This is a genomic window from Yersinia intermedia, assembly GCF_900635455.1.
Taxonomy (GTDB): domain Bacteria; phylum Pseudomonadota; class Gammaproteobacteria; order Enterobacterales; family Enterobacteriaceae; genus Yersinia; species Yersinia intermedia.
On the sequence record NZ_LR134116.1, the window covers coordinates 3633173 to 4555918 of the forward strand.

A 922746-nucleotide genomic window follows, 5' to 3' on the forward strand; every position below is an offset into this window, starting at 1 on the left:
TGCTGCAATTCACGTTCTAGCATTTTGCTGCGATCTAACACGGCGCGGACTTTATCTGCCAAGTTATGGCTATCACCCTTCACCAGATGGGCGACATCTGCAAGCAAGTCAGTTTGCTGGTGTAGCAGTGCAATTGCACCTTCTCCGGTCACTGCTTCGATACGACGGATACCTGCCGCAGTGCCTGATTCAGACAATATGCGGAACAAGCCAATATCACCAGTACGGCTGGCGTGAATACCGCCACACAGTTCAGTTGAGAAATCGCCCATGGTTAGAACTCGCACCTGGTCGTCATATTTCTCACCAAACAGGGCCATCGCCCCTTTTTCTTTTGCCGTATCCAATTCCATTACTTCCGTCTGGACTGGCAAGTTACGGCGAATTTGCTCGTTGACCAGATCTTCTACCTGACGAATTTGTTCTGGTTTCATGGCTTCAAAATGAGAGAAGTCAAAACGCAGATACTTGTCATTGACTAGCGAGCCTTTCTGAGCAACGTGCTCACCCAGTGTTTTACGCAATGCAGCATGCAGTAAATGGGTTGCTGAGTGGTTTAAACGAATACGGTTACGACGTGCGACGTCAACCTGGGCGTCAATACTGTGGTTCACTCGCAGAGTGCCTTGAGTCAATTGCCCCAAGTGACCTATAGCCTGGCCATATTTCTGAGTGTCCGCTACCGCGAAGGTTGCAGTCGCATTTTTAAGTTCGCCTTTGTCGCCAACCTGGCCACCAGACTCACCGTAAAACGGCGTTTGATTCAGTACAACAACCGCCTCTTCACCAGCATTAATTTCATCAACGGCTTCTCCGTTGCGGAACAATGCGGTGACGGTAGCTTGTTGATGAACATGGTCATAACCGGAGAACTGGCTGGCGCTATCAACACGGATCATGTTGTTATAATCGGCACCAAAGCCACTGGATTCACGGGCACGACGACGCTGAGCTTCCATCGCTTGCTCAAAACCAGCTTCATCCACTTTCAGATTACGCTCACGGCAAACATCAGCAGTTAAATCAACCGGGAAGCCGTAAGTATCATATAAGCGGAAAGCCGTCTCACCATCAAGGGTATCACCGGTCAATTTACTGAGTTCTTCATCCAGTAGGGCTAAACCACGCTCTAAGGTACGCGCAAACTGCTCTTCTTCTGTTTTCAGAACGTGTTCAACCATCGCCTGCTGTTGTTTCAATTCATCAGCAGCAGATCCCATCACGGCAATCAATGGAGCAACTAATTTATAGAAGAACGTCTCTTTAGCACCCAGAATATTGCCATGGCGAATAGCGCGGCGAATGATACGGCGCAAAACATAACCACGGTTTTCATTCGACGGGATAACCCCATCAGAAATCAGGAAGGCACAAGAGCGAATATGGTCAGCGATAACACGCAGCGATTTACTAGAAAGATCGGTGGCACCGGTGGCTTGCGCCACGGCCTTAATCAAATCGCGGAACAGGTCAATCTCATAGTTAGAATTAACATGCTGTAATACCGCTGCAATACGCTCAAGCCCCATACCAGTATCAACCGAAGGCTTAGGCAGTGGCAGCATAGTGCCATCTGACTGGCGGTTAAACTGCATGAAGACGAGGTTCCAGATCTCAATATAGCGATCGCCATCTTCTTCTGCCGATCCAGGAGGACCGCCCCAGATATGGTCACCATGGTCAAAGAAAATCTCAGTGCAAGGACCGCATGGCCCGGTATCACCCATTTGCCAGAAGTTATCAGATGCAAAGGCACCGCCTTTGTTATCACCAATACGGATGATACGTTCACGTGGAACGCCGACTTCGTTGGCCCAGATTTCATAAGCCTCGTCATCAGTTTCGTAAACGGTTACCCAAAGTTTCTCTTTCGGTAAGTTAAACCATTGTTCGCCAGTTAATAATTCCCAAGCGAAATTGATGGCATCATGCTTAAAGTAATCGCCAAAACTGAAGTTACCCAACATTTCGAAGAACGTATGATGACGTGCGGTATAACCTACGTTTTCAAGGTCATTATGCTTACCACCCGCTCGCACACAGCGCTGAGAGGTCGTCGCACGGGAGTAGGCCCGTTTATCCAAACCTAAGAAAACATCCTTAAACTGGTTCATCCCGGCATTGGTAAACAGCAGCGTTGGGTCATTATTAGGGACCAAAGAGCTGCTTGATACAACCTGATGTCCCTTGCTATGGAAGAAATCGAGAAACGCTTGACGAATCTCAGCGGTGCTCTTGCTCATAATTGTCCCGGAAACAAGCTAAAAGAATAGCCCGTGAGCTAATCGTGTACCAATAACCGGCAACACAATGAGTCAACTCACGAACCAAAAGTGGGAATAAGATAAATTTTCTTCGAAGGGAAGTAAAATCCCGCGTGCATTCAATCGACAAAATCATTGTAAATAGACTGAATTTCTTCTTGGAAGAAGCCACGATAGAGGAGATAACGCTGAACTTTTGCCTTTTCTTTCCATTCTACAGGCAAAGTTTCACTAAATTTACGCTGTGCAAGCTCTTTTGCAAGTAAACACCAGTCGATTTCACTGATTTCAAAAGCGGCTTGAATTCGTTCTTTATCGACCCCTTTTTGCATCAATTCTGAACGGATACGTTGTGCACCATAGCCTTTGCGGCTACGGCTATTAATGTAACTGGTGGCAAAGCGGGAATCGTCTAACCAATCGTGTTGGTAGCAATAGGCAATAACTTGTTCGATAGCTTGAGGATCAATATCTTCGACGGGTTTGTCATTTTCATTGTTGGCACGCCGGCCCCAATTCCCTTTTGCCGAAAAAGGTTGGGCTGCCAGCTTACGGCGCAGCTCCGATTCACTATGATCACGCTGAGAGAGTAGTCTCATGGCACGGCTTAACAGGTCATTCATATACCCTTCTTACTTGACGTTACTGCTGTGTTGGCGGCTCTCACTCACCCGAATCACTGACAAGGGTCAGCTCATCGGGACTCATTCGTTGGCTGCCTTGCTGTAACCCCAATTACTTTGGGTATTACCCTTCTCACTTGACGTTACTGCTGTGTTAGCGGCTCTCACTCACCCGAATCACTGACAAGGGTCAGCTCATCGGGACTCATTCGTTGGCTGCCTTGCTGTAACCCCAATTACTTTGGGTATTACCCTTCTCACTTGACGTTACTGCTGTGTTGGCGGCTCTCACTCACCCGAGTCACTGACAAAGGTCAGCTCATCGGGACTCATTCGTTGGCTGCCTTGCTGTAACCCCAATTACTTTAGGTATTACCCTTATAACTTGGCGTTACTGCTGTGTTGGCGGCTCTCACTTGAGGTTCTAGCGATGTTAGCAGCTTCAATTGCGGTAGGTAATACCCTTCCTATTTCCGGTGTTACAGGCAGGTACGGATTCTGATTACTTTGGGGATGAGCAGGAGTGGAGGGCTGAATACAAATCGCTATTGGCTCAAGCGACCCAATTGATGGGCCGCTTGTTAACTACTTAATCTGCTAATACTAATGCGCTGTTTTAACCTTATTAATTAAAACTCTTCGCTAGTTTCATCAGTTTCATCGGCAAATGCTGCTGTTGCTACAGGTTGTTCGCCATTCCCACCGTTAAGTAGCATTTCACGCAGTTTTTTATCCAACTCTGCCGCAACCGCTGGGTTTTCTTTTAAATAGTTGCTGGCATTCGCTTTACCTTGACCAATTTTGTCACCGTTGTAGCTATACCATGCACCGGCTTTCTCAATCAGTTTGTGTTTAACACCTAAATCAACGAGCTCGCCGTTAATGTTAATGCCTTCACCGTACAGAATCTGGAATTCAGCTTGTTTAAATGGCGCTGCAATTTTGTTTTTCACCACTTTGACGCGAGTTTCGCTACCAACAACCACATCGCCGTCTTTTACTGCACCAATACGACGGATATCTAAACGTACAGACGCGTAAAATTTAAGTGCGTTACCACCGGTGGTAGTTTCAGGGTTACCAAACATAACGCCGATCTTCATACGGATCTGGTTAATAAAGATCAGTAAGGTATTAGCATTCTTCAAGTTACCGGCTAGCTTACGCATAGCCTGGCTCATCATACGTGCCGCAAGGCCCATGTGAGAGTCGCCGATTTCACCTTCAATCTCGGCTTTAGGTGTCAATGCAGCAACGGAGTCAACGATGATAACGTCAACCGCGCCAGAACGAGTCAAGGCATCACAAATTTCCAATGCTTGCTCACCGGTATCTGGCTGAGAACACAGCAGATTATCAATATCTACACCTAATTTTTTGGCATAAATTGGGTCAAGAGCATGCTCGGCATCGATAAATGCACAAGTCTTACCTTCACGCTGTGCGGAGGCAATAACCTGCAACGTCAGCGTTGTTTTACCTGATGATTCAGGGCCATAAATCTCAACAATACGCCCCATTGGTAAGCCACCGGCTCCCAATGCGATATCAAGAGAAAGAGAACCGGTAGAGATGGTTTCAACATCCATTGAGCGGTCTTCGCCAAGGCGCATGATAGAGCCTTTACCGAATTGTTTTTCAATTTGGCCCAGTGCTGCTGCTAACGCCTTTTGTTTATTCTCATCAATAGCCATTTTTACTCCCTCTCTGGTATGCCGGGGTTACCCCTACCATTACCACTGAATGTTGTTTTGTGCAGGAAATTACCGCTAATTATACTGTACAATCATACAGTATCAAGCCTATTTTTACAGAAAATCATCGAATAGTGTTTGTAGTGCGAAAACAGCCGCTTGCAGCCTTACTGCATCACGATCACCGGGGAAAATCTGTTTGCATGCTAAAATCCGCCCTTCACGTGCAGCGAAAGCAAACCATACCGTACCAACCGGTTTATCCGCACTGCCGCCATCAGGCCCAGCAATGCCACTAATAGACACCGCGAAGTCAGCATTCGCTTCTCTCAATGCACCGAGCGCCATCTCCCGCACCACTGCTTCACTCACAGCACCATAATTTGCCAACGTGGTTTCGCTCACGCCCAGCAGATCGTGTTTGGCCGCATTACTGTATGTCACGAAACCACGGTCAAAGTACGCTGAACTCCCCGCAATATCAGTTAATGCTTTAGCCACCCAGCCACCCGTACAGGATTCAGCACAGGTCACCCAGGCACCACGGGCCTTTAGCTTATCGCCAATTGCAATACTGAGCTGGCGTAATTGTTTCTCGCTCATTGTTGCCCCCTACTCTAATAAAATCTCCCGCCGCCGATAGTAGCACTTCTTTAGCCCGTAACGGCAACCACTGTCAGTTATGCGAAACGTCTCGCAAGGAGGAATGAAAAAAAGCGCTTTCCCGTACAAAGCTTTACCTCGCAGGCTCAAATGTTAGTATCAAAGGGGCTATTCGAATTTTTCGGCAACGTAGGATGCGGCGAGTTGCATCAGTGGTACTGGATATTTATCCGGGATGATGAACTAAGGACGAGATAGTGAAAAAAACGCTTAACGCCTTCTTCCCCCTTTATAGTGCAACCGTTTTGATGTTGCTGGGTTCAGGCTTATTGACAACCTATATTTCGCTAAGGTTGACCGCCATCCATGTCTCAGGCGCATTAATTGGGGCAATTATTGCCGCAAATTATATTGGTCTGGTGATCGGTGGCAAGGTCGGCCATTTTCTGATAGCCCGTGTAGGCCATATTCGCGCTTATGTCGCCTGTGCCGGTATTATCACAGCGGCAGTGTTAAGCCATGGACTTACTGAATACATCCCCGCATGGGTAGTTCTGCGCTTGATTATTGGCCTTTGTATGATGTGCCAGTTTATGGTGCTGGAAAGTTGGCTCAATGATCAGGCCGCCTCTAATCAGCGCGGTATCGTGTTTGGTGTTTATATGGCTGCAACCTATGCCGGTATGGCATTGGGCCAGGTGGTATTAATGCTCCAACCTGAGTTGGGTTTGAGCACCCTGATGATTATTGCGCTATTTTTTGCCCTTTGCCTGGTGCCTGTAGCCCTGACAACGCGCAGTAATGCCCAACAAATGTCCCCAGCCCCCATGGAGCTGAAATTCTTTATCAGTTCAATTCCCAAAATACTGGCATCAACGTTGGTAATTGGCATGATTGTCGGCTCCTTCTATGGGCTGGCACCGGTCTATGCCAGCCTGCAATCGCTATCAACGCAGGAGACCGGCCTGTTTATGGCATTATCTATCTTTGCCGGTTTAGTGGCCCAGTTTCCTCTTAGTTGGTTGTCTGATCGCTATAACCGCACGCTATTGATCCGCATTAACGCATTATTACTGGCATTAACTGCACTGCCGCTGGCTTTGGTGCCCCATATCTCGTTCCATTTCTTACTGGGTCTGGGGTTTGTCGTCAGCATGTTGCAATTCACCCTCTACCCATTGGTGGTCGCTCTGGCTAATGACCTGATTGCACCAGAGCGGCGAGTGTCGCTGGCGGCATGTTTACTGATGTCATTTGGCGTTGGTGCCAGTATCGGGCCGCTCGCTGTAGGTGCCCTGATTCAGCCCCTGGGTGGCAATATTCTGTATGCATTCTTCGCACTGTGCGGTGTGGGCCTGATAACACTGAGCAGAACGGTGAAACAGGATCAGGACGAATTTGTTAACGATGCGCCGGTGCCACATATGGCAATACCGGACAGTCTGGTCAGTTCCCCGCTGTCGCCAGCGCTGAACCCTAGCTTTGACGAGCAAATGATCCAGGATGTTATGCCGCCGCCTGATCAACAAGAAGAAGCAGAGAAAACAGAGGAATCGCCATCAACCGGCACACCTAATGCCCCGTAACTCGGAGGTGATAGGGAGATCTGTTTGTTTGTACAAGCTCCCTAACGTTAAAATTCGGTTCGGCTTGTTATTTATTCAGCTTTGAATAAAAATACCAGCATCAGGTATTTAGCGGGGCGGAACCATGTCGAGACAAGATGAACAACGGTTGCTGGTGAAAATCGCCACGCTGTATTACACCGAAGGTATGAAGCAATCTGAAATTGCTGACAGCCTGCATTTATCTCAGTCTTTTGTCTCCCGAGCGATAACCCGGTGCGTTAAAGAAGGGGTGGTAAAAATCAGCGTGATTCAACCTGCCAATATGTTTATTGGTATCGAATCACGGATTCAAAAACACTATGGAATCGATCAGGCCATTGTGGTGGATATTGCTGATGACGCCAACCCAGCCCAGATAAAGCAAGCTATTGGTTCTGCTGCTGCCCACTATATGCAAACCAGTATTCGCCCAAACGATATGGTGGGGATCTCGTCATGGAGTAGCACTATCCGGGCAATGGTTGATAACCTTCACCCGCTCAATATCAAAACCAGCGGAGTTATCCAATTACTAGGTGGAGTTGGCCCCAATGGTAATGTGCAAGCCACGCTGTTAACTCAAGCATTAGCCACTATTTTAAATTGCCCGGCTTACTTGCTGCCCGCTCAAAGCATTGAGCGTTCCACTGAAGATCGCGCACGCCTGATATCCAGTGGTGAAGTTGCTGATGTGGTAAATAAATTTGCCGAAGTTGATCTGGCATTGGTGGGAATTGGCGATCTGGAGCCATCACAACTATTGAGGAACTCCGGTAACTATTATCACGGAGAAATGCTCCAGTTGCTGGCAGAACGAGGGGCGGTGGGTGATTTATGTCTGCATTATTTTGATGCTGCTGGCAATGCGGTACTCAGTGATGAAGAAGATCCGGTGATTGGTATGTCGCTACCACAACTGCGCGCCTGCCCCCGGGTGGTAGCGCTGGCCGGAGGGGTAGAGAAAAGTGCCGCCATTCGTGGCGCACTGACGGGTAACTATATTGATGTATTGATTACCGATAGGTTAACCGCCGAAACCTTACTTTAGAGCGGCGGAGCTTAGCTAGTCGCCGCCATGATGACTTGCCGTACCCTCCCTGGTGCGGCATTTGATAACGTCATTGAAGCTAAAGCGGCGACTTCCCATGCCAGTAACAATCAACACCCAGATACTTACTGAATGCTTCTTGCAATACCTGAGCTGTCGCTGAATGGTTCATCGCCACATGGTGTTCAAAACCGTTATTACAGATATGCGTAAGTAAACTTTCCAGTTGTGGCACTTCCACCACCGCACGGCAACCCACGGTATCTAACTCGTCACTGACAGAACGCCCTTCACCGACATAGGCCCGAACCTGGCCGGTAAAATCATCAGAAGAGAGGCGGAAATAGGTTAATGGCCCGGACTTCATGCGGCCATGGACAGCACCGCATGTATTTTCACAACCCACCGTTGTTCCGATAATATCAGCGGTACCCATGGTGGAGCTTTCCAGACTTTCACTGGCAAAGTTGCCACAGTGGAATAACACGCATTTATCGCGCTCTGCGCCAAAGTTATTATTCCAGTCAGCAATTGAGGCCGGCGCCAGTGAGCAACTCGCCAATGCATACATCGATAGCGCCCCCATCACATCCACTTCGCAGGCACTTGGCATCAGTTGCCCAGACATCACGCTCATAATGGAACAAACGTTGATACCTAAATTCTGTTGCAGCGAGGTCCAGCACTGCATGGCGGTGGTATCGATATCGTTGGCGATAATCCATTCACTGATAACCACAAACAGTTTCGCCATTTTGTGTAACTTATCTTGTGGGATGGCACTGGTGTCACCATTGGCTTTTAACAACACCAGTTTTTCACCAACACGAATATCGTTATCACTGAGATTAGCGACGCGGAAGAACACTTCGGATAAATCGAGAGTTTCAACCGTAATGCCCAAATTCTCCAATAACTTCTCGCTGTAACGCACAGTATTAAAGTTAGTTGGACGAGCACCAATAGCCCCGACACGCACCCGCTTCATGGCATGTACCACACGGCACAGTTGTACAAATTGCTCCACGTCGTGGCTAAATATTTCGCTGTTTAAGCTACAAACATGCTGCTTGGTCAATGTGAATGGAATGCCATATTGGCGCAGGTTATTACATAGTGATATTTTACCGCAGAAGCTGTCGCGACGTGTCGCCAGCCCCATTTTATCCAGCGCATCTTCTTCAGCCTGTACTAATACCGGTACTTTAAGGCCTGAGAGGCGAATAGCATCTGAGACACTTTTTTCATCACCAAAGTTGGGCAGAATCACGACTACACCATGGATCTCTTCGCTGTGCTTACGGAATAACTCGGCACACACGTTGGCATCACGCCAGTTTTCTACTCCCCCCAAGGGGGTTTGCTCTTCATTGAGCATAATGATGTTGATGCCCAGCCTATCGAATAGCGCCTGAGCATCACGGCGCGCGTCAGCCACCAGATAGCTTGGGAAAAACCCCCGGTTGCCGATAATCACCGCGAAAGTTAACTTACGAGGTATTGCTGACATATGCTTACTCCTAGTGTGGGTTATTTCGGCTGAAAACGCGCGCGCGCGATGGCCGTTTGCCAGAGGCTATAGTTATCTTGCATCTCCGCACTTTGAGCGCGCGGTTCGATGTATTCCACTTCACGGGGAAGTGCAGCTAATTGCTGGTTATCCTGCCACCAACCCAAGGTTTTCCCGCCTAAATATGCCGCCCCCAGAGCCGAGACTTCGGCGGTATGGTTGCGTATCAAGGTGCGCTGTAACAGGTCGGCTTGAAATTGCATCAGCCAGCGGTTGCTGGTCGCCCCACCATCTACCCGCAGCCGTTCAAGACGATGGTTACCGGCCAGCTCCATGGCAAAAAAGACGTCGGCTATTTGGTAGGCGACCGACTCTAACCCAGCGCGAGCTAACACCGCAGGGGTAGTGGCGTCGGTCAGGCCACAGAACAGGCCGCGAGCCTGGCTATCCCAATAAGGTGCCCCCAATCCCGAGAGGGCTGGAACAAAATAAACCCCCTGATTACCTGACTGACTTTGCGCCATCTCAGTCAAATGCGCTAAATCCGTGATACCTAGCATGCGTGAAACCCACGCCACACCCGAACCGGTATGCGTGATATTGCCTTCGAGGGCATAACGTAATTCCCCGTTATGCCAGGCGATGGTGGTACTCAGACCGTGACTCTGTGTCACCGCCTGCTTCACGGTGGTCATCAAGGAAGAGCCGGTGCCATAGGTCGCTTTGATTTCGCCCGCCCGGTCTCCCCCCTGCCCATAGAGTGCGGCGTGGGAGTCGCCGATTTGTGCCACAATCGGTACCCCTGGTGGCAAGCCAGTAATACCGGTATTACCGGTGTGTCCATGGATAGCCGCCGAGGGTAATACCGCAGGCAGACAGAGACTGGGAATACCAAATAGCGCCAGCAGGTCAGGGTCCCATTGGCCGGAATGAATATTAAACAGTTGGGTACGGGCTGCATTGGAGAAATCGGTCGAGAAACTTTGGCCGCCACTGAGCTGCCAGGTTAGCCAGCAGTCGATAGTCCCGACGCACAGTTCACCGTAAGCCGCTCGCTCCACACCACGCGGGATTTCTGCCAGCATGCCGTGAACCTTGGCTGCCGGAAACAGCGGATCAATTTGCAATCCAGTGCGTTCGGCAATCATTGCCGCTTCCGGTAACTGGCTTAGCGTTTGACAGAAAAGCTCCGAGCGCCGACATTGCCAACTCACCACTGGCGTCAGTGGTGTGCCGGTTTCCCGCTCCCAAATCAGCACCGACTCACGCTGGTTACTGATGGCAACACCGGCCACCCGCGCACCGGCCAACTGATTCAGACAGCCTTCAATTGCCAAAGATACCGCCTGCCAGATAGCCAGCGGGTCCTGCTCTGCCCAGCCGGGCCTTGGGTGATTCAGCACAAGAGGCACTGAAGCCTTCGCCAGAATCTGCCCGGCCGTGTCCACCGCAATGGCTTTGGCATTGGTGGTGCCTTCATCAATAGCCAGAATAATCGGCGTTGACATGATTACTCTCCTCGGCAAAACCGCAGCGCACGAGCGACAATGCCTGCCGCATCAAAACCATGCCAGGCGCGCATATCTGCCCTGTCGGCAGCAATCGCATAGCCGCCATCAGGAATACCTAATCTCACCAATGGGATCCCGCTGCCCGCTTCGGCCAACACTTCAGCCACCAAACTGCCCACACCACCATTAATGTTATGCTCTTCGATGGTAATCACCCGCTGACTCTTCTGGAGAATGGCTAACAGTTGCTGAGTATCACACGGGCGAATAGAAGAAACGTTGACCACCGCAGCAGAAACGTTGTTATCCGCCAGTATTGCAGCCGCACTAACAGCCTCATGCACTGTAGAACCCATCGCAACCAGAGCAATATCCTGACCATCCTGCAAGACATCAATCTGCCCCGGAGCAAAGCGGTAGTGTTCATCATGGAGTTGTGGCAAGGATTTGCCGTCCAGACGAATATAGACCGGTCCCTGATGTGCAATAGCATAATCAATTATTTGACGGCACTCTTGCGGGTCAGAGGGAGCATAAATTTCGATATTGCCAAAACCACGTAAGATAGAAATATCATCGATACAGTGATGGGTACTGGCCAACGGCCCGTAACTGGCACCGGAATTGAGGCCGAACAATTTGACATTGCTGTTGTTGTAGCAAACATCGATTTTCAGTTGTTCATTGGAACGTGAAATCAGGAATGGCGCAGCATTACAGGTTACTGCAACTTTCCCGCCCATAGATAAGCCCACGGCTGTGCCGACCATCGCTTGTTCGGCAATACCTACGTTAACCACGCGATCAGGGAAGCGGGCAGTAAACGGCCCGATTTTCGCCGTCGAGGTGGAATCAGCCACCACCGGAACCAGATCAACACCGTTATCCACGGCTTTGATAAACTGTTCAACCATTACTGAGGCCAAATGTTCTGCATTACTCATCGCTCAATTCCTCCAGTGCCAGATCAATTTCAGCACCTTTCGGCACCCGGTGGTGCCACTCCACGCGCCCTTGAATAAAGGAGATACCGGCACCTTTTTCGGTGTTGGCAATCACCACATTGGGTTTACCCTTGGGTTGTAATGCCTCCAATGTTTCCACCACCGATTGCATGTTATTACCCTGGCATTCCGTTACTTCTAAACCAAATGCACGCCATTTATCCGCCAACGGGTCGGTATTCATAATTGACTTGGTGGTGCCCGCCAGTTGGAGTTTATTTTTATCGTTAATGATTATCAGATTGTCTAATTGATAGTGAGCAGCCACTAATGCGGCTTCCCAATTACTGCCTTCGGCTAACTCACCGTCGCCGGTCAGAACAAACACTCGGCGTTTGCTGTTGGCGCGTTTTGCCGCCAATGCGATCCCGACCGCGACCGGCAAGCCATGTCCTAGCGCGCCGGTATTTAATTCGATCCCCGGCGTTTTATGTTTTACCGGATGGCCCGGCAGATGGGAGTTAGCGTGTTGATAAGTCGCCAACCATTCCTCTGGGAAATAACCCGCTTCCGCCAGACAGCAGTAATAACCACCAACGGCATGGCCCTTAGATTGCACATAGATATCGCGCTCAGGATCAGTTAACCGGTCAGGTGCGCAATTAAGGATGCGGAAATAGAGTGCGGTCAGAATCTCTACCTGCGAAAGATCAGCACCGGTATGCCCCCCTGCGGGGCTGTTCGCATTAAGCAGGACGATCCGGCGGCGGATAGCCCGCGCCTTTCTCACCAGCTCATCGATTGACAGTGAATACGGATTCATGACATTACCTCTCTTATATTTTCCTTCGCCATTGAATTTTTACTCATTGACGAATATTTATTCCTGATGGTGCTAAAAAATAGCTTTCATCAAGCCTGACCGGAAATCCTCCTCCGGCGTTACCTCTTCAGTGTTCTGCGGCTCAGGGCAAGGTGTTACCCCATCAGCCCATTAGCCGTTATGGTTCTTTATGCCTGCTCGCTTTTGCCCACTTGCGCGACTACGCTGGCTTTTTGCGACACAATTGCTGCTTTGTGCTGCATACGGTTTTGCATTTGATCGATAATCACAGCCACAATAATCACGATACCTTTGATAACCATTTGCCAGAATTCGCTGACCCCCATCATCACCAGCCCGTCAGCCAAAATACCGATAACAAATGCGCCGATCAGTGTACCGAGGATGGTGCCACGGCCACCTGCCAGAGACGTCCCCCCCAACACCACAGCCGCAATGGCATTCATCTCAAAGCCGCTACCGTTCGCAGGGTGGCTGGCCACCAGTTGAGCGGAAACAATGATCCCGGCAATTGCCGCACAGAAACCGGAAATGGTGTAAACCCAAACTTTAACCTGCCGGACTTTAACGCCTGACAGTTCGGCAGCTCTCTCGTTATCACCGATAGCGTAGACATGGCGACCAAAAGGTAGGCGACGCGCTACATAGGCAATCACCAGAGCCAAAATGAACATGATCCAGATAGCGATCGGCAAACCCAGTAACGTGCCGGACCCGAGCAGATCAAAACCGGTGTTTCCAAGTTGTGGATTGCCCTGTAAGCCTGGGAAGGTTTCACCGCCAGAAATCAGCATCGCCGCACCACGAACCACATACATGGTGCCGAGGGTGCAGATAAACGGCGCGACGTTATAGCGGGTTATGATCCAACCATTGACCGCGCCAATAAGTGCACCGATGACCAATACCACCGGAACCACCACCCAAACACTGGGGAAAATGGCAATACCAAACATCGGTAATACAATACCTTGGGTGATCATCCAGCCCGCAATCATGCCGCACAACCCCAAGGTTGCCCCGATAGAGAGGTCAATCCCTGCGGTGATAATGACAAACGTGATGCCCAGTGCGAGGAAGGCATTGATCGCGATATGCTTCACCATAATGATCAGGCTGCCCGTCGCCAGAAAGCCCGGAACCATCACAGAGAAGAAACCAAGAATCAAAAACAGGGCAATAAAGGTGCGCATCTTGAGCAGAAGCAGCAGCATATTTTCCCGTGACCACGACGCGCCACCGGGCCGGTGACTCGCCAACGCAGTGCCAGTTGTTGCTTTCATCATTCGAACCCTTGTGCGCTTGCCGTAACCAATGCCGATTCACTGGCCGACTGACGGGATAAGTTCGCGGTCAGCTTGCCATTCGACATCACCAGTATGCGGTCAGATACCGCCATGATCTCTTTCAGATCAGAGGTTGAGAACAAAATACCAATCCCTTGTTCAGAGAGTTTCACCATCATTTCAAACACATCAGCTTTCGCCCCGACATCAATACCTCGCGTTGGCTCATCCAACAGCAGAATGTTTGGGCTGGTCAGTAATGAGCGACCAATGACGACTTTTTGCTGATTGCCACCACTGAGCGCCTGAATTTCCACTTCCGGTGAAGAGACTTTGATAGACAGGTCGCCAATCACCGAGGCAACCACCTGTGATTCACTCTCCTGCCAGATGGCAAAGCGGTGTTTCAACCGACGCCATAAGCTGGAAATGGTCAGGTTATTCGCCACCGATGACACGGGGAAAATACCGGTTTTTTTACGGTCTTCCGGTACCAGGCTCATTCCCAGACGGATACGCTCTGCCGTTGAGGTTTTGGCATTAATCGACGTACCATTGAGCCGGATAGTGCCAAGATAGTTCTGTTGCGTACCCAGCAGGCATTCAAACAATTCGGTACGCCCCGCCCCCATCAACCCATAGATGCCGACAATTTCACCCGCCCGCACTTGCAATGAGACCTGATTCACTACCGTGTTGCCGGATTCATTGATTAACGTGACGTTATCAACCTCCATCATCGGCGCACCGAATGTACGGTCCGGGTGAAGAAAACTGGAAACCGGATCACTACCCAGCATTTCACGCACAATCCACGGCACATCAATATCTTTTACCGCAGCTTCGGCCTGAAAACGGCCATCACGTAAAATAGTGATGTAGTCACCAATCGCCATTAACTCTTCCAAACGATGTGAAATATAGACGATGGAAACACCCTGTCGCGTCAGTTCGCGAATAACCCGAAACAGGATATCAACTTCGGTTTTACTCAACGCCGACGTCGGCTCATCCAGAATGAGAATATCCGCCTGTTCTGCCAGCGCCTTGGCGATTTCAATCAATTGCTGTTGGCCTACTTTCAGGTTTGATACCATCTCTTTTGGCGAAATGACTTGATCAAGACGCGCCATTAACTGTTCAGCAATCAGCTCCTGCGCCGCCTGGTTAATGGGTTTCAAACCTTGTTGAATCTCACGCCCCAGAAAGATGTTTTCCGCAACATTGAGGTTTTCCGACAGGTTCAGCTCCTGATGAACCATGCCAATACCCAGTGCCGCTGCCTCACGAGTATTAGCAATACTCACCGCGTTACCATTCAGGTAAATTTGGCCGGATGTTTGTTGCTGTACCCCAGCCAAGATCTTCATTAAGGTAGATTTCCCGGCACCATTTTCGCCGATAATCACATTAACTTTGCCGCGATAAACGTTATAACTGACAGCATCTAGCGCCAATGTGCCAGGAAAACGCATTGAAATGTCTTCAGCATGCATGACGATGTCAGGTCTGTGGTCCATTAGTGGCTCTCCTTATTCACACTGAGCGGCACACCGTTGCTCAGGCCGGTAGGGGTGAGTGTCACCGCGGCCAATACCTCGACTTGCTGCCCGACCCAACTGGCATCGGGTTTTGCCACATCCTGCAAAGCACGCTTGCTTAATGCTTTAGAGAGCTGGGCGTATTGCACCTGATTTTTAAAATCTTCGAAGCGGATAAACGTTGATGCATCACGAATGGCATTACCTTTGACGATTGGCCCCACTTGCAGCACTTGCTCGTCACCGTCAATAGCCAAACGAATCAACCCTTCCCGCCCTTCTGTGTCTACCGCCACCACTTTGCCGTTAAAACGAACAAAACGACTTTGGCTATTTTTCCCTGCTGCTGGCTGACTTTGTTGCTGCTTTACCTGCTGCCAACTGAGTGCATTGCTATTGGCAAACGGCATAATTTTACTCACCCAAATGGTGGAAGCGACTTTGTCCGGTGGCTGGTTATAGTCACTGACCACCGCGTTAGGATCGACTGGCAGAATCGGTTTACCGTTTTCATCCAAATCAACCACGGTACAAGCCACCAGCACAGTGCTGATAACCAACAAACCGCCTGCTTTCGATAAGGCACTGAACCACATACTGCCTCCTGTCAGGAGGGGCGATTACGCCCCTCATTCTTAAACCATGGTTTTAATAACCGGTGATTATAAGATGGGTGTTTCAGTCGCGATTATTGTTTCAGTGCAAAGACATTCAGATTCTTGGCATTGTTTTCATCAATCAATACGCAATCCATCAGTTGCTTTTCTTCCAACCCGGTTTTGCCAGTTTTCAGATATTTATCAGCCTGCACCACCGCCATCTGAGCTTGTGCCCAACCCGGCTGTAATACAGTGGCTTTGATATTGCCTTTGTTAATGATGGAGTCGCGAACATAGTCACTGCCGTCAAAGCCGACGACGATGACATCATTACGGCCCGCTGCTTTTAATGCAGCTTCTGCACCGAGTGCCATAGTGTCGTTACCGGAAATTACCCCAGTGATATCTGGGTTAGCCTGCAAAATGGACTCCATACGGTTGAACGCTTCAGTCTGGCTCCAGTTTGCAGTCTGTTGGGCAACCATCTTCATGTCGCTATGTTCGTCGATCACGTCGTGATAACCCTGTGAACGAACATGAGCGTTGGTATCGGACTCACGGCCGAGCAATTCAACATATTTGCCTTTGCCACCCATCAACGTAACGAATTTCTCAGCGCCGAGTTGTGCGCCTTGATAATTGTTCGACACGATTTGTGATACTGCGATTCCAGTTTCATTGATTTCACGGTCAATCAGGAAAGTCGGAATACCGGCCGCTTTGGCTTTTTTCAATGGCCCGATAGTGGCATCTGATCCGGCGTTATCCAGAATGATCGCTTTAGCCTTACGAGCGATGGCAGTTTCCAGTAGTTGGTTTTGTTTGTTCACATCATCATCATGGGAAGCCACCAGTACGGTGTATCCCAGTTCCGTGGCTTTGGCTTTAGCGCCTTCCGCCTCCGCTTTAAAGAACGGATTATCGTGGGAGGGGGTGATAATGGCGATCAGGCCGTTACTGGCGGCACCAGCAACACTCGCCATTGAGATCAATGCTGCGGTAAGACAGGATTTCAGTAGGGTATTTTTCATTATTTTTCTCCGCATTGAATATATATTCACTATTAAATTTATATTCAACGTAATAATACAAACGCCTCGCAGCTTGTCCAATGTGAGTGCAAGGAAAGTAGAAGCCGGTCACAAATTAGTCGACACGGATAGAGAGATAGCTCGGATAAAAGCCGCTTAGATAAGAATGTAACAGTACAAAAAACGGATTGATTATTTCACTCGAATGTATAAAATTTTATACATACATCAAGGAGTGATGAATGATTGGAAAAATAATCGATTGGCGTGGTAGTTCACTTGAGGATCTGAAGGCTTTCCCAGAAAGTGCTTGTGCGGTAGCGGGGAAGCAACTACGCAATATCCAGCATGGTATCTAACCTAATGATTTCAAACCAATAAATGACTGGGGAGCGGGGATTATTGAAATACGGTTAGATGATAATTCCAAAGCTTATCGTGTTGTTTATATTGCTAAATTCGAAGAGAAAATTTACGTATTACACAGTTTCCAAAAAAAATCGCAAAGAACCAGTCAGAAAGACGTCAATATTATTAAGGTTCGTTATAAAGAAGTTATTCATGAGCGGAGAACAAAAAATGATAGATAAAATTGACACAGCATCACGTCACATCACTACCGCTGGAGACAATATTTTTACTGACTTAGGCTTTGCTGATGACAAAGCAACTCAATTGTTAGCGGAGTCAAATGCAGAAATTGAACAGGCTTTAGCAATGAAAAAAGCGCTCATGACATCTATTGCCAATTGGATTAAATCAGAAGGAATACGGCAAGTGGACGCAGCCACATTATTACATGTGTCGCGTCCGAGAGTTTCCGATGTTGTTAATCAAAAAACTGAAAAATTCACTCTTGATTCTCTGATTAGTATGGCTGGCAATATTGGCAAAAAAGTGACACTCGTTATTGAATAAATAAATTCTGAGTCAGCGATATAACTCAATCACCGCAGGCGTCACCTGTAATTCGTGTTGCCAATGGGTCAATGTCAGGGTCGTTAACTCAGCCAACCCCTGATAAAACGGGTGCCCGGCATCAGATTGCAGTAATGCGAGATAACGATACCCCCACGGTAACAGGTGCTCTGCCAGTAAGACCGGTAAATCCGCCGGTTGATGTTCTGCCAGCCAGGCCGCCATCATCAGCAATAAGCCGAAATGATCCTCTGGCTCTTGCTGCTCCAGTGTCACCTCCACTTGCTGCTGCGCCATCCAATCACGCAGTTTGAGCGTCGAGTCGCCAAACAGGACATTTTCTTTATCCAGATAAACCGATCCCCAAGGGGGAGCGGGCAGCGCATATGGGCCAATAAACAGCCGCTGCCAAGCCTCTTCCAGAGTCTCATCTGATTTGTCTTGCGCCAATAAAGCGGCAATGGGCATCAGCTGAGTTTCCAGGCCATAAGGCCACTGGGCTACCCACTCACCACTGCTGAGTTGCGCCACAATATCACTGCACGCCGGACTGTCCGGTTCACAATAAAACAGCGCACCCAATACGTGACCGGTCAGCGCAATTTGTTGATAAGTCATATTGTTTTCAACCATTTTGTTACCTCAAGAGCGTGATCAATTCGCTATCAAACGGGTGAAGCATTGCGAGCAAAGCCACATTGGGCGTAAACCCAACATGAGCTTTGCTCAGTAGCCATCAGGCTATATTTAACCGCCGATTGCCATTCCGACCGTCATATGCAACCCGTAAAACACGCCACGGCCAATTAGCTCACCCGCAAAGATAAGCAGCATAGCGAAGATCATGCCAAGCGTCATCGGTGTGCGACCTCTGATTAACGGACAGATCCAGCAGCCAAGCCCCAGAACCAGCAACACCAAACGCCACACCATCAGTGTGCCGTAGTGGGGAATAAGCTCAGAAGCTTGCTGTACCGAGCTGTAAATCATCGACAAACTGGCCGCCTGCATAATGACACTGGCAATACTGATAATCAGTGCCAATACACTGATCATCGGTAGTTGCAGCATCATTCGCCCATTAATCCCGGCCAGTTGTAACAACAGATAACCCAACATCGGGCCGCCAATCAAGGTGGTAAGAACAAAGCCTAGCGGGGTATAGAGGTTGTCCCAAGTGGGAACAGTATTAATGGAATAGACTCGACACATGGCATAGACAAATACCACGCCCAGCACCATAGCGATCACTAGCCAGATCTTGCCGAGTACCGCAGGCATTTTACCCAATACAGTCAACAACCAGTAAAAACCCGCCACCGCAAAGAACAGTGAACCGGCGGCTATTTCATTACTGAGCGCCGACTCGCCAATGCGGTTCAATGAATTGAATGCTCGCATTGGCGAACCTAAATGCAGTGTCGAGGCGATAAAAGCCAGTGCCATCAGCACCCACAGTACCAACATGCTGCGGTGAATTCGCTGTTGCTGCCCGTGACTCAAACCACCGAATATCAGCGCCAGCCCCAGCACTATAAAGCCGCCGACCACGCACTGCCCCAGTACCGTAAAGACCATTAGTGGCCATTCATGCCATCCCATGCCCATATTATACCTCCTTCGGATTTGCCAGATGACCGGTGGTATCTCTGACCGGACGGCTGTTGGCATTAGGTTTCACTACGATATTCGGCAGCGTGAAATGGGCTGCTGGCAATGGTGCGACTTCGGCCAAATCACCGTATTTCTCGCGTAATTCATCGATAGGGGCCATATCCAACGCCCGCAGCGGGCAGGAATCGACACAAATCGGTTTCTTACCGGCAGCAACTCTTTCATAGCAGCCGTCACACTTGGTCATATGCCCTTTGGCTTCGTCATATTGCGGCGCACCGTATGGGCATGCCATATGGCAATAGCGACACCCAATGCAAATGTCTTCGTTTACCACAACGAAACCATCATCACGCTTATGCATTGCGCCACTCGGACATACCTTGGTACAGGCGGGATCACTACAGTGATTACAGGCGATAGAGAGATAGTAAGCGAACACATTTTGGTGCCATGCACCATTATCTTGCTGCCAATCCCCACCGGCATATTCGTAGATACGCCGGAAGCTGACATCGGTAGATAAGTTTTTGAAATCCTTACAGGCCAACTCGCAAGTTTTGCACCCAGTGCAACGGCTGGAGTCGATGTAAAAACCATATTGCGTCGTCATCAGTCAGCTCCTTATGCCTTGGTAACTTGAACGAGGTTGGTATGGGATGGATTCCCTTTCGCCAACGGAGAAGGCCGCTGAGTGGTCAATACGTTAATACTGCCCGCGCGATCAATGCGTTTCTCATCCGGGCTATACCACGCCCCCTCACCCAGTGCCACAACCCCTGGCATCATGCGCGGTGTAACTTTGGCGTTAATCTGAACTTCACCTCGGCCATTGAAAATACGCACCATATCGCCATTTTTGATATCACGCTCGCGGGCATCCATAGGGTTAATCCACATTTCCTGACGGCAGGACGCTTTTAAAACATCGACGTTGCCGTAGGTGGAGTGGGTTCTGGCTTTGTAGTGAAAACCCGTTAACTGCAATGGATACTGCTGATTGAGCGGGTCATCGTAGCTTTCAAAACCGGCGGCATAGACCGGCAGCGGATCGATAACATCGTCTTTTTGCAGTTCCCACGTGGCGGCAATCTGTGCCAGTTCGGCAGAATAAATCTCAATTTTGCCTGATGGCGTGGTTAACGGATTGGCAATAGGGTCTGCGCGGAACGCTTTGTAGGCGACATGATGCCCCGCCGGATCACGTTTTTTAAAGATACCTTGTTCACGGAACGCCTCAAAAGAAGGCAGTTCAGGAATGGCCTGTTGCGATTGTTGGTAAAGATGGCGTAACCACTCTTCTTGCGTGCGCCCTTCGGTAAATTGCTGCTCCACCCCCATGCGTTTTGCCAGTTCGGTGGTCATTTCATAGATGTTTTTACATTCAAAACGCGGTTTGATGACTTGATCGGCAAAAATCACATACGCCATATTGCCGCTGGAAGCGTCAAGGCAGAAGTCCATCTGCTCAGAGGCGGTGCAGTCAGGCAGGATGATATCGGCGTATTTAGCTGACGAGGTCATGTGATTATCAATAACCACCACCATTTCACATTTTTTATCATCTTGCAGAATGTCGTGGGTACGGTTGATTTCTGAGTGCTGGTTAATCAAACAGTTACTGGCGTAGTTCCAGATAAACTTGATGGGAACATCCAGTTTATCTTTACCGCGCACACCATCACGGGTAGCGGTCATTTCTGGCCCGCGTTCAATCGCGTCAGTCCACAGGAACATCGAAATACTGGTTTTAACCGGGTTTTCCAGTGTTGGCATGCGGACAAACGGCAAACCGTAAGAACCTTCGCGGGCACCAGAATTACCACCATTAATGCCAACGTTACCGGTCAGGATCGCCAGCATGGCAATGGCTCGACTGGTATTTTCACCGTTGGAATGGCGCTGCGGCCCCCACCCTTGTGCAATATAAGCCGGTTTCACCGAACCTATCTCGCGCCCCAGTTTAATGATTCTTGCGGCTGGGATACCGGTGATGGCTTGCGCCCATTGTGGTGTCTTGGCGGTTTCATCTGCGCCCTGCCCTAAAATATAGGCTTTGTAGTGGCTATTTTTTGGCGCACCTGCTGGCAGGGTTTTCTCATCGTAACCAACACAATATTTATCGAGGAACGGCTGATCCACCAGATTCTCGCTGATCATCACATAGGCCAAGGCCGATGCCAGTGCCGCATCGGTACCGGGCCGCAACGGGATCCATTCATCTTCTCGACCTGCTGCGGTATCGGTATAGCGTGGATCAATCACAATCATCTTGGCATCGGATTTCTCCCGCGCCTGCTCCAGATAGTAGGTGACCCCACCGCCACTCATGCGCGTTTCAGCCGGATTGTTACCAAACAGCACCACCAGCTTACTGTTTTCGATATCGGACGGACTGTTACCGTCAGCCCAGCCACCGTAGGTGTAATTCAGGCCAGCAGCGATTTGCGCGGTACTGTAGTCACCATAATGATTAAGGTAGCCACCACAGCAATTCATCAGCCGCGCCAATAGCGTCGATCCCGGTGGCCATGAACGGGTCATGGTGCCACCTAAGGTACCGGTGCCATAATTCAGATAGATAGCTTCGTTACCATATTCCTTAATGATGCTTTGCATGCTGCCCGCAAGGGTGTCGAACGCCTCTTCCCATGAGATGCGCTTGAATTTGCCTTCCCCGCGCGCGCCAATACGCTTCATCGGGTATTTCAGGCGGTCAGGGTTATATACCCGGCGGCGCATAGAGCGGCCACGCAAACAGGCGCGCACCTGATGCAAGCCATCAAAATCATCATCGCCAGTGTTGTCGGTTTCGACATACTTGATTTCGCCATCAACGACATGCATACGTAGCGGGCAGCGGCTACCGCAGTTGACGGTACAGGCACTCCAGATCACTTTGCCATCATTGGCTGGATTTATTGCCGATTGCACAGCACGGGCGGTGCGGGAGAACGGGAGCGAAAAGGCCCCTGTTGCCATGGCAAGACTGCCGATAAGCGTAGTTTGGACCAGTTTTCGGCGTGTAACTTCTGCCGTTAATAGCCGGGATTCGTTGGTCTCTTTCATAAGATTCCCACTTGGTTGCATTCCAGAAAATGAACAACATCCGTGATGGATGAAATCCGATTAATTCAAAAAAATGAGTAATTCTGCGGGGGGAAGTTGTGTCATGAATGAGAGCGCAGTGGCCCAGCTACAGCAATTATTATAGTTAGGATGATGGATAGTTCTTCCCGCCATAATAACCTTACCGCTTATGGGGGGAACAAGAATTGTCTGGTATCAATAAAGCAGTGAGGATTACCCTACTCTCACTGCTTTATGATGAATCTGTGACAAATAGCCGTTCGGTTTAACAAGCCTGATGATACAGCGCCATAATTTCATCAATCGACGCTTCACGCGGGTTACCGCCGGTACATACATCCGCGAAGGCTGCCGCAGCCAGCGCCGGAATATCATCGGCCAGCAGACCCACCGCGCTCAGGGATGACGGAATACCAATATCACGGTTCAATTCAATTACTGCCTGAATGGTTTGCTCACGAACCTGTGCCAATGGCCCACTCAGGGCATTGTCGAGGCCCATCGCCATCGCGATTTGACGGAAGCGTTCACCGGTATAAGCGGCGTTATAACGCATGATATAAGGCAGTAAAATAGCATTGGCGACACCGTGCGGCATGTTGTAAAACGCCCCCAGAGGGTGTGCCATACCATGAACCAACCCCAGCCCTACATTTGAGAATCCCATTCCGGCGATATACTGCCCAAGAGCCATATCTTCAGTGGCGGCGGCATCACCCTGCACGGAAGCCCGTAGTGAACGGCTGATGACTTCAATGGCTTTAAGATGCAAAGCATCCGTCAATTCCCACGCACCTTTGGTCAGATAACCTTCGATGGCGTGAGTTAAAGCATCAACCCCGGTCGCAGCTTTCAGTGCCGCTGGCATACTGTCCATCATGTCCGCATCAATAAATGCCACTGCCGGAATAGCATGAGGGTCGACGCAAACAAATTTGCGCCGCCGCTCTTCATCGGTAATCACATAGTTAATGGTCACTTCTGCCGCAGTACCGGCGGTGGTTGGAATAGCCAGAATCGGTACGCAAGCGTTGCGGGTGTCAGCCACCCCTTCTAAACTGCGCACATCGGCAAATTCAGGATTATTGATAATAATGCCGATGGCCTTGCTGGTATCTTGTGGCGAACCACCGCCCAGCGCGATGAGATAATCAGCCTCGCTTTGGCGAAAAACAGCCACACCTTGTTGTACAATGGCGATTGTCGGGTTGGGCGTTACCGCATCAAAGACGGCAAAATCCAGGCCGGCCTGTTCCAAGCGTCTGATTAGGCAAGCCGCGACACCGCACTCCATCAGTATTTTGTCGGTAACCACCAACGCTTTTTTATATCCCCGCCGTATAACTTCATCGGTAAGCGCATCCAGTGAACCGCGCCCAAACCACGCCATTTCGTTTAAAATCATTCTGTTCATGACTGATTCCTCTCGGTATTTTAACCCACACGCTAATCTTCAACCCGTAAACCGTAGGTTTTGAATTTCTCCAGTACCACGCTGATCTCTTCTTTGGATAACACCGGCACCTCATCGACAATCGGCAAGATAGCCAGCAGCAGTGTTGCCAACACCTCGACTTCATGGGCAAGCCACAACGCTTTGGCTAAATTCTCCTCACATGCAATCAGGCCATGGTGCTGCAACAGCGTGGCCTTGCGGTGCTTCATCGCCACGGCGACATGTTCAGACAGCGCTTTAGTACCAAAAGTGGCGTAGGGCGCGCAGGGGATATCATCGCCACCGGCAGCAGCAATCATGTAATGAATCGCAGGGATCGGGCGGTTAAGAATTGATACTGCGGTGCAATGAACCGAGTGGTTGTGTACCACCGCATTGGCGTCTGCCCGGGTATGATAAACCGCCTGATGAAAACGCCACTCACTGGAAGGGACTTTGCCAGGCTCATGGTGACCGCTGGCATCGATATAAACAATATGCGACTCCGTAAGCTTGTCGTAGGCAATACCGGAAGGCGTAATTAAAAACCCATCCTGATAGCGCACACTAACATTGCCAGCCGTCCCTTGATTCAACCCTAAGCGGGTCATTTCCAGGCAAGTATTGATAATATCGCGCGCCAGTGCTTCTCTCTTCATTTGTTCCTCTCTTAAGATGCAAATACCTAAATATAAAAATGCATTGAATAATGGATGTAGACGAATAAACCTTAATAACTGTGGATATATCTTTCGCTCATTTAGTTAAACTGAAAAATAAAGCACACCAAAATGTGAGCCATGTCATGACTATTCATGACTTCATCGTGATTTAGATCTTATTTGTTTACATGAAATGTCCGTTTGAAAAAACAATATAGGCAAACGGTCAAGTGACGCCGAATGATTAAATACCGGGCTATTTCTCGATAACTGACCGTTTGTGACAGAAATAGAACAATCGGTCATTAGCTATGTGTGTTTGAAACACAATTCATTTCAAACGGTCATGAAATGTTTTTATTTAAAGTGACTGTCATCACAAAATATCAGCATTGAGTTACCAATGTGATTCAGCTCATATTTTTTAGCGATTTTTACCTTATAAAGAACGGGACTTATCGCAATGAGGGTATTTAAATTTGTCACTCAGGCAATTATGGCTCGCCAGAGAAAGTATCACTCATTAAACAAAGAATAACTCCGTCGAACATTACAAACTTTCGGACTATTGAAGTATCTGACGAGGGCATTATGGGAAATATTTTAATACAAACAGATAGCACTAAAATTTCCGCCTCGGTAAGTGACGAGTCGGCAAATAAAAAAAGATATCTGATTCCTTTCGCATTACTGTGCTCACTGTTCTTCCTTTGGGCAGTAGCAAACAACCTAAATGATATTTTGTTGCCTCAGTTTCAGCAGGCGTTCACCCTGACCAACTTCCAAGCTGGGCTGATTCAATCCTCCTTCTATTTTGGCTACTTCTTGATCCCAATACCTGCCGGGATCCTGATGAAAAGGTTTAGCTATAAGGCGGGGATCATTACCGGATTACTGTTCTATGCCTTCGGGGCGGCGTTGTTCTGGCCGGCTGCCGAGACGATGAATTACACCTTGTTTTTAATTGGTTTATTTATTATTGCTGCCGGTTTAGGTTGCCTGGAAACGGCCGCCAATCCTTTTGTTACCGTATTGGGGCCAGAAAAAACCGGCCACTTTCGTATTAACCTAGCACAGACCTTTAACTCTTTCGGTGCCATTATTGCAGTGGTGTTCGGCCAAAGCTTAATACTCTCCAATGTGCCCCACCAAACACAAGAAGTGCTGGATAAATTGTCTGCTGCGGATTTGAATAGTTATCATCATAGTTTAGTAAAAGCTGTTCAATTACCCTATCTGATTATTGTTGCGGTGGTGATTTTTGTTGCGTTATTAATTTTGATTACCCGTTTCCCAGCAATAAAAAGTGAATCGGATGATACGCATAACGGTTCTTTCTTTGCATCACTACCACGGTTATTAAAGATAACACATTGGCGCTGGGCAGTATTAGCACAGTTCTGTTATGTCGGCGCACAAACCGCATGTTGGAGTTATTTAATTCGCTATGCCATTGAAGAGTTACCTAATATTACACCGGGATATGCAGCTAATTATTTAACGGCCACCATGGTATGTTTCTTTATCGGCCGATTCAGTGGTACCTGGTTAATTACTCGCTTCGCTCCAGAGAAGGTTTTAGCCGCTTATGCATTTATCTCTATGTTGTTATGTATTATCTCTGCAGCTTTCGGCGGACACATTGGGTTATTAGCACTCACCTTGTGCAGTATGTTTATGTCAATCCAATACCCAACCATATTTTCATTAGGCATTAAGAATCTAAATCAAGACACTAAATATGGTGCATCTATTATTGTTATGACTATTGTCGGGGGTGGCATCGTCACCCCAATTATGGGATTAGTTAGCGATGCAGCAGGGAACATACCTACGGCTGAAATTATCCCTGCTTTATGCTTTGCCATTATCTTTATTTTCGCCAAGTACAAAACGGTTCCCGTTAATTAATAATACGGGTAACGGATAAATTAACATTAAATTCTTGCTACTGAACACAAGGACCAATAATGAAACAGACAATTCAATTACCTAAAATTGGCATTCGCCCGGTCATTGATGGACGCAGAATGGGCGTACGTGAATCGCTGGAAGAGCAAACCATGAAAATGGCCCGTGCCACCGCAGAGTTTCTGCAAGAAGTGGTACGTCATCCTTGCGGCACGCCCGTTGAATGTGTCATTGCTGATACCTGCATTGCCGGAATGGCAGAATCCGCCGCCTGCGACGATAAATTCAGCGCACAGAATATTGGGCTGACCATCACGGTGACACCTTGTTGGTGCTACGGCAGCGAAACCATTGATATGGACCCGTTCCGCCCGAAAGCTATTTGGGGCTTTAATGGTACCGAACGCCCTGGCGCGGTCTATCTGGCAGCAGCACTGGCGGCGCACAATCAAAAAGGATTGCCAGCCTTCTCCATTTACGGCCATGACGTGCAGGATGCTAATGACACGCGTATTCCTGCTGATGTGCAGGAAAAACTGCTGCGCTTCACTCGTGCAGGTTTAGCGGTTGCCAGCTTAAAGGGCAAAAGTTACCTCTCCCTCGGTGGCGTATCCATGGGGATTGCCGGCTCCATTGTTGACCATAACTTCTTTGAATCCTGGTTAGGAATGAAAGTGCAAGCGGTCGATATGACAGAATTGCGCCGCCGCATTGATCAGAAAATCTATGACGAGCAAGAGCTAGAACTGGCGTTGTCATGGGCGGATAAAAACTTCAAATACGGGCCGGATAAGAACGCAGAACAATACCGCCGTTCACCGGAAAGCAGCCGCGCGGTACTGCGTGAAAGCCTGCAAATGGCGCTCTGTATCCGCGACATGATGCAAGGTAATCCAACGCTGGCAACGAAAGGTTTTGGTGAGGAAGCCTTGGGCTATAACGCCATTGCTGCCGGTTTCCAGGGGCAGCGCCACTGGACAGATCAATATCCAAATGGCGATACCGCTGAAGCCTTGCTGAATAGCTCGTTCGACTGGAACGGCGTGCGTGAACCGATGGTTGTCGCCACCGAAAACGACAGTTTGAACGGCGTGGCAATGCTATTTGGCCATACTCTGACCGGCACCGCGCAGATCTTTGCCGATGTCCGTACCTACTGGTCACCGGAAGCAGTACAACGGGTCACCGGCCATCAACTGGAAGGGGCTGCCGAACACGGCATTATCCATCTGATTAACTCTGGTTCTGCCGCGTTGGACGGCACTTGCCGCCAAAACGATGCGCAGGGTAAACCTACCATCAAACCACACTGGCAAGTGAGCCAACAAGAAGCCGATGCTTGTCTGGCAGCAACCGAATGGTGCCCAGCTATCCATGAATACTTCCGTGGCGGCGGTTTCTCTTCGCGCTTCCTGACCCGTGGCGGTGTGCCATTCACCATGAGCCGTATCAATCTGATTAAAGGTGTCGGGCCGGTATTGCAAATTGCCGAAGGCTGGAGTGTCGAATTACCGAAATCCGTTCACGACACGCTGGACAAACGTACCGATTCAAGTTGGCCAACCACCTGGTTTGCTCCACGCCTGACCGGCAAAGGGCCATTCAGTGATGTTTATTCGGTAATGGCGAACTGGGGAGCTAACCATGGCGTGCTGACCATCGGCCATGTCGGGGCAGACCTGATTACACTCGCCTCAATGTTACGCATCCCGGTATGCATGCATAACGTCGAAGAAGAGAGTGTTTACCGGCCAACTGCGTGGGGCGCGCACGGTATGGATATCGAAGGGCAGGATTACCGTGCCTGCCAAAATTACGGCCCACTATACAAAAGATAATGTGATGTTTGAGCAGGCTCGTAAGTGTGGAGCACTTCTCACCTAAGTCATAAAACAACCCTTGCTGTCAGCAAGGTGAATGAAGGGTTTATTGTGCCCAAGGGTTTTAGCGGTTTACGCCGTTATCGCCCGGCGGCACACATCCCCTTCGTTGCGCGTTATCCGCCCCCGTGGCAAGACATTTTCTGCCTGACAGCAGTAACAGGAGCACTTATGAAGCGCGATGTGGTCATCGTTCTAGATTGCGGCGCAACCAATATCCGGGCGATCGCAGTCGATCCTCAAGGCGTGGTGGTAGCAAAAGCGGTAATGCCCAACCACAGCCAACCCGATCCGGCTAATCCACAATGGCAGTTGTGGCCGCTCGATGGGATCTTGCACAGTTTCGCTCAGTGTTGCCGCCAATTAATGCCACAGATTCATCAGGATAAGATCCATGGCATGACTGTCACTACCTTCGGTGTAGACGGTGCATTGGTAGATGCCAACGGCAAAATGCTGTACCCCATTATCAGTTGGAAATGCCCGCGTACCGTGGCGGTGATGGAGAGTATCTCCCGCTATATGTCTGCTGAAAAGTTACAGCAAATATCCGGTATCGGTCAGTTCAGTTTTAACACCTTATACAAGTTGATTTGGTTACAGGAAAATCGCCCCGATTTAGTTGAACAAGCCCATGCCTGGCTGTTTATTTCATCTTTAATCAACCATCGCCTCACCGGGGAATTTACCACCGACCGCACCATGGCTGGCACCAGCCAACTGTTGGATGTCAAACGTGAGCAATTCAGCAGCACGATTTTACAAAAGATAGGTATTCACGCTGATTTATTCCCACCGATGGTGGCCGCCGGTGAAATCATTGGTCAACTATTGCCAGATATCGCCGCTGAGTTAGGGTTACCCGCGGGTTTGCCGGTGATATCAGCCGGTCACGATACCCAGTTTGCACTATTTGGTTCGGGTGCCGATTTGGATCAACCGGTGCTGTCATCCGGTACTTGGGAAATCCTGATGGTTCGGACTCCAAAAGTGAATACGACGCTATTGCCACAATTTGCCGGTTCCACTTGTGAACTTGATAGCTGCCCAACGTTGTTTAACCCTGGTTTGCAATGGCTGGCTTCAGGGGTATTAGAATGGGTGCGGCAGTTGTACTGGCATGATGAAGCCAGTGCCGAGGTCTACCAGCAAATGATTAGCGAGGCCGGGGCTATCGTGCCTGGGGCAAATGGCGTACGCATGAATTGCAACCTGCTGGGCAGTGCTCAGCATCACCAATCGGGCGGCTGGCAAGGAGTCTCGCTGGCGGCGCGCCGCGGGCACTTTTACCGTTCTGCGTTGGAAAGCCTTGCCTGGCAGTTAAAAAGCAATTTGTCATTACTCGAAGAAATTGGTGAATTCCGTACCCGCGAACTGCTGCTGGTTGGCGGCGGTAGCCGTAATACCTTGTGGAACCAGATCAAAGCCGATGTGCTCAATCTGCCCATCAAAGTGATCGATGAAGCTGAAACCACGGTTTTGGGGGCGGCGTTGTTTGTTTGGAGTGCCACTGGCTATTACCGCAGTGCTGAACAAGCGCGGGAGCAGGTCAATTACCGCTATCAATACTATCAGCCTGGCGAGCAACAACCGCTTTATCAGGCACTGAGCGACAGCCCATATCCCATTATTGAAGGAGCCATTCATGCTTAAAACCATCTCGCCATTACTGTCACCACAACTGCTAAAAACACTGGCGGAAATGGGGCACGGTGATGAAATAATCTTTTCGGATGCCCATTTCCCGGCGCACGCGATTGGAAAAAACGGTGGCCCATTGGTGATTCATGCCGATGGCTTATCTGTTAGTGCATTGCTAGCAGCCACCATTCCGCTATTTGAACTGGACAGCTACGCACCACCATTGGTGATGATGGCAGCGGTGGCAGGCGACACCCTTGATGCCTCAGTTGAAAAACGCTATTTACACGCCTTGTTTGGTAGCCAGGAAGCGTTGCCAGTAGAGCGCATTGATCGTTTTGCGTTTTACCAGCGCGCTCAGCAAGCCTATGCCATCGTCATCACCGGAGAGACCGCCAAGTACGGCAATATTCTGTTAAAGAAAGGGGTGACGCCTGTTTTTTAAACCCGAGATCACGTAACCTCACCCCTTTAGCCATGTACTCTTTGTTGGTATTAACTGATGTGTTGGTATTAACCAATATATTAATATCAACCAATGTATACATGGCTTTGCTGACGGAGAGGATCATGAAAGCGTCTCGTCACCAGAAAATCCTGCAACATATCAAACAACATGAAACGCTGACAACCGCCGATCTGGCTCAGTTACTTGAAGTCAGCCAAGAGACCATTCGCCGTGACTTGAACGAGTTACAGGCGCAAGGGCTGATCATCCGCCAGCACGGGCGCGCCAAAAGCATTAAGCGTGCCACCAAAGACAGCGGCGATCCTTTTACCACCCGCCTAAAAAGTCACCTGTCCAGCAAAGCCAGCATTGCTGACCATGCCCTGTCACTGATTGACAGTGGAATGGTGATCGCATTGGATGCTAGTTCCACCTGCTGGTATTTAGCCAAAAAGCTGCCCGATATCGATATAACGGTGTTTACCAATAGTGTACGGATTTGCCAGGAATTGGTGAAACACCAAAATATTGAGTTGATCAGTGCCGGTGGCCGCTTACAGCGTAAATATGCCTGCTACGTTAATCCCGCACTCTTTTCACTGCTAAAAACCATCGAAATTGATCTGTTTATTTTCTCGTGCGAAGGTATTGATGCCGATGGCATCTTATGGGATTCAAACCCGTTTAATGCCGAATTTAAGACCATGCTGTTAAAGCGTGCCACCCAATCCATTTTACTGATCGACAAAAGTAAAATGTGCCGAACGGGAGAGGTAAAAATCGGAACGCTGGATGATGTAGAACAGGTCATCTCCAATGTAGATGCAGAGTAACTGATGGCGCAGACTCGCACTACGCCACTAAGTTGCCATTCACCTTACTGACCGTAATAGGCTTTTGCACCATGCTTGCGCAGATAGTGTTTATCCAACAATGTTTGCTGCATGTTAGCTACTGCTGGCTGAAGCTGATGGGTAAACAGGTTCATATAAGCAATCTCTTCCAGCACTACCGCGTTATGCACGGCACTGGCCGCATTGCTACCCCAGGCAAACGGGCCATGACCATTAACCAGAACCGCCGGAATTTCCCCCGCACTTAACGCCTGATGGGCAAAGGTTTCGACAATGACATTGCCGGTTTCATATTCATAGTCACCGGCAATTTCGGCATCAGTCATAAGGCGGGTGCATGGGATGGGACCATAGAAATAATCAGCATGGGTTGTGCCTAATGCTGAGAGCGACATTCCCGCCTGCGCCCAAATGGTGGCATGGCGAGAATGGGTGTGGACAATACCACCTATTTCGGGAAAGGCCCGATATAGCACCAGATGAGTATCGGTATCAGAAGAAGGTTTTTTATTTCCCTCCACCACCTCACCGGTTGCCAAATCCACCACCACCATGTCATTCACACTCATGGTATCGTATTCAACACCGGAAGGTTTAATCACCACCAACCCGCGCTCGCGATCAATACCACTAACATTCCCCCAAGTAAACGTGACTAATTTATATTTCGGTAACGCTAAATTAGCCTCAAAAACCTGCTGTTTTAATTGTTCTAACATAATGCCACCTCATGAAATAGTATTAAGTACGGTAATTAATAATCAGAAAAATGCATACAGCTTCGTCAGGTTATTTAATCACTGTTTGTGAACATACAAATGCCATCTGTGGTGTCATTGGCAATTGAACCGATTACCGCGAGAACACATTAATTAAAAATAATAATTAACTGACAGTAGTGAATTAAAAACCATTATTTAGCGCAGGATTGACCATGCAAAAAAACAACACCCGTCTGCAAACTAACCTAACCCTATTTATGACTAAATTAAAGGGGATAGAGTACCGCCCCGCTCCAAAACAGAAGCAAACAATCAGACTCGGTCATAATCGGTCATTAAATCAATGCCCGAATCTGTGTTTTCATTACCAAAATTGACTATCAGTAAGACAAAGAAGCCCTTTATATGAGATTTGAATCACATCACCAATAGGAAACAAGGCAACAAAAAAACAAAATATGCGAAATTTGTCACATAAAGTCAGGGGAAAACACCGCTTAAAGCAATACTTGAATTCAGTCACTGTATAAACAGCAGATAAATACCAATATATCACCATCGTATTTGAAGCCGCAGACGTGCTACCTGCAATACCAACGACTTCAGGTATAGCAACATGAATGTTATGGGTGCTTTTTAGCATTAAGCGCTAAGACAATTTTTGAGGTAAATATGTTACAAGCCGAACGCTATAAAATCATCTGTAGCCATGTGCAGCAGCAAGGCTCAGCGCTGGTAACTGAGTTATCTGTCTTATGCCAGGTCTCGCAAGAAACTATTCGCCGTGACCTGACGGTGCTGGAAAAAAAGCAAAAACTGATCCGTAGCTTTGGTGGTGCGGTGGCACTGGATGGCCCAGACCTATCAGTCATTGATATTAAAGAGACCCACTACAGCCTTAATGCTATTGATCGGGCCGAATCTTTCCGTAAGCGTACGGAGGAACACCCTGATACTAAAATGAAAATTGCTAAAGCAGCGTTACAATTTATTCATCCGGGCGATTGTATTTTACTGGATAACAGTAGCTCTTGTTGGTTTCTGGCACGGCAAATCCCGGACATTGAGATTACTGTCGTCACCAACTCGGTGAAGATTATCCAGGCACTGGCCTGCCGTGACAAAGTACGCATTATTGGTATTGGCGGTGAGTATTCTGCCCGCCATGATGATTTCCATGGCCCGGTGGCGGAGAATGCCATACGCAATTTCCAGATCAATACCTTTTTCTTCTCTTGCCAAGGGATTAATCAGGAAAGTGGGGTGCGTGATGGTAATGACATTAACGCCAAGTTAAAACAAGTTATGCTACAAGTCTCGGGGCAAAAAATATTATTAGCCGACTCCAGTAAATTTGACCAGTACGCATTTTGTAAAATATGTATGCTGGATGAAGTCGATATTCTTATTACGAATAGATTAAGTTCACAAAATTATCGCAGTGATAATCCAAAATTAAATATTATTGAATCAGATAAGTAACAAATTATTCATCGGAATAATGCGTCAACACCAGTGAAATTGTCACACAATAAAAAATAAGCCAAGTTGCCTTATATCAATATAAGGTCGGATGTCTTGATGCTTTCTAAAATGGTTCTTTCAGAGGATTTAATAATGAAAAAGTTAATCTTACCCTGCTTAATAACCGCATTAATTTCTTCCCATGCTGCCTGGGCGGATGACAGTAAAGTCCCACAAAAAGCCAATAAGCCATTCACTATGGGCGTAGTAGTAAAAGTGGGGGGTATTCCTTGGTTCAATGTGATGGAACAGGGCATTAAAGAAGAAGGTAAAGCTCTGGGTGTTAATGCCTGGCAAGTCGGGCCAACCACCGCAGACCCCGCCGAGCAAGTCCGTGCTATTGAAGACTTGATTGCCAAGAAAGTCGATGTGATTGGTGTGGTGCCAAATGATGCCAAAGTACTGGAACCAGTACTGAAACGGGCGCAGGAAGCAGGCATTAAAGTCATTACTCACGAATCACCAGGCCAAACCAATGCTGACTGGGACTTTGAGCTGTTAGACACCCAAAGCATGGGCGCTAACCATATGAAAGATATGGCGCAATGCATGGGTGAGGAAGGCAAATATGCCATGTTTGTCGGTAGTTTGACTGTGCCACTGGTGAATGAGTGGGCCGATGCTGCCATTGCTTATCAAAAAGCACATTACCCAAAAATGGTCCTGGTTGAAGACCGCTTCGGCGTCGCAGAATCGGTGGATGACTCCATGCGTACCGCCAATGACTTACTTTCTAAACATAAAGATCTGAAAGGCATTATGTCCTTCGGTTCACAAGGCCCGATTGGAGCTGGCCGCGCAATTGATAAACGTAAGAAAAACGACACTACCTGCGTATTCGGTACCTTCACACCGGGTCAAGGCATCAAGCTGTTAGAGAAAGGCGCTATTGATGGCGGCTATATTTCCAATCCAATGGTGGCCGGTAAAGTATTCGTGCAAGTCGCAACCGCCATGATGAACGGCGAGCCAATTAAAGACGGCGTCAAACTGGGCGATATGGGTGAAATCAAAACCAAGGGGAATACCATCCTCAGTGATAACCCGGAAAAACTGGATGTAGAAAATACCAAGCGTCTGGTCAAGCTTGGCCTGTAAGCACAACCCAAGCTAAAAAAACATCGCTGGGCACTGCCCAGCGCTTATTTCGGTCCGCAGTGTTGAGGCCGTTTTCCGGGGAACTGCACTATGACTAATATTTCTGATGCTGATAAAGGAGTGCCACTTATCACGCTAAAAGAGCTATCAAAAAGCTTTGGCGGACATCAGGCACTCAAAAATATCACTCTGACGTTGAATAAAGGTGAAGTGCACTGTTTAGCCGGGGCCAATGGCTGCGGCAAAAGTACGCTGATAAAAACCATCAGTGGTGTGTATGCCCCTGATGACGGTAGTGAAATTATTATCGACGATAAATCATACCCACGTTTAACCCCTGATCGCGCTCGTGATTTGGGGGTGCAGGTTATCTATCAAGACTTGTCGCTGTTCCCTAACCTGACAGTGGCAGAAAACATTGCTTTCGAATACAACCTAAAGGGCTACTTCGGTTGGTTTAGCAAAACCAAAATCAAACAGAAAGCCTGCCAGATTTTACAAGAATTGGCCTTTACCATCGACCCCGATGCGTTGGTACAAAACTTACCTATTGCTCAACGTCAGCAGGTTGCTATTTGTCGCGCACTGGTTGCTGATGCCCGCTTGGTGATTATGGATGAGCCAACCGCGTCTCTCACCCGAACAGAAGTGAATCAGTTGCTGCGCACGGTGAATTACCTGCGCGACAAGAACATCACCGTGGTGTTTGTCAGCCACCGGTTGGATGAAGTGAAAGAGATTTCGGACCGAATTACCGTCATTCGCGATGGCGAGAAAGTGGGAACCTGGCCGGCAAGCGATCTTTCCGTGGGGCAGATTACCGAGCTGATGACCGGTTTAACCATTACCCATGAGCAGAAATTACCGAATGCTGAACTGGGCAAAGTAGTATTGCAGTTAGATAATCTCAGCCGCAAAGGGCAGTTTGAGAATATTTCCTTTAGTCTGCATCGCGGTGAGGTATTAGGGCTTTGTGGCTTGCTCGGTTCCGGGCGCACTGAACTGGCGTTGAGTCTGTTTGGCATCACTCACCCTGATAGCGGCGAGATTGCTATTGATGGCAACCCGGTTCACATCAAAGACAATACCCGCGCCATCGAGCTGGGGATTGGTTACGTCTCTGAAGACCGCCTGACACTCGGTGCGGTACTGCCGCAATCGGTCGCCGACAACATGATGCTGTCGATCTTGCAACGTATCCGCACCCCGCTCTACCTGATTGATGAAACGAAAAAAGCGGATCTGGTGCAAGAATGGGTAAAAGATTTAGACATTAAAGTCACCAACCCCGATAACCCACTGTCCACCTTATCCGGCGGTAATCAGCAAAAAGTGGTGCTGGCCAAATGGATTCTCACCAAACCGAAAGTACTGATTCTTGACTCCCCTACCGTGGGCGTCGATATCGGTGCGAAAGACAGTATTTACAAACTGATCCACCGCCTGTCAGGTGTCGGTATTTCGGTGCTGCTTATCTCCGACGAAGTGCCAGAAGCCTATTACAACTGTGATCGCATCCTGCACATGAAACAGGGGCGCATCGTCAATGAATTGATCCCGAATCAAATTACTGAACAACAGCTTGCGGAGGCCATCAATGCCTAATATCAGCAGACTCAAACCGCAATCCGTTGAAGGGTGGCTGGCCTGGGTTATCGTCATTATGCTGGCCCTGTTCTCCCTGCTTAGCAGTGAGTTTCTGTCTATTCAAAACCTGCTGGATCTGACGGAAAGCTATGCCGTCACCGGCGTCTTTGCCCTCGGGCTTTTTGTGGTGCTAGTGACCGGTGGTATTGATATTTCCTTTGCCGCCGTGGCTTCTGTAGTGCAATACGTGGTGGCATCACTGCTGCTCAATGACGTGATTGCCAGCCCGGTATTGTGCCTGGTTATCGCCGTTTCCATCGGCGTGTTGCTCGGTTTCGTTAATGCGATACTGATTTACTATCTAAATATCGTTTCCATCATTATCACCATCAGTATGCAATCGGTGCTGTTTGGCATGCTGATGTGGATAACCAACGGTCACAGTATTTATGACTTGCCGGACTGGTGGATAACCCAGCGATCCATTCTGCCCTTTACCGTTGATGGCGAGAGTTACCAGATTGGCTTGCCGCTGGTCATTATGCTCGTTATTGCCCTAATTACCTGGCTGCTACTGAATAAAACCCATATTGGCCGTCAATTATATGCCGTCGGCGGTAGCCCTGAATCCGCACGCCGCATCGGTATTCGCGTGTCACTGCTTTATCTGTTCGCCTATGGCTATTTAGGGGCAACGGCAGCAATCGGTGGCATGTTGCAAACCTACCGCATGAGTGAAGTGGTGCCGAGTGCGCTGGTGGGTGGCGAGTTGGATGTTCTGGCTGCAGCCGTGCTCGGCGGTGCCAGTTTGTCCGGCGGACGCGGCTCGGTCGTTGGCACACTGATGGGCGTCTTCCTCATTGGTATTCTGAAAAATGGCCTCAACCTGATCGGCGTTTCCAGTTACTTCGTCAACATTGTGATTGGCGTGGTGATCGTCGCCGCCATTTGCGTCACCCATTACAAGAAACGCAAAGAAACTGATGTTGGCTTTGTCTGACAGGGGCTTTTTATGAAAAAGAACACGTTTTTCCATATCGACGGCACCATCTCCGGCTTACTGAGTATTTGCTGTCTGGCAACACTGGCTTTCAGTCTGGCTATGCCCGGTCACTTCTTTACCGAGAACACCTTTTTGAGCATCGCTTTCCAATTGCCGGAGTTGGGGCTGCTGACCTTTGCCATGTTTGTGCCGATGCTCAGCGGTGGGCTAAATCTGTCCATCATCGGCACAGCTAACCTCACCGGCCTGTTTATGGCCTGGTTGCTGATTCAATATGTTCCGGCTGATGCCAGCACCGCGACACAACTGATGTGGCTGGTGATTGCCTTGCTGGGGGCGGCGCTGATTGCCGTCATTATCGGCACGCTAACCGGGCTGATGATCGCTCGCATTGGCGCGCACCCGATTCTGGTGACATTGGGCAGCATGACCATTATCAGCGGGATCGGGGTTTATCTGACCAAAGGGGCAGCACTCAGTGGTATGCCGCCCATTGTGCGCAACATGGGATCAGAGGTAGTGATGGGCATCCCTATCCCGATGATTATTTTTGTCGTCGCCTCACTGCTGTTGGCACTGATATTAGGTAAAACACGGCTGGGTAAAACCATCTATATGTGCGGCAGCAATATCAACGCCACCTGGTTCAGTGGTATCCGTACTGACCGCGTGATGATTGCCATCTACTCCATTTCAAGCCTGTTATGTGTGTTGGCGGGCCTGATTATGATGTCGCGTTTTAACTCCGCACGTATGGGATATGGCGACTCTTATTTGTTACTGACCGTGCTGGCTATCGTGCTGGGGGGGACTAATCCGTTCGGCGGAGTAGGGAAAGTCAGCCATGTGTTTTGTGCGCTATTGGTGTTGCAGGTCATCGCCACCGGCCTGAGCCTACTGGGTGTCAGCCTGCACTTCAATCTGGCGGTTTGGGGGATCACACTTATTTTCGCACTGGCCTTTAAGTTCTTCAAAGAGAAATGGAAAGCCAAACGTGCCATGAAAAATAACCGATTGAAACACTTCAGTAAGATGGCAATAGGGAAAACAGAATAATGCGAATTCACCCATTAGGAATCTATGAAAAAGCACTGCCTGTGGGCACCAGTTGGGTTGAAAAGCTGGCGGTAGCAAAGTCCTGCGGTTTCGATTTTGTCGAGATGTCGGTTGATGAAAGCGACGAGCGGTTGGCCCGGTTAAATTGGAGCCGCGAGGAACGCATGGCAGTTATTAGCGCTATCCAACAAACCGGGGTGAGAATTCCAACACTGTGCCTATCGGCACATCGCCGCTATCCCTTTGGCAGCCGTGATGCTGCTACCCGTGAGCAAGCACACACTATCATGTTGCAAGCCATCCGGCTGGCACAAGATCTGGGTATTCGCACTATTCAACTAGCGGGTTATGACGTTTATTACGAGCCACAAGACAGCGAAACTATCCGCCGTTTTGAACAAGGTATGGCATGGGCAGCACAGCAGGCAGCGGCGGCACAAGTGATGTGTGCGGTAGAGATCATGGACACACAGTTTATGAATTCCATCAGCAAGTGGAAGGCGTTGGACCGCAAAATTGGCTCGCCATGGTTTACCGTGTATCCCGACATTGGCAACCTCACCGCGTGGGGCAATGAAGTGGATTCTGAACTGGCAAGTGGCATTGACCGAATTGCGGCTATCCATCTGAAAGATACTTTTGCTGTCACCACAGATTGCCCTGGTCAATTTCGTGATGTGCCCTTCGGTGAAGGCTGTGTCGACTTTGTTAGTCTGTTTAAAACACTGCGGCGTCTGAACTATCGCGGCACCTTTCTGATTGAAATGTGGACCGAGAAATCTGCCGAACCGTTACTAGACATCATCCATGCCCGCCACTGGATTGAAGACAAAATGCGGCTGGCTGGTTGGGGTAATGATACCTTACCGGCTGCATGCTAAGGAGCCATAATGAGCCACTATTTTCTCGGCATTGACCTTGGCGGCACAGTAACCAAAGCCGGGATTTATACCGCCGAAGGGGGCGAGATTGCGGTTACAGAGCAGGCTCTGCCGGTGCTAAGCCCACAGGCAGGGTTTTGTGAGCGTAATATGGAGGCGTTATGGGCGGCAACTTGCCAGGTTATCCGCCAGACCCTCAATAATGCACAGGCGGTAGCAGGTGTATCGGCTGAGCAGATTCACGGCATCAGTTTCTCTGCTCACGGCAAAGGGCTGTATTTGGTGGATAAACAAGGCCAACCGGTGCGCCATGGCATTGTTTCTTCCGATTCCCGCGCACAGGCGTTGGTTAACCGCTGGCAAAAAGAAGGCAAAGCAAACCAAGCTTATGCACTCAGCCTACAACAACTGTGGCCATCCCATCCGGCGGCCCTGCTGCGTTGGCTTAAAGAGAACGAACCGGAAAACTATCACCGCAGCGGTTATGTGTTAATGGCGCATGACTATATCCGCTATCGCCTGACGGGCGAGTTCACCATTGAAGAAACTAATATCTCTGGCAGTAATCTTTATAACCAGTACAGCGGCAATTTTGATCCGCAACTGATGAAAATATTCGCCATTGAGGAAGTCGCCGAGAAAACCGCACCGATTATTGGCTCTGCGGATCGGGCAGGCTATGTCAGTCAACAGGCGGCACAGGCCTGCGGCTTAAGACCCGGCACTGCGGTATTCGGTGGTATGTTTGATGTAGTCGGTGCGGCGTTAACTTCCGGCTTGCATGACAGCCACCAGCTCAGTGCCGTGGCGGGAACCTGGTCAATTGCGACTCGTGTATTCGAAGGCGTACAGCCATCCGACTACCCTTATGTGTGGGGGAAGTATTGCATCCCCGGCACTTACTTTGTTCACGAAGGCAGCCCAACCTCCGCCAGTAATCTGGCGTGGTTTGTACAGCAATTCCTACCAGATTTGCCCGACAGCTATCAAACACTCAATCAATGGGCTGAGTTGGGTTATGCGAAGTCGGAAGATTTGCTGTTTTTCCCGTGGCTATACGGCTCTAATTACAGTGCCAATCTTAGCGGTGGTCTGTTGGGGCTGAGCGGGCACCATACTCGCCAGGATATTGTTTACGCTATTTATCAGGGGATTGTTTTTTCGCATCTGTTGCATCAAGACAAGATTCTGGCGCTGGGTGATAACACCGACTGCATCCGTTTCAGCGGCGGCCCCACTCACTCGGCCATCTGGATGCAAATGTTTTGTGATGCCAGTAATTTGCCATTAGAAATTGTCGATATTCAGCAATCCGGTTGCCGGGCTGCGGCCCTGTGTGCGGCAGTGGGAAGCGGCTATTATCGCGGTTTTGAGGACGCCATCACTGCCAGCCCGCCGCCGATCACCCGCCTGCTACCCAATGCTGAAAAACACCGGATATTGAGAGCGCGTTTTGACAAGTTTAAGTGCATTGCCGAGGCGTTAAGCAGAGTCATGTAGCCGCATCACAGGCAGAATTTAGCGATAAAATACACGCTTATCACAGTGGTATATGCTAAGGGTCTGACAGTGTCCCACCATCATCCTGCCAGAACCATCGATAAGTGCGGAAAATGAGATCCACCCTTTATAAAGAGGGTGGAGCCGTCGCCTCGCACTGACAATCTATAGTAAGATCATCGCCAAAGTCATGTCCCCAAAGAGATTAGAGTGGCAGGTAGGCGGCAAATGAGCGCCGCTAACAATCTTGCTATTTCAAGTTCGAAGGGGAAAGTAAAAATATATCGGCTTGGTTTACTAACGCTTGTTTCTGTTATCGAACGCTTTCGCTAACTGATGTTGAATGTGAGAAAAATATGTCAAACAAACCGTTCCACTATCAGGATCCCTTCCCGTTAAAGGAAGATGATACTGAGTATTACCTTGTCAGTAATAATCACGTCTCGGTTACCCAGTTTGAAGGCCACGACATGCTAAAAGTCGAGCCAGAAGCCCTGACCCTCCTCGCCCAACACGCTTTCCACGACGCCTCATTCCTGCTACGCCCCGCTCACCAAAAGCAAGTTGCCGCTATTTTGGATGACCCAGAAGCGAGCGAAAATGATAAATATGTTGCCCTGCAATTCCTGCGTAATTCGGAAATTTCCGCCAAAGGGATTTTACCGACCTGTCAGGATACCGGCACCGCAATTATCGTCGGTAAAAAAGGCCAACGTGTTTGGACTGGTGGCAATGACGCGCAAGCCCTGTCACGCGGCGTGTATAACACCTTTATTGAAGATAACCTGCGCTACTCGCAAAATGCGGCGCTGGATATGTACCAAGAAGTGAACACCGGCACCAACCTGCCAGCACAAATCGACCTGTACAGCACTGAAGGCGAGGATTACAAATTCCTGTTCGTTACCAAAGGTGGCGGTTCAGCCAACAAGACCTATCTGTATCAGGAAACCAAGGCGCTGCTGTCCCCAGGCAAGTTGAAAGAGTATCTGGTAGAGAAAATGCGCACCTTGGGTACCGCGGCCTGCCCGCCATACCATATCGCCTTTGTGATTGGCGGGACGTCGGCTGAAAGCACTCTCAAGACCGTCAAGTTAGCCTCAACCAAATATTATGACGGCCTGCCGACTGAAGGGAATGAGCACGGGCAAGCTTTCCGTGATACCGCGCTGGAACAAGAGCTACTGGAAGCGGCACAGGACTTAGGTTTAGGCGCACAGTTCGGCGGCAAATACTTTGCTCATGATGTGCGGGTGGTGCGTTTGCCGCGTCATGGCGCATCCTGCCCTGTCGGGATGGGGGTCTCCTGCTCTGCCGACCGTAATATTAAAGGCAAGATTAACCGCAAAGGGATTTGGCTGGAAAGGCTAGAGCAAAACCCAGGGCAATATATCCCTGAGCATTTGCGCCAGAGTACCGAAGGCAAAGTGGTTAAAATCGACCTTAACCGCCCAATGGCTGATATCTTAAAAGAACTGTCCCAGTATCCGGTATCAACCCGCCTGTCACTGAGTGGGACGATTATTGTTGGCCGTGATATTGCCCATGCCAAATTAAAAGAACGGTTGGATAACGGCGAAGGTTTGCCGCAATACATTAAAGATCATCCAATCTACTACGCCGGGCCGGCCAAAACACCGGAAGGTTATGCATCAGGTTCCCTCGGGCCAACCACAGCGGGCCGCATGGATTCCTACGTGGATCTACTGCAATCCCACGGCGGCAGCATGATCATGCTGGCAAAAGGCAACCGTAGCCAGCAAGTGACCGATGCCTGTCACAAGCACGGCGGCTTCTATTTGGGCAGTATCGGTGGCCCAGCCGCGGTATTGGCACAAAACAGCATTAAGAGTCTGGAGTGTGTGGAATATCCTGAACTGGGTATGGAAGCTATCTGGAAAATTGAAGTGGAAGACTTCCCAGCCTTTATCTTGGTAGATGATAAAGGTAATGATTTCTTCCAACAGATCCAGGCATCAAGATGTAACCGCTGCGGTTAACAGTAAAATCTAACCTCGGTGGTTTCACCGAGGTTGGGTTTATTACACATAAAAAGTTTACAGATAAAAAGCAGATAAAATTTCGAATAGTTTTTAAGCACCCCACTGGTGCAATTTATTAACCGCCATCACTCTCTTCACGATGCTCTGCATGGATAATCTCGCCACTTTGCTTTTCATTATCCACAGTTAGCGCCGACAGCCTGCCCCAAACGAATGAACCATTTCCGTGCAACGTAAAGCCCTGATTTAGTGCAACGAATTTCAATTTTACTATTTGATTTTTATTGAAAATTCTTCGTTGACAATAACTCTGATTACTTTTTATAGTGACCCTGACTTCTCCGCAAGAACGCCAACGTTGTCGGCTTGTGGTTATGGCAATAGAGCCCTCGCAATGTCATCTGACTTTGCCGGGCTTTTTTTTTGGCTTTTTTTCAGACCCACTTTTTTAACCAATATCAGGGGTACTTATGTCCAGAATAAAACGGTCAAGAATAAAATGTCATTACGCTGCACTCTCAATCGCGCTGGCAACTGCATTTGCCGTGACCTATTCAGGTATGACGATAGCGGCAGAAAAACCGGTGAAAATTGGTTTATTGGAAGATGCTTCCGGTAATTTCGCTTTACCGGTTATCCCCAAAATTCATGCCACAGAACTGGCAGTAGAAGAAATTAATGCCAAAGGCGGCATACTCGGACGCCCAATCGAGTTGGTCAAATACGATACGCAATCCGATAACACCCGCTTTCAACAAATGGCTCGTCGCTTAATTAAAAATGACAAAGTGGATGTGATATTCGGGGCGTTTTCCAGTGCCTCACGCGAAGCTATCCGCCCGATCATGGATCGCGAAAAACAGCTCTATTGGTATAACAATCAGTATGAAGGCGGCGTGTGTGACTCCAATGTTTTTGTCACCGGTGCCGTGCCTGAACAACAGTTCTCAACTTTGATCCCGTGGATGATGGAGAAGTACGGCAAAAAAGTTTACACCATTGCTGCCGACTATAACTTTGGGCAAATCTCGGCTGAATGGGTGCGTAAAATTGTGGAAGAGAATGGCGGCACCATGGTGGGTGAGGAGTTTATCCCGCTGAGTGTTTCGCAATTTGGTCAAACCATTCAGAACATCCAGAAAGCCAAACCTGATTTCGTGATGACCTTACTGGTCGGGGCGAACCAATCCTCTTATTACGAACAACAAGCCGCTGCAAAATTGAACTTGCCGATGGGTAGCTCGGTTAACGTCGGCCAGGCTTATGAGCACAAACGCTTTAAAGCGCCGGCACTGAAAGATATGTATATCACGGCTAACTACATTGAAGAGGTGGATAGCCCCGCCAGTAATGATTTCAAACAGCGTTTCCACGCCAAATTCCCGAATGAACCGTACATCAATCAGGAAGCGGCCAATGCCTACGACGCAGTTTATCTCTACAAAGCAGCCGTGGAGAAAGCGGGCAGTACCGATCGAGATGCCGTACGTAAATCACTGGAAAGTGGTGATATCTGTACCGACGGCCCTTCAGGGAAAGTTTGTATCGATCCGAAAAGCCATCATTTGAGCCACACCATCTATTTGGCTCATGTCAAAGATGACCACTCAATCGAGATCCCTAAAGTGTGGGCGGATATCAAACCTTATTGGTTAGGTGAAGCCGGTTGTAATTTACCGGTGAAACCCGATAACAGCCAATACACCCCATCATCTCCACCGAAAAAAGCCTGATTTATTCGGCCGATAACAAAGTTGATAAGCAGGGAGATGTGCCGAATGGGTCCCTCTTAGTTTCAAATACAAGTGCGTGCGCCGCCGGAGCGCCCATCGGTGCAGTCGCCCCGCCAGTCTGCGGACTTTATCCGCTACAGCAGGCGATTTTGTAGGGAAGTGACCGCCTCGTGCGGGCTTCCCTGTGTTATCCATTTTCAATTGTGTCAATCAGGACACCAGGGATTGCCAAACGATGTTAACGCTATCCTTTCTCTATTCGGTGATTTATCAGTTTGGCGATAACTTCGCCTATCTGGTGCTGGCAGCACTGGGGCTGGCGGTTATTTTTGGCATGATGGGCGTGATAAATCTGGCGCACGGCGAATTCATTATGTGTGGTGCTTATGTCACCATCCTGATGAACAAAGCTGGCTTGCCACTGCCCTTCGCCATGCTCGCCGGTACCTTAGCGGCGGCGTTCTTCGGCGGGGTGGTCGAGCGCCTTGTGGTGCGCCATCTCTATGGCCGCTTGTATGATTCGGTGGTAGCGACGTGGGCTATCAGCCTGATTGTGCAGCAAAGTATGTTGCTGATCGCCGGCCCATCACTGGAGGGGCTGTCTACGCCTTTCGGCTCCTTTACCCTTGGCGAATACTCGTTTGCCACTTACCGCGCATTACTGCCCTTTTTCGCCATTGCCATATTAATGGTGCTCTATTGGCTGTTCTTCCACACCAATTACGGCGTTTGTGCCAGAGCTACCATTCAAAACGCCCGCATGGCCTCCTGTCTGGGGTTAGAAACTGATCGTATTTATACCCTGACATTCGCGCTGGGCGCAGGGCTGGCGGGGCTGGCAGGGGCGATTTATGCCCCGACGCTAACCGCCGTGCCCACCATGGGCAGCAGTTTTATTGTTCAAGCCTTTGTTTCGGTGGTGGTCGGTGGTGCCAATGTACTTGTTGGCACCATTCCTGCAGCGATTGCCTTAGGTGCGATACAAACCGGGCTGAACTCTTGGTATGGGCAACTGGCGGGGCAAATTGGCTTACTGGTCACCGCTGTCTTGGTTATCCGCTTACTGCCTAACGGTATTGGCAGCCTGTTTACCCGTAACCGCTAGGAGCCTAATGTGACAATGACCTCTGTTAATTTATCGACGGTGAAGCAACGCACGCCGTCCACCACCCGGCTGGCGGCACTGTTAATTCTGGCCGGTGCACTCGCACTGCCGTTAGTGGTCGATAGCGCCATGATAGGCGACTTCTCCTACTTCCTACTCTGGACCTTCTGTGCCATCGGATTGGCAGCAATGTGGGGGCATGGCGGCATTTTATCTTTCGGGCAGACCGCCTTCTTTGGCCTTGCCGGTTACACCTATGGCGTGATGACGCTGAATTTTGGCGATGGGGTACTCTCCACCTGGTCAGGTCTGGTCATGGCATTGCTGGTGGCTGCTGCCGTAGCGGCGGCACTGGGTTATCTGATGTTTTACGGCGGGGTGACCGGTATTTTTATCGGTATTGTGACGCTCTCCTTCACGCTGGTATTGGAAACCTTTATGTCCCAGACCGCTGGCCCGCAATGGGCTATCGGCAGCGCACGACTGAATGGGTTTAATGGTATGTCAGGTATGCCGCCACTCTCCCTACCGTGGTTTGGCGGCGAATTACTGACACTGGAAGGCAATGCGTTCTACTACCTGATTATTGTGCTACTCGCGGGGGTTTACTGGGCTGTTCGGCGCTTATTACGCTCTGATTTTGGCCTGACACTGGCCTCTATCCGTGAGAACCCACGTCGGGCAGAAATGCTCGGTATTGATATCCGCCGCTACCAATTACTGGTGTTCGTGCTGGGTGGCGTGCTCTCTGGGTTATCCGGTGCACTTTATACCCTGTGGGGTTCTTACATTACTCCCTCTTCCATGGGGCTAACCGCCGCCGCGATGCCGGTTATCTGGGTAGCGACCGCTGGGCGTAAAAACATTTTCGGCACGGTCGTCATCACTGCCCTGCTGGTGTGGTTATCCCAATGGTTGGCTATCTATGGCAGCGAATACGCCATGATCCTGCTGGGTGCCATTCTGCTGTTTGTCGTGCTGGCCGCCCCTAATGGCCTATTACCTTGGCTGGCAGAGAAAATCACCCGCTTGTCTGCTGCACGTCAAAAGAAAGGGGAATCGCTATGAATCAGGCATCGCAGGATCTGATCCTCGAAACCCGTGGGCTGAGTAAGCGCTTCGGTGGCATTCAGGTTATCAATAAGGTCGATTTGCAAATACGTCGCGGTGAAGTGCGCTGTGTCATTGGCCCGAATGGTGCTGGTAAAAGTACCTTTTTCAAATTACTGACTGGCGAACATACGCCAAGTGATGGGGATATCCGTTTCTTCAATCGTCGGCTGAATACTTTAGCGCCGTTTCAGCGCATCAGGATGGGCATGAGCATTAAGTTTCAGATCCCCGGTATTTTCCCTGAATTGACCGTTGAGCAACATTTGCAATTGTCGCTCAGCCACTTACGCCCAGAGGTTCGCTCACAAGCGGTCAGTGTTGATGAACTACTCGAACGCTTTAAGCTCAGCGCTGAATACCATCAGTTGGCCGGTAACTTGTCTCACGGCAAAAAGCAGTGGCTGGAAATTGCGATGGCCGTGTCGCTGCAACCGACGTTGCTAATGCTTGATGAGCCGGTGGCGGGCTTATCTATTGATGAAACCTATCTCACTGGCGAGCTGATTAAGCAAATGCAGAGTGATGGTCTGACGCTGATGGTCGTGGAACACGACATGACATTCGTGCGCCAGATTGCCTCACAAGTCACGGTCCTCCATGGCGGGCAGGTTTTTGCTGACGGCAATGCCACCGACGTGCTGGCCCGTGAGGATGTGGCGGATATCTATTTGGGGAAAGCGGTATGAATAACGTGGTGTTGCAAATAGAAGGGCTGACCGGCGGTTATGGCGGTGGGCAAGTGCTTAATGGCGTAACACTGCAACTGCACGCCGCAGAAGTCTTAGGTTTGATTGGCCGCAATGGGGTGGGGAAAACCACACTGATGCGCACCTTAATTGGTGCGGTACCGACGAAACAAGGCAGCATTTTATTGGGCGAGACTGATATCACCCTAGCCTCACCGCAGCGCCGTGCTCGCTTGGGGATCGGTTACGTCCCGCAAGGGCGTGAAGTGTTTGCGGGCCTGACGGTGGCGGAGAACCTGCAAGTCGGCATGCAGTTTGTGCGAGAACACCGTGAGTTTGCTAAAGACGTGCGGGAACGGGTGCTGGATTACTTCCCCATCTTGCGCCAAAGACTCAAACAAAAAGCCGGCACCATGAGTGGCGGCGAGCAACAACAATTGGCTATCGCCAGAGCCTTGGTCGGCTCACCCAAAGTGTTACTGCTGGATGAACCCTCAGAAGGTGTTCAACCCTCTATCGTCCATATCATTGCCGATACACTGGTGCGCATTGCCCGCGAACTGCATGTGGCAGTGATTCTGGTTGAGCAGGATATCGCCATGATCCAACGGGCCGCACAACGGTGCGCGGTGATGGACAAAGGCCAAATAGTAGAAAACCTGACCCAACAACAACTTTCTGATGATCTTTTAATGCGCCGTCATCTGGCTTTGTAACCGGATGCCTCTATACCCTAAATAATTTGAGTTACAGGAAGGCGGCAACAAAATGAATCCAATAATTTTAAGTAATTCAATAAATTGGGTGAGTGATGGCAGCCAATGCACATGCGGCTTGAAGTATGACGAGTATATTACGTGGAGAATTGCTAATGAAATGGCTCGAAGAATCAATCATGGTCAAACGCGGTGTTGGTGCTGGGCGTAAACCAGTGACCCATCATCTGACCGAAGAGATGCAAAAAGAGTTTCACTATACTATCGGCCCCTACTCAACACCGGTGCTGACCATTGAACCCGGTGATCGGGTGATTGTTGATACCCGCGATGCCTTTGAAGGTGCCATTAGCTCAGAGCAAGATATTCCGAGCCAACTGCTCAAAATGCCCTTTCTCAACCCACAAAATGGCCCGATCATGGTCAATGGTGCCGAGAAGGGGGATGTGATTGCGGTTTATATCGAATCCATGTTGCCGCGTGGCGTTAATCCGCACGGTATCTGCGCCATGATCCCCCATTTTGGCGGGCTGACCGGAACAGACCTAACCGCCATGCTCAATGACCCGCTGCCAGAAAAAGTGCGCATGATTAAGCTCGACAGCGAAAAGGTCTACTGGAGCGAGCGCCACACCCTGCCCTATAAACCTCACATTGGCACCCTGAGTGTGTCGCCAGAAATTGACTCCATCAATTCACTCACGCCGGATAATCATGGCGGGAATATGGATGTCCCGGATATCGGGCCGGGAAGTATTACTTATCTGCCAGTGCGCGCCCCCGGAGGCCGCCTGTTTATTGGTGATGCTCATGCCTGTCAGGGTGATGGTGAGATTTGCGGCACCGCAGTGGAATTCGCCTCAATTACCACCATCAAAGTGGATTTGATTAAGAACTGGCAACTCTCCTGGCCACGAATGGAGAACGCCGAAACCATCATGAGTATCGGCAGTGCGCGCCCGTTAGAGGATGCCACCCGCATTGCTTATCGTGACCTGATTTACTGGCTGGTGGCCGATTTTGGTTTCGAACAATGGGATGCCTACATGCTACTGAGCCAATGCGGCAAAGTGCGGCTGGGCAACATGGTCGACCCGAAATACACCGTCGGCGCCATGCTGAATAAAGCGCTATTAGCGTAATAGAGGCTATTAGCCCCCTAAAAAGCGTTTATACCCAAGTGACATCGAGATGCAGGCAGCCAACCTCCCTGCATCTTGCATGGGTAACGGGTATATCGCCATTTTCAACAGTATAAGCAGGTGCATATGGGTTCAGATACACCGGTCAACATTGGCTTACTGTACTCCTTCAGCGGTGTGACGGCGGCACAAGAGTTGTCGCAATGGCGGGGAGCAACACAGGCTATTGCCGAAATTAACCAAAATGGCGGCATCAACGGCAGGCCACTGAATGCGATTCATTTTGACCCACAATCTGACGATACGCAGTTCCGTGCCTTGGCCGAACAATTGATCGTTGAACATGAGGTCAATGTGATTTTTGGCGGCTACACCTCCAGTAGTCGCAAAGCCATGTCACCCGTCGTCGAAAAGTACCGTCGGCTGCTGTTTTACTCGCAACTGTATGAAGGCTTTGAGTTTTCGGAGAATATTTTCTACGGCGGCGCAGCACCTAATCAAAACTGTGTACAACTGGCAGACTATCTCACCGGGCAGTTCGGTGCGCGGGTTTATTTGATTGGTTCCCGCTATATTTACCCTTACGAATGTAATCGCAACATGCAGGAGTTAATTCTGCAACGCCACGATGGCGCGGTCATTGGCGAGCGCTATTTAGATCTGAATGCACCTTATGAGGCGTTTTTGCCCATCATCGAGGAGATCACCAAAAAGCAGCCCGACTTCATCTTCAGTACCGTGGTTGGTCAAACAGTCCCCTTCTTGTATCAGGCTTATCAGGCTGCGGGGCTGGATCCTGACCGCATGCCAATTGGCAGTCTGAATACATCAGAAACCGAGATTGCCATTATGGGGGCGCAAGTGGCACAGGGCCATTTCAGTTCAGCCCCCTATTTCCAAAGCATTAGTACCAAAGCAAATCAATCAGCACTTAAACAATTCCATCAACAATTCGGGCCGGAACTCACCACCGACATGAATTGGGAAGCCACTTACAGCCAGGTGCATCTGTTTGCCAAAGCCATGGCAGAATGCGGCAGCGACCATATTTTCCCACTTTCTGCTGCACTGCGTGGGAGCCAATTTGATGCCCCTCAAGGCCGCATTCGTATTGACCCACTAAATCAACATACTGGACTGTATCCACGCATTGGTATGGCGAATGAGCATGGGCAATTTACCATCGTGCAGGAATCTCGCCGTATCGTCGAACCCGATCCCTATATGACTAATCAGATTCAGGGCGATTGGGTCACGAAGTTAACGACAGTGGGGTATCCACATGCGACCTAGCGATAGCAGAATCAGTGCGACCGCCCTATTACTCAGCCGTGGGATCCGTTGTGTGGTGTTACATCCCGATGATGAAGACGGCGCAACCCTCACTAATCATTTACGCCGAATGGGGTTTAAGGTTCAGGCTTTCTGGCCTATCCCTGAGCAACTCCCCGCCGATACGGATCTGATTTTTTATGCATTACAGTCAGATAACCCGGAACCGGATGTGTCATGGCTCAACCCTAACAAACATGCCCTGATAGCAGTTATTACCTATGAAAATCCGACGTTTATTGATCAAGCACTCAATATGGGCGCGGGCACCACGATAACCACTCCCATTCGTGCCTCAGGCTTATTGTCGGCCATGGTGTTTGCTTTACACCATGCCCAGCAGCAGCGGCAGATGAGTGATCGAATAGAACGGCTGGAGAAAAAAGTGTTGGGGGTTCGCCAGGTCAGTGAGGCCAAAGCCATCCTGATGCGGATGCACAGCATTGGTGAAGAGCAGGCTTACGAGATCCTGCGCCATCAGGCCATGGATAAGCGCATTACCGTCGAAGAGATCTCGTGCGCATTGATTCAAGCCAACGATATTTTCTCTTGGACCACTCCCAGTGCAATCCATAGCCGGAAGAATTGAGTTTAATTGCCGCTATGTGCCAAACCTAAAACTTATTATTTATGAGGATAATCATGTCGATAACGCCTTTTCTTGCAGCCGCAATTCAATTTGAACCCTTAATGTTTGCCAAAGAAGCGAATTTGCGTCAGTTACTGGCATTGGTAGAACAGGCGGCACAGAAAGGTGCACGTCTGATTACCACGCCAGAAATGGCGACCACCGGTTACTGTTGGTTTGATCGACAGGAGATTGCGCCGATGGTCGAAACTGTCCCCGGTGAAAGCACCGCCCGCTTCGCGCAACTGGCACAGCGTTATCAATGCTATATCGTCTTAGGGATGCCAGAAGTGGATCCGCAAACAGCGCTGTATTACAACAGTGCGGTACTCATCGGGCCGCAAGGGGTGATTGGCTGCCATCGCAAAAGCCACCCCTATATTTCAGAACCTAAATGGGCGGCTGCGGGTGATGTCGGGCATCAAGTGTTTGATACACCGCTGGGGCGTATTGGCATGCTGGTCTGTATGGATATTCATTTTCCCGAAACTGCCCGTCTACTGGCACTGGATGGTGTTGATGTCATTTGCCATATCAGCAACTGGCTGGCAGAGCGCACTCCGGCCCCTTACTGGATCAGTCGGGCAATGGAAAATGGCTGCTATCTGTTGGAAAGCAACCGCTGGGGATTAGAGCGCGGCGTGCAATTTAGCGGTGGCAGTTGCATCATTGAACCTGATGGCAACATTGCGGCGGTGGTGGATGGCGGCGATGGAGTTGCTTATGCCGAAATTGACATCAAGCGTAGCCGTCAGCGCCAAGTGTTAGGCGAATTGGTGTTTGAGCAACGCCGCCCTGACTATTATCACGCGCTATTAAGTGACAGTTTTTTATGGAACCCTCAGGATTTCTTTGGGCTTTACGGGCAACGGCCGTTGCCGCCCGGTAAACAGAGCCGTATCACGGTAGCGCAGTTCTCCCCAACAGAACGGGTGGAAGACAATTTGGCAGCAATTACCGCCCTGACAGAAGAGGCAGTGTTACAGCAAGGCAGTGAACTTATCGTGTTCCCGGAGTCAGCCCTGACCGGTTATCTCGCAGGTGCGGCTCAGGCCCAAACACCAGAAAGTCCCGCAGTGCAGGCGTTGGCTCGTCTGGCCATAAAGTTACGGGTATATCTGGTAGTAGGAATGGCCGAAAAACAACAGGATAAGTGTTACAACACCCAGATTCTGTTGGGGCCGGAGGGGGTCATTGGCACCTATCGGCAAATACATTTGTCTCGGGCACATCAAGCTTGGGCTAGCGCTGGGGAGCACTGGCGCGTATTTGATACTGCGCTCGGTAGAGTTGGATTGCTGCTGGGCCATGATGCACTGTTACCCGAATCCGCACGTATTTTGGCCCTGATGGGATGCGACATTATCTCCTGTTCCGCCGCACTTCCTGCGGGGTTCACTGCTGCGCATGCGGGTAGTGCCGTGGTGCAAAATTATCCGATCTCAATGGGAGCCGACCCGCTACACTGGCACTTATTCAGAACCCGCGCGGGGGAAAATAACCTTTATCTGGCCTTTGCTAATGCTGTCGATGATCTCAATGAGCGAGGAGGATATAGCGGAATATTCGGGCCGGAAACCTTCACTTTCCCACGCCTTGAGCGGCTGCTTTGGCAAGAAACGCAAGCTGTAACACAAACCATTAATACCGCGTCTCTCGCCGGCAGCCCCTACCCAACCAATGTGGTGCGCCGTAAAGATCTGGTCACCATGCGCCAGCCCCATCACTACAAACCGTTACTGAATTAGTCCCTTTCCCTGACTAACCCCGGTTAAGTATTGCCGGGGTTGGTGCTATAACCGCGCTATTTTGCACATATGTGCAAAACCCACCACATCACGCAAAATAAAAATGTGATCACAAGCCAAATTTTGTCGTCAAGATCGTTGATGCACACAAAAACCCTATTTCAATTTATTTAATATAAATCAATTCATTAAGCATGAGTGCACATTTGTGCGATAACTAAAGTGGATAATAACGTTTGAATTGATTTTTTATGGAAGATATTGAGAGGTATTCGTTATTTTGTGCTTTTGACTTCAAAAATGGAAAGTGATTATATCAAGCCATAGATAACTTAATGATATTTGCACAAATGTGCAAGAGGTTGAGAATGGAAAAGAGCGACGATCTGCGCCTGATGGTGAAAATTGCACAAATGTATTACGAGCAAAACTTCACACAAGCGGAGATAGCACGCGCGCTCGGTATTTATCGCACCAGTATCAGCCGAATGCTAAAAAAAGTACGCGAGCAGGGCATTGTTACGATTTCAATCAATTATAACTATAACGAGAATTTGTTACTGGAACAGCAGTTGAAATCGCGCTTTAAATTACGGGAGGCGATAGTCGTCTCTTCAGAGCACGATCAATCGCCAGAACACCAGTTGATATTAATGGCAAAACAGTGTGCCGCCTTGCTGAACCGAATTATTGAGAATGGCGATATCCTCGGCTTCTCTTGGGGCAGTGCGATTGCCACCCTGGTTGAGCAAATGGATACATCACCGGTATCGCGTCAGTTAACCTGTATCCCGATGGTGGGTGGCCCCTCAGGTAAACTGGAAAGCCGTTATCATGTGAATACACTGGTTTATAGCGCCGCAATGAAATTAAAAGGCGAGTCATTGTTGATCGATTTCCCGGCAATTTTGGAAAAAAGTGTTATCCGTGATGGCATTGTGCAATCTCAGCATTATCAGGCTATCGCTGACTACTGGCAGCGGCTGGATATCGCTATATTCGGTATTGGTTCACCCAATATCTCGGGTAATTCCACCTGGCGTGCTTTTTATGGCAGTGATGTTATTGATCACTTTAATGACCGACAAGTTGCTGGTGATATTTGTTCGCGCTTTTACGATTTACAGGGCAATCCGGTGGAAACCTATATTAGCGATAAGACAATTACCATCGACTTAGAGAAAATTAAAAAAGCCCGTTACTCCATCGGTATTGCACATTCTCATGAAAAAATCAGCGGGATCATCGGAGCAATTAAAGGGAAATATATTAATAGTTTGGTGACTACCAAAGAAACCGCTGAGGAGATACTCAGACTGACGGCATAAAATTCAGCTAAAGAAATACAATGAGGGAAGGTTTACTGTCAGTCATGATTAACTTTTCCTCTTTATACAAAAAAATCAATTAATCGCACTTTAGGGTGTGTGGTTAAGTATTAGCAAAATTCAGAACGGCAGGAATATCCGATGGGTGATTGGTTTACATTTAAACATAGCGTGATAAGAGGTGACTATTATGGTTAGTGTCATTTTTTGTGCTCACGGTGATTTAGCGGTTTCAATGCTTAATTCCGTCAATATGGTGTATGGCGCAACACAAAATATTACCCCGCTGTTATTTAACCGTGGTGAAAATGCCGAAGATTTAGTGACAAAAATGCAAGATGTGATGGCACATAGTGACGGTTACTCTTGGCTAATTGCAGTTGATTTGCAGGGCGGCAGCCCGTACAACGCGGCCACCCGGCTGGCATTCAACAATCACAACATTCAAGTTATCAGTGGGTTATCACTACCATTGGCGCTGGAGATTGCTGATAACCAGCACTCGATGGCAGCAAGAGAACTGGCTGATTACTTACTGGAAATTGGCGCGCAATGTGTGCAGTCATTCCACCACTTACAGAATGTCGAAGAAGAAGAGGCCGACTTTATATGAAAATCAATCTGGCAAGAATTGACGACCGACTGATTCACGGTCAGGTCACCACGGTATGGGCGAAAGAGGCCAAAGCCGGGCGGATTATTATCTGTAGCGACGAAGTCTATAACGATGATATCCGTAAAACGTTATTAAAACAGGCAGCACCGCCGGGAATAAAAGTAAACGTGGTTAACATCGAAAAGGCCGTCGCGGTTTACCACAATCCTAAATACATTAACGATACGGTTTTTTATTTATTTACCAATCCGACCGATGTTTTACGGCTGGTGGATCAAGACGTAAAAATTGAAGTTATTAATATTGGTGGCATGGCATTTAAACAAGGTAAAAGGCAATTAACTAAAGCAGTATCAGTTGATCAGGAGGATATTAAAGCCTTTTATGCCTTAGCTGAACGTGGCGTACATTTGGATTTACGGGTAGTCACTTCCGACCCGCAGGTTGATGTGATTAAAAAGATACGTGAACTGGAGTCTAAATAACAATATTTAGCACAACCGACAAATAATAACGCAGGTTTTATTAAACATTTAAATCCGCTTACTCAACCTGGGCAATGAAACTATTTAATGATAATCCAAGGCGATAGTAGCCAAGGTTAATAGGAATATATTGCCGAAAGGGGTCCACCATGGAAATAAGTTTAGTACAGATAATCTTAATCTTTATTTTCTCATGCATCGCCGGTATGGGCAGTGTGCTGGATGAATTTCAAACTCATCGGCCATTAATCGCCTGTACCATTACTGGCCTGATTCTCGGTGATATGACCACCGGCGTTATTCTCGGCGGTACCTTGGAATTGATCGCCCTTGGGTGGATGAACGTCGGTGCGGCGCAATCTCCCGATTCCGCCCTCGCCAGTATCATTTCAACCATTCTGGTCATTGTCGGCCATCAAAACATTGCCACCGGGATTGCTATCGCCCTACCCGTGGCGGCAGCCGGTCAGGTGCTGACAGTCTTCGCCCGTACCATTACCGTGGTTTTCCAGCACGCAGCAGATAGGGCCGCAGAAAAAGCCAACTTTGCCATGATCGACTTAATGCACGTCTCAGCCTTACTGGTTCAGGCTCTGCGTGTAGCGATACCGGTTTTGATCGTATCCATCTTTGTCAGTGCCGATACCGTCAGTCACATGCTCAGCGCGATCCCAACCGTGGTCACCCATGGGTTACAAATCTCAGGCGGATTTATTGTGGTAGTCGGTTACGCCATGGTGCTCAACATGATGGGCGTGAAATACCTTATGCCCTTCTTCTTCCTCGGTTTTATTGTCGGTGGCTACCTTGGTTTCAGCCTGCTCGCCTTTGGTGGCATCGGCCTGATTATTGCCTTGCTATATATCCAGTTAAATCCTTTGTATCAGAAACCGGCGGCCTCTGCGACGTCAGCCAGCCACGCCAAACTTGATGAATTAGAAGATTAGGAGACGCTGAAATGAGCACACCTCACAAACAATTAACTCGCTCTGATCTGTTTAAAATGTTCTTACGCAGTAACTTACAACAAGCCTCTTTTAACTATGAACGTATCCACGGCTTAGGTTTTTGCTATGACATGGTGCCCGCAATCAAGCGTTTGTACCCATTGAAAGCAGATCAGGTTGCTGCCTTAAAACGTCATTTGGTGTTCTTCAACACTACTCCCGCAGTCTGTGGCCCGGTCATTGGGGTGACGGCGGCGATGGAAGAAGCGCGAGCCAATGGGGCCGACATTGATGAAGGGGCAATTAATAGTCTGAAAGTCGGGCTAATGGGGCCATTAGCCGGGGTCGGTGACCCATTAATCTGGGGAACGTTACGCCCAATCACCGCAGCCTTGGGGGCTTCGCTGGCGCTAAATGGCAACGTGCTAGGCCCGATCTTGTTCTTCTTATCCTTCAACTCTGTTCGTCTGGCATTGAAATGGTTCGGCCTGCAATACGGCTTTTCCAAAGGGGTCAATATCGTCAAAGACCTTGGCGGCAATCTGCTACAAAAGCTGACGGAAGGCGCGTCCATTCTGGGCCTGTTTATCATGGGAGTTTTGGTCACTAAATGGACCAGCATCAATGTGCCACTGGTCATTTCGAAAACACCGGCACAGGACGGCAGCACAGTAACCATGACGGTGCAAAACATTCTGGATCAGCTCTGTCCCGGCCTGTTAGCACTGGCACTAACCCTGTTAATGATGCGTTTACTCAAACGTAAAATTAACCCTATCTGGCTTATCTTCTCCTTGTTTGGCCTTGGAATTTTAGGCTCATGGCTTGGCATTCTTTCCTGATTCATGCCAAGGAGATTTTTTTATTCGATTTGCTGTTTTTTTATCTTTAAAAATGATTGAGGTGGTTCCAAATGAAAACCAAAGCATTGCGTTTATATGGTAAGAATGACCTACGACTGGAAAGCTTCACCTTACCGGAAATAAATGATGATGAAATTCTGGCAACGGTAGTGACCGACAGTATTTGTCTTTCTTCGTGGAAAGAAGCCAATCTGGGGGCTGAGCATAAAAAGGTGCCGGATAATGTGGCAGAAAATCCGATTATTATCGGCCATGAATTTTGCGGCGATATTTTACAAGTAGGTAAAAAATGGCAGCATAAATTTAAACCCGGCAGCCGTTATGTGATTCAAGCCAACTTGCAATTACCCGATCGCCCTGACTGCCCAGGCTATTCATTCCCTTACGTCGGCGGCGAAGCCACCCATGTGGTTATCCCTAATGAGGTGATGGAACAAGACTGCCTGCTACCTTATCAAGGTGAAAGCTACTTCGAAGGTTCCTTGGTAGAACCGCTTTCTTGTGTTATCGGCGCATTTAACGCCAATTACCATCTTATTCCCGGCACTTACCAGCATAAAATGGGCATAAAAGCCGGTGGGAATGTGTTAATTCTCGGCGGTACCGGCCCGATGGGATTATTGGCCATTGATTACGCACTGCACGGGCCAGTCAATCCACAATTACTGGTGATAACTGACCGTCACCAGCAAAAACTGGATTATGCCGCCCGCCTGTATCCGAGCGAATCATCAACAGCAGTACATTATCTCAATACCAAACAAACAGAGGATCAGTTTGAGCGTTTAATGGCACTAACTGGCGGCAAAGGCTATGACGATATATTTGTCTTCGTACCTTCCGCAGAATTAGTCACCCTGGCTTCAAGCTTATTGGCACCGGACGGCTGCTTTAATTTCTTTGCCGGCCCGCAGGATAAGAATTTTATGGCATCGATTAATTTCTACGATATCCATTATTCATTTACCCATTATGTCGGTACCTCTGGCGGTAATACTGATGATATGCGCGAAGCAGTAAAATTAATTGAAGCGAAGAAGGTGAATGCCGGCAAAGTGGTCTCCCATATTCTGGGTTTAAATGACGCGGCAGAGACCACCTTAAATCTACCGCAGATTATTGGCGGTAAGAAATTGGTCTATACCGGTAAAAATATCCCGCTGACGTCATTGAGTGAGTTGATGAGCCAATCACAAAAGCTGCCGTTATTACAGGAACTCCAGGCTATTTTGCGTAAAACCGACGGTTTGTGGTCGAAAGAAGCAGAAGATTTTGTTTTGGTGCACGCCCAAGAGATTTAACCTTTTGACTGGGGCGGCAAATAGCCACTGTCGCCCTCAACTCACTCCGGCAGATGCTTCGCCGTTGATTCATCGGTGGTTGCATCATTCTCCACCGCGCTCAACAACACATCCAATAAACCGGGGAAACGGGCATCGATATCATCGCGTCGCAGTGATAGCAAACTCTCGCGCCCGCAAGGCCGCTGCCAGATAACACCGCTTTCCCGCAATACGCGCCAATGATGGGTCAGGGTGGATTTAGACAACCCTTGCACTAACGTACCACATGCATGCTCCCCACCAGCCGCCAACCTACGTACTACCGCTAACCGCAGCGGATTACCTAAAGCCGTCAGCACATTTTCCAGCCGGATCTGCTCACGCTCAGGGTGATTTGCAATCATAGTATTCCTATAGATAAGTGACAGGCCAGCGCCTGATTTAGCCACTGCTACGCACCTTAGCGCGGCAATATAGCCTATACGCCATCTCGACCCTACAATTAATTCTCATGCAATGCTGAAAGCTACCCAGCCGTTGTACGCCGTCAGTATTGCATATTTTAAGAACAAATGATTAAATTGTACGTGTATATTCGTACAATTGGACTATACTGCTTTCGACTGATTGATCAACCAAGATCATAACTTAACAACTTCCCGGCAGAGCAGCAAACCGCCCGCCCCGAAATTGCCATTATCTTTTAAGGACTTAATATGGCACGTAAAACTCCTATCGAGCGCTATCGCAACATCGGTATCTCCGCCCACATCGACGCCGGTAAAACAACCACCACTGAGCGTATTCTGTTCTACACCGGCGTCAGTCATAAGCTGGGTGAAGTGCATGATGGTGGCGCGACAACTGACTGGATGGCTCAGGAGCAGGAACGTGGCATTACCATTACATCGGCTGCCGTGACCTGCTTCTGGAAAGGTATGGACCGTACCTTACCGGAACACCGTATTAATATTATCGACACCCCTGGGCACGTGGATTTCACCATTGAGGTGGAACGCTCCATGCGGGTACTCGACGGTGCAGTCATGGTGTATGACGCGGTCGGTGGCGTACAGCCACAATCAGAAACGGTTTGGCGTCAGGCTAACAAGTACCGTGTGCCACGATTGGCTTTCGTCAATAAGATGGACCGCCCAGGTGCTGATTTCTTCCGCGTCAGGCAGATGATGATTGACCGCCTGAAGGCCAATCCAGTGCCGATTGTGATCCCGATCGGCAGTGAAGAACACTTTATCGGTGTGGTGGATCTCCGTTTGATGCGAGCCATTATCTGGGATGAAGCGTCTCAGGGTATGACATTCAGTTACGCTCCGATCCCGGAAAACTTGCTGGCAACCGCCAATGAGTGGCGCGAGAAGATGGTCGCTGAAGCGGCTGAAGCCTCAGAGGCACTCATGACCGAGTATCTGGAGACCGGTGACCTGACGCTGGAAGAGGTCACCCTGGGTCTGCGTATCCGCACCATTGCCGGCGAAATACAGCCCATGATGTGCGGCAGTGCCTTTAAAAACAAAGGTGTGCAACGGATGCTGGATGCAGTGGTTGAATTGATGCCGTCACCGGTTGATATCCCGCCGGTCAGTGGCACCGATGAAGATGGCAATGAAGTCAGTCGCCGCGCCGATGATAATGAAAAATTCTCGGCACTGGCATTTAAACTGATGACTGACCCCTACGTCGGCCAGTTAACATTCGTGCGGGTTTACTCTGGTGTGTTGCGTAAAGGTGATAGCGTTTATAACCCGATTCGCGGCAAAAAAGAGCGCATTGGCCGTATTGTTCAGATGCATGCCAATAACCGCATTGAAGTTGATGAAATCTGCGCCGGCGATATTGCAGCCTGTGTCGGTTTAAAAGATGTCACCACTGGCGAGACGTTGTGTGACCCGGATGCCGTGATTACCTTAGTACGGATGGAGTTCCCCGAACCGGTGATTTCGCAAGCGATTGAACCGAAGACCAAAGTCGATCAGGAGAAAATGGGGATCGCATTACAACGGTTGGCATCAGAGGATCCGTCGTTCCGTATCCGTACTGACGAAGAATCAGGCCAAACCATTATTTCCGGTATGGGCGAGTTACATCTGGAGATAATTGTCGATCGGATGAAACGTGAGTTCGGTGTGGAAGCCAATATCGGTAAACCACAGGTGACCTACCGAGAAACCGTGCGTAAAACCGTGACTGACGTCGAAGGCAAATTTGTGCGGCAGTCTGGTGGTAAGGGGCAATATGGCCATGTAGTCTTTACCCTCGAACCCCAGGAAGCGGGCAGTGGCTTTGCGTTTGTTGATGCAACTAAAGGCGGTGTGGTCCCGCGTGAATATATTGGTGCGGTAGAGAAAGGGGTACTCGAAGCCACCAATACAGGCGTATTGGCCGGTTATCCGGTAGTGGATGTGAAAGTAACACTGACTTTCGGTTCCTATCACGAAGTGGATTCATCGGAACTGGCGTTTAAAATGGCCGCCATCTTTGGTTTCAAAGAAGCGGTCAAACAGGCGTCACCGGTGATTCTGGAACCCGTGATGAGTGTGGAAGTAGAAACACCGGAAGAGTACGCCGGTAACGTGATGGGCGACCTTTCTTCTCGCCGTGGCTTGGTTCAAGGCATGGAAGAGATGATTGGCGGCGGGAAGATTATTCGTGCAGAAGTGCCGTTATCCGAAATGTTCGGTTACTCCACCGTGCTGCGTTCCATGTCGCAAGGCCGTGCCACCTATACCATGGAGTTCAAGCACTATGCTGAAGCACCACGTAATGTCGCCGATACGATTATTGCCGCACGGGGCAGTAAGGGCTAAACGTTAAACCGCAGTAACATACTCAGCCGCCAGTGGGAAATTTTACGCTGGCGGCCTTTAATTGGCTAGATAGCAACCCGCCGGCTAATCTCTACCACTTGATCGCTGGGTAAATGATAGTAATCAGTCACATGAGTGCAATTTCTGACCATAAAAGCAAAGCTGCTCCGTTGCCATGCCGGTAATCCCCTGCCATCTTCACGGCCCACAATGGTTTCATGGCCTAAATAATAGGTCACATCATCCAGCTCAAACTGACAATCCATATCGGCAATACGTTGTAATAATGCTGGTATATGCGGCCGCTCCATAAAACCGTATTGTGCCGTTCCGCGCCAATAATCTGGCGCTTGCTCGGTCATCACCAGCCGTTCTGCCGCATCCGCCCGTGGAACATTCAAAATAGTGATCGTCAGTGATAACACTTTCTGTTGTAGGGCGCGATTACGGGCCACATGCCAGCGCATGACTGGGGGAATATCATTCTGAGTGCGGGTCAAAAACACCGCAGAACCCGATACTCGAGGGATATTTTTATCGCGAATTTTAGTAAAGAATTCATCGCTTCCCACCACTTTCTCGCTGATAGCGAGTGAGGTTGCTTTAACCCCTCGGTGCCATACCAACATCACAGTACAGACCACAGCCGCCAGCAGCAGCGGGATATAACCGCCATCCAACACTTTGATGAGATTAGAGATTAAAAAGCTGGTATCGATAATCAGAAATCCCCCCGCCACTAACATGCTGGTTGCTAAATTCCAACGCCATATCTTGCGCATAGCGACAAATAACAAACCAGACGTCATCAACATCGTTAACGACACTGCAATACCGTAAGCTGCGGCCAGGTTTTCAGAGGATTTAAAGAATACAGCCAGAAATATAGTCACTATCATTAATAGCCAATTGATCGTGCCAATATAAATTTGCCCGTAGCTCTCTGCTGCTGTCTGCTTAATCCGCAAACGAGGTAGCCACCCTAATTGAATCGCCTGGCGGGTCATGGAAAACGCGCCGGTAATAATCGCCTGACTGGCAATAATGGTCGCGAGTGTTGCCAGAATCACCAACGGAAGTTGCATTACCGGCGGGCACAAACGGAAGAAAATATTATGTGAAATATCAGCACCGGCTAAAATCAGCGCCGACTGACCGGCATAATTAAGTAACAGACTGGGAAAAACCAAACCGAACCACGCCATCCAGATAGGTTTTTTACCAAAATGCCCCATGTCCGCATATAAGGCTTCCGCCCCGGTGACACACAGAAAAATACCGCCTAATACCAGAAAGCTGGCAAGGCCATTGGAGAACAAGAACTTGATGCCATAGTATGGATTAATAGCCAGCAACACTGCTGGGTGTTGAACTATCCCCCATATTCCCAGCCCCGCAATAGCGAAAAACCACAGTGCCATGATTGGGCCAAAAACTTTGCCTATTTTCGCGGTACCAAAAGGCTGAAGAGCAAATAACGCAACCAAAATAATTACTGTCGCAGGCAAAATATAGGGCTGAGCGTCTGGAAGAACAATTTTTAGACCTTCAAGGGCTGAGAGCACAGATATCGCTGGCGTAATGGCACCATCACCGTAAATTAATGCCGCACCGAGTAAGGCAGAAAAAATAACCCACTTGTTCCCCTTCCCCTTACGTACCAACAGCGACATTAAGGCCATAATGCCCCCTTCACCATTGTTATCAATACGCATGGCGAAAACGGCATACTTTACTGAGGTAACCAGAATCAGGGTCCAGATAATCAGTGATAACAAACCCATTATCACCGCAGGTGTCGGGTTATTTCCTGACAGCAACAGGACGGTTTTCAGTGTGTAGAGAGGACTGGTACCGATATCACCGAAAACCACGCCGAGCGCGCCGCCCGCGAGCACGATCCCGCGAGGTGACTTTTGAGTGGCTACGCGATTGGCAGCCAGTGCCATATTGTCCATTACAACATCCCTTTATTTGTTTACTCCACTATAGCGCAAGGAGTTATTTAAATTCCTCTATGAACAATATAGACACAAAAAAAGTCAGCCACACAACTCGCGGGGCTGAGACTAAATGGCAATAAACCGGAACTGACGGCACGTTATCGGTATATTTTTCAGTAAAAACAAACGAGGCAATACTGTGCCCCGTTTGTTTAACTTCATAATGCGGCCAACAAGGTCAAATATTCGCCGCCGCGAGATACTTTTTCATCTCTTCGGCAGGTACCATCCCACCGCCGGTGGCCCAAACCAGATGGGTCGCATTCTGCATTTTCTCAGCACTAAAGTGGTTATTGCTTAAATAGTCAGAACACTGACTTACCCGCGCCGCACCTGGCATTCCAGCCAGTGCCGAAGGCTCCAACTGAATACCTTCATCACGATTTAGCAACCCGAGCAGATCGTACATCTCAGCATCACTTAAGGTATAAAAACCATCCAGTAAATGCTCCATAGCGCGGCCAACAAACCCTGATGCCCGCCCTACCGCCAAACCATCTGCGGCGGTGATGTTATCGATACCAATATCCTGTACGGAGATACCATCATGCAGGCCAGTATAGACACCTAATAACATGCACGGCGAATGACTCGGTTCGGCAAAAATGCAATGCACATGGTCACCAAACGCTAGCTTCAGGCCGAAAGCAACCCCGCCAGGGCCACCACCCACACCACAAGGCAGATAAACGAACAGCGGATGGTTTTCATCAACCACAATCTGCTGCTCGGCAAACTGTTTTTTCAGCCGGCTGCCTGCCACCGAGTAGCCCAAAAAGAGTGTTGGCGAGTTCTCATCGTCGATAAAGAAGCAATTCGGATCAGATTCTGCCTCTTTGCGCCCTTGTGCCACCGCCACGCCATAGTCCTGTGCATACTCAACTACATTTACGCCGTGTTCACGCAGTTTGCATTTTTTCCATTCACGCGCATCGGCAGACATATGTACACTGACACTGAACCCCAGCTTGGCACTCATGATGCCAATCGACATCCCCAGATTACCGGTAGACCCCACCGCGATGCTGTACTGGCTGAAAAATTGGCGGAAATCATCTGAGAACAGTTTGCTGTAATCATCGGTTTCGGCCAATAACCCAGCCTGTAGCGCCAACTTTTCAGCATGGGTTAACACTTCATAAATGCCGCCACGCGCTTTAATCGAACCAGAAATCGGCAGGTGGCTATCTTTTTTTAATAGCAGTCGACCGCTAATTTCAACGCCGTATCGCTGTTGCAACGTCTCTTTCATGGTGGGAATCGCCACGATATCAGATTCAATAATACCGTGGGTCTTTTGTGTTTCAGGGAATGCCTGACACAGATAGGGCGCAAAGCGTTGCAGCCGTGCCTCGGCATCCGCCACATCCCACTGCGTTAATCCAACATATGGCAATCCCTCTGCCAATGTGGTTGATAACGGGTTAAACCAAGTGACCTCCTCTAAATTGATAAGCTTTTTGACCAAAGGAAAGTCGGTAATTAATTTATCAATTTCAGTGTGTTTCATAGCATGTCTCTTTTCGGTCATATGATGTAAGAAAGTAGGAAGGTCGTACCTAATGCGATCACCGAGGCGATGAAAGTCGCGGTGGTGTAATATTTAAATGTCTCATTAAGGGTGGCACCGCAGTATTGCTTTACCAACCAGAATAGCGAGTCAGTGACGATGGTGAAACCAATGGCACCGGAGCCAATCGCCAAGGTGATAATTTCTGGGCTGACATTGGGATACATCGGTAATATCGGTGCCACTATCGCCGTCGCCCCCATCATTGCTACCGTAGCCGAGCCAACCGCCGCATGCAGAATCAAGGCCACCAACCAGGCCAGTAGAATCGGGTGCATATCCAGATTGGATAAAATCACTGCCAGCGTATCTGCCAAACCACTGGCTTTTAATATGCCGTTAAAAGCCCCACCGGCACCGATAATCAACAGGATATTAGCAATCGAGGAGAAACCATCTTCGGTTTTAGCCAGCAGCGCACTCATACCCATATTTTGGCGGATGCCCAGCATGTAGTAGGCCACAAACGCGGCAATAAACATGGCGGTAATGGGGTTACCGATAAACGATAATACTGAATATAACGGAGTGCCTTTTTCCATATTCAGTTCTGCGGCGGTTTTCGCCAACATCAGAATAATGGGCAGTAATACGGTAAATAGAGTTGCCCCCAAAGAGGGCAATTCATCTTCGTTGCGCACTTTAATTTCAGAGAACGCTTGCGGTACCGCTTTAAAGGGCAGTCGATTACCCACTAACCGTAAGAATAACGGCCCACCAATTAATGATGCTGACAGCCCAACCACCAGCCCGTAGACAATCACAGTGCCAATGTCAGCCCCTAAGGCATTGGTGACATACATGGCTGCCGGATGCGGTGGCACCACACAGTGAACGGCCATTAGCGCCGTACACAACGGGATTGCCAGTTTTAATAGCGAGGTATTGGTCTTTCTTGCGATGGAAAAAGCCAGTGGAATCAATAACACCACACCCACTTCAACAAATAGCGTAATGCCACAGATCAACCCAACTAACACCATCGTGACATCAGGTGATAGCCAGCGGCAACGTTGTAAGGTGATACCGATGCGCTCTGCCGCACCCGATATCTCCATCATTTTGCCTAAAATGGTGCCCAGCCCGATCACTGCGGCTAAAAAGCCCAGCGTCCCGCCAATCCCACTTTCAATGGAATTAACCATCTCAATGGGATTCATGCCCATTAATAGCCCGACATAAAAACTGGCTAATAATAGCGCCAGAAAAGGATGTATTTTCAGTTTTACAATGGTGAAGATGATAATAATGATACTTGATAATAACGTACCCACTACCCATATTTGTGAGTCCATAGCCAACCTCATCTAATAATAAGTTCTATCACTATTGAATAAGAATTAGCCGGGGCTGACAAATGATGAAAATCCAGCTTCAGATGAGCTAGATTGACCCAAATAGGTAATATCAGTCAAAGTTTTATGATTTATTCAGGTTTGCATCACATTAGATAACCCTAAATATCTGCGCCAGCAATAAATACGGTATGCTATTGAGTCAAAAATGATTGTCTGAGCCGCCGCCATGTACCCGGAAAAAAGCTATATCACCCGTAATAAGCTGCTTAATGGTTATCAGCTGTCCAAACTCTATACCTTTGAAATTGCCGCGCGGCACAGCTCATTTGCGCTGGCGGCTGATGAGTTATCCATCAGCCCCAGTGCTGTTAGCCACCGGATCAATAGTTTGGAAGAGGAGTTGGGGTTCAAACTGTTCCAGCGTTTTCATCGTAAAGTGGAACTCACCAGCGAGGGGGAACGCGTCTTTTGGGTACTTAAATCGTCGCTGGAGTACTTGAATCAGGAAATTTTGGAGATAAAAAATCAGGAGTTGTCCGGTACATTAACCGTCTATTCCCGGCCATCCATCGCCCAATGTTGGCTGGTACCAAAATTGGCGGACTTTGCCCATCGCTATCCGGCCATTAGCCTGAATATTCTGACCGGCAATGAGAATGTTAACTTTCAGGGCGGCGGTATTGATTTAGCGATTTATTTCGATGATAAAACGCCGGAGAAACTGTCATATCAACACTTGATGGATGAATCGATGGTCCCCGTATGCAGCCCGGAATATGCGGACAAACATCAGTTACACGGCAATCTGATCAATCTGCGGCAGTGCACCTTGCTGCACGATCGGCAAGCCTGGAGCTATGACTCCGATCGTAGTGAGTGGAATAGCTGGAGCCAGCAAATCGGTTTTGATCTTGATCCCACCCAGCGCAGCATGGGGTTTGATCGCTCCGATTTGGCGATTATCGCCGCCATAAATCATGTTGGGGTGGCGATGGGCCGTAAAAAGCTGGTCAACAAACGGTTGGAAAACCAAGAGTTGATTATGCCGTTCCCCGACATGGAAGTCAGATGTGAACAACGCTATTACATTTCAACATTATCCGACCGGCAATGGCCGAAGATTAACGCCTTTATTCAGTGGCTTAAGAAGATGGCTGATGAGTCCTGAGGCGCAGGCGCTCCCTCGCAGAAGCACCTGACGCGATTACGACATCTCGGCAGCTTTTTGCGCCAAATCACGGCTATAGTGGCGGCTGGCATCTACCAGCATATGGGTATAAGCGGTTTTTTCGCAATCAGTGGTCAAATCCTCAGTGTTCAGTGTTTCCAGAATCCGGCCATGTTGCATCACCGCAACCCGATGACAAAGGTGAGCAATAACCCCCAGATCATGAGTCACCATCAGATAGGTTAGCTTCTCCCGCTGTTGCAACTCAGCCAGTAGATTGAGGATCTCAGCCTGCACTGACACATCCAGAGCGGAGGTTGGTTCATCCAGCAGCAATACGCGCGGCTCAAGAATCAACGCCCGCGCAATGGCGACGCGCTGGCGCTGCCCACCCGATAGCTGGTGGGGATAGCGCTGGCGAAACTGCCGGTTGAGGCCCACTTTATCCAAAATAGTGTCGATCCGTTGGTCGCGATCACCAATGCTATGGATAATCAGTGGCTCCGACAAAATATACTCGATGGTATGGCGCGGATGCAGCGAGCCATAGGGATCTTGAAACACCATCTGAACATGGCGGCAGCGATCACGCTCAATGCGGTGTGCCAAAGGGATCTGATTTAAGGTTAGCTGACCGCTCCAATGGTTAAACAGCCCCGCCAGGCATTTCAGCACGGTGGTTTTACCCGAACCGGACTCCCCAACCAAGCCAAAAATCTCACCATTATTCACCGTCAAATTAACATCAAACAGCACCTGATTCTGCTGGCTGCCTTCACCAAAAATAAGATTAAGGTTATTGATTTCAATCATCGCATTTGCAGACATAACAGGCTCCTTAACCATTCATCCAGGCCGGATCACGCACCATAACCGGCAAGCGTTCACGGCGGTTACCAATATCTGGTAATGCATTTAGCAAACCACGGGTATAGGGATGTTGCGCCTGATCAAGATCACAGGCCGCGATCGACTCCACGACCCGCCCGGCATACATCACCAGCACCCGATCGCAGAAACTGCGCACCAGATTGATATCATGACTAATAAAGATCAGCCCCAAGCCACGCTCTTGCACCAAATCATCCAGCATCGCCAATACCTGCAAGCGCACCGAGACATCCAGTGCCGACGTTGGCTCATCAGCAATCACCATTTCCGGCCCGGTTATCAGCATCATCGCTATCATGATGCGCTGCCCCTGCCCGCCGGATACCTCGTGTGGATAAAGGTGATACACCCTTTGTGGCTGGCGGATACGCACCACATCAAACATCGCCAATACGCGCTCGCGCGCTTCCTGCCGCGAGACTTTATGGTGCGCCAGATAGGCCTCTGCCACCTGATCACCCACGCACACCACCGGATTGAGCGAATATTTTGGATCCTGCATAATCATCGACATACGCTTACCGCGCACTTCACGCATATGGGCTTCGCTGGCTTTCAGCAAATCCACTTCGGCAAAGCGCAACCTATTGGCGTGGATCTGTGCACTGGCCGGATGCAGCTTGAGCAGCGCCCGCCCAACCGTAGATTTACCCGAGCCGGACTCACCGACAATCGCCAGTTTCTCCTTACCAAGGGAAAACGAAACACCGCGCACCGCATCGGTCACCTGTTTGCCATTGACGAAGCTAACCCGCAGGTCATCCACTTCCAGCAAAGGCACTGATTTATTCTGTTCTGGGGTCAAGAATGTCACGTAGGCCATCTCCTAGGAAGTTAAATGCCAGGCTGTTCAGCAGAATCGCCAAACCAGGAATTGTCACCAGCCACCAGCACTCCATCATGTAACGGCGGCCACTGGAGATCATCGCTCCCCACTCAGGGTCCGGTGGCTGAGCGCCCAAGCCGAGAAAGCCCAGACCAGCGGCAGTCAGAATGATACCGGCCATATTCATGGTGATACGGATGATTACCGACGGCAGGCACAGCGGCACAATGTGACGCAGCAAGATCCGCAGCGGTGATGCGCCCTGTAATTTCACCGCAGAAACAAAGTCTGCATTGCGCAAAGAGAGGGTTTCCGCCCTTGCCAGACGGGCAATCGGCGGCCATGCCGTCAGGGTAATAGCAATAACCACATGCTCCAAACCGGGGCCTAATGCAGCGACAAAAGCCAGCGCCAGCACCAGGCTCGGGAATGAGATGAAAATATCGGTAATACGCATCAGGATACTGTCGACTTTACCGCCGAAGTAACCCGCTACCACCCCCAGTAACAGGCCGATTGGCCCAACAGTCACTGACACTAGCGCCACGATATACAGCGTGGTACGGGCACCATAAATCAACCGGCTATACTGATCACGGCCAAACTCATCGGTGCCAAACCAGTGTTGGCTACCGGGTGCCTGTAGTGAGTTATTGAGATCTTGCGCCAATGGATCATGGGTCGCCAGCCACGGAGCCAAGAATGCCACCACTAACAGCAAACCGATGATAGCGACACCAATAGCCGTCAGCGGGTTACCCATTAACAAACGGAAGAAATTAACTACCCGCCGTAGCCCGCGCTTCCATCCCTGAGGTTTCATCTCAGGGCGCGCTACGACATTATCGGGTTCAGAGGAAAGCATCATTGATTCGTCCTCGGGTCGAAGATCTGATACAGCATGTCAGACAGTAAATTCAGTGAAACAAAGATCAAGCCCACCAGTAATACACAGCCCATCACCGCATTCATGTCACCCAATAACAGACTGCCCGTCAGATAAGAGCCAAAACCGGGCCATGAAAAGACGGTTTCGATTAAGACTGCACCTTCCAGTAATGAGCCGTAGGCCAGTGCCACCACAGTCAGCAATTGCACCAGAATATTGCGGAATGCATGGCCCCACAGCACCTGAAACTCCGACAATCCTTTCACTTTGGCGGTAATAATGTATTCCTGTGACAACTGCGCCAGCATAAAACTGCGGGTCATACGGCTGATATAGGCCAGCGAGTGGAAACCGAGAATAGTGGCGGGCAGCACCAGATGGTTTACCGCGCTGCGAAACACCTCCCACTCCCCCGCCAGCGCCGAATCAATCAACAATAAGCCGGTGCGGCGATCAACTAAACCGTCGTAGGCCATATCTACCCGCCCCGCGCCACCCACCCAGTTTAGCCAGGCGTAGAACACCAACAGGCCCATCATGCCCACCCAGAAAATCGGAGTTGAGTAGCCCGCCAGACTAATAAACCGCACCACATAGTCGGCAAACTTGCCGCGACGTGCTGCCGCCATAACCCCCAACGGGATACCGAGACCAGCCCCGACCAGAATCGCCATGGTTGCCAGCTCAATGGTGGCTGGGAAGACTCGGATAATGTCATCTACTACCGGGCGACCAGTGAGTAAGGCATTGCCCAAATCACCGTGGATCAGTGAGTTAAAATAGATAAAGAACTGTGACCATAGCGGTTTATCCAGCCCCAATTGCAGGTAGACCTGCTGATAGGTACTTTGATCCGCATCCTGACCCACAATCGCCAGTACCGGATCAATCGGCATCACTCGACCAATAATAAAAGTAAGAATCAATAAACCGAATAAGGTCACGGCCACTTGCAAAAAGCGCTTCGATAAACGCCGCACGATCCCGTGCGGAGCTATCCAATCTGAAACATTCATGCTATCTCCCCCAACATACAGCGGCTTAACGCTGCTTATACACCTGTAACAGGCGGGTTGTGGTCGACGGATGTGGCACATAATCCATCACGTCTTTACGCACGACGACCGAATCAACCATTTGGGAAATTGGCAAAATGGCTGGGAACAGCGCGTCATAACGCTGCTGAACTTCAATGTACATCTGCTTCTGTTTAGCCGGATCTTTTTCGATTAACGCGTTGTCGATCAGCGAGTTGAGTTGTTGATCATAGAATGAAGTGCGCCAGCCCTGGAAGTTGGTCAGTTTGGCGGCATCGCTGTTATCGGGGTTATAAGCAATGGAACGCAGGCTGGAATGCGGATGCGGATCAACACCGCCACCACCACGGCCCACCAGCATATCGAACTGACGATCACGCATTGCGCCATATACTTGATTACCGGTGCCCGTCAGAATTTTGGCCTGAATCCCTGCCTGTGCCAGTGTCGATTGAACCGAAGTAGCAACATTAATAAACGGCGGATCAGACAATACCCGCAGGGTGGTGGTGAAACCGTCTGGGTAGCCAGCTTCCGCTAACAATGCTTTAGCTTTCGCCACATCCAACTTGTAGCCGGGATCCGGTAGCGTGACATCCATACCCTTCTGGATTGGCCGCTGATGGAAGATGCCATACCCCGGCATAATAGTTTTATTAATACCATCATAATCAACCAGGTAGCGCACCGCTTCCCGTACTTTTGGGTTGGCGAAGTGCGGCTCTTTCAGGCTCATCGCGACATAATAAATAGTACCGCGCTGGACTTCATCGACCTGGATTTGCGGATTACTTTTCAGCGCATTGATATCCGGTACCGACATCCCGCTGGCGATATCGATATCGCCCTTTTCAATCATTAAGCGCAGCGCCTGTGACTCAGTCATGTGGCGGAATATCACCCGCTTCATTTTGGCGTCACCTTGCCAGTAATTATCTACCCGACTGATACGTAACACATCTTTTGCCTGCCAAACATCCAGTTTGAATGGGCCAGAACCCGCTTCATTGGTGGTCAGCCAACCATTACCCCAGTCACCGTTTTTCTCATGCTGCATGACGGTGGCGCGATCAAGGATCGACCCACTGCCTAAAGTACCCAATGAATAGATCACCAGCTTGGGATCGGTGGGTTTCGGTAACTCAACTTCGACCGTCAGTGGATCTTTGGCGCGGATCAGTTGCTCCACGTTATCGGCGGTAAAACCGTAGGATTTCCAGGTGGTGGCCTGTGCCAAATTCAGATGCATCAAGCGGTTCATCGACCAGGCAAAATCTGCCGCCGTCACGGGATTGCCGGAGTGAAACTTCATGCCATCACGCAACGTAAAGGTGATCAACTTACCGTCATCACTGATTTTCCACTCGGTGGCAGCACCGGGCAGCACCTTACTGGGAGTGTGTGGATCCAGTTCCACCAAAGAGTCGTACAGGTTAACAATGATAGCGACAGCATCATTGCCGGTCATGGCTGCCGGATCGAGCGACAGCAGGTTATTCATATTCATACCAACAATCAGTTGGTCATCGGGGGTTTTAGCTACACTGACGCCGGTCGACGTCAGTGTGATCAGTAGGGTAAGGAGGAGTGTTCTTACTATTATTATCGCGTTCATGGACCATCTCCGGTAAGAAAAGGCTAGATCTGAAGGCTTGTTTTTATAGGTCGAGACAACATTTATTGAGATAACGGCTTATAGCGATAATGGCGCGGTTAAGCATCATTCAGCGCTCAACGTGTTAGCTGCGATATAGTCAAAATTGATATCCTCTCCCAAACCGGAGCGGGTCGGCAGAGAGACATAGCCATCACTGTCCATCGGGTCAATGATGCTATTGAGATACGCAGCAGGCTCGTCATAATCCAGGAATGGATGCAGCAACCCACGTTCATACCAGCGACAGTTACGGATTGCACCCACGACCGCCAGATTCGGCGCGCCATTACCGTGGATTTCACAATCCATGCCGAACGATTCCGCCAGATGAGCCACTTTCAGGCAAGGCGTAATACCGCCCACGCCTTGGACACCAGCGCGTAAAATATCGCAGGCACCGGCCTTCACCCAATCAGCACGGCTAAAGTATTTACCGGCCAGGCTTTCAGGTCCGATAATGTCAATTTGCAGGTTTTCCCGCAGCCAGCAGTAAGAGGCCATGCTCTGCTCTTCCATCGGCTCTTCAAACCAACTGAAATTAAGTTTTTGCAGTTCGCGACCAATATAGAGGGCGTCACTGCGGCTGTACCAATGGTAGCCATCCAACATCAGAGCAATATCCGGGCCGACGGCTTCACGTACCGCCGCACAAGCACGAACATCCATCTGCGGACTTGGCGCAAAAGAGACTGGCGGCATCCAGGTATGCAGCTTAATACCCTTATAGCCACGGGCGACCAGTTGCTCGGCAAAGCGCGCATACTCATCCGGGGTCGACAATCCACCCGCTAACTCATCACCACACATGGTGCTACCGTAAGCCAATACTTTGTCGCGATATCCGCCCAGCAGTTTATAGACCGGCTGACCCAATTTGCGCCCCAACAAATCCCAAATGGCCTGCTCGGCAATAGCCAGCGCCCGGTCGGTTAACTGATTGGCACTGCCGCGCTGCCAATGCACCAAATCATTCCATAACCGTTCGCGGTCAAACGGGTTTTGCCCAATCAGAACTTTTTTAAAGAAGCTATTGATGATGTGCGGGCGAATCACTTCCGGTGGTGCAAATGCATAACCGCAATCACCTTCGTCAGTGGTCAGCGTCAGCATCGCCATTTTGGCTAAGGACTCTGCGCCTGGATGCGAGTGCCCTGCGGTATCAGAAACACGCCGGGTCGGATAAGAAAAAACGGTTACATCTACTGATATTATTTTCACCTGATTACCTGCCTTTAGAATTCATTGAGTTTCTGGTCTGTTAACGCAGTAAACCCATATTTTTTATAATGATTTAACTCACCTTAAATAGTAAAACACCAGATCTATTTAAATGGAATGTCATTTCACCTTACCAGTATTGAAGATAAGCCTTCATTAGTCATTAGGAGATTGGCTGCAAAATTGGCAATAAAGGCGTGTTTTTTTAGGCAACTGCACAAATTATTGTGAGCAGCATCACGGTGACAGGAGGAAAAGGCCGGTGGAGGGATATATTCCGCGTCAATGACGAGGATGACTCCCCGCAATACCGGTTATTATTTGATGTCCTCGCTATAAATAGCCAAGCAGTAAAGGGAGGGGGAGGTCTCCTCCCTGATTATTCGATAAACACGTTGATAACAAAGCTAAGAAAAGCGGGGGGTTGCCCGCCATCCCTGCGTAATTCAGGATGGCTAAGGCCAAGTGCATTTGAGCAGGCTACCTGAATTAGGCCGTCAATCCACCGTCCAATACCAGTGTTTGCCCAGTCATATAGCGGCTGTCATTGCCTATCATAAAAGCACTGACACGGGCGACTTCTTGCGCATCACCTAAACGCCGCAGTGGTATCTGTTTGCGTAAGCCTTTTAAGGCATCGGCAGGCATCGCACGCGTCATATCGCTGTCGATTATCCCCGGCAGCAGGCAATTAACCCGAATACCAAAGCGCCCCATCTCCAGTGCCAATGAGCGACCAAGGCCAATCATTGCGGCTTTACTGGCACCGTATGCACTCTGCCCAACATTGCCTTTAATAGCGGTTACCGACGACATTAGCAACACTGCGCCCTCGCCCTGCATGATCATCGGTGGCAATAGGTGCTTATTCCAGTAGAAAATGGCGTTCAAATTGGTGTTCATCACATTGCGCCAGTTATCACCATTTTGCTGAATATGCAGACCATCACCGGTCATACCTGCATTATGGATTACCGCGCCGGGCGCACCATACTTCGCCAGCAGTTGTGGCGCGAGGTGGTCAACATCCGCTTCGTCGCTACCATCACAACGATAGTGAGTTACCCCGCCGGGCAACCCCGCACAGCTTTCTATCACATCGTGACTCTGTTGCTCACCACTGCGCCAGGTAAAGACCACATTCCACTCTTTGGCCAGTTCTTCAACCAAAGCACGGCCAATACCACGGCTGCCACCGGTAATTAATACCCATTGCCTACTCATAATATTATTTCTTCTGTTCTGCTAACTTTTGGCAAAGCTCGCCTAAAGTCATATCTGGATTTTCCATAAACATTTCCGCATTCAGCGTCGCCCCGAATTCGCGCTTTGCCAGCACCATCAGTTCGACATAATCGAGGCTGTCGAGTTTTAGCTGATGCAGCGGCATATCCGGTGACAACGCTGACATGTCCAGATCTTTGGCGTCAGACAACATTTCACAAACGGTGTCATAGACGTGTTGAAACTTTTCCATGGTTTTATCCTTATTTAGTGCGCGGTTAATGACCGCGTTTTTAATGTTACAGCGGTGGTAATTAATGCCCCGGCATCTAAGCGAGCCTGAATAGCGGCGCGCAATACCCAACCCTCATCGGCATTACCGACGATAAGTGTTGGCTCGATGCTGTAGCGCAATGCGCCACGGACAAATAAATTCGGGTTATTGATGCCCATAAACTCAGTACTGAAATGCACATCATGGTGAGTCTGGATGACAGGCACATGCTTAAAGACATCAATCAAGGTACTCGCCTGAATGCCCGGTAACACCTGCCTGGCGGTGGCCAGTGTTTGTGGGGCGGCGACCAATAATTTAAATAGCAATGCATCGAAAAACCCCCAGCATTCAGCAGGTTGCGTGGCATCCCCTGGATACTGTTGGCTTAACTGATAAAGGTTATCCGCCGAGAGGACCGACCAATGCTCGCTTTCTGCCCATACCAACGCCGGTGCGCTGCGCAATTTGCTGTTAAAACAGTTTTCTCCAGTGGCAATATCCACCAGATTGCCACTGGCTTGCCCTGCCCCTTGCTCAAGTTGCAGGGCGTAGGGGGTATTGCACAGAACCGGCTGACGTAAACGGGTGTTAAAACGCAGAAAATCCGTTGCAGGCAAGCAGGGTAATAACCCAGCACTGAGCTGATATTTGATATCTAACATCGCACGCATCCCGTGGACGGTAAGTGCCTGTTGGCCGAACCGTTGTGCATGTTGCAGATCAAAATGGATCGGGTTGTAATCACCGGAAAACGCAGCCCAACGCTGCGCATCACTGAGGGTGTAGTTGAATATCATGCTTAATCCAGCCCAATAACCAAGGCAGCATTGGCACCACCAAAACCGAAACTCAAGTTTAGGGTATTGCGCAATGCTTTAAGCCGATGCCCCTCGCTGATGTAATCAAGGTCGCACTGCGGATCAGCATTTTTCAAATTACAGGTTGCGGGCATTATCTGGTGTTGAAGCGCTTGCAGGCAGATTATCGATTCAAAGCTACCCGCCGCGGCAATCAGGTGGCCGGAATAAGATTTGGTACTGGACAATGGCGTAGTATAGGCCGCCTCACCAAAGGCTTGCTTAATGGCTTGGGTCTCATTGAGATCGTTAAGCTGGGTAGAGGTACCGTGCAAGTTCACGTAGTCAATTTCATCAGCACTCAAACCGGCCTGTTGCAAGGCGTGACGGATAGTCTTCACCCGCGCCACCCGATCTTCCGCCGGTGCGGTGAAATCAAATGCATCAGAGTAGTTACCGTAACCTTTGATCTCACCGAGGATGGTGGCACCGCGTGCAATTGCGCCGTCTCGTTCTTCCAGACACAGTACCGCCGCACCTTCAGACAGCACAAAGCCGTTGCGATCCATACTAAACGGGCAACTGGCTTTGGTGATATCGTCTTGCTCGCGCGCCAGTGCACCCAGAATATCGATATTCCATACTGCGGCATCGCTGCGCAATGATTCACCCGCCCCTGCCAGCATCATCGATGCCCGACCGCTACGGATAATTTCAAATGCATCACCGATGGCAATGGTACCGGTAGCGCAGGCGGCTATCGGTGAGTTTTGGTAGCCGCGTAACCCCCAATACAGGCTGCACGCCGCAGTGCCCGCATTGGGCATTGAGAGGAAGCAGCCAAAAGGCGTACCCAGCCCGGTTGCCAGGTAGCCTTCATAGTTGTCATGTGTCTCATCCTGCCCCGCCCAACCGCTGCCAATGATGGTTCCGCAGTCTAGCAAGTCATAATAAGCCTCAGGTGATTGCTCGGCGAAGGCCATCCCCATCGCTTCTTTCGCTGCCGCCAGTACCAGGCGAGCATAACGCGGTAGGCGGCGGCGAATAGCCGCAGGCACTGATTTCAGATTCGGCTCAGCATCAAGCAAACCAAAAAAGCGCGACTTGATACCCTGCTCAGATTTATCGTAATAACGATAACCCAATTGATAGTCCATAATCGCCGCCCAGCTCTGCTGTGCCGTCATCCCCATGGGAGTCACGCTGCCATAGCCGGTTACCACCACGCGGCGCTGTTTATTGGTATTTGTCATGATTTAATTCCTTTACTTTCCCTGCTGTTATCAACACCGCCCCCTAGCGCTAACCACAGTTTCATGGTGGCATTCAGGTAGTTATATTGAAGTTCGAGCAAACTGGTTTCACTGGTCAGCAGAGCATCCTGCGCATCCAGTAAGGTCTGAAATGAAACGGCACCTGCTTGATATTGGCTGTTGGTCAGAATTAGCCGACGTTGGCTGAGTTGCAGGTTTTGCCACTGATTCTGTTTTTGTTGCTGATAGCTCAGCCGTGCTGTCATCGCGTCATCGACATCTTTCAAGGCGCTATATACCTTGCTGCGAAACTCGACGGCCGCCAATTTCACTTCCAGCTTTGACTGGTCGATGGTGAGCTGCACAGTGTTCCATTGGAGGAAAGGCAGTGCGCTGTTGACACTGAGTGTCCGGCTCGGGTTGCTAAACCATTGTGAAAACACCGCGCTACCGGCATCTAAACTGGCTCCTAGCGAAAGGGTCGGGTAGAAATTCAGCTTGGCAACATCAGATCCGGCTAAGGCTGCACGCAAGCGCCACTCCGCCGCCTGCACATCAGGCCGTTGAGCAATCACCTGTAACGGTAAACTTTCCGCTATTGCAACTTGCTGCTGTAGATCCAATGACTTGCGTTCAACATGACGATAATCAGGTGCGCGGTTAAACAGCAGTGCCATGGCATTACGTGCGGCTTCCCGTAGTTGTTCGAGATTTTGATACTGATTTTGTCTATCCAACAGGGCTTGTTGCGCCTGTAACAGTTCAATTTCACTGGCATCCCCCGCCGCCAGACGCGAGCGCACTATGTTGAGCGTATCTTGCGCAATAGCCAACGCCGCCTGTTGATAGCCCAACTGCTGGTTAAATTTAGCAATCTGCCAATAGAGATCCGCAGTGGTCCCAATCAGTGACAGTGCAGTTTCCTGCCGCTCCTGTTCGGTCGCATTGACCAGCCAGGCGGACTGCTCACGGGCGCGGGCCAGTTTGCCCCACAAATCCAGCTCATAGCTCAGACCAAGCGAGGTGCTATAACTCTCTCGCGGCTGGGTATTTTCATTCAGCGAACGGGTATTACTGCCCGCACCGGTCAAGGTGATATCTGGCGTCAAATTGGTATTAGTCAGCCCTGCCGTCAGCCGCGCTTGTTGTAATTTCAAACCTGCGGCGGCCAGATCGTTGTTGCTGACCAACATGCGGCTGATGCTGTCAGACAGTTGTGGATCGTCGAAATTTTCCCACCAATGCACACTGTGATGCAGGTAACCCCCGCCAGTATCTTTAACCCGCCACTCCTCAGGAACCGACAGCATGGGGCGCTGATAATCGCTTTTCAGTAATGAACCGCAGCCGGTTAACAGCAGCATGATAAGTCCTACATTAATCAGTCTGCTCATTCTCGTGCCAGTGCCTCGGTCGGGTGCAAACGGGCGGCATTGCGCGCCGGGAAAAAGCCAAATCCTAGCCCGATAAGCGCAGAGAAACTGCACGCCAGCACTAACGGCGGCCAGGTAAAAATCATAGTGAATTCTTGGGTAACCCACGAGAAAATCACCCCCGCCAGCGCTGAACCGATAATCCCAATCAGGCCACCGAGAGTACAGATAACCACCGCTTCAATCAGAAACTGGATCATGATGTCGCTGGGGCGAGCGCCAACTGATAAGCGAATACCAATTTCATGGGTCCGCTCAGTCACCGACACCAGCATGATATTCATTACCCCCACCCCACCCACCAACAGTGAAATGGCGGCAATGGAGGTGATCAGCAATGTCATCGAATCAGAGGTTTTCTGAATCGCTTTGCTCATCTGGTCATTGCTCAGAATGAAAAAGTCCCGCTGGCCGTGGGCCATCTCCAGCACCGTCTCGACCTCGCGCTGCACCTCATTCAGGTTGTAACCCTCACGTACCCGCACGGTGATTGATTCCAGTGGAATATCACCTGAAATACGCTCGGTAAGTGAGGTATAAGGCATCCAGGCGGCCAATAATCCGCCAAATGACGAACCATTACGCTTGGCGACCCCGATCACCCGCAGAGGAATACCATCGAGTTGAACAATTTCGCCAATTGGATTTTCCCCGACAGCAAATAGGGTGTCGCTGAGTTCAGGTTGCAAGATAACCACCGGCTCACGCGCATTGACGTGGCGCGGGGTAAAACCATCGCCCACAGTAAAACTCAGCCCTTTTACTTGAAAGAAACCGTTACTGACCCCAGAGAGCGAAACCATCACTTGTTTGTCGCCACGCACCGCGGCAACCATCTTGCTCACCACCGGTGACAAGCTATCGACATAGGGTTGCTGGCTAAGTAATGCCACATCTGCCTGCGTGAGTGCGCGCTCAAAATCAGGGCGCGGTTTATCCCAGCCCAATCCGGGGCGAATATCCAGATTACTGGTACCCAGTTGACTGATTTCACTTAGAATTTCCTGACGTGCACCTTCACCCACCGCCATGGAAGAGACCACCGACGAGATGCCGATAATAATGCCCAACATCGATAAGAAAGCACGGATGCGATGCCCAAGCAGTGAGCGCCAGGCCATTTTGATAGCTTCCCTGACACTCAACCACCAGTGTGGCCGGCCCGTTGCCAGCGTGGCGGGCAACGCGGCGTGAACAGCCTGCGTCTCAGACGCCTCATTATGGCGATCAGCAATGATTTCACCGTCGCTTATCTCGATAATGCGCTGAGCCTGATTAGCGATATTACGATCATGGGTCACGATAATAATGGTGTGGCCGGACTGATGCAGACCATGCAATATTCCCATCAACTCTTGCCCACTGGCTCTGTCGAGCGCACCGGTCGGCTCATCGGCCAAAATAATACCGGCACCATTCATCAGGGCGCGGGCAATACTGACACGCTGCTGTTGCCCGCCCGAGAGCTGTGCTGGTTTGTGTAACAGGTGCTGACCAAGACCTAAGCGGCGCAATAAATAGGTCGCACGAGCCTGACGCTCAGTAGACGGCATCGCGGTGTAAAGTGCCGGAATGACCACATTCTCCGTTGCCGTTAAATACGGCATCAGGTGGTAGCGCTGAAAAATAAAACCGATGTACTGGCTTCTTAATTGCGCCAATTGCTCACTGCTGGCCTGCCGGGTAGCGATGTCATGAATCGACATCTCCCCCTGCGTTGGCTTATCAAGACAACCAATGATATTCATCAGCGTCGACTTACCCGACCCGGAAGCGCCGATGATCGCCACCATTTCGCCGCGACCAATAGATAGCGAGATATCTTTAAGCACCGCGACCGATTGGCTACCCGACGCAAAATGGCGATAAATGCCATTAAGCTCGATCAACGGACGCCGGGAATCAACGGTATTAGCGCGCATTGATGACTCCTGAAGGTGCACCCATTAGCACCACCTGATCACCCTGCTGCAATCCTTCTTTTACTTCGGCATATTGATCATTACGCAGACCGAGCAATACCTCACGAACCACCGTTTGTTTGCCTTGGATGACTTGAACCCGATAGCGCTTATCTGACTGTTGACTCCCCAGCGCGGACAGCGGTACTCGCAACACATTTTTCGCCTGCGCGGTGATAATGAATACCTGCGCCGTCATTGATGTGCGCAATAGTCGCTCACGGTTGGCAATGCTGAATATGCCATTGTAATAAACGGCAGAAGGTTGCTGACTGTTAGATGCGCCGGCACTCTCTTCGCGCAAGCTTTCTGCCGACGCTTCCTGAATAGCATCCATCCGGCTCTCATAACGGCGCTCAGGGTCAGCAACCACATAGAACCATAGCGGCTGCCCAACGTTGACTTTGAGAATATCGGTTTCTGAAATACGGGTGTGAACCGTCATGGTATCGACATTCGCCAGAACCAAAATTGTCGGCACGGTTTGTGAGGAAACAATGGTTTGCCCCTCTTTAGTGACAATCCCCAGTACTTCACCGTCAATTGGTGCCATGATGCGGGTAAAACCCAGATTGGCTTTGGCGGTTTCCAGTGACATTTGGCTTTGCACAATTTGCGCTTCGTTAACGTGCAATTGTGCTAACTGGCTGTCGTATTGCGCCTGCGCTTTTTCGAGCGCACTTTTCACACCAGAACCTTCTGTTGCCAGGGTCTGTTGACGGCGGAATTCAAGCAGATATTGGCGTAACAATGCCTGGCTCGCCTGCTTCTGTGCCTGCGCGCTCTGTAATTCAGCTTCCGATTTACGTAACTCGTTTTGCTGTAAGGTTGGGTCTATTTCAGCTAACAATTGGCCACGAGTGACGCGATCGCCCTGTTTAACATAGAGTTTGGTTAGCTGCCCGTTGACCTGCGCGCCGACATTCACCTGCAATGAGGGTTTTAAGCTGCCGGTTGCCATGACGTTTCGTTCGATATCACCGCGACCAATAGTTTCGGTTAATTGCGTTACATCCGGCTCGCTATTAGCTAACCACAGCACTCCCCCACCGCCGATAACTAACAGCAGGGTAATAAGCAGGATCAGGAGTAATCGTGGTTTGTTGTTCGCTATGTTTATACGCATGATTAACCCGCAACCGGTGTCAGGCGGCTTAACGCCGCAGATTGCGCAAAACGCGCCAACTGGCCGTCATTCAAGCGGAATACACGGTCAAACATGGGTAAGACACGTTCACTGTGTGTCACAGTGATCAGTGTTTTCTGATATTCCCGGCAATGTGCTAATAAGGTCTGCATCACCTGATGGGCGGTGTTTTCATCCAGATTGGCAGTAGGTTCATCTAGCACCAATACCGGGCAATCGCTGTACATCGCTCTGGCTAGCAATAGCCGCTGACGCTGGCCTAAAGAGAGCGCGGCATGGCTTTCACGTACCAAGGCGCTAAGGCCACCGGGCAACTTATCGATAACCGAGGTGAGTTGCAGCCCTTGGAGTGAACGCTCAATACGTTGGCGCTTTTCAGCATCGACATGCCCATCAAACAAAGTGATGTTTTGTAATACCGAGGCATTAAACAGGATATCTTCCTGGCTTTGCAGGAAGAACAAGGCATGGGCCTGCTGAAAATCTACCGGTTCCCCATCCACCAATACCTGCCCTTGCTGTGGTGGCATCAAGCCCGCCATCACTTTCAACAAGGTACTTTTGCCCGCACCGGATTCCCCGATGATCGCCACACTTTGCCCGCGAGTCAGTGACAGCGACAAATTGCGCAATACCGGCTGACTGGCGTCATAGGCAAAACGGATATTCTGATAGACCAATTGGCGGGTAAACGCCGGGGTAGCCGGTGGGATCGGTGAATCGCTGGTTAGCGCGGTTGCCTGCCCGGCAGGGAACAGATCACGGGCTCGGATATCAATGACATGCAGTTGGTTTTTCTGCAAAATGGCATAGAAGATCTTGGTGATATACGAGGTAAAGATCTCACGGACAAAGCTATAGGCAAAGAACTCCCCCAAACTCAGCGTCCCCTGCTTCAACAACGGCAGCGCCAGCAGCATAAAGAACACCATTTCCAGGCTGCCGATCAGTTGATACAGACTATTTTTGACCTGATCGTAAATTTTCTTTTTCTGTAACGCACTGAATAATGAAAGCGCCAGACTGGCAAACACCCCTTGGCGTTGACTGGACAAACCGGCTGATTTAATAGTGGAAAAGCCCTGAATGGTTTCCAGAATAAAATCACTTTGCTCAGCACCTTTTACTTGTAACTGTTGGGTGTAGTAACGGTCACGGTAGATGGCCCAAATACTGATAAGCCCCATCAGCATCACGCCGACGGCGGAAACCATCGCCAGCACCGGGCTCATATAGCACATCACCGCCAGCGCAATAGCACCGATTATCCAATCGGTACGCAGGCCGTTATCCAGTTCGATTTTTTGCGTAGCCGCCATTTGCCAATTAGAGAAGCGGCTGAAAATATCACCCGGTGCGCGTTTATCAAAAAAGTTAAGTGAATGACTGAGCAAACGAGAGAAGCCAGCGACACTATTTAGCACCACAAAGTGTTTGATATAACGCTCGGTGATGTATCGCACGCAAAAAGCGAGTGATGTTGAGACCACAAAAGCCAATAGGAAATAGAAATAAGGGAAGTCTTTATCACCCGCGGAAGAAAACACGTCATTAATGACGCTGCTGACCATGGTCGGCATGATAAATAGCGTCAGTGAGATCAAAAATGCCAGCGTCATCAGCCAGTAGATACCACGAATATTCGCGGTCTCTTGCAAGCTCATGCAGTCCAGCGCGCTCAACCGCTTACTGTGCTCAATCTTCTTCAACGCCTCTGGGTCTGCGGGCGTTTCTGGATCCAACACCAAGGCATAACCGCTAATTTCCGCTTTCAAAGCATCCATTGGCAACAACTGCTGACCGATTGCCGGATTCATCACACAGACATAGTTACCTTTACGGTAAGCAAGTAACACGTAGTGGTTCGCGCCATAATGCAAAATGGCGGGCAGCGGTAAGGCGGACAACTCCTGATGCTCAAACACCACCGGGTAAGCAGGTATCGCCAATTCAGATAAAATAGTACAAAGCGTAGCTAATGACGTGCCGTGCGCCGAGGCAGGATAACGCTCCCGTAAGCTTTCCAACGGCGCATTGATGCCTTGCGTCTGTGCCAGCATCGCAATACAGGCTAAACCGCATTCATTGGTTTCGCTTTGAAAAACCTGGGTCGGGATTATCTTTTCCATTTTCTACTATTCTTTATGAGTGCCATTATTCATTAATAAAAAATAACGAATGTGAGTGCCATAACAGCCAATCTTGCGGATGCTGCGTCATTGATGTTTCAATCAATTCGGGTAATTTACTTTTCACTTCTCGCGCGCTAAGCGCAGGATATATATTTATTTTTATTTCTTTGTCGTAATACAAATAATAAAAAACCACCTGAGCGGAAAGCGCTCTGGCGATACGAATAATGCCACTGTGTAAATTGGCTGGGCGGTTGAATAATTGGCAGGATATTTTTGCCGTTTCAGCCATCTGGTTATTGACGGTGTAATCCGGCGTAATATCCGGGAAAATCATAATATTGCGCTTATGCTCGGCCGCTTCCATGATGGCGTCCATCAGGTTACCGGCGATTGCGCGGCTGTCAGCATGGATGGAACAATAAGAAATATTCACCCCGCCCATCTGCCGTGCCTGCTCTTCATATGCCTCGGCGCTGGCTGAAACCACCACCGTCGCCTGACCGGGATAAGCATTAGCCCCCACCATGCCAGCGAGCACATCAGAAACCATATGCAGCGGCGCTAAAATAACCGGTGAGCCAGCCTCATGCAGCACCCGAACCTGGCTATCTAACTGCTGAGTACATGCCGCTAACTGAGCTAAAACCCGCCGATTTTGACCATAAGTCGCCGCCAACTCCAATACCTGACGGCGCTGGGCAGTACGCATAAAACGTTGTGCTGATGGACTATTGCCGCCATTCAATAAGCACAGGCTGTTCGCCGCCGCCACGCGCGCCAGATTCTTCTGTCGCTTTGGCATCAAACCTAAAGCCCGGCGCAAAGCACCGAGCATCAGTAAGAAACGATAATCACCGTGCCGTAACAGCCAGCAAGCTAGCTTGGCTTGCGCACGGGCGAGTAACCGCCCACTCAACGCCAGCTTGTCGAACTGGTTTCTCCAGGCAAAGTAACCCCATACAGCTAACAGCCTCATTATTTCTCCAGCGCCTTATCGTGCTCGAGTAATGACAAGAGATGATCCGAGAACGCAGGGAATTCTCTGTCCTGCAACGCTATCCATTTTTTGCCGACAATAAAGCTCGGAGTGGCATCTATCTTGTAATGCGCGGTCACTGCCGCCATATAGGCGAGCAACGCTTTCACTTCAGCGGATTGACTGACTTGCTGATATTTGGCGACATCAATGTCATTGGCTTTTAGCCAAGTTTCGAGCTGGCTGTTATCACTCAGGTCAATGTTGTCTTCCAGTACCGCTTTGTATGCGCTTTGGCGGTGCTGCGGTTCAATACCCATGACGGATAAGGTGGCAAAAATAGGTGCGAAACGCCCCAAGCCAGTGGTTTTATCACTGCTGATATGCAGGCGAATAAAACGTGTCCCTGCTGGCATGCGGTTTTCTAATTGGGTGACATTATCTTCATTGATGGCGCAGTAATGGCAGCCATAAGAGAAAATCTCGATAATGCTTTTATCGTCTTTGATTGGGCTGTTTTCAATGTCGCTGTTGCTGACAGCAAACAAGCTTTCCTGCGCATCCTGATTGAGGACGAAATAGTGGAAATAGGCGGTTGTTATCAATGAAGAAATAAGGATAACCAACAGTGTGTAGCCTATAAAGAATCCCTTACTCCTAAACATATTTTTTTCAGTAGACATAATTAGTTCTATTCACAATCAGAGTTCAGGTAAGACATAAATAGAGTCAAATGACATTTATGTCCGAGAAACAAATTTTCTAATATTTAGTTAATACGAAAATTCTTGAATTTAAGTATCGACAGTGATTTTAAAAAAATCAGGCAAGTACAGAAATCCCTCCCACACTTGCCTGGGATACGATTAAATATCGATAAAAATTAACGAATACTTAATTAACGGCAGTTAGCAATATTGCTAGGTGCAGAAGTAGTGCTTAATACTTTACCGTGTTTATCAGTACAAGTAGTCACTGCCATACAAGTTGCAGTTGTACCGCTGGTCTGCCACTGGAAAGTATCTTTACAAGTTTGACCAGTACCGCCAACGATTGTATTTGCAACTGCCATGTTAATTTTTTTCATGAGAAAACCCTTAAAAGAAAAATTTATAGCCTATTTATTTAATAGCCCATTGAAGTATGCGTTTCATTTTAGATTATAGACTAACACCTAACTAATCTAACGCAACAGCGTTATACTATATTAACGCAACATATTACAACTTAAAAATAGCATTTATTTAATCTTGGATGAGATATAAATAAATGCCATGGGATATTCCTGCCATATAAAAAATAACAGTAAAACAACCCAATTTATGAATATAAAAACAGCCAAGTCAAAGCACTATTTAATATTCATAAGCATCATGCACTCAGGTAATGAATGCATATAATTCTACATTTAGAAGTAAGACATAATAACGACTCCACTACCGCTAAATGTACCTGCGTCAGGCAATGCTGGCGCATGAAGTGTTGATTCTATCGGGAAAGGGGTATTACCTATAGCTGCCGTTACCGTCACGCCATTGGATAGGTCTTGCCCTGACACTTTTAAGGTTGAAGTTAGATTGCCATTTTGCCCAAGATTAATACTTTTCCCGCCGACCAGCGTTAATTTCACCGATGTTCTGGCAGTACAGTTGATAATGAGCGGTTCACTTTTTATCGCACCATCAACATTTTGCTGATTAAGTGAACCGTGATTGATATAGACATCATTGGTAACTTCGCAGGTTTCTGGCGTTGGAGGAACCGCACCACAATAAGAGCCGGGGATCTGATTACCGGTAAAGTTTAAATCACCAGTCCCTTGCCAATAGAGAATACCAAAACAGGTGTTTGATGAACTCAATACAGGAGTCGTGGTGCTCCAACTTCCAGAAGCACCATTGCGACTGACAAACGCATCTCGCATGGTCTTCGCCGTTGCTCCTTGAGAAACAATGACTCGCGTTGATGCCCCGCTCGGGTTAACACACCGTTCAGCTTCAAGAGTGGAGTAGTGACATATCGCCACAGAACAAGATGAGGAGGTACAAAGTACGTTACTCAATTCCTCAGTCGGCCAGGAGAATGTTCCAGTATATTGACCACCTGTTCGCGTTTGTGTCGAAACCCAGGCACTCGCTTGGCTATAAAGCGGAAATAAAAACAGCACGCAAGCGATTAGCCAGCAATATTGATGACTTAATCGCATATTAGGCTTTGTCATTCGTTTAAGTTCCATGGTTTCTATCAGCACTTAAGCTGTTGATAATAAATTCCAGCATCAACATATTGGTATTGAAATAAAATCGGGGGGAACTCACCACTCAATAATATTCCAGACTAAAGGTTGCTACCGCATTAAATTCGCCACGCTGAATGGTTCGTTGAGCAATAGCATCTGGTTCACCCTGAACATAAGCTTTCAAAGTGATAACATTCCCCCCAGCACTCAATAAAATCTCATCACTGCTTTGATTCAACGGCAAAGGTTTACCTGTTGGCGTTTCAAGGCCAATGGCTACGCCCATATTATTGCTACTGCCGTTAACAGCTAATAACCCCGGTAAATTAACGCTATCATTGCCAGTAAACATGATTTTCGCAGTCGTACCCAGAGTAATATCGCAATCAACCAAATGTATTTGAAACTGCTTACCCAAGGTTCGTTGATTCGAATAGAGATATTTATCGACAACAGTACCAAAGCCCAACGTAATAGTTTCATCTCCTGGGCGTATAGTGCATGGCTCGGCAACTAAGGCACCATGAAAACGCATATTATCGACCGCCCAAGTCGGTAGCACCCAAGTGATATTCAGAATCAGAATAGCCAGAATATATCGCCAGCGACGCATCGGCAGATTTCCATTATCCATCAGTTGATCCTATTGATAATCCACTAATAATGTAGCGGTTGCCTCAAAGGCACCTTCACTTAATGTTGCACCCGATGCTTTAACTGGTACCACCTGAAATACTGGCGGGTTGTTATTGTCATAAACAACACGTGTATTAAGTGTAAAAGGCACACCGTTTTTCAGCAGACGAATACCCAAATTAGGGATATTGGTTTGTAGCGCCGCAGCATCAAATGTGGTGACTGATGCACTGATAATCGTCAAGCCCAAATCCATGCCGGGAATTGCCGCACCACAGGTAACACTGTAAGGCACAGCCTTGGTGTAGTTGGTGCCATCAATCTTGTTCACGCCCAGATTTTCCCCAAAAGGCACATCTATCGTATTGCCCCCATTAATCACACAAGGGGCGGGGTTAATTAATGTCCCCGTGAACAACATGTCATCCGCATACGCCAGCGTGCTACTCAGTGTCAGTACCACCGCAATGGAACAACGCGATATCAGTGATCCGTTTTTCATTACTGATACTCCACAACCATGGTTGCTGTACCGTAAAAATTGCCCGCACTCAACGTTGCACCAGGTTGTTTGACCGGCACGGCCTTCAACACCGGGATAGTTGGATAGGAAAAGTTGAAAGTACTATTCAGTGACAATGCTTGATCATTACGTAGCAATTTGATCCCCAGTGCCGAATTATTCGTACTCAAGACACTGGAATCAAAACCCGCCCCATTGCCTTTAATCGTCATTTTCAGCGCATTGGATACTGCCCCAATACAATTCAATGTATAGGTCACCGGCTTCATATACTGAACACCATCAACTTGTGAAGTCAGAATATCGTCGCCAAAACCGACGAGAATGGTGCCGGTATTGTTAATCACACAGGGCGGAGGATTAATTAATGTGCCGGAGAACAACATGTTGTCCGCATAAGCCACCGTATTGCCAAGAGCTAGCACCGCTGCAAAGGAACAACGTGAAATCAGTGAGTTAATTTTCATTACTGGTACTCCACAACCAGGGTCGCTGTGCCGGAAAAATAGCCCGTGCTCAACGTTGCATTTGTTTGTTTAACCGGTACCGCCTGCAATACAGGAATATTCGGATAGGTAAAGTTAGATGCCGTATTCAGTGGGAATGACTGCCCATTACGTATCAACTTGATCCCCAGACCTGAATTGCTCGTCTTCAAGACAGTGGTATCAAAATTTTCCCCATTACCATTAATGCTTAATTTCAGTGCATTAGAGGCGGCCGAAGTACAGTTCAATGTGTAATTCACCGGCTGCATGTAGTTAGCACCATCAATATTTGATGTCAGGATGGTATCGCCAAAATTAACGTTGATAGTGTTGTTACCGTTAATCACGCAAGGTGGCGCGGCAAAAATGGAGACCGAAACATTGACTGTCGCGGACTTATTTAATGCCCATGCTGAGCTACTTAACAACATTGTCATTACAGCGGCCGTTGCCCCTACGATGGCTGTCATCCCAAAGATGGACGTCATGGCCCGCCGGGTAACTATTCCCCTACAAACAACAGTCATCCCATATTCCTTATTCATCGTTCAGCCTGACATCCGCCCAGTCTTCTTATGCGCTGTACCGCAATACACTGTTATTTGATACGTTCCACAACAGAACACGTGCTACCTGTACAACCAAATATCAGTTTTGGTCGGCCGCCAAAGTCATTGACGTAAGTCAGTACCGGTTTACTGCCTAACGCGCCTGCGCTAACGTCCAGCATGGCCTGCGCTTTTGGTGCGATCATCAGCGGCTTAAAGCCGTCTGCCGTTTTCCCAGCTTTGCTGTCACTGGCATCGACCAACGTGATGTAATACGGTGTCGGGTTATTAACCTGAAAACGATCGCCCTGACGCGTTAGCTGTAACTTCTCTTGCCAAGGTGTCGACATATCGGCCTTTTGTGGCACGATGCTAACTGGGCGGTAGAAAAGTTTGATGCGCGTTTGCAAGGCAATCTGTAACGTGTTGGGCTTTTCCGTCCGGGGTGGAATTTCACGCAGGTTAAAATAGAACAAGGTTTCCCGGTCTTGCGCCAACTGGCTCACCGCAGGCAAGGTTTGTACTTTTAGCTGACTAAGAGCACCCGCTTCTACTCGTTGAACCGGAGGAACAACCGTCAATGGCGTATTGATTTTGTTACCCTGCTCATCCTCGATCCAACCCTGCGCCAGATAAGGCAACTGCTTATTCTGGTTGCTGATATTCAGACTGATCGATTTATCGCTGCCATTAAGGATCACACGGGTTCTATCCAGCGCAATCGCAGCTGTCGCTTGCTGAGCCATAAGTGCCGTCACCAGAATCGCCGTGATATGCAGTTTATTATTCAATTTCATTACTTTTCCCTTCAATTAATCCTGTCAGAACCTGGCGGCACCGAGATATAGCGGTTACCTGAACCGGCTTTAGCCATCTGGCCTATTTATGAAACTTATTATTGTGCTACTGGGGGTTTATCCCCCGGTACTATCGGATGGCAAGGCAGTAGCAGATTCACCAGCACTTGCGGTGAAATCACCGTCGGCAGTGTGATGTTGCATTGCGCTTGTCCATTCCAGTGTACTGACATGGTTTCACCGGCTTTGATACCACTGAGATAGGTAGAACCATCGTCGTTAACAATGCCGGTTTCTTGCTGGTTTTCATTTAATACGGTGGCCCCAAATGGTGGTGAGGTACCATCAGCCATACGTAACATAGCCATCGCTTTTTCACCGGAAATCACATTAAAGCGACGATAACCAATCGCCCCTTCAGTCAGAGTCATCTGTGCTACTGATCCGGTGACCTCAACGTTGTCGTTCAAGTTGTCAATATCAACGCTAGCCCGGTTGCGGTAATAACTATTCACATCACTGACCACAGCTTTACCAAAGTGGTTGGTTTTCACCGTTGAGCCATATCCCTGAACCGGCACATCAGCAACACCTTGGGTATCGAGCAACAAACGCGTACCACCAATAGTATTGGCTCGATGTAATGCGGCACCTTCAGCCGTCAGCGTTGCCCCCCCTTGAATACCCACACCGACAGAAGAGTATTGCCCTTCCTGATAACTGGCGTTGGCATTGATATCCGCGCTATTACCCATGTGGTTATAGTTACCACTCACCAATACTCCGCTACGTGCTACACCGGTATTAAGCTGGTAACTGTTATGGTCATCCAGACGATCGGCATATCCCACCCGTTGAGTGTTTTCGCGCCCGCTGACCGTGGCGCTGTAGCTCACCGTCGCACTGTTACCGAACGGCATAGACAAGGACAAATACACCCCGTCATCATTGCTGTTGTTATACCGGTTACGGTATGCCGACAATGACATACTGATGTTCTTCACTTTGCCAATGTCGAAATAGCGCGCTAACGACAAGTTATAGCGGTCATTCGCTGAGCGTTCCCAATAGGTCTGATGGCTGTAATTCAGATAGGCACTTAGCCCTAAATCACTAAACTGTTGGTTGAAACTGATGGTATACATCTCTTTATTCCCACCAATGCTTCCCCCGCGATAACGCGCATTCAGATAGTCAGTCATGCTCATAAAGTTGCGCTCAGAGAAGCGATAACCCGCAAAAGTGACCTGACTGCCCGTCTCCTGGAAGTTTTTCGAATAGTTGACTCGGTAAGAACCACCACTCAAGGTGCCTTGATCGGGTAAAGTAGCCCACGATTGAGTCATATCAACCGACAGCGCACCAAACTCCATCAAATCACGCCCAACCCCCATGGATGCAGCTTGATATTCGTTTTCGCCACCAATTCCGCCGCCGTACAATGACCAGCCATTGTTGACCCCCCAGGAGAATTCCCCAGTGGCAAATGCCGGTCCTTCAGCACTATGGCTAATATCCGACGGCTTACCGGCAGCTACGCGATAGCGCACCATACCGGGGCGGGTCAGATAGGGAATACTGGCTGTATTCACTTGGAATTGCTGTACTTGTCCGTCAAGCTCTTCGACTCGCACATCCAAGGTGCCGGACACAAAACTGTTCAGGTTCTGAATACGGAATGGGCCCGCAGCCACCAGAGTTTCACTCAATACACGGCCCTGCTGGCTAACGATTACCCGCGCATTGGTACGGGCAACCCCGCTAATCTCCGGTGCATAGCCACGCATATTTGGCGGTAACATATTGTCATCGGTCGCTAAACTCGCCCCGCTAAAGCGGAAGTTGTCAAAAATCGCTGAGTTTAGAAAATCTTCACCCAACGTGAGCTTGGCGCCCAGGCTCGGTATTGCGCGATAGGCGTAATAACGGCTCCAGTCCCATTGGCGTTCAGTCTGAGTACCGGAAGCCTGATCAATACGCGACTGCCAGTCAGCACGAAACCGCCAGGCACCTAAGTTAGCCCCGGTGGTTCCGTTACCACTTAAGGTATTGTTACTACTATTGCTTACTTCCTGGCGATTCAGTTGCCCTAGCAGGTTGTAGTCAAAAATAACCCCAGAGATCCCCTCTTCCCAGCGAGAAGGCGGATCCCAATCGGGGGCACTGTATTCCAACCAAGCTTGAGGTACGCTCAGATAAAGTGATGATGTCGCCAAATCGCCTTCCACAGTCATACCGGGTAAGCTTTTGATATCCAAACATTCACCATTACGCCACCAGGTCAGTCGCCGGGCACTATCTTCTTTCAATGCCAGCAGCTCAACCAACTGCGGTGATAAACAGGCCTCACTTTTTTTAGGATCTTGTTCCGATGCATAAAACACCACCGGCTGCTCATTGATTTCCTGTTTATTCATATGAACCAATAAGTTATAATTCCCCGGCATGATAAAACCGCGCTGGGAGAACTGGCTCAGATCGATATTGGCGCGATCCTTGGTATCCAATACATCAGTATTAAACTGAATATCATCACTGGTTTGCGCCCCATAAGCATTGCCACTTAATGCAACGGCAATCAAAATGCGCAATAAATCACGACGGGCAGCACCGTTGGTGATGGAAGGAGCGGATACCATGGAATATGTCACCTTACTCATTGAAATCAGTAATAATCTAATTTGAAACGAACACTGGAATAATAAGCTCCAGCACGCAGGACCTTGCCATTGCCCACTAAACGCAGGGCATAATTGAGTTTCATATCGGTAGGGATAATATTTATCTCAGGTGACGGTACGCCAGGCGTAGTGGTATTGCCTTTGTCATCAACAATTTGTATTGCAATCCCTTCAGCATCACCGTAAACAGCAAAATTATTGCCGTCCGCAGCACCGTCAAATGACACCGCGAAATGCTGGCGATTAGACTTCTCAGGATCCGCATTAGCCAACCGACAATCCAGTAGGCGAATCTCAAATGGATGCTCATTGCCCACGCCGTTTTCAACCAATTGACTTATGGGTAAGATCGCCATATCAATGGTCTGTTCCAGGCTTCCGGGGTCTATCGCACAGGCAGTGTCAGTAATACTTCCTTCCATACTCACGCGGCCCCAATCTGTTTTCATGGGATCAGCCAATACCGATAGACTCACCAAAGACACCATCAGTAAGGAAGGAGGCACTAGCAAAAAAAATGACCTGGACATAAATCACCTAGCTCATCCAACACATATCTCTTTCAAGAGGAAAAGACATGCGGAAGAATCCGCATGTCCAATTAAAAAAGGGGGTGCTTATTGATAAGCCAGCGTGAAGTCTGCAACGCTGTAGAAGTTACCTGGTTTGATCGCGTCAGAAGCAGTGCTGCCCTGCAGGTAAGCAGAGAAAACCAGAGTGTTGTTTTCGCCGACCAGAGTCTGACCAGCAGTTGGTTGACCCAGAGAAACAACAGAACCAGAACCATCAGTGATGGCAATACCAGCACCTTCAGCTTCGCCAGTGAAGCCCAGCAGGCCAGTTACGGCTGTTGATTCCATGCCGCTGAAAGTAGTAGTAACAGTGTCCAGAGTCGTAATGTCACAGTTTTCCAGTTTGATCTGGAAGTTACGTGGCGTTGATTTGCCACCATTCTGCAAAGCAACATTAGAGATCTGACCCAGGTTTACAGTCTGGTCAATTGACTCAGGCGCGATTGAGCAAGGTGCATCAATAATTGAACCAGTAAAAGTCACAGTACCGTGACCCTGATCAGCGGCGTTAGCCATAGAAGCAAAACCTAATACCAAACCTGCTGCCAAGATCGTTTTATTCAGTTTCATTACGTGATTCCTTTATACACAATTAAAATTTAATACGCTGATTTGCCTTGATAAAGCCAAGACAAATACTGCATAAAAGTTGTTTTAAAATACAAATGCATGTTGCTTCTTGCCGTTAAAATACCAAATGACAAGCTGAGAACTGCATAGAGCCATAAAGTCAACATGTGGGAATTAGTAACCAGCCACACATTAAAAAAATGCAAATAACGTTTAAAGCTCTTTTTTGTTCGAGGCAGATAATACAAATATAGACTTCCAGTTGATAGATATTTAATTCAAATAGATAAAATTCAGAGTGTTTAACTTAATTAATTACAGTAATGAAACAAAATCGATAAGATTGATCGATAAACATTATACCCTCGACACATAAAACTCCCAAAATAAGCATGTCGACACATTTGATCGCTAAAGAACGATTTGCCAAAATTAATGATTGCTTATTTCACACCCCAATTTATAATCGACATTAAATTCTTAACACTTTATACCAGAGAGCATAAAAACCTTGGCAATAGCCTAATATATCCGTATTGACACATTGATAAACGCATAGTGTAACTGAGTATTTTTGTATATAAACGCTTAACCAACCCAAAAACAAAGACACCAAGCAATTGATTTCAATGAAATTTACTGAAAAAAGCCAAAAGCACCACTTATTTATCCAGGAGGATCAAAAACCCTATTTATTTTATGGAGTAAAAAAATAAAAAGAAGTTAAATTTAATGTCTATGATACGTGTAAAAAACACAGAATATAAAAAAACAAAAAAATAAATAAGAACTCAGCCGCTTTAATGTAAGAACAGTCACCAAGCTCGTAGGAAATGTCTTTATAAAATGTAGGATGCACTATTTGCAAATGCAGAATATAGGTAAATTAAAGTCGCACATTCTTAATATATAAATCAAATGGAGTAAAAATAATGAAACCGAAGAGTCAGAGAAAAGAAGAAGTAATGGGTATCTTGGAAGATCACTGTAACTCTTTAAAAGAGCAGTTTACTGATTCTCCTCCTCCGGTTATTAATTGGCCGAAAACCAGAGAGCTTGCGGATAAAGCACAATTAGATATTTATACCGCAAGGTTAGTGTTAATGAAGCTAGTGGATGAGGACAGGGCCAGAATGTCAGAAACCAAGGTGATGAACTCATTACGCTGGTTTGTTGCGCACCCTGAAAAAAAATAAAACAGCCATCAACTTAGGGTAAACATACTGTTTTTCAGCAGGATATCGGCTCAAAAGTGATAATGAGTCACGGTTGATTGCTGCCAGACACTCCCCCGTTGAGCCGTTATAACCCCAATATTGGACAATGAGTTAACCCGTTGCCGTAAGACACTGCGTTAGCTATATAAGTTACTTGTTGATAGAAAAATGAAACTTTGTTTACCCCCATCTATAAGACCCACACTCTCAGAACAAGGGCTCAACCTTGTTGTTATGGTGCTGATGGCCATTACCTTTGCCACCATGATGCACTATGAAATCAACCGAGGAGGGGCTGGGCTTCATCTTCCTGCCAATATAGTCATCTGGGCCATGATGGCGCTGCTGACGATAACACTCTATTTACCCCATACTAAAGCCATTCAGCTTGTGAACCCTCCCGGCCGTTTGTGGCTGCTGTTTGGTGCCTTGATGATAAGCCTGCCGGGGCTATTTCCTGCCTCACTACAACATATCGCTGCCTGGTTACCGCGGATTTTAGGCCTGTGGGGCGGGATAATACTGCTACTGGGGCTGTTCCGCCTGAAACTGAATGTAGTCCTGCGACAGAGATGGCTGGTGCTCATACTCTTATCAGCCTGGGGGCAAGCAGTACTGACTCTGCTGCAATTTTTTGTTTTTACATCCGATAATTGGATGGAATTTGATAGTGCGCAGCGCCCTTATGGCATATTCCAGCAAACCAATGTGCTGGCCAGTTATCTGGCAACGGGTTATAGCATTGCAATCTATCTGTTTATGCTAACGGGCAATCGGGCAGTCCGGGGTATCAGCATACTTACCCTGCTGGTATTCCCAGGCTTATTGGTGCTGTTGCAATCGAGGATCGGTTGGGTTGGCGGGATAGCAACCTTGCTATTGCTGTCGCTATATTACTGGCGTCAGCGACAAATAGCCTGGGTGTGGCTAAGTAGCCTGCTGAGTTTACTGACCGCCGTTTATCTGTTGGAACAGATGAATATCGGTATGCATGTATCCAAAGATGCCAGCAACACCGAGCGCTGGCTGATACTGCAATATACCTGGCAGATGATACAACAGCACCCATGGCAGGGCTGGGGATACGGTAGTTTCGAGTCAGGCTTTGCCCATGAATTGGCGAAGAACGGGCAGGTTCCTGGTTACTTAACTTATCCTTCCCACCCTCATAATGAAGTGTTTTACGGTTGGGTTGAGGGAGGCATTGCCGCGCTGATCGGGATGTTGCTATTGGCAATCGGTTATGTGAAACCGCTCTTAATGCAACCAAAAACCGTTCTCCCTTTGTGGATTCTCACCTTGCCGATTGCGTTGCATTTGATGACCGAGTTCCCCCTTTATCAATCAGCAGCCCATTGGTTAGTGCTTATTTTGCTTGGCCGCCTGATGGTAACGGAAGATATGCTGCAATCCACCACATGGGTGCCAACCCGCTGGCAACAGTGGCTACACACTGCCGTTATTTTATCGGCCTTATGCACTCTAGTATTTATGGTGACAGGCTTTAAAACCGGCCGGGTGCTCACACTGACCGAAAGAAGCGGCTTGGTTGACATGCAGCCTTTAGATAGCCTGACCAATCCCTATATCCAATGGGAAAGGTATCAATACATAAGACATATTAATCTATTATTGCAATTTAACCAGCACCCTGACCCGCTGTTATTGAGTCAATTTAGGATATGGGCAGAGCAGTACATTCAACTGCACAATGATCCTAATGTTTATCAAAGTCTGATCATGATTGCTCGGTATCAGAAGGAAACAGCACAAGCCGATCAGTGGTATCAAACTGCTCACGCTTTATTCCCCGCCAATCCTGCCTTTCAATAACGCCTACCTTATCAGCCATCAGAATATTACCTGGCCCCTAAATCAAGGGGCTTATCTGCGCCGTTTGCGAGCAGCCTCGAGTTTTTACCTATGTCAGTTTTAGGGCTGCTGGGCTAGTATATCGGCTGGAAAAAGGACTTGATGAACGGTTGCAATTACACCCCCTTCTGTTTCAAGCTCATAGCTTATTTTTATCGGCTGTTGTGCCGGCATTGATAGCGAGATTTCCGTGTTAACCGTAAAATCATGTGATAGCTAACGATAATAATAAAAATCACAATTAACTTTAAATTCAATGGACTATAAATCATAACCACATGAATAATACCGATAAACTCGATTCTCACACCCCAATGATGCATTGGTGTGTTTATGCTGATAATTAACGATTATTTATAGAAAGTTAACAAAACCTACGCTTTAACCTATAGTCACATAACCAATTGATTTATCTTTTGTTACTACCCTGCTGTACTTTGATAGATTTAGTGCGCATGGTTTAAAAACCACCCTATAGTGTTACTAAAGGTAAATGTATAGGTGAATTTCTAAACTATACGATCTACTCGGCATGGCCCACCCTCGCTGTCATATAACTGTGAATGGCTGGCGCTGACCTGACCCATTCGCCAGAACCGTAGCAAAGACAATTTGCTCTTAAGTAAATGATTTTTTTTAAATTGACACAGCTACCGTAAAGAGAGTTAGCCATGCCGAAATCAGTATTTTGACTGGATCAACATTTGGGAAGAGAATTAGTCAAGCAAGTATCTAAAAACATAGATAAATGTTTCATATTAAGATAAAATCAAGTAGTCCTTTAGCGTATAGGCGATCATCGTCTTGTCGGGCGTTTAGCCAGACACTAAGTTATTGGAAGGTTTATGAGGTTGCGGTAGGTATAATCCTCCGCCGCTCCATGCCTTGCATCTCGCGGCGGAGGATTATACCCACCGCATCCTTAAGTAAAGGGCATAGACAGACTGGCAGTTGGTGCCAGTCTGTCTTTTCTAAGCTAGCATGGAGAGAGCTCTGAATAAGGGATAGACATGAAGCTACATTTGTATGCAGAATTAACAAAAAAACTAAACCGATCCAGGAACAGTGTTGAGCGTTTTATTTCAAATGCACCAATGAAATATAAAGTATATACCATCCCTAAAAGAACCTCCGGCCAACGAGTCATTGCCCATCCAGCCAAAAAACTAAAAGTGTTACAGCGAGCTTTAGTTGCTGTCTTACAACCACATTTTAGTATTCATGATAAAGCTATGGCTTACAGGAAAGGTTTGGGAATAAAGCAAAATGCTACCTTGCATCAAAAAAATGATTATCTTTTAAAACTGGACTTCAATGATTTCTTTAACAGTATCACTCCGGAAATATTTATTAAATATTGCACGCAAAAAGAAATAGAACTTAGTGATGCTGAAAAAAAACTTTTAATAAAAACTTTTTTTTGGAATAAAACAAAAAAAACAGATGGAAAGCTTGTTCTTAGTGTTGGAGCACCTAGCTCCCCTTTTCTTTCAAATGTATTGATGTTTGGTTTTGACGAATTCATTGAAAACTATTGTAGTCAAAAAAATATATCCTACTCCAGATATGCAGATGATTTAACCTTTTCAACATCTGATAAAAACGTATTATTTCATATCCCGAAATTAGTTAAAACTCAACTTGGGCTTATGTTTTTCAATCAGATTACTATTAATGAGTTTAAAACCGTTTTTTCATCTAAAGCACATAATAGACATGTTACAGGTGTGACTTTAAATAATAATGGGGAATTATCAATTGGTAGAGGAAGAAAAAGATTAATTTCTTCGTTAATTCATAAATTCATGCATGGAGAATTAGACATTGAGCTTACCAGACATCTACAAGGGTTGTTATCTTTTGCTTCAGATATAGAACCAATCTTTAAATCCAGAATGGAGATAAAATACTCTCATAAGCTTATCGAAAGCATTGTTAAATTTAGAGGTGAGCATGAACAAGAGAATCAATAGTACAATAGCAAAGCTTGAAAATAAAGCAAAAAAAAACTCATGGGAAGCAGCTTATCAATTATATGAATATTATTTAGAAGGTAAATATGTAGACCAGAATTATGACCTAGCTCAATTTTATATTAACCTTGCGGCAAAGCATGTTGAAAGCGATTTCGTTTATATGGAAGAGCTGTCCATATCTAATTTTAGAGCATTAGATGAATTAACATTGAATTTTTCTGAAAAAAATTTAATAGTACTTGCAGGTGAGAATGGTGTAGGTAAATCATCTATATTAGATGGATTATCATACTCACTTAGCTGGTTGGTTAATAGAATTTTATATAAAGGTGGAAAAGGTAAGGAAATTGAAAGGTTGGATATCAGAGAGGATTCAGATAAGGGTTATTCGTCTGTCATCACAAAATTGAATATTAATCGACATACGACAATTCACTTTGAACTCTGTGAGCTACATATAGGTAGCTCAACTAATAAAAAAAGTTACCTAAATGAAGTAACAAAACTCGGAGCGCTTTATAAATTTGCTGGTGAGAATAGCTCATCATTCACTTTGCCTATTTTTGCATATTACGGCGTATCAAGAACTATAGATATAAGTACGAAAGACATAAATGTGATTGATGATATTAATTCCTCACAAAATAATAATCGATTTGAAGCATATACTAATGCTTTTTCTGGAAAGGCTGACATTAAGTCTTTCTTAAAATGGTTTAAACGACTAGACGACATTGAAAAACACAGAGCCACTTCTTCAGATAGTTTTTCTGCAGATGATGATCTTATTAATAAATTAGCAATTCTAGCGCCAAGCGATTTAAACGCCAGAAAGCTATTAGAATCACTTAAACAGAAAAATCAGAAAAAGGAAGATGATAATTATCTATGGGAAATAAGTAAAATAAAAAAAAACCTAAACCAGACTGTTAATTTTTTTATGGATGGCTATACAGACTTATCAATTGAAGTAGAACCAGTTGTAAGATTAACAATTAATAAAAATGGACATAAACTAAACATACTTCAATTATCACAAGGCGAAAAAAGCTTACTTGCTTTGTTATTAGATATTTCAAGGAGGATGATTATTTTAAATCCGCAACTAGACAACCCTCTAAAATCACCTGGAATAATTATCATTGATGAATTAGATTTACATTTACATCCTCGATGGCAACGAAACATTGTTACCTATTTCAACTTAATATTCCCAAACTGTCAGTTGATAGTCTCAACTCATTCTCCGCAAGTCATTAGCGAGGTAAGGCGTGAGCAAGTTATTATTTTAGATAAAAACAATGATGACATTGTTTATGGATATACACCAAATCAATCTTATGGTCTAACATCTAATGAAATACTGAATGAATTAATGAGTGATAATGAAAGACAACTTATCAGAACGAATGAAGTTGAATACCAAATTAGTAATATCTTTGAATTGATCAATGACGGAGAAATCAAGGATGCAAAAGAGGAAATTTTAAGATTAGAAGAAGAGTTAAACGGAGATATTCCAGAACTGTTAAGAGCCAAAATGGAAATAGAACTCTATGGATGGGATAAAGAATGAGACAGATTGTAAAGAATAAAGAACCACATGAACTATCAGTATACAAGAAAGAAAAAGACGCCGCTTATGACGGGCCAAACTTTACTATTGTAAAAGATAAAATACGCCTAAGCTTACTCTTAGAACAGGGTTTTCTATGCGCATATTGCATGGAAAGAATAGATCTACACTCAATGAAAATAGAACATTGGGCTTGCCAACACTCTAATAAAAATTTGCAGCTAGATTACAAAAACTTATTAGCATGCTGTAAAGGAAATGAAGGATCCCCCCCTAAAGAACAGACATGTGACACACGTAAAGGCGGAAATGAGATCAAATTTTCTCCAGCAAACACGGTACATAGAATGAATGAAATCATAAAATATGATCTGCAAGGGAATATAACATCTACTGATTTTGAGTTTAATGAACAAATTGACAAATACCTCAACTTAAACAGACACCGGCTAAAATTGAATAGAGCCACCGTAATTAAGACAATACAAAAAATACTTCATCAAAAAATAGGGGAAAGGAAAAACCCTGAAATAATGAAACTAATTAACTTTTACAATCAGAAAAATGATACAGGCAAGTTCGCAGAATACTACGGTACAATTGTTTACTATCTTCAAAGAAAACTTTAAAGTTGAGGGTAAGTGTGAAAATATAGTAAGTTTAAAAATGGGTGTAAATGTGATTAATATAGATTTATCTTAGCACCATATTATACCCTATTTCAATCATTATAAAATTTAGGTTTTCAGAAAAATCTATTTATCCTCTCATATTAAGTAACTGCCCTTAATTGCTCTACACATTACATGAAACCTTACTGATTTTTAATTTTTTCTTTTGTCGGTAAGAAATCCAACCAGCATACAGGCTATCACCGATAGTTGAGTGGAAATCACCCAAAAATAGGAGCGGTATTCGGAAAAACTATTTAGTATTCATGTTCTACGAGGTTTTGTTGAATAATAGGGAATCATGCTGTTTTGATATGCCTATTTTGGAAAAATGCTTGTCACTCCCACATGCATTACTTGATTCAGGTTGTAACCTACTGATTTTAGGTTGAGGGAGTCCACCGTTTTCATGGACTCGCAACATAATCTCTATTTATTCAACAACGCCGCTCTACGATTACATTTCTTTCTGCTCTGACTAACAATCTGGATTATCTAATGCTTCAGCATAACCTTCAAATATGAATGATCCCAATCATCTACTATGCCATAAGAAACAAACCCGTCGTGTTCTAACGCACAAATCCCCTTATGCGTGGCAACGTAATCATAGACGGCCTTGCTTTCCAACCCTTGCAACATATGGGACAGCAGCTTGCGGCGCATTACGTCAGATCGCCATCTTTTACCATTAGCCACATCCTGATAGGTGATGTTGAATGTCTGACCAACAGCATTTGTCACACATGTCCCATGGCGGTTTGTCTTGCCCAAATTGATATAATGGTCAAGTAGCGAAGCTAGATCTTCACGCAGTGGCTCCAGGTGCTTACGCCAGCGTTGAAGAACCCGCACAGCCTCCCCCTTCCCCAACTCTCGATTCAATAAGCGAACAGTCTTTGATTTGAATGAAAGGCTTACGTACCCAGCATTGAACACACTCGAAAACCTGAATTGCTTCACCAAATCTTCCGACACCTTCAACACCCGGCAGATATAAGCAGTATCCAGCACCTTAAGGCTTTTGTCGGATATACCAATGTTCAACATCTCATGACGAAGGATCTCCAGCTGGCATCCCTTTATATCGTAGTTATAACCTTTACCAAGACACGACCATTTCATCTCTGAGGGTAGACTCTGGAAGCCTGCCCCAATTTCGAAGGAACGCCCACCAATCTTGGCGGCTTTGTATGACTGCCTATAGGAAACAATCAGCGGTGAATCTTTTACCTTAGTAACGCCAGTTTCTGCCAAATGAGAGAGGAAATTGAAAATGAATAACTTACACTTCACTGTTGGCTTAGCACGATAGTAGTCCAGTAACGCCGTTAGATTGATGTGCAGTGGTTCAAGGTTGCCCCATACCTCACTAACGCGCTTTCTGAATGGCTCGTTTGGAATATCACGCTTGGAAAGTTGATGTTTTACCTTTTGCCCCCGATTAATCGCATCCCCGATCAGCTCATCAAATGTATAGCTTTTCCTTTTATTGAAGATGTCTGTCAGGTAATGATAGCGATCATCCCTGCTGAGATAAGCTTCGCGATCGTTACCAAATAACTTGCAGAGGAAAGGTTTGGATATAGAGAACTCTCTGCATTTACGCTTTGAATACGCTGCTACCTTAATAATCTTGGCTGCTACCAGCAGCTCTTGTGCGCGAGTAAACGGCAGTTCACTTTTTTTCTTAAAAGCAGCAGGAAGTTTATCCCTACCAAGTTCAAACGGCAAAGGAACAGAATATGACCATTTTTTCCCTTCCTTAATAGCTGCCTTTCTTTTGTTTTTCTTGCTACAGGTAGCAACACAAATTATGTGTTGAAGAAACTTTGCAATATCACCGTAAAATGGACGCCTTAAATTCTTCGGCCCATCATAAGGAATGCTAAATACAACCCTTTTGAAAAATTTCAGATTCGAGTCTGTCACAAGAATATTGTTATTCGTGATGTACGGTTTCATAATTCACCTGTAGATAATTGCTGGGCACCATGCCCTAGCCCCATTTATTTACAACTGAATTACAATAAATAACATTGACCCCGTAACGAGGCCCAAGATGGTTATCATGATATATATAATAATATAACGTTATGATGATAGAGGCTGGAGCCTCATGATAGCTAATACTGGATAATGGCTATAGTATGGGGAAGCCATATATAATATATATAGAGACACAGTACCTATAGAGCCTAATGGATACAGTTATATACCCAGCAGATGGAAATAGAGAATATATTTCAGCCCAACCAGAATGGGACTAGCGAATACATAAAACCTTACCGGTTATTAAGCGGTGTAATGATGGTCTGGTGATGTTGTATACCGTTTGTAGACGCATATTATTTTCTTGATTTCGTACTTTTGAAACCGTTATTTGGCTCAACACCGCCGATCCTTGCAACCTTCAGAATCTCGGAAAAGACTCGCCGGTTTCCCCTACCATTGTACGAGGTGCAGATCTGACGCCCAACAGCATCGGTAGTTAGCCGGTCTACCGCACCAAAATCTGGCAACGCTGGGCGGTTTAAAGCGATGCTTTTTTCTTATTACGCTTTTTTTTCTGCCAGTTAGCCGACCTATAGGAAATGAATTCTGCTTGTGAATCTGCCGAACTATTCGATGTGCAACATGCTGGGGATATAGGCTCCAGAAGCAGATACCACACAGTAGACGTATGACCGAATATTGAGAGAGAACGGCCTAAGACTCTGTAACTTCCGGCGGAATCTAACAGCCAGATAGAGACCGTAAACCTCAAATTCGCAATCACTAAATCACTCAATCACTTTTTCAAAGTGGCAAATGCTTTCGTAATGACCGATCAGACAGTACTGAGTAGTGTTGATAGTACAATCTCAGCAACTATACGAGTTAACGCATCTGCATACTCTCCCGATACCCTCTTTGAACGATTTCATCTAAAACCTCGTTGATAAACCTTATTGCGATCATGGGCATTTATCGACAGAATAGCCATCCCAATCTATTCGCATTTCAACAGATTGCGATCACTTACAACGTAAGGTTAAGAGGCTTATGAATACCGATTTGATGCCCAATTTCTGGAAGCTGTCACATGGCTGGAAGGAATTCTCATTCCTGGATATGGTCGAATGCATTGATGAAAAGCTCGTCTACATTCACCGCACGACCGCTGGTAAAGGCGTGTCTTCTGTCAGCCAAGCAGAGGAGTTTGTAAACGCTCCGATTGGCGATTACTTCTACCTGACTCACGGTAATCAGGGTGTATACCTGCTTGGTCAGTTCACTGGTCCGGTTAACTATTTCACAAAGCATAGTGATGGTTGGATGGACAGACCATTCCGGCTAATCCACAAAGCTAATGCCAGAGAGGCGTATTATGGTGTCGAGAAATGGTGGACACCTAATCACAATTCTACCTTTGTTAAGGTTCCGCACCACGAATATGACTTATTTGAAGAGCTGATATTAGCGCCCTATTTCGATATCAACCTGAAAGATTTTTAAGAAAGGGAGTGGTTAATTAACCACTCCTTTATACCATTCCGATAAATAATTATTTTAAGATACTACTTAAGCGGTTACGAACAAAGCAATAACGACGTTCAGAAATACCGCTGCTATGATGAAGTTGCACCGTGCTATATTCTTTTTGGGAATCAACCAATAACACGCCCATTTTAGTTAGTTTGGATAGAACATTTTTACGTGATTTAATATTCAAATAGTCATGAATGAATTTTTTGTCTATTGCAATAACCTCTACCCCTTTAGCCATGCAGATAATTGCAATGTCATTTTTTATATCACGCCCAGAGTAATCCTCATGTTCGATTAGATTAACAATTTGAACTGATTTCAATACATCTTTAATGGACTGAGGCAACATTTCGCTGATAGTAGGTTCTTTCGAACACGGTGTGTTGATTGAATCTTGATAACACTTGGATATTCCATTCATGATTGCTTTTGCTTTAAACGGCAATATCCCATATTTGCTAGCAAGAAAACCAGCCGCGTAAGTAAGAGCAAAACGTTTTGCGATGCGCACTTGAATGCCTGAATTGCGGTCAACATTGTTTTTATCAAGAAAATAATCCATTTCAGATTCAAGCATATCTTTTAGTTCTAAGCTATCTGACTGTATTGAGGCAATAAGTTTATTCAGAAATGCGAGCTTAGCAGTTCCATAATAACTTGATGTAGCTTTCTGAATGCTATGAGCCAGCTCGTTACTAGAAGCAACTTTTTCTGGCAATGATTCAAAAATCCCCATTTCAAAACCAGCATCGGCTGGCACATCAATCACGCGTACATTTTCCCCGTCGAGACGTTCAATTTTCCCCACCTCTGCATGTTGAGCGAGACTAAGCTCCCCAGTACTAAATACAACCAGACGCCATTCAGCTACCTTGTTTTCAAAAAGTGCCGCACGCACCTTCCCTTTACCACCGGTTATCGTGTAGACGCGATTTTGGATAGTTTTTGCTGCTAATATAGGGTCTTTATCTAATAATTTACTTTCATCAAGAATTAGTGTTGCATCGTTATGTACAACTGCTATTTCTTCTAATGCTTTATCGGTATTACTCCATAAGATGATAATTGAATTAGGTTCACCAGCTATTGAAGCAAGAATATAACCACATGAGCTTTTGCCCATACTACTCTTACCCCACAGGTGAAACCCTCCGCCCTCAATGCCTAGCGAATCGAGTAAAAAGCCAGAGAATCCACTGCAAAGTGCAAGCATAATTCGTGAGCTATATAATGCGTTTATCGCAACATTTTCTTTCCACTCCTTTAATGTTCCTTTCTCCTCTTCAACTGGTAAGTGTTTTTTTGCATTAGGATGCAATACAGGCACATCACCTTTTATATCACCAATCACTTTATCATTAATTCGTAAATATACATCACCATAAAAACCAGGCTTATAACGTAAAAGTACTTTATTGTCAGTTTGCTTTGTGATCTCTGCATAAGCAAGATCCCAGTAACAACTTGGCATATCTGAACGATGACCAGCCTTTAATAAGGCCTTTTTAACCTCATACTTGCTTACAAAGGTTGTCGAAGGTATGAGTATAAGAATTGATTTATTACTATTTTCACTGAATACCTTAATCTGGCGGTACGCAACATCTTCAGGAGAAAGCATCTTAGTATTAGCCATCAACTCCACAAATAGTTTTTGTTCACTTTCTGTCAACTTCTTTTCTAACTTTTTCATAATCAGTTCCTTAAATATGTATTTTTCGCTCACTGAATAATTTTCAGTATGAATAGCATGCAAGAGATGCCCTAATCAGTTGTACTGAGTAGTACTCAATTCATAATTAAATATATGACTCTAACAATTTAAGTGACGGTCAAGGCTGGCTTCAAATAGATCAGAATAATTAACTCGTTATTAAATGATCACCATACTTCCTTACCTTATACATAAAGGTTAACCCTGAGATCCCAATAAAATCTAGCAAAACTAGGGAATCAGCATGTTGCTTACTCAATAGCCGATATTTCTTAGTCCACCGCTTCCTTTTTCTTTCTTTGTCACCTTGCATATAAAATTCATCATATTGGATTGATTCAACCCGCCACCAAATGGCTTTAAATCGATAACTGACTTGCTGCATTGGAGATTTTAATTTACTAACGAGTATTGGTCGATTTATTACACCTTTTCTCGTATTCATGTTCCTCTTGTTCTTCATCTTAATACGCAGATTATTAATAGACTTTTTATCATTTGGGATGATGAGATGAAAATGAGGCATCCACTTCTTAACATCTATGTGGTAGTCCATTTCAAACCCACCAATCACCATTGCAGAGAAGCCACATTCTTTTAACCAACGGCGGAGTCGTGCCATTAATGTATCGGGCCGCCATTGAATTAGTTGGTCATCACTAAATGCATCTTGATAGAAGATTATGGTTAAACTTCGCCACATCTTCCGTTTCTTACATAAATTTATAACTTCCCCAATCATTTCCAGTCTGTGCTTTCTAAAACATTCGGGACATGCAGCACTCCCGCAAGGATAACTTGGATGGCAATACTTAAGTTTATTAAAAAGATCTTGGTAAATTTTCTCCTGACGTTTCTGCAACGCCCTCTCTCTTATGAGCCTCTCAGCACGTACCTGCTCTGCTGTTTCAAATCTTGGTAGTGCTTGGGCTAGATCTTCATATTTATCACTCAATTTTTGCAATGGTATTTTGGGATTGACGCTCATTATTGTCCTTATTGACCTATGGTTGGGCGTTCCTCAATCCAGTGCTGAATATCCTCCTCTCGCCATGCTACGGCGCGGTTTCCAGTTACCGAAACTTGGTTTGGAAAATTTTTATTGGCAATCAAGCGATATAACGTTGCCCGGCTGACGGCACAACGCTTCAATACCTCTTGAATCTTAATTAATTTGCTCTCTTTCATGTTTGTCTCCTCGTTAGCTGATGGAGCCATTCTAGCAAACTCGGAATAGCTGACTTACAGGAGAAGCGGCTCTCATAAATGAACAAACTTTTGGATTTCTCGGTCTAAAACAACGATAGTGAAAATTGGAGAGCCGCTTCTCATCGTTGAGGAAGCCATAGCTCTGAAATGTTCAATTAATAATCTATTTTTTTGTAAAAAAGTCATGCATAGGGAGGCCAATGATGGCAAATGAGAATGATAAATTCGCTTTTAAAGTAGATGACACTGTTCATATTGATATTGGCGATATTAAACGCCAAAGGGATGCCGCCAATAAGGCTCGGAAAGAGAAAAAGTACGTTGATTCAGGTTTTTCAAGAACAAAGATATACTTAGGTAAAGACACATATGAAAAACTGGCTGCGATATTCGAAGATCAGCGGGGAAGCGTTCTCAATATTGAAGGGCGTAAAGACATTGATTCACTTAGCAGAGTTATCAGCTACTGCATCAATAAAGTTTATAAAGAAGTTCATATCAAAAAGAAAGACGGTCAGTTAGCTGATGTTACCCCCGCTTTTAAAGCTAAGAGTCAGGAGTTATATGATCTCTACCAAGCTGCCAGCTTCATGCAAAGTAAAGGGCTTAGCATTGGGAAAATCATGAGGAAAATGAATGCTGATGGATATCCTGCGCCAAATACAATCACACTGAATGGTTCACGAAATCGTTTATCGGCATGGACAGAGCAGCAAGTAAGAGATTTATTGGATTTAGATACCCTCAATAAAGACCTTAATGACCTCCATTAGCACCCAGCTTCGACTGTCACAAGTTACCAACACTTCAACCGCTGAGCAGCCATGACTTTCGCCTCATCGCCACGATGGTCGTAACGAGCAGTCGTTGATATGTCGCTATGACCCGCTAACTGGCGCACAGTGTTAATGTCGGCCCCCTGCTCTAGCAATTGAGTAATGAAAGTTCTGCGCAGGTCGTGGGGCGTGAACTCAGCTACGCTGGCGGTGATACGCAATTGCTCAAGGATTGCCGTCACCCCAGCGGTTGTCAGTGCTGTAGACGCTGGTAAACCGGAACGATAGATCTTGGTAAACAGCGCATCCCCTTCCCTACTCATTGCCAACCACGCGGTCAATGCCTTATCTACAGCCGGTGCCACGTGAATTTCGCGATACTTACGCCCTTTCCCCTGCCTGACCACTAAAACACCTTCGGCATAATCATCCTGTTGGAGTTTGACTAACTCCCCAACTCGCAAGCCAGCCCCACACAAAGTCAGCAATATGGCTGCATCCCTGCATCGGCGAGCAGGCTCTTGATGACTTTTAGCGACTTTCAGCAACTGGCGGATTTCCTGCCGAGTTAGCGCCCTTCCTTTACGGGTTGTGTCGCCTTTCACACGCACGACAGCGTTGATGCGTAAAAGCACGTCCACATTCATCTGGTCAAAATTAAAAGCGGTTTTGGCAATCGCCCGTAGTGCGGATAACGCCATATTCACGGTAGAAACGGCATATCCTTCATCCAGCATGGTCATGCGTATTTTTGCCACTTTCCCAAAGTCCAACAGCTCCCAGGGGTAGGTCTGTGCTGTAGAACGTTTGCTGAGTATGCGGGCGCAGTGATTCAGTAAGCTGGTGATACCGCCACGCCCCGACACGGCAAGACTATTGATATAGGCGTCAAACACAGTGGTTGTTTGTGATGATACCGCCAACTTAAGCTTCGACATTGTTCAACCCGCTTTAATGCACATTAAACCAAGTAACCTGAGCGTCAAACTAATCCACGCTCAGCCAGAGAGACCACCTGTGTACCGGCAACAATGAGGTGGTCAAGAACCTGCACATCGAGTAGCCCTAACACCGATTTCAGTTTGTTGGTGATCTCTTTGTCTGCGTGGCTTGGTTCAGGCTCGCCGCTGGGATGGTTGTGGACCAGAATTATTGCTCCAGCGTTGTACCGCAGACTGAGTTTCACAATTTCGCGGGGGTAGATGCTGACCGCATTAAGCGTGCCCCGAAACAATTCCTCATAGGCTAAGATGCGATGTTGGTTATCCAGCAGTAAGACCGAGAAAACTTCATGCTCAAGCGGTGCCAGCTTAAACTTCAGGTATTCACGTACCGCCTCGGTCGAAAACATCTTATCGCCCCGAATGTAGCGGTTTTCGATAATGGACTGTGCCTGTTGCAGTATCAGATCTTCGTGGCAAGAAAGTGTCAGGTTCAGCATGTCAAAACTCCCTTACAACAAAGTAAATGGCACCGGGATAAAGTTGGTAACTGCTGGCTCCTTCCCGTAAGGAATAGGCGGTTCTGAGCGATCTCTTTCGACCGTTGCTATCAAAGAAGTAGAGGTATTGGTTGTCCATGCGGGTGACCACCGACCAGTGATATTGGTCGCTAATCAGGATAACGCGGGAGAAATCGGAGTGATTAAGGTAGTGGGCCATACCGTCGAGGATTTGCTTTGACGTCAGGCGGCGGGTTTCTTTGAAGGGCTGGGTAATTTTGGTCGGGAAATGTTTGTAGTAGTAGCCGTTCTGTAATATCCGGTCTATCAGGTAATCCATGCGGTCTTCATCAATGCCGTAGTTCAGCCAATCGTTGAGCACCCATTCAGCACCGTATTCCCTTAGTAAAGCACGCATCAACGGTCTTCTCTTTACCCTGCCGTCAAACAGATAACTCATCATGTTGACCAGGCCGTAAGCCCCACAAAGACAGTCCAGATCGCCCTGTCTGGACGCACTGATCCCTCTATCCTTAGTCACAATAGATTTCTCCCACATGAAAATATTTATTTAATTAGATGGTTGACCAGCCTGATTAACTTAGCTTTCCCAAAGAATTTGCGGGGTATACACGCCCATCAGCCAATAGTTGATAAAGTTGGATTGCCACAGCGTGAATAGTTCACAGCCGTCTCGATGGGTCAAATCACCAACGCCTGCATAGAAGGCGTAATGTTGTGACCAACTGAAATCTATTTCCTTTTCCAGCTCAGGGTACACATGTCCCATATAAGCGAGATCTGTGATGTAATCAAAATAGAACTGGTCATTATCATGGGTAAGCCTGATTTCTACCGGATGATAACCTCCGTTATCAGGGCTGTAGTGAATATCCCGAAAGACAAACGATACAGCCAATAACTTTGACTTCATGGGGGGTGGTGTACCCATTTATTTAAACAATAAATCAATCAGTGCTTGTTTAACCGGAAGAGAATATCCTTCCTGATGGATTATATTCACTTTAACCTCATAGCTTTATTTAATAGAAGATTCATCTTTTTCATTCAAAGGGCTATCACTTGAATCAAGTCTACACAGATCATACTTAGAAGCCCACTCGTTGACTGCCTGATAAGGGCGGATACAATCATCCCAGTAATGCCTTGCATAATTTATTTCAGAAAATGCCGTATCATTGATATCTATTCCATAATGTTTATGGAGTAGTTTATTCAAAACCCGTTGCCATTGTAATAGTGAATACATAGTGTACCTTTATTGAAAATTCATTTTGGCGATCGTTAAATACAGTTCAGCCTCCGGTGAAGGATTAATAAAAAATGAAAATTTAATTAAATGATGACTTGAATGACTGGACGCTAGTAGTTAGCACTTTCCAATAATGACATTATACCAAATATGGCATGTGGTGAGCAAATAGTTTCACAAGGAAACTATTATTAGCTGAATTAACAAAGCGGGGATTAACGTAGGATAAATAATAACTTCACGCGCGTTATTGCTTAGAAATAGCCTCCAGCAATTGTTTGCGTTGCTCTTCCGAAAACGCAAATAACTGATGGGCCAATGAAATCACTTCTGTTGGCAAAGCGGGCTGGTTCAAAGCAAGATCGTCAGCCACTTGTTCAAGCGCCTGCTTCAATAATCTGTCACGGGAATGGGGCTTCATCGTTTTGAACAGTTGCACCCAGAGATTGAGTTGTTCGTCAGTGCCGTATGGAGAGACGGTGGATTGGGTTGCTTGCTCTGCCCGCTCACTTTTCAGCGACATTCCCGCAGCGCGGATATGGTACTCAAAGCCCTTATGCCCTGTTCTCTTTCTCCTGATTTCTGGATGCATAACCGACAGCTTTTCCAGACGCAAGCGGCAACCCTTTGCAGTCCCCGGCATCCCCGGTTTACCTGCAAAATCCTGTGCTGTTAGCCACTGTTCATCATCATGAACGCTATCATTTTGGTTCTCTTGATGAGAAGCAACATCCAAAATATTTTTCATAAACTTAATCCAGAATATCAATACGTTAAAAAAGAACTCAAATAAAGACCACAAAGAGAACTTGATAAGTTCCTTTTATTCGCATTTAATATCCCTGTACTGATACAGAGGAGTTAACACTGTGAATAACCACGTAGCATCGCAAAAAAAGCGAACTAAAGGAAGGGCTAAGGACTGGCACAGGGCTGACATTGTGGCTGCGTTGCACAAACGTGGATTGAGTTTGGCCCAGCTATCTCGCGATCAAGGGTTGGGCTCCCGCACACTGAATAATGCCTTCAGTCAGCACTATCCGAAGGCAGAACGCCTGATAGCGGCGGCGCTGGGCATGATGCCCGAGCAGATATGGCCCAGCCGATATTTTAACAAAATACCTTCAATACAATCCGGCAAGGAATAGCCATGGCAACCACCATCACCTCGGTAATGGAAAGTTTTGAATATTTCTTTCATTCCCTTTACCGCACTGAGTTTGTAAAAACATTACGATTGAATGAGTGTAGTGAAAGGGAACTCCTCCCGCTGGTACGTTGCTACCTTTTAGGGTGTTTCTCCGATGATGTTTCGCCGGAGGTGAAAGGGAAGCTCCCAGGATCTATTACGGGGAACGGCTATATCGATTTTGTAATTGATGATGTGGCGGTGGAATTCGCCGTCCGTAAGCCCACCGCAGCCAAATCAACGGTATCAGCAACGGTTAATAGCACGGAAATGAAGAAGTTGATGAAGTTCGACGGCAAGGCGTTGCTGGTACTGTTCGACTTCTCCACCACACCTTATTCAGAAGCCCAAATAGAGGCTTTCCGCGACTGGCCTTCGCTGGGGAAAGGTAATCACAAAAAGTCTGCATTCAACGTCGCCTATTTCTATGTTGAAAAACGCAGGCCGCTGACATTCGGGAAAATCACTAAAAATATTCGTATTAACTGACAAGGAATAAATAATGAAAAGAGTCATTTTAGCCACCCTACTATTGAGCACATCAACACTAGTAACAGCCGCAGAGTACGTCAAACAAAACGGATCACTATCATTGGCAGCAGGCGGCAATAGTGTTGAATTCAGTATTAACGCAGCGAGTAAAGATGCTTCAGGCATCTGCAATATGGAAGGCTCAGCCCAATCGATTGATGCTGGGGAAAATCAGAAACATCGATGGGTTTATAATGATACGTCAAGCCAATGTGTGGCGGTAATCAGCGAACAGAACAGCGGTAAGGTGACGGTAATGACCAAGGGGTGTGAAGGTTATTGCGGCATGACAGCCGTTGGAGCAATGGATGGGATTTACCGGAAGAAATAGCGAGGAAATGCAGGAAAAAGGACTGTGAGTGAGCAAGAGCAGGATGATCTCAACCATAAAATGGATGCAAAACTTTACGATAAAACACGTCGACTGATTATTCAGGAAGGGTTAACGGAAATTAAAGTCAAAGCTGTACAACTTCATTTTCGAGTGGGCTATGACCGCGCAGCCCGGATAGTTGAACGTCTACGTCTGGAAAAGAACATTAAATAATAATATTAACAAGGACTGATAAAATGAAATTTAAATTGGCTTTATTATGTATATCTGCAAGCCTGCTAGTTGGTTGCGGAGATAGCACGCCAAAATGTAATAGCGACGATGCTAAAAGCCTTGTGGTTGATATTTCTCAAAAGAAAATTAAGAAACAATTTGACCAACTCAGGAACTCACAGATGTCAGGAATGGTTCCGAAGGATGCAGATAATATTCAATTAGCGATTATTAATGTCAGAACTATAAAGCATGACTCCTCACTAGATGCCTACTCATGCTCTGCCGATTTGAAAATGACTTTACCCGAGAAAACAAATGAACTACCGATAACATATAACATTCAGAAAACGGATGACAGTAACGGGCAGTTTTACATAAACGTATTTGGCTTGTAAGACGCTGAGGCAACATCAGGGATTCTTTGGGTTAAAGTAATTGACATTTTAACCCAAAAAAAACTCATGAAAAAAACCTTCATATTTACCATTATCACTATGACCTCAATTTGTTGGTTCATGATATATAAGGCATCTGAACCTGAAAAAGATCTCCCTATTAATACTCCCCTCATCATTAAATCTCACTTACCAGGTGCATGCAGGGCCACAGTTTTTGAAACTGCTGGCGATACTAAACGAAATGCTTCTGTTGTCGCCTGCTGGGTGCAGTTTTAAACACGTTACTAATCTAAGCATACTTGGTGAACATTTTAAGTAATTGTGATGAAAATAACTTAAATAATTCATAGCGTTACCAGAAATCCCCCACCGTACTCAACAACGCAGCTTTTGTACTTAGAATTTTTCACTAACACTATTCACCATCTTCATGTTAGTTTTAAACAATAGAGATCAGAGGAGTGAGCGGGGCGTTTTACCTAGTGTCAGTGTATCAATAAACATAAACATTGATGTGAAAGTTCAACGTTACGAGGGTTCAAATCCCTCTGGCAAAACGAAGATGTATAAATCAAAAGCAAATACTAAAAAAGGGGGCCGTCACCATGCAAAAATTTGTCGCTAAAGTGAAAGTCAAGCTTGTAGTTTTAGGGGGCGCTGGGTTTATCGCTTTGCTACTGGGTGCGTCTGGTGTACATCACGCTCAACCCTGTGATCTTTGATTTATTAATGGCAGATCTCTGTTTTATATAGGTTCTGGTTAAATTTTTTATATCAATTTGCAGCTTCGCATAGCTAAGTCTAAATATTTCGCCAGAAAATATACTGTATTTACTTTTATACCTACCTGCATACAGTGTGTAGGTTTGTTGTAAAGTCAGGTTGCGATACATTTACGATCAACGATCTATTTAACTGCTTCGTTGCATAAAATTTCAGGTTGTTGCACACAAACTATTTTCTATCTTTAACTATTTTCAATTCTGAACAACTTTTCTTGTTGAGAGAGTTTCACAATGAAATTTCTCTCATCATTGAGTTCTAATGGAAGCTTATCTTTCAATATTGATACGATATATTGAACTTGAGACTTATGCCTTTCAACAAGATTGGCAATTTTTACTAGCTGATTCCCATGCATTAATTCTTTTTTGTCATTCAATAGAAAGTGTAGGCATGGAATATTCTCTTCATCTGCAAATAAGAGGTAGGCAATATCGAAGCAAACTATCTCACCTTGTTTTTTCCCTGAGCTAAAGTTGGTATTGAAAGAACTAAACTTGTATATTTTCTGCCCCGTTTTATTTGTAACCTTATCAAACTTAAGAGCATATTGTTCATCATACAACTCTTGAGATATAGATGAAAAATACTTATTAAACTTGTTTATCTGTGTCTGAACTTCAGTTTCAAACTCATTTGAGAATAGTTTATCATTAATAGCAGTGATTTTTTTATTAAGATTTTCAATGCTTTTTTCACTTTGCTCAATTTGATTTATTATTGTCTCAAACTCACCTTTTTTTCTATGCTTTATATTTAATTCATTAACTAATCCTTCTAGCTCATCGAGAGAACCACTTTTATTAATATTAGCAACTAATTCTTTTTCTTTTAAAATAAGATCAGACAATTTATTTTTCTCCACTTGAATTCCTGATAATAACTCAGGTAATTCTTTGGAAATATATCTAACTTTTTCCTCAACCATTTTATTGTGAAATTCAAGCAAGGACTCAAAACTTTTATGAATATTTGTTATTTTAGTGTTTACTTCGTGATACAAACCTTTTAACTGATTTGTATCAATATCCATTCTACCACTTTGAATATCCTCAACCGCATCCATTATAAGTTCTTTTCTTAACTTAAGTTTACTTATTTTAGAGCCAGTGAGACTTATATGATATTTTATACTATCAAGAGCATTAAGATCATTTTCAAAATTCGGATTTATGTAAAATGTAGATTTTTTAAAATCTAGATATTCGATTTCACTAAGTAGTAAAGCTAGCGATGCTTCATATGCCGTACGAGTCTGCTTTGATTCCAGCCTATTTTTAAAAGTAGTCTCCATGCGTATACTAGCAAGTAAATTTTGTTTAGTAGCTCCTTTCTCAAAATCACATCCCAGAAGAAAAAGATGCAGAGTTTCATACTCATCATCACGAGTAAATGAATTAAGTGTCCGCAAGGTATTTGTAATACTTAATTCTTTATATCTTATATTATTTGATATGATTTGTGAAAATGTTGGCTTATTTCCATAATGGTTAGGAATTAACATATTTGTCAATGTTTCTTCAAATTCGTCAGCCGTTTTTTGCTTACCATTTATCTGCCTAATCGATTTTTTACGCTGTAGAAAGTTCCTATCAATTACGACAGTTCTGGATAATGGATCACGAAGATCATCAACAAGAGTCAACGTAATTACAACTTCTTTATCCATTAAAAAATCTTTAACTAGGGTATACTCTCCTTTCTTTGTTTCAGGATCCGTATATATAGCCTTAGCATCTGCACCCAAGCAAAAATCGACTAACATCAATACAGTTGTTTTGCCAACATTGTTACCTGTGACTTTAGTTGGTTCTATTGGTGTTTCATCAACAATTAAATTCAAACCAGAACGAAATGATATTAATCTAACTACACCATCTTTGTTAGTTATCCGGAGAGATTTTATGAACATACTCTAAATTCCCGTTTGAATTTAACTCAACTATACCTATAAGAAATAACCAATCTAATGATAAAATAAAAATAGATATTGACATTTCTGTTGTCTTTACTGTTTCACAAAATAATTCAATTAACTCTATCTCACCGAAACTTTTAAGCACATCAATAATAAAACCACCGTTATAATAGAGGCAATCTTTAGGATGAATGTCTTTCGGTAGTAACATCATTCACTCCATTTGGATCTTTGAAAATTCGACAGCGTATAAACGCATCCACTGCTAATATGCTAACACAAAGTTCTAATTCTTCTAAGGGAATATGTGAGAAATTCGCACTTTTTTTAACAATTTCAATCGAACTCTCAATTACTTTAAAGAAAAGTTCATCTCCCGAGTAGTTCATACTTAACTTACTAAAACAACTACGGAATGAAGCTAGAACTGATACGCTAACATTTTTTCCCATTTGGTCAAATTCTGAGTATATATGGGAAACCTTGCTATGATGAATTTTGTAGTCTTCAATAATGTATTCAGCAGCATTTAGATTATTGAACACAATTTTCTTCTCCACATCAAATGCTTTAGGGTGATCTACACTATCGACAATAGTAAAATCCTCCTTCGCAAGGGCATTTATTATTGCGGCGATATTAGTTTCACTAAGGCTATTACTAGATTCATCTTCTAACTCCCTTCGTAAAAACCCATAAACCTCTTTTTGTTTAGAAATATCCAAATGCAAAATGAAATTCAACAAAGTCTTGACATCGTGAATATCATCAATTGGTGCAAAAACCAAAGCATGTGGGTTTTTATATATTTTACTTCTTAACTCACTGGCATCTTTAGCTATCGAGATAAATTTAAACTGATGACCTTTATACACACTTAGATTTTTTGTTAAGGCTGAGTCTATCTTAGCTTTTGTAGCTGTTGCGGATACCTGTAAAACTATCTTATTATTCTGGTCAATTAAATCAATTCCTTCGAAATTATTACTTTGTTGATTAGTGTTTTCTAAATTATATCCAAACAATAAATTAAAGAAGTAAACATAAAAATCCTCACAATGAAGGTTGAAATTAAGTATATTCAGTTTACCTCTAATCTCAACACTATAGCATAATAAAGACAACCGTCTTTCACACAAGTCAAAATAAACAGATCTATTCATTTACATTATCCTTAATAAATATACTTTATGATTCTTCATAAATACAAATGTAGAAAAATTATAAATACCATAATAGCTTTTAAGCATTTAGGGTATAATTCTTTGTAAGCTATTTATATAATCAGCCCACAACTGCAACCATTTTCTGCATTCAGCATCATACTTATACAGGTTGTAGATCCCCTCAACACCTCCACGTGTATGCCCCAGCACAGCCTCTGCAACCTCATTAGGACATTGCAAACGAGATAGCCCTGTACGCACTGTACGACGCAGATCGTGAGGCGTCCAATGAGGTATATCAAGCATTTGACCGCTTTCACGTAAACGCCATGAATTTTCGGTCAGGTACTTCTGTTGAATTGGTTTTTTGGTAGCTTGGGAAGGGAACAAATATTTATCGGAGTTGAGGCGCAGAATTTTAAGAAAGTCGATAGCCTGATCGGATAACTGAACGTAGCGCTCTACCCCTGTCTTGGTTTCTCGTAGATGAATAGTGCCCTTATTTAGATCAACATCCTCCCAAGCCATATTGCAGACCTCACCTGTTCTACACCCAGTCCAGAGCGTCAGCCGAAGCACGTTTTTGATCGTTGGCGTATAAGCTGAGCCAGGAAGCCAATGGAGGAATTTAGCTAATTCCTTCTCACTCAGTATTCGAGTGCCGCGTTCACAGGTCAGTTTGATGTTGGTCTGGCGTAGACTGGATTTAGCTAACAGTGCCGGGTTAGCAAAGTTGTCATCGAAGCGGCCTAAGCCAATTGCAAATTCATAGGCAGAGGATAGTTCACGCAACAGATTTCCTGCTTGAACTTTGGCACCTCGTTCAATCACTCCATTAACCAGTTCGACGATATCTTTACGGGTGATTTCTGCTGCAACACGCGCACCTAGTTTGGCAACTGCATCATTTTCCAATGTACGCCGCACCTCCTTTTGTCCTTTCTTTTTGCGCGCTCCTGGAATGATTTTTCCGTCATTACTTTTACGGTCTTCTATCCGTTCAGTCAGGTACAGCTCAACCAACCCTTCAACTGTCAGCACTGCCGCTTTCGGTTTTTGACTCTCTTCTAATAATCGTTGCTTCTCATCTTTCAGCTCAGACGCCGGACAGCGCCCTTCACTTCTGATTAGTTTGAGTTCTTGCAACTTCATGCGGGCCATTGCGAGCGAGGTTTGCGGGAAGCTTCCAATTTTTACCTGTGACAGCTTATTGGTCACTGGGCTAGTATAGCGGTAGAAAAAGGTCTTGATACCAGAAGCGCCGCAAGTCACACGCAAGCCCCGGTTTTCACCCGTGTCAGCTTTGTTTTTGTCCGTGGGCTTCATCATTTCGATAGCTTTGGATGACAAAGGTTTGCCTGCTGGTTTATCCGTCATATAAGATCCATTTTATGGCTAAGCACTTGACTTAATTAGGCTAAAATCCAGCCTTTCTTACCAAGTGTAGGTTGTGCGTTTATTGATTACAATTATACCATAACCTACATAACAACCTACACTTTGACCTACACTTACAAGCGAGTTTTGGTGATTTTTTATGAGACAACGTGATACTTAATGATAATAACTAAAATCACAATTTACTTTAAATTCAATGGAATAAACAAATTATGTCTATGATTGACAATAAGAATTTAGATTCACACACACCCATGATGCAGCAGTATCTTCGGCTCAAGGCCCAGCATCCTGAAATCCTATTGTTCTACCGGATGGGGGATTTTTACGAACTATTCTACAGTGATGCCAAGCGAGCTTCACAGCTACTGGATATCTCACTCACTAAACGGGGAGCCTCCGCAGGTGAGCCGATTCCGATGGCTGGGGTACCTTATCATTCGATAGAAAACTATCTGGCGAAGCTGGTTCAGTTAGGTGAGTCCGCTGCAATTTGCGAGCAAATCGGTGATCCGGCCACCAGTAAAGGCCCGGTTGAGCGCAAAGTAGTGCGTATCGTGACACCAGGAACGGTCAGTGATGAAGCTCTGTTACAAGAACGCCAGGATAATCTGCTGGCGGCCATCTGGCAGGATGCGCGCGGCTTTGGCTATGCAACGTTAGATATCAGTTCCGGTCGCTTTAGGGTTGCGGAACCCGCTGATCTTGAAACTATGGCAGCCGAGTTGCAACGAACTCATCCCGCAGAATTACTTTACCCAGAAAATTTTGAGCAGATGTCGTTGATAGAACATCGACATGGCTTACGCCGCCGCCCATTATGGGAGTTTGAGCTAGAAACCGCCCGTCAGCAGCTTAATCTGCAATTCGGCACCCGTGATTTAATCGGGTTTGGTGTAGAGCAGGCCCACCAGGCACTGCGTGCCGCGGGCTGCCTACTGCAATATGTCAAAGATACCCAACGCACCTCCCTGCCCCATATCCGTGGTTTAACCATGGAGCGCCAGCAAGATGGCATTGTGATGGATGCCGCGACCCGTCGTAATCTTGAACTGACTCAGAACCTGTCTGGTGGGTCTGAAAATACGTTAGCTGCTATTCTCGATTGCAGTGTGACCGCAATGGGCAGCCGCATGTTGAAACGCTGGCTGCATATGCCGGTGCGCGATATCAAGGTATTAAGCGATCGCCAACAAGCAATCGGTGGCTTGCAAGATATCACTGCCGAACTGCAAACGCCGTTGCGTCAGGTAGGCGACTTAGAACGTATTTTGGCGCGTTTGGCGCTGCGCACTGCGCGCCCAAGAGATTTAGCGCGGATGCGCCATGCTTTCCAGCAATTGCCGGAGATTCACCGTCTACTGCAATCGGTGGATGTTCCCCACGTGCAAAACTTGTTGTCACAAGTCGGTCAGTTTGATGAATTACAGGATCTGTTGGTGCGGGCAATTGTAGAAGCGCCGCCAGTGTTAGTACGTGATGGGGGTGTCATTGCGCCGGGTTATAATGCTGAACTCGATGAGTGGCGGGCTCTGGCCGATGGTGCTACCGATTATCTGGATCGGCTGGAGATCCGTGAGCGTGAAAAGCTGGGCCTGGATACACTGAAGGTCGGTTTTAATGGTGTCCATGGCTATTACATTCAGGTAAGCCGTGGCCAGAGCCACTTGGTTCCGATTCATTATGTGCGTAGACAAACCCTGAAGAATGCTGAGCGCTATATCATTCCAGAACTGAAAGAGTATGAAGATAAGGTTCTGACCTCTAAAGGCAAAGCGCTGGCGATTGAAAAAGGGTTATATGAAGAGATTTTTGATCTTCTGTTGCCACATCTGCCTGAATTGCAAATCAGTGCCAATGCGTTAGCAGAACTGGATGTACTGGCGAATCTGGCTGAAAGAGCAGAAACACTCAACTACAACTGCCCAACTCTGAGTGATAAACCGGGGATTAAAATTACCGGTGGCCGCCATCCGGTCGTCGAGCAGGTTCTCAGTGAGCCCTTTATTTCTAACCCGTTGACGTTATCACCTCAGCGACGGATGCTAATCATTACCGGCCCGAATATGGGGGGTAAAAGTACCTATATGCGCCAAACAGCCTTAATAGTCTTGCTGGCACACATGGGGAGTTATGTTCCAGCGGAAAGCGCTATCATTGGTCCGGTTGATCGCATATTTACCCGCGTAGGTGCCGCTGACGATCTGGCTTCAGGCCGTTCCACCTTCATGGTCGAAATGACAGAAACGGCCAATATCCTGCATAACGCCACGGAGCAAAGTCTGGTGCTGATGGATGAGATTGGTCGTGGGACATCCACTTATGATGGTCTTTCTCTGGCTTGGGCTTGTGCTGAAAATCTGGCGAGCCGTATTAAAGCGATGACGCTGTTCGCCACTCATTACTTTGAGTTAACGACTCTGCCGGAAAAAATGGAAGGTGTGGTAAACGTCCATCTTGATGCGATGGAACACGGCGAAACCATCGCCTTCATGCACAGTGTGCAGGATGGGGCTGCCAGTAAAAGTTATGGTCTGGCGGTCGCAGCGCTAGCCGGAGTGCCGCGTGATGTCATTAAGCGGGCACGGCAAAAACTGAAAGAGCTGGAGTCATTGTCTAATAATGCAGCAGCCAGCAAGATTGATGGCTCACAACTGACATTGTTAAATGAAGAGACACCACCTGCCGTTGAAGCACTAGAGGCTCTGGATCCAGACTCACTGTCACCACGCCAGGCATTGGAATGGATTTATCGCCTGAAGAGTATGGTGTAAACAGGCATAAAAAAACGGTGAACATCTGTTCACCGTTTTTGTGTTTCATAAGAATAACTCTCTATACCCTAACTAATTCGTATTGCAGAAAGGCGGGTACATTTATTTATTCGCGGAACAACGCCTCGATACTCAAGCCTTGCGTTTGCAGAATTTCACGCAAACGACGTAAGCCTTCAACCTGAATCTGGCGGACACGTTCGCGCGTCAAACCAATTTCACGGCCAACATCTTCCAGTGTTGCTGCTTCATATCCTAAAAGACCAAAACGACGGGCCAGCACTTCGCGCTGTTTAGCATTCAATTCAAACAGCCATTTAACGATACTTTGCTTCATATCGTCATCTTGCGTTGTATCTTCTGGACCATTTTCATTTTCGTCAGACAGAATATCTAACAAGGCTTTCTCTGAGTCGCCACCTAACGGTGTATCAACAGAAGTGATACGCTCGTTCAGGCGTAACATACGGCTCACGTCATCAACCGGTTTGTCGAGTTGCTCGGCAATCTCTTCAGCGCTCGGTTCATGATCCAATTTATGAGAGAGTTCTCGTGCAGTACGCAAATAAACGTTTAATTCTTTAACAATATGGATAGGTAAACGGATAGTCCGGGTTTGGTTCATTATCGCCCGTTCAATCGTTTGACGAATCCACCAAGTGGCATAAGTGGAGAAACGGAAACCGCGTTCAGGGTCAAACTTTTCCACCGCACGGATAAGACCAAGGTTACCCTCTTCAATCAAATCCAGCAGCGCTAAACCGCGATTACTGTAACGGCGGGCGATCTTCACCACCAACCGCAAGTTACTTTCAATCATACGCCGACGTGAAGGCACATCTCCGCGCAATGCACGCCGGGCAAAATAAACCTCTTCTTCTGCGGTTAACAGCGGCGAATAACCAATCTCACCAAGATAGAGCTGCGTCGCGTCCAGCACTCGCTGGGTAACACCTTGCGCCAACAGCTCATCATCTGCTAACTCGCTTTCAGTAGGTTCATCTTCTACTAATGCTTTTTCATCGAAAATTTCAGTTTCCGTACTGTTTTCATCAAAATCAGCATCTTCATGCAACTCGTTAACTTTCAGCGTATTTTGGCTCATATGCTGCTCCTACCCGTGAATCCGGCGAGCAGAATACAGCGTATTCTGCCCAATCTATCGCTGCGGAAGGTAACGCAGCGGGTTTACGGATTTCCCCTTGTAACGAATTTCAAAATGCAATCTAACTGAACTGGTTCCGGTGCTACCCATGGTTGCTATTTTTTGACCCGCCTTCACTTCTTCTTGTTCCCGGACCAGCATTGTATCGTTGTGAGCGTAGGCGCTCAGGTAATCATCATTGTGTTTGATGATAATAAGATTACCGTAACCACGCAGTGCGTTCCCAGCATACACAACTCGCCCGTTTGCTGTAGCGAAGATGGGTTGCCCACGAGAACCGGCGATATCTATCCCTTTATTGCCCCCTTCGGAAGCAGAGAAGCTATCGATCGTTTTACCCTCAGTCGGCCATTTCCAGCTACTAACTGGACCACCATTACTGGTTGGATCGCTGATGGTACTGCTTGGCGCGGTAACAGGTGCGGTTGTAGCGACAACTGCCCCTGACGCTGGTAACATTTTACCAACATTCTGTTTACCCGAGTTTCCAGAATACGCGCTAGTTGATTGAGAATCAACCGTTGTAGTTGTGTTCTGAATATTTGCTGGCGGTTTTGTCATTCCGCCTGATGTGGCATCGGTCGCGGCCAACATTCCACCACCAGACCCATTGCCTAACTGAATAGATTGGCCAACATTCAGACTGTATGGCTCAGCAATATTGTTTTTTGCTGCCAGATCACGGAAGTCATTCCCGGTTATCCAGGCAATATAAAACAGCGTGTCACCACGCTTAACGGTATAGGTATTACCGTTGTAACTTCCTTTGGGGATACTGTTGTAACTACGGTTATAAACGATGCGACTACCGGAGCTATTCGTATCCGAGCCACTTAGCATGGTCCCTGAACGCTCACCGCCAACACTGCTGATTGGCGCAGATGTTGAGGAGTCATTAGTACAACCTACCAACCATAAACTCATAACCGTACATGCCGCAACCCGGCGTAATGTAATCATTGGGCTTCCCGTGCTCATGCTTCCCCCATGACAGCAATAATAAGCGATATATCCAAAATACCTTTTACACTGTAGTTAAAGTGGTCAGTTAACGACAGTTAAAACACCATGCCGAATACGACTATTCCACTCATTTTTGAGTATTAAAAGGTTCCACAGCGCAGGCCAAGACACATGCTGACTCGCACTGAAGAAACAAGATACAGAAGCGCGCATGCTATCAATACCGCGCCTGCCATACCATAAAATTTATGTTACTGATTTTCGGCCAATCTTTAGCACAAAAAAACTGCACTTCGACTTTAGTTAAAGATTAAGACTGAAATATACCCTAAATAATTCAAGTTGCAGGGAGGCGGCAATTAAGCGCAGCCAACACACATGCGGTTTGAAGTACGAAGGTATAAAGACATTTATTCAGGCCAATTCACCTTTAACTAAAGGCACAAAGCGCACTGCCTCTACCGTCTCAATTTGGAATTCATTGTTCCGCCGTTGCACACATTTCAAGGTTTGAGCCTGCTCCCCAACGGGAAGAACCAATATCCCACCGTCATCCAATTGCTCAAGTAGGGCACTTGGAATCTCTGGCGGAGCGGCTGTGACAATGATCGCATCAAATGGCCCGCGTGATGCCCAGCCTAGCCAGCCATCACCATGGCGAGTAGAGACATTATGCAGATCCAGTTGCTTCAGGCGACGTTTTGCCTGCCACTGTAGCCCTTTGATTCGTTCGACTGAACAGACGTGTTCGACTAAATGCGCCAAAATTGCGGTCTGATAGCCAGAACCGGTCCCTATTTCTAATACCCGAGAAGTCGGCGTCAATTGCAACAACTCTGTCATCCGCGCCACCATATAAGGCTGGGAAATAGTTTGCCCTGAACCTATAGGCAGGGCTGTATTCTCATACGCCTTATGGGACAACGCCTCATCAACAAAACGCTCGCGCGGCACCGCTTCGATCGCCTGTAACAAGCGCTCGTCGTGAATACCTTGCTGACGTAACAGCATCAACAATGTCTGCATGCGTTTATTTACCATTCCCCATCACCCTAGGTGTTTGCTAACCAGTAATATTGGCTAACCAGTTTTCAACTACGTCTTGCGCCGCATAGGCGGTTAAATCAACTTGAAGTGGGGTTATAGAAACATAACCTTCTTCAATCGCAGCAAAATCAGTGTCCGATGCCACATCAAATTTCTCACCCGGTGGCCCAATCCAATAGAGGTCTTGCCCCCGAGGGTCTTGTTGACAAAATACCTGCTCTGCCGGATGGCGGCTACCACATCGTGTGACTCGAATACCTTTAATTTCAGATAAGGGTAAGTCAGGTACATTAATATTAAGTATCTTACCGGTGCGCAACGGCTTTTGTTGTAAAGCACGCAATAAACGGCAAGTCACTGCCGCTGCGGTAGCATAATGCTGATGACCATTGAGTGATACGGCCAGAGCAGGAAACCCTAAATGCCGCCCTTCCATCGCGGCGGCCACCGTACCTGAATAGATAACATCATCACCCAGGTTCGGGCCAGCATTGATACCGGAAACCACGATATCGGGCCGCGGGCGCATTAACGCATTTACCCCCAGATAGACACAATCAGTTGGAGTGCCTTGCTGCACGGCGATATCACCGTTGGATAATGTGGTAATGCGCAATGCACTATCCAGAGTCAGTGCATTGGAAGAGCCACTGCGATTGCGATCTGGGGCAACGATTTGTACCTGCGCGAACTCGCGCAATGCAGAGGCGAGTGCTTGTATCCCTGGCGCAGAAATACCGTCGTCGTTACTCAGCAATATCCGCAGCATCGGCATTATCCTGATTCATTATTTCTCTTACCACACTGGTGGCAAAACTGCCTGCGGGTAACCAGAAACTAAGTTCAAGGGTTACGTCATCCCACCAGTTCCACACCATATTCTGTGGTTTTAGTAGTACCGCCCGGCGGGCACCTTCAACACGCTCACGCTTAATCAACGCCAGTAATTCGCTTTGATCCACCAGACATGACTGCTCGAAAGCCAATGCTTCGCCCTGCGTTCCCAGTTCACCGTCGCCCGGTAGTGGCGCTGTCACATTCAATTCACCCGCATCAACGCGCTGCTGTAACGCTGCTAATTCATCAGCGCCGGCCACAAACCAACTGCCGCGACCGGATAACTGTAAGGCGTCACCTGCCAGCACCGTAGTTGCTTGCTGTTGTGACAAACGGCAACTGCTAATCAGGTTGAACATTGCACTACGGCTGGCGGACAAGTAAAAACTGCGTTTACTGCGCTCTTTAACCCGAATTTCATTATTCGCCCACAGGCGAGCCTGCACCAGATTGTTACCCCCACGGCCAAAGCGCTGGCTGCCGAAATAATTGGGAACGCCCTGTGCGGCTATCTGTTGCAAACGTTGTTCTACATCCTGACGATCAGTGATATGGCGCAATACCAGGGTAAAAGCATTGCCTTTCAGTGACCCAATGCGCAGCTTACGTTTCTGCCGCACTGCTTCCAGCACTTCACACCCTTCCAGCTCGAACGTAGCGAGATCCGGTGCTTCTTTGCCCGGTAGGTGCAAACAGAACCACTGCTCTGTGACGGCGTGGCGATCTTTCAACCCCGCATAGCTCACCAAACGCGGATGAAGCTTGGCAAAACGCGCCAGATAATCAGCAACAAATTGCGTATTACAGCCATTTTTGCGAATACGGATCAGCAAATGCTCGCCTTCACCATCCGGTTCAAAGCCTAAATCCTCGACCACCACAAAATCTTCGGGATTGGCTTTTAAAATGCCACTCGCTTTAGGTTTGCCGTGCAGCCAGGTTAGATTTTCCATGTCCATCGTTATGCCTTAACCCTGTTATGCTTTAACCAAAAGCGCCACTGCTTCACATGCAATACCCTCACCACGGCCAGTAAAACCAAGTTGTTCCGTGGTGGTAGCTTTTACGTTGATATCATCCATATGACATTGTAGGTCTTCCGCCAAATGCACGCGCATTTGCGGGATATGGGGTGCCATTTTAGGCGCTTGGGCAATAATGGTAATATCCAGATTACCCAGCCGGTAGCCTTTTGCCAGAATACGGCGATAAGCTTCACGCAACAAAGCACGGCTATCCGCACCTTTAAATGCCGGATCGGTATCAGGGAACAATTTGCCGATATCACCTAACGCAGCCGCGCCCAATAGTGCATCGGTAGCAGCATGTAATGCGACATCACCGTCGGAATGCGCCAAGAGGCCCATCTCATATGGGATACGCACACCGCCGATAATCAGTGGGCCAGCTCCGCCAAATTTATGAACATCGAAACCATGACCAATTCGCATTAATTGCACTCCTTATAATGCCTTTGTTACTTGAGGTTGCAGTAGCATTAGCAGCGCTCACTCACCAGAATCACAATGACCGGGCCAAACCTGCTGGAATTTACTGGCTGCAACACCCATTATTTGGGCTATTGCCGTTGGGTTAAATAAAACTCAGCCAGCGCCAAATCTTCAGGACGTGTCACTTTGATATTATCCGAACGACCAGACACTAATATCGGATGATAGCCGCAATGTTCTAATGCAGAAGCTTCATCAGTGACCACTGCCCCTTCTCGCAGGGCGCGGGACAAACATATTTTTAATAACTCAAGCGGGAAAAGTTGAGGTGTAAGGGCATGCCACAGCGCTTGGCGATCTACAGTATGGGCAATGGCCGGATGAGCGCCAATTTGAACAACAGCCTCACTGCGCTTCATGGTGTCACGTACCGGTGCGGCCAGAATGCCCCCGACATGGCTATGGCCGATAATCGACAGCAGCCTTTCAAGATCATCAAGATGCAAACAAGGGCGAGCTGCATCATGAACCAGTACCCATTCAGCAAGCCCCGCACATTGTAAACCAGCCATTACGGAATCAGCCCGTTGCTCACCACCATGAACAAGCGTGATACGCGGATCTTGCGCGATAGGTAGCGTTGAAAACTGCGTGTCCTGCGGATGTATCACCACGATAATGCGCTGGACGCGAGGATGACAAAGCAAAGAAAAAATAGCGTGTTCAATGATTGTCTTGCCAGCCACAGTTAAATACTGTTTAGGGCAGTCAGTCTGCATACGGCTGCCAATACCCGCAGCCGGTAATACCGCAATGACGTCAGGAAGGGAAACTGCAAAATTACTCATTATTTATTATTGCGCGTTATTTGGCGTCGAAGGGATACCCGCATTACGTCTGGCTTGGTCAGGAACCAGACGATAGAAACTTTCGCCGGGCTTGATCATACCCAGTTCGTTACGTGCGCGCTCTTCGATAGCCTCTTGACCACCATTTAAATCATCAATTTCAGCAAATAGCTGATCATTCCGGGCTTTAAGTTTGCCGTTATTGGCCTCTTGCAGCGCCACGTCATCCTTAACCCGTACAAAATCATGAACACCATTCTTGCCCAACCACAGTGAATACTGTAACCAGCCAAGTAAAATCAGCAATAGTAGTGTAAGTTTCCCCATTCCCGCCCCCTGAAAAACTGCCTAATCATCCCACAACTTTTCGTCGGACTCCACTCTGTGACGGAAATAGGTCATAAAGCTCAGATTAAGGACGACTTCCAGCAAAAATACCATGCAAATCTACAAAATGTCATTAATTGCTGGTTTTGAGCGCACGAGTGTCCTGCTGTTATTGCTACTTATCGCCCCCAACAAATCATGCAGAGATAAACACTGCAAAAACTGTTTTTGGCATTAGCTTATGCCAACCCGCAAGTTATAATTGCATATTTAATCTCGCTAAAAACAAATAACCCCTATTACAGTTGAGTTTACATGTATAAAAGTATATTTTTATGCACTCAAACTGCATAAATAAAAATCACACTTTCACTCGTTGCTACTTTTTACCGGGAGATTCACATGTTTAAACGTTTAATGCTGGTCGGGACTTGTCTGGCAGCCGTATTGTCGGCGGGCAGTGCTATGGCAGTTGAGCCGACTTATGTTGTCGGTTCCGGTGGTACCTACCGCCCATTTGAGTATGAAAATAGCCAAAAACAACTGGAAGGTTTTGATATAGATATCATCAAAGCCATCGGCAAAGCTGAAGGTTTTCAGGTCAAATTGGTGAATACGCCGTGGGAAGGAATTTTTGCCACGTTAGGCTCCGGTGATCGCGACATTATCATTTCCGGTATTACGATTACCGATAAACGTAAGCAAATGGTTGATTTCTCAGATCCTTACTTCCCAGCAGAACAAACTATCGTCGTGGCTAAAGGCTCTAAAGTTAATTCCATTGCGGCACTGAAAGATCTGAATGTTGGTGTGGTGAACTCAAGCACCGGCGACATCGTGGTATCCGATGTTTTGGGTAAAAACAGCACTGCGATCAAACGCTTCGATAACACGCCACTGATGCTGCAAGAACTCTACGAAGATGGCATCGCTGCCGCCGTAGGTGATGTAGGTGTTGCCAAGTTCTACCTGAAAACCCACCCGGAAAAAGCATTTGAACTGGTTTCCGATACCAAGTTTGAGCGCCAATATTTCGGTATTGCGGTGGCGAAAGGTAATGAAGAATTGCGCACCAAAATCAACAGTGGTTTGCAGAAAATCATTGCTGACGGCACTTACGCCAAAATCTATGAAAAATGGTTTGATGCACAGGTACCAACACTGCCAGCGGCAACCCAACCAGCAAAATAACCCTTTCTTATATATGCCACCGTTGCGTGAATGCGCGGTGGCTTGATTGACCGGATCACCCTATGTCAGGATTTCGTTGGGAAATCATTCAGGAATACGCCCCACTGTTTATGGACGGTGCCTGGATGACGATTAAGTGCACCATTATCTGTGTGATTCTTGGCACAACCTGGGGGTTAACCCTCGGTCTGGGCCGTCTGGCGCAAGCGCCTCACGGTATCTGGAAGCCGGTATTGTATTATTTCGTTCAATGGCCAGTGCGCATCTATATCAGTGCTATTCGTGGCACACCCTTATTTGTGCAGATAATGGTGGTGCATTTCGCGCTAGTGCCACTGTTTATTAACCCACGGGATGGCATTCTGGTTACTAATGGCATTATGTCTTCTGATTTTGCCAGAATGCTGCGCTCAGATTACGGTGCTTTTTTATCTTGCGTCGTGGCTATCACGCTAAACGCCGGTGCTTATGTTTCTGAGATCTTCCGCGCGGGCATTCAGTCAATTGATCGCGGCCAGATGGAAGCCTCGCGCTCATTGGGAATGAGTTACGGCAAAACGATGCGTAAGGTTATTCTGCCTCAGGCTTTCCGCCGGATGTTACCGCCACTGGGTAACAATGCCATCGCTATCGTAAAAGATTCATCGCTGGCGTCCGCGATTGGCCTGGCTGACTTAGCCTATGCCGCTCGCACCGTCTCCGGTGCTTATGCGACTTATTGGGAGCCATACCTAACCATTTCGCTGGTTTATTGGGTTATCACATTCTTACTTTCGCTGTTAGTGCGGCATATGGAAAAGAGGTTCGGTAAAAGTGATTCACGTACATAACCTACAGAAACAATTTGGTGAAACCCATGTGTTGCGCGGTATCTCTTGCGAAATTCAGCCAAAAGAAGTGGTTTGCATCATTGGCCCATCGGGTTCCGGTAAAAGCACGTTTTTGCGCTGTATTAATGCGTTAGAAACGTTATCCGGGGGGGAAATAACCGTTAATGGCTTTGAGATCCATAACCCGAAAACCGATCTCAACCGTATGCGCGAAAGCGTTGGTATGGTATTCCAGCGTTTTAATCTCTTCCCTCATATGACGGTGTTGGAAAACCTGATCATGGCACCTATGGATGTTAAAAAGCTGCCACGAGCGCAAGCCATAGAACGGGCCGAATTGTTGCTACGTAAGGTGGGATTACTCGATAAGATTGATGCCTATCCCAGCAGCCTGTCTGGCGGGCAACAGCAACGCGTCGCCATTGCCAGAGCCTTGGCAATGGAACCTAAAATCATGTTGTTTGACGAACCAACTTCAGCGCTAGACCCGGAGTTAGTCGGTGAAGTGCTGGCGGTGATGAAAGCATTAGCACTGGAAGGGATGACCATGGTAGTAGTGACACATGAAATGGGCTTTGCCAGAGATGTCGCCGACCGGGTACTGTTTATTGATCAAGGGGTGATACAAGAAGAGGGGCAACCGGAAAAAATCTTTACCGCCCCCACTAACCCGCGCACTCAGGCATTCCTCAGTAAGGTGCTTTCAGCGCAAGGGTAAATTGTTGCTGCGTGAACCTGTTACAAATTGAACCTGTTACAAATTGAAGCGGGCTATTATCGGATGAAACGAATAGCCCGCCGATTTACTCACCATCCGGTAAGAAATGAAAACAGCATCCAGAATAAACACAAGACTGCAATACCACTCCCACCAATGGTAAATAAGAGATTACCGCGCAATAACACACTCAAAACAATACCGATCAGCACTGAAACTGGCATCAGCGCCAGAAAGAACGGCCAAGTGTACAGCAGGAAGAAGACGGTATTGGGGCCATAAACAAAAAAAGGTATCGCAAACGCCAACCAATAGAAAACAAAACCTGTAACGCCACCGAGAAAGGAGTATGGCGGTTCCTCCCTTTCGCGCTGTTCGTCGATAGTAATTTGGGTGATATTCTGCATAGCAATCCTGTGGGCACAGTTTACCGGCACACTCTAAGGGCGTTTTGCCGGTAGCCATAAGTATAGATACCCAATGTAATTAGCATAACAGGCAGGTAGCAAGCCAATACATCCCGATTCGCTTACACAGTCAAGTGATTCAGGTGAGTGCGTGCAACTAACAACCCTGTAAGCTTCAAGCACGAAGGGTAACATTTAGGATTTGATAATAGCTCGACCACGCAGTACGTCTAACAATTGTTCAATCAAATTTGTTACTAATTGTTCACCCGGCAAATGAATATCAGCGTGTCCAGGTGCTTCATAAATAGAGTCAATGCCGGTAAAATTTTTCAGTTCACCAGCACGGGCTTTTTTGTACAAACCTTTTGGGTCGCGGGCCTCACAAATAGCCAACGGCGTATCCACAAATACCTCAATAAACTGGCCTGATGCCAACATATCGCGCACCATTTCCCGTTCGGCCCGATGAGGGGAAATAAACGCCGTCAACACGACCAGACCGGCATCTACCATCAGTTTGGCGACTTCCCCGACGCGACGAATATTCTCGCGCCGGTCAGTATCAGAGAAACCCAAATCACGGCATAAGCCATGGCGCACATTGTCGCCATCCAGTAAGTAAGTGCTAACACCACGAGCAAACAGTGCCTGTTCCAATGCACCGGCAAGGGTGGATTTCCCTGAGCCAGATAAACCGGTAAACCACAACACCACCCCTTGATGCCCATGCTGTTGCTCCCGATCCTCTCGGGTTACCGCATGGGGGTGCCAGACGATATTCTCATCGGCCGGCAGAGCGCCCTGCTCATTAGCACCATACGTTTTCAACTGATCGGCGTGCACGTTATTTACCTCCTAACAGATCGCGTGCGCCCCAATGTGGGAAGTGGCGGCGAACCAAAGCATTCAGCTCTAACTCAAATGTACTGAATTCAGTCGTTTCCTGGTAAACCGATGCCAACGTTTCACGGATTAGCCCCGCGCCAACCGTGACATTAGTCAGCCGATCAATAAAGATCATGCCACCGGTATCCCGATTGCGTTGATAACTGTCGAGCACCAGCGGTTCATCGAATGCCAGTTCAACCAAACCAATGCCATTAAGTGGTAGGCTTTCGACTACCCGCTGGGTCAATGAGTTTATTTCCACCTGATATTGAATATTTTCCACCCGCGCACGGGTCTTTTTCCCCGCCACTTTGATGTCATAACTTTGGCCCGCGACCAAAGGCTGCTCCGCCATCCACACCACATCCACCAGCGCATTTTGCGCCGCTGTTAAGGTCTCACTGGCATCAACCAATAAATCGCCACGGCTGATATCCACTTCATCAGTCAATACCAAGGTTATGGCTTCGCCGGGGATGGCTTGCTCCAAGTCACCATCAAAAGTAACAATGCGTGCCACATTTGACTCCACGCCGGACGGCAGTACTTTTACTCTTTGCCCAACGCGCACCACGCCAGCAGACAGCGTGCCAGAATAACCACGAAAATCCAGGTTTGGCCGGTTGACGTACTGCACCGGGAAGCGCAGCGGCTGCTGACGGCTGGCATTGACCACATCAACACTTTCCAGCACTTCCAATAGTGTCGGGCCGGAATACCAATTCATTTTCTCGCTCGGCGATGCCACATTATCGCCATCCAGCGCAGATAGAGGGACAAATTTGATATCGAGATCCGTCGGTAACTGCTCGGCAAAACTCAGGTAATCTTCTTTAAATTGTTCGAAGACACTTTCCTGATAGCCCACCAGATCCATCTTATTCACCGCCACCACCAAATGGCGGATCCCCAGCAACGTAGCGATAAAGCTGTGACGGCGAGTTTGATCCAACACCCCTTTGCGGGCATCGATCAACAAAATCGCCAGATCGCAGGTAGAAGCCCCGGTCGCCATATTGCGGGTGTATTGTTCATGCCCTGGCGTATCTGCGATGATAAATTTACGTTTCTCGGTTGAGAAATAGCGATAAGCCACATCAATAGTGATGCCCTGCTCACGCTCGGCCTGCAAGCCATCAACCAACAGCGCCAGATCCAGTTTTTCACCCTGAGTGCCAATACGCTTACTGTCGGTGTGCAACGTTGATAACTGGTCTTCGTAGATTTGGCGGGTATCATGCAGTAAACGCCCAATCAGGGTGCTCTTACCGTCATCCACACTGCCGCAGGTCAGAAAACGCAACATCGTTTTATGCTGTTGGGCATGCAGGTACGCTTCTACTCCCCCCTCGTTGGCAATCTGCTGGGCGATAGAAGTATTTTGTAAAATCATCGATTTGTTCTCTGAAACTGGCTGCTCATCGACAACGGACTGGTTTTGTAATTTCGTGCTCATTGGGCGCTCCTCAGAAGTATCCCTGACGCTTTTTAAGCTCCATCGAGCCGGATTGGTCACGGTCGATCATTCGCCCCTGACGCTCACTGGTGGTAGAGATAAGCATCTCTTCAATGATGGCAGGTAAGGTTTCAGCCTCGGACTCTACCGCGCCAGTCAATGGCCAGCAGCCCAAGGTGCGAAAACGCACCATCTTCTGAGTAATGACCTCACCCGGTTGTAAATCAATCCGGTCATCATCCACCATCAGTAACATGCCATCACGCTCAACCACCGGACGAGGCTTTGCCAGATACAGTGGAACAATGTCGATTTTTTCCAAGAAGATATATTGCCAAATATCCAGCTCAGTCCAGTTGGACAGCGGGAACACGCGGATACTTTCACCTTTGTTAATTTGGCCGTTGTAGTTGTGCCACAGTTCCGGGCGCTGATTTTTTGGATCCCAGCGATGGAAGCGGTCACGGAACGAATAAATACGCTCTTTGGCGCGGGATTTCTCTTCGTCACGCCGTGCGCCACCAAATGCAGCATCAAAACCGTATTTGTTCAGTGCTTGCTTCAAGCCTTCGGTTTTCATGATATCGGTGTGTTTGGCACTGCCGTGAACAAACGGATTAATGCCCATCGCCACCCCTTCCGGGTTGCGGTGAACCAGTAACTCGCAGCCAAATGCTTTAGCGGTACGGTCGCGGAATTCATACATCTCGCGAAATTTCCAACCGGTATCTACATGCAATAACGGGAATGGCAAATTACCGGGGAAGAAGGCCTTGCGCGCCAAATGCAGCATCACAGAGGAATCCTTACCGATAGAATAAAGCATCACCGGATTACCGAATTCAGCGGCCACTTCACGGATGATATGGATACTCTCCGCCTCCAATTGCCGCAAATGAGTGAGTCGTTTTTCGTCCATAACAGATCCTTTATGCCAAATTCACGACTGACGGGCTGATAGCCTGTTCAGTCTGCGGTTGTTGCCCGAACCAGGCTATTTGGTGATGTAAATTCACCACTTCACCGATAACCAGCAGTGCTGGGGTCGGTGCCTGATGTGCTAATGATTCAAGTTGTGCCAGAGTGCCCGTCAGAACCTGTTGGTCTGCACAAGTGCCCCGGCCAATAACGGCTACGGGGGTAGTACTTGCCCGACCATGGGTTATGAGCTGACGGCTAATCTCAGCGGCTTTCACCGTTCCCATATATATCGCTAAAGTCTGGCGGCCTCTGGCCAGTGCCTGCCAATCCAAATCATCGCCATCGGCGCGGCAATGCCCGGTAATAAAAGTTACGCTCTGAGCATGGTCACGGTGTGTCAGGGGGATACCCGCATAAGCTGTCGCCCCGCTCGCTGCCGTCACTCCCGGCACCACCTGAAACGCGATACCCGCACGCGCCACCATTTGCAGTTCTTCACCGCCACGGCCAAAGATAAACGGATCCCCCCCTTTCAGCCGCACTACCCGTTTCCCCTGCTGCGCCAGCGAGACAATTAATTGATTGGTTTCTTCTTGGGCTACCGAGTGTGCTCCCGCCCGTTTGCCAACACAGATACGTTCAGCATCACGCCGCACCAGATCCAACACTTCCGGGCTAACTAAATGGTCATACAACACCACATCAGCCTGCTGAATCACTTGCAGGCCACGTAATGTCAGCAAACCTGGATCACCAGGTCCTGCCCCCACCAAGGCAACCTCGCCTTGAGTACTGCGCTGCCCTTCCAGTTCCCGTTGTAATTCATCTTCGGCTTGGGCTAACTGACCACGACTGATCAGACTCGCAAAGCGGCCACTAAAGGCATTTTCCCAAAAGCGACGGCGCGCGCCCATCGAGGCGATATGCTGTTTAACCCGCCCACGCCAGCGCCCGGCAACAGCAGCCATATCACTCAGACTGGCAGGTAGCAGGGCCTCTAACTTCTCACGCAGTATCCGCGCCAGCACCGGCGCTTGACCGGCAGAGGAGATAGCCACCACGAGAGGGGAGCGATCGACAATCGACGGGAAGATAAACGAGCAGCGGGGTTGATCATCAACCACGTTAGCCAAAAGATGTCGTTGATCAGCGGCGGTAAAAACAGCGGCATTCAGCACGGTATCGTTCGTGGCAGCAATCACCAAAAAAACGTCATCCAACTGTTCCGGCAAAAAAACCTTTGCCAGCCAGTTAATCCGGCCATCCTGAGACTGTTGTTCAAGTTCAGATGAAAGAGCCTGTGCCACTACCCTCACCTGTGCACCCGCGCGGTGGAGTAAATCAATTTTTCGCGCAGCGACTTCGCCGCCGCCAACAACCAATACTGGGCGCTGTTTCAAGTCGGCAAATAGAGGTAGATAGTCCACAACGTCCTTCAATTACATGATAAAGCGTAGGGTGACTATAGGGGGGGGGCATGGCCTTATGAAATGACGAAAAGTAATTACAAGTTCCATAATGATATATAGGCGTAACAGCATGGCTTGCAGCTAAGTTAGCCAATATGCACTCAGGGCGATTTTCTTACTTGCTGACATAAAATTTCTACACTTTAGGAAGTATACAAATTGTCTATTGGTGTAGACAGTTTCATACTAAGCACCGGAAAGAGCTGTATTGTCCATGCTGCGAGGCATGGCCCAGACTATAACAAGGATATTTCGGTATGTTTTCCCGCCGTCGCCTAAAGTGGGCACTATTCACCCTGTGTTTCAGTACCGTCTTACCGTTGCATGCCGCTACGACTCAGCCCGTTGGTCGAATCGCTGAACAACACATCCGCCATATCAGCACCTACTTTCCCGGCCGTATGGCGGGTAGCCCGGCAGAATTACTGGCTGGTGAGTATATCAACCACCGTTTTCAGCAGATGGGTTATCAAAGTAACCTGCGGGGTTTTAATACCCGTTATCTGTATACCAGTAAAAATGGCAAACAAAGCTGGCGAACACTGAGTGCTACCTCGGTGATTGCCGCTCGCAACATAACAACACTCGGTAAAAAACTGGCGACTGGCAATGCGGATGACCAGAAACAGATAATTATCATGGCGCACTTTGATACCTACACACCGCAAAGTGATAAAGATTTAGATAAAAATCTGGGTGGGCTGACGCTACAAGGTGTTGATGACAATGCCGCCGGTGTCGGCGTTATGCTGGAACTGGCTGAACAACTGAAAAACACACCGCTACGCTATGATTTGCGTTTTGTGGCACTCAGCGCCGAGGAGATAGGTGCACAAGGTGCCGAGAACTATCTACAACGAATGAGTAAAACGGAGAAAGCCAACACACTGCTGGTGATCAACTTAGATAGCCTGATTACCGGTGACCGGCTCTATTTTAATGCCAGTAACCAGCCTTCAGCCATTGCAGCAAGAGATCAGGCACTCACACTGGCACGTCGGTATGGTATCACCGCCACCACAGTAAAAAACCAAATTACCTCTCCCTGTAGGGCGGATAAAAATATCTTTTATAGCGCCGGATTACCGGTGTTATCTGTTGAAGCAAGCAACTATAGCTTGGGTAACAAAGATGGTTGTCAGCAACGGGCCATCAGTAGCCACTTTCCTCAAGGTATCACCCGACATCAAAGCCAGCTAGATAACCTAAATTATCTGGATAAGTACTTACCGGGTCGTATTAGTAAACGTTCACACGATAGTGTGAAAATATTGTTGCCCCTGATACAAGCGCTCGCTGCCGATAAAAAATAATATGGGCTTTGCGTAACTTCGCGCAAAACACCGATAAAAACCAATAAATTCAACGTCAGGGTGATCATTATGATCGCCCTTTTTCGTGCTTTTCACGTATAACTCTTGGTGGGTATGGTACCCATAATTAATTGACTCAATCTCGCTGGTAGGTATGATACCCACCAGCGACTCACCAGGAGGTCACATGGAGAGTGGCGAATTAATAAAGCGATTGCAGGATACGGGCTGGCAAATCAGGGGTTGTAAAAAAACCAATGGCGGTAGCCATGTCACGATGTGCAAACCGGGTGTACGCAAGATCATTACGCTGCCCCATCCGCGCAAGGATACATCCAAAGGTGTTCTGCGGCAGGCTCAGCAGATTGCCGGAATTAAATTGATTTAAACAAAGCCGCATACCCTAAATCATTCAAGTTGCTGGAAGGTGTGAAGTCACCAGGGCGATAAATCGCTGGGAGCCGCCTCCACACATATGGTTTGAATCATGGCGGGTATAAACGCTTAGGGAGTTAACCATGATCTACCCTATTTTTATTTTCAGTACCACTGAAGGATTCGATGGATATTTTCCCGATCTTGACGGTTGTTTCTTTGCTGGCAATACCTTTGCCGATATCAGTAAAAATGCCGAAGAAGCCTTTGCTGTTCATATTGAAGCACTGATGGATGAAGGTTTTCCATTACCCACGCCTCCGAAAGATCCACAACGTTACATTGGGGATCCCCGGTTAAAAGAAGAAGGGGGGATTTTGGGGTTTGTTGAGATTGATCCGGCCAAATATGAAAGTAAGGCAGTCAAATTCAATCTGACTATGTCGCAAAATCTGCTGACCGCCATTGATAAGTTTATCGCCACACACCGGGGTTATAAGAACCGTAGCCAATTTCTGGCTGAATTAGCGCGTGAGAGAATCATCAGCTAATAGATAATAAAAATGAGGGCGCAGGTAGCGCCCTCTGACCACTGATAAAATCAAATGAAGGGGGAGCGTGCTGTTGCGCGCAGGCGTTACGCATCAATCGCCGGAGCGCCCATCGGGGGCGGTCTACTTTTCACTCACTGAGCTGTAACACTCACAGGGCTATAAATAGCGTTGATATTAGCCTCAGCCTTCATGCAGGCCGCATTCGCGTTTCAAACCAAAGAAGCGAGTTTCCTCTTCGCTCATTCCCGGTTCCCATTTACGGGTGGTATGAGTATCCCCAACCGATAAGTAACCCTGTTCCCAAAGAGGGTGATAGCTCAGGCCATTTTGGGTCAGATATTGGTAAATCTGCCGATTGTCCCAATCGATAATCGGTAGCAACTTGAAGACACCGCGCTGAATGGCTAACACCGGTAGCTGCGCCCGGCTGCCTGATTGTTCACGGCGAAGACCAGCAAACCACGTTTGAGCGCCCAGAGTCTCCAGTGCCCGATTCATGGGTTCCACTTTGTTCAGATCATTGTAACGTTCAATACCCTCGACGCCCTGCTCCCACAGTTTGCCGTAACGGGCTTCCTGCCAAGCCGGGCTATGTGGGGCACGAAATACCTGCAAGTTAAGCTGAAGCTTCTCGGTCAAGTCATCAATAAACTGATAGGTTTCTGGGAATAAGTAACCGGTATCAGTGAGAATGACCGGAATATCAGGGCGTTGCCGTGTAACAAGATGCAAACAAACGGCGGCCTGAATACCAAAGCTGGAAGAAAGCACAAATTCGGCCGGTAGATTTTCCAATGCCCAGCTCACCCGCTCTTGCGCGGTAAAATGCTCAAGTTGACCGTTAACCAATGCCAGTGCCGCCGCTTGTTCCGCTTTCGGCAGGGCATTAAGTTCACTCAAGTTAAATTGGCTCACACCGCCTCCTGTACGTCATAAAAATCACGGGCTGAATCAATCACTGGGGCAATCACACCAACGCGAATCACAAAGTCACCGAAACCTTCATCAGCATGGCGCTCTTTTGCCCAGCGCCCAACCAACAGATCAGTAATCGATAAAATCTCATCTTCGGTGATATTTTCACGATACATCCGCGGTATCCGCGTGCCTTCCCGGTTGCCCCCCAGATGCAGGTTATAACGACCAACGGCTTTACCCACCAGCCCTACTTCTGCCAGTAAAGCACGGCCACAACCGTTCGGGCAGCCAGTCACTCGCAGAACGATATGTTCATCAGCAATACCGTGGCGCTGCAAAATATCCTCAACTCGGGTCACAAACTCCGGCAGGAAGCGTTCCGCTTCTGCCATTGCCAGCGGACAGGTTGGGAATGAAACACACGCCATGGAGTTCTCACGCTGCGGGCTGACACTGTCATCCATCAAGCCATGCTCACGGGCCAACGCTTCAATACGGGCTTTATCTTTTTCCGGCACCCCTGCCACAATCAGGTTCTGATTCGCAGTTAAGCGGAAATCACCCTGATGGATTTTAGCAATTTCTGCCACACCGGTTTTCAGGCTACGGCCGGGATAATCTAGCAAACGACCATTTTCGATAAACAGGGTTAGATGCCATTTCTTATCAATGCCTTTCACCCAGCCGACGCGATCACCACGACCGGTAAATTGATAAGGCTTAATAGCACTGAAACTGACGCCTGCGCGCTTTTCAACTTCCGCTTTGAAGGTTTCTACCCCTACTCGCTCCAGCGTATATTTGGTTTTAGCATTTTTGCGATCGGTACGATTGCCCCAATCACGTTGAGTGGTAACAACCGCTTCAGCGATAGCCAGCGTGTGCTGTAGCGGAATGTAGCCAAATTCACTCGCTTTACGGGGATAGGTATTCTTATCACCATGAGCAATAGATAGCCCACCGCCGACCAACACGTTAAAGCCAATCAGTTTGCCTTTATCAGCAACAGCCACAAAGTTGAGGTCATTGGCGTGTAGATCCACATCATTTTGCGGCGGAATAACAACTGTGGTTTTAAATTTACGCGGTAAATAGGTTGCTCCGAGAATCGGCTCTTCATCGGTGGTCGCCACTTTTTCCGCATCCAACCAAATTTCGGCATAAGCACGAGTACGCGGCAGCAAATGCTCAGAAATCTTTTTCGCCCATTCGTAGGCTTCCTGATGTAACACTGACTCCACGGGGTTCGACGTACACAGTACATTACGGTTTACATCGTTTGCCGTCGCCAACGCATCCAGCCCCAATTGATTAAGCAACTGATGAGCCGGTTTAACATTGCCTTTCAAAATGCCATGGAACTGGAATGTCTGGCGGTTGGTGATACGGATGCTGCCGTATAAGGTGTTATCCGCCGCAAACTTATCAATTCCCAACCATTGCTGTGGGGTAATAATCCCCCCCGGCAAGCGGCAACGTAGCATCATGGCATGACGCGGTTCCAGCTTCTGTTCGGCGCGTTCAGCACGAATATCGCGGTCATCCTGCTGGTACATGCCGTGGAAGCGGATCAACAGGAAGTTGTCGCCATTGAAACCACCCGTTAGACCGTCATTCAAGTCTTTGGCAATGGTCCCACGCAGGAAATTACTTTCCGACTTCATACGCTCGCCATCCGAGAGTTTTCCGGCAACGACTAATGGCCCTGGGTGTTTTTCATTCATCAGTACACATCCCGCTGATAACGGCGCGCCAGGCGCAGCTCACTTAAATATTCATCAGCCTGCTCGGTATCCATTGCACCGTGCTCAGCCACCACGTCCAGTAAAACTTGCTCAACGTCTTTGGCCATGCGGTTAGCATCGCCACAGACGTAAATGTGGGCACCTTGTTGTATCCAGTTCCACAGTTCTGCGCCCTGTGCACGCAGTTTGTCTTGTACGTATATTTTATGGGCCTGATCGCGCGACCAAGCCAGATCAATGCGGGTCAGCAAGCCTTCTTTAACATAGCGCTGCCATTCAACCTGATAGAGAAAATCCTCGGTGAAATGGGGGTTACCAAAGAACAACCAATTCTTGCCACTGGCACCATCAGCCTCACGCTGTTGCATAAAGGCGCGGAAAGGCGCAATACCGGTACCGGGACCAATCATGATCACTGGCGTTTCCGGGTTAGCAGGCAAGCGGAAGTTATCGTTATGTTCGATAAAGACACGAATATCACCCTCCACTTCCAGCCGATCAGCCAAATACCCTGATGCCCCTCCGGTACGCGGTCGCCCATCAATGTCATAGCGCACCACACCCACGGTGATATGTACTTCATTTTCAGTCTCAGCCTGTGAGGACGCAATGGAGTACAGGCGCGGCGTCAGTGGCCGTAACAGCGCAATCAATTGATCAGCATTGAGATCAGATGGAGCCTGTCTGACCATATCAACGATCGGGGTATTTTTGGCATATTGTTGCAGCGCCGGTTTATCTGCCAGCAACGCAATCAGCTTCTCATCACGGGAAAGTGCCGCATACTTATCAACGATCAGCGTGGTGTTTTGCGTCAGTTCAAAATGGCTGCGCAATGCCTGTGCCAGTGGCAGATTCTGCCCGTCGACACTGACTTGTTCATCGCCTTTAAGCCACAACAGGGCAAGCAACTCGTCTACCAGTGCCGGGTCGTTATCAAACCAGACCCCCAGAGCATCACCGGGTTGGTAACGCAGACCTGAATCAGCTAAATCTATTTCAATGTGGCGAACATCTTTTTCGGAGTTACGGCCTGTCACTTTTTGCTGCACCGATAATTGTGCAGTCAGTGGTGCCGTTTTGCTGTATGGGCTGGACGTTATTTCATCCACGGCACCACTTTGTGTTACTGCCGCCGCAGTTGCCGATTGTGCAGGCACCCGTGCCTGTAACGCTGCAACGATTTGCTGACGCCACTGTTGTGCAGATTCCTGATATTCCACATCCGCATCGACACGAGCCAATAACCGCTGAGCACCAAGTTCCGCCAATTTGCTGTCGAAATCTTTACCCGCTTGGCAAAAATGTTCGTAAGACGTATCCCCTAGCCCAAACACAGCAAAGGCGGTTTCCGGCAATTTAGGGGCTTTTTTTGAGAATAGAAATTTGTGTAATGCAACCGCTTCTTCCGCAGGTTCACCTTCGCCCTGAGTGGAGGCAACTACAATTAACAGGCGTTCTTGTGCAATTTGCTTAAACTTATAATCACCTGCATTGACTAAATTGACATTAAGTTTAGCCGCCAGAAGGTCATCGCGTAGCTGTTCCGCCAAGCGGCGTGCATTCCCTGTTTGAGAGGCAGATATCAGAGTTATCGTCAGCGCTGGCGAAAGCGCCGCCGCTGGGGTTGCAGCCGCACCTGGCTGTTGATTAACCATGCCCCAGAAATAACCGGACAACCATGCCATTTGGGTTGGGGAAAATTCACCAACCGCCGCCTGTAAGCGGGCTAACTGCTCCGGCGATAGCGGAAGTAAAGAAGTAGGAGGAACCTGAGTCGTCATTGCAGTACGCATTCCCTTTAGCTTTAGCCAGTGTCAGCCGATCTATTTTCAGCACAGATTTCTTAATGTTTGTAAGGTTAACCATCCCGATAATAACAATTAAAGAAGCGATGGAAATAATAAATAACCAAAACGACTAAGCGGTTTTTCAGGTAATGGATATGAGTTAAAGTGTTCAACTTATTAAGAAAATTTTCATCCGCCCAGGCCAAACCGTTAATTTACTACGTCTGCATATAAATCAGTAAGCTACGAGTAAGAAGCTGGGTTGGCAGGGGCCAATAAGCGCTCCCCTTGATGCGCTTTCATAGCCAGTAGCGGTGCTTTCCGGTACTATGCGGCGGTTTTTTGAGTCAATAAGGTCAGGACTATGAGCACCACTCTATTTAAAGATTTTCAATTTGAAGCCGCTCACCGGCTGCCCCATGTTGCGGAAGGCCATAAATGTGGCCGTTTGCACGGTCATTCATTTATGGTCCGTATCGAGGTTACCGGTGAAGTGGATGCTCACTCCGGCTGGGTGATGGATTTTGCTGATCTGAAAGCAGCATTTAAACCTATTTGGGAACGACTGGATCACTACTATCTGAATGATATTCCTGGCTTGGAAAACCCGACCAGTGAAGTGCTGGCCAGTTGGATTTGGCAACAGCTTAAACCGCAGCTACCAGAACTGAGCGCAGTGATGGTGAAAGAGACCTGTTCTGCGGGCTGCGTTTATCGCGGCGAATAAATCGCGACTAACAAATCGCTCCGCAAAGTCATTGATCTTGCAGCAAGGCAGCATGCGCTGGCCCGCAGAGTGAGGCCCATGGACGGGCCGAGTAATGAACGCCGCAGCACGGCTGCGGCGGCAAGGACGAAGGGGATTAAGCGATATTTAAATACTTATGCGTCTGCATCGACAGCCGCCAATTCTTGGCAATGCAGGTTTCTATACAGAGCTTGGTGGCGTCGTCTTTCTGGCTGATGGGTTGTAGCGCAATAATCCGCTTTTTGTCGTCATCTAGCGTGGCAAGTAGCACCTCTAATGCCTCGATATCCCGCATGCGGCCAACCGGATGTTTAATCTCATCGGCGCGTTGCAATGCTTGAGGCAATACTTTCAGACCACCACGCATATTCACTTTTGGCGAAACCGTCACCCACGTCGTCGCTGAACACCGGACATCATGCGTGCCGCTGGTTTCAATCTGGCAGCTATAACCGGCCTGCTCCAACAATGAGGTTAAGGGGAACAAGTCGTAAATAGCGGGTTCTCCACCAGTGATGACAACGTGGCGTGCGGTATATCCCTGCTGAGAGAAAATATCTAATAGCTGCTGTGCGCTGGCCTCCCCCCAGGCATCACTTTCTGCGGTTTTAACCATAATGCGCTGCATATCGACTTCCCGATCGGCTTCCTTTTCCCAAGTGTGTTTGGTATCACACCAGCTACAACCTACCGGGCAGCCCTGCAAGCGCACAAAGATCGCCGGTACACCGGTGAAGTAACCCTCGCCTTGCAAGGTTTGGAACATCTCATTAATCGGGTACCGCATCTGTATCTCATCGTCATTAAGGTCAATGAGCGATTATCGCAGATTCTCTGGCTGTGACCAAACTGGCAAGGCAATTGCCCGAAAAAGGGGCTGCCAGTTTGGCTGGTATCAGAGTGTTACTCAATCACGCCACAAGCCATGCGCGCACCGCCACCGCCTAGCGGCATTGGATGATCGGCATAGTTATCACCACCGGCATGAATCATCAAGGCATGCTGTTTCAGTTCAGAGAGTGATTTCAGGCGTGGAGCTAATACCTGATAAGTCGCGCTGCCATCAGCATTCACAACCAGCCCCGGCAAATCCCCCAGATGCCCTTTATCATTATAAGGCCCAAGGTGTACGGCCGTTTTTTGTGGATCAAAATGGCCGCCGGCAGCAAGTGCTGGCACGGGTTTACCGTCTTTCTGCCCTGGAGCACAACTTGGGTTTTCATGCAGATGGAACCCATGTATCCCCGCCACCAACCCGGTCAAATGAGGCGTGAACAGTAAACCATAAGGCGTTTCAGTCACTGTCACCGTGCCCAGAGCCTTGCCATTACCTTCAGGGAGTGCTTCGTTCATGGTCACCGTAACGCCCGCAGCCAGCACACTGCTGGTAAAAAGCATCGCTGGCAACGTTAAATATTTCAGTTTCATCCGTTATCTTCCTTTATGCATTATTGCCGAATCATTCGGGTACACATTAATGATAACGGGTGATGAATTATCTGCACGGCAGCAGTGTAAGAGATGTGAAGCCGATGTGTGGGGTTGGTGAGATTCAGATTAACCCGCAAAGGTAAGCAATTGGTAACAAGAGGCTAATTTACAAAAGTAACAGATCAACTCGCTTAAAAACTAAAAAACCTCAACTCACGGCCAGCATATTACCGAGGCTTAACCGCCCTATGCCATAAAAAAACCCGCCTATTAAGGCGGGTTTTATCAACAAACTGTTTTACGAAAGGTAAAGCACAGTAATTACTGGCCTTTCACTTCTTTCAGACCGTTGAATGGTGCGCGGTCGCCCAGCGCTTCTTCGATACGGATCAGTTGGTTGTATTTAGCAACGCGGTCAGAACGGCTCATTGAACCCGTTTTGATTTGGCCTGCTGCGGTACCTACTGCCAGATCGGCAATAGTAGCATCTTCGGTTTCGCCAGAACGGTGAGAGATAACCGCGGTGTAACCTGCATCTTTCGCCATCTTGATAGCAGCCAGAGTTTCGGTCAGAGAACCGATCTGGTTGAATTTGATCAAGATAGAGTTAGCAACACCTTTCTCGATGCCTTCTTTCAGGATCTTGGTGTTGGTTACAAACAGGTCGTCACCAACCAGTTGGATTTTGTCACCCAGAACTTCGGTCTGGTATTTGAAGCCAGCCCAGTCAGATTCGTCCAAGCCATCTTCGATGGAAACGATTGGGTACTGTTTGGTCAGGTCTTCCAGGAAGTGAGTGAACTCTTCAGAAGTGAACGCTTTGTTGCCTTCGCCAGCCAGAACATATTTGCCATCTTTGTAGAACTCAGATGCCGCACAGTCCATAGCCAGAGTAACGTCTTTACCCAACACGTAGCCTGCTTGTTTTACCGCTTCAGCGATAACAGCCAGTGCTTCGGCGTTAGAACCCAGGTTTGGTGCATAACCGCCTTCGTCGCCTACCGCTGTGTTCATGCCTTTAGACTTCAGAACTTTAGCCAAGGTATGGAACACTTCTGAACCGATGCGAACCGCTTCTTTCAGAGTTTTAGCGCCTACTGGCTGAATCATAAACTCTTGAATATCAACGTTGTTATCAGCATGTTCGCCGCCGTTGATGATGTTCATCATCGGCAGTGGCATAGAGAATTTGCCTGGGGTGCCGTTCAGTTCAGCAATGTGCTCGTACAAAGGCATGCCTTTAGACGCTGCTGCTGCTTTCGCTGCTGCCAGAGAAACAGCCAGAATGGCGTTAGCACCAAACTGGGATTTGTTCTCAGTACCGTCCAGATCGATCATGATTTTATCGATGTTGGCCTGGTCTTTAGCATCTTTACCCATAACTGCCTGAGCAATTGGGCCATTTACTGCGGCAACGGCTTTCAGAACGCCTTTGCCCAGGAAACGGGATTTGTCACCGTCACGCAGTTCCAGTGCTTCACGGGAACCGGTAGAAGCACCTGATGGTGCAGCAGCCAAACCAACAAAACCGCCTTCCAGATGAACTTCAGCTTCTACAGTTGGGTTACCACGGGAGTCGATGATTTCGCGACCGATGACTTTAACGATTTTGGACATTAGATTTTCCTCAGTACAAGTTAAACTAAAACTCCAGACAGAGGGGGCGACATCGCTGCCGCCCCTTCTATCAAATATTTTATTTCACCTGGCGCTTCTGATAATCACCAGCCGCTTTAACAAAGCCGGCGAACAACGGGTGACCATCACGTGGCGTCGAAGTAAATTCTGGATGGAACTGACAAGCCACAAACCACGGGTGGTTTGGTAACTCGATAATTTCCACCAGTTTGTTATCCGCAGAACGCCCTGCTACACGCAACCCGGCGGCTTCAATCTGCTTCAACAACATGTTGTTTACTTCATAGCGATGACGATGGCGCTCAACGATGGTAGGTTCGCCATACATCTGACGTACCAGACTACCTTCGATCAGGTGACATTGCTGCCCACCCACCCGCATGGTACCGCCCAAATCGCTATCTTCCGTACGTACTTCAACGTTGCCGTCTTCATCACGCCATTCGGTGATTAATGCAACCACCGGATACTTACAGTCTGGCACAAATTCTGTGGAGTTTGCGTTTTCCATCCCCGCTACGTTGCGGGCAAACTCCATCAGTGCAACTTGCATACCCAGGCAAATGCCCAGATAAGGAATATTGTGTTCACGGGCATAACGCGCCGCCAGAACCTTGCCTTCCACACCACGGTAGCCAAAGCCACCTGGGATTAGAATAGCATCCAGCCCTTTCAGCATCTCTTCGCCGCGCGTTTCTACATCTTGCGAATCGATTAGCTTGATGTTCACCGTTAGGCGATTTTTCAGCCCACCGTGTTTGAGCGCTTCAATCACAGATTTATAGGCATCCGGCAATTCTACGTATTTGCCAATCATCCCAATGGTCACTTCGCCACCTGGATTCGACTCTTCGTATAATACCTGTTCCCATTCTGCGAGATTTGCTTCAGGACAAGTTAAGCTGAATCGTTTACAAATATAATCGTCAAGGCCCTGTGATTTCAATAGCCCTGGGATTTTATAAATAGAATCAACATCTTTTAGCGAGATAACCGCTTTTTCTGGCACATTGCAGAACAAGGCAATTTTAGCGCGTTCATTAGCAGGAACTACGCGATCAGAACGGCAAATCAGCACATCGGGCTGAATACCAATGGACAGCAGCTCTTTTACCGAATGTTGTGTTGGCTTGGTTTTCACTTCACCAGCCGCCGCCAGATAAGGAACCAGCGTCAGGTGCATGTAAAGGCTGTGTTCGCGGCCCACTTCCCACGCCATTTGACGAATGGCTTCGAGGAATGGCAGGGATTCGATATCACCTACGGTACCGCCGATTTCAACCAATACCACATCATAGCCTTCGCCACCTTCAACGATGCGCTCTTTGATAGCATTGGTGATATGAGGAATAACCTGAATGGTTGCACCTAAGTAGTCGCCACGGCGTTCTTTGCGTAGAACATCGGAATAGATACGACCAGCGGTGAAGTTGTTGCGACGGGTCATTTTAGTGCGAATGAAGCGCTCATAGTGACCTAAATCCAGATCGGTTTCAGCACCATCATCGGTGACATAAACTTCCCCGTGTTGAGTCGGGCTCATGGTGCCTGGATCCATGTTAATATATGGGTCCAGTTTCATCATAGTAACCTTGAGGCCACGGGCTTCAAGTATAGCCGCCAGAGAGGCTGCGGCAATGCCTTTACCCAGAGAGGATACGACCCCGCCGGTCACAAAAATATAATTAGTTGTCATGCTGAACCTGAGAGTTTAGGTTTAAAGACGATGGAAGAACCAAGACGGGAAAGTAGTATACTCGAACCTTGGTTTCGCTACAAACTATCTCCGCGCCAGTGGCCGTTTTCGCGCCCAAAACCGCGCGGAACATCGTCTCGCTATCCGTTATAATTCAATATATTAACGCAATTAAAATTCAACAACCATCGGTCAAATGAATTAAAACACCTTAAATTTCAGTTTCTTGCTTTTTAACTTGCTGCCAGGCCGCTTCCATTTCTTCCAGCGTGGCGCTCTCCATGGTCCGACCTGATTGTATAACTATTTGTTCTACCTGGCGAAAACGCCGTTCAAACTTGCGGTTAGCAGCTTGTAAGGCATTTTCAGCTTTATGGCCTAAATGACGCGATAAGTTAACCGTAGCAAACAGCAAATCGCCAATTTCTTCACCCAGTTTATCTTGGTCCACCACCGCTTGCCGCGCTTCGAACATCACTTCGTCGATCTCTTCGTAGACTTTGTCCAGCACCGGGCCAAGAGTGTCCCAATCAAAACCAACCGCCGCGCAGCGCTTTTGGATTTTATGGGCTTTCATCAATGCCGGCAGTGCATCGGGAATATCATCCAGTGCCGAATACAGAGCTTTCTCCGCCCTTTCCTCGGCTTTACGCGATTCCCAGCCCGCTAGCGCAGCCTCACTGCTAATCGCTACGTCAGTGGCGTTTAGCGCCGCATTAGGGAATACATGCGGGTGACGACGCTCCAGTTTATCGCTGATGGCATGACAAACATCATCAAACGCAAACAATCCCTGTTCCTGCCCCATTTGAGCATAAAACACTACCTGGAACAGCAAGTCGCCTAACTCATCACGTAAATCGTCAAAATCCTTACGCGCAATCGCGTCAAGCACCTCGTAAGTTTCTTCTAATGTATAGGGCGCGATAGTGTCAAAAGTCTGCTTACGATCCCACGGACAGCCGTGCTCCGGGTCACGTAAGGTACGCATAATGTCCAACAGACGTTGCAGGGCTAAGGCGGTGGAGTCAGAGGTAGTTACTGGCTGGGTCATCTCAATTTATTCACTTTTTTGCTTTTTAAAATTCGAGGCGTAGCGAGCGCAGGCAGATTGATTGCAGCCAGCGCACAGCCCCCGGAGCGTACACGCAGTACGTGAGGAGGGCGAGCACTGCCCAATATCAATATGCCAAAGCGCAGTAGCCGTTCAGATCAAAAAAATTAATTGCCGTGTAGCCGACGGGCATCTATCACATCCGGCAACTGATTCAGCTTGGCTAATACCCTACCCAGCACCTGCAAGTTGTAGATCTCGATATCCATATCGATGGTAGCTACCATCTTTTTGGTATCGCTGCGGCTGGCAACACCCAGTACATTAACTTTTTCGTTCGCCAGGATGGTGGTGATATCACGTAGCAAACCGCTGCGATCATTGGCGGTCACTCGCACCACTAATGAATAGCCACTGGAGTAACTCTCGCCCCAAACCGCATCAACAATCCGCTCTGGCGCATGAGACTGCAATTCAGCCAGTTGTTCACAATCAGCACGATGAATGGATATCCCCCGCCCTTGGGTGATAAAGCCAATAATCTCATCACCGGGGATAGGCTGGCAGCAGCGGGCGATATGGTGCATCAGATTGCCAACGCCTTCGACCACAATGCGCCCGCTGTCTTTGCTGGCGTTACGTGGTGGCGGCTGATGCTTATTATTCAGATGACGTAATGCTTCTAAATCAGCCTCTTCCGCTGTGGGCTTATTCAGTTTGCCTTGCAGGAAGTTAACCATCTGGTTTAGGCGGATATCACCGCCGCCAATGGCCGCCAACACTTCATCCATCGAATTCATGTTATAGCGCGGAACCAGTAGCTTCTCAGCCTCTTTCAAGCTGATATCCATATGCTCTAGTTCGTCGTCCAGCATCTGCCGACCAGCAAGAATATTCTTGTCTCTATCTTGTTTTCTAAACCAGTTATGGATCTTAGATCGCCCACGACTGGTAGTGACGTAACCGAGGTTAGGATTCAGCCAGTCACGGCTTGGATTGGGTTGCTTCTGAGTGATAATTTCAATCTGATCACCCATCTGCAATTGATAGGTAAACGGCACAATTCGGCCACTGATTTTAGCACCAATGCAGCGGTGCCCCACATCACTGTGAATATGGTAAGCAAAGTCGAGTGGGGTCGAACCGGCAGGTAAATCAATAACATCGCCTTTCGGGGTAAACACATAGACCCGGTCGTCAAATACCTGGCTGCGCACTTCATCCAGCATCTCGCCGGAATCTGCCATCTCTTCCTGCCAGGCAATCAGCTTACGTAACCAGGCAATACGCCCTTCATAGCCAGAACGACCTGCCGCCACGGCACCTTCTTTGTACTTCCAGTGAGCAGCAACCCCCAGTTCAGCATCTTCATGCATCTGGCGGGTACGAATCTGAATTTCCAGCGTTTTCCCACGCGGCCCGAGGACTACAGTATGAATTGACTGGTAGCCATTGGGTTTAGGGTTAGCGACGTAATCATCAAACTCATCAGGCAAATGACGGAAATGGGTATGTACAATCCCCAATGCGGCATAGCAGTCTTGCAAACGCTCTACCACCACTCGCACGGCGCGCACATCGAATAACTCATCGAAGGCCAACGATTTTTTCTGCATCTTGCGCCAAATGCTGTAGATATGCTTGGGGCGGCCATAAATATCAGCTTTGATACCTTCATCAGCCATTGCTTTGCGCAATGAAGCCACGAAGTCATCAATAAATTGTTCACGATCGATACGGCGTTCGTGAAGCAATTTGGCAATTTGTTTATATTCATCTGGATGTAGGTAGCGAAAGCAGAAGTCTTCCAACTCCCACTTAATCTGGCCGATACCCAAGCGGTTAGCCAACGGGGCATAAATATTGGAACACTCTTTAGCCGCCAGCACCCGTTCATCTTCCGGCGCATCTTTTACTTCACGCAGATGGGCAATACGCTCAGCCAGCTTAATGACCACACAGCGAAAATCCTCCACCATCGCCAGCAGCATACGACGCACATTATCCACTTGCTCAGAACTCATGGAGTCGTTGTGAGTGGCTTTTAACTGGCGGATAGCGTCCATATCACGCACGCCATGCACCAGATAGGTGATACCCTTGCCAAATTGCTCAGTCAGGGTGGTTTCATCCACCACATTGGCATCCACCAGTGGGAACAGTAGCGCCGCGCGCATACTGTCGTTGTCCATGCTCAGAGTGGAAAGAATTTCAACCATTTCAAGGCCGCGCCACAACAATAACGAGGCATCAGGATGGTTTTGCGTCTGTTGCTCACAGTAACGCCAGGTTTCGGCCAATCGCTCACCTGACTGCGGATTAGGAAGCCCCAAGCTGGCGATCCAATCGTCGAGAGCAAACTCACCCGCCGGATTCAAATGTGCACTTCGTACCGCAACCATAACTTCTCCCTACTTTGCGACCCCTGGCTCCTGCATGAACAGCGCCATAGATTCAAGATGCCCGGTGTGGGGAAACATATCCAACATTCGCACCTGAGCAAGACGGTAACCGGCGGCTAACAACACCTGACTATCCCGTGCCAGCGTAGTGGGATTACACGAAACATACACCACCCGCTTTGGCGCCAGTTTGACTATATGTGACATCACCCCGGCAGCACCTGCGCGAGCGGGGTCTAATAATACTTTATCGAATCCTTGTGTCGCCCACGGCTGGCGGCTGATGTCGGATTCAAGATTTTCATGGAAAAATGACACGTTGGCTAATGCATTGCTCTGCGCATTATACTGCCCATTCGCCACCAGCTCCGCAACTCCTTCCACCCCGACAACCTCACGCGCACGCTTTGCCAACGGCAACGTGAAATTACCCATACCGCAGAAGAGATCCAGTACCCGCTCGTCAGGTTGTACATCAAGCCATGCCAGAGCCTGGGCCACCATTTGTTGGTTGACCGTATCATTAACCTGAATAAAATCCCGTGGATGAAATGCTAAGCGTAGACCGTCTATTTGGTAATAGGGATCCTCACCAATGAGTTTTTCCAGATTCTCGCTGTCAGCGGCCAGATAGACGGCAACCCGTTCCCGCTGGGCAAAATCAGTTAGCGCTGCGCGATCTACGTCATTAAGGGTATCAAGGTGACGTAAAACCAGCAACGGCCCATTATCAGCCAGCACCAGTTCCACATGCCCTAACCGGCGCACAGCCTGCAAGGCAGATAAGCACTGATAAAGCGGCTGTAGCAGTCGTTCCAATTCAGGCCGTAAGACAGGGCAGTGCTTTACACTAACCAAGTCGTGAGATTCGGTTTGATGGAAACCCATTTGCAATCGCTGCTGTTTGGGTTGATAGAGTAAACCCAACCTCGCTCGCCGCCGATAACCATACTCTGGCCCACAGATAACCGGGCCTAATGCAGGGCAAGCCCCCGTCGCGTTAACAAGCAGCCGCCTGAGCGAATCTGCTTTGCTATCTTGCTGTAGCTGGCTACAAGCGTGCTGCTGCTGACAGCCTCCACAAATTCCAAAGTGAGGGCAAGGAGGAGTCACTCTTTCACTGCATTGGTTCAACAAATGTTTAAGTTTACCGCGACTATACTGGCGTTTTTGCTCGATCAGCTCAATTTCAGCTTGCTCCCCCGGTAGAACCCCAGGGATAAAAATAGCTTTGCCTTTCTCGCGTGCAACCCCCTGACCAAAGGGATCAAGAGAATTTACTGTCACAGTTATCGTTTGTCGGGTCGTCACACGTCGGTTTGGAGAGTAGAATTGCGCCATATTGATTGATCAAGCATCGGTTTTGTAAGCTGCTAATTCTCCCACATTGGAATACCATGACCAAATACAGTCTTCGCGCGCGCATGATGATTTTAATCCTGGCCCCCACGCTGCTTCTTGGGCTGTTACTCAGTACTTCCTTTATGGTTAACCGTTACAATGAACTTCAAAAACAAATAGTTAATGCTGGTTCTAATATTATTGAACCGCTGGCGGTTGCCAGTGAATATGGAATGACCTTCCGCAACCGCGATACCGTCCGTCAGTTGATTAATCTACTTCATCGCCGTCACTCGAACATTGTTCGGTCAATATCCGTTTTCGACGCAGATAACAACCTTTTTGTCACATCTAACTATAATTACAATTCCTCACAATTAAGGTTACCCAAAGGCGATTCTATCCCTGATTCGCTGATGCTCTCTTATCGTGGCGACTCGCTGATTATGCGGATGCCTATTGTCTCGGAGTCCAACTTATCCAGTGATAGAGCCTCGGATGCGGATATAACCCATCGGCCGCTCGGCTATATCGCCATAGATTTAGATTTACAATCGGTGCGTTTGCAGCAATACAAAGAGATCTTTATCTCAACCCTGCTGCTGCTGTTTTGCATGTGTGTGGCCATTTTGTTTGCTTATCGCCTGATGCGGGATGTGACTGGCCCAATCCGTAACATGGTGAATGCTGTTGACCGTATCCGCCGTGGGCAATTGGATAGCCGGGTCGAAGGGCATATGCTCGGTGAGCTGAACATTCTGAAAAATGGTATCAATTCGATGGCGATGTCGTTGGCGGCCTATCACGAAGAGATGCAACAAAATATCGATCAGGCCACGTCAGATTTACGCGAAACATTGGAACAGATGGAGATACAAAACGTCGAGCTGGGGCTGGCAAAAAAACGTGCACAGGAAGCCGCACGTATTAAGTCTGAGTTTCTGGCTAACATGTCCCACGAACTGCGAACTCCACTAAATGGCGTTATTGGCTTTACACGTCAAACGTTGAAAACCTCGCTAACGCCAACGCAAACAGACTATTTGCAGACTATCCAACGCTCAGCTAACAACCTGTTATGCATCATTAACGATGTTTTGGACTTTTCCAAACTGGAAGCCGAAAAACTCATTCTTGAGCACATCCCCTTCCCTCTGCGTGGTGCACTGGATGAAGTCATTATCTTGCTGGCACACACCGCACATGAGAAAGGGCTAGAACTGACACTGCATGTAAATAATGATGTCCCCGAACAGCTCGTCGGGGATGCAATGCGTTTGCAGCAAATTGTCACGAACTTGCTTGGTAATGCGATTAAATTCACCGAACAGGGCAATATTGATATTCTGCTTGCCGTGCAGGCTAAAACGGATCAGCAAGTCACACTGGTAGTAGAAATTCACGATACGGGCATTGGTATTTCCGAGTCACAGCAGGCCCAGCTATTCCAAGCTTTTCGTCAAGCGGATGCCAGTATCTCCCGCCGACACGGAGGAACCGGCCTTGGGTTGGTCATTACCGAAAGATTGGTCAAAGAGATGGGGGGCGATATCAGCTTCTACAGTCAGGTGGATCGCGGCTCAACCTTTAGGTTCCATCTCACATTGGATCTTAACGAAACAGTCTCTTATCGCCATCCTGATATGTCGTACTTAGAGGGGAAAACGCTAGCCTATATTGAGCGCAATACTTGTGCAGCAAGGGCCGCGTTAGATATTCTGAGTGTCACGCCCTTGCAGGTCACTCATAGCCCGACATTAGCGCAATTACCGCGCCAACATTATGATTTCCTGCTGGTTGGGGTACCCATTCCGTTCCGTAATAATATGGCGGTTCATCAAGATAAACTGGTCGCGGCACTGAAAATTTCCGAACATGTGATTCTGGCCCTGCCCAGTCAGTCACAGGTTGAGGCCGAGCAACTTAAACAGATGGGTGCCAAAGCTTGTCTGGTCAAACCCTTGTCATCAAATAGATTAATTCCATTGCTGTTGTCTGAAGAACCCCATGCTGAATCCCCCGTAGTGGAACAAACGGATAAACCGGCTAAATTACCGTTTAAGGTGATGGCAGTTGACGACAATCCAGCTAACCTAAAACTCATTGGCACCCTGCTTGAAGAACAGGTCGAAGAGACCGTGTTGTGTGACAGTGGCGCGAAAGCCATTGCCTATGCCAGAGAAAATACGCTGGATATCATTTTAATGGATATTCAAATGCCTGAAATTGATGGTATCCGTGCCAGCGAAGTCATTCATCAGATGTCCCATCATCTGGATACCCCCATTATTGCCGTCACCGCCCACGCCGTAAGAGGCCAGCAAGAACAGTTGTTAAAACTGGGGATGGCAGACTATCTGGCAAAACCGATTGATGAAACCCGATTGATACAGGCACTTTCCCGCTTTCAGCACGATAGTTCATCCCCCCTTCCAGCAGAGGCAGATCACCTGTTGGCACTTCAATCTGAATGTGAGGGAGCAATAGATTGGTCACTGGCAGTCAGGCAAGCTGCCAATAAAGAGGCTCTCGCCAGAGACCTTTTAATGATGTTATTAGAATTTATGCCACAAGTGGTAGGTAGCGTGCAGGCTATATTGGCAGGCAATCATGACAACGACATTCTGAACCTAATTCATAAATTCCATGGCAGTTGTGCGTGTAGCGGAGTGCCACGGCTGAAGCAATTGTGCATGACAATTGAGCAGCAATTGCGTCAACAAACTGATTTACAAGACTTACAACCTGAATGGCTGGAATTATTAGATGAGATAGAGAATGTTCGCTATGCGGCCAAAAGCTATTTAGGTACTGCTTAGCACACCTCCGCTTCAGCATAAAAAAGGGCACAGTCATAATGAACTGCGCCCTTTTGGCGTTATTAATGCCGATTACTGCATTAATAAATAGAGTGAAGTATCACCACGCTGAATATTCAGCGCCAGTACTGATGGTTTGGTATCAAGGATCTTCCGCAGCTCACCCAGATTTTGAACTGGCTGCTGGTTAATCCCGATGATGATATCGCCTTTTTTCAGGCCAATACGTGCAGCGGCAGTGCCGGCTTTCACGCTATCAACTTTCACACCTTTTTTACCATTAACATCAGAGTTGCTCAGCTCTGCACCTTCAATTCCAGTATAGAGATTACCGGAATCAACCTGAGTTTGGCTGCTCTGCTCTAAGGTCACTTCCACATTGACAGGTTTACCGTCACGTAACAGACCTAAGGTCATTTTACTGCCTACTGGCAGAGTACCAATTTCAGCACGGAAACCTGCGAAGCTATTGATGGCTTTACCATTCATGCTAACAATAACGTCACCAGCTTTTATCCCGGCTTTAGCCGCCGCAGATTTTGGCAAGACCTGACTGATAAAGGCACCTTTCTGCGCATCAACTTTCATGGCTTTGGCCAGCTCAGAGTTCAGCTCAGTGCCCATAATGCCCAGCTCACCACGTTTAACCTGACCGAATTCAACCATTTGAGATGTCAGGTTTTTCACCATGTTACTTGGGATAGCAAAACCAATACCGATGTTACCGCCGTCCGGTGCCAGGATCGCAGTATTGATCCCAATCAATTCACCGTTCAGATTGATCAATGCACCACCGGAGTTCCCACGGTTAATTGCGGCATCAGTCTGGATAAAGTTTTCGTAGTTTTCCACGTTCAGACCACTGCGCCCCAAAGCAGACACGATACCGGATGTTACGGTTTCGCCCAGACCATATGGGTTACCGATAGCGACGGTATAATCACCCACGCGCAATTTATCAGAATCTGCAATTTTAATTGCCGTCAGATTTTTAAAATCTTTTAACTGCAATAACGCGATATCAGTTCGCGGATCTTTACCGATCACTTTTGCTTCATAGCTACGGCCATCACTCAGTTTGACGCTGATTTTAGTTGCATTATCTACCACGTGGTTATTGGTGACGACATAACCCTTGGCGGCATCAATAATGACACCTGAACCGAGTGCCCGGAAATCCTGCTTGCCAGGTGCTCCCCCTTTACCGCCCTGCTCACCCTGACACATCGGGGAGCCTTGGAACGGTGAGCCGTCCTGACAGAACGGAGAGTCATCACCAAAGAATTGCTGGAACTGTGGTGGCACGCCACCTGCACCTGCATTGCTAACCTGGGTGCTCCCCTCCACGTTGATGCTCACAACAGAAGGCATCACTTTCTCTAGCATTGGCGCCAGGCTAGGGAGCTGCTGGCTGCTAGAAGACGCCGTCTCTGCCGAAATAGCAGAAGAAACCGGCCCCATGGCTAAACCGATGCTCAATGCCAATGCACTTAACACTAAAGTTGCTTTTTTCATGTATTCTGGTTCTCGCTGTACAATTAATAATGAGTTAATAAATGGTATATATACCCAAAGAAATTGAAGTTGCAGCTAACAACTCGGCAGCGTCAAGGACGTAAGGGTATAACTGACTTATATCCAAAACCATTGACGTAGCAGCAAGCCAGCGATCGGGTGACCCCCAATGAGTTAACTAATGCTCAATGATAGGGGGGCAAGTAACGAAAGCTGCTCACTACGCGCAATGCCAAGTAAGAAGGATATAGCCGTCATGCATAGTAAGATTAAATATGGGGGATGAAGTTCACGGAACCAATAATTGGAATAGTAAAAAATATTGTCCGTCTTTACAAAACTACAGTTAATTAAACGGGCAATTTACTTTACTTGCATACTATTCCGCAGCCATCAACCGCCGATATTCATCGTAGGCATAAAGGTCTGTCATACCACTGATATAATCCTGAATTAAGCGAGCACGATAATAATATTCATATATCTCATGTTGTTCTGGCGATAAATTCCGTAACCGCTCTGTCGATTCTGCATAAGCCAAACGATGTTTAGTGGACAATTTATGGAACAATCGAGTCTCAATTGGATACTGGCGGTGGCTGTCCTCTGCTACAAGCTGTGTAAAGGCCGCCTGCGGCATAGATAATAGCGGGCTATAAATATCAAGCAACCCACTAATAACTCTATATCCTTGTAATTCAAGCTGTTCTACTTCGGGATGATTAAAAACATGTTTTACTGCCACCTTTTTAAAAATTTGCAGTAATTTACACGCAGGGCTGGAATCTTCTAGCAATGCCTGATTAAACGAGCCAGAAAATACTGTGGGTAAATTTTCAATAAACCGTTGTGCCGCATGAGGAACTAATTTCCCGACAGTATTTACCCGTAAATACATAAAGAATTGATCTTCCGAACTGCGCCGGCCTTGCCCACGACCTAATTGCCGGAATGCGCCACCAACAACTTTATCAAACAAGTCGCCATGGGTAACTTCGCCCCACTCTTGCATCATATGATCATAAAGTTGTTCAACGCTGAAAATACTTTTTTCTACTGCATCCTCTAAGTCAGCAATACAATAAGAAATATCATCCGCAGCTTCCATAATATATGTCAGAGGGAAACGATTGAACTCCCCCATATTGAGTTCGCGACGTAAATCTTTAACATAATCTTCTTCAGCAAGATAAAATCCTGGTTTCTTCATCAAATAGTGATGAGAAGCAGGAATATCATCTGACCAATAAGCCGGTTTAGTATATTTAAGAATGCAGCCCACTTGAGCATAAGTCAGATTCAGTTTTAATAAACTGTAAACCAAACGAATAGCTTGTGCGTTACCTTCAAACTGGCTTAGGTCATGGCGGATTTTACTGCGCAGAGTATTAAGCTCTGTTTCCCCTTCCCGCAGCCTTAGCGCGTTAACCTGACAATGATCCTTACCACGTGGTTCAGCACCACCGCCGTTAGGGTCCATCTGTTTTGTAAACCAGTTATTGATCGCTGACTCACCAAAATGGCCAAAAGGTGGATTACCGATGTCATGCATCAGGCAAGCCATTTCCACTATACTTTCAAAGGGATCAAGCAGCTTATCCAGCCCATAGGCCGTTATTTTTTTATCTTGCTTAAACCGATTAAGGATCTCTTTGGCAATATAGCGCCCCACCTGCTGCACTTCCAACGAATGGGTTAAACGACTGCGAACAGCGGCATTGCGCTCCAGTGGGAAGACCTGCGTTTTTTGCTGTAAACGCCGAATGGCAGCAGAATTAACAATCCGACCGCGATCACTTTCAAATACCCGGGTAATGTCATATTCATCTTCTGCCGAACTGGATTTACCAAACGGCCGCTGAAAACTGATTTTCTGCTTAAAATCGATCCCGGACATGTTATCCCCCTGATCATGTAATACAAACAGTGATACCGGCTCCTGCCAGTAGATGCAATTGATTACGTATGAACTGCGGCACATTACGCATTATCTTTGCTGAGCTACCCGAATATCTCACTTAACTGATAAACTGTGCGCTGATAATTACAGCTTAATCCACTTTTTAAAATCAACGGGTATCCATATGAAAGTAGGCATTATTGGTGCAATGGAGCAAGAAGTTACCTTGCTGCGTGATAAAATTGAAAATCGCCAAACCTTGACACGTGCAGGCTGCGAAATTTACACCGGTAAACTCAATGGCGTGGATGTCGCATTGCTAAAATCCGGCATTGGTAAAGTCTCTGCGGCCATGGGAACGACGTTGCTATTAGAGCATTGCCAGCCAGACGTGGTGATCAATACCGGCTCTGCGGGTGGTTTAGCCTCCAGTTTGAAAGTGGGTGATATTGTCGTTTCTAACGAAGTTCGCTATCACGATGCTGATGTAACCGCATTCGGCTATGAACCAGGCCAAATGGCTGGTTGCCCTCCCGCTTTCATTGCTGATGCTGAGTTGATTGCACTGGCAGAAAGCTGCATTAATCAATTGAACTTACATGCAGTACGCGGACTGATTTGCAGCGGCGATACCTTTATTAATGGTTCCGCCCCTCTGGCCCGTATCCGCGCGGTCTTCCCGTCGGTGGCAGCAGTGGAGATGGAAGCCGCCGCTATCGGCCATGTTTGCTATCTGTTCAAAACACCTTTCGTTGTGGTACGTGCGATTTCTGATGTGGCGGATCAAGAGTCGCACCTGAGTTTTGAAGAGTTCTTAGTGGTCGCCGCTCAGCAGTCGACGCTTATGATCGAAGCCATGTTAACCACACTGGCTAATCGTAATTAATGATGCGCGTCAGTATTTCCTCCCTATCACGAGCAACAATAATTTTGTTGCTCGGCCTGTTTTCACTTGCCCTGTATGCACCATTAGCAGTGGCAGTCGAGCGGATTATCAGCTTATCCCCCAGCACCACCGAGCTGGCTTATGCCGCAGGATTAGGCGATAAACTGGTTGCAGTAAGTGCTTACTCTGATTACCCGGAGGCGGCTAAAAAGCTTGAGCAGGTTGCATCCTGGCAAGGAGTGAATGTCGAACGTATTTTGGAATTAAAGCCAGACTTGATCCTTGCGTGGCGTGGCGGCAATCCACAGCGCCCACTTGATCAACTCACCGCCTTTGGTATTCCAATTTTCTATTCTGATCCGGTAAATATGGATCAAATTGCTGGTGATCTGGATAAATTGGCGCAATACAGTTCGCATCCTGAGCAGGCCCGCCAAGCTGCGGCTCAACTTCGTCAGAAGGTCACTGAATTACGTCGCCACAATACCCGTAACCCGCCTTTGCGTACCTTTTTACAATTTGGCACTCAGCCCCTGTTTACCAGTTCTGGGCATACGCTACAAAGTGAGGTTATTTCCCTGTGTGGCGGAGAAAATATTTTTGCTAGCAGCCGCGTTCCCTGGCCTCAAGTCAGTCGGGAACAAGTCATGACACGCCAACCACAAGTGATTGTGGTCAGTGGTGACCAGCCACAAGCTGATAATGTCAAAGCCTTCTGGCAACCTCAGCTTGCAATTCCTGTTATAACGCTGAATGAGGACTGGTTTAATCGTTCGGGTCCGCGTATCCTGCTGGCCGCTGAACAGTTGTGCCAACAAATGGCCACCCTTCAATCCCCCGTGGCGGAGTCACATTAATGCTGGTTTATTGGCTGGATATTTTAGGTACTGCGGTATTTGCTATCTCTGGTGTGTTGCTGGCAGGGAAGTTGCGAATGGACCCGTTTGGTGTACTGGTTCTAGGGGTGGTGACGGCTGTTGGTGGGGGAACAATCCGCGATATGGCCTTGGCCAATGGCCCGGTTTTTTGGGTGAAAGATCCTACTGACTTGGTGGTTGCAATGGTGACCTGCCTGGCGACCATTTTGTTGGTACGACAACCTCGCCGAACACCGAAATGGATCCTGCCGGTACTTGATGCTATTGGTTTGGCAGTGTTCGTCGGTATCGGCGTCAATAAAGCCTTTGCTGCTGGTGCCAGCCCGTTAGTGGCTATCTGTATGGGTGTTATAACCGGAGTTGGTGGTGGGATTATCCGCGATGTATTAGCCCGTGAGATCCCAATGATCCTGCGCACTGAAATTTATGCTACCGCCTGCATTATTGGTGGCATAGCCCATGCTACGGCGTTCTATACTTTTGGTATGCCATTACAACAGGCGATGATGCTGGGCATGGTAATTACCCTCGGCATCCGGCTTGCAGCCATCCGCTGGCGTTTAAAACTACCCACGTTTGAAATAGAGCACTAACTAATAGAGTGATTGGTTTAATTTGTCTGATCTAAACCTTCAGGTTTTTAAAAAATTAACTGGTATCGCTATCTAAAATAATGGGCGTAACAGTTCAACAGCCAACGAATGACAAATCGGCCAAAAGCGATTTGAACAGCATTTATGCTGGCCCACAGGGTAAGCCCCAAAATGAGGCTTATTAATCCCGATGAGCTAACCCAAGCCAGTGGTTCGGGTAAGTGAATGCAGCTAACGCGGCTGTTGCGCCAAGGACGCAGGATAAATTAAATGCTGAAAGAGGAACCGCAACCACAAGTACTCTTCGCATTCGGGTTCGTCACGATAAAGCGTGAGCCTTCCAACCCTTCAGTGTAATCTACCGCACCGCCGACCAGATATTGTAGGCTCATCGGATCAACCACCAATTCAACACCTTGCTTTTCGATAGTCATATCACCATCGTTGATTTGATCATCGAAAGTAAAACCATATTGAAACCCGCTGCATCCGCCACCGGTAATATAGACCCGCAGCTTCAGATTCGGATTTTCCTCATCAGAAATCAGCAGTTTAACTTTCTTAGCTGCTGCCTCAGTAAACTGTAGGGGCAGTACTGTTTCATCGCTCATACTCATCACTCCCAACCGGTGTTCGAGTTGCAGGTTACTACAATGGCAGCCTGATCTAATCATCAATTATCTAATACCTGAGTAATTCATTCAAGTATTGCTGGCTAATGTTATATATTATCTACCTGTTTGAGTACCACTTTCAACCACCGGTTGCTGTTGTCCACTCGAAGATGCAGCCTGCTCTTGTCTTAGTAATGTGCGGGCTAAAATAGCTGAATACAAGGGTTTACCCCCCATAAACTGTGCTATTAATGTCGCGCCCAAGCAGGTCACTATCATCGGTAAAATAAGCTGATAATTATCGGTCATCTCCAACACCAAGACGATCCCAGTGAGTGGCGCGCGTACCGATGCAGCAAACAGCGCGCCCATCCCAGCAATAGCAAAAGTCCCTGCCTCAATGCCGTATTGGGGGAAAAAGTGCGCGCAAGATAAGCCAAAGGCAGTGCCCAGAATGGTTCCTAAGGCCAGCATTGGAGCAAATATCCCACCAGGTGCACCAGAACCAAAACACAAAAGTGTAGTGATGACTCGAGCAATAAAAATAAATAGCAACATGCCGATACTAAAGTTACCGGCTGCCGCAATTGGGATTAATGCAAAACCGCCCCCCACAGCCTCGCCGTGAATCAATGCCAATAAGCCACACATTCCCCCTAGCAGGCCACCAATCAAAACCAATTTGCGCCAATCGCCACCATGGAAGCGCATGAACATATCTTGAGTACGGAATATCAACGCATTGAACATCACACCGATGGCACCGAAAATAATTCCCAGCACAAGATAAAGCCATAAGGTATCCAGTGGCACTTCGCTCATTTTACCGACATCAATAACCGCATGTTCGCCGTTAAAATAGCGGTAGACGATAGTAGAGGTTATCACCCCAACAAATACGGCTTTGATTGATACCAGACTGTAGCGGAACTGGGAGCGCATCTCTTCAATAACGAACAAAATCCCCGCCAGCGGGGCATTAAAGGCTGCGGACAACCCTGCTGCGGCACCGGTTGCCAGCAATGAGTGACGTGCCTCAGGGCTACGCAAACGGAAAATATCGACAACCATGCGCCCGCTGTTGCCCCCCATCTGCACCATCGGCCCTTCCCGGCCTAACACCATGCCCGCCCCTAATGTACCAAGGCCACCAATAAATTTAACCGGAATAACCCGCCACCAGCGCACTGGCCGCATCTCTTCCATTGCCCCTTCAATTTCAGGAATGCCTGAACCACCAGCCTCAGGAGCAAAACGACGCACTAGAAAATAACCCACCATCGCTAGCAGCGCTGACATAACGAAAGCCAACGGCCATACCAAAATTGCGTAATCTGCGACTTTGGCCAGCGTTGCTAACCTTTGTTGTTGGATCCAATCGACACCGCGGTCAAAAGCCACAGCCAGTAAACCGGTCACAACCCCGACTACACCCGCCATGATAAGAATGAGCAACGGTGTTTTATCACGATTGACTAATGCTCGAATAAAACGACCACGTTTGAGTTCAGTAACACCTTCACCAGGCATCGGTTGTGTTGAATCAGTCATAATTAGTATATTTATCAATTAAATAATAAGTAATACAAATGAAAAGTAGTTCTGAGTTTAGCCTACATCATCATGATGCGCCTGCTTAAACGCCGATGAAACGCGCTACCTCATAACGTAACTTTAGCCACGATAGTTTCAAATATGCGGCACGTCGCGCAAGCTAACAGTTAATTATGCCCAATCATTTGATAACCGCGGCCAGTTCTTTAGAATAAGCACCATTGTCATGGCTGATGTTAACAACGCTAGTATTATCAAAAATAGTTTTTATTAACCTGATGTTATTCAAGCTAATGTTATTAAAACTAATATTATATCAGCCAATATAGCCAAACCCAATTCAGGAGCCAGTTTATGAGTAAGTCCGAAAGTCTGTATGCCCAGGCACAGCAGGTGATCCCAGGTGGGGTTAACTCTCCGGTGCGTGCATTCACCGGTGTCGGTGGCATCCCATTGTTTATTGAGCGTGCTGACGGCGCCTATCTATTTGATGTTGATGGTAAAGCCTACATCGATTATGTCGGTTCCTGGGGCCCAATGGTTCTTGGTCACAATCATCCGGCCATTCGTCAGGCCGTAATTGAAGCTGTCGAGCGCGGTCTCAGCTTTGGCGCACCAACAGAGATGGAAGTCAAAATGGCTGAGTTGGTGACTGAACTGGTGCCAACCATGGATATGGTTCGGATGGTTAACTCCGGTACCGAAGCCACCATGAGCGCCATTCGTCTAGCCCGAGGCTTCACTTCCCGCGATAAAATCATCAAGTTTGAAGGCTGCTATCACGGCCACGCCGACTGCCTATTGGTAAAAGCGGGATCAGGCGCATTGACCCTCGGTCAACCAAACTCTCCGGGGGTACCGGCTGATTTTGCAAAGCACACACTGACCTGTACTTATAACGATCTGGCCTCTGTACGTGAAGCCTTTGAGCAATACCCACAAGATATCGCCTGTATCATTGTTGAACCTGTCGCTGGCAATATGAACTGCATACCACCGCTGCCGGAATTCCTACCGGGGCTGCGCAAGCTGTGTGACGAATTTGGTGCATTGCTGATTATTGATGAGGTCATGACAGGCTTTCGAGTAGCGTTAGCTGGAGCGCAGGATTACTACAATGTCATTCCTGACTTAACCTGTCTGGGGAAAATTATCGGTGGCGGTATGCCGGTGGGTGCTTTCGGTGGTCGCCGCGATGTTATGGAAGCACTGGCACCAACTGGACCGGTTTATCAGGCGGGTACTCTATCCGGGAACCCTATAGCTATGGCTGCTGGCTATGCCTGTCTGACTGAAGTGGCACAAGTAGGTGTTCATGAAACCCTGACCGAGTTAACCGATTTACTGGCAACTGGCCTGCTCGACGCCGCACAAGCAGAGAATATCCCGCTGGTGGTTAACCACGTGGGTGGCATGTTTGGTATCTTCTTTAGCAATGCGCAAACTGTCACCTGCTATCAAGATGTTATGAATTGTGATGTTGAGCACTTTAAGCGTTTCTTCCATTTGATGCTGGAAGAAGGCATCTATCTTGCTCCGTCTGCGTTTGAAGCCGGTTTTATGTCCGTTGCACATAGCAAAGACGATATCCAGAAAACCGTCGATGCTGCCCGCCGGTGTTTTGCCAAGCTTTAATCTCTATAGATACTATAACCACCGCCAAAAAGCTGGAGGTGGTTATAAATTAAAGACCGGAGGCTAAATGTGTTTAATTAATTTAATGCCGATTAACGGTATAAAGTAATTCTGATATTGCCACATGCTGTGGAATATCACCACCACTACTGCCATTCCAACTTGGCCCCATAGGGAGTGTAGGCATTTTAACGTTAACTGGCTGATAATCTATTATATTACGGGTTACTGGTTGAACAGTATCAATGTGCGTCTTCAGAGAAGAAGTTAACACACCGGAAATGAGTAACGCACCAAAAGCCGTCACTATTAGGCCATATATTAATAATATATTAATCAATAACCTATCATCAACACCATACAAGAAAGACCTATTTCTTTGATGAATTAATTCAGTCATCTTATTTCTCTCCAATTTAATTACCACTAAATAATGAGTAGAATAATCAGACAAACTAATAACTTAAAAATAATTTACATTACATTATTTAGCTTGATAATATACAGGTAACTATCAAATTGATAATCACAATTAGCGCCTAAGGAACTCGATGATTTTTCTGCCTGATTTTTTCACACTACCATATAAAAACTCATGAGCAATACTTTATTATTTATTAAATTTAACTGAGTTGAGTTTAAATATAATTAACCATGCATATGATATTTTTTATTTATAATGATTTTAAATATAATAATTATTAAATGATATTACTATAAACCAATCCAATATCCTCCATATCATCGGCTCATAATTAATAGCTCGATGATATGTTTGATAAAAATCTAACTACGGTTCAGAATCCATCTTCAACCGAAGCAGATTATTGACATAATAAACGCTTACCGCCCTTGTTTACGCAATAAATAAACAAAGTAAGGAGCGCCAATAAATGTTGCCAACAACCCGGCGGGGATTTGGTTCGGGAACAACAGCATACGGCCACACCAGTCGGCAAATACCATCAGCAACCCACCTAAAATAGCCGCGATAAACAGTTGTGGAATGACTCGGCGAAAGCCCAGCATACGCGCCATATGTGGTGCCATCAGCCCGACAAAACTTAAAGGCCCAACCGTCAGGGTAGCAGCGGCGGTTAAAATAGCAGCCAATAACAAAATGGCTAACCGGCTAGGTGCAAGCGCCATACCCAGTGCTCTGGCGGTGACACTGCCCAATGGCAAAATCATTAACCATCTGCGGCACAGTGGCGCTAATGCAATCAGCACCAAAGCAACTAAACCGGTTGTTACTGCCTGCGTGCCATTAACCGAGTAGGTAGAGCCAGAAATCCACGCCAGCAAGCCGCGCATACGTGGATCGCCACTGGCCAGTAACATAGTGATTACCGTGGTAAAGGCGGTGCTCAGTGCTATCCCTGCCAAGAGCATTCTGCCTGGAGAAAACCCGCCACGACCAGCAACGACCAGAATCAACAATAACGTAGCCGCAGCCCCTAAGCTCCCGGCGGGCAACAACCATAGCAACGCATTACCTGGCACAATAAACATCATGACTACCACGCCGAAAGAAGCGCCAGAGCTGATACCCAGAACTTCGGGGCTAGCCATTGGGTTGCCCGTCAGTTTTTGGATTAAGGTCCCCGCTACCGCCAGCATCATACCGGCCGATAATGCCGCGAGCACACGTGGCCAGCGCCACTGTAACACTGCCTGAAGTTCATCACCGGTAATCCAATGCCAGCCCTGGCTATCGCGACCCAACATAAGCGCTACCGTCAACCCTGCCAGCAGTAACAGCAAACCACCACTTAGCCATAATCCCAAATGCTGCCGTTCAGCGGGAACATTATCGCCAAAATCCATATTAGGTGCGGTAGCACTATGTAACCGTGGCAGTAGCCACAACAGTAGTGGCGCACCGATCAAGGCGGTCGCCGCACCGGTAGGGATCTCCCGCCAGACTTGCGTCAGCCAGATGATGATCTGATCGGTAACCCAGAGCAGCAACGCCCCGACTATCGGTGCCAGAATCAAGCGCTGAGATAACCGCCGAGCGCCAAAAATTTTCGCCAACAGCGGCGCAAATAGACCGATAAACCCAATGACTCCGACTGCATTAACTAACATCGCACTGAAAATAATTGCTACACCCAGCGCACTCAACCGCGCCAGTGATAACCCCAATCCCAGATTACGAGCAATACCATCATCTAGCCCCAATAGGGTTAATGGACGTATCAGTAAAGCTGCCAATATGCAGGTAATCACCAAGCGTGGCAGAATAAATTGCACCGTACTCCAATCCTGCTGATTCAGTGCGCCACTGCTCCATAAGAACAGCCCCTGCAACTGGTCATAGTTAAATAGTGCCAACAGACCATTAACTGCACCACAGTACAAGCCAAGAACCAGACCGGCCAAAATTAGGGTGACTGGCGAGAGGCGCTTCCCCCAGGCGACACCAAATACCAACGCACCGATGATCATACCACCGGCCATTGCTGCCAGTTGGCGAGTCAATTCGCCACCGGGTAGCATCCATAGTGTCGCGACGGTCAGCCCAAGTTGGGCACCCGCCGCGACACCGAGTGTGGCGGGTTCGGCCAATGGGTTACGCAACACTTGCTGGAATAGAACACCAACTAACCCTAACCCCGCACCGGTGAGCAGTGCGACAACCAACCTCGGTAGCTGGCTGTAATGGAATAACATCTGGCGCACATCATCGTTGTCTGGCCGCCACAACGCTTCGGCCCATAATGAAACGGGCAATAATTGGCGCAGATTATATAGCGTCAGTGCCACAGCAATTATCAATAACAGCCCAAGTAAGCCTGCGGGCAGTAACCCGCTCTTGCGCGGATGGGTTGCCATCATGATGCGTTACCCCATGCCTGCGCCAAAAGACGCACAAAACGCATGGCAGACAACGTGGAGCCGTAGAACCACACCGGCGGCACTATTCGTAATTGGTTTTGACGCACAAACGACATGGATTGCCACAACGGTGTGCGAGCAACCTGTTGTAACATTTCACGATTACCATGATCAAAGCAGATGGCGCGGCCCTGTTTTATGGCCGCTAAACGTTCAATACCCACGACTGAGCTACCCCAGAGATTGGTTTCTCCCTGCCAGGCATTTTCAATATTCAGTTGGTCCAATACATCCTGGAATAGGCTGCCTTTGCCGATAACCAGCGCATGGCGAGTGTCCAGCAGAGTAAACATCAGTAGTGGTGCCTGGCGGGTCTGATACAAACGTTGACGAGCTACCTGCATAAAGTGAGTAAAGTCAGCAATATGCTGCTCCGCAACCGTTTCTAGCCCTAGCCGTTGGCCGAGCGTGCGTAATGAGTTCCGACCAACCACCAGCGGTGAACTGCCCGCTTCATTAAAGGCAAAACTCATCGAGGGAGCGATAGGCGCGAGTTTTTCCGGCGAAGGGCCAAAGCCTTGCGACATCAGGATTAGCGACGGTGCCATTTGCTGTAGCAGTTCCAGATTAGGCTCAGTGCGCTGGCCCACATCAATAACGCTGGCAGGCAATTTAGGATCTTCAACCCATAAGCGGTAATTATGGGTATCAGCCACACCATAAGGCGTAACCCCCAATGCCAACAGTAACTCAGTGGGTAACCACTCTAATGTGACAACTCTATTGACATCAATCTTGCCGCTATTCTGCGCCCAGCCGGGCAATGACAGCAGTAACGGCGATAATGCTAATGCGGTAAGCAGTCTGCGCCGGGAGTGATCTGGCATCGAGCAATGGGATTCAACCATGGATAAATGAGCTGTCATTAGTACACGAAGCTTACCGGCGCACCACCGGCCGGATGCGGTAATATCCCCATTGGGATACCGTAGATTTGCGCCAATACTTCTCCCTGCATCAGGCTGTCAGCCGCCCCTTGTGCAATCATCTCCCCGCCACGCAATGCCACCAAATGGTCGCAATAACGGGCAGCCATATTAATATCATGCAACACGGCAATGACCGTCAGCCCGCGTTCACGGCTGAGACGTTGAATTAACCCTAAGACTTCTACCTGGTGGGCAATATCCAGTGCCGAAGTCGGCTCATCGAGCAACAGGCAGCGGCTATTTTGCGCCACCAGCATGGCTAACCAGGCACGCTGCCGTTCGCCACCGGATAAGCTGTCAACCAATCGACTAGCCAAGGGTTTTAAATCAACCAGCGCAATAGCCTCTTCTACTTGTTGGCGATCTTCCTGACGAAAACGGCCCAACGCGCCATGCCACGGATAGCGGCCTATTGCCACCAATTCGCGCACCGTCATCCCTTCAGCCGCCGGTAGCTGTTGTGGCAAGTAAGCAACCTCGCGGGCAAACGCTTTGCTGTCCCACAGTGCTAGTGGCACATCATTGAGTAAGGCTTCGCCACTTGATGGTGGCTGATGGCGACCCAGCATTTTCAATAGTGTTGATTTACCGGAACCATTATGGCCGATAAGCCCGCAGACTTTACCTTGTGGGAATGTCAGTGACAGTGGCTGTAATAAGGTTCGGCCGGGAACCGAAAAACTCAGCTCACGGAGGATAAAAGTGCTGGATTGGCTTGCCTGTTGGTCCAAGATGGTGCCCTGCGATTAAAAGTTAACGGGTTTAACAATTATTGCGACCCGAACGTTATCGAAAAATAGCGAGAAAGTGAATCGAAACGATAATAATTATCAAAGTGAAATAATTATCAAAGCAGGTAGTTTATGCGTAACCTGCGACGAACTGCAAGCGCTAAGCCAGTCGATTGAGTAGTAAGAAATGAGAGGATAAAGTGCAGAGGCAAAACAGTGGGGTGTGGAGCATGAATAAACTGGCACGGTCGCGATAACCGTGCCAGTGGGTTGAATGTTACTGGCCGAACATATCTTTTATCCAGCCCGCGACGCCATCGCCTTCGGCTTGCGGTTGTGAAGCGGGCTGAGCCGCCTTACACAACCCTTGTGGATTCTCAGTCCAGACAGGAATAGTGCGCATACCACCAGCCTCGCCACAGACAAAGTTACCCGCCGAGTCAATGCTCATTTCGCTAATCCCTTCCGGTGGTTGCAACACCAATGGCAGCGGAGTCTGGTTCTCCAAATAGCGGCGATACAAGGTTAGTGCACCATTGGCACCGGTCAGTTTTGCCGGGCCGTTATTGTCACGCCCAACCCAGGCAATCGCCACTTCCTTGCCATCAATACCGGCAAACCAGCTATCACGCAGGTCGTTGGTGGTACCGGTTTTGGCCGCCAGTGTGTATTTGGAGAATTTCACCGACAGCGAACGAGATGTCCCACGGGCCACCCCTTGTTGCATCGCATAAAGTGTCAAATAGGCCGCCTGAGCAGGTACCATGCGTTCCGCCTGCGGGAAGCTCTGATACAGCACGGTGCCATCTTCGGCAATAACCGAACGCACCGCCGATAACGGTGCACGGTTACCGCCACTGGCGATAGTCTGATACTCCTGTGCCACTTCAACTGGAGTCAGGTCAATCGCCCCCAATAACATGGCTGGAACTGGAGTAATAGCAGCTTTCGGGATCCCTAATCGCTGCAACATGGCGCTGATTTGATCCAGCCCAACTGACATGCCTAAATTGACCGTCGGCACGTTCAGCGAGTTAGCCAGCCCATCAACCAACATCACCTGACCACGGAACTGGCGATCATAGTTTTTTGGCTGCCATGATGAACCGTTCGGTAATTTGATCGACAACGGTTGATCAGATAACCAAGTGTTAAGGCGGTATTTATCTGGCTCACTCAATGCCGTCAGATAAGTGGGTGGCTTGGCAAGAGAACCGACTAAACGACGAGCCTGCATTGCACGGTTAAAGCCTGCATACTGCGGCTGTGCGCCGCCCACCATGGCACGAACTTCACCACTGAAGCGGTCAACAATCACCATCGCCGCTTCCAGATCATCCAAATGACGAGCGGCTTTCAGCGCCGGAATGCCGTCTTCAATGGCTTTTTCTGCTGCATCTTGTGAAACTGGATCCAGTGTGGTGAAGATCTTCACACCAGACAGATCGTTAATCTTGTCCCCCAGTTTCTGTTGCAGCTCCTGGCGAACCATCTGCATAAAGGCTGGCTGAGGAGTAATCACACCGCCTTTGGGCTGTACCCCCAACGGGCGGGCACTGAGCATGGTGTAAAGTTCTGCGTCAATCACACCTTGGTTCTGTAACAGGCGCAACACCAGATTGCGGCGTTCAAGTGCCAGCGTTGGGTTACGCCATGGGTTATACAGCGATGCCCCCTTCACCATGCCCACCAGCATGGCTTGCTGATCAAGACTCAGTTCATTTACCGGGCGACCAAAGTAATACAAGCTCGCCAGCGGGAAACCACGGATCTGATCACTACCACTTTGGCCGAGATACACTTCGTTCAGATACAGTTCCAGAATCCGGTCTTTGCTGTAACGGTAATCCACCAACAGAGCCATATAGGCTTCGTTAAGTTTGCGCCACAGTGAACGCTCGTTGGTCAGGAACAGGTTTTTCACCAATTGCTGCGTCAGGGTACTGCCGCCTTGTACCGCTTTACCGGCAGTCAGGTTGGCGACTACTGCGCGGCCAATGGAGTACGGGCTGATGCCATCGTGCTCATAGAAATGGCGGTCTTCAGTTGCCAGCAAAGTATCGACTAACAAATCAGGGAAACCGGCACGCGGCACGAACAGACGCTGTTCACCGTTAGGTGATTGCAACATGGTGATCAACTTAGGATCAAGGCGCAGGAAGCCGAAATCACGCTGATTATCCAGATTTTGGATTTGGGCCAGACGATCGTTTTTAAACACCAAACGCGCACGGATCTGGCCCTCTTTCGCATCTGGGAAATCAAATGGGCGGCGCAAGATATCAATACTATCGCCCTGAACCGTGAATTCACCTGGGCGGGTCATACGGGTAACCTGCCGGTATTGCATCCCTTCCAGCAAATCGACCATCTCTTTTTTGCTGTAGGACATCCCCGGTTCAAGGTTAACCATGCGGCCATACACGGCGGCTGGCAGTTGCCAAACTTTGCCATCGATACGGCTGCGAATTTGCGAATCGAGGTAAACCCCATAAATAGCCAACACCACGGCACCGACTAAAAACAGTTTGATAAATAAGCCAAGCCAGCGGCGTTTTTTACGGGGCGGACGTGATGCTACCTTTCTTGGCATCGGCTCTTCCTCGTCATCGTAGTCATCATCGTCGTGCTCTTCGTCATCTAAATAGTCTTCTTCTTCGAACTCATCTTCATCACGCCGCCGGCGCAGTGGCCGTTTCGATGCGGCTTTGGGTAAGGCTTTTTTGCCCTTGCGCCCTATTGGCTCGCGGTCATCCCCAGACATGTATTTCTCTCCACGCGCATTGGCGATTATTGCGGCTTAATGTGTTCCCCAATTTATCGAATAGAAAGGGGAAACATCTGAAATTATTGGCTCTGATACTTCTTGGTCCTGCGCGTTGGCCGGGTATTGGCAGGATCATCCGGCCAGACATGTTTGGGATAACGCCCTTTCATCTCTTTTTGCACCTCCCGGTACGCCCCTTGCCAGAAAGCGGCTAGATCACCCGTAATCTGTAATGGCCGATGTGCCGGAGAGAGCAGTTCCAGCACCACCGCCACCCGCCCGCAGGCCAGCATCGGGCTGTGTTGTTCACCAAAGACCTCCTGCAAACGCACCGCCAGTACCGGTGGCCGCTCGATATAATAACGGATTGGCAGGCGGCTCCCCGTGGGCACAGTGTAATGAGTTGGCAGCTCAGTATCCAGCCGTTGACGTAACTGCCAGCTCAATAAGCGGGTTAATGCCTCGCTAATATTCACTTGCCGCAATCCACGTAAAGCCCGCACGCCGGACAGCGACGGCTGTAGCCACAGCTCAAGTTTACTCAGCAAACTGTCATCATCCATCGCGGGCCAAGATTCCTCTGGTAGCCAGCGGGCAGCACATTGTAATCGAACGCGTAACTGCTCGGCATGTTCATCCCAATTGAGCACCTGCAACCCTTGCTCGCGTATCCAGTTAAGTAACGCCGATTGCAATGCCTCATCGCTCGGCTTGGCTAACGGTTGCGCTCGTAAGGTCAAACGCCCGATTTGCCAGCGTCGCCAGGCACGCAGCGTACCCTTTTCTTCATCCCATTCCACCACCGTCCGCTCGTCGACTAACCGGGGTAATTGTTTTACCAGTTGTTCAACATCAATCGGCAATGCCAGCAAAATGCGCGCATCCGGCCCGCTGTTGCTTTGTAATAAGTTGGCAACCACCAGCCAGGGAGTACGTGATAGCGCCTCATCCTGAGCCATTGCAGCGCCCATACCGTTCGCCAACAGGTAGCGCCCATCCAGCCCCCTCTGCTGCGCGATGCGATCAGGGTAAGCCAGTGCCAGCAATTGGCCGGCGATATTACTGTCCACATTACCTGAACGGCAGTTGACTCTTTGCGTTAATTGCCGTGCCCGACGCTGCCAGTGAGATTGCGGCCGACTAAGCCAATCGTGTAAATCAATCTGGTCAGAACGGGGAGGTTCTTCCAAAATGGCAGCCAGCAATGCCGCTGTTGCCAGCGCATCGAGGCTTTGCCCAGCGGCAAAGCACAACATGGCCGCCAAACGCGGTTCACACCCCAAACTCGCCATGGTGCGCCCCGTCGCGCTAAGGTGGCCGTGGGTGTCGATAGCCCCTAACCGCATCAATAAGTCACGCGCGACGATGAGTGCCGCCTGTGGCGGTTGATCCAGCCAGCTCAGTTGCGCCGCATCCTGACAGCCCCAATTCAGCAGTTCCAACCATAAACTGCATAAATCGCTGTTGAGGATTTCCGGTTCACTGTATTGTGCCGCTCGCTCGGCCTGCTCTTTCGCAAACAGATGCCAGCAGATACCCGGTTCCAGCCGCCCGGCACGCCCCGCACGCTGAATCATTGAGGCCTGACTGATACGCTGGGTGACTAATCGGGTCAGGCCATTCTTAACATCAAAACACGCTACCCGCTCCAAACCACTGTCCACGACTAACCGGATGCCTTCGATGGTCAAACTGGTTTCGGCAATATTAGTCGCCAGCACCACTTTGCGCCGCCCGGCAAGAGCCGGTTGAATCGCTTTCTGCTGTTCACTGAGCGGCAGCGCGCCATACAGCGGGCAAAGGTCTGTGTCACTGGCAACTTCACCGTGCAAGCGCTCCATTACGCGATGGATTTCACCGACGCCGGGTAAAAATAGCAACAAAGAACCGGATTGCTCATTTAATAAGCGCTTAACCCGACTGGCAACGCCATCCTCAAACCGTTCATGGCTTGATAGCGGCTGATAGCGGCAATCGACGGGAAAGCTGCGCCCCGCCGAGACAATGGCTGGCGCACAAGGGAGTAACGAGGAAAGACGCTGGTTGTCCAAAGTCGCGGACATGATTAACAGCTTCAGGTCATCGCGCAGCCCTTGCTGCACATCCAGCAATAGCGCCAACGCTAAATCAGCCTGCAAACTGCGTTCGTGGAATTCATCGAGGATCACCAGTGAGACACCCGTTAGCTCAGCATCCTGCTGGAGCATGCGTGTCAGGATGCCTTCGGTCACCACTTCCAAACGCGTATCCGGCCCGCTTTTGCTTTCAGCGCGCATCCGATAGCCTACCGTCTGACCGGGTTGCTCCCCCAGTTGTTGCGCCAGGCGGTAAGCCACATTTTTCGCCGCCAACCGCCGTGGTTCCAGCATGATAATCCGCCCCGGCAACCCACTGTATTGCAGGATTTGCAACGGTAACCAGGTCGATTTCCCCGCGCCGGTCGGGGCATGGAGTAAGACTTGCGATGAGGCTTGCAACGCAGAGAGTATCTCGCTGAGCACTTCACTTACTGGCAAAGCAGTCACTGTCGCATCACGCTCTTTCTGGTTCACCACCACATTTGTCTCCATGCTCTACTTTCATCGTCAGTCATTGTAACATCATGGCCGTAGAGCGTATTTAGCCGAGTGATTATGCCAACCAGATGATAGATACCGTTGATAAAACTAAAACAAGTCTCCGTCGCATGTTCTTTGCCCTGACGCTGCCTGAAGCCATACAGCAAGATATTGTGCAATGGCGGGCGGCTAACTTCCCACCAGAGGCTGGTCGCCCTATCGTGGCCGCTAATATGCACCTGACACTGGCATTCCTTGGCGAGATAAGTGCCGCCAAAGCGCAGGTATTGCAGCAGCAAGCCGGACGTATCAGCCAGGCTGGCTTCAGCGTAACCTTAGATGATGTCGGCCATTGGCCTGGCTCAGGCGTGATATGGCTCGGCTGTAAAAATCCGCCCCGAGGTTTGTTGCAGTTGGCGCAGTTGCTGCGATCTCAGGCAGCACGCAGTGGTTGCGCCCAAACGTCACTGCCATTCCACCCCCATGTGACTTTGTTGCGTGGTGCTACCCGCCCGGTGGTGATACCGGCTAAAACCAATAATCAACGCTTGTGCGTAGACCATTTCTCACTGTACGAGTCAGTATTGGTGCGGGGTCGCACCCGCTATACCAAGGTACAAAGCTGGCCACTGGCCAGCGGCGAAAGGAAACCTGATGACGTCTAACCCTCAGTTGTTATCTTTTAACCCACGGTTACAGCCCGCCACACTTATCCTGCGGTATAAACGCTTTTTAGCTGATATTGTGACACCCGCAGGAGAACGATTGACCATTCATTGCGCTAATACCGGAGCAATGACGGGTTGCGCGACACCCGGAGATACTGTTTGGTATTCAACATCGGATAACCCGAAACGCAAATATCCCCACAGTTGGGAACTAACGCATACTCAAAGTGGTGATTGGATTTGTGTAAATACCTTACGTGCCAATGAGTTAGTCAGCTCTGCGATAGATAAAAACCATATTGTTGAATTATCTGGTTACACTTCTGTCAAAAGAGAGATTAAATATGGAGACGAGAACAGCCGTATAGACTTGTTATTGCAGGCAGAAAATAGGTCTAACTGCTATATTGAAGTCAAGTCGGTTACCTTATTACAGCAACAGTGTGGGTATTTCCCGGATGCCGTCACCCTACGGGGTCAGAAGCATCTCAGGGAGTTACAAAGCATGGTTGCCGGCGGTCACCGGGCGGTACTTTTTTTTGCCGTATTGCATACGGGCATCAGGCAAGTCGCTGCGGCCCGACACATTGACAATCGCTATGCAGAATTGCTGGCCCAGGCTCAGCAAGCAGGAGTGGAGGTTATTTGCTACGGTTTTCAACTATCGCCTGACGGTATTGCGCTGGACGCCCGCTTACCGTTATTACTGGCCGAAACGCTCTCACCAACAAGCGCTGAATAAAGAAGCGATTATTGGAGAAAGTTGTTCGCCAAATACGCCTTCCTTCACACCATTGTCAAGCAGGCGACAGGAATAATTGCTAACCTACCTTCCTTCTGGTATTTATAGCGGCCTGATTTTTCCCCGTCTTGGGGATTTCGATAGTGCGTATGAATGTAGGAGAAGCATCATGCAAGAAGGGCAAAAACGTAAAACCTCGTCCTTGAGCATTCTCGCCATCGCTGGGGTAGAGCCGTACCAAGAGAAGCCAGGCGAAGAGTATATGAATGCCGCCCAGTTGTCGCATTTCAAGCTGATTCTTGAAGCGTGGCGCAACCAGCTCAGGGATGAAGTGGATCGTACTGTATCGCACATGCAAGACGAAGCTGCTAATTTCCCTGATCCGGTAGACCGCGCTGCGCAGGAAGAAGAGTTTAGTCTTGAACTTCGTAACCGCGACCGCGAGCGTAAACTGATTAAAAAGATCGAAAAAACGCTGAAAAAAGTCGAGGATGACGATTTCGGTTTCTGCGAGTCTTGTGGCGTAGAGATTGGTATTCGCCGTCTGGAAGCACGGCCAACTGCAGATTTGTGCATTGACTGTAAAACCTTGGCCGAAATCCGCGAAAAGCAGATGGCAGGCTAACTGCATACCCAATGAAATTGGCGTTGTAGATAAGCAGCAAGCGAACGACAAATTGGTTATCAACCATTTTGAACAGCACTTGTGCTGGCCCGCAAGTTGAGCCTCTGACGAGGCTCATAATCCCGATGAACGAGCGACGGTAAGTTATTCGGGCAAAAGGCGTAGCTAACAGCCCTACAGCACCAAATACGAAGGGTATAACACGGTGCCAGAGTCACCTCCGGCACCGTATCTATTACGCGGAATTCCCTTCCCTTTTTATGTCCGAAGATATCAATACGCAACAGCCCAGTGTTCGGCAACATTATGTTCAGCAACACGGCGTTCAGCAACATAAGTACGTGGGCCGTTTTGCCCCGTCCCCGTCTGGTGATTTACATTTTGGTTCACTGATTGCCGCACTTGGGAGTTACCTGCAAGCCCACGCTCAACGCGGGAGTTGGCTGGTTCGCATTGAAGATATTGACCCCCCTCGAGAAATCCCCGGTGCTGCTTCCCGTATCCTGACGGCATTAGATCACTATGGCCTCCATTGGGATGGTCAGGTTATCTATCAGTCCCAGCGTCATGAAGCCTATCGCGCCACATTAGACTGGTTGCAACAACAAGGCTTGAGTTATTACTGCACATGTACACGCAGCCGCATTCAACAGCTAGGTGGGTTCTACGACGGTTATTGCCGCGATCGTCATTTGCCTGCTGATGGTGCCGCCATTCGTTTGCGACAAACGCAGCCGGTTTATGCCTTTTATGATAAATTACTGGGCGAGTTGCATGCTGAATCTGCGCTAGCGCAAGAGGATTTTATTATCCGCCGCAGAGATGGCTTATTTGCTTATAATTTAGCTGTCGTGGTTGATGATGCGTTTCAAGGCGTGACTGAGATTGTGCGTGGGGCTGATTTGATTGAACCTACCGTGCGCCAAATAGCCCTCTACCAGCAGTTACAACAGCCGGTTCCCGACTATTTGCACTTGCCATTGGCATTGAATCATGACGGTAATAAGTTATCCAAGCAAAACCATGCAACACCCCTACCGGGTGGCGATCCGCGCCCGATTTTGGTTGATGCATTGAAGTTTTTGCATCAACCACTGCCAGAATGCTGGCAAGATCTTGATTTAACGTTATTATTACGTTTTGCAGTCGAAAATTGGACGTTGGCAGCAATTCCGCTTCACGGGGCAATGGCAGTCACTGAAAACACAACGGCATTCTCAAAGGAAGCACGGTGAGCTATGATTAGCCGCTGTTTTTCTGTAGTTCTGTTATTTATTAGCCACTATCGAGGTGTACCATTTTTACCCGAGTAGCCAATTTCTGCCGTAAGGTACTGATTCGCGATGATAAATCAGATCGCGATAACAAAGCTGTCCGTGATGACACGGCCCGTGATGGCAGTGCGCGTAAAGATAAAGTGCCCGGTGAAGATAACGTGGCCCGCAAAGAGAAAAGGCCTGCCAGAACAAATACTGGCCGCAAGAATCATGCGGTGCCTGCTTCACAACAGAGTCTGATGACGATTATTCCGCGAGATCAGCACAATATTTCCCGTAGAGAGATCAGCGATAATGCGCTGAAGGTTCTCTATCGCCTGAATAAGTCAGGCTATGAAGCCTATCTGGTTGGCGGCGGCGTCCGCGACCTGTTACTGGGCAAAAAACCAAAAGATTTTGATATCACTACCAGCGCAACACCAGAACAAGTGCGGAAACTGTTCCGTAACTGCCGCCTGGTTGGCCGCCGTTTCCGCCTGGCCCATGTTATGTTTGGCCCGGAAATCATTGAAGTCGCCACTTTCCGTGGTCACCATGAGCAACAACCGGCAGAAGATAGCGACAAGAATTCTTCTCAGCAGGCGCAAAATGGCATGCTGCTGCGTGACAATATTTTCGGCACAATCGAAGATGATGCTCAACGGCGTGATTTCACCATTAACAGCCTCTACTACGGTATTTCTGATTTTGCCCTGCGTGATTACACCGGCGGTTTGCGTGATCTGAAAGAAGGTATTATCCGGCTGATTGGTGATCCTGAAACCCGTTACCGTGAAGATCCCGTGCGAATGCTGCGTGCTGTGCGCTTTGCCGCCAAATTGGATATGACGATCAGCCCAGAAACCGCTGAACCGATCCCGCGCCTGGCCTCATTACTGCACGAGATCCCGCCAGCGCGCCTGTTTGAAGAATCACTCAAACTGTTGCAATCGGGTTATGGTTATAAAACCTATTTAAAACTGTGTGAATATCAGTTGTTCCAGCCGTTATTCCCGCTGATTGCACGCAACTTTACTGAGTTGCATGACTCGCCGATGGAGCGCATTCTGGTTCAAGTGTTAAAAAACACTGACCACCGTTTGCATAATGATCAACGCGTCAACCCTGCGTTCTTATTTGCAGCTATGCTTTGGTATCCGCTGATTGAACATGCGCAGAAACTGACGCAGGAAAGCGGTTTAGCGTATTACGATGCTTTTGCACTGGCAATGAACGATGTGCTGGATGAAGAATGCCGTTCGTTGGCCGTTCCAAAACGTATTACTTCGTTGGTACGCGATATCTGGTTACTGCAACTGCGCCTGTCTCGCCGTCAGGGTAAACGTGCGCACAAGTTGATGGAGCATCCAAAATTCCGTGCAGCCTATGATCTGTTAGCACTGCGGGCTGAAGTGGAAAATAACCATGAATTGCTGCGTCTGACACAATGGTGGGGGGAATTCCAGGAAGCAACACCGCTACAGCAGAAAACCATGTTGAATACGTTAGGGGCTGATCCGGCACCGAGGCGCTCTCGCCCTCGTCGCCCACGTAAGCCAGCAGCGCCACGCAAAGAAGGGGCATAATTCGTATCATGATCCGGGTCTATATCGCGTTAGGCAGTAATCAGTCCATGCCACTGCAACAGGTTAAAACCGCTCTGGAAGCATTGGATCATCTGCCACGCACTCGGTTAGTTGCATGTTCGCCATTTTATCGCACCAAACCGTTAGGCCCACAAGATCAGCCGGATTTTCTTAATGCCGTGGTAGCGTTAGATACATCACTGCCACCTGAGCAACTGTTAGACCATACCCAAGCCATTGAACGCAATCAGGGCCGGGTAAGAAAAGAACAGCGCTGGGGGCCACGAACGCTGGATCTGGATATTATGCTGTATGGCTCACAGGTGATAACAACGGATCGCTTGATTGTGCCGCACTATGGTCTGAAAGAACGTGAGTTCATGCTCTACCCGCTGTCTGATATCGCACCTGACCTGATTTTCCCCGATGGCGAGGCATTATCAGCTCGCCTTAAATGCGTGGATAAAAATGGTCTGGTGCCTTGGTAAGGCATACTTGCCAAATTCAACACATAATATCCCTATCTGATATCCCCTCCATCTTAACCCCTTGTCTCAGGAGAAAGAGTGATGAAAAGCACCACCATGAGCCACTTGCGTCAATGGAAACAAGAAAAGCGTAAGTTCGCTACATTGACCGCCTATGATGCCAGTTTTGCCCAGTTGTTTGCCGAGCAGGGTATTGAGGTACTGCTGGTGGGGGATTCGCTTGGTATGACGCTACAAGGGTTCGACTCAACGCTGCCGGTAACCACCGCTGATGTGGCTTATCACACCCGTGCAGTGCGTCGTGGCGCGCCTCATTGCCTGTTATTGGCAGACATGCCCTTCATGAGTTATGCCACACCAGAACACACATTCATCAATGCCGCAGAGTTGATGCGCGCCGGTGCTAATATGGTCAAACTGGAGGGGGGGAGTTGGCTGTGTGATACCGTGCGCATGCTGGCTGAGCGTGCCGTACCGGTGTGTGGCCATCTGGGGTTAACCCCACAATCAGTTAATATTTTCGGTGGCTACAAAGTACAAGGCCGCGAAGAAGTTGCCGCTAACCAACTACTGAAAGATGCGCTGGCACTTGAAAATGCGGGAGCGCAATTATTAGTACTGGAATGCGTACCGGTAGAACTGGCAAAACGGGTTAGCGAAGAGTTAGCTATTCCAGTGATTGGTATTGGTGCTGGCAATGTCACTGATGGGCAGATACTGGTTATGCATGATGCGCTGGGCATTACTGGCGGTCATACCCCTAAATTCAGTAAAAATTTCCTGGCACAAAGTGCAGGTGATATTCGCGCCGCCATTAAGCTGTATATTCAAGAAGTTGAAAGTGGTGCCTATCCAGCGGAAGAACATACATTCCAGTAACTTATTGTTGATAAAATATTTAGGGGAACAAGGAATGCTGATTATTGAAACCCTGCCGCTATTGCGCCAGCAAATTCGCCGTTGGCGTCAGGAAGGTAAGCGAGTTGCACTGGTGCCAACCATGGGTAACCTGCATGAAGGGCATATGACATTAGTGGAAGATGCCAAAGCTCGCGCCGATGTGGTAGTAGTGAGTATTTTTGTTAATCCGCTGCAATTTGAACGCCCGGATGATTTAGTCCGCTACCCACGCACATTGCAGGAAGATTGTGAAAAGTTGACCCGTCATGGTGTGGATCTGGTATTCGCTCCTGCGGCAGTTGATGTCTATCCAGCCGGTCTGGAAAGCCAGACCTATGTCGACGTCCCTGCCCTGTCTACTATTTTAGAAGGTGCCAGTCGCCCCGGTCATTTCCGTGGTGTCGCGACTATCGTCAGCAAACTGTTCAATCTGGTGCAACCGGATGTTGCCTGTTTTGGCGAAAAAGATTATCAGCAACTGGCGCTGATCCGTAAAATGGTGGCGGATATGGGCTATGACATCAATATTGTCGGGGTGCCGATTGTGCGGGCGAAAGATGGCCTGGCGCTGAGTTCCCGCAATGGCTATCTGACGGCTGAAGAGCGAAAAATCGCCCCGCAACTCAATAAGATAATGCAAGCGTTGGCCGAGAAACTGACCTTGGGCGAAAGGCTGATTGATGATTTGCTGGCTGATACCGCAGAGCAATTACGCCATGCCGGTTTTACCCCAGATGAGTTGTTTATCCGTGATGCTCATACCTTGCAGCCGTTAACCGTAGACAGTCAACAAGCCGTTATTCTGATGGCCGCCTGGCTGGGTAAAGCGCGCCTGATTGATAACCAACAGGTTGATTTGCTGAGTTAACCGCTAATTGCGGTGAATACCGGTATAGCCCAGTTTTCACCGCATATCCCCCTTCCCTGGTCCTTTTATTCTTCACCACATAAGGTGTTAACCCGAAAGCATTTTCCCTGCCTTTTGTATGTAATACATCGCATAAATAAAAGGGGATTGAAGATGGGAATTAGGGTTGGAAATCATCTGTTTTCCACTGAGATTAGTCACTCAGTCATCGCAAATATAGCGCAAAACACAACATCACCATTGATGAGTCTATGGGAGAGAATAAAGGACTTTTTCTGTTGTACCCATCAGGCTGAAGCATTGGATTGTCTCTATCAACTGTACCATCCTCTGAATAATACCGATGGAATGAACCCTGAGGAAATTCGCAGCAACATAGCAAAAACCTTTAATCAATTAAAACAGTTCGCAGCACCAGGATATAAAGATAGATTTTCTCAGCCTAAGGGGTCTAATAACCAAGAGCAACATTTCGCTATTACTGGTGAGAATAGCGAATTTATATTAAATATAAGCATTAACATTAGCACCAATAGATACTCAATCGCCGCCCATAATTGCACCAAAGCATCCCTATTTTTGCAACCAACACCGGCACAAGCAACCGAGAGACTATGGGATAGTGGGTTTGATAACATAACCCTGTTCAGCTATCCTCAGCCCCGTTTTAAACCCCTGTTTTTATCACTCAATCGCTGAGTCATAGACAAGCGGTATAAAATCAGCAAAACTGGATGCTTCTCCCTAAATCAATCGATGATGGGATAGGATGCCAGACTTATTCTGGGTAATAACCGGGGTCAAAGGTAAGAGTTATGATACGCACTATGTTGCAAGGCAAACTGCATCGGGTCAAAGTCACTCAAGCTGATTTGCACTATGAAGGTTCCTGCGCTATCGATCAGGATTTTCTGGAAGCCGCTGGCATTCTGGAATACGAAGCCATTGATATTTATAACGTTGATAATGGTCAGCGTTTCTCAACTTATGCCATCGCCGCCGAACGTGGTTCACGGATTATCTCGGTGAACGGTGCCGCAGCACGTTGTGCTTGTGTCGGTGATAAGCTGATCATCTGTTCCTACGTACAGATGTCTGATGCTGATGCCCGATTGCACCACCCTAAAGTGGCGTATTTTGAAGGCCAGAATCAACTGCAACGCAAAGCCAAAGCGGTACCGGTTCAAGTCGCTTAGTTGCCCTTCATACGTGTAGTTGCACCATAAAAAAGGCGCTTAAACAAAAGCGCCTTTTTCACACCGTAAAATCATACCAGCCAGCAGCTAATCTGATTCCATCACCGCCGGTGCAGCAGGTATCGATACTTGACCCGGCTCATTGGCAATACGTGCGGCCATGGTCGGTATTGAATCAGTCCGTAAAATATACAATCGCTTAAGAGTATACGGATTATCGCCCGGTTTTACCTTACCTTGCATGGTAGTCACCGCTAAATGGAACCCTGCATTCTTTGCGGCATCAATAGCGGTTTGGTTAAAGCCACCAAAGGGATACGACAGAAAAATTACGTGCGGATTAAATTGAGATAACGCTCTTCGTGAGTGTTCAAAGTCAAAAACAATATTGTGATAAGAACGGCTCAATAAGATAGGGTTACGTTTATTATCAGTCCGGTGTAAAAAATGGGTATGAGACTGAACATCAAATACATCCTGAATCTCTTTCAGTTCAGAAATACTCATAAACTGTAATGAGTCAGGGTTCCATTTTTGTGGGTGGCGCTTAATGCGTGATGAAATAATAAACGCAGTGGCCCGGAAGCCGTTTTCTTTCAAAATCGGATAAGCGTAGCGGTGAACCGATTTAAGGCCATCATCAAATGTCAGGACGACAACTTTCGCGGGCAGATTAATCTTGTTATTGAGATAACCTTCAAGCTGATAGAGCGAAATCGTGTCGTAACCTGTCTGCTTGAGATAGGTCATCTGGTTACTGAATGCCGCATCAGAGGTGGTCGTTGATGTGTTGAGGAAACGTTTATTTTCCTCATTTTTCAACATATGGTGATAGGTCAAGATCGGAATGCCATTATCGATTTCAGCATCGGCACTACTCACATACCCTAAACGATCGCCGATATTCACCTGATACCAAGTATTTCCTAACCGATCTTTCAACTTACCTATAATAGGGTAGCGCAAGTTATCTACCAGCGTAGCAAACTGCTCGCTGCGCACATCCGCCGCCAGATAAACCGGGGTTTCACGCTTGATCAGTATATTTTGATTTGGCAGCGGTTTATTCAAATCGCCCAAGATATCGTTGGTTTTTCGTTCTTTGTTGATATCTTTTAAATCGTCTTTATCAATAAAGCCGATACCATTGCCAAATTTAAATTCATAGTATTCTGCAGCAGCTGGCAAAACCTGGATAAGTTGGTCTTCTTTAATTTCACCGACAGGAATGACCTTCTCACCAACCAGTGAGTATATTTCGCTATCACGCTGTGCAACCATAAATTTCGGCGTAAGAGTTGCTTGATCAGGTAAGAGATCTGCATGGGTTGCCGGTATCATTACCGACATGACAAGACCGAGTAGCATCCCAATAGCTATTCTGTTTTTATGCCACATTATCGTTCTACTTATGCGCATTTGGCGCTGCATTGAAAAGGGGAAAATCCGGTGCGCCAGCATAGCACGAGACGCAGGAAGTTGAGAAAGATGATATTAGATGGAGACATTATTTATTACGATTAAATTCCAGCATTAACAACAATTAACTAACTAATAATTCACGATCAATCTTTGCTAATAACCAAAGCCATTGGCGTTACAGCAAGGCGGCAAGTCAACGCATCCCGATGAGCTTACATAAGTAAGTGATTCGGGTAAGTGAACGTAGCCAACACCGCTGTAACGTCAAGGCCGAAAAGAATACCCAAAGTCATTGGCGTTACAGCAAGGCGGCAAGTCAGCGCATCCCGATGAGCTTACATAAGTAAGTGATTCGGGTAAGTGAACGTAGCCAACACCGCTGTAACGTCAAGGCCGAAAAGAATACCCAAAGCCATTGGCGTTACAGCAAGGCGGCAAGTCAGCGCATCCCGATGAGCTTACATAAGTAAGTGATTCGGGTAAGTGAACGTAGCCAACACCGCTGTAACGTCAAGGTCGAAGGGTATTAGGTACGTAGCCCACGACCACGCTCTATCAAATACCAAGCCCACGCATAAAACACCGCGATGAATACCACCAAAACACCAATGGTCAGTACCAGTGGTACATCTGAGATACCGAGGAACCCATAACGGAAGCCGCTGATCATGTACACAATGGGGTTTAGCTTCGATACCGCCTGCCAGAATGGTGGCAGTAATGATAGTGAGTAAAAGACCCCGCCCAGATACGTCAAGGGGGTTAGCACAAAAGTAGGTACCAGGCTGATATCATCGAACGTCTTGGCAAATACCGCATTCAGTAACCCACCGAGGGAAAACAGAATGGCCGTCAGCATCAATGTCAGAGCAATCATTGACCAAGAGTGGACATGCAACGGTACGAAGAACAGCGAGATAATCGTTACCAGAATACCGACACAGATCCCACGGGCGACCCCACCGCCGACATAACCAATAATCACAATATGTGTGGGGACCGGTGCTACCAGCAACTCTTCGATACTGCGCTGGAATTTAGCACCAAAGAACGATGCCGCGACGTTAGCATATGAGTTGGTGATCACCGCCATCATAATCAGGCCGGGAACGATAAATTGCATATAATCAAAACCGCCCATATCACCAATTCGGGCACCAATCAGGTTACCGAAAATAACGAAATAGAGCGACATGGTTATCACCGGTGGTACCAGTGTTTGAATCCAGATACGTGCAAATCGCGTGATTTCTTTGATCCAAATACTCTGTAATGCTACCCAATAAAGGCGGGTCATGCTTTCTCTCCCCCGTTACCATTAACCAAGGTGACAAATAACTCTTCCAGACGGTTGGCCTTGTTACGCATACTTTGTACCTGAATACCCTGAGCGTTCAGTTGACTGAATAAACCATTCAGACCTTGCTCACGCTTAACATCAACCTCCAACGTTGAGGTGTCCGTCAGGCGATAACTATAACCTTCCAGCTTAGGTAGCGGGCTTTTAATACCTAAATCAAAAATAAAGGTTTCTGACTCAAGTTTGCCAAGCAACTGTTTCATGGTGGTATTTTCCACCAACTCACCATTTTGGATAATGCCAATGTTACGGCACAGCATTTCTGCTTCTTCCAGATAGTGGGTAGTCAGAATGATGGTAGTCCCCTGCGCATTCAGCTCTTTCAGGAACCCCCACATTGAGCGGCGCAACTCGATATCCACCCCAGCAGTAGGTTCATCGAGGATCAGCAACTTTGGCTCATGCATCAGCGCACGGGCAATCATCAAACGGCGCTTCATCCCGCCCGACAGCCGGATAGCCCGCTCATTGCGTTTGCTCCACAAATCCAACTGAGTGAGATATTTCTCCGCACGTTGCAACGCTTCGCGCCGTGTGACACCGTAATACCCAGCTTGGGTAATCACAATTTGCAACACCGTCTCGAATGGGTTGAAGTTAAACTCCTGTGGCACTAACCCAAGTTGGCGTTTGGCATTCACGATATCACTATCAATATCATAACCAAAGACCTGCACCTTACCGGACGTTTTGTTCACTAATGAACTGATAATGCCAATGGTGGTAGATTTACCCGCGCCATTCGGCCCAAGCAAGGCATAAAAGTCACCTGCCTCTACGTGCAGATCAATGCCACGCAGCGCATGAACGCCGCCAGCATAGGTTTTGGTCAGTTGCGTTATTTCCAGTGCATATGTCATAAGTAAAAAAGAACCTTATTCTATGAGTTTCTCAGCGATAACAGCATGTCTATGCCTTGCTTAACCCACCTATCAGGGCAAGTTACGGGGAGCAAAAGGGATCATGTGTAGAGATACCGAGAAGATATTACGCAGACGAAAATTGCGCGATCAACAGGGCCACTGTTCCGATTTCAAAATCGTCATCCTTGCCGTATATTATCTTATCGCAATCCGTTCATTACAGGCTATTTACATTAATGAAAGAAATAGAGAAGCTCCTCGCGAATAATGACATCTGGTCAAACACTATCAGTAAAGATGACCCCGATTTTTTTGAGCACTTGGCGCAAGCCCAGAAACCCCGTTTTCTGTGGATTGGCTGTTCAGACAGCCGCGTCCCCGCAGAGCAGCTAACCGGGCTGAAGGCAGGTGAATTATTTGTTCACCGTAACGTTGCCAATCTGGTTATCCATACGGATCTGAATTGCCTGTCGGTTGTACAGTACGCTATTGATGTTCTACAGGTCGAACACATCATTATCTGTGGTCACCTTGGTTGTGGCGGTGTCGAAGCGGCGATCAAAGGTGAAGAGATGGGCCTTATCGATAACTGGTTACTGCATATTCGTGATCTTTGGTATAAACACAGCTCACTGCTGGGTGAGTTACCACAAGAAGAACGCAGTGATATGTTATGTAAAATCAACGTTGTGGAACAAGTCTATAACCTGGGTCATTCGACTATTGTCCGTTCCGCCTGGAAACGTGGGCAGAAAGCCATGATTCACGGCTGGGTCTATGGTATTGAAGATGGCAAACTGACTGATTTGAAAGTCTCGGCCACCAGCCTCAGTAGCCTTGAAGTCCTTTACCGTGAAGCGATGGCAAAGTTACTGCAACCTAACAGAAAAGACTGAACAGCCGCCAGGGAGGGTGTTCAAGCACACCCTCTCCCATCCCTAAATGCTGCTAAAGACACTCGAACTCAAAATATTGACGTGCAGTGACCAGCGGCAAATAAGGCGTAGCGAGCTAAGTCAGTTTGAGTGCGCCCAGCACGCAAGAACCGGAGCGTACACCATGACTTTATAAATCAAGGCTACGTGAGGATCCTGAGTACTGCGTAATCTCAAAATGGCGACGTACAGTAGCCGCTCCTGATCACTCGTCAAACATCACGACTTTGCCTACATACGGCAAATGCCTGTAGCGCTGGGCATAATCAATACCGTAACCCACAACGAATTCATCAGGAATAGTGAAACCAACCCACTCAACTGGCACCTGCACTTCACGACGCTCTGGTTTATCCAGCAACGTGCAGATAGCTAATGATTTCGGCCCACGCAATTGCAGAATTTCACGCACTTTACTTAATGTATTACCGGAATCGATTATATCTTCAACAATCAGCACATCTTTACCACGAATATCTTCATCCAAATCTTTCAAGATTTTCACATCTCGCGTGGTGCTCATGCCATTGCCGTAGCTGGAGGCCGTCATAAAATCGACTTCATGAGAAACATCAATAGCACGGCATAAGTCAGCCATAAACATAAATGAGCCACGGAGCAACCCTACCAGCACCATTTCACTGCCACTGTCACGGTAGTGTTCGGAGATTTGGCGGCCTAATTCGGCAATTCGGGTTTTGACTTCCTGTTCGGAAATCATGACTTCTACAGTGTGTTTCATAAGTATTCACGTCGCTTTTTTACGTTGCTTGCCGGAAGAAAGCCGCTGAGTTTACCATAGCCTGAGCCATGTTGCGACGGACTCACCCGCCGCAAACATAACCTGTTGATACGCCTTAAGCGCTGACGGTAAAGCCCAGCATCATGCCAGTATCTTCATGTTCCAACATATGGCAGTGGGCCATATAAGGCGTACTGGCAGGAGCAAGGTGACTAAAACGTACCAATATCTCACTGCGCGCACCTTCCACTCGCACAATATCTTTCCAGCCTCGGCGATGCTCTGCTGGTGGTTTACCATTTTCTGTCAAAATACGGAACTGTGTCCCGTGCACATGGAAGGGGTGTAACATCATGTCGCCTTCACCAGAAACGGTCCACTTCTCAAATTTCCCGAGCTTGGCATCAAACGCCGGTTCAGTCATCGAGAATGCTTTACCGTTAATCATATTGGCGTGGCTGAAATCAAAAGCCGCCTCGCCTTTCATTGCGCCATGATCCATACCTTTCATATTGCCGCTCTCCATACCGGCCATATTGCCGTGACTCATACCATTCATGGCTCCGGTACCCATGTTCATGCCAGCCATGGCTTGCATACCATAACGGCTCATCAGCGCTTGCATCCCTAGCATATCCAATTTTGGATCCATCATCAGTTGCAACCAGCGCTCTTGCAGGCCTGCGGCATCGGCTAATGCCGGTATCACAACCAGCGAATCAGGTAACACCTTGCTACCTGCGGCCAGTGATGGCTGAATACGCAATACTGGTAATGGTTTATCGAACGGTGCCAACGTCATGCCCATCTGTTTCACCGGCAAGGTAACCAGATCAAGCGGCTTGCCATCAGCGGTATCTACCAGCACCTCAAAACGTTCGCCCATCAATATAGGTAACTCACGCACGGCTACCGGTTCGGCCAGTAAGCCACCGTCGCTGGCAATCACATACATCGGGCGGCCATCGCTGAGAGCCAGATTAAGGGAGCGGGCATTACAGCCATTGAGCAGTCTTAGTCGCACCCAACCGCGCGGGGTGATTTGCTGCGGATAGTGTGCCCCGTTGGTAAACATCCGATCGCCAAACCAACCAACAGCCGCAGTCATCACATCTAACTGATAGTCAATCTGCCCATCTTTACCCAGTAATTTATCCTGTAAAATAACGGGGATATCGTCTACACCCCACTGCTTCGGCAGAGGAAGTTTTTCGCTATCACTGTCATCAATCAGTACCAACCCACCTAACCCCATGGCCACCTGATGGCCAGTTTTCCCGTGAGTGTGAGGATGGAACCAGCAGGTAGCCGCGGGTTGATCGACACTAAAAGTAATCTGCCGGGTTGTGCCGGGTTGAATCAGTGCCTGTGGGCCACCGTCCACTTCGCCGGGGATTTCCAGACCGTGCCAATGCACCGTGGTCGCTTCTGGTAGGGAGTTGGTGACATCAATAGTGACCGGTTTGCCTCGTTGCAAACGGATGGCTGGCCCCAATAGATTACCATTATAGCCCCAGGTCTGCGTCGCGGCGGAAGGCAACCAGGCCACCGTACCGGTCTGGATATTCAGGTTAATCTTTCCATGGGCATCGGGCTGGAGCAAAGGTGGAATAGGGAGCGGTGAGAAATCTGCGGCTAAGGCCGCGCGGCTCCATAAAGGTAGTGAAGTGGCGGCTCCAAGAGCTGCCGTTAATTTGATAAAATCACGGCGATGCATGGTCGTCTCCATTCTGTATAATAAGTGGGTGCCTGCAAGACACAAAAACAGCAGTCTGTGAGCTTAAACCCTCCCCTTACTGGAAGGTCAAGATGTAATCAATCACTCGGTGAATCAATCCACGTAAAGTAAGTGATTCGGGTGACAAATCTGCCATCAGTGGATTTAAACGCTGTTTACAGTGCTCTTACCTGGCGCGGATACGAACGTAACTCCCCCTGCGTTCAAGTATAAAGGGCATAATAAAATTTACTCTGGACCATCACAGTGTGATAACGTCTGTTAACAATAAATAAGCCTGTTTCCGCTATGAAAAGAACAACGTTAGTTATGCTGCTGCTTACTCTGTGCGGATTTTCATCCGCCAGTTCTGCATTAAGTGAATCCGAAGCAGAAGATCTTGCGGATCTGACTGCGGTATTTGTCTATCTGAAAAATGATTGTGGTTATAACGAATTACCCAATAACGAAATTAAGCGGGCTATCGTCTATTTTGCTCAACAAAATCGTTGGGATCTGCGTAACTACAATAGCTTTAATATGAAAGCGTTAGGCGAAGATAGCTATCGCGACCTGCGTGGTATCGCTATTCCAGTTCCTACCAAATGCAAGTCTCTGGCCCGTGACTCTTTGAGTTTATTGGCTTACGCAAACTAACGATCCCGCCTTTACCCTTTCAGTCTGTAATTCCACCGTGCAACCTCATCCAGAGTTGGCTATGATGTTGCCCCCATTTTTCATGGCTGTTACTGCGAAGGAGAAGCCCCGAACATGTCACAGAAAGAACTATGGTATGAAACATTACATGCCAATTTCGGCCAGTATTTTTCAGTAGAAAATGTGCTGTACCGCGAGAAAACCGAGCATCAGGATCTGGTGATTTTTGACAATCCCGTGCTGGGCCGTGTCATGGCACTGGATGGCGTGGTTCAAACCACTGAGCGCGATGAGTTTATCTATCACGAAATGATGACTCATGTGCCTTTACTGGCCCACGGTCAGGCGAAAAAGGTGCTTATCATTGGTGGTGGCGATGGTGCGATGCTGCGCGAAGTCAGCCGCCATAAAAATATCGAACAGATTACCATGGTGGAAATTGATGCCGGTGTTGTGGCGTTCTGCCGCCAATATCTGCCAAATCACAGTGCGGGTGCCTATGATGATCCGCGGTTCACATTGGTTATTGATGATGGTGTTAACTTCGTTAACCAGACCACTGAAAAATTCGATGTTATCATCTCCGACTGTACCGACCCCATCGGCCCAGGGGAAAGCCTGTTTACCTCCGCTTTCTACGAGGGATGCGCCCGTAGCCTGAACCAAGGCGGCATTTTTGTGGCACAAAACGGTGTCTGCTTCCTACAACAGGATGAAGCCGTGGATAGCCACAATAAGCTTAGTCACTATTTCAGCGATGTTAGTTTTTATCAGGCAGCAATTCCGACATATTACGGCGGTATCATGACCTTCGCTTGGGCAACTCAGAACCCATCGCTGCGTCTGTTAGATCTGCCCACCCTGCAACAGCGTTTTGCCAATGCGGGCCTGACCTGCCGCTACTATAACCCAGCTATTCATGTCGGCAGCTTTGCCTTGCCACAGTATCTGCTGGATGCCTTAACGGCCAAACGTTGATAATCCGTAAGGAGGTGAACTAAATTGTCCAAGCTTAAACTACACGGCTTCAACAACCTGACCAAGAGCCTGAGTTTTTGTATTTACGATATTTGTTATGCCAAGACCGCAGACGACCGCGATGGCTATATCGCCTACATTGACGAACAGTACAATGCCAACCGCCTGACCGAGATCTTGAGCGAAACCTGCTCGATCATTGGCGCGAATATATTGAATATCGCACGTCAGGATTACGACCCTCAGGGAGCCAGTGTCACCATTCTGGTTAGCGAAGAGCCGGTCGATCCGTGCGATGTTGATACCTCTGAGCACCCCGGCCCGCTACCAAATGCAGTAGTGGCCCATCTGGACAAGAGCCATATCTGTGTCCATACCTATCCAGAAAGCCACCCTGAAGGGGGGTTATGCACTTTCCGCGCAGATATCGAAGTCTCAACCTGTGGCGTAATTTCACCGCTTAAAGCCCTGAATTACCTTATCCACCAGTTAGAGTCCGACATTGTTACGATGGATTATCGTGTGCGGGGTTTTACCCGTGATATCAATGGGGTTAAGCATTTTATCGATCATAAAATCAACTCGATTCAGAACTTTATGTCAGACGATATGAAATCGTTGTATTACATGATGGATGTGAATGTTTATCAAGAAAACATCTTTCATACCAAAATGATGTTGAAAGACTTCGATTTGAAGCATTACCTGTTTAACGCCAAGCCAGAAGAGCTGAACGCAGAAGAACGAGAACGTATTACTCGCCTGTTATACAAAGAAATGCAGGAAATTTACTACGGGCGTAATTTGCCAGAAATGTGATAGATTGCTGATAATCATTTGTATTTATAGGTTATTAATCAATAATAAGTCACAAAGAAACTGATTAACCGGGCATGGTTCTTTTTGCCCGGTTATTCCCTCCACTGCAAGGAATGGCCCCTCGAATGAACCGCCTCCCCACCCTGTATGGCATCATTGCAATCCTGCTTTGGAGCATGAGTGTCGCTTTAACACGCGGCCTATCTGAAACATTGGGTCCGTTTGGCGCGGGGGCGGCAATTTATAGCGTGAGCGGGGTATTGGTGTGGTTGGTGGCGGGTAAACCTACGCTGCGTGGGCAGCATCCAGCTTATCTGTACGGTTGTGGTTTGCTATTTGTGGTGTATATGGTGGCGTTCGCTTTGGCTATTGGTATGGCTAATGACCGTCAGCAGACACTGGAGATTGGCCTGATCAATTACCTGTGGCCAAGTTTAACCCTGCTATTAGCGGTTCCGCTGCTTAAACTGCGCGCCCGTTGGTGGTTATGGCCGGGCGCAGCACTGGCTCTATTCGGTGTAATCTGGGTAGTCAGTGGGGGGGATGGGCTAGATATCGGCGTATTGAGTGCCAATGTCAGCAGTAACCCACTGGCCTACAGCCTGGCACTTATCGCGGCGTTCACCTGGGCGGCTTATTCCAATTTGGTTCGTTTGTACAGTCAGGGGCCAGGGGCGTTGCCGCTGTTTTTACTCGCCTGCGCCCTGTGTTTGTGGGTCATGTTCTTTATGCTGACCCCCGGCAAGTTGCATTTCACCCAGCGCGCCACCTTTGAGCTATTACTGATGGGCGCCAACACTGCGCTGGCCTATCTGTGTTGGGATATTGCCATGAAAAAGGGCAATGCCACATTAGTGGCTGCGTTGTCCTATTTCACACCACTGCTCTCGATATTGATTGCCAGCTTGTGGCTCAATACCCAGCCCTCAGCCGCGTTCTGGCCCGGAGTGGCGATGGTGGTAGTCGGTTCTCTGCTGTGCTGGTCTGCCAGCCGCAATCCCCTTCGGACTTGAAGCCGCAAGTAGGTAGCGACTCCAAGTTTTTTGAGTAAATATTTTATTTAGAAATGATGAAGCTACGATAGCCTTTCAATACCAATAGAAAGTCTTCTAACCCGCACAGGCAGAGGCTTTCTTCATCATAGTAATTCATGCCCTCTTCCATCTCATCACCGTCAAGATCCAGTTGATTGGCACGAACCATCACTTCTTCCCCATCCAGCCACAACGTATATTCATGACCGGTCAACTGCCACTGCCGCTCACTGCCCTTCACTTCCATGGCGGCGGCTTCAATTTGATCCAGTTTCGCCAAATCGCCCTTAATCTCTTCATTGAGCCAATGGCCGATCACTTCATGTCCCATGGAGAATCTGACCAGTACTTGCCCTGTTAGATCACGCAAGAATTCATAGTCCATAGCATGCCCTCCTGATGCTCTTATAATTATTGTAACCGTATTTAGCCCACCCACTTGGCGCAAGCTCGCAAAGCCGGTAAATACCGCTAAGATTTCACTACCAGACGATTTGTTTAAAATAGAAACGGGAGGCCATTGGCCTCCCGTCAGATACGGATTATACATCATACCCAACGTAATTGGTGTTACAGGTAGGCGGTAAGCTAACAACCCTGTAACGCCAAAGACAAAGGGTATCGCTGTTTAGACGGCGGTTTGGAAGATAACACCGTCAGCTTTATCAGTATATTGGCTCAACTGATCGAAGTTCAGGTAGCGATAAGTATCCTCTGCGGTCTTATCAACCTGAGCCATATAAGTTTGATATTCCTCAGGCGTTGGCAAACGCCCCAGCAATGACGCGATCGCCGCCAGTTCTGCCGAAGCCAGATAAACATTCGCACCGGTACCCAAGCGATTCGGGAAGTTACGGGTTGACGTAGAAACAACCGTCGCACCATCCGCAACGCGAGCCTGGTTACCCATACACAGTGAGCAGCCTGGGATCTCAATACGGGCACCACTCTTACCAAAGACGCTGTAGTAGCCCTCTTCGGTCAACTGCGCGGCATCCATTTTGGTCGGCGGTGCAACCCACAAACGTGTTGGCAATTGGCCTTTGTGTTGATCCAGCAACTTACCTGCCGCGCGGAAATGGCCGATGTTGGTCATACAAGAACCGATAAACACTTCATCGATCTTGCTATTCGCCACATCAGACAATAAGCGGGCATCATCTGGATCGTTTGGCGCACACAGAATAGGTTGCGTGATATCAGCCAGATCGATTTCGATCACCGCTGCATATTCCGCATCGGCGTCGCCTTCCAATAGATTTGGATTCGCCAGCCAGCTTTCCATACCATTAACACGGCGCTCCAACGTACGACGGTCACCGTAGCCTTCCGCAATCATCCACTTCAACAAGACGATATTGGATTGCAGGTATTCGATAATCGGCGCTTTATCCAGTTTAATGGTACAACCGGCAGCAGAACGCTCAGCAGAGGCATCAGCCAGTTCGAACGCTTGCTCGACTTTCAGCTCTGGCAAACCTTCAATTTCCAGAATACGGCCAGAGAAGATGTTCTTCTTACCCTGTTTCTCAACCGTCAGTAAGCCTTCCTGGATTGCGTAGTAAGGAATAGCATGCACCAGATCACGCAGAGTGATACCCGGTTGCATTTCACCTTTAAAACGCACCAATACAGATTCAGGCATATCCAGCGGCATTACACCGGTTGCTGCTGCAAAGGCCACCAGACCAGAACCTGCCGGGAAGGAGATCCCAATAGGGAAGCGGGTATGGGAATCACCACCAGTACCCACCGTATCTGGCAACAGCATGCGGTTCAACCACGAGTGGATGATGCCATCACCTGGGCGCAGTGATACACCACCACGGTTCATAATGAAATCAGGCAAAGTATGATGAGTGGTCACATCAACAGGCTTAGGATAAGCGGCAGTATGGCAGAATGACTGCATCACCAAATCGGCAGAGAAGCCCAGACATGCCAAGTCTTTCAGCTCATCACGGGTCATCGGGCCAGTGGTGTCCTGTGAACCGACCGAGGTCATCTTAGGTTCGCAGTATTCACCTGGGCGCACGCCTTCAACGCCACATGCGCGACCAACCATTTTCTGTGCCAGCGAGAAGCCTTTATTGCTTTTGGCAACCGGCTTCGCCACACGGAATACTTCGCTAACTGGCAGACCCAGTGATTCACGAGCTTTGGTGGTCAAGCCACGGCCAACGATCAGTGGAATACGGCCACCAGCGCGTACTTCATCTAGCAATACGTCTGTTTTAAGCTCGAAGGTTGCGAGTATCTCACCGGTATCATGGCGGCGTACTTCGCCCAAATACGGGAAGATATCAATCACGTCGCCCATATTCAGATTGGCAACATCCACTTCAATTGGCAGCGCACCAGCATCTTCCATGGTGTTAAAGAAGATCGGGGCGATTTTGCTGCCTAGCACCACGCCACCGCCGCGTTTGTTTGGCACATGAGGGATGTCATCACCCATAAACCACAACACGGAGTTAGTGGCGGATTTACGGGAAGAGCCAGTGCCGACCACATCGCCGACGTAGGCCAACGGGAAACCGATTTTGTTCAGTTCTTCGATCTGTTTGATCGGGCCTACACTACCCGGTTGATCCGGGTGAATACCTTCACGGGCATTCTTTAGCATCGCCAAGGCATGTAATGGAATATCTGGGCGTGACCAGGCATCTGGTGCCGGAGACAAATCATCGGTGTTGGTCTCACCGGTCACTTTAAATACTGTGACAGTGATCTTATCGGCTAACGCAGGGCGGGAGAGATACCATTCGGCATCAGCCCAGGATTGCATCACCTTCTTGGCGTGTGGATTACCCGCTTTGGCTTTTTCTTCTACATCGTAGAAGTTATCAAACATCAGCAAGGTGTGAGATAACGCTTTGCCCGCAATCGGGGCCAGCTTTTCGTTATCTAACGCATCAATCAGCGGATGAATGTTATAACCACCCTGCATGGTGCCAAGCAGTTCAATCGCTTTTTCAGCGTTAATCAGAGGGGAGCTGGCTTCGCCCTTGGCTATCGCCGCCAGGAAACCGGCTTTAACGTAGGCTGCTTCATCAACACCAGGTGGAACACGGTTGATCAGCAGATCTAACAAGAATTCTTCTTCGCCCGCAGGCGGATTTTTTAATGATTCAACCAGCGCGGCCATTTGTGATGCATCTAATGGTTTGGGGACGATGCCCTCAGCAGCACGCTCAGCTACGTGCTTACGGTATTCTTCTAGCACGACTCTCTCCTCGCTTTTATTGTCATTTATACCCATCATCTTTCAAACCGCAGATGTGTTGGCTGCTCTCGCTCACCCGAATCACTTACTTATGTAAGCTCATCGGGACTCTCTCGTTGGCAGCCTGCCTGCACCTTGAAATCTATTGGGTATATTTCCAGGCTATCAGTAGCCACCAGCCATCATCACTGATGCACCAGGTGTAGGTAAGATGCCCAGTTTCGCTCAGCCAGCATATCAGTATTTGAACTCCGTGTTAATTCGTTCACATAAAAGCAACATTAAATTTTTGCTGAATCGTTGAGCGCAGTGTAATCACCTGAAGTATTGATAGCCGCTCTCAGTTAGCCCCCTACTGCAGGGCAATTCCCGCAAAAAACATCGCTGTAAGATAACCATAGTAAATGAATGGATACCATCTCTCTGTGAGGATCTCGTGCTATCGATATGACTTTTAGGGCGATAAATAACGAAGGGAAAATATTGTGGCGATAAATGAAACAGAAACAGCCGATAATGACTGTTTCTGCTTTGCCAAAAGACGTTATGCTCCTAGTAGGAAGGGCATTTAGAATTGGGTATTCAAGCTAACAAAATATGTCCGGCCCGGTTCATTGTAAGTCGCCGCCCCCGCCCCCGCGATACCGGCTACGTTCTGAGCATTCCCGGCACGGAATTGGCGCTTGTCGAACAGGTTTTCAATCCCGGTGGTGACACTGACATTTTTTGTCACTGTATAGCTAGCACTGAGACCAAAGATGGCATAAGGGCTGACTTCATTACGTGCCGTACCTGTGACCGGCAGACCTTGATAGTCATATTTTTTCGGCTTCTGACGCCCATACCAGGTCACGGTGGATAGCAGTGACAAATCATCAGTTGCCTGCCAGTTCAGTGAACTATTTAAGGTAAACTCCGGCGTAATCGATAAGTAATCGCCGGTGCTTTTGTTCTTCGACTCCAGCATGTAGGTCAGATTACTGCGCCATTCTACCGTCTCGGTGAATGGTACGGTCAGGTTACCTTCCAGCCCTTCCACCAATGCTTTCGGCACGTTACTCCATTTGAAGATATCGGAATTAGCATAAGCACCGGTACCACCACTGGCAGTCCCAAGGGAGACCAAACCCGGCTCAATCTTATTACGATAATCATTACGGAAGTAAGTGATACCAGCAATAATGCCGTCATCGTGGAACTCGAACCCGATCTCTTTGTTTACGCTGGTTTCAGCAGACAGAGAATCATTGCCCATCAAGTAGCAACTGCCGCCACCGCCATAGCAACCTTGACCACGGCTATACAGCAGATAGTTCGGATTGGTTTGATAGAGGTTTGGCGCTTTATAGGAACGGGCGATACCCATTTTCATGGTGAAGTAATCACCCAGTTCCTGTGACAGGTTCAGGCCCGGACTCCAGTTACTTCCCGCCGTGCTGTGATGATCAAAACGCAGTGCTGGGGTGAGCATAGTGGTATCCGTCAACTCGATATTATCCTCAACAAATACCGAGGCTATCTGCGCCGAGCTACGAGTATTGCGCCCAGTCCCTGTCAAGCCGCTGACACTGCCACCCTCACTCGTTGTTTGGGTATTGGAACTGGGGTCGTTCATTTTCTGGTCATTCCATTCCGCCCCCACGGTCAGCACCTGATTAACACCCAATTCAAATGGAAGGTTAATCTCAGAGTGGGCTAAATAGTTGTCCAACTTGATAGTACTGAAATATTTATTTGAGAATATGCCTTCTGTACCCCCCGCCAGCCCCTCATTAATTCGTGAGTTACGCGTATCCTCATACTGAAAATAGGAGGTTGTACTGACGCCGTTATCCCAAAAACCACGGTGTGTTAGCGAGAAATTATCGCGGTACATAACGTTAGTTTCCGCACCATATAAGCTGCGAACAATGGCATTGCTGTTCGTGTTTTGCGTATCGCCGGCATAAATATTCCCCTGACGGCTATAACCTGCCTCGAACTCCAGAGATTGGCCTTGGGCGAATTCCCAACGCAGTAACCCGTTGATGTCTTTATTTCGTACCCCTTCACGGCCAGCAGGCAGTGTCCCGGCCTGGTTACCGGTACGGGCAGATTCATGGCCTGAGTTAATATTCCAATCATCAGCATCGGTTTTATTATAGCCACCGTATAGGCGGAAGCTGACAGTATCGCTTAACGGCCCCATCAGACTGAAGTCGGTACGGCGGGTCGCCCCTTCCTCACTGTGCTGTGGCATATTCATGTAGGCGTTCCAACTACCGTGTAACTCTTTATCCGGTTGTTTGGTGATGATATTCACCACGCCACCTGCGGCACCGTTGCCATAGCGTGCCGCTGACGGGCCGCGTAAGACTTCGATTTTATCAACCATGTTCGCGGGAACCCAGTTGGTGTCACCACGGGTATCACGTTCACCACGCCAGCCATAACGCACCGCATTACGGCTCGAAACCGGTATGCCATCGATCATAATCAATGTATTTTCTGGCCCCATACCACGAATATCAATTTGGCGATTATTGCCGCGTTGACCACTGGCGGAGTTACCGGAAAGGTTAACGCCAGGCATGGTGCGGATAATTTCGGACAGATCATTCGCGGGTGGCCGTTTGCGGATATCGTCTGCGGTGATGGTTGATGCCCCCAGCGCTTGACGAACTTGCTGCTGAGCGGTCACCACCAGCGTATCACCGGTGGTTGCCGCCCCATCTGCCGCGGTAGGTTCTTGCTGCGATGTGGTGACGGTTGTTTGCGCTGTCGTCTGTGTCGCTGCTGTGGACTCAGTTTGATTTGCCGCTTGAGTTTGTGCCCAGAGCGGAGTCGATATGCAGATACCCATCAATGTCGTCAGAGAACGCCGTTGCCATTTTACTTTCATTACATTTTCCCCTGATGCAAAAAAGCCCACAGCAAATATCCGCACAGTAAAATCTCTGGCAATCTATTCATGGGGCAACAAAAACGAACAAGATTGATAATTATTTTCATTATCAATTCATCGCGCTAATTGTTACATTTGCATGTAGGAAAAAGGTTTGTGCAAACAGCAAATCTGTTTGTCATAACGTCAATGTCAGTGGAGAGTTCATCATGTCGACGGTGAAGAAAAACAAATTGCTCAATGTCTCTCCCTCATCCAAACCGATTTATCGTGAACAAATTGTGCAACAATCGAATCTGGTTGCCAGTGATTATCAACTGAGCAGCGTGAAGTCATTGCCCACTGACCCGGTATTGTTTGGCGATTTTCAAGTATTGCGTCTGAACCCACATCTGATTTTACATACCGCGAATGTCACCAACCTCTGTGATATCAAGACACAAAGCCGGCTTAATCCAGCACTGAAGCTGGCTATTGTGGTTAACGGCAGCGCGCATGTCTCATTCGGCGGTCAACAGTTGCATTTGCAGGAAAAAGGCGATGCTTCGTTGGTTTCGTTAACTGAAAACACCCTGTTTACCCGCCACGGTAAAAACAACCGTCACGAGCGCACGCTAACACTGACTTTTGACCGCGAATGGCTGTATGGCGATTTGCTGCCACAAGCTGGCGCATGGGATACGCTGTATAACTTTACCCAACAGCACCTGGCGATTCATTTATGGCGTCCATCGGTTCACTCGCAAGCCATTGCTCAGAAAATAGCGAGCGCCAAACCCTTTTCAACGCCACTGGAGCGACTGCAATGGGAAACACAATGTATTGGGCTGATCATTGAAGCGTTCAGCTCACTAGAGCAGCAAGCTCAGCAGCAAAATAAAATCTCATTACGCGGGTTGAACCGGGTTCAGCAGGTACGTGACTGGCTGGAAAGTGGCGAGGCTGACCACCTATCGATGAGTGAATTAGCCAGTCTGGTGAATATGAGCCAGAGCACGTTGCAGCGACGTTTTCGTGAAAATTACCACATTACGGTATTTGAATATCTGCGCCATTGTCGTTTAAAGCGGGCCATGCTGGCATTACAAAAAGAAGGGATCAGTATCGATCAAGCCGCCGCCATTGCTGGCTATACCAGCCCGGCCAATTTTGCCACCGCACTGCGGCGTACCTTTCATATTTCACCCAGTCAACTACGGGCGGGGCCAATGTTTGATCGATAAGAAAAACAAGTTCAATAAAAATACCTGGGTGATAGAAACCTTTAAACAAAAAAACGGCCCCTGTTAAGGAGCCGCTTCATTATCTTACTGTATCCGCAAAAATTATTTCTTTTTCGCTTTCGGGTTAGGCAAGTCGGTAATGCTACCTTCGTAGATTTCCGCTGCCAGACCGACAGATTCATGCAAGGTAGGGTGAGCATGGATGGTCAATGCGATATCTTCCGCATCACAACCCATCTCGATCGCCAGACCGATTTCACCTAACAGTTCACCACCGTTAGTCCCGACAATGGCACCACCGATAATACGGTGAGTTTCTTTGTCGAAGATAAGTTTAGTCATACCGTCTGCGCAATCTGAAGCGATAGCACGGCCCGATGCCGCCCACGGGAAGGTGGAGGTCTCAAAGCTGATGCCTTTTTCTTTCGCTTCTTTCTCGGTCAGACCCACCCATGCGACTTCAGGTTCAGTGTATGCAATAGATGGAATGACTTTCGGATCGAAGTAATGTTTCAGGCCGGAGATAACTTCAGCAGCAACATGGCCTTCGTGCACACCTTTATGTGCCAGCATTGGCTGACCCACGATGTCACCGATAGCAAAGATATGCGGCACGTTGGTACGCAGTTGTTTATCAACGTGGATAAAGCCACGTTCATCAACTTCTACGCCAGCCTGACCGGCATCCAGCAATTTGCCGTTAGGTACACGGCCAATAGCTACCAGAACGGCATCATAGCGCTGTGGTTCTGCTGGCGCTTTTTTGCCTTCCATCGTGACATAGATACCATCTTCTTTGGCTTCTACCGCCGTCACTTTGGTTTCCAGCATCAGGTTAAACTGCTTGCTGATGCGCTTGGTGAAGACTTTCACCACGTCTTTATCAGCAGCCGGAATAACCTGGTCAGCCATTTCTACCACATCAATTTTCGAGCCTAGCGCATGGTAAACCGTACCCATTTCCAGACCGATGATGCCCCCGCCCATAACCAGCAGACGTTCAGGAACGGTTTTCAGTGCCAGTGCATCAGTTGAGTCCCAAACTCGTGGGTCTTCATGAGGAATAAATGGCAGTTGGATTGGGCGAGAACCGGCGGCGATAATCGCGTTATCGAAGGTAATCGTAGTTGGGCCATTTTCACCTTCAACCACTAAGGTGTTCGCGCCAGTAAATTTACCAAAACCATTAACCACTTTGACTTTACGGCCTTTAGCCATACCTGCCAAACCACCGGTCAACTGATTGATAACTTTCTCTTTCCAGACACGGACTTTATCAATGTCAGTTTTAGGCTCACCAAAAACGATACCGTGTTCAGCCAGCGCCTTAGCTTCTTCGATAACTTTGGCAACGTGCAACAATGCCTTGGAAGGGATACAACCCACATTCAGGCAAACACCACCCAAAGTAGAGTAACGCTCAACCAGAATGGTTTCTAAACCTAAATCCGCGCAACGAAAAGCAGCAGAGTACCCTGCTGGACCTGCCCCAAGTACCACGACCTGAGTTTTAATTTCAGTACTCATCATGACCTCTTAATTGTTTGTCCGGCGGGTCAGACATCATTTTGAAATCTATCGAATATATTAGGCTAATTAATTTCATAACGCCCTTCATCCACCGGGACGCTTGCACCGCGAGCAGTTTACAGAATTGTTAATAATCTGAAAAGCAACATCGAGTGACGAGTGTCTCAACAACCCTAATCTATATAAAAACAAGGCCGGCACGAAGCCGGCCTTGGCGATTACATCACCAAACGGCGAATATCAGCCATAATGGTCGCGATATAGGCTGCGAAGCGAGCACCTGCTGCGCCATCGATCACACGGTGGTCGAAGGACAGAGACAGAGGCAGCATCAGACGTGGCGCAAACTCTTTACCATTCCAGACTGGTTTCATGGATGATTTAGACACACCCAAGATAGCCACTTCTGGCGCATTGACGATTGGCGTAAACGCCGTTCCGCCGATACCGCCCAGGCTGGAGATAGTGAAACAACCGCCTTGCATGTCAGATGCAGTCAATTTACCATCACGCGCTTTCTTGGAAATAACAGATAGCTCGCGAGACAACTCGACAATACCCTTTTTGTTCACATCACGGAACACTGGAACAACCAGACCGTTAGGGGTATCAACCGCCACACCGATATTGATGTATTTCTTCAGTGTCAGTTTCTGACCATCTTCAGAAATAGAGCTGTTGAAACGTGGGAACTCTTCCAACGCCTTGGCAGCCGCCTTCATCAGGAACACCAGTGGGGTGATTTTCAGATCCTGTTTTTTCTTCTCAGCTTCGATGTTCTGTTGCTTACGGAACACTTCAACTTCAGTGATATCCGCTTCATCGAATTGGGTCACATGAGGGATCATGACCCAGTTACGGCTCAGGTTCGCACCAGAGATTTTCTGGATACGGCCTAATTCAACTTCTTCAATCTCACCGAACTTGCTGAAATCAACTTTCGGCCAAGGCAGCATGCCCGGCAGACCGCCGCCAGTGGCAGCAGTTGGTGCTGCTTCAGCACGTTTGACCGCATCTTTCACGTAGGCCTGAACGTCTTCGCGCAGGATACGACCTTTACGGCCGGTACCTTTCACTTTCGCCAGGTTTACGCCAAATTCACGCGCTAAACGGCGGATAACCGGCGTGGCATGCACGTAAGCGTCATTCTCAGCGAACTCGCCTTTGCTCTCAGCTTTCGCGGCGGGAGCGGTGGCCGCTTTAGCCGGTGCCGCAGCAGGAGCCGCTTGCTGGGCAGGCGCGGCAGCAGGGGCTGCGCCTTCCACTTCGAACACCATAATCAGCGAGCCGGTTTTAACTTTGTCGCCAGTGCTGATTTTGATCTCTTTAACTGTACCCGCAAACGGTGCCGGTACTTCCATTGAAGCCTTATCGCCTTCAACGGTGATCAGTGATTGTTCAGCGGCAACTTTATCGCCGACTTTAACCATCACTTCAGTCACTTCAACTTCATCGTCGCCGATGTCTGGCACGTCGACATTTTTAACCGCAGAGGCTGTTGCCGCTGCCGGTGCTGCTGCCGGGGCTGACTCAGTTGCCGCAGCGGGTGCCGCAGCACCTGCCACGTCAAATACCATGATAAGAGAACCAGTGCTGACTTTATCGCCAGTGCTGATTTTGATCTCTTTAACGGTACCGGCGAATGGCGCTGGCACTTCCATAGAGGCTTTATCGCCCTCTACAGTGATCAGTGATTGTTCAGCCGCAACAGTGTCGCCCACTTTGACCATAATTTCGGTGACTTCAACTTCGTCAGAACCGATATCCGGCACCGCAACGTCTTTCGCAGCACTGGTCACAGAAGCCGCTGCCTGAGCAGGGGCTGCCGCTTTCTCTTCCGCTTTCGCAGGTGCCGCAGCGGCACCTGTTGCTTCAAAGATCATCATCAGTTTGCCGGTCGCGACAGTATCGCCAACTGCAATTTTGATTTCTTTAACTACGCCCGCCTGCGGTGATGGGACTTCCATGGAAGCTTTATCACCTTCAACGGTGATAAGTGACTGTTCCGCTTCAACGGTATCGCCTACTTTCACCATAATTTCGGTGACTTCCACTTCATCTGCACCGATGTCTGGTACGTTAATTTCAATAGCCATTTGTTCTTTACCTCTTATGCCAGACGCGGGTTAACTTTATCGGCGTCGATACCAAACTTGGTAATTGCTTGCGCAACTACGCTGGCGTCGATGTCACCGCGTTTAGCCAATTCACCCAGAGCTGCAACCACAACGTAAGAAGCATCAACTTCGAAGTGGTGACGCAGGTTCTCACGGCTGTCAGAGCGGCCGAAACCATCTGTACCCAGAACGCGGAACTCGCTGGCAGGAATGAAGTTACGAATTTGTTCAGCGAACAGCTTCATGTAGTCAGTTGAAGCAACTGCTGGTGCGTCGTTCATGACTTGAGCCACATAAGGAACACGTGGCGTTTCTGTTGGGTGCAGCATGTTCCAACGCTCACAATCCTGACCATCACGAGCCAGTTCAGTGAATGAAGTTACGCTGTACACATCAGAACCAACACCGTAGTCGTTAGCCAGAATCTGAGCCGCTTCGCGAACGTGACGCAGGATTGCACCTGAACTCATCAACTGCACTTTGCCTTTGCTACCTGCAACAGTTTCCAGTTTGTAGATACCTTTACGGATACCTTCTTCTGCGCCCTGTGGCATTGCTGGCATGTGGTAGTTTTCGTTCAGCGTGGTCAGGTAGTAATAGACGTTTTCCTGCGCTTCGCCGTACATACGCTCCAGACCGTCATGCATGATGACAGCAACTTCATAAGCATAAGCTGGATCGTAAGAGATACAGTTCGGGATAGTCAGTGACTGAATGTGGCTATGACCATCTTCATGTTGCAGACCTTCACCATTCAGAGTAGTACGACCTGAAGTACCACCGATCAGGAAGCCACGCGCCTGTTGGTCACCCGCAGCCCAGCACAGGTCACCGATACGCTGGAAACCGAACATGGAGTAGTAGATGTAGAACGGGATCATTGGCAGATCATTGGTGCTGTATGAGGTCGCAGCAGCCAGCCATGAAGAGGCAGCACCCAGTTCGTTGATCCCTTCTTGCAGGATCTGGCCTTTCTCGTCTTCTTTGTAGTAAGCAACCTGTTCACGGTCTTGCGGGGTGTACTGCTGACCATTCGGGCTGTAAATACCAATCTGACGGAACAGACCTTCCATACCGAAAGTACGCGCTTCGTCAGCAATGATTGGAACAATTCTGTCTTTGATAGATTTGTTCTTCAGCATCACGTTCAGCACACGCACGAAAGCGATAGTGGTAGAAATCTCTTTATTCTGCTCTTCCAGCAAGGAGCTGAAATCTGACAGCGCAGGGATTTCCAGCTTCTCAGTGAACTTAGGCATACGGGTTGGCACATAGCCTTCCAGCGCCTGACGACGTTCATGCAGATATTTGTTTTCTTCAGAATCTTTATCAAAGGTGATGTAAGGCAGTTTTTCGATATCAGCATCGGCAACTGACACATTGAAACGATCGCGGAAGTGGTGAACCCCTTCCATGTTCATTTTCTTCACCTGGTGAGCAATATTTTTACCTTCTGCTGTTTCGCCCATGCCGTAACCTTTAATGGTGTGGGCCAGGATAACAGTAGGTTTACCGGTGGTTTCTTGTGCTTTTTTCAGTGCAGCAAAGACTTTCTTCGGATCATGACCGCCACGGTTCAGAGACCAGATCTCATCGTCGCTCATGTCTTTCACTAATGCAGCAGTTTCAGGGAAACGGCCAAAGAAGTGTTCGCGGACATACGCACCGTCTTTGGATTTAAAGGTCTGGTAGTCACCATCCAGTGTTTCGTTCATCAGTTGGATCAGTTTACCGCTGGTATCTTTACGCAGCAGCTCATCCCAACGACTCCCCCAAATCACTTTCAGCACCTGCCAGCCAGCACCACTGAAGATACCTTCCAGCTCATTGATAATTTTGCCGTTACCAGTAACCGGGCCATCAAGGCGCTGCAAGTTACAGTTGATAACGAAGACCAGGTTATCCAGTTTTTCACGGGTCGCGATGGTGATCGCACCTTTGGATTCTGGCTCATCCATCTCGCCGTCGCCCAGGAAGGCGTACACGGTCTGTGCTGCAGTGTCTTTCAGACCACGGTGATGGAGGTATTTCAGGAACTTGGCCTGATAGATTGCACTGATTGGGCCAAGGCCCATCGATACAGTTGGGAACTGCCAGAATTCAGGCATCAGTTTCGGGTGCGGGTAAGAAGATAGCCCCTTACCATCAACTTCCTGACGGAAGTTATCCATTTGCTCTTGAGTCAGGCGGCCTTCAAGGAAAGCACGTGCGTAAACACCTGGAGAGATGTGACCCTGGAAGTAAACCAGATCGCCGCCGTCTTTTTGGTTACGAGCGCGGAAGAAGTGGTTGAAGCAAACCTCGTAGAAGGTAGCGGAAGACTGGAAGGATGCCATGTGGCCGCCCAAGTCCAGATCTTTCTTCGACGCACGCAACACGGTCATCACGGCATTCCAACGGATAGCGCTGCGAATACGACGCTCAAGCTCCAGGTTGCCAGGGTAAGCGGGTTCGTCTTCTACCGGGATGGTGTTGATGTAATCACGGCTGGCAGAACCTGCCGCAACGCTCACACCACCTTTACGGGCTTCGCCCAAAACCTGATCAATCAGATACTGAGCACGCTCAACACCCTCTTCACGGATGACCGATTCGATCGCCTGTAGCCAGTCGCGGGTTTCGATCGGATCCACGTCATTATTTAAACGTTCTGACATGGTGGTATTCCTTATCTGTTTCTAATGGTTTATTTGGAGCCTATCTTCCTGTGCTTTAACCCCAGGCTAAAGCACGTGCCCTGGTGAAAACACCGGAAGATAGGCCCATCAGTTTAGTTGCCGCTAATAATTCTCAAATGAGAATAACTACCCAACGAAATTGGAGTTACGGCAGCGCTGCCAGAGAACGAATCTCGATGAGCTGACCCAAGTCAGTGATTCGGGTGAGTTCACGCAGCTAACAACCCTGTAGCTTCAAGTACGAGGGGTATAAAACGAGTTATTGAGGTCTTGCAGAGGCGCAACCTGAATGATTCGTTTCTAGTCCTTGCGCTGTTGGAGCCGACGCAAAGATCGCTCACGGCGACTGTGCTCCCGACTGAGGTCCAACAGAATCTCCTCAATAAACGCCAAGTGACGGTGTGAAGCTTCGCGGGCTTTCTCTGGCTCGCGTGCCACAATCGCCTCAAAAATCCCGGCGCGGTGACTGCTTACTGTTGCCAGCATTTCGCGGCGCGAGTAAAGCAATTCAAAGTTCTGTCTTACGTTTTGTTCCAGCATCGGCCCCATGCAACGCAGTAAATGCAGCAAAACCACATTATGCGCAGCCTCTGTGACAGCCACTTGATACTGCATAACGGCATCTGCCTCAGCATCTAAATCGCCGTTATCCTGCGCTTGCTGAATAACAGTATGGCATTCACGGATACGTTGCAGATCTTCATCAGTGCCGCGCAATGCTGCATAATAGGCAGCAACACCTTCGAGGGCATGACGGGTTTCTAACAGATCGAATTGTGCTTCTGGATGGTCAGCAAGTAGTTCTGCCAGCGGATCGCTAAAGCTTTGCCACAGATTGGTTTGCACGAAAGTCCCGCCCCCCTGACGACGCAATAGCAGTCCCTTAGCTTCTAAGCGCTGAATTGCTTCTCGCAAAGAAGGTCGGGAAACATCAAATTGCTTCGCCAACTCGCGCTCAGGCAGTAATTTCTCACCAGGGCGTAGCGTCCCTTCCAAGATCAGGTATTCGAGCTGCTGCTCGATGACATCTGATAATTTGGGCTGACGTATTTTGTTGTAGGCCATAATTTGTGTAAGTCGCGCTGTAAGCCGTATTGAGTGAATCGTCTCTGCGAGTAGCGCGGAGTCAATTGGTAATACCAATTTCAAAAACGTGACGATAAAGTAACAAAGTATTCACTAGCTGTCCATACGGACCTTGACCAAAATCATGAAACCCAGCACATTTTAACAACTTCACCGATAAAGCAATGCAAAGTGATAACGTAGCAGTGGTAATACCATTACTTGATATGAGCGAGTTTTAACTTTTATGAAACGGATAATTAGGCAAGCTGAAGCGGTAAAGTGATTTTATTTGTGAATATAAAACCTATAAATTTGAATTTATATTCAAAACAAAATAAGAAAAGTCTGTATCCCTCTGTTTCGCCCCTTAAAACTGGTATGACCATTATAAAAATGGCTCACTGGTGGCTTTTTAACCAAAAAAAGCGCATTCCTACTTTTCCTCAAAACAACAGCTTGATCACGCATCAACATTTTTCTTGCTGTTTTGGCTAAAACTTCGCCGATTAAAATAAAAAGCAGATGCAATAATTCTCGCCTACCACTATTCTCTTTTAAACGGTAGCCTAAAGAGAAAATTCCTAGAAAAGCCACCGTAAACAAAATAATACAAATAATGTAATCAAAACCTTACGCATAGCAAACAGCACCTATTTATACCCAATAGATTTCAAGTGGCGGGAAGGCGGTAATCCCAAGGATGAGCCGAGTAACGAGTACAGCCAATACATTGCAGTTTGAAAGATGACGGGTTTGCCAGCTAAAAGTGACAACGACAGAGGATGCAACAATGAGTGTTCAACAAGAAGGTGCAGAGCTAAAGCGGGGGCTTAAAAACCGCCACATACAGCTTATTGCCTTAGGTGGCGCAATTGGTACCGGATTATTCCTTGGTATCGCGCAAACCATTCAAATGGCGGGGCCTTCAGTGCTACTGGGGTATGCAATCGGCGGCTTTATCGCGTTTCTGATTATGCGCCAGTTAGGAGAAATGGTAGTCGAAGAGCCAGTAGCGGGTTCTTTTAGTCACTTTGCTTACAAATATTGGGGGAACTTTGCCGGTTTCGCTTCCGGTTGGAACTACTGGGTACTGTATGTGTTAGTGGCGATGGCCGAACTGACTGCTGTAGGTATCTATGTACAATATTGGTGGCCGGAGATCCCGACATGGGTGTCAGCGGCGGTCTTCTTCTTAGCCATCAATGCCATCAACCTGGCGAATGTCAAAGTGTATGGTGAAATGGAGTTTTGGTTCGCCATCATTAAAGTGGTCGCTATCATTGCAATGATTCTGTTCGGTGGATGGTTACTACTTAGCGGGCAAGGCGGCCCGGAAGCCACTGTGACTAACTTGTGGGCACAAGGCGGCTTCTTCCCTAACGGGATCATGGGCTTGGTTATGGCCATGGCGGTGATCATGTTCTCCTTCGGTGGCCTTGAGTTAGTTGGGATTACCGCCGCAGAAGCAGAGAACCCTGCTAAAAGCATCCCCAAAGCAACCAATCAGGTTATCTACCGTATCCTGCTGTTCTATATCGGTTCTCTGGCAATCTTATTATCACTCTACCCATGGGGGAAAGTGGTCGAAGGCGGCAGCCCATTTGTACTGATCTTCCATGCATTGAACAGTAATGTGGTTGCAACTGTATTGAATATCGTGGTACTGACAGCGGCATTGTCGGTCTATAACAGTTGTGTTTACTGCAATAGCCGCATGTTGTTTGGTTTAGCCAAACAAGGCAACGGCCCGAAAATGCTGCTGAAAGTCGATGGTCGCGGTGTACCTGTTATTGCGATCGCCGTCTCTGCATTTGCCACCGCTTTCTGTGTATTGATTAACTATCTGATTCCAGGCCGAGCCTTCGAATTACTGATGGCACTGGTGGTATCGGCGTTGGTAATCAACTGGGCGATGATTAGCCTCGCGCACCTTAAATTCCGTGCAGCTAAAAACCGCCAAGGTGTTATTCCACAGTTCAAAGCCTTCTGGTATCCGTTCAGCAACTACCTGTGCTTGCTGTTCCTAACCGGCATTTTGATCATTATGTATCTGACTCCGGGCATCCAGATTTCTGTGTTGTTGATTCCAGCTTGGGTATTGCTACTGGCTGTTGGCTATATCCTGAAAAATCGCAACCAACGCGCGAAATCCTGATAGCAGAAAAGCAGGTTTCTCTGGGGAATTTGACAACATCATAGCTAACGGGTCAGCCACAGCGCTGGCCCGTTTATTTTATTGTTTAACAAAACCATGTTCGACTGACTCGCCATCCTCGCATCAAAACCATCAGTTAGGATAATCAAGGTATGCCGGTTTTCGGCGAACCACCGGCAGACAACCCACGCGTGAAACTGGCCAAATTATCACATTAATAAATGCGGGCTAATTAATCATATTCCGTTGAGATGGCACTGGCCGAGTACAAACTCTCCGGCCAGTGCCGTAAATCAGAAAACTACACCAGTGCACCGTAAATAGTCAGTAAAGCCACCACTACAATCACCGTTAGTGTCACTTTTCGTGCCAACGAGACCGCAGCTCTTGGCGTCTGTACAGGGTCTAAATGAGGCTCACGAGCCAAAGAATACTGCGCCAATTGAGTCAGAACCTGATACTGCTGAGCTCTGAAATCGCCTAGTGAGGCAAACCAGGCTGGTAATGCTCTTTCGCCGTGCCCCAATAAGGCATATGCCACGCCCACCAACCGCACAGGTATCCAGTCCAGCCAATGTAACAGACGATCAATACCAGATTGAGAACGCTGCAAAGGCGTATGGTGCCGGGCTAACCAAGTTTGGTATCCGCGTAACATCGCGTAACCCGCTAGCGCCACAGGGCCATAGTTAACACACACAACGAACCAGAATATAGGGGCTAAATAATACCGGAAGTTTATCCACAACAAGGCATTTTGCAGGGATTGTAAGCGAGCTTTCTCTCCGCTATCCATGGGTAAACCATGGATTAACGCTAACTCCACTGCCATTTTATCGGTGGCATGAGCATCATTTTGGCGTGCAGCTTTAAGGTAGGCTCGATAGTGTTTACGAATGCCCCCCGCACCAATACACAGCAGGCAAATCAGAATCCAAATCAACAACAGGGGGAAACCAAACAAGATATTCTGCACTAACTGCAAAATCAGCCATACCAAGGCCATCCACACAGCGGTCAGCAAAATAGTTTGTGCCAACGAAAAGCGATGTAAACGCGCAAATACGACTTCAAGGCGATGATCTAACTGCCAATGTTCGCCCAGTTTAAACAAGCGCTCCCATGCTAGTACCAGCAGCAGCGTAAACAGTGTCATTAGCTCTTATTCTCCCTTTAGCACTTAACCAGCCCTGAACAGGGCATATGCCTCCCGGCATGCATAAACCAAACGATAAAAACAGGCGACGAGCAGATGATCCCTCGACAACGAACCTGCGGTAAAGACTAAATCGCCCACATTACGATGGCGATGATAACTTCACCAAATTCTGCTGATACAACGCCCAATCAAAAGCGGGACCAGGGTCGGTTTTACGTTGTGGCGCAATGTCACTATGCCCCGCCACCCGATCAATGGTTATCGGATAATTGGCAAACAACAGCGCACTTATCTCATTCAAACTACGATACTGTGCGGACGTAAACGGTAACACATCCGTTCCTTCCAGCTCGATCCCTATCGAAAAATCATTACACCGCTCACGCCCACCAAAGCTCGATACTCCAGCATGCCAGGCGCGGTGATCAAACGGAACATATTGAATAATTTCACCATCACGACGAATCAGACAGTGGGCTGAAACTCGCAAATGAACAATATCAGCAAAATAAGGATGTTCATCAGCATTTAGTGTGCCAGTGAAGAGTTGATCGATGTATGGGCCACCGAACTCGCCAGGGGGCAAACTGATATTATGAATTACCAGCAGCGAAGGTAACTCGCCTTCTGGCCGTTGATCAAAATGGGGGAAACAACCCGTTTAACCCCTGAAATCCAGCCATTCTCTAACTGCATTGCTTATCTAAGCCCCCTAATAGTACACTTCAACTGGCTCTTTTATGGCACTTCAGCCAGCAACAGAGTAGCATGTTTGAACTATTATCTATCCGCCCTTTCGGAGTTTTCTATGCCGACTCGCAGCTATAATGCCGACAGCCGCCGTGCCGAGCTATTGGAACGAATTCAATGTGATATCCCGTCAACTGTTGCCCAAGCGTTGAGCGAAGACCTTGGTGGTGAGGTTAATGCAGACCGCGACCTCACCGCACAATTGCTCCCAGCGGATAAACAAGCCAATGCCACGATTATTACACGCGAAGCTGGTATTTTTTGTGGTCAGCGCTGGTTGAATGAAGTGTTTATTCAACTTGGCGCCCAAGTGGCAGTTGAATGGTTAGTTAAGGATGGCGACAAGTTGACAGCCAATCAGGTACTTTGCCATCTGACTGGCCCTGCCCGTACCCTACTTACGGGTGAACGCACTGCACTTAACTTCTTACAAACCTTATCCGGTGTCGCTACCGAGGTTGGCCGCTATGTAGCGGAGCTTTCTGGGCTACATACACAATTACTCGATACCAGGAAAACCTTGCCAGGGCTACGTACCGCTTTGAAATATGCCGTCCTCTGCGGTGGCGGCAATAATCACCGACTCGGTTTGTCGGATGCTTTCCTTATCAAGGAAAATCACATTATTGCTACTGGCTCTATTAAAGAAGCGGTTGCTAAAGCATTTTGGATTCATGCCGATGTCCCGGTCGAGGTTGAAGTTGAATCCCTTGATGAATTACAGCAAGCATTAACCGCAGGTGCCGATATCATTATGCTGGATAACTTTACTATTCCAATGATGCGTGATGCTGTACTCATGCGTAATGAGCTTGCCAAGACCCAAGAGAGCGCACAACTGGAAGTTTCTGGCAACGTTACGCTAGAAACTCTGCGAAGCTATGCCGAAACAGGTATTGATTTCATCTCGGTCGGCGCACTAACCAAACACGTTACCGCATTAGACCTTTCCATGCGATTTCAATAAGCCTATCAAATTATCTTCGGCCGATGATAGCCATTAGCAGATTCGAATTCTGTTTTTGCGAGCATCGCCGAAGATATCTGTGACCCCACTGTAACAACCTAAATACTCGACAGCCTGCTTCGCAAATCGATGTAATGCCCCTGTTGCTATCAATAAAAAAGCTGCACTCTTGCCTCGTTTTCACACACAAGGAAAGTGGCAAATGAATAAGCAACAGGGTTTTACCTTAATTGAATTAATGGTCGCCATCGCCGTCATTGCAGTGCTCAGCGGTATTGGTATTCCTTCCTACCAGCGCTATATCCAAAAAGCCGCACTCACCGATATGTTACAAGCCATCGTCCCCTACAAAATGGCCGTGGAGCTTTGTGCTCTGGAGCATGCCAAGTTCGATAACTGTAGTGCGGGCAATAACGGCATACCGGCCGGACAATCATCGCGTTATGTCAGTGCAACAACCATTGATAAAGGGGTGATTAGTTTTACCGGTCAACATACCCTTGCCGACCTGACTCTAGCGATGACTCCCACATTCAGTAGTAGTGGAAATATCGTCTGGACCAGAACATGTACCACCGTAGATAACAATCTTGCTGATAGCTGTAAGACCGTGTTCCGCTTCAATGATAAGGTTTAATGAAATGACTGAATTTATGGCACACCAACCCGAGCGAATCAGCACTGAATTGCACAAACTCTGTCGTCGTTATAGGGCAATCGCCTTAAAACTTGATGGCAAAAACCTGTCTATCGCATCATCAAAGCCAGTAAGTGACGAATTATTAACTGCCCTGCGTTTTACTTATGGGCGTAAAATCACCGTAGAATATTGGCCTGAGGCCAAGATTGAACAGTCATTAAACCTTGAGTCATCAGCAAAAGAGCCACTAAACCGGGATGTAAAATCTACCCCAAATAGCCAAGGTGTATCGCGACAAGAGAAAGAACGAGCAAGAGGCGACTTATCTTTACTGCCGCCAAAGGACTTAGATGAAACGTTGCTGGATAATGAAAGTGATACCCCCGTTATTCAATTTATAACTCAAACACTCAGGCTGGCGATTCAGAAACGTGCATCAGATATCCATTTTGAACCTTATCAGCATCATTATCGTATTCGTTTCAGAATTGATGGCGTTCTACACGAATCCCCGGCCCCCACAGCAGAATTAGCCAGCCGCATCAGCAGTTGCCTAAAAGTCATGGCTAAATTGAATATCGCTGAAAAACGGTTGCCGCAAGATGGTCAACTAGCTTTAGTGCTAAATGGCACTCGCTACTCCATAAGAATAGCCACTCTCCCCGTACAGTTCGGTGAAAAAGTGGTGCTACGTATATTGAATATTCATCAACAACCTACACTGGCTAATCTGGGGTTGAATACTATCGCCCACCAACAACTCACACGCGCATTATCTGCTCCGCAAGGCTTAGTTCTGGTTACTGGGCCTACTGGCAGCGGAAAAACAGTGACGCTGTATTGCAGTTTAGACCAACTCAATCAACCGCAAAGAAACATCTGTAGTGTTGAGGATCCTATTGAGATCCAGGCTGATGGCATAAATCAGACTCAAACTAACAATAGGATTGGGTTGGATTTTTCTTGTGTATTACGCGCGATGCTACGGCAGGATCCTGATGTGATTATGCTCGGCGAGATTCGCGATAATGAAACTGCTGAGATAGCAGTTAAGGCCGCTTTAACCGGGCATCTGGTACTTTCAACACTGCATACCAACTCAACGTCTGAAACCCTAATACGCCTGACACAAATGGGAATAGAACGTCACTTAATTGCATCGAGCCTGACATTAGTTATCGCCCAACGACTGGTTCGCAGGCTCTGCCTACACTGTCGTCAGGCCTCTCCTAGCCTTTTTCAGGCTCCGGCAGGCGTTTGGCCGAGTCCATTACAGCATTATCTGGCGGTGGGCTGCGAACACTGCTGTGCAGGTTATTATGGACGCACGGGTATTTACGAAATGCTGAGTGTAACTCCGCAAATTCAACATGCCTTGCTCAGCAATGTCAGCCCGGCAAAACTCACTCAGATTGCGCAAAAGCAGGAACAAGTCACATTGCTTTCTGCTGGTTTGGCATTAGTCGAAAGTGGTGTTACTACACTTAGTGAAATTAATCGTGTTGTAGGAACCCTGAAAGAACCCGAGGCAACATCGTGAGCCACCAGCGTTTATTTTACTGGAAAGCCATTGATAATAAAGGCCAATTACAGACTGGCACGCAATTAGCAACCGAGCGAAATATTGTTTATGAGCAAATGTTCCGCCAAGGGCTACAACCATTAAATGTTAAGGGTGGCAAGCAATTATCAATTAGTTATTGGCGAGGTGAGCGTCTGGTGGCTGTTACTCGCCAATTGGCGACGCTGCTGCAAGCCGGTCTGCCTTTGGTCAATAGCTTGCAACTGCTAGCGAAAGAAATAGATGCGTTACCATGGCGGTGCTTATTGCAGGACATAAGCCAACAGGTTTCGCAGGGGCTATCACTATCTGAAGCGATGGCGCGTTATCCACATACCTTTCCCCGATTATATCCTCCAGTAATTGCGATGGGGGAACTCACGGGTAACCTTGAACAGTGCTGTATTCAGTTGGTACAGCACCAGGAACGGCAGCAAAAACTGCAGAAGAAAGTGATTAAAGCACTCAAATATCCAGTATTTGTCTGCATTATCGCAATGGTTGTTAGCCTGGTTATGCTGGTCATGGTATTGCCTGAATTTGCGCAGATTTATCAATCATTTGATACACCATTACCCACACTGACAGCCACATTGTTGCTGATTTCAGTATTTCTTACTGCTTACGGGCCATATATTGCTGTGTTATTAACATCAATATGTATGGGATACCTTTATGCTCGGCGGCGTCAGGCGCACGTACAACAATGGGAGCAAACGTTGTTATTACGCCTCCCATTCATTTCCACATTAATTCGTGGGGGCTGCCTTAGCCAAATTTTTCAAACATTAGCCATCACGCAACATGCTGGATTACCGCTGACGGCCGGATTGGATGCCGCGCTCCTTTCCATCAATAACTGTGCCTATCAGCAAGCATTAAGGCATATTCAACAACAGATCAATCAAGGCGAGCCGCTGCATACCGCCCTTGCACAACAACATCGTCTATTCCCACCGCTATGCCAACAAATGGTTCGTGTGGGTGAGGAATCTGGCGCATTGGATGTGTTATTAGAAAAATTAGCAAGTTGGCATCAGCAAAAAACACAGGATTTAGCCGATAATCTCACTCAAATGTTAGAGCCACTGTTGATGTTAATTATTGGCAGTATCGTCGGGGTTCTAGTGATTGCGATGTATTTACCGATATTTCAACTAGGGGATGTTATTGGGTAATACAGGTATTGAGGGCAGAATGTGGCGGGAAAAAGGCAATTCGAAACAGGGCGTTAAATAGCGCCCTGTTTACATCAGTAATCAGTTACTGCCGAATACACGGTTTTCTTGCTCCGCAACGCGGATAAAAGTGGTGCGCTTAGTCAGTTCTTTTAAATGCGAAGCACCCACGTAGGTACAAGCAGAACGCAAGCCACCCATAATGTCGCGTACCGTGTTATCAACTGAACCCCGTAACGGCAGTTTAACAGTTTTACCTTCTGCGGCGCGATATTCAGCGACACCACCAACATGGCGTTTCATGGCGGACTCTGAACTCATACCGTAGAACAGCATAAATTTCTCGCCATTCTCTTCAACCACACGGCCTTCACACTCATCATGCCCTGCCAGCATGCCACCGAGCATGACGAAATCAGCACCACCACCGAAAGCTTTAGCCACATCACCCGGTACAGAGCAGCCGCCATCACTGACAATCTGCCCACCTAAACCGTGGGCAGCATCGGCACACTCGATCACAGCAGATAGCTGTGGATAACCAACACCGGTCTTAACTCGCGTGGTACAGACAGAGCCAGGGCCAATTCCCACTTTAACAATATCCGCACCAGAAAGGATAAGCTCTTCTACCATCTCGCCGGTCACTACATTACCGGCACAAATCACTTTGTCCGGGCAGGCTTCGCGCGCTTTTTGCAGGAAGGAAACAAAATGCTCAGAGTAGCCATTAGCCACATCGATACAGATAAATTTCAGAGTCGGAGATAACGCCAGAATTTGCTTCATTTTGTCGAAATCGGCAGAGGAAGTCCCTGTTGACACCATGACATGGCGCAATACAGATTCAGGAGCCCGTTTTACAAACTCAGCCCATTGTTCAACCGTATAGTGTTTATGAACTGCGGTAAGTACATCAAATGATGCCAAAACTTCAGCCATGCGGAAGGTGCCAACAGTATCCATATTAGCAGCGATGATAGGTACACCAGACCAATTCCAACCTGAATGTTTGAAGGTAAACTGGCGTTCCAGTTCTACTTCAGAGCGGCTTTTCAGTGTGGAACGTTTAGGGCGGATTAACACATCTTTAAAACCTAATTTCAAACCTTCTTCAATACGCATGGCTTATTATTTCCTGGTTAGTGGCGATAGATCGCAAAAGTGATCGGGCGTAAATCACGCCATCCCAGTGAAGCTATCATACGCATGAATAATTCTACGGCAAGACTGCGAATCCACCTTTATTTACGCTATAATCCCACAAATTACTTGAAGAGAGGCAACAGCGCTTTTATCTGCGCGCTCACTTCATTTATTTTTCCACGTAGCTCAAACAGAATGCATACCTTACTATCTCTTCCCACCTGCTTTCAGATACAATTCGACCACTCACTGACAGTATACAAGGCTAGGCGATGACCTATATTGTGGCTCTCACTGGCGGGATTGGCAGCGGCAAAAGCACCGTAGCAGATGCATTCGCCAACTTCGGGGTGCCCCTTGTTGATGCTGACATTATCGCTCGCCAGGTTGTTGAACTGGGTATGCCAGCATTAGCGGCTATCGCATCCCGCTATGGCGACACTATTTTGCAAGCAGATGGTTCATTAAACCGGAGTGCATTGCGCACAAAAATTTTCAGTGAGCCGCAGGAAAAAGCATGGTTAAATTCATTGCTGCATCCACTTATTCAGCAAGAAACTGAGCGCCAATTAGCGGATATTGATAAACCATACGCACTTTGGATTGTTCCTTTGTTGCTTGAAAATGGTTTACAGCACCGTGCTAATCGTGTGTTAGTGGTAGATGTAGCGCCTGAAATACAACTCACGCGCACGATGGCAAGAGATGGTATTACTCGCCAACAGGCAGAACATATTTTAGCGTCACAGGTTTCGCGGCAACAACGGCTGGCCTGTGCCGATGACATTATTGACAATAGCGGCGATCCATCCATTATCGCTTCGCAAGTTGCTTCATTACACCAGCAGTATTTAATATTGGCAGCCGTGGCCCAACAGGATTTACACCAATGAGTGACCTCACCTCAACAATACTTTTTGAACATCCGCTAAATGAAAAAATGCGTACCTGGCTAAGAATAGAGTTTTTATTACAACAATTAGAAAGCCACCGTTCATTAGATAATATTGCCACTGCATTAACGTTTTTCCGCGCCGCATGCGATTTGATTGAAGTTTTGGATCGCGGCGAAGTCCGCACTGATTTACTTAAAGAGCTTGAGCGCCAACAACAAAAGTTGCAGCAATGGGCTGATATACCCGGTGTGGATATGTCGCGAGTGGACTCCTTGCGCAGTAAACTAAAAAACCATGCCACAGTATTAATGTCCGCGCCACGTATCGGGCAATCATTAAAAGAAGACCGTTTAATCGCTGTCGTTCGCCAACGTCTTAGTATTCCCGGTGGCTACTGCAGCTTTGATTTACCCACGTTACATACCTGGCTACATCAACCACAGGCGCAGCGTGACCAACATATTGATAAATTGCTGGTAAGCTTAGCGCCACTCAATCAGTCTCTAACCATCATTTTAGATTTAATTCGCCAGTCGGGTCCGTTGCGGGCACAAATCAGCTTGAATGGTTTCTTTCAAGATAATGCCGAAGGTGCTGATCTACTGCGGCTGCGCTTGCCATTAGACCCACAACTATACCCACAAATTTCTGGTCATAAAACACGGTATGCTATTCGCTTTTTACCGCTCGACAGTGAAAATGGTACCGTTCCGGCCCGTTTATCGTTTGAATTAGCCTGCTGCTGATGTGGCAATCAATCAGTTGGTTTTTAAGGAGAGAATATGGACTTAGAAGAAATCGAAGTTAACTGCCCTACCTGTAGGAAAATCGTTATCTGGGGAGAGCAAAGCCCATATCGCCCTTTCTGCTGTAAACGCTGTCAACTGATCGACCTAGGCGAGTGGGCTGACGAAGAAAAGCGTATTTCAAGCCATGGCGAGTTATCTGACAGTGATGAATGGAGTGAGGAAGAACCCCCAACGCATTGATGCGCATATCATTGGGGAGCAACCGTGTTTTGCTCCCTTCCCATTGTATTCATTACAATTTTATTAATAAATAATATGGGGTTATCTGGTGAGTAATGCAATGATTGCGGCATTCGCTGGTGGAAACTCCTCGGCAACCAATTCGGATTGCCTTACCCAACGAATGGGCTGCCCTTCACGGCCAAAAGGTTCACCATCCCACGCTTCAACCATATAGAAACTTAATGTCACGATACGATCGGTAAAAGTATGCTCCAAGACGTTGAGTAAAACAGCCTCTTGTACCACGATCCCTACTTCTTCTGATAGCTCACGTTTTAAAGCAAGCTCAGCTGTTTCACCCTGCTCAACCTTGCCACCGGGAAACTCCCAAAAACCTGCCATATGAGAATCAGCAGCGCGTTGAGTAATAAAAATCTCCTGCTGGGAGTTGCGGATAATCCCTACCGCGATCTGTAAATGTTTCAATTCTCTTTCTCCTGATCAGAGCATAAACAGTAAGTTATGTGGCCTCTTGGTATCTATTCTAAAAAGAACGACAAAAAAACTAAAATAAAGGGCGGTTTTTAAGCCGCCCTCATTTTCAGTATCACCAATGGCCTAAAGTATTACTGTAGGCTGCCATGACACTGTTTATATTTTTTGCCTGAACCACATGGGCACGGATCATTACGACCCACTTTACGCTCAAGGCTAGCGGCAACATTGACTTCATCCTTTGACATCAAAGCACTGTTGTCAGACTGATGGCTTAGTTGCTGCTGTTTCGCCAAACGCTCGGCTTCTTCACGACGTTGTACTTCCAGCGCTTCTACCTCTTCTGGCATCCGCACTTGTACTTTGCTCAGCACACTGATCACTTCATATTTTAGTGATTCCAACATGGCAGCGAACATGGCGAAAGATTCGCGCTTATATTCCTGTTTAGGATCTTTTTGCGCATAGCCACGTAAATGAATCCCCTGACGCAGATAATCCATTGCAGCCAAGTGCTCTTTCCACAAGGAGTCGAGTGTTTGTAGCATCACGCCTTTTTCGAAGTTACGCATCATATCGATGCCAACAACTTCTTCTTTGCGGTGATACACCTCAATCGCTTGTTGAAGAATGCGCTCACGTAACGTTTCTTCATGTAGTTGTGGCTCATCTTGCAACCATTGTGCAATTGGCATATCCAAGTCGAAATCATTTTTCAGGCGCAGTTCAAGGCCTTCAACATCCCACATTTCTTCCAGTGACTGGGTTGGAATGTAGCTGTCGATAACTGTTTTGAATACGTCTTCACGGATACTGTTAATAGTTTCACTAACGTCAGATACATCCAGCAATTCATTACGCTGGCTGTAGATGGCACGACGCTGATCACTGGCGACATCATCATATTCAAGCAGTTGCTTACGAATATCAAAGTTACGGCTTTCAACTTTACGCTGTGCGTTAGCAATGGCCTTCGTCACCCATGGATGTTCAATGGCTTCGCCCGGTTTCATCCCCAATTTACGCATCATGCCAGACACACGGTCAGAGGCAAAAATACGCATCAAGGCATCTTCCATTGACAAGTAGAAGCGTGAAGAACCGGCATCACCCTGACGACCCGCACGACCACGTAACTGGTTATCGATACGACGTGACTCATGACGTTCGGTACCAATAATGTGCAAGCCACCTGATGCCAGCACCGCATCATGGCGAATCTGCCAGGCGGCCTTAATGGCGGCGATTTGATCTTCAGTCGGATCTTCCAGCAAAGCAATCTCACTCTGCCAGCTACCACCCAACACGATATCGGTACCACGACCTGCCATGTTGGTAGCGATAGTTACCGCACCGGGTTGACCCGCCTGGGAGACTATTTCTGCTTCCATGGCATGGAACTTAGCGTTCAGAACTTTGTGCTCAATGCCCGCTTTGGTCAATTCAGCCGATACCACTTCGGACTTCTCAATTGAGATAGTACCAACCAATACTGGCTGACCGTTCGCTGTACGCTCACGGATATCTTCGATAATCGCACCAATCTTTTCCTGCTCGGTCATATAGACCAAATCAGCTAAATCCTTACGAATCATTGGGCGGTTAGTAGGTACAACAATAGTATCAAGCTTGTAGATTGAGCTAAATTCAAATGCTTCGGTATCCGCCGTACCGGTCATACCGGCCAATTTTTCATAAAGGCGGAAATAGTTCTGGAAGGTAATGGAAGCCAGTGTTTGGTTTTCGTTCTGGATTTCCACGCCTTCTTTGGCTTCAACAGCCTGATGCAGGCCATCTGACCAACGACGCCCTTGCATGGTACGGCCGGTGTGTTCGTCGACGATGATAACTTCACCATCTTTCACAATGTAGTCAACATCACGGGCAAACAGCACATGGGCGCGTAACGCGGCCGTGACGTGGTGCATCAGCATAATGTTGGTTGGAGAGTACAGCGACTCACCTTCTTCCATGATGCCCGCTTCCACTAACATTTGCTCAATCAGAATCAGACCACGTTCGGTTAAGTGAACCTGACGTGATTTTTCATCTACCGAGAAGTGACCTTCACCCTGGAAGGTGTCTGAGTCTTCTTTTTCCTGACGAATCAGTTTTGGAATCAGTTTATTAACCCGAATATACATCTCGGAACTGTCTTCCGCCGGGCCAGAGATAATCAGCGGGGTACGAGCCTCATCGATCAAGATGGAGTCAACCTCATCCACCAGTGCATAGTGCAATTTACGCTGCACACGCTCTTCCGGGCTGAATGCCATGTTATCGCGCAGATAGTCAAAACCGTATTCGTTGTTAGTACCGTAAGTGATGTCAGCAGCATAAGCAGCACGCTTAGCGGGTGCAGCCATATTCGGCAGGTTGATACCAACGCTCAGACCGAGGAATTCGAACAATGGACGGTTATTTTCGGCGTCACGTTGAGCCAAATAGTCGTTGACGGTAACTACGTGAACGCCACGGCCACTCAGCGCATTCAGGTAAGCTGGCAGGGTTGCAGTCAGGGTTTTACCTTCACCAGTACGCATTTCTGCGATGCAACGCTCATTCAGTACCATACCGCCCAGCAACTGCACGTCGAAGTGACGCATGCCAAATACGCGTTTACTTGATTCGCGAACTACCGCAAAAGCTTCAGGAATCAAGGTTTCCAGCACAGCGCCTTTTGCCAGACGCTCGCGGAATTCATCTGTTTTGGCACGCAACTCAGCATCGGTCAGTTTTTCAATTTCTGGCTCCATACGGCTGATTTGATCAACCACTTTGCGCATACGGCGTAGAGTACGATCGTTACGGCTGCCAAAGACTTTGGTTAATAATTTGATTAGCATGATTCTTAATATCTCTTACAAGACCACCAAACCGGCGGCCAAAGGTTGTATAAAATTGAGGTAAACCAAGAGAATAATTAGCTTATACCCGTCATACTTCAAGCTGCATGTGCGTTGGCTACATTCAATCACCCGAATCACCTACTTATGTAAGCTCATCGAGATTTTCTCGCTTGCCGCCTTCCTGCAACTCGAATTATTTAAGGTATAGGATAGTAGGCCCGGCCCGAATGCCTTGCACTTGTGCAAGCCAGAGTCCAGGTTTGTGTAACGAAAGAACAGGCCGCTTAACTTGCTCGGTGTAACGAATGATAGCCGGTGGCTTAAACTCGTGTGTTAGCAGTGCATTGAGGGTATCCAACAGTGCAAGTTGCTGAATTTGTGATGGTTCAGCTTGCTCGACTGCGGCAACTTCTTGCACCCGCGCATAAGCGACCTGAGGTGCCAACGCAAATGAGAGGTGACGAATAACCGTGCGCAGTGCATGCTGTTGCCAGTAGTCTACGCTGAATGAAGGACGGCGATGCATATCATGCAACAATGCCAAACTGTTAAAGTTTGTCACACCGTAATTCTGACGGCTTTGGCTTGATGATGTGTTCGGTATTGCAGTTTGATCTGGAACGCCAGACAGGTTTGATGGCACGCCAAGACTCGCCGCTACCATCCCTAACAAGAGATGCGGCCAGAAATAACGTCTGCCAAATTGTCGCCAACGATTTAGAATACCGATCACAAGTTTAAAATCCGCCGGAGCCTTGTCAATGCGTGAAAACCGCCCACAATTATTAGATGTTCTGTTCGACGATGCCATTGCAGCAGAAAACGGACCGCTACATAACGTACAACAACGCGCTACTGCACTGTTAAAACTGAACCGTGCGGTAAAAGGATTGCTCCCTTCACAAATGCAGCCGTGGTGCCGTGTCGCTAACTATCGACAGAGTGTTTTAGTGCTAGAGACCGCGAACGCTAGCTGGTTAATGCGCTTACGTTATGAACAACCCGCGCTGCTCTCTGCACTACGAGCGCAAATTCTACCATCATTGTCTTCAATCGACATCAGGATTAATCCGTCGTTAATGGCCCAAGGCCATAACATTACGCAAGATGCGGCAAAATCAGCGCAAGATCCTGACAAATCGCCGCCATTACGTCATCTAAGTTTGGAAAGTGCTAAGGAATTAAGAGGATTAGCGAGCCGTAGCCCTGAAAAACTTAGAATAATATTGGAACGATTGGCTGCGTTGGCCGGAGAGAGTGCCAACGCAACCAAAAGTGATAAGTAGCTTTACCCTTTGCACTTACAGCGAGGTTAGCTAGCTGTAATGCCAATGACTTTGGGTATAAAAGTACTTAGTAAGCTAATACTGTAGACGGAGCTTTGAATGCCAGTGGCATTTCAGCTTCGTCTTGGAACGTCACAAATTCCCAAGCTTCTTGCTTAGCTAGAACAGCCTGCAACAACTTGTTATTTAAGGCATGGCCCGATTTAAACGCAGTGAATGCGCCAATAATATTATGGCCACACATAAACAGGTCGCCAATCGCGTCCAGCATTTTGTGACGAACAAACTCATCTTCAAAGCGCAAGCCATCTTCATTAAGCACGCGGTAATCATCTACCACAATGGCACAATCGAAACTACCGCCCAGGCACAAACCACGGGACTGTAGATATTCGATATCACGCATGAAACCAAAAGTACGCGCACGGCTGATTTGACGGACGAATGAATCGGCCGAGAAATCCAGACGGTAACGCTGAGTACTTGAGTCAATCGCCGGATGATTAAAATCAATGGTAAAATCTAAACGGAATCCATTGAATGGAGACAATTCAGCCCACTTATCACCGTCTTCAACCCGTACAGTCTCTTTCAGACGCAGGAATTTCTTCGCAGAGTTTAACTCTTCGATACCGGCATCCAGCAGCAAGTACACGAATGGACTGGCACTACCGTCCATAATCGGCACTTCGGGAGCGTTAACTTCAATAATAATGTTATCAATCCCTAACCCTGCCAAAGCAGCGTTGAGATGCTCAACAGTAGAAATACGCACGTCATGCTCATTGACCAGGCAAGTACAGAGCATGGTATCACGCACGGATTTTGCATCTGCCGGAAAATCAACCGGTGGATTCAAGTCAGTGCGACGATAGATGACCCCGGTATTAGCCGGCGCGGGTCGCATTGTCAGCGTGACTTTCTTACCGGTGTGCAAACCGACGCCAGTTGCCTGAACAATACGTTTTAAAGTCCTTTGTTTGATCATCGTTTTATCTCGCAATGTTATCCATCCTACCGACCAAGTTTATAACAAGGTCGGTGGGACAGTTTAGCACAAAGAGCGGAGATTCCAAATATTCGAAAATTAATCGGCTTGCTTGCGCAAAAATGCCGGGATATCCAAATAATCGGGCTCTTTATTGGTTTGAGCAGTAGGGTCATTGACCACTTTAGCCGCAGGTTTAACTTCCTGAGGTAAAGGTGACATGCCATGCTGCTGGTAACGATGGTCCATTACAGGCTGAGTCTGCTTGTTGGTAACCAACGTAATTTCTGGGCGTTTATCCATACCGATACCGGTCGCAACAACAGTTACGCGCAGTTCGTCGTTCATTTCCGGGTCTAACGATGTACCGATAACAACGGTGGCATTGTCGGACGCGAATGCACGGATAGTATTACCCACGGTTTCGAATTCATCCAAACGCAAATCGAAACCAGCAGTGATGTTAACCAACACACCACGGGCACCAGACAGGTCGATATCTTCCAACAACGGGCTGGAGATAGCCATTTCTGCTGCTTCTTCTGCACGGTCTTCACCACAAGCCACACCAGAACCCATCATGGCATAACCCATTTCGGACATCACGGTGCGCACGTCGGCAAAGTCAACGTTCATCAGGCCTGGGCGGGTAATCAGTTCGGCGATCCCCTGAACAGCACCTTTTAACACGTCGTTAGCTGCACCGAATGCATCCAGTAAAGAAATGCCACGACCCAGAACTTTCAATAATTTGTCATTCGGGATAGTGATCAGTGAGTCCACATGCTTGGACAACTCAGCAATACCCTGCTCAGCAAATGCCATGCGCTTCTTGCCTTCGAAGTTGAAAGGCTTGGTAACCACGGCGACTGTCAGAATACCCAGTTCTTTTGCCACTTCGGCAACAACAGGAGCAGCACCAGTACCGGTACCACCACCCATACCTGCGGCGATAAAGACCATGTCCGCGCCTTCAAGAGCCGCACGCAGTGCTTCACGGTCTTCTTCGGCTGAATTACGGCCCACTTCTGGGTTCGCGCCAGCACCCAAACCTTTGGTAATACCGCTACCAATTTGGATGGTTTGGCCAACAGCCGTCTTACGTAGCGCCTGAGCGTCTGTATTAACGGCGAAGAATTCAACACCTTCGATGCGCTCGCGCACCATGTGTTCGACGGCATTACCACCGCCACCACCGACGCCGATGACTTTAATCACCGCGTCATTGGTTAGTTCCATAGGTTCAAACATAGTTTCTCTCCGTTTTGTGCCTGTCGCTTCGAGATCAAAAAATATGTTCAGCATGATCTCTTTGTTGAAACATTAAAACTCTTTTCTCAGCCAGCTATTGATACGTTTAAACCAATTGCCCACTGAGGCACGTTTTTCTACTTCTGACTCACCACTGAGATGAGATTCTTTACCGTAATGCAATAACCCAACAGCAGTGGAGTAATAAGGTTCCTGTGCATAATCCGTCAGCCCGGTGATATTGAGCGGTTGACCGATACGAACCTGGGCATGGAACACCCGTTGTGCGCATTCAGCCAGCCCATCAATTTGTGCAGCACCGCCAGTCAGCACGATACCGGCTGCCAGATGATGCTTCACGCCTTGCTGACGCAACTGCTCCTGCAATTGTAAAATCTCGTCATTAACTAAATTCAGCAACTCGGTGTAGCGTGGTTCTATAACCTCAGCGAGCGTCTGTCTTTGCAGACTACGGGGAGGGCGTCCGCCAACACTTGGCACTTCTACACTTTCGTCCTTGCTGACTATCGACCCGAGCGCACAGCCGTGCCGAACTTTAATCGCTTCCGCATCTGTAGGCGGCGTACCAAAAGCATAAGCTATGTCGCTGGTGACCACATTCCCGGCGTAAGGGATAACTTTGGTGTGCCGTAACGCGCCACCGGTATAAACCGCCATATCCATGGTGCCACCGCCGATGTCAACGACACAGACACCCAGCTCACGCTCATCTTCAGTCAATACTGCATAACTTGCTGCCAAACCGGCGAAAATCAGTTGATCCACTTTCAGACCACAACGCTCCACCGCTTTAACAATATTCTTCGCCATATCGTTATGGCAGGTAATCAGGTGTACTTTAGCCTGCATCCGCACGCCAGACAGACCAACAGGGTTTTTGATGCCTTCCTGATAATCGATGGCATATTCCTGTGGAATAACGTGCAGGATACGATGCTCATCACGCACACGCACCGACTTCGCGGTATGCACTACGTTCTCTACATCTTCCTGAGTTACTTCTTCTTCTGAAATAGGAACCATCCCTATTTCATTCTGACAACTGATATGTTTACCCGATAAAGCCAAATAAACAGATGAAATTTGGCAATCCGCCATTAACTCCGCCTGATCGATAGCGCGCTGCACGCATTTCACTACCGATTCAAGATCATTAACTCCACCCTTATCCATGCCACGGGATGGGCAACTGCCGACCCCAATAATATTGACCATGCCATCGGGCAGAACTTCCCCTACCAATGCGGAGACCTTTGCCGTGCCGATCTCAAGACCTACTACCAGTTTTCTGTCCGTCGACTTGATCATTGTTGTTTTGCCTGTGCCTGATTCTGTTGCGGATTACTGTTCTGCTGGCCATTTATTGGTGGCTCACCACCCTGACTGTCGATAAATACTGGAGCCCAACCTATTGCAGCCCCTGTCTCATATCGCAAATCAACATAACTGACTCGTTTATCTGGCTGCTGTTGCAACATCGGATATAACTCGATGAAACGTTGCAAACGCCCCATCCGGTCATCCCGTCCCAGCTCCAGCCGAACATCATTATCTAAGGCCAACTGCCAAGAATGCCTGGCGCTCATTGCCACCATTTTTAGCTGATATTTATTGGCCGCTAACACCTTATTTATTGCCCGGTAGCCTTCCAGAACATCCTGTTCACTGCCTTCCGGGCCATACAGTAATGGCAATTTCTGTTTGCCGACCCGCTCGGATGGCACACTAAATGACCGCCCTTGCTCATCGACCATATGTAAATCATTCCAGCGGGCAAAAGGCACATACTCCACCAGATGGATTTTCAGCTCATCCGGCCACTGTTTACGCACACTGGCCTGCTGAATCCATGGCAACCTTTCAATCTGCTGTTGGATGATGTTCACATCCTGCGTCATAAAAGTACCCGGTGCACCCAATGCCAGAATTGCCTGGCGGATATCATCGTTAGTGGTGTAATGGCGCTCACCAGTCACCACCAGTTTTGACAGTGGTAATCGGCTGGCATCTTTCATCCACCCCACAACGACCCACCCACCCCAGAGCATGGTACCCAAAACCATCAGCAGGAAAATCAGACCTGCTAATTGGCCTCCGTTACTGCGCCGGGCTACGCTGTTTTCCGCCGCACGTTCGCGCGCATTCAGGGCAGCTTGCGACATATCAGTCAGCCAACGTCAGAATTCGCGCCACTAACTGGGAGAAACTCAACCCAGACTGGCGGGCTGCCATCGGCACTAAACTGTGGCTGGTCATACCCGGTGAAGTGTTCACTTCAAGTAGGTAGAAATTGCCGTCACTGTCTTGCATGACATCAACCCGGCCCCAACCACTGCAACCCAGCGCCTGGTAAGCCTGCAATGACAGTGTTGCTAACTGCTGTTCCAGCTCATCACTTAAGCCACTTGGACAAAAATACTGTGTCTCATCAGAAAGATACTTGGCTTCATAATCATAGAACACACCAGGCGCCTGAATACGGATTGACGGTAAAACGTTGTCTCCGAGGATCGCGACGGTATATTCCGGGCCACTCAACCATTTTTCTATCAGCACATCACTGTCGTGGCGGAAGGCTTCTTCCAAGGCACCGTGCAATTGATCGGCCTGATCAACCTTGCTCATGCCAACACTGGAGCCTTCGTGGCTTGGCTTCACAATTAATGGCAGGCCAAGCTTAGCGACACATGCCATTAATTCCACTGACGAAAGTGTTTCAAACTGTTGACGATTCAACGCGATATACGGTGAAATCGGTAAACCTGAGGCTTGCCACACCAATTTGGTGCGTAATTTGTCCATCGTCAGGGCTGATGCCATCACGCCGCTGCCGGTATAAGGCAGTTGCAGGAACTCCAACACCCCTTGCAGGGTGCCATCTTCCCCACCACGACCGTGTAAGGCGATAAAGACCTTATCAAAGCCCTGTTCTTTAAGCTGAGTCACTGGGAAGTCTTTGGTATCTATCCCATGGGCATCGATACCCGCTTCTCTCAAGCCCGCTAATACCGCCTGACCTGATAGCAATGACACTTCACGTTCAGCGGAGGTACCACCCAGCAGTACTGCGACTTTCTCAGCCATGATGTTCCTCATCTTTTGTCTGTGGCTGCAATTTAATATCAGCCAATTTACGAGCAATTTTACCAATGTTACCTGCGCCCTGAACCAGAATCAGGTCATCGCCGTTCAGCACTTGCGCCAATACTTCCGGTACGGTTTCACTGTCTGAAACCAAAATTGGGTCTAACTTGCCACGATTACGGATGGTACGGCACAACGAGCGGCTATCAGCCCCTGGGATCGGCGGTTCACCGGCAGCGTACACATCCAACATCAGTAGCACATCAACCTGCGATAACACATTGGCGAAGTCGTCGTACAGGTCACGGGTACGGGTATAACGGTGCGGCTGGAAGACCATCACGATGCGCTTATCCGGCCAACCCGCGCGCGCAGCTTTAATGGTGGCATCCACTTCAGTTGGATGATGGCCGTAGTCATCAACCAGCATCGCACTGCCTTCTTTGCCATTGACCGGCATCAGCGGGAAGTTGCCGAGGAAATCAAAGCGGCGGCCAGTCCCCTGGAACCCTACCAACGCACGCAGAATATCCTCGTCTTCGATACCTTCTTCTGTCGCCACGGCAACCGCCGCCGCTGCATTTAGCGCATTGTGACGACCCGGCGCATTCAACGTCACCGTCATCAATGGCTTATCCAAGCGTTTGAGCGTGAAGTGCCCCTGTGGGCCTTCCTGCCGGTAGCTGGCTATCTGCACATCAGCGTCATCACTGAAACCGTAGGTGGTAATGTGGCGGCCTACCCGTGGTAGCAACTCGCGCACCACAGGATCGTCAATACACATCACTGCACGGCCATAGAATGGCAAGTTATGCAAAAAGTTAATAAACGTCTGTTTTAAGTTCTCAAAGTCGCCCTGATAAGTATCCATATGGTCGGCTTCGATATTCGTGACAATCGCCACCATCGGTTGCAGATGCAAAAATGACGCATCACTTTCATCGGCTTCCGCTATCAGGTAACGGCTGGACCCAAGACGAGCATGGGTACCTGCCGCTTTCACCAACCCGCCGTTAACAAAGGTTGGATCCAGACCGGCCTCAGCATAGATACTGGAAACCATTGCCGTGGTGGTAGTTTTGCCGTGGGTGCCCGCAACCGCAATCCCATGACGGAAACGCATCAACTCTGCCAGCATTTCTGCGCGGCGGATCACCGGAATACGCGCCTCGCGAGCTGCAACAATCTCTGGATTATCCGCAGAGATGGCGGTTGAAACCACGACCACACTGGCGTCCAGAACGTTTTCAGGACGGTGATGGAAATAAATCTGTGCGCCCAAAGAAGTCAAATGCTGGGTGACCGGGTTAGGTGCCAAATCTGAACCGCTAATCTGATAACCTTCGTTAGCCAACACTTCAGCGATACCACCCATGCCAGCACCACCGATGCCAACAAAGTGAATGTGCCGGACGCGACGCATCTCGGGCACGATAGTTCGTAGTTTCGCCAGTTGTTGTGTATTCACGTTTCTCTTCACTTTTTTGTCTGTTGCATATTCACAGCCCGCATTAACCTAACTGCCCGCTGTTCATTATCTGTTTTTACTATTACTTACTGGCCGCGACCACTTCGGCGGCTACGCGCTCAGTGGCATCCGGGATAGCCACGGACCTTGCCCGTTCTGCCATGGTCAGTAAGGTTGCTCGATCCCACTGTTCCAATAGGCTGCTGACCGCCTCGGCGCTAAATTGCGGCTGTTCGATAATTTTGGCCGCACCGGCCTTTTCCAGCGGCAATGCATTCCAATATTGCTGCCGATCTTTATGCTGAAACGGCACAAAAATCGCGGGTAAACCTGCGGCGGCAACTTCACTGACCGTCAATGCGCCCGAACGACACACCACGACATCGGCCCAACTATAAGCGGCTGCCATATCGTCGATAAACTCAGTAATTTTATGCTTATCGCCACCCTGCCCTACTTGCTGGTATGCCTGTAATACCTCTGGCAATGCGCCTTTACCTACCTGATGCCACAGCGTGATTTTCTCACCCAACAGTGCGGCAACCTGCGGCATCGTCTGATTTAGCACCCGCGCACCTTGGCTACCACCGATAACCAATACACGAATCGGCCCTTCACGGCCTACCAAACGTTGCGCCGGCAATGGCAGCGCAAGAACATCGGTACGAACCGGATTACCAACAACATCTGCATTTGGGAATGCGCCGGGGAAGGCCTGTAACACCTTTTTAGCAATTCTGGCCAGCCAGCGATTAGTCAGACCCGCAATGCCATTCTGCTCATGCAACACCACTGGAATACCGCACAGCCATGCGGCCAAACCACCGGGCCCGGAAACATAACCGCCCATGCCCAGCACTACATCCGGCTGGTAATCACGCATGATTTTCTTGGCCTGACGCACCGCGCGATAAATCCGCACTGGTGCCATCAGTTGGGCCATCAGCCCCTTGCCGCGTAAACCAGAAATCTGGATGAAATCGATCTCAATGCCATTTTGAGGTACCAATGACGCTTCCATTCGGTCTGCGGTGCCGAGCCAACGCACCTGCCAGCCTTGCGCCATCAGATGATGTGCCACGGCCAATCCGGGGAAGACATGCCCCCCAGTGCCACCCGCCATCACCATTAAACGCTTGGTCTTGCCACTCATCGGGCACTCCTTACAAACGCCTGGGCTTTTGCCAGACGTGTTTCAAAATCAATACGTAACAACAGCACAATTGCCGTTGACATAATAATCAGGCTCGAACCACCGTAACTGATCAGTGGCAATGTCAAACCTTTGGTCGGCAACATCCCGGCAGCAGCCCCAACGTTAACCAGTGCCTGAAAACTAAACCAGACCCCGATTGAGCAAGCCAAAAAGCCAGAAAACCGCTGATCTATCTCTAATGCGCGACGCCCGATGGACATAGCACGAAAAGCGACGAAGAATACCATTAACAGTGCCAGAACCACACCGAAATACCCCAGTTCCTCGCCTAAAATCGAGAAAATAAAGTCAGTGTGCGCTTCCGGCAAATACTCCAGTTTCTGCACTGAGTTCCCTAGGCCTTGCCCCCAGAATTCACCTCGGCCAAAAGCCATCAGTGACTGGGTTAACTGATAGCCACTGCCGAACGGATCAGCCCATGGATTCCAGAAGGATGTCACACGGCGCATACGGTAGGGTTCAGCAACAATCAGCAGACAAACCGCAAACACACCAGAGCCGATAATCGCCAAAAACTGCCACATTTTCGCGCCAGCCAGAAACAGCATCGCCAGGGTAGTAATAAACAGCACTACCACCGTGCCTAGATCGGGCTGTGCCAGCAGTAACACCGCCAGAATGACCATGACCCCCATCGGTTTGCAAAAGCCCCAGAAGTTACTGCGAACCTCTTCAACCTTGCGCACCAGATAGCTGGCCAGATAACAAAACAGTGACAGCTTGGATAATTCCGCAGGCTGAATACGTAGCGGCCCCAGTGAAATCCAGCGTGACGCCCCGTTTACCGAGCTACCCACCACCAATACCACCAGCAGCATCACTATCGAAATCAGCAGCATAATGTTGCTATAGCGCTGCCAAACCGCCATCGGGATACGTAATGTCACCAGCGACAAACCAAATGCCAGCGCCAGATAGAGGGCATCACGCTTGGCAAACAGGAAGGGGTCACTGGCCAGACGCTGACCAATCGGCATTGATGCCGATGTCACCATCACAAAACCGATAATCGCCAAACCAAATGTCAGCCACAGCAAGGTTCTGTCGTAAAGCACCATGCTGGTGGTATCGCTCTCCCGCGATCCCATCACAAAGTGTTTTACGGTATTAAACAGCCCCAGCCCCGGCATGCGCATCAGCCCAACTCCTCTGCCAGGCGAGCAAACTCATCACCACGTTGCTCAAAACTGCGGAATTGGTCCAAACTGGCGCAAGCAGGAGACAGCAGCACCATATCCCCCGGTGCCAAGCTCTTCGCCAGCAGTACCATGGCCTGTTCCATTGTCTCGGTAAGCTGAGAGACTTCGGGCCGCAGTTCAGCCAGTTGCTCACCATCACGACCAAAACAGTAAACTTTGATATGGTCGCCTTGCAGAAAACGCGTCAACCCTGAGAAATCAGCGGATTTACCGTCGCCCCCCAGCAATAAATGCAAGGTGCCTTCAACCTGTATGCCATCCAACGCTGCTTCCGTACTGCCCACATTGGTTGCTTTAGAGTCATTAATCCAACGCACGCCGTTGTGCTCAAACACCAGTTGGAAGCGGTGTGATAAGCCGGTAAATGTGGTCAATGCTTTCAAACTTGACGAACGGGGAATCCCTACGGCATCAGCCAGTGCCAGTGCTGCCAACGCATTGGTATAGTTATGGCGACCGGTCAATTTCATTTCGCGGGTATTCAAGACTTTTTCACCCCGAACCCGCAGCCAGATTTCTCCCTGCTGCTTATTCAGATGGTAATCACCCACATCCACACCAAAGCTAATACAGCGGCTATCAGCGCCACGCACCGGCATGGTAAGCGCGTCATCGGCATTCACAACACAGACTTTAGCGTTTTCATAAACTCGCAGTTTAGCTGCGCGATATTGCTGCAAACCGAACGGATAACGGTCAGTATGATCTTCTGTTACGTTCAAGATGGTGGCCGCACTGGCATGCAAGCTTGAGGTGGTTTCCAACTGGAAGCTCGACAGCTCTAGTACTACCAGTTGGTTTTCTTGTCTCAATAACGTCAGTGCCGGAACACCGATATTGCCACCGACGCCTACCTGCCAGCCCGCCGCTTTAGCCATCTCGCCCACCAGCGTGGTCACCGTGCTTTTACCGTTAGAGCCGGTAATCGCCACTACAGGTGCCTGATTCTCACGGCAGAACAGCTCGATATCGCCGACAATCTCGACACCAGCCTCGGCTGCGTCATTCAAGGCAGGATGTGCCAGCGCAATGCCTGGGCTGGCCACAATCAAATCTGCATCTAATAACCACTGCTGATTAAGATCGCCGACATGGCGCTCAACGCTTTCAGGCAATTTATCCAGGCCTGGCGGATTAATACGGGTATCCATCACACGCGGCGTAACACCACGCGCCATAAAGAAATCAACGCAGGAAAGGCCGGTTAGCCCCAGCCCGATAATGACTACTTTTTTACCCTGATAATCAGCCATAATTACCGCACCTTCAGCGTCGCCAGGCCAATCAGCACCAGCATCAGCGAAATAATCCAGAAACGCACGATAACCCGTGGTTCTGGCCAGCCTTTAAGTTCGTAGTGATGATGAATCGGGGCCATGCGGAAAATACGCTGCCCACGCAACTTAAAGGAACCTACCTGTAGGATTACCGACAGCGTTTCAACCACGAATACCCCGCCCATAATCACTAATAAGAACTCTTGGCGCAGTAATACCGCGATAGTGCCTAACGCACCACCCAAGGCCAACGAGCCGACATCACCCATAAAGACCTGTGCCGGATAGGTGTTAAACCATAAGAAGCCCAACCCAGCACCGACAATCGCGGTACAGACAATCACCAGTTCACCGGCATGGCGCAGATAAGGAATGTGCAAGTATGCGGCGAAGTTCACGTTACCGGTCGCCCAGGCAACCAATGCAAAACCACCGGCGACGAACACGGTCGGCATGATAGCTAAACCATCCAATCCGTCAGTCAGGTTCACCGCGTTACTGGTACCGACAATCACAAAGTAAGCCAGCAAGATATACATCAAACCCAGTTGCGGCATGACGTCTTTGAAAAATGGCACCACCAGCTCGGTAGCCGCGGTGTCTTTACCGATGCTGTACATGGCGAATGCTGCCGCCAGTGCAATCACTGACTGCCAGAAATACTTCCAGCGGGCGATCAAACCTTTGGTGTTCTTACGCACCACTTTGCGGTAATCATCGATAAAACCGACGATGCCATAACCCACAAGAATGAATAGCACACACCAGACATATGGATTGGAAGGGTAAGCCCACATCAGCACCGAAATGGTGATAGAGAACAAAATCATCAGGCCGCCCATGGTTGGCGTGCCGCGTTTACTGAAATGTGACTCTGGCCCATCGTTACGGACTACCTGACCAATCTGCAATTTCTGCAAATAAGCAATCAGGTGCGGCCCCATCCACAAAGAAATAAACAGTGCCGTCAACAGACTGACAATGGCTCGGAACGTCAAATAGGAAAAGACGTTAAAGCCCGAGTAAAATTTTACTAAGTATTCAGCCAACCAAACTAACATGATGCATTCTCCTGTAACGCACGCACGACATTTTCCATGGCGGCGCTACGTGAACCTTTAATTAAAACGGTGATAACCGGATGTTCGAGCAGCAATTCACTCACACGGGCTGCCAATGTGTTCTTATCCTGAAAATGTTCGCCGTTACCGCTCGCATCACTCAGCGTCTGACTCAATGAGCCAACACTCAGCACTTTATCGACACCCGCCTGTCTGGCAGCTTCCCCCACCTGACGATGGCAATCTACGGCGGTATCGCCCAATTCAGCCATATCCCCCACCACCAGCACGCGGTAACCGGGCATTTCTGCCAGCACTTGTGCCGCAGCAGTCATAGAACCGACGTTGGCGTTGTAAGAGTCATCGAGCAGCAATTTACCTGCCGATAATTGAATCGGGAATAAACGGCCCGGTACAGCTTGTAATTGTGCCAGCCCTTGGCGGACGGCAGCTAAATCCGCGCCAACTGACATGGCTAACGCCGTTGCAGCTAAGGCGTTGGCAATGTTGTGCCGCCCCGGCAGGGGTAATTCGATGGCTATGGTGCCAAAGGGCGAATGCAGGGTGAAATGCGTCGCCTGTGGTGTAATACGCACATCACTGGCATAGAAATCGATATCTTCCGCACCGCGAGGTGAAAAATACCAAACGCGCTTGTTGTGCAGCATTTCCTGCCAGTGCGGCCAGTCATTGCTGTCGGCATTAATAATTGCCGTCCCGTTAGCAGGCAACCCGGCAAAAATTTCACCTTTGGCTTTCGCCACTCCCGCCAGTGAACCAAAACCTTCCAGATGAGCGGCAGCTAAATTGTTAACCAAAGCACTCTCAGGGCGGCTTAAATCCGTGGTATAGGCGATTTCGCCAACATGATTCGCCCCCAGTTCAATCACGGCGAAATCATGCTCAGGCGACAAACGCAGTAAAGTCAGTGGCACCCCAATATCATTATTGAAGTTGCCGGCGGTATACAGCACATTGCCGCATTGACGTAAAATGGCAGCCACCATTTCTTTTACCGAGGTTTTACCGGATGAGCCGGTTAAAGCCACCACCCGAGCAGGCACTTGTTCACGCACCCACGCCGCAAATTGCCCCAGCGCCAGACGAGTGTCTTTGACCACTAACTGCGGTGCCCCCACCAGTAAGCGTTTACTTACCAGCAAAGCGCCAGCGCCTGCGGCAACTGCATCTTCTGCAAAATCATGTCCATCAAAACGCTCGCCTTTCAGTGCCACGAATAAACAACCCGCTGTAACCTTACGGGTATCAATGGTCACTTCAGTGATATCGACGTTTTCACTGCCAATATATTCAGCGTTAAGCAGCGTAGACAGGAAATGCAGCGAGACCTTAATCATGCCATCACCCCCAACAAACGGGCGACGGTAACTCTGTCTGAATAATCCAGGCGGCGATTACCCACTAATTGATAATCTTCATGTCCCTTACCTGCCACCAGGACGACATCTTCTTCTTTGGCTTGCATAATGGCGCTGGTCACCGCTTCGGCGCGGCCATGAATTGCCAATGCATGCCCAGCATCCAACAAGCCACTGAGGATATCCGCCACGATAGCCTGCGGCTCTTCACTGCGTGGGTTATCATCGGTGACGACCACCCGATCCGCCAGTTGTTCTGCGATACCGCCCATAAGTGGGCGCTTACCTTTGTCACGATCACCACCGCAACCAAACACACACCACAACTGACCTTTGCAATGTAAGCGGGCCGCAGCCAGGGCTTTTTCCAAAGCATCCGGGGTATGAGCATAATCCACGACCACCGTCGGTTTACCTGGCGCGTTAAACACTTCCATACGCCCACATACCGGTTGCAGGTTTGGTGCGGTTGCTAATAATTGTGCTAGCGGATAACCCAGTGAAAGGAGTGTTGACAGTGCCACCAGCAGATTACTGACGTTAAACGCCCCCATCAAACGGCTTTCTAATTTGCCTTCGCCCCAGCTTGAGTCAAAAGCGATGCTGGCACCGTTATCGTGATAATGAACGTTATTCGCCGATAACCACGGGCCATTCCAGCCCGTAGGAACCTGGCCTTCCATGCTGACAGCGACTGCTTGCGGCAACTGCCCTAACCAGCGGCGACCGACTTCGTCATCAGCATTGATAATTTTGTGTTCGGATTGATGGGTGGAGAACAGCAACCATTTTGCCGCCTCATAACTCGCCATATTGCCGTGATAATCCAGATGATCGCGGCTTAAGTTAGTGAACACGGCGGCAGCAAACGGCAATGCAGCTACGCGGTTTTGAATCAAACCGTGGGAAGAAACTTCCATCGCCGCAAAAGTAGCCCCTTGATCAACCAAATTGCGCAGTAAATGCTGGATATCAACCGCTGAACCGGTGGTATTTTCCGTCGGGATCACTTGCCCTAACAAACCATTGCCAACCGTACCCATTACCGCGCTGGTTTCCCCCAGTGCCTGGCTCCATTGTGCCAACAGTTGGGTGGTGGTGGTTTTGCCGTTGGTCCCCGTCACACCGACCAAACGTAATGCTGCACCCGGCTGGTGGTAGAATTGCCCCGCCAGCTTGGATAAATGTTGATTCAAATTACGCAAATAAATAACAGGAACACCATGCATCTCTACCACACTGGCATCCGGTGCCACGCCATCGGCTTCGGCTATCACGGCTGCAACACCTTGTGCGATAGCTTGCGGGATATAGCGACGCCCGTCCGTCTGGTGGCCGACAATGGCGACAAACAAATCCCCGGCAGCGGCAACACGGCTGTCTAATGTCATTTCCCGTAGCGCACGCTCCGGGACGTCTAGCCCCCAAGGAGCGAGTAAGTCGCGCAAGTTACGATCTGCCACCTGAACCCTCTTTTGTATTAATCACTAATTCGCTTTTATCACCGGTGGGTAACGCATCTGGCTCAATGTTCATGGTACGCAGAACGCCGCCCATGATGGCACCGAACACCGGTGCAGAAACCGCACCACCGTAATATTTCCCTGCCTGCGGGTCATTGATGACCACAACCAGAGCAAATCGAGGGTTACTCGCGGGCGCAACGCCGGCGGTGTAAGCGAGGTATCGGTCCATATACTTGCCATCCGGGCCAACCTTCTTGGCAGTACCGGTTTTAATGGCAATACGGTAGCCTTTAATGGCGGCTTTCGTGCCCCCGCCGCCAGGTAATGCCACACTTTCCATCATATGCACCACGGTACGAACCAGCGGTTCAGGGAAAATGCGTTCACCGGCCACTGGCGGGTCAACTTTGGTGATCGACAGCGGGCGATAAATCCCCATGCTGCCGATGGTTGCATAGACTCGCGCTAGTTGTAACGGTGTTACCATTAGCCCGTAGCCGAAAGAGAAGGTGGCCCTCTCTATGTCAGACCACCGTTGTTTTTTAGGATATAAGCCACTGCTTTCTCCGACCAACCCCAAATTGGTCGCTTTCCCAAACCCAAACCGTGAGTAAGTATCTACTAACGCTGAGGATGGCATCGCTAACGCCAGCTTAGAAACACCGACGTTACTCGACTTCTGCAAGATCCCGGTCACGGACAGCTCTGCGTAACGGGCCACGTCTTTAATCTGGTGCCCATTAACAAAGTACGGCAAGGTATTCAGCACGCTGTTTTCTTTCACAACGCCATGCTGCAATGCCGTCATCACTACCATTGGCTTCACTGTGGAGCCGGGTTCAAAAATATCGGTTATCGCCCGGTTACGCATCGCATCTTTCGGCGTTCCGGTCAGGTTATTCGGGTTATAAGACGGGCTATTCGCCATTGCTAATACTTCGCCGGTACTCACATCTACCAGCACCGCAGTGCCTGATTCTGCTTTGTTGAATGCCACCGCATTGTTCAATTCGCGATACACCAGCGCCTGTAGGCGCTCGTCAACACTCAACACCAGGTTATGTGCGGCCTGACTATCAACAGAAGAGATATCCTCAATGACACGACCATAGCGGTCTTTACGTACCGTACGCTCACCTGGTTGCCCAGTGAGCCAACGGTCAAAACTTTTCTCAACCCCTTCAATGCCTTGGCCATCAATATTGGTGACACCAATAATGTGTGCCATCACCTGACCGGCCGGATAGTAGCGGCGTGATTCCTGCCGCAGATAGATACCGGGGAGTTTCAGTTTATGGATATAGTCGCCAATCGCGGGGTTAACCTGACGCGCCAGATAAACGAAACGCCCTTTAGGATTGGCATTAATACGGGTCGCCAATTGATCCAGTGGGATTTCCAGAGCATCCGATAGCGCTTTCCAGCGAGTATCTAACGTAATACCACCACGCTCGGTCAGCTCTTTCGGATCAGCCCAAACCGCATTGACCGGCACGCTTACCGCCAACGGGCGGCCTGAGCGGTCACTGATCATGCCACGAGCCGTCGGTACTTCCTGCACTCGCAGCGAGCGCATATCACCCTCGCGCACCAGTTTGTCAGGATTAATCACTTGCAGGTACGCGGTACGTAACATCAAACCGACCAATGCCAGCAAAATACAGCCGCACAGCAACGCAAAACGCCAGCTAATAAAGCTGGCTTGTTCTTCCTGGCGCTTTAACTTCCCGGGGCGCGCTGCTTTCATCCGTTACCTTGGCTACTCAACGTCATGGTGGCGACTAATTCCTTTATTTATTGGAAATAACCTATTGTTTAACCACAATATTTTCTTGTGATGGATCAACATGTTGCATTTTCAGTTTGTCAGTCGCGATACTTTCAACACGACTGTGGTCACCCAACGCGTTCTCTTCCAAAATCAGGTTACGCCACTCGATATCCAGCGCATCCCGTTCCAGCACCAACTGCTCACGCTCTGCGGTCAACAAGCGTGTACGGTGAGCGGTGGTTACCACGAAAACAGCAGACACCAACACCGCGATCAGTAAAATTAACGGGATCTTCGCATTGCGGATTAAATCACCGCTGATGACCCCAACTAAACCGTGGCGTTCGTTGCCTATCACTCTTTAATCCTCTCGGCAAAACGCAATACCGAGCTTCGTGCCCGTGGGTTTTCCGCCACCTCAGCATCTGGAGGCATCATTTTGCCAGCCGATTTCAATGTGCGCCCACCCATGCTGCGCAACTGCGCTTCCGTCAATGGCAACCCTGCAGGAACCTGTGGGCCACGGCTATGATGACGAATAAAGTTTTTAACAATGCGATCTTCAAGAGAGTGGAAGCTAATCACTGACAAACGGCCCGCAGGGGCCAGAACTTCAAGTGCGCCATCAAGTGCGCGCTCAATCTCTTCCAATTCACTGTTGATATAGATACGAATAGCCTGGAAGCTACGGGTAGCGGGATGTTTGTGCTTTTCGCGGAATGGGCTGGCGTTGGCAATCAAATCAGCCAGCTCTTTGGTGCGAGTCATCGGTTGAGTAAGGTTGCGCTCAACAATGGCTTTAGCCAGGCGCTTGGCAAAACGCTCTTCACCAAAGGTTTTTAACACCCACGCGATATCGTCGGCGCTGGCTTTCATCAACCACTCAGCAGCAGATAATCCACGGGAGGGGTCCATACGCATATCCAATGGCCCGTCACGCATGAAAGAGAAACCACGTTCAGGGTCATCCAACTGGGGTGATGAAACCCCTAGATCGAGCAATACACCGTCAATGCGACCAACTAAATCCAGTTCTCGCACATAATGCGCTAACTCGGAAAAAGGACCGTGTACGATAGAGAAACGTGGATCAGTAATAGATTTTGCCGCTTCGATAGCTTGTGGGTCACGGTCAATTGCAATCAGACGCCCTTCTGGCCCAAGCTGGGACAGAATCAGACGCGAATGGCCACCACGGCCAAAAGTGCCGTCAATATAGATGCCGTTATCGCGGATGTTCAGGCCATTTACCGCCTCATCCAGCAATACGCTTGTATGCTTGTAGTTGTTATCTACAATTTTGTTGTTATCTACCATGCTTATAGCGATAAGTCCTGTAGCCGCTCAGACAAGGGTTCCTGAGTGGACTGTTCTGCGTCGATGTCATCCTTGACTTGTTGATACCAGGTCTGTTCATCCCACAGTTCAAACTTGTTGAACTGCCCAACCAGCATCACTTCTTTATTCAGCCCGGCATGCTGTCGCAATGTTCCTGCGATCAGTAAGCGCCCGGCACCATCCATCTGACATTCACTGGCGTGCCCTAACAGCAAACGCTGGACCCGACGCTCAGCCGGATTCATGCTCGACAGACGGGATAATTTTTGTTCAATGATTTCCCATTCAGGGAGTGGATAAAGCAACAGGCATGGTTGGTGAAGGTCTATGGTACAGACCATCTGGCCTTGCGACTCCTCGTTCAGTAAATCCCGATAACGGGTAGGTACGGCAAGCCGCCCTTTACTGTCGAGGTTAACCATCGTTGCACCACGAAACATGACTGAGTTACCCCTTCATGACCCAATTCGCCACTTTACCCCACAAATCCCCACATTAAAGAGTTTACGGATGGTATGAAAACCTTGTCAAGCCAGAGCCGATGCGCTTTGACAATATTTATGGGCCATTTTTGAGATATATCTCGTAGAAGGGGCTATTTTAGTGGTTGTAATAGAAATTAACGTCATGATAAACGGGCTATTTTTCCGCCAATAATTCTAGCTACTTAAATAAATAATTAATTGCCGATTAATTGTCTCATTATTTCCTTCTGCAAGGAATGTCTCATTTTTAGTATGAAAATTGTACGGTCTAAAAATAAACAGCCTGAGTACAAAACCCGCTACCGCTGGCGTCTCCTAAGGAAAAACAGCGATAGTCGGCGGCAAAACCCACAGCAGCACAATAATAACCTTGGAAACAACGAGTGTTACTGGCGCGACATTTTACTTCAATTAACCAATGGGGATTAATCTATTTTGAAATAAATTATTGGCGCATATTTCTTAGCATCACTGAAATATGAATGTCTTCAGGCAGATAAATCTTAAATTAGAAATTTAAGTAAATTAGTTTCTGTTTCACACCTTATTTAAAATTTGAGTTACGTTGCCGGCCCTTTCCTCGTCAACATCAAAAAACACAACCACATGTTTTTAAAGAAAAAATAGACATCCCGCCATTTAAAAAACCACCCAAAGCTCAATTCCTCACAGTACAAAGTATAAAAACCAGACAAATGTTAAAAATAAAAATTTTAAGCTGGTTATATTAATAACGATAGCACTGTAAACTATATAAAAAGCAAAATAGCAATATAATCACCTGCAATTTAAATGATAAGCAATGTATAAATCCTGCTAAAAATCTCATCAATTGGTATTTTGGCAGACTTTTCCCCCAAGTAGGGAGTTAATGACAATGTTTTCAACTGGGTCCCGCCTGCGTAGTGCTGCAGCCGATACTTTTGCGCTCGTGGTGTATTGTTTTGTCATCGGTATGATAATTGAAATCGTGATCTCGGGAATGACCTTCCAGCAGTCACTCTCTTCCCGCCTGGTTTCAATACCCGTCAATATCCTTATTGCCTGGCCTTATGGTGTGTATCGGGATGCCTTTATCCGCTTTGCGCGCCATCATGCCGATAAGCATTCTTGGGCGCGGAATCTGGCAGACTTACTGGCCTATGTCAGCTTCCAGTCTCCGGTTTATGCCATAATCTTGTGGTCGGTCGGGGCTGATTTAGAACAAATTACTACGGCGGTTACCAGTAACGCGTTGGTTTCAATGGCGATGGGTGTGGCTTACGGCTACTTTCTGGAATACTGCCGCCGGTTGTTCCGCGTGGCAGGCTATGTTTGAGAATATTCGTCATCTTTCATAATGCAGGTGTGTTGGCGTCACTACTCGGCCCAACAGCGGCCTCACCTCGTTGAGGCCGCTGTTGGCTTCCTACACCATGAAATTTATTGGGTATTAACCGCCCTAACCGGAATATTTATTACTCGGTTACTTGCGGCTCAAACTGCCCCGGCGGAATAAATTGCGGCGAATACGGGTTAACCCCGGTTTCGGTTTATGCGGTTCATCCAGACTGGCTAATACCAGCTCCAGCACGCGCTCGGCAACATCACGGTGGCGCTGTGCCACTGCCAGTACTGGGCACTCAAGGAAGTCCAACAGCTCGTTATCACCAAAAGTAGCAATCGCCAGATTACTGGGTAAACGCCCACTTTGCTTTAAGGTCACATCCATAACGCCCTGTAGTAGCTGGAATGAGGTGGTAAATAGCGCCTGTGGCATTGGGTGGGTCTTAAGCCACTGCGCAAACAGCACGCCAGCAGCTTCGCGCTCGTAGCTATTGGCATACAGGTAATCGACTTTACGTGGATCATCTTTCCACGCCTCACGGAATCCCATCTCACGCAAGAAACTGACCGAGAGTTCCGGCAGCGCGCCTAAATACAATACCGACTCTGCGGGGAAGGCACGTAGTTCTTGTGCCAGCATCAGTGCATCTTCTTGATCCGCGCCGACGACGCTAATGAAATGCTCCCGATCAAGCGCCCGATCCAATGCAATGATTGGCAATGGATCATTAGCCCAGCGCTGGTAAAAAGGGTGCTCAGGGGGCAATGCGGTAGAAACGATAATGGCATCAACCTGGCGCTGTAACAGGTGTTCGATACAACGCATCTCATTATCTGGCTGATCTTCAGAACAGGCGATCAACAGTTGATAACCGCGCTGGCGCGCCTGGCGTTCCAGATAATTTGCAATACGGGTATAGCTGGTATTCTCAAGGTCCGGGATCACCAAACCAATGGAACGGGTTCTGCCCGCGCGCAATCCTGCCGCAACAGCATTTGGGTGATAGTTATGTTCCCTGACAACCGCCATAACTTTGTCTACTGTTTTGTCGCTGACTCGGTACTGTTTCGCTTTGCCATTAATGACATAACTGGCCGTTGTACGCGAAACGCCCGCAAGACGCGCGATTTCATCCAGTTTCACATTAACCCCTTATAAACCCAATAAAGTGATGAAAGGCATGATGTCTGCCAGAGCTAAGTATCCCAGTGATTCTCAAAAACGCCGATAAACTGCGGTGTCACAAGCTAAACCACAAGATTTATAGACATAGTTTAACTACGGATATAGCACACTGTAGATCTAACCGCAGAACTCACTCTTGAGCAACCGCTTTAACCGCCATATAACGCTATCTCGGTTAAAAAATAAGAAAAAAAAGCCCGACACACCTGCCGAGCCTGATTATTGGAGATTAGTCAGTGTTAATAAGTTTCATTAACGCATAATCTTGTCACCGCGTGACACACCGACAATACCTGAGCGGGCAACTTCGACAATTTCTGCCACTTCCCGCACCGCATTGAGGAATGCATCCAGCTTATCACTGGTGCCAGCCAGTTGGACGGTGTAAAGCGTGGCGGTCACATCCACAATTTGCCCACGGAAGATTTCCGCACACCGTTTCACTTCTTCACGCCCGTAACCACTGGCCTGCAACTTCACCAACATGATCTCACGCTCAACATGTGAGCCAGAAACCAACTCACTAACACGCAGTACATCGACCAGTTTATGCAGTTGTTTTTCTATCTGCTCCAGAACCTTAGCATCGCCCACGGTCTGAATCGTCATGCGGGACAGTGTCGGATCGTCGGTCGGCGCGACCGTTAAACTCTCAATGTTGTAACCACGTTGAGAAAACAGGCCCACAACTCTTGAGAGCGCACCTGATTCGTTTTCCAGTAGAACTGATAAAATCCGGCGGCGCATAATTATGTCCTCTCCGTTTTGCTAAGCCACATTTCGTCCATGCCACCACCACGAATCTGCATCGGGTAAACATGCTCCGTTTCATCAACCGTCACATCCACAAATACCAAACGCTTGGTCTCGGATAATTGTGTCAGGGCATCAGCCAGTTTGCTTTCCAACTCATCCGGCGTGCGAATAGAAACGCCAATATGGCCATAGGCTTCAGCCAATTTGACGAAGTCAGGCAGCGAATCCATATAAGACTGTGAGTGTCGGCCAGAGTAGATCATGTCCTGCCACTGTTTCACCATACCGAGATAGCGGTTGTTCAGGTTCAACACCAGCACCGGCAAGTTATATTGCAATGCAGTGGATAATTCCTGAATATTCATCTGGATACTGCCATCACCGGTGACGCAAACTACGGTTTCGTCTGGTAACGCCAGCTTGACGCCAAGTGCTGCGGGCAGGCCAAAGCCCATCGTCCCCAGTCCACCGGAGTTAATCCAACGGCGTGGCTTATCAAACGGATAGTAAAGTGCAGCGAACATCTGGTGTTGACCGACATCAGAGGTGACATAGGCATCACCGCTGGTGAGGCGATGTAAGGTTTCGATCACCGCCTGCGGCTTGATTTTACCGCTGTCTTTGTTGTAACTCAGGCAATTGCGGGCACGCCATTGTTCGATGGATTGCCACCAGTCACGCAAACTATCGCAATCCTGTGTGCAATCAATCTGAGACAACAACTCCAGCATCTGTACCAAGACTTGTTTGGCATCACCAACTATTGGAATATCTGCATTTACGGTTTTCGAAATTGAAGTCGGGTCGATATCGATGTGTACTACCGTGGCATTCGGGCAGTATTTCGCCAGATTGTTGGTGGTACGGTCATCAAAGCGCACGCCAACGGCAAAAATCAGATCCGTATTGTGCATCGCCATATTGGCTTCAAATGTTCCGTGCATCCCCAGCATACCTACGCTTTGGCGATGAGTTCCTGGGAAGCTCCCTAACCCCATCAAAGAGCTGGTCACCGGCAAATTCAGTTTCTCAGCAAGAACGAGCAGCTCTTCGTGACAGGCAGAGTTAATCGCCCCACCGCCGACATACATGATGGGTTTCTTGGCCGCCAGAATAGTTTGCAGCGCGCGTTTAATCTGCCCACGATGGCCTTGTACTGTGGGGTTATAAGAACGCAGGCTAACCTGATCCGGGTAGGCGTAAGGCATTTTTACTGCAGGTCCAACAATATCTTTTGGCAAATCGATAACGACCGGGCCTGGGCGGCCAGTTGATGCCAGATAGAAGGCTTTTTTCAGTACTGTTGGAATATCTTCAGTCCGCTTCACCAGAAAACTGTGTTTCACCACTGGGCGGGAGATCCCCACCATGTCACATTCCTGAAAAGCATCGTAGCCTATCAATGAGCTAGGTACCTGACCGGAAAGCACCACCATCGGTACTGAGTCCATATACGCAGTAGCGATACCGGTAATGGCATTGGTCGCACCTGGGCCTGAAGTAACCAGTACCACGCCAACCTCGCCGGTTGCTCGTGCATAGCCATCGGCCATGTGAACCGCGCCTTGTTCATGGCGCACCAGCACGTGATCGATGCCTCCGACCGTGTGCAGGGCATCGTAGATATCAAGTACGGCCCCGCCGGGATAACCGAATACATGCTTCACGCCCTGATCGATTAACGATCGGACAACCATCTCGGCTCCTGACAACATCTCCATGGGTTTTGCCTCCAGGCTTAGTTTGCTCATTGGATAACGGGAAGTCATTTCCACGGGATCCTGTAGGAAAGGCACTTCGCCCTAATTCCTATATTTATTATTTGTACGTAATAACTTATTAACATAACGTCAGATTTTCTGGCAGGCAAATGGCAATTCGCTGCACTAAAGACAATTTAGTTGGCCGCACTCTGTTTTTGTTCACATTACAAAAACAAAAAACTGCCTGAGAAGGGCTGACCTTAGTTTAAACACCGCCAAGATAATTAATCATAGAACTTAATCAGGCTAAGAATTTTACGCGTTGGTAGAAGAAAAAACGTGGGATGATACCGGGCCAGGTAAGTGAAGGGGCTGAACGTTCAGAAAAACAGCGGCTGCCTGTATCAGAACAGGCAGCAACATGATGACAGTATCGACTAATCGCGGTACATAGAGTCAATTTCATTCTGATAACGCTGGAGAATGATTTTACGGCGCAGCTTCATAGTAGGGGTCAATTCACCCGTTTCCATGGTAAATGCCTGCGGTAACAACGTAAAGCGCTTAACCTGCTCGAACAGCGCCAACTCTTTTTGCATATCTTTCAGCCTTTGTTCAAACAAACTGACAATATGGCTATGGCGTAATAACTCTAACCTGTCGTGGTATTTCAGGTTTATCGAACGGGCATACTCTTCAAGTGACTCAAAACAGGGCACTATCAGCGCGGAGACAAATTTGCGCGTATCAGCAATAATCGCAACCTGTTCAATAAAACGATCCTGACCAAGTGTGCCCTCAATCATTTGCGGCGCAATATATTTCCCGCCGGAGGTTTTCATCAAGTCTTTCAGACGTTCGGTGATAAACAAGTTCCCTTGGGCATCCAACGCCCCGGCATCCCCCGTTTTGAGCCAACCATCTTCGGTGAACGACTCAGCCGTCTCTTGCGGTTTGTTAAAATAGCCGCGCATCACAATGGGACCGCGTACCTGAATTTCATTCTCTGCGCCCAAACGCACATCAATCCCCGGCAGCGGCTTACCGATAGAGCCGAAACGGAAATCTTGCTCTTCCCAACATGAAACGGTGGCACAGGTTTCGGTCATGCCATAGCCGTACTTAATATTGATACCGATTGCCTGGAAAAACAGGATGATATTGTCATCTAACCGAGCACCGGCGGCCGGTAAAAAGCGCACCCGCCCGCCTAATACCCCACGCAATTTACTCAATACCAAGCGATCCGCCAGCTTGTACATCTGCCCGGATAACAATGATAATTTTTGCCCACGTTGCAGGCTTTGGAATTGGCGCTCGCCACACCCTACCGCCCAACGGAACAACATCCGGCGATGCCATTTTGCCAGAGCGACTTTGTCATTGATGGCACTGAACACTTTCTCGTAAAACCGAGGGACAGCACACATCACCGTCGGCTTTACTGCCAGCATCGCTGGTCGCACCCAATCAGTATTGCTGATATACACATTTTGGGCGCCAGTATGCATCACATAGAAGCTCCAGGCCCGCTCAAACACATGGGATAACGGCAGGAAACTAAGAGAGACATCCTCTGCTGTCAGGGTTAAACGCTGATCGTGCAAATAAAGCTGGGCGGCCATATTACGGTAATCCAGCATCACACCTTTCGGTTCACCGGTGGTTCCCGAGGTATAAATCAGTGTGAATAAATCATTTAAGTCGCAGCTATCTATACGTGCAGTGAGTAGATGTTGCTGTACCGCATCAGGCTGCTGCTCAAAATCAGCTAAGTGTTGGGCATATTCACAACCGCGTAAATCAACTGTAGGGTCTAACACAATAATCTGAGCAAGTTGCGGGCACAGCGGCTTTAGCGTTGCGGCTACATCAAATTGCGTTTGTCCGCCGACAAATAAAATACGCACATCGGCATCATTGAGCACATAGGCGGCCTGAGCACTGGTATTGGTGGCATACAATGGAACACTGACACCACGTAACTGCAAAATAGCTAAATCCGCCAACGACCAGGTCATGCTGTTATTGGCAAAAATCCCAATGCGCTCTTGGATGGCAACCCCTAGGGATAACAGAGCGGCTGAAATTTGGGTGACATGGGTATCAACCTGCTGCCAGCTTAATTGCTGTTCGCCCTCTGGCGACCATTCACGCAAGGCTATTTGGTCAGCACGGTGGCTGATTTGTTGGCGCAGTCGGCGCACAAGGTGGTATTGCTCTAATGTGTGGGTCATAACATCGCCGCTCGCTTTGTACTCGCCATCTTTCAAGTTACTGCTGTGAAGCGGCTTGCGCTTATCCAAATCAGGTGACTGGACCAGTTTATCGGGAGCCTTTCGCTTAGCGCCGTCCCGCACCTTGAAATCTATTGGGTATTGATTATCCATTAAAGTGTACTGCAACTTGCAGCTAATTGGCATTCAGCTTACATGTGTTCACTTTTTTTCGCGCAGTCTACCCGCTCTATCGGTTAGAGCAAATAAAATTCAGAGTAGAAGTGTGAGCTGAAATTGACTTTGATGAAAAATAGAGCATTTAGGGCGGCAAGGGGAGTCGGCAGGACAATAGCGTGGCGTTGAACTGAACAATGGCCGACAACAAAAACACACGTTAAGTTAGTTGTTACCTTACCTGCTACTGAGAATAAGATAATTCCAGCAGCAGGGGTTAACAAAAATAATTACGCAGGAATAGTAAGTTGGCTGAGTAGCTCTTTCATCCACTGATGGCCTTTATCTCTATCAGTAGATTCATGCCACGTGAGATAACATGGCCGGTTTGTATTTTTCCAAGGTAAAGAGATAAGTTTCAGATTAAGCGCATCGCTGTATTTTTGAGCAAGCCAACGAGGCGCAATTGCCACAAAGCAAGTTTGAGATACAATATTAAGCACACTATTCATATCAGTACTTTCATATACAATAGTTTGAGCACTGACCTCTGACTCATAATAATGCCCACTGAAAGAACCTACTTTATCCAATGACACTACCGCATGTAGCTCTGAAAGGAGTTGTTCTTGCGTAATTGAATTACCAATACGGGGATGGTCTTTCGAGACTACCAGAACGGATTCATCATTAGAGATTGATAAATAATGAAAGTCCGGGCGCTCAAATTTGGTATAACCTATAACAAATTCGGTCTCTTGATAGCGCAACTGATGCTCAATATTATCATTCAAATAGGATTTGATCATGATCTGAACATTAGGCGCTAATTGCTTAATGCATTGTATTATTTGTGCCGTCAATCTGATATCTAACGGACTACAAACAGATAATTTAAAGATTCGCTTACTCTTTTTGGCTTCAAAGCCGGCACCGGGCAACTCATTTTGAACTAATTGCAGGGCTTGCCTCACCGGCCCAAACAACTGACGAGCCCTGGAGGTAGGCTGAATACCTCGGCCATAACGAACGAACAGCTCGTCATTAAACATCACTTTCAAACGGGCAACGGCATTACTCACTGCTGGCTGGGACATTCCCAGTGACTGGGCTGCACGTGTCACGTTATGCATTTGCATCACGGCATCAAAAACGGTTAATAAATTGAGGTCGACACTTCTTAAGTGAACATCACTACCTTCTTTTTTAGTTACTTGGTCGTCGGCTACTAAGTTGTGTTCAAACATGCTTAACTCCACTAAGCTTTATGCAGATGGCATGATTAATAAAAGAACTTTACTGATATTTATATACACCTCAAAATATCTTTATTCTCTTACTATTAACAATACCAATGTTCTCATCACTACTCTTGTTGAGTAAAATGAGTCTCATCCTTGTATAAATGCAAAAGTATTAATTTACTCCCTATCTTTTAGTCAATAACGCCCATAGATAAATTCGCGAACAAAGTATTCACATAAAATATCTTATATATATTTCCACAGAAATTTACATCAAAAATGCCAACCCGTTTAATCATAAGTACCAATAATAAACTTAACAAGATAATCACATCACAAAATGAGATGATTGACAACTATGTCATTAATAAATAATAAATTCATCAATTCAAACTTATTAATCCTTAGTTATTAGCATCAACATATTAAATAATGAATTTAATCTCGTCATTTAATTATACCCACAGAACAAACTCATAACATTTAAAAATAACAAACGCTATTATTTATAATAGTGATGAATATTTATATTAAAAAATATATATTGTAAAAATAATAAGATTTATTGTGAATTTATCATTGTAATAACTAACAGGCTGCTATTACTTATCTCATTCCCTACCAAGGAGACCTCAATGTGGCATACCAAAACCGACGTTTTCCTCTCTAGGCAGATGATTTATGGCCCAAAATATCAGAGAAGCACAATAATCCATATTATGAAGATTATGCCAAATAAAACAAAATCATCAGTATCTATTTTTAGATTAAAAACCCTATATATTTAATTTTTAGGTTTTTTATGTCGTTATAAGGAATCTATAACCCGCGTAACCAGTTGAACACGCCATTTTAAACAAAAGTTGACATGACCACAAAATTCACGTATCAATTTAGGCAACGCATTATTTTAACCAATGAGAAACTGAAAAATTATGTTCTACTCAACCCGTCTACTAAGCCTACTACTTAACGCATCTCACTTGCGCGGTATGTTGGTGGACGGAAATCAGAACTGATTCAGTCATCAAGATTAACAAGCCCGCGCAAATGCGCGGGTTTTTTTTTACCCGCTAAGCGCAAAAGTAAACACGACAAGGAACAAACCATGAGCCAACAAGTCATTATTTTCGATACAACATTGCGCGACGGTGAACAAGCATTACAAGCCAGCCTGAGTGTTAAAGAGAAGCTGCAAATTGCGCTTGCACTGGAACGAATGGGTGTCGATGTCATGGAAGTCGGTTTCCCGGTTTCCTCCCCTGGTGATTTTGAGTCAGTGCGCACCATCGCTCAGCAAGTCAAAAACAGCCGCGTTTGCGCCTTGGCTCGCTGTGTAGACAAGGATATTGATGTCGCCGCCGAAGCTTTGCGTATTGCTGAAGCCTTCCGTATTCATGTGTTCTTGGCGACATCCACCTTACATATCGAATCTAAATTAAAGCGCTCATTTGATGATGTGTTGGCGATGGCTGTCCACTCGGTGAAACGCGCCCGCAACTATACCAATGACGTAGAGTTCTCTTGTGAAGATGCAGGCCGTACGCCTATTGATAACCTGTGTCGCATCGTAGAAGCCGCGATTAATGCCGGCGCTACTACCATCAATATCCCTGATACTGTCGGTTACACGACCCCTTATCAATTCGGCGGAATTATCACCGACTTGTATGAGCGAGTGCCAAATATTGATAAAGCCATTATCTCGGTCCATTGCCATGACGATTTAGGCATGTCAGTTGCCAACTCCATCACTGCGGTCCAAGCCGGTGCACGTCAGGTAGAAGGTACGATTAATGGTTTAGGCGAACGCGCTGGTAACTGTTCACTGGAAGAAGTGATCATGGCTATTAAAGTGCGTGAAAAGATGTTGGGCGTGCATACCAATATCAATCATCAAGAGATTTACCGCACCAGCCAATTGGTCAGTAAGTTATGCAACATGCCAATACCCGCTAACAAAGCCATTGTCGGCAGTAATGCTTTCGCTCACTCATCCGGTATTCATCAGGATGGCGTGCTGAAAAATCGTGAAAACTACGAAATCATGACACCGCAATCCATCGGCCTGAAAGAAGTGCAGTTGAACCTGACCTCCCGTTCTGGTCGCGCAGCGGTCAAACACCGCATGGAAGAGATGGGTTATCAGGATAAAGATTACAATTTGGACTCCTTGTACGACGCATTCCTGAAGTTGGCGGATAAAAAGGGCCAGGTATTTGATTACGATTTAGAAGCGTTAGCCTTCATTAATAAACAGCAGGAAGAGCCAGAACACTACCGTTTAGACTATTTCAGCGTGCAGTCTGGCTCCAGCGTAATGGCAACGGCATCCGTCAAATTGGTCTGTGGCGAAGACATTAAATCAGAAGCAGCCACAGGTAATGGCCCGGTTGATGCGGTGTATCAGGCCATCAATCGCATTACCGGTTATGAGATTGAACTGGTGAAATATCAACTGTCTGCCAACGGTCAGGGTAAAGATGCATTGGGTCAGGTTGATATCGTGGTTGACCATAAAGGTCGCCGCTTCCACGGCGTGGGTCTGGCAACAGATATTGTCGAGTCATCCGCGAAGGCGTTGGTTCACGTATTAAATAACATCTGGCGCGCTCATCAGGTAGATATTGAGAAGCAGCGCTTGCAACAAAATAATCAGGAAATGGTGTGAACATGACTAAGACTTATCATATTGCCGTTTTGCCCGGAGACGGTATTGGCCCTGAAGTAATGGCTCAGGCAAATAAAGTATTGGATGCGGTGCGTCAGCGTTTCGGCATCAAGATTTCAACCAGCGCTTATGATGTGGGTGGTGCAGCCATCGACCGTCACGGCAGCCCGTTACCCGCAGCGACGGTCAGCGGATGTGAGCAGGCTGACGCTATCTTGTTTGGCTCGGTAGGCGGCCCGAAATGGGAACATTTGCCCCCGGCAGAACAACCAGAGCGTGGTGCGTTGTTGCCATTGCGCAAGCACTTTAAATTATTCAGTAACTTGCGCCCGGCGCGGTTGTATCAAGGGTTAGAAGATTTCTGCCCATTGCGCAGCGATATTGCCGCTAAAGGTTTTGATATTCTGTGTGTGCGTGAATTAACTGGCGGCATCTACTTCGGCCAACCCAAAGGCCGTGAAGGCCAAGGCCAGCACGAGCGCGCTTTTGATACCGAAGTTTATCATCGCTTTGAAATTGAACGTATTGCCCGAATTGCCTTTGAATCTGCGCGTAAACGCCGTGGCAAGGTTACTTCTATTGATAAAGCCAATGTGTTGCAAAGCTCTATTCTGTGGCGTGAAGTGGTAACCGCCATTGCAGCCGATTACCCAGATGTTGCGTTGTCCCATATGTATATCGATAACGCCACCATGCAGTTGATCAAAGACCCTTCCCAGTTTGATGTGTTGCTGTGTTCTAACTTGTTTGGCGATATTTTGTCTGATGAGTGCGCCATGATAACGGGTTCAATGGGGATGTTGCCGTCGGCCAGCTTGAACGAACAAGGTTTCGGTTTATATGAACCCGCAGGTGGCTCCGCACCCGATATCGCGGGCAAAAATATCGCCAACCCGATTGCCCAGATTCTGTCATTAACTCTGCTATTGCGTTTCAGTTTGGGTAAAGACGATGCCGCCGATGCTATTGAGCGCGCGATCAACCAGGCATTAGAACAAGGCTATCGCACGGCTGATTTGGCTGGCGAAGGTAAAGCCATCGGTACCAACGAAATGGGCGATGTTATCGCTAAATTCGTAATGGAGGGAGTATAAAATGGGCAAGACGTCATATCAAAACAAGACCTTATATCAAAAATTGTACGATGCGCACATCGTTTACGAAGCGCCAAATGAAACGCCATTGTTGTACATAGACCGCCATCTGGTACATGAAGTTACCTCGCCGCAAGCCTTTGATGGTTTGCGTGCGATGGGTCGCCCGGTGCGTCAGCCGGGCAAAACCTTTGCCACGATGGACCACAACGTTTCAACCCAAACCAAAGATATCAATGCCAGCGGCGAAATGGCCCGTATCCAGATGCAGGAGCTGATTAAGAACTGTGCTGAGTTTGGTGTCTCTTTATATGACCTGAATCATCCGTTCCAAGGCATCGTCCATGTGATTGGCCCTGAACAAGGTATGACGTTACCGGGCATGACCATCGTCTGTGGTGACTCACACACGGCGACCCATGGCGCATTCGGATCATTGGCCTTCGGTATCGGCACCTCAGAGGTTGAGCATGTGCTGGCAACCCAGACCCTGAAACAGGGCCGAGCCAAAACCATGAAAATCGAAGTTAACGGTACTGTCGGTGCAGGGATTACCGCCAAAGACATCGTATTGGCGATTATCGGCAAAACCGGTAGTGCAGGCGGCACCGGGCATGTGGTGGAGTTCTGTGGCAGCGCCATTGAAGCACTGAGCATGGAAGGCCGGATGACATTATGTAACATGGCAATCGAGATGGGTGCTAAAGCCGGTTTAGTCGCCCCGGATGACACCACTTTCGACTACCTGAAAGGTCGTCAGTTCGCCCCAACCGGCGAGCAGTGGGAACAAGGTGTGGCCTACTGGCGCACGTTGAAATCTGATGCTGATGCCAAATTTGACACTATCGTCACCCTGGATGCCGCAGATATCGCGCCACAAGTCACTTGGGGCACCAACCCAGGCCAGGTCATTGCGGTTAATGACATGATTCCTGCGCCTGAGTCATTCAGTGATCCAGTTGAACGTGCCTCGGCGGAAAAAGCCTTGGCGTATATGGATTTGCGCCCCGGCATTAAGTTGACCGAAGTAGCAATTGATAAAGTCTTTATCGGTTCCTGCACCAACTCACGTATTGAAGATTTGCGTGCCGCTGCCGCCGTGGCACAAGGGCGTAAAGTCGCGACGGGCGTGCAAGCCATTGTGGTACCTGGCTCAGGCCCGGTAAAAGCGCAGGCAGAAGCGGAAGGTCTGGACAAGATCTTTATCGAGGCCGGTTTTGAGTGGCGCTTGCCCGGTTGTTCCATGTGCTTGGCGATGAACAACGACCGCCTGGAACCCGGAGAGCGTTGTGCCTCCACCAGCAACCGTAACTTTGAAGGCCGTCAGGGCCGTGGTGGCCGCACACATTTGGTTAGCCCGGCCATGGCCGCCGCCGCCGCTGTCAGTGGTCATTTTGCTGATGTTCGCGACTTAGAAGCCGCTACCCACTAACCGGAGACACCATTATGGCTAAATTTACTCAACACACGGGTTTGGTCGCTCCGTTGGATGCGGCAAATGTCGATACCGACGCGATTATCCCAAAACAGTTTTTACAAAAAGTGACTCGCACTGGCTTCGGCCAACACTTATTTAACGACTGGCGTTTTCTTGACGATGCAGGCCAGGTGCCAAACCCTGAGTTTGTGCTGAACCAACCCCGCTATCTGGGTGCAACTATTCTGTTGGCGCGTGAGAATTTCGGTTGTGGCTCCTCGCGGGAACATGCGCCATGGGCGCTGACCGATTTCGGTTTCAAAGTGGTTATTGCCCCTAGTTTCGCTGATATATTTTACGGTAACTCGTTTAATAACCAATTATTACCGGTGACCCTAAGCGAAGCGGATATCGATACCTTATTCCAATTGGTTAACGACAATGAAGGCATTGAGTTTATTGTTGATTTGGAAGAGCAAACCGTGAAGGCCGGTGGCAATAGTTATTCTTTTGAAATAGACAGCTTCCGCCGCCATTGTATGATTAATGGCTTGGACAGTATTGGCCTGACGTTGCAACATGAAAGTAATATTTCTGCATATGAAAAACAGCAACCGGCATTTTTACGTTAATTTATTTTAAGTTAATTTTGTGAGTATATTGTTGGTGTCAGGTAAGCCCTGACCCAACAATTCAAAATCTATAAAAATACTAATTAAAAACGCATCCTTTCTTAGTTCATTTTTCACGAAAAAAGCCAAATCCCATATCAATCAACTTGTTATATAACAGTTTCTCAAGTTATTATTTTAACTAAGTATTAATGATTCTGATATTGACTAATTTGATTATATTTTGTGCTGGCGGTCACTTTTTATTTCTTCAACCACGGTATGCTGTCATCCTCCATCCACACCTAGAGGGCGCCTTATGACACGCATTGCATTGCGTTACGAAGCTCGCATCTCCGGCGATAGCCGAGCCTGGTTTAATATAGATTACCGCCTCGCCAACGATTTCCCGCGTTAACACCTCCATTGCTTATTCAGCTTAGGCTGAAAACACTCATTTATTTATTTTATTGCCGTCATTGGTAATGCGAATAACTATTTTCGCTCGCCATACATGACTGCATTTTTAATATTAATATATATGCCCAAAGTAATTGGAGTTGCAGAGCCGTTAGCTGCGACTGCAAGTATCAAGGGTATTTGGAGTCATAAGCCATGAAACGTATCCCAGAACCCTTCCGTATTAAAATGGTTGAAAATATTCGGATGACCAACCGGGAAGATCGTGAGAAAGCATTAATCGAAGCAGGCTATAACCCATTCTTACTGCCGAGTGAAGATGTCTATATTGATTTGCTCACCGACTCTGGCACCGGTGCGATGAGTGACCGCCAATGGGCCGGGTTAATGATGGGCGATGAGGCCTATGCCGGTTCGCGTAACTACTATCACTTGTGTGACCAAGTGAAGAAACTGATTGGCTATCCGTTTACTATCCCAACCCATCAGGGGCGTGGCGCTGAACAGATTCTGTTCCCTTGCCTGATTGCGAAAAAACAAAAGGCCGGTGGGGGTAAGAAGCCAGTCTTTATTTCCAATTTCCACTTTGATACCACGGCGGCTCACGTTGAGATGAACGGTGCGAAGGCAATTAACGTAGTCACACCGAAAGCCTTTGATACCGTTGCATATTATGACTGGAAAGGGGATTTCGATTTAGATCAGTTAAAAGCAACCATTGCCGAACATGGTGCAGAAAACGTGGTTTCTATTATTACCACCGTGACCTGTAATAGCTCCGGCGGTCAGCCTATTTCTATGAGCAATATGCGCGAAGTGTATCGCATCGCTCAGCAGCACAATATTCCAGTGGTGATCGACTCCGCTCGCTTCTGTGAAAATGCCTGGTTTATCAAACAAAGAGAGCCGGGTTACGCGGATAAATCCGTCAAAGAAATCATTTTAGAGATGTACCAATATGGCGATATGTTAACCATGTCTGCCAAAAAAGACCCCATGGTAAATATTGGTGGATTATGTTGTTTCCGTACCGATGAAGACCTATTCAACGATGTTCGCATCCGTTGCGTGCCAATGGAAGGGTTTGTCACCTATGGCGGTTTAGCTGGTCGTGATATGGAAGCACTGGCCATCGGGCTGGAAGAAGGAATGAACGAGGACTTCCTGAAGTACCGTATCGGACAGGTAGAATATTTGGGTGACCGCCTGCGGGCGGGCGGGATCCCAATTCAGTATCCTACCGGCGGCCACGCAGTATTTGTCGATGCCAAGATTCTGCTGCCACATATTCCGGCTGAGCAATTCCCAGCCCAAGCCTTGAATAACGAACTGTATCTGGAGGCAGGTATCCGCAGTGTGGAAATTGGCTCGCTACTGCTGGGGCGAGATCCAGAAACGGGTAAACAAAAACCGTCACCGCTGGAACTGCTGCGCCTGACGATCCCGCGCCGGGTCTACACCAACGACCATATGGATTACATCGCCGACGCACTGATTTCGCTCAAATCACGCGCTCATGATATCAAAGGCTTAACCTTTACTTACGAACCCCCTGTTCTGCGCCACTTTGTTGCCCGGTTAAAACCGGTCGAATAAAGCGCGACGACCACTCTAACAACACGCCCCCTGTTCACTTCAGGCAGGGGGAATATTGCTGCCAAATCGCTACCTCTATAAGTGGTAAAACCACACGAGGACACCCTACTATGGCCCAAACAACACTGGAAGATCAGGTCGCAGCACGTAAAATTAAAAATCCTTCCCTGCTCGGCGGAGCAATGATTATTGCAGGAACCATCGTCGGCGCAGGTATGTTTTCATTACCGGTCGTTATGTCAGGGATCTGGTTTTATTGGTCTATTGCCGTTTTGGTTTTTACCTGGTTTTGTATGCTTCATTCAGGATTAATGATCCTCGAAGCTAACCTCAATTATCATACCGGTGCCAGTTTTGACACCATCACCAAAGACTTACTGGGTAACGGCTGGAATGTAATCAATGGCCTGACTGTCGCCTTTGTGCTCTACATTCTGACTTACGCTTATATCTCTGCCAGCGGTTCGGTTATTCAACACACGTTGCGCGGGATGGGGATCGATTTTCCGGCCCGATTAGGCGGACTGTTCTTTGCTCTGTTCGTCGCCTTTATTGTCTGGCTCAGCACCACAGCCGTCAGCCGGATGACCACCATCGTGCTGGGCGCTAAAATTCTCACCTTCTTTATGACGTTCGGCGGGCTGTTGGGCCATGTCGAACCGGTGAAACTGTTTAACCTGAGCGAAGCCAATCCCAGCTATCTGCCTTACCTGCTGATGACCTTGCCGTTCTGCCTGGCATCATTCGGTTACCACGGCAACGTCCCCAGTTTGATGAAGTATTACGGCAAGAATCCACATCGTATCCGTAACTGCCTGCTGATTGGTACTCTGCTGGCGCTGACCCTCTATATCATCTGGCTGGTCGGCACGATGGGCAATATCCCACGGCCACAATTTCGCGAGATAGCCAGCCAGGGCGGCAATATTGATGTATTGGTCAGTGCGCTTGGTGGGATTTTGCAAAGTTCATCGATGGACCTGCTGCTAACTGTCTTCTCAAACTTCGCGGTCGCCAGCTCATTCCTTGGTGTAACATTGGGACTATTTGATTATCTTGCGGATTTATTTAAGTTTGACGACAGTCGCTTAGGACGTGGGAAGACTGCGGTTATCACCTTCCTGCCGCCAATATTGGGTGGGCTGATATATCCAGATGGTTTCATTTACGCTATCGGCTATGCCGGGCTGGCAGCTACCGTCTGGGCGGCCATCGTACCGGCACTGCTGGCACGCGCTTCACGTAAGCGCTTCGGCAGCCCACTGTATCGTGTGTGGGGCGGTACCCCATTGATTATTGTGATTTTACTGTTTGGGGCGGTTAACGCCATCGCCCATATTTTATCCAGTCTGAACCTGTTACCCATCTATTAAGCTCTTTCGCAAGCGCCCTGCGGGGCGCTATGCCTCTCTCACCCGAGCACAGATGATTAACGCCAGAATCGCTAATCCCATCGCCACCACATATACCGAATTATGGCCCCAGGTTTCGGTCAATACCCCTTGCAGAACCCCAGCCAAAATCACCCCAGTGGAAATACTATTGGTAAACAGCGTGGTTGCTGCTCCGGCCCTGCCAGGCATTAAATCCTGAAAATAGAGCATGCCAATCCCGGCGACAATACCAATAAAAATGGCATTAAAAATCTGCAAAAGCATCAGTGCAGTTTTGAATTTGAATAACACCAATCCGGTATAAAACAGCACACCCGCCAGCACCGCAAACAGCATAATTTTGCGCTTACCAAAACGCCTGACCGAGTAACCCGCCAGCAGCATAATAGGGATTTCCAGTCCGGCAGCGGTCCCCATCAACAGACCAGCCAACCGCTCAGGCAACCCCAAGTTTGCCGTGATATACAGCGGCATATCAATGATGTACATGGTGTTGCAAGTCCACATCAACATTGACGCAATAAACAACAACAAAACGTCTTTATCGGCAAACAAACTGCCCTGCACCACCGCTGACGCATCCACCTCCGGCTCTGCTCGCTGCACCGAAGGCAGAATAAACCACACCACCAGCGCACTGAGGACAAAAATACCGGCGGCGATACTGAACATCAGCGTAAAACCATAATTCAGCGCTAACATAAACGACAGCGGCGGGCCGATAACCCAAGCCAATGAAAGCTGCGCACGCATAATCGAGCTAAACATCACCACTTCCCGCGCCGAGCTATCGGCATATTCTCGCGCTAAGGCGAAAATCTGCGGCATGGCGGTATTGGCCACCGCCGCCAGCAACACACCGGCGGTGATTAGCGTCAGATAGTCACGATTAAAGGCAAATAGCAGGCAGTTCCCCACCGCCATCAAGTAACAAACCATAATTAGCTTACGGCGGTCACCACGTAAATCTGAGCGTTTGGCCAGTACAAAGCTGACGGTAATCCCGGCAATGGCATTGACGGTATAAAACAATCCAACCCACAGTGGGCGTACTTTCACTTCAGTGCTTAAGAACAGGCTTAATGTCGGTGCCTGTAACGCGCCGGCGATACCGGAAAGAAAAGCCACCACAAAGAAAGCAAGAAACACCGGGTTAATACGGCGGGAAAAGGTCAAAGCAGATTTCATTCCAGGCTCCAGCGCCAGAAATAACAATTAAACGCTATGCTACAGAAGCGTGTAGATTTATATAGAGAAAAGTATACCAGCCACATAAATTTCACATCCAAATAATGGATGCGGTCGACCGTGTTTCAACCTCAAGGAGGCAGGATAAAAAAAGCCAGCAGATTGTTGAACCCACTGGCTGGTGAAAAACACCATTACTCAGAAATTTTTGGTACACAGCAAAATAAGACAGGGTTCATTTAACAAATATCAACATCCATTATCATTTACTACAGCTCACAAAGTGTGCTCGGTTCGGGCGATAATATCGTCTTGTGCATCTGGCGATAGCGCGGTAAAGAATGCCGAGTAACCCGCAACCCGCACCACCAGATCACGGTAGCGGTCTGGGTGTTGCTTGGCATCAAGCAATGTCTCACGCGATACAATGTTGTACTGCACATGCCAGCCCAGATACTCCTCAAAGAAGGTACGCAACATCATCATCAGCTTTTCGCGATCACGCGGGTTATCTAAGGTCGACGGATTAAGTTTTTGATTCAGTAGCACCCCACCCAGAATAGAAGCTGTCGGCAGTTTTGACAGTGAGTTAAACACCGCCGTTGGCCCCAAATGGTCAGTACCGGAGGCAGGGCTTGCGCCTTCCGCCAGTGGGCTGTGGGCTTTACGTCCATCCGGCGTTGCCATCGTTGCCGCACCAAACGGCACGTTAGCCGAAATAGACGATGTTCCGGCGTAATAGGTACCGCCGATCGGGCCGCGACCAAAACGGGTATTGTGATATTGCTTCAATTCATCAATATACGTCTGATAAGCGCGCACCAGCAGTTGGTCAACATCATCAATATCATTACCGTATTTCGGTGCTGAATTAACCAGGTGTTGGCGTAATTGCTCACCGTTCAGGCCAGCAAAGTCATTAGCTAATGCCGTTGCCAGTTGCTGTTGGCCGATAAGCTGTTGTTCAAACACCAGTTTGCGCACCGCTGCCAGGCTATTACCCAAATTGGCAATGCCCACCTGCAAGCCAGAAACCCAGTCATAGCGCGCGCCGCCCTGCTTAATACTTTTACCGCGCTCAATACAATCATCCACCAGTGCAGAACAGACAATATCGTGGGCATTCTCTTCCAACACGGTATCTACCACACACTCAATTTCGATGGATTTTCGCGTGTAGTAACGGATCTGCTGATCCCATTGCGCCATCACTTGTGAGAAATCAGTGAAGTTACCTTGTGATAACCCCTGCTCTTGCGGCAAGAATACTTGCCCGGAAGTTGCATCTTTACCTTGCTCCAGCGCCGCTAGCATCACGCGAGCAAAATTAATAAAGCTCATGCCGGTACAGCGATAGCCCCATTTCCCCCCCACCGCAGTTTCAATGCAACCGATGGCTGCGTAATCGTAAGCATCCTGTGGTTCTACGCCCAATTTGATAAATTCAGGAATAACAATTTCGTCATTATTAAATGCCGGCATACCAAAGCCGCAGCGAATGACCTGCACACAAGCATCAAGGAAATCATCACTGATACCGGCATGGTAGCGCACGCTGAGATTCGGCTGAGTCGAACGTAAACGGCCGCAGGACTCCAACACCGCATAAGAGAGCGGGTTAACCGCATCAATCGCTTTACCCTGCACCAGCTTCTGCCCACCAATAGTGACATTCTGATACAGCGGGCTGCCCGCCGAGGCCTTAGAGTGCGAGCCGGAACGGATCTTATTCACTTCCAGCAACTTGAGCCAGCAGCTATGCAGCATCTCAATGGCTTTTTCGCGGCTAAGGGTATTTTCCAGCTCCACGTCACGGCGATACCATGGATAGAGGTATTGGTCGAGGCGGCCAAAAGAAACCGAGTGACCATTAGATTCAATTTGCAGCATCAATTGGATGAAATAGCACAACTGCAAGGCTTGCCAGAAGGTTTGTGGCGGTTGGTGAGCAATCAACTCGCAGTTTGTGGCGATAGTGTGTAGTTCAATGCGCCGCCAATCACGGCTTTCTTCTTCTGCCATTTGCCGCGCAACCGCCGCATAACGTTCGATATGTTCACTCAGCGCCACCAATGAAATATCAATGGCTTTCAGGAATTGCTCTTTATGCAGGTCACTCCAGTCCGTCAGTTGTAACCGTTCGCGGCGACTCGCCACTTTACTGCGCAGGCCATCCAGCCCTTTTTCTAACAATAACGGGAAGTTAACCGCCAAATGCGCATCACCGGAAGTCATATTACCTTCGGCTTTTATAATGCCGGTAGCCAATAACGCTTTTTGCTCATCGGTAAACATGCCGTAGCAGCGGTCCTGCACTGTTTGGCCGCGCCACCACGGGCAAATACTGTGCAATACCGCTTTATCTGCTGCACTGACCGAGAAACCCGCACCGGGGCGATCGGCCAGCTCATCAATTTCGTTTTCAATCCAACTCACGGTGTATTCAGGGAAAATTGGCGCGGCGCGCAGTTGGCTGGCCTGATTACCGATAATCAGCTCGTCATTTTTGATCCAGACGGTGCGAAGCTGTAAGTGATGTGCCAGCGCCAGCGCACGCCTGACGGGGAGAGGTTTGTCCTGATGCTGCTGATAAGCCTCGGTATAATGCTGCGCTCGCTCGGTACAGACCGGCGGTTTCACAATGTGAATCAGTGCGTTTTTATGTTGTTTCGTCCGTTCGCTTAGCGTTACCAAATCAAGAGTGGTCATAGCATTATCCTCGTAAAATTGCGGTCAAGCCTTTATCACGGGCATAGCTTTCCGCGAAGTGAAGCAGTTCAGGAGCGTCCAACGGTGTGCTTGCTGCCCGATACTCTTCACCCAGCAGCGAATATTTGTTGATACCTAGCGTGTGGTAAGGCAAAAAATGAATCTCTTTAACGCCTATCTCATCAGCGGCAAAATCGACGATCCCTTGTATCGAGTGGCGATCCGCATTGAAATCCGGGATCAACGGCACCCGTACCGTAATGTTGGTGCCCGCAGCCGCTAACTGACGAAAGTTGTCCATCACCCGTTTAGCCGAACCACCCGTCCACTGGCGAAAACGGTTTTCATCCGTGTGTTTTAAATCCGCCAGCATCAGATCCAGCCACGGCAAAGAGGGTGCGATGTAATGCCACGGCGTATGCAGACAAGACTCAACCGCTGTGTGGATACCAAGCTGATGACAACGTTGCAATAATTCAGCCGCGACATCGGGTTGCATAAATGGCTCACCACCGGATAGCGTCACACCACCGCCACTGCGCCGGTAAAACGGCATATCCCGCAGTAGCGTTGCCATAGTGGCATCAATATCAATCGGGCTGCCACACACCGTAAGCGCACCCGTCGGGCAACGCACGGTGAGTGCCTGAAGGTCATCCTCTTCCAGCCGCTGGCGCGTGATAACAATGCGATCGTCAATGCGCTCAATGGCCTGCGGGCAGGTTTGTTGGCATAACTCACAACCTGATAAGCACAGGCGAGAATCAAATAACACCTCCGCTTTACGTGACCGGCTTTCCGGGTTTTGGCACCAACGGCAACTCAGCGAACAGCCTTTCAGGAATACCACACTGCGAATACCGGGGCCGTCATGGGTGGAATAACGCTGTAAATTAAAAATCATCTTATTCCTCCCGTTGGCGGCATTGCCACGATAACCCGCTTTCATTGGCAACCAGTATCTGCGTAATATAGGGAAAGAAAAATTGATGAAATTTGCCGTGGAGTTCCTCTTTTATGTCTGCCTCACGTCTACAACAGCAGTTTATTCGCCTCTGGCAACGTTTTAATGGTCAGCCCACAGAAACCACCTTACAAGAGCTGGCGGACGTGCTCAGTTGTTCACGCCGCCATGTGCGATCCTTGCTGGGAAGCATGCAGCAAGAGGGGTGGCTAAGCTGGCAGGCCGAAGCGGGCCGCGGTAAACGCTCACAACTGGCCTTTCTCTACTCCGGGCTGGCACTGCAACAACAGCGGGCCGAAGAACTACTGGAACAGGACCATATCGAGCAGTTAGTGCAGTTGGTGGGGGATAAAAAAGCAGTGCGCCAAATGCTGCTATCCCAGTTGGGGCGCAGTTTCCGCCAAGGGAAACATATCCTACGGGTGCTCTATTATCGCTCGCTACAGAATCTGTTACCCGGTACCGCGCTGCGCCGCTCCGAAACACATATGGTGCGGCAGATTTTTAATGGCCTGACACGAATAAATGAGGAAAATGGGGAACTGGAACCGGATTTATCCCACCACTGGCAAACTATCAGCCCGTTGCATTGGCGCTTTTATTTGCGCCCTGCCATCCATTTTCACCATGGGCGTGAACTGGAAATGGATGATGTTATCAGCAGCCTGACCCGGCTTATTCCGCAGCCCCTGTTCTCACATATCTCCGCCGTGCGCTCACCAACACCCTATGTGATTGATATCCATCTCAGTTGCCCAGATCACTGGTTGCCATGGTTGTTGGGTAGCGTTCACGCCATGATTTTGCCGCAAGAGTGGGAGAATCAACCCGACTTCCGCCGCCACCCTATTGGTACTGGCCCCTACTCGGTGATTAGAAACCATCATAATCAGTTGAAAATACAGGCTTTTGATAACTATTTTGGTTTCCGCGCACTGATTGATGAGGTCAATATCTGGGTACTACCTGAGTTGTCTGAGGAGCTGGTTTATTCCGGGGTGCAATTACAGGCTGACGATACCAGTAAAAATGAGCTGGAAAGTCGGCTGGAGGAAGGCTGCTATTTTTTACTGTTTGATCAACGATCGCCTCAGACCAGTAACCCAGAGATCCGCCGCTGGTTGTGTGAGTTGATAACACCGGTCGCCCTGCTCAGCCATGCAGATCCTTTCTATCAACGCTACTGGTCACCGGCCTATGGCATGCTGCCCCGCTGGCATCACAACCGGCTAACCACCCTTGAGCCAAAGCCCGAAGGGCTGACCGAATTGACGCTGACGTTTTACAGCGAACATTCCGAGTTTGATGCCATCAGCCAAACACTGACCACATTGTTGGCGGCACACGGCGTCACATTGGTGATTCAAGTGTTGGATTATGTCAGTTGGTATCAGGGCGATGCCCACAGTGATATCTGGCTCGGCAGTGCGAACTTCTATCTGCCACTGGAGTTTTCCCTGTTTGCCACCTTGTACGAACTGCCGCTGCTACAACATTGTTTGGATGAAAAACTGCATCAGGATGTTGAATTATGGCGAAATAATACCCTGCCGATGGCGGATTGGAGCCAACGGTTAGTTAGCCAGAATCAATTCCACCCGCTGTTCCATCATTGGTTAGAATTATATGGGCAGCACAGTATGCGCGGGGTGCGTATGAACACGCTCGGCTGGTTTGATTTCAAATCGGCCTGGTTTACGCCACCAGAGGGCTAACCCGCTTTCATCCGCCCAGATTAGTCTCTACAATGGCGTTGTCTCAACGGGGTGCGGAAAAACTGTTGTGGTCGTGTCCAGAATTCATACTGGTTCGTTCCATTAACAATGAAACAAAAACGTCGCGAGGTAGGTTCAGTCGGAGGTGGACAGCACGCAGAAACCGGCGCGTACAAGTAGTACGTGAGGATTTCGAGTACTGCCCAACACCGGATCAACCTAACCGCAGCAAGTTTTTCGCTGAGAGCAAACCCGTCGAACCTGATCCGGCTAACCCCGGCGGAGGGATTTGAGAAAAATAACACCGCATTATCATGCTATCGCTGTTATTTACCGCCTCAGATACCTTTGCCACCTTTATTGTTAAGGAGTGCAAAGTGTTTAAACGCATTATTCCCTGCTTGTTTTTGCTATCTGCTGCTGCGGTGGCCGCCGATAAACCGACACTGACGGTTTACACCTATGACTCCTTTGCTGCCGACTGGGGACCAGGGCCGGCGATTAAAAAAGCCTTTGAAGCCGAGTGTGATTGCCAGCTTAAATTTGTGGCGCTGGAAGACGGTGTTTCATTACTGAACCGCCTGCGGATGGAAGGTAAAAATAGTCAGGCCGACGTGATTTTAGGATTAGATAATAATCTGGTGCAGGCGGCAGAACAAACTGGATTATTCGCACCAAGCCAAGTGGATACTGCGAACCTTACGCTCCCAGAGAAATGGCAGAATAAGACCTTCGTCCCCTACGATTATGGCTATTTCGCCTTTGTGTATAACAAAGACAAACTGAAAAACCCACCGAAGAGCTTGCAAGAATTAGTCGATAGCAAAGAGCCTTGGAAGGTGATTTATCAAGACCCGCGCACCAGCACCCCAGGCCTTGGTCTGATGCTATGGATGCAGAAAGTTTATGGTGATAAAGCGCCACAGGCGTGGCAGCAATTGGCGAAAAAAACCGTCACCGTCACCAAGGGTTGGAGCGAAGCTTATGGCCTGTTCCTGAAAGGTGAAGGGGATTTGGTGCTGAGCTACACCACCTCTCCGGCTTATCATCTGATTGAAGAGAAGAAAAGCAACTATGCAGCGGCTAATTTCAGCGAAGGCCACTATCTGCAAGTTGAAGTCGCAGGCCAGGTTGCCTCAAGCAAACAGCCGCAACTGGCACAGCGCTTTATGCAATTTATTGTGACGCCAGCATTCCAGGACCATATTCCTACCGGTAATTGGATGTATCCGGTGATTAAAATGGATTTACCGGCTGGGTTTGAAGCCCTTACCGTGCCGCAAAAAGCGTTGCAGTTTGATGCTAAAGATGTGGCAGATAATCGCGGCAAATGGATTCAGGCATGGCAATCCGCCGTCAGCCACTGATCCCTTCATGGTTGTGGCCAGGGCTACTGGCTGCCTTACTGATAGTCGGTGTCGCCTTACTGGCGTTCACCGCTATCTGGCGTCACGCGCCTGCGGCAGACTGGCAAAGTATCTGGCATGACCGCTATCTGTGGCATGTGATCCGCTTTACCTTTTGGCAGGCATTCTTATCCGCCCTGCTGTCCGTCATCCCTGCCATTTTCTTAGCGCGAGCCCTGTATCGCCGCCGCTTTCCCGGCCGACAACTGATGTTGCGTTTATGCGCCATGACACTGGTGCTACCCGTGTTAGTGGCGCTGTTTGGTATTCTGACGGTTTATGGTCGTCAGGGTTGGCTGGCGGCTTTGTTTAACTGGCTGGGGGTTGATTACCGCTTCTCACCTTATGGTTTACAGGGCATTTTGCTGGCGCATATCTTCTTCAATATGCCACTGGCGACTCGCTTGCTATTGCAGTCACTGGAAAGCATCGCAGTTGAACAACGCCAGTTAGCCGCACAACTGGGGATGAATGGCTGGCAGCACTTGCGCTGGGTTGAATGGCCCTATCTGCGCCGCCAAATCCTGCCAACCGCAGCACTGATTTTTATGCTCTGTTTTGCCAGTTTTGCCACCGTGCTGTCACTGGGCGGCGGGCCGCAAGCCACTACAATCGAGCTGGCTATTTATCAAGCACTCAGTTATGACTACGATCTGGGGCGTGCGGCCTTACTGGCGCTGATCCAACTGGGGTGCTGTCTGGGTTTGGTGGTGCTAAGCCTGCGGCTGAACACGGTATTGGCGGTAGGTAATACTCACGATCAACTCTGGCGTAGTCAGCAGGATAGTTATTGGTCTCGCATCAGCGACACCCTGCTCATCGGCGCAGCTTTGCTATTGATGGTGCCACCATTACTGGCGGTAGTGATTGATGGCAGTAATCAAACTATGCTGGCGGTGCTACAACAATCTGCACTATGGCAAGCCTTCTTTACCTCATTGACGATTGCTATCGGGGCTGGGTTGCTGTGTGTGACACTCACAATGATGTTGCTATGGAGCAGCCGTGAACTGAAACTGCGCCAGCAGATGGCCGCTGGGCAGGCACTGGAAGTCAGTGGTATGGTGATTCTGGCGATGCCGGGTATTGTCCTGGCGACCGGCTTCTTTTTATTGCTCAACGATACCTTTGGCTTGCCACAATCCCCTTACGGGCTGGTGATCCTCACCAATGCCCTGATGGCTGTACCCTACGCGTTAAAAGTGTTGGATAACCCAATGCGTGATCTGGCTGAACGCTACACGCCGCTGTGTTTATCACTGGATATTCATGGCTGGCATCGTTTGCGCCTGATTGAGTTAAGGGCACTAAAACGCCCGCTGGCTCAAGCACTCGCCTTTGCCAGCGTGCTTTCCATCGGTGATTTTGGTGTAGTGGCACTGTTTGGCAATGAACATTTCCGCACTCTGCCGTTTTATCTTTACCAGCAGATAGGCTCTTATCGCAGCAACGACGGCGCAGTTACCGCCCTACTGTTGTTGTTACTCTGTTTCTTGCTGTTTACTCTTATCGAACGACTGCCGAGCCGCCATGCTAAAGCTTGAGAAAATCACCTATTTGTATGACCACTTACCGATGCGTTTTGATTTGCGTATTCAGCCCGGTGAGCGGGTGGCAATCCTGGGTCCGAGTGGCGCAGGTAAGAGCACACTGCTAAGCCTGATTGCTGGTTTTCTCGCCCCCGCCAGTGGCCGTATGCTACTGAATAATCAGGATCACACGGTAACAGCCCCCGCCGAGCGGCCAGTATCAATGCTGTTTCAGGAAAACAACCTGTTCTCACATTTGACCGTCGCACAGAATATCGGGTTGGGTTTACATCCGGGGTTGAAACTCAGCCATGAGCAAAAGTTACTGTTACGCCAGATTGCCCAGCAGGTTGGACTGGAAGATTGCCTTGCGAGACTACCCGCACAACTTTCCGGCGGCCAACGCCAGCGGGCAGCATTGGCGCGCTGTTTAGTGCGCAGTCAGCCAATCCTGCTACTGGATGAGCCATTTTCCGCGCTCGATCCGGCGTTGCGCAATGAAATGCTGCAATTGGTTGATCAGGTGTGTACCCACCGGCAACTGACATTACTGATGGTGTCACACAATTTGGATGATGCCGCCCGCATCGCCGATCGGACATTGCTCGTTGTCGATGGCCGTATTTACTACGACGGCCCAACCCAGGCGCTGGTTAACGGCACCGCCCCCGAAGCCAGTGTGCTGGGCATTACTACCCGACCATAATAACTTGTATACCCAAGGGGATTACCCAGCGAGAACCTTCCACAACAAATGACGATAAATCGGCATGATGGGCTGCATATGCAACCAGGCAAAGCTGGTAATCGCCGCCACCATAGCCAGCATGGTCACCCAGCGCAGGCGAGCCAGCGGCAACCATTGGCTCAGGCGGTCAGGGCTACGCTTGCCAAACCGCCACCAGCGCCATGATAGCCACAGTGCCAGCCAAATCAGCATCACCACCACAAATAGCAACCACTTAAACATATAGCTATTGGCGCTCGGTGGGATATCAATAGCAACACCTGCCAGTATGCCTGGGAAGAAGTAGAGCGGTGGCCAGGTCAGGCAACCAATCACGTTGGGCAAGGCAAATTTTGCCGGTGGCAGGTTTAGCATACCCGCCACCATCGGGACAATCGGCCGTGCCGGGCCGATAAAGCGCCCCAGTAGGACGGTTGCCATACTGTGGTTATGCAATGCGTGTTCGGTTTTATCCAGCATCGACTTATGCTTTTTCAGGAAGGACCAACGGTGCAGTGGTTCTTTGAAGCGCCGACCGATAAAATACGAGATCCAATCCCCCAATAGGCAGCCGACAGTTGCAGCGGCCCAGGCCGAGTAAAAACCGACTTCGCCACTGCCAATCAACGCCCCCACACTGGTCATCATCACCGTACCGGGAAGTAACATCCCCACCAGCGCTAATGATTCGAGAAAAGTGACAAACATGACGATAAATAGCGTGAAAGCCAGAGATTGCGTCAATAAATGTAATAAATAGGCTTCCATAAAGTTGTCCGTTGGTAACACCCAAGGTTCAGGGCGGAGGATTGTCCGGTGTGTCGTGAAATGAGTCAATCAACAAATTTCCCCTTCGTCCTTGAAGCCGCAGGGTTGTTAGCTGTGCTCACTCACCCAAATCACTTACTGGCCGTTGACCTTAAAATGAATAGACTCATCGGGATTAGACCACTTGCCGCCTACCTGCAACTCCAATGACTTTGGGTATACATGGAGCGAATGGAAATCATCATTAAAATAGACAAACACTGTATAAATAACCATACTAGGATAGCATAAACTCTCAGCCGTTATTGTTGCAGTCAGTTTGGATGCGGACAGCGCGGAGAAACCGGAGCGTACACGTAGTACGTGAGGATATCGAGCACTGTCCAAGTTCAAAATGACAAATAAAATAGCCTGTACATTACCTATAAAGGTTAGCATTGTGGCGCAACACCGTCAGGGCTTCCTGCTTACTCGCCACTGGCGCGACACGCAGGCAGGCACCGAAGTTGAATTCTGGTTAGCCACCGATGAAGGGCCACAGCAGGTCAGGCTGCCCCCTCAACCCTCAGTGGCATTTATCCCGGCCGAACAACGGCAACGGGCTGAAACCGTGCTGCGTGATGAACGCCGCTGGCAGTTGCGCCCACTTGAACTGACTGACTTCCACCAACGCCCGGTGCTGGGCCTGTATTGCAGTCAACATCGTCAATTAATTCGTTTGGAAAAACTGCTGCGAGAAAGTGGTGTGAATGTCTATGAAGGCGATATTCGCCCACCAGAGCGGTTTCTGATGGAACGATTTATTACCGCGCCGGTGTGGTTCAGCGGTGATGACAATAACCATGGCCCGCTGCTTAACACCCAAATGAAACCGGCCGAGGATTATCGTCCGACACTAAAACTGCTGTCGCTGGATATCGAAACCAGCGAACATGGCGAGCTGTACTGTATTGGGCTGGAGGGTTGCGGCCAGCGCCAGGTTTACATGTTGGGGCCACCTAACGGTGATACGGCTGAAAGTGCAGCGCTGGATTTCAATCTGGAATACGTCGCCAGCCGCCCGCAGTTGTTGGAAAAACTAAACCAGTGGCTGGCAGTGCATGATCCCGATGCCATTATCGGCTGGAATCTGGTGCAGTTCGACTTACGTGTTCTGCAAAAACACGCGGACCGTTATCAGATCCCACTGCGCTTTGGCCGTGGTGGTAACCTGCTGGAATGGCGTGAACACGGCTTTAAACAAGGGCATTTTTTTGTCTCGGCAGCCGGTCGGCTGATTATCGACGGCATCGAGGCGCTAAAATCCGCCACCTGAAATTTCCCGTCATTTAGTCTGGAATCTGTTTCACAAACCCTGCTGGGCGAAGGCAAAGCCAGTGACAGCCCTTATCAGCGAATGGATGAAATCAATCAACGTTTCGCCCATGACAAACCGGCGCTAGCGCGCTATAACCTGAAAGATTGTGAGCTGGTGACGCGGATTTTTGCCAAAACCGAGCTGCTCAGCTTCCTGCTGGAACGCGCCACAGTGACGGGGTTAGCCGCGGATCGTAGCGGTGGCTCTGTGGCCGCGTTTACCCATCTTTACCTGCCGCGTATGCACCGCATCGGTTACGTCGCCCCCAATTTAGGTGAATTGCCAGAAGAGCACAGCCCTGGCGGCTTTGTGATGGACTCCCAACCCGGCTTATATGACTCGGTATTGGTACTTGACTATAAAAGCCTGTATCCGTCGATTATTCGCACCTTTTTAATCGATCCGGTCGGTTTAGTGGCAGGTATGGCTCAGCCTGATGAACAGCACTCGGTACCGGGGTTTCGCGGTGCCTGGTTCTCGCGCGAGAAACACTGTTTGCCGGCGATCGTTAACCAAATCTGGCAAGGTCGGGAAGCCGCTAAACGCCACCAAAACAAACCGTTATCACAAGCACTGAAGATTATTATGAACGCCTTTTATGGCGTATTGGGTTCCAGCGGCTGCCGTTTTTTCGATCCCAGACTGGCATCGTCTATCACCTTGCGCGGCCATGACATCATGCGCCAGACCCGCGAACTCATTGAAGCTCAGGGCTATCAGGTGATTTATGGCGATACCGATTCAACCTTCGTCTGGCTGAAAAATGCGCACAGTGAAGAGCAGGCATCACAGATAGGTAAAGAGTTGGTACGCCAGGTCAATCTATGGTGGAAAGAGCATATACAACAAACCTTTAATCTACCCTGCGCCCTGGAACTGGAATTTGAAACTCACTATCGGCGTTTTCTGATGCCAACCATCCGGGGTGCAGAGCAAGGCAGTAAAAAACGCTATGCCGGGTTGATTTCTACCCCTGAGGGTGATCAGATGGTGTACAAAGGGCTGGAAACCGTGCGCACTGACTGGACACCACTGGCCCAGCAATTTCAGCGAGAATTGTACCTGCGCATTTTTCAGCGGCAACCCTATCAGGATTATCTGCGGGACTACGTAGCACGAACCCTTAGCGGCGAATTAGACGAGCAGCTTGTTTACCGCAAACGCCTGCGCCGACGGCTGGATGATTATCAGCGCAATGTGCCACCACACGCCAGAGCGGCACGGTTGGCGGATGAGTTTAACCGCAAGCTCGGCCGCCCGCTGCAATATCAAAATGGGGGCTGGATAAGCTATGTTATGACCACCGCTGGCCCCGAACCCCTTGAGATTCGGCAATCCCCTATCGACTACGATCACTACCTGACACGACAGTTGCAACCGGTAGCAGACGCTATACTTCCCTTCATGCATGATGACTTCACAACACTGATAACTGGTCAGATGGGGCTATTCTGATACCCTAGATAATTCGAGTTGCAGGAAGGCGGCAAGTGAGCAAGTCCCCAAGAGCTTATTAATTTTAAGATCAAGAGCAGTGAGTGACTGGGGTAAACTGCGGCCGCCAACGCACATGCAGCTTGAAGCATGACGGGTATTTTACAGGTGACGAAACGCTCGCCTTCCATTACCATAGCGCCCTTGCCAAAATTCGCATTAATCACATTTACATAACCGCTAGCCGTAATACTCCTTCTTATTGGGTGCTGCCTGTAGATGCTACATTTTCAGACAGACTCTCAGGCCGTATCGCCTGCGCGGAGGGTAGACTATTGCCAGTGGTTTTATGATATTTGGCTGTCACTAATTATTTATAACCAGATAATTTAAAAGCATTTTCTTAACTGTCCAACAAAAAAATCGAGCCGATAATTTATGCCTTTTACACTTGGTCAACGCTGGATCAGCGACACAGAAAGCGAACTTGGATTGGGTACTGTCGTTGCCATCGACGTGCGCATGATTACCTTACTGTTTCCCGCAACCGGTGAAAACCGCCTTTACGCTAGAAATGATTCGCCAATCACCCGCGTCATGTTCAATCCGGGCGATACCATCACCAACCACGAAGGCTGGCAGCTAAAAGTGGAAGAAGTGACTCATGAAAATGGGCTGATTACATATATCGGCACCCGTTTGGATACTGAGGAAACCGGCGTTTCGATGCGTGAAGTGTTGCTCGATAGCAAACTGACGTTTAGCAAACCGCAGGATCGGCTATTTGCCGGTCAGATCGATCGTATGGATCGCTTTGCCCTGCGTTTTCGCGCTCGTAAATATCAAAGTGAGCAGTTCCGTCTGCCATGGAGTGGGTTACGCGGTATCCGTGCCAGCTTGATCCCACACCAATTACATATCGCCTATGAAGTGGGTCAGCGCCATGCACCAAGGGTATTACTGGCCGATGAAGTCGGTTTAGGTAAAACCATCGAAGCCGGGATGATCATTCACCAACAACTGTTGTCAGGCCGTGCTGAACGTATCCTGATTGTGGTGCCGGAAAGCCTGCAACATCAGTGGTTGGTGGAAATGTTGCGCCGCTTCAATCTGCGCTTCTCACTGTTTGATGACAGCCGTTATTCCGAAGCCCTGCTCGACAGTTCTAACCCGTTTGAAACCGAGCAGATGGTTATCTGTTCACTGGATTTTGTGCGCCGCAATAAACAACGCCTGGAACAACTGGCAGATGCGTCTTGGGATCTGTTGGTGGTGGATGAGGCGCACCATCTGGCCTGGAGCGAAGAAGCCCCAAGTCGTGAATATCAAGTCATTGAACAATTGGCTGAGAATATCCCAGGGGTGCTGCTGTTGACCGCAACACCTGAGCAATTGGGCCAGCAGAGCCACTTTGCCCGTCTGCGTTTGCTGGATCCCGATCGCTTCCACGATTACGAAGAGTTCGTCAATGAACAGCAGAAGTATCGCCCAATTGCAGATGCAGTAACACTGCTGCTGGGTGGTGAGCGTTTAACTGACGATAAACTGAATCTGTTGGGCGAACTCATTGATGAGCAGGATATTGAGCCCTTGCTGAAAGCGGCCAACAGCCAAAGTGAAGACAGCGAAGCTGCTCGCCAAGAGTTGGTGACAATGCTGATGGACAGACATGGTACCAGCCGTATCTTGTTCCGTAATACCCGTAATGGGGTGAAAGGCTTCCCGCACCGCGTCCTGCATCAAATCAAACTGCCATTGCCAACCCAATATCAGACGGCGATTAAAGTATCAGGCATCATGAGTGCCAAAAAAACGCTGGAAGCGCGCGCCAAAGATATGCTGTATCCCGAGCAAATCTATCAGGAGTTTGAAGGTGAGAACGCAACCTGGTGGAACTTTGACCCACGGGTAGAGTGGTTACTTAACTATCTGATTGCTAACCGTAATGAGAAAGTGTTGGTTATCTGTGCCCAGGCAGCCACTGCCTTACAACTTGAACAAGTGCTACGTGAACGTGAAGCTATTCGCGCCGCCGTGTTCCATGAAGGTTTATCACTGATAGAGCGTGACCGCGCTGCGGCCTATTTTGCCTCTGAAGAAGATGGCGCTCAGGTATTACTGTGTTCTGAGATAGGTTCAGAAGGCCGTAACTTCCAGTTTGCCTGCCAGTTGGTGATGTTCGACCTGCCGTTTAACCCGGACTTGCTGGAACAACGTATTGGTCGTCTGGACCGTATCGGTCAAAACCGCGAAATCCAGATCATGGTGCCTTATCTGGAACATACCGCGCAGGCGATATTGGTGCGTTGGTATCATGAAGGTTTGGATGCTTTCGAGCACACCTGCCCGACCGGACGCACCATTTATGACAGCGGCTATCAAGAACTGATTGGCTATCTGGCAACGCCAAGTGAACAAGAAGGGTTGGATGAATTTATCCACGCCTGCCGTCTACAGCACGAAGAGTTGAAACTGCAACTGGAACAAGGTCGTGATCGGCTACTGGAGATGCATTCCAACGGCGGCGAGCATGGTCAACAACTGGCGCAGATCATTGCAGATCAAGATAATGACGTTAATTTGGTCAGTTTTGCGCTTAACCTGTTCGATATTGTCGGGATTAACCAAGAAGACCGCAGTGACAACCTGATCGTACTTACCCCCTCTGATCACATGCTAGTACCGGACTTCCCTGGGCTGCCGCAAGACGGCTGTACCGTGACATTCGATCGTGAACAGGCGTTATCGCGGGAAGATGCCCAGTTTGTGAGTTGGGAGCACCCGATCATCCGTAATGGTTTGGATTTGATCTTGTCCGGCGATACCGGAAGCTGTGCAGTTTCTTTATTGAAAAACAAAGCATTACCAGTAGGAACACTGTTGGCTGAATTGGTTTATGTGGTAGAAGCTCAAGCGCCGAAACACCTGCAATTAACCCGCTTCTTGCCACCCACCCCAGTGCGGATGCTGATGGACAGAAATGGCACCAATCTGGCGGCACAGGTTGAATTTGAAACCTTTAACCGTCAGTTGAATGCGGTAAACCGTCATACCTCCAGCAAGCTGGTCAACGCAGTGCAACAAGAAGTCCACGCCATGTTGCAACAAGCAGAGGCACTGGTTGAAGAGCAGGCAAAACTGTTGATTGAATCGGCCAAGCACGAAGCTGATGATAAGCTGAGTACCGAACTGGCACGTTTGGAAGCCCTGAAAGCGGTTAACCCAAATATTCGTGATGACGAAATAGAAGCACTGGAGCATAACCGTAAAATGGTGCTGGAAAACCTTAATCAAGCGGGCTGGCGTTTAGATGCTATCCGCCTGGTGGTGGTCACACATCAGTAATCCTGAGTAATAATCAGTTTCTGCAATATACCCAATAGATTTCAAGATGCAGGCAGGCGGCAAAGGAGAGACAAATCGGTTGGGAACCGATTTGAATAGCATTTATGCTAGCCTCAAGGATGAGGCTCATTAACCCCGATGAGCTTATGCAGTCAAATGATTCGGGTTAACGAGAGCAGCCAACACACCTGCGACTTGAACAATGCAGGGTATAAATGGAGCACTAATGGAACCCTATAATCCCCCACGCGACCCTTGGCTGCACATCCTGTTTCAAGATGAGCACATCATGGTGGTCAATAAACCAAGCGGGCTACTTTCTGTACCCGGTCGCGCGCCGGAGAATAAAGACAGTATCATGACTCGCATTCAGGCTGATTTTCCGGCGGCAGAGTCCGTTCATCGGCTGGATATGGCCACCAGTGGCGTAATTATCGTGGCACTGACCAAAGCGGCTGAGCGCGAGCTTAAGCGCCAATTTCGTGAACGTGAACCGAAAAAGTCTTATATTGCCCGCGTCTGGGGGCATCTGGCCGAAGATGAAGGGTTGATAGACCTGCCGTTAATCTGTGACTGGCCGAACCGGCCAAAGCAGAAAGTCTGTTATGAAACCGGTAAATCGGCACAAACTGAGTATCGGGTGCTTTCACGCGATACTGATGGCAGCACACGAGTGAAGTTATCGCCCATCACCGGGCGCTCACACCAATTACGGGTCCATATGCTGGCGATGGGTCACCCGATCCTTGGTGATGGCTTCTACGCCCATCCAGAGGCCAAAGCGATGGCATCCCGCTTGCAGTTACATGCTCAGGAGCTGTGTATTACTCACCCTGAGTTTGGAACGGCGATGCATTTTACATGTGAGGCAGAGTTTTAATTTTTGTCGTAAGAATATTGGCTCGAAATCCCCCCAGAACGGCGCATTAACGCCGATCTGAGGTGGGCACTCTTGAAACAAAACCTACTTGAATCCCTTCTCGCGCTTAATTAAATCATACGCAGCTTGAATCTCTTGGGCTTTTTGCTTCGCCATCTCCATCATTTCAGGTGGCAGACCTTTTGCCACCAACTTATCTGGATGATGCTCACCCATTAACTTGCGATAAGCACGCTTGATGGTCACGCTGTCGTCGGTACTATTAACGCCGAGCACTTTGCAGGCATCCTCCAATGTCGGGCCATTCGACGCTTGCTGATAGCCCCCGTGAGAGTATCCGCCCTGTTGACCTTGCCAACCGCCATGACCACCAAATTGACGGCCGCCTTCAATCATGCTCAGGAACTGATCGAACTGACCGCGCGAAATTCCTAACTCTTCAGCAATGACATATAACACTTGCCGCTCGTTGGGATGCAAAGAGCCATCGGCAAATGCGGCCTGTAACTGAATTTCCAGAAACATCCGAATTAAATCAAAACGCCCAAAACAGACACCACGTAATTCCTGCAATCTTTCACGCAATGGAAAATTGCTTTCTTTCCCTTCGCGAAACGCTTGCTGTGCGGCTGTTCGAGCGTCACCGTGCAATTGCATCCGATCCATCAACTGACTGGCAAGTTGAATATCAACTTCCGTCACCCGCCCTTTGGCCTTGGTTAAGTGCCCCATGACCTGGAAAGTGGCGCGGAAAAAAATTAATTGTCGTGTTTGTTGATCGGCAAAATAGCCGCGGCGCTTCGTGCTTCGCACCCTGTCTACCATATGGCCGACAAGCAACCCCAGTACCACACCCCAGAAACCAGCACCAGACATTAAGCCCAATACCAGACCGAGCAGTTTTCCCCAATACCGCATATACTCCTCAATTCATCATGCCGTCAGTCAAAATTTGCATTATCATACTCGGCATTCAGCTCAGCGCCTAACAACGAGAGGTGCAAACGGCCGGATTTAACACTAGCGCAACTGTGATGAGTAATATAGTCTCAGACCGTTTGCCGGCATGATGCCCCCCGATGACGGAACACCAAAACCGCGTATGAAAAAAAGATTCCCAACACTGCTGGCCACATTGATATGGACGGCACTATATAGCCAGCAATCGCTGGCCGGACTCGCTGAGCAATGTATGCTTGGTGTACCCACCTATGACCAGCCATTGGTTACCGGTGATCCCAACCAGCTACCGGTCCGTATTAATGCGGATAAAACCGAAGCCAACTATCCCGACAATGCCTTGTTCACTGGCAATGTCATTGTCCAACAAGGCAATAGCACCCTGACCGCTAATCAGGTCGAGCTGACGCAAGTACAGAAACCTGATGCAGCTATCCCGGTGCGTACTGTCACTGCCACTGGCGACGTTAATTATGACGATCCACAAATCAAGCTAAAAGGCCCGAAAGGCTGGTCAAACTTGAACACCAAAGACACTGATATGGATAAAGGCAAATATCAGATGGTCGGCCGTCAAGGGCGTGGTGATGCGGATTTAATGAAGTTACGTGGTCAGAACCGCTATACCATCTTAGAGAATGGGACGTTTACCTCCTGTCTGCCGGGTGATAATAGTTGGAGTGTTGTGGGCTCCGAGGTTATTCATGACCGCGAAGAACAAGTAGCAGAAATCTGGAATGCCCGCTTTAAGATTGGCAAAGTACCGGTGTTCTACAGCCCTTACATGCAGTTGCCGATTGGTGACAAACGCCGCTCAGGGTTCCTGATCCCTAATGCTAAATATACCAGTAATAACGGCATCGAATTTATGCTGCCATACTACTGGAATATTGCCCCCAACTTCGATGCTACGATTACCCCTCACTACATGGAGCGGCGTGGGTTACAGTGGCAGAACGAGTTCCGCTACTTGCTGGCACCGGGCAACGGCACCATGGCATTAGATTGGCTACCGAGTGATCGGTTGTACCATGGCACCGATGGCAACGACAAAGATACTACCCGCTGGTTGTACTACTGGGGCCATTCCGGGGTGATGGATCAAGTCTGGCGTTTCAACGTCAACTATACCCGTGTTAGTGACCCAAATTACTTTACTGATTTAACGTCGCAATACGGCTCTACCACCGACGGCTATGCAACCCAAATATTCAGCGTTGGCTATGCTGAGCAAAATTGGAATGCCACTTTGGCCTCCAAACAGTTCCAGGTCTTTACTGACGCCGGTAATAGCAATGCTTACCGTGCCCAACCTCAGTTGGACATGAACTACTATAAAAATGATATTGGTCCGTTTGATCTGCATGTTTACGGTCAAGCCGCCAAATTCACCAGCGTCAATCCAGAAAACCCAGAGGCCAGCCGCTTCCATATTGAACCGGCAATTAACTTACCACTGGCCAACGGTTGGGGTAGCCTGAATACCGAAGCCAAATTACTGGCAACTCACTATCAACAGGATATTCCGAACGGCTTTGCCCGTAATTACAAAAACCAAAATGGTAATGACGCGACAGTTCCTGATCTGAAAGATTCGGTTAACCGGGTTATGCCGCAATTTAAAGTTGATGGCAAAGTGGTATTTGATCGGCCAATGGATTGGAGTAAAGGCTTCACCCAAACACTCGAACCACGGGTACAATATCTCTACATTCCCTATCGGGATCAGGATGATATCTATATTTACGATACCACGCTGATGCAGTCAGACTACTCTGGCCTGTTTCGTGACCGTACCTATAGTGGCCTCGACCGCATAGCGTCTGCGAATCAGGTATCCACCGGTTTAACTTCACGCATATATGATGATGCGCTGGTTGAACGTTTTAATGCTTCTGTGGGTCAAATCTATTACTTCAGCCGCTCGCGTACCGGTAATAGCGAAACAATTGATAACAGTAATGATACTGGTAGCCTTGTTTGGGCTGGTGATACATTCTGGCGTATCAGTGATCAAGTGGGTCTAAAAGGTGGCGCTCAGTATGATACCCGTCTGGGGAGTTTGACCCTGGGTAATGCGGTACTGGAGTATAGGAAAGATTCTGAGCGTATGATTCAATTGAATTACCGCTATGCTAGCCCGGAATATATTCAGGCAGCAGTACCGAATGTAAAAAGTCCTGGTTATCAGCAAGGTATTTCTCAGATTGGCACTACTGCCAGTTGGCCGATTGCCGATCGTTGGGCACTGGTCGGCGCTTATTACTACGATACCAAAGCTAACCAGCCTGCGAGCCAGTTAGTTGGTTTACAATACAACACCTGCTGTTGGGCGATAAACGTGGGCTATGAACGTAAAATTACCGGCTGGAATTCACAAACTGAAGCCAGTAAGTATGACAACAAGATTGGCTTTAACATTGAATTACGTGGTCTGAGTAGCGACCACAACCTGGGTACTGCACAAATGCTGCGCTCAGGTATTCTGCCTTATCAAAGTGCATTCTGATACTGTGTAACACACTGAATACAGTGAATTTTAACCCGCTAAAGCGGATTACATAAATGGAAAAGGTATGAAGAACTGGAGAACGCTTATTCTCGGATTGGTTGTCTGTGCCAATACCGCGTTCGCAGCACCACAAGAAGTTGATAAAGTTGCCGCAGTGGTTGATAACGGCGTCGTGCTGCAAAGTGACGTTGACGGTCTGTTACAATCAGTAAAACTGAATGCACAGCAGTCTGGGCAACAAGTTCCTGATGATGCGACATTGCGCCATCAGATTCTTGAGCGTCTGATCATGGATAATATCCAGTTACAGATGGCGAAGAAGATGGGCATTACTATCAATGACGAAGCATTAGATAAAGCCATTGCTGATATTGCCGCGCAAAACCGTATGACGACCGCTCAGATGCGCAGCCGTCTGGCCGCTGATGGCTTGAATTACGACACTTACCGCGAGCAGATTCGTAAAGAGATGCTGACTTCTGAAGTGCGTAACAACGAAGTGCGCCGTCGAATCACCATCCTGCCACAGGAAGTTGAATCGCTGGCTAAACAAATTGGTAACCAGACCAGCGGTGATGCTGAACTGAACCTCAGCCATATTCTTATCCCATTGCCAGAAAATCCTTCTCAGCAACAAGTTGATCAGGCTGAAGAGCTGGCGACAAAATTAGTATCCGACATTAAAAGCGGCGCTGATTTTGGTAAGCTGGCTATCGCCAACTCGGCGGACTCTCAGGCGTTGAAAGGCGGCCAGATGGGTTGGGGCAAATTACAAGAGCTGCCTTCTTTGTTTGCTGAAAGATTACAATCTGCCAACAAAGGTGATGTTGTCGGTCCAATCCGCTCTGGTGTTGGCTTCCACATCCTGAAAGTCAATGATATCCGTGGTGCGGATAAGACCATTTCCGTGACTGAAGTTCATGCCCGCCACATTTTATTGAAACCTTCACCGGTAATGACCGACGATCAGGCTCGCACCAAGTTAGCGGCAGCAGCGGCGGATATCAAAAGTGGTAAATCCAGCTTCGCCACTATTGCCAAAGAGATCTCTCAGGATCCCGGTTCTGCCGTGCAAGGGGGTGACCTGGGTTGGGCATCACCTGATATTTATGATCCCGCGTTCCGTGATGCGTTGATGAAACTGCAAAAAGGTGAGATCAGTGCACCGGTTCATTCTTCTTTCGGCTGGCACTTAATTCAGGTTGTCGATACACGTCAGGTAGACAAAACTGATGCAGCACAGAAAGACCGGGCATACCGTATGCTCTTTAGCCGTAAGTTCGCTGAAGAAGCTCAAACCTGGATGCAAGAGCAGCGTGCTGCTGCTTATGTAAAAATTCTTGATGGTAGTAATGCACAACCACAATAATCGTATCGTTATTACCCCCGGTGAGCCAGCCGGGGTCGGGCCGGATTTAGTCGTCGCCCTGGCTCAACAGGATTGGCCTGTTGAGTTAGTGGTGTGCGCTGATCCGGCCCTGCTACTTGCTCGGGCCAGTCAGCTTAACCTGCCATTGCAGTTGCGTGAATATCAGCCGGGTAAACCCGCGTTGGCGCAGCTTGCAGGTACCCTCACAATATTACCGGTGAAAACGGCCACGGCAGTGATTCCTGGTAAGCTTGACGTCCAAAACAGCCACTATGTTGTGGAAACATTGGCCAAGGCTTGTGATGGTGCGATAAGCGGGGAATTCTCCGCATTGGTCACAGGCCCGGTACAAAAAAGTATTATCAATGATGCTGGCATCCCGTTTATCGGGCACACCGAATTTTTCGCGGATCGCAGCCTCTGCCCACGGGTAGTGATGATGCTGGCAACAGAAGAGTTACGTGTAGCATTGGCGACAACTCACTTGCCTTTGCTGGCTGTGCCTGGCGCGATCACTCAGGCTAGCCTGCATGAAGTTATCACGATCCTTGATAATGACCTGAAAACCAAATTTGGTATTAGCCAACCACAGATTTACGTGTGCGGGCTGAATCCCCATGCGGGTGAAGGTGGTCATATGGGCCATGAAGAGATCGATACCATCATTCCTGCGCTGGATGCACTGCGTCAGAAAGGCATAAATCTTATTGGCCCTCTACCGGCAGACACCCTATTTCAGCCTAAATATCTGCAACATGCAGATGCAGTTCTTGCGATGTATCATGATCAAGGATTGCCAGTGCTGAAGTATCAAGGGTTTGGCCGGGCAGTAAATATCACTCTCGGTTTGCCTTTTATCCGCACTTCTGTGGATCACGGTACCGCTTTAGAACTCGCCGCAACCGGTTCTGCCGATGTTGGCAGTTTCATTACGGCATTAAACTTAGCCATTAAAATGATAAATAACAGCAATGAATAATAGAGTCCACCAAGGGCATTTTGCCCGCAAACGCTTTGGACAAAACTTTTTAAACGATCAGTTTGTCATCGACAGTATTGTCTCTGCGATCCACCCAGTTCCTGGTGAAGCCGTGGTTGAAATAGGTCCCGGTTTAGGGGCATTGACTGAACCTGTTGCTGCACGTATGGATCATATGACAGTGATCGAGCTCGATCGCGATTTGGCGGCTCGTTTAGCCAGCCATCCACAACTGAAAGACAAGCTGACCATCCATCAGCAAGATGCGATGAAAGTTAATTTTTCTGAGTTAGCGGAGCTTGCAGGGCAACCATTACGCGTGTTTGGTAACTTGCCATACAACATTTCCACCCCGTTAATGTTCCATCTTTTCAGCTATACTGATGCTATTCGTGACATGCATTTCATGCTGCAAAAAGAAGTAGTCAATCGTCTGGTCGCAGGGCCTAACAGTAAAGCGTATGGTCGGCTGACGGTGATGGCGCAATACTATTGCAATGTTATCCCGGTGCTAGAAGTACCGCCAACGGCGTTTACCCCTGCTCCAAAAGTTGACTCGGCAGTTGTGCGCTTGATTCCACATGTCAACATGCCAAATCCGGTGGGTGACGTGCGTATGCTTAGCCGCGTTACCACGCAAGCATTTAATCAACGCAGAAAAACCGTGCGTAACAGCTTAGGAGACCTATTCACTCCAGAGCAGTTAATCGAATTAGGTATTGACCCAATACTGCGGGCAGAGAATATTTCGGTAGCGCAATACTGTAAGCTGGCTAACTGGCTTTCAGCTCAATCGACACCGCAAGAATAAGCAGGAGCACATTATGATTGAACAGCCCCGCGTTTGTGTACAAGTGCAAAGTATCTATGTGGAAACCCAGTCGATACCCGACGAAGAACGTTTCGTCTTCGCTTATACCGTGACGATACGCAATTTGGGTCGTTCAAATGTGCAACTGATTGGCCGTTATTGGTTAATCACTAATAGTAATGGCCGGCAGACTGAAGTTCAGGGTGAAGGGGTCATCGGTGAGCAACCGTTGATCCTGCCAGGTAACGAGTTTCAATACACCAGCGGTGCCGTTCTGGAAACCCCGCTGGGTACCATGGAAGGGCATTATGAGATGGTCGATCACCTTGGTCAGGCTTTCCGTACTGCGATTCCGGTGTTCCGCTTAGCGATCCCAGCACTGATCCATTAACTCTGACCTTTCAACTATGTCTACTTATCTTATTGGCGATGTTCATGGCTGCCTCGATGAGCTGCTTGCGTTATTAGCGCAGGTGAGCTTTGATCCGCAGCAGGATACATTGTGGTTAACCGGTGACTTAGTTGCCCGTGGCCCAGCTTCACTGGATGTTTTACGCTATGTCCGTTCATTAGGGCCTGCTGTTCGTATGGTTCTGGGCAACCATGACCTACATTTACTGGCCGTTTATGCAGGCATCAGCCGTAATAAACCCAAAGATCGTATTACTCCACTGCTCGAGGCACCTGATGCTGATGAGTTGATTAATTGGCTGCGTCGCCAACCCGTCTTACAGGTTGATGATGAATTAAAATTGATCATGGCTCATGCGGGGATAACACCTCAGTGGGATATTGAAACCGCCCAAATGTGTGCTCGTGAAGTGGAAGCGGTATTAAGCAGTGATAGCTATCCACTCTTCCTCGATGCCATGTACGGTGATATGCCTAACAACTGGTCACCAGAGCTATCCGGGCTAGCACGTTTGCGTTTTAGTACTAATGCCCTGACCCGCATGCGTTTTTGTTTCCCGAACGGCCAGTTGGATATGATCTGTAAAGATACGCCAGAAAATGCCCCTGCTCCGCTCAAGCCTTGGTTCGAGTTGCCAAGGTCGGTGTCCCCTGACTATTCAATTATTTTTGGTCACTGGGCATCGCTGGAAGGAAAAGGTGTTCCTGAAGGTATCTATGGCTTGGATACCGGCTGTTGCTGGGGGGGCGATTTAACGCTGCTCCGCTGGGAAGATAAACGTTATTTCACCCAACATGCATTCAAGGTGGAAGCAGAAATAAGTAGCACGGATGAAATAGCCGCGGCAAAAGATCCCTTTAGTTATCTATAACTCACTGATAACTAAAAATTGAAAAAACAAAGGCGCATAATATGCGCCTTTGTTTTTAGTGAAGATCTTATAATCAGCGGCGCTCAAGGATCTCAAAGCAATAGCTGTGCGAGTTCGCTTCATCTGCGTCATGAAACTCACTGAATGTGCTTTCCCACTCATCCGGTTCATAGTCAGGGAAATGAGTGTCCCCTCCTACTTCCGCATCGATATGGGTAAGATACATACGATTCGCGCGAGCCAAGAATTGCTTATAAACACGCCCGCCCCCCATGACCATAACTTCTTCCACGTCGCCTGCGAAAGAAAGAGCTTCCTCAATTGACGTAGCCCAGGTCACGCGCTCATCAGCACTTGGTTGGCTGCTAATAACGATATTTAGCCGCCCCGGTAAAGGACGACCGATAGATTCGAAGGTCTTACGACCCATAATAACCGGTTTATTTAGCGTGTTACGTTTGAACCACGCTAAATCAGCCGGTAAGTTCCATGGCATGGCGTTTTCCATACCAATAACGCGATCCGCTGCCAACGCAGCGATCAGGCTGATAATCATGTTTAAACCCTGTAGGCTACAAGAGCCAATACCGAAAAATTGCTCACACTATACGTAAAGCCTAATCAAGCGTCGATAGCGATAAGCAGGCTAATCACACATATAAGATTGCTCTTAGCCCGATATATAAACAGAGAAGAAAAAAAACCTTATACACCAGGACGTTTGCGATATAACCACAATCCAGGCAAGGATAAACCAATCGACAACGCGCCAACAATAAATGAGGCTTTCAAGAAATTGGTCATCATCGTGGACATTAACGCCTCGCTATAACCCAAGTGAGAAATCTCAACGACCGATATCATCGCGGTATAAGCGGAAATACCTGGGAACATAGGAATAACGGCCGCGACAGTGAAAACTTTTGGATGTGCCAGCAACCAGCGTGACCAGTTAATCCCGATGACGCCAATCATAATTGAAGCCAATAATGAAGCCAGCTCGATATTCATTCCAAAATGGATCATTAACATACGCGAACCGTGCCCGACAGCGCCCAGCAATGCACAGTAACGCAATGCCCGCACCGGCACATTAAATACCATAGCAAAACCCAATGCCGGGATAGCCGCCAACACCATGTCTTGTAATAATGCCCAGAGTAAATTCATCACCACCCCCGCAATCCCCATAACGCCATCGCAAATATCACCCCAATACAGGTTGATAACGTTAATAAACTTGCCATTGCCCAACGGGCCAAACCAGTATTAACGTGGCCCTTAAACATATCGGCTACTGCATTGATCAACGGGAATCCCGGTACTAACAGCAATACGCTGGCGGCCATCGCCACACTGGACGCCTCTTGGAAAAACGGTAAACGCATTAACAAACCAGATGTTGATGTGGCAACAAAAGCAGTGATACAGAAATTAATCAGCGGATTCATATGATGTGCCGTCAGGCTCTGGCGCACAAACATCGCCAACCCACTGGCTAAAAAGGTGATAGAAAACGCATCCCAACCACCACCGTTTAATTTACTGAAACAACCACAAGAGAGCGCCACCATCACGACGACCAGCCAGCGCGGATAGCGAAGAGGTTTAATATGCTCGAAGCGTTTTTCTACATCTTTTGCATCCAGTATGTGGTGCTCCGCCATAATCACAATATGCTGTACTTCCGTTACCACCTGCATATTGATCCCACGATCGGTATTTTTACGGGTGGATGTCAGGCAATTACCCTGATTTATTGTGGTCAGCACAATTGCGTTAGCCGAGATAGAACTCTCGACACTGTCCATCCCCAGAGCCATGCCAAGCCGTGCAGATAGCTGCTCAACCAACATACTTTCGGCCCCATGCTGCAACAACAATAGGGCACATTTGATGCACAACCGCGTAATTTCTCGCTGCTGTTGATGCAAAACATCACTGCTTATTACATTATCCAGGCTCATATTCGTGCATCACTATCCGTCAAAAGAGTAAAAGACATCTGCGGCAATCCCATTACTACTGATAAGCAAACCACCACAGATAACAAATAAGAATAATGCAGAGGAAGCCAAGTGGCGTTATTATCGCCAGATAGTACCACTCTCATTCGGTAATCCTTATGCTTGAAACCTCTTTATTCGTTGCCACACTTGCTACCTTGGGCATGCTCTCCCCCGGGCCAGATTTCTTTCTGGTAATCAAAAACGCTGCCCGCTATCGCCGCCCCGCAGCCATGATGACAGCCCTCGGCGTAATTTTGGGTGTTGCGACACATATGTCTTATTGCGTGGCTGGCCTGGCAGTCGTTATCGCTACCACGCCATGGCTATTCAATCTGCTGAAATATGCCGGAGCCTGTTATTTGATCTGGATTGGTATCCAGGCCCTGCTGTCACGAGGAAATAGTAAGCTGAGTATCGATAACACTGCACAATATCCCGTCACACTGAAAGCCGCGTTCTTGCAGGGATATCTTTGCAATTTATTAAATCCCAAAGCGACTCTTTTCTTTCTCGCCGTTTTCACACAAATATTACAGATAAACTCCGGCGTGGGTGAGAAACTGTGGTACGCCTCAATCATCTGGCTACTGGCTGTTATCTGGTGGCCCCTACTGGTGATTCTGATTCAAAGTGCACCGGTACGCCGAGGTTTGGCGAAAGTGCAAAAAGTTGTCGATAAATTACTGGGTGGTCTGTTGATCGGCCTGGGTATCAAAGTTGCATTAAGCTAACTGCGCCGATTCTTAACGCCTGGCTATAAGCTACTATTCACAACCCGCACGAACATTGATCTTCACCAATGTTGTTTATGAACAATACTATCGTTTATGAATAATACTTCTGTGCATAAAAAACACTGTTTATGCGGGTAAAAAGCGCGATTTTATATCCAAAGTCATTGGAGTTGCAGGTAGGCACCCCTGTGGCTTCAAGAACGAAGGATATATGAGCATAAAAAAGGGGGCGATGTATCCATCGCCCCCTTTTTTAGCGCCCAAATTAAGCTTTCATATTCTTAATCTTGGCATGCATTTCTTGTACTGAAATCACTTGCTCGGTAGGGTCCGCATTCAAAGCCATTGCTGTTGCGAAGCCACCATTCAAGGTGGTGTCGTAATGCACTTTATATTGCAAAGCACTACGACGAATCAGTTTAGAATCTTCAATCGCCTGACGCCCTGCCGTTGTATTCACAATATAAGTATATTCACCGTTCTTGATACGGTCCTGAATGTGTGGGCGACCTTCATGTACCTTGTTGACTAAACGTGGGTTTATCCCTGCCTCGCCCAGAACCACCGCAGTACCGTGGGTTGCATCCAATTCAAAGCCCTGTTTAAGCAACTTGGCGGCCAAATCAACCACCCGGTGTTTATCTCCCTCACGGACAGATAACAGTGCGCGGCCACTCTTTTTCATACCAGACTGACTGCCCAGCATCGCTTTAGAGAAAGCTTCAGCGAAGGTCCGACCGACCCCCATCACTTCACCGGTAGAGCGCATTTCTGGCCCTAAAATCGGATCCACACCTGGGAACTTGTTAAACGGCAATACCACTTCTTTTACCGAGTAATAAGGGGGAATAATCTCTTCCAGAATACCCTGCTCTGCCAATGACTGCCCCACCATCACGCGTGCGGCGATTTTTGCCAGTGGCATACCGGTGGCTTTAGACACAAATGGTACGGTACGGGCTGCACGAGGGTTAACTTCAATCAGATAAACTTCGTTATTCTTCACGGCAAACTGCACATTCATTAAACCGCGCACGCAAAGCTCAAACGCCAGTTTTTCAACTTGTTGGCGCATTACATCCTGAATTTCTTTACTCAGGGTGTAAGCGGGCAATGAACAGGCTGAGTCACCGGAGTGCACCCCTGCTTGCTCAATGTGCTCCATAATGCCACCGATCAACACGCGCTCACCGTCACAAATGGCATCAACATCCACTTCAACGGCATCATCAAGGAAACGATCCAGCAGCACTGGTGCATCGTTCGAGACACTCACTGCATTTTGGAAGTAGCGGCGCAGGTCAACTTCGTCATAAACGATTTCCATCGCGCGACCACCCAAGACATACGATGGGCGGACCACTAACGGATAACCCAGACCCGTGGCTTTCTCTACGGCTTGTTCGATAGTAGCAACCGTCGCGTTCGCTGGTTGTTTCAAGCCCAGACGATTTACCGCCTGTTGGAAACGCTCACGGTCTTCTGCACGGTCGATTGCATCCGGGCTAGTCCCGATAACAGGGACACCGGCGGCTTCCAGTTCACGCGCTAATTTTAATGGAGTCTGCCCACCGTACTGCACGATAACGCCTTGCGGCTTCTCAATACGCACGATTTCCAGCACATCTTCCAGGGTGACAGATTCGAAATAGAGGCGATCAGAGGTATCGTAGTCGGTCGAAACCGTCTCAGGGTTACAGTTCACCATGATGGTCTCGTAACCGTCTTCACGCAGCGCCAGTGACGCATGTACACAACAGTAGTCGAATTCAATACCCTGGCCGATACGGTTCGGGCCGCCCCCCAGTACCATCACTTTCGGACGATCACTGGTTGGGTTGGATTCACACTCTTCCTCGTAGGTTGAGTACATGTAGGCAGTATCGGTAGAGAATTCAGCCGCGCAGGTATCTACACGCTTGTACACCGGATGCAGGCCCTGTTTATAACGCAGCTTACGCACTTCACTTTCCGCCGCACCGACCAATTTTGCCAGACGGGCATCGGCAAAGCCTTTGCGCTTCAACTGACGCATAAAATCAGCATTCAGACCATTAATACCGCACTCTGCCACGCTCTCTTCCAGACGAACCAACTCTTCAATCTGCACCAGGAACCAGCGGTCAACGTTAGTCAGATTGAAAACACCATCAACCGACATGCCTGCACGGAAGGCATCGGCGATATACCAGATACGATCAGAACCGGCTTCTTTCAATTCACGGCGAATTTTAGTCAGTGCTTCTGGATCATCCAGACTCACTTTCGGGTCAAAACCGGTCGCGCCAACTTCCAGACCGCGCAAGGCTTTTTGCAGCGATTCCTGCAAGGTACGGCCAATCGCCATCACTTCGCCAACCGATTTCATCTGCGTGGTCAGGCGGTCATTCGCACCGGCAAATTTTTCGAAGTTAAAACGTGGGATTTTGGTGACAACATAGTCGATAGATGGCTCAAAGGAGGCCGGCGTGCGGCCACCAGTGATATCATTCATCAACTCATCGAGCGTATAACCTACCGCCAGTTTGGCGGCAATCTTGGCAATCGGGAAGCCGGTTGCTTTAGAGGCCAGAGCGGAGGAACGGGACACTCGCGGGTTCATTTCAATAACGATTAAACGGCCATTTTTCGGGTTAACCGAGAATTGCACGTTGGAGCCACCGGTTTCTACGCCGATTTCACGCAGCACTGCCATCGAGGCATTACGCATGATTTGGTATTCTTTATCAGTCAGAGTCTGAGCTGGTGCAACAGTGATAGAGTCACCGGTGTGGATGCCCATCGCATCGAAGTTTTCGATGGAGCAGACGATGATGCAGTTGTCGTTTTTGTCGCGCACAACTTCCATCTCATACTCTTTCCAACCAATCAGCGATTCATCGATCAACAGCTCTTTGGTTGGCGATAAATCTAACCCGCGCTCACAAATCTCTTCAAACTCTTCACGGTTATACGCGATACCGCCACCGGTGCCACCCATAGTAAAAGAGGGGCGGATAATGCAAGGGAAGCCCACATCAGCCGCTACAGCCAGAGCTTCTTCCATATTGTGCGCAATACCTGAACGCGCAGTATCCAGACCAATTTTCTTCATCGCGATATCAAAGCGACGGCGGTCTTCTGCTTTATCGATAGCATCGGCAGTGGCACCTATCATGGTGACACCGAATTCAGCCAGAACGCCCTTGCGCTCCAGTTCCAGCGCACAGTTCAGTGCGGTTTGACCACCCATGGTGGGCAGCACTGCATCCGGGCGCTCTTTTTCAATAATTTTGCGTACCACTTCCCAGTGGATTGGCTCGATATAAGTGGCATCGGCCATTTCCGGGTCAGTCATGATGGTTGCCGGATTGGAGTTCACCAGAATGACACGGTAGCCTTCTTCACGCAGTGCCTTACAAGCCTGAGCCCCAGAGTAGTCAAACTCACAGGCCTGGCCGATAACGATTGGGCCAGCGCCCAGAATCAGGATGCTTTTTATATCTGTACGTTTTGGCATGGTTTGAGGCTCCTGATTATTTATTGGTATGGCTACTGTTACGGCTTGCAGTTGTTGCGCGGTAAGCTTCAATCAGTTCGATAAAGTGATCAAACAATGGCGCTGCATCATGTGGACCTGGGCTGGCCTCTGGGTGCCCCTGGAAGCTAAATGCGGCTTTATCAGTGCGATGAATCCCTTGCAGAGAACCATCGAATAAAGAAACATGTGTAGTTCGCAGGTTGGATGGCAATGTGGTTTCATCTACCGCAAAACCGTGGTTCTGTGCGGTGATCATCACGCAATCGGCATCTAAATCTTTCACCGGGTGGTTGCCACCGTGGTGACCAAACTTCATTTTCACTGTTTTTGCGCCACTGGCCAGCGCCAGCAATTGGTGGCCTAAGCAGATGCCAAACACCGGAATGTCGGTTTCCAGAAAACGCTTGATAGCCGCGATAGCATAATCACATGGCTCTGGGTCACCTGGGCCGTTGGATAAGAAAATGCCATCTGGGTTCAGTTTTAGCACTTCTTCTGCCGGTGTCTGTGCAGGAACGACCGTCAGGCGACAGCCTCGGTCCACCAGCATGCGCAGGATATTGCGCTTCACGCCGTAGTCGTATGCCACTACATGGAAGGGCAAATCTTCTGGTTGCATTGCCGCAGGTAAGTCACCTTCCAGAGTCCAGCTACCTTGTAACCAGTCATAACGCTCTTTCGTGGTCACTTCTTTTGCCAGATCCATCCCCTTCAGGCCTGGGAATGCTTTCGCCTTTTCGAGTGCTAAAGCGGCATCAGACAAGTCACCCACAATAATGCAGCCATTTTGTGCCCCTTTCTCACGCAGCAAACGTGTCAGCTTACGCGTATCGATATCAGCAATCGCAACAATGTTGTGGCGCTTGAGATATTCAGCTAAGCCTTCTTCATTACGGTAGTTGCTGGCAATCAAAGGCAGGTCGCGAATAACAAGACCTTGGGCGTGTACTGCGGAGGATTCTTCATCGGAGGCATTAGTGCCGACATTGCCGATATGAGGATAAGTAAGAGTAACGATCTGGCGGGAGTAGGAAGGATCAGTGAGGATTTCTTGATAACCGGTCATTGACGTATTGAAGACCACTTCCCCCACTGCCGTACCCTCTGCCCCGATGGCCCGACCGTGAAATTGGGTTCCGTCTTCGAGAACCAATAGCGCTGACTTAATCAAAACATCCTCCAAGGAATAAACAGTCACATTATTTGCATATTAATTCATATCTAGCGATCTAAATCAATGCAAAAACCGCCCTCAAAGCTAATTTTTGGCAAATTGGGCGCATTTTAATGATGAGTGACGCTCTTGTCTAGCCAAAGTGCCATTTTTTCTCTGTTTTTTACCGTTCTCATTAAAATGAGGGGATTATAGCGGTAAAAACACATGCTAACTTAACATAGTAAACGGTTGCGAGGTGTAGTGACTGAGAAATATCGTTCCAGAGCAGTAAAAATCAGGGCCAATGACCAAGGAAGGGATTAAAAGACAAAAAAACAGACAAAAACACAGATAAATAAAGGTTATACAAACAATTAATAATGAAACAATTATTTATTAAAACAAATAAAAAAGGACAATAAAATATTGCCCTGTTATCAAACGATTATGATAAAAACAACCACATCACTGGCTGTGCTTTACACCTTTAAAGTTCATTCAAATTCAGTACATCACGCATATCAAATAAGCCATTACTGCGCGTTGACACCCAAACAGCCGATTTAACCGCGCCATTGGCAAAAGTCATACGACTGGTCGCTTTGTGTGTGATCTCAACACGCTCACCAATATCAGCAAACATAGCCGTATGCTCTCCAACGATATCGCCAGCACGCACAGTTGCGAAACCGATGGTGCCAGGTTTGCGTTCACCGGTATGACCTTCACGGCTATAAACTGCACAATCTTTCAGTGAACGCCCTAGTGAGTCAGCAATTGCTTCCCCCATCGCCAGCGCGGTACCTGAAGGCGCATCAACTTTATGCCGATGATGTGCTTCGATTATTTCGATATCGGTATAGTCGCCCATCACTTTCGCTGCCTTCTCTAGCAGTTTTAGCACCACATTGACCCCAACACTGAAGTTGGCAGCGAACACAATAGCAATGTCCGTTGCCGCAACCCTGATTGCTTCTTTACCTGCATCATCAAAGCCAGTCGTGCCAATTATCATCGCCTTACGATATTGACGACAAATGGCTAAATGCGCCAGCGTGCCTTCAGGCCGGGTAAAATCGATCAACACATCAAAATGATCAACTACGTCAGATAAATCATCACTTACTGTGATGTTTAACAACCCCACTCCGGCCAGTTCGCCGGCATCACTCCCCACTAATGTGGATCCGACACGTTCAACAGCAGCCCCCAGCACCACACCTTCAGTGTGAGTAATTGCCTGGATAAGTTGTCGGCCCATACGGCCACCCGCGCCGACAACAGCGATACGAATTGTTGAATCAGTCATACTTCCTCTCATATTGTGTCATCTACCCTGACCAAGGTTCAGATTAGCCGCCCGCTATGGACTCTGCCAGCCTATTTAATCTGTATTAGAAAAAAATGATATACGCGTGCTTTTATCAGTGAAACCACTTAATTCCTTACATACCCGTCATACTTCAAGCTGCATGTGCGTTGGCTGCGTTCAAATCGGTTCCCGACCAATTTGTATCTCTCTTGCCGCCTTCCTGCAACTCGAATTATTTAGGGTAAAATACTCGGAAACACTTCATCTGGCATAGTGCGGTTATTTCGCATATTCATGCAGTTATGGTGAAATATACCCATAAAAAAGCAGCCACTGAGGGCTGCTTTTTAACGCTGAAGCACGATATCAATCAGTCGATCTGTTTTACATCGACACGTAACTCTTTAGGTACTTCGAAAACGATACTCTCTTCACGGCCACTGAGTTCGATAGATCCACCAGCACCAAGAGCTTGCAAGCGTGCGATGACTTGTTGAACCAGAATATCAGGAGCAGATGCGCCAGCAGTAACACCAATACGTGCCGCACCCTGCAACCATAACTCTTGTATATCCGCTGCTGAATCAATTAGATAAGCAGGTTTACCCATCCGCTGTGCCAACTCAGCCAACCGATTAGAGTTAGAGGAGTTTTTCGAGCCAACCACTAAGACAACATCAGCATCATTAGCCAGATTGCGCACCGCTTCCTGCCGGTTGGTCGTGGCATAGCAGATATCATCTTTGCGTGGACCGACAATCTTCGGGAAACGCTGGTGCAAGGCATCGATAATTGCAGAGGTATCATCAACCGACAAAGTCGTCTGTGTCATAAAGCACAGATTGTTCTCATCTTTAACCTGCAAAGCCCATACATCATCAGGTGATTCAACCAGATACATGCCCCCTTGCGGGTTGCTGTATTGCCCCATGGTACCCTCCACTTCCGGGTGACCAGCGTGCCCTATCAAGATGGCTTCTTTACCCTTGCGGCTAGCGCGTGCGACTTCCATATGAACTTTGGTCACCAATGGGCAGGTTGCGTCAAACAGCATCGTCAGCTTGCGCTCACGAGCTTCTGCTCGCACAGCCTGCGACACGCCATGGGCTGAGAAAATCAGAATAGAGCCATCTGGCACTTCTGCTATCTCCTCAATAAAGATAGCACCGCGCTCACGCAAGCTATCAACCACATAACGGTTGTGTACCACTTCATGGCGCACATAAATTGGCGCGCCATACATTTCGATCGCGCGTTCAACAATACTGATAGCCCGATCAACTCCGGCACAAAAACCGCGTGGATTAGCCAGCAATATCTGCATGCATTGCCTCCTGTTGGGGGTCAATCTCCAGCACTTCAATTTCAAAGCTAATGGAATGCCCTGCCAACGGGTGATTGAAATCAACAGTAATAGACTCTTCCGCCACTTCCCGCACCACGCCTGGCATTTCACTGCCATCGCGGGAGGTAAATAGCATAATAGTACCGGCATCTGGCACACCGGTTTGAGCAAAATCACGCTGGGTAAAATACTGAATCAGATCAGGGCTTTCCAAACCAAACGCATCTTCAGGCTGCAAGGTGAAAGCATGTTTATCACCCACTTTCAAACCTATCAACTGCTGCTCAAGTGCATCAGAAAGGCTGTCATCGCCTAAACGAAACAGCGCAGGTTTGCCGTGAATATGTGTTGATTCCGCCGTTGAACCATCTTCCAGTTTCAGAGTGAAGTGCACCAATACGGCGCTCTTGTCTTGTACAAAATGGTCTTGTACTTGATTACCTGGTACACGCTCAGACATCTCATTCACCTTTATTCATGGCCGTTTTTTCAGCAGGGCTTAAAAAACCCTCAAAGATAACCAACGCAGCACCGATACAGATAGCGGTATCGGCGATGTTAAAGGTTGGGAAATGCCAGTTATTGACGTGGAAATCGATAAAATCGATCACCGCACCGTGCACCATGCGATCAAATAAGTTACCTAATGCCCCACCGATAATCAGAGCATAAGCACAATTGAGCAGGCGTTGTTTGGCAGTAGAGCGATACATCAGCACCATGAGTATCACTGAAATACCAATAGCGATGCCCGCAAAGAACCAACGCTGCCAGCCACTTTTATCGGCAAGGAAGCTAAAAGCTGCGCCAAAATTCTGTGCGTAGGTCAGGTTGAAAAAAGGGATCAGCGGCACTGACTCATACAGGGCAAAGTGGGTCATGACCCACTGTTTGCTGCTGAGATCCAAAATAACCACCAATACCGCCAGCCATAACCAGCGCAATCCGGTCGAACAAATAGGTTTACTCATTAGGCGAACTTACGCTCTTCACCGTCTCCGGCAACGTTAGTGACACAGCGGCCGCACAATTCTGCATGCTCCGCCACCAAACCGACATCTTGAGTGTAATGCCAGCAACGCGGGCACTTCTCACCATCAGCCTTATTAAAGGTGATTTTCAACCCGGCAATCAATTCACTTTGCAGCGCATCATCACCCGCATCGGCATAAGGAGCGACTTTTGCGGCAGAGGTCAACAGCACAAAACGTAATTCATCTTGCAAGCTGTTCAACCGCGTAGCCAGTTCAGGCTCAGCGAACAAGGTGACTGCCGCTTCCAATGAACCACCGATATGCTTATCACTACGGGCTTGCTCTAACACCTTGTTGACTTCGCCACGGACTTTTAACAGCTCGGCCCAGAAAGTATCGTTCATACTTTCATCACCCGCCAACCCGAACAGACCGTCATACCACTCTTCAGTGAAGACATACTGTGGACGACTGCCGGGCAGTTGGTTCCAGATCTCATCTGCGGTAAAGGACATAATAGGTGCCATCCAGCGCACCAATGCTTCTGCGATATGGAACAATGCGGTCTGGCAACTGCGGCGGGCAACACTGTCACCTTTCGCGGTGTACTGGCGGTCTTTAATGATATCCAAATAGAAGGATCCCATCTCAACCGAGCAGAACTGCATCAAGCGCTGCACCACCAAGTGGAAATCGTAATTTTCGTACGCTTCCATGATCTCGGCCTGAGCCGCTTGGGCGCGGCCGACTGCCCAACGATCCACTACTACCATCTCTTCCGGTTTCACCTGATGCAGCGCAGGATCAAACCCATTCAGGTTTGCCAGCAGGAAGCGCGCAGTGTTACGGATACGGCGATAAGAGTCAGCAGAGCGTTTGAGGATTTCGTCAGAAACCGCGATCTCACCGGTGTAATCAGTTGATGCCACCCACAGACGCAGAATATCACCACCCAGTTTGTTCATCACATCTTGCGGGCTGATGGTGTTACCGATGGATTTGGACATTTTACGCCCCTGACCATCAACGGTAAAACCGTGGGTCAGCACTTGGCGATAAGGCGCTTTGCCTTTCATCGCGGTTGCAATCATCAGTGAAGACATAAACCAGCCACGGTGTTGGTCAGAACCTTCCAGATACATATCCGGGCTATGACCACCAAACTCAGGGCGCACGTCAACCACCGACGAGTGGGTTGAACCGGAGTCAAACCATACGTCTAAGGTGTCTGGCACTTTGGTGTAATCGGCAGCATCAGCACCCAGGATGTCCGCAGGATCCAGATCCCACCATGCCTGAATACCGTCTTGCTCAACGCGCTTAGCGACTTCTTCCATCAGCTCGGTACTGCGTGGATGTAGTGCTTCAGTCTCTTTGTGCACAAACAGGGACATCGGCACGCCCCAAGTGCGCTGACGCGAGATACACCAGTCCGGGCGGTTTGCCACCATGGTTTCGATACGCGCCTGACCCCAATCCGGGATCCATTGCACGCCTTTAATCTCTTCCAGCGACTGCTTACGCAGGCCTTTCTGATCCATGCTGATAAACCATTGTGGTGTAGCACGGAAGATAATAGGTGTTTTATGACGCCAACAGCACGGGTAGCTGTGAACCAGTTTTTCAACTTTCAGCAGTGCGCCTTTTTCACGCAGCAACTCAACAATCACATCGTTGGCTTTAAAGACGAACATGCCATCCAGACCAGGATACGTCCCCGCCAAATAGCAGCCATTTGGACCAACCGGATTGGCAACTTCCAAACCGTATTTCTGGCCGATAACAAAGTCATCCGGGCCGTGACCAGGTGCAGTGTGAACCGCACCAGTACCGGCATCCAGTGTGACGTGATCGCCTAAAATTGCCGGCACATCAAAGCCCATAAACGGATGATTGAAACGCAGCAGTTCTAAATCAGAACCTTTGCAGCTCCCCAATACCGTCCATTCAGCAATACCTGCGCGCTTCATGACACTTTCAACCAGGTCTTCTGCCAGAATCAGGCATTCGCCATTGACCTGGACAAGTTGGTAAATGTATTCAGCATTCAGTGAAATCGCACGGTTAGCGGGCAAGGTCCACGGAGTTGTCGTCCAGATAACCAGTGAAATCGGGCCGTTAATCGCCGCAACATTAAATTTGGCGCTCACTGCCGCTACATCGACGGCATTAAAGCGCACATCGATAGAAGGTGAGGTTTTATCGTAATATTCAACTTCTGCTTCAGCCAGTGACGAACCGCAATCGGTACACCAATGCACTGGCTTCGCGCCTTTGTGCAGGTGGCCGTTATCAATGATTTTGCTTAATGAACGAATGATATTGGCTTCAGTTTTGAAATCCATCGTCAGATAAGGATGGTCCCAATCGCCCAATACGCCCAGGCGGATGAAGTCTTTCTTCTGGCCTTCAACCTGTTCAGCAGCATATTTACGGCAGGCAGCACGGAACTCTGCGGCACTGACTTTCTCGCCCGGTTTACCAATTAACTGTTCAACTTTTAACTCGATCGGCAAACCATGGCAGTCCCACCCTGGAATATAAGGAGAGTCGTAACCCGCCATTCCTTTCGATTTAACAATAATGTCTTTGAGAATTTTGTTAACAGAGTGACCAATGTGAATGTTGCCGTTCGCATAAGGAGGGCCGTCGTGCAAAATAAAGGTTTTTTTACCTTTCTTGGCCGTACGAATAATCCCGTACAGATCCTGCTCATACCAACGTTTCAGCATGTCAGGTTCACGCTTAGCCAGATCGCCGCGCATCGGGAACCCTGTTTCAGGCAAGTTCAGGGTATTCTTGTAGTCACTCATTAGATTCTCGGTTCCGTTTCGGCTAGAAATATTAAACCGGTGTCTTTAGCCCGAAAAATGTTCGGGCCGTCACCACATCATGGGCGATTTGCTGCTTCAGGGCATCGAGCGAAGCAAAACGCTGTTCGTTGCGCAATTTCGCGCGGAGCACCACGTCAATATGGCACCCATAAAGATCCATAGTTACATCCAGCAGATGAACCTCTAGCTGCTGGCGAACACCAGCAACGGTAGGCCGGGTGCCAATATTGGCAACACCGGGTAATGGCTCTGGACCCAAGCCATACACATCAACCGCATACACTCCTTTCACCGGAGCGACTAAACGTTTTAACGGCAAATTCGCCGTGGGGAAGCCAATCGTCCGCCCCAGCTCATCACCATGAACCACTCGGCCGGAAATGCTATAGGGGTGGCCAAGCAACGCCTCAGCCAACACCAAATCATCATCAAACAGTGCCTGACGAATAGCGGTGCTGCTAATGCGCAACCCACCATCACAAAAGCTATCTGTGCTGATAACATCGAAACCAAATTCAGCACCGGCTTGTTGTAACAGCTGAAAATCCCCCTGACGCTCTGCGCCAAAGCGGAAATCATCACCAACAGTTAAAAACTTAACACCCAACTTATCTACCAGCAACTGGGCAACGAAAGCTTGCGCAGTATTAGCGGCAAAACGCGGATCAAATTTTACGCACAACAGATAATCAACGCCGGCCTCGGCCAGATATCTGGCTTTATCCCGCAGGCGTGTCAGCCTTGCTGGTGCTTTGTCCGCTGCAAACAATTCCAGAGGTTGCGGTTCAAATATCATAACCATTACGGGCAACCCTAAGCGCCGACCTTCACGCTTTAGCTGCTCCAATAAGGCCTGATGTCCACGATGGACACCATCAAAGTTACCGATAGTTAGCACGCAACCATGGTGGCGTGCCCGGATATTATGTATACCGCGAATTAGCTCCATAGCTGGCTCAAAACAGTGGAAATCGCCGGATTATACCTTGTACAGCCCTTAAGGTTAACCCGCGATTGGTACCTTTAACCGAAAGTCATACCATTTTGCCAATATTGTGCAGGTAAAATCCCTTTTACTCACTTTATCCTGTAGAATGCGCACGGAGTTTGAATACAGAAGCAGGCTGAGATTTTTACAAGAACCACCGTCGAATCCCTTCAAGGCAGTGAACTGTGGATTTTTCTTTCGAAAGACTGTATTCCGCAGTGTGAAGCTGGTAAAATCCCGCTCCATCACAACGTAGCAAGTGCCGCCCGTACAAACGGCGCTTATTTGCACAAATCCATTGACAAACGAAGGCTAAAAGGGCATATTCCTCGGCCTTTGAATTGTCCTCAATAGAATATATTTGGGAGTTGGACCTTGGCTAATATCAAATCAGCTAAGAAACGCGCCGTACAGTCTGAGAAACGCCGCAAGCATAACGCTAGCCGTCGCTCAATGGTGCGTACCTTCATTAAGAAGGTGTATGCGGCAATTGCAGCTGGCGATAAAGACGCAGCGCAAAAAGCATTTAATGAAATGCAACCAATCGTGGATCGTCAGTCCTGTAAAGGTCTGATCCACAAAAACAAAGCAGCGCGCCATAAGTCAAACTTAGTCGCGCAAATCAACGCAATGCAGTAATTGCATTACGTCGATTGCTTAGTAAAAAGACCGGCCTAGGCCGGTTTTTTTATATCCAATGATTGATATTGCTTACAATTTAACCTCTTTACTGTCAGCCCGATCTATACCCTATAGATTTCGAGTTGCAGGTAGGCGGCAACGAAATGAATCCAAGGAGTTGAGATAACTCAATGGATTGGGGGAGTGATGGCAGCCAACACTCCTGCATATTGAAAGATGACGGGGATAGTTAGCCGCTGAAAAGCGCGGAAAAATCTTTGTTACATACTCGTTGTACTGCCGGATGTTGGATCATCCGCTCGGCAAAAATCACGTAATACTCTTCCTGCACACTGTCTAAGCGGCCAATTTCAACAATCTGGTCATCTTTAGCATAGGTATCAGCAGCGTACATTGTCGGTGCGACAAAAATAGCATTGTTATAAATAGCGAAAGCATTCATCAGTGCCGCGTCATCAAACTCCCCCAGAATCTCTACCTGTAGCCCTTTGCTGTTAATCCAATTCAACAATTTGCGCCCAAGCATGGAACGACGGCCCGGTATCAGCAAACGTTTTTGCTGCAAACAAGCAGGGAAAGGTAAATCCGGGATAGGCTGACGACAATAAAAACTCACGCTGCATTCGCCCAACTTAACAGAGAACAACCCTTCTTGTTGGCTGGAATCAACCGGACAATCGGACAGAATCATATCCAGCTTGTGCTGACTTAACTGCTCCAGCAGCATTTCGTGGGTCGATTCAAAACAGCGCAGATGAATTTTTTCATTCTCAACGACGGCCGTTTCCAGTACCTGGCTCACTAAACGCTTGGATAATGCATCGGCCACACCCACATCGAACAACAGATTAGCTTCTTTACGGTAGTTAACGATATCCAGCATTTCATGGCTGAGCATGAACATTTTATCCGCATAACGAAAGACCAACTGCCCCAGTTCTGATGGCACCAAGCCTCGCCCCTGGCGCTTAAATAATTTACCGCCCAGGCGCTCTTCCAACGCTTTAATTTGCCCGGTAATTGTTTGTGGCGTTAGGAATAACGCCTCGGCTGCACCGACAACAGAGCCTTCTCTACAGACCTGCCAAAAGTAATAAAGATGATTGAAATTGATATGTGACATTCGCATGTTGTTATCCCCTTAACATATCGCGGGCAGATACATGGCTCCATCCACGACAAACGGTCCTTGTTCTGAGACCACACTAACTGTGAGTCAGGAATTGCCAAACAAAACCGCCGGTGTCATTACCCTCACACCGGCGGTGATAAAACGCCATCAGTGTAAAAGCCGATTAATTCACCGCTTTTCTTTTCGCCGGCAAGGCCATACGCAACAAGCTGTAACCGACAATAGCGGCGATGGTCGAACCTAACAATATTCCGAGTTTAGAATACGTTGTCAGGGCCTGCTCCGCGCCTTCAAATGCCAATGAAGCAATAAATATCGACATTGTGAAACCAATACCACAGAGCACTGATACAGCAAAAATCTGCTTAAAGTTTATTGCGTCAGGTAGTTTAGCCACCCCAAACTTAACCGCTAGCCAACTAAAGAGGAAAATCCCCAGTGGCTTACCGATAAATAGGCCGCTTGCTATCCCTAACGGCAGCAATGATGTCAGCCCAGAGAGAGAAACCCCTTGCAACGAAACCCCCGCGTTGGCAAATGCAAACAATGGCAGAATTAAGTAGGCAACCCATGGGTGCAAACCATGTTCGAGCGATTCTGACGGCGAACGATTATTTTTCGTATGCAGCGGTATCATAAAGCCGACAATGACACCGGCTAAGGTCGCATGCACACCTGATTTGAGGATGCAGACCCACAATACTAATCCCACCAGTAGGTAGGCTGATGTCTTCCCTACTCCACGCCAGTTCATGTATGCCAGTAGCGCAATAGCCGCGGCAGCAATTGTCAGGGCTTGTAGTGAAACCGCATGGGTATAGAACAACGCAATAATGATGATGACACCCAAGTCATCAATAATGGCCAGTGCCAGTAAAAAGACTTTAAGGCTGGTTGGAACTCGGTTTCCTAACAGGGCCATTACACCTAACGCAAAGGCGATATCAGTAGCCGCCGGAATTGCCCAACCCTGGCGGGTAACCTCATCAGCACCGTTAAATAATAGATAAATCAAAGCCGGTGCCAGCATACCACCTAATGCTGCAATCGCTGGGAATACCGCCTTATCGCGGCCAGCCAACGAGCCTTCGATCAGCTCGCGTTTAACTTCCAGCCCGACAACCAGGAAGAATATCGCCATTAAACCGTCATTAATCCACAGTAATAGTGGCTTACTGATATCCAGCGAGGCTATCTTTACCGATACCGGTACATCAAGAAATGATTGGTAAATGCTAAATAAGGGGCTGTTAGCCATAAATAAGGCGACGGTGGCAGCAAAAATTAGAATCAGCCCACCAGCAGCCTCTTGGCGTAAAAATTGACGGATCATGTTTGTCACAATGAATAACTCCTTACATCGGACAGTGAGCCTGTGCTCGGCGAATCAATGCATCAATTTTAGAATAGTCTTCAACTCGAAAAAAGTCGTTTTTATTGCATTAAATGATCGGGAAAACCGATCTATTAATGATCTGGTTCACACATAATAGTCAGTCGGAGATGAAAAAAATCCCCGAGGTTAATCGAGGATTTTTAGTTTTCTTGCGCTTTACTCGCCGGTTAACAACCCATTGATCAGCGAGTCAGGTCGTCAAAGAATTTCTTAACGCCATCTAAGAAGCTTTTGGAGCGGGGACTATTTTTTTCGCCCGCAGCTCCGACGAAACTCTCTTCCAGTTCGCGCAGTAGCTGTTTCTGTTTTTCGCTCAGATGGACTGGTGTCTCAACCACAACACGGCATAACAGGTCACCCTGGCTTCCGCCACGTACAGATTTAACACCCTTGCCACGCATGCGGAACAGCTTGCCGGTTTGGGTCTCCGCAGGAACTTTCAGCTTAACCCGCCCATCCAGCGTTGGGACTTCAATCTCGCCGCCCAAGGCTGCCATCGCAAAGTTAATTGGCACTTCACAATACAGGTTATTGCCTTCACGTTCGAAGATTGGGTGCGCTTTAACTTGCACCTGAACATATAAATCACCTGCTGGCGCGCCATGTTCGCCTGCTTCACCTTCGCCGCTTAAGCGAATGCGGTCACCGGTATCAACACCTGCGGGGATCTTAACCGACAGTGTTTTTGATTTTTCAACACGGCCATGCCCATGACACTTGTTGCAAGGATCTTTAATGATCTGACCATTGCCGTGACAAGTAGGACACGCCTGCTGGACGGTGAAGAACCCTTGACGCATATGTACCTGACCTGCACCACGGCAAGTCGAACAAGTGACAGGTGAACTCCCCGGCTTAGCGCCACTACCATGGCAAACATCACATTCATTCAGCGTTGGGATGCGGATTTCTTTAGTCACACCGCGCACGGCTTCTTCCAGGGTCAGATCCATGTTGTAGCGTAGATCGGAACCACGGGAAGCACGTTGACGGCGACCACCACCAAAGATATCACCGAAAACATCACCAAAAATGTCGCTAAAATCAGCACCACCGCCACCACCAAAACCGCCGCCGCCCATACCACCTTGTTCAAAGGCTGCATGACCATACTGATCGTATGCTGCACGTTTTTGTGGGTCAGTCAGAATTTCGTAAGCTTCTTTAACTTCTTTGAAATTTTCACCGGTATCGTTCTCGTCCTGATTACGGTCCGGGTGATACTTTACTGCCAGGCGTTTATAGGCCTTTTTGATTTCACGTTCATCAGCGTCTTTTTTAACGCCTAAAACCTCGTAATAATCTCTCTTCGCCATTCTCTTTTTTTCCTACCCTTAACATGCGTGCACGGGCGTAGAGTTTCCTCGACGCCCGTGCTGGTTTCCAGCAACAGTAAGGCCTACCACTGCTGTGCCCGCTTAAGGGCGATTATTTTTTGTCTTTTACTTCTTCGAATTCGGCGTCTACAACGTCGTCTTCTTTCTTAGCACTGGTGTCACCAGCATCACCGCCTGCGGCCGCTTGCTGCTGCTGAGCCATTTCCAGCAATTTGCCAGAAACTTGCACCAGAGCCTGAGTTTTCGCTTCAATTTCAGCTTTGTCTTCGCCTTTCAGAGCAGCTTCCAGCGCTTTCAAAGCATCTTCGATCGCAGTTTTGTCTTCTGCTGGCAGTTTGTCGCCGGCTTCTTCCAACTGTTTACGGGTGCCGTGAATCAGATGGTCAGCCTGGTTGCGGGTCTGAACCAGCTCTTCAAACTTACGGTCTGCTTCTGCGTTAGCTTCAGCATCACGTACCATTTTCTGGATCTCTTCCTCATTCAAACCAGAAGATGCCTTGATGGTGATCTTCTGCTCACGACCGGTATTCTTGTCTTTAGCAGACACATGCAGAATACCATCGGCGTCGATATCGAAGGTCACTTCGATTTGCGCCATACCGCGAGGAGCAGCCTGGATACCGTCCAAATTGAACTGACCCAGAGACTTGTTATCCTGAGCACGTTTACGCTCACCCTGCAGCACATGGATGGTTACCGCAGACTGGTTGTCTTCTGCAGTAGAGAACACCTGGCTGTGCTTAGTTGGGATAGTGGTGTTTTTAGTGATAAGCGGGGTCATCACACCACCCATGGTTTCAATACCCAGTGACAGTGGGGTAACGTCCAATAACAGAACGTCTTTCACTTCACCAGACAGAACACCACCCTGCACTGCTGCACCAATTGCTACAGCTTCATCTGGGTTAACGTCTTTACGTGGTTCTTTACCGAAGAAATCAGCAACTTTCTTCTGAACCATTGGCATACGAGTCTGACCACCTACCAGGATAACGTCCTGGATATCGGAAACAGACAGGCCAGCATCTTGTAAAGCCACTTTCAGTGGTTCAATAGAACGATTAACCAAATCTTCTACCAGTGACTCCAATTTAGCGCGGGTCACTTTGATATTCATGTGTTTTGGACCGCTACCATCAGCCGTGATGTACGGCAGGTTGACATCGGTCTGTTGAGCTGAAGACAGCTCGATTTTTGCTTTTTCAGCGGCTTCTTTCAGGCGCTGCATTGCCAGTGGATCGGTACGCAGATCCATACCTTGGTCTTTCTTGAATTCATCAACCAGGTAGTTGATCAGACGGCTATCAAAGTCTTCACCACCGAGGTGAGTATCACCATTGGTTGCCAGAACTTCGAAGGTTTTTTCACCGTCAACTTCGTCGATTTCGATAATAGAGATATCGAAAGTACCACCACCGAGGTCATAAACCGCGATAGTACGGTTACCAACTTCTTTGTCCAGACCGTAGGCCAGTGCCGCTGCGGTTGGTTCGTTGATAATACGTTTTACTTCCAGCCCTGCGATACGACCAGCATCTTTAGTTGCCTGACGCTGAGCATCGTTGAAGTAAGCCGGTACGGTGATAACAGCTTCAGTTACTGGTTCACCCAGAAAATCTTCCGCTGTTTTCTTCATTTTCTTCAGAACTTCAGCAGAAATTTGTGGTGGTGCAACTTTCTGGCCTTTTACTTCAACCCAAGCATCACCATTGTCGGCTGCCACGATTTTATACGGCATGATATCTTTATCACGCTGTGCTTCTTCATCCTGGAAACGACGGCCAATCAAACGTTTGATGGCAAACAGTGTGTTTTGTGGGTTAGTAATAGCCTGACGTTTAGCCGGTTGACCAACCAGAATCTCACCATCTTGGGTATAAGCGATGATAGAAGGCGTAGTGCGGTCGCCTTCGCTGTTTTCCAGCACACGAGCTTTAGTGCCATCCATAACTGCTACACAAGAGTTGGTAGTACCCAAGTCGATACCAATAATTTTACCCATCTAAAACGCCTCCACTAAAAAGTCATATTCGGTCAAGTTACTAATCTATATGTGGGCGGATTGTTTTTTTTCAACTGCCCGTATTTTGTTAATCAATGTTTTCATGCCCAATATTTTACTGATGCATGTGTCCGCTGATCCACGATTAGTCCCTGCGGTTGGGAATAAGATGGGGCCACGAAACGCAGCATCAAGGGGGCAGATGAAAAAAAATTACTTTTTATCACCCTTGAGATCATTGTTTCCAACCGCCTGGATCATTATGATGCGGCGCGCACTGAAGGAATCGACGACTTTTTGGTCATTCAGGCGCTTGATACTTATTCGGATAATTATCCATTTTTTAGCATTCTGTTAATTGCAGAGGACTTATGAACACCACCAAGTTGGCAAATCCTGGCCCGTTAGGCCTGATGGGTTTTGGGATGACAACCGTCTTGCTCAACCTACACAATGCAGGTTTCTTCCCCCTGACCTCTGTTATTTTGAGTATGGGGATTTTTTACGGCGGTCTGGCACAAATTCTGGCAGGTATGCTGGAGTATAAAAAAGGCAATACCTTCGCCGCAACCGCATTTACCTCCTACGGCGCATTCTGGCTAAGTTTGGTTGGCTTGCTGATGTTGCCTAAAATGGGTCTGGCAGAAGCAACTGATGCACAATTCCTCGGCGTTTATTTAGGTCTTTGGGGCATCTTCACCCTGTTTATGTTCTTCGGCACCTTGCCTGCTAACCGCGCCTTACAATTTGTTTTTGGTAGCTTAACAGTACTGTTTGCTCTACTGGCAGTGGGTAACTTTACTGGTAACCATTCGCTGCTGGTCTTTGCGGGCTTCGAAGGCATTATCTGTGGTGCCAGTGCAATCTATTTGGCAATGGCTGAAGTGTTGAACGAACAATATGGCCGCACCGTGCTGCCAATTGGCGAACCGACTCAAACTTTGACAGCACGACATGTAGTTTAATTACAGTTCACGTAGGAAGTTTAAATTTAACTCCCCCTGACTATTCATGTTCAGGGGTTTTTTATGTTTATTTATCACGTCTAAAAAAATAGATTATTTGATTAAAATTAATATTACAAAATAATTAAATAGAAGAATAAAAATTGATAAAGTAAATAAAAAACAAATCATATAACATCAAGTCGAGGTAAGTAATATTAAATATTCCAATTAATAGACTTAAGGGATAGCCCATGAAAATAGTCACAAAACTATTGATAAGCGCTATATTAATGATATCAGAATCCGTCTATTCAAGTGAGGCGAAAGTCTGTTTTTATGAACTGGCAGATTTTAGTGGGGAATCATTTTGCGCAGCAGAGAATGAATCAATGTCTGCTTATAATGATGAATTCAATAATAAAATAGAATCAATTTCGGTTCCGCTGGGCATGATTGTAACCCTTTATGATGATATTGATCTTTCTGGTAGAAAAATAACATTAAAGAATGATATTAATCTACAGCAACTAAAATCATCAGGGTTTTATAAAAAGATAAACTCATATCAAATAGCACCGGCAATCTGTTTTTATACAGAAGATGAGTTTCAAGGAGACAGTACTTGTTTAGCATCTAATCAACAAATAGATTTTTATCACGATATAGAAGCCATCATTGAGTCTAACAGAGAAGTACTACCTATTCATAATGATAGTATTCAATCCATCACAATACCCAAAGGAATGATAGCAACAATCTACAGGAATGATAATTTCAATGCCCCTTTTTTTAAGTTAACCGAAAGCATTACTGATAATAGCCTAAAAGCACTGGAAATGAGTGATGCAATCACTAGCATCAAGGTGGCAGAAATAAAAGGTCTTAATTGTGATCAGCAATGTGTCATTATAAATAGCCATACCATAAAACTTGCTGATGTATTTAAAGAATACTGGAGTGATGAACGCCTGAAGAATAAGCAAGTTTTATTGGTTTTTAATACTATGAATTTAGGCGAAGGTGATAATTATGTTCTTTCGCTATTTAACGATGCCACTATTAACATTAATAATAGTAGAGTTGAATTCTATAACGAAAAAATGAACACTAAGTTTTATTTTGAACATTATGATCGCAGCGACAACCTATCTTTCATTATACAAATGAAAAAAGATATTGCACAAGTACAGTACATTCAAACATTGAGAAATAACTTAGTAAATATATCCCCAATCATTTTCTTTGATTGGGATAATGGCATTAGTGCAATTCCAGAGATAGTAATAACTAACTACAATAAAGATAAACCTTTAGTTATCGCAAAAACCATACTTACCGCTGATACAGGAGATAAAGATTGGGAAAAAAGAGATTTAGGACAAACAAGTAAGATACTCTGTGCGTTTACTCCTTTTTTAAATATTTATAATTATATTATTCGAGGTAAATGCCAACAATTGAATAGCATTGTATTCAGTGCAGATGATTTTTTTAACCATAATACAAAAGGAAAAACATTACATATTGCCGGAAACAGTTCCCCACTAAAACCAAAGTCCGCCAAAGAAGAAGAGTTACAGATGCCTGATGAGGTCGATAACTACATGACATTAACTTATATAGATAGCAGTCAACGGAAGCAATCTCTCAGTCTCCCGGCGGTAGCTAAAACCTGCATGGTTTCGCTCCACTCTTTATTTAACTCTCGTCCAATACGTCAAATAAGGCCCCATTGTATTGATTGGACATTGGAGATTATGACTGACTTTACCTTGTTATTTGGCAATAGTTTAGAAACCTGGAATACTGCATTTTTTGGTCAATTAGTCGATTCAATAATAAGGACAGGAAGTACCGGCGTTGCCGTAGAAAATCAAGCAGTAGAAAATAGGCTAATCCAAGCTATAAAAGAAAAAGTAACCGATAGAACCACTAATAATGCCTTTGCTGATATTAAAACCGCTTTTGATTATGCTCAGCTTAGTTATATATCTTTCAGCGTTTTTTATTCATCTAATGAATCACCATCACAGGTGGAGCTATTACCATTAGGCATTTATGAGTTGTTATTAGAGACTTTCGTCTTTAGACCGACGACTCCAATAATCATTTCACAAGGTGAACTCGTCGAGCAACCTGAATTGGAATTCGAAATAGAAGTGCTGCCAACACCGACACCAGAGGAAGAAGAAAAACTTTCAAGTGTAGCAGTGAGTAATGCCAAAGCGATGCGGAAAAAACTGAAAGAAACCATTACTCACTGGGAACAGCAGTATGACCGAAGTTACCCCGCTCAAGCCGCCAATGCAGATGCAGCTACAGATGAAATGAATGATGCCCGCATAAAACTGCTGCGCGCTGGAAATATTGTGACGGGTATTATCAATCGAAGACTCTCTCTTCATCGCCCCGGTGAAATATATGTAATTGTTAAACTGCGAGGAAGAGTTATCGCGATAGTACTTGCTGACCGTTTTAATAACCTAGATGAAGTTGAACTGGTCGCATCTGCAACCCTGCCAGACTATGTCTTATTTCCTGACCGAGAAGGAACCGTAAGAGGCGCGGGCACGGCGGCAGTCAGAGAACTGGGCCGATATTTACAACAACAGGGTGCTCGCACATTGTACTCTCAAGTCATTTCTCAACCTTCGGCCCGCGTCAAACAGAAGGTCGGTTTTAATTTTAAGAATGAATTTTAAATTATACCGGGCAAATAATAGCCCATAAAGTTATGGGCTATTTCCTGGCAGGGAGATTTATTTAATCCCCCACGGACTCAGCCAGAGCTTTCTTTGGCAGAGGCACTTTAACATCGCTATTAATATCATTACGCAGATAAATCCCCAACAGCACCCCTACCAGCGATAACAACAGCATGTAATAGGCCGGGGCCATTGGTGTCATCTTCATTAATAGGGTCACCACAATCGGTGTCAGACCACCAAAAATGGCATAGGCCACATTGTAAGAGAAGGATATACCGGTAAAACGAACCTCTGCCGGGAATGCACGTACCATCACATAAGGTACCGCACCGACGATGCCGACACAGAATCCAGCCATCATATAATGCGTAAAGAGCTGGGTTGGATCAGTCAAATTAGTGTGGTAGAACGACCATGTGGATGCCGCCAACATCAGGCTGCCAACGATAAAGGTTTTACTGGCACCAAAGCGGTCAATGACCAGCCCGGCAATCACGCAGCCACACACCAGCGCGACAATCGCCAAACTATTGGCCTGCAATGCCAGCGCGGGCAGTACACCGAACTGCTTTTGTAAATACGTCGGGGTCATCAGGATAACTACTACGATCCCGGCAGAGAGCAACCAGGTCAGCAACATGCAAACAAACACTTCTTTCTTATGGTTAACCACGACAGATTTCAGTGGCAACTCATCGGCTAAAGTTTTACGTGCCTGCATCTCTTTAAAGATAGGTGTTTCTTGCAACCAACGGCGCAGATACATCGCGAACAGACCAAAAATTCCCCCCAGGAAGAATGGCACCCGCCAACCACCGGCTAAGATGGCTTGAGGACTTAAGACAGTATTCATAGCGGTAGCCACCAGCGACCCCAGCAAGATCCCCGCAGTCAAACCGGCCGTTAACGTACCACAGGCAATCCCGATGCGCCGACGCGGTACATGTTCAGCCACGAAAACCCATGCTCCGGGGACTTCACCGCCAATTGCCGCACCTTGTAACACGCGCATCAAGAGCAGCAGTAATGGGGCCGCGATACCAATCGAAGCATAAGTCGGCAACATACCGATCGCCAACGTAGGTAAGGCCATTAACAGAATACTGAGAGTAAACATTTTCTTACGGCCAACCAGGTCGCCAAAATGCGCCATGATGATACCGCCCAATGGGCGAGCCAGATAACCGGCCGCAAAAATGCCGAATGTCTGCACCTGGCGCAGCCACTCAGGCATATCTACCGGGAAGAAAAGATCGCCGATAACCGCAGCAAAGAAGACGAAAATAATGAAATCATAAAATTCCAAAGCGCCCCCTAATGCAGCCAGAGTGAGCGTTTTATAATCTTGCTTATTCAATCGACGGTTAGAATTATGCTCTTGAGCAACATGAGGTTGAGATAAGTCGACTTGAGATGAATTGTGTTCTTGAGACATATGACACCGTAATAAACCAGAGTTGGGGAAGAAAAATATTTTCAGCTTTTTGTAAAGTTAATAGGACTATACCGTACAAAATTCCCCACACGGTTAGAATGGTGCCTTATGTTGTAAAAAATTTTAATTTAGTTTTTTATATCGATAATGGCATTCTTCGGGCGAAAAGCCGCTACCACTTCAGCATTGGTCTCTATATAAGGCCCATCCAGTAGTTGAATGCAATAAGGCACACTGGCAAAGATACCGGCGACGACCACTTTTGATTCAGCATCTTTAACCCCTTCAAGGGTTTCTTTGATAGATTTAGGTTGCCCCGGTAAGTTGATAATCAATGCTTGCTTACGGATAACCCCTACCTGACGGGATAAAATAGCAGTGGGAACGAAATGCAAGCTAATTTGGCGCATTTGTTCGCCAAAACCAGGCATCTGCCGATCCGCGATTGCCAGCGTGGCATCAGGGGTAACATCACGTCTTGCCGGGCCGGTACCGCCAGTGGTCAGCACCAAGTGGCAGCCCATTTCATCGACTAACTCACACAATGTCTGCTCAATCAGAGTTTGCTCATCGGGGATAAGGCGAGTTTCTATTTCAAAAGGGGTGGTTAACGCACTTGCCAGCCACTCTTCCAGTGCCGGAATGCCTTTGTCTTGATATACCCCACTCGATGCCCGATCAGAGACGGAGACTAAACCTATACGTAATGTATTCATACAACTACCTCGACGAAATGCCTGTTATCCAGGGCGAATAATAGCATATCCAACGTAATTAGCGTGGGGGCAGGCGCGCAAACCTGTCTGGTTAACGGGCAATAAAAAAGGCGGCTTACGCCACCTTTTATCTGACACACAACTCGAATTACAGCAGGTCAGAGATCATTTTCTCAAGTTTGCCTTGGTCGATAGCAAACTTACGGATACCGTCAGCCAGTTTATCGATAGCCATAGGGTCCTGATTGTGCTGCCAGTAGAACTCAGCTTCGGTCAGTGGCGCAGGCTTCGCCTGAACTTCACCGGTATAAGCGAGTTTACGCTCGATTGGGCCTTCGCTTTCTGCCAGTTCTTTCAGCAGAGAAGGTGCGATAGTCAGGCGATCACAACCGGCCAGCTCAATGATTTCGCCCAGATTACGGAAACTTGCGCCCATCACCACGGTGCTATAACCGTGTTTTTTGTAATACTGGTAAATCTCGGTAACTGAAACAACACCTGGATCTTCGTGTGGCGCGAACTCTTTTTTATCGCCATTGGCTTTGTACCAGTCAAGAATACGGCCAACAAACGGTGAAATCAGGAACACACCCGCTTCAGCACAAGCACGCGCCTGAGCGAAGGAGAACAACAGAGTCAGGTTACAGTTAATGCCTTCTTTTTCCAGTTGTTCCGCAGCGCGGATACCCTGCCAGGTCGAGGCCAATTTGATCAGAATACGATCATTGCTGATGCCTGCTTCGTTATACAGTTTAATCAGGCGCTTGGCTTTTGCCACACTGGCAACGGTGTCATAGGAAAGACGGGCATCAACTTCGGTAGAAATGCGCCCTGGGATCAGTTTCAGAATTTCCAAACCAATATTTACAGCCAATTTGTCAGTGGCATCAACAATCTGCTGAGCATGGTCACTGCTTTGTTCGCGCGCCCAGGCAATGGCTTCATCGATCAGTTTGCGATATTCAGGAATTTGAGCCGCATTCAGAATAAGTGATGGGTTAGTGGTTGCATCTTGCGGCTGGTACAGCTTCATTGCCGCGATATCCCCGGTATCTGCTACTACAGTGGTAATTTGACGTAGGGAAGTAAGTTTATCGGTCATGTTGTCGTTTCTCGTCGTTTGTGCATGAACTTTTGGCATGTCAAAACTGTTCATTTCCTAAAGAACGCATTTTCTCAAGAATCTGTTTTCTTAAGCTGCTTTCTGCTCTTTCGAAATGTTAGCCATTTCGCAATAGTGGCTATCTGGACGCACTGCCTTGTCTTGATAATAACATGCGTAAGCCTTGGTGCAAGGCAGTTAAACTGATTAAAAAAAGCGCAAACCCACGCTTTTCGCTTAGCAACCGTTTTCGCCGTTCAAAACAGCCAGAAACCGGTTGGTTAATAGCAATTTCGTCCATTCTTATCGTGCTGAGACGATTTAGCTTAGCGCTATCATCTCTGACAACCCTACAACTTTGGGTATGATGGGGATACCTATCTTAGCAATTGCCCAATCTTCTTTTTGCTGACCTCTGCTTTTTGCTACAGTGTCTTATTTAAATATACCCTAAATAATTCGCGTGGCAGCCAACGCACATGCCGCTTGAAGTATGATGGGTATTAACAGGATGTCTCGTTATGCTTATTATTATCTCTCCGGCTAAAACCCTTGATTATCAAAGTCCATTAGCGACCAATAAGTTTACTCAGCCTGAAATGTTGGATAAGTCACAAGCACTTATTGAGATTTGTCGTGAGCTGACGCCAGCCCAAATCAGCAGTCTGATGGGGATTAGCGACAAGTTGGCCGGTTTAAATGCCGCCCGCTTTAGCGACTGGCAGCCTGATTTTACCCCAGACAATGCACGTCAGGCGATTTTGGCTTTTAAAGGTGATGTCTATACCGGTATGCAAGCACAGGATTTCAGCGTCGCCGATTTTGATTTTGCGCAAAAGCATTTGCGCATGCTTTCTGGCTTGTACGGCCTGTTACGCCCGCTGGATTTAATGCAACCTTACCGTCTGGAAATGGGGATTAAGCTGGCTAATCCGCGCGGCAAAGATCTCTATTCGTTTTGGGGTGACCAGATAACTGAAAAACTGAATCAGGCATTGGAGCAACAAGGTGATAATGTACTGATTAATCTGGCCTCTGATGAATATTTTAAAGCGGTTAAACCGGCCAAGCTGGCAGGCTCACTGATTAAACCGGTCTTTTTGGATGAGAAGAACGGCAAATACAAAATCATCAGTTTCTATGCCAAGAAAGCCCGTGGCCTGATGAGCCGCTTTATCATCCAGAATAAGTTAACCAAACCAGAACAACTGGTTGATTTCAATCTGGAAGGTTATGAGTTTGATGCCGGGCTGTCGGCGAAAAATGAACTGGTGTTTAAGCGCGCTGAACAGCACTAATCTTATTGATTACAGCTTCTAACCGGTAAATTTAAAAGGACTACCCACCCTTTTAAATTTGGCGAGCGAAGGGTTTAACGCACCTAGGGGCACTCCGATGGCTTACGCCATTACGACCCCAACGGCACGCTTCCCCTTCGTTCTACTTCTTTACAGATGGTTACCAGTTATTTCGGCAAAGCCATCAAGAAAGCCCGCAATTGCGCAAAATCGGCTGGCAAATCGTGAGACAGCAATGGCAGTTGCGCCCGAACAGCCAGTGGTTTTGGCAACGGGAGTTCCTGGCCGAGGATCTCTTCTACGCTCTCTTTGAATTTCGCCGGATGAGCGGTACCGATGAACAACCCAAACTCGCCGTCCTGCAACTGATCACGCAAGACACGATACGCAATCGCCGCATGAGGTTCAGAAATATAACCCAGCTCTGCCAGCTCACGCATGGTCTCTTTGGTCACTTCATCACTCACCGCACCGTGGCCTAAATCCTTCAACTGCCAGATTTTACGGCGATATAACTCTTCAACGCGTGGCCAGTTGTTCGGCTGGCTGACATCCATTGCATTCGAGAGTGTCGCAACAGTAGGTTTTGGCTGCCACTGGCCGTTAACCAAGAAGCGCGGCACAGTGTCGTTGGCGTTGGTGGCGGCAATAAAGCGCTTAACCGGCAAACCTAATGACTTCGCTAACAGCCCGGCGGTCAAATCACCAAAGTTACCACTGGGCACCGAGATAACCAGTTGATTACGTGCTTCTTGTGGCAACTGGGCTACCGCTTCAAAGTAATAGCAGATTTGTGCCAATAAACGGCTGATGTTGATCGAGTTGGCGGAGTTAAGGCTCAGTTCCTGCTTCAGCTCTTCATCATCAAAGGCCTGTTTCACCAAGGCCTGGCAGGCATCAAAATCGCCCTCAATTGCCACGGTGTGGATATTACCCCCTAACGTGCAGAACAGTTTTTCCTGCAATGGACTGATTTTGCCTCGTGGGTAGAGGATAACCACACGCACGTTTTTCAGACCATAGAATGCATGAGCCACCGCCGCCCCTGTGTCACCGGAAGTCGCCGTTAAGATTGTCACCGGCTGATCACCCGCCACTTCAGCTAACATTTGCGCCATAAAACGCGCGCCGAAATCTTTAAACGCGAGTGTCGGGCCGTGGAACAGCTCCAGTGCAGCGATATCATTCTCAACCTGAGCCACGGGTGCCGGGAACTCAAATGCCGCCTGAACGCGTTTGGTTAAAGTTTCAGGGGCAATTTCACTGCCAATAAAAGCAGACAGGATACGGCTACTGCGCGTCACAAAATCCAGATCCAGCAGTCTATCAATCTCTGTCAGTTCAAATTCTGGTAATTCCAGTGGGAAGAACAACCCCTGATGCTTACCCAGGCCTTGTTTGATCGCTTGCGCGAAGCTGACCTGCTCGTTGTGATCTTTAAGGTTATACAGTTTCATGTGTTATCCCAGTAGTCGTGCGCCTGCGGTATCCAGACGGCAAATATGAACAAAACCTTCGTCGTTTTGCAGGTAATTCTTTTGTAGCCAGCCCGCCATGCGCTGCGCGGTTTCATGGTCATTGCAGACGGCAAACAGCGTCGGGCCAGAACCGGAAATACCACAAGCCAATGCACCAATATCATGTGCGGCTTGGCGGGCGGCGGCAAAGCCTGGCAACAGTTGGGTGCGGTAAGGCTCGGCGATGACATCTTTCATCATCTGAGCGGCCAGACTAGGTTGTTGAGTGTGGCAAGCGTGGATGAATCCAGCCAAATTACGCCCATGAGCGATACAATCCTGACGGCGATATTGCGCCGGTAAAATGGCGCGCGCTTCGGCGGTTGAGACCTTAATGCCCGGATATGCCATCACCCACAGCCAGTCATCAAAGCCGGGGACGTTCTGACTTACATAGCCTTCCTGTTCGAGGATCAACTGCATCCCACCCAGGTAACAAGGTGCAACATTATCATAATGCACACTGCCAGAAACACGCCCTTCCAGCTCACCCATCATGCCCAACAGCCTGACTTTATCCAGTGGGTTGCCGCAGAACGCGTTCATCGCCATCAGACCAGCAACCACCGAACAAGCGCTGGAACCCAGCCCTGAACCAATCGGCATGTTCTTTTCCAGCACCATTGCTACTGGGATCTGTTTGCCCATTTCCTGACAAAAACGCTCCCAGCATTGATAAACAATATTCTCTTTCGGGTCATCAGGCAGTTTGCTAACAAAGCGGCCTTCATTGCGCAGACTGAAACTGTCTGCCGCCGTCACACTGACACAATCGCCAAGCAAGGTGCCATCTACCGGCGAAACCGCTGCGCCCAAGACATCAAACCCAACGCTGACATTGCCAATCGATGCCGGAGCATAGATCTTAACCATATTTAAACTCCCAACTTCCATGATAATGTGCGTAAAAGATCGGCGAATACCCCGGCAGCAGTCACGTCATTACCCGCACCGTATCCGCGCAGCACCAACGGAATAGGTTGATAATAATGGGTATAGAAGGCCAAGGCATTCTCACCATTTTTAACTTTATACAGCGGGTCGTTACCGTCAACAGCATCCATTCTGACGATACAACGCCCTTCTTCGATAACCCCAACATAACGCAGCACTTTGCCCTGCTCTGCCGCATCTGCCACCAAACGGGTAAACTCGGCATCCAGTGACGGCAAACGCGCCAGGAAGGTATCTACATCACCAGAAGCATCAAAACTGGCTGGCAGAACGGATTCAACTTCAATATCCGTCAACTCAAGTTTGTAACCTGCTTCACGGGCCAAGATCAACAATTTACGCGCAACATCCATGCCAGAGAGGTCATCGCGTGGGTCAGGTTCGGTGTATCCCATCTCCCTGGCTTGCAAGGTTGCCTGTGACAATGTCATGCCTTCATCCAGCTTGCCGAAGATAAAGGATAGCGACCCCGAAAGGATGCCAGAGAAACGCATCAATTCGTCACCGGCATTGAGCAAATTCTGTAAGTTTTCGATTACCGGTAAACCCGCCCCCACGTTGGTGTCATACAGGAATTTGCGACAAGATTTCGCCGCTGCTGTACGCATCTGACGGTAGTAATTCATCGATGAGGTGTTGGCTTTCTTGTTTGGTGTCACAACATGGAAACCATCAGCCAGGAAATCAGCATATTGATCGGCAACAGCCTGACTGGAAGTACAATCGACAATCACCGGGTTAAGCAAGTGATACTCTTTTACCAAACGAATCAGGCGGCTTAAGTTAAATGGCTCTTTCACTTCCGCCAGTTCATGACGCCAGTTATCCAACGCAATGCCATGGACATTGGTCAGCATGGCTTTGGAATTAGCGATACCGCACACACGCAGATCGATATGGCGCTGTTTCAACCACGGTTGCTGGCGGTAGATTTGTTCGATTAGTGCCCCGCCGACACCGCCGACGCCTATCACAAACACTTCAATCACTTGGTCAGTGTTAAACAGCATCTGATGGCAGACACGCACACCGGTGGTAACCGCATCATTACTCACCACCACCGAAATAGAGCGCTCAGATGAGCCTTGCGCAATCGCAATGATATTAATATTGGCACGCGCCAACGCCGAGAAGAAGCGAGCGGAGATGCCACGCAATGTGCGCATACCATCACCCACCACGGAGATAATCGCCAGATGCTCCATCACATCGAGTGGTTCCAGGAGGCCATCTTTCAATTCCAGATAGAACTCATCTTCCAATGCTCTACGAGCGCGGTCTAGCTCCCCTTGCGGCACACAAAAGCTAATGCTGTATTCAGAAGAAGACTGGGTGATAAGTACCACTGAAATGCCGCTGCGTGACATCACAGCAAAAACACGGGCAGCCATACCGACCATGCCTTTCATCCCCGGACCTGAGACGTTAATCATCGCCATGTTATTCAGGTTGGTGATACCTTTGACCGGGAAGCCATCATCACTGCTTTCCCCGCCAATCAGGGTGCCCGGTGCCTGTGGATTAGAGGTATTTTTAATCAGGCAAGGGATCTGGAACTGGGCAATGGGGGCGATAGTGCGGGGGTGAAGGACGGAAGCGCCAAAATAGGAAAGCTCCATCGCCTCTTGATATGACATCGATTTCAGTAAACGGGCATCAGGTACAGTACGCGGGTCACAAGTATAAACCCCATCAACATCCGTCCAGATCTCACAACAATCCGCGCGTAAACAAGCAGCCAGCACTGCGGCTGAATAGTCGGAGCCATTACGCCCCAGTACCACTAACTCACCTTTATCGTTACCGGCAGTGAAACCGGCCATCAGGATGATGTGGTTGGCCGGAATGCTGCTCGATCCGATACGGCGAGTAGATTCCGTGATATCTACAGTGGATTCGAGGTAATGGCCTTGAGCCAGCAACTTCTCGACCGGATTAATCACAGTAACCTGATAACCTTTCGCCTGGAATAGCGCTTCCATGATGGCGATGGAGAGTTTTTCGCCACGGCAAATGATTGACGCGTTGATGCTATCCGGGCACTGGCCGAGCAATGAGATGCCATGCAGGACATGTTTGAGTTGCGCAAACTCATGTGCCACCAGTGCTTTCAAGCGCTCATAGTCAAACCCCGGCTGAGTATCAGCCAAACCGCGCAACAGGTCGGAAAAAATCCGCTCCGCGTCGCTGATATTTGGCGAGATGTCTTGCCCGGCGACCATTTTGTCGATCATCGCAACCAGATGATTGGTAATTTTAGCGGGAGCGGATAACACTGTAGCCACTTGTCCCTGACGTGCATTACTTTCGATGATATCGGCAACACGCATAAAGCGTTCTGCATTCGCTACTGATGTCCCGCCAAATTTCAGCACTCGCATTTCTGGTTCTCTCCCGCTTTCGCGCTTTTTTATCGCAAACTTTTTTGCAAAGATTTGATTGAAAAAAAAAGCCCGCACTGTCTAGGTGCGGGCTTTTTTCTGTTGTTTCCTGTACGCGTCAGCCCGCCCCGTAACCTGTGGTTTCGGTGGTGGTAATAATTGTTGTATTCAGGCTGATGTATCGCATGTTGTCTGTCTGTCTCATAAATAATGAAGCTGTCCCTCTATTGGTTAAAGCAATCGCCTCCTCAAGTCAAATTTTTTCATCCAACGGCCTAAAAAAACACGCCTAACGACAATGGGTAATCTACTCATTCAATGGGGGTTATCAGCAGATACCAATAAAAATTCAATCAAGAAACCAGATAATAAATCTGGGATATTCGCTTTAATCAATACTATCTACTTTAAAGTTTTTTTTTAGCTAAATGACTGAAAAGCCACCAGCAGGTAATTGTTTGGATCTCGATAATGAAATCCGCTTGAAGACACTAAATAGCAAATGAAGGGTCATTGATTCGCCCAAATGAGGTAAAAAACAACAAATATGAAAAGTTTCCCCCATTTCTTTACATTTGACTAACATTGACGATAATTCCTCTTATGCTTTTAGCCAAAATACGCCGCTGACAAGAAAAACCATCCACTGACTGTAATGGCGGAAGAATATTGATTTTAAACAATAAAAATCAATAGATTAGAAAAATCTTTTTTTTGTTACGTTTGACATTCAATTTTTAATATTAATAACACTGAATCGATCACATAATTTAACCAACTTTCGCTTAAGCTGGTATTCTTGTAAGTCTTTTTCACAAAAGTGTTAACGTGCTACAATTGAATTTGATATATGTCAACAAAGCGTAGTTTTGTTGGGTGGTAGATTCGGCTCACACTGTTATATTGCTGTTAATAGGGTTAGGATATGCGCCGCTTTTGTCACCTTTGGGGCTGTAGGGAGTACCACCCCGACCAAGCTAATGATGTTGTTGACGTTGATGGAAAGTGCATCAAGAACGCGTTTACGTACTTTAGTCATGTGATGAACGGGATGACGAGTAATAAGTCAATAAAAATCCTAGTATAACAAAGACTTCTGTACTTCCTATTTCTATTTTGTTGGCAATTTTAGGTAGCAAACATGCAGACCCCGCACATTCTGATCGTAGAAGACGAGATAGTTACTCGTAACACCCTGAAGAGCATTTTCGAGGCGGAAGGCTATGTAGTTCATGAGGCCAATGATGGCGCAGAAATGCACCACATTCTGTCTGAGAATGATATCAACTTAGTTATCATGGACATCAATCTGCCGGGCAAGAATGGCCTGCTGCTAGCACGAGAACTTCGTGAACAAGCAAGTGTTGCCCTAATGTTCCTGACAGGTCGTGATAACGAAGTAGATAAGATCCTTGGCTTGGAAATTGGCGCAGATGATTACATCACCAAACCTTTCAACCCGCGTGAATTAACCATTCGGGCACGTAACTTACTGTCACGCACCATGAATTTGGGTAGCGTGGGTGAAGAGCGCCGCTTGGTTGAGAGCTATAAATTTAATGGCTGGGAGCTGGATATCAATAGCCGCTCACTGATAAGCCCTGCTGGCGAGCATTATAAGCTGCCACGTAGTGAGTTCCGCGCCATGCTGCACTTCTGTGAAAACCCAGGCAAGATTCAATCCCGTGGCGAATTGTTGAAGAAAATGACAGGCCGTGAGCTGAAGCCTCATGACCGTACCGTTGATGTGACTATCCGCCGCATTCGTAAACATTTTGAATCCACGCCGGACACACCAGAAATCATCGCCACAATCCATGGTGAAGGTTACCGTTTCTGTGGTGACTTGGAAGAGTAAACCTCTGCCTGCTCTCTACAGTAAAAAGCCAGCATTTCTATGCTGGCTTTTTTATATCTATCAAATAGTTACCACGGCATAATCGGAACGGCGCTGATCGCATTTTTCGGCGAACCATCGATGACTCTATCGGAATAGGTCAGATAGATTAAGGCATTACGCTTTTGATCGTAGAAACGCACCACCTGTAGCTTTTTAAACACCAATGAGGTCCGCTTTTGAAAAACCACTGAACCTTCAGATTTTTTATTCTTAATTTTATCGCTTAGCTCAATCGGCCCCACTTGTTGGCAGGAAATCGCGGCATCAGAAGTATCTTCCGCCAACCCCAATCCACCTTTGATACCCCCGGTTTTAGCACGGCTGATATAACAAGTTACATTTTTAACATCAGGGTCATCGAAGGCTTCAACCACGATTTTATGATCTGGCCCCAGTAGTTTAAAGACCGTATCGACTGAGCCAATTTCCTCTGCATGAGCAGTTATTGCCCCAAACGAAAGTAGACAACCAATAAATATCCACTTCTTTTTCATACACTTACTCCATTCCGTTGAATAACGTTATTCAACGTTAACTATTTGTACTAAAAATAAAATACCCGATAAAAAGCTATTTTATAAATCTTAGGCTCTTTTTTAACACACTATGCCATGAAATTCTTAAGCAGTCGGGAACATAAAAAGTTGCTACTATTCGCCAGAGCTATTCTTTTCATATGACTAATACCCTAAATTTAAGCCGCTTTACGAGGAAGATCTATGGATCAAGCCAGTATCATTCGTGATTTGCTTAGCTGGCTAGAAAGTCATTTAGACCAGCCTTTAGCACTGGACAATGTTGCTGCCAAAGCTGGCTATTCTAAATGGCATTTGCAGCGAATGTTCAAGGATGTCACCGGAAATGCTATCGGTGCTTATATCCGTGCCAGAAGGTTATCTAAAGCCGCTGTAGCGTTACGATTAACCAGTCGCCCCATTCTGGACATCGCCCTGCAATATCGCTTTGATTCGCAGCAAACCTTTACCCGGGCGTTTAAAAAACAATTTGCGCAAACACCGGCGCTGTACCGTCGGGCAGAAGATTGGCACTCGGCAGGGATTTGTCCACCGATTCGGCTGGGGACATATACGTTACCTCAACCTGAATTCATCACCTTGCCTGAACAGCACCTGATTGGCGTGACACAAAGCTACTCTTGTACGCTTGAGCAGATAACAACTCACCGTACTGAATTGCGTTTGCATTTTTGGCAACAATATCTCGGTGATGCCGATCACCTGCCGCCGGTACTCTATGGCTTACATCACTCTCGCCCTAATCAGGAGAAGGATGACGAGCAAGAGATTTTCTATACCACGGCCATTGAGCCGCAGCATGTTCCGGGTAATGTGCCAGAAGGGCAACCGGTTATCTTGCAGGGTGGTGAGTACGTGCAGTTCAACTATGAGGGGCCGCTGGAGGGATTGCAAAACTTCATCCTGACACTCTATGGCACCTGTCTGCCGCAATTAGAGCTAACTCGCCGCCAAGGATACGATATAGAGCGCTTCTTCCCGCAGGGGAGGCCGAAAGACGGGCCTCCAACCTCGCTGAAATGTGAATATCTCATTCCTATCCGTTGTTAACGCTGTAGCTCATCAAGTGCTGGCATATCCAAGTGAGCGGTATCGCCAGCACTTTCAATAACCCACCCAGAGGCCAGCCAAGGGCTTTCTTGATAATCAACTCGTGATAGCGAACAGTTGCGCAAACGCAAACGCCGTTCAGCATGCGCAGGCAAACCCAGTAATGTACTCAACAAACATCCCAGCGCCATACCATGGCTAACTAACAGCGGCTTGCTGCCGGCTGGCAACTTCAGACAGCTATTCAGCGCCGCATGCATACGGCTACCCAGTTCAGTCATCGACTCACCTTCAGGAATACGCCCGCCCTCGGTACCATTAACCATCTGCTTACGCCATTGTTCTTCTTCCACCGATAAGCTCTCAATGGGGCGCGCTTCCAACACACCCATATTCAGCTCACGCAGGCGTGCGTCTGTCACCATGGTTAGCCCACAAGCATCAGCAATAATTTTAGCTGTCTGCTGAGTGCGGCCAAGGTCGCTGGTAATAATATGGGTGATGCCCTGATTGCTAACCCGTTGCGCGACCAAATTGGCCTGACGGATACCGATGTCGGTCAGAGGACTGTCTGATTGGCCCTGAATGCGGCGTGAGGCGTTCCAGAGGGTTTCACCGTGACGCACGAGATATACCTGTAACATGTCGTTTTTCCGTTATACTGCGTAAAATAGGCACAAAAACTATTACTTTAGATAACCCCAAAGACGTTGGAGCAGCCGGTAGACAGCGACTTCAAGTACCAAGGGAATAGGATACCAGACTCATTATGTACCATGTTGTTGCCGCAACTACCAACCCTGCAAAGATTAAGGCTATCACGCTCGCGTTCGATGATGTTTATGGCCCCGGTCACTATCGTATTGAAGGCGTTAATGTCGATAGCGGTGTTCCCCTGCAACCCATCGGCAGTATTGAGACACGCACAGGTGCCAGGCAGCGGGTAAGCAACGCACGTAAGATTCGCCCTGAGGCTGATTTTTGGGTTGGGGTTGAAGCCGGTATTGAAGATAATATGACCTTTGCCTGGATGGTAATTGAACACTTACAGTTACGGGGAGAATCCCGTTCTGCCAGCTTAATGCTGCCCGATATTATATTGCATGGGATTCGCCAAGGCCGTGAGCTAGGCGACGAAATGGCAGTTTTAACTGGCATTGCGAATGTTAAGCATCAGGGTGGTGCCATCGGCATTTTTACCGACGGTAAATTGACTCGTAGCAGTGTTTATCACCAGGCACTGCTGTTAGCGCTAGTACCATTTCACAACGAAATATATCAGCGCCCAGCAAGCAATACCCTATAGATTTCAACGTGCAGGAAGGCGGCCAACACACCTGCAATTTGAAAGATGACGGGTTATTTTTTGTTTGTCAGCAATTGGGCCTCAAGCCAGCTTTTGAGCTGTGGTGGGGCCATTTTCAAACTATTAGAACCACGAGTGATGGTCGCGATACCGGCACCTAACTGATTTCTCAGTTCACGCTGACTTAATTCCCCACGCATTAACTCCTCGATAATACGTACCCGAGTCCCCAGAGCCGTGCGTTCGTCCGGTGTTAGCAGCAATTGCAGCAAGGGCAAATGCAGGTCTTGCGCAATAGCGTTTTCCAACAGCCCAACAAAGCTCAGCCAGTGCTGATTATCTTCAGGGGATAACGCCGGATCTGGCGCAGAAGATGTATTTACCGAGTTGTGGATATTAGGCATGTTTTTTTCGTCAGCCGACAGATCATCGGTCAATCGTAATTTTGTCATGATAGATACCCAAGGTACTATTTAACTAGTACGAGAGCATACCATAACGTCAGACATAGCCAAAGGACTTGGCGTTGCGTTGCTGCCAGTAAACAGCCTGCAACGCCAAGGTAGTAAGCGCCGCTAACACCGCCCAGAACGGGAGTATCCTCAAAGTCATTGGTGTTGCGGCAAGGCAGCAAGAGAGCAAACCCCGATGAGCTTACACAAGTAAGTGATTCGGGTACGCGAGCGCCGCCCAGAACGGGAATATCCTCAAAGTCATTGGCGTTGTGGCAAGGCAGCAAGCGAGCAAACCCCGATGAGCTTACACAAGTAAGTGATTCGGGTGCGCGAGCGCCGCTAACACCGCCACAGCGTCAAGGACGAAGAGGATCAGTAACGCCGCTGCCACTCGGCATCACTCAACACCTTAGCTGGGCGATTCATAAAGTGCCGATAAAAGGCATCGTATGCCAACACATTCTTCACGTAGCCACGGGTTTCAGAGAATGGAATGCTCTCGATAAAGGCTACTGCATCCACTTGCCCGCCACTGTTACCTAGCCAGGTATTCACTCGCGATGGGCCGGCGTTATAGGCGGCGCTGGATAAGATACGGTTGCGCCCGAACTGTTGGTAAACCTCTTCCAGATAACTGGTGCCGATCTCAATGTTTGTGAGCGGATCCAGCAATTGGCTGCTATTGACATACCCACTGATATTATTGAGTTTTACTGTGTGTTCAGCGGTTCGCGGCATCACCTGCATTAACCCTGCAGCCCCTACTGGTGACTGTGCTTTCGGGTTCCAGGCACTTTCCTGACGGGCAATGGCCATAGCATAACTTGGGGTTATCCCTTTGCCTTCTGTCGCCTGACGGAACTCCTTTGGCCATGCCAGCGGGAAGCGTTCTTCCAGATGATCCCACAATTTGGCAACGATGGTCGCCTGTACGCTTAAGTCCGCCCACTTCTGGTTAAATGCGTAGCGTGCCAGTGCTTCCTGTTCCGGCTTGCTGCGGCTGGCAACCAGATAGCTCCACTCGTTACGGGCCAAATTATCCATATTCCAGTACATCAACTCACGCACCCGGATAATTTCCGGCCGCTGTGCCAACGATGCATCCGGTTTGGTCGCTACCTCAACATTAATGGGATATGGAACCCCCAACTTTTGGGCCGCAACCATGGGGTAAAAGCCACGTTCCTGCATCAGGCTACGCAGGATAGCTTCACCCTCAGTTTTTTTACCTTGCTCCAATAATAGCGATGCACGCCAATAGCGCCATTCATCCTTATCTTGCGCATCGGCCGGTAAGCGAGCCAACCAGGTCGCTACCCCTTGACGATCGCCGCTGCCCAGAGACATACGAATACGGCGCTCCAGCAAGGAAGTTGAATGGCTACGCAGAGTGACTTGATCCCGCCATTTGGCCTGATCATAAGTCGCATCTGTCCCCATCAAACGCCAGGCAACCGCCTCTTCCAGCTCCAGTTTTTCGCTGTCACTCATTTTTTGTAGCCGTGCAAGGATTGGAATCATTGCACGTGCATTTTCTACGTCCTGGCGCGCCAGGCGGGTAAAAGCAATGGTGGTAGCAGAGCGGGTAAAATCGGTCGGCCCGACAGTACGGGCGAAGTTTTCAACACTGGCCGGGTCACTTTGCAGTTTCGCCAGTGCCGTACCCATAGTCTGATAATCCGCTGGCAGTTGTTTGAGTAAATAACTCACTAAACTGGCATTGCCTTCTTTCAAGGCCAACTTCATCCGTGCCAGCGTTGCCAGAGGAGTTTGATGCCCAGCTTGTTGCCAGACACTGAATAATTTAGTGCAACTGCCTGGAAGTGTCTGGCCGTTTAGCCAAATTTCACTCGCGCCATCCCAGGCTACCTGCTGTTCGCCAGTAGCCCATTTGGCATAGTAATAGTTGCAACGGGCAGCAACCGGCTTCGGTGCTGTCGGGCTGAATGCCAATAACCCACGCCAATCTTCCCGGCGGGCTAATTCATTAACAAAACGAGATGGCAGCGAACGTGCTGGCGGCAAGGTTGGATTACGGCTAAGGAAATCGTTCACTTGCGCCGCGCTCACCTGGCTCAGGTCTTGCGTTAACTGGCGGTACTCCAGATACGGGTACAGGGGATAATCGCGCAACGTGGGCATCAGTTGTATCACTGTGTCCATCTGATTGCTGTCCCAGGCCAGTTTAACTTGCTGATAGCGTTGCCGTTGGGCATCAATAGAGTCAGCGAATGCCGCTCCTGAAGTCGTCACCAGACACACGCCAATCGCCAGATATCGCCACTTGTCCATACTTACTGTTTCCTCACTGGTTGTTGGCTACTGCACTTTACTTATCGCCACATCATTATGTCACTTACCGCAACTTCTGATTAGCATATGCCTAATTAGTTCCGGCAGCAGAACATACTAGCGAAGAGCTTTACCTGATAGCCAGCAATAACACGGGCCAATATGAAATGAAGATTCATCATTATGTGTTATCACTCAATATCAGTGAAACATTCAACATCAGCAAAAAGATAACCGGCAGGATAGTTCAACCTGTAATTACTTACTATTCACAAGGTTACCAACCATATGTTGCTAAATGTTTCATGTTTATTATCTCAGATCAAAGCACTATTTTGATGAAAACCTACTATCCTTGCTTAATATAACTAGGTTGTTGTAAATATATCTTTCAACGTATTTTTTTGCTTTTTAATCAAAATCAAACAATTAAGGAACAGGCTAGATTCACAACGCCTCTTCACGGAAGAAATGAAGACAATTTTCTCTGCCCCACCCCACGATGAAACGGATAGATAGATTTTAGATTTATTAATTTTTAAGAAGGTTCTTTCAATGCAAAACTCATCAGACCATAAATCCGCCTCCCCGCCCCCAGAGGGTAAGGCTTGGTATCAACTTACTGCGGAAGAGTCTTTGCAGCATTTAAATAGCCGCGAAGAAGGGTTAACACCACAAGAGGCGGAGGAACGCCTTAAACAATACGGCCCCAATTCACTACCTGCTAAAAAAAGAAAACATCCCCTGCTACAGTTTTTAGCCCACTTTAATGATGTTCTGATTTACATTTTATTAGCCGCAGCGTTGGTCAAAGGCCTGATGGGTCATTCAGTTGACACTATTATTATCCTTTGTGTGGCAGTTATTAATGCCTTAATTGGTTATGTGCAGGAAAATAAAGCCGAGAAGTCGCTGAAAAGCATACAGAATATGCTTTCCAGTAAAGCGGTGGTCATTCGTGGTGGTAGCGCTCAGGTCATTGATGCACAAAATCTGGTCCCCGGTGATATCGTCACCTTGAAACCAGGGGATAAAATCCCGGCAGATCTGCGCTTGCTGGAAGCCCACAATCTTCAGATTGAAGAAGCTATCCTGACCGGTGAGTCAACGGTGGTCGAGAAGCAAATCGGCGTGATTGAGAACGAGTCGGTGATTGGTGATCGCAAAAACCTGCTGTTCTCAGGAACGACCATCAGTGCCGGTACCGCGAAAGGTTTGGTGATTGCCAGTGGCGGTGATACCGAACTGGGCCATATTAACCAAATGATGTCGGCGGTTGAATCAACCCGTACCCCGCTGCTGCAACAGATGGATCGTTTAGGTAAAGCCATCTTCATCCTGATCCTGGTCATGATGGCCTTCTTGTTTGTCTTCGCCTTTATCCTGCGCGACCTGCCGGTCAATGAACTGTTACTGGCATTAATCAGTCTGGCGGTGGCATCGGTTCCAGAAGGCTTACCGGCGATTATTTCCATAATCCTCTCCCTGGGTGTACAAGCGATGGCGCGCAACCGCGCGATTATCCGCAAACTGCCAACGGTAGAAACCTTAGGTGCCATGACTGTCGTCTGTTCCGATAAAACCGGCACACTGACGATGAACGAAATGACCGTTAAAGCGGTCATTCTGGCAGACCATTGCTATCGCGTAGAAGGCGAAAGCTACGAACCTGTTGGTAACATCTATCCAGAAGGGAGTGACCAGCAAGCCTCACTTGATACCAACGGCACGTTAAAGACATTTATCACTGCGGTGAATTTGTGTAATGACAGCCAAATTCAGAAGAACGAGCAAGGTCATTGGGCCATTACCGGCGGCCCGACAGAAGGCGCGCTGAAAGTGTTAGCCGCTAAATCCGGTATTGAGCTGGGTCAGGTGACTCAGCACGGTAAAATACCTTTTGATTCTGCCTATAAATACATGGCTACCAGCCATCAGGTTCAAGCAGAACATAGTATCTTCCTGACTGGCGCACCTGATGTGTTGTTTACGTTCTGCCAGCAAGAACTGACGGATCAGGGTGTTGCGCCGTTCCGCCGCGATTACTGGGAAGCCGAGATGGCGCGTTATGCCAAGCAAGGTCTACGCATGGTAGCCGCAGCCTTCCGCCCAACAGAACAACCGGTCAGCGAGTTGGATCACAGTGATATCCAGCAAGGCATGGTGTTTGTGGGTATCGCTGGCATGATGGACCCGCCACGTCCTGAAGCCATCGATGCAATAGCAACCTGCCAGCAGGCCGGCATTCGCGTGAAAATGATCACCGGCGACCATCAGGAAACCGCGATGGCGATTGGTGCCATGCTGGGAATTGGTAATGGTAAAGATTCTATTACCGGTGGTCAGTTGGAGCATATGGACGATAACGAACTGGCACAGGCGGCCGTTCATTATGATATTTTCGCCCGTACCAGCCCGGAACATAAACTGCGTTTGGTTAAAGCGTTACAAGAGAAAGGCGAAATTGTCGGTATGACCGGTGATGGTGTGAATGATGCGCCAGCACTGAAACAGGCCGACGTAGGTATCGCCATGGGTATCAAGGGCACCGAGGTGACAAAAGAAGCTGCCGATATGGTGCTGTCAGACGATAACTTCGCGACCATTGCCAGTGCGGTTGAAGAAGGCCGTCGTGTCTACGATAACCTGAAGAAAACCATTCTGTTTGTATTGCCTACCAACCTGGCGCAAGGGTTGCTTATTATCTTTGCCATCCTCGCCGGTGCAGTTATTCCCTTAACGCCACTGCAAATCCTCTGGATAAACATGGCTACCTCCACCACGCTCTCTTTCGGTTTGGCATTTGAACCGGCAGAAAGAGGCATTATGCGCCGCAATCCGCGTGACCCATCAAAACATGTGTTAGACGGCCATGCCATCTGGCGCATCGCGTTTGTCGGTACGTTGATTGCTTTAAGTGCTTTTGCCTTGGAAGCCTATATGGAGCCACGCGGTTACAGCACTGAATTTATCCGCACCGTGTTGATGCAAACCTTGGTTACCGCGCAGTGGATTTATATGTTTAACTGCCGAGTGACTGACCGTTTCCCTCTGAACAAAGAAGTCTTTGTTAACAAAGGGCTGTGGTTAGTATCAGGTGTACTGATCGTGTTGCAGTTAGCCATCATCTACCTGCCATTTATGAATACCGCGTTTGGTACCGAACCCTTGCCTGCCTATTACTGGGGCTTAACATTGTTGGTTTCTATCGCCATCTTCTTAATAGTAGAAATCGAAAAGTGGGTTATCGGTCGCTTTAAGCGCGGATCGAATCCTGTCTGATATCCAGACATCGCAACACCCAAAGCCTGGCTAATCAGCCGGGCTTTTTTATCACTTAGAAATATGATTTAAGATAAATCGCATATTGCCGATATCATGACTATTATTGCATCAATTAAATCTTATAATAGAACAGCGGCGATTTATTATGCGATCGCTGCAATGAACATGTGAATTATGCCGCCCTACAGGAAGCGCAAAAATGAACACTGCAACTTGCGCAATTAACGGCGTCAGTATTTATGAGCGCTTTTATCCGCTAAAACTGATGACACTGCGGCATCTCTGGCGGCCTTGTGCCTCTATTTTATTACTTCTCTCAAGTTTATTTACCCCCTTGCCATCAAAGGCGGGAAATACCCTAAATGAAGCCCTTATCCATGAACGCAGTGATGCCGTCACCAAAATGGTGCTAGGCATTATCAGCTATGCTCGCTGGCCCGTAGCCCCCGTCGTAACACGTTTATGTGTGGTAGCCCCGACAAACTATGCGGAAGCGCTATTTAACCCGGCATTTATGGAAACCGCACATCCCATTAAAACTCAGCGTTATTCCCTCTCGGATACCTCAATTGCAACCCATTGCGATGTCGTTTATCTGGGGCGTACCGAGCCACAACTGCGCCAGGAACTGACAACCCGACTGTCGGGATACCCCATTCTTACCATCAGTGAAGATTATGACGAATGTACGTTTGGCAGTGCATTTTGTTTGTTACTGGAAGATAAGCAGGCTTCTTTCAAGGTCAATATGGATGCATTAGCGCGCAGCGGGATAAGGGTTCATCCCAATGTGTTGCAACTTGCCCGTAAAAAGACAGATGCATTATGAATTCAACACAGAATAAGTCAGTCAAACAGACAAAGAATCGCCCAAACACTGCGAAACTCCCCACGCTGGGCCGAGTCCTGGGCCGTATACATATCACGGTAGCATTAGTGTCGGTCGCGACGGCAGGTATTTTTCTAACACTGGCAGCACTGTTTGCCTTACGGGTATATGCCGACCATAACCTACATTTAGTTGCTCGCTCAATCAGTTACACCACCGAAGCCGCCGTGGTGTTTGGTGATAGCGTGGTTGCCAACGAAGCGCTGTCCTTGATTGCGAAAAATGAAGAAGTTGCCCAAGCTAAAATTCTCGATGTGGATGGCCGAGAAGTGGCTAATTGGACATTACCCAACGATGGTCCAATGTTTGATATGGAACAAAAAATCGCCCGTTGGGCACTGCCTGAACCGGTGGTACTCCCAATAGAGCATTCCGGTAAAAAAGTCGGCAGCATCGTGATTTTCGGCCATGGCGGTAACCTGTTGCGTTTTCTGTTGCAAGGGTTGGCGGGCTTATTTATCTGCTTAATCCTCAGCACGATAGTGGCGCTATTCCTGTCTCGCAGAATGCTTTTTGGCATTATTGAGTCGTTGAACAAAATCACCGAAGTTGCTCACAATGTTAGCCGCCATCGCAGCTTTGGTCAGCGTGTGCCGTCAGCGAAAATTGCCGAACTCAACGAGTTAAGCAATGACTTCAATGGATTGTTGGAAGAACTGGAGGTTTGGCAAGACCATTTAACACAGGAAAATGACTTCCTTGCACACCGCGCTGCCCATGACAGCCTGACTGGATTGGCTAATCGTGCTTTCTTTGAGGGTCGACTAAGCCGTACGCTGAGTGATTGCGCTGCTGATGAACAACTGGCCGTATTATTTATTGATGGTGATCACTTCAAAGAAATCAATGATAACTACGGCCATGCTGCTGGCGATTTGGTGCTGACCGCGATTGCCGATCGTATCCGCTCACTGTTACGTGAAACCGATTTAGTGGCACGTTTGGGCGGTGATGAGTTTGCAGTCTTACTGGCACCGATCCACAATACCGATGATGTTCTTACCATCGCCAATAAAATCATCGACAGTATGAACCAACCTATTGATCTTGTTGATGGTAGTGAGATAACTACCTCTATTAGCATCGGTATTGCAATTTACCCTGATCATGCGCAGACCCCCGAAGACCTATTACAACGGGCCGACGAAGCCATGTATCAAGCGAAGAAAAGTTTCCCGTCCGGTGGCGTTATTACTCATCAATCGGATATTACTCTCACTGAAAGCTTAGGATAGGTGACATGCAGGGATTGAAAAAAAATAGTTTGATAAGCCATATCTGGATCAGTTTTTTCGCCATGAGTTTATTGATATTGGCCGGGTGTCAGGCAGCGAAACCACCAGGATTAACGCCGGAGCAGATCGCGGCATTACAGGAGCAAGGGTTTAAATTAACTGATAATGGCTGGGAATTTGGTCTGGCAAACAAAGTGTTATTCGACAGTGACGTGAGAGAATTGAATCCGTCAGGCGTACAGAGAGTACAAAAAATTGGCCGTGCACTGGCGAATGTGGGCATTCATCATATGCGGGTTGATGGGCATACTGATTCCATCGGTGAAGACGGTTATAACCAACAGTTGTCGCTGGAACGAGCCTCTGCGGTAGCAGATGCACTGGCAACCATCGGTATTCCACGAGCCAATATTGATGTTCGAGGCCGTGGTAAGTTAGAACCCGTCGCCGATAACCATACCCCTAAAGGGCGAGCTGAAAACCGCCGGGTATCTATGATAGTGACCGCTCCGTAATCCCGATGAATTTACATCAATCAAGTGATTCGGGTTAGCGACAACAGCGAATACACCTGCGACTTGAAAGATGACACCAACATATACCCTATAGATTTCGAGCCGCAGGAAGGCAGCAAAGGAGGTAATCCCGATGAGCTTACAATAAGTAAGTGATTCGGGTTAGCGACAGCAGCGAACACCCCTGCGACTTGAAAGATGACGGGTATAGTAAAACGGGCTACACTCCGCACCAGATATCCTAATAAAAACTGATCTAGAGAGGCAGACGCAACGTGGCTCAATACGTCTATTCTATGCATCGTGTCGGCAAAGTCGTTCCGCCGAAACGTCATATTCTGAAAAACATCTCCCTGAGTTTCTTCCCTGGGGCCAAAATTGGTGTGCTGGGCCTTAACGGTTCGGGTAAATCTACCTTACTGCGTATCATGGCGGGTATTGATACTGATATTGAAGGCGAAGCCCGCCCGCAGCCTGGTATCAAAATTGGTTACCTGCCGCAGGAGCCTAAGCTAAATCTTGAGCAAACCGTGCGTGAATCGGTTGAAGAGGCTGTGGGTGAAGTTAAACGCGCGCTGACCCGTCTGGATGAGGTTTATGCGCTGTATGCCGATCCTGATGCTGACTTTGATAAGCTGGCGAAGGAACAAGGCGAGCTGGAAGCGATTATCCAGTCCCATGATGGACATAACCTGGATAACCAGTTAGAACGTGCTGCCGATGCTCTGCGCCTGCCGCCGTGGGATGCCAAAATTGCCAATCTATCCGGTGGTGAACGCCGCCGTGTGGCAATTTGCCGCCTGTTGCTGGAAAAACCCGACATGTTGTTGCTGGATGAACCCACTAACCACTTGGATGCCGAATCCGTGGCTTGGCTGGAGCGCTTCTTGCACGACTACGAGGGCACTGTTGTCGCCATTACCCATGACCGTTACTTCCTTGATAATGTGGCGGGTTGGATTCTGGAACTGGACCGTGGCGAAGGCATTCCGTGGGAAGGCAATTACTCCTCATGGCTGGAGCAGAAAGATGCTCGTCTGGCACTGGAAGCCTCTTCCGAAGCCGCACGCCGTAAGTCTATTGAGAAAGAGCTGGAGTGGGTTCGTCAGAATCCCAAAGGCCGTCAGGCGAAAGGTAAAGCACGTCTGGCCCGCTTTGAAGAGCTTAACAGCGTTGAGTATCAAAAACGTAACGAAACCAGTGAGTTGTTCATTCCACCGGGTCCACGGTTGGGCGACAAAGTGCTGGAAGTTGAGCACCTGAGCAAGTCTTACGGTGACCGCTTGCTGATTGATGATCTGACCTTTGCGCTGCCGAAAGGGGCGATAGTGGGGATCATCGGGCCGAACGGTGCCGGTAAATCAACACTGTTCCGCATGTTATCTGGGCAGGAACAACCTGATTCCGGCACGATTTCACTGGGTGATACCGTGCAATTGGCATCGGTTGATCAGTTCCGTGACAACATGGACAACAGCAAAACCGTATGGGAAGAAGTTTCCGGCGGTCAGGACATCATGAAGATCGGTAACTTTGAAATTCCAAGCCGTGCTTACGTAGGCCGCTTTAACTTTAAAGGGATTGATCAGGGCAAGCGTGTGGGTGAGCTGTCTGGTGGTGAGCGTGGCCGTATCCATTTGGCCAAACTGCTACAGGTTGGCGGTAACATGTTGCTGCTCGATGAACCAACTAACGACCTGGATATCGAAACGCTGCGCGCGCTGGAAAACGCCTTACTGGAATTCCCAGGTTGCGCGATGGTTATTTCCCATGACCGTTGGTTCCTTGACCGAATTGCTACCCATATCATCGACTATCAGGATGAGGGTAAAGTGGCATTCTTCGAAGGTAACTTTACTGAATACGAAGAGTGGAAGAAACGCACCCTGGGTGCCGAAGCACTGGAACCACACCGTATCAAGTATAAGAAGATGACCAAGTAATATGACATCGGCTCATTTGATGAGCCGATTAATGCCGCTATTCGGCTCATCAAATGAGCCGAATACTCCGTGACTCTCTGCACCAAACAAGCCGCCAACCACCAGAATTCCATTCTGTGATCGTTATCCTTCTTACCCACTGAATTTTGCCAGTATTCCTTGTCCTAAGGCAGTCAGCCGAAGGTGACAAGACTGCACACTATTTAGACTCCTTCGTTATCAGCGGTTTATGCGCCCTTCTGGTTCTGCGCCTACCCGCACCATCACAACGAAGGATAATAAGATGAACAATGCGATTATATTGGGGATAATTTGGCATCTGGTGGGCGCTGCCAGTGCGGCGTGTTTCTATGCGCCGTTTAAGCAAGTTAAAAAGTGGTCATGGGAGACCATGTGGTCGATTGGTGGCCTAGTGTCATGGCTTATCCTGCCGTGGACGGTCAGCTACTTGTTATTGCCTGACTTTTGGCAATATTACGGCTCCTTCAGTATAGCAACCCTGCTGCCAGTATTTCTGTTCGGTGCCATGTGGGGGATTGGTAATATCAACTACGGCCTGACCATGCGTTACCTCGGCATGTCGATGGGAATTGGGATTGCCATCGGTATCACTCTAATTATCGGCACATTAATGACCCCCATACTGCAAGGGCGCTTTGATGTGTTACTCGGCACTGCTGGCGGCCGGATGACCCTGCTGGGCGTCGCCGTGGCACTGATCGGGGTAGCTATTGTCAGTTATGCCGGATTACTGAAAGAACGCGCCATGGGCATTCAGGCGGAAGAGTTCAACCTGAAGAAAGGGCTTATTCTGGCCGTAATGTGCGGTATTTTCTCAGCCGGTATGTCATTTGCCATGGATGCCGCGAAACCGATGCATGAAGCCGCCAGCGCATTAGGAATTAACCCTCTGTATGTGGCGTTGCCAAGTTACGTCATCATCATGGGCGGTGGGGCCATCATCAACCTGAGTTACTGTTTTATTCGTTTAGCCAGCCTCAAGAATTTGTCGGTCAAAGCCGATTTCTCTATCGCCAAGCCGCTGTTGATCACTAATATCCTGTTCTCAGCCTTGGGGGGATTGATGTGGTATCTGCAATTCTTCTTCTATGCCTGGGGTCACGCCAAAATCCCACCACAGTATGACTATATGAGCTGGATGTTACACATGAGTTTCTATGTGTTGTGTGGCGGTATTGTGGGTCTGTTACTCAAAGAGTGGAAATGCTCAAGCAGGAAACCCGTGACGGTACTGTGTATTGGTTGTCTGGTGATCATTCTGGCAGCAAATATAGTCGGTTTGGGTATGGCGGCATAATAACGCTTACTGAAGATGATAATTGCATTGGCGGATGATGTTGAGAAACGTCCCCGTCAATTTGACGCTATAAATTTAAAGCGTGGTACTACCCTGATGTTGTTGTTCTTTTTCGCTGCCGTTTTTAGCCGATAATAATGGAGTACGAACAAAGCGCTGGCGATAGTCACGGGGTGTCATCCCAGCTTCACGCGTAAAAACGGCAGAGAAATAATTACTGTCCTCAAACCCGCAACGCGCAGCGATATCACTGATGCGATGCTCACTTCCCCGCAGCAAACATTTGGCATGACAAAGGCGAATTTGGCGTAAATAATGGCTGATACTCATGCCCGTCTGTTGGCGAAACAGTTGTTTAAGAGAACGTTCAACTAACTGATTCTTATGGCAGAACTCTGCCATATCAAAATGCGTTGCCAGGCTTTGCTGTACGGCAGACATCACGAGATCTAACTGTTCACCATCAGGCAATAAATGTGCCTGTTCAGCTCGGTAGCGATGGCGTTTTAGTACGATGGCGAGTTGCAATAATAGCACCTCCGTCAGTTGTATTGACCAGGAATCTGTCTTACGTGACTCCTGTGCCAACTGATGAATAATCGGCCGAGCCTGTGCCATGCCCTGCGTGGTTAACCGCCAGTATCCTTGATTCTGCTCATGCCCAAATAGAGGTAATAACTTATGCCACTGTGCATTTAGGTGTAATCGTTCGGGGCAATAAATAATGTTATCTAATACCAAGTCATGCACGGATTCGTAGCTATGATGATCTGTGGCTTGAATATAAAAAACGTCGCCACAAGTAATGCGGTAAGGATGGTCATTTAGGACATGTAGCCCGTTACCCCGCCAGACAATCACAATTTCGCAGAATTGATGGGTATGCTCTGCGAAAACTTCCTGCGGGTATCGGTTGGTTACCGCCACCGGCATCTGCTCCGATGGCAAATAATCCCGGCTTTCTAACCGCAGTGGTATTCGCATGTCTATCGCCCTATATTGACAAGCTAATTAATAATCAGCTCATTATCATGAAACTACCGATTTTTACCGTGATGCCATTCACGCCCCATAGGTTGCACTAGAGTTGACTGCGCAAATCACGGGGAGACTGAGCAAACTCCCGCTTAAACAACGTTGAAAAATGATTGCTGTCACCGAAACCACATTGGTAGGCAATCTCAGTAACGCTACTGTCGCTGTAACACAATTGATGACGCGCCTGTAGCAAGCGCAAACGCGTCAGATAACGTTGTGGGGTCATGCCGGTCTGATTTTTTAACTGCCGATGTAGCGTACGTAACGGTAAAGCAAAGCGATCAGCCAGTTCCGGCCACTCAATTGCTTCACTGTAGTGGTTCTGTAGCCAGTCTAATAATTGGCATAAGCGCCCTTCCTGATCCTCCCCCACCTGCGCCCGACACCCTTGCCACAGTTGAACCAACAACTGCATAAACACACTTTCATGTAGCGCGATATCTTCAGCTTTCTCGCTGTGAGGCGAGTGTTCAAGGCAGCTAATCAAGTGTTTAACTTGCTGTAAAACCTGCCCATTAATCCGCCAATGTGAGGGGTAACCCCCTTCACTTTCACGTGGTAGAAAATGTTCTACGCCAGACAAGAAACGAAAAGCATCAGGCGCGCGGAATAAGACGTTGGTGAGGAACAAACCGTCGGTTGACTCAAACAGGTGACGGTCATGGTCACGGACAAAACAAACGCATCCTCCGCTTAAGGTGTAGGGGTTGCCATTAAACACATGGACCCCCGCCCCCTGTTCAACAATGATAATTTCATAAAAATCATGATGATGCTCAGGGAATACAGGTTGTGGCGACCGGGATTCAATTGCAACCGACGCGGAACTTGAAGAGAAAAAATCAATACTGTGCAAGACAGTCATCTTTTGCCCTCTTTCAACAGGCACGGCGAAATCGCCCTGCTTCAGCTCTCGATAGTAAAAGCAGCAGCGGTAATGAAACCTTCAAATTTTGACGTTAAAAGCGACTTTGACGGTGATTTTTTTTAGATAAGTGCAGCAATGTTGAAAAGTATGCGCAGGGTCACAGGCGGGGGATGCCCTGTTTAAATACAAAACTGTGAGCTGTTTCACTTTCACTTTCGTCATTTTGCCAGCAAGCCATAGGGGCTGGCAGTGATGAGAAGGTGGCAAGTAAGCCAAGTTTCTACACTGTCGGCATTGAGAAATGACAGGCCGCTAATCATGCCCACACAATCAGCAGTGACACCATCCATCAGCACACGGCACATGGTCGCCATTGACCTTGGCGCATCCAGCGGACGCGTGATGCTGGCAAGCTATCATCCCAGCCAACAACAACTTGCGCTACGGGAAGTTTGCCGCTTTGCTAATCAGATTAAATCCATTGATGGTACAGATGTCTGGGATATCGATGCTATTGAACAATCAATCCGTCAGGGTTTGAATCAGCTCGATAGCGAAGGGATTCTGCTCGACAGCATTGGAATTGATAGCTGGGGTGTTGATTTTGTTTTGCTTGATAAGCAAGGGGAACGGGTCGGGCAGCCAGTCGCTTACCGCGACAGTCGTACACAGGGTGTGATGGAGCAGGCGCAACAAACGCTGGGAAACAGTGCCATTTATCGCCGTACCGGTATTCAATTTTTACCGTTCAATACCTTGTATCAATTACGGGCATTAAGTGAACAGCAACCGCATTTGTTGGCTGATGTCGCCCATCTGTTGCTGATCCCGGACTATTTGCACTATCGCCTTACTGGCCAGCTTAACTGGGAATACACCAATGCCACTACCACCCAGTTACTTAATATTGAAACCAATGATTGGGATAGCGATCTATTAGCCTATGCCGGCGTACCGGCCCATTGGTTTGCCAAACCCACTAACCCTGGCAATACCATCGGCTATTGGTCAGGCGCCAGCGGCCAGCAGGTGCCGGTCATTGCCGTTGCCAGCCACGATACTGCCAGCGCGGTACTTGCCGCACCATTGATTGATGCGGATGCAGCCTATCTTAGCTCCGGGACCTGGTCATTGATGGGATTTGAAAGCCCCACCCCCATAACCCATGGGCAGGCGCTGGCCAGCAATATCACCAATGAAGGTGGCACAGAAGGCCGCTATCGGGTACTGAAAAATATTATGGGATTGTGGCTACTGCAACGGGCCACTGATGAGTTGCAGATTAAAGACCTGCCGCAGCTGATCGAACAAGCAGCACGCCAACCGGCTTGCCGCTCGCTGATTAACCCCAATGACAGCCGCTTTATCAATCCAGCCAATATGTGCGGCGAGATTCAGAACGCCTGCCGCGAATATGGCATGCCAATCCCCACCACCGCAGCCCAACTGGCGCGTTGCATCTTTGATAGCCTCGCCATGTTGTACCGGCAAGTTGCCCAAGAACTGGCAGAGTTACGCGGGCGTCCAATCAGCCATTTGCATATCGTCGGGGGAGGCTGCCAAAACCAATTCCTTAATCAGCTCTGTGCTGATGCCTGTGGCCTGAATGTCACCATGGGGCCGGTTGAAGCCTCGACACTGGGCAATATTGGCAGCCAATTAATTGCACTGGGAGAGGTGAGCGATGTTGCTCACTACCGCCGCATCGTGGCGAATAACTTCCCACTCCACCCTTTATCCCCTCACGACAACACTGACTTTGCAGCCCATTGGCCGCAATTCCAGTCACTGAGTCAATTACCTAAGGAACTTTGCATATGACGAACTCTATTGAACAGGCCTGGGATCTGGCTAAACAGCGCTTTGCCGCCGTCGGCGTGGATGTTGATGCCGCACTTGCCCGCCTTGATACCCTGCCGGTCTCCATGCACTGCTGGCAAGGTGATGACGTCACCGGTTTTGAAAACCCGGATGGCGTACTGACTGGCGGGATTCAGGCCACCGGCAACTACCCCGGTAAAGCGCGTAATGCTACTGAGTTACGTTCTGACATCGAGCTAGCCCTAACATTGATCCCCGGCCCTAAGCGACTCAATTTACATGCTATTTATCTCGAATCGGATACCCCCGTGGCCCGTAATAAAATTGAGCCACGCCACTTTAGCCGCTGGGTTGAGTGGGCTAAAAAACATCATCTGGGATTGGACTTCAACCCATCCTGCTTCTCTCACCCACTGAGTGCCGATGGCTTTACCCTGTCTCATGCCAACCCTGAAATTCGCCAATTCTGGATTGAACATTGTCAGGCCAGCCGCCGGGTCTCGGCCTATTTTGGTGAGCAACTAGGGACACCATCGGTGATGAATATCTGGATCCCCGATGGCATGAAGGATACCCCTATCGACCGTTTGGCACCCCGCCAACGGCTGCTATCAGCACTGGATGAGGTTATCAGTGAAAAGTTAAACCCGGAACATCACATTGATGCCGTCGAGAGCAAATTGTTTGGTATTGGGGCTGAAAGCTACACCGTCGGTTCTAACGAGTTTTACATGGGATATGCCGCCAGCCGCCAGACCGCACTGTGTCTGGACGCCGGTCACTTCCATCCGACTGAAGTGATTTCCGACAAGATCTCTAGTGCCATGTTGTATGTTCCGCGCCTGCTACTGCATGTCAGCCGTCCGGTGCGTTGGGACAGCGATCATGTGGTCTTGCTCGATGATGAAACACAAGCTATCGCCAGCGAAATTATCCGCCACGACCTGTTCGACAGGGTGCATATCGGTCTCGACTTCTTTGACGCCTCCATCAACCGTATCGCCGCCTGGGTCATTGGCACTCGCAACATGAAGAAAGCCTTGCTGCGCGCCTTATTGGAGCCGACTGAGATGCTACGCCAATTGGAACTGCGCGGTGACTACACCGCACGCCTGGCACTGCTGGAAGAACAGAAATCCCTGCCATGGCAAGCCATCTGGGAAGGGTATTGTCAGCGCAACGATGTGCCGGTCGATGCTCGCTGGCTCAATGCCGTACGTGATTATGAACAACAGACACTCAGCCAACGTTAAGGACTCATGATTATGCAATCTATTCAATCTTCCTGGTTTATTCAGGGAATGATTAAAGCCACCAGCGATATGTGGCGCAAAGGGTGGGATGAACGTAACGGTGGCAATATCAGCCTGCGCTTACTGGCTGAGGAGGTTGAACCGTATCGTGGTGATTTCGCTGCGCAACCACGTAACGTGGAACTCACTCAACCCGCCCCTGAACTGGCGAACAGTTGGTTCTTAGTCACCGGCTCTGGCAAATTTTTCCGCAATGTTGAATTAAACCCAGAAGACAATCTGGTACTACTGCAAATCAGCAATGATGGCATGGCTTATCACATTCACTGGGGCCTGCCGCAAGGGGGGCTGCCAACCTCGGAGCTTGCCGCGCACTTCCAATCTCATATTGTTCGCATGCAAGTCAGTGGTGGCAGCAACCGAGTGATCATGCATTGCCATGCCACCAATCTGATTGCTCTGAGTTATGTACAGAAACTGGATAATGCCAGCTTCACTCGGTTGTTATGGGAGGGCAGCACCGAGTGTCTGGTGGTGTTCCCCGACGGTATCGGCATCGTGCCGTGGATGGTGCCGGGAACCGACGGTATCGGTAGCCAAACAGCCGAACAGATGCGTGAACACAGTCTGGTGCTATGGCCATTCCACGGTATTTTCGGCAGTGGCCCAACGCTGGATGATGCCTTTGGCCTGATTGATACCGCCGAGAAATCTGCCGAAATCATGGTGAAAGTCCTGTCGATGGGCGGCAAGCAGCAAACCATTTCTCGTGAACAACTGATAGCACTTGCGGCTCGTTTTGGCGTCACGCCACTGGCTGCTGCGCTGGACGTTTAACCCCTTCGACCAACGCTCCGGTTCAGGCCGGGGCTGGTCATTATCTGGTCTGCTTTCTTTGAGGAGCACAGCATGAGTTTTATGTTGGCACTACCAAAAATCAGCTTGCACGGCACAGGTGCAATCGAGGATATGGTTAAATTACTCGGCGACAAACAGTGGGGCAAAGCCCTGATTGTCACTGATGGGCAATTAGTCGAACTCGGCTTACTCGACAGCCTGTTCGCTGCGATGCAACAGCATCAGTTACCTTATGCCTTGTTTGGCGAGGTATTTCCTAACCCTACCGAAGCGTTAGTACAGGCAGGATTAACCGCGTTCAGGCAGCATCAGTGTGACTATCTGATCGCTTTTGGGGGGGGTAGCCCAATCGATACAGCCAAAGCCGTTAAGATTTTGACCGCCAATCCGGGGCCATCCACGGCATATTCCGGTGTCGGCAAAGTAAAACAGAGTGGTGTCCCGCTGGTCGCCATCAATACCACCGCCGGAACAGCCGCAGAACTGACCAGTAATGCAGTGATTATTGATAGCCAGCGGCAAGTAAAAGAAGTCATTATCGATACCAATATCATTTCTGATATCGCCGTCGATGACCCCTCTGTCATGTTGAATATTCCTGCCAGTGTGACTGCTGCGACCGGAATGGATGCCCTCACCCACGCTATCGAAGCGTATGTATCGCTGGGCGCACACACCCTAACCGACCATTCAGCGCTTGAATCTATCCGCCTGATCAGCCAATGGTTACCTCTGGCAGTCGATGACGGTAAGAATCTGCACGCGCGTGAAATGATGGCGTGCGGCCAGTATCTGGCGGGGATGGCATTTAACAGCGCCGGGCTAGGTTTAGTGCATGCATTGGCCCATCAACCGGGTGCCACCCATAACCTTCCACACGGGGTATGCAATGCTATTTTACTGCCCATTATTGAAGAGTATAACCGCCCACAGGCGGTCAGCCGTTTTGCCCGTATAGCACAAGCCATGGGGGTAAATACTCAGCAGTTGACGGATGAGCAAGCCAGCCATCAAGCGATAAGCGCCATTCGGCAGTTGTCGCAACGTGTTGGCATTCCTGTTGGCTTCTCAGCATTAGGTATTCAGGAAAGTGATATCGAAGGCTGGTTAGATAAAGCGCTGGCGGATCCTTGTGCACCTTGTAACCCACGTACTGCGGACAGAGATCAAGTCCGCGCACTGTACTTACAGGCACTTTGATCGGAGTAATATCATGATACGCAAAGCCTTTGTAATGCAGGTTAACCCTGATGCCCATGCAGAATATCAGCGGCGGCATTCATCCATCTGGCCAGAACTGGAAGCGGTACTGAAGGCCCATGGCGCTCACCACTATTCAATTTTTCTCGATGAAACGCGCAATTTGCTATTTGGTTTTGTCGAAATTGAATCAGAAGAGCGCTGGAATGCCGTGGCCCAAACCGCCATTTGCCAGCGCTGGTGGCAACATATGGCCGATGTGATGCCAGCCAACCCCGATAACAGCCCGGTAAGCCAGGCACTACGAGAAGTGTTCTATTTGGCATAGCTCGCCCGATGTGGAGCCTGGCTCCACATCTTTCAGGACGTGGCCAGCCCCTGCACATAATCTTCAAATACCGGATGGCCTATCACCACATCAATAAAACAGCTCAGTGCCGGTGAGTTCAACTTCCGACTCGGATACACCAGATACAGCTCATTACCTTCAGCTTGCCATTGTGGTAACACTTCCACTAATTGGCGGTTCGCCACCACTTCACGGCTTAAAAATGCCGGTAATAGGGTGATGCCACCGCCCGCAAGGGCACATTCGCGGGCATACAGCAGATTATCAGTGACATGCAGCGCAGGTACCTGCCAGCGGTAAAATTCGTCTTCACGGCGTAAAATCAACGCCTGCCAGGCACGATGGGCAATGCAGCGGTGAGTATCCAGTTGCCTTGGATGAGTCAGTGGCGGATGCTGTGCCAAATAGGCAGGTGACGCTAACAGATAGCGTGGCGCATAGCCCAATCGGCGGCCAATAAGTGACGAGTCCTGCGGCTTACCGGTGCGCAATGCAACATCAAAGCCCTCTTCAACCAAATCTACCATGGTGTCCGAGACTAACACCTCCAACAGCACATCCGGGTATTGCCGCTGAAAATCTGTTGCCAACCGCGCCAGTAAAGTCGCCCCCAGCCCTGCCGGAGTTGAGATGCGCAAGCGGCCACTGGGGTTATCTTTCAGGCGTTGCAGCGCCAGGTCAGCGCGCTCTGCGGCTTGTAGCATCTCCTGACAATGCACCAGATAGCGCTCACCGGCAAAGGTCAGGTTCAGTTGACGGGTGGTTCGATTGAGTAAACGGATACCTAAGTTTTGCTCTAACTGACTGATGCGCTGGCTAACACTGGATTTCGGCAAACCCGCCATTTCTGCGGCGCGGGTAAAGCTGCCACACTCCGCGACCCGTGCAAACAGCGCCATATCCTGAAGTTGTTTAAACATGATTGTTTATCTTAGACGAACACTGCGTTAGTGATTGTCCATCTTATCACCACCCCCCAGAAGGTCTAGACTCAATCCATACGCTAAACAGGAGTATTACCATGTCAGTTAAAGCCATTGCTGTGAACCCGCAACAACCCGCTGATTTTATTGAAGTCGCTCTGGACTCACTCGCTCCCGGTCCGTTTGATTTGCTGGTTGAGGTTAAAGCCGCATCCATCAATCCGGTTGATACCAAAGTACATGCTGGCCTGAAGAAGAATGGCCTGCAACAGCCGCGTATTCTGGGTTGGGATGCCGCTGGAGTGGTCATCAGCGTCGGTGAGAGTGTCACCGAGTTCCGTGCAGGTGATGAAGTGTGGTATGCCGGCGATATCACCCGCCCCGGTAGCAATGCTAACCAACAGTTGGTTGATGCCCGCATCGTGGCCCACAAACCCCGCTCATTCAACTGGGCGCAGGCCGCTGCATTGCCATTAACCGCAATAACTGCGTGGGAAGCGCTGTTTGAACATCTAAAAATTCAGCAAGCCAGTGCCGGACAAAGCTTATTGATCATCGGGGGAGCAGGCGGTGTTGGCTCGTTAGCTATTCCTCTGGCGGCATTACGTAGCCCGCTAAAAGTGATAGCAACAGCATCACGGCCAGCATCAGCCGCCTGGTGCCGTGAACGCGGAGCAGACTTGACCGTTGATTACCACAATCTGAAAGCTGAACTGGCAAAAGAGGGTATTGATAAAGTTGATTATATTCTTTGCCTGAATGACACCGACGGCCACTGGCCCGCCATCAGTGAACTCATCGCACCATTGGGGCAAATCTGTACCATTGTTGAAAATGAAAAACCGTTGGATCAGAATCAGTTAAAACTCAAAAGTGCCGCCCTGCATTGGGAATTTATGTTCACCCGCAGCATGTTCTCTACCCCGGATATCGCTCAACAAGGGCAAATTTTAAAGCAGGTAAGTCAGTTGGTGGATGAGGGCAAACTGCCAGGCACCTTAAGCGAAACACTGCACGGCCTGACAGTGGAAAACCTGCATGCCGCCCACGCGCAAGTTGCAGGCGGGCATATGCAGGGTAAAGTCGTTATTGCTTACTAAATATATTATTAACAGGGCTATTTTATTTGCCATTTTACATTTGGGCAGTGCTCGAAATCCTCACGTAGCCATGATTTACAACGTCATGGTGTACGCTCCGGTTTCTGTGCACTGTCCGCATGCAAACTGACTGCAACAATCACGCCCTCAGATATCAAATTTTCATCAACCCTATTGTGGTACATCACTCAATAATGAAGGGCGGGCAAGGCGTTGCAGGTCAGCGGCCAGAAGTTGTTGCACCAGTTCGACACAGCGCAGAAAGCGTTCATCATAGTCTGCCGATTCGACGTGAACATATTCGATATTGTTACTGCGCAACATCTGCTCCAGTAAGTTCTGGAAGGATTTGCGGTCACGATCGCTACCCAGGCTGCGCAAACCATCGGCAACCCACGGCGTATTGTTTTCCAACAAAATAACCAGATCAAAACGGTATTCGTCAATCAGCGCCTGCACGAAGGGGTGCTCTTTGCCCTCATATTTTTTGCAGAAGGCCTGCGTAGTAACGAAGTCAGTATCGATAAATGCCACTTTGTTGGCGTATTTCACCGCAAAATCCACATACTGTGCCTGCCCCAGCGCGATTTTGTCGTAATCAGAATATTGCAACGCCATCTCATCGCCGCCAAGATGGGAGAAGACATAATCCCGGCCATATTCCCACGCACTGGTGGTATTGAAGATATTGGCTAACTTATTGACCAAAGTGGATTTCCCACTGGACTCACCGCCCAGTATCGCCACAGTACGGACAAAAAATGGCTTCACTTCAGTCGGGATATAGTCCCAGTAACGGAAAGGGTCACGGCGGATCTGGCGACCACTGATATTCATAAATGAACGCTGTGGATCAATCAGGATGGTTTCAATGCCAAATTGCTCGTTGTAATGCGGCGCATCCTGGCTTTCGCTGGAGTAAATAAAGTTCGGAACAATGCCTTTTTCATTCATAAAGCCTTTTACGCCATGGCTCCACACATCCCAGCCATGGGGGTACGGCTCGATACCGTGCTCATCAAACGAATGAATATGGATATTTTTCTGATATTTAAAGGTTTGTAACAACCAGCGCAAACGGTCACTGACCGTCGGCTGCTGTGACATCGAACTGTTTTCAAACAGCTCACGATCGCGTGGCTCATCAAAACAAAGAATGATGTGCAACTCGTCAACCTGGCTACAGGCGCGCTGGATTAAATAGATATGGCCGGTATGCAGCGGGTAAAATTTACCAAACACCACGCCGACTTTTTTCTCACGGCGGGGAAACTCCAGCCCGAGGAAACGGTGCAGAGCTTCAAGCTTTTGCGCACTGGGGCTTTTGATTTTGTCGTTGAGTAGCTGGCTTAAATAACCTTTGGTCATGCCGTTACATTCGGCCACCTGCTGTAAGGTGCAACCCTTTTGCTTAATTGCCGTTTTGAGATAGTCGAATTGCAGCATACCGCCTCCTTGTTTAGTGCGCTAAACAAAAATAACACAGTATGCTGCAAGATGAACACGACTAAATTAGCGGTTATAAATCCTCTAACACCGCCAGCGCATCAGCCAATTTCTTCACACCGAACACCTGCATATTGGGCAGGGGTTTCTTCGGCATATTGGCATACGGCACGATAGCGCGTTTAAAACCGTGTTTGGCGGCCTCAGAGATGCGTTCCTGCCCACTGGGCACTGGGCGAATTTCACCGGCTAGCCCTACCTCACCAAAGACCACTAAATCCTGTGGCAGCGGGCGGTCACGCAAGCTGGAGACTAGCGACATCAGCAATGCCAGATCAGCACTGGTTTCTGTCACTTTCACCCCACCCACCACATTGACGAACACATCTTGGTCCGACATCTGTAACCCGCCATGACGATGCAATACCGCCAGCAAGATTGCCAGCCGGTTCTGTTCCAGACCGACCGCTACCCGACGCGGGTTGGACATCATTGAGTGGTCCACCAGCGCCTGAATCTCTACCAGCAGCGGGCGAGTTCCTTCCCATACCACCATCACCGAGCTACCAGCAGTGACTTCATCCCCACGGCTGAGGAAAATCGCCGACGGGTTGCTAACTTCGCGCAAGCCCTGTTCGGTCATGGCAAATACGCCTAACTCATTAACCGCACCAAAGCGATTTTTGTGGCTACGCAGCGTACGGAAACGAGTATCACCGTCACCATCAAGCATCACAGAGCAGTCAATACAGTGCTCCAGCACTTTCGGCCCGGCCAGTGAACCATCTTTCGTCACATGGCCCACCATGATAATGGCGACACCACGGGTTTTGGCAAAACGGGTGAGGTAGGCGGCCGTTTCGCGCACTTGAGCCACGCTGCCCGGCGACGACTGAATATCCGCCATATGCATCACCTGAATGGAGTCGATCACCATCAAGCGCGGCTGCTCTTGCTCAGCAATTAAGCAAATTTGCTCAATGCTGGTTTCCGACAGCATATTGAGGCCCGCAGTGGGCAATCCCAAACGATGCGCACGCATCGCCACCTGCTGCAACGACTCTTCGCCAGTGACATACAGGGTTTTCATGTTTTCAGACAGCTTGCACAGCGTTTGCAGCAGTAAGGTACTTTTCCCCGCGCCGGGGTTACCCCCAATCAGAATGGCGCTACCCGGTACCACACCACCGCCCAACACCCGATCAAACTCAAGAAAGCCTGTTGAAAAGCGTGGCAGTTCGTCCAGACTGATATCTGACAGTTTCTGTACCCGGCTGACACCGGCATCACCGGCATAGCCACCAAAACGCTCATTGCGCGACGATGATGATGTTGCCGCGGCTAATCGAATCTCAGTAATGGTATTCCAGGCGTTACAGGCGCTGCATTGCCCCTGCCAACGAGGATAATCGGCACCACACTCATTACAGACAAATGCTCGTTTTGGCGCTTTAGCCACGGTTCACCTCAATTTAATTAGCTCACGCCTGCCATCCCCAAATTACCCAGTAGGCGTAATTGTTGCAGGTAGTTTGAGTGCAGACAGCGCGCAGAAACCGGAGCGTACACCATAACGTTGTAAATCATGGCTACGTGAGGATTTTATTCGCTACGCTCCCCTACGGGCCGCCCTTAAGTGCGTTCAAAATGGCAAATAAAATAGCCTATTTCATCGTTCTTCGTGCTTCAGACTGCCGGTCAAAATGCAAAGAACACTCAGCAAATCACCGTGACGGATCGCCACTTTCGCTTTGGCATATACCTTCGGCTTCGCATGGAATGCCAGCCCTAAACCGGCGGCTTGCATCATTTTCAGGTCATTGGCACCATCGCCGATAGCCACTGTTTGAGCAATAGGGATATTGAGTTTTTCCGCCAATTTGAGCAGGGTATCGGCTTTATATTGTGCATCGACAATCGGCCCTAACACTTTGCCTGTCAGCTTGCCGTCTTTGATTTCAAGTTCATTGGCTGCCACATCAACCAGCCGCAGTTTGTCGCGCAGATATTCAGCATAATAAGTGAAACCACCGGAGGCGATAGCCACATGCCAATCTAATGCCTGAAGCTTACATACCAGGCTGGTCAGCCCCGGCATCAATGGCAGTTGGTCACGTACCTGTTTTAAGATATTGGCATCCGCCCCTTTCAGGGTAGCAACCCGCTGGCGCAGGCTGGCGGCGAAGTCCAGTTCACCTTGCATGGCACGTTCGGTGACGGCAGCCACTTCTTCGCCAACACCGGCGAGCTTGGCAATCTCATCAATACATTCGATTTGGATGGCAGTTGAATCCATATCCATCACCAGCAGGCCAGGGCTACGCAAATGCGGGATAGCCCCCAAAGGCGCAACATCCAGACCATTCTCATCCGCTAACGTTTTAATCCGTGGTGTCAAACTGCCGGCCAAACGGATGACCTGATAATCCTCCACACACCAGGCGGAAACTATCACCATGGCAGCACCCAACTGGCCTTGGAAACTCGTAATACGCTGCTTATCCAGCTTTCTACCGTACAGTAGCCAACCTGTATGACCGGCACGATAATCCAGCGGCATGACCTCATCGCCACTGAGCGAAAGTGGCAGACCCGGCCATTGATAGATCTCCGCGGGGAGATCGCAATAGGTCAGACTATTAGACATGAATGACTCCTGTAGAAAACGGGGTAAAGACCAGACAAAAGGACGCATCAAGCTATCCTATAGCCCTTGCTTCTGGCAACATATACCCTAAATAATTCGAGTTGCGGGAAGGCGGCAAACGAAATAATCCCGATAAACTTACATCAGTAAGTGATTCGGGTTATTGAGAGTAGCCAACGCACATGCGGCTTGAAGTATGACGGGTATAAAGTCACCGATTCTTGCAAGGAACCCGCATGACCAAGGCTAAACTAAAATTCCGACTGCACCGCACTGCTATTGTACTGATTTGCCTGGCATTATTGGTCTTGCTGATGCAAGGTGCATCCTATTTCAGCCTCAGTCATCAATTAGCTCGTTCAGAACAAGTTGAAGAGTTGGCGAAAACACTGGCGAAACAAGTCACGTTCAGTCTCTCCCCCATCATGGACAGTGGGGATGATGATATCGATAGCCAGAAGGTTGACGAAGTTCTCCAGCAACTGACGCAATCAAGCCGCATATTGGATGCCAGTGTATATCAGATTGATGGAACGCTGGTCGCCAGCGCCGGAGAGAACGTAAAAGTACGTGATCGACTGGCTTTAGATGGTAAACGCCCCGGCAGCTATTTCAACCACCAGATTGTCGAGCTGATCCCCGGTAAAAGCGGGCCAAGCGGCTTTCTGCGTATGACGCTGGACACCCATGTGCTGGCGACGGAATCCAAGCAAGTGGATAATACCACCAATTTGCTGCGCCTGATGATTCTCGTCGCGCTGGCTGTGGGGATTATTCTGGCTCGCACTCTGCTGCAAGGCCGCCGCAGCCGTTGGCAGCAATCACCTTATCTGCTCACCGCCAATACACCGGTCAAAGAAGATGAGGATGAAACACCAGAGGCACCTGCCAGTCAGCCAGATGCAGATAAAAAGGCGGGCGATAAATAATACTGCGGATAGATATTATGCCATGCGCTCAATTAACGTGGTGAGAGAAAGCAGTTGTCCCTGCATCTGTCGGGCAATAAGTTTGAATTCATTACTGATGTTCGAGTGATCTATCACCCGTTGCCAGAATATATTTGCCAGTTGCTGTGCTCGTTGCCAGTCCAGTTTGCTGATATCAACAGATAAAGAGATTTCCGGCACGTTGTGGCGCATATTCCCCGTGCTCGTCGGGGCAAATGCCATTGGCAACATATCGTAAACTGGCGCTAATGATAGTGGTGTGTTCTCAGGATGCAGAAAGGAAAGATTACCTTGGTGCATATCGGTATTGGCGATTAGTTTGCCAAATGCCCAGATAACGTTAACCTGCTCTAATGCCGGCGCGGCCAGTAATCCTTTATCGACTAATTGTTGGCAAACTTGTGGCCAACTGGCAACTGGGTTGCCAACAAATTCGGCATTAACCGCCTCTAAAGAAACTATCCCTAAACGGCCACGCTGCCCGCAGCGATCAAATCGCTCTACCTCAAGGAATATTTGCCTACCAACACCCTGTAAAACCTGACTTGTGGCCGCCTTATAACCCCCATTATTCAAGGTGCTAAGTGCAAGCGACTCAGATATCAGTAGGTCACCCCAGCGACGGCTATTGGCGTTTTGTAAAGAGGCAGAAAATTTGACAATAACATATGACGAAGGTCGCTCCAGATTCCCAGCATAACAAGTAAATTTCGGTTGTTCGCCGCCCGTAGAAGAACCGACCATTTCACCCGCCAGAGCCATTTGAGAAAGTTCTGCATAACGGGATAACTTATCTACCGGATCGATAGGTATCGCATCAGGTGCAGCTAACCAATGTTGATAACTTTGTTGTCCAATCAATATATTGCCATTCATATCATCAGCCTGACGTGACAGAGCTAATAAGATATGGTCTTCGTTCCACAAACGAACGTCATCGGTGAGCTGTAACTTACCTGCAACTGATTTCCCCCAAATCCGCCCGAGAAACCCCTGCGGCCGCATATCAGTCAAATACCACGGCAAGCTGTCAAATAGCTGCCATGTATCAGATGCCAGTTGATGTACACAGCACATTTCAGCCGGATAGATAGGATAGAGTATCGCGAAATGGGTTGCATGACCCTGTTCATCGATGCGATATAGCGGAAATGCATGCTCTGCGGCACTATCTCCAGCAATGTACCGCCGTAAGGCATATTGTGTTGCTTTGCCTTTACCTATTTTCAGCACCCTCTCTTTTAATCCGCTTAACTGCCGGGAAACCGTGGGTTGACTGATTGCCATAGCTTGCGCCAGATAGCTCGCGGTCGCCGGTTTTTGGCGTAATAACGTTTCCAGAGAGAGCATATGAATAGATTCGTGAATAGAATGATGAATAGATTTATAACGCTAATTATCTGATGTGTAAACAAACCTATTTTTTCTGGCAGATTTTATGAATAGATTCAGCGGCAGAGATCGCTGCCGCTGAATAGAGGGAAGCAGAGAAGGGATTACTTCTGATCGCCCAGCAACACCGATTCCAACGCAATTTCAATCATGTCATTAAAAGTACTTTGGCGCTCCGCAGCGGTGGTTTGCTCACCGGTACGGATATGGTCAGAAACAGTACAGATGGTCAGGGCTTTAGCACCGAACTCCGCAGCAACGCCGTAAATACCGGCAGCTTCCATTTCCACCCCCAGAATGCCGTATTTTTCCATTACATCAAACATTTGCGGGTCTGGCGTATAGAACAGATCAGCAGAGAAGATGTTACCGACACGAACGTCGATACCTTTCGCTTTTGCCGCATCAACAGCATTGCGGGTCATCTCAAAATCAGCAATCGCTGCATAGTCGTGATCTTTAAAGCGCATACGGTTTACTTTGGAGTCGGTACAAGCCCCCATGCCGATCACCACATCACGCAGTTTCACATCAGCACGAACCGCACCACATGAACCGACACGAATGATTTTTTTCACGCCAAAATCAGTGATCAGTTCTTTGGCGTAAATGGAGCAGGACGGGATACCCATACCGTGGCCCATTACAGAGATTTTGCGGCCTTTATAAGTACCGGTGAAGCCCAACATGCCACGCACATTGTTCACTTCGCGCACGTCTTGCAGGAAGGTTTCGGCGATAAATTTCGCACGCAGTGGATCCCCTGGCATTAATACAACGTCAGCGAAATCACCCATTTCAGCATTAATATGTGGCGTTGCCATAATCACTTTCCTTAAAAATCAGAGAATTAAAATTTATATTACTGAACTGTTTTTAAGTTTGAACTACTTTGCACAGTTCAGAGAAAATCAGCCATCGCCAGCGTAGATGAGCACCGACAGTTTGGGCACGGCCAGCGCACAGCCCCCGGAGCGTACACGCAGTACGTGAGGAGGGCGAGCACTGCCCAGGTTCAAAATGGCACGCTCAGCTTAGCTGAATGACTTAAAACATATTCTTACCGTAATCCATTGGAGATAGATTAAAATATGTCGCTACAGTCTGCCCAATATCGGCAAACGTCTCACGATGCCCCAGCGATCCCGGTTTGACTTTCGGGCCGTAAACCAAGACCGGAATGTGCTCACGGGTATGGTCAGTGCCCGGCCAGGTTGGGTCACAACCGTGGTCAGCCGTCAGGATCATGATGTCATCTTCTTTTACCAGCGCCATCAGCTCAGGCAGACGGCGGTCGAACAGTTCCAATGCGGCAGCATAACCGGCAACGTCGCGGCGGTGACCATAAGAGGAGTCAAAATCAACAAAGTTAGTGAACACGATAGTGTTGTCACCGGCTTTCTTCATCTCTTCTATCGTGGCATCAAACAACGCATCCAGACCGGTGGCTTTCACTTTTTGAGTGATACCCACATGTGCATAGATATCGGCGATTTTACCGATAGAAACCACTTCTCCCCCCTTCTCATCCACCAGTTTTTTCAACATGGTTGGTGCTGGCGGTTCAACGGCCAGATCATGGCGGTTACCGGTGCGTTGGAAGTTACCCGGCTTGTCACCAATAAACGGACGCGCAATCACACGGCCAATATTGTAGCCACCTTCGGTCAGTTCTTCGCGGGCAATTTCACACAGCTCATACAAGCGATCCAGGCCAAAAGTTTCTTCGTGGCAGGCAATCTGGAACACCGAGTCCGCCGAGGTATAGAAAATAGGCTTACCGGTTTTCATATGCTCTTCGCCCAGTTGGTCAAGGATAACGGTACCACTTGAGTGGCAGTTACCCAGATAACCCGGCAGGTTGGCCCGTTTTACCAGTTTATCCAACAGTTCCTGCGGGAAGCTGTTTTCGACATCACTGAAGTAACCCCAGTCAAACAGAACCGGTACACCCGCAATCTCCCAGTGGCCTGACGGTGTATCTTTACCGGAAGATAACTCACTGGCATAACCATAAGCACCAATGATGTCTGCATTTTTATCCAGCCCAACCGGGAATTTACCGGTGGACTCTTCAGCAGCTTTACCCAGCCCTAAACGGCTCAGGTTTGGCAGCGTCAATGGGCCACTACGGCCAACGTTGGCTTCCCCACGGGCGCAGACCTCTGCGATGTGGCCCAGAGTATCGGCCCCTTGGTCACCAAATTTGTTAGCATCGGCGCTGGCACCAATACCAAATGAGTCCAATACCATAATAAATGTACGTTTCATTATTTTCTCCTGCGTGGGTTCACGCTCTGGGGCAGCTACGTTCATCTGCTCCCCCATGTAATTAATCTGTTTTTGCTAACATTTGCCGTCGAAAGCAAATAGCGTCAATAACAAAAGTATGGCGCTTATTCAGTAATACGGCGATAGATAACCGGTGTTTCTTCCGGCGCGTTGTCACCCAAGGTGATCGCCGCACGTACTGCATCTGCTGCCTGTTGCCAGTCGTCTTCGTTATTGGCATGAATTACGGCTAATGGCTGCTGGCTATCAACCCCGCCTCCCAGACGTGCCATTTCAGTGATACCAACACTGTAATCAATAGGATCAGTTGCCCGCCGACGACCACCGCCGAGGGAAACCACCGCCATGCCCAGAGCACGGGTATCCATTGCGGTAACAATACCGGCTCGTTCAGCAAAGACCGGTTTGCTCAGCGTGGCAACCGGTAGGTAGCTGTCATAACGCTCAACGAAATCACTCGGACCTTTTTGCGCTGCCACCATGCGACCAAAGAGTTCTGCCGCTTTTCCGTTGTCCAGCACCGCCTGTAGCTTGGATCTGGCGTCAGCATCATTTTGCGCCAAATCACCTGATAACAGCATTTCAACGCACAGCGCCATCGTCACTTCCAGCAAGCGTGGATTGCGATATTCGCCGGTCAGGAAGCGCACCGCTTCGCGCACTTCAACCGCATTACCGGCGCTGGAAGCCAACACCTGATTCATATCGGTCAATAGTGCAGTCGTTTTGCAACCCGCGCCATTAGCCACACTGACAATAGCTTGTGCTAAATCGGCAGATAGTTGATATGTCGGCATAAAGGCACCAGAACCTACCTTCACATCCATCACCAACGCATCCAGCCCTTCAGCCAGTTTCTTCGCCAGAATAGAAGCAGTAATCAGTGGGATGGAATCTACAGTGGCGGTGATATCACGGGTAGCGTAGAAACGTTTATCTGCCGGTGCCAACGAGCTGGTTTGCCCGATGATGGCAACACCGACGTCCTGAATGATTTTACGGAACGCATTATCATCGGGGAAAATATCAAAACCGGGAATAGCTTCCAGTTTGTCCAAGGTCCCGCCGGTATGGCCCAGGCCACGGCCAGAAATCATCGGCACATAGCCACCGCAGGCTGCGACCATCGGACCGAGCATCAGTGATGTCACATCACCCACGCCACCGGTAGAGTGTTTATCCACGATCGGGCCGTTTAGATTAAGGCTTTGCCAGTTAAGCACCGTGCCAGAATCACGCATTGCCATGGTAAGTGCCACGCGCTCCGGCATGCTCATGTCGTGGAAATAGATGGTCATCGCCAAAGCAGCAATCTGCCCTTCGGATACCGAGTTATCGCGGATCCCATTGATAAAGAAACGAATCTCTTCTTCGCTCAATGGCTGACCATCACGTTTTTTACGGATAATTTCTTGTGCCAGAAACACAGCATCCCCCTGACCTAAATAAGGATAAAAGCCGCACTACAGGCTAGTCGCCCGCAGTGCATCAGCAAAACTCAATGAGTGCGATAATGATTAGTAACCGCTACTTTTGCTATCACTCTGATGGCCCAGCGTGGTTAATAAGCTGGCTAACAGACTGGATGCGCCAAAGCGGAAGTGGCGGGCATCGGCCCAGCCCTCACCCATCAATTGATCGGCCAGTTGCAGGAATTGTGCGGCATCTTCAGCGGTACGGACCCCGCCCGCAGGCTTAAAGCCGACGGTTTTACCCACGCCTAAATCACGGATAGTGCTCATCATAATACCCGCACTTTCCAGTGTGGCATTGACCGGCACTTTACCGGTGGAGGTTTTGATAAAATCTGCGCCAGCTTTAATCGCAATTTCAGAGGCTTGACGGATCAAGTGCTCTTGCTTTAGCTCACCGGTTTCTATGATTACTTTCAGCAATACATTCGCGGCAGCGCAGGCTTCTTTGCACTCTTTCACTAATTCGAAGCCGACCTTATCATTACCCGCCATTAAGGCGTGGTAAGGGAAAACCACATCCACTTCATCAGCACCATAGGCAATGGCAGCACGGGTTTCTGCCAGTGCAATAGCAATATCATCATTGCCATGTGGGAAGTTGGTTACTGTTGCAATGCGGATTTCAGGGGTACCCTGCTCACGCAACGTTTTACGCGCAATAGGAATAAAGCGGGGATAAATACAGATTGCCGCCGTGTTACCGGCAGGGCTTTTTGCCTGATGACACAACGCGATAACCTTATCGTCGGTATCGTTGTCATTCAGGGTGGTTAAATCCATCAAACTCAGTGCGCGTTTGGCATAATCGTTCAGATTCGCGCAGGCGGTTAAATCGGTCATAAAACTCTCCAACACTATTTCAGCCCCAGCACTTTGCCAGAACTGAGCATCTATTTATGAGCGGACAAAGAGACCGTACCGGTACCTTTGGTGATTAAAAGCCCCTCTCAAGAGGCGTAATTGTTGCCGCTGGGCAAATAAAATCGCCCTAATGAGAGGGTTCTAAGCTCAATACGTTGGCGAGCGGACTTGGTTCCTTGAAGATAGCCCCTATGGGTGGCAATTGAGATCCATCTCACCGCACTAACTACTTGGTCATTGCATACATCACTGATGCAATGCGACGACATACAGGCTTTAGGCTTTCAATCCGAAAACCAATAATACTATTTGAACACGTTACCGATGCCTTGGGTGTGCTCAATTTCACACTAATCAATAGTAACTTGTAACGAGTAAAAATTATATGTGATTAAAGTCACAAAATAATCTGATTTGTAATTTATCGCCGATGATATGCCCACTCGCATCAAGGATAGCTTATGGGCAGAAATACGCAGTATTGTGGGCCTGAACCATAAAAAACTAAGCGTCAGCGGTGCAGACAGTTTGGGTGCGGACAGCACGTAGGGACTGGAGCGTACACGAAGTACGTGACAAGTCCCGAGCACTGCCCAATCTCAAAATGGCAAGTCAAGCTAGCCTAATTATAATGCCAGGAAGAAACCGGCGATCGTCGCACTCATCAGATTCGACAATGTGCCTGCCGCTACCGCTTTCAGGCCAAAACGCGCGATATCGTGGCGGCGATTCGGTGCCATGCTACCCAAACCACCCAATAAGATGGCAACAGATGACAAGTTAGCAAAACCGCACAACGCAAAGGAGATAATGGCCTTAGTGTGATCGGAAAGAACCTGTAAACCCGCAGCTTTGACTAACTCTTCCGCCTGGAGATACTGACCGAAATTCATAAATGCTACGAATTCGTTAACGATAATCTTCTGGCCGATAAATGAACCCGCCACCATCGCTTCACTCCACGGCACACCGATCAGATAGGCAATCGGCGAGAATACCCAGCCCAGAATCAACTCTAGCGAAAGTTGTGGATAATCAAACCAGCCACCAATCCCACCTAAAATACCATTGAGCAGAGCAATCAAGGCGATAAAAGCCAACAGCATTGCCCCAACATTCAGCGCCAATTGCATACCGGAAGCCGCGCCAGAGGCCGCAGCATCAATAACGTTAGCCGGGCGTTCATCCTCAGCAATCAAGGTAGTCGCATCAACTTTATCATGGGTTTTTTCGGTTTCTGGCACCATCAGTTTAGCAAACAGTAACCCGCCCGGTGCTGCCATAAAGGAGGCGGCAATCAGGTATTCCAATGGCACCCCCATTTGCGCATAACCGGCCAATACTGAACCGGCAACGGAGGCTAAACCGCCGCACATTACCGCAAACAGCTCAGATTGGGTCATGGTGGCAATATAAGGGCGCACCACTAACGGCGCTTCGGTTTGACCAACAAAGATATTGGCAGTGGCGGAAAGGGATTCAGTACGTGAAGTCCCCAGCAGCTTTTGCAAACCACCGCCCAATACTTTAATAACGATTTGCATGATGCCGAGGTAATACAAAACGGCAATCAATGACGAGAAGAATACAATTACCGGTAATACTCGCAAGGCGAATACAAAGCCGCCGCCACCGAAAACCTCAAACATTTTGTCGGAAACCAAACCGCCAAAAATAAATGAAATCCCCTCATTACCGTAGGCGATAACGTTCGCTACCCCTTCTGACATGCCGCCCAGAATGCGGCGACCGATAGGCACATATAACACCAATGCACCAATAACGATCTGGATAATAAATGCGCCAACAACAGTGCGGATATTAATCGCCCTATAATTACTTGAAAGAAGTACGGCTATTAATATCAGTACTGCCATTCCAACCAAACTCATTAGCATGTCGCTATCCCTAATAGTGAAATCATTAATTAAATTGAAATTATTTTGGGGGGATTATACCGGCATGACGGGGCTATCAAACAATCTCTGTCACAAATAAACACAACTAAAAGCAACTTGAACAACACAAATGTGACAAAAGTCACATTAAAAAGCAGAAATAACGAGATGTTGATAATTATTAGCGTGGTTTGTATGCACCCATCGGTGATTTAGGGGGGGCATATCTTGGCTGGCGGTAACCGGAACAAACGCTGGCTATTCTCTAGCAACTGGCTGGCAATCTGTTGTGGTGCTTCAGGGCGTAATTCACACAATACACTGAACACATCAGCAGCCCGCTCAGGCCGATTTGGTTGCCCCTGAAAACCCGCTAACGGCATATCCGGTGCATCGGTTTCCAGCAGTAATGAAGAAAGCGGTAATGCGGCCATCACACCACGGGTTTTCTGTGCCCGCGCATAAGTAATGGTCCCGCCCACACCGATGTAATAACCCAGGCGAATAAAGGCTTGCGCTTGCGCCAGGCTACCGGCAAAACCATGCACGACCCCCGTGCGCGGCAAAACAGTTTTGCGCAGTGCCGAGGCTAATTGGTCATGGGAACGGCGGGAATGCAGAATAACGGGGAGATCATGCTGTTTCGCCAACGTAAGTTGGGCCTGCAATAGCGCTAATTGGCGTGGTAACTGCGGATCATCCATATAGAGATCCAGGCCAATTTCCCCCACCGCCACCAGCTTATGCGTTTTGTTCACCAGATAAGATGCCAGAGCGGCTAAATCGGCCTCTTGATGTTGAGCAATATAGAGTGGATGCATACCTAGTGCGGCAAAAAGAGGCGGATAGTTCGCAGCCAACGCCAAAATACGGGAAAAATAAGCCGCACCCACCGCCGGGACGATCAACTGCCTGACATTCGCCTGAGCCGCAGTGACTAGACTGGCCGCCTCTGCGCCACTGAACGGAGGGAAGTCAAAGTGACAGTGGGTATCGATAAAATAAGGTGTATCGATGAGAGACGGTATCTGCTCAATGATCGCTGCCATTACGCGGTATCACCTTTGTTCTTTGCCATATCGGCAGGCAAAATGATCTCCCCTGCCAGGGGTTTTCTGCTGCTATGCGTAGTGACCGGAATAATTAACCCATTGCCGCTCCCCCTCATCTGAGCCGGTAGACCATGCTTAGTGGTGGCAGTTGAATCCGCTGGCGTGATGATATTCGGCGGTTGAGTGATATCAAATGAAGAATCATCAATATCAATTAGCGCTGCCATATCATCCGGTTGATTAATATCTTGCGGCTGAAGCATACGGCGTGAGAGTGAAATCGAGATTTTCTCCCCATTGATTTCAGCTTGATCCCGATGATCTTGCGGTAATAACCAGTGCCCAACGGTCGCCAGAAAATAGCGGCCACAACGGCGGCCTAAATGATAATCACGATTAAGCGCCGCAACCCGACTCCCCAGCGCATTACTGGCAAGTGGCTTAGGCGGAAAAATTTCGAAAATACGCAGATCACCGGGCGGTTTTTCAATAAATTGCTGAATACGGTGATAGCTCTGCTCATGTTGCTGCATAATCCGCACCAGTTGTTGCAAACTACTTTCACTCAGCCAATGTTCCATCCGCTTCATCCACTGCGGCGTATAATAGACCTGCGACGGCACCGTGCGAATCACTACAATAGTATCAGCGCCACGGCGGTAGGCTTCTTCCACCGGAATGGCATCACTGATGCCACCATCTTGATAACTGATCCCCCCCAAATCCACTCCCTGACGGTATAAACCAGGGATTGCACTGGACGCTTTAATGGTCGGCAGCCAACTTTCTCGAGTGGGAGAAATATAGGTAGGTTCAAAATCATCACTGCGGCAGGCGCACATCAAGAATTCGCGGCCATTGCGTAAATGCTCTTCAGCATGATCCATGGCCAGAGGTAACTGCTGGGAGGTGATATCCACCAACCAGTCGAGATCAATTAGGTGCCCACCCCGTACAAAACGTAATGGGTTAAAGAAATTAGCTGTGGTGGTGTAGCGAGTAATAACACGGCGAGCGTAACCGGGTTGACCGCAGATAAAAGCAGATAGGTTTTGTGCACCCGCAGAGGTGCCAATCATCAGATCAAAAGGGTTAAAGCGGGCGCGTTGGAATTCATCCAGCACACCGGCTGTAAAAATCCCCCGCTGCCCGCCTCCCTCGCAGACCAACGCCATTTTTCCGGGTTGATATGGTTTATAGGCGAGTGGCTCAATATTACCGAGCGTGATAGGTATTCTGTATCCCACCATCCATCCTTAATTCGTTACAACAGGTGCTGAGGATACCTCGTCTTATCCTTTGCTGTAACCCTCTCGCCTTACTAAAGGCGCTTACGGCCTGTAAACAGACTGATGAGGAATAGGACAATACCCACTACAAAGACGACTTTTGCAGCCCAAGCTGCCGTACCGGCTAACCCGCCGAAACCTAATGCCGCAGCGATTAAAGCAATAATCAAAAATATGATGCCCCAGCGAAACATAAGCCTCTCCTTCCCGTTTTTAAAAATAGCTTTATACACTTACGTTAAAAACAGCGTTTTAACCTTCGGTCTATTTAACAGTAGCGTGTTTAACAGAAGTCGCATTATTAACGGATTTATTATTTGGCTGACGGGCTTATAAACGTTATTCCGTAAAGTATTTCTCTCCCACGAAATACCCATCAGCCGATAATAATTAAGGTTTGATGCTCAGATCATTTTTAACGCTTTTCACGCCATTAACGGCTTTAGCGATACTTTCAGCACGGTCAGACTGCGCTTTACTCTCAACATGACCTGACAACTGCACCACGCCGTCGGTAGTTTCTACTTTCACTTTACGTGAGGGTACGATGTCATCAGCCAGTAATTTGGCTTTGATTGAACTGGTTGTTGCAGCATCGCCAGCATATTCACTGACTGATTGTGATTTCTGATCTTTCACATGCAGCTTATCGCTGACAGATTTAACACCTTCAACGTTTCCGGCAATTTCAACGGCGGTTTCAGCTTCAGCCTGAGAAGTCACAAAACCAGTCAAAGTGACGACGCCATGGTTGGTTTCAACAGAGATATCCGTACTTTTAAGGGATTTCTCTTCCAACAAAGCGCTTTTTACTTTCGCTGTTGCGGCACTGTCACCCATGTAGTTATCAACTTTCTTCATGGAGCTATCGAGTTTCGCGCCAGTGCTGTCTACCACGTTGTTTGTCTTATTGAGCATGGTGTCTTCAGCGAACACGCTACCACTCATCAGTGCAGTACCTAAAACAACAGCAATCATTGAACGGGCAAATTTTGTATTTGTCATCGATTTCTTCCTTTGTCGTTATAAACCGTAAAGGGTTATCAAGCTTAATGGATTACAACACCCAAATTTACGGATTTTTACGCCACCCAGAGGGGTGGGCATTTGATGAATACTTTACGATTACTACAGGTTATTTGACCCAAAAGTGGTGCGCGTCAATCCTGCGTGTATCTATAAAGATAGAGCATCACAGAATAAATACAGTCAGAATCGCCCTAAAACCGGATTTTTATGATTAAGTAGGAGTTATCCTAAGGAGAAAATAGTGAGGAGAATTAATGAATCGGGGTACTGGGTACCCCGATAGAATGCGGCTTGGCGGGTGATTAATGTTCGCGGGTTTTACGGAAATTCACTTCCGGGTAACGCTCTTGCGTAATATTAAGATTAACCATAGTTGGGGCGATATAGCTCAAGTTATCACCACCATCGAGTGCCAGGTTAACCTCATTTTTACGTTTAAACTCTTCAAACTTCTTCACGTCATCACACTCCACCCAACGGGCGGTAGAGACGTTGACGGATTCATACACCGCTTCCACGTTGTATTCACTTTTCAGTCGTGAAGAAACCACTTCAAACTGTAGAACACCAACTGCGCCGACAATCAAATCGTTGTTGGTTAACGGACGGAACACTTGCACCGCCCCCTCTTCTGACAACTGAACCAACCCTTTCAGCAACTGCTTCTGTTTCAATGGATCACGCAGGCGAATACGACGGAACAATTCAGGGGCAAAGTTCGGAATACCGGTGAACTTCATATCCTCACCCTGGGTGAAGGTATCACCAATTTGAATGGTACCGTGGTTATGCAAGCCAATGATATCGCCAGCAAACGCTTCTTCTACATGCGAACGGTCACCGGCCATAAAGGTCAGTGCATCAGAAATCACCACGTCTTTCTTGGTACGCACCTGACGCAGTTTCATCCCTTTTTCAAAGCGGCCAGAAACTACACGCATAAAGGCAACACGGTCACGGTGTTTCGGGTCCATATTTGCCTGAATTTTGAAAACAAAACCAGTAAATTTGGGTTCAGCAGCAACCACTTCACGGGTATCTGTTTTACGTGGCATCGGGGCCGGAGCCCATTCAACCAAGCCATCCAACATATGATCGACGCCGAAGTTACCCAAAGCGGTACCGAAGAACACCGGCGTTAAGTCACCAGACAGGAAAGCATCATGCTCGAACTCATGAGAAGCCCCCTGTACCAGTTCCAACTCCTGACGGAACTGCTTAGCCAAGTCTTCACCAACTGCTGCATCCAAGTCTGGGTTATTTAGCCCTTTGACGATGCGCACTTCCTGAATAGTGTGGCCTTTACCCGTCTGATAGAGATACGTTTCATCTTTATAAAGGTGGTAAACCCCTTTAAACAACTTACCGCAGCCAATCGGCCAGGTGATGGGTGAACAAGCAATTTTCAGCTCACGTTCCACTTCATCCAACACTTCCATCGGATCACGGATATCGCGGTCCAATTTATTCATAAAGGTCAGAATCGGCGTATCACGCAGACGGGTCACTTCCATCAGCTTACGGGTCCGATCTTCAACCCCTTTTGCCGCATCAATCACCATCAGACAGCAGTCCACGGCAGTCAGAGTACGGTAAGTATCTTCGGAGAAGTCTTCATGGCCTGGGGTATCGAGCAAATTGACCAGACAACCGCCATAGGGAAACTGCATCACCGAGGTGGTGATGGAGATCCCACGTTGCTTTTCCATTTCCATCCAGTCAGATTTGGCATGATGGCTTGAGCCACGGCCTTTTACCGTACCGGCGGTCTGAATTGCGTGTCCGAACAACAACACTTTTTCGGTAATGGTGGTTTTACCGGCATCGGGGTGGGAAATGATCGCGAAAGTACGTCTTTTCGCGACTTCCAGTGCGTATTCACTTGGAGACATAGTTTGAGATTTCTACTTTTAGGCCGCCCTGCTCTGGGCCTCATATCTTATTGATATGCGGGTCAGGCAAAGCGAGGCATTGATTGTGGCGCCATACCCCTGCTTATGTGAAATTGCAGCACGGTTGGCGGCAATTCCTACGTCGGGTATAAGTGGCTATAGCGCGGTATTTTCTCTGATTTATGCGAGATAGACAATTTATTCAAGACAAACAGTCGTTATTCAAGACAAACAATCGTTATTCAAGACAAACCGTCATTATTCACAACTGACAATCGGCAAAACGGTGCTATCCCATCGGCAGCGCCATCATAATGGCATCTTCACGCCCATCGGCACTCGGGTAATAGTTACGCCGCACAGAAACCTCGTTAAAGCCTAAACTCTCATAGAGGGCGATAGCCCGAGCGTTTGAAGCTCGCACCTCAAGCCAAAGAGTGACGATATCACGTGTTTCCAACTGTTCAATCAGATGTTCAAGCAGTAAACGCCCATAACCCTGACGCTGATACTGTGGATCGATGGCGATATTAAACAGCGTCGCTTCATCCAACACTATTTGGGTAATGGCAAAACCGACCATTTGTTGACTGACACTCAACTTAAAATTGAGATAGCGATCCCCTTGGTTGCTGACCAGGGTTTTTTCCGTCCACGGGAAAGCGTGGCTGGCTTGCTCAATGTTGTACGCTGCGGCCAGATCGGCTGGCGTCAGGATAGAAATCTGCTTCATGGTGACAAATCTGCTGCCAAAGTGCGCGCTTAGCGCTCGCGTCTTGATAAAGTCCGGCCAGTGCCGGGCTGTGTAACTGCGCGCCAACAACCGCAAGCGGTTCACTGATGCCCAATCGCCAACTGTTGCACTGCGTATCTTCTGGCAACATCGCTACCTTTTCCGGCGTCAGCGCATAAGCCTGACGCGGCGTGAGACCCAAGCTGTGCAACACATCGCACAACAGTGGATCATCATATTCTGGAAGCTGGTGTGCCACAATCAGCAGGCGGGTATCTGCGGGTAAGCGCACTGCGATTTCACCCTGCAAGACAGCCGGGCGGCGCAATGTCCACTGCGTAATGCCTAGCTGTTGTAACAGCAAGTCTCGTCTTGATGCCATGCCATTTCCTGTCAGAGCGACCCGTATTTCGACGCTATGCTAGCAAACCCATCGAACATGTGCCAACAAACCTCTATAATCCCCAATCATATTAATAAGGAGCCAAAGACTGATGTCAGCATTAACCCCAGCCAGTGAAGTGATACTGCGCCATAGTGATGAATTTATAGCCCGCCATGTGTTGTTTGCCGGTGATTTACAAGATGCGCTGCCAGCGCAGTTTGATGCAGCCGGGGTACGGGTTCATACCAATCAATATCACCACTGGCAATTACTGAGCAATACGCTGGAAGATAATGTGCAATTCGGTCTTTTGGCCACTGCCGACATGGTGGCTAACTGCGATACGCTGGTTTATTACTGGCCAAAAAGCAAACAGGAAGCCCTGTTCCAACTGGCTAACCTGCTTTCGTTATTGCCTGTCGGCACTGATATTTTTGTGGTGGGTGAAAACCGCAGTGGCGTGCGCAGCGCAGAAGAAATGTTATCTGAATTTGCGCAACTGACCAAAATCGACAGCGCCCGCCGTTGCGGCCTGTACCATGGCCGATTGGATAAGCAGCCGGAATTTGATGCTGATGCCTGGTGGGAAAGTTACCAGGTGGGCGATGTGACAGTCAAAACATTGCCTGGCGTATTCAGCCGTGACTCGCTGGACTCCGGCAGCCATCTGTTACTGTCTACTTTCAGTGAGCCATTTAAAGGCAATGTGCTGGATGTCGGCTGTGGCGCAGGTGTGCTGGCCTCAGTACTGGCGCAGCAATCACCTAAAATCAAATGGACCCTGAGTGATGTCTCTGCGGCCGCTATTGAGGCCAGCCGAGCGACATTAGCGGCGAATAACATCGACGCACAAGTGATCGCCAGTAACGTCTATTCCGACATTAAAGGCCGCTTCGAGATGATTATTTCGAACCCACCGTTCCATGATGGCATTCAAACCAGCCTGACTGCGGCAGAATTGTTGATCCGTGGCGCAACCGCTCACCTGCATGTCGGCGGTAAATTGCGGATAGTGGCGAACTCCTTCCTGCCTTACCCTGCACTGCTGGATGCGGCATTTGGCAGCCATGAAGTGCTGGCCCAGAATGGCCGTTTTAAGGTGTATCAGGCAACTGTCGGGCGTGCGCCACGAGACGCTAAGAAAAAACGTTAAAACTAGGCGTTAAGATGAGCCATTCCCTCCACGCCGTAGCGTTCACCCGCTGCGGCATGGAACGGGAATACCGCATCCAGCGCCGCCAGCTCTTGCGGGCTGAGTGCCAGATCGAGTGCTGCCAGATTCTCTTCCAGATAAGCACGCCGTTTGGTTCCTGGGATCGGAACAATATATTGCCCCTGCGCCAATACCCATGCCAACGCCAGTTGGGCGGGTTTAACCCCTTTCTCACGCGCCATTTCCACTACCGCATCGGCCAATACCAAATTCATGGCAAAATTATCCCCTTGGAAACGCGGGTTATGACGGCGGAAATCATCAGCAGCCAGATCTTCCGGGCGACGTAACGCTCCAGTCAGGAAACCACGCCCCAGAGGGCTATAAGCCACAAACCCCACGCCTAGCCGTTCGCAGGTCGCCAATACAGAGGATTCCACATCTCGTGTCCAAAGTGAGTATTCACTCTGCACTGCGGTAATGGGATGTACCTGATGGGCCTTCTCTAATGTTGTCGCTGAGACTTCACTCAAACCGATATAACGAATTTTACCGGCGGTAACCAAATCAGCCAACGTGCCAATCACATCCTCAACCGGCACACTCGGATCACCACGGTGCTGGTAATAAAGGTCAATGACATCAACACCCAACCGCTTTAGGCTACCGTCAACAGACTGACGAATATAATCAGGCTGGCTACTGACGCCGCGCACCGTCGGATCTGCCGGGTCACGAACAATACCGAATTTAGTGGCCAGAAAAACCTGATCACGTTTGCCTTTAATGGCACGCCCAACCAACTCCTCATTGGTAAACGGGCCATACATGTCGGCGGTATCGAGCAAAGTCACCCCCAATTCCAGCGCGCGATGTAACGTCGCAATGGATTCATTTACATCCTGATTGGTGGAGTAAAAGTCACTCATCCCCATGCAGCCAAGCCCCAGCGCTGAGACGAGTGGACCATTCGAACCTAATTGACGTTGTTGCATTGTGATATTCCCCATTAGTGATGTCGGAAGAAAGTGTGGTTGTTTAGCGAGGAAAGATAAATAATGCAGATTGCTCATTACTGTTCAAAAAACACCAACAATGGCGGGATGCAATCATGGACCAAATACAAGCTATGCGGATATTTGTCCGTATTGTTGAATTGGGCAGTTTCAGTCGCGCGGCGGAGAAACTGCAATTGCCACGCGCAACGGTCAGCCATACCTTAAAACGGTTGGAGCAGCGCTTAGGTGTGCGTTTATTGGTGCGCACCACCCGGCAAGTCAATATCACGGCTGAAGGCACACTGTATTACCAGCGCTGCTTGCAATTATTGTCAGCGTTTGAAGAGGCTGATTCGCTATTCAGCCATCAGCGGTTACAACCCGAGGGGAAAGTACGCATTGATATGCCCCATTCGCTGGCCCGCAATGTGGTTATCCCCGCGCTGAATGACTTTTATCAGCGTTATCCCCATATCACACTGATGCTCGGTGCGAATGACAGCACCATTGACCTGATGCGTGAAGGTGTAGACTGTGTTTTGCGCGCATGGCTACCCCATGATGAGCAATTAGCGTCGCGAAATATTGGTCTACAACCACAGATAACCTGCGCATCTCCGGCATATCTGGCAAAACAGGGTGTCCCGCAGTCCCTTGACGATCTGGCTGGCCATCAAGCTGTGGGCTATTTCTCACAAATAAATAGCCGTGATTACCCGCTAGAATTTGTTTATCAGAGCAAGGTTGAAAACCGTACCTTACCTGGCATCTTGAGTGTCAGTGGTGCCGATGCTTATATCGCAGCCGGTGTCGCAGGCTTAGGATTAATTCAGGCTCCCACGTCAGGTATTCAGAGCCAATTAGCACAAGGGGAACTGATAGAGGTACTGCCCCACTGCCCACCGCCGGCTATGCCACTGTTTATCATGTTCCCTGCGGGCCGTTTTCTCGCCCCCAGGGTCAGGGTGCTAATTGACTGGCTTATTGAGCTGTTTTCTCATTATCCACAGCCATCATCCCATCTACCCAATAGGCGCTAAAAACTAAAAATGCTTCTGTAATCAAATCAATTATTCAACATATGATGCTTTTTACAGCAAACGTCCCGCTTAGGGGAAATAAGTATTGACCTGAACGTGAAAATCTCTAGAATTCGCCTCCGTAGTTGCTTTATAAAAGTCATGTTCCGGTACGCGATGGTGGCGGAATTGGTAGACGCGCTAGCTTCAGGTGTTAGTGTTCTTACGGACGTGAGGGTTCAAGTCCCTCCCTTCGCACCAAACAGTCTTTTGTAAGTAATCTATTTTGTGAGTAGGTCATTTTGGTAAAGTAAGTAGCAGTAAAGATTTATATTGCACAGCACATGCGATGGTGGCGGAATTGGTAGACGCGCTAGCTTCAGGTGTTAGTGTTCTTACGGACGTGAGGGTTCAAGTCCCTCCCTTCGCACCAAGCTGGTGATATAAATCCTAAGTTTTACTTTTTCAAGATATACCCAAAATAACTCAAGTTGCAGGAAAGCGGCAAACGCACATGCAGTTTGAAGTATAGCGGGGATAAGCAGTAAGAAATCATTTGGGCGATGGTGGCGGAATTGGTAGACGCGCTAGCTTCAGGTGTTAGTGTTCTTACGGACGTGAGGGTTCAAGTCCCTCCCTTCGCACCACAATGATTTCAAAAAACGCAGTAATACCTTTCTTCTGGTCTGGCAATTTCTCTTCCTGAAATACACGCAAATACCTCTACTTATTACCAAAATTCAGTCCGCTCGATTGGGTTCAATGTTGGGTTTTAGGTAAATCAATGTATCCCGCTATGCATTAATACCGCAGTCAGGCCGCTCAACAGCGCCAGGCAGGATGGCAGCAATAAAAAATGCCGCAACCGTGCGTGATACAGCATACTAACCGTGACCAGCATGGCGAGCACAATCAGGATACGTAACTGGCCGACGGTGATATCAGCCCATCCCAAAACCGGTAGTAAAGCAAAAGGCAGCAATATCCCCCAGCCACTAGACATAGCACGGCTCAATAACCCACTGATCCCATACCAACGATAAGCGGCTAATCTGGTTGTAATCATAGCAACGGCCTCAAGTGATAATGATAACCAATATCATATATCACTCTACCACAGTCTGCACTATGAAGTTGTTGGCAGCAGACAAGCAACAACAAGGTAAGAAACATCATGATGACAGGCTGAAACAAAAATGGTAATTTTGGTTAAGAAAATTCCTAAAATGATGTTAAAAAGCTTCAAATAAAAATAATTACCAAGAAAAACTATTTATCGTGATGCCTAAATAATAGGGCCTTATGAGGATATTGTTTATTTGTCTACTGACAGCACGACATTATGCAGAGTGAATTGAATATGAATAGCCATTCCTACGATCAGCTTCTGAAAAGTAAGCATCGGCTCTCTTTACTGCTTTTTCTATTTCTCAATGCGTCGTCATCTATTTTTAGTATGATATTACCGTCGCCTGAAACACCAGCGGTGACATTACCGATAGTGCTAATCACGGTTATCAGCCTGAGTGCCGCAGCTTATCTGATTTTTATTTCGAAGAATTATGCCGATAAACTGAATTTATTTTCAATAATCATGGGTATGCTTTGGGCCTGGCAAATCATTCTTAAATACGAATACTTGGGTACTAATGAAAATAACTACTTATTGCTTAGCCTGTTTACGATTTTCTTTATCAGCACCATAGCTCTGTCTGATAATTTCCTCGCATTTTGTTTGCACACCGCCCCATCTGCCTTAACCGTTATTTTACTGGATGATTTTCAAAATATTTTCCGTATTTTATTCACTATCATGCTGCCACTGATTGGTTTCTCTTTACATCATTTGATGCTGCGCCGTAGCGATGACTTTACCCGAAAACTTGTCGCACGCCTGTATAATGAAAGGGAAAAATTCAGTGATTTAAGCATGATAGATCCCTTAACCAGTTTGTATAATCGCCGGGGTCTGGAGAATAAACTTGAAACACTGCTGGCTCAGTCCCCTGGCAATCATTACGTACTGTTACTCGATATCGACCATTTTAAAGCTTATAACGATAACTATGGTCACACCATGGGGGATCAAGCGCTGGTTCGCGTTGCCGCCGCTATTCGTGATGCAGTTCGTTCACGGGATATCGTGGTGCGCTACGGCGGTGAAGAGTTCTTAGTGCTCTTGACTCATGTCAGTGAAGAATATGCCAGCCAATTGGCTGAGCGCGTACGCCAACGGGTTTTAGGGCTTGATATTCCACATGTTTTTAACCATAAAGTTTCCACAACTGTGACACTGAGTGCAGGTATTTCGCCTCTTCAAGCCTATGATCTGGCCTCCTCACTCAAAGCCGCAGATGAAGCACTTTACCGAGCCAAAAAAAATGGCCGTAATAAAGTTGCCTTTGCCGGAGAAAAATTATCAAACGTTGAATCATCACCCTAATTAAATCACGCAGTACAGACTCAATTATTATTTTTTTACCATAATGGTTGAGTTTAATACTGCGGTATTATATTTCACTTTAATTATGTTATTAAACCTTATCATTGCATCTCAATAAAATAAATCACTGGCTCATCTACTGACAAATAACATCCATTTAAGTGAATCATCCTCCCGCACAGTTGAACATAATCCGCGTTTAAGACCATAAACTGCTCTATTTCCCCCATTAAAAAGCCAATCCCTTACTCTACCGATACTCCCTAGAGAAACCCTGAATAATATTCAGATACCGCAATGCAAATACAATAATGATTATCATTTATATAAAGCAGGGTTATACCGGAAAGCGCCTTGCGACGGAGGATAAAAATCGACTGACAATGCAGCCTGGCACTGTTTTTTTGGCTACAACAGATTATTTTGTTGCTTTGCTAAACCGATTCTTCTACTTTTAGCAGCAACCAGAATTGAAGAAAAAAAGGGTTTATCATGGAAAATACCATTTGGGTTTTAGGTGATGCTGCAATTGATTTAGTTCCTGAAAATTCAAATAGTTATCTTAAATGCCCAGGGGGTGCACCTGCCAATGTGGCGGTCGGTATCGCCAGATTGGGCGGTAAAAGTGCCTTTATTGGCCGAGTTGGGCAAGACAGTTTTGGTCGTTTTATGCAGCAGGTATTACAGCAAGAAAACGTTGATACCCACGCGATGACGCAAGATCCGCTGCACCATACCTCTACGGTGGTGGTGGATTTAGATGAACATGGCGAACGCACTTTTACATTTATGGTGACACCGAGTGCTGATCTATTCTTGCAACCAGATGATTTACCTGAATTTAAAAATAATCAGTGGCTGCATCTGTGCTCTATTGCCTTAAGCCAAGAGCCGAGCCGCAGTACCGCCTTTGAGGCGATGCGCCGTATTAAAGCCGACGGCGGTTGGGTCAGTTTTGACCCCAATATCCGTGCCGATATCTGGCGTGAGCCACAAGCGTTACTCCCCTGTCTGCAACAGGCGCTGATGTTAGCCGATGTGGTGAAACTGTCGTTGGAAGAACTGAATTTTATCTGCCCGGATCAGGATGTTGCCAGCGCAATGGAACAGGTGATGGCCGACTATTGCTGCAAATTGCTGTTGGTGACACTAGGAGCCGATGGCGTTTGGGTGCATAACCGCCATCGCCTGCAAAAATACCCAAGCCGAAAAATCACTCCAGTAGATACAACCGGCGCGGGTGATGCCTTTGTCGCTGGGTTGCTGGCGGCATTGGCACGGCTACCGGACTGGCACTTAGGTGCTGATCTCACCGCCGCCATCGATCAGGCGCAAGCCTGTGGTGCTTTGGCCACCAGCGCTAAAGGGGCGATGACTGCGTTACCTAATGCTCAACAGTTGCTGCATTTTCTTCAACGCAGTCACTCATTGTATAAACGACTCTCTGTATAAATCCGTCAGGATGTCGCCTTTGGCAGGCATCCATCTCCCCTCTTACCTGCCGTTCTTGTTGCTAAATACCCAGCCTATTTCCTCGTATCTAACATTGTATTTCTAGTTCTATCCTGCCGCCCATAGCCTTATTCCACTCGTAAAATCGTGCAATTTGCAGCCTGGATCACAATAGCTGAATCGGGTTAGCAAAATATTTTGCTAATCCCAGAGGTTCCCCCTTATGTTAGCCATGAAAAACCGGTTTAGCTGTTTAGCATAAATACAATTAATCACATACCGAGTGATATAAAATGATGATAAAACCAAGCTATCTTGCTGTATCAATAGGACTTATCCTTTCCTGCGCAGCGACCACCACCTTTGCAGCCTCTTCTTCTTCAAGCATGGATATAGAAGCCCGCCTCAATGCTATGGAGCAGCGATTGCAACAAGCGGAACAACGGGCAAAAAATGCAGAAACACGCGCCGAAATTGCCGAAAAACAAGCACAAAAACTGGAAGCCAGAACACTTCAGGCAGAAGAAAAGACCGTTCAGGTGGCTAAGCGCACCGATAAACTGGAAAGTAAAACACAGGATGGCAACGGCTTTGAATTTCATGGTTATGCCCGTTCCGGCCTGCTAATGAACGACTCTGGCACCGGCACCCAAGGTGGCCCGTATGTTACGCCAGCGGGCAGTACCGGAGGGGCAGTTGGCCGCTTGGGTAATGAGCCAGACACTTATGTTGAAGTCAATTTGGAGAAAAAGCAGAAGCTGGATAACGGTGCCACCACCCGCTATAAAGTGATGCTGGCTGATGGTCAGCGCAGCTATAACGACTGGACAGCCGACAGCAGTGACCTCAATGTGCGCCAGGCATTTGTCGAACTGGGTACCCTGCCAACCTTTAACGGTATTTTTAAAGACAGCACATTGTGGGCAGGTAAACGTTTCGATCGCGATAACTTTGATATTCACTGGCTGGATTCCGACGTGGTATTCCTTGCCGGTACTGGTGGCGGTATCTATGACATCAAATGGACCGATAACCTGAAGAGTAACTTCTCGTTATATGGCCGTAATTATGGTGAGATCGAGAATGTTAATAGCGATATCCAAAGCTATATTTTCACTACCAATAACTATAGCGGCCCCTTCCAGTGGATGGTGAGCGGGTTGCGGGCCAAAGATAACGAAGCGCGCCAAAATAGCGGTGAAACCGTCAATACCCATGCTGCTGACAAAGGTATTCACAGCATGTTGGCCTATCACGGTGACAGCTTCTATGGGCTACGTGATGGTACGTCAAAAACCGCACTGCTGTACGGCCATGGTTTAGGGGCTGAAGTAAAATCCATCGGTTCCGATGGCAATTTAACCAGCAGCGCAGATACCTGGCGTTTGGCGACTTACGGCACCACCGCATTAAGTAAAAACTGGAGTCTGGCTCCAGCAATATTGGCGCAACAAAGTAAGGATCGTTATGTCTTGGGCGATAGCTATAAGTGGATAACATTCAACACCCGCCTGATTCAGGAAATCACCGAGAATTTTGCATTAGCTTATGAAGGTAGTTATCAGTACATGAATCTGGATCCGCAGGGCTATAAGGATTATCACAAAGTCAGTGGCGGTTTCTATAAATTGACCTTCGCCCCAACCTTTAAAGCAGGTGATATCAGCAACTTCTTCAGCCGGCCGGAAATTCGGGTGTTCGCCACCTATATGGATTGGAGCCAAGATCTGGATAACTACGCCAAGGATGATTCCTTCGGTAAAGATGGTTTTGCTGCCGGTGGACAATGGAACTTTGGTATCCAAATGGAAACCTGGTTCTGACTATTGCGCACAGCAGTAATCACGAAGAATACCACCTGCAGCCGTGACGATCCTCGGCATGCAGGAATAAAAATAAATTTGCGAGGGATATCATGAATATCAACGAGACCGTAACGGCTCTGCTCCCATTGCTTGGTGGTAAAGAGAATATCGTCAGTGCTGCACACTGCGCCACTCGCCTGCGCTTGGTTCTGGCAGATGATTCTTTAGTGCAAAAATCAGCGGTAGAGAAACTCGATGGCGTTAAGGGCTGCTTCAGCAATGCCGGGCAGTTACAGGTGATTTTCGGTACCGGGCTGGTCAATAAAGTTTATGCCGAATTTATCAAGGTAGCGGGTGTAAACGAAGCCAGTAAATCTGAAGCTGCCGCTGTGGCTGCGCGTAAACTCAATCCGTTCCAGCGCATTGCCCGCCTGCTATCCAATATTTTTGTCCCGATCATTCCGGCGATTGTGGCGTCCGGCCTGTTAATGGGCTTGCTCGGCATGGTAAAAACCTATGGCTGGGCCGATGCCGACAGCGCGCTGTTTATTATGCTGGATATGTTCAGCTCCGCTGCTTTTATCATTCTGCCTATTTTAATTGGTTTCACCGCAGCCAAAGAGTTTGGCGGCAACCCGTATCTGGGAGCAACTCTGGGCGGCATTTTGACGCATCCAGCGCTAACCAATGCCTGGGGGGTTGCAGGCGGTTTCCATACCATGAATTTCTTCGGTATGGAGGTAGCGATGATTGGCTATCAGGGCACGGTATTCCCAGTGCTGCTGGCTGTGTGGTTTATGAGTATGCTGGAAAAGCGCCTGCGCAAAGTGATACCTGATGCGCTGGACCTGATCCTCACCCCCTTTTTAACGGTGATCATTACTGGTTTTGTCGCGCTGTTATTTATCGGCCCTGCCGGGCGAGTATTGGGTGATGGGATCTCGCTGGTACTTAGCACACTGATAACCCATGCAGGCTGGCTGGCCGGGTTACTGTTCGGCGGGCTTTATTCCGTGATAGTGATAACCGGTATTCATCATAGCTTCCACGCCATCGAGGCTGGGCTATTGGGTAATCCGAATATCGGGGTCAATTTCTTGTTACCTATCTGGTCAATGGCAAACGTGGCGCAAGGCGGAGCCTGCCTGGCGGTCTACTTTAAGACCCGCGATGCTAAAATTAAAGCCATCGCCATCCCATCGGCATTTTCTGCCATGCTGGGTATTACCGAAGCGGCAATTTTCGGGATTAATCTGCGCTTTATCAAACCCTTCCTTGCTGCACTGGCCGGCGGCGCATTAGGGGGAGCCTGGGTAGTCGCGAATCATGTCAATATGACCGCTGTAGGTTTAACCGGCATCCCAGGCATCGCTATCGTACAAGGCAATTCAATTGTTAATTATCTGATTGGATTGGTCATTGCATTTGGTGCTGCATTTATTATCTCTCTACTACTTAAGTACAAAACGGACAGCGAATAATGCAAGAAGTCAGTTTGCTAAAACAACTTACGCTGGCAGTGATGCGTGGTCAAATCCGCGCATCGCGTGACACTCATCGGCCGGGCTGGCACCTGGCCCCCAGTGTCGGGCTGCTGAATGATCCCAACGGGTTTATTTATCATGCTGGCTATTACCATTTGTTCTATCAATGGAACCCGTTGGATTGCCGCCACGGCAGTAAATACTGGGGTCATTGGCGTAGTGCCGATCTGATTCATTGGGAACATCAGCCTGTCGCATTGGTGCCCAGTGAAGAATATGAAAGCCACGGCTGCTACTCAGGTTCTGCCGTCATTGCTGATGACCGAATCACTCTAATTTATACCGGTAATGTGAAATATCCTGATGGCTCGCGTACCGCATTCCAATGTCTGGCACAGGAGAATGAACGGGGGGAATATGACAAATTAGGGCCAGTACTCCCATTACCTGCGGGTTATACCGGCCATGTTCGCGACCCGAAAGTCTGGCAGCACGACGGTCAGTGGTACATGGTATTAGGGGCGCAGGATAAGCAATTGCAAGGGAAAGTACTGTTATTACGCTCCAATGATTTACGTGAATGGCACCCTCTGGGTGAAATTGCCGGTTCCGGCCTGGGCGGATTAGGGCCGTTTGGCTACATGTGGGAATGCCCTGACATGTTCAGGTTAGCGGATCAGGACATGCTGATTTTCTGCCCTCAGGGCATCGCTGCCGAAGCAGAGCGTTACCGTAACACCTTCCAGGCGGGTTATTTACTGGGCCAATTAGATTATACCAAGGCAGCATTCGACCATCAGGCGTTCCACGAACTGGATGCCGGTTTCGAATTCTACGCGCCACAAACCACGCTGGCCGCAGATGGCCGGCGCTTGTTATTCGCCTGGATGGGGATCCCGGATGAAGATGAGTTATATCAACCCACGGTAGCCTATGGTTGGATCCATACCATGACCTGCCCGCGAGAACTGAGTCTGATTGACGGCAAAGTCATTCAACGACCCGCGCGTGAATTGCAGGTATTGCGCCGTGAGCATCGCCAGTGGCAAGGCCGTGCTCAAGAAGCACCGGCACTCTCCATCCGCAGTGCGGAAATGATAGTCGACGTCAGTGCGCCATTTATCCTCGGGTTAGGCGATGAAATGATGCTGGTATGGGACGGTGAACGCATCACACTAAGCCGCCGGAATTTGCGTACCGGGCTGCAAGAGTTCCGTTATTGGCGCGGTCAATTGCAGCAGTTACAACTGCTCTGCGATAGTTGCAGCATAGAGATCTTTATCAATCAGGGGGAGGCGGTAATGACCACATGCTACTTCCCAACTGAAGACCCTATAGCAATCTTTAACGGAAATGCTGAACTGCGTCTGCAACACTGGTTGTTGTCTTCGCCCATGTTAGAATGAAGTATCTTTCAAGGCGACAGATTCACTCAGTGAAAAACAATAACCTGTGAAAAATCATAAACGAATCACCATTAACGATATTGCCAAACTGGCTGGGGTGTCGAAATCGACCACCAGTTTGGTGCTCAATGGGCGCAGCAAGGAGTATCGTGTTTCCGATGAAACGCGGGATCGTATTGTTGCTTTGGCTAACGAGCATAACTATCAACCGAGCTTCCATGCCCGCTCGCTACGCTCAACCCGCAGCCACACCATAGGATTGGTGGTTCCGGAGATGACCAACCACGGTTTTGCCCTGATTTCACGTGAGCTAGAGATGCTGTGTCGCGAAGCCGGATTACAGCTACTGATTGCTTGCACCGATGAAAACCCCGGTCAGGAAATGATGGCGGTCAATAGCCTGGTACAACGTCAGGTCGATGGCCTGATTGTCGCATCCAGCCAGCTCAATGACAGTGAATATCAAAAGATCAATGCCTGCCTACCGGTGGTGCAGATGGACCGATTAATTGGTGAATCAGAGTTGCCGCTGGTTATCACTGACTCCGTGGCCTCCACCACCCTATTGGTTGAAAACGTTGCCCGCCAACATCCTGATGAGTTTTATTTTCTTGGTGGTCAGCCACGCATCTCACCTACCCGTGATCGGCTAGCCGGTTTCCAGCAAGGTCTGCAACAGGCAGGGGTGACGTGCCGCCCAGAATGGATACTAAATGGCCATTACCTGCCCAGTTCCGGTTATGAAATGATAGCTCAACTCTGTGCACAATTAGGCCGCCCACCAAAAGCGGTGTTTACTGCCGCCTGCGGGCTGTTGGAAGGTGTACTGCGCTATCTCAATCAGCATCAATTAATGGACAGCAATATTCATTTATGCAGTTTTGACGATCATTATCTGTTTGATTGCCTACCGTTGAAAATAGATACCATTGCACAAGATTGCCAAGGGCTGGCACGCCATAGCTTTGAGATGATCACCAGCTTAATTGCCGAATCGCCACTGGCGCAAAATCAACTGATTCTGCCAGGGCAGATCCATTGGCGGCATCCAGGTTCTAAGGCATTCAATGAGCAACACTGATCCAGTGACCACGCCAGCATTGGCAGAGTCCTGGCGGCGTTGCCAAAAATTGATGCAAGCCCACCAATGGCGAGTACCTCATCGGGCCGTGGGTGCAACTTTTCAATCAATTTGCCAGCGCAAAAATGACTTACTGGTATTAGGTCAAGCCGCATTGGAAGATGCGTACGAATATATGGAATCACGCCCCTGTGTGCTGCTGATTCTGGATGAAAGTGGCTGTACCCTCTGGCAATGCGGGCATCCGCAAACCATTAGTCAGCTACAGGAATTGGGGATCGGTTGCGGCAGTTATTGGGCGGAAGGGCTAATGGGCACCAATGCACCGGCGCTGGCAATTGCTGAAGGTAACCCGATACAAGTCAGTGGCCAACAGCACTTTAAGCAAGCGCTGCACCCGTGGCGTTTTTGCGCCACTCCGGTGTATGATAACAGTGGCCGCCAACGGGCGGTGATTGTTTTAGGTAGCCTGCTCAGCGAACAGGCGGCAAGTGACTTGCCTCTGACATTAGCTATCGCCCGCGAAATTGGCAATTATCTCCACGCAGATAGCTTATTGGCAGAAACTAACCGCCATCTGAATGAACTCAATGCCCTACTCGATGGCGTGGACGATGGTGTCATGGCATGGGACCAACGCGGTTGTCTGCTGTATCTCAACCGCCGCGCTGCCGCTATTTTGCAGTTAGATGAAACCAGTAGCCTCGGCAAACCGGTCACAGATTTACTGACCTTACCTTCCTTACTGACCCATGCCATTTTACATCGTAATCCTCTCAGCCACGTTGAGGTGACGTTTGAGAGCCAGCAGCAATTTATTTCCGCCCTCTTAACCCTCAAACCCATTCCTGATGGTAATCGCTGCGGCTTTATTGCATTACTTCATCCACAAGAATTACTGCGGCAAATGGTACACAACCAATTAGGGCGGGCAAATTGTACTTTTGAGGATATGCCGGTTGCTTCACTAGAAATGCGCCGCCTGGTGCGTTATGGCAAGCAGGCCGCTAAAGGCCGGCATCCAATTTTACTGCACGGGGAAGAAGGGGTCGGTAAACAGCAGTTGGGGCAAGCAATCCATAATGCCAGTAATCGAGCCGATGGCCCTTACATCGTCTTAAATTGTCAGGCATTGCCGCAGAATTTTATGGCGCGCGAATTTCTTGGCAGTGATGCCAGTGAAGGGGAATCCGGCCAACCCAGCAAGTTTGAGCTGGCTAATGGCGGTACCTTATATCTGGAACAAGTTGAATATCTGTCACCAGAAATGCAATCAGCTTTACTGCAAATCGTCAAAACTGGCATGGTCATGCGGGTCAACTCCAATCGGGTGATCCCCGTCGATGTGCGGATTATTACTGCCACCGGAGCAGACCTACCCTTACTGGTAAAACAAGGGCGTTTTCGTCGCCAGCTATTTTATACCCTGCAATCTTTCGAATTACATATTCCGCCGCTGCGCCAGCGCCAGCAAGATATCCCACTACTGGTGCAGCATACGCTGGCAAGTATTGGGCAACATTTCCACTGCCAATATCAGCCTGATGAAAGTGTGATCCGTCAGTTATGCCAATACCCATGGCCAGGTAATGATCAGGAACTAAAAAGCGTAGTGGAGCGTGCCGCGATGGCCTGCCGCCATAACCGAATTAATCTCAATGATTTGCCAGAGCATCTATTGGGGGAGAGGCTACTGCTCGAACCGGATATGCCGCAACCTCAGCCCGTATTATCGCTACAAGAATTAGAAAGGCAGGCCATTATTCGTGCTGCACTGGTCTGCCAAGGTCAGCTCAATGAAATGGCGGCCTTATTAGGGATAGGCCGCACAACTTTATGGCGAAAGGTAAAACTTCATCGGCTGGATATCAGCCAATTTAAGGGTGGCGAGTCACTGCCAGTGTAATCTCAATGCACCGCCCAGTCGGGGAAAATCATCGGTAAAGTGAATGCTTTTAGCTGCTCAGCAGACAATTGACGACGCTGTGCATTAATCTCTGCGCCCGGCCCCTGACTGTTTGCCTCAAAGAAACGCGAATCTTGCGGATAGAACCAGATTTTCTCACCTTGCTTATCTTTACCGGACATTTTGTCCCAACCGTAAATGTGATCGTCCATCGTCGTATTTATAAATACGGCCTGACCAATAGCTGCAGGATCAGCATAACGGCCGTCGTCAAAAGTTGTGGTTGGATGCCACGGGCGCCCTAAAGCGAAACTTTTGGCTGGAACCCCCGGCTCTTTGGTCAAACGACTATTGAGAAAAATCAAACCATAGGGTGATGTGCTTAATGTACTGGGGGCAGTAATATAGCCATAGGGCGGCTCAATATCACTACGGTCACGGGCAACAATATTGCATCGGTCGAATACTGTAATACCCGAACCAAAAATAAAATCGACATGACCACTGATTTCACAATCAGTGAAATAGCTACGGCTGCCTGTCTTGCTGTACAGCGTATCCTGATAGCCTTCGAGTTTTACTTTCTTAAAGCGCGCCCTATCACTGTTTTCAGCCAATAATAATGCCACGGCTTGAGTATCTTTTAACTTCGTCGGATCACTGTCAGCTTTCTTTTTATTGGCAGGGAAATCAAAATCGTTACGAATAGTAAGCTCTTCAGCCGTAAAATTTGCCGCATTAACCAGCACGGTACTACTGCCCGAGGTTCCCCATTTCTCCCCTTGCGGATTAAGCATGCCGGCCGCAGTATTGGCACTGATCACCGTACCATCACGGTTTTCCCCTTTTAATGTGACATTATTACGATTGACCTCCAGCCGTTCAGTATAAACGCCCGTTCTAAGGAAAATAACGAATGCTGAATTATCCGCTGGCGCTGATTGTAACGCAGCATTAATCGAGGAAAACTCATTACCCTGTGGAGCAGTAGAAACCACAGCATTATACCGAGCAGCACTGGCTTGGCCCAATACAGTAATAGACATCAATCCTAACAATAGCGTTTTACCCAAAAAATTAATTGGCATTACATGATCCTTGGTTATTAGCCCGCGCCAGATTAAAATAACTTTAGGTTATTATCGTTTAAGAAAAGCAACTATAGCAGTGTAAAAAAGGCATGATACACAAAAATGGAACATTGTTCTATTTGTGCAGATCACATTTTTTGACATTTATAGCTAAATCGTAAAAATAGCCATATGGGTATTTAAAATACAGGTAATGTATAACTCATCAAGTAGTTATAACATTAACCTCCCTATTTAATACATTCGAGTTACTGTTTTATAAAAAGCAACAGCAAACCAGGCCAATACCTATCTATAATTAATTATTTGCTAAATATATATAGTGATAGATATTTATAAAAACTTGCCGGAAAGTGATCTTTGATATATAAAAAAGAAAGAAGTAATAAAAAATAGTAAGTCATCAATAAAAACACCTCTATTAATATACGTAATTTTATATGATTTGTTTTTATCAATATAATTCATCAATAACAAACCAACTTATTAGGATGTTGACATAATGGGGATTAAATATAAAATAATTCATTTTAATATCAATGATCTTGGGATAGATATAAACTCAGTTAAAAACGCATTATCATTTAAATCATTAGCATGGGATACTAATGATATTAAAATATCTCAATTGAAATTCTTGGCAAGAAAATTTTATAACGATAAAACTGTCATCTTTCAGGAGGCACAGCGTTATCTCGATGATAGAACCCTACCACCCAATATTAAAAAACTCATATTGCTGCTATCTGAAGAAGATAGGCAAACTTTTTACGCCTATAAACCATTTCGAAAAAGAAGTATTAGCCGATTCATTGTTAAATCCATCAACAATCAATGGGAAGTCAGTAATATTGAAAGCCCTGAATCAACTAACTTCACTCAGCATCCTGACTCCCCCTCAGATTTAAGGAAATTAAAACGTCGATTTCCGCCTATGGACCTGGCAACAAGTCATTCATTTATATTAAAAAAACTCATAATACGTTTTGTAGAAATGCTGTGCGAATGTGAACATGAGCGGAAAATAAAAAAAGTTGAAGTAACCTGTCATCAGATGTCTTTGATTATTGATAATACAATTAATTCGGTCTGTAATTCACCTGAGGGATTACATCAAGATGGAAGTGACTATATTGTATCCGCACTGGTTATTGATAAATACAACATCGACGGTGGAACGAGTAAACTCTATTGTACCGAAAGAGAAGAATTTATTAAATCACATACACTTAATTGTGGTGAGGGATTATTTCACATTGATAGAAATTCAACCATTTGGCACAAAGTAACTCCGATAAAATTAAAAGAGCCATCAATAAAAATAGGCTACCGTAACATATTAGGATTTGACTTTAATTATATACAATAACAATCTATCCATGTGAAATAAATTTAATGAATATTAAAATAAATCAAAATAAGCAAAACAAGAAAATAATATTATCATTACTCTTTTTTATCCACGGAATAGCCTATGCTAGTCTCGTCCCTTGGATCCCAGAAATAAAGGAGAAGTTTTACCTTAGTCACTATATGGTTGGTATAATGATATCATCTATCCCAGCAGGCGCAATTGCCCTGGGATTACTCTCAAAGAATTTTATTAATTCAATTGGGTTATATTGGGCAACAAATATAGCATTTTTATTCTTTATAGTTTTCATATCAATAATACCATTTGCATCATCATGGTATGAAATAACGTTACTGCTTTTCCTGTTTGGGGTTTTCGATGCCTGGACAGATACTTGTATGAATGTACAGGCACTAAATGTACAGAGGTTATATGGCCGAAGCTTGATTAATCAATTTCATGGCGCAGAAAGTATCGGCACAATCATGGGAGGGGCCATCGCCATATCAGCAATCGGATTCGGCTTTTCTATGGGGCAATTTAGTATTACTGTATTATTTATGAACCTAATAATATTGATTAATTATATGACATCCTTCCGAAATGGAAATTTAAAAAATCAATTTCCCCTTCGTAAAAATATTAAAAAAAGCATGAGTTACACAGGTACTAAACTGTATATCATTGCGTTAATCTTGCTAGCATTCACATGTGGCATAGAAGATACAGCAAGTATTTGGGGCGCTATATATATGAATAATTACTATCAAGTCCCCTCTGTTATTTCAGGTTTACCTTATCTGGCTTGTCAAGTATCAATGGTTATAGGCCGAGGCTTTGGTGATGAGCTGACCAATAAATTTGGGAGTATTCCAGTATTAAGAACTGGGATCTTGATGGCGGCATTGGGAATAGCAACAGTGATAATCATTCACCAACTTTTTCAATACTAGGTTTTTCGTTAATTGGATTAGGGATGTCAGTTATATTCCCATTAACTATTTCATTTATTGGTCAAATACCAAATATAAACTCAACGAATGGAATCACATTCGCCACTTGGATATCACGAGTTGGCCTGCTTATATTCCCACCATTAATAGGGATGTTGGCCGATATGATATCATTAAGAACTGCACTGATTACGATATTGATTGGTTGTCTATTGGTCTTCTTATTAATTAATACACTATCAAACACACTAATTAAACAGTTAACCTCAGGAGATAAATAATGAAAAAAATGAAGTGGGCTATCATATCAGGGGATGGACTCCCAACAAGTGGTCTACTCACTATTTTTAGAAATGTTGTAGAAATAGCTATAAAAAACAATAAGATTATTAATGAAATACCTGCCGATTTAGGATTCTCTTGGCGGCCGGACAAAAAACACTTTTTCCCGTATGGCAGTGCTGAATCCCATTATCCAACATGGATGAATGTAAGCTCTATTCACCAAAAAATTCCATATGATAACGATCATGCTCAGTGTTTTACTCATATCAGAAAGAGAGTAGCAAGATATGAATCATTAACAGACGCAGAAATTAAAGACATCAATCAGGATATTGATTCTATTGCTAAAATTTATGAGGATTATTTCCTAAGTTGGTTTGAGGATAATAACGTCGATTGGGTATTCTGCTTAAACATCACACTTTCGGATGCCGTTCCTGTTAGCCTGGCACTACATAACGCAGCGAGAAAATACTGGGCTAAAAAAAATAATGGCGGTATTATTTTTTGGGATCATGACCTCTTTGGTAGTTATGCTATTTATGAGCATGAGGAAAGGCTATACCCTGAAAAACCCAATATATTGACACCAATACCACAAGATAATGCCTATACTAAATGGATAGTGGCTTCTGAAGCACTGGCAAAGGAAAGCAGAAACTACCCAACAGAACTTGTACCCGATGTCATTCCCAATATATTGCCATCAATAGATATGTCTGTTTTCAATGATATTCATATTGATTTTTTAAGCCAACATAATATACCTGTTGGTTCATCTATTGTTATAGTTCCTGTTCGGGTATTCAGAGTCAAAGGTATCGAAATATCGATAAGTGTCTTTAATGAGCTATTTGATATTTATAAAGAAAAAAAACTGCTCACGCCAAAATTATTGATCTTCGGTAATATCAATGAAGATCCTGAGTATGCTTATGAACTAAAAGAGCAGGTAAAAAGATGCGGTCTTGATGATGATATTATATTTTTAGATGAAGTACCGATACAAACATATAAAAGTAAAGAAAACCAATGGTATCTGGATGAAATTGATTTGCTTACCATTTGCCATACTTTATCAGGTGCGGTTTTATTTACACCAAATGTAGAAAATGTAGAAAGTGTCGGTTTAGGGCCAGCACTTGCCGCGATAGCAGGCATCCCTTGCGCAGTGACACACTACTCGGCCTTCACTGAATTTTATGGTACTGGATATCATCATATTAAAGTGATTCCTGAACACCCTCGAGATGCGGCACAACAGTTGTTTACATGGATGCGTTTACATGCGGCCGAGTCTAATGACATTAAAATTCTGTTAGCTAATAACAAAAAATTTGTCCAATCAAGATTTCCTGAAAAACCATGGAGTGAATTTATGGATAAGTTGCAATGAATATAAATTATCACTCTCTTGATAAATCCATTATTGAAGGATAGATATAATGAATATTATAGATATTAACTCACGTAGAAACAAAAATGATATTCCATCCAGAATAAACATCTTAATACTTGGTGCGGGTATGTCAGGCCTGGAGTTAGCCAAGCATTTAAGCTGTCGAGGAATAAAAGATACAGTCGTTATCGAGGCGGGCCCAGCAGATGATTGCAACCATATAAATGCAAGTGGTGAATGCGATCGCGCTAATGAATATTGGAAAAATGAAGATTCTGATAAATATGCCTACCGTTCATGGCATTCTTTAAATGAGCCTCATTTTGCTAAAGGGACTTGTCTGCGCCGTAGAGTCGGCGGCAGATCCCTCTATTGGCATGGTGTTATCTTGCCAATAGAAGCGGAGTCACTTAAGTACTGGCCTTCAAATATTGTCCGCGATCTGACAGAAGGTTGGTTAGGCGGGCCATCACTTTACACTCAGGTACAATCTGAAATACTCGCATGGGCGGGAAGAAGCCATGAAACAGATTACTCTCTCCAATTCTCTGGCTTTGAGTTTAAAATCGCACCACAGGTTATCCGCAATATTGACTCATCAGGGGGTTGGGAATCATATTCACCACTATCCTATTGGAAACAGGATAACCAATTAAAAGCTGATCCGAAAATCATTTCTGGCCATGAAGTTATCGCTCTTATCATTAAAAATGGCCACTGTATTGGCGCTAAATTGAGGAATACTCAATCAAATGAGATATATCCCGTATTTGCTGATAAATGTGTTCTCGCCTTAGGTACCATTGAAAATACACGTTTAGCCGCTAAAACACTTTATGACTCAGGGCTTTTGATTGAGGAAAAAGTAACTGGCCTTGTTGATCATATTGTACAGGGATTTAATGTAACACTTGAATATTGTAAACTGCCCAATATGCTCAGAGAGTTAATTGAACATAACACTGACACCATCTTCTTTTGCCATAGCCCATCAGGCGAGCGGTTTAATTTATTTTTCACCATCAGCCAATCAGAGTTTGGTATTGAGTTAGAAGTATGGGTAATGGGTGAACAGATCCCTTCAGAACAAGGATACATCTATATAGATAGAAATGATGAAGACATGCCTTTATCAATTTATAGTAGTTTAAATAATGATGACAATGCGTTAATACAAAAACAGCAGGATGAATTAAATAGATTCTGGCATGGTATTTGTGAAAATATAGCAATCCCCTTCTCCCCTTTAGCTTTTGAAGGCGGTTTTACTGTCCATGCGAGAACCATGGGGGATGTCTATCATGAGTTTCATTCCTCATCGAGGGCCGTCCGTGTCAACAAACCCGCCACATGGATAAGCCCGCTCGGCACCGAAAACCATGAAGGTTGTACTCTGCCACTGGGCAAGATACTGAATGAAAATCATGAATTTAATCATATTAAGAATCTATATGCTGTTGGCCCAAGTATATTCCCTCGACCAGGTGCGGCTAATCCATCGTTAACAACCCTCGCGCTATCACGTCGACTTGCTTACATTCTTAACTAATAAAAGGCCAAATTAATAAGGATATTAATTATGCAAAAACCAATTTATATTCTCGGCACGGCCCTATCACATGATGGCTCAACTAGCCTAATGAAGGATGGCAAGATTATATTCTCTATTGAAAAAGAAAGAATATCCAGAGTGAAGCATGATGGGTTCAATGATAATGCCACAATCCAATATTGTTTAGAGGCTGCCGGTATTCAATACAGTGATCTCAGGTTGGTGGTTGAACAAAATTCTTATAATCCATTGTTTAGCCAATCATTAGAACAACGGAAAAATCGAGTTTTGCCCCCTATGGTGCCAGTCGTCACGCTTTCACATCACTTGGCACATGCCTACAGTGCAATCGGCACATCACCTTTTGATGATATGGGTATCGTGGTTATTGATGGTCATGGAGGTAGCTTAGACAGTTGTAATGACATGGTAGAAGGTATCAAAGGTGCAAATAGCATTCACGTCAACAATCGTTACCGTTACTGGGAGACATGCAGCTACTACGTTTATCAAGATGGAGAAATAAAACCAATTTTCAAAGATTTCTCCCGCTGGGTTAATCGAAAGAACCGCAGAGATTACCCTGTTTCAAGCTGGGAAATAGAGAATTCTATTGGCGAGTTCTATGAAGGAATAGCGCTGTATATTTTTGGTGAACTGGATTGCGCAGGTAAGCTGATGGGGTTAGCCCCTTATGGAAGGCCGAATGTTATTGATTGGGAAGCATTCTTTTTCGATTCCGGCAAAGTGGTATTGCGTAATGACTGGTGGATAAATATAGATCCGCTACTGAACACCAGCCCCACTCACTTTGGTGACAACTTTCAGTATTACGCTGATTTGGCCTATTGGGCACAAACCAAACTTGAGCAAGCACTATTTTATCTATTCAGCTATTACTACCAACTTTATCCTATGAAGAACTTTGCTTATGCCGGGGGGGTCGCATTGAATGCCACTGCAAATGAAAAACTCATTAATAATAGTGAGTTTGAGCACCTCTATATTCAACCTGCTGCGGGTGATAACGGGCTTTCGATCGGTTGTTGCTATTATGGCTGGTTGGAAATACTGAAGAAAGAGCGAGTAAAACACTCTGGCTCAACGTACTTTGGTAAAAAATATAATGATATTAGCGTTATAGAAGAGTTTGAAAAGCATACTGATAAAATTGAATATAATTACCATGATGACATTGAAGCTATTGCCGCTAAATCTATCGCATCAGGTCATGTTATTGCCTGGTTCCAAGGGGAGTCTGAGTTTGGCCCTCGCGCTTTAGGCAATAGAAGTATTTTAGCTGATCCATGCAACCCACAAATGAAAGACCATATTAATGCTAACGTTAAATATCGTGAAGATTTTCGCCCCTTTGCCCCTGCTGTTTTACATGAGAAAGTACATGACTATTTTGATTTGAATCATGACAGTGATCACATGCTATTTATTGCCAATGTCAAAGAGCAATATCGAGCAGCACTAGTGTCGATTGTTCATGTTGATGGTAGTGCTCGAGTGCAGACAGTCAAAAAGGAGATGAATAAGAAATTCCATACGTTAATAGAATATTTCCATGCCGAGACTGGCGTCCCTATATTACTGAACACTTCTTTAAATACCAAAGGGATGCCAATTGTGGAAACGCCCAAAGATGCTATCAATTTATTCTTAAACTGTGGTTTAGATTTTCTATTTATTAATAATTACATGATATACAAGAAAGACAACCATTTAATTCCCTTATGTTAATACAGATGTAAGTCATATTTATCCATTAAGAGATGAGGTTTATATGCAACGTGAAAAACTGTTTAATTGCGATAAAAAAAACCTAAAAATTGGCATTATTCATTTAATAACTGAAGGCGTACAACTTTTTGTCGGCGGGGTTGGTTCCTATATCAGAGGGCAGATCCTGGCATTACCAGAGGTTATTGAATTACTGGCTAATAATAATATTACATTAGAACCCCATTTTATTGAGATTGCCTCCAGTAAGTATAATGCTTTCTTTGATACCCACCATCATAACTATTTTATAAACCAAATTAATAATATGGGAGGGACTTTTTCGACAGTACCAGACATGACTATGGGGAAAGGCGTTGATTGTTCATGGCCCTACGGTGACGCTTTTCTTGGCAATTTACAAAACTGGCAAATATCCTCTGCGGCTGGTGCGGCAAAAATTATCGATCTCAGTACTAATTATGATATCACCCTAGCCTTTTGCCATGAATTACCGTTCTCGTTCACCCCACTCATTGCTCGTCTACATGCTGAGGTTGAAACATTGAATTTAAAAGTTGTTTATATTTCTCATGGCACGGCATTTAATCATGAAATGCCATTACCCAATCCTGAGCGCATTATGGCCGAATCGTTAGCTGTTCACTGGGCCAAGATTGATTCTAATATTAAGCTCGGCAATATCAGTCACTTTCTGGCGACGCACTTAGTGGCACAATACGGTGCTGATCCACAATCATTTATACCGACACCTGCGGGAATAAATATCAATGATCCCTGGTTTAGAATACGCAGTGATCAGGAAATTAGTGACACACTCTCATCATATGGCATATCACTGGAACACCCCTTAGCGATCACGTTAGGGAGAGGAGTTCATTACAAGCGCCATGATGTGTTACTCAGGGCAGCCCGTTATCTGGGTAATGATATTCATCCCGTTATTATGAGTGATCCTATTTTGCCGGAATTATCTGCCTTGGCGAGCCAACTCAATATCTCTGCCTCTATTATAAATTCTTTTGATCGTGAACTGATGGCATGCCTTATTCAATGGCGTAATACTCGCGTTTGCGTTCTTTCTGCGGAGAATGAACCTAATGGATTGATTCCAATGGAGTCTCGTTGGCTGGCCAGAAAACAGGGAGCATTGTTAGTCGTTGCCGACTCCGGTGGTTTGAGTGAGCAAGTTGAACATGGGATCGATGGGTTCCTTCATATTCCAGGGAATGCGGCAAGTTTAGCGGAAATAATACGTCAGGTTTGCCAATTAACCGAAGGTGAAATAGCTAATATTAGGCACGCCGGCGCAACACTCATTAGAGAACGATATAACTGGCGAAACCAGATTTTGTCACCACTGAGACGTCTGGCTCCACAAATTGCAGCTCTGGAGTGATGCAGAGCTGCAATTTTTAGTTAATCATTTTTTGGTGATGATTCTTTATTGCAGCTTTAATGCCCCGATGGCGGTATCTAATATTGCGTTTTGCCCATTACGGCTGGCTTCCAGGCACCCCAGGGCACCGACTAACATTGGAATATCCAACTCTTTAGCCAAAATGGCACTATGAGACATGATATGCCCTTTGCTTAAACAGATGCCTTTTACCTGCCGGTGGTTCAGCCCAATCATCTGTGAAGGCAATAACTCATTAGCTAGTAATATAATTTCACCACTAACTGAAAGCGAAACCGGTGGTAGCCCAGTCAAATGGCCCAATATGCGATTAAGTATATCGCGGATATCTAATTCCCGAACGCGTAAATACTCATCATCCAGAGCCAGATAATCTTCCACCATTGCCATCAATTCATCCTGCAATGCTGATTCTGCACAAACGAGCTGGCGCTCTATGCGCGCGCTCATCGCCTGATGCAATTCCTCATCATCTATCAGCATCGCATGTGCGTTGAAAATAGCCGCAGCCTCAGCGCTAATTTGTTGCTCGGCCTGTAGCGCCAACTGCTGCAAATCAGCCACAGTTTGAGCCAACGCCTGCTGTAAACGCTGCCGCTCTTTAGCTACCTGTTCAACATTGATTGTTTGAGGTAAAAAAACCGGGAGGGCAGGCAACCATTGCAACAACGGCGCACTAATAGCGCCTCGAGGTACCATCACGCCGGTAAATTCCCCCTCACTGGTGGAGGTAACTAATTCGCCAAAATGTTGTTGAGCCAGTTGCATAAAAGCATCTAGCGCCTCACCTGCTTGCTCCCCACTGGCTAGCAAACGAATGGTATCACCTTTACGAATTTGCAATATAGCGAGCTGGTTCAGGCTACGTGGATTTACACACTGGCCATTTTTTTCCAGCAGTAAATCTGCCGCGAACGGAGCCAATGCTTCGACCAATTTAGCCGCTGGTCGCACATGTAGCCCGTTAGGATTGCGAACCACCCAACTGACACTTTGTGCATCCGCTGCCGCCTTAGCCACCGCATTGCTGGCAGGTGCCGTAGCCTCTTCCCCTAGCTGAGTGGCTTTAGCGATCAACGCCCCCATCGCTTCAGCACGCACGTCGGCGAGTGAAGCGCCAGATGATGCAGCAACGACAGCAGCGAGAGTCCCTTCCACCAAGGGTGCTGCGCAAAGTTGCACATGCTGCGCCATGTCGGGGTCTAATAACTCCAATGCCGTTTCGGCGCTGAGTAAAGCACTACCCAAATCCATCAATACCAGTACGCCGGATGGGGTGTAAACCGACTCAATAGCTTCCATCACTTTAATGGCATCCGTGCCAATAGGATGATCCAGGTCGTCTACACCGGCAGCAACCGCTAACTGGCAGCCCCCTTGTGTCATTTGCTGTGCCAGTTCGGCCACACCCTGAGCCAGCAGCGCGCTATGAGAAACTACAACGAGATTGACCATCTTTCCTCCTGATAAACGTGTCGGTCCAGCCTGATTAATGACTGGCAACCTGCCATAGCGCCTGCATCATCAACATCGCTGATGTTGCTCCTGGGTCCTGATGACCAATACTCCGTTCGCCCAAATAGCTGGCGCGGCCTTTGCGAGCCTGCATGGTAATAGTCCCGGCCAATGCTTGCTGAGCGCGTTCAACAGCCTGCTGTAACGCATCCACCAATGGCACTCCCTGCTGATTTGCCTGTTCAAGCTGCGCCACCACCGCCCACCAAACATCGCACATCGTTTTATCACCCGGCTCCGCTTTGCCGCGCATCACTACCCCTTCCACACCATCTTTAAACATCTGACAAACCGCTGTCAGATCGAGGCTCTGCTTAGCATTAGTGCTTTGTGCCGCGCGAATGAAAAATGTGCCAAACAACGGGCCACTGGCACCGCCAACACTTGAAAGCAGAGTCATACCGGTATTTTTCAGGATGAAACCAATGTCTTTATCAGCAAAGGTAGGTAACTTCTCGACCACTTTATTAAAGCCGCGATTCATGTTCAGGCCGTGGTCGCCGTCGCCGATTTCGGTATCCAACTGCGTCAGAAAATCTCGCTGCTCGCTGAACACTTCAGCGCATAGCTGTAACCAACTGACAATTTGTTGTTTAGTGAGTCCCATGCTCTTCTCCTGGCACATTGTTTTATAAGACTGTTTTATAAGATTGTTTCATATGCAGTACTTGTGCTACCCCGCAGGATGAGCCTCCAATGAGGCTCATGACACCAATGCGCTTACTTAAAGTGATTCAGATTAGTGAAAGTCGCGCGCCCCCTGCGGCTTCAAGTACCAAGGAGATATCAGCACCCCCAGCGCAGCGCAGGGGTACTTACCGGCGCATCCCACAATGACAGCAGTTCATCATCAACTTTCAGCACGGTGATGGACATCCCTTGCATATCCAATGACGTACAATAAGAACCAATCAACTTACGCTCGATGGTCAAACCGAATTGTGTACAACACTCCGCCAGACGGTGCCAGACACCATAAAGTTCTGATAAGGGAGTCGCACCAAGGTTATTGACCAAAACAATGACCCGATCGCCTTTGGCTAAGGGCTGCTTACTCTGGCGCGTCTCACTCCAGTCACCGGCTTGTCGATCCCAGTGGCGTAATGTGCGCTGATAACTGCCGTGATCAATCAAGGTCTGGAACATGGCATCTACCGTGTTATTCAGCGAAGTAAATGGCCGACGCTCGATACCCGGTTCACCATGGATACCCACACCAAACTCCATCTCATTTTCAGCCAAAATAAATGACGGCTTACCGGCTGCTGGTACAGTACACGCGCCAAGCGCGATGCCGATAGAATGCCCCTGATTATTAATTTTCTGACCCAATTGTGCGCATTCATCCAAAGAATCACCACGTGCCGCCGCCGCACCGAGTAATTTTTCGATAATCACCGTGTTCGCCACCCCACGCCGCCCGGCGGTATACAGGCTATCTTTGACCGCCACATCATCGTCTATCACTAAGGTAGCAACAGCGGTGCCACCGGCATGCAACAGCTCGGCGGCAGTTTCAAAGTTTAGAATGTCGCCAGTGTAATTCTTAATTAGCATCAGCACACCTGGCCCACCATCAATGGCTTGGCCACATTCATACATTTGATCGGGGGTCGGCGAAGTAAAAATCTCACCAGGGCAGGCACCATCCAACATGCCTTCGCCAATAAAGCCACAATGCATCGGCTCGTGACCACTGCCACCACCGGACATCAATGCAACTTTGCCACTCACTGGCGCATCTGCACGGGTGATAAAAAGGGGATCCTGATGCAATGTCAGCTCAGGATGCGCTGCAACCAGCCCCTGAATTTGTTCCTGTAACACACTCTCAACGCTGTTAATTAATTTTTTCATTTTATGCTCCGCGAACGGGAATGCTGGAGAACAGAGCTGCCAATGATGCAAAACACCGGCAGACTCAGTCGATTTTCTACTTAGAACGTATTTGCCGCACAGATTAGTTGAGGAAAGCCTGACCCAAACGGTCAGCCACAATAATTGCTGCATATACGCTGTCTGGTGTCACCTTAAATGGCATGTTGTGAATGGTTTCGCCCTCAGCACAACTGGCCTTGGCGACAGCGTGGATTTTGCGTTCGATATCCTGAGAAACCCCCATTTCAGCCAATGTGATTGGTAAACCCAGTTGCTGGCAAAATGAGAGCACTGTCTCGATCTCTTCCATGCTGCTGTTCTGTAATACGAGCTGTGTCAACGTACCAAAGGCCACTTTCTCACCGTGATACAAGTGGTGACACTCATCTAATACGGTGAAACCGTTATGAATGGCGTGGGCTGCCGCCAAGCCGCTACTTTCAAAACCAATACCACTCAGATAGGTATTAGCTTCGATAATACGTTCAACGGCTTCGGTCACAACACCCGCCTCTACCGCCAGTTTGGCTTTATAGCCTTCCGCCAGTAAGGTTTCATAACACAAGCGAGCCAACGTGACTGCCGCTAATGTTGATGCACCACCGGCCATACTGATAGCTTTAGCGTCAAAACAAGCTTGTGCTTCAAAGTAAGTAGAGAGCGCATCCCCCATACCGGCGACCAGTAAACGTACTGGTGCTTTGGCAATAATGGTGGAATCCATCAGTACAATGTCAGGATTTTTCGGGTAAATCATATATTCAGCGAACTTGCCCTGTTCGGTATAAATGACTGATAAGGCGCTGGTCGGGGCATCGGTAGAGGCAATGGTAGGCACCACAACAACGGGGATATGCTGATAGTGAGCAATCGCTTTAGCCGTATCGAGGGTTTTCCCACCACCGATACCAACCACCCCATTACAGCCGTGCTTTTTCAGCTCAACCGTTAGTCGCTCAATTTCGTGACGGGAACATTCGCCATTAAAGCGACTGAAATGATGTTCCAGCTCACGGGCTTGCATGCTGGAGCCGACGGTATCAGCAGTCAGCTTCATGACGAAATCATCAGCAATGATAAAATAGTTATTAGCTAATAACTTAGCAAATTCACCAATGGACTGTAATGCATTGGCACCTTGAATATATTTTGACGGAGATTGAATGACTTTCAGCATATCTTGCTCCTGTAGCGTAAGAGATAATGTAAGAATAAATAATTTTTAGGGTTAATTTGATGAAACTGCATCCACTATAAGCGCAAAAAACAGGCTGAGAATCAGCAATGAAAACGTTCCATTATGAAACTCCATTATCTCGGCATGGTTTCATATTGGAACGATAGTGTGGTGACACAGGGGCAGGAAGAGAGGTGGCGCACAGAAGCCGTCAAACGGTGCAATAAGGTAAAATAGAAATAGGTTTATGAGCGATAAGCAACCGCCATAAAAAAAGCTGCCCCGATAAAAGGGCAGCGTTGGTCATTCTCGGTAGTGATAACGCGGCGCTAGCCGTTATTCACTGACAGGTTCAGTCACTCACTTTCTCTTTAGGTTCTGGATTCATACAACTGTAAATCACTGGTAACACCAGCAATGTCAGCACCGTTGCAAAGCCCAGACCAAACATGATGACCACAGCCATACTCTGGAAGAAGGCATCACTGAGCAGCGGAGCCAGCCCCAGAACAGTAGTAAATGCCGTCAGCATAATAGGCCGTAAACGAGCGGTAGACGCATCAATGATAGCTTCGCGCAGTGGTTTTTCCTGCCGCTGTAGGCCTATCTCTTCCACCAGCACGATGCCGTTACGTATCAACATACCACTCAGACTTAGCAGCCCCAGCAAGGCCATAAAACCGAAAGGGATCCCCGTCAACAGGAAGCCTACCGTGACACCAATTAATGCCAGTGGCACCGTCAGCCAGATCGCTATAGCATTGCGCACCGAGCTGAACATTAATACCGTTACGATGAACATAATCAGGAACGCGATCGGCAAACTGATGAAAATACCCCGTTGTGCTTCCTTGGTACTTTCATAGTCACCTCCCCACTCCAGTTCATATCCGCGCGGTAACTGAATGGCTTCCACACCCGGTTTGATACGCCGCAACAGTTCAGCAGAGGTCTCACCACCTTGTTGGGTAGGGTCCGTTTGTACCGTCAACGTCCGCTTGCGGTCCAGGCGCATAATGAGCGGATCTTCCCACTCGGTTTCAAAACTGGTGACAACATTATCGATCGGGATAAAGGCAAGGCGCGCCTGACTCCATACCATCACATCATTCAGCCGTTCTGCATTAAGCCGTTCTGCATCCGGTGTGCGCAGTACAATCGGCATTAAGCGAGTGCCATCACGGTATAATCCTACCGGCAGGCCACCAAAACTCATGCGCAATGTGCCATCAACTTCGCGTTTATCTACCCCCAGTTCGCGCCCCAGATAGTCGGAGAATTGTGGCCGGATCATTTTGCTACGATCCTGCCAGTCATGCCGTGCACCATCTGCCATTGGATCAGCAATGATCGCCTTTTCCGCTTGCGCTGCCAGGGTTCGTAACACTTCAGGATCCGGGCCAACAAAGCGTGCTTCAATGGAGCTGTTGTTGGATGGCCCAAACATGATGCGTTTTATCTGCGCATCAACCTGCGGGTATTCATCATGCATATAGGATTCGATTTCATCAATCAAACCCGGAATTTGATTTAGGTCCTCAGTACGAATCATCACCTGCGCATAGTTAGGATAACGACGTTGAGCATTGTAGGTCAGCATAAAGCGCATCGCACCCTGACCAATCGTCACCATGGTGTCCTCAACCCCTTTTTGCTGCTTGATATACTGCTCAACCTTGTTTGCTATCCCTTCGGTATAATTGATATCAGTGCCATTCGGCAGCCAGATATCAACGAAGAAGATTGGCGTATTTGATGGCGGGAAGAAGCTCTGGCGAACATTACCAAAACCCACCACCGATGCCACTAACATGGCCGCCAGCAGCACCAAAGTGATACTGCGATATTGCAGTAATTTATTCAATATCACCCGATAATAGCGGAATAACCACCCATCATAAGGTTGTCTGGCCGGCTTATCGGCATCCACTTTCGCCGGTTTCTGGTTTTGGAATGCCCACTTAGCAAAGACCGGTGTTAGCGTCAGTGCCGTGAGCCAACTTAACATCAGCGAGATCAACAACACCTGGAATAACGATTTACAGTATTCACCCGTTGCATCATTGGACAGGCCGATAGGCGCGAAGGCCAGAATGGCAATGATGGTCGCGCCTAACAACGGCATCATTGAGCGCTTCACCACATTGCTAATAGCAGTAAAGATGTTTTCGCCTCGCTGGCGACCAACAACGATACCTTCCACCACCACAATGGCGTTATCCACCAACATACTGAGCGCAATAATCAGCGCCCCTAACGACACTCGCTGTAGCTCGATATTAAATAGCCACATAATGAGCAACGTACCCAGTACGTTAAGTGCCAGCGAGATAGCTATCACTATACCGCTGCGTACCCCCATGAAAATCAGCAAAGTGACCACAACAATCAACAGTGCCAACAGGAAGTTAAGGATAAAACCGTTAACGGCCCCTTCAACTTCATGGGACTGATCATAGAACACGTTGATATGCATACCTAACGGGCGTTCACTATCAAGCTGCGCCAGTCTGGCTTTAATCGCATTACCTACGTTTACCACGTTGACATTTGGGGCAAACGAAATCCCCAGTGCCAGTGCGGGTTTACCGTTAGCACGATAAATATTGGTCGGTGAATGGCCGAAACCCTGAGAGACAGTGGCGATATCCCGCAAATACACGCTTTTCGGGCTGCCGGGCTGACTTACCAGTAAATTCCCCAGTTCTTGTACACTTTGGAATTCACCGGTCGGATGCAAACGGATAGACTCACTGCCTACCTGCAACTGGCCCGCATCAGACACCACATTCTGGCGGCTCAGTAAATCGGACAACTGCTGTGGCGTGATGCCTGCGGCGGTCATCTGGGCGCGAGAAATCTCCACCTGAACTTCCTCAGGCAGAATACCCACAATACCCACTTTACCTACCCCAGGAACCAGTACCAGTTCACGTCGCAGTTGCTCGGCGAAATTACGTAAATCCTGGTTACTGTAACCCTCTCCCGTGAGCGAGAAGAAGAAACCATAAACATCGCCAAAGTCGTCATTGACCATCGGCGCACTGGCTCCTGGTGGCAAGCGCACACTGTTATCGCTGATTTTACGCCGCAGTTCATCCCAGATTTGCGGTAACTCATTTGCGCCATATTGTGCGCGAATATTGATGGTTATTTGCGATAAACCCGCACTGGAAATAGAGGTAACATCGTCAACATAAGAGAGTTCCTGAATCGCATTCTCCAATGGGAGCGTGACTTCTTCCTCTACCTGCTGCGCTGATGCACCATCATAACGGGTGACAACTACCGCCGTTTTGATGGTGAAAGCTGGGTCTTCCAGCCGGCCTATATTGAGATAGGCAATAATGCCACCAATACCCAGCAACAGGATCGTTAGCCAGATACGGGTATTATTATTGATAAAATTGTCAGTCAGCTTCATCAGAGACCCCGCTCACGGACCCAAGCCCGGACAACCTGATTTGGGCGAAGCTCACCGGTACCTGCGGAGACAATCTGCTCGCCATCCGCCAGGCCGGAGGTGATTTGAATGCCGTTGGCGGTCAATTGACCCACCTGAACTTTGCGCTCTTCAACATGCATCTGACCGTCATCATTCTTGATAACCCAGACCCTGGCATCATTCAATTGGGCACTGTCTGGGTTAAACACCGCCTCCACGGGTACGATAATCGTCGGATGATCAGTACCAGACAGATTGCCAGAGTTGATTCTTACCCGGCCACTGATACCTGAAAGCAACGGCATATCTGCTGGGCGCTTCATGGTCAGCGTCACCTGGAAAGTTTGTGAAGCAGAGGTGGTTGAGGTGGTGTGTTCTTTATACTCAGCAATAAATTCGCGCCCCGGCATATGGTTAAGTAATACCGTTGGCTTGTATGTCCGATTGCTGATGTCCAGCGTAGTAAACAGGCGCTCCGGCACACTGAACACCACATCTAACGTATCCAATGCACTTAATGTGGCAACCGCCTGACCTGGGGCCATGACCTGATGGTTACGCACATTCACATTGGCAATAATGCCATCAAAAGGTGCGGTGATAGTTGCATCACTAAGTTCTTTTTGTGCAATTTCCAAGGCCGCACGCGCAGATTCCATCTCAGCACGACGTACATCTAACTCAGCACGAGATACTGCTCTTTGCCCTTGCAACGTATTGAAACGGTTAAACTGATCGCGAGCCAGATTAAAAGTAGACTGACGATCCCTGACTCGTAGGTTCAAATCCGTATCATTCAGTCTGGCAATGACTTGGCCTTTTTTCACCTGCTCACCTTCACGAACCAGCAACTGTTGCAATTGCCCACTTCGTTTAAAGGAGAGTTGGGTTTCATCGCCAGCTTGTAATCGCGCTGGAAAATAGCGAGTGCCATTTTGCCCACTGTCTTCAACGGTAAATATTTTTACCGGGCGCACACTTTCTACGACTTCAGGGGGAGTTCTGTCGCAAGCAGCCAGAAGAAACGTTAATAGCAGAGTGATTACTGTTTTTATCTTCACTATAAGATCTCGTTGAGTCAGGTTTTAATAATTATTGCAGATTAATTACTCACACTTTTTTTATCTGTTTTAGGCTTCACTTTTTTGTGACAGACAGCGCACCAGCCTTCTTATCAGTGTGATTAATAATCCCCCAGTAAAATAGATCAGCACAATTAGCGCCTAAATGGGTAGTGTTATTTGCACGTAACGGATAAATAGCCAATAGAGAAATAGCGCTGCTTTGCTATTCACTATCGGCTATTTTTTTAAGAGCAACTCCGTTACACCCTAAATAATTCGAGTTGTAGGAAGGAGGCAATTAAGCGAATCCCCAGGAGCTTACGCAGTCAAGTGATTCGGGTCAGTGCGCGCAGCTAACACCCCTGTGGCTTCAAGGCCGAAGGCCATCCCCAAAGTCATTGGAGCCACAGGTAGGCAGCCAGCAAACGAATCCCGATGAGCTTACGCAGTCAAGTGATTCGGGTCAGTGCGCGCAGCTAACACCCCTGTGGCTTCAAGGTCGAAGGCCATCCCCAAAGTCATTGGAGCCACAGGTAGGCAGCTAGCAAACGAATCCCGATGAGCTTACGCAGTCAAGTGATTCGGGTCAGTGCGCGCAGCTAACACCCCTGTGGCTTCAAGGCCGAAGGGGATTAGTAGTCGACGGCATCCCGGATTATTGGACACGTCATACAGTGACCCCCCCCACGCCCACGGCCTAATTCACTGCCAACGATTTCAATCACTTCCACCCCTTCTTTACGCAGCTGGGTGTTGGTTTTGGTATTACGGTCATAGGCCAACACCACACCTGGTGAAAGCGCAACCATGTTATTACCGCTGTCCCATTGTTGACGTTCAGTATCGTAATCATTACCTTCCGTTTCAACCACACGCAGTTTTTTCAGATTCAGTGCACCAGCAACTGCTTCAACAAAAGTCCCTTTGTCGCGACTTAACTTAATGCCGGTCGGGCCATTATCAGGGCGCAGTGAGAAGGTTTGGATCTGATTAACAATCGCCGGATATAACGTTACGACATCACGGTCGCAGAACGTAAACACGGTATCCAAATGCATGGCGGCACGCAGTTTAGGCATGGCCGCAATCATGACGCGTTCAACCTGCCCTTCACTATTTTTAAACAGCGATTGCGCCAACTGAGTAATGGCCTGATGCGATGTTCGCTCACTCATCCCGATTAACACCGTTTTATTACCGATTGGCATCACATCACCGCCTTCCAGCGTAGCAGTGCCGTGGTGCTGCGTCGGGTCACCCCACCAGACTTTCACATTGGCATCACCAAAGTCTGGGTGGAATTTATAGATTGCCGTGGTGAGGATAGTTTCTTCATGACGCGCCGGCCAATACAGTGGGTTTAGCGTCACACCGCCATAGATCCAGCAAGTGGTATCGCGGGTATACAGTGTATTGGGCAACGGTGGTAACAAGTATTCAGTTATGCCCACCGCTTCGCGGATCAGCTTCAACTCTTCTTTGTCACATTTACCGTCGTTATGCAGCTCAGTAGTCGATAAACCGCCAATCAGCACTTCAGCGAGTACGCGAGGTTCCAGACTTTCCAGATAGCTGCGGGTTTCTTGCAAAATGCCCAGTGACACTTCATTAGGGACAATTTGCTGATCCAGAATCCACTTTTTCGCCGCTGGAATGGCAACTGTTTCAGCCAGCAGGTTATGCATCTCAACCACATCAACACCGCGTTCGCGCATTTTGGTCATAAAATCGAAATGGTCGCGCTTAGCTCTTTCTACCCACAGCACATCATCAAATAATAATTCATCACAATTACTTGGCGTCAGGCGGTTATGGGCACGCCCAGGGGCGCACACCATCACTTTATGCAACTTGCCGACTTCAGAGTGAACACCAAACTTAGTTTTAGCGTGAGTTTTCTTAGCTTTATCTGACATAAGAACTCCAATAAATTATATGGTGATAATCCCGGTGGCAATGCTATAAATCGCAGCAACCGCAGCAACAATCAGAACAATAAACAGTATTCTCTCATAGGAATTAAAGGCTTTTTGATGCTGCTCACGTTTGGCAATCAGATACAAAATAGTGCCTGGTCCGTAAATGATGGCCGACAACAGCACGTATTTCAGACCGCCGGCGTAAATCATCAGTGCAGAGTAGAAAGTGGCGATAATGGCAAAGATTAAATCTTTTCTATGACCACGGTTATTCGTTTCGTAAGTCTCACCGGTCCATGCTAATTTCAAGCCATAAGCTCCCACCAGCAGATACGGGATCAGAGTTAATGAGCTGGTTAATTCCAGTGCCAATTGGAAAGCATAATCAGTAAACAACGTGAGAATTAAGAATATCTGTATAAAGATATTGGTCAGCCAAACCGCTGCTGAAGGCACAGCATTGCTGTTTTCAGTCGCGAATATTTTTGGCATGCTGTTACTCTTGGCCGCCGAAAACAGGACTTCCGCCGCCAGCAGTGACCATGATAAATAAGCACCCAATACGGAGATAATCAGGCCAACACTGATAAATATTGCCCCCCAGCGGCCGACTATCGCTTCCAACACCCCGGCCATTGATGGCTGGCGTAACGCTGCCAAATCAGGGCGCAGTAGCACGCCGTAAGACAGCATAGTGATCAATACCAGTAGGCACAGCACACCAATAAAACCCAGAACAGTCGCAATACCAACATGGCTACGTTCTTTGGCATAACGTGAATAAACGCTCGCACCTTCGATACCCAAGAATACAAATACAGTGACCAGCATGGTGCTACGTACCTGAGAGAATAAAGACTCAGGTTCAACCGACGTGGTGATTGCCGCAGCCGCATGACCAACATAACCATAGTCATTCAGATGGGATAAATCGGCACCTTTAACCACGTCTGGCGTGCCCCAGAAGTTCAACGCGAAGACATCACCTTTAAAGGCAAAAATCAGCACAATGACGAAAATGAAGATTGGAATTATTTTTGCAAAGGTAGCGATGGTATTAATTGCCGCAGCTTCTTTAACGCCGCGCAATATCAGGATATGGAATCCCCATAAAATAACGGAGGCAATTAACACCGCTGGAATAGTATTACCATCACCGAATATCGGGAAGAAAGCCCCTAACGTAGATTTAATAAGTACAAAGTAAGAGACGTTACCAATACAGGTACCAGCCCAGAAACCTAATGCAGAAGCAAAACCAAGATAATCCCCAAAGCCCTCTTTTGCGTAGATGAATACCCCAGAATCGAGATTAGGTTTACGCTGCGCTAATGTTTGGAAAACAAAAGCCAGCATTAACATCCCACCCCCGGCGATACACCAGGCAATCAGTGCACCAAACCCGCCCGTTGCTCGTCCAAATGTTGCCGGCAATGAAAATATGCCAGCCCCGATCATTGAACCGACCACCAAAGAGGTAAGGGCCGGTAAAGATAATTTATTCGTTGCTGAATTGGCCATGATGCTCTCAATGACATTGGATAAATTAAGTTAAATGTAAATTCTGCTTATCTCACAGACAGATTCACCCAGACCCACTTATCAATATAAATACATAATTATCATAGCTTCCTTTAAAACTATTGCATAATGCCGAAAAAACAGACCAAATATTACAAAATGTAAATTATTGAAAAAATATCACGGGATCTATGGTTTTGTAACCATGTTGAAAATCATCATTTTGTATACTAAAGAAATCACATGACAGTTTAATTCACTGCCAGCAGGTCACTCCATTAGCATAGATATCTGTTTTTTCCAGAATAGTCATTTGAGATGATTCAAGCATAGGTATTAACCTAATTATCCCGATATATATAGGAGCCTCTACGGCCTTGCTCACTCGCGTTATATGGTCTACGTTTAGAGGTTGACCATTAAAAGTGAAAACAAAAAAATCAACTGTTTTCAATGAGTTAAAAATAACCATCCCGTTATAAAAAATAGGTCATATCTTATTAAAACTCTCTATCAGCTCACATTTACCCCCCTCTGACCGCCATCGATTAGCCATATGTAATCAGGTGATAACTACAGCCATATATCAGGTTTTGATTTTTATAAAATGGATATGATGTTGTTCTTTCAATCATTACCGCGCAGTTATTCATCACGAAAAAATCAATGCAAACCGCATCCGAATAATAATTATCTCGATTTATTGTAGGCTCCATTTATAGTTCATTTACATTTGTTACAACAATGTAAACCTTCGACTGTAACATCTAATTCAGTGAAAAATTACATCGTTTAATGCTAAAATTTCATAATAAATCAGTTTTTTAATTTAACTAAAACCAACATTTTAAAATTAATCACTGATGAAATACGGTGATTTAAATGAAAAACACCTCCATTTTTCCCACGAAATCATTAGAAATATTAATGTTTATAATTGAAATATCTTACATGCAGTAGGATTATGATGATGAAATTAAGCAGGAAATATCTGATAACTGACATTATCATTCCAACAAAAAAGCAGGAAACGTAAATAACATTCGTATATTCAATGCGCTGCGTTTACATCTCATTAAATATCTTCTGATCCAAATAGAGATATCGGTTTTCCCGTTAAAATTCACTTTTAGATTCAAGACATTCATCATTATTACGAAATCAATAAAAACGGCCCCATTAGTAGGGGCCGTTTTTATTGCACGTCACATTCACAGGATATATATCCTGTTATATCAATTGCTTATCCGATACATGCTGAGTCTCTGTTACTGAATAGCCCGCCAAAATTGCGACGAAAATCATAAACAGATGGCCTTCAGATGAATCCAGCAGGAATGAATTAAAGAAGTTACACGCCATATAGCTGGTCAATACGGCCAGTAGCACATTGCGTAAAACCGGTGTCTGTTGCCAAATAACGCGATAACAACAGACAATCCATGCCAAAAAGATAATTAGGCCAACAATGCCTGATTGAATCGTTTCCAACAGATATTGGTTGTGTGGATTATTGATTTTGTAATTGATCTCTGGATTCTCATAATAGAACCCGCCAGCGCCGTGCCCCAAAATAGGAGACTCTTTAATTAGCCGCACAGCTTCAATGGCAAAGGCCGAACGTTGCCCCATCGAACTACGACAAGCATCATTTACATCATCCGCAGAAGCGGCCATACAGACTTTTATCTCATCAACACCCTGGACGATACGATCCGTGGCTTTATTGGGTATAAGTAGCAACGCAGTAAAGGCGATTGCCCCTAATACCACTAATAGCCAGCGCTGGCGGCTACCCAGCGAGAAAAATAACCATATACCTAATCCAACAACCAATGCCACATAACCGGTTCGCCCCAATACCAAGAACAGAATACTGTAGCTAGCCGCCGCTACCAGCAAGCCATACCCCCAGCGTTTCCAGCCCTGACTTTTAAAGGCTAGCGCTAGCCACAACAGCGCGGCCAATGCCATAAAGAAGTTTTGGGTAATTTGTAGTTTAAAAATGGTCGGGTTGGTTGGGTCTACATTGCCAATGGGAATGTGCAACACTCCAACGGCCAATGTTCCGGCTAATGCCACCGCGTTAGCCGCTAAGAAGCCGATACCGAACAATTTTATCAACCGTGGTTGGTTGATAAAAAACAGGGCTAACGGCAACACATAAAGAAATTTCTTATCTTTACCCACCATATCCGGGCCGTAGCTGTTGTGATGGAACAATAGTGACAATGCCAGCAATGCAAACATGGCGGCTGGCAGGTAAATCAACGGATTCGTCAGTAATGGCTTAAATTGCAATGCGTTACGATTGATTATCAAACAGATCAAGATTAAAACCAGCGAGATATTGATCAGTGAGTTGGATGCCGGTAAGGAAATACCTAGCAACAATGCTGTAATACCGCTCAGCATTTCACTGCGACGGTTGGTCGTGAAAGCGACTGGCGAAGAAGTCGATGGGATTGTCATAATTCTCTCAGCTTAAGCTGGTTAGCGGAAAATAAAGTTACTGACAGATATGCGTTACACGCACATTACTGGCTTTGAGTACGCCAAGAGTCAACAGCATTGATAACTTCGCTCACCGGAATGGCGTTCAAATATCGATCGGTCGTGTCAGTATCTATCTCATTAGGGTGTGGCAACGAACGGTAATGTCCAGCCCATAATAGCGTGTGGGGAGCCTGCCACGGGTGCCATTGGTTAAGATTGCTGGGGCCAAAGAGGACTACTGCGGGTGTTTGTAAGGCTGCGGCCATATGCATCGCCACGGAATCTACGCCAATAAATAGCTTAGCGTTATAGATAAACACCGCCAGTTCCGGTAGCGCCAGCAGGCCCGACAAATTAACGACCTTTTCTGGTTGTGTGCACCCGGCAATGATCTCGGCAATATAGTCCAATTCAGCCTGATCTTTGCCACCGGTAAGCAAAATGGTTTCACCTTGATCGGTGAGATGATTGACGAGTTGGCTAAACGATTCGCTGGCCCATGTTTTGAACTTCCAGCGAGCAGAAGGTTGGATCAATATATAGTCATTAATATGGCGTTGTTGGCACAATTGCTTTACCCGTTCAACATCGTGCGCACCATAAGACATGGTTACATCAGTAATAATATCCGTCAGTTGCAGTGGCGTAAGGATATCCAGATTATTGAGTACAGTATGCCTTTTGGCCGCATTGGGGATATCAACCAATGTAGAATGGCAATAGCGCCATAGCCAGGTATCACGTTTGGGGTAATGGAAACCAATACTGAAGCCGGGTTTTAATAAACGGCAATACGCTGCGGCTCGCCATTGATCTGATAGATTGAGGATCAGGTCATAATGGTGTTCTTTCAATGCATTAAACAGCGCTTTTTCACCACTGATTTGCGTTTTTAGCCCCGCATGCTTGAGGCCACGGTCGACAATAAATGCATGATTAACTGTTTTGTTCTCTCGCAGCATATCTTGCGTTCCGCCATACAGCAGGACGTCGATTTTTGCTTGTGGATAGTTGGCTTTTAAGGTGCTCAGTAGCGGCGTAGTGAGTAAAACATCGCCGAAATGGCGTAATTTAATCACTAAGATACGCTGAACGTTACTTTTCTCCCGCAATGTATCTGGCAGGTTAAATGCCCGCTGTTGGGTAGCAGCAACAGGAGCAGAAGGTTGCCCGGCAGGTGATTCTGTCTTATTTGATGTATTCATCATAGGATGCGCCATCATCGGCAACGAAAGAGGGGGAATAATGCTATCCAAGTGTTTACTGCATGGCAATTCTTTTATATCCATCATACTTCAAGCTGCATGTGCGTTAGCTGCCCTCGCTCACCCCAGTCACTTACTTGAGTAAGCTCTTAGGGATTTACTCAGTTGCCGCCTTCCTGCAACTCGAATTATTTAGGGTATAGCATGCCAATATCTTTCTTACTTAACGCTATAAAGCCACGAATGATTGTAATGATCATTCTGCCCCGAAGCTCAAACTGGCAAGTAAGATAATTACCAGAGGAAATTGGCGTTATCGGCGCAGGCAGATTGAGTGCGGAAAGCCGCGCAGCCAACGGAGCGTACACGCAGTACGTGACGGCGGCGAGCACTGCCCCGAAGCTCAAGCTGGCAAATAAGATAATTATCAGAGGAAATTGGCGTTATCGGCGCAGGCAGATTGAGTGCGGAAAGCCGTGCAGCCAATGGAGCGTACACGCAGTACGTGACGGCGGCGAGCACTGCCCCGAAGCTCAAGCTGGCAAGTAAGATAGCCAATTTTAGAGGCCAGGGGCTTTCCATAGAGAGGTCGTCAACCCACTGTCCACCAGCGACAACTGATCGGTATATACTGCTTGCCAGTTAACCTTTGCCGCCTGATAAAGGGCTTGATGCTCGGTGTTCGGGGTGTATTCATGTTCCCAGCGCACCAACCGTTCACCGGTTTTATCCAGCGCTTCATATAAGCCGACCCCTACCCCCGCAGCGATAGCACAACCGAGTGCAGTGGCTTCTTTGACAACCGGTACCCGCACAGAAACTCCGGTCACATCGGCTAGGATCTGGCTCCACAGTTTCCCTTTTGAACCTCCGCCAGCAAACACTACCGAGGCCGCTTTGACGCCAGAGAACTCAGCAATTTGCGCTAAATTACAGGCCGAGACTATCGCGGCATTCTCTTCCAGTGCACGGAACAGTGTGGCCTTGTTACATTTTTCTGGATCAAGTGAGAGGTTAATAAAGGAAGGCGCGGCGTGATACCAGGATTTGAAACGCATTACATCGGAGAAAATCGGCATCACTCCATAAGCACCTGCCGGTACGCGGGCGGCCATATCCTCCAATAAACTGTAGGTATCGATACCCAACCGCTGCGCCAGTAATTTCTCTTCGGCGCAAAATGCATCACGGAACCAGCGCATGGTCAGGCCGGTAAAGAAACTGATGGATTCCGCCTGTACCATACCGGGTATAACATGAGGGTTAATCCGCGTATTCATATTCGGATCGGTAATCGGCTTAGGCAAATTTACTACCTGCTGCCAGAAGGTGCCGCCCAATACTGCGGTCTGACCCGGTTGAACGACCCCCAACCCCAAACAACCTAGTTGTACATCGCCACCGCCCATCACCACTGGCGTTCCCGCCAGCAGACCACTCTCTTCTGCGGCCTGTGCTGTGACATGGCCTAGCAGTGTTCCGGTTTCTTTGACCGGCGATAAAATATCGGCACGTAATCCGGCCATCTCCAGCAAGTTCGGCTGCCAGTTACGGGTGACTAAATCCAGCATGCCGGTGGTTCCCGCATTGGAGGGGTCAACCGCCAGTTCGCCACTGAGCATATTGGCTAGCCAGTCGCTTATCATGGTTAACGTGCCCGCCTGGCGATAAATATCTGGGCGGTAATGCGCCAGCCACAGTAGCCGAGGCATAGCACTCAGCGCCAGAGTTTGGCCTGAACATTGATAAACCTCGAATTCAAACCCATCATTATGCAGCTCTTTCAGCTCACTGACTTCACGGCTGGCACGAGCATCCACATTGGCGCACGCCCAGATAGGTTTGCCACTGCGATCATAGAGCACAATGCCCTCGCGCATTGAGCAGGCAGCAACGGCACGGATAGCACTTGCCGGTAGCTTAGCCTGATGCAAGGCCTGACGGATGCACTGGCAGGTCAACTTCCAGTTAGTCGCTAAATCAAACTCCATCGACCCAGGGACATCAGGTACGGGCAAATGTAGCCACTCAGCCTGCCCGGCCGCGATCTGATTACCGTTAAGATCAAATATAACGGCCCGGACACTGCCGGTGCCTGCATCCAGAGCCATCAGGTATTCAGCCGATGAGAGTTGATTCATGTTCGATCCTCAGCTTCAATGTGTTTTTATATAAATTCGTGGATAAACCCGTCCTCTACTGCCTTTTTCTCAACAGAATAATCAAAACTATTGGCGTTATTCTTGAACCCCTGCACAAGCCTAAACTGACAAGTAAAATAGCCAATCAAATCAGTTTGATAATTGATCTCGCTGTCAGCTCATCAGTCACTAACGCATTCACGTATTTTCCCCGCAATGCAGCAACAATCGCTTCTGATTTTTCAACGCCACCGGCGACGCCAATCACCGTCGGGATGTTGGTCAGATCTGCCAGTGAGACGCCAATCAGCTCCTGGTGAATCTGCATATCCGGCACCAATGCGCCATCGGCTTGCATAAAGTAGCCAAGGATATCGCCGACCGCACCTTTGCGACTGAACATCAGTTGTTCACCTTCTCCGATATAGCCGGAGCGTAAAATGGTGGCCTCTTTTTGCTGATTAACCGAACCGATACCCACGACGGCGACATCAGCCGCTCGTGCGGCTAGCATCACATCGCGCACACTGTTTTCCTGACGGAATGTTTCCGCCACTGTGGCACTGGAAGCACGCAACGGCGCAGGAATAATACTGACCTGACAAGCGGCGTCCAACTGACCAATACCGGTCATATAAGAGCCAACCCCACCAGAAAGTGTTACCAACCTGACCTGCTGTGAGGCGATAAAACCGCTTAGATGCTGTAAGGCACACATGGTGGTTTCACCAAAACCAACTGCCAGTAATTGTTGTGGCTGTATCAATGCCATCAATAAATGTGCAGCGCCAATCCCCAGCCGGCTACTGATACTGAGATCAGCCAAAGAAGGCAGAATGCGGATATGCTTGAGGCCGAAATGCTGTTGCAAGGTGTTTTCCAGTTCCAGACAACCCTCATAGCGCGAATTAATCTGTACCCGAATAACCCCTGACTGGCGGCCTTTTTCCAGCAATCTGGAGACCTTCAGCCGGGTCAGCCCCAACAGTTCGCCAATATCCCCTTGTGTTAAGCCATCGTGATAATAAAACCACGCAATGCGAGCGAGCAGTTCCTCTTCACTCATGCTATTACCCGGATATTTGTATTCATCGTTAGACGACATGGGTTTTTCTTTTGTTACTGATTTTTCTTTCATCATTAGCCGTGATCCCTATTGCCGCTTTCTCATTCTTCGTTGATTCATCATCGATCAAAAATCCACGGTCTGATAAATGCTATACCCAAGAGATTTCAAGATGCAGGAAGGCGGCAAACGCTGGCCCGTAAGGTGAACCTCTGATGAGGTTCATAATCCCGATGAGCTTACATAAGTAAGTCATTCGGGCGATTGAGCACAGCCAACACACCTGCAACTTGAAGATGACGGGTATAAATTACAATTGATAACTACGCTAACAGCTTAGGCAATACATTTGAACATATTTTAATTTAAATTTTTTTATTCACGGAAATGTGATCTTGATTACGCCATAAATGGGATTATACAGCTATCTTTTTTGAACACTTTTAAATTTAAAATATTTTTGTTCATAAAAAGGAGCCACTGATGCCGCACACCAATCCGCCACCGCTGCTCCAGGTTCGTGGTATCAGCAAGCAGTTTTCCGGCGTAGTGGTATTGAAAAATATCGACTTTACCCTGCAACCAGGACAGGTGCATGCCCTGTTGGGGGGAAATGGTGCGGGGAAATCAACGCTGATGAAAATTATCGCCGGCGTGCTCCCTCCAGACAGCGGCACTATCGAGATCAATGGGCAAGCCTGCCTTAACCTCACCCCAGCCAAAGCACATCAACTCGGTATTTATTTGGTCCCCCAAGAGCCGATGCTATTTGCCAATCTGTCGGTACAAGAAAATATTCTGTTTCGTTTGCCCAAGCATCAGGCCGACAAGAAGAAGATGGCGCAATTACTCAAAAACCTGGGTTGCCATTTGGACCTGTCAGTCAGCGCCGGTTCACTGGATGTGGCAGATCAACAGCTAGTAGAAATTATGCGCGGCCTGATGCGCGATTCACGTATTTTGATCCTTGACGAGCCAACGGCGTCACTGACACCGGCGGAAACCAATCGTTTATTTAGCCAAATCAAAATGTTATTGCAGCAAGGTGTCGGAGTGGTGTTTATCTCCCATAAATTGCCTGAAATCCGTCAACTGGCAGATTGGGTCAGTGTCATGCGCGATGGCGGCATCGCTCTGAGCGGTGCCACTACTGATTTCTCAATCGATACAATTATTCAGGCTATTAAGCCACAAGCCAAAAACAGCGAATTATCCGATACCCAGAAGTTATGGCTGGAGCTGCCCGGTAACCGCCGCTCTCAAGCGCGCGCTCAGTCCAATCAACCGGTGATCGAAGTTACCGATCTGAGCGGTGAAGGTTTTGCCTATATCTCTTTTGAGGTGCATGCCGGTGAAATTCTGGGATTAGCAGGGGTGGTTGGCGCAGGCAGAACCGAACTTGCTGAAACACTTTATGGTTTACGGCCCGCCAGCGGTGGTCACGTCAGGCTGGAAGGTATTGATATCACATTGATGAAAACCGTCAATCGTCTGGCAACCGGGTTGGTTTATCTACCGGAAGACCGCCAAGCCTCCGGCCTCTATCTGGATGCCCCACTCAGTTGGAATGTCTGCTCGCTAACCCAGGGTAATCAAGGGGTATGGACGCATCCGGCACAAGAGGCCGCCATTCTGGAACGCTATCGCCGGGCACTGAACATTAAGTTCAGTCACCTTGAGCAACCCGTGCGTACCTTGTCCGGTGGTAATCAACAAAAGCTGTTGATTGCGAAATGCCTTGAGGCCAATCCGTTGCTACTGATTATTGATGAACCCACTCGTGGCGTAGATGTGTCAGCACGCAGTGATATCTATCAATTGATCCGCAGTATTGCCTCTCAGCATGTGGCGATCATTTTTATCTCGTCAGATCTAGAAGAAGTGGTGCAGATGGCTTCCCGGGTGTTGGTCATGCATCAGGGTGAAATCAGTGGCGCAGTCAGTGGGGCGGAAATGAACGTCGATACCATTATGCATCTGGCCTTTGGTGAACATGATACCAGCGTGCGCCAATCTGCTGAAAATGAGGGTGCATCATGTTGAGATTTATTCAAAACAATCGCGAAGGTACCGCGCTGTTGGCCATTTTGGCTTTATTTGCCTTGCTTGGTGTGATCGACAGTAATTACTTCACCTTGCAAACCTTCACCATGATCTTCAGTAGCGCACAGATCCTGATCCTGTTAGCCATCGGCGCCACTATGGTGATGCTAACCCGCAATATTGATGTGTCCGTCGGCTCCATTACCGGCTTATGTGCCGTCACCGTGGGTATGGCGCTCAATGCGGGTTTTGGCCTGGCAACCTCCTGCCTGTTTGCTCTGCTGGTTGGCATGGTGACGGGCTTCTTTAATGGCATTTTGGTTACCTGGCTGCGCATCCCGGCGATTGTCGCCACCCTGGGTACGCTGGGGTTGTATCGCGGCTTGATGCTATTGATAACCGGCGGGAAATGGATAGAAGGGCTGCCGGCAGATCTGAAAAGTTTATCCACCCCGATTCTGTTTTCTATCTCTCCTATCGGTTGGCTAATTATGCTGCTGATTGTAGCCATGGCCTTGCTACTGGGTAAAACCGCCTTTGGCCGCAGTTTCTATGCTACCGGCGATAACTTGCAGGGCGCACGCCAACTGGGGATCCGCACTGACAGCATTCGTATTTTCGCTTTCTCAATGAATGGTGTGATGGCCGCGCTGGCGGGGATCGTCTTCGCCTCCCAAATTGGCTTTATCCCTAATCAGACAGGGAGTGGGTTAGAGATGAAAGCCATCGCCGCCTGTGTGCTGGGTGGGATCAGCCTGCTTGGTGGCACTGGCACCATTCTCGGGGCCATTCTGGGGGCTTACCTATTAACACAAATCGACAGCGTGTTAGTGCTACTGCGCCTGCCTGCGTGGTGGAATGACTTTATTGCCGGATTGGTGTTGCTGGGTGTGCTGGTGTTCGATGGCCGCCTGCGCTGTGCCATTGAGCGCAATATCCGCCAGCAGAAATATGCTCGCTTTACAGCTCGTCCGGCAGTTTCTGGTAAGCCGACAACTTCGGATAAAAAGAAAAACGTTATACCCAATAGATTTCATGATGCAGGAAGGCGGCAAACGAGAGAATCCCGATGAGCTTACAGTGGTAAGTGATTCGGGTAAACGAGAGCAGGTAACACACCTGCAATTTGAAAGATGAAGGGTATAAAAAGAGGTAGCGCGATGAATACATATCGCCGTTATGGATGGGAACTGGCCTTGGCTGCACTGTTAGTGCTGGAAATCCTGCTGTTTGGTTTATCAAATTCTCGCATGTTGGATATCAACGTACTGCTGTTCAGTACCAGTGATTTCATCTGTATCGGTATTGTGGCTTTACCGCTAACCATGGTGATTGTCAGTGGCGGAATTGACATCTCATTCGGTTCAACTATCGGATTGTGCTCCATATTCCTAGGAGTGATGTTTCAAGCGGGTGTCCCCATGAGTGTCGCGATCCCACTGACACTGGTGGTTGGCGCACTATGCGGTTTGATTAATGCCGGGCTGATTCTGTATACCGGCGTCAACCCGCTGGTCATAACCTTGGGCACCATGTACCTGTTCGGCGGCAGCGCTTTGCTGCTGTCTGGCATTTCCGGTGCAACCGGCTATGAAGGGATTGGCGGCTTCCCGACAGCCTTTACCGATTTTGCCAACCAAACGTTATTCGGCCTGCCCGTCCCACTGGTTATCTTTATGGTCTGCGTGCTGCTGTTCTGGCTGCTGATGCACCGTACTCATAGCGGGCGCAACGTATTCCTTATCGGGCAAAACAGTCGAGTGGCCCGTTACAGCGCCCTGCCCGTCGCGCGCACCTTATGCATCTTGTATGCCCTGACTGGCGTGGCGTCTGCGATTGCCGCAGTCCTGCTGGTTTCTTATTTCGGCTCGGCACGCTCTGATTTGGGGGCGTCGTTCCTGATGCCAGCCATCACCGCAGTGGTTCTGGGGGGCGCTAACATCTACGGCGGCTCTGGCTCCATCCTCGGAACGGCACTGGCAGTATTACTGGTGGGTTACTTACAACAAGGTTTGCAAATGATTGGTACACCAAACCAGATATCGAGCGCGTTGTCCGGTGCATTGCTGATTCTGGTGGTAGTTGGGCGTTCTATCAGTCTGCACCGGCATCTGATTCATGAATGGCTGCAGCGTCGTCGCAGCAGACACACCCTAAGTTAATACCTGTTTTCTTTTGTAGTGAAATTGCCAACACCTCTACCCCTAGCTTCGGAGATAGCAATGAAAACACAAAGATTAAAAAAGCTGGCACTGGTTTGTGCCCTCGGATTTGCCTGTATCACTACTGCTCAAGCGGCAGAACGCATCGCATTTATCCCGAAACTGGTCGGGGTCGGCTTCTTCACCAGTGGCGGTAAAGGTGCCGTTGATGCCGGTAAAGAGCTGGGTGTGGATGTGACTTACGATGGCCCGACAGAACCAAGTGTTTCCGGCCAGGTTCAGTTGATCAATAACTTCGTCAATCAAGGTTACAACGCCATTGTGGTCTCGGCAGTCTCGCCGGATGGACTGTGCCCAGCGTTAAAACGTGCGATGCAACGTGGCGTCAAAATCTTGACCTGGGACTCTGATACCAAACCAGAATGTCGTTCGGTTTATATCAACCAAGGGACCCCAAATCAATTGGGTTCGATGTTGGTCGATATGGCCGCGAATCAAGTGAAAAAAGATAAAGCCAAGGTCGCGTTCTTCTATTCCAGCCCGACGGTTACCGACCAAAACCAATGGGTCAATGAAGCGAAGAAAAAAATCCAACAAGATCACCCCGGTTGGGAAGTGGTCACCACCCAGTTTGGCTATAACGATGCGACAAAATCGCTGCAAACCGCTGAGGGCATCTTAAAAGCTTATAGCGATCTGGATGCCATTATTGCCCCAGATGCCAACGCACTGCCCGCCGCCGCACAAGCCGCAGAGAACCTGAAACGCGACAATGTGGCGATCGTCGGCTTCAGTACCCCGAACGTGATGCGCCCTTATGTTGAGCGCGGCACGGTCAAAGAGTTCGGTCTGTGGGATGTGGTTAATCAAGGCAAAATCTCGGTATATGTCGCCAATGAAATGCTGAAAAAAGGCGACCTGAATGTCGGCGATAAAATTGATATCCCGAACATTGGCGTGGTTGAAGTGGCACCGAACAGCGTTCAGGGCTATGACCATGAGGCCAAAGGAAGCGGCATTGTGTTACTGCCACAGCGGGTCATCTTTACTAAAGACAACATCAACAAATACGATTTTTAATCTCGGCGGCCCGCCCACCGGTGGGCCGGAACAGGACTAAGGGAGTAATAACAGATGGCTGATTTAGACGATATTAAAGACGGCAAAGATTTCGGCATTGGCGTGCCACAGAAAAATCCTGCATTTACCCTCAAAGGCTCAGGTTCACTGGATTGGGGGATGCAATCCCGCCTGGCGCGAATTTTCAATCCGAAAACCAATCGCACGGTAATGCTGGCATTTGACCATGGCTATTTTCAGGGGCCAACCACCGGTCTGGAGCGGATTGATATCAATATCGCCCCGCTGTTTGAATATGCCGACGTCCTAATGTGTACCCGTGGCATTTTACGCAGTATCGTTCCCGCGTCGGCCAATCGCCCGGTGGTACTGCGCGCATCCGGTGCCAACTCAATTCTGACTGATTTATCCAACGAAGCGGTGGCCGTAGCAATGGAAGATGCATTGCGACTCAACTCCTGCGCCGTGGCCGCACAGGTCTATATCGGCACCGAACATGAGCATCAGTCGATTAAAAACATCATTCAATTAGTCGATCAGGGAATGCGTTACGGCATGCCTACCATGGCCGTGACTGGCGTCGGTAAAGACATGGCTCGTGATCAGCGCTACTTCTCTCTGGCCACCCGAATTGCCGCTGAAATGGGCGCTCAGGTAATCAAAACCTATTATGTCGACAGTGGGTTTGAACGTATTGCTGCCGGTTGCCCGGTGCCTATCGTCATTGCCGGGGGTAAGAAACTGCCAGAACGCGATGCACTGGAAATGTGCTATCAAGCCATTGATCAGGGAGCATCAGGTGTAGATATGGGCCGCAATATCTTCCAGTCAGAAGCGCCGATTGCCATGCTAAAAGCGGTTCATGCTGTGGTACATAAAAATGAAAATGCACAAACAGCCTATAAGCTGTTCTTAGATGAAAAAGGTTGAGTCAATATGGTGGCCAGCCCTTGGCTGGCAAACAATGACAAGGAGAAAGATATGCATGTCACCCTCGTCGAAATTAATGTGAAAGAAGACAAAGTGGCGCAGTTTATTGAGGTTTTTCGCGCCAATCATCTGGGTTCTATCCGTGAAGCGGGGAACTTGCGTTTTGATGTGCTGAGGGATGAGACGATCCCAACCCGTTTTTATATTTATGAGGCTTATACCGATGAAGCTGCGGTGGCGGCGCACAAGCAAACCCCCCATTACCTGAAGTGTGTCGAACAACTGGAGGGATTGATGACCGGCCCACGCAAGAAAACAGTCTTTATTGGCTTGATGCCTTAACCGATACGGGCAGCAGATTTCCTATGCTGCCCGCATGTTGGAACCGCAAGGCAAATTTAACGACTGAGCCACATCACTTGCGCAAGCGAAAACTGATCCGAACCAGTAAACCGCCTAGTAACTCACTGTGCAATAACTCTGGGCGGGTTTTATGGTAGGTCGTAATGTCTTTTACCAAAGCTAACCCCAGCCCCGCCCCTTGCTGCTCACCAACATTATCCAACCGATGAAATGGCATCAGCGCTTGCGCGGCTTCATCTTGCGCAATACCGGGACCACTGTCTTCTATTTCTAACAAACAGCGCCCTGCTTCACTGCCTATCACCAATCGTACCGTCACCACACCGTGCTTTGGCGTGTATTTCAACGCGTTGTCCAGCAAGTTGTCGCACAGTTCGGTCAGCAACAAAGCATCCCCCTCGATCCAACATTCAGACGCCCCCTCATAACCCAGATCAATCTGCTTGCTGCGGGCTTGAGCAAGGTGGGCGAAACACGCATCTCGTAATAATGGGCCGAGATTAACCGGTTGTAGTCTGCGTTCGTGCACTTTCATCCGTGATAACTGCAATAACCGATCCGTCAGAGAAACGGTGTGATCCAGCGTCCCGCGCATCGCCACCAGGCTTTCACGCCATTGTTGTGGGGAGTCACTGGCCAGAGCCACCGCCACCTGCGTTTTCAACACCGTCAGCGGTGTGCGCAATTGATGAGAGGCATCAGCACTAAAGCGCCCCTGCCGTGCCACCATTTCCCGTAAACGCTCGATGTAGCGATCAAAGGCCAACAACAACGGTGCCATTTCTGACCATGGCAATACTTTGGGGAGCGGGGTCAGTTCACCGGGATCACGCCGCAGCATCAAGCCTGATAGCTTACGTAATGGCTTGAGAATACCTTTGAGTAAGATATACGCCATTACCAGCGTCAAGAGCACCAGCGTACCCTGGGTCAAGACTGCCGATATCATGATCTGCTGTGCCAGATCATGGCGGGAAGCCAACGTTTCAGCCACCAGCACCATCGCCATACCCATAACACCAGACTCATTAACCGGCTGATAAAGCGCAGCCACACGTATTGGTTTACCTCGGTACTCGGCATCATAAAAATGCACCAATGCAGGGTAGAGAAGGGATCGTGGCGTATTCAGCGGGAAAGGCGGTAAATCATTGTAGCCAGCAATACTTTTCCCCTCAGGTGTAATCACCTGATAGTAAAGCTGGTCATTCATATTCCGTTCAAAGCTGTCGAGGACAATATAAGGGACATCAACCTCTAGCTGCCCATGGCGGACAACCAACCGCTCCGCCACCGTCCGGGCAGAGGCCAATAACGTGCGATCATAAGCTAGCGTAGCGGCATTCATGGCACTGATATAATGGGTATAAATAGAAATCCCGCCCAAAATCAGTAACGGTACGCCAAAAAATAGCAGCAATTGATGAAACAGCGAACGTGGGGCTTTAAACCATCGTGGCACAATAGTGTTAGAGCACGCCATCGGTACATTCCAGGCTGTAACCTAAGCCGCGTAAGGTCTGGATAGACACATTACTGCCGTGTAGTTTTTTACGCACTCGATGCACATACAGTTCAATACTTTCTGGATTGGCATCATCGGATAAGGTAAATATCTGCTCAAACAGTTGTTGTTTGGCAACCGGCCTACCCCGGCGATGCATCAATGACGTTAATACTGCCGATTCCCGTGGTGTCAGCGCCAATGGCTTATCAGCTAACAGAAAGTAGCCTTCGTCGTGATAGGTCAAATCACCAAACTGCACCACCTGCCCAGTTCCACCGACACTACGCCGTAATAGGGCACGTATCCGCGCCTCCAGTTCATCCATTTCAAACGGTTTCGTCAAATAGTCATCAGCCCCCAAGTTCAACCCTTTCACCCGGTCGGCCACTTCCGTTCTGGCGGTTAACAACAACACCGGCAGCGTTTGCCCACGCTTACGTAACCGTGCCAGCAGATCTAACCCGTTCAGGCGTGGTAACGCTACATCCAATACCACCAGTGTGTAATTTTCGTTTTGCAGCAAATGATCAGCGGCAACACCATCATTTGCCACATCCACAGCAAAGCCCGCATGAGTCAATGCTTTCTGTAACCAGTGAGATAACTCGGGGTGATCTTCTACTAACAAGAGACGCATATCACATCCTGTACTTTTTCCTTCCCATTGAAAGGTAACTGAAAGGTTAATCTATTAACAATTCAATAACCTCGCAATCGCGGGAAAGCTCACAATTTAGACGAAAATATTGAGGGAATAATATGAAAAGAATAATTACCCGCACGTTAGCCGCCTCGGTTCTGATACTGACGGCACAAATGGCACAGGCTATCGACGCGCCCGGCAGAACAGAATGTATTGCGCCCGCCAAACCCGGTGGCGGCTTTGATCTTACCTGTAAATTGATTCAGGTTTCCCTGCAAGAGACTAAAGCAATTGACCGCCCGATGCGGGTCACCTATATGCCAGGAGGTGTCGGAGCGGTAGCCTATAACGCCATCGTGGCACAACGCCCGGCGGAATTCGGCACCGTGGTCGCGTTCTCCGGCGGTTCTTTACTTAATCTGGCACAAAATAAATTTGGCCGTTATAGCCCTGACGATGTGAAGTGGCTGGCGGCCATCGGCACTGATTACGGCATGATCGCCGTGCGGGCTGACTCTCCCTATAAAACGCTAACAGATCTGATGGATGCCTTTAAACAAGATCCTAACAGCGTGGTGTTCGGGGCCGGTGCCTCGATTGGCAGCCAGGACTGGATGAAAACGGCGTTACTGGCCCGTGAGGTGGGCATCGACCCTCATAAAATGCGCTATGTGGCCTTTGAGGGCGGCGGCGAACCGGTTACCGCATTGTTAGGCAACCATATTCAGGCGGTGTCTGGAGATTTAAGTGAAATGGTGCCTTATTTGGCCGGCGACAAACTGCGGGTGTTAGCCGTTTATGCAGAACAACGCCTGCCCGGTCAACTGGCTAATATTCCTACGGCTAAAGAACAGGGCTTTAATTTAGTGTGGCCGATTATTCGTGGCTTCTATCTGGGGCCGAAGGTCAGTGATGCCGAATATCAATGGTGGACGGAGACCTTTAACACCCTGGTACAAACTGACGAATTCAAAAAACAGCGTGAATTACGCGGCTTATTTGAGTTTAACCTGACCGGCAAAGAGCTGGATGTGTACGTCAAAAAGCAGATCGAACAATATCGTCAACAAGCTAAAGCGTTCGGGCTGGCCAAATAATTCAGGAGAAAGATCATGAGCGATCGTATTTTTGCCAGTATCTGGATCCTGCTCTGCATCAGTGGCTTATTTATCGGCTGGGGAATTCAAAGCGAATACAGTTACGAGCCGCTAGGCCCGCGCCCTTTCCCCATGGCAATTCTGGCGTTAATGACATTGTGCGCGGTGCTATTGCTGCTGCATAAACCTGATGTTATCGCATGGCCGCACGCCAAAGTATTGCATCGCCTGTTGGTGATGGTGATTACGCTGGTGCTCTATGCCTGGGGGTTTGAGTCGCTTGGATTCCCACTGGCAACCGCCCTACTAACATTTAGCATTGCATTGTTATTTAAGGCAAAAGTATGGGTCGCTGCGCTATCCGGCGTAGTTCTGGGCGCGTCATTATTCTATGCCTTTGACTATTTACTTGATGTCACCCTACCGCTTGGCGTTTGGCTGAACTAACGAGGCTGTGATGGAAACTTGGATGTATTTATCGCAAGGATTTGAGGTGGCATTAACACCACAAAACCTGATGATTGCCCTGATAGGCTGCTTTATCGGTACCATTGTTGGCTTACTCCCAGGACTGGGGCCGATCAACGGCGTGGCCATTTTGCTGCCACTCGCTTTTGCCCTAAAACTGCCCGCAGAATCTGCACTGATCTTGCTGGCCACGGTTTATATCGGTTGTGAATATGGTGGGCGCATCTCATCCATATTACTTAATGTCCCCGGCGATGCTGCAGCCATCATGACCGCCCTTGATGGTTATCCAATGGCACAGCAGGGCCGTGCTGGTGTGGCGCTATCCATTTCAGCGGTTAGCTCATTTGTTGGTTCAATCTTGGCTATTGGTGGGATCATTCTGTTTGCACCGCTACTGGCACAGTGGTCACTGGCCTTCGGACCCTCGGAGTATTTCGCGTTAATGGTCTTCGCCATTGCCTGCCTTGGCAGCATGATGAGCCAGAACCCCTTAAAATCACTGCTCGCCGCCTTAATTGGATTGGGGCTGGCAACCGTAGGCGTTGATGCAAACACCGGTGTTTATCGCTTCACATTTGATAGTGTCCATCTCTCTGATGGGATCCAATTTATCGTGGTAGTGATCGGCTTGTTCTCGGTCAGTGAAATCTTGTTGATGCTGGAAAGCACCAGCACCGGCCAGAAACTGGTGCGTAAAACCGGTCGCCTGATGTTCAACCGCAAAGAAGCCGCAGAATGTGTTGGGCCAACACTGCGTTCTTCAGTGATTGGTTTTTTTGTCGGGATTTTACCGGGTGCAGGGGCAACCATCGCCAGTGCGCTGACCTACATGACCGAAAAGCGTATCAGTGGCAACAGCGATAGTTTTGGCAAAGGAGATATTCGTGGTGTTGCCGCACCTGAAGCGGCGAATAATGCTTCTGCCTGTGGATCTTTTATTCCAATGCTTACTCTGGGCGTTCCAGGCTCAGGTACCACCGCGGTAATGATGGGAGCATTGACCCTGTATAACATCACACCGGGGCCCGCGATGTTCACCGAGCAACCGGATATTGTTTGGGGGTTAATTGCCTCTCTGTTGATAGCCAACGTCATATTACTGCTGATGAACCTACCGTTGGTTGGTTTCTTCACCCGCATGTTAACCATTCCGTTATGGTTCCTGGTGCCCGCCATTGCAGCAGTCTCTGCGGTGGGGGTTTATGCCGTGCACAGCACCACTTTCGACCTGATGCTCATGGTCGGATTGGGTATCTTTGGCTATCTGCTCAGAAAAATGAATTTCCCCATGTCCCCGTTGATTTTAGGTTTTGTCTTGGGAGAAATGCTGGAGCAGAACCTGCGCCGTGCTCTGTCCATTAGCAATGGCAATTACACTATCTTGTGGTCGAGCCCCATCGCAAAAAGTTTGCTAATACTGGCCGTGGTGGTGTTGGTTCTGCCGCCAATCCTACGAGTGGTGCGTAAACTTCGCCAATCAAAGCCAGCAGTTAATGAAGGATAAAAACTGACTCGCATTACTCCGGGGCTAATAATTATAGGATTATTGGCCCCGATTTCTTGGTTTAGTCACAATCAAATATTCCTCGTTATAAGATGATACCTATCAGCAAAATGATTAATGAGTAAACTGATCATTACCAATACCGGAAATACCCAGACCTTAACTATAATGAAGGTAAATAAGTCCATTCACGATAAATAATGAGGCAAAACCATGTCAGACAAAATCGCCGTCGGTATCAGCGCTTGCCTGTTAGGTGAGAAAGTACGTTTCGATGGCGGGCATAAGCGTCTAACATTTGCTGTGGACGAGTTGGCTCCCTTTGTTCATTTTGAGCCGGTCTGCCCCGAGATGGCAATCGGGCTGCCTTCGCCCCGCCCAGCGCTACGCTTGGTTAAAACAGGTTCCGATGATATTCGTCTCAGCTTTAGTAACCAACCAGAAACCGACCTGACTAGCGCCATGCAGGACTTCTCCGCGAAAAAAATTGCGGGACTACAGCATCTGAGCGGCTATGTGGTTTGCGCCAAATCCCCTAGCTGTGGCATGGAGCGGGTGCGGGTGTATGAAGCCGATGGTAAAAATAACCGTAAAATTGGTACTGGCATTTTCACTCAAGAATTAATGCGCCAACTACCGTGGCTCCCCATTGAGGAAGATGGCCGCCTGTGTGACCCTGAGCTGAAAGAGAATTTTGTGGCGCGGATTTATGCCTTACACGAGTTTAATCAGCTATGGCAGCAAGGCATGAGCCGCGCCCGACTGATCGCTTTCCATAGCAGTTATAAATTGTTATTACTGGCTCATTCGCAACCTGCCTACCGTGAATTAGGGCGTTTCGTTGCGGCTATCGACCAATGGCCTTCAATTAATGAATGTGCTTTTGAATACCGTAACCGGCTGATGGCCCTGATGAGCCAACACTCCTCGCGCCGTGGTCACACCAATGTCTTGCAGCATGTCCAAGGCTATTTCAGCAACCAACTCAGCCCCCGGCAACGCAGCGAACTGGCACAACTGATTTTGCGTTACCGTCAAGGCAGTCAGCCACTGCTTGCCCCGATTACCCTGCTCAAACATTATTTAGCTGAATACCCCGACAGCTATCTTGCCCAGCAGCGCTATTTTGACCCTTACCCAGAGGTTTTGCGCCTAAGGTATGGGCATTAATCGGCGGATTTAAACGCGATATGAAGCCAGTGGCAATTTAGCCAATCGCCGCGTTATCAGATAACACCTATCAGCAAAAGGTGTCCTTTGCGTTATTCTTAGCGCCGAACATAATAACTAGCAGCCTTTCTGGTGGTATCACGGCCTCATGGCAGTGAGGCCGCCGTAAAACAGGAGTTTCTATGAACACCACTTATCGCCTGGCACTGGCTTTGGCTTTTTCTACCACGCTGCTGACGGGTACCGTTCACGCCAATAGTCTATTGGATTCAGTAAAAAGTGCTGCTGACCAATACAGTAAATCGGGCGATAGCTCATCCTCACTGTCGTCACTGACTGGCTTACTCAATGGCGGCGATAAAGGGCTAAGTGCCAGCACCATGACCAATGCTGCCGGTATATTGCAATATTGCGTACAAAACAATGTACTGTCGGCCAATGGCACGTCGGCGATTAAAGACCAATTGATGAGTAAACTGGGCATCACCAGTACCGAAAATGCCAATAGCCAGGATTATCAGGAAGGTTTAGGCGGGTTACTGAAAACCGGTGAAGGTAACAGTCTGAATCTGAACGATCTGGGCAGTGAGCAAATCACTGAAAAAATCAAAACCAAAGCCTGTGATTTAGTCCTGAAACAGGGTCAGTCGTTCTTGTTGAAATAATGGAATAGGTAATGGCAGAGCGCGGCTTGAGGCTGCGCTTTTTATTTACAGAGCCGTTGGCAAAACCGCGTTGTATCATAAATATCATGAAAATTAATTGAAGCGTGAAGGATGAAAGTAGAATTAGCTGTACCCCCCTGTATTGAGCTATCAGGTGTTCACCGCTACTTTTCTTTTCGAGACACTACTATCAAGGGAGTTGTAGGTATCAAGATAAATAACTGTGGGGTCAATCTCCTATGCCCGTTGTAATGTTGGGTTAATATTTTCAAACTCCCAGCTTCATCAAGAGGACCATGGTAACTCATTGACCAGTAATGATTACTTTCATTGACTAAAAGTTGTTCAATCTGTTTGAGTAAAAAATATTCTGATGCCATTTTCCCCTGCCTTAAAATTATGGTTCAGAACATCCCTCAAACCATAACCACTCACTATATTTATTTTGAAATATGAACGTATATTAAAACCGAATTGGTATGCTCAAAACTACCCTATCCTTCCCAATACATCCTCTACCTTAACCCCCAACAGCTTAGCAATATGCACAAATTCCACCACATCTAAGCGTCTTTCGCCATTTTCTACTTTGGCGATAAAAGACTGAGGGCGACCAAGGGCGGAAGCAAGGCTCTCCTGAGTAATGCCTTTAGCAATCCGCTGATCACGCAATGACTTGATAACCGATTGGTACTCATCTGAATATATTGAAGCCATCTGTCCAATTCCTTTTAGATTGTCGGAATTGAATATCTGTTATTGTCACAACTATCCCAAAAAAGGATAAGTATACGTTACTTACCTTATCGGTACAGTTGCACTCATAATCATGCTAATTAATGACAATTCATCGATAGATAGTAGACGAGCAATATGAATAAGTTCCACAAAATCTAATCTCCTCTCACCATTCTCAACCTTAGCCACAAATGACTGTGGACGACTGAGTGCCTTAGCGAGTTGCTGTTGGCTGATCCGCCGGTCAATACGAGCCTGTCGGAGAGCTTTTATCACTTGCTGATATTCTTCGGAGTAAATGGAAGCCATCGGTGTAACCTTGATCAATATCCCAAAATCGAATATCCGGCATTTCCTTTATTATCCCAAAATAGGATAATTACTCGAACACATCACATGGAGGATTAAACATTATGGATAAACAAGACTGGCATCCGGCAGATATTATCGCGGGTTTGAAAAAACGCGGTACAACGATGGCGGCACTTTCCCGAGAGTCAGGGCTGGCCTCTTCAACGCTGGCGAATACGTTGTTGCGCCATTGGCCGAAGGGCGAAAACTTGATTGCACAGGTGCTGGAATTACATCCTGCTGAGATCTGGCCTTCACGTTATCTGAAGCCTAAAAAACGCGAAAAACAGTGCCAATTGCGTAATTAAATCTAGTTGATTCCACTTCTCTATAGAGGATAAACGGAAGTGGAATCACTCACTTTCAGGCCATCATCCTGCTGCTGTCTCACAGGCAAAAATGTTAGTACCCATATTATATGCGGCTTCAAGTACCTGTTCAGGGCCACCTAAGTCTGGCAGCAGTAACACCGTTGAACTCATCACCGGCGCACCACAGAAATTGAAAATACCGTGCTCAATCTGTATTTTCATCGCTTCGGCAAAGCCGTGATTGATATAAGTCTTATGCGTAGCCGCACCGATTCCAATGATATGTACTGGCAGATGCGTCAGCTTTTTGATCAGCTCTCCCGCGTCATCATAGGCCCAACCATTGGAAAACACGCGATCAATCCATCCTTTTAACAATGCGGGCATCGACCACCAGTAAATTGGGAACACTAATACCAACGCATCTGCCCGCTCAACCCTTTGTTGCTCCGCCAGCACATCATCCGACAGCGAAGCTTGCCGATTAAAAGCGGCAATATCCACTGCGGTAAACCTTGGGTCAAAACCTTCGGTAGCAATATCGGCAATCTCATAAGTGTGTGTAGGATCCGATGCAACCAACCCCGCTGCAATCTGCCGTGCAACACTGTTAGTGAGTGATTCATGAAGCGGGTGTGAGGTAACGATAAGTGAATGCATAATCTGACTCCTGATTGCCATTAAAATGCTGTTGGCGTAATCTATATACCATTAGTAAGTTACTGTTGGTAAGTTACCTTTGGTATATAAGCATGTCAACTAGCAAAAAGAATGTATCGTCACGGCTTCGCCTATCGCGTGAAGAGCGTTACCACCAATTAATGAATACAGCATGGCAACTGGTGCGGGAAGAAGGCACTGAGGCTCTGACGCTAGGCCGCCTTGCTGAGCGCTCCGGCGTCACTAAACCGGTGGTTTATGACCATTTCGGTACCCGAGCTGGGCTTTTTGCCGAACTTTATAAAGAGTTTGATCGCCGCCAAACCGTATTGATGGACGCGGCCATTGCGCAATGCGAGCCAACACTCACTGCCATCGCCACTGTGACCGCCTCATCATATATTGACTGTGTCCTGCTTCAGGGGCAGGAAATCTCTGGGGTCATTGCGGCATTAAAAGGCACGCCTGAGCTGGATGAGATGAAACGTGAATATTCTAAGGCGTACATCCACAAATGCCGGAATATACTCGCGCCCTATGCTAAAGGGAATCTGATTTCAGATGCCAGCCTGTGGGCACTGCTAGGTGCAGCAGAAGGGTTATCGTGTTCTGCTGCTAGCGGCGAAATCACCGCCTCACAGGCAAAATCTGAGCTATTTGAGTTGATTGTGGCGATAGTAGAAAGAAGCATGGGCCAGCGCTAGCAACGGCAAAGTATCCTCAAAAAGAATCAGATGAAATAACAGGCGTAGATTAAAAGTTTGCCGAGGTTGTATCAGTAGTTTGAGTGCGGGCAGGTAATGAATGGATTTCCAAATACTCCCCGCACAACGAGGAGTATTTAGAATAACGTTAAATCGCTTTTTCTGATTCAATGCTTTTTTGATTACGACTAACTGCCACTTTGAATAGCCAATATATCAAGCTGGCGGCAACCAGCGAGTTAATGGTTGGAATCCCCCACTCGGTCAGCAATCCGATCACACTGCCGACAATACTGGCAATAATGGCAACCCAACCGATAACCGGTGTTTGGGTTTCGTCAGGGAGTTTCCCCTCCAACCGACTCTTATCCAGAATGTTGCGATGAGAGCGCAACACAAAATAGTCGACCAGCATGATGCCGATAATCGGTGGGAACACCACGCCTAGCACGGTAAGGAAATCCACAAACCGGTCCAAAATGCCTAACACCGAAAGTGTGGTACCCAGAACGCCAATAACCAACGTGGTTAAGGTGTATTTCAGTTTTTTCCCGGTCAGCCCCTCGACCGCATTAACAATACCGAGGGACGAAGAGTATAGATTAAGGTCATTAACCCGCAACGTAGAGAACACCACCACCAGCAAACCTGCACCACCTGCGGCCTGAGACATAATAGTCACCACATCAGCCGTTCCGAGCGTTTTAGCAATCAAGATAGCCAGACCATTGACGACAAACTCCCCGGCCACAATGGTGAAAATCGTCACCCCCAACACATGCTTCCCATTTTTGGAATAACGCGTTAGATCTGGGGTCATCAGACTTGCCACGATAGCGCCCCCCACAACAATGGTGATGCCCGCGCTGATAGACAGAGGGTCACCCGGTGGTATCAACTGCATAATTTCATGCAGATTATGCCCAGACAACGTACTAATAGAGATATAAGCCACCAGCAAAATAAACATCGGAACCGCAATACGTGCGGCGATGCGCAATGCCTTAAAACCAAATGCCACCAGGATAGTCAGCAGGCTACCCGATAAAGCAGCCGCGAATCCGAATCCCAGTTTATTACCCAGAGCGAAATCAAGCGATTTGGCGAAAATAGCGTTTTGTATACCAAACCAACCCAGTAAACTCACGGCCACCACAATTCCGATCAATACTGAACCTAAGCGACCAAAGCCACACCAGCGTGCCAACAGACTGCCCGAGATCCCTTCACGCATACCTGCCAGCCCAAGACCGTAGGTGACCACACCGAATATAATGCTACCGATGAGGATCGCGGTGAATGCATCAGTCAGTGTCATGGAGTTACCCAGCACGGCGCCAAGCATAAATTGATCCAGCGCGGTCAGCATACCCATATGAACGATGGCAACGCTTAAAAATGAAACCCTTTTATCCTGTGGTACACGGCTTAATGGATAATCTTCAATTTTGATCACGATAAAGTACACCCTTGTAGTTCAGATAAACTGGATTCCTTTTGCCACCAGTCGATCAGGAATATAATTATCCAAATGTGCAAATTTGCAAAACTCCTCAAACTGTTGCAACGTGTGGACATCAGATTTTTGATAAATTGTATATATTCTGTTTTCTATTGTTTTAGTGCTGATATTATATATCTTAGCGATCTCTTTAACGGAAAGTCTTTGCAACATTAAAAATATAACGTCAAGCTCAGCGCGGGTAAAAGTCTTACTATTAGTTTCGGTAGTCAGAACGCTTGGTTTTTGTTGGTTTATATATTTTAGTGGAGATAAAGTATTAAGTGGTTTAGCGCTCCACATAACACCAATGACTTCTTTTTTATCATTATAAATAGGCAGCTTTTCACTGATAAAGGGGGTCAGAGTATCTTTACCATACCAATAATGTGTTTCTATGACGGTAACCCGACCTTGTGACTCTTCAGTTCTCTTATCGTGTTCCATAAACTCAGGAGAAAATTCAGCCCAGTTGGCAGGAAATTCATCGTCCAACTTCCCCTCAACCTCAAAGTTCAATGGTGTATTGGTATAAAGATAGGCTGCCTTGTTCATATAGATATGGCGGGAACTCAGATCTTTAATGCCCCATGGCTCACTAAGGTGCTCCATCATGGCAATAAGGCCCTTGAAATAAATTTCATTATTTTTATCGGGCAAATCCATTACTACCTCGCCGATTAAAACCGGTTAAATTTCTTTTGCCAGATAGTGCCGAGTATATTTTTTGGCATATCCACCTAAATCACCATAGACACGATAGCCCAATTTTTCATAAAACCCTCTGGCCTGGAAATCGAAAGTGTCTACATAAGCCATGTGACAACCGCGTTTTATGGCTTCTTCTTCCGCTTTTTCCATTAATTGGCGACCATAGCCACTCTTACGATATTCATCACTGACCCAAAGATATTGCACTTCAAGCCCGCCCCACCAGGTTCTGGCAACCAATCCCGCCACAATTTTGCCATTGTCGTGGGTAACGGTTAAGAACAATGGATGAATGTCTACAGCTTCTGTTTTATTATTGTGAGCCCAAAGACTATCAATGACATACTCCTCGTCTTGTGGGTTTGGCGTATCCGTGACATTAATATTCATTTTCGTAACATACCTTCCTACGTTAATAATTCAAATTGCAATTAAATTAATAAACTCCAACTGATTTTAATATCACTTTTCTTAAAGTGTTACAAGAGTGGTTTTCACCCGTTCCCGCCATGGCGTTAAGTGTTTATAGTTAATGTGACGGAGCTAAAAAATACCAACTCATCTCATGAATGTTATCTATTTAGCTTGCTCCGTCTGCAAATACTGATTTCGCCTCACCAGGGCTTTATCGGGGAAACCTATCAATAACTCACGGCTCCACCTGTAGAGCAAGACTAACTTGCCAAAGGGGGGCCGCTCATCCTCGCCAAAATCCATAAATTTTATTGCTTAATATGCTCATTTTATCTCTACTCGGTGAAAACCTGCAGTGCCGTTTCTATTTATCACTCACCATGGGCACCCACTCAAACCTGCTGAGCAGACCATCAACAATGGCAAGCTTCAAGCTAGCACTCAACGACATGTTTCAGTACCGATCCAGTGTGAACATTTTTGTGTTGTAACAAGTCACAAAAATTAACCGTCACAGATCATTGGATTGGCAATTCCCCCCCGTGATAATAACGATTAGATCCATATTAAATGTTTAATTAAATACAATTTAGTTTACTTTATTTCTTTTTAAAACAATTTATCAGATAACACAGGTAAATATGAAAAAATATTTACCTCAGCGTAGAGGCTAATATGATCATACTTATCAAAGGAGATCATTTTAAGGATTTGCAGATTAAGGGGTGGCGTAATAGTCAATATAGGTTCTAGTCCCAACACCGATCGTGATGGCGGCTACAGTTATAACGCCATTTATTATTCTATCACTCTATTTTCATTACTATTTACTCGTGCAAAAACACATTGTAAATAACGATTACATAGGCATAATGCGCACAATCTATTTTATATTTATCTACCCAAAATATTGGGGAAGGGCCTCCTTGTGTCACGTCCTTGTTATTTCATATTAATAGCTGGCATATTATCGCCAGCATTGACTATTCCGTTATCCAGTGTTGGCGCGGAATTAGCCCCTGTTCAACAGAGTATTCACCAACAGGAACGGCAACGGGCATTGGAAGAGCGCCTAGCCCCCGCAATACCGGATGTGTGCTTATCAGCACCGGTAACCTGTTGGATTTGTATGATATCGAACAAGGGTTAGAGAACCTGCAGCGCGTCCCCACGGTGCAAGCCAGTATATGCCCCATCCCCTGGGGAGATGAATGACATATTCTCCTCTGTTGGTAGTGAGATAGGCGGGATATATTTGAAAAATATTTCGGCCAGTCTGTATCGACTATTAAGCGGCAATAATGCTTGGATAAACATTATTGCCATCATAACAACTCTTTTTTATTTCTGTTATTTGAGTTCCTGAACTTGTTTGTTTAATTGCCATGACAGTAGAGGAGTAAATGCCTGCCACCGGCTAAACGTTTTTTCTTGCTCATCGTCCATTGGCTGAACAGCTCCCAGCAACAATCCTTCTTTATCAACCCAGGGATAAAACTCCCCTTTACCGGATAAAGTGAAACTGCCTTGTTGGGTTATCAACAGTTCAGGGTTATAGCCCTGGCACCAGATAGCATCCGGTTTTTCAGACAGTAAGTCGCAACCCGTTCGGTAATAAGGCGTTTCTGACAGGCTGAGCTGATACAGCGTAGGCCAGATATCTTTATGACTGCCGACTCGGGATGCGTCAAAATGGCTGTTCTGACGATAGCGTTGCGGAACATAAAGATAGAACGGCACTGCGCGGCTAAGAGCCTGCTCAGCGGCGTCAGGATAACTAATACCCCGGATATTATGGTCGCCAGTGGCGGCAATAATGGTATGTTCACCCAGCGACTGTAATTTTACCCAACTGATAAACTGCCCTAGCTGATCATTGGTGTAACGTAGGGTATGGAATACCTCGTCCAACTGTTTACCGCTGGCCAGATTGCTCAGCCTTTGCTTTTCTGCATCCGATAATTTGATATCTGTCTTTGCATAACTATTAGGCGCTTTGAACGGAGGATGATGAGTGGTCGACATTGACATGATCAGTACATGCTCACCTTCTTTGTCAGCCTGAGCTAAACGTTCTTCAATATAACGGAACATATATTCATCAGGCACGCCCCAAGTGCCAGTTTCGGCTTCAGGATAGCGTTTCTTCAACCCGTTTTGTTCAACAAATTCACTTATGCCTAAATGGGGTAGGAACTGATTTAGATTGCGCCAGGAACCGTTTCCCGAAGTAACGAAAATAACTTTATATCCGTTAGCAAGGAAGGGTTTAAACATATTACTAGAAAAATCAATATCCTGAGCACTAGATTGGCTAATGTTACTATTTGGACTGCGGACAAATAAGCGGCTTAGGCTATCAATGGTCCCATTCCCTTCAGAGATAAAGCGGCCAAAACGCCAATCAGTTTTCCAGTGCTGTTTTAGTGTGCCAAATACGTCACGATCCGAGCGATCATAGCCTTCAAGGTAATACCCCATACTTTCCATAACGACAAAAACAACATTAGGTGGTGATTTTTTCGCTATTGCGTTAGGCGCGGTTTTAGCCATAAATGGCTTGAGGTTAGCTTCTGTAGGCTTAGTAAAAAACTGACTGAGCAGTTCTTCACCTTGTTTTTCGGTTGCTGGGGGGAAATTGCTATATTCCCGATGGGCTTTTAACGCCCAGGTAAGTGCCATCGGGCCACTTGGCGTCAACATATTCAATAAATTAATATCTGAAATCTGTGCATCCGACTGCCGAAGAGGAAATGTGCCCATGGAGCCACGCACGCCGATAAAACTGAGTGCCAAAATAATCAAAGTTGAAATTGCAGAAACCGCTATACCGCTATGTTGTTCAGGCCAGGTGCTAATTTTTCGCTGCCAGCGGTGAAAAATCCACGAAATTGCCGCAACAAATAGAATTAGGCAAATAGCGCTACGAATAACCGGATAGTCACTCCACATGGTTTTCAGCACAGCAACAGTATCATCTTCCACCAAACCGAAAACAAAGATATCAATTGGCCGCTGGTAGGTAGCGTAATAGAAGATATTGCCCACAGTGAGTATTGTTACTAGCGTGCCGAAAAGCGTCGCAAACCAAGGCCAAAATCGCTGCCAGAGTCTAAAGCTGGTTTTATTGAACGCAAGTAGGCCAGCAATTAATAAACAGGGGACAAATATCAAGCTGGCGATACGTACATCAAAAAGCCCACCAATCAAGAACATACGTTGCACATCTGTTGATACCCCTGCCAGGGATTCAGGATTACCATAGTCGTTTAGAAGGTAAACTCTTCCTGCTAATTGAATAGTAACGGCAAGTATCCATGGGAGTAACAATGCAATAAATGCATGTTTAAATCTGTAAAACCACATAATCCCTTATCCTGTGCGTTCGTAGTTATAAAACATTTGTTCGTAATCAGAGATATATTCGGTTCTGTGCGTTAGGCACACATCTGATATCCGAGCACAGGTATCGGCAGTGGAAGACTAAACATTAATATTTCATGCAAATTATGGCGTTACTGTATTTATACTTCGCCATGCACGGTGAAAAGCTATCATGGTGAATAAAGTTGCATGTTGTACCGCACTTGTTAGTGTCTATTTTTACCTTGAGGCATACGGAAGGTGAAGCAGCGTGCGGGCTGGAGCATATGTCAGTGCGATGTATGTATCGGGTAGCTTGAGCGCACAGTGGCGTCTGGGTTACTGATGAAATAGTTAGGGGAGGATGTTGCACAGGACTTAATTGCGGAATATTTCCCCTTCTAATTTGCCTAAAGCATAAGGAAAACGGATAGAATCAGGGGGAGTTTATTGTACCGATATCAGTAAGTTGATGTAGATTGGATTTGGTTGACTTATATGGAGTGAAAAAGCGAGAGGAGCCTTGTGGGGGATTGGATTTTAGGCAAAAACCGCCTACGGCGACTTCATTTTTATACTAATGGCAAGGCCGGCTCCGCAAATAACAATCAAGTATCTGATATTAATGTAATTTATTATAGATTAAATATACTTGTAACCACAAACGACAATCCGTACAAAATACTAGCAACAATGGCGCTTTAATAAATTCGCTGCGCAAGCTACCTAATACCACTAACGGCATTGTACCTATATCCTCCTATCCCCTCCATTCTAGTTAATCCTGCCAGCACGAAGCTTTCTAGTTGAAGCTAACAACCATAGTACTAATAGGCGAACGGAATGTACCATCCAACTGTTTAACACAACGTTGAAGTGGAGCTTCATAAATAGCTTCTGAGCTAACTGTTACAAGAGTTAATTCAACAAGCTGATTATCTACCCATGTTGCCATGTAACTTTCTGGCGGTGTATCCAAAATGCTGAAGGCAACCTTAGACCCTTCGGGTTTTATATGTCTGGTGACTTGCGATTTGAGAAGTAAACTATTTTCAATTTTCCCCATAGTTAATCTATAGCGGAGTCGTGTAGCATCACCTTCGGGTGATAATTTTAATGACTCTGGCTTAACAATATTTGATGTGCTGATAAGTACAATTCCCGCTGCTGATTTTTGTAACGTGAAACTTGGTAGTAACATTTCTGAACGAGATACATCCATTACAGACATGCGCTTCGAATTAGCAATCCACATATCATCTAGACGGTGAGCAATATCCTTACGTTCCTCGATTGCCAGTGGTATCGCCTCCTTAACAATTGAAGAGCGGTTAACAGCCATAACAGTGCTAGGATTCTGGCTACCAAATATCACATCTAGTATTCCTCTGGAGTCATGCTTTCCTGCTAGCAAAGGATCATTATAGATCTCCCAACAGTTTGTCTGGACCAAGCCCATCATGAATAAAAATTGCTCAGTTAATGTTATATATGAATCACCAATACCGTTGGAGTAAGAAGCGCCTATATCAGAGTGAGCCCCTGGCAAATAGATAGTATTAATTCGTTTTATAGGAGAAAACTGCGTACCTAATGGTAATGGTGTCTGATCAATATCTACCGTTGGGGTGAAAAATCGATTTCTGGCTTCATCTGTTGCAACAAAGTGGACAAGATAATCAACCGATGTGGGTATAGTGAGAACAAGTTTATCCTGTTGACCCGTTGCGACTGTGTCATAAAGCAATGCATAGAATCTAGGGGACTTCGCAACAAATTGTCCCGACTGAGAATTAAAATGAGTATACCATTGGGAACTGACTATATTAATAAAATGCCTTGCTGTCGCCGCACCTCGGCTAAACCCAGTGACAAAAACACGAATATCCGTGTCAGGGTTTTCATTCAGCCATAGTTGCACCTGCGTAAAGAATTTATCCTTCGCCTCTGTCGCAATTCTGACGCTACTGTCACCAGAACTCGCATCCCAGTAATTAGTATTGCCATATTGCATTCCCGCACCGGGATAATACTCATCCGCCTTTATAAGCCCAGCTATTCGGGCGACTAATGTCTCCCGCTCCCCAGATGGAACCCTAGTTCGATCATTAAGAGTACCATCAAAGGCTATCTTATAAATCTTAACCGGACGATCCCCCATAGGGTGTGTGATTAATGGTGCATTATTGGCAATGCTTGTGATCTTTTTGATATCCTCAGAATCTGTCACTTTGACAGGTATACGACGCTCCCCTGAAACTAAGCTAGTGCAAGCGGTTAAAAAAATACTTAATAAGCAACAAAAGAGGATGATGATGAATCGGTGAATCAATTTCTCAGTCATTTAGTCCCTTAGAGTTTAAGTGATAACAAATTATTTATAATTAGATTTATTGCTTTTTAATATATTTACGCGTAGGCGTGATTATACAGTTAACGTGTTGCCAACATATCTGGATAGTACTTTGCGATGATGTTATTCATCCTTTCGATCAGTTCCGGGCGCTTGAACGTTAGATGTACAGTTCCCTTCTGACAGTAGCGAATACTGAAGAAATAATTTTCGTAAACTTCCTTCGATGGGTTATCACGAATATGCCCCATTAACCGGCTAGTGATATCACCACGGTTGTCAGGAATAGGTTACCATCCAACAGATAAAGCATTCATTGCACATCGGCTAGCTGAACCCGCCGCCAATCGAGCTTGTCAGTTCAGCAATATTATTAAACTGTTCAATCAATACCACAATTTATTTAAGCACTGCATCGCGACCACAGACGATCCGCTCAATATTGGTCGAACAGATAACATCAGTGTAGTCAGACAGTACCTGAGGTTCATCGATAAAAACACCTAGTGAAGTAGACATGATTAGGATTCCATAAAAGTAAAAGCGTCAACGTCATAGTTTGTGTTGGGGACGGTAAATATTTCAGATACCAGTATCTGCCGTTCACACTTGCCAATTTCTAAGCTGCCTGTACGGCAGCGAACTTGGAGTTTGGTCATACGCATTGCGACAGGCATTTCTAAGCTGCCTGCACGGCAGCGAACTGCAGCACGCATAATCGCTTTCATTAATGCCATTTCTAAGCTGCCTGCACGGCAGCGAACGGTAATAAAAATATGCCATCACCCTGTTTATTAAACATAAATCAGGATATTGACTGCGAAACCCTTTTTTCTCACCCTCTCATTACACCATTACAAAACAATCAGTTAGCAATAGCCGAAAAAAAGGGTTAAAACCAGGGTATGGTGGTACTGTTACTTAGACCATAGGCAGAGAAACTTCCCAACTGAGCTTGTTCCTGCAATTCGCCATGCTGAATATAAATTCGCATCGTATTGCCGTTCGAAAGGCTACGCAGTTGAATAAAAGACAACCTGAGAGATTTCTGTTGGGTGTCGGGTATTTGTTCAAACGCCTGCTGTTCAGTTAGCCACCCTTTAGCAATCGATCTCTGCCGCTTGTTATGGGCGCTTTTTGCCTGTACTCGCCTCACCGTTCGGTATTGTACTGCCTCAGAATAGCGGCCTTTACCCAGACACAACAAATCTCACCATGTGGATTAGGTTCGCCGTTGACGCGGGTATAATCCATCCACCCTTGTTGATAGGCTGCAAATAACGCCACAATCAGGGCCGGTGGTAATGTTGCCGACGAGAGTAATACTCGGCTACCCAGCATCCCCGCCCAGTTGACTAGCCGACATAATGCATTAAGGTCTGCTTGGTCAAAATCATCAGGTTCATCCAACACCAGATCCGACGTTAGCAAGCGCAGCATAGGCGCAATCTGCTTACCCCCTCGGATACCTTCAGTCGCAGGGATCAAATGGTCGATAGTACTGACGAGGATCGGGGCACTCAGCAATTGCTGTAGTTTTGGACTTGCCGTCAACCAACGGCTTAAGCGGCCATCTTCCAGACTACCGTCATATTTTACATACATATGCTCGGCAAACAGATCGTCTGCCGACTCGCTGCCTGACGCCCGCTGTTCCCGCTGTTGCTCCTGCTCGTTCAATTCCTTGACGGCAGCAGAGCCGATCATAACGGCCAGATCATCATCCTGTAGGTGCAACCTATCGCGCAGCGCCTCACCGGTCTGCAATGTCAATGTCCGTAAACCTAACGCCACGCTAAAACGACAGCCCAGCGTCTCATCCGCCAAACCATACATAATCCGGGCATTGGCAAACGTCTTACCACAGCCGGTAGAAGCCATATTGACGCCAAAAAAACCTTGCTGCCGAGTTTGATCTCTTAACGCGCAAGCGAGATCATATGCCTTATCCTGCCAACGGAACCGGCTTTCGGTTGCTCGCTTTTTAAAGCCTTTATGCCGGGTTATCGCAGGCAGAGAATCTCTCAGCACAGGTAGGCTACGGGCCAGCAGGAAAGCATTATGAGCAACACCGATGTTATGTTCATCCAGCCGCTGTTTACATTCGTGGGTGGTACGATCGGTGTTGGCAAAAGCGGTATAGTTGCGATCTTGCCACTTTTCCGTCACGGCTGCGCTGAATAAAAGTGATCTGCCAACATCAGAACCATACGAGAAAGATGCAACGTAAAGCGTTGTTCAAACCACCCTTCCCCGCTGTAGAGCACATTACTTTGTAGGGCACGCCGGGCAATTTCCTGCGTCTTCCTGCACCAGGTTGCGCTCTTGAACGGTGTCCCCTGCGGAAACTGCCAGTTATGTTCACGTACCGAGCCCGCATAGTCATTCTTAAACTGCGGGGAATTCCAGCCGGGTGAAAAGCATTCACTGAGCCAGTGGTCATGATATTTCAGATCCGGTGGATTTTTATATTCCGGCCAGCGGGATGACGCGGGATAAACAGGCAACCGATGATGAGAGACAATCAACCAGGCAACAACTTTCGCCAACGGCGGCAACGTGGTGAATGGATTCTGTTGCGTGCGGAGGTCATCAGCAATCAAATGAGCCAGCAGCGCGGGCTCATCCTCAGTGCTCACTTCTGCCAACGCCTGTAGCCACTGCGCATCCTTCCGTTCAGCGACAAAAGCAGTAAATAACCGCAGTGAAACCCATTCATGTCGGCAAGGCTCAAAAGAAGCCCCTATTTTCAATAGCTTGTTTTGAAACAAACGGTTAGTTTTGCCGAAATAGTGAAACAGCCCGGCAATTCCCGCTAACAGCGCGATAACCTCCGCATTGTGCCATTGATTCTCATCCCGACTACGCAAGATATCGCGCTGCGTGCTGTTCGTCGGTACCGTGCCCTGCTTTTTAAAGAGAATTGTAGTTATCGTGAGATTGGTCAGCCCGTCGACGGTTTCCCGTGAACCCAGGTGTAACAGCACAGCAGAAGGCTATGCCCCAGAAAATGCTCAGCGCTTGTGTGAGCAACGGCGAGCTATGTCGGCAAAGCTGTCCATAAGTCAGAGTGTAATTGATTTTGTTGAATTTGCACCGGAGTGGAAGTGGAGTCCTGAGCAGATAGGCACATAAATGAAAAAACACACATTGACCAGTCCACAAAAAATATGATTTGTAACATGCAGTTATGCTTACACACTGACGAAAAGTGGTTTTCCACTGGTTCTTACATTGGACGTAGCTTGATTTTATCATCCGTAATGATTATCATTACCAACTAATTAGTGGTTGTAATTATTATCGTCATGGAATTAGGCGGGCTTATATGGAATACAACAAAAAGAATGCAATATATAACGTAGTAAGTCTTTTTATTACTATATTAATCTCATTTTGGTCAAGCGTGTCAATTATTAATAACAAAAATATGTTCGATATTATATTAGTGCTGGTGTTTTTTTTCGGGACTAGGGCAATAATTAAATTTGCATGTGACGTAATGAATAAATAATAATTTCAACGTAATATACAAGGAAATGTAATTTATGAAAGAGTTAAATTTAAACCAAATCAAAATGGTTTCTGGTGCTGGAGCTCCTGCTACTGTTGCTAATGCTGCGGGTGCAGCTGCTATTGTAGGAGCTATAGCTGGAATTCCTGGGGGACCAGTAGGTGTTATTGCAGGTGCTGCTGTTGGGGGTTTGGGAGTGGCAATTGGATCTACAGCTCCTTCTGGAAATAGTTCCTCAGGACAAAGTCCTTCGTTTAACGGAATGTCGCCAAGCATTTACGCTCAATGCTTTATTTCTGGCGGAAAAAATTGCGGGTAAATATCATAAGCGTAGCCTGGCAACAGGCTACGCTACTATATATAATAGCGTTTATTGGTTTAATACTATTAAGCTAAAAAATTAGCTTTCAGTAGGGTTATTAACTCTAATTTCCCTCCGTATTTAAATAATAAAAATTTACAATAAATTATCGCGACTATAATCTCATTGAACATTATCAATAAATCGGCATCATTTATGTGACTACGGTTATCGATAGGATTTATCACAAACGATTATTTCTGATAAATCCTCCTTAATTTTCAGGATTCGAATACCAATGGTCAGAAAACTTATGCTAATACGTAGATATGGCTACCCGTGAGTTAACGCGACGGAGGTGTCTGTTGTTTCGCCAGGAAGCGATCGAAAATCAGAAAATGAAGTGGCGCGGTCGAGCAATCTTGCTCCCCGGCATCCCGGTCTGGTTGGTAGGGGGGTTCTGTACCTTCTTCTTTGTTGCCTTTCTGGCGTTCATCATTGCTGGCACCTACACCCGGCGAGTTAATGTCGGTGGCGAGATAACCACTTATCCAAGGGCCGTGAGTGTGTATTCCGGCGTGCAGGGTTTTGTGGTGAGGAAATTTGTCACGGAAGGATATATCGTCAAAAAAGGCGATCCTGTTTACCTGATTGACATCAGTAAAAGTACCCGCAGCGGTGTTGTCAGCGATAATCAGCGTCAAGGTATTGAGCATCAACTTGAACGCATCGGTAATATTATTTCACGTATTGAGATCAGTAAAAAAACGACACTGAATTCGCTGGAAAAACAAAAAATACAGTATACCGCTGCCTTTAAGCGCTCTTCAGCGATTATCAATAAAGCAGAGCAGGGAATAAAGATAATGAAGGATAATATGGATAATTATCGTCGCTATCAAATAAAAGGATTAATCAACAAAGATCAACTGACCAATCAGGTTGCGCTGTATTATCAACAGCAAAATAATTTATTAAGCCTGAGCGGGCAGAATGAACAGAATTCATTACAGATAATCAATCTTGAGAGCCAAATTCAAACTCAGTCGGCGGAATTTGATAACCGTATTTATCAAATGGAACTTCAGCGCTATACGTTACAAAACGAGCTCGTCAATACGGATGCGGGTGGCGAAATCATTGTGCGCGCATTGTCGGACGGACAAATAGACTCGTTGAGCGTTACGGTGGGCCAGATGGTCAATGTTGGCGACAGCTTGCTGCAAATCATTCCTGAGTTGATAAGTCACTACTCTCTGGTTATCTGGGTACCCAATGATGCTATTCCCTATATAACAATCGGGGATAAGGTTAATGTCCGCTATGAAGCATTTCCGGCAGAAAAGTTTGGACAATTTGCCGGTACTGTTGAGGTGATATCGAAAACGCCGGCATCACCGCAGGAAATGATGACTTATCAGGGCGCACCGAAAAATACGCAAGCAGCCTCTATCCCTTATTACAAGATTATCGTCAGACCCGAGCAACAAACAGTTTTTTACGATGGGAAACGATTAAGCCTTGAGAATGGCATGAAAGCACAGAGCACACTTTTTCTCGAAAAAAGAAAAATTTATGAATGGATGCTTTCACCATTTTATGACATGAAGCACAGTGCGATGGGGTTGGTTAATGAATAAGACCTCGTTTAACGCCATGATCCAGAAAGTAGACCTTGGTTTTCGTCATTCTGTTCCGGTGGTGCATCAGACGGAATCCTCGGAATGTGGGTTGGCCTGTCTGGCGATGATATGTGGGCACTATGGAAAGAATATCGATCTGATCTCCCTGCGACAACAATTTAACCTTTCTGCACGTGGTGCCACACTGGCCGGAATTAACGGCATAGCAGGACAGCTGGGCATGACGACACGGGCGTTGTCGCTGGATCTGGGAGAGATGGGCTCACTGAAAAAACCGTGCATACTTCACTGGAATTTTAACCATTTTGTCGTACTGGTGAGTGTGCGGCGACAACGTTTTGTGATCCACGATCCCGCCAGAGGGCGTCGGACAGTAGGGCTGGCCGAGATGTCTCAATACTTTACCGGTGTGGCGCTTGAGATCTGGCCGGGGAGTGAATTTACCGCGGAAACCGTGCGTAATCGTATCCGTCTGGGCAGACTTATTCGCAGTGTGCAGGGGATCAAAGGGGCACTGATAAAAATCTTCAGTTTGTCCCTGGTGATAGAGTCCATCAATCTGGTTATGCCGGTCGCCACTCAACTGGTTATGGACCATACCATCCCAGCCGGAGATCGTGGTCTGCTCACCCTTATCTGTGTCGGGTTACTGTTTTTTATTCTGCTACGGGCAGCCGTCAGCATGGTGCGTGCCTGGTCGTCACTGGTGATGGCAACACTGATAAACGTGCAGTGGAAAATCGGGCTATTTTCCCATCTTATACATTTGCCACTGGGCTATTTTGAACGGCGCAAGTTAGGTGATATTCAGTCTCGTTTTGGCTCGCTTGATGCTCTGCAGGCCACGTTCACGACCAGTGTCGTCGGGGCTATGATGGACGGTATCATGGTTATCGGTGTGCTGGTGATGATGGTGCTGTATGGCGGCTATCTGACCTGGATTGTACTGGGTTTTACTGTGGTGTATGTGCTTATCCGTCTTCTGACCTATGGTTACTATCGACAGCTATCAGAAGAGTCCTTGATCAGAAGTGCACGCGCCAGCTCCTATTTTATGGAGACCCTGTACGGAATAGCGACGGTTAAAATGCAGGGCATGACTGAGCGGCGTAGTGCTCACTGGCTTAATCTGGAGATTGATACCATCAACACCGGTATCAAAGTGACTAAAATGGATTTGTTTTTTGGGGGAATAAACACGTTTATAGCCGCCTGCGATCAGGCTGTCATTCTGTGGCTGGGAGCCAGTCTAGTGATCGATAATCAAATGACTCTCGGGATGTTTGTGGCATTTGGGGCATTCAGAGGACAATTCTCTGACCGTGTATCCTCGCTGACCAGTTTCTTACTCCAATTGCGGATGATGAGCCTGCACAATGAACGTATCGCCGATATTGCCCTGAACGAGACAGATAACCAAAAACCCGACAGGTCCTATGTGGCAGAAATGCAGCCGTTTTCACTGGAAGCACGTGATTTGACCTACCGTTATGACAGTCAGTCTCCCCCTGTCTTCAGCGACCTGAACATCACGGTCATGCCGGGCGAAAGTGTGGCTATCATGGGGCCTTCGGGTGCGGGGAAAACAACTCTGATGAAGGTGCTTTGTGGTTTGTTTGAGGCGGGTTCAGGCAAGGTGATGGTCGATGGTACTGATATCCAGCAACTGGGGATAAACAATTATCACAAGATGATTGCCTGTGTCATGCAGGATGACAAGTTGTTTTCCGGCTCTATACGGGAAAATATTGGTGGGTTTGCAGACGATATTGATGAGTTATGGATGATTGAATGTACCAGAGCAAGTTACATCCACAATACCATCATGAAAATGCCAATGGGTTATGAAACGCTGATTGGGGAATTAGGTGAAGGGCTTTCAGGTGGACAGAAACAACGGATCTTTATCGCAAGAGCGCTGTACCGTAAACCGGGTATTCTATTTATGGATGAGGCGACAAGCCACCTTGATAAAGAGAGTGAGGAGTTTGTCAATCAGGCGATAAAAAAGATGAATATTACACGGATTATCATTGCCCACAGGGCTTCGACGATTAAATCGGCGGACAGGGTCATAACAATATGAGTTTTTCCTATCCGACGACAGGACTATGATATTTATCAACAGAAATTGACCTGGATGGGATCCGCTTGGAAAACGGCCTCCTAGATGCCATGATTGGCGGGCCTATGCTTTAGTCCGGTAGTGAAATGACAGTCATTACAAAATTTCCGGCCTACAACCCCTACCAGGCATTTTTAGTACAAAATACTGTTTTGTTGTCTCAAATAGTACGGTTCATATACTTGAATCAGCGATAACATCCTGTACAAAAAAGACATCTAGCCATTTTGATGACTAGATGCCTTTAACGTTAGTTACCCTGTTTTATCAAGCCAATCCGAAATTATCGCCCTACTAGCAAGCCCATCTACATAATCCCCATGCCACTGCAACACCTCCCTACACTGCTCTAGATACTGCGCATGGTTGTACGTGCCACGAATGGTGTTCTTAGACACCCATCTGGCCGGACGCTAACCAGAAAACAGGCAAATTACGTTTTATTGCTACCTGAATGAGCTGAACTACCGGTAACTTAGGAAATGAGATCATACCCTCACCACTTAGTAGCGAAGCGCTTTCGCTCAAAGAGCGATGATCAAATTCTTCATACTCAAGTAAGGTCTAATACCAAGCCGCTACCAAGTGCGCTGACCTTTTCTTTGCTTCGTGAAGCTGATTGGTGCCTGTTGAAGTGTGAATCTCACACTGCCCTGCATATCGACGAAAACGTTGAGGAACGGTAATGCACACGACATAAATGCCGCGGCTTCGACGATAGAGGTTTTACGCTGGGACATCACTCGTATACCCTTTTGTAGGAGGGCTACGCGATATTGAAGTTCAAAAACAAAAAATCCTTACAAAATAAGGATTTTATTGATTTCAGTGCGAAGGCCGGACTCGCTAATATCATACAAACTACTGATATCAATATTATTTATTTTTAACACTAAGAGCTTGTACCCGCACTTGTACCCACAAACAAAAATCCGTACAAAAATCAGACACTGCCAGCGGGTACAAAGCCATATCAGTACAACATCAATATGGCTATCAAAGCAAGGTTTAGGCAGGCCAAAAAGCTTGTCGAAAGTCTCAGGGCGTGAAGCGGACTTTACTTACGTCCACTTTCACAAATAAGCAAAACAAATGCTTAATTTTGAAGCAATACGATCATCTTTATTTACTGAGATCAATTTTACAAATGCTACCCAATTCTAAATCTTTTTTAACCATTAGCATCAAATCCGGAATGGCATTTATTGATTGTTGTATATAATTCCTTCCATCATTTACATCCCCTTTTGCACATAATATTTTCGCTGCATTAATGGCCATATATTTTCTTACTTTATCATTATCACTGCCAATCCTAAGCGCAATAGAAATACTATTCATTGCATCAGTATAATTTCCTGCTCTAAATTGTGCATAAGATTTTTGATTCCACAAAGAAGCATCTACGGGTGTCATTTGAGTTGCCTGTGAGAATGACTCTGCTGCCTCCAGAAATTTTTTATTTTGCAAATACTCGAACCCAAGACTCTTGTAATGCTCGATGCTGTAAGTCGGCTTATCTTGATTATCTATTGATTGATTATTATTTTTTGATAAGCAGTTTTCTTGAACCTTTGCAATCATGATATTTTTCTTTTCTGATGAAGAATAGTAAGCATCAGCATAAGATTTTATTTTTCCAATTGATAACCCCCCATCTTTTTGGCATTCTTCATAGCTTGTTCTTAAAAAATCAATATCAAGCTTTTGCGAGTTCAAACCTTGCTCTGCACTCTTTATGAATAGCTCTTTATTTTGAATAGAGAGAATACTTTGCGCATTTTGTCTGTCGAAAGCAAGTTTTTCATCGTTTTGATTTTTTGTTATCCAAATATTTGCTATTCCCATTGGAAGAGTTGCAATAAAAACCATTATTAATTCAGTTATCTTGATCTTGTTTTCAGTGTTCAATGTCGACATTTATTTATCATCCAAGTCTAAATTTTAATTAGAATTGTTATCGGCAATAAAGTAATTTTCTTTATTTATAAATCCATTGATAGTGGTATGTATATATATTTAGGTGGCAAGTATAATGTCCGCTACTGGCACGAAACGGATAAATTAACTGGACTGGGGTCCACTGTGAGCGTGAAGCAGACGTTCACTCTTATTTTGAAAACGCATCATAATATTTTTAACACAGGTGTTTGTTATTCAACGGAGGAGATCAATTACGCTGCATATTCGTTATTTGACGTTGTAGGTTCATGCTCAATAACCAGTGCTCATCAATAGGCACAATCGCCCGTGAACGCTGTTCTATAGGCAATTTCGGCTCGGTCCACAGATAGGGATAAAAGGAGTAGACCTTGTTACCACACATTGCAGAAATTTCTTCACGCCAGCCTGCCCAGCGTACGCTTTGATAGAATCGATCCAAATTTCCATGAAGAGCCCAGTTCAGAAGACCAGAATAGCTCATATCAAGGTTTTCCCATTCAAGCGAGTCCGGTGCAAGATAATACACGCCGCCTCGATCTTCTCCGAATTCACCACCGTTAAGTGCAAAAAAGCCCCCGGATACATCATCAGCAACTAAGAGGGCTTGAAATGTTCGGCCAGGTGTTACAGATTGCGTCCAGGAAGCAGGAGTGCGTGTCAGTTGGGGGTGACCGGATCCTAAAATTCTCAACCAGCCATTATCAATCAGGATGCCGCCCGTTTCATATACCAGACTGCCTAGCGGGGAGAAGGTCGTCACCTGAAGCTGATGTAATGCAGATCCTGCCAGAATAGGGTCACAGGGAAGCACTTCATAATTGTTGCTCGCTTCTTTAAGATATTCCTGTACTGTCAGCCAGCCAGACCTTTGGTGGTCAATGAGTTCAATGAGTCCCCTCATACGTTTCCCTTAGTCGCACTTCCCATCTTTAATTCATATATCGGGCTACAAACAGATAACATGGGCACATCCTTTAACATACGCCTTTTAGATAAACATGGTATCAGGTTAGCGACTTCCGCTTCTGGCACTTATCCGACGGTCAAATTTAATAGTGCCCTACCAGAGGGCACCGCACAGCTAATACAACCTAACATGCACTGCTGCCCTATACCCGTACTGGCAATACGCTTGGGTAATGTTTAGCGATGATATCGTTCATCTTGTCCATCAACCCAGGTTTCCTAAATGTCAGATGCGCTGAACCCTTCATAAAATATTTTATCGCAAAATAATCGTCTTCATAAACTTTCGTCATCTGCCGATTGGCACTCATATGTTCATACAGCCGAGTTGTCACATCTCCCCGGTTGTCCGGGATCGCCTTGCCCTCGAGCAGGAACAACATCCGTTCAAGATCCGCCAGTTGATCCCGCCGGTAGTTGTGGTTCAGGGTAAATCCCCATTGGGTGTAACTCACCAAATTGTTGACGATGATTTTCTTGCCAAACTTACAAGGGTGGTTGCTCTTGTAATCCCATGATAGCGACTTGAACACATTAATCACTCCTCGCTCAAATACGTTGTCCTTATCACGGTGCAACTGCTCAAATGTGCTGTAAATGCTTTCCTCGCTAATGGCAGGAATATTATCTCCCTCAAGGTTTCTGTACCATTGGTCACGGGCTTGGGCATCCATCAAACTGAGCATGCCCGATTTCTTCATCAGATCTTGCCATATACCGCGATCGAGATTGTGGATAATCGCTTTCATGCCCGTTTCTGCTTTCTCCATGAGCCAGCTGCCGCAGCGGAAATCTTGTCGCATGGCCCAGTCCTTTGCAATTCCACCACCAATGCTGTTGGTTATTGCTGAAATATCCTCAAGCTGGTGGATAAGCGCTTCAATCTGCACCAGCGCGGTGTTACGCACGGTGATGATACGTTCAATGCTGGTGGAGCAAATCACATCGGTGTGGCCGGTTAGAACCTGTGGCTCATCGATAACTGTGCTGAGTGAAGTAGACATCGTAGGAACTCCATAAAAGCAAAACGCCAACTATTGTTGTTGGCGTCGAGGAAGAGGGATGTTTCAGGTGCCAGTGTCTGCTGTTCAAGCCAGTTTCTGATACACAGCGATATAGAGGTAACCGTGACTGCCCAGCGTATCCGCTTCACAGACAAATTCTCCATGCCGAACCGTAATGCCTTGCTGGCGGCGTGGATCCAGCGCCCCGGACAGCAGTTGCGATTCCAGTTTGGTTATCAGCGCGGGAAACGCTGCATCAAGAGCCTGAGTGGCTTCAAGGGAAAAGGTGCCGACAATGTGGGCTCTGTCGCTCAGAAAATGCAGATGCGTTCCCTCCTGAACCAGTCGGGCCCCCAACCGCGGCGTAATATCACATTGCAGGCCCCATGTTGGGGAAGTAGTCATGTGGTTATTCATGTTAACGGTCTCTGTGGAATAGGATTGAGGGACTCGGTTGGGTACAGCAACGTTGGCGGAAAATGCGCACGCCACAGACCTGCGGCCTGGCGAGCACGTGCAATATCACCCTTGCTCAGCATGGGATCTTGCGCCAGTGCGCTGAACCCGTTACGACCAATTCGCACTAATACATATTTATCAACCAATGCATTAATGGTATCGCCCACTGAAATCTCCCGTTCTATCTGCTGTGCAATCACCTGTTCATCGTGATAAGGCGTATCGTTGAGGCTCAGGCCGTAATAGTGCTCCAGCAGGAAAGCGAGCAGTTGTTGATAAATAATAGGCACGGGCAATGCGCCCGGTGAGGTGGGTCGTGGTTTCATGGGGATGTTCTCAATGTGGATAATGCGGGATTAAGTCAGGAAACAAACGGTGGTATCACCAGTTGAATGTGGCGAAACCGGGCAACATATCTCCCAGAATATCAATATGCAGGTAGGTTAGCCCATGATGTTTCATTAATGTGGCAACCAGCCGCGTTCAGCAAATGACACGATATCCAGACCGCCAACAACCAGATGATCTAGCACTCTCACATCAACCAGGCCCAGCGCGTTGACCAGCCTGTCGGTGATCTGTCGATCGGCCTGACTGGGCTCGGCCAACTGGGACGGATGGTTGTGCGCCAGTACGGCACTCGCCGCATTGTGCTTCATGGCCGACTTCACCAACTCACGCGGGTGAACGGTAGTACTGTTGATAGTGCCGGTAAACAACGTCTCTTGAGCCAGCAGACGGTTTTGATTGTCGAGCCACAGCACGATGAAGACTTCGCGCTCGAGCCCGGTCAGATGCAGACGCAGCCAGTCGCGGGTCACGTGGGTGGAGGTAAACGCGATACCCGGCTCCCGCAACTGTTTTGCCAGCAGGTTCAGGGCACGTCGGATAGTGCGTTGTTCGCTGGGTGACATTTCTGCCACTGTTGGAGATAACGTTATTTTCATGGTGAGAGGTCCTTATTGCTCAGTCAATCAGGGAGAAAATGGCGCGGCTTTCCGGGTGATGCAGTGCGTATTCCCGTAGCCAGTAGAAGTGCTCGGTCATGGCTTCGCTCTCGGTGCTGCAGGCACAGTGGCTGTAGGTCATCAGGCAGGCGGTGATACCGGCGGCTTCACGACTGACGGTGGCCCCATTGCCATTGAGTGCGTTAAACAGCACATAGTCTTGCTCCGTGCCCGGCACCATAAATGCCCCACCGTTACTGAGCGTGTAGAAGTCCCAGAAGTCTCCCTGATAGTCAGCACACAACCGGTCCAGCCAGCGAAAAATCTGTGGTTCAATCAACGCCCATTTAGGTACCTGACCAAAGTATCTTGGCCAGAAATGGATGCGCTGCGCATCAGAAACCCGGGTGGCGGTTAGTGTGCCCGTCTGAGCTGGGGTTGGAGTATTCATGAGTAATATCCTTCTTTATATAGGGATAAATAGCAAAAAGGCCCCTCCGGAAAACCGGGGAGCCTGCTTATGGAATGGGTTAATAATGAGAGTCGGTATTTAAGGTCGTGGGGGAAAATTGATGAGAGATACAGATTCCCCCTGATTAAAAACCCGTTATCGTGGGGATAACGGGCGGTGGTTTTCCCTGAATATTGGCATAACGCCTGTGCCTGACCGCTGTTTTAAATACACTTGCTGACAGGTAACCCTATCAATTTTATCGATGGGTAAATAGAAAAGATAATGGGTTGTGCAGATCAATAACGCGAAACCGATCGTTGAAATCGATCGTCACCGAAGCTGTGAGGCTGGGTCACGCCACTGCCTGCTTAAGCTGTTCAGCCATGACCCACAGCGCCCGATTGAGTTTGATATCACCATCAATACCACTGATAGCACGGGTTCGGGCACGTTTTCCACTGGAGCTCTTGCCCGATAATCCGCCTTTGGTCAGATTCTCCTGCACACGCTGAAATGTTGTCCACAGGTCATCTTTTTTATCTTCCCAGCGACGGGGCATCAGGATTTGGGATTCCGTGACCGGATGGTGCTCCTCGCCGTAACGGTAGGTCAATGCAGCATGGGCCAATGCATGTTGGTGCTCCGCTGACAGCGTTAATGCCTGCATGCTTTCACGACTTTCTTCTATCTGGTCAAATATCCCCAGCACGTCGTAGGCCCCTTCAATCACCTTTTCCACCACATTCCCTTTATGCGGTACACGAATTTCGCCAAAACTCTGACCACAAACCAGGCCGTTGCTGCAAATTTCACGAAACATCCCCGGCAGCATTTGATAGCTGCTGGAGCCATCGTGACTGTTGAGCAAAACAATCTCCTGCACTTCTCTCTGCGTAATTTGTCCCGTTCGGCGCAGTCGCACCATATGCTTGGTGTGCTCACGTTTATCCAAATCTCGTACTCGGGTCTGGCAGGCAAAGAACGGCACAAACCCTTCTTCACGTAATTTATCCAGTAACGTAATAGTAGGAATATAGGTATACCGCGAACTGCGGGAGGCATGTTTGTCTTCGCCAAACACGCTAGGTACATAGTAGGCCAGTTCATCATGGGTCAGGGGACGGTCGCGGCGAACAGAGTTCACTCGACCAAAACGGGACGCTAAACGGGTCATCAGTGTTTTCTCCAAATAAAAGGCCCCCAGTCTAAATAAACTGAGGGCCAGTAGGGTGACGATGTATAAAGAGTAAAGTCAGTAGTGAATAAGCATCGTGATATCGCTATTCAGTTATCGTTCACTTGCTCACTCCTTTTGTGGGCGATTAAAGGCTACCTGATTCAGCAATACCGTCATCTGCCAGTGCGTGGCTAATGTTATTCACCACCGTATGGGTATCGAGTTTTATCTCTGCCAGCAGTTTTCCGGTGTCCGGCGCGCCTTTATAAACGTAGAGTGACGCGACAGGCTCACCGTCATCGTTTGTTCCGGCGGAGACCTGATAGCGGGTATCACCCTTTCTGACGGTGAATTCCTGAATGCTGATAACCTGATTATTCTGGTATGCGTAAGTGGTGTTGGCTGCCGGAACAGTGATATCCATCTCTTTATGTGGAGTGCCGGTCTTACCAAAAGAGTAAGACACGTAAGGGGTATCCATGCAGATAGTGACTTCTTTGTTATGGTTGAGCGTTTTGGCATAAAAAACAGGTTTTACACAGCGCGAATTGTCAGCCTGTACTGCATGTGCACATGACAACAACAGCCCAGTGCTTAAGAAAAAAACGCGGACGAGACTTTTAAATTGACCTTTCATTTTCATTCCTCCCACTCAGGTAAAACGACATAAATATCCCTGCCCCTGACTTCAATCGTCATCGGCTCTTTATTACCGGTGTTCATCAGGGCCTGTGCCCGATAAAAACGCCCGCTGACCTCTTCCTTTAAGTCCGTCACGCGAATACAGCGTTCATCAATACCTTCTTGTTTCATGAGCTGGGTAACAATAGAACAAGCGCTCTGCGCAAGTTGTTCTGTGCCCGACTGCTTTTTTAATTGCTCACCGGCTATCACCGACAAAACAGTACATATCAGCCATACCTGCAACAAACGCCAGGGTTTCCCCTGACGTTCGTCACGTTGACGCAGATAAACCATGGGTAGCAGAAAATACCAAAACGAAGGCGGTACTTTTTCTTGCTTCATCAGTCTTAACCGGTCAAGAAGGGTCCAAACCAGGGAGAGAACCAGATAAAAGCCAAGGGCAATCTCTTTAGGAAAGAAAATGGCGAAGGGTGCCCAGAGTAGTGGAAGAACAATGGTCAGAGCCCAGGCATAGCTGTCCTGCTTGGACAGAGGATAAGGTTTTAGCATGGGGACCTCGTATCGTGCAGCATAAAGGCCAGATAAGGGAAACCGCGTTGCATCATGGGAATACTCCTGTATTCATTTATAAGTAGACAGAAATTGAGGGATGACGACCGTTCTGGAAAGGGGATCGTAGCGAGATGTGGGAAAGAGAGATAATCGTTAATTAAGATCAATAAGCCAAAACCGATCGTTAAAACCTATTGGTTTTGTCGATCATAAATCAACTTATTGATAGCCCACAACTATTACAAATAGGTGTTCGATCGGCGAAACAGATCGAACGAATAAACCGTTGGCCGTGAGAAATCAGAACAGGAAATGCCAGACAGCGTGAACAACCGAAAGCAGTCGGTGGCGAAGCCGTTTAAGCTGATGCACCAGCGCACCGGTGGTTTGCATTGCAGAGAGCGCATCATCGAAAATATCGCCCACGCCACGGGCAAAGTTGTCGCGCGCCGTCTTGATCACGTTCTCCGTACGATAACCCGACTCCAGTTGGCGTGTGACTGCACTGCTGGCGTTATCCGGCAAAGCACGAATGAAGGTTTCGGCCCAGAGGAGCATATTGAACCCCTCCGATGCTGATACGGCCAGAACAGGATGTCGGGGTGAAAACAGCGCATTGACCTGCGCTATTTTTACCTGCAAGTGCTGTTGCTGACGTAAAGAAGGTTGGTGAGTGACGAGGTCCCATTCCCGACAGGGTTCAATTTTATCAGCCTGATTGAGGACGAAAAGAAAGCGCACGGGGTCTGCTCCCTGCGAAATCAATTGCCGATAGCAACGAATGTCATCGTTCCATGCCCGATCATCAGCTTTAAGCACCCAGATAATCAGGTCCAGTTGACTCAGCCAGTGTTGATATAACCGCGTATAAAGGCGGTCAAGTTCGGGTGTTTCACCTATTCCCGGAAAGTCCACGATGAGCAACGCATGCGGCGCAAGAGCCAATTGATACGTTTGTACACGGCGGGTACATCCTTTAATGGCGCTGACCTTGGCGGGGGGCGGATTGAATAAGGTATTGCAGAGGCTCGATTTACCCACACCGCTTTTACCCATAATACCAATCGTGGGTTCGTAATGAATGCACTGATGTATATGTTTGAGAATGGCGCGGGAGAGGTTGTCAGGGAGAAGGGAGAGTGGTGGTATCAAGGCGGAGATGCCTTGTTCGGTTTTATCTGGCACATTAACCTCCGTGAGTTGAAATAACAAAACGGTAGCAAAATCTGCTGCCGTTCTCATGGAGGTAATATCAGTCTGAAAATTCTTGCAGCTAATTTTTATTTAGCAGTGATTTAACACTTCTATTTTGTGTATCGGGTACAACTTTGAATTTAACATCTCGGTTATGTATATACACCCTGCAAAAAACATCTTTTGGTTTGTAGTGGTCACCATTAACATGAACAGAGAAGAAATCTTTATATTCTTTTTCAAGCTGATTTATTTCAAGCCATGAGTATCCTATAAAATAACCACCAGAACGTGAGTGGGACGCGGAATTAATTAAAAACAACCTTTCATACTCACTCTGTTTCCACCCCAACGTTGCTACGTCACGGAATTGTCTGTATGTAATATTAAAAAAGTCAAGCTTACTGCCATTAATATCTCTATTAAAAAGAGGTAATACATGAAGTTTTGGTGTGACTTTAAAATGCCATAAATTGTTTTTATCTTGATGGCACTCAACCTTCGCGAGCTTGATAAATACATGAAGCATATCAGGCTCGCCCCCCAGTGGCCCAAAAATATCAATAACCTTTTGCTTAATATATCCCCTTATTTCATCTCTAGCTTGTTCCTTTAAAAAACTGGTAAGTTCCCCACGACGAGAAGGTTCAGTATCAGCCAATTCAAAAATATATTCATAAAGTATGATTTCCCTGGATTTCAGAATAATTATGATGTTTTTGTTTACATCCAGCTGGCTGGTTTCATGGAGGATTCTAAGAACATCCCGCTCTGTGTGAGCACTGTCTTTATTGCCCGACGTAATATGTAGACGCAGTTTCTCCAGCAGCATTGTATCAACTATATCGTTTCTGATAGCTGCAGTAACGATACGTTGAACTAGCCCGGCAAGGCTCGGCCCCTCTTTACTCGCCATTCTTATCAGATGGCTGTAAATCTCACTTTTAAAATTGACGGTAATTCTATTTTTACTGGTCACGCCATCCTCCCACAACTCATTTTTTTGAAACCATAATGTAACAAGTGCAGCACTTTTACAGACATAACAAGTGCTGCACTTTTTATAACTTACTAATTAAATTATTTTCCTGCAACAGTGATAAGCATAAAAAATCTACTTGTATATGACTGATAAGGTCCGTTCTGTCAGATTTTATAGGGTATCTATGTTTTTTCTTACTGAGGTCTATATCGTATGAAAACTACTGCCTTCATAACTTTTTCCACGCCCGCATACGACAAAGTGTTTGTATTTTGAGCCCTGCGAACCGTACAGCAATATCAACAACATTCTGATAAAATAGGAGACATCTCTCCGCTAAGATAGCGTTTTCCCTGTCATCAGTACCTTACTAGAACAACCGAAAATTGGATTTTCTTGTGTAATTTTTTTATTCCTTATGAAAAGCTAACTTCAGAGTAAAAATGAGCAGCAAACAATACGCGCTACCCCCACAGGAACTTAGTGCTGCAAGACATGACGTTCTTAGGGGATGCATGAAGTACTGTCGGTTATTAATAATATATATATACAACAAGAATAATATATATACCCATGAAAGAAATCATACTAATCTAATAATAAAAAAACAAACACAGAAAACAACAAGCTAATAAAAAATGCAATAAAATTATAAACCAAAATAAAAAATAACCCTCATCACAATACTATGAAATACTAATACGCTGCTTAACCCATAAGCATCCAAATATCTCATATGAGTAAGCCATAGCCAACTCTGATGATGGTAAAGGTAACTTCTTAGTTGCAATACTATGTATTCATCATGTTATCTGTCAGCGTGAGAAAAATATGCACCAGGATAAGTCTTGATAGCTTCTGAAATAATTAAAACACATGCAGGACATTAAGTTACAAATGTAAATAAATGGCTTTTCAAGACACTCTCCCTAAGTGTAAGTGATTTATGTACATCTCTTACGGATGTTTTTATGAGACGCCGACTTTTTTGTAAATATAACAAATCAAGAGTAAGAACCATGACGGATAAACAACCCAATAAAACATACCCGATCAATCTGGCAACGCATAATTATCTTTATCTAGCACGATTCGGTAGTACCGTGCGCAATGCTCTAATAACGCACCCACGGTTACTGGTTATTCGCGTTGACTTGCGTTTTCCCGATAACTATGACGTTGAAGGTAATAAAGCGATGAAAGCCTTTATGGCGGCAATCACATCAAGACTTGAAGCGCGATACAAACGAAAAAAGAAGGAAAATCCCGGCAAACAGGTGCATTACTCTGAGCTGCACTACATCTGGGTGAGGGAGAATAATCAGTGTGGCAAAAAGATTCATTATCACACACTGCTTATGTTCAATATGGACGTTTTCAACTCGCTGGGCAACTACTGGCAAGAGGGGAATCTGGCTGACCTGATTATCAATGCGTGGCTGAGTGCGCTGAAGTTGGAAGGTAAGGAATATCGTGGTCTGGTCTATTTTTGTAAGTCTCCCTGCTATCGCCTTAACCGGGCCAATCTGAAAGCCACAGACGACTACAAAAAACTCATGGAACGCACCGAATACATGGCGAAGCACAGGACCAAAATATACAGCAACAGGATCCGCTCTGCGGGAAGTTCCATATATGACGAACAAGAACAGGAAAACAAGCTCACACGAAAGACTGCACGAAAAAACCGCAAAGACGCTAAGAGAGAGGTACTGAAGGGCATCCAACACAATAAACAAACAGGATATCATTAGTTTTTTACATGGCCTTCCATCCACTGAGGAAGGCTGTCACACACCTGAAGGCAGTTCATTCCTCCTTTACTTAAAGGAGATTTAATCATGAATACCCCCACCCCATCCCTTCTAAACGATCAACTTGTCGATATGGTATTTATCACGCAGTTTACCGGCCTTACTGATAAGTGGTTTTACAAACTGATAAAAGATGGCTCATTCCCCAAACCCATTAAAATGGGGAGAAGCTCTCGGTGGCTAAAAAGCGAAGTAGAAAGCTGGTTAAATGAACGTATTGCCCAGTCCCGCCAATAGCATCTTGTTTAGCAATTAATCGACACCAACCTCCCAACGATTTCCGTCTACTGCTTGCATCAATATCAGCCCTCAAGGGTCGGATGACGCATACCTGCAATTCGGCGGAAAGGGGTCATATCTCATTATGTGTGGGTCACTACTATGGGAGAAATACTGTAGACCCTGCCAGACAGGTATTCACAGTATCAAATACATCCCAAACAAGCTTCTGAGCCCCAATTTTCTCACCGTATAGCTATACACCCAAAGCAATTCCATGGACCGCCATATATACCGTAGGCCGATTTAACCAAACGTAAAACTTAGGGTAATTAAGGATATCATCATGTATCAACGCATCAGAACCGCCCTGACAACAGAGGGCTCACGAGTGAATAGTGCAAGTATTTTTCTAGGTTCAGCAGCTGAATGCTATTACTGCCCTTCCTGCCATAACCCACTGCAATTACAACATACTCATGTCGCAGGGCGTCTATTCATTCATAACCAGGAGCATCCCGATTTTAACCCCGATATAAACTGTAAATACCGAGCAAAAATGGCATCAACATCGTCACAAACTACTGATACCTTAAGTACCCTGCGCAGGACTATCATGGCCCAACATGTGCCATTGAGTTCTCTGCCACACAGAGCTTACTTCTGTGTGCTATGCCAGCATAATTATACTGGAACAAAAACATGCCCCCAATGCCAACAACTCCTGTATACGACGGAAAGCAGTTTGAGCGATGACCATCAAGTTGCCCTGAGCGTCAAACCCGACGTTATTCTACGGTAACAACAACCGCTAAAGCAGTACTTTTGCCTGTAAACGGCCGTTTGGAAAACGTTAAGATTACCGCCTCCTCCAGAATCGGATATAGTTCCCTTCCATTCTGATTGATTAATGCTGTTGCTATCGTATGAACCTCAATCGCTTCTGTTATTTGCTTCTGGCCTTAGTTGCTATCGGCTGCTCATTTTTGCTTCATCCTCTTGTGATGTGGTTCCTGTTCGCTAACGTGTTGACGCTCGTGGTTTATGGTGTAGATAAAATAGCGGCCCGCAAAGCCTGGCATAGAGTGTCTGAGTTCACCTTGCTGGTGTTTGGATTCGTGGGTGGATGGCCCGGAGCAATTCTCGGTCAGCAAATATTTCGCCATAAAACACAAAAACAGCCCTTTAAAACGTACTTCATCATCAGTGTGATAGTGAATATAGTGGTGCTAGTGGCGCTATACCGACTCGTTCCCTACTGAGCACAGACCCTGACCTGCGCACCCCATACTGACAGGTCAGATACGCCTGATTAAGCCATGTCCCTCGACATAATCCAGATTCAATCACTGTCTCTGTGTTGTTCTGATCTCTTATCATAGCTACCGTCTTTGTACTTCACGGAGACTTCAGGTAGCCATTTCTTGATTTAGTTCAGCCCAAAACCCTGCAATTCCATACCAGCTCCTGTTTAACTGGCTGCTAGTTCCGCAGCCCCCACACAGAGAATAAACATTCAAACAAAGCCAAACCTTAAGATCAATTCTTTATTTGTTTATAATAAGTCAGGGTAATATACTTAAAAATGAATATAATCCATTGAATTATACTTTTAAAAAAACTTCCCGTGTTTAATATTATTTCTTCCACATCAGATCGTTACACAAAGAGGCTACCGTTAGCCTTTCATTTCATCAATTGCAGTAGTTAGGCTAATAGATATAATACGCCGAAATAATAAATCCAATAAAAACTGGAATGGATGCCATGTCTAAATATTTACAGATAGCAGCCACTTTGCTGTCCCTGTCATTCTCATTTACTGCTTATGCCAATATGCTGAGCCCTGCTGATAGAAATACTATTCAGCAGCAACAGCGCGATATTTTGGAACAGAACCAGCGCCAGCGTCAGGAATTACAACGTAGCCTAACTCCCGAGCTCGTCGCACCAAAACCGCTCCCAGCACCGGCTGGCGCCTGTTTTTTGATTAATACTGTTCATCTACAAGGCGCAGAGCATTTACCTGCACGGGACAAACAAAAATTACTTCAACCTTACTTGAATAAATGTCTGGGCTTAAGTCAGATCCAGACCTTAATACAAGAAATGTCTGATTGGTATATTTCGCGTGGTTATATTACCAGTCGGGTATTTCTGATTGAGCAGGATTTATCACAAGGCACCCTACAACTGGCTGTGCTGGAAGGTAAACTACAAAAAATCGAGCTAGATGGAAAAACTTCTCGCCAGTTAAAAATGGCATTCCCAGGGCTCGAGGGGAAGATTCTTAATCTGCGTGATATTGAACAGGGCATGGAGCAAATTAACCGTTTACGCCAAACTCCAGTGCAAATTGAAATATTGCCAGGGACCGAAGCCGGTTATTCAATCGTCAATCTCACCGCGACACCTGAATTTCCTCTAAATCTTGGTGTCGGTTTTGATAATAGTGGGCAAAAAAGTACCGGTACTGGCCAGATTAATGGCTCGCTAACAGCCAACAATCTGCTTGGTTTAGCTGATCAGTGGTTTGTTTCCGGTTCGCGTAGTAGCGATTTTGCCAGCAGCCATAATGCCCGCAGTGTGCAGACTGGAGTCAGTGTCCCCTATGGTTACTGGCTGGCAGATTACAATTATTCATACAGTGATTACCTCTCCACCGTGACTAACCGTGGCTTTGACTGGCTCTCCAGTGGCGACAGCCAGACGCACCGTTTCGCCATTTCGCGTGTTGTGTATCGGGACAGTGATATGAAAACTGGCCTGTCGCTCGGCCTAACCCATCGCCTTAATCGCAATTATCTCAATGACAGTCTTTTGCAAAGCAGCAGCCGCAAATTATCCAGTGTCGTATTGGGGGTTAATCACAGCCAGAAACTCTGGGGGGGTTATAGCACCTTGAACCCCTCTTACAGTCGCGGTGTACCCTGGCTGGGTGCCGAAGATGATAATGGCAAAAATAGCGGCGCACCCAAGGCCGAATTCAATAAGTGGACACTGTCCGGCAGTTATTACCTGCCTCTGGCGCATGACTGGAGCTGGCTCACCAGCTTCTACGGTCAATGGACACCCGATAATTTATACGGCAGTGAACGACTGACTATTGGTGGTGAAACCTCAGTGCGCGGCTTTAAAGAACAGTATCTGTCCGGCGATAAAGGCGGTTATTGGCGCAACGAGGTTAACTGGTCACTGACCACCCTGCCGTTACTGGGGGATATCACTGCGCTGGCAGCCATTGACGGGGGTTATCTGCGCCATGACACTGCTGACAGTTATGCCTCTGGCAAGTTGTGGGGCAGCGCCATCGGGTTGGGGCATCGTAATCGCTATTTCAGTAGCCAGTTTACTGTCGGCTGGCCACTGGCATATCCCGACTGGCTGGAGCCAGACCGTGTTTCTGTTTATTACCGTATCAATTTCATTATCTAACTGTTTGTATATATAGGGTTATCAGGGATGAAGAAAAATAACGAGCCAACCATCAAAACTCATCATCAATTGCTGAGTTATACCCTGTGCGCCCTGCTGGTATTGCAACCGGTTATGCCCGCACTGGCTGCTGAGGTGAGTATTGCCGGGGGTAATACACAGCTAGATAAAGCCGGTAATGGTGTGCCGGTGGTGAATATTGCGACACCGAATCAGTCCGGAATTTCCCACAACCAATATAACGACTTCAATGTGGGTAAAGAGGGGTTGATCCTCAATAACGCTACCGGCCAGTTGACGCAATCTCAACTGGGTGGATTGATTCAAAACAACCCTAATTTGCAAGCCGGTCACGAAGCCAAAGCCATTATTAATGAAGTGGTGGGCGCTAACCGTTCACAGTTGCAAGGCTATCTGGAAGTGGCCGGTAAGCAAGCCAGTGTCATGGTGGCAAACCCTTATGGTATCACCTGCGATGGCTGCGGATTTATTAATACCCCGAATGTGACACTGACTACCGGCAAGCCAATAATGGATGCCAACGGTAAATTGCAGGCGTTGGAAGTCACTCAGGGAGCTATCTCGATTCAGGGCAAAGGCCTCGATGCCAGCAAAAGCGGTGCATTGTCAATTATCAGCCGTGCCACTGAGATTAACGCCCAACTTTATGCGCAAGACCTCACTCTGATTGCCGGTAGCAACCGGGTGGATGCTGCCGGTAATGTCAGCGCGTTGCAAGGCAAAGGTGATGTGCCCAAAGTGGCGGTTGATACCGGTGCGTTAGGTGGGATGTATGCGAATCGCATCCGTCTGGTGTCCAGTGAAAAAGGGGTGGGTGTTAACCTCGGTAACCTCAATGCTCGTCAGGGGAATATCCAACTGGATAGTAGCGGCAAGCTGACCCTCAATAATTCGCTGGCACAGGGCAGCCTGAATGTCAGCGCGACCGAAATGACGCTGGGTGGCAGCCACAAAGCCGGGCAAGATATGGTGTTGAACAGCCAAGGCAAGCTGGCAGTGAACAACGCTTCGCTAAATTCGGATCAGCAAGTAGTACTCACCGGCGGCGATTTGGCACTGGAGCAATCCACACTCAGTGCGGTCAAAGCCATGACTCTGGACTCGGCGGGCAAGTTGCGTGCAGCCAACAGTACGTTACTGGCGGGTCGCGATGATCAAGGCAAATTGGTCAGCGGACAAACGCTGACGCTAATAGGTACCGAACAACAATGGTTGAATAGCCAACTCGGGGCTGGAACCGTGCTGGCGGCCGCGCAGAACAACCTAATTCTGGATGGCAGTTCAACACTAACGGGTTTAGATGGTGTGACCTTACAAGGTGGTACCCTGAATTTGGCGGGTAAAACCAGCTCTGGCGGTGATGTCACACTGCAAGGTACTGACCTGCAAAGTACCCGCAACAGCCAGTTTAATGCACAGGGCGATATTCATCTCACTTTCAGTGGTAATGCGGATTGGCAAGGGCAGCTTACCGCTGGGCGGGATCTTACACTACAGACCGCAACACTGGATAACAGTGGGCAACTTGCAGCCAATCGCCACAGCCAGATAACGACACAAAGTCTCAATAATAGTGGGCTGATGCAAGCTCAAGGCTCCCAAAATCTGGACGTCGGACAACTCGACAATAATGGCCAACTGCAATCAGCTGGCACATTGACATTGAATGCCAATACGGTGAATAACCGCGGTCTGATTGGCTCACAACAGCAGTTAGCCCTGACGGTGCGCGATACGCTGAACGTCGATGGGTCGCTGTATGCCGAAGGGCCACTGAACGTACGAGCAGGTGAGTTCCTGCTGACGGGACGGGCGACCGGGAAACAAGGTATCGCTATCAACAGCAACCTGACGACCGCTGAAGGCTCGGCGCTACTCAGTACTGGCGATATTCACCTGCAAGGGGGGGCGTTACTGCTGAGCGGATTGCTGTCTGGCGATCATGCCCTGACCGTGGCGGGAGAGCAGTTCACTACGGGCAGCAGCGCGCAAATTCAAGCCAAAGATAGCATCACATTGAATGCTGAGAAGAATGCCCAGCTTGCCGGTATTTTTACTACGTTTGGTGACCTGAATGTTGTCTCTGGAGCCACTGAAAACCGGGCGGATATAGTTGCACGCAATATTGGTTGGCACAGTGACAGCCTTACCCAGCAAGGTCGTATGCAGGCTGACCACGATTTGACACTGACAGTCAATCAGCTTAACCAGCAAGGAACCTTGCAAGCAGGACAACAGTTGACGCTGCGTGGTGAGCAATTGGTCAACAGTGGACTGGTTAGTGCCCCGCAGCTCGAACTGGCATTTACTCGTAGTCTGGACAATAGCGGCTCATTGATAGCAAGTCAGGGGTTAACTCTGGACGTTCCTTCACTGAGCAACAGTGGCACCCTGGCGGCAAGCACACTGGCACTGAAAGCCCATAATCTAGATAACAGAGGGCTAATGCAGGCCGACGTCAATGCCATTATTGATGCACAAACATTCAACAATAGAGCTGAAGGACGTTTGCTAGCAGGGGGCGCTCTGACTTTGCAAGGTGTGCAACTGAACAATGCCGGTAAACTGCAAGCCAATCGCCTGAATATTGAAACACAAACCTGGGATAACACCGGCAGTGCGTTAGGTATTAGCCAACTCACGGCAAACGCCACACAAAGCCTCACCAACAGCGGGCAACTGCTGAGTCAGGGCCCTATCACGTTGAGTACGGAGTCATTGACCAATAATGGAAAAATACTCAGTGAGAGCCAACTCAGCCTCAGTGCACAGGAGTTTATCAACCAGGGTGAAGCGCAAGGCACCACTACACAGTTAAATGCTGAGCAGTTAACCAACAGAGGTCATCTGATTGGCGTCGAACGCCTGATGTTGCAATTGCAACAGGACTTGAACAACGCCACTGGCGGTAAGCTACTGAGCGGCGGTGATCTCAAGGTGAATGCAGGGACTGTTAGCAATGCCGGGACGTGGCAAGGTGAACAGATTATTCTGGCGGCGCACCAACTGGATAACACCGGGACTTTACAGGCGAATAACGTCATCCAACTCGATCTCACCGGCGATATTAACAGTGGTGCAGGCAGCCAAATTATCACTCTCGGTGAGGCGGCGATTAATGCGCTGACGTTGGTTAACCACGGCAACTGGCAGGCGACCTCGTTGTTCCTGAAAGGAGATTCACTGCTCAACAGTGGTGTCATCGTCGGGGTGAATCAGCTTAAGTCTGAAATAAGTGATGGCATCACCCAACAAAAAAACGGTGAGATGTTGAGCAAGGGCTTACTGACCCTGAATGCCACTCAAGTCGATAATCAGGGGCGTATTCAGGCCAGTTCTCTGACGCTACACACGGCAGACATTACCAATACCGGGGTGATGCAAGGGCAGGATACGTTCAGTGCCCAACTGAGTGGCGTGTTCCATAACCTTGCCAGCGGTGATCTGCGCAGCCAAAACGGGTTGAACCTCAATGCTGCGGGGCTAGATAACGCGGGTAACATTCAGGGCGCGGGAGCCAGCACATTCGTGTTGACGACGCCGATGCTTAATACGGGAAAAATTGTTGTCGGGGGGGATTTAGATATTGGCTCTCTCGCCCTCAACAACAGCGGCTGGCTGCAAGCGAATAACATCACTTTTAACGGCACGCGACTGGATAACACCGGTACGTTGATAGCTGCGGGCGATAATCTGTTGACGCTCGATATTTTCAACAATCGGGGAACGGTACAGGGCGACAACCTGCAAATGACGATTGGCAGCCTGAATAACGCAGGTACCCTGCTGGCCACACGTCAGATGGGCGTTCAGGCGCAACAGATTGAGAACCAACAGGATGCTAAGTTATTCAGCGCAGGCGACCTGACAGTAGTCGGTGGTACATTTAGCCTGTTTGGACAATTGGTCGCCTTGGGCAACCTTTCCGTGACACTCAATGATGCCCTTACACAACACGGCACACTCGCCGCAGGCAAAGTGCTGAACCTGTCCAGTAATGGGGATATCACCCTCGCGGGTACTACGCAGGGTCAAAGTCTGGCTATCCATAGTCTGGGGCAGTTCACCAACAGCGGAACACTGCGCGGTGGTAACGGTGATGTCCGTATCAATGCCGCGGGTATCACACAAAATGATACTGCCAGCCTGCAGGCTGGAGGCCGCATACAGCTATTGAGTAGCAGCACTATCAGCAATAACGGCTTTATCGGCACCGCGGGCGACCTGCTATTAAACGCGGCCAGCCAATTGTTCAACAGCGGCATGTTGTACAGCGGTGGCAATATGCAACTGTTGGCAGACCGGATCACCAACCACTACGGCGATATTTTAGCGGACAACAGTCTGTGGATGCAGAAAGACACCACTGGCAATGCCAATAGTGAGGTTATTAACACCTCTGGCACCATTGAAACGGGGCACGGTGATATCACCATCAACACCGCCCATTTGCTGAATCAGCGTGATGGATTGAGTGTGACCCGTACTGACAAGGATCTGACTAATGAATATCCTTGGTTAAATGGTGCATTGGTAAAGGTTCCACTCAGTTTCTTCGAGGCAGGTGAGATTGGTTACTACACGATAATGATCACCCGGCAAGAAGCTGGAGACGATGCCCGCCAAGTAAGTCACACAGATACCTATGCCGCCCCCTTTGAGAAAACACGAGAGCTGGCATTATCTGTTTCGACCCTTTCAGTCACCAGCAAGGGAGCGGCTGGACGTATATCTTCCGGTAAAGATCTTATCGTTACCGCTCAAAGGTTCGATAACCTGGCCAGCGATATCCTCTCTAACGGTGATATCTCTCTTACGGGTAACACGCTGAATAATCAGTCCTGGTTGGCGGGGACAGAAACACGTTATCAAACCTACCGCACAGGAGAGCTTCCTCAGTCCAGATATTGGTATGAGGTGTCCAAATTACGGCCTCTCAATATCTACGCATTGGGGCAAATCAAGGACCAGTCTGTTACTTACACCGCTGATGGCGATATTCGTACTGAACGCAGTGAAGACAGTCAGCTCTATCGCTCCGTCATTCAAGCCAGTGGCGCAGTTAACGCCCATTTCACTGGTGACATCAGTAACACCACAGCCACACCAAATGCAGGTGGAGTGAGTCATACGCTGGCGGCCCCTAAGCTGGATTTACTATCACAACCGGATAATATCGACACTGCTCAGGCACAAGACCTGAAGGACGATCAACATATCACCGTAGGGACACCAGTCTGGAAAGATAACTTGCAGAACGCGCTGGGTTCCTTGGGCAATAATGCCACGGAGTTGGCGGATTATCCGTTGCCGAATAGCAACAATGGCCACTTTGTGTTGGCCCCTGACCCAAGCAGCCCCTACCTTATCACCACCAATCCCAAACTGAATGAATTGGGACAACTCGATAACAGTCTGTTCGACGGGTTGTATGCGATGCTGGGCCAGCAACCGGAAGCTGCACCACAGGAAAACAATAGCCAGTTTACTGACCAAAAGCAGTTCCTAGGCTCAGCCTATTTCCTAGACCGCTTAAACCTGAAACCCGATTATGACTATCGCTTCCTCGGCGATGCGGCTTTTGACACCCGCTATATCAGTAATGCGGTCCTGAGCCAAACTGGTCAGCGCTACCTCACTGGCCTTGGGTCGGATTTAGCTCAGATGCAATATCTTATCGACAACGCGGCACAAGCCCAAAGCGGGCTGGGACTAACACTGGGTGTCAGCCTGACAGCGGAACAGGTTGCCGCCCTGAACAAAAGTATTGTCTGGTGGGAAGAGATTAATGTTAACGGCCAGACTGTTTTAGCACCGAAGCTGTATCTGGCAAAAGCAGATAGTGCCTCATTAACTGGCAGCATCATCGCGGGTAATCAGGTTAATCTTGATGCCGGTAAAGTTATTAATGTGGAAAGTACCCTCAAAGCCGACCAGTTGTTGGCGGTGAATAGTCTAACCACCCTCAGTAACCTGCAAGGCGGGAAAATAACGTCCGGCGGTGACCTGCAACTGAGTGCTATCAGTGATATCAGTAACATCGGCTCCAGCATCGCCGGTCAGCGAGTGGAACTAGAAAGCCTTGATGGTAATATTATCAATCAAACACTCAGCCAGCAGTGGACAGCGACGGCGGCAGGTGATGGTCGTTGGGATAGAGAGTCATTGTCATTAACCCGTACAGAAATTGGCGATACCGCCACTATCAGCGCCGGGGACTCTCTCAGTCTGAATGCAGGAAAAGACATTTTAGTCACGGGTGCCAAGGTGTCTGCTGGTGGTAATTTGGATGTGCAAGCGGGTGGTGATGTTGATATCAAAGCCAATACCACGCTCAGCAATAATGAACATAATCAACAGCGTGATCGCCGCAACGGTTATAAACAAAGTGAGCAGCGCGACAGTCTGGGCAGTGAAATTAGTGCTGGGGGTAACCTGACCCTCAATGCAGGCAACGATGTGTCACTGACGGCCAGTGAACTGGCCGCGAAGGGGAACGTCGGGCTGTCTGCAGGGCGTGATATTTCGCTGGAAACAGCGGAGAAAAATAGCCAACAAAAAACCAATAACAGTGAAAATCGTACCACTGATGCCACCCGCTCAGTGATAACCAGTGGCAATAATCTGACATTGGATGCCGGGCGTGATATCAACTCACAGGCAGCAGCGCTGGTGTCAGATAACGACAGCACACTCAAGGCTGGCCGTGACGTCAATCTTAATGCCCAGCAAAGCAGCACCTACAGCGAAAGCCACGGTGATCGGAAACAGCAAATTAATGAATCCATCCGTCAGCAAGGGACTGAAATCGTTAGCGGTGGGGACACCACCATTCTGGCCGGTAATGACATTAATTTACAGGCCACACAGGCGCAGGCTAGTGGTGATATTGCCCTGAAAGCCGGCCATGACATTAATGTGGCCACGGCGAGAGAAAGTGATTATTCCTTCTTTGAAGAAACCACCGTTAAGAAGAAAAGGCTGTCGAAGACCACTACCCACGTGGTATCTGAAGATTACGCCACACAAGAGCAAGGCTCGCTGCTCAGTGGCAAAAATGTGTCGGTATCTGCCGGTAATGACTTACTGGTGAAAGGCTCTGCGGTTGTCGGTGACAATAATGTCGCACTGACTGCGGGCAACAATGTGGATATTGTGGCGGCCACCGAAGAACAATCCAGCTACCGTTTGTCTGAACAGAAAAAAAGCGGCATGTTCAGTGGTGGTGGCATCGGGGTCACTATTGGCAGCACTTCATCACGCCAACAAAGTCGTGATTCAGGGACGACACAAAGCCAAAGTGCCAGCACTATTGGTAGCACGGGCGGCGATGTCGCCATCAAGGCGGGCGGCACCGCCCATATTGGTGGCGCAGATATTCTGGCCAATAAAAATCTAAGTGTCACCGGTGATAGCGTCATCATTGAACCGGGTCAGGACAAACGCAGCAGCGATCAGCTTTATGAACAAAAAAGCAGTGGCTTAACACTCGCGCTTTCCGGCGCGGTAGGTTCAGCGCTGAACACGGCGGTGACAACCGTACAAGAGGCAAAAGACGAAACCAATGGCCGTCTGGCAGCATTAAAAGGCACCAAAGCGGCTCTGACAGGAATATCGGCTAAACAGGCCGCGGATCTGGCTCAGGCACAGGGCAATACCGATACCGGCAGCCTGATTGGTATCAGTGTGTCATTAGGCTCACAAAAATCGACCTCGCAACAACATCAGGAACAACAAGCCGTCAGTGGTTCAACTCTCACCGCAGGCAATGACCTCAATATCACTGCCACCGGTAAAGGTCAACTTGCCAACAGTGGTGATATCATCATCGGCGGGAGCCAGCTCCAAGCGGGCCACGACACTACGTTGGATGCCGATCGAGACCTGCTGTTACTCGGGGCAGCTAATACCCAGAAAAGCGAAGGCAGCAACAGCAGCAGTGGCGGTAATATCGGTGCCAGTATCAGTTTTGGTGACAAAATCGGGGTGAGTGTTTTTGCCAATGCCAATAAATCCAAAGGCAACGACAGTGGTGATGGCACTTATTGGTCTGAAACTACCCTCGACAGTGGCAATACTCTCTCTCTCACCAGTGGCCGTGATACTACCTTGCAGGGTGCACAACTCAGTGGCGACAAAGTGGAAGCCGATGTCGGCCGCAATCTGGCCTTACAAAGCCAGCAAGACAGTGACCGTTACGACTCGAAGCAGCAAAGCATCAGCGGCGGCGTCAGCGTAGTGGTATGGGGTGTCGGTAACAGCTCGGCGAACCTGAGTATCAGCCAGGACAAAATGCACAGCAACTTTGATTCGGTGCAAGAACAGACCGGTATCTTTGCAGGCAAAGGTGGCTTTGATATTACCGTAGGGGAACACACCCAGCTTAACGGTGCGGTGATTGGCTCTACGGCAACAGCGGATAAGAATAAACTTGATACCGGCACACTGGGCTTTAGCAATATTGAAAATAAAGCAGAGTTCAAAACCGAACATCAGGGTGGCAGCATCAGCACCAGCGGTAGTGTAGCGGATAACTTCCTCGGCAACATGGGCAATCTGGTGCTGGTCGGGGCCAATAATGATGGCAACGCGCAAGGCACCACCCATGCGGCAGTGTCTGACGGTAGCATCATCATTCGCGATCAAGACAAACAGCAGCAAAATGTCGACGACCTGAGCCGTGACGTCGAACATGCCAATAACGCCCTCACCCCTATCTTTGATAAAGAGAAAGAGCAAAACCGCCTGAAAGAAGCACAGTTGATTGGCGAGATTGGCGGGCAGGTGTTTGATGTTATTAGCACGCAGGGGCAGATCCAGGCCACCACTGCGGCGAAAGATGCATTGGCGAAAGGTGGTAATCTCAACCCAACCCAGAAAGAGATAGAAGCATCGCCAGTCTATAAAGATGCCATGAAAGATTATGGCATTGGTGGCACCTACCAAAAGATCGCGCAAGCAGCCACCGCTGCTCTGCAAGGATTGGCTGGTGGTGATATGACCAAAGCACTGGCGGGTGCATCAGCCCCGTATCTGGCGCAGATGATTAAAGATGTCGCCGGTGAAGATAATGAAGCGGCACGCATTGGGGCACATGCGGTGTTGGGCGCAGTGCTCTCTCACCTGCAAGGTAACAGCGCTGCCGCAGGTGGTGCCGGAGCTTTAAGTGGCGAACTGGCCGCCATCTACATCAAAAACAACCTCTACCCGAATATCGAGACCAAAGACCTGACCGAAGCGCAGAAGCAGGTTATTGTTAACCTCAGCTCCCTGGCGGCGGGACTATCCGGTGGCCTAGTAGGCGATAGCACGGGTAGTGCCGTTGCCGGGGCGCAGGCTGGGAAGAATGCGGTTGAGAATAACTATCTCAATGCCAGTGATAAGATCCGCCAACAGCAACTGGAAGCCAAATTGGCCAATGGCACGATTACTGATAGTGAAGTGAAAGATCTGGCTGACCTGACACAAAAGAATATTACCAGTGATGCAAATCTGAAGAATGCCTGTGCCAGTGGGGCCAGCGCAGGTTGTATCAATGAGATAAAACTGGCGCTTGCTGCTAAAGAAAGCTATCAGGGTTATGCGGAATACCAGACCTATTACGACTTACGCGACCAGTTTCCGGAGGAAATGGCGAAGTTCGGTGATCTCATCGGGAACTACTCGCGTGATCTGCTCAAGCTGGTAGACCAGGGTTATACGCCTGAGCAGGCACAGGCCAAGATGGCGGAGGATGCCGCCTACTCAACCAAATATCAGCAGGCAATCAACGATGTTCCTGGCTGGGCCAAGATAGCGATGACCATCCAAGATACGGCAGGGATCGTTTATGGTGCCAAGGCAGCGGGAGCAAGTCTTGAAAGGTTGGCTGAAAGTCAGTTGGTTCCCTATCGGCAGTTGGTTACCGATGTCCGCGCCGGATTATCTTCCGCGCCAAAGCGTTCAGGTAACGTTGCTGTTGCTGAAGTGAATATTCCCGGTATGCCAAAGCAGATCGCTGCACATAGTAGTGTTGATAACGCAGGCAAAGGGTTGGTAGGTAAAGGAAGTCAGAATTTTGAGCATAAAACACTGCCGAACAAAGAAGGTGTTTTGATTCCAAGAAATACTGATTCTGAATATAAAATTCTTGATAATCTGGCCGATCAATTGGGTAACAATACTTCTGCGAAAGGGTCTGTGACTATTTTCACAGAACGCCCTGCTTGTGGTAGTTGCTTAGGTGTGGTTGACCAGTTCCAACAAAAATATCCCGGAATCCAAGTTAACGTCTTGGATAACAATGGTGTGTTATTAACGCCGAGGAAGAAATAATGAATAGTGAACGTATTGATTATTATGAAATTAAAAGAGATTTTTTAGACTGTTGTTATGCTGGTTGCCGCGCGAGGTTGAGTGATATAACAACGGGAAACTCACAGTGGCCAGAGGGTACAGATGAAAGGGGGTATGCCTCTTATCAATATGAGGGGGTTTATCAACTCCCTATCGAACAATTAATGTTAGCGGTTATTAACTTGATATTAATGGCTGCGCGTGGTCCTGAACATGTTGAAATGTTCCATCGAAATGAAATTAAAAAAATTTTATCAGCCCATCCCCTTGATGAGTTGATAAAAGACATCGCTGAAGAAGAATGCAGTGATCTTCTTTACGATATGAAGCTATTAAAGCTGGTTTAGTTGTCACTAACCTCGGTCTTGGTCGGGGTATTACACGACAGGTGATCACATGGGTAAAGACTTCTCAGCAGAATTTAAACTTGAGGCGACCAAGCTGCTACAATAATTATGCCAGCAAGTCACGGCGTATGGTCGTCGCCCGCAGTACCAGCACAGCGCCCCGAAATGGTCAGATGTCCAACTGATCATCTTTATTCTGATAACTGTATAGGGATAAAAGTTAGTTAACGTACGCCGAGATGTTTATCATCATTTAACAAATGCCACCTAAAAAATTGGTGGTCACTATATTATTTGACTTACATCTTATCCCACTGAAATAATGAAAAAAATATCTTTATGAGGGAGATTCCATGGCTGTTAGTATCGCTGAATACCTAGGTCAGAGAACAGATGTAGAAGAAGCCATTGTACCAATAGTAAGAGGTACCCAAGTTCAATGTCCCTTCATGGACCGAACATGTGACAAAGTTAGTAAAAATAATCATCCTGTGTGTTGTGTTCGTAAGCCTGATGGCACTATTTGGATCGTTTGTGAACACAGACTTTGCTCTACTCGCCAAAAAAAAACAGCCATTGTGGGTGGTCGTACACGACAAGTTGACAATGTTTTGGTTGAACATCAAAAAGATATCTTACGAAAAGTAGCAAAGTTGATTTATCAAGATCCTGAATTACAGGACTCCGAAATTGGTGTAAAAAGGGAAGTCAATATTCCTTTACCTGACTCTGACAATAGCTACCATGCGGACTACGTAATGAGAAATTTCTCTGGTCGGGGAAAAGCGGATGAAGTCCTTCTAGAAATGCAAGGTGGTGGAGAAACAAGCAGCACTGGAGCAATCACGCGACATATTGCTGCTTGGGCCGAGCTCGAGTTCCCTACTAATGAAATTCTAAGACAACCTGTAGCGGCAAACACGATCGAAACTAACGCATGGAGGCGACAACAAGAACAATTTCTTGTAAAGGGTAATGTGGTTGATCAAACAGGAGGGAAGATCGTTTTTGCTGTCGGTAGCTTGCTTTACGATTATCTACACCGAAGATTCAGAAACGCTAATCTGAGGGATCTTAAAGCTCATAATTGGACACTGTGTATCTTGGCTTTCAAAGAGGATTCGACACAAGCTCCTCTGCTAGGTGCCATTCCATTAGCAATTGATAGCACGAAAATTTTATTCACTAACTATTCAACATTTGTGCGATTTTTAACAGATCAGGGCGCACCACGCCCTGAACTGTTCGAAGGTTCCTTCTTACGATTGGATAACAGCACGGTTACGATTATGCCTCGCTGATCATTTGTTGATCTACGAATACAATTCGTTTTCCTATCCACTCAACAATAGGGACCGCAACCGCGTTCCCTACGGCTCTGAATCTATTAGAGTCCAGTTCTCCGGAAATCCCTGTAGACGCTCGTACTCTGAAGGCAGCATTCGGCGCACATACAGCATCTGAGCTTCCTCTTGAGTCAAGAGTATAGGTTTCTCCGTCGTTCCTGTATCCTTTTGCTTGGGGGCCCGCAGTTGCTTTTCGTCCAATGCTGGCATGCTGGATAGAATAGATATCTGCTTTTGATAGGCCTGAATTAGAGGCTCCGGAAGCATTTGCCCTCTCTCCTTGGCCCTGTTTATCAACGATTCTAGTTGCTCCGGATTCAAAAAGGACTCGAGCGGAGCGCATATCTCCAAGACTTCCGACAATGTACACTCTTCTTCTACGCTGGGGTGTTCCAAAGTATTTTGCATCCAATACTCTCCATGAAACGCCATACCCGAGTTCGACCAACGTATCGATGACAACTTTGAAGTCTTGCCCATTATGGCTGTTGAGGAGCCCGGGAACATTTTCAATAATAAGCCATTCAGGTTTTCTTTCTTCGATGAGTTTTGCATACGTATAAAATAAGCCGCTTCGGGCTCCCTCCAAACCTTTACGTTTCCCTTGGTTAGCTGACGAGACATCCTGACAAGGAAAACCACCACACCAAACACTACTTTCAGGAATATCATCAGCTACCAACTGAGTAATATCAGTATGTAACGGAATATTTGGCCAATTCTTTTTGAGAACTTTCTGGCAGAACTTATTGATTTCGCATTGGAAAACAACTTCCATCCCAGCCCTCTCAAGGCCCAGATCGAATCCACCAATCCCCGCGAAAAACGAGGAAACCTTGTACTTCTTTAGTGGTTTCTTTTTCATATAGTATATGTCATCATTTTTTGATCCGCAGATCCTAACGGAAACCAATCTGATTGGCCACCTTTTTTTATTGGCTCAGGCCGAATACACCAATCTTCAACCTAAAATTTCGAACTCACGCCGATACAACTGTAATTATAACCAGTTGATTTGAATTTCCAACAGAAGTGTTTAAAACTGCGCAAGTCATTCCAATTCAGTCACGTTTCCCAAAATCAAACGGACTCACCCCCTTCTCCCGATTAGCATCCAGATAATCCGCCCACCACTGCAGCATCAATCTTCGCTCATCCAAATGTTCCGCCTTATGAATGTAAGCCGCACGCACAGAGTTTCGTTCTTGGTGACTCATCTGCCGCTCTACCGCATCCTTCGACCACAACCCCGACTCAATCAATGAACTACATGCCATCGTCCTAAAACCATGGCCACAGACTTCAACCTTCGTGTCATATCCCATAACGCGTAGAGCCTTGTTCACCGTGTTTTCACTCATTGGTTTACGTGGGTCATGATCACCGATAAAAATCAGCTCACGATTTCCACTCATGCTTTTGATCTTTTGCAGAATAGCGAGCGCCTGGCGGGATAAGGGGACAAGATGAGGAGTACGCATTTTTGATCCCCGGTGCGAGTGCTTAACACCTTCCAGTGGTTCACGCTCTCCAGGGATTGACCACATGGCGGTTTCAAAATCCACTTCTGACCAACGGGCGAAACGTAATTCACTGGAACGGATAAAAACCAATAAAGTCAATTCTACCGCTAACCGAGTGAGTGGCCTGCCACTGTAGTAGTCGATGCGATGAAGCAACTCTGAAACACGGTTTAACTCAAGAGCAGCACGGTGCTTTCTTTTACCCGTTGCTACAGCGCCCGCCATCTCCTGCGCGGGGTTGTAATCGATTAAACCGCTTTGAACTGCATAGCGCATTATTGCTGTTGTTCGTTGTTGCAGTCGGGAAGCCACTTCAAGACGTCCAGACATCTCTACGGCTTTGATTGGAGGCAAAAGATCACGGGTTCCGAGATCTGCAATATTCCGTTTGCCAATGGCTTGAAAGAGATTGTCCTCTAAGCTTTTGAGCACTCGAGCACTGTGAGCTTCTGACCATTGACGATTACTGGCATGCCACTCTCTGGCTACCACTTCAAAAGTTATCGCTTCTTGCTCCTGCTCTACCTTAACGGCTTTCTTGCTCTCACTTGGGTCCACACCGTTAGCTAACAGCTTACGAGCTTCGTCACGCCGCGCCCTGGCATCAGCCAACGATATTTCAGGGTACTTCCCCAGCGCCAGCATCTTCTCTTTACCACCAAAGCGATAGCGTAGCCGCCAGTATTTCGAGCCGTTAGGGTGAACCAGTAATACCATGCCTTCGCCGTCGGTAAGTTTATAGGCTTTCGCTTCAGGCTTGGCTGTACGAACCTTCACATCACTCAGAGCCATGTTGAGTATCCTTTCAAGGGTTCTGCGTGGGTACAAACATTATCGAACCGGGATATACCCGCAATTGTACCCACATCAGTAAGTTGATGTAGATTGAATCAGGTTGACGTATGTTGAGTGAAAAAGCGAGAGGAGCCTTGCGGGGACTGGATTTTAGACATAAAAAAAGACGTCCGTAGACGTCTCTTTACATACTAATGGTGCCGAAGGCCGGAATCGAACCGGCATGCCTCGCGGCGGTTGATTTTGAGTCAACTGCGTCTACCGATTTCGCCACTTCGGCACTGAAGTAGTATGCGGAGAACGAGGTGAATTATACCTACCAATGATCCGCATGCAACTGTTATCCCACTAAGTTTGGTCTAAGTGTCGAAAAAAACGCCATCAACGCCGTTTTAGCAGCAAATAAACACTGATTAGGAGGAAAAGTATACTCGGTAGCAGCGCACCAATGACCGGTGGAATGCTGTAAACCAAACTAAGTGGGCCAAAAATCTGATCCAGTACGTAGAAAACAAAACCGAAGAAGATGCCAGTAACCACCCGAACACCCATCGGCACACTACGTAATGGGCCAAAAATAAATGACAGTGCCATTAGCATCATTACCGCGACTGAGAATGGCGCAAATATCTTGCCCCACATGTTCAACTCGTAACGGTTCGATTCCTGCCCGCTTTGCCGCAGGTACTTACTGTAATCGTATAAACCACTAATGGAGAGCGAATCCGGGTTCATCGCAACCACCCCCAGTTTTTCTGGTGTCAGGTTGGTCTTCCACTCACCGGCCAAGGTCTGCGAACCTGTCACTTGCTTAGGATTGGTAAGATCAGACTCATCAACCTGCGATAAACGCCAAATATTGTCTTCATAAGTCGCAGTTGCGGCGTAACGAACTGAGAGTAGACGGTCCTGTTTATCAAAATGATAAATATTAACGCCCGTCAGTTCGTTGTCACCCGATACCCGCTGGATATAGATAAAGTCAGAGCCGTCTTTCGCCCACAGACCCGATTGTGTCGATAATAATGAACCGCCATACATCTGCTGAGCACGGAAATTGCGTGCCATCTGTTCGCCTTGCGGTGCAACCCACTCGCCGATCGCCATTGTCAGCAATACCAGCGGGATCGCGGTTTTCATCACCGACGCGGCAATTTGCATGCGGGTAAAGCCTGATGCCTGCATCACCACCAGCTCACTGCGGGTCGCCAATGATCCAAGACCGAGCAAAGCCCCCAATAGCGCCGCCATCGGGAAGAATATCTCAATATCTTTAGGGATGCTTAGCAGGGTGTACATGCCAGCGGAAACGGCTGAATAGTCCCCCTGCCCGACCTTACGTAACTGCTCGACAAATTTGATGATGCCAGATAGCGATACCAGCATGAATAACGTCATCAAAATGGTATTGAGGATAGTCCGTCCGATATAACGGTCTAATACACCAAACATCAGGCAGCACCTCTCAATCGTGCACGTAACTTACGAGCCGGCAGGCCATCCCACAGGTTCAATACCACCGCCACAGCCAGATAAGCACCGTTTACGATCCACATCCAGATAAATGGGTCCAGCTTACCGTTACCTGCATTAGAGCGCAGGGAGCTTTGTAACAGGAAGAAAATCAAATACAACAACATGGCCGGCAGCATGCTCAGAACTCGCCCTTGGCGCGGGTTGACAACACTCAGTGGCACCACCAACAACGCCATAATAATGACCGAAACAATCAGTGTCAGACGCCAGTGAAACTCAGCACGGGTATCGGGTTGATTCGCGCGCCATAGCTGTTTCATGGACATCTGTTCTGCCACATTGTTGTTTTGCTGCACTTCCTGATGGCCGATTATCGCTTGGTAATCAACAAAATCAGTGATACGAAAATCGCGCAACAACGCGGTGCCTTCATAGCGGGTACCTTTGTTTAAGATAACCACTTGCGAGCCATCTGGCCGTTCGGTCATATGGCCGCTATCAGCCACAACTACAGAAGGACGTTGATTACCGTTTGGCCGCAATTGTGCCAAAAATACACGGTTAAACTCTCTGCCCGTCACATTACCGATAAATAAGGCTGAATTGCCATCAGTTGAAGATTTAAACTGCCCACCGGCCAAGGCCGCCAAGCTTGGGTTCGCGCGGGCATCATTCAATACTTCGTCTTGATGTTTAGAAGACCAGGGTCCAAGCCAGATGGTATTAACTGCCGCCAACGCAGAAGTAAACAGCGCCAGAATCAATGCCGCCATTATCAGGGATTTTTTGCCCATGCCGCAGGCATGCATCACGGTGATTTCACTCTCCGTGTACAATTTGCCCAACGTCATCAGCAGGCCAAGGAATAAGCTCAATGGCAGGATAAGTTGTGCCATTTCCGGCACACCGAGCCCTAAAAGGGATAAAACCAGGTTTGCCGGGATTTCACCATCGACCGCAGCGCCTAATATCCGTACTAACTTCTGACTAAAGAAGATTAATAGCAGGATGAACAGAATCGCAATTTGGCTCTTAAGTGTTTCCCGTACCAGATATCTTATGATGATCACGCTAATACGCCTGTGAAAACTTGTCTTTTTGCAGGAAAATCGATAGTTTCATCGTTAATCCGCCATTTATTCTCATCATATGGCAACCTTCACAGCTAAAATAGTATTACAGCATCTAGCGTTTAGGTGTCCTATAGGAACATGCTTATAGTCGCCAAAACAAAACAACTTATGCCGTTAAGGTTAACACACGTCGTTAACACAACGGAGAGAGATCGTTGCGGAGCGCTACATTCTAGCGGTAGCCTGCGCCTTTGTCTTTAAGATTCAGGAGAGTGCATGGAGTTCAGTGTAAAGAGCGGCAGCCCGGAAAAACAGCGCAGTGCCTGTATTGTAGTCGGCGTTTTCGAACCTCGTCGTCTATCTCCAATTGCCGAACAACTCGACAAAATTAGTGATGGCTACATCAGCGCTTTATTGCGCCGTGGTGAACTTGAAGGCAAAGTCGGGCAGACGCTGTTACTGCACCATGTGCCGAATATTCTCTCCGAGCGCATCTTGTTAATTGGTTGTGGCAAAGAGCGTGAGCTTGATGAACGCCAGTACAAGCAAGTGATCCAGAAGACCATCAATACCCTTAATGACACCGGTTCAATGGAGGCGGTCTGCTTCCTGACTGAACTGCATGTTAAAGGCCGCAATACTTACTGGAAGGTGCGTCAGGCGGTAGAAACAGCCAAAGAAACGCTTTACACCTTCGATCAACTTAAAAGTAATAAAACCGAGCCTCGCCGCCCGTTGCGTAAAATGGTGTTCAATGTGCCAACCCGCCGCGAACTGACCAGCGGTGAGCGCGCAATACAACACGGTCTGGCAGTAGCATCCGGTATCAAAGCCGCTAAAGACTTAGGCAATATGCCACCAAACATCTGTAACGCAGCCTATCTGGCGTCTCAGGCGCGCCAACTGGCCGATGCATTTAGCACCAACATCATTACTCGCGTTATTGGTGAGCAACAGATGAAAGAGCTGGGAATGCACTCTTATCTGGCTGTTGGCCATGGTTCGCAGAATGAATCATTGATGTCAGTGATAGAATATAAGGGTAATCCGAACCCTGACGCTAAGCCAATTGTGCTGGTAGGCAAGGGGCTGACCTTCGACTCCGGTGGTATTTCCATCAAACCGGCCGAAGGTATGGATGAGATGAAATACGACATGTGCGGTGCTGCAACCGTTTATGGCGTAATGCGGGTGGTGGCTGAGCTGCAATTGCCGTTGAACGTAATTGGTGTATTGGCGGGCTGTGAAAACATGCCAGGTGGCCGCGCGTATCGCCCAGGTGATATTCTAACCACCATGTCCGGTCAAACCGTCGAAGTGCTGAATACCGATGCGGAAGGCCGTTTGGTACTGTGCGATGCGCTGACCTACGTTGAGCGTTTCGATCCCGAACTGGTGATTGATATCGCCACGCTGACCGGCGCGTGTGTGGTGGCATTAGGGCACCACATTACCGGTTTAATGTCGAATCATAATCCACTGGCTCATGAGCTGATTGGTGCGTCTGAACAAGCTGGTGACCGTGCATGGCGCTTGCCACTCGGTGATGAATACGCCGAGCAACTGGATTCCAATTTTGCCGATATGGCGAATATTGGTGGCCGTGCTGGTGGGGCCATTACCGCAGGCTGCTTCCTGTCGCGCTTTACCCGCAAATATAGCTGGGCGCATTTGGATATCGCCGGTACAGCCTGGCGTTCGGGCAAGAACAAAGGTGCAACAGGCCGTCCAGTCGCGTTGTTGTCTCAGTTCCTGCTAAATCGTGCAGGGCTTAACGGCGACGATTAATCATTTGATGTATTCCATTTGATACACACCCAAAGTAATTGGAGTTGCAGGTAGGTAGCAAGCAAACGCATACCGATGAGCTTATTCAAGTAGGTTAACTACAAGTAAGTGATTCGGGTGGGTGAGAGCAGCTAACAGCCCTGTAACTTCAAGTTCAAAGGGTGCAGAGAACCTATGAAAAACGCCACCTTCTACCTGCTCGAACACGACACGCCCGCCGGTGAGCTGCGCGCTCATGAAGCGTTGGCCTGCGAAATTGCGGCTGAGCGTTGGCGGGCAGGCAAGCGGGTACTGATCGCCTGTGAAAACCAGGAGCAGGCACAGCGGCTGGATGAAGCTCTGTGGCAACGGGCACCTGAGCAATTTGTGCCCCATAATCTGGCCGGTGAAGGGCCAAAATATGGCGCGCCAGTTGAACTGGCCTGGCCGGAACGGCGCGGTAATTCCCCGCGCGACCTGCTGATCAGCCTGCTACCAGAGTTCGCAGGTTTTGCCACCGCTTTCCATGAAGTGGTAGACTTCGTCCCTTACGAAGAAAATTTAAAACAGTTGGCGCGCGACCGATATAAGTCTTATCGCAGCGTCGGCTTTCATTTGACCACGGCAACGCCGCCAACTAATTGAAATAAAAAGAAAATGGAAAAAACACCTTCTAATATCGACAAAACTGAGCCATCCCTCGATAAAACATACAGCCCGCAGGAAATCGAGCAACCGCTGTATGAGCATTGGGAAAAGCAGGGCTATTTCAAGCCAAATGGCGATACCAGCAAAGAAAGCTATTGCATCATGATCCCGCCGCCGAACGTAACCGGCAGCCTGCACATGGGCCATGCTTTCCAGCAGACTATTATGGATACCTTAATTCGCTACCAGCGCATGCAGGGGAAAAATACCCTATGGCAGGCGGGTACCGACCATGCCGGTATCGCAACCCAAATGGTGGTTGAGCGTAAGATTGCCGCAGAAGAAGGCAAAACCCGCCACGATTACGGCCGCGATGCGTTTATCGATAAAATCTGGCAGTGGAAAGGCGAATCAGGCGGCACCATCACTCGCCAAATGCGCCGTCTGGGTAACTCCGTGGATTGGGAGCGTGAGCGTTTCACCATGGACGATGGCCTGTCTAATGCGGTTAAAGAAGTGTTTGTCCGCCTGCATAAAGAAGATCTGATTTACCGTGGCAAGCGCCTGGTGAATTGGGATCCAAAACTGCGCACGGCTATTTCTGATCTGGAAGTAGAAAACCGCGAATCTAAAGGTTCCATGTGGCATCTGCGTTATCCGCTAGCCGATGGTGCCAAAACTGCCGAAGGTAAAGATTACCTGGTGGTCGCCACCACTCGCCCGGAAACCGTATTGGGTGATACTGGTGTTGCAGTGAACCCGGAAGATCCGCGCTATAAGGATCTGATCGGCAAAGAAGTTATCCTGCCGTTAGTTGGCCGCCGTATTCCGATCCTCGGTGACGAACATGCCGATATGGAGAAAGGCACCGGTTGCGTGAAAATCACCCCAGCGCATGACTTTAATGACTATGAAGTGGGTAAACGTCACGCCCTGCCGATGATCAACATTCTGACTTTCGACGGTGATATCCGTGCTGAAGCTGAAGTGTTTGATACTAACGGTGAAGCTACCGATGCTTGCAGCGGTGCGATCCCAGAACAGTTCCAGGGTTTGGAGCGTTTTGCTGCCCGTAAAGCTGTTGTCGCTGAATTTGATAAGCTTGGCCTGCTAGAAGAGGTTAAGCCACACGACCTGACAGTACCTTATGGTGACCGTGGCGGCGTGGTTATCGAACCGATGCTGACCGACCAATGGTATGTACGCACAGCACCGCTGGCGAAAGTGGCCATTGAAGCGGTAGAAAACGGTGAAATTCAGTTCGTGCCTAAGCAGTACGAAAATATGTATTACTCATGGATGCGTGACATTCAGGATTGGTGCATCTCTCGCCAACTGTGGTGGGGCCACCGCATTCCAGCCTGGTATGACGAACAAGGGAAAGTGTACGTCGGCCGCGATGAAGCTGAAGTGCGCCGCGAAAACAATCTGGGCGCAGACGTGGCATTGCGTCAAGACGAAGACGTGCTGGATACTTGGTTCTCATCCGGTCTGTGGACGTTCTCCACATTGGGCTGGCCTGAGCAAACCGACGCGTTGAAAACCTTCCATCCGACCAGTGTTGTGGTCAGTGGTTTCGACATTATTTTCTTCTGGATTGCCCGCATGATCATGATGACCATGCACTTTATGAAAGATGAAAATGGTAAGCCGCAGGTGCCGTTTAAGACCGTCTATATGACCGGCCTTATCCGTGATGACGAAGGGCAGAAAATGTCCAAGTCGAAAGGTAACGTCATCGATCCACTGGATATGGTTGACGGTATTTCACTGGAAGAATTGCTGGAAAAACGTACCGGCAACATGATGCAGCCACAGTTGGCGGAAAAAATCCGCAAGCGCACCGAGAAACAGTTCCCGAACGGTATTGAACCGCACGGCACTGATGCCCTGCGCTTTACGCTGGCAGCGCTGGCCTCTACCGGCCGTGATATCAACTGGGACATGAAACGCCTGGAAGGCTATCGTAACTTCTGTAATAAGCTGTGGAACGCGAGCCGTTTCGTGCTGATGAATACTGAAGGGCAGGATTGCGGGCAGAATGGTGGCGAAATGGTGCTATCACTGGCTGATCGCTGGATTCTGGCTGAATTCAATCAAACCATCAAAGCCTACCGTGAAGCGATGGACACTTACCGCTTTGATCTGGCGGCGGGTATTTTGTATGAGTTTACCTGGAACCAGTTCTGTGACTGGTATCTGGAGCTGACCAAGCCGGTGATGAACAGTGGTTCTGATGCTGAGCTGCGCGGTACCCGTCATACCCTGATTGAGGTGCTGGAAGCATTGCTGCGTTTAGCGCATCCAATCATTCCTTACATCACTGAAACCATCTGGCAGCGGGTTAAAACCCTGAAAGGCATTACAGCAGATACCATTATGTTGCAGCCTTTCCCAGAATATGATGCCAGCCAGGTCGATGAAAAAGCCCTGAGTGATTTGGAATGGATCAAGCAAACCATCATTGCGGTGCGTAATATCCGTGCAGAGATGAACATCGCGCCAGGTAAGCCGTTGGAAGTCATACTGCGTGGTGCCAGTGCTGAAGCTCAGCGCCGCGTGTTGGAAAACCAGAGTTTCATCCAGTCGCTGGCACGCTTGTCCTCCCTCACGCTGCTCGCTGACGGTGATAAAGGCCCTGTATCGGTGACCAAACTGGTTGAAGGCGCAGAAGTGCTGATCCCAATGGCGGGCTTGATCGATAAAGCTACTGAGTTGGATCGTTTGGCGAAGGAAGTCGCAAAACTGGAAGCCGAGATTGAGCGTATCGAAGGCAAGCTGGGTAACGAAGGCTTTGTGGCGCGTGCGCCTGAAGCGGTGGTCGCCAAAGAGCGTGAAAGAATGGCGGCCTGCGCTGAAGCTAAACAGAAGTTAATTGAGCAGCAGGCAGTCATCGCAGCTCTGTAATTAACTCAGACCACGATAGCCAGATAAGAACAGCGGGCTAATTATTTACCCGCTGTTTTTTTATCATTGCATTAATTCAGTGTCATAGCCTAAATAATTCAAGTTGTAGGAAGGTGGCAAGCGAGATCATCCCGATGAGCTTACTGGTAGTAAATGATTCGGGTTATTGAGTGTAACCAACGCACATACAGCTTGAAGTATGACGGGTATAGATGGTATTACAGATTATTACTATGTTATTACCCATCGGTTTATAGAGTAATACGCCATGACCACTGCCACACCTATCCGCCTGCTGGTGCGCCCTATCACCGTCGCAGACAATCTTGCTATTGCCAATGTTATCCGTGATGTTTCGGCTGAATTCGGCTTGACCGCAGATAAAGGCTATACCGTGTCTGATCCTAATCTGGATCACTTATTTGAGCTGTATAGTCAGCCACGTAGCGCTTACTGGGTGATCGAGGTGGACGGTAATATCGCTGGCGGCGGCGGCGTAGCGCCGTTGTCAGGTGGCGAAGCCGATCTGTGTGAATTGCAGAAAATGTATTTCCTGCCCATATTACGCGGTAAAGGTTTGGCAAAGCAGTTGGCGTTACAAGCGTTAGCTTTTGCTCGTCAGCAGGGCTTTGGCCGCTGCTATCTGGAAACCACCGCCAGCCTGACCAGCGCCATTGGCTTATATGAGAAACTGGGTTTTGAGCATATTGACTGTTCGATGGGCAATACTGGCCATGTGGACTGCGAAGTGACGATGCTGAAAAAACTGTGATTATTCAGGGCGCATAACGCACCCTGATAGTATTAGCTGGAAAATGCCGCTAACACCGCTATAGCGTCAAGCACCAAAGCAATTACCCAAAGTCATTGGCGCTATAGCAAGGCAGCAAACGAGCAAATCCCGATGAGCTGACACAAGTCAGTGATTCGGGTGAGTGAGTGCAGCTAACACCGCTATAGCGTCAAGGACGAAGGGTAATTTAGTGGCGCTTACCGTCGTCGTCTTCATCCACCAACTCTTCATCGCCGAAATCACCGTCTTCGTCATCTTCGGCGTTCGGGTCTTCGTAGTAGGTGCCCCAACCATCGTAGTTAACGCCACAGGTCTCAGCCAGGGCAATCAGTTGTTCAACCTGTGCATCAATGATTTCAGCATTTAGCGCAACTTCACTGATCACGTCACAGCACATCACTAATGAGCCATCTTCCACTTCCAGCTCTTCAGCATCTGTTACTTCATAACCCAGCTTGAATGCTTCAACGGCAGCCTTCTCCAGCACCTCGAACTTCTCAGCAGACAGGTGATGTTCGATGGTGTATAGCGCATCTGGATCACTGCCATCTTCCAGCAGTTCTTCGATGATCAGGCGGGTTTCGTCACGTTGTTCGTCCAGCATTTCGCGGTTTGCCATGCCTTTATCCTCAGTCAATGGGCTTTGTATGGTGCTATTTTCCCACACCCACGCTAATGCCTCCACTATAAACGAGAAAGATTTATTGATTAGGGTTGTAATTGAATATTTATACGTATAAATTGAATTTAAATTCACATTGAAGTTCAATTAATCCCCTAATAATTGGTGTTGTAGTCAGACAGCAAGTATGAAGGGCAAATGGAGATGAACAGATGAGTCAGTTCTATAAACGTCACTTTCTGAGGTTACTGGATTTTACCCCCACCGAGATTACGGCCCTGCTGGATCTGGCTGCTGAACTCAAGCAAGCCAAGAAATCAGGCCGTGAGCAGCAAAAGTTGGTAGGTAAGAATATCGCGCTCATCTTCGAAAAAGACTCGACTCGTACTCGATGCTCTTTCGAAGTTGCCGCATATGATCAAGGTGCTCGCGTGACTTACCTCGGCCCAGGTGGGAGCCAAATTGGGCATAAAGAATCAATTAAAGATACCGCCAGAGTGCTAGGGCGCATGTATGACGGTATCCAATATCGCGGCCACGGCCAGCAAATCGTTGAAACATTAGCCGAATTTGCCGGTGTTCCGGTATGGAATGGTCTGACAAATGAATTTCATCCAACCCAGTTACTGGCTGATTTGCTGACCATGCAAGAGCATTTACCAGGTAAAGCGCTGAGTGAAATGAAATTTGCCTATCTTGGTGATGCACGTAACAACATGGGTAACACCATGCTGGAAGCAGCGGCGCTGGTCGGGATGGATCTACGCCTGGTTGCACCAAAAGCATGTTGGCCAGAGGCTAATCTGGTGGCGGCTTGCCGGGCGCAGGCACAGAAAACGGGCGGTAAAATCACGCTGACAGAAGATATTGCCGAAGGGGTAAAAGGCGCTGACTTCCTGTATACCGATGTTTGGGTGTCAATGGGTGAGCCAAAAGAGGTGTGGCAAGAACGTGTTAGCTTACTGAAACCTTATCAGGTCAACATGGCGGTGGTAAAACTCACCGGTAACCCGCGGGTCAAATTCCTGCACTGCCTGCCAGCATTCCACGATGACCAAACTACCGTAGGCAAGCAAATGGCCGAACAGTATGATTTGCCCGGTGGAATGGAAGTTACCGAAGAGGTGTTTGAATCCACCCATAGCATCGTATTTGATCAGGCAGAAAACCGCCTGCATACCATCAAAGCAGTGATGGTCGCCACATTGGGCCAAGACTAAACATAACAGAGCCGATCATCTGATGTATCGGCTTTTAATTATTTTCACAACAAATCAATAAGCGTTATTGGCGCAGGCAAATTGAGTGCGGACAGTGCGCAGCCAACGGAGCATACACGGAGTATGTGACGGCGGCGAGCACTGCCCGAAGCTCAAGCTGGCGAGTGAAATAGCTTATTTTACAGATATCTTCACAACCGCTTTGCGCACATTAGCCGGTTCCCCCACCGCACACAGTGGTTTATGTACTTCACCTGGGTAAAACACCACAAAATCACCGGTCTGCATGACAAACAGCTTCTCATCAACACCCGCCGGTAGAAAGGCAATGTCTTTGTCCGCCAACCAGTCAGTATCCGGCTTACCGGCAGGCTGATTACTGAATGTCATCCCCTCGACGCCCGCCAAAACAATCTGAATATCCAGATATTTAGCGTGGTATTCCGCACGGCGATTTTCCAGATAATCCGTGCAGTCATTGGAGATCAATACGAAGAGATTATTGCCATCGATATCATGCTTACCCAATGGGGTTTCTGCGGTGATATGGCTCTTCACATATTCAATAGCTTCTTTTAATTGTGCAGGCAGATAAGGCAACAATTCCAAATGGTGAATATTTCCGGTAATCATGGCTTTCCCTTTGGGGTGAATAAAATGAAATAACGTTTCATTATAACTAATTCATCCCTCATTGTGTGGGAAGCGTTTAACATTTATTTATCTGGAATAAAGATTGTGCTGCTGCTGGGCGAGTTAATAATCATTACTTTTTTGTAATATTTCTTTATCACTAATTGTTATAACAAATAACTGTTGAGACTTTGACCACAGACAGGAAAGCCACTATCGTGAGAAACTGCGATGAAATAGTCGAAAAAACAATAATTTCCTAGCGATGTTAACTATCTATACTGGCTATTAACGCGAAAAATATTCGTGGTTGTAGCCCATTTCGGGGAGTCACAATGAAAGCTAAAATTCTGTCATTATTGGTTTTGACAGCACTATCTGGTAGCGCACTTGCAGCAACGCCGCCAGATACTCTGGTTGTAGTGCAATCCCTGGATGATATCGTCAGTCTTGATCCGGCTGAAAGTAATGAACTGTCGAGCATTCAGACGGTTCCGAGTCTCTACCAGCGTCTGGTACAGGCTGATCGCGATAATCCGGCAAAAGTAGTGCCGATCCTTGCTGAAAGTTGGCAAGGTGATGCCGCAGCCAAAACCCTGACGGTGAAATTACGCCCTAAGGCTGAGTTTGCTTCTGGTAACCCAGTGCAGGCCGATGACGTGATTTACTCCTTTACCCGTGCGATAAAAATGAACCGTTCACCAGCTTTCATCCTTAATGTACTGGGCTGGGACGCAAGCAATATCGATCAACATCTGAAAAAGATTGATAACAAGACCGTGCAACTGAGCTGGAGCGCCGATGTTAGCCCTGCGGTTGCTCTGAATATCTTATCAACCCCAATCGCCTCAATTGTTGATAAGAAAGCCGTCACCGCCAATGTAAAAGAAAATGATTATGGCAATGCCTGGCTGAAAATGCACTCAGCCGGTAGTGGCCCATTCAAAATGCGGGTGTATCAGCCGCACCAAGCCATTGTGCTGGACGCCAACCCGACATCTCCGGGTGATAAGCCGCTGATTAAAAATATTATTATCAAGAACGTACCGGACCCAAGCGCCCGCCGCCTGTTGATTCAGCAGGGTGATGCGGATATTGCCCGCGAATTGGGGCCAGATCAGACAGCCGCGCTGAAAACGCAAGCCGGCGTCAAGGTAGTTGAGATCCCATCAGCGGAACAAAACTATTTGGTTTTCAATACGGCTAATCCCGCTAACCCATTACTGAGCAAACCCCAATTCTGGCAGGCTGCCCGCTATTTGGTTGATTATGAAGGGATTACTAAAGATCTGCTGAAAGGCCAATATTTCGTGCATCAAAGCTTCCTGCCGGTTGGTTTACCGGGCGCACTGGAAAGCAAGCCTTTCACCTTTGATCCGGCTAAAGCCAAAGAGATTTTGGCCAAAGCAGGTATTAAAGATGCCACATTGACACTGGATGTTGAGAACAAACCACCGTTTATCACTATCGCTCAGTCGTTACAGGCAAGTTTTGCCCAAGGTGGCGTGAAACTGGTGTTACTGCCAGCAGCAGGCAGCCAGGTGTATGGCCGAGTTCGAGCCAAACAACATCAGTCTGCTATCCGTTTGTGGATCCCGGATTACTTCGATGCGCACTCCAATGCCAGCGCCTTTGCCTATAACGACGGCAAAAGCAGCACCGTTGCGGGTTTAAACGGTTGGGTTATTCCTGAGCTGAATAAACAAACATTGGCCGCCGTTGCAGAAGCCGATCCGGCAAAACGCACTGCGCTCTACACCCAGTTGCAACAAGAGCTGCAACAGAACTCGCCTTATATCTTTATTGATCAAGCCAAAGCACAAGTTGTGCTGCGAGATAACGTAAAAGGCTATCAGCAAGGTCTGAATGCGGATATGGTCTATTATGACCGTGTCAGCAAATAGCCTATTCCCTGCGTACTTGAAGTTGCAGGGTTGTTAGCTGCGCGAACTCACCCGAATCACTTACCAGTGTAAGCTCTCGGGACTCGTTCACTTGCCGCCTACCTGTAACGCCAAGTTCTTGGGCATAGCTGGTTGATAAATTTATTTGTGAAATAGTGAGTTGCTAGTTGATGTCTGTCGCACTAAATAATACGCCGGGATCCCCATCCCGGCGTCGTCTTTGGGGGTTTTTACAGGGTTTATTTACTCTGGCCCTGACCTTATTCGGTCTACTGGTAATTACCTTTTTCCTCTCGGCGCTGTCGCCAGTGGATCGGGTATTACAAATTGTGGGTGACCACGCCAGTGAGGCTACCTATCAACAAGTTAAACACCAACTTGGGCTGGATCAGCCATTACCAGTACAGTTCTGGCACTATTTGGTGCGGCTGCTCCATGGCGATCTGGGTACTGCCAGTGCCAGCGGCCAACCGGTGTTACAAGATCTGCTGACGGTTTTCCCCGCCTCGTTAGAGCTGGCCACCTTGTCCTTAGTGATTGGCGCAGCACTGGGCGTTATCCTCGGCTTATTGTGCGCCCGCTGGGCAGGCAGCAAGCTGGATGCCACTATTCGCTTTATTACCCTGCTGGGTAACTCGGTACCTATCTTTTGGCTTGGCCTGCTGATGTTGCTGCTGTTTTATGCGCGCTTGCAATGGAGCCCAGGCCCCGGCCGCCTTGACGATATTTATCAATATACCGTGGAAGCGAAGACGGGGTTTGCGCTGATCGACACCTGGCGCTCCGATGATACCGGTGCCTTTAGTAATGCCATTGCCCACTTAATTTTGCCGGTTTCCCTGCTTTCTTATTATGCCCTGGCCAGTATCACCCGCCTGACCCGTTCAGCCTGCCTGAGCGAGTTGAATAAAGAGTACATTACATTGGCAAGAGCGAAAGGCGCGGGTGAAATGCGAATTCTGCTGATGCATGTGCTACCCAATATCCGTGGTACGTTGCTGACTGTGATTGCACTGGCCTATACCAGTATGTTGGAAGGCGCGGTGTTAACTGAAACCGTCTTTGCCTGGCCGGGTATTGGCCGCTATCTGACCAGCGCTCTATTTGCCGGCGATACCACCGCGATTATGGGCGGGACACTGCTGCTAGGTATCTGCTTTATTTTGATTAACAATGTGACGGATCTGTTGGTCCGCCTGCTGGATCCGAGAACGCGCTGATATGTCGATGATAACCTTCTGCCACGCGCTAAAGCGTTCCCCCTCCACCAGCATTGGGCTGTTTATTCTCTCCTCACTGGTGATCATTGCGATTTTCGCCCCGTGGTTAGCGCCACAAGATCCCAACTGGCAAAACGCAGCCGACCGTTTATTACCGCCGGGTGCACACCACTGGCTCGGTACTGACAGTTATGGCCGCGATATGCTGTCGCGCCTGATTTACGGCACCCGCCCAACCTTAGGGCTGGTACTGTTGGTTACCGTGATCACACTACCATTGGGGTTGCTGGTCGGCGTGCTGTCCGGTTATTACGGTGGCTGGCTCGAACGCATTTTGATGCGCATCACTGATGTAGTGATGTCGATGCCACGGCTGATTCTGGCCTTTGCCTTCGTGGCGATGCTCGGCCCCGGTTTGATTAATGGCGCATTGGCATTGGCACTGACTACCTGGCCGGCCTATGCCCGTCAGGCCAGAGCCGAGATCCAATTATTACGCAAAAGTGATTATCTGGCCGCCGCTGAAATGATGGGAATTAAAGGTCTTCGGCTGCTGTGGGGCCATATTTTACCCATGTGTCTTCCCTCGGCGGTGGTGCGTCTGGCGCTGGATTTAGCAGGCATTATTTTGGCCGCTGCCGGGTTAGGTTTCCTCGGCCTGGGTGCCCGACCGCCGATGTCCGAATGGGGATCAATGGTTGCCGACGGAATGCAGGTTATCTTCGATCAATGGTGGATCGCCGCCATTCCAGGCTGCGCCATTTTGCTCAGCAGTATGGCTTTTAATCTGTTAGGCGATGGCCTGCGCGATATTTTGGATCCTCACCATGACTGATAAAATTTTCGCCGTTGAAGGCTTGAGTGTCGACTTTAAACAACAGCGGGTGGTGGATAATATCTCTTTCCAGCTTGGCCATGAGCGCGTCGCTCTGGTTGGTGAATCTGGTTCCGGTAAATCTATTACTGCCAGAGCATTGATGGGATTAGTCCGCTCACCGGGCAAAGTCAGCGCCAAAAAGCTGAGTTATTACTCTGACAATACCGATGCACAAGGAAACCCCGGTAAGATCGTCGAACACGATTTGACATCCCTCAAGCCGAAACAGTGGGGTGCGTTACGTGGCAGTGAAATTGCTATGGTGCTGCAAGACCCCCGCTACGCACTGAATCCGGTGCGAACCGTGGGTAAGCAAATTGAAGAATCCTTGCTGTTACATAATGCCCTTTCAGGGGCTGATGCTCATGAGCGGGTATTAAACGCACTGGCCGCCGTTGGGCTGAATGAAGGTGCTTATCACAGCTATCCCGGCCAACTCTCCGGCGGAATGGGCCAGCGGGCGATGTTAGCTATAGCGTTGGTGAATAACCCTCGAGTATTAATTGCCGACGAACCAACATCAGCCTTAGATGCCAAACTGCGTAATCAAATTCTTGAATTGATTGTTGAACAAACCGAGCAGCGCAATATGAGTTTACTGTTGATAAGCCACGATTTGCCGTTGGTCGCTGAGCATTGCCATCGCGTGCTGGTGATGTATCAAGGGAAACTGGTCGATCAGGGGGCGGCGGCAGATTTACCTTATTCAACTCATCCTTATACCCATACGTTATGGGCTTGCCGCCCGAATGCCGGCACCTATGGCACTGACTTGCCAGTATTAGATCGCAGCGCTGATTTCTCTGGAGGTTCCCATGGCACTGATTGAAGTCAATAATCTTCGGGTCAGTTTCCCTCAGAAGAATCAGGTAAAAACAGCGGTTGAATCCGTAAGTTTTGCGGTTGAAGCGGGTGAAACCTTCAGCCTGATCGGTGCATCCGGTTGTGGTAAATCCACCGTATTACGCACTCTGGCCGGTCTACAGCGAGAATGGCAAGGAGAGATAACCTTGCTGGGTACACCGTTACGGCCAGGGCACCGTTTCACCGGCCAACTGCGTAAAGATGTGCAGATGGTGTTTCAAGACCCTTATGCCTCGCTGCACCCTCAGCATAATATCCAGCGCACACTGGGTGAGCCATTAAAGATTCATGGTGAAAAGAATATCCAGCAGCGAATTGTCAGTGCATTAGAGCAAGTAGGTCTGCCTGCTTCTGCCGCCCAGCGTTACCCTCATCAGTTCTCTGGCGGCCAGCGCCAACGTATTGCTATTGCCCGCGCCTTGCTGCTACGCCCTAAACTGTTGTTGTTGGATGAGCCAACCTCGGCGTTAGATATGTCAGTGCAGGCAGAGATCCTCAATTTGCTCAATCACTTGAAACGCGAACATGGCATGACATATTTATTGGTCAGCCACGACAGCGATGTGGTGGCCCATATGTCTGAACGCGCGGCCCTGATGGAGAGCGGGAAGATAGTAAGAGAGTTTACCCGGCAGGATTTAGAGCTGGCTGAGCATTTTATGGGATAGCGTTTTGCCGTTCACTCGTGGGTTAAGGTTTGGTTGATAGAGTTGATCGGATCACTGTTTCAGTTGATTCGGTGCTCAGATTCGGTTGTTAGAGTAGATCGGATCACTGTTTCGGTTGATTCGGTGCTCAGATTCGGTTGTTAGAGTAGATCGGATCACTGTTTCGGTTGATTCGGTGCTCAGATTCGGTTGATAGAATAGATCGGATCACTGTTTCGGTTGATAATCATTCAGCGCTCACTTAATTTCCGCCGCTTCAACCGAGTTAAGGCCCATAAGCGTGGGCCTTAACAATCCGCGCTTGCGCACGTATCGCTGGCCTGCTGCGCAGGTACCCTCGGTTCATCACTTCGCTGGCGGGACGGTGTGATTCGCATCCATGCTCAAGCACACCTCAACCCGCCATCCTTGGCGGGTTGCCCTTGCAACACTCTTCACTCGGCTGCTCAAATGTGCTTTTAAACATCAAAACCTAAAGAAAAGGTTTTGATTTTGACGTTGGGCGCAATCAGGAATATTGCCGACAAAGATTGCAGGCCGAATGAGCCGCATGGACGCGGCGAAAGGGGCTGTCGAGCTGGGAGCGAGTCGGCCCCGGTTCGATTAGCCTGCAAGCGGCCGGAGGGCATGGCGAAGCCACAATATTTCGCGCAAGCGCGGGATTCCACAAGGGGGCGCGCCCGCCCCCTTTGGCGGTTGAGGCGACTAAGGCTAGGTTAACCGTAAAGTTATAACAACCGAATCCGAGCACCGGATCAACCAAAATAATGATCCGATCTACTCCAACAACCAAATCAACCAAAATAATAAACCGGATCACTTACCACCAGGACGAGTGACTAAAACCCCTTAACCAACCCCACCACACCCTGAACATAACGATCTAAAGTATCTTCAGACATCTCATTTGCCCCCTGCACCAAAAACGGTGGCAAATAATCCATCCCGGTCAGGTTCGCCATCGCATGGAAGGGTAATAACAGATCCAACGCCGGATAACGGTTATATCCTTGTGGCGTATAATCCTGTGCCTTCCCACCCGTGGAAACCACCAACTGCAACGGCTTACCCTGTAGCTTATTGCCACCACTGCCGTAGGCAAAACCATGAGTTAATACCGCATCCTGCCATTCACTTAAAATAGCCGGTGAGCTGTACCAGTAAAACGGAAACATCATCACAATCACATCATGTGACTTCAACAACTCCTGTTCCCGCACCACATCTATTTGAAAATCAGGGTATTCACGCATCAATTCATGCACCGTGACATTCGCTAATGGGCGGATTGCCTCTATCAACCGACGGTTAATACGAGACTCATCTGGGTGACGATGGGATGTTAAAACTAAAATACCGGACATAGCGTTTTCTCCAACCAATTTGATAACCTTATTTTTTCATTTTCCGGCAGGCAGGTGTAGGCTGCTATCAGTCACATTAATTTCAACTCAAGGTATCAACCACTATGTCGCTGCCTTTGGATATTCATCGTTTACTGCCCGCTTTTCTCACCGCAGCTCAGAGTGAGAACTTCTCCACCGCCGCCAGACAGCTAGGTATCACACCTGCTGCGGTCAGCAAGAATATCCGCGTACTGGAAGAAAAACTGGCGCTACGTCTGTTTCAGCGCAATACCCACAGCGTGGTGCTAACGGATGAAGGCAAAACATTACTGGCACGAGTGGCACCACTGTGGCAGGCACTTTCCAACACACTGGATACGGTGCGTAATAATGATGAGCAACAACCCAGTGGTACGGTACGGGTCAGTGTCATCCCCGGCTTTGGCCGCCAACTGTTGATGCCACTTATTCCAAAATTTATGGCGCGTTATCCACAGATTGATTTGGATCTTTCATTGGAGGCCAGAGTGGTGAATTTGGTCGGAGAAGGATTTGATGTCGGTATCGGTACTCGCATCGATCCCGATAGCCGCTTAATTGCCCGCCAGTTTTACCCAATGCAAATGCTTCTGGCGGCATCCCCTGCTTATCTGGCCCGCAATGGTTCACCCACCAGCCCACAGGATCTCTATCAACATCAGTGTTTAATACACCGTAATCCATCAAATGGCCGGAGAGTAAAATGGCAATTGCAGCAAAATAATGAGGTACAATCTTTAGAGTTGTCAGGTCGTTTGATCTCTTCCCAGCCGGATATGCTGCTACATGCCGCATTAGCGGATATGGGGATCACCTATGTGGCACAATGGCATGCAGCATCACATTTTGCTGACGGTAGCCTTATGCCCGTATTGGCGAGTTACTGGCCCGCCCCTACCCCAGTATGGCTTTATTATGCTTCTGCCGATTTACCGCCCAGAGTCCGCGTTTGGGTTGATTTTCTGTTAAAACATTTCGGTCCGCATCACGCTTTATCCGCACAATAAGTCACATAAAAATATCGTTTTTGTGACGCACTGAACAGGGAATAGACCTAACGTCGATTTCCTTGTTCTAAGTCAAATTAGTTGACTGTCACTTCTGCCATTACCCATATATAGTGTTTATAGTAATTCAAACACCTATATGTAGTAGTTATCCACAAACCATCCACACCTTCCCCGCAGCCCTTATGCGCTGCGGCTTGTCTTGTGGATAACCTTTGCTACAGGCAACAGGAGCAGGCATTGTGAAAACAGTAGTGATTAAGCGGGACGGTTGTCAGGTACCTTTCGATGAGGTGCGGATCAAGGAAGCCGTCGAGCGTGCAGCCTTAGCTGTTGGCGTTGTGGACGCAGATTATTGTGCAACTGTTGCCCGAGTGGTCGCTCAGACGATGGAAAACCAGCCGAAAGTTGATATCCGCGACATCCAAACTGCGGTAGAAAACCAACTGATGGCCGGTCAATACAAGCAGTTAGCTCGCGCCTATATTGAATATCGCCATGACAGGGATATCTCGCGGGAACTGCGTGGTCGCCTGAATCAGGAAATCCGTGGATTGGTTGAGCAAAGTAACAAAGCGCTGCTTAACGAAAATGCCAATAAAGACAGTAAAGTGATCCCCACCCAGCGCGATCTGCTGGCGGGTATTGTCGCGAAACATTATGCCAAACAGCATATCTTGCCACGGGATGTGGTGTTAGCGCATGAACGAGGTGAAATCCACTATCACGATTTGGATTACGCGCCCTTCTTCCCGATGTTCAACTGTATGTTGATTGATCTCGATGGCATGCTGACCCAAGGCTTTAAAATGGGTAATGCGGAAATCGAACCACCGAAATCCATTTCTACTGCCACCGCAGTGACCGCACAAATTATCGCTCAGGTTGCCAGCCATATCTATGGTGGTACAACCATTAACCGTATCGATGAAATTCTGGCCCCGTTTGTCACTGAAAGTTTTAACAAACATAAATCTGTGGCCCAAGAGTGGCAAATTCCTGATGCCGCCGGTTATGCCATGTCGCGCACCGAGAAAGAGTGTTACGACGCCTTCCAGTCGCTGGAATATGAAGTTAATACCCTTCACACCGCCAACGGTCAGACACCGTTTGTCACTTTCGGTTTTGGCTTGGGCACCAGTTGGCAATCACGCATGATCCAGCAGGCCATTTTGCGTAACCGTATTGCTGGCTTGGGCAAAAATCGCAAAACCGCGGTATTCCCAAAACTGGTGTTTGCTATCCGTGATGGTCTGAATCACAAGTTTGGTGATGCCAATTACGATATCAAACAGTTGGCGCTGGAGTGTGCGACTAAACGCATGTACCCAGACATTCTGAATTACGACCAAGTCGTAAAAGTCACCGGTTCCTTTAAAACCCCAATGGGCTGCCGCAGCTTCCTCGGTGTGTATGAAGAAGAGGGTAAACAGATCCATGATGGCCGTAATAACTTGGGGGTTATCAGCCTTAACCTGCCACGTATTGCGCTGGAAGCCAAAGGCGATGAAGCCCACTTCTGGCAATTACTGGATGAACGCCTGCTGTTAGCCAAGAAAGCCCTGATGACCCGTATTGCCCGTCTGGAAGGGATTAAAGCACGTGTGGCACCGATTCTGTATATGGAAGGGGCTTGCGGCGTGCGCTTACAAGCCGACGACAACGTTTCTGAGATCTTTAAAAATGGCCGCGCATCCATCTCGCTGGGCTTTATCGGTATCCATGAAACGGTTAATGCGCTGTTTGGTCATCAGACCCATGTCTTTGATGACGAAAAATTGCGTGAAAAGGGCGTGGCTATCGTCGAACGGATGAGACAAGCAACAGACACCTGGAAAGATGAAACGGGTTACGCCTTCAGCTTGTACAGCACACCAAGTGAAAACCTGTGTGACCGCTTCTGCCGCCTTGATACCGCTGAATTTGGCGTGGTGGATGGCGTCACCGACAAGGGCTATTACACCAACAGCTTCCATCTGGACGTTGAGAAGAAAGTTAACCCATACGACAAACTGGACTTCGAAGCACCTTACCCACCATTGGCGAACGGCGGCTTCATTTGTTACGGCGAATACCCTAACTTGCAGCATAACCTCAGAGCGTTGGAAGATGTCTGGGATTACAGCTACAGCCGAGTGCCCTATTACGGTACTAACACGCCAATTGATGAGTGCTACGAATGTGGCTTCACCGGTGAATTCTCTTGTACCAGCAAAGGTTTTACCTGCCCGAAATGTGGCAATCATGAGCCATCGAAAGTCTCAGTAACCCGTAGAGTATGTGGCTATCTGGGTAGCCCGGATGCGCGGCCATTCAATGCCGGTAAGCAAGAAGAAGTGAAACGACGCGTGAAACATCTGGCGAATGGACAACTGGGCTAACCACTTAATACGATATTACCCAAAGTAATTGGAGTTGCAGGTAGCCGGCAAGGGAGATTCAAATCGGTCGGGAACCGATTTGAACAGCATTTATGCTAGCCCGCAGGGTTAGCATAAAGGATGAGGCTCATTAATCCCGATGAGCTTACTGATGTAAGTGATTCGGGTAAGTGAACGTAGCCAACACCCCCGCAGCGCCAAGTACAAAGGGAGGCACTGATTATAAATTATCATCAATACTACCCGGTCGATGTCATCAACGGCCCAGGCACACGCTGCACGCTGTTCGTCTCTGGCTGCGTGCACGAGTGTGTCGGCTGTTATAACAAAAGTACCTGGCGACTGAATTCGGGTAAGCCATTTACCCGTGAAATAGAGGATCAGATAGTTGCTGATCTGAATGATACCCGTATCCATCGGCAGGGGTTATCCCTCTCCGGCGGTGATCCGCTGCACCCGCAAAACCTGTCCGCGATACTGCAACTGGTTAAGCGAGTGCGTAATGAGTGCGACGGCAAAGATATCTGGATCTGGACAGGTTACACTTTGGCTGAACTGACCGACGAACAACAACAAGTGGTTGATCTGATCAACGTGTTGGTTGACGGCAAGTTCGTGCAAGATCTAAAAGATCCCTCACTGCTCTGGCGCGGCAGCGGTAATCAGGTTATCCATCACCTGCGTTAATTTATTTCCGCCATTCTGCACACTGTTCAGGTTCAGAATGGCGACTCAAATCCCTTCTCAATATTAATCCGTAGCGACTCATTTCCCCTCCCGAATTAGGTACGCCAAAATAATATCGCACGCCGTAAAACTTCATCGTTCCGCCATCTCAGCTTAACCCTACTGTCATCAAAAGCAGCCAGCATAGCGGTGAGATCACTTACCGGTTATCACTATGACTATCCACCATCTGCCCGTCCGTTTTGCCACTTCTGTTGCTTCGCTGCGGCTAGAAACGGCCATCAGGGGGATAGCACTGCGAGGGTATATCTGCCATGCACTTATCTAGACCACCGACCAGCTACCCCACCCGCTATCAACAAATTGCGGCCCAATTAGAACAAGAATTGCGCGGGGCCTATCGTTGTGGCGATTACCTGCCGTCAGAACAACAACTGGCTGATCGCTATCAAGTTAACCGCCATACCCTGCGCCGGGCGGTGGATGAACTGGTTGAGCGCGGCTGGCTACAACGCCGCCAGGGTATCGGCACGCTGGTATTAATGCGCCCATATGACTATCCACTGCATGCTAATGCTCGCTTTAGCCAGAACTTGCTGGATCAAGGTAGTGACCCCACCAGTGAGCGCTTACTCGCAGTTTTGCGCCCGTGTATAGAGCATGTAGCCAAAGCACTCTCACTGGCGGAAGGCACCACCGTGATCCATTTACGTACTCTGCGGCGGGTTAATGGCGTGCCGGTCTGTGTTATCGATCACTACCTGCCAGATCTGCGCTGGTGGCCGGCTTTACAGCAATTCAACTCCGGTTCATTGCATCAATTCATCACCCAGCATTTACAACAACCACTGAATCGTAGCCAAACCCGCATCAGCGCACGTCGTGCGCAGGCAAAAGAGAGCCGCTTACTCGAGATTGCGACTCATGCGCCGCTGCTCTGTGTACGTACCTTAAATATCTGTGTTGATAGTCAGCAAGTGGCGGAATACTCCGTCAGCCTGACGCGGGCCGACATGATTGAATTGACGATGGAGCACTGAATGGAAACTCACCATACCCTTCGGCAAAACTGGATGTCGGTGTTAGCCCACAGCCAGCCAGCAGAGCTGCTTGCTCACTGGCAAGCCTTGAATTTGTCACCGCAATACCAAGTGATCCGCGCCCCAGAGATAGGCCTAAACCAATTACAGGCACGGATGGGGGCGACTGGCCGCCGTTTTATCCTTGGCGATATGACCATAACGCGCGCTGTTATCAGGCTTAACGACAGCATGGATGTTTATGGTTACAGCTACATTGCCGGGCGTAATAAGCCTCATGCCGAGCTGTGCGCCGTGCTGGATGCCTTGTTGCAACACTCTACCGTTAAGGGTAAGCCCGCCGGGTTGAATGAATTATTGCTGAAAACCGTGATTCACCCACTGGCCGCAATACAGCAAGAACGGCGGCAATTACGCGCTGGTGCTATCACGGCCAGTAAGGTTGATTTCTTCACCTTGGTGCGGGGAGAGGACTGATGAGCCTATTAACTCACTTTGAGCATCCCGTGGATGATGCACAGTACACTTTTCGCCGTATTCTCAAAGCGTTGAGTGAACCTGGCGTGCTGGTAACACTGCCTCATGCTACCGGCTGGCAACCACTGAACCCGGCAACCACCAGTGTTCTGCTCACGCTGGCCGATCAGGAGACACCACTTTATCTCGACGCGGCACTTAATAGTGACACCGTGCAACACAATGTGCGTTTTCATACCGGTGCGCCCCTGACGACATGCAGTGATAAATCCTCTTTTTCATTATTTAATAATGAGATAACAGCAGAGCAACTCGCTACCTGCCCGGCAGGTAATGAACTCTCACCGGAACAATCCACTACGGTGGTGATTCAGACCGACAGCCTACACCACGGCGTGCCATTGCGGTTACGCGGGCCAGGCATTGAACACAGCCGCACCGTTGCACCCCACCTGCCCGTCGCCGTTTTGAATTATCTGCTTAACCGCCCTGCCGCATTTCCGGCTGGTATCGATTTTATGTTTACCTGTGGCGAGAGCCTGATGGCAATCCCACGAACCACCCATGTGGAGGTGTGCTGATGTACGTTGCAGTCAAAGGGGGCGAAAAAGCGATTGCAGCAGCCCATCAATTGCTGGAACAGCAACGGCGCGGGGACACTCAGATCCCGGCGATCGATTGTGAGCAAATTGAGCAACAACTCGGTCTGGCGGTTGATCGGGTGATGACCGAAGGCGGCATCTACGATCGCGAGCTGGCTGCACTGGCAATTAAACAAGCCAGCGGCGATTTAGTAGAAGCCATTTTCCTACTACGCGCTTATCGCACAACCTTGCCCCGTTTGGCCGTCAGCCAACCGCTGGCAACCGAGCATATGCGGCTAGAGCGCCGTATTTCGGCCATTTACAAAGACTTACCCGGCGGGCAAGTGCTCGGCCCAACCTACGATTATACCCATCGACTACTGGATTTTACCCTGTTGGCCGCAGGCGATACACCGCAAGCCCCCAAGCGTGGCGAAGCATTACCCGATGATTTACTACAGAATAATTGTGCCCATGTGTTTGATTTATTGGCTCAAGAGCAGCTAGCACTGACAGAGCAAGATGACGGTACTCAGCCGGAAGATATCACCCGCAATCCCCCCGTTTACCCCTGCAATCGCTCGGCCCGGTTGCAACAACTGGCCCGTGGTGATGAAGGTTTTCTGTTGGCGCTAAGCTATTCCACGCAACGCGGTTATGGCCGCACCCATCCTTTTGCCGCCGAGATCCGCACTGGTCATCTGAGCGTTTCAATTCAACCGGAAGAACTGGGATTTGCTATTGATATCGGCGAAATTTTGCTGAGCGAATGCGAGATGGTAAATGGCTTCGTCAGCCCGGAATCAGAACCACCGCACTTTACGCGGGGTTATGGTCTGGTGTTTGGCCGTGGCGAGCGCAAAGCCATGTCGATGGCGCTGATGGATCGAGCCTTGCAAAGCCGCGAACATGACGAAAATGTCACCAGCCCGGCGCAGGATGAAGAATTCGTACTTTCCCATGCTGATAATGTCGAAGCTGCGGGTTTTGTTTCTCATCTTAAACTGCCTCACTACGTAGATTTTCAGGCCGAGTTGGCGCTATTAAAACGCTTGCGCCACGAGCACTGTTCATCCTCTCACCAACCCTCATCTCAAGAACAGGAACCACACCATGACTGAGGTTCTCACTGGTTATAATCTGGGTTACCTGGATGAGCAAACCAAACGGACTTTACGCCGTGCGCTGCTAAAAGCAGTGGCGATCCCCGGTTATCAGGTGCCGTTCGGCGGGCGGGAAATGCCGATGCCTTATGGTTGGGGCACCGGTGGCATTCAACTGACTGCCAGCCTGATTGGCCGCCATGATGTATTAAAAGTGATCGACCAAGGGGCTGATGACACCACCAACGCAGTCTCTATCCGCCGTTTTTTTCAGCGGGTTAGTGGGGTGGCAACCACCGAAAGCACTGTCGATGCCAGCTTGATCCAAACCCGGCATCGCATTCCCGAAACACCGCTAAGCGAAGATCAAATCCTTATCTATCAGGTGCCGATCCCAGAGCCGCTGCGGTTTATCGAACCACGCGAAACCGAAACGCGCAAAATGCATGCGTTAGAAGAATATGGCGTGATGCAGGTAAAACTGTATGAAGATATCGCCCGCTACGGTCATATCGCCACCACCTACGCCTATCCGGTCAAAGTGAATGATCGCTACGTGATGGACCCTTCACCGATCCCGAAATTTGATAACCCCAAAATGCACATGATGCCCGCCCTGCAACTGTTCGGTGCCGGTCGCGAGAAGCGCCTGTATGCCCTGCCCCCCTTTACCAAGGTGGAAAGTCTGGACTTCGACGATCACCCGTTTACCGTGCAGCAGTGGGCTAGCCCCTGTGCCTTGTGCGGCTCGCGCCACAGCTATCTTGATGAAGTGGTGATGGACGATCAGGGCAGCCGAATGTTTGTCTGTTCTGATACTGATTTTTGCCAGCAGCAACTGGCGCAAGTAGCGGCACAAGAGGTAAATATTCAATGATCTCCGAACACGTTATTTCACCATCCGCAGCCGCTCACCCACTGCTATCAGTGGAGAATCTCACGCATTTATATGCGCCAGGTAAGGGGTTTAGCAATGTCTCTTTCCAGCTCTATCCCGGTGAAGTATTGGGAATTGTCGGTGAATCCGGCTCCGGCAAAACCACCTTATTAAAATCGATTTCTGCCCGGTTGGCACCACAGCAAGGGCAGGTTATTTACCATTCTGATGCACAACAACCGGTTGATTTATATCAGATGGCTGAAAGTCAGCGCCGCCGTTTACTGCGCACTGAGTGGGGGGTGGTTCATCAGCATCCACTGGATGGTTTGCGCCCACAAGTTTCCGCCGGTGGCAATATCGGCGAGCGTTTGATGGCGATTGGCCAGCGCCATTACGGCGATATCCGCCAACAAGCAGGGCGCTGGCTGGAGGATGTCGAGATCCCACTATCACGTCTGGATGACTTGCCCACCACCTTCTCCGGCGGCATGCAGCAGCGCCTGCAAATTGCCCGCAATCTGGTGACCCATCCCAAGCTGGTATTTATGGACGAACCGACGGGTGGCCTGGATGTATCAGTACAAGCGCGATTGCTGGATTTACTGCGCAATCTGGTGGTGGAAATGCAACTGGCAGTAGTGATTGTCACTCATGATCTCGGTGTGGCCCGGCTATTGGCACACCGGTTGCTGGTGATGAAGGAAGGCCAGGTGATCGAAAGCGGCCTGACCGATCGAGTGCTAGACGATCCCCATCATCCCTATACCCAACTATTGGTCTCATCGGTGCTACAAAACTGACTGTTTTGTCTCTTAGCCAGCGAATCGATTAACGAGAACTCACTATGAATCACCTGCAACGGCCTATGAATCACCCACAACTGAGAGTTGAGAATCTCAGTAAAACCTTCGTACTACACCACCAGCATGGTATTCGTTTGCCGGTATTGCATCAAACCTCACTGGAAGTGAGTAGCGGAGAATGTGTCGTGCTACACGGCCATTCCGGCAGTGGTAAATCCACTCTGCTACGCTCTTTATATGCCAACTATCTGCCTGACAGCGGGCATATCTGGGTCAAGCATCAGGGGGAATGGCTCGACATTGTGGCAGCACCAGCGCGACAAATTATGGAGGTACGCCGTCATACGGTGGGTTGGGTCAGCCAATTCTTGCGGGTGATCCCACGGATCAGCGCATTGAATGTAGTGATGCAACCACTACTGGAGCTTGGCGTTGAGCGCCATATATGCCAACAGCGCGCGCAGGATCTCCTGACTCGCCTCAATGTTCCACCACGCTTATGGGATCTGGCCCCCTCGACCTTTTCCGGCGGTGAGCAGCAGCGGGTCAATATCGCCCGTGGTTTTATCAAAGATTACCCCATATTGCTGCTTGATGAGCCAACGGCCTCGCTCGACAGCACCAATAGCGCGGCAGTCGTTAGCCTGATTGATGAAGCTAAACAGCGAGGGGCCGCCATCATTGGGATTTTCCACGATGAGGCCGTTCGTAACCATGTCAGTGATCGCTTACTGGTCATGACGCCCTTTCCCGCCGATGCCAGCCCGGAGATACCCGCATGATCCTCAATAACATCAATCTTATTCTTGAAGATCAGGTGGTCAACGGATCGCTCGAAATCAAAAATGGGCTTATCCACAATTACAGTGATCGCCAAACCCAACTTTCTGCCGCCATAGATGGACAAAATGGCTGGCTGTTGCCGGGGTTGATCGAGCTGCATACCGATAATCTGGACAAGTTTTTTACCCCACGCCCCAACGTTGATTGGCCTGCCCATTCGGCGATGAGCAGCCATGATGCGCTGATGGTTGCCAGTGGCATCACCACCGTGTTGGACGCCGTGGCAATTGGCGATGTTCGCGATGGCGGGCATCGTCTGGATAATCTGCAAAAAATGATTAATGCGGTGGTGGATAGCCAGCGGGCGGGACTGAACCGGGCAGAACACCGGATTCATTTACGTTGTGAATTACCTCATGAAAGTACCCTGCCGCTGTTTGAAGAACTGATGATGCAGCCTGAACTGTCATTGGTATCGCTGATGGATCACTCACCAGGCCAGCGTCAATTCGCCTCCAGGGCAAAATATCGCGAATATTATCAGGGCAAATACCATCTTAATGATCAACAAATGGCAGAGTTTGAGGAAGAGCAAATCACCCTGTCAGCGCGCTGGTCCGCGCCGAATCGAACAGCAATCGCCGATCACTGTTCGCGGCGAGGTATTCCACTCGCCAGCCACGATGATGCCACTGTGGAACATGTAGCGGAATCACAAGCACTGGGCAGTGTGATTGCTGAGTTTCCCACCACGGAGGTGGCGGCCAGAGCGTCACATCAGCATGGTTTACAAGTATTGATGGGCGCGCCAAATATCGTCCGTGGCGGCTCCCATTCAGGAAATGTTGCCGCACACCAACTGGCCGCTATTGGAGTATTGGATATTTTATCGTCTGACTATTACCCAGCCAGCTTGCTGGATGCGGCCTTCCGTATCGCACACGATGCAACGAATAGCTTCACCTTGCCGCAAGCGGTCAATCTGGTAACACGTAATCCTGCCAGCGCCTTGGGGCTACAGGATCGCGGTGTCATTGCCGAAGGTAAACGGGCTGATTTGATACTGGCACGCGCTCATGACAGTGCGCAAAGTAAACATGTTTACGTGCAAAACGTCTGGCGTCAGGGAATACAGGTGTTCTGATGGCGCGCTTAATCTATCTGATGGGGGCATCGGGTGCCGGAAAAGATTGCCTGCTGTCGGCTCTGCGGGCAGCCAATCCGGCAAATATTATCGTGGCACATCGTTATATCACCCGCCAAGCCAATGCCGGGGCGGAAAACCATGTTGCGCTGAGTGAACAGGAATTTTTACTGCGGGCGGCCCAAGGATTATTCGCACTGTACTGGCAAGCGCATCAGTATCGCTATGGGGTCGGCATTGAGATTGATATCTGGCTACAACACGGGTTAGATGTGGTGGTTAATGGCTCCAGAGCTTATCTGCCTGAGGCGCAACAGCGCTATCCCGACCAACTTTTGCCGCTCTGTCTGACGGTTTCTCCGGCTATTTTGGCGCAACGATTGCAGCAACGTGGCCGAGAGAACAATGAACAGATCAATGCACGATTACAACGGGCGCAGCACTATCAGCAACAGCTACCGCTTAATTGTTTGCAACTGTCTAATGATGGTGAGCTGCACCACACACTGGGGCAGTTACAACAATTACTGGTAGCGCCCCCCATAACCAGTAAAGAAATGGGGGATAAAAAATGGAACTGACACTGTTAGGCACCGGTTGCGCCCAGCAAGTGCCGGTATTTGGTTGTGACTGTGTGATTTGTGCTAAAGCCAGAGTGCAGCCCGCATTGGGCCGTAAACCTTGCAGTGCCATGCTGCGATATCAGGGGGAAACCACCTTGATTGATGCCGGATTGCCGACACTGGATCAGCAGTTTACTGCGGGGGAAATTCAGCGTTTTTTGCTTACACATTACCACATGGATCATGTTCAGGGGTTATTTCCGTTACGTTGGGGATGCGGAAATTCGATCCCGATCTACGGACCGCCGGATCCAGACGGCTGTGACGATCTGTTCAAACATCCTGGAATTCTGCATTTTCAGCCGCCGATGGCCGCATTCCAGACCCTCCATTTTGGTAACTTACGAGTCACACCGGTTCCGCTAACCCATTCCAAAATAACCTTCGGCTATTTATTGCAAAGCCCCAACCGAACCATCGCCTATCTGACCGATACCGTCGGGCTGCCCGCTGATAGTGCGCTATTTCTGACCAGCAAAAATATCGATCTGCTGGTACTGGATTGCAGCCACCCGCCGCAGACGCCGCCACCACGCAATCACAATGATGTGACCATCGCGTTAGCCATTAAGGATTTGCTGATGCCACAACAGACGTTACTGACCCACGCCAGCCACCAACTTGACCGATGGTTGCTTGACCACCCATTACCGGCAGGCGTGGCAATCGCCCATGATAATCAGACGATTACCCTGTTATAATCAACGCTGCTGCATCTGAGCTGAGGTTAAGATTGTCACGCCCTCTTTCGGCGGCGCAAATGCTTGATCCAGCATCGCCTGTGCGACATCTTTGCCTTTAATCAAGCGCCACTTATCCGGCAATAAAGCAAACAGAGGCGCGCTCAGGCTCTCCATCAAGCGGGGCTTGTCGCGCTGACCAGCCAGCATTGAGGGCCGGGCAAAAGTAAGTTGTGGCCAGCCCTGAGCCTGTAAGTCACGCTCGGCCTCACCTTTGGTGCGGTTATAAAACACCCATGAGTTAGCATTAGCCCCCATCGCACTTACCAATAGAAAATGCCGCGCTCCCAGCCGCAAGCCGGTTTCACCGGCGGCCAATACCAACCGATAATCCACCAGACGAAATGCCGCCTGGCTGCCAGCTTGCTTGCGGGTGGTCCCCAAACAACAAAAGACCAAATCCACCGGCTGATCCAAGGTTTTCAGCAACTCGCCGATATTTTCACCCTGAGGATTAATGAGTTTATTCATGACTGGCAAGGGTTTACGGCTGGGTGCAATAATGGATGTCACTCTGGCATCCAAACGTAGCAGACGCAGTAATTCGCCCCCCACCAGGCCACTTGCGCCCAGTAATAATACCTTCGCCATCTGACCTCCTGCCTTATGGTATTGATGCTAACGCCACGAAAACGTGCGGAGACAATTATTGAAATCAATTGTTATGAATAATACATACCAGAAACACTATTACATAGAATCGAAAAATAGCAGTTATCATTAAAACAGGGAATTTATAGTGAAGAGTCTTGCTGCCAATACAGTTTTTTGCCAAAACCAAGGGTATTATTAGTCATCTTAATTTCCAGCAGATTGAGCTGCCAGAGTGGAGCGGATACCACTTTAGCCACCGGAAAGCGGCGGCAGTAGAGCTGGCGAGCGCGGTGTTCCGCATCCCCTGTTAATTCGCTTATCTCTGCGCGGTATTGAATACCTTTAATCAAGGCTACCGTGCGCGGCTGGGTGGCGATGGTGCCGACAACCTGTGAGTTTATCTGCATCAGTTCGCCATGTCGGGTATGCTTTTCTGTCATGATAAATAGCGCCATCTGCGTTTCATCAAATACGTAAAAACAGTTGGCACACCACATATCCATACCGCTACCCGCACACAGCGTCAGTACATGTTGCTGGCGCAGGAAACGGCTAATGCCCAGCAGATCATCAGGGTTATTCACGTCACTCATTATTCACAACACCCTCTGGCTTAAAAGCGGTATTGAGTGTACATCAAGTCCCCCGCAACAAGCAGCTCTGCGGCTATTCAGTTGCGTTTACTCACATGGAAAAGCCTTTGCCACACGTTCACCACACTTATCTCTGAGTAGGAGATCATTGCCAGCATATCCCTCCCAAGAATAGGGTCTTAATCGAGCAACAACCTAATAACGTGATTTAGCTAGCATTTACTGCATAAGATGCATATGAATTTATATGCAAATTGCGCGTATAAATTTGGATGTAACAAATAATTATGGATTAACAAATAAAATACAAAAACTATTAAGAATCCGCTCTCATGCCGAATATTGGATAATAATAAGCTTTCTTATGTATCCGCCGTGTTAAATATAGCCACACTGTTTTGCATAACATACAGTACAGTTTTGAATAAACAACGTTTAAAATGAATAAAATAAAGTTTTTATTCATTTTTTAGTCAGATTCTCTTTTTAAATCGGTAGAAAACATGATTTGAGTCACAGAATGAATAAGTGTTATGACTAAAATAGCCGTCATCAGTACATTGTTCGTAAACCTTGTTTAAAGAATAGAGACCTTACGTAAATGGAAAATAACAACAAAAAAATGGCGCATATAAGGCGGACAACGCATTTAATGATGCCGGCACACCGTAGTTATTTTAACTTTTCCTACTATCATTATAGATAACATCCTCCCTGCGATGACATCCACTTTTATTGGATAGTCATTGTCTATGCACAATATTTAACAAATGCGAAAAGCGTTCACGACCTTTACGTTGAGTTAACTATTGTCTGCTTTCTCCGAAGAGACTAACACTCGGTTATATTTATACGTCTATCTGATTATGGTTTTTTATTAACCAATCGATACTCAGCCTGTGTTATTCATCTTTCAGCAGAAACATAGCTATCCTGTAAAATTTACTGTCACCTTTGTCATTAATGCTAAATGACCAGAGGATCACTGCGCCTAAAATTCAGTCGCTGTGTTACGCAGAAAAAACATAAAGCAGCCAAGACGATTAATGAATGTTGTTTCATTGATACGGATTGTTATACCCAAAATTTAATATAAATTAATTTAAATAAACCAACAATAGCCTCTTAAAATAAAAGAGAATTTATGATGAAAAAATTAAATATCGCGGCAAGTTTATCTGCTATGCCTTGCTTTGAATCACAGCGTGAAGTCGTAGATGTTTTACACACTGATTTTACTGATATTGCCGCCGTCGTGCTTTCAGTTCAGGACATTAATAATGGTGTCATTGAAAGCATTCATGAGTTAGGTTTAGAGATTCCAATTTTTGCCGCTGTTTGCTGTGAAGAAGAATTGAACACCGATGTATTACCCTCTTTAAACGGGGTATTTGAACTGTGTGGCGACAACACTGATTTTTATGGTAAACAACTTGAATCAGCTGCAGAAAAATATGAGAAAGAGCTGTTACCACCGTTCTTTAGCACATTAAAAAAATACGTGGAGATGGGTAATTCCACCTTTGCTTGCCCTGGTCATCAGGGTGGTCAATTCTTCCGTAAACACCCAGCGGGCCGCCAATTTTTTGACTTCTACGGCGAAACTATTTTCCGCTCTGATATGTGTAATGCCGACGTTAAATTAGGTGATTTGCTTATTCATGAAGGCGCACCTTGTGATGCTCAAAAACATGCAGCGAAAGTATTTAACGCAGATAAAACCTATTTCGTACTGAATGGCACTTCTGCTTCTAATAAAGTCGCGACTAATGCGCTATTAGCGCGTGGTGATCTGGTGCTGTTTGACCGTAATAACCATAAATCCAACCATCATGGTGCGCTGATTCAGGCTGGTGCAACACCGGTATATCTGGAAACTGCCCGTAACCCATTTGGCTTTATTGGTGGTATTGATGCCCACTGTTTTGAAGAAAAATACCTGCGGGAACAAATCCGTAGCGTAGCACCTGATCGTGCTAATGAAGCGCGCCCGTTCCGTCTGGCTATCATCCAACTGGGTACTTATGACGGCACCATCTATAACGCTCGTCAGGTTGTGGATAAAATTGGCCACCTTTGTGACTATATTCTGTTCGACTCTGCTTGGGTTGGTTACGAACAATTTATTCCAATGATGAAAGATTGTTCACCATTATTGCTTGAACTGAATGAAAACGATCCGGGTATTATCGTTACTCAATCAGTACATAAACAACAAGCTGGTTTCTCACAAACTTCGCAGATTCATAAAAAAGATAAACATATTAAAGGCCAGGATCGTTACTGCAATCATAAACGCTTTAATAACGCCTTTATGTTGCATGCCTCCACCAGCCCATTCTATCCATTGTTTGCCGCTTTAGATGTTAACGCAAAAATGCATGAAGGCAAAAGTGGTCAACGCATGTGGCTCGATTGTGTTAAGACCGGTATTGAAGCACGTAAAATGATCTTGAATACCTGTAATATGATTAAACCTTTTGTACCGGTAGAAGTTGATGGTAAACCATGGCAGCAATATGACACCGAAGCCATGGCACAAGATTTACGCTTCTTTAATTTTATTCCTGGCGAAAAATGGCATGCATTTGAAGGCTATGAAGAGTCACAATATTTTGTTGACCCATGCAAATTATTATTAACCACTCCAGGGATTGATACGAATACTGGCGAATATACTGCATCAGGGATCCCGGCGACCATTCTTGCTAACTTCCTACGCGAAAATGGTATCGTGCCAGAAAAATGTGACCTTAACTCGATCCTATTCTTATTAACGCCAGCAGAAGATTTGGCGAAAATGCAGCACCTGGTCGCACAAATTGCCCGATTTGAACGTTTCATCGAAGAAGATGCAATGTTAATCGATGTATTACCTACTGTGTATCGCAATAATGAAACACGTTATCAAGGTTATACTATTGGCAAATTATGTCAGGAAATGCATGACCTTTATGTCAGCTATGATGTTAAACAGCTACAAAAAGAAATGTTCCGTAAACAGTATTTCCCTAAAGTTATGATGAATCCGCAAGATGCCAATATTGAATTCGTCCGTGGTCATGCAGAATTAGTTCCATTGTGTAAAGCCGAAGGCCGAATTGCTGCTGAAGGTGCACTTCCTTACCCACCGGGAGTATTGTGTGTGGTCCCTGGCGAAGTTTGGGGTGGCGCTGCACAGCGTTATTTCCTGGCATTAGAAGAAAGTATTAATTTACTACCAGGGTTTGCACCTGAGTTACAAGGTGTTTATTTACAAGTCGACGAAGATGGTTGGAACCGTGCATACGGTTATATGATGAAGCAATAAGTTAATAATAATAAATTTATACCCGATTTAGTTGACGCTACAGCCTGGCGGCAAATGAAACGATCCCGAATCACTGGATAATATTAAGTGATTCGGGTGAAAAATCTGTTTGCGTGGCCCAAGAAGGATAGGCCGAGTAATGATAATCGCCAACAACACTGTAGTTTCAAATAAAAAGGGATTTGACGACACCAATAACTCAAACCTGTGGGGATAAATTATTCCCACAGTCTCTGAAATTAAAAAAGAGATAATAAAAATGAGTAAAACAAATAATAAGATGGGAGTAGTACAGCTAACAATTCTGACAGCCGTCAATATGATGGGGTCGGGAATAATTATGCTACCAACCAAACTCGCCGAAGTCGGGACAATCTCTATCGTCTCATGGTTAGTCACCGCAGTAGGTTCAATGGCACTGGCTTATGCCTTCGCCCAATGTGGGATGTTCAGCCGTAAATCCGGTGGTATGGGCGGCTATGCTGAATATGCATTCGGTAAGTCTGGCAACTTTATGGCGAACTACACCTACGGTGCTTCACTGTTGATTGCCAATATCGCCATTGCAATATCTGCAGTAGGTTATGGTACTGAATTGTTGGGGGCGACACTCACTCCACTGGGTATTTGTATTGCAACCATTGGCGTGCTGTGGCTGGCAACAGTTGCTAACTTCGGTGGCGCGCGCATTACGGGGCAGATCAGTAGTGTTACTATCTGGGGGGTTATTATCCCAGTGGTCGGTATCTCAATCGTCGGCTGGTTCTGGTTTAGCAGCTCAGCCTATATGGCAGCCTGGAACCCACATGCAGTTCCTACGTTTGAAGCTATCGGTTCTTCTATCTCAATGACCTTGTGGGCCTTCCTTGGTCTGGAATCTGCTTGTGCCAACACCGATGCTGTCGAAAACCCTGAACGTAACGTTCCGATCGCCGTACTGGGTGGGACTTTAGGTGCCGCAGTTATCTATATCATCTCAACCAACGTGATTGCCGGTATCGTGCCAAATATGGATTTGGCTAACTCTACAGCGCCATTTGGCCTGGCATTCGCTTATATGTTCACCCCAGCGGTCGGTAAAATCATCATGGCATTGATGATCATGTCCTGCGTGGGTTCATTACTGGGTTGGCAGTTCACCATCGCTCAGGTATTTAAATCCTCCGCTGATGAAGGTTTCTTCCCGAAAATTTTCTCAAAAGTCAGTAAAGCAGATGCGCCAATCAAAGGGATGTTAACCATTGTTGTCATCCAGAGTGTGTTGTCCCTGATGACCATTAGCCCGTCATTGAACAAACAGTTCAATGTGTTGGTCAATCTGGCGGTAGTAACTAATATCATCCCTTATATTCTGTCGATGGCGGCGCTGGTCATTATCCAGAAAACAGCCAATGTGCCACCAGCCAAAGCGCGTAAAGCCAATATCATTGCCTTTATCGGTGCGATGTATAGCTTCTATGCGCTTTACAGCTCTGGGCAAGAAGCGATGACATGGGGTGCGATTGTTACCTTCCTTGGTTGGACACTGTACGGTTTGGTTTCACCACGCTTTGAATTTGCAGCAAAAACCAAATAAATAGCCATAACCCGGCGGGTGGAAGGTCACTTCCCCCGCCTATTTAACCAATCAGGTGCCAGCAGATAAAAAAGTCAGGATGCCGCAGCCAATTCCGGTAATAATGTTCCGCACCGCTACCCCCGGACTGGAATAAAATTATGTCGGACAGCCTATGGCATCTCTATCTACTGCGCACCCCCACTGGCATGCTCTATACCGGGATCACCACTGATGTAACACGGCGATTGGCCCAACATCAGGTAGGGAAAGGCGCAAAAGCGCTGCGAGGAAAAGGTGAGTTAACATTGGTATTTCAGTGTGAGGCCGGGGATAGATCAACAGCATTGAAGTTGGAATATCGGGTGAAACAACTCAATAAGCAGCAAAAAGAAAAGCTGGTAGTTAGCCAGCCTTCTTCATTGCTATCGTTGCTCGCCGCTAAAAGCGATTAAACGGGGCAGAGAACACCACTTCGCCATCAGCGCCCGTCAATGCATCTTCCGCCAACGCATAAACCTGAAAAGCTTCTTCGGTACCGGGCCAACGGCAGCTCAACTGATGACGAACTGCGGGCACAAAACCAAAACGCTGATAATAGGCTGGGGAGCCTAGCACCACGACAGCGGCATAGCCAAATTCATTCAGGGAGTCTAGCCCTTCGTATATCAGCTTTTCAGCCAAGCCTTGGCGGCGCAACCCCTCCGCCACGGCCAGTGGTGCCAGTGCGACCCATTGACGGTCTTCACCTCCCACCTCTACCGGGCTGAATGCTGCATAACCAACCACACCGCCTTCATCGTCAGTTGCCACGATACCCAATGTCAATAAGCCGTCTTCACGCAGTTGCTGTACCAGCTCGGCTTCTGCATCTTGCTTGAAGGCTTGGCGCAATAGGGCGTCGATCCCCGGCGCATCTACCGGAATTTCAACCCGGATCAGCACGATGCTAATGTACGGGAAGCACTCACCGCACCCTCTTGCTGACCAGCCTCGATAAATTCAGCCAGTTGTTGCAGGCCAACACGCAGTAATGTTGGCATGGACTCCAACTCAATGGCATCCATTAGATTTTTGACATACAGACCCAATTCAGTATCCCCTTCAATTCGTAACCGGCGCTGGAAAAACAGCGTATCCGGATCTTCTTTACGGGCAGCGATCAAAATCAAATCGTTGGCATCACCGCTAAAGCTCACATCAGCTTCAGCCTGTTGGCTTACGACCAGCCTACCGTGTTCTACCGTCATAAACCATTGCAATGCGAGGTCTCGCACTTCAATTTTTAGCCAGCGGGATTCCAAAAACTCCAGTTCTCCGTCCAGCAGAGCCTGACGAAGTTGCCACCCGAGCACTTGCTCTATTACCTGACGCTTTAAGGCAAATGGTGTCAATTTTAATGGACCTCGCAGCAGCGCAGGCCCTTGACTCACCAGACGTGCTCGTAGTTTTCCCAACACAGGCAGACTCCTTTTAACCCAGATAAAAAAGGTAAATGTGTTATATCAATAAATTTTGCACCAAGTTATGGCTGAAAGTATTGCTAAATATCAGAAGAATAGCACCAATGCCAAAGAAACTGCCTTAAATCAAGGTCCGTGTGGGACAGGTTAACTAGAATCGCCATTCGATAAGATTTTCATCGCCACGAATATCATCTTCGGATGGGAAAAATAATTGCCAGCGGTAACCTCAGCAAGGCGAGCCGTTGACTCATTCAGGAAAATTCTATGGAGCTGCTTTGTCCTGCCGGCAACTTACCTGCATTAAAGGCTGCCATTGATAATGGTGCCGATGCAGTTTATATCGGTTTGAAAGATGATACCAACGCCCGCCATTTTGCTGGCCTCAATTTCACCGATAAAAAGTTGCAGGAAGCGGTCAATTACGTTCATAGCCGCAAACGTAAACTGCATATCGCCATTAACACCTTCGCCCACCCTGACGGTTATTCCCGCTGGCAGCGGGCAGTGGATATGGCGGCACAGCTTGGGGCTGATGCCCTGATCCTGGCTGATTTGGCCATGCTGGAATATGCAGCCGAACGTTACCCAGAGGTTGAGCGCCATGTATCGGTACAGGCGTCGGCTACCAATGATGAGGCTATCCGCTTTTATCAACGTCATTTCGATGTGGCGCGAGTGGTTTTACCGCGCGTACTGTCAATGCATCAGGTGAAACAATTGTCGCGTACCAGCCCAGTGCCACTGGAGGTCTTTGCCTTTGGTAGCTTATGCATTATGGCTGAGGGCCGTTGCTACCTTTCCTCCTATTTGACCGGTGAATCACCCAATACGGTCGGTGCCTGCTCTCCAGCGCGTTTTGTTCGCTGGCAGCAAACCCCACAGGGGATGGAGTCTCGCCTTAATGAAGTGCTGATAGACCGTTATGAAGATAATGAAAATGCCGGTTATCCCACCCTGTGCAAAGGCCGTTATCGGGTAGACGGTCAGCGCTATCATGCGTTGGAAGAGCCAACCAGCTTGAATACGCTTGAGTTATTACCGGAGCTGTTTGCTGCCAACATTGCGTCAGTGAAAATTGAAGGCCGCCAACGCAGCCCGGCTTATGTCAGCCAGGTTGCCAAGGTCTGGCGACAGGCAATTGACCACTATCAGGCCAATCCTTCGCAGTTTGTCGCTAAAGCGGAATGGATGGAGCAACTGGGCGCAATGTCCGAAGGTACTCAAACCACATTGGGTGCTTATCATCGTAAGTGGCAGTAGCCGGAGGAAACATGAAGTACGCCTTAGGCGCAGTACTCTATTACTGGCCGAAAACTGATATCGAAACCTTTTACCAAGCTGCAGCTAACAGTAGCGCCGACATTATTTATCTCGGTGAGAATGTCTGTACCAAACGCCGTGAAATGAAGGTGGGTGACTGGTTGGCACTTGCAAAAGAAGTGGCTGCCAGTGGCAAACAGGTGGTTATTTCCACACTGGCGCTGCTGCAAGCACCGTCAGAGTTGAATGAATTAAAGCGTTATGTGGAAAACGGTGAGTTTTTGCTGGAGGCCAATGATCTGGGGGCGGTGAATATGGCCGCTGAGCGTGGCCTACCCTTTGTTGCCGGCCATGCACTGAATTGCTACAACGCTTATACTCTGCGAATTTTACACCGCCAGGGCATGATGCGTTGGTGTATGCCGGTTGAGCTATCACGTGACTGGCTGGTTAATGTGCTGCAACAGTGTGAAGAACTGGGGTTCCGCAACCAGTTTGAGGTAGAGGTCTTGAGCTACGGCCACTTACCGCTGGCTTATTCCGCCCGTTGCTTCACCGCGCGCTCAGAAGACCGAGCCAAAGATGAGTGTGAAACCTGCTGCATCAACTACCCACAAGGGCGGCCGGTATTATCACAAGAAGACCAACAGGTATTCATCCTCAATGGTATTCAAACCCAAAGTGGCTACTGTTATAACCTCGGTAATGAACTGATTTCCATGCAAGGATTAGTGGATATCGTGCGACTTTCTCCGCAAGGCCTGGATACGCTGGCAGTTATCGAGCAGTTCCGGGCTAATGAGCAAGGGTTGAACCCACTTATTTTGACCGATAAAAACGATTGTAACGGCTACTGGCGGCGTCTCGCTGGGCTGGAATTGGTGTCATAAATAAGCCATCGGGCGTAGCACTACGCCCGATATTTCTCTATGCGCTGGCATTCTTACCCAGCCACTCGATATAGCTACCACACGAATCGTAGGCTCCATCGCGCTTTCTTTTTCATCGCCTCAATCGTCCTTTTGCCGCCGCATTTATTCCCCCTTCGCAACCCACGATTTAGATTATGCTTTTATACGTGATAGTCGCGCACTGCATGTGATTTTTTATGTGCATAGTAAGGCGACTAGACACCCTATTTGGGTTAATAAATTAGTGCGTTCGCCCTTCAAGCGACTCGACATAAGGTTAAGATGGACGACTCTATGACTGACAAAAAGACAGTACCGCTTTCAGTACTTGATTTATCGCCGATAGCGCAAGGCAAGACACCACGAGAGGCTTTTCATGCTTCGCTGGATCTAGCTCAACATGCTGAAAAGTGGGGATATCACCGCTATTGGCTCGCTGAGCATCATAATATGACAGGTATTGCCAGCGCGGCGACCTCGGTACTGATTGGCTATATTGCCGGGGGTACCAAGAGCATCCGCGTAGGCTCTGGCGGGGTCATGCTACCTAACCACTCACCACTGGTGATTGCAGAACAGTTTGGTACCCTCGCCTCCCTCTACCCAAACCGTATCGATCTCGGCCTTGGCCGTGCGCCCGGTAGTGACCAACGCACCATGATGGCACTACGCCGCCATCTGTCCGGTGAAGTAGATAACTTCCCAGCCGATGTCAGCGAACTACAAAGCTACTTTGCTGAAGTACAACCGGGGCAAGCGGTACAAGCCGTTCCTGGGCAGGGTTTGCATGTTCCATTGTGGCTACTGGGTTCCAGCCTATATAGCGCTCAATTGGCTGCAGCCATGGGCCTGCCGTTCGCCTTCGCCTCACATTTCGCACCAGATATGTTATTCCAGGCGCTCAAGCTCTATCGGGAAAACTTCAAGCCGTCCATTCAATGGCCAAAACCCTATGCTATCGTTTGTGTGAACGTGGTTGCCGCAGATAGCGAGCGCGATGCCCGTTTCCTGTTTACCTCCATGCAGCAGCAATTTGTCAATTTGCGCCGAGGCACGCCGGGTCAACTACCGCCACCAGTAGAGAATATGGATAAGATCTGCTCACCCGCCGAACAATTTGGTGTGGATCAGGCGCTACGCTTATCTATTATTGGGGATAAAAGTAAAGTGCGTCATGGGCTTCAGTCATTATTGCGGGAGACCCAAGCTGACGAATTGATGGTGAATGGCCAGATTTTCGACCATCAGGCACGGCTATATTCATTTGAAATAGTTGCCGGATTACAGTCAGAGTTACAACCTGTTGAACACCTATAACCCGCCAATTGAAGCGAAATTATAGACATAAAAAAACCAGCCCTTGGGCTGGTTTTTATTTTGAATCATCAGAAATGATTAAGACTTATGCATCACCAAAACGACGGCGAGTAGGTGCCGCTGCTGCTGGTGCAGGCGCTGCTGCATCTTCACGACGAGGCGCTGCTGAGCGCTGACCATCGCGGTTACCACGACGTTCGCCACCACCGGCCGGAGCACGGTCACTGCCGAATGAACGGCGAGGAGGAGCACCTGCTGCGCCATCACGACGTTCGCCACCGAATGAACGGCCAGCACCACCACCACGACGCTCACCACCGGCACCAGCACCGCCAGCAGGACGCTCACGGCGTTCATGTGGCTGTGCATCACCCAACAGCTGCATGTTCAGCGGCTTGTTCAGGATACGGGTACGGGTGAAGTGAGATAACATTTCGCCCGGCATACCTTTTGGCAACTCGATAGTTGAGTGAGAAGCAAACAGCTTGATATTACCAATGTAACGGCTGCTGATGTCGCCTTCGTTAGCAATCGCGCCAACAATGTGACGAACTTCAACACCATCATCACGGCCCACTTCAATGCGGTACAGTTCCATCTCACCAACATCACGACGTTCGCGACGCGCTGGACGCTCGCCACCATCACGACTGTCAGCACGGCTATCAGGGCGACTATCACGACGGCTGTCACTACGATCACGGCCACGATCGCTACCACGGTCATCACGGGAATTGAATTCACGCTGCGGACGACGCGGAGCTTCTGGTGGCAGAATCAGAGGACGTTCGCCCTGTGCCATTTTCAGCAGTGCAGCAGCCAGTGTTTCGAGATCAAACTCTTCTTCCGGTTGCAGCTTAGCCAGCAATGCACGGTACAGGTCCAAATCACTGCTTTCCAGCTGTTGGCCAACTTTAGCAGCAAACTGAGCTAAACGACGTTCGCCCAGCAATTCAGGGTTTGGCAACTGAACTTCTGGAATAGTCAGCTTCATGGTGCGTTCAATGTTTTGCAACAGACGGCGTTCACGGTTTTCAACAAACAGCAACGCACGACCAGCGCGACCAGCACGACCAGTACGGCCGATACGGTGAACGTAAGACTCTGAATCCATAGGGATGTCATAGTTTACAACCAGGCTGATACGGTCAACATCCAAACCACGTGCCGCAACGTCAGTTGCAATCAGAATATCCAAACGGCCATCTTTCAGGCGGTTCAGTGTCTGCTCACGTAAAGACTGGTTCATGTCACCGTTCAAGGCAGCACAGTTATAACCACTACTTTCCAAAGCTTCAGCCACTTCCAGGGTGCCATTTTTGGTACGCACGAAAATGATGGCCGCATCGAAATCTTCAGATTCCAGGAAACGTACCAGCGCTTCGTTTTTGCGATAACCACCACCTACACGCCAGAAACTCTGGCTGATGTCAGGGCGGGTAGTGACGCTAGACTGGATGCGAACTTCCTGTGGATCTTTCATAAAGCGACGGGTAATACGGCGAATCGCGTCAGGCATGGTTGCAGAGAACAACGCCGTCTGATGTTCAGCCGGGATCTGCGCCAGAATATTTTCGACGTCTTCGATAAAGCCCATGCGCAGCATTTCATCTGCTTCATCCAACACTAAACCGCTCAGGTTGGACAGGTTAAGAGTACCGCGTTTCAGGTGGTCTAACAGACGACCTGGGGTACCAACAACGATTTGTGGCCCCTGGCGCAAAGCGCGTAATTGAACGTCATAACGCTGGCCGCCGTACAGGGCCACAACGTTGACGCCATTAATGTGTTTAGAGAAGTCAGACAGTGCTTGCGCGACCTGAATAGCCAACTCACGGGTTGGTGCCAGCACCAGAACCTGCGGTGATTTCAGCTCAGCTTTAATATTGTGTAACAGCGGCAAACCAAACGCGGCTGTTTTACCACTGCCTGTTTGCGCCATGCCAAGAACATCACGGCCGTTTAACAGGTGTGGGATACATTCCAACTGGATAGGAGATGGTTTTTCATAACCAAGATCAGTCAGAGCGGAAAGAATAGGAGCGGACAGCCCCAGATCAGCAAAAGAGGTTTCAAGCTCAGTAGTCATGTACACGTGCCTCATTAATAATGGCAGCCAGTCTACATAACTCGTCGAGAAAATTTTCAGTCATTTTCATTGAAAAGTGTGAACCGGCTCAAATTAGATTATAAAACGAACAAAAAGGCCATCACCTGTTAGGGTGATTAACGTTGGTAAAAACCAAGGTAGTCAGGCTAATAGTTGTTCGTCAGCTATTGCTGGTCCGATTCCGATAGGTCGTCTTGTTCTTGGCCCAAAAGCGCCAATTCCAACAATGCATAGCGGTGCTCAACAAAATTATGAACGTTGTTAGCTACCGTCAGTTTGAACAGCGCCGAAGCGGTGTTCTTGTCCCCCAGACTTAGGTAATGTTTACCTAAATAGAAGTCAGTTTCACTGAGATGCTCAGCGAGCGAAGTGTTATCCATTGCATCTGACTTGAGCCTTTCCATCAGCGTTTTTTCGCTGATCGTGCCCAAGTAGAATTCGACAATATTCCATCCCCATTGCCCTCTGTCCGATTTTTCATAGCGCTGTTGTAACGCTACTGCAGCCGCCTTGGGATCGATTTCTCTTTCCACCAGATACAGCCATAACGAACGGAAGGGATCATTTGGATCGTCTTGATAAAACGCCTGCAGATCATCCTGCGCCAACGGGAGTCGACCGCCATAATAGAGGGCGATACCCCGGTTTAAACGCGCGTAATTGTAAGTTGGATCAAGCTCTAGTACAGAATCAAACGCTTCATAGGCAGCATCAAAATTGCCTGCCTGCGTTAAATAAATGCCCAGATAGTTAAAAACTTCTGGCATATCAGGACGAATAGCTAACGCTTGCGAAAAATCATTTCGCGCTAGTGCCCGTAGCCCGAGGCTATCATACAGCACTCCGCGCTCATATAAAAGCTGTGCGCGCTCATCATCCGTAAGTGCCCGACTTGCAAGGATTTGTTCCATGCGCGCCAGAATCACTTCCTGCTGCAACGTAGGTTGCAACGGGATAGCCAACACCTCGTCTTTACGCCAATCATGGTTGCTGCATCCTGCCAGCATGAGTGCTGTCGCAACGTAACACCAGCGCAAGAAAGGCTTCATTTCCTACTCCCGAAGACAAACATTGGATAAATATCCTTTCATCCATTTGTTTAACACAAGAGCATCCTGCCCTCGAGACAACACAGCCCCTCACCAAGAGGTAAGAGGCTATGGAATACTTTATTACTCTGCTGCTTCTGGTGCCGGAGCTTCTGCGTCAGGAGTAGTGGCTTCTTTGATGCTCAGGCGGATACGGCCCTGGCGATCAACTTCCATTACTTTAACTGGCACTTCTTGGCCCATTTGCAGATAGTCAGTCACTTTCTCTACACGCTTGTCAGCGATTTGAGAAATATGAACCAGACCTTCTTTACCGCCACCGATTGCCACAAATGCACCGAAATCAACGATACGAGTCACTTTACCCGCATAGATACGGCCCACTTCGATTTCAGCAGTGATTTCTTCAATACGACGGATAGCGTGTTTCGCTTTATCGCCGTCGGTTGCTGCAATCTTAATGGTGCCATCATCTTCGATTTCAATGGTGGTGCCAGTTTCATCGGTCAGCGCACGAATCACAGAACCACCTTTACCGATCACATCCTTGATTTTCTCAGGATTGATTTTCATGGTGTAGATACGTGGAGCAAACTCAGAGATATCACCACGAGGTGTGCTGATAGCCTGTTCCATAACACCCAGAATGTGCAGACGCGCACCCTTGGCTTGGTTCAGTGCCACCTGCATGATTTCGCGGGTGATACCTTCAATTTTAATATCCATTTGCAGTGCAGTAATACCGTCACGGCTACCGGCCACTTTAAAGTCCATGTCGCCCAAGTGATCTTCGTCACCCAGAATGTCAGACAGAACAACAAAGTTTTCGCCTTCTTTAACCAGACCCATCGCGATACCCGCAACAGCGGCTTTAATTGGCACACCTGCATCCATCAGGGCCAAAGATGCACCACAAACAGAAGCCATTGAGGAAGAACCGTTAGACTCGGTGATTTCAGAAACCACACGAACAGTGTAAGGGAACTCGCTCGGGCTTGGCATTACTGCCAGTACACCACGTTTCGCCAGACGGCCATGGCCAATCTCACGACGTTTAGGTGAACCCACCATACCTGTTTCACCAACACAATATGGAGGGAAATTATAGTGTAGCAGGAATGAGTCAGTACGCTCACCCATCAGCTCATCAATATTTTGCGCATCACGGGCAGTACCCAGTGTTGCGGTAACCAGCGCCTGAGTTTCACCACGGGTGAACAACGCAGAACCATGGGTACGTGGCAATACGCCAGTACGCACATCCAGACCACGGATCATGTCTTTTTCGCGGCCATCGATACGTGGCTCGCCACGCAATACACGGCTACGAACGACGTTTTTCTCAACATCGCCCAGAATGTCCTGAATCTCGCTAGCATCTAAAGATTCATCTTGTGCCAACAGCGCTTCAGTGACGTCAGCTTTAATAGCATCAACCTGAGTATAGCGCTCTTGTTTCTCAGTAATGCGATAAGCATCACCCAGACGAGCTTCTGCCAGCTCAGCAACACGCGCATGCAGCGCTTCGTTAACTGGCTCTGCATGCCAATCCCACTTAGGTTTACCAACTTCAGCAACCAGAGCGTTGATATTCTCAATCACAACTTGTTGTTGTTCGTGGCCGAAGATAACCGCGCCTAACATTTGATCTTCAGACAGAATCTGTGCTTCTGATTCCACCATCAATACTGCGTCAGCAGTACCGGCAACAACCAGATCCAAACGGCTTTCTTTCAGCTCGTCGGTCGTTGGGTTCAGCACATACTGATCGTTGATGTAACCAACGCGAGCAGCACCGATTGGGCCGTTAAATGGAATACCTGACAGGCTCAGCGCCGCTGAGGCACCAATCAGTGCCACGATGTCTGGGTTAACTTGTGGGTTAACAGAAACAACGGTCGCAATCACCTGCACTTCGTTCAAGAAGCTGTCTGGGAACAGTGGACGGATCGGACGGTCAATCAGACGTGAAGTCAGTGTTTCGCCTTCACTTGGGCGGCCTTCACGGCGGAAGAAGCTACCTGGGATACGGCCAGCAGCGTAAGTACGCTCCTGATAGTTAACGGTCAGAGGGAAGAAGCTTTGACCTGGCTTGGCTTTCTTTTGGCCAACAACAGTCACGAATACTGCGGTGTCGTCCATGCTTACCATTACAGCAGCCGTTGCCTGGCGAGCCATCATACCGGTTTCAATGGTAACGGTATGTTGGCCGTACTGGAATTTACGAATAATCGGAGTCAGCAAAATAGTATCCTTATACTATGCGGTGCCGGATCGTATTGACTCTCCATCCACCTGTTACTAATACCTTCACACTGCATCCTCGCGACTAATGACAATCCTTAACTCTCATTGAGTTAAAGTCTCTCATTAGCCGCGCGAACCTCTGCACCGGAAGATCCTATGTTTAAAATTTACGCTTCTTACTTAACGCTACAGCAGTGTTAGCCTTTCTCACTCACCCGAATCACTGACCTGAGCCAACCTCGGCGGGACGGACCCGTTTGCTGCTTACTTACAACTTCAATACTTTGGGTAATGAGCAACAACAATATACTAACGTATTTTATCATTGCTTCTTAGAAAAAAGGGGCCAATTTGGCCCCTTTCTCCCGAAACTCGCAGACTTAGCGACGCAGACCCAGACGCTCGATCAGGGAAGCATAACGTGCTACATCTTCACGCTTCAGGTAGTCCAGCAGCTTACGACGCGTGGATACCATACGCAGCAGACCACGACGGCTATGGTGATCTTTTTTGTGCTCGGAGAAGTGACCTTGCAAATGGTTAATTTGAGCAGTCAACAGAGCAACCTGAACTTCGCTTGAACCGGTGTCATTGGCACCGCGACCGAAGTCAGCAACAATTTTAGCTTTCGCTTCAACACTTAGAGACATGATACAACTCCAAATATATATAGATAAATTAAAACAGGCGCCGATCTCTAATTCAGCAACCCAATATGTAAGCCGCACTATTCTACTCTTTGAACCGCAGGATCGCAAGGTAGCCGCATATACCCGTCATACTTCAAGCAGCGTTCCTGCAACTCGAATTATATAGGGTATGGCCTACAGTGCATTTTCCTGCGCCTCTACTACCAGGCGTTTGGGTGCAACACGACCATCCTCTGCAATAGTGCCGATACCAATGAAATTATGCTCTTCGCCTTCAGTGATACGGACCATACCTTCGCTTGGTGCGCCTGCAACATGTACCGGTTGCCCTTGCTTTACATAGGCTGCGACAGCAGGTAATAGATTGACTTCAGGGAAGTTTAATACTGCACTGTCCATCGGTAGCAACAGTAAATCCAGCTCTGGATTTGGCGAACGTTCTTCTGCCTGTGCCGCTTCAACCATGGCAGTCAACTGCTCTAAAGTCACCATGCGATCACTTGGGTAAGTAGCCACTTGCAAACGACGCAGATAACTAACATGTGCACCGCAACCTAATAATTCACCCAAATCATCGATGATAGTGCGAATGTAGGTACCTTTTGAGCAATGGATTTCCAGCTCAAGGTCATTGCCTTCCCAGCGGATAAACAGCAATTCATACACGGTAATGCTACGGGCTTCGCGCTCTACTTCAATCCCCTGCCGGGCATATTCATACAACGGCTTACCTTGATGTTTCAGTGCCGAATACATGGACGGTATCTGCTGGCTATCGCCGCGAAAACGGTCCAAAGCGGCATCCATCTGTGCCTGAGTGACGTTAACTTCACGCTCACTGATTAACGCGCCTTCGGCATCCGAAGTATCGGTGCGCTGCCCCAAACGGGCAACCACACGATAGCGCTTATCAGAATCCAGCAAGAATTGAGAAAATTTGGTCGCTTCCCCAAGACAGATAGGCAGCATGCCGGTCGCCAGTGGATCGAGTGCACCGGTATGACCTGCACGATTAGCACTAAAGAGACGTTTTACTTTCTGCAAAACGTCATTAGAGGAGAGGCCCAGCGGCTTATCCAATAACAGAACGCCGTTAATGTCACGGCCGCGACGACGTGGACGCCCCATTACTTCTCCTCGTCGTTACCTGGATTAACCTGACGTTCTACATCATTTTTGATGACGTTAGTCACCAGGTTAGACATCCGCATACCTTCAATCAATGAGTTATCATAAGCGAAGGTCAGTTCCGGTACGATACGCAAGCGCATCGCTTTACCCAGCAGAGTGCGGATATAACCAGAGGCATCTTGCAGTGCTTTAATGCCATTTTTAACTGTATCCGGGTCTGCGTTATCGGTTAACACATTCAGGAAGGTCACAAAGACTTTAGCGTAAGCCAAATCACGGGACAGCTCGATACCGGATACGGTAGCCATGCCAACACGTGGGTCTTTGATTTCGCGCTGTAAGATGAGTGCGATCTCTTTCTGCATTTCCTGCGAAACACGTTGAGAACGGCTGAATTCTTTTGCCATTTGGATTCTCCAGACAAATTGGGGGGCCAAGGCCCCCCAAATGGATATAAGCAGATCTGAGGCGATTAATCGATAGTACGTTTGATTTCGATAATTTCGAAGACTTCGATCACATCACCAGTACGGACGTCATTGTAGTTCTTAACGCCGATACCACATTCCATACCATTACGAACTTCGTTAACGTCATCTTTGAAGCGGCGCAGAGATTCCAGCTCGCCTTCATAGATAACCACGTTGTCACGCAGAACACGGATTGGATTGTTACGCTTAATCACACCCTCAGTAACCATACAACCTGCAATGGCGCCAAATTTCGGTGATTTAAACACATCACGAACTTCAGCCAGACCAATGATTTGTTGTTTGTACTCAGGTGCCAACATACCACTCATCGCCTGTTTGACTTCGTCGATCAGGCTATAAATTACTGAGTAGTAACGCAGATCCAGACCTTCAGTTTCAACCACACGACGGGCTGAAGCATCAGCACGAACGTTAAAGCCAAGGATGATTGCGCCAGAAGCTGCTGCCAATGTTGCGTCAGTTTCGGTGATACCACCAACGCCTGAGCCAACAATGCGGACTTTCACTTCATCAGTAGACAGATTTTCCAGTGAATCACAGATAGCTTCACAAGAACCCTGTACGTCAGACTTGATTACGATGTTCAGTTCAGAAACTTCACCTTCGGTCATGTTAGCAAACATGTTTTCCAGCTTAGACTTCTGCTGACGAGCCAGTTTGACTTCGCGGAATTTGCCCTGACGGTACAGTGCAACTTCACGCGCTTTCTTCTCGTCACGAACAACAGTCACTTCATCACCGGCAGCAGGAACACTGGACAGACCCAGGATTTCAACCGGAATAGACGGACCAGCAGACGTGATATCACGGCCCAATTCGTCACGCATCGCACGTACACGGCCATACTCAAAGCCACACAGTACGATATCACCTTTGTTCAAGGTACCTTTCTGAACCAGCACGGTAGCAACAGGGCCACGGCCTTTATCCAAGAAGGATTCGATAACAACACCGTTTGCCATGCCAGTACGAACTGCTTTCAGTTCCAGAACTTCAGCTTGCAGCAGGATTGCGTTCAACAATTCATCAATACCGATACCGGCTTTTGCAGATACGTTGATGAACTGAGAGTCACCGCCCCACTCTTCTGGCTGGACACCGTACTGAGACAGCTCGGTTTTAACGCGGTCTGGATCAGCTTCTGGCTTATCGATTTTGTTTACTGCAACCACAACCGGCACGTTCGCCGCTTTGGCATGCTGAATAGCTTCGATAGTCTGTGGCATCACGCCATCGTCGGCTGCAACAACCAACACCACGATATCAGTCGCCTGAGCACCACGGGCACGCATTGAAGTAAACGCGGCGTGTCCTGGGGTATCCAGGAAGGTGATCATCCCGTTTTCAGTTTCAACGTGATAGGCACCGATGTGCTGTGTAATACCGCCGGCCTCACCTGACGCCACTTTCGTGGAGCGGATGTAATCCAGCAGAGAGGTTTTACCGTGGTCAACGTGGCCCATGATGGTCACAACCGGAGCGCGGTGCTCGGCTGCGGCTTCAGCGCCAGTATCACGGTCGCTCATCAGTGCTTCTTCCAGTTCGTTTTCACGACGCAAGATCACTTTATGGCCCATCTCTTCAGCAACCATCTGTGCTGTTTCTTGATCGATAACCTGGTTAATGGTTGCCATTGCGCCCAGTTTCATCATTGCTTTGATGACCTGAGAGCCTTTAACCGCCATTTTGTTTGCCAGTTCAGCAACCGTTACAGTCTCACCAATCACAACATCGCGGTTAACCGCAACAACAGGCTTGTTGAAGCTCTGTTGCAATGTGCTTGGTTTACGTTTGCCTTTACGACCAACAGCACGTGCTTCTTCACGATCAGCTTTAGACTCGGAGAGTTTATTGCCTTTCTTCTGCTTAGTTGCTTTACCACCACGAGTGCGGCTACGGCGATCACCTTCAACTTTGGCGTCGTTTTCATCTTCCGCGGCGCGCGCATGTTGTGAGGTGGTTACATGGTAGTCAGCAGACTCAGTCTGCTCAGCCACAGGTTCTGGCCATTTACCTTCGTTTTCGGCTGCCATTTTACGGGCTTCCTCAGCAACGCGTTTAGCATCTTCCTCGACCTTACGGCGTGTTTCTTCTTCTACTGAGCGTTTCAGCTCGGCAGCTTCAGCTTCACGGCGTGCTTTATCGGTCTGAGCTGGCTTGATTTTTTCGTCGGTTTGTTGATTCGTCACTTTTTCTTTTTCCGCTGCTTGGCGTTTAGCTTTTTCAGCGGCCTCACGTTTGGCTTGTTCTTCGGCCGCACGTTTAGCTTTTTCTTCAGCGATTTTCTGCGCTGCTGCTTCCGCTTCACGTTGTGCCTGCTCTTCCGCTTCACGCTGTGCCTGCTCTTCCGCTTTCGCTTGTTCAGCTTCCGGCGTATTTACATAAGTGCGTTTCTTGCGGACCTCGATTTGCACCGATTTACTTTTTCCGCCGGTGCTCGGAATATTCAAGGTGCTACGCGTTTTGCGTTGCAACGTGAGTTTATTAGGCGCACTACCGTGTTCGCGGTTTAAGTGCGCCAGCAATGTTTCTTTTTCTTGCTGGGTAACTGAGTCTACTTCAGACTTCTTGATCCCTGCATCAGCAAATTGCTGTACCAGGCGATCAACTGGGGTCTGAATCTCAGCTGCCAGCGATTTTACGGTTACATCTGTCATGCTGTTCCTTCCTGCTACAGTTTATTACGCGTTATCGCCAAACCAACAGATATTACGTGCAGCCATAATCAGCTCACCGGCTTGCTCATCGCTAAGCCCTTCAATATCTGCCAGATCGTCGATACCCTGCTCGGCAAGATCTTCCAGCGTACACACACCGCGCGCAGCCAATTTGAATGCCATGCTACGTTCCAGACCGGCCAGGTTCAGCAGATCATCGGCGGGTTTTTGGTCGCCAAGACTTTCTTCTTGTGCCAGGGCCAGCGTGGTCAATGCAGCTTTGGCGCGATCACGCAGCGCTTCAACCGTATCTTCGTCAAGACCGTCGATTTCCAGAAGTTCTTTCATTGGCACGTAAGCCAATTCTTCCAGAGAAGAGAAACCTTCCTCTACCAATATGGTGGCGAAGTCCTCATCGATATCAAGATATTTGGTGAAGGTATCAATAGCGGCATGAGCTTCGGCCTGATGCTTCGCCTGAAGATCGTCCGCCGTCATTACGTTCAGTTCCCAGCCACTCAGTTGTGCTGCTAAACGTACGTTCTGACCGTTACGGCCAATTGCCTGTGCCAAATTGCTGGCTTCAACGGCAACATCCATCGTGTGTCTGTCTTCATCAACCACAATAGACGCAACATCAGCTGGCGCCATAGCGTTAATAACAAACTGGGCTGGATTATCATCCCACAATACAATATCAATGCGCTCGCCGCCAAGCTCGCTGGAAACAGCCTGAACACGTGCACCACGCATACCGACACAAGCACCGACTGGATCGATACGTTTGTCGTTGGTTTTGACCGCAATTTTAGCACGCGAACCCGGATCACGAGCAGCTGCTTTAATTTCGATCAATTCTTCGCCAATTTCTGGCACTTCAATACGGAACAGCTCGATCAGCATTTCAGGACGTGAACGGCTAACAAACAACTGAGCACCGCGAGCTTCTGGACGCACGTCATACAGAACACCACGGATACGGTCGCCTGGACGGAAGTTTTCACGCGGTAGCATGTCCTCACGACCAATAACGGCTTCAGCATTGTTACCCAGATCCAGTGCAATACTGTCACGGTTAACTTTTTTCACTACACCGGTAACAATCTCGCCCAGATATTGACGGAACTGATCCACCACCATAGCACGTTCGGCTTCACGGACTTTCTGTACAATAACCTGTTTAGCCGTTTGGGTTGTGATACGGTCAAAAGTAACAGATTCAATCTGATCTTCGACATAATCACCCAACTGGAGAGTTGGATCTTCATATTGAGCCGCATCCAACGTGATTTCACGCGTTGGCATGGTAACTTCGTTAACAGCGACCCAACGGCGGAAAGTGTCGAAATCACCGGTTTTGCGGTCGATACTGACGCGAACTTCAATTTCTTGTTCGTATTTTTTCTTGGTCGCTGTCGCTAGAGCGGTTTCCAACGCCTCAAAAATCTTCTCGCGCGGAAGGGATTTCTCATTGGAAACTGCTTCTACAACAGCCAGAATCTCTTTGTTCATCCTAGTTGCCTCATCCAAACTTTAAAAGTGGGGTACCAGGTTCGCTTTCTGGATGTTGCTCAGCGCGAACACTTCATCTTTTCCATCCACAGTAACCGTGATCATTTCACCATCAACGGCTTTAATAATGCCCTGCCATTTACGGCGGTTCTGCATTGCCATACGCAAAACCAAAGTGACTTCTTCACCGAGGTAACGAGTATAGTGTTCAGCGGTGAACATAGGGCGATCAAGGCCCGGAGAGGAAACTTCTAAGTTGTAAGCGACCGTAATTGGATCTTCTACGTCCAATACAGCGCTGACCTGGTGGCTGACATCAGCACAAGCATCAACAGTGATTCCGTCGTCACTATCAATATAGATTCGTAGCGTCGATTGGCGCCCCCGGATGAACTCAATGCCGACTAATTCATAGCCTAAGGCCTCAACCGGTGCTGAAATTATCTCTGTTAACTTTTGTTCTAATGTGGACAAGCCCACCCCCAAGACATAAAAAAAGGGCCTAATAGCCCAGTGATTCTGCTGTCAAATAACAAAAAACCCCGAAATTCGGGGCTTTATGCAACTGGACCCTGTTTGCCGCAAAGCGGCTTCGGTGCAACTTTCTGACAAGTATTTTTTTCAAATTGAAATCGAAAGTATCTGAGGTCTACCGAATACAACATTTGAAAAAAAACACTTCAGGAAAGTGGTTGCGGGGGCCGGATTTGAACCGACGACCTTCGGGTTATGAGCCCGACGAGCTACCAGGCTGCTCCACCCCGCGTCCGAAAACGTGGCAAATATTACGTTGATAACGACAAAAAAGCAAGTTATCTGACTGATTTGGTACCGAGGACGGGACTTGAACCCGTAAGCCCAATCGGGCACTACCACCTCAAGGTAGCGTGTCTACCAATTCCACCACCCCGGCACTGATTCAACTGGTTGTTTTTACTATTTAAGTCGTCACAACCATTTTAAAACTTTTTTTTCTATCTTTACTGCTTACTGCTGGCAAAACATTACTGCGGGATATCGCTACTTGGCTTAGCGGGTGCTACTGGAGCTGTAGTCTGCTCAGTTTTTGCAGGCGTACCCAAGTTTTCCCACTCGCTGCCTGTATGGCCCTGGTTGGTGCTCATATTGCCCAGAATCAAGCTAATGACGAAAAACAGCGTCGCCAATAAAGCCGTCATGCGAGTCATAAAGTTACCGGAACCATTCGAACCGAACAGAGTTGCAGATGCACCTGCTCCGAATGAGGCTCCCATATCCGCGCCTTTACCTTGCTGCAACATGATCAGAGCGACTAGCCCAATCGAAATCAGCAAGAAAAATACCAGAAGAGCTTCGTACATAGTTGTACCTGTATCCTTGCGGGTTCACCGCATGCCAAATGCTTTTCACCCATCAGCGGGGACTTATTCACCCACTTAAGCGGGTGTGAATACTAACCAAAGCGCATAGTACACGCAAGGGCAATTTCACTACACGAGTTCATTTGCAGAAAAAATCGTCAAGTTCTTCAACTTCAGCGTAATTTATGGGGAAAGAGTTACGCCCTCCCCCCATAAAAATGCCATTAACCTGCTGCTTTCACCGCATCAGCAATTCGGTTTGCCATTTCAGCAATCAATGATTCTTCAGCGTCGCCTTCAACCATCACGCGGATTAAGGGTTCGGTACCTGATTTACGCAACAGAACGCGACCACGATCGCCTAGCTCTTTTTCAACTTGGCGAGTCACTTCTTCAACTTCCTCTGATTTCAACGGGTTGTGTTCACCAGAGAAACGCACGTTCACCAGGATTTGTGGCAAGAGCTTCATGCCACTGCATAAATCATGCAGGCTCATGTGGTTACGCACCATAGCAGTAAGCACTTGCAAACCAGCAACAATGCCGTCACCGGTGGTAGTTTTATCCAACAAAATCACATGACCGGAGTTTTCAGCTCCAATACGCCAGCCTTTTTCTTGCATGGCTTCCAGCACATAGCGGTCACCCACTTTGGCACGAACAAACGGAATACCCAGATCTTTCAGCGCCAGTTGCAGGCCCATATTACTCATCAGCGTGCCAACTGCCCCACCCTTAAGTTGACCTTGACGCAAGCCTTCACGCGCGATGATATACAGAATCTGGTCACCATCAACCTTGTTGCCCAGATGATCAACCATCATCAACCGATCGCCGTCGCCGTCAAATGCCAGACCAACATGTGCCCCTTCAGCAAGCACACGCGCTTGCAGCAAGCGAACATCCGTGGCGCCACATTCTTCGTTGATATTCATACCATCAGGCTCACAGCCGATGGTGATAACATTTGCGCCGAGTTCACGCAGTACACTTGGGGCGATGTGATAGGTTGCACCATTGGCGCAATCGACCACGATTTTTAATTCCTTCAGGCTGAGTTCGCTTGGGAATGTGCCTTTACAGAACTCAATGTAGCGCCCGGCCGCATCCACGATACGGTTGGCTTTACCCAGTTCGGCCGATTCAACGCAGGTTAATGGTTTTTCCATTTCTGCTTCAATGGCCTCCTCTACATCATCGGGCAGCTTGGTGCCATCGATCGAGAAGAATTTAATGCCATTATCTTCGAAAGGGTTATGGGAAGCTGAAATAACAATACCCGCTTCAGCGCGGAAAGTTCGGGTCAGATAAGCAACGGCCGGGGTCGGCATCGGGCCAGTAAATGATGCAGACAGCCCTGCAGCAGCCAAGCCAGCTTCCAGCGCCGACTCCAGCATGTAGCCGGAAATACGCGTATCTTTACCAATGATAATTTTACGAGAACCATGTCGAGCCAGAACCTTACCGGCAGCCCAGCCGAGCTTTAATACAAAATCAGGCGTAATCGGGCTCTCACCCACTTTGCCGCGAATGCCATCTGTACCAAAGTATTTACGGTTACTCATAATTTTTGTTTATCCCTTCGCTGAAAGTGTTGCCTCGACGATACGCATCGCCTCGACAGTTTCTTTGACATCATGCACTCGGACAATCTGTGCGCCTTGCATAGCGGCAATGACAGCACAAGCGACACTCCCGATGACCCGCTGTTGTGGCGGAACATGTAATAGCTGACCCACCATCGATTTTCGCGACATTCCCACTAACAATGGCAACTCAAAATGATGTAGTTCGGCCAATCGCGCCAATAACTGGTAATTATGCGCCAGATTTTTACCGAAACCGAAGCCTGGGTCGAGTAACAATTTACTTTTTGCGATGCCGGCCGCAACACAGCGAGCAATATGGTGTTCAAAAAACTGGTTTACATCAGCCAGTAAATCGTCGTAATGCGGTGACTGTTGCATACTTTGCGGTTGCCCCTGCATATGCATCAGGCACACCGGCAACCCAGTTTTTGCCGCAGCGTCAAGCGCACCAGGCTCTTGTAATGAGCGAATATCATTAATCAGATGGGCGCCTGCTTGAGCAGATTCGGTGATAACCGCCGCTTTAGAGGTATCCACCGATAACCAGACATCAAAGCGCTTGGCTAGCGCTTCTACAACGGGCACGACCCGATCAAGCTCTTCCTGCTCACTCACTTGCGCAGCACCGGGGCGAGTGGACTCGCCGCCAATATCAATCAGCGTAGCACCTGCTGATAGCATTGATTGGGCATGCTGTAATGCTTTATCAAGATTATTGTGATTCCCACCATCCGAAAATGAATCCGGGGTGACATTCAGAATACCCATAACTTGCGGGAGAGAAAGATCCAGAACCCGATCTCTGGCAGTTAACTGCATGTAATCACGCCTTAAAAGTGGCAATTCACTTTAATTTTATACCCAAAGTCATTGCGTTGCAGCAAGGCAAACCGAACAAGGCCCGATGAACACACCAAAGTTCAGTTATTCAAGTGGGAACCGCTGCAACGCCAAGTAAGCAGGATATGACAGAAAAAGAAAAACCCCGAGCAAGCCCGAGGTTTATATTAATCACAACGCTTTTAGATGCCAACAATTGACTTACTTATCGCCCAACTGTTCTGACATGGTATTTGAATTGCCAGGCGTTGGTACGTTTGGCTCATCTACCGGCGTTGGTGCCTTTGGTGTGCTGTCATTGTCAGATGATTTATTCTTGGTCGCATCATCCCAACCTGCTGGCGGGCGAACTTCTTTGCGATTCATCAAATCATCAATCTGCGGTGCATCAATCGTTTCATACTTCATCAACGCATCTTTCATGGTATGCAGAACATCCATGTTTTCCATCAGCAAAGTACGTGCACGCTGATAGTTGCGCTCGACAAGTAACTTAACTTCCTGATCGATAATACGCGCAGTTTCATCAGACATATGCTTGGCTTTTGCCACAGAACGGCCAAGGAATACTTCGCCTTCTTCTTCAGCATACAGCAACGGCCCCAGTTTTTCGGAGAAGCCCCACTGTGTCACCATGTTACGCGCGATAGACGTAGCAACTTTGATATCATTCGATGCACCGGTAGAGACTTTTTCCGGCCCGTAAATGATCTCTTCAGCAAGACGACCACCGTATAAGGTAGAGATCTGGCTTTCCAGTTTCTGACGGCTGGCACTGATAGAATCACCTTCCGGCAGGAAGAATGTCACACCCAACGCACGACCACGTGGAATAATGGTCACTTTATGTACTGGGTCATGCTCAGGAACCAGACGACCGATGATCGCGTGGCCTGCTTCATGATAAGCCGTAGACTCTTTCTGCGCTTCAGTCATTACCATGGAGCGACGTTCCGCACCCATCATAATTTTATCTTTCGCTTTCTCAAACTCAGCCATCGAAACGACACGCTTGTTACCACGAGCAGCAAACAGTGCGGCTTCGTTGACCAGGTTAGCCAAGTCAGCACCAGAGAAACCTGGTGTACCGCGTGCGATAACTGAAGCATCGATATCGGTATCTAATGGTACGCGGCGCATATGAACTTTCAGAATCTGTTCACGACCACGGACATCAGGTAAACCAACCACAACCTGACGGTCAAAACGACCTGGACGCAGTAACGCTGGGTCAAGAACGTCTGGACGGTTAGTTGCCGCGATGACGATGATGCCTTCATTGCCTTCAAAGCCATCCATTTCAACCAGCATCTGGTTCAGTGTCTGTTCACGTTCATCATGACCACCACCCAAACCAGCGCCACGCTGACGGCCTACCGCATCGATTTCATCGATAAAGATGATACAAGGTGCGGCTTTCTTAGCCTGCTCAAACATGTCACGGACACGGGATGCACCCACACCAACGAACATTTCCACGAAGTCAGAACCAGAAATAGTGAAGAATGGCACTTTAGCTTCACCTGCAATGGCTTTCGCCAGCAAGGTTTTACCTGTCCCTGGAGGACCGACCATCAACACGCCTTTCGGAATCTTACCGCCCAGTTTCTGGAAGCGGCTTGGCTCACGCAGGTAGTCAACTAACTCACTGACTTCTTCTTTTGCTTCGTCGCAACCGGCCACATCAGCAAAAGAGGTTTTTATTTGATCTTCTGTCAGCATGCGGGCTTTGCTCTTGCCAAAGGACATTGCCCCTTTGCCGCCGCCACCTTGCATTTGACGCATAAAGAAGATCCAGACCCCAATCAACAACAGCATTGGGAACCAGGAAATAAAGATAGAGGCCAGCAAGCTCGGCTCTTCCGGTGGCTCACCAACAACTTTCACATTTTTAGTCAATAAGGTATCTAACAGCTTTGGATCATTGACCGGAATGTAAGTCGTATATTTGCTGTTATCTTTCTTACTGACGTTAATTTCACGCCCATTAATACGCGCTTCACGAACCTGTTCTTGGGTTACGTCGGACATGAAAGTAGAGTAATCCACTTTACGGCCATTCGATTCGCTGGGTCCAAAGCTCTGGAATACAGACATCAGTACGACTGCAATAACTAACCAGAGAATTAGGTTTTTCGCCATGTCACTCAAGGGATTAACCTCATATTACAACTGTGTTAACAAACAGCGTTAGGGTACTACAGTTTCCGCCCTGTCGCTACAATGTACACTTCACGCGATCGCGCACGAGAAGCGTCTGGCTTACGAATCTTAACTTTCGTAAACAGGGAGCGAATTTCCCGTAGGTATTCATCAAAGCCATCTCCCTGAAACACCTTCACCAGGAAACTTCCGCCTGGTGCAAGTACATCACGACACATATCCAAAGCTAATTCAACCAGATACATTGATTTAGGTATATCGACTGCCGGAGTACCACACATATTCGGGGCCATATCGGACATGACCACCTGAACTTTTTTATCCCCAACACGCTCAAGTAAGGCTTTCAAGACCAGTTCATCACGAAAATCGCCCTGAAGGAAATCGACACCAACGATAGGATCCATTGGTAGAAGATCACATGCGATGATTCGCCCTTTACCGCCTATTTGGCTTACAACATATTGGGACCAACCGCCGGGTGCAGCGCCTAAATCGACCACTGTCATACCGGGTTTAAAAAGTTTATCGTTCTGTTGTATTTCATCAAGTTTAAACCAGGCGCGGGAGCGTAGCCCCTTTTTCTGCGCCTGAATTACATATTTATCGCTAAAGTGTTCTTGTAACCAGCGACTGGAGCTAGCCGAACGCTTTTTATTAGACATCTCTTTTTCCAACTATCTTAATTAAGAGCCCGCGCATCTGTTGCTTAGCTCGCGTAAACTCCCCATCGACGTAGACCGATTTGGTGATACACATGAGATGGCGGTAGAATGAACCGTTTTCAATCCCAACTTAAGCAAAAAAGACGATGAATCTGAATAACAAACAAAAACAGCACCTGAAAAGCTTGGCCCATCCATTAAAGCCAGTAGTCATGCTGGGCAATAACGGGTTAACCGAAGGGGTGCTGGCTGAAATCGAACAAACGCTGGAACATCATGAACTTATTAAGGTGAAGATCACTGCTGAAGAGCGTGAAACCAAAGCCCTAATTGCTGATGCCATCGTGCGTGAGACCGGTGCCGTTAACGTCCAAATCATCGGTAATATTTTAGTGCTCTATCGCCCGGCGAAAGAGCGCAAGATCATTTTACCGCGGTAATGACGCTTGTTTTAGAGAAAAGGTGCCATGCACTTTGTTCTGATAAAAGGCCGCAAGCGGCCTTTTACTTTTCTTTACAACTTCATTTTTGAGAAATAATGCGTAATAGCTGCTCAGATGGGCAAGTATTACACATAATCCACGCTAAGAATTTCATATTCTACTTCGCCGCCTGGAGTTCGAATAACAACGACGTCATCGACTTCCTTACCAATCAGGCCACGAGCGATAGGTGAGTTAACCGAAATAAGATTTTGTTTAAAATCCGCTTCATCATCACCCACAATCCGGTATTGCTGCTCTTCTTCGCTATCCACATTTAAGACACGAACCGTGGCACCAAAAATAACGCGGCCATTATTTGGCATTCTGGTGATATCAATCACCTGCGCATTAGAGAGTTTTGCTTCTATTTCTTGAATCCGGCCTTCACAGAACCCTTGTTGCTCGCGGGCTGCGTGATATTCAGCATTTTCTTTCAAGTCACCGTGTTCGCGGGCAGTGGCGATATCAGCAATAATTTTAGGGCGACGAACGCCTTTTAAAAAATCCAGCTCTTCACGCAGTTTCTCTGCGCCATTTACCGTCATCGGAATCTGTTTCATCTTTTAAATACCTCTAAATCTATCCTGTTCAAAAAACCGTCATCCTAACGTTTTCGAATGAAAATACGGCTAGTTTGATACCCTACCCGCCTCCAGGCGATAAACAAAAAAAATCACCCCGGAGCCAAAACCCCAAGTCAGGATCAATTTTGCATTTTGATATGCATTTTAACGTAGAGTTCCTTTAGGGTCATCGTTTACTTTCGCCCTCGTTGCACCGTAGTATGGCAACACGTTATTCAGCAGTTATACCGAAATTATGCATTTTTCACGAATTGTCAGTGGATTGGCCTGCGCTATTGCGATCAATATCAGCATATCTAACGCCAATGCGGCTCAGGTCGAAAATTACACACAGTATCTGCCTGATGGGGCAAATCTTGCGTTAGTGGTACAAAAAATCGGGGCCACTACCCCGGCAATAGACTATCACGCCCAGCAGATGGCATTACCCGCCAGTACGCAAAAAGTCCTGACGGCATTGGCCGCATTATTACAACTTGGGCCCGATTTTCGCTTCAGTACCACACTGGAAAGCCACGGCCCGATCACCGATGGTGTGTTGCGCGGCAATTTAATTGCTCGTTTTGACGGTGACCCCACCTTAACACGCCAGCAACTGCGTAATATGGTGGCTACACTACGAAAAGCGGGTGTGAAACAAGTTGCAGGTGATCTGATCATTGATACGTCGGTTTTCGCCAGCCATGATAAAGCACCCGGTTGGCCGTGGAACGACATGACACAATGTTTTAGTGCCCCCCCTGCGGCGGCCATTGTCGATCGCAACTGTTTTTCTGTCTCACTATACAGCGCACCTAATCCGGGTGACATGGCATTTATCCGAGTTGCATCCTATTATCCGGTGCAGATGTTCAGTGAAGTACGTACTTTAGCTAAAGGTTCACCGGATGCGCAATATTGCGAGTTAGATGTCGTTCCGGGTGAATTAAACCGATTCACGCTTACCGGATGCCTGACACAACGCAGCGAACCTCTGCCGCTGGCCTTTGCCGTACAAAATGGGGCCAGCTATGCCGGTGCCATCTTGAAAGATGAACTGAAAAAAGCGGATATTCAGATTGACGGTAGTTTGCGGCGCCAAACTACACCAGGCCCTGCGGGAAGCGTGTTAGCACAAGCACAGTCAGCACCGTTACATGACTTACTGAAAATCATGTTGAAAAAGTCTGACAACATGATTGCCGATACCGTATTCAGGACCATTGGTCATCAGCGATTTGGTGTACCGGGTACATGGCGCGCCGGTGCCGATGCAGTGCGTCAGGTTCTGCGCCAGAAAGCCGGTGTGGATCTGGGGAACAGTATTGTCGTGGATGGCTCAGGGTTGTCACGTCATAACCTTATTTCACCAGCAACCATGATGCAGGCTTTGCAGTATATAGCTCAGCATGATCAAGAGCTTAACTTTATCTCAATGCTGCCGTTATCGGGTTATGATGGCACATTACGCTATCGCGGTGGCCTGCATGAGGCTGGTGTTGATGGCAAGGTTTCGGCTAAAACCGGGGCACTACAAGGCGTATACAATCTGGCCGGATTTATCACCACTGCGAGCGGGCAGCGCATGGCATTTGTCCAATTCTTGTCGGGTTACGCCGTGCCACCAGAAGATCAAAAAAATCGTCGGGCACCTTTGGTTCGCTTCGAAAGTCGCCTGTATAAAGATATCTATCAGAACAATTAAAAACTATGAAACTACTGATTGTTGAAGATGATGAACTACTGCAACGCGGAATAGCGATGGCCCTGACCAACCAAGGCTATGCCTGCGACTGTGCCGGTACCGCAGCCGAAGCGCACAGTTTATTACACACCAGTCAGTACAGTATGGTAATCCTCGATCTCGGCTTGCCGGATCAAGATGGAGCCGTATTGCTGCGTCAATGGCGTCGCCAGCATGTCACCCTACCGGTGCTCATCCTCACCGCCCGTGATGCACTGGAAGACCGGGTTGACGGGCTGGATGCCGGTGCTGACGATTACCTTATCAAACCTTTCGCGTTAGCCGAATTACTGGCACGCGTCCGCGCATTGATCCGACGTTATCAGGGGCAAAGTGACAATCTGGTACAACAAGATGATCTGAGCCTTAACTTATCAACCCAGCAAGTCTGTTTGCAGGATCAGCCGCTGGAAGTCACACCTAAAGAGTTTGCGATCCTCTCACGTTTAATTATGCGAGCCGGTCAAACGGTTAATCGTGAGTTATTACAGCAGGATCTGTATACCTGGAATGATGATCTCGGCTCCAATACGTTAGAAGTGCATATCCATAACCTGCGTCGTAAATTAGGCAAGGATCGTATCCGCACTGTCAGGGGTATTGGCTATCGACTGGAAGCGCAATCATGATCAGTATGCGTCGCCGTCTGATCTTAATGCTGGCGTTAATTTTATTGGTTACCCAGTTAATTAGCGCATTTTGGTTATGGCATGAAAGTCAGGAGCAAATAAGCTTCCTGGTTGATGAAACCCTTAGCGCGCAAGCACGTAATGAACGGGTTGATACTGAAATAGCGGAAGCTATTGCATCACTGCTTGCCCCGTCGCTCATCATGATGGCCATTACTCTTTTGCTTTCTTTCTGGGCGATCAGTTGGATTATTCGCCCGTTGGATCAATTGCAAAAGAAGCTGGCTGAACGCTCAGCCGATAATCTCACCCCAGTGATTGTTAAGAGCGATATGCAAGAAATCGTCTCTGTAACGTCGACACTTAATCAGTTGTTATCCCGGCTATCCAATACTCTTGCGCAAGAACGTTTGTTCACCGCCGATGCCGCGCATGAGTTGCGCACCCCTCTTGCTGGAATTCGCCTGCACCTTGAGTTGATGGAACAACAAGGAATCACTGAGAGTAAATTATTGATTAACCGCATCGACTTATTGATGCATACCATTGAACAGCTACTGGCGCTATCCAGGGCTGGCCAAAATTTTGCCAGTGGCCTTTATCAAACTCTTGATTGGGTTGAGAACGTAGTACAGCCACTACAAGATGAGTTGCAGGAAATGTGTACTCTTCGCCAGCAAACTATTCAGTGGGAATTCCCTCCTTATGCCAAGACAGAAGGTGACGCCACTTTGCTGCGCTTAATGTTGCGAAATCTGGTTGAAAATGCCCATCGTTATAGCCCGATTGGTAGCCAGATTTCAGTCAAACTCGTTACTGAAGACTCGGGTACTATTCTGCAAGTGATAGATGAAGGGCCGGGTATAAAACCAGAACAGGCAGGCGAACTTACTCAGGCGTTTCGTCGTATGGATCAACGCTATGGAGGCAGTGGTTTAGGGCTAAATATCGTGATCCGTATTGTTCAACTGCACCAAGGCAGGCTAACACTGGAGAACCGCACAGAGCGTTCAGGATTAAAGGCACAATGCTGGATACCTGCGGTCACTCATAGCACGGTGTTACCTCAATTCAGCTAGTGTGGTCATAAGGCGTGGCTGTTCAAATAAAAGGGCCACCACTGGTGAAGTGGCAGCCCTAATTTATACTCATAACAACTTTACACTCATCACCACCGGGTGACTTAACGTTCGTAGATAAACTCTACGCCGTCATCATCCTCTTCATCCCAATCGTCGTCATCTTCTTCTGCCGCTGCTTCAGCTTCCACTTCAGCCAGTTGTTCACGGTGATAATCATCCCACATGAATTCAACTTTTTCTGGCGCACTTTCTGCAATAGCCATGGCTTTAGGTTGGCTGTTAAGGAATTTCATGACATCCCAGCACAGCGCATTCACATTCTCGCGATTCGCGGCAGAAATCATGTAGTACTTATCGTCCCATCCCAGCGCTTCTACAATGGCTTTAGCGCGAACTTCAGCTTCTTCAGTACCTATCAGGTCAATCTTATTGAAAACAAGCCAGCGTGGCTTCTGGGAAAGATTTTCGCTGTATTGCTGCAACTCATTAACGATGACTTTGGCATTCTCAATCGGATCAGATTCATCGGTCGGAGCCAGATCAACCAAGTGCAGCAGTACACGGCAACGTTCCAGATGCTTTAGGAAACGAATACCCAGACCGGCACCGTCTGATGCACCTTCGATCAAACCAGGAATATCGGCAACCACAAAGCTCTGCTCGTGATCCATTCGTACAACACCCAGACTTGGGATCAATGTCGTAAATGGATAATCAGCCACTTTGGGTTTAGCCGCAGAAACTGCACGGATAAAGGTTGATTTACCGGCGTTTGGCAAACCTAACATCCCTACATCAGCCAGCAGCAGCAGCTCAAGCATCAATTCACGGGTTTCGCCTTCAGTACCCATGGTTTTCTGGCGTGGCGCACGGTTAACCGATGATTTGAATCGGGTGTTACCTAACCCGTGGAACCCCCCTTTCGCGACCATCAGAATCTGGCCATGGCGGGTCATATCACCCACAATTTCACCGGTTCCCTGATCCAGTACACGGGTACCCACCGGGACTTTAATGGTGATATCTTTACCACGTTTGCCGGTACAATCACGGCTCTGGCCGTTCTGCCCACGTTCAGCACGGAAAGACTTCACAAAACGGTAATCAATCAGCGTGTTAAGGTTTTCATCGGCCAGCAGGAAAATATCGCCGCCATCACCACCATCACCACCGTCAGGACCACCATTAGGGATATATTTTTCGCGGCGGAAGCTGACGCAGCCGTTACCACCGTCACCCGCTACAACCAGAATCGTAGCTTCATCAACAAACTTCATTTACTTTCTCCGTAAATCATTCACCGGGCTGCTGCTTTTGCGGAGCAACCAGGTTTATTTCTGTCCGACGTGGCCACCAACGATGCCCAATTGCGGAAAACATTGCGCCTGCCACTACCACGAATGCGCCTGCGTATCCCACAAGGTTGAGGGACGGTGCGGCAAACATTTCTGGCCAAGCCAGCGCCAATAGAATTGAAAAAAACAAGGTAAACAGCGGCGTCAATGTGACGAGTGCGCTTACCTGCGCTGCCTGCCAGCGCGCCATAGCTTCAGCTAAAGCACCGTAACCTACCAGGGTATTAACCCCACAAAACAGTAAACAGGCAAACTGCCACCCATTTAGCTGAAAAATAACGGCGGGCTTCGCCATTGGGAATAATGCAATTGCACATAAAGTGTACAACAATAATAGGATTTGTTGCGATGCCATACGCCTTAATAGCACCTTCTGGGCAACACCATAGCTGACCCAAACAACCGCTGCACAGACACCCAATGCCACGCCAAGCGTATAATCAGTCAAACGGGTAAAGATTTCATACAGGCTGGTATTAAAAAATAACAGTAACCCGCATATCAGCATCCCCGCACCAATAACTTGGGTGATGCGCATCCGCTCTTTTAAAATCAGCACACTGGCAACCATCATACCTACCGGTGACAGTTGCCCAATAACCTGAGATGCCGTCGGACTTAGATATTGTAATGATGAACTGAAGAAGATGAAATTCCCCAGCAAGCCACACGTCGCAACTATCAGTAATACCAGCCAGCGACGTTGGCGAAAAAGTTTAAGAGAGGGCAACTGACGGCGTGAAGCCAGAATAATCCCCAAGCCGATAGCCGCCATCATGAAGCGATACCAAACAATGGTAAAAGGCTCCATGACCACAAGCACTTGCTTCATTGCAATCGGCAAGGCACCCCAGAATACGGCAGTGGTTAGTGCCAAAAAAATACCTAAACCAGCCTGCTGCTTCGTATCCATTTTTTACCGGAGGGGTTAACCCAGAAATGTAAAAAGCCCCGCAACGAAATTGCAGGGCTTACATCTATTTACAGGACGCGAAAAACTTATTCAGCTTCGATGCTGATAAATTTACGGTTTTTCGGGCCTTTAACTTCGAACTTGACTTTACCGTCAGTCAAAGCAAACAGAGTATGGTCTTTGCCGCAACCTACGTTGATGCCAGGATGGAACTTAGTCCCACGTTGACGAACGATGATGCTGCCTGCCAGAACTGCTTCGCCGCCAAAACGTTTTACGCCAAGACGTTTACTTTCGGAGTCACGACCGTTACGGGTCGAGCCACCAGCCTTTTTATGTGCCATTTATCCGCTCTCCTAAATCTTAAGCGCTGATGCCGGTGATTTTAACATCAGTGAACCACTGACGATGACCTTGTTGCTTACGGTAATGCTTACGACGACGGAATTTAACAATCTTAATCTTCTCGCCGCGACCGTGAGCAATTACTTCAGCCTTGATCTTGCCACCATCGACTAAAGGAGCGCCGATATTGATTTCTTCACCGTTAGCAATCATCAGAACTTGGTCAAACTCAACAGTTTCACCAGTTGCGATGTCCAGCTTTTCCAGGCGAATGGTTTGACCTTCGCTTACTCGGTGTTGTTTACCACCACTTTGGAAAACCGCGTACATATAAAACTCCGCTTTCCGTGCACTCCACTTTTGTAGTCCAGAGCGCACTATAAATATTCACAATAGGGCGCGAATTCTACGCAAAAATGCAGTGAATGACAAGTATATAATCAGCCCAAGAGAAGAAAAAAAGCACAGTTTCTTACATCATGTTTATTTGATGGTTTTTTCAAGTACAATCATAGTCTCAGGGAGCGTCATGTAATAATGTGGGCGGTAATCTCATCGTAGTTAAAGAGAAAAACAGCTGAATATAACAATGAACCTAGAAAAGATTATCGAGTTAACCGCGCCGGATATGGCGAATGTAAACACAACAATTCTCAACCAGTTGAACTCTGATGTCGTTCTCATCAATCAATTGGGCCATTACATTATCAGTGGTGGCGGGAAACGAATTCGCCCAATGATTGCCGTTTTGGTGGCCCGTGCATTGCACTATGAAGGTGATAAGCATATCACCGTCGCGGCATTGATTGAATTTATCCATACAGCAACCTTGCTGCATGATGATGTGGTCGATGAATCTGATATGCGCCGTGGTAAGGCGACAGCTAACGCTGCATTTGGTAACGCCGCCAGTGTATTGGTGGGCGACTATATCTATACACGCTCATTCCAGATGATGACCGGCCTGGAGTCTCTGCGCGTTCTTACTTTAATGTCTGAAGCCACAAACGTTATTGCTGAAGGTGAAGTCTTACAGTTAATGAACTGTAATAATCCTGACATCACTGAAGAAAACTATATGCAGGTTATCTATAGCAAAACGGCCCGTTTGTTCGAAGCGGCGTCACAGTCTGCTGCCGTGTTGGCTGATGCCACAGAAACGCAGGAGTTGGCATTACAGAACTATGGTCGTTATCTGGGTACTGCATTCCAGCTAATTGATGATCTGCTTGATTACAGCTCTGATGGCACCACTTTGGGCAAAAATACCGGTGATGACCTCAATGAAGGCAAGCCTACATTGCCCCTTCTGCATGCCATGCATAATGGCACAGTAGAGCAAGCCGCCATGATTCGGCAAGCAATTGAACAAGGCAATGGCCGCCATTTGCTCGAGCCAGTATTGGCAGCAATGCAGCAGTGTGGCTCACTTGACTATACCCGCCGGCGTGCAGAGGAAGAAGCAGATAAAGCCATTGCTGCGTTACAGATCCTGCCTGAAAGTGAATACCGTCTGGCGCTCGAAGGTTTAGCGCATATTGCCGTACAACGCAACTTTTAAACCCTTATAAAGAAACTATTGAGAAACTCGCGTCTTACCGCTCGGGTTTCTCTTTTCTGCTTTTAAGATAAACGCTTCATCAGTGTTCCTACCCCTTCCCGCAGCAAAAATGCAATAGCTTGCGAGCGCTCAACATCAGTGAGCTGATGGTAGGCTTCAATCCATATGGCCAATGGGTCATTGCGCGGCACAACATACTCAGCAGGATTTTCTTTCAAGCGTAAAACATTCAGCACATCAGGTGGCAGCCCCTCGATGGCATATTCCACCGCCTTTCCCTGCACCCCCAGTTTACGCCGGCGTTCCCAACCTTCCTTTCTGGCTCGGCCATTAACCCCTGCTGGACTTTTAGGCAACCCACCGATGCCAATCAGCTCAACTGCGGTAATCCATTGTTTTTTCATATCTATACTCTATCAATGAGCCGCTGTAGCAAGTCCCTAACGCGAAGTGAGCACCTGGTGGGCTAATCTGTTGTTAGCCGTTCGATCAGGCTTTTAGCTCCTTCCCGAAAAATAAACGTAATAACTTGCTCCCTTTCAGCCTCAGTAAAACGATAGTAAGCCTCTACCCATAGGGCCAATGGGTCTTGTCGCACTGGCGTATACTGTGCTGGCTCCTCCCGTAGATGTAATGAATTCATTATAGTGGAGGGCAAACTCTCAACATGGTATTCCACTGCTTTCCCTTGAACGCCACGACGGCGGCGCTGTTCCCATCCCTCACGTTTCGCCATAAGGTTAATACCTTGTGGTGACGATGGTAATCCTTCAAGACCTGCCAATTCCTTAGCGGCAAACCACTCTTTTTTCATGGTGTTGCTTCCTAATATGCGTTGTGGCTCAAAAAAGGAATATTTAGAAAACATTTAAAATCTTTTAGAAAATAAATGGTATGATCTTTCTAAATGGTCACTTTCTGTTCACAGTACGATTAACAATGTACCGTTATTTATATCACTAACGCGCCATCTGCTTAGAAAAAAAAGGATTAAAGATGATTTTAAAGAAATCTGATTGGCACCCAGCAGACATCATTGCCGCCCTACGTAAAAAAGGCACAACGTTAGCCGCTCTCTCCCGTAAAGCAGGGTTAAGTTCATCTACACTTGCCAATGCGTTAACTCGTCCCTGGCCAAAGGGGGAATGGTTGATTGCCGAATGTTTGGACATTCATCCTTCCGAAATCTGGCCGACACGTTATTTTGATCCAAAGACAGGGGTACTTATTGACCGAAAAGTGAGGATACGCCCAGCTATTGTTCGGGCATAAAAAAACCCTGCCAGCTTATCGCTCACAGGGTGGAGGTGACCATTTCATCAAATCGCCGAACATTGCTTCGGCGGTTGATAATATTATCTCAGGGGCAGCTTTAAGCCCCTGCTACTACTTATTATTGACGAACTGCTCGCCCAGCTCGATATCTTTGTGCAACACATCAAGCATGCTTTCTAGCGCTTGTTGTTCAAAAGCACTCAGTTTGCCAATGTCTTTACGTTCAGCAACACCGTTTTTACCTAACAGGATTGGCTGAGCAAAGAAACGGGCATATTTACCGTCACCTTCAACGTAAGAACATTCAACAACATTGCTTTCGCCTTGCAGAGCACGGACCAGAGAAAGACCAAAACGTGCCGCAGCTTGCCCCATAGACAGGGTCGCTGACCCGCCACCGGCTTTTGCTTCAACAACTTCAGTACCCGCATTCTGGATACGTTTAGTCAGATCAGCCACTTCTTGCTCGGTAAAGCTAATGCCTGGAATTTGTGACAACAATGGCAAAATAGTAACACCAGAGTGCCCACCGATAACCGGCACTTCGATATCCTGAGGTTGCTTACCTTTAAGTTCAGCAACAAAGGTATTAGAGCGGATGGTATCCAGTGTTGTAATGCCAAATAATTTGTTCTTGTCGTAAACACCGGCTTTTTTCAGCACTTCTGCGGCGATTGCAACAGTCGTGTTAACTGGGTTGGTAATGATACCGATTAATGCTTTCGGGCAAGTACGCGCGATTTGCTCAACCAGATTACGGACGATACCGGCATTAACATTGAACAGATCTGAACGATCCATGCCTGGTTTCCGTGCAACACCAGCAGAAATCAGAACAATATCGGCCCCTTGAAGGGCTGGGGTAGCATCTTCGCCGCTAAAGCCTTTAATATTAACAGCAGTCGGGATATGGCTCAGATCAACCGCAACACCAGGAGTCACTGGCGCGATATCATATAATGAGAGGTCTGAACCGGAAGGAAGCTGGGTCTTGAGTAGAAGAGCGAGGGCCTGGCCGATACCACCAGCGGCACCGAGAACTGCAACTTTCATCCTATACTCCTTTTTATATTTAATTTAAATTTGCCGTGAATTCATCTATTTAGGCACCTTAATTTATTGTGATTTTAAACACAATCTATTAACAGTCAGATTGAGATATCACGCATCAAAAAGGCGCATAAGACTTATGTATTTTAGAGTAAATCGCTTATTCATTAATGATATAGCGCACATTATTCTAAAATTTACCGAAGTATTCATGACAGGTTAATCGGCGGTTACATTACACCCTTCTGTTACATCAGAACAACATCATTTTAATAACATTTTGGTTACTCAAGCCGAATGTTAATAAAAACTGATTTAGCATAATCGTAACAGTAAGATGATGTTAAAATTTCACCACACCTTGATATCAGCGCTTTTATCGCCAATACTCCATAGTCATGTTGAATAAAAATTCATTTATATGCATAATAATCCTATTCATTATTGACTGTTCAAGGCATAGAAAATGCGTAATCCAGCAAAACAAGAAGATCTTATCAAGGCGTTTAAGGCGTTATTGAAAGAAGAGAAATTCAGTTCTCAAGGTGAGATCGTTTTGGCCTTGCAGGAAGAAGGCTTTGAAAATATTAACCAATCCAAAGTTTCGCGTATGCTGACTAAATTCGGCGCGGTTAGAACGCGTAACGCCAAAATGGAGATGGTTTACTGCTTACCAGCAGAATTGGGGGTACCAACAACCAGTAGCCCACTAAAAAATCTGGTTTTGGATGTCGATTATAATGATTCGGTCGTTGTGATTAATACCAGCCCAGGAGCAGCCCAGTTGATCGCCCGCCTGCTGGATTCATTAGGTAAAGCTGAAGGTATCTTAGGTAGTATTGCCGGTGACGATACCATTTTCACAACGCCTGCCAGAGGTTTTACTGTTAAACAACTGCATGAAGCTATCCTCGGGTTATTCGATCAAGAGCTTTAATTCCACACCTTTATGTTTGGTATATATAGATGCGGCCTTTTGCGCCGCACTGTATCTTTGTTATTGTTATTCCATTCATCACACCTCCTTAGCCTTTAGCCAGGGCATACAGCTACTAATTCCCGCCTAAACCGCAAAATCATCCTACCGTTCTCTCTATTGCAGTCAAAACCGCCACGCAGTAACGCACTTTTAGTCAAAAACGCTTATTTAATTGAAAACATTATATTTTTAATCAAACATGTTGTTTTTTAGTCACTTTTTATTCCTTTTAGTTCTTAAAAAGTAGTCACTAACGATAAAGTGACCTTAAATATTATTAGCTTGCTATTAATATTCTCAGTTACTAGATGTATACTCATTTTCGTGACGCAAATCACACTTCATAAGAAGTGATAAAGAACAAATAGAGGCAACAACATGAATATTAAAGCTACCATCGCAACCATTAGCATCCTGTCTGCACTGTCATTTGGTGTTTTTGCAGCGGATTCCATTAATGAAAATCAGGCGGCAAAATTACAACCTATGGGCACCATCACCGTCAGTGGCCTTAACGGTGCACCCTCTGATATTCGTCAGGCGCTATCGGATAAAGCTGATGCTATGGGCGCTAAAGCTTACAAAGTGATCGAAGTTCGAGAAGAGAATAACTGGCATGCCACTGCCAAGATTTACCAGTAATTCGCGATAGATACATCAAACATGGCGTGAAGCCAAAATTGAAATAAAAGTTAAATAACCAGTAAAAACAATAAACTAAAAGTACAAAAAATCATTCAAAGCACTTTTAGGTTATTGAATCTGATTGAGGAAAAATCATGAAAATCAAAACTACCCTTACAGCTCTGAGTTTACTTTCTGTGGTTGCTTTCGGTGCATCTGCTGCTGAATCAGTCAATGCCGCACAAGCAAGCAAAATGACTGATTTAGGCGCAATCAGTGTGAGCGGTATTACCGGTGCTCCTTCTGATATTGAACAGGCCATTGCGAATAAAGCTGACAGTGAAGGCGCTACTGCATACAAAATCATTGGTGTGCGTGAAGACAATGGCTGGCATGCCACTGCCAAAATTTACAAATAAGATTAAACGCCAGGAATGAAAGTAAATGCCCCGCATAGAGGGGCATACTTTCGTATCTTGATAATTTACTTAATAGACTGAAAATAAAGATAAATACTAATTTTTAGCTTATTGAATAGAGTATTGATTACAACAAAATGTTGGCTGAAGTCAGCCCCCGAATAATCCCTCGTCTATCCGACGAACCCTTTACCCCCGCTATCGCGGGGGCTTTTTTTATCCGGTTTAATCCTGCGATAACGTTTCTTGTTCCGCTTTTTTATCCAAAGCGCTCAGCAGTTTGTTATGAATCCCACCAAAACCACCGTTACTCATCACCAAAATGTGATCACCTGGTTGTGCTGTTTTCACGATCATATCGACTAACGTATCAATATCAGCACTCCAATACGCAGGCTGAATACATGCTTCAGCCACTTCCACTACCTGCCAAGGGATATGCTGCGGCTGGAACAGAAACACTTCATCCGCACGCCCTAATGAAGGTGCCAACTCATTTTTACATAACCCTAATTTCATCGTGTTAGAGCGTGGCTCCAAAACGGCCAGAATACGAGCCGTCCCACCCACTTTACTGCGCAGTGCCGCCAGGGTGGCAAGAATAGCGGTAGGATGATGAGCAAAATCATCATAAACAGTGACACCATTTGCTTCACCACGTAGCTCCAAACGGCGGCGGGCATTAATGAAATTACCCAGTGCCTTGCAAGCATCGGCGGGGGAAACCCCGACATGACGGGCAGCGGCAATCGCCATCAAACCGTTATGCATATTGTGTTCACCCACCAGCGACCAACTGACCTCACCCACTAATTTATTATCAAGAAATACTTCATAAACGCTGGCATCGGTTGATACTTTGCGTGCGAACCAACTGCCAGTTTCGCCAACCAACTCTTGCTCACTCCAGCACCCCATCGCCATCACTTGCTTCAGGTGATTATCATTATCTGGCACGATGATTTTGCCTGTCCCTGGTACTAAACGTACCAGATGATGGAATTGCTTCTGGATAGCTTTCAGATCGTCAAAAATATCGGCATGATCGAACTCAAGGTTATTCATAACCAGCGTTCTTGGGCTGTAGTGAACGAACTTGGAGCGCTTATCAAAGAAGGCGCAATCATATTCATCAGCCTCAATAACAAAGAATGGGCTATTACCTAAACGTGCTGAGACATCAAAATTACCCGGTACTCCGCCAATGACAAAGCCGGGTTCATAACCGCAGGCTTCCAGTATCCAGGTCACCATGCCCGCAGTCGTGGTTTTACCGTGGGTACCCGCCACCGCTAATACCCAGCGCCCTGGCAATACATGGTCATGTAGCCATTGTGGGCCAGAAACATAAGGGATACCTTGCTCTAATACAGCTTCAACACAAGGGTTACCGCGGCTCATGGCATTACCAATGATCACTAAATCCGGGGGAGGGCTCAATTGAGCGGGAGAGTATCCCTGAATTAAATCGATCCCTTGATTCTCCAGCAACGTGCTCATTGGTGGATACACGTTAGCATCCGCTCCCGTCACTTCATGACCTAATGAACGGGCCAGCATTGCCAGGCCGCCCATAAAAGTGCCGCAGATACCTAATATGTGAATGCGCATAAATTTTCCGTATTAATAAGCTTCGAGTTTGTCACCATTCTACCGCTCAGAACAGAGAGAAGAAATGGAATTGCCTATGAATCATTCTTACCTTTGGGCTACACTGCTGCAATCAGGTGAGTTGTTTGTTAATAAATCGATATTTAACCGTAGATCCAGGGATTGAGTCATGAAAACGTTAGGCGAATTCATAGTTGAGAAACAGCTAGACTTCTCTCACGCCACCGGCGAATTAACTGCATTACTTTCAGCAATCAAACTCGGCGCGAAGATTATCCATCGCGATATCAACAAAGCAGGTCTGGTTGATATTTTAGGTGCCAGCGGCGTTTCCAATATTCAGGGCGAAGACCAGATGAAACTGGACTTGTTTGCCAATGAAAAATTGAAAGCGGCCCTAAAAGCGCGGGGCGAAGTTGCCGGTATCGCGTCCGAAGAAGAAGATGATATTGTTATCTTTGATGGTGGCCGGGCAGAAAATGCCAAATATGTCGTTCTGATGGATCCACTGGATGGCTCTTCAAATATAGATGTGAATGTGTCCGTCGGTACTATTTTCTCCATCTACCGCCGCATTACCCCCTTTGGTACTCCGATTACCGAAGCTGACTTCCTGCAACCGGGCACAAAGCAAGTTGCAGCTGGTTATGTGGTATACGGCTCATCAACTATGTTGGTGTATACCACCGGTTATGGTGTTCATACTTTCACTTATGATCCATCGCTGGGTGTTTTCTGTTTATCCGGCGAAAAAGTGCGTTATCCCGCAACCGGTTGCATGTATTCCATCAACGAAGGGAACTACATTAAATTCCCATTGGGTGTGAAGAAATACATCAAGTACTGCCAGGAGCAAGATGAAGCCACCAAGCGCCCGTATACCTCGCGCTACATTGGTTCACTGGTTGCCGATTTCCACCGTAACCTGTTGAAAGGCGGGATTTATATTTACCCAAGCACGGCTAGCCACCCTCAAGGGAAACTGCGTTTACTGTACGAATGCAACCCTATGGCCTTCCTGGCAGAGCAAGCCGGTGGTAAGGCGACGGATGGGGTGAACCGCATTCTGGATATCGTGCCAGAGAAACTGCATCAGCGCGCACCTTTCTTTGTCGGTACCAAATCCATGGTGGAAGACGCAGAAGGTTTTATTGCTAGATTCCCGGATGAAGAAGCCAAGTAACTTGCACTAAATCCAACAGTGACAGAGAAATACATAAAACAGTGGCCACAAGCCGCTGTTTTTTTATGTGGCTCATAGAGAGCGCTCTGCCACAGGCAAATCACCGTCAGGCGGAAATAGCGCTCCATGCGCGGAACCGTCCGAAAAATGGGAGTACTTTCAAATCGACTTGGCTATAATAGCCAACACTCCATTTCTGGTTTGATAAAAGGAAACCGACATGAGCTTGAACCAAGTACCCGCAGGTAAAGACCTGCCAGAAGATATCTATGTAGTGATCGAAATCCCTGCGAATGCGGATCCGATCAAATATGAAATCGATAAAGAAACTGGCTCGCTGTTTGTAGACCGCTTCATGTCTACTGCCATGTTCTATCCATGTAACTACGGTTATATCAACAACACTCTGTCATTAGATGGCGACCCGGTTGATGTGCTGGTGCCAACACCGTATCCGTTGCAACCAGGTTCAGTGATCCGTTGCCGTCCGGTTGGTGTGTTGAAAATGACTGACGAAGCGGGTGAAGATGCCAAGCTGGTTGCGGTTCCACACAGCAAAATGACTAAAGAATACGATCACATAAAAGACGTGCAAGATCTGCCAGAACTGCTGAAAGCACAGATCAAACATTTCTTTGAACATTACAAAGACTTGGAAACAGGCAAGTGGGTGAAAGTGGACGGTTGGGAAGATGCCGCCGCTGCTAAAGCCGAGATCCTGTCCTCTTTCGAACGCGCGAAGAAGTAATTTCCCGTTTCGCATGTCAAAAAGCACCTTTTGAAAATGCTTTAAGCATGAAAAGTAAAAACACCGCCCTGTAAGCGGTGTTTTTTTTGTTAATTACAGCTTAATTTTACGGTTTGCCGCTTTCTTCATGGCGTTTTAGCCAGTCGCCACTGTAGATACGTGGTACACCTTCGAGCGGTAAGCGATAAAGGTATATCCACGCGCTACCATAAGGCGTCTGAATAAGTTCGCGCCGGTAATCCTTAGTATTACTTTTAAGTTCATCTAACTCATTCATAATAGATGAGTTAATCCGATAAACTTCACAATGCACAGTGCCGTCTCCAGGGATAACCGCCGGATAATGACCTAAGTTGTACATATCAAAGCCTTCAAGGTCATGTTCACCCAACCACTGGGCGTCCGTCATCCAATGACTATTACCTTGCTTGCGCCGTAAACTACCGTAGACAATAATTCGCATTGTTAGAACTCAAACTGATAAAGCACATCTAATGCCTGATCAATACCAGACACTGCTTCCAGATACAACCTTGGCATCAACCGATAACGTAATGTTAACGTCGCCAGCGAGTCAAATATACCCACACCGTATTTTACTTGCAGATCTTTGGTGACATAACCACTGACTACCACTTGTGAGCTATCTCCGACTCCCTGCGTATCCAGTGCCAGGTTACTGACACCAAATGCCTCGCCGATTTTACCCACAAGTTTACCGCTTTGCGCAACCCCCATACCAATAAGCATTGAGGTCATCATGCCACTGTCGGCCCCTGAATTACTCAACCCCTGACCACGCAGCAGGTAAGATAACGCTTCCTGCTGTGACATAGCCGGATCCGAGAACACTTCTAGCCGTGGAGCATCTGCCATCCCAGTAACCCGCACACCGGCAGTAACGCCGTCTGCTGTAGCCTCTGGATTTCGTATCGCTTCGATATTGAGTAACGGTTGATCCGGCGGGCCGGAGAACAGCAATATCCCTTTATTGACGATTAAATCCTGACCATAAGCACGGAAGCTACCCGATGGAATATTAATTTGCCCGTTCAAGCCCAACCCGCGCTGATCCTGAATCATTTTCAAGTTACCCTGCAAACGGGCTTTCAAGCCAAATGCATTCAGGCGCACATCATTACCTACCCGAATCACCAGGTTACTGTTGATTGGAATACTGGCCGTCCGTGGGGAGATAGGTTTCAGATCGTTATTGAGCATCACTTCATCTGACGAGACACCTACCGCATTTTCAGGCACTTCTTGTACTGTTATCCGCGCCCATGGGATATCAACCGAACCATTGAGGGTGAACAACTGCGGTGTCGCTTCAAAAACAATGTCCGGTGAAACATCAATCCGTACCATTGGTGGGATCGTAACCCGCAACTTATTGCCTTTTGCGGCGATCCGAGCGCGCCAGGCATTAATATCACGCCAGTCGGCATCACCGGATAGATTGAGCTGCCCTTGAGACGTCCGAATTAACCCCTCTAGCGTTGAGGTCATACCGTCGAAATTCATCGCCAGACGCCCTTCGGTAATATCAAATGGCATCCAACTACCGTCAACATCGACATTATCCAGCGCCAAACGGCCAAAGACTAACGGGCTCTTCGCATTCCCCCCTAAACGCAGATTGGCGTTTAATGTACCAGCGGCTTTTTCACCATCACTCAGTATCGGGTTAATCATTGCCAACGAAATATTACTGATAGCAATATTACCGGATAAATTGCGCCGCCCTTGTGGATCAGCAACCTGTACCTGCCCAGAGAACTGGCCGTTATTTACCAGTTTAATCAACCAGTCAGCCCGCACTTGCCCATTGGTCAGGCCACCATTGAGATTCAGCGTTTCAAAAGCAATCGGTAGCGGGTTACCTTGCACCACTTGCTGCACTTTGACCCCATTGCCACTGAGCGACACCCGTACATCTGGCAGGCTGCCACCGGCCTTCCAACTAACATCGGCCCGGCCAGTGAACACGCCACTCATGGTGGTATCCGGCCCAAGGAATGGTTTGAGCATCGCTAAATCAAAGCGATTAAGTACCACACTCGCCTGCCCGCTTGGGCCAGCTTCAATCGCCCGAGGAGCACAAAGTTCCGCATTCGGGTTAAGCCAACAATGAGGCCCGATGGTGACTCGCTGTAAGCTATTTTGGTAATCCAATGACATCGCGCGGCTTAGACGCCATTCACCTACCGGCGTATCGAAGCGAGTATTATTGAGCGAACCGCGCCAACGCTCTTGCTGACGATCGAAGCTGCCATCCAGTGCCAACTGACCAGAGACTGGCTCCCCTTGTATATTCAGGCGCAACTGATGCTGTTTCTCGCTACCACGGGCATCCAGCGTCAATAAACTGACGACCAGATCCGCTTGCTTCAGTTGTTCAACCCTGATTGCCAACTGCCCCTGGATTTGATCCGTTGAGCGAACATCGCCGTCAATCTTAATGCGGTTAATGGTCAGCTCCTGCCATTGCAGGCGGCTGGCGGTAAGATCAGCCAGCAGTTGCGGTGCTTTAAGGTTGCCGCGCAATTTCAGCGCGCCTTTCACCACTCCACCCAATCCCGGTAACGCGCCATCAAGTTGTGGCGCATCCACATTGGCATCGAGCTGCCAGGTGTCACTAAGGTCACCTTTCACATCTAATTTATTACGGCCTAATGCCAGATTAATGCCCGGAATATGCCACTGGCCTGCCGCATTCCCAGTCAGGGAGCCACGAGCCGTCACTCGGTTTTGTTTCACATTGCCGTCCAGCGCCAGCTCTGGCACCTGTAATTGCCAACTACCACCATGAATACTGCCACGGGTGACAATTTTACCGTCCAATTTTGCTGGCCACTCCGGCCACTGCTTCGCGGTGTTAATGCCCGATAAGGTTAATACCGAGTTCCAACTGATTGCTTTACTCCAATCCACTACACCAGTCAGATCAGTGTTACCTTGCAATGCCGCCAGGCGTAAACGGGTCAGATTGAATTGCTCGACATTCCCTTTACCGTCAAGGGTGAACACTGCCGGTGGCAAGTCAGTACCTTTAAAATCAGAACGGATCGAGAGTGCATAATCTGTCGCCTGCCCATTGAGGCGCATTTTGAGATTATCAATTTGATATTGAGGCTCACCACTCAATGGCCAACGCAGTTGCTTGCTTTGTAGAGTCAGCACCAGTGGCAAACCGGCCTGTGCCAATGCAGTTTCTGCATCCAGTTGCGCGCTCACCGGGCCTGACAGATTGAGTGCCACATTGAGTTTTTCGCGCAGCGCACCACCGACGGTTAACTTCACTTTTTCGCCTTTCAGTGGCTCAATGTTCAGCGCGCTATTGATGACCATACTCACCGGCCAGTTATCGGTCAGCGTGGCGTCACCCTGCGCTGACAGCCCACCCTGGGGCGATTTAATCTCCAGCTTATCCAGTGTTATTTGGTTTTCTTGTGTGCTGGCTTGCAGCAAAAGGCTACTGATAACGACGTCGGTATCACCTGTCAGCCGGAGTTGTTGCCCTGAGATCTCTTTAATTTGTAAATCCAGCGGCAAACGGAAGTCCGGCAATTCGGGCAGTAGCGGTTTAGCAAACAGCGCTTTTAGCGTTTCACCTAGCGGAGTTTCCTGCTCTGCTGGCGCTACCGCCTGTTGCTCAACCGCTTCTTTTACCGCAATAGCCGTTTCAACCGCAGGCTTAGCGGCATCCGGCACCATCGCAGGCACTGTTTTTGGTAGAGCTATCAATAACCCACTGATTTTGGTTGGCATTAATGCCAGTGCGCGCTGTTGCCAATGTGCACCGGTGCGCAATTCATCTAATGAAATCGCAGTGTCATCAATAGTGACTTTGACATTATTCAGCGACAGCATGCGTAATGTCATGGGGTACGGAGTACTAAGTTCCCCCATCGGTTCGGTGCTGGCAGGCGCTGGTGCCGCAGGCGGCATGGCTTTGGTATCCACCACCACATCAATATCTTGTGCCGTCAGTGCATTAATGCACAACTCACTGCGTTTTAGACAAGAGAGCTGTAATGAAAGATGGAACTGCCCTGCTTTAACAGTGACACCCGGCATTTGATATTGAATGCCTTTTAAGGTGAGGTCACGCCACCCCCCACTGACACTGGCGATATCCAGGCCGGGAACCCAACGTGCGGCACTGTTTATCACAAAATGTAGACCACTGGTGGTGCCTAACAAACCCGCCAAAGCCCCGACCAGCAGCAGGATAATGAGCAGAAATGCGATACTGAGTCTCTTTATCCACCTCCCTCCCTTTACCAACATCATAGTTCAGGCCCCAAACCGATGTAAAATTGCACGCCATGTGCTTCGTTGTCACCAATAGGTTTGGCGATGTCTAGCTTGATCGGGCCGACCGGAGAAGCCCAGCGGACCCCAACCCCGGCACCGGTTTTGAAGTCACTCTTGCGAATATCATTAACCGCTTCACCCGAATCGACAAATACTGCGCCCCACCATCTGCCGGTAACGTTATATTGATATTCGAGCGTACCGGTCGCCAGTTTAGAGGCACCGGTTAATTTGCCTTCGCTATCGCGTGGGGAAATATCACGGAACTTATAGCCACGAATACTGCGATCTCCACCGGCGAAGAAGCGCAGTGACGGCGGTACCCGATCGAAATCATTGGTTTCAATCCAGCCCAAATTACCCCGCACCACAAAACGGTTCTTCTCACCCAAGGTACGAATCCACACGTTTTGCGCCTGGAGTATGGCAAAATCTACGTCAGACCCCCAGGTGGTATCAGAGACATCAATAGAATAATTCTGGCTATCACCCCACACCGGCATAGCGCCGCCGCGCTGACGGGTACGGCTGATATTCACCCCCGGATACAGCAGCATGGTGGTGTCGGTGACACTACCTTGAGTAAAGTGATCCAAACTCCAACGCAGGTTAACTGAGCGTTTCCAACCACTGGACAGATCCCAAAAACGGGCAACGTTCAACGTGGTGGTATCCGATTTTGTATCATTCAGATCGGTGCGTTTAAAGCCCCCTTGCAACAGGTAATACTGTTCCAGTGGATTTTTTAACAACGGAATGCGATAGCTGAAATCCAGCGTCTGTTCGGGCGCGGAAAGTGTGGTACTGGTGGTCAGACTATGCCCGTAGGAGTTCATCCACGGTTTACGCCAACTGGCCGTCAGACGTGGGCCAACATCGGTCGCATAACCGCCCCCCAATTCAACCGTATTTTCGGTACGTGGAGTGACGACCGCATCCAGTGGCAGGACTTTGGTTTTTCTCGCATCGCGAAAATCCGGTGAGACCACCACCGAGTTAAACCAGTTAGTCGCCGCCAAACGGCGGTTCAGCTCGGCCAGTTCATCAGAGGTATAAAAATCGCCCTCATGAAAAGGCACTAAATTTTGCAGGAAATCTTCACGGATTTGCGAGCCTTGGAAGACCACGTTACCAAACCGATAGCGTTCGCCACTGTCAAAATCGATATCCCAAAATGCTTTACGCAACTCAGCGGCAACACCCAACTGACTTTTGATCATATTGGCGTCAAAATAACCACGGCGCAGCGCTAACCCCGTCAGTGAACTTTTGAAATTATCAAAATCGCCATGATTGAGGACTGAGCCAATTTTAGGGGTATCGCGGCGTACCAATGACAGATAGTCAGGATCGGTTTTCGCCCCGCCTTGTAGCACAATATCAACACCAGCAATCAAAACCGGTTCACCAGGAACCACTTTGGCGATTAAAACGGAACGTGCCGGTGCCGGGCGCGGCTGCAAATCAAAGGTGATGGTGGGGTCGTAATAACCTAACGCGCGCAACCCCTGACGTATGGCTTCATCCACCCTTGAGCGGAAGCGGCCATCGGACGTCACTTCATCCGTACCAATTGTTGATAAACGCGCCCTGACGTTTCTCTCTAAATCCCCGCTAAGACCTTCGACCTGCAACCGCACATTGGCAGCGTAGGCGACAGGCGTGGCGAGCAATACGCACAAAAAACACAAAATAGGGTATCGTGGCACGCGTACTCCTAATTAATTTTATACCTGCCATCTTCCAAGTTGCAGGTGTATTGGCAGCTCTCATTACTCGGCCCATCATGGGGCCTCACATGCAGCGTTCAAATCGGATCTGGGCCGATTTACCGCCCGCATCACTTAACCGATAAAAGTGCATCGGGGTTATCTCCCTTGCCGCCTTCCCACACGTTGAAATCTATTGGGTATATTTCTCTGTAAAACCGATCTGACGGACTTTTTATCACTTACACAATCATTCCGCACTTAAAGACCGATTTAAGCCTGTTATCCCTAAAATTCTACCTTAAGCCGATACATTAACGCAGAATGGCTCTTATTGTGTGCAAACTCGCAATCAGATACAACTGTCTATACCTATTCACTGTAAACATCTTGTTATTAATTTACTGTAAACTTCAGATTCACTGTAAACATTGGAGCCTATTTTGGTGCAAAATTTTGACAAAACTACCGTTATTGATGCGGCGAATGCCTTGCCAGGGCGACTCACACCAATGCCGGTCGCAACTCTCCATGTGGTGAATGGGCACTCTATGACACATGTCCCTGAGGGGATGGAGGTCGCCATCTTCGCCATGGGCTGTTTCTGGGGCGTCGAGCGCCTATTCTGGCAACAACCTGGCGTCTACAGTACTGCCGCAGGCTATTGCGGTGGCTTTACGCCGAATCCAACCTATCATGAAGTTTGTAGTGGCCGCACGGCCCATACCGAAGCCGTTCGTGTTGTCTTTGATCCGGCCATCATCAGTTATAAGCAACTATTGCAGATTTTCTGGGAAAATCACGATCCGGCTCAGGGAATGCGTCAGGGCGGGGATGTTGGAACACAATATCGTTCAGCTATTTACGTTTTAACCCCTGAACAGCAAATGCAGGCTCAAGAGAGCCAAGCCTTGTTCCAGCAAGCCATGGAGCAAGCCGGTGATCGCCGGGTAATTACCAGTGAAGTGGCGGTTGCACTGCCGTTTTATTATGCCGAGGATGACCACCAGCAATATTTGCACAAAAATCCACATGGATATTGTGGTCTTGGTGGTATTGGCGTTTGTATGCCGCCTAATTTGTAAGGCTGGCGGGTGCTCATCGCGGCGGGCATCCCCAATGGCGTGGAGTTGCAGATAGGCAGCAAGTAACCTTACCTTGCAAAATCTGGGGATGAGCTGAGTAACGAACAGCGCTGCAACTTAAAGTAAGACGGGTTATACTATTCGGGCTGTTCACACGGCCCGATGGCGGCTTTCTGCCGTTATCTTTAAACAGTATTTTTTAACTCAAACAAATGTATGGCCTTCCTTACGATCGCCGGCGCGATTGTCGGTACGACACGGACAGATTATGTTAAACAGTATTTTACTGATTCTTTTTTTAATCGCGGTGAGTGCCTTTTTCTCATTATCAGAGATTTCATTGGCAGCTTCGCGCAAGATTAAACTAAAACTTCTGGCGGATGACGGTGACATCAACGCCTTGCGGGTACTTAAATTACAAGAGACTCCGGGGATTTTCTTCACCGTGGTCCAGATTGGCCTGAATGCTGTCGCCATTCTGGGGGGTATCGTCGGTGATGCCGCGTTTTCTCCTTCCTTTAAATTGGTGTTTGAGCGTTTCATGTCCCCAGAGCTTGCCGATCAGGTGAGTTTTATTTGCTCGTTTGTTCTGGTCACCAGCTTATTTATTCTATTTGCAGACTTAACCCCGAAACGCATCGGTATGATTTCACCTGAAGCGGTTGCCGTTCGGATCGTCAACCCGATGCGCTTCTGTCTGATGATTTGTCGCCCATTAGTTTGGTTCTTCAATGGGATGGCAAATTTGATCTTCCGCCTGTTCAAACTACCAATGGTGCGCAATGATGACATCACGTCAGATGATATCTATGCCGTCGTGGAAGCGGGGGCATTGGCTGGCGTGCTACGTAAGCAAGAACATGAATTGATCGAAAACGTGTTTGAACTGGAGTCACGTACCGTCCCTTCTTCAATGACCTCACGTGAAAGTGTGATTTATTTTGATCTGCGGGAAAGCGAAGACAGCATCAAAGAGAAGATTTCGACCCACCCACACTCTAAATTCCTGGTATGTGATGGCCATATCGATCAAGTTGTAGGTTATGTAGATTCTAAAGACTTGCTGAACCGAGTATTAGGCAACCAGAGTTTGGTACTGAGCAGTGGCGTACAAATTCGCTCGGCCCTGATTGTGCCAGACACATTGACACTCTCCGAGGCGCTGGAGAGCTTTAAAACCGCCGGTGAAGACTTTGCCGTTATCCTCAACGAATATGCTTTGGTGGTTGGTATCATTACCCTGAATGACGTGATGACCACGCTGATGGGGGATTTGGTCGGTCAGGGGCAAGAAGAGCAAATTGTTGCTCGTGATGAAAGTTCATGGCTGATTGAGGGCGGTACCCCGATTGAGGATGTCATGCGAGTGCTGCATATCGATGAGTTCCCGCAGTCTGGCAATTATGAAACCATCGGCGGCTTTATGATGTATATGCTGCGCAAAATTCCTAAGCGCACTGATTTCGTCAAATATGCCGGCTACAAGTTTGAAGTGGTCGATATCGATAGCTACAAAATCGATCAGCTGCTGGTAACTAAACTCAGTGACCTGCCAGCCCCCATCCTGCCAAAAGCCCCACACGAAAGCAGTGATGCTTAATGAAAGTTTAAATCAGTCATTATTTAAAACATTAGCGGCCCCAAAATAGGGGCCGCAATTAATTCTGTTCAGACTAATGTCATACCCAAAGCAATTATGTAAGAAGGGTATCAGCCTGCAAACGCATCACCTGACGATTAACCTCTGACATCACCTCAAAGTGGCGTTTATCCCTAACTTTCGGGATTAAAATCTTACCCTTGTCAAACTCAAAAGCCCCCATATCCTTGATATACAACCTCCCCCGGAAAAGCGTTTTGACATACATCGCCACTTTAGCCGGATTGTAACGTTGGAAGATCCTCATTGTTTTACTTCCCTCCCATGACATCAATACGCCCCCTCTTGCGCCTTAACGACCAAGATCACAGGTAACGTAATATAATTGCAGAGTAATAGACCTAGAGTATGGCGTTAAGTTCCGCCAAAACCAGTCATTACTGCTGGATTTACATAAAATTACAGAGTCATACAGAGATAATGAGACTTAATAGCAGAATAACCATCTAGTAAGTATAGGAAATAAATACTTTAGCGAAACAGGACAGACCTCTGATCTGCACCTATTATTGGAAAACTGATGCCCAAAAGGTTTCAAGATGCAGGAAAGAGCTAACAAACCTGCAATTTGAAAAATTACGGGCAACCCTGCATGCGGGGCTTAGTGCCCGATATTACCCATAAGATCCTACAAGGACATACCATGATAAAAAATAGCCTGCTTATACTGTCACTACTGCTCACACCGCTAATGGCCTGCGCTCACTCCCTGCAAATCAACCAGCGTGTACCGCCGGTGGGTGTCAGCGATAAAGGCGAATTAAATTATGATAAAGCTACTGATCAGTTTAGCTACAAAAACTGGAATAGCTCGCAACTGCCCGGCAAAGTGCGTGTGATCCAACATATTGCTGGCCGCACCTCGGCAAAAGAGCTGAACGCCCCCTTAGTGGAAGCCATTAAGCACGCTAATCTGCCACACGAACATTACCAAACGACGACAATCGTCAATACTGATGACGCCATCATCGGTACAGCAGTGTTTGTACGTAACAGTATTGAAAGTAATAAGCGCGACTTTCCCTGGTCACAGTTTGTGGTCGATAGCGACGGGAATGTCAAAAAAGCCTGGGGTTTGGCGGAGAAAGGCTCTGCAATTGTGGTGTTAGACTCACAAGGGAATGTGAAATTTGCCAAAGATGGCGCATTGACACCGCAGGAAGTGCAGCAGGTGATCGATCAATTGCACCAATTGGTGAAACAGTAATCGCGCCTCAGACTTGAAGCGGCTGTAATTTGTTGCGTGGCACACACCTGATTCAGGTGCGTGCCACCTACCGGTAACGACAAGCTCTTTGGCTATGCCGTTAGAATAACGACACTCTAAAACCGGGGTTCAGGAAAGATTCACGAGGGGTATAAGAGAGTGGTTTACCCTGCCAGTCGTTAACCAATGCTCCGGCTGCTATGGCTACCGCATGCCCAGCGGCGGTATCCCATACATTGGTCGGCCCAAAGCGCGGATACAGTTGCGCCTTCCCTTCCGCCACCAGACAAAACTTGAGTGACGAACCAACTGATACGGTCTGATGCTCACCTAACTGTGATAAATAGTCTTCCAGTTCAGCATCGCTGTGGGAACGGCTGACGACCACTAACGGCGGCAGTGCAGCACGCACTTGAATCTGCATCCGCCTGCCACACTCCTCTTTCCACGCCTGGCCGTTCTCAGCGCTGTACATCACTTCAGTCACCGGCGTGTATACCACGCCAAGCACAGGAACGCCTTGGTCAATCAACGCAATATTAACGGTAAACTCACCATTGCGGTTCAAAAACTCTTTAGTGCCATCCAGCGGATCAACCAGCCAGTAACGCTGCCAATGTTGGCGCACCGCCCAAACCGGAGGATCTTCTTCAGACAACAGTGGGATATCGGGAGTCAGTGCCGCCAATCCGGCTTTGATAATCTGGTGAGCGGCAAGGTCAGCCGCTGTCACTGGCGAATCATCTTTCTTATGGGTCACATCAAGGGGCTTCTCACCCTGATAGACCGCCATAATCGCCACGCCTGCGTCGCGGGCCAACTGGCAAATTTGCTCTAACATCATCCACCCCTTGGTATTATGAGTCGTGCCGGATACTGATAGTGGTTGTTTAAATTAATAGTGATTGTTTAGACCGATAGAGGCTCTTGTTACTCGTTCGCCATATATACAGTTTAGAACGCAAACGTAAAAATTAATTATCTATGTCTAATAGATTTCAAGATGAAGACAGCAAGCGCAACCCGCAGGCCTGCAAGTTGCAAGATAGCGGGTAGATGCTTTCAATCATCAGGGTTGCAGACTAATAAGATTCCTGGCAAATAGCCATCACTGTAGGTAACTGCCAATAAAATCAGTGGGATTAACCTGTCGCAACTGTGAACTTATGCGCGTTATCCCCTGGTCTTTTCTGCCAAACTTCACACTTTGTTGTAGCAATTAATTAAAGTTACATATTCTTTTGCGATACATGTCGAATAGATTTTAATGGAGAAAGCCATGATCACGCGTCCGCTGACGTTATCTCTTCTTGCCAGCCTGATTGCTGTCGCGACCTCAATGTCTGTAGCAACTGCTGCCACCATTGATTTGCGGGTATTGGAAACCACCGACCTGCACAGCAATATGATGGATTTTGATTACTACAAAGATAAACCTACTGAAAAGTTTGGTCTGGTGCGCACCGCAAGCCTGATTAGCGCAGCCCGCCAACAAGCGACTAACAGTGTACTGGTGGATAACGGTGACCTGATTCAAGGCAGCCCGCTTGGTGACTATATGGCAGCCAAGGGATTGAAAGCCGGAGAAATTCACCCGGTCTACAAAGCAATGAATACGCTGGATTATGCCGTGGGGAATATCGGTAACCATGAGTTTAACTATGGTCTGGACTATCTGAAGAAATCGCTGGCTGGCGCAAAATTCCCCTATGTGAATGCCAACGTGATTGATGTGAAAACCGGTAAGCCGCTGTTCCAGCCTTACCTGATTGTTGACACACCAGTGCAAGATCGTGAAGGTAAAACCCATAACTTGCGCATTGGTTATATTGGTTTTGTCCCGCCACAAGTGATGATATGGGATAAAGCGAACCTGAGCGGGAAAGTGACCGTTAACGACATCACCGAAACAGCCAAAAAATGGGTACCTGAAATGCGCAAGCAAGGTGCTGATTTGGTGGTGGCTATCCCGCACTCCGGGCTTTCCAGTGACCCTTATAAAACCATGGCGGAAAACTCAGTTTATTATCTCAGCCAGGTTCCGGGGATCGATGCCATCATGTTCGGTCACGCCCATGCCGTTTTCCCAAGTAAAGATTTTGCCGCCATCAAAGGTGCTGATATCGCTCAAGGCACCTTAAATGGTATTGCAGCAGTGATGCCGGGCCAGTGGGGTGATCACCTGGGGGTGGTTGATTTCGTCCTGAATAATGATAAAGGCCCATGGCAAGTTACTGAAGCCAAAGCTGAAGCGCGCCCGATCTACGATAAAACAGCACAAAAATCGCTGGCAATCGAAGATGCCAGTCTGGTGAAAGTGCTCGCAGCAGACCATCAGGGTACTCGTGATTTCGTCAGTCAGCCGATCGGCAAAGCATCGGACAATATGTACAGCTATCTGGCACTCATCCAAGATGACCCGACAGTGCAGATTGTGAACAATGCTCAACGCGCCTATACCGAACACTTTATTCAAGGCGACCCTGATTTAGCCAATCTGCCGGTGCTCTCTGCCGCCGCCCCCTTCAAAGCCGGCGGGCGTAAAAATGATCCCGCCAGTTTTGTTGAAGTGGAAAAAGGTGAACTGACCTTCCGTAATGCCGCCGATCTCTATCTGTATCCGAACACTCTGGTGGTGGTGAAAGCCAGTGGGGCGGAAGTTAAGCAATGGTTAGAGTGCTCTGCCGCACAATTTAATCAAATTAATGTGACCAACAGTAAGCCACAGTCGTTGATTAACTGGGATGGCTTCCGCACTTATAATTTTGATGTTATCGATGGCGTGAAATATGAAATCGATGTCAGTCAACCTGCGCGCTATGACGGCGAATGCGCACTGATCAACGATAAAACCGAACGGATTAAAAACCTGACATTTAATGGTAAACCTATCGATCCGAAAGCCACATTCCTGATTGCGACCAACAATTATCGGGCTTATAGCGGTAAATTTGCCGGTACGGGTGATAAGCATATTGCATTTGCGTCTCCTGATGAAAACCGGGCGGTACTGTCGGCTTACATCAGTGCTGAAACCAAGAAACACGGGCAAGTTACCCCACAGGCTGATAATAATTGGCGTCTGGCAACGATCGACAGTAAACAACCACTGGATATCCGCTTTGAAACGTCACCCAGTGCCAAAGCCGCTGAATTTATCAAGCAAAAAGCACAGTACCCGATGAAAGCACAAGGTACTGATGAAATTGGCTTTGCCGTTTATCAAATCGACTTACAGAACAAATAATCTCGGATAACAGCGCTTCAACGCGCTGTTACTTTTCACAAGTACCTCTTTGTGGTTATATCGCAATCTATAACATGTATTTATTATGCATGTTATAGATATTTAACTACTCAATGAGGTGTCATTATGGATTACCGCAATCAGTCTCTCGGTGCTCTGGCTATCGCTATCCCACGAGCCACAAAATTATTCCGTCATCACCAGCTCGATTTCTGCTGTGGTGGTAAACAGACTCTGCTACGGGCAGCCAATAAGCTGAACCTGGATATCGATGAGCTGGAAGCACAACTGAATGCCTTGCAATCCGAACCTCAGTCATCTGAAGATTGGCAACAGCAGCCGCTGGCTAATATCATCGATTTTATTATCAGCCGCTACCACAACCGCCATCGTGAGCAGTTACCGGAATTAATTCTGATGGCTGAAAAAGTTGAACGGGTACACGGCGAGAAACCGGCCTGTCCGCGTGGACTGGCGGTTGAACTTACTGCAATTTTAGAAGAGCTAACCCAGCATATGTACAAAGAGGAGCAAATTCTGTTCCCAATGATAACCCGTGGTATGGGGTCTCAGGCTAGTGGGCCGATATTTGTGATGGAAGCAGAACACGATGCGGTCGGGCAGCAGCTAGAAGTGGTAAAACAGTTAACACAAAATGTCACCCCACCAGAAGGGGCCTGCAATACCTGGCGGGCACTCTACACCGGTATCAATGAATTCATAACTGATCTAATGGAACATATTCATCTGGAAAACAATTTGCTATTTCCGCGTGCCCTAAAAGGCGAATAATCTCGCCATTGGTCATGACCGGCATCAATAAATGCAAAAGGGCGACATTACGCCGCCCTTTCTGGTTTCACCGCATACAGGAATTACAGAATTTCCAGCAGTTCCACTTCAAACATCAATGCGCTGAATGGTGGAATAGTTGCACCCGCGCCACGCTCACCATAAGCCAGGCCGTGCGGGATGTATAACTTCCACTTAGAACCTACTGGCATCATGGATAAGGCTTCAATCCAGCCAGGAATAACACCACTAACCGGGAATTCTGCTGGCTGGCCACGTTCAACTGAGCTATCAAATACCGTACCGTCAACCAGACGGCCTGTATAGTGCACACGAACACGGTCCTGGCGGGATGGGATCGGGCCATCACCTGCCTGCAACACGGAGAACTGTAAGCCAGACTCAGTGGTGGTCACATCATCACGCTTGGCATTTTCTTCTAAGAAGGTTTTGCCTTCTTCTACCAGAGCTTGCTGGCGCTCAACACGCACTTTATCAGCCTTTTCGTGCACTTCTTGTAGTGCGCGATGTATCACATCAACCGGGACGGTCGGTGCATTCCCTTCCATCGCGTCACGCAAACCTGCCAACAGTGCTTCTGGCAATAAACCTTCCAGCCCGGACTCTTGCAATTGCTGCCCGATTTGTAAACCAATTCCGTAGCTCGCTTGCGCTTCAACGCTATCAAAAGAAGGGGTTGTCATGGATTTTCCTTTAGTCACTCATCATATTGAAGCTGCCAGCATAACAGCAGCAGGGGAGCGCGGTAAAATCTTGCATCGTGAATGATGACTTTTGTCGAAGAAAAAGAAACAATGACGCCCTGTGCGTGGATCGCGTTAAATGGCTCAAGTCAGTGATTCGGGTAATTAAAAGCGGCCAACAAACCTGTAGTTTGAAAGGTAACGGGGATAAGGGTATATACTTAGAAGCCTATGGGGTTACCGCCCATATTTAATTTTATGTTGTTTTACGTTGTTGAAGAGAGGTCACCATGGGCAGAATCGCGCCCAGGAGAAGAAAGAATAATCGGGTTTATCAGCCACTGCTGCATACCTGGCTGACGATTAGGCAGAAGATCATGCCGGATCCTAAAGCTACCGATGAACAAAACCTGATGCCTGAAATCAGTGCGCCCGAGCATACAGCCTCTGCGGAGGACGTTATTACTACTGAAGATAGCGTTTCTGCAAACGGTAATGTGCCACCTGAATCCGTGGCAAGCGCCACAGTAGAAAAAGGGATCAAAGGTCTGCTGCTGAAAATCTGGCATTTGCCGGACAGTTTCGAATGGATGGAACCTTTGCCTCTGTTCCATCGCCGCTGGGTTATTGTCGCCACCGCTGTATTGCTGCTGGCACTGCTGTGGCCCGCATCGCGGGATAACACCAACCTTTCCTTCCCAGTGAGCGCGCCGTCCACCAGCGTGCCGCTACAAGCCCAATTACAGGGTAATCTTGATGCTCCGCCACCTCCAACGGTGGCGGCTCCCGAACCACCTGCTTTGGCGCAGGGAAATTGGCAAAGTTATCAAATTCAATCAGGGAAAACGCTGGCACAGTTATTCCGTGATAATAATCTGCCGGTCAATGAAGTTTTTGCGATGGCACAGGTTGAAGGTAACGATAAGCCATTGAGTAACCTGAAAGCTGGGCAAGAAGTCAAAATTATGTTGGATGCACAAGGCGTAGTCGCCGCGCTGGCCATTGAAACCACCAATAATACAGAAGTGCTGTTTACCCGACAGAGCGATGGCAGTTACCGCCGTGACCGTTAATCGCTGCCATCGATAACCACTTTTGACCTACCCCTTACCTTCTTTGATATTGTCACGTTGTCTCTCCCGAATTAGGTTGTTTTCTGGATGGTTGACGCCATCCACCATTGCTAACCACATTCGTATACCCAACAGATTTCAAGATGCAGCCAAGCGACAAGCGCATAGAACCCGATGAGCTTCCCCAAGAGTCATGACTGTCGCCAACACACCAGTAGCCTGAAAGATAGCGGGTAGAAATAGAGGGAGTGACTATGATATGAAATACAAATTACCTTTCTTAATGCTATTCACATCGTTTAATACCTTAGCTCAGTTGCATTGCCCACCAGTGGATACGATTAAACAGACTGGTGCAGTTTATAGTGCACCTGCAGCTGGTAATGAAGAATGGATTGGCATGTTACAAGGTACCCTTCCACCCAACAGTTCAGTTAAAAATTTTAGTGAAGCGCTGATCATCATTGATAGTGATAAAAACAACATCGTGGGACAAGGTGAGTTTCAGAAGTGTACCTATAACTTGCAGGCGCAAGGTAGGCAGATAGATATGTTCTACGGTAATAAGACTTGGTCAGTATCGATCAGTGGGCAACCACTCTGGGTATACCAACAAAATCCTTTTCTGGAAATTTACCAATGTTCAGGTGTTGCCGCCGAAGAGTGCAAGTTTGATATTTTAGCGCCGGGTTAAGTTTTTCGTGTTGAGCCAACATGCAGATGACTATTTTCATCAATCACCAAATAGCAAAACGCCAGCACGAGGCTGGCGTTTTAGCAGGTTAACAGCAGCGTAACTTACGCTTCTGCAACCACGATCACGTTCAGTTTAGCGAACACGTCGCTGTGTACCTGGAAGTGAACTTCATGATCACCTGTGGTACGCAGAACGCCATTCGGCAAACGAACTTCGCTCTTGGTAACTTCAACGCCAGCCGCAGTTACTGCGTCAGCGATATCACGAGTACCGATAGAGCCGAACAGTTTGCCTTCATCGCCAGATTTAGAAGCGATGGTGACGCTGCCCAGTTCGTTAATTTTGGTTGCGCGAGCTTCAGCAGCAGCCAGAACGCCAGCCAATTTGGCTTCCAATTCTGCACGGCGTGCTTCAAAGAACTCTACGTTTTTCTTAGTTGCCGGAACAGCTTTACCTTGTGGAACCAGGAAGTTACGAGCATAGCCCGCTTTAACGTTCACTTGGTCACCCAGGCTGCCCAGGTTTGCTACTTTATCAAGCAGAATAACTTGCATTACCTTATCCTCTCAAAGTCGTTAATGGACAGTGGCCGATTACTGATGACGATCAGTGTACGGCAACAAAGACAGGTAGCGTGCGCGCTTGATACAACGGGCGAGCTGACGCTGGTATTTTGCGCGAGTACCGGTAATACGGCTCGGGACAATTTTACCACTTTCAGTGATATAGTTTTTCAGCGTAGCGATATCTTTATAATCAATCTCTACAACGCCTTCCGCGGTAAAACGGCAGAACTTGCGACGACGGAAATAACGTGCCATTTGGCTAGTCTCCAGAATCTATAAATTCAATCTGCTCGGCATGCAGAACCAATTTGTTCAGCCCATTGCGACCTTGATGGCAGCTAATGAAGCCTTCAACGGTTAACTGACTGCCGACCGTTATACTGTGAGTTAATGCTTGTGACTTTTGTCCGCTGACAATAACCGGCATTCTGCACCATGTTTGTCGGCTAAATCCGGCTTCCTGCTGTGTTGATCGGTGCTCAAGCACAAATTGACAATGCGGAATCCCAGAAGGACTTACTTTTCGTACTGGCGTCTTGCACACTGTGCCAGAAAGTACCAGACGATTAGTGGTCACCACAGCAATTACTCTTCAGAATCCCCAGCTTCAGAATCATCATTGGCTTCTGACGCGAAGTCGTGACGCTCACGGCGTTCGTCTTTCGCTTTAACCATTGGTGATGCTTCAGTTACCGCGTGTTTAACGCGCATAACCATGCTACGGATAACGGCGTCGTTGAAGCGGAAGTTTGTTTCCAGCTCATCGATCGCTTCCTGCGGGGCTTCAACGTTCAGCAGAACGTAGTGAGCTTTGTGCAGTTTATTGATCGGGTAAGCCAGTTGACGGCGGCCCCAGTCTTCCAGACGGTGGATCGTACCAGCAGCATTAGTGATAGTTGCACTATAGCGCTCGATCATGCCCGGAACCTGTTCGCTTTGGTCAGGATGGACCATAAAAACGATTTCGTAATGACGCATCGATTATTGCTCCTTACGGATTATTCAGCCTCCTGATAGGGTCAACCGCGGCCCATGGAGGCAAGGAACGTGTTTGTGTGCGGCTGAAAAATGACGCGTAACTATACTTGCGGGCGGTTTGAAACTCAAGGACTGACGGGGATTTATTCTTGTTCTGGCTCTTACTTCGCTAAAAAGGCATTTTTTGTTCATTAAATAACCAATGGATGTAGATCCATTAGTCTATTAAATCTTTCAATAAAATCATTGGCTCAGTGAAAATATCATTCACTTTTTTTGACCAAGTGAATCAATTACTACGTATTTTTAAATTAACAAAAGCGACTAGAATTATTTACATCCACCGCAAAACAAGCGGTAGCGCTAATCGAAAGTTATTCAAAGTATATAAACATACCCTAAATAATTCGAGTTGCAGGAAGGCGGCAACTGAGCAAATCCTCAGAAGCTTACACCAGTAAGTGACTGGGGTGAACGAAGGCAGCCAACGCGCCTGCTACTTGAAGTATGACGGGTATAAGATATTGGAGTCACCTATGAAACACACTCTCATCATCGCAGCCACAGTCAGTTTGCTCCTATCCGCCAACACGTTTGCCGCCACAGAAATCAGCCGCCAGGAAGCGATGCAGCAGCAGCGTGTCAGTATCGGCGAGATTTCTCTTAACCATAATGTGGTTTCACCGGATGACGCCGTGGCACAAATTAGCAAAATGGCTGATGAACGCGGCGCAACGGCATACCACATTACTCAGATGCATGAGCCGGGTAGCAACACCTCAATTCGGGTAAATGCTGAGATTTACCGTTAGACCCAGCAGTAAAGATACAACACCAGTGAATACGACGACCAACAACCAAAAAAAGCCCTTCGATATGCCCTTGCCCCCAGACCTCTGGGGGCTTTTTTATAAGTGCCTGCTGAAGAATGTGACTCCGGCCTTTAATGCACTTGGGGTAATTTTGTGACCAATACCGGCCTCGGTAATATAGGTTAGCTGATTATCGCGCCCGCTTGCCCTTAACGCCTGCACCAATCGCGTACTTTCTGCCGCTGGCACCACTTCATCAGCCTCACCATGCCAGACCAATAATGGCCGCTCTGCAATTTTTTCTAACTGATGGCTCAGTTCATAAGCAGCCAGTGGCGCTAAACGACGTTCAAATTCAGCCGCGTTGACCGGCTGCCCCGCCGCCAATGGTGGAAACAACGTGCGAGCCAGTGAGGTAAAATCACCTGAACCCATAAAATCGGCGGCCACTTTCACCCACGGATAGCGAGCAAACGCCCCCAATGTGGTCATACCGCCCATTGATGCACCCGCTACGCCAATGCGATCACCGTCAATCAATCCAGCTTGTTGATAATGTTGTTTAATCGCAGGCAACTCATCAATGTTCGATTTCAGAATCTCCCAGAAATAGGATAAGCGCTGTGATTCATCACCGTTAAACCGCGCACCGTGCATATCCGCATCTGGCAATAGGGTGCGGAAACCAGCTTGTGCGAAGGCATAGGCGAAGTAGGAATAGACCTCTTTTGATGAGGTGTAGCCATGATAGAAAAAAATGGTCGGTAGCGGCTGCTGGCGTTTGCCCGTAGGGGCAGCATGAATCACCTCAATACCATTAATATTTTCCAGCGATATCTCAATCATGGCAAAAAATCCTTTATTGATCAGGCGGAGCATAAACAGGAAAAACCAGCGTAATATACCCAAAGAACAAGGCAGTGTGCCAAAATGAGGATATAAAGTCTTAAATCAATTTCTTCCAAGATATTACGCTTCATCTTGGGATTTTACGGTAACTGCGCCGTTGATAACGAGGCAATAAATGAAGATAAAACGTGTGATGGGGGTTTTACTGCTGGCGCTCGGGCTTTCGGGTTGTAGTGTTTTTCATACGACACCAGCCCCCCCTCCTGCAATCCAGCCTTACGCACAGGAAATTACCCGCGCCCAGAGCCTTAATTTGCAAAAAGTAGGCACCGTCTCAGCGCAGGTATTTGGTAGCCCGATGGATATAGAAGCCGAAATTCAACGTAGGGCTAATGCCAGTGGCGCGCCCTACTATTTGATTATTATGTTGTCCGACAGCATTTATCCCGGCACCTGGTATGCCAATGCGCTGCTATATAAATAATTTATTGGCGCTGCGGGGTGTGCTGATTTCCCTATTGAAAACCGCTGCTGCGACTGAGCAGTAGCGCGCAAACCGCTTCCGGCAGCATATATTGATCACGGTGATCCAACGTCATGCGGCACCAGGCATCGACCAGTGGGGGTGAGGCAAAACGCAGTAACTGAGAAGCACAACACAGATCGAACAGTTGCTGGGTTAATGCCCGCCCTTGTTCCTCTTTGGGGTTTTTCAGCCGCTGCTGTAATTGCCGCCAAGCACGATCAAACAATCGATTCTGCCCGCGAACCGGATAGAACTCTTGCTGTAGCATCTCGATGGCTGCCGGTAGTTTGCGAAATGTGCGCAGCACATCAAGGCACATGATATTGCCGGAACCTTCCCAAATACTGTTTACCGGCATTTCACGATAGAGCCGTGGCAGTTCACTCTGCTCACAATAGCCAATCCCACCCAGCACCTCCATCGCTTCGGCAACAAACCCACTGCCTTGCCCACATACCCGATATTTAGCCGCAGGGGTGAGTAGACGGCTAAATATTTGCTCATGAGCCTCATCTGACTTTTCCCAGGCGCTAGCTAAGCGCATCAGCAGTGCCGTATGCCCCTCCAGACGCAATGCCATGCGGCTCAGCACTTGCCGCATCAAAGGTTGGTCTACCAGTGGCTTACCAAAGGCCTGCCGCTGCCACGCATGATACAGCGCGACGGAGAAGGCACGCCGCATCAGACCATGGCTACCGAGTGCACAATCAAAACGGGTATAGCCCCCCATTTTCAAAATTTGGCGCACACCGTCGCCCTCATCCCCCAATAACCAAGCAGTTGCATTATCAAACTCAACTTCACTGCTGGCATTAGAGCGGTTGCCAAGTTTATCTTTCAGCCGTTCTAATCGAATGGCGTTATAGCTGCCATCCGGTAATATTTTAGGCAGAAAGAAGCAGGATAACCCCCCATCGGTCTGCGCCAACACCAGGTGTGCATCACTTTGTGGTACCGAGAAAAACCACTTGTGCCCCACCAGACGATAAGCCTCACCATTGCCCCGCCCCTCCAGCGGCTCAGCCCGGGTAGTATTACTGAGTACATCGGAGCCACCCTGTTTTTCTGTCATGCCCATTCCTATCAACAAGCCCCGTTTCTGGCTACCAATGGACTGATGGGGATCAAAGCGATCAGAAAGTAGTGGCGATAGCCAGTTTTGAAATAGTGGTGGGAGTGTTTGCTGTAGTAGTGGGATAGCACCAAAGGTCATGGTTATTGGGCATAGCGACCCGGACTCTACCTGTGCATGTAAGATAAAACGCGCCGCACGGGCAGCAAAAGAACCGATTCGTGCATCTTCCTGCCATGGCAGATTATGCAGGCGATGATTGACCAACTCCTGCATTAACACATACCAAGCAGGATGAAATCGCACTTGGTCCAAGCGCTGCCCGGCAGCATCATAGCGCAATAACTCAGGAGGATTGGTGTTTGCCAGCCGCCCAAGTTCAAGAGACTCCGATGATCCCAATTGTAGCCCGATCAAAGAGAGAGTCTCTCCATCCCAACCAGCGTGTTCACGCATCACGGCTTCCCGCAACGCCATGTCAGACAAAAATAAATTACTGTTCGACAATGGCTCCGGCTGATTGAAAACCAAGTGAGTCTGCCACTCCATACCTTCCTCCATTTCGGTATTCTATCCTTCGTACCTGAAGCCGCAGGGGTGTTAGCTACGCTTGCTCACCCGAATCACTTACCATCGTGCGTTCATCGGGACTCGTTCACTTGCCGCCTACCTGCAACTTCAGTTACTTTGGATATAACTGTACCATCGGCATTCATCAATCAGGGTTAAGTATGGTGCAGGCGCAAATTTTTGCTGGCAGGCTCATCACAAACGGGGATGAAAGCCCTATATATCACTGATGATTTAATTAAAATCCCTATAAAAAAGCCAGCATCCGTGAATGCTGGCTTTCTGAATTCAATAGCAAAAGAGATATTACGCTTTCAATGCCCGCTGACGCACAACTTCAAATAAACAAACCCCAGTGGCAACCGAGACGTTTAGCGAAGAAACCGTACCCGCCATCGGAATGCTGATCAGTTCATCGCAATGCTCACGGGTCAAACGGCGCATGCCTTCACCTTCAGCCCCCATCACCAGCGCCATCGGGCCGGTCATTTTGCTTTGATACAAGGTGTGGTCTGCTTCACCGGCAGTGCCGACAATCCAGACATTGTGCTCTTGCAGTAACCGCAGGGTGCGCGCCAGATTAGTCACTTTAATCAATGGCACATTTTCCGCCGCACCACTGGCCACTTTTTTGGCAATAGCATTAAGCTGCGCTGAGCGATCCCGTGGCACAATAACCGCATGGACACCGGCGGCATCGGCGCTACGCAAGCATGCCCCGAGATTGTGCGGGTCAGTGACACCATCCAGTACCAGCAAGAACGGCATATCCACGCTTTCCAGCAGGGCAGGTAAGTCATTTTCCTGATACTGACGCCCTTCACGCACTCGCGCGACGATCCCCTGATGGACACCGCCTTCAACCTGGGAGTCCAGCCATTGGCGGCTAGCCACCTGAATCACTAAACCGGCAGCTTCCAGTTCCGCGACCAAAGGTTGCAGACGACGATCGTCACGACCCTTCAGAATAAAAACTTCCAGGAAGCGTTGCGGATCATTGTCTAGCAGGGCTTTGACGGCGTGAATACCGTAAATAATTTCGCTCATGATGCTCTTTTATAAATGATTAAGTATTAATAAGTAAACGAATGCGGGTGACCAAAGCCACCCGACAATCAGCAGGCCATTACTGGTCGCTGCTGGTTTTCTTCTTCGCGCGCTTGGCCTTGGTGGCGGCGGCAATTTTTTTGGTTTTAGCGGACGCTCGTTTTGCTTTCGCTTTGGCTTTTTTCTCAGCCAGCGCTTTATCGTCCAGTTTAGCGGCTGCATCCGCTGGGCGGAATGCACTATCCGGCTCGAAGTTCACTGGTTTTTTTGCACGACGAGGCCGTTGCTGCCCACCACCGGCTGGCGCGCCATCACGGCGCGGAGCACCAGATGAACTGCCACGCCCACCACGACCGGTTGAGGTATCACGCATCGTGCGCTGCCCATCAGCCTTCTTCGCCTTATCTCGGGCTGTTTTACCCTCACCACGCGGCTTACGGGTACTGGAAACCAGAGCAAAGTCAATTTTTCGCTCATCCATATGTACCGCCTCGACCCGAATTTCTACGGTATCACCCAAGCGGTAAACCTGACCTGAGGATTCACCGATCAGACGCTGGCCGATGTTGTCGTAACGGTAATAGTCATTATCCAGGCTGGAAACATGCACCAAACCATCAATAAACAGATCATCCAGACGCACGAAGAAACCAAAACCGGTAACACTGGCAATGATCCCCGTGAAGACTTTACCAACCTGATCCTGCATAAAATCACACTTCAGCCAGTCCGCTACGTTACGGGTAGCTTCATCAGCGCGGCGTTCAGTCATTGAGCAGTGTTCGCCCAATTGCAGCATATCTTCGTACTCACTGTGCCAGCCACCGGTAGGTGTCCAACGCTCTTTCTGATTGCCTTGCTCTTTGGCGAGCTGGTACTTGATAGCGCGGTGCATTGCTAAGTCAGGATAACGGCGGATTGGTGAGGTGAAATGACCATAAGAGGCCAGCGCCAGACCAAAGTGACCCCGGTTTTCTGGATCGTAAATCGCCTGCTTCATTGAGCGCAGCAACATGGTTTGCAGCATCTCATGATCCGGGCGATCAGCAACTTCATCCATCAGTACGGCGTAATCTTTCGGCTCTGGCTTCAAGCCACCACCTAAGGTCAGGCCCAGCTCATTCAGCACGCTACGCAGTGCGGAGATATGGTCATCACTTGGGCGGTCATGCACACGGAACAATGCGGGTTCGTTGTGTTTTTCGACAAAACGAGCAGCAGAGATATTCGCCAAAATCATGCACTCTTCAATCAACTTATGCGCGTCATTACGCACCGTCGATTCAATACGTTCAATGCGCCGTTCCGCGTTGAAGATAAACTTGGCTTCTTCGGTTTCGAACGCGATACCACCACGCTCAGCACGGGCCTGATCCAGCGCCTTGTACATGGTATGCAGTTCTAACAGATGCGGTACCAACGGCTTATATTGCTCACGCAGCGTCTCTTCACCATCAATAATCCGCCACACTTTGGTGTAGGTCAGACGAGCGTGGGAACTCATCACCGCTTCGTAGAACTTATACGACGACAGCTTACCTTGGGAAGAGATGGTCATCTCACACACCATACACAGGCGGTCTACCTGCGGATTCAGGGAGCAAAGACCATTTGATAGCACTTCCGGTAACATCGGAACCACTTGCGATGGGAAGTAAACCGAGTTACCACGGTTGCGAGCTTCATCATCAAGCGCGGTGCGTGGGCGCACATAATAGCTAACATCAGCAATGGCCACCCACAAGCGCCAGCCACCACCACGTTTCTTCTCGCAGTAAACTGCATCATCGAAGTCGCGGGCATCTTCACCATCAATAGTGACCAATGGCAGATTGCGTAAATCCACCCGCCCTTTCTTCGCCTCTTCCGGTACTTGTTCTTTTAGGTCTGCCACTTGTTTTTCAACTTGTGGCGGCCAGGTATGGGGGATTTCATGGGTACGCAGTGCGATATCTACCGCCATGCTGGTGCCCATATTTTCACCGAGAACTTCAACAATCTTACCCACGGCTTTAGTCCGGCGGGTCGGGCGCTGGGTCAACTCGACCACCACCATATAACCCATCCGCGCACCGTTGATAGCTTCTGGCGGGATCAGAATATCAAAACTTAATCGACCATCATCCGGTACCACAAAACCAGTACCTGCATCGGTAAAGTAGCGGCCAACGATCTGGCTGGTTTTTGGTACTAATACGCGCACGATACGCGCTTCACGGCGACCTTTGCGGTCAGCACCAACTGCCTGGGCCAATACCACATCACCATGAATGGCGGTTTTCATCTGTTCTGCGGAGAGATACAGGTCGTCTTTACTGCCTTCAACACGTAAAAAGCCAAAACCATCACGGTGACCAATAACAGTCCCGCGCAGTAAGTCAAGGCGCTCCGGCAAGGCGTAGCACTGACGACGGGTGAAGATCAATTGCCCATCACGCTCCATGGCGCGCAGGCGGCGGCGCAGGGCCTCTAAAGGCTCTTCACCGGTTAAATTAAGTTCATTGGCCAGCTCTTCACGGCTGGCAGGTGTTTCGCGCTTCGCGAGATGAGCCAAAATGAATTCCCGGCTAGGGATCGGTGACTCATACTTCTCTGCTTCTCGTTCCAAGAATGGATCTTGTGACATTGCGGTTCCTCCGTTGCCATCAGCAGGTCTTATACCCTGCGTACTTGAAGCCGCAGGGGTGTTAGCTGCGCGCTCTCACCCGAATCACTTACCCGTGTAAGCTCATCGGGATTCGTTTACTGGCTGCCTACCTGCGACTCCAAGTTCTTTGGGTATATATGTCTTTGATTAAGCAAAAACCTACTCAACAAGTAATAATTTGTAGAGCGGGGAATTATCTTTGACCATGTCAGCCAAAGTATAGTTATCCAGCTCGTTAAGGAAACTCTGTACCGCCTGATTAAGTACTTGTTTCAGGCGACAAGCAGGTGTTATGTGGCAAAAATCACTACTGCAATTCACCAGAGACAACGGCTCCAGTTGGCGCACAACATCACCAATTCGAATCTGGTTAGCCGGTTTACCCAGCCGTATGCCACCATTTTTGCCTCGCACGGCGGTCACCAGCCCTACACGGCTCAACTGATTGATTATTTTAACCATATGATTGCGAGACACACCATAGACCTCAGTTACCTGAGAAATGCTGGTCATTTGGCCTTCCGGTAGCGAAGCCATATAAGTAAGCGCCCGCAAACCGTAATCAGTAAAACTTGTTAACTGCACGTATACCCCTGAGTATCAGTTTACCCGGCTTAAACCCATCTGAAATAACACTTTTTTGATCGGTTATAAGTGCGATTCTAAGCGCTATTTACATAACGTACACCCTAAATAATTCGCGTTACAGGAAGGCGGCAACTACACGGATCCCAGAGAGCTTACATCAGTAAGTGATTAGGGTGAACAAAGGCAGCCAAACGCACATGCAACTTGAAGTATGACGGATATATTCTTTGAATGATAAACCAGCCACAAAGCCTGCGGCTAATCATTTAGGTGAAGGGTGGAACTTTTGGTATAAAACGGCATATCCGAGGTCACTTCTGCATCTCATTATACCCAAAGTAACTGGCGTTACAGTTAACAATGTATGACCGGTATATACCCTAAATAATTCGAGTTGCAGGAAGGCGGCAAGAGAGACCCCCGATGAGCTTACATGAGTAAGTGATTCGGGTGATTGAACGTAGCCAACGCACATGCAGCTTGAAGTATGACGGGTATAAACAATAAACCGGACCTAAGCCCGGTTTATTGAAGTCTGAATTCTGACTATTTGGCGGTTAGCCGCTTAATCATAAATCAAACGGATCATGCGTCAAATGGGTCGCGCAGGATCATGGTTTCGTCACGGTCTGGGCCGGTAGAGATGATATCAACCGGAACACCGGTCAGCTCTTCTACACGTTTGATGTAGTTCAGGGCTGCCTGTGGCAACTTGCTGTGTTCTTTCACGCCAAAGGTGATTTCTGACCAGCCTGGCATGGTTTCGTAAATTGGCTCGATACCTTCCCAGCCTTCAGCAGCCAGTGGCGTCGTATCAACTTCGCGGCCATCAGGCATACGGTAGCCAACACACAGCTTCACTTCTTTCAGACCATCTAACACATCCAGTTTGGTCATACAGAAACCAGACAGGGAGTTGATCTGCACTGCACGACGCACTGCAACGATATCCAACCAACCGGTACGACGGCTACGGCCTGTTGTTGCGCCATATTCGTTACCTTGCTTACGCAGGAATTCGCCAGTTTCATCATTCAACTCGGTAGGGAATGGGCCTGCACCTACACGGGTGGAATAAGCTTTAACGATACCCAAGACGTAATCAACATAACGTGGACCCAAGCCAGAGCCTGTGGCTACGCCACCCGCAGTGGTGTTAGATGAAGTTACATACGGATAAGTACCGTGGTCGATGTCCAACAAGGTGCCTTGTGCGCCTTCGAACATGATCAGATCACCACGCTTGCGGGCGCTGTCCAACAAGTCAGAAACATCAACCACCATGGCGGTCAAAATATCAGCAATAGCTAATACTTCATCCAGCACTGTTTGGTAGTCAACTGCATCAGCTTTGTAGTAATGCACTAACTGGAAGTTGTGGTAATCCACAATTTCTTTCAGTTTGATAGCGAAGGTTTCTTTGTTGAACAAATCGCCTACGCGCAGACCACGGCGGGCAACTTTGTCTTCATAAGCAGGACCGATACCACGACCAGTAGTACCAATCGCTTTTTCACCACGGGCTTTTTCACGCGCATTATCCAAAGCCACATGATAAGGCAGGATTAATGGGCATGCTTCGGAGAGTAACAGTCGCTCACGTACAGGCACACCGCGTGCTTCAAGTTCTGTCATCTCTTTCATTAAAGCGTCAGGTGCCAATACAACACCGTTGCCGATGATGCTGGTTACGTTTTCACGCAGAATACCTGAGGGAATTAAATGAAGAACGGTTTTCTCACCGTTGATAACCAAAGTATGGCCAGCGTTGTGACCACCTTGATAGCGCACAACATAATTAGCCCGTTCAGTCAGCAGGTCAACGACCTTGCCCTTACCTTCGTCACCCCATTGGGTGCCCAGTACGACGACGTTCTTACCCATCTCAAAAATCACCAGGTTGCTTAAAAAAGGATTCTAACATCTCATTCGGCTGCTTTCAGTACTTTTTAGCACATAACTGGACATTTTTTGTGCTTACATTCAGCCACCCATGCGGCTACGCAACATGTAGTAGATAACAACGCCTGCAACCACTAATCCACCACCAAAACGGCGCAAAGTGGCATCGGGTAATTGGGTCATGGCCTGAATCATTTTGCGCCAGGCTTTGGGATATAGCATCGGGCCAAGCCCTTCCAGCACCAAAACCAAGCCCAATGCTAATAAGATGGTTGAATTCATTGTTTGTCTCAAATGGAAAAGGCCCGCGTGAACGGGCCTTACTGTTACGATCAAAACATGCTGTAACGACAGCCGTTATGGACGTTTACTGGAGTTATCCGGCGACTTCATATAACGGAAGAAATCGCTATCAGGGCTAAGAACCATCACATCATTGCCGCTGTTAAAGCTGTTTTCATACGCACGTAAGCTACGAATGAAGGCATAGAAGTCTGGGTCTTTACTGAATGCGTCAGCAAACAGACGGGCTGCTTCTGCATCACCGCCACCACGAGTAATACGCGCCTGACGTTCTGCTTCTGCCAGTGTACGTGTTACTTCATAGTCAGCCGTTGCACGCAATTTCTCTGCTTCTTCCTGACCTTGTGAACGATGACGACGGGCTACCGCTTCACGTTCAGCACGCATACGTTGGAAGATAGCATCAGAAACCTCAGCCGGTAAGTTGATCTGCTTGATTCGCACGTCAACGACCTCAATCCCCAGCGCCGCCATACTGTTCGGGTTAACCGCAGGCTGTTTGCCACGGGTTTCCTGCTCAACACGGGCTGCCGCAGAGGCAATTGCATCATCAGCTTCAGTAGTAACAGCTTCATCACCCACACTACCGGTGTTCAGCGCATCACGAACATCTGAAGTTAAACGCCCACGTGAGTCAGTCACGATGTCACGCACGTTCAAGCGACCAATTTCAGAACGCAAACGGTCACTAAACTTACGTTTCAACAGCACTTCAGCCTGAGAAACATCACCACCACCGGTGGCCAGATAGTAACGGCTGAAATCGCTGATACGCCATTTCAAATAGGAGTCAACAATCAGGTCTTTCTTCTCGTTGGTGACGAAACGGTCGGCCTGGTTGTCCATGGTTTGAATACGGGCATCCAACGTCTTCACTGTTTCGATAAACGGTATCTTGAAGTGCAAGCCTGGCGCATACACCAACGGCTTGTTATCACTATCACGTAATACCTTACCAAAGCGCAGCACGATACCGCGCTGGCCTTCCTGTACCACAAACAGCGAAGCGTAGAGTGCGATTAACACCACAACGACGATAAGTAAAAAAGACTTACGCATTGGTTATTCTCTCCCTACGCGAGTGGAAGTATCACGCTGAGCATTCGCCCGGCGCTGATCCATGATAGAGCCACTGGTTGAGCTGGTATTAGTGTTGCTGGCACCAGACTCTTGACTGCTATTAGCAGAGGAAGGCGGATTCAAACGAATCAGACTTGTATCTTTGTTGCCATCCGCTTTATTTGCATCAGTGCCTTGGCCGCGCAGCATTTGGTCCAGCGGCAACACCATCAGACTGTTACCTTTGTCACTCGCCAGTACTTTGCGGGTATGACCGAGAACCTTCTCCATCGTTTCGATGTACAGGCGCTCACGGGTAATTTCCGGTGCCGCTTTATACTCAGGCAACAACTTGGCAAACCCAGCAACCTCACCCTGCGCTTCCAACACTTTCCGAGCGGAGTAAGCACGCGCATCTTCTAACAGACGCTGCGCTTGACCATTTGCTCGTGGCTGGACTTCGTTGGTGTAGGCTTCCGCTTCACGAATATACTGTTGTTCGTTTTCACGGGCAGCAATCGCATCATCAAATGCCGCTTTAACTTCTTCTGGCGGACGCGCCGCCTGGAAGTTAACGTCCAGCAGCGTTATACCCATCTTGTATGGACGAATAGTTTCTTCCAGTACTCGTTGAGTATCGCTACGAACGATAGTACGACCTTCGGTGAGGATCTTGTCCATGGTGTATTTACCAATAACACCACGCACTGCGCTGTCAGTTGCCTGACGCAAGCTGTCATCCGGGTTAGTCACGCTAAACAGATAAGCGGCCGGATCAGTCACGCGGTACTGCACGTTCATTTCGATGCGAACCACGTTCTCATCAGAGGTCAGCATCACGCCGGATGCGGCTAATTCACGGACCGATTCAACGTTAACCGGAGTGACTTCGTCGATAAAGGTTGGTTTCCAGTTCAAACCAGGCTGCACAATGTGGCTTAATTTACCCAAGCGAGTAACAACACCGCGCTCAGCTTCTTTAATTGTATAGAAGCCACTTGCCGCCCAGATAACCACAACCGCAACCACAGCAATACCCACAATCCGGCCACTGAAACCAGGGCCTTTTGTTGTACCACTGTTATCATTGCCGCCGCTGCCACCACCTTTACCACCGAGGCTACTCAGTTTTTTGCTCAGTTTTCGGAAGATATCATCCAGATCAGGCGGCCCTTGGTCACGACCACCTTTATTATTGTTATTTCCGCCAGAGTTGCCGCCATTATTATTGCTGCTCCCCCACGGATCGCGGTCCTGTCCGTTATTACCGGGCTGATTCCACGCCATGTTTTAGCTCCATTCTTCTATGATTGGTTTTCTTCAGGCCAAGAGCACATGCCAAAGAAGCTGGCTCTTAATCTCACAAAAAAGGTCAAGTAATCAAATAATTAGCCACGCCGACTAATTAATAATATAACTGACCAAATCTTGCTCTTGTTTACAGAGACGACGCCAATCAACGATAGGCATTCTTACCACCATACCGACGTTCCCGTCCTCGTCTATCCACTCTTTTTCAATTGCCTGAAGCTGGTAAAAACGGCTACGTAGACGACCTGCCTGAGGCGGCAAACGTAATTCAAAGTGTGCGATCTCACCTGAAAGACGTTCCGTCAACGCTTGAAAGAGCAACGGGATCCCTGCGCCGGTTTGGGCTGAAAGCCAAACTCTGACTGGCAGATTGTCTTCGTTGCGATCAATTCGCGGAACAAAATCATCCAACAAATCAATTTTATTCATTACTAATAATGTAGGTATTTCATCCGCCTCTATTTCTGCCAAAACAGAATTGACTGCGGCTATATTCTCAGTTACCCGAGGGTCTGCTGCATCAATAATGTGTAACAGTAATGAGGCTTGCCGTGTTTCTTGTAATGTCGCTTTAAAAGCAGCGACCAAATCATGCGGCAAATGCCGGATAAAACCTACCGTATCCGCCAACACTGTATCGCCCACATCAGCCACACTAATACGGCGTAAAGTAGGGTCCAGCGTGGCAAATAATTTGTCAGCCGCATACACATCGGCTGCCGTAATTTTGTTAAACAGGCTGGACTTACCGGCATTGGTATATCCCACCAAAGATACTGTCGGAATTTCAGCACGGGTACGCGCACGCCGCCCTTGCTCACGCTGCTTTGCTACCCGCTCCAAACGGCTCAAAATCAAGCTGATACGGTCGCGTAACAAACGGCGGTCGGTCTCCAACTGGGTTTCACCTGGCCCTCTTAGGCCAATTCCCCCCTTTTGACGCTCAAGATGCGTCCAGCCACGTACCAAACGGGTCGCAATATGGCGTAATTGCGCTAATTCGACCTGTAATTTACCTTCATGGGTACGGGCCCGTTGGGCAAAAATATCTAAGATTAGCCCAGTACGATCAATGACCCGACACTCACACAAACGCTCAAGATTTCGCTCTTGCGCTGCGGAAAGGGCATGATCAAACAAGACGACAGACGCGCCACTGGCTTTCACCGCGTCAGCAATTTCTTCGGCCTTTCCTTCACCGACAAAATACTTAGGGTGTGGTGCTTTGCGACTACCCGTCACAATTTGCAAAGCCTCTACGCCCGCAGAAGATACTAGCGCTTCGAACTCACGCAGGTCCTCTGAGTTTTTGTCTTGCGAGAAATAGATATGAACCAGTACGGCCTGCTCACCGGCTTCATAGCGGTCAAACAAACGTGCAACCTCTCAAACGGATTAAAACCGCTAGTGCGGAGAACATAAACCCGAATCCGTTGTTTATGTTCCCCGTCATGGTCGACCAGCAATGCGCTTTATTCAGCGTCATCGCTATCCTGCTGCGGTTGTTGCGGCGCAGACGGATTACTACCATGATAATTATTGGTGCTTCCACTCGGCGTATTGCTGTGATGCGAAACCGGGCGAGAAGGCACTACAGTAGAGATGGCGTGTTTATAGACCATCTGGCTGACTGTGTTTTTTAACAGAATGACAAACTGATCAAAAGACTCAACTTGGCCCTGCAGTTTAATGCCATTCACTAAATAAATAGAAACCGGAACCCGTTCACGACGCAATGCGTTCAGGAACGGATCTTGCAAAGATTGCCCCTTAGCCATTCTATATTTTCCTTATTTGCTTGTTGTTTTTAACTAAGAACCTATCGGCTCGAAAATAAACTGCGTAAAAAAAATCCGCGCGTTGAGTACTAATCAATTGTACACAATCATTCAACCTATGCACTAACAACCTGTATTACAGAGTCTAAAGCCTCTCCCGGCTTATCACTGTCGAGCCACTGAACTGAACTCCAGCCCCGTAACCAAGTCATTTGGCGCTTTGCCAGTTGACGTGTCGCACAAACTCCACGGTAAACCATTTCGTCATAATCAATCTCACCAGACAGATAAGACCACATCTGCCGGTATCCCACACAACGAATGGCAGGCAAATCCGTATGCAAATCACCGCGGTCAAAAAGCGCCCTAGCCTCTGTTTCAAACCCTGCGTCCAGCATCTGATGAAAACGTAATTCAATCCGCTGGTGCAACAGTTCCCGGCTAACAGGCGCAATCGCAAATTGGTGAACCCTATAGGGTAAGGTTTCACCCGAAACTTTAGTCAGTTCCGTTAACGTTTTACCTGAAATAAAAAAAACTTCCAGTGCTCTGGAAAGCCGTTGGGGATCATTAGGATGAATTCGCGCCGCAGCAACCGGGTCTACCTCGGTTAACTGTTGATGCAATGCCTCCCAACCCAACTCAGCGGCCTGCTGTTCAATACGCTGGCGCACTTGCGGGTCTGCGGGTGGCAACGGAGATAAACCTTCCAACAGCGCTTTAAAATACAACATGGTCCCCCCCACCAGCAGCGGAATTCGCCCGGCAGCGGTAATATCGGCCATCTCTTTCAATGCATCTTTACGGAAATCAGCGGCTGAGTAGGATTCAGCCGGGTCACGGATATCAATCAGCCGATGTGGTGCTAACGCCAGCTCTTCAGCATTAGGCTTAGCAGTGCCGATATCCATGCCACGATAGATCAAGGCAGAGTCGACGCTGATTAACTCTACAGGTAACCGCTGCCGAAGCGCGATAGAGAGCGCTGTTTTACCACAAGCGGTTGGCCCCATAATAAAAATTGCCGGTGGCCGGTCTAGGTTTTCAATATCATTCATGAGTCAGGGTTGCCAATGCAGCCTTTATATCAATAGGTTGTAATAATCCAGCAGGCGGTGATTGCACCAACTGCGGACAAAGGCGTTCCACATCCGTCAATAACTGTATCGCTTGAGACACATTCCAAACCTCATGTTCGCTGCCAAGGTGGCGGGCAATCCATGTGGCCAGAACATCTGGCGATATCTCTTCATGCTGCGACAGATAGCCTAACAGTTCCGGTATCAGTTTTTGTAAATTTTGTTGGCGTAATGGTAAAGATACCGCACGTAAAGTGGCTCTTGTTTGCTCAACAGCCAATTCTATCCCCATAGTAACCAATAAGTTCTGATGGCGCAGACAGGCTGCGGCTTCATTCTTATCTAATGTCAGTTTTAATGGAATAAGTAATGGCTGAGGGCGTAAACCCTCGGCTGGCGGGTTCAGTTGAGCTTGTTTCAACCAGCGCTCAGCAACGGTCAGTGCCAGTAATGCCACGCCTTGTTTATATTCAATTAAAGCATAGCTTGGCGGGAATACCGTTAATACTCGACCAAAACTGTAATTATCGCCATGAAGTGGCTCATCGGTTGATGCAGAGCGCGGAGCTGACGCCTTGGCCGGCTGATCTACGGCTTGGCTCACCGCGGCGGGTTGCACCAATTGACGATATAATTCGCCTTGCTGCTTTTGGTAGGGTTGCCCAGCGCTATAGCCAGGTGCTGCTTGTTCACGGGCAGGTGACCGCGCTGTCGCTACCGTGGGTTCAGAAGTTGATACTTTCTCTGCAACCCGTGTCCGCTCTGCCGGAGAAGCTTTCGCAGGCTCAGGTTGAGCATACTTATTCCCCCCTGCCGCCACACGGTTTTCCGGCTGCCAACGTGGTGCCTCTATCTCTTCACCATCTTCATTGATATTCAGCACCGGCGAAGCTGCCTGTTGTAAAACAGTAGTGACAGCCTGATAAATAAAGTCATGTACCAACCGCGCCTGATGGAAACGCACCTCATGTTTCGCCGGATGCACATTTACATCCACCTGATGCGGATCAATATCCAGATACAAAACATAAGCCGGTTGTTGATCGTCTTTGAGTAAATCTTGATAGGCCTGACGGATGGCGTGATTAATCAACCGGTCACGCATCATGCGATTATTGACGTAACAATACTGCATTTCACTGAGCGTGCGGCTGGCGGCAGGATCGGCCACCCACCCACGGATGGTTAAATCACCATGTTGCCAAGAAATGGCCAGTGCATGCTGCAAAAAGGCCGGGCCACAGATGCTCGCCAGGCGGCGTTCGTGCTGTGAAGGGTCAGGGGCTGCGCGGTACTGGCGCATTAACTTACCGTTATGACTCAGGTTTATCGCCACATCAAAACGCGCCAGCGCAATGCGCCGCACCACTTCATCAATATGACCAAATTCGGTTTTTTCAGTGCGCATAAATTTGCGGCGCGCTGGCGTGTTATAAAACAGATCCAGCACTTCAAGGGTGCTACCCACCGGATGCGCCGCTGGCTTGATGGTGACAGCCATATCACGCCCTTCCGCATAAGCCTGCCAGGCTTCATTTTGTTCGGCAGTGCGTGAAGTCAAAATCAGGCGTGAGACTGAACTGATACTGGCCAGTGCTTCGCCACGAAACCCCATGCTGAGGATAGCTTCCAGATCTTCTAGCGAACTGATCTTACTGGTGGCATGGCGCGCCAGCGCCAGTGATAAATCTTCTTTGCCGATGCCACAGCCATTATCGCGGATACGAATCAGTTTGGCGCCACCACGTTCAATATCGATATCAATCCGGGTGGCTCCTGCATCCAGACTGTTTTCTACCAACTCTTTCACTACCGACGCAGGCCGCTCGACCACTTCACCGGCGGCAATTTGGTTAGCAAGCTGTGGTGGCAGAATATGAATCGGCATAGCAGTTCCTTTCGCTTACGATTGTGGGATCGTGAGGGTTTGCCCTAGCTGGACATTACCTGATTTTATCTTGTTCGCCCGCTCAATCTCACTCATCGATACGCCATATCTGGCCGCAATGGCTGATAGCGTATCACCGCGTTTTACCTGATGTTTTATGGTTTTGTTTTTAGCAATTGCGCTGGTTTTGGGTGCCGCTGCCGTTACCGTGCGGCCCGATGTCGGCACTTTCAAACGCTGCCCTACCCACACCACATCATTTTTCAGCGTATTGTTTTGCCGCAATACCGCCATGCTGACGCCGTATTGGCTCGCAATGCCGGATAAGGTTTCGCCACGTTGCACTTTATGGATTTGGCTTTTACCTGCCGCCACCGGCTTGACGGCAGAGACTCTGCCACTTTGCGCATTGCTGACAATCGGATCTGGCTGATTAACACTTGAACGCTGTACTGAAGAATCAACCGCCGCTGTTTCTATTAGCGGGCGGTTTTCGACCTTTGGGTCGGCTTGTAGCGGATGCGCGAGGAAATAACTGCGCAAGCCTTTATAAATGGCCTGAGCAATCTTCTCCTGATACGCGCTACTGCCAAGCAGCCGCTCCTCCGTACTATTACTGATAAAGCCGGTTTCCACTAATAACGATGGAATATCCGGTGAACGTAACACCCCAAGACTGGCGTGTTCAGGCCGACGTTTATGAATGTCGCCCACGGTTTGTAGCTCACGCAGCACTTTGGTTGCTACGTCATAGCCCACTCGCTGGGAATGGCCGAATTGGAGATCCAATACTGCCTGACTCAAATAAGGGTCCGACGCGGTGTTAGCTAACACGTCACCGGCACCACCAAGCAATTCAGATTGCTTCTCATGCTGTTCCAGCCAGCTCCCCATCTCACTGTTAGCACGGCGATTTGACAGAACCCAGACCGAAGCCCCTGTAGCACTGCGGTTAGGGGCGGCATCCGCATGAACAGAAACCAGCACATTAGCGCCCTGCTTACGGGCTACATCCGAACGGCCCATGACCGAAATGAAGTAATCACCATTACGGGTTAAAACCGGTTTAAACATGGGGTCACTGTTAAGCAATGCTTCAAGTCGGCGGGCGATGGCAATCGTGACATTCTTCTCTTTCAGGCCATTTTGCCCAATAGCACCTGGGTCCTGCCCACCGTGACCCGCATCAATAGCCACCACTACGCGATCGCTATTAGCTACACGGCTGGCTTTAATCGGGCGGGCGGTATTGGTGGTGATGGTATCAGTGCTGACCACCACAGTCGGCTTATTATTAAACGGGTTTTTAGCCTCAGATGTGGTGTTTGAATTGGTCACGCGCGGTGTCGTATTCACACTATTTATCGGCGGCGTCAAACGCCCAGCATTCGGGCTAGGGGTATTGGTTTGGCTCAGTGGCCTATTGTTTGGGCTTAACGTATTGTTTGGGCTTAACGTGGTTTGCACCTGACGAGCAGGGGCGGTCGCGGTCATAGTAATGACGACCGTGTAGTTGCTGCCCGACTGCTGTGTCACCGCGCGGGTTTTAACTTTCTGCGTCAGTTCCAGCACCAGACGGGTACTTTGCTCATCTTTCGGGGTACTGGAGCGAATTCTTTTCAGCAGATTTTGCCCACTGAACTCCAGGGGCAAACCGGAGAGATTACCGCTTTGGCGGACATCCAAGACCACTCGTTCAGGCGAACTCAACGAGAAAAAGGCATAAATCGGTTTGCCATCAAAACTGAGCGTCACCCGGCTTTCCGTCGGGCCATTGTTCACTTTAATATCGGTGAGCTTCATAGCCAAGGCAGAAGGCAGGCTTAATAAACTCACCATAACCAGCATTACTGCGGTAAATGATCGTTTGCAGCGATTTATTAGCGACAAGCTATGCATCATTATCAGATTATCCTTGCACAGCAGCTAAACGGCGCAATACATCCGCACCCGCATCGGAAAGAGCAACCAGCCGGGCTTCACGCCCTTCGGCCTGATAAGCCAAATGTAACTCGATATCGGCTCGAGGTAAGAACCCTTCACCTTGCTGTGGCCATTCCACCAGGCAAATTGCCCGCTCATCGAAATAATCACGAATACCCATAAACTCCAGCTCCTCAGGATCCGCCAGACGATACAGGTCAAAATGGTAAACCGGTCTTGGGGCTAACGCATAAGGTTCAACCAAGGTATAAGTAGGACTTTTAACGTGGCCAACATGCCCAAGGGCTTGAAGGAAGCCACGGCTGAAAGTCGTTTTTCCGGCACCTAAATCGCCGAACAGATAAATAACGCTGGCACCATTGAAGGCATGGGCCAAAGTAGCCCCTAATGCAACGGTCGCTGCCTCATCAGGCAGAGGTAAAACGAGTTCTTTCATTCTGTGATATCTATCTTGCTAACTCAGGATTAACGTACTTCGGAATAACCGGCAGCAAATCTGTCGCCAGTAAACCCCGGGTGCCTTGAACTTCGGCCAGTTTGTCTGCGGCAACGCCATGCACGACACAACCTGCACAGGCGGCATCATACAGCACCAGCTTTTGTGCTATCAAACTACCAATAATACCGGACAGAATATCCCCCATGCCACCGGAGGCCATCCCTGCATTACCAACATCAGCAATCGCCATCTCGCCCTGTTCACTGGCAATCAGAGTACCAGCACCTTTCAATACCACCACACCACCATATTGTTTAACGATGTTTCGGGCCGAAAGTAAGCGGTCACTCTCAATATCAGCGACGCGGCAACCAAGCAGACGAGCAGCTTCCCCCGGATGTGGGGTCAATACCCGATTCTGACGCCTATGCGGATTTAATGCCAGTAAGTTGAGTGCATCTGCGTCCCATAATGCTGGTTTATCACTTTGTTGCAATAAATTCAGCGCATTCCGGCCCCAATCGGATTGCCCCAGCCCCGGACCGACAACCAAGACATCAGCCCAGCCAATACCTTGCTCAAGAGTTTCCTGCGTTAGCTCTTGTACCATCAGCTCTGGCCTCGCTGCCAAAATCGGTGCGACATGTTCAATGTGAGTGAGCACTCGCACCAAGCCAGCCCCACTGCGCAGAGCGGCTTCACCCGCCATCCTAATCGCACCTCCCAGCCCTTTGTCTCCGCCCACCAGCAACAATCGACCATGTTCCCCCTTATGAGCACAAGGGCGGCGTGGCTTCAGCCATTGGGGTAGATGATCAGCGGTCATTCGCTCAATTTGTACCGGTTGGGTGAGCAGCCATGCGGTTAGCCCCAAGTCATTGCAGTGTACATGCCCCACCCAATCACGGGCCTGACCAGTGAGCAAACCCGGTTTCAGCGTGACAAAGGTCAGGGTGTGGTCTGCGCGAATAACGGAGCCAGGAGCAGCACCACTGTCGGCACTGAGCCCAGAAGGAATATCCAAAGCAACTTTAGCTGCACGATGGCGATTCGCGGTGTCAATCAGCGTAGCATAAACGCCTTGCGGCGCTGCCCGCAGGCCAATACCCAATAATGCATCGATAATCAAATCAATATGTTGAGGCCACGGGGTATCAGGTTGATGAATCACACCGCCGGCAGCCAGCCATTGGGATTGCGCCTGATGCGCTTCTGCGGGTAATGGCCGATTGCCGGGGCAGGCAATAAGCGTAACATTCAGCCCCGCCGCTAAGGCCCGACTCGCAACGATATAGCCATCGCCACCATTATTGCCGTGGCCACACAAGATCAACCAGTGACGCGCCGCTGGATACTGTTTACGCGCCAGTTCAAAAGCCGCATCGCCCGCTCTGACCATCAGATCAAATAACGTTAGAGAGAAGTATGCTGCGGCCACGGCCTCGTTCTGGCGTACCCAGTCCGCAGAAAAAACAGAGTGTGGTAAACTAATACCGATTTGTTTCTTACTATGGTCCGTCATGGCACACCCCCTCGATCTGAATCAATTAGCCCAACATATCAAGCAATGGGGGCAATCGCTAGGTTTCCAGCAAGTCGGTATCTGCGATACGGATTTGTCTGCGGAAGAACCGCGTTTACAGACTTGGCTTGATAAACAATATCATGGCGAAATGGCCTGGATGGCTCGCCACGGTATGCTGCGCGCGCGACCCCATGAATTATTACCCGGAACCTTGCGGGTGATCAGCGTGCGAATGAATTATCTCCCTGCCAAGGCTGCATTTGCCAGCACATTAAACAATGCTGAGTTAGGTTATGTCAGTCGCTATGCGCTGGGCCGTGATTATCATAAGTTGTTGCGCCAGCGGCTGAAGAGATTGGGCGATATGATTCAGAGTTATTGTCTGGAGCAGGCTCACGGTGACATCAATTTCCGCCCATTTGTGGATTCCGCCCCCATTATGGAGCGGTCATTGGCTGCAAAAGCAGGGATTGGCTGGGTTGGTAAGCACTCACTAATTTTAAATCGTGATGCGGGTTCCTGGTTCTTTCTTGGCGAATTACTGATTGACCTGCCGCTGCCGATTGATAAGCCGCAAGAAGAGCAATGTGGCCGTTGCGTCGCCTGTATCACCACCTGCCCGACCGGCGCTATCGTTGCGCCCTATACCGTTGATGCTCGCCGCTGTATCTCCTACCTGACCATCGAATTAGAAGGGGCGATACCAGAAGAATTTCGTCCACTAATGGGGAATCGTATTTATGGTTGTGATGACTGCCAGCTTATCTGCCCCTGGAACCGCTTCTCACAATTAACCGATGAAGAAGACTTCAGCCCACGCGCCGTGCTACACACGCCACAGTTACTGGATTTATTTGCCTGGAACGAAGAGAAATTTTTGCGGGTTACGGAAGGTTCCGCCATCCGCCGCATTGGTCACCTGCGCTGGCTACGTAATATCTCAGTCGCTTTGGGCAATGCTCCCTATCTCGACAGTATCGTATTGGCACTGGAAGCGCGTCGCGGGATTCATCCGATGTTAGATGAACATATTGAGTGGTCAATCTCACAACAATTGAAAAGACGGTCTACACTGATTGTGGATGTTCAATCGCCACAGAAAAAAAGGCTGGTGCGAGCTATTGAAAAAGGCCTGCCACGGGATGCCTGATATCCCCCGTTACCTGAAACTATATGCTGTTTGGTATAGCTTTTTTTTATGTATTTTTATAATGAATGAACTCAGAGTTTTCCTGTGCATAAAAATAAAAACACCTTGGCAATCAAGCGCGAAAAAAAGCGCAAGTGATCGGCATAACGTTTTCACAGAAAAATATATATCGCTAAATCAAAGAGATATAAAAGAGGGCTTTGCAGTGGATAAAATATGAGCTGGATATAAAAAGAACAGAATCTGTGGATAAGTCTGTTGACGAAGTTAATACATTGTATGTACAACGCGGCATGACGCGTAGCGCGGCTGTGGATAAAAAATAATAGAATTGAATGAAAATTTTGGAGCGGGAAACGAGACTCGAACTCGCGACCCCGACCTTGGCAAGGTCGTGCTCTACCAACTGAGCTATTCCCGCATTGAGATGCTTTTGCACCCTGCTGTATGTAACAGCATTTGATATTTACTGCTTATTCAGAAATAAATTTTGGAGCGGGAAACGAGACTCGAACTCGCGACCCCGACCTTGGCAAGGTCGTGCTCTACCAACTGAGCTATTCCCGCGTCGCTGCCATACATCATAAAAAAATAACGTATCACTTATATTTCTGACTTCTGAACTAAAGCTGCTGTACTGCTGGCCACTGTCTTTATGGTTAAAGATTGGAGCGGGAAACGAGACTCGAACTCGCGACCCCGACCTTGGCAAGGTCGTGCTCTACCAACTGAGCTATTCCCGCTTTGTGCCGCCTTACTTTTTACAACTTCTTCTACACATAACTCGTACTAAATCGGTCTGCGCATGTTTGCGAATTCTTCATCGGTACGGGGTGCGCATTATACGAGAAATCCGTTTTGCCGCAAGCCCCTAAAAGCAAAAAAATCATTTTTTGGTTCAAGTGCCGATTAAAACAGCAATGTGGCGCTTTTACCAGCATCAGGCAAAGTATATACCCAAAGTTATTGAAACAGCAGGGGGTAAGCGCGGCTACCCCTGCTGTTTCAAGGCCGCAATAAATCCCCAAAGTCATTGGAGTTGCAGGTAGGCAGCCAGCAAACGCATCCCGATGAGTCTATTTATTTTAAGGTCAACGGGCAGTCAGTGATTCGGGTGAGCGAACGCAGCTAACCCCCTGCTGCTTCAAGGCCGCAATAAATCCCCAAAGTCATTGGAGTAGCAGGTAGGCAGCCAGCAAACGCATCCCGATGAGCTTACATAAGTAAGTGATTCGGGTAAGTGAGTGCAGCTAACACCCCTGCTACTTCAAGGCCGCAGGGGATTAAGATTGAATAAAATGCTCGCGGTAATAGGCAAGCTCAGCCACAGATTCACGGATATCGTCTAGCGCCTGATGGGTATTCTGTTTTTTGAAACCCGGCAGGATCTCTGGCTTCCAGCGGCGTGCCAGCTCTTTTAGCGTGCTGACATCCAGATAACGGTAGTGGAAATAGGCTTCAAGCTCTGGCATATAGCGGAACAGGAAGCGGCGATCTTGGCCCACACTGTTACCACAGATAGGTGAAGCACCTGCTGGAACCCACTGCTTCAAGAATTCAATGGTTTGTAGTTCAGCATCACTATCGCTAAATGGGCTAGCTTTAACTCGTTCAACCAAACCGCTGCCGGTATGGGTACGCACATTCCATTCATCCATAAGCCCAAGCTGTTCATCTGACTGATGGACTGCCAATACTGGGCCTTCTGCCAGAATATTAAGATTAGCATCGGTGACCAGAGTGGCTATCTCAATGATCCGATCGCGCTCAGGATCAAGGCCGGTCATTTCCAGATCGATCCAGATCAGATTATTTTGATTCTCTGCCATAATATTTCCTGCCTGTTAGCGGGTGAGACTACCGAACAAACGGTTAATTGATAAAATAATGTGTATCATAGCCCTTTTGGTCGCAACCAGCGATATACCCAAAGAAATTGGCGTTGCAGGTAGGCAGCAAGTGAACGAGCCCCGATAGGCTTACGCCGCGGGAGAGTAAACCTGGTGGCCCCAGCGGCTTCAAGTATGAAGGGTATTAATGCAGATTCAAGTGAGGCGCAGTGAGTAAGAATAAACTGTCGAAAGGTCAACAACGCCGTGTGCAGGCAAACCATCAGCGTCGGCTACGCACTGATAGAAAACCTGAGTTAGATGACTCTCAGCTTGGCGATGCGCAAGAAGGTATCGTAATCAGTCGTTTCGGTCAGCACGCCGATGTCGAAGCCACCGATGGTGTTCAACACCGTTGTAACATCCGCCGTACCATTAAATCACTGGTTACCGGTGACCGTGTGGTCTGGCGTCCGGGCTTGCAAGCTCAGGAAGGTGTGCGGGTTAAAGGTATTGTCGAAGCTGTGCATGAGCGCACATCCGTGCTAACACGCCCTGATCTGTATGATGGCGTGAAACCGATCGCCGCGAATATCGATCAGATCGTGATTGTTTCGGCGATCTTGCCTGAACTTTCTCTTAATATTATCGATCGTTATCTGGTGGCCTGTGAAACACTGGAAGTCGAACCGTTAATTGTGTTGAATAAAATCGATTTACTGGATGCCGATGGCCGTAAATTCGTTGATGGCATGATGGAAATTTACCGCCGCATTGGCTACAACGTGCTGGAAGTCTCAAGCCAAACCCGTGAAGGGATGGAAGCCTTTGAAAAGGCGCTGGCCGGGCGCATCAGTATCTTTGCCGGTCAGTCTGGTGTGGGTAAATCCAGCCTGCTGAATGCCCTGCTACCGCCAACGGATAACGAAATTCTGGTGAATACCGTGTCGGGTAACTCAGGTCTGGGTCAGCACACCACCACCGCAGCCCGCTTATATCACTTCCAGCAAGGCGGCGATGTGATTGACTCCCCAGGGGTGCGTGAATTTGGCCTCTGGCATCTGGCACCGGAACAAATCACTCAAGGATTTGTCGAATTCCGTGATTATCTCGGCCATTGCAAATTCCGTGATTGCAGCCATACCACCGATCCCGGTTGTGCACTGCGCGAAGCGGTAGAACAAGGCAAGATCGCTGAAGAGCGTTTCGATAATTACCATCGGATTCTGGAAAGTATGGAACAGGCGAAGCCGCGTAAGACATCAGATAGCGACGAGAAATGATGTCGCGATCGTCCTGTTGAAATAGTCCTGTTGAACATGCTTTAGCTAAAAACTGTGGGCGCAGAAAGATATATACCCAAGTGACGTCGAGATGCAGGTAGGCGGCAGTTGAGCGAAGCCCCAGTCACTAACTCAAGTAAGTGACTGGGGGTGAGTAAAGGCAGCCAACCCCCTGTATCTTGAAGGGCGACGGGTATAATGCGCCCCTTATTAATTTTACCGTTTACCCAGAGGTCTACGTGCTGGACAGTATCAAAATCAGATTACAATATTTACTCCCAAAACTTGGCCTGACCCGTTTGGCTGGCTGGGGGGCAGATAAGCAAGGTGGCTGGCTGACCCAATTGGTGATCAAGGCATTTGCCCGCTATTACCATGTTGATATGAAGGAAGCCCAGGACCCTGAGTTCTCAGCTTATCGTTCGTTCAATGAGTTCTTTGTGCGCCCACTGCGCGCAGGTGTGCGCCCTGTTGTCGCGGAAGAAAACCTCTTGGCACAACCTGCCGACGGCGCTATTAGCCAGTTAGGCGCAATTCATGACGGGCAAATTTTGCAGGCAAAGGGCCATAACTACACGCTGGAAGCCCTGCTGGCTGGTAACTATATGCTGGCTGCTGAATTCCAAAATGGTCATTTTGTCACCACCTATCTGGCCCCGCGTGACTACCATCGCGTTCATATGCCGTGTGACGGTGTCTTGCGCGAAATGATTTATGTGCCTGGTGATTTGTTCTCGGTCAATCCATTGACTGCGGCTAATGTGCCTAATCTCTTTGCACGTAATGAACGTGTTATTTGCATCTTTGATACCGCCTTTGGCCCGATGGCACAAATTCTGGTAGGTGCCACTATTGTTGGCAGCATAGAAACCGTCTGGGCTGGCACCATTACCCCGCCACGAGAAGGTGTGATTCGCCGTTGGACCTATCCACAAGCAGGGGCTGAAGGCGCGGTAGTGCTGGAAAAAGGGCAAGAAATGGGCCGCTTTAAGTTAGGCTCGACAGTGATTAACTTGTTTGCTGAAGGTAAAGTCTATTTAGCACCACAGTTAAACAGCGGTTCTGTTACCCGCATGGGTGAAGTATTAGCCGAAGCCGTCCCTGAACGGCCTTGCACTGCTATACCCTAAATAATTCGAGTTGCAGGAAAGCGGCAAGCGAGTGACAAATTGGTTGTAAACCATTTTGAACTGCATTTATGCTAGCCCGCAGGGTGAGCCTCTTTGAGGCTCATAATCCCGATGAGTTGGCACCAGTCAACTCACTGGGTGACACCCCTGCCAACAGCAGATTTGAACGCTGCTTGCAGCTTGAAGGATGACGGGTATAAACGTAATCGATGTTAAGGAACCCTTACGTGCGCCTAATAATTTCGCAGCCTTTTGGCAAGTTACTCTCTTTTGGCTTATTACTGTCATTTGTCATGTTGCTGTCTCTGCCGTTACATGCGGCAACTCAGCCTAATGAAGATCAGCTCAGACAAGAGCTGAAACAGGCTGAAACCAATAAAGGGATGCCAAATCAGACCGAAATTGTTCAGGCGCTGCAATCGGCTCTTAGCTGGCTGGCGGATGCAAAAGAGTCTGATATCCGCGCACAGCAGTATCAAAAAGCCATTGATGATTTCCCCAAGCTGACCCGCGAGTTACGCCAGGAATTGGCTCAGGAAGGGGATAAACCCCTGCCCGTCCCCAGTAACATGTCCACATCCGAGCTGGAACAACAAGTGCTGCAAATCAGCAGCCAGTTGTTGGAATTAAGCCGTTTGTCGCAACAGGAACAGGACCGGGCGCGGGAAATCAGTGAGTCCCTCAGCCAGCTGCCTCAGCAGCAATCAGAAGCTCGCCGAATTCTGGCTGAAATCAGCGCCCGGCTTCAGGCACAAAGCAACCCTGCAAATCCAGTCGCTCAGGCACAATTTGCATTACTGCAAGCAGAAGCGGTGGCCCGTAAGGCCAAAGCCAATGAACTGGAACTTTCTCAGCTCTCCGCCAACAACCGGCAAGAGCTGTCACGGCTACGTGCCGAGTTATACAAAAAGCGTCAAGAGCGGGTAGATGCTCAACTCCAAAGTTTACGTAATAATCTGAATAACCAACGCCAGCAGGCGGCAGAACAGGCTCTTGAACGCACCGAGTTACTGGCGGAACAAGGGGGCGACTTACCTGAGTCAATTATTAAGGAACTGCAAACCAACCGCGAGCTGTCGCAAGCGCTGAATCAACAGGCGCAACGCATTGATCTGATCTCTTCGCAACAACGGCAAGCGGTAGCCCAGACCCAACAAGTCCGGCAAGCTCTCAGCACTATTCGTGAACAGGCCCAGTGGCTGGGCGTTTCAACCGCATTAGGGGAAACACTGCGGGCACAGGTTGCAAGATTGCCTGAAGTGCCGAAATCCCAGCAGCTGGATCGTGATATGGCACAGTTGCGGGTTCAACGCCTGCTATATGAAGATATGCTGGAGAAGTTGCAGCAGCAAAACGTCAAATTAAAACAAAATGATGGCACACCGCTCACCACCGAGCAGCAGCGGATCCTTGATGCTCAGTGGCGCACACAGCGTGAATTGCTGAACTCGCTACTGTCCGGTTATGACACCCAGATCCTAGAATTAACCAAGTTGAAAGTGGCCAACAGTCAGTTGGTGGATGCGCTAAGTGAGGTGCGCGAGGCCACTCACCGTTATCTATTTTGGGTCGCAGATGTCAGCCCAATATCGCTGTCTTACCCGATTAACGTCGCTCATGACCTGACCCGCTTGCTGTCGCTGGATACATTTGCGCAGTTAAGTCGCGCGTTCGTCATGATGATGACCAGCCAGGAGACGCTGCTACCGGTCATCGCCGCCCTGCTGTTTGTCGGTTTCAGTATCAGCTCTCGTCGCCACTATCATGCCTTCCTGGAGCGTGCTAGCAGCCGGGTAGGTAAGGTTACGCAAGACCATTTCTCTCTGACGTTACGCACCGTTTTCTGGTCAATTCTGGTGGCACTGCCGCTGCCGGTGTTGTGGGCCGCTCTCGGTTATGGCCTGCAAAACGCCTGGTCATATCCAATGGCGATCGCCATTGGTAATGCCGTCACAGCCACCGTGCCAGTACTGTGGCTGTTTATGATAAGTGCCTCGTTTGCACATCCTCATGGCCTGTTTATCACCCACTTCCGCTGGTCACCAGCGCAGGTTGGGCGGGCAATGCGTTTCTATCGCATGTCTGTGTGGTTGATTATCCCATTGATGATGGCGCTAATTACTTTTGAGAATTATAACGACCGTGAATTTGCGGGCACCCTAGGCCGCTTGTGCTTTATTTTGCTGTGTGTTGCCTTAAGTCTGGTGACCAATAGCCTGAAACGGGCGGGTATTCCGCTCTATCTGGATAAAAAAGGCTCAGGTGAAAACATCATTAATGTGGCGTTATGGGGGCTACTGCTGTCTGCGCCACTGATTGCTGCGCTGGCCTCGGCACTCGGTTATCTCACCACCTCACAGGCGCTGCTGGCGCGTTTGGAAACCTCAGTTGCCATCTGGTTCTTCCTGTTGGTGGTTTACCATATTATCCGCCGCTGGATGTTAATTCAGCGCCGCCGTATTGCCTTTGACCGCGCCAAACAGCGGCGCGCCGATATTCTGGCGCAGCGCGCACGTGGTGAAGAAGATACACCGCACAATAACAGTACCGAAGGGTCCATTGATGTTGAGGAACCGGTCATTGATCTGGATGTGATCAGCGCCCAGTCCCTGCGGCTAGTGCGATCGATCCTGACGATGATCGCCTTGGTTTCAGTGATCGCTCTGTGGTCTGAGATTCATTCAGCTTTTGGTTTCTTGGAAAATATTCGCCTGTGGGATGTGTCATCCACCATTAACGGTATTGAATCAGTACAGGCGATCACCATGGGATCCCTGTTGATCGCTATCTTAGTGATGGTTGTGACGGCTCAGTTAGTGCGCAATCTGCCTGCCCTATTGGAACTGGCGCTGTTGCAGCATCTGGATCTGACACCGGGTACCGGTTATGCCATCTCCACCATCACCAAATATCTGTTGATCCTGTTCGGCGGCTTGCTCGGTTTCTCTATGCTGGGGATCGAATGGGCGAAATTCCAATGGTTGGTTGCCGCACTTGGTTTAGGTTTGGGGTTCGGTTTGCAGGAGATTTTTGCCAACTTCGTTTCTGGCCTGATCATTTTGTTCGAGAAACCAATCCGTATCGGCGATACCGTGACCATACGTGATCTCACCGGTAGCGTGACCAAAATCAATACCCGTGCCACGACTATCTCTGACTGGGATCGCAAAGAAATTATCGTGCCGAATAAAGCATTTATTACTGAGCAATTTATTAACTGGTCATTGTCGGATTCAATTACCCGTGTGGTACTAACAGTACCGGCACCGGCTGAAACCAGCAGTGAGGAAGTGACTGAGGTGCTACTTACTGCTGCACGCCGCTGTACTTTGGTATTGGATAACCCGCCGCCAGAGGTCTATCTGGTTGATCTTCAGCAAGGGATTCAGATTTTCGAACTGCGTATTTACGCCGCCGAAATGGGCCACCGTATGCCACTGCGCCATGAGATCCACCAGTTGATTCTGGCCGGTTACCGTGAACACGGTATTACTCTGCCATTCCCACCCTTCCAGGCTCGGTTGGAAACGCTGGGGCGTGGCGCTGGCCGCACTATTACTTCAGGGCGCGGCCGCACACCGGGTAGCTTGTAAGTTAAGTTGACGTATCGATAGAAAAATGGCCTGACTCTGTGAAGAATCAGGCCCAATAATCAGGGATATTACCCAAAGTCATGGGTGTTGCAGCAAGGCAGTAAGTTCATTAATCCCGATGAGCTTACATCAGTAAGTGATTCGGGTTCGTGAACGTAGCGAACACCGCTGCGGCGCCAAGGGCGAGGAGTTATTAAGCACGCCCTACCGGGAATGCAATAACATCATCTAACCTTTCTGCCCCCAGTGCCAACATCACCAAACGATCAACACCTAACGCCACCCCCGAGCAATCCGGTAAGCCTTGTTTCAAGGCGGCAATCAGATTCATATCAATCGGGTTCTGCGGTAAACCACGTTTGGCACGAATACGATTATCTTGCTCAAAACGTTGCAGTTGTTCATCACCATCAGTGAGCTCATGGAAACCATTCGCCAACTCAATGCCTTTGAAGTAAACCTCAAAACGTTCTGCCACACGGTGATCTTCGGTACTGATCTCTGCCAGTGAAGCCTGAGACGCCGGGAAATGATAAACGAAGGCCGGTTTATCACGGCCAATGTGCGGTTCTACCCCGACGGTAAACAGCAGTTGCAATAATGTATCGCGATCTTCTTCTGTATCGGCAATATTGCTTAAATCCAGTTTTGCCGCTGCTTCGCGCAGTTGCACTTTATCTGCCGACAATGGATCGATGTCTAAATGGCGCAGAAATGCTTGCTGATAAGACAGGGTTTCAGCGCTATTGCAATCCAGTATTTGCTGCAACAGGTCATCAACCTCATTCATTAAGCGATACATATCATAATGTGGGCGATACCATTCCAGCATGGTGAATTCAGGATTGTGATGACGACCAGCTTCTTCATTGCGGAAACTGCGCCCCAATTGATAGATAGATCCACTGCCCGCTGCCAATAAACGTTTCATGTGGTATTCAGGGCTGGTCATCATGTACAGCGTCAGGCCATCGGCAGCGCCCGGGCCAACAAACCGGGTTTGGAATGGGACTAAATGAACGTCCGTCACTGTCGCTTGGCTCATGGTTGGCGTCTCAACTTCTAATACGCCACGATCGGCAAAAAAGCGCCGGATCTCTGCCATTATTGCTGCGCGCTTCAACAAATTGGCGATAGGTGCACTCGGCTGCCAGCTTGCCGTTTCGCTCATGGTGGTTAACTCCGAAATCAAACAGGGGATGCAGTCTACTCGCATCTACTCACCCAGACAAATCCGTCACTCCCCAGCCAGATTTCTCGCCTAAATTCAGCATTTCGCGCTGAAAAAAAGACTTTAGCCCAGTAGATCCTGTTTGGGATCACGTTTTTGCTAGTAATGCGCCTGAGTAGGTTCAAATAAAACAAAACAATCGATCACATCAAATTTCTAGCACTTAGCATTAGGTATAATTATTCCCATACGAAAAGTAAGAAATAGCTATTCTTAATACCATCATTCTAGTCGCCCGCCAATTAGTTAGCGGGGTAATAATATTAAAAAAATATTACGAATAGAGATTCACTTTATATAGCCAAAGTCATTGCCGTTGCAGCGCACACCGTTGTGGCGTTAAGGACCAAGGGTATAAGATTTTCACTTGAACAATGGAGAAGCGCAGTGCAAACCTTTAACGCCGATCTTGCTATTATCGGGGCCGGAGGTGCTGGTTTACGTGCAGCAATAGCCGCAGCGGAAGCCAACCCCCAACTGAAGATTGCTCTGATCTCGAAAGTATACCCGATGCGTAGCCATACTGTGGCTGCCGAAGGGGGATCAGCCGCCGTCACACAAGACCACGATAGCTTTGACTATCATTTCCACGATACCGTAGCCGGTGGTGACTGGTTATGCGAACAAGATGTTGTTGACCATTTTGTCCACAGTTGCCCGCAAGAAATGGCACAGCTAGAAATTTGGGGCTGCCCATGGAGCCGTAAACCTGATGGCTCGGTTAACGTTCGCCGTTTTGGTGGGATGAAAATTGAGCGCACTTGGTTTGCTGCCGATAAAACCGGCTTCCATATGCTGCACACTCTATTCCAGACATCTTTAAAATACCCTCAAATTCAACGATTTGATGAGCATTTTGTGTTGGATGTTCTGGTCGATGATGGTCAGGCACGCGGTGTAGTTGCCATGAATATGATGGAAGGCACCCGTGTACAAATTCGTGCAAACGCGGTGGTCATGGCTACCGGTGGCGCAGGCCGAGTTTATCGTTATAACACCAACGGCGGTATTGTTACCGGTGATGGTATGGGGATGGCATTCCACCACGGCGTTCCGCTGCGAGATATGGAATTTGTGCAATACCACCCAACCGGCCTGCCAGGCTCTGGCATCCTGATGACTGAAGGTTGTCGTGGCGAAGGCGGTATTCTGGTCAATAAAGATGGTTACCGTTATTTGCAGGATTACGGAATGGGGCCAGAAACCCCACTCGGCGAACCTAAAAACAAATACATGGAACTCGGCCCTCGCGATAAAGTTTCGCAAGCCTTCTGGCATGAATGGCGTGCTGGCCGCACTATCGCCACACCACGTGGTGATGTGGTCTATTTGGACCTGCGTCATTTGGGCGAGAAAAAACTGCTCGAGCGCCTGCCGTTCATCTGTGAGCTGGCAAAAGCCTATGTTGGTGTCGATCCAGTCAAAGAACCTATCCCAGTGCGCCCAACTGCGCATTACACCATGGGCGGTATCGAAACCAACCAGCAGTGCGAAACACGGATCAAAGGGCTGTTCGCGGTAGGTGAATGTTCTTCTGTTGGTTTGCATGGCGCGAACCGTTTAGGTTCCAACTCACTGGCTGAGTTAGTGGTATTTGGTCGTGTCGCCGGTGAACAAGCCGCAGCGCGGGCCATGGAAGCCGGACCGGCAAATGGCAGTGCGCTGGATGCTCAAACCCGTGATGTGGAAACCCGCCTGAGTAACCTGATGAAACAGGAAGGGACCGAGAACTGGTCTAAAATCCGCGATGAGATGGGTCTGTCAATGGAAGAAGGTTGTGGTATTTACCGCACACCAGAACTGATGCAGAAAACTGTGGATAAACTGGCTGAGTTGAAAGAGCGCTTTAAACGCGTGAAAATCACCGATACCTCCAGTGTTTTCAATACTGATTTGCTGTACACCATCGAGCTGGGTTATGGCTTGGATGTGGCTGAATGTATGGCCCACTCCGCACTTAACCGCAAAGAGTCCCGTGGCGCGCATCAGCGTCTGGATGAAGGCTGTACCGAGCGTGATGATGTTAACTTCCTCAAACACACGCTAGCATTCCATAATCCGGGTGGCGCACCACGCCTTGAATACAGCGACGTTAAAATTACCAAGCTGGCACCTGCAAAACGTGTTTATGGTGGTGAAGCCACCGCACAAGATGCGAAAGATGCAAAAGATTTGAAGGATAAGGAGCAGGCGAATGACTGATATGAAACTCCTGAAAATGGAGGTCATGCGCTATAACCCGGAAAGTGATAGCGAACCTCACTTCGAAACCTTTGAAGTACCTTATGATGAGCAGACCTCTCTGCTTGATGCATTGGGCTACATCAAAGATAACCTGGCACCGGACCTCTCTTATCGCTGGTCTTGCCGAATGGCGATTTGCGGCTCATGCGGCATGATGGTCAACAAAGTTCCGAAACTTGCCTGTAAGACTTTCCTACGCGAATACACGGGCGGAATGAAAGTCGAGGCTTTGGGTAACTTCCCAATTGAACGCGATTTAGTGGTTGATATGACTCACTTTATTGAGAGTCTGGAAGCGATCAAGCCTTACATTATTGGTAATGAGCGGAAACCACAAGACGGCCCAAATAAACAGACTCCAGCTCAGATGGCGAAATACCATCAGTTCTCTGGCTGTATTAACTGTGGCCTGTGCTATGCCGCTTGCCCGCAGTTTGGCTTGAACCCTGAGTTCATCGGCCCGGCAGCGATCACTCTGGCGCACCGTTACAATCTGGATAACCGTGACCACGGTAAAAAAGAACGTATGCCGCAGCTTAACGGTAAAAATGGTGTATGGAGCTGTACCTTCGTTGGCTACTGTTCTGAAGTTTGTCCGAAACACGTTGATCCGGCTGCTGCTATCCAGCAAGGCAAGGTTGAGAGTGCTAAAGACTTCATGATCGCCATGCTGAAACCACAATAAGGGAGGGGAGACAGTAATGACTACTAAACGTAAAGCTTATGTCCGTACCATGGCCCCAAACTGGTGGCAGAAGCTCGGTTTCTACCGCTTTTATATGGTGCGTGAAGGCACGTCGGTGCCAACAGTCTGGTTCAGTGTTCTGTTGATTTACGGCGTATTCGCGTTGAAAAGTGGCCCGGCTGGGTGGGAAGGCTTTGTTGGTTTCCTGCAAAACCCACTGGTGTTACTGATCAATATCATTACGTTATTGGCCGCTGTGCTGCATACCAAAACCTGGTTTGAACTGGCACCGAAGGCCGCTAACATTATCGTTAATAGCGAAAAGATGGGTCCAGAGCCAATTATCAAGGCGCTGTGGGTTGTGACTGTCGTGGCTACCGCGATTATTCTGGCCGTTGCCTTACTCTAACTCGGAGGAGAACAAGATGAATCAAGTCCCTAAACGCTCCGATGAACCTATCTTCTGGGGTCTGTTTGGCGCGGGTGGTATGTGGAGTGCGATTATTGCACCTGCCATTATTCTGCTGGTTGCTATTTTGCTGCCGCTGGGCGCCTTCCCTGGTGATGCGTTGAGTTATGAGCGCATTCTGGCATTCTGTCAGAGTTTCATTGGCCGCATCTTCCTGCTACTGATGATAATTCTGCCACTGTGGTGCGGTTTACACCGTATCCATCACGCTATGCATGATTTGAAAATCCATGTCCCTGCCGGGAAATGGGTATTCTATGGTCTGGCAGCCATTCTGAGTGTGGTCACTATCATTGGTGTCCTAACGCTGTAATTATTCATACCTGATCTGCGGCCTGCTCTTTAGCGGGCCGTTTCTTTTTCAGCACTCAGCTAATAACTCAGATTCATCTATTTGCGCCTCTGATAACTGATAGCTATTCTCAGCCATAGAGTAATTATCAGAAAACTAAGGAACGTCAATGCGCCTGTGGTCAAAACTATCCGTATTAACTGCAACCCTGCTCTCGGTCGCCTGTAGCGTGACTCCCCCTAAAGACATGAAAGTGGTTGATAACTTTCAACTCCCCCGCTATCTCGGCACCTGGTATGAAATTGCCCGGTTAGACCACTCTTTTGAACGTGGATTGGAGAGAGTCAGCGCTAATTACACGCCCCGAGATGATGGTGGTGTAAAAGTCATTAATCGGGGTTATAACCCGCAGAAGCAGCAATGGCAGGAGAGTATCGGCAAAGCCTATTTTATTGGCTCGCCACAACAAGCCTCACTGAAAGTGTCATTCTTTGGGCCTTTCTATGGCGGCTATAATGTCATTGATTTAGATGATAAATATCAACATGCCTTAATTGCTGGCCCTAACCGGGATTATTTGTGGATTTTATCCCGTACGCCAACAATTGATACTCAAACTCGCGATCGTTTGGTTGCCGTAGCGAAGAATTATGGTTTCCCGGTTGATCAGTTGATATGGGTTAAGCAGGAAGGGCGGAGCGCAGAGATTAAAAAGTAATAATGTGGTGTTTTAGCCGTTAATCTGTAACAGCAGATCGAAATATGACCCGATCTGCTTTTCATTCCGAGAACGCGCTACAGGAAACCTTCGGTTATGACGCCAACTTCAACCCGATAATTCCGGCCAAAATCAACCCCAAGCTAAGCACCCGCGCCAAACTGGCAGACTCCCCAAGCAGTGCAATACCTAAAATAGCTGTACCTATCGCACCAATACCGGTCCAGACCGCATAGGCCGTGCCTGCCGGTAACGTTTTCATGGCATAAGCGAGTAAAAAGACACTGGCGGCCATCGCCACAAGAGTGATAACACTGGGCGTCAGCCGCGTAAAACCATGAGAATACTTTAGGCCGATAGCCCAAATAACTTCTAACAAACCCGCAATAACCAGAATAATCCAAGCCATGGTAACCACCTCGCTCAGGCGGGGTCGTCCCCGAAAAACAGATGCGTGCTCAGGTCGTCCTGAACAGCAGAAAGGTAAGGGGGATACGTTATCACGCTAAATAATAATCAGCAATATCATGATCAACCAAAACAAATCCGGCGGCAATCACCGCCGATAACAACATAAACAGACGTTTATTCGGCGCTACGTTCAATCGCACTACCAGCGCTTTGAACATCTTTGCCAACACCTTTCGTGGTGTTGCAGGCACTCAATGAAGAGATAACCAACAATGAAAAAATAATGGCGATACTTTTCTTCAACATTTTAAAGGTTCCTTATGGGACATTGGGCTTACTCAGCTTATAAGGATAGTCAAAAAAACAGCATTGCACTTTTTCCGACTCAATTTGCAGCACCACCGCGCGCTATCGATAAAATCCACATCCGACAGGCCCAGATAGCAGAAAACCGCTTAAAAGCGGTTTTCTTTCATTCTCAGCGCATCTTACTTATTAAGGCTTACTTAACGCGAGAAACATATTCGCCAGAGCGGGTATCAACTTTGATGACTTCGCCAACCTGTACGAATAATGGCACTTTGACCACTGCACCGGTGCTCAGAGTTGCAGGTTTACCACCGGTACCGGCAGTATCACCCTTCAGACCTGGATCAGTGTCAACAATTTCGAGTTCAACAAAGTTTGGTGGGCTGACAGCGATAGGCTGACCATTCCACAGAGTTACGATACATTCAGCCTGATCAATCAGCCATTTGTCGTTATCACCAATGGCTTTAGCATCAGCTTGCAACTGTTCGTAAGTCTCGTTATTCATGAAGTGCCAGAACTCACCGTCGTTGTACAGGTAAGTCAGGTTCAAATCGTTAACGTCTGCGCCTTCGGCAGAATCGGTAGATTTAAAGGTTTTTTCAACGCGTGAGCCGGTCAGCAGGCGGCGCATCTTAACACGAGCAAAAGCCTGACCTTTGCCTGGTTTTACGAACTCGCTGGATTCAACTGCATAAGGCTCGCCCTCGAACATGATTTTAAGACCGGGACGAAAATCGTTGCTATAATAAGTGGCCATAATGGTCCTCAAGAAACTGGTAGTTAAGCCTAAAAAATGGCAAGTATTGTAACCCGAAACATGCCAATTAGAGAAGATTGGTTACAGCAACTCGCCGATGTAATTACTGATCCGGCCGAATTGCTAAGAATTCTGTCCTTAAATGAACACCCTAACCTGCAACAAGGTATTGAGGCTCGTCGTTTATTCCCTCTCAGAGTCCCCCGCGCTTTTGTTGCGCGTATGCGGCTGGGGGATCCATCTGACCCATTATTGCTTCAAGTGCTGACCGCGCGCGAAGAGTTTATCGCCGCCCCCGGTTTCACCACCGATCCGCTTGATGAACAACGCAGCGTCGTACCCGGCTTATTACACAAGTATCACAACCGCGCACTGCTGCTGGTTAAAGGCGGCTGTGCCGTCAATTGTCGCTATTGTTTCCGCCGCCATTTCCCTTATCAGGATAACCAAGGCAACAAAGCCAACTGGCATCAAGCGCTAGACTATATCCGCCAACACCCTGAGCTAGACGAGATCATCTTTTCCGGCGGTGACCCGCTAATGGCAAAAGACCACGAACTCAGTTGGTTGCTGGATGAGCTGGAAAACATCGCTCACATCAAGCGCCTGCGTATCCATACCCGGTTACCGGTGGTTATCCCTGACCGTATTACTGCGGCACTGTGTCAGCGGTTGGGTGATACACGATTACAAGTGCTGATGGTTACACATATAAACCACGCCAATGAAATCGATCAGCCTTTACGGGACAGTATGGCACAGCTCAAACGGGCGGGTGTGACCCTATTAAACCAGAGTGTGCTGTTGCGAGGGATCAATGATGATGCCGAGGTATTGGCAACATTAAGTAATGCCTTGTTTGATGCCGGTATTCTGCCTTATTACATCCATGTGTTGGATAAAGTACAGGGCGCTGCTCACTTTATGGTCGATGATGACGAAGCAAGGCTATTGATGAAAGGGCTTCTATGCCGCGTATCCGGTTATTTGGTTCCCCGTTTAGCACGGGAAATTGGCGGTGAGTTAAGCAAGACCCCGCTGGATCTCCGATTGATGCAGGATAAATAATTCGGGTGACAAATCTGTAACTCGAAAGATGACGGGTATAACAATCAGGGGATGCCATGGCATCCCCTGATTTATTTAAATTTTCGCCTGAACTATCAAGGGCATTTATAAACTTCGCCAACCATTTTGCTATCCAGTGGCGCAAAGCTTGATAAGAAGGTTTCGCTTGGGCTGGTAGCACCGTAAATTACGTTGCCACCCATTGCTGCTGCTTTATTACGTAGATCATTTGCTGCACCACGCATAGAACTGCTTTCACCACCGCCACCAGAGAACCAGTTACTCTGAGTACCAGCCACTTGGCCGACCAACTGACATTCAGCACCAGGCTTAGTATCAGAGAACTTCACTTGCTCACCCGCCGAACTTAATTGGTTAGTGGAGCTACAACCCGCCAGCAACAGCGCTGCTGAAAGGCCAAGTAACACTTTAATTCGCATTTTTTTCCCCATTCTAAGTTGAGAATCACGCTAAAGATTACCAGAAAGCACCGCTGCCGCTTAGGCATCCGTTGCCGAAATTATCCAAATACTCGATGTCGAGCCTGATGGTTAATGGTTATCAGTTTACACATTAAATTACTGCCACAACTAAAAAAAGTCATGCAATCATCACACTGAATGAATTAAAACCACTTTTAGCGCGTTAAGTTACGAAATTTGAATCAGAAAAGACTCAGTATAAGAGTAAGTAGAGGTGGGGGGTTATGACAAGGTGCAGTGATACTAGATAAAATAAAAGCGAGCAGGTCACCCCACTCGCTTTCATCAACAGCTTGTTCCTTTTGCTACCAATCTAATGGCAACTCAAAGGTTGGCAGCATTACATCATGCCGCCCATGCCGCCCATACCACCCATGCCGCCAGCGCCCATATCACCGCCTTTGTCATCACGTGGCAGGTCAGTGATCATGCACTCGGTGGTGATCATCAGACCAGCAATAGAGGCTGCGTACTGCAGAGCAGAACGAGTCACTTTAGTTGGATCCAAGATACCCATCGCGATCATGTCGCCGTATTCTTCGGTATAAGCGTTGTAGCCGTAGCTACCTGAACCCGCTTTAACGTTGTTCGCGATAACAGAGGCTTCTTCACCGGCGTTAACCACGATCTGACGCAGTGGAGATTCCATCGCACGCAGAGCAACTTTGATACCGACGTTCTGATCTTCGTTATCGCCTTTCAGACCAGATTTAGTGATAGCAGATGCAGCACGAATCAGTGCAACACCACCACCAGCCACTACGCCTTCTTCTACTGCCGCACGGGTTGCGTGCAGAGCATCTTCAACGCGCGCTTTCTTCTCTTTCATTTCAACTTCAGTTGCGGCACCCACTTTGATAACGGCAACGCCGCCAGCCAGTTTAGCGACACGCTCTTGCAGTTTTTCTTTGTCGTAGTCAGAAGTCGCATCTTCAATTTGCTGACGGATCTGAGTAACACGACCCTGGATTGCCGCTTCATCGCCTACGCCATCGATGATGATAGTGGTGTCTTTATTGATAACAACGCGTTTTGCCTGACCCAGATCTTCCAGAGTGGTTTTTTCCAGTTCCAGACCGATCTCTTCAGAGATAACAGTACCGCTAGTCAGTGTCGCGATGTCTTGCAGCATAGCTTTACGACGGTCGCCGAAGCCTGGTGCTTTAACCGCTGCAACTTTAACAATACCGCGCATGGTGTTAACCACCAGAGTCGCCAGGGCTTCGCCTTCAACGTCTTCTGCGATGATCAGCAGTGGTTTACCGGCTTTCGCTACGGCTTCCAGCACTGGTAGCATTTCACGGATGTTAGAGATTTTCTTGTCAGCCAGCAGGATGAATGGGCTTTCAAGTTCAATAGAACCAGTTTCTGGTTTATTGATGAAGTAAGGAGACAGGTAGCCACGGTCGAACTGCATACCTTCTACTACGTCCAGCTCGTCTTGCAGGCCTGAACCTTCTTCAACGGTGATAACGCCTTCTTTACCGACTTTTTCCATCGCTTGAGCGATAAGCTCACCTACGGTGGAGTCAGAGTTGGCAGAGATAGTCCCTACCTGAGCGATAGCTTTAGAGTCAGAGCAAGGTACAGACAGTTTTTTCAGCTCTTCAACCGCAGCGATAACTGCTTTGTCGATACCGCGCTTCAGATCCATTGGGTTCATGCCGGCCGCAACTGCTTTCAGGCCTTCAGTGATAATGGATTGAGCCAATACTGTTGCAGTAGTGGTACCGTCACCCGCCGCGTCATTCGCTTTAGAGGCAACTTCTTTAACCATCTGTGCACCCATGTTCTCAAACTTGTCTTCCAGTTCGATCTCACGCGCAACTGAAACACCATCTTTGGTGATAGTTGGAGAGCCGAAAGACTTGTCCAGAACTACGTTACGGCCTTTCGGGCCCAGGGTCACTTTCACTGCATCAGCAAGGATGTTTACGCCGCGTAGCATTTTGATGCGTGCGTCGTTACCGAATTTTACGTCTTTAGCTGCCATTGGTATTTCCCTTAACTCGTTCAGTTCAGAAGATTAGAGAGCGTGAATTACGCTTCAACAATTGCCAGAATGTCACTTTCGGACATGATCAACACTTCTTCATGGTCGATCTTCTCTGACTTCACGCCGTAACCATCGTTGAAAATAACGATGTCGCCTACTTTCACATCCAGCGGTTTGATTTCACCGTTATCCAGGATGCGACCATTGCCGACTGCCAGAACTTCACCACGAGTAGATTTACCCGCTGCAGTGCCAGTCAGAACGATGCCGCCAGCAGATTTAGATTCAACTTCTTTGCGCTTGACGATAACGCGGTCATGCAATGGACGAATTTTCATTGATAGCTCTCCTATGAGAAGGTCCGTATCAGATTTAGGATTAATATCGGCACGCCTTCATAACCGATACCGTGACATTCTAAGTGGGGGCACCCTCTCATCCCTTCAAGGGAGACGACAAAAAAAATTTCACTTTTTTTCACCCTGAGCAGGAAGATTCTCATCCTCCTCGTTGCCTACCCGACAAAGAAAGTCTGTAATTTACTTTATAAATTTATGATTAATAAACAAGCTATTAGATAAAAACCACCGCTTACTTATCATCTTTGAAACGATTATCTGTAGGTTTATCATCCTCATCAGAGCGATGTTCTACTGTGAAACTGTCGTCAGCTTTGCGCTGAAACTCGCCATCAAAGGTATTGCCACCACCCATAGGGCCAGAACCATTGTGAGTAAAACCACCACGATAAATATTCAGATGCGGCATCAGTTTTAGCGTTAAAGATTTCTGAATCGGCGGCAATAACAGCAGTAAGCCGAGGAAATCAGTGAAGAAACCAGGGATCAACAGCAAGAAGCCAGCCAAAACCAGCGACACACTTTTAATCATCTCTGCCGCCGGGCTTTCACCGGCAGCCAGTTTTTGCTGCATCTGCATAAAGGTTTTTATCCCCTGGTTACGCACCAGAGAGATCCCCACACAGGAGCTAAGGATCACCAGCAGCAGTGTAACCAACACACCCAATACGGCTGCGACTTTAATAAATATCGATATTTCTATGTATGCCAATAAAAATATCAGCGCTAACGGTAACCAACGCACCGCACTCTCCTTATTCCGATCATTCAGTATCCCTCATCAGGTAAACCTGCCTGACAGATACCATGAAAACCTTGACCCGGCTGTTGCTGACACGCCCCTTTCCCTCTGTTAGCAGATTTCAGCATCAGCTCCCCCTTCAACGTGGGTCGACTACAGTAAAATGGTGATGGTTGGCTCGATTTTCAAGTTGCTGCCATACTTTTATTACTAATTAATCTAACTGTGAGAAGAATCACAGATATCAGATCATCTCGATTAAATCCGACCATATAGTGATCTCAGTTCAAGGCTTTTTGTCGCTAAGCAGCATATGATCCTGTTAGCAAGAAGATGAGTGGTTAATCTTTCCGCACTAAAGGTTCATTGCGGCATCATATTGCTCACGGCGGCATTATTAAATTAACAAATACAAAACAAGACAGCACAATAGAGAAGGTTCTCATGTCAAATAACATTCGTATTGAAGAAGACCTGTTAGGTACACGAGAAGTCCCCGCAGAGGCTTACTACGGTGTTCACACCCTGCGTGCGATTGAAAACTTCTATATCAGTAACAGCAAAATTAGTGATGTTCCCGAATTTGTACGCGGCATGGTTATGGTAAAAAAAGCCGCAGCAATGGCGAACAAAGAGCTACACACTATCCCACGCAAAATCGCGGATATCATTATTCAGGCATGTGATGAAGTTCTGGATAAAGGCAAGTGCATGGATCAGTTCCCGGTTGACGTGTTCCAAGGCGGCGCCGGTACCTCTTTAAACATGAACACCAACGAAGTTCTGGCCAATATCGGTCTGGAGCTGATGGGTCACCAGAAGGGAGAGTATCAATACCTTAACCCTAACGACCATCTGAATAAATGCCAGTCCACCAACGATGCCTACCCTACCGGTTTCCGCATTGCGGTGTATGCCTCCATTATGAAGTTGATCGACGCGATCAATCAGTTAAAAGAAGGTTTTGAAAGAAAATCCAAAGAATTCGAAAAAATCCTGAAAATGGGCCGTACCCAGTTGCAGGACGCAGTACCAATGACGCTGGGCCAGGAGTTCAAAGCCTTTGCGATATTATTAAAAGAAGAAACCAAGAACCTGCAACGTACCGCTGAATTGCTGCTAGAAGTTAACCTGGGTGCAACTGCGATTGGTACTGCGCTGAACACACCAGAAGGCTACTCACAGTTAGCAATAAAGAAATTATCTGAAATCAGTGGCTTGGCTTGTGTTCCGGCTGAAGACTTGATCGAAGCTACTTCTGACTGTGGTGCTTACGTCATGGTGCACAGTGCGCTGAAACGCCTGGCTGTTAAGATGTCAAAAATCTGTAACGACTTGCGTTTACTGTCATCTGGCCCACGTACTGGCCTGAATGAAATCAACCTGCCAGAATTACAGGCTGGTTCTTCAATTATGCCTGCCAAAGTTAACCCGGTTATCCCTGAAGTCGTTAACCAGGTTTGTTTTAAGGTGATCGGTAACGACACTTGCATTACTATGGCCGCCGAAGCGGGTCAACTCCAGTTGAACGTTATGGAGCCAGTGATTGGTCAGGCCATGTTTGAGTCTATCCATATCCTGACAAACGCCTGTTATAACCTGTTGGAAAAATGTATTAACGGTATTACTGCCAACAAAGAGGTCTGCGAACGCTACGTCTTTAACTCCATCGGTATCGTCACTTATCTCAACCCATTCATTGGCCACCATAATGGTGACATCGTGGGTAAAATCTGTGCGGAAACCGGTAAAAATGTGCGGGAAGTTGTTCTGGAACGCGGCTTGTTGACTGAAGCCGAGCTGGACGACATTTTCTCTGTTGAGAACCTGATGCATCCGGCTTATAAAGCGAAACGTTATACCGATGAAAATGAACAATAATATAATCATCCGGTAGCCCTGAAAGGCACGCATGCTCCTCTGGACAGCGTGCCTTTCTACTTTCTGGCGAACACAATTCTTTAACTTTTCATTACTAATTAAAACAAGTTGTTCCCAATTTTAAATAAGGAGTAAACACTATGATAGCCGTAGAATTAGTCATCGTTCTGCTGGCCATTTTTTTAGGGGCCAGGTTAGGTGGTATCGGTATTGGTTTTGCAGGCGGCATCGGTGTTCTGGTTTTAGCCATTATTGGCGTTAAACCCGGTAGCATTCCGTTCGATGTTATCTCAATTATTATGGCCGTTATTGCTGCAATCTCTGCGATGCAGGTAGCGGGCGGTATGGATTATCTGGTGCAGCAAACTGAAAAGTTACTGCGTAAGAATCCAAAACACATCACCATTCTGGCACCGCTGGTCACTTATTTTCTGACCATCTTTGCTGGGACCGGTAACATTTCTCTTTCAGCTCTGCCCGTGATTGCAGAAGTGGCGAAAGAGCAAGGCATCAAACCTTGCCGCCCTCTGTCCACAGCAGTGGTTTCCGCACAGATAGCCATTACTGCCTCACCGATTTCAGCGGCGGTGGTTTACATGTCTTCCGTTATGGAAGGTCATGGCGTTAGCTATCTGCATCTGCTGATGATCGTCATCCCCTCTACCCTGTGTGCGGTGCTGGTGATGTCGCTGATCGTATCCTTGTGCTTTAACTCTAAATTGTCTGATGACCCTATCTATATCAAACGTTTAGAAGAAGGTTTGGTAACACTGCGTGGCGATACTGTAAAAGTAATCAAACCACGGGCTAAAACGTCAGTGCTACTGTTCCTGGCGGGCGTTCTTTGTGTGGTTGCCTACGCGATTATCAACAGCCCGAGTGTCGGTCTGGTTGCAACTCCGCTGATGAATACCACTAACGCTATCCTGATCATCATGCTGAGTGTGGCAACCGTCACTACGCTGGTTTGCTCGGTTGATACCGATGCAGTCCTGAACTCCAGCACTTTCAAAGCCGGTATGAGCGCTTGTATCTGTATTCTGGGTGTAGCCTGGTTAGGTGATACCTTTGTACAGCACAACCTGGAGTGGATTAAAGAAACTGCGGGTAGCCTGATTCAAGCTCACTCATGGTTGCTGGCCGTTATCTTCTTCTTCTGTTCTGCATTGTTGTACTCTCAGGCTGCAACTGCCAAGGCATTGATGCCAATGGCAATGGCCCTGAACGTGTCACCACTGGCCGCCATCGCTTCTTTCGCGGCGGTGTCTGGTCTGTTTATTCTGCCTACCTACCCAACATTGGTAGCAGCAGTACAAATGGATGATACAGGTACTACGCGTATTGGTCGTTTCGTGTTTAACCATCCATTCTTCATCCCTGGTACCATCGGGGTGGCGCTGGCCGTGTGCTTCGGCTTTGTGATGGGTAGTCTGGTTCTGTAAGCGTTTTGGTGGGGCGCAATTTATTTGCGCCCCCACTCACATCAACAATCCTCTTCTACAACACTCATTTGCCACTTTCATCGAATCCATCTCACCGTTACATAAATCATCTTCTGACCTGCCCGCGCTTCGCGCTATAGTGTCCAGGCAAGTATTCAGGTAACGCGTATATACAGCACGTTACGCTCCGCTTCGTCATATAAGCCGCGCAACCGATGAGGTTAAGATGTCTGATTGTGATGCAATTGTGGTATTGTGCACCGCCCCTGATGAAGCCAGCGCGCAAGATTTAGCCGCGCAGGTTCTGGGTGAGAAATTGGCCGCCTGTGCCACGCTGTTGCCCGGTGCAACCTCGATTTACTACTGGGAAGGTAAGCTCCAGCAAGAGTATGAAGTGCAACTCTTGTTTAAGAGCGATACAGATCATCAGCAAGCCCTTCTCAGTTACATCAAACAACATCACCCCTACCAGACGCCAGAATTACTGGTGTTACCGGTACAGGGCGGAGATAAAGATTACCTGTCATGGCTCAACGCTTCATTACTCTGATTCTGCTGCTGTGTAGCGCTTTACTCGTACCGCACAGCGCACAGGCCTCACTATTTGGTGAGAGTTCCTCCTTTGGCCAAAAAAGCAGCCAGAGCCGGTTCATACCGGTCGATAAGGCGTTTGCCTTTGATTTTCGCCAACAAGGCGACCAGCTCACACTGAGTTGGCAGATTCATCCCGACTATTATCTGTATCGCCAGCAAATAAAAATTGAGCCACAGCACGCCACTCTAGGGGAATTTACTCTGCCAGAGGGTATTGCACATCATGATGAGTTCTACGGTGAAGTGGCGATTTTCAAACAGCAGCTTGTGCTGAAAATCCCTATTTCGCAGGCTGCGGAAGGCGCGAGTGTCAGCGTCACTTATCAGGGCTGTGCCGCCGCCGGTTTCTGTTACCCGCCAGAAGTACGGGTGGTGCCGCTTAATGCCATCATCGCTAGCTCAGCCGCTACCGTTAACCCGCAGGGCGCGGCACAACCCACCCACGATAGCGCGCCTGTACCGGCTGAATTACCCTTCTCACCACTGTGGGCGCTGTTAATTGGTATCGGTATCGCCTTTACCCCCTGTGTGTTGCCCATGTACCCGCTAATTTCCGCCATTATTCTTGGCCGCGAAAAGCCCCACAGCCAGCGGCGAATATTGATACTGGCAGTGGTATATGTGCAAGGCATGGCGTTGACGTATACCTTGCTCGGTTTAGTGGTAGCGGCGGCTGGCTTACAATTTCAGGCCGCGCTACAACATCCGTATGTGTTGATTGGGTTATCGGTGCTGTTCGTATTATTGGCGCTATCGATGTTTGGCCTCTATTCGCTGCAACTGCCCTCGTCACTGCAAACCCGGCTGGTACAGTGGAGTAGCAGCCAACGTGGCGGTTCGCTGGCCGGTGTCTTTGCCATGGGTGCACTGGCGGGCCTGATTTGCTCTCCGTGCACCACCGCGCCCCTCAGCGCCATTCTGCTGTATATCGCGCAAAGCGGAAATATGCTGGCCGGTGGCGGTACGTTGTATTTATATGCGTTAGGTATGGGGATTCCACTGGTAGTTGTGACGCTGTTTGGCAACAAGCTGATCCCGCGTAGCGGCCCGTGGATGCAATATGTCAAAGAAGCTTTCGGCTTTGTGATTCTGGCGCTGCCGGTATTTCTGCTAGAAAGGGTCTTGGGTGATGTCTGGGGCTTGCGTTTATGGAGCCTGCTGGCCATCGCCTTCTTCGGTTGGGCATTTGTACTCAGCCTTAAAACCCATTCTGGCTGGGCACGGGCCTTACAATTGCTGCTGTTGGCGGCGCTATTAATCGCTGCCCGCCCGTTACAGGATTGGGCTTTTAATGGCAACACGCAGCAGATTGAAATCAAACACTTAAGCTTCCAACCGGTGGCTAATTTGCCACAATTACAGGCTGCATTAGCGCAAGCACAGGGCAAGCCGGTGATGCTGGATCTGTATGCAGACTGGTGCGTGGCCTGTAAAGAGTTTGAGAAATATACCTTCAGTGATAGCCATGTTCAGCGCCAGCTCGCGGATACCGTGCTCATTCAGGCTGATGTCACCAGCAACAGCGCCGAACATGCGGCGATGTTGAAAGAACTCAAGGTGTTGGGTTTGCCAACTATTCTGTTTTTTGATGCGCAGGGTAAAGAGGTTCCCGCCGCCAGAGTGACCGGTTTTATGAACGCCACTGAGTTCTTAGCACATTTGCAGCAAACCATGCCGCGCTAAACCCTGCCGCGCTAAACCATGCGAATGGTCTGGCGCGGTAGGTTATCAATTACTGCACGGTAGCCGCATCAGATAAGCGTTTTTTCATCTGACTATATTGTTGCTCAACATAGTGCTCCGCCGCGTTTTGATCACTAATCGCCTCAACCTTGACGGCACAATGCTTGAACTCCGGTGTTTTTGACACCGGATCAACATGATCCACCGTCAACTCATTGCAAGCACCAATCCACCACTGATAGGTCATATACACCGCCCCCAGGTTGGCTCGATCGGTGACACTGGCGCGGGCGATCACTTTGCCACGCCGCGAGGAGATCCAGATCAGTGCTTGATCAACCACACCGAGCTGGCTGGCATCCTCTGGGTGTATTTGTACATAGCCAGGCTCATCTGCCAGAATCTTCAATGTGGCGCAGTTACCGGTCATCGAGCGGCAACTGTAGTGCCCCACTTCCCGCACGGTGCAAAGTGCCAGTGGGTAATCAGGGTTAGTCTGCTCATGTGGCGGTTGCCATGGCGCACAACTGAGTAAGCCTTTACCGTCCTCAGTAGCAAACTGACTATCGGTATAGAGATACGGCGTTCCGGGGTGATCTTCTGTCGGACAAGGCCATTGTACATAACCCAAACCGGCCATTTTCTCGTAAGTTGCGCCAGCGAATGGTGGGCACAGGCTACGCATTTCATCCCAAATTTGGCGGGTGTTTTGATATGCCATTGGGTAACCCATTGCCGTCGATATCAGGCTAATGATTTCCCAGTCAGGCTTCACATCGCCTTTCGGCTCAATGGCTTTGTTAAAATGCTGGAAGCCACGATCGGCGCTGGTATAAACCCCTTCATGTTCACCCCACGAGGTCGCCGGGAGTACCACATCCGCCAATTCAGCGGTTTTAGTCATGAAGATATCCTGCACCACCACCAACTCTAATGCCTCGAACGCGGCGCGCATTGCGGCCAAATCAGGTTCGGTCTGGATCGGATCTTCACCAAACACGTAATAGGCTTTCAACTTGCCCTCTGCAACTTTATGCGGCACATCGGTAATCGAGTAACCAATATGCGCGGGTAATTCAGGCACTCCCCAGGCAGCAGCGAAGCGGTTTCTGGCCTCATCATCAGTCACTTTCTCATAACCGGGGAAGGTATTGGGCAGCACCCCCATATCACACGCGCCCTGCACATTATTTTGCCGCGTACCGGCCCGACGCCAACATTTGGCCGCCCCAGATTACCGGTTAATAACGCCAGCGAAGACAAACCCTTAACCACATCGACTGCCTGCCCCCATTGGGTAACCCCCATGCCCCACAAGATAGTGGCAGTAGGGGCGGCAGCATAAGTGCGCATTGCCTGTCGTACCGCAGATGCAGGTAAGCCGGTAATGTGTTCAACGTCTTCCGGGCGGTAATCTGCCACTCCCGCTTGCAGTTCTTCAAAGCCGCGCGTATGCGCACGGACATAATTAGCGTCGTACAGTTTTTCTTCAATCAGCACATAGATAAAAGCATTCACCAGCGCCATATTCGCGCCATTTTTCAGCGCCAACCATTGATCGGCAATGCGAGCAGTTTCAATATGTCGAGGATCGCAAACGATCAGTTTAGCGCCTTTGCTTTTGGCCTTGAGGATCCGTCTGGCAACTATCGGATGAGAGTCAGCCGCGTTATAACCAAACACCAACACACAGTCGGTATTTTCAATCTCACCAATCGAGTTACTCATCGCCCCATTGCCCAGCGTTTGCTGCAATCCGGCCACCGAGGGGCCATGACACAAGCGAGCGCAGCAATCGATATTGTTGGTGCCGATGGCTGCACGCGCAAACTTCTGCATCACATAGTTAGCCTCATTGCCCGGCCCTCTTGAGGAGCCAGTCATCATGATGGCATCTGGGCCATGGCGTTTTTTTATTGCTTTGAGTTTGGTGGTAATAAAGGCAATGGCGTCCTGCCAGCTCACCCGCTGAAACGCCTCACCCCGCTTACGCCGCAATAATGGTGCGGTCAGTCGTGGAGTTAGCAACCGGGTATCGTTGAGGAAGTCCCAGCCATAGTAGCCTTTCAGGCATAGCTCCCCCTGATTTGTGACGCCATTGGCCGGTTGTGCGCCAACAATTTCGCCATCCTCAACCAATAGGTTTAACTTGCATCCAGAACCGCAATAAGGGCAGACCGTGAGGATCTTTTCCATTTTCTTATCCTTATAACCACAAACGTTACCGGACGATGCCCGGTGCAGCGCCACGAGCAGCGCGCAATTGTCTGTCCCGTTGTAGCGTTTCCAACGCCATCGGCGTCACCAATTTCAATGCTTTGGTTGGGCAGACTTCAATACAGGCCGGGCCTGCCTCACGGGAATGGCATAAATCACACTTATGCGCTTGCGCTCGCACCATTGAGTCATGGCTTGTCTGCTCAACCATATTCATCGCCCCAAACGGGCAGACCAGCATGCAAGTTTTGCAGCCAATACAGTGAGAGGCCATTACCTGAACGCCATGACTGCCAGTGACGATAGCGCCGTTCGGACAGGAGTTTTCACAGGGCGCATCTTCACATTGATGGCACAAGATTGGGGTGCTGACGGCAAAGCTTTTCATTACGCTCAAGCGCGGATGGAACTGCTCTGGCGTAATGGTGCTGGCGTTATTATCGGTGCTGTGCGCCACCACACAGGCAATTTCACAGGTGCGGCAACCAATGCACTGCGTCATATCGGCGATTACAAATCGGTTCATCTTCTCTCCTGGCCGCCGCGGTTATAAAACATTGAGATAATAAGCAATGCTTTCGGCTGCTTTGCGCCCCTCGGCAATGGCCGTGACAATCAGATCTGCACCACGCACAATGTCACCGCCCGCAAAGATCTTTGGATTACTGGTTTGATACGGGTAACCGGAAATCGTCGGTGCGACCACTCGCCCCTGCTTATCCAGCACCACATTGTGTTCCGCCAACCACGACATACGGTGCGGGCTAAAACCAAAGGCCATAATTACGGCATCGGCTGGAATAATGTGCTCGGAGCCGGCGATGGGGCGGGCCTGTCGCCGCCCTTTAGCATCGGCCTGACCCATTTCAGTGCGCACCATTTTGATGCCGGTGACCTGCCCTTGTTCATCCACCTCAATCCTTTGTGGTTGAAGATTGAACATAAATTCGGCCCCTTCTTCGCGCGCGTTTTTCACCTCTCGCTTGGAGCCAGGCATGTTCTTTTCATCACGGCGGTAAGCACAAATCACGCTGCTAGCGCCATGGCGCAATGAAGTACGCACGCAGTCCATCGCGGTATCGCCGCCGCCTAAAACCACCACCCGTTGGTTTTCCATGCTGACATAAGGGTGAGCACTACTGCCTGTGTACCCCATCAGATGTTGGGTATTGCCAATCAGGAATGGCAAAGCATCGTAAACCCCTTGAGCATCCTCATTTTCCAGCCCGGAGCGCATCGAGCGATATGTTCCCACACCGAGGAATAGAGCATCGAAATCACTGAGCAGGCTCTCCATGGTGATATCCCGCCCAATCTCGGTATTTAGGCAGAACTCGACCCCCATCTCGCTAAAAATCTCACGTCGACGGGTCATCACACCTTTATCTAATTTGAATGCCGGAATACCAAAGGTTAACAACCCACCGATTTCGGAATAACGATCAAACACCACCGGCGTAATACCGTTACGGACCAGAATATCCGCACACCCTAACCCCGCAGGCCCTGCGCCGATAATAGCAACACGTTTACCTGTGGGTTTGACTTGCGACATATCAGGCCGCCAGCCAGTGGCTAATGCCGTTTCCGTAATATGCCGTTCAATCTGGCCAATCGTTACTGCACCATCGTGGTCGTTTAAAGTACAAGCTTGTTCACACAAGCGGTCCTGCGGACAAACTCGGCCACAGATCTCTGGCAAGCTACTGGTTTGGTGGGATAACTCTGCCGCTTCATGAATACGCCCCTGATAAGCCAATGAAATCCATTTCGGGATAGCGTTATGTAGCGGGCAGGTCCACTGGCAAATAGTCTTATCGCCGCAATTCAAACAACGTTCGGCCTGCTCATGGATTTGGCCTTCGGTGAACGGCAGATAGATCTCGGCAAAACTTGCTTTACGCTCCGCCAGTGGGATTTTTTTCGGCTCGAGACGTGGAGTTCGTGGCCGCTGCAATAAATTAACCGGTGCCGCATCACGAATATTTTTGCTCAATGGACTGAATGAGTGCGCCGCGCCAGCAGAGGTCGCACTGCTGAACAAACGACCATTGTGCTCATTCAATGCGGTGCGCTGGCGTTTTTGCTGTTGTTGCCGGAGCAGATAATGTTGATCGACCAGTGTCAGTGCCTGCGTCGGACACGTTTTGATGCAAGCAGGGCCATCAGGCTGGTCAATACAAAGGTCGCATTTCTGTGCTTCAGTACGTTGATAGGCATCAGCCAGGCGATGACTTGCGGGTTGCACGGTCTCGGTAACGACCGTCATCATGCCAAACGGGCAAGCGATCATGCAGGTTTTGCAGCCGATACATTTCTCCTGAATAACCTGAACGCTGTTATTCAACTCAACAATGGCACCATTCGGGCAGGTGCTGGCACAGGGGGCATCTTCGCAATGGTGACAAAAGACCGCAGTGGCACTTTGGTTACCTTTAAAGACTTTCACTCGAGGCGTGAAATAGTCAGGCTTATCAGGGAACTTCCCTTCATGGTGAGCGACTACACAAGCAACTTCGCAGCTCCGACAACCAATACAACTTTCGGCGTCAGCAACAATAAATGGATTCATCTTATTTTTCCCAGAAGTCACGCCATTGCCAGATAAATAATTATTATTTGCAACAACTATTCACAACTCTATCAACTCATTAACCTTACAAACATAGTGTCTATAATATTGTATTATTACAATTAATTTTTAATGCAAAAGAATCGTGCCATTGCTGATATTTCGGGATAATTAAATAGGCAAATGCACGAAGATAAAGAGTAATAAATCGCGGTAAGAATCGATTAAGCGCAGTTATTTACCCCAATTATTTACAATAATAAAGAGATTTAACTCGCACAATGTTAATTTGATGTTTATTTAATCCATCTGGATACTAAAGACAACTTTGATCCAGATCAGTTTATTATCATAATGCAAAATAACTTTATTGAAATATAGCCAATAAAATTGCGGCGCTGCAAGACAACTCGCACCGTTGCGGCCTCAGGCAGAAGGCGTATTTGTGATGATAACCCCACTTAGCTGTACAGCCACACAACAATTAAATAATTTAACCGCATTTTTTTGGGCCGATGCACAATGCGAATTATTTCTCTGCTCCATATAATGTATCTGGCGCTAACGAAGACATTTATGAAAATTGATTATTTTATTTATATGACACCAAATAAAAAATAGGTTATTGCATCTCATTCATGATGAATTTAAATGCGGCAACCTAAATAATGATTATAGAGGGTATAAAAATGAGTCTGGAAGCCGCTGTGACTGAAAAACGGACCCACGTCCGTTATATAATACTATTAATTATCTTTATTGTGACTGCAATTAACTATGCTGACCGGGCAACATTGTCAATTGCAGGCACTGAAGTAGCAAAAGAATTACAATTAGATGCCGTGGCAATGGGTTATATCTTCTCAGCCTTTGGCTGGGCTTACCTGTTAATGCAAATACCGGGGGGTTGGCTGCTGGACCGCTATGGCTCCAAGCGGGTCTACACCTATAGCCTGTTCTTCTGGTCGCTATTTACCTTTACGCAAGGGTTTGTCGACATGTTCCCGATAGCGTATGCCGCTATCTCCATGTTTATCATGCGCTTTATGTTAGGCTTCTCTGAAGCACCTTCTTTCCCGGCTAACGCCAGAATTGTTGCGGCCTGGTTCCCCACCAAAGAAAGGGGGACTGCTTCAGCTATTTTTAACTCTGCACAATACTTCTCCTTAGCACTCTTCTCTCCATTATTAGGTTATTTAACCTTTGCCTGGGGCTGGCAGCATGTGTTTACCGTCATGGGCGGGCTAGGTTTCGTGTTAACCATTGCCTGGGTTAAATTTATTCATAACCCGACCGATCACCCTGGTATGTCTGCATCTGAACTTGAATACATAAAACAAGGTGGTGCGGTTGTCGATATGGACCACAAAAAACCCGATGGTCATAAAAGCGGCCCTAAATTAGATTATCTGAAGCAATTATTGGCTAGCCGAATGATGCTGGGTGTCTTTTTTGGTCAATACTTTATTAATACGATCACCTGGTTCTTCCTGACGTGGTTCCCCATTTATTTAGTACAAGATAAAGGGATGTCTATTTTAAAAGTGGGGATGGTCGCCTCTATCCCGGCATTATGCGGATTTGCTGGCGGTGTATTAGGTGGCGTATTCTCTGATTCACTCATTAAACGTGGTCATTCCCTGACTTTTGCCCGTAAAGTTCCTATCGTGTTAGGCATGTTATTGGCATCAAGCATCATTCTGTGTAACTACGTCGATAGCGACGTGGTAGTGGTCGCACTAATGGCATTGGCCTTCTTTGGCAAAGGTTTTGGCGCATTGGGTTGGCCGGTTATTGCGGATACGGCACCAAAAGAGATTGTTGGCTTGTGTGGCGGGTTATTTAACGTATTTGGCAACGTCGCCTCTATTGTTACGCCGCTGGTTATCGGTTATCTGGTGAAAGAATTACACTCCTTTAATGCTGCCTTAATCTTTGTTGGATGTTCTGCCATTATGGCCATGTTCTGTTACTTATTTGTTGTCGGCGATATCAAACGCCTGGAATTGAAAACATCTTAATAGGCTTAAAATATGATGAGCATATGTAACAACCCACTTTATATTAAAGTACAGGACGCGGATAACGTTGCCATTGTGGTTAATAACAATGGGCTTTGTGCTGGCACCCGGTTTAAATGTGGCCTTGAACTTATTGAGCATGTGCCACAAGGCCATAAAGTGGCTTTGGTTGATATTCCTAAAGGCGGCCCAATTATTCGTTATGCTGAAGTGATTGGTCTGGCAGTGCGGGATATTGCTCGTGGCGGCTGGATAGATGAATCGTTAGTTGAATTACCTGCTGCACCGGCACTGGAAACCTTACCCCTTGCCACCGCAGTCCCCGAGGCCTTACCACCACTGGAAGGTTATACCTTCGAGGGCTATCGCAACGCTGACGGCAGTGTGGGGACCAAAAACCTACTCGCGATTACCACCAGCGTACATTGCGTGGCTGGCGTGGTGGATTATGTCGTCAATATCATTGAACGCACCCTACTTCCCAAGTATCCCAATGTCGATGGCGTAGTTGCACTGAATCACTTATATGGCTGTGGAGTGGCAATTAATGCTCCGGCAGCGGTAGTGCCCATCCGCACGATTCATAATTTGGCCCTTAACCCTAATTTTGGTGGCGAAGTGATGGTCGTCGGCCTCGGTTGTGAAAAACTCCAACCTGAGCGGCTGCTGGAAGGGACACCTGACGTGCAGGTTATCTCACTGGATGAAAGCAATATCGTGCGCTTGCAGGATGAGAAACACGTCGGCTTCCGTTCCATGGTCGATGACATTCTGCAAGTGGCGGAAAAGCACCTGCAACGCCTGAATATGCGCCAACGTGAAACCTGCCCGGCCTCTGAATTGGTGGTCGGTATGCAATGCGGCGGCAGTGACGCTTTTTCTGGCGTAACCGCCAACCCTGCGGTGGGTTATGCTTCGGACTTACTGGTGCGTTGCGGCGCAACAGTCATGTTTTCTGAAGTCACGGAAGTACGTGATGCTATCCATCTGTTAACTCCCAGGGCGATTAATGAGGAGGTTGGCAGAAGGTTACTGGAAGAGATGAAATGGTACGACGACTATCTCGAAACCGGCAAAACCGATCGTAGCGCCAACCCCTCACCAGGGAATAAAAAGGGCGGCTTAGCAAACGTAGTGGAAAAAGCGCTCGGTTCCATCGCCAAATCTGGCCGCAGCGCCATTGTGGAAGTGCTCTCTCCGGGGCAGCGCCCCACCAAGCGTGGGCTGATTTTTGCAGCCACCCCAGCCAGTGATTTTGTCTGCGGCACGCAACAACTGGCATCGGGTATTACCGTTCAGGTATTTACCACCGGGCGCGGCACCCCTTATGGTCTGGCGGCAGTACCGGTAATCAAAATGGCAACCCGCACCGATCTGGCTAACCGCTGGCATGACCTGATGGATATCGACGCCGGAACCATTGCGACAGGCGATGCCACTATTGAAGAGGTTGGTCAGCAATTATTTGAATTTATTCTGGATATTGCCAGTGACCGCAAACGGACGTGGTCCGATCAATGGGGGTTGCGCAATGCCTTGGCGGTGTTTAATCCGGCACCAGTGACCTAAGTATCAGCGATATCATCAGGCCGGGTGACACTCACTCGGCCTGCCCTTCTTACTATCACCGCTACCTTACTATCACCTCAACCTTACTATCACCTCAACCTTACTATCACCTCTACTCCTGCTCGCCCAATTGAAGCGCCACATACAGCAGCAAGCGATCATCAAAGTTCGCTAAATCCAAACCGGTCAGCTCGGAAATACGATTCAGCCGATACTCCAAAGTATTGCGATGAATAAATAACGCTTTAGCCGTAGCCGTTGGCTGCACGTTATTACGGAACCAGCAGGCCAGCGTGCGCCGCAACAGACCGTTACTGTCCATCGCCCGTAATTTAGCCAGTGGTAAGGCTAATTCATTGGCCTGCCAGCCGCCACGCAAACTATCAAGCAATACCGGTAACACCAAATCCTGATAGTAGTAGCAACGCTGCTCCGGCATCCGTTGTTTACCTACTGCCATAGTAGTACGAGCGGTACGGTATGAACGCGCAATGCTACCCGGCCCGGTAAAGAAGTTGCCAAGCGACAGGCGTACCCGCAAACGGCCCCGCTCAGTCATACGCGACAACAAAGACTCCATACGCCGCCGGTGATCAATAGCATCCCAGCGGCCGTGGCTATTCAGCGCCGGTTTAAGCACCACCATTTCAGTCAGGGATACAATCGCAATCAGATTATTACGCTCCGGCGTCGTCAACAGGGTTTGCAACTCTTGTAATTCCGACATAGCACTGTCAACACTCAACTGGCCGCTGTCCACATCTACCACGGCCACGACGCGCGGTTCATTGATATCTACCCCAAGGCGCTGTGCCCATTCCATCAGTGCCGGTGATATCTCTTCAGTGCGGATCAAGTTCAATACCAACTCTTCGCGCAGACGGCTATCCTGTGCTAACAGGTGCACCAGTCGCGCCTGCTCCATCATCATCTCTGCCGCCATGCACACCAGTTCGCCGTATTGGCGTAACTGCCCCGGATTGCCGGTTAGGCCAATCACACCCACGATTTCACCCTCAAGGCGCAATGGCAGGTTGATCCCTGGTTTCACGCCGTGCAACTGGCGAGCAACAGCTTCATCGATATCGACGATCCGGCCATGAGACAGCGACAAGAGCGCCCCTTCATGCAATTCGCCAAGGCGCTCTTCATCGCCACTACCAATGATCCGACCTTTACCATCCATCACATTAATATTGGTATCAATGATCTTCATGGTACGGGTAACAATATCCTGGGCTAGCCGGGGGTCAAGATTATATACACTCATGAATGGGCCTCAGTCTGGGCTGATGCACCAGCATATGTACTCTGTAAAGGGAATACATTGGACAAACGCCCAATTCATACCACAAAGGAAGAGAGTTGAGGGACAGGTCACATAAATGGTAGAGCCGGTGACGTTTTACTGGAAAGGTTGAGCGCTAGCGAGGAAATCAGGGCCAATCGATCGTTAGCCCTGATAGAGATTTAGCGAGGTGCGGTTCTGATTCAAAACATGTTATTTACTTTCTTGCGATGACTGACCAACAGCCATCCCTATCGCCAGCGTGGCGGCTATATTACGGGCGGTCATAAACACATTGGCTGCCGCATTGTCCAGCGCCTGCTCCAGAGTACAGATACTGTAGATCACACTGAATACCGCATCTAAACCATGCTCATACACCACATCAACATCGTCTGTCAGGCTACCGGCAATACCAATCACTGGCTTGTTATAACGTTTGGCAACTCTTGCGACACCGATCGGCACTTTGCCATGAATAGTTTGGCTATCAATGCGCCCTTCGCCGGTAATGACAAACGTCGCGTCCCTAACCAAGGCGTCCAGACCAAGAGCATCGGTGACAATATCAATACCTGGGCTTAAGGTTGCACCGCAAAATGCCAGTAATGCCGCACCTAACCCCCCCGCCGCGCCAGCGCCTTCAACCTGGTCAACATCAATATCAAGATAACGTTTAATGATCCCCGCATAATGCTGTAAACCATCATCCAGTTGGCTAACCATCTCAGGAGTAGCGCCTTTCTGCCGCCCGAAAATAGCCGATGCCCCTTCACTACCGGTCAGCGGATTAGTGACATCACAAGCAACATCGATTTGGCACTGCTTAATACGCGGATCCAGCCCTGAGATATCAATAACATCCAGCTCAGCCAGCTTCCCGCCGCCAAAGCCAATCTGTTTACCCTGCTTGTCCAGCAGTTTGACCCCCAGCGCTTGTACCATACCCGCACCGCCATCATTGGTAGCACTGCCGCCGATACCGATAATAATATGTTTAACGCCCTGATCCAGCGCATGACAAATCAATTCGCCGGTGCCGTAGGAGGTGGTTTTCAGTGGGTTGCGCAGTTCTGGCGGAACCAGCTCTAGCCCACTGGCGGCCGCCATTTCAATAAAGGCCGATTTATCATCACCGGATATCCCGTAAAAAGCCGCCACTTCGTCACCTAACGGACCAGTCACATTAACTTGAATAATCCGGCCCGCAGTGGCTGCGACCATGGCCTCGACGGTGCCTTCGCCACCATCAGCAACGGGCAATTTGATATATTGCGCATCAGGGAATTGGGTGCGAAAACCCGCTTCAATCTGCACCGCAACGTCTAGGGCAGATAAACTTTCTTTATAAGAGTCTGGGGCGATAACTATTTTCATAAATGATTCAATCTCATGAGCTATCCAATGCCACACAGGCTCCGACTTTATAAACCAGCCGCTCAGGATAACGGGATGCTTACCAGTATAGCCCTGTGACCCAGTAGCCCGGTATCCACAGACACCGGTGCCACCGATTAACGAGTGACTTCAACTTTAGCCAATTTCTCGTAATAACATGCCAATGCACTGTGGTCAGCGGTACCCAGACCATCGGCTTTCAGCGCCTGCATCATCTCCATCACGGCAGCGGTAAGTGGCAACTGTGCGCCGACGCCGTGCGAGGTGTCGAGGGCATTTGCCAAGTCTTTGATATGCAAATCGATACGAAAACCGGGTTTGAAGTTACGATCCATCACCATTGGCGCTTTGGCTTCCAACACGGTACTGCCTGCCAGACCACCACGGATCGCCTGGAATACCAGGTCAGGGTTCACTCCCGCCTTGGTTGCCAGCACCAAGGCTTCAGACATTGCGGCAATATTCAGCGCGACAATCACCTGATTGGCCAGTTTAGTCACATTACCGGCACCAATATCACCCGTATGTACCACCGATCCCCCCATGGCTTTCATCACCTCGAAGCAGCTATCGAACACAGCTTTATCGCCACCCACCATTACTGACAAGGTGCCATCAATAGCTTTTGGCTCACCACCACTGACGGGTGCATCCAACATTGCAACCTGCTTTAATGCCAGTGCTTCACTGATTTCACGGCTAACCAGTGGCGCAATCGAACTCATATCAATCAGCACAGAACCCGGTTTAGCACCTTCAATAACACCGTTTTCACCCAGTACGACTTCTTTTACGTGGGGCGAATTAGGTAGCATGGTAATGATGATATCGCATTCTGCTGCCAGTGCTTTTGGCGTCGTTGCGGTGCGTGCGCCAGCAGTGATCAATTCATCCAGTACCGCAGCATTACGATCGAGGACAGTTAATGAGTAGCCCGCTTTCAGCAGATTTTTACTCATTGGTTTTCCCATAATCCCTAAACCAATAAAGCCGATTTTCATTTATTACTCCTCAATTAAGTCGGAAGGCCGTCAACACGGCAGCACTAAACTGTCAAAACTGACTGATGGTTATTTTTTAAATTTGTCGCATAACGCCTGAGTCGCGCTACGGAATACGCCCAAATCACTGCCAACAGCGACAAAGGTTGCACCCCATTCCAGATAACGGTGGGCATCAACTTCAACTGGCGCCAAAATACCGCTCGGTTTACCCTGTGCTTTAGCACGATCAAAAATATGACGAATCACTTTTTGTACTTCGGGATGATTGGGCTGCCCCAGATAACCCAGTGCCGCCGACAGATCGCCTGGCCCAACAAAAATACCGTCCACACCATCAACGGCGGCGATAGCATCAAGATTGTCCACCCCTTGCTGGCTTTCGATTTGTACCAGTACAGTGATATTGTCGTTGATAGTGGCGAAATAGTCGGGCACGGTGCCGTAATTGTTACCACGATGAGAGACAGAAACCCCCCGGATACCTGCCGGTGGATAACGGGTCGAGGCAACCGCACGAATGGCTTCTTCTTCGCTTTCGACAAACGGGATCAGGAAGTTATAAAAACCGATATCCAATAAGCGTTTTATAATGATGGGTTCATTACAGGGCGCACGTACAACCGGTGCACTATTACTGCCTTTCAGCGCCATAAGTTGTGGAATAAACGTCGTGACATCGTTCGGCGCATGTTCACCGTCCAGAACCAACCAGTCAAAACCCGCCAGGCCCAGCACTTCGGCTGAAATATGATTTGCCAGTGCACTCCAGCAACCGATAAGGGTTTGCCCTTGTTGTAGGTTGCGGCGGAACTGATTAGGATAATTTTGCAGACTCATTTTCGATCCTTATAATTGAACGCCCGGACAGAACGACGGCTCGATGCAGGACGTTATGCAATTCAGGTTGCCAGCGCACACGGCAGCGTGTGTTAGTCGTTAATTTTTGCGCCTGTTTTGTCAGATTTTTCTATTTGTGGTTCACGATGATCATTATAGAAACCCCGTTCCAATAAACCATCAGGCAAAAGAACAGGAATTATCAGTTATTCACAGGTCGTTATAGGCAGATGCACAATAAAATGCGCCCTGCTTCACAGACTGCTAAATAGCAAAAGTCGTGCTGTAATCCTATCGTTATAAATTAACAAACAGCTAAAGGGTAAAGAGTTAGAAAAATCTCGCCGTAGTAATGATAAGGTACAGGGTCTGCTGGCAGAAAATGCCGATACCTGCCGATGTCTATTAATCAGTACGCAGGGTATAGACTATTTGCACTATAGGCGGTGGTAAACCACACTTGCCAGATAAGAAGTTGGAGGAGAGCAACGTGCAACGTGAACAAGTTTTAAGCAGCGCGCTCAATCTGTTAGAGCAGCAAGGGCTGGCAAATACCACGCTGGAGATGCTGGCAAAAGAGGTGTCAGTAGAAGTCAGTGATCTGGCCCGTTTCTGGCCGGATCGTGAAGCTTTGTTGTATGACTGTCTGCGCTATCATGGTCAACAGATCGACACCTGGCGGCGACAATTGCAACTGGACGAGACCTTATCCCCCAAACAAAAGTTACTGGCGCGTTACCTGACGCTAAGTGAACAGGTGCAGAATCAGCGTTACCCCGGTTGCTTATTTATTGCTGCATGCAGTTTTTATCCCGATGATGAACACCCGATCCACCAGTTGGCTGAACAGCAAAAACAGGCCTCACTGCTCTATACCCAAGAGCTGTTGCAAGAGATGGACGCTGATGATGCAGGTATGGTTGCACAACAGATGGAACTGATTCTGGAAGGTTGTTTGAGCAAACTGCTGGTTAAACGCCAACTCGTCGATGTTGAAGTTGCCAAGCGCCTGGCTGAAGATGTATTGGAAGTCGCGCAATGCCGTAAAAATGGCGCACTGGGTTAAGTGATTTACCACTGAGTTTTATCACTGTTCTGAGATGATTTCTGGTTCTTTTGCCTGAAAAGAGAGCAGTCAGTACAGTTTTAGTGGTTTTAAACCATAAATTCGTTGACGATCAGCGGCCAATACGGTTTAATGCGCCCCGTTGCCCGGATAGCTCAGTCGGTAGAGCAGGGGATTGAAAATCCCCGTGTCCTTGGTTCGATTCCGAGTCCGGGCACCACTATTTATAAGGCCTCGCTGCAAAGCGGGGCTTTTTCACATCTGGATTCTGGCCTATTTCCGCGCCAACACCGCACCCATGACTGGCGCTATTTCAATAGATTCCCTCAGTAAGTATCCCGCGCAAACGAACCATTCAACTTTACAGATCTTTCGACATATTGATGATTTGTGCGTCGGAGAAACGTTTCTTCATGGGCAATGCCCTCATATCGTCGTTTATTCGTTTTGGGAGCAGCCTGCGGGGTTACCATCTCACCCAAGATAGTAAAAACAAAAAAAGAGGTACCGCTTTCGCTGGCACCCCAAACGTCAAAGAAGAATAATCGGATTTAAGGATAAATTTTATATTTTTCGCGTAGCTTCAAATAATTATCAATACCGGGTTGCCAGCTAGATTCCAGATAATTAACGGTCTCATCCAGAGACAACTTCCTTTCAGCAGCCTCTTCCATTAACTTAGCCAAATTACGAGTGCCTGTTAATTTAGCTAGCCAAAGCGGTCGTATTAAAAAATACTCCTCCTGATAATCCAGATATTTTGCCTCCATCTGGGGAGGGATAACCATTGAATAACCCGCTGCGTTAAATTTGAACCACCATTCAACAAAGTAGCGTATTGTCGGTTTAATATCGGCTACATTAGCAGCAGTAAATTCTTCGCCACAGACTTCTTTACCCGCTTGCGGCCACCCTGTTTTCTGCTGGTTAATATCCACGTGATAGCAGGTATTGGTATAAAATTTCCGCGATGGGAAGCCCAACTGTTCAAAGGGGTGATCAGAGCCTCGTCCCATATTGACACTGGTTGCTTCAAATAAACCCAAAGAAGGGTAAAGATGAATAGCCAAATCACTGCGTAAATTTGGCGAGGGCCTTACTGGCAATGAATAAGGTGAATCATGCGTATAATTCCCCATAGCGATGACAGTTAAATCTTCGGGAGGAAACTGATAAGCGTTGATACCGAATGCCTTCCAATTAGAATCATCGAAATGCGTCAGCCAGCCCTCATTGACTATGATGCGTGCAAACTCCCCGGACGTCAGTCCGTGCACCATGGGTACTGGGTGCATACCAATACCGGAAATATTCTCCTCTTCAAGAATAGGCCCATATACATGACTCCCAAGCGGGTTGGGTCTGTCGAATACCATAAATTGTTTATGATACTTTTGCAGGCTTTCCAGCATATGATGCATGGAGATGGTATAAGTAAAATAACGGACGCCAACATCTTGTAAATCATAAATAACAACATCAACATCAGATAATTGCATTTCAGTTGGATGGGCCCGTACACGCCCGTCTTTATCCCGCCCATACAAAGAAATAATAGGCAGGCCACTCTGTTTATCAATATGATTATCATCCCCCAGCCCGGCATCGGCATTCCCACGTATACCATGTTCAACAGAGAATAATGTCGTCACGGTAAAATTGAATTTATCTTGCTCGGATAACAATTTGTCGATGGTATGGCGCCCTTCCCTATTAATCGAGCTTTGGTTGACCATTAAACCCACTCGCTTATTTTTCAGCAGTGGCCCATAAACATTTCCCTGATCGACACCTAAAATAATTTTCTGGGTAACGCTGGCATAGCCAGCGCTTATAATAAACAATGAACACAGACATAGTAATATTCGTAGGAAATACCTCATCCCTTGTCTCTCGCAATTAATTGATTGATTGATTGATATTCTGATATACCTTATCAATTATCAGAAATTATGTCTCAACTCCACAGCCCAAAACCAAAAATTGTTACTGGTTTTGTTGTTATTAGTCCAGGTCTGTTCTGGTCGATAATAAGCATCTGCAAATATTGACGTTTGCTTCGTTAGTGGATAGAGCACTTGCAAACCATAGCGACTACGATTCTTTTCTTTATGTACCGTTTCATGATTATTCGAGTCGCGGAAACTCTGCGTACCTTTAGTCAGGGCCAGACGTGTATAAGGCATAAACAAAAGACCATTATCAAACTTATAACGATAAATGCCCCACAAGAAATGCTCCCTGTTATAAAGCGTATTGACCAATTGCTCATCAATGTACAAATAGTTTAGCCAGAGTGAGTTACTCGGATTAAAGGTAATATTTGCACCAGCAAAGTGCTCATTGATTTGGCTCCAATCTCTTTTATATACACCATAGTTTCCTTTTGCACGAGCATAGTCTAATTTGCGATCAATTAAGCGGAATGAAAAACTAGCGTTAAAACTCAAGCTATCAGAGTATTTATAATATGCTTGTGGCCGGATCCAAATCTCATGCCGCTCTTCACCTTTACGAATATCCCCTTTGTAGTCTGGATCCGCTAATGCCGGGTTGCTAATTGAAGGATAATGCCAGTTGTCATTACGATACCCCATACGCAATTTAGTATTACCGCTCTTCCCATTGTAGGTAAAAGGAAAGGTTCTTGTTACACCTGCCTGCCAACGTGTACGGTCATACTCTTGGTTATTATCTAAATATGTTTTCAAAAACTGAACATCATATAACCATAATGAGTCATTCTGATAAATATAAGCCCCGACATAAGGTGACGTTGCCATACTACCCTTAATAAACTTCCAATTGTCATCACTGTCTATTTCTTGTTCTGCCCCTATATATGTTTCAAAGTTCCACGCTTTTTGTCTTAATTTTTCCTGTGCTTCCTTTTTTTCTTGCTCTATTTGCTGGATTCTTTTATTTAACTTATGAATTTCCTGATCATAATCAGTTTCAAATTCATCCGCTAATACAGGTGCGCACATTGTTAGTGTACTGAAAACAACGAGTCCTTTTAAGATATTCATGTTTACCTTCCGATATTTTTATAACGTCGTTAATCCATAACCACGCGGGTAGAGTATCTGGCTATTATCAGGTGTTCTAATATCCACCGGTAATTTCCCGTGCGGCTCAGCCAGTACATCTAATCTTCCTTTTGAACCCTTAAATAATGTTCTTAGCCCACTGCGAATGTTAGTTTCCAGACTATTTCGTACGTTATTAGTAACATCGAACCCCGTGATACCATAAATAGCAATATTTGCCTTCACTCCTGACAAATATGCAATATCGTAAGGATTACGGCTTGATATAACAACTAACGGAATATTAGCCTTATTGGCTTCATCGATGATCCGTTGTGCATTAATCGGATTTAGCTTAAGATTATAGGTAGCAAGAATAATAATATCCTGATCCTTAATCTGTTTTGCGATATCCTCAGCACTTACATTATCTTTATCCAGCTTAATAACTTGATTTTTAACTGCAAAGTTAACCTGAAATTCATTTGCAATATCATCAAGATGTTTGGTAATTAGCTCATTACGTGGCTTCTCATCGGAAAATACCATTATTTTATTTTGTGACTTAACTTTATAAGGCAGAACATTATCATTTTTGATCAATGTGATGGCTTGTTCAGAAATAAAATTCTCAATATCCTTATGGTTTTTTGATGCCACGACCCTCTGCGCTCTAGCAATATCATGAGGTTCGGGAGAAATGCGCTTATTCAGTTTAGTGTAAATTACCCGCTGCGCCGCATCCTCAATACGCAATTTAAAAGCAGGATCTTTTGCAGCTTCAGCCTTTAAATAACCATAAAGCGCATTAAGCTGTTCAATACTGGTGCTGTTCTTAATTTCTATTGGCATTAATACAATATCATTGCCCGCCATAATAGCCTGCTTGATAGACCAATTACGATCAAAGTTACTGGTAATAGCGCCCATATCCATAGCGTCAGTTAAAATCAAACCATCATACTTGAGTTCATTACGTAAAATGTCGGTCAGAATTGGCTTTGATAATGTCGCCGGGGTTCCGATTTTTTCGCCCTTAGTGTTTGTCAGCATTGAATTATCAAGCGCTGGCACAACAATATGGGCTGTCATAATAGCATCAGTAACAGGCATAACCTCCACAAAGGGTTTCAGTTCTACTTGCTGCCATGCAGCTTTATCAATATTAACCGTCGGTAATGCAAAATGTGTATCCGAGGTGACATTGCCATGCCCTGGGAAATGTTTTAGCGAAGTGAGCACATTAGACTTATGAATACCGTTGATATAACTACGAGCTAACTCCCCCACCAGCACCGGATCATTTGAATAAGAACGCACACCAATAACAGGATTATTCTGGTTATTATTAACATCAACCACGGGGCCAAAATTAAAGTTAAAACCCAGGCTGGATAATTCATAACCATGGATACTACCGGCCTGCTGAGCCAGTTTAGATGACCCTGTGGCACCCAATGCCATATTTCCCGGCATTTCAGTACCGACGCGTAGCCGGGTGACATAACCCCCTTCCTGGTCTGTACTAATAAACAGAGGTAAATTACTGCGAGCACGCTGAATATTGTTGATTAATTCAACTGTCTGTGGCGTATCAATCAGATTTTCTCGGAAAAGAATAATAGAGCCCAAATGATAATCATGAATCATCTTACTAACAGTCTCATTTATTTCTATAAATGCCGTTTTATCGCTGTTGTCGGCATTACTCCAAGAGCGAATATCAACCATCAATATTTGCCCAATTTTTTCCTCTAAACTCATTTTTGAGAGGGTTTTCTCGGCAGAAAATTGAGGTGATAACCACATTTTTTTCAGTTGTGAGTCTGGAATAACATCTGCGTAAGTGCAGGTACTAAATAAGAGAATCGCGGGTATTATTTTTTTCATTAACTCCTCCATTAGTTATGTTTGCCGGGCGATTTTACTTTTTAGTTCGCATAATAAAGTGATAATTATCACAATTGATTGATTCGCCTTTTTGTCCTAAAAGGAATAATAACATTTATTTTTTCTGGGTAAATTTCCGCAAGCCCACGGCATAAGGCAATAAGGTAAGGAATAACTTCGCTCCCTCAGGAATACTTGAGATATAATTATCTAATAACCATTCTATCTTGTAGGTAATTTCTTACAATTTAGAAAAAAAGAAATTTAAGGCAATGAGATAATTTAAAAATATCGCCTTCATTGCCTTAAGTTTTATAAATGACAAACCTGAATATCAATCATCCAGATTGTTTATTGTCATGCTAGCATTCAGAATCAAGGGTTTAGCCGTTTCTTTTCGTTGCTGCATCAGTGCGAGGAATATCAGATCTGTCAGTGTATTTTGGGCAGTTCTGGAAGAGATTGAAGAACTGCGCCATTCATTTTCATCCGAAATACTTTCAAGGACATAATCTGCAATCTTAGCTAACGGGGAAACCTTACTGCCGGTAATGGCAATGACGGTTGCCCCTTGTGCTTTGGCTACTGTTGCTGCGATTCTCATGTCCTTTCTTCTGCCAGTAAAAGAAAGCACTATCTGTACATCTTTAGGTGTTAGGGTAAGTGCGGCAGCAATCTGCACATGGAGGTCAGCTTCAACCAGGGTCATTATGCCTATTTTCTGTAATTTATAGCTCAGATCTTTTGCTGTGAGTCCTGATCCCCAAATACCGACTATCTGTACGCGCTGAGCAGTATTAATGAGCGAAACCACTTGTTGGAAAACTGAAAAATTAATTTTCCGGGTTGTCTCCATAATCGAGGCTGTCTTTTCGTGCGCAAGTTTTTGCGCCATCACCATGAGTGAATCTTCTGATGAAATAGAATTATGCAGCGCTTTATGTGGATAGGATTTGAATAAGTTATTCCTGCTCAATTCTTCACTGATTGCAATTTTTAGTGCCGGGAAACCTTTCATACCAATCTTCTGGCTAAATTTTACAATAGCTGATTGGCTGACGCCCGCATCTTCTGCAAACTGGGAGGAGGATATACCCAGTATTGATTCAGGATTATCAAGAATGTATTTCGCTATTTTTTGCTGGTTTTCAGCCAGTTCAGGCAGTAACCAAGTTATTTCATTCAGAATAGACATCAAAGATTTCCCATTAAAGACAATAGATTATTCCAGTGCAAGCACCTTTTATGACCAAGGTGTAACTGCATAAATGTAATGAAGATAATTTATTTATTTGTTCTTTTTTATCTGTACTTATTCCTCATAACCCCAGTAATTAGAATAGATTTTACCGTGATAAGCATCACGTTTAATAAATAAGTAATTACTTAACATCGCCGATAGTTTAAATAAAAGGAAGCCCCCATGAAGATTAATCTAAGCTCAATGGTTACGGAAAGCCGAAACCCTGCCAGTTCTCAAATTGATACTCTCTCGGCACTAGAGATACTCAAGGTTATCAATAATGAGGATAAAAAAGTGCCTTTCGCAGTAGAAGAAAGACTACCCGAGATTGCCAAAGCCGTTTCCCTTATCGCAGGGGCTTTCGCGCAAGGTGGCAGATTAATTTATTGTGGGGCAGGAACTTCTGGTCGGTTGGGAATCTTGGATGCGAGTGAATGCCCGCCAACTTATGGTACGCCACGAGAAATGGTCGTAGGGCTAATCGCTGGCGGTAATACCGCTATTTTACAGGCAGTTGAAAATGCTGAAGATAGTCGTGAAATGGGTGAGCAAGACCTGCGCAACCTCAACTTTAATGCGCGTGATGTGTTAGTCGGCATTGCGGCAAGTGGTCGCACACCTTATGTGTTGGGGGCTATGGCCTATGCACGCCATGTTGGCGCTAGCGTAGTAGCAATTTCCTGTAATCAAGACAGTGAAATGAGTAAAGCGGCAGATATCGCTATTGAGCCGATGGTTGGCCCAGAAGTTGTCACTGGATCATCACGGATGAAAGCAGGAACCGCGCAGAAATTAATTCTGAATATGCTAACAACCGGCGCCATGATCCGTAGCGGCAAGGTTTATAGCAATCTGATGGTGGATGTTGAGGCGACAAACGCCAAACTGGTGCAACGTCAGGTCGATATTGTTGTTCAGGCGACGGAGTGTTCCTCCGAAAAGGCGGAAGAGGCGCTCAATGAGTGTAACCGACACTGTAAAACAGCCATTATGATGATCCTAAGTGGTATGTCTGCTGAGGAAGCCAGCGCTATCCTTAACAAAAATAAGGGATTTATCCGTAAAGCGCTACAGGAGATTAAAGCATAACCATGGCGAAAATAACGGGCACTACGATAGACCAAATTTTGCTCTTCATTGGTGGGAGCAAAAATATCATTGTCTGCGGAAACTGCATGACGAGGCTCCGCCTCACCTTAAAAGACCGTCAACTGATACAACACGACGACCTGAAAAAAATCCCTGGGGTGATGGGGGTGATGAATAGCGATGATCAACTGCAAATCATTCTTGGGCCGGGCAAAGCGCAGACCGCCAGCGAGATGATGAATAAGATCCTGGGTTCTGAACCGCAGCAGGCACATGACAGTGCTCAGGATGTTGATTTACAGGTGCTGGCCAGCCAGACAAAACAGCAAATGAAAGCGAAACAAAAAAGCGCTGTTCATAATTTTCTGACCAAATTCGCCACCATTTTTACCCCACTCATTCCAGGGTTCATTGCCGCCGGATTGCTACTGGGGATAGCAACATTGCTCCAGCAGACACTGGCATTGGACGGCGTTATTCAGTCTCCGTGGCTGGCGGCACTGATTGCATACATGAAAGTATTTAGCATCGGCTTGTTCACTTTCCTTAGTATTCTGATTGGCTTTAATACACAAAAAGCCTTTGGTGGGACGGGGGTCAACGGCGCAATTATCGCTTCGCTATTTATTTTACGCTACGTGCCGGAAGGTACCGTCGGCTACTACGGCGGAATGGAAAACTTCTTTGGTCTGGCGATTGACCCGCGCGGCAATATTATTGGCGTTCTATTGGCCTGTATTTTGGGCGCATGGATTGAGCGGCAAGTGCGCCGTTTTATCCCTGATAATCTGGATATGATCCTGACATCGGCGATAACGTTACTCGCTACAGGAGCAATCACTTTCGTTGTTATCATGCCAGTGGGTGGCGAGCTGTTTAAGGGGATGTCATGGCTGTTTATGCATTTAAATGGTAACCCGTTTGGTACTGCCATTCTGGCAGGGTTATTCCTGATTGCGGTGGTGTTCGGTATCCACCAAGGGTTTGTTCCGGTCTATTTCGCCTTAATGGATGCACAAGGATTTAACTCATTATTCCCTATTTTGGCTATGGCTGGTGCAGGCCAGGTGGGTGCAGCACTGGCACTTTATGCCCGTTCGCCAAAAGGTTCAGTCCTGCGTACACAGATTAAAGGGGCCATTTTCCCTGGGCTATTGGGGATTGGGGAACCGCTTATTTATGGCGTCACGTTACCGCGCCTGAAGCCTTTTATTACTGCTTGTTTAGGCGGTGCTGTTGGGGGCTTCTTTATTGGTCTTGTTGCCTGGCTGGGGCTCCCGGTGGGCCTGAATACGGTGTTTGGCCCATCTGGTTTAGTGTCTATTCCTCTGATGACATCAGCCCAAGGGATTTTCGCCGGGATGCTGGTGTATGTGGCTGGCCTGGTTATCTCGTATATTTCTGGATTTATCCTGACGTGGCTTTTCGGGCATAAGGATGTCGATTTAAGTTGATTTAGTGCTAAACGGTTTGGCTCTGCCTGGCAGAGCCATCTTACAATCGTCTGTTCTTGCTATTATTCCTCTCCCCATATCAACTGAACTCACCTGGTCCTATTCACACCAAGGCACTTACTGATATGCAAAAATAAGCACAAGCACTGACCCTCCAGCTAAGCATAAGAATGCCGCATTCCTACCTGATTCGTTCATTCAAAAAGCGCTATGGCATGGCACCCCATGCCTATTTGGTGAACCAGCGTATCCAGCATGGCTACCCGTATTACGATAATTGAAAATAACTACGCTTCTGATGCAGGCATAAACTCGGCCAATCTTTGCTTCTGCTTACCCCGTTCGTCTAGGTTATTCGAGCTTAGCCAAAGCTGCATGGCCTGACGAATCCCAGGCCATTCACTATCAATAATGGAGTACCAACGGGTGTCACGACTATGCCCTTTGGATACCTGTGCTTGCCTAAAAGTACCTTCATATTGAAATCCTAACCGTTCTGCCGCTTCAATTGCTGGCTGGTGCAAGCTGTCACACTTCCACGCGCATCGCCTGTATTGCAAGGTATCCAACACATAGGATAGCAAAAGAAATATTGCCTCAGTGCCACATAAGGTCCGTTTCATCAAGGGTGACCAGTTAATCCAACCAATCTCTATTGTTCCATTCTCAGGGTCAATGCGCTGTAAAGCGACGAATCCCACCGCTTTGCCGCTAGATTGATTGATAACCGAATAAAAAAGAGGATCCTTACTTGTACTAAGAGAGGCAATGTAATGGTCACATTGTCTCATAGTGATAGGGCGTTTAATGTGAAAGTAAGTCCAGTCACGCTCATCGTCAATACTGTGCCAGGCTTCAAATAGATCTTTACTATGTTTGATATCAATGGGTTCAAGAAGGCAATAACTTCCTTTGAGGACGACTTTTTGGATCGTGGCTCGGGGCAACCAGTCAGGTAATGATTTGCCCTGCGCCTGACCATAGATATTTAATTCTGTCATTTTAAATTATACCTGCGTTGTGGGCTTCATAGCATTTCGGCAAATTTTTCAAAAAGTTCAGTGAATCCACCTAAAAATAATTTTACGTTGCCAGATGTAACAATTATTCCAACAAGAAAGTGATCCTGTCCATTCTCAAAAATTCAATTTATTCAAAAAATAAATTCCATTTTGGAATAAAAAAACTTGCATAGAGAATGACACTTACCGAGAGCCTGTTATGTGAACCCTATCGAATAATTAAATCTTACACTTACAATAAAAATGTACATTTCAACAGCGCTAAAAATCCACCATAAGCCATTGATATCTTAGCATATTAAGCACATCTAAATTTAAAACAAAGACATCATAGACTTATACTGTATTGAGTGATTTTAAAATCAACAAACCACATGAAGCCATGATAAATATGATTATTTCCTTTTTTATTCATCATGCCAATTATAATTACATCACTTTATCAAGCGAGCTAATCGACTGACTTACCCCAGTCTCATGTATAAATCTCTTTACATATTTTTATTGGAAATTAATTATTTTTCTATAACTAAAAAAACAACTAAAGAGAAAACTTTAAACGCCGATAGTCATAGATATCACATATAAAACAGCTCATTTAACTGTTTCGTAGAAAAATAAAAACCATTAACTACCTTTCCAAGGCAGTCATTCCCTTGTCCAACATCAGAGGCTTAATAATATGAGATTTATACGGAACATTAAAATAAGAACAGCACTTATACTCATTCTCATCGCGTTCTCACTGTTATGGGCTGGGGCATCAGGTTTTGCCTTATACTCGCTTAAACAATTAAACCAAGAGCTTGGTGTCACCCATACTCAGCAGCAGAATGGCGATATTATTAATGGTGCTAATGCACAATACTACCGCGCGATAACCGCGATGGAACGCGCGATGGGTGGTTTGGGGAAAAATGACACTGGGGTTTTCGACCTTGAAATGAAAGCAACCCTTGCCGAATTAGATAGTCTTAAAAACGGACTCAGCCAATTTAAAGCCATTGATCATGGGAATCTCGACTCAGCCACGATAGATGCTATTTATAACAGCTCTTTTAATCTCTATAACAGTGCGGTTTTGCCGATGTTTGAATCAGCAAAAGCAAAAAATACCAATGGTTTTGAAACAATAAAAGCGGATAAATATCTCCCTTTAAGGCGAGACTTCAGTGCTGCAATAGACAAATACAACGCAAAAATTATATCTCTGAATGAAGAGGCGAATCAGCGGATTTCCCAATGGCTAGTGTGGTGCCAATATATCCTCATCAGTGGCTTATTAATCAGCGTGCTGATCATGCTGACAACCGACCGCTATCTGGTTAACTTTCTCGTTAAGCCGTTGAACAGAGTAAAGGCTCATCTCGAATCTCTGGCACAAGGCGTACTTGACCACAACATCGTAGATCAGGGTAAAAACTGTATTGGCCAGTTGGTCCCTTATATTAACAAGATGCAAGATAACTGGGCCAAAACTGTGTTTGAAATCCGCAACAGCGCGGATTCGATTTACAGAGGATCGAGTGAGATATCTGTTGGAAATACCGATTTATCTTCCCGGACTGAAGAACAGGCCTCAGCACTGGAAGAGACTGCTTCTAGCATGGAACAACTCGGTTCAACGGTTCAGCAAAATGCGGACAATGCAGGTCAGGCAAGTACTCTGGCAAACCAAGCCACTCTAGAGGCACAACAGGGGGGCGTAATTGTCAGTGGCGTCATCGCCACTATGACAAAAATTACCAGCAGCTCACATAAGATCGTAGATATCATTGGCGTTATCAACAGTATTGCGTTTCAAACCAACATTCTTGCGTTAAACGCCGCCGTCGAAGCGGCACGGGCGGGAGAACAAGGCCGTGGATTTGCCGTTGTCGCCAGTGAAGTGAGAAGTTTGGCACAACGCAGCGCACAAGCAGCAAAAGAGATTGATGTGCTGATCAATGAATCGGTTAAAAATATTAAGTCGGGGTCTGAGCAGGTTACCCGTGCAGGTGATGCGATGGACAAAATCGTTAGCTCAGTCAGCAACGTAAATGACATTATGAGCGAGATAGCCGCTGCCTCGACCGAACAGAGTAAAGGGATCAGCCAAATTGGTACTGCGGTGGTTCAAATGGACAGTGTCACGCAGCAAAATGCCGCATTAGTGCAGCAATCCGCTGCTGCTGCTGCCTCACTGGAAGAGCAGGCTCGTCAACTAACAGAAATTGTCTCGGTGTTTAAAATCAAAGGAAAGGCACCTGACTCTTCAACGGGCCCTCTTCTCAGACCTAAGACGCGTGTTAAGAGTGCTGTATTAGCCGCAGAACAAGGCGGCTGGACTAAGTTTTAATATTGCACCAGTAGCGAATTAAGATATTAGCCCCTCTTGTTAGAGAGGGGCCAACAATTATAACGTGTTGGTGAAAGTACGGGAGACCACATCCTGTTGCTGCTCTGGCGTCAGGGCGTTAAAACGTACTGCATAACCAGAAACACGGATGGTGAGGTTCGGGTAATTTTCTGGATGTTCGATGGCATCCAGTAGCATGTCACGGTTCATGACATTGACATTAAGATGCTGCCCACCTTCCATCGACTCATCATGGTGGAAATAGCCATCCAACAGACCGACCAGATTATTATTACGCACCGCCGAGTCCTTGCCTAAGGCCGCAGGGACAATCGAGAACGTGTAAGAAATCCCATCTTTGGCATATTTGAATGGCAACTTACTGACAGAAGTGAGTGATGCCACGGCCCCTTTGCGATCACGTCCATGCATCGGGTTGGCACCTGGTGCAAATGGCATACCGTCGCGCCGGCCATCGGGTGTATTACCCGTTTTCTGCCCATACACCACATTAGAGGTAATAGTCAGAATTGACTGCGTCGGCACGGCATTGCGATAGGTTGGCAGCTTGCTGATTTTCTTCATAAAACGCTCAACCAAATCACAAGCAATACTGTCGACACGCTCGTCGTTGTTACCGTACTGAGGATATTCGCCCTCAATAGCAAAATCGACAGCCAGCCCATCGGCATCACGGACAGGTTTAACCTTGGCGTATTTAATCGCTGAAAGCGAATCCGCCGCCACCGAAAGCCCGGCGATACCACAAGCCATGGTGCGATAGACATCGCGATCATGTAGTGCCATCAGTGACGCTTCGTAGCTGTATTTGTCATGCATATAATGGATGAGATTCAGGGCGCTGATATATTGCACCGCTAACCAATCCATAAACACATTGAGGCTAGCCATCACCCGCTCATAGTCCAGAACATCATCGGTCATAGGGGCACATTTCGGGCCGACCTGAATTTTGAGTTTTTCATCCATGCCACCATTGATGCAATACAGCAGCGTTTTAGCCAGATTGGCGCGCGCACCAAAGAACTGCATCTGCTTGCCGATCACCATCGGACTGACACAGCAGGCAATCGCATAATCGTCGCTATTAAAATCTGGCCGCATCAGATCGTCATTTTCATACTGCAACGAAGATGTCTGGATCGAGACATTGGCCGCATAACGCTTAAACGCCTGTGGCAACGCCTCCGACCATAAAATGGTTAAATTCGGCTCCGGCGCTGGCCCCATGGTTTCCAACGTGTTGAGATAACGGAAAGTATTCTTGGTCACTAGGGTTCGGCCATCCAGGCCCATTCCGCCCAGCACTTCCGTAGCCCAAATCGGATCACCGGAGAACAGCGAATCGAACTCAGGTGTCCGCAGGAAGCGCACCATGCGAATCTTCATGATGAAGTGATCAATAAGCTCCTGCGCTTGCTGCTCGCTCAGCACCCCGTTGGCTAAATCGCGCTCAATATAAATATCGAGGAATGTCGCGGTGCGGCCCAGTGACATCGCACCTCCATTTTGCGATTTCACTGCGGCCAGATAACCAAAATAGAGCCACTGAATGGCTTCTTGAGCATTTTTGGTCGGACCGGAGATATCGCAACCGTAGCGGGCAGCCATCGTTTGAATCTGCAACAACGCGTGACGATGTTCAGCCAGTTCTTCGCGCAGGCGAATCACACTTTCCAACTCAATACCTTGCTCAAGTTGTGGCTGTAAATCGGCGAACTGTAGCTCACGTTCTCGCACCAGATAGGCAATGCCGTAAAGTGCGATACGCCGATAGTCGCCAATAATGCGCCCTCGTCCATAGCCATCCGGCAGGCCGGTCAAAATGCCGGATTTACGACATTTCAGCATCTCAGGCGAATAGACGTCGAATACACCTTGATTATGGGTTTTACGTAAATCAGTGAAGATATATTTGAAGTTGGTATTCATCTCACGGCCATAGGCGTCAAATGCGCTTTGTACCATGTTAATACCGCCAAAAGGGTGTAACGCACGCTTCAGCGGTTTATCGGTCTGTAGTCCGACGATTTTTTCCAGCCGCTGTTCAATGTAACCCGCGTTATGGGCAGTGATGGTGGTGGCAATATCATCATCAAAATCTACCGGCGCATGAGTCGCATTCTCCAAACGAATACCCTCCATAACCTGTTCCCATAATTTTTGGGTCGCAGGGGTGGCCCCGGAGAGAAACGACTCATCACCTTCATAAGGCTGATAGTTCTGCTGGATAAAATCTCTGACATTAATTTCGCGGTGCCAATTGTTCCCGCTAAATCCGAGCCATGCATCGGTATATTTTTTATTATCTACATCAACATCAATCTTCATGAACAAACTCCAATAAACAGAATATAGGTGGTGATTTCATGGGCTGGAGGGTCAAAAAACAGCCTCGGGAACCGCTGCGCTCTGTTGTGTGTAGCCGAGGCGGACGGCATCGAGCGCAATCATTTTTTCTTCATTGGTGGGGATCACTGCGGCAACGACCCGTGAGCGTGCGGTAGTGATGACGTGGGAGGTTCCATGCTGTAGCCGGTTGTTTTTACCGTGATCGACGTCGATACCAAAAACGGCCAGATGCTCCAGCGTTAACTGACGGATAAGCGATGAATTTTCGCCAATCCCCCCGGTCAGAATCAGGCCGTCGAAGCGACGCAGCGAACTAATATGCCCGCCAATATGTCGTGTAAGGCGGTGCACAAAGGTATGTATCGCCAGACGCGCCGCTTCATGCCCCTCGTGATAGGCTTTCTCCAACGTCCGCATATCAGCGGACAGACCAGAGATCCCCAATAAACCGGACTCCTTATTAAGCATATGATCCAGGTCTTCCAAACTTTTTCCGGTCTGGCGCGCCAGATATGCCAGTGCGCCAAAGTCCACATCACCACTGCGTGTTCCCATGACCAAACCGTCCAATGGGGTCATGCCCATCGATGTATCGACGCTTTTGCCGTCCTGAACCGCGCAGACAGACGCACCATTCCCCAAATGAGCGATAATCAGGCCGCAGTCGCTCCCGTCAAATCCGAAGAAACTCGCGGCAAGCCCTGCCACATAGCGATACGACGTACCATGAAAACCATAACGTCGTACCCCCTGCTCGCGGAAATAGCGGTAAGGTAACGCATAGAGATAAGCCTCCGGTTTTAATGTTTGATGAAAACCGGTATCAAATACGGCAACTTGTTTGATGCCAGGAAATAACTGACGTGCCGCCTCAACACCATGCAAATTGGCGTAGTTATGCAGTGGGGCCAGTGGTGAAACCTTTTTGATTTCCGCCACTACCCAATCATCAATCAGCACCGATTCACTGAATATTTCACCACCATGGGCAATACGGTGGCCAATCAGCGAAATTGATTTATTAAGGCCACGCTTTTCCAGCTCATCGGCAATCGCTGCCAATGCATCAACGTAATTCCATTTAGCCAATTGAAATTGAGTGACTCTATCAATCCGCAAAAAAGGTTTTTCAGTACCAATACCATCGGCAATCCCGGAGATTACCGCTTCACAATTGTGGGCTGTCAGCACTGAAAATTTAATAGATGATGAACCACAATTAATAACCAAAACTGTAGGATTTAATGTCATGTGATTACTCCGCCCGCGTTTTTTGGGCAAAACACGGGCTTTTAAGCGCCGTAATTATATTAATTTGTAGACGATGTTGAAGATGGTCAGCAGACCGACGAGGGTAACAAAATAGTTTTCTGGCCGGCCTCTGAAACGGGCCAGAGAAGGCAGTTTATGGATAGCGTACATAGGCAGCAGGCACAGCAGTGAGGCGATAATTGGCGCACCCATGGCTTCAATTAAATCAAGGATATTTGGGTTGAGATAAGCCACCACCCAGGTTGATCCCATGATAAAGAACATACTGACCAGATTAAGTTTGCCACCGGATATTTTAGTTTTATCACCCTGGTAGCCGAACTTAATAATCAGGCCATTAAGACCTTCCAACGTACCGAGATAATGTCCGAAGAAGGATTTAAAAATAGCGACCAACGCAATCAGTGAAGCGGCATATTCCAACGTAATGGAGAAAGTCGATTTGCTACCGGACATGGCAGAAAAATGGTTAGCCAGATAAGACAGCACTGGAATATTTTGTGCCTTAGCTTCTGCCATATTTTGCGGCGACAGCGTAAACAGGCAGCTAAAGGCAAAGAACATCACCACAGCCACCATCAACATGCTGGCCTTACTAATAATCTGAGAGCATTTTTTCTCAGTAAAATCACGGCCAAACTCCGGTTCATATTCTTCGCGCTTTGAGACCACGAAAGAAGAGACAATCGGCGAGAAGTTGAAAGAGAACACCATGATGGAAATACCCAGCCACACGGTCACCAGTATGCCATCGTGCCCTAGCAGAGAAATCTGGCTCAAATCCACCTGCTCAATAACCGAGGCATTCCAGTAAGGGATCAGTGAAAGTGAAATCAATACCAGACAAGTAATAAACGGAAATACCAGAAAACTCATCACCTTAACCATCAGATCTTTACCGAAGTAAATCACTGCGGCCATCAGCAACAGCAACGCCAGTGCCACTACACCACGGTTTAGCGGAGCCAGTTGGAGTTGATGTTCCCAGAAGGTCATAAAAGTATTGGTGATGGTTACGCCGTAAATCCACAGCAATGGACAAATGGCGAAAAAATAGAGGAAGGTAATGACCACACCACCGGTTTTACCGAAGTGTTCTTCCACTGTTTCCGTAATATTGCCTGAACAGTTACTGCCGGATAAACATAAACGAGCCAACGCCCGATGACAGAGAAAGGCGATGGGATAAGCCAACACCAACATAATTAAAATAGGAATTAAACCGCCGAAACCCGCGCGAATTGGAAAGAATAAAACGCCTGCCCCTATTGCTGTGCCAAATAATCCCAAAGTCCAGGTTGTATCTGATTTGCGCCACGTTTTTGTTTCGATTGTGGTAGTGGTTGTAATAGCATTATCGATATCCATTAATAAATTCCTTATTAATATATTTTACGAAATACTGCCTAATCCCGTTATTTGTGATACGCGCGATAAATCAATATTGCCGCCGGATATAATGCTGACGGTCTTTTTGCCGGTAATATAATCTGTTAGTTTGCCGCTTAATAATGCTGCGGATGCTAATGCACCTGCACCTTCGGTAATAATCTTGTTACGTTGAATAAGGTCAATCATACTTTTTCTTATTTCATCTTCACTGACCAGTACAATATCGGTAACCAATGTTTTGACGATTTCAAAAGGTAGCGTACCTGGGCGAGCCACATCACAGCCATCGGCAAGCGTACCGGTTTTACGATGGTTAGTAATGCTGCCGCTATAATAAGATGCCGCCATGCCGTGAACATTCTCTGACTGGACGCCAATAATATTAATGGTTGGATTAATAGATTTAATTGCCAGCGCGATACCGGCAATTAGCCCACCGCCACCAATAGGGACAATCACATTATCGACATCATAGAGATCTTCGAGTATTTCCAGCCCGATAGTACCCTGACCAGCAATCACTTTTTCATCATCGAAAGGATGAATAAAGATACGGTTTTCCATTTCAATAATTTCGCTGGCTTTTGCTATGGTATCGTTGAAATTCTCACCATGTAGCACCACCTGCGCAGAATATTCACTGGTCGCTGCAATTTTTGATTTAGGGGCGCAATTTGGCATCACCACCTTGCTGTTAATCCCCAACATGGCACAGGATAAAGAAACGCCTTGTGCATGATTACCCGCCGAACAGGCCACAACCCCTTGCCTTCTCTCCTCTTCGCTGAGTGAGCTGAGCTTATTGAATGCCCCGCGAATTTTGAATGAACCGGTACGTTGCATGTTCTCAAACTTCAGAAAAATCTCGCCATGACAGCGTTCACTCAGATAATTCGACCTCGCTAATCCTGTTTTGTAGATATGCCCTCTCAATCGTTTTTGTGCATCAATTACATCATTGAGAGTTATAGGTAAGTTACTGTAAATTTTCATCTTTCATAGCCTTGCAGATTAAAATTCCTAAGAATTATGTATTTCGTTCGGCAGGATGCTACGACACAAAAAACTGCATTAATGTGATGATTACAGCAAAAAGAAGTGAACTTGATCTTTCAACCAGTTGTTTATTTCAATAAATGTAACGCGGTCGACATTCTGGAATTTGGATTAGTTTTTATAATCTAAAATGGGCTCGCTGAGTTCGATTAGCCGTGCCACAAAAACAAGCCGCATCCTTGCGGCTTGAGCATTACATCAAATCAAGTAAGGTGTTTAATTGCGCTATCTGTTGTCGCCACTGGCATTGCAGCTCTGGCTTCTGATGCTTGAACTTACGTGCCAGATCCTGTTTCAGCTTACTTTCCAATTCCAACAACTCAGCCAACAACTGCTCTTCTTCACTTTCCACTAACATTATCGACTCAGGTTCGAATGTGGAGGCGGGCACAGAAACTGATGCAGGTTTATCGGCCAAAATGGCATAGACCGGTTCTAGATGGTGCCACTCTTCCAACCGCTGCTTATCGATTAACCAAAAACGATTGCAGCTTTGTTCAATCAATGTACGGTCATGGGAAACCAGCAACACCGCACCACTGAAGGTTTTCAGCGTATTTGCCAGCTCTTCTTTACCTTCCATATCAAGATGGTTAGTCGGTTCATCAAGCAGTAGCAATGAGTAGTTAGCCAGTGTCAGGCCGATAAATAACAAGCGTGAACGCTCGCCACCACTCAAGGTGCTAACCTGCTGCTGATGCCGAAGATAGGGGAATCCGGCACCGATCAACGCCATTTTTCGCTGATCTTCGGTCAAAGGTGCAAAGGAGGTTAAAGCCTCAGATAGAGTGTCTTCATCACGCAGTTGTTGCAGACTTTGGTCGTAATAGCCCACACGTACCCTAGGATGGAACGTCACTCCCACGTCGGCGGTCTCTGGTTGGCTAAAGGCCCGCCATAGGCAGTGCAACAGAGAAGATTTACCGCAGCCATTGCGGCCTACCAGTGCGACGCGATCACCGCTTTTGACCCGAAATTGTGCCAATTCAAATAGCACCGGTGCCTGAGCCGCTGGTCGAACCCGTAAATCTGAGAGTGCCAGCACTCGGTCTGCCGCCAGAGCTTCGCCATTTAGGCGCAATTGCCACTGATTACCGGCGGTAACCTGAGTTTGATCATCCTTGAGGCGATCGACCTGCTTCTCCATTTGTTTAGCCTTACGCGCCAGCTTTTCGTTGTCATACACGCTGCCCCAGATGGCCAGTCGCTTGGCGCTTTTTGCTACCCGATCAATTTCCTTTTGTTCGGCTAAACGGCGATGACTGTCCGAGATATCTTTCTCCGCCAATGCCTGCCGTGCCTGAGTGCAAGGCAGGCGGATAAATTGCAGATTCTTGTCCCGCAAAATCCAGGTACTGTTGGTCACACGATCCAGCAAACTGCGATCATGTGAAACCAGTACAAAACTGCCACCCCAATTCAGGAGAAACTGCTCCAGCCACAGCAGGGTAGGTAAATCCAGGTGGTTACTGGGTTCATCCAATAGCAGCAAATCTGGCTGGCGGATCAGTGCTCGTGCCAGCAATAGGCGCGTATGCTGACCACCACTTAACGTACCGGCAGTCAGTGTCCAAGTGGGTTCATCAAACCCCAAGCTGACGAGCAAAACCTCTGCTTGCCAACGTTCTGGTTGATGCAGGCTATTGGGGAGGTGATTGAGCACCGCATCCAGTAAGGTGCAATCATCTAAGGCGGCAGGGAGATGTTGTTCAACCCGAGCCATCAGGCACTGGTTAGCGGTATTGATAGTACCGGCCGTGGCGGGAAGATCACCGCTGAGGATTTTCAGCAGAGTACTTTTTCCACAACCGTTATGGCCTATCAAACCAATGCGGTCACCTTTTTTCAGGCCGAAGGAAATCTCAGCCAGCAGTGGGCCGAAAGTGTTGTCGTAACCGACAGATTTTGCAGAAAGTAATGTGGTCATTGCTTACTCAAGTTTTACAGGCATAGAGATGCCTATCGTCAATAAAGCCGACGATAACCGGTAAGCCGGAGGGAAGTTGTCAGAGTGTTAGTTAGCTTCGCTCAAGCAGGTTATCGCAGCACGATACCGGTAACGCTTGAGCAATCACGATCACTAAAGACGAGTGAATAAAGAAACAATTCACGGGTCAACATAGTAATCCTCCTTAATATAATTCTGGTTAATGTATGACCTCATTATATTTAGTTTCTTCACTTTCTGCCAGTGCCGTCAGAAGGCCATAGACCGTCGTGGCTGCGGGTGTTTTTTGGCTAAGTACAGCTACGCGATTATCTCGTCCATTCAGCCAAGCCAACTACTGACCCGCGTGCGATTGCCTGATTCAGCCATTAACGGCCTTAAGCCCCGGATGGTGCTGGCATCAAACTTACGCACTTGTCGAGCCAGATTTAGTTCGCTAGCTAAAAAATCAATTAACAATAAATATGTCTTGATGTAACATTCAAACATATATGATAATGCTTATGATACTTATTATCATTACCATGCTAAATATATGGATAAACAGTTGAGCAAAGCACCGAATTTGAACGACGAACCTGCTGTCGAGTATTCGACGGTAAATAAGCCCCTGTCTATCACCAGCGAACAACTGCTGGGAGAGCTCGGTGTCGCCTTTATCGTTCATCAAGGTGAATATTATCAACTGCGCCAAACCAAGGCCGGCAAACTAATACTGACCAAATAACCTATACAGCCCCAACATCATTGGTATTGCAACCAGGCCGTTAACACCGAGGTAGCATCAAAGTACGCAGGGGAGAGCAAGCCACCCAGATTTTCGAATCAAGGCAGCCAGCAACCTATATATCTGTTTTATTCGCATAGAAAATATGGAGAATTGCCGACATGCCTCGTTTCATTTCTGACCGTTTCCGTTGGTCCCCACTCAGTTTGGCAATCGCTTGCACACTGCCTTTGACCGTTCAAGCGGCGGATACCACTGCCACGTCGACAAGCAGTAAAAAGCACACCACCGATACCATGGTAGTTACTGCAACAGGTAATGAGCGCAGTAGCTTTGAAGCACCGATGATGGTAACCGTGATTGAAAGTAGCTCACCGACCAGTGAGACCGCTACCTCTGCGGCAGATATGCTGCGCAAAATACCGGGGCTGACCGTCACCGGCAGCGGGCGTGTCAACGGTCAGGATGTGACACTACGTGGCTACGGCAAGCAAGGCGTGTTAACGCTGGTTGATGGCATTCGCCAAGGTACCGATACTGGCCATCTGAACGCCACTTTCCTCGATCCGGCACTGGTAAAACGCGTTGAAGTGGTGCGTGGCCCATCTGCCCTGCTGTACGGCAGTGGCGCATTAGGTGGCGTTATCTCTTTTGAAACAGTCGAGGCCGCTGACTTGCTGTTAGCGGGCCAAAATACCGGTTACCGCGTTTACAGCTCTGCGGCTACCGGTGATCACAGTTTTGGTCTGGGTGCCAGTGCCTATGGCCGCACCGATGATGTTGATGGCATTCTCTCTTTCGGTACCCGTGATATCGGCAATATCCGCCAGAGTAATGGTTTTGAGGCACCGAATGACGAAACCATCAGTAATGTGCTGGCAAAAGGAACCTGGCATATTGACCCGATTCAGTCACTGAGTGCCAATCTGCGCTATTACAACAACAACGCAATAGAACCTAAAAATCCACAAACCAGCGCAGCTTCAAGCAGTAATGTCATAACCAATCGTTCAACGATCCAACGTGATGCCCAACTCAGTTACCACCTTAAACCACTGGATCAGGAGTGGTTGAATGCCACCGCACGGGTTTACTACTCTGAAGTGGCAATCAATGCACGGCCACAAGGTTCAGCCGAAGAGGGGCGTAAACAAACCACGGAAGGTGGAAAGCTGGAAAACCGGACGCGTTTGTTTACCGACAGCATTGCATCACACCTGCTGACTTACGGCACAGAAGCCTATAAACAAGAGCAAACACCGGGAGGCGCGACGACCAGCTTCCCACAAGCAGATATCCGGTTTGGCTCCGGCTGGCTACAAGATGAAATCACCTTACGCGATCTGCCAGTGTCCATTTTAGCCGGTACCCGTTATGACAACTATAGCGGCAGCAGTGAAGGCTATGCCGACGTCGATGCTGACAAATGGTCATCACGCGGCGCAGTTAGCGTTACCCCCACGGACTGGTTGATGCTGTTTGGCTCCTATGCCCAAGCTTTCCGCGCACCAACTATGGGTGAAATGTACAACGATTCACGGCATTTCCCCGGCAACTATTGGGTACCGAATCCAAACCTAAAACCGGAAACCAATGAAACCCAAGAGTACGGATTTGGCTTACGTTTCAATGATTTGCTAATGGCTGAAGACGATCTGCAATTCAAGGCCAGCTACTTCGATACCAACGCGAAAGACTACATCAACATGACTGTTTCGCGCAGGACCACATCATCAGTGAATATCGACCGGGCAAAAATTTGGGGTTGGGATGCCACCATGAGCTACAAAACAGCCCTGTTTAACTGGGATCTGGCCTATAACCGTACCCGGGGTAAAAATCAGAGCACCAATGAATGGCTCGAATCCATTAGCCCGGATACTATCACCAGCGTAGTCGATATCCCGGTTGCCAACAGTGGATTCGCGCTGGGTTGGATTGCCACATTTGCTGACCGTTCCCAGCCGTTAAGCACCGGTAAACGTCAGGCCGGTTATGGTCTCAATGATTTTTATGTCAGCTACAAAGGCCAGCAACAACTGAAAGGTGTCACGACAACCGTGGTACTGGGTAACGCATTCGACAAAGAGTACTACGCCCCCCAAGGGGTGCCACAAGATGGCCGCAACGCGAAGCTGTTCGTGAGTTACCAGTGGTAACCCATTAAAAAAAGATAGTCTGAAACTACTCATCCGGTAATTCAATTTGTGGATTACCGGCTTATCATTTAACGCTGTCACCTGCATATAAAATATCAATAGAACGAGGATTTCATCAATGAGCAAATCTATATATGAGCAATACATACAAGCCAAAGCAGAGAATCCGGGTAAATATGCACGTGATTTAGCAACATTGATGGGCATATCAGAAGCGGAACTGACCCATAGCCGCGTGGGCCAGGATGCAAAACGTTTACAAGGTGATGCTCGCGCCCTGCTGAACGCATTGGAAGCGGTGGGTGAAGCCAAGGCTATTACCCGCAACACCTATGCCGTACATGAACAAATGGGCCGTTACCAGAATCAACATCTGAATGGTCATGCCGGCTTAATCCTTAACCCGCGAGAATTGGATTTACGGTTGTTCCTCAATCAGTGGGCCAGCGCATTCACGCTGTCAGAAGAGACATCCCACGGCATGCGCCATAGTATCCAGTTCTTCGACCAGCAGGGCGATGCGCTACATAAAGTGTATGCCACCGAACACACGGATATGGTGGCTTGGCAAGCCGTGCTGGCGAAGTTTATTACCGCAACAAACCCCACCTTGCCATTAGAGCCACCAAGTACACCTGACGTAACCGAACCTGCGGTTAATAATGCCACCGTGGATACCGAATGGCGTGCCATGACCGATGTGCACCAATTCTTCCAGTTACTTAAGCGCAATAATCTGACCCGTCAGCAAGCTTTCCGCGCCGTCGGTGATGATCTCGCCTATCGTGTTGATAACAGCTCACTGACACAACTGTTGAATATCGCCCAGCAGGATCAGAACGAAATCATGATTTTTGTGGGTAACCGTGGTTGTGTGCAAATTTTCACCGGTTTAATAGAGAAAGTAACCCCGTATCAAGGCTGGATTAACGTTTTCAACAAACGCTTTACGCTGCATCTGATTGAAACGGCGATTGCTGAAAGCTGGATCACCCGTAAACCGACCAAGGATGGGTTTGTCACCAGCCTGGAGCTGTTTGCCGCCGATGGTAGCCAACTGGCTCAACTTTACGGTCAGCGCACCGAAGGGAAACCAGAACAAAATCAATGGCGTGAGCAGGTATCCCGCTTGACCCATAAGGATATCGCCGCATGAGATTAAGGCTGCGGTCACTCCCTTTCATTCTGTCACTGAGCGCAGGTCTTCTGCCGCTAAATACATTCGCCGCAGAACGTATTGTCACTATTGGTGGGGATGTAACAGAAATCGCCTATGCACTCGGTGCCGGTGGCGAGATTGTGGCTCGTGACAGCACCAGTCTACAACCACAAGCAGTGCAGAAGCTGCCTGACGTGGGTTACATGCGAATGCTCAATGCCGAAGGGATTTTGGCAATGAAACCGACCATGCTATTAGTCAGCGAACTGGCTCAGCCCTCATTGGTGCTCAAACAGGTTGCCGATAGTGGGGTGAACGTGGTTACCGTACCGGGGCAGACCACACCGGAAAGTGTCACAGGGAAGATTAATGCCGTCGCCGCAGCGCTTCATCAACCAGAACAAGGGCAAAAACTGATTAAAGACTACCAGCAACGTTTAGCTGCAGTGAGCAGCACACCACTGCCGGTAAAAGTACTGTTTGTTATGAGTCACAGTGGCCTGACCCCCATGGCAGCAGGTCAGAATACCGCGGCGGATGCCATGATCCGTGCCGCCGGTGGCAACAATGCGATGCAAGGCTTTAGCCGCTATCGCCCGCTGTCACAAGAGGGGGTAATTGCCAGTGCACCGGACTTATTGCTGATTACCCATGCTGGCGTGAAAGCGCTGGGTGGCAGTGAGGGGGTCTGGAAATTACCCGGTATAGCCCTGACACCGGCAGGTCAACATCAGCGTCTGTTGGTGGTTGATGACATGGCATTACTTGGCTTTGGTTTGGAAACACCGCAAGTACTGGCGCTGCTGCGTGAAAGCATGGAACAAGCGCAATGAATTGTCGTGTCCATCCGCGCCTGATGCTGAGCATCTTACTGATGGTTCTGATCCTATTAGCACTCGGTTCGGCCAATATGGGGGCTTTGACGCTCTCGTTTCGTACCTTGTGGCATGCATCATTAGATGATGCCATGTGGCATATCTGGTTGAATATCCGCCTGCCGCGCGTGTTGTTGGCAGTCGTTGTCGGCTGTGCGTTGGCGGTCTCCGGTGCCATCATGCAGGGGTTATTCCGTAACCCACTGGCTGATCCCGGCCTATTGGGTATCAGCAGTGGTGCCGCGTTGTGTGTCGGGCTGATTATTGTTATGCCATTCAGCCTGCCACCGCTACTGGCACTTTACAGTCACATGGTCGGTGCCTTCATCGGCAGTTTGGCCATTTCGGTCATCATTTTCACCCTCAGCCGCTGGGGCCATGGAAACTTATCTCGCCTGCTACTGGCAGGGATCGCCATTAATGCCCTGTGCGGTGCCGCTGTCGGGGTGCTGACCTATATCAGTGATGACCAGCAATTACGCCAATTCTCACTCTGGAGTATGGGGAGCTTAGGCCAGGCCCAGTGGTCAACAGTGATGGTGGCGGCTTCGCTGATCCTACCTGCTTGTGTGCTTGGGTTATTACAGGCGCGTCAGTTGAACCTGTTGCAGCTAGGAGATGAAGAGGCGCACTACCTCGGTGTTAATGTGCACCAAGCCAAACTGCGTTTGTTATTACTGAGTGCCATCTTGATCGGTGCCGCTGTGGCTGTCAGTGGGGTTATCGGTTTTATCGGGCTGGTCGTGCCACACCTTATCCGCATGCGTATCGGGGCTGACCACCGCTGGTTGCTGCCCGGAGCTGCGCTGGGTGGAGCTTGTCTGTTACTGACCGCCGATACGCTGGCCCGTACCTTAGTTGCCCCGGCTGAAATGCCTGTAGGCTTGATAACCAGCCTACTGGGTGGCCCTTATTTTCTATGGCTGATTTTACGTCAGCGGGAGCGGGTAAGTGGTTAATATTGAATTGGTTGACATGGCAGGAGTTAATATAGCTGGGGTGAATAATTCGGTAGCACCTACAGCGTTATTAGAGGCCAACCGGCTCTCCTATCATGTGCAGGGCCAAAAGCTAATCAAGAATGTTTCGCTGCAAATTGCCAGCGGCGAAATGGTCGCCATTATCGGGCCGAACGGCGCGGGGAAATCAACCCTGCTGCGGTTGTTGACGGGCTATCTCCCCCCTTCAGATGGTCAATGCCAATTGCTCGGCAAAAACCTGAAGAGTTGGCAACCGCAGGCATTGGCCCGTACCCGCGCCGTGATGCGGCAATACAGTAATCTGGCTTTTCCGTTTAGTGTTAGCGAAGTGATTCAGATGGGCCGGGCCCCTTATGGGGCGGCACAAAAGAGGCAAGCATTAGAAGAGGTAATGGCTCAGACGGATTGTTTGTCTCTGGCGCAGCGTGACTACCGTGCCCTATCCGGCGGTGAACAACAACGGGTACAATTAGCCCGCGTATTGGCACAATTGTGGCAACCACAACCGACACCACGCTGGCTGTTTCTTGATGAACCAACATCGGCGTTAGATTTGTATCATCAACAGCATACGCTGCGCTTGCTGCGGCAGTTGACCAATCAACAACCACTGGCAGTCTGTTGCGTACTGCATGATTTGAACCTGGCAGCGCTGTATGCGGATCGAATCCTGCTGCTGGCCCAAGGGGAACTGGTGGCCTGTGGCACACCAGAGGAAGTGCTCAATGCCGAGACACTGACTCGCTGGTATCAGGCAGATTTGGGGATTTCACGCCACCCTGAAACCGCCCTACCACAGATCTATTTGCGCCAGTAAGTGATACACATTACGAGGCTCAAAACGAGCAGCCAGTCAGACCACTGCCAAATCACGATGGCGCTATCGGAGCGCCGTAAGGATAATCAGAAGAGTAAAGCGCCCGCATCAGGAATGGCGCGGTTCGAATCATCAAGGATAATTTTACCGTGTCTTTACCATCTGCCAGTTCTCTGCGCCGCAGGTACTTTGCCATTAACTTTACCTGCTTAGGTAACTTTGCCTGCCTATGGCTAGTTTAGCTTTTCGGTCACTTTAGGTTCACTTTCCGCCAATAATTCATAAATTGCCTTACCGACAATTTGCACTGCCCGTTCGATTTCTGCGGTCATTGGTTTGCTGTAACTGAGCCGCAGGCAATTGCGGTATTTCCCTGAAGCTGAACTAATAAACCCAGCCGCAACCTGTACTCCCTGCGGTAATAAGCAGCGATTAAGCCGCAAGCTATCAAATCCATGAGGCAATTCGACCCAGAGCATAAAGCTACCCTGCGGCCTGCTCAGGCAAGTACTCGGTGGAAAGTATTTCATTACCCAGCCGGTCATAATATCGCGGTTACGTTGATATTGGCGGCGCATCCGGCGCAAGTGCTGCATGTAATGGCCTTGCTTGATAAACTCGGCCATCGCCAGTTGCGGCAACGACGCCACCCGCCCGGCAGAAATATATTTCATGTGCAGCGCTTTCTCTAAATAGCGCCCCGGTGCAATCCAACCAATACGTAAACCAGGTGCCACCGTTTTAGAGAAAGAACTGCACAGTAACACCCGACCATCATCATCAAATGAGGCAATGGTCGGTGGGCGCGGATATTGATAAGCCAACGCGCCATACACATCATCTTCAATAATTGCCACATCATAGCGCTGAGCTAAGGTCAGTAAAGCCTTCTTGCGTTCGTCCGGCATATTGTAGCCCAAAGGGTTATTGCAGGTTGGAGTAAGCTGAATCGCTTTGATCGACCATTGATCCAATGCCATTTCCAATGCCTCCAAACTGATCCCCACCACCGGATCGGTCGGGATCTCAATCACCTTCATTCCCATCCCTTTCAGGGTTTGCATCGCACCATGAAAACTGGGGGAATCGATAGCAACAATATCACCAGCCTGACAAACCGCCCCCAATGCGATAGCCAATGCGCCATGGCAGCCAGAAGTAATAATGATATTTTCAGCCGACTGATGATTACCGCTGTCCAGCATCAGCCGGGCAATTTGCTCACGCAACACCGGAGTACCATAAATATTGTCGTACTCCAGCACTTCCTCACTTTGGTGTAGGCTAATTCGGCTAAGCAATCGGCTGAGTATTTTTAGTCCCGGCCCAGAAAGATCGGGCGAACCGACACCTAAATGAATAACATTCGTTTGATCGCCTCTGGTCAAAAATGCCAGCGTATTTTCCCACTGTGATATCTCTACCGGCCGCTGAGCATGAGTGCATGTCTCCGGTAAAGAAGGCAGGTTTGAACTGCAACGCACGAAATAACCCGATTTTGCTCGCGCTTCAATGAGCAAGCACTCCTCCAGTTGCCGATAAGCCTGCTGGACGGTACTGATGCTAACACCATGCTCGTCACTCAATACTCTGACAGAAGGCAACCGCTCCCCGGCAATATACAGCCCCTCTTTAATCCGTTGACTAAGAATATCAGCCAGTTGTTGGTAACGAGTCATTGGTATCACCTGATAAATTGAGAAGGACCAGTACAGATGGCGCTTATTTGTACCATTCAGTTTATATATCGCATATCTGTATGGAAATAATAGTCCCCATTTGCATCTGTAATGTTTTCCGCCAAAGTTTCATGCTAGTGGCTCACCTAATGACGGGGAGTCGATGATGAATAATATAATTGAAGATCAAATAGATGAATGCTGTTCGTCGGCTGCGCGAGCAACGAAAAGTCGCCACAATATTTTTATTCAAATATGGCTGAAAGCATACAGATACCTATACCAGTGGAATGAACGACGTAAAACTGCGAATACGCTGTCAAGATTGAATTCAGATCAATTGAAGGATATTGGCTTAAGCCGGGATGATATCAAACGGGATTATAGCCGCCCATTCTGGCGCTGAGTTAGGGTTCTCATGGCAGTAAATAAGGTTAAAGCTAAATAGACGGGCTTCGGTGTAATACAGTACCGAAGCCAGTATTATTAGTTAGAAATCATAACCGACGGTTGCTAGCACTGAACGTTCAGCACCCCAGTAGCAATAGGAAGTGTTGTAACAGGCCGCGACGTATTTCTTGTCGGCGATATTATTCACATTTAATTGAACAAATGCCCCTTTCAGTGACGCAGCCCAAGTGCCCAAATCAGCGCGGACAGAGGCATCGCCCAGTGTATAAGAGGGTACGCGCAACGTATTAGCGTCATCAGCCCATTGCTTACCAATATAGCGGATACCCGCACCAATATTGATTCCGTAACCCGCTTCATATTGTGCCCACAGTGATGCCATATTTGACGGTGCTAACACCGGTGTATTGCCATCATTACCATCAATAGCATCTTTGAATTTCACTCGATTATAGGTATAGCCCGCAATCACGCTTAACCGGTCATTAACCTGGCTTCTGGCCTCCAGCTCCAACCCCTGTGAATTAACTTTACCGGCTGGCACAAAATAGGTCGCCGGCACGGCACGGTTTGCCACATCATTTTGTGTCAGGTCATATAAAGCGGCGGAATAGAGTGAAGTGCTGCCCGGCGGCTGATATTTAATACCGACTTCATACTGCTCGCTGGTCATCGGTTTCAATAAGTTTTGTTGCGCATCTGGGAACAGACTTGGCGTGATGGCCTGACTGTAGCTGACATAGGGCGAAATGCCACTGTCGAAGCTATACAGTAATGCCGCACGCCCACTGGCATGTTTATCGGTGCGTTCATCCGTGCTATTGGCAGTCTTATTAATGTTTTCAGTTTTCATCCGGTCATAGCGGCCTGATAGATTCAGGTGCCAATTATCCAGCGTCATTTCATCTTGCAAATAGATGCCACTCTGTTCATAGCGGCGGTTTAAATAGGAGGTGTTGATGCCCGGAGTGGTCAGCAGATAATCGCTATAGAGTGTGCTCCCCGCCGAAATACCGGTGTAAGGGTTCAGGGTGGTCGCAAAAGCGCTGTCGCTGCGCAGATTATTGCTGAACTTCTGGAAATCAAAGCCCAGCATCACCTTATGTTCCACTGCGGCGGTAGCAAAATCAGCACCCAGTTGGTTATCAATGGCGAATGCGTTGAGTGAAGAGTCCTCACCGGAATAATAACGATTCATCAGAGTGCGATCGCTATTCCATCCCCCCTGATAAACCTGTTCTAGCTGAGTATTGGAATGGGTATAGCTGGCATTTTGGCGGAATGACCAAGTATCATCAAATTTATGTGAAAATTCATAGCTATAGATTTGCTGCCAACGTTTAAATACATTGTGGTTACTTTCGCTATCAAAGAAACCACGGCTTAATTTCTGCCCATAGATGCTGCCATCAGCCGGCACCGAACTGTGGTAGCCACCAGAAGGATCTTTTTGCAAATTAGCCCGCAATAACAAGGAGGTATTTTCATCCGGCTGCCACAATAATGAGGGTGCGATGGCATAGCGCTCTTCACGCTGATGGTCGTACATGGTGTCACTGTTACGGGTAATCCCGGAGAGGCGAAACGCCCAATGCTCGGATATAGCATCGGTATAATCAAAGGCAACTGCTTGTGTATTGTTATTCCCGGCAGTCAGGCGGAAATGGCCTTCAGAAGTAAACTGTGGGCGTTTAGATGTCATCATCACCACACCACCGGGGATACTCTGACCATACAGTGCCGAAGAGGGGCCTTTGATGACATCAATGCGCTCCAGGAACCACGGGTCTACTTGCAACACGTTAAAACTGCCGCCGTCACTGAGTAAGCGCAAGCCATCAAGGAAGGTATTATTCACATCACCGCCGTGGAAACCACGCAATGCGATGGTGTCATAACGGTTGGCTCCACCAGAAAAACCGGTGAACACGCCGGGAGTGTAATTCAGCGCCTGATTAATCGTGGCGACATTTTGGTCATCCATTTGCTGACGCGTCACCACCGATACCGCCTGGGCCGTAAGAATTAAGGGCTGATCAGTTTTGGTGGCCCCTTTGGTGGTTTTTGCCGTGTAGCCCGAGGTTGGGAGATCAGCAGCATTACCCGCTTTGGCCGTGACTTCTATCGTATCTTCAGCCAGCGAAGCGAAAGGAATACACATCGCCAATGAACATAAAATAGCAGAACGCTTTATGACAAAACCCGAAAACATAGTTATCTTCCCCAGATAATTAGGCATATAAAATAGATGGTTATAACCAGCATCCATTGCTATTTCACAGCGCAATCGCATTGCCTGCGTGCCACAAATCGTGGGTCCATAAGTTCAGCGCACAATCTATTAAATGAGAGTGTTAATTTCAATGATAATTATTATCTTTATCATTTGAAATAAGGGAAGTAATTATCGGAGTAAGATTATTCCGTAACCCACAGAGTGTGCCACAATGGCGCTCAGGCGAGCTTTAACAGCACACCTACAGGATTTTCGGGTTAATTGTGGCACTCACTTTCGGGCTAATCGGTTTTATGAAAAAGATTGGGTACGTTGTTGCACGTAGAAACTATCCGCTGCTGTGGCTGTTACTAACGCTTATTTTTGCGTCAACATCAGGTACCAGCATTGCCGCCATAGCATCAGACGCGGCGGCTGAAAACAGTGAGGCGCCAGTAAAACCGGCAGTATCAGTACAACTTATTGGCTTGCAAAAACAGTTAGATAAGCTGAAACAGAGTGTTTCGGTCAGTACCGCCGATAACCAGTTTAGTGTGCTAAACGAAACCGCATTAGCACTGGTCCGTGACGTTGATATCTTGCTCGCCGACCTGAAGCCTAAGCGGGAACAACTCCAAACACAGTTGGAGGTTTTGGGCCCATTACCTGCCGCCGGAGCACTGGCAGAGACCCCGGTAGTCGCCCAGCAGCGGCGGGTCTTGAATACCCGTAAAATCCAGTTGGATGGCCAGAATGATCAGGCCCAAGCGATCAAAACCAACGCAGAAAATCTGGCAACACAGATTATCGCTTTACGGCGCACGGCGTTGAAATCACAAATTGCTTTAAACTCTGGCAGCATCTTGGGTGCAAACTTCTGGGCGCCGATCGTCAATCCCGATGCTGACGATGATCGCCGGCTGAAAGATTTCACCCAAGAGCTGGCCGATGCCTGGAGTGCTGCCTGGGAACCCGAATGGCGGTTCGGCACCACGATGTATCTGCTGCTAGCACTCTTAATCAGCGTATTTGGGTTTAAATTTCTCGATGTGCTAACCGCCTGGTTTTGTACCAAATACTTACCACCAGGCCCGCTGCGCCGCAGTTTTATGGCCTCAGCCACCACGCTTTGTACGGTGTTGATTACTGTCACAGTAGCGCAATGTATCACTCAAACTTTTACCCGCACGCCGGATGTCTCACAGGTAGTGATGGATTTTGCGCTGGCATTTGTTCAGCTCATGTTCTTCTCAGCCTTAATCGCGGGCCTTGGGCGGGCATTTTTATCCAACCAACGCCCCTCATGGCGGTTGCCTGCCATCGCTGATGAAGTGGCCGCATCACTGAGACTATTCCCCCCTCTGCTAGCCAGTTGCATCATGATTTTCGGTGCCCTTGATCAGATGAACAATATGATCAATATCAGTGTGTCCGGGGCCATTTTTAGTAATGGTATTTCGGCGTTGTTGGTGGCGCTTACTGCGGCGATTATTCCGTTACGTGCTAATCGGGTACGGCGTAATTTGGTAGTCAATGGCGAAAAACCGGAAGCCTATTCCACGCTGGCGGGATTGATTCATTTCGCTATCGGCATTACGGCATTAGCCATATTACTGTCACTGTTGGTCGGTTATATCGCACTGGCAAAATTCTTAAGTTACAAGCTGGTGTGGAGCTGTCTGGTCATCGCCTGTTTGTATTTATTAGTTCACCTGTGTGTTGATTTGGCAGAAAGTATTTTCTCGCCCACCAGCAGCGCCGGTAAAGCCATTAAGCAATCACTGAATATTGATGACCGCCATTTAGCCCAAGCAGCAACGTTACTCTCCGCTTCCAGCAAAGTACTGCTGATACTGTTGGCAATTATCGCATTACTCAACGGCACCTTTGGCTCCACTACCCCGATTTCACTACTGCAAAAGGCGGCAGAGTTATTAAGTGGCGAAGGGCTGGAAAAATTAAATATTGTTCCCACTAACTTATTTAATGCGCTGGTTTGCTTACTGGTCGGCTTATACGTGCTCAAAGCCGCACGGCGTTGGCTGAATAATGAGTTCTTACCCAAAACCCAGATGGATTCCGGTATAAAGACCTCGGCGGTAACACTTTTCAGTAACATCGGTTACGTGCTGGTGATCCTACTGACCTTATCGGTACTGGGTATCCAATGGAATAAATTAGCCTGGATTGTCAGTGCACTGTCGGTAGGTATCGGCTTTGGCTTGCAGGAGATTGTGAAGAACTTTATTTCCGGCATTATTTTGCTGACCGAGCGGCCAGTCAAAGTGGGGGATTTGATCAGTATCAGTGGAGTTGAAGGAGACATTCGCCGCATCAATGTCCGCGCGACCGAGATTCAACTCAGTGACCGTTCAACGGTTATTGTCCCGAACTCCCAATTGATTTCGCAGAATGTGCGTAACGCCACCATGGCGAATGCTCAAGGGGTGGTGACCATTGCCCTGACCTTCCCGCTGGATTTGGATGTTGAATTGGCACAGACACTGTTGATAGAAGCTTATGAAGAGCACGAGTCGATACTTGATACCCCGGCTCCATCAGTAAAATTCAGTCAGTTAAGCCCGGACGGTATTGTCCTCAGTGTGACCGGCTTAGTACCCAGTCCACGGATGGTCAGTAATACCAAAAGCTCTTTGTTATTCAGCATATTAAAACGGCTTAGAGCCGCAGGTGTGTCTCTTGCCGTGGCCAGCCCCAGCAAAACGACAACTGAGTTAAACTAATCGGATAGGCCATGAGTGTTATCAAAACAATAAAAATCATGGCCTCCTTAATCACGTATTTCGCTTGGCTCGTACTCAACACTTTCGGATTACGCCTCTGTCACTGAACAGATAACGCATTAACCCCAAAGGAAAAATCAGCACCATAGGCTTACTCATCTCAGCGCTGAATCAAATAACGAATCGTAGGGCCGTCCTGCTGAATATCTAGCACGAGACATCCAGCCGGTTTCACATCCCCCGCCAGCACGATACCAAAACCAAACAGCAAACCACTGCGATCAACAGTTTTCATCCTCTGGCAGTTGATAATCCAAGGCCAAGGCCAAGCGCAGGATAGCCGCCACTGGCTCGAAGAATTGCTCTGGTATGGTATCGCCACAGGCCACATCACGGTGTAATGCCCGTGCCAGCGCAATATTTTCCACCACAGGAATACCCTGTTCCTCTGCTAATGCAATGATCAGCGCAGCCTGTTCGCCATGACCCTTTTCAATCACAACAGGCAAGGGGGCATCATCAGCATGATAAAACAGACAAACCGCAAAATGGGTAGGATTACGTACCACTGCGGTAGAGCGTCTGACGTTTTTAGCAAAACTGCCACTTTGCTCTTCATGCTGTAACTGCCGGCGTTTCTGCTTGATATGTGGGTCTCCGTTGCTGTCTTTATGTTCCCGTTTGATCTCCTCCAGAGACATTTTTAGTTGTTTCATGGTGTTATAGCGTTGAAAGGCATAGTCCATCAAAGAGAAAACCACATAACAAGCAACCAGAGCACCCAGTAACCAGCTCATTAATGTGGCAAAGACGGGGATCGCACAACGGCTTCCGCAGTAAGCCAGATAACCAAAAGAAACCGCATAGTGCAGCAATAAATAGCCGAAAATCAGCGTGAGCACCCCGACTTTCAATAATGACTTGGTCAGTTCAAACACACTGCGCAGTGAGAATAGTTGTTTGGCATTATTGATTGGATTGATATGTTCGCCTTTAAACTCTACCGCTTTGGTTGCCAATAACGGCCCGACTTGCGCGATACCGGCAAGAATGGTGACTAAAATCAGCGCGCCACCCAATATCCCCATAATATGAATAACTACTGCCATGCACTCCGCACCAATGCGGGCCAGTGCCATGGCCAACGGTTGTTGTAATTGGCTGATTGAGCTACGGATAAGTACGATGGCCTGATCGACCAACGTGTAGCCTGTCAGGAGAAAGTAAACCACCAGCACCACCAATTGCGCGCCGGAGGTTATCTCAATACTTTTAATCACCTGCCCTTTCTCCCTGGCTTCCTTCAGGCGTTTCGCGGTAGGTTTTTCATTCTTTTCACTGCTCTCACCCCCCATTAGCAGCCCCATTTATCAGCGGGATAAGTGTGTTTATCTTCTGTTCGGTCTGGTTAATCCCCACCAGATAGTGATGTAGGGCATAAGGCAGGCTAATCAGCAATAAAAGCAGGGCCAATGCACTTTTAATCGGCATCGCCAGAAAGAAAACATTCAGTTGTTGTGCCGAGCGATTGATTAATCCTAAAGATAAATCAGCTAATACCATCACCAGCATCGCAGGTAACGCAAAGCTCAGACAGAGTTCCTGCATCAGTAGCCACTCACTTTGTAGGAAGTGCAGCATTGCTGATGAGGGGCGAATACCACTGCCAACAGGCAGAATGTCATAGGAGCCATAGAGTGCTGCCAGCACCAGATTGAAACCGCCAGATAATAAAAACAGTACGGTTAATATTTGCGTAAACAACACACCAAAAATAGACGATTCCATGCCCATACTGGGGTTGAACAAGGTGGACATGGTGGCACCACGCAGGGTGTCAATCAGGAACCCCGCCATATCAATGGCCCAGAAAGGCAGCGCCGCGACAAAGCCAATCATCACCCCAATCAATAGCTCAACAAACAGCACCCCAAACCAACCGATGAGGCTATCGTGGGTTATCAGTGGCAGGGAGAAAAACAGTGGTGTGACCGGTAAAGCTATGGCAAAAACCAGGCCGTTACGCAATAAGCTACTGCCCAGACTGCGCACAGTAAACAGGGGTAATATCAGCAACATGCCGTAAGGGCGCATCATCGCCACCCCCAGCGCCTCAAGCCAATACAGAGAGTCATGCATCTCAGGACCGCATACTGGTGATTTGCAAAAAGGTCTGCTGGGTATAATTCAGCAGTGTCGCGCCCATCCAATGGTAGGTAATCAATAACGTGGCTGACACCGCCAGTAATTTAATCAAAAACTGTAATGTTTGATCCTGGATTTGGGTGAGCGCTTGCAACAAACTGACAATTAACCCGACCACGGAGGCCACTACCACGACTGGCATCGAGAGCAGTAAAACTATCCATAACAGTTGGGTCGCCAGATGAACAACAATGGCATTGCTCATTGATGCAGCCCTCGCTGGATAATCATAAATACGACCCCACCAACTGACCTAGCAGCAATCCCCAGCCGTCAATAAGAATAAAAATCAATAGCTTGAATGGGAGTGAAATGGTAATGGGTGACACCATCATCATGCCCATGGCTAACAGAATATTGGACACAATTAAGTCGATCGCCACAAACGGCAAGTAGAGCAACAAACCGATTTTGAATGCTTCAGTCAGTTGGGTTAGCGTAAATGCAGGCATTAATATCAACAGTGAATTGGGTTTTACACTATTGCGATAGCGTTCGGGCCATTTGGTTTGGACGATATCGTTAAAAAAGGTGACTTGTTCTGTATCGGTATTACGTTGCAAAAAATCGCGGTATGGCACCAGTGCATGCTCATCAATATGTTGTAGCAAAGCGCCAATGTCGTTGGGTAGCGGCTCATCTTGTAGTCGGGCGTGCACATCTAAGCCAACCGGTGCCATGATGAAAATAGTTAATACCAAGGCCAGCCCGTAAATAGCGATATTAGGGGGCACCTGCTGAACACCCAACGCATTGCGTAACAAAGAAAAAACTATCGATAATTTGAGGAATGAGGTGCCCATCACCATCAGCAATGGCAGCACCGACAGCAAAAAAAGCAGGACAATCAATTGAGAGGACGAATTCAGTAGCTCCATAATCGGTTCCGCAAAAGACTGGCCTGTTAAGTAAAAACAATACCCACAGTATTTCCCCAGCCCGCCTTAGCCGGAATCAGGTCATGACCTGAATAACCTCAGTGCCTCAGCCCAACAGCACCGCATTATCAAGGGCGAGAGGTGAGAAACCATTGCTCAATCCGCACAATCAACTGCTCATCACAACACAACAGACTGCCACTGCCCACCGATTGCCCATGCAAACGAATATTCACTTCACCGTAGAAGGCGGTTTTACAGTCCAGCGTTTGCCCGACGGCTAACTGCTTGATATCACTCAGTGGCAGTGTCAGCCGCCCAATCTCCATGACGAGTGTCTGCGGTAATTGCTCTAGCGCCACCGCCGGTGGTTCTTGGGTCACAGTGGCAATATCCAGCGCCAGCAACCGGTCAATATCGTCATTAACCTGTTGAATTGTCATTTTGTTTCCATCCTCTAATTTGATATAAATCTGCGCGGATGCCCTCTGCCATAACCAACAATTCCCCTGTTCCAGTTCAGCAGCCGCCAGTATCCGCACCCCCTCTCCAGGCCTGATTTGCTGTAACTGGTGTAAGGATAAATGACTCCAACCAACCACTAAGCCAGCTTGCCAGACAGCATTTTGCTGAGCGGGTAGCGCCTCACTCTGCCAGTGGGATAACCTTGCTATTAATGCCACCGGCGGCCAGTTACACAGCACGACACTGAGTTGCTGCCCTTCCAGTTCGAAAGTCAGCCCCACCGCCCACTGCGTCAGCAGTGTCACCGCCTGAGGAGGCGTGTCATGAATGACCAACTCAGGTAGCGATGCAAGCAGTGGACTGACGGCCCAATGCGCCATTGCATTCACCAATTCTGCCGCCAGAAGAGGGGCATCATCCGTTGCCAGCGTATAAGCCAGCCAGTGCTGCCAACATGACTGCGATAACCACAAGCCACATTCCTGCCCGTTAAATTGCAGTGGCAGATAAACCCCTTCGCCCCCAGCTTTGATGAAGGTTGCAGACACCCCAGCCGAATGCCGCCCATGACCAATCACGGTGCTGAGTTGGCGTAATTCAGCCGTCAGACTCTCGAACATGGATGACCTCCAACCAGCAGGGAAAGCCTAACAAGTGCAGTTGCCGTTGCCAGCGCGACTGTATACGTTGCAAACGTTCAACCAATTCACCATTGGCGTGGCTGAGCACAATAGTTAAGCCCTGAACAGCCAGGCTGACACTGACGCGTGTCCCACGCAACGGCCCACTGGCAATGCAGTAATCAGTGGATATCAAGCCACGATCTCTCACCGTGGTAATTGCATCAGCCATCTCCGCCATGGGAAGAACGCGCGGAGAAAGATAACGGGCAAATTGCTGTTTTTGTCTCTCATTACCGACTAGCTGCTGCGAATAACCGCCCAAATAATGCTCACTGAGCAGAGGTAATGCCCCTTCAATATCGATTCGACTCATCTTTTATTAACATCCGTAATTTTTCCTGTTCACGCTGATTACTCCGTATCAGCGCCTGTTGTGCTGCTATCGCGCCCCGTTGTTGCAGCCCCAGAGCGTGCAACGTGCTAATTTGCTTTTGCTGCTGCCGCTCCGCCTGATACACCTGATGTTGTAAAACTCTCTGCTGATCCGCTTGCGCGGGGAGCAGCCTACCGCGCCATTGCGCAAGTTGTTGTAACTGCTGACATAACTGGTGGCGTTCGCGACGGCACTGTATCAATTGCAGTTCCTGCTGCTGTTGTTCTTGCTGCAAACAGAACAGTTGTTGGCGTAACCGGCGCTCCTTGCGTTGCCGTAAAGAGAGCAAGCGCTGCAAAATATCCAGCGCGGGGTGGTTCAATTGATTATTTGGCCGAGTTGTTCCAAGGTGTGGTTGAGGCTGACGGCGTCGGAATGGCACGATAAGGCGTTCTCCTGTTGCAAAAAGGCACAGATCTTCGGGTAACGTTGCAGTGCGTCATCAGCCTGCGGGTCTTGCCCCGCCTGATATTCACCCACGCGAACCAACAGTTCGATCTCTTGATAGCAGGCTTGTATTTGGCGCAATTTCTGTGCCAGCGCCAGATGTTCTACCGTGACGATTTGCGGCATGATACGGCTGACACTGGCGGCAATATCAATAGCCGGATAGTGCCCGGCACCGGCCAGTCGGCGTGATAGCACAATGTGCCCATCCAACAGCGACCGCACCTCATCAGCTACCGGCTCATTCATATCGTCCCCTTCCACCAGTACGGTGTAAAAAGCGGTGATACTGCCACATTCACTGTTACCGGCCCGTTCCAATAAGCGGGGTAATGCCGCAAAGACGCTGGGAGGAAAGCTGCCCGCCGCAGGCAGTTCACCGGCCGCCAGCCCTATTTCTCTGGCCGCTCTGGCATAGCGGGTTAACGAATCCACCATTAACAACACTTTCAACCCGCGCTCACGGAAATACTCGGCCACTGTGGTGGCAGTATAAATACCCTTCAGCCGCTCCAGCGCTGGGCGATCAGAGGTTGCGACCACGACTACGGTGCGAGCACGGGTTTCAGGGGTGAGCACCTGGTCAAGAAACTCCCGCACTTCACGACCACGTTCACCAATGAGTGCTAACACCATGACATCCGCATTGCTGCCCGCACAGAGCATACTCAGCAAGCTACTTTTCCCGACGCCTGCCGCCGCAAAAATACCGACTCGCTGCCCCTCACCGCAGCTCAATACGCCATCAATGGCCCGGATCCCGGTAGTCAGTATTTGCCGAATCGGCTGGCGGGCTAGTGGCTCCGGGGGTTGGCAATCCAACTCACGCCAATGCCCGATAAGCGAAGGGCCACCATCCATAGCCCCCCCCAAACCATCCAAAACCCGCCCGAGCAGTGATGGCCCCACTTTGACACGGTGGCTATGCCCAAGTGGTGACACCCACTGACCACTGCGCAAACCGGCTGAAGAGGTGAATGGCGATAGCAACGCTGTCTGTTGTTCAATAGCGACCACTTCAGCCAGCATATCCGGTGACGCAATACGGCATAACTCCCCCAGCGCCACACCGGGCAGATTGGCGCGTAATAGGGTTGGGCCAACATCCAGTATTGGCCCGCGATAGGCGATACCATCCGGCGGCAGAGACGATAAGCGCAATTGATGATGCAACTGAGCGCTTAGTGTTGGGCTATCAGGCAGCTTCATCAAGTTCATCACCAATCAACTCAATAGTGCCTGCCACCTTGATATTCATCTCATCCCCCAATTCCTGCCAGGAAAGTACCGGCAGCGTGAAAATATCCCGCTCAACTATTTTGCGCAGAAAACGGCGTACATCGATGGCGGTCAGCAAGACAACATCACTGTTTTGTGCAACGGCGGTTTTTATCTTGTCGAGGATCAGGCGTGAGTGTTTATCGGCTAACGCCGAGTAAGCACCCGCAGAGGTTTGGCGAATGGATTCGCGGATCAAGTTCTCAGCCCCCCTCCCCCAGCCGCAATACCGGTAACCAGAGGTTATTTTTACTGAACCGGCGACACACATGGCGGCGTAAGGCGATGCGCACGTACTCGGTTAACATGACACTGTCTTTCTCTTTCGGTGCCCAGACCATCAGCGCGCCGAAAATGGCCCGCAAATCCCGGATCGACACATCCTCCTCCACTAGCCGTTGCAGTATCTCCGCGACTTTGCCCAGCGGCATCTGGCGCTGTAGTTCTTTCACTAATTCCCCGTAACGCCCTTCCATCGCATCCATCAGATAACGGGTTTCCTGCACACCAATAAATTCAGCCGTATGTCGCTCAAATACCCGTGTCAGGCAAGAGATAATACGTTTATGTCCTTGTGCATATGGGATACCCAAGATGCTGGCATGGCTGCCCTGCTCTGCGGCTAACCACTCAAAAGTGCCCATTCTGCTGCCTAACCTTTGGCTGCGCGTCTCTAGCTGGGCACTGGGCTGAGTCAGTAGCAACTCATCTGATGGCAATGTCAGTTCCAGCACTTGCTCCTGATAGACCCGGATCGATAAGCTGTTCTCAATCAAGGTAGGATCACTGCGGACAACCACCTCCGGTAATGGCACGCCAAGATGCTCAAACCAGCGCCAACGCAAGCTATCGATATCTCGGACCAATTCGGGACAATCCAGGTTGGTCGCGCAATGCAACATCAAGGGTACCGCTCCTGGTGTCATCGAATTATCCGCAGACAAGCCGCTATCACTGGCCCCCGTTACCGTACCTCTGTGTCGTATTGACTGATTCTTGCGATAGAGTAAAAACGCCGGCGCAGCCACCAGTGCCGCCAGTATGATAAAAATCAGGAATGGAAAACCGGGTAACAAAGCAAAAACAGTCAGGATGGCGGCGGCTAACCATAAAGCATCTGGCTGACGCCCCACTTGTACCGCCAGATCTTTAGCCAGACTCTGTTTATCGCCGCCAGGAACGCGGGTCACGATAATCCCAGCGGTAATGGAGATAAGTAACGATGGGATTTGGGCACATAGCCCATCGCCAACAGAGAGCACTGCATAGGTGATCATCGCCTGTTCCGCCGACATATTATGTTGCAGCACCCCGATGGTGATGCCGCCAATAATATTCACCAGAATGACAATAATCCCGGCAATAGCATCGCCTTTAACGAACTTCATCGCGCCGTCCATCGCCCCAAACAACCGGCTCTCTTTTTGCACCCTCTCCCTTAGCCGCCCGGCCTCGGCAGCATCGATCACGCCCGCCCGCATATCACCATCAATACTCATTTGTTTACCGGGCATGCCATCAAGCGAGAAACGGGCGCTGACCTCTGCCACTCGCTCTGAGCCTTTGGTAATCACGATAAACTGGACCACGGTGATAATAGTAAAAATGATCAACCCCACAGCCAGATTACCGCCAACCACAAACTGACCGAATGCCTCGACAATCTCACCGGCATCATGCTGGAGCAGCACTAAGCGCGTAGTACTGATAGTCAACGCCAAACGATAAAGTGTGGTAATCAGCAATAACGACGGGAAAACCGAGAATTCGAGCGGATCGCGCAGGTAAATCGAGATCATGAGCAGGATGACCGAGAAAGCCAGATTGATCGCAATCAGCAGATCCACCAGCACGGTTGGCAGCGGCAGGATCATCATAAAGATTGCTACCAACAACATGATCGCCAGAAAAATATCCTGCCGCGCAGTTATCATCAGCAAGCCACGGATCAATGCCGATTGCCTCATGGACATGCTCCCGGCAAGCGGCACAGTAAGGCGCACTGCTGCCGGTAGAGCTGATACCAAAATTCAGCATCGGACAATGCCGGCGGGGAGCAACTGACCATAATACCCATTTTCAATAAGTAGATACGCTGTGGCACGCCATTGAATCGCTCAAGCCGCCAGCATTGCTGGAGCCGCAGCAGATCATCATGGCTGTAGTGCCGCTGTTGTAAACCGCAAGTGAGCAGTAATCTTGATGCCCGCCACTCAAGGAAAATAATCCGTTTTTCTATCTGCCACTGCATGCGAGAGGTGATTACCGAACAGGGCAATTCCGCCATGCGGATAAACAATTGGAGGTTACGGGTAACAACTAAATCCATCGCCATAACCGGTGTCCTTTTGATGCAACGTTTCGCTATACATAATTGATTTCAAAATTCAGGCAGGCGGCAAGCAAGAGACAAATCAGTTGTGGCCGAGTCACGAACGCAGCCAGCGCACCTGCAAGTTGAAAAATGACGAGAACAAACAATGAAAAGAATACGCAGCCAATGCCTCATCAGCCATCGGGGGTTCGCCTGAAACGAAAAGTCATATCTCCAGCAAGGTGGCTAAAATTTGTGCTTGTTGTTCCTGATCATTGAAACAATCCACTGGCATCAATTTAAACAACTCATAAAACCGACGAATGAATCCTCGCTGTGCTTTGGCATCCGCACCGGTAATCGCTTCAATTCGTGGCTGCAACCAGCTACTAAATAGCCAGGGTTGCCCCACCACCGCCAGTACCTCGTTCAGAATCGTATCTCCTGCCACGCCACAGACATTCCCCACCTGGCTGCAATGGTCTTCCAACCCGAGAAACATCAGCAAGCGGCGCAACTGGTAGAGCGTAGCGGACAAACGCTCACCGTATTGAGCGAACGGCCGACAGGACAAATCAAACGCGATTGCCCACATGAGTACCCGAACACGTTGCTGGCGCTGTGGCCAACGGCTCACCTGGGTAAACCACTCCGCCAGTGACAATTCACTTTGATGAATACTTTGCTGAAACAACTGTTTGACGGCGCCCAGCGCGCGGCTGCCCTCCGTACCCAGCTCCAACAGACCAAATAGCTCAACCTCCCAGCCCTCACGCTCAAGTAGCGGGCCAAGTAATTGCGATAAGCTGCGGCGGCGTAATGGGTTATTTTTGCTGTGTGCCAGCATGGCGGCCAACAGTAACACTTGCTGCCCTGCCGATAGCTCACCTTGTCGAAGCTTGTTGGCAAGTGAAACAAGATCCACATCAAGCGGAATATTCTGTGAAAACAGCATGTCGCTGCTACCAGAGAGTTGAGTTATCAACTTCACCAATAGCTGTTGGCGGCGCAGATTACGCTCTTCAGCCTCAATGGATTTTTGATCTTTCAAACGGGAACCGAGACTCAGACCGATCTCTTCCATCGTCTCTTCCAGCGCAGTTTGTCTCACTTCAGATAATTCAATGCTGGCTAATTCCATGACTGAGTGTGCGGGGGTTATTTCGCCATGCGCCTTCCCCACATTTTGGTGAGAGCCGTGAACTGCCAAGGTCTCTGACACATTATTGGCATTAATCATGAGCTGGCTCCTGTAGCCAAAGGATAAGTTGCGCCAAATGGCTACGCAGAGAAAGGCTAACTTGCAGCATTGGCGAACCTAAGCATGCGGCATCTTCAGGCATACTCTCATCCCCCACACACTGTACCCGCTCACCCAGAGCAGCGGTCACGGCAGGCAGATGCTGCGGGTGAACCTGTAAGAGCAACTTTTCACCGTGCGCCATTTGCTCCACTTGCGCCCCCAGCCGATGAATCAAAATCTGCTCCACAGATTGCTGACCGGCCCAGGCAGTTACCACCGCCGTAATCGCTGCCAGAATATGCTGACGGGATTGCGTAATCAGAGCGGCCTCCAATTGCTCCGCCGCGACCAACCAGCCAACATGTTGCGCCAACACCTCAGCTTCTGTTTGACTCCGCACTTGGACCATCAGCATGTCTGCTTGTTGCTGTGCTTGCGCTAACAACACGCGGCTCTCATCCTGCGCTGCTTGCACAATCTTGGCTGCCTGCTCTCGGGCAGCAGATAAAATATCGCGGCTCTGCGCCATTTCCTGTAACTGAACCGCCGCAATGACTCGCCCCGCTGGCAGCGAATAATCAAATTTCTCTATCCTGAGATGAAAAGGGTTCACAGCAAACGCTCCAGTCGGGTTAACCAACTGTCAACCGAAAAAGAGAATGCCTGAGACAGAGATAATGCACGTGGCTGAGGGGGTAATGAGATAGAGATTGCACGCCAGACCACATCATCATGGCGTACCTGATGTGCCAGGCTATGCCCCAGTCGTAAAGCAACCGTGGGCAGATGCTGTGGGTTTAAGGTCGCCGGCAGGTGCCCCTGATATCCCATACCAATGAGTTGTTGAATATCAGCTTCATCCAATAGCGGCGAAAGCTGCTCGCGATAACGCCGTAGGCGCAAATAATCACCACATTGTAAATGGACCAACCCCAGCGCCAGACAGCGGGCAGATAAGCGCGGGTAACTTGCCATTCGCTCTTGCTGCTGCTTGCTCAGCACCGCAGGCAGCGTTTGCTGTGGAAATTTTCGTTGCCGAATTAGCGCATTATTCAATACCCTGTCCAGCGCTTTACTGCGGCCATAACAGTAGTTCTCTGTTTTAATCCCCATCGCCGACAACCATAGAGGATGGGCAAATTGTGCGGGTCGCCAGGCTAACTGATGCAAATGCCGGAGATCAGCGGTTAACGGTAATATCATCCCTTTTCCCTTCCGTTCGCAATTTATCGGCGCAAATAGCGTAATAAGCACGCCATTGACAACCCAGCCAGCAGCACTAACAGTAACCCTAACGCTATCTGTACCGCACCGGCGTGGCGTAATAGCCATTGCAGGCTCAGTTGTGCCTCAGCGTGCTCGTGTGGCTCAGCGGCGATAAACCGATAATTGGCTGGCTGCATCACCACACTAATCTGTGAGTAATCGATACCGGGGATACCATCGCGGATCAGATTTTTAATTTGTGGTTGATAGCTTTGTAAATTGACCTCGGGGGAATACTTGATAAACACTGAGGCGGCGTGGGGAACACTGCTTTTCCCGTCGGTCGGTGCTGGCATAGCAATGGTCACATCGGCATGAATCACACCATCCATATGGCTCAACATGCTTTCCAGCTGCTGTTCTTTCAAATAGACCATCTTGGCCTGCTCTTGCCCAGGTGATGTCACGAGCTGGTTCGACGGAAACAACGTATCCACGGTCGTAAATTTCTGGCGCGGAAAACCATTTTGTCGTAGCAATTCCACTGCATTAATAAACTGACTTTTATCGACACTCAGCCCAACCGTTCCGCCTTTCTCAGACTGCTTTTCGGCTTTAATTTGGTGCAACATCAGCAACGCCAGCATCTGGTTGGCCTCCCCCTCAGAAAGCCCGCTGTATAGCTCCATACCACAGCCTGAAAGGGAGACCACCACCAGCAAGAGCGCTATCGCACGCCGCAGGCGTTTCATTGCATATTGACCAGTTTATTGATGTTCTGCCCAAGAACACCGGCCACTTTAGCCGTTAAATCCACTGCTAATGTGGCATGCATCCATTGCGACTGAACACCCAATAATTGGGACGGCGACATCATTGCCGTGTCAGGTTCAACCTGTTGCATTAACTGCGTAAATTTGGCGATTTGTTGCGGCTCACCGGCCGCTGGCTGAAGGGGGGTATTCAACATTGAAGCAGCCTGAATAGCATCAATTTCCATCTGATGATTTCCTTGTTGATAAGCAATTTTATACCGTTGCGAGGCTATGCCTTTAGTACCAGAGGCTGCCGCGTTGTTAGCGGCAACGCCAATGACGCTGAGTCAGCAGCAGAAATTCCTTGTTGTAGCAACGCCAACATGGCCTGCGCATCTTCAGATGCGGATGTTGCCAGTAACGCCAGCGCTGCCACTCTGTCATTAAGTCCGAATAGCAGCATTGCCTCGCAGACCAAACGTACCTGAGGGTCAGGTATCAGTTGGGGTAACACATTAAGGATATTTTTGGCTTCTGCCTGTAGGCTGTGATTCACCCCCGCCAAGGCGGCTTCAACCACCAACTGGCGGCATTGTGCTGAAAGTAAGATCATATTTTGGCAATAATCCCACTGGTCATATCTTTAATATTCTTCATCAGCGCACTGCTAAAGTTGATGTAAGACGAATACTGCTGCATGGCAAATTGCATCTTGAGCATATGCTCTGGGTCAGAGGGATTACCGGTAGCCATCTGGTTTTGAAAGTCCTGACTTATCTTATTAATGCTATTCGTCATTTCGTTCATTAATGCGTTTATATCCATCAACCCTCCCTATTCCATAAGTGACCGCATATGCGATGGGCACTGCTGGAAACGGCGACGGAAGCTATCAGAGAAATGTGCGTGATTGCTAAAACCACATTCCATGGCGATATCTGCCACGCGCAACCGTGTAGATAACAACAATTCACAACCTTTTTTCAAACGTTGATCCAGTAACCACTGCTTCGCAGACATGCCGAATTTTTCGTAAAACAGAAAATTCAATTTACGGGTCGAAATACCTAATTCATCGGCATAGCGCGATACCGTCCAGGGATTAAGGCGATTTTTTTCAAAAAACTCCAGCAACTCATTATTGGTACCCACAATTGATTCCAACAACCTGGAGAAATAAACTGAATCCAGGCCTAAACAATACAGGTAAAGAAAGCGTAATGATGCTGAGCGCTCAATATCAATTAACTGTTCAGTTGCGTGGATAATATCTTTATTAGCTGGCAATATTTTGTAGCGATCAGATACCTTATGAGGCAAGCGAAATTTATTAGACTGCACCATTTTACTGGCTAAGCTTTGATATATAGGTAAAAGATCTATCGAATGACACAATATTGAAATAAAAGTACTCTGCGAGAAAGAAGATACCGTAGCCAACTCGTGGGTAACAACCAAATTCCCCGCAGGTACCGTATAACACTCTCCGTTGCTGCGTAATGTTCCCTCTTGCCGAAATAAAATAAACTGTATTGATTTCATCATATCCCTTAGAGAGTAATTAACCTTATACAAGGTTAACAAATAACACTAAAGAGACTATCCGGCATTCACCCTAAGCTAAATTTGTTCGTACCCCATCCTTGATTAAACCTAGATCTTCATATGTTTCCAGCTTGCCATTAATTCTTTCTATTATTGTCTCTACTTGATTCTCATTATTCCTTAAAGCAATCTTGGTTTCTTTTCGCTGATCACCGTCATTACTGATCCAAACACCCAAGGCACCTGCAGTAATAACACTGACCATAGAACCAACTATTGAATTATAGTTTTTGGCAAGTAAACATAGACTATTGGTAACGACCGGATGCGTAAATAGCCCGATACCCGCTAAAGAGGCCACAATACCTACACGAATAAAGAACGATGTATAACGCGCTATTTTTTTGCAATCAGCTAATTGAGCACCACAATGTTTGGCGAGCATAAAGGCAGCTTGCTGAATAGCATCACTGCCCATGGTTAACCCATCTTTATTTTTACTGGCACAATTCCAGTTATGGTAGGCGCATGCCAGGTTAGACAGTGATAACATTAAGTTTACCCCGGTAATTATGGCAACCGGGGTCGCCGCCCCGCCACTGCAAATACTCATGCCAACACTGACAACAAATGAAGTCAGAGAAACCGTCAACTCAATCACATTGATGAAAAACTGTTTTTTGGCTAACTTAACTCTGATATCGTTATCTTTACTACCAATATCTTCTTGAGTATCGAGAATTTTATTTATTTTGCACTCAGCATTCGGAACAGTTTTGTTCAGAAAGTCATTTGCTAATGCTTCAGGGGTACTAATAGAGGGTCTCCCCTCGATATTCGATTTAACTACAGCACTCGGCTCATATGATTTATGAGCAGATTCAATATTTTCTATGCCACCCATCGCTATCCCCTTTTAAATATTGGTCATAACACTCGTATTATTTCATTTATATTTCATTCAATAATCGATTGGCTTTCGTTGCTGTAGACGCATACTCAGGGTTCAGATAACTCATTTCAATGGCGGTTTGTAATGCTTCTCTGGCATCAGCCCCTTTATCCAACGCGCGTAAACAAACCGCCATTTGATATACCGGTTCAGGATCATTTGCATCCAGTAATAGTGCGGCGGCATAAGCACTCAACGCCAGAGCATACTCTTGCTGCATTTGCATCGCGGCGGCCAAAGCCAGATGGAATCGTGGCTCAGAGGGGCAACAGAGTGTAAGCCAAGAAAAATCGCTGCTGGCAGCAGTATAATCATTTGCCAGCCAGGCCTGATAACCCCGCGTATAGCGGGTTGCTACTTCCTGTGGATCAGCTTGCTGCTTAAAATCACTCATTGGGTGCTGAATAGTATTCTGTTCTTTCAATACACTATTTATCTTTACACACAGGGACTGGAAATCATCGGCAGAAAAATCGTCCATTGGACCTCCTTCGTTTTATTTACCCGTACTGACATCAAATAGTAGCCAATCATTACCATCGATATCTTTACTGAATGCACCTTTGGCTATTAATACTCGAATAAGTCTACTGCGCATCAACCGCAAAGGCTGATTAGCGATATTATCAATAACCAGCATTCTGACTATCAATATATCGGCAATCTCTTTACCTAGCTTGTGAAGGAAATTAAATAATGCCAAAAAATTACCCGGTGTGTTTTTTTCAGTGGAAATTTCCAAAGAACAAATAATTAATTCACGCTGTTCAATACGGTAGATCACCCGATATTCATCAAATAAAAACTCACTCCCTAATTTGATGGTGCTATTTTCGAAAAAGGCTGACTGAATCACACAGCCTTTGCTGAGTAAGTATTGCTCAATGTGTTGAGAGTTAAATTTCATATATCATAGTTTCACAGCCATGGAAATCTGGTTTATGACGTTAGTCAAGGTATTGCTAAAGTCCTTGAATCCTTGTCTTGCCTCTCCTACTTTATCCTGTATTTCATTGATATTTTTTGAGTAACTATCAGAGCTAAAACTTTGCAGATTGCTCTCCATGCGTAAGATTTCCGCACGACGGGCTATATCACCCTCGGCCAGTTTCCCACTACCGGTAATGAATTGCCCGGTAACACTACTAATATGCCCGCCAATACCGCCCAACCGGTCGCCAGCTCCGGCACCAGCGGCGTTAACCACACCGGACAGAATGGAGCAAACTCCGCTGGCGATGGCCGCTGAAGCTGTTTTATCGATCGCTTCACGCTGATTTTTCATGGCAGCAGCTTTGATATTAAATAGAAGCTCGAATTGTTTCCCACCATAAGCACTCAGTAAATCACGCATTTTTTTAAATAATGCATACATTTGGGAAATAATATCGGCAATATCACTGATGATATTGCCAATACTATTATCTAATTTCCCGCCATCATCGACAGTCTGGAGAGCTTTGTCGTTTACTTTTATGTCCTGACTGATAGGTATATTCATTATAACCTCATTATATTAGTGAACCTGCCACTCTCGTTTGTAGCATGCCGCTTTGATGGATGTTATCGCTTAATTTCTCCAATGTATCTTGTGCACTCTGAGAGATATCTTTGAGTTGCTTACGTTGGTGCTGTTTATTCCGTTCAACCCATTCATCCATAAACTGCGTGAAGTCCTGAACAAGCATCAATTTTTCAATTTCTTTTTGCAACCCTCCGTTTTGAATCGCCAACTGGCCACTATTAACCTGCACTAACCCTTGAGTAACTTTTTGCATTATCTGTAGTGGTGAGAGGCTGATATCTTTTATTATTTGCTTAACCATCTCCTTCATGATTTCCTTGGTACATTGGCGAGTAAATTGTTCCGCAGTGAGTGTAGTGCCTTTCTTAATCGCGCTTTGAACCAAATCTTTCGTCACATCCCCCACCAGTTTTTCAACGCCAGCGTGGGTAAAAGAGTTGGTGATATTGCGCATCAAGGTCATTTCCGTTTCAGTTATCTGCTTACAGGCATTCCTGGCGAACTGTTCAGTTAACTGTTGCACTTCTTGGTGACTGAGATTCTTCATCGCTTCGGTCAGCGCATCAGCACCGCCCGCTTTTAGCACATCGCCTGCCCCTTTAGTCACCGCTCGAGCGGCATTAATCGCGCGGGCGGCTTGAAACAGGTCGATTGCCATAGCAAAACATTCACAGCCGAGTTGAACTTTACCTGCAACATCAATAATTTCCTGACATTTCTCTTTTGAGGCTCCAGCCAGCATCGCCGTTTCAGCGGCGGCTTTAACCAAACCGGCAGTCCCCGCTGCCAAATATGCGGCCCCGGAAGCCATTGCCACTGGATCCCCAGTTAACACCCCGGCAGAGACCTTAATCGCGCCGTAAACTATCTCAGCTAAGCCGATGGCCCAATCAAACACCATATTGAAAATACCGGCTTTGTGAGCTTTATCCGCTTGCTGAACTGCTTTATCAATCTGCTGCTGATACTCGTTAACCCGTTTATCGCGTAAAAAAGTCTGCACATCCGTTGCTCGCTCCATCTGCTGGCGGATTGACTTACAGGAATCAGAAAAAAAAAACCAGGCTCAGGTTGCCAGCCATCGAAAGGATGAGCTGCATATCTGTGCTGCCCAGTTGGTCAAGGGAAAGCCGGCCACTGTCCCCTGCTGTGGAGCCTGAACGGGGTAAGGCGGTCAACAGGCGATCCAAGGCGGCTTGGGCTTTTTGCTGCGTCACCTTGGGTGACGTCATATTCATATCCGCCGAGGGTGACAACCCAGAAATTGCCCACCAATCTGGTATTTTCGCCGGTGCCAAAGGTGTGCTTTTACCTGCGGCTGCCAGTGCCCAATCAGTCTGAGTGTCGGCTTTAAATGCAATACTATTAGGCATGTCTCACCTCCAGTAATAATGCAGCCAGTCCCCGTTCGGCTTGCTGCTGGACTTGAGCCTGCTCAGGGTGAACATGGCACCAGTTCAATGCGGCACGGAATGCTTTTTCAGCATAAATAGCATTGCCACAAGCGGAATAACACTCCCCAGCGAAACAAGATGGGCGAGGATCATCGACCTGAATTTGCCCCGCGCGGCTGAAGCAATAAAGCGCCTGATGGAAATCCCCGGTTTGTTGATAACAGGAACCTAATGTTAACCAATAAGCGAAATTCCAATGGTCGAAACGAATTAATATATTTAACAGTTTCTTTGCGCCGTCATATTCTCCACCGTGACAAAGTTGCACGCTATATTCATATATTAACGCCAAGTCTTGCTCCGACATATTCGCCAACATACGCAGAGAACCGCCGCGCCGCATAAAATTAATAAGTTGATCAGTAGGTTCAATATTCATATCGAATCATCCTTGCGGCCGTAACTTGGTTAACAAAGATTGCGGGCAATCGTCGTCAATATATCTTTTAAACCTGTCTGTAATGTACTGATGTTATTAACATTAACGTTATAACTTTGCATAAACTTCTGTAACTGTAATTGCTCTTGAGTCATGGTATCTGACGCGCGGGTCTTTTCATTATCTAATGCCGCTTTTACTGCCTGTAATTGTCCTTTATCCAGTTCTGGTCCATTCTTCTTTAAATACTCGTCAATACTCATCTTATCCACTTTGATGCCATGCTCCCGCATAAACTCGATAACTGAATCCGGTAGCGGCTTGGTTGTTTTATCGTCACCTTTAGCCGCTTCGGCAATGACGGAATCAACCTGATTAGCGTTATCCTGTATATCATTGGCATATTTTGATCGGGTGTGCATAGCGTCATAGGCACTTCTGGCAAGTGATTCAAGTACGTCCAGGTATTCATAAAAGGCACTCAACCCCATACTAAAAATATCAGCATGCTCACCAAGACTATTACTAACACTGCTATTAATGTTGTTTAGACCATTGCGTTTTTTTTCCAGAATTGAAAAATCAAATTCATTATTGGACGGTCTATCAACATACGAAGATGTGTTATCTGATTTATTTACGTCAGTGTTCGCCACCATAGAAAGACTCCTTACTCAAGATAATAATGATGTTTCAGGAAGATCTTAACTACATTATCTCACCTGAACTTATATTTCTAAGCTGCGTCTCCAGTTGTTTAAACTGTACTTTCATGTTTGTAATAGATGCCATCATTTGTGCTTTTTCTTGATTTAAACCATTCGGAAAAGCTTCATTCAAGCGAATTAATGTCTCCCTTGCTTTACTATCATTTTTGGCTTTTTCTTTCAGGAAAATAATTTGTTGCTGGAAACCCTTTAACTTCTCTAGGTCAGACAGTAACTTGCTATAACGACTGTGTAAGTCCCCTAACATACTCTGGATAGAATCATTATCATTCATATTATACTTCCTTATCCACTGATAAATATATAATATTATTTTGTCTCACTAAAAAGCATCTGTCTTTTACATTGATTCCATTTTTTCCATAAAATGGCATGATGATTATTTTTTAATTTCCATAGCGAATTGACAGTGTTGCTATTATTTTCTCCGCACTACTTAGGGCCAGCATCATATTGTTAAGATTTTTATAATTATCCGGTGTTTGCTGTAGAGACAATTGCTGGGAAATTAATAACTTCCCATTTTCCAGCAATGTATTCTTCTGTTGGATTTTTTTGGCGTCATATTTAATAGCATCTTCCAGTTCAGTAATGTGCGACACTCGTTCATCTCCTAATCCTTAAAAGTTCATGGGTATATGGATTAAATTGTTAGATTTTAGTAATGATATGCCTTGCTCTCCAATAAAAATAACTTTATAGCCATTCGCCAGTACCGCCCCTTGCTGTAAGCGTAAACCATTAGCTAGTTGCACGAATCCTGAAAGTTTATTTCCACCATAGCTGACGATTGCAGCAGGAAGAAGCTGAGCGGTTTGATCTGACGTGGGGATATTCTGATATTTCACCGCCAGAAAGCCCGGTTGCTGCCGGGTCAATGCTGTTAACATATCCATCAGTTGTTGTTGTTGGCTGAGCGACAGTGACCACTCAAAATAACACTGCCATCTGATAACCAGTTTTCTTTTACCCCCTGTAAAGCGGGTTGCTTTAACTGCTCCGAGAGTTGTGTTGGAATATCAGGAGGAAGATAAGCCAGTAGCGCTTTTGGCTGTTGTATCAACCAGAATATAACTGCCGATAGCAGTAACAACAGGATAAATGCCAGTACAGATAACCAGAGTAATAAGCGTGGCCGAGCGCGAGGGATATAATGAATATCACTTAAAATATCCTCTGCCTCGCCAATAACCAAGATTAATCCCGCAGTTTCAATCGCCTGTCTGAGAGGGAGTTTCTGTTGTAAATCATGCCGTTCCCCCTTAATCCAAACATCCCCAGACGTCTGCAAGGTTATGTACTCATCACTTATTCTCAGGGTTAATATTTGCCCCTGAGGTAAGGGCAATAATACGTCGCACTGCTGACCCCCTAATGTAAACACCCCCTCAGGTAACATCAGCTCACGCCCACTAAGCTCACCATTTAACAGGCGGAGTTTAAACCGTACTGCCATGCTATTCCCCTGTGTTAACCGGTACAGCTTTGATCAGAAATAACCTGACAACACTGTGAGATTGCTTATCAGTACTGCGAAACAACCCACCTAATAAAGGAATATCGCCCAGTAGCGGTATTTTGTTTTGCGACTCAATTTGTTTATCCTGAATGAAACCACCCAATAACAAACTTTGCCCAACACGCAACGTGGCTTGCGTTGAGATATCCGAATTTTGTATTTCAGGCAACGGTTCACTACTGCTTATCGCCGCCTGCTGTTGACCATCCTGAATATTAAGATTAAGCAAAACTTCTTTTACACCATCGGCATCAATCATTCTCGGTGTTACTCGTAATAATGACCCAGAGGTGATCGATTCAAGTTTTGCCACTTTATCGCCTTGCAACTTGGTATAAAATGTTACGTTCTTATCCAGTACCGCCTGAATATTGTTTAGAGTGACTACCGAAGGGCGTGATAAAACTCTGGCACGTGAATTCTTTTGTAACGCATTCAAGCGAACCATAAAGTTCCCAGTATCACCAATCACAGTAGAGAAGCCATCAGCACTATTTTTCCCCGAATTACTGTTAAACGAGATACCCGCGCCACCAATTGAAGTGGATGCGGACCAATCGATACCGAGTTGGCTAATATCTCCGGCATCAACATCAATAATGGTCACTGAAATTTCTATTTGAACTGGTCGCTGATCCAATTGAGCGATCAAACTACGATAGATCGGCATATTGACCTGACGATCACGAATAATAACGGCATTTTGCCGAGGATCAGCAGAGAAAAGAGGCATGCTGGTATTTACATCATCTGGTTCTTTTCCTGCGACTAAAGGCAGACTATTGCCCTGACTCATCTCACGCAAGACGCTGACTAAGCCCGGTAATTTAACTTGCTGATCACGATACTGATAATTAGAGTCAGCCGCAGAGGCATATTTTAGCTGGAAGACTTTCACTGTCTCTTTATCTTGGTTTTGCTTACGGGCTTGGGACGAAAGCATTTTGCTCAATGTCGTCACCCGTTCAATACAGATAGGAACACCCGTGACCTCAATAGCATCCAGACGAGAAATCGCCTTTATTGCACAGTTTTTTCCTGCGGGTACACCACTACGTTGTAGATATTTGATTAACGTCGCCGTTGATAACCCATCTGGTGATATAAATTCCCGTCGGATGGCTTGAGCTTTATAAAAATAGAGTATTTCACCATCATAGTACCAGGTAATATTGTATAGCCCGGCTAACTCAGACAGGATTGTTTCTGGTGTTTTGTCGCGAATCTTCCCACTAAAGTGTTCATTTATTTCCGGGCTAATGACTACCGGGATGCCATAATTCATCCCTAAATCTTTTAATAGGTTAGATACGCTCATACCCCGGCTGTAAATAAAGAAAGGTTCTCCTTGCCAGGGAATAGCTTGCCCATAAGCCAGTGATCCGAAAAACAGTAACATTAAACCGGCAAGTTTTTTCATGGGATAGCCTTGCTGATATGCTTTTTCTGCTTGGTTAAGGCGTTTGATTGAGATGGATTCAATGTGGCGACCAAGCCACTTAAATGTTGAATAACGGCATGAATTTGTTCTAATTTCATCGATAGTTCTTGGTTCTCACTACCGATAATCTCGCTATTATCAAGCGTATATCGGCCCCATAGCCACCAATTGCCATCGTTAAACTGTAAAGCAAAATCCTGCGTATTCTCCAGCGCCACCAGCATAAGTGTAATATATTGAATAACACTATTGGATATCATTTTTCTTTCGATAAAAAAAACACCAATACAAATAGAATGGTGATAATCCATCGCTTTGGCAGGAATGCCATTTAATATAAATTGGATAATATTAATATCTGATAGATCAATGTCGCTCACTAATGGTTGTCTCTTCAACATGTCTAACATTGGCGGTGACTCCTGCAACAGTACGATTTAATTATCCTCTGTAATTAAATATTCGTTATAAGGTTAAAACCTGATTTACTCATTTTACAGAACTAAATGAATCTATAACGAGCAGTAATGAAATCAGTGTAATTCTTGATATCAATTTTTGACTGTGGCGTACTAAAAAAAACAGTCAGGTGACTTTATGGAAAATTCATCATCACTCGTCACTCGATTGACACTATTACTGGGTATGACTTTAATGGCCATATGGCTTATTTCAATTGCAGCCATGGCATTCTTCTCATACGAGGATACACGCCAACGGTTAGTGAACGAATTAACCCATATGGCATCATTACGCGCAGATTTAAGTAATTACCAATTTGAAGGCGCGGAACGGGATGCAGCCTCATTGATCAGCCGCCAGACAAGTTACCAGGCCACCTGGCGATTGCCCATTAGGCATACAGATGATGATCCGGGCAACAACATTCCTTTTAGTTCAGCAATATGTAATGCCATCCAATCCAGACATGACCTTCGCATCGCTCAGGCCTATGGGACTTCCGGTCAGACTTATTATCTCGACAGTTTCACGATTAAACGAAAAGAAGGTATTACCATATTCCGCCCACAGGCAGTATCAAATAACTATTTGAGCCAGAGACGTAAAGAATTACTTTTACTGCCAATATTTCCTACCCATGACAATATTTTCTGGGGGATGCCCACGTATAACCCACAAAAGGGCTGGCATGTTTCTGTTGCCGCATGTGACCACGCCGGTTCATTAGCTGGGTTCTCATTAAAACTAAATGAATTGGTGACGGATAATCAGCCAGTTGAACAGAGAGATATTAATTTATGGTTGGATAAAAGTGGCGAGTTGCTACCGATATCTCAGCAAAATATACCTTCACATCAGTTACATGAGATTCTTCGCCAGCTAAAAGACCGTAATTTACATAATGGTTGGCAACAAACTCCTGATTATTTGGTATTAAGAACCCAGTTAAAAGGCCCCGGCTGGCAACAGCTAGTTATTTATCCCCGCGTCGGTTTTGCCTGAGAAGCGGCCAAACCTGCGTTGCATCAACTTCCCTTCGCACTGGCTATTTTGCTACTGCTGACGTTAGTGCTCTCTTTATTACTGCGATATTACCTGGCCATTCCCCTGTGGAACTTCATCAATATTATTGGTGCCACCGGCCCACAAGCGATGGAGCCGCGTTTGCCGGTGAAACGCATGGATGAGTTAGGGCAGATTGCTCGTGCTTACAACAACTTGCTAGACACCTTGAATGAGCAGTACGACACCCTTGAAATGAAAGTAAAGGAACGCACACTGGCATTGGCAAAATCAAAGCAGGTGGCCGAACAGGCCAATCGCCGTAAGAGTGTCCATTTGACCACCATCAGTCATGAAATTCGTACCCCTTTAAATGGAACTATAGGTGCTATTGAGTTATTACAAAATACCCCACTAACCTCCGAGCAATATCGGCTGGCTGAGACCGCTCGCCAGTGTTCACATTCTTTACTGACGATAGTTAACAACCTTTTGGACTTTTCACGTATTGAGTCGGGGCAAATGGCGTTGTCTCAAGAGAAAAGTGCCTTATTGCCCTTATTGGATCAGGCCATGTTAACCATTCATAGCCAGGCCTTGAGTAAAGCTATCACACTCTCTACTTATGTCAGTTCGGATGTGCCACTGGCACTGGAGCTGGACAAACAGCGCTTACAACAGATTCTGGTTAACTTATTGGGTAATGCCGTTAAATTCACGCAATGCGGCCATATTAAGCTCACTGTAGTCCGTAAAGGCCAGCAGCTCTGCTTTATTGTTGAAGATACTGGCTGTGGCATTGATTTACAGCTTCAACAAGAGATATTCCACCCCTTTATCCAAACCCATGAGCACGGGCAAGGAACGGGACTGGGGCTGACTATTGCAGATAATCTGGCAAGAATGATGGGGGGAAATATTACACTGTTCAGCCTACCAGACCACGGTAGCCGCTTCTCATTAAACCTGCCGTTCAGTGGTAATACAGCAGTACAACTATTTAAAGGCGAAATTTATGCGCCACAGCCATTACATCATCAATTATCCGCTTGGGGGATTACCTGCCAATCAGTGAGTAGTGGATCAGTACACAAGCAGCAGGAAACCTTTAGCGATAAAGAGTTGTGCTACCTGCCTGGTCGCTTATATAGCAAAGTTAAAAAGCATCTTAACGGAGAGGATCAACACGCATCATCTCAGCCCCAAATACCCCATACACTCCCGCTACAACCTTGGCATATGTCCATATTATTGGTCGATGATGCTGAAACCAATAGGGATATTACCGGCATGATGCTGCGCCAATTGGGGCATCAAGTGACTCTGGCGGAGAGTGGCGAAATAGCACTACGTATTGGCCAAACGCAGCATTTTGATCTGGTGCTGATGGATATTCGTATGCCGGGTATGGATGGGCTGGCAACAACCCGCTATTGGCGTGATGATGTGAATAATCAGGATAATCGCTGCATGATTACGGCATTAAGTGCCAATACTAATCCTGAGGAAAAGATAAGGGCCAGTCAGGCGGGGATGAATCATTATCTCTCTAAACCGGTGACTTTCAGCCAACTGGCAGAAGTACTGGATCTGGCTGCACAATTCCAGCTCGAACGCGGGGTCACACTCTCCCCTCAGTTATCAACACCGAGGCCACTATTGAATCTGGCTGACACCTCACTGCGTCTTAAACTATCACAATCATTGCAATTATTAGTACAGCAGGGGAGAGAGTCTCTCACCCATACCCCCACGTTATCGCACCAGCTTCACACCTTAAAAGGCTGTGCCGGGCAAGCGGGCCTTATTGAGTTACAAGACGCTGTGATTCAGTTGGAAATAGCCATCGAAAATAATGAACTCATTACACAGCAGGATATCGATCACCTCGGCGAGATAATCCATTTGCTGTTTCAATCGCGGGATCCCCGCGACACCATTTCAATCATCAGGTAAAGGGAATAACTTTATGAATACGAAATTACTGATTGTCGACGATCATGAACTAATCATTAATGGCATTAAAAATATGCTGGCAGCTTATCCACGCTATCAGATTGTTGGGCAAGCTGATAACGGGCTGGAGGTATACAACTTGTGCCGACAAACAGAACCAGATATTGCGATTATAGATCTCGGGTTACCCGGTATGGATGGCCTTGATGTCATTATCCAACTGCTTCGCCGCTGGCCAACCATGAAGATTTTAGCATTAACGGCCCGCTATGAGGAACATCATGCCAGCAGAACATTAAACAGCGGCGCACTAGGTTATGTTTTGAAAAAAAGCCCGCAGCAGATTCTGATGGCAGCTATTCAAACGGTTTCAGTAGGTAAACGCTATATTGATCCTGCACTGAATAGTTCTCTGGTCAATAAGCTGGCACAAGGTACTGATGCCCGCCAGCCAGTGCTAACGCCACGAGAGCGACAGATCCTAAAACTTATTACCGAAGGTGCCTGTAACCGTATTATCGCAGCGCACCTTTCCATCAGCCAAAAAACCGTCGAAACCCATCGCCTGAATATGATGAAAAAACTGGATGTACACAAAGTCGCTGAGCTTATTCACTGGTCGTATCGCTTAGGGCTAAATGATTAATATCCCTGGTGTTTTATTGATGATAGACGCAAATAAAAACCCCCTTATCGGTATCTCACCGATAAGGGGGTCCACAGATATTAACGTCCAAACATCAAGGACGAAGAGAATTACCCTTGGTTAACTGGCGTCTGTTCTGGTGCAAACAACGCTTTCTCATATGCCTTGGCTTTTTTATGATCAAACTGATGTTCCCACTTGGCTATAACCAGCACCGCTAACGCATTGCCTACCACGTTCAGTGCAGTTCGGGCCATATCCAGTATACGGTCCACTCCGGCGATAAACGCTAAACCTTCCAGCGGAATACCCACACTGCCTAGTGTTGCTAACAAGACAACAAAAGATACTCCCGGCACGCCAGCAATACCTTTCGACGTCACCATTAACGTTAGAACCAGAATAATTTCTTGCCCGATAGACAGCTCAATGCCGTATAGCTGGGCAATAAATATGGCGGCAATACTCTGATAAAGGGTAGAACCATCTAAGTTGAAGGAATAGCCAGTCGGAACCACAAAGCTGGTAATCGATTTAGGTGCACCATAGGCTTCCATTTTCTCGATGATTCGCGGCAATACAGTTTCTGAACTGGCGGTAGAGTAAGCCAAAATCAGCTCATCTTTCAAAATTCGAATCAATGTCCAGATACGTAATTTACATAATCTGGCAACGGTTCCCAGCACGACCAGCGCAAAAAATAGAATTGCGGCATAAACCAAAATAACCAGTTTTGCCAATGGAATAAGCGAGGCAAAACCAAAATTGGCGACAGTTACCGAGATCAAGCCAAACACCCCGATAGGCGCATAACGCATAATCATATGAGTGACTTTGAACATGCTTTCAGAAACGGCTTTAAACACATTCAACAGTGGTTCTTTGGTTTCTTTTGGCAATGAAGACAGCCCTAAACCAAACAACACTGAGAAGAAGATAATTGGCAACATATCGCCTTTCGCCATTGAAGCGAAGACGTTAGGAGGAATGAGCGACAAGATAGTGCTCACCAGACTGTGGCTACCACTTTGTACTTGTTCAGTGGTCTTTTCATATTGAGAGATATCGACCACGGTCAATGCTGACATATCAATGCCGTGCCCCGGTTGGAACACATTCGCCAAAGTGATCCCAACAATAATAGCCACGGTGGTGATAACTTCGAAATAGATAATGGTTTTCAAGCCAATTCGACCAAGCTTCTTCGCGTCACCGACACCCGCAATACCCACGATCAACGTCGAAATAACTATCGGTACAACAATCATTTTAATTAAGCGGATGAAGATATCGCCCGCTGGGCTTAAAACATTACTAACTAACCATTCCCTAGATTCAATTTGGTTATGCAAGACAGCACCAACCAAAATACCTAATACCAGTGCAATGAGTATTTGCCAGGCCAGACCTATTTTTACACTTTTCATACCCTAAAAATTCCTCAAAGCATCCTATAAAACGCAAGTTACCAAGCATTTCAAATAGAATACTTAATCATTAAATACGGGGCTATAGTTGATAAAACGTATGGTCCAGCCTCCCGTCAGCCGGCCACGTTATAAATCAGTATCATTTCTGGGCACTCTTCTGCAAGTTTTGTTTACACTAAGCCCACATAGCGGTGATGCATAACGTTAGCCCAATAAATCATTAAACCACAGTAAATATTTGTTATTGAAAAAATAAAATCCATGAATGACAAATAACACCATGGTGTGTTGTATAAAAAATACGCTAAATAAAATTGCGTAAGAAATTCACGATATGTTTTATTTTTTGATGAAATTTGTTTTAATTTTGTTAAATTTAATTATTTTGATTCTCCGCTTATTTTGGATATTTAACAACTAAAGTCGATTATTCCTCAGATAATAGCGAGTAAGTTACTCAAATAGAGAAAATAGTAAGTTGCATATTTATGCTATTGAAATTTCTATTTACATATTTATATTTCCAGTTGGAATATATATTTAATTCTAATTGCAATTAGATATAAAAATAACAACTTCTCGATAGTTGTAAATTATATTTTTATTTGTTGGTTAACAACTACCCCAGAACTGAATTAGTCACATTGCGTTATTACTTTTGATTATATATGTCCTTCAATATGCCCATTTCACTCTGGAAATGGGCTGATGTGCACATTTCTTTTCCTTTATTGCATGGCCATAGCTCAGCTCTCCTATCATTAAGATATCGATTCACCACGCAGCACATTAAGTAAGTCTCTAAATCAACATCTTTTATGCGTGATCTGCCGCCCAAAAAAGAAACAAAACAGCCCTTCGCACTATAATTAACTTTTGATTGACATATTATTAACAATCTCAAGGAGAACTATTATGAGCCAAATACATAAATACCCTATTCCAACTGCAATTGCAGAGCATGCCCTGATAAGCCCTGAACAATATAATCAATATTATCAACAGTCTGTGCAGAACCCAGATGAGTTTTGGGGCGAACATGGCAAGATTATTGATTGGATAAAACCATATACAACGGTTAAAAATACGTCTTTTGACCCCGGCCATGTCAGTATCCGCTGGTTTGAAGATGGCACATTGAATCTTGCAGCCAACTGCCTTGACCGCCATCTGGCGGAGCGTGGTGATCAAACAGCGATAATCTGGGAAGGCGATGATCCTAACCAGTCAAAAACCGTCACGTATAAACAGCTTCACCATGATGTATGCCAGTTTGCTAATGTGCTGAAAAAACTGGGCATCAAGAAAGGTGATGTGGTTGCAATCTATATGCCGATGGTGCCAGAAGCCGCTGTTGCTATGCTGGCTTGCGCACGTATTGGCGCAGTTCACTCTGTTATTTTTGGTGGATTCTCACCTGATGCCGTTGCTGGCCGAATTATCGACTCTAACTCAAAACTGGTGATTACTGCCGATGAAGGCATTCGTGCTGGTCGCGCAATTCCACTGAAAAAAAATGTCGATGATGCTCTAAAAAATCCAGCAATCACCAGTATCAAAAATGTTGTCGTCTTCCAACGTACTGGCAATGCCAGCTATTGGAAAGACGGGAGAGATTTGTGGTGGCATGACCTGATTAAAGAAGCCTCTGCCGACTGCCCGCCAGAAGAAATGAATGCCGAAGACCCACTGTTCATCCTTTATACCTCCGGCTCCACTGGCAAACCAAAAGGGGTGTTACATACCACCGGCGGCTATCTGGTTTATGCCGCACTAACCTTTAAATACGTTTTCGATTATCACCCCGGCGACATCTACTGGTGTACTGCGGACGTTGGTTGGGTCACCGGTCACAGCTATTTGCTGTATGGCCCACTGGCCTGCGGAGCTATTACTCTAATGTTCGAGGGTGTTCCTAACTATCCGGGCGTCAATCGCTTGGGGCAGGTTATCGATAAACATCAGGTTAATATCCTGTATACCGCCCCTACCGCCATTCGTGCCTTAATGGCCGAAGGTGACAAAGCCATCGAAGGGACAAAACGCGACTCCCTGCGCATCATGGGTTCAGTTGGGGAACCGATAAACCCAGAAGCATGGGAATGGTATTACAACAAAATTGGTAACAGTAAATGCCCAATTGTTGATACCTGGTGGCAAACTGAAACTGGCGGTTTCATGATAACGCCACTACCGGGAGCCACAGAATTAAAAGCCGGTTCTGCCACTCGCCCATTCTTTGGCGTACAACCTGCGCTAGTAGACAACTTAGGTAATCCGCAAGAAGGTGCAGCCGAAGGCAATCTGGTGATAACCGACTCTTGGCCGGGTCAGGCCCGAACGTTGTTCGGCGATCATGACCGTTTTGAGCAAACCTACTTTTCAACCTTTAAGGGCATGTATTTCAGTGGTGATGGCGCTCGCCGTGACGAAGATGGCTACTACTGGATAACCGGTCGCGTCGATGACGTACTTAACGTTTCAGGTCACCGCTTAGGGACCGCTGAAATTGAATCTGCGTTGGTCTCACACCCGAAAATTGCCGAAGCGGCTGTCGTCGGGGTACCCCACAGCATTAAAGGGCAAGCTATCTATGCCTACATCACGCTGAATCATGGCGAAGAGCCAACACCAGAGCTGTATACCGAGGTGCGTAATTGGGTGCGTAAAGAGATTGGTCCAATTGCAACCCCAGATATCTTGCACTGGACTGATTCACTACCAAAAACCCGTTCAGGCAAGATCATGCGCCGTATTCTGCGCAAAATTGCGGCTGGCGATACCAGCAACTTAGGGGATACCTCAACACTGGCCGATCCGGGCGTAGTGGACAAATTACTGGAAGAAAAACAATCAATGCAAACACCGTCGTAAATTGTGCCGCCTACGGGCGGCAAACTTAATTAATGCCTCAAAGGAGAGACTCTGATGAATGACAGCATTTATCAAGAGATTGAAAATAACCCGCGTTTCAAAGAGTTAGTGCGAAAGCGTGGCCGTTTTGCCTGGATACTGTCGCTCATTACCCTAGCGCTGTATGTCGGTTTCATTTTCCTTATTGCTTTCGAACCACAATGGCTCGGAGCCCCGCTATATGCAGGCTCCAGCATTACTCGCGGCATACCCGTTGGTGTGGGATTAATCGTTATTTCTTTTGTTCTTACAGGTATTTACGTTATTCGTGCTAATGGCGAGTTTGACCGTCTGACGGCAGAAATTCTTCGTGAGGTGAAGCAATGAAGACTCGCCATTGGTCCGTACTTTCCTTATTGGCTCTGCCTGCGCTGTCACAGGCAGAAGCAATTACCGGCGAAGTTCATCGCCAGCCGCTCAATATTCAGGCGATCATCATGTTCGTACTGTTTGTTGGCGCGACATTATATATTACCTACTGGGCATCAAAACGTACCCGTTCCCGGGGTGATTATTATACCGCTGGCGGGCGCATAACCGGTTTCCAAAATGGTCTGGCAATTGCTGGTGACTTTATGTCTGCGGCATCATTCCTCGGTATTTCCGCGCTGGTTTATACCTCTGGTTATGATGGCCTGATTTACTCCATCGGCTTTTTAATCGGCTGGCCAATCATTCTGTTTTTAATCGCCGAGCGGCTGCGTAATCTGGGTCGCTATACCTTTGCTGATGTAGCTTCATATCGCTTGAAGCAAAGGCCAATAAGAACATTATCAGCCTGTGGTTCGTTAGTGGTAGTCGCTTTATACCTGATAGCTCAAATGGTCGGTGCCGGTAAGCTGATAGAGTTGTTATTTGGCTTGAACTACCACGTAGCCGTGGTGTTGGTGGGCATCCTGATGGTGCTGTACGTCTTGTTTGGTGGCATGCTGGCCACCACATGGGTACAAATCATCAAAGCGGTGTTACTGCTGGCCGGTGCTTCGTTTATGGCCATTATGGTTATGAAGTCTGTTAACTTTAACTTCAATACCTTATTCAGTGAAGCGATTAAAGTTCACCCTAAAGGCTTGGCAATCATGAGCCCTGGAGGGTTAGTCTCTGACCCGATATCAGCCTTGTCGCTCGGATTAGCACTAATGTTCGGTACCGCAGGCTTACCACACATTCTAATGCGTTTCTTTACGGTAAGTGACGCCAAAGAAGCCCGTAAAAGTGTGTTCTATGCTACCGGCTTTATCGGCTACTTCTACATATTGACCTTTATTATTGGCTTTGGCGCAATCCTGTTGGTCGGCCCGAATCCAGCCTTTAAGGATGCCGCGGGGGCATTGCTTGGCGGTAATAATATGGCAGCAGTGCATCTGGCTAATGCCGTGGGGGGTAGCTTCTTCTTAGGCTTTATCTCAGCAGTTGCTTTCGCAACTATTCTGGCGGTGGTAGCAGGTCTGACATTAGCGGGTGCATCTGCGGTTTCTCATGACCTTTATGCCAGTGTCATCAAAAAGGGTAAAGCAAACGAACGCGATGAACTGAGAGTTTCTAAAATCACAGTGGTTATTTTAGGGTTTGTCGCAATCGGCTTGGGGATTTTGTTTGAAAAGCAAAACATTGCTTTCATGGTAGGTTTGGCATTCTCCATTGCCGCCAGTTGTAACTTCCCAATCATCTTTATTTCAATGTATTGGGATAAACTGACCACGCGTGGTGCAATGATTGGAGGCTGGTTGGGGTTACTGACTGCGGTGATCCTGATGATTTTAGGCCCAACTATCTGGGTAACCATTCTGGGGCATGCAAAACCAATTTATCCATATGAATACCCAGCATTATTCTCAATGATAGTGGCATTTGTCGGGATATGGTTCTTCTCTGTCACCGATAATTCAGAAGAGGGTAAGCAAGAACGTCTGCGCTTCAAAGCACAGTTTGTCCGTTCACAAACTGGCTTGGGCGCATCTCAAAGCAGCTCTCATTGATAGCATTTGGTGGATAAAAGGCCCCTCGGGGCCTTTTTTTATGGCTTCAACCAGCGGTCTAACCAAGGGAAAACCACATCTTGCTGCTCTTGGTAAAATACGTGCCCCAGTGTGGGCCAGCTACGAGTGAGCAAGCGTGATTCCGCATTTTGTGACCGCCAGATTGCATGCACTTTACTGTAAGCCTGCTCGACAGCATCCGATGGGAACAATTTATCTTTCCCGCCGTTAAAAAGAAGCATCGGTTTTGGTGCTGCCAAACTGGCAATATCAGGAAAATCCAACTTATTGGCAATGCCAGGGTGGAGCATGTAAAAAGCGGATTGTCCACGAAGTACATTATTGCCTGGGGTCATCAACCCTTGATAGTTACCAAACCAAGAGATAGCTGCAGTAGCCGCGACCTTATCCGATAATGCCGCTAACTGCCAGGCACGGTACGCTCCCATAGAAAATCCGAGAGCACCAATCCGTTGGCGGTCAACTGATGGAAGTGTCGCCAGAAAATCAACCGTCCGTATATCTTCATAAGCCATAGTTCCGGCTAATGAACGGCCAAGATTAAAGAAATTACTGGCTAAAGCCTGTTGCTGCTCATAGCTGATAGGGCCTCTATCACCCCAGCCAATAGCATCAATAGAAAGTACGACATAACCGCGTTTTGCCAATTCATCACCGATGAATTTACCGCTAAAGAATTTATCCGACCAAGCCTGCGCTGAGGCAAGTTGCGCACTATCACCCCAAGGGCGGATCATTTTCTCTTTGCCAATATCAAATTTGGAGCCATGGTCATGCAAGAGAACAATCGCCGGATGAGGGCCTTTGCTTTTCGGTGTTAATAGCAAGCCTTGGACACGGCTTTCATCAGTGATGTTTAATGCTATTTTTTCAGCAATATAGCGGCCACGGTCCTGCTGATCTATTTTTTCTGCGGAAAATGCAATTGTTGAGTCAGGGGTGAGCAATGCTTGTCGGAAAATCTTTCTGGTGTCGCTCTTCCACAGTGCAAAGTCAGTGTATCTCCCTGCCAGCCATGAACTTTGATAAGTCATCTGTTTTTTTAGCTGTGGATAAAATACTGGCAGATTATTTTCAGTAATAGCTTCTTTTTGATACGTCACAGGACTTGCCTGTACCGTTGCGGCAGTAAGTATCGCTGACAGTGCGAGCGAACAGACAAATAGACCTGCATTCATTCAAACCTCACAATCAAAACATCGTTTCAATTTTATGATTGAATGATTTTAAGGTAAAAAAGTTTATTTTCTGTGGTGGGGGTTATAAAAATGACAGAAAGCAAAAAGAAAAGGTTATTCAATGTTCAAACTGCATGCGCAATACATCTTAGGATGAGTTTCATTCCTTCAGGCCTACGGGGGCATTCTCAATGCCGAACCTGTATGCCAGACAAACAAAAAAGGCCACCCGTTAGGGTAGCCTCTTTTGCTTATTTGATGCCTGGCAGTGTCCTACTCTCGCATGGGGAGACCCCACACTACCATCGGCGCTACGGCGTTTCACTTCTGAGTTCGGCATGGGATCAGGTGGGACCACCGCGCTAAGGCCGCCAGGCAAATTCTGTCTAAACTAACCCGCTATGCAATTCTTCACACAGCCAGCCAGCCCAATCTCGGAACATTCGCTGAAAATATCATTCTCTCTCAAACACAAAACACCTTTGGTGTTGTAAGGTTAAGCCTCACGGATCATTAGTACTGGTTAGCTCAATACATCGCTGCACTTACACACCCAGCCTATCAACGTCATAGTCTTTAACGTTCCTTCAGGGGGCTTAAAGCCCCAGGGAAGACTCATCTCGAGGCAAGTTTCCCGCTTAGATGCTTTCAGCGGTTATCTCTTCCGAATTTAGCTACCGGGCAATGCCATTGGCATGACAACCCGAACACCAGTGATTCGTCCACTCCGGTCCTCTCGTACTAGGAGCAGCCCCTCTCAATCTTCCAACGCCCACGGCAGATAGGGACCGAACTGTCTCACGACGTTCTAAACCCAGCTCGCGTACCACTTTAAATGGCGAACAGCCATACCCTTGGGACCTACTTCAGCCCCAGGATGTGATGAGCCGACATCGAGGTGCCAAACACCGCCGTCGATATGAACTCTTGGGCGGTATCAGCCTGTTATCCCCGGAGTACCTTTTATCCGTTGAGCGATGGCCCTTCCATTCAGAACCACCGGATCACTAAGACCTACTTTCGTACCTGCTCGAGCCGTCACTCTCGCAGTCAAGCTAGCTTATGCCTTTGCACTAACCTCACGATGTCCGACCGTGATTAGCTAACCTTCGTGCTCCTCCGTTACTCTTTGGGAGGAGACCGCCCCAGTCAAACTACCCACCAGACACTGTCCTCACCCCGGATCACGGGGCCGAGTTAGAACATCAAACATTAAAGGGTGGTATTTCAAGGTTGGCTCCATGCAGACTGGCGTCCACACTTCGATGCCTCCCACCTATCCTACACATCAAGGCTCAATGTTCAGTGTCAAGCTATAGTAAAGGTTCACGGGGTCTTTCCGTCTTGCCGCGGGTACACTGCATCTTCACAGCGAGTTCAATTTCACTGAGTCTCGGGTGGAGACAGCCTGGCCATCATTACGCCATTCGTGCAGGTCGGAACTTACCCGACAAGGAATTTCGCTACCTTAGGACCGTTATAGTTACGGCCGCCGTTTACTGGGGCTTCGATCAAGAGCTTCGCCTTGCGGCTGACCCCATCAATTAACCTTCCAGCACCGGGCAGGCGTCACACCGTATACGTCCACTTTCGTGTTTGCACAGTGCTGTGTTTTTATTAAACAGTTGCAGCCAGCTGGTATCTGCGACTGGCTTCGGCGCCGAGAGCAAGTCTCTTTACCTAATGCCAGCGTGCCTTCTCCCGAAGTTACGGCACCATTTTGCCTAGTTCCTTCACCCGAGTTCTCTCAAGCGCCTGAGTATTCTCTACCTGACCACCTGTGTCGGTTTGGGGTACGATTTAATGTTACCTGATGCTTAGAGGCTTTTCCTGGAAGCTTGGCATCAACTACTTCACCACCGTAGTGGCTCGTCATCACACCTCAGCGTTGATAAGCAACCGGATTTACCAAGTCACTCCGCCTACATGCTTAAACCGGGACAACCGTCGCCCGGCTAGCCTAGCCTTCTCCGTCCCCCCTTCGCAGTAACACCAAGTACAGGAATATTAACCTGTTTCCCATCGACTACGCTTTTCAGCCTCGCCTTAGGGGTCGACTCACCCTGCCCCGATTAACGTTGGACAGGAACCCTTGGTCTTCCGGCGTGCGGGCTTTTCACCCGCATTATCGTTACTTATGTCAGCATTCGCACTTCTGATACCTCCAGCAACCCTCACAGGTCACCTTCAACGGCTTACAGAACGCTCCCCTACCCAACAACGCCTAAGCGTCGCTGCCGCAGCTTCGGTGCATGGTTTAGCCCCGTTACATCTTCCGCGCAGGCCGACTCGACCAGTGAGCTATTACGCTTTCTTTAAATGATGGCTGCTTCTAAGCCAACATCCTGGCTGTCTATGCCTTCCCACATCGTTTCCCACTTAACCATGACTTTGGGACCTTAGCTGGCGGTCTGGGTTGTTTCCCTCTTCACGACGGACGTTAGCACCCGCCGTGTGTCTCCCGTGATAACATTCTTCGGTATTCGGAGTTTGCATCGGTTTGGTAAGCCGGGGTGGCCCCCTAGCCGAAACAGTGCTCTACCCCCGAAGATGAGTTCACGAGGCGCTACCTAAATAGCTTTCGGGGAGAACCAGCTATCTCCCGGTTTGATTGGCCTTTCACCCCCAGCCACAAGTCATCCGCTAATTTTTCAACATTAGTCGGTTCGGTCCTCCAGTTAGTGTTACCCAACCTTCAACCTGCCCATGGCTAGATCACCGGGTTTCGGGTCTATACCTTGCAACTAGACGCCCAGTTAAGACTCGGTTTCCCTACGGCTCCCCTATTCGGTTAACCTTGCTACAAAATATAAGTCGCTGACCCATTATACAAAAGGTACGCAGTCACACCACGAAGGTGCTCCCACTGCTTGTACGTACACGGTTTCAGGTTCTATTTCACTCCCCTCGCCGGGGTTCTTTTCGCCTTTCCCTCACGGTACTGGTTCACTATCGGTCAGTCAGGAGTATTTAGCCTTGGAGGATGGTCCCCCCATATTCAGACAGGATGTCACGTGTCCCGCCCTACTCATCGAGTTCACAGCAAGTGTGCTTTTGTGTACGGGACTATCACCCTGTACCGTGCGACTTTCCAGACGCTTCCACTAGCACACAAACTGATTCAGACTCTGGGCTCTTCCCCGTTCGCTCGCCGCTACTGGGGGAATCTCGGTTGATTTCTTTTCCTCGGGGTACTTAGATGTTTCAGTTCCCCCGGTTCGCCTTGCATGGCTATGTATTCACCATGCAATAGTGCAACGAATTGCACTGGGTTTCCCCATTCGGGTATCGTCGGTTGTAACGCTTCATATCAGCTTACCGACGCTTTTCGCAGATTAGCACGCCCTTCATCGCCTCTGACTGCCTAGGCATCCACCGTGTACGCTTAGTCGCTTAACCTCACAACCCAAAGATGTTTTTTCGTTATTGGTGTGGCTGTGAACACACTCTGCTGTGTTGTGCAGTGCGCGCAATCTTCATGAACGTTGAGTTCACTCCGGTTGCTGTGCGCTGTACGCCTGGCTGAGTGTCTTCTCGCTCACACTGCAACAATGATAAACACATTGGCATTGCGATTATTTGAGAGACTCTAATACAGGTTAATCCTTATCTCAGTCATTCTACGGAGAGATAAGTTTCAGCTGTATTGTTTCAATTTTCAGCTTGTTCCAGATTGTTAAAGAGCAATATTTCACAACACACTGTGCCTTACGACCGCAGTACGTTTTGAAATAGTTTTTTTATATGGTGGAGCTAAGCGGGATCGAACCGCTGACCTCCTGCGTGCAAGGCAGGCGCTCTCCCAGCTGAGCTATAGCCCCATATAAAAAGCAAAATACCTTATCGGCATAACTCATTCTCAGACAAGGCGCAGTCACGCGACGTTTATGGATATAAACGAATGTGTCTGTAACGCAGTATGAGGATGAGTTGGTGGGTCTGAGTGGACTTGAACCACCGACCTCACCCTTATCAGGGGTGCGCTCTAACCACCTGAGCTACAGACCCAACAAGGTACTAAAGCCCGACTAATCTCTCAGCCCGGCCTTATTTGCTCGTTACTTTCTATCAGACAATCTGTGTGGACACTGCGCAATGCGTATCGTTAGGTAAGGAGGTGATCCAACCGCAGGTTCCCCTACGGTTACCTTGTTACGACTTCACCCCAGTCATGAATCACAAAGTGGTAAGCGCCCTCCCGAAGGTTAAGCTACCTACTTCTTTTGCAACCCACTCCCATGGTGTGACGGGCGGTGTGTACAAGGCCCGGGAACGTATTCACCGTAGCATTCTGATCTACGATTACTAGCGATTCCGACTTCATGGAGTCGAGTTGCAGACTCCAATCCGGACTACGACAGACTTTATGTGGTCCGCTTGCTCTCGCGAGTTCGCTTCACTTTGTATCTGCCATTGTAGCACGTGTGTAGCCCTACTCGTAAGGGCCATGATGACTTGACGTCATCCCCACCTTCCTCCGGTTTGTCACCGGCAGTCTCCCTTGAGTTCCCACCATTACGTGCTGGCAACAAAGGATAAGGGTTGCGCTCGTTGCGGGACTTAACCCAACATTTCACAACACGAGCTGACGACAGCCATGCAGCACCTGTCTCACAGTTCCCGAAGGCACCGAAGCATCTCTGCTAAGTTCTGTGGATGTCAAGAGTAGGTAAGGTTCTTCGCGTTGCATCGAATTAAACCACATGCTCCACCGCTTGTGCGGGCCCCCGTCAATTCATTTGAGTTTTAACCTTGCGGCCGTACTCCCCAGGCGGTCGACTTAACGCGTTAGCTCCGGAAGCCACGCCTCAAGGGCACAACCTCCAAGTCGACATCGTTTACAGCGTGGACTACCAGGGTATCTAATCCTGTTTGCTCCCCACGCTTTCGCACCTGAGCGTCAGTCTTTGTCCAGGGGGCCGCCTTCGCCACCGGTATTCCTCCAGATCTCTACGCATTTCACCGCTACACCTGGAATTCTACCCCCCTCTACAAGACTCTAGCTTGCCAGTTTCAAATGCAGTTCCCACGTTAAGCGCGGGGATTTCACATCTGACTTAACAAACCGCCTGCGTGCGCTTTACGCCCAGTAATTCCGATTAACGCTTGCACCCTCCGTATTACCGCGGCTGCTGGCACGGAGTTAGCCGGTGCTTCTTCTGCGAGTAACGTCAATCAATCGTGCTATTAACACGACTGCCTTCCTCCTCGCTGAAAGTGCTTTACAACCCGAAGGCCTTCTTCACACACGCGGCATGGCTGCATCAGGCTTGCGCCCATTGTGCAATATTCCCCACTGCTGCCTCCCGTAGGAGTCTGGACCGTGTCTCAGTTCCAGTGTGGCTGGTCATCCTCTCAGACCAGCTAGGGATCGTCGCCTAGGTGAGCCATTACCCCACCTACTAGCTAATCCCATCTGGGCACATCCGATGGCGTGAGGCCCGAAGGTCCCCCACTTTGCTCTTACGAGGTCATGCGGTATTAGCTACCGTTTCCAGTAGTTATCCCCCTCCATCAGGCAGTTTCCCAGACATTACTCACCCGTCCGCCGCTCGCCGGCAAAGTAGTAAACTACTTCCCGCTGCCGCTCGACTTGCATGTGTTAGGCCTGCCGCCAGCGTTCAATCTGAGCCATGATCAAACTCTTCAATTTAAGATTTGTTTGATTTGCTATGAGTTAACATAGCGATGCTCAAAGATTACTTTCTGCAAATAAGCATTCGAACCGAAGTTCAAATGTGTACTGCTTTGGTCACTCTTCAAGACTTTGATATTTCTTCTGCCTGCCGAAACAGGCTTCGATATCGTCTTGCGAGTGCCCACACAGATTGTCTGATAAATTGTTAAAGAGCAGTGCGTTAGCAACCGGTGGTTGGTAACGCGAGGTGCGCATATTACGCTTTCCTCATTCAGAGTCAACTACTAATTTCGTTGAATTTCTCTGTTCTCTCTGCCGGTCACTTAACTACTTGATTCGTTGTGTGCCGTCTCGATGGATGCGCATTATAGGGAGTCGAATTTTTTGCACAACTCTTTTTTCGCCTTTTTCTACTGTTTGAATACTTTTCACTCCTTACGTGCAGATCTTGGTCGATCCATTGCATTTTCCCTATGATCCCAACGGTCGATTGGTTGTAATTCCATCAGCAAAGGCTAGTATTGCCGGTAAAGTGTGATCTTATTAAGAGGCTATTGTTATGTCCGACCCTATCCGCCCTTATCTTCATTATTCACCTACTCTTGGTAAACGCGTAATGATCGATGGATCGAGTGTGATCATCGGTAATGTCATTTTGGGTGATGATGTCAGTGTCTGGCCGTTGGTTGCTATTCGTGGTGATGTTAATCAGGTAGTTATTGGCGCTCGTTCAAATATCCAAGATGGCAGTGTGTTACACGTAACCCATCATTCCGAGCATAATCCTGCAGGGAACCCACTGGTTATTGGCGAAGACGTTACCGTCGGTCATAAAGCGATGCTCCACGGTTGCACTATTGGCAATCGGGTACTGGTGGGAATGGGTTCTATTTTATTAGATGGTGCAGTTATCGAAGATGATGTGATGATTGGCGCAGGGAGTCTGGTTTCCCCAAGGAAACGATTAGTTAGTGGTTACCTCTATATGGGAAGCCCAGCCAAGCAAATTCGCCCTTTAACGCCAGCAGAATTAGAAGGCTTACTTTACTCCGCGAGCAACTACGTCCGCTGGAAAGATGACTATCTGGCAGAAACTAAATAAGTCACAGCATAAGATGCAGGGAGTCAATCATTGCCTTCCCTGCATTATGCAAGATCGTCTATTTACTCAATTCATCACGCAACGTATTTAACACCGGTGCTATCTGCGGCATTACACCATGCCAAAGTTTGAAAGCGTGTGCTGCTTGCCCCACCAGCATCCCTAAGCCATCAGCGTAACCCACCACACCCAACTGCTTAGCCCAAGCTAAAAATGGCGTATCGCCTGCTTGATAAAACATGTCATAGCAACGTGTTTTTGCGCTAATAATCTCTTTAGGTAAGTTTGGCACTTCGCCATGAATTCCAGAAGCGGTCGCATTTATGATCAAATCAAACTGCTGCCCACTAAGTGCCTGCATTTCGGCAGCTTCGATATCACCCAAATGATGAAATACTTCGGCCAGCTGCTGAGCACGGCTGTAAGTTCGGTTAGTGATGACCACCGTGCAACCATAAGAGAGTAACGGCAAAATCACACCGCGAGCCGCGCCACCCGCACCCACTAGCAAGATCCGATCAGAAACTCGGATCAAACCCTGGCGCTCAAGATCACTGAGCAAACCAATACCATCAGTATTGTCACCTAACAAGCGGCCATCTTCTAATTGTTTGATAGTATTCACAGCCCCTGCCAGCGATGCACGATCGGTTAGTTCATCACATTTGGCATAAGCGCGCTCTTTAAAGGGCGTGGTAATATTCGCGCCCAATGCACCATCTGCAAAAAACGACGCTAACGTTTCCTCAAAAGCACCATGAGCGGCCAGCACCATACCGTATCGATGCTCTATACCTGTCTGCTCGGCAAAAAGCGCATGAATTCTTGGCGACTTACTGTGCCCAATGGGGTTACCAAACACTGCGAAATTCTGATCCATGCTACTTTCTATCCTTCTATCCTTGGCGAAATTGTTTACCGGTTAATGCATCTCTTATTTCAGATGGATTCAAACGGCCACCAACCTCACCGGAGAGCACAGGGAGAGAAGGGCCAAATTGCATTCTCACTTCAGCTTCTGTACGGCATGGCTCGTGACCGCTTAAGTTAGCACTGGTTGAAACCAGTGGCTTGCCATATTGCGAACAAAGCTGCTGTACCAGTGGATGGTCACTCACCCTTACAGCCAATGAGCCAAAAGTACCCGTTAACCAACGTGGCGTATTAGCACAAGCAGGAATGACCCACGTGACCGGCCCTGGCCAACAGGAAAAGAGCGTTTCCCGTTGCGCCATACTCAGCGTTGAGTCATCAACATACGGCTTCAACTGCTCATAGTTCGCGGCGATTAAGATCAGACCTTTTTGCCATGGGCGCTGTTTTAAAGCTAATAAAGCATTTACTGCTTTTTCACTATCAGGGTCACAACCTAAACCAAAAACAGCTTCTGTTGGATAAGCGACGACTTCTTCTTGTTGCAGTGCCCGTAACACATCTGACAGAGCCCCACTATTCTCTTGTTTATTCACGCTGTTATTACTCACTGACCACTGCCTTTGCACACAATTTGCTAGCGCAAAAACGTTTTACGCCTTGTGCGGTTCTCTTTTCCATTAACAATGGATAGTGGCAATACGCGCACTCTCCGGCAATGGGTTGCTGATTAATTGTAAACTGGCAATCGGGATAACGATTGCAGGCGTGGAAAACCTTTCCAAACCGGGACTTACGCTGTAGCAATTTGCCTTGGCCACATTGTGGACAATCAATCGATGTCTCATCAGGCTTATCAATAACTTCAGTATGAGCACATTGTGGATATTGGCTACAACCAATAAACATACCAAAACGCCCTTGCCGTAACACCATTTCCGAACTGCAGTCAGGACAATGCTGCCCTTCAAGAACTTTCACAATATGACCATCAGATTGCGCTTTCAGTGGGCGCATGTATTGGCAGCCAGGATAATGTGAACAACCAAGGAATGGGCCATGACCACCACTACGAATAACTAAAGCTGACCCGCATTCAGGGCACGCCCCATTATCCTTGGCAATAACTGTTTTCGTCATAACGCCTTCTATATAAGGTTATTAGCCAGCGATACTACCACTTAGTGCAAATAGCCTTCATTGACTTCAAAAAGTAACTCTTCCATCTGCTGATAGGCACTTTCGTAACCTGGTATGTTAAACAACACCATCAGCACAACCCACTTGAGATCCTCCAGATCAATCTCATTAGAATCTAACGCCATAATACGGTCGATGACCATCTCACGGGTATCAAGGTGTAATACCTGAATTTGCTCAAGAAATAGGATGAAGCCGCGACAAGTGGTATCCAGGCGTTGGGCTTCTTCCGCCGTATAAATCCGTAATGCTTGTGGGTCAGCGGCATAGAGATAAGGTGCTTTCTGCCCTTCTTGTAGGTCTGCAAGAGCCTCTAACCAGTTCAGGGCGTTGTTGATATCCTCACGATAGAAACCTGCGTCAGCAAGATCGTCAGTAATCTTGTCTTGATCAACAAGCATTTCCGACTCGTTATGCATATAAGTTTCAAATAAGTAAATTAAAACGTCGAACATGGCCTGCCCTCCTTAATCGGACATAGCCGCCGGGTACAGCTGCGATCCACCCTGCTAACTCCAGCTCGAGCAATTTGCTCACGATATCTGGCACAGGTTGGCCGGCGCGTTCGGCGACGACATCAACGGGTGTCACCTCATCCCCTACGTTAGCCAACACATCAGCAAATGGCAATTCAACTTGCGCCCCTGATGCAGAAATAGTTACTTTCTCGGGCAATGATATCCATTGAAGTGAACCACCCACTTGTGTAGCTACCTCTTGTGCTGACCTTACCAGATACGCACCTTGTTGAATCAGCCAGTGCACACCTTCACTGGTTGCACTGCCTAATGGCCCCGGTAAAGCAAAAACATCTCTCCCTTGTTCTATAGCATAGCGGGCAGTAATCAAAGAGCCACTTCTCAACGTCGCTTCAACGACCAATACCGCAGAGCTTAGCCCACTGATAATACGGTTCCTTCTGGGGAAATGGGCGGCAATCGGCAATGCTGTCGTTAAAAACTCGGAAACCAGTGCCCCGCCTTGGTACTCAATTTCTTTGGCCAAATGACGATGCCGGCGTGGATATATATTCTCCAACCCGCTACCTAATACCGCAACGGTCTTTCCTTTCGCATTCAACGCCGCTTGATGGCAAATCCCATCGATCCCAATGGCCAAGCCACTGGTGATAACCAATCCCGTTCGAGCCAGCTCTGAAGCAAAATAGCGGCCCCATTGCTCACCATAATGGCTGAAATGGCGGCTACCGACCATGGCAACTTGGGGGCAATACACAACATCCAACTCGCCAGAAACAAACAGTATCAGAGGAGCGGCAGAGATATGGGCTAAACGGGGTGGATAGCCAGCTTCACCATAGGCCAATAAGTGGTGAGAGGGTTGGTTCAACCAGGTTAGTGTGGCCTCAATATAGTGGGGATCTGCCTGATAGAATTGCTGGCATTGCTGAGCGTCCAATCCATAAGCAGCTAATCTACCAGGGTGAATATCACCACGGGCAAGTAACCGCCTGACCAGTGCACTACCTTTCGCTACTCCAAGCCCCTTAACCTTACTCATCCTGAGCCATAATTCAGCCGCTAACATATTGCCTCCCTGGCTTACTTTCTATGCTGACACCGATTTGTTCAATTGGTAGACGATGCTGTCAATCAGAGCAGGAAATGTCTAGAATAGAGATTGAATATCATTCACTACTCGGACGCAGATCTAGATATTTATGTCAGTATTACAAGTATTACATTACCCAGATGAGCGGCTGCGCAAAATTGCTGCGCCGGTAAAAGAAGTCAATGGCGAAATCCAGCGTATTGTGGACGACATGTTCGAGACGATGTACGCAGAGGAAGGCATTGGTCTTGCCGCAACCCAAGTGGATGTTCATAAACAAATTATCGTGATTGATGTTTCGGAAAATCGTGACCAACGCCTGGTGTTGATTAACCCAGAACTGTTGGAGAAAAGCGGTGAAACCGGCATCGAAGAAGGTTGCTTATCAATTCCTGAGCAACGGGCATTAGTCCCTCGCGCTGAAAAAGTAAAAGTCAGAGCACTGGACCGTGACGGTAAACCGTTCGAACTGGAAGCGGATGATTTATTAGCAATCTGTATTCAGCACGAAATGGACCATTTGGTTGGCAAACTGTTTGTGGACTATTTATCACCGCTAAAACGCCAGCGTATCCGCCAAAAGTTGGAGAAAATGGCCAAGTTAAATGCCCGAGCCGACTAACCCCATCTAATGCAGGAAACCAACGTGTCTGATTCTTTGCGGATTATTTTTGCCGGAACTCCTGATTTTGCAGCGCGCCATCTTGGCGCGTTGTTGTCTTCCCAACATCAGATTGTTGGTGTTTTCACTCAACCGGACCGCCCTGCTGGCCGAGGTAATAAACTCACACCAAGCCCCGTAAAAATCTTGGCTGAGCAACACGGAATACCTGTTCTTCAGCCAAAATCACTGAAGCCTGAGGAAAACCAACATTTAGTGGCTGATCTTAACGCCGACATTATGGTGGTAGTGGCCTATGGTTTGATTCTGCCCGCTTCAGTATTGGCTATGCCACGGTTAGGCTGCATTAATGTACACGGTTCCCTACTACCTCGCTGGCGTGGTGCTGCACCAATCCAACGTGCTGTTTGGGCTGGTGATGCAAAAACCGGAGTGACTATCATGCAGATGGATGTCGGGTTAGATACCGGCGATATGCTGCATAAAATTGAATGTGATATTCAACCGGAAGATACCAGTGCGACACTGTACGATAAGTTGGCGCAATTGGGGCCTCAGGGCTTATTAGTAACATTACAACAATTAGCCGAAGGCAGTACACAGCCAGAAGTACAAAATGAAGCGCAGGTTACTTATGCAGAAAAGCTCAGTAAAGAGGAGGCCAAACTAGATTGGTCACTTTCTGCAGTTCAGTTAGAACGCTGTATCCGTGCTTTTAATCCTTGGCCAGTCAGCTATTTTGTCGTTGATGAACAGCCGATAAAAGTCTGGCAAGCACAAGTGTTTGCTGCGGTTGAGGATATCAAGCCAGGGACTATTATCCATGCTGATAAACATGGGATTCAAGTGGCAACGGCGGATGGCGTTTTAAATATAACGCAATTACAACCCGCAGGGAAAAAAGCCATGTCAGCGGCCGATTTATTAAATTCACGCCGCGAATGGTTTACACCTGGTAGCCAACTAGCATAATAGATTTGTTTCAACTATATACCCTATGGATTTCAAGCAGCCGCCCCAGAGGCGAAGCACATGTATGAGCCAAGTAACAAGAACAGCCAAACATCTGCAACTTGAAAGATGACGGGTATAAGTTTCATTGCTCGATACTTCATCATCGGGCCACTTTCCCTTTATTTGCTGACGTTTGTCGGCTTTTTTGGTTATGAAAAACACATATAATCTCCGCAGCATCGCTGCTAAAGCAATTAGCCAGGTATTGGATCAGGGGCAATCGCTCAGTACTGTTTTGCCTGGGCTACAGAAAAATATTTCCGATAAAGATCGCGCATTGCTGCAGGAGTTGTGTTTTGGCACTTTGCGTGTTCTGCCACAACTCGAGTGGTGCATCCAGCAGTTGATGGCGCGCCCGATGACCGGTAAACAGCGTATTTTTCACTATCTGATTATGATCGGACTGTATCAGTTGGTTTATACCCGTATTCCTCCACATGCTGCTTTGGCCGAAACGGTTGAAGGTGCTACCGCACTAAAACGCCCGCAGCTAAAAGGGTTGATCAATGGGGTACTACGCCAGTTCCAGCGCCAGCAAGTGGAATTACTGGAGCGCGCTGCAAATAACGATAGCCGCTACCTGCATCCTAGTTGGTTATTAGCGCGTATTAAGCAGGCCTATCCAGACCAATGGCAGCAAATTGTGGATGCGAATAACCAAAAACCACCAATGTGGCTGCGGGTTAGTCGTCTCCATCATACCCGTGGTGAATATCTCGACCTGTTAAAAGAAGCAGGAATAGATGCCGAACCTCATGCCTATTATCCCGATGCAGTAAGGCTTATTACACCTTGTGCCGTTAGTGATCTGCCTGGTTTCGAACTAGGCTGGGTAACAGTGCAAGATGCCTCAGCCCAAGGCTGTGTTGATCTGCTTGATCCGCAAAATGGTGAACAGATCCTTGATTTATGTGCCGCTCCGGGTGGTAAAACAACCCACATCCTCGAAGCGGCTCCAAAAGCACATGTATTGGCTGTTGATATTGATGAACAACGGCTGAGTCGGGTCAATGAGAATTTACAACGCCTGAAATTACATGCTGTAGTGCGAGTCGGCGACGGTCGTACCCCTGAAACATGGTGTGGTGATCAGCAATTTGATCGCATTCTGCTAGATGCTCCCTGCTCTGCAACTGGTGTGATTCGCCGCCACCCCGATATCAAATGGTTGCGCCGCGACAGTGATATTGCAGACCTGGCAGCATTACAATCTGAGATCATTGAAGCTATCTGGCCTAGACTGAAGAAAGGCGGCGTAATGGTTTATGCCACCTGTTCGATATTACCAGAAGAAAATCAGCAGCAGATAGCTGCTTTCCTACAACGACATAGTGACGCAGAATTAGTTGAAACTGGGACTAACACCGCGCCCGGTAAACAAAACTTGCCACACCCTGAGGATGGCGATGGTTTCTTTTATGCGAAGTTGTTCAAAAGATAATCGTGGCTTTGGCTATGCCTCAAAACCTAATTTCAGTGTGGAACAGAGAACGCTATGAAAATAATTATTCTTGGGGCGGGGCAAGTTGGCGGAACCCTGGCAGAAAATCTGGTAGGTGAGAACAACGACATCACAATCGTGGATGTTGACTCTGGCCGCCTACGCCAGTTGCAGGATAAATTTGATCTGCGTGTGGTACAAGGGCATGGATCGCATCCGAGAGTGTTGCGGGAAGCGGGGGCAGAGGATGCTGATATGCTGGTTGCCGTGACCAATTCTGATGAAACCAACATGGTTGCCTGCCAAATTGCGTATTCATTATTTAATACACCAAATCGCATCGCCCGTATTCGTTCAGCTGAATATATTCGTGAAGCTGATAAGCTTTTTCTGCCAGAAGCGGTACCTATTGACCATTTGATATCACCGGAACAGCTTGTTATCGATTATATCTATAAGCTAATCGAATATCCGGGTGCATTACAGGTAGTTAATTTTGCTGAAGGTAAAGTCAGTATTGCTGCGGTAAAAGCTTATTATGGCGGCCCGTTGGTGGGGAATGCATTATCATCCCTGCGTGAGCATATGCCACATATTGATACTCGAGTTGCAGCCATCTTTCGTCAAGATCGGCCAATTCGTCCACAAGGTTCAACAATCATTGAAGCGGGTGATGAAGTCTTCTTTGTTGCGGCTTCACAGCATATTCGTGCAGTAATGAGTGAGTTGCAACGTCTTGAGAAACCCTACAAACGCATTATGATTGTTGGTGGTGGTAATGTCGGTGCCGGGTTAGCTCTACGATTAGAGAAAGATTACAGTGTAAAATTAATTGAGCGTAACCCGCAGCGAGCTGCCGAATTAGCCGAGATGTTGCACGATACTATTGTATTTTATGGCGATGCATCAGATCAGGAACTGTTAGCTGAAGAGCACATTGAACAGGTTGATGTCTTTATTGCCATTACCAATGACGACGAAGCCAATATTATGTCCGCTATGCTGGCAAAACGGATGGGCGCGAAAAAAGCAATGGTATTAATTCAACGTAGCGCTTATGTCGATCTGGTTCAGGGAAGTGTGATTGATATTGTCATCTCACCACAACAGGCCACCATTTCGGCTCTTTTAGGTCATGTACGTAAAGCAGATATTGTCAGTGTTTCTTCGTTAAGACGCGGTGTTGCTGAGGCAATCGAAGCAATTGCCCACGGTGATGAAACCACATCGAAAGTTGTTGGCCGAATGGTTGAAGATATAAAGTTACCACCAGGTACAACCATTGGGGCAATAGTGCGTGGAGACGAGGTTATTATTGCCAATGGTAACTCAATCATTAAACAGGGTGACCACGTAGTGATGTTTATTACTCACAAAAAATTCGTGCCCGATGTAGAGCGGTTGTTCCAACCAAGCCCGTTCTTCCTGTAATAATTAACTAATTTGAACCCATTTATAAGTTAAAACTATTTCGATAGATAGTGGGGAATTTTTCTATAATTATGGTACTGCCGAGTTTTATTTAGCTAAGATTAAGTCATTCATTTTTAAAGGAGGTGCCATTTATGAGTTTTATGAAGGAATTTCGTGAATTTGCCATGCGTGGCAATGTGGTCGATTTGGCTGTCGGGGTAATTATTGGTGCCGCATTTGGCCGAATTGTTTCTTCACTTGTCGCCGACATCATCATGCCACCACTCGGTTTATTGCTCGGAGGGGTCGATTTCAAGCAATTCCATTTCATATTACGTGCTGCTGAAGGGACTATACCTGCTGTAGTCATGAACTATGGTACATTTATTCAAAGCATTTTCGATTTTGTTATTGTAGCGCTGGCAATATTTTCCGCAGTGAAATTAATGAATAAAATGCGCCGTGAAAAGGCGGAAGAGCCAGCAGCGCCCCCAGCACCAACAACAGAAGAAAAGCTGTTAGCAGAGATTCGTGATTTACTGAAAGCGCAGCAATCAAAGTAAATTCAGCTTCAATAAATGTAATGGCCATCAGAAATTTGGTGGCCCTTACGTTGTTTTCAAATCAGAAGGCCAGTGGTAAAGAATCTATTGATTGCTTACCACTGGCCTCCCAGTTACCGCCTTTGGCGTATTTTTCTTTACGCCGATAACTTCCTTTCCCTTTACTATTTTTCTCAATACGTTGCCTGAAAAGCGGGTCATGGAGTAATGCTTCCACCGCATTATCTTTAATTTTCCCCTTGGTATGCCGATATACCGTCATGATAGAGCCTCACTGATAAGTTATTGGTTAAAAATCCCACACATAATACAGCTAATGTATACTGAATAAAACTACCCCTCTGAAAATTTAGCCTTTGGCCCGTTCTTCTGTCGCTCCCTGTTCCAGGGCCTCTAAAATAGAACAATATGTCGTCGCATGAGTACTGCCGCAGCACGCACGACTAAGGCGTTTTAGTGATTCGCGCATTCTTTTTAGCTCAGTTATCTTACTTTCAACATCATGTAATCGAGAATCTACAATTGCTTTTGATTCCTTGCAGGTATGATGTTCGGGATCGACGCGAATCGACAGTAATTCTGCGATAGTTTCTAATGTAAACCCAAGTTGCTTCGCGTAGCGGATAAATCGTAAACGTTGCAAATCTTGCTCACTATAGAGTCGGTAACCGCCCTCTGTCCGTTTCCCATGATCCATCATTCCTTGTTTCTCATAGTAGCGAATAGTATCTGGTGTAACATCGGCAAGTTTAGCTAGCTGCCCAATTTTTAACATTTAGTTACTCCTCTTTTGACAGCTTATCGACCACTTTATGTTGGTACTCTTGATGAAGAAAGTCGGTGCTAAGCCCCGCTTGCCTCAATCTAAGTTCCAATAATGCCAAGCGCTTACGTAAATTTTGGTAGTTATCGTGCGGTGTATATTGTGCTTCTAGTTGTGACAATAATTCGACGATAGTAAGTGCTTCTTGGCGATCCTGCAATTCAACGGGGAGGTACCCTGCATTTCTCAGTAATCTGTATCCAGCTCTCAACTCAGGAGGAACAAGGGAGTCATCATCTAACTGTAATGGTTTACCGCTCCCAGGCAAATTATCGAGCTCACCCTTTTGCTGAGCATCAATAATGTACCGTTCCGCCCATTGATCAATTAATTCCATATCACGATCCAGAGATCAGATTTTATAAAATCGAAGAATAGTTAAGGGTAAAGGATCGGTGGCTAAATAATAAGAGGGGATTGGCAATATATGGGAAGAGTTAATCTATCTCACTGAATTATAGATGTAAAAAAACCGGGCAAGCCCGGTTTTTTTACGCGTTTACAGATTACTCTGCAGCAACTACTTCTGCTTGCGAAGCAGCACGATCAACTAACTCGATGTAAGCCATCGGTGCGTTGTCGCCTGCACGGAAGCCACACTTCAGAATGCGAGTGTAACCACCGGCGCGGCTCGCGAAACGCGGGCCTAGCTCGTTAAACAGTTTTGCCACGATCTCGTTATCACGAGTACGGGCGAATGCCAGACGACGATTAGCTACGCTGTCGGTCTTGGCAAGAGTAATCAGCGGCTCAACAACGCGACGCAGCTCTTTCGCTTTCGGCAGGGTCGTCTTGATTATCTCATGACGAACCAAAGAGCCGGCCATGTTACGGAACATAGCCTGGCGATGGCTGCTGTTACGGTTCAGTTGACGACCACTCTTACGATGGCGCATGACCTTATCCTTCTCAGTAAAACCTTAACCTGTGATCCGGTTACTCGTCAGCAATGCTAGCTGGCGGCCAATTTTCTAGGCGCATGCCTAAAGAAAGACCACGTGAAGCAAGCACGTCTTTAATCTCAGTAAGAGATTTTTTACCCAGGTTCGGCGTTTTCAGCAACTCAACCTCGGTACGCTGTACCAGATCACCGATGTAGTGGATAGCTTCTGCCTTGAGGCAGTTAGCAGAGCGGACAGTCAATTCCAGATCGTCAACAGGGCGCAGCAGGATCGGATCGAACTCTGGCTTCTCTTCTTTAACTTCCGGCTGACGTACATCACGTAGGTCAACGAAAGCTTCAAGCTGTTCAGCCAAGATAGTTGCCGCACGGCGGATCGCCTCTTCAGGATCGATCGTACCATTGGTTTCCATCTCGATAACCAACTTGTCCAGGTCGGTACGCTGTTCTACACGCGCTGCTTCAACATTGTAGGCAATACGCTCTACAGGGCTATAGCATGCGTCTACTAACAGACGACCAATCGGGCGCTCATCTTCTTCCGAATGAATTCGGGCAGAAGCCGGCACATAACCACGACCACGTTGAACTTTGATACGCATACTAATAGATGCGTTCTCATCGGTCAGGTGGCAGATAACGTGCTGCGGCTTGACGATTTCGACATCCCCGTCATGGGTGATATCGGCTGCAGTCACAGGGCCAATGCCAGACTTATTCAGGGTAAGAATAACTTCATCTTTACCCTGAACTCTCACCGCCAGCCCTTTCAGGTTGAGCAGGATCTCCAGGATATCTTCCTGTACGCCTTCTTTGGTGCTGTACTCATGCAGTACACCATCAATCTCAACCTCGGTCACCGCGCAACCCGGCATAGATGAAAGCAGAATACGGCGCAGTGCGTTGCCGAGAGTATGGCCAAAGCCACGCTCTAACGGCTCAAGGGTCACCTTGGCGTGCGTCGAACTGACTTGCTCGATATCTACCAGGCGCGGTTTTAGAAACTCTGTCACAGAACCCTGCATTGTGTCCTCTCTTTGGTACTAAGCTTTACTTGGAGTAAAGCTCGACGATCAGGTGTTCGTTAATGTCCGCAGACAGATCAGTACGTTCAGGAATACGTTTGAACACACCTTCCATCTTGACAGCATCAACTTCCAGCCAAGTCGGCTTTTCACGCTGCTCAGCCAGCTCCAAAGCTGCCTTAACACGAGACTGCTTTTTAGCTTTCTCACGGATGCTGACTACGTCATTCGGAGATACCTGATAAGAAGCGATGTTAACAACGCGACCATTTACCATGATAGCTTTATGACTAACCAGCTGACGTGATTCAGCACGAGTTGCGCCAAAGCCCATACGGTAAACTACGTTATCCAGACGGCCTTCCAGCAGTTGTAACAGGTTTGCACCTGTGTTGCCTTTCAGACGTGCTGCTTCTTTATAGTAGTTACGGAATTGACGTTCTAGAACACCATAGATACGGCGAACTTTTTGTTTCTCACGTAACTGCACACCGTAGTCAGACAGACGCGGTTTACGCGCACCGTGCTGGCCAGGTGGTTGTTCAATCTTACACTTGGTGTCAATCGCGCGAACGCCAGACTTAAGGAACAGGTCTGTGCCCTCACGACGGCTCAGCTTGAGCTTAGGACCCAAATATCTTGCCATTTTCTCTCTCCAACAAACCTAAAAGCAGCGTTATACGCGGCGCTTTTTCGGCGGACGACAACCGTTATGAGGGATCGGAGTCACATCAGTAATATTAGTGATGCGGAAACCAGCCGCGTTTAACGCACGGATAGTAGACTCACGGCCCGGACCAGGTCCTTTAACCATAACTTCCAGATTCTTGATACCGTATTCTTTCACTGCGTCAGCGCAGCGCTCTGCTGCAACTTGCGCTGCAAACGGAGTAGACTTACGAGATCCACGGAAACCGGAACCACCTGCTGTTGCCCAACCCAATGCGTTACCTTGACGATCTGTAATAGTAACGATGGTGTTGTTGAAAGAAGCATGGATATGAGCCACACCGTCAGAGACTGTCTTTCTTACACGCTTGCGTGCACGAATAGGTGCCTTTGCCATTATTCAATCACCCCGATTATTTCTTGATCGGTTTACGCGGACCCTTACGGGTACGTGCGTTGGTCTTAGTACGCTGACCGCGAACTGGTAGACCACGACGATGACGCAAACCACGATAAGTCCCAAGGTCCATCAGACGCTTGATGCTCAGGGTCACCTCACGACGCAGATCACCTTCTACAACGTACTTGGCAACTTCGTCACGCAGCTTCTCGATTTGCTCTTCAGACAGCTCACTGATCTTAACATTTTCAGCAATACCCGCTGCAACACAGATAGCCTGTGAACGGGTCTTACCGATGCCGTAGATCGCAGTTAACGCGATAACGGTATGTTTCTGATCAGGAATGTTAATGCCTGCTATACGGGCCACTATGCACTCCTACTATTTTATACAGCAATACCATTCTGAAAAGCCCGTTTTCAGGATACTCAAATAGTATTGCAGTCACATACAAAAGATTGGCTGGCTAATCTAGCCAGCTCAACCCAACTTTGCAAGAAAAATATGCAAGATAAATCAGCCTTGACGCTGTTTATGCTTTGGTTCGGCACTGCAGATTACGCGAACGACACCGTTACGCTTAACAATTTTGCAGTTACGACATAATTTCTTGACGGAAGCACGAACTTTCATTTTTACTCTCCGTAACTTCTCAAACATCCCTGAATTAGCGGTTATAGCCTTTCAGGTTTGCTTTCTTCAATGCAGACTCATATTGACTAGACATCATCAGAGTTTGCACTTGAGCCATAAAGTCCATGATGACCACCACTACGATAAGTAGGGAGGTACCACCAAAGTAAAATGGTACTTTCATCGCGTCACGCATGAACTCCGGGATCAGGCAGATGAAAGTAATATACATCGCACCAATTAAGGTTAGACGCGTCATTACTTTATCGATGTACTTCGCCGTTTGCTCTCCCGGACGAATTCCTGGCACGAATGCACCGGACTTCTTCAGGTTATCTGCTGTTTCACGCGGGTTGAACACTAACGCCGTGTAGAAGAAACAGAAGAAGATGATTGCAGACGCATAGAGTAACACATAAAGCGGCTGTCCCGGCTGCAAATACATCGAAATAGTCGTCAGCCAGTTCCAACCTGTCCCGCCCCCAAACCATGATGCAATCGTGGCAGGGAACAGAATTATGCTGGAAGCGAAGATTGCTGGGATAACCCCTGCCATATTCACTTTCAACGGTAAGTGTGTGCTCTGTGCTGCATAAACACGACGACCTTGTTGACGTTTGGCATAGTTAACGACGATACGCCGCTGACCACGTTCAATGAAAACAACGAAGAAGGTTACTGCAAACACTAATACTGCAACCAACAGCAACAGGAGGAAGTGCAGGTCGCCTTGCCGAGCTTGCTCGATGGTATGGGCTATTGCAGGTGGAAGACCAGCAACAATACCAGCAAAGATTATGATTGAAATACCGTTACCGATACCACGCTCAGTAATCTGTTCGCCGAGCCACATTAGGAACATAGTCCCAGTGACCAAGCTAACAACAGCGGTAAAATAGAAAGCAAAGCCTGGATTGATTACCAGACCTTGCATCCCAGGCATATTCGGCAGACCGGTAGCAATACCGATCGATTGGAATATAGCCAATACCAACGTGCCATAGCGGGTGTACTGGCTAATCTTACGACGGCCAGCCTCCCCTTCTTTCTTTATCTCTGCTAACGCTGGATGAACCACCGTTAACAGTTGGATAATAATCGATGCCGAAATATACGGCATGATACCCAAGGCAAAGATAGAAGCACGACTGAGAGCACCACCAGAGAACATGTTAAACATTTCAATGATGGTCCCTCTCTGCTGCTCGAGCAATTTAGCAAGCACAGTGGCATCGATACCAGGAATCGGAATAAAAGAGCCGATACGGAAAACAATAAGCGCACCGATAACAAACAAAAGTCTGCGCTTCAGTTCGCCTAATCCGCCTTTAGCACTTTGAAAATCTAATCCTGGTTGCTTAGCCATCTGCTACTTATTCCTCAATTTTACCGCCAGCAGCTTCGATAGCAGCACGAGCGCCTTTGGTGACACGCAGACCACGAAGAGTTACCGCACGAGTGATTTCGCCTGAAAGCATAACTTTCGCGAACTCAATCTGGGTACCAACAACGTTAGCGGCTTTCAGCGTGTTCAGGTCGATTACGTCGCCTTCCACTAAAGCCAGTTCAGACAGACGAACTTCTGCCGTGATCATAGCTTTGCGAGAGGTGAAGCCGAATTTCGGCAAACGACGATATAAAGGCATCTGACCACCTTCAAAACCACGACGTACGCCACCACCAGAACGTGAGTTCTGACCTTTGTGACCACGACCAGCAGTTTTACCCAGGCCAGAACCGATACCACGACCTACACGCTTCGGCGCATGCTTGGCACCTTCAGCCGGAGACAGAGTATTTAAACGCATCTGTTACTCCTCAACTTTAACCATGTAGGAAACCAAGTTGACCATACCACGCACAGCAGGAGTATCCTCACGCTCTACAGTATGACCAATACGACGCAGACCTAAACCGATCAGAGTTGCCTTATGTTTCGGCAAACGACCGATACTGCTTTTTGTTTGAGTTACTTTAATAGTCTTTGCCATGGTTATTTCCCTAGAATTTCTTCGACGGACTTACCACGCTTAGCAGCGACCATTTCTGGGGATTTCATATCTTCCAGAGCTGCAATAGTTGCACGAACCACGTTGATCGGGTTAGTAGAACCATAGGCCTTGGCCAATACGTTATGAACCCCTGCAACTTCCAAGACGGCGCGCATTGCACCACCGGCGATAATACCGGTACCTTCAGAAGCTGGTTGCATGAATACACGGGAACCTGTGTGAGCACCTTTAACTGGGTGCTGCAGAGTACCGTTATCCAAAGCAACATTAATCATAGCGCGACGGGCTTTTTCCATCGCTTTCTGGATCGCTGCCGGAACTTCGCGTGCTTTGCCGTAGCCAAAACCAACGCGACCGTTACCATCACCAACTACTGTCAGTGCGGTAAAGCTGAAAATACGGCCACCTTTTACGGTTTTAGATACGCGGTTTACCGCGATCAGCTTTTCCTGCAGTTCGCCAGCTTGTTTTTCGATGTGTGACATCTTACACCTCTACCTTAGAACTGAAGGCCAGCTTCACGGGCAGCATCTGCCAGTGCCTGGACTCGACCATGATATTGGAAACCGGAACGGTCAAAGGATACTTTCGTGATCCCTTTTTCCAATGCGCGCTCTGCAACAGCTTTACCTACAGCTGCGGCGGCATCTTTGTTGCCGGCGTACTTCAATTGCTCATTGATAGCTTTTTCTACAGTAGAAGCTGCTACCAAAATTTCTGAACCGTTTGGTGCAATAACCTGCGCGTAAATATGGCGTGGGGTACGATGTACCACCAGGCGAGTCGCACCCAGTTCTTTGAGCTTGCGGCGTGCGCGGGTCGCACGACGGATACGAGCTGCTTTCTTATCCATAGTGTTACCTTACTTCTTCTTAGCCTCTTTGGTACGCACGACTTCGTCGGCGTAACGGACACCCTTGCCTTTATAAGGCTCAGGACGACGGTAGGCACGTAAATCTGCTGCAACCTGACCAATCACCTGCTTATCAGCGCCTTTCAGCACGATTTCAGTTTGGGTCGGGCATTCGGCAGTGATGCCAGCCGGCAATTCATGGTCAACTGGATGAGAGAAGCCTAAAGCTAAATTCACCACGTTGCCTTTAACTGCGGCACGGTAACCTACACCTACCAATTGAAGCTTCTTAGTGAAGCCTTCGGTAACACCAACGACCATTGCATTAAGCAGTGCACGAGTGGTACCCGCTTGGGCCCAACCGTCTACAGCGCCTTCGCGTGGAGCGAAAGTCAGTGTATTTTCTTCTTGCTTAACTTCAACAGCGCTATGGACGGTACGAGTCAGCTCGCCGTTCTTACCCTTAATCGAAATAACCTGACCGTTGAGTTTTACCTCTACGCCGGCAGGAATGACGACGGGTGCTTTTGCAACACGAGACATTCTTTCCTCCCGAATTAAGCTACGTAGCAGATAATCTCGCCACCAAGACCAGCTTGGCGAGCTGCACGATCAGTCATAACACCTTTAGAGGTAGAAACAACAGCGATACCTAAACCGGCCATAACTTTTGGCAGCTCATCTTTTTTCTTATAGATGCGCAGACCTGGACGGCTGATACGTTGAATGCTTTCTACCACTGCCTTACCCTGGAAATACTTAAGTGCTAATTCCAGAACAGGCTTGGCGTCGCCTTCGATTTTAAAATCTTCAATAAAACCTTCTTCCTTCAGAACGTTGGCAATTGCCACTTTCAGCTTGGAGGAAGGCATGGTGACCGCGACTTTGTTTGCGGATTGACCGTTACGGATACGGGTCAGCATATCCGCGATCGGATCTTGCATGCTCATCTGTCTTTACTCCCGTGATTCAATTGGTGACAATTACCAGCTAGCCTTTCTAAGGCCCGGGATTTCACCGCGCATTGCGGTTTCACGGACTTTAATACGGCTCAACCCGAACTTCCGCAAGAAACCATGCGGACGACCAGTTTGGTTGCAGCGGTTACGCTGACGGGACGGGCTGGAATCACGCGGCAGAGACTGCAGCTTCAGAACAGCATTCCAACGATCTTCGTCGGATGAGTTCACACCAGAGATAATAGCTTTTAATTCCTCGCGTTGAGCGCGGTATTTGTTAGCTAGTTTCACGCGAACAACTTCGCGTGCTTTCATTGATTGCTTAGCCATCAGTAACCCTACCTTACTTGCGGAATGGGAATTTAAAAGCAGCCAACAATGCACGGCCTTCATCATCGGATTTCGCAGTAGTGGTAATGGTAATATCCAAACCACGTACACGATCGACTTTATCGTAGTCGATTTCCGGGAAGATGATCTGCTCGCGCACACCCATGCTGTAGTTACCACGACCATCGAATGACTTAGCGGACAAGCCACGGAAGTCACGGATACGAGGTACAGCAATGGTAATCAGACGCTCAAAGAATTCCCACATGCGTTCGCCACGCAGGGTTACTTTACAGCCGATCGGATAGCCCTGACGGATTTTGAAGCCTGCAACAGATTTGCGTGCTTTGGTGATAAACGGCTTTTGACCGGAGATTGCTGCCAAGTCTGCTGCTGCATTGTCCAGCAGTTTCTTGTCAGCGATCGCTTCACCAACACCCATGTTCAGGGTGATCTTCTCGACCCGAGGGACTTGCATGACAGAGTTGTAGCCAAACTGAGACATCAGTTGTTTGACCACCTCGTCTTTGTAGTAATCATGCAGTTTCGCCATCGTATTACTCCAAATTACTTGATAGTTACGCTATTAGATTTAAAGAAACGGACTTTTTTGCCGTCTTCGAATCTAAAGCCTACACGGTCAGCCTTACCGGTTGTCGTGTTGAACAGCGCAAGGTTGGAAACTTGAATTGCAGCTTCTTTTTCAACGATGCCGCCTGGTTGGTTCAGGGCCGGAACCGGCTTCTGATGTTTTTTAACCAGGTTGATACCTTCAACAATGACCTTACCAGCAGACAGGACATTCTTTACTTTACCGCGCTTACCTTTGTCTTTCCCGGTTAGCACGATAACTTCGTCATCACGACGGATTTTCGCTGCCATGGTTCGCTCCTTAGAGTACTTCTGGTGCCAGAGAGATAATTTTCATGAACTTCTCATTACGCAGTTCACGAGTTACCGGCCCAAAAATACGCGTGCCGATTGGCTGCTCGCTGTTATTATTTAAAATAACACAAGCGTTACCATCGAAGCGAATGACAGAACCGTCCGGGCGACGTACACCCTTCTTGGTGCGCACCACTACCGCCTTCAGAACATCGCCTTTCTTCACCTTGCCACGAGGAATTGCTTCCTTGATGGTGATCTTGATGATGTCGCCGATGCCTGCGTAGCGACGGTGCGAGCCACCTAGAACCTTGATACACATTACGCGACGTGCACCGGAGTTGTCGGCCACGGTCAGCATAGTCTGTTCTTGGATCATGTTAGTGCTCCGCTAATGTCAACTACTACTTTAGGACCCAGAATAGGTCGTTTAAAAGCCCCATGAATGAGGGCGCAGCATTATAACACTGCTTCCAAACTATGGGTAGAAAAAATAAACGGCCCACTTTCTGAGCCGTTTATTATGTTCGAGTTGGCTACTCTATTACAGAATCGCTTTCTCTACAACGCGAACAAGCGTCCAAGACTTAGTCTTTGACAGTGGACGGCATTCGCGGATTTCTACCACGTCACCAATACCACATTCATTGTTCTCGTCATGTACATGCAATTTCGTCGTACGACGGATGAATTTCCCATAAATCGGGTGCTTCACCACACGCTCGATAGCAACAACCATGGATTTCTCCATTTTGTCACTAACTACGCGACCTTGCAGAGTACGGATTTGGTCAGTCATTACGCACCCGCCTTTTCAGTCAGTAAAGTCTTAACACGTGCGATATTACGGCGCACTTGTTTCGACAGGTGAGTTTGTTGCAGCTGGCCACTAGCCGCCTGCATGCGCAAATTAAATTGCTCACGCAGCAGGTTGAGCAGCTCAGTGTTCAGCTCTTCAACGCTTTTTTCACGCAGCTCTTGTGCTTTCATTACATCACCGTCTTAGTTACAAAGGTGGTTCCTACAGGCAGTTTCGCTGCTGCGAGCTTAAATGCTTCGCGAGCAGTTTCTTCCGGCACACCAGCCATTTCAAATAAAACTTTTCCTGGCTGGATCAGGGCAACCCAATACTCTACGTTACCCTTACCTTTACCCATACGCACTTCGAGCGGCTTCTCGGTGATCGGCTTGTCCGGGAATACACGGATCCAGACCTTACCTTGACGCTTAATTGCACGTGTCATCGCACGACGGGCTGCTTCGATTTGACGAGCCGTCAGGCGGCAACGGCCACAAGCTTTCAGGCCGAACTCACCGAAGCTAACATCCGTACCTTGCGCAAGGCCACGGTTACGGCCTTTGTGCATCTTACGGAATTTTGTACGCTTTGGTTGTAACATCAGCGATTCTCCTTACTTGCGGCCTTTACGCTGCTGCTTTTTAGGTTGAGCAGCCGGTTCCGGTTGTTCAACAGCAGCCATACCACCCAAGATCTCACCTTTGAAGATCCATACCTTAACGCCGATTACACCATAAGTGGTGTGCGCTTCAGATGTGTTGTAATCGATATCCGCACGCAGTGTATGCAACGGAACACGACCTTCACGGTACCATTCGGTACGCGCGATTTCAGCACCGCCAAGGCGGCCGCTTACTTCAACTTTGATACCTTTAGCGCCAAGACGCATTGCGTTCTGTACAGCACGCTTCATAGCACGACGGAACATAACGCGACGTTCCAGCTGTGAAGTGATGCTGTCAGCAACCAATTTTGCGTCCAGTTCCGGTTTACGGACTTCGGCGATGTTAATCTGTGCAGGAACGCCAGCGATATCCGCTACGACCTTACGCAGTTTTTCGACATCTTCACCTTTCTTGCCGATAACGATGCCAGGACGAGCGGTGTGAATAGTCACACGGATGCTCTTCGCTGGACGCTCGATAACGATGCGAGAAACGGAAGCTTTCGCTAATTCCTTAGTCAGGAATTGGCGAACTTTAAAGTCGCTGTCCAGGTTGTCAGCGAATTCTTTGGTATTTGCGTACCAGGTAGAGTTCCAAGCTTTGACAATACCTAGTCGAATACCATTAGGATGTACTTTCTGACCCATTGCTAGTCTCCAGAGTCTCAGCGATCGGACACAACCACAGTAATGTGGCTGGTGCGCTTCAGGATGCGATCTGCACGACCTTTTGCACGCGGCATAATGCGCTTCATGCTAGGGCCTTCGTCTACGAAGATCTTCGTGACTTTCAGATCATCGATGTCAGCGCCATCGTTGTGTTCTGCGTTAGCAATGGCAGACTCTAGTACCTTCTTAACCAAACCAGCAGCTTTCTTGTTGGTATAGGTCAGAGTTTCCAGAGCTTGCGACACTTTCTTACCGCGAATCAGGTCCGCTACCAAGCGAACCTTCTGAGCAGAAGAACGAGCGTGGCGATGTTTAGCGATAGTTTCCATCTCTTCCTCCTACCTTAGCGCTTTTTAGCCTTTTTATCGGCCGCATGGCCGCGATAAGTACGGGTCGGCGCGAATTCACCCAGTTTGTGACCGACCATTTCATCGGAAACAAAAACGGGAACGTGCTGACGACCATTATGGACAGCGATGGTCAAACCGATCATATTTGGAAAGACCGTTGAACGACGGGACCAAGTCCGAATTGGCTTCTTGTCTCCGCTTTCCACCGCTTTCTCTACCTTCTTCAGCAAGTGCAGGTCAATGAAGGGACCTTTCTTGAGAGAACGTGGCATGGCTTATCCTCTAATTATTTTTTACTACGGCGACGTACGATGAACTTATCAGTACGCTTGTTGCTACGGGTCTTCTTACCTTTGGTTTGAACGCCCCACGGAGTTACCGGGTGCTTACCAAAGTTACGACCTTCACCACCACCGTGTGGGTGATCTACCGGGTTCATCGCCGTACCGCGAACGGTAGGACGAATACCACGCCAACGACTAGCACCTGCTTTACCCAGCACACGCAGCATGTGTTCAGCGTTACCGACTTCACCTAAGGTGGCGCGGCAATCAGCTTGAACTTTGCGCATTTCGCCGGAGCGCAGACGCAGAGTAACGTAGGAACCGTCACGAGCAACGATCTGAACGTATGCACCAGCAGAACGAGCCAATTGGCCGCCTTTACCTGGTTTCATTTCTACGTTATGAACCGTTGAACCAACTGGGATGTTACGCATAGGCAGGGTGTTACCTGCTTTAATTGCAGCATCAACGCCAGATTGAATCTGGTCACCAGCTTTCAGGCCTTTTGGCGCCAGGATATAACGGCGTTCGCCGTCTTTGTACAGAACCAGCGCGATATTCGCGGAACGGTTCGGATCGTACTCCAGACGCTCAACCACAGCAGGGATACCATCTTTGTTGCGTTTGAAGTCAACCAGACGATAATGTTGCTTGTGGCCACCACCGATATGACGGGTAGTGATACGGCCATTGTTGTTACGGCCACCGCTTTTGCTTAATTTCTCAAGCAACGGGGCATAAGGCTTACCCTTATGCAACTCCTGGTTAACCACTTTAACAACGTGGCGACGACCCGGAGATGTAGGTTTACATTTAACAATTGCCATTGTTTTACTCCTCCGACTTACTCTGCGCCGCCGATGAAGTCCAGGTTCTGGCCTTCTTTCAGGGTGACGTAAGCTTTTTTCCAGTCGCTACGACGACCAACACGCTGACCGTGACGCTTACTCTTGCCTTTAACCAGCAAGGTGTTAACGTCTTCGACTTCGACTTCAAACAGTTTCTGCACTGCAGCTTTAATTTCTGCTTTGGTCGCGTCTTTGGCAACTTTGAGAACGATGGTGTTATTCTTTTCCATCGCAGCGGACGCTTTTTCAGATACATGCGGCGCGCGCAGTACTTTCAGCAGACGTTCTTCACGAATCATGCCAGCATCTCCTCAACTTGCTTCACAGCATCAGCAGTCATAACCACTTTGTCGAAGGCGATCAGGCTAACTGGGTCGATACCGGCTACATCGCGAACGTCAACCTTGTACAGGTTGCGAGCTGCCAAGAACAAGTTCTCGTCCAGTTCACCCGTTACGATCAGCACATCTTCCAGAGCCATATCTTTCAGTTTCTGCGCCAGCAACTTAGTTTTAGGTGCTTCAACAGAAAACTTTTCGACAATGATCAGACGATCTTGACGTACCAATTCGGACAGAATGCTTTTCAGCGCGCCGCGGTACATCTTTTTATTTACTTTCTGACTGTGATCCTGAGGCTTCGCAGCAAAGGTCACACCACCTGAACGCCAGATTGGGCTCTTTACAGAACCTGCACGCGCACGGCCGGTGCCTTTCTGGCGCCACGGTTTCTTACCGGAACCTGTTACTTCAGCACGGGTCTTCTGAGCACGAGTACCTTGACGGGCACCTGCTGCGTAAGCAACAACAACCTGATGTACAAGCGCTTCATTGAAATCACGCCCGAAGGTAGTTTCGGAAACAGTCAGCGCGCCTTGCGCGTCTTTCATTACCAATTCCATTCCTATCTCCTCGACGTTACGCCTTGACAGCCGGTTTTACGATCAGGTTGCCACCGGTTGCTCCCGGTACAGCGCCCTTGACCAGCAGTAGGTTGCGCTCAGCGTCAACACGTACTACATCCAGGCTTTGAACAGTTACACGTTCATCACCCATATGGCCTGCCATTTTCTTGCCTTTAAACACTTTGCCCGGAGTCTGGTTCTGACCGATAGAACCCGGAGCGCGGTGAGACAAGGAGTTACCATGGGTAGCATCTTGGGTACGGAAGTTCCAGCGCTTAACAGTACCGGCAAAACCTTTACCTTTAGACGTACCTGTAACGTCGACTTTCTTAACGTCTGCAAAAATTTCGACGCTAATTTCTTGACCAGCAGTGAATTCTTGACCTTCTGGAAGGCGGAATTCCCACAGACCACGGCCAGCTTCTACGCCAGCTTTAGCGAAATGACCCGCTTCTGGTTTAGTAACGCGGTTAGCTTTTTTAGCACCGGTAGTTACTTGCACAGCACGGTATCCGTCGTTCTCCAGGCTTTTGACCTGAGTTACGCGGTTCGCTTCAATTTCGATAACAGTTACTGGGATTGAAACGCCATCTTCAGTGAAGATACGCGTCATGCCCACTTTCTTACCGACTAAACCAATCATTGTTTCAACCTCTCAATCGCTCAATGACCTGATTAACCCAGGCTGATCTGCACGTCTACACCGGCAGCCAGATCCAGACGCATCAGAGCATCAACGGTTTTCTCGGTTGGCTCAACGATGTCAACTAGACGCTTGTGAGTGCGAATCTCGTACTGATCGCGCGCATCTTTATTGACGTGCGGAGAGATCAGAACGGTAAAGCGCTCTTTGCGAGTTGGCAGCGGGATCGGACCACGAACCTGCGCACCAGTGCGCTTGGCAGTCTCGACGATTTCCGCAGTTGATTGATCGATCAAACGATGATCAAACGCTTTCAGGCGGATACGGATTCTTTGGTTCTGCATGAGACCAGAGCTCCAATTATTTATAAACGTAAATGATTACTCCTCGCACCCATTTCGATTGATGGGGGAGTGTAATCGTTCAACATATAACCCCCATATCGGGAGTATTGTTCAGTAACAGCACTAGGCTATGACTGACAGATTAGTTTCAATCTGGCCCACCAAGATTAGGTAGGCCCGCGCATTATACGTAAATACCAGCAGGAAGCAAGCCGGTGTTGGAAATCTATGCAAAAACTTAGCAGATAATTTAATTAAGGGGATATAAGGTTAATTTAGGCGGTAGGAATGAAAAAAAGAGTGAGTCCAAGAAGGATTCTCACTCTTTTTGACTGAATAATATCATGGTTAATAAACAAGCTATCTTGCGAGGATTTAGTCTTTTGCCAACTGCGCTTGAGAGTAGTTTTGTATACCTAAACGCTCAATCAGGCTCAGTTCTGTTTCGAGCCAGTCAATATGGCCTTCTTCGTCAGCAAGAATTTCTTTCAATAAATCGCGACTAACATAATCATGAATAGAATCAGCGTAAGCGATGCCTTCACGCAGATCCTTCGCACCGGCTAACTCAAGTGCTAAATCTGATTTCAGAATTTCCTCAACATCTTCACCAATGTTCAACTTACCCAAGTCCTGTAGGTTAGGGATACCTTCGAGGAATAAAATGCGCTCGATGTATTTATCGGCATGCTTCATTTCGTCTATGGATTCGTGATACTCCTTATCATTAAGGCGCATCAGCCCCCAGTTTTTAAACATCCGGGCATGGAGAAAATATTGATTGATGGCAACCAGCTCGTTTCCGAGTAGTTTATTAAGGTGTGCAATTATCTTTTTATCGCCTTTCATAAGTATACCCTCCGCTTCCAGTACTCAAAGTGTAGTACCAGATGGCAAAGTATGGGGAAAACTTATCCCTGCTAACTATTAGGCAACATCATTCATTTCTGGAATGTTCGCGCGCTCCTCAATCAGTATCTCTCTGGCCTGTCGGATGCACTTACCGCAGTCTGTACCAATGGGTACCAATTGACGCAGTTGTTTAATGGTATGTGGATGGTGCTGACGTACAGCTTTACGGATAACTTTGTCAGATACCGCATTACACAGGCAAACGTACATAGAGAGACTCACTTCTTGACCAGTCCCTTAAGTGTAAATAAGAATGCGTGTTATTTCAATTGAGATTATTAGCTTTATAAATAAAAAAGGGTGCCGAAGCACCCTTTATGACTTGATCAATAAAATAATTAATCAGTAAAGCAATTAAGCGATAACTTTAGCAACAACACCAGCGCCTACAGTACGGCCGCCTTCACGGATTGCGAAACGCAGGCCGTCGTCCATTGCGATTGGGTGAATCAGGGTAACAACCATGTTCACGTTATCACCAGGCATTACCATTTCAACGCCTTCTGGCAGTTCGATGGTACCGGTTACGTCAGTTGTACGGAAGTAGAACTGAGGACGGTAGCCTTTGAAGAACGGAGTATGACGGCCGCCTTCGTCTTTGCTCAGAATATAAACTTCTGAATCAAAGGTAGTGTGTGGTTTGATAGAACCTGGTTTAGCCAGAACCTGACCACGTTCGATATCTTCACGTTTGATACCACGCAGCAGAACACCAACGTTCTCACCTGCACGGCCTTCGTCCAGCAGTTTGCGGAACATTTCAACGCCAGTACAAGTAGATTTAACAGTATCTTTGATACCAACGATCTCTACTTCTTCACCAACTTTAACGATACCGCGCTCTACACGACCAGTTACAACAGTACCACGGCCTGAGATAGAGAATACGTCTTCGATTGGCAGCAAGAATGGCTTATCGATAGCACGTTCTGGCAGTGGAATATAGGTATCCAATGCTTCAGCCAGTTCGATAATTTTTGCTTCCCACTCAGGAACGCCTTCCAGTGCTTTCAGAGCTGAGCCCTTGATTACTGGAATGTCGTCGCCTGGGAAATCGTAAGCAGAAAGAAGTTCACGAACTTCCATTTCTACCAGTTCCAGCAGCTCTTCATCGTCAACCATGTCACATTTGTTCATGAATACGATCATGTATGGAACGCCAACCTGGCGACCCAACAGGATGTGCTCACGAGTCTGTGGCATAGGACCGTCAGTTGCAGCAACAACCAAGATCGCGCCGTCCATCTGAGCAGCACCGGTGATCATGTTTTTAACGTAGTCGGCGTGTCCTGGGCAGTCAACGTGCGCATAGTGACGAGTCGGGGTGTCATATTCAACGTGAGAAGTGTTGATGGTGATACCACGAGCTTTTTCTTCTGGTGCGTTATCGATCTGATCGAAAGCACGAGCGCTACCGCCGTAGGTTTTAGCCAGAACGGTGGTGATTGCTGCAGTCAGGGTAGTTTTACCATGGTCAACGTGGCCGATAGTACCTACGTTTACATGGGGTTTGTTACGTTCAAATTTTTCTTTAGACACGACTATATTCCTTACTCTTGTGCTCTCCCACTTATGAGAGAGCACTGGATCATTGTTTTAAACCCGAAAGCTTATTTGCCACGGGCTTCGATAACGGCTTTAGCGACGTTACTAGGTGCTTCAGCATACTCCAGGAATTCCATGGAGTAAGAAGCACGGCCCTGAGTCTGAGAACGCAGGTCAGTAGCATAACCGAACATTTCAGACAACGGAACCTTGACGCGAACGGTTTTACCGGTAGCAGTATCTTCCATACCTTCGATGATACCGCGACGACGGTTAAGGTCGCCCATTACGTCACCCATGTAATCTTCAGGGGTTTCGACTTCAACCTTCATTATTGGCTCAAGCAGAACTGGTTTAGCTCGTTTGAAACCTTCTTTAAAGGCGATAGAACCGGCTAATTTAAATGCCAATTCTGAGGAGTCAACGTCATGGTAAGAACCGTAGTGCAGACGGATTTTAACGTCAACAACCGGATAACCAGCCAGAGGACCGGATTTCAGTTGTTCCTGGATACCTTTATCAACAGCAGGGATGAACTCTTTAGGGATAGAACCACCAACGATTTCGTTGACGAATTCATATCCAGCGCCACCCGGTGGTAACGGAGACATGTCGATAACAACATGACCGTACTGACCACGACCGCCTGACTGCTTAGCGTGCTTACCTTCCACGTCCTTAACGGTATCGCGGATAGTTTCACGGTATGCAACCTGAGGTTTACCGACGTTTGCTTCCACGTTAAATTCGCGGCGCATACGGTCAACCAGGATATCCAAGTGCAACTCACCCATACCAGCGATGATAGTCTGACCAGATTCTTCGTCAGTCCACACGCGGAATGATGGATCTTCTTTTGCCAGACGACCCAGAGCCATACCCATTTTTTCTTGGTCGGCTTTGGTTTTTGGTTCAACGGCAACAGAGATTACTGGTTCTGGGAACTCCATACGTTCCAAGATGATCGGACTAGCTGGGTCACACAGGGTGTCACCCGTCGTCACGTCTTTCAGACCGATCGCTGCTGCGATGTCGCCAGCACGAACTTCTTTGATCTCTTCACGTTTGTTAGCGTGCATCTGTACGATACGGCCCAGACGCTCACGCTGTGAACGCACTGAGTTCAACACGGTGTCACCGGAGTTAACCACACCAGAGTACACACGGAAGAACGTCAGGTTACCCACAAACGGGTCGGTAGCAATTTTGAATGCCAATGCAGAGAACGGCTCTTTGTCGTCTGAATGACGAACAGCCGGAGTATCTTTACCATCGTCCAAAATACCGTTGATTGCTTCAACGTCAGTTGGTGCTGGCAGATAGTCGATAACTGCATCGAGCATTGCCTGTACGCCTTTGTTTTTAAACGCAGAACCACAGGTAACCAAGATAACTTCGTTGCGCAGAACACGTTGACGCAGAGCTTTCTTGATTTCGACTTCGGTCAGCTCTTCGCCGCCCAAGTATTTGTCCATCAGCTCTTCAGACGCTTCTGCAGCAGACTCAACCAGATTCTGGTGCCATTCAGCAGCCAGCTCAACCATATCAGCAGGGATCTCTTCGTATTCGAAGGTCACGCCCTGATCAGCTTCGTTCCAGTTGATCGCTTTCATTTTCACCAGGTCGATAATACCGGTGAATTTCTCTTCCGCGCCGATTGCCAGTTGCAATGGAACTGGTGTCGCGCCCAGACGAGATTTAATCTGACCAACAACTTTCAGGAAGTTAGCACCCATGCGGTCCATTTTGTTAACGAACGCAATGCGTGGAACTTTATATTTATTAGCCTGACGCCATACGGTCTCAGACTGTGGCTGAACACCACCAACTGCACAGTAAACCATTACCGCGCCGTCAAGAACACGCATGGAACGTTCTACTTCGATGGTGAAGTCAACGTGCCCAGGGGTGTCAATGATATTGACGTGATGTGGTTCGTACTGTTTAGCCATACCAGACCAGAAGCAGGTAGTAGCCGCAGAAGTAATGGTAATACCACGCTCCTGCTCCTGTTCCATCCAGTCCATGGTGGCTGCGCCGTCATGAACTTCACCGATCTTATGGTTTACACCGGTGTAAAACAGGATACGTTCGGTAGTGGTTGTCTTACCGGCGTCGATGTGGGCGCTGATACCGATATTACGATAGCGCTCAATGGGTGTTTTACGAGCCATTTGATTCCTCTATTGCCTTAGGCGTTCATTCGGTTAACCATGCGGGTTGACTGTTAAAGCGCCCGCATGGTTAGCATAGCTACTGCGTGGTAATTACCAGCGGTAGTGCGCGAACGCCTTGTTAGCTTCGGCCATACGGTGAACGTCTTCACGTTTCTTAACAGCAGAACCTTTGTTCTCTGCTGCGTCAGACAGTTCATTCGCCAAGCGCAAAGCCATGGATTTATCACCGCGTTTACGAGCAGCATCAACGATCCAACGCATTGCCAAGGCATTACGACGAACCGGACGAACTTCAACTGGTACCTGATAAGTAGAACCACCAACGCGGCGAGACTTAACTTCGACAGTCGGGCGCACGTTATCCAGAGCTACTTCGAAAGCTTCCAGAAAATCTTTACCAGAACGCTGAGCCAGGGTTTCCAGCGCGGTATAGACGATTGCTTCTGCAGTAGATTTTTTACCATCTACCATCAGGATATTTACAAATTTAGCCAGCAATTCAGATCCGAACTTAGGATCTGGCAAAATTTTACGCTGACCAATTACACGACGACGTGGCATGGAAATACTCCGTTGTTAATTCAGGGTTGTCCAAAACTCTAAGAGTTTATTTTGACATTAATGTGAAAATGTTTGGCCTTACTTAACGGAGAACCATTAAGCCTTTGGCTTCTTCACGCCGTACTTAGAACGTGATTGCTTACGGTCTTTAACACCTGAGCAGTCAAGCGCGCCGCGAACGGTGTGGTAACGCACACCTGGCAAGTCTTTTACACGACCGCCACGGATCAGGATCACGGAGTGTTCCTGTAGGTTATGACCTTCACCGCCGATGTAGGAGGTGACTTCAAAACCGTTAGTTAAACGCACACGGCAAACTTTACGCAGTGCGGAGTTAGGTTTTTTCGGGGTGGTAGTATATACGCGGGTACATACACCACGTTTCTGCGGGCATGCTTCCAGCGCAGGAACGTTGCTTTTAGCAACCTTCATGCTGCGTGGCTTGCGAACCAGCTGGTTAATCGTTGCCATTATTAAAAAAGCTCCTGGTTTTTTGCTTCGTAAACACGTGATAAATCCCCCTCGTTTGCACGACTGGCAGAGAACGAGGACGCAGAATTTTATGGCTGACTATCTAAGGTGTCAAGAAATATACAGCATTGACTGCATTACCATGCCAGTTGTTGCTGATGTTTTAGGGTCAAATCCACGAAGTGAGTATAGCCGATTAGCGTCGCGCTGTCTGAAATTTGACCAGACAAACCACGTGCAATAACGTCATCTTCTAACACAAAGAAGGAAGCTGGGTTATTTAACAATAGCTTAAGACTTTCACTGTTTTTCAAAACAGTCATAACACCATCTTGCAGAAAGAGAATCTCATCTTCGGATGTGACTAATCTCAGCAAAGCAGATAAATCGCAACGATAAGGAGAATGACTGACGGTATACAGCATTATAGCGACCCAAATCCCATTAAAAAGTCAGCACAACATCATAAGTTGCCAGTTGGCGGTGTAAATTTACCGGAGATAATACCTCGACATCAAGGATCCAGTTCGTCACACCACTCAACCCACGTTGCTCTATTGAGGCTTCGCAGATATAACAATTCTCAACATCGTACAGGGGTAAGACACCGAAAGTGGCAATATAGTTTCTGGCGAGAATGATTTCCGGTTGTTGTTGCGGTAATAGCTGCAAAACACCATCTGACAGAAAGAATACGCCTAAATCTTCGCTCAATGCCGATGTAGCCAGTAAGGCATCCAACCCTTCCCGCCCCGCCGAATTGCCGTGCGGACCTTGGGTGAAAACAAACGCGACACGGTTCATTGCCATTAAAATTGCACCATCCGGTCACACGTCAATGCAGCTTCAGCTAACGCACCCAAGCCCGTTAAGGTAAAACCCGGTTGCAGATTTGCCACAGCCAAATTGAGTTGGTTAGCTTCGTGTTGGTCGGTTACACCACGGCGCAATGCCGCCGCTACACATACATTCAACATAACAGCATGCTTAGCCGCCAATTGCTGCCATGCCCTTACCAAGTCAAATTCGTCACTGGCTGGGGCGGTCAAGTGGTTCGCATTCAGCACACCTTCGCGGTAAAAGAAAACACTGACCAAGTGATGACCTGAATTTATGAGGGCTTGCGCGAATTGATAGGCACTGCTGGCCTGCTGCGTACCATAAGCAGGCCCGGTGACCATAAGACAATATCTTTTCACGCCAGGCATTAACGGTCGTGCCCTACAAGGTCGCCACTTTTGAATTGGCGAATGTAGAGATAGACGGTGTGCTTAGAGATATTAAGCCGTTCAGCAACCTGATTAATGGCATCTTTGATATCAAAAATGCCCTTTTCATAAAGATTAAGTACCACTTGGCGGTTTTTCGCATTGTTAGAAACATTGCGGTCCGCATTGACTTCTTCGATAGTAAATTCAAGTGTTTGTGCCACCAAATCATCAACGGATGAGGCAAAGTTAACCGAAGAAGCAACCTCCTGCGTTTCCGGCGGCATAAACGTCTGGATGATTTGTGAGAAAGGCACATCCAGATTCATGTTGATACACAGCAAGCCAATAACACGCTGGTCACGGTTACGGATAGCGATAGTGACTGATTTCATCAGCACACCACTCTTGGCTCGGGTGAAATAAGCTCTTGAAACACTGCTGTCAGCACCAGCCATATCGTGCAACATCCGCAGAGCCAAGTCTGTTATCGGTGAGCCAATTTGCCTTCCCGTGTGTTCGCCATTCGCAATTCTTACCGCAGAGCTTTTCAGATCTTCCAGTGAGTGCAGGACAATTTCACAGTGGCCGCCAATAAGCATAGCTAAGCCATCAACGACGGCTTCGTATGATTTTAGTATTTCATGGTCCGTCTGACTGAACGGACGTTCATCCAGTAAATCCAGTTCACTGGTTTCGCTACTGAGAAGCGAATTAGACATCGAAGACACCATCCTCTAGGTAAAGCCTGTCTCAATATCGTTGGCAGACTCATAACTCAATATCTTAGATTTTAAGTCTAGCAAATATGCTGAGATAAAATCCTTGTGTTTACACGTGATATTGACGTTAAGCCCACAAGCCATAAACCGTCAAGTTATCAACGAACAGAAGTGAAAATTGATAGATGTGCCGCAAAAAAAAACCGCCACGACAATGATCGCAGCGGTTATAAGCAGAACCGGGGAACTAAGCTAAATTACTTCTTCGCTTTTTCGCCCGCAGCTACTGCTGGTTGTTCTTCTGGCGCATCAGCTTTAGGCGCGGCTTTCACATCCAGCAGCTCTACATCGAACACCAGAGTAGAGTTAGCTGGGATACCTGGGACGCCAGTTTTGCCGTAAGCCAACTCTGGTGGAATAACCAGCGTGATCTTGCCGCCTTTCTTGATTTGCTTCAGGCCTTCAGTCCAACCAGGGATAACACCGTCCAGGCGGAAGGATAATGGCTCACCACGCTTGTAGGAGTTATCAAACTCAGTTCCGTCAGTCAGTGTCCCTTTGTAGTTAACTACAACGGTATCGCTGTCTTTCAGTGCATCACCCGTACCGGCTTTCTCAACTTTGTACAGTAGACCAGATGCGGTTTTCTTCACGTCTTTTTCTTTAGCGAAAGTATCGCGATACTTGGTGCCTTTATCGGCATTTTCTTTAGCGTCTTGCTCCATTTTTGCTTGAGCAGAGGCTTTTACGCGCGCTTCAAAACCTTGTAGGGTTTTTTCAATTTCTTCGTCGGTCAGTTTGCTTTTGCTGGCAAAAGCATCTTGTACACCGGCGATCAACTGGTCTTTATCCAGTTTAATGCCCAGTTTTTCTTGTTCTTTCAGGGAATTATCCATGTAACGCCCCAATGATGCGCCTAATGCATAAGCAGATTGCTGGTCATCATTTTTAAATGCGCTATTTGTCGTTGCTGGCGCGGCTGCGGTTTTGGCTGCTTCAGCAGCGAAAGTAGCAGAGGTATTCAGGGTCAGCGCCATGGTGGTAGCCAGTAGCGTTACTTTAAACAGTGATTTCATCCATTTCTCCATTGGCTTAAGGACTCTACCCCAAGCAACGATTTTAAGAGTAACTTGTACTATAACTGTCTGTGTGAACACAAAACAATCTCAATACTTATGCTATTAAGTGATATTAAGACTTTTTTTACTACAATAAGTTTCGTTTTTATAGATATCTTGACCCTCACAGGGTAATCACATGCTTTTACAGGTAGAATCTAGCCTGTCCTGCCATTTTAGCTAAACTGCTACCGAGCGGATAATGCCCAAAAGGTATAGCTTGCAGTTGCACCAAGTGTAGCTGCATCGTTTGCAGTAATGAGAGGAAATAAGATGGAACAGTCCCTGTTTGAGCAACGCCTCGAAATGCTGGAAAGCCGTCTGGCATTTCAGGAAGTGACGATTGAGGAACTCAACTTGATCGTGACAGAACATCAGATGGAAATGACCAAACTGCGGGAGCATCTGCGTTTGTTGACCGATAAATTGCGGGAGTCTCAGTCGTCCATGATGGCCTCGCCAGCAGAAGAGACACCGCCACCGCACTATTAACGCAGATAGCAAAAAGCCAGCCGCAAGGCTGGCTTTTGACTGACAGAGTCAGATATTAGTGACAGCCACAGCCGCCTTTACCACAACCACCTTTGCCATGTTCATGGCCGTGCTCACTCTCATCGTGGTCATGACCATGACCACCGCAGCAACCATCACCGTGTTCGTGGTGATGATCATGCTCACCATGTACGTGACCATGCTGTAGCTCTTCTTCTGTTGCTTCACGGATAGCAACCACGTCAACGTGGAAGTTCAGATCCTGACCCGCCAGCATGTGGTTACCATCAACCACGACGTGCTCATCTTCAACAGCAGTGATTTCTACCGGTACTGGACCTTGATCGGTATCAGCCAGGAAACGCATGCCAACTTCCAGCTCGTCAACGCCCATAAAGACGTCTTTCGGTACGCGCTGCACCAGATTTTCATCATAGCTGCCGTAGCCTTCGTCTGCATTCACACGCACGTCAAAGCTGTCGCCAGCCTCATGACCTTCGAGCGCGTTTTCCAAACCAGCGATCAGGGAACCGTGTCCGTGTAGGTAGTCCAACGGCGCACTCACCGGAGACTCATCAACTAAAACACCGTCTTCTGTACGTACCTGGTAAGCCAGGCTGACCACCAAGTCTTTTGCTACTTTCATGATATCTCCTACCCTTGGAACAAAAATTGGCACAGATTGTAGCTGAAATCTGCACCGCTGTACCCACCAGCATAAAAAATCGCGAAGGATAACGCTACTCTGGATGGAAAATACCGATCACTTGTTCATGCGGGCGGACGTGCTGATTGACCTGTTCATCAGTCTGGCGTTGATGGTGACCACACTTGACACACTCCACCACCTCCACATGATCTTCACGCCATAAAGCCAAGGTATCCAATGCCTTACATTTTGGACAAACCGCGCCAGCAATAAACCTTTTACGTGTTTTTGTCTTATTAAGAGCACTTGTCATCGCTTTCTCCGACATTATTCGTATTCATCCCACCCATCTAATTGCCGACTTTCATGTAGCATTTCTCGCTGGAAAATATCTTCCAGTTCACGGCGGGCCTCTTTAACTCTGGAGATTTGCGCCACATCACCATGATGCTGCGGCACCAATTCACGCAGCATACGCATATCAAGGCGGCGGAAATGTTGTTGCGCCCGATAAGCTTGATGTGGATGCATCCCCAATCCTAATAGCGTTTTGCGCCCCAACTCCAGCGCACTGGAGAAAGTCTCACGGGTGAAGTCTTTGACGCCATTTTGCAGCAGTTCATGTGCTTCCACACGCCCTCTGGCACGAGCCAGAATGTGCAAATCAGGGAAATGCTGTTGGCACAGATGCACCAACGTCATGGTATCTTCCGGCTCATTACAGGTGATAACGATAGCTTTGGCTTTTTCCGCACCGGCGGCGCGCAGCAACTCCAATTCGGTAGCATCACCGTAATACACTTTGTAACCGTATTTACGCATCACACTCACTGCACTGACATCACGCTCCAGCACAGTAATGCGCATTTTGTTCGCCATCAGTAAGCGGCCAATCACCTGACCGAACCGCCCGAAACCAACAATAATCACCTGTGGATCATTATCTTCCACAAACGGCTTCTCATCACTCTCTTCCTGCGCGTTATAACGGCGGATCAGAATGCGATCGATAACCTGCATCAATAGTGGTGTCGTCATCATCGACAGCGTAACCACCACCAGCAGCAATGCCAATTGTTCAGCATTTAGCACATGTTGAGAGAATGCGGCGGAGAACAACACAAAGGCAAACTCGCCCCCCTGACTGAGTACGCCAGCAAATTGCAAGCGCACCGAACGGCGCAGACCAAATGTACGCGCTAGGCCATACAACACGCTACCTTTGATAAATACCAGTGCTAACACGCCAAGGAGGATGTCCAGCAGATGAGTGAACAATACGCCAATGTTCAGCGCCATTCCGACCGAAATAAAGAACAATCCGAGCAATAACCCTTTAAAAGGTTCGATAGCAATTTCCAGTTCATGTTGGAATTCACTTTCAGCCAGTAATATCCCGGCGATAAATGTTCCTAGCGCCATCGATAGGCCCAATGCATCCATAAACAATGCAGAACCTAATACCACTAGCAATGCAGCGGCAGTAAAAACCTCCCGCACGCCAGAGGCAACGATATAGCGGAACAGTGGGCGCAGCAGATAGCGGCCACCAATTAACATGCCAGCAAACGCGGCAACTTTCAGACCAATCCTGGCCCAATCGTTAGCGCCACCCCCGCCCCCTGCCAGAATCGGAATCAATGCCAAAGCAGGTATAACCGCCATATCCTGGAACAATAACACCGAGAATCCGAGCTGCCCGCCTTCGTTGCGGTTCATGCCTTTTTCCCGCATTAGCTGCAATGCCATCGCTGTCGAGGACATCGCCAAACCAATGCCACCAATAACCGCCGCCTGCCAGGCGAATTGGGTGAAATAGAGCAAAGCCCCCAATACCGCAGCCGTAATCACTACCTGACACGCACCGACACCAAAAATAGAGCGCCGCAACTGCCATAGCTTGGCTGGATTTAACTCCAGACCAATGATAAACATCAAAAACACCACACCCAGCTCGGAGAAGTGCAGTATTTCGTCAACATCACGAATAAACCCCAAACCCCATGGGCCGATGGCGATACCGGCTATCAGGTAGCCCAACACCGCACCAATACCGAGGCGTTGGGCAATAGGAACCGCAACCACAGCGGCAAATAAAAATAATAAAATGGCAGTAAGTAGCGCTGAGCCTTCCATATATCAGTGCCCTCCTGTAGGCAGCGGTGACTGCAACCACTGCATATAAGCTTGCGCATGGCTGGCAAGGACTTCCGGTTTCTGGCGCCGCGCCCAGTAAATAATCATGGGGTTCATCCAATGCATATGGCACATAGCCGCCGTCAATTCGAAAGGGCGCAGGATATCTTCCATCGGGTAGCGGTTATAGCCTCCCACCCGATAGGCACCTTCCGGTTCACCGGTGGTAATGACCGAACGCCAGTACTTACCCGTCAGAGCGTGCCCGCCCACACCATTGGCAAAACCACGCGCTAACACTCTGTCCAACCACTCCTTCAGCAAAGCCGGGCAACTGTAGGTGTAGAGGGGATGTTGAAATACAATAACTTGATGCTCACGTAGCAATTGCTGCTCATGGTGAATATCAATAAAGAAATCCGGATAATGTGCATAAAGATCGTGCACAGTAACATGTTCTAACTGCTGCACCGGTTGCAGTAAAACCCGGTTTGCCACCGAGTCCTGTGATTCCGGATGGGCATACAGCAGCAAAACCTTCGGTGGCTGCGACATCATTCCCCTCCAAAGCGTCGTCAGGGTCCGGTTTTTCCGTTACCATACTTCGCAAAGACCAAAAATAGGGCACTAAATACCCTGTTTACCTTAATACCATGACAATTTAACATACGGCACTCTATGATTGTTTTTTCTTCGCTTCAAATACGACGTGGTACCCGCGTCTTGCTGGACAACGCTACAGCAACGATTAATCCTGGCCAAAAGGTCGGGCTGGTCGGCAAAAACGGATGTGGTAAATCCACCCTGCTGGCGTTGCTCAAAGGCGAACTGAGCGCCGATGGGGGCAATGCCACTTTCCCCAGTAACTGGGCACTGGCCTGGGTTAATCAGGAAACCCCGGCACTGGATATTCCGGCGATAGAGTATGTTATCGACGGGGATCGCGAATATCGCCAATTGGAGGCCGAACTTCAGGCCGCTAATGAAAAAAACGATGGTCATGCCATTGCCACCGTGCACGGTAAACTTGATGCCATCCAGGCCTGGACGATTCAGTCCCGTGCCGCCAGTTTGCTACACGGACTGGGGTTTTCTCAAGATCAATTACAACAACCGGTACGTTCATTTTCCGGCGGCTGGCGCATGCGCCTTAACCTGGCCCAAGCGCTGGTTTGCCGCTCTGATTTGCTGCTACTGGATGAACCAACCAACCACTTGGATTTAGATGCGGTTATCTGGCTGGAAAAGTGGCTGAAAAGCTATTCTGGTACGCTGGTATTAATTTCTCATGACCGCGATTTCCTTGATCCTATTATCGATAAGATTTTGCATATTGAACAGCAGACGCTGAATGAATATACCGGTAACTATTCATCTTTCGAACGCCAGCGAGCGACCAAGCTCGCTCAGCAGCAATCGATGTATCAGCATCAGCAAGAAAAAGTGGCGCATTTACAGAGCTATATCGATCGCTTCCGTGCCCAGGCGACTAAAGCCAAGCAAGCCCAGAGCCGCATCAAGATGCTTGAGCGGATGGAACTGATTGCACCCGCCCATGTGGATAATCCGTTCCACTTCAGCTTCCGCACACCAGAAAGCTTGCCGGATCCCTTGCTTCGCATGGAGAAAGTGAGCGCAGGCTACGGCGATCGTACGATTTTGCAGTCCATTAAGCTCAATCTGGTACCCGGTTCGCGCATCGGTCTATTGGGGCGCAATGGTGCCGGTAAATCCACGCTGATTAAGTTACTGGCTGGCACATTAGAGCCACAAAGCGGTGAGATTGGTTTATCCAAAGGGATTAAGTTGGGTTACTTCGCCCAGCATCAGTTGGAATTTTTGCGTGCGGATGAATCGCCGCTACAGCACATGAGCCGCCAGGCGCCCAAAGAGTCGGAACAACAACTGCGCGACTATTTAGGTGGCTACGGTTTTCAGGGCGATCAGGTTACTGACCCAACGGCCCGCTTCTCCGGCGGTGAAAAGGCGCGTTTGGTACTGGCACTGATTATCTGGCAGCGCCCTAACCTATTGCTGCTCGATGAGCCAACCAACCACCTTGATCTTGATATGCGTCAGGCGCTGACCGAAGCCTTAATTGATTTTGAAGGCGCATTGGTGGTGGTTTCCCATGACCGTCATTTACTGCGTTCCACTACCGATGACCTTTATCTGGTGCATGATGGCAAAGTGGAACAGTTCGACGGCGATTTAGAAGATTATCAGCAGTTCTTGGTGGACGCGCAGCGCCAGCAAAGCCAGCAGGATAATCCGGCAAAAGAGTTGTCCGGTAACAGTGCCCAACAGCGTAAAGATCAAAAACGCCGAGAAGCGGAGTTCCGAACCCAGACTCAGCCATTGCGTAAGCAAATTATGACGCTAGAAAAACAGATGGATAAGCTCAGTACCGAGTTGGCGGTCATTGAAGAGCGATTAGCTGATTCTGCCTTATATGATATTGCACGTAAGGCTGATTTGACCCAATGTTTACAGCAGCAGACACAAGTGAAAACCAAACTTGAAGAGACTGAAATGCAATGGCTAGATGCTCAGGAGCAGTTGGAGAGCCTCACCAAGATATTTGAAGCGGGATAACCCGCCTTTCAGAAAACGCCTGTATTAAGGATAATAAGGTCATGACTAATAAGGATATTAGCGTGGTGGTGCCGGTTTTTAATTGTGCCGCTTACCTCACACAACTATTGGATTCATTGTTCAAACAGTCCGGTGTGTCATTGGAAATCATCGCCGTCAATGATGGTTCGACCGATGACAGCCTGGCGATATTGGCAGACGCTGCGCGCCGTGATCCACGGCTGGTCATTGTTAATCAAGCCAATCAGGGGCTTTCTGCCGCCAGGAATGCCGGAATCGCGCGGGCAACCGCACCCTGGCTTGCTTTTGTTGATGGGGACGACTGGCTGGCCTCTGAGGCTTTATCGACCTGGTTACAGCAGGCCAATCGGCAACAATTGGATTTACTGATAGGTAATGGTTTTACATTTACCGCTGATCCCCACCTCACGCCCAGCCGCCCCTTATTACATAAACAGCCGTGGAGCGAGATACTCAGCGGCCAGCAATGGGTTATCCGCAGTATTGAACACAATGAATGGCCACATTATGTGTGGCTACAATTGGTTCGGCGCGAACTGGTCACTGCCCATCAACTGGCATTTATCCCTGAAATGCTACATGAAGATATTCTGTGGACCACTCATCTGGCACTTGTCGTACAGCGTGTCGGTTTCTGCGATACGCCATTTTATGGTTATCGCACCAATCCACACTCCATCACCCACTCTCCGTCACCCCAAGCCTTGTTGGCTCGCGCCCATAGCTATCTTAAAATTATTAACGCACTGGTTAATCTTTCTGCCACGCAACAACCGCCGTTATGCCGTGCGCTGTTACGTCACGCGAATCAAGAGAGCGGCCATCTTTTCGGATTGATGCGTAAGAGATTGCCCCCGTCACCAGAACGTTCGGCACTCGCGGCTGAGTTTAGGGCATTAGGTTTAGCCAAAGCGCTGTTTCAGGGCGCTGGCAATATCAGTGAGTTTTGGCGAGCGGTACGTTTTTCAGTCACTCTATGGCGTTATGCGCAGCAGAAGCATTCATTATCAAAATAGATCTCAATTTTACGTTTATTTTTGTTATTACTCAGGAAATTTTAATGTTTAATAAGACATAAAATTATTTCTGGGAATATGTATAAATGCAGCGCATTTTGGTCATCCGAATTGATTTCCTTGGCGATCTGGTTTGTACCACGGCTTTGTTACATGCATTAAAGCAGCGCTGGCCAGCAGCCGAAATTCATGTGCTGGCAAATAAATACAATCGCGATGCACTGGCACGTAACCCCGATATCAGCACAGTTCATACCTACGTTTACAGTAAGCAATGTGAAAGAAACCAACAACCCGGCAGGATCAAGGCACTGTTTAATCGTCTGGCCCTGATTTGGCGACTGCGATGTTTACGTTTTGATCTGCTGGTTATCCCTAACGGGGGCATGAACAAAAACAGTATCCAGTTCGCTAAACAACTTAATGTGGTCGATAGCCGTTGGCATACCCCTGGCAGTGAATTCGATGACCGCAATCCTGACCATGTGGCAAATCGGCCAATACGCCATGAGGCGCTGTCTGGTTTTGCACTGATACCTGAACTGGGGCAGGTCGATATTGATACGCTCAAATTACATATCTATCCTGACCCACAATTGCAGGAGAAATGGCAGGCAGAATTAGGTGAACGAAACCGGCCACGCGTTGGGCTGTTTGTCTCGAATAAATCACCGCAACGGCGTTGGTCGTGGGAGAAGTGGCAACAGTTGGCACTGAAGCTCAGTGATCAGGCCGATATAGTGATTTTGTATGATCCCATCGCACCACCGAGCGAACAGCAACTGGCGAGCTTACACGGACGAAGTTTATTAACACCGTCAGTTGATGAGTTCGTGGCCGCAGCCAGTCAATTGGATGTGGTTATTTCGGCTGATAGTGCGCCGGTCCATATCAGTTCAGCATTACAGATACCGGTCGTCGCACTGTTTGAGTCCCGACCAGAAAAGTATCGCCGCTGGTACCCGTTAACCCGCCATGTGTTGTTGCATGCCGGGCCACAGGTTGACGACATCACCGTTGATGCTGTTGAGGCGGCCGCTCGCTCGTTGTTAATCACAGACTAAATCAAATCGCTCGTTAACGAGGGCCGGTACACCGGCCTATCCCCCAGAATAGTCGCCCGATGCATCACCCGCCGCTGTGGCAGATAATCAGCATTGGCATAGTGCTGGGTGACACGGTTATCCCACATTGCCACATCATCCTGCTGCCAGCGCCAGCGTACTTGAAACTCAGGTTTGGTGGTGTGCGCAAACAGGAAACGCAGCAAAGCATCGCTCTCTTTATCACTCAGTTCAACGATTCGGGTAGTGAATCCTTCATTGACGAACAATGCCTGACGCCCACTCACCGGATGGGTACGTACCACCGGATGCAATATCGGCGGATTATTCTTTTTAGCCAGTAGCCACCGCTGATGCTCTTCCGGTGTCACACGGTGTTTGTGCTCGGGGAAGGAATGCGCGAAATCATGCTCAGCCTGTAAACCAGCCAATAGCTGTTTAAATGGAGCCGAAAGCGCTTCATAAGCCGCAATCCCGCTGCTCCACAAGGTATCGCCACCGGTTGACGGTAACTGTTTTGCCGCCAGAATCGCACCTAATGGTGGATTGGCGATAAACGTCACGTCGGTGTGCCAATTATCGTTATCCGGCGGATTATCATTATGGGTATCCAGCACGATAATCTCCTCACACTCTTTGGTGTGCGGATAAACCGGATGAATATGTAAATCACCAAAACGCCCGGCCAATTCACGTTGCTGTAATGGCGTGATGGGCTGATTGCGGAAAAACAGTACCTGATGTTTGAGCAACGCATGATAAAGCTGCTCAAACTGACTATCACCCAACGGGCGGGCAATATTAATATTCTCAACCAGCGCACCAATGTGCGGCCCTAACGGCGTAACGACCAAGCGTTCATTCATTGCTGTGCTCCATACCAAGGTGTTAGCCGGCGTTGGATCGCCCGCAAACTTAGCTCCATACCAAAAGCGATAATGGCAATCACGCTGATACCGGCGATGACGACATCGGTTGCGAGAAATTCACCGGCCGATTGCACCATAAACCCCAATCCGCGCGTAGCGGCAATAAGCTCCGCAGCCACCAACGTTGACCACCCCACGCCCAACCCGATGCGGATACCGGTTAAGATTTCGGGTAAGGCGCTGGGGAGCACCACAAACCATAAAACCTGCCAGTGGCTGGCACCCAATGCACGGGCAGCTCTGACCCGCACCTGTGCCACACTCCGCACGCCAGCTACTGCGGCTAACGTCACTGGCGCAAATATCGCCAGATAAATCAGCAGGATCTTTGAGGTTTCACCAATACCGAACCAGATAACCATAAGGGGCAAATAGGCTAAGGGGGGAACGGGGCGATAAATTTCAATCAGTGGGTCCAACACACCCCGTACGGTGCTGCTTAGCCCCATCGCAATACCCGTTGGGACACCAAGTGCGACCGCAGCGAGTAATGCGATGAGAATTCGCCCCAGACTGGCGGCCAGATGTTGCCATAGCGTGGCATCCATAAACCCCTGCGGGCTGGCAATCACCAATAACTGATGTAATACCTGCTGCGGCGCGGGTAAAAAGAGTGGGCTGATAAGCTGTAACGCCGTCACTGCCCACCACAGCGCGACTACTACAATCAGAGTAGTGATACTAAGCCACAAGCCATTACCCACAGATAAACAGCGAACGGCCTTGCTGGCAACCCGCGGGGGTTCATCGTTAGCCGGTACGCGGTGAACCGGCAAAGTGATTGCTTGATTACGTAACGTACTGTGCAGGCTCATATCAATACCTCCCGTTGCTGGAAGACTTTACCCAACACATATTCGCGGCGAGCGATAAATTCAGGATCAGACTTAATGGATCGGCATGGTTCACCAGCGGCATAACGCTGACCAAAATTCAACGACAGTCGTTCGACCACCTGCCCCGGTCCTGGAGACAGCAATAGCAGCTCACTGGCCAGAAACACCGCCTCTTCGATATCGTGGGTGATCAGCAAAATTTGTTTGCCGGTATCACGCCAAATGGTCAGCAACAGCTCTTGCATCTGCTCGCGGGTAAAAGCATCCAGCGCGCCAAACGGTTCATCCAACAGCAATAAGCGCGGGTCAACCGCCAGTGCACGAGCAATCCCTACCCGTTGGCGCATCCCACCAGAGAGTTGCCAGATAAGGTGATGCTCAAAACCGGCTAACCCTACCCGATGAAGCATTTTCAGGGCAGTTTCGCGCCGCTGTTGCTTACTGAGCCCGGCCAGTTGCAGGCCAAACTCCACATTGCTGACCACATCCCGCCACGGCAGTAAGCCCTCATGCTGGAACACCACTCCCCGTTCGGCACTCGGGCCGTGAACCGGTATATCATCCAGAGTGATGCTGCCAGCTGAAGGCTCCATAAATCCGGCAATTAGATTCAATAACGTGGTTTTACCGCAACCTGACGGCCCCAATACCACGACCAACTCTCCAGATGCGATTTGTAGTGACACATCCTGTAAGGCAGGTTTGCCCTGATATTCGGCCCACAGGCCGCGCACGTTTAGCATGATGGCTCCTAGGACTGCGGTGTGGCCTGCACTGCTTTCACAAAGCGGTCAGTGACGAAATGACTATAGTCACTGGCAACTTGTGGGATCTTACCTTGCTCTTTCAGGAACGCGGCCGTATCGCGGATGGCTTGATCCACCGGCTGACCCAGTTGCGTTATCTGCTCAGCCACAGGCAAGTAAGTATTGCCCTTCACCAATTCCGGCACTTGATCGGTTGAAACACCACTTAAGCGCGAAAGCTGTCCCAGATACTGCTGATTTTTCAGCCATTGTTCTGGTTGGGCCAGATAGGCACCCTGTGCGGCCAGTGCACTGCGGGCGAAGGCGGTCACCACCTCAGGATGAGCTTTGGCGAAATCTTTGCGCACCACCCAGACATCCAGGGTTGGCGCGCCCCATTGACCCACTTGAGCAGAATCGGTCAGGACGGTACCGGTTTTGGCTAATTCGTTAACGGCTGGAGCCCAAACATAAGCGCCATCAATGTCACCGCGCTGCCAGGCGGCGGCGATAGCAGGTGGCTGCAAGTTGAGGATAGTGACCTGATCCGGCTTAATTCCCCAATGTTTCAAGGCTGCCAGCAGACTGTAATGTGTCGTGGAGATAAACGGCACGGCGATACGTTTACCAATTAAATCTTGTGGGGTTTTAATGTCTTTCTTCACCACCAGCGCCTCTGAGCTTCCCAGTTGTGACGCCAGTAGGAAGACCTCAATTGGCACATTCTGGCTGGCAGCAACGGCTAATGGGCTGGAGCCGATATTACCAATTTGCACATCACCCGAGGCCAATGCCCGCACGACGCTAGAGCCACTGTCAAACTTGCGCCAATCCACATTGGCACCGGACAACTTGGCAAAGCTGTTATCCGCTTGTGCAACTTTTGCCGGTTCTGCGGAGGTTTGATAAGCCACCGTCACATCAACAGCATGTGCACTGGCGGCAACCAGCGACAGAGCTAACAGTGCACCACCTGGCCGTAAGAAGCCGCCTATTGCGGCGGTAATACTTGCAGAAGATAAGGTTATCGCCATGGTTCACTCCGCTGGGTTAACTGTGTTATTCGCTATTGCTGCGACCCTGAGCGCATCGGGCGCTCTGAGATAACAGTGTTACCTGAAGGAGTAATATGACAAAAGGAATAAAAAAATATTCTTTATTCCTTTGAGGAATAATAAAAACGTGAAGGAATTGTCTATGCGGTTAACTTAAATATCTATTTGGCCCCTCATGAAAATACGAGCATCACCGGCAATTAAGGTACGATCACCGGCTAAGGTGCAGAATAATTCGCCACCCCGCGCTGATATCTGCCGGGCGTGTAGTGATGACCTTCCCAGTCGCGCTACCCAATAGGGCATTAAGGTACAATGGGCTGAGCCAGTAACCGGATCTTCATTGCTGCCAAGGGTAAAGTAGCGCGAAACAAAATCCACTTCATCACCTGGCGCGGTCACAATCACTCCACGGCCGGTATAGGCAATTAGCGCAACAATATCGGGTTGTAACTGCCGTACCTGCTGCTCGTTTTCCAGTACCACTAACAGAGATTTTGCCTGCCATACCTGCTGAATATGGCTGCCAAGCAATGCCCTCAACTCTGCTGCAATAGCGATTTGGTCGGGCGGTAATGAAGGGAAATCCAGCGACAGTCGACCGAAGTTATCGCCATCGCGCTTGACGTACAAGTCACCGCTGGCACTGCGAAAACAGATATCCTGCAAGCCAGGATTAACGATACTGAACATCACATGCGCCGCCGCTAATGTGCCGTGTCCACATAAGTCGACTTCACGTTCCGGCGTAAACCAGCGGATGGCCGATTTATCTCCTTCATCCCAGACAAAACTGGTTTCCGGTAAATTAATCTCGGCCGCAATACTTTGCATCTCTGCTGCCGACAACGGTTTCTTCAGCAGATACACACCCGCCGGGTTGCCGGATAACCCTGCGCCGACAAAAGCATCAACATGAAAATAGTTATAAGCCATTAAGTAACCCCAGGGTTAATGCCAAATCAATAACACACAGGCTGCCGTCAGCAAGCCCATCGAGATATTAAAGCTAAACCAGGCGCGGCGGCTACGTAATAAACGACCAATCAAAGTACCAAAACCCAGCCAAATAATACCGGCCACCAGGTTCACCATAAACATACCAAGGCTTATCATTACGATAGAATGATTATAGGCGGCCCCCGTCATACTGAAGCTGGCGACTGACCCTAGCCCCATCAACCAGGCTTTGGGATTAAGGAACTGCAATAACCAGCCCTGATACAAGCGCAGCGGTTTTGGCGGTGCGACATTGGTTTCCAATTTCTCATAGGCAGAAGTGGCAATTTTCCATGCCAGCCATAGCAGATACAGGCTACCCAAAATTTTCAGAACCAGATGGAGGGAGGGGTAGATAAGAATCAGGCCACCGACACCAAAGGCCACCAGTAGCAACATGCTCTGCATGCCTAACATAATGCCTAACATCAGCCAGATAGAACGCATAAAACCGAAGTTAGCCCCCGCAGAGGTCAACAACATATTGTTCGGACCGGGGGTAATAGCTGCAACCCAGAGAAAACCTACCATTGAAAGAAATAAACTCAGCTCCATGAGACGGGTGCCTCCCACCCAAAATGATGCGCGATATACCCATGAAGCTAACAGTGTGTTATTGATCACACAAGAGCAACAACATGATTTCCATTCACTATATGCATGAATTATTTCGCCCACTGGCCGGAGCCAGTAATCCACATCTGCAAACACTGCTGCCACGGCTGGTCAGACGCCATGTGACATTGCAACCATTCTGGCAACGGCTGGAACTGCCTGATGGCGATTTTGTCGATCTGGCCTGGAGTGAAAATCCCGAGCTGGCGAGAGATAAGCCCAGAGTCGTACTCTTCCACGGTTTGGAAGGTAATTTTTACAGCCCTTATGCTCATGGTCTGTTAAGTGCATGGCAAGCCAAAGGCTGGCTGGGGGTGGTGATGCATTTTCGTGGATGCAGTGGGGAGCCAAATCGTAAGTCACGCATTTATCACTCTGGTGAAACAGACGATGCCCGCTTTTTTCTCCGCTGGCTGCGGGAGAGCTATGGTCAGGTGCCAACCGCCGCCGTCGGAGTCTCTTTGGGTGGCAATATGCTGGCGATGTATTTGGCGGAGCAAGGCAAGGATAGCCTGTTGCAGGCCGCAGTGGTGGTATCAGCACCACTGATGCTTGAACCCTGCGCTAATCGTATGGAACAAGGCTTCTCACGGGTCTATCAGCATTATTTACTGAACCAACTAAAGTTAAATGCCACACGTAAGCTTTTGCATTATCCCGGAAGCCTGCCTTTGGATCTGGCTCAATTGAAAGGATTGCGGCGAATCAGAGACTTTGATGATGTCATAACTGCTAAAATTCATGGTTTTAATGATGCAGTCGATTACTATCGCCGTTGCAGCGCCCTGCCGCTATTGCCGCAGATTACAACTCCGCTGCTCATTATTCATGCTAAAGATGATCCCTTCATGACCGCGGAGGTGATCCCAAACCTTAGCGACTTACCAAGCAATATTGACTATCAGTTAACCGAGCATGGCGGCCATGTTGGTTTCGTCGGTGGCTCATTGAAACACCCGCAAATGTGGCTGGAACAGCGAATTCCAACCTGGCTTTCCCCTTATCTGGAGCAACAGTAATGATAGTTCCCTGGCAGCAAGTTGACGGTGAAACGCTGGATAACTTACTTGAAGCCTTTGTGTTACGTGAGGGCACCGATTACGGCGAGCATGAGCGCTCATTAGCGCAAAAAGTCGAGGATGTACGCCGCCAGTTGATCAGCGGTGAAGCCATATTGGTGTGGTCCGAGTTACATGAAACCATCAATATTATGCCGCGCAGCGCATTTCGTGCCGGAGCAGAAGAGCAGCAATAGTCCTTTCGCCGTTAAGAAGACATTCGGTGAAACAGGGTGACAAGCCCGCCACTTTGCCCTAAAAATAATCATCAACGATAAAAAACAGGCAAGTACAGCCCGGCCACTGAAGGTCTAATTCCATGGAGTTACAGCTAATATGTCGACTAAACATCCGGTTATAGCCGTTACCGGCTCAAGTGGCGCAGGGACAACCACCACCAGCCTGGCGTTCCGTAAGATCTTTCAGCAACTGAATATTCGCGCAGCGCAAATTGAAGGTGACAGCTTCCATCGCTATACCCGCCCTGAGATGGATGCAGCCATCCGTAAAGCGCGGGATCAAGGCCGGCATATCAGCTATTTTGGCCCCGAAGCCAATGACTTTGGCCAGTTGGAGCAAAGTGTGTCGGAATACGGCGAACACGGTACTGGCCGCTCACGTAAGTATTTACATACCTATGATGAAGCAGTGCCATACAACCAAATTCCCGGTACGTTTACCCCGTGGGAAGCATTGCCACAACCTACTGATGTACTGTTTTACGAAGGGCTACACGGTGGTGTGGTGACGGAACATCATGATGTGGCAAAGCACGTCGATCTGTTGGTGGGCGTAGTGCCTATCGTCAATTTGGAGTGGATACAGAAGCTGGTGCGAGATACCGGTGAACGTGGCCATTCACGCGAAGCAGTGATGGATTCCGTAGTCCGCTCCATGGATGATTATATCAACTACATTACGCCGCAGTTCTCACGCACTCATATCAACTTCCAGCGCGTGCCAACCGTCGACACATCAAATCCGTTTGCTGCCAAAGCCATTCCGTCACTGGATGAAAGTTTTGTGGTTATTCATTTCCGTGGTTTGGAACAAATTGATTTCCCTTACTTACTGGCGATGTTGCAAGGATCATTTATCTCGAATATCAATACATTGGTGGTGCCCGGCGGAAAAATGGGGCTGGCAATGGAGCTGATTATGGCACCGCTGGTGCAGCAACTGCTGGAAGGGAAGAAAATCGGTTAATATCCTTCGTTCTTGAGGCCGCAGTATAGCAACTGCTGGAGAGAAAAAATAATTTGGCGCTATCCCAAGCCAAAGTAATTGGAGCTGCAGGTAGGCGGCAAGCGAACTCATCCCGATGAGCTTACATAAGTAAGTGATTCAGGTGAGCGAACGCAGCTAACAACCCTGCAGCTTCAAGTACGAAGGGTTTGCTTAGGCGATATCACGAATTTCAAAACTGTGGGTAATAGACGCCGCTTTACCCAACATCAGTGAAACGGAGCAATACTTTTCGGCTGACAACTCAACGGCTCGCTCAACAATTTTGTCGGTCAGGCCTTTGCCGCTGACAATAAAATGCAGGTTGATGTGTGTAAACAGACGCGGTGCTTCTTCACGGCGCTGCGAAGTTAATGACACTTCGCAATCGCGCACATCATTGCGGCCTTTTTGTAAAATAGAGACCACATCAATCGCACTACAGCCACCTGCCGACATTAACAGCATTTCCATCGGACTCGGTGCTTTGTCTCCGGCATTACCGTCCATCAACACCTGATGACCTGATGCCGATTCACCCAAAAATGTCAGCCCCTCAACCCACTTTATACGTGCCTGCATAACGCTTGCTCCCAGTTAAATTTTCTGATTAAGACTACCCTTTCATTTACAAACTGGCAATGTAACCCGACGTTCATCATGCTGAAGCGATACAACACAAGACACTGGCTTCATCCTGTGCTACAAACAGAACCGAAAGTGTTGTTTCTAGAATTAAATAGGGTAGCTTCTCAATACTCAGTGAAGGGTTTCTATCCGGTACGTATCTTGGCTATACCTTTCGGCAGTTGAGCAAATTAATATGCTACGAGAAAGTGTATTTTATAAGCACGCCGTACAGGGAACTCTGAGCCCTGTTAAGTTAGGCAGCGATAACAACAGAGGATAACAGCGAATGGTTCTCGGCAAGCCACAAACAGACCCGACTCTCGAATGGTTCCTGTCTCATTGCCATATCCACAAATATCCATCGAAGAGTACGCTGATTCACCAAGGTGAAAAGGCCGAAACGCTTTACTACATCGTGAAAGGCTCCGTTGCGGTGCTTATCAAAGATGAGGAAGGTAAAGAGATGATTCTCTCCTATCTTAATCAGGGAGATTTCATCGGCGAACTTGGATTATTTGAAGAAGGCCAAGAACGTAGCGCCTGGGTTAGAGCAAAAACCGCCTGTGAAGTGGCTGAAATTTCTTACAAAAAATTCCGTCAGCTTATTCAGGTCAATCCAGATATTTTAATGCGCCTATCTTCACAGATGGCGAGTCGCTTACAAATTACATCTGAGAAAGTGGGTAACCTTGCTTTCCTTGATGTGACTGGGCGTATTGCACAAACGCTGCTTAATCTGGCAAAACAACCTGATGCCATGACCCACCCAGATGGGATGCAGATTAAAATTACCCGCCAGGAAATTGGTCAGATAGTTGGCTGCTCCCGCGAAACCGTGGGGCGGATACTAAAAATGCTGGAAGATCAAAATCTGATCTCCGCACACGGTAAAACGATTGTCGTCTACGGCACCCGTTAATTCCCCCTAAACGGGTGTCGATACTGTCGGCACCCGTTTTTTAATCTTTTGTGATCAATAAATTTCTGGGGCCTTTATGAAATGGCAACGGCTGATTTATCGTCCTGAAGTTATTTATCGGCCCAATGTTAATTACGCGCTGCGCCAAACATTGGTTCTCTGCCTGCCCGCAGCATTAGGGTTTGCTCTCGGCGAACTTCGACTGGGTTTGATGTTTTCCCTGATACCCGCCTGTTGCAATATCGCCTCGCTGGATACACCACACCAACATTTTTTCCGGCGTCTGCTGGTCGGCGGCACGCTGTTTACTGCGAGTAGCTTCCTAACCCAGCAACTGCTGCTATGGGATATTCCATTGCCCGCCGTCATGCTCGGCCTGGCATTAGTTTTGGGGGTGAGTGGGGCGATTAGCCAGTTGAATAGCCATTTGTTACCGGCTGCCCTGATTGCTGCTATTTTTAGCCTCAGCATGGTGGGCCGCGCCCCGATCTGGCAAGCGCCTTTACTGTGTGCGGTGGGGACACTTTGGTATGGTGTGTTTAACTGGTTATGGTTCCGACTCTGCAAGGATCAACCGATCCGCGAACCCTTGAGTCAACTTTATTACTTGCTAGCCGATTATTGTGACACCAAATACAGCCTGTTTGCTCAGCACCTTGAGCCGGAAAAATCGATACCGCCGCTGCTGGACAAACAACAGGCGATTATGGACAAGATTAATCAGCTTTATCAGCAATTTAATCTGATTCATAACACAACGAAGAAAGAGCAGAAACGGTTGTTGGGATTGTTCCAAATGGCTCTCGATCTGCAAGAGCACATTACTGCGGCCCTGATTCAGCCAGAAAAAGTACAGGAGTTAATGGAGCAAACGCAGATTGAGGGGGTGATGCGCCGTAATTGCCAGAAAATCTCAGCCCAAATGCGCACTATTGCCAACGATATTCTCTATCACCACCGTGCTGCTGAACATTTTACTGCCGATGATGCTCTGCCAGAACTGGCAAACATCGCACAGGCACACCCGAACAACCCGGTCGCACAATTCTACTACTACCATATCAGCCATATTACCCAATTATTGAGTGACCGGCGGCCACTGTATGACCGTGACCTGATGTCCAGCCAACAATCACAGCCGTTCTGGCCAGCATTGATCAGCTATCTGTCGTTCAAATCAGGCGCACTGCGGGAAGCGGCTCGCCTGGGAGTGACACTGGCAGCAGGTAGCTATATCGGCAGTTTAATTCATTTACCCAAGCCTTATTGGATTCTGCTCACGGTGATGCTGGTAACGCAGAACGGTTATAACGCCACCAAGGTACGAATCCATCACCGTGCACTCGGTACCTTTATCGGGCTGTTACTCGCAGCTACCTTGTTGCATTTTCAGATGTCGGAAGGCACCACGCTGAGCATCATGTTACTCATCACATTGATAGCCTATCTGGTTCAACGCAAAAACTATGGCTGGTCAGTCATTTTTAGAACTATCACGACTGTGTATATCTTGCAGTTATTGACCGGAGAAGGCGCTGACTTTTTGGTTCCACGCCTGCTGGATACCTTAATTGGTTGCGCATTGGCCTTTGCCAGCGCCTTATGGCTGTGGCCCCAGTGGCAGAGTGGCTTACTGCGTAAGAATGCCCATCAGGCGCTAGAGGCGTATCAGAAGATTTTGCGCTTGCTGCTGACACCTGAACCAGATATCACCCAACTGGCCTATGAACGCATTGAAGTGAATAAGGCCAGTAATACCGTGTTAAGTTCCTTAAATCAGGCGATGCAAGAACCGGGATTCAACTCAAAATATCTGGCAGATATGCGGCTATGGGCCACTCACAGTGAGTTGATTGTCGGGCATATCAATGAGATGACTATCCTGACACGGGCCTATCCCTTGGGGAGTTCAGCACCAGGTAAACATCACATTCAGCTCAGCGTCGAACTGGCGGCGGATTATTTACAACTCTGTGAGATAGCCATTCAACAGTGTCAGCAAAGGCTGGAGTCGGACAACAGCGAAGGTAATAACGATTTCGTGCAGATGCCGGATGTCACACCGGATACACAGATCTCTGAGCTGGAACGTAATTTACGGCGGGTCTTGTCACATTTAAGCGTGATGCATACGGTGTCCGCCATGGCTTGGCAACAACAACCCCATCACGGTATTTGGCGCAGTCGGAGGTTGCGGGAGCAAGCATAACAAGGGAGAGGCAACAGCCTCTCCCTAATTGAGTTAACCCTGGACCAGGCTGGCGACTGCTTTATCCAACCTTGCCATTCCTTGTTTGATATCATCCAGCTCCACCACTAATGAAGGGGCTAACCGCAACACATTCGGCCCGGCATTGAGGACCATCAAGCCATTAGCGGCCGCAGCCATCAACAACTCCCGCGCACGGCCATGGTATTGCGGCGTTAACTCGGCACCAATCAATAACCCCATACCACGGATATCCTCAAACAAATGATACTTGTTGTTGATATCTTGCAGAGCCTGCACAAACAGCCCATGGCGCTGTTCAATACCATTAAGTACCTCAGGGGTATTAATCACATCCAACGCAGCCTCAGCAACGGCACAGGCCAGAGGATTACCCCCATAAGTAGTACCATGTGTGCCCACTGCCATTACCGACGCAATTTCTTCCGTGGTTAGCATCGCACTAATAGGGAAACCGCCACCCAAGGCTTTCGCTGTGGTCAAAATATCTGGCGTCACACCATAATGCATATAGGTAAACAGCTTGCCACTACGCCCCATACCACTTTGTACTTCATCGAATACCAGCAGCGCATTATGCTGATCGCACAAAGCCCGCACCCCTTGTAGGAATTCAGGCGTCGCAGAGGTGATACCCCCTTCCCCTTGGATAGGTTCAAGCACCACCGCACAAGTGTGGTCATCCATAACGGCTTTCACCGCAGCCAGATCATTAAACGGTACATGGATGATATCGGCAGGTTTCGGGCCAAAACCATCGGAATATTTTGGCTGACCACCTACCGAGACAGTAAACAAGGTGCGACCATGGAAAGCATTGTGGAAAGCAATGATTTTAGTCTTATAGGGGCTATGGCGCTCAATGGCATAATGACGGGCCAGCTTAAAGGCGGCTTCATTTGCCTCACCACCGGAGTTGGCAAAAAACACGCGATCCGCGAAGGTCGCAGCAATCAGTTTTTGCGCTAAACGCAGTGCAGGCTCATTAGTGAAAACGTTACTGGTATGCCATAACGTCTCGCCTTGCTGATGCAATGCTGCCACCAGCGCCGGATGGCAATGTCCCAACGCAGTAACTGCAATTCCGCCAGCAAAATCAATATATTCGGTACCTTGTTGATCCCATACGCGGCTACCTTTCCCTTTTACCGGGATAAACTGCGCAGGTGCATAAACAGGCAAAATAACCTGATCGAATGTACTGCGAGTTACTGCTAATTTGTCTGCCATTGCGCTGTCCACCCTGTTATCCCCTTCGCACTTGAAGCTACAGGGTTGTTAGCTGCGTTCACGCGCCCGAATCACTTGACTGAGTAAGCTCGTCGGGATTCGCTTGCGGGCTACCTACCTGCAACTCCAATGACTTTGGGTATAATCCATTGAGTTACCAATTATTGGTATGTGAAAATATAATCACAAAATATGCATAAAAAATCACAATCAGGCAAACAAAAATATCCATTTTGTAGTGATTTTATCTCAACATATTAATTTTTAAGAAAATTATCTAATAACTGATGACCTTGTTCACTAAGGATACTCTCTGGGTGGAATTGCACGCCCTCCAGCGGTAGCGCACGATGACGAATACCCATAATTTCATCCATCACCCCCTCATGTTCCGTCCAGGCGGTCAGTTCAAAACAGTCTGGCAATGAGTCGGTCGCAATCACCAAAGAGTGATAACGGGTCACGGTTAGCGGTTGGTTAAGCCCCTGAAAAACGCCCTGACCATTATGCCAAATCGCTGTGGTCTTACCGTGCATCACTTGCCGTGCCCGCACTACACGCGCGCCAAAAGCCTGCCCTAGCGCCTGATGCCCCAGGCAAACACCCAGTATCGGCACTTTTCCAGCAAAATGGCTGATGGCCGCTAAAGAGATCCCGGCCTCATTTGGCGTGCAAGGGCCAGGCGAAATCACCAAATGTGAGGGTGATAACTTTTCAATATCAGCAAGTTGTACCTCATCATTACGTTTAACCACTACCTCAGCACCCAACTCACAGAAATACTGGTAGAGGTTGTAAGTAAACGAATCGTAATTATCGATCAATAGCAGCATTTCATATCCAAAAAATCAGGTTAACGCTTACGCCCACCGGTAATTGACCCCAGAACACCGCGCAAAATTTGTCGCCCCAAGTCCCGCGCCATACTCTTGGCTGCGGTCTGGACGATACCATCACGTTTGCCACCGCGCGGGCCGGTAGAGCCAAACAGTAAATCATTCAGCCCATCCATCAAGCCACCGCCAGCACTACCCTGCTGATCGGTTGACGGCTGAGAAGCCGCCCCCCCTCCGGCCGCTGCATCCCCCATGGTGGAGAATCCACCCGCAGATAATTTCTCATAGGCAGACTCACGATCCACACTCTCTTCATAACGGCCATACAGTGGGGAATGATTGATGGCGTGATTACGTGCCGCCGCATCCAATGCGCCCATTTTTGATTGTGGCGCGATAACCATACCCCGTTCGACCACATTGGGCCGCCCTTTCTCATCAAGGAAAGAGATGAGCGCCTCGCCAACCCCCAGTTCGGTAATCACCTGTTCGGCGCTAAATGCCGGATTCGCACGCATAGTCTGAGCCGCAGCCTTAACCGCTTTTTGATCCCGTGGGGTAAAGGCGCGCAGGGCATGCTGTACCCGGTTGCCCAGTTGACCGAGGATTTTATCGGGGATATCCAATGGATTTTGTGTCACAAAATAGATGCCAACCCCTTTTGAGCGAATCAGCCGGACCACCTGTTCAACTTTATCTACCAGCGCCGTTGGCGCATCACTGAACAGCAGATGGGCTTCGTCAAAGAAAAACACCAGTTTAGGCTTATCAACATCACCCACTTCAGGAAGTTGCTCGAAAAGTTCAGCCAGCAACCACAACAGAAAAATCGCATACAGTTTGGGCTGATTAATTAACCGATCAGCCGCTAACAGATTGATAACTCCCTGCCCATGGCTGTCGAGTTGCATTAAATCGTGAATATCCAGCATTGGCTCGCCAAAGAATTGATTGGCACCTTGCTCTTCCAACGTCAGTAAACCACGCTGGATAGCACCAATTGAGGCTGGCGTGATGTTGCCGTATTGCGTACGGAACTGTTTCGCGTTGTCGCCAACATATTGCACGATAGCCCGTAAATCTTTCATATCAAGCAGCAGCAGATTGTTGTCATCGGCAATTTTGAATACCAGTTGCAACACACCACTTTGCACATCATTCAGATCAAGCAGACGCCCCAGCAGCAGCGGGCCAAGATCGGAAATAGTGGCACGGATCGGATGGCCCTTTTCAGCGAAGATATCCCACGGCACAATCGGGCAAGCTTGTGGTTGCCAATCCGTAACACCTATCGCCGCCAGCCGGGTTTGGAGTTTTTCCGAATCAACCCCTTCCGCCCCAATGCCGGATAAATCCCCTTTTACATCGGCGAGAAATACCGGCACACCAATACGGGAAAATTGCTCAGCCATTTTTTGCAGGGTGACTGTTTTACCGGTACCGGTTGCGCCGGTAATCAGGCCATGACGGTTAGCCAGAGCCGATAAAATCACTAAATCCTGTGCTGGCGGTACCTTCGCGATAAGCAATGTTTCACTCATAAACCTTCACCTCATCACGTTTACGTTAGAGACAGATAATTGATTATAAGCACCCGATTCGGGCAAACGGATTAATTTATGGTGGCAATACGATGGTTACTCAAAGAACGTGGCGTTGTCGGTAGGCAGCAAGCGAAAGACAAATTGGTTGTAAACCAGCCTTCGAGGTTGAGCGTGAAGGCTGGTAACTCGCGATTAAGGTAAAACTTTCGCTGACAGGATAGTGATCGGTTTGACTGGCACATTCTGATACGGGCCGACATTTTCGGTCTGAACCTGGGAGATCTTCTCTACCACATCCATCCCTTTAACTACTTTACCGAACACGGCATAACCGAAGTCACGTTGGCCGTGGTCAAGGAAAGCATTGTCTGCCACATTCAGGAAGAACTGGCTGGTAGCACTGTCTTTATCGGCAGTACGGGCCATAGAGATGGTACCACGCAGGTTACGCAGGCCGTTATCCGCTTCATTTTTGATTGGCGTTTTAGCGGTTTTCTGTTTGAAATCAGCGGTAAAACCACCACCTTGAACCATAAAACCGGGAATAACACGGTGAAAAATAGTGTTGTTGTAGTAGCCGTTGTTTACATAATCAACGAAGTTTTGTGTTGAAACCGGTGCCTTCTGGCTATTGAGTTCCAACTCAATATTCCCAACAGACGTCGTTAACAACACATGAGGCTCACTGGCGGCAAAAGCTGCGGGAGCCACGGCGCTAAGGGAACAAAGTGCAATGAAGGTCACTAAAGTACGTTTGAACATTAACGGTTCCTTTCTGTGGGATGCGAACAACGGAAAAGCGCTTTGATTCTAGAGAGCTGACCCGCGCAATGCCACCCATTTACAGATTTTTACGTAACAGAATGCGCATTTTGGCTGAAAAGCTGCCTCTTCGACAATTAAACAGCACCATGATGATTCGTTAACCAAATTAAACCATCCCTGCAATCCTGAGCAATAGTGTAATTCTGCTATAGGGATCACGTCTTGCCTATTTTCCTTTGCCCTGCCTGCCATTTTTGCGAGAAACATCTCATTTTGTTTTTGGTTAATTGCTAGTCTGCCCCAAATGAGAGCGCTCTCATTTATAATTAATCCACATGGAGGCCAAATGATGAAAACCTTTAAAATTGCCATTATTGGTGGCGGTAGTAGCTATACCCCGGAGTTGGTTGATGGGCTGATTCAGCGTATTGACCAGTTACCGGTCACTGAACTGGCACTGGCTGATGTCGAATTAGGCCGTCAAAAAGTGGAAATTATTGCTGCATTAACCCGACGAATGCTGGATCGGCATGGGCTGGAGCATGTAAAAGTCAGTGTTCACTTCTCATTGGATGACGCCATTACGGGAGCCAGTTTTGTCCTGACACAATTCCGTGTCGGCCAACTCCCGGCACGCGCGGCAGATGAACGTTTGGGGCTAAAATATAACCTACTTGGGCAGGAGACCACGGGAGTAGGGGGTTTTGCCAAAGCTCTGCGTACCATTCCGGTGATGCTTGATATTGCCGCCAGAGTTGAGCGGTTAGCACCGGATGCCTGGATCATTAACTTCACCAATCCCGCCGGGATCGTTACTGAAGCAGTAACGCGTTATAGCAAAGCGAAAATCATCGGTTTGTGTAATGTCCCGATCAGCATGCATCACATGATTGCCAACTTGCTACACGCACCTTATGAAGATATTCAACTGCGCTTTGCCGGGCTAAATCATATGGTGTGGGTACATGAGGTGTTACAACGGGGTAAAGATGTCACCGCCGAGGTACTGAACATGTTGTGTGATGGGGCCTCACTGACCATGAACAATATTAAGGAAGCACCATGGCCACCAGAGTTCCTGCGTGCAATGGGGGCGATTCCTTGTCCATATCATCGCTATTTCTATCAGACTCAGGATATGCTGGCAGAGGAAATCGCCGCAGCGGCTGAACGAGGCACCCGTGCTGAACAAGTTATGCAGGTAGAAAAAGAGCTGTTCGAGCTGTACGCTGATCCGCATCTGGACAGTAAACCAGAGCAACTCAGCTTCCGCGGTGGATCATTTTATTCTGAAGTTGCACTGGAGCTTATTCGTGCCATTCATAATAATTTAGGTACGCAACTTGTTGTAAATACAACAAACCGTGGTGCAATCCGTGGTTTATCTGATGGCTCAGTAGTAGAAACTAACTGTATTGTTGATGCACAAGGTGCACACCCACTGACCTTCGGCCCATTACCTGTTGCTATGCATGGGCTGACCCAGCAGGTGAAAGCCTATGAGCGCTTGACCATTGAAGCTGCGGTGCACGGTGACCGTCGTAGTGCCTTGTTAGCGTTAGTGACTAACCCACTGATCGCTAACGCCAGCATTGCTCAGCCACTATTGGAAGAAGTTTTTCAGGTAAATAAACCTTACTTGCCTCAGTTCACAGACCTGTAATGTTAAATTAACTATTGTTGTGGGTTATGATTTTACACCCAACGTCATTGGCGTTGCAGCCAGACAACCCGCGCAAAACCCGATGAACTTGCGCAATCAAGCGATTCGGATCACGCTGCTTGCGAGGTCCAAGGATGGACGGAGTAACGAACGCAGCTAATCCCCTACGACTTCAATGGCGAAGGGGCTACTTTTACCCTAAACAGGAGTATGAAATGGTTACACTGGAAGACGTCGCGGTATTAGCCGGGGTTTCCCGTGCTACGGTTTCCCGCGTGGTCAACGGTGATACCAATGTCAAATCCCGGACCCGCGAAAAGGTAGAACAAGCGGTAGCGGTATTGGGCTATACCCCAAACCCTGCTGCGCGAGCACTGGCGTCCAGCCAAAGTAATACCCTGGGGTTGGTGACAACCTCATATCGCGGTGGCTTCTTTGGTGCGTTGATGGATTTTGTTCAGACCGAAACAGAGTCACAAGGTAAACAGCTTTTAGTGACTCAAGGGCGAGATAATGCAGATAAAGAGTGGCTGGCAATCCAGCGCCTGTACAACTTACGCTGTGATGGTTTAATCCTGCACGTGCGTTTTCTCAGTGACGAGAGACTGCACCAGCTTGCAACAGCAGGCCGATCATTCGTGTTATTAGACAGGATGGTTCCCGGTCTTGAGGCCCGTTGTGTGACCTTTGATCACCGGCGCGCCAGTCAAATGGCGACTCAGGTACTTATCGATGCAGGCCACCGCCATATTGCCTGTATCAGTGGCTCTTCTCAGCGCTACTCCAGTGTGTTGCGCCGCCAGGGGTTTTTGGATGCCATGCAAGCCGCAGGTTTAGAACCTACCGCTTGTGTGGAAGGTATTTACGATCTGGAAAGTGGCTATCAACGCGCGGACGAGATCTTAAAGCAACCTCATCTACCCACAGCTATCTATTGCTGTAACGAAGAAATGGCAATCGGCGCGCTGTTGGCTATCAATAAGCACCATTTGCAAGTACCACAGGATATTTCATTGATTTGCTATGACAGTGGCGAACGCGCCCCTTTTGTCAGCCCGGCCTTAACCAGCCTGCACTTCCCGATTGTTGGAATGGCGCAATTCGCCACTCAGTTGTTGATTAATCCACAGCTCCCCATCACCAGCTTTCCACCAGCAATTATTATGCGCGATTCTGTTATGCCACCGAAACAACTCCGCTAGTCAGCCCCGGTGGCAAGTTATCGCTCTTCCCTGCTTATCTTTCTTTTCGTTCATGAAGATAGCGAATGTTATTGGCGTTACTGGCAACAGAATAAACCTCATTAGAGGCTCATCACCCCGCATCACTCACATAAGCAAGTGATGCGGCTACGCGCCTACTGTTTCAAGAACCAAGGGTAACGCTATTAAAATGTCACATTCAATTTTGCCCAAAGAGTCCGGCCCGGCTCATTCAACGACGTATTGGCTGAGTATCCAAATCCACTATTACCAGCCAGATTCAGGTGCTCGCTGTACGCTTTATTCAGCAGATTATCGATACCAGCGCTGACTTTGACTTGTTTTGTAACCTTGTAAGCCACATTGGCAGACAGCACACCGAAACCCGCGCTATCAGCAAAGTCTTTGCCCACCACATTCCCTTCGTTAATCGCAACCCGGTGCTGACTGCTGACTAACCGCCATAATGCGGTGCTACTCCAGTCCCCTGTTTCAAACGTCAATCCTAACCGTGCTTCAAGGGGAGGGATTTGCGGCAACGGACGATGATTACTGGTATTTTTCCCCCAGGCATAAGCCAGGCTGGCGTCAGCTTTCCAATTGTCGTTAAAGGCGTACCCTGCCCCCATCTCACCGCCCATGATAGTTGCGTCGATATTATCTGCCTGGCTGATGCGCAGATTGTTAGGGTCATACTTGAACAAGATGAAATCATTAACCCGACCAAGATAAGCTGAAACCCAACTGTTTAGCTGCTTACCATTGTATTGCGCACCAATATCAAGCTGAGTGGTCTTTTCACTCTTCACCCCCTCAAAAGCGCTGGTAGAGCCAACAGGCCCGAACGTCGGTGAAAATAGCTCCCAATAATCAGGAAAACGCTCTGTATGGCCCAAACCGGCGTACCACATCACGGGTAAGTCAGTCAGATTATGCTCAAAACGCATGAAACCGGCGGGGAGCGTTGCAGAGCGTGTCGGCTCATTAGCCCGGACATAATTGGTGACCTCATGATGATCAATACGGGCACCGGTAATCAACTTATCCTGATCGCTGGCACTCCAGGTCAGTTCGCTGAACAAACCGTTGCTAGTAAAGCGGGCATCTTTATCCCAATGGTCTTGTTTGTTTTTACGGTGCGTATTGGTTTGCAAATCAGTACCCGCCTCCAATTTCAGATCCTGCCACAACCAAGTGCCCATGACTCGCCCACCCATCGTGCGCCGGTCTACATTACTGGACATCGCCATCATCGGTGGCGTGCGTAATGTATTGTTATCCATAATATGATTGGCATAGTTGTAGTAGATTTTGGCTTCAATTTTGTCCAACACCTCACCGATATTTGTTTTTTCAAAACGGGCACCCAGGCTCTCGCGCAAGAACTGGGAACCGTCCATACCGCGCCCGGCATACCTTGCTTCACCGTCACCTTTACCCGCTGTTAGCTCAAGTAACGTATCGCTATCTGGTGTCCAACCCACGGCGATATCGGCATTCCATTTATCCCATTTCGAGGGCACCCGCGTGCCATTGCCATCTTTGTAATCACCCGCCTGAGACTGGTTGCCCATCATGCGCAAATAGCCTTGCTCGTTACCTAAACTGGCATCGAGATTTTTATCCCAGCGACCATTAGAGCCCACCAATAGACTGGCATTCCCTTTGATGCCCGCCTGATCAAAGTGAGGGGGTAGCCGCTCAAACAAAATAGTACCGGCGGAAGCACCAGCTCCCCACAGCACCGATTGTGGCCCCTTCACAACGGTCAGCAGGTCAAAGCTCTCTGGTGAAATATAGGATGTGGGCGCGTCCATCCTTGATGGGCAGGCACCCAGTGTTTCTGCACCATCCGTCAGAATCTTTATGCGCGAGCCAAACATGCCACGGAACACCACATCCCCATTGGTACCCCCATTACGGATTTGCGAAAAACCGGGGATGGTTTTCAGATAGTCAGCTCCATCACTGGCGGGAACGGGTTGACGCGGTGCTTTAGGCGAGGTCACGATAACCAGTGGCGAATGAAGGGGCGCAGTAACGGTTATGACATCAGCATCATTGAGCTTTTTATCACTGCTATCGTTGATGGTGTTATTCACCACCGGATCATGAGCCATCAGATGGTCATGCGTGGCGGCAAAGGTATTTAAAGCAAAGACAGAAAAGGCAGAGGTTACTGCGCATGCTAATAATGTTTTTTTATAGGTTTTATTCTTGCCAGACATAATTATTCCTTGGGCAATACAAATCACTCCGGTGAGTATTTATCCACACCAGAAAAATGGTTTTTATTTTTTATCGGATTATCAGGAATAAAAGGCAGGAGGTGCGCGCGGTTGGCTCTCTGAATAGGTATCTTGAATAATTAACCAATAGATAAATAACGGCGCAGGGATCTCGGCTAACAGTAATGCGGAGCGAATATCCGCGTTGCAAGCCGTATTCAGTAGGGGCAAATGAGTCAGTAATACACAATAGCCACAAGCCGCATGATCCATCATCATGCCATCATGGCCACCTCCGGCCTGCTTGGCATTGCTATCTTGGGCCTTAGTCTGGTTCTGTTGATGATCAGCGTGATGCGCCCTGTCCATAGCACAATTGGCCTGAGCAGTGCTCACGCCCGTCGTTGAAAGGGGTTTTTCCTCATACGAAAGCGCCAGTGAGACTGAAACCACCGGAGCGATAAATAGCATTAGAATCGCCGCTATCCCCAACCAGGCAGAAAAGCGCCTTCTTTGATAAAGAATTTGGCTCAACGGCACCTTATCGCCGTTAGTGTTACATCGGTAATCACGCTTCTCATCACGATAGATTCCTTTATATCGATGAAAAAAAGAAAGTGGACTGATTAATTATCTGTTTTATTAATAGTTTTATACCCAAGTTACTTCGAGATGCAGATAGGCAGCAACCGAGCAAATCCCCTGGGCTTAGATAACTAAGTGACTGAGGTGAGCAAGGGCAGTCAACACCCCAGCATCTTGAAGGGCGACGGGTATATGGTTTTTCACTGTTCTACAGACGGGGAAATCATACCTGAGACAACCTTAACACGGCCTACACTTTAATAGAATTAAGAATCTTTATCATTTGAGGATGCGTCGCAATTTGTGACGGCTCACTATTATTCGTAATTGCTTTTCAGTCATTACATTAAAATTTGAATGTAAATCACAAAAACTCACTATGCCTGTGCTAGGATCCGCCGCCTTAGTGCTGAAAACCGGTTTGATCTCCTTTTAGCCCTATGTCCGTTTTTAGCAATTATCTGTCTTTAACTCTTTATTTATTTGATACTGACGCACAGGCCTATTTATGAATAACAGCAATCGCATTCGGCTCACTTGGATCAGTTACTTCTCTTACGCCCTTACTGGTGCGTTAGTTATTGTCACCGGGATGGTGATGGGGAATATCGCAGAGTATTTCAATCTGCCTATTGCCAGTATGAGTAACACATTTACTTTCCTTAACGCGGGTATTTTAATCTCTATCTTCCTCAATGCCTGGTTAATGGAAATCATTCCATTAAAACGCCAGTTGGTGTTTGGCTTTATTCTGATGTTGATTGCTATCGCCGGATTGATGGTTGGCCATAATCTAATGGTCTTCTCAATCAGCATGTTCATCCTCGGGGTGGTCAGTGGGATAACCATGTCGATTGGTACCTTCCTGATAACCCATATGTACGAGGGGCGTCAGCGCGGTTCACGCCTGCTGTTTACCGACTCGTTCTTCAGTATGGCTGGGATGATTTTCCCTGTCGCCGCAGCAATGCTGCTGGCACGCCATATCGAATGGTATTGGGTGTACGCCTGTATCGGCTTGCTGTATGTCGGTATTTTTGTGCTGACACTGTGCTCTGAGTTCCCGGTTCTGGGCCACAAAGCCGCAGATCAAAGCAAACCGGTGGCGAAAGAGAAATGGGGCGTTGGCGTGCTGTTCCTGTCGATTGCCGCATTGTGCTATATCCTTGGCCAACTTGGTTTTATCCAGTGGGTACCAGAATACGCTACCAAAACGTTCAATATGGATATCAGTCAAGCTGGCCAACTGGTCAGTAACTTCTGGATCTCTTATATGATTGGGATGTGGGTGTTCAGCTTTATCCTGCGCTTCTTTGACCTACAACGCATCGTAACCGTACTGGCAGCACTGGCAACGCTGGCGATGTATCTGTTTGTCAGCACCGATAATCCACAATACCTGAGCTACTACATTCTGGCGTTGGGTTTTGTCTCCAGTGCAATTTACACCACGCTGATTACTCTGGGTTCACTGCAAACCAAAGTCTCTTCGCCAAAGCTGGTTAACTTCATCCTGACCTGTGGCACTGTCGGCACCATGCTGACCTTCGTGGTGACCGGCCCGATTGTCGCCAACAGTGGTGTTCATGCCGCGCTGGCAACGGCCAACGGCCTGTATCTGGCAGTATTTGTGATGTGTCTGATTCTGGGCTTCTTCACCAAGCACCGCAGCCACGGCCATGCGACTGACTGATTTATCGGTTTTACTGCCCTGCCGCCATCAAGGTTGCAGGGCAGCGCCTACTTAAAGTTCACCACCTCTTCCTGCCCCAGATATATACGGCTTTCGGCTGGCTGGGTTTTGGCAATCACCATCCCATGACGAATGGAATAGTGCACTGGCACCTGTCGCCGCACGGCATCGAACCCATTTTCTGCTGGCAGAATAATCAGGTTAGCGCTATTACCTGGCTGCAAGCCATAATCAGATAAATGCATTGTCCTGGCGCTGTGGGTGGTTATCAGATTCAGCCCATCGTTAATTTGGCTGTACCCCATCAACTGACAAATATGTAGCCCCATATGCAGGACTTGCAGCATATTGGCAGTGCCCAGCGGGTACCACGGGTCGAATACATCGTCATGGCCGAAGCAGACATTAATTTCTGCTGCCAGCATCTCTTTAACCCGCGTAATACCACGCCGTTTCGGATAAGTATCAAAGCGCCCTTGTAAATGAATATTCACTAATGGATTGGCGACAAAGTTGATACCGGACATTTTCAACAAACGAAATAACCGGGAAGCATAAGCCCCGTTATAGGAGTGCATCGCTGTGGTGTGGCTGGCGGTAACGCGCGCGCCCATATTTTCCCGGTGCGCCAATGCCGCTACTGTCTCAACAAAGCGTGACTGCTCATCATCAATTTCATCACAATGCACATCCACCAGCCGCTGATATTTCTGTGCCAAGGCAAAGGCGATATGCAGAGATTCAACGCCATATTCGCGGGTGAATTCAAAATGTGGAATGGCCCCGACCACATCAGCCCCCAGCCGCAGCGCCTCTTCCAACAACGCGGCACCGTCGGGATAAGAGAGAATCCCCTCTTGTGGGAAAGCGACAATCTGCATCTCCACCCATGGGCTAACTTCTTCTTTTACCTCTAACATCGCACTGAGTGCCGTCAAACTAGGATCGGAAACATCCACATGGGTACGGACATACTGAATGCCATTGGCGATTTGCCACTTCAACGTCTGCCATGCCCGCTGTTTAACATCCTCGCGAGTGAGCATGGCTTTGCGCTCTGCCCAGCGCTCAATCCCTTCAAACAGAGTACCTGACTGATTCCAGCTCGGTTGCCCGGCCGTTTGGGTGGTATCCAGATGGATATGTGGCTCAATAAAAGGCGGTAATGCCAACCCACCTTGCGCATCCAGCACCCCGGCTTCAACAGTCTGCTGTTCCGGCTGCGGGCTAATAGCACTGATTTTGCCCTCCGCGATAGTTATCTGCCAAAAGCCCGCTTGCCCGGCAAGCCGTACATTATTGATAGTGGTGAGTAAGTGATTTGGTAAGGATTGCGTTGTCATCGGTGCCTCCATGATCCCTTTTATATTCTGGTCATAACCACAAGCTATTTGCTTTAGCTTACCCGACCAACAGTATGCTGCCCGATTTTCTTTTCCGTCATTTAAAATCTCAAACTGAAACCTTTCAGCTAAAGATGAATGAAATCCGCAACTTATCAAAAAACGTTAAAAATCATCCATCTACCACCTTAGAGGTATATGGAAAGCAAATTGATTTACATCAAGAAGTGCGGTGTAGGGAGGATTACTGTAAGCGTAGAAAATTAAAAATTGAGGCAAAAATGAGCAAAGTCAAACTTGCCATCATCGGCAACGGTATGGTCGGCCACCGCTTTATCGAAGACTTATTAGATAAAGCAGATAAAGACCAATTTGAGATAACCGTATTTTGCGAAGAACCGCGCATCGCTTATGACCGGGTACATCTTTCTTCTTACTTCTCCCACCATACTGCGGAAGAGTTATCACTGGTTCGTGAAGGCTTTTATGAAAAGCACGGTGTAAAAGTGCTGATTGGTGAACGTGCCATCACTATCAATCGCACCGAGAAAGTGATCCATTCCAACAGTGGTCGTACGCTGTATTACGACAAACTGATTATGGCGACCGGTTCTTACCCGTGGGTCCCACCAATTAAAGGCAGTGAAGGGCAAGATTGCTTTGTCTATCGCACCATTGAAGATCTGAATGCAATTGAGTCTTGTACTCGCCGTAGCAAACGTGGCGCGGTTATCGGCGGCGGGCTGTTAGGGTTGGAAGCCGCAGGTGCTCTGAAAAGCCTTGGCGTTGAAACCCATGTCATTGAGTTTGCACCGGTATTAATGGCCGAACAACTTGATCCGATGGGGGGTGACCAACTACGCCAGAAGATTGAACGTATGGGAGTAAGAGTCCATACCGGCAAGAATACACAAGAGATTGTCCATTCAGGTCAAAACAGCCGTAAAACCATGCTGTTTGCTGATGGCAGTCAGTTGGAGGTGGACTTCATCGTCTTCTCCACCGGTATCCGCCCACAGGACAAACTAGCACACCAATGCGGTTTAGCAACTGCACGCCGTGGTGGTATTGCCATTAATGATTATTGCCAAACCTCCGACCCCGATGTATACGCCATTGGCGAATGTGCCTCATGGCAAGAGCGCACCTTTGGCTTGGTCGCGCCGGGCTATAAAATGGCGCAGGTCACCGCAGACCATCTACTTGGCCGCGAGAACGCCTTCCACGGTGCCGACATGAGTGCAAAACTGAAACTGCTGGGCGTGGATGTCGGTGGGATTGGTGATGCTCATGGCCGCACTGAGGGTGCTCGTAGCTACGTTTATCTGGATGAAAGTAAAGAAATTTATAAACGTCTGGTGGTTAGCGCAGATAACAAAACCCTATTAGGGGCAGTGCTGGTGGGTGATACCACCGATTACGGCAATTTGCTGCAACTGGCACTGAACAACATCGAATTACCCGAAAACCCGGACAGCCTGATCCTGCCTGCCCATGCGGGCAGCAAACCGGCAATGGGCGTGGACTCGCTACCGGACAGCGCGCAAATCTGTTCCTGTTTTGATGTGACTAAAGGCGACATCATTCAGGCTATCGGCCAGGGTTGCCACACCGTTGCCGCACTGAAATCCGCCACTAAAGCCGGTACCGGTTGTGGCGGTTGCATTCCGCTGGTCACCCAGGTGCTGAATGCTGAGCTAAGCAAGCAAGGCATTGAAGTTAACCATCATTTGTGTGAACACTTTGCCTATTCGCGCCAAGAGTTATATCACCTGATTCGGGTTGAAGGGATTAAGTCCTTCGATGCGTTGCTGGAGAAATACGGGAAAGGTTACGGTTGTGAAGTGTGTAAGCCAACCGTAGGGTCACTGCTGGCATCGTGCTGGAATGAGTATATCTTAGAGCCGCAACACACGCCGTTGCAGGATACCAACGATAACTTCCTCGGCAATATTCAGAAAGATGGTACCTATTCGGTTATCCCACGCTCACCGGGCGGGGAAATCACACCGGATGGTCTGTTAGCCATTGGTCGTATCGCCAAACACTATAATTTGTATACCAAACTGACCGGCTCTCAGCGGGTGGGGATGTTTGGCGCGCAAAAAGATGACTTGCCCGCTATCTGGGCGCAGCTCATTGAAGCCGGTTTTGAAACCGGACACGCCTATGCCAAAGCGCTGCGCATGGCAAAAACCTGCGTTGGCAGCACCTGGTGCCGCTTTGGTGTCGGTGACAGCGTCGGCTTTGGTGTGGCGCTGGAGCATCGTTACAAAGGTATTCGCACACCGCATAAAATGAAGTTTGGCGTCTCCGGTTGTACCCGTGAATGTTCGGAAGCTCAGGGCAAAGATGTCGGAATTATCGCCACCGAAAACGGCTGGAACCTGTATGTCTGTGGTAACGGTGGTATGAAGCCACGTCATGCTGACCTGTTGGCAGCGGATCTGGATGAAGAAACCCTGATGCGCTACCTCGACCGTTTCATGATGTTTTATATCCGCACTGCCGATAAGCTGCAACGCACCTCCGTCTGGCTGGAAAGTTTGGAAGGCGGCATTAACTATCTGCGCGCCGTGATCCTCGATGACAAGTTAGCTATCAACGACCAGTTGGAAGCCGATATTGCCCGCCTACGCGACAAAGTGATCTGCGAATGGAAAGTGACGGTTGAGAACCCGGCAGCACAGGTTCGTTTTGCCCACTTCATTAACAGCCCGCTACGCGACCCGAATGTACAAGTGGTACCTGAACGTGAACAACATCGCCCAGCGCGCCCAGATGAGCGTATCCCGGTCCGGGTGTTGGAATTGGAGGATAACGTATGAGCCAGTGGATCCCACTCTGTCCATTAACCGATATTTTACCCGGTAGCGGCGTATGCGGCTTGATCGGTGAGCAGCATGTCGCGGTTTTCCGCCCTTATGCTGACGAACAACTCTTTGCCATTAGCAATATCGATCCTTTCGCACAGGCCAGTGTGTTATCACGCGGATTAATCGCGGAACATCAAGGTGACCTATGGGTGGCTAGTCCGCTGAAAAAGCAGCACTTCCGCCTGCATGATGGTTTCTGTCTGGAAGATGAAAGTCGCTCAGTTGCCCATTATGACGTGCGAGTTCGCGACGGCATGGTGCAAGTCAAAGCGTGATAAATAACTGGCGGATCCGGTAAATCTGGATTTTTGACAAAAATAACATCAATCATCCCCAAAGATATTGGCGTTGCAGCAAGGCGGCTAACACCGCTGCGGCGTCAAGAGCAAGGGGATTGGGATAGAGTATGTATACAGATACGATCAACAAATGTGCGGCCAACGCGGCTCGCATCGTCAAGTTATCAAAAGAAAGCCCGCTGGGCTTCTGGATTGGCTCAGCAATGGCCGGTGCCTACGTCGGCCTTGGCATTATTCTGATTTTCACACTGGGTAACCTGATCGATCCTGCTTACCGCCCACTGGTAATGGGAGCCACCTTCGGCCTGGCGCTGACACTGGTCATTATCGCGGGTTCTGAGTTGTTCACCGGCCACACCATGTTCCTAACCTTTGGCGTGAAAGCTGGCACCATCAAATCCAGCCAGATGTGGGCCGTATTGCCGCAAACCTGGTTGGGGAATCTGCTGGGTTCTATTTTTGTCGCTCTGCTCTATTACTACGGTGGCGGTAACCTGCTGTCGGTAGACACCAGCCTGGTACACACCGCTGCATTAGCAAAAACCTCAGCCCCAGCTATGACCCTATTCTTCAAAGGTGTATTATGTAACTGGCTGGTTTGTCTGGCGATCTGGATGGCAATCCGCGTAGAGGGTGCCGCCAAATTTATCGCTATATGGTGGTGTTTGCTGGCCTTTATTGCCTCAGGCTATGAGCATTCCGTCGCCAACATGACACTGTTTGCCCTGTCTTGGTTTGGTAATCACAGCGAGGCCTACACCTTAAGTGGCATCGGTCACAACCTGCTGTGGGTAACACTGGGTAATACCCTGTCAGGTGCGGTCTTTATGGGCCTTGGTTACTGGTATGCCACACCACGGGAAAACCGCCCACAACCTGCGGCAGTTAACGCGCCGCAAGCTGTGAAACAGTAACGTACTGAGAATGTTGATTAAGGGGAAACATGCCGTTGGAGCCATTCGGTGTAAACCATCGAAGCGCCACGGGTATGGTCGCCCCTTCAATCACTGAACTTATCAATAGCCACTTCCGCCCCTAGACTGAAGGATTGCCGATGGACTACTTCCCGATTTTCTGCCAACTGCAACATAAAGCCTGCCTGTTGGTCGGCGGTGGTGAAGTTGCTGAACGCAAGGCTCGCTTGCTGCTGGATGCGGGTGCAGTAATTACCGTCAATGCCTGTGAGTTTACGCCACAGTTTCACCACTGGGCGGAACAGGGGCTGCTCACATTAGTCTGCGGCGAATTTGTACCGGATTTGTTGGCAGAGAAGTGGCTGGTGATTGCAGCAACTGATCAGGTGGCAGTCAACGCCTTGGTCTATCAGAGTGCCAATCTACAGCGGGTGTTCTGTAATGTGGTAGATGACCCGAAACGCACCAGCTTTATCATGCCGTCCATCATTGATCGCTCGCCGATTATGATAGCGATATCTTCCGGCGGTAAAGCCCCTGTATTGGCGCGCTTGCTGCGCGAAAAACTCGAGGCAATGTTGCCACAGCATTTGGGCCAATTGGCACAATTGGCGGGTAATTTGCGCCAACGGGTGAAGCAACATTTTGCCGCGATGGCCGATCGTCGCCGCTTTTGGGAAAAACTGCTTACTCACGACCGCTTGGCACAATCGTTGGCTAACGACGATCAGGTACAAATCGAACAACATATTGAGCATCTGTTTAATGCGCCGCTTAGCGATCGCGGTGAGGTGGTTCTGGTGGGTGCCGGGCCGGGAGATGCCGGTTTGCTGACGTTAAAAGGGTTACAGCAGATCCAACAAGCAGACGTGGTGGTGTATGACCGGCTGGTGTCTGATGAGGTGATGAATCTGGTACGGCGCGATGCCGAACGGATTTTTGTCGGAAAAGAGTCTGGCTATCATTGTGTTCCGCAAGAAAGTATCAATCAGTTGCTATTGCAACAGGCACAGCAGGGTAAACGGGTGGTACGCTTGAAAGGCGGTGACCCGTTTATTTTTGGCCGTGGCGGCGAAGAGTTGGAAACACTGGCAGAAGCCGGGATTCCGTTCTCGGTAGTGCCGGGAATTACCGCCGCTTCTGGCTGTTCCGCCTACAGCGGGATACCCCTGACTCACCGTGACCATGCGCAAAGTGTGCGTTTGATTACCGGTCATGCCAAAAAAGACACTCAATTAGATTGGGCTAATCTGGCGGCAGAGAAACAAACGCTGGTGTTCTATATGGGATTATCCCAGGCGGGAGAAATTCAGCGACAACTGATCCAACACGGGATGCCAACTACCACACCTGTGGCACTGGTGGAAAATGGCACCTCGCGACATCAACGTGTAGTCAGCGGCGAACTGAGCCAATTGGGGTTACTGTCCCAGCAGGTCAACAGCCCCAGTCTGATCATCGTCGGTAGCGTAGTCCGTTTACGTGAAAAACTGAATTGGTTCTCCAGTGCGGAGCACAGAAAAACAGCGGAACAGGTAGAAAAGGTGGGTTAGGAAACATTGATGATGAAGGGGGCAAACCCCCTTCATATCATTGAGCCTTACGGATGAGCCACAAAACCGATAGCGTCGTACACTTTAGCTAATGTCTGTTGTGCGCGAGCACGCGCCTTGGCAGCCCCTTCACGCATCACTTCCTGCAAGAAAGCCTCGTCTTCACGATAAGTGTGATAACGCGCCTGTAGCTCTGTCAGCATGCCAGAGACGGCATCCGCCACTGCACCTTTCAAATGACCATACATCTGGCCTTCAAACTGTGCTTCCAACTCAGGAACTGATTGACCGGTCACACCTGACAAGATATCCAGCAAGTTAGAAACACCGGCTTTCTTTTCTACGTCATAACGGATCACTGCTGGCTCATCAGAGTCAGTCACCGCGCGCTTAATCTTTTTAACCACCGATTTCGGATCTTCCAGCAGTTCAATGACGTTGTTGCGGTTGTCATCAGATTTGGACATCTTTTTGGTTGGGTCTAGCAAAGACATTACCCGCGCACCGGCTTTCGGAATAAACGGTTCAGGAATTTTGAAAATATCGCCGTACAACGCATTGAACCGGCCAGCGATATCGCGGCTCAGCTCCAGATGTTGCTTCTGGTCTTCACCGACCGGCACCTGATTAGTTTGATAGAGCAAAATATCCGCCGCCATCAATACGGGATAATCAAACAAACCCGCATTAATGTTTTCAGCATAACGGGCTGACTTATCTTTGAACTGAGTCATACGGCTCAGCTCACCAAAATAGGTATAGCAGTTCAACGCCCAGCTTAGCTGAGAGTGCTCAGGCACATGGGACTGAACAAAAATCGTACTCTTTTTCGGATCGATACCGCAAGCCAGATACAACGCCAACGTATCTAAGGTTCTTTTGCGTAACTGCGCCGGATCTTGACGGGCAGTAATCGCATGCAGGTCAACGATGCAATAAATGCACTCATAATCATCCTGCATCTGTACCCACTGACGCAGCGCACCCATGTAATTGCCAATGGTCAATTCGCCGGACGGTTGCGCACCGCTAAATACGATAGGCTTGATTGGTTTACTGGATACAGCGGTTAATTCAGTGGGTTTACTCATTTTATACTTCCTGATCTTTTAAAGACGACAGCCCGATGGCGGGCAACAGATCGGCAAAATGCTCCAGCACGCAATCGGGGTGACTGGTGGCAATAGCTTCGCCGTAGTTATATCCATAGGTCAGCCCAATACAAGGGCAACCCGCGGCCTGTGCAGCCATAACGTCATTACGCGAATCGCCGACAAACAGCATTTCGCTGGCGCGGAGGCCAAGTTTAGCTAACAGTAAATAGAGCGGGGCCGGATGTGGCTTTTTCACCACCACGTCATCGCCGCCAATAATCACCGAGAAATAATCTGCGATACCCAGAGATGCCAGCAAAGGGGCAACAAACGGCGTCGGCTTATTGGTAATCAGCCCCATTGGCAAACCATGAGCGGCCAGTTGAGCCAGCGTAGCTTTCACTTGCGGGAATAGCTGACTCCCCTGTTCAACTGTTTTGGCATAATAGTGGTCAAACAGCTCACGAGTATGTGCCACTGACTGGGCATCTGGCTCATGGCCTGCCCAGCGCAACGCACGCTCGACCAAAATATCAGCACCATTGCCAATCCAGGTGGATACCCGTTCGTTACCGGCAACCGGTAAGCCTTGATGCTGCAACGCCATATCAATAGCACTGGCAAGGCCTGGCGCGCTATCAACCAATGTACCGTCCAGATCGAACGCCACACCACGGATAGAATCGAATTTAGTCATGAGCAGACATCGCCAGCTCACTGCGCATAGCGTCAATTACTGCGGCATAATCCGGTTGACTGAAAATAGCCGAACCCGCCACAAACATATCAGCACCGGCCGCCGCAATTTGGCGAATATTGTCTACTTTCACCCCGCCATCCACTTCCAGGCGAATGTCATAGCCACTGGCATCAATCAATTTACGCACCTGACGTAACTTATTCAGTGTTTCAGGAATAAATGACTGGCCGCCGAAACCGGGGTTAACTGACATCAACAAGATGACGTCCAGCTTATCCATGACATAATCAAGATAGCTCAGCGGCGTAGCAGGATTAAACACCAAACCCGCCTTGCAGCCATTCTCTTTGATCAGTTGTAAGGTGCGGTCGACGTGTTCAGAGGCTTCGGGATGGAATGAAATATACGTGGCACCGGCTTTGGCAAAGTCTGGGACGATACGGTCAACCGGTTTCACCATCAAGTGCACATCGATCGGCACGGTAATACCATAGTCACGTAGCGCCTGACACACCATCGGCCCGATGGTCAGATTAGGAACGTAATGATTGTCCATCACATCAAAATGCACAACATCAGCCCCGGCCGCGAGCACCTTGGCGGTATCTTCACCCAAACGGGCAAAATCTGCTGACAGAATAGATGGGGCAATTAAAAACTTTTTCATCCGCTTCTCCAAACGTATCTCTTTGTTCTATAAAACATCTGCCTGACAGATGGTGCATCTACGTCAGGGGTTCTATTTCATAAACCATTGGGTTTGAATCTTTACTGAGCGGCATTCCGCTCAGCTATACAGCGCCAAAAGCTCGTTCACTTTACTGCGACCAAGAATATTACGGCTGATAGTACGGCGCGCTTTCACCACATGCAGTGACGCTTGATGATACCAATTGCGCGTCAGTTCTGTGTCGTGGTTAGAAATCAAAACTGGAATTTTGTTCTCGGCCGAAAGTTGATAAGCCAGACGAGCCAAATTCTGTTGATCCACAATGCCAAAGTTATTGGTGTGATATGCCGTAAAATTCGCCGTCGCTGACAATGGCGCATACGGAGGATCGCAATAAACTACCGCCCCGTGCACTGCTTTTAAAAGCGTTTCCTGATAATGCTCACAAACAAATACCGCATTTTGCGATTTTTCAGCAAACCAATACAGCTCAATCTCAGGGAAATAAGGTTTTTTATAACGACCAAAAGGCACATTAAATTCACCGCTCAAATTATAACGGCACAGACCGTTATAACAATGGCGGTTCAGATAGAGAAATAATAATGCGCGGCGATAAGCATCGGTACTGGCGTTAAACTCTTGGCGCAGTAGGTAAAATTGCTCAGAATTATTGAAATCGCCCGTAAATAGAACGCGAGCATCACGCACAAAGTCATCAGTGCGTTCCTTCACGATATTGTAGAGGTTGATAAGATCGCTGTTGATATCGGCCAGTATGTAAGACGCATACTCAGTGTTAAGAAACACCGAACCCGCACCGACGAATGGCTCTATCAAGCAGTCTCCCGCTGGAAGATGGCGTCGTATGTCATCAACCAGCGGATATTTCCCACCAGCCCATTTTAAAAAAGCGCGGTTTTTCTTCATGCCGTCAGTTAGCTACTTAATAATTCAGAGCCGCAGATTGTACTCTGTTTCAAACAGCACATCAGCGCACAAATAAGAATGATTTATTTTTTAAGGTCTTGCTGCACTTGTTGTACAGGTTTAACCCACGGTTTTTTCGCCTGAACATCGGCTGGTAGCGTCGTGATGGCCCTTTTTGCATCAGCAGAAGAAGGGTAGTTACCACTTACTAAAATATACCAAGGTTTGCCATCACGTTTAGTTTCATAGACATGATAGTCAGTTAATTTTTGCTGTTTGGCATAGGCATTCAGTGTGTCTGAGCGCGATGCGCTGCTCAACTGTAGCGTGAAATGACTGCCTGGCGCATTCTTTAAGGTACTGCTGCTGCCAACTGAACTTGATTTAGTCACCGCAGACGCCGCTGGAGAAACCACAGTGGTCGGTTTTTTATGGTTGCTCACTGGCTGCTGTTTAGCCGCCGCCGCTGCTTGTTTCTGCGACGGATGGGTAATAGTTTCACCCGTAACCGGTGCCGGTGCTTTAGCCCCTTTTGAACCAGAAACCGTTGCAGGTGCCGTCGGTAACGTTGATGTCTGGCCGTCATTCATGTTCTGAGACAAGGTATCAACCTGCCCCTGAGTTTGAGAGAGTGCATCAGACATATTGCCCGGCAGCTCAACACGCTGAGTCGGGCTGTTCGCCGAAGGCGGCACTGAGGCCTCAGTTGGCGTTGGCGAAATCGCCGGGGCACTAATATCCTGTGGCTGAGCCGAGTTCTTCACGCCATTGGCATCATGGCCATCACTGGCATTGTTCGCCACGCCGGGCTGGGTGTTATTGCCACTGGTGAGTGAAGATGAATCAGACAGATTAATATTTCTCGCCGCATCAACATTCGGGTTTTGCTGGGACGCTTCATGCTCTGTCGGGGCTTTCAGGGCTGAACCGATGGCAATAATGATCAACAAAAGCACTAAAATGCCGACACCAATCATGATGTGTTGACGTGAAACTGCAAGCTTAGGTCCGGCCGAGGACTTACGGGCACGTGTAGGACGACGGTCACTACTATCTGGTTTCAGATCGTCTTCCGGTTTTAAATCATCCATCTAAACCCTCCAACTAGAGGCAAAAGCCCACCGCATTTATCACTGCGATCTGGCTGATTGATTTTACTGACTGCAAACAGGCTATACCCGTCAGACTTCAGGCTGCATGTGCGTTGGCTACGCTCAATCACCCGAATCACTTACTTATGTAAGCTCATCGGAATTCTCTCGCTTGCCGCCTTCCTGCAACTCGAATTATTTAGGGTATAAACAGCCCGCAGCAAAGGAATAATATCGTACTTATGCCATTTTTATAACTGGCAATCCGTGATAGATGCTAACACCATGTCATGTGCAATACCGCTACGGATTTCTGATTTACCAATAGCCGTTGGCAGCACCAGACGCAATTCGCCCGCCAGCACTTTTTTATCCCGCATCATATGCGGCAGATAAGACTCTGGTGTCATTTCCTGCGGCCCACAGACCGGCAGACCGGCACGCAACAGTAGTTTTTTGATACGCTCAACATCACTGGCTGAGAACTGGCCCAATCGGCGTGAAGTGTGTGCCGCCATCATCATACCAGCAGCAACAGCTTCCCCATGCAACCAGACACCATAGCCCATTTCAGCCTCAATAGCGTGGCCATAGGTATGACCTAAATTGAGTAATGCGCGCATGCCGCTCTCTTCACGTTCATCGGCAGCAACAACATCGGCTTTTAATTCACAACAACGGCGGATGCAGTAAGCTAACGCTGACATATCCAGTGCGAGTAATGCGCCGATATTATTTTCTAACCAATCAAAGAAAGCCGCATCAAGGATGATGCCATATTTGATAACTTCAGCCAGCCCGGAAGCAAGTTCACGCGAAGGGAGAGTTTTTAGACAATCAAGGTCAACCACCACCGATGCGGGTTGGTAGAAGGCACCAATCATGTTCTTGCCCAATGGATGATTCACTGCGGTTTTGCCACCGACAGAGGAATCCACCTGGGACAGTAAGGTAGTCGGAACTTGAATAAAGCGAACGCCACGCTGATAGCAAGCCGCAGCAAAACCGGTCAGGTCGCCTACTACACCGCCACCTAAGGCAACAAGCGTAGTATCACGACCGTGCGGTTTTTCCAGAAGGGCAGAAAATACCTGCTCCAGAACGCTCAGAGATTTATACTGCTCACCATCAGGTAAAATCACCTGATCAACTTTAATGCCACTTTGTTCCAACACTGCCCGGAGCGAATCCAGATAGAGTGGAGCCAGCGTTTGGTTAGTTACCAGCATTACCTGGTCACCCGCTTTTAGTGGCGCAAAAGAGGCCGAATCATTGAACAATCCGGCAGCAATCGTAATGGGGTAACTACGCTCCCCTAACGTGACAGTAATCTTCTCCATGTCGCGCTCAGTAACCTTCTTAACTTACGCCCGGAGGCATTAGTAAAATGCTAAAATCAGTTACTTTCCAGCATGTTGATAATCTGGTTAGCAACAACTTTCGCGCTTTGATCGTCAGTGCGGATGGTGACATCTGCAATTTCTTCGTACAACGGATTACGTTCTTTTGCCAGTGCTTCTAACACTTCACGTGGAGGCGCATCAACTTGTAACAACGGACGTTTTTTGTCGCGCTGTGTACGTGCCAACTGCTTCTCGATTGTGGTTTCTAAATAAACCACAACGCCACGGGCTGACAAACGGTTACGGGTTTCTCTGGATTTAACAGAGCCACCACCGGTTGCCAGAACAATGCCTTGCTTTTCCGTCAGTTCATTAATAACTTTTTCTTCACGATCGCGGAAACCTTCTTCGCCTTCCACGTCGAATACCCAGCCCACGTCAGCTCCGGTACGTCGCTCAATTTCTTGATCGGAGTCGAAAAACTCCATATTGAGTTGCTGAGCTAACTGACGACCAATAGTGCTTTTGCCGGCACCCATAGGCCCAACCAGAAAGATATTGCGTTTCTCTGCCATGTTTTTGGTATTACTAAGACTATTCGTTAATGATAACCCGCCCCGCCAATCAAATCAGCGGCGGGACCTAAACTGAAACCTCATGAGCGATAGTGCGAGATCAGACGGAAAATTATCTCAGCACTTCTGGTAGTTTGGCAACCGAATAAATCGTTGTACACGTCGTGGGAGGGAAACCATACGTTTTTATCGGCGTATCAACGTTATTAAAAACCTCGGAGCTCAATTCGGTAACCCTTGTAAGCTAAATCGGAGGCAGCGTCAAATTTAGAAGCCTCCTATCACACAAAAAGTTGCAGAAAGTCACCAAGATTGGTCTGTTTTCATAAAACCCCCCCCCATAAGGCTCAGGCACTGATTAGCCTTGGCGTGATGAAAATCACTAACTCCCGCCGACTTTGTTGTTGGGTGTCTTGTTTGAACAGCGCTCCCAGCCAAGGGATATCGGCCAGTATGGGCACTTTATTAACTCCCTGGCTATTTTTTTGCTGGAAAATCCCCCCGAGCACAATAGTTTCCCCATCGTTTACGGTTATTTGGGTTTTTATTTCCTGCTTATCTATTAATAATGCTTCACTATCCCCGCGTTTAATTGCCATTCCGGGCATATTCTGGCTGATTTTCAAGTTTAGGGTAATCTTGCCATTACGCAGTATTTTCGGTGTGACCTCCATCCCTAATACTGCCTCTTTAAATTCGATGGTTGGCCCCCCCTTTTTGCCGCGAGAAACCGTATAAGGAATATCAGAACCTTGCTTGATACTGGCAGTTTGTTGATGGGATGTCACCAGCCGAGGGCTGGCAATAATATCAACCTGATTTTCTTGCTCCAGTGCGCTCAACTCAAGCTCCAGCAGACGTCCGCCAATACGGGCAACATTGAATCCAGCACTGAGTGCGCTATTGGGAAGGGGCAAATTAACATTAAAATTATTCACTCTCAGCGAACGAGCTTGCTTTGCGTCATCCATCCCCCAACGCACACCAAGTTCCTGCAAATGTTCCCGACTCATGGTGACAATGTGCGCCGCTAACTGTACTTGCTGTAACGGTAAATCCATCTCTGCCAGCCAGTTTTTCAATAGTGCTAAAGACGCGGGAGTATCGCGAATGAGTAATGTATTAGTACGTTTATCTACCACTACACTACCCAGTGGTGATAACAGCCCGCCTTCGGGAAGCGTCAAACTGTCTGCAACTTGTTCGGCATCAGCATACTGCAAGGCGAGTGAGAAATTATTTAGGGGCTCAGGTGCATTTTTCTGTTCCGCTCGTTGCCGCCTTTCCTGCATCTCATGTTCGGTGAAAACCATCATCACCGACCCTTCGCGCTCAACTTTCAGACGGCCCATACGCAAAATAATCGCCAACGCCTGTTCCCAAGGGACATCCGCCAATCTCAGGCTGAGATTGCCCTCAACCCCGGCAGCAATCACTAAATTCAGTTGCTGGTAATCCGCCAGTGCCTGCAACACTACAGTTATCGGCGCATCGTGGAACTCGACGGTTACCGGCACTCCAGTTTTTGCGCTAAAGGCCCGACTGGTGAGTAATACCAGCAGCAACATCACCCCAGCACTTAGCGCTGGGGTAAACCCACTCCGAGTTTTCGTTGTAGAAACATTCATCAGACTAATTCCTTTTATGTCCTGTGCATTTGAAACGGTAAGGGTGGGTAGCTTGTCTGGCTACCTTGCCACATTCTTTAGCGATGATAATGATGACCTACAGGGACTCGCGGCTCAGCGCATCGACAACACAGCTGGCTCGGCTGATCCAGAACAAAAACTATCTGGGTTTGTGTACTGTAGGCTCACCTGCCGCGAGCCAATATGAGTAACTTGCCAGTCTGGCAACAACCGTGAGCCTACCACCAGCTTCTGCCAGCGGCCCTCAGGGCGCAGTATCCAACCAGAATAGTAATCCCCTGCCCTGATAACCCCTTGTAGCCGCCAATGGGTGAGTTTCTCCCGCTCGCCATCACAGGGTTGTGCTGATATGTCCTGAAAAGGATTGCGCCCTGTGGCTGCCAATAAGGGGGGCGCATAAACCACAGGTGCCAGTGATACGATTATCAGAGCGACTCCCTTTAGAAGTTCCATGCCACGCTCCCTTTGCTGCTACTCATTGACGCCCCCGGCGAGATATTCTTTCAGGCTTAATTTCACCCTCAGCACAGAATTATCACTATTAATCTCAACTAGCTGGGCCTGAACAGGAGTAGGAATTTCAGATAGTTGACGAAATAAATGGAGCAATCCATAGAAATTGACCCGCAGAGTAGCGTGCCACTGTTGGTACCTTATTGAATCCACCGCCACCTCGCCAACGGGCTCGGATTGCCGCTGCCAACGCATGACTTGCCCGCCAAACGGGGCAATCAATTCACCAGCCAAATGGGCGATTGAGCTATCAAGTGGCAACCATGACGCCTCTTTTTCTTTCAATGCCATGATTTGCTGACGCAGCAGAGAAAGTGAGGGCAACGGTGCCAAAGCCGCCTGCTGGTGCCAAACCTGTTGCTGATGTTGAATAATTTTATGTGCAGTGAGCCTCTGCTGTTGCCATGCAGGGCGTAATAACATGCCATAAACCATGGCACTTAAAAGCCCCAGCAACCCCCACTGCCCGATCAAGAGCTGCCAACCTGGCCTATCCATCCAACGTTGCAACTGCTTATTCATCACTATCTCTGTCCTGCCAGTCAGCCCAAACCGCAAAGCGAAAATTACCGTCATCCTGCTGAACAATCTTTTGTAAGTGCACCTTTGTGAAGAGAGGCAGGCGGCCTAAACGCACTAAAAAGAGATTAATTGCCGCATAACTCTGGCTCATCACCTCAAAAACCACCTTATCACCTTGTGGTACCAGGCTGACCAACCAGCAACTATCGGGAATTTGCTGCGATAGTTGCTGCAATAACGTTGTATACCGGTGGGCGAGTTGGTGGGCTTGACGATAAATCTGAGCACGGTGTTCCCAATGCCGTAGTTGCGCCATTGCCTGTTGCACTTCTTGATGGTGCTGGCTTAAAGCAACTTGTTGCTGAGATAGTGCCGCCAGGCGGTTCTGCTGGCTGAGATTTACCGCCCTTGATTGCCGTTGTATTACAACCAATAGGATGATCAAAAACAGGCATTGGCATAACCCTATATTGCGCCAAAAACGGTAACGGGCTGATTGGCGCTCGGCACGCCATAATGAAAAATTAACTTGATACATCAGTAATCTGCCGGGCGTAATGCCAGCCCACCTGCCAGAATAAATGCAGCGGGGGATGGTGGCAGTGGGGGTTGATACTGGGCAAAAGCCGTAAAGGGTGACCAGCCAGTGGTATTTTCAGCAGATGCAACATCCGCAGCATTGCTGTAATACACCGTTATCGGTATTCCACGCTGCTCGGGGTAACGCGTCTGGAGTTGTTTCAGCAGTGCTGGCAATGGATTAAATGTAGTCGGCGGTTGGCCTGGTGTTACATCATCTGAGTCAGCCGCTACCACACCAAAATCAAATGGCATGTCTGCGGATGACACCCACAGCCACTCATTCGCCAAACGATGAACCAACCAATATGGCCCCGATAACCCTGCCGCTGCCGCCATATAACGCAGTGCGCAAGGGGTTATATCAATCATATGAGGGGACAAGCCAGCTTGATGTAAGCACGCCTGCCATTGTTCGACTTCTGACTGACGGGCAGCCGTGATGACTAACTCACTACTGGATGCCGTTGCGTTACGATAATCGAGGGCTAAAGCCTGACTGCCGAGCGGAAATACCTTACTTGCGGTGGCGTTGATAAAGCCCTCACGCTCTGGTTCACGCAAACGCCGGTCCGGTGTAGGAATAGTGTGTTGCAATATGCGCTGTGCGGGCAATGCAATACGTAATGAAATATGTCTTGGTAATTGTTTACGCAATAATTTGAGTTTGTCGCTAACTATATCTGGCTGTTGTAAAATACCTTCCCGCAAAACGCCTGAAGGTAAGGTTTGATGCCACCAGTAGCGCAGTTGCCAGCCATAGCGGCGTCTGACAACAGCCAAGACGCGTATAGCATCTATTTGAATATCTAGCCCAACCTGCCAATATTGTGAGTACATCTTTGTCGACCTCCATGTCGAGAGACAATAAAAGAACGTATCCATGTTACGGGCTTGCCTTTATACTACGGCGCGGTTGTTTATAAACTGCCCAATTGACATTGAATGGGAAATCTCAGGTGAAGTTCGTAAAGTATTTTTTGATCCTTACAGTGTGTTGCATTTTACTGGGAGCAGCCTCGATATTTGGCCTGTACAAATATATTGAGCCGCAGCTACCCGATGTTGCCACGCTGAAAGATGTCCGGCTGCAAACACCTATGTTGGTGTATAGCGCCGAAGGCGAATTGATCGCTCAATACGGTGAAAAACGCCGTATCCCGTTGACATTAAAACAGATTCCACCAGAAATGGTGCATGCGTTTATTGCTACAGAAGATAGTCGATTCTATGAGCATCATGGTGTGGACCCCGTTGGGATCCTACGTGCTGCCTCAATTGCTATGGTTTCTGGGCGTGCCTCACAAGGGGCAAGTACCATTACCCAGCAATTAGCTCGAAACTTCTTCTTAAGCCCGGAACGGACTTTGATACGTAAAATCAAGGAAGCCTTTCTGGCAATTCGCATCGAACAGTTACTGACCAAAGATGAAATCCTTGAGCTTTATCTAAACAAGATTTATCTCGGCTACCGTGCCTATGGTGTCGGCGCAGCGGCACAGGTCTATTTCGGCAAAGAGGTTAATGAATTGACCCTCAGCCAGATGGCGATGATTGCCGGTTTGCCAAAAGCCCCTTCCACTTTCAACCCGCTCTATTCACATGACCGAGCGGTGGCGCGCCGTAACGTCGTGCTGTCACGAATGCTGGATGAAAAGTACATCACTCAAGCGCAATACGATCAGGCGCGCAGTGAAGAGCTGGTTGCCAACTACCATGCACCGCAAATCTCCTTCTCAGCACCTTATCTGTCAGAAATGGTGCGTCAGGAGATGATTAAGCGTTATGGTGAGAATGCCTATACCGACGGCTACCAGGTCTATACCACCATTACCAGAAAGCTCCAGTTGGCGGCAGTCGACTCATTACGTGCCAATGTGCTGGCGTATGATATGCGCCATGGTTATCGAGGCCCGTCCAATGTGTTGTGGAAAGTGGGCGAAAGTGCCTGGGGCCGCGAGCAAATTATTGATTCGCTAAAAACCTTACCGGTCTATGGCCCACTGCTGCCAGCGGTGGTGACCGAAGCCAATGCGGCGCAAGCAACGGCACTGTTGGCAGATGGCAGCAACGTGACCTTGCCAATGGCCGGCATGCGTTGGGCGCGTCCGTTTAAATCAGATAACGCTCAAGGGCCGACGCCAAAACAAGTCACCGATGTGGTGCAGCCTGGTCAGCAAATTTGGGTGAGAAAAGTAGAGGATAATTGGTGGCTGGCACAGGTGCCGGACGTCAACTCAGCCTTGGTTTCTATCGATCCAAACAACGGTGCGATTAAGGCGCTGGTTGGCGGTTTTGACTTTAACCAAAGTAAATTTAACCGCGCTACGCAGGCACTACGTCAGGTCGGTTCGAATATCAAACCCTTCCTGTATACTGCGGCAATGGATAAAGGTCTGACGCTGGCGACCATCCTCAACGATCTGCCAATTACACGCTGGGATGCGGGTGCAGGCACCGATTGGCGGCCAAAAAACTCACCACCGACTTACGATGGCCCAATTCGTTTGCGTCAAGGTTTAGGTCAGTCGAAGAACGTGGTGATGGTGCGGGCAATGCGTGCCATGGGTGTGGATTACGCAGCTGAATACCTGCAACGCTTTGGTTTCCCGGCACAGAATATTGTGCACTCAGAATCCCTGGCATTAGGTTCCGCCTCCTTTACGCCATTGCAGTTAGTCCGAGGTTACGCTGTGTTGGCAAACGGTGGCTATCTGGTCGATCCGTATTTCATCACCAAGATAACTGATGATGTCGGCAATGTGCTGTTCGAAGAGAAACCAAAGATTGTCTGTGAAGAGTGTAACTTACCGGTTATTTACGGTGACACTCAACGTTCAGTGGTGCTGTCTGACGATAACATCGAAAACGTCGCCACCTCGCAGAGCAATAGCGCCAGTAATGTACCTATGCCTGAGTTAGAACAAGTGACGCCAGCACAGGCCAAGCTCAACAGTGACCAACAATACGCACCACATGTGATAAGCACGCCGTTGGCCTTCTTGATTCGTGATGCGTTGAACTCAAACATCTTCGGGGAACCGGGCTGGATGGGTACCGGCTGGCGCGCTGGGCGTGACCTGAAACGCAAGGATATCGGTGGTAAAACCGGTACCACCAACAACTCGAAAGATGCCTGGTTCTCTGGCTACGGCCCGGATACCGTGACCTCTGTTTGGATTGGCTTCGATGACCATCGCCGCGACTTAGGCCGTAGCTCCGCATCGGGGGCAATATCAGATCAGATCGCGGGTGCGGAAGGTGGGGCGAAAAGTGCGCAACCTGCATGGGATGACTTTATGAAAGCCGCCCTTGAAGGCTTACCGGAAAAACCTGTCTCTCCACCGCCAGGTATTGTCAGTGTAGTGATTGATAAACAGACCGGTAAGTTATCCAGTGGCGGGCCAGGCAGCCGCTCAGAGTACTTTATCGAGGGGACACAACCCACTGAGTTCTCAGTACATGAAGCGGGTACCACCCTGATGGATAACGGGCAGACTCATGAGTTGTTCTAACTTAATTGTTCTGATGGAATGGTTCTGTCAGCGCTAATTGCCTGAGTATCAAGGCAATATAAAAGCCGGGAGCGCGTAACAGAGCCCCGGCTTTTTTATGTTTGAAAATTACTTATTAAGAAATGCCTGAGCCAGAAAAAGGGCACTAACATTACGGGCCTCATTGAAGCCCGGCTCATCCAGCAGTGCCATCATATTGGCGATCGGCCAGCGCACTTGTGGCAAAGGTTCCGGCTCATCGCCCTCCAGACTTTGTGGATAGAGGTTATGGGCAATAACGATATTCATTTTGCTAGAGAAATAGGACGGAGCCATTGTCAGCTTAGTGAGATAATCAAAGCGTTTAGCACCAAAGCCAACCTCTTCCATCAGCTCACGATTTGCCGCCTCCAACACACCCTCGCCCGGATCAATCAGCCCCTTGGGGAAGCCCAACTCATACTCTTCAATACCCACGGCATATTCGCGAATCAGCAAAAGGTCATCACCAATAATCGGCACGATCATAACCGCTTCACGATTTGATGGCCGCATTCGTTCATAAACCCGTTGCACGCCATTGCTGAACTCCAGATCCACCGCTTCAACGGTAAACAAGCGGGAGTGGGCAACCGTTTCTATTTTAAGAATTTTAGGTTTTTGCAGGTGTTTCATGATAGCCCCAATTTAAATACTCACCGCCTATCGAACTCTCTCAGGATAACCCGCGCTATTTTATGGTTACTTAGTAAACCACTTTTTACCGATAACGATTAACCCAACGCTTTATACTGAAATTTATTAGAACTTGATCACATTGTGCGTTAGTGAGAACCTTTATCGCAATCTCAGTTAGATATAATTTACCTGTTTTTAACATGGCGTCGAGTTTAGTCAAGATTCAACCGGTTAAATTTCAGCCTATTTCAGTACAGAACACGTTAAAATTTGTGTTTGAAAATAGGATTATGCTGATATTACCGATGTTTTAGCCTTGCTATGCTTATCAGTCTACGGGCAGTTTAAGAGCACTTGCATTAGGTTTTTTGATGAATAATAGCGTGTAAAATGCTAATTCACTGAATGACTCTGTTATATGCCTTGGTACTGTTTTAACGCATAATATGCATTCTTTCATAGAGCTGACGTGAGTCAGAAGCGCTCGGATGGGGATGGGATGAGCACAATGGTCTTAATATTGGCCTTACTGTTGACCAGTCTGATCGCGGTAGGGTTATTATGGTGGTTCCGATTCCGCCGCCCCGCCCCCGTAACTGCAACACTGCCGTTCGCTAAACCCATCTATCGTAAACTTACCCCAGAAGAACGGGTTAATATTGAGAATTATTTACTCGGTCAGCGAGAGAAGCTCGGATTCAAAGCTCAATCAACTTTCGACACCCGTACACTGACGAACAACAATCTTGTGCCCGCAAAGCTGGCTCTGACGCCACAAAGCGAAAATGTTTATTCGGTTACCCGCGCTATCACCCGTTACGGCGTGGCGAGTGACGAACCCAATAAATGGCGTTATTACCTTGATTCTATTGAGATTCACCTCCCCTCTTCGTGGGAGCAATATATTGCTCAAGATAATGACGTAGAACTCATCCAAACTCAGACCATTCCTTTAGTGATTTCCCTCAATGGGCATACGCTTAAAAATCACCAAGCTGAGAATAGCTACCAACCGATTTTGCCTTCCACTGCGCAAAATGCATCAATCCGCAAAGCAGACAGCGAACATATAGAGCTGTTGAATATCCGCAAAGAAACACCGGAAGAATATGCCCTGCATGGCGCAAATGGCTTAAAAGAAGCCGCCGCGATTTGTCTGGCGTTATTATTGCTGTTTTTCGCCTTGATCGGCCCGGCGGTCATACTGCCCTGGCTGATTATTGTGGCAATAACGTTAACCGGTTGGGCATGCTGGAATATGTTCCGCCCGTTGTCTGAAAAAGATTTGCGTGAAGTCCATTGCTTGAGTGGCACACCAAAGCGCTGGGGGCTGTTTGGCGAATCGAACCAAGGGCAGATGAATAACATCTCGCTGGGGATTGTCGATCTGATTTATCCGGCCCATTGGGGGCCTTATTTTGCTCATGATCTGGGTAAAAAGACCAACATTGATATCTACCTTAATCGTCAGGTTGTGCGCCAGGGGCCTTTTTTATCCCTGCATGACGAAATGAAACATTTCCCCTTACAGCGCTGGGGGAAAAACCTGACGCTTATCGCCGGTTCACTGCTAATAATGGTGTTATTGCTAATCTATGTGCCGCTCGGCTTGCCATTGAAATTGAGCATTGCCTGGTTGCAAGGCGCACAAAGTCAGCAAGTTACCAGTGTTGAAGCCTTGGAAAAAATGCCGCTACACATTGGCGATATGCTGAAAGCTCAGGGTACCGGTATGTGTTATGTCCCGCCGAATACTCAAAACCCGCATAGTTTTGTTTTTACACCATTTGATTGTTCTGGGATCTATTGGAATAACGCGGCACCATTGCCACAACCTGAGTCTGACACCATTGAGAAAGCCGCCGCACTGGTGGCTACAGTTAATCAGCAGTTACATCCGCAAGGTATTGATGTCAACGTCAACCCACAGTTGGCCACTGCCATCGAGAAGTCTGGCATGATTTTACTGGATAACTTTGCCGATATCGTCTTAAAAACACAGGCATTATGTGGTGGAGATAACGACTGTGTCCGCCTGAAGAATGCCTTGGTTAATTTAGGTAATGCAAAGAATTGGTCGGGGCTGGTTAAACGCGCACAATCTGGCACATTGAAAGGCATGAATGTGCTGCTGCGCCCAGTCAGTGCCGATGCCCTGGAAAGTCTGGTGAAAACCGCTACCTCATCATTTGTTTATCGTGAGACGCATTTGGCAACCGAAGCGTTAAACAGCCCGCCTCCGGGGGGGTTCTTGATAACCAGTGATGAAGGTAAGCAGTTAGTAAATCACCCCGCTCCTGCCGTGCCACTGTTTGATTACAGCGCACTGGAGCAGTGGCGCGAATTACAACGGCTCTCTGGGTTGCTACTTAATACCCCGTTTAAGGCCGAAGGTATCATTACCAATATCACCATTGATGCCAATGGCACGCGGCATATTGCGCTACACAGTGAGCCGGATATCGTCACACTGGGCCGTTATCTGGGTACCAGCTTATTGCTGCTGGTACTGATTGCTTGTCTGGTCGTGAATACCTCTTTATTAATTCAACGGATACTAAAAAACCGTAGCCGGATGGATAATATTCAACGCTATTATGATAATTGCTTTAACCAAACCCTCACTCCAACGCCTTTCCTGCGTTAGCTTTCTTTCAGCCATATCATTCATCGCTGGCTAGCCCTGTAACTTTGATATGCTAGGCTAGCTTTATCTGTGGTTGTTTTGGGACACCGCCCCTGATTGGCCGCCTGTATTTGTTGTAATCCGTATTATTTGGTAGCAACACTTTTGGTTAAAAATAATGTGATTGTGGAGCCGCTATGCCCCCTGAACTTAATTGGCAAGAAATCGATACCGTGCTGCTGGACATGGATGGCACCCTGCTAGATCTGGAATTCGATAGCCATTTCTGGCTAAAGCAGGTGCCGGAAACCCTTAGCCAACACCGAGGGATCCCACTGGAGCAGGCACACAAAATTATTCATGATGAATATCTGGCAGTGCAACATACCTTAAACTGGTATTGCTTCGATTATTGGAGTGAACGGTTGGACTTAGATATTTACGCCATGACCACGGCTGCGGGTAACCGGGTTCGTCTGCGCCAGGATACTGAGCCGTTTTTATCCGGTTTACGCCAGCAGGGGTTACAAACCATTTTGCTCACCAACGCCCATCCACACAGCCTGGCGGTAAAAATTGAGCATACTGCACTTGACCAGCACCTTGATTTATTACTTTCTACCCATACATTTGGTTATCCGAAGGAAGATCAACGACTGTGGCAAGCTGTCGCCCAACATACTGGGCTGAACCCGGCCAGAACCTTATTCGTCGATGACAGTGAAACGATTCTGGATGCAGCGCGCACATTCGGTATCCGCTACTGTCTGGGTATAGAAAACCCGGATTCCAGTTGTGCTGACAAAGCATTTCACAGCCACCCTGCAATCAATGATTACCGTAAGCTGTTACCCGCTCTACAGTTACGTGGTGATTAAAAAGAGGTTTAGGCCGATAGCCTAAATAATTCGAGTTGCAACAAGGCAGCCAACGCGCATGCAACTTGAAGTATGACGGATATAACAGGCAGGAGTAGTCATGAAGGATAAAGCAGTTTCTGACGAATCGGTTCGGCTAGATAAATGGCTCTGGGCCGCCCGGTTTTATAAAACCAGAGCAATCGCCAGGGAAATGGTGGATGGCGGCAAAGTCCATTACAACGGTCAGCGCGGTAAACCGAGCAAACTGGTTGAGCTTAATGCTGAAATCCGCCTGCGCCAAGGCAATGATGAACGCACGGTGCGGGTATTGGCATTACACGGCCAACGCCGTGGTGCAAACGAAGCGCAGGCACTGTATGAAGAGACTGAAGCCAGTATTGCCAATCGCGAGAAGGTAGCACAGGCGCGTAAATTGAATGCCCTGACTATGCCACATCCTGATCGGCGGCCGGATAAAAAAGAGCGTCGCAACCTGATCAAATTTAAACAAGGCGAGTCTGAGTAAACCCTATAGATTTCAACATGCAGGAAGGCAGCCAACACCCCTGCAACTTGAAAGATGACGGGGTTGCTTGCAGCCAGAAAGAGAGAAACCTATGTCTAATCACGACCAATTACACCGCTATCTGTTTGCTAACCATGCGGTACGCGGTGAGCTGGTTTCAGTCAATGAAACCTATCAGCAAGTATTAGCCAACCATGACTACCCACCTGCGGTACAAAAGCTGTTGGGTGAGATGTTGGTCGCAACCAGTTTACTGACCGCCACGCTCAAGTTTGATGGTGATATCACCGTGCAGTTGCAGGGGGCAGATGGCCCGTTGTCACTGGCGGTGATTAACGGCAATAACCAGCAGCAAATGCGGGGTGTCGCTCGCTTTAAAGGTGAAATCAGCGATGAAAGCACGCTGAAAGAGATGGTCGGCAACGGCTATCTGGTTATCACCATCACCCCGGCAAAGGGCGAGCGCTATCAGGGTGTGGTAGCTCTGGAAGGGGAGACTATCGCCGCCTGTTTAGAAAATTACTTTATGCAGTCTGAACAATTACCAACACGCCTGTTTATTCGTACTGGCAATGTGGAAGGTAAAGCCGCGGCGGGCGGGATGCTGCTACAAGTGTTGCCAGCCGAAGAGCGCAATGAAGATGAATTTGATCACCTGGCACAGCTCACCACTACCATCAAAGCTGAGGAGCTATTTACGCTACCCGCGAATGAAGTGCTGTATCGTTTATACCATCAGGAAGAAGTGACGTTATATGAGCCGCAAAACGTCAGTTTCCGCTGCACCTGTTCCCGCGAGCGTTGTGCCGATGCATTAGTCACACTGTCGGAAGATGACATCACCGAAATGCTGGAACAAGATGGCAATATTGATATGCATTGTGAGTATTGCGGCAATCACTACCTGTTTGATGCTGTCGATATCGCCTCATTAAAGAGTGGTAACAGCTCTTCCTCCGAACAAATTCATTAATAACAATAATGATTAGTTGGGTGCTGACTCGTGCCCAGCTATTTCTCCTGGCGTTTCATACTTGCGACAATCCGTGTTCTATCTCTCATAACCTAGCGAAAAATAGGTCATATGTTGAAATATTTGATAGCTATCGCTGTTAATCAGAGATGAGGATTTACAATCGCTGGTAGAAAATTGACGATCCAGGAGTTATGACATGAGTGTTAAAGGAATTACCCCGCAGGAGCTCGCCGCCTATGGCATCCATAACGTCAGCGAGATTGTTTACAACCCAAGCTATGATTTACTGTTCCAGGAAGAGACCAAACCCACGCTTGAAGGATACGAACGCGGAATCCTCACCACCACAGGAGCAATAGCGGTAGATACCGGGATTTTTACCGGCCGCTCGCCAAAAGATAAATATATTGTCCGCGATGCTATCACTCAAGATACCGTGTGGTGGGCTGATCAGGGCAAAGGCAAAAATGATAACAAGCCACTGAGTCAGGAAACCTGGAGCCACCTGAAAGGGTTGGTAACTGAGCAACTGTCCGGTAAGCGTCTGTTTGTTGTTGATACCTTCTGCGGTGCTAACGCCGATACTCGTCTGCAAGTTCGTTTTGTCACTGAAGTTGCGTGGCAGGCTCATTTTGTCAAAAACATGTTTATCCGCCCATCAGACGAAGAACTGGCCCATTTCGAGCCTGATTTTATCGTCATGAATGGTGCTAAATGCACTAACCCGGACTGGAAAGAGCAAGGTCTGAATTCTGAGAACTTTGTTGCCTTTAACCTGACAGAACGTATGCAGCTCATTGGCGGCACATGGTATGGCGGCGAAATGAAGAAAGGTATGTTCTCGATGATGAACTACCTGCTGCCACTGAAAGGCATTGCTTCCATGCACTGCTCGGCCAACGTCGGCGAGAAAGGCGATGTCGCTATCTTCTTCGGCCTGTCTGGTACCGGTAAAACCACGCTGTCGACTGACCCGAAACGTAAGTTAATCGGCGATGATGAACACGGCTGGGATGATGACGGCGTATTTAACTTTGAAGGTGGCTGCTACGCTAAAACCATCAAGTTATCTGAAGAGGCAGAACCGGATATTTATCATGCGATTAAGCGTGATGCCTTGCTAGAAAACGTGGTGGTGCTGGCCGACGGTACAGTTGACTTCAATGATGGTTCCAAAACGGAAAACACCCGTGTTTCCTACCCGATCTATCATATTGAAAACATCGTTAAACCGGTTTCTAAAGCGGGTCATGCCACTAAGGTTATCTTCCTGACTGCTGATGCCTTCGGTGTATTGCCACCAGTATCACGCCTAACGGCAAATCAAACCCAGTATCACTTCCTGTCTGGCTTCACCGCTAAACTGGCCGGTACTGAGCGCGGAGTAACCGAACCAACACCGACCTTCTCAGCCTGTTTTGGTGCGGCGTTCCTGTCGCTGCACCCAACACAATATGCAGAAGTGCTGGTTAAACGTATGCAAGCGGTGGGTGCACAAGCCTATCTGGTCAATACTGGTTGGAATGGGACTGGCAAACGTATTTCTATCAAGGATACCCGTGGCATCATTGACGCCATTCTGAACGGTGAAATTGATAAAGCAGAAACCTTCACTCTGCCAATCTTTGATCTGGCGGTGCCAACGGCATTACCAGGCGTGAACCCAGATATCCTCGATCCTCGTGACACTTACGCTGATGTGGCGCAGTGGCAAGAGAAAGCCGAAGATCTGGCGAAGCGTTTTACCACTAACTTTGATAAGTATACTGATACCCCAGCAGGTGCTGCGTTGGTTAGCGCAGGGCCAAAGCTCTAAGTTAGCGTTGATTTGGTAGTGATTATGACAGGGGCACATTCGTGCCCCTTTTGTTTTCCGCAAATCAAAAATGGATTAGATCAGGTTTGGTGGATGAGTGATCGAGGTCGGGTGTTCATTATTAGTTGTTCAGTGATCCGGGTCGGTTGATATGAGTTCAGTGATTAACTTGTCTCCGTTGCCTCAACCGCCAAAGGGTGCGGGCGCGCACCCTTGTGGAATCCCGCGCTTCGCATGTATCGCCTGCCCACGGCGTGGGTTCCCTCACCCATCGTTTCGGCTCACGGACCGCCGTGATTCGCTCCTGCTCAAGCACGGCTCGCTCGGCTTCCCTGCCTCGCGTCCTACCTTCACTCTTCATTCGGCTGCTCAAATGTGCTTTGAAAGTCAAAAGAGGAAATCAACAGCAAAAAATGATGGTTTTGACGTTGAGCGCAATCAGGAATATTGCCGACAAGGATGGAGGGCAGAGTGAGCGGGCATGGACGCCCGCGAAAAGCGCGCTTGAGCAGGAGCCGAATCGCGCTGGCTCGTCAGCCCGAAAGACGTAGGCGGTTTACCCGTAGGGCAATATTTCGCGCAAGCCGCAGGTGCAGGAGGGCCGGCTTGCCCTCCTGCTCGGTTGAGGCTACGGAGGTAAATTAGGCACTTAACTCATATCAACCGAACCCGATCACCATACTAAATAACCAAATAACCAAAATAAAACTCACACTACCGCAGGTGGCTTCGCCTTCATATCTAACGGCAACGGAATATACGCCCGGATCCGTAAACCCCCCCGCTCACTGGTACCGATATCCAACGAACCGGCGTGGGCATCAATAATCCGCTGCACAATCGCCAAGCCCAGCCCAGTACCACTGGTACTACGGGCGCTATCGCCACGCACAAAAGGCTGGAACAGATGCTTCAAATCTTCTGGCTTGATACCAGGGCCGTCATCCTCAACCTGGAACCACGCACGCTGTAGCTCAGTGCCACTACTGACTTTTATCCAACCATTACCGTAACGCGCCGCATTCACCACCATATTGGCCAAAGCACGCTTAATCGATAACGGATGAATATCCACCAGCACTTCACCTGCACACAAATCAGTCTCGATTATCCGCTCATAACCACTTTCAGCCGCTATCACTTCACCGAGAACTGCATTCAAATCACTCGATTCAGTCGGCATCTCCTGCCCAGTGCGTAGATAATCGATAAATTGCTCAATAATGGCATTGCACTCTTCAATGTCTTTATTGATTGACTCAGAGAGGTATCCATCGGCTTCACTCATCATTTCAGTCGCCAAACGAATACGGGTCAACGGCGTGCGTAAATCATGGCTAACCCCGGCCATCAGCAAGGTCCGGTCATCTGCCAGCAACTTCACGCCAGCGGCCATTTGGTTAAATGCCCGGGTAACCGAACGCACCTCTGATGCACCATACTCCCGCAACGGCGGCGGAATAATCCCTTTACCCACCTGCAAAGCAGCGTGTTCCAGCTCGACCAATGGCCGATTCTGAATACGGATAAACAGCCAGGCACCCCCGACAGCCAATAACATAATTGCCAGGGTATAACGGAACAGTGGTGAGAAATCGCCCTGATGGATCTCAGTTAATGGCACTCGCACCCAGATATCCGGTGACAACCACGTCTTTAGCCAGACAACAGGGGAGTTTTTATTAACTTCGACCCGAACATCAGTTGGCCCCCCCAATTGCTGGGCCATTTGATCACTGAGAAATTTGTAATGCTGTGCCCAACGCAGGCCACTTTCCTCTGCCGCAGCATTGGTATAAAGCGAAATCCCCAATTCACGGTAAATCTCACGCCGGAACGCCGGCGGGACTTCAAGTAGCGTGCCATCTTCCAATTGCAGCCGATCAGTCATCAGCATACGAACTTCATACGCCAACACTTTGTTAAACTGCTGCAAACTGGGCAAAATGGCGAAATTTAACACCACCAAATACGTAGTGACCAGGCTGACGAACAGCAAGGTCACAATCAGTAATAAGGTTCGGGCAAATGAGCTACGCGGAGAAAAGCGCCATCGCCTCATGCTTTACTGCCGTCCGGTACAAATACGTAGCCCAAGCCCCACACAGTTTGGATATAGCGCGGATGCGCCGGATCTTCTTCTACCATACGGCGCAGACGTGAAATCTGTACGTCGATGGAGCGCTCCATCGCACTGTATTCACGGCCTCGGGCCAGATTCATCAGCTTATCGCGTGACAACGGCTCACGCGGATGACTCACCAAGGCTTTCAGCACCGCAAACTCACCGCTGGTCAGTGGCATAGGTTCATCTTCACGGAACATCTCGCGGGTGCCTAAATTGAGTTTGAACTTACCAAACGCAATTACCGCTTCTTCCTGTGAAGGTGCACCCGGTAACTCGTTAGCCTGACGGCGTAACACCGCACGGATACGGGCCAGTAATTCGCGTGGGTTAAATGGTTTCGGAATATAATCGTCAGCACCAATTTCCAATCCGACGATACGGTCAACTTCTTCACCCTTCGCCGTCACCATAATGATCGGCATTGGGTTGCTTTGGCTACGCAGACGGCGGCAGATAGACAAACCATCTTCACCCGGTAACATCAGATCAAGCACCATCAGGTGGAAAGACTCACGGGTTAGCAAGCGATCCATCTGTTCAGCATTGGCAACACTGCGCACCTGGAAACCTTGCTCTGTTAGGTAACGCTCCAACAGCGCGCGCAGGCGCATATCGTCATCAACGACCAGAATCTTGTGATTCTCTTGCATTTTATTACTCCCAAAGGCCGTATTGCCCGAACCTGTACATTGTTAGAAAAACTTACTCTGTAGCCTAAATAATTCGAGTTGCAGGAAGGTGGCAACTGAGCGAGTTCCCAAGAACTTACATGCGTAAGTGACCAGGGTGCCAACGCACATGCAGCTTGAAGTATGGCGTGTATAACAGACAGCTATTTATGGTATATATTCTAGTCGAAATTGTTACAAAGCTTATTGTTGTGCCTAATTATCAACACTTTCGTCAAATGGGCGATAGCGGATCTCTAAGATCCAGTAGGTTGCTTCACCATTGGGTGTCTGAACCGTCACCTCATCCTCCACCTGTTTACCAATTAAGGCACGGGCAACCGGTGAATCGATAGAAATCCATTTTTTTGCCGGATCAAACTCATCTGGCCCAACCAGGCGAAAGATACGCTGTTCTTCTAATTCATTTTCTACCCGCACCCAGGCACCAAAAAAGACTTTTCCTTCCTGGCGGGGGTCAGGGTCGACAACTTTCAGCACCTCAAGGCGCTTGGTCAGAAAGCGCACCCGGCGGTCGATCTCGCGTAGCCGCTTCTTACCATAGATATATTCAGCATTTTCCGAACGGTCACCCATTGCTGCGGCTTCAGACACCGCTTGCGTCACCACCGGGCGCTCTTCCCGCCACAGATAATGCAATTCGCGATCAAGTGCTTGCCAGCCTTCGCGGGTAATGTAATTACTTTTCGCCATATAATTATCCCTTTGGCATTGATACCACTACTATACCCTAACTTTTTACCGATAAGTCCACGTTACCTCAAGCTCTGCTGCCGCTCTACTGGCAATTTATCCGGGCAATCCGTATAACTATCTTCTGCCGTTTTTCCTAATCACTATCAGACTTGACATCAGACTTATGAATGAACAACTGAGCAGCATTATTGCAAGCGAACTACAGGCGCGGCCGGAGCAAGTTATCTCTGCTATCCGCCTGCTTGATGAAGGTAATACCGTGCCGTTTATTTCGCGGTATCGTAAGGAAGTTACCGGCGGGTTGGATGATACCCAGTTGCGCCAGTTGGAAAGCCGTTTGGGCTATCTGCGTGAACTTGAAGAGCGCCGCCAAACCATTCTTAAATCAATTGAAGATCAGGGCAAGCTCACCGAGCAATTGGCCGGTGCCATCAATGGCACCATGAGCAAAACTGAGCTTGAAGATTTATATCTCCCTTATAAACCGAAGCGCCGCACCCGTGGTCAGATTGCGATTGAAGCCGGTCTGGAGCCATTGGCAGACAGTTTATGGCATGACCCTCAGCAAGAGCCAGAACAGGTTGCTCTCGCTTATGTTGATGCCGATAAAGGTGTTGCAGACACGAAAGCGGCACTGGATGGTGCACGCTATATCCTGATGGAGCGCTTTGCAGAAGATGCCACCCTGCTGGCCAAAGTGCGCCAGTATTTGTGGAAAAATGCCCATTTAGTGTCAAAAGTGGTGGAAGGTAAGGAGCTGGAAGGTGCTAAATTCCGCGATTACTTTGACAGCCACGAACCTATCGCCCATGTCCCTTCTCATCGCGCACTGGCTATGTTCCGTGGCCGCAATGAAGGCGTGTTACAACTGGCACTCAATCCTGACCCGCAGTTTGACGAACCGCCACGCGAAAGTCAGGGTGAGCAGATCATTATTAACCATCTGGATCTGCGGCTGAATAATGCGCCAGCAGACGGTTGGCGCAAAGCGGTGGTCAACTGGACCTGGCGTATCAAAGTGCTGATGCATCTGGAAACCGAGCTGATGAGCACCCTGCGCGAACGAGCCGAAGATGAAGCAATCAACGTATTCGCCCGTAACATGCAAGATCTGTTGATGGCAGCCCCAGCCGGCATGCGCGCCACCATGGGCCTTGATCCAGGCCTGCGTACCGGGGTAAAAGTGGCGATAGTAGACGCTACCGGCAAGCTGGTTGCCTTTGATACCATCTACCCTCATACCGGGCAGGCTGCCAAAGCCGCCGCCGTGGTAGCCGCCCTGTGCGTCAAGCATCAGGTTGAACTGGTGGCTATCGGTAATGGTACGGCATCGCGGGAAACCGAGCGTTTCTTTGTCGAGCTACAGCAACAGTATCCGGCAGTCACCGCGCAAAAAGTGATTGTCAGTGAAGCGGGAGCCTCGGTTTACTCCGCCTCTGAGTTGGCGGCGCTGGAATTCCCGGATCTGGATGTCTCTATCCGTGGTGCAGTCTCTATTGCCCGGCGGTTACAAGATCCACTGGCTGAACTGGTAAAAATTGACCCGAAATCTATCGGAGTCGGCCAATATCAGCATGATGTTAGCCAAAGCCAACTGGCGAAAAAGCTGGATGCGGTGGTGGAAGACTGCGTAAACGCCGTGGGTGTAGATTTAAACACCGCATCGGTGCCGTTACTGACCCGGGTTGCGGGTTTAACCCGCATGATGGCGCAAAATATTGTTAGCTGGCGTGATGAGAATGGCCGCTTCCATAACCGTGAGCAATTGCTCAAAGTCAGCCGCCTCGGGCCGAAAGCCTTCGAGCAGTGTGCCGGCTTCCTGCGTATCAACCATGGCAATAACCCGCTGGACGCATCAACCGTGCATCCAGAAGCCTATCCGATTGTTGAGCGCATTTTGGCTGCAACTGAACAGGCATTGCAGGACCTAATGGGTAATGCTACCGCGCTGCGTAATCTTAATGCGCGTGATTTCACCACCGAGAAATTTGGTGTCCCGACGGTCACCGATATTCTGCGTGAGTTGGAAAAACCCGGCCGTGACCCGCGCCCTGAGTTCAAAACCGCAACTTTCGCTGAAGGTGTTGAAACACTTAATGATCTGACGCCAGGCATGATCCTTGAAGGCTCTGTCACTAACGTGACCAACTTTGGTGCCTTTGTTGATATTGGTGTTCATCAAGATGGTTTGGTGCATATCTCGTCATTGGCGGATAAGTTTGTCGATGACCCGCATAAAGTGGTGAAAGCCGGGGATATCGTCAAAGTGAAAGTCATGGAAGTGGATTTGCAGCGCAAGCGCATTGCCCTGACCATGCGCCTTGATGAGCAGCCCGGTGAAGGCGGTTCGCGTCGTGGCAACAATGGCGGTAATAGTGCGAATAGCAGCGCCAATAGTCGTAATGACAATCGTGGTGCCAGCCAGTCACGTAACAGCAATGACTCGAACAACCGCCCAGCGGCAAAAGGCCGGGCAGACAGTAACTCTGGCAGCAACAGCGCCATGAGTGATGCACTGGCAGCGGCATTTAAGAAGCGTTGATCTCTCTATTCAGGGCCACGTTGGTGGCCCTTTTTTCACTTAGCTTTTTGTTGCAAACAATCGGGCATCTTTAATGGTTTTTCTCATACCCTTTTCGTCTATAAAGCTGAATGTTTATCATTTAAATTAATTAGCATGCGATTCTTTTCTGCGACGAGATGAAGCTTAAATTACGTTTAAACCGGCGCTAATTTAACAATCTATTTAACATGGGCGTTAATTCTGTCAGTTATTCACCCTAATTTATAAATAATTATGATGGCATTCTGCGAGTTAATTAAAACTCGAATGTTATTTGATTAAAGCGAGAGTAAATTGATTATGTTAACAATCGGTATTTTACAGCCCTAACTGGCCACAATGTAAACATTCAGTTAACTGATTTAACTCATTATTTGCATTTGCGATCACCTTAATTTGGTGGTAAAACAAGCATAAATAGCAATCAGACTCATTAATCCCGATGAGCTTACATAAGTAAGTGATTCTGGTTAGTGAACGTAGCCAACGCACAGGCAGCTTAAAGTATGACGGGTATATAAAAATTAAAGCGTAATGAATACTTACCTTTAAGCATTTAACCTTAGTTGAATATGAAAACGATTCTTACTATTATTATTCTATCTATTACCCTTTAGAGTCGTATCACTCTGAATTTTGGTGCGCCAATAACATAATAACAAGAGGCTCCTATGCATCTTATCCCGCAGCGTTCCTATAAAATTGTTGGTTTCTCGCCTGAAATCAGCCCGGCTTACCGGCAGAAATTATTGTCATTGGGTATGCTACCCGGCTCTTCATTTAATGTTGTCCGCCTGGCGCCATTAGGTGACCCCATACAGATAGAAACCCGTCGGGTCAGTCTGGTGCTACGGAAAAAAGACTTAGACCTGCTTACGCTGGACCTGCAACCCTAATATTACGGGCCAACATCCTATTTTGGCTGCCGGGCTGTGTGTCAAAGCGCTCTTGTGTAGTCTGATTTTAATTTACTGATATCACGTTGGATCATGAAAGCACTCACAATCGGCCTGATCGGCAACCCCAATGCAGGTAAAACTACCCTTTTCAATCAGTTAACCGGTGCCCGTCAACGGGTGGGGAACTGGGCCGGGGTTACGGTGGAGCGCAAAGAAGGCCATTTCACTACCGCGCAGCATCAGGTGACACTGGTTGACCTGCCGGGAACCTACTCCCTGACCACCATTTCTGAGCAAACTTCGCTGGATGAGCAAATTGCTTGTCACTATATTTTGAGTGGCGAAGCTGACCTGCTGATTAATGTTATTGATGCGGTCAATCTGGAGCGCAATCTCTATCTGACACTGCAACTGGTTGAATTGGGTATCCCCTGTATTGTGGCGCTCAATATGTTGGATATTGCCAAAAGCCAGCATATCGATATTGATATCAATGCGTTATCACAGCAATTAGGCTGCCCGGTTATTCCGCTGGTCTCCACCCGTGGGCAGGGTATCAATGAATTAAAAAGCAGTATTGATGAGCTTCAGCCGGTTCCCTTTAAGGCTTTGGTTAACTACCCGCCAGTGCTACTCAGTGAAGTGGATAAGTTGGTAGAGGCCATGCCTGAGTTCTGGCCAGTGCAGCAGCGCCGTTGGCTGGCACTGCAAATATTGGAAGGTGATATCTATAGCCTGGCACGTGCTGGCATCGCCCCCTCAATCGTGGGAGTGGCGCGCGACAATCTGCGAGCAAGCCAACACGAAGATCCCGAACTGGTGATAGCCGATGCCCGTTATCAAAGTATTGCCCGCATCTGTGATGTGGTCGGTAACTCGCAACAAGCGGAACCAAACCGCCTGACACAAGCGCTTGATAAAGTGATCCTTAATCGCTGGTTAGGTGTACCGATCTTTCTGTTTGTCATGTATTTAATGTTCGTATTAGCCATCAATATCGGTGGTGCGTTGCAGCCCATCTTTGATATTGGCTCTGCGGCTATCTTTATTCAGGGGCTGCAATGGGTGGGTTATACCCTGCATTTCCCACAGTGGTTGACCATCTTCCTCGCTCAAGGCGTAGGGGGTGGGATTAATACCGTGCTGCCGTTGGTGCCACAAATTGGCATGATGTACCTGTTCCTCTCCTTTTTAGAAGACTCCGGCTATATGGCCCGAGCCGCGTTTGTGATGGATCGGCTGATGCAAGCGCTGGGGTTACCGGGTAAATCCTTTGTACCGCTGATTGTCGGTTTCGGCTGTAATGTGCCCTCGATCATGGGTGCACGAACGCTGGATGCGCAACGCGAACGCCTGATCACCATCATGATGGCTCCCTTTATGTCCTGTGGCGCGCGGCTGGCGATTTTTGCTGTCTTCGCAGCGGCATTCTTCGGCCAGGACGGGGCCAGTATCGTTTTCTCTCTCTATCTGTTGGGCATCGCGGTTGCCATTCTCACCGGGCTGGTGCTGAAATACACCATTATGCGTGGCGAGGCCTCACCCTTTGTGATGGAACTGCCGGTTTACCATGTGCCCCACCTCAAGAGCTTGTTATTGCAAACCTGGCAACGGCTAAAAGGTTTTGTACTGCGCGCTGGGAAAGTGATTGTCATCGCCAGTATCTTCATCGGCGGCCTAAACAGCTTCTCTTTCAGTGGCAAACCGGTAGATAGCATCAATGACTCAGCACTGGCATCAGTCAGTAAAGTGCTGACGCCATTGCTGGCCCCCATGGGTGTCCATGGCGATAACTGGCAGGCAACCGTAGGGTTAGTGACCGGTGCCATGGCAAAAGAAGTGGTGGTAGGGACACTCAATACCCTCTATACCGCAGAGCAGATTAAGAACGAGCCCTTTGATGCTGAGAGCTTCAACTTACCGGGCGAATTGGCGGGGGCAGTTAAAATCACCTGGCAGGGTTTAAAAGATACTTTTAGCCTTAGCGTGTTATCAAATCCCATTGAAGCCAGCAAAGGTGATGGCGAAATGGCGGCCGGTTCGATGGGCATGATGAGCAGTAAATTCGGTTCCAGCATTGCCGCCTATAGCTATCTGATATTTGTGTTGCTCTATGTGCCCTGCGTCTCGGTCATGGGGGCTATCGCTCGGGAAACCAGCCGTGGCTGGATGACCTTCTCAATTCTGTGGGGGCTGAATGTGGCCTACTCACTGGCAACCCTGTTCTATCAGGCAGCAACCTTTCACCAGCATCCGCCACAAAGCCTAATGATTATGGCTGTGGTTATTATGGTTAATGTATTAATTTTGTTTGGATTGCGCCGCGCGCGGAGCCGGGTAACCGTCCGATTGCAAAACAGTAAGCCCGCGAATTGTTGTCAGAGTGCTGGCAATGATTGTCACTAACAAACAACTGTTGTTGCGACAGGAGGCATAATGGCAAGCCTACTACAACTACGCGATGCCATCGCTCTGTGTGGCAGCACAGGAGCGAATCAGCTAAGCCAGCAATTGGCAACGCCTTTACCTCTGGTTGAGGCCATGCTGGAAAGGCTAACGGCAATGGGCAAGATTGAACGCATTGAACAAGATAATCGTGGGTGTCTGACAGGCAGTTGCAAGCGTTGCCCTGAAGGAAATAATCACTGTAATATCGTGATTTATCAGATAAAAAATCATCATTAAGTCAGAAATAGAGATGCCCGCCGGGCATCTCTGTCTTATTATTACTTATAAACATCGGCATTAGCGTCAAACTTCTTCTTCTCACGCTCGGCGATAATCACATAATACTTACCGCCTTTCTCGTCAGCCAATTTTGACAGTTCTTCTTTCACATCCATCGGCGATGTTGCCTGACCCGACGTGGTGATAGTGCCGATCTTCTCGTACTTTTTCGCTTCTTCTTTGGTAATTTCTTTCGCCGCCATCGCGCCAAAAGAAACCCCAGTCACAACCAGAGCAACAGCCAGATTTTTCAATAAATTCATACCGAATACCTCGCAAGTAAAGAGTTAATGTGTATAAAAACATTGAGAAAAACAAAGATGATATTGATTTAATTCATGACAGTTGACTGATGTGATGCCACGCTCAGTGGCCCCCCACAACCTTAAGGAAAACGCTTTCCCCATGCTAGTGCGCGGGGATGCGCCAATTTGAACCTTCTTAATTATTAAGCAGATTTAATATTTAGCCATTAAATTGCACATTAAATTCTATTCATCACTATGTGCTAAGGCCTTAAATCTGTAGCAGTTCGCTATTTCAGTGTGATTTTAGCGTCAACATGCGCTAAAAAGTCGATAAGTAATTTTGAAAAATCATCAGGATGAGAAATAAAGGGGGCATGCGCTGATCCCTTCATCACTACCGACTGACTATGCGGCCAGGTGCTATCTAGTAACGAGGCGACTTTGCGCGGTACCAACCCATCCAGATAACCATAAATACGCAGCATGGGCAGAGCACTCTCGACCAGTGCTGGCCGTAAATCGGCAGTACGCAGAATATCTAGCCCACCGATTAACACTTCTACCGCCGGCATCTGGTGTTGTAGCACCACCGCTTTCAATAAACGGGCATCCTGTCGTGCACTTGCCGTCCCCAGAGTTTGCAATGCCAGAAAACGCTCAACCGTACGCTGAAAATCTTCACTTAACTGTTGTTGGAAACCAGCCAAGACCTCCGGCCGAATCCCCGGCCATTCATCATGTGCGGTAAAACATGGCGAGGAGGAGACGGTGATCAGCCCGCGCACACGCTCTGGCTGAGTCAAGGCTATCTGACTGGCCACCAGCCCACCCATCGACCAGCCGAGCCACAAAGCCTGCTCTGGCGCTTGTTGTAAGACAATTTTTGCCATATCAGGCAGTGACATCGCACCAAAATCTTTGCTACGCCCATAACCGGGGAGATCCACCAAATGCAGACGAAAATGCGGTGCGAGTCTATCAATTATGCAATGCCAGACTTCGGCGTTCAGCCCCCATCCGTGCAGCAGCACAAGATCGCAATCGCCTTCGCCATAGATGTTCCAATAAAGTTGTTTCATACGTTAATATCCTGCCGCCTTAGCCCCGTTATGCATCACTTATCAAGGAAGAGGTACATGCTAACAATCGTCAGCCAGTGTTGGCTATGCCGACAATCGTTATATCACCCACGGCACGGTATTTGTTGTTACTGCAAGCGCCATTTACCTAAATTGCCGCCCTGTTGCCCTCGTTGCGGCTTGCCTTGCACCAATACCGCGTTACCTTGTGGCCGCTGCCTTAATGCGCCACCCCGCTGGGCAAGCATCACCTTTGTCAGCGATTACGCCCCGCCCTTGAACAGGTTGATAAAAAAGCTCAAATTTAATGGCGTCACACAATTAGCACCGGTACTGGCCCGTTTACTATTGCTACGCTGGCTCGATGCCTGCCGTCAGGGTAAGGTTATCAGGCCAGAAAGAATCATTAGTGTGCCTTTACACCGTTGGCGTTGTTGGCGGCGCGGCTATAACCAAACAGACCTGTTAGCACAGCCATTGGCACACTGGCTTAGTTGCCATTACAGTCATATGACGTTACAGCGAGTGCGGGCTACACCACCGCAGCAGCGATTAAAGGCTACCGCGCGGCGTAAAAATATGCGGGGGATATTTCGCTGTACGCAGTCTCTGCGTGGGCAACATATTGCGCTGCTGGATGATGTCGTAACAACGGGTAGTACACTGAATGAGATAGCTGATCTACTATGGTCCGAGGGGATTGCCTCTCTACAGGTGTGGTGTATCTGCCGAACCTTGTAGTCACCCCAGCAATGGGCGTATTATAACCGACAAGAATAGTCAACTATTGAGCAGATGCCATGATCACAATAACAGACGCAGCACAATCTCATTTTGCCAAACTGTTGGCAAATCAAGAAGAAGGCACCCAAATCCGTGTATTTGTTATCAACCCCGGAACACCAACCGCTGAATGCGGCGTGTCTTATTGCCCACCGGATGCGGTCGAAGCAACAGATACCGTACTAAAATTTGAGCAGTTATCAGCTTATGTTGATGAAATGAGCAAGCCTTATTTGGAAGACGCTGAAATCGATTTCGTCACTGACCAACTAGGTTCTCAACTGACACTGAAAGCGCCAAATGCCAAAATGCGTAAAGTTGATGATACTGCACCATTGATGGAGCGGGTTGAATATGTTCTGCAATCGCAGATTAACCCACAACTGGCAGGGCATGGTGGCCGTGTGACACTGATGGAGATCACACCAGATGCATTGGCTATCCTGCAATTTGGCGGCGGCTGTAACGGGTGTTCTATGGTTGATGTCACACTGAAAGAAGGCATCGAAAAAGAGCTGTTGCAGAAATTCCCAGAATTGAAAGGTGTGAGGGATTTGACCGAGCATCAGCGCGGCGAGCATTCCTATTACTAATTATCCTGCGTCTTTGGCACTACAGCGGTGTTAGCTTCGCTCTCTCACCCGAATCACTGACTGATGTCAGCTCATCGGGATTTGTTCGCTGGCTGCCTTGCTGTAACACCAATGACTTTGGCTAATAATTGAGCGCTGCTATTACTAATTGTCCTGCGTCTTTGGCTAATAATTGAGCGCTGCTATTACTAATTGTCCTGCGTCTTTGGCGCTACAGCGGTGTTAGCTTCGCTCTCTCACCCGAATCACTGACTGATGTCAGCTCATCGGGATTTGTTCGCTCGCTGCCTTGCTGTAACGCCAATGAATAATATTGTTCTTAATGCTGACAAAACCAGATGACTCAATCTGGAGCGGTGAGGATAGGCAGAAGAGTAAAGCGTCCGCGCCAGGGATGGCGCGGCACGAACCTACATGGGCGTATTGACGGCATCTTTACGATCTGCCTGTTCTCTCCGCCACGAGCACTTTATTGGCTGCCTACTGAGGGATTCCCTCCCCTTATCACCCCGCCGACACATTCTTACGCCGCTTATCCAAATCCTTCAATAAACGATTAATCTGGCTGTCAGCAAACATCTCTTCCAACGTCGTGGTCAATTTACGCCGCCAGTTTGGATACTCCTCACTGGTACCAGGAATGTTTACCGGCGTCGCCATATCCAACCAATCTTCTGGTTGCAAACCCAGTAATGCGCTGGCGCTGTCGGCAACATAGCGCTGTAATCCTCGGTTAAGGACTGGGCTCATCGAGAGGAGTGACGCTTTGTGACCTACCCTCTTTGGCAGGCAGCCATAGTGATGTAACCCTTCCAATAACCCTTGCTTAGCCCGTTCCCGATCAAGATAAAGCTGCTTCAATATCTGTTGGTCTGGATATAACCCCAGCTTATTCCCCAACGTCAGATCATCACTTTGCCAATAGCCCCGTAAGGTCGGCAAATCGTGGGTCGTAATGGTGGCCATCGCCTGTGCCGGATAAGACTGCGGCGCACGGAAGGTATTCTCACTGTCATGCTCAAAATAGAGCACTTTGTAGGAATACACCCCACTGTCACGCAGCTTAGCCACAATTTCTACGGGTACCGTGCCTAAATCCTCACCAATCACCATGCAGTGATGACGCTGACTTTCCAGCGCCAATATCGCCAAAAGATCATCGACCGGATATTTAACGTAAGCCCCCTGAGCGGCAGTCTGCCCATAGGGGATCCACCACAGACGCAATAAGGCCATCACATGGTCAATACGCAGAGCGCCACAACTGGTCATATTAGCGCGCAGTAAATCGATAAAGGGTTGGTAGGCACGCGCAACCATGACGTGCGGGTCCATTGGCGGCAACCCCCAGTTCTGGCCCAGCGGCCCTAAAATATCAGGCGGAGCCCCTACCGAGGCTTTCAGGCAATATAACTCGCGGTCACACCAAGTTTCAGCACCGCCTTCAGCCACACCAACGGCTAAATCGCGGTATAAGCCAATCGGCATTTTTCGTGACTGGCTGTTGCGAAAACAGCTATCAAACTGAGTGGCGGCCAACCACTGTAACCATAGATAGAAGGTCACATCACTCGCGTATTCGCGGCAAAAATCAGCCACCGCAGTGCTGTGCCCATCACGGTATTTTTCTGGCCACACCGGCCAGCCCCACATCATTGGGTCTTGTGCACTCAAATGCGCATGTAGCGCATCAAAAGCGGCTTGTTGATGCAGGCTACGACCGCCTTGTTCCACAAACTGGTGGAATGCCTGCATCCGTGCATCTTTTGCTTTACGGGCAGTAAACAGCGGGAATGCCAAACGCAACGCCATCAATTTAAGTTGCATGACCTGCGGATAATCAACCCACTCATTAGCCCGAACTTCAGCCAGCACCTGTTGCGTTTCTGGCTGATGCCACCAGAGTTGCGCCGCTTCGCTATGCTGAAACTCATCCACGCGGTTCACGTCGATATAAACCACGTTTAGCCAGCGTCTTGACGAGGGGCTATAGGGGCTAGCACTCTGTGGATTAGCCGGATACAGCGCATGAATCGGATTCAAACCGATAAAGGCACCACCACGCTCGCCCACTTGCTCCAACATCTGGCTAAGATCACCAAAATCACCGATACCCCAGTTGCGTTCGGAACGCAGGGTATAGAGCTGCACACAAGCGCCCCATAACTTTTTCCCGGCCAGCAACGCATCTGGCTCATAGCAACGTTTCGGTGCCACAATAATTGAACACTGCCACTGTTGTAAGCCTTGTTCAAGAATCAAACGGTGATAACCCTGCGGCAGAGAAGAGGGCAATGTCAGTGTCTTTTTTGCACTGATACGCCCCTGATGCAACTCACCTTTTTCTGTCTGTAATTGCCAGTGATAATCGCCTGAACCCGCCATTGGTAGCTGCATTGGGCTACCAAAAGTAAATACTTTCACCACCGGTAGTGGTGCACTTTCTGTCTGGGTGTCCTGAGGCACGTAGGTACGCCCCATGGCCGCCAACAACTGCTGCTTGGTTTCCGGCAAAATAGCCTGCGGCTTACCATGAGCATTAATGTAGCTGGCGGCTATCCCTGCCAGTGTTGCTGCTTGATCGAGCGATTTACGATCCATGCAGTCTTCTCCTTAACGTTTGGCTTGCCAGATCCGTGATTGGTAATCACGAATTGAACGGTCAGAACTGAACATCCCTACACGGGCAGTGTTAAGAATGGTACGGCGGGTCCATTCATCCTTATCGCGATACAGGGCATCAATTTGCTGCTGTGCCTGACAATATGAGGCAAAATCAGCCAATACCAGATAAGGGTCACCCCCTTCCAACAGGCTATGCAACATCATGTCAAATGCATGTTTATCACCCTGGCTGAACGCACCACTGGCCAACTCATCCAGAATGCTTTTCAGGTGCGCATCGGCTTTAAGATACTTCTGCGGCTTATAACCTTTCGCCAAAATGGCTTTTACCTGCTCCACGGTGTTACCGAATATAAAGATATTTTCGTCACCCACCTGCTCGGCAATTTCAACGTTAGCCCCATCGAGGGTGCCCACCGTCAATGCACCATTCAGTGCCAGTTTCATGTTGCCAGTGCCGGAGGCTTCTTTACCGGCGGTTGATATCTGCTCGGACACATCCGCCGCTGGGATCATCAATTCTGCAACTGAAACCCGATAATCAGGGATAAAGACCACTTTTAGGCGATCTTTGACGATCGGATCATTGTTGATCTTATCCGCAGCCTGATTGATCGCATAAATGATATTCTTAGCTAAATAATAACCAGGTGCGGCTTTGGCACCAAACAAGAACACACGCGGTGCGATATCCAGATTTGGGTTGTCACGGATCTGGCGGTAGAGCGACAGAATATGTAACAGATTCAAATGCTGACGCTTATATTCATGTAACCGCTTAATCTGCACATCAAAAATGGCCTCCGGGTTAATGGTCAGCCCCATGGTGCGTTTAATATATTCAGCTAACTTAACTTTGTTATCATATTTGATCTGCTGATAACGGCCCCTGAAAGCCTTATCTTCGGCATAAGACTCAAGCCCGGCTAATGCATCCAGATTATTCGCCCATTCCACTTTCAGCGTGTCATCAATCAGGCCAGATAATGCCGGATTACATTGTTTCAACCAACGCCGCGGCGTAATACCATTAGTAACATTATGGAATTTATTTGGCCATAATTGATAATATTCAGGGAACAAGTCCTTGATAACCAAATCAGAATGCAGTTGCGCTACACCGTTGACGGCAAAGCCACTGACCACACACAAATTGGCCATTCGCACCTGTTTATTATGATGAACCGCCAGCTTGGCCCACACCGCTTCATCCCCTGGCCATTGCTTATCCACCACCTTTTTAAACTGCGCATTGATTTGCTTGATGATGACAAAATGGCGTGGCAACAAACTACGCACCAATTTCTCATCCCAACATTCAAGTGCTTCAGGCATCAACGTGTGGTTGGTATAGGCGAAGGTTTTACTGGTGATCGCCCACGCCGCATCCCAGCTTAGCTGATGCTCATCCAGCAGCACTCGCAACATTTCAGGAATAGCGATAGTCGGGTGAGTATCATTCAGTTGAATAACTTCATAGTCCGGTAATTCAGCCAGTTTACGGCCAGCCAGATGGTGCTTACGTAAAATATCCGCCACCGAGCAGGCGCATTGGAAGTATTGCTGCATCAGGCGCAGACGTTTGCCGGCCAGATGGTTATCGTTTGGATACAATACTTTGGTCAGTTTTTCTGCTTCAACGCCATTTTTTTCGGCCAGCAGGAACTTCCCATCATTAAAGTTAGTTAAATCAAATGGATGTTGATGAGTCGCCTGCCAGAGACGCAACGGTTGAGTAACACCATTGCGAAAACCCAGCACCGGTAAATCCCAAGCTTCACCACGCAAGGTGAAGGCCGGACGCCATACCTGACGGCCATCAGCGAGTTTTTCTAACTTGCCAGCAAAACCGACGTCAACCGCCAACGCGGCATTGTGGCGGAACCACGGATAACTCTCGCGCTGCCAGTTGTCTGGGGCTTCCTGTTGTTTACATTCACTGAAAGATTGGCGGAACAGACCGTATTGATAATTCAACCCATAACCGGTGGCGGGTTGCTCAACGGTTGCCATCGAATCAAGGAAACAGGCCGCCAAACGCCCAAGACCGCCATTGCCCAACGCAGGATCAGTTTCCTGCTCCAGCAAGTCACACAGGTTAATTTGCTGCTCGGCCAGCAACGCCTCGACTTGATCATACCAACCCAGATTAATCAGGTTGTTTGCCGTTAAACGACCAATTAAGAACTCCATTGAAATGTAGTTAACATGCCGTTGGACTTTCTGGGGTTTGCCTGGTGCAGGCTGAGCCGCCAATTGTTCGGCTAACGCCGCGCTGACAGCCTCCCACCATTGGTGTTGAGTCATTTGCTGAGCTGAAGTTAGGCCAAAGCGCTGCCACTGGCGGGTCAGTGCGGCCAGGAAATCGTCCTTTTTAAGCGTAGGCTGTGACATAGGGAGTCTCTATCCTGTGAGTGGGGTAATTTTACCCTTATCCTGCCAATGAGAACGGGCAAGAGCATCATCCTGCCGGGGGATTAGCTGGGGATGAGTCGCAGGGCGTAGCTAAAATTGTGATCCGGTGCAACTTACAGCCATAGGAAACATTAACTCTATTGCAATAATATGGCCGTTATCAGACCTTAGCAGTGCTGATTAATTACGAGGCTAAAAATAATTACTCTTATGAATGCCTGTAACATTTCATTACAAATGGACATATCAATCGCCAGGACGTCTTCTCACCGGATATTAGTTAAACCGGACACAGCATGCTGATCCCCTCAAAACTGAGCCGCCCGGTACGGCTGCAAAATACCGTGATACGCGACCGCTTGTTGGTTAAATTATCAGGTGTCGCGAACTATCGTTTGACATTAATCAATTGCCCGGCAGGATACGGCAAGACGACCTTGATCGCTCAGTGGGCAGCCGACCAATCTGATCTTGGCTGGTATTCACTGGATGAAAGTGACAATCAGCCAGAGCGTTTCGCCTCTTATCTGATTGCTGCTGTGCAGTTAGCAACTGGCGGCCATTGCAGTAAAAGTGAAGCGCTCAGCCAAAAGCATCAATACGCCAGCCTTTCAGCGCTGTTCGCGCAATTATTTATTGAGTTGTCCGATTGGGACGGCCCGCTTTATCTGGTTATCGATGATTATCATCTGATTACCAATGACGCTATTCATGAAGCTATGCGCTTCTTCCTGCGACATCAGCCAGAAAATATGACGCTGATCCTGCTATCCCGCACCTTGCCACCCCTGGGAATTGCTAACCTGCGGGTGCGCGACCAGTTGCTGGAATTAGGCATGCAGCAACTGGCATTTAATCATCAGGAAGCGCAGCAATTTTTTGATTGCCGCCTGTCCGTACCACTGGAACAAGGTGATAGCAGCCGCTTGTGTGATGAAGTTGAAGGCTGGGCCACTGCGCTGCAACTGATAGCACTGTCATCGCGTCAACCCAACTCATCCGCGCAAAAATCGGCAAAACGTCTGGCAGGGTTAAATGCCAGCCATTTGTCAGACTATCTGGTCGATGAAGTATTGGATCAGGTGGATAGCAATTCCCGTGCTTTTCTACTGCGTTGCTCGGTATTACGTTCCATGAATGATGCCCTGATTGTGCGCCTGACCGGAGAAGATAACGGTCAGCAACGGCTGGAAGAGTTGGAGCGCCAAGGGCTATTTATTCATCGTATGGATGATAGTGGTGAATGGTTCTGCTTCCACCCACTATTTGCCACTTTCTTGCGCCAGCGCTGCCAGTGGGAATTGGCGTTAGAGTTACCGGAATTGCATCACTCAGCCGCTGAAGGCTGGATGGCGCTGGGCTACCCGGCTGAAGCAATCCACCATGCGTTGGCCGCAGGTGATGTTGGCATGTTACGTGATATTTTACTGCAACATGCCTGGACGCTGTTTAACCACAGTGAGTTGGCGCTGCTAGAGCAATGTCTGGTCGCCCTGCCTTACTCTTTATTGGTACAGAATCCAGAACTGGCACTGTTACAAGCCTGGCTGGCGCAAAGCCAACACCGTTATGGTGAGGTGAATACTCTGCTCGAACGCGCTGAATCGGCAATGCAAGAGCGCAAAATTCCTATCGATGAGATTTTACGCGCTGAGTTTGATGCCCTGCGTGCTCAGGTGGCTATCAATGCCGGTAAACCGGATGAAGCCGAAAAACTGGCAACTGATGCGCTGAAATATCTGCCGATGGCGAACTTTTATAGCCGTATTGTGGCCACTTCCGTAACCGGTGAAGTTCATCACTGTAAAGGGGAGCTAAGCCGTGCACTGCCCATGATGCAGCAAACCGAGCAAATGGCACGCCGCCACGAAGCCTATCACTATGCCTTATGGGCATTGCTACAACAGAGCGAAATCCTGATTGCGCAAGGTTTCCTGCAAGCCGCTTATGAAACGCAAGATAAAGCCTTTGATTTGATTCATGAACAACACCTTGAGCAGTTGCCGATGCATGAATTCCTGCTGCGTATTCGCTCGCAAATCTTATGGTCGTGGTCACGGCTGGATGAAGCTGAAGAAGCGGCACGCAAAGGCATCGAGATTCTGGTCAATTACCAACCCCAGCAGCAATTGCAGTGTTTGGCGATGCTGGCAAAATGTTCACTGGCGCGTGGCGATCTGGATAACGCCAATATGTATATCCAGCGTTGCGAAGCCCTGCAACACGGCAGCCAGTATCATCTCGACTGGATAACCAATGCCGATAAGCCACGGGTTATTCACTGGCAGATGACCGGGGACAAAGTCGCCGCCGCAAATTGGCTGCGCCAGGCAGAAAAACCAGGGATGGCGGATAATCACTTTTTACAGGGGCAGTGGCGCAATATCGCGCGAATACAGATCATGCTGGGGCGCTTTAATGAAGCCGAAGTGGTATTGGATGAACTGAACGAAAATGCCCGCCGCCTCCGTTTAACCAGTGACCTCAACCGTAATCTGTTGTTAAGCAATATTCTTTACTGGCAAACCGAACGTAAAAGCGAGGCCCAGAAAGCGCTAATTGAATCACTGTCATTGGCTAACCGCACTGGTTTCATCAGCCATTTCGTGATTGAAGGTGAAGTTATGGCGCAGCAGTTGCGCCAACTGATTCAGCTTAATGCGTTACCTGAATTGGAGCAGCACCGCGCTCAGCGAATACTGAAAGATATTAACCAGCACCATCGGCATAAATTTGCCCATTTTGATGAGATATTTGTCGATAAACTGCTAACTCACCCGCAAGTACCGGAACTGATCCGTACCAGCCCGCTAACCCAGCGCGAATGGCAGGTATTGGGGCTGATTTACTCCGGTTACAGTAATGAACAAATCGCCGGTGAGCTGGAAGTGGCAGCTACCACCATTAAAACCCATATCCGTAATTTATATCAAAAACTGGGTGTTGCTCACCGCCAGGAAGCGGTACAACAGGCACAGCGTTTGCTACAGATGATGGGTTATGTTTGATTATTTTTTCTAGTTATAGCAATAAGTTACCACTGTACTGCAATTTACATTAAACGAATGTTGTTGCGGTCAGTGGTCTTTGGCAATAATATTTTTATATTAATAATATTATCAGCTATAACTGTTGATTTTTTAATATCCTTGGGGATTGAAACAACATCTCGTGATTGAAAAGACAAGTGAAAAACAGCCATATATTCTTTCATTTCATTTTTACAGCAAAAATCCCCACCTCATTGAAATATTTAATGAATCTCAGCAATGACTTTAATATCGGGTTAGTATTGAAACAGGTATTCTTTTTCTCCACCTTAATATTATCATTATAAATAGCAGTCTGATATTATGCACTTGATAAACGGAATAGCTTTATTCCAAACAAGCCATATATATTAATAACAATAGATTCAATTTATTAATTCTATAAAAAAACACAATATATTGCATTTGAACTAGAGACAATAATAACATTACAGTTAGTCTGGTATTTATCAGCTAAAAAATGATTATAATCGCGCATTGGCATTTTCTCTCTAAATGCATTTTTGTAAGGTAAAGAAAAATGGAACAGTTTGAAACCATCAGTGTTGAGCAGGCTCATCGCCACCTGAAAGAGAATACCGCCGTATTAGTCGATATCCGCGATCCACAGAGTTATGAGGCGGGCCATGCACCCACTGCGTTCCATTTGACCAATAACAGCCTACATACCTTTATGCAGCAAACTGATTTTGAACAGTCGGTGATGGTGATGTGCTACCACGGCAATAGCAGCAAAGGGGCAGCGCAATATTTGCTCCAGCAAGGCTTTGAGGCGGTTTACAGTATTGACGGTGGCTTTGAGGCTTGGGCCAAAGGCTATCCGCAAGAAATCATTCGTGAAAATGTCTGATTTTGTTATCTGTTTGTAGCTTGCGATTCGCCACAGCCGACCAGATTGTGATATTTTTAAGCACTTTAATCGCATTCATAATATCTATACCCAAAATCATTAGTGTTGCAGGTAGGCAACAAGCGAACACCGCTTACAACCCTGCGGCTTCAGATACGAAAGGTATAGACGGTAATGGGCAATATGATTCGTGTAATAGCAATCTCTAATCCGCGCCTGGCGCAGGCCTTTGTGGATTATATGGCCACTCGCAATGTGGTCTTGGAAGTTCGGCCTGATACTCAGGGTGCAGAGATCTGGCTCGCCGATGACGAGCAATTGCCCTTGGTACAGCAGGAGCTGGAGCAGTTTTTGCTGGAGCCACTCAATCCACGCTATCAGGCCGCAAGCTGGCAATCGGGTAATTTACACTCAAATTTATCCTATCAGCGCTTTTCCTACTTGCAGACGCTGCGCAGTCAGGCCGGCCCACTGACATTGAGTGTCATGGTGCTGTGCATCGCCATTTATATTCTGATGCAGATTGTCGGCGATGCGGCGGTGATGTCATGGCTTGCCTGGCCCCGTGACGAGAGCCAATACCTACAACTTTGGCGTTGGGTCAGCCATGGTTTTTTACACTTTTCGCTACTGCATATCTTGTTTAACCTGATGTGGTGGTGGTATCTGGCAGGGCAAATGGAAAAACGGCTTGGCACCGGTAAATTGCTGGTATTAACTGTTGTTTCGGCCCTGTTCAGCGGCTGGGGGCAATCGCTGTTTAGCGGTGTGAATTTTGGCGGTCTGTCTGGTGTGGTATATGCCTTAATGGGTTATGTCTGGCTGACCGGCGAACGCGCACCTGAGCGCGGTATCTCGTTGCCAAGAGGTTTAATGGCTTTTTCTGTTCTCTGGCTGATTGCCGGTTATTTCGATGTTTTAGGTTTGTCGATTGCTAATGCAGCTCACGTTTCAGGTTTGATTATTGGGTTATTAATGGCATTTTGGGATACGCGCAGCAGCGTAAGAACCACACAATAACCGCCTGGAGCAACCAGGCGCATTAGGGGATTACCGTGAAGCAAACGCAGCGGCATGATGCGATTATTGAATTAGTACGCCAACAAGGCTACGTCAGTACTGAAGAGTTAGTAGAACATTTTGCCGTTAGCCCACAAACCATCCGGCGTGATTTGAATGATTTGGCTGACCAAAACAAAATTCATCGCCATCATGGTGGTGCAGCACTTCCTTCCAGCTCGGTTAATGCCGCCTATAACGATCGTAAAGTGATGTGGTCAGAAGAAAAGGCGCGTATTGCCCAGCGTGTTGCCAGCCAGATCCCCGATGGTGCAACACTGTTTATTGATATCGGCACGACGCCAGAAGCGGTCGCCCACGCGCTGATGAACCATAAGGGGCTACGGGTAGTAACCAATAATCTTAACGTTGCTACCTTGCTAACGGCCAAAGAGGATTTCCGGCTGATTCTGGCAGGTGGTGAAGTTCGTACCCGCGATGGCGGGATTATTGGTGAAGCCACACTGGATTTCATCTCTCAGTTCCGTCTTGATTACGGCATCCTCGGCATCAGTGGTATTGATATGGACGGCTCGCTCTTGGAGTTTGATTATCATGAAGTGCGTACCAAGCGAGCGATTATCGAGAACTCCCGTTGTGTGATGCTGGTGACCGACCACTCCAAGTTTGGCCGTAACGCGATGGTGAATTTGGGGAACATGAATTTGATTGATTATCTGTTTACTGATCAGGCGCCTCCTCCGAGTGTGATGAAGATTATTGAGCAGCATCAGGTTCAATTGGAGTTGTGTTAGTCGTTAAATTTTAGTTTTGGTGATCCGGTGCGGTTGTTAAGTCAACTCAAGTGATCTAACAACCGAATCGGACCACAGAACACCGAACAACCAAACCTAATCACCAAACCTAATCACCAAATCCAAATCCAGTCCTTCCTCCCACATTTTGATAACAAAATTGTTACCTCCATCACGGGGGAATGTTTTTTTTTGGTTAACTCTTGGCTTATTTGTTGGTTTTTGATTACAATCGTGAGCGAAAACGAACATTAAAGAGCTATTCCGAACATCTGGAGGAAGGAAGCATGGAAACCAAAGACTTGATCGTGATCGGTGGCGGCATTAATGGTGCCGGTATCGCTGCTGATGCGGCAGGGCGTGGCCTGTCCGTTCTGCTGCTGGAAGCGCAAGACTTGGCCTGTGCTACGTCTTCCGCCAGCTCCAAACTTATCCACGGTGGTCTGCGCTATCTGGAACACTATGAATTCCGTCTGGTAAGTGAAGCACTGGCCGAACGTGAAGTATTATTGAAACTGGCACCGCATATTGCGTTTCCAATGCGTTTTCGTTTGCCGCATCAACCCCACCTGCGCCCAGCCTGGATGATCCGCACCGGTTTGTTCCTGTACGATCACTTGGGCAAACGTACCAGTTTGCCTGCCAGTAAAGGGCTGCGTTTTGGACCAGAATCGGTATTGAAACCAGAATTGGTGCGCGGTTTCGAATATTCTGACTGCTGGGTCGATGATGCCCGTTTGGTGGTGCTGAATGCACAAGAAGTGGTCGAGCGCGGCGGTGAAGTTCGCACCCGTACCAAAGTGACTCGCGCCTGGCGTGAACAAGGTCTATGGGTGGTTGAAGCCATTGATGTGAATACTGGCAAAACCTTTACCTGCCGGGCCAAAGGCTTGGTAAATGCCACCGGCCCGTGGGTTAAGCAATTCTTCGACGACGGCCTGAAGCTGAAATCACCTTATGGCATTCGCTTGATCAAAGGCAGCCATATTGTCGTACCACGGGTTCATAATCAGCCGCAGGCCTATATTCTGCAAAACGAAGACCACCGTATTGTTTTCGTCATTCCGTGGTTAGATGAATATTCCATCATCGGCACCACAGACGTGGAATACCACGGTGATCCGAAAGAGGTGAAAATCGACTCACAAGAGATCGATTACCTGCTGAAAGTGTATAACGATCACTTTAAAAAACAGTTGGGTCGCGACGATATCGTGTGGACCTACTCAGGTGTGCGCCCGCTATGTGACGATGAATCAGATTCACCACAAGCCGTCACCCGCGACTACACGTTGGATGTAGCCGATGAAGACGGTAAAGCGCCACTGCTCTCTGTATTTGGCGGCAAACTGACTACCTATCGCAAACTGGCAGAACACGCGCTGGAAAAACTGTCTGGCTACTATCCGAATGTTGGCCCGGCATGGACCAAGACTGGCGCGTTACCGGGCGGGGATCTTGGCGGCAGCCGTGATAACTATACTGTTCAGTTGCGCCATCGCTATAACTGGTTACCTGAAGGGTTGGCCCGCCGCTATACCCATACCTATGGTAGCCATAGCGAACTAATTTTGGCAGAAGCGACCAGTATCGAAAGCTTGGGTGAACATTTCGGCCATGGCTTATACGAAGCAGAATTGCGCTATCTGGTTGAAAAAGAATGGGTTGTTGAACTGGATGATGCAATTTGGCGCCGTACCAAGTTAGGTATGGCTCTGGACGATGCACAGAAACAGCGCATTGCCCAATGGCTGGCGCAAGTACAGGCCGGGAAACAACAGACATTATCGCTGGTTTCCTGATAACCCATCCGGCGCGTCGATCTGTTTAAAAAAACCCTCTTCACTGTTGAAGAGGGTTTTTATTATTAACTCAGTGGATATAACTACAGCCTGATAGGTTTAATATGCCAAATCTCATTGGCATATTCCTCAATGGTACGATCTGAAGAGAAGTAACCCATATTGGCAATATTGAGTAACGTTTTGCGCGTCCATTCGTCCGAATGGCGATATAGATTATCAACTTGCTCTTGAGTATCCACATAGCTGCGATAATCGGCCAATAGCTGGTAGTGATCACCAAAATTGACCAGTGAATCGAACAAGCTGGTATAGCGTTTAGGGTCTTCGGGACTAAAGGTGCCCGTCGCCATTTGCGTCAATGCCAGATGCAGTTCAGGATCTTCATCGTAATATTTCCGCGGGTTATAACCGTTGTTGCGCAGCGCTTCGACCTGTTCGGTGGTGTTACCGAAGATAAAGATATTCTTTTCGCCTACATGTTCGCGGATTTCGACGTTGGCCCCATCCAGTGTGCCGATTGTCAGCGCCCCGTTAAGGGCAAACTTCATATTACTGGTACCTGAAGCCTCGGTTCCCGCCAGCGAAATCTGTTCCGATAGGTCTGCGGCCGGAATGATCAACTGCGCCAAACTCACGCTATAGTTCGGAATAAATACCACTTTAAGCAGATTATTAATCCGAGGATCATTGTTGATCACTTTCGCTACATCATTGATCAACCGAATGATTTGCTTAGCATTGTAATACGCTGATGCCGCTTTACCGGCAAAAATCACCACGCGTGGCACCCATTTATCATCCGGTGCTTCGAGAATACGGTTATAGCGAGTGATAACGTGCAACACATTCAGCAGTTGCCGTTTGTACTCATGAATACGCTTGATCTGTACATCAAACAGCGCCGCCGGATTAACCACAATATTGAGCTTTTCCGCAATGTAAATCGCCAGCCGTTTTTTGTTCTCCAGCTTGGCCTTTTGTAATGCCTGCAAGAAGCTGGGGTAATCGAGGTTTTTTTCCAGTTCACTGAGTTGGCTAAGATCAGTCCGCCAATGATGACCGATACTCTCATCCAGAACTTTCGCCAGTGGCCGGTTAGCCAGCCCCAGCCAACGCCGTGGTGTCACTCCGTTGGTTTTATTGCAGAAGCGATTAGGGAAAATGTGAGCGAAATCGGCAAACAGCGACTGCACCATAAGCTCGGAATGCAGGGCAGACACACCGTTAACTTTATGGCTGGCGATCACCGCAAGCCATGCCATTCGTACCTTCCGCCCATGAGTTTCATCAATAATAGAGACCCGTGATAACAGTTCGGGTTCAGACGGATATTGTTCCTGTACCAGTTTGAGGAAATGATCATTGATATCAAAAATGATTTGCAGATGGCGCGGCAGGATCTTGCCGATCATGTCGATTGGCCAAGTTTCCAGCGCTTCGGTCATCAACGTGTGATTGGTGTATGAGAACACCTGCTGCACAACATCCCATGCCTCCATCCAACTAAACTTATGTTCGTCGATCAACAGACGCATCATTTCAGGAATGGAAAGGACCGGGTGAGTATCATTGAGATGAATAGCAATCTTATCTGCCAGATTATCGAATGTTTGGTGCATGGCCCAGTGGCGGCTGAGGATATCCTGCACCGTCGCCGACACGAGAAAGTACTCTTGTCGTAAACGTAATTCACGGCCGGAATAGGTAGAGTCATCGGGATACAGCACTCGTGATACGTTTTCTGAATGGTTTTTATCTTCAACCGCAGCAAAGTAATCACCCTGATTGAATTTACCCAGATTGATTTCATTACTGGCCTGCGCGGACCATAAGCGCAGTGTATTAGTGGCATCCGTATCAAAGCCGGGGATAATTTGATCATAAGCACAGGCAAGGATTTCTTCGGTTTCCAGCCAGCGGGTTTTACTGCCTTCCTGCTGAATTCGCCCACCGAAGCGCACTTTATAGCGGGTATTATGACGTGGGAATTCCCAGGCATTGCCGTATTCCAGCCAGTTATCTGGCGACTCCATCTGTTGACCATCCACTATTTTCTGGCTGAACATGCCATATTCGTAGCGGATGCCGTAGCCACGGCCCGGTAGTGCCAGCGTTGCCAATGAATCCAGAAAGCATGCCGCCAGTCGGCCCAAGCCACCATTGCCTAATCCAGGGTCGTTTTCTTCTTGCAATAACTCAGACAGGTTAAGGCCCATCTCGTCCAGTGCCTGTTCGATATCTTCATAAATCCCCATCGATAGCAGTGCATTAGAAAGCGTTCGCCCCAACAAAAACTCCATCGATAGATAGTAAACCTGACGCACATCTTGTGATAATTGCGCACGGTTAGAACGCAGCCAGCGCTCTACCATCCGATCACGTACCGCAAACAATGTCGCATTCAGCCAGTCGTGCTGAGTCGCAATCGAGGGATCTTTGCCAACAATAAACATCAATTTGTAGGCAATCGAGTGTTTCAGCGCATCCACACTGACAACGGGTGAGGTATAACTGAACGGTGATGTCATAGCGGTTTTCCCAATTCGTGGTTACAACAAATCGACAATTAGAGACGCCGATAAAGTGACAGATATTGACCAGCAGCTACTTGCCAACCAAAGTCCAACCCCATTGCATGGCGCTGAACATGACGCCAATGTTTTGGCCGGCTCCACAGAACAAAAGCACGGCGTATTGCCCGCACCAATGCCTGCGCATCGCATTCATCAAACACAAACCCCGAGGCGCTGCCATCCGCCAGATTTTCCAGCGCGCAATCCACCACGGTATCTGCCAACCCGCCCGTATGCCGGACCAGTGGCAAAGTGCCATATTTCAAACCATATAACTGCGTTAACCCACAAGGTTCAAAGCGGCTAGGCACCAGGATCACATCTGCACCGGCAATGATTCGGTGAGAAAATGCCTCGTGATAACCAATTTGTACCCCAACCTGGCCGGAATAGTCTGCCGCTGCCGCCAAAAACGCCTCTTGTAGAATGGCATCTCCCGCCCCCAAGACCGCCAATTGCCCACCCAACTTCAGTAATTCAGGCAAAGCGTCCAACACCAAATCCAACCCTTTTTGCTCAGTCAATCTACTGACCACGGCAAAAACAGGTTTCTTATCTGTCACCTCCAACCCCATCGTCGTTTGCAGATGCACTTTGTTGATGGCTTTTTCTTGCAGGTTCTCTGCGTCATAGCAGGCATGCAGCAAGGTATCACTCTGTGGATCCCAAATATTGCCATCCACCCCGTTAAGAATGCCGGTCAAACGCCCCTGACTGGCACGCTCTTGCAGTAGCCCTTCCATGCCGTAACCAAAAGCAGGTTGGGTAATCTCTTTGGCGTAGGTCGGGCTGACGGTGGTGACATGATCAGCAAAGAACAACCCGGCTTTCAGATAGGAAATTTGACCGTAGAATTCCAGCCCGTACATTTGGAAAAATGCAGCAGGAAGTTGTAGTTCAGCCAAATGATGCCCTGAAAATAGCCCCTGATAAGCCAAATTATGGACGGTAAATACCGACCGTGCTGGTCTACCACGCGCGGCCAGATAAGCGCAGGCCAGCCCAGCGTGCCAGTCATGGGCATGCACGACCTCTGGACGCCAGTAGCCATCCAGCCCACAAGCCAGTTCACACGCCATCCACCCCAGCAAGGCAAAGCGGCGATAGTTATCGGCATAGGCATTCAACGACTGGTCGTGGTAAGGGCTGCCAGCTCGGTCATACAACCACGGCGCATCAATAAGATAGATGCCAATACCCTCATAATGGCCGTAACGCAGAGAGACTCGCCCAGCAAAGGTGTCGATCTCCCGGACCAGTACAGTATCTGGTATACCACGGTGCAAATCAGGGAAGCCCGGTAGCATGACCCGAACATCAGCCCCTTCAGCAATTTGTGCGGCAGGTAAAGCGCCGACAACATCAGCCAATCCCCCTGTTTTCAACAAAGGGAATAACTCAGAACATACGTGTAGAACCCGCATCATTTTTCCTGATCCTTCCATTTGGTTTTGGCTTACGTCTAATCTAATAAACTAGAAATGAACCAAATGGGCGTTATTGTTGCAGCCAATTTGAACGCGGACAGCGCGCAAAAACCGGAGCGTACACGTAGTACGTGAGGATTTTTAGCACCGCCCAAGTTCAAAATGGCAAATAAAATAGCCCTATTTTGCGGCCAACTTAGCCAGCATCGCACGTGTCACTAACACCACTCCCCCCTCAGAACGATAAAAACGGGCGCTATCTTCATCGGCGTTCTCCCCGATAACCATCCCTTCAGGGATATGACAGGCGCGATCAATAATGCAGCGACGTAAACGGCACGAGCGGCCAACATTGACATCAGGCAGCAATACCGTGGAATCAATGGTACAAAACGAATTCACCCGCACCCGTGGGAACAACACCGAGTGCACCACTACCGAGCCAGACACAATACAACCACCAGACACCAGCGAATTCATGGTCATGCCATGACTACCTGAGCGATCCTGGACAAACTTAGCCGGCGGCAAAGGTTCCATATGGGTACGAATTGGCCAGGCACGGTCATACATATCCAGCTCAGGGGTTACCGATGCTAAATCGAGGTTGGCCCGCCAGTAGGCATCCAATGTCCCAACATCACGCCAATAAGGCGGCAATTCAGCATTGGATGTCACACAGGAGAGATCAAATGGATGTGCCCAAGCCGCCTTCTGCTCGGTAAGCTTGGGAATCAAATCTTTACCAAAATCATGCGTCGAGCCGGGGGTATTCATATCTTCTTCTAATAACTTGAATAGATAATTGGCATTAAAAATATAGATCCCCATACTGGCTAACGCCATATCTGGCCGCCCAGGCATTGAAGGTGGGTTCGCAGGTTTTTCAAAGAACGCCGTTATCTGGTAATCCTCGTCTACCTCCATCACCCCAAACTCATGGGCCTCGTTAATCGGGACGGGGATACAAGCAACGGTACACTCAGCACCTTTCTCCACATGGTCAATAAGCATGCGCGAGTAATCCATCTTGTAGATGTGATCACCGGCCAGAATGACGACATATTCCGCCTCATAGCGGCGGATAATATCCAGATTTTGATAAACTGCATCCGCAGTACCTTTGTACCAATGCTCGGTACTCAAACGTTGTTGGGCAGGCAATAAATCAACAAACTCGTTCATCTCCTCATTGAGGAATGACCAACCACGTTGAATATGCTGCACCAGAGTATGAGACTGGTACTGGGTAATGACACCGATACGGCGAATACCTGAATTCAGGCAGTTAGAGAGCGCAAAATCGATGATACGGAACTTGCCACCAAAATGTACCGCAGGTTTGGCACGGGTGGCGGTCAAATCTTTCAGGCGAGAACCACGACCTCCGGCCAGAATCAGCGCCACAGACTTATTCGGTAATTGTCTGGCTAACATCAACGGATCTTTATTTTCGAATTTAACCATGGCTGGCTCCTTAAGATTTCTGTACGAGTACGCAAATGTCATGCGCGGATCCGTTCCATACGGTGAATGATTCCATCGGTTCTGACGGCCCAAAAGGAGGAACAACCTCCCATTCCCCCGCAGGTAAATGTATTTCACACTCTTGACCAGTGGCGTTAATCACCACCAGCCAGCGCTGAGACAACAGAATTTGCAGCCGTTTCTGGCAGCCATGTTCCCAAGCCGCATCACTCAGCACTTGCCCCTGACTATCTAGCCATTGCACATTGCCATCACCTTCCTGCCACCATGAGTCCTTAGTCAGGGCCGGAATTTGTTGGCGTAACCGGATAAGATCGGTGGTAAATGTCATTAATGAACGATCCGCACTGCCCCAGTCGAGCCAGGTGAGGATGTTGTTCTGACAATATGCATTGTTATTACCTTGCTGGCTGTGACCATGCTCGTCACCGGCCAGTAACATTGGCGTTCCCTGCGAGAGTAATAAGCTGGCTAACAATGCGCGCTGGCAAGACTTACGCCGTTGCCAGATAGCCTCATCAGCCACCAACCCTTCGCTACCAAAGTTATTACTAAGATTGTTATCACTGCCATCACGGTTTTCTTCACCATTGATTTGATTGTGTTTTTGGTTAAAACACAGCAAATCCTGCAAAGTGAAACCATCATGGGCGGTAATTTGATTGATACTGGCGGAAGGCAAACGCTCCCGCTGCTGGAAAAGATGACTTGAGGCGGCAAAATGCTGAGCAAACAGCCCCAGAGGTAAGTCATCCCGTAACCAGAAACGGCGCATCGCATCACGGTACTGGTCATTCCATTCACTAAAACCGGTGGGGAAGTTACCCAGTTGATAGCCCCCTAAGCCGATATCCCAAGGCTCGGCAATCATCTTGCAGGCACTCAACCGCTCATCCGCCGCCAGTGCGGCAAATAAAGGGGCATGTTGGTCAAAAGCTGGCGTGCGGCCCAGCACGGTTCCCAGATCAAAACGGAAGCCATCAACATGGCAGCTATCGAGCCAGTGATGCAGGCAGTCGATGACCCACTGCATAACATTAGGATGATTAAGCCGCAGCGCATTGCCGCAGCCAGTCATGTTGTCGTATTCACCCTCAGGGGTAAGCCAGTAGTAGCTAGCATTATCGATACCACGCTGGCACAGGGTTGGGCCGAATACATCCAGTTCAGCGCTGTGGTTGAACACCACATCCAGAATCACTTCGATACCCGCTTTATGCAACGCTTTGACTGCATCCCGTAGCTCCCGCAGCGGGGATATACCTTCACGGCCCGAGGCATAATCAGGATCAACAGCATAAGGTGCCAGCACGTTATAGCCCCAATAATTGCTCAGCCCCATTTTCTGTAAACGAGGTTCATCGACGTGGAATTGCACTGGCAGCAACTCCAGTGTGGTCACGCCCATGTTTTGCAAATAGGCAATCATGATGGGATGAGCCAACGCTGCGTAGCTACCACGCAGGTCAGCCGGAATATCAGGATGCAGTTGGGTTAAGCCACGCACATGGGCTTCATAAATTACGGTATTGCCCCAAGGAATAGCCGGTGGCTTATCCCCCTGCCAGTCATATTCTTCATGTAACACAATACATTTAGGTAAAGCGGCAGCACTGTCGCGCTCATCGGGCTGATTAACCCCGCACTCTAAACTTGAGTCATCCGCCACTTTGCGATCTAATGCATGCGCACCGGGGTCTATCAATAATTTATGTGGGTTAAAACGATGCCCTTGTTGTGGATCAAATGGCCCGCTGACCCGATAACCATAGCGCTGCCCCGGTTTACCACCGGGCAGATAGCCATGCCAGATGTCGCCACTGCGGGTGGGCAATGCAATCCTCACTTCTTGGTTATTGTCATCAAACAGGCACAACTCCACCTTTTCAGCATGGGCCGAAAACAGCGTGAAATTTATCCCATCCCCATCAAAATGAGCACCAATCGGTGCCGGGGAACCACGGGTAAGGCGGGTCATTCTCCCTCTCCCGCAACAAATCCCTCCCGCAATAAATAGATAGTCGACAGTGGCGGCAGTGTTAACAACAATGAATGCGCGTGGTTATGACTACCGACATGATCGCTATAGATGCCGCCCTGATTACCCAGATTACTGCCGCAGTAAAATTCAGAGTCAGAATTAAGCACTTCCCGATAATGCCCGCCCTGCGGAATACCCACACGGTAGTTGTAACGCGGCACTGGGGTGAAATTACTGATAGCAATCAGTTCGCCACCATTCGCATCACGGCGCAAGAAAGCAAACACTGAATTTTCATGGTCATCCACCACCAGCCACTCAAAACCATCAGACTGATAATCCAACTCATATAATGGCGCATGTTGTTGATAACAGTGGTTCAGGTCACGAACGAAACGCTGCACACCACTATGCCAGCCGTTTTTATCATCCAGTAAATGCCAGTCCAGGCTGGTATCGAAATTCCACTCACGCCCCTGAGCAAACTCGCAGCCCATAAACAGCAGTTTTTTACCGGGATGCGCCCACATAAACGCGTAATAAGCACGCAGGTTGGCAAATTTCTGCCAGGCATCTCCCGGCATACGATCGAGCACCGAGCGCTTACCGTGGACCACTTCATCGTGGGAGATAGGCAAGATAAAGTTCTCGGTATAAGCGTACAACATACCGAAAGTCATCAGATTATGGTGATATTTGCGGTGAATCGGATCGCACTGCATGTAATTAAGGGTGTCATGCATCCAGCCCATATTCCATTTGTAGTTAAATCCTAATCCACCGGCATCAGGCGGTAATGTCACCCCAGGGAAATCGGTCGATTCTTCCGCCATGGTCACACCACCTGGGCGCTCAACGCCGATGGTGTGATTGGTGTAACGCAGGAAAGCAATCGCTTCCAGATTTTCGCGCCCGCCGTAATAGTTAGGCACCCACTGCCCTTCAGCACGGCTATAATCGCGATAAATCATCGAAGCCACAGCATCAATACGCAATGCGTCGATACCAAAACGTTCCATCCAGTAAAACGCATTGCCAGCCAAATAGTTACGAACTTCATTACGGCCATAGTTATAAATCAGGGTATTCCAATCCTGATGATAGCCTTCGCGCGGATCGGCATATTCATATAACGAGGTGCCATCAAACTGCATGAGCCCATGTTCATCGCTTGGGAAGTGACCAGGAACCCAATCAAGGATGACGTTAATCCCCGCCGCATGGAATTTGGCGACAAAATCTTTGAAATCCTGCGGTGTACCAAAGCGGCGGGTCGGCGCATACAGCCCAAGTGGCTGATAACCCCAACTGCCATCGAACGGATGTTCGTTAATCGGCAGTAATTCGACATGGGTAAATCCCATGTATTTAACGTATTCGACCAGTTGCTCAGCCAACTCACCATAACTGAGCCAAAAGTTATCATCGGTATGACGACGCCACGAACCGAGATGGACTTCATAGATAGAAACCGGTGAGCGCAAATCATTGGCTTTTTGTCTTGCTGGCGTATTTGGCACCACTTCAGGTAACGGACTGACTAATGAGGCTGTTTCTGGCCGCATCTGAGCCTCAAATGCATAAGGATCTGCTTTTAACCGCACCTGATCATTACTGTCTATTATCTCAAATTTGTACAACTGGCCTGCCTGTACTCCGGGCAGGAATAGCTCCCAAATACCATTTTCGCGCCGTAACCGCATCGGGTGGCGGCGGCCATCCCAAAAGTTAAACTCCCCCACCACAGACACCCGTTTGGCATTAGGTGCCCAAACGGCAAAACTGACCCCCGCGACCCCATCAAGGCTCATCAAATGCCCCCCCAGACGTTCATAAGGGCGTAAATGGGTGCCTTCGGCCAAGAGCCAACTGTCAATATCCTGCAATAACGTTCCGAATCGGTAGGGATCTTCAATAATTTGGGGACTGTCTTGCCAGGTAACCGCTAATTGATAACGAAACGGGCTTTTACGACGAGGAAGCTTAGCCATGAAAAAGCCGCGCGGGTCTTCACTGGTCAATTGAGCAATGTTGCGCCCACTTTCCGTTTCGACCAGCCAGACTTCTTTAGCATCTGGCAGCAATGCGCATATCTGTAACCCTTGTGCAGTTTGGTGCATACCCAAAATAGAAAAGGGATCGGCATAATGGCCGGAAATAATCTGATTAATCACCTGACGGTCGGGAAGTACTGGCATGATTTCTTCCTATGATTAACGGCATGATTTTGAGCCAAATTCTGAGCACTGACAGCAGAACCGACCTTTTCATCATGCAATCCATTTAGTGTTTAAAGAGTGACTAAGGTCAATGATTAACCAATTAGTTGATTTAATGCCCTAATACACATTTTCTGACAGTAGAACCTCGTCAGCTCACTTTTCTTACCCAAACTATAAGCATAGTCAAAGGCCGCAGAAAAAATCGGCTTACTATTAATGAAATTTTTTCTCATGTGAATTAGCAAAAAAAACAGCGTTTAAATAGTGTAAGACGTGCATGAATGACGTAAAACGCTACATTAAGGCGGCAAAAGTAGTGTGGATAACAGCGGTCAGTAGAAGTGCCCAAAACAGGGAACTGAGCTGACGTTTGCCACTATCAGGCCCTTTTTGCTTAAAAGGGGTGACGGTTAAAACTTTCTGCGGCTAAATATGGTTACAATAGCGGCAAGAATTAGCATTTGTGGTTATCAATATGGGCGTAAGCCAAGTCGAACTGATTTTCTCCCTGCTACAACAGATGTGTGTGTATCTGGTGATCGCCTATCTGTTAAGTAAGACACCGCTGTTTATACCATTAATGCAGGTTACCATTCGGTTGCCCCACAAACTGGTGTGCTATCTCACGTTTTCCATGTTTTGTATCATGGGCACCTACTTTGGTTTGCATATTGAGGACTCCATCGCCAACACCCGTGCTATCGGCGCTGTGTTAGGTGGTGTTTTGGGGGGGCCATCGGTCGGTTTTCTGGTAGGGCTGACCGGTGGGTTGCACCGCTACTCCATGGGTGGGATGACCGCCACCGCCTGTATGTTGTCTACCGTCGCTGAAGGGCTACTGGGTGGTTTCCTCCACAGCTATTTGATACGTAAAAACCGCCTCGACCTGCTGTTCCAACCCTTGATTGTCGCGGGTATTACGCTGGTCGCTGAAGTCCTGCAAATGCTGATTATTTTGGTCGTTGCCCGCCCATTCCATGAAGCTGTCGAGCTGGTTGAAAACATTGCCCTACCGATGATGATCACCAATACCATTGGTGCGGCCATGTTTATGCGGATTTTGTTGGACCGGCGGGCTATTTTCGAAAAATACACCACCGCCTTCTCAGCCAAAGCACTGCAAATTGCCGCTCGGGCTGAGGGGCAACTACGCCATGGTTTTGACCAACAAAACAGTATGCGGGTGGCGCGTATCTTGTATGAGGAACTGGGCGTTGGTGCGGTGGCAATTACCGACCGCGAGAAACTGCTGGCATTTATCGGTACTGGCGCAGACCATCACCTTGTGGGGAGTGCTATCACCTCAGACCATACCCACCGGGCGATTGAGTTGAATCAGGTGGTTTATGCCGATGGCAATGCTGTCCCTTATACCTGCTCTATTTCCCCTAATTGCAAACTGGGTTCCACGTTAGTTATCCCACTACGCGGTGAAGAGCATCGGGTAATTGGTAGCATCAAACTGTATGAACCCAAAAGTAAATTGTTCTCCAGTATCAACCGCACATTGGGTGAAGGTATTGCTCACCTGCTATCTGCCCAGATTCTGGCGGGTGAATTTGAACAGCAGAAACAGCTATTGGCACAATCAGAAATCAAACTGCTGCACGCGCAAGTGAATCCTCACTTCCTCTTTAACGCACTGAATACTCTGTCGGTAGTGATCCGCCGTAACCCAGACCATGCCCGCAAGTTGGTGCTATCTTTATCGACTTTCTTCCGTAAGAACCTCAAACGTAGCCACGATGTGGTTACGTTGAGCGATGAAATTGAGCATGTGAATGCTTATCTGGAAATAGAAAAGGCACGTTTTGCTGACCGCCTCTCTGTTGAAATCTTATTACCTGATGAACTGATGGACGCGCGTTTACCGGCATTTTCCCTGCAACCTGTGGTCGAAAACGCCATCAAACACGGCATATCACAAATGTTCAGCAACGGGTGCATCACCTTGCACGGTAAGCTAGAGGGCAATACGTTGATACTGGAAGTGGAAGACAATGCTGGCTTGTATCAGCCGCAACCCAACGGCGATGGTCTAGGGATGAATTTGGTCGATCGGCGAATTAAAGTCCGCTATGGCAACGAATATGGCGTGACCGTCCTAAGTGAAGCAGATAAATTCACCCGCATTACACTGAAATTACCCTTTATCACGGCAAGTGAGGCTTAACACAGGTTTATTGTTGGCCCTCGGCGGCGATGATGCTCACCATATTCAGTACCGCAGCAGAGCGCTCATGCCGCCGCCATGCCAGAGTAATTTTGGTTTTTAACAGACTATCGTCAATCTCATGATAAGTGACATTATTCGCCTGAATGGTTGTCAGTGAACGAGGTACGATAGTAAAACCAAATCCCGCTGACACCATCCCTATTGCGGACACCAACTGGGGGGATTGTTGCCCCAGTTCCGGCTTAAATCCGGCACGATAACAAGCGCTAATAATGGTATCAAACAATCCTGGGGCCACTTCCCGTGGGAAAGTAATCAACTTTTCATGCTGTATCGCTTGCAGATTGATTTGTGGGCAGCGATGCAACTGATGGTTATGCGGTAACACCAGCAACATATCCTCCTCCACCAGCACCTTGCAGGTAAATTCATTACTGGCATCACATGGCTGACGAATAAATGCCACGTCGATGCGATCGTTATGCAAATCATTCATTAATACCGGCATCGTCTCTTCGCTGGGGGACAAGATCACCTCAGGATATTTATCCCGATAGGCATGGAGTAGGCGCAATACCAAGGGCTGGAAGGCGGTCGAACTGGCAAAACCTACCCGCAACTTACCTGTCTCCCCCCGTGCGATACTTTTAGCCCGCGCTATCGCTTCATCCGTAAGCGTCAATATATGACAGGCATCCACATAGAATGCTTTCCCCGCATCGGTCAGTTCAACACCGCGAGCCAACCGGCGTAACAGTGGTGTCCCTATCTCCCGCTCTAGCTTTTGAATTTGCTGACTTAGTGGTGGCTGGGAGATACCCAGTGTTTCTGCCGCCCGAGTGAAGTGGCGGGCTGAAGCGACAGCGGCAAAGTAGCGTAAATAACGTAGTTCCATATATTTTTGATATCAAAAAAGTGAGATTCCTATATTGGTACTTATGTACTTTCAGCGTCAACCTTATAACTAAATATAAATATAATTTATGTTATAGGTGAGCTGGAGCAGGATATGACTAAATCAATAACATCGCATTGTTCATGTACTCAAGAGGTTGTAAAAAGTTTTATTGCCTATCGAGAAAAGCATTCTGAGTGTGTCATTTATCAAACATCTCTAATGAGCGCGCTAATTAGCGGCGTTTACGAAGGCCAAATCACCATGGCAGAGTTACTGAAGCACGGTGATTTTGGATTAGGAACATTTAACAATCTTGATGGTGAACTGGTCGCATTAAACAGTAAAATTTATCAATTACGATCCGATGGCAGTGCTCGCTCAGCACAGTCAGAACAGAAGACACCTTTCGCAGTAATGACATTTTTTCAGCCCACTGAAAAGCGCACTTTCAAGCAGAAAATAAGCAGAGAACAGATCCATAACGTGATTGATGACATCACCACCACAGATAATCTGTTTTGTGCTCTGCGTATTGATGGCACGTTCAGCCATGTTGAAACCCGCACCGTCCCCTGCCAGCAGCGCCCCTATAAACCCATGCTTGAAGCTATCGCGGAGCAACCCACGTTTGATTTCACCCATCAAAATGGCGTGATTATTGGTTTTCGCTGCCCGAACTATACCCAAGGTATAAACGTTGCCGGCTACCACGAACATTTTATTACTGACACCCGCAATGGCGGCGGCCATGTGCTCGATTACCAATTGGAAAATGGCGTTCTGACTTTCGGCACCGTAGCCAAACTGGTTATCGACCTGCCGCAGGAATCCGATTTTCTCCGGGCCAATCTCTCACCTCAAAATCTTAATAACGCGATCCGCGCGGTAGAGAGTTAACCGGCCGTAAGACATCAATTAATAGCGGCTAAATCAACCATAGAGGACAACACATCATGACCAATGAAACGCATATTCAGACTTGGCAGTGCGGGGCTGATCTGGTGGTTAATCATTTAGAGCAGCAAGGCGTAAAACAGGTGTTCGGTATTCCTGGCGCTAAAATTGATCGGGTCTTTAATTCACTGGAAGATTCCAGCATTCAAACGATTGTGGTGCGCCACGAAGCGAATGCAGCTTTTATGGCTGCGGCCATCGGCCGGTTAACAGGTAAAGCAGGCGTGGCATTGGTAACCTCAGGGCCGGGTTGCGCCAACTTAGTCACCGGGCTGGCAACAGCAACCTCTGAAGGAGATCCGGTAGTGGCACTGGGCGGCGCGGTAAAGCGAGCCGATAGCCTGAAAATAACTCACCAGAGTATGGATACTGTGAGTATTTTTCGCCCGATAACTAAGTTTAGTGCGGAGGTGACGGCCTCTGCGGCGCTGTCAGAAGTACTGGGTAATGCTTTTAGAACCGCTGAGTTTGGTCGTCCGGGCGCGGCCTTTGTTAGCCTGCCGCAAGATATTCTCAACAAACCTGTGACCAGCCAGGCGCTGATTCATCAACCATGTCCACACAATGGCGGTGCACCTTTGGATGAGATTACTGCCGTGGCTAAGTTGATTAACAACGCTAAAAATCCAATTTTGCTCCTTGGATTGATGGCCAGTCAGCCTGCAAACGCTCAAGCCATTCGGCGTTTACTTCACCATAGCAAAATACCGGTCACCAGCACCTATCAAGCCGCTGGTGTGGTTGATCAGGCGCACTTTGATCATTTTGCCGGGCGGGTGGGCTTGTTTAATAATCAAGCTGGCGACAAGTTACTACAACAAGCCGATGTGATTATCACCATCGGTTATAGCCCTGTGGAATATGACCCAGCGCTATGGAACAACGGCCAGGCAACACTGATACATCTGGATATTTTACCTGCCGAAATAGATGCAGCCTATCAACCGGAAAAAGAGTTATTGGGCGATATTGCCGCTACCGTAGATGCATTAGCCCCCCGGATACATGGCCCGTTAATATTAACATTGGCAACACAGGCGGTACTGGAAGAGCGCTGCCGCCAACGACGAGACTTGGCCCGCCGGGCTGACCATATGAGTGGTTTCGCTATTCATCCGCTGCGTTTAGTCCGGGCAATGCAGGATATTGTTAATAGTGACGTGACCCTGTGTGTCGATATGGGGAGCTTTCACATCTGGATTGCCCGTTATCTTTACAGCTTCCGCACCCGTCAAATTTTGATGTCAAACGGTCAACAGACTATGGGTGTTGCACTGCCATGGGCCATTGCCGCCGCACTGGTGAACCCACATCAAAAGGTCGTATCCGTATCAGGTGACGGGGGATTTATGCAATCAAGTATGGAGCTAGAAACTGCGGTGCGCCTGAAAAGCAATTTACTGCATATTATTTGGGTCGATAACGGTTACAACATGGTGGAAATACAGCAGCAGAAAAAATACCATCGGCCATCGGGGGTTAACTTTGGCCCGATTGATTTCAAAATGTACGCCGAATCCTTTGGCGCGAAAGGTTTTGCCGTAGAGTCTGCCGACGAATTATCCCATAAATTGCACCAAGCTATGGATGTATCAGGCCCGGCAGTCATTGCCATCCCAGTGGATTATTCAGATAACTATCGTTTAATGGAAGAGCTGAATATCAGCCAATTGCTGTAGTGCGGATGGCCGTACTGGGTGACTGGTGCATCAAGAGATACAAAAGAGCTGTGTTAATCATATAAAAAACCCTGACCATAAGATCAGGGCTTTATCGTTATTACTCTTAATAACCAATCACATCAAGATGCGCAGCATACGGCGCAATGGCTCTGCCGCACCCCATAACAATTGGTCACCCACAGTAAAGGCGGAGAGATACTCCGGCCCCATATTCAATTTACGCAGGCGGCCAACAGGGGTATTCAATGTACCGGTTACCGCAGCCGGCGTCAGTTCTCGCATACTCAGCTCGCGGTCGTTCGGGATAACACGAACCCAGTCATTGTGCATTGCCAACATTTGCTCAATTTCTGGCAATGGCACGTCTTTTTTCAGTTTCAGCGTAAAGGCTTGGCTATGGCAACGCAGCGCACCAATGCGCACGCACAAACCATCGACTGGAATGACGCTGTTAGTATTCAGAATTTTGTTAGTTTCAGCCTGGCCTTTCCACTCTTCGCGGCTTTGACCATTATCCAGTTGTTTGTCGATCCACGGGATCAGGCTACCCGCCAGCGGTACGCCAAAGTTATCGGTCGGCAAGGTACCACTGCGGGTTGCCGCAGTGACCTTACGTTCAATATCCAAAATGGCAGAGGCCGGGTCTTGCAACTCTTTAGCTACGCCAGCATGTAGCATACCCATCTGAGTCAGCAACTCACGCATATGGCGCGCGCCACCACCGGATGCTGCCTGATAAGTGGCAACTGATGCCCACTCAACCAAGTTATTAGCAAACAAACCACCCAAAGACATCAGCATCAGGCTAACGGTACAGTTACCCCCCGCAAAGGTCTTGATACCTTTATCCAAACCCTGTTGAATGACACTATGGTTCACCGGATCCAGAATAATAATTGTGTCATCTTGCATACGCAGAGAAGAAGCTGCGTCAATCCAATAGCCTTTCCAGCCGATTTCTCGCAGCTTTGGATAAACTTCGTTGGTATAATCTCCCCCCTGGCAGGTGATAATGATATCCAATGCACTCAGCGCATCAATATCATAAGCATCTTGCAACGTTCCTTGCTGGCCGGTAAATGTCGGCGCGGCCTGGCCGTGTTGCGAGGTGGAGAAAAAGACCGGATGGATGCCGTCAAAGTCGCGTTCTTCAATCATGCGTTGCATGAGCACTGAGCCGACCATACCGCGCCAGCCGATAAAACCAACATTTTTCATGTTTACTGTCCTGCCTTGGAAGGTGACACCGATTAATGGATGCCTGTCTTGTATAACTGCGCACTGTAAGGGTACGGCAGACTGACTAAGATAGGCCTGATACCACCTTACAAAATATGGACAAAGTGGCAAGTTAATTTATTCGATACCAGAATGATTCAAAGCAATCTTCCTAATATGTGGCTTTGATTGGCGGGAAACGCCAGTCTCCTAGAGGTAATAATGACTGAGATGATTGCGGCAACAGTGTTGCTGTTTTTGATTATGGACCCGCTGGGAAACCTGCCGATTTTTATGTCGGTACTCAAACATCTGGAACCTAAGCGGCGGCGAGTCGTATTGATTCGCGAATTGCTAATTGCACTGATATTAATGCTGATTTTCCTGTTCGCTGGCGAGAAGATTTTGGCGTTCCTAAATCTGCGAACTGAAACGGTGTCGATATCGGGTGGTATTATTCTGTTTTTAATCGCAATTAAGATGATTTTCCCCACCCCAGAAAGTAACGTTACCGGGTTATCGGCTGGGGAAGAGCCATTCTTAGTACCACTGGCCATTCCCTTAGTGGCAGGCCCATCGATTCTGGCAACGCTAATGCTACTGTCGCATCAATATCCTAATCAAATTAGCCATTTAGTGTTGGCGTTGATGATTGCGTGGGGGTTGTCTGCGGCGATTTTGCTGATGTCGAATCTGTTTCTGCGCCTGCTGGGCAATAAAGGTGTCAGTGCGCTGGAACGGCTGATGGGGTTAATTTTGGTGATGCTATCTACACAGATGTTTTTAGATGGTGTACGGGCATACTTGACCAAATAAGGTTGGCCTCAGTTGCGCAATCCAAGAGGGGCGCGCCCTCTTGGGTATAAAATCACTTTAGCTACGGCTTTGCAGTGCTAATACACAGCGCTGCACTACGTTATCAATATCCGCATCAATATCGACACAGAGAACATCAGGTTCATCTGAGCCAGGTTCTTCCAGCGCGTCAAACTGGCTTTTTAGCAGATCGGTTGGCATAAAATGGCCAGAGCGGGCTTTTAGCCGTTCCATGATGACGTCAAAACTGCCTTTCAGATATAAAAATACCATCCCCGGATTACCGTCCCGCAGGCGATCACGGTAACGGCGCTTCAGCGCTGAGCAGACAATAATACCGGTTTCATTTTTATGATTCAGGCTGTAGGCGGCATCACTCAAGCGCTCCAGCCACGGCATACGATCTTCATCATTCAGTGGATGCCCACTGCCCATTTTCTGAATATTGGCACGAGGATGCAGATCGTCACCATCAATAAATTTGGCATGGATTTGGCGGGCTACAGCCTCTCCTACCGTGGTTTTGCCGCTACCCGATACACCCATCACGATAATGCTATGTCCTGCCATAATGTTGATCTCTATCTCAGAATGGGAATTTTACCGCTCTCTATGGTTCCGTATTTTACCATGTTACCGGTATCATGATACCGGTAACAAAGAGAGATGTGACTTTTATCACAAAGGATAGAACATCGTATAGGACTCAATCGCGCAATCACTTTGGCTGAAAAGCCGAGTGTATATCCCAGCGTTTTCACGGTGCAGAAAGGCGGTGAACGTAAGCCGTCAACACACTGGCAAGTTGCATGATGACGGGGATAAATAATAAAACTAAGGTCACCTTCCTATCCTACTGATAATAAAAAGAAGCTGACTATCAACCATAACTAAAAGCGATATACCCAAAATAGGTGGAGAAATGCTATGCCATTAGTCATTGTCGCGGTTGGCGTTGCCATGCTGCTGTTACTGATGATCCGTTTCAAACTTAACGGATTTATCTCGTTGATACTGGTCGCGCTGGCGGTAGGTATCATGCAAGGGATGCCAGTCGATAAAGTCGTCGGCTCAATCAAAGCTGGGGTTGGCGGAACGTTAGGCAGTCTGGCGCTGATTATGGGCTTTGGTGCCATGCTCGGTAAATTACTGGCTGATTGTGGTGGCGCGCAACGAATCGCTACCACGCTGATTGATAAATTTGGCAAAAAACACATTCAGTGGGCGGTCGTGCTGACTGGTTTTACTGTTGGTTTTGCGCTGTTTTATGAAGTGGGCTTTGTACTGTTGCTGCCACTGGTGTTTAGTATCGCGGCATCAGCCCGTATCCCACTGCTGTATGTCGGTGTGCCGATGGCCGCAGCCTTGTCTGTAACCCACGGTTTCCTACCACCTCACCCAGGCCCAACGGCTATTGCGACCATTTTCCACGCGGATATGGGTAAAACGCTGCTGTACGGGACTTTACTGGCAATTCCAACAGTTATTCTGGCCGGCCCGGTATTTGCGCGCTTCCTAAAAGGAATTGATAAACCAGTACCAGAAGGATTGTATAACCCGAAAACCTTCACCGATGAAGAAATGCCAAGCTTTGGTGTCAGTGTCTCTACAGCGCTGGTTCCAGTGATTTTGATGGCATTACGGGCGGTGGCAGAGATGATTTTGCCAAAAGGCCACCCAGTGCTCTCTTATGCAGAGTTCTTCGGTGATCCGGTGATCGCCACCTTAATCGCTGTATTGATAGCAATTTTCACCTTTGGCTTAAACCGTGGCCGTTCAATGGAAGCGGTGATGGATACGGTAACTGACTCCATTAAAATCATTGCGATGATGTTGTTGGTTATCGGCGGTGGCGGTGCTTTCAAACAGGTTTTAGTCGACAGTGGCGTTGATCATTATATTGCCAATATGATGAATAGCAGCGGCTTATCACCAATTCTGATGGCATGGTCAATCGCAGCCGTACTGCGTATTGCGCTAGGTTCTGCGACCGTAGCGGCCATTACGGCTGGCGGTATTGTAGCGCCGCTCATTGCCACCACGGGAGCCAGCCCTGAATTAATGGTTATTGCCGTTGGTTCCGGTAGCGTGATTTTCTCTCACGTCAACGACCCAGGCTTTTGGTTGTTCAAGGAGTACTTCAACCTGACCATTGTAGAAACCTTTAAGTCATGGTCAGTGCTGGAAACCATTATTTCGGTCTGCGGCCTGGTCGGTTGCCTGTTATTAGCCATGGTGATATAGCATCTGGCAGCAATGGTTATTTAGCTAATCCATTGTAATTTAAATACTGCCGCCGGGGAGGATGGTGAAACCGACATCAACCATCCTCGGCGCTACCGCCTCTCCGCGCAGTTTTGCTAGCAGACGCTCGGCACCAATTTGCCCCATTCTTTCACGCGGGGTAAGCACACTGGCCAGCTTCGGAACCATCGACTGGCCGATATCGTGACCATGGAAACCCGCTATTGCCATATCATGGGGGATAGATAACCCCTGGCGCTGGCACTCAAACACGGCCCCAATTGCCAGGTCATCGTTGGTACAAAAAATACTGTCAATCAGTGGATAACTGGCTTGCGCCTCACGCAACAACTCAGCACCAGCCGAATATGACGACGAACGGCTGGTCATCACACTCATCGGCACTAAACCGGACTCACGCATCGCCTGTTCATAACCTTGTTGCTTGATGACTGTACGCTCATCTTGGCGAGCGCCGAAATAGACAACATGGCGATGGCCTTTGGCAATAATTTGCTGCGTCATCTGCCTTGCCGCTTCAAAGTTATTAAAACCCACAGCCAAATCAATACACGGCGAAATACAATCCATCAGCTCAATAACTGGAATCCCCGCCACCTCAATCATTTTCAATGTACGGGCGGTATGGTGACGTTCGGAAAGGATCAGGCCGTCGATATTATAAGAGAGTAACGAGGTTAACCGCTGCTCCTCACGCTCTTTCTGATAGCCATAGTGTGCCAGCATGGTCTGATAACCATGCACATCCGTCACACTCTCAATGCCACGCAAAACCTCGGCAAAAACCTGATTGGTCAACGACGGCAGCAATACGCCGATGGCATGACTGGTCGCGTTAGACAGGATATCGGGGGCGCGGTTGGGTATATAGCCCAGTTCGTCTAATGCCAGCGCGATTTTTTTCTGCAAAATCGCAGAAACTTGTTCTGGATTGCGCAAATAACGGCTGACGGTCATTTTGGTTACCCCAACCATATCGGCGACATCTTGGAGCACTGGCCTTTTTTTCTTCATTATCAATGAACTGAGGCTGGGGAAATGGGATACTATTCTAGCAAAGAAAAGGGTATGGCGCGATGCACATACCCTTTTTTACATATACCCGTCATACTTCAAGCTGCATATGCGTTGGCTGCTTTCTTTCACCCGAATCACTTACCTGAGTAAGCTCATCGGGATTCACTCAATTGCCGCCTTCCTGCAACTCGAATTATTAGGGTATGGGATGGTCAAACTTAAACTGGCGGTAAATCAAACAACAAGATTTCACTGTCTTCATCTGCGTGAATAGAAAGTGCAGCCTCATCCCAGATAGCGAATGCATCACTGGTAGTGGCATGATGCCCATTGATAGAGACATTACCTCGGACTACCTGTATCCAGATGCGGCGCTCTGCTTGAATCTGATAAATAGACTGCTCCTCGCGTTTCAGTGCCCAGCGCCAGAGTGTCATGTCCTGGAATACTTTCAGCGAACCATCACGGGCATCCGGTGACAATACCAACTGCCGCCCTTGCGGGATATCGAACATCTGCTGTTCATAACGCGGTTCCAAACCTGTTTTATTGGGGATAATCCAAATCTGGTACAAATGCAGCGGTTGGTCGTCACGGCCATTATATTCTGAATGACGAATACCGGTGCCTGCGCTCATAATCTGGAATTCACCCGCATGGATCTGCTCTTTATTGCCCATACTGTCTTTGTGTTCTACGGTACCAGACAGCACATAAGTCAGGATTTCCATATCTTTATGCGGATGGGTACCAAACCCCTGACCCGCGTCGATCACATCTTCGTTAATCACCCGCAGCGCTGAAAAACCCATAAATTCTGGATCGTAATAATCAGCGAATGAGAAGGTATGCCAGCTGTCCAACCAACCGTGATTAGCATGGCCACGTTCTTCTGCTTTGCGTAAATAGATCATGTTCAGTTCTCCTCAACGTTTTCTTTAGTCTAGATGTCGCGGGAGAATATGAAAGCGTAAAAAACTCACTCCTCTGTTCAAAAAATTCGACTGATTAATAAGTTGAAAGACAAATGATTTGAATTTGAAGTAATTAGCGAAAGAAAACGTTAAGAAAACTTGAGGCATGACAGCTTACGAGCCAATGAAGCAGCGAACAAACAGCGCAAAATAGGCAAAAAAAAAGCCAGCACCCGGCTGGCTAAGTAAACACTGGAAGCAATGTGAGCAATGTCGTGCCTTCGTAATGTGAACACCTAAACGCTGATGGCCTCATCTGAAAGCACGACAATGATAATCATTATCACTCTCACTTGTAAAGTGTTTTTTCTGACCAGTTGCAATATTATTGACTCAGATAAATAAAACGCTATTTTAGTAGGTAATTCAAACAGTAAGAGTAAGGGTATGTTTATGGAAAATGTGCAGATACGCCATGTGGAGTTCACCGACTATCCGGCCTTGCGGCAGTTATTTTCTCATCCACAGGTTTATCGCGACACATTACAGCTTCCTCTACCTTCTGAAGAGATGTGGGCCAAAAGAATTAAAGATTTTCCTGCCGGGATGCATAGCCTGGTGGCATGTATTGACGAGGAGATCGTTGGTCAACTGACTATTGAAGCCAACCAACGGGCACGGCGTAAGCATGTCGCCACTTTTGGTATTGCTGTTGATGCGAATTACTGTGGGAAAGGTATCGGCAGTGCATTAATGGCTGCTATGATTGATTTATCTGATAACTGGCTGAATATACAACGTATTGAGCTAACCGTGTTTGTCGATAACCTGGCAGCCATCGCACTTTACCACAAGTTTGGCTTTGAAATTGAAGGTACCAGCCCACGCTTTGCTTTCCGCGAGGGCCAGTATATCGACGCGCATCATATGGGGCGAATCAAGATACCCGCCTAACCATCAGGGGGTAGTGTACCAACCTATCCCCTGCCATAACTGAATATGACTAAATGCTCGCGGTTTCTTTAATATATTGGCGAGCTTTCACCGCATACTCAAATGGATTAGCGATAGCCGGATCCTGCTCTGCCTCTACCACCATCCAGCCCTGATAACCTTTTTCATCCAGCAATTTAAATACCGGACGGAAATCAATTACCCCATCGCCCGGTACAGTAAACATGCCTTTTTTCACTCCGTCGAGGAAACTGAGTTTATTCGCTTTCACATCAGCCACTATTTCATCGCGTACATCTTTTAAATGAACATGATTAATACGCGGCAGGTATTTATCTAAAATAGCCAGCATCGCCGCCTGGCTCCCCTCAGAAACATAGGCATGACCCGTATCAAAGAGCAGGTATACATCGTCGTTAACCATACTCATATAACGATCTATTTCTTCAGTAGTTTGGATCCCCGTCCCCATATGGTGGTGCAAACAGACTTGCATACCTTTGGTTGCCGCAATCTTGGCTAATTCGTTATAGCCATCGGCGACTCGCTGCCATTGCGCATCGGTAAAGTGTGGTTTTTCTTCAAATACAGCCTTCGTCGTCCCTTGAATACTCTTACTTTGTTCTGAGCAACCAATCACTTTTGCCCCCATTACATGGAGAAAATTCATATGATTAGTGAATTCATCAATGGTTTTGGCCCGCTGGTCATCGGCAAAGAAAGTGCTAAACCATGCATTACAAATCTGCATACCGCGCAGCTCAAGCATGGGTTTTAGTATGTTAGGATCTCGCGGGTATTTACTGCCAACTTCGCAACCAGTAAATCCGGCAAGTGCCATTTCACTAATACATTGTTGGAAGGTATTTTCTTTGCCTAGCTCAGGCATATCATCATTGGTCCAGCCAATTGGCGCGATTGCTAACTTCACACGTTCTTTATTCATAATAAACCTCTGCGTTACATCCAATTTATAGAGATGAATACAATTAAAAGGTGATTAATTGCTCGTCTTTAATGCAGGAAAATATATCTTTAGCGCTTGAAGCTGTGGCGTTGTTAGCTGCAACGTCAATAACGTTGAGTTAAGTTTTTATTTAAAATCTTAAAGGGAGCTTGCACCTGAAGCTGCCGGGCCGCGCTACCTCCCCAACAATTCACGTTTAATACGTGAAAGAGGCCATCACCGACATATTTCAGCAGGATAGCTCGCGCACAGGCAGCAGAGTTTGGTGTTATTTATTATAAAAATCAGGTCGTGGCGGCAAGCTCACGGGAACAATTTCACCACTGTTTTGTGCCGCAATACAGGCATCAGCAGTAACGGCGGCGGCAAAACCATCCCAGGCAGAGGGACCGGTGAGTTTTTCAGCTAAAACGTCATTGATAAATGCTTGTAATTCAACATCATAAGCATCAATAAAGCGGTCTTTCCAATCGGTCAGTATTTCATGTGATAACCGTGCCTGGCTGCGCATCAGCACGGATGAGGGTTCTGGTAATTTTGCAATCCCGGTATCACCTACCACTTCACATTGAATATCGTAGCCATATTGGCAGTTCACAAAGATTTCAACATCAATACGCGTCCCTTTCGCCGTTTCAAACAATACGACCTGCGGATCTTTCAGATGCGCTTTAGCGTGTTTGGCTTTACGTGGGAAAACAACCTGAACGGAGACATAATCATCATCCAGCAACCAGCGCAGCACATCAATCTCATGGATTAGTGTGTCAGTGATCGCCATATTGGTAGTGTAGTTTTCACCGACTCTCGGATTACGGTGAGCACAATGCAGCATCAAGGGTTCACCGATTTCCCCACTGGTAATCACATCTTTCAGTGCGCGATAACCCTGATCATAAGGCCGCATAAACCCAACCTGAACCAAGCGTTTACCTTTGGCAGCTTCAGCGTCTACAATTCGCTTACACCCTTCGGCAGTCACCGCCAGCGGCTTTTCACAAAATACATATTTGCCTGCAGCAATGGCTGCCAGAACAAATTCTTCGTGACTCGGCCCCCAAGACGTAACTAATACCGCATCCACCTCTTTTGCATTAATCACTGCATGCCCATCGGCGTAGACATTCGCTTCAATACCCAGATCACGAATAACTTTAGTGGCATGCTCTTGATTGATATCCGTCACAGCAACCACACGACTGCCCTGTAAAACTTTACTGCAACGACGAATATGATCCTGACCGATAGCACCTGTTCCGATGACACCAATATTTAACGACATATTATTTTCCTCATGAAGTTTCGGTTTGCAGGTGATACCTGCTCGTTTTACGACTTCACATCCAGATCAAGCACCCCCGTATTCTTCAAGTTGCAGATACGTTGGCAGAACTAATTACCCGGCACATCCCTGTACCGCCGTGTGTTGAAAGCTATGGGGTATAACGCATTGATTGCCTGCTTAATTAGCCTTAGTAATCACGGGCTTTGGCGATATTTTTTTCCAGCTCCCGAACCACGGCATCTGTTCGTTCGCTTTCAGAAACCTGAGCAACCCCTACCCGCCACCAACTTAGGTATTTATGTACCATGGTCTTTGGCAGTACTTTTATGTCAATCAAGGTAGAAATCGTCTGTGAATGAGCATCGGTTAATGCATCAATCAGTTGTTGCTCGGTAGAAACGCGATATGTCTTACAGCCGTAGGCGGCAGCCAGCATGGCAAAATCAACGGGAACAAGGCTGCCATCCAATTGGCCAGTTCCCTCATTACGGAAACGGAACTCTGTGGCATAGCTGTCCATGCCATGTTCCATTTGCAGATTGTTGATGCAGCCATTCGTCATGTTATCGAACAGCACAACGTTAATTTTTTTACGCTCTTGAATGGAGGTAACCAGTTCGGAATGCAGCATCATAAATGCGCCATCCCCAACCAATGAGTAGACCTCTCTGTCAGGTTCAGCTAACTTCACACCCAGTGCGGCACCAACCTCATAACCCATGCACGAATAACCGTATTCGACGTGATAGTCATTACTCCCTTTGCTACGCCACACCCGCTGCAAATCACCGGGCAAGCTACCCGCAGCCGCAACAATGACGGCATCCTGAGGTAGTGTGTTATTCAGTACACCCAGCACTTGGCTTTGTGTCAGGAAAGAGCCCGTTTTATTGATAAATTCAGCAAAAACCTGTTCACGGTCCAAATGGTCATTAATTTCAGGAATGAAATCGTCGGCGCGGTATTGCACCTGATAAACCCGCTGCGTCTCAGCGAATTGCTCCGCGCGCATGCGAGCAATTTCGCCGCCCCACCCTGCTTGATAACCGGTAGTACTAAGCTGTTGATGCAATGCCGATAATGCCTCACGCGCATCAGCCAGCAACTGCAAACCGTCCAATTTACCGGCATCAAAGGCACTGACATTAATATTAAGGAATGAAACGTCTGGATTCTGGAACAACCATTTCGATGACGTGGTGAAATCGCTATAGCGAGTGCCAACACCGATCACCAGATCGGCCTGTTTTGCCAATGTGTTTGCAGCCAGGCAGCCGGTTTCACCGATACCACCAAGATTTAATTCATGTTCTGAGCTGATAGTGCCTTTACCGGCTTGCGTTTCGACCCACGGCAAACCAAAACATTCAGCAAATCGTTGCAATGCCTGACCAGCCTGAGAATATTTTACCCCACCACCACACACCAAAATTGGCTTGCGCTTGGCGGTCAGTAACGCAATAGCATCAGCCAGCATGGCGACACTGGCAGGGCGCCTGTCGAGGCGATGAACTCGCTTTTGGAAAAAATAATCAGGATAGTCATAGGCTTCAGCCTGCACATCTTGTGGCAAGCTCAGTGTCACAGCACCTGTTTCTGCCGGATCAGTCAGAACCCGCATTGCATTAATACAAGCGCTCATTAGTTGCTCTGGCCGCATAATGCGATCCCAGTATTTACTAACCGGTTTGAATGCATCATTGGTGCTGATGCTAAGGTCATGAGATTGTTCTATTTGTTGTAACACCGGATCCGGTTGGCGGGATGCAAACACATCGCCTGGGAGCAATAATAGAGGAATACGATTGGCCGTTGCTGTTGCGGCGGCAGTAATCATATTAGCGCTACCCGGCCCGACAGATGAGGTGCAGGCATAAATTTGCTGGCGCAGTTTTTGTTTGGCAAAACCGGTAGCTGCGTGGGCCATCCCTTGCTCATTTCGCCCCTGATGAACCACTAAATCGCCGCAGTTTTGCTCCAATGCCTGCCCCATTCCCAGCACATTACCGTGGCCAAAAATAGCAAAAATCCCTTTGATAAATTTGATTTCCTGACCATCAACTTGTAGGTATTGGTTGTCCAAAAACCGGACTAATGCCTGTGCAGTGGTTAGCCGAATCTTATTCATTTACCCATCCTTTGCTCTGTTGCGCTACATCATGGTGGCCAAGTGATTTTCAGCCCCTGAAGATACGTATGCCGGAGAGAAGCAGCAGGCTTGTTATCTTTCGCCAAGCTGACGACAGTAAGGTGAAACATAGCAGGGATTATAAACAAATATTTTTTTCATAAAATCACATTACAGAAGAAACATTTCATTCTGCGATGAAGATCAAATATTCTCATAAACACTGAAGTAACGTTTCTCCGTCTTACCATGCGATTTATCGCTCATTTCTAATCAACAATGAAGAAATATAATATATTGATATAATTATATTATTTTGATTTTAATTCTTCTCTGTCATCCCTCGGAAATACCGCCAATAACCGGCTTAAGCCTTTGGTGTAAGTCCCACTTTTAGGGGTGATATGCGGCTTTTATCTTCGTCACACAACTGGGGAATAAATTTCATTTAACCTTGAATTTGAAATTTTTATTCCTCATACTGACTTTAGAAACGTCATTACAGACTTATTTCATCGGTCATTGTCGGGGCTTGGTTCAATACAGAAGGAAATGGGGATGGGTACACAACACAAAGCGCTGGATGTCATATGTATCGGACGTATTGCCGTCGATTTTTATGGGCAACAGATTGGTGCCCGGCTGGAAGACACCAGTACATTTGCTAAATATTTGGGCGGGTCATCAGGTAATGTTGCTTATGGCACGGCGATTCAGGGCTTGAAGTCAGGCATGCTGGCACGAGTTGGCGATGAACATATGGGCCGCTTTCTACGTGAGGAATTACAGCGTGTTGGGGCTGATACCCGTTTTCTTATTACTGATAAACAGCGCCTTACGGGTCTTGTCATTCTGGGAATTAAAGATCAAGAGACTTTTCCACTGATCTTTTACCGTGAAAACTGCGCTGATATGGCCCTCGTGCCAGATGATATTGACGAGACATATATTGCTTCATCACGCGCACTGGCCATCACGGGGACACACCTTTCGCATCCAAATACACGAGCCGCAGTACTAAAAGCCTTGGACTATGCACATAAGCATGGGTTGCGCACAGCGCTCGATATTGATTATCGCCCAGTACTATGGGGTCTAACCTCACTTGGAGACGGTGAAACGCGGTTTATTGAGTCACAAAAAGTGACTCAGGAATTGCAGGAAGTGCTTCATCATTTCAATTTAATCGTTGGTACAGAAGAAGAATTTCACATTGCGGGGGGGAGCACAGATACGCTGACAGCCCTGCGAAATGTGCGTAAAACCACGCAAGCGACACTGGTTTGCAAACGCGGAGCACAAGGTTGCTCTGTCTTTGAAGGGGATATTCCCACCCGTTGGGAGTCAATCAAACTGCATTCCGGTGTACGCGTCGAGGTTCTCAACGTATTGGGCGCTGGCGATGCCTTCATGTCTGGCCTGTTGCGCGGTTATCTGAATGATGAAGGCTGGGAGCAAGCCTGCCGTTATGCCAATGCCTGTGGAGCACTCGTTGTTTCACGCCACGGTTGTGCCCCAGCGATGCCAACAAAAATTGAACTGGATGATTACCTCAGCCGCGAGCATTCGGTTCCGCGCCCTGACAAAGATAGCCGCCTTAATCATTTACATCGGGTGACTACCCGTAAGCAACAGTGGCCTGAACTTTGTGTTTTTGCCTTTGACCACCGCAAACAATTGGCTGATATGGCCCGTGAAGCCGGTGTGGATGAAGAGCGTATCCCAAAACTCAAGACTTTGTTGCTACAAGCGGCGCAGCAAGCCGCTTTGGAGTCTGGGCTGGTGCATAAAAGTGGTATTTTGGCTGATACGACATACGGTCAGGAAGCGCTCAATACCATTACCGGCCAAGGATGGTGGATAGGTCGCCCAATAGAATTGCCCAGTTCAAGACCGCTACGGCTCGAACACGGTAATATTGGTTCCCAGCTTATTGACTGGCCACTGGAACATGTTGTTAAGTGCCTGGTTTTTTATCATCCTCAAGACCGTGCAGAACTGCGCCAACAGCAGGATGAACTGATTCTGGATGTATACCGTGCATGCTGTAAATCAGGGCATGAATTGCTACTGGAAGTGATTCTACCTGAAGATAATAAAGATAAAGATGAGCGCTATTATATTGAAACCATGGCTCATTTCTATCAGCTAGGCATTCAGCCAGATTGGTGGAAGCTGCCACCGCTAAGCACAGAAAACTGGCAACGCGTTGGCGAACTGATTGAAACCCAAGATCCCTACTGCCGTGGTGTATTAATTCTTGGGCTGGACTCGCCAGAGGCACAGTTAAAAGCGGGTTTTGCCGCTGCTGCCCAAGCTCCGTGGGTTAAAGGTTTTGCTGTTGGCCGGACCATTTTTGGCCAGGCATCACGCCACTGGTTGCAAGGTGAACTGAATGATGCCGAGCTGATGACGCAAGTGAAACAAAATTACCAAACCTTGATCAGTTATTGGCGTGAGTATCGCCCTGCTGTTTGAATTAAAAACTGCCCTATCGGCGCTGAAGTGATACTGCCTCAGCGCCACCATCATGCTGCTATCTACGCTGTTTATTACTCATAAAGCCGAAAAATTCCTGATTTCTATCAAAGTTAATAAAGGAATATCTTTAGATTTCATCCAGTTCTATTAATATGGTTTTGTGAATTGATTTAAGTTTCGATGAAATAAAAGCAAATACCAACATCAATAAATGAAATTTTCCAACCACCTGTTAGAATACTTACAGATATACCCAAAGAACTTGGCGTTGTAGCCAGGCAAAGCGAACAAGCCTCGATGAGCTGACACATATCAATCATTCGAGTGAGTGACCATAGCTAACAGCCTCGCAACGTCAAGTCCAAAGGGAATAACCCCTGAAATTTCCTCTGCCGTGGGCCGAATGGATGAACAACCCTACTCAACTTTCATTGTTACAAGACCAAATTCGTCATCGCTATGAGACGTTAAGTAAACGCTTAAAACAAGTTGCTCGTTATATATTGGATAACAGTAATAGTATTGCATTTGATACGGTTGCGTCGATTGCAGCTCAAGCCAGTGTGCCACCTTCAACATTGATTCGATTTGCTAATGCCTTTGGTTTCAGTGGCTTTAACGAAATGAAACAGGTATTTCGCCAGCATCTGATGGAGGAGACGGTTAACTATACTGAACGCGCCAGGTTATTCCGCCAAACCTCGACGGATGGCAACACTGCCCCCGAAAGCCCATCTGAAATACTGAATGTATTTACTATGGTAAATGCGCAAGCGCTGCAACAACTGGCAGTACAAACCAGTGCAGAACAGTTGGATAGAGCGGTTGAGTTGTTAAAAAACGCTGAGAACATTTATGTGATTGGGCTACGCCGCTCCTTCAGTGTTGCTTCTTATCTCACCTATGCGTTGCGCCATCTGGAGCGTCGTGCTTTTCTGATCGATGGTTTAGGAGGAATGTTCGCGGAACAGCTGAGCATGGTGAAACCCAAAGACGTAGTGATCGCCATTAGTTATTCACCCTATGCGCAAGAGGCATTAGAACTGGTGGAGTTAGGGGCGAAGAGTGGCGCACAGCAGATTGCGATTACAGATAGCCAGGTCAGCCCATTAGCGGCGTTTAGCGATGTGTGTTTTGTCGTGCGAGAGGCTCAAGTTGACGGTTTCCGTTCGCAAGTAGCCTCTATGTGCCTGGCACAAACATTGGCAGTTTCACTGGCACTGAATAACGCGAAAGAGTAAACACGCCAATAGGAGTCTCGGTTCGTTTTGCGTCATAAATCATTTCTGCTCACATCCAGTAGGGTAGGGTTCCGCCCACTCTACTGTTTGTTTTTTAACCAGATTAAGTTAGCTGTTATTGACTGGATAGTTATCGCTGTTGATCCATGCGTGGTCTTTCTCCCAGGTAAATTTCCATAACCGTACCGGCCCTGCCATCACATTCAAATAATAGTTGTCGTAGCCTGCTAATGTTGCCACCGGGTGATAACCTTTGGGAACTTTCACTACATCACGGTTATAAACGGGCATACACTCATCCAGCGAACGGTCGTCAGTATAAACACGCTGCATACAGAACCCCTGTTCAGGGTTCAACCGGTGATAGTAGGTTTCTTCAAGATAAGTTTCATCTGTAGCATTTTCCTGATCGTGTTTATGGCTTGGATATGAGCTGGTATTCCCTTCGTCAGTGTAGACCTCGACCACCAGCAAACTGTCCGCAGGCTCACTGTCAGGCAGAATATTATGCACTAACCGCTGGTTGCGCCCCTTACCACGCCTTTCGACCCCGACATCAGCCGGCGTAATCAGGCGGGAAGGCAAATGCCCCTGTGCAGGGGCACGGCATACCGCCAATTCCAGATCCGTTTCTGCCACCACTTTCACATGATCATGATGTGGGACATAAACAGAATAAGGCGGCGTTCGCTCGAACGGACTCATACGTTTACCAATATGTGGGTATTCAGCCCGTAGTGTTGAAACCGAAGCAACACCCGCAACCAATACCAGACAGAGTTCATTGTCACCACTGTCCAGAACTAATGCTTTACCCGCAGTAAGGCGATAAACATCAAACCCAACAAAACGCCAACCCGCATTTTGCGGTGAAATGTGTTGAATGCGCCCATCCACATCCGGTAACTGACATTTAGCAAGCAGTGAAGACATAATGACTCTCCTGTTAACACATGAAATTAGCCCTATGAACACCCGCAGACAGCCTTAGCCAAGTGTAGGCATACTGTATTCTGAAACCGTTTGCTGGCCGGTTGGCCAACGGGCGGTGGTTGTTTTCATCCGGGTATAAAAACGCACACCATCGGTACCGTGAACATTTAACGCACCGAATACCGAGCGCTTCCAGCCACCAAAACTATGGAACGCCATTGGGACGGGCACTGGAACATTGACGCCAACCATTCCGGCCTGAACTTCATGCACAAATAGCCGCGCATAGTGACCGCTACTGGTAAAAATAGCGCTGCCGTTGCCGAATTCATGGCTATTAACTGTATCAATGGCTGTTTGGTAATCCGGGACTCTGACAATACCCAGTACCGGCCCAAAGATCTCTTCCCGATAGATCTTCATCTCTGGCGTAACATGGTCAAACAGAGTGCCACCTACATAATATCCCTGCTCATAACCTGCAACTTTATAATTGCGGCCATCGGTGACTAACGTTGCGCCCTCTTTAACACCTTGATCAATATAACCGAGCACTTTTTTCTGATGGGCGACTGAGATTAACGGCCCCATCTCATTTTCTTCACCGCCTTGCTGCAAGCCTGGGCCGACACGCAATTGAGTGATGAGTGGTTTTAGCTTCTCAATCAATTTGTCTGCGGTGTCATCACCCACGACAACCGCAATAGGCAAAGCCATACAACGCTCACCCGCCGAACCAAATGCGCCGCCCATCAATGCATTTACTGTGGCATCCAGATCAGCATCAGGCATGATAATTGCCTGATTTTTAGCAGCCCCAAACGCTTGTACACGCTTACCGTGTGCACTGGCAGTAGTATAAATATGCTCAGCTACAGTAGAAGAACCAACAAAACTGACGGCCTGAATTCGTGGGTCAGTACAGAGCTGGGCCGCATTTTCATTTGAGCAGTGAATAACATTGAATACTCCATCCGGCAACCCAGCTTCTGTCAGAAGCTCAGCCATACGAACAGAGGCTGACGGGTCCAGTGCCGGTGGTTTTAAGATAAAAGTATTGCCACAAGTTAAAGCGACAGGGAACATCCACATCGGAACCATTGCCGGGAAGTTAAATGGCGTTATACCCGCGACCACACCCAGTGGTTGCATCATGGAAAAACAATCCACCCCCGTACCAACATCTGCGGAATATTCACCTTTCAAGAGATGTGGAATACCGCAGGCAAACTCGACAACTTCCAACCCACGAGTGATCTCACCCAACGCATCGGAATAAACTTTGCCATGCTCACGGACAATCAACTCAGCCAGCTCATCACGATGTTGCTCAATCAGTGCTTTAAAGTTGAACATAATACGGGCGCGACGCAGTGGAGTGGTTCGAGACCAGTCGGCAAAAGCTTGATGGGCCACGCCGATAGCCTGATTAACTTCTTCGGCAGAACTTTGCGTAACCTGGCTTTCAACTTTACCGGTGGCTGGATTATGAATATCGGCAGTCTGATTGCTGGAACTCAGGGAATTTTTTCCGCCAATAAAGTTACTCACGATTTTCATGTCTAACCCTCTTCTCAATAGCTGCTATCGCAGGGTTCGTTCAAAGTGGCTTTAACCTGACCATTTCTAACGGACCATACGCTCAATCAATAAGGGCTATCTTGTAATGGGACAAAAATAGCCAGCAAAGCGACCAGCCGCCAGAGAGGCGAAAAACCAGCCGATACGCAGACTTTATGCCATTGAAAAAAAAGTTTCAAATAACTTCTTTTAGAAATTTTGTTTTGTGCGATGTATCGCAAGTTCCTGCAAAGCCTTTACACCGTAATCAAAAAAGCCAGATAGCCCACGCAACGCGCTAAAAAGACTAAAGCACCTCATTCTTTTGCCGTAAATAAATTGTTAAGGTTAAAAAAACAACGGTACCAACTCGCTTTTATTGGTTTTAAATGAAAACTGAGTCACCTTTTTAGACTAATTTTTGAGCTACATCTAAAAGTCAATGTTTCGTTATTTAATATAAATGAAATAAATGTTCTTATTTTAGCCATGTCTAGATGAGACTTTTCCCCCGTACTCACCACAGCAGGAGCAGTGCACCATGTCCATCGCGCAAGATCGTTTCTGTATTAATCGCAAAATTGCCCCAAATCTCAGTATTGAGCATTTTTTCCGCCTGGTTAAAAAATGTGGCTTAAATAAAGTTGAGCTACGTAATGATATGGCCGGTGGAAAAGTGACTGACGAGCTAACCACGACCCAGCTCAATACACTGGCTGATGAACATCAAATTGAAATTATTACTATCAATGCATTGCAATATTTTAATCTGCCGGAGCGCCGAGGCGAGCTACTACAAGAAGCGGAAACCATGCTCAAGTTGGCACGGGATATCAATTGTCGCGGAGTCATTCTGTGCCCAAACTGTAATGCCAGTGACAAGCGTTCAACGGAGCAAAAAGAGCAAGACACACTGGATGCACTACAACTACTCGCCCCTCTGTTTAAGAAATATCAAGTCACTGGGTTAGTTGAGCCTTTAGGTTTTGGGATCAGTTCATTGCGTTCTCATCTGTTAACACAATCACTGATCCGTAAATCGGCCGCCCCCTACCAAATGGTGCTGGATACTTTCCACTACTATCTGAGTGATATCGCTCAGGCCGAGTTTGATGCACATATAGATGTTAATTTGATTGGTCTGGTGCATCTTTCCGGCGTCGAAGAGAATCGGTTGAAATCCACACTGACGGATGAAGACCGCATTATGCTTAGTGAGCAAGATAAGCTGAACAGTAAACAACAAGTCGCAAATCTTGAACGCTTGGGTTATCAGGGAATCTATGCTTTTGAACCCTTTTCCTCGCAACTAAATATTTGGTCAGAGGCAGATATTGAAAGAGAGATTCGCCAAAGTATTGCTTACTTACAAAGCTAATAAGCACTACAGATTACTGGGGCTGATAACTGATTATTGAGTTTAACGCTGTGACGCAGAACTTAAGACATCTGCTCGGGGTGCCTGCTTTCTCAGGCATCCCGAAATGCTAACCACATTGGGGAAATTGCCATCCTCCCTGCTCATTATGAGCAGGATCACGGCTATCTGGTGCTGTAATTGCTCCAACGTACGACCAGGCTAGCTGCACCCGCGAGGGTTATCAGGCTAACTACACCTGTCCACCCCATTTTTTCCAGCATCAGGCTACCTAAAGCTGAACCAACCGCCATCCCAACAAACACACCGGTAAATAACAAGGCATTGAGCCGGCTGCGGGCCGCAGGTTCCAGGCTGTAAATAATAGTTTGGTGTGCTACCAGAGTCGCCTGAACACCGAAATCAAAACCAATCGCGCTGATGACCATAAGCCCAATCTGGTATTGAAGTGGCAGTAGCGGCAGAAGAAATAGCGCTGCAAATGAGAGAGTTGCCACACCTGCACCCATCAAAGTAACCCTATGTGGCCCACGGCGATCCGCCAACGCTCCAGCAAGAGGTGCCGCCAAAGCACCTGCGGCACCGGCAAGGCCAAACGCACCGGCAACAGCACTACCAAGATGATAAGTATCTTGTAACATCACTGCTAGTGTTGACCAAAAAGCACTGAATCCGACCGATAACAACCCCTGTGATAGCGCAGCACGGCGCAAGGTTTTAAACTGAAGCCACAAGTGAATCATCGACGTAAGTAGTGCTGGATAACTCAGTGTTGACGCTGCGGGAACCCGAGGTAAACCACGCCATATCACCAGCGTGATAAAAATAACTGATAGCGCCGCACCGATATACAACACCCGCCAACTAAAATATTCGGCGACAAAACCACTCAGCACCCGTGACAGTAAAATCCCCAGCAATAAGCCCGTCATTACAGTTCCGACGGTCTTACCCCGTTGTGCCGCTGAAGCCAACGTCGCTGATGCAGGAACAATGTCCTGCGCCATAGTTGCGGCAATCCCGACCACAAAACTGGTGACTAACAACCCATTGATACCAGAGATAAAACCACTGCACAGCAGCGCTGCGGTAAGCAAAAGACCTTTCAATAAAATGACAATCCGACGATCGTGGCGATCACCTAGCGGGGCGAGCAACAAGATACCTAAAGCATAACCAATCTGTGTCAGTGTCGGCACCATGCCAACCGTGCCTACACTGGCATGCAGATCGGTACCTATAACACCCAATAATGGCTGACTATAATAAATTGAGGCGACACTAAGCCCAGCGCCGGTTGCCAACATAAAAACTGTCCGGCCGGAAAGGGTTTTCTCAGGACTATCTAAAGGGCTTGGTATGGTTTGAATGGCTGACATGGCGGCTACCTATAATGATATTGAGTCAGTATTTTTGCCTGAGTAGATAGGTGTTGGTAGTCGCTTAAAGAGTAAAACTGTTATACGCTTAACGTATGATAGAACCCAGTTTGATTGGCATTGATCGTATAGAGTTAATGCAAACATTTATCCGTATCGTTGAGGCCGGTAGTTTATCGGCAGCAGCAGCACGTTTGGGTACAAGCCAGCCGACGATTAGCCGGCGGTTACAAACACTGGAACGCCTGCTTGGCCTGAAATTATTGCAGCGCACCACGCATGTTATGAAGCTCACCGACGATGGCGAACGCTGCTATTCCCATGCTAAGGCATTGGTTGAAAACTGGAATAGGATGGAGGATGACCTGCGCGGGGCCACGGACGAACCCAGGGGAATACTACGTGTTTTAGTGCCGCACGCGTTCGGGCAAGATCAATTAATCAAACCGCTTAAAGACTATTTAGGCCGTTATCCGAAAATGTCCGTGGAATGGATGCTAAATGATCGCCGCCCGGATTTCATCGTGGAGGGAATTGATTGCGCCATTCAAGTTGGAGCCGTCACCGATCCTTCAGTGGTTGCGATTCTGCTGGCTGAGGTGCCGCGTATTGTCGTCGCCGCCCCTGAATTGCTCAATGATAAGCCGCTACCGCTACATCCTGACCAATTGCAGGATTTACGCTGGCTGGCGCTAAGTTCGTTTTACCGTAATGAGGTCGTCCTAAATCATCAGACGAGTGGTGACATACATCGTTTTTCTATCCAGCCGCAATTGAGTACCGACAGTCTGTATGCCTTACGTAATGCCGCACTCGCGGGGGTCGGGGTAGGAATCGCCTCAACGTGGGTCGTGAGCGAAGATCTTGCACAAGGGCGGTTAGTGCATCTAACGCCAGATTGGCACGGATTACCTTTGCCCATCTATCTGGTTTATCCCCATGCCAGTTTTTATCCAGCAAGATTACGGGCATTTTTAGATATTATGCGCCACGCCATGCCGAGTCTGGCTGGTACGCAACCCCCAGCGCAGCAACGCAAAAATACCACCAAGTAATGTTGGTTTATCACTCTCACTATTGTGAAGCACAATTTCTTATTATTGACCAATTCGGGGGGAATTCCTGGCCAGGGCACAAGATGGTACCAACCCGGCAGGTTCTAACTTATTCCATGACAATTGGCATAAGAGAATATAAAAAGAGAGCCTTCTCCAGCACACTGCTCCTATCGATATAATCGATGGCGTCAGCAAATTTAGTATTCCACTCACTCAGATTTCATCTCAGACAATAACCATAGTGAAAACTCCCGCATCGCGGCAGTTTCTGTGCGGGATTGTAGCCGAGTTAACCAATACCCACCCAGGCTAATCGTCGTACTAAATGGCTGGATGATACGTTCTCTGAGTAACAGGTGCGTAAACATGGACGGTGGAGCCAGTGCGATACCTATTTCTGCCTGTGCCGCTTCCAGCATGCTCACTGACGAATCGAACACCATTATTTGCTGAGAAGGTGAAGGGACACATCCCCCAGCAGCACTAAACCATGCCGACCACTCATCGCGGCGATAGGAACGAAGCAGCGTAAATTTTTGCAGGTCATCAGGATTGCGTAAACATCCCGCTAACGAGGGAGCACACAAAGGAGCAAGTGGCGCATCGCATAAAAATTGCGACTCAGTATCATGCCAAGCACCATTGCCATAGCGAATAGCATAATCCAGCCCTTCAGCCACCACATCAACACGGTTGTTGTGTGTGGAAAGTGAAACATCTACATGTGGATAACGTTGTTGAAAATCCCTCAGGCGCGGCAGGAGATAGCCGGTAGCGAAGGTCCCAACAACCCCCACTCTGACTTTCTCACGCATTACCCCAGCGGAAAAACGGTCTAGCGTGCCCGCTATACGATCAAAGGAATCATTAAGGATCGGTAGTAGATTCTCACCTTCTGTTGTTAACACTAATCCGCGTGAAATACGAATAAACAAACGGCAATTGAGGCGTTGTTCCAGCGCTTTGACCTGCTGGCTTATTGCCGCATGAGTCACATTTAATTCGATAGCAGCCTTAGTAAAACTTAACTGTCTGGCTGCGGCTTCGAAGGCGCGAAGTGAATTTAGTGGAATATAACTACGTACCATAGGATTATCTGTTAGATTTTCTATTATCAAACACTAAATATAATCGATTGTTATCCATAGTCAATCACCGCAGAATCAGCGACGCAGAAGGAGACACACTGCTTGTTGTTTATCAATCTAAGGAAGATTTTCTAATGTTGAAAAAGTCTGTAATCAATACCTTGGTCTTTACCGCTATCGCAACTTCGCCATTTTATACCTCGGCACAAACTATACTTACGGAGCAACAGGTTGCGGTTATCGTCAATAACACCCTTAAGCCGTTGATCGAACAACAGAATATCCCCGGTATGGCCGTCGCTGTATTTTATGATGGAAAACCACAGTTTTTTAACTATGGCGTAGCGGATATAAAAGCAGATATCCCAGTCACTGAGAATACGCTGTTTGAACTCGGTTCAGTAAGTAAGACCTTTACCGGAATAGCTGGGGAATATGCCATGCAAACCGGCATTATGAACCTTAATGATCCAGTGACGGAATACGCTCCTGAGCTAACAGGCAGTCAGTGGCAAGATGTGAAAATGCTGCATCTGGCGACCTACACTGCGGGGGGGCTACCTCTTCAACTGCCCGATTCGGTTACAGACCAAAAATCATTATGGCAATATTATCAGCAATGGCAGCCACAATGGGCACCTGGAGTGATGCGCAATTACTCCAATGCCAGTATTGGTTTATTCGGGGCGTTGGCGGTAAAAAGAAGCCAATTAACCTTCGAAGACTACATGAAGAAGTATGTGTTCCAGCCCTTAAAACTGACACACACTTTTATCACTGTCCCTGAATCGATGCAGTCAAGCTATGCATGGGGATATAAGGATGGTCAGCCAGTACGCGTCACGTTGGGCATGCTGGGTGAGGAAGCTTATGGGGTAAAAACCACCACGAAAGATATGGTGAGATATATGCAGGCCAATATGGACCCAGACAGCCTACCTACCGAAAACGATAAGTTAAAGAAAGCTATCATCGCGGCTCAGTCTCGCTATTTCCAGGCGGGGGAGATGTTCCAGGGGTTGGGATGGGAAATGTATAACTGGCCTATCAACCCGCAGCGGGTCATCGCCGACAGTGGCAATGATATCGCGTTGAAACCGCGTAAAGTTGAGGAGTTGCTGCCACCACACTCAGCAACACGGGCATCCTGGGTGCATAAGACCGGTGCTACCAATGGCTTTGGGGCTTATATTGTCTTCATCCCAGAGGAAAATATTGGCATCGTGATGTTAGCTAACAAGAATTACCCTAATCCTGTTCGCGTGCAAGCTGCCTATAATATTCTTCAGGCATTGCGTTGAGAATCATGCCGCACTGACCCCATGATAGCCTCTTGATCAGGTATATCTGGTTAAGAGGCTTTATCTCAACTATCGCGTATCTTCAACTGCCAGTAAAAGTCGTTGACGCAACATCCTCGCCAAGAACCTTTATCACCGCCGGACTTTATGGATGAAATTTAACTGAGCGTACAAACTTTATTTTTGCTTCTCAGCCGCCAATGCCTGCGCACAGGCCCAGGCAGAGCTCCAGGCCCATTGAAAGTTATAGCCACCCAACCAGCCAGTGACATCAACGACCTCGCCAATAAAGTACATTCCAGGCACTTTATGGGCCCCCATTGTCTTAGATGAGAGCTCTTGGGTGTCAACACCACCAAGAGTGACCTCAGCAGTACGGTAACCCTCGGTGCCATTGGGTTGCACTCGCCATTGTTGAAGATTGGCGACTAACGCGGCCTGCTGCGGCGCATTTAATTGCTTCAGAGTAACGTCTGGCAGTTGCTCTAAGGTTTGAAGACACTCCACCAGCCGCTTAGGTAACCGCTGAGCCAGAGTATTCTTCAGTGTCTGATTAGGGTGTGCTTTTCGCTCACTGTCGAGAAAATCGTCTAAATCAGTGTCAGGAAGTAAGTTAATGCTCACATACTCACCAGCCTGCCAATAGCTTGAAAGTTGTAAAATTGCCGGGCCAGAAAGCCCACGATGAGTAAACAAAATACTCTCACGGAAGCTAACGCCATTTTCGGCGGTGACCACCGCAGGCACTGAAACACCAGATAATGTTTGCAGGTGTTCCAGCAGCGGTTTGTGCAAGGTAAAGGGGACTAATGCTGCACGAGTCGGGAGGACTTTCAAACCAAACTGCTCCGCCAGCTTATAGCCGAACGGTGAAGCGCCTAGTCCAGGCATAGATAGCCCACCAGAAGCGACAACAAGTGAGTTAGTGCTCACTTTCAAATCATTAATTTGTAATACAAACCCCGTATCGCTTTTTTCAACCGACAAAACATCACTACGCAACCGAATCGTGACCTGCCCCAACTCACACTCTTTCAGTAATAGCTCAACCACCTGCTGAGCAGAGTCATCGCAGAACAACTGCCCTAGCGCCTTCTCATGCCAGGCAATGCCATAGCGATTCATCAGATCGATGAAATCCCATTGGGTATAACGAGCCAAGGCGGATTTACAGAAATGGGGATTGTGTGACAGGTAAGCGGCAGGTTCCGCAAAGAGATTGGTAAAATTACAGCGACCGCCACCAGACATCAGTATTTTGCGCCCAGCCTTTTTGCCGTTATCGACCAGTAACACCCGACATCCTGCTTGCCCGGCCTGAGCGGCACAAAATAGCCCCGCAGCACCTGCACCTATCACTACCACATCAAACTGTTCCACACTGGGCCTCACTGAGTAAAATCATCATCGCTGCAAAATTGCCCGCTTTTGGCTGATTATTATATTATTTAGTGCATTCAACCGACAAATTGGCGGCGGGAGATTGTAAGTCGCCCGCAGGAATATCGCTATAGTAAGAAAATGTCTCATACGGTAAAACTAAGTAACTTGCTGATATAACATACATATGTTGATCAAAAAGACTAATTCGTCTGCGGTCATGTCAAAAAAAGGTCATATTTTCCTTTTCCCCACCCCCCATTGTCACTGATAATGCGCCGCGTTCATGTCCACAAACTGGCGTAACGCTTATGCTACATCTTTTCGCTGGCCTGGATTTCCATACCGGCCTAATGTTAGTTCTTGCTTTGTTGTTCGTGCTGTTTTACGAAGCCATCAATGGTTTTCATGATACAGCCAATGCGGTTGCGACCGTAATCTATACCCGTGCCATGCGTTCACAGGTTGCTGTTGTGATGGCAGGGGTGTTTAACTTCCTCGGCGTGATGCTGGGCGGTTTGAGCGTGGCTTATGCCATCGTTCATTTATTGCCTACTGATCTGCTGTTAAACGTCAGTTCGGCACATGGGTTGGCTATGGTCTTCTCTATGCTGCTGGCGGCGATTATCTGGAATTTGGGCACTTGGTATTTCGGTATCCCAGCTTCCAGCTCTCATACGCTAATTGGTGCAATCATCGGTATTGGTTTAACCAATGCATTAATGACCAGTACATCTGTTGTAGATGCACTGAACGTTCCTAAGATGATTCAAATCTTCCTGTCATTAATCTTATCCCCGATTGTGGGTCTGGTTATTGCCGGGTTGATGGTGTTCCTGTTACGTCGTTACTGGAACGGGTCTAAAAAGCAGCAACGTATTCACCTGACACCCGCTGAACGTGAAAAGAAAGACGGTAAACGTAAACCGCCATTCTGGACCCGTACTGCGCTGATTCTATCGGCTATCGGTGTGAGTTTCTCTCATGGCGCTAACGATGGTCAGAAAGGGATTGGCTTGATCATGCTGGTATTAATCGGCGTGGCTCCGGCTGGGTTTGTCGTGAATATGAGTGCAACCGGTTATGATATTGCCCGCACCCGCGATGCAGTGACCCATCTGCAACAATATTATCAGCAACATGTTGAGGTATTACCTCATGCCGTTGCGCTAAAACCGCTGGTACCTGCACCAGAAACATTACCGAATACACCCGCACAGTTCCATTGTGATAGCTCACGCGCCATGATTGCTATTGATCATGCCCAAACGTTGTTGGCTAACCTGCAAAGCTATGACGACCTGACGGTCGATCAACGCAGCCATATGCGTCGCTTGCTGATGTGTGTTGCCGAAACCGCAGGGACGGTTGCCAAACTGCCTGAAACCAGTGCTCAAGACCGTCGTTTCCTCAATAATCTGCGTACAGATTTGTTGGAAACTGTGGAATATGCGCCGACCTGGATCATCGTTGCCGTCGCTCTGGCCCTCTCTTTGGGTACCATGATTGGCTGGAAACGTGTGGCAGTCACCATCGGTGAGAAAATCGGTAAGAAAGGCATGACTTACGCGCAAGGGGTTTCAGCCCAGATGACTGCGGCGGTTTCCATCGGTATTGCGAGTTATACCGGTATGCCTGTATCGACAACGCAAGTGCTCTCTTCCGCCGTTGCCGGGACCATGTTGGTTGATGGCGGTGGTGTTCAGAGTAAAACCGTGAAGAACATTATGTTGGCTTGGGTATTAACCTTACCAATCTCTATTCTTCTTTCCGGTGGGCTGTACTGGGTGGCACTGAAATTTATTTAAACCCAGCGAAACGTATTACTATCATAGTGCCTTAACGTAGCATGATGATAAGACTGGGCAGTGAACATATTGAACAGTCACGGTAAATAAAAAGGCGGCCTGATTAGGTCGCCTTTTTTAATTGTCTTTCTGCCAAGAATTCATACTAATACCACAACATTAAGCCCACCAGACTGACCACTACCAAGCCACATAATGCGCTGGTCAGTATAAATTGCCCACGTAGTCTCTCACAGCGGCGGATAAATTCTGGATCATGATGATCAAGATAACGTTGGGCAAAAATGTAACCCACTAATCTAATTTGTTTGCTCGGCTGACCGTGAGAGGTAAAAAATCCACCACCATCAACATATTGATACAGCAACGGGTCGCAGCCACGTAATACCACTAACAAAGCACGCAGAGATGAATAATAACGTGCCATATTAATCACACATACCACACACAAAGCCCAAAAAAGCGCGACGGTACTGATCATAATTATCCTCCCAGCGATATCTCGCACATAAGGTCAGTCACCTGAACCTCTGCGCCATCGCTCACTCTAGCCGATACAAACACCCCCAGGGCTTCAAACGCCACCCCCTATCGCCCGCTTTCTGATTCTGGTTCGATGCGTTGTTCACTCGACACAGTATCCGAACGTGTAGGACTCCCTTTATGAGTGTAGGAAATGAAATGGAAAATAGCCTGATAATCTCTAAATTAAGCCTATTTAGACATTTGTTAAGTATCGATTAGCGTTAACTTATATCTAATATTACTCACTGAAAAATGTTCATAAAACACATCAATAGCGATGAAATATTAATCTTTCTTAACTAAATTATATAAATTTGGCCGCCGTTCTTTGTAAGTTATATTTGCATCACAAATATGAAATTCCGTTAATCAGGATGGTTTATCAGCGCTATACTTAAGATAATGATCTGCTTTAAATTTAAGTAACCTAACCGTGTGCCAAGGTAATGAATAGCCGAATCTCATCACTTGTTGATGTAATTGGCGGCAAAATGACATACGGATGCTTTAGTGATCATCATCAAAACAGTGCGTTGTGATCCGTGAAACACTTCAGTTAGGGGTCATAATGGTACTATACAGATACCGTGTTAGCACCCGTTCAACAGGTTGAATGTTTGCTTACCCATTAATTAACATTATGGAAGGAGTTTACTTATGGCTTACAAACACATTCTGATTGCGGTTGACCTATCTCCAGAAAGTAAGGTATTGGTGGAAAAGGCGGTCTCCATGGCCAGACCGTACAATGCCAAAGTTTCCCTGATCCATGTTGATGTTAACTACTCAGATCTCTATACCGGTCTGATCGACGTTAATCTTGGCGATATGCAAAAACGTATCTCTGAAGAAACCCATAATGCATTAACTGAGCTTTCGCAAAATGCAGGCTACCCGATTGAGCAAACCCTGAGTGGTAGCGGCGATTTGGGTCAGGTACTGGTTGATGCTATTAAGAAATATGATATGGACTTGGTATTATGCGGTCATCATCAGGATTTCTGGAGCAAGTTGATGTCTTCAGCACGCCAACTGATCAATACCGTACATGTCGATATGCTTATCGTGCCACTGCGTGATGAAGAAAATGGTGAAGATGATTAAGCTGCCTAAGTGTTATTAGATTAGCATCATCACCTCTGACGCCCGCCTTTAGCGGGCGTTTTTTTATGCTGAATCCCACGCCCACCCTATATTTCCACACATTAGTAACCCTGCTAAGTTTTTGTCAAAAATCCCTTGTAGCATGAATATAAACCAATGATATAGTCGAAGATGCACAACATCGTCTCCTCACTATTTTGGATAATAATAATAGGTCACAAAACACCGTCAGGAGAGTCTTAATTGGTACAAGGAATGATTAGTGATGAATGGTTTAACTTCTCTGGAGTCGTTTTTAGAATCTTTACAACAACGTGATGCCAACCAACCAGAATATCTCCAAGCAGTACGTGAAGTGTTCACGTCACTTTGGCCCTTTCTGGAGCAAAACCCACATTACCGTGAACAAAGTCTACTGGAGCGCTTAGTCGAGCCAGAACGCGTTATTCAATTCCGTGTTGCCTGGACTGATGACCAAGGTAACGTTCAGGTTAACCGCGCCTGGCGCGTTCAGTTTAACTCGTCGATTGGCCCTTATAAGGGCGGAATGCGTTTTCACCCATCAGTAAACTTATCGATTCTTAAGTTCCTTGGTTTTGAACAAACCTTTAAAAATGCCCTGACGACCCTGCCTATGGGCGGTGGTAAAGGCGGTTCTGACTTTAATCCTAAAGGTAAAAGCCAGGCTGAAGTGATGCGCTTTTGTCAGGCACTGATGATGGAACTGTATCGTCATCTCGGCCCGGATACCGATGTTCCTGCGGGTGATATTGGTGTTGGTGGTCGTGAAGTGGCGTTTATGTCCGGCATGATGAAAAAACTGTCGAATAACACCGCGTGTGTCTTCACCGGCAAAGGTCTCTCCTTCGGCGGTAGCCTGATTCGCCCGGAAGCCACCGGTTATGGTTTGGTCTATTTCACCGACGCCATGCTAAAACGCCACGGCTTAGGTTTTGAAGGCCGAAAAGTCTCGGTTTCCGGTGCCGGAAATGTCGCGCAATATACCATTGAAAAAGCCATGGAGCTGGGTGCCAGAGTGATTACCGCTTCTGACTCAGGTGGTACGGTGGTTGATGAAGCAGGCTTTACCCCAGAAAAACTGGCGCATCTGGCTGAGATTAAAAACAAACGTTATGGTCGTATTGAAGACTATGCCCGTGAACGTAATCTGGTCTATTTAGCCGATCAGCAGCCATGGAGTGTACCGGTTGATATCGCACTGCCGTGTGCGACGCAGAACGAACTGGACCTGCCAGCGGCACGTCAACTGATTGCCAACGGCGTTAAAGCCGTTGCCGAAGGCGCTAATATGCCTACGACTATTCAGGCAACTGATGCTTTCCTTGAGGCAGGTGTGCTGTTTGCACCAGGTAAAGCCGCCAATGCCGGTGGTGTTGCCACATCAGGTCTGGAAATGGCGCAGAACGCAGCCCGCCTGAGCTGGAAGGCCGAGAAAGTTGATGTCCGTTTGCATCACATCATGCTCGATATTCATCAATCTTGTGTTGAATACGGCGGCGAAGGTAAGCAAACCCACTATGTACACGGCGCGAATATTGCGGCCTTTGTTAAAGTGGCAGACGCAATGCTGGCCCAAGGTGTGTTGTAAGTAAGACTCTATTCCCATATTCTTTGAGGTAATAATACCTGGAGAATATGGGAAATTTATTTTCATAGATTTTAAAATAATATACCCCGACAGATAATATATAAAATCCCTGGTTGTTTTTAAGAACGTGCTTATTTTAAATATTCCCTATACCAGTAACATCCCTCCGGCACATGAGTCGTTAGCAAAATTATGAGGGATAAGAATGTTCAAGGACGAGACTAAAAATCACATCAGAATTCTGGATACGAATGAAAGAATTAATATTAATTATAAATTAAAAGAGATTGACCTATTAGCGATAACCAGCAGAAATAAATGGGAACATAAAAATAAAAATGGAATAAGTATTGTAACGTATTCGTTTAGCCAAACAATACCAATAGATTACCATCATTATAAGTCGAATGATGGTATTCAGGTTTATTCTCTTAATGCAGCGCAAATTCACCAGGTAAGAACCGCTATGCTCGCCACTTCTGATGTGGCGAATATTAAATTTATTGAGGCTGAAAATGATGTTGTAGCTAACATTCCCATCACGAATGCTTTACTCGAGGGATCTCTTGGCGGTTATGCCTATCGCCCGAATCCTGATAACCTCAGCCCCATATTTATTAATGCGAAAATAGAGGAGAATCTAGCCCCCACGCAATCAAACTATGGTGGTCGGGTATTTATGCATGAATTTGGCCATGCACTAGGCTTGGAGCATACTCATGACTCGATGGGCTTGACACAAAAAACCAGTGTAATGAGCTATTTATCTGAGTTCTACTCAGGAGCAATCTACGGGAATAACTTTGCATCAACCCCACAACTCCATGATATTTTAGCACTTCAATACCTTTACGGAACCAATAATCGTACCCGTATCGGCAATACGACTTATGGTTTCAATTCCAATAGTAATAGGGATTACTTTACTGCAACCCACGCTAGCGACAAGTTGGTATTCTGTGTGTGGGACGCCGGTGGTAACGATACGTTTGATTTTTCGGGTTATCATCAAAATCAAAGAATCACACTGACTAAGCGTGGTTTCTCTGATATTGGCGGCTTGAGAGGCAATGTCTCAATTGCAGATAAAGTCGTGATTGAAAATGCCATCACAGGTAGCGGTGATGATGAAATCAACGGTAACCGATCAAATAACACCCTAAACGGAGGGGATGGTGATGACAGATTATGGGGCCGGGAGGGAAATGATCGGCTATTTGGCGGCCGTGGCAATGATCGGCTATCCGGTGGTAAGGGCGATGACTTCTTATCTGGGGGCGCAGGCAATGACCGGCTCGCCGGCGGGAGTGGCGATGACCGGTTATTCGGCGGGCGTGGCGCTGACCGGATGAAAGGGGGAGAGGGCCGTGATATTTTCCAATACCGTAATAGCAGGGATTCCACCCAAAAATATACCGATACCATCATCGACTTTACATCTGGTGAAGATAAAATTGATTTATCATTCATTATGGCTGGTAACAATATTGATCTGGTCAATCAATTTAGCGCGAATGGTCAAACAGAATTAATGCAGAAATATGATGATGTCGCTAATATTACCTATCTGATGATTGATTTCGATCCAAAAATAAGCAAAGTCGATATGATGATAAAATTCACCGGCAAACATCAATTCACACGCAATGATTTTATTGTCAGCTCACCGCTTATTTCATAACTATTTATCCAGGTAGAATAGATGATTCAGGTGGCTGCAATAACGCGCAGCCGCCTGATTGAAGCCAACATATCCAAAGTCATTGGCATTACAGCAACAGGGCCAACTAACACTGTAATAGCATCAAGGAAGTGGCATATAGAGGTCAAAACGATGGCTTTTAGTGGTGACAGCCGCTTGCGCAGCTATTCCTGCCAACGGTTCGGCATAATCTGGCCGCTTCACCACCACCCGTTTGGTCGCTAACGCACGGGCCGGTGCCAATAAACCATCGGCATCTTCATCCGCACCCACCAGCGATTGGAACACCCGCATCTCCTTTTTAACCAACGCACTTTTCTGCCGGTGCGGGTACATCGGATCGAGGTAAACCACTTCTGGCCGGGGTTCAATATCTGCCAGTGCTATCAGGCTGGAGGCGTGCAACAGCGTCAACCGTTCACGCAGCCACGGGCCAATCTCAGCATCCTGATAACCGCGACACAAACCATCATCGAGCAATGCCGCCACCACTGGATTGCGTTCCAGCATTTGCACCTGGCAACCCAGCGCTGCCAAAACAAACGCATCCCGCCCTAAGCCTGCGGTGGCATCGACCACGCGGGGAAGATAACCCTTTTTGATACCGACGGCTTTGGCTACTGCTTCCCCTCGCCCACCGCCGAACTTGCGGCGATGCGCCAACGTACCGGAGACAAAATCGACATAAATGCCGCCGAGCTTCGGCTCATCCCTCTTGCGCAACTCAAGGCGCTCAGGTGTCAGCACCAGCGCCATAATGGCCTGCTCGTCAGACACCAACCCCCAGCGCTCAGCCAAAATAGACAAGGCGCCGGGGGCGGCGCCTGCTTCGGACAATAAACAGATACTTACCTGTGACACGTTCTAGCCCTTAATACCGTAATGGCGCAGCATAGCATCCAACTGCGGCTCACGGCCACGGAAGCGCTTGAACAGCGTCATAGGCTCTTCAGAACCGCCACGGGACAGAATATTATCGAGGAAGGACTGCCCGGTGGCAGCATTGAAAATCCCCTCTTCTTCGAAACGCGAGAACGCATCTGCCGAGAGCACTTCTGCCCACAAATAGCTGTAGTAACCCGCCGCATAGCCACCAGCAAAGATATGGCTAAAAGCATGTGGGAAACGGCCCCATGTTGGTGACGGTACCACTGCCACCTGCTTTTTCACTTCATACAGGATCGGCAGGATCTGTGCACCAGTCAGTGGATCGAACTCATAATGCATGCGGAAATCGAACAGGCCGAACTCTAATTGACGCAGAATAAATAACGCCGCCTGATAGTTTTTGGCCGCCAGCAGTTTATCCAGCATCTCTTGCGGTAATGGCTCGTGCGTCTGGTAATGGCCGGAAATAAACGCCAGCGCCTCCGGCTCCCAGCACCAGTTCTCCATAAACTGGCTCGGCAATTCGACCGCATCCCAAGGGACACCATTGATGCCCGATACACCGGCAGTATCAATTTTGGTCAGCATATGATGCAGACCATGGCCGAACTCATGGAACAAGGTGGTGACTTCGTTATGGGTGAACAGCGCCGGTTTACCGCCGACTGGCCCATTAAAGTTACAAGTCAGATAAGCGACGGGTTTTTGCAATTGGCCATTCGCCAGACGCAGGCTACCAACACAATCATCCATCCAGGCACCGCCACGTTTGTGCTCACGGGCGTACAAGTCAAGATAGAAGCTGCCGCGCAGTTCACCGCTGGCATCAAAGAGTTCGAAGAACCGCACATCTGGATGCCAGGTATCCACATCGCGGCGCTCTTTGGCGCTAATACCGTAAATACGTTTAACGACTTCGAATAACCCTTCTACCACCCGCTGTTCCGGGAAGTAAGGTCGCAATTGCTCGTCACTGATGGAGAACAGATGCTGCTTCTGTTTCTCTGAATAATAGGTGATATCCCAGGCAGCCAACTCATTGACGCCGTAGTGTTTCTCAGCAAAAGCACGTAATTGCGCCAGCTCTTCTTCAGCCTGCGGGCGAGCGCGCTTCGCCAAATCGTTTAGGAAACCAAGCACCTGTTGCGGGCTTTCTGCCATTTTGGTCGCCAGCGATTTATCGGCATAGCTGCCAAAACCTAACAGTTGTGCCAACTCATGGCGCAATGTCAGAATTTCCGCCATGATTTCACTGTTATCCCACTTACCGGCATTTGGCCCCTGATCAGAGGCGCGGGTCGCGAAGGCGCGGTACATCTCTTCGCGCAATTTAGCGTTATCAGCATAGGTCAGAACCGGCAGGTAACTTGGCATATCCAGCGTCAGCAACCAGCCATCCTGCTCTTTGGCTTCAGCCATAGCTTTAGCCGCAGCCAGGGCACTTTCTGGCAAGCCCTGCAGTTGGTTAACCTCAGTAATTAACTTGCTCCAGCCCATAGTGGCATCGAGCACGTTATTGCTGTAAGTGGAACCCAGCTCAGATAAGCGGGCGACAATTTCGCCATAACGTTTCTGCTGATCGGGTTGTAAACCGATACCGGATAACTGGAAATCGCGCAGCGCATTCTCTACCGCTTTGCGCTGTGGGGCTGTCAATGCATCAAACCCCGGGCCTTCTTTCAGGCTGACATAGGCCTGATACAAACCTTTATGTTGACCCACCCAAGTACCGTATTCCGACAGCAATGGCAGGCTTTGTTCATATGCAGTGCGCAGTTCTGGGCTATTTTTGACCGAATTTAAATGCCCGATAGGCGACCAGATACGCGATAAGCGATCGTCAGACTCAGCCAATGGCTGGCACAGGTTATCCCAAGTGAAAGGTCCTGGCTGGGCAACTACCCGCTCCACCGCTTGACGGCATTCATCCAGCGCGGATTTCACCGCAGGCACGATATCTTCGGGGCGAATCGCAGAAAATGGCGGCAGGGAGAACGGGGTCAACAGCGGATTTGTCATAGGGCAGTCCTGATTATAGTTTTGAATGCCAACGCCAGAGCCTGTCCAGCGGAGGATAATAGATTATGCATGAATCATTAACATGAGGTCTGCTGCTGCGAAAATCAATGGCTGGCGACATCAATCCCTTTGATAGATAATGCTACCTAAGCCTCAGGAGAAGCCATAAATGTTAAGTTATCGCCATAGTTTTCACGCCGGCAACCATGCCGACGTTCTTAAACATACCGTTCAAAGTCTGATTATTGAGTCTTTGAAGGAAAAAGAAAAACCGTTCCTTTATCTGGATACCCACGCCGGAGCCGGTCGCTACCAATTAAGCGGTGAGCATGCCGAGCGCACGGGGGAGTACCTTGATGGCATCGGCTTACTGTGGCAACGTGATGATTTACCTGCTGATCTAGCGCCATACATGAGCGTTATCAATTACTTTAACCGTAGCGAAAAACTGCGTTATTACCCCGGTTCGCCGTTAATCGCTCGCCATTTATTGCGTGAAGATGACAAAATTCATCTGACTGAACTGCACCCAAGCGACTACCCGTTGCTGCGCAATGAATTTGCTAAAGATGAGCGAGCTAAAGTTCAGCGTGCCGATGGTTATCAACAGCTTAAATCACAATTACCCCCATCATCACGCCGGGGCTTTGTTCTGATTGATCCACCGTATGAAATGAAAACGGATTATCAGGATGTGGTGAAAGGTATTCAGGAAGGCTATAAACGCTTTGCAACAGGTACCTATGCATTATGGTATCCAGTGGTTTTACGTCAGCAAATCAAACGCATGCTACGGGATCTGGAAGCCACTGGCATCCGCCGTATCTTGCAAATTGAGCTGGCAGTGCGCCCGGACAGCGACCAACATGGTATGACCGCATCTGGCATGATTGTGATTAACCCGCCGTGGAAGCTGGAACAACAAATGAATACCTTGTTGCCGTGGCTGCACAACGTGCTGGTGCCATCGGGCCATGGTCATACACTGGTGAAATGGGTAGTGCCAGAATAATATACCCTTCATACTTCAAGTTGCAGATGCGTTGGCTGCCTTCCTGCAACTCGAATTATTTTGGTATAGATAGCACTGGAATAATTCTTTCCTAAATAAATTGCCTATCAGAGCCATTGACGCAACCTTTGCGACAAAACGCGGGTAAGCGTTAAACTGTTAGGCAAATTTTAAACAACGTGGGAACGATTCTGATGACCAAACATTACGACTATCTGGCAATTGGCGGTGGCAGTGGTGGGATCGCGTCGATCAACCGGGCTGCCATGTACGGCAAAAAGTGTGCGCTGATCGAAGCTAAACAGCTTGGTGGCACCTGCGTCAACGTCGGTTGCGTGCCGAAAAAAGTGATGTGGCATGCCGCGCAAATTGCAGAAGCGATTCATTTGTATGGCCCAGATTACGGCTTCGATACCACGGTGAATCATTTCGATTGGAAAAAGCTGATCGCTAACCGTACTGCTTACATCGATCGTATCCATCAGTCTTATGAACGCGGTTTAGGTAATAACAAAGTGGATGTTATTCATGGTTTCGCGCGTTTTGTTGATGCGCATACTGTGGAAGTGAACGGTGAAAAAATCACTGCTGATCACATCCTGATCGCCACCGGTGGCCGCCCAAGTCACCCGAATATCCCTGGCGCAGAATACGGGATCGACTCCGATGGCTTCTTCGAATTAGACGAGATGCCAAAGCGAGTTGCCGTAGTCGGTGCAGGTTATATCGCGGTAGAAATCGCCGGGGTGCTCAATGGGTTAGGTACAGAAACCCATCTGTTTGTCCGCAAACATGCACCATTGCGTACTTTTGATCCGCTGATTGTTGAAACTCTGCTTGAAGTGATGAACACCGAAGGGCCAAAACTGCATACCGAAGCGATACCAAAAGCGGTGATTAAAAACGCCGATGGTAGCCTAACGCTGCAACTGGAAAATGGCACTGAAGTCACCGTTGACCACCTGATTTGGGCCATTGGCCGTGAGCCATCAACTGACAACCTCAATCTGTCTGCCAGCGGTGTCAAAACCAATGACAAAGGCTATATCGACGTTGATAAGTTCCAAAATACTAACGTCAAAGGTATCTACGCCGTCGGGGACAACACCGGTGCGGTTGAACTGACTCCTGTAGCTGTAGCTGCGGGTCGCCGTTTGTCTGAACGCTTGTTCAATAACAAGCCGGATGAGCATCTGGATTACAGTAATATTCCAACCGTCGTATTCAGCCATCCGCCAATCGGTACTATTGGCCTGACTGAGCCGCAAGCACGCGAGAAGTTTGGCGACGATCAGGTGAAAGTGTACAAATCTTCCTTCACCGCCATGTACAGCGCAGTAACTCAGCACCGCCAGCCATGCCGGATGAAATTAGTCTGCGTAGGGGTGGAAGAGAAGATTGTTGGTATCCATGGTATCGGCTTCGGTATGGATGAAATCCTGCAAGGGTTTGCCGTCGCCGTGAAAATGGGCGCAACCAAGAAAGATTTCGACAACACCGTCGCTATCCACCCAACCGCCGCAGAAGAGTTTGTAACCATGCGTTAAGGTTTGGTAAAAAAGCAGAAAGGCTATGGACCGCAGGGTTGGTAGCCTTTTTTATTGTTTGAAATTCTATCCTCATGAATGTTTTTTACTTTCGCACGGGTGATCCCTTAGTAGTTTCCAGCCAAAATTCATGCCCGCAGCAGCCAGTAGGATGGCGGCCGCCCCAGCCAATTGCACGGCACTCAAGCGGTGATCGAATACCAGCCAGTCGACAATAATCGCCACAACCGGATAGATAAAAGATAACGCACCCACCAAGCTGGTCGGGATTTTCTGAATCGCGCCGTACAACAGTGCAGACATCAGCCCTGTGTGAACCACGCCGATAATGAACAGTAATCCCCATGTGCTACCTGATAGCGGTAAATCAGACCAACAAACGAAGGGTGCCAGCAAAATAGCGCCAACCAACAACTGAATCAGTACAATCAGATGTGGTGGCAAGCCTTTTAGCCGCTTGATAATCGCGGCCGTTACTGCATACATAAATGCCGCCCCCAGCGCCATAATAATGCCGAAGAGGTAATCAGAACCTGAAGTGATGGCCCCCGTTTGCCCGATAATGATAAACAGCATCCCGCCAAAAGCGACCAGCAACCAACAGAGCGCATTTGCTGTTAATTTCTCACCAAAAAACAGCACCCCCAGCCCAACCAGCATAAAGGGTTGAGTATGGTAGGTAACGGTTGCCACCGAAATGGAGGCATAAGAGTAAGCGCCAAAGAGTAGAACCCAGTTCAATACCAGCGTAATACCACCGATAACGGCAATGACGATATGTTGTCGCGTGAGCACACCGCGTTTGAGTAAACCCAGCATGGCACAAGCGATAAACATGGCGAATGCACCAAATACGCAGCGCCAGAACACAACCGTTACTGCAGGCTGCCCTGATGCGATAACCGGCCAACCTACAGTACCGGAAATAAGCATAGCTGCGATCATTTCCATTGCCCCGCGAGCTTTCATTTTCATCATTCTCTCTCCGTAATCGCTGCCAGGGTGCTTTTGTATTTGAGTGCTTGGCACTCAACAGACAATACATTAAAATGAACAAGTGATTATTATAGTGAACGACAATCAATCGTTCGTCAAGATGAACAAATGAATGATATGGTGAACAATGACTCACTTTATGCCCGATAATTCAGACCATGCAGCAACCCCGATTGGCTTGCTTTCTGCTTCTATTCGCCGGGAACGTGAGAAGTTAGGGCTGACGGTAACGGAATTAGCCAAACGCGCAGGTATCGCAAAATCAACGTTATCGCAATTGGAAGGCGGAGCGGGTAATCCCAGCCTGGAAACACTCTGGTCGTTAGCCATGGCACTGGATGTTCCGGTCAGTCGGCTTATCGCCCAGCCGCGCATGCATGTTCAGGTGATCAGGGCCAATGAAGGGATTGCCGCTGTTTCTGAACAGGCGAACTACACCGCAACTTTACTGGCTGCCTGCCCTACAGGGGTACAGCGGGATATCTATCGGATTAACGTTCAACCCGGTGAACTCCGGCGCTCCCGAGCACATATGCCCGGTACCATTGAACATGTGATTATCGGTTCAGGAAAAGCCAGGATCGGGCCGGTTGACCAAGCTGTAGAGTTAAACGCAGGCGACTACATTAGCTATTCTGCTGATGTGGAACATATTTTTGAAGCACTGGCCGTGGATACCACGGCCGTGATGATGATTGAGCACACATAAGATATTGAAATATCCGTGGTCATACAGCATCCCGACCGACATTAACCCCAGCATAACCGTTGGTCAGGTTGTGATAGGCCTCGACTCTGCTATTATCCACAGGTCACAAGCATTCGTATGTCATATTTTGTAAGGTAATCATCTGCATAAGGCATGGATTAAGGCCACTGAGGAGAATTATGCCAAACGCACCGAAAGACAAATCAGCCCCACTGGCGGCAGGGATTGAAACCGGCAAAAAAGCCATTTCCTATATGACCCGGCTGAGTAACCACATCAAAGTTTACCCAGCAGTTGCCCATATTATCCGTGCTACCGATCGTTTTAATGACCGGATGGGCAGCCAGTTTGGTGCAGCTATTACGTATTTTTCGTTTTTGTCATTGATCCCTATTTTGATGGTTTCTTTCGCCGCAGTCGGTTTTGTACTGGCGTCCAATCCTGACTTATTAGCTGAATTAATTAATAAAATTGTTAATACCATCAGTGATCCAACACTGGCCACTACACTTAAAAACACGGTAAATACCGCGATCCAGCAGCGCACCACCGTCGGCTTGACTGGCTTAGCGATTGCGCTGTATTCCGGTATCAGTTGGATGGGGAACTTACGCGAGGCGATTCGTGCTCAATCACGGGATGTGTGGGAGCGTAACCCACAGGATCAGGAGAAATTCTACTATCGCTATGCCCGTGATTTTATCTCGCTGACTGGGTTGGTTATCGCACTGATTATCACCCTGTCACTGACGTCAATTGCCGGTGCCGCACAATCTGCCATTGTTGATGCATTAGGGTTGGGGGGGATTGATTGGTTGCGGCCCGTGATGACACTGATTGCGCTGTCGATCTCTATTGCGGCTAATTATTTGTTATTTTTATGGATTTTCTGGATTCTACCGCGCCATAAGCCCAAGAAAAAAGCGTTACTGCGCGGGACCTTGGTTGCCGCCATTGGCTTTGAGATAATTAAATTTGTTATGACCATGATGCTGCCACGCCTTGCCAGTTCGCCGTCCGGAGCGGCTTTTGGTTCCGTTATTGGTTTAATGGCATTTTTCTACTTTTTTGCCCGACTAACGTTATTTTGTGCCGCCTGGATAGCGACAGCCCGCTATGTAGAGGATGAAACCTTACCGCAAGGTACAGGGAAATAAGCCCTACCTGATAAGGTTAATACCCCATTAATGATAAATAAGCATTATGGCGTTTGCCCACCTCACTGACTTATCACTACACTGGTCGCCGTTATCAAAAAAACAGAGGGCTATCCGTGTCACGTTATATAAAAAAGCCGTGGTTTTTACTGATATTACTCGCAGTTGCGCTGTTGGCCACGGTGTATAAATTGCGTTTTAGCAATGCGGATGCCCTGTGGAAAATCGTTAGCCAGCAATGTGTTCCCCATATGGTCGCAGAACATAACCCGCAGCCTTGTGTCGCGGCTGATATACCGGCTGGTTTTGTGGTGTATAAATCGAATGTTGGGCCATTGCAGTATTTGTTGATGCCGACCGCTAAAATCAGCGGCATGGAAAGCCCACAGTTGTTAACGAGCAGCAGCCCAAACTACTTCCTTGATGCCTGGCAAGCCCGTCACTTTATGGCAGATAAATACGGCGCACCGATTGATGATGCGGATATCTCACTGACCATTAATTCAAAATACGGGCGTAGTCAGGATCATTTACATATCCATATTTCTTGCCTGAAACCACAGGTAAAAGCGGCGCTGGCGGCACAAGAAGCAAACTTCCGTCAGCAGTGGCAGCCCCTGCCGGCGGGTCTGTTAGGTCATGACTATCTGGTGCGGCGCACAACAGCCGCTGAATTGCAGCATTCAGGTGCATTCCGCCTGTTAGCCGATGAGGTGGCTGGGGCGAAAGATAATATGGGCCGCTATGGTTTAGCCATGACCGCATTACCTGATGGGGCATTTTTACTACTGGCAAGCCAGGCGAGCCTGACGAAACTGCACCGTGCATCAGTGGAAGAATTGCAGGATCACGACTGTAATTTGCTATCTCCACCGCCGCCGCCGCTGGTTTCTTCACCGTAGAGTTAAAACAACCGGCAGTTAGCTACTCGCGCTCACCGTCATTCGCCAGTATCCTGTTCAAATTGAGTGGGTTACTGGCTCCCATTAGCCTGGCGATAACGCTTTTATTACTCTATTTCTTTTGCTTTATTTTTTGCAGGAAAGGGGTGCACTGATTTCCATCAGCCTCACTGGGCGAAATCAGTGCCAGCAATGCCGCAGCAGGCGTGAGTGCGACACCCAATACAGCAGCAACTGCACCACGGGCGATCAACGGCCCTGCTTTCACACCAGCATCAGGCTGTTTAAATGTTCCTTTCACATACAGCGGAGAGCGTAGGGTCAGAATACGCAACCCTTTGCTTTCTGGATCGATCGATAAGTCCAACCGCTCAGTAGCAAAATTGATATTACCGGTAATGTTGATAATGGCATTCTCGGTATCAATGACAAACAAGCGCGGTGTGGCCAATCCATTGCGCAACTGCACATCGGCCACGGCACAGTTAATTTTTACCTCATCATCACCAAACAGCTTTGCCACCAGATAGTTACCCACATTCAGCCCCAGCAACTCCATCAGGCTACGGCTGATTAACCCCTGATTCAGTAGCAAGCGCAGGTTACCATTACTGGTTGCCAGCAACGCAGCCACGGAGTTACCGGTAGCGGTAAATGATGCATCGCCATTCAACTGCCCCAGACTGTTGCGCATCGCTTTTACCTGCGGCAATAGCTCTTTCAATTGCAGGCGGCGGGCATGCAAATCAACCTTACCGGTCATCGGATCTTTGTTGCCATTCAACCGCAAAGTGGCATTAAGATTACCGCCCGCCATGCCAAAACGCAGGGGATCGAGGAGTAATTCCCCCTCATTGAGTGCCACGTGGGTGGACAGATTACTCAAGGGTAATGATTTATCCCGTTCGATACGCTTAGCCGCATACGTGACATCAGCATCCATCACTCCCCAACTTTTGGTATCAAACTTATCTGTCGGCAATACCTTGTTTGCGGGCTGCCGGTTTCGCTCACCGCGATTGGCTTTTTCCTGATTAGAGTCAGCGCCAATCAATGGCGCTAAGTCTGTAAAACGCAATTTTTCTGATGACATTTTACCCGTTAACTTCGGGCGTGGCTGGCTGGCGGTATAGGTCAGGCTGCCATTAATATCACTGTCACCAATTTTACCGTTAAAGTTTTGATAGTGATAAACCGCGCCGCCAGTTTGCTTTAGGCTGGCAATTAAACGGCCATCGGTATTGTAAGGTGGGGTCGCGGGCAGTAATACACCGATAAGGGGATAGAGGTTATCCAAACTGGTACCGGAAAACTTCAGTTGCAGATCTAATCCCGCCAGATTGCCAGGGTCAGTTAACGTACCGACTACCGCCACACGGGTAGAGCCAGAACGCACATCAGCCTGCAACGGGAATGGCACGCTCGCATCACTCATCGATAACATGCCACCTATCTTTCCGCTGCCGGAGAGTGGCTGGCCTTGATACTTACCGTCAATTTTCCAGCCGAAAACATAATCTGGCGTGTTGCTTTGCGCCTTATCAGTGACCGGTTTATCCTTTTTCTCATTACGCTTACCCGTCACCTCAGCAAACGGCAACGGCTTACCCAGTGGATCGATCACGGCGTGCAGCTCAGCTTTCAGGGTGGCGTCACTTAGGCTTATTTCACCGCGATCAAAGACAATATCGTCGATATTCACTGACCAAGCTGAAGGTGGTGCTTCCCCCTGAACGGGGCTATTGGCCAGATTGAAGGTCCAGTTATTGTTACCGTTAGCCAGACGAAGCAGCTTGGCATCCGGTTGTGTTAGCCAGATACGAGGGATCCAGACTCTCTGCGCCAATAGGGCTAACGGCGCAATACTGGCATCAATTCGTTTTAACGTGACCATTTCCCCAGCCGGAAAATCTGTAGCGGGAGGGTTATCTTTATTGTCTGTTTTATCACTGACTAAATCTGGCGGATTACCCAATACCAAATCTTCAGCATAGATATGTGGCCATGGCACCCAACCGCGCCAACCCGGCTCATCCCCTTGACGTGACCAATCCACCCCCAAGTTGCCCCGGATAGCAAAAGGCCGCTGCAACTCAGCAGAGACTTTATCATTAATGGTTGGTTTCAAACGGTTCCAGTCAAAGGTCATTACGAATATCACCGTGGCGGCCAGTAGCAGCACGATAAGACCACCAATAGCGGTCAGCACTTTCCCGGTTTTTGTCATAACAGCTCCATGTCTATATTCATAATAGATAAAGCTAAACCCGACATCAGGCGCGTATTTAATGGACATCAGTTCGCGGTAATTTTATCGAAAAATCAGCCAGGAAAATAGTTAACTGATTAATAGTGCGGATTCAGAAGACTATACTAACCATAGTTGATGATGGCTTAGAATCCATTATTTGGGTAGTTGAATCCAGTGATGCGCAGAGGCAACACGGCAGGGAAGTCTTTTTATCAGAAAAGGTTAGCCACAAAACAACATAGGCAGCGTCTGTAGTCTATCAAATGAAGTTGGTCGGGACAGATAATAACCCTGTGCGGCAGCAGCATCAGAGCGTTGTACCATAGCCCACTCCTGCGAGGTCTCAACCCCTTCAACGATGACCCCTTTACAGTAGCGCCCCATTAAGGTGACCAATGTGAAGAACAGTTGATTTCCCACTTCACTTTCTTGCAACACAATAAACAAATCTCTGGCGACTTTGATGTACTCATAGCGCCAACTGATAAATGAAGTGAAATTCGCCAACCCACTGCCAAAATCATCTAACCAGAGTCGGTCGGCTTCAGCAATACGGGCAAAAGGAGTATTAAAAGAGGTGTCGACGTGCTCGAGTAACTCAAAACGAATGTAAGGCATAGCGTCGATCAGCCGTTTGGCTTGGAGATCATCTTGCATCGCCATCAATGCCTGACCATCAATGTTGATCGAAACCAGTACCGAGTGATGGACAAATATTGCGTGCCACTGCTTAATCATATTCAACTGCTCCAGTACCACATCCAAACGAGCACGGATACTGATGGCACTGAAGTAATCCTCTGGATTTAAACGCGTATCCGGGGATGAAGGATGAAAAACAGCCGTGAGTAACTCGATCGCCAGCAGCACCCCGGATGTGCGATAGATAGGTTGAAAAGTGTACCGACGCTGACATTGCCGCCAGAAGCTCTGTCCTTTATTTCGATCAATAGCGGCAAAGGATGGCGCAAGTAAACCTGATACTTTATTGGTCATCATCAGTTTAGTCGCCATGTTGTAAGACACCAGACAGTAATGGCAGTGTACATCGCTGCCAGTCTGCTAGCATCCTGTGGAAAACGGTTTTCTTTCTGGAGATGTTATCGACTCAAGCGACCAGAACTTTATATAGCGGCATGACAGATTATCGCTCCCAAGCGGGCTGGCACGGTACATTAAAGCCATCTACAGTAGTTAACTCAATAATGTCATTAATGTTAATGGAGGTCTGTATGCCTTATGTAAATATTAAAATTACTCGCGAAGGGGCGACGGCGCAGCAGAAAAAACAGCTAATCGCCGGCGTCACCCAACTATTAGTCGACACCTTAGGTAAAAACCCCGCCACTACGGTCGTCGTGATCGATGAAGTGGATACCGATAACTGGGGTATTGGTGGCCAAAGCGTCACCGAACTGCGGAAATCGTCATAATTCTGTTCTGAACAGCGGGAAACTTGTCAGTTTCCCGACTTACATCATAAAAAATTTAAAACGTCGTTTTAATACTATTGACTCCAACTAAGCCAGCAGTGAGACTATAGCCAAAGTCATTGGCGTTATTGCACGGCTGCAAACAACGCCACAACGTCGTCAAGTTAGCAGGGGATAACCCGATATCATTCCCATCACTGACTCATCATTCAGGAATAGGCCGCTTTCCATGACCAGCAAAAATATTGCCGTAATCGGCGAATGCATGATTGAACTGTCACAAAAAGGTACCGACCTTAGCCGGGGTTTTGGCGGTGATACGCTGAATACTGCGGTGTATGTTGCCCGTCAGGTATCAAAGCAGGCTTTGAATGTACATTACGTGACCGCATTGGGAACTGATAACTTCAGTGAAGAGATGCTGGCTGCCTGGCAGCAAGAACAAATCCACACTGATCTCATTCAGCGTATGGATAATAAATTGCCAGGGCTGTACTTCATCGAAACCGACAGCACGGGTGAGCGGACCTTCTATTATTGGCGCAATGATGCCGCAGCCCGTTTCTGGCTGACCAGCCCGGCGGCCGATGAAATCTGCCAACGACTGGAAAAATTTGATTATCTGTATCTCAGTGGGATCAGTTTAGCCATTCTAGACAGCGCATCGCGCCAACGTCTGCTGCAATTACTGCGTGCCTGCCGCGCTAACGGTGGCAAAGTTATCTTTGATAACAACTACCGCCCACGCCTGTGGCAGAGCAAGCAAGAGACACAGGAAGCCTACCGCGCGATGTTAGCCTGTACTGATATCGCGTTCCTGACTCTGGATGATGAAGATATGCTGTGGGGCGAGAAACCACTGGAACAGGTGATTGATCGCACTCAGGCTTTGGGCGTGAGCGAGATTATTATCAAGCGCGGTGCAGACTCGTGTATCGTCTGGGAAAAAGACGGTTTTGAAGCCCGTCAATATGATGTTCCAGCAGTCAAACTGCCGAAAGATAAAGTGGTTGATACCACGGCTGCCGGGGATTCCTTCAGTGCGGGTTATTTGGCCGTTCGTCTAACCGGTGGCAGCGCCCACGACGCAGCGGTGCGTGGCCATTTAACGGCCAGCACAGTGATTCAATATCGTGGCGCGATTATCCCACTGGCGGCAATGCCCGCAGTTTAATCGCGTTCGAAGGAGGGGATTAGGCATTCCGTTGACTCACGCCACGGCGGCCCGCCTCCCCTGCTTCATATTGCCACTGACGACTTGCTAGTAACTCATTGCTACTCGCTAATCGCCATTAACGACAGCCCGGCACATACCACCGTTTTTTTGATTACTGTGCTGTCGCTGGTTTTGCTGGGGCGGCTTGTAGTGCTGCATCCTCTGGCACCACCGTATGAGGTGTCATAATGGCGTTATACGCCGCCTGCAGCGCTTTCACATCCACTTCCGGTTCGCCTTTCGGTTGCGTCAGAATCAGCGTGGTATCTTGCGATAACTGTTGTTTCAATTCCTGATTAAGCTCAGCCAGCGTCAAACCCGACAAAAATGCCTGGCGCAACTTCTGATATTGTTCCGGCGCGATATCGACTACGCCACTTTGCTGCGAACGCAGGCGCTGGCTCATCAAAACGTCAGTATCAGTTCGGGCATAGGTCGCAAACAACTTACTTAACTGATCGTTTTTCTGCGCCATCAACGCATCAAACTCAGCCTGGCTCAGACCATTAGCACGCAAACTAGCCAGTTCACGGGCGACAAAACTCATCCCCGGTGTCAGGTTTTCAGTCGGTGTATTCAAATGAATAGCACATTGCGCACGCTGATATTGCACCCGGCAATCAAAGCCCAGTTTCAGGTTCTTCTGATCACTTTTATCCAACACTTGCTGGATATGCCAGAACAGCGCCTCACGCGCTAAATCACTGCGCCAGTAACGGCTCAATGCGATGGACTCCTGAATAGGATGCCATGGGGTATCCCACATCAGCGATAGCGTATCTTGTGTCGCTTGCTCATTAATAAGGCTTACCGGTTCTGGCGGCAATGGCGCTAACATCGCAACCGATGCAGGCGTAGTCCGTTTCCCTTTCAGCTCAGAGAACGTTTTACCAATTTGAGCGGCTATGCTGCGGCTATCCACGTTACCGACCACGTACAACGTCATCGCATCTGGGGTGTACCATTGTTCATAAAACTGTTTTAGCTTTTCGACATCAATCGGCTTCGCCACTGGTTGGCCTGGATCATGCCCAATCAAAGAAGAACCTTTGAGCCGATAACGCCACCAAGGCTCCTGAATATTTTGCGGAAAAGTGGCAATAGGATCGGTGGCACCATTCAGTGCTGCATTAACAGTTTGTTCATTTACTGCCAGCTTGCCACTGGTATCCGATAACCAGGACAGCGCTTCCTTCATCAGGTCCGGGCGGTTATTGGGCAAACTTAGACTGTATAAAGTGAAATCATAAGATGTAATCGCCGGTGGCAACGGGCGTTCGTTATCGACCCCTTGCTGCCACAGCGACTGAAGTTGGGCGGGAGTAAAACTCGCGCTGCTCATTAATGCCAGGCGTGGTAGCAGATGGGCAAAACCAACTTGCTGTGCGCTTTCAGCTAATGAGCCAGTATTAACAACCAGACGTAACTCGATCCGATCGCTTGGGCGTTGCGGCGTAGCCAGCAACTGCCATGAGAACCCGTTTTCTAACTTCCCCTGCTGCCAGGCAGGATCGGGTTGTAGTGCTTCAGCCTGCACATTACTGCTGGCGGCAGCCAACAATAATCCACCAACTATGAGACGAATTCTGGTGCCCTGCATGTGAACCCCTACTTAATAAACTATCCAATTTTAAAACGATACAAATTGACATAAGCCAGCCGTGTTTTCACACCAACTGCCCGTGTTTAACTTGTCAGCGCCATCGATATGGCAGCCATAAAGACATGCATAAACCAATCCAGCCATCACAAACTGATCGCTTTGCCGTCATTATTGGGCGAAAAATCAACGGTCAACACCACCGTGAAACCCGGAGGTGGAAGTGTACCATTCTGTTAGACCGCATGCTTTTGCCGATGTCACTCAACAGAGTAAAAAATAGTATCTAAAGGGTATTTACCACAAGAAGATCGAGGGTGGGGCATTATTTTCGAGATAGAGTGCAGAGGTGTTACCGGTGACAGCAAGCCACCGGTAGTAATTTGGTCGTACAAATCGACCGAGTCTTGATCGTTAATGCTACGAAGAAGAAAGACCGTTTTTTATCTCACTATTCGGCGGTACTTTGTTTGATAGCACTGCCTGCAACTGGTCGTTATCCAGTTGTTTACACCACTTGGCAACCACAATAGTTGCAACGCCGTTACCCACCAGATTTGTCAGGGCACGAGCTTCGGACATAAAGCGGTCGATACCCAGAATCAGCGCCAGTCCAGCCAGTGGCAAATGCCCAACCGCAGAGATGGTCGCCGCCAACACAATAAAGCCACTGCCTGTGACACCGGCCGCACCTTTGGAGGAAAGCAACAATACCACCAGCAATGTGACCTGATGAATAATATCCATATGGGTATTGGTTGCCTGCGCAATAAACACCGCAGCCATGGTCAGGTAAATAGAGGTGCCGTCCAGGTTAAATGAGTAACCGGTCGGGATAACCAACCCCACGACGGATTTCTTACACCCTGCTTTCTCCATCTTATCGAGCATGCGCGGTAGCACGGACTCAGAAGATGACGTCCCCAATACGATCAGCAGTTCTTCTTTTATATAGCGGATAAACTTGAAGATGTTAAAGCCATTGAATCTCGCAATCGACCCAAGCACGACCACCACAAATAGAATACAGGTCGCGTAGAAGCAAATAATCAACTGACCCAGTTGCACTAAGCTGCCCACACCATACTTACCGATAGTAAAGGCCATCGCACCGAAAGCCCCGATCGGCGCCAGGCGCATAATCATGTTGATGATACCGAAGATAACGCGGGAGAAACTCTCAATAACATTAAAGATGAGCTGACCTTTTTCACCCAAACGGTGCAGGGCAAAACCGAACAGAACAGCAAACAGTAACACTTGCAAAATATTACCGCTGGCAAACGCCCCCACCACACTACCTGGGATGATATCCAGCAAGAATGGCACGATCCCTTGTTGCGAGGCTTGTTCAGCATAAAGTGCAACTGCTTTGGCATCCAAAGTTGCTGGGTCGATATTCATACCAGCACCAGGTTGCACCACGTTCACAATCACCAGCCCAATCAATAGTGCAATGGTACTGACAATCTCAAAATAGAGCAGTGCAATCGCGCCAGTACGACCAACGGCCTTCATACTCTCCATGCCCGCGATACCGGTAACCACGGTACAGAAAATCACGGGTGCGATAATCATTTTAATTAGTTTAACAAATCCATCACCCAGAGGTTTCATCTGCGCGCCGATGTCGGGGTAAAAGTGCCCTAACAATACGCCCAAGGTAATTGCCGTTAACACCTGAAAATAAAGACTTTTAAATATTGAAACTTTCATGACTATGTCCTTTTGGGTAAGTACACGGCAGCCTGTCGCTTAACTCTTTGTGATGATTGAGTGACACTTCTTTTTTATCCGTGCTTGCGCGGAAAATAACACCCTCATAACAATATGGAAATTATTAGTTGCACTGGATTGCACCCTTAACGCGAAATTAAGAACTGAAACGCTTCAAGCGGAAGTAACAACGAAAATACAGACAGATCAACCAGACAATTAACCAAAAATGATGAGTCCGCAGAAGGGGCAAAAAAAGAGGTGATTAATAGCCTGGGTGCGTAGGGAAATAGCAGTTTTTTTAACCGAGTGAATCGTCTATATCTGGCAGAAGTGGCCCCCTTTTAGGGTGGTGTATCAAGGGGGCGAGTGGCTCATGTCCAACAAACTTACTTGATTGCCCGAGTAGGGGCAGTGGCTGCACTGTTAATGGCGACTTCGTTGATGGCACTCCACTTATTGATATCCGTACCAAAAGTATCCAGCTTGATATATTTGGCTGTCACCGGTGTAAAAGTCAGCTTCTCACCGTTTTTGTCCGCCGTAGAGGTTTCCAACCCTTCCGCTAACGGCTGCCAACTCTTCCCATCACTGGAATAGGCGATGGAGAATTTCAGTTTACGCTCAGTGGGTTTGAATGGAACGATGAGGATGTTTTCAATGGATTGTTCTTTATCCAACTCCAGTTGAATCCAGCTATCTCCCGATGCCGCCCAACGCGTTTTTACATCGCCATCGGCAATATTCGCCGGAACATGGCCTTTTTCGCTGTCATAACCTGAGGCGGTAACAGCGACAATCTGCGCGGCATAACCCGATGTGCAGACCAGCGAACCTAGTATCAGTGTGGCTAAAACTTGTTTTTTCATCAACCTATCCTTTGTATCACGACACAGAGAACCCGAGAGGAAAAGCGCCGGAACAAGCAACCCTGGGAAGCCACTGCCCGGCACTTTACCAACAGCGGCCCCAGCACGGGCCGCTGTCGGGACTATTTACGGCCGTTCGGTTGCAGCTTCTCACCCACATTGAGCAAGAACAGTTCATTATCACGGGTTGAGATCCGGGCCGAACCGTCGTCCATTCGGTAAGCGCCTTCAGTAAAACCAGCACCATTCAGGAAAGGGGGTACTGCCTGTGGTTTATTGCGTAATGAAGCCTCTAGTGCCAATAAAGCGTAAGGCTCAATGGCATCTATATCTGCATATTGACGATCTGGTGACGCCATAAAGAAGCCGTCGATATAGCGGGTTTTAATGATGTTATCGCCGATTTTCTCTGCTAATAACCGATAGTCTTCCACCTGACTGCCATGGTAGAGATCTAATAAAGCAAACAAAGCGTATGGATCGCTGTTGGTAGTATCCAACTTGATCTTCACCTCTTTACCTGGTGCGGTGCCAAGATCACCTAGTCCCTGATCGTTTGCAATACCGCGAGCCACTTTCCACAACAATGGATCATTATCGATAGCATAAGCACGGGCATATGAAATCAGGAATTCGTTGCCCGCTTTGTACGGCTTGAGCACGGTACCTTTTTTGCCATAATAGCCATCACGCGGCAGTGTATAATTGGACAAATCTTGCCCATCGGCAATCATTGGGCGGAAGGTGTTGTCCTTATCGTTATAAGCATATTGCGCGAATGCTTTGAGACCATCCACGGTCCATTTCAATAAATCTTGCCCTTGATTGCCCAGGTCTTTACCCAATTGCAACTGCATCAGCGCATTTTCAGAGTAAAGCGTACTGGTGCGCCCTTTGAGCATCATATTGCCTTCCAACGCTGCTGGGCCAAACTCAGGACCAAACTGACGCTGTGCGCGGTCACCGAACTTGGAGTGGGTATCGGCGTCATCCGTTGGTTCTTCCCGTTTGAGTGCTTGGGTAAACTGATAAACACCAAGGCCAGTTTTTGCATCACGTGGTAATACATACTGCGAGGCTAAACGCTTAGCCCACACTAATGCTCCTGGCTCTTGCTGATGTTTATAAAGCAGGGAAGCGGAATAGATCAGATCATTGCCCGCATTGAGGAAGCTAAGACCTTTGGTGGCAAAGAATGGCGGTTGCTGCTCGAATTTACTTTCCCACAAGGCCCCCATTGGCTTGCCATATTCGCCATGGCGGCTGGTTTCGAGGATACGCCAGTCATAGACATGGGCATTCCAGAAACCACGAATAAAGCGGGCAGTTGCATCACTATCAACACTGAACATCAAATCATAGTAGGGATAGGCATTTTTCAGTTCATGCACCCTCTCTTTTTCACTCGGTCCTTCTGGTTGCAGCGTTTTCAGGTCAACAAAGCGATGACCGCCCCAATAGAGTAAACCGCTCGGATCTTGATAATTCTGGAAATGATAGCGAACGATATCTTCAGCTCGCTTTTGATAACGGGCATCATTGGTAAGCTGGCTCAAGCCGCTCATGACACGCATCAGATTTTGTTGTGCTGAGAAGTTTGATAACACAGCCCGACGGCCATCGGGGAAGATCCATTCCATCTGCTGGCCAGTACGGGGGTCAACACCATCCGCCAACAACGGGCTGGGCTTATCGCCGTGGTAAGTATCTGAAGCCTTGCTTAACACGTTATCGACATACTGTTTCACAACAGTGAGACGATCAGTATCCGCAGCCTGTCCGGCGGGTATATACAGCGTTGCCAGTGCTGCCATACTCAAGAATAACGCTCTTTTTTTCATTACTTGCTACCTGTCAAAAATCGTTATGTGAGGTGTGACCCCTGAGGTCAGAATCTGATTATGTCAATGATAGATCAGAAGCTGTATTTCACCCCAACGCGATAACGGGTTTGACGTTCGTTGGTATATTTGCTGCCAGCAACGTTACCCACTGCCATATAAGGAGACCAGTTCTTATCCCACTTGTAAGTCAATTTAAAATCGTGGCTCCAGTCGTAGTTCTCCTTATTTGCCAGTACAACGCCAGCTTTATTGGCTTGTTTGTAGTCCAGCTCATAGTCTAATTGGTAGTCTTTAAAGAATTTATAGCTGACTACGCTCGTCAGATTATAGCCATTTTCAGACGTATCTTTTGGCGTATTAATATTGGCGCTGGTGCGTTTGTAATAAGGACGATAACGGAAGGAAACAGAGAGATCGTCAACGATATTAGCCTTACCACGCAGGTAAGGACGATAACTATTGGCTGTCGAGCTTGAGTCTAATGAGAAACCTGGTTCAATAGAGAATGTATTATCAATTTTGTATACATAGCTGGCAACGACTTCAGTACCATTGCTGACTGTTTCATTAAATGCTTTATCTTTGTCCTGAGCCCCTTTCCATTTGCCTTCCAATGACAAACCAAAACCATTTGCGAAGCGGTGTGACATTAATAAACGATCTTTGTGGGTGTTACCACTTTGGTCTTGCATTTCATGGCGATAGTCAATAGTTACTGCCATTGCGCTCGTGCTGATAAGTGATGCCATTGCCAGAGATAATAATTTAAATTTCATTCCAATTTCCCTTATTTTAATAAAGATAAGTATTATTATGATAAATACAAAAGCAACTTATGGAACGTCATTTTATTTATTTTGATATTAAGTTCCGGGATCCATGACTAATAGTTTGAAATTAATAAAACAAATATCCATTTATGTGACACGGTTCAAAGTAAATAGTTTTAACTAATGTCTATCGCCTGTAATTATTCTGCTGTAACGTAGGCGCAGCAAGGGATTGTCGCTATTTTAAAGAGGATAATGTGAGGGATAAATAGTCTTGACGTGGCAGGCAATAATATTGTAGGCACAAGCGAATATAAGGAAAATACATCCCAGTCCAATATTTTCATATGGGTATTATTGATAGTTTTAATCACTTTTACACTGCAGATGATACTTGCTATTTTCTTGTAGGCAAAGGATTGGTAGATATACACGCCAAACCAAGGTGTGACGGATATTTCTTATTAAAAATTAAGGTAATTTAATATAAGAAAAGATAATATCTTGATATTCCCTGCATAGATGAAAATTCTGATATTTAGCCATATTGTAGTGATTACACCAGCATAATCTGTAGACCAAAAGGGGCAACCAGCGAATGAACAATACCACCGGTTACCTCAACCCGTTTTTTGGTAAGCACCAAAACAAACGTTGCAACGGTACCGCTTTATCTTCAGCGGCACCGTTGCCTCCCATAAAGGCCATGTTGTTAATTTAATTAAATTTGATATAACAATTTAGTTAATAATAATTGATCAAGAATACGGCTTTACCATTTGCTTTACCCGGTACGGCGTTCGCTTCGGTTTGAATATAACGAGCCACCAGTGGAACGCGTATCGTAGAGCTGCCGTCTTTTGGCAGCGTTAACGTTTGTTCTGCGGCAAAGTCAAAGAATGTTGGCGCCTGGTTGCTCATACCCCAACCGATTTGTATGCCTACACCCGATGCAGCTCCCGGTACCGTTGAATCGATAGCCATCACTCCATTTGTCGAATCAATAACATTGCTCGTTGGTGTTAATCGCACACCAATACTGTTACTGGTTGACGTTGCTACAGCACCCGTACCGGTGCTGTAGTCAAACATCAGTGTGCTATTGTTTGCATTATAGAAGCCATAAAAAGTAGGGCAATTTGTCAAGGTAATCGAGGCATCTACCCACGGCGTTGTGGCACCAATAGCCGTAAAGTATTGCCGTTTCTCATAACTCCCCATATTCACATTCACATTCGGTGTCGTGCAGGTCTGGGTAGATACTGTTAACTGCCCCTGAAACTTGATCACGTAAGCTTTGACGGGAAGTCCTGCTGTTGCAGGGTGAACCAGTGGGTTAACAATAGAGATATTGGCAGACGGCAGTTTTGAGGCATCAAGACTATAACTTCCAGGTGTAATCGTGCCGGTTTTTATTAATGAGACATAGAGGGTTCTACCCGTCAGGTAAGGTTCATATGACCCACCTGTCACTGGACTTTGCACATCAGCAGGATATTGATAGTTAGCCTGGCCCAAAATAGCCGCATCAGCATTGTTGTTACGGGATATGGCAATCCCGATACCCGGAATATTGGTCTGATATACCGCACCGCTAAAGGGGCTACCCGTCCAATTAGCCAGTGGCAAAGGGGCCTGCTCAATCCCCCATGTAATATTGAACCACATAGTAGTATCTACTGGGGATGTGCATTTCATCACGCTAAGGCCGGTTGACCCACTATTCCAACGCCCCTGATAAATCACCGTTCCGACTGGAATATCTGCACCGGCTGAAATCGCCGGAGGGGTGAGTTGCACCGTATCCGTGCGGGGGGCCCCGTTCTGCGGCGCACAAACCACCTCAGCCCAAACGCTATGGCTGGTCATCATGAGTAAAACAAGCCCGACGGTACTTTGTATTATTTTTTTCATTCGTTCACCTTTGGCACAACTACGCATTACTTTCGCTATTTTGGCGGTCACCGACAGAACACAAAATTGATTTAAATATACTTTACGCACAAGTTATTACCCCTTTAGTTCTGTATGCCGTTCTTCTCAGTTTGTGATGGTTCGATGCTCACTGACTTGTCCCTGAGGCACACAGGTCGAGGTAAACCGCATCATCGCGCTGGCTTTACCGTTGGCTAATTGCGGCGGCAGAATATAGTTCAGGTAACATTGCTGGCCGGTACCTTCACCCCAACTGACTTGCAAGCGACCACGCTCTTCGCTCACCCGCGCATAAATCTGCCCACCCTGACCGACAGAACCCACCACCTGACCTTTGGTGTCTAACACTTGTGCGCCAAACGGCACCGGTTCGCCATCTGACTGGGTGGCATTGACCAATATTGGATAACCCTTGGTACTTTTATATTTCACCATCACCACCGCACCGGCATTCGGGGCCACTTTCTGACTGGTGGATTCCAGCTCCACGTCATAAGAGGTGCCCTTCGGATCGATAGTGATTTCATTCATCTGATAGGCACTCAGATACGGCACCACGGCATAACCCCGTGAATCAATTTTCACACCAGAGTAACCGGAGACTTCAGCCCCCTCAGCGCCTTTGGCTTCCACCACCGCAAAGGTCTCACTGCTGTACGGCGTTAACGTCACGCCACCGGGGTGAGCAATCATGCTGCCGGAGATGCCGAAAGAGCCGCTTTGATAACTGCTGCCACCGCCATAAGAGGCCATGGTGGTCGCTTTAGCGCCACGGTACTGACCATTGACACTGCCACTGGCACCCGAACCGCCATTGCTGTTCATGGCGGTCGCCCCATAACTGAACTGGCTTTGCTCGCCAGCACTGCCTGAAACCGATGCCTGTTCGCCCCAGTTGCCCTGACCATTGCGGTTCATTTCCAGCCGCATTTGCGGCACATTCGTCTGGTCATTACGCCCCAACGGGAAGCTCATACTGAGCAGATAGGTGTTTTGCATCTCACCAAACCCAGAACGGCTGCGGTTAACGCTGACACCGTAGGTCATACTTTTATAATTATTGCTGTAACCCACCTGATACTGCTGGTCACTGCCGTCTTTATTCCAGTAATCCTGCAAAGAACCACTGATATACATCTGACCCCAGCCGTCCGGTAACCCCTGATTGGCAGTAACAGTTAAGCGGTTTTTCGCCCGGTAGATACTGTTGGCATCGTAGCCCTGGCGTTCGGCATCAAGGGTTTGCATCGCTGTGGAGAAATCCAGGTAGCCTTGAGTCGAAAAGCGGTGCGCCGCCACACTCAGGTTACTGTTGGTTTCTGCAATGACCTTGCTGTAGCTGACCTGATAGCTCTGACCACTTTCATTGCCGTTGCGCAGGCGGGTATTCGCCTGTGTCACGTCGACCGCCACCGCCCCAATCGGGGTACTGAACGCGGTCCCAACCTGCAAGGCATAATAGTCTTCACTGGCCTGTGCACCGGTATAACCGGTAATGCTGTTGTTCAGGCCACGCTGATAGGTTCCCTGATAAAGACCCGGTGTAAAGGAGAGTGAGTCATTGCGCACTTTACCCACCGTCAGGCTGTAGCGCTGCGAACCGGGGCGCAGCAATTGCGCCACCGCCGCAAAAGGCACCTGAAAGTTCTGTGTGCTGCCGTCGGCTTCACGTACCGTCACATCCAGATTGCCGCCGTAGCCGGTAGGATAGAGGTCATCAATGATAAATTCGCCCGGCGAAACCGTGGTTTCATACAATACCTGACCACTTTGGCGCACGGTCACCAGCGCATTGGTGCGGGCAATCCCGCGCACTTCCGGCGCATAACCACGCAGAGACTCTGGCAACATGCGGTCATCTGTACTGAATTGCGCGCCAGTGAAAGGCACGGTATCGAACAACTGCCCGGTGGTATTGGATTGCCCCAACAACACACGGCCCAGCGCCGCCGGGACATCCCGCTGCACATAGCTGTTAATACTGCTGTATTTACTGTCGCCATTCTCTTGCCAGTTATACGAGCCGTTATGACGGAAATACCATGAACCGAGGTTTAACCCGGTGTTAATCCCAGCAAAAGCCGAGTTAAATGTCTGCCCGTTGGAGGAACTGCTGTAGCCATTGAGTGAATAACCCAGCATCCCTGACGTCACCCCGCTGTCCCACAAAGCCGGATTGACGGTGCCACGGGCGGTACGGAGTAACAGCGCTTGTGGAATAGTAATATCCAGCCGCTGTTCGCCACTGTCAAAGACCGCCTGGGCATCGGGGAGTAATGACTCCAGATCGACACAGCCCGCCTCTTTTTTCAGTGGGGCCAGTGATTCAAGCGGTAAAACGTCAGTCTTGAGATTAAGACTGGCAATGACCGACGAGGATAAACAGGCATGGACACTCTTATCGTCGCGGGTCTTAAACTCCACATTCTCATTACCAATCAGGGTATTGTTTAAATAAATGTCAGCACGGTAGGTGCCGGGTAACACGCTTCCCTCTTTCGAGAAGCGGCTTAAATCAATACCGGAGCCACCGTGTTCAGTATTTAAGTAAATATTGTCAAACTCCACAGCCTGGGGTTTATTAGGCTCAAGAGATACAGGACTCTCTGTTTTTCCAATGCTATCAACAGCAAAAACAGCCGGCGATAAAAAAGCAGCAATAAGAGCCGCCGCCACGGGCGTTAAACGACCACTACGGGTAGGTAGTTCTGCTGAAAAAGGCATTGCGGGGTATTTCATTATTCAATGATTCCGTAGCGTACAGACGTATTCCGCCCCCACGAAATAAATGTGGTCATCAGCGGATGCTATGTATAGCTGTTATAGAAAAATTAAATTAATGCTTAATGGGCTGACTCAGTTTATTAAGTGCGCCATAATCATTAATAAATTCAAATTCAACGCTATTACCGGTGGTATTTCCCGGTAACGAAAAAGTCAGCGAATTATTAGGGCTAATCATTTGGCCTTCAACCGGCGCTGTTTTACTGCCGGTCATCCCCACCGTGACCAAAGAAATATGGAACGGTGTCGGATTGGTGGCTTTAAGTCCGCCGGGAGTTCTGGTCCAGACCAAAGATTGTGCGGCATCATTGGGATTACCGACCAAACCTGTGGGACGGAAGAACAATTTAATACGGGAACGGTATGCCATCTGTAAATAGTTCTGGCTGCTACTCGTATCCGCTTTAGCCGGTATCTCTAATACATTTAACCAAAAAACAGATTCTTTATCTTTTGGTAAAGCAGAACCGGTATAACTGATTCGCAGTGTCTGGCTTTTATTCGGCTCAACCCGATTAATTGGTGGCGTCAGAACAAAAGGCACTTTCAGCATTTCTGGGCGGGCATTCACATCCCCGTTATCAATCCAGCTTTGTAATACTACTGGGCCGGTGCCGGTGTTATTGACTCTTACCGTCACTTCTTTTTGTTTTTCGGGATAAATTACCCGGGTTCCGGTAATAACAACACTGGCCTGAACAGAGTGACCGACAAATAAAATCAAGAGCAAGGCTGAAAATACAGTGAAAAAAAGACGGTTAGTGCTGTTCATAACAACCTCGACACTTATTGAATGTGTGCATGCTTAATTTTAGTTCTTATCGTCAAAAAGGGCAGATATCTGCCCTTTAAAATTTATATATTACTCGTTAATACTTATTTGTATTGAATAGAGTAAACCACGTTGCTGACAACTGTACCGGCAGTGGTTGCACCATCAGCATAATATTGAACTGCATACGGCAGTGAAGCAGAACCAGTAGTAGCATCAATATACGTCGTGCTGGTAGTCTGGTTGCTGTTACCGGCTTTAATTGGTGTCATTGCGTTAGACGCATCCAGCAGTTCCAGACTAACCTGACCGGCAGTACCGCTTACATTTTTCAGGTGGCCGGTAACCACATCGACACTTGGGCCTGCTTCAAAGAAAGCAGAAACTGTTTTCAGAGTGCCAGCACAGTTGCTCAGTGCCATGCCAAAGCTGGTGCTGCCTGCAACCTGGTTAGCAGAAGTCAGTTGGTTAGTACCTACTGTCGGCAGTACAACTGTTGCGTCTGCGCCTTGACCATCAACGGATACATCACAAGTGGAAGCCGTCAGTTCACCATTAAAGGTGATGGTACCGGTAGAAGCAGCTTGAGCAGCGTTAACACCAGCGAATGCAGCAACGATTGAGGCAATAATAGCTAATTTTTTCATTTATATTTCCGATTAATAATAGATGTATGAGTTAAATAACTCGGTACTGTTATGTGTTAATTCGATTGTGGCTATTCCACAAGAATTCATTAGATATTTATTTATCGCTGCTGGGCAATAAGTCCAGTTAATGAGTTATTTCAATAATCCAATTAATGTCAAAGCTCAATGTATATATTTGGTAGCGAAGACGATATTTTAAATATCTTTTATATAGTGGGAGTAAGGCGGGTTTCTAATATTCACAATGTCCGTGCTGTATATTAAACCTAAAACATCCTTGTCGCTGTGCTCACTTGCTATGGATTAAAGTATACGCGATCGATTCATCTAGTAAACACCGATATCACAGATCAATGGTCTACATGCAATATTATCTTTCAGTGCATTATGCTAAATACTATCTTTGACGAAGATTTTTAGATCGTCTACATATAAAAAAGTAATCGTTAATGTGGATTAAGATCATTTTAGTAGATTATCATGTTTTTATTTTAATAAATAAAATAGTCCATTTCTATTTGCGGGGAGTAAACAATCTGAACCACCCCGTATTTAAGGCTACAAATAAAAATAAAATTCCTACGCCGGTGTGGGAATTTTATTTTTATTTGCCGGTGTAAGTACATTCACACTACACTCACCCCACTTAATTCTCGATAAATACAAACTAACGTCATGCCTTTTTATAAAGACATAAGGCTAACTTTTTTGGTAATTAGCAAATAGCCAGTAGTGATAAACTCAGCGTTCTTTTGGTGGAAAGGACAGTTCAGGAATCCTTTCCATGATAGCTGACTCAAGTCATTGATTTGGATGACAAATCTTCCGGGAGCAGATTTGAACGCTGCTTGCAGCGGCCTCAACGAGGCGAGGCCCAAGGATGGGCCGAGTATACGAGTGCAGCTAACAACGCTGCGGCGTCAAGGACGAAGGAAACAGCCAAAGTCATTGTCGTTGCAGCTAGGCAGCCAGCAAACGACAAATTGGTCGGGAACCGATTTGGACAGCATTTATGCTAGCCCGTAGGGTGAGCCTCAAGGATGAGGCTCATTCATCCCGATGAGCTGACTCAAGTCAGTGATTCGGGTGACAAATCTGCCGGGAGCAGATTTGAACGCTGCTTGCAGCGGCCTCAACGAGGCGAGGCCCAAGGATGGGCCGAGTATACGAGTGCAGCTAACAACGCTGCGGCGTCAAGGACGAAGGATGTAGCGCGCCTCAAACACCTCTCGCGGTAACGGCTCTGAAAACAAAAACCCCTGCCCACAGTAGATGCCATGTTTTAGCAACCATTGACGTTGCTCATCTGTCTCGATACCTTCGGCCATTACTCGCAGCTTTAATGCTTCTGAAATAGTGGCGATAATGCGCGCCATTACGTCATCTTCTGGCAAGTGTTTCACAAAACATTTATCTAGCTTAATCATGCTGATTGGCAGGCCTTTCAGATGATTGAGATATTGAAGACTTGAATACCCCATACCAAAATCATCCAAAGCGATCGACAAACCCAGCCCCTGTAATTCGCGCAGTAGCCCGAGAGCTTCATCCAGATTCTGAATACGGGCGGTTTCGGTTATTTCCAGTAATAACTGGCGCGGATCGATTTGATACTGATTAATGATGGTTTTCAGATGCGGTAAAAACTGATCACTCTGCACCTGCGACCCAGAAATATTCACTGCCAGCGATAGGGTAATCCCTTGCGCTTTCCAGTCAGCCAGAATACGGCATGCCTCTTCCAGTACCCAGTTACCCAGTGGCATCATCACGCCCCCCTCTTCCGCACCAGGGACAAACTCTGAAGGGGAACGATAACTACCATCCGGCTGAGGCCAGCGTAACAACGCTTCTGCGCCGATAACCCGCTGATCTTGCATATTCCATTGGGGTTGTAAAAACAGCCGGAAGTCGTGATTTTCAATTGCCTGTAAAATGTCATTCTCCTGAGTCAGCCGCTTTTGCGTTTTCTCAGTCAAATGCGGCTCAAACACGATAATCTGGTTTCGCCCCTGATGGTGAGCAGCCATCATCGCAGTGCTGGCATTACGCATCAGAGACTCGGCTGTCTCATCCTGGTATTGGTAATCAGTAATCCCAATACTGGCGCTGGGGCGCAATTGCATATTGCCAAAGACCAAGGGTTGGGTAATTTGCAGCATAATCTGCCGTGCCAACTGCATTGCCGGGAACGGGCGACTGATCCCTCTGGCGAGTACTGCAAACTCAGTTTTACTCAGTTGCGCCAGCAGGCTGTTTTCATCAATACACTGCTCAAGTTGCTGTGCCATCGTCAGTAAGAGCTGCCGGTGCTGCTCTTCACTCATTATGCCGGAAACTTCTTGCAATGTTTCAATGCCAATAACTAGCAGGTGGAATTTCTCAGCATGCATACCAGCCGCAATTTCCTGCTCAAGTAGAGCCATAAACAACGGGCGGTTGGGGAGTTCAGTTACTGGGAAACGGGTATTTATACGGGTCATATCCGTATAGGCTTCGGCTAATAGCTGCTGGTTACGGTTGTAATTGTGTACCAGCACGCCTAATTCATCATCCTGATGGTGGGCAGGTAAGGTCAGTTGGTGGTTAAGTACACCTTGCTGACCGATCTTTTCCAGCTCTTTAGCCATCGCCCGTAGCGGATGGATAATCAGGCGGTTAATACACCAGGCGATAGAGACTGAAAGTACCAATGCCAGTAACAAATAGGTCGATAACATGGCCGACAACGCACTGAGAATGAACTGATACATACGGAATGAGTCGGCACGCAACACTAAATGTGCCAGCGGCTGCGGATTTGCGGATACCCGCTCCAGAGCATACAACGGCACGGTTATCTGTACTGGCAGGGAAAAAATGCGCTTAGCCCAGCGAGGAACAGGCCGTTCCGTGGGGAAGTTGGCATGTAATACCTGAATCTGATTCGGCAATATCACTTCAGCACGACTGAGAATACCAATCGGTAACAAGCTATTGAGGATTTTTTTGGCTTGTGGGACATCGACACTTAATATGGCTGCTGACAACGGTTGGCGAACTGAATATGCGATGCTCTCCAACTGCTTGGCGTAGTCATCTTTGCGCTGCTGCACAAAGTGGAACAACTGAAGGACGATAAAAATACAAATGGTTACCAGTGCTACAACTGCCACTGCTGCCATTTGTTTAATCGTTAATGAACGCCTTACCTGCAAACTCGCTCTCCGCCAATGCCGACTGAATAAAATAAAATGGTGCCATTATGATATGGCGACTCACCGATGCTGTCTGAGTATACCCTTCTTGCTTGAAGTTGTTGCGATGTTAGCGACTCCTCACTCACGAAGCACTAACCAGCCTCAGCTCATGGCTCGCTCGCAGCGGCCAGTGACTTCGAGTGTATGATACTCGATCGCGCTCAGATTTTATCTTGTGAAACCAAACCGGAGGGGAAGAATACCGTGGGTTTCAGTCTTTTCCTATTAGGATCGCAACGTCAGAGTGCTATTTCTCACTCTAACGTTGTTTTTCCATGCGAATCTGTGCGACTCAGTGGCTACTTGAAATCGGAGTAAGGCACCAAGGGCTGTGGTGGCATATCCAGTGAGCCTTGCCAGCCAGCCATAGAGTAACGCAGGTAGATAAGCGCATGGCTTGGGGTATAGTCCTTCGCCTGCTGGATATCGACCCCGGCCCCCAATGTCCAATGCGAACTCAAACGGCGTTCGATCAAGGCGCGCAAGGTATAACCCACCCCATTGCTGCTACCACCATCATCGGGTTCATACCGATCTGGAATAGGTTGGATGCTGTTATTAAGCAGATTTTGCAGTGGATAACGCGCTCGTGAGCTGGTTGCAGAATGTGAAACAGACACCGACCCACCCAACTCCCACGACCAGTTATCTGTCCGCTGCCGATAGTTTACCGGAATAGCCAGTGACAAATACTTTTGCGGGCTGTAATACCCGCCCTGGCCTAGCGTATAACCGCTGAGGTCTTTTTGATAATGCCACCACATACCGTTCAAACCGACGGTAACACGGCGGTTATCTTCATTGATTAGCTTGTAGTAATAGCCTGTCATAAAACGCAGGCGCTGGTTATCTGCTACATTTTTGCCAGTCAGATAATGATAGCTTAAATCGCTCCACACTCCGTTGGCTTCACCACGATCGTAACTGGCTCCCAGACTGACGCCGTTAGCACGCACGCCCCCCCAAGTCACATTGGTATTCGGATCTTTGGCTCCGGCAAAAGACAGCATCGAGCTGGATATTGGTCGACGTGATGCCGTGGCAGTCCAGCCAATATGATTCCAACTATTGCTGTATGCCAGCCCACCGACCACATCAACAACGTCAAACCCCATCGGCGTAGTACCGATATCGGTTTGCCAACTGTCATTTTGCCAACCCACAGCAACACTGGTGCCCGTTGCCTGTTGATGCAGATTAGTCTGACATGGATTTTCTGTCTGGTAGCAGGTACCGGCTTTATATCGAGTATTCTTGTCAAAGGTCCCGGCATCCATCTGCACCGTATCCGTTCTGAAGAACGCCCGACCATCAGCTAACGAGGTATCGACCTGCAACATCGTGTTGTGCGCACGGAGGTCTGAAATCCCTTCAGTGCCACTTGACCGCAGATAGTCGTGATCGAGAGTGATGCGGGTATCCTGCTGACGATAAAGGTCAGCGGCATCAGAACGAACACCCCGCTTAAGCCAGTCATCCGTGGCCTGATTGCGGGTCAGCAAGGTATAACTGTCGTTATCAGCCGGGAGCGTAGGTGTGATACCACTGGCTACCATGGCATGTTTGAAATCATCCTGCGCCGCAGCAGGTTGCCCCTGTAATTTGGCTAACCGGCCTGAGTCACGGAATATCAAGGCATTATCCTGTGAAGGAACACCTTTGGCAGCCACCAGCTTCAAACGTTGGAAAATATCTGCTGCTTTTTGTGGCTCCCCTACGCTGCGCCACGCATTGGCTATCCGGCGCTGAGTGTTCAAGCTGGCCCCTTCATCGGAAAGTGGCTTATGTTGTAAATTTTGATGAGCATCACTGAGGCGGCCTTCAGCAATATAAGCCTCAATCTCACCCAGTATGGCATCAGGGTTTTGTGGCTCGCGCGCCCGAATTCGCTGATAACCCGCCAGTGCTTCCTGATAGTCGCCACGCTCCAGCGCCCAATCGGCAAGCGTCAGGTCAATTCCGGTGTTGGCTGGCTGCTGACGTAATACGGTTACCGCGCCCGCTTCATCACCACTTGCCCGCAGTTGGCGGGCCGCGGCCAGTACCTGTTCCAATTTCAAGCGCTGGTCTAAAGCGCGGATATTATCAGTCCATTGCAGGGTTGGCAGCGTTGCCAAATGCGCCAATGCCTGACTATCACGCCCCGTGCTGGAGAAATACAGTGCATAGGCATATACCTGTTCGGGATCTCCCGGCTTACGGCTTGCTAGCCGGTGGAACTGGGCATCAGCCTCCGCCAAATGATCCTCTTGCGCTAACGCCTGTGCCAGCCGATAAGTTATCCAGACATCGTCCGGGGCCATCTTTAGCGCCTGCCGATATTTTTCTGCCGCCTGACGCCATTGTTGCTGCGCCGCCAGATTTTCGGCTTGTTGTTTCAGCATATCTATTTGCAGGCTATCTAATGTGTCACGCATTTTGGCTTGTTGACTGCGTGGCAAACTGTTCAGGTAACTCAATGCTTTTTGCGGCGATTCACGCTGGTAGATATTACTTAGCCCACGCACTGCACTGTCGTTTGATGGGTCCAGACGTAGCGCTTGCTGATAATACTGTTCGGCTGTTTTATCATCATGGCGGGCCACGGCAACATCAGCTAAGCCAATCAATGCATAGCTGTCGCTGCCGTCAATGTGCCGTGCCTGCTGGTATTTCTGTTGCGCCACGCCGGTATTACCCGCTTTCAGCGCTTTATCTCCCTCGTCATTTAGCAGCCAGTAGCGATTGGTTTTTATCAGGCTGATCCACTTGTCGCTTTTCAGACCATCTTTATCTGATTTTTGCGCCTGCTCAAACAAGCGCAGCGCTTGTGCGCGGTCACCGCTACGGGCATATGCCAGGCCCAACGCGCCGAGTATTTCGGGGTCATTAGGTGAGGCAGCCAGTGCCTGTTTTAGCGCAGGGATCGCTGCCACACCACTGCCGCTATCTACTTTTGCCAATCCGTTTAAACGCGCTTGATAAGTCGGTGAAGCCAGCATGGCCTGCTGGTTTGCCAATGCCTGACGGGCAAGATTAGCTTGAGGGCCAGACGAGAAGACGTCGAGGAAATGAGTCAGTGCCGCGACACTTTGTGGGCTAACAGTCATTGCCTTGATTGTTTCCATCCACAAATCTGCGGCTTGTGAAGCTCCCACAGGGTCCGAGGCCACTTTCTCCAACATGGCATAGCCTTGCGTGGCGTTTTGCTGGCTGAAATACAGGCGGGCCAAGGCCATTCGCAGCGCGACATTGCCGGGGTATTGTTGATCAAGTGCGGCTAACTTCTGGGTAGCGAGGGCTTCCTGCCCCGGAACACGTGCGACCAACCGCCAGTATTCCACAGCAAGATCCAGCGTCGGCGGTTTTCCTTGCAACAATTGATCATATTGCGCTTTGGCCTCAGCAATCCGCCCGGCAGTCGCCAACAGACGCGCTTGTTGCAACTGTTGCCGCACCTCCGGTTTAGTCAGCGCCAACATCAGTTTCGCTCGCTGATAAGTATCTGAATCAGGTGCCAGTTGTTGCAGTTTATCCAACTGTTGTTGTGCTTCGGCCAAATTACCCTGTCTCAGGGCTTGGCGCATACTTGCCGCCACTACATCTGGGTTATTTGGGTCCATCATATTCAGGCGATATAATGATTGCTTAACCAATTCGTCTCTATTGGTCGCTTCCCCTAACCGTACCTGTTCCAGTAAAAACTGGGTTGGTGAGACCGGTTCCGCGCCCAGAGCCATACCGGTAAAGGCTTGAGGCAACAGCGCCAGGCTTAAGAGCCAGTATCTTTTAATGTTGCGCATTGACTATTCCATGAGGGCTGAAGCTCACCCTGACGATTAAAACGATAGCGCTGCTGTACCCATCCCTGACCAAACAGCGTCAGCACAGTACTGTAATAAGCATTCGCGGACGGTGGAGTATCTTGCACACGCTGTTGTTGCCCATTAAAGGTTTGCTGATTATAGGGTTGAGGACTGCTGGCTAAAAATGGCAGTAATGCTGCCGAGAACCCTTCCGGCCCCTTGCCACTGGTTTTGCCGTTACTGGTATCCACATTTTCCGGTGGCACTCCTTGCTGTTGAGTTACCGCCACCATCGGCTGGAATCGCTGGATTAACGCCGCCTTTTGTGGGCTGTTATTGGACAACATGCCAACCCACAAATAGACACGTATCGCGTCGTAGCTACCGATATCGGGCCGTGTTTCATCAGATTGCCAACCTTTCCCTTCTTGCCAAACGACCCAATCAGGGGAGAAACCATGGGGTGCCGTTTCAAGCAATAAGCGCTGATTGACTTTAGCCATCGCTTTCCATGGCCCCGCCAAAGAGGCAAAGCGTGCCAACAGTTGTGGCGGCAGATAACTCGGGTTGAGCCGCCAACGGTCATTATCGTTAAAGCCAATTTTCCCCGGTAATAACATCTCGCCAAGGCCCGGAATATTCACCACTTCTTCTTGGGCAATACGTTGTAGCAACAAGGTGCCCATCGTCTGGTAACGGCGACTATCCCATAGCCGCCCCGCTTCCAATAAGCTGTATGCAATCCATAAGTCCGAATCAGAGGCCGAGTTTGGATCCAGAACGTCCCAATTATTATCCTTACGTTGCCCCCATAACCATACGGGCAAACGTGCAGTCAAATCCCCCGCAGCCAGATTGTTTTCCGTCCAGGACAATAATTGGTCAAAAGCGTCCCGATCATTGGCAACCAGAGCAAAAAACAACCCATAACTCTGCCCTTCAGACGTGGTTACTTTCCTCGCGCTACTGGGATCAATAACTCGCCCAGCATCGCTGACATAGTCATGTTTGAACTGCTGCCATGCCGGCCAATCACATGTTGCCGCGCTACCAAAACTGACCAGCAGCAGCAGGGCACAGAGCCGCCGTTTAAACATCACGACCATCAGCGTTAATCTCTTTCATCGGGTGATAACCGGCGGCGGCTGATCAGACGTAATACGCGCCAGACCATCATTGCAGCCATAACCACAACCAATACTGCCACGCCAGCCAGCAGCACCGGATGGGTAGATAAGGCATACCAGATACGTTCCCACCACGGTAGGTGGCCGACCTCATAGGTCTCGCCAACCCGTAGACTGTTGACACCTGACTCACGAATAACCGCGACCGAGCCAAAGATAGCCTCGCGCTTGCCGGTATCGAGCAGTGCATTGTTCAACAAGCTATAGCCACGCGAGCCATCCGCCAATAACGCCACAATACTGCGCTGAGAGAAGTGAGGTGATTGCATGCCGATGATAGCGGACATTGCGCCTTCAGAGCTTATCGTCGCTTGGCTGTCTGCCATCCAGTCTGATTGTGGTGCCATTATGGTCGGTAAGTCCGTTTGCCGATTTGGCATTTTCAGCCAACTCAGCGTCTGTTCCACCAGCACGTTAATCTGCCGATCATTGCGCAGTTCTGGCGGAATTGTGCCAATAATCAACACATCGGCATCTTTTTCCTTCACCTGTGACCAATTATCAGTGATGTTAATACCGACGGCTGGGTAGCCCACCTGCGCCCCGATATTACCCACTGCATTGAGCAGGGTTGTTATCTGTGCCGGAGCCGGTTTTGGTGGTACCAGAACCAGCGTTTCAGAGAGATCAGCCATGCGGCTGAAGGGGAATCCAGCATTGGCAAATGCCCGCAGATCAGGCATTTCCATAAAGTGACGGTAGCCGGAAAAATCGATAGTAGAGTTACCGTCAATCACCGCGTGATTCGGCGCGGTAGAATAGGTTTCACATCGCCCTTCGACACCGCTTGCCAACAAGGTGCTGTAATCAAAATCAAAGCGCAGTTGGTTGATAGCACCCAGTTTCAAGGCCGGAATGCTTAGCCTTTTGGTGGCATCCTGTAAGCCTTGTAACAGTGGCATGCGCAGGATCTTACTGTCTTCTGGCATATTCGGTGACAGTGGGTAATCCTGCACAAACTGATTATTCAAGCTGATACTTAAGCGGGAACCATCCATCAGGCGTGTTGAGGTGTAGCGATATTTCAAACGCATATCGATACCGGCACTGCGAATCAAGAACAAATCCGGTGGCAGATTCATCGCTAATGAAATCGGCGGTGGCAGTAATCCCGAGGTTTGCAGTTGATCAGGATATTGCTGTAACTCAGCAAACGTCATCGGGCGATCGGTACGTACCCAATTTGGCGCGTCATAAGGCAGGCGAGGCGCTAATTGCTCAACCTTATCCACGGTGACGTTCTGGCCACGGAACAGAATATTGCCTTGCGCGATCCCCTGTGCGGCAGTAATCAGATCATTATCATCGCGCCCTAGAATCAGTAGCAATTTCACATACGGGTTATTCGGATGGCTGATGATTTCCACCGTTGGCGCTTTCACCGGCGGGTAATCTTTCAGGAAATCAGGCCGTTGTGAATTGGTCGCGAACACCACGCCATGCTGAGTAGGCAGTTGGTTGTACAATACCGGGAAGCTCTGCCCACGCCATTGCGCCTTAGCACCAAACCATGATGCCAGAATAGCGGCAGCCCGCTGTTGTGACACATCAGGTGCAGCAGCAAATATCACGGGTAGAGTCAGCGGGCGATTATCCCTGCCATCAAAAAATGGCTCAGGGAAGTGGGACAAATCATTTTTAACCAGCAGCGATTGATAGCGCAAATCCAGCGAGCTGGATTTACTGACATCCAGCCACAATGTATTGCTCGCCGGGTTCTCACAGATATTTTGATAGTGGCCGACAAAAACCAACCGCAACCGGTTGAAATCAGTGATATAACGTGGATCAATCGGTAATTGCAGATGGGTGGGTTGACCAAGCTGATCTTTGGTGATCGCCGTGACGCCCATCAGTTCGTCATTCAGGAAGATCTTCACCTGCGACTCCACCGGGATCAGTGAAGGTGACGGCGTAAACTCAAGATTCAACGTCGCATTAGTCACTACCTCATCACTGCGCACACCGAACTCAAGTTGGCCTTCAGGGTTAGTACCACGCAAGGAAAATGTCCCCGGCGGCGGAGCGATTTTGGCGAACGGGTACTTCACGTCACGCAGCGGCGCATCACCCAATGCTGCGGGAACCAGCACCGCGTCACCGGTCATGACCGCCGATTGAGTTGGTGGCGCAGCCGGAGTTTCAGCATGGGTGAATGGCGTCAGTCCCAAAGCCAATGCGGTAAACCAGGTTATTTTTCTCGTCATCATATCATCATCAATGTTGAGCCACTGTCTGGCTTTGGCTGCTCGGAACCTGATTTTTACCTACGCCATGGGGTACAAATGACGCTATCCAGGCAATCAGGGAAGTAAATCCTACCAATACATTTCGTATTACCGGCGGTGCATAGCTGGCCATACGGACATATCCTCTAAAGCCCAGCGCCAACACATCACGCAGACTTTCAATTGGCTTATCTTCAGGGAAACCATCCTGCCACAGCGCCCAAGTATCGGCGCGGGCAAATGTGCACTGTATAAAATCAATATGTTGGGCCACACTCAGTTGATGCATTCGCATCCCGGCTTTAGTACCGAAGGCACGGGTCACCTCACAGGGGAAGGTGTACTCTTGCGCCCCACGTTTAAGCAGTAAGTGTACCGCCTCACCCTCTTGCAGTAATCCAACGTCACGCATCTCAATCCCCACGCCCCCATCGGAATAGTCGCGCAGTGTACAGGAGAACAAGTGACCATCAGCGCGTGCGACTGCGGCTGGCATGGCTATTTCGACCCGATGTGATTAGCGCACTTGTTTGGCTTCAACCGCCACCGCAACGGCACCGCCTAAAATCGTCATGTTATAAATCACCCACACCAGGCTGATAACCACCGTCATAATTTCATTCGACGGGCCATGACCTAAACGCCACAACCCCGCAATCAAACCCGCAAGGTTAAGCAAAACCAGCGTCATATACGGGCGGGTGATCACCCAATCCACATGCTGTTCTTCAACCAGCCCCCCTTTCGCCGTGACGTTAAACGTCCCTTTGTGCGGATTGAGGAGTGCTATGGTGGTCGGCCGGGCGATATACCACGCCAGCACCGTTTCATAGATTTCACTCCAGAAGGAATGGCGGTATTTCCCTTGCAGACGTGAGTTGGTCAGACTGGCATGGATCATATGCGGCAACACATAGAGTGCGATCGCCAATGCTGGAGCAAAAATAATGTAAGCATGCAGTAGCAGGAAAGCCAGCGGAGCGGTTAAGAAGATCAACCTTGGTACGCCAGATAAGAAGTGCAACATGGCATTGACATAGCATAGACGCTGTACCCATCTCAGCCCTTTGCCAAACAACGGGTTATCTAACCGGAAGATTTGTACCATACCCCGCGCCCAACGAATGCGTTGACCAATATGGGCCGACAAACTTTCGGTCGCCAGCCCAGCGGCCTGCGGAATACGGATATAGGCGGAGGAGTAGCCTTTACGGTGCATACGCAGCGAGGTATGGGCATCTTCAGTCACTGTTTCTACCGCAATACCGCCAACAGCATCTAACGCACTGCGGCGCAGCACCGCACAAGAACCACAGAAGAAGGTGGCATCCCACATATCGTTACCGTCTTGCACCAAACCATAAAACAGCGTGCCTTCATTCGGTGTCTGACGAAAACGCCCCAGATTTCGCTCAAAGGGGTCGGGAGAGAAAAAGTGATGTGGCGTCTGGAGTATGCCTAGCCTGGTATCTTTAAAGAACCAGCCCAACGTCAATTGCAGGAAAGAGCGGGTCGGTACGTGGTCGCAGTCAAAAATGGCGACAAACTCCCCGTGAGCCTGTTTCAACGCATGGTTTATGTTCCCGGCTTTGGCATGCTCGTGAGTCGGTCGGGCAATGTAATGCACCCCAACCTCAGCGGCGAACGCTTTAAACGCAGGCCGGTTACCATCATCCAAAATATAGATATTGATTTTATCTTTCGGCCAATCAATACCAAGAGCGGCATAAATGGTTGGTTTGACCACGCCGAGGTCTTCGTTGTAGGTCGGCACCATCAAATCAATGGTCGGCCAACTATTGATATCATCTGGCATTGCCACCGGCTGGCGGTTGAGCGGCCAAATAGTCTGGAAGTAACCTAAGACAAGCACCACCCAGGCGTAAGTCTCAGCAAACAGCAACAATAATCCGCATACCAGACTAACCGGGTCATCCCAGTTCAGCGTTTCGGTATAGCGCCACCATAGATAGCGGCAGGAGACGGTCAACGACAGCACGATAAGCATTAAAGTCGGTAAGCGCCCCGGCACGCGCCGCATCACCATCGCCAACGCCCAAAGCAGCAGCACAAAAACGAACTGCGCCATCATGCCAAACGGCTGAGAAATACACAGCAGCGCTAATATGCCGGTGAAGATACCCAAAATAATAAACATAACCCGGCGGGTGCGCTTTGAAGACGGGGTTAATCGGGTGATCAGAGATTGCTCCAGCCGCTGGAGTTCAAAGCGTTCAGGTATGTTCCCCAGCCAACGGATATAACCTTGTCTTTTATGTTTTACCCATTTCTTGCCGGCGGTGGCAGGTTGGTGCCTCTTCTCATCGCGCGATTCAGGATAGGTCAGTAGCAGCCAAAGCCCTTGCAAGAGATACCGTAGGCCATCGCCAAGCCGTGGGCGAGTAGGTGAAATCTGTGGGAACCAGTAAGTGCGGTTTTGTATCACACGCTGCCAACTGGGTGACTCAAAACGTAGAAAAATCCAGCACAACGGCAGAGCTAATGTGGTCAGAAAAGCAGTGAGCACGGTGCAGCCTTGCTGCATATACAGATGATAGCGTCGACGCATCCCTTGATAAACGGGGGTCAGAAATAATACCCGTATCAGGCTATTCATGGCCTTTTTTCGCCATATTAATCAAACACCAATTTGCCAGTGTGATGACCTCTTCGGCAGCCAGACTTTGCGCACTGTATTCACCCAATGGCTGTTTGGCCGCCAACGCTTCAGCAACCGCTTCATCGCGATGAATAAATATGGGTAATAAGTTATCCAGGCTTTGTAACCAAAGCTGATGTAAATCCTGTTGTAGATGGCTGCTGGCAGAAAATTGGTTCAGCAGGAAATGGCAGTTAGCAGGCAGATTTTGCTGATGCAAGCGAATATGACAACTGGCATCGGCATGGATCAATACCAGCACCTTATCAGCCAGCGCTAACATCTGACGCGTGAAAGTGCTGTCCCCCGCAGGGATATCCAATAGAATCCAGCAACTGGGCGTGCTGGCCTGCAACACAGCCAGATTTTCCCGCCACAGGTTGGGATGCTGTTGTAAAGAGGTGTGCAATTGCTCAGTTTCAGTGAGGGTTAACTGGCCAAAAGGCAGAAAGTCCAACCGTTCGGAATAGCGCATCGCCCCTTGCTGCCAACCTTCGCCCGCGATTTCAGCTTTGGCCCAACCACGAGGTTGGTCAAACGGCATATTGAAATGCAACCGCAGTAAGTTATCCGGTGAAAAATCGATCACCAGAACTGATTCTTTCAGTTGCTGCAATGCCCAAGCAAGAGCGGCGGCTACCGATGTAGTACCAACCCCACCTCTTATCCCTTGTAATGCCAGTACCGGCATAAACTATTCTCTCCCTGTAGATTGGGCCAGTTCAGCCAGCAATGGCCAGCGAGCCATCATCTGAGTTAATCGTTCCTGACGAACGATATCAATATAACTTAACGTTGGTAATGAGAAAGCCTGAGCTAATGCTAGTAGATCATCCTGAGATTCGAGTAATGTTTTGGCGTGAAATCGATTTATTATGGCTTTCATTTTATCCGCCTTCAGAAAATAGGCTATGGTAATTAATTATACCGATAATTAGAGTATACTTTCTCCCAACAGGATGAGTCTTAGATTATTATCACGGTAAAGACATTGGTTAATGATTATTGCAATGTTACAATTGTTCAATGAATTTATCCAGTAATTGGCCCAATCGTATTTTAACCAAGCAGATAAAAAATCTATGCCACGATCTTTCACATTAGGTGTTCGAAAAATCTGGGATGAATTAGCCGTGATGCAGGCGCCTGGGTTTTATTGGGTCAATATTGAACGTCAAATTGATGCTAATTTATTCTGTCAGCAACTTATTCGTAACCAGCCTGAAAATACGCGGGCCGCGTTGATTTGTTCCGGGCTAAAACCGGAGAAGTTACTGGCAAGTCTTGTGGGTTATGGCCCTAACAAATTGCCACTCTTTACGCTCCCTGCGCAAAGAAAAGCATTGCTCCATTTAACTCACGATTTAATGCGTTCATTACGGCCGCAACAGCGACTGTTCATTCTGTTGGCGCCGGCCAGTTTATGGCAAACATTCACTGGCGAAGAGATGCAGCAGTGGCTACAACATATTCAACAATGGTTGGGCGAACAGAACTGTACGTTAATCGTGATTTGCCACAGTGCTGGCATTAATAAAGTTAAGAATCAACTAGTTAGCCAGCATCGTTATTTGCAAGGGTTAGCTTGCCTGCAATGGCAGCAAGATAATGCGCAGTATGTTGTCTCTTGGTGGAGCACTGAAAAAGGGGTTACTGCCAATCAGTTAGTTCTGTTGAAAGCCGATGAACAAGGCTGGAGCATGGCGGATGAAGTTCAACAGGCACTACCGCCTTCACGTAATGATGAGCATCTGTACTTAGCGGAAACCACCATTCTGGAGGGAGCACCACCACTTTCTGCCAACTGGCAATTGTTTGATAGCAACGCTGTATTGGCTCAACGGGCAATCAATGCCCATACCGCCACATTGATTTTTGCTCTTGATCAAAGTGAACAAATAGACGACTTAGCACATCAGATCCATAACATTCGCCGCCAACGCGGTGATGCTGTCAAAATTGTAGTGCGCGAAATGAACGCCAGCCTGCGTTACAGCGATGAACGTTTGTTGCTGGCCTGCGGCGCGAATCTGATTGTGCCTCACATCGCACCGCTGTCACGCTTTCTTACTATGCTGGAAGGTATTCAGGGCCAACGTTTCTCTCGGCATGTTCCTCAAGATATCAATACATTATTAGAGGCTTTACGCCCGTTCCAGCTTAAAGGTTATTTACCTCCTGCCGAGTTCTGCCACTCTGTTTTGCAACTGATGAACAACACGCTGCTGCCCGAAAATGGCAAAGGTGTCATGGTTGCTCTGCGGGCAGTCCCTGGGTTACAGGCAAAGCAAGCCCTAACACTGTGCCATCTACGCCGCTATGGTGATGTGGTAACAGTAGCTGATAACCACTTAGTATTATTTCTTTCCACCTGCCGTATCAATGACTTAGACACTGCTCTGAATTATATATTCCGTTTGCCGGCTGCTGAAGTTTTCAGTAATCAACGGGTGTGGTATCAGGATCAAGCCATTATCGCTGAGATTAACCGGATGAATACCCCCAATGCCTGGCAAATGACCGGTGACAAAAAATCCTATACGCAAGAAGTTGATGCCCCTGAGCAAGCCGAAGTTAGCCGACGAATACCTGTGCCTCTGGCGCTGGATGTCGGGCAGAACAAGGATAGAACACAATGAATTTCAACGATATTTGGCAACTCCTGCTGTTCAGTGCGGTTATCTTTTTCCCATTAGGGTATGTGGCGCACCGTTGGTTTCCACGCTGGTGGGAAAAAAGACAACATCTGTTCTTATCGGCACGATATTTAAAATCAGAAGGGGTTTGGTTGCGTAATGGCTCCTCTTCACAGACGAAGAAACAACCATGAATGCAAAGAATAAACTGCAAGAATCGCCAAACCCGTGGCGTTATTGGCGTGGCCTTGGCGCATGGAACTACTATTTCCTGCTAAAATTTGCCCTGCTATGGTTTGGGTACCTGAACTTCCATCCGCTGGCTAACCTGATATTTATTGCTTTCCTACTCTTCCCGATCCCAGCATACAGAGTCCACCGTTGGCGTCACTGGATTGCGATACCGATAGGTATTGGCGTGTTGTATCACGACACCTGGCTGCCGGGGCTTAACAGTATTCTAAGCCAAGGATCGCAGGTTACGAGCTTTAGTTTTAGCTATCTGGTTGAATTATTTGGCCGTTTTATTAACTGGGCCATGATAGGAACTGCCTTTGTTATCTTGGTGGGCTACCTGTTTATTTCACAATGGATTCGGGTGACTGTTTTTGTCGTTGCAGCCATTATTTGGTTGAATATTGCCAGCATCGCTGGCCCCGCATTTTCGCTAACACCGGCGGCTGAAACGCCGGTAACCGCTGCCGCGATAACATCAGCCGCGATAACACCGGGGGGCGAGCCGCCAGCGCCCAGTAGCAGTCAGGTAGTAGCCAGTGCCCCGCCAACCGATGCCAATCTAACGGCTTATCTGAATGCATTTTATGAGCAGGAGAAGACCCGCCGTACGGCTTTCCCGGCCTCCCTGCCAGCAGATGCACAACCTTTTGATTTATTAATTATTAATATCTGCTCACTGTCTTGGTCAGATATTGAAGCCATCCAACAGGATAAACATCCGCTGTGGAATAAGTTTGATATTCTGTTCAAGAATTTCAACTCTGCCACCGCCTACAGTGGCCCGGCATCGATACGGTTACTGCGCGCCAGTTGTGGTCAATCATCGCACAAAGATCTCTATCAGCCGCAAGAGCAACAGTGTTATCTATTTGATAATTTGGCGAAACTTGGCTTCACATCTCAGTTGATGCTGGATCACTCTGGGGTATTTGGTAATTATCTGCAAAACATTCAAGACGACGGCAATATGCGCGCGCCGCTCATGTCACAAAAAGGTATCAGTAATCAATTGGCATCCTTCGATGGTGAGCCAATTTACAATGATTTGGAACTGCTCAACCGCTGGCTGGAACAGCAGCAGAAAGGCGGAGATACCCGTAGCGCAACCTTCATGAATATCATACCGTTACATGATGGTAACCGCTTCGCCGGTACCAATAAAACGGCTGATTACCGCGCTCGCGCCCAAACGCTATTTGACCAATTGAACACGTTTTTAGAGGAATTGGAAAAATCAGGTCGCAAAGTCATGGTGGTAATCGTACCGGAGCACGGTGCTGCGCTGGTAGGCGATAAAATGCAGATGTCCGGCCTGAGAGATATCCCCAGCCCAAGCATCACGCATATCCCTGTTGGGATTAAGCTAATAGGTATCAAAGCGCCACAGCCCGCCAGCCCGGTGACTATCAACACGCCAAGCAGTTATCTGGCTCTCTCTGAATTAGTATCACGCATGGTCGATGGCAAAGTATTTACTGCGCCAACTATCGATTGGCAGACCCTGACACAAGGATTGCCACAAACAGCCGTAATATCTGAAAACGATAATGCTATTGTGATTCAATATCAGGGAAAACCTTATATTCGATTAAATGGCGGTGACTGGGTACCTTACCCACAATAAAAACCGAACAGTATTACCTGTAGCTATTCGATAAAGGGTGCATTTATTGCACCCTTTATCATTCATATCCAAACAGGAAATGTTTACAATGGTAGGATTGCATTGCCCAATTTAACTAAAAAAATGTGATCTATATCATTTTAAGGTAATGTCAGCCTCGGCCTAAATAACCGTAGCACTCAGTTATTAACTCATCCCCAGCAATATTTAATTGTCCCGTAATTATTTATTTACAAGATAACGATCACATTTACAGCAATTACTTTTCAAATAACGTTATAAATAGTCCGTGGAAATCTATTTTTAGTTATAAAAAAACGCCGAATTATCGGCGTTGTTATAATTGATATCATCTTCATTAGGTTTGGCCCCAACCAACAGCGCTGAAGCCTTAACCTGTATTAACTGGCTTTTTCAGCTTCATCCTGATCAACCGCAAAACAGGCGACCATTTGATCACCGTATTGCTTCAGTTGTGGCTGCAACTGGGTACAAGTCCCAAATGCCCGACGGCAACGAGCATTGAACGCGCAACCCGGTGGCGGGCTCATGGGGCTAGGTAACTCGCCCGTTAGCTTAATTCGCTCACGGCGCATATCAGGGTTCAACCGAGGGGTAGCAGATAGCAACGCCTGCGTATAAGGGTGGCGGGGATTATTAAAAATGGCTTCTTTACTGCCTTTCTCAACACAGCGCCCCAAATACATCACCATCACTTCATCAGCAATGTGCTCAACCACTGACAAATCATGGGAAATAAAGACATACGACAGCCCCAGTTCCTGCTGCAAATCCATCATCAGGTTCAATACCTGCGCCCGCACTGACACATCCAGTGCAGAAACCGGCTCATCGGCAATCACTACATCGGGATTCAACATCAGCCCACGGGCAATGGCGATACGCTGGCGCTGACCACCAGAGAACATATGAGGATAACGGTCATAATGCTCGGTTTTTAGGCCGACCTTCGCCATCATCGCCAATGTTTTCTCACGCCGCTCTTTGCTGTTGAGCTTAGTATTGATTTGCAGCGGCTCCTCCAGAATCTGCCCCACTTTCTTACGTGGATTCAGCGAACCATAAGGGTTCTGGAACACAATCTGGATCTTCTGACGCCGCAGTTTTTCCGCACTTTCATCCGGCTTAAGCAAATCCTGGCCCTGGTAGTAAAGCTCACCGCCAGTTGGGATCTCTATCATGGTCAGCAAGCGGCCCAGTGTGGATTTACCACAACCAGACTCCCCAACTACCGCCAATGTTTTGCCCCGCTCCAAGGTGAACGAAACCCCATCCAGTGCTTTAACCAGACGCTCTGGCGCAAATAAACCTTTTTTGACCGGATAGTATTTTTTCAGGTCGATAGCCTGTAATAGCGGCTTGGATATCTGTGATTCTTTTTTCATATCAGTTGGTTGGCTCATAAGGTCGGCCTCCCCGCATCATCGAGCGGTGTATGACATTTAACCTGACGCCCCGCTGGCCCCAGCAGTTCTGGTTCTTCGCGGCGGCAGCGATCATTGGCATACGGGCAACGTGGGTTCAGCAGGCACCCGTCAGGGCGGTCATACTTACCTGGTACTACACCCGGTAATGACGCCAGCCGCGCTTTATCCTGCGCAAACTCAGGCAGTGCACGCAGCAATGCCTGCGTATACGGATGACGCGGTGCACGGAAGATTTCCGAGGCTTTACCGGTTTCCACTACCTGACCGGCATACATCACAATAATATGATGAGCGGCCTCGGCCACCAGTGCCAGATCATGGGTTATCAACAACAGCGCCATATTTTCACGCTGCTGTAACTCCAGCAGCAATTCAATGATCTGGGCCTGAATGGTCACATCCAGTGCGGTAGTAGGCTCATCGGCAATCAGCAGTTTAGGCCGACAGGCAATGGCCATGGCGATCATCACGCGCTGGCTCATCCCACCGGAAAGCTGATGCGGATACACATCCAGCCGTGAAGCGGGATCAGGAATGCCCACCAGAGTCAGCAAATCTACCGCCCGCTGATGGCGGGTTTTACGGTTGCCACCCTGATGCACCTTCAGCGCTTCCATAATCTGAAAACCGACGGTATAGCACGGGTTCAAACTGGTCATCGGGTCTTGGAAGATCATTGCCACTTCCGAACCCACTAACTGACGCCGTTCTTTCTCAGAAATCTTGGTCAGGTCACGGCCATTAAATTCCAGCTTGTCAGCCATCACTTTGCCGGGGTAATCAATCAGCCCCATAATCGCCAGTGAACTGACCGACTTACCGGAACCGGATTCACCCACAATCCCTACCACCTGCCCTTGCTCAATGCTGTAGCTAATACGGTCTACGGCCTTGAACGGCGCACCTTCGTCACCGAAGTGCACCGACAATTTATCTACATTTAAAAGTGCCATCTCTCTCTACCTCTGTTACTGCTTGAGTTTGGGGTCGAGAGCATCACGCAGGCCGTCCCCCATCAGGTTAAACGCCAGAACCGTCAGCAAGATCGCCACACCGGGGAAGGTCACGACCCACCAGGCGCTTTGGGCGAACTGCAACACGTCAGAGAGCATGGTGCCCCATTCCGGTGTTGGCGGCTGCGCACCCATGCCGAGAAAGCCGAGAGCCGCCATATCCAGAATGGCGTTAGAGAAGCCGAGAGAAGCCTGCACGATTAACGGCGCAAGGCAGTTTGGCAGGATATTGATAAACATCTGGCGCATCGCACCCGCCCCAGCCACTCTTGAGGCTGTTACGTAGTCGCGGTTAACTTCAACCAGCACTGCGGCACGGGTTAAACGGACATAATGCGGTAAGGCCACAAAGGTGAGTGCCAATGAGGCGTTAACAATGGAAGGCCCGAATACCGCCACCAGCACTAATGCCAGTAACAGGCTTGGCAGTGCCAGCATGATATCGACAACACGCATGATGATGGCATCAACGATACCGCCAAAATAACCGGCCAATAAACCGAAAATCACGCCCATCACCAGTGACAGCACCACCACCAGGCAACCCACCAGCAACGAGAGGCGAGCACCGTACATCAGGCGAGATAAGACATCACGACCCACATCATCGGTACCCAGCAGGAATTTCCAACTGCCCCCCTCTTCCCAGACCGGCGGTTTCAGTAACGCATCACGAAATTGCTCTGCCGGGCCGTGCGGGGCAAGCCAGGTAGCACCGGCGGCAATCACTAGCATGATAATAATGTAGAACAGGCCGATAACAGCCCCTTTATTGCGCTTGAAATAGTGCCAAAACTCCTGCAATGGAGTCATCGGCTTCGGCGCACTTTTTACTGTAGACTCAGTAAGTTGAGACATTCTGCGCCCCTTATTTCTTGTGACGAATACGCGGGTTAACTACGCCATAGAGCACATCTACCAGCAAGTTAACTAAAATAATCATGATTGCGACCAGCAACACGCCCCCCTGTACCACGGGGTAATCACGGCGTTGCAAGGCATCCATCAGCCAGCGCCCTAACCCCGGCCAGGAGAAGATGGTTTCGGTCAGAATTGCACCAGCCAGCATGGTACCAACCTGTAAACCAATCACGGTAACCACCGGCAGCAAGGCATTACGCAGTGCATGGACCACAATCACCCGCATGCGGCTCAGGCCTTTCGCCCGCGCAGTACGGATATAATCTTCACCCAAGACTTCCAGCATTGAGGAGCGAGTCATACGCACGATAACGGCAAGAGGGATAGTCCCTAAAACGATGGCAGGCAAAATCATATGCATCACCGCGTCTTTGAAATCACCCGGTTCACCCCAAACAAAGGTGTCAATCAGCATAAAACCGGTCAACGGCAGGCTGTCATCAAGGAACACCGTATCACTGACGCGCCCGGATACCGGGGTCAGGTTCCATTGGACCGAGACCAACATAATCAGCATGATGCCCCACCAGAAGATAGGCATCGAATAGCCGGTAAGGGAGATCCCAACAGCGGTGTGATCGAATATTGAACCGCGTTTAACTGCCGCCAGCACCCCCACCGGAATACCCACCGCGATAGCAAATAGCATCGCGCAGATCCCCAGTTCCAGTGTCGCTTTAAAGCGTGGGACGAACTCTTCCCAGACAGCAATACGGCTTTTCAGCGAGATGCCGAGGTCGCCATGTAATACGCCATTCACATAATGGAAGTATTGTTGATAGAGAGGCTTGTCCAGCCCCATTTCCGCCATGATTTGAGCATGGCGCTCGGTGGAGATACCGCGTTCCCCAGCCATGATGGTCACCGGGTCACCCGGGATCATATGGACAAAAGCAAAGGTCAGCAAAGTAATGCCGATAAACGTTGGGATAACTAACCCCAAACGTCGGAGTATGAACTGCAACATATCCCGAACTCTCTGTGTAGAATGCCGGGCTGCTCGTGGGCAACCAGGCTTATTAAACCGTCCCAATCAGCTATTTTACGGGGCATGTTGAGACAGGGCAGTGCTCATCACTGTTACGTAGCCATGATTTACAAGGTCATGGTGTCCGCTCCAGTGCTTGCGCGCTGTCCATGCTCAAAATTCCTGCGACAATGACACTTATTGGGAGAGGTTATATGGCTCACATCTGTATCTGTTTTAACCTATACCCTTCATACTTCAAACTGCATGTGCGTTGGCTACACTCAATCACCCGAATCACTTACTTCAGTAAGCTCATCGGGACTCATTCGCTTGCCGCCTTCCTGCAATTCGAATTATTTTGGGTATCAATAAGAAACCGGCGAACATGCTTTTACACATACTCACCGGTCTTATGCACGGTTAAAATTAATCCAGTGACACGTTCTCGAAATGGTGTTTACCCAACGGATCGACAACATAACCTTTCACTTCTTTACGCACTGGCTCATACACGGTTGAGTGAGCAACGATCAGCGCCGGAGCTTGATCATGCATAACAACCTGAGCTTGTTTGTAAAGTGCGACACGTTTGTCATGATCAGATTCAGCACGAGCAGGCTGAATCACGTCTTCAAACGGCTTATAACACCATTTGGAGTAGTTGGAACCTTGCTTGGCCGCATCACAGCTAAACAGAGTGGCGAAGAAGTTGTCTGGGTCCCCATTGTCCCCGGTCCAACCCATCATCACTGTTTCATGCTCGCCGTCTTTAGCACGCTTGAGGTATTCGCCCCACTCGTAAGTCACTATCTTGGCTTTCACACCAATTTTCGCCCAGTCAGACTGGATCATTTCAGCCATACGACGGGCATTCGGGTTGTACGGACGCTGAACTGGCATTGCCCACAGATCGATAGCGAAACCGTCTGGCAGGCCCGCTTCTTTCAACAGCTCTTTCGCTTTAGCCGGATCGTAAGCGTAATCTTTCACGTCGTTGTTGTAGCCCCACATAGTTGGTGGGATCAGGTTCTTAGCAGCTTGGCCAGCGCCCTGATAAACCGCATCGATAATCGCTTCTTTGTTAACCGCCATGGTCAACGCCTGACGAACCTTCACGTTATCCAATGGTTTTTTCTCAACGTTGAAGGAGAGGTAACCGACGTTCAAGCCCGGTTGCTCCATCAGGTTGATGGTTTTGTCTTCTTTCATGCGAGCAATGTCAGCCGGGTTCGGGTAAGGCATAACCTGACATTCATTTTTCTGCAATTTAGCGTAACGGACTGACGCATCTGGCGTAATAGAGAACACCAGGCGATCAATTTTCGGCTTGGTGCCCCAGTAACCGTCAAAGGCTTTGTACAGAATACGGGAGTCTTTTTGGTATTGTTGCAACTGGAATGGGCCGGTACCGATTGGGTTCAAATCGACTTTTTCCGGGGTGCCCGCTTTCAGCATCTTGTCGGCATATTCAGCAGACAGGATAGAGGCAAAGTCCATCGCCAAATCGGCCAGGAATGGCGATTCAGGACGCGCCAATTCGAAGCGCACGGTGTTGTCGTCAACTTTAACCACATTGGTGATCAAATCACCCATCCCCATACCCTGGAAGTATTCATAGCTGCCGCCAGACACTTTATGGTACGGATGTTTGTCATCTTTCTGACGCATGAAGGAGTAGATCACATCGTCAGCATTGAGATCGCGGGTCGGTTTGAAGTCTTTATTATCTTGCCACTTCACGCCTTTACGCAGATGGAAAGTATAGCTTTTACCATCTGGGCTAACTTCCCACTTTTCAGCCAGACCCGGTTCAATTTCGGTAGTACCGAGTTTGAATTCAACCAGACGGTTATAGATGGGCACTGAGCTGGCGTCATACGTTGTGCCAGAGGTAAAGAGCTGCGGGTTGAAACCCTCAGGTGAACCTTCAGAACAATAGACTAATGTTTTTGCTTGAACACTGGCCGCCACGGTCAGTGCAATCAGCCCAATACCGAATTTCAGTATCCCTGTTTTTCCCAAGGAAATCGTCATCGCTTGTGCTCCATTATGGTGATGTGTGTTGTGTGTACGGCCAGCCCCTATAATTTTTTCGTCCGTGGACTGTACCGTTTTGGCTCATTAGCCACAGGGATGCGGGACTGAGATGTCGGATAAAAGCTATCACGACGGCAATTTTGAATGCATTAAATCACCCAAACTGCTCTCGATGACTCCCCCTGAGGGTACCAATTTGGCAACAGTTGGTGGCAACGTCAATACGGTCTGAAAGGATTTATCAAGACAATGAGAAACAGCATGCAAACATAAAAAAAACTTCTCATTAACATTATTAGCATGAAAAATTATGCTAGCGACAATATGCCAGCGATATTGACTGGCTAAATAGAATAAAGCAGTCGCAACATCCAGTGACAAACGAAAAAACTTTGTTGCTAAATGATGCATATCTGGTCGGATTTTTTTGTAATATCGACAGAAAACAGAAGGAAATGCTGCCGTGACAGCCGATAAGTGACGTGTTCGTTGTCACATCCAGCCAGAATTTTAGACATCTTGCGTGTCGTTAAAAAAGCAAAATCAGCTTGCCTTCCTTCTCACCGCCCAAGAGATAGCAAGGCTTCATACGAAAGCGCACCATAATGGTGCCCCTTATGAGGGCATTGTCGCGCAACAGATATTATCGGTGACCAAATCACGTAAATCAGGGGCAATTCAGTTGAGGGGCGAAGCGATATGGATATGCGAATTTGGCAGAAAAAACATGAAAAAAAACCCTGACTGAAAAGTCAGGGTTCTTAAATTTGGTCGGCGAGAGAGGATTCGAACCTCCGACCCACTGGTCCCAAACCAGTTGCGCTACCAAGCTGCGCTACTCGCCGAATCGGGGCGCATCTTACTGCTACGATTTTTGGCCGTCAATCACTTTTTAACAAACGTTGAGTGACTGTTGTTAAAAGCATCATCAACGGCTAAAACTAACACACTTGAGCGTAAATCAGGCTTGCGCTTGCTTTAACTCTGGCGATTGCGCCCGCAGGAATGGTAGCAAGAAGAAAGCAGATAAACAGGCCGCAATGGAAATAACCACAAAGAAACCATTCCAGTGCCAAACCTCCATCACGCGGGCAATCGGGTAACCGGATAAAGCTGCACCTAAGTAGGCGAACAACCCAACAAAGCCCGTAGCAGCTCCCGCAGCATCCTTATGTGAGCATTCAGCGGCAGCCATACCAATTAACATCTGCGGGCCGAAAATGAAGAAGCCAATGGCAAAGAAACACCCTGCCTGCAAGATGTAACTGACACCGGGCATAATCCACAACGATGCCACCGAGAGGAAAATACCAATAGCAAATATCAAGTTCATTGGCCCACGGTTACCACGGAACCACTTATCAGAACCCCAACCCGCCACCAGCGAACCAATAAAGCCCCCGACTTCGAACAGTGAAATCGCCGAGTTGGCCGTCATCAATGAATAACCTTTCTCTTGCGTCAAATAAAGGTTACCCCAGTCATTGATAGCAGTACGAACGATATAAACCAGTACGTAAGATACCGCCAGCAACCAGATATATTTGTTAGTTAACACATAACGCTTCACAATCTCTTTATTTGATAGACCTTGGCCTTCAGATTCCTGAACCAATTCCATCGCGTCATTGCGCCACTTACCCACACTCGGCAGCCCCATCGTGCTCGGCTTGTCGCGCAAGCGCCAACACATCAGTAAACCGATCACTACACCGATAATACCGGGGATAATCATGCCGTAGCGCCAGCTAAAGTGCAGAGAAATAAAGCCAACCAGCAGGGGAATCAGCGCACCACCAAAGTTATGCGAAGTATTCCACATCGCCCACCAACCGCCGCGTTCTGAGCGCGAATACCAACTGGTTAGGATTTTGGAACAAGGTGGCCAACCCCAGCCTTGGAAGAAAGCATTAAGGATCCACAAAGAGCCAAACACTAACAGTGACGAGCTCATGCCAAACAGAATATTGATAACCCCGGTCATAACCAACCCAATGCCCATAAAGTAGCGCGGGTTTGAGCGGTCACTTATCATGCCGGAGATAAATTTAGAGCACCCATACGTTATATAAAAGAGTGTGCCTAAAATCCCGACATCCGACATGGTCAGCCCTAAATCGCTAAGCATTGCGGGCATGATGAAGTTAAAGCTTTTACGGGTGAAATAGAATGCGGCGTAGCCGATATACATCGTCCACATTAGTTGAATACGCCAATATTTATAAGACGAATCAATTTGCGCTTGATCCGTGACTGGCGGCACGTTATCGCGGCTTTTGAGGAAAGACCACATGTGAACCTCAGAGAATTTTACAAGTACATTCATCATGTTCCCCACGTACAGAAAATCGATGGGAAAAACACCCACTGAAAACGAGAATATTTCTTAGTTTTCATTAGCAGACGAAGAAACTGTGGGCAAGGTCGCATTTAAACACGTCCCGTTATCGACACTCAGCGTAAAATCGCCCCCTAAAGCACTGACGCGCGACTGCATGCCTCTTAACCCATAACCTGGGGTTAATGTGGCTAAATCAACACCTTTTCCATTGTCGCGAATAGTCAGTGTTATCCGCTGATCATTCTGCTGTGCATCAATTTCAATCCGGCTGGCAGTACCATGACGATAGGCATTGGTCACGCCCTCCTGACAGATACGGTATAGAGTGATTTTCAGTGTTTCATCCATATCAGTATCACTGAGTTGCCAGTTAAGCACCCCTATCACCGACTGGTCCTGCGGAATAAGCTCACGCATCAATGCAGCAATGGCCGCCGATAAGGGCAGATTATTTAATGCCGCCGGCCACAGTTTCGCCAAAACATCATGAACACCATCGTAAACCCGCAACGCCAGCGTCTCGACCATTTCAGCACTGGTCAAAACCTGTGGTTGGGTAGTTAACCGTTTGATAATACTGGCTTGAGTTCGGATAACCGTCACAGTCTGCCCAACCTCATCATGCAGTTCACGTGCAACATCACGGCGGGCATGTTCTTCGGCCACCACCAATGCTTTAGCCAACTCACGATTTTCATTAAGTCGTAACTGTAATTGGTAATTTAGCTCGCGCTGGCGCTGGATCCCCGCGCCTAATAATAAGCCGGTCAAACTCTGCGCCAATAACGACAACAACACATCACGGTGTGAGTCTAATTCTGCTGGCGTATTGATCAATAACACCATGCCATTGAGCAATGTGGCGACCACCGCCCCTTGCCAACCATAGCGATAAGACATAAATACAATCGGGATTGCCAAACAGAACGGCGCAAACAGATACAAATCTGACTCGGTGACATGATGTTGCAGCCAAATGCTCAAGGCAAATAGCAGCAGATACCACAGGATATGACGCAAACGCAGATTAATAGGTTTATGAATCAGCCCCGGTTCCAGGGGAGTCCAGATTTGACGCGCCAAATAGTGCCACAACAGCAGGCAAATCGGCGCGATGGTAAAGCCACCAACCAACCCCAATAACAGCGCCATAGCACCCTGTTCACTGTTAATTTGCCATCCTAATGCTTGTATCAATGCAGCACCAAAGATCACCACACCTTGCATCAACGGCCATTGCCATTCACTGCCGCTTTTCTGATTACGCAACAGCCAAGGGGAAGCGATAACCGCCAATAAAGTGGTCGCTAACAGTAAGGGAATAGCAGCCCACAACAAGCTATAAGGATAGCCAAACTGATCGGTCAGCAGCCACCACAGCAGAGCATCCCCCAACAAAATGCCCGGCCAATATTGACGTGGGCTTTGCAATAAAATGCCCATCCGCAAGCCAAACGGGAATAGCAGTAGTGCCTGCAATGGCCGATCAACCAATTGAGTGCCAACGGACCATAAACAGAAAGCTGCAGTGATATAAATAAAGAATAGTGCCAGCAGCATAATAAAACGCTGCATCATAGATTCAATACCTGCTTAGCCAACTCGACGTTATTACTGACACCGAGCTTGGAAAACAAATTAGCGCGATGGACATGCACGGTTTTCGGTGACAGGCCCAGTGACTCTGCTATCTCGCGCACTTCCATTCCTTGCGCCAACAACAAAGCAACTTCTCGCTCACGTCGAGTTAAGGGATCAACAGCAATACGTGCCAATTGTTGGGCGATTTCAGGCATCAGATAGACGCCGCCACTGCCCACGGTACGGACAGCCGAAACCAGATCTTCTGGCTTACAACGTTTGGATAGAAACCCCCGCGCACCGCGCTCCAACGCCATTTCCACTAGTGCCGGGCTGTCATGCATCGAGAGCATAATGACCCCCATTCCTGAGGGGAGGTCTTTCAGTAAATCTAAACCACTCTCATCAGGCATCGAGATATCACAAATACAGATATTCGCCTGTAGGCTAGGTAACCCGACGCGTGCCTGTTTTGCCGAACTAAACTCTCCTACCACCTGAATATCGTCTTCCAGAGAAAGTAGCTGGGCAAAACCTGAGCGCACAATGTCATGATCATCAATAAAGGCAACACGGTAAGTCATGGAAGACTCCAGCCAGTAGGGATTAGAACTGGAGTATACCGTAACCTAAAAGTGACGATGGGATTGGAATCAAAAATCATTCCGTATCAGATTATACTTGTGCTAAATGTTTATTTTGCAGGCCGCCCCGGTGCCTGACACCAGTTATTCTGGGCATTAATGCCACCATCTGGTGAGGTATAACCTAAACAACCCATAATAGAATCAAACAATTCAACCTGACGATGGGTCTTACCCACCCGCTGCTCAGCCTGTAGTTGCTCAAAAGCCGTG

Annotated in this window: 784 protein-coding genes, 13 tRNA genes, 3 rRNA genes, 18 pseudogenes and 1 other annotated feature (2 of these 819 only partly in view); of the genes and pseudogenes, 319 read left to right on the plus strand and 499 right to left on the minus strand. The window is 48.2% G+C overall.

Annotated features, from left to right (window positions below):
* The 4 genes from alaS to pncC all read right to left on the minus strand — a co-directional run.
* Positions 1 to 2243: the 5' portion of an alanine--tRNA ligase gene (alaS, locus tag EL015_RS16710; RefSeq protein WP_005181993.1), read on the minus strand. It extends 385 nt beyond the left edge of the window; only the first 2243 of its 2628 coding nucleotides appear in the window; it begins with the start codon at positions 2241 to 2243; the stop codon falls past the left edge of the window.
* Between the two features lie 140 nt (positions 2244 to 2383).
* Positions 2384 to 2887 (minus strand): recombination regulator RecX, encoded by a 504-nt coding sequence (gene recX / locus EL015_RS16715; RefSeq protein WP_042568482.1) that lies wholly within the window; start codon positions 2885 to 2887, stop codon positions 2384 to 2386.
* 629 nt (positions 2888 to 3516) lie between these two features.
* Positions 3517 to 4581, minus strand: a complete 1065-nt coding sequence (gene recA / locus EL015_RS16720) for a recombinase RecA (protein WP_005181988.1) — start codon at positions 4579 to 4581, stop codon at positions 3517 to 3519.
* Between the two features lie 114 nt (positions 4582 to 4695).
* Complete coding sequence (pncC, locus tag EL015_RS16725) at positions 4696 to 5184, minus strand: nicotinamide-nucleotide amidase (RefSeq protein WP_005181987.1); 489 nt, start codon at positions 5182 to 5184, stop codon at positions 4696 to 4698.
* A 257-nt stretch (positions 5185 to 5441) separates the two neighbouring features.
* On the opposite strand from pncC, the gene EL015_RS16730 reads away from it, so the two are divergent.
* A complete protein-coding gene (locus EL015_RS16730) occupies positions 5442 to 6770 on the plus strand; it encodes an MFS transporter (protein WP_005181985.1) in 1329 nt (442 codons plus the stop codon).
* Positions 6771 to 6894: 124 nt separating this feature from the next.
* On the plus strand, positions 6895 to 7839 hold the full coding sequence (locus tag EL015_RS16735; protein WP_005181984.1) for a sugar-binding transcriptional regulator: 945 nt from the start codon (positions 6895 to 6897) through the stop codon (positions 7837 to 7839).
* A 79-nt stretch (positions 7840 to 7918) separates the two neighbouring features.
* Here the strand turns inward: EL015_RS16735 and EL015_RS16740 are convergent, their stop codons facing one another.
* The 8 genes from EL015_RS16740 to EL015_RS16775 all read right to left on the minus strand — a co-directional run bounded on the left by EL015_RS16740 (position 7919) and on the right by EL015_RS16775 (position 17105).
* Positions 7919 to 9349 carry an L-fucose/L-arabinose isomerase family protein gene (locus EL015_RS16740; RefSeq protein WP_005181983.1) on the minus strand — a complete coding sequence of 477 codons (1431 nt, stop codon included), beginning with the start codon at positions 9347 to 9349 and terminating at the stop codon, positions 7919 to 7921.
* A gap of 20 nt (positions 9350 to 9369) precedes the next feature.
* Positions 9370 to 10857 (minus strand): FGGY family carbohydrate kinase, encoded by a 1488-nt coding sequence (locus EL015_RS16745; RefSeq protein WP_005181981.1) that lies wholly within the window; start codon positions 10855 to 10857, stop codon positions 9370 to 9372.
* A 2-nt stretch (positions 10858 to 10859) separates the two neighbouring features.
* Complete coding sequence (locus EL015_RS16750) at positions 10860 to 11804, minus strand: transketolase family protein (RefSeq protein WP_032905540.1); 945 nt, start codon at positions 11802 to 11804, stop codon at positions 10860 to 10862.
* Positions 11797 to 12627 carry a transketolase gene (locus tag EL015_RS16755; RefSeq protein WP_005181977.1) on the minus strand — a complete coding sequence of 277 codons (831 nt, stop codon included), beginning with the start codon at positions 12625 to 12627 and terminating at the stop codon, positions 11797 to 11799. Before EL015_RS16755 ends, EL015_RS16750 begins: the two co-directional genes overlap by 8 nt.
* Positions 12628 to 12815: 188 nt before the next feature.
* Positions 12816 to 13931 (minus strand): ABC transporter permease, encoded by a 1116-nt coding sequence (locus EL015_RS16760; protein WP_032905539.1) that lies wholly within the window; start codon positions 13929 to 13931, stop codon positions 12816 to 12818.
* A complete protein-coding gene (locus tag EL015_RS16765; protein ID WP_032905538.1) occupies positions 13931 to 15454 on the minus strand; it encodes a sugar ABC transporter ATP-binding protein in 1524 nt (507 codons plus the stop codon). The genes EL015_RS16760 and EL015_RS16765 overlap by 1 nt, the downstream gene beginning before the upstream one ends.
* The gene (locus EL015_RS16770; RefSeq protein WP_005181974.1) at positions 15454 to 16071 is read right to left on the minus strand and encodes a DUF2291 family protein; all 618 of its coding nucleotides are present in this window, start codon (positions 16069 to 16071) and stop codon (positions 15454 to 15456) included. The genes EL015_RS16765 and EL015_RS16770 overlap by 1 nt, the downstream gene beginning before the upstream one ends.
* A gap of 92 nt (positions 16072 to 16163) precedes the next feature.
* Complete coding sequence (locus tag EL015_RS16775) at positions 16164 to 17105, minus strand: D-ribose ABC transporter substrate-binding protein (protein ID WP_032905537.1); 942 nt, start codon at positions 17103 to 17105, stop codon at positions 16164 to 16166.
* 242 nt (positions 17106 to 17347) lie between these two features.
* Here EL015_RS16775 and EL015_RS16780 point away from each other — a divergent pair.
* A pseudogene (locus EL015_RS16780) lies at positions 17348 to 17695 on the plus strand (type II toxin-antitoxin system RelE/ParE family toxin).
* A complete protein-coding gene (locus EL015_RS16785) occupies positions 17685 to 18023 on the plus strand; it encodes a helix-turn-helix domain-containing protein (RefSeq protein WP_032905536.1) in 339 nt (112 codons plus the stop codon). The pseudogene EL015_RS16780 and the gene EL015_RS16785 overlap by 11 nt, the downstream one beginning before the upstream one ends.
* 12 nt (positions 18024 to 18035) lie before the next feature.
* On the opposite strand, the gene dmsD is transcribed toward EL015_RS16785, so the two are convergent.
* The 6 genes from dmsD to EL015_RS16815 form a co-directional block, all read right to left on the minus strand.
* Complete coding sequence (gene dmsD / locus EL015_RS16790; protein ID WP_005181966.1) at positions 18036 to 18641, minus strand: Tat proofreading chaperone DmsD; 606 nt, start codon at positions 18639 to 18641, stop codon at positions 18036 to 18038.
* Positions 18642 to 18770: 129 nt separating this feature from the next.
* Complete coding sequence (locus EL015_RS16795) at positions 18771 to 19631, minus strand: dimethyl sulfoxide reductase anchor subunit family protein (protein WP_005181960.1); 861 nt, start codon at positions 19629 to 19631, stop codon at positions 18771 to 18773.
* Position 19632: 1 nt separating this feature from the next.
* Positions 19633 to 20250, minus strand: a complete 618-nt coding sequence (locus EL015_RS16800; protein ID WP_005181957.1) for a DMSO/selenate family reductase complex B subunit — start codon at positions 20248 to 20250, stop codon at positions 19633 to 19635.
* 11 nt (positions 20251 to 20261) lie between these two features.
* Positions 20262 to 22706: a dimethylsulfoxide reductase subunit A gene (dmsA, locus tag EL015_RS16805; protein ID WP_005181955.1), complete on the minus strand. Its 2445-nt coding sequence runs from the start codon at positions 22704 to 22706 to the stop codon at positions 20262 to 20264.
* A 286-nt stretch (positions 22707 to 22992) separates the two neighbouring features.
* Positions 22993 to 24141, minus strand: coding sequence for a lactaldehyde reductase (fucO, locus tag EL015_RS16810; RefSeq protein WP_032905535.1), 1149 nt, complete (start codon positions 24139 to 24141; stop codon positions 22993 to 22995).
* Positions 24142 to 24173: 32 nt separating this feature from the next.
* The gene (locus EL015_RS16815; protein WP_005181951.1) at positions 24174 to 24821 is read right to left on the minus strand and encodes an L-fuculose-phosphate aldolase; all 648 of its coding nucleotides are present in this window, start codon (positions 24819 to 24821) and stop codon (positions 24174 to 24176) included.
* A 570-nt stretch (positions 24822 to 25391) separates the two neighbouring features.
* Between EL015_RS16815 and fucP the strand changes: the two genes are divergently transcribed.
* The 5 genes from fucP (at position 25392) to fucR (ending at position 31537) form a co-directional block, all read left to right on the plus strand.
* A complete protein-coding gene (gene fucP, locus EL015_RS16820) occupies positions 25392 to 26735 on the plus strand; it encodes an L-fucose:H+ symporter permease (protein WP_226715642.1) in 1344 nt (447 codons plus the stop codon).
* A gap of 59 nt (positions 26736 to 26794) precedes the next feature.
* Positions 26795 to 28573 carry an L-fucose isomerase gene (gene fucI, locus EL015_RS16825; protein ID WP_005181947.1) on the plus strand — a complete coding sequence of 593 codons (1779 nt, stop codon included), beginning with the start codon at positions 26795 to 26797 and terminating at the stop codon, positions 28571 to 28573.
* 213 nt (positions 28574 to 28786) lie between these two features.
* Entirely contained in the window at positions 28787 to 30268 is a 1482-nt protein-coding gene (gene fucK, locus EL015_RS16830) for an L-fuculokinase (protein ID WP_032905534.1), read from the plus strand.
* A complete protein-coding gene (fucU, locus tag EL015_RS16835) occupies positions 30261 to 30701 on the plus strand; it encodes an L-fucose mutarotase (RefSeq protein ID WP_032905533.1) in 441 nt (146 codons plus the stop codon). Before fucK ends, fucU begins: the two co-directional genes overlap by 8 nt.
* Before the next feature lie 101 nt (positions 30702 to 30802).
* Positions 30803 to 31537: an L-fucose operon activator gene (gene fucR, locus EL015_RS16840; RefSeq protein WP_329956815.1), complete on the plus strand. Its 735-nt coding sequence runs from the start codon at positions 30803 to 30805 to the stop codon at positions 31535 to 31537.
* Between the two features lie 44 nt (positions 31538 to 31581).
* Here fucR and EL015_RS16845 read toward each other — a convergent pair whose 3' ends face one another.
* Entirely contained in the window at positions 31582 to 32277 is a 696-nt protein-coding gene (locus tag EL015_RS16845; protein WP_005181939.1) for an L-ribulose-5-phosphate 4-epimerase, read from the minus strand.
* A gap of 675 nt (positions 32278 to 32952) precedes the next feature.
* Here EL015_RS16845 and EL015_RS16850 point away from each other — a divergent pair.
* The 23 genes from EL015_RS16850 (at position 32953) to EL015_RS16960 (ending at position 58675) form a co-directional block, all read left to right on the plus strand.
* On the plus strand, positions 32953 to 33762 hold the full coding sequence (locus tag EL015_RS16850; protein ID WP_005181936.1) for a DeoR/GlpR family DNA-binding transcription regulator: 810 nt from the start codon (positions 32953 to 32955) through the stop codon (positions 33760 to 33762).
* 135 nt (positions 33763 to 33897) lie between these two features.
* On the plus strand, positions 33898 to 34902 hold the full coding sequence (locus EL015_RS16855) for a substrate-binding domain-containing protein (RefSeq protein ID WP_005181931.1): 1005 nt from the start codon (positions 33898 to 33900) through the stop codon (positions 34900 to 34902).
* A 90-nt stretch (positions 34903 to 34992) separates the two neighbouring features.
* Positions 34993 to 36507: a sugar ABC transporter ATP-binding protein gene (locus tag EL015_RS16860; protein ID WP_005181930.1), complete on the plus strand. Its 1515-nt coding sequence runs from the start codon at positions 34993 to 34995 to the stop codon at positions 36505 to 36507.
* A complete protein-coding gene (locus EL015_RS16865) occupies positions 36500 to 37489 on the plus strand; it encodes an ABC transporter permease (protein WP_032905531.1) in 990 nt (329 codons plus the stop codon). The genes EL015_RS16860 and EL015_RS16865 overlap by 8 nt, the downstream gene beginning before the upstream one ends.
* Positions 37490 to 37501: 12 nt before the next feature.
* On the plus strand, positions 37502 to 38548 hold the full coding sequence (locus tag EL015_RS16870; protein ID WP_005181925.1) for an ABC transporter permease: 1047 nt from the start codon (positions 37502 to 37504) through the stop codon (positions 38546 to 38548).
* Positions 38548 to 39429, plus strand: a complete 882-nt coding sequence (locus tag EL015_RS16875; RefSeq protein WP_032905530.1) for an L-ribulose-5-phosphate 3-epimerase — start codon at positions 38548 to 38550, stop codon at positions 39427 to 39429. Before EL015_RS16870 ends, EL015_RS16875 begins: the two co-directional genes overlap by 1 nt.
* A gap of 9 nt (positions 39430 to 39438) precedes the next feature.
* The gene (locus EL015_RS16880) at positions 39439 to 40929 is read left to right on the plus strand and encodes an FGGY-family carbohydrate kinase (protein WP_005181920.1); all 1491 of its coding nucleotides are present in this window, start codon (positions 39439 to 39441) and stop codon (positions 40927 to 40929) included.
* Positions 40930 to 41285: 356 nt separating this feature from the next.
* Positions 41286 to 42929 carry a class I fumarate hydratase FumA gene (gene fumA, locus EL015_RS16885; protein ID WP_005181917.1) on the plus strand — a complete coding sequence of 548 codons (1644 nt, stop codon included), beginning with the start codon at positions 41286 to 41288 and terminating at the stop codon, positions 42927 to 42929.
* Positions 42930 to 43498: 569 nt separating this feature from the next.
* Positions 43499 to 44665, plus strand: a complete 1167-nt coding sequence (locus EL015_RS16890) for an urea ABC transporter substrate-binding protein (RefSeq protein ID WP_032905571.1) — start codon at positions 43499 to 43501, stop codon at positions 44663 to 44665.
* A 235-nt stretch (positions 44666 to 44900) separates the two neighbouring features.
* Complete coding sequence (locus EL015_RS16895) at positions 44901 to 45770, plus strand: ABC transporter permease subunit (protein ID WP_005181910.1); 870 nt, start codon at positions 44901 to 44903, stop codon at positions 45768 to 45770.
* 9 nt (positions 45771 to 45779) lie between these two features.
* On the plus strand, positions 45780 to 46838 hold the full coding sequence (locus EL015_RS16900) for an ABC transporter permease subunit (RefSeq protein WP_050072576.1): 1059 nt from the start codon (positions 45780 to 45782) through the stop codon (positions 46836 to 46838).
* Positions 46835 to 47569, plus strand: a complete 735-nt coding sequence (locus EL015_RS16905; RefSeq protein WP_032905528.1) for an ABC transporter ATP-binding protein — start codon at positions 46835 to 46837, stop codon at positions 47567 to 47569. Before EL015_RS16900 ends, EL015_RS16905 begins: the two co-directional genes overlap by 4 nt.
* Positions 47566 to 48285 (plus strand): ABC transporter ATP-binding protein, encoded by a 720-nt coding sequence (locus tag EL015_RS16910; protein ID WP_032905526.1) that lies wholly within the window; start codon positions 47566 to 47568, stop codon positions 48283 to 48285. Before EL015_RS16905 ends, EL015_RS16910 begins: the two co-directional genes overlap by 4 nt.
* A 155-nt stretch (positions 48286 to 48440) precedes the next feature.
* Positions 48441 to 49427, plus strand: coding sequence for an acetamidase/formamidase family protein (locus EL015_RS16915; protein ID WP_032905525.1), 987 nt, complete (start codon positions 48441 to 48443; stop codon positions 49425 to 49427).
* Between the two features lie 126 nt (positions 49428 to 49553).
* A complete protein-coding gene (locus tag EL015_RS16920; RefSeq protein WP_005181894.1) occupies positions 49554 to 50720 on the plus strand; it encodes a transporter substrate-binding domain-containing protein in 1167 nt (388 codons plus the stop codon).
* A complete protein-coding gene (locus EL015_RS16925) occupies positions 50710 to 51348 on the plus strand; it encodes an ANTAR domain-containing response regulator (RefSeq protein WP_032905523.1) in 639 nt (212 codons plus the stop codon). Before EL015_RS16920 ends, EL015_RS16925 begins: the two co-directional genes overlap by 11 nt.
* Positions 51349 to 51401: 53 nt before the next feature.
* Positions 51402 to 53135, plus strand: a complete 1734-nt coding sequence (locus tag EL015_RS16930; protein ID WP_032905522.1) for a nitrilase-related carbon-nitrogen hydrolase — start codon at positions 51402 to 51404, stop codon at positions 53133 to 53135.
* A gap of 368 nt (positions 53136 to 53503) precedes the next feature.
* Entirely contained in the window at positions 53504 to 54463 is a 960-nt protein-coding gene (locus tag EL015_RS16935; protein WP_005181885.1) for a sugar-binding transcriptional regulator, read from the plus strand.
* Between the two features lie 190 nt (positions 54464 to 54653).
* Positions 54654 to 55076: a PTS sugar transporter subunit IIA gene (locus EL015_RS16940; RefSeq protein WP_032905521.1), complete on the plus strand. Its 423-nt coding sequence runs from the start codon at positions 54654 to 54656 to the stop codon at positions 55074 to 55076.
* Positions 55073 to 55564 carry a mannose/fructose/sorbose PTS transporter subunit IIB gene (locus EL015_RS16945; RefSeq protein ID WP_032905519.1) on the plus strand — a complete coding sequence of 164 codons (492 nt, stop codon included), beginning with the start codon at positions 55073 to 55075 and terminating at the stop codon, positions 55562 to 55564. The genes EL015_RS16940 and EL015_RS16945 overlap by 4 nt, the downstream gene beginning before the upstream one ends.
* A 149-nt stretch (positions 55565 to 55713) precedes the next feature.
* A complete protein-coding gene (locus tag EL015_RS16950) occupies positions 55714 to 56511 on the plus strand; it encodes a PTS mannose/fructose/sorbose transporter subunit IIC (protein WP_032905517.1) in 798 nt (265 codons plus the stop codon).
* An 11-nt stretch (positions 56512 to 56522) separates the two neighbouring features.
* Positions 56523 to 57353, plus strand: coding sequence for a PTS system mannose/fructose/sorbose family transporter subunit IID (locus EL015_RS16955; RefSeq protein WP_005181874.1), 831 nt, complete (start codon positions 56523 to 56525; stop codon positions 57351 to 57353).
* 71 nt (positions 57354 to 57424) lie between these two features.
* Positions 57425 to 58675, plus strand: coding sequence for a zinc-binding dehydrogenase (locus tag EL015_RS16960; RefSeq protein ID WP_005181872.1), 1251 nt, complete (start codon positions 57425 to 57427; stop codon positions 58673 to 58675).
* A gap of 41 nt (positions 58676 to 58716) precedes the next feature.
* Here EL015_RS16960 and EL015_RS16965 read toward each other — a convergent pair whose 3' ends face one another.
* Complete coding sequence (locus EL015_RS16965; protein WP_005181869.1) at positions 58717 to 59061, minus strand: ArsR/SmtB family transcription factor; 345 nt, start codon at positions 59059 to 59061, stop codon at positions 58717 to 58719.
* A gap of 312 nt (positions 59062 to 59373) precedes the next feature.
* Here EL015_RS16965 and fusA (EL015_RS16970) point away from each other — a divergent pair, with 312 nt between their 5' ends.
* Positions 59374 to 61482 (plus strand): elongation factor G, encoded by a 2109-nt coding sequence (gene fusA / locus EL015_RS16970; protein ID WP_005181867.1) that lies wholly within the window; start codon positions 59374 to 59376, stop codon positions 61480 to 61482.
* Between the two features lie 65 nt (positions 61483 to 61547).
* On the opposite strand, the gene EL015_RS16975 is transcribed toward fusA (EL015_RS16970), so the two are convergent.
* From EL015_RS16975 to dsdX, 3 genes are all read right to left on the minus strand, one after another.
* Positions 61548 to 63431: a potassium transporter Kup gene (locus EL015_RS16975; RefSeq protein WP_126286829.1), complete on the minus strand. Its 1884-nt coding sequence runs from the start codon at positions 63429 to 63431 to the stop codon at positions 61548 to 61550.
* 232 nt (positions 63432 to 63663) lie between these two features.
* A complete protein-coding gene (locus tag EL015_RS16980) occupies positions 63664 to 64995 on the minus strand; it encodes a D-serine ammonia-lyase (protein ID WP_005181859.1) in 1332 nt (443 codons plus the stop codon).
* Positions 64996 to 65012: 17 nt separating this feature from the next.
* On the minus strand, positions 65013 to 66350 hold the full coding sequence (gene dsdX / locus EL015_RS16985; protein WP_005181856.1) for a D-serine transporter DsdX: 1338 nt from the start codon (positions 66348 to 66350) through the stop codon (positions 65013 to 65015).
* Positions 66351 to 66579: 229 nt separating this feature from the next.
* Here dsdX and dsdC point away from each other — a divergent pair, with 229 nt between their 5' ends.
* Positions 66580 to 67521, plus strand: a complete 942-nt coding sequence (gene dsdC, locus EL015_RS16990; RefSeq protein WP_005181851.1) for a DNA-binding transcriptional regulator DsdC — start codon at positions 66580 to 66582, stop codon at positions 67519 to 67521.
* A gap of 36 nt (positions 67522 to 67557) precedes the next feature.
* On the opposite strand, the gene EL015_RS16995 is transcribed toward dsdC, so the two are convergent.
* The 26 genes from EL015_RS16995 to EL015_RS17120 all read right to left on the minus strand — a co-directional run bounded on the left by EL015_RS16995 (position 67558) and on the right by EL015_RS17120 (position 94296).
* Complete coding sequence (locus EL015_RS16995) at positions 67558 to 68334, minus strand: ABC transporter ATP-binding protein (RefSeq protein WP_032905568.1); 777 nt, start codon at positions 68332 to 68334, stop codon at positions 67558 to 67560.
* Positions 68335 to 68359: 25 nt separating this feature from the next.
* The gene (locus EL015_RS17000; protein WP_080547890.1) at positions 68360 to 69235 is read right to left on the minus strand and encodes an ABC transporter ATP-binding protein; all 876 of its coding nucleotides are present in this window, start codon (positions 69233 to 69235) and stop codon (positions 68360 to 68362) included.
* Positions 69198 to 70061 (minus strand): ABC transporter permease, encoded by an 864-nt coding sequence (locus EL015_RS17005; RefSeq protein ID WP_072088690.1) that lies wholly within the window; start codon positions 70059 to 70061, stop codon positions 69198 to 69200. The genes EL015_RS17000 and EL015_RS17005 overlap by 38 nt, the downstream gene beginning before the upstream one ends.
* A gap of 41 nt (positions 70062 to 70102) precedes the next feature.
* Complete coding sequence (locus tag EL015_RS17010; RefSeq protein WP_032905513.1) at positions 70103 to 71143, minus strand: ABC transporter permease; 1041 nt, start codon at positions 71141 to 71143, stop codon at positions 70103 to 70105.
* A gap of 25 nt (positions 71144 to 71168) precedes the next feature.
* Positions 71169 to 72779 (minus strand): ABC transporter substrate-binding protein, encoded by a 1611-nt coding sequence (locus EL015_RS17015; protein WP_032905511.1) that lies wholly within the window; start codon positions 72777 to 72779, stop codon positions 71169 to 71171.
* Positions 72780 to 72884: 105 nt separating this feature from the next.
* Positions 72885 to 74039 (minus strand): mandelate racemase family protein, encoded by a 1155-nt coding sequence (locus tag EL015_RS17020; RefSeq protein ID WP_005181837.1) that lies wholly within the window; start codon positions 74037 to 74039, stop codon positions 72885 to 72887.
* Positions 74040 to 74528: 489 nt separating this feature from the next.
* A complete protein-coding gene (locus tag EL015_RS17025; RefSeq protein ID WP_005181833.1) occupies positions 74529 to 75263 on the minus strand; it encodes an SDR family NAD(P)-dependent oxidoreductase in 735 nt (244 codons plus the stop codon).
* Between the two features lie 4 nt (positions 75264 to 75267).
* On the minus strand, positions 75268 to 75516 hold the full coding sequence (locus EL015_RS17030; RefSeq protein WP_005181830.1) for an acyl carrier protein: 249 nt from the start codon (positions 75514 to 75516) through the stop codon (positions 75268 to 75270).
* 14 nt (positions 75517 to 75530) lie between these two features.
* Positions 75531 to 76337 (minus strand): hotdog family protein, encoded by an 807-nt coding sequence (locus EL015_RS17035; RefSeq protein WP_005181828.1) that lies wholly within the window; start codon positions 76335 to 76337, stop codon positions 75531 to 75533.
* Positions 76338 to 76339: 2 nt separating this feature from the next.
* Positions 76340 to 77590, minus strand: a complete 1251-nt coding sequence (locus EL015_RS17040; RefSeq protein ID WP_032905509.1) for a beta-ketoacyl-[acyl-carrier-protein] synthase family protein — start codon at positions 77588 to 77590, stop codon at positions 76340 to 76342.
* Positions 77587 to 78984: an efflux transporter outer membrane subunit gene (locus EL015_RS17045; protein ID WP_032905507.1), complete on the minus strand. Its 1398-nt coding sequence runs from the start codon at positions 78982 to 78984 to the stop codon at positions 77587 to 77589. The genes EL015_RS17040 and EL015_RS17045 overlap by 4 nt, the downstream gene beginning before the upstream one ends.
* Entirely contained in the window at positions 78981 to 80945 is a 1965-nt protein-coding gene (locus EL015_RS17050; protein ID WP_032905506.1) for a MacB family efflux pump subunit, read from the minus strand. The genes EL015_RS17045 and EL015_RS17050 overlap by 4 nt, the downstream gene beginning before the upstream one ends.
* Positions 80935 to 82110, minus strand: coding sequence for an efflux RND transporter periplasmic adaptor subunit (locus tag EL015_RS17055; RefSeq protein ID WP_005181812.1), 1176 nt, complete (start codon positions 82108 to 82110; stop codon positions 80935 to 80937). The genes EL015_RS17050 and EL015_RS17055 overlap by 11 nt, the downstream gene beginning before the upstream one ends.
* 2 nt (positions 82111 to 82112) lie before the next feature.
* Positions 82113 to 84260, minus strand: a complete 2148-nt coding sequence (locus EL015_RS17060; protein WP_005181809.1) for a peptidase domain-containing ABC transporter — start codon at positions 84258 to 84260, stop codon at positions 82113 to 82115.
* A gap of 25 nt (positions 84261 to 84285) precedes the next feature.
* Entirely contained in the window at positions 84286 to 85242 is a 957-nt protein-coding gene (locus EL015_RS17065; RefSeq protein ID WP_005181806.1) for a lysophospholipid acyltransferase family protein, read from the minus strand.
* Positions 85242 to 85868, minus strand: a complete 627-nt coding sequence (locus EL015_RS17070) for a DsbA family protein (RefSeq protein ID WP_032905565.1) — start codon at positions 85866 to 85868, stop codon at positions 85242 to 85244. The genes EL015_RS17065 and EL015_RS17070 overlap by 1 nt, the downstream gene beginning before the upstream one ends.
* A gap of 272 nt (positions 85869 to 86140) precedes the next feature.
* Positions 86141 to 86329 carry a DUF4762 family protein gene (locus EL015_RS17075; RefSeq protein WP_005181798.1) on the minus strand — a complete coding sequence of 63 codons (189 nt, stop codon included), beginning with the start codon at positions 86327 to 86329 and terminating at the stop codon, positions 86141 to 86143.
* 321 nt (positions 86330 to 86650) lie between these two features.
* Complete coding sequence (locus EL015_RS17080; protein ID WP_032905504.1) at positions 86651 to 87463, minus strand: MrpH family fimbial adhesin; 813 nt, start codon at positions 87461 to 87463, stop codon at positions 86651 to 86653.
* Positions 87464 to 87563: 100 nt separating this feature from the next.
* Entirely contained in the window at positions 87564 to 88115 is a 552-nt protein-coding gene (locus EL015_RS17085) for a fimbrial protein (RefSeq protein ID WP_005181791.1), read from the minus strand.
* A gap of 9 nt (positions 88116 to 88124) precedes the next feature.
* Positions 88125 to 88619 (minus strand): fimbrial protein, encoded by a 495-nt coding sequence (locus EL015_RS17090; RefSeq protein WP_005181790.1) that lies wholly within the window; start codon positions 88617 to 88619, stop codon positions 88125 to 88127.
* On the minus strand, positions 88619 to 89107 hold the full coding sequence (locus EL015_RS17095) for a fimbrial protein (protein ID WP_050072560.1): 489 nt from the start codon (positions 89105 to 89107) through the stop codon (positions 88619 to 88621). Before EL015_RS17095 ends, EL015_RS17090 begins: the two co-directional genes overlap by 1 nt.
* Positions 89107 to 89655, minus strand: a complete 549-nt coding sequence (locus EL015_RS17100) for a fimbrial protein (RefSeq protein WP_032905502.1) — start codon at positions 89653 to 89655, stop codon at positions 89107 to 89109. The genes EL015_RS17095 and EL015_RS17100 overlap by 1 nt, the downstream gene beginning before the upstream one ends.
* 71 nt (positions 89656 to 89726) lie before the next feature.
* Positions 89727 to 90473 carry a fimbria/pilus periplasmic chaperone gene (locus tag EL015_RS17105; protein WP_005181782.1) on the minus strand — a complete coding sequence of 249 codons (747 nt, stop codon included), beginning with the start codon at positions 90471 to 90473 and terminating at the stop codon, positions 89727 to 89729.
* Positions 90474 to 90571: 98 nt separating this feature from the next.
* On the minus strand, positions 90572 to 93112 hold the full coding sequence (locus EL015_RS17110; protein ID WP_005181779.1) for an outer membrane usher protein: 2541 nt from the start codon (positions 93110 to 93112) through the stop codon (positions 90572 to 90574).
* A gap of 26 nt (positions 93113 to 93138) precedes the next feature.
* Positions 93139 to 93642: a fimbrial protein gene (locus EL015_RS17115; RefSeq protein ID WP_005181766.1), complete on the minus strand. Its 504-nt coding sequence runs from the start codon at positions 93640 to 93642 to the stop codon at positions 93139 to 93141.
* Between the two features lie 129 nt (positions 93643 to 93771).
* Positions 93772 to 94296: a fimbrial protein gene (locus EL015_RS17120; RefSeq protein WP_005181762.1), complete on the minus strand. Its 525-nt coding sequence runs from the start codon at positions 94294 to 94296 to the stop codon at positions 93772 to 93774.
* Positions 94297 to 95228: 932 nt separating this feature from the next.
* On the opposite strand from EL015_RS17120, the gene EL015_RS17125 reads away from it, so the two are divergent.
* The 5 genes from EL015_RS17125 (at position 95229) to EL015_RS17145 (ending at position 101566) form a co-directional block, all read left to right on the plus strand.
* The gene (locus EL015_RS17125) at positions 95229 to 95492 is read left to right on the plus strand and encodes a faeA-like family protein (protein ID WP_032905500.1); all 264 of its coding nucleotides are present in this window, start codon (positions 95229 to 95231) and stop codon (positions 95490 to 95492) included.
* A 264-nt stretch (positions 95493 to 95756) separates the two neighbouring features.
* On the plus strand, positions 95757 to 97346 hold the full coding sequence (locus tag EL015_RS17130) for a PglL family O-oligosaccharyltransferase (RefSeq protein ID WP_126286797.1): 1590 nt from the start codon (positions 95757 to 95759) through the stop codon (positions 97344 to 97346).
* Between the two features lie 1049 nt (positions 97347 to 98395).
* Complete coding sequence (locus tag EL015_RS17135; protein WP_005181753.1) at positions 98396 to 99358, plus strand: retron St85 family RNA-directed DNA polymerase; 963 nt, start codon at positions 98396 to 98398, stop codon at positions 99356 to 99358.
* Positions 99339 to 100937, plus strand: a complete 1599-nt coding sequence (locus tag EL015_RS17140; protein ID WP_032905497.1) for an AAA family ATPase — start codon at positions 99339 to 99341, stop codon at positions 100935 to 100937. Before EL015_RS17135 ends, EL015_RS17140 begins: the two co-directional genes overlap by 20 nt.
* On the plus strand, positions 100934 to 101566 hold the full coding sequence (locus EL015_RS17145) for a retron system putative HNH endonuclease (protein ID WP_032905496.1): 633 nt from the start codon (positions 100934 to 100936) through the stop codon (positions 101564 to 101566). The genes EL015_RS17140 and EL015_RS17145 overlap by 4 nt, the downstream gene beginning before the upstream one ends.
* A 537-nt stretch (positions 101567 to 102103) precedes the next feature.
* On the opposite strand, the gene EL015_RS17150 is transcribed toward EL015_RS17145, so the two are convergent.
* Positions 102104 to 103573, minus strand: coding sequence for a hypothetical protein (locus tag EL015_RS17150; RefSeq protein ID WP_005181744.1), 1470 nt, complete (start codon positions 103571 to 103573; stop codon positions 102104 to 102106).
* Positions 103574 to 104653: 1080 nt separating this feature from the next.
* Here EL015_RS17150 and EL015_RS17155 point away from each other — a divergent pair.
* Positions 104654 to 105106, plus strand: coding sequence for a hypothetical protein (locus EL015_RS17155; RefSeq protein WP_005181742.1), 453 nt, complete (start codon positions 104654 to 104656; stop codon positions 105104 to 105106).
* Positions 105107 to 105155: 49 nt separating this feature from the next.
* On the opposite strand, the gene EL015_RS17160 is transcribed toward EL015_RS17155, so the two are convergent.
* The 3 genes from EL015_RS17160 to EL015_RS17170 all read right to left on the minus strand — a co-directional run bounded on the left by EL015_RS17160 (position 105156) and on the right by EL015_RS17170 (position 108041).
* A complete protein-coding gene (locus EL015_RS17160; RefSeq protein WP_032905495.1) occupies positions 105156 to 106832 on the minus strand; it encodes a DUF927 domain-containing protein in 1677 nt (558 codons plus the stop codon).
* 169 nt (positions 106833 to 107001) lie between these two features.
* On the minus strand, positions 107002 to 107841 hold the full coding sequence (locus tag EL015_RS17165; RefSeq protein ID WP_005181739.1) for a hypothetical protein: 840 nt from the start codon (positions 107839 to 107841) through the stop codon (positions 107002 to 107004).
* 8 nt (positions 107842 to 107849) lie between these two features.
* Entirely contained in the window at positions 107850 to 108041 is a 192-nt protein-coding gene (locus EL015_RS17170; RefSeq protein ID WP_005181737.1) for a helix-turn-helix transcriptional regulator, read from the minus strand.
* Between the two features lie 221 nt (positions 108042 to 108262).
* Between EL015_RS17170 and EL015_RS17175 the strand changes: the two genes are divergently transcribed.
* Positions 108263 to 108835, plus strand: a complete 573-nt coding sequence (locus tag EL015_RS17175; RefSeq protein ID WP_005181734.1) for a hypothetical protein — start codon at positions 108263 to 108265, stop codon at positions 108833 to 108835.
* A gap of 23 nt (positions 108836 to 108858) precedes the next feature.
* Here EL015_RS17175 and EL015_RS17180 read toward each other — a convergent pair whose 3' ends face one another.
* From EL015_RS17180 to EL015_RS17205, 6 genes are all read right to left on the minus strand, one after another.
* A complete protein-coding gene (locus EL015_RS17180) occupies positions 108859 to 109776 on the minus strand; it encodes a tyrosine-type recombinase/integrase (RefSeq protein WP_032905493.1) in 918 nt (305 codons plus the stop codon).
* A 44-nt stretch (positions 109777 to 109820) separates the two neighbouring features.
* On the minus strand, positions 109821 to 110279 hold the full coding sequence (gene radC, locus EL015_RS17185; protein WP_005181724.1) for a RadC family protein: 459 nt from the start codon (positions 110277 to 110279) through the stop codon (positions 109821 to 109823).
* Position 110280: 1 nt separating this feature from the next.
* The gene (locus EL015_RS17190; RefSeq protein ID WP_005181717.1) at positions 110281 to 110697 is read right to left on the minus strand and encodes a hypothetical protein; all 417 of its coding nucleotides are present in this window, start codon (positions 110695 to 110697) and stop codon (positions 110281 to 110283) included.
* Between the two features lie 183 nt (positions 110698 to 110880).
* Positions 110881 to 111213 carry a DUF2787 family protein gene (locus EL015_RS17195; RefSeq protein WP_241971663.1) on the minus strand — a complete coding sequence of 111 codons (333 nt, stop codon included), beginning with the start codon at positions 111211 to 111213 and terminating at the stop codon, positions 110881 to 110883.
* Positions 111214 to 111318: 105 nt separating this feature from the next.
* A complete protein-coding gene (locus EL015_RS17200; protein WP_005181706.1) occupies positions 111319 to 111549 on the minus strand; it encodes a TA system toxin CbtA family protein in 231 nt (76 codons plus the stop codon).
* Between the two features lie 250 nt (positions 111550 to 111799).
* On the minus strand, positions 111800 to 112300 hold the full coding sequence (locus EL015_RS17205; RefSeq protein ID WP_005181703.1) for a hypothetical protein: 501 nt from the start codon (positions 112298 to 112300) through the stop codon (positions 111800 to 111802).
* A 121-nt stretch (positions 112301 to 112421) separates the two neighbouring features.
* Between EL015_RS17205 and EL015_RS17210 the strand changes: the two genes are divergently transcribed.
* From EL015_RS17210 to EL015_RS17230, 5 genes are read left to right on the plus strand one after another with little or no spacing between them, the layout of a single operon-like run.
* Complete coding sequence (locus EL015_RS17210; protein WP_032905491.1) at positions 112422 to 112700, plus strand: helix-turn-helix domain-containing protein; 279 nt, start codon at positions 112422 to 112424, stop codon at positions 112698 to 112700.
* Positions 112701 to 112702: 2 nt separating this feature from the next.
* A complete protein-coding gene (locus EL015_RS17215) occupies positions 112703 to 113230 on the plus strand; it encodes a hypothetical protein (protein WP_005181687.1) in 528 nt (175 codons plus the stop codon).
* A 13-nt stretch (positions 113231 to 113243) separates the two neighbouring features.
* On the plus strand, positions 113244 to 113603 hold the full coding sequence (locus EL015_RS17220; RefSeq protein ID WP_005181682.1) for a hypothetical protein: 360 nt from the start codon (positions 113244 to 113246) through the stop codon (positions 113601 to 113603).
* 24 nt (positions 113604 to 113627) lie between these two features.
* Positions 113628 to 113819, plus strand: a complete 192-nt coding sequence (locus EL015_RS17225) for a cell division protein FtsK (RefSeq protein ID WP_005181679.1) — start codon at positions 113628 to 113630, stop codon at positions 113817 to 113819.
* A 23-nt stretch (positions 113820 to 113842) separates the two neighbouring features.
* Complete coding sequence (locus tag EL015_RS17230; protein ID WP_032905489.1) at positions 113843 to 114217, plus strand: hypothetical protein; 375 nt, start codon at positions 113843 to 113845, stop codon at positions 114215 to 114217.
* Positions 114218 to 115187: 970 nt separating this feature from the next.
* Here EL015_RS17230 and EL015_RS17235 read toward each other — a convergent pair.
* The 4 genes from EL015_RS17235 to EL015_RS17250 all read right to left on the minus strand — a co-directional run bounded on the left by EL015_RS17235 (position 115188) and on the right by EL015_RS17250 (position 119464).
* Positions 115188 to 116915 (minus strand): DUF2326 domain-containing protein, encoded by a 1728-nt coding sequence (locus tag EL015_RS17235; protein WP_005181672.1) that lies wholly within the window; start codon positions 116913 to 116915, stop codon positions 115188 to 115190.
* Complete coding sequence (locus tag EL015_RS17240) at positions 116887 to 117135, minus strand: ABC-three component system middle component 6 (RefSeq protein WP_241971664.1); 249 nt, start codon at positions 117133 to 117135, stop codon at positions 116887 to 116889. Before EL015_RS17240 ends, EL015_RS17235 begins: the two co-directional genes overlap by 29 nt.
* Complete coding sequence (locus EL015_RS17245; RefSeq protein ID WP_005181669.1) at positions 117104 to 118084, minus strand: ABC-three component system protein; 981 nt, start codon at positions 118082 to 118084, stop codon at positions 117104 to 117106. Before EL015_RS17245 ends, EL015_RS17240 begins: the two co-directional genes overlap by 32 nt.
* Before the next feature lie 87 nt (positions 118085 to 118171).
* Positions 118172 to 119464: a tyrosine-type recombinase/integrase gene (locus EL015_RS17250; protein ID WP_005181666.1), complete on the minus strand. Its 1293-nt coding sequence runs from the start codon at positions 119462 to 119464 to the stop codon at positions 118172 to 118174.
* Positions 119465 to 119703: 239 nt separating this feature from the next.
* Between EL015_RS17250 and mutS the strand changes: the two genes are divergently transcribed.
* Entirely contained in the window at positions 119704 to 122259 is a 2556-nt protein-coding gene (mutS, locus tag EL015_RS17255) for a DNA mismatch repair protein MutS (RefSeq protein WP_032905554.1), read from the plus strand.
* Positions 122260 to 122365: 106 nt separating this feature from the next.
* Here mutS and rpoS read toward each other — a convergent pair whose 3' ends face one another.
* The 8 genes from rpoS to ftsB form a co-directional block, all read right to left on the minus strand.
* The gene (gene rpoS / locus EL015_RS17260; RefSeq protein ID WP_005181660.1) at positions 122366 to 123364 is read right to left on the minus strand and encodes an RNA polymerase sigma factor RpoS; all 999 of its coding nucleotides are present in this window, start codon (positions 123362 to 123364) and stop codon (positions 122366 to 122368) included.
* A gap of 54 nt (positions 123365 to 123418) precedes the next feature.
* Positions 123419 to 124384 carry a murein hydrolase activator NlpD gene (gene nlpD, locus EL015_RS17265; protein WP_005181658.1) on the minus strand — a complete coding sequence of 322 codons (966 nt, stop codon included), beginning with the start codon at positions 124382 to 124384 and terminating at the stop codon, positions 123419 to 123421.
* A 417-nt stretch (positions 124385 to 124801) separates the two neighbouring features.
* On the minus strand, positions 124802 to 125428 hold the full coding sequence (locus EL015_RS17270) for a protein-L-isoaspartate(D-aspartate) O-methyltransferase (RefSeq protein ID WP_005181656.1): 627 nt from the start codon (positions 125426 to 125428) through the stop codon (positions 124802 to 124804).
* A 22-nt stretch (positions 125429 to 125450) separates the two neighbouring features.
* Positions 125451 to 126203, minus strand: coding sequence for a 5'/3'-nucleotidase SurE (surE, locus tag EL015_RS17275; RefSeq protein ID WP_072088679.1), 753 nt, complete (start codon positions 126201 to 126203; stop codon positions 125451 to 125453).
* On the minus strand, positions 126181 to 127230 hold the full coding sequence (truD, locus tag EL015_RS17280; protein ID WP_005181652.1) for a tRNA pseudouridine(13) synthase TruD: 1050 nt from the start codon (positions 127228 to 127230) through the stop codon (positions 126181 to 126183). Before truD ends, surE begins: the two co-directional genes overlap by 23 nt.
* An 18-nt stretch (positions 127231 to 127248) precedes the next feature.
* A complete protein-coding gene (gene ispF, locus EL015_RS17285) occupies positions 127249 to 127722 on the minus strand; it encodes a 2-C-methyl-D-erythritol 2,4-cyclodiphosphate synthase (protein ID WP_032905486.1) in 474 nt (157 codons plus the stop codon).
* Positions 127723 to 127850: 128 nt separating this feature from the next.
* Positions 127851 to 128570 carry a 2-C-methyl-D-erythritol 4-phosphate cytidylyltransferase gene (gene ispD / locus EL015_RS17290; RefSeq protein ID WP_005181645.1) on the minus strand — a complete coding sequence of 240 codons (720 nt, stop codon included), beginning with the start codon at positions 128568 to 128570 and terminating at the stop codon, positions 127851 to 127853.
* A gap of 6 nt (positions 128571 to 128576) precedes the next feature.
* A complete protein-coding gene (gene ftsB, locus EL015_RS17295; protein WP_005181642.1) occupies positions 128577 to 128897 on the minus strand; it encodes a cell division protein FtsB in 321 nt (106 codons plus the stop codon).
* A gap of 402 nt (positions 128898 to 129299) precedes the next feature.
* On the opposite strand from ftsB, the gene EL015_RS17300 reads away from it, so the two are divergent.
* The 3 genes from EL015_RS17300 (at position 129300) to EL015_RS17310 (ending at position 131636) form a co-directional block, all read left to right on the plus strand.
* Positions 129300 to 130088 (plus strand): basic amino acid ABC transporter substrate-binding protein, encoded by a 789-nt coding sequence (locus EL015_RS17300; protein WP_005181638.1) that lies wholly within the window; start codon positions 129300 to 129302, stop codon positions 130086 to 130088.
* 62 nt (positions 130089 to 130150) lie between these two features.
* Positions 130151 to 130918, plus strand: coding sequence for an amino acid ABC transporter permease (locus tag EL015_RS17305; protein WP_005181636.1), 768 nt, complete (start codon positions 130151 to 130153; stop codon positions 130916 to 130918).
* A complete protein-coding gene (locus EL015_RS17310; protein ID WP_032905485.1) occupies positions 130902 to 131636 on the plus strand; it encodes an amino acid ABC transporter ATP-binding protein in 735 nt (244 codons plus the stop codon). Before EL015_RS17305 ends, EL015_RS17310 begins: the two co-directional genes overlap by 17 nt.
* An 89-nt stretch (positions 131637 to 131725) precedes the next feature.
* Here the strand turns inward: EL015_RS17310 and EL015_RS17315 are convergent, their stop codons facing one another.
* The 5 genes from EL015_RS17315 to cysG (EL015_RS17335) form a co-directional block, all read right to left on the minus strand.
* Entirely contained in the window at positions 131726 to 132043 is a 318-nt protein-coding gene (locus EL015_RS17315) for a DUF3561 family protein (RefSeq protein ID WP_005181632.1), read from the minus strand.
* 195 nt (positions 132044 to 132238) lie between these two features.
* Positions 132239 to 132889, minus strand: a complete 651-nt coding sequence (gene cysC / locus EL015_RS17320) for an adenylyl-sulfate kinase (protein WP_005181631.1) — start codon at positions 132887 to 132889, stop codon at positions 132239 to 132241.
* Position 132890: 1 nt separating this feature from the next.
* Positions 132891 to 134390: a sulfate adenylyltransferase subunit CysN gene (gene cysN, locus EL015_RS17325; protein WP_005181630.1), complete on the minus strand. Its 1500-nt coding sequence runs from the start codon at positions 134388 to 134390 to the stop codon at positions 132891 to 132893.
* Positions 134391 to 134400: 10 nt separating this feature from the next.
* The gene (gene cysD / locus EL015_RS17330) at positions 134401 to 135309 is read right to left on the minus strand and encodes a sulfate adenylyltransferase subunit CysD (protein ID WP_004706274.1); all 909 of its coding nucleotides are present in this window, start codon (positions 135307 to 135309) and stop codon (positions 134401 to 134403) included.
* A gap of 10 nt (positions 135310 to 135319) precedes the next feature.
* On the minus strand, positions 135320 to 136738 hold the full coding sequence (gene cysG, locus EL015_RS17335; RefSeq protein WP_005181629.1) for a siroheme synthase CysG: 1419 nt from the start codon (positions 136736 to 136738) through the stop codon (positions 135320 to 135322).
* Positions 136739 to 137037: 299 nt separating this feature from the next.
* Here cysG (EL015_RS17335) and EL015_RS17340 point away from each other — a divergent pair, with 299 nt between their 5' ends.
* The 3 genes from EL015_RS17340 to EL015_RS17355 all read left to right on the plus strand — a co-directional run bounded on the left by EL015_RS17340 (position 137038) and on the right by EL015_RS17355 (position 139019).
* The gene (locus tag EL015_RS17340) at positions 137038 to 138093 is read left to right on the plus strand and encodes an aminopeptidase (RefSeq protein WP_005181628.1); all 1056 of its coding nucleotides are present in this window, start codon (positions 137038 to 137040) and stop codon (positions 138091 to 138093) included.
* A 187-nt stretch (positions 138094 to 138280) separates the two neighbouring features.
* Positions 138281 to 138481, plus strand: coding sequence for a type II toxin-antitoxin system HicA family toxin (locus EL015_RS17350; RefSeq protein ID WP_005181624.1), 201 nt, complete (start codon positions 138281 to 138283; stop codon positions 138479 to 138481).
* A gap of 130 nt (positions 138482 to 138611) precedes the next feature.
* Positions 138612 to 139019 carry a type II toxin-antitoxin system HicB family antitoxin gene (locus tag EL015_RS17355; protein ID WP_005181621.1) on the plus strand — a complete coding sequence of 136 codons (408 nt, stop codon included), beginning with the start codon at positions 138612 to 138614 and terminating at the stop codon, positions 139017 to 139019.
* Positions 139020 to 139202: 183 nt separating this feature from the next.
* Here EL015_RS17355 and EL015_RS17360 read toward each other — a convergent pair whose 3' ends face one another.
* Genes EL015_RS17360 through cysJ form a run of 3 tightly spaced genes read right to left on the minus strand, consistent with a single transcriptional unit; the run spans position 139203 to position 143469 of the window.
* Positions 139203 to 139937, minus strand: a complete 735-nt coding sequence (locus tag EL015_RS17360; RefSeq protein ID WP_032905484.1) for a phosphoadenylyl-sulfate reductase — start codon at positions 139935 to 139937, stop codon at positions 139203 to 139205.
* Positions 139934 to 141664, minus strand: a complete 1731-nt coding sequence (gene cysI, locus EL015_RS17365; protein ID WP_032905483.1) for an assimilatory sulfite reductase (NADPH) hemoprotein subunit — start codon at positions 141662 to 141664, stop codon at positions 139934 to 139936. Before cysI ends, EL015_RS17360 begins: the two co-directional genes overlap by 4 nt.
* On the minus strand, positions 141664 to 143469 hold the full coding sequence (cysJ, locus tag EL015_RS17370) for an NADPH-dependent assimilatory sulfite reductase flavoprotein subunit (protein ID WP_032905482.1): 1806 nt from the start codon (positions 143467 to 143469) through the stop codon (positions 141664 to 141666). Before cysJ ends, cysI begins: the two co-directional genes overlap by 1 nt.
* A 370-nt stretch (positions 143470 to 143839) precedes the next feature.
* Between cysJ and queD the strand changes: the two genes are divergently transcribed.
* Positions 143840 to 144202, plus strand: coding sequence for a 6-carboxytetrahydropterin synthase QueD (queD, locus tag EL015_RS17375; RefSeq protein WP_005181601.1), 363 nt, complete (start codon positions 143840 to 143842; stop codon positions 144200 to 144202).
* A gap of 136 nt (positions 144203 to 144338) precedes the next feature.
* Here queD and queE read toward each other — a convergent pair whose 3' ends face one another.
* The 7 genes from queE to rlmD all read right to left on the minus strand — a co-directional run bounded on the left by queE (position 144339) and on the right by rlmD (position 153785).
* Entirely contained in the window at positions 144339 to 145010 is a 672-nt protein-coding gene (queE, locus tag EL015_RS17380) for a 7-carboxy-7-deazaguanine synthase QueE (RefSeq protein WP_032905481.1), read from the minus strand.
* 116 nt (positions 145011 to 145126) lie between these two features.
* Entirely contained in the window at positions 145127 to 145651 is a 525-nt protein-coding gene (gene sodC, locus EL015_RS17385; protein ID WP_005181596.1) for a superoxide dismutase family protein, read from the minus strand.
* A gap of 324 nt (positions 145652 to 145975) precedes the next feature.
* Positions 145976 to 147271, minus strand: coding sequence for a phosphopyruvate hydratase (gene eno, locus EL015_RS17390; RefSeq protein ID WP_005181593.1), 1296 nt, complete (start codon positions 147269 to 147271; stop codon positions 145976 to 145978).
* 79 nt (positions 147272 to 147350) lie between these two features.
* Entirely contained in the window at positions 147351 to 148988 is a 1638-nt protein-coding gene (pyrG, locus tag EL015_RS17395) for a glutamine hydrolyzing CTP synthase (protein ID WP_005181590.1), read from the minus strand.
* Between the two features lie 211 nt (positions 148989 to 149199).
* Entirely contained in the window at positions 149200 to 150042 is an 843-nt protein-coding gene (gene mazG, locus EL015_RS17400) for a nucleoside triphosphate pyrophosphohydrolase (RefSeq protein WP_005181589.1), read from the minus strand.
* A gap of 167 nt (positions 150043 to 150209) precedes the next feature.
* Positions 150210 to 152444: a GTP diphosphokinase gene (relA, locus tag EL015_RS17405; protein ID WP_005181587.1), complete on the minus strand. Its 2235-nt coding sequence runs from the start codon at positions 152442 to 152444 to the stop codon at positions 150210 to 150212.
* Positions 152445 to 152453: 9 nt separating this feature from the next.
* A complete protein-coding gene (rlmD, locus tag EL015_RS17410; protein ID WP_032905480.1) occupies positions 152454 to 153785 on the minus strand; it encodes a 23S rRNA (uracil(1939)-C(5))-methyltransferase RlmD in 1332 nt (443 codons plus the stop codon).
* A gap of 56 nt (positions 153786 to 153841) precedes the next feature.
* On the opposite strand from rlmD, the gene barA reads away from it, so the two are divergent.
* Complete coding sequence (gene barA / locus EL015_RS17415; protein WP_032905479.1) at positions 153842 to 156604, plus strand: two-component sensor histidine kinase BarA; 2763 nt, start codon at positions 153842 to 153844, stop codon at positions 156602 to 156604.
* 72 nt (positions 156605 to 156676) lie between these two features.
* On the opposite strand, the gene degP is transcribed toward barA, so the two are convergent.
* Together degP and dgt are read right to left on the minus strand one after the other, a co-directional pair.
* Complete coding sequence (gene degP, locus EL015_RS17420; protein WP_005181580.1) at positions 156677 to 158119, minus strand: serine endoprotease DegP; 1443 nt, start codon at positions 158117 to 158119, stop codon at positions 156677 to 156679.
* Positions 158120 to 158498: 379 nt separating this feature from the next.
* A complete protein-coding gene (dgt, locus tag EL015_RS17425) occupies positions 158499 to 160016 on the minus strand; it encodes a dGTPase (protein ID WP_032905552.1) in 1518 nt (505 codons plus the stop codon).
* A gap of 187 nt (positions 160017 to 160203) precedes the next feature.
* Here dgt and mtnN point away from each other — a divergent pair, with 187 nt between their 5' ends.
* Genes mtnN through EL015_RS17440 form a run of 3 tightly spaced genes read left to right on the plus strand, consistent with a single transcriptional unit; the run spans position 160204 to position 162376 of the window.
* The gene (mtnN, locus tag EL015_RS17430) at positions 160204 to 160905 is read left to right on the plus strand and encodes a 5'-methylthioadenosine/S-adenosylhomocysteine nucleosidase (protein WP_005181576.1); all 702 of its coding nucleotides are present in this window, start codon (positions 160204 to 160206) and stop codon (positions 160903 to 160905) included.
* Positions 160905 to 161762 carry a vitamin B12 ABC transporter substrate-binding protein BtuF gene (gene btuF, locus EL015_RS17435; RefSeq protein WP_032905478.1) on the plus strand — a complete coding sequence of 286 codons (858 nt, stop codon included), beginning with the start codon at positions 160905 to 160907 and terminating at the stop codon, positions 161760 to 161762. Before mtnN ends, btuF begins: the two co-directional genes overlap by 1 nt.
* Positions 161762 to 162376 carry a TRIC cation channel family protein gene (locus EL015_RS17440; RefSeq protein ID WP_032905477.1) on the plus strand — a complete coding sequence of 205 codons (615 nt, stop codon included), beginning with the start codon at positions 161762 to 161764 and terminating at the stop codon, positions 162374 to 162376. The genes btuF and EL015_RS17440 overlap by 1 nt, the downstream gene beginning before the upstream one ends.
* A gap of 266 nt (positions 162377 to 162642) precedes the next feature.
* On the opposite strand, the gene erpA is transcribed toward EL015_RS17440, so the two are convergent.
* Both erpA and clcA read right to left on the minus strand, forming a co-directional pair.
* Positions 162643 to 162987 carry an iron-sulfur cluster insertion protein ErpA gene (gene erpA / locus EL015_RS17445; RefSeq protein WP_004706254.1) on the minus strand — a complete coding sequence of 115 codons (345 nt, stop codon included), beginning with the start codon at positions 162985 to 162987 and terminating at the stop codon, positions 162643 to 162645.
* A 117-nt stretch (positions 162988 to 163104) separates the two neighbouring features.
* A complete protein-coding gene (clcA, locus tag EL015_RS17450; RefSeq protein WP_005181571.1) occupies positions 163105 to 164541 on the minus strand; it encodes a H(+)/Cl(-) exchange transporter ClcA in 1437 nt (478 codons plus the stop codon).
* A gap of 357 nt (positions 164542 to 164898) precedes the next feature.
* On the opposite strand from clcA, the gene hemL reads away from it, so the two are divergent.
* A complete protein-coding gene (hemL, locus tag EL015_RS17455) occupies positions 164899 to 166179 on the plus strand; it encodes a glutamate-1-semialdehyde 2,1-aminomutase (protein WP_005181569.1) in 1281 nt (426 codons plus the stop codon).
* A gap of 82 nt (positions 166180 to 166261) precedes the next feature.
* On the opposite strand, the gene EL015_RS17460 is transcribed toward hemL, so the two are convergent.
* The 6 genes from EL015_RS17460 to hrpB form a co-directional block, all read right to left on the minus strand.
* Complete coding sequence (locus EL015_RS17460) at positions 166262 to 166579, minus strand: E492 group microcin (protein WP_032905476.1); 318 nt, start codon at positions 166577 to 166579, stop codon at positions 166262 to 166264.
* A 443-nt stretch (positions 166580 to 167022) separates the two neighbouring features.
* On the minus strand, positions 167023 to 169020 hold the full coding sequence (gene fhuB / locus EL015_RS17465) for a Fe(3+)-hydroxamate ABC transporter permease FhuB (protein ID WP_080547889.1): 1998 nt from the start codon (positions 169018 to 169020) through the stop codon (positions 167023 to 167025).
* A complete protein-coding gene (gene fhuD, locus EL015_RS17470; RefSeq protein ID WP_032905475.1) occupies positions 169017 to 169946 on the minus strand; it encodes a Fe(3+)-hydroxamate ABC transporter substrate-binding protein FhuD in 930 nt (309 codons plus the stop codon). Before fhuD ends, fhuB begins: the two co-directional genes overlap by 4 nt.
* Positions 169946 to 170740, minus strand: a complete 795-nt coding sequence (gene fhuC / locus EL015_RS17475) for a Fe3+-hydroxamate ABC transporter ATP-binding protein FhuC (RefSeq protein WP_005181561.1) — start codon at positions 170738 to 170740, stop codon at positions 169946 to 169948. The genes fhuD and fhuC overlap by 1 nt, the downstream gene beginning before the upstream one ends.
* A 277-nt stretch (positions 170741 to 171017) precedes the next feature.
* Positions 171018 to 173504: a bifunctional glycosyl transferase/transpeptidase gene (mrcB, locus tag EL015_RS17480; protein ID WP_005181556.1), complete on the minus strand. Its 2487-nt coding sequence runs from the start codon at positions 173502 to 173504 to the stop codon at positions 171018 to 171020.
* 83 nt (positions 173505 to 173587) lie between these two features.
* A complete protein-coding gene (gene hrpB, locus EL015_RS17485) occupies positions 173588 to 176077 on the minus strand; it encodes an ATP-dependent helicase HrpB (RefSeq protein ID WP_005181554.1) in 2490 nt (829 codons plus the stop codon).
* 74 nt (positions 176078 to 176151) lie between these two features.
* On the opposite strand from hrpB, the gene thpR reads away from it, so the two are divergent.
* The 10 genes from thpR (at position 176152) to panD (ending at position 184394) form a co-directional block, all read left to right on the plus strand.
* Entirely contained in the window at positions 176152 to 176730 is a 579-nt protein-coding gene (gene thpR / locus EL015_RS17490) for an RNA 2',3'-cyclic phosphodiesterase (protein ID WP_032905473.1), read from the plus strand.
* Positions 176720 to 177475, plus strand: a complete 756-nt coding sequence (gene sfsA, locus EL015_RS17495) for a DNA/RNA nuclease SfsA (RefSeq protein ID WP_032905472.1) — start codon at positions 176720 to 176722, stop codon at positions 177473 to 177475. The genes thpR and sfsA overlap by 11 nt, the downstream gene beginning before the upstream one ends.
* Before the next feature lie 169 nt (positions 177476 to 177644).
* Positions 177645 to 178100, plus strand: a complete 456-nt coding sequence (gene dksA / locus EL015_RS17500) for an RNA polymerase-binding protein DksA (RefSeq protein ID WP_002209354.1) — start codon at positions 177645 to 177647, stop codon at positions 178098 to 178100.
* Positions 178101 to 178360: 260 nt separating this feature from the next.
* The gene (gluQRS, locus tag EL015_RS17505; RefSeq protein WP_005181540.1) at positions 178361 to 179335 is read left to right on the plus strand and encodes a tRNA glutamyl-Q(34) synthetase GluQRS; all 975 of its coding nucleotides are present in this window, start codon (positions 178361 to 178363) and stop codon (positions 179333 to 179335) included.
* Positions 179336 to 179616: 281 nt separating this feature from the next.
* Positions 179617 to 180942 carry a polynucleotide adenylyltransferase PcnB gene (gene pcnB, locus EL015_RS17510; RefSeq protein WP_230678691.1) on the plus strand — a complete coding sequence of 442 codons (1326 nt, stop codon included), beginning with the start codon at positions 179617 to 179619 and terminating at the stop codon, positions 180940 to 180942.
* Positions 180943 to 180950: 8 nt separating this feature from the next.
* Complete coding sequence (gene folK, locus EL015_RS17515; protein ID WP_005181536.1) at positions 180951 to 181430, plus strand: 2-amino-4-hydroxy-6-hydroxymethyldihydropteridine diphosphokinase; 480 nt, start codon at positions 180951 to 180953, stop codon at positions 181428 to 181430.
* An 81-nt stretch (positions 181431 to 181511) separates the two neighbouring features.
* On the plus strand, positions 181512 to 182309 hold the full coding sequence (panB, locus tag EL015_RS17520; RefSeq protein WP_005181535.1) for a 3-methyl-2-oxobutanoate hydroxymethyltransferase: 798 nt from the start codon (positions 181512 to 181514) through the stop codon (positions 182307 to 182309).
* Between the two features lie 34 nt (positions 182310 to 182343).
* Positions 182344 to 183198: a pantoate--beta-alanine ligase gene (gene panC, locus EL015_RS17525; RefSeq protein ID WP_005181534.1), complete on the plus strand. Its 855-nt coding sequence runs from the start codon at positions 182344 to 182346 to the stop codon at positions 183196 to 183198.
* Between the two features lie 153 nt (positions 183199 to 183351).
* Positions 183352 to 183897: an SGNH/GDSL hydrolase family protein gene (locus EL015_RS17530; protein WP_032905471.1), complete on the plus strand. Its 546-nt coding sequence runs from the start codon at positions 183352 to 183354 to the stop codon at positions 183895 to 183897.
* Between the two features lie 116 nt (positions 183898 to 184013).
* Positions 184014 to 184394 carry an aspartate 1-decarboxylase gene (gene panD, locus EL015_RS17535; protein ID WP_032905470.1) on the plus strand — a complete coding sequence of 127 codons (381 nt, stop codon included), beginning with the start codon at positions 184014 to 184016 and terminating at the stop codon, positions 184392 to 184394.
* Between the two features lie 87 nt (positions 184395 to 184481).
* Here the strand turns inward: panD and EL015_RS17540 are convergent, their stop codons facing one another.
* The 3 genes from EL015_RS17540 to EL015_RS17550 all read right to left on the minus strand — a co-directional run bounded on the left by EL015_RS17540 (position 184482) and on the right by EL015_RS17550 (position 188036).
* Positions 184482 to 185792, minus strand: coding sequence for a polysaccharide deacetylase family protein (locus tag EL015_RS17540; protein WP_032905469.1), 1311 nt, complete (start codon positions 185790 to 185792; stop codon positions 184482 to 184484).
* 550 nt (positions 185793 to 186342) lie between these two features.
* Positions 186343 to 187113: an ABC transporter permease gene (locus EL015_RS17545; protein WP_032905468.1), complete on the minus strand. Its 771-nt coding sequence runs from the start codon at positions 187111 to 187113 to the stop codon at positions 186343 to 186345.
* A complete protein-coding gene (locus tag EL015_RS17550) occupies positions 187110 to 188036 on the minus strand; it encodes an ABC transporter ATP-binding protein (RefSeq protein ID WP_005181512.1) in 927 nt (308 codons plus the stop codon). The genes EL015_RS17545 and EL015_RS17550 overlap by 4 nt, the downstream gene beginning before the upstream one ends.
* Positions 188037 to 188275: 239 nt before the next feature.
* Here EL015_RS17550 and can point away from each other — a divergent pair, with 239 nt between their 5' ends.
* Positions 188276 to 188935: a carbonate dehydratase gene (gene can, locus EL015_RS17555; RefSeq protein ID WP_005181509.1), complete on the plus strand. Its 660-nt coding sequence runs from the start codon at positions 188276 to 188278 to the stop codon at positions 188933 to 188935.
* Positions 188936 to 189179: 244 nt separating this feature from the next.
* On the opposite strand, the gene hpt is transcribed toward can, so the two are convergent.
* Together hpt and cueO are read right to left on the minus strand one after the other, a co-directional pair.
* On the minus strand, positions 189180 to 189716 hold the full coding sequence (hpt, locus tag EL015_RS17560) for a hypoxanthine phosphoribosyltransferase (RefSeq protein ID WP_005167149.1): 537 nt from the start codon (positions 189714 to 189716) through the stop codon (positions 189180 to 189182).
* Between the two features lie 115 nt (positions 189717 to 189831).
* A complete protein-coding gene (cueO, locus tag EL015_RS17565) occupies positions 189832 to 191433 on the minus strand; it encodes a multicopper oxidase CueO (protein ID WP_005181502.1) in 1602 nt (533 codons plus the stop codon).
* 309 nt (positions 191434 to 191742) lie between these two features.
* Between cueO and EL015_RS17570 the strand changes: the two genes are divergently transcribed.
* The 4 genes from EL015_RS17570 to yddG all read left to right on the plus strand — a co-directional run bounded on the left by EL015_RS17570 (position 191743) and on the right by yddG (position 194900).
* Positions 191743 to 192090: a YacC family pilotin-like protein gene (locus tag EL015_RS17570; RefSeq protein ID WP_032898327.1), complete on the plus strand. Its 348-nt coding sequence runs from the start codon at positions 191743 to 191745 to the stop codon at positions 192088 to 192090.
* A gap of 114 nt (positions 192091 to 192204) precedes the next feature.
* Complete coding sequence (gene speE, locus EL015_RS17575; RefSeq protein WP_005181497.1) at positions 192205 to 193068, plus strand: polyamine aminopropyltransferase; 864 nt, start codon at positions 192205 to 192207, stop codon at positions 193066 to 193068.
* A 24-nt stretch (positions 193069 to 193092) separates the two neighbouring features.
* The gene (gene speD, locus EL015_RS17580; RefSeq protein WP_005181495.1) at positions 193093 to 193887 is read left to right on the plus strand and encodes an adenosylmethionine decarboxylase; all 795 of its coding nucleotides are present in this window, start codon (positions 193093 to 193095) and stop codon (positions 193885 to 193887) included.
* A gap of 125 nt (positions 193888 to 194012) precedes the next feature.
* Positions 194013 to 194900 carry an aromatic amino acid DMT transporter YddG gene (gene yddG, locus EL015_RS17585; RefSeq protein WP_005181492.1) on the plus strand — a complete coding sequence of 296 codons (888 nt, stop codon included), beginning with the start codon at positions 194013 to 194015 and terminating at the stop codon, positions 194898 to 194900.
* A gap of 43 nt (positions 194901 to 194943) precedes the next feature.
* Here the strand turns inward: yddG and yacL are convergent, their stop codons facing one another.
* The 3 genes from yacL to EL015_RS17600 form a co-directional block, all read right to left on the minus strand.
* Positions 194944 to 195306, minus strand: a complete 363-nt coding sequence (gene yacL / locus EL015_RS17590; protein ID WP_032905467.1) for a protein YacL — start codon at positions 195304 to 195306, stop codon at positions 194944 to 194946.
* 243 nt (positions 195307 to 195549) lie between these two features.
* Positions 195550 to 198147, minus strand: a complete 2598-nt coding sequence (gene acnB / locus EL015_RS17595) for a bifunctional aconitate hydratase 2/2-methylisocitrate dehydratase (RefSeq protein ID WP_005181489.1) — start codon at positions 198145 to 198147, stop codon at positions 195550 to 195552.
* 568 nt (positions 198148 to 198715) lie between these two features.
* Positions 198716 to 201028 (minus strand): TonB-dependent siderophore receptor, encoded by a 2313-nt coding sequence (locus EL015_RS17600; protein ID WP_032905466.1) that lies wholly within the window; start codon positions 201026 to 201028, stop codon positions 198716 to 198718.
* Positions 201029 to 201240: 212 nt separating this feature from the next.
* Here EL015_RS17600 and EL015_RS17605 point away from each other — a divergent pair, with 212 nt between their 5' ends.
* A complete protein-coding gene (locus EL015_RS17605; protein WP_005181485.1) occupies positions 201241 to 202254 on the plus strand; it encodes a helix-turn-helix domain-containing protein in 1014 nt (337 codons plus the stop codon).
* 102 nt (positions 202255 to 202356) lie between these two features.
* Here EL015_RS17605 and lpdA read toward each other — a convergent pair whose 3' ends face one another.
* The 4 genes from lpdA to pdhR form a co-directional block, all read right to left on the minus strand.
* Entirely contained in the window at positions 202357 to 203781 is a 1425-nt protein-coding gene (gene lpdA / locus EL015_RS17610; RefSeq protein WP_050086092.1) for a dihydrolipoyl dehydrogenase, read from the minus strand.
* A 221-nt stretch (positions 203782 to 204002) separates the two neighbouring features.
* Positions 204003 to 205880: a pyruvate dehydrogenase complex dihydrolipoyllysine-residue acetyltransferase gene (gene aceF, locus EL015_RS17615; RefSeq protein WP_005181482.1), complete on the minus strand. Its 1878-nt coding sequence runs from the start codon at positions 205878 to 205880 to the stop codon at positions 204003 to 204005.
* Positions 205881 to 205894: 14 nt separating this feature from the next.
* Positions 205895 to 208558 (minus strand): pyruvate dehydrogenase (acetyl-transferring), homodimeric type, encoded by a 2664-nt coding sequence (gene aceE, locus EL015_RS17620; RefSeq protein ID WP_005181479.1) that lies wholly within the window; start codon positions 208556 to 208558, stop codon positions 205895 to 205897.
* Positions 208559 to 208879: 321 nt separating this feature from the next.
* Complete coding sequence (gene pdhR, locus EL015_RS17625; protein WP_005181476.1) at positions 208880 to 209644, minus strand: pyruvate dehydrogenase complex transcriptional repressor PdhR; 765 nt, start codon at positions 209642 to 209644, stop codon at positions 208880 to 208882.
* 793 nt (positions 209645 to 210437) lie between these two features.
* Between pdhR and EL015_RS17635 the strand changes: the two genes are divergently transcribed.
* On the plus strand, positions 210438 to 211802 hold the full coding sequence (locus EL015_RS17635) for an amino acid permease (RefSeq protein WP_005181472.1): 1365 nt from the start codon (positions 210438 to 210440) through the stop codon (positions 211800 to 211802).
* A 301-nt stretch (positions 211803 to 212103) separates the two neighbouring features.
* Here EL015_RS17635 and ampE read toward each other — a convergent pair whose 3' ends face one another.
* Entirely contained in the window at positions 212104 to 212958 is an 855-nt protein-coding gene (gene ampE, locus EL015_RS17640; RefSeq protein WP_005181469.1) for a beta-lactamase regulator AmpE, read from the minus strand.
* Positions 212959 to 213100: 142 nt separating this feature from the next.
* A pseudogene (ampD, locus tag EL015_RS17645) lies at positions 213101 to 213657 on the minus strand (1,6-anhydro-N-acetylmuramyl-L-alanine amidase AmpD).
* 112 nt (positions 213658 to 213769) lie between these two features.
* Between ampD and nadC the strand changes: the two are divergent.
* The 4 genes from nadC (at position 213770) to hofC (ending at position 218057) form a co-directional block, all read left to right on the plus strand.
* On the plus strand, positions 213770 to 214678 hold the full coding sequence (gene nadC, locus EL015_RS17650; RefSeq protein WP_005181464.1) for a carboxylating nicotinate-nucleotide diphosphorylase: 909 nt from the start codon (positions 213770 to 213772) through the stop codon (positions 214676 to 214678).
* Between the two features lie 202 nt (positions 214679 to 214880).
* Positions 214881 to 215315 carry a prepilin peptidase-dependent pilin gene (gene ppdD / locus EL015_RS17655; protein ID WP_005181460.1) on the plus strand — a complete coding sequence of 145 codons (435 nt, stop codon included), beginning with the start codon at positions 214881 to 214883 and terminating at the stop codon, positions 215313 to 215315.
* Positions 215316 to 215319: 4 nt separating this feature from the next.
* Positions 215320 to 216858, plus strand: a complete 1539-nt coding sequence (gene gspE / locus EL015_RS17660; RefSeq protein WP_005181455.1) for a type II secretion system protein GspE — start codon at positions 215320 to 215322, stop codon at positions 216856 to 216858.
* Positions 216855 to 218057: a protein transport protein HofC gene (hofC, locus tag EL015_RS17665; RefSeq protein ID WP_032905465.1), complete on the plus strand. Its 1203-nt coding sequence runs from the start codon at positions 216855 to 216857 to the stop codon at positions 218055 to 218057. The genes gspE and hofC overlap by 4 nt, the downstream gene beginning before the upstream one ends.
* An 81-nt stretch (positions 218058 to 218138) precedes the next feature.
* Here the strand turns inward: hofC and EL015_RS17670 are convergent, their stop codons facing one another.
* Positions 218139 to 219182 carry a GMP reductase gene (locus EL015_RS17670; RefSeq protein ID WP_005181452.1) on the minus strand — a complete coding sequence of 348 codons (1044 nt, stop codon included), beginning with the start codon at positions 219180 to 219182 and terminating at the stop codon, positions 218139 to 218141.
* A gap of 293 nt (positions 219183 to 219475) precedes the next feature.
* Here EL015_RS17670 and coaE point away from each other — a divergent pair, with 293 nt between their 5' ends.
* From coaE to yacG, 3 genes are read left to right on the plus strand one after another with little or no spacing between them, the layout of a single operon-like run.
* Positions 219476 to 220096: a dephospho-CoA kinase gene (gene coaE / locus EL015_RS17680; RefSeq protein WP_005181451.1), complete on the plus strand. Its 621-nt coding sequence runs from the start codon at positions 219476 to 219478 to the stop codon at positions 220094 to 220096.
* Positions 220093 to 220845, plus strand: coding sequence for a cell division protein ZapD (zapD, locus tag EL015_RS17685; protein ID WP_032905464.1), 753 nt, complete (start codon positions 220093 to 220095; stop codon positions 220843 to 220845). Before coaE ends, zapD begins: the two co-directional genes overlap by 4 nt.
* A 36-nt stretch (positions 220846 to 220881) precedes the next feature.
* Entirely contained in the window at positions 220882 to 221088 is a 207-nt protein-coding gene (yacG, locus tag EL015_RS17690) for a DNA gyrase inhibitor YacG (protein WP_032905463.1), read from the plus strand.
* Positions 221089 to 221169: 81 nt separating this feature from the next.
* Here the strand turns inward: yacG and mutT are convergent, their stop codons facing one another.
* The 3 genes from mutT to secM all read right to left on the minus strand — a co-directional run bounded on the left by mutT (position 221170) and on the right by secM (position 225147).
* Positions 221170 to 221556, minus strand: a complete 387-nt coding sequence (gene mutT / locus EL015_RS17695; protein WP_005181440.1) for an 8-oxo-dGTP diphosphatase MutT — start codon at positions 221554 to 221556, stop codon at positions 221170 to 221172.
* A 140-nt stretch (positions 221557 to 221696) separates the two neighbouring features.
* Positions 221697 to 224411, minus strand: coding sequence for a preprotein translocase subunit SecA (gene secA / locus EL015_RS17700; protein ID WP_005181439.1), 2715 nt, complete (start codon positions 224409 to 224411; stop codon positions 221697 to 221699).
* A 196-nt stretch (positions 224412 to 224607) separates the two neighbouring features.
* Positions 224608 to 225147 carry a secA translation cis-regulator SecM gene (gene secM, locus EL015_RS17705; protein WP_005181437.1) on the minus strand — a complete coding sequence of 180 codons (540 nt, stop codon included), beginning with the start codon at positions 225145 to 225147 and terminating at the stop codon, positions 224608 to 224610.
* Positions 225148 to 225175: 28 nt separating this feature from the next.
* Here secM and EL015_RS17710 point away from each other — a divergent pair, with 28 nt between their 5' ends.
* Positions 225176 to 225700: a DUF721 domain-containing protein gene (locus EL015_RS17710; RefSeq protein ID WP_005181434.1), complete on the plus strand. Its 525-nt coding sequence runs from the start codon at positions 225176 to 225178 to the stop codon at positions 225698 to 225700.
* 67 nt (positions 225701 to 225767) lie between these two features.
* Here the strand turns inward: EL015_RS17710 and lpxC are convergent, their stop codons facing one another.
* From lpxC to mraZ, 16 genes are all read right to left on the minus strand, one after another.
* A complete protein-coding gene (gene lpxC / locus EL015_RS17715) occupies positions 225768 to 226688 on the minus strand; it encodes a UDP-3-O-acyl-N-acetylglucosamine deacetylase (protein ID WP_005181431.1) in 921 nt (306 codons plus the stop codon).
* 99 nt (positions 226689 to 226787) lie between these two features.
* Positions 226788 to 227939 (minus strand): cell division protein FtsZ, encoded by a 1152-nt coding sequence (gene ftsZ / locus EL015_RS17720; RefSeq protein WP_004389003.1) that lies wholly within the window; start codon positions 227937 to 227939, stop codon positions 226788 to 226790.
* Positions 227940 to 228011: 72 nt separating this feature from the next.
* Entirely contained in the window at positions 228012 to 229268 is a 1257-nt protein-coding gene (gene ftsA, locus EL015_RS17725; RefSeq protein ID WP_002210431.1) for a cell division protein FtsA, read from the minus strand.
* A complete protein-coding gene (gene ftsQ, locus EL015_RS17730; protein WP_005181422.1) occupies positions 229265 to 230122 on the minus strand; it encodes a cell division protein FtsQ in 858 nt (285 codons plus the stop codon). Before ftsQ ends, ftsA begins: the two co-directional genes overlap by 4 nt.
* Position 230123: 1 nt before the next feature.
* Positions 230124 to 231044: a D-alanine--D-alanine ligase gene (locus tag EL015_RS17735; RefSeq protein ID WP_032905462.1), complete on the minus strand. Its 921-nt coding sequence runs from the start codon at positions 231042 to 231044 to the stop codon at positions 230124 to 230126.
* A complete protein-coding gene (gene murC / locus EL015_RS17740; protein ID WP_005181419.1) occupies positions 231037 to 232512 on the minus strand; it encodes a UDP-N-acetylmuramate--L-alanine ligase in 1476 nt (491 codons plus the stop codon). The genes EL015_RS17735 and murC overlap by 8 nt, the downstream gene beginning before the upstream one ends.
* Before the next feature lie 82 nt (positions 232513 to 232594).
* On the minus strand, positions 232595 to 233665 hold the full coding sequence (gene murG, locus EL015_RS17745) for an undecaprenyldiphospho-muramoylpentapeptide beta-N-acetylglucosaminyltransferase (protein ID WP_032905461.1): 1071 nt from the start codon (positions 233663 to 233665) through the stop codon (positions 232595 to 232597).
* A complete protein-coding gene (gene ftsW, locus EL015_RS17750) occupies positions 233662 to 234864 on the minus strand; it encodes a cell division protein FtsW (protein WP_032905460.1) in 1203 nt (400 codons plus the stop codon). Before ftsW ends, murG begins: the two co-directional genes overlap by 4 nt.
* Positions 234864 to 236180, minus strand: coding sequence for a UDP-N-acetylmuramoyl-L-alanine--D-glutamate ligase (gene murD, locus EL015_RS17755; RefSeq protein ID WP_005181416.1), 1317 nt, complete (start codon positions 236178 to 236180; stop codon positions 234864 to 234866). The genes ftsW and murD overlap by 1 nt, the downstream gene beginning before the upstream one ends.
* A 2-nt stretch (positions 236181 to 236182) precedes the next feature.
* Entirely contained in the window at positions 236183 to 237265 is a 1083-nt protein-coding gene (mraY, locus tag EL015_RS17760; RefSeq protein ID WP_032905459.1) for a phospho-N-acetylmuramoyl-pentapeptide-transferase, read from the minus strand.
* On the minus strand, positions 237259 to 238623 hold the full coding sequence (murF, locus tag EL015_RS17765; RefSeq protein WP_032905458.1) for a UDP-N-acetylmuramoyl-tripeptide--D-alanyl-D-alanine ligase: 1365 nt from the start codon (positions 238621 to 238623) through the stop codon (positions 237259 to 237261). The genes mraY and murF overlap by 7 nt, the downstream gene beginning before the upstream one ends.
* Positions 238620 to 240107: a UDP-N-acetylmuramoyl-L-alanyl-D-glutamate--2,6-diaminopimelate ligase gene (gene murE, locus EL015_RS17770; RefSeq protein ID WP_032905457.1), complete on the minus strand. Its 1488-nt coding sequence runs from the start codon at positions 240105 to 240107 to the stop codon at positions 238620 to 238622. The genes murF and murE overlap by 4 nt, the downstream gene beginning before the upstream one ends.
* Positions 240094 to 241857, minus strand: coding sequence for a peptidoglycan glycosyltransferase FtsI (locus EL015_RS17775; protein WP_005181406.1), 1764 nt, complete (start codon positions 241855 to 241857; stop codon positions 240094 to 240096). The genes murE and EL015_RS17775 overlap by 14 nt, the downstream gene beginning before the upstream one ends.
* Before the next feature lie 61 nt (positions 241858 to 241918).
* Positions 241919 to 242239 (minus strand): cell division protein FtsL, encoded by a 321-nt coding sequence (gene ftsL, locus EL015_RS17780; RefSeq protein WP_032905456.1) that lies wholly within the window; start codon positions 242237 to 242239, stop codon positions 241919 to 241921.
* Entirely contained in the window at positions 242236 to 243198 is a 963-nt protein-coding gene (rsmH, locus tag EL015_RS17785) for a 16S rRNA (cytosine(1402)-N(4))-methyltransferase RsmH (RefSeq protein WP_005181402.1), read from the minus strand. The genes ftsL and rsmH overlap by 4 nt, the downstream gene beginning before the upstream one ends.
* A gap of 2 nt (positions 243199 to 243200) precedes the next feature.
* Positions 243201 to 243659, minus strand: coding sequence for a division/cell wall cluster transcriptional repressor MraZ (gene mraZ, locus EL015_RS17790; RefSeq protein WP_004875568.1), 459 nt, complete (start codon positions 243657 to 243659; stop codon positions 243201 to 243203).
* 922 nt (positions 243660 to 244581) lie between these two features.
* On the opposite strand from mraZ, the gene EL015_RS17795 reads away from it, so the two are divergent.
* Positions 244582 to 245022, plus strand: a complete 441-nt coding sequence (locus tag EL015_RS17795) for an L-alanine exporter AlaE (protein WP_005181398.1) — start codon at positions 244582 to 244584, stop codon at positions 245020 to 245022.
* Between the two features lie 147 nt (positions 245023 to 245169).
* On the opposite strand, the gene cra is transcribed toward EL015_RS17795, so the two are convergent.
* The 5 genes from cra to leuO form a co-directional block, all read right to left on the minus strand.
* Positions 245170 to 246174 carry a catabolite repressor/activator gene (cra, locus tag EL015_RS17800; protein WP_005181395.1) on the minus strand — a complete coding sequence of 335 codons (1005 nt, stop codon included), beginning with the start codon at positions 246172 to 246174 and terminating at the stop codon, positions 245170 to 245172.
* Positions 246175 to 246468: 294 nt separating this feature from the next.
* Positions 246469 to 246963 carry an acetolactate synthase small subunit gene (gene ilvN, locus EL015_RS17805; RefSeq protein WP_004388986.1) on the minus strand — a complete coding sequence of 165 codons (495 nt, stop codon included), beginning with the start codon at positions 246961 to 246963 and terminating at the stop codon, positions 246469 to 246471.
* 2 nt (positions 246964 to 246965) lie between these two features.
* Complete coding sequence (ilvI, locus tag EL015_RS17810) at positions 246966 to 248693, minus strand: acetolactate synthase 3 large subunit (RefSeq protein ID WP_032905551.1); 1728 nt, start codon at positions 248691 to 248693, stop codon at positions 246966 to 246968.
* Between the two features lie 419 nt (positions 248694 to 249112).
* On the minus strand, positions 249113 to 250912 hold the full coding sequence (locus EL015_RS17815) for an AMP-dependent synthetase/ligase (protein ID WP_032905549.1): 1800 nt from the start codon (positions 250910 to 250912) through the stop codon (positions 249113 to 249115).
* A 446-nt stretch (positions 250913 to 251358) separates the two neighbouring features.
* Positions 251359 to 252315: a transcriptional regulator LeuO gene (gene leuO, locus EL015_RS17820; protein ID WP_005181386.1), complete on the minus strand. Its 957-nt coding sequence runs from the start codon at positions 252313 to 252315 to the stop codon at positions 251359 to 251361.
* A gap of 1105 nt (positions 252316 to 253420) precedes the next feature.
* On the opposite strand from leuO, the gene leuA reads away from it, so the two are divergent.
* The 7 genes from leuA (at position 253421) to mtr (ending at position 261494) form a co-directional block, all read left to right on the plus strand.
* Complete coding sequence (leuA, locus tag EL015_RS17830; RefSeq protein WP_005181379.1) at positions 253421 to 254983, plus strand: 2-isopropylmalate synthase; 1563 nt, start codon at positions 253421 to 253423, stop codon at positions 254981 to 254983.
* Between the two features lie 2 nt (positions 254984 to 254985).
* Complete coding sequence (gene leuB / locus EL015_RS17835; RefSeq protein WP_005181376.1) at positions 254986 to 256077, plus strand: 3-isopropylmalate dehydrogenase; 1092 nt, start codon at positions 254986 to 254988, stop codon at positions 256075 to 256077.
* Position 256078: 1 nt separating this feature from the next.
* On the plus strand, positions 256079 to 257509 hold the full coding sequence (gene leuC, locus EL015_RS17840) for a 3-isopropylmalate dehydratase large subunit (RefSeq protein ID WP_032905455.1): 1431 nt from the start codon (positions 256079 to 256081) through the stop codon (positions 257507 to 257509).
* A gap of 14 nt (positions 257510 to 257523) precedes the next feature.
* Positions 257524 to 258126 carry a 3-isopropylmalate dehydratase small subunit gene (gene leuD / locus EL015_RS17845; protein ID WP_005181370.1) on the plus strand — a complete coding sequence of 201 codons (603 nt, stop codon included), beginning with the start codon at positions 257524 to 257526 and terminating at the stop codon, positions 258124 to 258126.
* Positions 258127 to 258424: 298 nt separating this feature from the next.
* A complete protein-coding gene (gene tnaC / locus EL015_RS17850; RefSeq protein WP_071843463.1) occupies positions 258425 to 258523 on the plus strand; it encodes a tryptophanase leader peptide in 99 nt (32 codons plus the stop codon).
* A gap of 197 nt (positions 258524 to 258720) precedes the next feature.
* Entirely contained in the window at positions 258721 to 260121 is a 1401-nt protein-coding gene (gene tnaA, locus EL015_RS17855) for a tryptophanase (protein ID WP_005181367.1), read from the plus strand.
* Positions 260122 to 260231: 110 nt separating this feature from the next.
* On the plus strand, positions 260232 to 261494 hold the full coding sequence (gene mtr, locus EL015_RS17860; RefSeq protein ID WP_005181363.1) for a tryptophan permease: 1263 nt from the start codon (positions 260232 to 260234) through the stop codon (positions 261492 to 261494).
* Between the two features lie 27 nt (positions 261495 to 261521).
* Here mtr and EL015_RS17865 read toward each other — a convergent pair whose 3' ends face one another.
* The 3 genes from EL015_RS17865 to EL015_RS17875 all read right to left on the minus strand — a co-directional run bounded on the left by EL015_RS17865 (position 261522) and on the right by EL015_RS17875 (position 266316).
* Positions 261522 to 262703 carry a sugar efflux transporter gene (locus tag EL015_RS17865; RefSeq protein ID WP_032905453.1) on the minus strand — a complete coding sequence of 394 codons (1182 nt, stop codon included), beginning with the start codon at positions 262701 to 262703 and terminating at the stop codon, positions 261522 to 261524.
* Between the two features lie 276 nt (positions 262704 to 262979).
* The gene (locus tag EL015_RS17870) at positions 262980 to 265412 is read right to left on the minus strand and encodes a formate C-acetyltransferase/glycerol dehydratase family glycyl radical enzyme (RefSeq protein WP_005181357.1); all 2433 of its coding nucleotides are present in this window, start codon (positions 265410 to 265412) and stop codon (positions 262980 to 262982) included.
* 4 nt (positions 265413 to 265416) lie between these two features.
* Positions 265417 to 266316, minus strand: coding sequence for a glycyl-radical enzyme activating protein (locus EL015_RS17875; RefSeq protein ID WP_032905452.1), 900 nt, complete (start codon positions 266314 to 266316; stop codon positions 265417 to 265419).
* A gap of 113 nt (positions 266317 to 266429) precedes the next feature.
* Here EL015_RS17875 and sgrR point away from each other — a divergent pair, with 113 nt between their 5' ends.
* The 4 genes from sgrR (at position 266430) to thiQ (ending at position 271732) form a co-directional block, all read left to right on the plus strand.
* The gene (sgrR, locus tag EL015_RS17880; protein ID WP_005181351.1) at positions 266430 to 268091 is read left to right on the plus strand and encodes an HTH-type transcriptional regulator SgrR; all 1662 of its coding nucleotides are present in this window, start codon (positions 266430 to 266432) and stop codon (positions 268089 to 268091) included.
* Positions 268092 to 268468: 377 nt separating this feature from the next.
* On the plus strand, positions 268469 to 269458 hold the full coding sequence (gene thiB / locus EL015_RS17885; protein WP_032905548.1) for a thiamine ABC transporter substrate binding subunit: 990 nt from the start codon (positions 268469 to 268471) through the stop codon (positions 269456 to 269458).
* Positions 269434 to 271041, plus strand: coding sequence for a thiamine/thiamine pyrophosphate ABC transporter permease ThiP (gene thiP, locus EL015_RS17890; protein ID WP_032905450.1), 1608 nt, complete (start codon positions 269434 to 269436; stop codon positions 271039 to 271041). Before thiB ends, thiP begins: the two co-directional genes overlap by 25 nt.
* The gene (gene thiQ, locus EL015_RS17895) at positions 271028 to 271732 is read left to right on the plus strand and encodes a thiamine ABC transporter ATP-binding protein ThiQ (protein ID WP_032905448.1); all 705 of its coding nucleotides are present in this window, start codon (positions 271028 to 271030) and stop codon (positions 271730 to 271732) included. The genes thiP and thiQ overlap by 14 nt, the downstream gene beginning before the upstream one ends.
* Positions 271733 to 271753: 21 nt before the next feature.
* Here the strand turns inward: thiQ and EL015_RS17900 are convergent, their stop codons facing one another.
* Positions 271754 to 272521 carry a DedA family protein gene (locus tag EL015_RS17900; protein WP_005181328.1) on the minus strand — a complete coding sequence of 256 codons (768 nt, stop codon included), beginning with the start codon at positions 272519 to 272521 and terminating at the stop codon, positions 271754 to 271756.
* A 439-nt stretch (positions 272522 to 272960) separates the two neighbouring features.
* Between EL015_RS17900 and EL015_RS17905 the strand changes: the two are divergent.
* The 3 genes and pseudogenes from EL015_RS17905 (at position 272961) to rluA (ending at position 279537) form a co-directional block, all read left to right on the plus strand.
* Positions 272961 to 275333, plus strand: a pseudogene (locus EL015_RS17905) (DNA polymerase II).
* Between the two features lie 417 nt (positions 275334 to 275750).
* Positions 275751 to 278657, plus strand: a complete 2907-nt coding sequence (rapA, locus tag EL015_RS17910) for an RNA polymerase-associated protein RapA (RefSeq protein WP_005193309.1) — start codon at positions 275751 to 275753, stop codon at positions 278655 to 278657.
* A 226-nt stretch (positions 278658 to 278883) separates the two neighbouring features.
* Complete coding sequence (rluA, locus tag EL015_RS17915) at positions 278884 to 279537, plus strand: bifunctional tRNA pseudouridine(32) synthase/23S rRNA pseudouridine(746) synthase RluA (RefSeq protein ID WP_032907995.1); 654 nt, start codon at positions 278884 to 278886, stop codon at positions 279535 to 279537.
* A gap of 84 nt (positions 279538 to 279621) precedes the next feature.
* On the opposite strand, the gene djlA is transcribed toward rluA, so the two are convergent.
* A complete protein-coding gene (gene djlA / locus EL015_RS17920; protein WP_005193023.1) occupies positions 279622 to 280455 on the minus strand; it encodes a co-chaperone DjlA in 834 nt (277 codons plus the stop codon).
* Positions 280456 to 280639: 184 nt separating this feature from the next.
* Here djlA and lptD point away from each other — a divergent pair, with 184 nt between their 5' ends.
* The 6 genes from lptD (at position 280640) to apaH (ending at position 287451) form a co-directional block, all read left to right on the plus strand.
* On the plus strand, positions 280640 to 283006 hold the full coding sequence (gene lptD, locus EL015_RS17925) for an LPS assembly protein LptD (protein WP_032907994.1): 2367 nt from the start codon (positions 280640 to 280642) through the stop codon (positions 283004 to 283006).
* A gap of 67 nt (positions 283007 to 283073) precedes the next feature.
* Complete coding sequence (surA, locus tag EL015_RS17930; protein ID WP_005193017.1) at positions 283074 to 284378, plus strand: peptidylprolyl isomerase SurA; 1305 nt, start codon at positions 283074 to 283076, stop codon at positions 284376 to 284378.
* A complete protein-coding gene (gene pdxA, locus EL015_RS17935) occupies positions 284362 to 285357 on the plus strand; it encodes a 4-hydroxythreonine-4-phosphate dehydrogenase PdxA (protein WP_032907992.1) in 996 nt (331 codons plus the stop codon). Before surA ends, pdxA begins: the two co-directional genes overlap by 17 nt.
* A complete protein-coding gene (gene rsmA, locus EL015_RS17940) occupies positions 285350 to 286168 on the plus strand; it encodes a 16S rRNA (adenine(1518)-N(6)/adenine(1519)-N(6))-dimethyltransferase RsmA (protein ID WP_032907990.1) in 819 nt (272 codons plus the stop codon). Before pdxA ends, rsmA begins: the two co-directional genes overlap by 8 nt.
* Before the next feature lie 13 nt (positions 286169 to 286181).
* Positions 286182 to 286559, plus strand: coding sequence for a Co2+/Mg2+ efflux protein ApaG (gene apaG / locus EL015_RS17945; protein ID WP_005193008.1), 378 nt, complete (start codon positions 286182 to 286184; stop codon positions 286557 to 286559).
* 16 nt (positions 286560 to 286575) lie between these two features.
* A complete protein-coding gene (apaH, locus tag EL015_RS17950; RefSeq protein ID WP_005193005.1) occupies positions 286576 to 287451 on the plus strand; it encodes a bis(5'-nucleosyl)-tetraphosphatase (symmetrical) ApaH in 876 nt (291 codons plus the stop codon).
* A gap of 73 nt (positions 287452 to 287524) precedes the next feature.
* Here apaH and folA read toward each other — a convergent pair whose 3' ends face one another.
* From folA to EL015_RS17965, 3 genes are all read right to left on the minus strand, one after another.
* Positions 287525 to 288007, minus strand: coding sequence for a type 3 dihydrofolate reductase (folA, locus tag EL015_RS17955; RefSeq protein ID WP_005192989.1), 483 nt, complete (start codon positions 288005 to 288007; stop codon positions 287525 to 287527).
* 149 nt (positions 288008 to 288156) lie between these two features.
* Entirely contained in the window at positions 288157 to 288621 is a 465-nt protein-coding gene (locus EL015_RS17960; protein WP_032907989.1) for a threonine/serine exporter, read from the minus strand.
* The gene (locus EL015_RS17965) at positions 288621 to 289418 is read right to left on the minus strand and encodes a threonine/serine exporter family protein (RefSeq protein WP_005192986.1); all 798 of its coding nucleotides are present in this window, start codon (positions 289416 to 289418) and stop codon (positions 288621 to 288623) included. The genes EL015_RS17960 and EL015_RS17965 overlap by 1 nt, the downstream gene beginning before the upstream one ends.
* A 158-nt stretch (positions 289419 to 289576) precedes the next feature.
* On the opposite strand from EL015_RS17965, the gene EL015_RS17970 reads away from it, so the two are divergent.
* Positions 289577 to 290191, plus strand: coding sequence for a LysE family transporter (locus tag EL015_RS17970; RefSeq protein ID WP_005192983.1), 615 nt, complete (start codon positions 289577 to 289579; stop codon positions 290189 to 290191).
* 268 nt (positions 290192 to 290459) lie between these two features.
* Here EL015_RS17970 and carB read toward each other — a convergent pair whose 3' ends face one another.
* The 8 genes from carB to ribF form a co-directional block, all read right to left on the minus strand.
* Entirely contained in the window at positions 290460 to 293693 is a 3234-nt protein-coding gene (gene carB, locus EL015_RS17975; RefSeq protein ID WP_005192981.1) for a carbamoyl-phosphate synthase large subunit, read from the minus strand.
* Positions 293694 to 293709: 16 nt separating this feature from the next.
* The gene (gene carA / locus EL015_RS17980; protein WP_032907988.1) at positions 293710 to 294885 is read right to left on the minus strand and encodes a glutamine-hydrolyzing carbamoyl-phosphate synthase small subunit; all 1176 of its coding nucleotides are present in this window, start codon (positions 294883 to 294885) and stop codon (positions 293710 to 293712) included.
* A gap of 472 nt (positions 294886 to 295357) precedes the next feature.
* Positions 295358 to 296179: a 4-hydroxy-tetrahydrodipicolinate reductase gene (gene dapB / locus EL015_RS17985; protein WP_005192961.1), complete on the minus strand. Its 822-nt coding sequence runs from the start codon at positions 296177 to 296179 to the stop codon at positions 295358 to 295360.
* A 373-nt stretch (positions 296180 to 296552) separates the two neighbouring features.
* The gene (ispH, locus tag EL015_RS17990) at positions 296553 to 297506 is read right to left on the minus strand and encodes a 4-hydroxy-3-methylbut-2-enyl diphosphate reductase (protein ID WP_032907919.1); all 954 of its coding nucleotides are present in this window, start codon (positions 297504 to 297506) and stop codon (positions 296553 to 296555) included.
* Positions 297487 to 297987 carry an FKBP-type peptidyl-prolyl cis-trans isomerase gene (gene fkpB / locus EL015_RS17995; protein ID WP_005192464.1) on the minus strand — a complete coding sequence of 167 codons (501 nt, stop codon included), beginning with the start codon at positions 297985 to 297987 and terminating at the stop codon, positions 297487 to 297489. The genes ispH and fkpB overlap by 20 nt, the downstream gene beginning before the upstream one ends.
* A gap of 1 nt (position 297988) precedes the next feature.
* Positions 297989 to 298498 (minus strand): signal peptidase II, encoded by a 510-nt coding sequence (gene lspA, locus EL015_RS18000; protein WP_032907917.1) that lies wholly within the window; start codon positions 298496 to 298498, stop codon positions 297989 to 297991.
* The gene (ileS, locus tag EL015_RS18005; RefSeq protein WP_005192462.1) at positions 298498 to 301314 is read right to left on the minus strand and encodes an isoleucine--tRNA ligase; all 2817 of its coding nucleotides are present in this window, start codon (positions 301312 to 301314) and stop codon (positions 298498 to 298500) included. The genes lspA and ileS overlap by 1 nt, the downstream gene beginning before the upstream one ends.
* 31 nt (positions 301315 to 301345) lie before the next feature.
* Positions 301346 to 302284: a bifunctional riboflavin kinase/FAD synthetase gene (ribF, locus tag EL015_RS18010; RefSeq protein ID WP_032907916.1), complete on the minus strand. Its 939-nt coding sequence runs from the start codon at positions 302282 to 302284 to the stop codon at positions 301346 to 301348.
* Between the two features lie 414 nt (positions 302285 to 302698).
* Between ribF and rpsT the strand changes: the two genes are divergently transcribed.
* Positions 302699 to 302962, plus strand: a complete 264-nt coding sequence (rpsT, locus tag EL015_RS18020) for a 30S ribosomal protein S20 (RefSeq protein ID WP_002220715.1) — start codon at positions 302699 to 302701, stop codon at positions 302960 to 302962.
* Positions 302963 to 303194: 232 nt separating this feature from the next.
* Here rpsT and nhaR read toward each other — a convergent pair whose 3' ends face one another.
* From nhaR to dnaK, 4 genes are all read right to left on the minus strand, one after another.
* On the minus strand, positions 303195 to 304094 hold the full coding sequence (gene nhaR, locus EL015_RS18025) for a transcriptional activator NhaR (protein ID WP_032907914.1): 900 nt from the start codon (positions 304092 to 304094) through the stop codon (positions 303195 to 303197).
* A 166-nt stretch (positions 304095 to 304260) separates the two neighbouring features.
* A complete protein-coding gene (gene nhaA / locus EL015_RS18030; protein ID WP_032907913.1) occupies positions 304261 to 305439 on the minus strand; it encodes a Na+/H+ antiporter NhaA in 1179 nt (392 codons plus the stop codon).
* A gap of 236 nt (positions 305440 to 305675) precedes the next feature.
* Complete coding sequence (gene dnaJ, locus EL015_RS18035) at positions 305676 to 306809, minus strand: molecular chaperone DnaJ (RefSeq protein WP_005192454.1); 1134 nt, start codon at positions 306807 to 306809, stop codon at positions 305676 to 305678.
* Positions 306810 to 306921: 112 nt separating this feature from the next.
* Complete coding sequence (dnaK, locus tag EL015_RS18040) at positions 306922 to 308832, minus strand: molecular chaperone DnaK (protein ID WP_005192452.1); 1911 nt, start codon at positions 308830 to 308832, stop codon at positions 306922 to 306924.
* Between the two features lie 371 nt (positions 308833 to 309203).
* Here dnaK and satP point away from each other — a divergent pair, with 371 nt between their 5' ends.
* Together satP and EL015_RS18050 are read left to right on the plus strand one after the other, a co-directional pair.
* The gene (gene satP / locus EL015_RS18045) at positions 309204 to 309797 is read left to right on the plus strand and encodes an acetate uptake transporter (protein ID WP_005192450.1); all 594 of its coding nucleotides are present in this window, start codon (positions 309204 to 309206) and stop codon (positions 309795 to 309797) included.
* 233 nt (positions 309798 to 310030) lie between these two features.
* The gene (locus EL015_RS18050) at positions 310031 to 312481 is read left to right on the plus strand and encodes a peptidase inhibitor family I36 protein (protein WP_032907912.1); all 2451 of its coding nucleotides are present in this window, start codon (positions 310031 to 310033) and stop codon (positions 312479 to 312481) included.
* A 61-nt stretch (positions 312482 to 312542) separates the two neighbouring features.
* On the opposite strand, the gene EL015_RS18055 is transcribed toward EL015_RS18050, so the two are convergent.
* From EL015_RS18055 to tal, 3 genes are all read right to left on the minus strand, one after another.
* Positions 312543 to 313922, minus strand: coding sequence for an MFS transporter (locus EL015_RS18055; RefSeq protein WP_032907911.1), 1380 nt, complete (start codon positions 313920 to 313922; stop codon positions 312543 to 312545).
* 128 nt (positions 313923 to 314050) lie between these two features.
* Positions 314051 to 314638, minus strand: coding sequence for a molybdopterin adenylyltransferase (gene mog / locus EL015_RS18060; protein WP_005192441.1), 588 nt, complete (start codon positions 314636 to 314638; stop codon positions 314051 to 314053).
* Between the two features lie 148 nt (positions 314639 to 314786).
* Positions 314787 to 315740, minus strand: a complete 954-nt coding sequence (gene tal / locus EL015_RS18065; protein WP_005192439.1) for a transaldolase — start codon at positions 315738 to 315740, stop codon at positions 314787 to 314789.
* Positions 315741 to 316261: 521 nt separating this feature from the next.
* On the opposite strand from tal, the gene yaaA reads away from it, so the two are divergent.
* Positions 316262 to 317038: a peroxide stress protein YaaA gene (gene yaaA / locus EL015_RS18070; protein ID WP_005192437.1), complete on the plus strand. Its 777-nt coding sequence runs from the start codon at positions 316262 to 316264 to the stop codon at positions 317036 to 317038.
* A 167-nt stretch (positions 317039 to 317205) separates the two neighbouring features.
* On the opposite strand, the gene thrC is transcribed toward yaaA, so the two are convergent.
* The 5 genes from thrC to yjjY all read right to left on the minus strand — a co-directional run bounded on the left by thrC (position 317206) and on the right by yjjY (position 322929).
* A complete protein-coding gene (thrC, locus tag EL015_RS18075) occupies positions 317206 to 318495 on the minus strand; it encodes a threonine synthase (RefSeq protein ID WP_005192436.1) in 1290 nt (429 codons plus the stop codon).
* A 3-nt stretch (positions 318496 to 318498) separates the two neighbouring features.
* Positions 318499 to 319428, minus strand: a complete 930-nt coding sequence (gene thrB, locus EL015_RS18080; protein ID WP_005192434.1) for a homoserine kinase — start codon at positions 319426 to 319428, stop codon at positions 318499 to 318501.
* Positions 319429 to 319430: 2 nt separating this feature from the next.
* Positions 319431 to 321890, minus strand: coding sequence for a bifunctional aspartate kinase/homoserine dehydrogenase I (thrA, locus tag EL015_RS18085; protein ID WP_005192432.1), 2460 nt, complete (start codon positions 321888 to 321890; stop codon positions 319431 to 319433).
* Between the two features lie 61 nt (positions 321891 to 321951).
* Positions 321952 to 322070, minus strand: a sequence feature (Thr leader region).
* Positions 322009 to 322095, minus strand: coding sequence for a thr operon leader peptide (thrL, locus tag EL015_RS18090; protein WP_011055790.1), 87 nt, complete (start codon positions 322093 to 322095; stop codon positions 322009 to 322011). Its footprint overlaps the feature before it by 62 nt.
* 693 nt (positions 322096 to 322788) lie before the next feature.
* Positions 322789 to 322929, minus strand: a complete 141-nt coding sequence (gene yjjY / locus EL015_RS21975) for a YjjY family protein (RefSeq protein ID WP_032907909.1) — start codon at positions 322927 to 322929, stop codon at positions 322789 to 322791.
* A gap of 102 nt (positions 322930 to 323031) precedes the next feature.
* On the opposite strand from yjjY, the gene arcA (EL015_RS18095) reads away from it, so the two are divergent.
* Complete coding sequence (arcA, locus tag EL015_RS18095; RefSeq protein WP_004706052.1) at positions 323032 to 323748, plus strand: two-component system response regulator ArcA; 717 nt, start codon at positions 323032 to 323034, stop codon at positions 323746 to 323748.
* A 68-nt stretch (positions 323749 to 323816) separates the two neighbouring features.
* Here the strand turns inward: arcA (EL015_RS18095) and creA are convergent, their stop codons facing one another.
* Positions 323817 to 324284 (minus strand): protein CreA, encoded by a 468-nt coding sequence (gene creA / locus EL015_RS18100; protein WP_005192426.1) that lies wholly within the window; start codon positions 324282 to 324284, stop codon positions 323817 to 323819.
* A 225-nt stretch (positions 324285 to 324509) separates the two neighbouring features.
* On the opposite strand from creA, the gene robA reads away from it, so the two are divergent.
* Positions 324510 to 325376: an MDR efflux pump AcrAB transcriptional activator RobA gene (robA, locus tag EL015_RS18105; protein ID WP_032907907.1), complete on the plus strand. Its 867-nt coding sequence runs from the start codon at positions 324510 to 324512 to the stop codon at positions 325374 to 325376.
* On the opposite strand, the gene gpmB is transcribed toward robA, so the two are convergent.
* Entirely contained in the window at positions 325373 to 326020 is a 648-nt protein-coding gene (gpmB, locus tag EL015_RS18110; protein ID WP_032907906.1) for a 2,3-diphosphoglycerate-dependent phosphoglycerate mutase GpmB, read from the minus strand. The two genes, robA and gpmB, sit on opposite strands and share 4 nt — an antisense overlap.
* A gap of 125 nt (positions 326021 to 326145) precedes the next feature.
* Between gpmB and yjjX the strand changes: the two genes are divergently transcribed.
* On the plus strand, positions 326146 to 326682 hold the full coding sequence (gene yjjX / locus EL015_RS18115) for an inosine/xanthosine triphosphatase (protein WP_005192421.1): 537 nt from the start codon (positions 326146 to 326148) through the stop codon (positions 326680 to 326682).
* Between the two features lie 53 nt (positions 326683 to 326735).
* Here the strand turns inward: yjjX and trpR are convergent, their stop codons facing one another.
* Entirely contained in the window at positions 326736 to 327134 is a 399-nt protein-coding gene (gene trpR / locus EL015_RS18120; protein ID WP_005192419.1) for a trp operon repressor, read from the minus strand.
* 375 nt (positions 327135 to 327509) lie between these two features.
* A complete protein-coding gene (sltY, locus tag EL015_RS18125) occupies positions 327510 to 329429 on the minus strand; it encodes a murein transglycosylase (RefSeq protein ID WP_053011761.1) in 1920 nt (639 codons plus the stop codon).
* Between the two features lie 555 nt (positions 329430 to 329984).
* Between sltY and EL015_RS18130 the strand changes: the two genes are divergently transcribed.
* The 6 genes from EL015_RS18130 to rhaT all read left to right on the plus strand — a co-directional run bounded on the left by EL015_RS18130 (position 329985) and on the right by rhaT (position 338614).
* Positions 329985 to 332711: a cation-transporting P-type ATPase gene (locus tag EL015_RS18130; protein WP_032907803.1), complete on the plus strand. Its 2727-nt coding sequence runs from the start codon at positions 329985 to 329987 to the stop codon at positions 332709 to 332711.
* A gap of 202 nt (positions 332712 to 332913) precedes the next feature.
* Positions 332914 to 333543 (plus strand): regulatory sequestration protein YfiR, encoded by a 630-nt coding sequence (gene yfiR, locus EL015_RS18135; RefSeq protein ID WP_005191861.1) that lies wholly within the window; start codon positions 332914 to 332916, stop codon positions 333541 to 333543.
* Positions 333540 to 334838, plus strand: a complete 1299-nt coding sequence (gene dgcN, locus EL015_RS18140; RefSeq protein WP_032907802.1) for a diguanylate cyclase DgcN/YfiN — start codon at positions 333540 to 333542, stop codon at positions 334836 to 334838. The genes yfiR and dgcN overlap by 4 nt, the downstream gene beginning before the upstream one ends.
* A 5-nt stretch (positions 334839 to 334843) precedes the next feature.
* On the plus strand, positions 334844 to 335353 hold the full coding sequence (yfiB, locus tag EL015_RS18145; protein ID WP_005191857.1) for an outer membrane lipoprotein YfiB: 510 nt from the start codon (positions 334844 to 334846) through the stop codon (positions 335351 to 335353).
* A 275-nt stretch (positions 335354 to 335628) separates the two neighbouring features.
* The gene (gene ettA / locus EL015_RS18150; RefSeq protein ID WP_032907800.1) at positions 335629 to 337296 is read left to right on the plus strand and encodes an energy-dependent translational throttle protein EttA; all 1668 of its coding nucleotides are present in this window, start codon (positions 335629 to 335631) and stop codon (positions 337294 to 337296) included.
* Between the two features lie 283 nt (positions 337297 to 337579).
* Positions 337580 to 338614 (plus strand): L-rhamnose/proton symporter RhaT, encoded by a 1035-nt coding sequence (gene rhaT / locus EL015_RS18155; protein ID WP_032907799.1) that lies wholly within the window; start codon positions 337580 to 337582, stop codon positions 338612 to 338614.
* A 75-nt stretch (positions 338615 to 338689) separates the two neighbouring features.
* Here rhaT and rhaR read toward each other — a convergent pair whose 3' ends face one another.
* From rhaR to EL015_RS22115, 3 genes and pseudogenes are all read right to left on the minus strand, one after another.
* The gene (gene rhaR, locus EL015_RS18160) at positions 338690 to 339598 is read right to left on the minus strand and encodes an HTH-type transcriptional activator RhaR (protein ID WP_032907797.1); all 909 of its coding nucleotides are present in this window, start codon (positions 339596 to 339598) and stop codon (positions 338690 to 338692) included.
* 97 nt (positions 339599 to 339695) lie between these two features.
* On the minus strand, positions 339696 to 340517 hold the full coding sequence (rhaS, locus tag EL015_RS18165) for an HTH-type transcriptional activator RhaS (protein ID WP_005191844.1): 822 nt from the start codon (positions 340515 to 340517) through the stop codon (positions 339696 to 339698).
* A 221-nt stretch (positions 340518 to 340738) separates the two neighbouring features.
* Positions 340739 to 340883, minus strand: a pseudogene (locus EL015_RS22115) (phosphoribosylaminoimidazole synthetase).
* On the opposite strand from EL015_RS22115, the gene rhaB reads away from it, so the two are divergent.
* The 5 genes from rhaB to rhaM all read left to right on the plus strand — a co-directional run bounded on the left by rhaB (position 340884) and on the right by rhaM (position 345980).
* Positions 340884 to 342341, plus strand: a complete 1458-nt coding sequence (gene rhaB, locus EL015_RS18170) for a rhamnulokinase (protein ID WP_005191840.1) — start codon at positions 340884 to 340886, stop codon at positions 342339 to 342341.
* Positions 342338 to 343594, plus strand: coding sequence for an L-rhamnose isomerase (locus EL015_RS18175; RefSeq protein ID WP_032907795.1), 1257 nt, complete (start codon positions 342338 to 342340; stop codon positions 343592 to 343594). Before rhaB ends, EL015_RS18175 begins: the two co-directional genes overlap by 4 nt.
* A 12-nt stretch (positions 343595 to 343606) precedes the next feature.
* Entirely contained in the window at positions 343607 to 344431 is an 825-nt protein-coding gene (rhaD, locus tag EL015_RS18180; protein ID WP_032907794.1) for a rhamnulose-1-phosphate aldolase, read from the plus strand.
* Between the two features lie 72 nt (positions 344432 to 344503).
* Positions 344504 to 345652 (plus strand): lactaldehyde reductase, encoded by a 1149-nt coding sequence (fucO, locus tag EL015_RS18185; protein WP_005191832.1) that lies wholly within the window; start codon positions 344504 to 344506, stop codon positions 345650 to 345652.
* Positions 345653 to 345665: 13 nt separating this feature from the next.
* The gene (gene rhaM, locus EL015_RS18190; RefSeq protein ID WP_032907793.1) at positions 345666 to 345980 is read left to right on the plus strand and encodes an L-rhamnose mutarotase; all 315 of its coding nucleotides are present in this window, start codon (positions 345666 to 345668) and stop codon (positions 345978 to 345980) included.
* Between the two features lie 32 nt (positions 345981 to 346012).
* On the opposite strand, the gene EL015_RS18195 is transcribed toward rhaM, so the two are convergent.
* Positions 346013 to 346921 (minus strand): LysR family transcriptional regulator, encoded by a 909-nt coding sequence (locus EL015_RS18195; protein ID WP_005191828.1) that lies wholly within the window; start codon positions 346919 to 346921, stop codon positions 346013 to 346015.
* A gap of 101 nt (positions 346922 to 347022) precedes the next feature.
* Between EL015_RS18195 and EL015_RS18200 the strand changes: the two genes are divergently transcribed.
* Positions 347023 to 348024 carry a zinc-binding alcohol dehydrogenase family protein gene (locus tag EL015_RS18200; protein ID WP_005191825.1) on the plus strand — a complete coding sequence of 334 codons (1002 nt, stop codon included), beginning with the start codon at positions 347023 to 347025 and terminating at the stop codon, positions 348022 to 348024.
* A gap of 171 nt (positions 348025 to 348195) precedes the next feature.
* Here the strand turns inward: EL015_RS18200 and nadR are convergent, their stop codons facing one another.
* The 3 genes from nadR to serB all read right to left on the minus strand — a co-directional run bounded on the left by nadR (position 348196) and on the right by serB (position 352117).
* Positions 348196 to 349470 carry a multifunctional transcriptional regulator/nicotinamide-nucleotide adenylyltransferase/ribosylnicotinamide kinase NadR gene (gene nadR / locus EL015_RS18205; RefSeq protein WP_005191821.1) on the minus strand — a complete coding sequence of 425 codons (1275 nt, stop codon included), beginning with the start codon at positions 349468 to 349470 and terminating at the stop codon, positions 348196 to 348198.
* A 73-nt stretch (positions 349471 to 349543) separates the two neighbouring features.
* Positions 349544 to 350929: a DNA repair protein RadA gene (radA, locus tag EL015_RS18210; RefSeq protein ID WP_004701929.1), complete on the minus strand. Its 1386-nt coding sequence runs from the start codon at positions 350927 to 350929 to the stop codon at positions 349544 to 349546.
* A 210-nt stretch (positions 350930 to 351139) separates the two neighbouring features.
* The gene (serB, locus tag EL015_RS18215) at positions 351140 to 352117 is read right to left on the minus strand and encodes a phosphoserine phosphatase (protein ID WP_032907792.1); all 978 of its coding nucleotides are present in this window, start codon (positions 352115 to 352117) and stop codon (positions 351140 to 351142) included.
* A 236-nt stretch (positions 352118 to 352353) separates the two neighbouring features.
* On the opposite strand from serB, the gene EL015_RS18220 reads away from it, so the two are divergent.
* Entirely contained in the window at positions 352354 to 353046 is a 693-nt protein-coding gene (locus EL015_RS18220; protein WP_005191818.1) for a YtjB family periplasmic protein, read from the plus strand.
* Between the two features lie 15 nt (positions 353047 to 353061).
* Here the strand turns inward: EL015_RS18220 and yjjJ are convergent, their stop codons facing one another.
* The 13 genes from yjjJ to EL015_RS21795 form a co-directional block, all read right to left on the minus strand.
* Positions 353062 to 354417 carry a type II toxin-antitoxin system HipA family toxin YjjJ gene (gene yjjJ, locus EL015_RS18225; protein WP_005191817.1) on the minus strand — a complete coding sequence of 452 codons (1356 nt, stop codon included), beginning with the start codon at positions 354415 to 354417 and terminating at the stop codon, positions 353062 to 353064.
* 146 nt (positions 354418 to 354563) lie between these two features.
* Complete coding sequence (gene deoD, locus EL015_RS18230) at positions 354564 to 355283, minus strand: purine-nucleoside phosphorylase (protein ID WP_032907790.1); 720 nt, start codon at positions 355281 to 355283, stop codon at positions 354564 to 354566.
* Positions 355284 to 355506: 223 nt separating this feature from the next.
* Positions 355507 to 356730: a phosphopentomutase gene (gene deoB, locus EL015_RS18235; protein ID WP_032907789.1), complete on the minus strand. Its 1224-nt coding sequence runs from the start codon at positions 356728 to 356730 to the stop codon at positions 355507 to 355509.
* A 125-nt stretch (positions 356731 to 356855) separates the two neighbouring features.
* On the minus strand, positions 356856 to 358178 hold the full coding sequence (gene deoA / locus EL015_RS18240) for a thymidine phosphorylase (RefSeq protein WP_005191806.1): 1323 nt from the start codon (positions 358176 to 358178) through the stop codon (positions 356856 to 356858).
* A gap of 90 nt (positions 358179 to 358268) precedes the next feature.
* Positions 358269 to 359066: a deoxyribose-phosphate aldolase gene (gene deoC / locus EL015_RS18245; RefSeq protein ID WP_032907787.1), complete on the minus strand. Its 798-nt coding sequence runs from the start codon at positions 359064 to 359066 to the stop codon at positions 358269 to 358271.
* A 647-nt stretch (positions 359067 to 359713) separates the two neighbouring features.
* Positions 359714 to 360985, minus strand: a complete 1272-nt coding sequence (locus EL015_RS18250) for a NupC/NupG family nucleoside CNT transporter (protein WP_072088685.1) — start codon at positions 360983 to 360985, stop codon at positions 359714 to 359716.
* A gap of 212 nt (positions 360986 to 361197) precedes the next feature.
* Complete coding sequence (locus tag EL015_RS18255; RefSeq protein WP_032907786.1) at positions 361198 to 362034, minus strand: TatD family hydrolase; 837 nt, start codon at positions 362032 to 362034, stop codon at positions 361198 to 361200.
* A complete protein-coding gene (locus tag EL015_RS18260) occupies positions 362034 to 363287 on the minus strand; it encodes a patatin-like phospholipase family protein (RefSeq protein WP_005191798.1) in 1254 nt (417 codons plus the stop codon). Before EL015_RS18260 ends, EL015_RS18255 begins: the two co-directional genes overlap by 1 nt.
* 71 nt (positions 363288 to 363358) lie before the next feature.
* A complete protein-coding gene (locus EL015_RS18265) occupies positions 363359 to 363520 on the minus strand; it encodes a DUF1328 domain-containing protein (RefSeq protein WP_004876076.1) in 162 nt (53 codons plus the stop codon).
* Between the two features lie 196 nt (positions 363521 to 363716).
* A complete protein-coding gene (gene osmY, locus EL015_RS18270; RefSeq protein ID WP_005191796.1) occupies positions 363717 to 364331 on the minus strand; it encodes a molecular chaperone OsmY in 615 nt (204 codons plus the stop codon).
* A gap of 326 nt (positions 364332 to 364657) precedes the next feature.
* Positions 364658 to 366247, minus strand: coding sequence for a peptide chain release factor 3 (prfC, locus tag EL015_RS18275; protein WP_005191790.1), 1590 nt, complete (start codon positions 366245 to 366247; stop codon positions 364658 to 364660).
* Positions 366248 to 366536: 289 nt separating this feature from the next.
* Positions 366537 to 366980, minus strand: coding sequence for a ribosomal protein S18-alanine N-acetyltransferase (gene rimI / locus EL015_RS18280; RefSeq protein WP_032907784.1), 444 nt, complete (start codon positions 366978 to 366980; stop codon positions 366537 to 366539).
* On the minus strand, positions 366925 to 367362 hold the full coding sequence (locus tag EL015_RS21795; RefSeq protein ID WP_032907783.1) for a DNA polymerase III subunit psi: 438 nt from the start codon (positions 367360 to 367362) through the stop codon (positions 366925 to 366927). Before EL015_RS21795 ends, rimI begins: the two co-directional genes overlap by 56 nt.
* A gap of 112 nt (positions 367363 to 367474) precedes the next feature.
* On the opposite strand from EL015_RS21795, the gene rsmC reads away from it, so the two are divergent.
* A complete protein-coding gene (gene rsmC / locus EL015_RS18290) occupies positions 367475 to 368518 on the plus strand; it encodes a 16S rRNA (guanine(1207)-N(2))-methyltransferase RsmC (protein WP_005191770.1) in 1044 nt (347 codons plus the stop codon).
* 2 nt (positions 368519 to 368520) lie between these two features.
* Here the strand turns inward: rsmC and EL015_RS18295 are convergent, their stop codons facing one another.
* Complete coding sequence (locus tag EL015_RS18295; RefSeq protein ID WP_005191768.1) at positions 368521 to 369513, minus strand: aldo/keto reductase; 993 nt, start codon at positions 369511 to 369513, stop codon at positions 368521 to 368523.
* 116 nt (positions 369514 to 369629) lie between these two features.
* On the opposite strand from EL015_RS18295, the gene EL015_RS18300 reads away from it, so the two are divergent.
* The 4 genes from EL015_RS18300 (at position 369630) to EL015_RS18315 (ending at position 371182) form a co-directional block, all read left to right on the plus strand.
* Positions 369630 to 370556: a LysR family transcriptional regulator gene (locus EL015_RS18300; protein ID WP_005191765.1), complete on the plus strand. Its 927-nt coding sequence runs from the start codon at positions 369630 to 369632 to the stop codon at positions 370554 to 370556.
* 153 nt (positions 370557 to 370709) lie between these two features.
* Positions 370710 to 370796, plus strand: a tRNA-Leu gene (locus tag EL015_RS18305).
* A gap of 85 nt (positions 370797 to 370881) precedes the next feature.
* A tRNA-Leu gene (locus EL015_RS18310) sits at positions 370882 to 370968 on the plus strand.
* Positions 370969 to 371095: 127 nt separating this feature from the next.
* Positions 371096 to 371182 (plus strand) — tRNA-Leu (locus tag EL015_RS18315).
* A 134-nt stretch (positions 371183 to 371316) separates the two neighbouring features.
* Here EL015_RS18315 and EL015_RS18320 read toward each other — a convergent pair.
* Positions 371317 to 371601 (minus strand): DUF1435 domain-containing protein, encoded by a 285-nt coding sequence (locus EL015_RS18320; protein ID WP_005189820.1) that lies wholly within the window; start codon positions 371599 to 371601, stop codon positions 371317 to 371319.
* A 276-nt stretch (positions 371602 to 371877) separates the two neighbouring features.
* Between EL015_RS18320 and EL015_RS18325 the strand changes: the two genes are divergently transcribed.
* The 7 genes from EL015_RS18325 to dhaR all read left to right on the plus strand — a co-directional run bounded on the left by EL015_RS18325 (position 371878) and on the right by dhaR (position 382112).
* Positions 371878 to 372978 (plus strand): GGDEF domain-containing protein, encoded by a 1101-nt coding sequence (locus EL015_RS18325; protein ID WP_005189815.1) that lies wholly within the window; start codon positions 371878 to 371880, stop codon positions 372976 to 372978.
* A gap of 492 nt (positions 372979 to 373470) precedes the next feature.
* The gene (locus tag EL015_RS18330) at positions 373471 to 374430 is read left to right on the plus strand and encodes an aminoimidazole riboside kinase (RefSeq protein WP_005189813.1); all 960 of its coding nucleotides are present in this window, start codon (positions 373471 to 373473) and stop codon (positions 374428 to 374430) included.
* A 293-nt stretch (positions 374431 to 374723) separates the two neighbouring features.
* A complete protein-coding gene (locus EL015_RS18335; protein WP_005189810.1) occupies positions 374724 to 376253 on the plus strand; it encodes a carbohydrate porin in 1530 nt (509 codons plus the stop codon).
* 92 nt (positions 376254 to 376345) lie between these two features.
* Entirely contained in the window at positions 376346 to 377716 is a 1371-nt protein-coding gene (locus tag EL015_RS18340) for a sucrose-specific PTS transporter subunit IIBC (protein ID WP_032907263.1), read from the plus strand.
* Entirely contained in the window at positions 377716 to 379125 is a 1410-nt protein-coding gene (locus tag EL015_RS18345) for a glycoside hydrolase family 32 protein (protein ID WP_005189806.1), read from the plus strand. The genes EL015_RS18340 and EL015_RS18345 overlap by 1 nt, the downstream gene beginning before the upstream one ends.
* A 46-nt stretch (positions 379126 to 379171) precedes the next feature.
* Positions 379172 to 380206 (plus strand): LacI family DNA-binding transcriptional regulator, encoded by a 1035-nt coding sequence (locus EL015_RS18350; RefSeq protein WP_005189803.1) that lies wholly within the window; start codon positions 379172 to 379174, stop codon positions 380204 to 380206.
* A complete protein-coding gene (gene dhaR / locus EL015_RS18355) occupies positions 380193 to 382112 on the plus strand; it encodes a dihydroxyacetone kinase operon transcriptional regulator DhaR (RefSeq protein WP_032907261.1) in 1920 nt (639 codons plus the stop codon). Before EL015_RS18350 ends, dhaR begins: the two co-directional genes overlap by 14 nt.
* Before the next feature lie 2 nt (positions 382113 to 382114).
* On the opposite strand, the gene EL015_RS18360 is transcribed toward dhaR, so the two are convergent.
* Positions 382115 to 383200 carry a pectinesterase family protein gene (locus EL015_RS18360; RefSeq protein WP_005189781.1) on the minus strand — a complete coding sequence of 362 codons (1086 nt, stop codon included), beginning with the start codon at positions 383198 to 383200 and terminating at the stop codon, positions 382115 to 382117.
* Between the two features lie 505 nt (positions 383201 to 383705).
* On the opposite strand from EL015_RS18360, the gene EL015_RS18365 reads away from it, so the two are divergent.
* The 6 genes and pseudogenes from EL015_RS18365 to EL015_RS18390 all read left to right on the plus strand — a co-directional run bounded on the left by EL015_RS18365 (position 383706) and on the right by EL015_RS18390 (position 391894).
* Complete coding sequence (locus EL015_RS18365; protein WP_005189774.1) at positions 383706 to 384572, plus strand: 2OG-Fe dioxygenase family protein; 867 nt, start codon at positions 383706 to 383708, stop codon at positions 384570 to 384572.
* Positions 384573 to 384598: 26 nt separating this feature from the next.
* Positions 384599 to 385791, plus strand: a pseudogene (locus tag EL015_RS18370) (MFS transporter).
* A complete protein-coding gene (locus EL015_RS18375) occupies positions 385791 to 387191 on the plus strand; it encodes a glycosyltransferase family protein (RefSeq protein ID WP_005189768.1) in 1401 nt (466 codons plus the stop codon). Before EL015_RS18370 ends, EL015_RS18375 begins: the two are co-directional and overlap by 1 nt.
* Positions 387192 to 387240: 49 nt before the next feature.
* The gene (locus EL015_RS18380) at positions 387241 to 388743 is read left to right on the plus strand and encodes a GMC oxidoreductase (protein WP_005189765.1); all 1503 of its coding nucleotides are present in this window, start codon (positions 387241 to 387243) and stop codon (positions 388741 to 388743) included.
* A gap of 30 nt (positions 388744 to 388773) precedes the next feature.
* On the plus strand, positions 388774 to 390495 hold the full coding sequence (locus EL015_RS18385) for a carbamoyltransferase family protein (RefSeq protein ID WP_032907257.1): 1722 nt from the start codon (positions 388774 to 388776) through the stop codon (positions 390493 to 390495).
* Positions 390496 to 390538: 43 nt separating this feature from the next.
* Positions 390539 to 391894 carry a glycosyltransferase family 4 protein gene (locus EL015_RS18390; protein WP_005189760.1) on the plus strand — a complete coding sequence of 452 codons (1356 nt, stop codon included), beginning with the start codon at positions 390539 to 390541 and terminating at the stop codon, positions 391892 to 391894.
* Positions 391895 to 391939: 45 nt separating this feature from the next.
* Here EL015_RS18390 and dhaM read toward each other — a convergent pair whose 3' ends face one another.
* From dhaM to lsrR, 13 genes are all read right to left on the minus strand, one after another.
* On the minus strand, positions 391940 to 393370 hold the full coding sequence (gene dhaM / locus EL015_RS18395; protein WP_005189758.1) for a dihydroxyacetone kinase phosphoryl donor subunit DhaM: 1431 nt from the start codon (positions 393368 to 393370) through the stop codon (positions 391940 to 391942).
* Between the two features lie 34 nt (positions 393371 to 393404).
* Entirely contained in the window at positions 393405 to 394037 is a 633-nt protein-coding gene (dhaL, locus tag EL015_RS18400) for a dihydroxyacetone kinase subunit DhaL (RefSeq protein ID WP_005189755.1), read from the minus strand.
* A gap of 179 nt (positions 394038 to 394216) precedes the next feature.
* Positions 394217 to 395287 (minus strand): dihydroxyacetone kinase subunit DhaK, encoded by a 1071-nt coding sequence (gene dhaK, locus EL015_RS18405; RefSeq protein WP_005189752.1) that lies wholly within the window; start codon positions 395285 to 395287, stop codon positions 394217 to 394219.
* Positions 395288 to 395390: 103 nt separating this feature from the next.
* Complete coding sequence (locus tag EL015_RS18410) at positions 395391 to 396485, minus strand: glycerol dehydrogenase (protein ID WP_005189747.1); 1095 nt, start codon at positions 396483 to 396485, stop codon at positions 395391 to 395393.
* A gap of 352 nt (positions 396486 to 396837) precedes the next feature.
* Complete coding sequence (locus EL015_RS18415) at positions 396838 to 399909, minus strand: efflux RND transporter permease subunit (protein ID WP_005189745.1); 3072 nt, start codon at positions 399907 to 399909, stop codon at positions 396838 to 396840.
* Positions 399909 to 400991 (minus strand): efflux RND transporter periplasmic adaptor subunit, encoded by a 1083-nt coding sequence (locus tag EL015_RS18420; RefSeq protein WP_032907255.1) that lies wholly within the window; start codon positions 400989 to 400991, stop codon positions 399909 to 399911. Before EL015_RS18420 ends, EL015_RS18415 begins: the two co-directional genes overlap by 1 nt.
* A 635-nt stretch (positions 400992 to 401626) precedes the next feature.
* On the minus strand, positions 401627 to 402910 hold the full coding sequence (gene arcA / locus EL015_RS18425) for an arginine deiminase (protein WP_005189741.1): 1284 nt from the start codon (positions 402908 to 402910) through the stop codon (positions 401627 to 401629).
* A gap of 15 nt (positions 402911 to 402925) precedes the next feature.
* Complete coding sequence (locus EL015_RS18430; RefSeq protein WP_032907252.1) at positions 402926 to 404434, minus strand: amino acid permease; 1509 nt, start codon at positions 404432 to 404434, stop codon at positions 402926 to 402928.
* A 1230-nt stretch (positions 404435 to 405664) separates the two neighbouring features.
* On the minus strand, positions 405665 to 406906 hold the full coding sequence (gene waaL-ps, locus EL015_RS18435) for an O-antigen polysaccharide ligase WaaL-ps (protein ID WP_032907250.1): 1242 nt from the start codon (positions 406904 to 406906) through the stop codon (positions 405665 to 405667).
* Positions 406907 to 406971: 65 nt separating this feature from the next.
* Complete coding sequence (rfaQ, locus tag EL015_RS18440; protein ID WP_032907247.1) at positions 406972 to 408138, minus strand: putative lipopolysaccharide heptosyltransferase III; 1167 nt, start codon at positions 408136 to 408138, stop codon at positions 406972 to 406974.
* Positions 408139 to 408429: 291 nt separating this feature from the next.
* Entirely contained in the window at positions 408430 to 408717 is a 288-nt protein-coding gene (locus EL015_RS21750; RefSeq protein ID WP_153802302.1) for a hypothetical protein, read from the minus strand.
* Positions 408696 to 410276, minus strand: a complete 1581-nt coding sequence (gene lsrK, locus EL015_RS18455; RefSeq protein WP_005189725.1) for an autoinducer-2 kinase — start codon at positions 410274 to 410276, stop codon at positions 408696 to 408698. The genes EL015_RS21750 and lsrK overlap by 22 nt, the downstream gene beginning before the upstream one ends.
* A 145-nt stretch (positions 410277 to 410421) precedes the next feature.
* The gene (gene lsrR / locus EL015_RS18460) at positions 410422 to 411414 is read right to left on the minus strand and encodes a transcriptional regulator LsrR (protein WP_032907275.1); all 993 of its coding nucleotides are present in this window, start codon (positions 411412 to 411414) and stop codon (positions 410422 to 410424) included.
* Positions 411415 to 411825: 411 nt separating this feature from the next.
* On the opposite strand from lsrR, the gene lsrA reads away from it, so the two are divergent.
* The 6 genes from lsrA to lsrG all read left to right on the plus strand — a co-directional run bounded on the left by lsrA (position 411826) and on the right by lsrG (position 417899).
* Entirely contained in the window at positions 411826 to 413385 is a 1560-nt protein-coding gene (gene lsrA / locus EL015_RS18465) for an autoinducer 2 ABC transporter ATP-binding protein LsrA (RefSeq protein ID WP_005189716.1), read from the plus strand.
* A complete protein-coding gene (lsrC, locus tag EL015_RS18470; protein ID WP_032907245.1) occupies positions 413379 to 414458 on the plus strand; it encodes an autoinducer 2 ABC transporter permease LsrC in 1080 nt (359 codons plus the stop codon). Before lsrA ends, lsrC begins: the two co-directional genes overlap by 7 nt.
* Before the next feature lie 87 nt (positions 414459 to 414545).
* Complete coding sequence (gene lsrD / locus EL015_RS18475; protein WP_032907243.1) at positions 414546 to 415547, plus strand: autoinducer 2 ABC transporter permease LsrD; 1002 nt, start codon at positions 414546 to 414548, stop codon at positions 415545 to 415547.
* 60 nt (positions 415548 to 415607) lie between these two features.
* Positions 415608 to 416627, plus strand: coding sequence for an autoinducer 2 ABC transporter substrate-binding protein LsrB (lsrB, locus tag EL015_RS18480; RefSeq protein WP_005189709.1), 1020 nt, complete (start codon positions 415608 to 415610; stop codon positions 416625 to 416627).
* Positions 416628 to 416681: 54 nt separating this feature from the next.
* Complete coding sequence (lsrF, locus tag EL015_RS18485; RefSeq protein WP_005189706.1) at positions 416682 to 417557, plus strand: 3-hydroxy-5-phosphonooxypentane-2,4-dione thiolase; 876 nt, start codon at positions 416682 to 416684, stop codon at positions 417555 to 417557.
* Between the two features lie 51 nt (positions 417558 to 417608).
* Positions 417609 to 417899, plus strand: a complete 291-nt coding sequence (gene lsrG, locus EL015_RS18490; RefSeq protein ID WP_032907272.1) for a (4S)-4-hydroxy-5-phosphonooxypentane-2,3-dione isomerase — start codon at positions 417609 to 417611, stop codon at positions 417897 to 417899.
* Positions 417900 to 417972: 73 nt separating this feature from the next.
* Here lsrG and EL015_RS18495 read toward each other — a convergent pair whose 3' ends face one another.
* Complete coding sequence (locus EL015_RS18495; protein WP_032907241.1) at positions 417973 to 419403, minus strand: sensor histidine kinase; 1431 nt, start codon at positions 419401 to 419403, stop codon at positions 417973 to 417975.
* A complete protein-coding gene (gene tctD / locus EL015_RS18500; RefSeq protein WP_032907239.1) occupies positions 419390 to 420064 on the minus strand; it encodes a transcriptional regulator TctD in 675 nt (224 codons plus the stop codon). The genes EL015_RS18495 and tctD overlap by 14 nt, the downstream gene beginning before the upstream one ends.
* A 122-nt stretch (positions 420065 to 420186) precedes the next feature.
* Between tctD and EL015_RS18505 the strand changes: the two genes are divergently transcribed.
* From EL015_RS18505 to EL015_RS18525, 5 genes are all read left to right on the plus strand, one after another.
* Entirely contained in the window at positions 420187 to 421167 is a 981-nt protein-coding gene (locus tag EL015_RS18505; protein WP_005189697.1) for a Bug family tripartite tricarboxylate transporter substrate binding protein, read from the plus strand.
* A 15-nt stretch (positions 421168 to 421182) separates the two neighbouring features.
* Positions 421183 to 421614, plus strand: coding sequence for a tripartite tricarboxylate transporter TctB family protein (locus EL015_RS18510; RefSeq protein WP_005189694.1), 432 nt, complete (start codon positions 421183 to 421185; stop codon positions 421612 to 421614).
* Positions 421615 to 421624: 10 nt separating this feature from the next.
* Complete coding sequence (locus EL015_RS18515; protein ID WP_032907238.1) at positions 421625 to 423142, plus strand: tripartite tricarboxylate transporter permease; 1518 nt, start codon at positions 421625 to 421627, stop codon at positions 423140 to 423142.
* Positions 423143 to 423355: 213 nt separating this feature from the next.
* On the plus strand, positions 423356 to 424312 hold the full coding sequence (locus tag EL015_RS18520; protein WP_005189688.1) for a YbgA family protein: 957 nt from the start codon (positions 423356 to 423358) through the stop codon (positions 424310 to 424312).
* A 182-nt stretch (positions 424313 to 424494) separates the two neighbouring features.
* On the plus strand, positions 424495 to 424977 hold the full coding sequence (locus EL015_RS18525) for a YjjA family protein (RefSeq protein WP_005189686.1): 483 nt from the start codon (positions 424495 to 424497) through the stop codon (positions 424975 to 424977).
* Between the two features lie 489 nt (positions 424978 to 425466).
* Here the strand turns inward: EL015_RS18525 and EL015_RS18535 are convergent, their stop codons facing one another.
* Both EL015_RS18535 and EL015_RS18540 read right to left on the minus strand, forming a co-directional pair.
* On the minus strand, positions 425467 to 425694 hold the full coding sequence (locus tag EL015_RS18535; RefSeq protein ID WP_005189684.1) for a helix-turn-helix domain-containing protein: 228 nt from the start codon (positions 425692 to 425694) through the stop codon (positions 425467 to 425469).
* Between the two features lie 81 nt (positions 425695 to 425775).
* Positions 425776 to 426024, minus strand: a complete 249-nt coding sequence (locus tag EL015_RS18540; RefSeq protein WP_032907236.1) for a helix-turn-helix domain-containing protein — start codon at positions 426022 to 426024, stop codon at positions 425776 to 425778.
* A 104-nt stretch (positions 426025 to 426128) separates the two neighbouring features.
* On the opposite strand from EL015_RS18540, the gene EL015_RS18545 reads away from it, so the two are divergent.
* Entirely contained in the window at positions 426129 to 426374 is a 246-nt protein-coding gene (locus tag EL015_RS18545; protein WP_005189681.1) for a helix-turn-helix domain-containing protein, read from the plus strand.
* A 63-nt stretch (positions 426375 to 426437) separates the two neighbouring features.
* On the opposite strand, the gene EL015_RS18550 is transcribed toward EL015_RS18545, so the two are convergent.
* Positions 426438 to 427037: an NAD(P)H-dependent oxidoreductase gene (locus tag EL015_RS18550; protein WP_005189677.1), complete on the minus strand. Its 600-nt coding sequence runs from the start codon at positions 427035 to 427037 to the stop codon at positions 426438 to 426440.
* A 161-nt stretch (positions 427038 to 427198) separates the two neighbouring features.
* Between EL015_RS18550 and EL015_RS18555 the strand changes: the two genes are divergently transcribed.
* A complete protein-coding gene (locus EL015_RS18555) occupies positions 427199 to 427741 on the plus strand; it encodes a TetR/AcrR family transcriptional regulator (protein ID WP_005189675.1) in 543 nt (180 codons plus the stop codon).
* Between the two features lie 148 nt (positions 427742 to 427889).
* Here EL015_RS18555 and EL015_RS18560 read toward each other — a convergent pair whose 3' ends face one another.
* Genes EL015_RS18560 through EL015_RS18570 form a run of 3 tightly spaced genes read right to left on the minus strand, consistent with a single transcriptional unit; the run spans position 427890 to position 430343 of the window.
* Positions 427890 to 429197, minus strand: coding sequence for a cytosine permease (locus EL015_RS18560; RefSeq protein ID WP_032907269.1), 1308 nt, complete (start codon positions 429195 to 429197; stop codon positions 427890 to 427892).
* A 21-nt stretch (positions 429198 to 429218) separates the two neighbouring features.
* Complete coding sequence (locus EL015_RS18565; RefSeq protein ID WP_005189668.1) at positions 429219 to 429908, minus strand: helix-turn-helix transcriptional regulator; 690 nt, start codon at positions 429906 to 429908, stop codon at positions 429219 to 429221.
* Between the two features lie 24 nt (positions 429909 to 429932).
* The gene (locus EL015_RS18570; protein ID WP_005189666.1) at positions 429933 to 430343 is read right to left on the minus strand and encodes a GNAT family N-acetyltransferase; all 411 of its coding nucleotides are present in this window, start codon (positions 430341 to 430343) and stop codon (positions 429933 to 429935) included.
* 952 nt (positions 430344 to 431295) lie between these two features.
* Between EL015_RS18570 and EL015_RS21980 the strand changes: the two are divergent.
* A pseudogene (locus EL015_RS21980) lies at positions 431296 to 431478 on the plus strand (ShlB/FhaC/HecB family hemolysin secretion/activation protein); the annotation flags it as partial.
* A pseudogene (locus tag EL015_RS21800) lies at positions 431478 to 431567 on the plus strand (POTRA domain-containing protein); the annotation flags it as partial. The pseudogenes EL015_RS21980 and EL015_RS21800, both read left to right, overlap by 1 nt.
* 150 nt (positions 431568 to 431717) lie before the next feature.
* On the opposite strand, the gene EL015_RS18575 reads toward EL015_RS21800, so the two are convergent.
* The 5 genes and pseudogenes from EL015_RS18575 to cas3f all read right to left on the minus strand — a co-directional run.
* Complete coding sequence (locus tag EL015_RS18575) at positions 431718 to 433733, minus strand: LTA synthase family protein (RefSeq protein WP_005186679.1); 2016 nt, start codon at positions 433731 to 433733, stop codon at positions 431718 to 431720.
* A gap of 799 nt (positions 433734 to 434532) precedes the next feature.
* A complete protein-coding gene (locus EL015_RS18580; RefSeq protein WP_005186675.1) occupies positions 434533 to 436074 on the minus strand; it encodes a DUF2235 domain-containing protein in 1542 nt (513 codons plus the stop codon).
* Positions 436075 to 436163: 89 nt separating this feature from the next.
* Positions 436164 to 436429 (minus strand): annotated as a pseudogene (locus EL015_RS22185) (DUF4942 domain-containing protein); the annotation flags it as partial.
* 546 nt (positions 436430 to 436975) lie between these two features.
* Positions 436976 to 437239 (minus strand): type I-F CRISPR-associated endoribonuclease Cas6/Csy4, encoded by a 264-nt coding sequence (gene cas6f / locus EL015_RS18590; RefSeq protein ID WP_230830747.1) that lies wholly within the window; start codon positions 437237 to 437239, stop codon positions 436976 to 436978.
* 38 nt (positions 437240 to 437277) lie between these two features.
* Positions 437278 to 439001, minus strand: a pseudogene (cas3f, locus tag EL015_RS21990) (type I-F CRISPR-associated helicase Cas3f); the annotation flags it as partial.
* Between cas3f and EL015_RS21995 the strand changes: the two are divergent.
* From EL015_RS21995 to EL015_RS18610, 4 genes and pseudogenes are all read left to right on the plus strand, one after another.
* Positions 438957 to 439209 (plus strand): annotated as a pseudogene (locus EL015_RS21995) (IS30 family transposase); the annotation flags it as partial. The pseudogenes cas3f and EL015_RS21995 overlap by 45 nt on opposite strands.
* 422 nt (positions 439210 to 439631) lie before the next feature.
* A pseudogene (locus tag EL015_RS18600) lies at positions 439632 to 439835 on the plus strand (microcin H47); the annotation flags it as partial.
* A 428-nt stretch (positions 439836 to 440263) separates the two neighbouring features.
* The gene (locus EL015_RS18605; protein ID WP_005186668.1) at positions 440264 to 441538 is read left to right on the plus strand and encodes an HlyD family secretion protein; all 1275 of its coding nucleotides are present in this window, start codon (positions 440264 to 440266) and stop codon (positions 441536 to 441538) included.
* A complete protein-coding gene (locus tag EL015_RS18610) occupies positions 441531 to 443627 on the plus strand; it encodes a peptidase domain-containing ABC transporter (RefSeq protein ID WP_032906675.1) in 2097 nt (698 codons plus the stop codon). Before EL015_RS18605 ends, EL015_RS18610 begins: the two co-directional genes overlap by 8 nt.
* Before the next feature lie 435 nt (positions 443628 to 444062).
* Here the strand turns inward: EL015_RS18610 and EL015_RS22000 are convergent.
* The 13 genes and pseudogenes from EL015_RS22000 to EL015_RS18675 form a co-directional block, all read right to left on the minus strand.
* Positions 444063 to 444406, minus strand: a pseudogene (locus EL015_RS22000) (DUF6538 domain-containing protein); the annotation flags it as partial.
* A 382-nt stretch (positions 444407 to 444788) separates the two neighbouring features.
* Entirely contained in the window at positions 444789 to 445586 is a 798-nt protein-coding gene (locus tag EL015_RS18620; protein ID WP_005186659.1) for a tetratricopeptide repeat protein, read from the minus strand.
* Positions 445587 to 445836: 250 nt separating this feature from the next.
* Complete coding sequence (locus tag EL015_RS18625; protein ID WP_005186657.1) at positions 445837 to 446511, minus strand: DUF2625 domain-containing protein; 675 nt, start codon at positions 446509 to 446511, stop codon at positions 445837 to 445839.
* Positions 446512 to 446719: 208 nt separating this feature from the next.
* Positions 446720 to 447580 (minus strand): DUF4942 domain-containing protein, encoded by an 861-nt coding sequence (locus EL015_RS18630; protein ID WP_005186655.1) that lies wholly within the window; start codon positions 447578 to 447580, stop codon positions 446720 to 446722.
* 84 nt (positions 447581 to 447664) lie between these two features.
* The gene (locus EL015_RS18635) at positions 447665 to 447997 is read right to left on the minus strand and encodes a type IV toxin-antitoxin system YeeU family antitoxin (RefSeq protein ID WP_032906673.1); all 333 of its coding nucleotides are present in this window, start codon (positions 447995 to 447997) and stop codon (positions 447665 to 447667) included.
* Positions 447994 to 448365: a TA system toxin CbtA family protein gene (locus EL015_RS18640; protein ID WP_005186647.1), complete on the minus strand. Its 372-nt coding sequence runs from the start codon at positions 448363 to 448365 to the stop codon at positions 447994 to 447996. Before EL015_RS18640 ends, EL015_RS18635 begins: the two co-directional genes overlap by 4 nt.
* 135 nt (positions 448366 to 448500) lie before the next feature.
* Positions 448501 to 448986 (minus strand): RadC family protein, encoded by a 486-nt coding sequence (gene radC, locus EL015_RS18645; RefSeq protein ID WP_005186643.1) that lies wholly within the window; start codon positions 448984 to 448986, stop codon positions 448501 to 448503.
* A 19-nt stretch (positions 448987 to 449005) separates the two neighbouring features.
* Positions 449006 to 449437, minus strand: coding sequence for an antirestriction protein (locus tag EL015_RS18650; protein WP_005186639.1), 432 nt, complete (start codon positions 449435 to 449437; stop codon positions 449006 to 449008).
* 355 nt (positions 449438 to 449792) lie between these two features.
* On the minus strand, positions 449793 to 450614 hold the full coding sequence (locus tag EL015_RS18655; RefSeq protein ID WP_032906671.1) for a DUF932 domain-containing protein: 822 nt from the start codon (positions 450612 to 450614) through the stop codon (positions 449793 to 449795).
* Positions 450615 to 450762: 148 nt separating this feature from the next.
* Positions 450763 to 451254 (minus strand): hypothetical protein, encoded by a 492-nt coding sequence (locus EL015_RS18660; protein WP_241971665.1) that lies wholly within the window; start codon positions 451252 to 451254, stop codon positions 450763 to 450765.
* Between the two features lie 2 nt (positions 451255 to 451256).
* Positions 451257 to 451811, minus strand: a complete 555-nt coding sequence (locus EL015_RS18665) for a hypothetical protein (RefSeq protein WP_005186631.1) — start codon at positions 451809 to 451811, stop codon at positions 451257 to 451259.
* A 303-nt stretch (positions 451812 to 452114) separates the two neighbouring features.
* Entirely contained in the window at positions 452115 to 452999 is an 885-nt protein-coding gene (locus EL015_RS18670) for a GTPase family protein (protein WP_126286801.1), read from the minus strand.
* Positions 453000 to 453087: 88 nt separating this feature from the next.
* Positions 453088 to 453987: a hypothetical protein gene (locus EL015_RS18675; protein WP_005186622.1), complete on the minus strand. Its 900-nt coding sequence runs from the start codon at positions 453985 to 453987 to the stop codon at positions 453088 to 453090.
* Positions 453988 to 455009: 1022 nt separating this feature from the next.
* Between EL015_RS18675 and EL015_RS18680 the strand changes: the two genes are divergently transcribed.
* The 8 genes from EL015_RS18680 to EL015_RS18715 all read left to right on the plus strand — a co-directional run bounded on the left by EL015_RS18680 (position 455010) and on the right by EL015_RS18715 (position 471462).
* Positions 455010 to 455744 (plus strand): inovirus Gp2 family protein, encoded by a 735-nt coding sequence (locus EL015_RS18680; RefSeq protein ID WP_126286802.1) that lies wholly within the window; start codon positions 455010 to 455012, stop codon positions 455742 to 455744.
* Positions 455745 to 455831: 87 nt separating this feature from the next.
* The gene (locus EL015_RS18685; protein WP_032906670.1) at positions 455832 to 456041 is read left to right on the plus strand and encodes a helix-turn-helix transcriptional regulator; all 210 of its coding nucleotides are present in this window, start codon (positions 455832 to 455834) and stop codon (positions 456039 to 456041) included.
* A 598-nt stretch (positions 456042 to 456639) separates the two neighbouring features.
* On the plus strand, positions 456640 to 456825 hold the full coding sequence (locus EL015_RS22220) for a putative zinc ribbon protein (RefSeq protein ID WP_462952528.1): 186 nt from the start codon (positions 456640 to 456642) through the stop codon (positions 456823 to 456825).
* Between the two features lie 124 nt (positions 456826 to 456949).
* Entirely contained in the window at positions 456950 to 457285 is a 336-nt protein-coding gene (locus EL015_RS18695) for a DUF1294 domain-containing protein (RefSeq protein WP_032906668.1), read from the plus strand.
* Positions 457286 to 457781: 496 nt separating this feature from the next.
* Positions 457782 to 459458 carry a ShlB/FhaC/HecB family hemolysin secretion/activation protein gene (locus EL015_RS18700; RefSeq protein WP_005186613.1) on the plus strand — a complete coding sequence of 559 codons (1677 nt, stop codon included), beginning with the start codon at positions 457782 to 457784 and terminating at the stop codon, positions 459456 to 459458.
* A gap of 27 nt (positions 459459 to 459485) precedes the next feature.
* Positions 459486 to 469793: a hemagglutinin repeat-containing protein gene (locus EL015_RS18705; RefSeq protein WP_005186610.1), complete on the plus strand. Its 10308-nt coding sequence runs from the start codon at positions 459486 to 459488 to the stop codon at positions 469791 to 469793.
* Positions 469793 to 470161, plus strand: a complete 369-nt coding sequence (locus EL015_RS18710) for a hypothetical protein (protein WP_050413757.1) — start codon at positions 469793 to 469795, stop codon at positions 470159 to 470161. The genes EL015_RS18705 and EL015_RS18710 overlap by 1 nt, the downstream gene beginning before the upstream one ends.
* Before the next feature lie 353 nt (positions 470162 to 470514).
* On the plus strand, positions 470515 to 471462 hold the full coding sequence (locus EL015_RS18715) for a hypothetical protein (protein WP_005186606.1): 948 nt from the start codon (positions 470515 to 470517) through the stop codon (positions 471460 to 471462).
* Here EL015_RS18715 and EL015_RS18720 read toward each other — a convergent pair.
* The 5 genes from EL015_RS18720 to lptF form a co-directional block, all read right to left on the minus strand.
* Positions 471449 to 472372: a DNA cytosine methyltransferase gene (locus EL015_RS18720; protein WP_032906667.1), complete on the minus strand. Its 924-nt coding sequence runs from the start codon at positions 472370 to 472372 to the stop codon at positions 471449 to 471451. The genes EL015_RS18715 and EL015_RS18720 overlap by 14 nt on opposite strands.
* 196 nt (positions 472373 to 472568) lie before the next feature.
* Entirely contained in the window at positions 472569 to 473822 is a 1254-nt protein-coding gene (locus EL015_RS18725) for a tyrosine-type recombinase/integrase (RefSeq protein ID WP_005186604.1), read from the minus strand.
* 198 nt (positions 473823 to 474020) lie between these two features.
* A tRNA-Leu gene (locus EL015_RS18730) sits at positions 474021 to 474105 on the minus strand.
* Positions 474106 to 474206: 101 nt separating this feature from the next.
* Positions 474207 to 475277 carry an LPS export ABC transporter permease LptG gene (gene lptG, locus EL015_RS18735; RefSeq protein WP_032906666.1) on the minus strand — a complete coding sequence of 357 codons (1071 nt, stop codon included), beginning with the start codon at positions 475275 to 475277 and terminating at the stop codon, positions 474207 to 474209.
* Positions 475277 to 476371, minus strand: a complete 1095-nt coding sequence (gene lptF / locus EL015_RS18740; protein ID WP_005186603.1) for an LPS export ABC transporter permease LptF — start codon at positions 476369 to 476371, stop codon at positions 475277 to 475279. The genes lptG and lptF overlap by 1 nt, the downstream gene beginning before the upstream one ends.
* A gap of 279 nt (positions 476372 to 476650) precedes the next feature.
* Between lptF and pepA the strand changes: the two genes are divergently transcribed.
* The 4 genes from pepA to EL015_RS18760 all read left to right on the plus strand — a co-directional run bounded on the left by pepA (position 476651) and on the right by EL015_RS18760 (position 482468).
* A complete protein-coding gene (pepA, locus tag EL015_RS18745) occupies positions 476651 to 478162 on the plus strand; it encodes a leucyl aminopeptidase (RefSeq protein WP_005186600.1) in 1512 nt (503 codons plus the stop codon).
* Positions 478163 to 478336: 174 nt separating this feature from the next.
* Positions 478337 to 478786, plus strand: coding sequence for a DNA polymerase III subunit chi (locus EL015_RS18750; protein ID WP_005186594.1), 450 nt, complete (start codon positions 478337 to 478339; stop codon positions 478784 to 478786).
* Positions 478787 to 478798: 12 nt separating this feature from the next.
* Positions 478799 to 481696, plus strand: a complete 2898-nt coding sequence (locus EL015_RS18755) for a valine--tRNA ligase (protein WP_042568663.1) — start codon at positions 478799 to 478801, stop codon at positions 481694 to 481696.
* Between the two features lie 268 nt (positions 481697 to 481964).
* On the plus strand, positions 481965 to 482468 hold the full coding sequence (locus EL015_RS18760; protein ID WP_005186590.1) for a GNAT family N-acetyltransferase: 504 nt from the start codon (positions 481965 to 481967) through the stop codon (positions 482466 to 482468).
* Positions 482469 to 482676: 208 nt separating this feature from the next.
* Here EL015_RS18760 and rraB read toward each other — a convergent pair whose 3' ends face one another.
* Complete coding sequence (gene rraB / locus EL015_RS18765; protein ID WP_032906663.1) at positions 482677 to 483108, minus strand: ribonuclease E inhibitor RraB; 432 nt, start codon at positions 483106 to 483108, stop codon at positions 482677 to 482679.
* 215 nt (positions 483109 to 483323) lie between these two features.
* On the opposite strand from rraB, the gene argF reads away from it, so the two are divergent.
* On the plus strand, positions 483324 to 484331 hold the full coding sequence (gene argF, locus EL015_RS18770) for an ornithine carbamoyltransferase (protein ID WP_005186588.1): 1008 nt from the start codon (positions 483324 to 483326) through the stop codon (positions 484329 to 484331).
* A 174-nt stretch (positions 484332 to 484505) separates the two neighbouring features.
* Here the strand turns inward: argF and EL015_RS18775 are convergent, their stop codons facing one another.
* Positions 484506 to 484964: a NanQ anomerase/TabA/YiaL family protein gene (locus tag EL015_RS18775; RefSeq protein WP_005186587.1), complete on the minus strand. Its 459-nt coding sequence runs from the start codon at positions 484962 to 484964 to the stop codon at positions 484506 to 484508.
* Between the two features lie 335 nt (positions 484965 to 485299).
* On the opposite strand from EL015_RS18775, the gene EL015_RS18780 reads away from it, so the two are divergent.
* The 5 genes from EL015_RS18780 to EL015_RS18800 all read left to right on the plus strand — a co-directional run bounded on the left by EL015_RS18780 (position 485300) and on the right by EL015_RS18800 (position 490497).
* A complete protein-coding gene (locus tag EL015_RS18780) occupies positions 485300 to 486868 on the plus strand; it encodes an ABC transporter substrate-binding protein (protein ID WP_005186586.1) in 1569 nt (522 codons plus the stop codon).
* Between the two features lie 170 nt (positions 486869 to 487038).
* Entirely contained in the window at positions 487039 to 488088 is a 1050-nt protein-coding gene (locus EL015_RS18785) for an ABC transporter permease (protein WP_005186585.1), read from the plus strand.
* Position 488089: 1 nt separating this feature from the next.
* The gene (locus EL015_RS18790) at positions 488090 to 488923 is read left to right on the plus strand and encodes an ABC transporter permease (protein ID WP_005186584.1); all 834 of its coding nucleotides are present in this window, start codon (positions 488090 to 488092) and stop codon (positions 488921 to 488923) included.
* Positions 488916 to 489794: an ABC transporter ATP-binding protein gene (locus tag EL015_RS18795; protein ID WP_032906662.1), complete on the plus strand. Its 879-nt coding sequence runs from the start codon at positions 488916 to 488918 to the stop codon at positions 489792 to 489794. Before EL015_RS18790 ends, EL015_RS18795 begins: the two co-directional genes overlap by 8 nt.
* Entirely contained in the window at positions 489781 to 490497 is a 717-nt protein-coding gene (locus EL015_RS18800) for an ABC transporter ATP-binding protein (protein ID WP_032906660.1), read from the plus strand. Before EL015_RS18795 ends, EL015_RS18800 begins: the two co-directional genes overlap by 14 nt.
* An 839-nt stretch (positions 490498 to 491336) precedes the next feature.
* Here the strand turns inward: EL015_RS18800 and EL015_RS18805 are convergent.
* Positions 491337 to 491861 (minus strand): NAD(P)H-dependent oxidoreductase, encoded by a 525-nt coding sequence (locus EL015_RS18805; protein ID WP_005186573.1) that lies wholly within the window; start codon positions 491859 to 491861, stop codon positions 491337 to 491339.
* Between the two features lie 104 nt (positions 491862 to 491965).
* On the opposite strand from EL015_RS18805, the gene EL015_RS18810 reads away from it, so the two are divergent.
* From EL015_RS18810 to phnP, 13 genes are all read left to right on the plus strand, one after another.
* Entirely contained in the window at positions 491966 to 492889 is a 924-nt protein-coding gene (locus tag EL015_RS18810; RefSeq protein ID WP_005186569.1) for a LysR family transcriptional regulator, read from the plus strand.
* A 242-nt stretch (positions 492890 to 493131) separates the two neighbouring features.
* Positions 493132 to 495270 (plus strand): anaerobic ribonucleoside-triphosphate reductase, encoded by a 2139-nt coding sequence (gene nrdD, locus EL015_RS18815; protein ID WP_005186566.1) that lies wholly within the window; start codon positions 493132 to 493134, stop codon positions 495268 to 495270.
* A gap of 222 nt (positions 495271 to 495492) precedes the next feature.
* Positions 495493 to 495957 (plus strand): anaerobic ribonucleoside-triphosphate reductase-activating protein, encoded by a 465-nt coding sequence (gene nrdG / locus EL015_RS18820; RefSeq protein ID WP_032906658.1) that lies wholly within the window; start codon positions 495493 to 495495, stop codon positions 495955 to 495957.
* A gap of 314 nt (positions 495958 to 496271) precedes the next feature.
* Positions 496272 to 496997, plus strand: coding sequence for a phosphonate metabolism transcriptional regulator PhnF (phnF, locus tag EL015_RS18825; RefSeq protein ID WP_005186558.1), 726 nt, complete (start codon positions 496272 to 496274; stop codon positions 496995 to 496997).
* On the plus strand, positions 496998 to 497474 hold the full coding sequence (gene phnG / locus EL015_RS18830) for a phosphonate C-P lyase system protein PhnG (RefSeq protein ID WP_005186555.1): 477 nt from the start codon (positions 496998 to 497000) through the stop codon (positions 497472 to 497474). It abuts the gene before it with no gap.
* Positions 497474 to 498055 carry a phosphonate C-P lyase system protein PhnH gene (phnH, locus tag EL015_RS18835; RefSeq protein WP_032906656.1) on the plus strand — a complete coding sequence of 194 codons (582 nt, stop codon included), beginning with the start codon at positions 497474 to 497476 and terminating at the stop codon, positions 498053 to 498055. Before phnG ends, phnH begins: the two co-directional genes overlap by 1 nt.
* Positions 498055 to 499179: a carbon-phosphorus lyase complex subunit gene (locus EL015_RS18840; protein WP_005186543.1), complete on the plus strand. Its 1125-nt coding sequence runs from the start codon at positions 498055 to 498057 to the stop codon at positions 499177 to 499179. The genes phnH and EL015_RS18840 overlap by 1 nt, the downstream gene beginning before the upstream one ends.
* Positions 499172 to 500038, plus strand: coding sequence for an alpha-D-ribose 1-methylphosphonate 5-phosphate C-P-lyase PhnJ (locus tag EL015_RS18845; RefSeq protein ID WP_032906653.1), 867 nt, complete (start codon positions 499172 to 499174; stop codon positions 500036 to 500038). The genes EL015_RS18840 and EL015_RS18845 overlap by 8 nt, the downstream gene beginning before the upstream one ends.
* Complete coding sequence (gene phnK, locus EL015_RS18850) at positions 500035 to 500841, plus strand: phosphonate C-P lyase system protein PhnK (protein WP_032906652.1); 807 nt, start codon at positions 500035 to 500037, stop codon at positions 500839 to 500841. Before EL015_RS18845 ends, phnK begins: the two co-directional genes overlap by 4 nt.
* 65 nt (positions 500842 to 500906) lie before the next feature.
* Complete coding sequence (phnL, locus tag EL015_RS18855) at positions 500907 to 501626, plus strand: phosphonate C-P lyase system protein PhnL (protein ID WP_005186537.1); 720 nt, start codon at positions 500907 to 500909, stop codon at positions 501624 to 501626.
* Positions 501623 to 502771 (plus strand): alpha-D-ribose 1-methylphosphonate 5-triphosphate diphosphatase, encoded by a 1149-nt coding sequence (phnM, locus tag EL015_RS18860; protein ID WP_032906650.1) that lies wholly within the window; start codon positions 501623 to 501625, stop codon positions 502769 to 502771. Before phnL ends, phnM begins: the two co-directional genes overlap by 4 nt.
* Positions 502771 to 503352 carry a ribose 1,5-bisphosphokinase gene (gene phnN / locus EL015_RS18865; RefSeq protein ID WP_032906649.1) on the plus strand — a complete coding sequence of 194 codons (582 nt, stop codon included), beginning with the start codon at positions 502771 to 502773 and terminating at the stop codon, positions 503350 to 503352. The genes phnM and phnN overlap by 1 nt, the downstream gene beginning before the upstream one ends.
* On the plus strand, positions 503343 to 504095 hold the full coding sequence (phnP, locus tag EL015_RS18870; protein ID WP_032906648.1) for a phosphonate metabolism protein PhnP: 753 nt from the start codon (positions 503343 to 503345) through the stop codon (positions 504093 to 504095). Before phnN ends, phnP begins: the two co-directional genes overlap by 10 nt.
* Here phnP and EL015_RS18875 read toward each other — a convergent pair whose 3' ends face one another.
* Positions 504096 to 504725, minus strand: a complete 630-nt coding sequence (locus EL015_RS18875; protein ID WP_005186520.1) for a Rossmann-fold NAD(P)-binding domain-containing protein — start codon at positions 504723 to 504725, stop codon at positions 504096 to 504098.
* Between the two features lie 143 nt (positions 504726 to 504868).
* Positions 504869 to 505321 carry a YhbP family protein gene (locus EL015_RS18880; RefSeq protein ID WP_005186517.1) on the minus strand — a complete coding sequence of 151 codons (453 nt, stop codon included), beginning with the start codon at positions 505319 to 505321 and terminating at the stop codon, positions 504869 to 504871.
* A 622-nt stretch (positions 505322 to 505943) separates the two neighbouring features.
* On the opposite strand from EL015_RS18880, the gene speFL reads away from it, so the two are divergent.
* The 4 genes from speFL to EL015_RS18900 all read left to right on the plus strand — a co-directional run bounded on the left by speFL (position 505944) and on the right by EL015_RS18900 (position 510641).
* A complete protein-coding gene (gene speFL, locus EL015_RS22120) occupies positions 505944 to 506027 on the plus strand; it encodes a leader peptide SpeFL (RefSeq protein ID WP_223300551.1) in 84 nt (27 codons plus the stop codon).
* A gap of 441 nt (positions 506028 to 506468) precedes the next feature.
* Positions 506469 to 508631: an ornithine decarboxylase SpeF gene (gene speF, locus EL015_RS18890; protein WP_032906684.1), complete on the plus strand. Its 2163-nt coding sequence runs from the start codon at positions 506469 to 506471 to the stop codon at positions 508629 to 508631.
* A 259-nt stretch (positions 508632 to 508890) separates the two neighbouring features.
* On the plus strand, positions 508891 to 510207 hold the full coding sequence (gene potE, locus EL015_RS18895) for a putrescine-ornithine antiporter (protein WP_005186511.1): 1317 nt from the start codon (positions 508891 to 508893) through the stop codon (positions 510205 to 510207).
* A gap of 140 nt (positions 510208 to 510347) precedes the next feature.
* Entirely contained in the window at positions 510348 to 510641 is a 294-nt protein-coding gene (locus EL015_RS18900) for a GIY-YIG nuclease family protein (protein ID WP_032906646.1), read from the plus strand.
* Here the strand turns inward: EL015_RS18900 and EL015_RS18905 are convergent.
* Positions 510628 to 511131 (minus strand): GNAT family N-acetyltransferase, encoded by a 504-nt coding sequence (locus tag EL015_RS18905; RefSeq protein WP_032906645.1) that lies wholly within the window; start codon positions 511129 to 511131, stop codon positions 510628 to 510630. The two genes, EL015_RS18900 and EL015_RS18905, sit on opposite strands and share 14 nt — an antisense overlap.
* Complete coding sequence (gene ubiT, locus EL015_RS18910; RefSeq protein ID WP_032906643.1) at positions 511125 to 511646, minus strand: ubiquinone anaerobic biosynthesis accessory factor UbiT; 522 nt, start codon at positions 511644 to 511646, stop codon at positions 511125 to 511127. The genes EL015_RS18905 and ubiT overlap by 7 nt, the downstream gene beginning before the upstream one ends.
* 270 nt (positions 511647 to 511916) lie before the next feature.
* On the opposite strand from ubiT, the gene ubiU reads away from it, so the two are divergent.
* From ubiU to EL015_RS18925, 3 genes are all read left to right on the plus strand, one after another.
* Positions 511917 to 512912 carry a ubiquinone anaerobic biosynthesis protein UbiU gene (ubiU, locus tag EL015_RS18915; RefSeq protein ID WP_005186501.1) on the plus strand — a complete coding sequence of 332 codons (996 nt, stop codon included), beginning with the start codon at positions 511917 to 511919 and terminating at the stop codon, positions 512910 to 512912.
* An 11-nt stretch (positions 512913 to 512923) separates the two neighbouring features.
* Positions 512924 to 513802 (plus strand): U32 family peptidase, encoded by an 879-nt coding sequence (locus tag EL015_RS18920; RefSeq protein ID WP_005186498.1) that lies wholly within the window; start codon positions 512924 to 512926, stop codon positions 513800 to 513802.
* A 315-nt stretch (positions 513803 to 514117) separates the two neighbouring features.
* Positions 514118 to 515140: a luciferase-like monooxygenase gene (locus EL015_RS18925; RefSeq protein WP_005186495.1), complete on the plus strand. Its 1023-nt coding sequence runs from the start codon at positions 514118 to 514120 to the stop codon at positions 515138 to 515140.
* An 85-nt stretch (positions 515141 to 515225) separates the two neighbouring features.
* On the opposite strand, the gene EL015_RS18930 is transcribed toward EL015_RS18925, so the two are convergent.
* The 17 genes from EL015_RS18930 to rlmE form a co-directional block, all read right to left on the minus strand.
* Positions 515226 to 517229, minus strand: coding sequence for a DEAD/DEAH family ATP-dependent RNA helicase (locus EL015_RS18930; RefSeq protein WP_005186490.1), 2004 nt, complete (start codon positions 517227 to 517229; stop codon positions 515226 to 515228).
* Entirely contained in the window at positions 517219 to 517299 is an 81-nt protein-coding gene (yrbN, locus tag EL015_RS22195; RefSeq protein ID WP_096335046.1) for a protein YrbN, read from the minus strand. Before yrbN ends, EL015_RS18930 begins: the two co-directional genes overlap by 11 nt.
* 115 nt (positions 517300 to 517414) lie before the next feature.
* The gene (gene nlpI, locus EL015_RS18940) at positions 517415 to 518299 is read right to left on the minus strand and encodes a lipoprotein NlpI (protein ID WP_032906642.1); all 885 of its coding nucleotides are present in this window, start codon (positions 518297 to 518299) and stop codon (positions 517415 to 517417) included.
* A 123-nt stretch (positions 518300 to 518422) separates the two neighbouring features.
* Positions 518423 to 520543 (minus strand): polyribonucleotide nucleotidyltransferase, encoded by a 2121-nt coding sequence (pnp, locus tag EL015_RS18945; RefSeq protein WP_005186484.1) that lies wholly within the window; start codon positions 520541 to 520543, stop codon positions 518423 to 518425.
* Positions 520544 to 520926: 383 nt separating this feature from the next.
* Positions 520927 to 521196, minus strand: a complete 270-nt coding sequence (gene rpsO / locus EL015_RS18950) for a 30S ribosomal protein S15 (protein ID WP_004707062.1) — start codon at positions 521194 to 521196, stop codon at positions 520927 to 520929.
* Between the two features lie 174 nt (positions 521197 to 521370).
* Entirely contained in the window at positions 521371 to 522324 is a 954-nt protein-coding gene (gene truB / locus EL015_RS18955; protein ID WP_005186480.1) for a tRNA pseudouridine(55) synthase TruB, read from the minus strand.
* The gene (gene rbfA / locus EL015_RS18960; RefSeq protein WP_032816249.1) at positions 522324 to 522734 is read right to left on the minus strand and encodes a 30S ribosome-binding factor RbfA; all 411 of its coding nucleotides are present in this window, start codon (positions 522732 to 522734) and stop codon (positions 522324 to 522326) included. Before rbfA ends, truB begins: the two co-directional genes overlap by 1 nt.
* 65 nt (positions 522735 to 522799) lie before the next feature.
* On the minus strand, positions 522800 to 525478 hold the full coding sequence (gene infB / locus EL015_RS18965) for a translation initiation factor IF-2 (protein ID WP_005186476.1): 2679 nt from the start codon (positions 525476 to 525478) through the stop codon (positions 522800 to 522802).
* Between the two features lie 24 nt (positions 525479 to 525502).
* Positions 525503 to 526990 carry a transcription termination factor NusA gene (gene nusA / locus EL015_RS18970; protein ID WP_005186472.1) on the minus strand — a complete coding sequence of 496 codons (1488 nt, stop codon included), beginning with the start codon at positions 526988 to 526990 and terminating at the stop codon, positions 525503 to 525505.
* 21 nt (positions 526991 to 527011) lie between these two features.
* Positions 527012 to 527464 (minus strand): ribosome maturation factor RimP, encoded by a 453-nt coding sequence (gene rimP, locus EL015_RS18975; RefSeq protein ID WP_002222054.1) that lies wholly within the window; start codon positions 527462 to 527464, stop codon positions 527012 to 527014.
* Between the two features lie 215 nt (positions 527465 to 527679).
* Positions 527680 to 527756, minus strand: a tRNA-Met gene (locus tag EL015_RS18980).
* A gap of 60 nt (positions 527757 to 527816) precedes the next feature.
* Positions 527817 to 527903, minus strand: a tRNA-Leu gene (locus EL015_RS18985).
* A gap of 91 nt (positions 527904 to 527994) precedes the next feature.
* Complete coding sequence (gene secG / locus EL015_RS18990) at positions 527995 to 528330, minus strand: preprotein translocase subunit SecG (protein WP_005186467.1); 336 nt, start codon at positions 528328 to 528330, stop codon at positions 527995 to 527997.
* A gap of 224 nt (positions 528331 to 528554) precedes the next feature.
* Positions 528555 to 529895: a phosphoglucosamine mutase gene (gene glmM / locus EL015_RS18995; protein ID WP_005186464.1), complete on the minus strand. Its 1341-nt coding sequence runs from the start codon at positions 529893 to 529895 to the stop codon at positions 528555 to 528557.
* 9 nt (positions 529896 to 529904) lie between these two features.
* Entirely contained in the window at positions 529905 to 530738 is an 834-nt protein-coding gene (gene folP / locus EL015_RS19000; protein ID WP_005186458.1) for a dihydropteroate synthase, read from the minus strand.
* 222 nt (positions 530739 to 530960) lie between these two features.
* Entirely contained in the window at positions 530961 to 532901 is a 1941-nt protein-coding gene (gene ftsH, locus EL015_RS19005) for an ATP-dependent zinc metalloprotease FtsH (RefSeq protein ID WP_005186455.1), read from the minus strand.
* A 56-nt stretch (positions 532902 to 532957) separates the two neighbouring features.
* Positions 532958 to 533587: a 23S rRNA (uridine(2552)-2'-O)-methyltransferase RlmE gene (gene rlmE / locus EL015_RS19010; protein WP_032906639.1), complete on the minus strand. Its 630-nt coding sequence runs from the start codon at positions 533585 to 533587 to the stop codon at positions 532958 to 532960.
* 146 nt (positions 533588 to 533733) lie between these two features.
* Between rlmE and yhbY the strand changes: the two genes are divergently transcribed.
* Entirely contained in the window at positions 533734 to 534027 is a 294-nt protein-coding gene (gene yhbY / locus EL015_RS19015; RefSeq protein ID WP_004389225.1) for a ribosome assembly RNA-binding protein YhbY, read from the plus strand.
* Between the two features lie 128 nt (positions 534028 to 534155).
* Here yhbY and greA read toward each other — a convergent pair whose 3' ends face one another.
* On the minus strand, positions 534156 to 534632 hold the full coding sequence (gene greA / locus EL015_RS19020; RefSeq protein ID WP_005186441.1) for a transcription elongation factor GreA: 477 nt from the start codon (positions 534630 to 534632) through the stop codon (positions 534156 to 534158).
* Positions 534633 to 534891: 259 nt separating this feature from the next.
* Here greA and dacB point away from each other — a divergent pair, with 259 nt between their 5' ends.
* The 3 genes from dacB to pmrB are packed head-to-tail and all read left to right on the plus strand — an operon-like array spanning position 534892 to position 538087.
* Complete coding sequence (gene dacB, locus EL015_RS19025; protein ID WP_005186439.1) at positions 534892 to 536340, plus strand: serine-type D-Ala-D-Ala carboxypeptidase; 1449 nt, start codon at positions 534892 to 534894, stop codon at positions 536338 to 536340.
* Between the two features lie 5 nt (positions 536341 to 536345).
* Positions 536346 to 537008: a two-component system response regulator PmrA gene (gene pmrA / locus EL015_RS19030; protein ID WP_005186436.1), complete on the plus strand. Its 663-nt coding sequence runs from the start codon at positions 536346 to 536348 to the stop codon at positions 537006 to 537008.
* Positions 537005 to 538087, plus strand: coding sequence for a two-component system sensor histidine kinase PmrB (gene pmrB, locus EL015_RS19035; protein WP_032906637.1), 1083 nt, complete (start codon positions 537005 to 537007; stop codon positions 538085 to 538087). The genes pmrA and pmrB overlap by 4 nt, the downstream gene beginning before the upstream one ends.
* Positions 538088 to 538191: 104 nt before the next feature.
* On the opposite strand, the gene cgtA is transcribed toward pmrB, so the two are convergent.
* From cgtA to rplU, 4 genes are all read right to left on the minus strand, one after another.
* Positions 538192 to 539367 (minus strand): Obg family GTPase CgtA, encoded by a 1176-nt coding sequence (gene cgtA / locus EL015_RS19040; protein ID WP_005186430.1) that lies wholly within the window; start codon positions 539365 to 539367, stop codon positions 538192 to 538194.
* Positions 539368 to 539383: 16 nt separating this feature from the next.
* On the minus strand, positions 539384 to 540358 hold the full coding sequence (locus EL015_RS19045; RefSeq protein ID WP_005186426.1) for a DMT family transporter: 975 nt from the start codon (positions 540356 to 540358) through the stop codon (positions 539384 to 539386).
* Between the two features lie 86 nt (positions 540359 to 540444).
* Positions 540445 to 540702 (minus strand): 50S ribosomal protein L27, encoded by a 258-nt coding sequence (rpmA, locus tag EL015_RS19050; protein ID WP_005186423.1) that lies wholly within the window; start codon positions 540700 to 540702, stop codon positions 540445 to 540447.
* 19 nt (positions 540703 to 540721) lie between these two features.
* Positions 540722 to 541033: a 50S ribosomal protein L21 gene (gene rplU / locus EL015_RS19055; RefSeq protein ID WP_005186422.1), complete on the minus strand. Its 312-nt coding sequence runs from the start codon at positions 541031 to 541033 to the stop codon at positions 540722 to 540724.
* Positions 541034 to 541292: 259 nt separating this feature from the next.
* Between rplU and ispB the strand changes: the two genes are divergently transcribed.
* A complete protein-coding gene (ispB, locus tag EL015_RS19060; RefSeq protein ID WP_005186418.1) occupies positions 541293 to 542264 on the plus strand; it encodes an octaprenyl diphosphate synthase in 972 nt (323 codons plus the stop codon).
* Positions 542265 to 542326: 62 nt separating this feature from the next.
* On the opposite strand, the gene EL015_RS19065 is transcribed toward ispB, so the two are convergent.
* Both EL015_RS19065 and EL015_RS19070 read right to left on the minus strand, forming a co-directional pair.
* Positions 542327 to 542668 (minus strand): DNA-binding protein, encoded by a 342-nt coding sequence (locus tag EL015_RS19065; protein WP_005186415.1) that lies wholly within the window; start codon positions 542666 to 542668, stop codon positions 542327 to 542329.
* 62 nt (positions 542669 to 542730) lie between these two features.
* Positions 542731 to 543078 carry a DNA-binding protein gene (locus EL015_RS19070; RefSeq protein ID WP_005186412.1) on the minus strand — a complete coding sequence of 116 codons (348 nt, stop codon included), beginning with the start codon at positions 543076 to 543078 and terminating at the stop codon, positions 542731 to 542733.
* Positions 543079 to 543260: 182 nt separating this feature from the next.
* Between EL015_RS19070 and EL015_RS19075 the strand changes: the two genes are divergently transcribed.
* Positions 543261 to 543536, plus strand: a complete 276-nt coding sequence (locus EL015_RS19075) for a helix-turn-helix domain-containing protein (RefSeq protein WP_126286804.1) — start codon at positions 543261 to 543263, stop codon at positions 543534 to 543536.
* 114 nt (positions 543537 to 543650) lie between these two features.
* Here EL015_RS19075 and mdh read toward each other — a convergent pair whose 3' ends face one another.
* Entirely contained in the window at positions 543651 to 544592 is a 942-nt protein-coding gene (mdh, locus tag EL015_RS19080) for a malate dehydrogenase (RefSeq protein ID WP_005186407.1), read from the minus strand.
* 463 nt (positions 544593 to 545055) lie between these two features.
* Here mdh and argR point away from each other — a divergent pair, with 463 nt between their 5' ends.
* The 3 genes from argR to EL015_RS19095 all read left to right on the plus strand — a co-directional run bounded on the left by argR (position 545056) and on the right by EL015_RS19095 (position 546611).
* Complete coding sequence (gene argR / locus EL015_RS19085) at positions 545056 to 545526, plus strand: transcriptional regulator ArgR (RefSeq protein ID WP_004875431.1); 471 nt, start codon at positions 545056 to 545058, stop codon at positions 545524 to 545526.
* Between the two features lie 420 nt (positions 545527 to 545946).
* Complete coding sequence (yhcN, locus tag EL015_RS19090; RefSeq protein ID WP_005186404.1) at positions 545947 to 546210, plus strand: peroxide/acid stress response protein YhcN; 264 nt, start codon at positions 545947 to 545949, stop codon at positions 546208 to 546210.
* A 137-nt stretch (positions 546211 to 546347) separates the two neighbouring features.
* A complete protein-coding gene (locus tag EL015_RS19095; RefSeq protein ID WP_005186401.1) occupies positions 546348 to 546611 on the plus strand; it encodes a YdgH/BhsA/McbA-like domain containing protein in 264 nt (87 codons plus the stop codon).
* Positions 546612 to 546836: 225 nt separating this feature from the next.
* Here EL015_RS19095 and mpl read toward each other — a convergent pair whose 3' ends face one another.
* Complete coding sequence (mpl, locus tag EL015_RS19100; RefSeq protein ID WP_005186398.1) at positions 546837 to 548222, minus strand: UDP-N-acetylmuramate:L-alanyl-gamma-D-glutamyl-meso-diaminopimelate ligase; 1386 nt, start codon at positions 548220 to 548222, stop codon at positions 546837 to 546839.
* A gap of 169 nt (positions 548223 to 548391) precedes the next feature.
* Here mpl and fbp point away from each other — a divergent pair, with 169 nt between their 5' ends.
* On the plus strand, positions 548392 to 549405 hold the full coding sequence (fbp, locus tag EL015_RS19105; protein ID WP_005186396.1) for a class 1 fructose-bisphosphatase: 1014 nt from the start codon (positions 548392 to 548394) through the stop codon (positions 549403 to 549405).
* 220 nt (positions 549406 to 549625) lie between these two features.
* The gene (gene ppa, locus EL015_RS19110) at positions 549626 to 550153 is read left to right on the plus strand and encodes an inorganic diphosphatase (RefSeq protein ID WP_005186394.1); all 528 of its coding nucleotides are present in this window, start codon (positions 549626 to 549628) and stop codon (positions 550151 to 550153) included.
* Between the two features lie 106 nt (positions 550154 to 550259).
* Here the strand turns inward: ppa and EL015_RS19115 are convergent, their stop codons facing one another.
* From EL015_RS19115 to tamA, 3 genes are read right to left on the minus strand one after another with little or no spacing between them, the layout of a single operon-like run.
* Positions 550260 to 550616: a gamma-glutamylcyclotransferase family protein gene (locus EL015_RS19115; protein WP_005186390.1), complete on the minus strand. Its 357-nt coding sequence runs from the start codon at positions 550614 to 550616 to the stop codon at positions 550260 to 550262.
* A gap of 2 nt (positions 550617 to 550618) precedes the next feature.
* Positions 550619 to 554446, minus strand: coding sequence for an autotransporter assembly complex protein TamB (gene tamB, locus EL015_RS19120; RefSeq protein ID WP_145550540.1), 3828 nt, complete (start codon positions 554444 to 554446; stop codon positions 550619 to 550621).
* Positions 554446 to 556182: an autotransporter assembly complex protein TamA gene (gene tamA / locus EL015_RS19125; RefSeq protein ID WP_005186384.1), complete on the minus strand. Its 1737-nt coding sequence runs from the start codon at positions 556180 to 556182 to the stop codon at positions 554446 to 554448. The genes tamB and tamA overlap by 1 nt, the downstream gene beginning before the upstream one ends.
* 446 nt (positions 556183 to 556628) lie before the next feature.
* Between tamA and msrA the strand changes: the two genes are divergently transcribed.
* Together msrA and paeA are read left to right on the plus strand one after the other, a co-directional pair.
* Entirely contained in the window at positions 556629 to 557267 is a 639-nt protein-coding gene (msrA, locus tag EL015_RS19130) for a peptide-methionine (S)-S-oxide reductase MsrA (protein WP_072103891.1), read from the plus strand.
* 268 nt (positions 557268 to 557535) lie between these two features.
* Positions 557536 to 558867, plus strand: coding sequence for a polyamine export protein PaeA (gene paeA / locus EL015_RS19135; RefSeq protein ID WP_005186376.1), 1332 nt, complete (start codon positions 557536 to 557538; stop codon positions 558865 to 558867).
* A gap of 94 nt (positions 558868 to 558961) precedes the next feature.
* Here the strand turns inward: paeA and EL015_RS19140 are convergent, their stop codons facing one another.
* The gene (locus tag EL015_RS19140) at positions 558962 to 559174 is read right to left on the minus strand and encodes a DUF1107 domain-containing protein (protein ID WP_032906682.1); all 213 of its coding nucleotides are present in this window, start codon (positions 559172 to 559174) and stop codon (positions 558962 to 558964) included.
* Positions 559175 to 559570: 396 nt separating this feature from the next.
* On the opposite strand from EL015_RS19140, the gene EL015_RS19145 reads away from it, so the two are divergent.
* Positions 559571 to 560134, plus strand: coding sequence for a YtfJ family protein (locus EL015_RS19145; protein ID WP_032906631.1), 564 nt, complete (start codon positions 559571 to 559573; stop codon positions 560132 to 560134).
* A 100-nt stretch (positions 560135 to 560234) separates the two neighbouring features.
* On the opposite strand, the gene cysQ is transcribed toward EL015_RS19145, so the two are convergent.
* Positions 560235 to 560975, minus strand: coding sequence for a 3'(2'),5'-bisphosphate nucleotidase CysQ (gene cysQ / locus EL015_RS19150; protein ID WP_032906630.1), 741 nt, complete (start codon positions 560973 to 560975; stop codon positions 560235 to 560237).
* 426 nt (positions 560976 to 561401) lie between these two features.
* Here cysQ and EL015_RS19155 point away from each other — a divergent pair, with 426 nt between their 5' ends.
* Both EL015_RS19155 and ytfE read left to right on the plus strand, forming a co-directional pair.
* Complete coding sequence (locus EL015_RS19155) at positions 561402 to 563381, plus strand: bifunctional 2',3'-cyclic-nucleotide 2'-phosphodiesterase/3'-nucleotidase (RefSeq protein ID WP_005186363.1); 1980 nt, start codon at positions 561402 to 561404, stop codon at positions 563379 to 563381.
* 126 nt (positions 563382 to 563507) lie between these two features.
* Entirely contained in the window at positions 563508 to 564173 is a 666-nt protein-coding gene (gene ytfE / locus EL015_RS19160) for an iron-sulfur cluster repair protein YtfE (RefSeq protein ID WP_005186359.1), read from the plus strand.
* A gap of 83 nt (positions 564174 to 564256) precedes the next feature.
* Here ytfE and EL015_RS19165 read toward each other — a convergent pair whose 3' ends face one another.
* Positions 564257 to 564877 (minus strand): BamJ family beta-barrel-assembly machinery protein, encoded by a 621-nt coding sequence (locus tag EL015_RS19165; RefSeq protein ID WP_032906628.1) that lies wholly within the window; start codon positions 564875 to 564877, stop codon positions 564257 to 564259.
* 290 nt (positions 564878 to 565167) lie between these two features.
* Here EL015_RS19165 and EL015_RS19170 point away from each other — a divergent pair, with 290 nt between their 5' ends.
* Positions 565168 to 565950: a LysM-like peptidoglycan-binding domain-containing protein gene (locus EL015_RS19170; protein ID WP_005186350.1), complete on the plus strand. Its 783-nt coding sequence runs from the start codon at positions 565168 to 565170 to the stop codon at positions 565948 to 565950.
* A gap of 259 nt (positions 565951 to 566209) precedes the next feature.
* On the plus strand, positions 566210 to 566644 hold the full coding sequence (locus EL015_RS19175) for a DUF3757 domain-containing protein (RefSeq protein ID WP_042568689.1): 435 nt from the start codon (positions 566210 to 566212) through the stop codon (positions 566642 to 566644).
* Between the two features lie 104 nt (positions 566645 to 566748).
* Here EL015_RS19175 and rplI read toward each other — a convergent pair whose 3' ends face one another.
* From rplI to rpsF, 4 genes are read right to left on the minus strand one after another with little or no spacing between them, the layout of a single operon-like run.
* Positions 566749 to 567201: a 50S ribosomal protein L9 gene (rplI, locus tag EL015_RS19180; protein WP_005186343.1), complete on the minus strand. Its 453-nt coding sequence runs from the start codon at positions 567199 to 567201 to the stop codon at positions 566749 to 566751.
* 39 nt (positions 567202 to 567240) lie between these two features.
* Complete coding sequence (rpsR, locus tag EL015_RS19185) at positions 567241 to 567468, minus strand: 30S ribosomal protein S18 (RefSeq protein ID WP_002210155.1); 228 nt, start codon at positions 567466 to 567468, stop codon at positions 567241 to 567243.
* A 4-nt stretch (positions 567469 to 567472) separates the two neighbouring features.
* Positions 567473 to 567793, minus strand: coding sequence for a primosomal replication protein N (gene priB / locus EL015_RS19190; protein WP_049613473.1), 321 nt, complete (start codon positions 567791 to 567793; stop codon positions 567473 to 567475).
* A gap of 5 nt (positions 567794 to 567798) precedes the next feature.
* A complete protein-coding gene (gene rpsF, locus EL015_RS19195; RefSeq protein WP_002210153.1) occupies positions 567799 to 568191 on the minus strand; it encodes a 30S ribosomal protein S6 in 393 nt (130 codons plus the stop codon).
* A gap of 536 nt (positions 568192 to 568727) precedes the next feature.
* Here rpsF and EL015_RS19205 point away from each other — a divergent pair.
* Positions 568728 to 569003: a YdgH/BhsA/McbA family protein gene (locus EL015_RS19205; protein ID WP_005193284.1), complete on the plus strand. Its 276-nt coding sequence runs from the start codon at positions 568728 to 568730 to the stop codon at positions 569001 to 569003.
* A 96-nt stretch (positions 569004 to 569099) separates the two neighbouring features.
* Here EL015_RS19205 and yjfP read toward each other — a convergent pair whose 3' ends face one another.
* Positions 569100 to 569849 (minus strand): esterase, encoded by a 750-nt coding sequence (gene yjfP, locus EL015_RS19210; RefSeq protein ID WP_032908030.1) that lies wholly within the window; start codon positions 569847 to 569849, stop codon positions 569100 to 569102.
* Between the two features lie 178 nt (positions 569850 to 570027).
* Between yjfP and bsmA the strand changes: the two genes are divergently transcribed.
* On the plus strand, positions 570028 to 570336 hold the full coding sequence (gene bsmA / locus EL015_RS19215; RefSeq protein WP_005193286.1) for a biofilm peroxide resistance protein BsmA: 309 nt from the start codon (positions 570028 to 570030) through the stop codon (positions 570334 to 570336).
* 31 nt (positions 570337 to 570367) lie between these two features.
* Here bsmA and EL015_RS19220 read toward each other — a convergent pair whose 3' ends face one another.
* From EL015_RS19220 to nnr, 15 genes are all read right to left on the minus strand, one after another.
* Positions 570368 to 572011 (minus strand): isovaleryl-CoA dehydrogenase, encoded by a 1644-nt coding sequence (locus EL015_RS19220; protein ID WP_005193287.1) that lies wholly within the window; start codon positions 572009 to 572011, stop codon positions 570368 to 570370.
* A 315-nt stretch (positions 572012 to 572326) separates the two neighbouring features.
* Positions 572327 to 573067 (minus strand): 23S rRNA (guanosine(2251)-2'-O)-methyltransferase RlmB, encoded by a 741-nt coding sequence (rlmB, locus tag EL015_RS19225; protein ID WP_005193288.1) that lies wholly within the window; start codon positions 573065 to 573067, stop codon positions 572327 to 572329.
* Between the two features lie 79 nt (positions 573068 to 573146).
* Positions 573147 to 575693, minus strand: a complete 2547-nt coding sequence (gene rnr, locus EL015_RS19230) for a ribonuclease R (protein ID WP_032908031.1) — start codon at positions 575691 to 575693, stop codon at positions 573147 to 573149.
* Between the two features lie 180 nt (positions 575694 to 575873).
* On the minus strand, positions 575874 to 576299 hold the full coding sequence (gene nsrR / locus EL015_RS19235; RefSeq protein ID WP_005193293.1) for a nitric oxide-sensing transcriptional repressor NsrR: 426 nt from the start codon (positions 576297 to 576299) through the stop codon (positions 575874 to 575876).
* Between the two features lie 588 nt (positions 576300 to 576887).
* Entirely contained in the window at positions 576888 to 578186 is a 1299-nt protein-coding gene (locus EL015_RS19240) for an adenylosuccinate synthase (protein ID WP_032908015.1), read from the minus strand.
* Positions 578187 to 578285: 99 nt separating this feature from the next.
* Positions 578286 to 578486 carry a DUF2065 family protein gene (locus EL015_RS19245; protein ID WP_005193214.1) on the minus strand — a complete coding sequence of 67 codons (201 nt, stop codon included), beginning with the start codon at positions 578484 to 578486 and terminating at the stop codon, positions 578286 to 578288.
* 75 nt (positions 578487 to 578561) lie between these two features.
* Positions 578562 to 579566 carry a protease modulator HflC gene (gene hflC / locus EL015_RS19250; protein WP_005193212.1) on the minus strand — a complete coding sequence of 335 codons (1005 nt, stop codon included), beginning with the start codon at positions 579564 to 579566 and terminating at the stop codon, positions 578562 to 578564.
* 3 nt (positions 579567 to 579569) lie between these two features.
* Entirely contained in the window at positions 579570 to 580853 is a 1284-nt protein-coding gene (gene hflK / locus EL015_RS19255) for an FtsH protease activity modulator HflK (protein ID WP_005193209.1), read from the minus strand.
* Between the two features lie 114 nt (positions 580854 to 580967).
* Complete coding sequence (gene hflX, locus EL015_RS19260; protein ID WP_005193207.1) at positions 580968 to 582251, minus strand: ribosome rescue GTPase HflX; 1284 nt, start codon at positions 582249 to 582251, stop codon at positions 580968 to 580970.
* 98 nt (positions 582252 to 582349) lie between these two features.
* Entirely contained in the window at positions 582350 to 582655 is a 306-nt protein-coding gene (gene hfq / locus EL015_RS19265) for an RNA chaperone Hfq (protein WP_002209151.1), read from the minus strand.
* 116 nt (positions 582656 to 582771) lie between these two features.
* On the minus strand, positions 582772 to 583713 hold the full coding sequence (miaA, locus tag EL015_RS19270) for a tRNA (adenosine(37)-N6)-dimethylallyltransferase MiaA (protein WP_032908014.1): 942 nt from the start codon (positions 583711 to 583713) through the stop codon (positions 582772 to 582774).
* Entirely contained in the window at positions 583706 to 585622 is a 1917-nt protein-coding gene (mutL, locus tag EL015_RS19275; protein ID WP_005193195.1) for a DNA mismatch repair endonuclease MutL, read from the minus strand. The genes miaA and mutL overlap by 8 nt, the downstream gene beginning before the upstream one ends.
* A gap of 15 nt (positions 585623 to 585637) precedes the next feature.
* Positions 585638 to 587470 (minus strand): N-acetylmuramoyl-L-alanine amidase AmiB, encoded by a 1833-nt coding sequence (gene amiB / locus EL015_RS19280; protein ID WP_005193192.1) that lies wholly within the window; start codon positions 587468 to 587470, stop codon positions 585638 to 585640.
* A gap of 61 nt (positions 587471 to 587531) precedes the next feature.
* Entirely contained in the window at positions 587532 to 588002 is a 471-nt protein-coding gene (tsaE, locus tag EL015_RS19285; protein ID WP_005193189.1) for a tRNA (adenosine(37)-N6)-threonylcarbamoyltransferase complex ATPase subunit type 1 TsaE, read from the minus strand.
* Between the two features lie 10 nt (positions 588003 to 588012).
* Positions 588013 to 589527, minus strand: coding sequence for a bifunctional ADP-dependent NAD(P)H-hydrate dehydratase/NAD(P)H-hydrate epimerase (gene nnr / locus EL015_RS19290; protein WP_032908013.1), 1515 nt, complete (start codon positions 589525 to 589527; stop codon positions 588013 to 588015).
* Between nnr and queG the strand changes: the two genes are divergently transcribed.
* Positions 589526 to 590680, plus strand: a complete 1155-nt coding sequence (gene queG / locus EL015_RS19295; RefSeq protein ID WP_005193182.1) for a tRNA epoxyqueuosine(34) reductase QueG — start codon at positions 589526 to 589528, stop codon at positions 590678 to 590680. The two genes, nnr and queG, sit on opposite strands and share 2 nt — an antisense overlap.
* 345 nt (positions 590681 to 591025) lie before the next feature.
* Here the strand turns inward: queG and EL015_RS19300 are convergent.
* From EL015_RS19300 to orn, 4 genes are all read right to left on the minus strand, one after another.
* A tRNA-Gly gene (locus EL015_RS19300) sits at positions 591026 to 591101 on the minus strand.
* A gap of 70 nt (positions 591102 to 591171) precedes the next feature.
* Positions 591172 to 591247, minus strand: a tRNA-Gly gene (locus EL015_RS19305).
* A 100-nt stretch (positions 591248 to 591347) separates the two neighbouring features.
* Positions 591348 to 591423, minus strand: a tRNA-Gly gene (locus tag EL015_RS19310).
* Between the two features lie 540 nt (positions 591424 to 591963).
* On the minus strand, positions 591964 to 592509 hold the full coding sequence (gene orn / locus EL015_RS19315; protein WP_005187496.1) for an oligoribonuclease: 546 nt from the start codon (positions 592507 to 592509) through the stop codon (positions 591964 to 591966).
* Between the two features lie 230 nt (positions 592510 to 592739).
* On the opposite strand from orn, the gene rsgA reads away from it, so the two are divergent.
* From rsgA to mscM, 3 genes are all read left to right on the plus strand, one after another.
* Positions 592740 to 593792, plus strand: a complete 1053-nt coding sequence (gene rsgA, locus EL015_RS19320) for a small ribosomal subunit biogenesis GTPase RsgA (RefSeq protein WP_005187493.1) — start codon at positions 592740 to 592742, stop codon at positions 593790 to 593792.
* Between the two features lie 239 nt (positions 593793 to 594031).
* Positions 594032 to 594922: an archaetidylserine decarboxylase gene (gene asd, locus EL015_RS19325; protein WP_005187492.1), complete on the plus strand. Its 891-nt coding sequence runs from the start codon at positions 594032 to 594034 to the stop codon at positions 594920 to 594922.
* Positions 594923 to 595131: 209 nt separating this feature from the next.
* The gene (gene mscM / locus EL015_RS19330; RefSeq protein ID WP_042568694.1) at positions 595132 to 598515 is read left to right on the plus strand and encodes a miniconductance mechanosensitive channel MscM; all 3384 of its coding nucleotides are present in this window, start codon (positions 595132 to 595134) and stop codon (positions 598513 to 598515) included.
* Positions 598516 to 598708: 193 nt separating this feature from the next.
* On the opposite strand, the gene epmA is transcribed toward mscM, so the two are convergent.
* Complete coding sequence (gene epmA / locus EL015_RS19335) at positions 598709 to 599686, minus strand: elongation factor P--(R)-beta-lysine ligase (RefSeq protein ID WP_032906822.1); 978 nt, start codon at positions 599684 to 599686, stop codon at positions 598709 to 598711.
* 447 nt (positions 599687 to 600133) lie between these two features.
* On the opposite strand from epmA, the gene frdA reads away from it, so the two are divergent.
* The 5 genes from frdA to blc all read left to right on the plus strand — a co-directional run bounded on the left by frdA (position 600134) and on the right by blc (position 604154).
* Positions 600134 to 601948 (plus strand): fumarate reductase (quinol) flavoprotein subunit, encoded by a 1815-nt coding sequence (frdA, locus tag EL015_RS19340; protein WP_005187486.1) that lies wholly within the window; start codon positions 600134 to 600136, stop codon positions 601946 to 601948.
* The gene (locus EL015_RS19345; RefSeq protein WP_032906821.1) at positions 601941 to 602675 is read left to right on the plus strand and encodes a succinate dehydrogenase/fumarate reductase iron-sulfur subunit; all 735 of its coding nucleotides are present in this window, start codon (positions 601941 to 601943) and stop codon (positions 602673 to 602675) included. The genes frdA and EL015_RS19345 overlap by 8 nt, the downstream gene beginning before the upstream one ends.
* 16 nt (positions 602676 to 602691) lie before the next feature.
* Positions 602692 to 603084 carry a fumarate reductase subunit FrdC gene (frdC, locus tag EL015_RS19350; RefSeq protein ID WP_005187478.1) on the plus strand — a complete coding sequence of 131 codons (393 nt, stop codon included), beginning with the start codon at positions 602692 to 602694 and terminating at the stop codon, positions 603082 to 603084.
* Between the two features lie 16 nt (positions 603085 to 603100).
* Positions 603101 to 603457 (plus strand): fumarate reductase subunit FrdD, encoded by a 357-nt coding sequence (gene frdD, locus EL015_RS19355; RefSeq protein ID WP_005187476.1) that lies wholly within the window; start codon positions 603101 to 603103, stop codon positions 603455 to 603457.
* Between the two features lie 148 nt (positions 603458 to 603605).
* A complete protein-coding gene (gene blc / locus EL015_RS19360; protein ID WP_005187473.1) occupies positions 603606 to 604154 on the plus strand; it encodes an outer membrane lipoprotein Blc in 549 nt (182 codons plus the stop codon).
* A gap of 94 nt (positions 604155 to 604248) precedes the next feature.
* Here the strand turns inward: blc and sugE are convergent, their stop codons facing one another.
* The 3 genes from sugE to efp form a co-directional block, all read right to left on the minus strand.
* The gene (sugE, locus tag EL015_RS19365) at positions 604249 to 604563 is read right to left on the minus strand and encodes a quaternary ammonium compound efflux SMR transporter SugE (protein WP_005187470.1); all 315 of its coding nucleotides are present in this window, start codon (positions 604561 to 604563) and stop codon (positions 604249 to 604251) included.
* A 176-nt stretch (positions 604564 to 604739) separates the two neighbouring features.
* Positions 604740 to 604871, minus strand: coding sequence for an entericidin A/B family lipoprotein (locus EL015_RS19370; protein WP_004392446.1), 132 nt, complete (start codon positions 604869 to 604871; stop codon positions 604740 to 604742).
* Between the two features lie 196 nt (positions 604872 to 605067).
* Positions 605068 to 605634: an elongation factor P gene (gene efp, locus EL015_RS19375; RefSeq protein ID WP_032906820.1), complete on the minus strand. Its 567-nt coding sequence runs from the start codon at positions 605632 to 605634 to the stop codon at positions 605068 to 605070.
* A 36-nt stretch (positions 605635 to 605670) separates the two neighbouring features.
* Between efp and epmB the strand changes: the two genes are divergently transcribed.
* On the plus strand, positions 605671 to 606702 hold the full coding sequence (gene epmB / locus EL015_RS19380; protein WP_032906819.1) for an EF-P beta-lysylation protein EpmB: 1032 nt from the start codon (positions 605671 to 605673) through the stop codon (positions 606700 to 606702).
* A 95-nt stretch (positions 606703 to 606797) separates the two neighbouring features.
* Here the strand turns inward: epmB and EL015_RS19385 are convergent, their stop codons facing one another.
* The 4 genes from EL015_RS19385 to EL015_RS19400 form a co-directional block, all read right to left on the minus strand.
* Positions 606798 to 607142, minus strand: a complete 345-nt coding sequence (locus EL015_RS19385; RefSeq protein WP_032906818.1) for a DUF4156 domain-containing protein — start codon at positions 607140 to 607142, stop codon at positions 606798 to 606800.
* Between the two features lie 382 nt (positions 607143 to 607524).
* Positions 607525 to 609177, minus strand: a complete 1653-nt coding sequence (gene groL / locus EL015_RS19390; RefSeq protein WP_005187431.1) for a chaperonin GroEL — start codon at positions 609175 to 609177, stop codon at positions 607525 to 607527.
* Positions 609178 to 609224: 47 nt separating this feature from the next.
* Positions 609225 to 609518 carry a co-chaperone GroES gene (locus tag EL015_RS19395; protein WP_004391824.1) on the minus strand — a complete coding sequence of 98 codons (294 nt, stop codon included), beginning with the start codon at positions 609516 to 609518 and terminating at the stop codon, positions 609225 to 609227.
* Positions 609519 to 609771: 253 nt separating this feature from the next.
* Positions 609772 to 610284, minus strand: a complete 513-nt coding sequence (locus tag EL015_RS19400; RefSeq protein ID WP_005187427.1) for an FxsA family protein — start codon at positions 610282 to 610284, stop codon at positions 609772 to 609774.
* 441 nt (positions 610285 to 610725) lie between these two features.
* Here EL015_RS19400 and aspA point away from each other — a divergent pair, with 441 nt between their 5' ends.
* From aspA to EL015_RS19420, 4 genes are all read left to right on the plus strand, one after another.
* Positions 610726 to 612162, plus strand: a complete 1437-nt coding sequence (aspA, locus tag EL015_RS19405) for an aspartate ammonia-lyase (protein ID WP_005187411.1) — start codon at positions 610726 to 610728, stop codon at positions 612160 to 612162.
* 140 nt (positions 612163 to 612302) lie between these two features.
* Entirely contained in the window at positions 612303 to 613604 is a 1302-nt protein-coding gene (locus tag EL015_RS19410) for an anaerobic C4-dicarboxylate transporter (protein ID WP_005187407.1), read from the plus strand.
* A gap of 226 nt (positions 613605 to 613830) precedes the next feature.
* Positions 613831 to 614154, plus strand: coding sequence for a divalent cation tolerance protein CutA (cutA, locus tag EL015_RS19415; protein WP_005187404.1), 324 nt, complete (start codon positions 613831 to 613833; stop codon positions 614152 to 614154).
* Positions 614130 to 615881: a protein-disulfide reductase DsbD gene (locus EL015_RS19420; RefSeq protein ID WP_032906817.1), complete on the plus strand. Its 1752-nt coding sequence runs from the start codon at positions 614130 to 614132 to the stop codon at positions 615879 to 615881. Before cutA ends, EL015_RS19420 begins: the two co-directional genes overlap by 25 nt.
* Before the next feature lie 49 nt (positions 615882 to 615930).
* On the opposite strand, the pseudogene fdhF reads toward EL015_RS19420, so the two are convergent.
* The 3 genes and pseudogenes from fdhF to aegA all read right to left on the minus strand — a co-directional run bounded on the left by fdhF (position 615931) and on the right by aegA (position 620670).
* Positions 615931 to 618077 (minus strand): annotated as a pseudogene (gene fdhF, locus EL015_RS19425) (formate dehydrogenase subunit alpha).
* A 25-nt stretch (positions 618078 to 618102) separates the two neighbouring features.
* Positions 618103 to 618624 carry a 4Fe-4S dicluster domain-containing protein gene (locus tag EL015_RS19430; RefSeq protein WP_005187390.1) on the minus strand — a complete coding sequence of 174 codons (522 nt, stop codon included), beginning with the start codon at positions 618622 to 618624 and terminating at the stop codon, positions 618103 to 618105.
* Positions 618625 to 618645: 21 nt separating this feature from the next.
* A complete protein-coding gene (gene aegA, locus EL015_RS19435) occupies positions 618646 to 620670 on the minus strand; it encodes a formate-dependent uric acid utilization protein AegA (RefSeq protein ID WP_005187388.1) in 2025 nt (674 codons plus the stop codon).
* 689 nt (positions 620671 to 621359) lie between these two features.
* Here aegA and EL015_RS19440 point away from each other — a divergent pair.
* Positions 621360 to 622691: an MFS transporter gene (locus tag EL015_RS19440; protein WP_005187385.1), complete on the plus strand. Its 1332-nt coding sequence runs from the start codon at positions 621360 to 621362 to the stop codon at positions 622689 to 622691.
* A gap of 12 nt (positions 622692 to 622703) precedes the next feature.
* Positions 622704 to 624260, plus strand: a complete 1557-nt coding sequence (gene garD, locus EL015_RS19445; RefSeq protein ID WP_005187382.1) for a galactarate dehydratase — start codon at positions 622704 to 622706, stop codon at positions 624258 to 624260.
* 112 nt (positions 624261 to 624372) lie between these two features.
* Here garD and EL015_RS19450 read toward each other — a convergent pair whose 3' ends face one another.
* The 4 genes from EL015_RS19450 to garL form a co-directional block, all read right to left on the minus strand.
* Positions 624373 to 625530, minus strand: coding sequence for a CdaR family transcriptional regulator (locus tag EL015_RS19450; protein ID WP_005187379.1), 1158 nt, complete (start codon positions 625528 to 625530; stop codon positions 624373 to 624375).
* Between the two features lie 231 nt (positions 625531 to 625761).
* Positions 625762 to 626925 carry a glycerate kinase gene (locus EL015_RS19455; protein ID WP_032906816.1) on the minus strand — a complete coding sequence of 388 codons (1164 nt, stop codon included), beginning with the start codon at positions 626923 to 626925 and terminating at the stop codon, positions 625762 to 625764.
* Between the two features lie 137 nt (positions 626926 to 627062).
* Positions 627063 to 627947: a 2-hydroxy-3-oxopropionate reductase gene (gene garR, locus EL015_RS19460; RefSeq protein ID WP_005187373.1), complete on the minus strand. Its 885-nt coding sequence runs from the start codon at positions 627945 to 627947 to the stop codon at positions 627063 to 627065.
* Positions 627948 to 628016: 69 nt separating this feature from the next.
* Complete coding sequence (gene garL, locus EL015_RS19465) at positions 628017 to 628787, minus strand: 2-dehydro-3-deoxyglucarate aldolase (RefSeq protein ID WP_005187363.1); 771 nt, start codon at positions 628785 to 628787, stop codon at positions 628017 to 628019.
* Between the two features lie 490 nt (positions 628788 to 629277).
* Between garL and EL015_RS19470 the strand changes: the two genes are divergently transcribed.
* Together EL015_RS19470 and EL015_RS19475 are read left to right on the plus strand one after the other, a co-directional pair.
* Complete coding sequence (locus EL015_RS19470; RefSeq protein WP_005187361.1) at positions 629278 to 629853, plus strand: transcriptional regulator; 576 nt, start codon at positions 629278 to 629280, stop codon at positions 629851 to 629853.
* A 144-nt stretch (positions 629854 to 629997) separates the two neighbouring features.
* Positions 629998 to 630073 (plus strand) — tRNA-Phe (locus EL015_RS19475).
* Positions 630074 to 630404: 331 nt separating this feature from the next.
* On the opposite strand, the gene EL015_RS19480 is transcribed toward EL015_RS19475, so the two are convergent.
* From EL015_RS19480 to EL015_RS19495, 4 genes are all read right to left on the minus strand, one after another.
* Entirely contained in the window at positions 630405 to 631736 is a 1332-nt protein-coding gene (locus EL015_RS19480) for an exo-beta-N-acetylmuramidase NamZ family protein (protein WP_032906815.1), read from the minus strand.
* Between the two features lie 60 nt (positions 631737 to 631796).
* Positions 631797 to 632882 carry a hypothetical protein gene (locus tag EL015_RS19485; RefSeq protein WP_032906814.1) on the minus strand — a complete coding sequence of 362 codons (1086 nt, stop codon included), beginning with the start codon at positions 632880 to 632882 and terminating at the stop codon, positions 631797 to 631799.
* An 18-nt stretch (positions 632883 to 632900) separates the two neighbouring features.
* Complete coding sequence (locus EL015_RS19490) at positions 632901 to 634772, minus strand: glycoside hydrolase family 3 protein (protein WP_032906813.1); 1872 nt, start codon at positions 634770 to 634772, stop codon at positions 632901 to 632903.
* 334 nt (positions 634773 to 635106) lie between these two features.
* Positions 635107 to 635967, minus strand: a complete 861-nt coding sequence (locus EL015_RS19495) for an SIS domain-containing protein (RefSeq protein WP_005187347.1) — start codon at positions 635965 to 635967, stop codon at positions 635107 to 635109.
* Positions 635968 to 636195: 228 nt separating this feature from the next.
* Here EL015_RS19495 and murQ point away from each other — a divergent pair, with 228 nt between their 5' ends.
* Both murQ and murP read left to right on the plus strand, forming a co-directional pair.
* Positions 636196 to 637104: an N-acetylmuramic acid 6-phosphate etherase gene (murQ, locus tag EL015_RS19500; protein WP_032906812.1), complete on the plus strand. Its 909-nt coding sequence runs from the start codon at positions 636196 to 636198 to the stop codon at positions 637102 to 637104.
* Positions 637105 to 637106: 2 nt separating this feature from the next.
* Positions 637107 to 638558, plus strand: a complete 1452-nt coding sequence (gene murP / locus EL015_RS19505; RefSeq protein WP_005187333.1) for a PTS N-acetylmuramic acid transporter subunit IIBC — start codon at positions 637107 to 637109, stop codon at positions 638556 to 638558.
* A gap of 287 nt (positions 638559 to 638845) precedes the next feature.
* Here the strand turns inward: murP and EL015_RS19515 are convergent, their stop codons facing one another.
* Complete coding sequence (locus EL015_RS19515) at positions 638846 to 639559, minus strand: GNAT family N-acetyltransferase (protein WP_005187330.1); 714 nt, start codon at positions 639557 to 639559, stop codon at positions 638846 to 638848.
* A gap of 703 nt (positions 639560 to 640262) precedes the next feature.
* Between EL015_RS19515 and EL015_RS19520 the strand changes: the two genes are divergently transcribed.
* Positions 640263 to 641918, plus strand: coding sequence for a methyl-accepting chemotaxis protein (locus tag EL015_RS19520; RefSeq protein ID WP_005187326.1), 1656 nt, complete (start codon positions 640263 to 640265; stop codon positions 641916 to 641918).
* 57 nt (positions 641919 to 641975) lie between these two features.
* Here the strand turns inward: EL015_RS19520 and pflB are convergent, their stop codons facing one another.
* The 5 genes from pflB to EL015_RS19545 form a co-directional block, all read right to left on the minus strand.
* Positions 641976 to 644270, minus strand: coding sequence for a formate C-acetyltransferase (pflB, locus tag EL015_RS19525; RefSeq protein WP_005187324.1), 2295 nt, complete (start codon positions 644268 to 644270; stop codon positions 641976 to 641978).
* Positions 644271 to 644321: 51 nt separating this feature from the next.
* Entirely contained in the window at positions 644322 to 645542 is a 1221-nt protein-coding gene (tdcD, locus tag EL015_RS19530; protein ID WP_032906811.1) for a propionate kinase, read from the minus strand.
* A 54-nt stretch (positions 645543 to 645596) separates the two neighbouring features.
* The gene (gene tdcC, locus EL015_RS19535) at positions 645597 to 646931 is read right to left on the minus strand and encodes a threonine/serine transporter TdcC (RefSeq protein WP_005187320.1); all 1335 of its coding nucleotides are present in this window, start codon (positions 646929 to 646931) and stop codon (positions 645597 to 645599) included.
* 24 nt (positions 646932 to 646955) lie between these two features.
* Entirely contained in the window at positions 646956 to 647948 is a 993-nt protein-coding gene (gene tdcB / locus EL015_RS19540; protein ID WP_005187319.1) for a bifunctional threonine ammonia-lyase/L-serine ammonia-lyase TdcB, read from the minus strand.
* 256 nt (positions 647949 to 648204) lie between these two features.
* Positions 648205 to 649938: an ABC-F family ATP-binding cassette domain-containing protein gene (locus tag EL015_RS19545; protein ID WP_005187317.1), complete on the minus strand. Its 1734-nt coding sequence runs from the start codon at positions 649936 to 649938 to the stop codon at positions 648205 to 648207.
* Positions 649939 to 650494: 556 nt separating this feature from the next.
* Here EL015_RS19545 and hemP point away from each other — a divergent pair.
* The 6 genes from hemP to EL015_RS19575 all read left to right on the plus strand — a co-directional run bounded on the left by hemP (position 650495) and on the right by EL015_RS19575 (position 656676).
* Positions 650495 to 650686 (plus strand): hemin uptake protein HemP, encoded by a 192-nt coding sequence (gene hemP / locus EL015_RS19550; RefSeq protein ID WP_005187312.1) that lies wholly within the window; start codon positions 650495 to 650497, stop codon positions 650684 to 650686.
* Positions 650687 to 650847: 161 nt separating this feature from the next.
* A complete protein-coding gene (locus EL015_RS19555) occupies positions 650848 to 652845 on the plus strand; it encodes a TonB-dependent hemoglobin/transferrin/lactoferrin family receptor (RefSeq protein WP_005187309.1) in 1998 nt (665 codons plus the stop codon).
* A 118-nt stretch (positions 652846 to 652963) separates the two neighbouring features.
* The gene (locus EL015_RS19560) at positions 652964 to 654001 is read left to right on the plus strand and encodes a hemin-degrading factor (protein ID WP_005187307.1); all 1038 of its coding nucleotides are present in this window, start codon (positions 652964 to 652966) and stop codon (positions 653999 to 654001) included.
* Positions 653998 to 654837: a heme/hemin ABC transporter substrate-binding protein gene (locus EL015_RS19565; RefSeq protein WP_032906809.1), complete on the plus strand. Its 840-nt coding sequence runs from the start codon at positions 653998 to 654000 to the stop codon at positions 654835 to 654837. The genes EL015_RS19560 and EL015_RS19565 overlap by 4 nt, the downstream gene beginning before the upstream one ends.
* Positions 654834 to 655838, plus strand: coding sequence for a FecCD family ABC transporter permease (locus tag EL015_RS19570; RefSeq protein WP_032906808.1), 1005 nt, complete (start codon positions 654834 to 654836; stop codon positions 655836 to 655838). The genes EL015_RS19565 and EL015_RS19570 overlap by 4 nt, the downstream gene beginning before the upstream one ends.
* A gap of 16 nt (positions 655839 to 655854) precedes the next feature.
* Complete coding sequence (locus EL015_RS19575; protein WP_005187297.1) at positions 655855 to 656676, plus strand: heme ABC transporter ATP-binding protein; 822 nt, start codon at positions 655855 to 655857, stop codon at positions 656674 to 656676.
* Between the two features lie 52 nt (positions 656677 to 656728).
* On the opposite strand, the gene EL015_RS21760 is transcribed toward EL015_RS19575, so the two are convergent.
* Together EL015_RS21760 and EL015_RS19580 are read right to left on the minus strand one after the other, a co-directional pair.
* Positions 656729 to 656872 carry a hypothetical protein gene (locus EL015_RS21760; protein WP_005187295.1) on the minus strand — a complete coding sequence of 48 codons (144 nt, stop codon included), beginning with the start codon at positions 656870 to 656872 and terminating at the stop codon, positions 656729 to 656731.
* A 37-nt stretch (positions 656873 to 656909) separates the two neighbouring features.
* Positions 656910 to 658355, minus strand: a complete 1446-nt coding sequence (locus EL015_RS19580) for an aminotransferase-like domain-containing protein (RefSeq protein ID WP_005187292.1) — start codon at positions 658353 to 658355, stop codon at positions 656910 to 656912.
* A gap of 166 nt (positions 658356 to 658521) precedes the next feature.
* Between EL015_RS19580 and EL015_RS19585 the strand changes: the two genes are divergently transcribed.
* The gene (locus EL015_RS19585) at positions 658522 to 658761 is read left to right on the plus strand and encodes a DUF1127 domain-containing protein (RefSeq protein ID WP_032906828.1); all 240 of its coding nucleotides are present in this window, start codon (positions 658522 to 658524) and stop codon (positions 658759 to 658761) included.
* An 84-nt stretch (positions 658762 to 658845) separates the two neighbouring features.
* On the opposite strand, the gene EL015_RS19590 is transcribed toward EL015_RS19585, so the two are convergent.
* Entirely contained in the window at positions 658846 to 660978 is a 2133-nt protein-coding gene (locus tag EL015_RS19590) for a TonB-dependent siderophore receptor (RefSeq protein WP_032906827.1), read from the minus strand.
* A 287-nt stretch (positions 660979 to 661265) separates the two neighbouring features.
* Here EL015_RS19590 and EL015_RS19595 point away from each other — a divergent pair, with 287 nt between their 5' ends.
* Positions 661266 to 663725: a DUF3772 domain-containing protein gene (locus tag EL015_RS19595; RefSeq protein WP_005187276.1), complete on the plus strand. Its 2460-nt coding sequence runs from the start codon at positions 661266 to 661268 to the stop codon at positions 663723 to 663725.
* Positions 663726 to 663885: 160 nt separating this feature from the next.
* Here the strand turns inward: EL015_RS19595 and EL015_RS22055 are convergent, their stop codons facing one another.
* From EL015_RS22055 to EL015_RS19745, 31 genes and pseudogenes are all read right to left on the minus strand, one after another.
* Positions 663886 to 664020 carry a sulfurtransferase TusA family protein gene (locus EL015_RS22055; RefSeq protein WP_256967348.1) on the minus strand — a complete coding sequence of 45 codons (135 nt, stop codon included), beginning with the start codon at positions 664018 to 664020 and terminating at the stop codon, positions 663886 to 663888.
* On the minus strand, positions 664007 to 665080 hold the full coding sequence (locus EL015_RS19600; protein ID WP_032906807.1) for an EscU/YscU/HrcU family type III secretion system export apparatus switch protein: 1074 nt from the start codon (positions 665078 to 665080) through the stop codon (positions 664007 to 664009). The genes EL015_RS22055 and EL015_RS19600 overlap by 14 nt, the downstream gene beginning before the upstream one ends.
* Positions 665070 to 665864, minus strand: coding sequence for a type III secretion system export apparatus subunit SctT (gene sctT / locus EL015_RS19605; RefSeq protein WP_005187270.1), 795 nt, complete (start codon positions 665862 to 665864; stop codon positions 665070 to 665072). The genes EL015_RS19600 and sctT overlap by 11 nt, the downstream gene beginning before the upstream one ends.
* 1 nt (position 665865) lies before the next feature.
* Complete coding sequence (locus EL015_RS19610; protein ID WP_005187268.1) at positions 665866 to 666135, minus strand: EscS/YscS/HrcS family type III secretion system export apparatus protein; 270 nt, start codon at positions 666133 to 666135, stop codon at positions 665866 to 665868.
* Positions 666136 to 666157: 22 nt separating this feature from the next.
* Positions 666158 to 666808: a type III secretion system export apparatus subunit SctR gene (gene sctR, locus EL015_RS19615; RefSeq protein WP_005187265.1), complete on the minus strand. Its 651-nt coding sequence runs from the start codon at positions 666806 to 666808 to the stop codon at positions 666158 to 666160.
* 128 nt (positions 666809 to 666936) lie between these two features.
* Complete coding sequence (locus EL015_RS19620) at positions 666937 to 667893, minus strand: YscQ/HrcQ family type III secretion apparatus protein (protein ID WP_032906806.1); 957 nt, start codon at positions 667891 to 667893, stop codon at positions 666937 to 666939.
* Positions 667871 to 668269 carry a hypothetical protein gene (locus EL015_RS19625; RefSeq protein WP_032906805.1) on the minus strand — a complete coding sequence of 133 codons (399 nt, stop codon included), beginning with the start codon at positions 668267 to 668269 and terminating at the stop codon, positions 667871 to 667873. The genes EL015_RS19620 and EL015_RS19625 overlap by 23 nt, the downstream gene beginning before the upstream one ends.
* Complete coding sequence (locus EL015_RS19630) at positions 668250 to 668651, minus strand: type III secretion protein (RefSeq protein WP_371112986.1); 402 nt, start codon at positions 668649 to 668651, stop codon at positions 668250 to 668252. The genes EL015_RS19625 and EL015_RS19630 overlap by 20 nt, the downstream gene beginning before the upstream one ends.
* Positions 668648 to 669985: an EscN/YscN/HrcN family type III secretion system ATPase gene (locus EL015_RS19635; protein WP_032906825.1), complete on the minus strand. Its 1338-nt coding sequence runs from the start codon at positions 669983 to 669985 to the stop codon at positions 668648 to 668650. The genes EL015_RS19630 and EL015_RS19635 overlap by 4 nt, the downstream gene beginning before the upstream one ends.
* A pseudogene (locus EL015_RS19640) lies at positions 669972 to 672021 on the minus strand (EscV/YscV/HrcV family type III secretion system export apparatus protein). Before EL015_RS19640 ends, EL015_RS19635 begins: the two are co-directional and overlap by 14 nt.
* Entirely contained in the window at positions 672018 to 672389 is a 372-nt protein-coding gene (locus EL015_RS19645; RefSeq protein ID WP_005187246.1) for a hypothetical protein, read from the minus strand. The pseudogene EL015_RS19640 and the gene EL015_RS19645 overlap by 4 nt, the downstream one beginning before the upstream one ends.
* Positions 672390 to 672594: 205 nt before the next feature.
* A complete protein-coding gene (locus EL015_RS19650; protein WP_032906804.1) occupies positions 672595 to 673608 on the minus strand; it encodes a TyeA family type III secretion system gatekeeper subunit in 1014 nt (337 codons plus the stop codon).
* Positions 673601 to 674224: a type III secretion system stator protein SctL gene (sctL, locus tag EL015_RS19655; RefSeq protein ID WP_032906803.1), complete on the minus strand. Its 624-nt coding sequence runs from the start codon at positions 674222 to 674224 to the stop codon at positions 673601 to 673603. Before sctL ends, EL015_RS19650 begins: the two co-directional genes overlap by 8 nt.
* Positions 674221 to 674814, minus strand: a complete 594-nt coding sequence (locus EL015_RS19660; RefSeq protein ID WP_005187237.1) for a type III secretion system domain-containing protein — start codon at positions 674812 to 674814, stop codon at positions 674221 to 674223. Before EL015_RS19660 ends, sctL begins: the two co-directional genes overlap by 4 nt.
* A 23-nt stretch (positions 674815 to 674837) precedes the next feature.
* Positions 674838 to 675569, minus strand: coding sequence for an EscJ/YscJ/HrcJ family type III secretion inner membrane ring protein SsaJ (gene ssaJ, locus EL015_RS19665; RefSeq protein WP_032906802.1), 732 nt, complete (start codon positions 675567 to 675569; stop codon positions 674838 to 674840).
* On the minus strand, positions 675566 to 675817 hold the full coding sequence (gene sctI / locus EL015_RS19670; protein ID WP_005187233.1) for a type III secretion system inner rod subunit SctI: 252 nt from the start codon (positions 675815 to 675817) through the stop codon (positions 675566 to 675568). Before sctI ends, ssaJ begins: the two co-directional genes overlap by 4 nt.
* Before the next feature lie 44 nt (positions 675818 to 675861).
* Positions 675862 to 676185: an EscG/YscG/SsaH family type III secretion system needle protein co-chaperone gene (locus EL015_RS19675; protein WP_050088960.1), complete on the minus strand. Its 324-nt coding sequence runs from the start codon at positions 676183 to 676185 to the stop codon at positions 675862 to 675864.
* Positions 676182 to 676397, minus strand: coding sequence for a type III secretion system needle filament subunit SctF (sctF, locus tag EL015_RS19680; protein WP_005187227.1), 216 nt, complete (start codon positions 676395 to 676397; stop codon positions 676182 to 676184). Before sctF ends, EL015_RS19675 begins: the two co-directional genes overlap by 4 nt.
* 9 nt (positions 676398 to 676406) lie before the next feature.
* Positions 676407 to 677114 (minus strand): helix-turn-helix domain-containing protein, encoded by a 708-nt coding sequence (locus EL015_RS22125; RefSeq protein ID WP_032906801.1) that lies wholly within the window; start codon positions 677112 to 677114, stop codon positions 676407 to 676409.
* Positions 677115 to 677187: 73 nt separating this feature from the next.
* Positions 677188 to 678021: a hypothetical protein gene (locus EL015_RS19690; protein ID WP_005187223.1), complete on the minus strand. Its 834-nt coding sequence runs from the start codon at positions 678019 to 678021 to the stop codon at positions 677188 to 677190.
* Positions 678022 to 678067: 46 nt separating this feature from the next.
* On the minus strand, positions 678068 to 678550 hold the full coding sequence (locus tag EL015_RS19695) for a tetratricopeptide repeat protein (protein WP_005187222.1): 483 nt from the start codon (positions 678548 to 678550) through the stop codon (positions 678068 to 678070).
* Positions 678551 to 678565: 15 nt separating this feature from the next.
* On the minus strand, positions 678566 to 678976 hold the full coding sequence (gene sseE / locus EL015_RS19700; RefSeq protein ID WP_005187221.1) for a type III secretion system effector protein SseE: 411 nt from the start codon (positions 678974 to 678976) through the stop codon (positions 678566 to 678568).
* 3 nt (positions 678977 to 678979) lie between these two features.
* Positions 678980 to 679570: a type III secretion system translocon protein SseD gene (gene sseD / locus EL015_RS19705; RefSeq protein WP_005187220.1), complete on the minus strand. Its 591-nt coding sequence runs from the start codon at positions 679568 to 679570 to the stop codon at positions 678980 to 678982.
* Positions 679571 to 679580: 10 nt separating this feature from the next.
* Positions 679581 to 680967: pseudogene (gene sctE / locus EL015_RS19710) on the minus strand (type III secretion system translocon subunit SseC family protein).
* A complete protein-coding gene (locus EL015_RS19715; protein WP_005187217.1) occupies positions 680960 to 681427 on the minus strand; it encodes a SycD/LcrH family type III secretion system chaperone in 468 nt (155 codons plus the stop codon). Before EL015_RS19715 ends, sctE begins: the two are co-directional and overlap by 8 nt.
* Positions 681428 to 681456: 29 nt before the next feature.
* On the minus strand, positions 681457 to 682086 hold the full coding sequence (sseB, locus tag EL015_RS19720) for a type III secretion system translocon protein SseB (RefSeq protein WP_005187216.1): 630 nt from the start codon (positions 682084 to 682086) through the stop codon (positions 681457 to 681459).
* A gap of 49 nt (positions 682087 to 682135) precedes the next feature.
* Positions 682136 to 682429 (minus strand): hypothetical protein, encoded by a 294-nt coding sequence (locus EL015_RS19725; protein ID WP_005187215.1) that lies wholly within the window; start codon positions 682427 to 682429, stop codon positions 682136 to 682138.
* 112 nt (positions 682430 to 682541) lie between these two features.
* Positions 682542 to 682757, minus strand: coding sequence for an EscE/YscE/SsaE family type III secretion system needle protein co-chaperone (locus EL015_RS19730; protein WP_005187213.1), 216 nt, complete (start codon positions 682755 to 682757; stop codon positions 682542 to 682544).
* Between the two features lie 18 nt (positions 682758 to 682775).
* Positions 682776 to 683611 (minus strand): annotated as a pseudogene (sctD, locus tag EL015_RS19735) (type III secretion system inner membrane ring subunit SctD).
* A gap of 1 nt (position 683612) precedes the next feature.
* Complete coding sequence (locus EL015_RS19740; RefSeq protein WP_032906799.1) at positions 683613 to 685094, minus strand: EscC/YscC/HrcC family type III secretion system outer membrane ring protein; 1482 nt, start codon at positions 685092 to 685094, stop codon at positions 683613 to 683615.
* Positions 685091 to 685525, minus strand: a complete 435-nt coding sequence (locus EL015_RS19745; protein WP_032906798.1) for a hypothetical protein — start codon at positions 685523 to 685525, stop codon at positions 685091 to 685093. The genes EL015_RS19740 and EL015_RS19745 overlap by 4 nt, the downstream gene beginning before the upstream one ends.
* A 187-nt stretch (positions 685526 to 685712) precedes the next feature.
* Here EL015_RS19745 and EL015_RS19750 point away from each other — a divergent pair.
* Positions 685713 to 688535 (plus strand): annotated as a pseudogene (locus EL015_RS19750) (two component system sensor kinase).
* A 13-nt stretch (positions 688536 to 688548) separates the two neighbouring features.
* On the plus strand, positions 688549 to 689181 hold the full coding sequence (locus EL015_RS19755) for a two component system response regulator (protein WP_005187199.1): 633 nt from the start codon (positions 688549 to 688551) through the stop codon (positions 689179 to 689181).
* Between the two features lie 110 nt (positions 689182 to 689291).
* Here EL015_RS19755 and gltP read toward each other — a convergent pair whose 3' ends face one another.
* Positions 689292 to 690608 (minus strand): glutamate/aspartate:proton symporter GltP, encoded by a 1317-nt coding sequence (gltP, locus tag EL015_RS19760; protein ID WP_005187197.1) that lies wholly within the window; start codon positions 690606 to 690608, stop codon positions 689292 to 689294.
* 918 nt (positions 690609 to 691526) lie between these two features.
* On the opposite strand from gltP, the gene acs reads away from it, so the two are divergent.
* From acs to actP, 3 genes are read left to right on the plus strand one after another with little or no spacing between them, the layout of a single operon-like run.
* Entirely contained in the window at positions 691527 to 693485 is a 1959-nt protein-coding gene (acs, locus tag EL015_RS19765; protein WP_005187195.1) for an acetate--CoA ligase, read from the plus strand.
* Between the two features lie 54 nt (positions 693486 to 693539).
* The gene (locus EL015_RS19770; RefSeq protein WP_005187192.1) at positions 693540 to 693851 is read left to right on the plus strand and encodes a DUF485 domain-containing protein; all 312 of its coding nucleotides are present in this window, start codon (positions 693540 to 693542) and stop codon (positions 693849 to 693851) included.
* Positions 693848 to 695503 carry a cation/acetate symporter ActP gene (gene actP, locus EL015_RS19775; protein WP_032906797.1) on the plus strand — a complete coding sequence of 552 codons (1656 nt, stop codon included), beginning with the start codon at positions 693848 to 693850 and terminating at the stop codon, positions 695501 to 695503. Before EL015_RS19770 ends, actP begins: the two co-directional genes overlap by 4 nt.
* Positions 695504 to 695541: 38 nt before the next feature.
* Here actP and EL015_RS19780 read toward each other — a convergent pair whose 3' ends face one another.
* The 7 genes from EL015_RS19780 to EL015_RS21765 all read right to left on the minus strand — a co-directional run bounded on the left by EL015_RS19780 (position 695542) and on the right by EL015_RS21765 (position 702595).
* Positions 695542 to 696702, minus strand: a complete 1161-nt coding sequence (locus EL015_RS19780) for a dienelactone hydrolase family protein (protein WP_005187185.1) — start codon at positions 696700 to 696702, stop codon at positions 695542 to 695544.
* A gap of 260 nt (positions 696703 to 696962) precedes the next feature.
* Positions 696963 to 697078 (minus strand): 5S ribosomal RNA (rrf, locus tag EL015_RS19785).
* Between the two features lie 116 nt (positions 697079 to 697194).
* Positions 697195 to 700101, minus strand: a 23S ribosomal RNA gene (locus tag EL015_RS19790).
* A gap of 346 nt (positions 700102 to 700447) precedes the next feature.
* Positions 700448 to 700523 (minus strand) — tRNA-Ala (locus EL015_RS19795).
* A 110-nt stretch (positions 700524 to 700633) separates the two neighbouring features.
* Positions 700634 to 700710, minus strand: a tRNA-Ile gene (locus EL015_RS19800).
* Between the two features lie 102 nt (positions 700711 to 700812).
* A 16S ribosomal RNA gene (locus EL015_RS19805) occupies positions 700813 to 702355 on the minus strand.
* Together the 16S, 23S and 5S rRNA genes with 2 tRNA genes alongside form the textbook arrangement of a ribosomal RNA operon.
* Positions 702356 to 702454: 99 nt before the next feature.
* Entirely contained in the window at positions 702455 to 702595 is a 141-nt protein-coding gene (locus EL015_RS21765; RefSeq protein WP_162484277.1) for a hypothetical protein, read from the minus strand.
* Positions 702596 to 702899: 304 nt separating this feature from the next.
* Here EL015_RS21765 and EL015_RS19815 point away from each other — a divergent pair, with 304 nt between their 5' ends.
* Positions 702900 to 703442 (plus strand): gamma carbonic anhydrase family protein, encoded by a 543-nt coding sequence (locus tag EL015_RS19815; RefSeq protein WP_005186294.1) that lies wholly within the window; start codon positions 702900 to 702902, stop codon positions 703440 to 703442.
* Between the two features lie 58 nt (positions 703443 to 703500).
* Here the strand turns inward: EL015_RS19815 and aroE are convergent, their stop codons facing one another.
* Genes aroE through dprA form a run of 5 tightly spaced genes read right to left on the minus strand, consistent with a single transcriptional unit; the run spans position 703501 to position 707063 of the window.
* The gene (aroE, locus tag EL015_RS19820; RefSeq protein WP_032906611.1) at positions 703501 to 704322 is read right to left on the minus strand and encodes a shikimate dehydrogenase; all 822 of its coding nucleotides are present in this window, start codon (positions 704320 to 704322) and stop codon (positions 703501 to 703503) included.
* 16 nt (positions 704323 to 704338) lie between these two features.
* Positions 704339 to 704911: an L-threonylcarbamoyladenylate synthase type 1 TsaC gene (gene tsaC, locus EL015_RS19825; RefSeq protein ID WP_005186289.1), complete on the minus strand. Its 573-nt coding sequence runs from the start codon at positions 704909 to 704911 to the stop codon at positions 704339 to 704341.
* Between the two features lie 7 nt (positions 704912 to 704918).
* Positions 704919 to 705455 (minus strand): DNA topoisomerase family protein, encoded by a 537-nt coding sequence (locus EL015_RS19830; protein WP_005186287.1) that lies wholly within the window; start codon positions 705453 to 705455, stop codon positions 704919 to 704921.
* A 41-nt stretch (positions 705456 to 705496) separates the two neighbouring features.
* Entirely contained in the window at positions 705497 to 705970 is a 474-nt protein-coding gene (locus tag EL015_RS19835; protein ID WP_032906609.1) for a DUF494 family protein, read from the minus strand.
* A complete protein-coding gene (dprA, locus tag EL015_RS19840) occupies positions 705942 to 707063 on the minus strand; it encodes a DNA-protecting protein DprA (RefSeq protein WP_005186282.1) in 1122 nt (373 codons plus the stop codon). The genes EL015_RS19835 and dprA overlap by 29 nt, the downstream gene beginning before the upstream one ends.
* Before the next feature lie 133 nt (positions 707064 to 707196).
* On the opposite strand from dprA, the gene def reads away from it, so the two are divergent.
* The 5 genes from def to mscL all read left to right on the plus strand — a co-directional run bounded on the left by def (position 707197) and on the right by mscL (position 712140).
* On the plus strand, positions 707197 to 707709 hold the full coding sequence (gene def / locus EL015_RS19845) for a peptide deformylase (RefSeq protein ID WP_005186275.1): 513 nt from the start codon (positions 707197 to 707199) through the stop codon (positions 707707 to 707709).
* 24 nt (positions 707710 to 707733) lie between these two features.
* Positions 707734 to 708681: a methionyl-tRNA formyltransferase gene (fmt, locus tag EL015_RS19850; protein WP_032906608.1), complete on the plus strand. Its 948-nt coding sequence runs from the start codon at positions 707734 to 707736 to the stop codon at positions 708679 to 708681.
* A 193-nt stretch (positions 708682 to 708874) separates the two neighbouring features.
* Positions 708875 to 710164, plus strand: a complete 1290-nt coding sequence (gene rsmB, locus EL015_RS19855; RefSeq protein ID WP_005186270.1) for a 16S rRNA (cytosine(967)-C(5))-methyltransferase RsmB — start codon at positions 708875 to 708877, stop codon at positions 710162 to 710164.
* Between the two features lie 54 nt (positions 710165 to 710218).
* The gene (gene trkA, locus EL015_RS19860; protein WP_005186262.1) at positions 710219 to 711595 is read left to right on the plus strand and encodes a Trk system potassium transporter TrkA; all 1377 of its coding nucleotides are present in this window, start codon (positions 710219 to 710221) and stop codon (positions 711593 to 711595) included.
* A 134-nt stretch (positions 711596 to 711729) separates the two neighbouring features.
* Positions 711730 to 712140, plus strand: coding sequence for a large-conductance mechanosensitive channel protein MscL (mscL, locus tag EL015_RS19865; protein ID WP_032906607.1), 411 nt, complete (start codon positions 711730 to 711732; stop codon positions 712138 to 712140).
* A 61-nt stretch (positions 712141 to 712201) separates the two neighbouring features.
* Here mscL and EL015_RS19870 read toward each other — a convergent pair whose 3' ends face one another.
* The 42 genes from EL015_RS19870 to fkpA all read right to left on the minus strand — a co-directional run bounded on the left by EL015_RS19870 (position 712202) and on the right by fkpA (position 735808).
* On the minus strand, positions 712202 to 712402 hold the full coding sequence (locus EL015_RS19870) for an alternative ribosome-rescue factor A (RefSeq protein WP_005186260.1): 201 nt from the start codon (positions 712400 to 712402) through the stop codon (positions 712202 to 712204).
* Between the two features lie 87 nt (positions 712403 to 712489).
* Positions 712490 to 712915, minus strand: coding sequence for a Zn(2+)-responsive transcriptional regulator (zntR, locus tag EL015_RS19875; RefSeq protein WP_005186259.1), 426 nt, complete (start codon positions 712913 to 712915; stop codon positions 712490 to 712492).
* 4 nt (positions 712916 to 712919) lie between these two features.
* Positions 712920 to 713300: a DnaJ family domain-containing protein gene (locus EL015_RS19880; protein WP_005186258.1), complete on the minus strand. Its 381-nt coding sequence runs from the start codon at positions 713298 to 713300 to the stop codon at positions 712920 to 712922.
* A 169-nt stretch (positions 713301 to 713469) separates the two neighbouring features.
* Positions 713470 to 713859 (minus strand): 50S ribosomal protein L17, encoded by a 390-nt coding sequence (gene rplQ / locus EL015_RS19885; protein WP_004391407.1) that lies wholly within the window; start codon positions 713857 to 713859, stop codon positions 713470 to 713472.
* 40 nt (positions 713860 to 713899) lie between these two features.
* The gene (locus EL015_RS19890; protein WP_002438685.1) at positions 713900 to 714889 is read right to left on the minus strand and encodes a DNA-directed RNA polymerase subunit alpha; all 990 of its coding nucleotides are present in this window, start codon (positions 714887 to 714889) and stop codon (positions 713900 to 713902) included.
* Between the two features lie 25 nt (positions 714890 to 714914).
* On the minus strand, positions 714915 to 715535 hold the full coding sequence (rpsD, locus tag EL015_RS19895) for a 30S ribosomal protein S4 (protein WP_002218949.1): 621 nt from the start codon (positions 715533 to 715535) through the stop codon (positions 714915 to 714917).
* 30 nt (positions 715536 to 715565) lie between these two features.
* Positions 715566 to 715955 (minus strand): 30S ribosomal protein S11, encoded by a 390-nt coding sequence (gene rpsK / locus EL015_RS19900; protein WP_004709234.1) that lies wholly within the window; start codon positions 715953 to 715955, stop codon positions 715566 to 715568.
* Between the two features lie 16 nt (positions 715956 to 715971).
* Complete coding sequence (gene rpsM, locus EL015_RS19905) at positions 715972 to 716328, minus strand: 30S ribosomal protein S13 (protein ID WP_004702348.1); 357 nt, start codon at positions 716326 to 716328, stop codon at positions 715972 to 715974.
* Positions 716329 to 716475: 147 nt separating this feature from the next.
* Positions 716476 to 716592 carry a 50S ribosomal protein L36 gene (gene rpmJ, locus EL015_RS19910; protein WP_002227352.1) on the minus strand — a complete coding sequence of 39 codons (117 nt, stop codon included), beginning with the start codon at positions 716590 to 716592 and terminating at the stop codon, positions 716476 to 716478.
* 34 nt (positions 716593 to 716626) lie between these two features.
* Positions 716627 to 717958 carry a preprotein translocase subunit SecY gene (gene secY / locus EL015_RS19915; protein WP_002213344.1) on the minus strand — a complete coding sequence of 444 codons (1332 nt, stop codon included), beginning with the start codon at positions 717956 to 717958 and terminating at the stop codon, positions 716627 to 716629.
* Between the two features lie 7 nt (positions 717959 to 717965).
* Positions 717966 to 718400, minus strand: a complete 435-nt coding sequence (gene rplO, locus EL015_RS19920) for a 50S ribosomal protein L15 (RefSeq protein ID WP_004391411.1) — start codon at positions 718398 to 718400, stop codon at positions 717966 to 717968.
* 3 nt (positions 718401 to 718403) lie between these two features.
* On the minus strand, positions 718404 to 718583 hold the full coding sequence (rpmD, locus tag EL015_RS19925; protein WP_002213339.1) for a 50S ribosomal protein L30: 180 nt from the start codon (positions 718581 to 718583) through the stop codon (positions 718404 to 718406).
* A gap of 2 nt (positions 718584 to 718585) precedes the next feature.
* Positions 718586 to 719089 carry a 30S ribosomal protein S5 gene (gene rpsE, locus EL015_RS19930; protein WP_004391412.1) on the minus strand — a complete coding sequence of 168 codons (504 nt, stop codon included), beginning with the start codon at positions 719087 to 719089 and terminating at the stop codon, positions 718586 to 718588.
* 14 nt (positions 719090 to 719103) lie between these two features.
* On the minus strand, positions 719104 to 719457 hold the full coding sequence (rplR, locus tag EL015_RS19935) for a 50S ribosomal protein L18 (RefSeq protein ID WP_004391413.1): 354 nt from the start codon (positions 719455 to 719457) through the stop codon (positions 719104 to 719106).
* A gap of 9 nt (positions 719458 to 719466) precedes the next feature.
* Positions 719467 to 720000 carry a 50S ribosomal protein L6 gene (gene rplF / locus EL015_RS19940; protein ID WP_004391415.1) on the minus strand — a complete coding sequence of 178 codons (534 nt, stop codon included), beginning with the start codon at positions 719998 to 720000 and terminating at the stop codon, positions 719467 to 719469.
* A gap of 14 nt (positions 720001 to 720014) precedes the next feature.
* Positions 720015 to 720407: a 30S ribosomal protein S8 gene (gene rpsH, locus EL015_RS19945; RefSeq protein WP_005186256.1), complete on the minus strand. Its 393-nt coding sequence runs from the start codon at positions 720405 to 720407 to the stop codon at positions 720015 to 720017.
* A gap of 33 nt (positions 720408 to 720440) precedes the next feature.
* A complete protein-coding gene (gene rpsN, locus EL015_RS19950) occupies positions 720441 to 720746 on the minus strand; it encodes a 30S ribosomal protein S14 (RefSeq protein ID WP_032906605.1) in 306 nt (101 codons plus the stop codon).
* A 13-nt stretch (positions 720747 to 720759) separates the two neighbouring features.
* Positions 720760 to 721299, minus strand: coding sequence for a 50S ribosomal protein L5 (rplE, locus tag EL015_RS19955; RefSeq protein ID WP_004391419.1), 540 nt, complete (start codon positions 721297 to 721299; stop codon positions 720760 to 720762).
* Positions 721300 to 721313: 14 nt separating this feature from the next.
* Positions 721314 to 721628 carry a 50S ribosomal protein L24 gene (gene rplX / locus EL015_RS19960; protein ID WP_005186249.1) on the minus strand — a complete coding sequence of 105 codons (315 nt, stop codon included), beginning with the start codon at positions 721626 to 721628 and terminating at the stop codon, positions 721314 to 721316.
* Between the two features lie 10 nt (positions 721629 to 721638).
* Positions 721639 to 722010 carry a 50S ribosomal protein L14 gene (gene rplN / locus EL015_RS19965; RefSeq protein ID WP_032906604.1) on the minus strand — a complete coding sequence of 124 codons (372 nt, stop codon included), beginning with the start codon at positions 722008 to 722010 and terminating at the stop codon, positions 721639 to 721641.
* A gap of 165 nt (positions 722011 to 722175) precedes the next feature.
* The gene (rpsQ, locus tag EL015_RS19970; protein ID WP_002228135.1) at positions 722176 to 722430 is read right to left on the minus strand and encodes a 30S ribosomal protein S17; all 255 of its coding nucleotides are present in this window, start codon (positions 722428 to 722430) and stop codon (positions 722176 to 722178) included.
* The gene (gene rpmC, locus EL015_RS19975; protein ID WP_005159843.1) at positions 722430 to 722621 is read right to left on the minus strand and encodes a 50S ribosomal protein L29; all 192 of its coding nucleotides are present in this window, start codon (positions 722619 to 722621) and stop codon (positions 722430 to 722432) included. Before rpmC ends, rpsQ begins: the two co-directional genes overlap by 1 nt.
* On the minus strand, positions 722621 to 723031 hold the full coding sequence (gene rplP / locus EL015_RS19980; protein WP_002218940.1) for a 50S ribosomal protein L16: 411 nt from the start codon (positions 723029 to 723031) through the stop codon (positions 722621 to 722623). Before rplP ends, rpmC begins: the two co-directional genes overlap by 1 nt.
* 12 nt (positions 723032 to 723043) lie before the next feature.
* Positions 723044 to 723742 (minus strand): 30S ribosomal protein S3, encoded by a 699-nt coding sequence (gene rpsC / locus EL015_RS19985; RefSeq protein WP_002221644.1) that lies wholly within the window; start codon positions 723740 to 723742, stop codon positions 723044 to 723046.
* A gap of 17 nt (positions 723743 to 723759) precedes the next feature.
* The gene (gene rplV / locus EL015_RS19990; protein ID WP_002223844.1) at positions 723760 to 724092 is read right to left on the minus strand and encodes a 50S ribosomal protein L22; all 333 of its coding nucleotides are present in this window, start codon (positions 724090 to 724092) and stop codon (positions 723760 to 723762) included.
* Positions 724093 to 724106: 14 nt separating this feature from the next.
* Positions 724107 to 724385: a 30S ribosomal protein S19 gene (rpsS, locus tag EL015_RS19995; protein WP_002213430.1), complete on the minus strand. Its 279-nt coding sequence runs from the start codon at positions 724383 to 724385 to the stop codon at positions 724107 to 724109.
* Between the two features lie 14 nt (positions 724386 to 724399).
* On the minus strand, positions 724400 to 725224 hold the full coding sequence (gene rplB / locus EL015_RS20000) for a 50S ribosomal protein L2 (protein ID WP_005186240.1): 825 nt from the start codon (positions 725222 to 725224) through the stop codon (positions 724400 to 724402).
* Positions 725225 to 725241: 17 nt separating this feature from the next.
* Positions 725242 to 725544 carry a 50S ribosomal protein L23 gene (rplW, locus tag EL015_RS20005; protein ID WP_005159841.1) on the minus strand — a complete coding sequence of 101 codons (303 nt, stop codon included), beginning with the start codon at positions 725542 to 725544 and terminating at the stop codon, positions 725242 to 725244.
* Entirely contained in the window at positions 725541 to 726146 is a 606-nt protein-coding gene (rplD, locus tag EL015_RS20010; protein WP_004702326.1) for a 50S ribosomal protein L4, read from the minus strand. Before rplD ends, rplW begins: the two co-directional genes overlap by 4 nt.
* Before the next feature lie 16 nt (positions 726147 to 726162).
* On the minus strand, positions 726163 to 726792 hold the full coding sequence (rplC, locus tag EL015_RS20015; RefSeq protein WP_005186238.1) for a 50S ribosomal protein L3: 630 nt from the start codon (positions 726790 to 726792) through the stop codon (positions 726163 to 726165).
* A gap of 32 nt (positions 726793 to 726824) precedes the next feature.
* Entirely contained in the window at positions 726825 to 727136 is a 312-nt protein-coding gene (rpsJ, locus tag EL015_RS20020) for a 30S ribosomal protein S10 (protein WP_001181005.1), read from the minus strand.
* A gap of 375 nt (positions 727137 to 727511) precedes the next feature.
* Complete coding sequence (gene bfr, locus EL015_RS20025; RefSeq protein WP_005174628.1) at positions 727512 to 727985, minus strand: bacterioferritin; 474 nt, start codon at positions 727983 to 727985, stop codon at positions 727512 to 727514.
* 78 nt (positions 727986 to 728063) lie between these two features.
* Positions 728064 to 728258: a bacterioferritin-associated ferredoxin gene (gene bfd / locus EL015_RS20030; RefSeq protein ID WP_005186233.1), complete on the minus strand. Its 195-nt coding sequence runs from the start codon at positions 728256 to 728258 to the stop codon at positions 728064 to 728066.
* Positions 728259 to 728402: 144 nt separating this feature from the next.
* On the minus strand, positions 728403 to 729587 hold the full coding sequence (gene tuf, locus EL015_RS20035) for an elongation factor Tu (protein ID WP_005186230.1): 1185 nt from the start codon (positions 729585 to 729587) through the stop codon (positions 728403 to 728405).
* A gap of 71 nt (positions 729588 to 729658) precedes the next feature.
* Positions 729659 to 731767 carry an elongation factor G gene (gene fusA / locus EL015_RS20045; protein WP_005186225.1) on the minus strand — a complete coding sequence of 703 codons (2109 nt, stop codon included), beginning with the start codon at positions 731765 to 731767 and terminating at the stop codon, positions 729659 to 729661.
* A 93-nt stretch (positions 731768 to 731860) separates the two neighbouring features.
* Positions 731861 to 732331 (minus strand): 30S ribosomal protein S7, encoded by a 471-nt coding sequence (gene rpsG, locus EL015_RS20050; protein ID WP_002212324.1) that lies wholly within the window; start codon positions 732329 to 732331, stop codon positions 731861 to 731863.
* Positions 732332 to 732427: 96 nt separating this feature from the next.
* The gene (gene rpsL, locus EL015_RS20055; RefSeq protein ID WP_002212323.1) at positions 732428 to 732802 is read right to left on the minus strand and encodes a 30S ribosomal protein S12; all 375 of its coding nucleotides are present in this window, start codon (positions 732800 to 732802) and stop codon (positions 732428 to 732430) included.
* 137 nt (positions 732803 to 732939) lie between these two features.
* Positions 732940 to 733227 carry a sulfurtransferase complex subunit TusB gene (tusB, locus tag EL015_RS20060; RefSeq protein ID WP_005186220.1) on the minus strand — a complete coding sequence of 96 codons (288 nt, stop codon included), beginning with the start codon at positions 733225 to 733227 and terminating at the stop codon, positions 732940 to 732942.
* 19 nt (positions 733228 to 733246) lie between these two features.
* On the minus strand, positions 733247 to 733612 hold the full coding sequence (gene tusC, locus EL015_RS20065; RefSeq protein WP_005186219.1) for a sulfurtransferase complex subunit TusC: 366 nt from the start codon (positions 733610 to 733612) through the stop codon (positions 733247 to 733249).
* A complete protein-coding gene (gene tusD, locus EL015_RS20070; RefSeq protein WP_032906603.1) occupies positions 733612 to 734010 on the minus strand; it encodes a sulfurtransferase complex subunit TusD in 399 nt (132 codons plus the stop codon). The genes tusC and tusD overlap by 1 nt, the downstream gene beginning before the upstream one ends.
* Positions 734010 to 734732, minus strand: coding sequence for a helix-turn-helix transcriptional regulator (locus EL015_RS20075; RefSeq protein WP_032906602.1), 723 nt, complete (start codon positions 734730 to 734732; stop codon positions 734010 to 734012). Before EL015_RS20075 ends, tusD begins: the two co-directional genes overlap by 1 nt.
* Positions 734733 to 734989: 257 nt before the next feature.
* Positions 734990 to 735808, minus strand: coding sequence for an FKBP-type peptidyl-prolyl cis-trans isomerase (fkpA, locus tag EL015_RS20080; RefSeq protein WP_032906601.1), 819 nt, complete (start codon positions 735806 to 735808; stop codon positions 734990 to 734992).
* 315 nt (positions 735809 to 736123) lie between these two features.
* On the opposite strand from fkpA, the gene EL015_RS20085 reads away from it, so the two are divergent.
* Positions 736124 to 736342, plus strand: a complete 219-nt coding sequence (locus tag EL015_RS20085) for a protein SlyX (protein WP_005186209.1) — start codon at positions 736124 to 736126, stop codon at positions 736340 to 736342.
* A gap of 55 nt (positions 736343 to 736397) precedes the next feature.
* Here the strand turns inward: EL015_RS20085 and slyD are convergent, their stop codons facing one another.
* The 4 genes from slyD to kefG form a co-directional block, all read right to left on the minus strand.
* Positions 736398 to 736988, minus strand: coding sequence for a peptidylprolyl isomerase (slyD, locus tag EL015_RS20090; RefSeq protein WP_005186207.1), 591 nt, complete (start codon positions 736986 to 736988; stop codon positions 736398 to 736400).
* A gap of 94 nt (positions 736989 to 737082) precedes the next feature.
* A complete protein-coding gene (locus EL015_RS20095) occupies positions 737083 to 737304 on the minus strand; it encodes a YheV family putative zinc ribbon protein (protein WP_032906619.1) in 222 nt (73 codons plus the stop codon).
* A 14-nt stretch (positions 737305 to 737318) separates the two neighbouring features.
* Complete coding sequence (gene kefB, locus EL015_RS20100) at positions 737319 to 739127, minus strand: glutathione-regulated potassium-efflux system protein KefB (RefSeq protein WP_005186206.1); 1809 nt, start codon at positions 739125 to 739127, stop codon at positions 737319 to 737321.
* A gap of 3 nt (positions 739128 to 739130) precedes the next feature.
* A complete protein-coding gene (gene kefG / locus EL015_RS20105; RefSeq protein WP_032906599.1) occupies positions 739131 to 739682 on the minus strand; it encodes a glutathione-regulated potassium-efflux system ancillary protein KefG in 552 nt (183 codons plus the stop codon).
* A 123-nt stretch (positions 739683 to 739805) separates the two neighbouring features.
* Between kefG and EL015_RS20110 the strand changes: the two genes are divergently transcribed.
* The 3 genes from EL015_RS20110 to EL015_RS20120 all read left to right on the plus strand — a co-directional run bounded on the left by EL015_RS20110 (position 739806) and on the right by EL015_RS20120 (position 743823).
* Positions 739806 to 741722, plus strand: a complete 1917-nt coding sequence (locus EL015_RS20110; protein ID WP_032906597.1) for an ABC transporter ATP-binding protein — start codon at positions 739806 to 739808, stop codon at positions 741720 to 741722.
* 41 nt (positions 741723 to 741763) lie between these two features.
* The gene (locus tag EL015_RS20115) at positions 741764 to 742759 is read left to right on the plus strand and encodes a glycosyltransferase (protein WP_005186203.1); all 996 of its coding nucleotides are present in this window, start codon (positions 741764 to 741766) and stop codon (positions 742757 to 742759) included.
* An 86-nt stretch (positions 742760 to 742845) separates the two neighbouring features.
* Positions 742846 to 743823, plus strand: coding sequence for a glycosyltransferase family 9 protein (locus EL015_RS20120; RefSeq protein ID WP_032906596.1), 978 nt, complete (start codon positions 742846 to 742848; stop codon positions 743821 to 743823).
* On the opposite strand, the gene tauD is transcribed toward EL015_RS20120, so the two are convergent.
* The 6 genes from tauD to EL015_RS20150 all read right to left on the minus strand — a co-directional run bounded on the left by tauD (position 743820) and on the right by EL015_RS20150 (position 748943).
* Positions 743820 to 744689: a taurine dioxygenase gene (gene tauD, locus EL015_RS20125; RefSeq protein ID WP_032906595.1), complete on the minus strand. Its 870-nt coding sequence runs from the start codon at positions 744687 to 744689 to the stop codon at positions 743820 to 743822. The two genes, EL015_RS20120 and tauD, sit on opposite strands and share 4 nt — an antisense overlap.
* Entirely contained in the window at positions 744686 to 745456 is a 771-nt protein-coding gene (gene tauC, locus EL015_RS20130) for a taurine ABC transporter permease TauC (protein ID WP_408068452.1), read from the minus strand. Before tauC ends, tauD begins: the two co-directional genes overlap by 4 nt.
* Before the next feature lie 107 nt (positions 745457 to 745563).
* Positions 745564 to 746331 (minus strand): taurine ABC transporter ATP-binding subunit, encoded by a 768-nt coding sequence (gene tauB, locus EL015_RS20135; RefSeq protein WP_005186200.1) that lies wholly within the window; start codon positions 746329 to 746331, stop codon positions 745564 to 745566.
* An 8-nt stretch (positions 746332 to 746339) separates the two neighbouring features.
* Positions 746340 to 747368: a taurine ABC transporter substrate-binding protein gene (gene tauA / locus EL015_RS20140; protein ID WP_005186199.1), complete on the minus strand. Its 1029-nt coding sequence runs from the start codon at positions 747366 to 747368 to the stop codon at positions 746340 to 746342.
* Positions 747369 to 747542: 174 nt separating this feature from the next.
* Positions 747543 to 748325 (minus strand): PhzF family phenazine biosynthesis protein, encoded by a 783-nt coding sequence (locus EL015_RS20145; protein WP_005186196.1) that lies wholly within the window; start codon positions 748323 to 748325, stop codon positions 747543 to 747545.
* 15 nt (positions 748326 to 748340) lie between these two features.
* A complete protein-coding gene (locus tag EL015_RS20150; RefSeq protein WP_032906591.1) occupies positions 748341 to 748943 on the minus strand; it encodes a LysE family translocator in 603 nt (200 codons plus the stop codon).
* 101 nt (positions 748944 to 749044) lie between these two features.
* Between EL015_RS20150 and EL015_RS20155 the strand changes: the two genes are divergently transcribed.
* The 3 genes from EL015_RS20155 to EL015_RS20165 all read left to right on the plus strand — a co-directional run bounded on the left by EL015_RS20155 (position 749045) and on the right by EL015_RS20165 (position 751267).
* The gene (locus EL015_RS20155) at positions 749045 to 750022 is read left to right on the plus strand and encodes a hydrolase (RefSeq protein WP_032906618.1); all 978 of its coding nucleotides are present in this window, start codon (positions 749045 to 749047) and stop codon (positions 750020 to 750022) included.
* Positions 750022 to 750258 carry a YheU family protein gene (locus EL015_RS20160; protein ID WP_032906589.1) on the plus strand — a complete coding sequence of 79 codons (237 nt, stop codon included), beginning with the start codon at positions 750022 to 750024 and terminating at the stop codon, positions 750256 to 750258. The genes EL015_RS20155 and EL015_RS20160 overlap by 1 nt, the downstream gene beginning before the upstream one ends.
* Before the next feature lie 139 nt (positions 750259 to 750397).
* Entirely contained in the window at positions 750398 to 751267 is an 870-nt protein-coding gene (locus EL015_RS20165; RefSeq protein WP_005186187.1) for a phosphoribulokinase, read from the plus strand.
* A gap of 192 nt (positions 751268 to 751459) precedes the next feature.
* Here EL015_RS20165 and EL015_RS20170 read toward each other — a convergent pair whose 3' ends face one another.
* Positions 751460 to 751867, minus strand: a complete 408-nt coding sequence (locus EL015_RS20170; protein WP_005186184.1) for an OsmC family protein — start codon at positions 751865 to 751867, stop codon at positions 751460 to 751462.
* 334 nt (positions 751868 to 752201) lie between these two features.
* Here EL015_RS20170 and crp point away from each other — a divergent pair, with 334 nt between their 5' ends.
* A complete protein-coding gene (gene crp, locus EL015_RS20175) occupies positions 752202 to 752834 on the plus strand; it encodes a cAMP-activated global transcriptional regulator CRP (protein ID WP_005186183.1) in 633 nt (210 codons plus the stop codon).
* Positions 752835 to 752910: 76 nt separating this feature from the next.
* Positions 752911 to 755043 carry a YccS/YhfK family putative transporter gene (locus EL015_RS20180; RefSeq protein ID WP_005186182.1) on the plus strand — a complete coding sequence of 711 codons (2133 nt, stop codon included), beginning with the start codon at positions 752911 to 752913 and terminating at the stop codon, positions 755041 to 755043.
* A 33-nt stretch (positions 755044 to 755076) separates the two neighbouring features.
* Here the strand turns inward: EL015_RS20180 and argD are convergent, their stop codons facing one another.
* From argD to ppiA, 4 genes are all read right to left on the minus strand, one after another.
* A complete protein-coding gene (argD, locus tag EL015_RS20185; protein ID WP_005186181.1) occupies positions 755077 to 756294 on the minus strand; it encodes a bifunctional acetylornithine/succinyldiaminopimelate transaminase in 1218 nt (405 codons plus the stop codon).
* A gap of 257 nt (positions 756295 to 756551) precedes the next feature.
* Positions 756552 to 757127, minus strand: coding sequence for an aminodeoxychorismate synthase component II (locus EL015_RS20190; protein WP_005186180.1), 576 nt, complete (start codon positions 757125 to 757127; stop codon positions 756552 to 756554).
* 20 nt (positions 757128 to 757147) lie between these two features.
* Positions 757148 to 758671 (minus strand): helicase HerA-like domain-containing protein, encoded by a 1524-nt coding sequence (locus EL015_RS20195; protein ID WP_005186179.1) that lies wholly within the window; start codon positions 758669 to 758671, stop codon positions 757148 to 757150.
* Between the two features lie 195 nt (positions 758672 to 758866).
* Positions 758867 to 759436, minus strand: coding sequence for a peptidylprolyl isomerase A (gene ppiA, locus EL015_RS20200; RefSeq protein WP_005186177.1), 570 nt, complete (start codon positions 759434 to 759436; stop codon positions 758867 to 758869).
* 352 nt (positions 759437 to 759788) lie between these two features.
* On the opposite strand from ppiA, the gene EL015_RS20210 reads away from it, so the two are divergent.
* Both EL015_RS20210 and EL015_RS20215 read left to right on the plus strand, forming a co-directional pair.
* The gene (locus EL015_RS20210) at positions 759789 to 761102 is read left to right on the plus strand and encodes a 6-phospho-beta-glucosidase (protein ID WP_032906587.1); all 1314 of its coding nucleotides are present in this window, start codon (positions 759789 to 759791) and stop codon (positions 761100 to 761102) included.
* A gap of 215 nt (positions 761103 to 761317) precedes the next feature.
* Positions 761318 to 762304 carry a LacI family DNA-binding transcriptional regulator gene (locus EL015_RS20215; RefSeq protein ID WP_005186171.1) on the plus strand — a complete coding sequence of 329 codons (987 nt, stop codon included), beginning with the start codon at positions 761318 to 761320 and terminating at the stop codon, positions 762302 to 762304.
* A gap of 185 nt (positions 762305 to 762489) precedes the next feature.
* Here the strand turns inward: EL015_RS20215 and EL015_RS20220 are convergent, their stop codons facing one another.
* Positions 762490 to 764424 (minus strand): TonB-dependent copper receptor, encoded by a 1935-nt coding sequence (locus tag EL015_RS20220; protein WP_408068451.1) that lies wholly within the window; start codon positions 764422 to 764424, stop codon positions 762490 to 762492.
* 189 nt (positions 764425 to 764613) lie between these two features.
* The gene (locus EL015_RS20225; protein WP_005186166.1) at positions 764614 to 765072 is read right to left on the minus strand and encodes a DUF2946 domain-containing protein; all 459 of its coding nucleotides are present in this window, start codon (positions 765070 to 765072) and stop codon (positions 764614 to 764616) included.
* Between the two features lie 553 nt (positions 765073 to 765625).
* On the opposite strand from EL015_RS20225, the gene tsgA reads away from it, so the two are divergent.
* Positions 765626 to 766810, plus strand: coding sequence for an MFS transporter TsgA (gene tsgA / locus EL015_RS20230; RefSeq protein WP_005186163.1), 1185 nt, complete (start codon positions 765626 to 765628; stop codon positions 766808 to 766810).
* 47 nt (positions 766811 to 766857) lie between these two features.
* Here tsgA and EL015_RS20235 read toward each other — a convergent pair whose 3' ends face one another.
* Positions 766858 to 768153, minus strand: a complete 1296-nt coding sequence (locus EL015_RS20235; RefSeq protein WP_032906584.1) for a cytosine deaminase — start codon at positions 768151 to 768153, stop codon at positions 766858 to 766860.
* A gap of 281 nt (positions 768154 to 768434) precedes the next feature.
* On the opposite strand from EL015_RS20235, the gene nirB reads away from it, so the two are divergent.
* The 4 genes from nirB to cysG (EL015_RS20255) all read left to right on the plus strand — a co-directional run bounded on the left by nirB (position 768435) and on the right by cysG (EL015_RS20255) (position 773795).
* A complete protein-coding gene (gene nirB / locus EL015_RS20240) occupies positions 768435 to 770981 on the plus strand; it encodes a nitrite reductase large subunit NirB (protein WP_005186157.1) in 2547 nt (848 codons plus the stop codon).
* Complete coding sequence (nirD, locus tag EL015_RS20245) at positions 770978 to 771304, plus strand: nitrite reductase small subunit NirD (RefSeq protein ID WP_032906583.1); 327 nt, start codon at positions 770978 to 770980, stop codon at positions 771302 to 771304. Before nirB ends, nirD begins: the two co-directional genes overlap by 4 nt.
* A gap of 131 nt (positions 771305 to 771435) precedes the next feature.
* Positions 771436 to 772242 (plus strand): nitrite transporter NirC, encoded by an 807-nt coding sequence (gene nirC, locus EL015_RS20250; RefSeq protein ID WP_005186151.1) that lies wholly within the window; start codon positions 771436 to 771438, stop codon positions 772240 to 772242.
* A 140-nt stretch (positions 772243 to 772382) separates the two neighbouring features.
* On the plus strand, positions 772383 to 773795 hold the full coding sequence (gene cysG / locus EL015_RS20255; protein ID WP_005186148.1) for a siroheme synthase CysG: 1413 nt from the start codon (positions 772383 to 772385) through the stop codon (positions 773793 to 773795).
* A gap of 47 nt (positions 773796 to 773842) precedes the next feature.
* Here the strand turns inward: cysG (EL015_RS20255) and trpS are convergent, their stop codons facing one another.
* The 12 genes from trpS to pilM all read right to left on the minus strand — a co-directional run bounded on the left by trpS (position 773843) and on the right by pilM (position 784301).
* Positions 773843 to 774886, minus strand: a complete 1044-nt coding sequence (gene trpS, locus EL015_RS20260; protein WP_005186145.1) for a tryptophan--tRNA ligase — start codon at positions 774884 to 774886, stop codon at positions 773843 to 773845.
* 1 nt (position 774887) lies between these two features.
* Positions 774888 to 775586, minus strand: a complete 699-nt coding sequence (locus EL015_RS20265) for a phosphoglycolate phosphatase (protein ID WP_032906581.1) — start codon at positions 775584 to 775586, stop codon at positions 774888 to 774890.
* A complete protein-coding gene (rpe, locus tag EL015_RS20270) occupies positions 775579 to 776256 on the minus strand; it encodes a ribulose-phosphate 3-epimerase (RefSeq protein ID WP_005186140.1) in 678 nt (225 codons plus the stop codon). Before rpe ends, EL015_RS20265 begins: the two co-directional genes overlap by 8 nt.
* Positions 776257 to 776376: 120 nt before the next feature.
* Positions 776377 to 777189 carry an adenine-specific DNA-methyltransferase gene (dam, locus tag EL015_RS20275; protein ID WP_005186138.1) on the minus strand — a complete coding sequence of 271 codons (813 nt, stop codon included), beginning with the start codon at positions 777187 to 777189 and terminating at the stop codon, positions 776377 to 776379.
* A gap of 83 nt (positions 777190 to 777272) precedes the next feature.
* Positions 777273 to 778280 carry an SPOR domain-containing protein gene (locus tag EL015_RS20280; protein WP_032906579.1) on the minus strand — a complete coding sequence of 336 codons (1008 nt, stop codon included), beginning with the start codon at positions 778278 to 778280 and terminating at the stop codon, positions 777273 to 777275.
* A 251-nt stretch (positions 778281 to 778531) separates the two neighbouring features.
* A complete protein-coding gene (gene aroB, locus EL015_RS20285; RefSeq protein WP_005186133.1) occupies positions 778532 to 779620 on the minus strand; it encodes a 3-dehydroquinate synthase in 1089 nt (362 codons plus the stop codon).
* Positions 779621 to 779676: 56 nt separating this feature from the next.
* Positions 779677 to 780198, minus strand: a complete 522-nt coding sequence (aroK, locus tag EL015_RS20290; RefSeq protein WP_004702222.1) for a shikimate kinase AroK — start codon at positions 780196 to 780198, stop codon at positions 779677 to 779679.
* A gap of 347 nt (positions 780199 to 780545) precedes the next feature.
* A complete protein-coding gene (gene hofQ / locus EL015_RS20295; protein WP_005186130.1) occupies positions 780546 to 781766 on the minus strand; it encodes a DNA uptake porin HofQ in 1221 nt (406 codons plus the stop codon).
* A gap of 174 nt (positions 781767 to 781940) precedes the next feature.
* Entirely contained in the window at positions 781941 to 782300 is a 360-nt protein-coding gene (locus EL015_RS20300) for a DNA utilization family protein (protein ID WP_032906577.1), read from the minus strand.
* Between the two features lie 18 nt (positions 782301 to 782318).
* Entirely contained in the window at positions 782319 to 782882 is a 564-nt protein-coding gene (locus EL015_RS20305) for a hypothetical protein (RefSeq protein ID WP_032906576.1), read from the minus strand.
* A complete protein-coding gene (locus tag EL015_RS20310) occupies positions 782875 to 783420 on the minus strand; it encodes a PilN domain-containing protein (protein WP_032906575.1) in 546 nt (181 codons plus the stop codon). The genes EL015_RS20305 and EL015_RS20310 overlap by 8 nt, the downstream gene beginning before the upstream one ends.
* On the minus strand, positions 783420 to 784301 hold the full coding sequence (gene pilM / locus EL015_RS20315; protein WP_005186123.1) for a type IV pilus biogenesis protein PilM: 882 nt from the start codon (positions 784299 to 784301) through the stop codon (positions 783420 to 783422). Before pilM ends, EL015_RS20310 begins: the two co-directional genes overlap by 1 nt.
* 119 nt (positions 784302 to 784420) lie before the next feature.
* Here pilM and mrcA point away from each other — a divergent pair, with 119 nt between their 5' ends.
* On the plus strand, positions 784421 to 786976 hold the full coding sequence (mrcA, locus tag EL015_RS20320) for a peptidoglycan glycosyltransferase/peptidoglycan DD-transpeptidase MrcA (protein ID WP_032906573.1): 2556 nt from the start codon (positions 784421 to 784423) through the stop codon (positions 786974 to 786976).
* A 108-nt stretch (positions 786977 to 787084) separates the two neighbouring features.
* On the opposite strand, the gene nudE is transcribed toward mrcA, so the two are convergent.
* The gene (gene nudE / locus EL015_RS20325) at positions 787085 to 787630 is read right to left on the minus strand and encodes an ADP compounds hydrolase NudE (protein WP_005186120.1); all 546 of its coding nucleotides are present in this window, start codon (positions 787628 to 787630) and stop codon (positions 787085 to 787087) included.
* Between the two features lie 502 nt (positions 787631 to 788132).
* Here nudE and EL015_RS20330 point away from each other — a divergent pair.
* The 5 genes from EL015_RS20330 (at position 788133) to pckA (ending at position 794437) form a co-directional block, all read left to right on the plus strand.
* Positions 788133 to 790280, plus strand: a complete 2148-nt coding sequence (locus EL015_RS20330) for an intracellular growth attenuator family protein (protein ID WP_032906572.1) — start codon at positions 788133 to 788135, stop codon at positions 790278 to 790280.
* Positions 790281 to 790456: 176 nt separating this feature from the next.
* Positions 790457 to 791137, plus strand: a complete 681-nt coding sequence (yrfG, locus tag EL015_RS20335; protein ID WP_005186116.1) for a GMP/IMP nucleotidase — start codon at positions 790457 to 790459, stop codon at positions 791135 to 791137.
* Positions 791138 to 791237: 100 nt separating this feature from the next.
* On the plus strand, positions 791238 to 791645 hold the full coding sequence (gene hslR / locus EL015_RS20340; RefSeq protein WP_005186113.1) for a ribosome-associated heat shock protein Hsp15: 408 nt from the start codon (positions 791238 to 791240) through the stop codon (positions 791643 to 791645).
* 91 nt (positions 791646 to 791736) lie between these two features.
* Positions 791737 to 792618 carry an Hsp33 family molecular chaperone HslO gene (gene hslO / locus EL015_RS20345; protein WP_032906571.1) on the plus strand — a complete coding sequence of 294 codons (882 nt, stop codon included), beginning with the start codon at positions 791737 to 791739 and terminating at the stop codon, positions 792616 to 792618.
* A 199-nt stretch (positions 792619 to 792817) separates the two neighbouring features.
* A complete protein-coding gene (gene pckA / locus EL015_RS20350) occupies positions 792818 to 794437 on the plus strand; it encodes a phosphoenolpyruvate carboxykinase (ATP) (RefSeq protein ID WP_005186106.1) in 1620 nt (539 codons plus the stop codon).
* Positions 794438 to 795146: 709 nt separating this feature from the next.
* On the opposite strand, the gene envZ is transcribed toward pckA, so the two are convergent.
* The 3 genes from envZ to greB form a co-directional block, all read right to left on the minus strand.
* Positions 795147 to 796499 carry a two-component system sensor histidine kinase EnvZ gene (envZ, locus tag EL015_RS20360; RefSeq protein ID WP_032906569.1) on the minus strand — a complete coding sequence of 451 codons (1353 nt, stop codon included), beginning with the start codon at positions 796497 to 796499 and terminating at the stop codon, positions 795147 to 795149.
* A complete protein-coding gene (ompR, locus tag EL015_RS20365) occupies positions 796496 to 797215 on the minus strand; it encodes an osmolarity response regulator transcription factor OmpR (RefSeq protein ID WP_004709363.1) in 720 nt (239 codons plus the stop codon). The genes envZ and ompR overlap by 4 nt, the downstream gene beginning before the upstream one ends.
* A gap of 234 nt (positions 797216 to 797449) precedes the next feature.
* On the minus strand, positions 797450 to 797947 hold the full coding sequence (greB, locus tag EL015_RS20370) for a transcription elongation factor GreB (RefSeq protein WP_005186101.1): 498 nt from the start codon (positions 797945 to 797947) through the stop codon (positions 797450 to 797452).
* A gap of 166 nt (positions 797948 to 798113) precedes the next feature.
* Here greB and EL015_RS20375 point away from each other — a divergent pair, with 166 nt between their 5' ends.
* From EL015_RS20375 to EL015_RS20390, 4 genes are all read left to right on the plus strand, one after another.
* The gene (locus tag EL015_RS20375; protein ID WP_005186097.1) at positions 798114 to 800492 is read left to right on the plus strand and encodes a Tex family protein; all 2379 of its coding nucleotides are present in this window, start codon (positions 798114 to 798116) and stop codon (positions 800490 to 800492) included.
* A gap of 692 nt (positions 800493 to 801184) precedes the next feature.
* Entirely contained in the window at positions 801185 to 801409 is a 225-nt protein-coding gene (feoA, locus tag EL015_RS20380) for a ferrous iron transporter A (RefSeq protein ID WP_005186094.1), read from the plus strand.
* Between the two features lie 93 nt (positions 801410 to 801502).
* On the plus strand, positions 801503 to 803818 hold the full coding sequence (feoB, locus tag EL015_RS20385; RefSeq protein WP_005186091.1) for a Fe(2+) transporter permease subunit FeoB: 2316 nt from the start codon (positions 801503 to 801505) through the stop codon (positions 803816 to 803818).
* Between the two features lie 30 nt (positions 803819 to 803848).
* On the plus strand, positions 803849 to 804097 hold the full coding sequence (locus tag EL015_RS20390; protein WP_005186087.1) for a FeoC-like transcriptional regulator: 249 nt from the start codon (positions 803849 to 803851) through the stop codon (positions 804095 to 804097).
* A 41-nt stretch (positions 804098 to 804138) separates the two neighbouring features.
* Here the strand turns inward: EL015_RS20390 and EL015_RS20395 are convergent, their stop codons facing one another.
* Both EL015_RS20395 and bioH read right to left on the minus strand, forming a co-directional pair.
* Complete coding sequence (locus EL015_RS20395; protein WP_005186084.1) at positions 804139 to 804402, minus strand: YdgH/BhsA/McbA-like domain containing protein; 264 nt, start codon at positions 804400 to 804402, stop codon at positions 804139 to 804141.
* A 272-nt stretch (positions 804403 to 804674) separates the two neighbouring features.
* On the minus strand, positions 804675 to 805466 hold the full coding sequence (bioH, locus tag EL015_RS20400) for a pimeloyl-ACP methyl ester esterase BioH (RefSeq protein ID WP_032906567.1): 792 nt from the start codon (positions 805464 to 805466) through the stop codon (positions 804675 to 804677).
* 57 nt (positions 805467 to 805523) lie between these two features.
* Here bioH and gntX point away from each other — a divergent pair, with 57 nt between their 5' ends.
* On the plus strand, positions 805524 to 806207 hold the full coding sequence (gene gntX / locus EL015_RS20405; protein ID WP_032906566.1) for a DNA utilization protein GntX: 684 nt from the start codon (positions 805524 to 805526) through the stop codon (positions 806205 to 806207).
* A gap of 59 nt (positions 806208 to 806266) precedes the next feature.
* Positions 806267 to 806842: a Fe-S biogenesis protein NfuA gene (gene nfuA, locus EL015_RS20410; RefSeq protein ID WP_005186074.1), complete on the plus strand. Its 576-nt coding sequence runs from the start codon at positions 806267 to 806269 to the stop codon at positions 806840 to 806842.
* Between the two features lie 504 nt (positions 806843 to 807346).
* On the opposite strand, the gene malQ is transcribed toward nfuA, so the two are convergent.
* Positions 807347 to 809443, minus strand: coding sequence for a 4-alpha-glucanotransferase (gene malQ / locus EL015_RS20420; RefSeq protein ID WP_005186071.1), 2097 nt, complete (start codon positions 809441 to 809443; stop codon positions 807347 to 807349).
* A 12-nt stretch (positions 809444 to 809455) separates the two neighbouring features.
* Complete coding sequence (malP, locus tag EL015_RS20425; protein ID WP_005186068.1) at positions 809456 to 811861, minus strand: maltodextrin phosphorylase; 2406 nt, start codon at positions 811859 to 811861, stop codon at positions 809456 to 809458.
* 317 nt (positions 811862 to 812178) lie between these two features.
* On the opposite strand from malP, the gene malT reads away from it, so the two are divergent.
* From malT to glpD, 5 genes are all read left to right on the plus strand, one after another.
* Complete coding sequence (malT, locus tag EL015_RS20430) at positions 812179 to 814890, plus strand: HTH-type transcriptional regulator MalT (RefSeq protein ID WP_005186065.1); 2712 nt, start codon at positions 812179 to 812181, stop codon at positions 814888 to 814890.
* Between the two features lie 562 nt (positions 814891 to 815452).
* On the plus strand, positions 815453 to 815782 hold the full coding sequence (glpE, locus tag EL015_RS20435; protein ID WP_005186054.1) for a thiosulfate sulfurtransferase GlpE: 330 nt from the start codon (positions 815453 to 815455) through the stop codon (positions 815780 to 815782).
* Between the two features lie 183 nt (positions 815783 to 815965).
* The gene (gene glpG / locus EL015_RS20440) at positions 815966 to 816802 is read left to right on the plus strand and encodes a rhomboid family intramembrane serine protease GlpG (protein ID WP_032906613.1); all 837 of its coding nucleotides are present in this window, start codon (positions 815966 to 815968) and stop codon (positions 816800 to 816802) included.
* A 35-nt stretch (positions 816803 to 816837) separates the two neighbouring features.
* Entirely contained in the window at positions 816838 to 817596 is a 759-nt protein-coding gene (locus EL015_RS20445) for a DeoR/GlpR family transcriptional regulator (RefSeq protein ID WP_005186048.1), read from the plus strand.
* A 287-nt stretch (positions 817597 to 817883) separates the two neighbouring features.
* On the plus strand, positions 817884 to 819398 hold the full coding sequence (glpD, locus tag EL015_RS20450; RefSeq protein ID WP_032906564.1) for a glycerol-3-phosphate dehydrogenase: 1515 nt from the start codon (positions 817884 to 817886) through the stop codon (positions 819396 to 819398).
* Positions 819399 to 819481: 83 nt separating this feature from the next.
* On the opposite strand, the gene glgP is transcribed toward glpD, so the two are convergent.
* From glgP to glgB, 5 genes are all read right to left on the minus strand, one after another.
* On the minus strand, positions 819482 to 821929 hold the full coding sequence (gene glgP, locus EL015_RS20455; protein WP_005186043.1) for a glycogen phosphorylase: 2448 nt from the start codon (positions 821927 to 821929) through the stop codon (positions 819482 to 819484).
* Between the two features lie 38 nt (positions 821930 to 821967).
* Positions 821968 to 823398, minus strand: a complete 1431-nt coding sequence (gene glgA, locus EL015_RS20460) for a glycogen synthase GlgA (protein WP_032906612.1) — start codon at positions 823396 to 823398, stop codon at positions 821968 to 821970.
* A 183-nt stretch (positions 823399 to 823581) separates the two neighbouring features.
* The gene (glgC, locus tag EL015_RS20465) at positions 823582 to 824868 is read right to left on the minus strand and encodes a glucose-1-phosphate adenylyltransferase (protein WP_005186037.1); all 1287 of its coding nucleotides are present in this window, start codon (positions 824866 to 824868) and stop codon (positions 823582 to 823584) included.
* 10 nt (positions 824869 to 824878) lie between these two features.
* Positions 824879 to 826867, minus strand: a complete 1989-nt coding sequence (gene glgX, locus EL015_RS20470; protein WP_032906562.1) for a glycogen debranching protein GlgX — start codon at positions 826865 to 826867, stop codon at positions 824879 to 824881.
* The gene (glgB, locus tag EL015_RS20475; protein ID WP_005186030.1) at positions 826864 to 829068 is read right to left on the minus strand and encodes a 1,4-alpha-glucan branching protein GlgB; all 2205 of its coding nucleotides are present in this window, start codon (positions 829066 to 829068) and stop codon (positions 826864 to 826866) included. The genes glgX and glgB overlap by 4 nt, the downstream gene beginning before the upstream one ends.
* A gap of 499 nt (positions 829069 to 829567) precedes the next feature.
* On the opposite strand from glgB, the gene EL015_RS20480 reads away from it, so the two are divergent.
* Positions 829568 to 831265, plus strand: coding sequence for a sensor histidine kinase (locus tag EL015_RS20480; protein WP_032906560.1), 1698 nt, complete (start codon positions 829568 to 829570; stop codon positions 831263 to 831265).
* Positions 831266 to 831272: 7 nt separating this feature from the next.
* Here EL015_RS20480 and EL015_RS20485 read toward each other — a convergent pair whose 3' ends face one another.
* Complete coding sequence (locus EL015_RS20485) at positions 831273 to 832163, minus strand: LysR family transcriptional regulator (RefSeq protein WP_005186025.1); 891 nt, start codon at positions 832161 to 832163, stop codon at positions 831273 to 831275.
* A 114-nt stretch (positions 832164 to 832277) separates the two neighbouring features.
* Here EL015_RS20485 and budA point away from each other — a divergent pair, with 114 nt between their 5' ends.
* The gene (budA, locus tag EL015_RS20490; RefSeq protein WP_032906557.1) at positions 832278 to 833063 is read left to right on the plus strand and encodes an acetolactate decarboxylase; all 786 of its coding nucleotides are present in this window, start codon (positions 832278 to 832280) and stop codon (positions 833061 to 833063) included.
* A 56-nt stretch (positions 833064 to 833119) separates the two neighbouring features.
* A complete protein-coding gene (gene alsS, locus EL015_RS20495) occupies positions 833120 to 834799 on the plus strand; it encodes an acetolactate synthase AlsS (RefSeq protein WP_005186020.1) in 1680 nt (559 codons plus the stop codon).
* Between the two features lie 117 nt (positions 834800 to 834916).
* On the opposite strand, the gene asd (EL015_RS20500) is transcribed toward alsS, so the two are convergent.
* Complete coding sequence (gene asd, locus EL015_RS20500; RefSeq protein WP_005186018.1) at positions 834917 to 836020, minus strand: aspartate-semialdehyde dehydrogenase; 1104 nt, start codon at positions 836018 to 836020, stop codon at positions 834917 to 834919.
* A gap of 222 nt (positions 836021 to 836242) precedes the next feature.
* Here asd (EL015_RS20500) and EL015_RS20505 point away from each other — a divergent pair, with 222 nt between their 5' ends.
* Positions 836243 to 836836: a YhgN family NAAT transporter gene (locus EL015_RS20505; protein ID WP_005186017.1), complete on the plus strand. Its 594-nt coding sequence runs from the start codon at positions 836243 to 836245 to the stop codon at positions 836834 to 836836.
* Positions 836837 to 836893: 57 nt separating this feature from the next.
* Here the strand turns inward: EL015_RS20505 and EL015_RS20510 are convergent, their stop codons facing one another.
* Positions 836894 to 837406, minus strand: a complete 513-nt coding sequence (locus EL015_RS20510) for a gluconokinase (RefSeq protein WP_005186015.1) — start codon at positions 837404 to 837406, stop codon at positions 836894 to 836896.
* 357 nt (positions 837407 to 837763) lie between these two features.
* Between EL015_RS20510 and gntT the strand changes: the two genes are divergently transcribed.
* Positions 837764 to 839080: a gluconate transporter gene (gntT, locus tag EL015_RS20515; protein WP_005186012.1), complete on the plus strand. Its 1317-nt coding sequence runs from the start codon at positions 837764 to 837766 to the stop codon at positions 839078 to 839080.
* A 39-nt stretch (positions 839081 to 839119) separates the two neighbouring features.
* On the opposite strand, the gene gntR is transcribed toward gntT, so the two are convergent.
* Together gntR and EL015_RS20525 are read right to left on the minus strand one after the other, a co-directional pair.
* Positions 839120 to 840115: a gluconate operon transcriptional repressor GntR gene (gene gntR / locus EL015_RS20520; protein WP_005186007.1), complete on the minus strand. Its 996-nt coding sequence runs from the start codon at positions 840113 to 840115 to the stop codon at positions 839120 to 839122.
* Between the two features lie 221 nt (positions 840116 to 840336).
* Entirely contained in the window at positions 840337 to 841032 is a 696-nt protein-coding gene (locus EL015_RS20525) for a pirin family protein (protein ID WP_005187171.1), read from the minus strand.
* A 453-nt stretch (positions 841033 to 841485) separates the two neighbouring features.
* Here EL015_RS20525 and EL015_RS20530 point away from each other — a divergent pair, with 453 nt between their 5' ends.
* Positions 841486 to 841986 carry a GNAT family N-acetyltransferase gene (locus EL015_RS20530; protein WP_032906788.1) on the plus strand — a complete coding sequence of 167 codons (501 nt, stop codon included), beginning with the start codon at positions 841486 to 841488 and terminating at the stop codon, positions 841984 to 841986.
* 49 nt (positions 841987 to 842035) lie between these two features.
* Here the strand turns inward: EL015_RS20530 and iolE are convergent, their stop codons facing one another.
* The 3 genes from iolE to iolD all read right to left on the minus strand — a co-directional run bounded on the left by iolE (position 842036) and on the right by iolD (position 846366).
* On the minus strand, positions 842036 to 842932 hold the full coding sequence (gene iolE, locus EL015_RS20535; protein ID WP_005187165.1) for a myo-inosose-2 dehydratase: 897 nt from the start codon (positions 842930 to 842932) through the stop codon (positions 842036 to 842038).
* A 289-nt stretch (positions 842933 to 843221) separates the two neighbouring features.
* On the minus strand, positions 843222 to 844235 hold the full coding sequence (gene iolG / locus EL015_RS20540; RefSeq protein ID WP_005187149.1) for a bifunctional inositol 2-dehydrogenase/D-chiro-inositol 1-dehydrogenase: 1014 nt from the start codon (positions 844233 to 844235) through the stop codon (positions 843222 to 843224).
* A gap of 190 nt (positions 844236 to 844425) precedes the next feature.
* Positions 844426 to 846366 carry a 3D-(3,5/4)-trihydroxycyclohexane-1,2-dione acylhydrolase (decyclizing) gene (iolD, locus tag EL015_RS20545; protein ID WP_005187147.1) on the minus strand — a complete coding sequence of 647 codons (1941 nt, stop codon included), beginning with the start codon at positions 846364 to 846366 and terminating at the stop codon, positions 844426 to 844428.
* A gap of 558 nt (positions 846367 to 846924) precedes the next feature.
* Here iolD and EL015_RS20550 point away from each other — a divergent pair.
* Both EL015_RS20550 and EL015_RS20555 read left to right on the plus strand, forming a co-directional pair.
* A complete protein-coding gene (locus tag EL015_RS20550) occupies positions 846925 to 848844 on the plus strand; it encodes a bifunctional 5-dehydro-2-deoxygluconokinase/5-dehydro-2-deoxyphosphogluconate aldolase (RefSeq protein ID WP_032906787.1) in 1920 nt (639 codons plus the stop codon).
* 410 nt (positions 848845 to 849254) lie between these two features.
* Positions 849255 to 850088 carry a MurR/RpiR family transcriptional regulator gene (locus tag EL015_RS20555; RefSeq protein WP_005187143.1) on the plus strand — a complete coding sequence of 278 codons (834 nt, stop codon included), beginning with the start codon at positions 849255 to 849257 and terminating at the stop codon, positions 850086 to 850088.
* Positions 850089 to 850196: 108 nt separating this feature from the next.
* Here the strand turns inward: EL015_RS20555 and iolB are convergent, their stop codons facing one another.
* Both iolB and EL015_RS20565 read right to left on the minus strand, forming a co-directional pair.
* Positions 850197 to 851021, minus strand: coding sequence for a 5-deoxy-glucuronate isomerase (gene iolB, locus EL015_RS20560; RefSeq protein WP_005187141.1), 825 nt, complete (start codon positions 851019 to 851021; stop codon positions 850197 to 850199).
* 54 nt (positions 851022 to 851075) lie between these two features.
* Positions 851076 to 852581: a CoA-acylating methylmalonate-semialdehyde dehydrogenase gene (locus EL015_RS20565; protein WP_005187139.1), complete on the minus strand. Its 1506-nt coding sequence runs from the start codon at positions 852579 to 852581 to the stop codon at positions 851076 to 851078.
* A gap of 541 nt (positions 852582 to 853122) precedes the next feature.
* On the opposite strand from EL015_RS20565, the gene EL015_RS20570 reads away from it, so the two are divergent.
* On the plus strand, positions 853123 to 853959 hold the full coding sequence (locus tag EL015_RS20570) for a TIM barrel protein (protein ID WP_005187134.1): 837 nt from the start codon (positions 853123 to 853125) through the stop codon (positions 853957 to 853959).
* A gap of 164 nt (positions 853960 to 854123) precedes the next feature.
* On the opposite strand, the gene EL015_RS20575 is transcribed toward EL015_RS20570, so the two are convergent.
* On the minus strand, positions 854124 to 855338 hold the full coding sequence (locus EL015_RS20575; RefSeq protein ID WP_032906786.1) for an MFS transporter: 1215 nt from the start codon (positions 855336 to 855338) through the stop codon (positions 854124 to 854126).
* 95 nt (positions 855339 to 855433) lie between these two features.
* On the opposite strand from EL015_RS20575, the gene EL015_RS20580 reads away from it, so the two are divergent.
* Positions 855434 to 856393 carry a LysR family transcriptional regulator gene (locus EL015_RS20580; RefSeq protein WP_005187129.1) on the plus strand — a complete coding sequence of 320 codons (960 nt, stop codon included), beginning with the start codon at positions 855434 to 855436 and terminating at the stop codon, positions 856391 to 856393.
* A 212-nt stretch (positions 856394 to 856605) separates the two neighbouring features.
* Here the strand turns inward: EL015_RS20580 and ampR are convergent, their stop codons facing one another.
* Entirely contained in the window at positions 856606 to 857484 is an 879-nt protein-coding gene (gene ampR / locus EL015_RS20585; RefSeq protein ID WP_005187120.1) for a LysR family transcriptional regulator AmpR, read from the minus strand.
* Between the two features lie 134 nt (positions 857485 to 857618).
* Between ampR and ampC the strand changes: the two genes are divergently transcribed.
* Entirely contained in the window at positions 857619 to 858785 is a 1167-nt protein-coding gene (gene ampC, locus EL015_RS20590) for a class C beta-lactamase (RefSeq protein WP_005187118.1), read from the plus strand.
* A gap of 177 nt (positions 858786 to 858962) precedes the next feature.
* Here the strand turns inward: ampC and EL015_RS20595 are convergent, their stop codons facing one another.
* The gene (locus tag EL015_RS20595) at positions 858963 to 860165 is read right to left on the minus strand and encodes a BaiN/RdsA family NAD(P)/FAD-dependent oxidoreductase (RefSeq protein WP_005187116.1); all 1203 of its coding nucleotides are present in this window, start codon (positions 860163 to 860165) and stop codon (positions 858963 to 858965) included.
* 311 nt (positions 860166 to 860476) lie between these two features.
* Here EL015_RS20595 and pitA point away from each other — a divergent pair, with 311 nt between their 5' ends.
* Positions 860477 to 861973: an inorganic phosphate transporter PitA gene (pitA, locus tag EL015_RS20600; protein WP_005187114.1), complete on the plus strand. Its 1497-nt coding sequence runs from the start codon at positions 860477 to 860479 to the stop codon at positions 861971 to 861973.
* A 145-nt stretch (positions 861974 to 862118) separates the two neighbouring features.
* Here pitA and uspB read toward each other — a convergent pair whose 3' ends face one another.
* On the minus strand, positions 862119 to 862454 hold the full coding sequence (gene uspB, locus EL015_RS20605) for a universal stress protein UspB (RefSeq protein WP_005187112.1): 336 nt from the start codon (positions 862452 to 862454) through the stop codon (positions 862119 to 862121).
* A gap of 701 nt (positions 862455 to 863155) precedes the next feature.
* Between uspB and uspA the strand changes: the two genes are divergently transcribed.
* The 3 genes from uspA to EL015_RS20620 all read left to right on the plus strand — a co-directional run bounded on the left by uspA (position 863156) and on the right by EL015_RS20620 (position 866892).
* Positions 863156 to 863602: a universal stress protein UspA gene (uspA, locus tag EL015_RS20610; protein ID WP_005187107.1), complete on the plus strand. Its 447-nt coding sequence runs from the start codon at positions 863156 to 863158 to the stop codon at positions 863600 to 863602.
* Between the two features lie 265 nt (positions 863603 to 863867).
* Positions 863868 to 865211, plus strand: a complete 1344-nt coding sequence (gdhA, locus tag EL015_RS20615) for an NADP-specific glutamate dehydrogenase (protein WP_005187104.1) — start codon at positions 863868 to 863870, stop codon at positions 865209 to 865211.
* Between the two features lie 205 nt (positions 865212 to 865416).
* Entirely contained in the window at positions 865417 to 866892 is a 1476-nt protein-coding gene (locus tag EL015_RS20620) for a M10 family metallopeptidase C-terminal domain-containing protein (RefSeq protein WP_032906785.1), read from the plus strand.
* Positions 866893 to 867015: 123 nt separating this feature from the next.
* Here EL015_RS20620 and rsmJ read toward each other — a convergent pair whose 3' ends face one another.
* Positions 867016 to 867774 (minus strand): 16S rRNA (guanine(1516)-N(2))-methyltransferase RsmJ, encoded by a 759-nt coding sequence (gene rsmJ, locus EL015_RS20625; RefSeq protein WP_032906784.1) that lies wholly within the window; start codon positions 867772 to 867774, stop codon positions 867016 to 867018.
* Between the two features lie 3 nt (positions 867775 to 867777).
* Entirely contained in the window at positions 867778 to 869820 is a 2043-nt protein-coding gene (gene prlC, locus EL015_RS20630) for an oligopeptidase A (protein WP_005187095.1), read from the minus strand.
* A gap of 169 nt (positions 869821 to 869989) precedes the next feature.
* Here prlC and EL015_RS20635 point away from each other — a divergent pair, with 169 nt between their 5' ends.
* Together EL015_RS20635 and gorA are read left to right on the plus strand one after the other, a co-directional pair.
* Positions 869990 to 870832, plus strand: coding sequence for a 23S rRNA (adenine(2030)-N(6))-methyltransferase RlmJ (locus EL015_RS20635; protein ID WP_005187093.1), 843 nt, complete (start codon positions 869990 to 869992; stop codon positions 870830 to 870832).
* A 194-nt stretch (positions 870833 to 871026) separates the two neighbouring features.
* On the plus strand, positions 871027 to 872379 hold the full coding sequence (gorA, locus tag EL015_RS20640) for a glutathione-disulfide reductase (protein ID WP_005187091.1): 1353 nt from the start codon (positions 871027 to 871029) through the stop codon (positions 872377 to 872379).
* Positions 872380 to 872451: 72 nt separating this feature from the next.
* On the opposite strand, the gene EL015_RS20645 is transcribed toward gorA, so the two are convergent.
* Positions 872452 to 873354, minus strand: coding sequence for a DMT family transporter (locus EL015_RS20645; protein ID WP_032906796.1), 903 nt, complete (start codon positions 873352 to 873354; stop codon positions 872452 to 872454).
* 160 nt (positions 873355 to 873514) lie between these two features.
* Between EL015_RS20645 and EL015_RS20650 the strand changes: the two genes are divergently transcribed.
* The 3 genes from EL015_RS20650 (at position 873515) to EL015_RS20660 (ending at position 876143) form a co-directional block, all read left to right on the plus strand.
* The gene (locus tag EL015_RS20650) at positions 873515 to 874084 is read left to right on the plus strand and encodes a helix-turn-helix domain-containing protein (RefSeq protein WP_032906795.1); all 570 of its coding nucleotides are present in this window, start codon (positions 873515 to 873517) and stop codon (positions 874082 to 874084) included.
* A gap of 179 nt (positions 874085 to 874263) precedes the next feature.
* A complete protein-coding gene (gene yhjD, locus EL015_RS20655; protein ID WP_005187084.1) occupies positions 874264 to 875241 on the plus strand; it encodes an inner membrane protein YhjD in 978 nt (325 codons plus the stop codon).
* A gap of 116 nt (positions 875242 to 875357) precedes the next feature.
* On the plus strand, positions 875358 to 876143 hold the full coding sequence (locus EL015_RS20660) for a CDP-diacylglycerol diphosphatase (protein ID WP_032906783.1): 786 nt from the start codon (positions 875358 to 875360) through the stop codon (positions 876141 to 876143).
* 112 nt (positions 876144 to 876255) lie between these two features.
* On the opposite strand, the gene EL015_RS20665 is transcribed toward EL015_RS20660, so the two are convergent.
* Complete coding sequence (locus EL015_RS20665; protein ID WP_005187078.1) at positions 876256 to 878370, minus strand: AsmA family protein; 2115 nt, start codon at positions 878368 to 878370, stop codon at positions 876256 to 876258.
* Between the two features lie 246 nt (positions 878371 to 878616).
* A complete protein-coding gene (gene pdeH / locus EL015_RS20670) occupies positions 878617 to 879408 on the minus strand; it encodes a cyclic-guanylate-specific phosphodiesterase (protein ID WP_005187075.1) in 792 nt (263 codons plus the stop codon).
* A 218-nt stretch (positions 879409 to 879626) separates the two neighbouring features.
* On the opposite strand from pdeH, the gene EL015_RS20675 reads away from it, so the two are divergent.
* Together EL015_RS20675 and kdgK are read left to right on the plus strand one after the other, a co-directional pair.
* The gene (locus tag EL015_RS20675) at positions 879627 to 879827 is read left to right on the plus strand and encodes a 2-hydroxymuconate tautomerase family protein (RefSeq protein WP_005187072.1); all 201 of its coding nucleotides are present in this window, start codon (positions 879627 to 879629) and stop codon (positions 879825 to 879827) included.
* Between the two features lie 229 nt (positions 879828 to 880056).
* Positions 880057 to 881001 (plus strand): 2-dehydro-3-deoxygluconokinase, encoded by a 945-nt coding sequence (gene kdgK, locus EL015_RS20680; RefSeq protein ID WP_005187070.1) that lies wholly within the window; start codon positions 880057 to 880059, stop codon positions 880999 to 881001.
* Positions 881002 to 881155: 154 nt separating this feature from the next.
* Here the strand turns inward: kdgK and EL015_RS20685 are convergent, their stop codons facing one another.
* The 16 genes and pseudogenes from EL015_RS20685 to bcsR all read right to left on the minus strand — a co-directional run bounded on the left by EL015_RS20685 (position 881156) and on the right by bcsR (position 907967).
* Positions 881156 to 882643: a M16 family metallopeptidase gene (locus tag EL015_RS20685; protein ID WP_032906782.1), complete on the minus strand. Its 1488-nt coding sequence runs from the start codon at positions 882641 to 882643 to the stop codon at positions 881156 to 881158.
* A gap of 420 nt (positions 882644 to 883063) precedes the next feature.
* A complete protein-coding gene (locus EL015_RS20690) occupies positions 883064 to 884359 on the minus strand; it encodes a dicarboxylate/amino acid:cation symporter (RefSeq protein WP_005187066.1) in 1296 nt (431 codons plus the stop codon).
* A gap of 389 nt (positions 884360 to 884748) precedes the next feature.
* Entirely contained in the window at positions 884749 to 885228 is a 480-nt protein-coding gene (locus tag EL015_RS20695) for a discoidin domain-containing protein (protein ID WP_005187065.1), read from the minus strand.
* 122 nt (positions 885229 to 885350) lie between these two features.
* Positions 885351 to 887069 carry a pectate lyase gene (locus EL015_RS20700; protein ID WP_032906781.1) on the minus strand — a complete coding sequence of 573 codons (1719 nt, stop codon included), beginning with the start codon at positions 887067 to 887069 and terminating at the stop codon, positions 885351 to 885353.
* A 74-nt stretch (positions 887070 to 887143) separates the two neighbouring features.
* The gene (locus EL015_RS20705; RefSeq protein WP_005187063.1) at positions 887144 to 887848 is read right to left on the minus strand and encodes an oligogalacturonate-specific porin KdgM family protein; all 705 of its coding nucleotides are present in this window, start codon (positions 887846 to 887848) and stop codon (positions 887144 to 887146) included.
* Between the two features lie 738 nt (positions 887849 to 888586).
* Positions 888587 to 889756 carry a fimbrial protein gene (locus EL015_RS20710; RefSeq protein ID WP_032906793.1) on the minus strand — a complete coding sequence of 390 codons (1170 nt, stop codon included), beginning with the start codon at positions 889754 to 889756 and terminating at the stop codon, positions 888587 to 888589.
* A 126-nt stretch (positions 889757 to 889882) separates the two neighbouring features.
* Entirely contained in the window at positions 889883 to 892516 is a 2634-nt protein-coding gene (locus EL015_RS20715; RefSeq protein WP_032906780.1) for a fimbria/pilus outer membrane usher protein, read from the minus strand.
* A gap of 97 nt (positions 892517 to 892613) precedes the next feature.
* The gene (locus EL015_RS20720; protein WP_005187046.1) at positions 892614 to 893333 is read right to left on the minus strand and encodes a fimbrial biogenesis chaperone; all 720 of its coding nucleotides are present in this window, start codon (positions 893331 to 893333) and stop codon (positions 892614 to 892616) included.
* Positions 893334 to 893437: 104 nt separating this feature from the next.
* On the minus strand, positions 893438 to 893980 hold the full coding sequence (locus EL015_RS20725; RefSeq protein ID WP_005187043.1) for a fimbrial protein: 543 nt from the start codon (positions 893978 to 893980) through the stop codon (positions 893438 to 893440).
* Between the two features lie 1196 nt (positions 893981 to 895176).
* A complete protein-coding gene (gene hmsP, locus EL015_RS20735) occupies positions 895177 to 897180 on the minus strand; it encodes a biofilm formation regulator HmsP (protein ID WP_204365691.1) in 2004 nt (667 codons plus the stop codon).
* Positions 897181 to 897521: 341 nt separating this feature from the next.
* Positions 897522 to 901004, minus strand: a complete 3483-nt coding sequence (gene bcsC / locus EL015_RS20740) for a cellulose synthase complex outer membrane protein BcsC (protein ID WP_032906779.1) — start codon at positions 901002 to 901004, stop codon at positions 897522 to 897524.
* Positions 900974 to 902113: a cellulose synthase complex periplasmic endoglucanase BcsZ gene (gene bcsZ, locus EL015_RS20745; protein WP_005187032.1), complete on the minus strand. Its 1140-nt coding sequence runs from the start codon at positions 902111 to 902113 to the stop codon at positions 900974 to 900976. The genes bcsC and bcsZ overlap by 31 nt, the downstream gene beginning before the upstream one ends.
* 5 nt (positions 902114 to 902118) lie before the next feature.
* Positions 902119 to 904401, minus strand: a complete 2283-nt coding sequence (gene bcsB, locus EL015_RS20750) for a cellulose biosynthesis cyclic di-GMP-binding regulatory protein BcsB (RefSeq protein WP_032906778.1) — start codon at positions 904399 to 904401, stop codon at positions 902119 to 902121.
* 10 nt (positions 904402 to 904411) lie between these two features.
* Positions 904412 to 907039, minus strand: a pseudogene (gene bcsA, locus EL015_RS20755) (UDP-forming cellulose synthase catalytic subunit).
* On the minus strand, positions 907032 to 907772 hold the full coding sequence (gene bcsQ, locus EL015_RS20760) for a cellulose biosynthesis protein BcsQ (RefSeq protein ID WP_005187018.1): 741 nt from the start codon (positions 907770 to 907772) through the stop codon (positions 907032 to 907034). The pseudogene bcsA and the gene bcsQ overlap by 8 nt, the downstream one beginning before the upstream one ends.
* Before the next feature lie 3 nt (positions 907773 to 907775).
* Complete coding sequence (bcsR, locus tag EL015_RS20765) at positions 907776 to 907967, minus strand: cellulose biosynthesis protein BcsR (protein ID WP_005187015.1); 192 nt, start codon at positions 907965 to 907967, stop codon at positions 907776 to 907778.
* Positions 907968 to 908163: 196 nt separating this feature from the next.
* Between bcsR and bcsE the strand changes: the two genes are divergently transcribed.
* Genes bcsE through bcsG form a run of 3 tightly spaced genes read left to right on the plus strand, consistent with a single transcriptional unit; the run spans position 908164 to position 911578 of the window.
* Entirely contained in the window at positions 908164 to 909720 is a 1557-nt protein-coding gene (bcsE, locus tag EL015_RS20770) for a cellulose biosynthesis protein BcsE (protein WP_005187013.1), read from the plus strand.
* On the plus strand, positions 909717 to 909911 hold the full coding sequence (gene bcsF / locus EL015_RS20775) for a cellulose biosynthesis protein BcsF (protein WP_032906777.1): 195 nt from the start codon (positions 909717 to 909719) through the stop codon (positions 909909 to 909911). Before bcsE ends, bcsF begins: the two co-directional genes overlap by 4 nt.
* Positions 909908 to 911578 carry a cellulose biosynthesis protein BcsG gene (gene bcsG, locus EL015_RS20780; protein ID WP_005187011.1) on the plus strand — a complete coding sequence of 557 codons (1671 nt, stop codon included), beginning with the start codon at positions 909908 to 909910 and terminating at the stop codon, positions 911576 to 911578. Before bcsF ends, bcsG begins: the two co-directional genes overlap by 4 nt.
* Positions 911579 to 911979: 401 nt before the next feature.
* On the opposite strand, the gene dppF is transcribed toward bcsG, so the two are convergent.
* From dppF to eptB, 10 genes are all read right to left on the minus strand, one after another.
* On the minus strand, positions 911980 to 912984 hold the full coding sequence (gene dppF / locus EL015_RS20785; RefSeq protein ID WP_005187009.1) for a dipeptide ABC transporter ATP-binding subunit DppF: 1005 nt from the start codon (positions 912982 to 912984) through the stop codon (positions 911980 to 911982).
* A 14-nt stretch (positions 912985 to 912998) separates the two neighbouring features.
* On the minus strand, positions 912999 to 913979 hold the full coding sequence (dppD, locus tag EL015_RS20790; protein WP_005187008.1) for a dipeptide ABC transporter ATP-binding protein: 981 nt from the start codon (positions 913977 to 913979) through the stop codon (positions 912999 to 913001).
* Between the two features lie 15 nt (positions 913980 to 913994).
* Entirely contained in the window at positions 913995 to 914897 is a 903-nt protein-coding gene (dppC, locus tag EL015_RS20795; RefSeq protein WP_005187007.1) for a dipeptide ABC transporter permease DppC, read from the minus strand.
* Between the two features lie 10 nt (positions 914898 to 914907).
* A complete protein-coding gene (dppB, locus tag EL015_RS20800) occupies positions 914908 to 915927 on the minus strand; it encodes a dipeptide ABC transporter permease DppB (RefSeq protein WP_005174906.1) in 1020 nt (339 codons plus the stop codon).
* A gap of 429 nt (positions 915928 to 916356) precedes the next feature.
* Entirely contained in the window at positions 916357 to 917964 is a 1608-nt protein-coding gene (gene dppA / locus EL015_RS20805) for a dipeptide ABC transporter periplasmic-binding protein DppA (protein WP_005187005.1), read from the minus strand.
* A 771-nt stretch (positions 917965 to 918735) separates the two neighbouring features.
* A tRNA-Pro gene (locus EL015_RS20810) sits at positions 918736 to 918812 on the minus strand.
* 116 nt (positions 918813 to 918928) lie between these two features.
* Positions 918929 to 920260: an MFS transporter gene (uhpC, locus tag EL015_RS20815; protein WP_005186998.1), complete on the minus strand. Its 1332-nt coding sequence runs from the start codon at positions 920258 to 920260 to the stop codon at positions 918929 to 918931.
* A gap of 93 nt (positions 920261 to 920353) precedes the next feature.
* Positions 920354 to 921886, minus strand: coding sequence for a signal transduction histidine-protein kinase/phosphatase UhpB (gene uhpB, locus EL015_RS20820; protein WP_032906775.1), 1533 nt, complete (start codon positions 921884 to 921886; stop codon positions 920354 to 920356).
* Positions 921883 to 922473 (minus strand): response regulator transcription factor UhpA, encoded by a 591-nt coding sequence (gene uhpA, locus EL015_RS20825; RefSeq protein ID WP_032906774.1) that lies wholly within the window; start codon positions 922471 to 922473, stop codon positions 921883 to 921885. Before uhpA ends, uhpB begins: the two co-directional genes overlap by 4 nt.
* A 110-nt stretch (positions 922474 to 922583) precedes the next feature.
* On the minus strand, positions 922584 to 922746 hold the end of the coding sequence (gene eptB, locus EL015_RS20830) for a kdo(2)-lipid A phosphoethanolamine 7''-transferase (RefSeq protein ID WP_005186992.1). 1520 nt of this gene lie beyond the right edge of the window; 163 of the gene's 1683 nt are visible here — the last part of the coding sequence; its start codon lies off the right edge, out of view — the gene reads right to left on this strand; it ends in the stop codon at positions 922584 to 922586.

Coding starts and splice junctions, on each gene's coding strand:
- recX (WP_042568482.1), bottom strand. CDS start 2,887: ATGAATGACCTGTTAAGCCGTGCCATGAGACTACTCTCTCAGCGTGAT.
- recA (WP_005181988.1), bottom strand. CDS start 4,581: ATGGCTATTGATGAGAATAAACAAAAGGCGTTAGCAGCAGCACTGGGC.
- pncC (WP_005181987.1), bottom strand. CDS start 5,184: ATGAGCGAGAAACAATTACGCCAGCTCAGTATTGCAATTGGCGATAAG.
- EL015_RS16735 (WP_005181984.1), top strand. CDS start 6,895: ATGTCGAGACAAGATGAACAACGGTTGCTGGTGAAAATCGCCACGCTG.
- EL015_RS16740 (WP_005181983.1), bottom strand. CDS start 9,349: ATGTCAGCAATACCTCGTAAGTTAACTTTCGCGGTGATTATCGGCAAC.
- EL015_RS16745 (WP_005181981.1), bottom strand. CDS start 10,857: ATGTCAACGCCGATTATTCTGGCTATTGATGAAGGCACCACCAATGCC.
- EL015_RS16750 (WP_032905540.1), bottom strand. CDS start 11,804: ATGAGTAATGCAGAACATTTGGCCTCAGTAATGGTTGAACAGTTTATC.
- EL015_RS16755 (WP_005181977.1), bottom strand. CDS start 12,627: ATGAATCCGTATTCACTGTCAATCGATGAGCTGGTGAGAAAGGCGCGG.
- EL015_RS16760 (WP_032905539.1), bottom strand. CDS start 13,931: ATGAAAGCAACAACTGGCACTGCGTTGGCGAGTCACCGGCCCGGTGGC.
- EL015_RS16765 (WP_032905538.1), bottom strand. CDS start 15,454: ATGGACCACAGACCTGACATCGTCATGCATGCTGAAGACATTTCAATG.
- EL015_RS16770 (WP_005181974.1), bottom strand. CDS start 16,071: ATGTGGTTCAGTGCCTTATCGAAAGCAGGCGGTTTGTTGGTTATCAGC.
- EL015_RS16775 (WP_032905537.1), bottom strand. CDS start 17,105: ATGAAAAATACCCTACTGAAATCCTGTCTTACCGCAGCATTGATCTCA.
- EL015_RS16785 (WP_032905536.1), top strand. CDS start 17,685: ATGATAGATAAAATTGACACAGCATCACGTCACATCACTACCGCTGGA.
- dmsD (WP_005181966.1), bottom strand. CDS start 18,641: ATGACTTATCAACAAATTGCGCTGACCGGTCACGTATTGGGTGCGCTG.
- EL015_RS16795 (WP_005181960.1), bottom strand. CDS start 19,631: ATGGGCATGGGATGGCATGAATGGCCACTAATGGTCTTTACGGTACTG.
- EL015_RS16800 (WP_005181957.1), bottom strand. CDS start 20,250: ATGACGACGCAATATGGTTTTTACATCGACTCCAGCCGTTGCACTGGG.
- dmsA (WP_005181955.1), bottom strand. CDS start 22,706: ATGAAAGAGACCAACGAATCCCGGCTATTAACGGCAGAAGTTACACGC.
- fucO (WP_032905535.1), bottom strand. CDS start 24,141: ATGAACAGAATGATTTTAAACGAAATGGCGTGGTTTGGGCGCGGTTCA.
- EL015_RS16815 (WP_005181951.1), bottom strand. CDS start 24,821: ATGAAGAGAGAAGCACTGGCGCGCGATATTATCAATACTTGCCTGGAA.
- fucI (WP_005181947.1), top strand. CDS start 26,795: ATGAAACAGACAATTCAATTACCTAAAATTGGCATTCGCCCGGTCATT.
- fucK (WP_032905534.1), top strand. CDS start 28,787: ATGAAGCGCGATGTGGTCATCGTTCTAGATTGCGGCGCAACCAATATC.
- fucU (WP_032905533.1), top strand. CDS start 30,261: ATGCTTAAAACCATCTCGCCATTACTGTCACCACAACTGCTAAAAACA.
- fucR (WP_329956815.1), top strand. CDS start 30,803: ATGGCTTTGCTGACGGAGAGGATCATGAAAGCGTCTCGTCACCAGAAA.
- EL015_RS16845 (WP_005181939.1), bottom strand. CDS start 32,277: ATGTTAGAACAATTAAAACAGCAGGTTTTTGAGGCTAATTTAGCGTTA.
- EL015_RS16850 (WP_005181936.1), top strand. CDS start 32,953: ATGTTACAAGCCGAACGCTATAAAATCATCTGTAGCCATGTGCAGCAG.
- EL015_RS16855 (WP_005181931.1), top strand. CDS start 33,898: ATGAAAAAGTTAATCTTACCCTGCTTAATAACCGCATTAATTTCTTCC.
- EL015_RS16860 (WP_005181930.1), top strand. CDS start 34,993: ATGACTAATATTTCTGATGCTGATAAAGGAGTGCCACTTATCACGCTA.
- EL015_RS16865 (WP_032905531.1), top strand. CDS start 36,500: ATGCCTAATATCAGCAGACTCAAACCGCAATCCGTTGAAGGGTGGCTG.
- EL015_RS16870 (WP_005181925.1), top strand. CDS start 37,502: ATGAAAAAGAACACGTTTTTCCATATCGACGGCACCATCTCCGGCTTA.
- EL015_RS16875 (WP_032905530.1), top strand. CDS start 38,548: ATGCGAATTCACCCATTAGGAATCTATGAAAAAGCACTGCCTGTGGGC.
- EL015_RS16880 (WP_005181920.1), top strand. CDS start 39,439: ATGAGCCACTATTTTCTCGGCATTGACCTTGGCGGCACAGTAACCAAA.
- fumA (WP_005181917.1), top strand. CDS start 41,286: ATGTCAAACAAACCGTTCCACTATCAGGATCCCTTCCCGTTAAAGGAA.
- EL015_RS16895 (WP_005181910.1), top strand. CDS start 44,901: ATGTTAACGCTATCCTTTCTCTATTCGGTGATTTATCAGTTTGGCGAT.
- EL015_RS16905 (WP_032905528.1), top strand. CDS start 46,835: ATGAATCAGGCATCGCAGGATCTGATCCTCGAAACCCGTGGGCTGAGT.
- EL015_RS16910 (WP_032905526.1), top strand. CDS start 47,566: ATGAATAACGTGGTGTTGCAAATAGAAGGGCTGACCGGCGGTTATGGC.
- EL015_RS16915 (WP_032905525.1), top strand. CDS start 48,441: ATGAAATGGCTCGAAGAATCAATCATGGTCAAACGCGGTGTTGGTGCT.
- EL015_RS16920 (WP_005181894.1), top strand. CDS start 49,554: ATGGGTTCAGATACACCGGTCAACATTGGCTTACTGTACTCCTTCAGC.
- EL015_RS16925 (WP_032905523.1), top strand. CDS start 50,710: ATGCGACCTAGCGATAGCAGAATCAGTGCGACCGCCCTATTACTCAGC.
- EL015_RS16930 (WP_032905522.1), top strand. CDS start 51,402: ATGTCGATAACGCCTTTTCTTGCAGCCGCAATTCAATTTGAACCCTTA.
- EL015_RS16935 (WP_005181885.1), top strand. CDS start 53,504: ATGGAAAAGAGCGACGATCTGCGCCTGATGGTGAAAATTGCACAAATG.
- EL015_RS16940 (WP_032905521.1), top strand. CDS start 54,654: ATGGTTAGTGTCATTTTTTGTGCTCACGGTGATTTAGCGGTTTCAATG.
- EL015_RS16945 (WP_032905519.1), top strand. CDS start 55,073: ATGAAAATCAATCTGGCAAGAATTGACGACCGACTGATTCACGGTCAG.
- EL015_RS16950 (WP_032905517.1), top strand. CDS start 55,714: ATGGAAATAAGTTTAGTACAGATAATCTTAATCTTTATTTTCTCATGC.
- EL015_RS16955 (WP_005181874.1), top strand. CDS start 56,523: ATGAGCACACCTCACAAACAATTAACTCGCTCTGATCTGTTTAAAATG.
- EL015_RS16960 (WP_005181872.1), top strand. CDS start 57,425: ATGAAAACCAAAGCATTGCGTTTATATGGTAAGAATGACCTACGACTG.
- EL015_RS16965 (WP_005181869.1), bottom strand. CDS start 59,061: ATGATTGCAAATCACCCTGAGCGTGAGCAGATCCGGCTGGAAAATGTG.
- fusA (WP_005181867.1), top strand. CDS start 59,374: ATGGCACGTAAAACTCCTATCGAGCGCTATCGCAACATCGGTATCTCC.
- EL015_RS16975 (WP_126286829.1), bottom strand. CDS start 63,431: ATGGCACTGGCTGCCAATCGCGTAGCCACTCAAAAGTCACCTCGCGGG.
- EL015_RS16980 (WP_005181859.1), bottom strand. CDS start 64,995: ATGAAACACACTGAAATTGATAAATTAATTACCGACTTTCCTTTGGTC.
- dsdX (WP_005181856.1), bottom strand. CDS start 66,350: ATGGACTCACAAATATGGGTAGTGGGTACGTTATTATCAAGTATCATT.
- dsdC (WP_005181851.1), top strand. CDS start 66,580: ATGTACCCGGAAAAAAGCTATATCACCCGTAATAAGCTGCTTAATGGT.
- EL015_RS16995 (WP_032905568.1), bottom strand. CDS start 68,334: ATGATTGAAATCAATAACCTTAATCTTATTTTTGGTGAAGGCAGCCAG.
- EL015_RS17000 (WP_080547890.1), bottom strand. CDS start 69,235: ATGGCCTACGTGACATTCTTGACCCCAGAACAGAATAAATCAGTGCCT.
- EL015_RS17005 (WP_072088690.1), bottom strand. CDS start 70,061: ATGAAACCTCAGGGATGGAAGCGCGGGCTACGGCGGGTAGTTAATTTC.
- EL015_RS17010 (WP_032905513.1), bottom strand. CDS start 71,143: ATGAATGTTTCAGATTGGATAGCTCCGCACGGGATCGTGCGGCGTTTA.
- EL015_RS17015 (WP_032905511.1), bottom strand. CDS start 72,779: ATGAACGCGATAATAATAGTAAGAACACTCCTCCTTACCCTACTGATC.
- EL015_RS17025 (WP_005181833.1), bottom strand. CDS start 75,263: ATGAGTAGGCAATGGGTATTAATTACCGGTGGCAGCCGTGGTATTGGC.
- EL015_RS17030 (WP_005181830.1), bottom strand. CDS start 75,516: ATGGAAAAGTTTCAACACGTCTATGACACCGTTTGTGAAATGTTGTCT.
- EL015_RS17035 (WP_005181828.1), bottom strand. CDS start 76,337: ATGATATTCAACTACACCCTCAGTGATGCGCAGCGTTGGGCTGCGTTT.
- EL015_RS17040 (WP_032905509.1), bottom strand. CDS start 77,590: ATGACAAATACCAATAAACAGCGCCGCGTGGTGGTAACCGGCTATGGC.
- EL015_RS17045 (WP_032905507.1), bottom strand. CDS start 78,984: ATGAGCAGACTGATTAATGTAGGACTTATCATGCTGCTGTTAACCGGC.
- EL015_RS17050 (WP_032905506.1), bottom strand. CDS start 80,945: ATGCGCGCTAATACCGTTGATTCCCGGCGTCCGTTGATCGAGCTTAAT.
- EL015_RS17055 (WP_005181812.1), bottom strand. CDS start 82,110: ATGCGTATAAACATAGCGAACAACAAACCACGATTACTCCTGATCCTG.
- EL015_RS17060 (WP_005181809.1), bottom strand. CDS start 84,260: ATGGAAAAGATAATCCCGACCCAGGTTTTTCAAAGCGAAACCAATGAA.
- EL015_RS17065 (WP_005181806.1), bottom strand. CDS start 85,242: ATGAGGCTGTTAGCTGTATGGGGTTACTTTGCCTGGAGAAACCAGTTC.
- EL015_RS17075 (WP_005181798.1), bottom strand. CDS start 86,329: ATGAAAAAAATTAACATGGCAGTTGCAAATACAATCGTTGGCGGTACT.
- EL015_RS17080 (WP_032905504.1), bottom strand. CDS start 87,463: ATGACAAAGCCTAATATGCGATTAAGTCATCAATATTGCTGGCTAATC.
- EL015_RS17085 (WP_005181791.1), bottom strand. CDS start 88,115: ATGGATAATGGAAATCTGCCGATGCGTCGCTGGCGATATATTCTGGCT.
- EL015_RS17090 (WP_005181790.1), bottom strand. CDS start 88,619: ATGAAAAACGGATCACTGATATCGCGTTGTTCCATTGCGGTGGTACTG.
- EL015_RS17095 (WP_050072560.1), bottom strand. CDS start 89,107: ATGAAAATTAACTCACTGATTTCACGTTGTTCCTTTGCAGCGGTGCTA.
- EL015_RS17100 (WP_032905502.1), bottom strand. CDS start 89,655: ATGACTGTTGTTTGTAGGGGAATAGTTACCCGGCGGGCCATGACGTCC.
- EL015_RS17105 (WP_005181782.1), bottom strand. CDS start 90,473: ATGAAATTGAATAATAAACTGCATATCACGGCGATTCTGGTGACGGCA.
- EL015_RS17110 (WP_005181779.1), bottom strand. CDS start 93,112: ATGGTATCCGCTCCTTCCATCACCAACGGTGCTGCCCGTCGTGATTTA.
- EL015_RS17115 (WP_005181766.1), bottom strand. CDS start 93,642: ATGGTGTCTTTGGTGAGTCTATCGGTATTGGCTGATCCCATGAAAACA.
- EL015_RS17120 (WP_005181762.1), bottom strand. CDS start 94,296: ATGAAACTGAATAAAACGATCTTGGCAGCAGGTTTGGTATTAGGTTTT.
- EL015_RS17125 (WP_032905500.1), top strand. CDS start 95,229: ATGAAACCGAAGAGTCAGAGAAAAGAAGAAGTAATGGGTATCTTGGAA.
- EL015_RS17130 (WP_126286797.1), top strand. CDS start 95,757: ATGGCCATTACCTTTGCCACCATGATGCACTATGAAATCAACCGAGGA.
- EL015_RS17135 (WP_005181753.1), top strand. CDS start 98,396: ATGAAGCTACATTTGTATGCAGAATTAACAAAAAAACTAAACCGATCC.
- EL015_RS17140 (WP_032905497.1), top strand. CDS start 99,339: ATGAACAAGAGAATCAATAGTACAATAGCAAAGCTTGAAAATAAAGCA.
- EL015_RS17145 (WP_032905496.1), top strand. CDS start 100,934: ATGAGACAGATTGTAAAGAATAAAGAACCACATGAACTATCAGTATAC.
- EL015_RS17150 (WP_005181744.1), bottom strand. CDS start 103,573: ATGAAACCGTACATCACGAATAACAATATTCTTGTGACAGACTCGAAT.
- EL015_RS17155 (WP_005181742.1), top strand. CDS start 104,654: ATGAATACCGATTTGATGCCCAATTTCTGGAAGCTGTCACATGGCTGG.
- EL015_RS17160 (WP_032905495.1), bottom strand. CDS start 106,832: ATGAAAAAGTTAGAAAAGAAGTTGACAGAAAGTGAACAAAAACTATTT.
- EL015_RS17165 (WP_005181739.1), bottom strand. CDS start 107,841: ATGAGCGTCAATCCCAAAATACCATTGCAAAAATTGAGTGATAAATAT.
- EL015_RS17170 (WP_005181737.1), bottom strand. CDS start 108,041: ATGAAAGAGAGCAAATTAATTAAGATTCAAGAGGTATTGAAGCGTTGT.
- EL015_RS17175 (WP_005181734.1), top strand. CDS start 108,263: ATGATGGCAAATGAGAATGATAAATTCGCTTTTAAAGTAGATGACACT.
- EL015_RS17180 (WP_032905493.1), bottom strand. CDS start 109,776: ATGTCGAAGCTTAAGTTGGCGGTATCATCACAAACAACCACTGTGTTT.
- radC (WP_005181724.1), bottom strand. CDS start 110,279: ATGCTGAACCTGACACTTTCTTGCCACGAAGATCTGATACTGCAACAG.
- EL015_RS17190 (WP_005181717.1), bottom strand. CDS start 110,697: ATGCGTGCTTTACTAAGGGAATACGGTGCTGAATGGGTGCTCAACGAT.
- EL015_RS17195 (WP_241971663.1), bottom strand. CDS start 111,213: ATGAAGTCAAAGTTATTGGCTGTATCGTTTGTCTTTCGGGATATTCAC.
- EL015_RS17200 (WP_005181706.1), bottom strand. CDS start 111,549: ATGTATTCACTATTACAATGGCAACGGGTTTTGAATAAACTACTCCAT.
- EL015_RS17205 (WP_005181703.1), bottom strand. CDS start 112,300: ATGAAAAATATTTTGGATGTTGCTTCTCATCAAGAGAACCAAAATGAT.
- EL015_RS17215 (WP_005181687.1), top strand. CDS start 112,703: ATGGCAACCACCATCACCTCGGTAATGGAAAGTTTTGAATATTTCTTT.
- EL015_RS17220 (WP_005181682.1), top strand. CDS start 113,244: ATGAAAAGAGTCATTTTAGCCACCCTACTATTGAGCACATCAACACTA.
- EL015_RS17230 (WP_032905489.1), top strand. CDS start 113,843: ATGAAATTTAAATTGGCTTTATTATGTATATCTGCAAGCCTGCTAGTT.
- EL015_RS17235 (WP_005181672.1), bottom strand. CDS start 116,915: ATGTTCATAAAATCTCTCCGGATAACTAACAAAGATGGTGTAGTTAGA.
- EL015_RS17240 (WP_241971664.1), bottom strand. CDS start 117,135: ATGATGTTACTACCGAAAGACATTCATCCTAAAGATTGCCTCTATTAT.
- EL015_RS17245 (WP_005181669.1), bottom strand. CDS start 118,084: ATGAATAGATCTGTTTATTTTGACTTGTGTGAAAGACGGTTGTCTTTA.
- EL015_RS17250 (WP_005181666.1), bottom strand. CDS start 119,464: ATGACGGATAAACCAGCAGGCAAACCTTTGTCATCCAAAGCTATCGAA.
- mutS (WP_032905554.1), top strand. CDS start 119,704: ATGATTGACAATAAGAATTTAGATTCACACACACCCATGATGCAGCAG.
- rpoS (WP_005181660.1), bottom strand. CDS start 123,364: ATGAGCCAAAATACGCTGAAAGTTAACGAGTTGCATGAAGATGCTGAT.
- nlpD (WP_005181658.1), bottom strand. CDS start 124,384: ATGATTACATTACGCCGGGTTGCGGCATGTACGGTTATGAGTTTATGG.
- EL015_RS17270 (WP_005181656.1), bottom strand. CDS start 125,428: ATGGTAAATAAACGCATGCAGACATTGTTGATGCTGTTACGTCAGCAA.
- surE (WP_072088679.1), bottom strand. CDS start 126,203: ATGCTGCGGATATTGCTGAGTAACGACGACGGTATTTCTGCGCCAGGG.
- truD (WP_005181652.1), bottom strand. CDS start 127,230: ATGGACATGGAAAATCTAACCTGGCTGCACGGCAAACCTAAAGCGAGT.
- ispF (WP_032905486.1), bottom strand. CDS start 127,722: ATGCGAATTGGTCATGGTTTCGATGTTCATAAATTTGGCGGAGCTGGC.
- ispD (WP_005181645.1), bottom strand. CDS start 128,570: ATGAGTAATTTTGCAGTTTCCCTTCCTGACGTCATTGCGGTATTACCG.
- ftsB (WP_005181642.1), bottom strand. CDS start 128,897: ATGGGGAAACTTACACTACTATTGCTGATTTTACTTGGCTGGTTACAG.
- EL015_RS17300 (WP_005181638.1), top strand. CDS start 129,300: ATGTTTAAACGTTTAATGCTGGTCGGGACTTGTCTGGCAGCCGTATTG.
- EL015_RS17305 (WP_005181636.1), top strand. CDS start 130,151: ATGTCAGGATTTCGTTGGGAAATCATTCAGGAATACGCCCCACTGTTT.
- EL015_RS17315 (WP_005181632.1), bottom strand. CDS start 132,043: ATGCAGAATATCACCCAAATTACTATCGACGAACAGCGCGAAAGGGAG.
- cysN (WP_005181630.1), bottom strand. CDS start 134,390: ATGAGCACGAAATTACAAAACCAGTCCGTTGTCGATGAGCAGCCAGTT.
- cysD (WP_004706274.1), bottom strand. CDS start 135,309: ATGGACGAAAAACGACTCACTCATTTGCGGCAATTGGAGGCGGAGAGT.
- EL015_RS17340 (WP_005181628.1), top strand. CDS start 137,038: ATGTTTTCCCGCCGTCGCCTAAAGTGGGCACTATTCACCCTGTGTTTC.
- EL015_RS17350 (WP_005181624.1), top strand. CDS start 138,281: ATGGAGAGTGGCGAATTAATAAAGCGATTGCAGGATACGGGCTGGCAA.
- EL015_RS17355 (WP_005181621.1), top strand. CDS start 138,612: ATGATCTACCCTATTTTTATTTTCAGTACCACTGAAGGATTCGATGGA.
- cysI (WP_032905483.1), bottom strand. CDS start 141,664: ATGAATGAAAAACACCCAGGGCCATTAGTCGTTGCCGGAAAACTCTCG.
- cysJ (WP_032905482.1), bottom strand. CDS start 143,469: ATGACGACTCAGGTTCCTCCTACTTCTTTACTTCCGCTATCGCCGGAG.
- queD (WP_005181601.1), top strand. CDS start 143,840: ATGAGCACCACTCTATTTAAAGATTTTCAATTTGAAGCCGCTCACCGG.
- queE (WP_032905481.1), bottom strand. CDS start 145,010: ATGCGGTACCCGATTAATGAGATGTTCCAAACCTTGCAAGGCGAGGGT.
- sodC (WP_005181596.1), bottom strand. CDS start 145,651: ATGAAACTGAAATATTTAACGTTGCCAGCGATGCTTTTTACCAGCAGT.
- eno (WP_005181593.1), bottom strand. CDS start 147,271: ATGTCCAAAATCGTTAAAGTCATCGGTCGCGAAATCATCGACTCCCGT.
- pyrG (WP_005181590.1), bottom strand. CDS start 148,988: ATGACAACTAATTATATTTTTGTGACCGGCGGGGTCGTATCCTCTCTG.
- mazG (WP_005181589.1), bottom strand. CDS start 150,042: ATGACCCAGCCAGTAACTACCTCTGACTCCACCGCCTTAGCCCTGCAA.
- relA (WP_005181587.1), bottom strand. CDS start 152,444: ATGGTTGCGGTACGAAGTGCACATTTGAATCCGGCGGGTGAGTTTGCT.
- rlmD (WP_032905480.1), bottom strand. CDS start 153,785: ATGGCGCAATTCTACTCTCCAAACCGACGTGTGACGACCCGACAAACG.
- barA (WP_032905479.1), top strand. CDS start 153,842: ATGACCAAATACAGTCTTCGCGCGCGCATGATGATTTTAATCCTGGCC.
- degP (WP_005181580.1), bottom strand. CDS start 158,119: ATGAAAAAAGCAACTTTAGTGTTAAGTGCATTGGCATTGAGCATCGGT.
- dgt (WP_032905552.1), bottom strand. CDS start 160,016: ATGTCCGGGATCGATTTTAAGCAGAAAATCAGTTTTCAGCGGCCGTTT.
- mtnN (WP_005181576.1), top strand. CDS start 160,204: ATGAAAGTAGGCATTATTGGTGCAATGGAGCAAGAAGTTACCTTGCTG.
- btuF (WP_032905478.1), top strand. CDS start 160,905: ATGATGCGCGTCAGTATTTCCTCCCTATCACGAGCAACAATAATTTTG.
- EL015_RS17440 (WP_032905477.1), top strand. CDS start 161,762: ATGCTGGTTTATTGGCTGGATATTTTAGGTACTGCGGTATTTGCTATC.
- erpA (WP_004706254.1), bottom strand. CDS start 162,987: ATGAGCGATGAAACAGTACTGCCCCTACAGTTTACTGAGGCAGCAGCT.
- clcA (WP_005181571.1), bottom strand. CDS start 164,541: ATGACTGATTCAACACAACCGATGCCTGGTGAAGGTGTTACTGAACTC.
- hemL (WP_005181569.1), top strand. CDS start 164,899: ATGAGTAAGTCCGAAAGTCTGTATGCCCAGGCACAGCAGGTGATCCCA.
- EL015_RS17460 (WP_032905476.1), bottom strand. CDS start 166,579: ATGACTGAATTAATTCATCAAAGAAATAGGTCTTTCTTGTATGGTGTT.
- fhuB (WP_080547889.1), bottom strand. CDS start 169,020: ATGATGGCAACCCATCCGCGCAAGAGCGGGTTACTGCCCGCAGGCTTA.
- fhuD (WP_032905475.1), bottom strand. CDS start 169,946: ATGACAGCTCATTTATCCATGGTTGAATCCCATTGCTCGATGCCAGAT.
- mrcB (WP_005181556.1), bottom strand. CDS start 173,504: ATGTCTGGGGATGACCGCGAGCCAATAGGGCGCAAGGGCAAAAAAGCC.
- hrpB (WP_005181554.1), bottom strand. CDS start 176,077: ATGGAGACAAATGTGGTGGTGAACCAGAAAGAGCGTGATGCGACAGTG.
- thpR (WP_032905473.1), top strand. CDS start 176,152: ATGATAGATACCGTTGATAAAACTAAAACAAGTCTCCGTCGCATGTTC.
- sfsA (WP_032905472.1), top strand. CDS start 176,720: ATGACGTCTAACCCTCAGTTGTTATCTTTTAACCCACGGTTACAGCCC.
- dksA (WP_002209354.1), top strand. CDS start 177,645: ATGCAAGAAGGGCAAAAACGTAAAACCTCGTCCTTGAGCATTCTCGCC.
- gluQRS (WP_005181540.1), top strand. CDS start 178,361: ATGTCCGAAGATATCAATACGCAACAGCCCAGTGTTCGGCAACATTAT.
- pcnB (WP_230678691.1), top strand. CDS start 179,617: ATGACGATTATTCCGCGAGATCAGCACAATATTTCCCGTAGAGAGATC.
- folK (WP_005181536.1), top strand. CDS start 180,951: ATGATCCGGGTCTATATCGCGTTAGGCAGTAATCAGTCCATGCCACTG.
- panB (WP_005181535.1), top strand. CDS start 181,512: ATGAAAAGCACCACCATGAGCCACTTGCGTCAATGGAAACAAGAAAAG.
- panC (WP_005181534.1), top strand. CDS start 182,344: ATGCTGATTATTGAAACCCTGCCGCTATTGCGCCAGCAAATTCGCCGT.
- EL015_RS17530 (WP_032905471.1), top strand. CDS start 183,352: ATGGGAATTAGGGTTGGAAATCATCTGTTTTCCACTGAGATTAGTCAC.
- panD (WP_032905470.1), top strand. CDS start 184,014: ATGATACGCACTATGTTGCAAGGCAAACTGCATCGGGTCAAAGTCACT.
- EL015_RS17540 (WP_032905469.1), bottom strand. CDS start 185,792: ATGTGGCATAAAAACAGAATAGCTATTGGGATGCTACTCGGTCTTGTC.
- EL015_RS17545 (WP_032905468.1), bottom strand. CDS start 187,113: ATGACCCGCCTTTATTGGGTAGCATTACAGAGTATTTGGATCAAAGAA.
- EL015_RS17550 (WP_005181512.1), bottom strand. CDS start 188,036: ATGACATATGCACTGGAAATAACGCAACTGACCAAAACCTATGCTGGC.
- can (WP_005181509.1), top strand. CDS start 188,276: ATGAAAGAAATAGAGAAGCTCCTCGCGAATAATGACATCTGGTCAAAC.
- hpt (WP_005167149.1), bottom strand. CDS start 189,716: ATGAAACACACTGTAGAAGTCATGATTTCCGAACAGGAAGTCAAAACC.
- cueO (WP_005181502.1), bottom strand. CDS start 191,433: ATGCATCGCCGTGATTTTATCAAATTAACGGCAGCTCTTGGAGCCGCC.
- EL015_RS17570 (WP_032898327.1), top strand. CDS start 191,743: ATGAAAAGAACAACGTTAGTTATGCTGCTGCTTACTCTGTGCGGATTT.
- speE (WP_005181497.1), top strand. CDS start 192,205: ATGTCACAGAAAGAACTATGGTATGAAACATTACATGCCAATTTCGGC.
- yddG (WP_005181492.1), top strand. CDS start 194,013: ATGAACCGCCTCCCCACCCTGTATGGCATCATTGCAATCCTGCTTTGG.
- yacL (WP_032905467.1), bottom strand. CDS start 195,306: ATGGACTATGAATTCTTGCGTGATCTAACAGGGCAAGTACTGGTCAGA.
- EL015_RS17600 (WP_032905466.1), bottom strand. CDS start 201,028: ATGAAAGTAAAATGGCAACGGCGTTCTCTGACGACATTGATGGGTATC.
- EL015_RS17605 (WP_005181485.1), top strand. CDS start 201,241: ATGTCGACGGTGAAGAAAAACAAATTGCTCAATGTCTCTCCCTCATCC.
- lpdA (WP_050086092.1), bottom strand. CDS start 203,781: ATGAGTACTGAAATTAAAACTCAGGTCGTGGTACTTGGGGCAGGTCCA.
- aceF (WP_005181482.1), bottom strand. CDS start 205,880: ATGGCTATTGAAATTAACGTACCAGACATCGGTGCAGATGAAGTGGAA.
- aceE (WP_005181479.1), bottom strand. CDS start 208,558: ATGTCAGAACGTTTAAATAATGACGTGGATCCGATCGAAACCCGCGAC.
- pdhR (WP_005181476.1), bottom strand. CDS start 209,644: ATGGCCTACAACAAAATACGTCAGCCCAAATTATCAGATGTCATCGAG.
- EL015_RS17635 (WP_005181472.1), top strand. CDS start 210,438: ATGAGTGTTCAACAAGAAGGTGCAGAGCTAAAGCGGGGGCTTAAAAAC.
- ampE (WP_005181469.1), bottom strand. CDS start 212,958: ATGACACTGTTTACGCTGCTGCTGGTACTAGCATGGGAGCGCTTGTTT.
- nadC (WP_005181464.1), top strand. CDS start 213,770: ATGCCGACTCGCAGCTATAATGCCGACAGCCGCCGTGCCGAGCTATTG.
- ppdD (WP_005181460.1), top strand. CDS start 214,881: ATGAATAAGCAACAGGGTTTTACCTTAATTGAATTAATGGTCGCCATC.
- gspE (WP_005181455.1), top strand. CDS start 215,320: ATGACTGAATTTATGGCACACCAACCCGAGCGAATCAGCACTGAATTG.
- EL015_RS17670 (WP_005181452.1), bottom strand. CDS start 219,182: ATGCGTATTGAAGAAGGTTTGAAATTAGGTTTTAAAGATGTGTTAATC.
- coaE (WP_005181451.1), top strand. CDS start 219,476: ATGACCTATATTGTGGCTCTCACTGGCGGGATTGGCAGCGGCAAAAGC.
- zapD (WP_032905464.1), top strand. CDS start 220,093: ATGAGTGACCTCACCTCAACAATACTTTTTGAACATCCGCTAAATGAA.
- yacG (WP_032905463.1), top strand. CDS start 220,882: ATGGACTTAGAAGAAATCGAAGTTAACTGCCCTACCTGTAGGAAAATC.
- secA (WP_005181439.1), bottom strand. CDS start 224,411: ATGCTAATCAAATTATTAACCAAAGTCTTTGGCAGCCGTAACGATCGT.
- EL015_RS17710 (WP_005181434.1), top strand. CDS start 225,176: ATGCGTGAAAACCGCCCACAATTATTAGATGTTCTGTTCGACGATGCC.
- lpxC (WP_005181431.1), bottom strand. CDS start 226,688: ATGATCAAACAAAGGACTTTAAAACGTATTGTTCAGGCAACTGGCGTC.
- ftsZ (WP_004389003.1), bottom strand. CDS start 227,939: ATGTTTGAACCTATGGAACTAACCAATGACGCGGTGATTAAAGTCATC.
- ftsA (WP_002210431.1), bottom strand. CDS start 229,268: ATGATCAAGTCGACGGACAGAAAACTGGTAGTAGGTCTTGAGATCGGC.
- ftsQ (WP_005181422.1), bottom strand. CDS start 230,122: ATGTCGCAAGCTGCCCTGAATGCGCGCGAACGTGCGGCGGAAAACAGC.
- EL015_RS17735 (WP_032905462.1), bottom strand. CDS start 231,044: ATGGCTGAGAAAGTCGCAGTACTGCTGGGTGGTACCTCCGCTGAACGT.
- murG (WP_032905461.1), bottom strand. CDS start 233,665: ATGAGTGGCAAGACCAAGCGTTTAATGGTGATGGCGGGTGGCACTGGG.
- ftsW (WP_032905460.1), bottom strand. CDS start 234,864: ATGCGCATGCCGGGGCTGGGGCTGTTTAATACCGTAAAACACTTTGTG.
- murD (WP_005181416.1), bottom strand. CDS start 236,180: ATGGCTGATTATCAGGGTAAAAAAGTAGTCATTATCGGGCTGGGGCTA.
- mraY (WP_032905459.1), bottom strand. CDS start 237,265: ATGTTAGTTTGGTTGGCTGAATACTTAGTAAAATTTTACTCGGGCTTT.
- murF (WP_032905458.1), bottom strand. CDS start 238,623: ATGATTAAGGTCTCGCTGCATTTCCTGTCTACGCTGCTTAACGCTGAA.
- EL015_RS17775 (WP_005181406.1), bottom strand. CDS start 241,857: ATGAAAGCAGCGCGCCCCGGGAAGTTAAAGCGCCAGGAAGAACAAGCC.
- rsmH (WP_005181402.1), bottom strand. CDS start 243,198: ATGGTAGATAACAACAAAATTGTAGATAACAACTACAAGCATACAAGC.
- mraZ (WP_004875568.1), bottom strand. CDS start 243,659: ATGTTTCGTGGTGCAACGATGGTTAACCTCGACAGTAAAGGGCGGCTT.
- EL015_RS17795 (WP_005181398.1), top strand. CDS start 244,582: ATGTTTTCAACTGGGTCCCGCCTGCGTAGTGCTGCAGCCGATACTTTT.
- ilvN (WP_004388986.1), bottom strand. CDS start 246,963: ATGCGCCGCCGGATTTTATCAGTTCTACTGGAAAACGAATCAGGTGCG.
- ilvI (WP_032905551.1), bottom strand. CDS start 248,693: ATGGAGATGTTGTCAGGAGCCGAGATGGTTGTCCGATCGTTAATCGAT.
- EL015_RS17815 (WP_032905549.1), bottom strand. CDS start 250,912: ATGACCCACACATTAGAGCAATACCACCTTGTGCGCCGACTGCGCCAA.
- leuO (WP_005181386.1), bottom strand. CDS start 252,315: ATGTTTGAACACAACTTAGTAGCCGACGACCAAGTAACTAAAAAAGAA.
- leuA (WP_005181379.1), top strand. CDS start 253,421: ATGAGCCAACAAGTCATTATTTTCGATACAACATTGCGCGACGGTGAA.
- leuB (WP_005181376.1), top strand. CDS start 254,986: ATGACTAAGACTTATCATATTGCCGTTTTGCCCGGAGACGGTATTGGC.
- leuC (WP_032905455.1), top strand. CDS start 256,079: ATGGGCAAGACGTCATATCAAAACAAGACCTTATATCAAAAATTGTAC.
- leuD (WP_005181370.1), top strand. CDS start 257,524: ATGGCTAAATTTACTCAACACACGGGTTTGGTCGCTCCGTTGGATGCG.
- tnaC (WP_071843463.1), top strand. CDS start 258,425: ATGACACGCATTGCATTGCGTTACGAAGCTCGCATCTCCGGCGATAGC.
- tnaA (WP_005181367.1), top strand. CDS start 258,721: ATGAAACGTATCCCAGAACCCTTCCGTATTAAAATGGTTGAAAATATT.
- mtr (WP_005181363.1), top strand. CDS start 260,232: ATGGCCCAAACAACACTGGAAGATCAGGTCGCAGCACGTAAAATTAAA.
- EL015_RS17865 (WP_032905453.1), bottom strand. CDS start 262,703: ATGAAATCTGCTTTGACCTTTTCCCGCCGTATTAACCCGGTGTTTCTT.
- EL015_RS17870 (WP_005181357.1), bottom strand. CDS start 265,412: ATGACCACTCTTGATTTGGTAACGCTAAGCGAACGGACGAAACAACAT.
- EL015_RS17875 (WP_032905452.1), bottom strand. CDS start 266,316: ATGATTTTTAATTTACAGCGTTATTCCACCCATGACGGCCCCGGTATT.
- sgrR (WP_005181351.1), top strand. CDS start 266,430: ATGTCTGCCTCACGTCTACAACAGCAGTTTATTCGCCTCTGGCAACGT.
- thiP (WP_032905450.1), top strand. CDS start 269,434: ATGGCAATCCGCCGTCAGCCACTGATCCCTTCATGGTTGTGGCCAGGG.
- thiQ (WP_032905448.1), top strand. CDS start 271,028: ATGCTAAAGCTTGAGAAAATCACCTATTTGTATGACCACTTACCGATG.
- EL015_RS17900 (WP_005181328.1), bottom strand. CDS start 272,521: ATGGAAGCCTATTTATTACATTTATTGACGCAATCTCTGGCTTTCACG.
- rapA (WP_005193309.1), top strand. CDS start 275,751: ATGCCTTTTACACTTGGTCAACGCTGGATCAGCGACACAGAAAGCGAA.
- rluA (WP_032907995.1), top strand. CDS start 278,884: ATGGAACCCTATAATCCCCCACGCGACCCTTGGCTGCACATCCTGTTT.
- djlA (WP_005193023.1), bottom strand. CDS start 280,455: ATGCGGTATTGGGGAAAACTGCTCGGTCTGGTATTGGGCTTAATGTCT.
- lptD (WP_032907994.1), top strand. CDS start 280,640: ATGAAAAAAAGATTCCCAACACTGCTGGCCACATTGATATGGACGGCA.
- surA (WP_005193017.1), top strand. CDS start 283,074: ATGAAGAACTGGAGAACGCTTATTCTCGGATTGGTTGTCTGTGCCAAT.
- pdxA (WP_032907992.1), top strand. CDS start 284,362: ATGCACAACCACAATAATCGTATCGTTATTACCCCCGGTGAGCCAGCC.
- rsmA (WP_032907990.1), top strand. CDS start 285,350: ATGAATAATAGAGTCCACCAAGGGCATTTTGCCCGCAAACGCTTTGGA.
- apaG (WP_005193008.1), top strand. CDS start 286,182: ATGATTGAACAGCCCCGCGTTTGTGTACAAGTGCAAAGTATCTATGTG.
- apaH (WP_005193005.1), top strand. CDS start 286,576: ATGTCTACTTATCTTATTGGCGATGTTCATGGCTGCCTCGATGAGCTG.
- folA (WP_005192989.1), bottom strand. CDS start 288,007: ATGATTATCAGCCTGATCGCTGCGTTGGCAGCGGATCGCGTTATTGGT.
- EL015_RS17960 (WP_032907989.1), bottom strand. CDS start 288,621: ATGAATTTACTCTGGGCATTATTACAAGACATGGTGTTGGCGGCTATC.
- EL015_RS17965 (WP_005192986.1), bottom strand. CDS start 289,418: ATGAGCCTGGATAATGTAATAAGCAGTGATGTTTTGCATCAACAGCAG.
- EL015_RS17970 (WP_005192983.1), top strand. CDS start 289,577: ATGCTTGAAACCTCTTTATTCGTTGCCACACTTGCTACCTTGGGCATG.
- carB (WP_005192981.1), bottom strand. CDS start 293,693: ATGCCAAAACGTACAGATATAAAAAGCATCCTGATTCTGGGCGCTGGC.
- dapB (WP_005192961.1), bottom strand. CDS start 296,179: ATGACTGATTCAACAATTCGTATCGCTGTTGTCGGCGCGGGTGGCCGT.
- ispH (WP_032907919.1), bottom strand. CDS start 297,506: ATGCAGATATTGCTGGCTAATCCACGCGGTTTTTGTGCCGGAGTTGAT.
- fkpB (WP_005192464.1), bottom strand. CDS start 297,987: ATGTCTGAGCGTGTACCAGGTAATCAAGTACAAGACCATTTTGTACAA.
- lspA (WP_032907917.1), bottom strand. CDS start 298,498: ATGAGTAAACCTATTTGTTCGACCGGATTGCGCTGGTTATGGCTGGCG.
- ileS (WP_005192462.1), bottom strand. CDS start 301,314: ATGAGTGACTACAAGAATACCCTGAACTTGCCTGAAACAGGGTTCCCG.
- ribF (WP_032907916.1), bottom strand. CDS start 302,284: ATGGAGCTAATTCGCGGTATACATAATATCCGGGCACGCCACCATGGT.
- nhaR (WP_032907914.1), bottom strand. CDS start 304,094: ATGCGAATGTCACATATCAATTTCAATCATCTTTATTACTTTTGGCAG.
- dnaJ (WP_005192454.1), bottom strand. CDS start 306,809: ATGGCGAAGAGAGATTATTACGAGGTTTTAGGCGTTAAAAAAGACGCT.
- dnaK (WP_005192452.1), bottom strand. CDS start 308,832: ATGGGTAAAATTATTGGTATCGACTTGGGTACTACCAACTCTTGTGTA.
- satP (WP_005192450.1), top strand. CDS start 309,204: ATGAACACCACCAAGTTGGCAAATCCTGGCCCGTTAGGCCTGATGGGT.
- EL015_RS18050 (WP_032907912.1), top strand. CDS start 310,031: ATGAAAATAGTCACAAAACTATTGATAAGCGCTATATTAATGATATCA.
- EL015_RS18055 (WP_032907911.1), bottom strand. CDS start 313,922: ATGTCTCAAGAACACAATTCATCTCAAGTCGACTTATCTCAACCTCAT.
- mog (WP_005192441.1), bottom strand. CDS start 314,638: ATGAATACATTACGTATAGGTTTAGTCTCCGTCTCTGATCGGGCATCG.
- tal (WP_005192439.1), bottom strand. CDS start 315,740: ATGACCGATAAACTTACTTCCCTACGTCAAATTACCACTGTAGTAGCA.
- yaaA (WP_005192437.1), top strand. CDS start 316,262: ATGCTTATTATTATCTCTCCGGCTAAAACCCTTGATTATCAAAGTCCA.
- thrC (WP_005192436.1), bottom strand. CDS start 318,495: ATGAAACTGTATAACCTTAAAGATCACAACGAGCAGGTCAGCTTCGCG.
- thrB (WP_005192434.1), bottom strand. CDS start 319,428: ATGGTTAAGATCTATGCTCCGGCATCGATTGGCAATGTCAGCGTTGGG.
- thrA (WP_005192432.1), bottom strand. CDS start 321,890: ATGCGAGTGCTGAAATTTGGCGGGACATCAGTAGCGAATGCAGAACGC.
- thrL (WP_011055790.1), bottom strand. CDS start 322,095: ATGAGACAGACAGACAACATGCGATACATCAGCCTGAATACAACAATT.
- yjjY (WP_032907909.1), bottom strand. CDS start 322,929: ATGACTAAAGTACGTAAACGCGTTCTTGATGCACTTTCCATCAACGTC.
- arcA (WP_004706052.1), top strand. CDS start 323,032: ATGCAGACCCCGCACATTCTGATCGTAGAAGACGAGATAGTTACTCGT.
- creA (WP_005192426.1), bottom strand. CDS start 324,284: ATGAAAAAGAAGTGGATATTTATTGGTTGTCTACTTTCGTTTGGGGCA.
- robA (WP_032907907.1), top strand. CDS start 324,510: ATGGATCAAGCCAGTATCATTCGTGATTTGCTTAGCTGGCTAGAAAGT.
- gpmB (WP_032907906.1), bottom strand. CDS start 326,020: ATGTTACAGGTATATCTCGTGCGTCACGGTGAAACCCTCTGGAACGCC.
- yjjX (WP_005192421.1), top strand. CDS start 326,146: ATGTACCATGTTGTTGCCGCAACTACCAACCCTGCAAAGATTAAGGCT.
- trpR (WP_005192419.1), bottom strand. CDS start 327,134: ATGACAAAATTACGATTGACCGATGATCTGTCGGCTGACGAAAAAAAC.
- sltY (WP_053011761.1), bottom strand. CDS start 329,429: ATGGACAAGTGGCGATATCTGGCGATTGGCGTGTGTCTGGTGACGACT.
- EL015_RS18130 (WP_032907803.1), top strand. CDS start 329,985: ATGCAAAACTCATCAGACCATAAATCCGCCTCCCCGCCCCCAGAGGGT.
- yfiR (WP_005191861.1), top strand. CDS start 332,914: ATGAACACTGCAACTTGCGCAATTAACGGCGTCAGTATTTATGAGCGC.
- dgcN (WP_032907802.1), top strand. CDS start 333,540: ATGAATTCAACACAGAATAAGTCAGTCAAACAGACAAAGAATCGCCCA.
- yfiB (WP_005191857.1), top strand. CDS start 334,844: ATGCAGGGATTGAAAAAAAATAGTTTGATAAGCCATATCTGGATCAGT.
- rhaT (WP_032907799.1), top strand. CDS start 337,580: ATGAACAATGCGATTATATTGGGGATAATTTGGCATCTGGTGGGCGCT.
- rhaR (WP_032907797.1), bottom strand. CDS start 339,598: ATGCGAATACCACTGCGGTTAGAAAGCCGGGATTATTTGCCATCGGAG.
- rhaS (WP_005191844.1), bottom strand. CDS start 340,517: ATGACTGTCTTGCACAGTATTGATTTTTTCTCTTCAAGTTCCGCGTCG.
- rhaB (WP_005191840.1), top strand. CDS start 340,884: ATGGTCGCCATTGACCTTGGCGCATCCAGCGGACGCGTGATGCTGGCA.
- EL015_RS18175 (WP_032907795.1), top strand. CDS start 342,338: ATGACGAACTCTATTGAACAGGCCTGGGATCTGGCTAAACAGCGCTTT.
- rhaD (WP_032907794.1), top strand. CDS start 343,607: ATGCAATCTATTCAATCTTCCTGGTTTATTCAGGGAATGATTAAAGCC.
- fucO (WP_005191832.1), top strand. CDS start 344,504: ATGAGTTTTATGTTGGCACTACCAAAAATCAGCTTGCACGGCACAGGT.
- rhaM (WP_032907793.1), top strand. CDS start 345,666: ATGATACGCAAAGCCTTTGTAATGCAGGTTAACCCTGATGCCCATGCA.
- EL015_RS18195 (WP_005191828.1), bottom strand. CDS start 346,921: ATGTTTAAACAACTTCAGGATATGGCGCTGTTTGCACGGGTCGCGGAG.
- EL015_RS18200 (WP_005191825.1), top strand. CDS start 347,023: ATGTCAGTTAAAGCCATTGCTGTGAACCCGCAACAACCCGCTGATTTT.
- nadR (WP_005191821.1), bottom strand. CDS start 349,470: ATGCTGCAATTCGACTATCTCAAAACGGCAATTAAGCAAAAGGGTTGC.
- serB (WP_032907792.1), bottom strand. CDS start 352,117: ATGTCTAATAGTCTGACCTATTGCGATCTCCCCGCGGAGATCTATCAA.
- EL015_RS18220 (WP_005191818.1), top strand. CDS start 352,354: ATGACCAAGGCTAAACTAAAATTCCGACTGCACCGCACTGCTATTGTA.
- yjjJ (WP_005191817.1), bottom strand. CDS start 354,417: ATGCTCTCTCTGGAAACGTTATTACGCCAAAAACCGGCGACCGCGAGC.
- deoD (WP_032907790.1), bottom strand. CDS start 355,283: ATGGCAACGCCACATATTAATGCTGAAATGGGTGATTTCGCTGACGTT.
- deoB (WP_032907789.1), bottom strand. CDS start 356,730: ATGAAACGTACATTTATTATGGTATTGGACTCATTTGGTATTGGTGCC.
- deoC (WP_032907787.1), bottom strand. CDS start 359,066: ATGACCGATTTAACCGCCTGCGCGAATCTGAACGATTATGCCAAACGC.
- EL015_RS18250 (WP_072088685.1), bottom strand. CDS start 360,985: ATGCTAATGAGTTTGGTTGGAATGGCAGTACTGATATTAATAGCCGTA.
- EL015_RS18255 (WP_032907786.1), bottom strand. CDS start 362,034: ATGGCAGCGATCATTGAGCAGATACCGTCTCTCATCGATACACCTTAT.
- EL015_RS18260 (WP_005191798.1), bottom strand. CDS start 363,287: ATGGTGGGATACAGAATACCTATCACGCTCGGTAATATTGAGCCACTC.
- EL015_RS18265 (WP_004876076.1), bottom strand. CDS start 363,520: ATGTTTCGCTGGGGCATCATATTTTTGATTATTGCTTTAATCGCTGCG.
- osmY (WP_005191796.1), bottom strand. CDS start 364,331: ATGACAAATACAAAATTTGCCCGTTCAATGATTGCTGTTGTTTTAGGT.
- prfC (WP_005191790.1), bottom strand. CDS start 366,247: ATGTCTCCAAGTGAATACGCACTGGAAGTCGCGAAAAGACGTACTTTC.
- rimI (WP_032907784.1), bottom strand. CDS start 366,980: ATGAAGCAGATTTCTATCCTGACGCCAGCCGATCTGGCCGCAGCGTAC.
- EL015_RS21795 (WP_032907783.1), bottom strand. CDS start 367,362: ATGGCATCAAGACGAGACTTGCTGTTACAACAGCTAGGCATTACGCAG.
- rsmC (WP_005191770.1), top strand. CDS start 367,475: ATGTCAGCATTAACCCCAGCCAGTGAAGTGATACTGCGCCATAGTGAT.
- EL015_RS18295 (WP_005191768.1), bottom strand. CDS start 369,513: ATGCAACAACGTCAATTAGGTTCGAATGGTCCACTCGTCTCAGCGCTG.
- EL015_RS18300 (WP_005191765.1), top strand. CDS start 369,630: ATGGACCAAATACAAGCTATGCGGATATTTGTCCGTATTGTTGAATTG.
- EL015_RS18320 (WP_005189820.1), bottom strand. CDS start 371,601: ATGATTACAACCAGATTAGCCGCTTATCGTTGGTATGGGATCAGTGGG.
- EL015_RS18325 (WP_005189815.1), top strand. CDS start 371,878: ATGCAGAGTGAATTGAATATGAATAGCCATTCCTACGATCAGCTTCTG.
- EL015_RS18330 (WP_005189813.1), top strand. CDS start 373,471: ATGGAAAATACCATTTGGGTTTTAGGTGATGCTGCAATTGATTTAGTT.
- EL015_RS18335 (WP_005189810.1), top strand. CDS start 374,724: ATGATGATAAAACCAAGCTATCTTGCTGTATCAATAGGACTTATCCTT.
- EL015_RS18340 (WP_032907263.1), top strand. CDS start 376,346: ATGAATATCAACGAGACCGTAACGGCTCTGCTCCCATTGCTTGGTGGT.
- EL015_RS18345 (WP_005189806.1), top strand. CDS start 377,716: ATGCAAGAAGTCAGTTTGCTAAAACAACTTACGCTGGCAGTGATGCGT.
- dhaR (WP_032907261.1), top strand. CDS start 380,193: ATGAGCAACACTGATCCAGTGACCACGCCAGCATTGGCAGAGTCCTGG.
- EL015_RS18360 (WP_005189781.1), bottom strand. CDS start 383,200: ATGCCAATTAATTTTTTGGGTAAAACGCTATTGTTAGGATTGATGTCT.
- EL015_RS18365 (WP_005189774.1), top strand. CDS start 383,706: ATGGGGATTAAATATAAAATAATTCATTTTAATATCAATGATCTTGGG.
- EL015_RS18375 (WP_005189768.1), top strand. CDS start 385,791: ATGAAAAAAATGAAGTGGGCTATCATATCAGGGGATGGACTCCCAACA.
- EL015_RS18380 (WP_005189765.1), top strand. CDS start 387,241: ATGAATATTATAGATATTAACTCACGTAGAAACAAAAATGATATTCCA.
- EL015_RS18385 (WP_032907257.1), top strand. CDS start 388,774: ATGCAAAAACCAATTTATATTCTCGGCACGGCCCTATCACATGATGGC.
- EL015_RS18390 (WP_005189760.1), top strand. CDS start 390,539: ATGCAACGTGAAAAACTGTTTAATTGCGATAAAAAAAACCTAAAAATT.
- dhaM (WP_005189758.1), bottom strand. CDS start 393,370: ATGGTCAATCTCGTTGTAGTTTCTCATAGCGCGCTGCTGGCTCAGGGT.
- dhaL (WP_005189755.1), bottom strand. CDS start 394,037: ATGGGACTCACTAAACAACAAATTGTCAGTTGGTTACAGCTATGCGCT.
- dhaK (WP_005189752.1), bottom strand. CDS start 395,287: ATGAAAAAATTAATTAACAGCGTTGAGAGTGTGTTACAGGAACAAATT.
- EL015_RS18410 (WP_005189747.1), bottom strand. CDS start 396,485: ATGCTGAAAGTCATTCAATCTCCGTCAAAATATATTCAAGGTGCCAAT.
- EL015_RS18415 (WP_005189745.1), bottom strand. CDS start 399,909: ATGAAGCTGACTGACAATTTTATCAATAATAATACCCGTATCTGGCTA.
- arcA (WP_005189741.1), bottom strand. CDS start 402,910: ATGTCAGATAAAGCTAAGAAAACTCACGCTAAAACTAAGTTTGGTGTT.
- EL015_RS18430 (WP_032907252.1), bottom strand. CDS start 404,434: ATGGCCAATTCAGCAACGAATAAATTATCTTTACCGGCCCTTACCTCT.
- waaL-ps (WP_032907250.1), bottom strand. CDS start 406,906: ATGACAATCCCATCGACTTCTTCGCCAGTCGCTTTCACGACCAACCGT.
- rfaQ (WP_032907247.1), bottom strand. CDS start 408,138: ATGATGAATACATCAAATAAGACAGAATCACCTGCCGGGCAACCTTCT.
- EL015_RS21750 (WP_153802302.1), bottom strand. CDS start 408,717: ATGGAAAGCCCCTGGCCTCTAAAATTGGCTATCTTACTTGCCAGCTTG.
- lsrK (WP_005189725.1), bottom strand. CDS start 410,276: ATGAATCAACTCTCATCGGCTGAATACCTGATGGCTCTGGATGCAGGC.
- lsrR (WP_032907275.1), bottom strand. CDS start 411,414: ATGAAAGAAAAATCAGTAACAAAAGAAAAACCCATGTCGTCTAACGAT.
- lsrA (WP_005189716.1), top strand. CDS start 411,826: ATGCCGCACACCAATCCGCCACCGCTGCTCCAGGTTCGTGGTATCAGC.
- lsrC (WP_032907245.1), top strand. CDS start 413,379: ATGTTGAGATTTATTCAAAACAATCGCGAAGGTACCGCGCTGTTGGCC.
- lsrD (WP_032907243.1), top strand. CDS start 414,546: ATGAATACATATCGCCGTTATGGATGGGAACTGGCCTTGGCTGCACTG.
- lsrB (WP_005189709.1), top strand. CDS start 415,608: ATGAAAACACAAAGATTAAAAAAGCTGGCACTGGTTTGTGCCCTCGGA.
- lsrF (WP_005189706.1), top strand. CDS start 416,682: ATGGCTGATTTAGACGATATTAAAGACGGCAAAGATTTCGGCATTGGC.
- lsrG (WP_032907272.1), top strand. CDS start 417,609: ATGCATGTCACCCTCGTCGAAATTAATGTGAAAGAAGACAAAGTGGCG.
- EL015_RS18495 (WP_032907241.1), bottom strand. CDS start 419,403: ATGGCGTGCTCTAACACTATTGTGCCACGATGGTTTAAAGCCCCACGT.
- tctD (WP_032907239.1), bottom strand. CDS start 420,064: ATGCGTCTCTTGTTAGTAGAAGATCACCCCGAGTTATCTCACTGGTTA.
- EL015_RS18505 (WP_005189697.1), top strand. CDS start 420,187: ATGAAAAGAATAATTACCCGCACGTTAGCCGCCTCGGTTCTGATACTG.
- EL015_RS18510 (WP_005189694.1), top strand. CDS start 421,183: ATGAGCGATCGTATTTTTGCCAGTATCTGGATCCTGCTCTGCATCAGT.
- EL015_RS18515 (WP_032907238.1), top strand. CDS start 421,625: ATGGAAACTTGGATGTATTTATCGCAAGGATTTGAGGTGGCATTAACA.
- EL015_RS18520 (WP_005189688.1), top strand. CDS start 423,356: ATGTCAGACAAAATCGCCGTCGGTATCAGCGCTTGCCTGTTAGGTGAG.
- EL015_RS18525 (WP_005189686.1), top strand. CDS start 424,495: ATGAACACCACTTATCGCCTGGCACTGGCTTTGGCTTTTTCTACCACG.
- EL015_RS18535 (WP_005189684.1), bottom strand. CDS start 425,694: ATGGCTTCAATATATTCAGATGAGTACCAATCGGTTATCAAGTCATTG.
- EL015_RS18540 (WP_032907236.1), bottom strand. CDS start 426,024: ATGGCTTCCATTTACTCCGAAGAATATCAGCAAGTGATAAAAGCTCTC.
- EL015_RS18545 (WP_005189681.1), top strand. CDS start 426,129: ATGGATAAACAAGACTGGCATCCGGCAGATATTATCGCGGGTTTGAAA.
- EL015_RS18550 (WP_005189677.1), bottom strand. CDS start 427,037: ATGCATTCACTTATCGTTACCTCACACCCGCTTCATGAATCACTCACT.
- EL015_RS18555 (WP_005189675.1), top strand. CDS start 427,199: ATGAATACAGCATGGCAACTGGTGCGGGAAGAAGGCACTGAGGCTCTG.
- EL015_RS18565 (WP_005189668.1), bottom strand. CDS start 429,908: ATGGATTTGCCCGATAAAAATAATGAAATTTATTTCAAGGGCCTTATT.
- EL015_RS18570 (WP_005189666.1), bottom strand. CDS start 430,343: ATGAATATTAATGTCACGGATACGCCAAACCCACAAGACGAGGAGTAT.
- EL015_RS18575 (WP_005186679.1), bottom strand. CDS start 433,733: ATGTGGTTTTACAGATTTAAACATGCATTTATTGCATTGTTACTCCCA.
- EL015_RS18580 (WP_005186675.1), bottom strand. CDS start 436,074: ATGACTGAGAAATTGATTCACCGATTCATCATCATCCTCTTTTGTTGC.
- EL015_RS18610 (WP_032906675.1), top strand. CDS start 441,531: ATGAATAAGACCTCGTTTAACGCCATGATCCAGAAAGTAGACCTTGGT.
- EL015_RS18620 (WP_005186659.1), bottom strand. CDS start 445,586: ATGTCGACATTGAACACTGAAAACAAGATCAAGATAACTGAATTAATA.
- EL015_RS18625 (WP_005186657.1), bottom strand. CDS start 446,511: ATGAGGGGACTCATTGAACTCATTGACCACCAAAGGTCTGGCTGGCTG.
- EL015_RS18630 (WP_005186655.1), bottom strand. CDS start 447,580: ATGTCTACTTCACTCAGCACAGTTATCGATGAGCCACAGGTTCTAACC.
- EL015_RS18635 (WP_032906673.1), bottom strand. CDS start 447,997: ATGAATAACCACATGACTACTTCCCCAACATGGGGCCTGCAATGTGAT.
- EL015_RS18640 (WP_005186647.1), bottom strand. CDS start 448,365: ATGAAACCACGACCCACCTCACCGGGCGCATTGCCCGTGCCTATTATT.
- radC (WP_005186643.1), bottom strand. CDS start 448,986: ATGAAAATAACGTTATCTCCAACAGTGGCAGAAATGTCACCCAGCGAA.
- EL015_RS18650 (WP_005186639.1), bottom strand. CDS start 449,437: ATGAATACTCCAACCCCAGCTCAGACGGGCACACTAACCGCCACCCGG.
- EL015_RS18655 (WP_032906671.1), bottom strand. CDS start 450,614: ATGACCCGTTTAGCGTCCCGTTTTGGTCGAGTGAACTCTGTTCGCCGC.
- EL015_RS18660 (WP_241971665.1), bottom strand. CDS start 451,254: ATGAAAGGTCAATTTAAAAGTCTCGTCCGCGTTTTTTTCTTAAGCACT.
- EL015_RS18665 (WP_005186631.1), bottom strand. CDS start 451,811: ATGCTAAAACCTTATCCTCTGTCCAAGCAGGACAGCTATGCCTGGGCT.
- EL015_RS18680 (WP_126286802.1), top strand. CDS start 455,010: ATGACGGATAAACAACCCAATAAAACATACCCGATCAATCTGGCAACG.
- EL015_RS18685 (WP_032906670.1), top strand. CDS start 455,832: ATGAATACCCCCACCCCATCCCTTCTAAACGATCAACTTGTCGATATG.
- EL015_RS22220 (WP_462952528.1), top strand. CDS start 456,640: ATGGCCCAACATGTGCCATTGAGTTCTCTGCCACACAGAGCTTACTTC.
- EL015_RS18695 (WP_032906668.1), top strand. CDS start 456,950: ATGAACCTCAATCGCTTCTGTTATTTGCTTCTGGCCTTAGTTGCTATC.
- EL015_RS18700 (WP_005186613.1), top strand. CDS start 457,782: ATGGATGCCATGTCTAAATATTTACAGATAGCAGCCACTTTGCTGTCC.
- EL015_RS18705 (WP_005186610.1), top strand. CDS start 459,486: ATGAAGAAAAATAACGAGCCAACCATCAAAACTCATCATCAATTGCTG.
- EL015_RS18710 (WP_050413757.1), top strand. CDS start 469,793: ATGAATAGTGAACGTATTGATTATTATGAAATTAAAAGAGATTTTTTA.
- EL015_RS18715 (WP_005186606.1), top strand. CDS start 470,515: ATGGCTGTTAGTATCGCTGAATACCTAGGTCAGAGAACAGATGTAGAA.
- EL015_RS18720 (WP_032906667.1), bottom strand. CDS start 472,372: ATGAAAAAGAAACCACTAAAGAAGTACAAGGTTTCCTCGTTTTTCGCG.
- EL015_RS18725 (WP_005186604.1), bottom strand. CDS start 473,822: ATGGCTCTGAGTGATGTGAAGGTTCGTACAGCCAAGCCTGAAGCGAAA.
- lptG (WP_032906666.1), bottom strand. CDS start 475,277: ATGTTTGGTGTATTAGACCGTTATATCGGACGGACTATCCTCAATACC.
- pepA (WP_005186600.1), top strand. CDS start 476,651: ATGGAGTTCAGTGTAAAGAGCGGCAGCCCGGAAAAACAGCGCAGTGCC.
- EL015_RS18750 (WP_005186594.1), top strand. CDS start 478,337: ATGAAAAACGCCACCTTCTACCTGCTCGAACACGACACGCCCGCCGGT.
- EL015_RS18755 (WP_042568663.1), top strand. CDS start 478,799: ATGGAAAAAACACCTTCTAATATCGACAAAACTGAGCCATCCCTCGAT.
- EL015_RS18760 (WP_005186590.1), top strand. CDS start 481,965: ATGACCACTGCCACACCTATCCGCCTGCTGGTGCGCCCTATCACCGTC.
- rraB (WP_032906663.1), bottom strand. CDS start 483,108: ATGGCAAACCGCGAAATGCTGGACGAACAACGTGACGAAACCCGCCTG.
- argF (WP_005186588.1), top strand. CDS start 483,324: ATGAGTCAGTTCTATAAACGTCACTTTCTGAGGTTACTGGATTTTACC.
- EL015_RS18775 (WP_005186587.1), bottom strand. CDS start 484,964: ATGATTACCGGAAATATTCACCATTTGGAATTGTTGCCTTATCTGCCT.
- EL015_RS18780 (WP_005186586.1), top strand. CDS start 485,300: ATGAAAGCTAAAATTCTGTCATTATTGGTTTTGACAGCACTATCTGGT.
- EL015_RS18785 (WP_005186585.1), top strand. CDS start 487,039: ATGTCTGTCGCACTAAATAATACGCCGGGATCCCCATCCCGGCGTCGT.
- EL015_RS18790 (WP_005186584.1), top strand. CDS start 488,090: ATGTCGATGATAACCTTCTGCCACGCGCTAAAGCGTTCCCCCTCCACC.
- EL015_RS18795 (WP_032906662.1), top strand. CDS start 488,916: ATGACTGATAAAATTTTCGCCGTTGAAGGCTTGAGTGTCGACTTTAAA.
- EL015_RS18800 (WP_032906660.1), top strand. CDS start 489,781: ATGGCACTGATTGAAGTCAATAATCTTCGGGTCAGTTTCCCTCAGAAG.
- EL015_RS18805 (WP_005186573.1), bottom strand. CDS start 491,861: ATGTCCGGTATTTTAGTTTTAACATCCCATCGTCACCCAGATGAGTCT.
- EL015_RS18810 (WP_005186569.1), top strand. CDS start 491,966: ATGTCGCTGCCTTTGGATATTCATCGTTTACTGCCCGCTTTTCTCACC.
- phnF (WP_005186558.1), top strand. CDS start 496,272: ATGCACTTATCTAGACCACCGACCAGCTACCCCACCCGCTATCAACAA.
- phnG (WP_005186555.1), top strand. CDS start 496,998: ATGGAAACTCACCATACCCTTCGGCAAAACTGGATGTCGGTGTTAGCC.
- phnH (WP_032906656.1), top strand. CDS start 497,474: ATGAGCCTATTAACTCACTTTGAGCATCCCGTGGATGATGCACAGTAC.
- EL015_RS18840 (WP_005186543.1), top strand. CDS start 498,055: ATGTACGTTGCAGTCAAAGGGGGCGAAAAAGCGATTGCAGCAGCCCAT.
- EL015_RS18845 (WP_032906653.1), top strand. CDS start 499,172: ATGACTGAGGTTCTCACTGGTTATAATCTGGGTTACCTGGATGAGCAA.
- phnK (WP_032906652.1), top strand. CDS start 500,035: ATGATCTCCGAACACGTTATTTCACCATCCGCAGCCGCTCACCCACTG.
- phnL (WP_005186537.1), top strand. CDS start 500,907: ATGAATCACCCACAACTGAGAGTTGAGAATCTCAGTAAAACCTTCGTA.
- phnM (WP_032906650.1), top strand. CDS start 501,623: ATGATCCTCAATAACATCAATCTTATTCTTGAAGATCAGGTGGTCAAC.
- phnN (WP_032906649.1), top strand. CDS start 502,771: ATGGCGCGCTTAATCTATCTGATGGGGGCATCGGGTGCCGGAAAAGAT.
- phnP (WP_032906648.1), top strand. CDS start 503,343: ATGGAACTGACACTGTTAGGCACCGGTTGCGCCCAGCAAGTGCCGGTA.
- EL015_RS18875 (WP_005186520.1), bottom strand. CDS start 504,725: ATGGCGAAGGTATTATTACTGGGCGCAAGTGGCCTGGTGGGGGGCGAA.
- EL015_RS18880 (WP_005186517.1), bottom strand. CDS start 505,321: ATGAGTGACGTGAATAACCCTGATGATCTGCTGGGCATTAGCCGTTTC.
- speFL (WP_223300551.1), top strand. CDS start 505,944: ATGGCGCATATAAGGCGGACAACGCATTTAATGATGCCGGCACACCGT.
- speF (WP_032906684.1), top strand. CDS start 506,469: ATGAAAAAATTAAATATCGCGGCAAGTTTATCTGCTATGCCTTGCTTT.
- potE (WP_005186511.1), top strand. CDS start 508,891: ATGAGTAAAACAAATAATAAGATGGGAGTAGTACAGCTAACAATTCTG.
- EL015_RS18900 (WP_032906646.1), top strand. CDS start 510,348: ATGTCGGACAGCCTATGGCATCTCTATCTACTGCGCACCCCCACTGGC.
- ubiU (WP_005186501.1), top strand. CDS start 511,917: ATGGAGCTGCTTTGTCCTGCCGGCAACTTACCTGCATTAAAGGCTGCC.
- EL015_RS18920 (WP_005186498.1), top strand. CDS start 512,924: ATGAAGTACGCCTTAGGCGCAGTACTCTATTACTGGCCGAAAACTGAT.
- EL015_RS18925 (WP_005186495.1), top strand. CDS start 514,118: ATGACTGACAAAAAGACAGTACCGCTTTCAGTACTTGATTTATCGCCG.
- EL015_RS18930 (WP_005186490.1), bottom strand. CDS start 517,229: ATGACTACTGAGCTTGAAACCTCTTTTGCTGATCTGGGGCTGTCCGCT.
- yrbN (WP_096335046.1), bottom strand. CDS start 517,299: ATGAAAATGACTGAAAATTTTCTCGACGAGTTATGTAGACTGGCTGCC.
- nlpI (WP_032906642.1), bottom strand. CDS start 518,299: ATGAAGCCTTTCTTGCGCTGGTGTTACGTTGCGACAGCACTCATGCTG.
- rpsO (WP_004707062.1), bottom strand. CDS start 521,196: ATGTCTCTAAGTGTTGAAGCGAAAGCTAAAATTGTTGCTGACTTCGGT.
- truB (WP_005186480.1), bottom strand. CDS start 522,324: ATGGGGCGTCCACGTCGTCGCGGCCGTGACATTAACGGCGTTCTGTTA.
- rbfA (WP_032816249.1), bottom strand. CDS start 522,734: ATGGCAAAAGAATTCAGCCGTTCTCAACGTGTTTCGCAGGAAATGCAG.
- infB (WP_005186476.1), bottom strand. CDS start 525,478: ATGACAGATGTAACCGTAAAATCGCTGGCAGCTGAGATTCAGACCCCA.
- nusA (WP_005186472.1), bottom strand. CDS start 526,990: ATGAACAAAGAGATTCTGGCTGTTGTAGAAGCAGTTTCCAATGAGAAA.
- secG (WP_005186467.1), bottom strand. CDS start 528,330: ATGTACGAAGCTCTTCTGGTATTTTTCTTGCTGATTTCGATTGGGCTA.
- glmM (WP_005186464.1), bottom strand. CDS start 529,895: ATGAGTAACCGTAAATACTTTGGTACAGATGGCATTCGCGGCAAAGTG.
- folP (WP_005186458.1), bottom strand. CDS start 530,738: ATGCAGTTAACTGCCAGAGATCGGGTTCTGGATCTTTCTCTCCCGCAA.
- ftsH (WP_005186455.1), bottom strand. CDS start 532,901: ATGGCGAAAAACCTAATTCTCTGGTTAGTTATTGCAGTCGTACTGATG.
- rlmE (WP_032906639.1), bottom strand. CDS start 533,587: ATGTCTAATAAAAAGCGTTCGGCTAGCTCCAGTCGCTGGTTACAAGAA.
- yhbY (WP_004389225.1), top strand. CDS start 533,734: ATGAATCTGAATAACAAACAAAAACAGCACCTGAAAAGCTTGGCCCAT.
- greA (WP_005186441.1), bottom strand. CDS start 534,632: ATGAAACAGATTCCGATGACGGTAAATGGCGCAGAGAAACTGCGTGAA.
- dacB (WP_005186439.1), top strand. CDS start 534,892: ATGCATTTTTCACGAATTGTCAGTGGATTGGCCTGCGCTATTGCGATC.
- pmrA (WP_005186436.1), top strand. CDS start 536,346: ATGAAACTACTGATTGTTGAAGATGATGAACTACTGCAACGCGGAATA.
- pmrB (WP_032906637.1), top strand. CDS start 537,005: ATGATCAGTATGCGTCGCCGTCTGATCTTAATGCTGGCGTTAATTTTA.
- cgtA (WP_005186430.1), bottom strand. CDS start 539,367: ATGAAGTTTGTTGATGAAGCTACGATTCTGGTTGTAGCGGGTGACGGT.
- EL015_RS19045 (WP_005186426.1), bottom strand. CDS start 540,358: ATGGATACGAAGCAGCAGGCTGGTTTAGGTATTTTTTTGGCACTAACC.
- rpmA (WP_005186423.1), bottom strand. CDS start 540,702: ATGGCACATAAAAAGGCTGGTGGCTCGACCCGTAACGGTCGTGACTCC.
- rplU (WP_005186422.1), bottom strand. CDS start 541,033: ATGTACGCGGTTTTCCAAAGTGGTGGTAAACAACACCGAGTAAGCGAA.
- ispB (WP_005186418.1), top strand. CDS start 541,293: ATGAACCTAGAAAAGATTATCGAGTTAACCGCGCCGGATATGGCGAAT.
- EL015_RS19065 (WP_005186415.1), bottom strand. CDS start 542,668: ATGAAAAAACAATGGATTACCGCAGTTGAGCTGATTGGCATCGGTGGG.
- EL015_RS19070 (WP_005186412.1), bottom strand. CDS start 543,078: ATGAAAAAAGAGTGGTTTGCCGCTAAGGAATTGGCAGGTCTTGAAGGA.
- EL015_RS19075 (WP_126286804.1), top strand. CDS start 543,261: ATGATTTTAAAGAAATCTGATTGGCACCCAGCAGACATCATTGCCGCC.
- mdh (WP_005186407.1), bottom strand. CDS start 544,592: ATGAAAGTTGCAGTTCTCGGTGCCGCTGGTGGTATCGGCCAGGCCCTC.
- argR (WP_004875431.1), top strand. CDS start 545,056: ATGCGTAATCCAGCAAAACAAGAAGATCTTATCAAGGCGTTTAAGGCG.
- yhcN (WP_005186404.1), top strand. CDS start 545,947: ATGAATATTAAAGCTACCATCGCAACCATTAGCATCCTGTCTGCACTG.
- EL015_RS19095 (WP_005186401.1), top strand. CDS start 546,348: ATGAAAATCAAAACTACCCTTACAGCTCTGAGTTTACTTTCTGTGGTT.
- mpl (WP_005186398.1), bottom strand. CDS start 548,222: ATGCGCATTCACATATTAGGTATCTGCGGCACTTTTATGGGCGGCCTG.
- fbp (WP_005186396.1), top strand. CDS start 548,392: ATGAAAACGTTAGGCGAATTCATAGTTGAGAAACAGCTAGACTTCTCT.
- ppa (WP_005186394.1), top strand. CDS start 549,626: ATGAGCTTGAACCAAGTACCCGCAGGTAAAGACCTGCCAGAAGATATC.
- EL015_RS19115 (WP_005186390.1), bottom strand. CDS start 550,616: ATGCGAATTATTGTCTACGGTAGTTTACGGCGCAAGCAAGGTAATAGT.
- tamB (WP_145550540.1), bottom strand. CDS start 554,446: ATGTTGGTAAAGGGAGGGAGGTGGATAAAGAGACTCAGTATCGCATTT.
- paeA (WP_005186376.1), top strand. CDS start 557,536: ATGTTAAACAGTATTTTACTGATTCTTTTTTTAATCGCGGTGAGTGCC.
- EL015_RS19140 (WP_032906682.1), bottom strand. CDS start 559,174: ATGAGGATCTTCCAACGTTACAATCCGGCTAAAGTGGCGATGTATGTC.
- EL015_RS19145 (WP_032906631.1), top strand. CDS start 559,571: ATGATAAAAAATAGCCTGCTTATACTGTCACTACTGCTCACACCGCTA.
- cysQ (WP_032906630.1), bottom strand. CDS start 560,975: ATGTTAGAGCAAATTTGCCAGTTGGCCCGCGACGCAGGCGTGGCGATT.
- EL015_RS19155 (WP_005186363.1), top strand. CDS start 561,402: ATGGAGAAAGCCATGATCACGCGTCCGCTGACGTTATCTCTTCTTGCC.
- ytfE (WP_005186359.1), top strand. CDS start 563,508: ATGGATTACCGCAATCAGTCTCTCGGTGCTCTGGCTATCGCTATCCCA.
- EL015_RS19165 (WP_032906628.1), bottom strand. CDS start 564,877: ATGACAACCCCTTCTTTTGATAGCGTTGAAGCGCAAGCGAGCTACGGA.
- EL015_RS19170 (WP_005186350.1), top strand. CDS start 565,168: ATGGGCAGAATCGCGCCCAGGAGAAGAAAGAATAATCGGGTTTATCAG.
- EL015_RS19175 (WP_042568689.1), top strand. CDS start 566,210: ATGAAATACAAATTACCTTTCTTAATGCTATTCACATCGTTTAATACC.
- rplI (WP_005186343.1), bottom strand. CDS start 567,201: ATGCAAGTTATTCTGCTTGATAAAGTAGCAAACCTGGGCAGCCTGGGT.
- rpsR (WP_002210155.1), bottom strand. CDS start 567,468: ATGGCACGTTATTTCCGTCGTCGCAAGTTCTGCCGTTTTACCGCGGAA.
- rpsF (WP_002210153.1), bottom strand. CDS start 568,191: ATGCGTCATTACGAAATCGTTTTTATGGTCCATCCTGACCAAAGCGAA.
- EL015_RS19205 (WP_005193284.1), top strand. CDS start 568,728: ATGAAACACACTCTCATCATCGCAGCCACAGTCAGTTTGCTCCTATCC.
- yjfP (WP_032908030.1), bottom strand. CDS start 569,849: ATGATTGAGATATCGCTGGAAAATATTAATGGTATTGAGGTGATTCAT.
- bsmA (WP_005193286.1), top strand. CDS start 570,028: ATGAAGATAAAACGTGTGATGGGGGTTTTACTGCTGGCGCTCGGGCTT.
- EL015_RS19220 (WP_005193287.1), bottom strand. CDS start 572,011: ATGGAGGAAGGTATGGAGTGGCAGACTCACTTGGTTTTCAATCAGCCG.
- rlmB (WP_005193288.1), bottom strand. CDS start 573,067: ATGAGCGAAATTATTTACGGTATTCACGCCGTCAAAGCCCTGCTAGAC.
- rnr (WP_032908031.1), bottom strand. CDS start 575,693: ATGTCACAAGATCCATTCTTGGAACGAGAAGCAGAGAAGTATGAGTCA.
- EL015_RS19240 (WP_032908015.1), bottom strand. CDS start 578,186: ATGGGTAAGAACGTCGTCGTACTGGGCACCCAATGGGGTGACGAAGGT.
- EL015_RS19245 (WP_005193214.1), bottom strand. CDS start 578,486: ATGAATTCAACCATCTTATTAGCATTGGGCTTGGTTTTGGTGCTGGAA.
- hflC (WP_005193212.1), bottom strand. CDS start 579,566: ATGCGTAAGTCTTTTTTACTTATCGTCGTTGTGGTGTTAATCGCACTC.
- hflK (WP_005193209.1), bottom strand. CDS start 580,853: ATGGCGTGGAATCAGCCCGGTAATAACGGACAGGACCGCGATCCGTGG.
- hfq (WP_002209151.1), bottom strand. CDS start 582,655: ATGGCTAAGGGGCAATCTTTGCAAGATCCGTTCCTGAACGCATTGCGT.
- miaA (WP_032908014.1), bottom strand. CDS start 583,713: ATGAATGATATTGAAAACCTAGACCGGCCACCGGCAATTTTTATTATG.
- mutL (WP_005193195.1), bottom strand. CDS start 585,622: ATGCCGATTCATATTCTGCCACCACAGCTTGCTAACCAAATTGCCGCC.
- amiB (WP_005193192.1), bottom strand. CDS start 587,470: ATGCTGGTTATGGTGAGTTTATTAAGCCTGCCTTCTGCCTTGGCTATG.
- tsaE (WP_005193189.1), bottom strand. CDS start 588,002: ATGAAAGAACTCGTTTTACCTCTGCCTGATGAGGCAGCGACCGTTGCA.
- queG (WP_005193182.1), top strand. CDS start 589,526: ATGGCACACCCCCTCGATCTGAATCAATTAGCCCAACATATCAAGCAA.
- nnr (WP_032908013.1), bottom strand. CDS start 589,527: ATGACGGACCATAGTAAGAAACAAATCGGTATTAGTTTACCACACTCT.
- orn (WP_005187496.1), bottom strand. CDS start 592,509: ATGGCAGAGAATCAAAATAATCTGATCTGGATCGATCTGGAAATGACC.
- mscM (WP_042568694.1), top strand. CDS start 595,132: ATGTTAAGGAACCCTTACGTGCGCCTAATAATTTCGCAGCCTTTTGGC.
- epmA (WP_032906822.1), bottom strand. CDS start 599,686: ATGAGCGAAACGGCAAGCTGGCAGCCGAGTGCACCTATCGCCAATTTG.
- EL015_RS19345 (WP_032906821.1), top strand. CDS start 601,941: ATGACTGATATGAAACTCCTGAAAATGGAGGTCATGCGCTATAACCCG.
- frdC (WP_005187478.1), top strand. CDS start 602,692: ATGACTACTAAACGTAAAGCTTATGTCCGTACCATGGCCCCAAACTGG.
- frdD (WP_005187476.1), top strand. CDS start 603,101: ATGAATCAAGTCCCTAAACGCTCCGATGAACCTATCTTCTGGGGTCTG.
- blc (WP_005187473.1), top strand. CDS start 603,606: ATGCGCCTGTGGTCAAAACTATCCGTATTAACTGCAACCCTGCTCTCG.
- sugE (WP_005187470.1), bottom strand. CDS start 604,563: ATGGCTTGGATTATTCTGGTTATTGCGGGTTTGTTAGAAGTTATTTGG.
- EL015_RS19370 (WP_004392446.1), bottom strand. CDS start 604,871: ATGTTGAAGAAAAGTATCGCCATTATTTTTTCATTGTTGGTTATCTCT.
- efp (WP_032906820.1), bottom strand. CDS start 605,634: ATGGCCACTTATTATAGCAACGATTTTCGTCCCGGTCTTAAAATCATG.
- epmB (WP_032906819.1), top strand. CDS start 605,671: ATGGCAAGTATTGTAACCCGAAACATGCCAATTAGAGAAGATTGGTTA.
- EL015_RS19385 (WP_032906818.1), bottom strand. CDS start 607,142: ATGCGAATTAAAGTGTTACTTGGCCTTTCAGCAGCGCTGTTGCTGGCG.
- groL (WP_005187431.1), bottom strand. CDS start 609,177: ATGGCAGCTAAAGACGTAAAATTCGGTAACGACGCACGCATCAAAATG.
- EL015_RS19395 (WP_004391824.1), bottom strand. CDS start 609,518: ATGAAAATTCGTCCATTGCATGACCGCGTTATCGTCAAGCGCAAAGAA.
- aspA (WP_005187411.1), top strand. CDS start 610,726: ATGTCAAATAACATTCGTATTGAAGAAGACCTGTTAGGTACACGAGAA.
- EL015_RS19410 (WP_005187407.1), top strand. CDS start 612,303: ATGATAGCCGTAGAATTAGTCATCGTTCTGCTGGCCATTTTTTTAGGG.
- cutA (WP_005187404.1), top strand. CDS start 613,831: ATGTCTGATTGTGATGCAATTGTGGTATTGTGCACCGCCCCTGATGAA.
- EL015_RS19420 (WP_032906817.1), top strand. CDS start 614,130: ATGGCTCAACGCTTCATTACTCTGATTCTGCTGCTGTGTAGCGCTTTA.
- EL015_RS19430 (WP_005187390.1), bottom strand. CDS start 618,624: ATGAACCGATTTGTAATCGCCGATATGACGCAGTGCATTGGTTGCCGC.
- aegA (WP_005187388.1), bottom strand. CDS start 620,670: ATGAATCCATTTATTGTTGCTGACGCCGAAAGTTGTATTGGTTGTCGG.
- EL015_RS19440 (WP_005187385.1), top strand. CDS start 621,360: ATGAGTCTGGAAGCCGCTGTGACTGAAAAACGGACCCACGTCCGTTAT.
- garD (WP_005187382.1), top strand. CDS start 622,704: ATGATGAGCATATGTAACAACCCACTTTATATTAAAGTACAGGACGCG.
- EL015_RS19450 (WP_005187379.1), bottom strand. CDS start 625,530: ATGAGTGTATATAATCTTGACCCCCGGCTAGCCCAGGATATTGTTACC.
- EL015_RS19455 (WP_032906816.1), bottom strand. CDS start 626,925: ATGAAAATAGTTATCGCCCCAGACTCTTATAAAGAAAGTTTATCTGCC.
- garR (WP_005187373.1), bottom strand. CDS start 627,947: ATGAAAATCGGCTTTATTGGTTTAGGGATTATGGGAAAACCAATGAGT.
- garL (WP_005187363.1), bottom strand. CDS start 628,787: ATGAGTCTGCAAAATTATCCTAATCAGTTCCGCCGCAACCTACAACAA.
- EL015_RS19480 (WP_032906815.1), bottom strand. CDS start 631,736: ATGAGGTATTTCCTACGAATATTACTATGTCTGTGTTCATTGTTTATT.
- EL015_RS19485 (WP_032906814.1), bottom strand. CDS start 632,882: ATGAATATCTTAAAAGGACTCGTTGTTTTCAGTACACTAACAATGTGC.
- EL015_RS19490 (WP_032906813.1), bottom strand. CDS start 634,772: ATGAAAAAAATAATACCCGCGATTCTCTTATTTAGTACCTGCACTTAC.
- EL015_RS19495 (WP_005187347.1), bottom strand. CDS start 635,967: ATGTCTATTCTGAATGAAATAACTTGGTTACTGCCTGAACTGGCTGAA.
- murQ (WP_032906812.1), top strand. CDS start 636,196: ATGAAGATTAATCTAAGCTCAATGGTTACGGAAAGCCGAAACCCTGCC.
- murP (WP_005187333.1), top strand. CDS start 637,107: ATGGCGAAAATAACGGGCACTACGATAGACCAAATTTTGCTCTTCATT.
- EL015_RS19515 (WP_005187330.1), bottom strand. CDS start 639,559: ATGACAGAATTAAATATCTATGGTCAGGCGCAGGGCAAATCATTACCT.
- EL015_RS19520 (WP_005187326.1), top strand. CDS start 640,263: ATGAGATTTATACGGAACATTAAAATAAGAACAGCACTTATACTCATT.
- pflB (WP_005187324.1), bottom strand. CDS start 644,270: ATGAAGATTGATGTTGATGTAGATAATAAAAAATATACCGATGCATGG.
- tdcD (WP_032906811.1), bottom strand. CDS start 645,542: ATGACATTAAATCCTACAGTTTTGGTTATTAATTGTGGTTCATCATCT.
- tdcC (WP_005187320.1), bottom strand. CDS start 646,931: ATGGATATCGATAATGCTATTACAACCACTACCACAATCGAAACAAAA.
- tdcB (WP_005187319.1), bottom strand. CDS start 647,948: ATGAAAATTTACAGTAACTTACCTATAACTCTCAATGATGTAATTGAT.
- EL015_RS19545 (WP_005187317.1), bottom strand. CDS start 649,938: ATGACCACATTACTTTCTGCAAAATCTGTCGGTTACGACAACACTTTC.
- hemP (WP_005187312.1), top strand. CDS start 650,495: ATGGATAAACAGTTGAGCAAAGCACCGAATTTGAACGACGAACCTGCT.
- EL015_RS19555 (WP_005187309.1), top strand. CDS start 650,848: ATGCCTCGTTTCATTTCTGACCGTTTCCGTTGGTCCCCACTCAGTTTG.
- EL015_RS19560 (WP_005187307.1), top strand. CDS start 652,964: ATGAGCAAATCTATATATGAGCAATACATACAAGCCAAAGCAGAGAAT.
- EL015_RS19565 (WP_032906809.1), top strand. CDS start 653,998: ATGAGATTAAGGCTGCGGTCACTCCCTTTCATTCTGTCACTGAGCGCA.
- EL015_RS19570 (WP_032906808.1), top strand. CDS start 654,834: ATGAATTGTCGTGTCCATCCGCGCCTGATGCTGAGCATCTTACTGATG.
- EL015_RS19575 (WP_005187297.1), top strand. CDS start 655,855: ATGGCAGGAGTTAATATAGCTGGGGTGAATAATTCGGTAGCACCTACA.
- EL015_RS21760 (WP_005187295.1), bottom strand. CDS start 656,872: ATGGCAAAGTACCTGCGGCGCAGAGAACTGGCAGATGGTAAAGACACG.
- EL015_RS19580 (WP_005187292.1), bottom strand. CDS start 658,355: ATGACTCGTTACCAACAACTGGCTGATATTCTTAGTCAACGGATTAAA.
- EL015_RS19585 (WP_032906828.1), top strand. CDS start 658,522: ATGAATAATATAATTGAAGATCAAATAGATGAATGCTGTTCGTCGGCT.
- EL015_RS19590 (WP_032906827.1), bottom strand. CDS start 660,978: ATGTTTTCGGGTTTTGTCATAAAGCGTTCTGCTATTTTATGTTCATTG.
- EL015_RS22055 (WP_256967348.1), bottom strand. CDS start 664,020: ATGAAAACTGTTGATCGCAGTGGTTTGCTGTTTGGTTTTGGTATCGTG.
- EL015_RS19600 (WP_032906807.1), bottom strand. CDS start 665,080: ATGGGGGGTGAGAGCAGTGAAAAGAATGAAAAACCTACCGCGAAACGC.
- sctT (WP_005187270.1), bottom strand. CDS start 665,864: ATGCATGACTCTCTGTATTGGCTTGAGGCGCTGGGGGTGGCGATGATG.
- EL015_RS19610 (WP_005187268.1), bottom strand. CDS start 666,135: ATGAGCAATGCCATTGTTGTTCATCTGGCGACCCAACTGTTATGGATA.
- sctR (WP_005187265.1), bottom strand. CDS start 666,808: ATGGAGCTACTGAATTCGTCCTCTCAATTGATTGTCCTGCTTTTTTTG.
- EL015_RS19620 (WP_032906806.1), bottom strand. CDS start 667,893: ATGTTCGAGAGTCTGACGGCTGAATTACGCCAACTCAGCACCGTGATT.
- EL015_RS19625 (WP_032906805.1), bottom strand. CDS start 668,269: ATGAGTCGAATCGATATTGAAGGGGCATTACCTCTGCTCAGTGAGCAT.
- EL015_RS19635 (WP_032906825.1), bottom strand. CDS start 669,985: ATGAAGCTGCCTGATAGCCCAACACTAAGCGCTCAGTTGCATCATCAA.
- EL015_RS19645 (WP_005187246.1), bottom strand. CDS start 672,389: ATGGCGATGGATTTAGTTGTTACCCGTAACCTCCAATTGTTTATCCGC.
- EL015_RS19650 (WP_032906804.1), bottom strand. CDS start 673,608: ATGATTAATGCCAATAATGTGTCAGAGACCTTGGCAGTTCACGGCTCT.
- EL015_RS19660 (WP_005187237.1), bottom strand. CDS start 674,814: ATGATATTACCGTTAACCGCTGATCTCCGGCATTTGCATCAGTTAGCC.
- ssaJ (WP_032906802.1), bottom strand. CDS start 675,569: ATGAAACGCCTGCGGCGTGCGATAGCGCTCTTGCTGGTGGTGGTCTCC.
- sctI (WP_005187233.1), bottom strand. CDS start 675,817: ATGGAAATTGATGCTATTCAGGCTGCTTCAATGTTGAATACCCCCCTT.
- EL015_RS19675 (WP_050088960.1), bottom strand. CDS start 676,185: ATGATCTTACTTTCAGCACAATGCCGCCAGTTGGTGGTTGAAGCCGCC.
- sctF (WP_005187227.1), bottom strand. CDS start 676,397: ATGGATATAAACGCATTAATGAACGAAATGACGAATAGCATTAATAAG.
- EL015_RS22125 (WP_032906801.1), bottom strand. CDS start 677,114: ATGAAATCAATACAGTTTATTTTATTTCGGCAAGAGGGAACATTACGC.
- EL015_RS19690 (WP_005187223.1), bottom strand. CDS start 678,021: ATGGGTGGCATAGAAAATATTGAATCTGCTCATAAATCATATGAGCCG.
- EL015_RS19695 (WP_005187222.1), bottom strand. CDS start 678,550: ATGGACGATTTTTCTGCCGATGATTTCCAGTCCCTGTGTGTAAAGATA.
- sseE (WP_005187221.1), bottom strand. CDS start 678,976: ATGAAATTTAACTCTCAACACATTGAGCAATACTTACTCAGCAAAGGC.
- sseD (WP_005187220.1), bottom strand. CDS start 679,570: ATGAATATACCTATCAGTCAGGACATAAAAGTAAACGACAAAGCTCTC.
- EL015_RS19715 (WP_005187217.1), bottom strand. CDS start 681,427: ATGAATATTGAACCTACTGATCAACTTATTAATTTTATGCGGCGCGGC.
- sseB (WP_005187216.1), bottom strand. CDS start 682,086: ATGGTGGCGAACACTGACGTAAATAAATCAGATAACACATCTTCGTAT.
- EL015_RS19725 (WP_005187215.1), bottom strand. CDS start 682,429: ATGAATGATAATGATTCTATCCAGAGTATGTTAGGGGACTTACACAGT.
- EL015_RS19740 (WP_032906799.1), bottom strand. CDS start 685,094: ATGAAAAAACTTGCCGGTTTAATGTTACTGTTTTTCGGATCACTGGCT.
- EL015_RS19745 (WP_032906798.1), bottom strand. CDS start 685,525: ATGTTAGACATGTTGAAGAGACAACCATTAGTGAGCGACATTGATCTA.
- EL015_RS19755 (WP_005187199.1), top strand. CDS start 688,549: ATGAATACGAAATTACTGATTGTCGACGATCATGAACTAATCATTAAT.
- gltP (WP_005187197.1), bottom strand. CDS start 690,608: ATGAAAAGTGTAAAAATAGGTCTGGCCTGGCAAATACTCATTGCACTG.
- acs (WP_005187195.1), top strand. CDS start 691,527: ATGAGCCAAATACATAAATACCCTATTCCAACTGCAATTGCAGAGCAT.
- EL015_RS19770 (WP_005187192.1), top strand. CDS start 693,540: ATGAATGACAGCATTTATCAAGAGATTGAAAATAACCCGCGTTTCAAA.
- actP (WP_032906797.1), top strand. CDS start 693,848: ATGAAGACTCGCCATTGGTCCGTACTTTCCTTATTGGCTCTGCCTGCG.
- EL015_RS19780 (WP_005187185.1), bottom strand. CDS start 696,702: ATGAATGCAGGTCTATTTGTCTGTTCGCTCGCACTGTCAGCGATACTT.
- EL015_RS21765 (WP_162484277.1), bottom strand. CDS start 702,595: ATGCGCACCTCGCGTTACCAACCACCGGTTGCTAACGCACTGCTCTTT.
- EL015_RS19815 (WP_005186294.1), top strand. CDS start 702,900: ATGTCCGACCCTATCCGCCCTTATCTTCATTATTCACCTACTCTTGGT.
- aroE (WP_032906611.1), bottom strand. CDS start 704,322: ATGGATCAGAATTTCGCAGTGTTTGGTAACCCCATTGGGCACAGTAAG.
- EL015_RS19830 (WP_005186287.1), bottom strand. CDS start 705,455: ATGACGAAAACAGTTATTGCCAAGGATAATGGGGCGTGCCCTGAATGC.
- EL015_RS19835 (WP_032906609.1), bottom strand. CDS start 705,970: ATGTTCGACGTTTTAATTTACTTATTTGAAACTTATATGCATAACGAG.
- dprA (WP_005186282.1), bottom strand. CDS start 707,063: ATGTTAGCGGCTGAATTATGGCTCAGGATGAGTAAGGTTAAGGGGCTT.
- def (WP_005186275.1), top strand. CDS start 707,197: ATGTCAGTATTACAAGTATTACATTACCCAGATGAGCGGCTGCGCAAA.
- rsmB (WP_005186270.1), top strand. CDS start 708,875: ATGAAAAACACATATAATCTCCGCAGCATCGCTGCTAAAGCAATTAGC.
- trkA (WP_005186262.1), top strand. CDS start 710,219: ATGAAAATAATTATTCTTGGGGCGGGGCAAGTTGGCGGAACCCTGGCA.
- mscL (WP_032906607.1), top strand. CDS start 711,730: ATGAGTTTTATGAAGGAATTTCGTGAATTTGCCATGCGTGGCAATGTG.
- EL015_RS19870 (WP_005186260.1), bottom strand. CDS start 712,402: ATGACGGTATATCGGCATACCAAGGGGAAAATTAAAGATAATGCGGTG.
- zntR (WP_005186259.1), bottom strand. CDS start 712,915: ATGTTAAAAATTGGGCAGCTAGCTAAACTTGCCGATGTTACACCAGAT.
- EL015_RS19880 (WP_005186258.1), bottom strand. CDS start 713,300: ATGGAATTAATTGATCAATGGGCGGAACGGTACATTATTGATGCTCAG.
- rplQ (WP_004391407.1), bottom strand. CDS start 713,859: ATGCGCCATCGTAAGAGTGGTCGTCAACTGAACCGTAACAGCAGCCAT.
- EL015_RS19890 (WP_002438685.1), bottom strand. CDS start 714,889: ATGCAGGGTTCTGTGACAGAGTTTCTAAAACCGCGCCTGGTAGATATC.
- rpsD (WP_002218949.1), bottom strand. CDS start 715,535: ATGGCAAGATATTTGGGTCCTAAGCTCAAGCTGAGCCGTCGTGAGGGC.
- rpsK (WP_004709234.1), bottom strand. CDS start 715,955: ATGGCAAAGGCACCTATTCGTGCACGCAAGCGTGTAAGAAAGACAGTC.
- rpmJ (WP_002227352.1), bottom strand. CDS start 716,592: ATGAAAGTTCGTGCTTCCGTCAAGAAATTATGTCGTAACTGCAAAATT.
- secY (WP_002213344.1), bottom strand. CDS start 717,958: ATGGCTAAGCAACCAGGATTAGATTTTCAAAGTGCTAAAGGCGGATTA.
- rplO (WP_004391411.1), bottom strand. CDS start 718,400: ATGCGTTTAAATACTCTGTCTCCGGCTGAAGGTGCCAAGCATGCGCCG.
- rpmD (WP_002213339.1), bottom strand. CDS start 718,583: ATGGCAAAGACTATTAAAGTAACTCAAACAAAAAGCAGTATCGGTCGT.
- rpsE (WP_004391412.1), bottom strand. CDS start 719,089: ATGTCACACATCGAAAAACAAGCTGGCGAACTGCAGGAAAAGCTGATC.
- rplR (WP_004391413.1), bottom strand. CDS start 719,457: ATGGATAAGAAAGCAGCTCGTATCCGTCGTGCGACCCGCGCACGCCGC.
- rplF (WP_004391415.1), bottom strand. CDS start 720,000: ATGTCTCGTGTTGCAAAAGCACCCGTCGTCATTCCTGCCGGCGTAGAG.
- rpsH (WP_005186256.1), bottom strand. CDS start 720,407: ATGAGCATGCAAGATCCGATCGCGGATATGCTGACCCGTATCCGTAAC.
- rpsN (WP_032906605.1), bottom strand. CDS start 720,746: ATGGCTAAGCAATCAATGAAAGCACGCGAAGTTGTTCGCGTGAAACTA.
- rplE (WP_004391419.1), bottom strand. CDS start 721,299: ATGGCGAAACTGCATGATTACTACAAAGACGAGGTGGTCAAACAACTG.
- rplX (WP_005186249.1), bottom strand. CDS start 721,628: ATGGCAGCGAAAATCCGTCGTGATGACGAAGTTATCGTGCTAACCGGG.
- rplN (WP_032906604.1), bottom strand. CDS start 722,010: ATGATCCAAGAACAGACTATGCTGACCGTGGCCGACAACTCCGGTGCA.
- rpsQ (WP_002228135.1), bottom strand. CDS start 722,430: ATGACTGACCAAATCCGTACTCTGCAAGGTCGCGTAGTTAGTGACAAA.
- rpmC (WP_005159843.1), bottom strand. CDS start 722,621: ATGAAAGCACAAGAGCTGCGTGAAAAAAGCGTTGAAGAGCTGAACACT.
- rplP (WP_002218940.1), bottom strand. CDS start 723,031: ATGTTACAACCAAAGCGTACAAAATTCCGTAAGATGCACAAAGGCCGT.
- rpsC (WP_002221644.1), bottom strand. CDS start 723,742: ATGGGTCAGAAAGTACATCCTAATGGTATTCGACTAGGTATTGTCAAA.
- rplV (WP_002223844.1), bottom strand. CDS start 724,092: ATGGAAACTATCGCTAAACATCGCCACGCTCGTTCTTCTGCTCAGAAG.
- rpsS (WP_002213430.1), bottom strand. CDS start 724,385: ATGCCACGTTCTCTCAAGAAAGGTCCCTTCATTGACCTGCACTTGCTG.
- rplB (WP_005186240.1), bottom strand. CDS start 725,224: ATGGCAATTGTTAAATGTAAACCTACATCTCCGGGTCGTCGCCACGTT.
- rplW (WP_005159841.1), bottom strand. CDS start 725,544: ATGATTCGTGAAGAACGTCTGCTGAAAGTACTGCGCGCGCCGCATGTA.
- rplD (WP_004702326.1), bottom strand. CDS start 726,146: ATGGAATTGGTAATGAAAGACGCGCAAGGCGCGCTGACTGTTTCCGAA.
- rplC (WP_005186238.1), bottom strand. CDS start 726,792: ATGATTGGTTTAGTCGGTAAGAAAGTGGGCATGACGCGTATCTTCACT.
- rpsJ (WP_001181005.1), bottom strand. CDS start 727,136: ATGCAGAACCAAAGAATCCGTATCCGCCTGAAAGCGTTTGATCATCGT.
- bfr (WP_005174628.1), bottom strand. CDS start 727,985: ATGAAAGGCGATAAAAAGATAATTGCACACCTTAATAAACTACTCGGA.
- bfd (WP_005186233.1), bottom strand. CDS start 728,258: ATGTACGTTTGCCTGTGTAATGCGGTATCTGACAAAGTTATCCGTAAA.
- fusA (WP_005186225.1), bottom strand. CDS start 731,767: ATGGCTCGTAAAACACCCATTGAGCGCTATCGTAATATCGGTATCAGC.
- rpsG (WP_002212324.1), bottom strand. CDS start 732,331: ATGCCACGTCGTCGTGTAATTGGTCAGCGTAAAATTTTGCCAGATCCT.
- rpsL (WP_002212323.1), bottom strand. CDS start 732,802: ATGGCAACGATTAACCAGCTGGTTCGCAAGCCACGCAGCATGAAGGTT.
- tusB (WP_005186220.1), bottom strand. CDS start 733,227: ATGCTGTATACCGTCAGTCATTCTCCTTATCGTTGCGATTTATCTGCT.
- tusC (WP_005186219.1), bottom strand. CDS start 733,612: ATGGCAATGAACCGTGTCGCGTTTGTTTTCACCCAAGGTCCGCACGGC.
- tusD (WP_032906603.1), bottom strand. CDS start 734,010: ATGCCTGGCGTGAAAAGATATTGTCTTATGGTCACCGGGCCTGCTTAT.
- EL015_RS20075 (WP_032906602.1), bottom strand. CDS start 734,732: ATGTCTAATTCGCTTCTCAGTAGCGAAACCAGTGAACTGGATTTACTG.
- fkpA (WP_032906601.1), bottom strand. CDS start 735,808: ATGAAATCACTGTTTAAAGTAACGCTACTGGCTACCACCATGGCGCTG.
- EL015_RS20085 (WP_005186209.1), top strand. CDS start 736,124: ATGGAACAGTCCCTGTTTGAGCAACGCCTCGAAATGCTGGAAAGCCGT.
- slyD (WP_005186207.1), bottom strand. CDS start 736,988: ATGAAAGTAGCAAAAGACTTGGTGGTCAGCCTGGCTTACCAGGTACGT.
- EL015_RS20095 (WP_032906619.1), bottom strand. CDS start 737,304: ATGACAAGTGCTCTTAATAAGACAAAAACACGTAAAAGGTTTATTGCT.
- kefB (WP_005186206.1), bottom strand. CDS start 739,127: ATGGAAGGCTCAGCGCTACTTACTGCCATTTTATTATTTTTATTTGCC.
- kefG (WP_032906599.1), bottom strand. CDS start 739,682: ATGTCGCAGCCACCGAAGGTTTTGCTGCTGTATGCCCATCCGGAATCA.
- EL015_RS20110 (WP_032906597.1), top strand. CDS start 739,806: ATGATTGTTTTTTCTTCGCTTCAAATACGACGTGGTACCCGCGTCTTG.
- EL015_RS20115 (WP_005186203.1), top strand. CDS start 741,764: ATGACTAATAAGGATATTAGCGTGGTGGTGCCGGTTTTTAATTGTGCC.
- EL015_RS20120 (WP_032906596.1), top strand. CDS start 742,846: ATGCAGCGCATTTTGGTCATCCGAATTGATTTCCTTGGCGATCTGGTT.
- tauD (WP_032906595.1), bottom strand. CDS start 744,689: ATGAATGAACGCTTGGTCGTTACGCCGTTAGGGCCGCACATTGGTGCG.
- tauB (WP_005186200.1), bottom strand. CDS start 746,331: ATGCTAAACGTGCGCGGCCTGTGGGCCGAATATCAGGGCAAACCTGCC.
- tauA (WP_005186199.1), bottom strand. CDS start 747,368: ATGGCGATAACCTTATCTTCTGCAAGTATTACCGCCGCAATAGGCGGC.
- EL015_RS20145 (WP_005186196.1), bottom strand. CDS start 748,325: ATGGCTTATAACTATTTTCATGTTGATGCTTTTGTCGGCGCAGGGTTA.
- EL015_RS20150 (WP_032906591.1), bottom strand. CDS start 748,943: ATGGAGCTGAGTTTATTTCTTTCAATGGTAGGTTTTCTCTGGGTTGCA.
- EL015_RS20155 (WP_032906618.1), top strand. CDS start 749,045: ATGCATGAATTATTTCGCCCACTGGCCGGAGCCAGTAATCCACATCTG.
- EL015_RS20160 (WP_032906589.1), top strand. CDS start 750,022: ATGATAGTTCCCTGGCAGCAAGTTGACGGTGAAACGCTGGATAACTTA.
- EL015_RS20165 (WP_005186187.1), top strand. CDS start 750,398: ATGTCGACTAAACATCCGGTTATAGCCGTTACCGGCTCAAGTGGCGCA.
- EL015_RS20170 (WP_005186184.1), bottom strand. CDS start 751,867: ATGCAGGCACGTATAAAGTGGGTTGAGGGGCTGACATTTTTGGGTGAA.
- crp (WP_005186183.1), top strand. CDS start 752,202: ATGGTTCTCGGCAAGCCACAAACAGACCCGACTCTCGAATGGTTCCTG.
- EL015_RS20180 (WP_005186182.1), top strand. CDS start 752,911: ATGAAATGGCAACGGCTGATTTATCGTCCTGAAGTTATTTATCGGCCC.
- argD (WP_005186181.1), bottom strand. CDS start 756,294: ATGGCAGACAAATTAGCAGTAACTCGCAGTACATTCGATCAGGTTATT.
- EL015_RS20190 (WP_005186180.1), bottom strand. CDS start 757,127: ATGCTGCTATTGATCGATAATTACGATTCGTTTACTTACAACCTCTAC.
- EL015_RS20195 (WP_005186179.1), bottom strand. CDS start 758,671: ATGAGTGAAACATTGCTTATCGCGAAGGTACCGCCAGCACAGGATTTA.
- ppiA (WP_005186177.1), bottom strand. CDS start 759,436: ATGTTCAAACGTACTTTAGTGACCTTCATTGCACTTTGTTCCCTTAGC.
- EL015_RS20210 (WP_032906587.1), top strand. CDS start 759,789: ATGAAAACCTTTAAAATTGCCATTATTGGTGGCGGTAGTAGCTATACC.
- EL015_RS20215 (WP_005186171.1), top strand. CDS start 761,318: ATGGTTACACTGGAAGACGTCGCGGTATTAGCCGGGGTTTCCCGTGCT.
- EL015_RS20220 (WP_408068451.1), bottom strand. CDS start 764,424: ATGGCTCATGATCCGGTGGTGAATAACACCATCAACGATAGCAGTGAT.
- tsgA (WP_005186163.1), top strand. CDS start 765,626: ATGAATAACAGCAATCGCATTCGGCTCACTTGGATCAGTTACTTCTCT.
- EL015_RS20235 (WP_032906584.1), bottom strand. CDS start 768,153: ATGACAACGCAATCCTTACCAAATCACTTACTCACCACTATCAATAAT.
- nirB (WP_005186157.1), top strand. CDS start 768,435: ATGAGCAAAGTCAAACTTGCCATCATCGGCAACGGTATGGTCGGCCAC.
- nirD (WP_032906583.1), top strand. CDS start 770,978: ATGAGCCAGTGGATCCCACTCTGTCCATTAACCGATATTTTACCCGGT.
- nirC (WP_005186151.1), top strand. CDS start 771,436: ATGTATACAGATACGATCAACAAATGTGCGGCCAACGCGGCTCGCATC.
- cysG (WP_005186148.1), top strand. CDS start 772,383: ATGGACTACTTCCCGATTTTCTGCCAACTGCAACATAAAGCCTGCCTG.
- trpS (WP_005186145.1), bottom strand. CDS start 774,886: ATGAGTAAACCCACTGAATTAACCGCTGTATCCAGTAAACCAATCAAG.
- EL015_RS20265 (WP_032906581.1), bottom strand. CDS start 775,586: ATGACTAAATTCGATTCTATCCGTGGTGTGGCGTTCGATCTGGACGGT.
- rpe (WP_005186140.1), bottom strand. CDS start 776,256: ATGAAAAAGTTTTTAATTGCCCCATCTATTCTGTCAGCAGATTTTGCC.
- dam (WP_005186138.1), bottom strand. CDS start 777,189: ATGAAGAAAAACCGCGCTTTTTTAAAATGGGCTGGTGGGAAATATCCG.
- EL015_RS20280 (WP_032906579.1), bottom strand. CDS start 778,280: ATGGATGATTTAAAACCGGAAGACGATCTGAAACCAGATAGTAGTGAC.
- aroB (WP_005186133.1), bottom strand. CDS start 779,620: ATGGAGAAGATTACTGTCACGTTAGGGGAGCGTAGTTACCCCATTACG.
- aroK (WP_004702222.1), bottom strand. CDS start 780,198: ATGGCAGAGAAACGCAATATCTTTCTGGTTGGGCCTATGGGTGCCGGC.
- hofQ (WP_005186130.1), bottom strand. CDS start 781,766: ATGTTGCTGCTGGTATTACTCACCAGTCGGGCCTTTAGCGCAAAAACT.
- EL015_RS20300 (WP_032906577.1), bottom strand. CDS start 782,300: ATGGAACTTCTAAAGGGAGTCGCTCTGATAATCGTATCACTGGCACCT.
- EL015_RS20305 (WP_032906576.1), bottom strand. CDS start 782,882: ATGAATAAGCAGTTGCAACGTTGGATGGATAGGCCAGGTTGGCAGCTC.
- EL015_RS20310 (WP_032906575.1), bottom strand. CDS start 783,420: ATGTATCAAGTTAATTTTTCATTATGGCGTGCCGAGCGCCAATCAGCC.
- pilM (WP_005186123.1), bottom strand. CDS start 784,301: ATGTACTCACAATATTGGCAGGTTGGGCTAGATATTCAAATAGATGCT.
- nudE (WP_005186120.1), bottom strand. CDS start 787,630: ATGAAACACCTGCAAAAACCTAAAATTCTTAAAATAGAAACGGTTGCC.
- EL015_RS20330 (WP_032906572.1), top strand. CDS start 788,133: ATGAGCACAATGGTCTTAATATTGGCCTTACTGTTGACCAGTCTGATC.
- yrfG (WP_005186116.1), top strand. CDS start 790,457: ATGCCCCCTGAACTTAATTGGCAAGAAATCGATACCGTGCTGCTGGAC.
- hslR (WP_005186113.1), top strand. CDS start 791,238: ATGAAGGATAAAGCAGTTTCTGACGAATCGGTTCGGCTAGATAAATGG.
- hslO (WP_032906571.1), top strand. CDS start 791,737: ATGTCTAATCACGACCAATTACACCGCTATCTGTTTGCTAACCATGCG.
- pckA (WP_005186106.1), top strand. CDS start 792,818: ATGAGTGTTAAAGGAATTACCCCGCAGGAGCTCGCCGCCTATGGCATC.
- envZ (WP_032906569.1), bottom strand. CDS start 796,499: ATGAGGCGATGGCGCTTTTCTCCGCGTAGCTCATTTGCCCGAACCTTA.
- ompR (WP_004709363.1), bottom strand. CDS start 797,215: ATGCAAGAGAATCACAAGATTCTGGTCGTTGATGACGATATGCGCCTG.
- greB (WP_005186101.1), bottom strand. CDS start 797,947: ATGGCGAAAAGTAATTACATTACCCGCGAAGGCTGGCAAGCACTTGAT.
- EL015_RS20375 (WP_005186097.1), top strand. CDS start 798,114: ATGAATGAACAACTGAGCAGCATTATTGCAAGCGAACTACAGGCGCGG.
- feoA (WP_005186094.1), top strand. CDS start 801,185: ATGCATCTTATCCCGCAGCGTTCCTATAAAATTGTTGGTTTCTCGCCT.
- feoB (WP_005186091.1), top strand. CDS start 801,503: ATGAAAGCACTCACAATCGGCCTGATCGGCAACCCCAATGCAGGTAAA.
- EL015_RS20390 (WP_005186087.1), top strand. CDS start 803,849: ATGGCAAGCCTACTACAACTACGCGATGCCATCGCTCTGTGTGGCAGC.
- EL015_RS20395 (WP_005186084.1), bottom strand. CDS start 804,402: ATGAATTTATTGAAAAATCTGGCTGTTGCTCTGGTTGTGACTGGGGTT.
- bioH (WP_032906567.1), bottom strand. CDS start 805,466: ATGAAACAACTTTATTGGAACATCTATGGCGAAGGCGATTGCGATCTT.
- gntX (WP_032906566.1), top strand. CDS start 805,524: ATGCTAACAATCGTCAGCCAGTGTTGGCTATGCCGACAATCGTTATAT.
- nfuA (WP_005186074.1), top strand. CDS start 806,267: ATGATCACAATAACAGACGCAGCACAATCTCATTTTGCCAAACTGTTG.
- malQ (WP_005186071.1), bottom strand. CDS start 809,443: ATGGATCGTAAATCGCTCGATCAAGCAGCAACACTGGCAGGGATAGCC.
- malP (WP_005186068.1), bottom strand. CDS start 811,861: ATGTCACAGCCTACGCTTAAAAAGGACGATTTCCTGGCCGCACTGACC.
- malT (WP_005186065.1), top strand. CDS start 812,179: ATGCTGATCCCCTCAAAACTGAGCCGCCCGGTACGGCTGCAAAATACC.
- glpE (WP_005186054.1), top strand. CDS start 815,453: ATGGAACAGTTTGAAACCATCAGTGTTGAGCAGGCTCATCGCCACCTG.
- glpG (WP_032906613.1), top strand. CDS start 815,966: ATGATTCGTGTAATAGCAATCTCTAATCCGCGCCTGGCGCAGGCCTTT.
- glpD (WP_032906564.1), top strand. CDS start 817,884: ATGGAAACCAAAGACTTGATCGTGATCGGTGGCGGCATTAATGGTGCC.
- glgP (WP_005186043.1), bottom strand. CDS start 821,929: ATGACATCACCGTTCAGTTATACCTCACCCGTTGTCAGTGTGGATGCG.
- glgA (WP_032906612.1), bottom strand. CDS start 823,398: ATGCGGGTTCTACACGTATGTTCTGAGTTATTCCCTTTGTTGAAAACA.
- glgC (WP_005186037.1), bottom strand. CDS start 824,868: ATGGTTAAATTCGAAAATAAAGATCCGTTGATGTTAGCCAGACAATTA.
- glgX (WP_032906562.1), bottom strand. CDS start 826,867: ATGACCCGCCTTACCCGTGGTTCCCCGGCACCGATTGGTGCTCATTTT.
- glgB (WP_005186030.1), bottom strand. CDS start 829,068: ATGCCAGTACTTCCCGACCGTCAGGTGATTAATCAGATTATTTCCGGC.
- EL015_RS20480 (WP_032906560.1), top strand. CDS start 829,568: ATGGGCGTAAGCCAAGTCGAACTGATTTTCTCCCTGCTACAACAGATG.
- EL015_RS20485 (WP_005186025.1), bottom strand. CDS start 832,163: ATGGAACTACGTTATTTACGCTACTTTGCCGCTGTCGCTTCAGCCCGC.
- budA (WP_032906557.1), top strand. CDS start 832,278: ATGACTAAATCAATAACATCGCATTGTTCATGTACTCAAGAGGTTGTA.
- alsS (WP_005186020.1), top strand. CDS start 833,120: ATGACCAATGAAACGCATATTCAGACTTGGCAGTGCGGGGCTGATCTG.
- asd (WP_005186018.1), bottom strand. CDS start 836,020: ATGAAAAATGTTGGTTTTATCGGCTGGCGCGGTATGGTCGGCTCAGTG.
- EL015_RS20505 (WP_005186017.1), top strand. CDS start 836,243: ATGACTGAGATGATTGCGGCAACAGTGTTGCTGTTTTTGATTATGGAC.
- EL015_RS20510 (WP_005186015.1), bottom strand. CDS start 837,406: ATGGCAGGACATAGCATTATCGTGATGGGTGTATCGGGTAGCGGCAAA.
- gntT (WP_005186012.1), top strand. CDS start 837,764: ATGCCATTAGTCATTGTCGCGGTTGGCGTTGCCATGCTGCTGTTACTG.
- gntR (WP_005186007.1), bottom strand. CDS start 840,115: ATGAAGAAAAAAAGGCCAGTGCTCCAAGATGTCGCCGATATGGTTGGG.
- EL015_RS20525 (WP_005187171.1), bottom strand. CDS start 841,032: ATGATCTATTTACGCAAAGCAGAAGAACGTGGCCATGCTAATCACGGT.
- EL015_RS20530 (WP_032906788.1), top strand. CDS start 841,486: ATGGAAAATGTGCAGATACGCCATGTGGAGTTCACCGACTATCCGGCC.
- iolE (WP_005187165.1), bottom strand. CDS start 842,932: ATGAATAAAGAACGTGTGAAGTTAGCAATCGCGCCAATTGGCTGGACC.
- iolG (WP_005187149.1), bottom strand. CDS start 844,235: ATGTCGTTAAATATTGGTGTCATCGGAACAGGTGCTATCGGTCAGGAT.
- iolD (WP_005187147.1), bottom strand. CDS start 846,366: ATGAATAAGATTCGGCTAACCACTGCACAGGCATTAGTCCGGTTTTTG.
- EL015_RS20550 (WP_032906787.1), top strand. CDS start 846,925: ATGGGTACACAACACAAAGCGCTGGATGTCATATGTATCGGACGTATT.
- EL015_RS20555 (WP_005187143.1), top strand. CDS start 849,255: ATGAACAACCCTACTCAACTTTCATTGTTACAAGACCAAATTCGTCAT.
- iolB (WP_005187141.1), bottom strand. CDS start 851,021: ATGTCTTCACTGCTTGCTAAATGTCAGTTACCGGATGTGGATGGGCGC.
- EL015_RS20565 (WP_005187139.1), bottom strand. CDS start 852,581: ATGAAAATCGTGAGTAACTTTATTGGCGGAAAAAATTCCCTGAGTTCC.
- EL015_RS20570 (WP_005187134.1), top strand. CDS start 853,123: ATGTCCATCGCGCAAGATCGTTTCTGTATTAATCGCAAAATTGCCCCA.
- EL015_RS20575 (WP_032906786.1), bottom strand. CDS start 855,338: ATGTCAGCCATTCAAACCATACCAAGCCCTTTAGATAGTCCTGAGAAA.
- EL015_RS20580 (WP_005187129.1), top strand. CDS start 855,434: ATGATAGAACCCAGTTTGATTGGCATTGATCGTATAGAGTTAATGCAA.
- ampR (WP_005187120.1), bottom strand. CDS start 857,484: ATGGTACGTAGTTATATTCCACTAAATTCACTTCGCGCCTTCGAAGCC.
- ampC (WP_005187118.1), top strand. CDS start 857,619: ATGTTGAAAAAGTCTGTAATCAATACCTTGGTCTTTACCGCTATCGCA.
- pitA (WP_005187114.1), top strand. CDS start 860,477: ATGCTACATCTTTTCGCTGGCCTGGATTTCCATACCGGCCTAATGTTA.
- uspB (WP_005187112.1), bottom strand. CDS start 862,454: ATGATCAGTACCGTCGCGCTTTTTTGGGCTTTGTGTGTGGTATGTGTG.
- uspA (WP_005187107.1), top strand. CDS start 863,156: ATGGCTTACAAACACATTCTGATTGCGGTTGACCTATCTCCAGAAAGT.
- gdhA (WP_005187104.1), top strand. CDS start 863,868: ATGAATGGTTTAACTTCTCTGGAGTCGTTTTTAGAATCTTTACAACAA.
- EL015_RS20620 (WP_032906785.1), top strand. CDS start 865,417: ATGTTCAAGGACGAGACTAAAAATCACATCAGAATTCTGGATACGAAT.
- prlC (WP_005187095.1), bottom strand. CDS start 869,820: ATGACAAATCCGCTGTTGACCCCGTTCTCCCTGCCGCCATTTTCTGCG.
- EL015_RS20635 (WP_005187093.1), top strand. CDS start 869,990: ATGTTAAGTTATCGCCATAGTTTTCACGCCGGCAACCATGCCGACGTT.
- gorA (WP_005187091.1), top strand. CDS start 871,027: ATGACCAAACATTACGACTATCTGGCAATTGGCGGTGGCAGTGGTGGG.
- EL015_RS20645 (WP_032906796.1), bottom strand. CDS start 873,354: ATGAAAATGAAAGCTCGCGGGGCAATGGAAATGATCGCAGCTATGCTT.
- EL015_RS20650 (WP_032906795.1), top strand. CDS start 873,515: ATGCCCGATAATTCAGACCATGCAGCAACCCCGATTGGCTTGCTTTCT.
- yhjD (WP_005187084.1), top strand. CDS start 874,264: ATGCCAAACGCACCGAAAGACAAATCAGCCCCACTGGCGGCAGGGATT.
- EL015_RS20665 (WP_005187078.1), bottom strand. CDS start 878,370: ATGACAAAAACCGGGAAAGTGCTGACCGCTATTGGTGGTCTTATCGTG.
- pdeH (WP_005187075.1), bottom strand. CDS start 879,408: ATGGCGACTAAACTGATGATGACCAATAAAGTATCAGGTTTACTTGCG.
- EL015_RS20675 (WP_005187072.1), top strand. CDS start 879,627: ATGCCTTATGTAAATATTAAAATTACTCGCGAAGGGGCGACGGCGCAG.
- kdgK (WP_005187070.1), top strand. CDS start 880,057: ATGACCAGCAAAAATATTGCCGTAATCGGCGAATGCATGATTGAACTG.
- EL015_RS20685 (WP_032906782.1), bottom strand. CDS start 882,643: ATGCAGGGCACCAGAATTCGTCTCATAGTTGGTGGATTATTGTTGGCT.
- EL015_RS20690 (WP_005187066.1), bottom strand. CDS start 884,359: ATGAAAGTTTCAATATTTAAAAGTCTTTATTTTCAGGTGTTAACGGCA.
- EL015_RS20695 (WP_005187065.1), bottom strand. CDS start 885,228: ATGAAAAAACAAGTTTTAGCCACACTGATACTAGGTTCGCTGGTCTGC.
- EL015_RS20700 (WP_032906781.1), bottom strand. CDS start 887,069: ATGAAAAAAAGAGCGTTATTCTTGAGTATGGCAGCACTGGCAACGCTG.
- EL015_RS20705 (WP_005187063.1), bottom strand. CDS start 887,848: ATGAAATTTAAATTATTATCTCTGGCAATGGCATCACTTATCAGCACG.
- EL015_RS20710 (WP_032906793.1), bottom strand. CDS start 889,756: ATGAAAAAAATAATACAAAGTACCGTCGGGCTTGTTTTACTCATGATG.
- EL015_RS20715 (WP_032906780.1), bottom strand. CDS start 892,516: ATGAAATACCCCGCAATGCCTTTTTCAGCAGAACTACCTACCCGTAGT.
- EL015_RS20720 (WP_005187046.1), bottom strand. CDS start 893,333: ATGAACAGCACTAACCGTCTTTTTTTCACTGTATTTTCAGCCTTGCTC.
- EL015_RS20725 (WP_005187043.1), bottom strand. CDS start 893,980: ATGAAAAAATTAGCTATTATTGCCTCAATCGTTGCTGCATTCGCTGGT.
- bcsC (WP_032906779.1), bottom strand. CDS start 901,004: ATGCGCAACATTAAAAGATACTGGCTCTTAAGCCTGGCGCTGTTGCCT.
- bcsZ (WP_005187032.1), bottom strand. CDS start 902,113: ATGGTCGTGATGTTTAAACGGCGGCTCTGTGCCCTGCTGCTGCTGGTC.
- bcsB (WP_032906778.1), bottom strand. CDS start 904,401: ATGACGAGAAAAATAACCTGGTTTACCGCATTGGCTTTGGGACTGACG.
- bcsQ (WP_005187018.1), bottom strand. CDS start 907,772: ATGCCGGTACTGGCATTACAAGGGATAAGAGGTGGGGTTGGTACTACA.
- bcsR (WP_005187015.1), bottom strand. CDS start 907,967: ATGAAAGCCATAATAAATCGATTTCACGCCAAAACATTACTCGAATCT.
- bcsE (WP_005187013.1), top strand. CDS start 908,164: ATGCCACGATCTTTCACATTAGGTGTTCGAAAAATCTGGGATGAATTA.
- bcsF (WP_032906777.1), top strand. CDS start 909,717: ATGAATTTCAACGATATTTGGCAACTCCTGCTGTTCAGTGCGGTTATC.
- bcsG (WP_005187011.1), top strand. CDS start 909,908: ATGAATGCAAAGAATAAACTGCAAGAATCGCCAAACCCGTGGCGTTAT.
- dppF (WP_005187009.1), bottom strand. CDS start 912,984: ATGAAAAAAGAATCACAGATATCCAAGCCGCTATTACAGGCTATCGAC.
- dppD (WP_005187008.1), bottom strand. CDS start 913,979: ATGGCACTTTTAAATGTAGATAAATTGTCGGTGCACTTCGGTGACGAA.
- dppC (WP_005187007.1), bottom strand. CDS start 914,897: ATGTCTCAACTTACTGAGTCTACAGTAAAAAGTGCGCCGAAGCCGATG.
- dppB (WP_005174906.1), bottom strand. CDS start 915,927: ATGTTGCAGTTCATACTCCGACGTTTGGGGTTAGTTATCCCAACGTTT.
- dppA (WP_005187005.1), bottom strand. CDS start 917,964: ATGACGATTTCCTTGGGAAAAACAGGGATACTGAAATTCGGTATTGGG.
- uhpC (WP_005186998.1), bottom strand. CDS start 920,260: ATGTGGTCTTTCCTCAAAAGCCGCGATAACGTGCCGCCAGTCACGGAT.
- uhpB (WP_032906775.1), bottom strand. CDS start 921,886: ATGATGCAGCGTTTTATTATGCTGCTGGCACTATTCTTTATTTATATC.
- uhpA (WP_032906774.1), bottom strand. CDS start 922,473: ATGACTTACCGTGTTGCCTTTATTGATGATCATGACATTGTGCGCTCA.